Source organism: Streptomyces dioscori, from assembly GCF_003024195.1.
GTDB lineage: Bacteria > Actinomycetota > Actinomycetes > Streptomycetales > Streptomycetaceae > Streptomyces > Streptomyces dioscori.
Genome location: NZ_KZ679038.1, coordinates 1 through 922746, shown reverse-complemented (window position 1 = coordinate 922746; position 922746 = coordinate 1). Strand labels below are relative to the sequence as shown.

The window sequence follows — 922746 nt, the reverse complement described above, 5'->3', positions numbered from 1 at the left end:
TCGGTGGCGCTGCGTTCGTCCCCGATCGTCGCGGCGGCCCGGGAGAGCGGTACCGCCGTCCTGGCCGAGGACGGCGAGAAGTCCCCCACATGAACCACTCGAACCACATGAACTGCTCGAACCGCGTGAACTGCTCGAACCACGTGGTCGACACGCACCGCACAGCCCTCCGTGGCCGCGGAAGGCCGGTGAAGTCGTGGACGTCGTCTTCTACATCCCTGGCGTGATCCTTCTCGTCACGGCCGTCCTCAATCTGCCCGCCATGCGGGGAGCCTGGCGTGACCCCCTGATGGCCGCGAGCATCTCGGTCCTGCTCATCGGCGCGCTCGTGTGCATGCTGTCCGCGCCGCCCACCATCGGTGTCGTCAACGGGCTCACCGGCATCACCAACTTCTCGGCGCCGCTGGTCTATTCGGGAATGTCCGCGCTCAGCGCCAGCTATCTCGTCCTGATGATCGCCTGGAGGGGTGGCGAGCCCGCGCGCGTGGCCCGCGCGTCCCGACTCGTGGTGGGCGCCTACGGGCTGGTGGTCATCGGGATCGTCACGCTCTTCGCCCTGGCCGACGTACCCGTGGAACGGACCCGGGACCTGGACACGTACTACGCCAGGACGCCGTACATGCGGGAGATGATCCTGCTGTACCTGGTGGCGCACACCGCGGCGACCGCCGCCCTCGCGGGCATGTGCCTGGCCTGGCTGCGCAAGGTGCGGGACCTCACCCGCAAGGGTCTGACGCTGATCGCCGTCGGCGTGCTCTTCGACCTGTCGTACCAGATCGCCAAGTACCTGGCCATCGGGGCCCGTTGGGGCGGCCTCGACTGGGACTTCCTCTCCACGAGCCTCTCACCGCCCCTCGTGGCGGTCGCGGGCGTCACCGTCGCCGCCGGTTTCGCGCTGCCGCGCGTCGGCCCCTCCACCGCGGACAACTTCCGCGCCTGGCGGCGGTATCGGCTCCTGCGGCCGCTCTGGCTCGAACTGCGCGACCTGCGGGCACCGGTGGCCGACACCCACTGGTGGGACCTTCCCGTGGTGCGCCTGGTCCAGCAGGAGATCACGATCCTGGACGGCGTCCTGGTGTGCTCGCCCTACCTGGACAACGAGGTCCACAGGGCGGTGGCGCTGGACCACGCGGAGATAGTGGCGGAAGCGGCCATGCTCGCGGCGGCCAGGGTGCATGTCTCCGCGGGTCCCGACGCCGAACTCCCTTCGGACGTCGGCCGGTTGCGGTCGGTGGCGCAGCCCCAGCTGATGGTGCAGCTGGCTCGGGCCCTGTCGTCCTCGCCCGTCGTCGCCGAGGCGCGGCAGCGGGCGGCGCGACAGTGGGCGGCCTGGCAGAAAGCGCGCCACGGCCACGACGATCACGCACACGATCACGACAGGGCCTGACGGGTCCGAGGCGGCCGGTGGGCCCTCTCATGGTTCGATCAACGGGTGGCCGGACCGGGGGAGATACCGGTTCCCGCGCTGCGCACAGCGATCACCCGTACCCGCGCGTCCCGCGTGCCCCAGGCATGCGCCGACGCCGGTCGACAGAGAGGGCCCATCATGGCCGACACGAAGTCCACCGCCCGGCGCCGCGCGATCGTCGTCGGAGGGGGTATGACGGGCATGCTCGCCGCGTCGGTGCTCGCCGGCCACGCGGACGTCACGATCGTCGAACGGGACCTGCTGCCGGACGGCCCACGGCCACGCAAGGGCCTGCCACAGGCCCGGCACGCACATGTCCTGTGGTCCGGTGGGGTCAAGGCACTTGAGGAACTCCTGCCGGGCGTCGTCGACCAGCTCGTCGACCGGGGCGCCCGGAGAACACCCGTCATGGCCGACCTGGTGTCGAAGGCGCCCTCGGGCCAGTGGTTCCGCCGTTTCACCCATGGCAGTCACGTCAGCCTCCTGTGCAGCCGCGATCTGCTCGACGCGGTGATCCGCGCCCGGGTGCTTGCGGATCACCGCGTCACCCTGCGCCAGGAGACCGAACTGCTGTCCCTGGAGGGCGGCGCGCGCCGTGTGTCCGGCGTGCGAATACGTTCGGCGGACACCGAGAGCACGCTCCCGGCCGATCTGGTCATCGACGCCAGTGGCCGGGGCAGCCGGGCCCCCCACTGGCTGCGGGACCTGGGGCTTCCGCCGGTGCAGGAACGCACGGTCGACGCCGGTTTCGGTTACGCCAGCCGGATCTACCGCGCCCCCGGCTCGACCGCCGACGGCTTCCCGATCGTCAACGTCCAGGCCGACCCCCGTCGGCACCCCGGCAGGGGCGGCATCATCACCCCCATCGAGGGCGGCCGTTGGCTGGTGACGCTCGCCGGGACCAGGGGAGGCCGGCCGAGCGCGGACAACGAGCGGTTCGTGCCCTTCGCCCTCGGTCTGCCGCATCCCGTCATCGGTGAACTCCTCGCCGACGCCGAGCCGGAGACGGACGTCGTCACCACCCGCAGCACGGCCAACCGGCGGCGCTACTACGAGAAGGCCGCGCGCTGGCCCGACGGTTTCGCCGTGCTCGGTGAGGCGGTCGCCGGCTACAACCCCGTCTACGGCCACGGGCTGAGCGCCGCCGCGCAGAGCGTCGTCGCGCTGCGCCGCATCCTGGAACGCCAGGATCTCCGTACGCCGGGTACGGGCCGGAGCATCCAGAGGAGCGCGGCGCGGCCGGTCGAGAACGCCTGGAACCTGGCCGTGGGCCAGGACGTTCTCTATCCGGGTGCCAGTGACGAGCCGCCCAGCCGGCTGGAGAAGGCCCTGGCCGCTTTCGTGGACAGGGCGGTCGACGCCGGATCGCGCAACCCTCGCGCCCTGCGCATCCTGCTGGACGTGATGAGCATGGAGAAGCCGCCCTCCCGGCTCCTCATGCCCGACATGCTCGCGCTGGTCTGTCTCGGCCGCAAGAAACCGCACCTCGCGGGCCCGCCGCTGACGGACCGCGAGCGCGAGGCCGCCACCGCCTCCTGACCACCTCGTACTCCTCCTCCGTCCGCCGTCACTCTCTTGACTGGTGACGGCCCCTCTGAGAGGATCGTCACCAGTCAGATAGGTGACGCCGGGTGGACGGTGTCGAGCGGCTCTGAGACGCGGGAGGCCGGGATGGCGCAGGACGAGAAGGTTCGGGTTCCGGATGTCGCCGAGGCGGCACGCCGCGCGCGCTTCGGTGCGCTGCCGGAGAGGGTCCGTCTCGCGGACACCGTCGAGGAGAAGCCGGCCACGGTCGTGGATCCCGCGCGGAACGCGTACAACGACGACGAGTGGCTCGTACGGAACTGCATCTGAGGTCCGTCGCCCGGGAGGCCGCGCGTCCGTGCGTGCGCGCTCGGGCGACGGTCAGTCAGTCGGTGGGTGCGGGTGCGGGTGCGGGTGCCGGTCTGTGCGGCGGGCACCCGCGCCTGCTTCTTGCGGGCTCGGTACGCCGCCGCCTTGAGCTTGTTGCCGCAGGACTCCATGCCGCACCACTGCCGGCGCATCCCCCGGGACCGGTCGATGTAGACGCGGGTGCAGTCGGGATTGCCGCACTCCTTGAGCAGCGGTACGTCCGGACCGCTGAGCACCTCGACGGCGTGCCGTGCCACGGTGGACAGCGCTTCTTCCGCTGTCGCGCTCGTCCGCCGCCCCGCCGCGGTGAGCTGCGGTGTCGCCGGAGGTGTGCGTGCCGCGCCGTTCACCACGGCGAGTGCCCTGCCGCCGAAGGGTTCTCCCAGGCGCCGGGCGGTGACCAGCTCGTAGACGGCCTCCCGTACGGCGACCGCCCGCGCGAGGTCGGACTTCCCGCCGGGCGTGAGGGTGTCGACGATCCCCGCTTCCCGGTACCAGGCGTCCAGCCGCTCCGGTGACGTGAACATCTCGAAGCGCAGGGTGCGACGGGCGCGGAGTGTCGCGGCGAAGTCCAGGGCCGGGTTTCCGCACACGAAGACATGATCCGCATTCACGTCACCATCCTGACAGGTGACGAATGCCTGTGCAAGGTCCGCTCCTGGGATGCGGCCGCAGGGCCCGACCGCAGGACTCGGCCGGGTCCGACGTGCCCCTTGACTTCCCAAGACCCTCGCGCCACATTCCTGACTTCGCATCAGAAACGGGGCGCCGGACACCCGTAGGCCCCGGGGCACAGCACGCTCTCTTCCCTCCCGGTCCATCCCGTCCCTGTCCTTCGTCGTCCGGTTGGAGCGCCCTGTCATGGCCACAAGCGCGGACCCCGCAAGACGTACGAACGGCCCTCGCCCCTCCTTTCCCTCAGGCCCCTCAGGACCGTCGAGGCGCCGGGTACTCGGTGCGGCGACCGGAACCGGTCTCGCGCTCGCCGCCGGGCTCCCCGGTACGGCCCGCGCGGCCGACCTGCCGCCGCTCGGCACGTACGACGTCGTCGTGATCGGGTCGGGCGCGGCGGGAATGACCGCCGCGCTGACGGCCGCGAAACAGGGGCTGAGCTGCGTCGTCGTGGAGAAGGCGGCCACCTTCGGCGGCTCGGCAGCCCGCTCGGGGGCCGGGATCTGGATTCCGAACAACCCGGTGATCCTGGCCGCGGGCGTCCCCGACACCCCGGCGAAGGCGGCGAGCTATCTGGCGGCCGTGGCCGGCCCCGATGTCTCCGCCGACCGCCGACAGGCCTTCCTCGGGCAGGGGCCCGCCATGATCTCCTTCGTCATGGCCAACAGCCCGTTGCGGTTCCGCTTCATGGAGGGCTACAGCGATTACTACCCGGAACTGCCCGGCGGTCTGCCGGGCGGCCGTTCCATCGAACCCGCCCAGCTCGACGGGAACATCCTCGGCGCCGAACTCGCCCGGCTGAATCCCCCGTACCTGCCGGTCCCGAGCGGCATGGTCGTCTTCAGCGCCGACTACAAATGGCTCGCACTGTCCGCGGTCAGCGCGAAAGGAGCCGCCGTCGCCACCGAGTGCCTGGCCCGCGGGACCAGAGCGGCCCTCCTCGGCCAGAAGCCCCTCGCCATGGGCCAGTCGCTGGCGGCCGGCCTGCGCGCCGGACTGCTCGCGGCCCAGGTGCCGGTGTGGCTGAACACCCCGCTCACCGAGCTGTACACGGAGAACGGCACCACCGCGGGAGCCGTGGTGACCAGGAACGGTACGCCCGGTCTGGTCAGGGCGCGGCGGGGAGTGATCGTCGGCTCGGGCGGCTTCGAGCACAACGCGGCCATGCGCGCCCAGTACCAGCGACAGCCCATCGGCACCGCGTGGACGGTCGGCGCGAAGGAGAACACGGGTGACGGAATCCGGGCGGGCCAGCAGGCCGGCGGCGCCCTCGACCTGATGGACGACGCCTGGTGGGGCCCGGCCATCCCGCTGCCCGGCCAGCCGTACTTCTGCCTCGCCGAGCGCACCCTGCCCGGCGGGCTCCTCGTCAACGCCGCCGGAGCGCGCTTCGTGAACGAGGCGGCCCCCTACGGCGATGTCGTGCACACTATGTACGACAAGAACGCGAGCGCCCCGCACATCCCGGCCTGGCTGATCGTCGACCAGAACTACCGCAACCGCTACCTCTTCAAGGACATCGCCCCGACCTTCGTCCTCCCCGACGCGTGGTACGAGTCCGGCGCCGCCCACAAGGCCTGGACACTGGATGCCCTGGCTCAGGGGATCGGCGTACCGGCGGCCGCCCTGCGGGCCACGGTCAACCGCTTCAACAGCCTGGCCCGGAGCGGCACCGACACCGACTTCCACCGCGGCGACAGTGTCTACGACCACTACTACACCGACCCCGCGATCCTCCCGAACTCCTGCCTGGCGCCGCTGTGGCTGGCCCCGTACTACGCCTTCAAGATCGTCCCGGGCGACCTGGGCACCAAGGGCGGGCTGCGCACGGACGCCCGGGCGCGCGTACTGCGCCCGGACGGCTCCGTCGTCCCCGGCCTGTACGCCGCCGGGAACGCCAGCGCGGCCGTCATGGGACACAGCTACGCGGGCGCGGGCTCGACTATCGGACCGGCGATGACGTTCGGCTACATCGCCGCCCGGGACATCGCGGCGGTCGCCGCCGGGTCCTGAAGCCGGGCGGGAGGCCGGCCGGTTGACGGAGATCGGTCGACGGCGGTCGCCTGTCGGTGGTCAGTTGTCGGCCGGTACCGGGGGAGCGGAGTGCCCTGAGGTCGTCGCGGCCAGTTCCTCCGCGGTGCGCGGGCCGGGGGCCGGCGAGGTCAACAGGCCCTGTGCGCGCAGCAGTCCGGCCACCGCGATGCCCCAGGGCAGCCGCAGTCCCGCCTGTTCCAGGAGGTCCGTACGGGCCAGGGTCGCCTCCGCGGGGCCGGTGACCGCTCCGGACGGGGTGAGGAGTGCCGCGTCGTCGGCCCAGCGCAGGGCGAGGTCCACGTCGTGCGTCGCCATCACCACGGTGGTGCCGCTCGCGCGCAGCCCGTCGAGGGTCGCGATCAGCCGCTCCTGACCGTCCGGGTCCAGCCCCGCGGTCGGTTCGTCGAGGATCAGGACGCGTGGCCGCATCGCCACGGCACCCGCGATCGCGGTCCGCTTGCGCTGCCCGTAGGAGAGCAGATGGGTGGGGCGTTCGGCCAGGGCCGAGATGTCCAGCGCGGTGAGCGCCTCGTCCACCCGGGCCCGTACCTCGGTGTCGGGCAGGCCGAGGTTCAGCGGCCCGAACGACACGTCCTGGAAGACGGACGCGGCGAACAACTGGTCGTCCGGGTCCTGCACCACCAGTTGGACGGTCGTGCGCAGCAGGGTCAGGCCCCTGCGGTCGTACCGCACCGGCCGGTCCTCCACGGTCAACTGCCCGCTGTGCGGCCGCAGTCCGCCGCTGAGCAGCCGCATCAGGGTGGTCTTGCCGCTGCCGTTGCGGCCGAGCAGGGCGAGCGCCCGCCCCGCGCGCACCTCGAAGTCGAGGCCGCTGAGCACGGCCGGGCCGTCCTCGTACGCGTAGGACGCGCCCCGCAGGGCGACCAGCACGGGCTCGCTCATCGCAGCGGCCTTTCCAGTACGAAGGTGAGTGCGGCCACCGCCGCGAGCAGCGCGACACTGGCGAGGGTGAAGCGCGCGGAGATCCGGGCCTGAGGCACCAGCACGCGCAGGGTGCCGTCGTAACCGCGTCCGGCGAGTCCGGCCTGCAGTCGGGTCGCCCGGTCGAAGGCCCGCACGAAGGCGGTGGCGCCGAGCCCGGCCAGCGAACGCCAGGTGGCGGCCCGTGTGGTGTGCCCGAGCCGGGCGGCCTGCGCCTCCCTGATCCGGCGTACGGAGTCGAGGAGCAGGAAGCTCATCCGGTACGTCACCAGGGCCACGTCGACGACCGGTGCGGGCACCCCGGCGTTCACCAGCCGCGGCAGCAGGTCGGACAGGGGAGTGGTGAACGCGAACAGGAGCACACCGAGAGAGGCGGCCGAGGTACGCAGCAGGAGTTCCCCGGCGCGTACCGGACCGCCCTCGGCCAGGGTCACGAACCCGTCCGGGCCGCCGACCTGGAGCAGCAGAGGCAGCGCACCGGTCACACAGAAGCCGAGCGGCACCCGGTAGGCACGCCAGAGCCGCCGGCGGGGTACCGCGGCCGGGCCCAGCAGGACGGTGAGGGCGGTCACCAGGACCAGGGCGGCGCCCGGCCAGGGCGGGAGCGAGATCGCCAGTACGGTCAGGCCGAGACCGAGCACGGCCTTGTCCACGGGGTGGCGGCGGCGCCAGCGACTGCTGTGCGCCGCCGCGTCGATCGGCAGCACGAAGGCTCAGGCCCGTTCGGTCAGTCGGTCCGGTCCGGCTCCGGACCCGCCGGTACCGCCGGGCGCCTCCGCCGTCGGGTCCTGGCCGCCCTCCCGCTGCGCCAGGACCCGCAGTTCGCCCTGGCGCCTGCCCCGGCGCAGGCCGAAGTAGTAGGCGAGGACGCCCGCGCCGAGTGCCGCCTGGAGGGCGAACAGCGCCGACTCGATCTCCCCGGACGGCGGCTCGTACAGGGGGGAGAACCACGGCTCGTAGTCCGGCTCGATCTCGGTGATCGCGGTCTCCGCCTCGGCGTCGGCGCCCGCGAACGGCTCCTTCTTGTGGTCGCCCATGCCGAAGACCAGTGGCAGTACGGCGAGTGCGGCCACGACGAGCAGCAGCAGTGCGTTGATCTTCGCGTTACGGCTCATCGGGTCACCGTCCCGGTCGTCTCGTTCGCTTCGTTCGTTTCGTTCGTCTGGTTCGTCGCGTCAGTCCCGTTCGTTCCGGACCGGGACCGCTTGCCGGCCAGGAACACACCGAGCCGGGTCAGTTCGCCCTTGCTGGACTGCACCAGCAGCCGCATCACGAGCACCGTGAGCAGCCCCTCGCTCACCGCGAGCGGTATCTGGGTGACGGCGAAGATCGAGCCGAACTTGCCGAGCGCGCCCAGGAATCCGCTGCTCGGGTCGGGGAACGCGAGGGCGAGCTGCACGCTGGTGACGCAGTAGGTGGACAGGTCGGCGACGAACGCGGCGAAGAACACCGCGACCATCAGCGGCACGTCGAACCGCCGGAGCAGGCGGTAGACCCCGTAGCCGGCCCACGGTCCGACGATCGCCATCGAGAAGACGTTGGCGCCGAGCGTGGTGAGGCCGCCGTGCGCGAGCAGCAGTGCCTGGAAGAGCAGGGTGATGGTGCCCAGGACCGCCATGATCGGCGGCCGGAACAGGATGGCGCCCAGACCGGTGCCGGTGGGATGGGAACAGCTGCCGGTCACCGACGGCAGTTTCAGTGCGGAGAGAACGAAGGTGAAGGCCCCCGACGCGCCGATGAGGAGCGTGCTCTCGGGATGTTCTCTGACCTCACGGGTGAGCGACCGGACTCCGTGGACGACGAACGGCGCCGACGCGACGCCCCAGGCGACCGCGTGCGCCGGAGGAAGGAAACCCTCGGCTATGTGCATGGCTCAGCAGACCCTCTCCAGCACCTCGTGGATGGTTGACGCGCCTTGGCCGGTCTCCTGGCTTACGGGTAAGACCACCCGTGCTCCGCCTTCCCGGGTCCGAGGACCCAGTGGCTGCCCGTGAGGGCCGGAGCCGGACTTCCCGATCACAGTGGCGAGGGCCGCACCGGCATCACACCGATTTCCCGAGCACCAAGGCGTCGTGACAGTAGTGCGCGTAGAGGGGTGGTGACAAGCGGCCCTCGGGGGCGTGAGAGTGGTCACGCGGCGCGCGCCGGTTCTGCCGGTCGGTACGACGCGCCTGTTCAGCCGGCCTGCGCATGGGCCAGCAGTTGCCGCAGATGCCGTGTCGCGGGGTGGCCGGGGCCGAGGCCGCGCTCGCAGTCGGCCAGGGCGTGCGTGTACAACTCGGCACCGCGCGAGGGGTTTCCCGCCCCGTGGTGGGCATGGGCGAGCTCGCAGCGGGAGAGCAGGGTGTCGGGGTGATCGGCGCCCAGGACGCGTTCGCGGTCGGCGAGGGTGCGCTCGTGGAGCGGGACGGCGCGGGCGGGATCTCCCGTCAGCTCGTGCGCGCGGGCGAGATTGTCCCGGCACCGCAGCGTGAGCAGGGCGGTCGGACCCAGGACCCGTTCGCGGGCCGCCAGGGCGCTTTCGTAGAGCGGGACGGCACGATCCGGGTCGCCGTCCGCCTCGTACGCGCCCGCGAGGTTGTTGCGGCAGGTCAGCGTGTGGGGATCGGCGGCGCCCAGGACGCGTTCGCTGTCGGCCAGGTTGCGCTCGGACAGGGCCACGGCCCGTTCGAGGTGTCCTGCCTGCAGACAGGCGCCCGCGAGGTTGTTGCGGGAGCGCAGGGTGTCCGGATGGTCGGGTCCGAGGCCGTGTTCGTGCTCGGTCACCTGACGCTCGAAGAGGTCCACCAGGTCGTCCCCCGCCGGGGCAGGGGACTCCACGGGGTGTCCGTCCTTCGCCGAGGGCGACGGGAGGCCCGCAGGGGACCGGTCCTCCGCGGCCTGTTGCAGCTCCGCGCGCAGCGACCGCATGGTCCCGGCGCATCCCGTGCACGACTGTCCCGACATCTCAACGGCCCCTTTTCCGCGGTCCGTTCCCAGAGTACGTACGGCTCGCGCTTCGCGGGCCCCCTGAACAGGCCACACCGCGGCCGGGCACCGCCTTCCATGACGCCGGGTCACAAGAGAAGGCACGGCGGGGGTGTCGAGGGAGAGGGCCTCCTCAAAAGCCCCCTCCGGCACTTCCGTTACGTGGCCGAGCGTGCGCCAAGTCTTGACGTGCCCCTGGCAAGGTGACTCTATGGGAGCGCTCCCACTTTCCCGTAACCCAAGTTTCTTGGCGCTCACTCCCTGGAGTCGCAGTGAGAAGAACAAGAAGCACGACACGGAAGAACCTCGTCAGCGCGTTCCTCGCCGGGCTGGCCGCACTGCTCGGGCTCGTCGTCCTCGGCGCGCTCGTACCGACCGCCGCACACGCCCAGTTGCCCGGTGACCCGCCCGGGGCGTCTCCGGGCGCCCTCGCCACCGGCCTCCATATCGACGACGGCCGTCTGCTGGAGGGCAACGGCAACGATTTCATCATGCGCGGCGTCAACCACGCCCACACCTGGTACCCGGGTGAGACGCAGTCACTGGCCGACATCAAGGCACTCGGGGCCAACTCCGTCCGCGTCGTCCTCTCCGACGGCCACCGCTGGAGCAAGAACAGTCCCGAGGACGTGGCCGCCGTCATCGCCCAGTGCAAGGCCAACCGGCTGATCTGCGTACTGGAGGTGCACGACACCACCGGTTACGGCGAGGACGCGGCGGCCGGCACGCTCGACCACGCGGCCGACTACTGGATCGGGCTCAAGAGCGTGCTCACCGGCCAGGAGAACTACGTCATCGTCAACATCGGCAACGAGCCCTGGGGCAACACCGACCCCGCGGGCTGGACCGATCCCACGATCGCCGCCGTCAAGAAGCTGCGCGCCGCCGGGTTCGAGCACACCATCATGGTGGACGCGCCCAACTGGGGCCAGGACTGGCAAGGAGTCATGCGGGCCAACGCCCAGGCCGTCTACGACGCCGACACCACCGGCAACCTCATCTTCTCGATCCACATGTACAGCGTGTTCGACACCGCCGCGGAGATCACCGACTACCTGAACGCGTTCGTCACCGCAAGACTCCCCATCGTCATAGGGGAGTTTGGCGGTCCGGCCGACCAGTGGGGCGACCCGGACGAGGACACCATGATGGCCACGGCGCAGCAGTTGCGCCTCGGTTACCTCGCCTGGTCCTGGAGCGGCAACACCGACCCGATCCTGGACCTCACGATCGGCTTCGACCCCACACAGCTCAGCTCCTGGGGCCAGCGCATCTTCAACGGCGCCAACGGCATCGCCCAGACCTCCAAGGAAGCCACCATCTACGGCGGTGGCACCCCGGGTGACACCCAGGCCCCGACCGCGCCCGGCACCCCGGGTGCCTCCGCCGTGGCGGCCACCTCGGTGACCCTCACCTGGACCGCCGCCACCGACAACGTGGGTGTCACCGCCTACGACATCGTGCGGGTCAGCGGCAGCAGCGAGACCACGGTCGCCGCGGCCACCACCAACACCGCCACCGTGACCGGGCTCACCGCGAACACGGCGTACACCTTCGCCGTCTACGCACGTGACGCGGCCGGAAACCGCTCGGCGCGCTCCGCCACGGTGAATGTCACCACCGCCGACGGCGGCAGCACGCCCGGCGCGAGCTGCTCCGTCGGCTACCGCGTCAGCAACGAGTGGCCCGGCGGCTTCCAGGGCGAGATCACCATCCGCAACACGGGCACCGCCGCGATCAGCGGCTGGAAGCTGGTCTTCGCCTTCGCCAACGGCCAGACGGTCTCCAACATGTGGGGCGGTACCCCGACCCAGAGCGGCGCCTCGGTGAGTGTCGCCAACGCCTCGTACACCGCCACCATCCCCGCGAGCGGCTCGGTCGCCGTCGGCTTCACCGCCAACAAGGGCACCGTGAACGCGGCCCCGACCGCGTTCACCCTCAACGGCGCCACCTGCGCCACCGGCTGACCGGCAGTCACCGCCCGGCGGCCGTGGGCCGGCAGCCACTGGCCGGCGGGGTCACCGCGCCCCGTCGGCCGGCCGGGCGCCGGGTGGTGGTCAGGCAGTGGCTTCCGCGGCGGCGGCCTGTTCCGTGGTGGCGGCGGCGGGCGCGGCCTTGGACGTCGTGTAGAAGACGGACGATCCCTGCTTGCTGCGCTGGACCTGGCCCTTGGCGACGAGTCCTTCCACCGTGGTGCGTACGACCTTGGGCTTGATCTCGCGCTCGGGATGGGCCTCCGCCAGCGCCGTGGCGACCTCGGCGGACGAGCGCGGCTCGGACTGCCGGCCCAGGTGTTCGCGGATCAGCTCGACCAGCGTGGGCTTCGCGGCGGCCGGCTTCGAGGCAGCGGCCTCGGCCGTGACGGACTTCGCTCCGGTCTTCGAAGGGGCGGTCTTCGAGACGGTGGACTTCGATGCGGTGGACTTCGCAGTCGCGGGCTTTGCGGTGGCGGGCTTCGCCGCGGCGGCCTTCGAGACAGGGGCCTTCGAGGCCGACTTGGTGGTGGCCTTCGAGGCGGCCGGCTTGGCGGCCGACTTCGTGGTGGTGGCCTTCTTGCGTCCGCCCGCCGTGGCCTGACGCGGGACCGAAGGCGCGGTCGCGGAGCCACTCTTGGCGTTCGCGGCGGCCTGGTCGGCGCCCAACGCCCGCTGCAGCTCGGCCAGCAGGGTCTGGTCGTGCTGCAGAGCACCCAACTGCTCCTGGAGCGCCTCCACTTCGGCGCCGATACGTTCCTGCTCCTTGGTGTTGCGTTCGAGGTCCGCGGACACCTGGGCGGCGTACTGGGACTTGAGCTCCGTGGCGGCCGACTCGACTTCGGACATGGCAGTTACCTTTCCTCGTCATCGTGTGCTGCTGGAGCCGGATGCTACTCGCATCATCAGGCCATGATCCCGAAGTTGTCAGGACCGTCCCCGCGGTTACATGGCTCCTGACACACTGTCGCGGGCCACAAAGGCGCAGGCGGCGAGGTGTGCGAGAGACACCTGACCACACACGTGGAGGCATGTCTCGAATTCAACCTTCAAGGTGACTTTACGAACTGACCGACCGGTGCACGAACCGGAACCGCGCCACTCCTCGACCGGGTCCTCGACCGGGCTGACGACGCACCTCACGACGACGGAGGTGCGGGCCGGGAGGGTGTGCGGGAGAGCTGCGCGTGGGGAAGGCAACAACGTCGGCTGAGACGCGGGGAAGTGGACGTCGGCCGAGGTGCAGAGACGTCGGCGGAGGTGCAGAGATGTCGGCGGAGGAGAGGTGTTGGCGTTCGGCCCCGTACGTCAGAGGCGGCTGTCCTCTGTTTCGCCGAGGGAGCTGTCGGGCTTGCCCAGGGACCAGCCGGAGACGTCCGTGAGGCGCCCTCGCCACAGAGGCATCACGACAGGGCCGCCCGCCGCGACGGCGCTGGTGGCGTCGCGCAGGTGGATCCACTGCGGCAACCGCTGCGGGATCGGACGCCCCTGCTTGTCGGAGACGGCCTCGTCCACCTGCTCGGGGAACCGCTCAAGGAGCTGTGCTCCGGGTCCGTCGACACCGCGCAGGCTGCGCGCCCAGTCGGTCTTCCACGCCTTGTGCGAGATGAGGTCGCCGTAGAGGAGACCACCCCCGATGAACAGGGTGATCGGCAGCGCCGCCTGCGGGTCCTGACCGACCAGTCGTACCAGCATCTGCAGCTGGAGATCCGGTACGGGCTCGGTCACGATCGGCGCGGCCGACTCCCGGAGCGGGTCCTGCTCGTCACTCACGGCGTTGCTTGTCCCTTCGATCCGTCACGTGTGGTGTGTCCCGCGCGGTCGCGACCGTCACGCGGCGAGCAGTCCGGCGCGGAGCCGGTTGAGGGTGCGCGTCAGCAGACGGGAGATGTGCATCTGGGAGAGGTTCAGCTCGCGGCCGATCTCCGCCTGGGTCATCTCCCGGCCGAAGCGCATCTCGATGATGGTCCGCTCCCGGTCGTCGAGCTGCTGCAGCAGGGGCGCGAGCGTGTGCAGGTCCTCGAAGAGGTCCATCGCCGGGTCTTCCTCGCCCAGGGTGTCCGCGTACTTCGGGCCGCCGTCGGTGGAGTCGTCGTCGCCACCGGGAGTGTCGATCGAGCCGGCCACATAACCGTTGGCGGCGACCAGACCCTCTATGACCTCTTCCTCGCTCAGGTCCAGATGGACGGCGAGTTCCTTGACCGTCGGCGGGCGGTTCAGCGTGGCGGCGAGGGCTTCCTTGCTCTTGGCGAGCGAGACACGCAGCTCCTGCAGGCGCCGCGGGACGTGCACGGCCCAGGTGGTGTCCCGGAAGAAGCGCTTGATCTCGCCGACGATGTAGGGGATCGCGAAGGAGGTGAACTCGACCTCGCGCGACAGGTCGAAGCGGTCGATCGCCTTGATCAGGCCGATCGTGCCGACCTGGATGACGTCCTCCATGTCACCGCTGCCCCGGTTACGGAACCGGCGGGCCGCGAAACTGACCAGGGACAGGTTCATCTCGATCAGGGTGTTGCGGGCGTACTGGTATTCGTGGGTGCCCTCTTCCAGCTCCTGCAGCCGGTCGAGGAACAGCCGGGACAGCACCCGCGCGTCCTTGGGAGCGACCTTGCCGCCGTCCTCGATCCACGGCAGGTCGCCCGCGGCCTCCTGCACGCCCGTGCTGCAGTCAGATGCCTCGCGGGTGTTCACGGAGGTAGTCACGGTGCCGCCTTAACTAGAAAGCAAGTTGGTCGTCTCCTGCCCGGCTTCCTCAAGAGCATGTCTGCTCAACCCCGGTCAATTACGAAGGCGTCCGTCCATGAGTACCCAGGCGGCCGGAGTACAGTCTGCTGGCCGCGCCCGTGCCGGACCGGGCAGCGCGCACCCTCCTGTCTCCTCCCCGTGCCGGCCGGGTGATGCCATGACCAGTACGCAGGACCAGCCGGACACATGTGACCGGTCCGACACGCAGGACGGGCCGGATACGCAGGACCGGCCGGATACAGAGAACCGGCCCGAGAAGGCGGTCGATCCTTCCGGGACCTGGTCGTCGCCGGAGTACGCGCAGCGCGCGGAACGGATACGGCGCCGGCTGGAGAGACTCATCGGCATCGCGGCGACCGAGGGCAACTCCCTCACCGCTCTGCGCAACGGCGACGAGATCTTCGCCGCGATGCTGGCGGGCATCCGGTCCGCCGAGCACACCGTGGACATGATGACCTTCGTGTACTGGAAGGGCGAGATCGCCCGCGAGTTCGCGCAGGCACTCGCGGAACGGGCCCGGGACGGTGTGCGGGTACGCCTGCTGCTTGACGGGTTCGGCAGCAGGCTGATCGAGAAGGACCTGCTGGCGGACATGGAACAGGCCGGGGTGCAGGTGGCGTGGTTCCGCAAGCCGCTCGCCCTCTCCCCGCTCAAGCAGAACCACCGCTGTCACCGCAAGGTGCTCGTCGTCGACGAGCGGACCGCGTTCACCGGCGGGGTGGGGATCGCGGAGGAGTGGTGCGGCGACGCGCGCAACGAGCGCGAGTGGCGCGACACCCACGCCGAGGTCCGCGGGCCGGCCGTGGACGGTATCGCCGCCGCGTTCGCCCAGAACTGGGCCGAGTGCCACAAGGAGCTGTTCGACGACCGTGACCGGTTCGTCGCGCACACCCCCGAGGGCGGGGCCGTGGTGCAGGTGGTGCGCGGCTCGGCCAGCTTCGGGTGGCAGGACATGCAGACCCTGCTCCGGGTGATGCTGGAGTCGGCGGAGGAGCGCTTCAGGCTGGCCACCGCCTACTTCTCGCCGGACGCGTTCTTCGTCGAGCTGCTGTGCGCCGCGGCCCGCCGGGGTGTGACGGTGGAGATCCTGCTGCCCGGCCCGCACACGGACAAGCGGGTCTGCCAGCTGGCCGGCCAGCACTACTACGAGGACCTCACCGCCTGTGGTGTGAAGATCCACCAGTACCAGCCGACGATGATGCACGCCAAGGTCATCACCGTGGACAACGTCGCCTCGCTGGTCGGCTCGACCAACTTCAACCGCCGCTCGCTCGACCACGACGAGGAGATCATGCTCGCCGTGCTGGACGAGGAGTTCACGTCGACGCTCGACGCCCACTTCGACGAGGACCTGACCGCCAGCACCCTGATCGAGAAGGGCCGCTGGAAGCGCCGTTCCGTCGCGCAGCGGGCCCGGGAGGCGGCCGTCATCCCCATCCGCCGCTTCCTGTGACGAACGGCACGGCCGGATCCGGACGAGGGGACCGGATCGGACGGAGGGACCGGACCGGGAGGAGGGGCCGGTTCGGGCGGGGCGGCCGGGCGTCAGGCGGGCTTCTCGCCGGTCCGGCAGATCTGGTGGGCGATCTCGCGCAGCTTGACGTTGCGGTCCTGCGACGTCTTCTTCAGCACCTTGAACGCGGAGTCCTCGGTCAGTCCGTAGCGCTCCATCAGGATGCCCATGGCCTCGCCGATCTCGTGCCGGGTCTCCATGGCGTGGCTCAGCTGCTGATGCGTACGGGCCGCGGAGAAGGCCACGGCCGCGTGGGAGGCGAGGATCCAGCCCGCGCGCCGGGCTGTCTCGTCGAAGACGCCCGGCTTGTGCGAGTACACGTTCAGGGCGCCGAGGTTGTCGTCCTCGGTGAAGAGGAGGAAGCCCATCATGCTTCCCATGCCCAGCTTCCTCAGCTCGGGCGCGAAGCGGGGCCACTTCTTGTTCGGCTCCCGCAGGTCCTCGATGGCGTAGATCTGCTGACGGTCGGTCACCGCGTCGAAGCACGGGCCTTCCTGCAGGTCCTGCTGGATGCGGTCCGACCGGCGGACCACGTCGCTCGTGGCCGCCAGCGCGTGCACCTCACCCTGCCGCACCGTGAGAATGCCGGCCTCGTCGCACCCGTCGATCAGGACCTTCGCATGCTCCGCGACGCGGTCGAGGGTGCCCTGGGCGGAGTCCTGCGCCAGCAGATCCCGCGCCATCTCCGCCACGGCGATCGCGAACTGCTCCCAGACTTCCCCCGGCACCTCAGACATGCGTCACCTGCTCTTTTCGTGAAGCATCCCGGGATGCCTCGTGAAGGCCCATCTTGCCATCCGGGCGTCCGCGTCGCGCCGGGCCAGGCCTTTCGGTGCGTGCGGCACGTGAAAGCCGGTGGTGTGCGGAGGTCCGGGCAGCACTGTCCCACAAGACTCCCTGTTTCACGGGGGCGGTACCTGGTGACCCGATGGGGGGACCGAACCCCGAGAACAACACCACTGCGACCGAAGGAGGCCCCCATGGAGGGCTGGCGCGAGTACGCGGAATGCCGCACCGTCGATCCCGACCTCTTCTTCCCCATCGGTAGCACAGGCCCCGCGCTTGTGCAGATCGAGGACGCGAAGTCCGTCTGCCGGCGATGCCCCGTGCGCGAGGAGTGTCTGAACTGGGCGCTCGACACGGGCCAGAGCATCGGTGTCTGGGGCGGCAAGAGCGAGGCCGAACGACGCACCCTGCGGCGGCGCATCCGCAGCCGCACCTCCCGGGACAACACCGCGTAGCGCGGTCGGTGCGCAGGGTGACGTCCGTGGTGCGCGCGCCGCACGCGGGCCTCATCGGGCGGGATCGAGGGAACCCGTCGAGGTAACGGCTCGTCATCATTGACAGGTGTCGGCTTCCACGTCGGGGGCAGAGGGGACTGCTGAGAGCAGTTTTCCGCGCCGTACCCAGCGAGGTGAAGCAGTGGGCCCGCAGCAGGACCGAGTGTCCGGTCCCGTCGACGACACGAGCGACGAGGTGGTGGAGCCGTCCGAGGATGAGCGAGACGCCTGGGCGCGGGTACGGCGGTCCGCGAAGGGCATGCGGCACCACGAGGCGAAGGCCGCGTGGGAAGAAGCACGCAAGGCCGCCGAGGACGGTTCGCGCACCGGCCGGGACGCATTGATCGCGCAGGCGGAGACCGACGAGTGGGAGCGCGTCACCGAAGCGCTCTTCGATCACGCCGGGGCGTACGACAGCGCCGACGACCCCTTCGTCCAGGGCGAGCTGGAAGGCCGCGCACATCATGCGCCCCCGCCGCCCGGCCGCCCGTGAAGGGCGGCTCGGGGAAGTGGCCCGGAGCGGCCGCGACCCGCGATGTCAGTGCCCTGAGGAACAATGCCGAGCAGCGAGAACGTCATCGCTCCAGGCGATACGCGATCGAACCCGTCCGTCGAAAGGCCGCCCGCACATGACGCCCACTCCCCGCCGCCGTGCCGTGCCGCGAGCCTCGGACGCAGCCCCGCTGACCCTGCTGCGACCCGTCCCGCGCACGCCCGCACCCGCGCCGCTCGGCGCCGGCGGTTCCGAGGTGCTGCGGCTGATCACCGTGCAGCGCGTCCCCGTCTGCCTGACCGTGCACGCCAACGGCCGCCGCCGGTACGGCTACTGGCAGGCGGCCGCGGGCTGTTACGTGGCGCTGCCCACGGACGAGTGCGACGCGCTGCACGCGGCCGGCCGGCTCGTGCTGGGCGACCCGGTGATCGACCCCTCGAAGACGACGTACCCGGTGCGTCCCGCGGTGCGTCCCACAGCGCGCCCCGCGGTGCGTTCCGTGGTGCGTGCACCGGCGACGGCGGCGGAGGTGCCCCGGCAGGCACTCACCGCCTGACGCCGGGTGGGCCGGGCGGGGTCGCTCCTCCTCCGGTTCCCCGCGTGCTGTCTTCCGGTGCTTTTCTTCCTCGATCGCGGGGCACACGTGTCGCTGGACTGTATTTCCAGCGAGGAAGGCGCACCGCACCCATGCCTGAGACACGAGATGTCGTCGAACTCATACTCGCGGACCACCGGAGGATGGAAGACCTCTTCCGGCAGATGCGCAGTGTCGAGGCGGACCGGGAGTCCGCACTGAAGGAGTTCGCCGACCTCCTGATCGCGCACGCGCTCGCGGAGGAGACCAAGGTCTACCCCGCCCTCAAGCGGTACAAGGACATCGACGACGAGGAAGTCGAGCACGGCGAGGAGGAGCACGAGGAGGGCAACGAGGCGCTGCTCGCCCTCCTGGAGGTCGACGAGATCGGCTCCGACGACTGGGACGAGAAGCTCGAAGAGCTGGTGGAGGCCATCGCGCACCACACCGACGAGGAGGAGCGGACCATCCTCAACGGGGCGCGGGAGAACGTCGCGATGGAACGCCGGGAAGAACTGGGCGCGGACTTCCTCAAGGAGCGGGCGCACCGGCTGAAGTCCGGCTGCGGATCTGCCGACAACGTACGCGCCATCCTGAAGAAGTGACTTCCGGGACCGGCTGTACCTGTGGGTGCGGCCGGTCCGACGTGTGCCGTCGGGCCCGAACGCGTGCGGCTCCGTGAGCGGGACAAGGTCCGTACGCGGGCCGGAGGGAGCCCGGCCCTACCGGCGCCTGAGCGGCACCACGGCGGTGATGCGCTTACCGCCGGTCCTGAGCTCCGAGATGGTGATGTCACGGGCGAGACGGCAGACGATCGGCCAGCCGTGCCCGCCGGGCCGCATGAAGCCCCGCTCGTCGGCGTGCTGCGCCGGAGTGGGGAACTCCTGACTGCGGTCGCTCACCGACAGACGTACCTCCTGATCGTCCAGCGTCACCTCGAACCCGGTGACACCTCCGCCGTGCAGCATCGCGTTGGTCGTCAGCTCCGAGGCGACGAGCAGGGCGTCGCCGATGATCTCGTCACCGCCGAGGGCCTCGCGCCGCCGGGACCGACGGGCCTCCGCGAGCGCGTACCTCACCTCTTCGCGCACCTCGGCCGGATTACGGGGTCCGGAGGGGGTGGGCCGGGGCGGGACGGCCGCCGCGCCGGGGACGGACATCCGGTGCTCCCTGAGCATTTCTCGCTCCTTCGCCTGAAAAAGAAGCAGGGCCCGCCGCAAGAGCATGCGACGGGCCCTCCGCATTAGGTGATCCTCAATGACGGAATGCGTCCTTGGTCTTTTCCTTGGCCTGGCGAGCGTCTCCCTTGGACTGCTCCGCCTTGCCCTCGGCAGTCAGACGCTCGTTGCCGACAGTCTTGCCCAGGGTCTCCTTGACCTTGCCCTTGGCCTGCTCGGTCTTCGCCTTCGCCTTCTCGTTCTCGGCCACTGCGGTTCACGTCCTCACTTGTGCTTCGTCCGTGCGATCTACTGTTACGGCTGACCGGAGAGAGCCGGTCCAAACGCGGCCGTTCGAGAATTCGACGGCGTACCTCCGATCGGCCGGATCACACACGACGAAAGGAGGGGACAGTGAAATCAAGATGCGGTGATCGCGTGAAATCGAAGGGGACGCGTAAAAGATCTTCGGCGCCCGCCGTCCCCTCGGCGTACTCCGGTCCACGAGGCCGCCCTTGTCCTGAGTGCTGACAGCGCGAAACTAGGCCTGTAGATTCCTGCCGTCACGAAAATGCACAACATAGGCCGAGCCGTAGCACCGAGCTGCAGGAGGAGCCCATGCGAAGGCGCGTTCTCGGGCTTGTCGCCGTGCTGACCACGATCGTCGCCGCGGCCGGCTGCGGCTCTTCCGACTCGGGGGCGGACGGTTCGTCGTCCTCAAGCGGGAACAAGACCACACAGGTCAAGGTCGGCATCATCCCGATCGTCGATGTGGCCCCGCTCTATCTGGGACAGAAGAAGGGATTCTTCGGCAGCCGCGGTATCGAACTGAACATGGTGAGTGCCCAGGGCGGCGCGGCGATCATCCCCGGCGTGGTGAGCGGCCAGTTCCAGTTCGGGTTCAGCAACACCACTTCGCTGATGGTCGCCCAGGTCAAGGGAGTCCCGGTCAGGTCCGTGGTGAACGGCGCGGCGTCCAACGGCAAGGTCGGGGGTGACGTCACCGGGGTGGGTGTCAGCAAGGACAGCCCGATCAAGTCGGCCGAGGACCTGGCCGGACACACGGTCGCGGTGAACACCCTGCAGAACATCGGGGACACCACGGTGCGCGAATCGGTCCGGGCGGCCGGCGGCGACCCGTCGGAGGTCGAGTTCGTGGAGATACCGTTCGACCAGATGCCGGCCGCACTGGACGACGGGCGGGTGGACGCCGCGTGGATGGGTGAGCCCGCGATGACGATCGCCAAGGCGCAGGGTGCCCGAGTGGTGGCGTCGCCGTTCGCCGAGACGGATCCGAAGCTGACCGTTGCGACGTACTTCACCTCGGCCGAACTGGCGAAGCGGGATCCGGGGCTGGTGAAGAGGTTCGCCGAGGCGATGACCGAGTCGCTCCGGTACGCCACCGATCACCCCGACGAGGCCCGTCAGGTCCTCACGACGTACACCAAGATCGATGGTGATGTCCTGGCGAAGCTCACGTTGCCCGGATGGCCGGCTTCCGTGGACATGGCGTCGTTGGAGAAGCTGGCGGTGTTGGGGGAGCGGGACGGGTTGTTCGGCGACAAGAAGCCGGATCTGGAGGTCCTGTTCTCCTGAGACCGGGCCTCCCGCTACTTTTCCGAGGGCTCTGCCCCCGGGCCCCCGGGCCCCCGGGCCCCCACCGGGGTGCGGCGCCGGGTTTGTGGGGGCTCCCGTCACTGCCTCGGGGGCTCCGCCCCCGGACCCCCTGTGCGCAGTTCCCCGCGCCCCTGGGGGCCTTCCGGCCTTCCGCCCCTGATCCCCCGTGCGCAGTTCCCCGCGCCCCTGGAGGTGGGCGGGGCCGTACTCGGGAGACCGGGTGGGTTTCCCGCCCGGGGAACTCACCCGTCGTGGGGGAGGTTCTGGCGGCGTCGCGCGGCGATGTTGGCAGGCGCCAGGGCGTGACGCGGTGCCGGGTCATTCGATGCACGGGGCGCTCCGGCCGAAGGGAGCACCGGCCATGCGACGTTATCCCCCCATCGCCGACCACGGACTGGTCGGTGATCTGCAGACCGCCGCGCTGGTCTCCTCCGACGGCACGGTCGACTGGCTGTGCGCGCCCCGGTTCGACTCGCCCAGTGTCTTCGCCTCGCTCCTCGACCACCGGCGCGGCGGTCACTTCACCGTGTCCGCCGAGACCGCGCAGCCGCCCGTGCAGATCTACCTCCAGGACACCGCGATCCTGGTGACCCGCTTCCTGACGGAGTCGGGCGTCGGCGAAGTGGTCGACTTCATGCCGGTGGAGCGCCCCGAGCGGGTGGTGGGCCGGCACCGGCTCGTGAGGATCCTGCGGGTGACCCGCGGCCGGGTCCGCTTCTCGCTGGAGTGCCGGCCCCGCTTCGACTACGGCCGTGCCGCGCACCGCGTCGGCCTGGGCGACGACGCCGTACGCTTCGACGCTCCCGGCGCGCAGGCCGTGGTGCAGAGCGTCGGTCCGGTGCGGTGGAGCGGGGACGGCGACGACATCCGCAGCGAACTGGCCATGGACGAGGGGGACTTCGCCGCACTCGTCCTGACGGTGGGCGACGCCGACGACAGCCCCGTACCGCCGCTGACGGCGCCGGACGTCATGGCGTTGTTCGAGGGCACCCGGGACTTCTGGCACGCGTGGGTACGCCGCAGCCGTTACCGCGGACGCTGGCAGGACATGGTGAACAGGGCGGCCATCACCCTGAAGCTGCTCACCTACGCGCCCACCGGGGCGCCCGTCGCGGCACCCACCATGGGGCTGCCCGAGCAGATCGGCGGCGGACGCAACTGGGACTACCGCTACACCTGGGTGCGCGACGGCTCGATGTCGGTCGGCGCCCTGCTGGGCCTCGGGCACATCGAGGAGGCCCTCGCCTTCCGGGGCTGGCTCGGCGACCGGGTGAAGGCGGGCCGCACGGTCAGCGGTGAACCCCTGCAGATCATGTACCGCGTCGACGGCGACCCCGAGCTGCCGGAGGTGGCCCTGGACCACTTCGAGGGGTACCGGGGATCAGCGCCGGTGTACGCGGGCAACGGCGCCGCGGGACAGCTCCAGCTGGACATCTACGGGGAGGCCGTCCTCGCCCTCTCGCACACCGTGCACGGCGTCGGCAACGCACCGCCGTACGACGGCTGGCAGGCACTGTCCGGGGTGCTGGACTGGCTGGTCAAGGCCTGGGACCGGCCCGACGAGGGGATCTGGGAGACCCGGGGCGGGCAGAAGGACTTCACCTACAGCCGTCTCATGTGCTGGGTCGCCTTCGACCGGGGCATCCGGATGGCACGCGACTTCGCCCGGCCCGCCGACATCCCGGAGTGGACCATGGCGAGGGACGGCATCCTGCGCCAGGTGATGGAGCGCGGCTGGAGCGCCCGGCGCGAGTCGTTCGTCCAGAACTACGAGGACACCACTCTCGACGCGTCCCTGCTGCTCATGCCCTCCGTGGGCTTCATCGCGCCGAAGGATCCGCGCTGGCTGTCGACCCTCGACGCGATGGAACGGGAACTGGTCTCGGACAGCCTCGTCCAGCGCTACGACCCGCAGGCGTCCCCCGACGGACTGCGCGGCAGCGAGGGCACGTTCTCCCTGTGCAGCTTCCTGTACGTCGACGCGCTGGCGCAGGCGGGCCGGCTCGGGCCGGCCAGGTACGCCTTCGACAAGATGCTCACATACGCCAACCCCGTGGGCCTGTTCGCCGAGGAGATCGGCTCGACCGGCGAGCAGCTCGGAAACTTCCCGCAGGCGTTCACGCACCTCGCGCTCATCACGGCCGCCCTCTCCCTGGACAAGGAGATGGACGCCCTCGGCTGAACCGGGCCGCGATCGACGGGGCGGCGGCTGCGGCCCGGCGGGGTCGCCCATGGAGGGTGAGGCGCCGTCCGGGCCCGTCGCGTGCCATGGGGCAGGACGGCCGGGTACGGGCAGCCGGGTGGACGCGGTCGTCGCCCGAGAGGAGATCGACATGTCCGGTACCGGACAGGCCACGCCCCGGACGGTGCGCAACGCGGAGCGCCGGGCCCGGGCCGACTGCACCGGTGGCGTCTACGGCTCCATGCTCGCCGCCTCCGTGATCATCGGGGCCGGCACCCTGGGTTCGTTTCCGCGCCTTGAGCTGGTGCTGCTGTTGCTGCTCACCGGCGCGGTGTTCTGGATCGCGCACGTGCACGCCCAGGTCTTCGGCGCGCGTCTGATGCGGCGGAGCCTGGACCGCAAGGCCGTGCTGGGCGTGTGCCGCGACGAGTGGCCGATCGTCAAGGCAGCCGTCCCGCCGGCCGTCGTCGTGGCCGCCAGTCCCTTGCTGGGGCTGGGCATCGACGCCACCGTGTGGCTCGCGCTCGCCGTCGCCGTGGCCGGTCAGGTGGGCTGGTCCACGGCCGCGGCACGACGGGGTGGCGCCTCCCGCCGTCTGATGGCCGTCACCGCCGGGGTGAACCTGGTGCTCGGCATGCTGATCATCGCGTTCAAGCTCCTCCTGACCCACTGAACAGACCGTCGCGTGAACACACCGTCGCGCTCGGGGCGCCGTCGCGGGCGGGACGCTCTCAGAGAGTCTCGGCGCGGACCCTGCCGGAGCGGACGGCGGTGCCCAGCGCCTCGAAGTCCCGCTCGTTCTGGTCGGCGTAGGCCTGCGCGAACCCCGTGAGCGCGCGGTCGAAGCGATCGCTCCCGCCCAGGTAGGCGGCGATGGCCACGGGGTCCCCGGAACGGGCGTGCGCCCGCGCCAGACAGGCCCCGCACAGCTGCCCGAACAGGCGCAGCAGCTCCGGGTCCATGGTCTCCGGCCGGGCGATGCCCTTCCAGTCGCGCAGCTGCCGTACGTAGAAGTCCCGGCCCCGGCCGTCGAACCCCACGACGTTCGTCCAGCCCAGGAAGATGTCACTGGTCGTCTGGATGAGCCGCTGTCCCGCCACCACGCGGCGCCCCTGGTTGTCGTAGTGGTCGCCGCCCGTGTGCGCGGCGAGGACCGACTCCTGCGCCTCCTTGGCCTGCAGCAGCAGGGGATCCCCGTCGTCCCTGCCGAGCATCAGCAGGATCCAGCAGCGGGTGCCGACGCTTCCGACGCCCACCACCTTCCGGGCCATGTCCACGAGCCGGTAGTGGCGCAGCAGGTGCCGGCGCTCGGACGACAGGGTCCGCGCGTACCCGTCCACGACGGTCCGCAGCTCCTTCTCCTCGTCGGCCTCGGAGGTGTCCGCGAGGAGATCCCGCAGGGGAGTGATCAGCGGTGGGTCCGGTGTGATCCGCCTGCCCTCGGCCGTGACCCGGGTGAGCTTCTCGAAGGCCTGGAGGTGGGTGCGTGTCCTGGCCCGCTCCGAGGCGTCGGCGGTACGGCGCCTGGTCCGTTTGTCCATGGACGAGGCCAGCAGCTCCCGCATGCGGTCGACGTCGTCCTGCGCGTACCAGATGTCGAGCGTGCCCATGCCGGCGAACTGGCGCATCCGGTGCCGGTAGGCCCGCACGCAGGCCCGTACGACGCGGTTCTGCTTCTTGACGGAGAATCCGTTGGCCCGGGCGGCGATCGCGAAGCTGGCCGCCAGCCGCTTGACGTCCCATTCGAACGGTCCGGCCAGGGTCTCGTCGAAGTCGTTGATGTCGAAGACCAGATGACGTTCCGGCGAGGCCAGCAGCCGGAAGTTGAGCAGATGGGCGTCTCCGCAGAGCTGCACGGTCAGGCCGGAGTTCGGTACGGGCCCGAGGTCCGCGGCCATGATGGACGCGGCGCCCCGGTAGAAGCGGAACGGGGACTCCAGCATGCGCCCGTAGCGGATCGGCACCAGCTCGGTCAGCCGTGACCGCGACTGGCGCTCGATCACCTCGACGGGGTCGGGCCGCTCCTGCTCGGCCTCGAACCAGCCGTGGCACGAACGGGAGGCCCGCTTGCGCGCGTCCCTGCCGTACGCCGCCCTCTCGGCGGGAGGCAGGGAGGCCGTGAAGGCGATCGGTATGGCCATGGCGCGAACCTCCTGAACCGTCCGGACGGTGCTCACGAGCACCCGTGCCACACGCACCTGTACCGAGCGCCTCCCCGGGCGCCCGTACCGGGCACCCGTGCCGTCCGTCGCGCCGCGTGCCGGCGTACGTCCGCGCCCTCCACCTCATCGTCTCCCCGATCGGGCGGGATCACCCGCCGGGGGTGATCCCGCCCCGCCGGGAGGGCGCGACGCTGACGGTCGATCCACCACGCACCGCCCGGGCGGCGGTCCGTCCGCGGTGCTGTCCGGCCGCGCGAGGGGGAGCCAAGGAGGAGAGGCCATGACCGTGTCGCGTGATCCGGCAGCGCGTTCCGGACCGGCTCACCGCTCCGCCGGGGCGGCCCAGGGGGCGTCGGCCGACCCGGCGGAGGCGCTGGCGAGGCTCGGGCACTCCTGGACCTGGATCCTCGGTTCGGCGGTGGCCACCCTGGTGCCGGGCATCCTCGTACTGGTCTGGCCGGACGAGACGCTGCACGTCCTCGCGGTCCTGATCGGGCTCTACCTGCTGGTGACCGGGGGCTTCCGGTTCGTGGCGTCCTTCGCCCGCGACGACCTCGGCGAGCGGCTGCCGGGGCTGCTCCTGGCGGTGCTGTACGTCCTCGCCGGGGTGCTCTGCCTGCGGAACCCGCTGCAGACGATCGCCGCGCTCTCGCTGATCGTCGGGGTCGTCTGGCTGGTGTCCGGCATCCTCACCCTCTACACGGCCATCGTCGCCAAGGGCCTGCCCCACCGCGGCTTCCTCTTCGGCGCCGCCGTGATCGGCATCCTCGCCGGGATCGTCGTCCTGGCGCTGCCGACCGAGTCGGCGCGGGCGCTGACCCGGCTGCTCGGCCTGTGGCTCGTTCTGCTCGGACTGGTGGAGGTGGTGATCGCCTTCGCCTGGCGGGCCACGTTCGGCAAGGAGCGCGCCACGAGTGCGGCAGTCCAGGAAACCTCAGCATCCCCGGCATCCCCGGCGGCCCCGGCATCCCCGGCGGCCCCGGCCGGCGAGGCCGAGCCGACGAACCCCACCGGCGCTACCGGCCCCACCGGCCCCACGAGCTACACAGGCCCTGCCGGCCCCACGAAACCCGCCGGGACCGACTGACCCCTCACCGGCCTCCTTCGGCGGCACCTCCCGCCCTCCTCCGGCGCCGGTCCGCCGCAGTCCACGTAACCCGCGCAGCGTCCGTGACCCGCCGCAGCCTCCGTAACCCGTCGGCAGCGCGTCGCTGTCCGGGCGCACCCCTCCGAGGAGGAGCCATGGCCCCCGACGTCCCGGACGGCAACGCCGTACCGTCCCCCTCCGGCGGAGCCGAGGACCCCGGTCGTGTCCTGAGCGCCGAGGAACGCTCGGAGTACGAGCGGCTGCGCCGGGCCGCGACCCTGCGCCACCGCCGGACACGCCGGCTGGCCGCGTCGGTCCTGCTCCTGGTGGCGCTCCTGCTCGCGCCCCTGGCGGTCGTCTCGGCCTGGGTGCACGACACGGTCTCCGACACCGACCGGTACGTGGAGACCGTCGGCCCCCTGGCCTCGGACCCGGCCGTGCAGAAGGTGGTCATCAACCGGCTGACCGCCCGCGTGGTGGAGCAGGTGGACGTCGAGGCGGTGACGGCCTCGCTGACGAAGGTGCTCGCGGACGCCGACGCCCCGCCGCGCGTGGTGGCGGGCTCCGAGGCCCTCACCGGCCCACTGACCTCGGCGGTGCGGACCGTCGTGCGCCGCAACGTCGAACGCGTGGTGACGAGCGACCTCTTCCAGCAGGTGTGGGAGGGCGCGAACCGGCGGGCGCACGCCGCCGTGCTGCGCATGCTCACCGGGGAACGCGAGGGCGCGCTGCGCGCCACGGACGACGCCATCGAGCTGGACATCGGATCCGTGGTGGACCAGGTGCGCGGGCGCCTCGTCGACCAGGGCTTCGAGCGGGCCGCCCTCATCCCGGACAGCGACCGGACCATCACCCTGTTCCGGACCGCGGAACTGGCCAGGGCGCAGGACGCGATGCGGGCGCTGGACATCGTCGGCACATGGCTGCCCGTGCTCACCGTCGCCCTCGCGGCCCTGGCCGTGTGGACCGCCCCCGGACACCGGCTGATGCTGCTGATCACGGCGGTCGGCATCGGTCTGATGATGGTGGCGCTGCTCGTGGCGCTGCTCGCCATGCGCCGGGTGTACCTGGACACGGTCCCGGCCGCCACGCTGCCCCCGGACGCCGCCGCGGCGATCTTCGACACCTTCGTGCGCTTCCTGCGCGACAGCACACGCACGCTGATCGTCGTCGCCGTGATCACCGCGCTGGCCGCGTATCTGTACGGCCCGGGGCGGCCGGCCGTCGCCCTGCGCAGCGCGTTCCGGCGTGGCGCGGGTGCGGCGGGGCGGGGGCTGGGCCGGGCGGGTATGCGCGTCGGTCCCGTGGGACGCGGGCTGGCCGCCCGCCGGTCGTGGGCCACCGGCACCGTCATCGGGGCGGGCGCCCTGGCCCTCGTCCTGTGGAACCACCCGACGGTCGGCTCCGTGACGCTCGTCCTGGCCCTGGTCCTGGTGGCACTGGCGGCGGTCGCGGTGCTCGTCGCCGTCGCGGCGTCCGCACCGCCCGGGGACGGCGCGGTGTCCGGCCATGCGACCCCGTGAACCGCGGCCGGAACACCCGGGCGCCCCGCCCCGGGGTACGCGGCCGGTCCTCTCACCCGCTCCGGGTGAGGCCGTTGGCGCTTTGACCCGGGCACGCTGAAAATGGTGGAAAACGGCTGGGCACACGCCCAGGACGGAGGAAAGTCATGTACCTCGCCTACGACTATCCGCTCATGAGCGTCTTCTGGTCCATGCTGGTCTTCTTCCTGTGGATCATGTGGTTCGTCCTGCTGTTCCGGATCATCGTCGACATCTTCCGGGACGACGACATGAGCGGCTGGGCCAAGGCCGGCTGGCTCGTGTTCGTGGCTTTCCTGCCGTTCCTCGGCGTCTTCGTCTACGTGATCGCGCGGGGCAAGAACATGGGCCACCGCGAGGTGGCGCAGGCGCGTGCGCAGCAGCAGGCCTTCGACTCGTACGTGCGGGAGACCGCCCGCGGCGCGGACCGGCCGAGCAGTGTCGACGAACTCGCCAGGCTGTCCGAGATCAAGGCCCGCGGGGACATCACGGAGGAGGAGTTCCACCGGGCGAAGGAGCTGGTGCTGAGCGGCTCCGGCACCTCGGGACGGACGGGCGCCACGCATTCGGCGGCCGGCCGCTGACGGCAACGCACGACACTGAGACGAGGCATCGGTATGACTGCGACACACGCCGGCCAGACGCACACGCACTCGGCCAAGCGGCACTGGGCCGAAGGCCTGACGGTCTTCGCGGCCATCATGCTCATGATCGCGGGTGTGCTCGACATACTCCGGGGGATCATGGCGGTCGCCGAGGACGACCTCTTCGTCAACACACCCAACTACATCTTCGAGTTCGACCTGACGTCATGGGGCTGGATCCATCTCGCCCTGGGTGCCGCGGCCGTGATCGTCAGCATCGGACTCTTCCAGGCGTCGACCTGGGCGAGGGTCGCCGGCATGGTCATCGGCGGACTCATCATCATCGGCAACTTCCTCTCGATGCCGTACTACCCGGTCTGGTCGATCGTGATGATCGCCTTCTCGGGCTTCATCATCTGGGCCCTGAGCGTGGTCCGGGAGGAGGACTTCGACGAGTCGTTCACCACGCCGCCGCGGAGCCGGTGAAGGAGCCTCGGCGGTGAAAAAGCTCCAGCTTTGAAGGAGCTCCGGCGCGGGCCGTGAACCGCGCGGCCCGCGCGGAAACCGTATGTGCCGGTAGGTGGTCCGGTCGTCCCGGGGGGAGGCGACCGGACCACCTACCAGCGCGTGCGGCCTGCGGACCGACGAGTGCGATACGGCGTACCGTACACTGACACGCATGCCACGGAACTCCCCGTCCCTGGACCGCGCGACCCCCGACCGGATCGCCGAGAGCGCCCTGCGGCTGGTCGACGAGTCCGGCCCTGCGGCGCTGACCTTCCGCGCGCTCGCCGCCCGGCTGGGCATCTCCCTCGCCTCCCTCCAGCGCCGCTGCACCGACCTGGCCGGACTGCTGGACCTGTGCACGGACCACCTGGCCGCCCGGCTGCCCGAGATCGAGCCGGGCACCGGCTGGGCCGAGGCCACCGAGACCCGGTTCACCGCTCTGTACCGCCTCCTGTCGGCGCATCCGGGCCTGGTCGCACTGCGGGGCGCCCGCCCCTGGCTCGGCCCGAACCTGCTGGCCCGGCTCGTCGAACCGCAGCTCGCGGACAGCCTCGCGGCCGGGATGACCCACCGGGAGGCGATCACCGTCTACCGACGGATCTATCTGCTCACCCTCGGCAGCGCGAGTTTCGTGGACCACCGCGACCCCCAGGGCACCCAGGCGCTCACCCGCACCGCCCTGGCCTCCCTCGACCCGGCGGACCATCCGGCGCTGACCGGCGACGTGGCGGCGATCCTGCCCGTCCTGACCGACCACGAGGTCTATTACGGGGCCCTGCGCCAGCTCGTCACCGCCGCCGACCCGGCGCGCACGGCCCACCCCAGCACCCCACTCAGAAAGTCAGGACCCACGGCATGAGCAACAGCACGACCGCCGCCGCCCGTACGTTCAGCAGCGACAACGCCGCCGGCGCCTCCCCGGAGATAGTCGACGCGGTGGTCCGGGCCGCCGCCGGCCCGGCCTCGCCCTACGGCTCCGACGACATCACGGCCGGTGTCCGCGGCAAGCTGTCCGAGATCTTCGAACGCGACGTCGACCTCCTGATCGTCTCCACCGGCTCCGCCGCGAACGCCCTGAGCCTGGCCGCGCTCACCCCGCCCTGGGGCAGCGTCCTGTGCCACCGCGACAGCCACATCAACAACGACGAGTGCGGGGCGCCGGAGTTCTACACCGCGGGCGCGAAACTCGTACCCCTCGGCGGCGACGACGCCAAGATCGACGCCGGCGAACTCCGCGCGGCCGTCCGCAACAAGGCCGGGGACGTGCACAGCGTGGAACCCTCCGTGGTGAGCGTCACGCAGTCCACCGAGACCGGCTCCGTCTACTCCCTCGACGAACTGCGCACCCTCGGCTCGATCGTCAAGGAGCCGGGTCTGCGGTTCCACATGGACGGTGCCCGCTTCGCCGGAGCCGTCGCGGCCCTCGGCGCCCACCCCGCCGACCTGACCTGGCGGGCCGGTGTCGACCTGCTGTCCTTCGGGGCCACCAAGAACGGCACGATGACCGCCGAGGCGATCGTCGTCTTCGACCGCTCCCTCACCCCCGAACTGAGCTTCCGCGCCAAGCGGGCCGGTCAGCTCGCCTCCAAGATGCGCTTCCACGCCGCCCAGCTCGACGCGTACCTGACGGACGGCCTGTGGCTGCGCAACGCGACCCACGCCAACGCCATGGCCGCCCGCCTCCAGGACGGCGTCAAGGCCATACCCGAGGTGGACCTCCTCGGCGCCGCCGAGGCCAACATCCTCTTCTGCCGGCTGCCCCGGCAGGTCACCGAGGGACTGCTCGCCGAGGGCTACGCCTTCTACCACGACCGCTGGGAGCCCGGCGTCGTCCGCTTCGTCACCTCCTTCGCGACGACCCCGCAGAGCGTCGACGACCTCCTCGACACCATCCGCCGGTACGCCGTCTGACGCGGCGGCAGGGACCGGGGCCCGGCCTCAGTCGCCGCGGTGACGCCAGTACCAGACACCCGCGGCGACGAAGGCGCAGAAGAACGCGACGGGCAGGATCAGCCCGGGAATGCGGGCCGCGCTCACGAGGCCGCCCCCAAGAGCGCCCGGACCGATGCGGCGATGGTTCCCATACGTGTGCGACTCCGCTGTGGTGGGGGTACTGGGGACGCCGGAGCACTGTGCGGCGTACCGGGAGCGCGGGAGCCGGGTGCGGGCCGCGCGCCCCGGACGGCGTCGGCCCCATGATGGCGCAACCGACCGGGATCCGGCCCGTTCCGGACGTGGCCGGATGTGTGTGCGATCATCTCCCGTTCGGCTCCGGTCGCCGGACGGACGACTTGAGGAGACATACGCGATGGGCACCGCCGTACACGTCCCGCAGACCCGGGACATGATCGGGGAGGAACTCTCCGGCGACGAGGCACTCACCGCGCTGCGCCGCTACGGAGGCCGGCGCCTCCTGGTGGACGCGTTCTCCCGCTTCCGCTACGCCGACGGCTTCACCAACGCGCGCTCCCTCGCCTTCCAGGTGGTCCTCGGCATGGTGCCGTTCACCATCGCCCTGGTCGGGGTCGCCACGACCGTCCACACCGAGAGCATCGGACGGATCATCGAACTGACCCTCGGCCGGATCGTGCCCGGCGCCAGCGCCGACCTGGTCGAGGAGGCCCTGGACAAGACCGCCCGCAGCGCCGGGTCCGGTATCTGGGGGGCCCTCGCGATGTGGCTGGGCCTGGCCTTCGCCGTGCTCAACCTGGCCTCTGCGATGGGCCAGGTCGAGCGGGGCGCCAACCGGATATACGGCATCGAGCGCGATCGCCCGTTCCTGGTCAAGTACGGCCGCTCGCTGCTCCTCGCCCTCACCGCGGGCATGCCCCTCGTGCTGGGGTTCCTCGTCCTGGTCGCCGGTGACGCGGTGGGCGAGTCGGTGGTGGAGGCCTTCGGCTGGTCCCGGGACAGCCTCGCCTGGTGGGGGCCGCTCGAAGTGCCCCTGGGCGTGGTGCTGGTGTGGGTCGCCTCCGCCGTCATCTTCCGCTGGGCGCCGCGCCGGGACCAGCCCGGCTACACCTGGCTGGCCTTCGGCTCGGCGGTTCATCTGGTGCTGTGGGTCGCGGCCACCTGGCTCCTGGCGCTGTACGTCGCCAGGAGCGGGTCGTTCGGTGCCGTCTACGGTCCTCTCACCGCGTTCGTGGCCCTGCTGCTGTGGGCCAACCTGACCGCTGTCGCGCTGTTCCTCGGAGTCGCCTTCGCCGCCCAGCTGGAAGCGGCCCGCGCCGGCATCACCGACGCCGTGGAACCGGACCCGGGCTCCGGCCCCTGACCGAGGGGACGGCGAGGGGCCCCTGCGGGGTACCGGCGCCCGGCGGATCGTCACCGCCGCCGGGCCACCGGATTCTCGGTCCGGTGGTCGTAGTACGCCCATACGGAGACCGCCACCAGCGCGGTGACCGCGACCGCCACCACACGCACCACGCCCGAGGTGGTGAAAGCGACCAGACCGGTCGCCGCACCTCCGCACAGCATGATCGTGCGGCTCACGAGACGCTGCCGGGGTGTCTGCGGCTCCTCGCGGTCCTTGAGGTCGTGCAGGGCGTCGTGGGCCGGATGCCCGGAGCCGCGCCGGGCGCGCGCCCGGTACGCCAGCGCGTAGCTGATCAGCGCGTACAGAGCGAGGGCGCCCAGGGCCCAGAGCCAGCCTTCGGGGTCCCCGCCGCCTCCACGTGCCAGATACATGACACATCTCCTCCCGTTCGGCTTCCGGATGCCCCTGAAACCCCGGGGCACGCGGGACGCCTGCCACGAGCCGATGGAAAAGAACGACGCAGAACCCTAGGGACCGACTGGACGGTATGTCATTCTACGGAGCAGCCGAGCCGACGCCCCGGGAGAACGCGATGCAGCAAGCCGTACGGTCCCGAGCCGAGCTGGGTCACGGACCGCCGTCCACCGCGCTGTCGCGTGCCCCGAGGATCCGTTCGCTGATCGACGCCGACGCCCTGCGCGTCCTGCACAGGTCGGCCCGCGTGCTCCTGAACAACCTTCCCGAGCTGACCGACCGGCTGGTGGCGGCGCTGCGGGAACGGGAGCCCGCCTACCGCAGCACCCTGGAGAGCGATCCCGTGGGCACCTGGCAGGAGGTGCACCGCTCGCTGAGGCACAGTGTCAGCTCACTGCTCGACCCGCGCGGCGCCCGGGACGCCGCACTGCGCTGCTCCTCGAAGATCGGCGCCTCGCGCGCCGAGCAGGGGCTGCCCCTGGACGCGCTGCTGCACGCCTTCCGGCTCGGCGGCTCCCTGATCTGGCAGTCGCTGGTCGAGGAGACCTCGCGGACCGCCCCCGAGGACGTCCGCCTCCTCGTCCATGTGGCGGCCGACGTGTGGAACTTCGTCGACGAGCACTGCACCCTCGTGGCGGACGTCTACCGCAAGGTGGAGCGGCAGCACGCCTGGCGCCAGGAGCACCGGGTGCGCCTGCTGACCGCCGCCCTGCTCGACGGTACGAGCCGGATCGCGGACGTCGCCGAGACGGCCGAGGCGCTGGACCTGCCGGAACAGGGCCGGTACGCCGTGATCGCCGTCGCGGGCGGACGCCAGGCGGGCCGTACCTCCGTGCCCGGCGCGGTCGTCCCGGCCGGAGCACGCGTGTACTGGCACACGGGGGTGGAGGTCGACCACTGCATCGTCCTGGTGGGCGACGGCGACGGCGGGGAGGACGAGCCGACGGTGGGCCTGACCGCCCCCGCGGGAACGAGGGTCGGGGTCGGACCCGTCGTGGCGGGCCTCGCCGCGGTCGGCGACGCCCGCAGGCTGGCGGACATGGCCCTGAGCATGTGCGCGGACGACGGCGGCACCGTACGGCTGACCGAGCAGCTGCCGGCCGCCCTCGTGATGTCGTGCCCGGAACTGGGCGGCGCGCTGGCCGAGCGGGTCCTTGGACCGCTGCTGCGTCTGGAGCCGTCCGACCGCGACATCCTGCTGGACACCCTGGCCGCGTGGCTCGACTGCGACGGCTCGGCGCAGCGGGCGGGTGCCCGGCTGTACTGCCATCGCAACACGGTCCTCAACCGGCTGAAGCGGTGCGAGCAGCTGACCGGGCGCTCCCTCGCCCGCCCGGCGGACATGGTCGAGTTCAGTCTCGCGCTGACCGCCAGGCGGCTGCTGCGCGATATGTGACGCCGCACCGGATACGTGACACCCGATCAGATACGGGACGTGCGATGCGTGATGCCCCGTATGTGATCGTTTGAAAGTTACCTCAGGGTATGGCGTGACTTCTCACGGGGGTGCCAGTAGAACCCGTTTCACTCTATGGAGAGTGAGGAGCCGCGCATGAACGACGATTCCCCACGTGGGACGGGCCTGAGAGGTGTGTCCCGGCGAAGATTCATCACTGGAACTGGTTCTTTTCTTGGCTCGGCCGCGCTCGCCGGGCAACTGACTCCGGCGCACGCCGCCACCCCGGCCGCGGCGGCGGTGATCGAACCGGGGGCCCATGTGCCCGCCCTCGTGATCGGTACCGGATACGGCGGCTCGGTGGCCGCTCTGCGCCTGGCCCAGGCAGGCGTCGACGTCCACATGATCGAGATGGGCATGGCCTGGGACACCCCCGGCTCCGACGGCAAGATCTTCGCCAACACGACGAGCCCGGACCACCGGTCCTACTGGCTGCGGACCAGGACGAAGCAGCCGCTCAGCAACTTCCTCGGCTTTCCCATCGACAAGGACGTCCCCCGCTACACCGGCATCCTGGACGCCGAGGAGATGGGCGGCATCATCGTCTACCAGGGCCGTGGAGTCGGCGGCGGTTCGCTGGTCAACGGAGGTATGGCGGTCACTCCGAAGCGGGAGAACTTCGCCGCCGTCCTGCCGTCGGTCGACGCCGCACAGATGTACTCCGTCTACTACCCGCGCGCCAACGCGGGCCTCGGGGTCGGCACCGTCGACCCGACGTGGTTCGAGACCGCCGACTGCTACCAGTACGCGCGGGTCGGCCGTAAGCACGCGCAGCGTTCGGGCTTCCCGTTCGTCTTCGTGCCCGACGTGTACGACTGGGACTACATGGAGCAGGAGGCCGCCGGGACCGTACCGAAGTCCGCACTCGCGGGCGAGATCCTCTATGGCAACAACTACGGCAAGAAGTCCCTGCAGAAGACCTACCTCGCCAGGGCGAAGGCGACCGGACGGGTCTCCATCTCCCCCCTGCACAAGGTCACTTCGGTCGCCCCGGCCACGGGTGGCCGCTACACGGTCGTCATCGACCAGCTCAACACCACCGGCGGCACCACGGCCACCAAGACCGTCACCGCGGACCGGGTGTTCTTCGCGGCCGGCAGCGTCGGCACCAGCAAGCTCCTGGTCAGGCTGAAGGCCACCGGCGCCCTGCCCGGCCTCAACAGCGAGGTGGGCAAGGGCTGGGGCGACAACGGCAACGTGATGTGCGGCCGCGCCAACCACCTGTGGGACCCCACGGGTGCCGTGCAGTCGTCCATCCCCTGCTCAGGCATCGACAACTGGGCCGCGGGTGGCGCCTTCGCCGAGGTGGCCCCCCTGCCCACCGGCATCGAGACCTTCGCCTCCTTCTATCTGTCGATCACCAAGAACCCCCACCGCGCCCAGTTCTCGTACAACGCCGGGACGGGCAACGTCGACCTCAACTGGCAGACCGCCTGGAAGCAGCCGTCCATCGACATGGCCAAGACGATCTTCGACAAGATCAACGCCAAGGAGGGCACGATCTACCGGACCGACCTGTTCGGCACCTACAAGATCTGGGGCGACCACCTCACGTACCACCCCCTGGGTGGCGCGGTACTCAACAAGGCGACGGACAACTACGGCCGCCTGCACGGACATCCGGGCCTGTACGTCATCGACGGCGCGCTGATCCCGGGCAACACCAGCGTCAATCCGTTCGTCACGATCACGGCGCTCGCCGAACGCAACATCGAAGAGATCATCGCGGCCGACCTGTAGCGACGGGCGGGCCACGCAACCGGGGCCGCCCGGCCTCGCCGGACGGCCCCGGACCTGCCTGGCGCCTCGGCTCAGTGCCCCGGCAGTACGCACATGGCGTCGAGCCCGAGGACGCGGTTGAGCCGCCCGAACGCCAGCCACGAGCCGAGGCTCATGGTGAGTTCCACGATCTCGGCCTGGCTGTAGTGCGCGGTCATCCGGCCCCAGAACTCCTCGTCGAGACCGTGATGGTCCAGGGCGTACCGCTCCGCGTACTCGGCGGCCAGCCGGGTCCGCTCGTCGAAGGCGTCGGTCGTGCGCCACTTCGCCACCGCGTCGGCGAACTCCTCCTCGACCTTGAGCCCGTCCCGCTCGGTCCGCCAGTCCAGGCAGAACAGGCAGCCGTTGATCTGCGCGGTCCGCAGCCGCGCGGCCTCGAACTCGCGCAGTCCCAGGGTCGTATGCGCGTAGACGGCCAGCGAGAAGTCCGCGGCGGCGGGCCCGATGCCGGGGACCATCTCGCCCCACACGTACTCGATCGCGTTCCTGCCCTCGGGAATGTCGACGTTCATCCGGGACTCCTTCGCGTGCGCGGTGTCACTTCCTGCCGAGCCGTCCGACCGCCGGCAGCAGCGGGACGTCGAGCGCGTCGTACAGTCCGGGCTCCGCCGCCACGAGCCATTCGATCGCGCCCACCAGCCGGCCGACCGCGGTGGCGTTCCCGCCCGCGGACCGGTTCTCGCCCTCGTCGGTCGCCTCGACGGTGATCTCGATCCGCGGGCGGCCCTCGATGATCACGCGATGGGCCCCGTCGCCGTTCGGTGGAACCGGCCAGTCCGGCGCGCAGGACGGATGGATCCGGGTGACGTGCTCGATCACGATCCGGGGCTCACCCTCGACGACACCCTGCACCTCGAAGCGCACCGCGCCCTGGGTACCGGCCTCGAACTCGCCCATCGTCCTGGTGCGCACGGTGGTGTCGAGCGGCCGGCGCTGCAGGGTCTCGCGGATCTCGTCGATCTCGACGCCCAGCGCGCGGGCCATCAGCCGTATCTGCCCGCCCCACACCATGGCCGGGATCGACGGGGCGAGCATCAGCGGCTCGTAGTCCATCGGCTGCCCCATCCCGACCAGGAACCGCACCGACTCCTCCTGCTCGTACGTGGAGTAGTCGAAGATCTCCTGGCAGCGGATGCCGTCCACGACCGTACCGAGACCGCTCATCAGCAGGGGCAGGACGTCGTTGCCCCAGCCGGGGTCGACGCCGGAGACGAACAGCGACCCGCCGCCGTCCGCGACGGCGGCCAGCACGGGGTCACGGAACTCGGGCGGCGCGTTGCGCTGGTCGTAGAGCGGATACAGCGACGGGGTGACGACCACGGCGCCGCCGCGGATCGCCCGGCCGATGTCGGCCAGCGCCTCGTCGGGCCGGATGTCGCCCGAGGCCGCGTACACGACGGCCCGGGGGGCCGCGGCCAGTACGGCGTCGATGTCGTCGGTCGCCGCGACGCCGAGGCCACGGCCGAGACCGCCCAGCTCGCCCGCGTCGCGCCCGACCTTGTCGGGGCTGTGGACGAGCACGGCCGCGAGATCGAGCGCCGGATGGGCCTCGACCGCACGGATCGCGGCGCGGCCGACGTTGCCGGTACCCCAGACCACCGTGGGAATCATGCGCGGAGCGTAACCTGACGAGTCGTCAGTTTCCATAGTCCTGCACGGACCTCACCACCCGCTTCGCGTGGAGCGCTCCCACGGGAGCTCCGGAAGGGCCGGCGGCCCGTAGGTAACGGTTTTCCGGCGGTGCGGCCGTGCCGTTGCCTGACGGGCCTTGCGTGATAGTCTTGATCCAGTTGCAGTTGTAGTTCCCGCACACTTCAAGTGCCGCAGGCGAATTCGTATTCGTCGGGCACTTTTGTATTTCCGGCGTTCCATTCCGGACGGGGTCAATTGCGGCGTCACAGGGGTCCACACAGTGCGGGCCCCCGGGTACTGCCCCGAAAGGGATATGACATGGCTAGTGGAACCGTGAAGTGGTTCAACTCGGAAAAGGGCTTCGGCTTCATCGAGCAGGACGGCGGCGGCCCCGACGTCTTCGCCCACTACTCGAACATCGCCACCCAGGGCTTCCGCGAGCTCCAGGAAGGCCAGAAGGTGACCTTCGACGTCACGCAGGGCCAGAAGGGCCCGCAGGCGGAGAACATCGTTCCTGCCTGATGTTGTAGCGCACAAGGCAGCTGGGGTCCCACTGAGCGTGGGGCCCCAGCTTGTTGCTTTTTCAAAGGCCTGGGGGACCGCCCCACGGGCCCACCGACGGCCGGCCCGGTGCACGAGTACTCCGCACCCCCGATCCGGCCGTTTGATCCGCCCCGGTCTCCATTCCGGGAATTCCCGCCGCCCGACACCGTCTCCCGGTGTGCCGAGTCGGCCGGGCAGGCCTGCTTTTATTTGCATCCGGCTCGTTCTTGCAATTCGTTCGGCTCGTACATGCCGAGAATTCCTCGATACGTGCCATATCGAGGAAGGTTCTTGATGAACCGCTCAGCTCGTACCAATGATCGTTTCTCAAACAACCGCAAGGACGGCTTCGGCGGCTCCGACCGCGGCGGCCGGTCCCGCTCGCAGAGCCAGGGGCGCCCCGTGGGCCGCTCCGGCGGCAGCGGACGGCGGCCCGCGCCCCTGCAGGGGGAGTTCGCACCGCCGGCCACCCTCACCCCGGCCCTCCCGGCGGTGTCGACCTTCGCCGAACTGGGCCTGCCCGCCGAGCTGCTGGAGACCCTCACCGGCCTCGGCGTGGAGGAGCCCTTCCCGATCCAGGCCGCCACCCTGCCCAACTCCCTCGCGGGCCGCGATGTGCTGGGCCGTGGCCGCACCGGCTCGGGCAAGACGCTCGCCTTCGGCCTGGCGCTCCTCGCCCGCACGGCCGGCCGGCGTGCCGAGCCGAAGAAGCCGCTCGCCCTCGTTCTCGTCCCCACCCGTGAGCTGGCCCAGCAGGTCACCGACGCACTCACGCCGTACGCCCGCGCCCTGAAGCTGCGGACGGCCACCGTGGTGGGCGGTATGTCGATCGGCCGGCAGGCCGGTGCGCTGCGCACCGGCGCCGAGGTCGTCGTCGCGACCCCCGGCCGTCTCATGGACCTCGTCGAACGCAAGGACTGCCGTCTGGACCGGGTCGGCATCACCGTCCTCGACGAGGCGGACCAGATGGCCGACATGGGCTTCATGCCCCAGGTCACCGCCCTCCTGGACCTCGTGAAGCCCGACGGCCAGCGGATGCTCTTCTCGGCAACCCTGGACCGCAACATCGACCTCCTGGTCCGCGGCTACCTCCACGACCCGGTGGTCCACTCCGTCGACCCGTCGGCCGGCACCGTCACCACGATGGAGCACCACGTGCTGTACGTGCACGGCGCCGACAAGTACGCCACCGCCACGGAGATCGCCGCCCGCGACGGGCGCGTGCTGATGTTCCTCGACACCAAGCACGCCGTCGACCAGTTCACCAAGCACCTGCTCGGCAGCGGTGTGAAGGCAGCGGCCCTGCACGGCGGCAAGTCGCAGCCGCAGCGCAACCGCACCCTGGCCCAGTTCAAGAGCGGCGCGGTCACCGTCCTGGTGGCGACCAACGTGGCGGCCCGCGGGATCCACGTCGACGACCTCGACCTCGTCGTCAACGTCGACCCGCCCGGCGACCACAAGGACTACCTGCACCGCGGCGGCCGTACGGCCCGCGCGGGCGAGTCCGGCAGCGTCGTCACACTGGTCATGCCCAATCAGCGCCGCGACATGACCCGGCTGATGTCCGACGCCCGTATCCGCCCGCAGGTCACCCAGGTCCGCTCCGGCGAGGCCGAGCTGAGCCGCATCACCGGCGCGCAGAAGCCCTCCGGTGTCCCGATCGCCGGGAGCGGCCAGACCGCGGAGCGCCCGCCGCGCGGCGGCGCCCCCTTCCGTGGCATGGGCACCCGCCCTGGCCGGTCCGGCGGGGAGTCCCGCAGGACGGCCGAGGCACGACAGACGGCGGAGGCCCGCAAGGCCGCCCGGATCCGCCGGGGCGTGTAGCCCGCCCGTACGTGTAATCGCACGTCAGTGCGGGTGTGTGGCGCTTCGAGCGGCGGTGAGCGCTGAGATCCACCATTCTGGACGCAGATGCGATCACAATGCCCACATTGGGGAAGTCGAGTCCCATGACTGAATCAGAGTTCCCGCCGGAAAGCCGCCCCGTCGACCTCTACCTCGATCTTCTGCGTGTCCGTATGAACCCGACGGACTACGCGATGCTGCTGCGCATGGTCGAACCCGTCCTCGAAGCGATGCAGGAGCAACGCGCCGGACCCATCGAGCTGAGCCTCGACGGCGAGGAGGGTTCCAAGGTGTCGCAGGAGGTCCGTGACGAGGCGTCCCTCGTCGTGGCGGTCGCCGTCACCGGGCGCATGGACAACCAGATCGTAGAGATCGAGACCGAGCAGGGCGGACCCGTCAGGGTCGTGACGGACTCGGGCACCGCGGCCGATCCCGCCCGGTGCCAGGAGATCGCCGACTTCATCGGTGAGCGCCAGCGTCAGGACGAGGAGCTGCGCGGCATCGCCGAGGTGAGCGGTCTGCCCACCGACGTCTGACACCCGACCGTCCCCCCGGCCGCCCGGTGCCAGACGCGTCACACGGCACCGGTTCCCGCCCTGCCCGGAGCACGGCCCTGCGATGCTGGCGCCCGTGTCGATCACTTCGTCCGTGCCGGAACCCATCACGCCCGACGCCCCGCTCGTCCTGCGCCGCCCCCTGCTCACCCAGCAGTGGCTGGACCTGACCTTCGTGCACTGGGCCGCGGACCCGGCGACCGTGGCGGAGCTGCTGCCGGCGGGAACCGTCCCCGACACCTTCGACGGCGTCACCTACGTCGGCCTGGTCGCCTTCCGCATGCACCGGGTGGGCTGGCTCGGGCTGCCCGGCGTGCCCTATCTCGGCTCCTTCCCGGAGACCAACGTGCGGCTGTACTCGGTCGACGCGTACGGGCGACGCGGTGTGGTCTTCCGCTCCATGGACGCCTCCCGGCTCGTCCCGGTGCTCCTGGGCCGCCTCGGTTTCCGCCTGCCGTACGTGTGGTCCCGTATGTCCGTGCGGACCGGCGAGGACACGGTCGGCTACACCAGCGCGCGGCGACTGCCGGGCCCACGCGGCGCGTACAGCCGCCTCGTCGTCAGGCCGGGGGAGCGGATAGCGGAACCGACCGGCCTCGAACACTTCCTGACCGCCCGGTGGGGCATGCACAAGCCGACCTTCGGCGACGCCGGGTTCCTGCCGAACGACCATCCGCGCTGGCCGCTGCACCGCGCGACGCTGGTCGAGTGCGAGGAGAACCTGGTCGGCTCGGCCGGTCTGCCTGCGCCCGTGGGCGACCCGGTGAGCGTGCTGTACTCACCGGGAGTGCCCGTACGTCTCGGCCGCGCGACGGCGGGCCCGCCGCGCCGATGAGGGGCGGCCCCGCCGCAGGTGACCGGATGATCGACGGTGGCGACCTGGCGGTCAGCGGTTGTGGTCGGGCTTCGCGCGGCGGGTGGCGAGCAGAAGCGCTATGTCGTCCGGGCGGTTCGCCACGTGGCGGGCCTTCGCGGTGAGCCGGTCGGCGACCCCCGCGAGCGACCGTCCCCCCGGCCGGCCGGCGGGGGAGCCCGCCCGGGCCAGGGCGACGCGCAGCGCGGTGATCCCCTCGTCGATGTCGACGCCGGGCGTCTCGACCAGACCGTCCGTGTAGAGCGCGAGGATGGCGCCGGGGTCCAGCTGCAGTTCCGTCACCGGGTACCGGGCGTCCGGATCGACCCCGAGGACGACACCGCCGGGGATCTCCAGGACATGCGTACGGCCGTCCGGGAAGCGCAGGATCGGCGGCGGATGACCTGCCCTGGCCACCCGGGCCTGACCGGTGAGTGGATCGAGACGGATGTAGCAGCAGCTGGCGAACAGGCCGGGGTCGAGGTCGATCAGAAGATGGTTGGTGCCGCTCATCACCTCGTCGGGCGGCCGGTCGCCGAGCGCGAACGCCCTGACGGCGCTGCGCAGTTGGCCCATCGTGGCGGCGGCCTGGACGCCGTGTCCCTGGACGTCGCCGATGACCAGCGCGAGTCCGTCGCCCGACTCGACGACGTCGTACCAGTCCCCTCCCACGTCCATCCCCTGGGTGCCCGGCAGATAACGCCCGACCGTCTCCACCCGGGGATGGGCGGAGAGGCGCCGGGGGAGGAGCGCCTGCTGAAGTCCGCGGGCGAGGGCGGCCTCGGTGTCGTAGCGCTGGGCCTTCTCCATGGCGTGGGCGATCAGCCCGGCGAGGGCCGTGAGCACCGTGCGTTCCTCGGTGCTGAAGCTTCTGGGGCGGTCGAAGCCCAGGATGCAGGAGCCGACCGGGCGTCCGGAGGCGATCAGGGGCAGGAAGGCGCGGGAGCCCTCGGTCGCGTCGAGGGGGACGCCCGGATAGGCGGTCGCGAGCTGCTGCATCGACTCGAAGAAGAGCGGGCGGCCACTGGTGAGGGTCTCCACCCCGGGCAGCCGCGCGTCGAGGCCGACGCCTTCGAACGGCGCGAGGAACCCCTGGGGGAAGCCCGTTTCCCAGGCCAGGTACAGGTGCCGGTCCTGGAGCAGGTAGATGGCGAGCCGGCCGCCTCCGAAGGCGGGCAGCAGTTCCTGCATGACGACCGCGGACACCTGGCGTGCGGTGACCGCCTCGGTCAGCGCGATCGCGAGGACGATCGGCCGGTACAGCGGCGCCATGGAGGTGACCTTGGCGGCGGCCCCGTCGGGCAGGGGCACACCGGCCGCCGAGGACCCCTCGGACGGGGGCGCGAGTCCGGGAGCCGGGTCGGCCACCCGGTTGGCGGGCACGACGGTGCAGGTCAGGATGTCGGGTCCGGGATAGACGGAGACCGCGAGCCAGTCGCCGCCCCCGTGGAACTCCGGGGGAGCGTCCTCGCCGTACCGCAGGGGGCGTACGACGTGGAAGTGCACCGGCTCCAGGGACAGCAGGGCCTCGCGCAGATGGTCCTCGTAGGCGGAGCGCTCCAGCCACGGCACCTCCTCGCCCAGGGGGCGGCCCAGGAGGCGTGTCCGCGGGCGGCCCAGGAGCCGGGCGGCCTGCTCGTTCGCGTAGACGATGAGCCCCAGCCGGTCGAGGCAGAAGACCCCCTCGGGGAGCAGGTCGGCCGCGCCGTCCGCCGCCGAACCGATGTCCGGGTCGAGGACGAGGCCCCGGACCGCGCACGGCCCGGGCGTCAGGGCGGTGTCCTCCGGGTTCCACAGCTCCAGCAGCCGCAGGCTGCCGTCGGACGCGTGCACCGGCAGGGGGAGGGGCGGCGGCCGTCCCGCGGCGGTCTCCCGTAAGGCGGTCAGGATCTGATGGGAGTCGGCGGCGGCCACGGCGTCGGCGAGCGCCTGCGGGGTGTCCGTGCATCTGCCCGGTGCCACGCCGAGCAGGGCGTGCAGCCGGCTGTCCGCGGTCACGACGTCGGAGGCCGGGTCCCAGGTGAACCGTCCGATGCGCCCGGCGGGAGGGCGCGTGGCCGGTGGCCGTACGCAGAGTGGTTCGCCGTCCCAGGCGATGTCCGGCTCGCCGTCCTCCTCCAGCTTCCACAGGGCCTGGCCCAGGTCCTCGGCCAGCTGGGCCATGCGGTCACGGTCGGGCAGGACCTCGGTGGCGTCCGAGGCGGAGGGCCGCAGGATGGTCAGCACGCCGTACGTCGTCGACCTGCCCACGACCGGCACGTACAGGGAGCCGAACTGGAACGGCAGGCTCGCCGCGAACTGGGGGTAGCGGCGCATCGTTTCTGTCGCGTCCGGGAGCACCACCTGGACGCCCAGCCGGAAGGCGTCCGCCACGGGGAACCTGCGGTCCACGTGCAGCCGCCACCACGGGCGGAACAGGGGACCCGGCAGCCCGGAGAGCACGGCCAGTCGCAGCAGCCCCGGGGTGCCGGAGCGCAGGTACACCCCGCCCGCGAAGCCGCCGGCCGCGCTGATCGCCTCCGTGGTGACCCCGGTGAGCAGCGGGTCCAGGCGTCCGGGGATCCGGGTCTCGTGCTCGGCTCTCCCAGTCATCGGCCCTACCTCGTCCGTGCGCCGCCCGGGTGGCTGACACAGCAAGAATGCGCCACGAGGCCCCCCGCCTGCACCCGGGAGAGGCACTGTGCGTGTGAATTCGATGAGGCTACCGGGGTGTGCGCGAACCGTGGGCGTCCGGTGGGGACTGCTGTTCCCCGATTCACCCGCCCCTGGGGCCGGAAGGCACGAGGTGCGGGGAAAAGAGGCTGGTCGGGTGCCTTGTCGACCTGTCGCGCACGACAGCCCGCATTTCCCGCCGAAGGAGGGGAACGTGGAACGTGGATCACATACGAACCGGGAGAGGCGGACCGGAACAGCTCGCGGAGCAGATCCCGCGGCGGATCCGGTCGAGGGAGCGGCCGCATGGGATCAGGACAACCGCGGAGTGTGCCGCGGGCTGCCTGTCCCGTGCGGCTCGTACCCGCCCTCGACAACCCGGCGCAGCCTCGTGAGGAGTCCCATGACTACGTACGTCATCACCGTCCCCGGCACGTTCGTCAACGGCGTGGACGACGCCGCGCGCTCCGACGTCGAGCGCAGGCTCCGCCCCCGGGACCCGAAGAACACGGACCTGGGGGAGAGTGAGGAGCTGAGTCTGCTGACGGTCGAGGAGGGCGGCATGTTCTCCGCCCGGATCGAGGTCGAGGCGTCGGACCAGGCGAGCGCCGAGGCCGAAGCGGTCCAGCTGATCTCGCGGGCCCTGCGCGACAGCGGCTTCCCCGAGAAGGACGCCCCGCTGGGCCCGGCCTTCGTGACCGGCATCGACCGCGAGTTCTGAGACGGCGAGTTCCGGGACCGGGAGATCTCTGAGCCCGCGAGCTCTGAGGGCGGGCAGGCCGGTTCAGGTCCGTCCCCCGGCACGACGGGGGACGGACCGCCCGCGGCAGTCACCGGGAAGCATGACAAATCCGCGCGCATCACCTCTAGGCTCGGAGCAACACACTTCGCAGGCTTCGGCCGTGCACGCGCGGGAGTTGCGGATGGACTACTACGACCTCGGTACCCACGGCCGTGTGGTGACCACCGCGTCCCCTCAGGCCCAGCTGTGGTTCGACCGCGGGCTGGTCTGGTCGTACGCCTTCCACCACGAGGAGGCCGTCGCCTGCTTCGAGGCCGCCGCGGCGGCGGACCCCGACTGCGCCATGGCGTACTGGGGCATCGCCTACGCCCTCGGCCCGAACTACAACAAACCCTGGGATTTCTTCGACGGCGAGGACCTGGTCCGCACCGTCGACCGTACGCACGCCGCCGTGGAGCTGGCCCAGGAGAAGGCGGCCGGTGCCACCCCCGTCGAACAGGCACTGATCGGCGCGCTGCGTGTCCGCTATCCGCAGGCGAAGGCCGTCGAGGACTGCTCGGTGTGGAACGAGCCCTACGCGGACAGCATGCGCGCCGTTTACGCACTCGCCCCGGACGACCTGGACGTGGCCACGCTCCACGCCGACGCGCTGATGAACCTCACCCCCTGGCAGCTGTGGGACCTGCGCACGGGCGAGCCGGCCGACGGTTCACGCGCGGCGGAGGCCAAGGAGGTGCTGGAGCGGGCGCTCGCCACCGACGCCGGGGTACGGCACCCGGGACTCCTGCACATGTACATCCACCTCATGGAGATGTCCTCGGCCCCCGAGACCGCGCTGCCCGCGGCGGACCGGCTGCGCGGCCTGGTGCCCGACGCCGGCCACCTCCAGCACATGCCCACCCACCTGGACGTGCTGTGCGGCGACTACCGGCGGGTGGTGGCCGACAACGGCACGGCGATCGCCGCCGACGAGAAGTACCTCGCGCGGTCCGGGGCGATGAACTTCTACACGCTGTACCGCTCGCACAACTACCACTTCCGGATCTACGGGGCGATGTTCCTCGGGCAGTCGGGGACCGCTCTGGAGACCGCCGCCCAGCTCGAAGCCTCCATCCCGGAGGAACTGCTGCGGGTGCAGAGCCCGCCCATGGCGGACTGGCTGGAGGGCTTCCTCGCCATGCGGGTGCACGTCCTGATCCGGTTCGGCCGCTGGGCCGACATCCTGGACCTGACGCTGCCCGCCGACCCGCGGCTGTACTGCGTGACGACCGCGATGCTCCACTACGCCCGCGGGGTCGCGTACTCGGCCACCGGCCGGATCGCCGACGCCGAGGCCGAGCGCACGCTGTTCAGGGAGGCGGTCGCACGGGTTCCGGAGACCCGGATGCTGTTCAACAACACCTGCGCCGACATCCTCGCGGTCGCGTCGGCGATGCTCGACGGCGAACTGGAGTACCGCAAGGGCAACTTCGAGGCCGCCTTCGCCGCCCTGGAGCGGTCGATCGAGCTGGACGACGGCCTCCCCTACGACGAGCCCTGGGGGTGGATGCAGCCGACCCGGCACGCGTACGGCGCCCTGCTCCTCGAACAGGGGCGCGTCGCCGAGGCGGAGGCGGTCTACCGGGCCGACCTGGGGCTCGACGACACACTTCCCCGCGCTCTGCACCACCCCGGCAACGTCTGGGCCCTGCACGGCTTCCACGAGTGCCTGGTCCGGCTGGGCAGGGCGGGGGAGGCGCGGATCGTGGCCCAGCAGCTGAAGATCGCCGCGGCCGTGGCGGACGTACCGGTCGAGGCTTCGTGCTTCTGCCGCCTCGCCGGCGACGCGCCCGCGGCCGACGCACTCGCCGGCGACGCGCCCTCCGGGAGCGGAGTTCCCGTCAACGAGGCCCCGGGCGGGGGTTGTTGCTGACGGGTCGCCGCTTCCTCTTGTCGCCGTCCGATGGCTGACCGTACGCTGACAAGTCATAGAACTTCGGACGTGATTGACCGGGGGAACCGTCATGTCCTGGCAGCGCAACGACTTCAACGACGGATTCGTCATACCGCCGATGCCGACCGCGCCACCGCCCGCACCCGCGGACGGCTGGAGAGCCGCCGGTGTGGCACTCCTGAACCTCAGCGGACTGGGCCTCGGTTACGCGCTGGTGCGCCGCTGGTGGCTGATGGCCGCCTGCTGGGTCGCGACCGCGCTACTGCTCCTGGTGGCGCTGCCCGCGGACCCGGACGGTGTACCCGGCGGAGCCCTCGTCGCGTACCTCGTCCTTCTCGCGCTCGCGGCCGTCCACGGCGCGGTCGTGGGGCTGCGGACCCGGCTGATGTGGCCGCCCGCGGCCTGGATCGCCGTCGTCCTCGGCATCGTGCTCCTCGCCGTGCCCGCCGGAGGTGTCGCCCTGTACGGCGGCGCACGCGACGAAGCCACCGAACAGATGCTCCTGGACCGACTGGAGCGCGCCGACGAACTGGTCAAGGCGGCCGGGAGACAGCAGTTCCAGAACGCGGAGTCCGACTACCGCAAGGCCCTGACCGTCTACAGCGATCTGCGCAGCGACCACCCCGGCTCACGGGCGGCCGAGCGGGTCCCCGACCGGCTCAAGACCTACTACACCACCGTCGCCTCCGCCTACGAGGAGAAGAACTACTGCACCGCGGTGGCGCCCCTGAAGTACCTGCGCACGGTCCCGCGCACCATGGACGAGAAGGAACTCGGCACACTGGCGACATGGCCCGACGACCGGCTGGCCACCTCGCTCTACGAGTGCGGCACGCAGTCGCTGTCCGGCGGAACCGCGGAGTGGGCGACGCACTACGGCGAACTGCTCCGGACCTTCCCGAAGTCCGGACAGAGCGCGAAGGTGGGGTCCTCGGTCGGGACGGCCGTCGACAAGGCCGTGAAGGACGTGCGCGGAGACGATCCCTGCAAGGCCGTCGAGCGCCTCGAATCCCTGAACTCCCAGATCGTCGGACTGCCCGGAGAGGACGCCGGGCAGGGCCGGACCCTCACCAGGAACGCCGACCGGGCGGAGAAGAACGCGGAGTCGGGTACGTACGACTGCGGAGTGGACCAGTACAAGGACGGCAGTTTCGCCGAGGCCGTCACCACCATGAACGACTTCGTCAAGAACGCCGGGGCGCACAAGAACGTGGCCCGCGCCAAGAAGATCGTGATCGCCGCCGAGGTCGCCCAGACCGTGCCCGCCGCGGGCAAGCGCCTGCCCACCACGGCGTCCGGCGGCAGCATCTCCGTCACCGTCAAGAACGACAGCCCCGACGACATCAGGGTGCTGTACACCGGCCCGGTGACGGGCAGCTTCACGCTCAAGGCCTGCGGGAAGTGCACCTCCTACTCCCTGACCAGCACGATCACACTGGGCTTCAAACCGTGCAGCGACAGCGGCAAGAACTACCCGCAGCGGACCATCCGGCTGCCCGTCGGCACGACGTACTTCGTGCATAAATCCACGAGCGGTATCGGAAACACTCCGGCCTCGGACACCGCCAAACTGTCGTCCGGCTACATCTACACCGAATGCGCGTATACGACGAAGTACGGCTACTGACCCGAGACCAAAAGGGCGATATGCGTCGGCCGCCAGAATTGCGCTGATCCCCGGCCGGATCCTCGCAGGCCGGACCAGGCACTCAGTGCCTTCTGCGGGCCTGGTGACGGGTGTGTGGGGATTCTGTGACCCATTGCCGGGGCGGGGATGCCGGGCCGGTCGGCGGGTACGAATCCGGTAAACTCGTGGATCTTGGTTTGGCTTGCAGACGTATCTATTGCGCAATAGCTAGGTGAGTCATGAATCTTTTTAATCGAGGTGCCTCTCCGCGTCGCTCTGCCACGCTCGTCGAACCGCAACGGCCCGACGGGCCACCCGATTTCCCCCAGGGCGGCCCCTCGGAACCGGACCTGAGAACCCTGACCGGGAACTGGGTCATCGACCCCGCGCACAGCCGGATCGGCTTCTCCGTCCGGCACGCCATGGTCACGACCGTGCGGGGCGCCTTCACGGACTACCGGAGCCGCCTCTTCTTCGACGGCCGCGACCCGTCCCGCTCGGGGGCCGAGATCATCCTGTCCACCGCCAGCGTCGACACGGGCGTGGACCAGCGCGACAGCCATGTGTCCGGCCGTGACTTCCTGGACTCCGGCACCTATCCGCACATGCGCTTCCTCAGCACCGCCGTGAAACTGGCGGCCCCCGACGTCTACCGGATGACCGGCGACCTCACCATCAAGGACATGACGCGTCCCGTCGTCCTCGAACTCACCTACATCGGCTATGTCACCGACCCGTTCGGCTACGAGCGCGTCGGCTTCGACGGCACCACCACCATCAACCGCTCCGAGTGGGGCCTGACCTACAACACCAGGCTGGCCGAGGGCGGCGCCATGGTGAGCGACAAGGTCCGCCTCCAGCTCGACATCGCGGCCATCCGCACCACCCCGCAGCCCGGCTGACCACCGCAGAACACTCCTGTGCGGCTCCTCGATGCCTGGGTGCGCGCCTGCCGGGTACCTGGGTTGTGGACATGCAGGTACGGACCGCAGGAACGGGAGTGATTCGGTGGGGGTCAAGGCAATGGGCTGGGCGCATTCGTTTCCGGTGTCGGGCGGTGTGCGCGCCGGACGGGAGTGGACACGCGAGCATCTGGAGTCCCTGCCGTGGACCGCGGACGAGCCGGACACGGTGGACGCCGTCGTGCTGACGGTCTCCGAGCTGCTCACCAACGCCCACATCCACGCGCGCAGTGACGCGCATCTGGTACTCACCTGGGACGGCGACTGCCTCCATGTGAGCGTCCACGACGAGGACCCGACGTTGCCGCGGCAGCGGGACCCGGAGGCCGGTGAGGTGTCCGGCCGCGGGGTGGGGATCGTACGGATGCTCGCCGACGAGTGGGAGATGCGCTGCCAGCGGCACGGCAAGGTCGTGACGGCCTGCTTCCGCCCGGCCGGCGCCGACTCGGGGGACGAGCATCTGTGGGGGGACCGTGCGGGGGGCGGCGGTTCGCGGGACGGCCGGGCGCGCGAGGACCGGGCGCGATAGGACCGCTGAGGTCCACTCGGACGCCTGACGCCTGACTCCTGACTCCTGCCTGACGCCTGGTGCCTGACCCTGGTGGCTGGTCCCTGACGCTCAGCCGCCCGCCGTCGGCCGTTGTCCGTCGTCCGCCGTCAGGCCTTGTGGGGCGCGAAAGCGCCTTCCGCTGTGAAGACCTGTGCCGCGAAGCGTTCGCCGATACGGCGATGGGTCGCCGCGTCCGGGTGGAGCTGGTCGGGCAGCGGCAGTTCGGCGAAGTCGGCCTCGCCGTAGAGGCGGAGCCCGTCGAGGTGATGGAGGTTCGGGTCCTCCTTCGACCGCTGGGCCACGATCCGGGCCAGCTCGTCCCGGATGACGCGCAGCGTCAGTTTCCCGGCCGCCGTTTCCGCCGGATCGCCCATGGCCACGAAGCGCAGTTGTCCCTCGCTCATATTGCCGAGGTCCGGAGCGCTCGGACCGGGTGTGTCCTCGTGGATGGGGCACAGGATCGGGGACACGACCAACAGCGGTGTGTCCGGGTGACCTTCGCGGATCGTGTCGAGGAAACCGTGGACGGCCGGGGTGAACGCGCGCAGGCGCATCGCGTCGGCGTTGACGACGTTGATGCCGATCTTGACGCTGATCAGGTCGGCGGGGGTGTCCCGGAGCGTGCGGGCGGTGAACGGGTCGAGCAGCGCGCTGCCGCCGAGGCCCAGGTTGATCAGCTCCACACCTCCGAGGGAGGCGGCGAGCGCGGGCCAGATGGTGGTCGGCCCCGCGGCGTCGGAGCCATGACTGATGGAGCTGCCGTGATGCAGCCACACCCTGCGCCCCCGGTCGGCCGCGGGCTCGACCGGGGCGTCGGTGCGCAGGGCGACCAGCTCGGTGGTCTCGTTGTGCGGCAGCCAGATCTCGATGTCCTTGGTGTCGCCGCCGCCGTTGTTGCCGTCGCTCCCGGGCAGGTCGGTGAAGCGGACGGTGCCCACCGGACCGGTCCGCAGTTCGGCGCTCCCCGTGGTCATGTCGATGGTCAGGGTGTTGCCGTCCCGCACACTGCCCCGGCCGGCCAGGACCCCGTCGACGAGCAGTTCGTACACGCCGTCCGGGCGGGGCGGGGCGCCCGTGTAGACCCGCTTCGTGGGCAGCGTGTCCAGTTCGACGGTGGTGGCCCGGGTGCGGAAAGCCAGCCGTACGCCGGACGGCTGGGACTCGGCCATGGCCAGCTGGCCGTCGGCGTACTGGGCGCGGACCCAGGCGGGCAGCCGGTGCGGCAGCACGCCGTGCTCGGTGCGTTCCAGGTCGAGGGCGCCTCGGAGGAGGTCCGCGGTGATGGGTGTGGTGATCCAGCCGGCTGAGCTGTCAGTTGTGCCGTCGGTGGTGGTGGCTGAAGTGTTCTCGTTGGGCATGGCTTCGACCTTGTCGATTCTGGGGGGGGAGGGCTTGCCGGGCGGAGCTACTGCTGGGCGGGCCAGTTCCGCAGGAGGGCGTCGAGGGCGTCGAGGATGCTGGTCCAGGACTCCTGGGAATCGGGAGCGCTGTGGCTGAAGCCGCCGCTCAGCTCCAGGCTGACGTAACCGTGGAAGACGCTGCCCAGGAGGCGGACCGCGTGGGTCTGGTCCGGTTCCGTGAGGTCGTAGCCGCGCAGGATGGCCCGGGTCATCTGCGAGTGCCTGCTGCCGGCGCTGGCGGCTGCTGCCTCGGGGGTGAGCTTGAGCTGGGCAGCGGCGTACCGGCCGGGGTGCTCTCCCGCGTAGTCGCGGTAGACGTTCGCCAGGGCGATCAGGGCGTCCTTGCCCGCGCGGCCCGCCAGGGCGGTTGCGCCGCGGTCGGCGAGCTCCTCCAGGGCGAGGAGGGCGATGCCTGTCTTGAGGTCCTGGGAGCTCTTCAGGTGCGAGTAGAGGCTCGCGACCTTCACGTCGAATCTTCTGGCCAGGGCGGAGACGGTTACCTGGTCGAAGCCGGACTCGTCTGCGAGGTCTGCGCCTGCTTGGATCAGGCGCTTGGTCGTCAGGCCTGCGCGGGCCATGGGGGTCCTCCTGTTTGTAGGGTTCGATTATGCATTTGCCTAAAGGGTTTAGGCAAATGGGCGAACCCTGCAGGTGCCTCCGGCGGGGGTGATGTCGGGTGCGGGGCGGTGGGGGCTGGTCGCGCAGTTCCCCGCGCCCCTGAAGGACCGGGCCGGGCGTCGCGTCCCCGTGCGGCTCAGAGCCAAAAGACTGCGCCGTTCCCCGCGCCCCCGAAAGGCAAAAGGCTGCGCCGTTCCCCGCGCCCCCGAACGACAGAAGATTGCGCCGTTCCCCGCGGCCCTTGTGTGTGGGGGCGGGCCCCGGTGTGTCAGTGGGGGATCGTGTCGATCAGGTCTCGGGCGCCCTGGCGTAGGAGGGCTACCGCCACCGATGTGCCGAGCGTGGCGGGGTCCAGGCGGCCGGCCCACTCGTGGGCGTTGAGCTGGGTCTTGCCGTCCGGGGTGAACACGCAAGCGCGCAGGGACAGTTCGCCGCGCGGCTCGGCCGTGGCGTAACCGGCGATCGGCGAGTTGCAGTGGCCCTGGAGGACGTGCAGGAACATGCGTTCCGCGGTGGCCTCGCGATGGGTGGCCGGATCGCCGAGCGCACTGACGGCGTCGATGACCGTGGTGTCGCCCTCGCGGCACTGCAGGGCGAGGATGCCCGCGCCGATCGGCGGCATCATCGTCTCGGGGGAGAGGATCTCGGTGATCACATCGGTGCGTTCGATGCGCTCAAGGCCCGAGACCGCGAGCAGCAGCGCGTCCGCCTCACCCGCGGCGAGCTTCGCCAGGCGCCGGTTCGCGTTGCCCCGGAACGGCACGCACTGCAGGTGGGGGCGGGAGGCGGCCAGCTGCGCGACGCGGCGTACGGAGGAGGTCCCGATCCGGGTGCCGGGCGGCAGCTCGTCGAGGGTGAGTCCGCCCGGGTGGATGAGCGCGTCCCGGATGTCGTCCCGCTTGAGGAACGCGGCGAACATCGTGCCCGCCGGAAGCGGCCGGTCGGCGGGCACGTCCTTGACGCAGTGCACCGCCAGATCGGCCTCGCCGGCCAGCAGCGCGGCGTCGACCTCCTTGGTGAACGCTCCCTTGCCCTCGACCTGGGAGAGGTCCCCCATCCACTTGTCGCCGGTCGTCTTCACGGGGACGACCTCGGTACGCGTTCCGGGATGGAGCGCGGCCAGTTCGGCCCGTACGCGCGCCACCTGCGCCAGGGCCATGGGCGAGTCGCGGGAGACGATGCGGATCAACTCGGGAGCGTGCATACGCCCCACGATAGACCGTGCGGCACACGCGAACTGCGCCTTGCCCGCACGGGCTCAGCGGCTGGGATGGTCCGGGTCGTCCTCAGCCGACGGCAGGATGTTGGAGCCCTCCGCCCAGTGGTTGACCCAGCCGCAGTAAGAACACGCGTACCGGTTGTTGAGCCCGCTCACCTTGGCACCGCACTGGCGGCAGTCCGTCGTGGTGATCTCCGCGCCGGGCGAGGAGGCCGTGACGGCGTCACCTGGCCCGGATTCCGGCGCCCGCTCCTGCGTCATGCAGGCAGCGTACCCGTGGGTCCCGGATCCACCGGAAGGGTCGTCGCACCGGGCAGCGCGGGAGGCGTCGTACCGGGCCGGACACCGGGCAGGGGTGGCCAGGACTGGAAGGTCCTGACCACCCCTGTCTCCTCCCCGTCACGGGAGAGCCCGGCCGCCGGCCGCCGTCCCCGAAGGGCGGCCGGCTGGGGAAGGTCCGTCAGCTGGTGGGCATCAGGACCGTGTCGATGATGTAGACGTTGGCGTTGGCGGTCTTCACGTTGCCGCAGACGACCTTCGCGGAGTCGTTGACCTTGTAGGACTCGCCCGAACCGGAGGTCGTCAGCTTCGACTTCTCCAGCGTCGGGAAGGAGCCGTTCTCCAGGTCCTTCGGCGCGAGCTTCTGACCCACGACGTGGTACGTGAGGATCTTCGTCAGCGTGGCCTTGTCGGCGAGGACCTTGTCCAGGTCGGCCTTCGGGATCTTCGCGAAGGCGTCGTTGGTCGGCGCGAACACCGTGATGTCCTTGGCGTTGTTCAGGGTGTCGACCAGACCGGCCTTCTTCACGGCGGTGACCAGGGTGGACAGGGCCGGGTTGTTGGAGGCGGCCGTGGCGACCGGGTCCTGGGCCATGCCGTCGAACGAACCGGAACCGCTCTTCGGCACCGAGGCACAGCCCGGACCGAACGGCTCGTCCTTCGTCGCGGTGTCGCCCGAGCCGGCCATGCCGTCGTCGGACTCGGTGGCGGAGGCCGACGCCTTGCTGGAGGAGTCCGACTTGGCGGAGTCGCTGCCGCTGTCGGAGCAGGCGCTGAGGGACAGCGGGAGAACGGTGGCCGCGGCCACGATCACGGCGATACGGCTGATGCGAGTGTTCATGGTGTTTCTCCTATGAGTTGACACAGCCGTGGCTGCGTTCATTCGGGGGTCGGACATGTGGTTCGGGGTGTGGGGATGGGGGGAGTTGGTCTGTGGTGTCACTCGACGGTCACCACGACCGAGTGCCGGCCGCTCGCGCCGTCGGGGACGGTTCCGGTGCGCTTCTCGGTCTGCACCGTGCCGGTGCGGTCCGTGGCCCGGACGGTGAGGGTGTGGCCGCCCTCGGTGGCCCGCCAGTCGTAGGACCACTGACGCCAGGTGTCGCGGGAGTCCTCGGCGGCGAGCCGGGCCTCCTGCCAGGGGCCGTCGTCGACCCGGACCTCGACCTTGTCGATGCCGCGGTGCTGTGCCCAGGCGACCCCCGCGACCATGACCGAACCGGCCTTGGGGCGGGCGAACGGCTTGGGGGTGTCGATCCGGGACTGGGTCTTGATGGGTGCCTGCCGCGCCCAGTCCCGCTTGACCCAGTAGGCGTCGTAGTCGTCGAACGAGGTGAGTTCGATGTCCTGAATCCACTTGCAGGCCGAGACGTAGCCGAACAGGCCGGGCACCAGCATCCGGACCGGGAAGCCGTGGACGAAGGGGAGCGGTTCCCCGTTCATTCCGACCGCGAGGAGTGCGTCCCGGCCGTCCATGACGTCCTCGACCGGGCTGCCGATGGTCATGCCGTCGACGGACCGGGCCACCAGCTGGTCGGCGCGGCCACCCTTGGAGGGCGGTTTCACCCCGCACTCGGCCAGCAGGTCGGCGAGCCGTACGCCGATCCAGCGGGCGTTGCCCACGTAAGGGCCGCCGACCTCGTTAGACACGCAGGTGAGCGTGATGTCGCGCTCGATCAGTTCGCGCCGCAGCAGGTCGTCGAAGGTGAGGGTGACCGGTCGGGTGACCCCCTTGCCGTGGATCCGCAGCTTCCAGGTGGTCGCGTCGACCTTGGGCACCACCAGAGCGGTGTCCACGCGGTAGAAGTCCTTGTTCGGGGTGGTGAAGGGACTCACGTCACGGATCCGCAGCTGCGCGCCCTTGGGAATCGCGTCCGCGGGGGAGGCCGGGGCGGGCAGTACGACGTCCGCCCGTGAAGCCGCCGCTTCCCGGCTCTTCGAGCCGCTCAGGGCGCGGCCCAGCAGTCCGGTACCGGCGGACGCGGCGGCGGCAGCGGTCGCCAGGATGACGAAGCCCCGGCGGTCCCAGCCCTCGCCCCGGGACGAGTCGTCCCGCGCCGATCCGGTGTCATCAGGTGCCTGGCCCCGGATCTGGAGCCTGCCGATCAGGAAGTACAGCAGTGCCGCCGCGACCACCGCGCCCACCACGGAGGGCAAGGCGTCGGTGAGCCCGGTCGAGTCGGGCCGGCTGAGCGCCGCCGCCGCCCCGACCACACCGAAAAGCAGAACTCCGGCGGCACCGGTTCGCCGGTACCGCAGGGCGAATACACCCAGGGCGATCGCGAACAGCACCAGTGCGGCAAGAATCCCGAGTTGCAGGACCAGTTTGTCGTTGGTACCGAAATTGCGGATCGCCCAGTCCTTCACGGGCGTGGGAGTGCGGTCGATCGCCGCACCCCCGACCGCGATGACGGGACCGGCCTGCGGACGCACCCCCGCGGCCACCAGTTCGGCGACGGCGAGCGCGGCGAAACCGGCCAGCAGGCCGCTGAGCGCACCGAGCGCCGGCCGCACCAGGCTGCGGGTAATTCGCGTTTGCTTCTTGTCGTCCGTCACGTGGGGAATCCGGTCCTGATTGCTGCGCGGATTGGTCGATCACCCGATCCGGGGCACTTCTTTTTCAGACCAATCCGCGGGCCCTGCGGCTACGGATTAAGCAATTTCAGGTCTACGGATTTCCGCTGTTGTATAACCGGATCATGATCTATCACGTAGTGCCGCTCGGTGAGTGGAGCGCCCGCCCCGAGGCGCCGTACGAGCCCGCTTCCCTCGCCCAGGACGGCTTCATCCACTGCGCTCCCGACGAGGAGACCGCGCTGGCCGTCGTGAACGCCTTCTACCGGGCCTCGCCCAGGCCACTGCTCGCGCTGGTCCTCGACGAGGCGCGGCTCACCGCACGGCTGGAGTTCGAAGCGGCGGACCCCACCCCGCCGCCCGGCGTCGGCGCGGACGTCCTGTTCCCCCATCTGTTCGGGCCCCTGAACCGGGACGCCGTCGAGCGCGTCCTGGAGATCGGGTGGGACCCCGACGGCCGGGCGGCGGGCCTTCAGCCCTGGGAGCCGCGCGAGCGCTCGTAGTGCCGCCGCACCCGCTCACGGTTGCCGCAGTCGCCGGTCCGGCACCACTGCCGGGTGTGGCTGCGGCTGCGGTCGAGGAAGAACCACCCGCAGCCCGGCCCCTGGCATCTCCGGAGCCGGGCCGGCGGTCCGGACAGCAGCTCCGTCGCCTCCAGCGCCAGGAGCCGTACGGCGTCCATGGGTGCCGTGACGTCCAGCTCGGGGCGCAGGGGCAGGGCCGACGCGAACTCCGCCCGCCGCCAGGCGTCCAGGAAGAAGCCGCGCAGCACGGCCAGGTCCTCGCGACGGGGCGGGCGCCCGTCCACCGAGGAGTCGAGCAGGCGGTGCAGCGCCGTTCTCAACCGCCGAGCCGCCCGCAGCGCGTCCGCGGCGGAGTCCGGGTCCTCCGCGGCAGCGGCGAGGAGCGCGTCGGTCCGGCCGGCCGACAGCAGTCCACTCGCGCCCGCCCAGGTGAGCAGCGCCGCGGGATCGGCCACGCGGTCGGCCGTACGCCGTTCGTCGAGCCGCCACGCGATCGTGTTGGCGAAGTCCAGCACGACGTGACCGCCGATCAGTGTCGACGCGGTCGTTTCCATGCTCGGCATTCTAATGCCCATAGCTGCTGATGACTGTTAGCCTCAACATATGGACCGGTCACCTCCGCAAGCCGATGACTCCACACCGACACCGACACCAACGGCGACGGCATCGGCATCGGCCCAGGGAGCGGCCGGTGCGTCCCGTCGGCAGGGCTTCGTCGCGGGCGTCAAGGTGGGTACGGGCCTGGCCGCGGCCGGTTTCGTCCTGGCCGTCACCTTCGGAGCGTTCGCCCGCACGGAGGGCTGGGGAGTCCTCGCCCCCATCGTCTGCTCCCTCGTCGTGTTCTCCGGGTCCGCGCAGTTCGCCCTCGCCACCGCTCTGGCGGGCGGCGGGGGAGTGCCGACGGCCGTCGCCGCGGCCGCGCTGATCAACGGCCGCTTCCTTCCGATGGGCGTGGCCGTCGCCAAGGACCTGCGCGGCGGCCGTATCCGCCGGGCACTGGAGGGTCAGGCCGTCGTGGACGGTTCCTGGGTGGCCGCCCATCTGGGCGGTGGCAGGTTCGACCGCTACAAACTGTTCGGCGCCACCGTCGTGCAGTGGCCCGCCTGGGTGGCGGGCACTGCCCTGGGCGTCGTCGTGGCCCCACCGGAGAACCTGGTGGAGTCGCTCGGCCTCGATCTCGTCTTCCCGGCCTTCTTCCTGCTGCTCCTGCTGGACGAACTGCGAGGCTCACGGGCGGCGCGCGGGGCGGCGGCGCTGGGCGCGTGCCTCGCCGCCGCGCTGGTCGTCTGGGTACCGGTCGGCCTCGCGCTGCTGGGGGCGAGCGCGGCGGCCCTCCTCGGACTGCGCAAGGGACTCATACCGCGCGACACGAGACGCGACACGAAGCGCGACACGAAAGAGGCGAGCTGATGGTGAACCAGGCGCATCTGTGGTGGGCCATCATCTGCGTGGCGCTGATCAGTTTCGCGTTCAAGGCGGTGGGGCCCGCGGTCCTCGCGGACCGGCAGCTGCCCGCGGCGGCGCGCGGAGTCATCGCGCTCCTCGCACCGGTGCTGCTCGCCGGACTTCTCGTCGTCGACATGGGGGGCCCGCGGTGGACGGCGCTGAACGGACCGCTGCTGATCGGTCTCGCCACGGTGGCGGCCGTACGGCTGTCGCGGGCACCGATGCTGCTCGCGATCCTCGCCGGGACGACCGTCACGGCGCTCATCAGGCTGGTGTGGGGCTGACGGACCGCCCCGACCGTGCAACGCTCCCCGTGTCAAAGCCTGTCGACGTCCATATATCGACACCTGTCGACACCTGCCGACATCTATCGAGACCTATCGACCCCACGGAGCCGCCGGCATGTCCGCACCGATCATCCCGCTCTCGCTCGGCACCTGGCCCACCCCGGTGGAGCCGATGCCCCGGCTGGCCGCCGCACTCGGTCTCGGGCGCGACGACCTGTTCATCAAGAGGGACGACCTCACGGGACTCGGTGGCGGCGGCAACAAGATCCGCAAGCTGGAGTGGACGGTCGCCGAAGCACTCGCGAACGACGCCGACACGCTCGTCACCACCGGTGCTCCGCAGAGCAACCACGCCCGCCTCACCGCCGCTGCGGCCGCCCGCCTCGGCCTGCGCGCCGTGCTGGTGTTCCCGGGCGAACAGGGGTCGGCCCGGTCCGGCAACCTCGTACTGGACGCCTTCCTCGGTGCCGAGATCGTCTTCAGCGGTGTGACGGGACAGGAGGCGCTGGCGGACGCCGCCGCGGGGGTCTGCGACCGGCTGCGTTCGGAGGGGGCACGCCCGGCGCTGCTCCCGTTCGGCGGTTCGAGCGTGCTGTCGGCCCGCGGTTACGTGCGCTGCGCCGAGGAGTTGACGGCCCAGGTGCCCGGTCTGCGTACCGTCGTCGTCGCCCTGGGGTCGGGGGCCACGATGGCCGGGCTCGTCGCGAGCCTGGGCGCGGAGCGCACCCTCGGCGTCGACGTGGGGGCCGTTGACGACGCCCGCCGCAGGGTCGAGTCGTTCGCCGTCCCGCACGCCCCGGACGTCCGCGCCGACGCTCTGCGCATCGACCGCGGCCACATCGGCGCCGGCTACGCGAGCCTCGGCAAGAGCGTCGAGGAGGCGATGACACTGAGCGCCCGACTGGAGGGCGTCGTCCTCGACCCCACGTACACCGGGCGCGCGATGGCGGGACTCGTCGCGGCGGCCCGGCGGGGCGAGATCGTCCCGGGTGACCGGACCGTCTTCCTCCATACCGGCGGCCTGCCCGGGCTGTTCGGACACACGGAAGCGCTGGCGTTCGCCGAAGACCTGCACAGGAACGGCTGATTCAGGAACGGCTCAGGATCGGCCGATTCAGGAACGGACGATTCAGGAACGGACGATTCAGGATCGGCCGATTACGGGGTGGCTTGTCCCGAGTCGTGTTTCGTTCGGCGGATTGTGTCTACCGGTACTACATGGTCCAGTCGATGCGAGAGACAGAACGAAAGTACGAGGTCCCTTCACCCGCGGACACCTCCTGGCTGCCCGAGTTGGAGCGCGTGGCCGGTGTCGCGGCCGTCGTCGACCGCAGCCCCGAGGAGCTGGACGCGGTCTACTACGACACCGACGATCTCCGTCTGTCCGGCTCCTCGGCCGTGCTGCGCCGCAGGACCGGTGGCGCCGACGCCGGGTGGCATCTCAAGCTGCCGCTGTCGGGTGACAGCCGCGAGGAGATCCGCTCGGCCCTCACCGACACCGTCCCGGACGCCCTGCTCGACCTGACCAGGTCCCGCACCCGCGGGGCGGAGCTGACCCCGGTGGTCCGTATCCGCTCAACGCGCGAGATCCGCCACCTCGTTGACGCCGACGGCACGACGCGTGCCGAACTGTGCGTCGACTCGGTCCGCGCGGAGTCCCTGCGCGCGGACGGCAGGCACGCCGCGTGGAACGAGCTGGAGGTCGAGCTGGCCGAGGACGCCGACCCGGCGCTCCTCGACGCCGTGGAGAAGAAGCTGCGCAAGAAGGGGATCGCACGGGCGCACTCCCCGTCCAAGCTGGTCCGGGCGCTGGACGAGACCGTGACCACCACGGCCGCCGCACCCCACGGACCCGACGGGTCCGCCGGCCCGGACGACGATCAGGCGGGCGCGCAGGTCCTCGCGTACGTACGGGAGCAGGTCCGTGCCCTGACGGCCCTCGACCCGGCCGTGCGGCGCAACCGGCCGGACTCGGTGCACAAGATGCGCGTCGCCTGCCGTCGTCTGCGCAGCTGTCTGCGGTCCTACCGTTCCGTACTCGACCGTGAGGTCACCGACGCGGTCCGCGGCGAGCTGAAGTGGCTGGCCGGTGAGCTGGGCGCCGAGCGCGACCAGGAAGTACTGATGGAGCGGCTCAGCGGGGAGATCGAGGCGCTGCCGGAGGAACTGGTCCTCGGCCCCGTCGCCGCACGGCTGCAGGTGTGGAACGTCGTCGACAGCACGGAGTCCCATCTGCGCACCCTCGACGCGCTGGGCTCGCGACGCTACCTCGACCTGCTCGACTCCCTCGCCGTGCTGTCGGCGCACCCGCCGCTGCGGGCCAAGGCCGCCAAGGACGCCGAGAAGGTCATGGCCAAGGCCGTCCTCAAGGAGTACGGACGACTGGCAGCGCGCATGACCGAAGCCCTGGAGCTGTCGCCCGGTCCCGAGCGCGATGTGGCCCTCCACGAGGCGCGCAAGGCGGCGAAGAAGGTGCGCTACGCGACCGAGGTGGCCCGTCCGGCCCTCGGGAAACCGGCCAAGAGCCTGGGCAAGCGGGTCAAGGCCGTGCAGAAGGTGCTCGGCGACCACCAGGACAGCGTGGTGGCCCGGGACGCCCTCAGGGATCTCGCCGTCGCCGCCCAGACCGCGGGCGAGGCCGGCTTCACCTGGGGCCTGCTGTACGGCACCGAGCAGGCCCGCGCGGAGAACCGGGAGCGGGAGCTGCCCGGGGTCTGGGAACTGGCTTCGGATCCCGGCCCGCGCGAGAGGATCGGCCGGTAGGAAACCCCGACAGGGGAATCCTCCGGCAGCCCCCGCACCGCAACGAGCCCATGCCGCAACGGGCCCGCGTCGCAACGAGCCCGCGTCACTAAGAGCCCGCGCTCCCGCAGGTATCGGAGTCCCCGGAGGTACCGGAATCCCCGGACAGCAGGGCGTCCAGATCGTCCACGAACAGGTCCGGGTCGAACAGCAGGTCCTCGGCCTCGGGCGCCGGGTCCGCGTCGCCGTCCGGGCCGAGCAGTTCCTGCTCGGTCCAGATGCATTTGCCCGTCCGTGTGTACCGCACGCCCCAGCGCTCGGCGAGCGCCGTGACCAGTTGCAGTCCGCGCCCTCCCTCGTCGCTCTCGGACGCGCGCCGGATACGCGGCATCGTCAGGCTGCCGTCGAAGACCTCACAGATCAGCTCGGCGCCGTACAGCAGCCGTAGCCGCACCGGGCCCTTGGCATGGCGTACGACATTGCCCACCAGCTCGCTGACCAGCAGTTCCGTGGTCGGTACGAGGTCGTCCAGGCCCCAGTCGGCCAGTTGCCCGCGGACATGGCGACGGGCCTGGCCGGCTGCCTTCGGGTCCTTGGGGAGCGGCCAGGCCGCCATCCTGTCCTCGGGCAGCGCGTGCAGACGGGCGACGAGGAACGCCGCGTCGTCGGCCGCCTGCTGTTCGCCCGGCAGCAGTTGGGCCGTCAGGGTGTCGCAGAGGCGCTCCAGATCCCTGTCGGTGCCGTCCTCGTGGGTGGTGTGCAGCAGCCGGGCCAGGTCGGCCATCCCCGCGTCGATGTCCCGCTTCGCCGACTCGACCAGGCCGTCGGTGTAGAGCACCAGCAGACTGCCCTCGGGCACCGTGATCTCGACCGTCTCGAACGGCGGCTTCGCCGCGCCCAGCGGCGGATCGGCGGCGGGCTCCGGAAAGTGGACGCTGCCGTCGGGGTGCACGAGCGCCGGCGGCGGATGGCCCGCACGGGCGATGGAACAGGTCCGGGTGGTGGAGTCGTAGAGCGCGTACAGACAGGTGGCGTACGACTCCTCGTTCATACCGCCGACGATGTCGTTGAGGTGGCTCATGATCTCGTCGGGGGGCAGTTCGAGGTCGGCCAGGGTGTGCACGGCGGTGCGCAGCCGGCCCATGGTGGCGGCCTCGGGCAGGCCGTGTCCCATGACGTCGCCGACGACGAGGGCGACCTGGCCGCCGGAGAGCGGGATGATGTCGTACCAGTCGCCGCCCACGTCCATGCCCTGGCCCGCGGGGAGATAACGGGCGGCGGCCGTGCACGCGGCCAGTTCGGGCAGCCCCTGGGGGAGCAGGCTGCGCTGGAGTTCGCGGGACCGGGCGTGTTCGGCGTCGTACAGCCGGGCCCGTTCGAGGGCCTGGGCGACGAGGGCGCTGATCGTGGTCAGCAGGGTGCGTTCCTCGTCGGTGAGCAGCCGCGGCCGGTCGAAGGAGACGACGCAGACGCCGAACGTGTGCCCGGACGCGGCCAGTGGCAGGAACGCCCAGGCCTGTTTGCCGGCCCGGGCGGGCATGTCGACGCGGGTCGGCGAGTGCGCGGCGAACTCCTCCGAGGAGGACAGGAACAGCGGTGTGCCGGACATGATCGGTTCCCAGGCCGGGTCGCCCGGTCCCCGGGGGCGGCGGTCGAGCAGGGCCAGGAACTCGTCCGGGTAGCCGACGGATCCGACGTGGTGCAGCCGGTCGCCCTCGACGACCTGCATCAGCAGTCCGGTGGCGTCGAACGGCGGCAGTACGCGCCGGGCGACCGCCTCCACCACGTCCTGTGTGGTCGTCGCCTTGGCGAGCTCCGTGGTCAGCTCGGCGATCCGGGCCGCCCGCTCGGCGGTGGCGAGTTCGGCCGCCCGGCGTTCCTCGGCCTGGCGCCGCTTGTCGGTCACGTCGGTGAAGTAGAGGGTGCGGCCGTCGGGGCCGGGAACGAGCCGCAGGTGGTAGAGGGTCCCGGAGCCGGGCGTACGGACGTCGAAGCCGACGGGCATCTCCTGGGCCGCGGCCTGTCGGCAGCGCTCCTCAAGGCCGGGGATCCGCCGGGCCGAGGGGAGGTCCCACAGGACGCGCCCGAACAGCTCCTCCTCGGAGAAGCCCAGGGTGCGTTCGGCCTCCAGGTTGGCGAAGGTGATCCGCCACCGCTCGTCCACGGACAGGAAACCGTCGCTCATATGGCGCAGGGCGCGGCTGAGGGCGTCCCGGGCGCTGCGGGACTCGTCGCTCTCCCAGCCCACGCCGATCATCCGCAGGGCCTCGCCCCCGTCGTCGTACGTGGCCCTGCCGCGGGCCCGGGTCCAGCCGTACGAGCCGTCCGGCCGCCGCACCCGGTACTCGGCCTCGAACACGGTGTGATCGCGGATCGCCCGCTGCGCCGCCGCCAAGGTGGGGGCGAGGTCGTCGGGGTGGACGACCCGCATCCAGTTCTCGATCCGCCCGGTGAAGTCGGCGGGCCCGGTGCCGTACAGCTCCAGGGCCGCCTCGTCCCAGATCAGCTCACCGCTGCGGATGTCCCAGTCCCACGAACCGACGCTGACTTCCTTGAGCGCCTGCCGCAGACGTTCGCCGTGCAGTTCGGTGTGGACGGGCCCGGACGGCATCGGTGCCTGGAGGATGCGCTCCTCGGCCCAGCCGACGACGGCCCGCAGGAAGTCCCACTGCTCGGGGGTGGGTTCGCCCCGGTCGCCGGTCAGCAGGGTGAGCGCGCCGATGCGGCGGCTCTCGCTGGACACCGGCAGGGCGGCCAGACCGGACCCGGGCCGCAAGGTGTCGCCGGAGTCCGGCGGGACCCATACGCCGTTGCCCCGGTGGAGTGCCAGCGCCGGGGCGGACGGCCCCTCCTGGTCGACGATCTCCCAGGAGCGGGTGAGGGCGGACGGCAGGCCGACCGCCGACACCAGTCTCAGGGCGGACATGGGCCCGCGCAGGTGGATCGCGCCACCCAGCGCGCCCAGCTCTCCCATCGCGTGCTGGAGCGCCAGCCGGAAGACCTCGCTTTCCGTGGCACCGGGGGCCACCGTGCCGAGAAGATCCAGCCGTGCGTTCATATTGCGAACCTTAACGCTCTGGCCCCGCCTGAAACCTTGCTTCGCAGGACCCTTACGCTCAGTTTGGGGAGCTCAGCCGATGACCCGGCCCAGTTCGATCCGGTCGATGTCCGGCGCCCAGGCGCTCGCGTTCGCGAAGGTCACCTTGTTGGGGCCCTTTCTCAGGTCCACGGGGACACTCAGCGTCCAGTAGTCGTGCCACCCCTAGGTGTTCTTGAAGGTGGCCCTGACGGGTGCGGCGGCGCCCACCGTGATGTCGGCCGTACGGGACATGATGTCCGTGTTGTAGGCGTGCCCGTTGTCGCGCCGGTCGTTGTGCGCGTAGTGCACGACCAGGACATGGCGACCGGCCTTGGCCGCGTCCACCGTGAACTCGGCAGTGCTGGAAGCGCTGTTGCCGAGGTCGCCGATGTACGAACCGGCGGAGGCGTACACGGAGTCGACGAGCCTGGCCCCGCCCGCCAGGGTCGCCGAGGCATCCTCGTAGGAGAGCGTGCCGGCGGTCGAACCGGCGCCGGAGACGTCGAGCGAGCGGACGGCGGCGTGATCGGCCGTGGCCCGGACGCGGTTGTTGCCCGCCACGAGATACAGCCGCGGCGGCTGTCCGGGCGCCGCCGTCACCGTCTCCCCGTGCAGACCGAGCCGCACCGCCGCCGAGGCCTGCGGGACCACCGTGCTGTACCCGTCGCGGGGCGCGTAGACATCGAAGACGGCCTGGTCGCCCGCGCGCAGGACCAGGTCGCCCGTGCCGACACCGGCGGAGGAGGAATAGTCGAAGGACGGCTTCCCGCCGAGGTCCGCCGGCGTGGCCTCGTACGAGCCGGTCCACGGGACGACGGCGGGGGCCGGGGTGCCCGAGCCGCCCGGGGTCAGGACGATCCGGCAGGCGGACATCTTGTGCAGGCCGCGCAGCGGGACGGTCACCGAGCCGTCGGCCGCCACCTGGACCTTCGTCCGTGCGAGGACGCGCGGCGCCGTGTGCTGACCCTCGTAACCGGACCAGGCCGCCTCGGCGACCGGGGCCGGCGTCCGGCGCCGGCGCTCCCCTCCACCTCGTCGAGCTCACCGCCCTCGGTCACGGAAGCGGGTGGTCCGGGCCGCGCTTCACCGGCACCGCCCTCGGTACGCGTCTGCGCCACCGCGCGCACACCATCGAGGAACGCGACGGCTGGACCCGCCTGACCGTCGAACTGCACGACCCGGACACCGGGTCGACCGCCTTCGTCGAGCTGTCCTCGCCCCTCGGCCTGCCCGTGCTCCGCTCCCGCGTCCGGCTGCGCAACGACGGTCCCGGGCCCCTCGTCGTGCAATCCGTCAGCAGCCTGCTGCTCGGCGCGCTCCCGCCGCCCGGCCGGCTCGACGTCCACCGCGCCCGCAACGACTGGCTGGCGGAGTGCCGTTGGTACGCGGAACCGTTGAGAGACGCCGTGGCCGACATCAGCGTCGACGCCCACCAGCACGACAGCCGGGCCGCGCTCTCCCTGACCGGGCGCGGCAGTTGGTCCAGCGGCGGCCACCTGCCGATGGGTGTCCTCACCGAACGCGACGGCGACCGGGCCTGGTTGTGGCAGGTGGAGTCCCCGGCGGGCCGGCGGTGGGACCTGGGCGAGCGCGACCACGGTACGTGTCTGGCGCTGAACGGGCCCACGGACGCGGAGCACCAGTGGCGGGCCCGGCTGGAACCCGGCACCGGGCTCACCACCGTGCCGGGAGTTCTGGCCCTCGGGCACGGGGCGGGCTCGGGGGCCGGCCCCGTGGGTGGCTCCGGGGCCGAGTCCGGGTCGGGGACCGGCTCCGGGGGTGTGCCCGGCACCGGGTCCGGGTTCGGGTCCGGACGGAGAAGTTGCTCCCGCTGATCGTCGCGGCGGCCTCGGCCGGATCGGAGTACTTCTGCATCGACTCCGGCTGGTACGACGACAGCACGGAGGGCTGGTGGGACAGCGTCGGCGAGTGGCTGCCCTCGTCGCGCCGCTTCCCCGACGGCGGGATCCACGCCGTCCTGGACCGCATCCGCGAGCGCGGCATGGTGCCCGGCCCATGGCTGGAGCCCGAGGTCGTGGGGGTACGCAGTCCGGTCGCGTCCGAGCTTCCCCCGGAGGCCTTCTTCCAGCGGGACGGCGTGCGCCTGGTGGAACAGGGCCACCACCAGCTGGATCTGCGGCACCCGGCCGCGCGGGCCCACCTCGACAGGACGGTCGACCGGATCGTCGGCGACTGAGGGGTGGGCTACCTCAAGCTGGACTACAACATCCTGGTCGACCCCGGCACGTGCGGGCCCGATGACCTCGCACCCGGCGCGGGGCTGCTGGGCCACGCCCACGCGTACCTCGACTGGTTCACCGAGGTGCTCGAACGCCACCCCGGCCTGGTGATCGAGAACTGCGCCTCCGGCGGGATGCGGATGGACGGCGCCACCCTGGCCGTCACCCAGCTCCAGTCCACCAGCGACCAGCAGGACCCGCTGCGCTGCCCGCCGATCGCCGCCGCCGCGCCCACGGCGGTCCCGCCCGAACAGGGTGCCGTCTGGGCCTACCCGCAGCCCGCCTTCGACGACGGCCTCATCGCCTTCACCCTGGGCGGGGCACTGCTCGGCCGCGTCCATCTCTCGGGCCACCTGGACCTGATGTCGGAACACCAACTCGGGCTCGTACGGGCCGCGGTGGCTGTCTACAAGACCATCCGCGGAGACCTGTCCGAGGCCCTGCCGTTCTGGCCGCTCGGTCTGCCGGGGTGGACGGACGAGTGGACGGCCGTGGGCATGCGGGTGCGCGGTGACCGAACGGCGTCGTACGTGTCTGTCTGGCGACGCGGCGGAGAGGGCGCGGACCGTGGGGAGGACGGGGTTCTGGTTCCGGTCGAGCACCTGGCGGGCACGGGCCGGGAGGTGACCGTGGAGATCCTCCATCCGTCGCCGTCGCCGTCGCCGTCGCCGTCGCCGTCGCCGTCGTCGCTCTCGGCCTCGTCGGTCCCCGCCGGTGCCGCCGGTGCCGCCGGTTCCGTCGGTGTCGGTTCCGTTGGTTCGGCGATCTGGGACGGAGGGGGAAGGGGAGTGCGGGTCACGCTGCCGCGTACGCCCGGTGTGCTGCTGACCCGCCTCACGGCGACCCCGTAGTCAGCGGGTCGGGCCCTCGGTGGAATGGGGGAATACATCCACCGGGTGCCCGGTTGTACCGCTCGTGAATGACATGGCCCCATCAATCGAGGTGGGTGCCGGGGGTGTGAAAGGAGGCGTTCATGGCTGCCAGAGGTACGCGTCCGGTGGTGACGTTGAAGTCCACGGCCGGAACCGGTGCGACCTATGTGACGCGGAAGAGCCGTCTGAACGACCCTGACCGACTGGTCCTGCGTAAGTACGACCGGGTGGCGGGGGAGCACGTTCTCTTCCGCGAGGAGCGATGAACCAGGCCGCTGCCCTTCGGGGTACGGCTGTAAGGAAGGAAACCCCATGAAGCTCGGTATTCATCCCGTGTCCCGCCCGGTCGTCTTCCGTGACCGCGCCTCGGACGCCACGTTCCTCACCCGCTCGACCGCGCCCTCGACGGCGACGATCGAGTGGCAGGACGGCAACACCTATCCGCTGATCGACGTGGAGGTCTCGTCGGCCAGCCACCCCTTCTACACGGGAACCGCGCGGGTCGTCGACAGCGCGGGCCGGGTGGAGCGGTTCGAGCGGCGGTACGGCCGTACGGCGTCGGCGAACTGACGAGTCGACGACCCGACAGTCCGATGAGTCGGTGAACTGGCAAGTCGATGACTCGATGAGTCGCTGAACCGACGAGTCGATGACGACCTGTCGGAGTTCTCGCGGAAGGAGAACGCAGTCATGAAGGTGCGCAAGTCGTTGCGTTCGCTGAAGTCCAAGCCCGGAGCGCAGGTGGTGCGCCGACGGGGTGTGGTCTTCGTGATCAACAAGAAGGAGCCGCGTTTCAAGGCCCGTCAGGGCTGACGCGGCGCGGCACACCGCAGGGCCCGGCCCCCGGACAGGGGAGCCGGGCCCTGTCCGCGTCACGGTCGTGCCGGCGCCTCGGTCGCCGGTCGAACGCGGCCGGATTGACGGATTGGCAGCCGTCCTCGCTGGGCAGGGAGCCAGGGAATGTCATGTCATGTGCACGACTACCTTCCCCCCACAAGGAGGTCGACCATGCACGTCCGTAAGCTGACCGGTGGACTCGCCGCCGCCCTGGCGGTCACCTTTTCCCTGCTGAGTGGCCAGGCCGTGGCCGCCCCGGCCCCGGCCCCGGTCGCGGACCACCTGGTCGCCGCCCGGGTCGTGACCTACGACGCGAGCGGTTCCGCGGAGTTCAGGACCGCGGTGGACCGAGGCGCCGCGATCTGGAACGAAAGCGTCGACGCCGTCGAACTGCAGCCCGTCGCGTCCGGACAGCGCGCCAACATCCGGGTCCTGGCGGACAACGGCTGGCCCCGCGCGCTGACCACCTCGCTGGGCAACGGGACCGTCTACATCGGACGGCAGGCGGTGGATCAGGGCTACAACACGATCCGCATCTCCGCCCACGAGCTGGGGCACATCCTCGGTCTGCCGGACCGCAAGCCCGGCCCGTGCACCAGCCTGATGTCCGGTTCCAGCGCGGGAGTCGCGTGCACGAACCCGTACCCGAACGCGGCCGAGAAGTCCGAGGTCGAGGGCAACTTCGGCGGTGAGCTGGCGCGGACGGCCGGAGCGGTACCGGTCGGCGTCATGATCGTGGACTGACTCGACATCGCGGACCGACTCGACGCGCACCGGGTCACCGGACACGAGGAACGTCCGACCGAGAAGCGTCGGCCTCGCGAGGGGCGACGGACCGAGGAACGTCGGGCTCGCGAGGAGCGTCGGACTCACGAAGGGCGACGGACTGAGGAACGTCGGGCAGGGACAGCCGTACGCCCCGGAGCGGATGCCGCGCACCGGGCCGGGGCGTACGGGCCCGGTGCGAAGTCCCGGTCGGCCCGAGCACGCCGGTCAGCGGGTGTCGACGTCGGCGTGGGTGTCGGCGAGCAGCCCGATCCGGGCCGTGATGTGTTTGCCGACCGGCTCTCTTCGGACCTCGAAGCCCTCGCAGATGGCCATGACGATCTCCAGGCCGTGCTGGCCCACCCGTCCGGGGTCCGCCGCCCTGGCCACCGGCAGTACCGGATCGCTGTCCCAGACGGCCACCTCAAGCAGGCCGCCGACGATCCGCAGAGCGAGCAGGACCGGCCCCGGCGCGTACTTCAGGGCGTTGGTGACCAGCTCGCTCACCACCAGCTGGGTCAGGTCCATCGCCCGGGCCGTGACCGGCACGCCGTGTTCGGCCTGGGCCTGTGACAGGAAGTCGGCCGCGAGATGACGGGCCTCGGCGATGCAGAGCGAATCGCCTTCCAGAGCAACAGTGGTCTCCATACGGCCACGCTGCGGTGCCATACGGCCTCCGCCCTTGATCAACGATTCCATGCAGTCCGACCTCCCCCGGTGCTCGCCCGCATGTACCCCCTCTTTCGCAACCTACGCATCCGCTGTCGGCGAAATTCCAGCCGGTGTCCATGCCGCGTCCGTACGCCTCGTCCACACGCCGGGTCCACGCGCCGGGTTCAAACGGTGAAGCAGAGGTGGAGTTACGGGGGAGCAGCGCGGAGGTGCGGGGAAGCAACGGTGAAACACCGGTGGGAGTAAGCCCGGGGAGTGCGGGTAGTGGCCCCATGTCGCGGGAAAGCGGGACGTGGAGCCTGGGGAGGTCACACGTCCCGCTTTCCCGCCGTTTTCGTGTGCCCGAACTCCGCCGGAGATTTTTCACGAGACGCCCGCGGAACAGGACGCGGCAGCACATCGGCCCTCGGCGATTCCACCAATTGCGGATCCTTTGAACGCGGGACATGGCCCTCTGCGTATTCCTGGTGACCGGGAGCGAGGCTTCAGCGAGGGATGGGCGCATGGGCAACGCGGGTGCCGCTGCAAATGAGTTGGTCGCCGGAAGGTATCGGCTCCAGGAGGTCGTCCACCACGAAGTGGGCTGCGTCTGCTGGTACGGGGAGGACATCGAGTACGCCCGCCCGCGGCTGCTGACACAGACGCAGCTGCCGCCCGATCCGGGGGAGGACCGGGCCGGGCCGGCCGTCGCCCGGATCAGACACGCGTCCGAGGTGATGGGACTGCGGTGTCCGGGCGCGGTGGCGAGCGTCATCGATGTCGTCGAGGAGTACGGCAGCCTTTGGACGGTCGTCGAGTGGATCGACGGCATGCCCCTGGGGGAGTTCCTGGACCAGCACGGGCCGCTCGACCATGCGGCAGCCGCGCGTATCGGGCTCGACGTCCTCGGCGTGCTGGAGGCCGCGCACGGCGCGGGCCTGGTGCACGGTGAGCTGAGCCTCGGCCAGGTGTTCGTGCGCGACCACGGCGGCGTGGTCGTCTCCGGGTACGGACTGGCGGGCGCCGGCCCCGGGGCACGGATCGGCGCACCGGCGTACGCGTCCCCGGAGCAGGCCCGCGGCGAGGCCTACGGTTCGCCTGCCGACCTGTGGGCGCTGGGCGCGCTGCTCCACACGATGACCGAGGGGCGCCCGCCCTTCCGGGACCGCGGCCAGCCCGAGGCGACCCTCAAGGCGATCGTGAGGCTGCCGCTGCGCAGCCCTCGGCACGCCGGCCCGCTCGCCCGGACCATGCAGGGACTGCTCCGCAAGGACTCCCGCGAACGGCTCACCGGGCCCGTGGTCCGCGACGCCCTCGTCCGCATCGTGAACGACGACCCGGCCGCCGCGGAAGGGTCGCTTCCGCAGTCGCGGGCCTCGGCCCACGGCGTGCTGGGCCTGGCCCGGGGAAGAAAGAACCTCGGCCGTGCGGCGCTCATCGGGACCGCGGTCGCCGCTGTAGTCGCCGTGACCATGACCGCTCTCGCCGCGACCGGCGACGGATCGGGCGACGACGTCTCGGCGACCGACGCGACGGCCTCGCGCCCCGGCCCCGTACTCCCGACAGGCGACGAGGACGGAGCGGGTACGCCGTCGTCCGGCACCGCGTCCCCCACGACCTCCCCCTCGCCCTCCGCGTCCTCGCCCCCCTCTCCTTCCTCCTCCCCACCTTCCCCCTCTTCTTCGTCCTCTTCTTCGTCCTCGTCCTCGGGGAAGCTTCCGGCGGGCTTCCGTGTGTTCACGGCGTCGGAGGGCTTCGCCGTGGCCCTCCCCAAGGGCTGGCAGCGACTCAGCACGAACCGCGCCGAGGACGACTCGTACCGGGTGGTCTTCGGCGCGGACGGCGACCCGCGGGAACTGGCCGTCACCTACAGCACGCGCGTCGGCTCCGACCCGGTGGCCGTGTGGCGGGACACCGTGGAGCCCTCGCTGCGAAAGGAGTCCGGTTACGACAGGCTGGGCGCGATCCGCGCGACGACGTACCAGGGCCGCGAGGCCGCGGACATGGAATGGGTCGACGAGTCGGAGGGCACGCGGGTGCGTACCTTCGGCCGTGGGTTCCTCATCGGGGGCGGCGAGGGCTTCTCGATCCGCTGGGCGGCACCGGCCGACGACTGGGAGGACGCGGCCAACCAGCAGGCACTCAAGGCTTTCCTCACGACCTTCCGAGGTCTGCCGGCCTGACGGGACTGACCGGTCAGCCCGGTGGCGATGCCGGGATGCCGCTGCTCGCTCCCTCCATGGACAGCGCGCTCGCCCCTAGGGATGGCGCCCAGGCCCCTCGGTGTGGGGAGACAAGGGGGTGGGGGAGAGGTCCGTCGGTTCCTCGTCGCTTTCCAGGAGGGTGTTGGCGGAACCGATGATGCGTGGATCGGCCGTGCCGACGGCCTTCTCGTCCTTCGCCGTGTAGTCGCAGAGCAGCAGCAGATGGCGCATGGCTTCGAGGCGGGCACGGCGTTTGTCGTTGCTCTTCACCACGGTCCATGGCGCGTACGGCGTGTCCGTCGCGCGGAACATGTCGACCTTCGCCTCCGTGTAGGCGTCCCACAGGTCGAGGGAGGCCAGATCGGTGGGGGACAGTTTCCACTGCCGGACGGGGTCGATCTGGCGGATGGCGAACCGGGTGCGCTGCTCGGCGCGCGACACCGAGAACCAGAACTTGACCAGCACGATGCCCTCGTCGGTGAGCATCTTCTCGAAGACGGGCGCCTGCGTGTGGAAGAGCCGGTACTCGGCCGGGGTGCAGAAACCCATCACGCGCTCGACCCCGGCCCGGTTGTACCAGGACCGGTCGAAGAAGACGATCTCGCCGGCCCCCGGGAGATGAGGGACGTAACGCTGGAAGTACCACTGCCCGGATTCCTTCTCGGTGGGCTTGTCCAGGGCCACCACATGGGCGCCGCGCGGGTTCAGGCGTTCGGTGAACCGCTTGATGGTGCCACCCTTGCCCGCCGCGTCACGCCCTTCGCACACCACGACGACCCGCCGGCCGGTGTCCCGCACCCACTTCTGCAGCTTGAGGAGTTCGATCTGCAGGATCCGCTTCTGCCGCTCGTAGGACTGGCGGCGCAGCTTCTTCTCGTACGGGTAGTTCTCACGCCAGGTGTCGAGGGGCTTGCCCTCGCCGTCCAGCAGGACGGGCTGTTCGGGTCGCTCCTCGTTCACCAGCAGCCCGGCCAGCAACTCCGCCTCGACGGACGATTCTTCTCCGCCGTCGGAGGCCGGCGCGTTCAGAGGATCAGCCACCTGTGGTCCCTTCGTAGCCTGGGCGGCAGCGCCCGCCGACGGACCGGCGGACGAGTCCCGCCTCCGTCAGAATGGCACGCGGCCGAGCGGCCGGCGCCGTTCGGAACGGTCAAGGCCGCCCGTCCCGTGTCCGTCCGACAAGTACCCCGAGGACGCGCTCCCTCACGGAAAGATCCCCGGCCGCGAGCCGCCGCCTGACTGACGACGGGCCGAACGGATCCGGCCAATGCACGCCCGGTTCCCGGCCCTCGTGCAACTCCCGTCTCGCCCGGCGGCTCTTAAGTGGGTACGGGACGAGTCACGTAGGGAACGCACACGGGGGAACCATGCTCAAGTTCCATTTCACGGACGCAGATATGGCCCGTATCCGGATGGCGGGCGGCCCGGATCCGCTCTGGGAGCTGCTGCTCAGCCTGCATCTGCTCGGCGGGCACGACGGATCGGTCGTCTTCGGGGCGTGGAAGCGGCGTATCCGCAACCGCCTGCCCGGCAGCACCCGGCTGCTGCTCGACCTGGCGCCGCCCCGCGGGTATTCGGCCGACTTCCTCACTCCGGCGCCTGATCGAGGAGGACTGGAAACGGGTATCGACGCCGTCCTGTCCACCCCGCGCGGTGGCCTCAGACGTGACATCGCCCGGCTCGCCGCGGCCCGCAACCTCGGGGCGCGGACCCTGTCGCTGGCCGAGGCGGGTTCCGACGCGATGCGCAGCCTCGGCGCGGCCCTGCGCGGCTACTACGACGTCGCGCTGCGGCCGTACTGGGCCGAGGTGAGGAACGCGATCGAAGCGGATCGCGCTCTGCGGGCGCGGGCACTCCTGGACGGGGGCACCGAGGGCATGCTGTCCACCCTGCATCCCTCCCTGCGCTGGCAGCCCGGTGTCCTGACCGTGGCCAGCGCCTACGACCGCGACATCCGTCTCGACGGCCGCGGTCTGCTGTTGCTGCCCTCCTTCTTCTGCTGGCGGGCGCCCATCACGCTGCGCGACCCCGGTCTTCCTCCCGTGGTCGTCTATCCGGTCGCCCACGATCTCGGATGGTCGCGGGCCGATGACGGCAGGGGCCATGACGCCCGGGAGGCGCTGGGCACCCTGCTGGGGAGGACCCGCGCCGATGTGCTGGCGGCCGTCGCGGACCACGGCGGGTCGACCAGTGATCTGGCCCGGCGGCTCGTGGTCTCCCCGGCGTCGGTCTCGCAGCACGCCGCGGCACTGCGCGACTCGGGCCTGATCGTCACGCAACGCCGCGGACAGAGCGTGCATCACAGCGCCACCACCCTCGGGAGCGCGCTGCTGGAAGGCAACCTGCAGATTCCGCAGGAGCCCTCACGGAGTTGCTAGCGCAGGTGTGGCGCGGCGGCCGGGCGGGCGGCGGGACGCGGCGCCGTGGGTCGGGTCGGGCCGGGTCGGCCCGAGCTGGGCCGGGCTGTCGGGAGACCCCGCCCCGCGCCCGTACGCCGTCAGCGCTCCGCGGCGGGTTTCCGTGCCGGGGCGCGGTTGCCGTGCCAGTCCAGGATCAGGACCGTGGCGTCGTCGCTGAGGTTGCCCCGGCAGGCCTCCGAGACCGCGGCCGTCAGGGTCCGGACGGCCTCCCGGGGATGCAGCGCGCGGGTGTCATGGACGACCCCGGCCAGATCCACGGCGGCGGCACCGCGGTCCTGCATGCCGTCGGTGAGCAGTATCAGCCGGTCGCCGGCCCGCAGATGCAGTATCTGCTCGCGGTAGGGGATCGGCCCCGGCACGCCGAACGGCAGATTGACGGCGAGCTGGACCTCCTCGACCGCCCCGTCGCGCAGCCGCAACGGCCAGGGATGACCGGCGTTGACCAGTCGGCAGACACCCGACGCGAGGTCGACGCACAGCAGTTGCCCGGTGGCCAGACCCCGGCTGTGTTTCAGCAGGGCCTGATGGGCCTGCTGCGCCTGTCTGACCGGGTCGCAGCCACTGCGGCGGGCCCCGCGCAGCGCACCGAGGAGCAGGGTGGCGAGCAGCGCGGAATCGGTGTCGTGGCCCATGGCGTCGGTGATCGACAGATGCAGGGTGTCGCGGTCCAGCGTGTAGTCGTAGGTGTCGCCACCGATGTCGTCGGCGGGGACGAGACCCGCGGCGAGGGTGAACTGCGACGACTCGCAACTGGACGCCGTGGGGAGCAGCTGGTGCTGGATCTCCGCGGCCAGGCTGGTGTCGGTGGTGCGCCGACGCAGGTGGTACAGGTCGGTGAAACGGCGGTCCGTGACGATGATGTAGGCCAGCGCGTGGGCCGCCTCCCGCACCTGTCTCAGTACGGTGTCGTCCGCGTGCTGCAGAGTGACTTCGAGCACGCCGATGCAGTCCCCGCGGTTGGACACGGGCGTGATGATGCGCCGGCTGCCCTGGCTGTCCGCCTCCACGTCCTGGCGCTGGCTCTGCAGCACCGTGCCGTACACGCTGCCGTCGAGGTCGATCGGCTCGGTACGCTCCGCGACGTCGTCCTCGCCGGCCGCCGTCAGTCGTACGAGACGATGGCCGATGAGGTCGACGAACAGGAACGACACGTGCTCGGCACCGAACCGCTTCTGCAGGTTGCGTGCCACCACGTCGACCGACTCCCCGGGTGGTGCGGCCTCCGCAGAGGCCAACAGCTCACCCAATTCAAGATCTCCACCATCCACGACGACCTCCCATCGGATTCCGTTCCTTCTGCCCCGAGTTCCGCGGGCCTCACTTAATGTGACTCTTAACGGACGTTTTCTCGAACGTGTATTCGGTTGTCATGGGGATCGAGCGGACGGCCGAAGTGGACGTGGAAGGAGAAATCGAAGGGGAAACGGAAGTGGAAGTGGAGTCAGCGGTGCGGCGTGGCGGCACGGGGCGCAGTGCGCGGCTCGCGGCCCATGGAGCCGTTTCCACGGCCCTGGCCCTGCACAGCGACCGGGCGCTCCAGGAGCTCCTGGACGCCGCCGGGACGACCGGTACCGGCATCGGAGGCCGGACGACCCTGCTGGAGGTCGGCGGAACGCGGGTCTTCGTCAAGCGGGTGCCCCTCACCGACCTCGAACGGCAACCGGGGAACATACGCTCCACGGCGAACCTGTTCGAGCTGCCGCTCTTCAGCCAGTACGGCGTCGGCGGGCCGGGCTTCGGAGCCTGGCGAGAACTCGCCGTGCACACGATGACGACGAACTGGGTGCTCACGGGCGCGTACGACGGCTTTCCCCTGACGCACCACTGGCGGATCCTGCCGGACTCGGCGCCCCTGTACGGCGAACTGGCCGACGTGGCGGAGGCCGCGGCGAACTGGGGCACCGGCGGAGCGGCGGTCCGCCGGCGGATCGACGCCCTGCGGCGGTCCTCGGCGAGCATCGCGCTGTTCCTTGAGTACGTCCCGCAGAACCTGCACGAATGGCTCGGGCAGCAGCTGGCCGCCGGCGACGAGGCCGCAGAGCGGGCCTGCGCCCTGGTGGAGAGCGGCCTGGAAGCAGGCACCTCCTTCATGAGCAGCCGAGGTCTGCTGCACTTCGACACCCACTTCGAGAACATCCTCACCGACGGCGAGCGCCTCTACTTCGCGGACTACGGCCTCGCCCTCTCCTCCGGTTTCGAGCTGTCGCTGGAGGAGCGCGCCTTCTTCGACCGGCATCGCGGCTACGACCGCTTCTACTCGGCCGGCTATCTGGTGAACTGGCTGGTCGCCACGCTGCACGGGAGGGACAGGCGTGCGGCGCAGGTGCGGGCGTACGCCGAGGGCGAGCGGCCCACCGGGGTTCCGGCGGGGGTCGCGGCCGTCCTCAGCCGCGACGCGCCGCTCGCCGCGGTGATGGCGGACTTCATCCGCCGGCTCACGGACGAGAGCAAGCAGACGCCGTACCCGCTGGGAGAACTCCACCGGGTCGGCGCGGTCCGCGGCGCGTCCGGCAACTCTCCGGCGTGAGACCTGCGGCGCGAGGTGTGAGACCTGCGGCGCGAGGTGCGAGACCTGAGATGTGAGGTGTCAGGCGGGCAGCCACTTGTCCAGGGCGTCGATGAGCCGGTCGAGCGGCGGACGCTCGGCGGAGCGGTCCGTGACGACCGTGCGGCCGTCGAAGCGCAGCGTGTACCGGAACAGGTCGGCCGCGTTCTTGTCCACGGTGGACGCGGGCACGTCGTCCAGCGCAGGGTCCCCGAGCAGCGTACGCAACTGTGTGAACTGGGCCGCGCTGGTACGGCGTACCTCGGTGTCGCCCTCGTCGCTGGTGCGGACGGTGCCGTCGCCGCGCAGGACCACCTCCCGCCGCACACCGGCGAAGCCGCCGCCGACGGACATGGTCACCAGCTTCTGCCCCCGTCCTGCGGTGGGCACCGGAGACGGGCTCCCGGCAGGCGGGGCCGTGACCGAGGCGGAAGCCGCGTCCGTCGCGGAAGGGGGCGGGGCCGGGGTGGTGCTGGTGCTTGTGCTGGGGCTGGGGCTGGCAGGTTCACCGGGCGGGGAGGAGGAAGTTGAGGTCGTTGCGCCGGCCGAAGGATCCGACGACCGTGCCGCGTCCTCGCCGCCGTCTCCGGAACAACCGGCCAGGCTCAGTACGGCGGCCGCGCACACGGCCGCCGCCGTCGTCGTGCTCCTGGGCATCGCGCGCACGCCGCCTCCACCTGTCTTGCGCTCGTCGGACGGGAGCGACTGTCGGTCCCGGCTGCCATGCTGTCAGTTCTTCCGTCGTACGAGGAGGCCGCATGTCCGAGCCGTCCGTTCTCGCCGCGCTGGTGGCCGGGTTGCGGGGAGGGTCCATCGAAGTCGTCGACCTCACCTCGCCGTTGTCGTCGTCGACCCCGGTCCTCCAGCTGCCGCCGGAGTTCGGCCAGACCCAGGTGTTCACCCTGGAGGAGATCAGCAGGTACGACGACCGGGGGCCGGCCTGGTACTGGAACAACTTCCGCAGCGGCGAGCACACGGGTACCCATTTCGACGCCCCGAACCACTGGGTGACCGGCAAGGACCTCGCTGACGTGGCGTCCGTACCGGCGGGACGGCTGGTCGCGCCGGCCGCGGTGCTGGACTTCACCGCCGAGGCCGCCAAGGACCCGGACTTCCTCGTGGAGGTGGACCACGTGCGGCGGTGGGAGGCCGAGCACGGGCCGCTGCCCGACGGCGGCTGGCTGTTGCTGCGCACGGGGTGGGACGCCCGTTCGCACTCCCAGGAGGCGTTCCTGAACGCGGACGAGAACGGCCCGCACACCCCGGGACTGTCGCCGGAGTGCGCCCGCTGGGTGGCCGAGGAGTCGCCGGTGATCGGCCTCGGCGTCGAGACGGTGGGCACCGACGCCGGCGGCGGGCACGCCTTCGAGCCGGCCTTCCCGTGCCACTCGTACCTGATGGGCAGTGACAAGTACGGGCTCACCCAGTTGCAGAACCTGGCGGCGCTGCCCCCGACCGGCTCCGTCGTCGTCGCCGGACCGCTGCCCATCGTCTCGGGCTCCGGCTCCCCGGCCCGGGTGCTCGCCCTGGTGGAGCACTCATGAAGGTCGCGGAGGCCGTCGGACGGGCGTTGTACGCGGCCGGGGTCGGCCAGGTCTTCGGCGTCGTCGGGTCGGGCAACTTCCATCTGACCAACGCCATGGTCGCGGCGGGCGCGCGGTTCGTCGCCGCACGCCACGAGGGTGGCGCGGCGACCATGGCCGACGCGTACGCCCGCACGAGCGGCACGGTGGCCGCGCTGAGCGTCCATCAGGGGCCCGGCCTCACGAACGCCATGACCGGCATCGCCGAAGCGGCCAAGAGCCGTACGCCGCTGCTGGTGCTGGCGGCCGAGGTGACCGAGCAGAGGTCCAACTTCCACATCGACCAGGAGGCGCTGGCTCAGGCGGTGGGCGCGGTTCCGCTGCGGATCACCTCGGCCGGCCACGCGGTGGAGCAGGCCTGCGCGGCGGTCGCACGAGCCGTGCACGAGCGGCGGACCGTGCTGCTGAACGTTCCCCTGCCGGTGCAGTCCCTGGACGTGCCGGAGGGCGCCCTCGCGCAAGCGGCACCACCGGGGGAACGGGCGGCCGTGGAGCCGTCGCCGGACGACGTGGCGGCACTGGTGAGCGTCCTCGAACAGGCACGGCGGCCCCTCTTCGTGGCCGGCCGCGGAGCACGCTCACCGGGAGCGCGGGTCGCCCTCGAAGCGCTCGCCGACCGTTACGGGGCCCTGCTGGCGACGTCGGCCGTGGCGCGCGGCCTGTTCCACGGCAACCCCTGGTCGCTCGACGTGTCCGGAGGTTTCTCGTCCCCGCTGACGGCCGAGCTGATCGGGGCCGCGGACACGATCGTGGGCTGGGGCTGCGCCCTGAACATGTGGACGATGCGGCACGGCAGGCTGATCGGCGCGGACACGACCGTCGTACAGGTCGACGACGACGCCTCGGCGCTCGGCGCACACCGGGAGGTACGGCTCGGGGTCACCGGCGACGTGGAACTCACCGCGCGGCGCGCCCTGGGGACGGGCGGCGCCGCGACACGGCAGGGCTACCGGACCACCGCCACGGCCGAAGCCGTCACCGCACGTGTGCGCTGGCGGGACGTGCCGTACGAGGACGACGGCGGCCGTGAGCGGATCGACCCGCGCACGCTGAGCATCGCCCTCGACGACATCCTCCCCGCGGAGCGCGTGATCGGCGTCGACTCCGGCAACTTCATGGGTCACCCGAGCATGTACCTGTCGGTGCCGGACGAGAACGGACTGTGTTTCACCCAGGCGTTCCAGGCGATCGGACTGGGCCTCGCGACCGCGATCGGCGCGGCGCTCGCGCGGCCGGACCGGCTCGCGGTGGCGGCGCTCGGCGACGGCGGAGCCATGATGGGCGCCGCGGAGTTCGACACGGTGCGCAGGATCGGACTGCCGATGGTCGTGGTCGTCTACAACGACGACGCCTATGGGGCGGAGGTGCACCACTTCGGACCGGACGGACATCCCCTGGCGACGGTCGAGTTCCCGCCCACGGACATCGCCGCGGTGGCCCGGGGGTACGGCTTCGAGGCGGTGACCGTGCGCACGCCGACGGACCTGAAGGCCGTCGAGGACTGGGTCGCGGGACCCCGGTCCGCCCCCTTGCTCATCGACGCGAAGGTGACCCGGGACCACGGGTCGTGGTGGCTGGAAGAAGCGTTCCGCGGCCACTGACCGGACAGGCGGACCGGCGGCGGAAGCACAACCCCACGGCGTCTCATGCGTCTTCCTTGCAGGGGGTGCCATGGGAACGGAACAGCAAATCACCTACTTTTTAAGGGAGTTGGCGGACACCGGCCGACACGCGGACCCGGAGCGGCGCGCCGCGGCGGCGAAAGGCCTCGGCAGGACCGGCAGGCCCGAGCACGCCGGAGTCCTCACCGGGGCCGCCGCCGACCCCGTACCGGCGGTGCGCGCGGCGGCGGCCCTGGGGCTCGGCCGGCTCGGCGTCCCGGAGGCGGGCGGCACCGTGCTGCCGGAGCTGATGCGGGACACGGACCCGTGGGTGCGGCGCCGGGCCTCGGTCGCCGCGATCCGGCTGAAGCTGACGGGCCCGGCGGTCACGCGGGCGTTCGCGGACCTGCTCGGCGATCCGGACCACCACCTGAGGATCAACGCCCTGGACGGCCTGTACACGCTGGGCGTGGCGGGCGATGTCGCGGCGCTGGTACGGCTGCTCGGAGATCCGGAGGGCGCCGTGTGGGGACGGGCCCTGAGGGTGCTGTATCCGTTGCGCGACGACCCGGCCGTCCGCGCGGAGGTGATCCGCACGGCCCGGGAGGGCGAGGGTGCAGCCCGGGCGCAGGTCCTGCAGATGCTGCCCAGGAACTGCACCGAGCGGTTGCTCGTCTCGCTGCTCACCGGACTGCGCGACCCGTCCACCGAGGTGCGGTACGCGGTGGCCCGGCGGCTGCTCGACCTGGAAAGGAACTCGGTGCGGGACGCCCTGTTCGAGGCCCTGCGGACGGAGCGGAACCCGGAGGTCGCGGGCCTGCTGCTGAGCGGACTCGGGCGGCGTGGTGAGCGGCTGATGACCGACCTCGCGGTGCGGTGGCTCGGCGACCCCCGGGCCGGACGGCAGGCCGCGGGCGCTCTGGGAGACCTCGACACCGGGAGCGCGAGGGAGCATCTCCGCGGAGCCCTCGCCGACGGGAAGCTGCCGGCGAGCACCAGGGGAGCCGCCGCACGGGAGGTGGGCAGGGCGGGACGATGGGACGCGGTGTGGCTGCTGATCCCGCTGCTCGACGATCCCGAGGCGGACGTGCGCACGGGCGCGATCGGCGGCCTTGGCGCACTCGTCCGCGACGGCCTCCGCTTCTGGGAACGGCGCCCCGTGGCGGACGCGCTCACCGCCCACCTCGCATCGGGCAGGGACGAGACGTGGCGCACGTCGAACGCCCTCGACGGCCTGGACGAGGCTCTTCCTGCCCTGCGCCGCCTGGCGGCCGAGGCGGCCTCCGAAGAGATCCGGGCTGCCGCGCGCGAACTGGTGGACGCGGCCGAAGCCGACTGACGCGGACGAGCCGGCCCGACGGGGCGGAACTCGCATGCGCTTACGCCCGGTTGGGTCCTGTCGGCCCCCCGGCTCGTACTCGTTTGCGATCATGAGGCCCGTCATCGACATACGAGGAGTTGATCCGTGATGCCGGCCGTTCCCGCCGATCCCGACGTGGTGCATCCGATGCCCGAGCAGCCCCGTGTGGTGCTGTTGCGTCCCCTGGTCACCTCGCCGTTGATCGAGGTGGGGGAGTACTCCTACTACGACGATCCGGACGACCCGACGGCCTTCGAGACCCGCAGCGTGCTGTATCACTACGGGCCGGAGAAGCTGGTGATCGGTAGGTACTGCGCGCTGGGCGAAGGTGTGCGGTTCATCATGAACGGGGCCAACCACCGGATGGACGGTCCCTCGACGTTCCCCTTCCCGATCATGGGAGGGGACTGGGCCGAGCACTTCGATCTGATCACCGGGCTGCCCGGCAGGGGCGACACCGTGGTCGGCAACGACGTCTGGTTCGGGTACCGGACCACGGTGATGCCCGGGGTCCGGATCGGCCACGGGGCGATCATCGCCTCCGGGGCCGTCGTGGTCGACGACGTGCCCGACTACGGCATCGTCGGCGGCAACCCGGCCCGGCTCCTGCGGCGCCGGTACGCCGACGAGGACATCGCCCGGCTGCTGGCCGTCGCCTGGTGGGACTGGCCCGCCGAGCACATCAGCGAGCATGTCCGGACCATCATGTCCGGCAGTGTCGACGACCTTGAGGCCGCGGCGCCCGGCCCGGCGTAGGACGGGCCTACGCCCGGGAGTAGTCGGGCCTGGGAGCGGCGCCTTCGCTCCGCAGCGCCGCGTCCATGGCGTGCAGGCGGCGCTGCTGAAGCGAGCTGTTGTAGATGCCGCAGCCGATGAAGACCACGGTGAGCAGCGCGAGGCCGATGGTCTGGCGCAGCCCGCCGGTCGCGGCCGTCAGGACGGTGACCGAGACGAAGAGGACCGTGAGGAAGACCAGGGCCGGCTTGCGGTGACGTGTGCGGTGCAGTCGCTGGGTGACCAGCGCGCGCATGCCGTCGCGTTCCGGCGGGTCGGTGGGGACGTCGCCCTTGCGCAGCTTCCGGTCCAGCACGACGAGACCGTCCGTGCTGCCGGCGGCCCGCTTCTCCTTGCGCCGGGCGAGGAGTACGGCGGCGATGCCTCCGACCGAGATGACGGTCGTGCGGATCACGACGGAGAGTACGGAGGGCCCTGGGAACAGAAGAACGATCAGGGCGCTGCCGGCGAGGACCGACAGGACGAACTGCAGCCAGATGTGTTTGCCGAGCAGGGTGTTGACGCGTTCCATGGTCCGTCACTCCTGGGTTTCGGATCGGTGCCGCGTCAGACCCGGGTCCGCCGGCGGACGGTCGCGACACGCAGGGACAGGGTGATGGCGAGGAGGACCCAGGCCACGGCGGAGTAGGCCCAGTCGGACGTTCCGTTCGCCACGCCGAAGACACTCCATACGGCCCACAGGGCCAGGACGGTGCACAGCGCGGTCCACGCGATGTCCATGAGGCGCACCCGCAGCTGCCCGCGCTGCCTGGTGCCGCGCTCCAGGGTGCCCAGCTCGGACGGCGGTGTCGCTCTGCCTCGCAGTGCCATGACTCGTCTTCCCTTCCTCGTCCACCCGTGTTCGTACGGGTCCGCCCGTGTTCGTACGGGGTTTCCGCGTACCCCGCGTCACGGTCCGCAACCGGTCAAGTCGGGCATGACAAGCGGACGTTGACAGTCCGGAGGTCCGGACATGCCCGCTCGTGCCCGGCCCGGACGCTCCACGCGTCCCGCGCCTGCCGTATTTGTGAGCTTTATCTGTTTAACATGCGGTGATCCACTTCCTGCGGCCCCGTGACCGGGTCGCACGCAGCCGGTGGGTCCGTTGTGCGTGTCGTCAACCGCGAGAGGAGGCCTCCATGGCCCCAGCAGGCCGTCGCAGAGCGCTGACGCAGGACACCTCGTCACGGCACGACCCCGAACTGCGCGCCGCCGCACGGCATTTCGGGCGCCGCCGGTTCCTCACGGTGACCGCCGCGACCGCCGCCCTCGCCTTCGGCACCAACCTGCCGGCCCGGGGCGTGGCGGGCTCCGGGGAACTGGACGCGGCGAGGATCCCCACCGATCCGTTCACGCTCGGCGTCGCCTCCGGAGACCCGCTTCCCAGCTCCGTGCTGCTGTGGACCCGGCTCGCGCCCACCCCGTACGAGCCCGGCGGCGGTCTGCCCGGCCAGTACGTGGCCGTCGAGTGGGAGGTGTCCACCGACGAACTCTTCGCGCTGATCGTCCGCAGGGGCACCGCCGTCGCCTTCCCGGAGTACAACCACAGCCTGCACGTGGAGGTCGAGGGCCTCGACGCCGGCCGCGTCTACTACTACCGGTTCAGGACCGGGACCTGGATCAGCGACACCGGCCGTACCCGCACGGCGCCCGCCACCGCCGCCGCCGTCGGGAAGCTCACCTACGCGGCCGTGGCCTGCCAGGCGTACCACGACGGGTACTTCACCGTGCACCGCCATCTCGCCCAGGACGACGTCGACCTGGTCCTCCACCTCGGCGACTACCTCTACGAGTACGCCGTCAACTCCGTGGGCGGCGCGCGCGACTACACGGACCGCAGGCTGCCCGACCTCTACAACCGGGAGACCAAGACCCTCGACGACTACCGGCTGCGCTACGCCCTCTACAAGAGTGATCCGGATCTGCGGGCGGCCCACGCGGCGCATCCCTTCGTCGTCACCTGGGACGACCACGAGACCGAGAACAACTACGCGGGCGCGATCAGCGAGAACAACGACCCGACGCAGGAGTTCCTGCTGCGGCGCGCGGCGGCCTACCGGGCGCACTGGGAGAACCAGCCCCTGCGCAACGCCCAGATGCCCAACGGCCCGGACTCACAGCTCTACCGCCGGCTCCAGTGGGGCACCCTCGCCCAGTTCGACGTCCTCGACACCCGCCAGTACCGCTCCGACCAGGCGTACGGGGACACACTGCACGCCCCCGGTCCCGAGACGGACGACCCGGCACGCTCCATCACGGGCGCGGCGCAGGAGAAGTGGCTGCTCGACGGCTGGCGTGCCTCGCGGAACCTGTGGAACGTCATGGCGCAACAGGTGTGCTTCTCGCAGCGCAGGTTCGACGTCGGCGCCGAGGCGCGGACGTCGATGGACGCCTGGGACGGCTACCGTGCCTCGCGCCGGCGCGTCCTCGACGGCGCGGACTCCGCCGGGGTCGACAACCTGCTCGTCATGACGGGGGACGTGCACGTCGGGTACGCCTTCGACATCAAGGAGGACTTCGACGACCCGGCGTCGAAGACGCTGGGCACGGAGATCGTCGCCACCTCGGTCGCGAGCGGCAAGGACGGCGCGGACCGGCCCGGCAACTGGGACACGTATCTCAAGGCCAACCCGCACCTGAAGTTCTACAACGGGCGGCGCGGTTATGTGCGGGTCGCCCTGGACCGTGCGAAGGCCCGGGCCGACTACCGGACCGTCTCCGCCGTGACGACGCCCGGCGCACCGGTCACGACCGCCGCGTCCTTCGTGACCGAGGCGGGCGATCCGGGCCTCGAACCCGTCTGACGAGCGCGGCCCGCCCCACCGCCACCCCTCCCTCGAACGGTCGCGGGACATCAGTACCCGGAGAGGGTACTCCCCGGCATCCGGTACTCCGCCGGGCGGGTCCTTCGTGTCGTCCGAAGCGCCGAACTACGAGAAACCGGACATTTTCTGAGCCCATGTCGGCAAGGTCTAGATCCCCGAGAACGAGGAGTCACCCGATGGTCCCCAGACACGCCGGCGGAGCCGCCCGGACCGCCCTGACCGTGCTCGGCGCACTCGCGCTCACCGCGCTGCCCGCGGCCGCGGCCGCGGCCGCCGAGCCCCCCGCGCCGGCGCCGTCCTCCGCGCAGACGCTCGGCGCCGACCGGCCCTCGGCCGTCGTCCTGCGCGCGATGCAGCGCGACCTGCGGCTGACGGGCCCGCAGGCCAAGGCGCGCCTGGTGAACGAGGCCGAGGCGGGCACCCGCGCCGGCCGGCTCCAGAACGTACTGGGCAAGCACTTCGCGGGCGCCTGGGTGCACGGCACGACCTCCGCCGGTCTGACCGTCGCCACCACCGACGCCGCCGGTGTCGCCGCCATCAAGGCCGACGGGGCGCAGGCCAAGGTCGTCAAGAACGCGCTGAAGGACCTGAACACCGTCAAGTCGAAGCTGGACGCCGCCGCGGCCGGCACGTCCCTCGACACGCCGGTCCGGTACGTCGACGTACGGACCAACCGCGTGACGGTGCAGGCGACGAGTCGTACCGCCGCCGACAAGCTCGTCGCGGCCGCCGGGATCGACCGGCGGCTCGTGGACGTCAAGGTCTCGGCGGACCGGCCGCGCGCCCTGCACGACGTCCGGGGCGGTGACGCCTACTACATCGACGAGAAGGCCCGCTGCTCGGTGGGCTTCTCCGTGACCAAGGGGGAGCAGCAGGGGTTCGCCAGTGCCGGGCACTGCGGGAAGGCGGGCGCCAAGACCACCGGCTTCAACAAGGTCGCCCAGGGCACCTTCGAGGCCTCGGTCTTCCCCGGCCAGGACATGTCCTGGGTGAGCGTCAACAGCGAGTGGACCGCCACGCCCACCGTCAAGGGCGAGGGCGACACGAACGTGCAGGTCGCCGGCTCCGTCGAGGCGCTGGTCGGCGCGGCGATCTGCCGCTCCGGCTCCACCACCGGCTGGCACTGCGGCACGATCGAGCAGCACGACACCACCGTGAGCTACGCCGAGGGCGACATCAACGGAGTGACCCGTACGACCGTGTGCGCGGAACCGGGTGACTCCGGTGGCTCCTACATGTCCGGCACGCAGGCCCAGGGCGTCACCTCCGGCGGCAGCGGCGACTGCAAGGCCGGCGGCATCACCTTCCACCAGCCCGTCAACCCGCTGCTCACCACGTACGGACTGACGCTCAAGACCGCCACGGGCCAGAGCGGCACGCCCGCCCCGGCGGACGGCCAGACCGTCGGCTGGACCACGGGCCGGGTGTACGAGACCGGGACCCGGGTGACCTACGACGGTGTCTCGTACCAGTGTCTGCAGACGCACCAGGCACAGGGAGTGTGGCAGCCCCGCCTCACGCCGGCCCTGTGGCAGCGCCTCTGACGGTCACTCGGCCGCGGGCCGCGACGGCGCGAGGTGCCTGTCTCCGGACACGGCCCTCGCGCCTTCGTCATGTGCCGGGTGACTCCGGCCGTGTCTCACATCCCCGCCAGCAGCGCGTACGCCGTCGTCACGAAGGTGTCGCGGGCCCGGAAGCGGCGGGTGCACACGGCCGCCAGCGCCGTTCCCGTATCGGGTCTGAAGCCCAGGAAGGCCTGTTGGCCGAGCGTGGCCCCGCAGTGGAAGTACATCGGGCCATGGCCGGTGGGGTGCTGGAACCAGGCGACGGTGTGCACATGCCGGTGGCCCCGGCCGCGCCGCAGGACCGGACGGCGTACCGCACGCAGGGCGTCGGACAGGCTGCCCGCGGCAGGGCTCAGGCCCGACGGTTCCAGGTGTGCTTCGAGGAACGTCAGCAGGTCGGGCGGGGTGGCCCGGACGGCGCCCGCCGACTGGAAACCGCCGACGGACAACGGGCGCACGGGAGTTGTGCCGTCCTTGCGGTGTCCCGTGGCGTCGGTGTCCGGGCCGCCGGGCCGCAGCGCGGTGCCGCTCAGACCGAGCGGCCGCAGCACCTGGCCGCCGAGCAGGTCGTCCCAGGGTGTCGCGGTGGCCGCGGCCAGGGCGTGACCGAGCACGGCGACACCGAAGTTGGAGTAGCGCCAGCGGGTGCCGGGCCGCCGGTGCTGCCGGTGGCGCAGGAAGGCGTCGATCACGCGCCGGTCCGGGTAGGCGGCGTACGGGTCGGTGCGCCAGGTCGGCAGGGCCCGGCGGAAGAAGTCGGCGGGCAGGGCGGGAAGTCCGGAGGTGTGGGTGATCAGGTGCGCGAGGGTGACGGGGTCCCGGCCGGCGCTCCGGACGGGGTCCAGACACACGGCGGCCGGCTCACCGGCGGACAGGGTGCCCGACTGCGTCAGCCGGGCCAGCAGCAGTCCGGTGAACGTCTTGGAGGCCGAGCCGATCTCGTAGCGCAACTGCTCGCGGGGCACGGGCGGGGGCGGCCCGGTGCCACCGCCGCGCACCGTGCGGTGACCGTCCTGGGAGAGGGCGAAGACGACATCGGGCGCGTCCACGGCACTGACGGCGTCGTCGAGCAGGTCCCGTACCGTCCCGCCGTCCGGGGGCCGCTGCTGCGCGGTGCGGTACGGGAGTTCACCCCTCAGGCCGAGCGGAACCCCCGGCCAGGGGTCGGGTCGTCGGGTCATGCCGGTGCGTGCGCCAGCTGTGTCAGGGCGCGGGACGTGGCCAGTACGGAGGCGAAGGCGGCGACGAGCGTCGGGTGGTAGACGAGGTCGAACAGTTCCTCGGGAGTGCCCTCGGGCATCGTGCGCACGGCGGGCATCGCCCCGTCGGGCGCCTGGGCGGCGGCGAAGCCTTCCCAGGCCCGCTCGTCGAGGGTGGGGCGCGGCAGACAGGCGTCGACGACGAGCAGCTCGCCGAGCAGGTCCCAGCGTTCCAGGTCGAGCCAGTCGTCCAGCCAGACCGGCAGCCAGGTGGCGAGGTAGTCGGCGAGCGGAGCCGGTATGCCGTCGGGGTTCTCGCCCCAGTCGGTGAGGTGGAAGACGGCGTGCGTGATGTCGTAGGCGATGTGCCCTTCGACGGTCCAGGGTTCGGGGGTGCGCCCGAGCCAGGTCCTGCCGATCACCTCGGACTCCGGCGGCCTGGCCGGCAGCCCGAAACGGCGCTGGAACGCGGAGAGGCCGAGCCGGCGCGTCGGCGGCAGTTCGAAGGCGTGGAAGCTCTCCAGCCGCTGGTTGAGCCGGAAGGCCTCTTCGGCCTCGGGGTGGCTGTAACCCAGTTCCTTGAACGGGAGATAGACCTCGAAGGGGATGGGGGAGAGGGGCTCGATGCGCTGGCCGCGGACCAGCATGCGGCCGCCGTCCAGCGTGTCGCGCCAGGCGTGGTCGAGCAACTGCCGGGCCAGCTGGGCCTGTCGGGAGCCGGCCACGCCCTCACGGAACAGCACCTTGCAGATGAGGGCCAGTTCGCCGACCGGTTTGAAGCGTTCCAGGAAGCCCACCTCCGGGTCGACGTCCTGCTCCAGACGGAATCCGTCCCGGTGGGCGTGCAGCCACTCCAGGGCGCCGGTCCCGACGGTGTGGATGAGGCGGGTGCTGGTCATCTCGACACTCCTTGCCCGCCCTGTCCCGGCTGCGCCGCGCGGGTCGCGTGGACGGCGTGCTCGAAGACGCGCGCCTTCCCCGGCGGCGCGCTCAAGCGGTCGGTGGTCAGTACGGCGGCGAAGGCCGTCATCAGGGTGGAGTGGTAGCAGCCGACGAAGTCGTCCGCGACCGGCAGGCCCTCTCGCCCCGAACCCACCTCCGGGACCGCGCCGGAGGCGTCCTGGGCGAGGGCGAGCCGCGCCCAGGCCTCCCGGAGCATGTCGATGTCCGGTGGGCCCGGCAGACTGCCGGCCACGGCCAGCAGTTCACAGCTCAGATCCCACTGCTCGTCCTCCAGGCAGGTGTCCAGCCACGGCGGCAGCCACTGGTGGAGGTAGTCGGCGACCTGCGGCGGGATACCCGGCGGGGTCAGGCCCCAGTCCGTGAGGTGGAAGACCACATGGGTGAGCGTGTACCCGGCGGCCCGTTCGAACGTCCAGGGTTCGGGCAGACCGCCCAGCCAGGTGCGCCCGAGCGCCCGGTCCGTCTCGGCGTGCTGCGGGATGCCGCCGCGGCGCTCGGAGTTGAGGACGCTGAGGCGCCGGTTGGGTTCCTGCTCGGTCACCTGCCAGCCGCGGGTGCGGGCGACCGTCGCGGTGGCCCGCTCGTAGGCGGAGTGGCGCAGTCCGGCGGACGCGAAGGCCGCGTAGATCTCCAGCGGGTACGTGGCGAACGGTTCGAGGCGCTGCAGTTCGAGGAAGAGGTCGCCCTGCCCGGTCTGCCGCCAGGCGAAGGCCAGCAGGTCGCGGGCGGCCTCGTGCAGCTGGTCGTCGGTCCCGGTGTGCCTGCGGATGCTGACGCACACCTGGGCCAGTTCGCCGAGCGGCTTCCAGGTGAAGTTCACATCGGCGTGCTCGGCGAGTGCGTCGTCGCCCAGTGCGAACTCGCCGCGATGGGCGGACACCCACGTCATCGCGTCCTCGGCGAGCCCTCGGACGTCGCGCGCCGTCACACCGGCGCCCCGGTCCGCATCAGCCGCGCCGCCTCGACCTGCAGCAGCACGCGTGGATCCGCGGAGCCCATCTGCGCCACGAACGCGAGGCCGTTCTCCAGTCCGAGCGTGTCCGGCACGCCGTCGAGGAGGGCCAGCCAGCGGCCCGCGCCCGCGGCCTGCAGCCAGTCGCGGCGACGGACGGCCCGGACGAACCCCCGGGCCACGTCGGCGGGGCGGCCACGGGCCACGCGTGTCACCGCGCAGTCCCCGCCGGGCACCGCGAGCGGGGCCAGTACGGCGAGTTGATGGGTCAGTGACTGCCACGAGGCACCGTCGAGCCAGGCCGCCCGGGGTTCCGTGTCATGCCCCGAGGAATGCCCGAAGGAATGCCCCGAGGAGCCGTTGTGCCCCGGTGTGCCGGGGCGGGCCGCGTCCGGCGTCCCGCGCAGTCGCAGAAGAGTCCGGTTCATGGCCCAGTGGCTCCACGTGGAGGTGGGTGAGGCGTCAGCGGGAGGCGGATAGGCGTGCACGGCCCCGCTGAACACGGCGAGGTCGTCCGGTTCGGGAGGGGTGTGGCGCAGAACGTTCGGCAGGACGGCATCGGCCCCCACCACCCGTACGGCGGCGAGGGTCAGTTTGTCGGCCGCCTCCGGTCCGCCGGCTCCTGGGACGCTGCCGGCCAGCCCGAACGGGCCCCCGCTCCGAAGAGCGGAGACCAGTTCTGACGTCAGGCCCTGCACTGCGTCCGCCAGGCGGGTAGAAGTGCCTGACTGTTCCATGTGTCTGTCCCGTCAGCCCTTCTTCGGCCGCGGAGTCGGGGGCGACAGCAGGAGCGATGTCGACCCGGACGTCAGGGCGAGCGCCGCGCACTCGCGGCTGTCACGGTACGAGCCGTCGGCCTCGACCGGGTCGAGAGCCGCTTCGACGTCCACGCCCTGGACCTCGGTGAGCTCGTCGGTCAGAAACTCGGTGGAAGACATACCACCATCCCCTTTGCGAGAGACATGTTCTTCTCGGTTCTCGAAGGTACGGGTGACCGTTATGGCAGGAGTTATTCATAGAAGTTGCATTTGTCTGATCCGGTCGCCCTTTCAACTTCTCCCGCATCGCGCCCCACCTGCCGCATTCCGGCAACAACCAGCACGTCAGAGGGCGTAGTTCAGTCATGTTCCGCCGACCCCCGGCCACGGGAGAATGTGCTGGTGACTCCCGTGAGGACCGAGATACCCGCTGAAGTACCGCCCGTAGTACCGCGTTCAAGGAATCGCGGACAGCTGATCGGCGCCGCGGCCGTCGCCACCGTGTGCGCGCTGGCGGCGGCATGGCTGCTGCTGATCAGCACGCCCGCGGCGATCGCCGAGGGGCACGCCTTCAGGACGGCGTCCCGCTGCGCCTCGAACGACAGCGCGTCGGACGACAGTGCTTCCGGCGGCAGCGCGTCCGACGACTGTCTGCGGACCGTGGGCGCGCGCATCGACCGCACCGAGGACGTACGGGGCCGTAAGACACCCTCGTACCGGCTGTACGTCGTGGAGGCGGACGGGACCGAGGGGCGTGCCACGCTCGGAGGCAGTCCCTCGGAGCGTCCGGCCGCCACCTCTGGAGCGGACGTCCAGGTGACGTACTGGCGAGGACAGATCCGGTACGTCGACCTCGCAGCCGGGCGCAAGTACTCCCACGCGGACCCGCGCGACGACTACAAGCCCGTCGCCACCGCGGGTCTCGCCATCGGCCTCTACGGCACGGGCTTCCTCTGGTGCTGGCTCTGGATGGCGCTGCACTCACGGGTGGCGAAGAGGGCGCACCCGTGGGACATCGGCCTGCCCTTCCTGGCAGCCGTCTGCCTGGCACTCGTCGGCGCGTTCGCCCCGTGGGCCACCGACGACATGGGGGCGGCGCTCCTCCTCGTCGGAGAGGCGACCGCGGTCGCGGTCGCCGTGTGCGCGGTGACCGCCGTACTCCTGCGCCGACGCCGGCGCGGTGACGACAGCATCGACGTGCCGCCCGTTGTGCCCACGGAGGAGCAGCACTTCCCGGGCCGGATCGTGGGCGGGGTCCCCTACGCGGAGCACGGCACCCACCTGCTGGCCGCCCCCGGTCTCCTGGCGACGACCATGGGCCACCCGGGCGTGGCGCACCGCCGGGCGGTACCGCGCACCCTGACCCCGCTGCGCGTCCGCCATCCGTACTGGTCGGACCCCTCTCCGACGGACCTTCGGGGCCAGGCCTGGGTCCTGGAGTGCGAGGACGAGGGCGTACCGGTGCTGATCGTCGTCCACCGGCAGCACATGCCGTGGGTGCTGGGCGCCCTGACACCGCGACCGTGAACCTCCCGGTGACCGTCGGCCGGTCCGAAGGGCGGCGGTAATCCGCAGGCCTCGGGGTAGAGGGTCGTCGACCAGTCCCCGTTTGAGAAGGTGCCGAGAATGACCGACGACGCCTACCTGTTCCTGCTCGACGACGCGGCCGTGCGGCTCGGCGTGCCCCCGGCCGCCGTCGGTGACCTCGCCTGCATGGAGACTCCCGCGGTACGAGCCTGGCTGGACGCCCAGGGAACGACGGCGACCGCGCCGGAACTGCGTCTGCTGCCGCCGGAGGAGACGGGCGCCGTTCCCGGCGGAGCGGAGCGGCTGCCGGTGCCGCTGAGCGACGAGGAGCTGGGCCGGGTGCGCGCACGGACCGGCCCCGAGGCGATCGCGCGGGTCGAGGAGCAGCTGCTGTCGTACCGCGACATCACGGACGGCCGCGACGAGCTGATCGGACGGGCGCTGGCCGCGGGGGTGGCACCGCACCGCATCGTGGAGCTGACCGGCGAGGACCCGGCGACGGTCACGGCCGCGGCCGGCGGCTGACCAGTCGGTTCCGGCGTGCGGGAACGTGTGACGGGCCGCAGCCTGGATACGTGAGCTGCGAGGTCCGAATGCCGTCGGAAGGTCATGAACAGCATGGGCAGCCCGAGAAACAGCCCGAAGAACAGCCCGAAAAGCGGCCTGAACAGCAGCCCGGCGAACGGCTCGGCCGTGGACGACGGGACCGCTGACGGCGGCACCCCACGGGGCGAACGCATCCCCTCGTCACCCGATCGCCACCACTCCGAGGTGACGCTGCGGGTGAACGGCAGACCGCGCACGCTCGTCGTCGACCACCGCTCCGTCCTGCTGGACGTGCTGCGCGAGCAGCTGCGTCTCACGGGCGCCAAGAAGGGCTGCGACCACGGCCAGTGCGGCGCCTGCACGGTCCTGGTGGACGGCCGCCGCGTCAACAGCTGCCTGCTGCCCGCCGTGGCCCAGGACGGCTACGACATCACGACGGTGGAAGGACTCGCCGGCGGTGCCGGTGCAGCTGAGAGTGACCGTGACGGCGAGGAACGGCCGGCCGACGGCGAGCTGCACCCGCTGCAGCGCGCCTTCATCGACCGCGACGCCTTCCAGTGCGGCTACTGCACACCCGGACAGCTCTGCAGCGCCGTCGGCGCGATCGCCGAGGCCGAGTCCGGTCACCCCTCACACGTGACGGACCCCGAAACCCCGTCAGGGGAGCCCGTGCCGCTCGATCCGGACGAGATCCGCGAGCGGCTCAGCGGCAACCTCTGCCGCTGCGGCGCCTATCCGAACATCGTGCGGGCCGTAGAGGACGTGATCCGGTGAAACCCCTCGCCTACGCGCGCGCCGGCAGTGTCGAGGAGGCCGCCGAGCTGTACGCGGCCCACCCCGGCGCCCGCTATCTCGGCGGCGGCACCAACCTGGTGGACCTGATGAAACTCGGCGTGGAGGAACCGTCCACGCTGGTCGACGTCAGCAGGCTGCCCCTCGACACGGTGGAGGAGCTGCCCGACGGATCCGTACGGATCGGCGCCACGGTCCGCAACAGCGACCTCGCCGCCCACCCCACGGTCCGCGACCGCTACCCGGCACTCTCCCAGGCCCTCCTGGCCGGGGCCTCGGGACAGCTGCGCAACGCGGCCACCACCGGCGGCAATCTGCTGCAGCGCACCCGCTGCCCGTACTTCCAGGACACCGACAAACCCTGCAACAAGCGCGCTCCCGGCTCCGGTTGCGGCGCCCTGGACGGCGTACACCGTGATCACGCGGTGCTCGGGCACTCACCGCAGTGCATCGCCACGCATCCCTCCGACATGGCCGTGGCACTGGCCGCCCTGGACGCGGCCGTCGAACTGCACGGCGCCGACGGGCCGCGGACCGTTCCCGTCGCGGAGTTCCACCGGCTGCCCGGGGACCACCCCGAACAGGACACGGTGATCCGCCCCGGGGAACTCATCACCGGTGTCGTCCTGCCGGGCGCCACGGCCGGACTGCCCTCGCTGTACCGCAAGGCCCGCGACCGGGCCTCGTACGCCTTCGCCCTCGCCTCCGTAGCCGCCGTGCTCGACGTGGAGGGCGGTGTCGTGCGGCAGGTCGGCCTCGCCTTCGGGGGAGTGGCCCATCGCCCCTGGCGGGCCCGGCTCGCCGAAGAGGCATTGCTGGGCGCCGCGCCGACGACGGCCGCGTTCGAGCGGGCCGCCGACCTCGAACTCGCCGCGGCCCGGCCGCTGCGCGACAACGGCTACAAGGTCAGGCTGGCCCGCAATCTCGCGGTGGACGCCCTGCGGCGGCTCGCGCCGCCCACCAGCACCTGACCGGACGCCGGCACCTGACCGGAAACCAGCACGTGACCGGACACCAGCAGAAGGAGCAGTCATGGCCGACACCGGCACCGCGCTGGGCGCGCCCGCCGAGCGCCGGGAGGGCCGGGACAAGGTCACCGGCAGCGCCCGCTACGCCGCCGAGCAGACCGACCCCGGCAGGGCGCACGCCTGGCCGGTGGTCGCCGGGATCGCCCGGGGAACGGTCCGTACCGTCGACGCGGAGGCCGCCCTGGCGCTGCCCGGGGTCCTCTCCGTCCTGACGCACGAGAACGCGCCCCGGCTCGCCCCCGCCGACGATCCGACGCTCTCCGTGCTGCAGGATCCGCGCGTGCCGCACCGCGGCTGGTTCGTCGCGCTGGTCGTCGGCGAGACCCTGGAGGCGGCCCGCGCGGGCGCCGCCGCGGTCCGGGTCGCGTACGACGTGGAGGAACACGACGTCACCCTGACCGACGACCACCCCGAGGCCTACGCGCCCGAGGAGGCCAACGGCGGATTCCCCGCGCGCCGCGAACAGGGCGACCCCGAGGGCGCGTTCGCGTCCGCCGAGGTCCGCGTCGACTCCCACTACCGCGTACCGCCGCTGCACAACCACCCCATGGAGCCGCACGCGGCCACCGCCCGCTGGGACGGCGACCGGCTCGTCGTGCACGACTCCAGCCAGGGCGCCACGACCGTACGCGCCACCCTGGCCTCGCTGTTCGAGCTGTCCGAGGACGACGTCACCGTCATCAGCGAGCACGTCGGCGGCGGCTTCGGGTCCAAGGGCACCCCGCGGCCCCATGTGGTGCTCGCCGTGATGGCGGCACGGGAGACCGGACGTCCCGTCACCGTCGCACTGCCCCGGCGCTTCCTGCCCGCGGTCGTCGGCCACCGGGCGCCCACCCTGCACCGGCTCCGCCTGGGCGCCACCGCCGACGGCACCCTCACCTCGACCCTCCACGAGGTCACCACCCACACCTCCCGCATCAAGGAGTTCGTGGAGCAGGCCGCCGTACCGAGCCGGATCATGTACGCGGCACCCCACCGGCTCAGCTCCCACCGGGTGGTCCCCCTCGACGTGCCCAGCCCGTCCTGGATGCGCGCACCCGGCGAGGCACCGGGCATGTACGTCCTGGAGTCGGCCATGGACGAACTCGCCGTCGCGGCCGGTCTGGACCCCGTGGAACTGCGCATCCTCAACGAGCCGGACACCGAACCCGACAGTGGCAAACCGTTCAGCAGCCGCCACCTCGTCGACTGCCTGCGGGAGGGCGCGCGGCGCTTCGACTGGGCAGCACGCGACCCCCGCCCCGGGATCCGTGCCGAGGGCCCACTCCTGGTCGGCACGGGGGTGGCCTCCGCCACCTACCCGGTGATGGCGAGCCCGGCGCAGGCGGAGGCACACGCGACTCCCGACGGCGGCTTCGTCGTCCGTATCAACGCCACCGACATCGGCACCGGCGCCCGTACCGTCCTCGCCCAGGTCGCCGCCGACGCACTCGGCGTCCCCCTGGACCGCGTACGCACCGACATCGGCAACAGCGACCTGCCGTCCGCGCCACTGGCCGGCGGCTCGTCCGGCACGGCGTCCTGGGGCTGGGCCGTCCACGAGGCGTGTACGCGGCTGGCCTCGACCCTCGCCGAACACAGCGGCCCCCTGCCGTCCGAAGGGCTCAGGGCGCACGCCGACACGGCGGGCACCGCCGACGCAGACAACCCCTACGCCCGGCACGCCTTCGGCGCCCACTTCGCCGAGGTCACCGTCGACACGGTCACCGGAGAGGTCCGGGTACGCCGACTGCTGGGCGTCTACGCCGCCGGACACATCCTCAACGCCCGTACCGCGCGCTCCCAGTTCATCGGCGCCATGACCATGGGCCTGGGCATGGCACTCACCGAGAGCAGCACCATGGACGCCGCGTCCGGCGACTTCGTGGAGCGCGACCTCGCCGCCTATCACGTCCCGGCCCACGCCGACGTGCCCGACATCGAGGCGCACTGGATCGACGAGGACGACCCGCATCTCAACCCGATGGGCAGCAAGGGCATCGGCGAGATCGGCATCGTCGGCACGGCCGCCGCCATCGGCAACGCCGTCCACCACGCCACGGGCGTCCGCCACCGCGAACTGCCCCTGACCCCGGACCGGGTGCTCGCGGGCCTGTAGGCAGACCCTCTCGCTCGCGGGCAGACCCCGCCGATCCCTACCCCGGCGGGGTGAGGCACCGGCCGGCCGCGGTCCGCATACTCGGTGTCATGAACAAGCACGGGCACCTCGCCGAGTTCCTCCAGGCACGCCGGAGCCGACTGCGCCCCGAGGACGTGGGGTTGCGGACCTACGGCGAGCGGCGCCGCGTGCCGGGGCTGCGCCGGGAGGAACTCGCGATGCTCGCCGGCATCAGCGCGCCCTACTACACCCGCCTGGAACAGGGCCAGTCCCGCAACGCCTCGCGCGAGGTGCTCGACGCGGTGGCGAGCGCCCTGCGACTGGACGACTCAGAGCGCGCCCATCTGCACACCCTGGCCGGTGCGCCGAGGCGGCGCGGGCCCGGCGCACGGCCACGTCCCGAACGCCTCACTCCCGCGACGCGTGCCCTGCTGGCGGCCGTCGACGGTACCCCCGCCCTGGTGATCGGCCGCCGCAGCGACGTCCTGGCCTGGAACCGCCCGGGGCACGGCCTGTTCGCGGGACACCTCGATCCGGACAGCCCGGACGATCCCGGCGGCGCGGGCCGTCCGGGGCGGCGGCCGAACATGGCCAGGCTGGTGTTCCTGGGCGCGCACACCCGCGACCTGTACGTCGACTGGCCCGCCAAGGCCAGGGCCGTCGTGGGGAACCTGCGGCTGACGGCCGGACGCCACCCGGACGACCCGCTGCTGGCCGCACTGATCGGTGAACTGACCATGCGCAGCCGGGAGTTCGCCACACTGTGGGCCGACCACCGGGTGCTCGCCTGCGATGTCGCCGACTACGAGATGCGCCATCCACTGGTCGGGACGCTGACCGTCACCCAGCAGACACTGCAGAGCCCGCAGGGGGACGGCCCGTCCCTGGTGGTGGCCACCGCCGACCCCGGCTCCCCGTCCGCGGCGGCCCTGGCGCTGCTCGCCCATGCCACCGCGCCCCGGGACGCGGACCGGCCGCACCGCGCCGCCGAGTCCCACACGCTCTGACCCGTTGACCTGCCGCGCCGCCTGACCCGCGTCCTTCGCGGGGCGGTCGCCGGTCGCACCCTCACGCCCTCTCACCGAGGCGCCCTCGACCACGGCGCCGCACCACGGCTGCCGCATGCCCGAAACCAGACAAGAAGTCAGACAAGAAGTCAGACAAGAAGTCAGAGAAGAAGTCAGAGAAGGAACCATGTCGAACCGACGTATCAAGACACTCATGGCCGCCGTCGCGGTGGCCGCCGCCACCCTCGCCTCGGCCCTGCCGGCCGACGCCACCCCCACCCGTCCCACCCGCGAACCGCTGACCGACGTACGCATCGCCACCCACTTCGACGTGTCCGCGGGTCAACTGCCGGAGAACATAGCCCTGTTGCCCGACGGCACCGCGGCCGTCACCTTCGCGGCGAGCCGACAGGTGGCCGAAGTGAGCCCGCGGGGCGCGACCCGCGTCCTGGCGACCCTGCCGGCCCCCGCCGACGGCGGAGTCCACACCCCCGCCCTCGGCTTCCCGCTGGCCACCGGGATCGCCCGCACCCCGGACGGCACCCTGTACGTGCTGTACGCGACCGGGACCGCCGACCTGACAGGCCTGTGGCGGCTGCGCCCCGGGAAGGCCCCGCAGCGCATCGCCGCACTGCCCGAGGACGGTCTGCCCAACGGACTGGCTCTGGACGAACGCGGCAAGCGCCTCTACATCACCGACTCGGTGCTCGGCACGGTGTGGACCGTCCCCGTCACCGGCGGCACCCCCACCGCCTGGTCCACCGCACCCGAACTCACCCCCACCGGCTTCCTCGGCGTCAACGGAGCGAAGGTGCACGACGGCGCGCTCTGGGTGACCAATCTCGATCAGGGCACCCTCCTGCGCATACCGATCCGTCCGGGAAACCGCGCGGGCACCCCGCAGGTCAAGGCGTCGGACCCGGACCTGGTCGGAATCGACGACTTCGCCTTCACCGGACACGGCGACGACGTCCTGGCCACGCTCAACACCACCAACAGGGTCGTGCACATCCGGCCCGACGGCACCCGGACCACCGTCCTGGACACCGCCGACGGACTCCAGAACCCCAGCTCCGTGGCGCTGCGCGGCAAGGAGGTGTACGTGCTCAGCGCCGCCTACGCCACGGCCACGGACCCCAACCTGCTGCGCGCCCGCCTGCGCGGCCACGGCCACCGGTAGCACCCGGCCGCGCGGGACGGCGGAGCGGCGATCCTGTCCCTCAGGTCGTTTCTCCGCCCTCCCGCAGGACGTCGAGGGCCGTGAGGGCCACGTGCAGTCCGGTCCGCCGCTCACCGGATTCGAGGTCGCAGTCCAGCAGCCGCTCGATGGTGCGCAGACGCTGGTAGACGGTCTCCCGGGACAGCCCGCCGAGCCGGGCGGCACCGGTCTTGCTGCCCGCGGCGTCCAGATAGTGCCGCAGGGTCGTCAGGAGGTCGGTGCCGTGCCGGCCGTCATGGTCGACGAGCCGGCCGAGCTGCCGTTCGGCGTACTCCTGGACACGGGTGTCCTCGCGCAGCGCGTACAGCAGGCGGCGCAGTCCGATGTCGGACAGTTCGTTGTACGACCTGCCCGCGGTGAGGGGCCGGCCCGGACAGGTTGCTTCCGCGACGCGGGACGCCTCACGGAAGGAACGGGCGGTACGGGCCAGGTCCATGACCTCGGAACCGATACTCACGACGGCACACGGGTCCACCTCCAGCGCGCTGCGGCCCAGTTGCTCCACGGTGGACCGCCACGGCTGGGAGGGGCGCAGGGCCAGCAGGACGCCGAGCCGCGCGGGCGCCAGCGTGCCGACCAGCGCGGCCGTGCCCGTCGTGGCCAGCTCCTGGGACAGCCGGGCCTCCAGGCCGGTGCCGTCGACCGGCGTCCGGAGGTCCATCAGGACCGCGAGGAAGACGGTGCCCTCGGTGGGCAGGCCCAGCGCGGCGAGGCGCGCGCGGGCGTCCGCGGGAGAGCGGTGGCGCTGCTCGGCGAGATCGCGCAGCGCGCTCCGGTGCGCTGTGCGCTCCCAGGGCGTGGCGTGGATGAGGCGGGCGATCGTCAGGGCCATCGCCGTCCGCTCCAGGACGGTGACGTCCTGCGGCCCGAACCCCGCCGACGGCACCGGGGACGGCAGCAGGGCGACGCGTCCCCAGAGTTCGCCCTGGTACTCCACGGGCGCCACGAGCCAGCCCTCCGGACCGGCGACCTCGGGACCGGCGACGTCCGGACCGGCGACCTCGGGACCGGTGACTTCTGGGTCGGTCACCCCCTGGCCGGTCGTCTCTGAGCGGGCGGCCCGGGGCGCCGGCCCGTGGTGCGTCGCCCGCGTCGCCCGGGAGCGCTGCTCCCAGCCGGACAGTGCTTCGTCCACGGTGCTGCCGGACGGCTCGCAGATCAGCGCCTGGTGCACCAGGTTCTCCAGCACGACCGTGCGGCCGCTCATCTCCGCCGCCGCGCGGACGACGTCCTCGGGTCCGGCGCCCCGCAGCGTCAGGGCGGTGAACGCCTCGTGGATGCGCTGGGTCCGCCGCACGGCGTCCGCCTGGCTGCCGAGGATGAGGGTGTGGACGACCTGGGTGACCTCAAGGAAGTTGACGTCCTCGGCCAGGGTGACGAGCGGCAGGCCACGGACGCGGCACGCCTGGATGAGCGGGCCGGGCGGGCGATGGAAGCGCCGTACGAGTTCGATGACCAGGGCCGCGGCCCCGATGTCGGCCAGTTCGTCGACATAGCGGCGTACGCCCGCCGGGTCCTCGGGCAGCGGCATACCGGTGGTCAGCACGAGTTCGCCGCCCTTGAGGAAGGAGGCGGGGTCGGTGAGTTCGGTGATGTGGACCCAGCGGACCGGCCGGTCGAGGCGGGTCGCCCCGGCGACCACCTCCGGCCGGCCCGCGGCCAGGACGGGCAGGGCCAGGACGTCGGCGACGGTGAGCACGCGGCCCGCGGGAGCTGCGCCCGCCGGCCCTTCGGCCGTGTAGGACATCCGGGGCGTCCGGGGCGTTTCGGCGTACTCGCTCATGGTGCGTGCCTGCCCGTCCGGACCCCGTGACAAGCGTGGCTGACCTGCGCACGGTTGACACAACGTCCGAACCACGCAGCCCCGCCGGACAGTTCACTCATTGCCGCCTGCCGCCCCCGTCGAGATGCTCGCAGTTCCGGAGCAGACGACGACGCACGGCCGGGAGACGCACATGACCGCACTGTCGCCGCACCTTCGCCAGGCCACCCCCGTGGTGGCCGTCCGGGGCGAGGGCGTCCACCTCTACGGTGAGGACGGCCGCCGCTATCTGGACTTCACCGCGGGCATCGGCGTGACCAGCACCGGGCACTGCCATCCGAGGGTCGTCGAAGCCGCCCGGGAACAGGTGGGCACGCTGATCCACGGGCAGTACACGACGGTCATGCACCGGCCGCTGCGCCGGCTCGTCGACAAACTCGGTGAGGTGCTGCCCGCAGGCCTCGACAGCCTCTTCTTCACCAACTCCGGGAGCGAGGCGGTGGAGGCCGCGCTGCGGCTGGCCCGGCAGGCCACCTGCCGCCCGAACGTGCTGGTCTGCCACGGCGGATTCCACGGCCGGACCGTGGCCGCCGCCGCCATGACGACGTCCGGCACCCGATTCCGCTCCGGCTTCTCCCCGCTGATGAGCGGCGTGGTCGTCATCCCGTTCCCGACGGCCTACCGGTACGGCTGGGACGAGGAGACCGCCACCCGCTTCGCCCTCCAGGAGCTCGACCACACGCTCCAGACGATCTCCTCGCCCGCCGACACGGCCGCCGTCATCGTCGAACCGGTGCTCGGCGAGGGCGGTTACGTGCCCGCGACCCGCGCCTTCATGGAAGGGCTGCGGGAACGCGCCGACCGGCACGGCTTCCTGCTGATCCTCGACGAGGTACAGACGGGCGTGGGGCGCACCGGCCGGTTCTGGGGACACGACCACTTCGGCGTCACGCCCGACATCCTGGTCACCGCCAAGGGCTTGGCCAGCGGATTCCCGCTGTCCGGCATCGCCGCCCCCGAGGAGCTGATGGCCAGGGCGTGGCCCGGCTCGCAGGGCGGCACCTACGGCGCCAACGCGGTGGCGTGCGCCGCGGCCTGCGCGACCCTGGACGTCGTACGCGACGAGAAGCTGGTCGAGAACGCCGACGCGATGGGGGCACGGCTGCGCCAGGGGCTGGAGGCGGTGGCCGGCCGGACGCCCGCCATCGGGGACGTACGGGGCCTCGGGCTGATGCTGGGCAGCGAGTTCGTCGACGCGGACGGCGGCCCCGACCCCGGGACCGCCTCCCGCGTTCAGCGGGCCGCCGTCGACGAGGGCCTGCTCCTGCTGCTGTGCGGCGCCTGGAACCAGGTCGTACGCATGATCCCGGCGCTGGTGATCGACGAGACGGCGGTGGACGCGGGACTTGAGGCATGGGCGGCGGCGGTGGAGGCCGGTACGTCACCGGCTGCCTCGGACCGATGAAGGACCGGCCCCGGCTCGCGTCCCGGCCCGCGTCCTGGCCCGCGTCCCCCCCCCGTGCCCAGCCGTCCGCCCCGCCGCCGACCGACTCAGGAGTGACACCATGACCGACGCCCTGGCCGGCACCCCGACCCGGTTGTTCATCGGCGGTGCCTGGGTGGATGCCGCGGACGGCGCCACCCTGCCCGTCGACGACCCCGCGACCGGCGAGATCCTCTGCCATGTCGCCGACGGAGGCCTCAAGGAGGCCAGGCTCGCGGAGGACGCCGCCGTACGGGCTCAGGAGGCGTGGGCCCGTACCGCGCCCCGGGCCCGCAGCGAGATCCTGCGCCGCGCACACGAACTGGTCCTCGAACGGACCGAGCGACTCGCCCACTTGATGACGTCCGAGATGGGCAAGCCGCTCGCCGAGGCCAGGGGTGAGGTGGCGTACGCCGCCGAATTCTTCCGGTGGTTCGCCGAGGAGGCGGTACGCGTCGACGGCGGCTACGGCACGCTGCCCGACGGGCGGCACCGCATGCTGCTCTCCCGCCGCCCGGTCGGCCCCTGTCTGCTGATCACCCCGTGGAACTTCCCGCTGGCCATGGGAGCCCGCAAGATCGGCCCGGCGATCGCGGCGGGCTGCACGACGGTGCTCAAACCGGCCCCGCAGACACCGCTGTCCAGCCTCGCGCTGGCCGCGATCCTCCAGGAGGCCGGGCTGCCGGACGGCGTCCTGAACGTGGTCACCACCTCGCGCGCAGGAGAGGTCTGCGAGCCACTGCTGCGCGGCGGGCGCATCCGCAAGCTGTCCTTCACCGGCTCCACCCAGGTCGGGCGGCTGCTGCTGGCGCAGTGCGCGGACGCTGTCGTACGCACCTCGATGGAACTGGGCGGCAACGCGCCCTTCGTGGTCTTCGGCGACGCGGACCTCGACAAGGCCGTGGACGGGGCGATGACCGCCAAGATGCGCAACATGGGAGAGGCGTGCACCGCCGCCAACCGCTTCTTCGCGCACCGGTCGGTGGCCGAGGAGTTCGGCGAGCGGCTCGCCCGGCGGATGGCGGCGCTCGTCGTGGGTCCGGGCACGCGCACGGGAGTCGACGTGGGCCCGCTGATCGACGCGAAGGGCCGCGCCAAGGTGGCGGACCTGGTCGCGGACGCGGTGGCACGCGGCGCCCGGGTGCTCGTCGGCGGCCGTACCCCCGAAGGGCCGGGGTGCTTCTATCCGCCGACCGTGCTCGCCGACGTCGACACCGGCAGCCGGCTGATGGACACGGAGATCTTCGGCCCGGTCGCCGCGATCCTCGCCTTCGACGACGAGGACGAGGTGGTCCGCCGCGCCAACGACACGCCCTGGGGGCTGGTCGGCTACGTCTTCACCGAGGAGCTGGACCGCGCCCTACGCGTCAGCGAACGCCTTGAGGTGGGCATGGTCGGCCTCAACACCGGCCTCGTCTCGAACCCGGCGGCCCCCTTCGGCGGCGTCAAGCAGTCCGGCCTGGGCAGGGAGGGCGGCCGAGTGGGCATCGACGAATTCCTGGACTACCAGTACGTGGCGATCCCCCGTACATGACGGGGCGCCCCGAAAGGGGCGCGGGGAACTGCGCGCCCAGCCACGACGAGCCCGCGGCGCAGAACACACCCCAGCCCGCCCTGTCGGCCGCAGGCCACAGGCCACAGGCCACAGACCGTGCGCCGCCGCAGACCCGGGGACCACATCACGCCGCCCACGGCGTCATGATGACCCCATGACCCACCTGCGCATCCGTATCGAGGCCGTGGACCTCCCCGGCCGCACCCACCCCGTCCCCATCAGCCGCAACGGCCCGGAAGAGCCCCGCGAGGTCTACGTGGCCGTACAGCGCCGCAACCGGCCGGGCGAACTGCTCGACCCCCACCCCGGGGACGCGGAGTCGGCGACCTGGACGCTGGAGTGCACGGCGACGCCGACGGAGACGCCGACCGGCACCGACGTGCAGAGCCCCTGCGTGCAGGGCCCCTACGTGCAGGACCGCCTGGGCCGTCGCTTCGTCTACCTGTCCTGGGGCACGCTCGACGACGAGGGCGTCTTCTCGATGTTCCGGCGCGCCAAGCTCATGCTCGACATGGTCCCCACGGACGTACTCGCGGAGGCCGCCCGCGAGGGCGTACTGGTGGCACGCCTGGGCCTGACCGACCCCCAGGGCGGCCCCCTGCGCGCACGGGTCGTACCCCCGCACGTCATCTGGACCGCCGAACGCGACACCCGTGACACTCCCGGCACCCACGCGCCGCCCGGCGTCGCGAAGGACGCCCGATGAAGACCCCCGAACTCACTTGTGGCGATTGAGCGTTCCCAGCACGATCCCCACCGCGGCGAGTACGACGCCCACCACGATCGACCAGGTCGGCACGGTCTCCAGGCCTTTGTAGGCGAGGAAGTTCAGGCTGTGGGTCAGGTGCATGGGATCCCTCTCCGTCCGGACGGCGTCACTGCCGTGTGCCCGCCCCTTCGGCCGGGAACCCGGCCAGGAGCGACGGCGCGCACCCGGCCGTGATCCGCGTCAGCAGTGATCCACCGTGGCCAGAGAGTTTCCCTCCGCGTCGTTGTCCGCTCGAATGCGGGGCACACGCACGCGTACGGGCGTCGCGCCACAGGGCGCCCGTGGCTCCGGAACCGGGAGGTGTGATGTCCACGCAGACCCACCGCCTGACCATCACCCAGATCACCGACTGCGAGCACTGCGCGGTCCTGCGGGTCAGCGGCGAACTCGACCAGAGTTGCGAGGAGTACTTCCTGGGCACCCTCGCCGCCATCGTCGACGCGGGGCGACGGCATCTGGTGCTCGATGTGACAGCTCTCGTGTTCTGCGACTCACGTGGGCTGAACTGCCTGCTCGCGATCAGATGGCTGCTGAAACGCCTGGACGGCAGGCTCATCCTGGCCGGAGCGGGCCGCAGACTCTCGGAGCTGCTCGTACAGACGGGCAGTACGGAGCTGCTGCCCGTCCGCCGCACGGTCGGGCTGGCCCTGCTGGAACTCCCCGAGGCCCATCGCCCCGTCTGGCCCCCCGCGCCGGACCCCGACGAGAAGTCTTGACGACGAGCAGGGCGGGGGCGTCGCCGGAGCGGCCGGACGCGAAAAACGCCGGGCCCGCCACTACGGGGGGAAGTGACGGGACCGGCTGAGGTACAACCTGCCACACTCGCGCTTGAAAATACGGTTCTTTGGGCGGCGGGCGAGCAAAAGAATCGTGATGGTGTCCCCGCGACGGGCACGACGGGCACGATGGCCACGACGGGCGGTCACCAACCCGTCAGCAGCAGATGGTTGAGGAGCAGGGCGAGTACCGCCTGGGCGCCCAACCAGGCCCGGGGGCGGCTGAGCAGCGCGCATGCCGGGAGCAGCCACATCGCGAAGGGCAGCCAGATGCGTTCGGTCTCGGCCTTGCTCATCCCGGACAGGTCGGCGGCGAGCAGGGCGAGCAGAGCGCACAGGACGAGCAGGGCGAGCCGGGTCCGGGCGCCCGCCCCCGGCGACTCGGCGGCCGTCCCGGAGGAGGCGGCGAAGGCCGTCTCAGGCTCGGCGCCGGGAACTTCACGTACGCCCTCCGTCCCTCGGGGCTCGCGGCGGGGCAGCAGCTCGCGGCGGCCCCGGATCAGTGCGACGGCCGTCCGCCGGAGACCCGCCGCCGTCGCGAGGCCCGTGATGAGGACCGTGCACGCGAGGTTCGCCCACACCCAGTAGCCGTAGGGCCGGATACCGCCCGCGCCGTCGTAGTAGCGCTCGACCAGGACGTGGTACGCCTCCCACCAGTCGAACCCGGCGAGCGTGAACGCCACGGGGACGACGGCGAACCCGGCGACCAGGAAGGCGAGGCGGGAGACGAGGCAGGGGAGCACCCGGACCCGGCTCCGCCCGAGGAACAGCACGCCCGCGCCGATCACCGCCATGAGCGTGAGCCCGTACGAGAGGTAGCAGGTCAGGCCGAACAGGAGGCCGGCGGTGAAGGCGGCGGCTCTGGTCCGGGGGCTTTTCGGTGCGGTCACGGCGAGTGCGAGTGCCGCGATCGACCAGGCGGCGACCGCGGCGAAGTACGCGTCGGCCGACGTGCCCATCCACACCGCGGCCGGCGCGAGCACCAGGAACGGGGCCGCGCGCCGCGCCGACTCCTCGTCGGCGAGTTTGCGCACGGTCACCAGTACGGCGACGCAGGCGGTGGCGCCCACCGTGATGCACCAGGCCCCGGCCCAGCCGCCGCCGCTCAGCCCCATCCGGTCGAGGACGACGAAGGTGAGGGAGGCGGCGGGCGGATGTCCGGCCACATGGGGCGGCCAGTGGTCCGGTGAGTCGAGCGGGATGTGGCGGGTGAAGTCCCGCAGGGTCTCCGGGATGTCGTGGAAGCGGTCGATGACCTGGAGGTACTCGTAACGGGTGGTGAGCCGGGCGGCCACGCCCCGGTGCCATCCGTCGATCAGGGCCAGCGACCAGATCCAGGCCATGGCGCCCGTCCAGGAGGCGCCCAGCAGCGCACGCCAGGGCAGGCGCGCCGCGAGGACGGGGCCGTACGCCACGACGCCGAGCGCGACCGCCGCCGCGGCCGGAGTGCCCGGACCGACGTGCGGATCCCAACTCGCCCACAGGGGAGGCCAGTTCGCGAACAGGGTGTGGTCGGTCTCCTCGATGTGCCGGCCGATCAGCACGGCGGCGAGGACGAGGAGCACGGCGACCGACGCCGCGAACAGGTCACGTGAGGTCAGGTGGCGCAGAGGGGAGCGGATCACACCGGAACGCTAGGGCGACCGAGGGCGTTCCGAGCCTCCCGCCGTGCGGACGTCAGCGTTTCGTCATGGTTCGCAGGCCCTGCCCGGGGCCCTTTCCTGCCTACGGTCGGGCCATGCGCGACCACTCCCCAAGGCTTCCCACCTCACCCGGTTTCTGGCGCAGTCCGCTGCGCGGTCCCTGGTTCACCTCGGTACTCGGCCTCGTCCTGCTCGTCGGCATCACCGTGCTGTTCGTGACAGGCCTGCTGTCCTACGCCGCCTACAACCCCGGCCTGTCGCCGGTGAACGACAAGACCCCGGACAAGGGCATCCTCGGTTTCTACCTCTTCGCGTGGCCCACCGGCCCGTACTGGCTCTACCGCCTCACACAAGGGGTTCACGTCACGCTCGGCGTCACCCTGATCCCCGTGCTGCTGGCCAAGCTGTGGTCGGTGGTGCCGAAGCTGTTCGCGCTGCCGCCGGCCCGTTCGCTCACCCACGCGCTGGAGCGGATCTCGTTGCTTCTGCTGGTCGGGGGCGCGCTGTTCGAGTTCGTGACCGGCGTGCTCAACGTCCAGCTCGACTACCTCTTCCCGGGGTCCTTCTACCCGCTCCACTTCTACGGCGCGTGGGTGTTCTTCGCCGCGTTCGTCACCCACGCCGTACTGAAGACCCCGGCCGCCGTACGGAACGTACGCCGCATGCGGCAGGGCCAGGAGGCAGCGGACGGAGGGGAGTTGGTCCCTCCCCGGCCCGATCCGGCGACCGTCACCCGGCGTGGGGCGCTGTGGTTCGTCGGCGGTGGGTCCCTGCTGCTGTTCGGGACGACGGCGGGGCGGAGCTTCGACGGGCCGCTGCGGCGCACGGCCCTCCTCGCGCCGCACGGCGGAGCCGACCCGGGCAGCGGCCCGAACGGCTTCCAGATCAACAAGACGGCCGCCTACGCGGGCATCGACGACGCGGAGACGGGCGAGGACGCATGGCGGCTCGTCGTCACGGGACGGACGGGCACGGTCCGGCTGAGCAGGGCCGAGCTGCTTCACCTTCCGCTCCACAGCGCGGCGTTGCCGATCGCGTGTGTCGAAGGCTGGTCGACCTCGGACCAGTGGTGGCGCGGTGTGCGGCTCCGTGACCTCGCGGCGCTCGTCGGCCACGACGACGATCCGCCGGACGTCCTCGTCGAGTCCCTCCAGCGGCACGGCTCCTTCCGCCGCGCGGCCCTGCGCGCCAACCAGGTCGCGGACCCGCGCTCCCTGCTCGCCCTGCAGGTCAACGGCGAGGACCTGAGCCCGGATCACGGCTACCCGGCACGGATCGTCGTGCCCGCCGCGCCCGGTGTGCTGAACACGAAATGGGTGGCCCGCATGACGTTCGGAGACCTGTGATGAGGAAACCGCCCAAGGGGACCGCGCAACTCCTGCTGCTCGCCTGCTCGTTCGCCCTCGCGGGCTATGCCGGGGTACGGCTGCTCGGCGACGACTGGCTCGGGGTGACCCTGTGGTTCGTGGGGGCGGCCCTGCTGCACGACCTGGTGCTGCTGCCGTTGTACGCGGTGGCGGACCGCGGGGTCGTCCGGGTGTTCGGCGCGGCCGGCCACCGGGAGCGGACGATGTACGTCCGTGTCCCGGCGGCCCTGTCCGCGCTGCTCCTGCTGGTCTGGTTCCCGCTGATCGGTGGTCAGGTGGACCGGCGGTACGGGATGGCGACCGGGCTGCCCGCGGACGGCTTCCTCGGCCGCTGGCTGCTGATCACCGCCGTCCTCTTCGCCGGGTCGGCGCTGCTCTTCCTGCTGCGCCTGAGGCTCCGGCTGCGCAGGGCGACGAAGGACCGTCCGCCGGTCGCCCACTGATCGACGGCGGTCCAGTCCGCGCGCGTCGCGTGCCGGATCAGGGCGCGCGTTCCGATCCGGGCCCAGGGGAACGGCGTACCCGGTGTGGGGGGAGTGCCGGGGCCGTCGGCGCCGCGCGCGTCCGTGATGTGTACGCGGACGCGCTCGTCGACGTCCATCGGCACGGTCTCGGCGATCAGCAGCCCGGCCGGGACCAGCAGGTCGGTCAGCCTGGCGAGGAGCGCGCGCGGATCGCCGCCGATGCCGATGTTGCCGTCGACGAGGAGGGCGGTGTCCCAGCGGCCCTCGGCGGGGAGCGGCTCGAAGACGGAGCGGCGCAGGGCGGGGCCGCCGAGCCGGGTGGTCCGGCTGACGGCCGCCGCGCTGACGTCGATGCCGAGGACACGCCGTCCCTGCCCGGCGAGTTCCGCGACGAGCCGGCCCGGGCCGCAGCCGATGTCGAGGACGGAACCCTCGCACCGGCCCAGGATCTCCAGGTCCACCGCGTCGGCGCGGGCACACCAGCGTTCCACCTCCAACGGCAGCAGCCAGCCGTCGGCCCGGCGCAGGAAGAGGGGGCCGCGGCCGGTGCGCAGCGCGCGGGTGTACGGGTCGGCGCCGGCCCAGGCGGGCTGGGCGGGCGCCGGGACCAGGCCGCCCACTGCGGAGTCGGCCACCGGGGATTCGTTCATGGGTCCGTTCACGGGTCGGTTCATCGGCCGGCGACCGCCGTGAGTTCCGCGAGACGGGCGGCGAAACGGCCCTGCGGCACGAGCGCGGCGACCGCCTCGGCGTCGGCGGCCGTGTCGACGTCCCGCAGCGGCGGCAGGTCGCGTACGCGCAGCCCGGCGGAGATGAGCCGGGCCCGCTGCACGGCCCCGGTGGCGGGCGTCGACATCGGCACGCCGCGCAGCAGCCGAGGGTCGGGTTCGGCCAGCCCCAGTGCCCAGAAACCGCCGTCCTCGGCCGGACCGAAGACGGCGTCGCAGTGCGTGAAGTCCACGCTGAGCAGGGCCGGTGTCACCTGAGGTGTGTCCATTCCGATGAGCAGCGTGGGGCCGTCACAGCCGGCGAAGGCCGCGGCCAGCCGCTCGTCGAGACCCCCGTCGCACTGCGGTACGACGTCGAAGCCGGGCGGCAGCCAGGGGCCCGGCGCCCCTTCCAGGACGAGTACCCGGCGGATGGCGGGCGTGGTGGCCACGGCGTACAGAGTGTCGGCGAGGGCCGCCCCGGCGAGGGCCGCGGCCTCCGCGGGGGTGAACGGCGGAGTGAGCCGGGTCTTGACCCGCCCCGGCAGCGGCTCCTTGGCGATGACGAGCAGGGTGGTCATCGGGGGGTGCCTCCTGGGGCGGCTGGGAGTGAAGGGGTGGGTTCGGCCAGTACGCGGCTCATGTCCCGGACGGCCTGCCAGGTGCCGAGCCAGGTGCCGGTCACCTTGGAGGCGCCGGTACGGGGCAGATAGGGCACGTCGTGCTCGGCGATCCGCCAGCCCGCGTCGGCGGCGCGCACGACCATCTGCAGCGGATAGCCGCTGCGCCGGTCGGTGAGCCCGAGGGCCAGCAGGGACTCGCGGCGCGCGGCGCGCAGCGGACCGAGGTCGTGCAGCCGGAGCCCGGTGCGGCGGCGCAGCAGCCGGGCGAGCGCGAGGTTGCCGGCCCGGGCGTGGGCGGGCCAGGCGGACCGGCCTTCCGGGCGGCGTCTGCCCAGCACCAAGTCGGCCTCACCCGACCGTACTTGGCGTACGAAGGGGATGAGGAGCGACGGATCGAGCGAGGCGTCGCAGTCGCAGAAGCAGACGATGTCGGCGGTGGCGGCGGCGAGTCCCGCGTGGCAGGCGGCCCCGAAGCCGCGGCGCGGTTCGTCGACGACGTGTGCGCCGAGAGCGCGGGCGATGTCGGCCGAGCCGTCCGTGGAGCCGTTGTCCACGACGAGGGCCCGCCAGCCGGGCGGGATCCTGGCGAGGACCCAGGGCAGGGCCTCGGCCTCGTTCAGGCAGGGGAGGACCACGTCGACGGGAGGTGGGGCGGGAGGGGTTGTCACGCCCTTCACCCTACGAACGCGAAATACGCATTTCGGGCATCGGGTCCTTACGAAACAGGGACGTCGGGGTGCGGGGGCGGCACGCGGGACAGCGCGGTGCGAGGCTTGGCGCATGCACCAGCCGCACGAACCGACACCGGCTCCTCGCGCCGCCCCGCAGACCGCCCGCATCCTGGTGGTCGACGACGACCCCACCGTGGCCGAGGTCGTCTCCGGATACCTCGACCGTGCCGGATACGGCGTCGACCGGGCGGGCGACGGCCCCGACGCGCTCGCGCGCGCCGCAGCGCACTGGCCCGACCTCGTGGTCCTGGACCTGATGCTGCCCGGCATGGACGGCCTTGAGGTGTGCCGGCGGCTGCGCGAACGCGGACCCGTGCCCGTCATCATGCTCACCGCCCGTGGTGACGAGGACGACCGGATCATGGGTCTCGAAGTGGGCGCGGACGACTACGTCACCAAGCCGTTCAGCCCGCGCGAACTGGTGCTGCGGGTGGAGTCGGTGCTGCGCCGCACCCGGCCCGCCGTCGCCGCACGGCCACTGAGCGCGGCCGGGCTGACCGTTGATCCCGCCGCGCGCCGCGCCTCCAAGCAGGGCACGGAACTCGCCCTCACCCTGCGGGAGTTCGACCTGCTGGCCTTCCTCCTGCGCCATCCGGGCCGCGCGTTCGCCCGGGAGGATCTGATGCGCGAGGTGTGGGGGTGGGACTTCGGTGACCTGTCGACCGTGACCGTGCACGTCCGGCGGCTGCGCGGCAAGGTCGAGGACGATCCCGCGAGGCCCCGGCTGATCCAGACGGTATGGGGCGTCGGCTACCGATTCGACCCGACGGGCGCCGCACCCACCCTCACGGGCGGCGCCGTCGGTTCCGCCCTCACGGGTGGCGCCCCTGGTCGCACCGGCGACGCACCCGTCCTCACCGGCGACACCCCCGGCCCCGCCGCAGGCGACCCCGCCCTCACCCGTGAGAACCGCCCGGATCCCACCGTCGACGACGGCCGTCAGGGGGAGGCGGAGCATGCCTAAGATGCTGCTGATCGCCCTGTACGCCTTCGCGGGTGCCGCCGCCGCGGGGCTGGCCGGAGCGGGTGCGCTGCGGCTGATCCGGCGCCGTTCGCTGACGGTGTCCCTCGCCGTGGTGGTCGCCGTGGCGGTGACCGCGATGCTCGCCGGAACGCTGGCCGTGGCGCAGGCGATGTTCCTGTCCGCGCACGATCTGAGCGTGGTCACCACGGTCGTCGCAATGGCGGCCGTCGTCTCCATGGCCACCGCGCTGCTGCTCGGCCGCTGGGTGGTCGCCCGCAGCCGCGAACTCGCCGTGGCCGCCCGTTCCTTCGGCGACGGCGGCGACTTCACCGCCCCCGACGCCCCGGCGACCGCCGAACTCGCGGAGGTCAGCCGTGAACTGGCGGCCACCAGCGCCAGACTCGCCGAGTCCCGGATGCGCGAGCGCGCCCTGGAGTCCTCCCGCCGCGAACTCGTCGCCTGGATCTCGCACGACCTGCGCACCCCGCTCGCCGGGCTGCGCGCGATGTCGGAGGCGCTGGAGGACGGCGTGGCGACCGACCCCCAGCGTTATCTGCGCCAGATCCGTACCGAGGTCGACCACCTCAACGACATGGTCGGCGACCTCTTCGAACTCTCCCGCATCCACGCCGGGACACTCGCGCTGTCCCTGTCCCGCATGTCGTTGTACGACCTGGTCAGCGACGCCCTCGCCGGAGCGGACCCGCTCGCCCGCCGGCACGGCGTACGGCTGGTGGGCGACTTCGTCGAACCGGTGCCGGTCGAGGTGGACGGCAAGGAGATGAGCCGGGTCCTCGGCAACCTCCTGGTCAACGCGATCCGGCGGACCCCGGCCGACGGCACGGTCGCGGTGGCCGCCGCCCGCTCGGCCGACGGAGTCGTTCTGTCCGTCAGCGACGGCTGCGGCGGCATTCCCGAGCAGGACCTCCCGCGCGTCTTCGACACGGGCTGGCGGGGCTCCGACGCCCGCACGCCCCCGGCCGGTGCCGGCCTCGGACTCGCCATCGTCCAGGGCATCGTGGAGGCCCACCGGGGCCGCGCCACCGTGCGCAACATCTCCGGCGGCTGCCGCTTCGAAGTGACCCTGCCCGCGGCGACCGGAACCTGAGAGTGAGCGGCAACAGACGAAGTCGGTGAGCCACTTGCGTACCCGGCTCACTCGCCCCGCAGGCGCGCCCCCGCGAACTCCCGCATCCCCTCCGCGAATCCGACCTCGGGCCGCCACCCCAGCCCGGTCCGCAGCCGGGACGAGTCCGCGGTGATGTGCCGTACGTCCCCCAGCCGGAACTCCCCGGTCACCACGGGCTGGGGCCCGCCGTGCGCGCCGGCCAGCGCCCGCGCCATCTCACCGACCGTGTGCGGCTCCCCGCTCCCCACGTTGTACGCGGTCAGCGCGCCGCCCGCCGTATCCGCCTCCAGCGCCGTCGCATTGGCCGCCGCCACATCGTGTACATGCACGAAGTCCCGGCGCTGGCCGCCGTCCTCGAAGACACGGGGAGCCGTACCTCGGGCCAGCGCCGAACGGAAGAAGGACGCGACACCGGCGTACGGGGTGTCGCGTGGCATCCCGGGCCCGTAGACGTTGTGGTACCGGAGCGAGACCGCCGTACCGTCCGTCGACCGTGCCCACGCCGCGGCCAGGTGTTCCTGCGCGAGTTTGGTTGTCGCGTACACGTTGCGGGGGTCGGCCGGGGCGTCCTCGCCGACCAGACCAGGCACCAGGTCCGCGCCGCAGGACGGGCACCGCGGCTCGAAGCGGCCCGCCGTCAGATCGGTGGCCGACCGCGGCCCGGGGCGCACCCCGCCGTGCCGCGCGCAGGAGTACCGGCCCTCCCCGTACACGACCATCGACCCGGCCAGGACGAGCCGCCGCACCCTGGCCTCCGCCATCGCCGCCAGGAGCACGGCGGTGCCGAGGTCGTTGTGGGAGACGTACTCGGCCGCGTCCGCGACGCCCTTGCCCAGGCCGACCATCGCCGCCTGGTGGCAGACCGCGTCGACCCCGGAGAGGGCCGCGGACACCGCGGCGCGGTCGCGGACGTCACCGCCGCCCGCGCCTCGTGCGGCTCGTACGTCGAACACCACGGGCTCGTGCCCGCCCGCCCGCAGTGCCTCGACGACATGGGACCCGATGAACCCGGCACCGCCGGTGACCAGTACGCGCATGCGCCGAACCCTAGGTCCGCCGCCATGCCCAGGAGCAGGGGTACGCGCCCCACGTCACAGGTCCGTAAGAGGTCGCTCCCGGTCGGCCGCGGCGTCGGCGTAGCGGCGGGCCAGCTGGGCGAACGCGTCCCTGAGCTCGGGTGGGCCCACGACCTCGATGCCGGCGTCGAAGCGGCCGATGGTGGCGGCCAGGCCGACCCAGGACCACGAACCGAGGGTGACCCTGCAACGTTCCGGTCCGAGCGCCTCGACGACTCCGTCGTGCACGTACTGGGCCACGCTGGAGGCGGGCCTGTCGAGGATCACCTCGCCCCGGCAGGGCCAGTCACCGGAGCCGTCGGAGCCCCGGAATTTGGCGGCCACGAAGGCGGCCACGTCACCGCCGGGCAGCTCGCGCGGGACGAAGCGGGGGCCGGTGGGGACGCGCGGGGTGATCCGGTCGGCGCGGAAGGTCCGCCAGTCCTCGCGCTCCAGGTCCCAGGCGACGAGATACCAGCGTCCGCCCCAGGTGACGAGGTGATGGGGCTCGACCCTGCGTGGAGGCGCCGGGGCCGCTGCGGGCTCCCGGGATGCCTGAGCCGTCGTGGCCGCCGGGGTGTAGTCGAAACGCAGGACCTCACAGGCGTGGACGGTGGCACCGAGCGTCAGAAGCACACCGCTGTCGAGCTGCGGCGCCCGCCGGGACACGGGCCGCTCGACGGCGGTGACCTGCAGGGTGTCGATCCGGCGGCGCAGTCGCGCGGGCATGACCTGCCGCACGGTGGCCAGGGCACGCACCGACGCCTCCCCGATCCCGGCGCCGGAGACGGTCGCGATCTGGAGCGCTACGGCGAGGGCCACGGCCTGCTCGTCGTCGAACAGCAGCGGCGGCAGCTCCGCACCCGCGTCGAGGCGGTACCCGCCGTCCGGCCCCTTGAAGGCGACGATGGGATAGCCGAGTTCGCGCAGACGGTCGACATCGCGGCGCACGGTGCGCGGGCTGATGTCCAGCCGCTCGGCCAGCAGCCCTCCGGGCCAGTCCCGGCGCGCCTGGAGCAGCGAGAGCAGGGACAGCAGTCGCGCTGATGTTTTCGGCATGCCTCCATGGTGCACGGAGTAGCGGACACTCCCTGACCGCTTCCCCTGACATTGTCTTCCTGTGCCCGACGGAGACGGCCGGAGCGCGAACCTCGACGACGAGAACCCCGACGACAAGAAGGACGCGATCACCATGACCGACGTGAGCGACGTGACCGCCACGAACACCACCCGGCCCGCCCTCGACGCCGAGCGGAGCGACCTGCTCGCCGAACTCGCGACCGTCCGGGCCGTTCTGACCGCCACGGTCCGCGATCTCAGTGACGAACAGGCCGGCCAGAGTCCGACGGTCAGCACGCTGTCCCTGGCCGGGCTGATCAAGCATGTCGCGGCCACCGAGGAGAGCTGGCTGCGCTTCGTCGTCGAGGGCCCGTCGGCGATGTCCTTCGACCTGCCGGACGGTGTCACCTGGGCCGACTTCATGTCCGGTACCGCACGTGAGTTCCCGAAGTGGGCGATCGACCGCCAGAACGACTTCCGGATGCTGCCCGGCGAGACGCTGGCCGGGATCGTCGAACGGTACGAGCAGATCGCCGCCCGGACCGAGGAGATCGTCGCCGGTCTGCCCGACCTGTCCGTGACGCACCCGCTGCCCGAGGCGCCCTGGAACGAGCCGGGGTCGGCGCACAGCGCCCGCCGGGTGCTGATCCACGTCATCGCGGAGACCGCCCAGCACGCCGGCCACGCGGACATCCTGCGCGAGTCCCTCGACGGCCAGAAGTCGACCTGAGCGGTGGGCACTTCGACCGCTCCCGTTCTCGGCACCCGGGCGCTCAACCGCGCGACGCTGGCCCGGCAGCTGCTGCTCGACCGTGCCGGCCTGCCGGTCCTCGACGCCGTCGCCCACCTCGGCGGGCTGCAGGCGCAGGAACCGCAGGAGCCGTTCGTCGGGCTCTGGTCCAGGCTGTCCGCGTTCGACCCGGCGGCGCTCGGCGACCTGCTGACCGGGCGGGAGGTCGTGCGCACCCACCTCATGCGCCGGACCGTCCACCTCGTCACCGCCGACGACGCCCTGGCCTGGCGGGGCCGCCACACGGCCATGCTGCGCCAGCGGGTGCTCGGGACCTACCGCCGGGAGCTCGCCGGGGTGGACCTCGACGAGCTCGCGGCGGCGGGCCGGGCCGTCATGGCCGACGGCGAGCCCCGCACCATGACCGAACTGGCGCGGGCCGTCGCGGAGCGCTGGCCGGACCCGGGGCCGAGGCCACTGGGCGAAATGCTGATCGCCGCTCTCGTCCCGATGGCGCAGCTCCCGCCACGCGGGCTCTGGCGGACGAGAGCGGGCGTACGCAATGTGACGCTCTCCTCCTGGCTGGGGCGCGAGGCCGACCCGCCGGACGGGGACGGCTCCGATCCGGTGGGCCAGGCGCTGGTCCGGCGCTATCTGGCCGCGTTCGGCCCCGCCGCCTCGGCCGACCTGCGCGCCTGGTGCGGCCTCGCGGGTCTGCCCGCCGCGGTCGCGGCCGTACGCGGAGAGCTGGTCGCCTTCCGTGACGAGCGGGGCCGGGAGCTGCTGGACCTGCCCGACGCGCCGCGCCCCGACCCGGACACCCCGGCCCCGGTGCGCTTCCTGCCCGCGTTCGACAACGCGATCCTCGGCTACCACGACCGCGGCCGGATCATCGACGACGCACACCGCGGTCTGTCGGTCGCCGGGGAGCGGGTCGTCCTGGTCGACGGGCGGGTCGCCGCGACCTGGACCGTCGGCAAGGACGACACCGTGACGGTCACCCCGCTGTACGGCTTCTCCCGGACCGACCGCACCGCCGTGGCCGCCGAGGGGGAAGCGCTGGCCGCGTTCCTGTCCGACGGCGGCACCCACGACATCCGCATCACGGAGGCGCCCCACTGATCCGGACGCCGAACCGGCTGATGGGCGGGCCCGGCGCCAACAGCGCCGGGCCCGCCCATCAGTCATCCATCCAGCCGCGGCGGGACATCAGTCCGTGCCGAACTCCATCGCCGCGCGGTCCAGCAGCTCGTCGTCCTCGGAGACCTCGCCGCGGGAGGCGATGGCCTCGGCGCCGCCCTGCGGCATCTCCGGCATGCTGCCGATCAGCCCGGTCGAGGCCGCCTGCGCGGCACCGATGGAGGGGCTGCCGGTGCCGATCAGACCGAGCCCGGCGTACTGCTCCAGCTTGGCGCGCGAGTCGGCGATGTCGAGGTTGCGCATGGTGAGCTGGCCGATCCGGTCCACCGGGCCGAACGCCGAGTCCTCGGTGCGCTCCATGGAGAGCTTGTCCGGGTGGTAGCTGAACGCCGGGCCGCGGGTGTCGAGGATCGAGTAGTCCTCGCCGCGCCGCAGCCGCAGGGTCACCTCGCCGGTGATGGCCGCGCCGACCCAGCGCTGCAGCGACTCGCGCACCATCAGGGCCTGCGGGTCCAGCCAGCGGCCCTCGTACATCAGCCGGCCGAGGCGCCGTCCCTCGTTGTAGTACTGGGCGATCGTGTCCTCGTTGTGGATCGCGTTGACCAGGCGCTCGTACGCGGCGTGCAGCAGGGCCATGCCCGGCGCCTCGTAGATACCGCGGCTCTTGGCCTCGATGATCCGGTTCTCGATCTGGTCCGACATGCCCATGCCGTGCCGGCCGCCGATGGCGTTGGCCTCCATCACCAGATCGACGGCGGAGGCGAACTCCTTGCCGTTGATCGTGACCGGGCGGCCCTGGTCGAAGCCGATCGTCACGTCCTCGGTGAGGATCTCGACCTCGGGGTCCCAGAACCGGACACCCATGATCGGCTCGACGGTCTCGACGCCCGTGTCCAGGTGCTCCAGAGTCTTGGCCTCGTGGGTGGCGCCCCAGATGTTGGCGTCGGTGGAGTACGCCTTCTCCGTGCTGTCGCGGTAGGGCAGGTCATGCGCGACCAGCCACTCCGACATCTCCTTGCGGCCGCCGAGCTCGGTCACGAAGTCCGCGTCCAGCCAGGGCTTGTAGATCCGCAGATGCGGGTTGGCGAGCAGTCCGTACCGGTAGAACCGCTCGATGTCGTTGCCCTTGAAGGTCGAGCCGTCGCCCCAGATCTGGACGTCGTCCTCAAGCATCGCCCGCACCAGCAGGGTGCCGGTGACGGCACGGCCCAGCGGCGTGGTGTTGAAGTAGGCGCGCCCGCCCGAGCGGATGTGGAACGCCCCGCAGGTGAGCGCGGCGAGCCCCTCCTCGACCAGCGCGGCACGGCAGTCGACGAGACGCGCGAGTTCCGCACCGTAGGCCTTGGCGCGGCCGGGCACCGAGGCGATGTCGGGCTCGTCGTACTGGCCGATGTCGGCGGTGTAGGTGCACGGAACGGCGCCCTTGTCGCGCATCCACGCGACCGCGACCGAGGTGTCGAGTCCGCCGGAGAAGGCGATACCGACGCGCTCGCCGGCGGGAAGGGAGGTAAGGACCTTAGACATAGGAAGATTATGCATCACCTCGCATGAACATGCAACGAGGGGTCGGGAGGCGGGCGCGGACCCGTGGACGCCGACCGCTGTCGGCCGCCGTCCGCCGAAACTCCGGACCGCACCCGGACCGCACCCGGGCCGCGTACGTACCGTATTCCGTGCCGTATCTCGTGCCGCGTGGAACAGGCGTTGGTACGATCCGTTGCCGCCCGGCGCGGCCGAACGGGTGAACCTGGGGAGTGCGAGGTGCGGAGGCGGGATGGAGTACTTCTTCTACTGCCGTGACCGGCCCGGATCCATGCCGTTGCGGTGGGAGCTGAACGAGGCGCACTGGGCGTTCATGGACCGGTACGCCGACGAGATGATCGCGCGCGGCCCCACGCTCGGCGCCGACGGCGAGACGGCGACCGGCAGTATGCACATCGTCGACCTCCCCGACGCGGCAGCCGCGCACGGATTCGCGTTCGACGAGCCCAACTACCGGGCCGGTGTCTACGAGGACGTCCTGATACGCCGCTGGAAGAACACCCTCGGCCGCACGATGTGGCAGTACGGGACCGGGAAGCCTGGATTCCGGCGCTTCCTGATCATCGCGCACGGGGTGCCGGGCGCGACCGCGGCCCGCGATGCCCTGGAGGCGGCCCACCACGGCCATCTCGACCGCGACCACCATGAACGCCTCATCGCCTACGGCCCGTTGCTCTCCCAGGACGGCACCGACTGGATGGGCACGGCCCTGCTGGCCGAACTGCCAAACCGGGACGCCGCCGAAGCCATGATGGCGAACGAACCGTACGCCCGGGGCGGGCTGTACCGGGACGTCGAGATCCACGACTGGCGGTTCGGCGGGCGACCCGCCGCCGAGTGAATGCCGCCGCCCGTCCGCGCGCCGGAACCGCCCGGCTCAGGTGCTGGGCCTGAGCCATGGCAGGGGATCGGTGTAGTACCCGTCGAGAACCACCTCGAAGTGCAGATGGGGACCGGTGGACAGACCGGTCGAGCCGACCAGCCCGACGGGCGTCCCGGCGTCCACCGCCTGCCCGACGGAGACCTGCAGGGCCAGCAGATGGCTGTACGTCGTCTCCAGCCGTTTGCCGTCGATGGTGCCGTGGTCGATCACCACGCGGTTGCCGTACGCCTTGGTCATCGCCGCGAACACGACCTGGCCCTTCGACGCGGCGGAGACCTGCGCCCCCTGGGGTGAGGCGAAGTCGACCCCGGTGTGCAGTTTCGTGACCCCGGTCAGCGGGTGTTCGCGCGATCCGTAGGGCGAGGTGACGGTGAGGTTGCCGACCGGCGCGGCCAGTACGGCGCCCGGCACCTGGTTCACGGCGCCGCCGCTGCCCGAACTCTCCCGGTCGACCGACTCGTAGTGGGAGGACAGCGACTTCACCTCGTCGATGTAGGCCTCCGCGTCGCCGGGTACGCGTCCCGCCTTCACCACGGCGTCCGTGCCCGACGCGTACGCGGCGAGGGTGAGGTTCACCAGGTCCCCGGTGACGGTTCCCTCGGTCCTGAGGTCGGTCACCCTCTCGGCGAGGGAGCAGTCCTGCCGGCCGAGCGCCATCATGGCGTCCGCCGGATCGCGGGGTGAGGAGCGGCCGTTGCCGTCGTCGTCCTTGCCCCACTTCTTCCACTGGGCGTCCGTGAACGCGGCGATGCCCTTCTCGCCCGACAGCGCTCCCGTGTCGTTGCTCCAGCCGGAGAGCCGGTCGATCTGGGCGGCGAGCACCGACGGCTTGACGACCTTGCAGTCCGCGACCGCCTTGCGGAGCCAGGGGATGTACGAGGCGTCCACGCGGGTCGTGGCGGTCGGGTCGGGGTCGGAACCCTGGGGCCAGGCGTCGTCGAGACCGCCGTTGTAGGCCAGGAAGCCCGCCACCCCCACCAGGGCGACCAGCCCCGGCAGGACGAGCAGCGTGAACGGGCCCGGGCCGCGACGGGCGCGCTTCGAGCTCTGCTGCTCGGGCTCCCCGACCGGCTCCACGGCCGCTGCTCCGGCAACCGGCTCCACGGCCTGCTCTTCGACAGCTGCTCCGGCTGCCGGCCCGGCTGCTGCTTCCCGGGATGCTCTCCCGGCTGTGTCCTCGGCTTCGCTTCCGCCGGCCGGCGCCGTTCGCGAGCCGGCCGCCCCCGTGTCGTTCAACCGGCCGTCAATCACCGGCGAACTCCCCCTGCGCCGCGCTGAGTTCCGCGGCGATCACTGTGGTCATGGTGCTCACGCGCACGAGGCTAACGGGCCGCCCCCGCGGGTGGCACGAGGCGCAGAGGCACAGGCGTCTGCCCGAACGGGCAGACCTTCCGGGTCAGGGTGCCGACGCGTTGGTCAGCCCCTCCAGCTCGGCCGCGAAGAACAGCGCGGGGTCGAACTCCATCCCGGTGAAGTGACCCGCGAGTTCCAGGGAGAGCACGCCGTGCAGCCGGGTCCAGAAGGTCAGCGCGCGGTGCAGGGCCGCGGGCTCGGCCGGGTGGTCGCCCGCCCATCGCCGGTGTTCTGCGAGATGCGAACCGAACGGCGTCGCGGGGGAGTCCGAGGGCAGCGCGGCACAGGCGTCGAGCAGGGTCGCCATGATCTCGCGCACGATGTCGGTGATGTCGTCGGGCGCGTGGTAGCCGGGTACGGGCGTGCCGTAGACGAGGAAGTAGCGGTGCGGGTCCTGCAGGGCCCAGTCGCGCAGGGCGTGCGCCAGTGCGGACGCGTCGGGGCCGGCAGCGGCGGCGGTCGCGCGGAAGGTGTCGGCGAGGCTGCGGTACGCGTCCCGGATGAGTTCGGTGATCAGTTCGTCGCGGTTGGCGAAGTACCGGTAGAGCGCGGGTCCGCTCATGCCCATCCGCTTGGCGATCGCGTTGAGGGAGAGCGCGGAGGCCCCCGCCGCGGCGAGCTGTTCCCACGCGTGCGCCTTGACCTCCGCCCGCACCTGGGCGCGGTAGCGCTCGCGCGGGGTCTCGGTGCCCGTGTCCGTCATGGCCTACCGCCTTCCGTGTCTGCCTGTGCCTGCGGTCGTGTGCGTACATCTTATTTAGTTAGAGGCTATCACCAACATTATTGACTCTAGCGCCCTCGTTGCGTTACAACTTCTAACGAACACGAGAAGCAGTCAATCAAGCGCAGCGCAGTTGAGTGCGATGCCATGGAGGTCGTCATGAACGCCGAAGGACTCGTCGAGGTCGTCCTGCCGGGCAAGGTGGCGCCGGAAGGGCTTCAGATCAGGCGCGGAGCCGTCCCCGTCGCCGGTCCCGGCCAGGTACTTGTCCGGATGGAGGCGACCGGGGTCTCTTTCGCCGAACAGCAGATGCGCCGGGGCCGCTACTACGACCAGCCGCCGTTCCCCTTCGTGCCCGGCTACGACCTGGTCGGGACGGTGCTGGCCACGGGCGAGGGCGTCGAGCCGGGCCTGGCCGGCACCCGCGTGGCGGCCCTGCTCAAGGTCGGCGGCTGGTCCACCCATGTCCTCGTCGACGCGGCCGACGTGGTGGAGGTGCCCGACGGGATCGGCGCGGCGCAGGCGGAGACCCTGGTGGTCAACGGCATCACCGCCTGGCAGATGCTGCACCGCAAGGCACGCGTCCGCGCCGGACGGACCATCCTGGTGCACGGCGCCAACGGCGGTGTCGGCTCGGTCCTCGTTCAGCTCGCCCGGGCCGCGGGCGTGAAGGTGATCGGCACCGCGTCCGCGCGCCACCACGAGGGGCTCCTCGCGAAGGGTGTCGTCCCCGTCGACTACCGCACGGAGCATGTCGCCGCACGCGTCCGGCAGCTCGCCCCCGGCGGAGTGGACGCCGTCTTCGACCACATCGGCGGCCGGGGCGTCGTCGACTCATGGCGCCTCCTCGCGCCCGGCGGGACGCTCGTCTCCTACGGCAGCGCGTCCACCCGGGACGACGAGGGCTCCAAGCAGTGGCCCGTGTTCAAACTGCTCGGCCGGGTGTGGCTGTGGAACACGCTGCCCAACCGCCGCCGCGCCTACTTCTTCAACGTCTGGGCGGGGCGGGCCCTGGCCAGGAACCGGTTCCGGGCCCGGCTGCGCGCCGACCTCACCCAGGTCTTCGCCGCGTACCGGCGCGGGGAGGTCGCGGCCCAGATCGCCGCCCAACTCCCGCTCGTCCGGGCCGCCGAGGCCCTGCGCCTGGCCGAATCAGGCACCGTCGCCGGCAAGGTCGTACTGAATCCGTAGGCGGTCGACTCGTCCTCCCGGCACAGGCGTTCGCCGCTCCGGTGACCGCCGGTGCCCCGGTCGGCCGTGCGCCCGCAGCAGGGGCCGGCCGCGCGCGTGGCCGCAGCAGGGCCGACCGGGCGCGTGGCCGCGCCCGGCCGGCCGCGGCGTGTGTCCGGGCCCCTCAGGAGGGGACGGCGCCGTCGGTCCGCGGTTCCCGGGTGTCCGGTTCCTCCGGCGGCTCGCTGAGCTGCTCGCGCAGGTAGTTCCAGAACACGGCGATCATCGCGGCGACGGGGACGGCGAGCAGACTGCCCACCACGCCCGCCAGACTGCCGCCGAGCGTCACCGCCAGCAGGATCACCGCCGCGTGCAGTCCGAGGCCACGGCTCTGGATCATGGGCTGGAAGACGTTGCCCTCCAACTGCTGCACGGCGATGATGATCGCCAGCACGATCAGCGCGTCCGTCAGACCGTTCGACACCAGGGCGATGAGCACGGCGACGAAGCCGGCGAACAGGGCGCCCACGATCGGCACGAACGCCGAGACGAAGGTCAGCACCGCCAGCGGGAGCACCAGTGGCACGTCCACGACCCACAGGCCGATACCGATGAAGACGGCGTCGAGCAGCCCCACGGCAGCCTGCGAGCGTACGAACGATCCCAGGGTGTCCCAGGTGCGCGAGGCCACGGTCGGGACGTCGACGGCGAGCCGGCCGGGCAGCTGGCGGGCGAGCCACGGCAGGAACCGCGGGCCGTCCTTGAGGAAGAAGAACATCAGGAACAGCGCCAGCACGGCGGTGACCAGGCCGTCGACCACGGCGCTCACACCCGAGACGACCGTGCCGACCATACTCCCGGCGCTTTTCTGGAAACGCTCGACCGCGCTGTCCACGGCACCCGAGATCTGGGCGTCCTCGATGTTCAGCGGCGGTCCGGCGGCCCAGTCACGGACCTTGTGCACACCGTCCACGACCCCATCGGTCAGATCACCGGACTGGGAGGCCACCGGAACCGCGATCAGCGCGACCACCGCGGCAGCGAGCACCAGGAACAGCACGGTCACCAAGGAGGCCGCCAGCGCGGGAGGCCATCCGCGCCGGCGCAGGAAGCGGGCCACGGGCCAGGTGAGTGTGGTCAGCAGAAGACCCACTATGAGTGGCCAGACCACGGACCACATCTGGCCCAGGAGCCAGAGAGCCACCGCGGTCATCACCAGAACCAGCAGCAGCTCGACGGAAATACGCGCCGATGCGCGCAACGCGGCGCGGGATCTGGCGGAACTCAACGAGGCAGACATGCGAGCACCTTATGGGCAGGCCACCGCGCTTCCGCGGCGCCCCGCCAACGCGGCGGCGCCCGAGGTGTGTTGGACGCCGCTGCGTGACGGCCGTGCTACGCGCTGAAGCGGTGGGTGCCGGAACCGACCCGGTACACCGCGCAGCCGTCCTCACTGCGCAGGAAGGCCGCGGTGGTGTGGGTGACCTTGCCGGGAGCCTTCGTGGGGATCCACACCTCGGCGGTGGTGTTGGGCGGCACGGAGCACGTCAGGACGAACGTGCCGGACCTCAGCCGCCAATCGGTCGAGACGGGGCCGCGGACCGAGGCGAACGTGGCGCGGGCGGAGGTGACACCCCCGCCCGGCCGCGGCCGGACGACGATCTCGCGGTAGCCGGGCCGGCCCGCCGCGATACCGGCGATGTTCGTGTACATCCACTCGCCCACCGACCCGTAGGCGTAGTGGTTGAAGGAGTTCATGCCCGGGTCCTCGAAGCTGCCGTCGGGCCGGATGGAGTCCCAGTGCTCCCACATCGTGGTGGAGCCCTTGTCGATCTGGTAGCCCCAGCTGGGATAGGAACGCTGCGCGAGCAGCCGGTGGGCCACATCGGTGTGCCCGGTCTCGGTGAGCACGGGCAGCAGCCGGGGCGTACCGAGGAAACCAGTCGACAGATGCCAGTCCCTGGCCTCGATCAGCGCCACGAGCCGGTCGGCCGCCGCCGTCCGCAGCCCGTCCGGCAGCAGGTCCATCGACAGGGCGAGCACGTACGCCGTCTGTGTGTCGCCCTTCACCCGGCCCTCGGCGGTGACATAGGCCTTCTGGAACGCCTCGCGTACACGCCCGAACAGGTCGGTGTAAGGGGCGGGATCCTTGTCGAGTTCCTTGGCGATACGGGCCGCGAGGTCGGCGCTGTGGGCGAAGTAGGCGGTGGCGATGACGTCCTTGGGCGTCTCGTCCTCGACGTTCAGCCAGTCCCCGTAACCGGCGGCCGGCCGCAGCAGCCCGCTGCTGTTCCTCTCCAGGTACTTCAGCCAGTCCTGTACGGAGGACCACGCGTCCTCCAGGACCTGCCGGTCGCCGTACGCCTGATACAGCGACCAGGGGACCGTGACACCCGCGTCGCCCCAGCCCGCCACACCGTTGCCGACCGTGCCCACCATCGGTGCCACGTCCGTGAAGGCGCCCTCCGCGGTCTGCCCGTCGCGCAGGTCCACGAGCCACTTGGTCAGGAACCGGGCGGACTCCATCGTGTACGCGGCCGTCGGCGCGAAGACGTTGATGTCACCCGTCCAGCCCAGGCGTTCGTCCCGCGCGGGAGTGTCCGTCGGGATGGAGAGGAAGTTGCCGCGCTGCCCCCAGGTGATGTTGCTGTGCAGGGTGTTGAGCATCGGGACATCGGTCTCGAAGTCGAACGTGAACGGCGCGGACGTGTGCATCACCCGCCCGGTGAGGTCCCCCGCCGAGGGAGTGCCCGGATACCCGGTCACCTCGACATAGCGGAACCCGTGGAAGGTGAACCGCGGCTCGTACGTCTCCCGCCCACCGCCCTTGAGCGTGTACGTGTCGATCGCCGCGGCGGTCCGCAGGTTCGCCGTGTAGAGGGTGCCGTCGGAGTTGAGCACCTCGGCATGCCTCAGCCGGACGGTCGTGCCGGCCGCTCCCGAGACCCGCAGCCGTACCGAACCGACCATGTTCTGGCCCAGGTCGAAGACGTACACACCCGGTTTGGGCTGGGTCACCTTCCGGACCGCGAGTTCCTTGGCCACCCGGACCGCGCCGTCCACCTGGGCCTCGATCCGAGGGGGGACGGCGTCGGCGGCGGTGCGCACCGCGTCGAGCCAGGCCCCGTCGTCGAAGCCGGGAGAGGTCCAACCTGCCGTCTCCTTACGCGCGTCGTACGTCTCACCGCTCAGCAGGTCGGCGGCGACGATCGGCCCGGCCGCGGCCCGCCAGTCGCTGTCCGAGACGACGCTCTCGCGCGTCCCGTCGGTGTACTCGACCTCCAACTGGGCAAGCAGCGCGGGCCGTTCGCCGTACTGATGGGGTCCGAACATGCCGACGTTGCCCGCGTACCAGCCCGGTGCCACGTACGCGCCGAGGGCGTTGGCGCCCGACCGCACCAGCGAGGTGACGTCGTAGGTCTGGTAGTGGACGCGTTCGCGGTAGTCGGTCCAGCCCGGCGCGAGCTGGTCGCGGCCCACGCGGCGGCCGTTGAGGTGGGCCTCGTAGACGCCGAGGGCCGTCACGTACAGCCGGGCGCGTGCCACCTTCTTGCGGGGGAGCCTGAACTCGTGCCGCAGCTGGTTGGCCGCGTACGACGCCGGGACGACCTTCCCCCAGGGCCCGGCTCCCCACGCGGCCGCCTCCTTCGCCGCGGGCCAGGCCGCGTCGTCGAAGTCGGTGCCGCGCCAGCCGGCGGCGGGCTCCTTGTCGGTCGATCTCCAGGCGTCGTCGGTGACGATCCGCTGCTCGCCGGACGCCGTGTGGAGAGTGAGGGTCGCGACCAGCCCGGCGGGCCCCTCGGACGCGTTGGTCGCCGACACCGCGAGAACGTTCTTGCCCGTACGCAGCTGGGCGAGGACCTCGACGACGGCGGGGCGGCGCCAGCCGTCGCGGTCCGTCTCCAGGTCGGTGCGGGCCACTTCGGTGCCGTTGACGGAGACGGTGTAGACGTTGTCCGCGCTGATGGCCAGCGTCGCCGCCGTGACCGCGTCGGGCAGGTCGAGGGTGCGGCGGAACCAACGGGTGACCGCCGGGGCACTGGTGGCGGGATCGCCCTCGGGGAACCAGATCCAGGAGCTGCCTTCGAGCGTCGGCGCGTCGGTGAGGACCGGGGGAGCGGAGACCCACTTCGCGGTCCACTGCGCGGCGTCGAGAAGTCCGGTCTCCCACCACGACGGCTCGCTCCAGTCCGAGGCGCCGCCGTCCGCGTCCCACACGCGCACGGACCAGAAGTACCGGGTACGCGGCTTGAGTTGCGGGCCCGCGTACGGGACGAGGACGGACTCGTCGGACACGACCTTTCCGCTGTCCCAGACATCCGGCTTCGGCAGCCGCGAGGCGCTGGAGGCCACGCGTATCCGGTAGCCGCTCTGGCGCGCGCCGGGCTTGTCCGAGGCCATCGGCCAGCTCAGCCGGGGGTGCTGTGCGTCGATGCCCAGGGGGTGTCGCACGTACTCGACGGTCGGCGCCGTGACGCGCAGGGCGCTGCGACGGGCACCTGCCCCGGCCGGTGCGGACGCGGGGGCGGCCATGGCGGATCCGGTGCCGGCGGCGGTCGCCGTGACGGCCATCGCCGCCGCCGTACCCGCCAGAATGTTCCTCCTGCTGATCACTGCGGCTCCTCAGGAAGTAAGGATGAATCGATTCACTGCGGGTGAACGTAGGGGCGTGCGGGGCGAGGGTCAATGAGCGTGCAACACATTCTTGACGGGACGTCGGATGCGGTCGCTGCCCGGGAGTGGCCTGATATTGCCGGGGTGTTGGCGATTGAACGGTTTCAATCGGCCGGTGCTTTTTCGATGCTGTCGCGATGGTTGCGCTCGGCGGTGCGGAGGTGGTTCTGTGAGCGGTCGGTGAGCCGGAAAGCGCCCGGGGCGCGGTGGTGCCGACCTGCCTGCGGCGGTGCCGACCGGCGTGCCGAAGGCTGCCTCGAAGGCGTGGCGGGGCCGGATCGGAGACCTGATCGAGGGCGGTGGCAGCCAGGGGCGGAACGAGTGGGCTCGGTGGGCCGCGCCGTTCAGATCACACGGACGCCAGCCACGCCGCGGTGTCGCGGGGGCGGGAGAAGCGGAGCGTGTCGAGGGGCGCGAAACGGGGATCGCGCGTCCGGCGTTCGATCTCCCGGTGCCTTTCCGCGTGTTGGGACCAGGCCCACCAGGCCGGGTGCTCCTTGCTCAGCCAGCCCGCCCAGGTCTCCCTGTTGCCGCCGAAGAGGCTCTCACGGGTGACGGTGCGCCTGACGGAGCGGCGAAGGACCCGGGGCATGACCACGCGCTTCCCGTAGTCGAGCCACAGGACGGTGTCCGCCCGGTCCCAGAGCAGATCCCGGACCTCGGGATAGCCGACGGAGTCGACGATCCAGCGGGGTTCGGACGTGAGGAGGGAGACCTCTTCGACCAAGGTGTCGTTGACAGCCCAGCCGGGGCCCGTGAAATACAGCGTGTCCATCTCGTGACAGGGCATGCCCAGACGCTCGCCCACCGCCCGGGCAAGCGTGGACTTGCCCGCGCCCGTGACACCCACCACCAAGATCCGCTGCACGGACGCAGCCTATAGCGGTGCCGGTGAGGCCGGATCGGGGGCCTTCGCACCGGTCTCCGGGGCGCGCACGGCGGCGCGCGACCCGGTGCGGAACGACTGGACTCCCCGCCGATCCGGTGGCGACCCGCGGTGGATCAGTGCGCGCGCCAGCCGGCCCCACTCCACCGGCGCCGATCAGCCAGAAAAAAGTCCTGACCTGCTGAAACGTGGCTTGTGAGGCCGCTCGGGCGGATTGCCCGCAGGCGCCCTTCGCGACCCGTGAGCTCCGTCGCGAGCGGTCCCCCGGAGACGCGGATCACCCATCCACAGCACTTCACACACCGCGCCCTTTCGTTCTCAGGGCGCCGATAGGATCTAATGGGCAGTAGCGCGCGAGGTAGCAGGTACCGATACTCATCGGTCGACAGCTCCGCCTCTGATCCGCGCGACTCCCGACTCCGGATGGTTTTGGATGCCTGCCTCTTCGCATCGCGACCCTGCACGTCCCGTTCAGGACGCGCCGGCCTCGTCCGCCGTGCCCCAGCACCACGGTCTGTTCCTCCAGCCGCAGTACACCATCGAGCTGCCGCCGCTGGACGAGGACGAGGGCGACGACACCTTCTCGCCGCCGTCGCCCCCGCCCGCCCAGCGGCGACGGGGGGCACCCCGGGCCCGCTGACCGCTCCCGCCGCCCGTCCTGCCGCGCTGCGCCCGGCGACGCGCGTGCCCTGACCGGGCGGCAACGACCTGAGGGGGAGGGACACCCTGGATCCCGTGGAACGCCCACTGATCGTGGTGCACCGGCCCGCCGCGAGCGGCGGCCGACGTGTGAGCGTGCACCGGGACGGCGGGGCCGAGATCCTGGGGCTGGCCCACTCCGACCACGATCTGATCGTGTTCCTGGAGACTGCCGGACTGTCCTCCCCGGCCGAGTTGCTGGACGATCCCGACTGGGTGGAATGGCGCGGCGGGCGACCGCACGAGTGGGGCTCCGCGCCCTAAGGGCTGTCCCGTAACTCCCGGCGGGCGCACGACGACAGCTACGGCACCTCGCGGCGTTGCCGGATCGCCCGAATGCACCCGGTATGAGGGCGACCCGGCGCCTTGCGATGTACCGCATCTGACGCCGCGCGCTGATCCACCGGGAGTTACGGGACAGCCCTTGGGCGCGGCTGCCCACGGACACCGGCCCGCTTGTTCATCCGCTGCGGACCGGTTGTGGCTGGGCGCGCAGTTCCCCGCGCCCCTTCGGCGCGTGGGTGGGCTAGCGGAGGTTGCCGCCCCAGGGACCGAACTGGCGGCACGACCCGGTGCCCGTGTCGAGGGGACCCCGGGTGGTGCCGAGGGGCACCGGGCGCGTACCCGGCGCTACAGGCCCACGTCGCGTCGGCTCATGTCGTCCAGTGACTCGCGGCGCACCAGTACGCGTGCGATCCCGCCCGACACGGCGACGACCGGGGGTCGGCCGACCATGTTGTAACCGGACGCCATGGACAGGTGATAGGCGCCGGCCGCCGGGACGGCGAGGAGGTCGCCCGGGCGTACGTCACCGGGGAGTTCCACCTCGTCGGCGAGGACGTCACCCGCTTCGCAGTGCCGGCCCACGACCGTGACGGTGCGGGGCGGCGCCGACGAGCGGCGGCCGATCAGGCGGGGCGCGTACCGGACCCCGTACAGCGCGGGTCTCGGGTTGTCGCTCATGCCGCCGTCGACGGCGACGAAAGTGTGCTCGCCGGTGCGCTTGACCGCGAGGACGTGGTAGACCGCGACCCCGGCGGGTCCGGCGATCGCCCGCCCCGGTTCGAGCATGAGCCGCGGTACGGGCAGGCGGGCCCGGGCGCAGCCGTCCGCGAGCTCGGCCCGCACGCGGTCGGCGAGGGCGCCCACGTCGAGGCTCGGCTCGCCGGGCCGGTAGGGGATGGCGTGGCCGCCGCCGATGTTCAGCCGGGGCAGGACGACGCCGTGCTGGTCCCGGACCCGGGCCAGCAGCCCGATCAGGCGCCGGACCGCGGCCACATAGGGCTTCACGGAGCCGATCTGCGAGCCGATGTGGCAGTGCAGGCCGACGAGTTCCAGGTGCGGCTGGTCGAGTATCCGCGCCACCGCGTGCTGCGCGGAGCCGTCCGGGATGGACAGGCCGAACTTCTGGTCGTCCGTACCGGTGCGTACCTTGGCGTGCCCGCCGGCCGCGATCCCCGGCACGACCCGCACCATGACCTGCTGACGGGCGTCGGCAGGTGTGATCGCGGCCAGCCTGGCGATCTCCGAGGCGCTGTCCACGACGATGACCCCGACCCCGAGCCGCAACGCGGTGCGCAGGTCGTCGGGGCTCTTCGCGTTGCCGTGCAGCACGATCTTCCCCGGCGGGAAGCCCGTGGTGACGGCGAGCGCCAGTTCCCCGGCGGAGCAGACGTCCAGGCCGAGCCCCTCTTCCCGTACCCAGTGCGCCATCGCGCGGCACAGGAACGCCTTGGCCGCGTACACGACGTCGGCCTGCGGGAACGCCGCGCGGTAGGTACGGCAGCGTTCCCGGACCTCCTGTTCGTCGAGGACGTACACGGGGGTGCCGAAGCGGTCGGCGGCCTCGGTGAGGGAGACCCCGCCCACGGAGACGTCCCCGCCGGCCTCGGGGCGCGCGGAACGCGGCCAGACGGACAGGGCGTCGCTCCCACCGTCGCCGAGGAGCCGGGACAGGTGGTCGGGATCCGCGGGTAGGGACGACGGCAGGGACGACGGGAGGGACGAGTGAAGGGAAACGGTCATGGCGGGCGCCTCCTCAGCCGATCAGCAGGTTCAGGTACGAGACGACGACGGCGGCGCCGGTCACGCGCAGCGCACGGGCGGGCCGTGGGCGCCGGCTGTGCCACGAACGCCGCTGCCCGCGGGCGGCGGCACCTGCGCCGGCGTCGGCGTCGGCGGGGGAGTCCGCGGCGGCGACCGGGGGAGCGGAGAGCTGCGGGTCGACCGTGAGGGCGGTGACGCCCAGCGGTGCGGCGAGCGCGCGCAGCGCGGGCTCCGAGAGCCTGACGCAGGCCTGCTCCGTGCCCAGCGTGGCGGCCAGCCGTGCCGCCGAGGTGAATCCGACGGCCGTACGGCCGCCCAGGGGAGTGCGGAAGAACCGGGCCGTGCAGCCCGCGGGCCCCGACCGGACGGGGACGAAGAGAAGTCCGGCCGGGACGCGTTCGGAGGGCTCGGGGTCCTCGCAGTGGTCGATCGCAGACATCAAGCTGCTCCTCGCAGAAGGCGATGTGCGCCGCGCGGCCGGATCGGCCGGGCGCTCCACCGAAGCTATGCCCGCCGACCGGGGGCCGGGCCGCCTCCCTGACGGATGCTTGACGTCCACGCCCGCACTCGTAACGCGACCATGACGCGGGTGCCGACGCCGACGCCGACGTGCCGCGTCCCCCGGCGTGGTTGCTCACGCCGTCGCGAGCGCGACCTCCGTCGCTTTCACCAGCGCGACCACGGAGGAGCCGGCCGCCAGATCCAGGTCGGTGACGGCGTCCTTGGTGATCGCCGCGGTCAGTTCGCCGCCGTCGACCGTGATGCCCACGGACGCCATGGCGCCGCCGGTCGTGACGTCGGTGACCGTGCCGGGCAGCTGGTTGCGGATGGACAGACCCTCGACCGGGCCGGTGGCCACCGCGACCTCCGTCGCCTTCACCAGCGCGCGGACGGCGGAACCCTCGGTGAGGCCGAGCTCCTTGACGGACTCCAGCGTGATGGCCGCGGTGAGGACCTGGCCGCCGTCGAGGCGGACCTTGACCGTCGCCATCGCCTCACCCGTCGTGACGGAGGTGACGGTGCCGGGGATCTGGTTGCGGATGCTCAGGCTCATGACGGAACGCCTCACAGAGGAAGGGGTGGTTTGTCGCCTTTGGGTGGTGCTGGGGCCACCGTAGTCGGGCCTGACCGGGTGACGGTTCAGGCTCCCCGTGGACCGGCCGCGCCGAGCGGCCCGCGCACGCCACCCGATGCCGGAAGCGGCCCGCGCAGGCCGCTCAGACCGGATACGCGTGCGTCTGCGTGGCCTTCACCGCCGCCCAGACCGCCGCACCCGGGTGCAGATCGAGTTCGGCGGCGGCGACCGTGGTCAGGTCCGCGGCCAGGGGCAGTTCGCCGGTGAGGTCGGCGCGGATCTGGTCGCCGTGGGTCTCCAGGCCCGCGACCTCGCAGGCCCACAGGTTACGGGCGCTGACCCCGGTGGGGCGTTCCCGGTAGAGGGTGACCGAGCTGGGCGGGAACGCCACGAAGACCGGGCCGCGCAGGGCCTCCGTGGTGGTGATGGACGGACCGGCGTCGAGCTGGACCGCATGCCCGTCGGCCTCGCCCCGGTAGAGGTTCAGGCCGACCAGCTGGGCGATGTAGTCCGTACGGGGACGGCGGGCGATGTCGGACGGGGCGCCCTCCTGGACGACCCGGCCGTCCTCGACCACGACCAGCCGGTCGGCCAGCACCATCGCGTCCAGCGGATCGTGCGTGACCAGCACGGCGACCGCCTCGAACTCCGCGAGGTGGCGGCGCAGCTGGGCCCGTACCTCCAGGCGTGTCCGGGCGTCCAGGGCGGCCAGCGGCTCGTCGAGCAGGAGCAGCCGGGGGCGGGTGGCGAGCGCGCGGGCCAGGGCGACCCGCTGGGCCTGTCCACCGGAGAGCCGGCGCGGCTTGGCGCCGACGTGCTCGGCGAGCCCCAGGCGGCCCAGCCACTCGGCGGCCTGCGCCCGTGCCTCGGCCTTGCTCGCGCCCTGGCAGCGCGGTCCGAAGGCCACGTTGTCGAGGGCGGTCAGGTGAGGGAACAGCAGATAGTCCTGGAAGACGACGCCGACGGGGCGGGACTCCGGGGGCGTACGCTCCAGCGCCGTGCCGTCCAGCCGCAGCCGGCCGCCGGTGAGCGGTGTCAGACCGGCCAGGGCGCGCAGGGCGGTGGTCTTGCCTGCGCCGTTCGGGCCGAGCAGGGCGACGACCTCGCCGGGCGCGACGCGCAGCGCCACGTCGAGACGGAAGGTGCCGCGCTCGACGACGAGATGCGCGTCGAGGCCCGCGTCGGAGGTGTCGGCGCGTACGTCCGGGGTGGCAGCGGAGGCGTCGGAAGCGTGACGGGGCTCGGTCATCCTGCTGTCATCCAACGGTCGCGCAGGCCCGCCAGCACCGCGACGGACACGGCCAGCAGGACCAGACTGAGGGCGATGGCGGCCTCCGGGTCGCTCTGCAGGGCCAGATACACGGCCAGCGGCATGGTCTGCGTACGGCCCGGGAAATTGCCGGCGAAGGTGATCGTCGCGCCGAACTCGCCGAGCGCCCGCGCCCATGCGAGAACCGCGCCCGCCGCGATACCGGGCGCGATCAACGGCAGCGTGACCCGGCGGAACGCGGTGAAGCGGGAGGCGCCGAGCGTGGCGGCGGCCTCCTCGTAGCGCGGGTCGGCGGCACGGAGCGTGCCCTCGACGCTGATCACGAGGAACGGCATGGCGACGAACGCCTCTGCGATGACGACCCCCGTGGTGGTGAAGGGGAGCGTGACGCCGAACGACGAGTCCAGCCATTTGCCGACGATGCCGTTGCGGCCCAGGGCCATCAGCAGGGCCACACCGCCGACGACCGGCGGCAGCACGAGCGGCAGCGTCACCAGGGCCCGTACGAGGCCGCGGCCGGGGAATTCGACGCGGGCCAGCAGCCAGGCCAGCGGCACCCCGATGACGAGACTCACCGCGGTCGCCGCCGTGGCGCAGACCAGGGACAGCCGCAGCGCCTGCCACACCTCGGCGCTGGTCAGCAGGTCGGGCAGGCTCCGCCAGGGGGCGCGAACGAGCAGGGCGATCAGCGGGACGATCAGGAACGCCAGGCCGAGCAGCGCGGGCACCAGCAGAGGCAGCGGAACGCCTCGGCCACCGGCACCCTCGCCGGTCCGGACGCGCCGGCGCCGCGGCCCGCCCCGGAGGGTGTCGGGCGCGGCACCGGACTTGTCGACAGGGAAGGTCACGGCTTGAGGAACCCGGCCCCGGTCAGGACCTGCTGGCCCTCGGCGGACTGCACCAGCGCGATGAACGCCTTGGCGCCCTCGGTGTTCTGCGCGGCCTTGAGCGCGGCGATCGGGTAGTCGTTGACGGCGTCGTCGGACTCGGGGAACTCCACGCCCTCCACCTTGTCACCCGCAGCGCGCACATCGGTCTTGTAGACGACCGCCGCGTCGGCCTCCTTCAGCTCGACCTTCGTCAGCGCCGCCTTGACGTCCTGCTCGTAGGAGACGGGGGTGAGCTTCAGCTTGCTGGCGTCCAGGGCCTTCTGGGCGGCGGCGCCACAGGGCACCTCCTTGTCGCACAGCACGACCTTCAGGCCCGACTTGGTGAGGTCCTTCAGCGAGGCGATCTTGTCGGGGTTGCCCGGCAGGGTGGCGATCTCCAGCTCGTTACGCACGAAGGTGGCGGGCGTCCCGGACGCGTCACCGGCGTCGGTGACGATCTTCATCGTCTTGGGGCTGGCGGACGCGAACACGTCCGCCGGGGCGCCGCCCGTGATGCTCGCGGCCAGCGAGTCGCTGCCGCCGAAGCTGAAGGTGACTTTCGTGCCCGGGTGCTCCTTCTCGAACTGCTCGCCCAGCGTCGTGAAGCTCTCCTTGAGGGAGGCGGCGGCGAACACGGTGACCGTGCCGGACAGTTTGTCGGCCGACGAGTCCGACTTCGACGAGGAGGAATCGGAGGCGTCGCCGTCGGAGGACGAGCAGGCGCTCAGCGCCAGCAGGGCGGCGGCGCCCGCACCGGCCACCTGAAGGGTCCTGCGGGTCCTGCGGGTCCGGCGCTCGGTACGGGTCATTACGGGTCCACTCCCTCTGGTCCTCACGGACACCATCATCTGTGGTCCTGACGGACCTTGTGCCAACTGTGGTCCTGACGGACCGTCTGCGTGCCGCGGAACCGGGGGTGCGGGCCGGTGGGGGCCGGCCGCGCAGTTCCCCGCGCCCCTGAAAGGCGGGGCTGCGCCCCGCCCCGTCCCTTCGTCTGCGGGTCGGTGGGGGCCGTTCGCGCAGTTCCCCGCGCTCCTCAGGGGCGGGGCCGCGCCCCAGCTTCTGCCCCTGGGGCGCAGCCCTTCAGGGGCGCGGGGAACGGCGCGGCCGGCTCCCACCGGCCCGCAGGTCAGACCGCGGGGCCTGCCCGGGAACAGTAGGTGCGCACGCGTAGATGATACTGCCGCAGATACAAGGTCAAAGTCTCTTGTCGCTTTGCACCAGCGGGAGCATGGATCAGATGGGCTGGCATGTGCGTTTGCACGGGGCGTGCGTCCGGGTACGGTCATCCGGGAGGTGGTAGCCCGTGAGTCAGTCCCTCGCAGCCGCCGGTACGGCAGCCGGTCCGGTGGCGGAGCTCGCCCTCACCGGTGATCTGACCCGTCCGGCCCGGCTGACGGTGTCCGACCTGCTCGCCTGGCCGCAGCACGAGACCGAGGTCAGCTTCGAGTGCGCGACCAGCGGCATCCAGCGGCACCGGTTCACCGGGCCCCTGCTGCACGACGTACTGATGGCGGCAGGGCCCGGTTTCGACCCCGCCCGCCGCAAGGAACGCCTGCGCTTCCTGATCGCGGTGTCCGGCAGGGACGGCCATCACGCGCTGCTGTCCTGGGCGGAGATCGACCCCGACTTCGGCCGCGCCCCCGTCCTGCTCGCGGCCACCGTCGACGACAGCCCGCTCGACGGCCAGGGACCCCAGCTGGTGCTGCCTCAGGACCGCTGCGGCGCCCGCCACATCAGCGGCATCGGCGCGATCCGCGTGGACGGCGGCTACCTTCTGTGAGCTGGGTCGAACCGACGGGCGTCCTGGTCGTCCAGCACCTGCCCCACGAGGGCCCGTACGCGCTCGGTACCGCGCTGGCGGCGGCGGGACTGCCGGTGCGCGTCTGTCGCACCTGGGCCGGGGACCCGGTGCCCGGGTCACCCGCGGGACTGGCCGCGCTGGTCGTCATGGGCGGCCCCATGGCGGCGTACGACGACTCGCCGACCTTCCCGACCCGCGCGGCCGAACTGTCCCTGCTGCGGGCCGCCCTGGACGCGGAAGTGCCCGTGTTCGGAGTGTGTCTCGGCGCGCAACTGCTGGCCGTGGCGGCGGGCGGCACGGCCCGGCCCGGCGCGAGCCGGCAGATCGGCTGGGGAGAGGCGCGGACGGCTCCGGCCGCGACCGCCGATCCGCTGTTCGCCGAAGTGCCCGAGCGCCTGCGCGTGCTGCACTGGCACGACGACACCATGGACCTCCCGCCCGGCGCGACCCTGCTCGCGTCCTGCGACCGCTACCCCGTCCAGGCGTTCCGGATCGGCGGCTCGGCCTGGGGGACGCAGTTCCACCTGGAGGTGGACAAGGAGGCGGTCGACGCCTTCGCGACGGCCTTCCGGGAAGAGGCGGCGACCGCCCCCGACCTCCAGGACGCCGCTCCCGCCGAACTCGCGGCGCTCGCCCCGCACCGGGACACCGTCTTCGAACGCTTCGCCACCCTGGCCGCGATCCGGGCGACGGCGACCACGACCCGCGCCTTCTTCACCCCCCGGGCCGCCGCGTGGGAGGAGCGCTTCGCCGTCGACGGCCCCCGCTACACGGCGGCCGTCGCGCGCATGCAACTGCGCCCCGGACAGCGGGTGCTGGACGTGGGCTGCGGCAGCGGCCGAGCCCTGCCCGCCCTGCGCGCCGAGGTCGGCACCGAGGGTGTCGTGCTCGGCGCGGACCTCACCCCGGCGATGCTCACCGCCGCCGCCGGGAAGGGACGCACCGGACTTCTGCTGGCCGACGCGTGCCGACTCCCGCTGCCCGCAGGGTCGTTGGACGGCATCTTCAGTGCGGGCCTGGTCGACCATGTCCCCGATCCCGCGACCGCCCTGCGCGAATGGGCCCGGGTGACCGCCAACGACGGCGTCCTCCTGCTCTTCCACCCCTCCGGCCGCGCCGAACGGGCCGCCCGCCACGGCCGTGCCCTGGACCCCGACGACCCGCTGGCCGAGGAGAACCTGCGCCCGGCGCTGCACACGGCGGGCTGGGAGCTGGACTGTTACGAGGACGCGGCCCACCATTTTTTGGCACGGGCCGTGCGCCGCACGGACTGACGCGGACGGGCTCATCTCTACGCCCACGTGTCCTTGTTGAGGCCCGGATGCCGAGATCCGGACACTGAGGGCCCGGTGTCCCTGGGAGGTCACGCGTGCAACTGCGCCAGCTGGAGTACCTCGTCGCGCTCGCCCGGGAGCGTCACTTCGTCCGCGCGGCGGCCGCCTGCCATGTCTCCCAGCCCTCGCTGTCCGCGGCGATCCGCCGCCTCGAACACGAACTGAACGTGCCGATCGTGCGGCGCGGCCGGCGTTACGAGGGCCTCACCCCGGAGGGCGAGGTCGTGCTGGCCTGGGCACACCGCATCCTCGCCGAGGGCGATGCCCTCCGCCAGGAGCTGTCCGCGCTGCGCGACGGACTCACGGGCACCCTGCGCCTGGGCGTGGTCCCCACCGCCCTGCCCGCCGCCTCCCTCCTCACCACCCCGTTCTGCGACCGCCATCCCCGGGCCGGGGTGAGCATCGAGTCGCTGTCCTCGGCCGACATCACCCACGGTCTCGCCGAGTTCGAGCTGGACGCGGCCATGACCTACCTCGACGACGACTCCCTGCGAGGGGTGCGGCGGCTCCCGCTGTACGAGGAGCGGTACGTGCTGCTGACCCCGGTCGCAGGCCCGCTCGGGAGCGCCCCGACGGCGAGCTGGTCGGCCGCCGCCGCGCTCCCGCTGTGCCTGCTCAACTCCCGTATGCGCAACCGCCGCATCATCGACGAGTGCTTCGCCGCCGACGGGGCCACCGCCGCCCCCGCGATCGAGTCGGACAGCGTCGCCGGTCTCTACGCGCACCTCCCCGGCGGTCGCTGGTCGAGCGTGATCTCGCACGCGTGGCTGCACATGTTCGGCGTACCGGACGGAATGCGGGTGGTGCCGCTGGACGGACCGGCGCACGGGCCCCGGGTGGGCCTGGTGACCGGCCCCGACGACCCGCCGTCCGTACTCGCCGGGGCACTGCTGGCGGAGGCGCGCCGGGCGGGCGTACGGGAGGCGCTGGACGTACTGCTGCGGACGTACCTCGACGGTCACGACCACTGATAGCCGTCGGCTATACGGACATAGCGAGAATCGCTTTGACCAGGGCGATCGGCTGCGTGGATCGTGAACCGCACCCGCAGTCAACGCAGTTGAGGAGCCGTGATCATGGCGAAGGTGCTCTGTGTGCTGTACGACGACCCGACCGACGGATACCCGACCACGTACGCCCGCGACGACCTCCCCGCGATCAACCGGTACCCCGGCGGGCAGAGCACGCCCACCCCGGAGGCCCTCGACTTCACGCCGGGGCACCTGCTCGGCAGTGTGTCCGGTGAGCTGGGCCTGCGCGGTTTCCTGGAGAAGGCGGGACACACCCTCGTCGTCACCTCCGACAAGGAGGGCGCCGGCTCGGTCTTCGACCGGGAGCTGCCCGACGCGGACGTGGTGATCTCCCAGCCGTTCTGGCCGGCCTACCTGACCCCGGAACGCATCGCCGCCGCCCCGAACCTCAAGCTCGCCGTCACGGCCGGCATCGGCTCCGACCACGTCGACCTGGACGCGGCGGTCGCGCACGGGGTGACGGTCGCCGAGGTCACGTACTCCAACAGCGTCAGCGTCGCCGAGCACGTGGTGATGATGACGCTGTCCCTGGTGCGCAACTACCTGCCGTCCCATCAGGTCGTGCTCGACGGCGGCTGGAACATCGCGGACTGCGTGGCCCGCTCCTACGACCTGGAGGGCATGCACGTCGGTACGGTCGCCGCCGGACGCATCGGCCTGGCCGTCCTGCGCCGCCTCGCACCCTTCGACGTGCGGCTGCACTACACCGACCGCCACCGCCTGCCCGAGGCGGTCGAACGCGAGCTGGGCCTGACCTTCCACGAGAGCGCCGCCGACATGGTCCCGCACTGTGACGTCGTCACCGTCAACGCGCCGCTCCACCCGGAGACCGAAGGACTCTTCGGCGACGAACTGCTGGGCCGGATGAAGCGTGGCGCGTACCTCATCAACACGGCACGCGCGAAGATCGCCGACCGGGACGCCGTCGACCGCGCCCTGCGCAGCGGCCGGCTGGCCGGCTACGCGGGCGACGTCTGGTACCCGCAGCCCGCCCCCGCCGACCATCCCTGGCGCACCATGCCCCACCACGGCATGACCCCGCACATCTCGGGCTCCTCCCTCTCCGCACAGGCCCGCTACGCGGCGGGCACCCGCGAGATCCTGGAATCCTGGCTCGCCGGCCGCCCGATCCGCGACGAGTACCTGATCGTGGACGGCGGCGCACTGGCGGGCACGGGCGCCCACTCGTACTCGGTCACCAGGTGACCGGCCTCCAGGGCGGCGCGTGACCGCCGGAGGCCACCCTCGCGGCCCTCGTGCCGCTCTCAGGCCCGGTCGATATGTACGTTCGTCGACTTGACCCGGGCGGTGGCCTCCACCCCTACCTCAAGGCCCAGCTCCTCCACGGCCTCGCGTGTCAGCAGTGACACCAGCCGGTGCGGGCCGGCCTGGATCTCGACCTGGGCGGCGACATCACCGAGCTTCACCGCCGTGACGATCCCGGGAAAGGCGTTACGGACGGAGGTGTACGAGGTGTCCTCCTCGCCGTCGCCCTTGGCGAGCTCGACGGAGAAGGCGGCCAGGGCCCTGCCGTCGATCAGGCGCCGCCCGCCCTCGTCCCGGTGCGTGACCATCCGGCCCGCGTCCGCCCAGCGCCGCGCGGTGTCCGGGCTGACCCCGAGCAGACGCGCCGCCTGGCCGATCGTGTATGACTGCATACGCGCCAACATAGGCGATCACCGGCGTGTGGTACGCGACGCGCCCGGTTGCCCGGTCGTCAGTACCCGACGCGGAACGTCGCGTCCTGCTGCTCGGTGGCTGTGGAGACCGGGTCGATGCGCAGCACGTAGTTCGAGTGGCGGATGTAGCGCGTGGGGTTGTTGTACGAGCGGAACGACGCCCAGGAGGAGTCGGCGAGGCCCGCCGTACGGGAGAAGGTCGCGTCGCCCGCGAACGCCGACGTGCCGTCGTTGACGTCGAGTTGGAGCACGTAGTTGTAGTGCCGCAGATAGCGGGTGGGGTAGTTCACCGACTGGAAGGAGACCCCGGAGCTGTCGGCCAGGCCCGGGACCAGCTTCCACTGGGAGTCGGTGTACAGGTCGAAGGGGTAGGTGTCGATGCGGGCGGCGTAGTTGGCGTGGCGGACGTAACGGTCCGGGTAGTTGTACGACTTGAGCCGGTTCCAGGCCGGGGCGCCCCACCTGGTGAGCAGGTTGTTGTACTCGGTCGTGGTGATGGTCGCTATGCCGCAGTGCTTGGAGTTGACCGGCTGGGTGTAGGTCCTCTGGTCCAGGGCGGTCCAGGTGCCGGAGGCCAGGTTGCTGGACTGCCAGGCGTAGAAGACGCCGTTGGGTGTGTAGGTGTCACCCCACAGGTACCAGGTGTTGCTGGTCAGCGACTTGAACACGGTCGGGGCCTCGGTGCCGCCGTGCGCCACCCCCGCACTGAACTCCGTGAAACTGCCCGGGTTGAGGGAGGTGGACCTGGCGGCCACCAGTGTCTGGTTCTTCTTGAAGAAGAGGTAGTTCCAGCCGCTGACACCGACGGCCATGTCACCGTCGATGACGTCGTAGCCGGGGTCGAAGAACACCTGCGGAGCCGACGCGGTCACGAAGTCGCTGGTGTAGTTCACCATGATGACGTTGTGCCCGCTGGAGTTGACCGAGGAGTAGATGACCGCGTACTGGCCCCGGCCGGCGTCCCAGAACGCCTCCGGTGCCCAGCTGTGCGTGGTCATGTCGTGCAGCTTGAGGCGGCGGTAACCGGTGAAGGTGCGCAGGTCGGCGGAGTCCCAGACGTGGATGTACTGGCTGTTGTAGCTCCAGTCGGTGCCCTTGAGGTCGGTGGCGATGACGACGAAGGTGCCGTCCTGCTTGCGCATGAGGAACGGGTCGCGCAGGCCGAGGGCGCCCGCCGTGGGGGTGACCAGGGGGTTGTTCTGGTTGAGCGGCGTCCAGTTGAGCGAGTCGGTGCTGACGGCGAGATGCAGCCCGTAGTCGGTGCCGAGGCCGAGGCTGGTCGACTCGGTGAAGTAGCACATCACGTACGCCGAGTCCGCCGCGTGGGCGGTGCCGGCGCCGAGGGTCAGTACGCCGGCCGCGGCCAGTGGAGTGGCGGCGGCCATGCCGAGGAGGAGGCGCCGGGTCGGCTGGGGTCTTGCGCTCATCGTGGTCTCCAAACGGGTGCGGGCGTGACGAAGGGCCCCGGCGAATGCCGTGGGTCGGTATTTCGAACGCGGTTCGGGAGATCGATCAGAAATTAGAGTCCACCGCGATGCACGTCAATGACTCTGACGAGACCCCTGAGTTCCCTGATACCGCGGTGCCCCGTCCAGGCCGCCGCTTCTCCACCGGCCGGCCCCGTAAGGGGCGCGGGGCTGTGACATGTGCGGCTCCGCCGCGTTGGTGCGGCCGGCCCCCACCGGCCCGTACCCGACGCACGACCCGACGGCGGGCGGCGCACACCGACTCGTGGTCGGATGGAAGCGGCTGGTCCCGACCCGCATCCGGGTCCGGCCGTCACCGAGAAGTACCCCCGTCAGCTCGGGGACGACCTGAGCCCGCCACGAAGGGAGACCCGTGAAACACGACCCGCTGCGCGGCCGCATCGTGGTGGTGACCGGCGCCGCCCGCGGCCTCGGCGCCGCCCTGGCACGGGACCTGGCCCACCGGGGCGCCCACCTCGCCCTCCTGGGGCACGAGAAACCGGCCATGGAGGCCCTGGCGGGAGAACTCCCCACCCCGGCCGCCACCTGGGAGGTCGACATCACCGACGACGCCGGGATGACCGACGTGGCCCGTGACGTACGCAAGACCCTCGGCAAACCCTCCGCGGTGATCGCCAACGCGGGCATCGCCGAGGGCGGCCCCTTCGCCGAGTCGGACGCCGCGTCCTGGCGCCGGGTGATCGACGTCAACCTCACCGGCAGCGCGATCACCGCACGCGCCTTCCTGCCGGATCTGGTGGACACGGCGGGCTACTACCTCCAGGTCGCCTCCCTGGCCTCGATCGGCGCGTCGCCCATGATGAGCGCCTACTGCGCCTCCAAGGCGGGCGTGGAGGCCTTCGCCCACTCCCTGCGGGCCGAAGTCGCACACCAGGGTGTCGCCGTGGGCATCGCCTACCTCAACTGGACCGACACCGACATGATCCGCGACGCCGACCGGCACGCCGTACTGCGCGAACTGCGCGGCCACATGCCGCCCCCGGCCCGCCGTGTCTATCCGGCGGAGCACGTCGCGGCCCGGCTGGCCCGTACCGTCGAGCGGCGGCGCACCTCGGTGTACGTGCCCGGCTGGCTGGTCGCCGCGCAGCTGGGCCGGGTCGCGCTGCCGCCGGTCGTGCTGCGCGTGTCGCGCCGGGCCCTGCCCCGGCTGGCGGCCCGGGAACCCTTCCGCCCCACCGGCCTGCTCGGCGCGGGCGGCAGGGCCGACGGGCCTGACACCACCGACGGCGGAGGTCCGCCGGTCGGTTGAACTCCGGATGCCGGGGGACCCGGCACCGATCACTCCGCTACGACGGGTGCGACACGAGGGAGGCAGCGGTGGCCGTACGCCACAGGCTCATCAAGAAGAGTCCGCGTGAGGTGTGGGCCGTCCTGGCCGACGGCACCCGGTACGCGGACTGGGTCGTGGGGACGGCGTCCTCGTACCCCGTGCGCGGTCAGTGGCCGCAGGTGCATTCCGCGATCGGCTACGAGGTGCGGGTCGGGCCGTGGACCCTGAGCAACGAGTCGGTCGTACGAGCGTGCGTCGAGGAGCGTGAGCTGGAGCTGGAAGCGATCGCGGGCCCGCTCGGCACGGCGCGTATCGCCATCGAACTGCGGCCCTGGGGCGAGTACACGCTGGTGATCATCGACGAGCATCCGCTGCAGGGGGCCGGCGGCACCCTGCACAACGTGGCCGTGGAGGGACTCATCCAGGTGCGGCACCGGGCCATGCTCAAGCGGCTGGCCGATGTGTGCGAGGAGGCCGGGAGGAGCGAGTCCCGGCCCGCCCGCGCGGAGCCGAGGCCGGCATGACCGGCGTCGTCCGTGCGGCACGGCAGCGGGACGGGAGGCGGCCATGCCGGACGCGGTAGTCATCGGAGCCGGTCCCAACGGGCTCGTCGCCGCCAACCTCCTGGCCGACGAGGGCTGGAGCGTCGAAGTCCTGGAGGAACAGGACGAGCCCGGGGGCGCGGTCCGGCACGACAACGGAGTCGACCCGGACTTCACGAACGACCTCTTCAGCTCGTTCTACCCCCTCGCCGCGGCTTCCCCGGTCCTGTCCGGACTCCACCTGGAGCGGTACGGGCTGCGGTGGAGCCACGCGCCCCGCGTCCTGGCCCACCCGCTGTCCGACGGCCGGTGCGCGGTACTCGGACGCAATCTCGACGAGACCGCCGCGTCCCTGGACGTCTTCGCCGACGGCGACGGCGACGCCTGGCGCGAACTGCACCGGGTCTGGGAGCGGCTGCGCCCCGACCTGCTGGAAGCGCTGTTCACGCCCTTCCCGCCGGTACGCGCGGGCGCCCGCCTCGCCCTGCGCCTGCGGACCGCCGGCGGGCTGCGCCTGGCCCGGTCGATGGTGCTGCCGGTACGGCGGCTCGGCGAGGAGGAGTTCCGCGGCGAGGGCGGCAGGCTGCTGCTGGCGGGCAACGCGCTGCACGCCGACCTGGCCCCCGAGGCCGCGGGAAGCGGCGGCTTCGGCTGGCTGATGTCGATGCTGGGCCAGACGTACGGGTTTCCCGTCCCCGTCGGCGGTTCCGGCGCCCTCATCGGGGCGCTGACCCGGCGGCTGAAGGAACGCGGCGGGGTCCTCCGGTGCGGGGAGCGCGTGAGCCGCGTCGTCGTGCGGGAGGGCCGGGCCGTGGCGGTGCGCACGGCCGGCGGCGAGACGGTGTCCGCCGCGCGGGCCGTCCTCGCGGACGTGTCCGCTCCCGCGCTGTACGGCGAACTGGTGGACAGGGACGACCTGCCTCCGCAGGTGCTGGCCGATCTGCGCCGGTTCCAGTGGGACTTCGCCACCTTCAAGGTCGACTGGGCCCTCGACGGTTCCGTACCGTGGCAGGCCCCCGAGGCCGTCGGCGCGGGAACCGTGCACCTGGCGGACGGCGTCGACGAGCTGACCCGGTTCGCGGCCCAGGTCGCCATGGGACAGGTACCGGACCGGCCGTTCGCGCTGTTCGGGCAGATGACGACCGCCGACCCCACCCGGTCGCCCGAGGGCACCGAGTCCGCCTGGGCGTACACCCATGTCCCGCACCACATCAAGGGCGACGCGGGTGACGACGGACTGACCGGGAGCTGGGACACCAAGGAGCAGGAGCTGATGGCCGACCGGGTCGAGCGGCAGGTCGAGCGCTTCGCACCGGGGTTCCGTTCCCTGATCCGGGCCCGGCGCGTACTGGCACCGCCCACCCTCCAGGCCCTCGACGCAAATCTGCACGGGGGTGCCATCAACGGCGGCACCACGGCCCTGCACCAGCAGCTCTTCTTCCGCCCCGTCCCGGGCACGGGACGCCCGGAGACGCCGGTCAAGGGCCTCTACCTGGCATCGGCCTCCGCGCATCCGGGCGGCGGGGTGCACGGGGCTCCCGGCTCCAACGCCGCCCGCGCCGCGCTGCGCAGGAACCTCCCGAACGGACTGACCCGCGCCCAGCGCCTGCTGGCCCGCCGCGACCGCAAGGGGGACCGCAGGCCCGAACTCGGCAGCTGACCGCGGTCGTTGGTGTGTGGTGGTTACAGCGGCTCGCGGTCCTTTCCCAGCCAGGTGGTCAGGGCCCACCACCAGTGCAGGGTGCTCAGCGGTTCGGCCAGAGGCCCGGACGCGAGGTCGGTCAGGGAGTGCCCGGTGATCTGCTGGAGGCGGCCGAGCCGGTAGCGGACGGTGTTGGGGTGGGTGAACAGGGCCGTCGCGCTCTGGTCGAGACGTCGGCCGTTGTCGAGGAACGTCAGCGCCGTGACGGCGAGTTGGCGGTGGAAGGCGTCCGACTCGACGAGGGCGCCCAGGAGCTGCGCGCTCAGGTGCGCGCCCAGGAGCGGCTGGTCGGCGAGGGCGATCTCGGCGGCGAAGTCGGTCAGCTCGTACAGGCCCTGACGCCCCTGCCGTGCACCGATGTCCACGGCCCGGACGCAGAGCCGGTACAGCGGGCGGATCTCCTCCAGGGGAGCGGCCGGTGAGACCACGACCAGGGCCGACGCCCCCGCCTCCCCGATGCCGGGCATCCGGCGGCACAGACCGGCGAGCCGTCCCTCGATCAGGCCGGACACCGCGCCGAGTCCGGAGAGGCGGTCCGTGAGGAGACGTACGGCCGCGGGGTTGCCGGCGTCCGCGACGACGCAGTGGTGCGGTCCGCCGCCCGGCCGCATCCCTGCGCCCGCCATCTCCAGGGGCGACGGCACGACTCCGCCGACCAGCAGCCTGCGGAGAACGTTCGTGCGGACCTCGGCGCTCTCGTGCGGGGTGGCCCGCTCGGCGGCCCGGTAGCCGTTGATCACATGGCGTTCGACCGCGTTGCCGTACTCGTTGAGACGCAGGACGACGCTCAGCAGGACGCTGTCCGGCACTCCCGCCGCCCGGCAGCGCTCGACGGTGATCTCCAGCGCTCGGCCCAGCCCGGCCTGGACCCCGCGCAGCACCGCGGTCATCGCGACACCCTGGCCCGCCCGGTCGGCCCCCAGTAACAGGGCGGCCGTGAAGTCCTGTTGCTCGACCCCGTCCCGCTCGACCCCGTCGAAGGTGGCGAACCACTCACCGGCGGCGCGGATCATGGCCCGGACGTGGGAGCGGCTCTCCGCCTCGGTGAGCCGGGCGACCTCGGGGGAGTGGGCGCGGGCCGCGCGGACGAGTTCGCCGCACACGTCGTCGTCGACGGCCATCGTCCGCAGGATCTCGGTGACCGGTTCGCGTTCGTGGACGACAGCCATGGGTCGATTCTCCCTCCACGGTCCGTGCGCGGTCGGCCGGCGCCGCTGTCGCCGGGACACAACGAAGCAGCCCCCACGTTGGTGTCCGGCCACTACCACATCGCTGTGACGACCTGGTTCCCTGTGGGCTACCGACGGTAACAGTGCGGCGGTCCCAGGAACATCCCCCGTATCCCGTCTGCCGTATCACGCATCCCGTATCGCCGTTCCCGTCTCGCATCTCCTCCGTCTCCTCCGGAAGGCAGTCCATGGAGAACTCACCGGCCCTGGCCGCGATCACCCGGCGCCGTGCCCTGACGGCGGCGGGCGGCGCGCTCGCCGCCACCGCCCTCGCGCAGGCGACCGCCCCCGCCTTCGCGGCCTCGGCAGCCGCCTCGGACGCGGACGCGATCGTCGTCGGCGGCGGACTGGCCGGCCTGGTCGCCACGGCGGAACTGGCCGCGGCGGGCCGCAAGGTCCTGCTCCTCGACCAGGAACCGGCGACCAACCTCGGCGGTCAGGCGTTCTGGTCCTTCGGCGGCCTGTTCTTCGTCGACTCCGACGAACAGCGGCTGATGGGCATCAAGGACTCGCAGGAACTGGCCTGGCAGGACTGGCTGGGCACCGCCGGCTTCGACCGCGGCATCACCGACAAGGCGGGCCAGGATTATTGGGCCTACAAGTGGGCCGAGGCGTACGTGGACTTCGCGTCCGGAGAGAAGCGCTCCTGGCTCGCGGGCCTGGGCGTGCAGTGGTTCCCGATCGTCGGCTGGGCGGAGCGCGGCGGCGGTCTCGCGGACGGCCACGGCAACTCGGTGCCGCGCTTCCACGTCACCTGGGGCACGGGCCCCGCGGTCGTCGAACCGTTCGAGAAGAAGGTGCGGGCGGCGGTCGCGGACGGGAAGGTCACCTTCAAGTTCCGGCACCGTGTGGACGGGCTCGTGACGACCAACGGGGCCGTCACCGGCGTCCGGGGCGCCGTCCTGGAGCCGAGCGACGCCGCCCGCGGCAAGCCCAGTTCCCGCACGGTGGTCGGTGAGTTCGAACTGCGCGCCCCGGTCGTCGTCGTCACCTCCGGCGGCATCGGCGCCAACCACGACCTCGTACGCCAGAACTGGCCGGCCCGCCTCGGCACCCCGCCCAAGACCATGATCACCGGCGTCCCGGCGTACGTGGACGGCCGGATGCTCGCGATCACGGAGAAGGCGGGCGGCCGGATCGTCAACCCCGACCGGATGTGGCACTACACCGAGGGCCTCAGGAACTACGACCCCATCTGGCCCGGCCACGGCATCCGTATCCTGCCCGGCCCGTCGTCCATGTGGTTCGACGCCACCGGCAAGCGGTTCGGCGCACCCGACATGCCCGGCTACGACACCCTCCACACGCTCAAGTCGATCACCGCCTCCGGATACGACTACTCGTGGTTCGTCACCACGCAGAAGATCATCGCCAAGGAGTTCGCGCTCTCCGGCTCCGAGCAGAACCCCGACCTCACCGAGAAGAACATCTGGAAGCTGCTCTCGCGCATCTGGCAGACGCCCGAGCCGATCGAGAAGTTCAAGAAGAACGGCGTGGACTTCGTCGTCGCCACGACCCTGTCCGAACTCGTCCGCGGCATGAACAAACTGACCGGCGACGGACTGATCGACCTGGCCGGCCTGCAACGCCAGATCGAGGCGCGCGACCGGGAGATGGACAACCCGTACACCAAGGACCTCCAGGTCATGGGCATCCGCAACGCCCTTTCCTACCCCGGCGACAGCATCAGCCGCACGGCGGCGGCGCACAAGATCCTGGACTCAAGTGCCGGTCCGTTGATCGCCGTTCGCCTCAACATCCTCACCCGCAAGACCCTCGGCGGCCTGCAGACCGACCTCTCCGGCCGGGTCCTGAACGCGGCGGGCACGCCGGTGCCCGGTCTGTACGCGGCCGGGGAGGTGTCCGGGTTCGGCGGGGGAGGCGTCCACGGGTACCGGTCCCTTGAGGGGACGTTCCTGGGCGGCTGTCTCTTCTCCGGACGGGCGGCCGGACGGGCCGCCGCGGCGGCGACCGGGACCTGAGCCGGGACGCGGCCCGCCCTCGGCCCGACCTGAAAATTGTTGCCCGGCGACCGCTCAGTTCCTGGCCGTGCACCGGTCTGACTCTGTGAAAGGCCGACCACCCAGGAATCGCCGACAGGAGAATCTGCCATGAGTGCCACCGTGTCCCGGAACCAGTCCTTCGCCCAGTCCGTCACCCAGTCCCTCGGCGCGCGTCCCGTGTGGCAGGTCGGGGCCCTCGCGGTGTTCGCCGGGGCCGTGGTGACCGAGGCCTTCGCCCTCGTCGCCCGTGGCGCCGGCGTACCGATGGAGGCCGCCAGTCCCGGGGCGACGGAGGCCGCCGAGATCCCGGTGGGCGGCTTCGCCGGGGGCGTGCTGTTCTGGTCGGTCGTCGGGGTCGTCCTGGCGATGGCTCTCGCCCGCTGGGCCGGGCGGCCCGCCCGCACCTTCGTGGTGATCACCGTCGCGCTGACCGCGCTGTCCCTGGCGGGACCGGCGGTCGCCCCGCACACCGCCACGTCCACGCAGATCGTCCTGGCCGTGTCCCATGTGGTGGCCGCGGCCGTCGTCATTCCGCTGCTGGCGGGGCGGCTCGCCCGTGGGCGGGCCTGACCGGGCGCGTCCGACCGGTGCTCCTGAGGGGCGCTTCTGAGGGGCGTGGGGAACTGCGCGACCGGCCACGGCGGACCCGTGGCCGGCCGGACAGCCCCCGCGCCCCTCAGGAGCGCCGCCGCCGGGCCGGTGGCAGGGGGACGGGCTCGGCCCCCGCGACGACGGTGTTGGTGAGCGTGCCGATGCCCTCGACGGTGAGGGTGACCGTGTCTCCGGGCCTCAGCGGTGGTGGGTCCTGCTTGCCGCGCAGGCCCCACAGCTCGGCCAGGCAACCGCCGTTGCCGCAGGTGCCGGAGCCGAGGACGTCACCCGGTACGACCCGGGTGCCGCGGGAGGCGTACGCGGTCATCTCCTCGAAGGTCCAGCTCATGTGGGAGAGCAGGTCCCTGCCGACCGTCCGGCCGTTGATCCCGGCGGTCAGGGCCAGCCGCAGGAAGCCGTCGGCGTCCCGGTGCGGCTCCAGTTCGTCGGCGGTGACGAGGTACGGGCCCAGGGTCGTCGCGGTGTCCTTGCCCTTGCAGGGTCCCAGCCCGACCTTCATCTCGGCGGACTGCAGGTCGCGGGCGGACCAGTCGTTGAAGACGGTGTAGCCGACGATGTGGTCGCGGGCCTGCTCGGGAGTCAGGTCCCGGCCCTCCCGTCCGACGACGGCGGCCACTTCGAGTTCGAAGTCCAGGGCGGCCGACCCGGGCGGCACGGGTACGTCCTCGCCGGGCCCGTGGATCGCGTGCGGATTGGTGAAGTAGAACGTAGGCGCCGCGTACCACTGCTCGGGCACGCCGGAGGCACCGTCCACGGCACGGCGTACGCCCTCGACGTGCTCCTCGAAGGTGACGAAGTCCCGTACCGACGCGGGCTGCAGAGGCGGCAGCAGCCGTACCTCCGAGACGTGCGGACCGGGCGGCCCGCCGAGAGCCGACGCCCCCGCCGCCAGCAGACCGGGCAGACCGTCCGTCGCGCCGAGCAGGCCGGTCAGGGAGCGGACGGCGGGCAGGGGGTACAGGGTGTCGTCCCCCGCGGAGTCGTCCGGCGCCAGCACGGCGACCTGGGTGCGGTGGTGGTGTACGTATGTGGCGAAGCGCATGCGGGCTCTCCTGGCGGGCCGGGCGGATCAGACCGGCGGGGCGATGAACACACCGCGGTCGGGGTCGTTGAAGGACTCCTTGGCGACCAGCTCGTTCATGGGGTTGGCGGTGCCCCACTGGTCGGTGACCTCGGGCCGCGAGAAGTCGTAGACGTGCGGATGCCAGGTGTCCTCGTCCAGTTCCTCCAACTCCGTCGTGTACTCGACGGTGTTGCCGTGCGGGTCGAGGAAGTACGTGAAGGTGTTGTCGCCCGCCGTGTGCCGCCCCGGACCCCAGATCTTCTTGAAGCCCGCGCGCATGACACGGCCGGAGCCGCGCATGTACTCGTCGAGGCCGCGCATCTCGAAGGACACGTGGTGCAGGGCGGTGTGCGGGCCCTTGGCCAGCGCCATCGAATGGTGCTGGTTGCTGATCCGCATGAAGTGCATGACCTCGCCCATGTGCGGCGAGCTGAGCGTGTCGGAGAGCAGGAAGCCGAGGTGGCGCTCGTACCACTGCCGGGTGCGGTCGAGGTCGGGGGAGTTGAGGACCACGTGCGACAGTTTGACCGGGATGGCCTCCTTCTCCTCGATCCTGCGGTGCCTGCGTACCTCCACGTCCGCGGAGACCTCGATGGTGCGGCCGTCGATGTCGAAGAAGCGGAAGCCGTAGCCGCCGCCGGGCGTGTCGACCTTGCCCGGCCGGGAGATCAACTGCACGTCACCCGACAGGAGTTGTTCGGCGAGGGTGTCGACGTCCGCCGGGCTCGCGGCCCCGTAGGAGACGAGGTCGAGGCGCTTCTCCTCGGCCCTGCGCAGCCGCACGACGTACTGCTCCGGGGAGCCCTCGGCGGCCAGGAAGGAGATACCTGAGTCCTCGGCGACCTTGGTCAGGCCCCAGACGCCGGCGTAGAAGTCGAGCTGCTTGTCGTAGTCGGGCACGGCGAGGTCGACGTGCCGCAGATGGGTGAGCAGGCGTGCGCTCATGGTGTCAGTCCTTCCTCAGGAGGGCGGCCGCGTTGCCGCCGCGTACGGCCTCGAAGTCGGCGGCGGGGAGCCGGGCCGCGCGCAGGGCGCCGACCGGGTCCTCGGTGCCCATGTCGAAGGGGAAGTCGGAGCCGAGCAGCACCCGGTCCCCGCCGGCGACCCGCACCAACTCCCGCAGGATGTGCGGGTCGTGGACGAGTGAGTCGAAGTACAGGCGCCGCAGATAGCTGCTGGGCGGCCGGGCGCATGAGGCACCCGCGTCGGAGCGGGTCGACCACGCGTGGTCGGAACGGCCGACATGGGTGGGCAGATAGCCGCCGCCGTGGGCCGCCAGCACCTTGAGACCGGGATGGCGGTCCAGCACGCCCGAGAAGATGAGGTGGGAGAGGGCGACCGCGTTCTCGGCGGGCTGGCCGACGGTGTTGGACAGGTACCACCGGTCCAGGCGCTCGTCGAGGGTGCACCCGAAGGGATGCAGGAAGACGACCGCGCCGGTCTCCCCGGCCCGGGACCACAAGGGTTCGTAGGCCGGGTCGGACAGCTCCCGGCCGGGCGCGTGGCTGGAGATCTCCACCCCGGCCAGGCCCTGCGCGAGGGCGTGGTCGAGGGCCTCGACCGTCCGGTCCGGGTGCTGGAGGGGGACGAGCCCGAGGCCGCGCAGCCGGTCCGGAGCGGCCGAACAATGCGCCGCCGTCGCCTCGTTGGCCGTCCGGTACACCTTCTCGGCCGTCTCCTCGTCCGCCCAGTAGTGGTAGTGCGACGGGGAAGGGCTGACCAGCTGGATGTCCACGCCCTGGGCGTCCATGGCGGCCAGCCGCACGGCCGGGTCGGTCAGCCGGGGCAGCCGGTCGCGCACCATGGGCCCGCTGACCGCAAGGGCGGTGGGACCGTTGCGCCGGGCGTCCAGCGTCCGCGCCTCGGCGAGCCCCGGCGCCCCCTCCACCAGCGCCTCGATCTCCGGGATCAGGACGTGGGCGTGGACGTCGACCGTGGGTACAGCGGCTTTGGCGTGTGGGTGTGCGTGTGCGGTCACGGCAACTCCCGGAGCAGGGTCATGGTGCGGGCCATCAGGCCGGGCACATCGGCGTCGCGGACCCCGTCCAGCTGCCACTGCCCGAGCTGTACGGACGCCTCCACGACCGGACGTACCCGGGCGATTCGCCGCTCGTAGTACGCCTGGAAGAGCGCGTCGTCCCACGGGTCGGACCCGGTGAACATCTGGGCGAGCACCCACGCGTCCTCCAGGGACAGCGCGGCGCCCTGCGCGAGGGTGGGCGGACAGCAGTGGGCCGCGTCGCCGATCAGCACGACCCGGCCGCGGTGCCAGGACCCCTCGACCAACAGGCGCTCGAACCAGGTGTAGTTGACCTGCGCCGGCTCGGTGATGTGCGCGGTGATCTCCGGCCAGAAGCCGCCGTACGACCGGGCCAGCCGCCGCATCTCGTCGGCGTGCGACCCGGCCGGTATCGAGGCGCGGTCACGGTTGGCCTCGACGACATACGCGTACAGGGTGTCGTCGCCGGTGGGGCAGTAACCGGCGATGTAGGCAGGACCGCCGTACGCGAGGTCGGTGCGGGTCAGCCCGGCCGGACGCGGGGCGGCGATCCGCCAGATGGCCATACCGGTCGGCTCGGGCCTGTCGGCGATGCCGATCGCGGCGCGGGTGGCGGATCCCAGGCCGTCGGCCGCGATCACCAGGTCGTAGCGCCCCTCGGTGTCCACTCGTCCCTCGGAGCCGTCGTCCGGGCCACCCCTGAAGCGCACGGAGACACCCTCCGCGTCCTGGACCACGATCTCGGCGGTGGTCCCCAGGCGGACCGACGCACCACCGGCGCGCACGGCCTCGATCAGGATCTGCTGAAGCCGGGGGCGCTGCATACCGACGGTGGCGGGCAGCTCGTCGCCGCCGGTGCGCAGGTCCTCCTGCACGTGCAGCACGGTGCCGTCGGGAGCGGTGATGCCGACCGAACCGAAGCCGAACCCGGAGGCCTCCACCTCGTCCCAGACCCCCAACTCGCGCAGCACGCGCAGGGCGTTGCCCTGGAGGGTGATGCCGGAACCGGCGGTCGCGTTCCAGTCGCTCCTGGCCTCGATCAGGTCCACCGCGAAGCCGGCGCGGCGCAGCAGGACCGTCACGGCGCAGCCGGCCGCGCCACCGCCGATCACCAGGACCGTACGGGGTGTGCTCATGGGGAACTCCCTTGTTCCTGTTGCCGCGTGACGGGCTACTTGACGGCGATCGGGTTCACGGGGGAGCCGACCGCGCCGGTGATGGGCAGCGGCGCGGCGGTGAGCCAGAACTCGTACACGCCGTCGGCCGCGCAGTCCCGCGCGAGTGCGTCGAGGTCCCACATCTCGCCGATCAGCAGGCCGATGTGCGGGATGGCCACCTGGTGCAGCGGCTGGAAGGCGTGCTCGAACTCGTTGGGCCGTACCTCGAAGCCCCAGGTGTCGGTGGCGATCGCCGCGATCTCGCTGCCGTGCAGCCAGCCGGCCGTGGTGAAGGACAGACCGGGCGCGGGACCGCCGGCGTAGTCGCCCCAGCCGTCGCGGCGGACCCGGGCGAGCTGCCCGGTGCGGACGAGCACGATGTCGCCGCGGCCGATCGCGACGCCCTGGGCCTCGGCGGTCGCGGTCAGGTGGGCCTCGGTGACGGCGAACCCGTCGGGCAGCTCGCCGGCCGCAGCGGTTGTACCGGCCGTAGCGGTCGTACCGGCCGTCCCGTCCGCGCCGCTCACGCCGTCCGCGCCGATCGTGCGGCCGACGTCCAGGAGGACGCCCCGCCCGGCGACGTGCGACGCCATGTGCTCGATGCCGGTCACCAGGTCGCCGTCGGAGGTGACGACCCGTTCGGCCGGGCGCCCGTTCCACGCCTTGCCGTGGTCGAAGATGTGCCCGAGGCCGTCCCACTGGGTGGAGCACTGCAGCGGCATCGAGATCACGTCGTCGGCGCCGCCGATGCCGTGCGGGAAGCCCTGGTTGCCGAGCGCGGCGTCGGTGCCGGTGTCCAGCATGGTGTGCACCGGGTTGGTACGCCGCCGCCAGCCCTTCTGCGGGCCGTTCATGTCGAACCGCTGGGAGAGGGAGAAGCTGACACCCCTGCGCACCAGCGCGGCACCCTCGCGGCGCTTGGCCTCGTCGAGGTGGTTCAGGGTGCCGAGCACGTCGTCGGCGCCCCAACGGCCCCAGTTGGAAGACGCCTTGGCCGCCCGCGCGATCGAGCCCTCGGGGTCGGTGGGGTCCAGGTTCACCGGGCCGCCTCCGCCACACAGCGGGTGCGCTGGGCACCGAGGCCGGTGATGGAGCCGTCCATGACGTCGCCGTCCCGCAGCAGCCGTCCGTGGTGCATGCCGTTGCCGGCCGGAGAACCGGTCAACACCACGTCGCCAGGCAGGAGTTCGGCGGTCCGGGAGGCGTAGGAAACCACCCGGGCGATGTCGAAGAGCATGTCCTTGGTGGACTCGTCCTGCATGGTCTCGCCGTTCAGCTTGAGCACCAGGCGCAGGTCGCCGGGGTCCGCGACGGACGAGGCGGGCACGAGCCAGGGGCCGAGCGGGGTGAAACCGGGAGCGTTCTTGCTGCGCAGCCAGTCCGTGCCGATCTGCGGCATGTCCCGGCGGAAGACGGTGGCCCGGTCGGTGAGGTCGTTGGCGATCGTGTACCCGGCGACATGGTCCAGGGCCTCCTCGACGGACACCCGATGAGTGGGCCGGCCGATCACGGCGGCCAACTCCAGCTCCCAGTCCGGCTTCTCGGCCCACGAGGGCAGCACGACCTCGTCGTACGGGCCCGTGATCGCGCTCGGCAGCCCGATGAAGACGTACGGCAGGTCCTCGGCGGCCCGGCGGTCCATGATCTCGGCGGCCTCGGCACGGCGTTCCTCCTCGGGCCGGTCGTCGGCCGGATCGCGGTGCGCGACATGCAGATCGATGACGTGCTGCCGGTAGTTGGCACCGGACTGGAACACCTGACGCGGCTCCACGGGGGCGTGCACCCGGAAGTCCGCCAGCGGCCCGCTCCGCGGATCACCCTGGTCGGCCAGCGCCGACAACCGCTCCTTCGCCCCGTCCCAGTCCTCCAGGAGAGCGCGGACGGTCAGGCGCTCGTCGCCGAAGGCGGTCCGGAGGTCGAGCACCCGGGCGTCCGCCGTGACGAGGGCGGGGAAGGCAGGCCCGTCGGGAGCCGAGAGCGTGGCGAGGGCGAATCGTCCGGCGAAGGGTGCGGGCGTGGCTTCGGGTTTCACGGACATGTCCTCCTGATTGCGGTGGGACCAATCTGGACCCGGCACCCGCGATCAGGGAAATAGATTGTGTGGATGGCAAGCATCCACGACGTTTATTCTCTCCTGGTCAGCGCCATACTGTCAGCCGTGCCGCCAAGGAAATGGCAGGGTAAATGGCAAGGGAGACGCCGTGAATCTGGCCCGCCTCGACCTCAACCTCGTCGTCGCCCTGCGCGCCCTGCTGGAGGAGCGCAACGTCACCCGGGCCGGTGAACGCATCGGGCTCAGCCAGCCGGCCATGAGTGCCGCCCTCGCGCGGCTGCGCCGCCACTTCGACGACGAACTGCTCGCAAGGGTGGGCGCCCACTACGAACTCACGGCCCTCGGCCAGGTCCTCCTGGACCGCACCTCCACCGCGTACGACCTGCTGGAACGCCTCTTCGCCAGCCAGGCCCACTTCGACCCGGCCAAGGAGAGCCGCGAGTTCAGGCTGATGGCGTCCGACTACGCCGTCGCCGTCTTCGGCACCGAACTGGCCCGTGTCGTGCACGAGGAGGCCCCCGGTATCCGGCTGCGCTTCAGCCAGACGCCGCCCACCGTGGTCGACGACACCGCCACCCTGCTCAGCGCCACCGACGGCCTGCTCATGCCGCACGGCGTCGTCAGCGGCTTCCCGGCCACCGACCTGTACGAGGACCGCTGGGTCTTCGTCGTGTCCGCGGACCACTCCGGTGTCGGGGACCGGCTCACCCGCGCGGACCTGGCCCGGCTGCCCTGGGTGACGTATCAGCGCACCTACGACTCACCGGCCGTACGCCAGCTCGGCATGCTCGGCATCGAACCGCGCGTCGAGGTCTCCGTCGACAGCTTCCAACTGCTGCCGCTGCTGGTCGCGGGCACCCGGCGCATCGCACTGGTCCAGGCCCGCCTGGCCCGCCTCCTCACCCCCCTGGCCACCGTCCGCGTGATGCCACCCCCGTACGAGGCGGTCCCCCTGCGCGAGGCCCTGTGGTGGCACCCCGTACACACCCACGACGCGGCCCACATCTGGCTACGCGAGACAGCGGCAAGGGTGGGCAAACGACTGACGGAAACGCCGGGCGCATAAGGGGCGCGGGGAACGGCGCGAGCAACCACAACGCACCCGCACCCGACGACCGGCCCTGTCAGGGGCGCGGGGAACGGCGCGAGCAACCACAACGCACCCGCACCCGACAACCCACCCAACGTTCCACCCCTCGCCGACGGCCAAGTCACCCCTCGCGACCCACCCGTCACGACCAGCCCGTCAGTCCCGCACGCCCCCGCCGTCCACCTCCTCCACGGGCGGCATAAAAGCCCGCAACCACCGCTCCGTCTGCGCGACATGCGCCTCCGCCGCCCCCGCCGCCGCCCCGGGGTCACGGTCGGAGATCGCGGTCGCCAGCACGCGATGATCCGCATCGCTCTTGCGCCGCAGCTCCGGCCCCTCGGGCAGCGTGAAGATCTGGTACTTGCGCGAGCGGGCGCGAAAGACCGCGAGCAGCGAAGCCAGCGTGGGATTCTCGGCGGCCCGCGCGATCTCCGCGTGGAAGCGGTGGTCGAGGTCCGACGCCTCGGAGGGGTCCTCGGTCGCCTCCATCGCCTCGATGAGCGAGAAGAGCGACGCCACCGTCTCGGGCGTCCGCCGCGCCGCGGCCTTGGCCGCGACGTGCGCCTCCAGCACCCGCCGGATCTCGTACACCTCCAACAGGCCGGTCAGCGGCAGGAGTTCGAGGGTCAGCGAGAGGCTGCCGATGATGTCCTCAGGCCTGAGCTGGGACACATAGGTGCCCGAGCCGTGCCGAGGTTCGACCACACCCAGGGCCGAGAGCATCCGTACGGCCTCGCGCAGCGGACCTCTGGAGACCCCGAGTTCCTCGCCCAGCTCGGCCTCCGGCGGAATGCGCTCACCCGGCCCGAGCCGCCCTGTCGCGATCATGTGGCGCAGGCCGTGGAACGCCCTGTCGACTGCGGACATCCGATTCCTCCCGTGGCGGGCCGGCGGCAGCACCGTAACCCTCGGGCACTCTAGCGACTCCGAGTCGTCAGATGTCTCCGATGTATCGGTCCAAAGTCATCTGATGACTATCGCTGCATACCTCTTGCGTGGCGCAAAAATGCCGTGCAGGATGCCGAGTCATCATACGTGTCCCACCCGATGTCAGATGTCTGCGCACTGCGGACGCGATGTCGGCGGGCACTCGGGTTCGGTAGATGTGGAGTGATGTGAGCGAGACCGAGGTCACCACAGCCCCGCGTCCCCTGCTGCTGGCGGACGGCCGCCCCGCGGCGCGGGCGTGGTCGCTGGACCCCGTCATGAAGCACCTCAACCATGGCTCGTTCGGAGCGGTCCCCCTGGTGGCCCAGGAGCGGCAGAACGAGTTCCGGGCCGAGATGGACAGCTCGCCGGTGGTGTGGTTCCCGGCCCTGCCGCAGCGGATCGCCGCCGCCCGGATCGATCTCGCGGCGTTCCTGCGGGTCGCCCCCGACGACGTGGCCCTGGTGCCGAACGCGAGCGCCGGCATCAGCGTGGTGTTCGCCTCGCTCCAGCGGCGCAGGGGCGGCGCGATCGTCGTCACCGACCACGGCTACGGTGCGGTCACCATGGGAGCCGAGCGGCTCGCCAGGCGCTGGGGCGGCGAGGTGCGTACCGCCAGGGTGCCGCTGGAGGCGAGCGAGGAGCAGGCGTACGAGGCCGTGATGGCCGCGGTCGACGACGACACGGACCTGATCGTCCTCGACCAGATCACCTCCGCCACCGCCCGCCGGCTGCCGGTGGAACTGGTCGGCGCGGAGGCCCGGCGGCGCGGTATCCCGCTCCTGGTGGACGCCGCCCACGCCCCCGGTCTGATCGAGGCCCCGCTGGAGGGCCTGACCTGCGACTTCTGGGTCGGCAACCTGCACAAGTGGGGCTGCACGCCCCGCGGCACGGCCACGCTGGTCGCCCGTGGCGAGCTGCGCGAGGAGCTGTATCCCCTGATCGACTCGTGGGGCGCCGCCGATCCGTACCCCGACCGTTTCGACCAGCAGGGCACGATCGACGCCACCGGTTATCTCGCGGCCCCGTCGGCCCTGGACTTCGTCGAGAGCACCTGGGGCTGGGACACCGCCCGCCGGTACATGGACGAGCTGGCCGGCTACGGCGAGCGCGTCATCGGCGCCGCCTTCGCCGAACTGACCGGTGTCAACGGCACCGTCGACGTGGGCATGCCGGTCCCGGGCATGCGGCTGGTGCGGCTGCCGGACGGGCTGGCCGGCACCCGGATCGAGGCCGACGCGCTGCGCGACCGGGCCGCCCGGGAACTCGGCGTGGAGGCGGCTTTCACCAGCTTCGACGGCATCGGTTACATGCGGCTGTCCGCGCACGTCTACAACACCGCGGCCGACTACGAGTACTTCGCCGAGGACTGCGTCCCCCTCCTCGGCCGCTGGGCCCGCGCGGCCCGAGAACAACCGGGCGCGGCGTAGACACCCCCCGGCACCCCGCATCACGCACCCCGCATCACGCACTTTCCCCGGCGCTCCGTAACGCCTGTCCCCAGCACAGCAGCACAGAAAGAGGTCGGCACGATGAGAAGAAGGACGGCAGCTCTCGCCCTCGGCACCGCCGCCACGATGGTCCTGACCGGCTGTAGCAGCATGAGCGGCTCCACGGCCGACGGCACGGTCACCCTCAACATGGTGGAGAGCCTGACGAACCCGGCCCGCACGGACCTGATCAAGGGCCTGATAGCGGACTTCCAGAAGCAGAACCCGAAGATCAAGGTCAACCTGATCTCGCCGCCCACCGAGCAGGCCGACCAGAAGATCCAGCAGATGCTCCAGTCGGGCAGCGGCGTCGACACCCTCGAAGTACGGGACACGACCGTCGGACCCTGGTCGAACAACGGCTGGATCTACGACATGAAGAAGGACCTCACCGGCTGGAAGGGCTGGGAGGCGATGACGGAGAACGCCGTCAAGGCGTCCCAGGACGCCAAGGGCAGGACGTACTTCGTCCCGTACGGCTTCTACGGTCTGAGCGTCTTCTACCGCACCGACCTGATCAAGGAGGCCGGCTTCAGCAAGCCGCCGGCCACCTGGGACGACCTGCTGGAACAGGCCTCGGCCATCCACGACCCGGGCAAGCGCAAGTACGGGTACGCCTTCCGCGGCGGCGCCAACGCCCAGGGCAACGCCACCGCCATCATCGAGGCGTACGTCGCCGACGAGATCGACGCGGCCGACGGCTTCAAGCTGAAGAGCGGCAAGACCATCTTCTCCGCGCCCGAGGCGCTCGACGCGATGGAGACCTACCTCAAGCTCTTCAAGGAGGCGTCCCCGAAGTCGTCCGTCTCCTGGGGCTACCCCGAGATGGTCGAGGGCTTCTCGAACGGCTCGACGGCCTTCCTGCTGCAGGACCCCGAGGTCATCGCGACCGTCTCGGAGTCCAAGTCCATCAAGAAGGACCAGTGGAGCACCGCCCCGCTGGTGGCGGGCCCCAGCGGCAAGACCGTACAGCCGCTGGCCACCGCCGGATGGGGTGTCGCCAAGGGCAGCAAGCACAAGAAGGAAGCGGTCAAGCTGGTCGAGTTCCTCTCCGAGGGGGAGGCGTCGACGGACTTCACCAAGACGAACAGCCTGGTGCCGATCCTCAAGTCGGCCGCCGAGGACCCGTTCTACAAGACCGGCCCGTGGTCCAGCTACGTCACCATGACGGAGAACCCGGACACCTACCTCAACGTCAGCCAGCCGCGCGGGGTCGCCTGGTGGGCCGAATGGCAGCAGCGGGCCGACGCCGACATCCAGAAGATGGTCCTCGGCAAGACGACGCCCAAGGAACTGCTGGCCGGCTGGGACACGTACTGGACCGAGAAGCGGCAGCAGGAGAACTAGCCATGCCCACCGCGTCCGAAACGACGTCCACGACGCAGACGGCCAAGACGGCTTCGGAGGGGGCCTCCGGCAACGGGGGCTCCCGGCCCGTCCGCAAGGTCCAGCCAGGCCGCCGCAAGCCCGAGTTCACCGCTCGGCGCGGTTTCCTCATCACCCTCTTCATGGCCCCGGCCGCGATCTTCGTGGCGGTCTTCACGTACTACCCGATGCTCGCCGGCAGCCAGATGGCCTTCCGGCACTGGAACCTGACGGACCTGACCGACACCTCGTGGGTGGGTCTGCAGAACTTCCGCGACGTCTTCGCCGACCCCGCCTGGGGCACCGTGCTGAGCAACACCGCCATCTGGGTGTTCGGCTCGATCGTGCCCCAGCTGGTCATCGGCTTCGCCCTCGCGCTGTGGCTGCGCCGCAGGTTCCGCTTCCGCGGCCTCTACCAGGCCCTCATCTTCTTCCCCTGGGCGATCTCCGGCTTCCTCATCGGCATCCTGTTCCGCTGGATGTTCAACAGTGAGTTCGGCGTCGTCAACGACCTGCTCCAGAAGGTCGGCCTGATCGACGAGCCGGTCGCCTGGCTGGCCGACCCGAAGACCGCGATGTTCGCCGTCGTGGTCGCCAACATCTGGTACGGGGTCACCTTCTTCACGATCATGATCCTCGCCGCGCTCCAGTCCATCCCCGAGGAGCTGTACGAGGCCTCGGCGCTGGACGGCGCCGGCAAGGTGCGCACGCTCTTCCAGATCACCATTCCGTACATCCGGGTCACCCTCGCGCTGACCGTGCTGCTGCGCGTCATCTGGATCTTCAACTTCCCCGACCTGATCTTCGGGATGACCGGCGGCGGACCGAACAACGAGACGCACATCGTGACCACGTGGATGATCAAGATCACGCAGCAGGGCGACTACGGCAGGGCCTCCGCGCTCGGTCTCATCGTCGTCGCGACGCTGCTGGTGTTCGCGGTCTTCTTCCTCCTGGCCACGCGCGAGAAGCGAGAGGTGAAGCCGTGATCGGCAAGGAGTCCACGGCGGGCCGGGCCACCAAGTTCACCTTCCTGGGGCTGTGGCTGGTCTTCACCGTCTTCCCCCTCTACTGGATCACCATCACGTCGCTGAAGGCGCCCGGGGACATCTTCGCCTTCCCGATCGCCTACTGGCCCGAGCACTTCTCGCTGGAGAACTACAGCGGACTGTTCGGCAAGGCCGACTTCGGCGTCTACCTCACCAACAGCCTCATCGTGGCCACCGTCGCGGCGTCGATCGCCACCGTGATCTCGATGCTGTCGGCGTACGTACTGGCCCGCTTCGAGTTCCGTACGAAGTCGGCGCTGCTGATGGCCGCCCTGGTGACCCAGATGATCCCGACGTTCATCGCGCTGGGGCCGCTGTACCTGCTGATGACCGACCTGAAGATGGTCGACAACCGGCTCGGGCTGATCCTCGTCTACATCGCGGTCTGCATCCCGTTCTGCACGGTGATGCTCCGGGGATTCTTCGAGAACATCCCGGACGCGCTGGAGGAGGCCGCGATGATCGACGGCCTGTCCCGGTTCGGGGCGCTGTTCCGGGTGCTGCTGCCGGTGATGCGGCCCGGGATCATCGCGGCGTTCATCTTCAACTTCGTCAACTGCTGGAACGAGCTGTTCCTGTCGGTGACGCTGATGAACAGCGACAGCAACAAGACGGTGCCGACGGCCCTGAACGGGTTCATCTCCAGCTTCAACATCGACTGGGGCTCGATGTCCGCAGCGGCGGTCCTGACCATCCTGCCCACGATGGTGCTGTTCGCCTTCGCCAGCCGGCACATCGTCCAGGGCCTCACGGCGGGGGCGGTGAAGGGCTGAGGGGCGGTGCCGGGATCGCAGCCGGCCGGCCGGAGGGTCGCGGCCGGACGGTCGCGCCACGGGAACTTTTCTTCCGTCCCACGGAGTGGGAACGTCATGGAACCGAGCTGATGATCACATACTTTACCTCGACGTCACGGTAGCGATCGACGTCTACCGCCCCCTGGCACGGGCGACGGACACAGACGAGACAGACGAGGTAGGGCGCCCGGATGAGCAGCGAGCACATGCAGATCGGCGAGGTCGGCGCGCGCACGGAGCTGGCACTGCGCACGATCCGCCACTACGAGGCGACCGGCCTGGTCGCCCCCTCCGCCTGCTCCCAGGGCGGCTTCCGCCTCTACACCAGGGAGGATGTCGCGCGGCTGAAGGCGATCCGCCGTATGCAGCCGCTCGACTTCACCCTGGAGCAGATGCGCGACCTGCTGGCCGTCACCGACCGCCTCGACTCCGACGAGGAGATGACGGCGTACGAACGGCAGTCCCTGCTGCGGCGCGTCCGCGAGTACGAGGAGCACGCCGTCTGGCAGGTGGAGAAGCTGCGCGCGCAGCTGGCGGAGGCGGAGGAGTTCGCCCAGACGCTCCGTAAGCGCCTGAGCCGGGACCGCGACCGGGACAGGGACCGCGGGCGGGACCGGAACCGCGACAGGGATCGCGACCGGGCCACCACGTCCTGAGCCGGCTGCGCCGCTACTCGAAGGCGCACCCGGGATTGGGGGCGTCCTGGGAGAAGGGGGCGCCGTGCGGCAGTACGTAGAGCACGGTGAGGACGACCGGAGTGTCCCCCAGGTTGCGGCCTATGTGGACGTTGCCGGGCCCGGCCGGCTCCTGGACGCTGCTGCCCTGCGGATACACGCCGTCCGAGGCGCACGTGGAGTCGAAGTGGCTGAGGGTGCCCTGCTTCACGTACGCGTAGAGCGGGCCGTCGTGGTAGTGCCAGCCGGTGGCCTGGCCGGGTGGCACGGTGATCTCCCGGACGACGTAGTCGGTTCCGCCGACCGTCTTCCGGGCGATCAGCGTGCCGGTCACCCCTGGACCCGGCGGGGTCGCGTGAGCCGTTCCTCCGGCCAGGACGGTGACGGCGGCGACCGCGCCGGCCACCGCGGTGCGGAACGAGGTGCGCATGGGCAGGGCCTCCATGTTCGTGGGCTGTCGTGACGACGTGCCGCAGCGAACATAGAGGCGGGTGCCGCATGTTGGTGCGACAATCCGCGAATTCGCTTCGTACATAGGGCAGTTGACGGTGGCCGGCCGTGTGATCAGTCCAGGACGCGCAGACGCCAGGCGCCCACGTCGTCGCAGGCCCAGGCCTTGGCCCAGCCCAGGGCGACATAGAGCTTCCCCCGGGCCTGGCACTCCGAGAGCGTCTCGTAGTAGCCGATCGTGCGCCATACGGCGGCGGCCGAGACCTCGGCGGTCGGCCTGACCCGCTCGACGGCCGCAGACGTCGCCGCGGTGGCGATGCCCGCTCCCGCGAGGCTGATTCCGATGGTCACCGCGACAGCGGCGATGAATTTCCTGAGCACGTCTACCTCCAGTCGTGACCCTTGCTCAAAAGGGTGCGCGCCACGGCCGGACCTGTCGTTACGCGTGAGCGCACAGGTCTTTCGTCTCCGTGCACTGCCGGCGGAACTCGCGCGGGGACAGGCCGTAGGAGCCGCGGAACACCTGACTGAAGTGCGCGGGACTGGCGAACCCCCACCTGGCGGCGACCGCGCCGATCGGCCTGGTCGCCAGCCGGGCATCGGCGAGGTCGCGACGGCACTGCTCCAGGCGGCGCTCACGGACCCAGCCGGCGACGGTGTGCCCCTCCTCGTGGAACAGCTTGTGCAGATAGCGCAGGGAGATGTTGTGCGCCGCGGCGATCACCTCCGGCGCCAGGCGGGCATCGCCCAGGTTCTCCCGGATGAAGGCATGGATCCGGGCCATGAGCGCACGCCGCGTGGTGTGGGACGGCACCGTGCTCTGCGCATCCAGCGCGTTGGCCAGCGCGGCCGTCAGTACATCGAGGGTGAGGGTGGACAGCCTGGCGGTGTCGGCGGGGCTGAGTTCCCTCATGCGCCGCGCCAGTTGCATCAGGAAGTGCGAGGACAGCGCGCCGACACCCTTCCCACCCGGGATACGCACCGCGCTCAGCCGCCGCACGTCCCGGTGAGGCAGCGGAAGCAGGGAACGGGGAAAACGCAGGAGCAACAGCTGCTGGCTTCCCCGCACCTCCGGCGCGAACCCCGCGAGGTACGGCCGGGAGGGGTCGAACAGGAGGAGATCCCCGACCCCGAACTCCGTGCACCGGCCGTCCTGCGTGATCCTGCCGCCGCCACGCACGATGCAGCCCAGCTTGAGCACTTCGGGGTCCGCCTGCCGGATGAGCTTGGGGGTGCGGTGCACCGAGTGCACCATCGTGGTCATCAACGTGGCCTGCAGCGAACCGAGTTGGCTGATGCCGACCTGCGCCCGGAACGCTCTCTCCACCCGCCGTTCGCAGCGCGCGTCGTACGGCACCCAGAGCTTCGAGCTCACCTCCCGCCAGAACGCGAACCTCTCCTCCGGCGAAACCTCCGCGGTACTGACCACGTCCATGACTCACCCCCGTGGGGTCCGCGCCTCGTCACCAGCGCGGACTGCTGTCCGGTGACCGTGTCGCCCCGCCCCCCGGCGGGGCGAGCACCGGCACGTTCAGGTGTAGCAGCTCCAGGATGGTTCGAGTCGGGCATTTCGGCGACAGCCGAATAGCCCTGGTACGGGCCGGGAGCAGGGGGCCTTGCGCCCCACGTTCCCGGCCCGCCGCGTGGATCAGGACGCGGACAGCTCCGCGCGGATCGTGCGGGCCGCGGCGACCAGGTTCTCCAGGGACGCGCGGGTCTCGGGCCAGCCGCGGGTCTTCAGGCCGCAGTCGGGGTTGACCCAGAGGCGCTCGGCGGGGATGGCCTCAAGTCCCTTGCGCAGCAGGGCCGCTGCCTCGTCCGCGCTCGGCACCCGGGGTGAGTGGATGTCGTACACACCGGGCCCTGCCTCGCGCGGATAGCCGTGTCCGGCCAGCTCCCGGGCGACCTGCATGTGCGAGCGTGCCGCCTCCAGGCTGATGACATCGGCGTCGAGGTCGTCGATGGCCTGCACGATGTCACCGAACTCGGCGTAGCACATGTGCGTGTGGATCTGGGTGTCCGGACGTACGCCACCGGTGCTGAGGCGGAACGCCTCGGTGGCCCACGCCAGATACGCCGGACGGTCCGCGGCGCGCAGCGGCAGCGTCTCGCGCAGGGCGGGTTCGTCGACCTGGATGACCGAAGTCCCGGCCGCCTCAAGGTCGTTGACCTCGTCGCGCAGGGCGAGGGCGACCTGCCGGGCGGTGTCGCCGAGCGGCTGGTCGTCGCGGACGAAGGACCAGGCGAGCATGGTCACCGGCCCGGTCAGCATGCCCTTGACCGGCTTGGCGGTCAGTGACTGGGCGTACGTCGTCCAGCGCACCGTCATGGGTTCCGGGCGGGAGATGTCCCCGGCGAGGATCGGCGGGCGGACGTACCGCGTGCCGTAGGACTGGACCCAGCCGTGCTGGGTGGCAAGGTAGCCGGTGAGCTGTTCGGCGAAGTACTGGACCATGTCGTTGCGTTCGGGCTCGCCGTGCACGAGCACATCGAGGCCGGTCTTCTCCTGGAACGAGATCACCTCGCCGATCTCGGCACGGATGCGCTCCTCGTACCCGGCCGTGCCGATCCGTCCGGCGCGCAGGTCGGCCCGCGCGGTGCGCAGTTCGGTGGTCTGGGGGAACGAGCCGATGGTGGTGGCCGGCAGCAGCGGCAGGCCGAGGTGGGCGCGCTGCGCCGCGGTCCGCTCGGCGTACGGCTGGGAGCGGCGGCCGTCGGCGTCCGTGACGGCGGTGGCGCGGGCCCGTACGGCGGGGTCGCGGGTGATGGCGGACCCGGCGCGGGAGGCCAGGTCGGCCCGGTTGGCGGCGAGTTCGGCGGCGATCGCGCCGGTGCCGCCCGCGAGGCCCTTGGCGAGGGTGACGATCTCGCCGGTCTTCTGCCGGGCGAAGGCGAGCCAGCGGCGGATCTGCGGCTCGATGTCGCGTTCGGCGGTGGCGTCGAGCGGGACGTGGAGGAGGGAGCAGGAGGCGGCCACGTCGACGCGGTCGGCCAGCCCGAGCAGGGTGCCGAGTGTGGCGAGGGACGTCCCCAGGTCGTTGACCCAGATGTTGCGGCCGTTGACCACTCCGGCGATCAGACGCTTGCCGGGCAGTCCGCCGACGGCGGCGAGCGCGTCCAGGTTGGCTGCGGCGGCCTCGGTGAAGTCCAGCGCCAGGCCTTCCACCGGGGCCTTGGCCAGCACAGGCAGGGCGTCTCCGAGCCGGCCGAAGTAGGACGCGACCAGCAGCTTCGGGCGGTCGGTCAGGGCGCCGAGGTCACGGTAGGCGCGGGTGGCCGTGTTCAGTTCGGCGGGTGTGCGGTCCTGCACCAGAGCGGGCTCGTCGAGCTGGACCCATTCCGCCCCCGCGGCGCGAAGGTCGGCGACGATCTCGGCGTACACGGGCAGCAGCCGGTCGATGAGGGTGAGCGGGTCGAAGCCGGCGGCGACACCCGGTGCGGGCTTGGCGAGCAGGAGGTAGGTGACGGGTCCGACGAGGACGGGACGTGCGGTGAGCCCGAGTGCCAGGGCTTCCCTCAACTCCGCGACCTGCTTGGTGGAATCGGCACTGAAGACGGTGTCCGGGCCCAACTCGGGCACCAAGTAGTGGTAGTTCGTATCAAACCATTTGGTCATCTCCAGCGGCGCCACGTCCTGGGTGCCGCGCGCCATGGCGAAGTAGCCGTCGAGCGCGTCGGCCTGGACGGCGGCGCGATGGCGCTCAGGGATCGCGCCGACCATGACACCGGTGTCCAGGACGTGGTCGTAGTACGAGAAGTCACCGGTGGGAACCTCGTGGATGCCGGCCTCGGCCAGCTGCAGCCAGTTGGCCCGGCGCAGCTCGGCGGCGGTGGCCCGGAGGGTGTCGGCGTCGGCCCGGCCCTTCCAGTAGCCCTCGATCGCCTTCTTCAGTTCCCGGTTCTGTCCCTGGCGGGGGTAGCCGTACACGGTGGCCCGTGCCGCCGCGGCTGCGGACTGCGCTGTCACGGAAATCTCCTTCGCGAGATATCTCCCTGGGATCCCGGGACGGGACGCGAGCGCGAAAGGGTGACGGACCGGGCGGAAACAGAGCCGCGCGCGGAGCGCGGTCGTCCGCTCGATCAAGTACGCCGACCCGCCCACGAGGTCACCGGGATCTCCGCGCGCGAATGGTTCGCGCACGGGCAGTTGGCAGGTCTTCGGACTCGCGGGCACGTCCTCCCTGCGGAGGACACCTACTGGCCGTCGCTTCCCAGACCCGGCCGGGCCCAGTGCGTGTGACGGCGGTCGTTCCCACTCACCGCTGCGGGGCAGTCCCGGATTCCCACCGGGTTCCCTCTTGCGACGCACCCGCCTGGCGGACGGGGCGAACCAGCTGCACCGGTCACCCTACGGGGCTCGGCCCGGTCGTGGAAAACTTTTCAGTGCACGGAGAAGCCGCCGTCGACGAAGACCGACTGCCCGGTCACGTACGCGGAGGCGGCGCTCGCCAGGAAGACCGCCGCGCCCGCGAAGTCCTCAGCGAGGCCGTTGCGTCCGACCATCGTGCGCGCCGCCAGGGCCGCCACCTTCTCCGGATCGGACGACAGCCGCCGGTTCAGCGGTGTCATCACGAAGCCCGGCACCAGCGTGTTGACGGTGACCCCGTACGGCGACCAGGCCTCCGCCTGCGAGCGGGCCAGTGACTCAAGGGCTCCCTTGGAGACACCGTAGGCACCGCTCTGGACGAAGGCGCGGTGGGCCTGCTGCGAGGTGACGTGGATGATCCGCCCGAAGCCCCGTCCGGCCATGGCCGGGCCGAAACGCCGGCCCAGCAGGAAGGGCGCGTCCAGGTTCAGGGCCATGGTGGTGTCCCAGACCTCGTCGTCGAGTTCACTCATCGGCGGCCGGAGGTTGATCCCGGCGCAGTTGACGAGGATGTCGGGCTCACCGAAGGCCTCGACCGCCTGCTCGGCGGCCGCACGCACGCCGTCCCGCGTACCGAGATCCGCGCTCACCCGGGCCGCACGGCAGCCGAGCGCCTGCAACTCCTCAACCGTCGCGGTCAGTTCCGCTTCCTTGCGCGCCACGACGACGACGCTCGCCCCGGCGCGGGCCAGCGCCTGCGCGATGCCCCGCCCGATGCCGGAGCTGCCGCCGGTCACCAGGGCGACCCGGCCGTCCAGGGAGAACAGTTCTGAGAGGTAGTGCTGCGAGTCCATGGCGGCACCATAGAAGGGCCCCGCCGGGGACGGACCGGCGGGGGTGCGATCCGGCCACCGGTGGCCGTGCGACGAGTACGCGCAGGTCAGCGGCTTGGCTCCGGATCGGGACCCTGTCACGGCGGGCTGCCGATCAGCCGGCCTGCCTCGTCCCGCACCGGAGGGCAGCTCAGCCCACAGCTCAGCCCAGCACGAGCGGCAGCCGCCCGGCGAGGGTGCCCAGCGCGGCCCTCTCCGCGTCGGTCGGTGTGCGCCGTCCGGTGCCGATCAGCAGCGCGGCCTTGTCGGAGAACGAGGCCGGGAACGGTGTCCCGGCGATCTGCTCCAGCGACGCGCGAGCCGCCGCCAGGGTCTCGGCGGGCGGCTGGGTGGTCGACGTCAGCCGGGAGATCAGGTCGAGGTGGTGCAGGGTCGCTTCGAGGACGTACACGGACAGGTAGTCGCCGACGGTCAGCACCTCGTCGCGGGTACCGACGCGGGCCGTGGGATCGGCGAGCCCCGCAGCGCGGCCCGCTGCGGAACCGACGTCGTCGAAGTGGAACTTCAGCAGCCCCGGCTCCCCGTACGCGGCGGCCAGCCGGGGGATCAGCGCGTCCAGCGGATCCTCACCGGCGGGGGTCCCGCCGAGCTGCCAGTAGGTGACCGCGTCCACGGTCGGTTCGGTGCCGGCGGGGGTGACCAGGGTGATCAGGATGTCCTGCGCGTCGATGACCAGGTGGCACACCAGATCCCGCACGAGCCACCCCGTACAGCCGGACGGCTGCTCGAAGTCCTCGTCCGGGACCTCGGCGACCGCCGAGCGCAACGCGGTCCAGGCGAGCGAGAAGAGCTTCACCGCGGCACGGTAATGCCGGACCGCGGCGGCGGACAAGCGCATACCGGCGGTGGGGTCCTTGTGGTCACCGCCCGGCGACCACAAGAACCCCACCAGCCTCAGCCGTCGGTGAGGACGACCAATTGCCGGGTCGCCCGGGTCATCGCGACGTAGCGGTCGACCGCACCCGCGACACCCGTGCCGTACGTCTGCGGGTCGACGAGGACGACCAGGTCGAATTCGAGCCCCTTGGACAGTTCCGGGGTCAGCGACCGGACGCGCGGCGTGGCCCGGAACGTCGGATCGCCGATGACGCACGCGATCCCGTCCGTGTGCGCGGCGAGCCAGGTGTCGAGGATCGCGTCCCGCTCCGCGACCGATCCGTGGACCACGGGGACGCCGTTGCTGCGGATGGACGTCGGCACGTTGGCGTCCGGGAGCGCGGCCCGGATGACCGGCTCGGCCTCCGCCATGACCTCCTCCGGGGTCCGGTAGTTGATGCTCAGCGAGGCCACCTCGATCCGGTCGAGCCCGACCCGCTCAAGCCGCTCCCGCCACGACTCGGTGAACCCGTGTCTGGCCTGCGCGCGGTCCCCGACGATGGTGAAACTCCGGGACGGGCAGCGCAGCAGCAGCATCTGCCACTGCGCGTCGGTCAGCTCCTGGGCCTCGTCCACGACGACGTGCGCGAACGGACCGGCGAGCAGATCCGGTTCGGCGGCGGCCAGTTCGGATTCGTCGACCATGCTGACCTTGGCGTCCTCGCCACGCAACATCGTCACCAGGCCCTCGCCGTCGTCACCGTCGGCGCCCGAGTCGGCCGCGGCATCTATCAGGTTGTCGACGACCTGAGCCATGCGCTCGCGCTGGGCGGCGAGGGTGGCCTCGTGCCGCCTCCTGCGCCGCGCCGACTCCGGATCGCCGAGCCGCTGCCGCGCCGCGTCCAGGATCGGCAGATCGGACACCGTCCACGCCTGCGGCTCCGCGCGCTGCAGCCTGCGTACGTCGTCGGGGCCGAGCCAGGGAGCACACATCCGCAGATAGGCGGGCACCGACCACAGGTCTCCGACGACATCGGCCGCTTCGAGCAGCGGCCACGCGCGGTCGAGGGCCCCGGTCAGCTCCTCGTCGTGCAGCAGCGCCCTGCGGAACAGGTCGAGCGGGACGTCGCCGTCGTGCTTGTCCAGCAGGATGGTGAGCAGGGCCTCCCAGATCTGGTCACGTGCCTCGTTGTGCGGCACACCGGGCCCCGGCGTCTCGAACGCCTCGGCCCAGTCGTCGGGGCTCAGCCGGACGTCGGACCAGGGCGTCGAGACCGTCATCCCCTTGGCGGGCGGCTCCTCGTAGAACCTGACGGCCGCCTCCACCGCCCCGACCATGTGGGCGGTCGACTTCAGGGCGGCCACCTCCGCGTCGGTCTCGTCCGGCGCTCCGGCCCCCTCGGCGACGAGGTCCCGCAGCGTGCAGGTCTGCACACCCTCCTCCCCGAGGCTGGGCAGGACATCGGCCACGTACGCCAGATAGGGCTGGTGCGGGCCGACGAACAGCACTCCGCCCCGACGGTGACCGAGACGGGGGTCGGAGTAGAGGAGGTAGGCGGACCGGTGCAGGGCGACGACCGTCTTGCCGGTGCCCGGACCGCCGTCGACGACGAGCGCGCCACGGGATCCGGCGCGGATGATCGCGTCCTGGTCGGCCTGGATGGTGGTGAGCACGTCCCGCATCCGGTGGGAACGGGTGCTGCCCAGACTGGCGACGAAGGCCGAGTGGTCGTCGAGCGCGGCATGCCCTTCGACTCCGTCGGCGGTGAACACCTCGTCCCAGTAGTCGCTGATCCGGCCGCGGGTCCAGCGGTATCTGCGACGGCTCGCCAGCCCCAGCGGGTTGGCGTGGGTCGCCGCGAAGAACGGCTCGGCCGCAGGGGAGCGCCAGTCGATCAGCAGCCGTCGCCCGTCGTTGTCGGTGAGGCCGAGCCGTCCGATGTACAGCGGTTCGGGGTCGTCCGCCCCGACGATGTGTCCGAGGCAGAGGTCCAGGCCGAAGCGGCGCAGGGCGCGCAGCCGGGCGGTCAGCCGGTGGATCTCCGCGTCGCGCTCCATCGCCTCCCGGCCGATGCCGCCGGGTGCCCTGCGTTCGGCGTCCAGTCGGCCGGACAGTTCGGTGATCGCCTGGTCGAGGCTCTCCGCGATGGCCGCGAAGTGCCTCTCGTCGCCGCCGATCAGCAGCGGATCGGCCTTCGGGGAGAGGTGGTCGGGAAGGTCGAACGCGCTCGTGATCAAAGAGTCCATGTCACCACCGGCTCCTCCCGGTTCGACGTCATTGCGCGGACCGTCGAGCGGCAAAAACGCACGCACTTCGTGAATCACCTTTTTCCGCAGTTACTCGTCCTGAGTGCGAGATTCTGCAGCAGGACGGGGGCCTTGCCGCAAGCCCCCCGGTGCGCTATAAGTTGAGAGTGGCAAGGAGTGGTTATTCCTGCTTGCCCTCATCGCCCGCCGCCAGGAAGGGCCTCAGCAGCCCGAGAAGTTCGTCCGGGCGATGCAGCGGAATGATGTGGCCGCAGTCCTCGATGACATGGCCCACGAGATCATCCGCCACGGGACGTAGCTGCTGTTCCAGTGCTCTGCCCACCGGCCGGGCGCCGATGGCCAGGGTGGGGACGGTCAACCGCGCCGTACGGACGGCTTCCCGGACCTGCCGGGCGCTCGTGGGCAGTGCGCGGTAGTACGAGAAGGCGCAGCGCAGGGCCTCGCTGCCGGTGTACGCGTCCACGAAGGCGTCCCGGAGAGCGGGGCGTACGCCCTGTCCGAGCGTCCCGGCGTCGAGGAACCAGTCGATGTACGCGCCCTCGTGCCCGGTGAGCACGGATTCCGCGAGGCCGGGCGCCGAGTGGAAGCCGAACCACCACGGTGCCCCGTGGGCGAGGAACTCCTCGGCGCCCGGCAGTGTGCCCAACAACGACTCCATGAGGACGAGTTGCCGGACGAGACTGGGGCGGCGCATGGCGAGCAGGAAGGCGGGCGGGGCGCCCGCGTCGATACCGATCACCGCCGCTGACCTGACCCCGAGAGCGTCGAGAACGGCCTCGGCGTCGGTCGCGAGCGTCCCGGCGTCGTACCCGCTCGCCTCCCGTGCGCTCGCGCCGAATCCTCGGAGATCCGGTGCGATCACCCGGTAGCGGCCGGCGAGTTCGGGGAGCACGTCGGTCCACAGCTGCCAGGTGTGGGGGAAGCCGTGGAGCAGCAGGACGGCCGGGCCCTCGCCGGCCAGGGCCACGTTGAGGTCGACGCCGTTGGCCCTGATCCGCCGGAGTTCCACGGCGGGCTGGTCAGGGCTGGACGGGGCGGACGGGGCGGACGGGCTGGGCTCGCTGGACGTACGGCTCGATGTGGCGGGCACATGGACCCCTCAGGTGGTTACCAATGGTGACAACGAAACGATAGGTAAGTACCGTGGGTGGGCCAAGACCGCACTTCTTCCACAGGTGGTGAGCCCGAGGTGACCCCTCCGTCCGCGCCCGCGTCCGTGCCCGTGCCTGAGCCAGGCCGGGGAGACCTGTTCTCCCCGCAGTGCCCGACCCGCCGACTGCTCGACCGGATCGGCACCAAGTGGACGTCGATGGCCGTCAAGGTCCTGGCGGAGGCGTCTCCGGACGAGGTGCGCTTCGCCGAGCTGCAGCGCAGGATGGCCGGCGTCTCGCAGAAGATGCTCTCGGTCACCCTGCAGAACATGGCCCGGGACGGCCTGGTCGGCCGCCGGGTGGAACCGACGGTGCCGCCCCGGGTGCACTACCGGCTGACCCCGCTCGGCCTCTCGCTGGAAGGGCCGCTGGCCATGGTCCGCGCCTGGGCCGAGGAACACATGGCGGAGATCGACCTCGCCAACCGGCGCAGCGAGGAGGCCCCGGCTGCCCGTTGAAAAGGCCGGGAGCGGGGCCCTCCGCGATCGCTGAGAACCCCGGTCAGGCGGACCGCAGCTCGAACCAGTCGAAGGCCGCGCTGCCCCGGGTGGCGTACATGCCGAGGACGCGGCCGGTGAAGCCCCCGGCGACCTCCGTCGTGAGGTAGCGGCCGTCGAGTTCGGCGAGGACCTCGAAGGCGCCGCCGTCCGTCTCGTACCCCAGGCGCAGGGTGTCGGGGCCACCGGCGCGCAGCCCTGGCGGGGGAGGCGTCGCCGGGTCGCGGGAGATGACCGTGGGCGGCAGGACGTCGGAGGTGGTGATGTCGATGCGCAGCCGCAACGGGCCCGCCGGCACCGGTCGTTCGGCGATCGACGCGCTCAGCGGGCCGATCCTGGCGACCGCGCGGACCGTGCCGTCGGCCACCTCCACCTCGTAGTGGTGTGCCTCGTCCAGGCGTACCGCGAGCCCGCCCCGGCCGCCGTCGGAGACCTCGATCAGCGTGCGCGCGCTGCAGTCGGGGTCGCGCTGCCGCCGTCCGACGAAGAGCGCGCCCGGTGTGTCGAGACTGTCCGCGCGGGCGTGCAGGACCAGGTGGCCCGGCCGTTCGTCGAGCCGGACGGCCTCCGGGTCGCTCCGCCGCAGAGACACCCAGCACGGGGCGAGAGCGGGGGAGCCGAAGTCGTCGCGGTCCGGCTCCCGCGGCCAGGGATGCGGGGTGAGCGCCGGAGCCTGCGCACGCGGTTCCAGCGGTCCGGGCAGGGGCCAGCCGTCCTCCCACCGCACCGGCGCCAGGAACGTCTCCCGGCCCATGCCGTGGTACATCGGCGTGTCACCCCGGGGCCTGGTGCCCAGCAGCACCATCCACCAGGTGCCGTCCTGCGCTTCCACCAGATCGCCGTGGCCGGTGTTCTGCACCGGATGGTTCGTACTGCGATGGGACAGGACGGGGTTGGCCGGATGCGCTTCGAAAGGGCCCGGCAGCGTACGGGACCTGGCCACCGACAGGGCATGGCCGCGTTCGGTGCCGCCCTCCGACAGGAGCAGGTACCACCAGTCGTCGATGCGGTAGAGGTGCGGGCCCTCCGGATACTGCAGTCCTGTGCCCGACCACATCGGCACCGGATCACCCAGCAGTTCACCGGACTTCGGGTCGATGCGGACCCCTCGGATCCCGCCGTCCGAGAAGACGCACCAGCAGGTGCCGTCCTCCTCCCAGGCCAGGTCCGGGTCGATGCCCGGAACGCCGACCGGCACCGGGTCCGACCAGGGGCCCGCCGGGTCCTCGGCGGTCACCAGGATGTTGCCCGCCCCGGCTACCACGGTCGTGATCAGCCAGAACAGACCGTCGTGATGGCGCAGCGTGGGCGCGTACACCCCCGTGGAGGCGGCGGCCGTGTCGGGCAGCGCCAGCTGCGACGGCCGGTCCAGCGCGTGCCCGATCAGCCGCCAGTGCACCAGGTCCCGGCTGTGCCACAGGGGTACGCCGGGTACGTACTCGAAACTGGACGTCGCCAGGTAGTGGTCGTCGCCGACCCGGCAGATGCTGGGGTCGGGACTGAAGCCGGGTATGACGGGATTGTCGAAGTACGTCATGTCCGTCCCTGTGGAGTGCGGCCGCGGGAGTGCTCCCGGGTGCCCCTGGGTGGGGCTCCGGGAGCCTACGTCGAAGCGCTTCCGCGGGCACCGGCGTTCTGGAACAGGGCCGCCCTGGGCTTGAGCACGTCCGTGCGAGTCTTCTCAGGGGCGCGGGGAACTGCGCGCTCAGCCACGACGAGCCGGCACTCCGCGACGCTGCCCGGTGCCCCTCGGGGTGGACCCCGCGTCCCTCAGGACGCCGCGTTCATCAGATCGAGAGCACTCTGCTGCCGCGCGGCGTCCGTCCTGTCCAGCGGGCCGTACCAGCGCAGGCCGTACTGGTCGAGTGCGTTGCGGTCGGCGGCGTAGGCCTGGGCGGCCTGTTTGTTGAGGTAGGCGGTGTAGGGGCGGTCGGACAGGACCGCGTTCAGCTTCGCCAGGCCGCGTACGTCGGCGCCCTTGAAGGACGCCCCGTCGGCGCCGCAGTCACCCGACTCGCAGGGGTCCCTGAGGATGCCCGCCGAGGTGTTGAGCTTGCCGGAGACAACGTTGGCGTCGGCGATCCGACGCGCGGCGGCGAGTACCGAGGACTCACCCGTGGCCTTGTGCAACTCCACGAGGCCGCCCACGAGTTGACCCTGGTTGTAGGACCAGACCGTGCTGTCGCCGACCTTGCAGGTGCTCATGCTCAGGCCGTCGCTCACCGTCTGGTCGGCGTTGATCATGCCCGTTCCCTGGAACCAGCTCCAGTCCGCCTTCGCGCGCTGGAGGTAGGTGGTGTCGCCCGGGATGCGGTTGTGCAGTGCGGCGTTCAGCTCGATGTACAGGGAGTTGGGGATGGCGTTCTTCACCGTCTTCGCGGTGCTCCACCACACCCCGCCGCCGCAGGTGCTGTCCCAGTAGGAGGCCATGTAGTCCGCGTCGGCCCGTGCCGTGGCCAGATAACGGGGGTCGCCGGTGAGGTCGTACGCCGCGATCCAGGTCAGGCCCCACCAGCCGGTGTCGTCGATGTAGTCGTTGCGGAACTGCCCGTCGGCCGCGTTGAGTTGCAGGTCGTAGGTGCGGCCGATGGCGTACCGGTAGCTCTGCATGCCGGTGACCCGGATGTTGTCGATGACGGAGTGCAGCGCGTTGGCCGAGTTCCACCAGCCGGTGGTGTCGAACAGGCCGGTGCCGTAGTTGTAGAACTGCATCTGCGCGGTGGCCGCCGCGGTGCGCCGGTCGCCGGCGTTCCAGGTGGACCGGGCCCACGGTGTGCAGACGATGTCGGTGCGGTCGGCGGCCTTGCCACAGGCGCGCAGCGCGCCCACGCCGTGGCCCGCCCAGTCGTCGACGTTGTACATGAGCGTCCGCCAGCCCGTCTGGCCCGCCGGGATCTTCGTGGCGCCCAGACGGCTGTTCGAGGCCCAGGTCCGGCCGCCGTCGTAGGAGCGGTCCAGCCACACCTCGTCCCCGGGGCTGCCGTTGCGGACGGAGGCCCAGCCCATGGCGTCGGCGTCATTGAAGTGCAGCTCGAACGTCCGCGAGAAGAGCGTGGCGGTGACAGGTCTGCGGTCCTGGCCGCTGAGGGCCGGGTCCCGTGCGTCGCAGTACTTGTTGCATACGGTCGCCGCGGGCGCCGATGCCCTCTCGGGGGCCGCGGCGGAAGACGGGGCGGCCTGGATCAACAGGGCCGACATCGTTGTCAGAGAGAGGGCGAGGGCTGCGAGTGGTGATCGTCTGGCGCGCATGGATGGACTCCCGAAGGCTTGCCGAACACTGCGGTGGGGGCACAGGGGCTGGTCCTTGGAAAGGCTCGGCGTGGACGTTAACCGGAACCGGTTGACGGGTCAATGGCCCGGTTGAATCTTCATGTTCGGCCGCTCTCCGCGTAAGGGCCCGGCGGACGAAGAAGTCGTGTCGCACCCCTTGACCGCTGCCGCGAAGGCACCCCACAGTTCTGCTAATGCGCATTACTTATACGCATTAGCAAGCTGGTGTCGGCCCTCCGCGGCCGGGTGAGGAGCATGGTGGAGCAGCCACGGAAGGGCCCCAGGCGTGGGCGGACCCCCGCGGCGGCCGGGCGGACGTCCCGGCCGCGGCAGGCGGAGGTCGCCCGGCTGGCCGGAGTGTCCCAGGCGACGGTGTCGCTCGTGCTGTCGGCGAAGGCGAAGGCGCAGGGCTCGGCGATCTCGGACGAGACACGGCAGCGGGTGCTCGACGCGGCCCGCAGCCTCGGCTACGTACCGGACCCGGCGGCCCAGCGGCTGGCGGCGGCCCGCAACAACCTGCTCGGCGTCTACAGCTTCACGGCCACCTTCCCGACGGACGTGGAGCACTCGTACTACCCCTTCCTCGTCGGGGTGGAGCGGGAGGCCGCCGCGCGCGGTTACGACCTGGTGCTGTTCACGGGATCGAGTTCAGGCGGCGCCAAGGCGGCCGGACCCGAGGCGCTCAACCGGGTGCGGCTCGCGGACGGCTGCCTGTTCCTCGGCCGCCATGTCCCGATCGCCGAGCTGAAAAGGATGGTCGCCGACGGCTTCCCCGTGGTGCACCTCGGTCGCCGGGAGGAGCTGGAGGGGCTGTCCTGGGTCGGCGCCGACTATGTGAGCGCCAGCAGCGAGGTGGTCCGGCACCTGGCGTCCTTGGGGCACCGCCGGATCGTCCTGGTCCGCGAGGACGACGACGCGCCCGCCTCCACCGACCGTCAACTGGGCTTCCTGGAAGGACTGGAGGCGGCCGGACTGCCCGGCGGTTCCGAGGCCGTCTTCCGCTGCGCGGATCCCCGGCGCGAGGTCACCCCCGAACGGCTGCGGAGCTGGATCGACGAGGGCGTCACCGCCTTCGTCGCGGAGGAGACCGACACCGGGGGTGCGTGGCGAGCCCTGCGCGGGGCCGCCGACGAGGCGGGTCTCAGCTACCCGGGAGACCTGTCCCTCGCGCTCCTCGGCAGCCCGCCGTCCGACCTCGCCGGGGACCCGCAGCCCACCGGATTCGACGTCCCACGGCACCAGTTGGGTGCCGCCGCGGTCCGCATGCTCGCCGCACTCGTGGCGGGGGAGGCGGCCGAGGAACCCCTGGTCGCCTGTGCCTTCCGGGCCGGTGCCACCACCGGCAGCCCACCGGGGCGGCCCTGACACCGGCGCCCGTCGCGCGAGTTGAACCATCGCCGCACCGCACCAGCGGACGAACCACGGCTGAATCAGCAGCTGAACCACCAGCAAGGAGAAGCGTGATACCGAAAGCCGACATCCTCATCGTGGGCGGCGGGCTCGGCGGCGTGGCCGCCGCGCTGGCGGCCTGCCGGGCCGGACGTACCGTCGTGCTCACCGAGGAGACCGACTGGCTCGGCGGACAGCTCACGTCGCAGGCCGTGCCGCCCGACGAGCATCCGTGGGTCGAGCAGTTCGGCACCACCGCCACGTACCGTCAACTACGCGAAGGAATCCGGCAGTTCTACCGGCAGTGGTATCCGCTGCGTGCCGAGGCACTGGCCCTCACGGACCTCAACCCGGGCGCCGGCCGCGTGAGCAAGCTCTGTCACGAGCCGCGTGTCGCGCTCGCCGTCATCGAGGCGATGCTGGCGCCCCACCGGGCCGCCGGCCGGTTGACCGTCCTCACCGACCACCGGCCCGTCGCGGCCGAGGCCGACAACGATGTCGTACGGTCGGTGACGCTTGAGCACTGCCAGGACAGCGGCCGACAGGTCACCGTCCCCGCCCGGTACGTGATCGACGCGACCGAGACCGGTGAACTCCTCGAACTCGCGGGAGTCGAGCACGTCATCGGGGCCGAGGCACGGTCCGAGTACGACGAACCGCACGCCCCGGACGAGGCTCAGCCGCTCAACCAGCAGGGCATCACCGTGTGCTTCGCGCTCTCCCACCACGAGGGCGAGGACCACACCGTCGAGCGGCCCGCCGACCACGACTTCTGGCGGGAGTACCGGCCCGACTTCTGGCCCGGACCGCTGCTGGGATTCCAGGCGCCGGACCCGCGTTCCCTGGAGTCCGTACCGCGCACGTTCGAGCCCAATCCGGAGCTGGACCCGCTCGCCGTGAGCGCCGACCAGAGCGCGGACGCCGGGGACAAGGAACTGTGGGGCTTCCGCCGCATCCTGGCGCGCAAACTGCACACTCCCGGCGCCTTCGACTCCGACATCACGCTCGTCAACTGGCCGCTCAACGACTACTGGCTGAAGCCGCTCGTCGGAGCGGGCCCGGAGGTTGGAGCCGAAGCGGTCGCCGGGGCGCGGCAGTTGTCGCTGTCGGTCCTGTACTGGCTGCAGACCGAAGCGCCCCGCCAGGACGGCGGCACCGGATTCCCGGGCCTGCGTCCGCGCCCGGACGTGACCGGCACCCCGGACGGCCTCGCGAAGGCGCCCTACGTCCGTGAGTCGCGCCGCATCAACGCCGTCACCACCGTCACCGAGCACGACGTGGCCATTGACCTGGTCGGACCCTACGGCGGCACCAAGTACCGGGACTCCGTAGGAGTCGGCAACTACCGCATCGACCTGCATCCCTCGACCGGTGGCGACAACTACATCGACATCGGCTCGGTGCCCTTCGAGATCCCGCTGGGCGCACTCGTGCCGAGGCGGGTCCGCAACCTGCTGCCCGCCGGCAAGAACATCGGCACCACCCACATCACCAACGGCTGCTACCGGCTCCACCCCGTCGAGTGGAACATCGGCGAGGTCGCCGGCGCACTCGCCGCCCACTGCCTGGCCGAGGACGTCGAACCCCACCAGGTGCAGGCCGAGGACAAGCGGTTCGAGGAGTTCGCACGCGGCCTCGACCGGGCCGGCGTACAGCGCCACTGGCCCGACGTACGGGGCTACTGAGATCGAGGGGAGGGCCGGACCGGCTGCTCAGCCCGCGTCCGGCCCGACCCGGTGTCGTACATGACTGACAGAGCACAAGGAGGTGCCCAGACATGACCACCCACAGAATCCGCGTCGGCATCGACGTCGGCGGAACCTTCACCGACGCCGTGGCCGTTGACGCCACGACACTGAGCCTGCTCGGCCAGGTCAAGGTCCCCACCAGCCACCACCACGAGGACGGTGTCGCCCACGGCATCGTCGAGGCACTGGACCGGCTGCTGAGGCAGATCGGCCGCGATCCCGCCGACGTCGCGTTCCTGGCCCACGGCACCACCCAGGCGACCAACGCCCTGCTGGAGGGTGACGTCGCCACCGTCGGCCTGATCGGTATCGGCACCGGACCCGGCGCCTTCCTCACCAGCCGCCTCGCCGCCCTCGGCCGACTCGAACTCGCCCCCGGCAAACGGCTTCCGCTCGTCTACGCCCATGTCGCCGACCCCGACGACACCGGCGCCGTACGCACCGCGGTCGAGCAGGTCACCGCCGCGGGGGCCCAAGTCCTCGTCGCCACCGAGCCGTTCGCCGTCGACCGGCCCGAAGGCGAGCAGTCCGTACTGGAGACCGCCCGTACCGCCGGGCTCCCGATGACGGCCGCGCACGAGATCACCTCGCTGTACGGGCTGCACAAGCGCACCCGGACCGCCGTCGTCAACGCGGCCATCCTGCCGCGCATGCTCGCCACCGCCGACCTCGTCGACGCGTCCATCACCAAGGCGGGCATCACCGCGCCGCTCATGGTCATGCGCTGCGACGGCGGAGTCATGGCGCTCGACGAGATGCGCCGGCGCCCCCTGCTGACCGTGCTGTCGGGCCCGGCGGCCGGAGTCGCCGGAGCCCTGATGCAGGAGCGGATCAGCGAGGGCGTCTTCCTCGAAACGGGCGGCACCTCCACCGACATCAGCGTCGTGCGCCGGGGCAAGGTCGCCGTCCGGCACGCCACGATGCTCGGCAAGAGCTCGTACCTCAACGCCCTCGACGTCCGCACGGTCGGTGTCGGCGGCGGCTCGATGGTCCGCGTCGACCTCGGCCACGGTGACCAGGGACGCGGCGGCCAGGCCCGTGTCACCGCCGTCGGACCGCGCAGCGCCCATATCGCGGGGCTGCCCTACGCCTGCTTCGCCGACCCGGAAGAACTGCGCGACGCCACCCTGGCCACCGTGCGTCCGATGCCCGACGACCCGGCCGACCACGCCGTCCTGGACGCGGCGGGCGGCCGGTACGCCATCACCATGACCTGCGCCGCCAACGCGCTCGGCCGCGTCCCGGAAGGGGACTTCGCACGCTGCGACCAGGAGGTGGCGAAGGCCGCGATCGCCCCGCTCGCCGCCGCCCTCGGCGTGGACGTGCCGACGGCCGCCGCCCGCATCCTCGACGCGGGCGCCGAGCAGGTGAAATCGGTCGTCGACAAGATCGTGCGCGACTACCGGCTCGACGCCGACACCGCGATCCTCGTCGGCGGCGGGGGAGGAGCCGCCACCGTCACCCCGCACCTCGCGGCGCTCACCGGCATGGAAGGCAGGATCGCCCGGCACAACGAGGTCATCAGCCCCATCGGGGTGGCCCTGGCCCTGGTGCGCGAGCAGATCGAACGGATCATCCCCGGCGCCACCCAGGAACAGATCCTCGCCGTACGGGCCGAGGCCGAGCAGGCCGTCGTCGCCCAGGGCGCCGCCGCCGACGGGGTCGAGGTCGAGGTGACCGTCGACCCGCAGACCAGCACCGTCCGCGCCATCGCCACCGGCGCCACCGAACTGCGTACCCAGGACCGCTCGCACAGCGCCGACGACGGCGAACGCCTCGCCGCGGCGGCCGCCAGCCTCAAGACCGACCCCGGCCGGGTCAGCGTCCTCGCCGGCACCCCCGCCCACACGGTCTACGGCACCGAGGTGCGCCGCCGGCTGCGGGCTCCGCGCCATCCCGTGCGTGTCGTGGACGCCGACGGTGTCGTACGGCTGCACGCCGCCGACGCGCAGGTGGCCGCCACCACCGTCGGGGCAGCCCCCGAACTGCTGAGCAACCTCGTCCGCGAGGCGACCTCGTACGGCGACGGCGGGGTACGGGCGCCCGCGCTGCGGCTGCTGCTCGGCTCCCGGATCGCCGACCTCTCCGGGGTCCTCGACCCGCAGCCGCTGCTCGCCCTGGCCCGCAGCGAGATGCGGGACCGGGCCGCCGACGAGCCCGTGGTCGCCGTGGTGGAGGTGCGGTCATGAACCGCGCCCTCGCGACCACCGCGGACCCGGCCGCCCACCAGGCCACCGACGACCTCGATCTCGCGGTACGCCTGCTCGCCGGCACCCCCACCCACGAGGGCCGCGACCCCGCCCTCCTGCGCGAATGGGCCGAGGCCGCCGACGCGTTCGGCGCGGCCCTCGAACCCGGGCCGTGCCGCGCCCGGATCGTGGAACGCGACGACGGGCTCGAAGAACTGCTGCTCGCCCGCTACACCTCGCGTCCCGCGACCGTCGAGATCTACGTCGACACCGTCGACCGTGCCGAGCGGCTGATCGACGAACTCGGCTGGCGCTCCTGGTATCCCGTGGGGTCCGTGCGCGCCGCGGCCCTCGCCCACGAGAGCGCGCACGAGCACTTCCACCACAAGGACACGCGTGCCGCGCTCAAGGCGGCGATCGGGCACACCGCGCTGCGGCTCGGCCGCCTCCGGGTCCTCGCCCATGTCGCGGGGGCCGAGGAGATCGCCGCCCACGCCTACGCCCGTACCGTCTGCGGACTCGGCCGCAGCCCCCTCCTGCTGACCGCCGCGCTGGCCGCCGCGGTCGGCGCGCCAAGAAGAGAGAACTGAGCCATGGGTGTCGTCATCCTGCTCGTCATGGCCGCGGGTGTCGCCGCCATGCTGACCCGCAAACTGCCCACGGCGTTCGCGCTCGTCCTCCTCGCCGTCGTCATCGCCTTCGTCGCCGGCGCACCGCTGACCGGCGAGAACAGCGTCATCGACACCGTGCTCCAGGAGGGCGCGCCCGCGCTCGCCGCCACCATGATCGCGATCGTGCTGGGCTCGTGGCTCGGCAAGCTCCTGGAGGAGACGGGGGTCGCCGCCACCCTCGTACGCAAGATCGTCGAGTTCGGCGGGGACCGCCCGGTCGTCGTGGCCCTCGGTGTCCTGGCGGTCTCCGCGCTCGTCGGCACCGTCACCGGGTCCGCGCCCGCCGCGATGCTCGCGGGCCTCATCGGCATCCCCGCGATGATCGCGGTCGGTATCCCGAAGGTGACCGCCGCCGGGACCATCCTCATGGGCATCGCCGTCGGCATCCCCTTCGAACTGCCGCTGTGGCAGTTCTTCTCCACCGCCCTGGAACTGCCCGTCCCGACCGTCCGCGGCTTCATGGTGAAGCTGTTCCCGTTCGCCCTGGTGGCCGCCGTCCTGTACGTGTTCGTCGAGTCGCGCCGCCGGGGCGTCGAACACACCTGGTCCCTCAAGTCCGTCCAGGACAAGCCCCGTTCACCCAGCCGTCGGCAGCGGCTCGGCGACGCCCCCTGGTACGCCCTGCTCACCCCGGCCGTGCCGCTGATCCTCGCCCTGGGCTTCGAACTCGCCATCATCCCGTCGCTGCTGGCCGGCGTCCTCTACGCGCTGGTCACCACCACCCGCCCCCGCGAGATGAACAAGCGCCTGCTGCGCACCCTGTACGGCGGATTCGAGGTCGCGGCCCCGCCGATCGCCCTGTTCATCGCCATCGGCATCCTGCTGGCCGCGGTGAAACTGCCCGGCGCGGTCGAAGCGCTCGAACCGCTGGTGAAGGCGGTCAGTCCGCAGAACGCCGTGCTGTTCGTGGGTGTCTTCACGCTGCTCGTGCCGCTGTGCCTGTACCGGGGGCCGCTGAACGTATTCGGCCTTGGCGCCGGGATCGCCGGTGTCCTCATCTCCACCGGGATCTACCCGGCCGCGGTCGTCCTCGGCATGGCCACCTCGTACAACCAGGTCTTCGGCGTCGCCGACCCCACCAGCACCCAGACCGTGTGGGCCGCCCAGTACGCGGGCGTCTCCCCGCAGCAGGTCATGGTGCGCACCCTGCCGTACGTGTGGGCCGTCGCGCTCGGCGGGCTGTGCGTCACCGCCGCCACCTACCTCTGACCCACCTCCGACCGACCCCTGACCCACCCCCGCTTCTCTTCCTGGAGTCGACCATGAATGAGCCGCGTCCCGCCCGTCGTCTGTTCCTGCGTGCCGGTGCCGCCACCGGCGCCGCGCTGACCGTGGGCGGACTCACCGCCCCGGCCGCGTCGGCCCTCACCGCGGAGGGGGCCGCCGCCCCGGCCGTGGCCGCCGCACCCGGCGGATTCCCCGACTACAAGTACGTCCGCACCCTGCTCACCCCGTCCCAGCTGAAGTACAACCCGACGGGCGAGATCATCTTCCCGTGCATCCGGGGCACGGCCGGCCGCCTCGCCAACCCGCTGGGCAGGTACTACCTGTACTACGGGCCGCACGACGCCCCCGGCGGCATCTGCCTGGCGTACGGCGACTCCCTCGAAGGCCCGTTCACGGAGTACCCGGACAACCCGATCGTCTCCAACAACTGGCAGCCGCACTACAAGGTCAGTCATGTCGCGTCCGCACACGTGATGTGGATCGAGGCATCCAAGGAGATGTGGATGTACTTCCACGGGGAGAACACCACGACCCGCCTGGCCCGCTCCAAGGACGGCATCAACTTCACCTACGACAAGGTCGTCCTGTCCACGTCCATGCTGCCCAGCGGCACGACCGAGACGTCGTACGCCCGCGTCTTCCCCCACGAACTGCCGTCGCGCGGCGCCCACTTCGTGATGGTCTTCATGCTGAACAACACCTCCAACCACCGTGACATCCACTGGGGCTGGTCGGCCGACGGACGCAACTGGACCTTCGACCAGCAGCCGCTCGTGCGGCACGCGGACGTCGGAGCCGTCAACGTCGGCGGTCCCCATCTGCTGTACCGCAACAACAGCACGTACGTCGTCTACAACAAGGACAAGGCGAGCGGCGGCGACATGATGATCACCGAGGTCGGCAACGACTTCAGCAAGCGCACGCACCTCGGCGTCTTCTACGACTCCCGCAGCGCGGCGCCGGAGAACGGTCGCGCAGCCGCCCCCTCGTTCGGTACGGACGGCGGTGTCCCGTACATGATCTACGAGGCGGGGGAGCGGCTCGCGGGGTCGATCGCGATGGCCCGCGGCTGACGTTCCGCGCCCGCGCCTCTCAGGCCGGAAGGCCGACGTCAAGCGATGTTGGTCTAGACCTTGACGTGTTCGCCTCATGGGAGCACTCTGAGAGCGCTCTCATGAGGAGTCGAACGGTCCGCTTCCACCTGGTAGGAGGACGAGCGTGCTAGCCATGCGAAGAATGCTGGTGCCCCTGGTCGCCGCGGCGGCCGTCGCCACGGCGCTGACGGCGGTGGGACCCGTGTCCCACGCCGAGGCCGCGGTACCCACGACCATCCCGCTCGAACTCAAGAACAGCTCCGGGCGCGGCGACCAGGTCTACGTCTACGTCATCGGGACCCTGCTCTCGACCGGCCAGCAGGGGTGGGCCGACGCCAACGGCACCTTCCACGCCTGGCCCGCGGGCGGCAACCCGCCGACCCCGGCGCCCGACGCCTCGATCGCCGGCCCGGCCAACGGCCAGACCAAGACGATCCGTATGCCGAAGTTCTCCGGCCGGGTCTACTTCTCGTACGGGCAGAAGCTGGTCTTCAAACTGACCACCGGCGGGCTCGTGCAGCCCGCGGTGCAGAACCCGTCCGACCCGAACGCGAACATCCTCTTCAACTGGACCGAGTACACCCTGAACGACGCCGGGCTGTGGATCAACAGCACACAGGTCGACATGTTCTCGGCCCCGTACGCGGTCGGAGTCAAGACCGCCGCCGGCACCGTCAAGACCACCGGACACCTCAAAGCCGGCGGCTACAACGCCTTCTTCAACTCCCTGCGGAGCCAGTCCGGCGGCTGGGCCAACCTCATCAGGACCCGCTCCGACGGTACGATCCTGCGCGCCCTCGCACCCGGACACGGCATCGAGGCCGGCGCGCTGCCGGGCACCGTCATGAACGACTACATCAACCGGGTGTGGACCAAGTACGCCACCTCCACCCTGACGGTGACACCGTTCAAGGACCAGCCCGCCACCAAGTACTACGGCAGGGTCTCCGGCAACGTCATGAACTTCACCAACAGCGCCGGTGCGGTCGTCACGTCGTTCCAGAAGCCCGACTCGGACAGCGTCTTCGGCTGCTACAAGCTGCTGGACGCGCCCAACGACCTCGTACGCGGACCGATCTCCCGCACCCTGTGCGCGGGCTACAACCGTTCCACGCTCCTCACCAACTCCAACCAGCCCGACAGCGGTTCGGCCGGCTTCTACCAGGACGCGGTGACCAACCACTACGCCAAGAAGATCCACGAGCAGATGGCCGACGGCAAGGCCTACGGCTTCGCGTTCGACGACGTCGGCGCCCACGAGTCGCTGGTCAACGACGGCAACCCGCAGACGGCGTACATCACGCTCGACCCGTTCAGCTGAGAGGACCGACAGCTGAGAGGACCGACAGAGCTGGGCGCGAGTGGTGAACGGCCCGAACGCCTCCTCCGTATCCCTGGTGGACACCGCCCGCTCGCGCGGGACCAGCACGGATACGGAGAGGCACGTGCCACAGCAGCCGAAGCAGCCACAGCGGCGACGTACCGGCCACGCCCTTGTCGCCCGCGGGGTACGCGCTGTCGCCCTGGTCGGCGGCCTGGCCCTGCTGCCGCTGGCCACGGCCTGCGGCGGGGACGAGGACGGCGACGCGAAGGGCAAGCCGGCGGAGACCTCCGCGATGTCCGCGCCCTCCGCCGGCGTGGTGGCACCGGCGAAGGTCGAGGTGATCGCCGGCCTGACCGGCTGCAAGGTCAAGATCCGCACCGACGCGGACGAACTGCGCGAGGGCGTCTGCGACACCGCCGACGGCGACTACCTGATCACCACCTTCCCCGCCGAGAAGTACAAGCTGACCTGGCTCGACAGTGCCTCCATGTACGGGGGCAAGTACCTGGTCGGCCCGCAGTGGGCCATCAGCGCGAAGCCGAAGATGCTGGAAACGCTGCGCACGAAGGTCGGCGGGACCATCGAGGACCTGGATGCCGCGCGCACGGCGGCTCCCGCGGTACCGCCAGGCCCGAAAGCCTCGTAGCGAGACGCGGCACGGACAGCTGGTGAATGGGAATTCACCAGCTGTCCGCAGCTATCCGGAACAGTTGGTGAACAGCCATTCATGAACTAAGGTGAATGGCTGTTCACCATGCCGTGTCTCGCTTCGGGGAAGTGCCATGCAGGATCCGATACCCAGGGAGCCCTCCCGCACCGGGGGGTCCGCGTCCACGGAGGGGCTCCGTGCCCGGCTGACGGTCCCCGTCCTCGCGTACGGCGGCATCCTGATGGCGGTCATGCAGACCGCCGTCGTGCCGCTGCTCCCCGACCTGCCGCGGCTGACCGGATCGTCCGCCGCCGCCGTGTCGTGGACCGTCACCGCGACGCTCCTCGCGGGCGCGGTGCTGACCCCGGTGCTCGGCCGGGCCGGAGACATGTACGGCAAGAAGCGCGTCCTGCTCCTCGCCCTCTCCCTCATGACCGCCGGGTCCGTGCTGTGCGCGCTGACGTCGGACATCCGGGTGCTCATCGCGGCGCGGGCCCTCCAGGGAGCCGCGGCGGCGGTCGTACCCCTGTCGATCAGCATCCTGCGGGACGTACTGCCGCCCGAGCGGACCGTCTCGGCCGTCGCCCTGATGAGTTCCACGGTCGGGATCGGGGCGGCCCTCGGACTGCCGCTCGCGGCGCTCATCGTGCAGTACGCGGACTGGCACACCATGTTCTGGGTGTCGGCCGCGCTGGGCGCGGTGGGGCTGGGACTCGCGGCGTGGACGGTGGACGAGTCGGCCGTCCGGCACCCCGGCAGGTTCGACACGCTCGGCGCGCTCGGACTGGCCACCGCCCTGATCTGTCTGCTCCTGGCCGTCTCGCAGGGCGGTGAATGGGGATGGGGCAGCGTGCCGGTGATCGCGCTGTTCACGGGCTTCGCGGTCACCCTGGCCCTGTGGTGGTGGCAGCAACTGCGCGCCGAACGGCCGTTGGTCGACCTAAGGCTCGCCGCCCGGCCACGCGTGGCGCTGCCGCATCTGACCGCCCTGCTCGTCGGATTCTCCTTCTACGCCAACTCCCTGGTCACGGCCCAACTCGTGCAGGCACCCGAGGGCACCGGGTACGGACTGGGTCTGTCGATCGTCGGGGCCGGACTGTGCCTGCTGCCCAGCGGCGTGATCATGCTCTTCCTGTCACCGGTCTCCGCCCGCATCTCGCTGTCGCGCGGGCCCCGCGTGACGCTGGCCCTGGGGGCCGTCGTCATCGCGTGCGGGTACGGCATACGCATCCTGGACAGCCGCGACCTGTGGGTGATCGTCCTGGGCGGCGCCATCGTGTCGGCGGGCACGGCTCTCGCCTACTCGGCCCTGCCCACGCTGATCCTGGCCGCGGTGCCCGCCGCGCAGACCGGCTCGGCGAGCGGCGTCAACGTGCTGATGCGCACCATCGGCCAGGCCGTGTGCAGTGCCGCCGTGGCCGCCATACTGGTGCATCACATCAGCCCGGTCGGCCGACTGGCGCTGCCCAGCCTGCGGGGCTATCTGCTGGCCTTCGCGATGGCCGGTGCGGTCGCACTGGCAGGATGCGCGATGGCCCTGGCGATACCGGGTCACGTCGAGCGGGAGAAGCCCGGCCGGTTCTCGCGACGGCGGCGCGGCGGACAAGCCGCGGCAAAGCTGCTGGAGGGAGCAGGGGAATCATGAGGCCCGCGAAGACCGCGAACTCCTTCGAGGGTTCCACCGGAAAGGCTTCCGGGACGTCCTCCGATGCCGGGGCCGGTGAGGGGACGGCGGCTACGGACAGCGGCGGTCCGAGCCGCCGGGACGCCGAGGCCACCAAGGCGGCGATCCTGCGCGCGGCCCGCCACCTCCTCGCGCGCCACGCCCACGCGGACATCACGCTCAAGGCCGTGGCCGAACGGGCCGGTGTCAGCCCTCCCCTGATCATGAAGTACTTCGGCAACAAGGAGACGCTCTTCGCACGGGTGATGTCCTTCGAGGAGGACGCGGCCGTCCTGCTGGACGCGCCGCTGGCCGGCCTCGGGCGCCACATGGTCCGCCACGTCCTCGTCAGCCAGAGCGAACGCGGCGCCGACCCACTGCTGAGGATCGTCTTCGCCCCGCTCCAGGGCACACAGGGAGACACGCTCCGCGCCAACTTCCGTACCCAGGTGAGCGACCGGCTCGCGCTGCGTCTCGACGGCCCGGACGCCGGACTGCGTGCCGAACTCGCCGTGGGCATGCTGCTCGGCCTCGGCGTGATGTACGGCATCGCGCGGGGCGGCGCACTGCGCACGGCGCCGCTCGACGACGTCGTCCAGCGGTACGCCCCCGCTGTCCAGGCACACCTGACACCGTGAACCGGCGACAGGGCCGAGACGACAGGGCCGGGGCGACAGGGCCGGGGCGACAGGACCGAGACGACGGGGCCGACCGGTCGTGGGGGACACCCCGACCCGTCGGCCCCGTCGGCCCCGTCGGCCTCACCGGCCGAACGGACATCGTCAGCCCGTGTGGACCTTCAACGCCGTCCTGACGGCGGACTCCAGGGCGCCCTCGATCCAGGCGGGTTTGATGGACGTGTGGCACCCCGCGAAATGAATGGGCCCCTCCGAGGTGGGGATGTCCGGGAACAGTTCCGTGTGCTGGCCAGGAAAGAGCACGGAGGCCTCCCCGTAGGCGTAGTGGTCGCGCATCCACGACTGGGTCTTGCACTTGGTCGTGAAGAACACCTCGCAGCGCCGCCCGAAGACGGCCTGCACCCCGGCGAGCGCCCGCAGATACCGCTCCTCGTCGGCGTACGCGTCCCACTTCAGGGCGTCGTCGGACCAGCTGTACGAGGCGAGGACGATGCCTCCGTCACTGCCCTCCATCGGATGGGCGTGCTCGAAGAACATGAACCGGTTGGCGTTGTCGCTGACCGAGCCACCGCCCCGGACATGTGAGGCCTCGGGGTCGTCGAGCACGGCGGGCCTGAAGGCGCCGAAACACTCCTTGAGCTCGCCGGGGACGGTCACTCCCAGGTCCCGTACGGTCCGGTGCGCGCCGAGGTGCCTGCCGTCCCTGACCTGGCCCTTCTTGTACCGGGTGTAGAGGCCGTCCTCGATGGAGTCCAGGGCTTCCTCCCACTGCTGCTCGGTGAACTCCCACCAGCGCTGGGAGAACTCCAGCAGCACCTTGGTCGCGGCGTCGTAGTGCAGCTCGGTGATGGCCCGGCGCTTGCCGTAGGTCAGCGGCGGGTCGAAGGCCACATGGCGCAGCCCGGAGAACGGCACCGTGACGATCACCTCGTCACCCTCGAACACCTCCGTGGTGCCACCCTTGCCGGTCTGGCAGTCCTCGGAGACGGTGTGCACCCGCACCGTGCCGCCGTCGCGTTCGATGCGTACGGCACGCCTGTCGAGCCGCACCTTGCCCTTCACCGGCGCGTACAGCGCGTCGACGAGCTTCGCGGTGCCGCCCTTGAGCTCCCAGAACTTGGTCTTGGGGTCGATCAGCGCGCTGCCCAGGAAGCTGTGCAGGAAGGAGAGATGGAGCCGTGAGGTCAGGTTCTGGACGGTGCCGACGAGGTCGATGGTCCTGGTGTCGAGCCCGGCGACCTCGGTGAGGTAGCGGTACATGGACCAGTGGCCGTACCGCTTGAGGACCTTGACCCAGCCCTCGACGAGAGCCGATCCCTCCTTGCCGCGGATGAGCAGGTGCGCCGGTTCGAGGGCGTCCGCGAGGATGGCGGCGGCGGTCCTCGTACGGTTGGGGCCCGTGACGCCGAAGGTGTCGTTGATCTTCGCCGGGTCCTCCTCGTACTCGGCCTTGCGCATATGGACGCCGTTGATGTGCATCCAGGTGCGGTTGGCCCGCTTCGTCGGGTTGTCGACCTCGACGTCCACCAGCAGGAACTCCTGGCGGGGGAGGTCGAACTTCCTGATCAGCGCCATGAGGAGCGGGTGGCTCTCGGGCAGCCGCATCGCCCCGGCCTCGGCGTACTGGGCGGGGTCGGCGAAGGGCTGCTCGCCGTTCTCGTGGCCGCCCTTGCGGAAGGTCTTGATCCGGCCGCCGACGCGGTTGTCGTTGGCCTCGATGACGACCACGTCGTGGCCCACGCGGTTGAGCAGATCGGCGGCGAGCAGACCGGCAGGACCGGCACCGACGATCAGGATCCGCTTCGAGGCCCTGGCCCCGCTCGACGGCAGCCCGCTCTCGATGGCCTTCAGATAGGACGGGACGAGCGACTTGTCGTTCTTGTCGAAGACCACGATGGCGCGGGCGACCGTGGTGTACGCCGCCGGATCGGTGCCGCGCGGCACCGCGGCCGGCGCCGCCGAGGGTGTGGTGACAGGGCTCAGCGCGGTGGCCGGGGCGGCCGTGGCCGCGGTGAGCCCGGCGGCAAGGACCGTGGCACCGGTCACCGTGACCACCGAACGGCGTGTCGGTGGCGCGCTGTTCGCGTCGGGCAGGCCTGAAGCGGTCACGTCCGAGGTGGCCAGGTCCGCGGTGGTCAGGTCCGGAGTGTTCATGTCGTGTGTACTCATCAAGATCATGCTTGGTGCGCGACCGGCGCGGAACCAGGGCATTCACACGGACGGGGAGCTCAAACCACTCGTTCCGTCATATGACCGGGCGGCCCTGGTCAACGCCCCTGTGAGAACCGGACGTTCACCCTGGAAACTTGGGTGACGTGCTCCGCGGGCCGACGGTCATCAGCAGGGTCCTGGGGCGTACGGTGGCCCGGGCCACCGGCTCGACGGTCTGCCCCGGCGCCAGGGTGAAGCGCACCTCGCGCGTGATCGTCGCGATCGCGGTGATCAGCTCGGTGAGCGCGAACCGGTCGCCGATGCACTTGTGTCTACCGGCCCCGAAAGGCAGGAACGCCCCCGCGGGCAGCCGGGCCTGCGCGTCGTCCAGCCAGCGGTCGGGGTCGAAGTCGAGGGGATCGGCGAAGAGTTCGGGATCGCGGTGCAGGGCGTGCTGGCAGTAGGCCAGTTCCGTACCGGCCGGCACGGTCCACTCCCCGAGGCGGGTGTCCGTGACCGTGCGCCGGGTGACGAGCCATCCGGTGTGGTGCAGCCGCAGGGTCTCGGTGATGACACGGTTGAGGTAGGGGAGCCGCATGACGTCGTCGAAGGTGACCGGCCGCTCCCCGAGCACGTCCGCCAGTTCGGCCTGGACACGGGCCTCGACGGCGGGGTCGCGGGCCAGTTCGTACAGGACCCAGGACAGTACGGACGCCGTGGTCTCGGTGCCGGCCACGGCGAGTGTGAGGATCTCGGAGCAGATCTGCTCGTCCGTGAGGGGCGCGCCGGTCTCCTCGTCCCGGGCGCGCAGCAGCATCGACAGCATGTCGCCGGTGTCGTGGCCGGAGGCCCGCAGTGCGCCGAGCGCTTCGTGGATGGTGGCGCGTACGGCGTCCCGGGCCTCGTTGAAGCGGCGGTTGAAGGGCAGGGGCAGCCGCTCGGCCCAGTCGGGGAGCATGACGCGCGCCCCGACGCCGTTCATGACCACGGACAGATCACTGCGCAGCCGCAGGAACGTTTCCTTGTCGAGGCTGCCCGAGAAGACGGTCTTGGCGAGCATGTCGAGGGACAGTTCGACCATCGCCTCGCGGACGTCGACCGCCTCACCGGGCCGCCAGCGGGAGACGACCGCCTCGGCTTCGTCGCGCATGATGTCGACGTACCGGGCGATCTCGGTGTGGGTGAACGCCGGCTGCAACTGACGTCGCTTGCGGACGTGTTCCTGACCGGCAGCGGTAACCACGCTGTCACCCAGGAGCTGACCCATCTTCTCGAAGAACCGGCCCTTGTCGAGGCTGGGGCCGAGGTCCACGAGCATCGTGCGGATCAGTGCGGGGTCCTGGACGATGAGGGTCCGGGTGCCGGGCTGAAGGGTTATCTCGACCACGGGACCGTAGGTCTCGCGGAGCGAGGCGATGAAGCCGAGGTTGTCGCGCATGAGCTGTATCGCGTGGCCCAGCAGCGGGAGGGAGCCCGCCGCTCTGGGAATGGGGGGAGGCGTGGCGACCGTCACTTGGATCAGCGCTCCTTCACAAGGTTCACGGGCGCATTCATCAATGCCCAACTCGGGCCCGATTGCACTCCGGAACGTGAAGTGGTCTTTACCACGTGTGACGGCCCGCGGAACGGGCAGGCAGCGGCGGAACCGGTCCCGACGGCTGTGGCACAGCAGTGGGCCGACCGCGACGACGTGTCGCGATCGGCCCACAGGTCATGAGGTGAAGAGACTCAGGAGGACGGTACGGACTTGGTGGCGAAGTACGGTTTGCATATGCCACCGTCCCAGTCGGTGGCGATCTCCAGCAGGCTGGTGCCGTTCGCCGACGGCAGCAGGGCCGAGCTGTAGTTGGGGCAGTAGTCGACGACCGTCGACGAGACGGTGACGGGCGCGGCGATCTCCCGCCAAGTGCCGCTGCCGCCCGCGCTGTTGACCCACACCGTCTTGTTGTTCCCGGCGGCCACGCTGCCGTCCTTGTTGTACAGGACCTGACCGATCAGGAAGAGCCGGCCCAGCGGATTGCCGGCCTCGGGGGACCAGGCCACGGTCGGCGCGTGCTTGAAGTACTTGCCGTCGGCCGTCTCGGGCCGGTGGCCGAGGAACGGCCCGCTCGACCAGTCCCAGCCGTCGGGCGAGGTCCGGTAGTGCACGACGCACTGATACTGGCCGGGGGCCGCGCAGATCTCGTACGACATGAAATAGGTGCCGTTGCCGAGCTTGCGGACGACCGCCATGCCGGGCCGGTCGGAGACCAGGGAGCTGACCACGGTGGCGTGGTGGCCCGTCCAGGTCGTGCCGTTCGAGGTGCGCGCGGCCATCAGCTTCTGGCTGTGGGCCGCGTCGGTCTCGTCCGAGTAGTGCGCGACCAGCTGCCCGGAGGCGTCGACGGAGAACTCGGGCTCCCACAGGCCGCCGGTGCTGCCCGCGGTCGCGATGGTGGACAGGTAACTCCAGGTGCGGCCCACGTCGTTGCTCTTGAAGACCCGCAGCGCCATGCGCCGGTCGGTCTCGTCCTGGCCGACCGAGGCGGCCCAGAGCAGGGTGCCGGCGGGCAGGCTCCCGATGGCCCGCGGGAGTTCGAAGAGCGTGGAGCAGCACAGGCCCTGGCCGCCCGCCGCCTCCGGGTCTGCGACCGCGCCGACCTGGCGGAAGGATCCGCCCGAGTCGGTGCTCTCGTAGATGGTCCCGAGTCCGTTGTTCCCGGAGAAGGTGACCACCGACGACAGGACGCGGCCGTTGGCGCTCCCGTTGTACGCGAGACGGATGGCCCGGGGGTACAGGCCGGTGTCGTTGCGCAGGACGGTGCCGCTCGCCGCGCCGGCCGTGCCGGTCTGCGCGGTGAGCAGCGCCGCCAGGAGCGCGACCAGCGCGGAGAGGAGGGCGGCCAGGCGGAGTGGGGGTATGGGGGTACGTGGTCTTGCCGACATCAGATGCTCCCAATGGGGTGGGGGTCGGATCTGTTCGGTCGGTGACGCCGAAGGCGGCGTCACACAGCAGGGGGCGGCGAGCGGGGGTCAGGCGCCGGGGACCAGGCGGATGACGTGCCAGGACACCGGGGCCAGTCGGGCCTCCAGGGCGCCGTCGGCCGAGACCTCGGCTCCGCCGTCGGCGCGCGGGGTCACGCGGTCCGGCTCGGCCTGGGTGTTGACGGCGTCCGGGTCCTGGTCGGCCAGGACGAGGTGCTCAAGGACCCGGTAGCCGGACAGCGCGCCGCGCAGCTCGGCCCGCAGGTTCAGTGACTCCTCCTGGCCGCGGTTGACGGCGAGGACGGTCACCGCGCCGCTCTCCTCGTCGTACGTCACCACCGAGTCGAGCGCCGGCACGTCACCGTGCCGCTCGGTGTCGATCCGGGACCCGGTGACCTCGGTGCGCAGCACCTTGCCGGTGGCGAACCGGGCAGCCTGGGCGAACGGGTGGAAGATGGTCTGGCGCCAGCTGGGGCCGCCCGGTTCGCTGCGGATGGGGGCGATGACGTTGACGAGCTGGGCGAGGCACGCGATGGCCACCCGGTCGGCGTTGCGCAGGAGCGTGATGAGCAGCGAGCCGACGACGACGGCGTCGGTCACGCTGTAGGTGTCCTCGATCAGTCGGGGCGTCTCGGCGGTCTCCAGGTTGCGCTCGCCGACGAACCGGGCGGCGTACCAGACGTTCCACTCGTCGAACGAGAGCCTGATGTGCTTCTTGGCGCCGCGCGCGGCCCGGACGTGGTCCGCGGTGGCGACCACGTCGCGGATGTACTGGTCCATGTGCGCCCCGGAGGCCAGGAAGCTGGCGCGGTCGCCGTCGAACTCCTCGTAGTAGGCGTGCAGGGAGAGGTAGTCCACTTCGTCGTACGTCTGCTCCAGGACCTCGCGCTCCCAGGTGCCGAAGGTCGGCATGGCCGCGTTCGAGCTGCCGCAGGCGACCAGTTCGATGGTCGGGTCGACCTGGCGCATCGCCTTGCCGGTCTCGGCCGCGAGCCGGCCGTACTCGGTGGCCGTCTTGTGGCCGGTCTGCCAGGGGCCGTCCATCTCGTTGCCCAGGCACCACAGCTTGACGTCGTGCGGCGCCGAGTAGCCGTGCTTGATCCGCAGATCGGACCAGGCGGTGCCACCGGGCTGGTTGCAGTACTCCACCAGGGCGCGGGCGGCGTCGATGCCGCGCGTGCCGAGGTTGACCGCCATCATCGGGTCGAGGCCCTGCTCCTTGGCCCAGGTGAGGAACTCGTTGGTGCCCACCTGGTTGGTCTCGATGGAGCGCCAGGCCAGGTCGAGCCGGCGGGGCCGCTCGGCGGCCGGACCGACGCCGTCCTCCCAGTGGTAGCCGGAGACGAAGTTGCCTCCGGGGTAGCGGACCAGGCCCGTACCCAGCTCCCGTACGAGGTCGGCGACGTCCGTGCGGAAACCGGCGGCGTCCGCCGAGGGGTGCTCGGGCTCGTAGATGCCGGTGTAGACGCAGCGTCCCATGTGCTCGACGAACGTTCCGTACAGGCGCGGGTCCACCTCCCCGACGGTGAACTCGGGGTCGACGGTGAACCGTGCGGTGTGCGGCATGCTGGAGCCTTTCTCAGGGGTGTGAACTCTTGGGGCGTGAACCGGCCTGTGGCTGGGACTACTTGAGGCCGGTTCCGGCGATGCCCTCGACGATGCGGCGCTGGAACAGCGCGAACACGGCGAGGAGCGGGATGGCGCCGAGCACGGCGGAGGCCATCAGCTGGGCGTAGGGGACGCCGAACACGTCCTGTACGGAGGTCAGTCCGACGGGGAGGGTCATCATCTCCGGGTCCGTGACGACGAGCAGCGGCCACAGGAAGTTGTTCCAGACCCCGACGAACACGAAGATCGTGACCGCGGAGATCACCGGCCGCGAGATGGGCATGACGATCTGCCGGTACGTACGCAGCCAGGACGCGCCGTCCGCGCGGGCCGCGTCGATGAGCTCCCTGGGGATGCCGTCGAAGAACTGCTTGAAGACGAACACAGCCACCACATTGGGTACTTGCGGCAGCACGACGCCCCAGTAGGTGTTGAGCAGGCCCGCCTCCTGGAGCGCCAGGAACTGCGGGATCATCAGTACCTGACCCGGGATCATGATCCCGGCGAGGAGCATCACGAACGCGACGCGGCGCGCGCGGAAACGGGTCTGCGAGAGCGCGAAGGCCGCGAGCGAGCCGGCCAGCACCGTGAGCACGGTCGTCAGGATCGAGGTGATGAAGCTGTTCGCGTACCAGTAGGGCAGCTTCCCCGCGTCGAAGATGTCCCCGTACGCGGCGAGGGTGGGGTGGGCCGTGAACCAGCTGGTGGGGTCGGTGATGACCTCCTGGGAGGGCCGGATCGAGGTGGCGAGCGCCCAGGCGAGCGGCACCAGCCACAGCAGCGAGAAGGCGACGAGGACGCCGAGGGCCACCCGGTTGAACAGGCGCTCGGCGTCGTACTTCCGGCGCGGCTCGGCCACGGGGGCCGGCTGCTCGGTCACGGGCGGTGTGGCGGTGGCGGTCATGATCAGCGCTCCTTCTCGGCGCGGCGGACGAGGGCGAACCAGACGAGCGAGACCAGCAGGATCACCACGAAGAGCAGCAGCGAGACGGTGGACGCGTAGCCGACGCGGCCCTCGACGAAGCCGGTGTCATAGATGAGCTGGAGCGAGGGCCTGGTGCTTCCGTCGGGGCCGCCGTTGGTCAGCATGTAGATCTGGTCGAAGACCTTCAGGGAGGCGACGACCTGGAGGACCGTGACGAGGGTCGTGGTGCGGCCGAGCATCGGCACGACCACATGGCGGATGCGCTGCCAGGGACCGGCTCCGTCGATGGCCGCGGCCTCGTGCACGGACCGCGGGATGTCCTGCAGACCGGCCAGGTACAGGACGAAGTTGAAGCCGAGCGTCCACCACACGGTGGCGGCGGCGATGGAGATCATCGCCCAGTCCGGGTCACCGAGCCAGGACGGCGGGGTGTCCACGCCGACCCAGGTCGCGGCCTGCTGGGCGAGGCCCACCTGGTCGGCGTAGATGAAGGTGAACATGAGCGCGACGACCGCCGAGGGCAGCACGAACGGCGCGAAGAAGGCGAAGCGGAAGAACCAGCGTCCCCGCACGAAGCGGTCGGCGAGGATCGCCAGCACCAGACTGAGCAGCACCAGGGGGACGGTGGTCAGCACGGTGAACCACAGCGTGTTCTTGAGCGTCCGCCAGAACTCGCTGTCGCCCAGCACGGTCGAGTAGTTCGAGAAGCCGGCGAAGTCGCCGAGGCCCGACTTGAGCAGGCTGGTGTCGAAGAAGCCGGCCACGACGGTGTAGATCAGCGGCCCCACCAGGAAGACCAGATAGAAGAGGGAGAAGGGCAACAGCATCCCCGGACCGGCCCAGCGGTCACCTCTGCCTCGGGCCTTGGTCGGTGCGGTTGTCGTGGCCATGGGACGGCCCTTTCAGTCAGGACATACGGGATCTCACGACGTACGGGGGCCCGATGCGGGCCGTGATGGAGACAGTGGGAGCGGTGGCGGGCGCCGGACGGGTTACACGGGCGAGGGCCGGCTTGCCAGCTCGCGCAGTTCGCGCTTCATCCGGGCGGCTCCGGCCGTCGGGCTGGTGGCTCCGGTGAACACCGAGGTCACGGCGTCGCCGATGACGATCTGCAGGCTGCTGCCCGCACCCCCGTACCAGGCGGCCGGGTCGTAGGCGGCCCCGTCGGCGGCGGCCGCGTAGTGCGATTGCGGTTCGAGGGCCTTGTAGGACGCCGACCGCTGCGTCGGCAGCCAGGCGGGGATGTGGCCGCCCTCCGCCCACAGCTTGCTGGAGCCCAGCAGGGAGGCGATGAAACCGAGGGAGAGGTCGAGGCGCTGGGCCGAGTCGGAGGGCGCCTTCGGCAGGACGAGGGAGTGCGAGTCGGCGGCGCAGGCGTAGGGCGCGTCGTCGAAGATCCGCGGCAGGGGCCGCATGTCGAACTTCACCTTCGAGCCCTGGACCGTGAGCACCTGCCAGACACCGTCCATCAGGAACCCGGCCTTGCCGGTGGTGAGCATCGTGATGGCACCCGGGCCGTCGGTGGTCGTCGGGACGACCTTCTCCGCGGTGAGCCGGCGGATGTACGCGAGGGCCTCGGCCGCGGCCTCCGTGTCGATGACGACCTTCCTGCCCTGGTCGGCGACGAGATCGCCGCCGCTGATCTGCCGGTAGAACGACCAGAAGAGCCGGAACTGCGTCGAGGCGTCCTTCACCGAGGCGATCGAACCGCCCCACTGCCCGGTCACCTCCTTCGCCGCGCGCAGGGCGTCGATGAACGCGTCGGGCCCGTCCACGTCCGTCAACTGCCCCTTGCCGTCGAGCAGTCCGGCCTTCTCGGCGATGTCGGTCCGGAAGTAGAGCACGAAGGGGTGGGTGTCGAGCGGGATGGCGTACAGCTTCCCGTCCAGCTGCGACTTCTTCCACGGCCGCGCGTCGAACTTGTCCTCGGTCAGCCCGTGCCGGGCCAGATCGGCCGGCTGGATCTCGGCGAGCAGACCCGCCTCGGCGAGCGTCGGCACCTTCGACAGATGGCTGATGGCGACCTGCGGCGGCCGGTCGCCGAGCGTGGCGAGGGTGAGCTTCGTGTAGTACGGGTTGCCCCAGACGAAGGTCGCCGACTTCAGGTCCGTCTTCCTGTGCCCGGCCCGGTAGGCGGCCTGCATCGCGAGCAGCCGCTCACCGTCACCGCCGGTGAAGGGATTCCAGAAGTTCAGCCGGTCCGGGGTGGGCGACCCGCCGGTGAACCCCTGCGCGAGGGTGCTGTCACAGCCGGAGAGCGCCGCGGCCGAGGCAGCGACGGCACCGAGCGACAGGGTGCCGCGCAGCAGTCGGCGCCGGGACGGAGCGGGCGGGGAGGTGTGCGGCGTGCGGTCCCGCATGGGCATGCGTCCTTCCACGGCGGAAAACTCAGGGAGTACAACGTTGGAATGGGAGATCGAACCGATCCGCTCGGTCACTGGGTCGAGGCGGTTACAACGTTGTATCCCCGGGGAAATGTGACGTCAACACTTCTGCACGAACTTCCTGTTCGACGAGCCGTCGACGCCATATCGGTCGATATCGCCCAACAGGTCAGCGAAGCTATTACAACGTTGGAACATGGCTTACGCTGAGCAGCGCACCGGACCGAAAGGCGTGACGGAGCAACGCGGAAGGCGGCCGTCGGCCGGAAGGAAGTCGGGGGAGGGAGGGGCGACCACCATGGCAGGTGCACGCCTCAAGGACGTCGCCGAGCGCGCGGGCGTATCGATCAAGACCGTCTCGAACGTCGTCCGCGGTGAGGTCCGGGTCGCGGAACAGACCCGGGAACGGGTGCTGCGCGCCATAGCCGAACTGAACTACCAGCCCAACGCCTCCGCACGCCATCTGCGCACCGGCCGCAGCGGCATCATCGCGCTGGCCGTGCCCGAACTGGTCGCCCCCTACTTCGCGGAACTCGCCGCCGAGGTCATCGCGGCCGCCAAGAAGCGCGGCTGCACGGTCCTCATCGAGGACACCGGGGGAGATCCCGCCGAGGAACTGCGCATCGCCTGCGGACTCAGCGACCCCCTCATCGACGGCGTACTGCTCAGCCCGCTCTGCCTCGACGAGACCATGCTCGCCAACCGTGAGCGCCGCGTACCTCTCGTCCTCCTCGGCGAGCAGTCGTACAAGATCCCGGCCGATCACGTACTGATCGACAACTCCGCGGCGGCGCGCGAGGCGACCGAGCACCTGCTCAAGCTCGGCCGGCGGCGCATCGGGGTCATCGGTCAGCCTTCGGACCGGGCCCACGCCACGACCGTGCAGCGCATGCACGGCTTCCTCACCGCACTGCACGCCGCCGGGGTGCCGCACGACCCCCGACTCGTCCCGGACACCGGCGAGTTCACCCGCGCCGACGGGGCCGCGGCCATGCGGGTGCTGCTCGCCCTGGACGAACCCCCGGACGCCGTCTTCTGCTTCAGCGACCTGCTCGCCTCCGGCGCGGTGCGCACCGCGCACGAACACGGGCTGCGCGTACCGCAGGACCTGGCGGTCGTCGGCTTCGACGACATCCAGGAGACCCGCTACAGCGTCCCGTCGCTGACCACGGTGTCACCGGACAAGCGCGAGATCGCCGAACTGGCCGTGGACGCCGTGCTGCACAGGATCACCACTGACGCGGAGGCCCCTCACACGCGACTCATCGCGGGGTACGAGCTGGTGGTGCGGGAGAGCACGCGGACGGATCCGCCGACGGCGTGACCGGTCGCTGACCTGGCACTGTTCTGCCGCTGCCCGATCGCTGCCCGATCGCTGTCCGGTCGCTGTCGGTTCGTGAAGAGTGGCTGGGCGTCCTGTGCGGGAGTGGGTCTCAGCGGGGGGCCGCCCCCCAGATGTGGATCTCCGTGCCCGGCTGGCGTGCGGAGAAGAGGCCCGTCGGGGAGGCCGCGCGCAGCAGTCGGCGTACGTCGTCCTCGAAGCCGTCCCGATGCGCGCCGAACAGATGCGGGGCCGAGAACGACATCGAGAAGACACCCGCGACGACGTCGTCACTCGTGCGCTCCAACGCCTGCCCGCCGGAAACCACATGCCGTCGGGGGCCGGTGAAGCCCGCCCGGTGGAACACCGCCGCCTCGCCGCCGGGAGTCCCGTGCGGCAGTACGCCCCGGCCGGCCCGGCGGACCGGCCCCAGGTAATCGCTCACCAGCTCTTCCAGGGCCGCGTACGGCACGGCCGGATGCGGCAGGCCTTCGACGGTCCGGGTCTCCGTCTTCAGGTCGGAGATGTGCACCAGCGCTCCGCCCGGCCGGAGCATGTCCCGCACGGTGGCCGCCACCAGGTCCCGGTCCATCCAGTGGAACGACTGGGCGAAGACCGCGACGGTGAACGTGCCGAGGCCGGCGGGCAGTTCCTCGGCCCGGGCCCGGACCCACCGCGTCTTCCCGCCCACCCCGCGCTCGGTGGCCGCACGGGCGGCCTCGGTGATCATCCCGCGGTCCGGGTCCACGCCGACGACCTCGCCGAACAGGTCCACCAGACCCAGGGCGACGGTGCCGGGTCCGCACCCCACGTCGAGGAGGCGTCCTCGTCCGTCCAGTTCCAGGATCTCGGCGAGCGCGTCCGCCAGCCCGGGGGCGTACGGGAGTCTGCCGCGCCGGTAGTGGGCGGCCGTGCCGAGGAACAGGGTGTCGTCCCACTCCCAGTCGGTGGTCATGTCCGCCTTTCGGCCGGTATCTCCGTCGGAGCGTCCGCGTGAGACTACCGTTCGCCGGCTCCCGCGGTCAGGGCGAAGGCCAGCAGTGCCGTCGTGGTGAAGTCCAGCGAGGGCTCCACGGTCTGCCAGGCGCCCACGTCGTCCAGGTACCGCGCGCCCTTGCCGTCGAAGTCGCTCCAGGCCCCTTCCGGCGGGGCGGCCGTGCACTTCTTCATCGTGGGAAAGCTGTTCAACTCCTCCAGTTTCGCGGCGGCGTTGGGTCCGTTGACGACCGCTCCCCGCAGGATGGCGCCCGTGCCGTCGAGGCTGCCTCCGAGGTTGGCCAACTGGTGCTCCGGGCAGTGCGGATAGACCTCACCCGCGCCGATCATGAAGCTGGTGCCCCACGGGTTGGCGCCGAGGGCCCAGCCGCGCTGCCGGCCGGCGAAGGCCGCGTACCGCGTGTCCCCGGTGGCCCGGGCGTAGAGACGGGCCGTGGCCACCAGCCCGAAGGTGTGCGGGACGGCGTCGAAGTCGTCGTAGACGGCACCGGCCCCGAACGGGTCGTCCCCGGCGCGGCCGACCCCGTCCTCCAACTGGCGGCGCAGATCGTCGTACAGGTCCGCCGCCGCGATCCCGTGCGCCCGCCCGCCGTCCAGGACGGCGGCCAGGTCCACGTGGGCCAGGGCGCTGACATCGGCGACGCCCAGCGTGCCCCGGACGTCGGAGCGCAGATACGCCCCGGCCCACCGGGCCGCGTCGTCGGCCCAGTCGCCCTCCCGGTCGTCCCCGAGCGCCTGCGCGGCCAGGGCCAGTTCGGCGCCGCCGAACTCCATGTCGTCCTGCCAGGAATCCTCGGGGTAGAAGTTGCCGGGGCTCGCGGTGAGGGGCGGCTCGTCGGGATCGGGGGCGGTGTCGGCCAGGGCGTAGACGTCGGCGGCCTTGTCCAGCCACTCCCGGGCCCGCTCGGGGTCATCGGTGGCGGAGCGCTGTGCGGCGAGGGCGAAGACCGCGGCCACCCGTCCCGCCAGACTGGCGCTGACCCCCTCGCCCGGTTCGGCCGCGCGGAAGACCGGCCGGTGCTTGATCGTGTAGTCCGGGTCCCCGGGTGACACGTCGAGCCGGTCGTCGGCCTCCGGAAGCCGCCACACGTCGTGGTCCGTCCGTACGGCGTCGTTGCCCGCCCCGATGCCGACCTGTGCGTAGAGGGTCTCGGTGTCGCCGTCCCACATCTTGTCCAGCCAGGCCAGCCCGTGCGTGGCCTCGTCGGACAGCTCCGTCATCCCGGGCAGGTCGCGCTGCGCGAGCAGGAGTTCGGCGACCGCATAGGAGGTGGTGCCGGTGAACTTGAGGAAGTCCCCCGCGTCGAACCAGCCGCCCGAGACGTCGACCCGCTCACCGGCCGGAGTCAGCTCCTCGTCGAGCAGCCAGGTGCCCTCCTCGTCGTACTCCGGCGGCTCGTAGACGGTCGCGTCCTGGTCGGCCAGATGCGAGGGACCGTGCCGCAGGGAGTTCCGGGGGCCGCCGGTGAACACGTCGGCCCCGTCGCGCTGCGCCTGCAGGAAGCGGACGTTGTCGCGCACGAGCGGGGTCATCAGCTCGCGGGCTCCGGCCACCCGGAAGGCGGGCGAGCGGCCGGCCGCGCTCCCGGTCAGGACGATGCGGTAGGTGCCGGGCGTGTTCAGCGCGGAGAGATCGACGGTCCGTACCGAGGGGTACTCGGCGTTCCAGCGGCCGGTGACGGCTCCGAGCCGCCCCGCGGTGACCACGTCGTCGGTCCCGGCGTCGACGACCTTGAAACGTGCTCCCGCGAGTGCTGCCGCGGGTCCCATGACGTAGGCCCGTTTCGTCTCGCCGCGCGCGTAGCCGACCTGGTCGACCCTGACGGCCACGTCGGTCGCGGGAACCCCGTCGCCGCCGAGGGGCAGCCCGTGCAGGCCCGCGACGACGAGCAGGGTACCGAGTCCCGCGGCTGCGGCGACCACCAGCCGGGAAGTGCGCGGAGAGTTCATACGCCTACGGTGCCGGAGCTTTCATGAGATGAGGATGAGGACGGGTGGGGGTACGGCGGTATGGGTCCGAGCACATGGAGGGTTACGAAGCCCGAGGCGTCCGGGGCGGGTGTTCCGGCAGGCGGAGTTCGGCGATCAGGCCGCCGCCGGGGGCGTCCGTGAGGTGGGCGGTGCCGTGGTGCAGTTCGGCGACCCAGCGGACGATGGCGAGGCCGGCGCCTGTGCCGGGGACGGCCGCTGTTTCCGGGAGAGGCGCTGTTCCTGAGATCACCGCTGTTCCTGAAACGGCCGCTGTTCCTGAGGCAACCACTGCTCCTGAGGTGGCGGCGGTCGCTTCTGTCGCTTCGCCGCCTCCCGTCGCCGATGCGACTCCGCCGGCCCCGGTGACCCCCCGGGCGAAGACCCGCTCCCGGTCCGCGAGAGGTACCCCCGCGCCGTGGTCGCGGACCTGTACGAGCCCCGGAGTGACGGTGACCTCCACCGGAGCCCCGGCCGGGCCCCCGTGGCGCTGGGCGTTCTCCACCAGGTTCCGTACGGCCTGGGCCAGCAGGTCGGGATCTCCGAGGACCACCACCGCTTCCGTCGAGTGCACGGTGACACTCGCGTGGTCGGGCAGTTCCTCGACCGTGGTCTCCACCAGCTGGTCGAGGCGCAGGGGCACCAGCTCGACCTGTTGTGTGCCGGCCTCCGTACGGGCCCTGGTCAGCAGCCCGGTGACCAGCCGGCTCAGCCGGTCCACGAGCCGCAGCGTCCGGTCGGAGGAACCGTCCCGCTCCGCCACCAGCCGCAACGTGGCCAGCGGTGTACGCAGTTCGTGCGCCGCCTCGGCCAGGAACTGCTCCTGGCGGCCCAGCGCGACGAGAGCGGGACGCATGGCCCTGCCGGACAGCAGGTGCCCGACGGCCGCCGCGCAGCACACCAGGGCCGTGCAGCCGAGGGCCAGCCAGCGGACGAGGAGGTCGTGATCGTGCTCGCTGCGTGCCAGTGCCGTGCCGACCAGCACGGCCGCGCCGATCCGGTCGCCGTCCCAGACGGGAGCCGCCGCCCACCTCAGACGCTCGCCCTCCTCGGAGGGGGCGCTGACCGAGACGGTCTCCTGCTCCTCCAGGACGTCCCGCCAGACATGGTCGAGCCAGTCCTCCCGGGGAAGCGCCGTTCGGGCGGGAACGACGTTCCAGACGGAGGGCGACCGGCCCGGAGCGACCTCCAGGACGGCCAACACCTCCGCGCTGCGGGCGAGTTCGTCCTCGCGCAGCGGCTCCAGGTGCAACGCACCGTCGTCGAACCAGACCGCCCGCGACAGACCGACCGCCCGGCTGCCGACCTCGTGGTCCAGGCCGGACCGACGGGACTCGGCATCGATGCGGACGGCGACCGTGGCGAGTACGACGAGACAGGCCGCGGTCGTCCCGGCGAACAGCAGCGTCATGGACCGGCGGGTGCGCCGCAGCCGGGCGGCGGCGGGCGACGTGGAGGGCAGGGAGGACGGGGAGGACAGGGAGGGCACGGCCGCCGGGCGGCGGAGACGGATCATGTCCGTGCCCCTGCCGACCGCTCCTGGTCGGTGCCGCTCGGGCCGCCGCCGCTCAGGTCCGTGCCGTCCTGGCCGGGGCCGTCCAGCCGGTAGCCGACGCCGCGTACCGTGCCGATCGGGTCGGGCGGGCCGAGCCGTCGTCGCAGCTGTCCGATCAGGACGTCCACCACGTTGGACATCGGCTCGCTCGCCTCGTCCCAGCAGCTCTCGATCAGCTCGGTGCGCGTCACCACCTGGCCCGCGCGCAGCATCAGTACCTCCAGCACCGCGAACTCCTTGGCGGAGAGGCTGAGCAACACCCCTGCGCGGGACACCCGGCGCCTGGGCAGATCCACCTCCAGATCGCCCGCCCGCAGGACCGGCAACCGCGCGGGCTGCTCCCTGCGGCACAGCGCACGCACCCGTACGACCAGTTCGGCGAAGGCGAAGGGCTTGACCAGGTAGTCGTCCGAGCCGTGCTCGAAGCCGGCCACCCGGTCGCTCACCGCGTCCAGCGCCGTCAGCAGCAGGAAGGGCAGCGCCGAACCCTTGCGCCGGTGTGCGGCGAGCAGGGTGAGCGAGTCACCGTCCGGGACCGAACGGTCGGCGACGACACAGTCGTAGCCGTTCACCGAGAGTTTGAGATCGGCCTCCGCCAGCGTGCGCGCGAGGTCCACGGCGAACCCCGCCTCGCGCAGCCGAGAGGCGACGACGGGCCCCAGATCGGGATCGTCCTCCAGGACCAGTACACGCATGACCTGGAGCTTAGACGCTGTCGATGACAGGTCCACGGCGGCCCCGGGATGCGTACCCGAGCGTAGGTGTGCAGGTCGGCGCCCCGTAAAGTGCGTCTCTGTTGCCCCTCCCGGCACCCGTTCGTGAGACCCGTCCCGAGACCCGCCGCCGAATTCCGAGGTACCGAGCAGTGATCCCCGCGCGACCTGGACCGCCGCCCGCCGTCACCGTCGTCACCGCCGTGGGGATCGGGGCCGACGGCTGGGAAGGCCTGCCGGGCCCCTCCCGTACGGCACTTCGCGACGCGGAGGTCCTGATCGGGGGAGCGCGCCAGCTGGACCTGCTGCCCCCGGAGTGCGCCGGGGAGCGGATCGCCTGGCCTTCACCGCTGCGTCCCGCCGTCCCCGGCCTCCTCGCCGCGCACTCCGGCCGCCGGATCGCGGTGCTGGCCAGCGGCGACCCGATGTTCTACGGCATCGGCCGCGCCCTCACCGAGGTGCTCGACGCATTGCACGACGAGGTGCTCGACGAGTCGCACGGCGAGGTGCACGACCAGGCACCTCGCGAACTGCGCGTTCTGCCGCACCCCTCCTCCGTCTCGCACGCCGCCGCGCGCCTCGGCTGGCCCGTGGAGGACATCGAGGTCGTCACCCTCGTCGGCCGGCCCGCCGCCCGCCTCGCCGCCGCCCTGCACGACGGCCGACGGCTCCTCGTGCTCAGCGCGGACGCCACCACCCCCGCCGAGGTCGCCGCCCTGCTGCGCGACCGCGGCTTCGGCCCCAGCCGGATGCGGGTGCTGGAACAACTCGGCGGCGCGAAGGAACGTACGACGGCCGGGGCGACCGCCGACGACTGGGCGCACCCGTCGGGCGACCCCCTCAACATCGTCGCCGTGGAATGCCGGCGGGCCCCGGACGCCCTGCGGCTCGGTGCCGTTCCGGGGCTGCCGGACGAGGCGTACGAGCACGACGGGCAGCTCACCAAGCGGCACATCCGCGCCGCCACGCTCGGCGCGCTCGCCCCCGCCCCCGGCGAGCTGCTGTGGGACATCGGCGGCGGCTCGGGCTCGATCGCGATCGAGTGGATGCGTACGCACCCCTCGTGCCGGGCGGTCACCGTCGAACGCGACCCGGTGCGGGCCGAGCGCATCGCCCGCAACGCCGACCGGCTGGGCGTACCCGGGCTGCGGGTCGTCACCGGTGCCGCGCCCGCCGTCCTCGCCGAACTCCCGCCGCCCGACGCGGTGTTCATCGGCGGCGGGCTCACCGCGCCCGGCCTGCTCGACGCGTGCTGGGAGGCGCTGCCCGCGGGCGGACGCCTGGTCGCCAACACCGTGACCCTGGAGTCGGAGGCACTGCTCGCCGACGCCTACCGGCGCCACGGCGGGGAGCTGGTACGGCTCGCGGTGGCGCACGCCGTGCCGGTGGGCGGTTTCACCGGCTGGCGGCAGGCGATGCCGGTGACCCAGTGGGCCGTACAGAAGACCCTCGATCCCCGCCACCCCCGTTCAGGAGCAGACAGATGACCGTGTACTTCATCGGCGCCGGACCCGGTGCCGCCGACCTGATCACGGTACGCGGCGCCCGTACGCTCGCCGCCTGCCACGTCTGCCTGTACGCGGGCAGCCTGGTCCCGCGTGAACTGCTGGCCGAATGCCCGCCGGACGCCCGCCTGATCGACACCGCTCAGCTCAACCTCGACGAGATCACCGCCGAGACGGTCCGCGCGCACGAGGAGGGGCACGACGTGGCGCGGCTGCACTCCGGGGACCCGTCGGTGTTCAGCGCGATGGCCGAGCAGATGCGGCGGCTGGACGCGGCCGGGGTGCCCTACGAGGTCGTCCCCGGTGTCCCCGCCTTCGCCGCGGCAGCAGCCGCCCTGAAGCGGGAGCTGACCGTGCCGACCGTCGGCCAGACCGTCATCCTCACCCGCGTCGCCCACAGCGCCACCGCCATGCCGGAGGGGGAGGACCTGGCCACCCTCGGCCGCAGCGGCGCGCTCATCGTGCTGCACCTCGCCGCCCGGTACGCGGACCGGGTCGTCGACGAACTGCTTCCGCACTACGGCGCCGACTGTCCCGCCGCGGTCGTCGCCTACGCCTCCCGGCCCGACGAGCTGGTCATCCGCGGCAGGCTGGACGAGATCGCCGGGAAGGTGAAGGAGGCCGGCGTGCTGCGGACCGCCGTCATCATGGTCGGGCGGACCCTGGGCGCGGAACAGTTCCGGGACAGCCACCTGTACTCGGCCGAGCGGGACCGCCATGTCTGCTGATGCCGGACGAGCACGCCGCACCCCGTGACGATGTGCGGGGCTCACGCCACCGTGCTGCGTCCCACCACCGTGCCCGCCCGGTCGATGCAGATCACGTCGACCGCGACCGGCGCCCCGCGCAGCACGGCCAGTGCCTCGTCGCGGGCGGCCGTCGCGACCAGCTCGCCCAGCGGCACCCCGGCCGCCATGCACAGCTGGAGCGCGGCCAGCCCGGTGTTCGCCCCGGCCACCTCGGCGACCAGCGACTCGCCCGCCCCACCGCGCCGGGCGAGTTCGGCGAGGAACCCCTTGTCGACCTGGGAACGCGCGGAGTGCAGGTCCAGATGTCCCGCGGCCAGCTTGGACAGCTTGGCGAAGCCGCCGCAGACGGTCAGCCGGTCGACGGGATGCCGGCGGATGTACTTGAGCACCGCGCCCGCGAAGTCACCCATGTCGAGCAGGGCGTCCTCGGGGAGCCGGTACTCCGCGACGACCGTCTTCTCCGACGTCGACCCGGTGCACCCGGCGACATGCGTACGCCCCGCCGCGCGCGCCACGTCCACACCCCGCCGGATCGAGTCGATCCAGGCCGAGCACGAGTACGGGACCACGATGCCCGTGGTGCCGAGGATGGACAGCCCGCCGAGGATGCCGAGCCGGGGGTTCCAGGTGGAGCGGGCGATCTCCTCGCCGTGGTCGACGGAGACGGTGATCTCGACGTCGCCGGTGCCGCCGTGCCGGGCCGCGACCTCGGCGACGTGCTCGCTCATCATCCGGCGGGGAACCGGGTTGACCGCGGGCTCACCGACGGCCAGCGGCAGCCCGGGACGGGTGACCGTGCCCACGCCGGGGCCCGCCCGGAAGACCACTCCGGCACCCGCGGGAAGCCGCCGGACCGTGGCCCGTACCAGCGCGCCGTGCGTGACATCGGGATCGTCACCCGCGTCCTTCACGATCCCGGCCATCGCGTACGAGTCCGTCAGCTCCTCGGCCGCGAGCGCGAACGACGGCGTCTGCCCCCGGGGCAGTGTGATGGTCACCGGGTCCGGAAACTCGCCGGTCAGCAGCGCGGTGTACGCGGCCGTCGTGGCCGCGGTCGCACAGGCACCGGTGGTCCAGCCGGGCCGCAGCCCGGTGTGCTTGAGTTGGGCCCCGCGCCCGCCCTTCGCCTCGCCGACACCGACACCGACACCGACACCGACACCGGCATCGGCACCGGCATGGGCACCCGCACCCTGCTCTTCGCTGTTCATGAACGGACCCGGATCTCCATGCACGTACTGATACTCGGCGGAACGACCGAAGCCCGACAGCTGGCCGGGCTACTGCACGGTACCCCCGGCCTGGAAGTGACGAGTTCCCTGGCCGGACGGGTCGCCGGCCCGCGGCTGCCGCCGGGCGAGGTCAGGGTCGGCGGTTTCGGCGGGGCCGAGGGGCTGACCGTGTGGCTGCGCGAGCACGCGGTGGACGTGCTCATCGACGCCACCCACCCCTTCGCCGGAACGATCAGCTTCAACGCGGCGAGCGCCGCCGCCACGGCCCATGTTCCCCTGCTCGCGCTGCGGCGCCCCGGCTGGGCCCCGGTCGAGGGTGACTCCTGGCAGGAGGCCGATTCGCTGGAGGAGGCGGCGAGGCTGCTGCCCGGACTCGGCCGCCGGGTCTTCCTCACGACCGGCCGCATGGGCCTGGCCACGTTCGCGCACCTGGACGACCTGTGGTTCCTCGTCCGGTCCGTCGACGCACCGGAGCCCCCGTACCCGGCCCGCATGGAGGTGCTGCTCGACCGGGGCCCCTTCACCCTCGACGCCGAACGCGACCTGCTGCGCCACCACCACATCGACGTCCTGGTGACGAAGGACAGCGGCGGCACCGCCACAGCACCGAAGCTGACGGCGGCGCGAGAGGCAGGAGTCCCGGTGATCGTGGTCCGCCGCCCGCAGACTCCCGAGGGAGTCCCGGTGGCCACAGCCCCCGAGTCGGCGGCCCACTGGGTCACACAGCGTATGGGGCGCCCCGCAGTAGGGCGCCCCTAAGAGGCGCGGGGAACTGCGCGCCCAGCCACAGCGCACCCGCAGCCGACCAACGTCCCTCAGGGCCGCGGGGAACTGCGCGCCCAGCCACGACGCACCCGCAGCCGACCAACGCCCCTCAGGGGCGCGGGGAACTGCGCGCCCAGCCACAGCGCACCCGCACCCGACCCACCACACCGAGCCCGCAGCGCAGCAGCGCCGCAGGCAACGCGGCTCAGCCTTCCGGATACCGCCGAGGTGTCCAGACGATTTCCTCAGAACCCCCGCGCCGCACGGCAACCCGCGTCTGCGAGGACCCGACCAGCAGAACGGTCCGCATGTCGACCTCACCCGGGTCGAGCTCACCCAGCCGCACGATCCGCACCCGCTCACCCGCACCGCCCACGTCCCGGGCGACCACGACCGGCGTGTCCGGGGCCCGGTGTTCCAGCAGCAGCTCGCGCGCCTTGCCCACCTGCCAGGTACGGCTCCGCGAGCCGGGGTTGTACAGGGCCAGCACCAGATCCGCCGAGGCCGCCGCGCGCAGCCGCTCGGCGATGACCTCCCACGGCTTGAGCCGGTCGGACAGGGAGATGGTGGCGTAGTCGTGACCGAGGGGGGCGCCCGCGCGGGCGGCGGCGGCGTTGGCCGCGGTCACCCCCGGCAGCACCCGCACCGGGACGTCCTCGTACTCCTTCTGCGAGGCGGCCTCAAGGACCGCGGTCGCCATCGCGAAGACGCCGGGGTCGCCGCCGGAGACGACGGCCACCCGCCGCCCCCGCTGGGCGAGTTGCAGCGCGAACTCGGCGCGCTCGGCCTCCACCCGGTTGTCCGAGCCGTGCCGGAGCTGCCCGGCCCGCTCCGGCACCCGGTCGAGGTAGGTCGTGTAACCGACCAGGTCGTCGGCGGCGGCGAGGGCGCCCCGCGTCTCGGGGGTCAGCCACAGCGGTCCGGCGGGCCCGGTGCCGACCACGACGACCTCGCCCCGCTCCCGTACGGGCCGCTCGGCGTCGACGCGGCTGGGCAGCACGGCCACCGAGAAGTACGGCACGGACTCCGGGTCCACGTCGGCGAGTGCGGCGACGCGCTCCCCGTCCATGGTGGCCCGTTCGACGTACCGGGCCTCGTCGAGGCGCCCCGAACTCTCCAGCGCGCGCCGCACCTTGGGGAACGTACGGCCCAGCTTCATCACCACGGCGACGTCCGTCGCGGCGAGCCGCGCGGTCAGCTCCTCCTCGGGCAGGGTGCCCGGCAGGATGGTCAGTACCTCCTCGCCCTCGGCGAGCGGGGTGCCGAGCCGGGCCGCGGCGGCGGACACGGACGTGACACCCGGGATGACCTCGGTGTCGTAACGGTCGACGAGCCGCTTGTGCATGTGCATGTACGAGCCGTAGAACAGCGGGTCGCCCTCGGCGAGGACCGCCACCGTGCGCCCCGCGTCGAGATGCGCGGCGAGCCGGGCCGACGCCTCGGCGTAGAACTCGTCCATGGCGCCCTGGTAGCCGCCGGGGTGATCGGTGGTCTCCACCGTGAGCGGATAGACCAGCCGCTCCTCGATGTGGTCCTCGCGTATGTGCTTCGCCGCGATCGAGCGGGCGATGGACCGCCCGTGCCGGGCACTGTGATAGGCGATCACGTCCGCCTCGGCGATGACCTCGACGGCCCGCAGGGTCATCAGGGAAGGGTCACCGGGGCCGAGCCCGACCCCGTACAGCTTGCCGCTCTTGTCCTGCTTGCCCGTATTACCGTTCTCGTCGTTCTCGCCGATCTTGCCGTTCACTCTTCCTCGCTCGCGATCGCGTTGAGAGCGGAGGCGGCGAGGGCGCTGCCTCCGCGACGGCCGCGTACGACCAGGTGTTCCAGACCGGACGGGTGCGCGGCGAGCGCGTCCTTCGACTCGGCGGCGCCGACGAAGCCGACCGGGACGCCGATGACGGCGGCCGGAAGGGGCGCGCCCTCCTCGATCATCTCCAGGAGACGGAAGAGAGCCGTGGGGGCGTTGCCGATGGCGACGACGGAACCCTCAAGGCGGTCGCGCCACAGTTCCAGCGCGGCGGCGCTGCGCGTGGTGCCGAGCTTCGCGGCGAGTTCCGGGACGGCCGGGTCGGACAGCGTGCAGAGCACGTCGTTGTCGGCGGGCAGCCGCTTGCGGGTCACCCCGCTGGCCACCATCTGGACGTCGCAGAGGATCGGCGCACCGGCGCGCAGGGCCTCACGGGCCCGCGACACCACGTTCGGCGTGTACGACAGGTCGCGTACGAGGTCGACCATTCCGCAGCCGTGGATCATCCGCACGGCGACCTGGCTGACGTCGGGGGGCAGCGCCGCGAGGTCCGCCTCCGCGCGGATCGTGGCGAAGGACCGGCGGTAGATCGCCGCGCCGTCCTTCTCGTAGTCGTACGTGGTCACGGTGTTCTTCTCACTGCTCTCGGTCGTCATACGGCTCAGGTTCGGGCTCAGGTCGGATCGGGCTCGGAATCGGGCTCTGGTTCATGTGATCGCCGCCAGGGCGGCGGCGAGCCGGGAAGGGTCGTCCAGGTCGACTGTGCGCGCTCCGTCGTCTCCGGGGCCGGGTCCGGGTCCAGGTCCGGCGACGGACAGCCGGTAGCCCCCCTGCGGGGCGGCGACGACATCGATCCGCTCACCCCGCGGGTGCCCGCAGCGGCGCTCGCACCCGGACCAGTACAGGGGGAGGCCGCGCCGGTGGTGCACGGCACCGACCGCACCGAGCGTGGCGGTCGCGTCCGCCCGTACGTCGGCCAGCGACTTGGCGCAGCCCGGCCGCCCGATGCACGCGCCGACGCGCAGCCAGGGCGAGCCGGGATCGGTGACGAGGCCTACGGCTTCGAGGCGGCCCAGCGCCTCGGTCCGCTGCGCGGGGGCCGTCCCCGGAGTGGGAAGAACCACACCGCGCCACGGGGTCAGCCGCAGCTCACCGACGGCGACCCGCGTCAACTCCCGCCACTGCGGGGCCGAAAAGCGGCCCAGCGGAACGTGCACGGACAGGGCGTCCCCGACCACTCCCGGCAGCGGGCCGTCCGCGCGGCCGCTCTCCCGCCCCCGCAGCTCATGGCCGATGCCCTCCGCCGTCAGACGGCGGCCGGCCAGCGCGGTCAACTCGTCGTCCGCTAGCGCCAGCTCGGCCACCCGCCAGGCACGTGTGCCGCCGGCCTGCTCGGCCTCCAGGAACGCTTCGGCCGCCGCCAGCGCGGCCCGCGGCGCGTCCTCGGCGGATATGCAGAGTGCCCGGCCCGCCGATCCGAGCGCGAGCTGCGCGCCGCCGTCGGCCGTCGCCCGTACTGTCACGTCGGCTTCGAGAGCGGCCAGATCCCCGCGCCCGTCGTCCAGCGCGAACAGGAACCGCCCCGACAGCGCCTGCGCCGCCTCGCTCGCGCACAGCGCGGTGTCGAGCGCCGACAACCAGGGCCGTACGTCCAGCAGGCCGTGGTCGTCGAGACCGGACAGCGGGGAGGCGACGATGTTGCGCACTCGCTCGTGTCCGCGCGAGGGCAGCAGCCCGGCGGCGGTCAGCGACTCGGCCAGCGCGGCTCCGCACCCGTCCGCCAGCCCGCGCAGCTGTACGTTGCCGCGCGAGGTGAGATGCACGTCACCGTCGCCCAGGCGCTCGGCCGCGTCGGCGAGCACCTCGGCCTGGCTGACGGTCAGCACACCGCCGGGGATCCTGACGCGGGCCAGCGCCCCGTCGTCCGCCGCGTGCAGCCGCAGGGTCCCCGGGCAGGCGTCACCGCGGTCCCGTGAGACCGCTGTGGCCTGGGACGATGGACGGAGGGCAGCCGAGGACATGGCGGCGAGCATACCTACGTTCCCGCAGGCTGTATGCCCCGCCCTTTTTCCCCGCCCCTTACTATTCCTTTCGGTGGATCATCCGATCCGCCACCGCCACCACGGCGACAGGGGAGGAAGCCGGTGCGAAGCCGGCGCGGTCCCGCCACTGTGAGCCCGGCCAGAGAATCCGGGTGAGCCAGGAACTCCCTTTCCCCAGCTCACGAGTTCGCGCGTGAGCACAGGGAGACCCATGTCCATCACCGCCCGGGGCGCGGACCCCGAGGAAGGCCCGACGCCACATGATCCTCCTGCTGTCGACGTCCGACACCGACCTGCTCAGCGCTCGCGCGGCCGACGGTCCGGTGTCCTACCGGTTCGCCAACCCGGCGCGCCTCGACACCGACGCCCTCCCCGCCCTCCTGGACGGCGCCGACCTCGTCGTCGTACGTCTCCTCGGCGGTCTGCGCGCCTGGGAGGACGGCCTCGACCTGCTGCTCGCCGACGGTCGGCCGGTCGTCGTCCTCACCGGCGAACAGGCCCCCGACGCCCAGTTGATGGCCGCCTCCACCGTGCCCATCGGCATCGCCGCCGAGGCGCACGCCTACCTCGCGCACGGCGGCCCGGACAACCTCGACCAGCTGGCCCGCTTCCTCTCCGACACGGTCCTGCTGACCGGCCACGGTTTCGACCCGCCCGCCCCGGCCCCGACCTGGGGCCCGCTGGAGCGCACGGCCCGTGAGATCCCCGGCGCCCCGACCATCGCGGTGCTCTACTACCGCGCCCACCACATGAGCGGCAACACCGCCTTCATCGGCGCCCTGTGCGACGCGGTGGAGGACGCCGGCGGGCGCCCGCTGCCCCTTTACGTCGCCTCGCTGCGCGCCCCCGAGCCGGAACTGATCGAGGAACTGCGGGCGGCCGACGCGATCGTCACGACCGTCCTCGCGGCCGGCGGCACCAAGCCCGCCGAGGCCTCCGCGGGCGGCGACGACGAGTCCTGGGACGCGGGCGCCCTCACCGGCCTGGACATCCCGATCCTGCAGGCCCTGTGCCTGACCGGCTCGCGGACCGCCTGGGAGGAGAGCGACGAGGGCGTTTCCCCGCTGGACGCGGCGAGCCAGATCGCGGTCCCGGAGTTCGACGGCCGCCTGATCACCGTGCCGTTCTCCTTCAAGGAGATCGACGAGGACGGCCTCCCCGCGTACGTCGCCGACCCCGAGCGGGCCGCCCGGGTGGCCGGGATCGCCGTACGCCACGCCCGACTCAGGCACATCCCGGCCGCCGAGAAGCGGCTGGCGCTGGTGCTGTCCGCGTACCCGACCAAGCACTCCCGGATCGGCAACGCCGTCGGCCTCGACACCCCCGCGAGCGCCGTCGCGATCCTGCGCCGACTCATCGGCGAGGGCTACGACTTCGGGCCCGAGCAGGACATCCCAGGACTGGTCTCCGGGGACGGTGACGAGCTGATCCGCGCGCTGATCGAGGCGGGCGGCCACGACCAGGACTGGCTCACCGAGGAGCAGCTGGCCCGTAACCCGGTCCGTATCCCGGCGGCCGACTACAAGCGCTGGTACGCGACGCTGCCCGAGTCCCTGCGCACGGCTGTGGAGCAGCACTGGGGCCCGCCGCCCGGCGAGATGTTCGTCGACCGCAGCAGCAACCCGGAGGGCGACATCGTCCTCGCGGCGCTGCGCCGCGGGAACCTGCTCATCCTCATCCAGCCGCCGCGCGGCTTCGGCGAGAACCCGATCGCGATCTACCACGACCCCGATCTGCCGCCCTCGCACCACTACCTCGCCGCCTACCGCTGGATCGCCGCCGCGCACGCGGACGGCGGCTTCGGCGCGGACGCGATGATCCACCTCGGCAAGCACGGCAACCTGGAGTGGCTGCCCGGCAAGAACGCCGGGCTGTCCGCCGCGTGCGGTCCGGACGCAGCCCTCGGTGATCTGCCGCTCGTCTACCCGTTCCTGGTGAACGACCCGGGCGAGGGCACCCAGGCCAAGCGCCGCGTCCACGCCACGCTCGTCGACCACCTGGTCCCGCCGATGGCCCGCGCCGACTCGTACGGGGACATCGCGCGGCTGGAGCAACTGCTCGACGAACACGCCCAGATCGCCGCCATGGACCCGGCGAAGCTGCCCGCCATCCGCGCCCAGATCTGGACCCTCATCCAGGCCGCGAAGCTCGACCACGACCTGGGACTTGAGGACCGCCCCGAGGACGACGGCTTCGACGACTTCCTGCTGCACGTCGACGGCTGGCTGTGCGAGATCAAGGACGCCCAGATCCGCGACGGCCTGCACGTCCTCGGCAACCCGCCGAAGGGCGCGGACCGCGTCAACCTCGTCCTCGCGATCCTCCGCGCCCGCCAGATCTGGGGCGGCTCCGCCGCTCTGCTGGGCCTGCGCGAGGCGCTGGGCCTGGACGAGTCGGCCGCGACCCGCACCACCGCCGACGAGGCCGAGGAGAAGGCCCGCGCGCTGGTGCAGGCGATGGACGACGCCGACTGGGACCCGGCCGCCGTCCCCACCGACCAGGGCGAACAGGTCTCCGCCATCCTGGAGTTCGCCGCCCGCGAGGTCGTCCCGCGGCTCGCCGGGACCACCGCCGAACTCGACCACACGGTGCACGCCCTGAACGGCGGCTTCGTCCCGGCAGGACCCTCAGGATCGCCCCTGCGCGGTCTGGTCAACGTCCTGCCGACCGGCCGGAACTTCTACTCCGTCGACCCGAAGGCCGTCCCGTCCCGGCTCGCCTGGGAGACCGGCCAGGCCCTCGCCGACTCCCTCCTGGAGCGCTACCGCACCGACAACGGCGACTGGCCCACCTCCGTCGGCCTCTCCCTGTGGGGCACCAGCGCGATGCGCACGGCCGGCGACGACGTGGCCGAGGCACTCGCCCTGCTCGGCGTCCGCCCCGTCTGGGACGACGCCTCACGCCGGGTGACGGGCCTGGAGGCGGTCCCGTACGCGGAGTTGGGCCGCCCCCGTATCGACGTGACGCTGCGCATCTCGGGCTTCTTCCGCGACGCGTTCCCGCACACGATCGGCCTGCTGGACGACGCCGTACGCCTGGCCGCCTCGCTCGACGAACCGGCCGAAGCCAACTTCGTACGCGCTCACACCCAGGCCGACCTGGCCGAGCACGGCGACGAACGGCGTGCCACCACCCGTATCTTCGGGTCCCGGCCCGGTACGTACGGCGCCGGGCTGCTGCAGCTCATCGACTCCCGCGACTGGCGCACCGACGCCGACCTCGCCGAGGTGTACACGGTGTGGGGCGGCTACGCCTACGGCCGTGAACTCGACGGCCGGCCGGCCCGGGACGAGATGGAGACCGCGTACAAGCGCATCGCGGTCGCCGCCAAGAACACGGACACCCGCGAGCACGACATCGCGGACTCGGACGACTACTTCCAGTACCACGGTGGCATGGTCGCCACCGTCCGGGCGCTGCGCGGTACCGCCCCCGAGGCGTACATCGGCGACTCGACCCGCCCCGAGACGGTCCGTACCCGCACGCTCGTCGAGGAGACCTCCCGGGTCTTCCGCGCCCGGGTCGTCAACCCCAAGTGGATCGAGGCGATGCGCCGCCACGGCTACAAGGGTGCCTTCGAACTCGCCGCGACCGTCGACTACCTCTTCGGTTACGACGCCACCACGGGTGTGATCGCCGACTGGATGTACGACAAGCTCACCGAGACGTACGTCCTGGACCCGACCAACCGTGAGTTCCTGCAGCAGGCCAACCCCTGGGCCCTGCACGGCATCGCCGAGCGGCTGCTCGAAGCGGAGTCGCGCGGAATGTGGGAGAAGCCGGACCCGGCGGTGCTGGAGGCGCTGCGCCAGGTGTACCTGGAGACGGAGGGCGACCTGGAGGGCGAGGAGTGAGCCCGGTCAGTACTGACTGAGGACCGCGACACAGCGAGGGCCGGAGGGGAAACCCCTCCGGCCCTCGCTGTGTTGATGGGCGGCACCCCGCACCTTCTGCTGCTAGCGTGCAACTGCATACTGGTTGCAATAACAAGTCCGAAGGATGTTGGACATGGCTGTTTACACGCTCCCGGAGCTTCCGTACGACTACGCGGCGCTCGAACCGGTCATCAACCCGCAGATCGTCGAGCTGCACCACGACAAGCACCACGCGGCGTACGTGAAGGGTGCGAACGACACCCTTGAGCAGCTCGCGGAAGCCCGCGACAAGGAGTCGTGGGGCTCGATCAACGGCCTGGAGAAAAACCTCGCCTTCCACCTCTCCGGGCACATCCTGCACTCCATCTACTGGCACAACATGACCGGTGACGGCGGCGGCGAGCCCCTCGCCGCGGACGGTGTCGGTGAGCTGGCGGACGCGATCACGGAGTCGTTCGGCTCCTTCGCCGGCTTCAAGGCCCAGTTGACCAAGGCGTCCGCGACCACTCAGGGTTCCGGCTGGGGCGTCCTCGCCTACGAGCCGCTCAGCGGCCGTCTGATCGTCGAGCAGGTCTACGACCACCAGGGCAACGTCGGCCAGGGCTCGACGCCGGTCCTGGTCTTCGACGCCTGGGAGCACGCCTTCTACCTCCAGTACAAGAACCAGAAGGTCGACTTCATCGACGCCATGTGGGCCGTCGTCAACTGGCAGGACGTGGCCCGGCGTTACGCCGCCGCCAAGGAGCGCGGCGACAGCCTGCTGCTCGCGCCCTGACGCCGTAGGCGCATCCGCACAGTCAGTCCATGAGGCCGGCGGCGAGGGAGGCACCCAGTTCCCGGCACGCCTCGACGTCGGCCTTGTCCGGCTCGCCCGTCACGGTCACGGCCTCGGCCGAGCGCCGCCAGCCCAGGCCCTTGACGACCGACTCGATGCCCCGGACCGCGCCGGTGACGTCGTTGCCCCCGTGCACGTAGTAGCCGAAGGGCCTGCCCTGCGTGGTGTCCAGGCAGGGGTAGTAGACCTGGTCGAAGAAATGCTTCAGGGCGCCGGACATGTAGCCCAGGTTCGCCGGTGTGCCGAGCAGATAGCCGTCGGCGGCCAGCACGTCGGCCGCCGTCGCGGCCAGCGCCGCCCGCCGGACGACGCGTACGCCCTCGATCTCCGGGTCGTTCGCACCGGCGACGACGGCTTCGAACATCGCCTGGCAGTGGGGCGAGGGCGTGTGGTGCACGATCAGCAAAGTAGCCACCCCCGAACCCTGCCGTGCGAACCCGCGGGGCCGCAAACGGAAGCGGTCGGGCCGCCGCCGTCGCCGACCACGGCGGCGGCCGCGCCTTCACCCTGCCAGGAGTGCGCGGACTTCGTCCCGCCGCGGTGGCCGGGCATTTCGTGGCAGTTCACGGGCCGGAGGGCCGGCGCCGGATCAGCCCAGGGCCACCAGCGTCAGCGCGGCCAGTACGGTGAGCGCGGCCACCGGGAGCATCACCGTCCGCGTCCGCTCCAGCCACGCGCGCACGCGCCCGGTGCGGGCTCCCGGGCGCCGTCCCACGGGTGCGCGTCGCGCCCGGACGGGTCCCACGGCGGAGCCGGGTCCCAGGAGGATGCTGCACCAGCGGCAGTCGCTCTCGTCGTCGGGCCAGGACGCGCCCGGTACCGGTGCGAAGAACGCCGAAGGCCCGTCCCCGTCCCATGTCGTCATGGCACGTTCAACGAAAGGTCCCGCGGGCGGCTACGCCCGTGCGGCCCATCGTGATGCGGTCGTCACCGGGCCCCGGGAGCGGGCGCCCGCCGGTGTGCGGTCCTCCGTGCACGGCCGTCACGCCGACCGCGTACCGTGGTGGCATCACGACCGGAGGTCACACACATGTCCGCGCTACCGCACGAGCCGAGCTCAGAGGCATCCTCGGACCCGTACGAGTTCGAGTTCGCCCAGGGACCGCAGACGCTCGCCGAGCTGCGCACCGCGCTCGCGGCGATCAGCCCCGAGCTGCTGACCGCTTTCAACGCCCGGCTCGACGCCGCGACCTTCGGCTGGGACCACGACGAGGTCATCGCCAAGGCCCGCAGGACCGTGGCGTTCAAGAAGCGCGCCGCCGAGGCGGCGGCCGAGGCAGCAGCCCAGGAAGAGGCGGCCGGGGCGCAGCAGGTCGACGACCCGTGGGCCCACCTCGACGTACGGGACAGCACGCCGTGACCCGCTGACCGTCAGCCCTCGCCACCGTCCGCCGCCGGGTCGTTGAACGCCCGCAGGATCCGCTCGGCGGCGAGCGTGGCCGTCAGCTCGCCGTTGCGCACCTGCTCTTCGAGGGCGGGCGTGAGGGCGCGTACGGCCGGATCGGCGTGCAGCCGGCCCAGCAGCTCCTCGCGGACCATGGTCCAGGTCCAGTCGACCTGCTGGTCACGGCGCTTGGCGGCGAGCCGGCCGGTCGAGTCGAGCAGCGTACGGTGCTGTTCGAGGCGCTCCCAGACGGTGTCGAGACCGGCCGATTCGCGGGCGCTGCAGCTCAGCACGGGCGGCGTCCAGGCCGCGTCCTTGCCGTGCATCAGCCGAAGCGCGCCCGCCAGTTCCCGCGCGGCGGCCTTGGCGTCACGTTCGTGCGGCCCGTCCGCCTTGTTGACGGCGATCACGTCCGCCAGTTCCAGGACGCCCTTCTTGATGCCCTGGAGCTGGTCGCCGGTGCGGGCCAGGGTCAGCAGCAGGAAGGAGTCGACCATGTTCGCGACCGCGGTCTCCGACTGTCCGACGCCGACCGTCTCCACCAGCACCACGTCGTGTCCCGCGGCCTCCATGACGACGATCGACTCGCGGGTCGCCTTGGCCACCCCGCCGAGGGTTCCGGCGGTGGGGGAGGGGCGGATGAAGGCCGCCGGGTCGACGGCGAGGCGCTCCATCCGGGTCTTGTCGCCCAGGATCGAACCGCCCGTACGGCTGGACGACGGGTCCACCGCAAGGACCGCCACCCGGTGCCCGAGCCCGGTCAGCATCGTGCCGAACGCGTCGATGAACGTCGACTTCCCGACCCCCGGCACACCACTGATACCGATCCGCCGCGCCCGCCCGCTGTACGGAAGCAGCTCGGTCAGCAACTCCTGTGCCAGCGCACGGTGCTGGGGCCGGGTGGACTCGACGAGCGTGATGGCACGCGCGATCAGCGCCCGCTTCCCGTCGAGTACACCCTTGACGTAGGTGTCGAGTTCGATCACAGGTCGTGCCCGAGACCGGTCGAGAGCCGCTGGACGAGGTCGTACGCCGCGTCCGGGATCACCGTCCCGGGCGGGAACACGGCCGCCGCGCCCATTTCCAGCAGCGTTGGCACGTCCTGCGGCGGGATCACCCCGCCGACGACCACCATGATGTCCTCGCGGCCCTCCGCCGCCAGCTCCTCCCGCAGCGCCGGTACGAGCGTGAGGTGCCCGGCGGCCAGCGACGAGACGCCCACGATGTGCACGTCCGCCTCCACCGCCTGACGGGCCACCTCGCCCGGGGTCTGGAACAGCGGGCCGACGTCGACGTCGAAGCCGAGGTCCGCGAAGGCCGTCGCGATCACCTTCTGGCCGCGGTCGTGCCCGTCCTGGCCCATCTTGGCGACCAGGATGCGCGGGCGGCGGCCCTCGGCCTCCTCGAAGGAGTCCACGAGCGTACGGGTGCGGTCCACGGACGGGGACTCGCCTGCTTCGTTGCGGTACACACCGGCGATCGTACGGATCTGGCCCGCGTGCCGCCCGTACACCTTCTCCAGCGCGTCCGAGATCTCCCCGACGGTGGCCTTGGCGCGGGCCGCGCGCACCGCCAGCTCCAGCAGGTTGCCCTCGCCGCCGGCCGCCCGGGTCAGCGCGTCGAGCGCGTCCTGGCACGCGCCCTCGTCGCGCTCGGCCCGCAGCCGCCGCAGCTTCTCGATCTGCTGGGTGCGCACGGAGGAGTTGTCGACCGTGAGGACGTCGATCTGCTCGTCGGTCTCCACGCGGTACTTGTTGACGCCGATCACCGGCTGGCGCCCCGAGTCGATCCGCGCCTGCGTACGGGCCGCGGCCTCCTCGATGCGCAGCTTGGGGATGCCCGCGTCGATGGCCTTGGCCATACCGCCCGCCGCCTCGACCTCCTCGATGTGCTGCCAGGCCCGCCGCGCGAGGTCGTACGTCAGTTTCTCGACGTACGCGCTGCCGCCCCACGGGTCGATGACCCGGGTCGTCCCCGACTCCTGCTGGATCAGCAGCTGGGTGTTGCGGGCGATGCGCGCCGAGAAGTCGGTGGGCAGCGCGAGCGCCTCGTCGAGGGCGTTGGTGTGCAGCGACTGGGTGTGGCCCTGCGTCGCCGCCATCGCCTCCACACACGTACGTGTCACGTTGTTGAACACGTCCTGCGCCGTCAGCGACCAGCCCGAGGTCTGCGAATGGGTGCGCAGGGAAAGGGACTTGGCGTTCTGCGGGTCGAACTGCTTGACCAGCTTCGCCCACAGCAGGCGCGCCGCCCGCAACTTGGCGACCTCCATGAAGAAGTTCATGCCGATCGCCCAGAAGAAGGACAGCCGCGGCGCGAACGCGTCCACGTCCAGGCCCACTGCACGGCCCGCCCGGATGTACTCGACACCGTCCGCGAGGGTGTAAGCCAGCTCCAGATCAGCCGTCGCCCCGGCCTCCTGGATGTGGTAGCCGGAGATGGAGATGGAGTTGTAGCGGGGCATCCGCTGCGAGGTGTACGCGAAGATGTCGGAGATGATCCGCATCGACGGCTTCGGCGGATAGATGTAGGTGTTGCGGACCATGAACTCCTTGAGGATGTCGTTCTGGATGGTCCCGGCCAGCTTCTCCGGCGGTACGCCCTGCTCCTCCGCCGCCACGATGTACAGCGCGAGCACCGGCAGCACGGCGCCGTTCATCGTCATCGACACGGACATCCTGTCGAGCGGGATCCCGTCGAACAGCTGCCGCATGTCGAGGATGGAGTCGATGGCCACGCCCGCCATGCCGACGTCACCCGTCACCCGCGGGTGGTCGCTGTCGTAGCCGCGGTGGGTCGGCAGGTCGAAGGCGACCGACAGACCCTTCTGCCCGGCGGCCAGATTGCGGCGGTAGAAGGCGTTGGACTCCTCAGCCGTCGAGAACCCCGCGTACTGACGGATCGTCCAGGGCTGGTTGACGTACATCGTGGGGTACGGGCCGCGCAGGTACGGCGCGACACCCGGGTAGGTCTCCAGGAAGTCGAGACCCTCCAGGTCGTGCCCGGTGTACAGCGGCTTGACCGCGATGCCCTCCGGGGTCTCCCAGAAGGCCTCGTCGTCGCCGGTCGCGTGCTTGACGGCCGTGCGCCAGTCGTCGGGGCCGCCCGCGGCGGCCGGGGTCCCCAGCTGGATCCCGGAGAAGTCGGGGATTCCCATCAGGACACTCCCATGCGGTCGAGGGTGGCGGAGAGCACGGCGACGGCGTCGCAGCCCGCGAAGACGTACGCGTCGACATCCGGGTACTGCCCGGGACGGCCGGCGAGGAACACATGCTGTGCCCCTGCCGCTTTGAGTGCCTGTGCCGTGCTCGCGGCCTGCTCCTCGTACAGCGCGTCGCTGGAGCACAGACACGCCTCGCTGGTCCCGCTGTCCTCGAAGGCACCCTCGGTGACGGGCTCGATGCCGCCGGCCTGGAAGAGGTTCGACACGAACGAGGTCCGGGCCGTGTGCGCGGCGGCCGGGCCGATGGAGGCCAGATAGACGCGCGGCCGGCTGCCGGTGGCGGCGAGATGCGCGTCGGAACGGGCCCGCAGCACCTCGAACGCCTCGTCGCGGCGCACCTTCGGGAGCCCGCCGGACGGCGGCTCGGGGACGGGCTCACGCCGCGGAACGCGCTCGCCGAGATTCGGGAACTCGCTGACCCCGGTGATGGGTTCGCGCCGCTTGGCCAGCTTCGCGCTGCGCGCCTCCCAGGTCTTCGCCAGGTCCTCGGCGAGACGGCCCGAGCGCAGGGCGGCGGCCTGACCGCCGAGGCCCTCGATCCGCTGGAAGAACTCCCAGCCCGCGTGGGCGAGTTCGTCGGTGAGCCGCTCCACGTACCAGGAACCGCCCGCCGGGTCGATCACCCGCGCCAGATGTGACTCCTCGACCAGGATCGTCGAGGTGTTGCGGGCGATACGGCGGGCGAAGGCGTCCGGCAGCCCGAGGGCGTGGTCGAAGGGCAGCACGGTGACGGCGTCGGCGCCGCCCACCCCGGCGGCCAGCGTGGCGATCGTCGTGCGCAGCATGTTCACCCACGGATCGCGGCGCGACATCATCACCGGCGAGGTCACGGCGTGCTGCACCTGCGCCCCCGCCCGCGGCGCCCCGCACACCTCGGCGACCCGCGCCCACAGCCGGCGCGCGGCGCGCAGCTTGGCGATGGTGAGGAACTGGTCGGCGGTGGCCGCGTACCGGAACTCCAGCTGTCCGCAAGCCTGTTCGGCGGATAGCCCCGCCTCGGTCAGCTCCCGGAGACAGGCGACACCGTTCGCCAGGGAAGCACCCAGTTCCTGCGCCGCCGAGCCGCCCGCCTCGTGATACGGCATCGCGTCCACGGTCAGTGCCCGCAGCCCCGGATACCCCTCGGCGCACAGACGTGCGAGGGCGGCGGCCGGTGCGAAGTCCAACGCCTCGCCGCTGCGCGCCTCGTGGCCCAGCGGGTCCGCGCCGAGACTGCCGCGCACCGCGTCCTCGGCGACGCCCCGCTCCTCGTACAGCCGCAGCAGTTCCCGCGCGGCCGGCTCGGTGTCGCGTCCCGCGTCGAGGACGACGGGCGCCAGGTCGAGGAGCACGCCTTCGAGGGCCTGAGCGAGCGACGACACCGGGAATCCGCCCTCGCCGACGACCAGCCAGAGCGAACTGACGCCGTTCTCCAGGTCCGCGAGGACCGCGGCGCCGTCGGCGGTCGTGTGCCGCTGGCGTACGCCCCAGCCGCCGACGGTGTTCCCGTCGGGCCTGCCCCCTCGTACGAAGGGCGCGAAGCCGGGGAAACCGGGGTCGGGGGCCTCGTCGTGCGCCGTGTACAGAGGCCGGGTGGCGAGCCCGTCCTCCAGCGCGGTGGACAGGGCTGCCTCCGCCGTCTCGTCCGAGACCTCCTTGCCCGACTTGTTCAGCACGCCCGCCACGAGGCGTCGCCACTGTTCATGTGTCGCGGAAGGAAACCCGGCGGCCAGCGAGAGCCCGTCGTTGGGCAGGACCGTCATGCTCGGATGCTAGGGCAGATTGCTTGAGTCACAGCAGAGGCGAGGGCTGTGACCTTGCCCTCGCGGCCTCGGTGACCTCCGCCTCACCGGTCGCGCACGTCGGGTCGGGGACCGTGTGGCACGGCTGCGGGAGCACCGGCGTGTCCGCGGGCGCCGGGCGGGCCCGCACCTCTGAAGCCATGCCCGGATCTGAAGCCACGCCCGGAACGGCCGCCACTCGTGTGACGCGGGCCACAGGCGCACCGAGGAACCTCACTCGCGGCCGGCCCGACTACTGAGGCGGTTCGGCGCGCTCCCGGCGACGCCGTACGACGTGACCTGGAGACGCGGTTGATGGACGAGCCCCGGCAATCCCCCGACAGCGGTGCGGCCGTGCTGCTGAGAAAGGCGGCACCCCCGCCCGCCCTCTGCGGCTTCCTCCTGCTGCTGGCCCTCGTCTTCACGGCGTCCTACGCCGCCGGAGTGTCCGCCGGGCCCGTCGCACCCTCGATGCACGGCACCACCGGTACGAGCGGCAGCGGCACCGGCACGGACTCCGGCACCGGCCCCGGCTCCGGCGGGGCCGACGACATGGGGGACAGCGGGGACGGCGGGGACATGGGCGGCATGGGTGGCACGCATGAGGGAGACCGCTGATGGGCGCGGAGCCGGTGACCACCCCCTTGGTCACCACCGATCTGACCGTCGGCGGGATGACCTGCGCGGCCTGTGTGAGCCGAGTGGAGAAGAAGCTGGGCAAGCTGGAGGGGGTCACGGCGACCGTCAACCTCGCCACCGGTACGGCCCGCGTGACCCATCCGGCGGGCATCGGCCCCGGTGAACTCGTCGCGACCGTGGAGAAGGCCGGATACACCGCGGCCGTACCCGAACCGCCCACGCCGAAGGGCGAGCAGCGGGAGACACCGGACGACGACGGTTCCGAGGACGCGAGGTCCGCGCGTGACCGGCTGGTCGTCACGGCCCTGCTCGCCCTGCCCGTACTCGTCCTGTCGATGGCGCCCGCGCTCCAGTTCCGCAACTGGCAGTGGCTCTGCTTCGCCCTCACCGCGCCCGTCGCCGTATGGGGCTCCTGGCCCTTCCACACCCGCGCGGTACGCGGTCTGCGGCACTCCGCGGCCACCATGGACACCCTGGTGTCGCTGGGCGTACTGGCCTCCTTCGCCTGGTCGGCGTACGCCCTCTTCCTCGGCGGAGCCGGTGACCCCGGGATGCGGATGCCGTTCACGCTCGTGCCCTCCGTCCCGGACGGCGTCGCGCACCTCTACCTCGAAGCGGCGGTCGGCGTACCGCTGTTCGTCCTGGCGGGCCGTTTCCTGGAGGCGAGGGCCCGGCGCGGGACCGGGGCTGCGCTGAGATCGCTGGCCTCGCTCGCCGCCAAGGAGGTGGCGGTCCGCGCGGACGGCACCGAACGGCTCGTCCCCATCGCGGAGTTGCGGGCCGGTCAGGTATTCGTGGTACGGCCGGGGGAGCGGGTCGCCACCGACGGGAAGGTGACGGAGGGCAGCTCCGCGGTGGACCTGTCCCTGGTCACCGGTGAAACCGAACCGATCGAGGTCGGGCCGGGTTCGGCCGTGGTCGGCGGGGCCGTCAACGCCGGCGGGCTGCTCCTCGTACGGGCCACGGCGGTCGGCGCGGACACGCAGCTCGCCCGTATCACCCGGCTGGTCACCGAGGCGCAGACCGGCAAGGCGCGCGCCCAACGGCTCGCCGACACGGTGGCCGGTGTGTTCGTGCCCGTCGTGCTGGCGCTGGCCGTGACCACCCTGGGGTTCTGGCTGGGCGCGGGCGCCGACGCGCAGGCCGCCGTCACCGCGTGCGTGGCCGTCCTGGTGGTGGCCTGCCCCTGTGCACTGGGCCTCGCGACCCCGACCGCGCTGATGGCCGCGACCGGCCGGGGCGCCCAGCTCGGCGTCCTGGTCACCGGCCCGCAGGCACTGGAGGGGCTGCAGCATGTCGACGTCGTCGTCCTGGACAAGACCGGCACCCTCACCTCCGGCCGTATGAGCGTCGCCGCGGTCACCGCCGTACCGGACGGACTCGGCAGGGACGCGGTGCTGCGGCTGGCGGGAGCCGTGGAACAGGGCTCGGAACATCCGCTCGGCCGGGCCGTCACCGCGTACGCGCGACGGGAGTCGGCCGCGGGTCGACAGCGGCCGGGAGGTGCGGGAGTTCCGGAAGCGGTTGAAACGTCTGAGGTTCATGGGTCGCCCGGGGTGAGCGAGTTCCGTGCTCTGCCGGGGCGGGGGGTGCGCGGCCGGGTCGAGGGGCGGCTCGTCGAAGTGCTAGCCCCGGACGACGAGGTGCCCGCCGCACTCGCGGACGCCCTGGCGGCGGCCGAGGCCGCCGCCCACACACCCGTCATGGTCCGGGTCGACGGCACGGTCGAAGCACTGATCGCGATCGGCGACGTCGTACGGCCCGGGAGCTACCGGGCCGTCGAGCGGCTGCGCCACCTCGGAGTACGTCCCGTGCTCGCGACCGGCGACCGGGAGGCGCCCGCCAGGGCCGTCGCGTCCGCCCTGCGGATCGACGAGGTGCACGCCCGCCGCACACCCGAGGACAAGGCCGACCTCGTACGGGACCTTCAGGAGCAGGGCTACCGGGTCGCGGTCGTCGGTGACGGGGTGAACGACGCCGCCGCGCTGGCCGGCGCCGACCTGGGCATCGCCATGGGCAGCGGCACCGACGTGGCCATCGGGGCCGCCGACGTCACCCTGGTGCGCGGCGGCATCGAAGCCCTCGCGGACGCGGTCCTGCTCGCCCGGCGCACGCTGAGCACCATCCGCGTCAACCTCGTGTGGGCCTTCGGCTACAACGCCGTCACCGTGCCGCTCGCCATGGTCGGCCTGCTCAACCCGATGCTCGCCGCGGCGGCCATGTCGGCCAGCTCGGTCCTGGTCGTCGCCAACAGCCTGCGCCTGCGCGCCTGGCAGCCCTCACCCACTGCCCGGAGGCGTACCCGATGACCGACCAGACCCTCTGGCGGCCGACGCGCCGCCGGCTCACCGACACCCTGCTCGCCGCACTCGCGCCCGTCGCCGCGTCCGTCCTCGCACTCGGCGGTCTGAGCATCTGGACCGTCCTCGGCAACGCGGGCAGCCCGGCCCGGATCGCGGTCACCGGCGGACGCCTGTTCCTGCCCACCGGCGACACCCCGGAGACGGCGGCCTTCTTCCGGATCACCAACACCGGAGGCTCCGCGGACCGGCTGCTCAAGGTGACGTCCACGGAGGCCGACGGCGCCACCAGCCTCAGCCGTCATCGCATGACAGGCGCACGCTCGGCCTCCGCGCGGACGGTGACCTCGGTCCCGGTAGCGGCCGGCGACAGCATCTCCATGTCCCCGAACAGCCTCGACGTGATCGTGCCGGCGAACGCGGACTGGCGGATCGGCGACCTCGTGACGGTCACCCTGCACTTCGAGCGCAGCGGGGCCGTACGGAGCGTCGCGGTCGTGGACCGGCCGGGCCAGTGACATCTGAACCCGGCACGGCTGAGCTTGGCACGTCGGAATCCGGGGCGTCGGAATCGGGTGCCTCGAAATTCGGTGCGTCGAAGTTCGGTGCGTCGACATCCGGTGGGTCGGAACGCGGTGCGTCTGGATCCGGCACGGTCGAACCTGGCACGTCGGAAGCGCGCGACGAGGCGGCCACCGCCTGGGCACTGGCCGCCCGGGGCGGCGACCCCTACGCCGTCGACCGGTTCGTGCGCGCCCTGCGTCCCGACGTCGTCCGCTATCTCACCCGCGTCGGCGCCGACCACCAGGCCGCCGACGATCTGGCGCAGGACACGTTCCTGCGGGCGCTGGGCAGCCTGCACCGGTTCGAGGGGCGCTCGTCGGCACGTACCTGGCTGCTGTCCATCGCCCGCCGCACGGTCGTCGACAGCCTGCGGTACGCCGCCGCACGGCCGCGGCTCGCCGACACGGACGACTGGACGACATGTGCCGACCGGGCCCGCCCGACCGGACTGCCCGGCTTCGAGGAGGGCGTGGCGCTGCTCGATCTGCTGGACGCGCTGGCGCCCGAGCGCCGCCAGGCGTTCGTGCTCACCCAACTGGCCGGACTGGCCTACGAGGAGGCCGCCGAATTGAGCGGCTGCGCCGTCGGGACGATCCGCTCACGGGTGGCACGCGCCCGCGCGACCCTCGTCGAGCTTCTCGCCCGGACACAATGAAAAACCCCGCGAATTCCCGGGAACTCCCGCACCCCGGTGACCGACTACTGAGGTGAAAGCGCAGACCCGGACGCCGACCACTCCGCGAGGTATTCGGCGGGACGGGACGCGGGACATGGAGAACCGTGTGACACCAGAGATAGAGAACGCCTTCGCCGCGATCAGAGCGGAGTTCGGAAAGGAAGCGATCGACCGGGTCGAGCAGATGCTGGCGGCAGGCAGGGCGGAAAGGCATCCCCTGCAGAAGGCGGCCAAGTGGGTCATGCCGGGAATCTCTCCCACCCCCTGGCACGATCCTTACGTCTACGCGGAACTGGCTCCCGTCGTCCGTGAACTGGAGGCAAACCATCGGCTGATCAAGAAGGAGATCGGGTCCGCATGGGCCGCCCACCGCGAGGCGTTCTCGGACTACGAGCACTATCTGACCCGGCAGCGGAACTGGCAGGCGCTCCATCTCTTCCACGAGGGCGGCCTCGTCGAGGAATCGGCCGGTATCGCTCCCACCGCATACCGGGTGCTGAAGGAATCCGCCGTGGAGACGGGAATCCTGTGCCCCCTCCTGGAATGCCATTTCTCCACGCTGTTGCCCGGCGCCGTCATCGCACCCCATTGCGACCTGTGGAACTTCAGCATCAACCTGCATCTCGCCGTGGACGTCCCCGACGGGTGCAGCATCACGGTCGCGGGAGAAACGCGCTCCTGGGAGGAGGGGAAATGCCTGCTCTTCGACTACTCCTTCGAGCACGAGGCACGCAACGAGGGCACCGCACCGCGGACCTGTCTGCTCATGGATCTCTGGCATCCGGAGACCACTGTTCCGGAACGCCGGGCGTTGGAGGCCGTCGTGACCGAGGTGCGCCGGCTCATGCGGGCCGAGTGATGCGCAATCCGCTCGGGCTTCCGCTGGCCGTGCTGGCGCTGGGGCAACTCGTCATCTCGCTCGACTACAACATCGTGTACGTCGCCCTGCCCGACATCGGCGCCGGGCTGGGCTTCTCCGACCACGATCTCCAGTGGGTGGTGAGCGCCTACGTCGTGGCCACGGGAGGCTTCCTGCTGCTGGGCGGCCGGGCCGCGGACCTGCTCGGCCGGCGCCGCGTGTTCGTCGTGGCGGCGCTGCTCTACGCGGGCTCGTCCCTGGTGGGCGGCCTGTCGCAGTCACCCGGCGTACTCGTCGCCGTCCGGGCGGTCCAGGGCATCGGGGGTTCCCTGCTGTTCCCGGCGACGCTGTCCCTGATCGGGACCCTGTACGAGGAGGGGCGCGACCGCAACCGTGCCCTCGCGGTCTGGGGCGCCGCGGGAGCCGGCGGGCTGTGCTTCGGATCCCTGCTCGGCGGCGTGCTGGTGGAGGCGTTCGGCTGGCCTTCGGTGTTCCTCGTCAACGTGCCCGTGGCGGGAGCGCTCGCGGTGGCGGGACGGCTGCTCTTCCCCGCCGACGGACCGCGGGACCGCTCGCGGACCTTCGACATGGCGGGTGCGCTGACCGCGACGGGTGGAATCACCCTCCTGGTGTTCGTGCTGGTGCGGGCACCCGCCGAGGGCTGGGGGACTCCCACGGTCGTCCTGAGCGCGGTGCTCTCCCTCGGACTGCTGACGCTCTTCGGCGCAGTGGAGCGCCGGGCCCGTGATCCGCTCGTACCGGCAGGACTGCTCGCCCACCCCGGTCTGCTCACCGCCATGGGCGTCGCCGCCCTCTTCGGCGCCACCTTCAGTTCGGTCCCGTACTTCCTGACCTTGTACTTCCGCTCTGTCCAGGGGTACGGCGCCGCCGCCACCGGACTCGCGTTCCTGGTGCCCGCCCTCGTGGTCGCCGTCGGCACGCAGGCCGGTGAGCGGGCCGTGGCCGTCCTCGGCGTCCGCCGCATGATGGTCGGCGGGATGGCCCTGGGCGCCGCCGGAGCCGTCGCACTGGCTCTGGCGCTGACGTCGGACGGCTCGTATTCCGCGCTGCTGCCGGGGATCGTCCTGCTGGGCCTCGGCCAAGGAGCCGCCTGGACGGGGATGTGGATCGCCGCGTCCGCCGGAGTCGCCCCCGGTGACCAGGGCGTGGCCTCCGGAATGGCGTCGACCGCCCTGCAGGTCGGCGGTGCCGTGGGCCTCGCCCTCCTGGTCGCGGTGGCCGGCGGCATCGGGCAGAACGCCTCCGGCCCCGCCCTCCTCGACGGCATCCGGACCGCCGTCCTCGTCATCGCGGCAGGCATCGGCTGCGGCGCGCTCGCGCTGTTCGCCCGCCACCGGACGGCGGACGTCACCACGTCCTGAACACCCGCTCCACGCGCAACCCGAACATTCCCGGCAGTACCAGCAGCCGGCCGGTATCCCGGCCGAGCTCTCAAGAAAAGCGAAAGGCAATCCCATGCGGATCCAGGACCAGCCCGGCGACGCGATCGGTGTGATCGTCGAGGGCTTCGACCACACCGGCGCCTCCGACGCCGACATGGACGTCCTCAAGAACGCCGTCCACACGAAGAAGATCGCCGTCCTGAAGGGACAGGACCTCTCCCCCCAGGAGTTCCTCGCACTGGGCAGGCGACTGGGCCGACCCGAGACCTACTACGAGCCCATGTACCACCACCCGGAGGTCACGGAGATATTCGTCTCCTCCAATGTCCCGGAGAACGGACAGCAGATAGGCGTACCGAGGACCGGCAAGTTCTGGCACGCCGACTACCAGTTCATGCCCGACCCCTTCGGAATCACCCTGATATACCCCCAAGTGATTCCGGCGAAGAGTCGCGGTACGTACTTCATCGACATGGGCCGGGCATACGAAGGTCTGCCCGAGGCGCTCAAGAAGGAGATCGACGGAACGTACTGCCGGCACTCCGTGCGCAAGTACTTCAAGATCCGGCCCCATGACGTCTACCGGCCGATCTCCGAGATCATCGAGGAGGTCGAGCGGAAGACCCCGGCCGTCAGACAGCCGACCACCTTCACCCATCCCATGACCGGCGAGACCGTTCTCTACCTCAGTGAGGGATTCACCGTCGGCATCGAGGACCGGGACGGGGAGCCGCTCGACGAGGAGTTGCTCAAGCGGCTGTTCGAGGCCACCGGTCAGCTCGACGAGACCTTCACGCACGACAACATCCACCTCCAGGGTTTCGAGCAGGGCGACTTGTTGGTGTGGGACAACCGCAGCCTCATCCACCGCGCCCGGCACACGACCACACCCGAGCCGACCGTCTCCTTCCGCGTCACCGTGCACGACGAACGCAGACTCCACGACGGAATCGGGGCGGCATGACAGCTCTCCTCGCCGTCGAGCACCCCACGGACGAGCACCTGCTGGCGCGGGTGCTCACGCCCTACAAGGACCACTGCAAGTACCTGCGTTCGGCCGTCGTCGTGTCCGAGGCCGCCGGACAGGCCTCCGCACGCTGCGAGTTCACGATCCCGGAATCGTGCTACATCGACGACACCGGGCACCTGAACTCCGTCGAGGTGAACATCTGCTACAACCAGATGATGTATTACCTCGTCGCCAAGTCCGTGAAAGAGGGGCTGCTGACGGGGTTCGAATCCTGGACGCTGGACGATTTCTGGAAACATCAGCTTCCCGACATTCTCATCGCCCGCTTCGCCGCGAACTTCCGGCGCCCCGTCAATCCCCGTGCCTTTTGCGGGGAGATGGAATTCCGGTCCGTCACCCGGCGTGCCCTGGCCGACGGCTCGCCCTTCCTGCACGCGGAGACCGTCTACCGCTACTGGGACGACGCGTCGGGCCGGTGCGACGGAAAAGCGGTCCTGGCGTTCGTCAACGTCCCCTGACACGAGAGGAGAGGCAAGCCGAATGACCACGGACAGACTCCACCACCCACAGCTCCGGACGCTCGTCCGGACCACGGGCTTCCACGCGGAGCGCCGGCCCACCGCCCCCGCCGTGCTCTGCGAGGGCCGCACGCTGACGTACGGGCAACTGCACAGTGAGAGCAATCGCATCGCCCATGCCCTCCGGGCCGCCGGGCTCGCACCGGGCGACCGGGTCGCCTACCTCGGCAAGGAGTCGGAGCACTACTACGAGGTGCTGTTCGGGTGCGCCAAGAGCGGCACCGTCCTCGTTCCGGTCAACTGGCGGCTCGCCGCGCCCGAGGTCAGCCACATCCTGCGGGACTCGCGGGCCCGACTGCTCTTCCTGGAAGCCGAGTTCGGGCCGACCGTCGAGGGGATGCCGAGTGCGCCTCCTGAGACGATCGTCGCGTTGGACGACGGCTTCTCCGCATGGAAGGTGTCCCACCCGGACACCGACCTGGCCGCCCTCCCCGAAATCGACGTGGGCGTTCGCCCGGACACCGACTCGGCACCGCACGTCACCCCCGACACCCCGGTCGCCCAGCTCTACACCAGCGGCACCACCGGACTGCCCAAGGGTGTCGTCCTCGCCCACCGCAGTTTCTTCGCGATCCGGGACGCGCTGGCGAGCGAGCAACTGGACTGGATCGACTGGCGCACCGGTGACATCGCGCTGATCGGCATCCCCGGCTTCCACGTCGGCGGTCTGTGGTGGGCCACCCAGAACTTCAACGCGGGTACGACCGTGGTCGCGATGCGCGCCTTCGACGCCCGCGAGGCCGTCGCCCTCATCCGGGACCTCGGCGTCACCACCGCCTGCGTCGTGCCCGCCATGCTCCGCATGATGCTCGGTGAACCCGGCGTCGGCGCACGGGACTTCACCACCCTGCGCAAGGTCGTCTACGGCGGCTCCCCGATCTCCGAGGCACTCCTGGAGGAGAGCCTCACCGTCGTGAACTGCGAGTTCGCCCAGATCTACGGCCTCACCGAGACCGGTAACACCGCGGTCTGTCTGCCCCCGGCCGCCCATGTTCCCGGCAGTCCCCTCATGCAGGCGGCCGGACGGCCCTATCCGGGCGTGCGCGGCAAGGTGATCGACGGCGAGGGGCGCGAACTGCCGCCGGGCGCGGTCGGCGAGCTCTGCCTGGCCACACCCGCGCACATGGTGGAGTACTGGGGACTGCCCGAGAAGACCGCGGAAGTCCTCGTCGACGGCTGGATCCACACCGGGGACGCCGGATACATCGACGAGGACGGATACGTCGTCATCCGGGACCGCATCAAGGACGCGATCCTCGTCGCCGGCGAGAACGTCTACCCCGCCGAGATCGAGAACGTCCTGGAAGGCCACCCGGGCGTCGCCGAGGCCGTCGTCGTCGGCGCCCCCGACGAGCGCTGGGGCGAGTACGTGCACGCCTTCGTCGTCCCCGTTCCCGAGCACCGGCCCACACCCCGGGACCTGCACACCTTCCTCGTCCCGCAACTGGCGGGATTCAAGCTGCCCGCCCGCTACGAACTGATCGACAGTGTTCCGCGCAACCCCAGCGGCAAGATCCTGCGCCGGGAACTGCGCGACCGCTTCTGGAGCGCCTCCGCCCGCAAGGTCAACTGACCGCGGCACAGCCCGAGCGCCAAGCGCCGGGCGTCATGCGTCACGCACCGTGCGCCATGCGCCATGCGCCAACGAGAGAGACCACATGCCTGCTCCCCTCACCCTGGACGGATTCCGCGCGGACCTCGCGGAGTACCTGTACCAGCGGCCCGACGAAGTAGACCTCGAAGAGAGCCCTCTCCTCGCGGGTCTCGACTCCCTCCGCATCGTCACCCTCATCGAACGCTGGCGAGAGACCGGCGTGGACGTGAACTTCGTCGAACTCGCCGAATGCACCTCGTTCGCCCAGTGGTGGCACCTGCTCTCCGCACGTCAGTCACGCCAAGCACGCCAGGCAGGTCAGACACGCCAAACCAGTCAGGAGGGAGTGGACCGTGCCGGCGCATGACGGCGGCACGGCGGGCCGCCACGCCCTGCTCGCCGCCCAGGAGGGCATCTGGACCGGCCAGCAACTGGACCCGGACAGCCCCGCCTACAACACGGCCGAGTACGTGCACATCGCCGGCCCTGTGGACCCGGCCGTCTTCGACTCCGCCCTGCGCCAGGTCGTCGCGGAGACCCCGGCCCTGAACGTCTCCTTCGTGGCCGACGCGGACGGCCGGCCCCGACAGCGGGAAACCCCGGCCGGGGACTGGCGGCTGCACACGGCCGACCTCACCGCCGAGCCCGACCCGTACGAGGCCGCCCTGGCCTGGATCGACACGGACATGGCCTGCCCCGTCGATCTGGCACAGGGGCCGCTCTTCGGTCACGCCCTGCTGCGCATCGCTCCGGAGGAACACCTCTGGTACCACCGTGTGCACCACATCGCCCTCGACGGCTTCGGCCTGTCGCTGGTCGCCCGCCGGGTCGCCCAGGTCTACACCGCCCTGATGGAGGGCGAGCCGACGGGCGACAGCGGCTTCGGCACCCTGGCCTCCGTACGGGACGAGGAACGCGCCTACCGTGAGTCGCCACGCTTCGCCGAGGACCGCGCCTACTGGACGGGCCGGTTCGCCGACCGCCCGCCGGTGGCCACGCCGGCCGGGCGTACGGCCCTGCCCGCACGCACCTTCCACCGTCAGGTGGCCGACCTCGGCGCAGCTCGTACGCGGGCCCTGCGAACGGTCGCCCGCGCACTGAAGGTCACCTGGTCGGAGGTCGTGCTGGCCGTGACGGCGGCACAGCTGCACCGCGCGACCGGCGCACCGGAGATCGTCCTGAGCCTGCCCACCATGGGCCGACTCGGTTCCGTGGCCCTGCGCGTGCCCTGCATGGTCCGCAACATCCTGCCCCTGCGCGTCACCGTCTCCGCGTCGGACAGCGTGCGCGACCTGGCACTGCGGATCTCCGCCGAACTGCGTGCGGGCCTGCCGCACCAGCGCTACCGCTACGAGCGACTGCGGCGCGACCTCAGGCTCGTCGGCGGAGAGCGCAGGTTGTCCGGGCCGGGCGTCAACATCATGCCCTTCGCGTACGACCTGCGTTTCGCCGGACACCCCAGCACCGTCCACAACGTCTCCGCGGGCCCGGTCGACGACCTTTCCGTCAACGTGTACGACCGCGCCGAGGGCGGAGGCCTGCGCATCGCGGTGGACGCCCACCCCGACCTCTACGACGAGGCGGACGTCGTCACCCTCCTGGACGAACTGCTCCTGCTGCTCGACAAGGCGATTGCCGCTCCCCATGGCGAGCTCGGCGTCCCTGGTCCGCGCACGCGTGCCCGGCCAGACATCGCCGACATCCAGGTCCTGGACGGAGGTCCGCTGCCGAGCCCCGCCCACCCCGTCCTCGACCTGATCGCCGAACACGCCTCCCTGCGCGGCGGATCCATCGCCGTCGAGCACGCCGGTCGGGCGATCACCTACGCACAACTGCTGGACGCAGCACAGGAGTCGGCCCGCCGGCTGACGGGCCGGGGGATCGGCCGGGGCGACCTGGTGGCCGTCGCCCTGCCGCGTGGCATCGACGCCGTCACCACCGTCCTCGGCGTCCTGCTGTCCGGAGCCGCCTACTGTCCGCTCGACCCGGCCGCGACTCCGGCCCGCAGGGCGGAACTGCTCGACGACGCACGCCCCACGCTCGTCCTGACCACCGAAGCGATGCCGGTGGAGCCGCACCACGAGCCCGCCACCCGGCAGCCTCCGGCACCCGCGCCGGACGACCTCGCCTACGTCCTCCACACCTCGGGCTCCACCGGGCGCCCCAAGGGCGTGGAGATCGACCACCGTGCCCTCGCGCACTTCGTGGCCGGCGCCACCCACCGCTACGGCCCGCAGCAGGAGGACCGCGTCCTGCAGTTCGCCCCCCTGCACTTCGACACGAGCGTCGAGGAAATCTTCCTCACCCTGTGCCGGGGTGCCACGCTCGTCGTCCGCGACGAGGACATGACCGACTCGGTCCACGGCTTCCTGGACGCCTGCGCACGGCTGCGGATCAGCTTCCTCGACCTGCCCACCGCCTACTGGCACGAACTGGCCCACGCGCTCTCGACCGGCTCCGCCGACGCCCCGGCCCTGCCCGCCGGGATACGCACCGTCGTGATCGGCGGAGAGGCCGCCCTGCCCGAACGGGTCGACCGCTGGCGCAAGGCGGTCGGCACCTCGGTGCGGCTGTTCAACACCTACGGGCCGACCGAGGCGACCGTGGTCGCCACCGTCGCCGACCTGCACGACGAATCCCTCCCCGCGGGAGACGTCCCCATCGGACTGCCGCTCCCCGGCACCCGTGCCGCCGTCGTCGACGGTGAACTCCACCTCCTGGGCGACAACCTGGCGCGCGGTTACCGTGGGGCCCGGCCGCCGGACGCGTACCGCTTCGCCCCACTCGGCCGGCTCCCCGGAGCGCCCCGCGCCTACCGCACCGGCGACCTGGTACGGCTCGGCGACGACGGTCAGCTGCGGTATCTGGGCCGGTCGGACGCGGAGTTCAAGATCAGCGGTCACCGTGTGCACCCCGCCGAGGTGGAGAACGCGCTCCTCACCCATCCGGCGGTCCGCGACACCGCCGTGGTCGGACAGGTACTGGCGGACGGGACACGGCGTCTGATCGCGTTCGTCGTCCCGGACGGCCCGCCACCTGCGACAACCCTACTCAGGGACCATCTCCGGGCGACACTCCCCGCCGCGATGATCCCTTCGGCGGTCGAGTTCCTGGACCGTGTGCCTCGTACCGGCGCGGGAAAGACCGACCGCGACGCGCTCGGGCGGCTGGCGCCCCGCCCCGGCGCACAGACCGACATGTCCGACGGTACGACCGACGGCATGTCCGACGGCACGGCGGTCGCGTACGAGGACGCGCCCGACAGCCCGTTGGAGCGGGCCGTCGCCGGGGCCTGGCAGCGGGCGCTCGGCATCACGACCCTCTCCGCGCAGGACGACGTGTTCGACCTGGGCGCCCAGTCCCTGCAGGCCATCCAGGTCGCCAACCGCCTGGGTACCGAACTCCACCGGGAGGTGAAGGTCGCCTGGCTCTTCCAGCACCCGACCCCCGCCGGACTGGCGGGTTTCCTGGAACGGCAGGAACGGCAGGAACGGCAGGAACGGCAGGCACGGTCGACAGGCCACGCACGGGCACGGCAGCTGTCCGTCGCTCCCGGTCCGCCGGCCACCCTGCTCGCGGACGCCGTCCTGGACCCGGACATCCGGCCCCGGCCCGGCGACGGATCCCGGGCGGGGCACACGCCCGACAGAATCCTCCTCACCGGTGCCACGGGCTTCGTCGGCGTACACCTCCTGGCGGAGCTCCTGACGGGCGCGAGTACGGGCGCGAGCGGGCGGACGGGCGGGCGGACGGGCGGGCGTACGGATGCCGGTCATTCCGAAGTGGTCTGTACCGTCCGGGCCCGGACCCCCGCCGAGGCCACCGCCCGTATCCAGGAGGCCCTGAAGGCCCACCGGATCCACCTTCCGGACCAGGCACTCCAACGCATCACCGCGATCCCCTCGGACCTCTCCCGCCCCCGACTGGGCCTCGACGCGAAGCACTTCGCGGAACTGGGCCGTACGTGCCGGGCGATCGTCCACAGCGCGGCGACCGTCAGCATCCTGCGCGAGTACGCCACTCTGCGCGCCGCCAACACCGAGTCGACCAGGGAACTCCTGCGCATGGCGGCGGAACACTCGATCCCCCTGCACCATGTGTCGACCCTCTCGGTCGCCCCGTCACTCGCGCACAGCAGCGAGGTACCGGAGGCCTTCCTCCTGCCCCACCCCGGACTCCGGTCCGGCTACCAGCAGTCGAAATGGGCGGCCGAACGCCTGCTGGAACAGGCCGCCGAGAGGGGCCTGCCGGTCACGGTGCACCGGCTCGGCCGGGTCGTCGGCCCGTACACCACCGGTTACGTGGACGAGCGGGACTTCCTGTGGAGCGTGCTGCGCGCGGGAGTGCCCGCAGGAATCGTCCCCGAGCTGTTCGAGGAGGAGACCTGGACCCCGGTCGACCACGTGGCCAAGGCGCTCATCCACCTCAGCCTCGTACAACGCCCCCCGAACGCCACCGTCTTCAACCACGCGGCCACCGCCCCGGTACGCCTGAGCGACCTCTACGACTGGCTGGAGGAGTACGGCTACCCGCTGCGCCGCATGACCACGGCCCGGTGGCGCACCGAACTGGCGCGCTCCGCGGACACTCCGAGCGCTGAGGCCCCGCCTGCGGCGACCACGCTCGCCTTCTTCGACTCCCGGGACGAGGAGCCCGCCGGACCGGACCTCCGGCTGGGCCGCGTCCGCTCGGACAACGTGAGGAACGGTCTGCGCGGCAGTGGCATCACCTGCCCGCCCGTCGACCGGCACCTCGTCCTCCGTTACCTCGACCACTGCGTCACCAGCGGAATGCTGCCCCCACCGGCGAAGTAGTCGCAGGCCCGCGGGAACTCGGCGGTCACCTCCTCCGACTACTGCAACAGAGCCGCGACATGGCCGCCCACCGTCGATCCACCCACGTATCACCCCGTAGCAAGGAGCCCCGTATGTCGAAGAAACGGCCGGTCGCCGCCGCCCTGGCCGGCGCCCTCTGTCTGGTCACGACGGCCTGTGCCGACGCGACCGACACGACAGGCGCCGCGAGCGAGGCATCAGCCGCCGCGGCGAAGTCGGGCTACCCGGTGACCCTCGACAACTGCGGGGCGCCCCAGAAGTTCACCGAGGCACCCGGCCGGGTGGTCGTCATGAACGGCGCCTCGGTGGCGGAGGTCTCCACCCTGCTCGCCCTCGGCCTCGGGGACAGCATCGTCGCCAACCAGCAGAGCTACGGAATGTCCGAGGTCGACGGCCGGGCCGAGGCCATCAAGGGCCTTCCCGACGGAGGTGTGAAGCTCAACGACGCCTACGACGTCCCGCGCGAGGCGATGATCGGGCTGCGCCCCGACCTCGTGCTGTCCACGACCTCCTACGGCTTCGACGAGAAGAACGGCTTCGCCACCCGCGACCAGCTCAAGGACGTGGGCGCCCGCACCTACGTGTCCCCGCAGGGCTGCGACCAGGACACCTCGAAGATGACGATCGCGGACAGCTACACCCTCCTGCGGGACATGGGCAGGGTCTTCGACCGGAGCGACCGGGCGGAGCAGCTGATCGCCGCGTCCGAGAAGAACATCGCCGGTGTCGCCGCCAAGGTGAAGGGCGAGAAGCGGCCCGAGGTCATGGTGCTCTTCTCCAACATGGCCATGGGCGGCAACGACTTCAGCTCGGTCGTCGCCAAGGGCATCTACAACGACATCCTCGCCAAGGCGGGCGGCAGCAACGCCTTCGAGTCGGCGTCCAAGACCTCCTTCGCCGACCTGAGCAAGGAGAAGGTGGCCGCCACCGACGTCGACGCCCTCGTCGTCATCGGCTACAACGACCCGAACCCGGCGGCCTACGCCAAAAAACTGCTGAAGGAGTTCCCCCAGTGGCCGGCCGCGAAGAACAACACGTACGTGGCCCTGTCGGACTCGATGTACCTCGGCCCGAGCAACGACCTGGCCGTCGAGAAGATCGCCGGGATGCTGCACCCCGACCGGTTCTGAAGCGCCTCCCGGGCCGTGTGCGGTGGTCACTCACGACCCTCGGGCTGCTGGTCGTCCTCGGCGCCGTCATGGTGGTGGCGGTGAGCATCGGCGCGGTCAACATCCCGCTGGCCGACGTCTGGTCGGTCCTCCTGCACCACGTCACCGGCCGCGGAGCCACCGGCGACCCCGCGCTCGACCAGATCGTGTGGACGTTCAGAGCACCCCGCGTCGTCCTGGCGGCCCTGGTCGGCGCGGGCCTCGCCGTCGCCGGCGCGGTCCTCCAGACCCTGGTCTCCAACCCGCTCGCCGACCCCGTCGTCCTGGGCTTCTCGTACGGGGCCTCCCTGGGCGCCGTCCTGGTCATCACCCTCGGCGGCGCCGCGCTCGGCGGACTGGGCGGACTGGGTGTGTCCGGCGCGGCGTTCGTCGGCGCCCTGGCGGCCGGGGCCCTGGTCTTCGCCCTCGGGCAGCGACGGGGCCGACTGGCCCCCACCCGGCTCGTCCTGGCCGGGGTCGCGGTCGGTTACGTGCTCCTGTCGATGACCAGCTTCGTCCAGCTGATGGCGACCCCCACCGAACTGCGTACCGTGATGTTCTGGATGCTCGGCAGCGTCGCGGGCGCACAGTGGGACCAACTGCCCACCGTCGCGGTGGTGGTTGTGGTGAGCACCGTCCTGCTCACCCTGTTCGGGCGGCGGCTCAACGCCCTGCTGGCCGGAGACGAATCCGCCACCGCGCTCGGCGTGGACGTCAACCGGCTGCGCGCCGTCCTGCTGGTGATCAGCGCCCTGCTCACCGGTACCGTCATCGCGGTCGCGGGCGGCGTCGGCTTCGTCGGCCTGATGATCCCTCACCTGATCCGGCTCACGACGGGGGCCGACCACCGCAGGCTGCTGCCCCTGACCGCGCTTCTCGGCGCGGTCTACCTCGTGGCCGTCGACCTGCTCTCCCGCACCCTCACCCGCCCCAACGAACTGCCGCTCGGCATCCTCACCGCCCTGCTCGGCGCCCCGTTCTTCCTGTGGCTGCTGCGCCGCGACAAGGGCTTGGACACCGCATGAAACTGACCGTGGACCAACTCCACATCATCCTGGACCGCAGTCCCATCCTCCGCGACGTGAGTCTGGAGGCAGCACCGGGCGACGTCGTCGGGCTCGTGGGCCCCAACGGCAGTGGGAAATCAACCCTGTTGCGCACGGTCTACCGCTCACTGCGGCCGGCCGGGGGAGTGGTCCGGGTGGGCGGCGACGACGTATGGGCGCTGTCGTCCCGTACGGCGGCCCGCCGAACCGCGGCCGTGCTGCAGGACGCCGCGACGACGACCGGCCTGAACGTCACCGAGATCGTCGCCCTGGGCCGGACGCCCCACCACGGTCTGATGGACAGGGACGGCACCGAGGACCACCGTGCGGTCGCCGAAGCGGTGGACCGCTGCGGGGTCGGGCCCTTCGCGGACCGGGACTACGCCACCCTGTCCGGCGGCGAACGCCAGCGCGTCCTGCTGGCCCGCGCACTCGCCCAGCAGCCGCGCCTGCTGGTCCTGGACGAACTCACCAACCACCTGGACATCCGCGCCCGGTTCGAACTCCTGGACCTCATCCGCAGTACGGGGATCACCACCCTGGCGGTCCTGCACGACCTCGACCTCGCCGCCCGGCTCTGCGACCGTCTCGTCGTGCTCCACGAGGGGGCGGTGGTGGCGGCGGGCCCGGTCCTTGAGGTCCTGACACCGCGGCTGCTGCGCGAGGTCTTCGGCGTACGGGGAGACACGGAGAGACACGCGGACGGCGTCGTACGCGTCACGTACGCGGCCAGGCCACTCGCCCCGCGGCCGATGGAGGTGGGGGGTCCGCGGGGCGAGGGTTCCTGAACGTGCCGGTCTGAACGTGCCGATCTGAACGTCGCGGTCAGCAGCTGTAGTTGACCAGCTTGAACGAGGCGTAGTGATCGGACGTGTAGTAGTCCTCCCGGACTTGCTCACCGGTGACGATGCGACGGGCACCGCGGGTGGAGGAGCCGGGCGTGATCACCGTGTACTCGTGGTAGTAACCGGTCGTCCGGCTGGGCAGGATGCCCTCCCGGTTCTGGAAGACGCTGCCGTCCTGCGAGTAGGGATAGGGGCCGCCCTGCTCGATCAGGTCCAGCGTGTCGTGTGCCTGGGACGGCAGACTGCCGTAGCAGATGCTGCCGACGGCCGAGGCGGACGTGCCCGCGGCGTCGGCGGTCGTGGTCCCGCCGACGAGAAGAGCGGACAGAACGGCGGCTGCGGCGCCGATGCGAGTGATCCGTGGGGGGAATCTCATGCCCACATGATGACGCGCGTAGACGCTGACATGTCAATGACAACCACGAAGATTTTCACCGTCTCGTCCGATGAATTTTCGGGAAGTTAACCTCGGGCGCCGGTCAGCGGCGGGGGCGGCGGAAGACGATCGCTGTGGCGTCGCGGCACGCGGAGTTGGCAGAGTGGCGCAGATGTCCACCGATCACCCCTCCGTAGATCTTGCGCGGTGGCCGTGGACGGACGACACGGAGATGGCCTGTTCGGTCTTCGAGGTGCTGCGCCGGCGCGGCAGTGTGGACCAGTACGACCTCGCGCAGGGTTTCGCGCGGCGGCACGACTTCGACCGCGGCTACGGTCCGGCGGTGAACCGGCTGCTGCGGCTGGTCCGCGAGGGCGGCAGATGGCAGGAGCTGGCCGCGGACCTGTTCGACGGCCAGGGGTCGTGGGGCAACGGGGCCGCGATGCGGGGGCAGTGGCAGCGGGTGCGGCACGGCGTGCGCTCACTGAACATGGACGAGAAGTGGGACGCGTACCTGGAGGACAACCAGCCTTCCCTGCAATGCAGTTGGACCGGCAACGCCATCTTCCGGGTGACCGTGGCCGAGGATCCGGACGGATGGCGGCCGGTGGCCGCATGGGTTGAGTCGGACCCCGACGTCCACCGACGTGGCGGGGACGAGGCCGAGAGTGCCTTCCTGGAACTCTTCCTGCGCGCCTGGTACATGGACGACACGCGGCCTGAAATGTGGGAACGCTACAAGGAGCTGCGCCGCGCCGAAGAGGTGGCAGGGGACGGTCAGGAACCCACGACGGCAGCCACCTGAGCCGGTCACCTGTCCGCGATCAACTGACCGAGCCGGGGGCTCGTCCGCGTCGGCGACCAGCGCGCGCAGGTCTTCGTGCCAGCCCTCGAAGTGGCTGAGAGCAGTCGTAGGTAGTGCCCAACCCGGCGACAATGGTCTGCGACAGGAGTGAGACAAGGGGCGGACAGCCATGGCTGAGGCATGTGCGATCGAGGTCGTCGTCTTCGACATCCTCGGAACGATGGTCGACGAGCCCGGCGGGCTGCGGGCGGCCATCCGTGACGCGGTGCCCGCGGCAGTAGCGGCCGACGACGCGGCCCCTGGCCGAAGCTGGTGATCTGCGGGACGTGGCAGGACGCGCCGGAGCTGTACCGCACGTATGTGGGTGAACCGCTGATGGTGTGCGCCGAGGCGGTGGCCGATACTGTCGGCGCCCGGCTGCTGCGTGTGGCGGGCTACTACCCGCACACACAACAGCCCGCCGCCGTCAACGCCGCCCTTCGGGAAGTGTGGGAACCGGGGCAACAGGGGAAACCGGGGTGGCAGGGGGAACCGGGGTGACAGGGAACAGACAGTGGGTCAGTCCGGCTGAACATTTCGTACACCCCGCGCACTCTGCGCGGTGGCGGCGGCATGGAGCTGTTCCAGTGCGTCCAGGACGATGGTGTGCCGGTGCCAGAGCAACCAGCGGCCCACCTGTGTGCCGACGGTTTCCAGGGCGGCGAGTTGCGCTCGGGTGAAGTCGGTCAGGGGCTGTTCGTGATGGCTTGAGATGATGCCCACGACCCGGTCCTTGCGGCCGACCAGCGGCACGCTGTGCGCGGCCCGGCTGCCTGCCTGCAAAATCACGTGCCGGGACTCCTCGTCGAAGATGTCCGCGACCGCCACATCCTTCACCGTGATCTGCTGGCGCTGTTCGGCGGCCTGCGCGCAGGATGTCGTGGAGTCCCGCACGAAGGCGAAGAAATCGGTGAACTCCTGGTTCAGCCCGGTGTGTTTCTCCATGCGCAGCATGCCCTGCTCGGACAGCTGTACGTTGCCCATGGTGGTCTCGGTGATGTGCAGTACGCGCCGCATCGCGTTGCGCAGCACCACGCCATGATTGGTGCGGCTCGCCTCGTCCACCGCCAGGTTCGCGAGAGGTGGCGGGCTGTAACGGGCGCGTCTGGGGAACCACAGTTCGGCGTCCGTGTCAGGTGCCGCGGTGTGCAGCACGGCGTCGGCCAGCGTGTGCAGCTTGATGTTGAACTGCTGCGAGGTCTGCCGCAGCAGTTCGAACGCCTCCTGCTGCGAGGCGAGGCGGTAACGGCCGGTCAGTACCCGCTGCGCATGGGCGACACCGATGTGTGCCAGTCGTCGATTGCGCTGCCCGGCCGTCTCACCCGGTTCCGGCGTGAACGTTTCCGGCATGAACGTTTTCGGGGTGACCGTTTCGGGCACGGCGGCGGAACCAGGGGTGTTGCGGGAGGGTGGGTGAGGGGGTTCCTGGCTCACGGAGCGGTCTTCCTTACAGCAGCTTGGGCGCGACGGATGACCCGCATGAACCTCACGTTCCGAAGGTGAGGTCCATGGAGGACGCGTGCCTATTGCCCAAGCACCGGCGCAACTTTACCCGTAGATGTCACCTCTTCCTGACGCATTACCTGCCGTGACGGCGGCGCTTCGTACGAGGGCGGGGGCCGGCTGGCAGGCGTGGCTCGGGCGGGCCGTGACGCTGCCATTCCGTACGCAACTGGAGCCGGAGGGAGGGCGGGTGGGTCCGACGGCGACGAACTGCTTCTGGACCGGACGACGTGGACGTGCGGTCAGGTGGTGCGGGCGCGCAGGCGGCGCAGCATGCGCGGGTCCTCGAAGCCCACGGAGCGGGCGGCGGCGTCCATGGTCGCGCCGTGACTGATGAGGTGCTGGGCGCGTTCGAGGCGCAGGGTCTGCTGGTAGCGCAGGGGGGTCAGCCCGGTGGCGCGGCTGAAGAGCCGGGTCAGGGTGCGTTCGCTGACGCCCACGGCCGACGCCACGGTCGGCAGGGGGAGCGCCTGGTCGAAACGTTCGTCGATGAGGTCCTGGGCCCGGTGCACGGTGTCGTCGAGGTGGGACCGGTGCCGGAGCATCGCGCTGGACTGCGGTTCGTGGCCGTTGCGGCGGGCGTACACGACCATCTCCCGTGCCACCTGGGCGGCGACCGCGGGGCCGTGCCGGGTGGCGACCAGGTGCAGGGCCAGATCGATACCGCTGGCGATGCCGGCCGAGGTGACCACCCGGTCGTCCGTGGTGAACAGGACGTCCCGGACGACCAGCGCCCGCGGGTGACGCGAGGCCAGCTCGTCCTGCACGTCGTGGTGGGTCGTGCAGTGACGGCCGTCCAGCAGCCCGGCGAGACCGAGGGCCTCGGCCCCGGCACAGACGCTGGCCACAGTGCCGCCCCTGGCGTGGTGGTCCCGCAGGGCCCGCAGCGGGGCGGGACCGATGGCGGGGCTGTCGGCCAGGGTGCCCGCCCGCCAGCCGGGCACCACGACCAGGTCCTCGGGCCCCAGCTCCGGCCAGTCGAGCCGGGCCACCAGCGGCAGCCCCTGCGCGGTGGGAACCTGCGGCCGCTCGGCGACGTAGGAGAGCGTGTACGGGTGCCCGAAGTCGTCGGCCGTGGAGAAGACCTGCGCGGGGCCGGCCAGGTCCAGCAGATGGACCCCGGGCACCAGGAAGAAGACGATGTGCGTCACGATCCGGTCATCATGCCCGATGTGCCGCCGCGGCCTCAAGACCGTCGACCGTCGCGATGGTGGCGAAGCGTCCGGCGAGCGCGTACTCGGTGCGCCGGACGACCTCGTCGGCGGAGAGCGTACGAGGGTCGGCCAGCAGGTCGGCCACGCTCTGGTCGTCGGGGGCGTCGCGGTGCGGGATGGGGTTGGTCGCGGTCGCGTCGGTGACGAACGTGACCTGGTAGCCGAGGTCGCTCGCGACGCGGGTGGTGGTCTCCACGCACTGCTCGGTGCGGATGCCGCAGACGACGAGTTCGCGGACACCGCGTTCGGTGAGTATCTGCTGGAGGTTGGTCGTGGTGAAGGCATTGTGCGAGGTCTTGTGGATCAGCGGCTCACCCTCCGCCTGCTCCAGTTCCTCCATGAGCCGGACATGGCCGAGGGCCGGGTCGAAGACGTCGCCGCTGCCGGGCTCGCAGTGCAGCACCCACACCACGAGGTCCCCGGCGTCACGGGCGAGCCGGACCAGCCGGTTCACCTGCTCGGCGATCTTCGGGTCGGAGATCGTCGCCCACAGGGGGCGGGCGCGGAAGGATTCCTGGACATCGATGACGATCAGTGCGCGGTTCATGCCCAGAGTCTGAGCCACGTGGTGCTCGCGGCGACATGCCGCATCGGGTCCCGAAGCGGAACGATCCGGTCACCGTTCGCGGTCACCGCTCCGACCACGGAGCCGCAGCCTCACGCGGTCGGCTCGTCGACGAGCGTGCGCAGGAGCTCCTGCCCGGCCGGCCAGTCACCGAGGCCACTTGCCGAGTTGATGTGGCCGTGGTTCTCGACGAAGTGGGACGGGGCCCGCCACTCGCGCGCGAACGCGGCGGACGCCGCCGGATCGCAGTACGGGTCGTCGTCGCTCGCCACCAGCAGGCTCCGGCACGGCAGCGGGCGGGCGGTCACGTCCACGTACGAGGGAGCCGCGTGGCTCGGGAACGACGCGCTCCGGGTGTCCGGAGGTGCGACCAGGAACGCCGTGACCCCAGCGGGTCGCACCCGGCCCACCCGGCCCAGCCGGTCCTGCCGGTCAAACCACTCCGCGGCCGTCCAGCAGCCGAGGCTGTGCGCCACCAGCACGATCTCGCTGTCGTGCCGCGCCACGGACTCGTAGGCGGTCTGGACCGCGTCGACCCAGTCCGACAGCTCGGGCCTGCTCCACGAGGCCGGTGCGACACGCACGGCCGAGCCGCCCCACCGCTTCTCCCACAGGCTCTGCCAGTGCCGCGCGTCCGAACCGTCGATCCCGGGGATGATGACGTACGAGACCATTGCCCGCCTTCCTTCCGATCACGGTGCCCGTGCTTCGCGGGGCCACCATGCGGCGATTATCGGTCGCGGGGCCACAGCGCTGGGCCCGGGGTGCGTCCGACCCCACACGACCTCACACGATCCGCCACGTCACGCCCGTCGGGGCCGAAACGCGTTCTTGCCTCGTACCGGCCACGTTCTAAGATCTCGGGCAGAGACACCGGCTTCCGCACGGGCAGCCGGCCGTGCCCGCCGTGGCGGGTACCAGCAGCCGGCCCCCAGCCCCCGGGCCCGGAGAGACCACCACGCCAACCGGGAAACCGGAGTCCGCATCCCGCGATGTTCTGCGCGGACCCCGGTCCCTCGTCCTTGCGGCCTTTCGAGTTGGGGCGTACTCCCGCGCGCCCCAAGTGCCGCGAGGACGATCCCGCGCGAGGCCCTCGCGTCAGGGGACGACGCGAGTCCTCGTGCCGGCGGCCGCCGGCGTCGCAGACAGGCGACGGCGGCCGCCACACCCGCGTATGGCCGGGTGCGCTCTTCGACTACCCGCGCCGTCAGCCGATTCACAGCCCGTCCGAGGGCTCCTCCAGACCCTCACACGGGCCGGCCGCGCCCCAGGGAAGCCGTACCTGTCGGCCCGCCGTCGCGGTGGGTGGTCATCAGGGCCCTCGATGATGGCGTACGGTAGGTGATGTCGACGCGGGGTGGAGCAGCTCGGTAGCTCGCTGGGCTCATAACCCAGAGGTCGCAGGTTCAAATCCTGTCCCCGCTACTGTCGAAGAGGGTCCGGACCTTGTGGTCCGGACCCTCTTTCGTTCCCCGGACGACACCCGTCACGGAACGTGAACTCGGCCGGCGGTCGTGCGGCGCTCCGCTCGAAAACCCGGTGGCCGCGACGCCGGAGCTGTCGATACCGTCGGCCTCCCGGCAGGCCGCGGCAGCGGATGCCTTGGCTTGCCCGATGCAGGTTCGGGCTGAGGTGCGAGGTCGGACGCATGGTGAACAGACGCCGGCAGAAGAAGCTGTCCCGACGGCTCGTCAGCGCCGCGACCTTCGGCGACAGCTCGCAGATCGACGCTCTCCTGCGAGCCGGGGCCGACCCCGGCACGGTCGACACCGAGGGCACCACACCTCTTTACGCCGCGTCCGTCCACGGCGCCACCGGCAATGTCCTGCGCCTGCTGGCGGCCGGGGCCCCGCCCGACACGGAGAGCGGACGGGGCACGGAAGGCACACCCCTGTGCGGGGCCGCCTGCTGGGGGCACGTCGAGACGGTCCGTGCGCTTCTGGCGCACGGCGCCGATCCCCGGCTCCGCGAGGACCACGGCACGGGACGCTCCCCGCTGGAGTGGGCGATGGCCGGGCCCCATCCCGAGACGATCGACGTGCTGCTGGCCGCGGGTGCCCAACCGGCCGCCCCGGCCGTGACCTGACTCACCTCGGGTTCCGCGACCCTCGACGGCTCAGGACTCGTCCGGCGAAAGGGCGTACAGCTGGGGGAGGTTGACCACGATCGCCTCCTGCGTGCTGCGCGCGATGACGACCACCGCCTCGTCCTCCGGGTCCGGGTTCTCCTCCCGGTGCGGGACGAACGGCGGTACGAAGATGTAGTCGCCGGGTGAGGTCCGCAGCCGTACCTCCTTCGGCTCCTTGCCCGCGCCCTCGCCCGCGCCCTCGGCCCCGCCCCGGCCCGAGTCGTCGATGAAGACGAACTCCGGGTGGCCGCTCACCACATAGATGGCCGTCTCGGACTCACCGTGGTGGTGGTCGGAGGAAGCCGTCGACGGAGCCACATGCGTCTGGCCCATCCACAGCTTCTCGGAGCCGACGGTCCTCCCGCTGACGGCCGCGAACCTGCGCATGCCGCCGCTCTGCGCGGTGTCGCCGTCCAGGGAGTCGGCGCGGATGTGGTGCAGACGGCTGCGCAGGGGTGCGGTCGGCTCGTTCGGGCTGTCGTGGAGGTGGGGATGGAAGCCCTCACCGGGGGTCGTCAGCGGCTCGCTCATGGCGGCGACGCTAGAGCGGTCCCGAAAAGGATGTCAAGAGGTGTCCTTTGGCTTTCACCTGCGGCAATGTTCCCGCAATGTGGGAAACAAGCCGCCGAAGCGCCGCGCGCCGCCCCCCTCCTCAGGCATGATGTGCGCATGCATATTTCCGCGAAGGCGGACTACGCCATGAGGGCGCTGCTGGAGCTCGCCCGCGAACCTTCCCGCCCGCTCACCTGTGAAGCCATCGCCTCCTCGCAGGAGATCCCGTTCCGCTTCCTGAAGTCCGTGGTGGGTGAACTGCGCAGAGCCGGCCTGGTGCGCAGCCAGCGCGGCTGCGAGGGCGGTTACTGGCTCGGCAGGGCCGCCGAGGAGATCACCCTGCTCGATGTCACGCGTGCCGTGGACGGCGAGTTGATCACCCTGCGCGGTGAGCCGCTGGAGGGTCTCGACTACCCGGGTCCCGCGACAGGCCTGCCCGATGTGTGGCGCGAGGTCGAGGCGGCCGCCGCGGCGGTCCTGGGCGGGGTGACGCTGACCTCGCTGCTCACCCGTGGAACGACGGGCGTGACGGGAGCGGCGGGCGTGACGGGCGTGACGGGAGCGGCGGCAGCGGCCGAAGGGCTCGCCCGGAGAGGCGCCGCGTGACAGCCGGGCCGCAACCGGGACCGAGACGGCCGCCGCAACAACCGCCGCAGTCGAACTCGCAGCCACACCGGCCGCCTCAACAGCCGCCGCAGCCCAACTCGTTGACACCGGCGTCGGTCGAAGTCGTCGAGTACACCGACCCGTTGTGCCCCTGGGCCTGGGGATCGGAGCCCGTCTTCCGGAAGTTGCGGGCGGCGCTGGCCGGCCGGGTCCGCTGGCGGCGGGCGTACGCGATCCTCTTCGACCACGACGACGATCCGCCGCCCGACCCGGTGGCGGAGACGGCCTGGTACGCGCGCTACGTCGAGGAGATCAGTTCGCACAGCCGGGCCCCGCGCCCCGTGCGGCTCAGCCGGATGCCGGCCGACTCCTGGCCCTCCTCGCTCGTTGCCAAGGCCGCCGTCCGCCAGGGCGAAGAGGTCGCCGAGCGGGTGCTGCGGCGGCTGCGGGAGAGCGTCTTCGTGCTCGGCGAACCGGCGGACACCCCCGACCTGGCCCTGGCCGCGGTCCGGGGCGTACCCGGTCTGGACGTGCGGCGGCTGGCGGTCGACGCCGCCTCCGGGGCGGTGCTGGAACAGGTGCGCGCCGACCGGCTGGAGGCCCGCCGCCCGGTGGCCGAGGTGCTCACCGCGCAAGACGGGTCGCCGCATCCGGGCGCGGCCAAGGAGACCGACGAGGGCGGACACCGGTACGCGTTGCCGACCCTGCTCGTCCGGACCGAGGGCGAGTACCGCGTCGTACCCGGCTGGCGGCCCTTCGAGGAGTACGCGGCGGCCGTCGAGGAACTGAGTCCCGGGCTGTCGGCGGTGCACGCCCGGCTCACTCCGGCGCACGCGCTGGAGCGCTACCGCAGTCTCACCGACCTGGAGCGGCTGCTGCTGACCGAGGGCCCTTGGCCGCCCCCGGACGCCGTGCGGGTGGACACGGCGGGCGGGCCCCTGTGGCTGCACCCCGACGAGGCGGCAACTCACCCCGCCGCACGGTGAATCCGGCTCGTCCGAGGCTGTGAACTGCGGCGGACCCCGTCCCGCCCAATGAGACACCAATTGGTGTCCATTGACAGTCGGTTGCGGGAGCCCCCAGGATGAGCACCATGCTTACGACGCACCCCGGTGTGGTGTGCCGCTACGTGGACCTGCGGCGCACCAGCAGCGCACTCTGTCGCTGACCCTTCGCCGTCCCCGGTCCGCAGACGCCTGACCGCCGCCTCCAGTACTGGCTCTCCAGTGCTCGACCGAGCCGTGCCCGCCTCTGCGTCTTCCTCTCCGTGCCCCGTCGCACTCCCCGTGCCTCGTCGCACACCTTCTCCGTCTCCCGGCCCGCCCCTTTGCGAGCCCGTCGACTCCTCCATCCCGGTAGTCCCGCGATCCCGCACGTCCTGCTCTGAGCGCCGCACGCCCTGCCCTGAGTGCCGCGCGCCCCGAGTGCGCGCCGGCGCTCTCCCCGGCATGTCCGTGCGGCCCCTCCGGGTCCGAGTCGACGTTCCGTACGCACAGGGTCAGGTCCTCCCGCCTTGCTCCTTCTGCCCCGGCCCCGGCCGGGGCCCGCCAAAGGAAGAACGAGATGCCCGCTCACCTCATTACCCGCCGCCCCGGAGCGGACCGCCGTTCGTCCCGAGGCGCAGGCCGCCTGCGGGCCGCAGCCCTCGGAACCGCCTTCGTCGCCGTGCTCACCCCCGTACTGAGCGCCTGCGGCGGTGACTCCGCCGCCTCGGGCGGCGGCTCCACGCTGAAGTGGACCTCCTCGTACTTCCCGACCCACTGGGACCCGGTCGTCGGTGGCAGCGGCGCGCAGTTCCGCGAACTCGCCCTCGCCTACGCCTCGTTGACTCGTACGGACGAGAGCGGCAAGGCTGTTCCCGACCTCGCCAAGAGCTGGGAGTACAACGACAAGGGTGACGAGATCACCTTCCATCTGCGTTCCGGCCTGAAGTTCAGCGACGGCGAGCCCGTCGACGGCGCCGCCGTCAAGGCGGCCATCGAGCGGGCGCAGAAGCAGAAGAACTCGGCGCTCTTCGGCGACCTGACCTCCATCAAGTCGGTGGACGCCGACGGCCTCGACGCGGTCCTGCACCTCAGCCAGGTCGACTATCAGATACCCCAGTTGCTCGGTCAGCGCGTCCTGCAGATCGCCAGCCCCAAGGCGGCCAAGAACCCCGAGAAGCTGGACCAGAACCCGGTCGGCGCGGGCCCGTTCGTCGTCACCCAGGTGATCCCGGGCACCAAGGCGCTCCTGAAGAAGAACCCGGACTACTGGGACGCGAAGAACATCCACATCGACAACGTCGAGCTGACCTCCGCGCCCGACGCCTCCACGGTCGTCTCCGGTCTGCAGACCGGCGTCTACAACTTCGCCGACCTGGACCCGAGTCAGGCGTCCGCCGCCAAGAAGGCCGGCCTGGACGTCTTCGTACAGCCGGGCTTCAACGCCTCGAACCTCAGCCTCAACGTCAACAAGGCACCCTTCGACAACGACAAGGTCGTCGACGCCGTACGCCACGCGGTCAACCGCAAGGAGTTCGTCGACAAGCTGACCTTCGGCTACGGCGAGGTGACCGACCAGCCGTTCCCGAAGGGGTACGAGGCCTACGACCCCAAGTCGGAGAACGCCTACCCCTACGACCCGGCGAAGTCGAAGAAGCTCCTCGCCGAGGCGGGCTACAAGTCCGGTGACATCAAGCTGAACCTGGTCATCCCTGCGGAGGACCCGCAGGCGGAGATCGTCCAGTCCCAGCTGGGCAAGGTCGGCATCAAGGTCACCATCAAGATCGACAAGAACTGGGCCACCCCGTTCTTCGCGAAGGACCTGACGTTCTCGCTGTACGGGACCACCGGCCGTGACTCCGCGGCGCAGACCCTCACCGCCCACTTCGGCCCCAACGGCCCGCTGAACCTCAGCACGCCCTACGAGCCGGCCGGTTTCGAGGCCGCCATCGCCAAGGTGCGCAAGACCCCGCTGGACGCCCCCGACTACACACAGGTGCTCCAGGCGGCGACCCGGGCGGGACTGGAGAGCAAGGCACTGGTCTTCACCTACTCCCAGCCGAACCTCATCGCCAAGAGCAAGTCGATCTCGGACCTGCCGAAGAACCCGGCCCACATCGACTGGACCGGCGTGACCATCTCCGGCAGCTGACACCTCGTCCCAGCCAAGAACCCACCACAAGAGAGGGGCAAGCCCATGACGACGACCGCGGAACAGGCCCCGCCTGCCCGCCGTCGCAGGGTCGTCGGGACCAGGGTGCGGCACAGGCTCGGCCGCCTCCTGGTCACCCTGGCCCGGTCGGTCGCGATCTTCGTGCCCGTCTTCCTCGTCGCGACCTTCGTGACCTTCGCGCTGCGGTCGATGAGCGGACTCAGCCCGGCGCGGATCCAGCTGGGCGAGGAGGCGACCCCCGAGGCCATCGCGCGGGTCGAGGCCCAGTGGGGTCTCGACCGGCCGTTCCTGGTCCAGTACTGGGACTGGTTCACCGGTGTCCTGCACGGACAGCTCGGCACCAGCTGGACCAACGGCGCCGACATCTCCACACTCATCGGCCTGGGCCTCGGAGTGAGCCTGTCCGTCGCCACGTTCGCGCTGATCATCGGTGTCGTCCTCGGCTTCACCCTCGGCACGCTCGCGGCACTCAAGCGCACCACCTGGATCGACCGGGCCATCACCGGCTTCGTCACCCTCATCTCGGTGATGCCCGCGTTCGTCGTCGGTATCGTGCTGGTCGCGGTCTTCGCCGTGGGACTGCATCTGTTCCCCTCCGCCGGATACATCCCGGCCGAACAGGGTGTCGGCCCCTGGCTCGCGCACATCACGCTCCCGGCGCTCGCGCTCAGCTTCGACGTCGTCGCGGACGTGGCCCGCCAACTCCGCGGCAGTCTCGTCGCCGCCTTCCGCGAGAACTACGTGACGGGCGCGGTCGTACGGGGCCTGAGCCCACGTCGGATCTTCCTCGGCCATGTGCTCCGCAACGGCATCGGCCCGGCCCTGGCCACCCTCGGCCTGAAATTCCCCGCACTGGTCGGCGCCTCCGTCGTCACCGAATGGATCTTCGGGCTGCAGGGCTTCGGCCGGTTCGCCAACGACTCCGCCCAGGCCGGCGACGTACCGGCCGTACAGGGAGTCCTCGTCGTGTCGATCGTCCTGGTCGTCCTCTTCAACCTGATCGTCAACCTGGTGCTGGCACGTGTCACACCGGCATCCCAGCGGGGGGTATGACCATGGTGCGCCGCGTCCTCAGCCTGACCTCCGGCCGCATCGCCGTGGTCATCCTCACCCTGATCGCGCTGCTGGCCGTCCTCGGCCCGCTGCTCGCCCCGCAGAACCCCCTGGCCACCAGCGACAACACCCTTGCCGCGGCCTCCGGATCCCACTGGCTCGGCACCGACTACCTCGGCCGGGACACCTTCAGCCGGCTCCTGGACGGCTCACGCGTCAGCGTGCTCGGCTCCCTCGAAGTCGCCGTGATGGCCCTGGTCGTCGGCGCGATCCCCGGTATCCTGTCGGTCTACCTCGGCCGGACCTTCGAATGGCTCACCCTGCGGCTGGCCGACACGCTGGTCGCCCTGCCGTTCCTGCTGTTCGCGGTCGCCGTCATCGCGCTCCTGGGCAACGGCATCACCCAGGCCATGCTCGTCACCGGAGCCCTGGTCTCCCCGCTCTTCTACCGGGTGGCCCGCGCCGCCACCCTGGCCGTCGCCCGCTCTCCCTACGTGGAGGCAGCACTCGTCGCGGGCGCCTCGACCGGCTGGATCGTCCGCCGGCACGTCTGGGTCAAGGTGCTCCCGCCGATCGCCGTCGCGCTCGCCCAGACCATCGGCGTCGGTTTCATCATCGTCTCCAGCCTCACCTTCCTGGGCATCGGCGTACAGCCTCCCGCACCGACCTGGGGCGGACTGCTCGCCTCCGACCTCGGCTATCTCAGCTACCAGCCGTGGGCGCCCCTCGCCCCCGCGGTGCTGATCATGATCACCGTCTGGGCCAGCAACCTGCTCGCCGACGCGATCCGCGACGTCTCCGGCGAAGCGGGCCGGGCCTTCGTCAACACCCGCAAGGCCCGCGCCAATCGCCTCGGCAAGCCCGACCCCGTATCCACCGGAGGTGCGTGATGACCACGCTGTCCGCGAAGGCCGCCCCCGGCACGGCCCTGTGTGCCGCCGAGCCCGCCACGGAGCCCGCCACCGGGTCCGTCGGTGAGCTTTCCACGGCCGGTACGACGGCCGCACCCGTGCTCGCCGTGCGCGGTGTGCGCATCAGCGACCAGGTCACCGACCGCGAGATCGTCCACGGCGTGAGCTTCGAACTCACCCCGGGGAAAACGGTCGGCATCGTCGGCGAGTCGGGCAGCGGCAAGACCCTCACCTGCCGGGCCACGCTGGGCATCCTGCCCCCGCACTTCGAGGTCTCCGCCGGCTCCATCGAGATCGCCGGCACCGACATCGCGACCCTGACACCCCAGCAGTGGACGGCCCTGCGCGGCGCCACGATCAGCGCGGTCTTCCAGGACCCGGCGTCCTACCTCAACCCCTCGATCCGGGTGGGCGCGCAGATCGCCGAGGTCATCCGGGTCAAGAAGGGCCTGAAGCGGCGCGAGGCACGCCACCGTGCCGTCGAACTGCTCCAGGCCGTCCAACTGCGCGATCCGGAACTGGTCTACGGCCAGTACACGCACGAGCTGTCCGGCGGCATGCTCCAGCGCGTCCTGATCGCCGTCGCGATCGCCGCCGACCCGCAGATCCTCATCGCCGACGAGGCGACGACCGCGCTCGACGTCACGGTCCAGGCCGAGATCCTCGACCTCCTCGCCGAACTCCGCGAACAGGCCGGTCTGGCCCTGGTGGTCGTCTCCCACGACCTGGCCGTCGTCGCCCAGCTGTGCGACGAGGTCCTCGTCATGCGCGAGGGCGAGGTGGTGGAACAGGGCCCGACGAGCGACGTACTCCACCGTCCGCGCCACGAGTACACCCGACTGCTCATCGCCGAGCACGACCAGTACGGCCTGGAGAAGTTCCTCACGCCGCTCACGCCGCAGGAGACATCGTGACCACCGAGCAGACACAGGGACAGCGGTCCGCCGAAGCGGGGGCGGACGGACGGGCCGTCCTGGAGGTCACCGGCCTCGACGTGCACTACGGGCCCCGCCGACAGCGCCGCCGCGCCCTGCACGACGTCTCGCTGAGCGTCGCACCCGGGGAAACCGTCGGCATCATCGGCGAGACGGGATCGGGCAAGTCCACCTTCGCCCGCACGGTCCTCGGCCTGGTACGCGCCTCCGCGGGCCGGATCGTCATCGGCGGCGAGGACGTCGGGGCGTACGGCAGCCGTCAGTGGCGCAGACTGCGCCGCCGCGGCGTCGTCCAGTACGTCTTCCAGGACCCGCTGCGCAGCCTCGACCCCGACCTCACCGTCGAGGAGTCGCTGATCGAGCCGCTGCTCATCCAGGGCGTGGCACGACAGGAAGCGGCGGACCGGGCCCGTACGTTCCTCGCCCGCGTCCAGCTCTCCGAGGAACTGCTCGACCGGCTGCCGGGGGAGCTGTCCGGCGGTCAGCGCCAGCGGGTCGCGGTGGCCCGGGCGCTGGTCACCGAGCCGAAGCTGGTCATCCTCGACGAGCCGGTCAGCGCGCTCGACTCGGCCAACCGCGTACAGATCCTGCAGATCCTCAAGGATCTGCGCGCTGCGGGCGTGGCCCTCGTCTTCATCTCGCACGACCTGGGGTCCGTCGCCGGGGTCGCCGACCGTATCGCCGTGCTCTACCAGGGCGAACTCGTCGAGGTCGGCGCGGCCCGCGACGTCATCACCGATCCCCGGCACGTCTACACCCGGCTGCTCGTCGGCTCCGCGCCCACCCTGCGCAGTGCCTCGGCCGACCGCGCCGAACGCGACCGGCTCCGCGCGCTGCTGCACGCTTGAGTCCGCACACCTGGGTGCGCCGACGAACCCGCGCACCCAGGTGTGCCTGTGAACCCCCGCACCCCTCAACTTCCGCACCACCGAGAGGAATCCGCATGCCCCGCACGATCCACCTCGCCCTGCACCCCTACGGCGTCGGCGGCCCCGGCCAGCACGGTCTGTGGAAGGACCCGAGCGTCGCGAAGAACGCCAGCATCGACATCAACTACTACATCAAGCAGGCGCAGGCGGCCGAACACGCCCTGTTCGACGCCCTGTTCGTCGTCGACAGTCAGTTCATCAACGCGACCTACCCCTCGCACTATCTCAACCGGCTCGAACCGCTGACCCTGTTGTCGGCGGTCGCCACCCACACCCGGCACATCGGTCTGGTCGGCACGGCGAGTTCGACGTACAACTCGCCCTTCAACCTCGCCCGCCGGTTCGCCTCCCTCGACCACATCAGCGGCGGCCGGGCCGGCTGGAACGTCGTGACCAGCTTCGACACCGGAACGTCCCGCAACTACGGGCTGGACGAACACCTCGACTACACCACCCGCTACGGCAGGGCGCTGGAGTTCGTGAAGGTCGCCCGCGGCCTGTGGGACTCGTACGAGGACGACGCGTTCCCCGCCGACGTCGAGCGGGACATCTTCCTCGACCCCGCCAAGCTGCACGAACTCAACCACGAGGGCGAGCACTTCAAGGTCGCCGGGCCGCTCAACCTCTCGCGCTCGCCGCAGGGCCAGCCGGTCATCTTCCAGGCCGGCGTCTCCGAGGAGGGCCGCGACCTCGCCGCACAGGTCGCCGAGGGCATCTACGCGCCGGGCGGTTCACTGCAGCAGGCGCAGGACTACTACGCCGACATCAAGAAGCGCACCGCCTCCTACGGCCGCGACCCCGAGCACATCAAGATCTTCATCCACGGCGGACCGATCGTCGCAGCCACCGACGAGGCCGCCCAGCGGCGCGAGCGGGAGATCTTCGAGGAGGACAACGACTTCAAGGGCAACCTCGCGCTCCTGGGCCGCTCCTTCGGCGCGTACGACTTCAGCGCGCACGACCTGGACGCGCCGTTCCCGGACGTGGCGCACCTCGCCGAGAAGGGCGGTCGTACCGGCGCGTCCAAGCTGATCGAGCGGGCGAAGGCCGAGAACCTGACCCTGCGTCAAGTGGCCCAGTCCGTAAGCGAATTCCGTCGCTCGCCGTTCGTCGGGGCGCCGGCGACCGTGGCCGACACCATCGAGAAGTGGTTCGACGCCGGCACCTTCGACGGCATCAACCTCGCCTTCCGCAACAACGCCGACCTGGAACTCTTCGTCGACGGCGTCGTCCCGATCCTGCAGAAGCGCGGACTGTTCCGCACCGAGTACGCGGCCGACACCCTGCGCGGCAACCTGGGCCTGCCGGTCCCCGCCAACCGCAACACCCGCGAGCCCAGCCTCGCGGACCACTGAGGACAGGGACATGAACGAACTGTCGGTGACGGGCGGGCGTGACGTCCACACGGTACGGTTCCCGGCCGCCACCCCGCCGGACACCGTGGACGTACTGATCGTCGGAGCGGGCCCCGTCGGCCTCTCCGCCGCGATCGAACTGGCCGGGCGCGGCGTCCGCGTCGCCGTAGTGGACCGCGCCCGCACCGCGACCCTGGTACGGGCCGGAGCGATGGGACACACCCCTCGCGTGGTGGAACACTTCCGGCGCTGGGGGCTGCTCCAGCGCATCCGGGACGCCTGGACCTACCCACCGGAGTGGAACCAGGGCACCAGGCTGGTCACCTCCCTGGCCGGACACGAACTGGTCCCGCTGCCACGCCCTTCCTTCAACTCCCTGCGCCCCACGGCCTCGTACGCGTCGGAGGAAGCCCTGCGACGGCCGCAGACCGTGCTCCAGCAAGTCTTCCTCGACCGGCTGCGGGAACAGGGCGTGAGCGTCGCGGGCGGCTGGGAGCTGAGGGCACTTCGCGAGCACGCCGACGGCGTCGATGCCGAGATCGTGGGCGTGGACGGTGACGCGGCAGGTGGGGTGAGCGAGGGTGAGCGGCGCACCGTCCGTGCCGCCTATGTGCTGGGCACCGACGGCGGGAGCAGCACCACCCGACGGCTGGCGGGCATCGGGCGCGAGGGCGAGCACGCCACCGAGAAGCGGCTGCGGCTCATCGTCCGTACCGGCGACATCAGCGACCGGGTCGGAGCGGCGCCGAGCGGCAGCAACATCGTCGTCAACGCGAAGGCGTCCGGCTTCCTGGCGGCGGTGAGCACCCGCGAGTGGCGCGTCTACGCCGGCCCGTACCCGCTGGACCACGAGCCCACGGAGGACGAGCTGCTGGAGATCGGCCGGGCCGCGTTCGGGTTCGACCTGGACCTCGAACTGGTATCGGCGACGACCTTCTACCACGCCACCCGGATCGCCGAGACGTTCCACCGCGGCCGGGTCCTGCTGGCCGGTGACGCCGCGCATGTCCGTACCCCCGGCGGCAACCTCGGCGAGGGCTTCGGCGACGTGGTCAACCTCGGCTGGAAACTGGCCGCGGTCATCGGCGGCCACGCGCCGCGGACGCTGCTCGACTCGTACGACGAGGAGCGCCGCAGACACAACTGGCGCATCGCCGACCACTCCCTCCAACGGGCCCGCCGTACCCAGTCGACCCTCGCGGAGATCCGCCGCGGCGGCATCCCCGACGACGCCGACCTCGGACCGGAGGCCGCGCGGCGCCGGAAGGAGATCGGCGAACGGCTCGGCAAGGACCGCGACCCGGCGGCGGGCGTCACCTTCGACGAGCGCTACGACGCGTCGAGCGCGATCTGGTACGAACCCGGCCAGCTCGACTCCGAACCCCGCTGGCGTGCGGACGTCTACGAGGACGACCCGCGACCGGGCCACCGGGCCCCCGACGGACACGTCGACCCGTACGGCGGCACACTCCACGACCGCATCGGTGTCTCCCTGGCCCTGCTCGTCCTCACCGAGGACCGTGACGTCGAGCATGCCTTCGCCGCGGAGGCCGCGGCACGGGCACTGCCCTTCGCCGTGATCCACCTGACCCATCCCGAAGCACGCTCTGTCTACGGCACCGGCAACGTCCTCGTACGCCCCGACCAGCACGTCGCCTGGCGTGGCACCGAACTTCCCGGCGGAGGTGCCGGCGCCGTCCTCGACCGGGTGTTGGGAGCCGGCGACGAGCACGAGATCAGCACCGATACGGGCACCGACACCGAGGGACTCGTCGCGGTCGCCGGAGCCGGGAGCGGTCTCGGACGCGGAGCCGGACGGTGAGCCTCACCGTGCGCCGCTCGGCAACTCGGCGGTGCTCCAGGCGACTTCGAAAGGCGAGCACCTCATGACGACCACCACCGGAACACCGCGCTTCAGACTCGGCTTCCTCACCCATGTCCAGGGGCGGGGCACCGACCTGGCCCAGACCTACCGCAACGCCACCGAACTCTTCGTCGCCGCCGACGAACTCGGCTTCGACGTCGGCTGGGTCGCCCAGCACCACGTCCCCGGCAGCGGCGGCGGCCTCTCCTCACCCTGGACGTTCCTCGCCCACGCCGCGGCCCGGACCACCCGCATCCGCCTCGGTACGGCCATCACGGTGCTGCCGCTGGAGGACCCGGTGCGCCTCGCCGAGGACATCGCCGTCGTCGACACGCTCAGCGGCGGCCGCGTCGAGGTCGGCGTCGGCAGTGGGTACAGCGAGCTGGAGTACGCCGCGTTCGGCCGTGACCCCGCCCGCAAACGGGAGTTGACCACCGAGCACCTGAGCGTGCTGCGCACGGCCCTGGCCGGCGAAGAGGTGCGTACACCCGGATTCCGCGTCCAGCCCGCGCCCGGGGACTTCTCCGACCGGATCTGGCAGGGCGTCTTCAGCGCGCCCGGCGCACAGCACGCCGCCGCCGGCGGTTCGAACCTGCTGCTCAACCGGGCGGCGTACGGGTTCGACGCGCCCACCGACGAGATACAGCGGCCCTGGGCCGACGCGTACCTGGACGCGTGGGACCGGCCGCGCCGCCCGCGGATCGGACTGTCCCGGTTCGTGTTCCCGGCCAAGGACCGGCGCACGGCCCTTCGGCACATCGGTGACGACGTGCACCGGGCGGCGCTGCGCATGGCCGAGAGCGGCGCCTTCCCCAAAGGCCTCGCGCCGGAGGAGGCGCTGCGCCGCTTCCACTGCTTCCACGGCTCCACCGAGGAGGTCGTCGCGGAACTGCGGCAGGAGAAGGTGCTGCCCCTCGCGACCGACCTCATCACCCAGTTCAACCCGGCCGTCCTCGACCACGACACCGCCATCCGCGCCCTCGAACTCATCGCGACCGAGGTGGCACCCGCCCTGGGCTGGCAGCCCGCGACCGAGCCCGCACTCGCAGGAGTCTGACATGACCGAATACACCGACCACCACGCCCCCGAGGGCCTGCGCACGCGCGGCACCGTCATCGTGGTACCCGGCAGGGGAGAGACCCGCGACACCTACACCCGGCTCGGCAGGCGGCTCGCCGCCGACGCCTACCGCGTCCGTGTCGTCGACGCGCCGGACATCGACGCCGACGACCTGGACGGCCAACTCGCCGACTTCGGGGCCCGGTTGACCGCCGCCGGTGACGGGACCGCGGGGGAGAACGGGACCGAGGGCGGAACCGACAACGGGGCAGAGGGCGGGATCGTGCGCCCGGTCGTGTTCCTGGGTGCGGACACCGGGGCCCTCGCCGTCGCCGCGCTCGTCGGCGCGAGCGACACCGCGGGCGACGCCCCGACCGGGCTGCGACCGGACGCCGTCGTACTCGCCGGGCTTCCGGGCCACGCCACCGGAGCCGGCGGAGCCATCGGCGCCGCCGGTACCTGGGACGACGAACTCGACGTACGCACGTCCTGCCCCGCCCACCGGGGCAGGCTCACGGACGACACCCAGGTACGCCGTGGCGCACTCGGCGAGACGGTGCCAGAGGCCCTGCTCGTAGCGGCCCACGGCAGCGAGGCCGACGTGCCCGCGCTGATCCTCGTCGGCGACGCCGATCCGCTCGCGGACCACGACGCGCTCGTCCGCACGGCCAAGTCCCTGCCCCGAGCCCGCCTGTCGACCGTGCGGGGCGGCCACCACGACGTGCTGAACGACCTGCAGCACCGCTCGGTGGCGGCCGAGATCGTCACCTTCCTGGAGACCCTGCGCAACGAACTGGTGCCCCTGATCGCCGTGGAGACCAGCGACTGGTGAGCGGGCCCCGCCCCACCCCTCACGTGCCACGTCCGAACCCCGCATCCTGAAAGGTCCCCTCATGGCCGCGATTCTGTCCGTCTCCGGAAGCCCTTCGGCCACCTCCCGCACCACACGACTCCTGCGCCACCTGGACGACCGGCTGCGGGACCAGGGTCACGACGTCATCTCCTTGGAGGTACGCACCCTGCCCGCCGAGGCGCTGCTCGGCGCCGACTTCCGGCACCCGGCCGTCGTCGCGGCCACGGCACTGTTCGAGCAGGTGGACGGCGTGGTGATCGGCACCCCCGTCTACAAGGCCGCCTATTCGGGGCTGCTGAAGTCGCTCCTTGACCTGCTCCCGCAGTACGCGCTGGCCGGCAAGACGGTGCTGCCGCTCGCCACCGGCGGCAGCACGGCCCATGTCCTGGCCATCGACTACGCGCTGCGCCCCGTGCTGAGCTCCATGGGGGCCGCGCACATCGTCCAGGGGTGGTTCACCCTCGACAAGGACATCACCGCCGGGGACGACGGCAGTCTGACCGTCGCGCCGGGTGCGGCGGAGGCCCTGGCGCAGGTCACGGACCAGTTCTCCATCGCGCTGGGAGGCCGCACGACGGTGCTGGCGCCCGTGGGGTAGACCGGATTCGCCCGTCCCGGCCCTGCACATGATCTTTTTACGTTACCTTTGCCAATCGGGAACCTCTCCTGACGTGGCAGCCGTTCATCTGACGGACCGCGTACGGGAATCGACCGCGTACAGGTAACAGCAGAAGCCGAGGTGGCAGTAGTGGCGATGTTCGACCGGCTCAAGGAGCAGGCGAAGAACCTCCAGCAGTCCCGGAGTGGCGGGGGAGGGACGGGTCAGGGGCAGCACGGTGGCCATGCGCCCGGCTCGTCCTCCGCCGGTTCCTCGGGCTCCTCCGGTGGCTCGAAGGCGCAGCTGCTCGGGCTGTTCAAGTCCCAGCTCGCGTCGGCGAAGGCAGAACTGAAGAGCGGGTCCTACCGGGACGCCAGCATGGCGATGTGCGCGCTGGTGGCCGCGGCCGACGGGCGCGTCGACCCGGCGGAGCGGCAGCGCGTGGAGGAGCTGATCGCCTCGAACGAGGTGCTGCAGAACTTCCCCGCGGACCAGCTGCGTCAGCGCTTCAACCAGCACGTGGACCGGCTCACGGCCAACTTCGAACAGGGCAAGGCGGAGGCGCTGCGCGACATCGCCAAGGCGGCCAAGAAGCCGACGGAGGCGCGTGCGGTCGTCCAGACCGGCATGGTGGTCGCGGGCGCGGACGGTCACTTCGAGGCGTCCGAGCAGTATGCGATCCGTGAGGCGTGCCAGGCGCTTGGGCTGTCGCCCACGGAGTTCGGCGTCTGAGAGACGCGGTCTGTTTTGGCCCCGGCCCGGTCGTAGGGTGCGGCGCCGTCGTGGCTGGCCGCGCAGTTCCCCGCGCCCCTGAAAAGCGGGGCTGCGCCCCGGCTTTTCGTCCCTGGCGGCACGGAACCCGCGCGACCGGCGACGGCGGCGCTGTCGTCTTTAGGGGCGCGGGGAACTGCGCGACCGGCCACGATGGCGCGTCGTTCTGGGGGGTGGTCGGCCACGACGGCGCTGTCGTTTTTAGGGGCGCGGGGAACTGCGCGATCAGCCACGACGGTGCCGCAGACGAGAACACCAGGCGCTCCCACCCCTGGTCCCGGGACCGAACTGGCCGGTATACAAGGTCAGTCACGCGCGCCGTCCGGACCCAGGGGGAACCTCTCGATGAACCGTCGCACCCCGTACGACAGCCCCACATCGAACCGCCGCCACCGCGCGACAACCGTGGCCGCAGCCCTCACCGGCTGCGCCCTCGTCATCGCCTCCGGCGCCCCCGTGGCGGCACACGGCGGCGGCCCAGGCGGCGGAGGCCACAACGGCGGGCACGGCACACGTACGGACTACGCCGCCCTGGGCGACTCCTACACCTCGGGCCCGCTGATACCGAAGCAGGTCGACGCGAACTGCGCGCGCTCCGACCGCAACTACCCCTCACTCGTCGCCGCGGAGCGAAAAGTGTCCACGTTCAAGGACGTGAGCTGCGGCGGCGCCACGACCGAGCACATGTGGAAGGCCCAGGGCACCAACCCACCGCAGCTCAACGCCCTGCAGCGGGGCACCGACCTGGTCACCGTCCAGATCGGCGGCAACGACTTCGGGTTCGGTTCCATCATCGGCACCTGCGCGCAGCTGAGCGCGCAGGACCTCAAGGGCAACCCGTGCCAGCGGCACTACACGACGGCGTCCGGTGCCGACCAGCTGACGCTGAAGATCCTCGACACGGCGCCCAAGCTCGCCGCCGTCCTGCGGGCCGTGCACGCCAGGGCGCCGCACGCGCGCGTGCTCGTCGTCGGCTACCCGAATCTCCTGCCGGAGGACGGCAGCGGTTGCTACCCCTCGGTTCCGTTCGCGGCGAAGGATTTCCCGTATCTGCGCGACACCGGCAAGCGCCTCAACCTGATGATGCGCGTGGTGGCGAAGCTGAACCACGCGGAATACGTCGACACGTACGGGCCCACGATCGGCCACGACATGTGCAAGCCCCCGGCGGTTCGCTGGATCGAACCCCTGCAGCCGGCCTCGCCCGCGGCCCCGGCACACCCCAACGCCAAGGGCGAGGCGGCCATGGCAGGCGCCGTTCTGAAGCAGCTCCGCAAGGGGCACGGCCACTGACGGACACCCCTTCACCGTCCCCCTTCCCGTCGCCCTTCCCGCCCCCTTCTCCGTCCGCTGTCCGGTCCGTGCCGGGGCCGACTCGCCGGTCGCGGGAGGTACGTCGGCTCGTCTTGTTGAGGGATCACCATGTGCGATGAGGGGACTCGGGGGCACAGGGGAGTGGGGGAAGCCCGACAGTACGCGGCCGGTGAAAGGGATGAACATCGTGGTACGACCGAAGATCTTGGTGGTGGGAGCGGGCTTCGCGGGAGTGGAGTGCGTCCGCCGCCTGGAGCGCAAACTGGGACCCGACGAGGCCGACCTGGCGCTGGTGACACCGTTCTCCTACCAGCTCTACCTGCCACTGCTGCCGCAGGTCGCCTCCGGGGTGCTCACCCCGCAGTCGATCGCCGTGTCGCTGCGCCGCAGCCGCAGGTACCGCACGCGCATCATTCCCGGCGGTGCCATCGGCGTGGACGTGAAGGCCAAGGTCTGCGTCGTCCGCAAGATCACCGGCGAGATCGTCAACGAACGCTACGACCAGATCGTGCTGGCACCGGGCAGCGTCACCCGTACCTTCGACATCCCGGGCCTCGTCGACCACGCCCGCGGCATGAAGACGCTCGCCGAGGCCGCGTACGTCCGTGACCATGTGATCTCGCAGCTCGACATCGCCGACGCCAGCCACGACGAGGCGGAGCGGGCGGCCCGGCTCCAGTTCGTGGTGGTCGGCGGCGGCTACGCCGGTACCGAGACCGCCGCGTGCCTGCAGCGCCTGACGCACAACGCCGTCAAGCGCTACCCGAGGCTCGACCCGAAGCTGATCAAGTGGCATCTGATCGACATCGCGCCGAAGCTGATGCCCGAACTGGGCGACAAACTCGGCAACAGCGCCCTGCAGATCCTGCGCAGGCGCGGCATCGAGGTCTCCCTCGGTGTGTCCATCGAGAAGGCGGGCCCCGAGGAGGTCACCTTCACCGACGGCCGGGTGATCCCGACCCACACGCTGATCTGGACCGCCGGAGTGGCGGCCAGCCCGCTCATCGCGACCCTGGGCGCCGAGACGATCAAGGGCCGCCTCGCCGTCAGCTCGGAGATGTCCCTGCGCGGCCACGACGGCGTCTTCGCACTCGGTGACGCCGCCGCCGTACCGGACGAGGCCAAGGACGTGGCGGGCGCCGTCTGCCCGCCGACCGCCCAGCACGCGATGCGCCAGGGCAAGCACGTCGCCGACAACGTGATCGCCTCGCTGCGCGGGCAGACGATGACGCCGTACGTCCACAAGGACCTGGGACTCGTCGTCGACCTCGGCGGGTTCGACGCCGTGTCCAAGCCGCTCGGCATCGAGCTGCGCGGCCTGCCTGCCCTGGTTGCGGCCCGCGGCTACCACTGGGGCGCGCTGCGCACCAACGTGGCGAAGGCCCGGGTGGCGACGAACTGGGTGCTGAACTCCCTGGCGGGTGACGATTTCGTGCGTACGGGATTCCAGTCGCGTACGCCCGCGACGCTGCGGGACTTCGAGTACACGAACGCGTATCTGACCCCGGAGGAGATCCGGGAGCGTACCCAGGCCGGGTGACGTAGAAGCCGGGTGATCCCGAGGTTGTCCCGGTCCCGGGGTGGTCCCGGTCCTGGGGCGGTCCGGTCCCGGGGTGTGACGAGGTGGGGCGCACGCCAATTCATGGCGTGCGCCCATCACTTCGCTGAGGGACCCTCCGAGGGGTACCCGCCGGGGCATGACCGTCTATGGATTGCACGCCTCGCACGAACAGGTGCCGCCCGCGGACCTGCTCGACGCCGTGGTGCACGCGGAACGCAAGGGCTTCACCGCCGCCATGTGCTCGGACCACTTCTCCCCGTGGAGCGTCCGCCAGGGGGAGTCCGGGTTCGCCTGGTCGTGGCTCGGAGCCGCCCTCCAGGCCACCGACCAGGTGCCGTTCGGTGTCGTGAACGCGCCGGGGCAGCGCTACCACCCCGCGATCGTCGCCCAGGCCGTCTCCAGTCTCGCCGCCATGTACCCGGCCAGGTTCTGGGTGGCGCTCGGCAGCGGCGAGGCGTCGAACGAGCACATCACCGGAGCACGCTGGCCCCGCAAGGACGTCCGCAACGCACGGCTGCGGGAGTGTGTCGACGTCATCCGCGCACTGCTGCAGGGGGAGGAGGTCAGCCACGACGGCCTGGTGACCGTCGACCGGGCCCGGCTGTGGACCCTGCCGCCCGAGGTCCCGCCGCTGATCGGAGCCGCCTGCAGCACGGCCACCGCCACCTGGTGCGCCGAGTGGGCCGACGGCCTCATCACGGTCAACGCCCCGAAGGAACAGCTGCGCGAGATCATCGGCGCGTACCGCGACGCGGGCGGCCGTGGCCCGCTGCACCTCCAGGCGCATCTGAGCTGGGCGCCCACCCAGGAGGAGGCCGCCGCGCTGGCGCACGATCAGTGGCGCACCAACGTGCATGGTCCCCCGGCCAGTTGGGATCTGGACTCGGCGGAGCTGTTCGACAGCGTCAGCGAGCACGTCACCCCCGACCGGGTGGCGGAAAGCGTCAACATCTCGTCCGACCTCGGCCGGCACACCGCCTGGCTGCAGGAGTACGCCGAGCTGGGTTTCGACGCCGTGATGCTCCACCACGTGGGCCGTGCGCAGGGCCCGTTCATCGACGCGTTCGCCGCCGAGGTGCTGCCGCGGCTCGACGTCACGCGCCCTCTGCCCGCCACGGCGAAGGAGTACCGATGCGTCTGACCCGTACCTCCGACCTGTGGTGGAAGAACGCGGTCGTGTACTGCCTGGACGTCGAGACCTACCAGGACGGCAACGGCGACGGGACCGGCGACTTCGCGGGCCTCACCCAGCGCATCGACCATCTGGTGCGCCTCGGTGCGACCTGCGTATGGCTCATGCCGTTCTATCCGACCCGTGAACGCGACGACGGATACGACATCACGGACTTCTACGGCGTCGACCCGCGCCTGGGCACCCTCGGCGACTTCACCGAGTTCGTCCGCACCGCCCGGGACCGTGGCATCCGGGTGATCGCGGACCTCGTCGTCAACCACACCTCCGAGGACCACCCGTGGTTCAAGGACGCCCGCTCAAGCCGGGACTCCGCCCACCGCGACTGGTACGTCTGGGCGGACGAGCCGCCCGAGGACGGCCCCGAGGGCGTGGTCTTCCCCGACGCGGAGGACAGCCTGTGGGAGTACGACGAGGGCAGCGGCCAGTACTACCTGCACCGGTTCTACAAGCAGCAGCCCGATCTCAACGTCGCCAACCCCGAGGTCCGCGACGAGATAGCCCGCGTCATGGGCTTCTGGACGCAGCTCGGGCTGTCCGGCTTCCGCGTCGACGCCGTGCCCTTCCTGCTGGAGACCGACGGCCAGGCCGACGCCGGGGCGCTGCCCGACCCGCACGAGTACCTGGCCGATCTGCGCGCCTTCCTCGGCCGCCGCAACGGCGAGTCGATCCTGCTCGGTGAGGTCAACCTGCCCTACGACGGCCTCGCCCGGTTCTTCGGCGACCCGGACTCGGACCGCGGCGACGAGCTGACCATGTGCTTCGACTTCGTCGCCATGCAGCAGATGTATCTGTCCATGGCGCGCGAGGACGCCGGACCGCTGGCCGCCGCGCTGCGCGAGCGCCCGGCGGCGCCGCGGGACGCCCACTGGGCCACGTTCGTGCGCAACCACGACGAGCTGACCCTCGACAAACTGAGCGACGCCGAACGCGCCGAGGTGTTCGCGTCCTTCGGCCCCGAGAAGGACATGCAGCTCTACGACCGGGGGCTGCGCCGCAGGCTGCCGCCCATGGTCGAGGGCGACCGGCGCCGCGTCGAACTCGCCTACAGCCTGCTGTTCACCCTGCCGGGCACCCCCGTCCTCTTCTACGGCGAGGAGATCGGAATGGGGGAGAACCTGGCGGCCGAGGGACGCCAGGCCGTGCGCACGCCCATGCAGTGGACTCCGGAAGCGGGCGCGGGCTTCTCCACCGCGGGGCCCGACTCCTTCCCCAACCCGCTGGTGGAGGGCGCTTTCGGCTGCCGGCAGGTCAACGTGTACGAGCAGAGCCGTGATCCGGGCTCGCTGCTGAGCCGTGTCCGGCTGTTCGCCGAGCGCTACCGGGAGGCACCCGAACTGGCCTGGGGCGAACACGGACTGGTGGACACGGGGGAGCGTTCGGTTCTCGCGCATGTCGGCCGCACCGGTGGCGGGACGGTCCTGGCGGTGCACAACTTCGCCGCCGAGCCGGTCACCGTACGGCTGCGGCTGCCCGAGGCCGGGCCCGGCGGGCGGCTCACCGATCTGCTCGACGAGGGGCACGCCGGCCTCACGGTGCCCGACGACGGCCTGTTCCGGGTCGAGCTGCCCGCCTACGGATACCGGTGGCTGCGCGTCGGCACCCGGGCGGACGATCCGGAGAGGGTGGTGGCTGACTGAACCCTGTCCCGACCCTTCAGAAACACACCCGGAAATCACCGCAAGAGCCTCCGCGAATCACCGCAGGAACGGCAAGGTCTCCGTGGGTACCATCGACGTGCCCGTCACCTCCCACGCATCACGCGGACACCGCCCACCACACACAACAGCGCAACGGGGCCCACGGCCCCCCACCACACGATGGGGTAACCAGTGCTTCTGAAAACCTTCGGCTGGTCGTTCGCGGTCACCGCGCTCGCCCTGGTCGCAGCGGTCTTCTACGGAGGGTGGACCGGCTTCGGCATCGTGGCGATCCTGGCCATCCTCGAAATCTCCCTGTCGTTCGACAACGCGGTCGTCAACGCCGGAATCCTGAAGAAGATGAACGCCTTCTGGCAGAAGATCTTCCTCACCGTCGGTGTCCTCATCGCCGTGTTCGGTATGCGACTGGTCTTCCCCGTCGTCATCGTGGCGGTCAGCGCCTCCATGGGCCCGATCGAGGCCGTCGACCTCGCTCTCACGGACAAGGACCGCTACCAGCAACTGGTCACCGACGCCCACCCCTCGATCGCCGCCTTCGGTGGCATCTTCCTGCTGATGATCTTCCTCGACTTCATCTTCGAGGACCGGGACATCAAATGGCTCGGCTGGCTGGAGCGGCCGCTCGCCAAGCTCGGCAAGGTCGACATGCTGTCGGTCTGCATCGCCCTGATCGTGCTGCTGATCGCCTCCCTGACCTTCGCGGCCCACGCCCACCAGCACGGTGGCGTGCACGCCGACAAGGCGGAAACGGTCCTTCTCTCCGGTATCGCGGGCCTGGTCACGTACATGATCGTGGGCGGTCTCTCGGGTCACTTCGAGAACCGGATCGAAGAGGACGAGGAACGGGAGCAGGAGGCGCAGGGCGAGGCCGAACGCACGGGCAGGCCCCGCTCCGCGGTCGCCCTGGCCGGCAAGGCCGCCTTCTTCATGTTCCTCTACCTCGAAGTCCTCGACGCGTCCTTCTCGTTCGACGGGGTCATCGGCGCGTTCGCCATCACCAACGACATCGTCCTGATGGCCCTGGGCCTCGGCACCGGCGCGATGTACGTCCGTTCGCTGACCGTGTATTTGGTCCGCCAGGGCACCCTCGACGACTACGTCTACCTGGAGCACGGCGCGCACTACGCGATCGGCGCCCTGTCCGTCATCCTCCTCGTCACCATCCAGTACGAGATCAACGAGGTGATCACCGGTCTCGTCGGCGTCGTCCTGATCGGCTGGTCCTTCCTGTCCTCCGTGCGCCGCAACAAGGCACTCGCCGAGAAGGGCTCAGGAGACCCGGCCGATCCGGACAAGGACAGGGCCGGAGCCGCCGGCCGTTCCTGACACCCCGACGGCACCTGCGTCCTGACACCGAGAACCTTTGTCCATGGCCCCACCCTGCCGCCGACGGCCAGGGTGGGGCCATGAGTCGATTCGGCGGCGCTCAGCAAACAGGACCCACGAAGGCCGGTACGAGGATGCCCGCCGGGCTCGTCGCGCTGGCGCTCGGCGGGTTCGGCATCGGTCTGACCGAGTTCCTGATCGCCGGTCTGCTGCCGCAGGTCGCGTCGAGCTTCGCGGTGTCCGAGGCGGCGGCGGGCCGGCTGATCTCCGGGTACGCGCTCAGTGTCGCCGTCGGCGCGATGGTGCTGACCGCGGCGACGGCCCGACTGCCCCGAAAGGAGGTGCTGGCCGGTCTGATGGCGCTGTTCGTCGTGGGCAACCTGCTCTCCGCCCTCGCACCGAACTACGAAGTGATGCTGCTCGGGCGGATCGTCGCGGCGCTGTGCCACGGTTCGTTCTTCGGCATCGGCTCGCTGGTCGCCCGCGCTCTGGTCGCGCCGGAGAGGAAGTCCCGCGCGGTGGCGGTCATGTTCGCCGGACTGACGGTCGCGAACGTGCTGGGCGTGCCCTTCGGCGCCCTGGTCGGCGAACGCTGGGGCTGGCGCGCGGCCTTCTGGGCGGTCACCGCGATCGGCGTACTCGCACTCGCGGGCATCCTCGCCCTGGTGCCGCCGGACACGCAGGAGACGCGGTCGGCCGCGACGGCGACGCGCGGGGTACGGGCCCAGCTCCGCGCGTTCCGGTCCTGGCAGGTGTGGCTGACACTGACGGCCACCGCACTCGGCTACGGCGGCATGTTCGGCGCGTTCACCTACATCGCCTACACGTTCACGGAGGTCGGCGGCTTCTCCTCGGCGGACATCGCCTGGCTGCTGATGGTGTACGGGGCCGGTCTGGTCGTCGGCAACGTCGTCGGCGGGCGAGCGGCCGACCGGGACCGCGACCCCGCGCTGGTCCTCGCCCTGCTCGGACTCGCCGTCACGCTGGCCGTGTTCGGTCTGCTGGCCCACAGCGCCGCCGCATCGGTGGTCCTGGTGTTCCTCATGGGGGTGTTCGGGTTCGCCGCCGTACCCGGCATGATCACCCGCGTCACCGACCACGCCCACGGGGCGGCGCTGGCGGCGAGCGCCAACGTGTCCGCGTCCAACCTCGGCAACGCGCTCGGCGCCTGGCTCGGCGGCCTGGCCATCACCGCGGGCCTCGGCTACACCGCACCCCTCCACGTCGGCGCGGGAATCACCCTGATCGCCGTCGCGGTCATGGTCGTTGCCGCACGACAGGCGCGAACGCCCGTGCGACAGCCCGAGCACCACGTGCCCGGTGCCTGACGGCCGGCGGCGCGGACCGGCGGCCTTCCCTCGCCGCCGGAGGGCGTCACCGCGGGCCGCCACGAGAACCTCCGGTTCGACCGGCAGCGCCGACCTCGACGAGACTGGAGGAGAAACGACAGCCGTTCCCCCCACCAGTAGGTCGGTAGATGCAGCAGCCACAGAACGAACTCGGTGCCTTCCTGCGAGCGAACCGCGCCCGCACCGAACCGACCGACGTCGGCCTGCCCGCCGGCGGCGGCAGCCGCAGGGTCGCCGGTCTGCGCCGGGAGGAGGTGGCCGTACTGGCCGGTGTGAGCGCCGACTACTACGCGCGCCTGGAACAGGGGCGCGAGCGCAACCCCTCACCGCAGGTGGTCGACGCGGTGGGCCGGGCCATGCGACTCACACCGGACGCGCGCACCCACCTCTTCCGGCTGGCCGGCCTGCACCCCGCACTCACCTCGGCCGCGGGCCGCGACCTGGTCCACCCCTCGCTGCTGCACCTCCTGGACGCCTTCCCCGGGGCCGCCGCCTATGTGCTGAGCCCCGCCTTCGACGTACTCGCGAAGAACGCCGTCGCCACCGCGCTCCTCGCCCCCTTCGAGGGCACGCCGAACATGGTCCGTGTCCTGTTCCAGCACCCGCGGGCGCGAGAGGTCTTCGTCGACTGGTCCGTCGTGGCCCGCGCCACGGTGCACGCCCTGCGGCTGCACGCGGGCCGATTCCCCGACGACCCCGCCATCGGCGGCCTGGTCTCCGAGCTGTCGCGGGCGGCACCGGACTTCCGGCGCCTGTGGCAGGAGAACGAGGTGGAGAACCTGTCCCGCGCGTACAAGGTGTTCGTGCTGCCCGGCGCCGGTCGCATCGAGCTGACGTACCAGACCTTCGACGTGCACGACGCTCCCGGGCAGCAGCTCCTGGTCGGTGTGCCCGAACCCGGCAGCGCGAGCGCCCTGGCGATCGAGTCCCTCCTGGCACCGGCCGAACGGGGAAGCGGTTCCTGACGGGCGGCGGTGACGACCAAACGGACCGGGGCGGCAAGCCCTGAGAAACCAGGACCGTAGGTGTCCGGATCTGCTCCTAGCCTGGACGCGAGGCACACAGCACCGGGCGGGACACCGCCCCGGACGGGCCTCTTCCGCAGTCCTCACCCTCCGCCCGGTCCATTTGGGAGCACACCATGTCAGCCACCCCCCGCCTGCTCGTCTACGGAGCCACCGGATACACCGGAAGGCTCGTCGCCGAGCACGCCAAGGAGTCGGGCCTCGACGTCGTCGTGGCCGGCCGCGACCCGCAGCGCGTCACGGCGCTCGGCGACCGGCTCGGCGTCGAGAGCCGCGCCTTCACCCTCGACGACCCCGCACTCGTCCGCGCCGCGCTCGACGACATCACCGTGGTCCTGAACGTCGCCGGCCCCTTCCACCGCACCGCGCGCCCGCTGATGGACGCCTCCATCGACCAGGGCGTCCACTACCTCGACACCACCGCCGAGTACGACGTCTTCGCCACCGCGCGCTCCCGGCACGCCGAGGCCACGGCCGCCGGCGTGATGGTCATGTCCGGCGTCGGCTGGGACGTCGTACCCAGTGACTCCGTGGCAGCCCACGCCGCCGCACGCGTCACCGAGCCCACCGCCCTGCGCCTCGCCCTCAAGCTCCTTAGCGCCACCCCCGAGGAGGCAGAGGGCCTGAACCTCTTCTCCCGCGGGTCCATCGTCAGCGCCACCGAGGGCATCGGCGACCTGGGCACCCTGATCCGTGCGGACGGGGACATCGTCGCGCTGCCGGAGCCCAAGGTGGCCTTCTTCGACTTCGGCGACAACGGCCCGGAGGAGTCCGTTTCCGTGTCCATGGGTGACCTGATCACCAGCCACTACGCGCTGGGTATCCCCTCGATCGAGGTGTACGTACAGCTCGGGCAGCCCCTTCCCGTCGACCTCGACCTCTCGGCCCTGCCCGACGGGCCCACCGCGTGGGAGCGGGAGGTAGGACGCAGCAAGGTCGTCGCCGAGGTGACGGGCCGGGACGGCACCGTGGTCCGCTCCCTGATCGACACACCGACGGGGTACCGGTTCACCCAGCTCTCGTCCGTGGAGATCGCCCGCCGCGTGCTGGCCGGCTCCTTCACACCCGGCTTCCAGTCACCTTCCTCCGCGTACGGGCCCGAGCTGGCCCTGGCTGTCGGCGACACGCAGATCAAGGACCTGTAGGCAGCCGCCGCTGGCCAGGCGCAGCCTGGGTGCGGGACTCCTAGGCAGACACGTCCTTCCTGGTGGGGCGCCGCTCGACCAGACTGACGGTGTTCGCCCGACGGAGGCGAAAAACCCCTGGTGAAAGGCCACTGCCATGTCGTCCCCCACTGCCTCGACGTCGAGCGCCCGACAGATCGAGAACCTCATCGCCCGCTACTCCCACCTCGTCGACGAGGGCGACTTCGCGACGTTCGGCGCACTCTTCGAGAACGCCGACTTCGTATCCGGCGAAGTGAGCCTGCGCGGCGGCAAGGCCATCGAGGAGCTGATCGGCTCGATGCTCGTCGTGCACGACGACGGGACCCTGCGGACCCGGCACATCACCACCAACATCCTGATCGAGGTCGACGAGGACGACGACAGCGCCGAGGCACGCTCGTACTACAACATCCTCCAGGCGGTGCCCGGCCTCCTGCCGCTGCAGATGGTCGCCGGAGGCCGCTACCACGACCGCTTCGAGCGGCGCGACGGCACCTGGTCCTTCGCACGGCGGGAGGTCACCATCGACTTCACCGGCGACACCCGCTACCACCTCAAGGCCCCGCAGGACGCCTGAAACCGGCCGGAGACAACACCGGACAACGCCCTGGGGGAGTTCCTACGGGCCTGCCGGTCCCGGCTGACTCCCGCGGACGTCGGTCTGGGCCCCGGCGGTCGGCACCGACGGGTCGAAGGACTGCGCCGGGAGGAAGTCTCCGTCCTGTCGCAGGTCAGCGTCGACCACTACGGCAGGCTCGAACAGGGCAGGGAGCGACACCCCTCGCCGCGGATCGTCGAAGCACTGGCGAAGGCCCTCCGACTGCACCGGGACGCGCGAGACCACCTGTTCCGTCTCGCCGGACTCGATCCCGGTCTGCGCCCCGACGACCCCCGCGAGCACGTACACCCCGAACTCCTGCGCCTGCTGGAGTCGTCGCACCCGTCGGCGGCCTACGCACTGAGCCCGTCCTTCGACGTCCTGGCGGCCAACGCGGAGGCGAGGGCACTGCTGTCACCGCTCGCGGGCGACGGCGGCCCAGCCGGTGCCGGCCGACAACTGAACCTGATCCGCGCCCTGTTCACCCACCCGCAGGCCGGAAACTACTACCCCGACCGGCCGCTGGCCGTGACCGCCTCCCTGTACGCACTACGCCTCAACGCGGCCCGCCTGCCGGGAGACACCGAGATCGTGGACCTCGTCGCCGAACTGTCCACCACGACGGCCGACTTCACCACGGCGTGGCAGGACGGGTCGGCAGTCGGCCTGGACCGCGCGTACGGGACCGTCGTCCACCCCGTGGCCGGACGTGTCGCACTCACGTACCGCGTCCTCGGTGTGCCGGCCGCCCCGGGACAGCGACTGCTGATCGGCACTCCCGCTCCGGGGAGCCGCAGCGCCGAGGCCCTCGTCTACCTGGCGGCCATGGGCCTGCACTGACCACGCCACCGAACGGCTCCGACCGAACGACTCCCACCGAACGGCTCCGACACCGAACGGCTCCGACGCCGTACGACGTCAGAACCCGTTCCGAGAACCAAGAACCAAGAACCAAGAACCAAGAACCAAGAAGGAACACCATGTCTCTCACCTCGTACCGCACCCTCGGCCGCTCCGGTCTGCGGGTCAGCCCGCTGGCCTTCGGCGCCATGAACTTCGACGACGGCAGCTGGGGCTCCGGCCCGGAGACCTCGTTCGGGCTGCTGGACCACTACCTCGACGCGGGCGGCAACTTCGTGGACACCGCCAACATGTACAACGGCGGCGCCTCCGAGGAGACCCTGGGCCGCTACTTCGCCCAGCGCCCCGGCCGCCGCGACCGAGTCGTCCTGGCGACGAAGTTCGGCGGCACCATGCAGGCCGACGACCCCAACTCCGGCGGCGCCGGCCGCAAGGCCGTCCGCGCCCAGCTCGACGCCTCCCTGCGCCGCCTGAACACCGACTACGTCGACCTGTACTGGATGCACCAGTGGGACCGGCACACCCCCGTCGAGGAAACCCTGTCCACCCTCACCGACCTGGTCCGCGCCGGAAAGATCAACGCCATCGGTCTGTCCAACGTGCCCGCCTGGTGGGTCGCGGAGGCCGCCACGACCGCCCGGCTGCGCGACTGGGAGCCCGTCGCCGCGCTGCAGGTCGAGTACTCGCTGCTCGCCCGGAGCGTCGAGGGCGAGACCTTCGGTGCAGCCCGCCGTTTCGGGCTCGGCATCACACCGTGGAGCCCGCTGGCCAGCGGTGTCCTGTCCGGGAAGTACTCGCGCACCGCCACCGAGGTGGCCGGTTCCGGACGCACGGCGTACGCGGCCGCCTATCTGACCGAGTCCACCTTCGTCCTCCTCGACGCCCTGCAGGCGATCGCCGACGACCTCGGTACGACCGTGGCGGCGGTGGCGCTCGCCTGGGTCCGCCAGAGGTCCGAGGTGACGTCCACGCTCGTCGGCGCCCGCACGCAGGAGCAGTTGGCCGCCAACCTCGCCTCGCTCGACATCACGCTCACCGAGGAGCAGACCGGTGAGCTGAGCGCGCTCACGGCGCCGGTCCTCGACTACCCGCACAACATGACCGAGTCCATGGTCGGCTTCCAGCAGGGCGACACCACGATCAACGGCCTGGCCTCCAAGGCCTTCGTCCGCTGACCGCCCCCTCACCTCCCATGGGCCACCGGCCCCACGACGCCAAGCCAAGCCAGGCCAGGCCACGAGAACGGAACACACCATGACCGCCCTGTCCGAGACACTTGAGATCACCACCCTGCGCCCGGCCGCGGGCCACACCGCCGACGACTTCGTGCAGGCCAACGCCGACATCGACGCCTATCTGCGGCGACAGCCCGGCTTCCTGTGGCGGCGCATCGTGGGGACCGACGACGGACGGATCATCGACATCGTCGCCTACGACAGCCTGCCGCACGCGCGTGCCGGTGCCGCCGGCATCACCGGTGAGATGGCGGACTCACCCGTCCACGCCACGATCGACCACGACAGCGTCGACTGGCAGCTCACCACCGCACTGCACCACCTGGCGTGATGAAGTCTCCGTGGTGGACATGTCCAGGAATGTCCGCCACCAGGCCGACTCACCACACCGCTCGAAGGGCATTCGCATGAACGAGACACAGAACGAGACACAGGCACCCGACGACAGGACCGGACTCGTCGACGCAGACGACAGGGCACTGCAGGTCCGGGCGCAGTACGAACAGGTCGAGCAGCACGTGCTGGGCAGGACATGGACGCTGCCGGAGCTCGCGATCGGCTTCACCAACGACGCCGCCTATGTCGGGCGCCTGGTGCTCGCCGCCGAGCGCACCTGGGGCATCGACGGTGACGTGGACGCCGAACTGCGGCACAAGCTGGCCGAGTGCCTGTGGTGGGTCTTCGTGCTCGCCGACCGGCTCGACGTCGACATGCCGGAGGCGTACGCGGCCACGATGGACCGCATCGGCGACGGCCTGGAGCGGACGCTGCGCGGTATGGGCGCGTAGGGCACCTCGACCCACCGAAAGGAGTACTCCGATGGCTTCTCACACCGATTCCGTTCCCGCGGTCCGCTACCTGGCCGTCACCTTCGACTGCGCGGACCCCGCCGAGTTGGCGCGCTTCTACAGCGAGGCGCTCGGCCTGCCCGTCGCCCTGTCCACCGACGGCTTCGTCCTGGTGGGCCGCGAGGGCTCACCAGGGCTGGGCTTCTACCGCGTGGACGACTACCGGCGCCCCACCTGGCCGGACTCCTCCGTGCCGAAGCAGGCACACCTCGACCTGGGCGTGGACGACCTGGACGCGGCCGAGGCCCGGCTCGTCGCTCTGGGAGCTGTCACGGCGGACGTGCAGCCGCTCCCCGACCGGCGCCGCATCCTGCTGGATCCCGCGGGGCACCCCTTCTGCATCACCCTCTGAGACTCTGTCGGGGCCGGGGCGGCGGGCCGCGCCCGGCCGCCTCAGCTGTCCTGGTCGGCGCTGTCCTGGTCGACGGGGATGTAGTTCGCGTACGCCTCGATGCGGTTGATCAGTTCCGCGTCGTCGAAGCCGAAGTAGACGGCGGCGTGCACCTCGCCGCGCCTGCCGTCCTTCCCGGTCACGTGCACGACGTGCTGCTGGAGGACCCCGCCCGGCTGGGAGAGCCGGCGGAGGATGTCGTACCGGATCGACTCGTAGGATCCGATCGTCCTCTTCAGCCCGTCGAAGTACTCGTCGAGCGTCTCGTCGCCCTTGCCGTCGTTGTGCCAGACGGTGGCGGTGTCGGCGCACAGGGCGCGCGCCGTCTCCCAGTCGGGCTTCTCCAGGGCGAGGAGGTAGGTGACGACCTTGTCCTTCAGGTGCGAGCTCATGATGTTCCGTTCTCTTCCCGACCGGACGGGGGCGGGTTGTCGTGGTTGACGATTCCGTAGGCCGCCGCGAGGTCGGTGTGCTCGGCGTCCTCCCGCGCGTCGGCGGGGCCGACCGTGTGGAAGAGGCCTTCGATGGCTCCGGGATTGTTGATGACGAGGACTTCCGCGGTCGGTGTGATCGTCTGGAAGGTGTGCGGGACCAGCCGGGACACGTAGACATAGGCACCGGGCTCGGCGTCCCGTACCTCGCACTCGGCCAGCGAGGTCGAGCCGACCCAGAACCGGACGCGGCCCGACAGGACCACCCAGCTCTCGTCCTCACGGCTGTGGGTGTGCAGCGGGGGCGCGTCCGCGCGGCCCACGGTGAGCCGCATGACGCTGGCCGCGCCGCTGGTCTCGGCGTTCGTCGCCACCTGCTCGATGACGTTGTCGTAGTAGCGGAAGTCCCGGCCTTCGCCAGGGTTGCGCACAAGGGCGATGCTCATGATGAGGTCTCCTTCCGACGCGCGGCCCCATGCCGTGGCTCGATGCCGTGGCTCGGCTGCGGGCAGGGGGGATCGCCGGCGGTGCGGGGCCGTAGTGGCCCGCACGCCGGGCTTGCCGGGCGTCAAGCGGGTCAGGCTGTCGCTGTCGTCGTCGGCTGTGGTGGGTGGTGGATCCAGTCGGGCAGCAGTGCGTACAGGCGGACCGCGATCTCCTCCGGGTCGCAGTCGGTGTTGCCCCCGACGGCGGCCGAGAAGACTCCGTGCACTCCGGAGGCCGTGAAGACGTCCTCGACCGAGTTCCCGGGCCCGGACTCGCGCTCGTCGATGCCGAGGTCGCGCCGGAGAGCGTGGAGCTGTTCGAGGAGGAGATCGCCGATCCCCATCAGTCCGCTCGACGACCGCCACGTCGAAGCCAGCAGGAAGAGGCTCCTTCGCTGCTTGAGCGTGTCGAGCATGGCGTTCAGCGTTGCCACGGCCACCTCGGCAGGTTCCCCGCCCCTCCTCCGATCGCTGATGTTCAGGTCGTGGAGGGCGCGGAAATCGTCCGCGATCACGTACACCGCGGCCTCTTCGACCGAGTCGAAGTGGTTGTAGAAGGTGGCGCGGTGGATGCCGGCGGCTTCCGCCAGGGCGGAGACCGAAGGCGATGTCTTCTTCCGCTGCATGAGGTCGGCCAGTGCGTCCGCGATCGCCCGTCGCGAGCGGGTGAAGCGCGGATCCGCTTCGACGGCCGGGGACTGGTCACTCACCATGCCCGCACACTACTGCGCCGGTCGTCGGCGGGCTCCACCCCCTCTTCCTCCGACGGCCGCCCGCAGGGCCCGCCCGTGACCGCGGACGGTGGACGGGTGCCTTCGGGGCATTGCATTCCACTTCACGCACGACACTCACTCCTTCGATCGGTTCGCTCTCGACGCTACCACTATTCGACAGGTGTCAAATAGTGGTCTACGGTGAAGGAACAACAACCCACCGACGAAGGACGCACCATGTCGACGACTGACAGCACCACCTCTCCCACGGCGATCGAGGACAAGTTCGCCGTGGTGGAGACCCTCTACCGCTATGCCGCGGGTCTCGACCTGCGCGACAAGGAGCTGCTCGCCTCCGCCTTCGCGGACGACGCGGTGGCCGACTTCGGTCCGGCCACGAAGAAGGCCGGCCAGGAGTACCCGCCGATCAACGGCGGGGAGACCATCGCCACGGCCCTGCTGGGCTCGCTCGGCCACCTGGACACCACGCACTCGCTGAGCAACCCGCGGGTGACTCTCGACGGCGACACGGCGCACCTCGAAGGCATCGTGGCGTGCCAGCACCTGCCCCGGGCGGACCACTCGCGTCATGTCCTGATGACCAACCGGTACGACGTGGAGCTGGTCAGGCAGGGCGACGTATGGGTCGTCCGGCACCTCACCGTCGACAACGCCTGGACCGAGGGCGACCCCTCCGTCCTCGCCGGGATCTAGGAACACACCCCATGAGCGACACATCCACGTCCGAGCAAGCTCCTGACCTTGACCAAGCTCCTGACCACGACCACGACCAAGACCACGACCAGGCCCGTGACCTTGACCAGGCCCGCGACCGTGACCGTGACGCGATTCGCGATCTGCTCACGGCCTACGTCTTCGGCCTGGACCGTCGTGACTTCGCCCGCGTCGCCGCCGTCTTCACCGAGAACGCCGAGGTACGGAACGTCTTCGACGCCTACCTGCCGGAAGGAGAGGCGTTCAGCGGCCTGACGGTCGGCGGCGGTGTCGTCGCCGAGGGCGCCCGGCAGCTGTTCGCGGGCCTGGACGCGACACAGCACCTGCTCGGCGCTCAGGAAGTCACGTTCGCGGACACCGGAGCACACGCGGCCACGCAGATCGTCGCCCACCACCACCGGGGCGGCGAGTACTACCACACCGGTGGCAGCTACGAGGACGACCTCGTGCGTACGCCCGACGGCTGGCGCATCTCCCGTCGCACCCTGCGCATCACCTGGACGACGGGCAGCCCGGACGTGTTCTCCGCCGCCTGAGCAGGCGTCCGGGCCGCAGCAGGTGTCCGGGCCGCAGTGAGCCCCGGGCCGCAGCGAGCCCCGGACCACAGCGGATGCCAGGAGTCAGTGCGAGCGAGGCGCGTACATGATCACCGCCATGCCGGTGAGGCAGACGAGGGCACCGACGACGTCGTAACGGTCGGGGCGGTAGCCGTCGGCGATCATGCCCCAGGCGATCGATCCCGCGACGAAGACCCCGCCGTAAGCGGCCAGGATGCGCCCGAAGTCGTCGTCGGACTGGAAGGTGGCGACCACACCGTAGAGGCCGAGCGCGATGACGCCGGCGCCGATCCAGATCCAGCCCTTGTGCTCGCGCACGCCCTGCCACACCAGCCAGGCGCCGCCGATCTCGAAGAGGGCGGCGACGACGAACAGGGCGACGGAACGAGCGACGGTCATACCGGCCGACCCTACCCGCGGTCCCGGGCACGACCGGCAGCGCCCGGTCTAGCCCGGGACCGCCCCCCGATGCGCCGCTCGATGTCCGGAATTCGACGGGAAGTCGTACCAAACCGGTGGGCGGCACTCCACGAATGCCGTAGTGACAGCCGGTGCGGTGCCCGATCGCCGAATCACGGGATCCGAGCGGTAGAGGGATGCTCGCGCGCGTCCCGTTGAGCGGTTCCGGAAATCGGGCAGCACCGGACAGGTTCGGTGGCCTCGGCCAGGCGGCGCCCACAGCGCTCGCCCGGCCCGCGCCGGTGCGGAGGATACGAACGAATGCGAGGCGGACCGGGGGCGGCGGGACATCCGGCGGACGGCGAACCGAGGGCGGCGGCAGCTGGGGTCGGCCCGCTCGACGCCGTGGACACGACCGAGGAACTGGCCGCGCTGCTGCGCCAGTTGCGCAGACGCGCCGCGCGCAGGGACGGTGGAGCACAGCCCACCTACCGTCAGCTGTCCGCGCGCACCGGCTGGGCGCACGGGGTGATCGGCGACTACTTCGCCGGCAAGACCCTGCCGCCGACGGACCGCTTCGACACGCTGGTCCAGCTGCTCGGTGCCACCGGCCGTGAGCTTCGGCAGCTGGCGACGGCCCGCGACCGGGTGGAGGAGGCCCGCCGTGCCCGCATGGCTCCGGTTTCCAACGGCCGCGTGGGTCCGCCCGGCACGGACGACCCCGGCGCTCTTGCCCCCGTCCCTCGCCAGTTGCCCGCGGACATCCCCGAACTCCTGGGACGCGCGGGCGAGTTGGATGCCCTCGACGTGCTGCGCCCGGGGCAGCGGGGGAGCGGCCCCGTCGTGGTCGCTCTCGACGGCCCCGGAGGCGTCGGCAAGTCCGCGCTGGCGGTGCACGCGGCCCACCGGCTCGGCGAGCGCTTCCCCGACGGCCAGCTCTACGCCGACCTGCGGGGATCGCACCGTGACGAGCGTCCCGTGCCGCCGGCCGCCGTCCTCAGGCGTTTCCTCGGCGCGCTGGGCGAGTCGCGGCTCTGCCCCGGCAGCGAGGCGGACGCGGCGGCGGCCTACCGCACGCTGCTCACCGAGCGCCGGATGCTGATCGTCCTGGACAACGCGCTGGACGCGGCCCAGGTACGTCCGCTTCTGCCCGCGGCACACGGTTGCGCGGTCCTCGTCACCAGCCTCGGTGTCCTCGCCACCCTCAACGGCGCCGTCCATCTCCACCTCTCGCCCCTCGCACCCCCGGCGTCCATCGAGGTCCTCGGTCTCTGGGCGGGGGCGGGGCGGCTGTCCGCCGAACGCGGCGCCGCCGAGACGATCGCCCACCACTGCGGCCATCTGCCCCTGGCCCTGCGGATCGCGGGCGCCCGGCTGGCGGCGCGCCCACGGTGGCCGGTACGGGAACTCGCCGACCGGCTCGCCGATCCCGCGGGCCGCCTCGCGGAGCTGTCCTTCGCGGATCTGGACATGCACGCGGCCCTGGCCGCCGGCCACCGGGAGCTGCTGGCCAGAGGGCCCGCCGGACACGCGGCGGCCCGCGCGCTGCCCCTGCTGGCGGCCGGACAGGGCGAGCTGACGGTCACGGAGGCAGCCGCGACGACCGGCGCGGCGGTGTCGGCGACCGAGGTGATCCTGGAGCAGCTGGTCGACGTGCAGCTCCTGGAGTCCCGCGCCCCGGGCCGTTACCGCTTCCACCCGCTCACCCGGCTGTTCGCCCTGCGATCGGCCGCCCGGAGCACGGTCGTCGCCCGCGCGGCCCCGCTGCCCGAGAGGCAGTGGGCGGACTGACGGCGTCCGCGACACCGGGCAGCCGGCGCAGCTGCGGCCTCTGTGGCAGCTGCCGCCTTCAGTTCACCGTCCTGCTCGCTGCCGCCGCCCGGTAGGGACGGAAGAACGTCCGCAGTTCCTCCGCGTAGAGCTCGGGCTCCTCGAACGGTGCGAAGTGCCCGCCGCGCGCGGGCTCGTTCACGTACACGGCGTTCGTCGTGCGTTCCAGCCAGGCCCTCGGCGGGCGGACGATGTCGCCCTGGAAGAGCGAGAAACCGGACGGCACCTCCACCCGGCGGGTGAGCTGCTCGGGCGGGAGCGCGCCGTTGGCGTTGTACATGCGCATCGACGAGCCGATCGTCCCCGTGAGCCAGTAGAGCGTGACGTTCGTGAGGATCTCGTCCTTCGTGAAGCTCCGTTCGAGATCGCCGTCGCAGTCGCTCCACGCCCGCAGCTTCTCGACGATCCACGCGGCGAGCCCGGCAGGTGAGTCGTTGAGTCCGGCGGCCGCGGTCTGGGGCCTCGTGCGGTGCATGGCGCCGTAGGCACCCTCGCTCGCGCCCCAGGCCGCGGCGTCCGCGAACCAGGCACGCTCCTCGGGGGTGAGCTCGGCCGGGTCTCCGGTGAAGACGGGCAGCCCGCCGTCCATGCGGTGGACGGCCACGACCCGGTCGGGGTGGTCGAGCGCGAGATAGCGGCTCACGTGGCTGCCGATGTCGCCGCCCGCCGCGCCGAACCGCGCGTGGCCGAGGACGTCCATGAGCTCGGCCCACAGTCCGGCGACGCCGATCGAGTCGAGCGGCGGGCCGGTGGGGCGGTCCGAGTACCCGTAACCCGGCATGTCGGGCACGATCACATCGAACGCGTCGGCGGGATCGGCGCCGTGCGCGCCGGGATCGGTCAGCAGCGGGACGACCTTCGAGTAACGCCAGAACGAGTCCGGCCAGCCGTGGCTGAGCATCAGCGGCAGCACGGGCCCGGTCGGCGCGACAGCCCGGGCGTGCACGAAGTGGATGCCCAGGCCGCCGAGCCGGACGCGGAAGCGGGGCAGCCGGGCGAGCGCGGCCTCCTGCGCCGGCCAGTCGAACGTGTCCGCCCAGTACGCGACGAGTTCACGGAGGTAGTCGACATCGGTCCCGAGCGACCAGCCGGCGTCCTCGGGAGCGTCCGGCCAGCGTGTCGCGCGCAGCCGCGTACGGAGGTCTTCGAGCGCCGCGGGCTCGGTGGACGGGGTGAACGGCTCCGGCTGGGGCGATGCGTCCGACATGGCACGCATGCTATCCGGGGCGTCCTGGGCACCGACGCGGGGCGGACCGCGAGCCGACGCGTGTGCTCAGGCGTTCACAGCATGTTCAATGGTGGGGTGGCAACTGATCAACGTGTCCATCCCGACGATCTGCAGGATCCGCAGAACGGATTCCTGCGCACCGGCGATGCGCAGCCAGCCCTCGGTGTCACTCACGGCCTGGTACGCGCCGATGAAGACGCTGATCCCGCTGGAGTCCATGAAGGTCACCCCGCTGAGGTCGACCACCGTCCGCGGATGCGTCACGCCGTCGGGCGGCAGCAGGGCCTTGCTGAGCATGTCCTTGACGGTGTGGTCGATCTCGCCGCGCACGGTCACGACACGGACGCCGTCGATCGCGGAGTGCTCGACGGACAGCCGGCCTGGCTGGTCCACGCTCTGAATGTTGGTCACCGTCTCCTCGACTGCGGTTGGGTGCCCGGACTTGCCCCGGGTCACGAGGTGCCCGGCCATTGTGCCCGAACGCTCTCCCTCCCGCACCCACACAGCTGTGCGGGAGAGCACATTTGTACGATGCATGAATGACGTGGCGACGGGTAGCGGAGCGCCTGTGAACGGAGAATGAGGGCGATGCCGGTGGGATCCCACGACGACGGTGACGGCTGTACGGGGTCGGACGGACACATGATGCAGACCGGCTACGCCATAGGCGGGGACGCCGGATGCATCGCCGATGCCCGCCACCACGCCGCGGCCTTCCTCGAACGGGTCCGCGCCGAGCCGCACTCGTCCGTATCCGCCCGCGTGATGGATCTGACCCAGCTGGTGGTCAGCGAGCTGGTCACCAACGCCTGCAAGTACGCCCCCGGCCCCGTCCTGATGGAGCTCCGCGTCACTTCTGAGACCGTGGACGTCATCGTGTGGGACAGCGACCCGACGGTCCCCGAGGCGCATGCCGCCGACGCGGGCAGGGTCGGCCAGCACGGCCTGGAGATCGTCAAGGCCGTGGCCCAGGACCTGCGGATCCACCGGGAGCCGGTCGGGAAACGGATAACGGCCCGTATCGCCCTGACGGACCCGTGACCGTCATCCCACCTGCCCCGTCCGACCCGTGACCGTGACCGTGACCGTGACCGCGCCCCGCCTGCCCCGCCACCGTGTCCCGCCCGTGGCCGTCCGTCCCGCCGCACCTCGCTAAGGTCGGTCCGTGATCGCTACCTCCGCCCGGCTGCTGCGGCTGGTGTCCCTCCTGTCGAGCAGACCCACCTGGTCGAACGCGGAACTGGCACGGCAACTGGACGTCACCGAGCGCACCGTGCGCCGGGACATCGACCGGCTGCGCGAACTCGGATACGGCGTCGAGTCGATCCCGGGACCCGGCGGCGGCTACCGCTTCGGCGCGGGCAACCGAATGCCTCCGCTGAACCTCGACGATGACGAGGTCTTCGCCGTGGCCGTGGCGCTCCGGGAAGCCGCCCACGGTGCGGCGCTCGGCGCCGACCCGGCTGCACTGTCGGCCCTGCTGAAACTGCGGCAGATCCTGCCCACCCGCATGGCGAAGCGCCTGGCCGGCCTGGACGCCACCGTCGAACACACCCCGCGCTGTGAGACGCCCCAGGCGTCGGCGGACGTGCTGTTGCTGCTGGCCTCCGTGTGCCGTGCGTCCGAGCGCACCACTCTCACGTACCGCGACATGCACGGCACGACCACCGTCCGGAGCGTCGATCCGTACCGCCTCGTCCACACCGGTGTGCACTGGTACTTCGTGGCCCGAGACGTCGAACGGGAGGCCTGGCGGACGTTCCGTGTCGACCGGGTGGCCGGTGTCGAGTCCACCGGAGAAGTGGTCGAACTGTCCGACGCCCCGGACGCCGCGCAGATGGTCTCCGACACCATCACCCGTACCGGCTACCCCTTCTTCGCCCGGGTCCGGCTTCCGCACTCCTACGACGACGCCCGCCGGCTGGTGGCCCCCATCGTCGCCACCCACGAGGCCGACGGACCGGACGCGACGGTCATCACCATCGGAGGCTCCGATCCCGACCAGCTCGCCGGTTACCTGCTGAGCCTGCGCACACCCCTGGAGATCCTGTCGCCGGAGCCCGTGCGCGAGGCTCTGCTCGCCCGACTCGACGCCCTGTATCGCGGCAACCGGCCCGACATCCGGCCCGACATCCGGCCTGGCAGCCGGCCCGGCAACGAGGCTTCCGGTACGAAACCAGGACCGTGGCTGTCCTGATCTGCTCCTAGCCTGGAGGGGCGGCGCACCACCGCCCCGCAGCACCCCGCCCGCCCGTCCGACAGAGGGACCGCCATGCCGTTCGCCGACGAACTCATCGGCCGCCACACCGTCCGGAGCCTCACCCACGCCCTGCAGACCGCCGCCCCGGACGCCGAACTCACGGCGCTGCGCGCGGCCCCCGGGCTGATCGACCCGCTGTCCCTGCGGGAGCGCGCCGACCTGCTGCGCGACGCACTGCTCACCGACCTCCCGGGTGACTACGCTGCGCTGGCGCGGACCGTACGTACGGCTCGCGACGAGGCACCGCAGTTCACCGGCTGGCTGATCTGGCCGGTCACCAGCGCTGTCGCCACCCGCGCCGTCCAGGAGGGCGGGGCGGCGGCCTTCGACGACGCGATGGACCTCCTCGCGAGTCTCACCGGGCGGCTGTCCTCGGAGTTCGCCATCAGGACCCTGCTGCGGCACGACCTCGACCGGGCCCTCGGTATCATCCTCGGCGACTGGATCGCGTCGGCCGACGCCGACGTACGCAGACTGGCCTCCGAGGGCACCCGCCCCTACCTTCCCTGGGCGGTACGGGTCCCGGACATCCTGGCCCGTCCCGCGGTGACCGTCCCCATCCTGGACGCCCTCCACCGCGACGGGAGCGAATACGTACGCCGCTCGGTCGCCAACCATCTCAACGACCTCAGCCGCGACCATCCCGAGATCGTCGTCGACACCGCCCGCCGCTGGCTGGAGAGCCCCGACGCCACCACCGGGCGCCTGGTACGCCACGGGCTGCGCACCCTGGTCAAGCGCGGCCACCCCGGCGCCCTGGAACTGCTCGGTTTCGCTCCCGCGACCCTGGAGGTCGAGGGACCCCGACTGGACCGGGACGTCGTCCCGTTCGGCGGCACGGTCCGCTTCACGGCCTCGATCCGCAACGCGGGTGACGTCCAGGCACGGCTGACGATCGACTACGTCGTGCACCACCGAAAAGCCAACGGCGGCCAGACCGGCAAGACCTTCAAGCTCACCACCCGCACCCTCGCACCGGACGAACGGATCGACCTCGTACGGGAGCATTCGTTCCGGCCGATCACCACGCGCCGCTACCACCCGGGGCCGCACGCGGTCTCCCTGCAGATCAACGGAGTGGCGACACCCCGCGCGGACTTCGAACTGGCGGCCCCGGACACACCCTGAGCGGCCCACCGCACCTGCGTGTCTCCGGCCGGGTGCAGTCAGGTGCCGTCAGAGGTAACCGGGCTCCGCGGAGGCCAGCCGTGCCGGCGGCGGCAGCGGCGCGTGCCGGGGGGAGGCCTCGAACGCCTGGATCACGAAGCCCGCGAAGCGCCGCGAGGCCGTGACCTGGACCGCGGTCGAGGCGGAGTGGATCCCCTTGTTGGCCATGAGCATCAGAACGAGGTCGTCCAGGACGAAGTCGGGACGCAGGCGCCCGGCCTCCTGGGCCCGCCGGGCCAGTCCGGCGATCGCCCGCACCGTGTACTCACGGCCCGCGTCCGCGTCCGTCGTGCCGGGGAACGTGGACATGAAGGCCTCGGTGAAACCCCGGTCGCGTGCGTGCAGTTCACAGACCTTCTCGATCACCTGGCAGAGGCCCCGCCAGGGATCGGGGTCGGCGCACCCTTCGTCGACGATGTCCCGGCACATGCGCAACTGGTCCGCGAAGACCGCGGTGATCAGCGCCTGCTTGGTCGGGAAGCGGCGGTACAGGGTGGCGGGTCCGACGGCGGCGCGCCGGGCGATCTCCCGCATCGGCACGTCCAGGCCCTCGGCCGCGAACAGCCTCCTGGCCGCTTCGATGATGCGTTCGCGGTTGTCCAGGGCGTCGGAACGCAGGGTGTGAGGCAAATGATCGGTCACCGCTCTCACTTTACCCAAGTGGACGGGGGCGTCCGTTAGCGTCCGGGAGAGGAAGCAGCCGCCCAGGTCAGCAGGGTGCGGCACACCGGTCCGAGCACGTGGAGACGACATTGAAGGCAATTGAGATCCGGACGTACGGAGGCCCCGACGGGCTGGCCGTGGTCGGCCTGCCCGCACCCGTACCGGCCGCCGGAGACGTGGTGATCGCCGCGGAAGCGGTGGGCGTCGGCGGTGTCGACACCGTGATCCGAAGCGGCGCCCTGGCCGCCTACGGCTTCAAGGAGGGGCACATTCCCGGCAACGAGGTGGCCGGCACGGTCACCGCGGTGGGCGAAGGCGTCGACACCTCATGGATCGGCCGGCGGGTGTGGGGGTTCACCGGCACGGGCGGCGGCTACGTCGAACAGGCCGTCGTCCCGGTGCGGGAGATCCTCCCCCTCCCCGACGGCCTCTCCGCCGCCGACGCGGTGACGCTCGGCACCTCCGGGGTCGTCGCCTACTTCGCACTGGCGCACGCCCGTTTCGCCCCTGGTGAGACGGTCCTGGTGCGCGGCGCGGCCGGCGGCATCGGCGTCATGACCGTCCAGTTGGCGGCCAAGGGCGGCGCCGCAGCGGTGGCGGTCACCACGTCGTCGGCCGAACGCGGCGCGCGGCTGCGGAAGTTGGGCGCCACCCATGTCCTGGACCGCGCCGGGGACGGGGGACAGGACGCTCCGGCAGGATACGACGTCATCATCGACATCGTCGCCGGTGAGGACCTGCCGTCGTTCTTCGACAGGCTCAATCCGAACGGCCGCATGGTCGCCGTCGGCGTCGTGGCCGGCCAGCCGCCGGCGGACTTCGGTACGAGGATGCTGGCCGCGTTCCGCAAGTCGCTGTCCTTCGCCACCTTCAGCGCGGACACCGTCGCCTCGGCCGACCTGCATGCCGTACGGGGGGAACAGTTCGCCGCCGCGGTCCGCGGCGAGTTGGACACGGTCGTCCACGAAGTGCTGCCGCTGGACCATGCCGTACGCGCCCACCGGAAGATGGACGACGGGGAGGTCTTCGGCAGGATCGTGCTGACGCCGTAGCCCCGTACGGCACATGGCCCCGGGAACACAGCTCCGCGTGGAGCGAGCGTGTCAGCTCGAAAAGCGCGTCGCGATCCGGGAGACGTTCGAGGTGTGGCTGTGCGCCCGCATCAGCTCCTCGGCCCGCTCCCCGTTGCCGGCGGCGATGGCCTCGTAGATGACCCGATGCTGTCTGTACCGCTCGTCGACCACCTTCGAGTGCTCGCCGCGCACCTCGGACAGGATGCTGTCCCGCCGCTCCTCCGAACCGAAGGCGTCGACGGTACGCAGCATCTGGATCAGGGTCGCGTTGCCGCTGGCCCGGTCCACGATCGTGTGGAAGTGGCGCATGAGTGCCTGGATTTCGAGCACCAGGTCCCGCTCCGCGTCGGTGCCCGGGTCCGCGTCGCGCAGTGCGCCGCGCAAGGCGTCCGCCTTGTCCAGGCAGTCGGACATCTCGCGGCGCTGGGCCGCCGTCGACTTCTCCGCGGCCAGTCGGGCGGCGAGGGCCCGGAGCACGTCCTCCATCATGGTGAACTCGCGCAGCTCCTCCTTGCCGAACTGCGCGATACGGACCGACCTGGGCCCCGTCCGCTCCACCAGCCGGTCCTGCTCCAGGCGTCGCAGCGCCTCACGGACGGGGGTCGCGCTGATGCTGAGCGACTCCGCCAGGCCCCGCTCCGTGACCTTCTCCCCGCGCTTGAGGGTGCCGGTGACGATGGCCTCGCGGATCGCGGCGTACGCCTGATCGCCGAGGGTGACCGGGGACGAGAGCTGGGGGAGCAGAGCCATACGGAACATGGTATTTGCTACAGCATAATTGTCAAACAAGCCAGCCGGACAAGCCAGCCGGACAAGCCAGCCCGACAGGCGAGCCGATCGTGGAGAAGGCCGTCGAGAAGTCGTGAGGAAGGCCGTCAAGAAACCGTCAGGTTCGGCGTGGGGCGGCCGTCAAGTCCGCCGAGCAGCATCAGTGCCTCAACCACCTAACCCCTGGGGGATGCAGGCATGGCAGCACTTCTGTACCGGCTGGGCGCTCTCGGCGCCCGACGGTGGCGAACGATGTTGGTCGGATGGCTCCTGGCGCTCGGCGCGGTGACCGGCCTCGGCTTCTCGTTCGCCGGCTCCTTCGAGGACAGCGGTTCCATTCCCGGGTCACCCGCGCAGACGGCGTTGACCAAGATGGACCGTCACTTCCCCTCCCCGGACGTCCAGTCCGCGGACATCGTGTTCCAGGCCCCGCCCGGCCGTAAGGTGACCGACCCCGAGTTGAGCGGGTCACTGGCGTCCGCCGTCGCCGCGATGGGGGACGTGCACGGCGTGGCCGAGGTCGGTGACCCGGTCCAGGACGACACCGTCTCCGAGGACGGACGCATCGCGGTCGCGCAGGTCGCCTTCACGACGAAGAAGGACGAGGACGTGCCCGCCGGCACGCTCGACGGAGTGAAGGAGGCGGGGGAGCAGGCCCGGCAGGCGGGCCTCAGGACGGTCTACGGCGGTGACGCCTACGCACCCTCGACCTCCCCCTTCGGACCTCCCGAGCTGGTCGGGCTGGGCGTGGCCCTGGTCATCCTCGTCATCACCTTCGGTTCGCTGCTCGCCGCCGGACTGCCGCTGCTCACCGCCGTCCTCGGTGTCGTCGGCACCATGGCGGCCATGATGGGCGCGGCCACGGTGCTCGGCGTGAGCGACAGCGCACCCACCCTGGCGATGATGCTGGGGCTCGCCGTGGGCATCGACTACGCCCTGTTCATCGTCTCGCGCCACCGGGCCCAACTCGCCACGGGAATGCCCGTGGTGGAGTCCGTCGCCAGGGCCAACGCGACCGCGGGCAGCGCGGTCGTCTTCGCCGGTGCCACCGTGGTCATCGCGCTCGCCGGACTCTCGGTGGCGGGGGTCCCGATGCTGACCTCCATGGGCCTCGCGTCCGCGGGAGCCGTGGCCGTCGCCGTCGTGCTGGCGCTCGGACTGCTCCCCGCACTGCTGGGCATGTGCGGCCGCAGGCTCACCCCCAGGGCCGGCACCCGCTGGCGCCGGCGAGCGGCACGAGTACCGGTCAGGCCCTCCCTGGGCGTGCGCTGGACCGAAGGCGTACTGCGCCGGCCGGTGCGCACCCTGATCCTCGGAACCGTCGCCCTCGTCGCCCTCGCCCTGCCGGCCCTTCAGCTCAAGCTCGCCCTGACCGACGAAGGGAACAGCCCCGCCACGACATCGAGCCGTCAGGCCTACGACCTGGTCGGTGACGCCTTCGGAGCCGGGGCGAACGGCCCGCTCGTCATCCTCGTCGAGGACGACGACCCGGCCGCCGTCGCTGCTACGGCCACCGCCGTCGAGGACAGGCTGCGGGACGTCAGGGGCATAGCGGACGTTAGCGGTGTCGACCTGGCCGAGGACGAGTCGGCCGCACGTATCCGGATCATCCCCGACACCGGACCGCGTACCCAGGAGACCAGCGACCTGGTTTCCCGCCTGCGCACCGAGATGAAGCCCCTCGCCGCGTCCGGGGGCAGCTATGTCGCCGTCACCGGCCTGACCGCGGTCAGCATCGACGTCTCCGACAAACTCAGCGGCGCGCTGATCCCCTTCGCGGTCGTCGTGGTCGGCCTCTCCCTGCTCCTCCTGATGATCGCCTTCCGGTCCGTCGCCATACCCGTCAAGGCCACCATCGGATTCCTGCTGTCCGTAGGAGCCGCGTTCGGAGCCACCGTCGCGGTCTTCCAGTGGGGCTGGCTGGCCGGCCTGCTGGGGGTGGCGAGCACCGGGCCGGTGGCGGGCTTCATGCCCATCATCGTCATGGCCGTGCTCTTCGGACTCGCCATGGACTACGAGGTGTTCCTCGTGTCAGCCATGCGGGAGGACTACGTCCGCCACCGCGACGCCCGCGCCGCCGTCCTCACCGGGGCCCGCAACGCCGCCCGCGTGGTCACCTCCGCCGCCCTCATCATGATCTCGGTCTTCGTCGGCTTCCTGTTCTCGCACGACGCCGATATCATGCCGATCGCTTTCGCCCTGGCCTTCGGAGTCATGGTGGACGCCTTCCTGGTCCGTATGACGCTCGTGCCGGCGGTGCTGGCTCTCCTCGGGGACCGGGCCTGGTGGCTGCCCCGGCGCCTCGACCGCTTCCTGCCCCGGCTCGACGTGGAGGGCGAGAACTTCCACGCACCCGACGCCGCGACCCCGGCCGCCGACAAGCAGCCCTCTGCCGTGAGCGGCTGACCGGCCTGTGTCGGTGGAACCCGGACCTGTGTCGACGGCCCTCGGGCAGCCCGACCCGCCCGTACAAGGAGCACGTATGAACGCCGTCGACGCACCCGGCACCACCGACCGGGTGCTCGTCATCGATGACGACCCCGGCATCAGACGCCTGCTGATCTCGGCCCTCGGATTCGCCGGATTCGAGGTGGACGTGGCGGGCGACCTGACGGAAGCGCTCGAACAGGTCGCCCGCACGCCCCCCGACGTCATCGTTCTCGACGTCATGCTCCCCGGCGCCGACGGTTTCGAGATCCTCCAGCTGCTGCGCGACCGCGGTATCGGGGTGCCGGTCCTCTTCCTCACCGCACGCGACGCGATCGAGGACCGGGTACGGGGGCTGCGGCTCGGCGGGGACGACTACGTCACCAAGCCCTTCAGCGTCGTCGAGGTCGGCGCCCGGCTGCAGGCACTGCTCCGGCGGGCCCGCAGCGGGGCGCCGGCCGCCCCCGAGGAGCCGGCGCTGTCCCTCGCGGACCTCACGATGGACGACCCCCGGCACGAGGTCCGCCGCGCGGGCCGCCTCCTCGACCTCTCACCCACCGAATACCGTCTGCTGCACTACCTCCTGAGCCACCAGGGCCAGGTGCTGTCCCGCGCCCAGATCCTCGAAGCGGTCTGGCAGTACGACTTCGGCGGGGACACCGTCGTCGTCGAGCGCTTCGTCTCCAACCTCCGCCGCAAGATCGACCACGGCCACCCGCCCCTGCTGCACACCGTCCGGGGCGTCGGCTACACCCTCCGGGAGCAGGCCCGCACATGAGACTCCGCGACCGCCGCGTCTGGTCCTTCTCCAGTGTCCGTCTGCGTCTGCTGACCGGCCTGGCCGTACTGCTCGTGTCCGGACTGACGGCCAGCGCCGTCATCACCGGCTTCCTCCTGGAGAACTACCTGGACAGGCGCTACGAGAAGACCCTCGAAACGTACGCCGACCGGATCACCGAAGTCGTCGGACGTGGCCCGCAGACCGCCGACGCCGACCAGCTCGGCACACTTCTGGGGCCGCCGCTGGGCCTCGTAGCCGTGGACGCCGACAACAACGTGCTGCTGAGCACCGGTTCCGCCTCCTCGGTCGCCCGCCCGGTCGCCGAGCTCAGTACGACCGCCCCCGCCGGCACCATCGTCGACTACGACGGGCACGACGAGGAGCACGGTCTCGCGGCGATCCGTATCCCCAGCCCCGGGCTCACCGTCGACCGCGGACCCGGCGAAGCCGACGTACGGCCGGCGGCGCTCGTCCTGACTGTCGACTCCTCGGTCGGTGACGGAACCGTCGCCGTCCTCGTCGAACGCCAACTCGTCCTGGTCGGAGCCGCGTTGCTGCTCCTGCTCGGCCTCGCCGTCATCGTCCTGCGGCTGGGGCTGCGGCCCCTGGCCCGGATGGCCCGTACCGCCGACGCCATCGCCGAGGGCCACCTCACGGAACGGCTGCCCGCCACCCGGAACGGCAGCGAGACCGACCGGCTCGCCGAAGCGGTCAACCGGGCCTTCGACGCCCAGGCCCGCGCGGAGGCGACCGTGCGCTCCCTGGCGGCCGACACCTCCCACGAACTGCGCACCCCGCTCTCCACCATCTCGGGCTGGCTCGACCTGCACCGCCAGGGCGGTGTCTCCGGACCGGGCCTGGAGACGGCGCTCGAACACATCGAGAACGAGGTGGGGCGGATGCGCCTGCTCGTCGAGGACCTCGCCCTGCTCGCGCGCCTGGACGCCGGCCGTCCCGTCGAGCGGCACGACGTCGACCTCACGGCGCTGGCCGCCAGCGTCGTCGAGGACGCCCAGATCATCTATCCCCAGCGCGACATCACCATGGCGCCCGCGCCGGAGGCGGCTGTCGTCGGCGAGACCGGCCGCCTCCAGCAGGTCCTGCGCAACCTCGTCGGCAACGCCGTCCAGCACACGCCCGCCCGGACCGCCGTCCGGGTCGAGATCAGCCAGGACAGCAAGGACGTACACCTGCGGGTCATCGACGACGGTCCCGGTATCCCCGCCCAGGACCTGCCCCGCGTCTTCGAACGCTTCTGGCGCGCCGAGGCCAGCCGCAGCCGCGCCTACGGCGGTTCGGGTCTGGGCCTGGCCATCGTGGAGGCCATCGTGCACGCGCATCAGGGGCAGGTACGGGTGCAGTCCGAGGTGGGAGTCGGCACCACCGTCACCATCCGGCTCCCGCACGCTCTCCGCGGTGCAACTGGTTGACAATCATGCTGTAGCAAATACCATCTCCTCCGTGGGGTGCTTCGGCTCCGCGGGGCGATCGGCGGCCCCGCCCGGCTCCTCGTCGTACACAGCCTCCGTCGGCGCGCTGACCCCCTCGAACGCTGAGCCCCACACCCACCATCCGCATCCCGAGTCATGCGTACCGGGCCACGCGTTCCGTGCGCCCCGTCCAGGCATCTCACCGTCCGCCTACAGCACTAGTGCTATAGCAAATAGTGGAGGATCAATGATGATCTCGCTCCCCAGGGCCAGGGTCTGTGCCCTGGCAGCCGCCTGCATGGTCGTTCTGGCCGCGTGCGGAGGCTCCACGGGTACGGACGGGTCGGCGAAGCCGACGTCCTCGGTCGACGTGGGCAAGGCGGCGCCCGTCACCCCCCTCGACGCGGCCACGGTGGCCAGGGCCCAGAAGCAGGGGTCGGTCCTCCTCTACACGAACGCGGACGCCGACCAGATGGCGCCGCTCACCAAGGCCTTCGAGGCGAAGTACGACGGCATCAAGGTGCGCGTCCTCAACATGAACGACCCACAGACCTTCCAGCGCTACGCCACCGAATCCGCCACCGGTGTGCGCACCGCGGACGTCGTGATGGCCACGGACGCGGTGGAAGTACTGAACTTCGTCAGCAAGGGCAATGTCCTCGACTACAAGGACCCCAACCTCAAGCACCTTCCCGCATACGCGCAACTGGCGCCGGGGGTGGTCTCCATGTCGGAGGACCCGCTCGTCGCCGTGTACAACACCGCTCTCATTCCCAAGGACAAGCAGCCCAAGGATCTCGAATCCCTCGCCGCGCTGTCCAAGTCCCTCAAAGGGAAGATCGGGACCACCGACATCAGCAACCCGCATTCCTTCGGCGCGGTCAGCAATTACACCGCCGCGCACGGTGACGCGGGGTGGCAGAACATCGAAGCCCTCGGCCCGAACACCGGCGTCGAGTCGGGCAACGGAAACCTCATGCAGAAACTGGCCCAAGGCCAGTACCAGGCCACCTATTTCGTGGCCGGATCGGTGCGTGCGCTGATCGAGGGGGAGGAGGCGGCGAAGATCCTCAACTACACGTATCTGACGGACGGAACGCCGCTTCTCCCGAGGGCCGTCGCCGTCACCAAAAAGGCGAAGTCGCCCGACGCTGGAAAGCTCTTCGTGAACTTTCTGCTGTCGGTCGAAGGACAGGAAGCCGCCTGCGAGGGCGGATTCACTCCGTACCGCGACGGAGTGGACTGCGCCTACGGTCTGCCGGCCGTGGAAAAGGTCGTCGGCGCCGACAACATGATGCTCGGCGGCTATCCCAAGGACATCGTCAAGAACAAGCCGGAAATCGTCGACCGCTGGAAGAAGGCGTACGGCCGATGAGCACCGCGCAACTCCGGCCGCCACCGGCCCATACCCCGCCGTCGCCTGTGAAACGACCCCGACGGCGGTGGCTCTCGACCAACGCGAGCCACTACATTCTCTGGGCACTCGCGCTGCTCGTCATCGTCGGTTCCGTCATCCCGGTCGTGGCCGCCGCGGTGTGGTCGACCCCGCTGTACGAATCCGGCGGGCATCTGACATGGGACAACTTCGACGCGCTGCTCACCGACCGCGACTGGTGGACCGCGGTCACCAATTCGATCCTGTTCGCCGCCCTCAACACCGCCGGATCCCTTCTCGTCGGTGTGACGTGCGCATTGTTCCTCACCCGCACCGACGTTCCCGGACGCCGTGTCCTGACGACATTCCTGCTCGTTCCGATCGCGCTGCCCGGACTCGTCCTCATCATCGGCTGGGCGGCCATGTGGACCCCGGCGGGATTCGCGTCCTCCTGGCTTGAGGCGAACACCGTCCTGAGCATGCCGGTCGACCTCTACAGCATTCCCGGCATGGCGATGGTCGCGATGAGCGTGGCCTCACCCACCGTCTTTCTGCTGTGCCGCGGGACCCTGCTGTCGATCGACCCGTCCCTGGAGGACGCCGCCCGCACATCGGGAGCAAGCCCCCTGCGCAGCCTGCTCTCCGTGAGCCTGCCGCTGATGCGTCCTGCGATCACCAATGCGGCGCTCCTGGTCTTCGCCCTCTCGATGGAAGTCCTGGGACTGCCACTGATTCTGGGCTTCTCCAACAAGATCAGTCTGATCTCCACGTATCTCTACGACCACTGGGTGAACGAATCCCAGCAGGGCCTGGTGTCCGCCGGCGCGGTGTTCCTGCTCATCACGGTCTCCGCGCTCCTCGTTCTGCGGAACAGGCTCGTGGGGGACACCGCGCGCTTCACCACGACCACCGGAAAACCAACCGGTGTCCGCGTACTCAAGCTGGGGCCCGCACGCTGGTTCACAGCGGCCGCGATCGCCTTCTTCCTTCTCGTCTTCGTGGCCGTACCGCTCGCCGGAGTCTTTCTGGCGGCATTCACCTCCATCCTGTCGCCCTTCATCTCCCCGTGGAGCGTGCTGACCTTCAGCAACTTCTCCGCCGTGTTCGAGAATCCGCTCTACACCGACTCGATCGTCAACAGCCTTCTCATCGCGACGGTCGGCGGGGCGCTCACGACGCTTGCCATCGCCGTTCTCTCGGTGATCGCACACCGTTCCCGTTTCCGCTTCCGCGGATCCCTGCAACAGGGCATGCTGTGGCCGCGCATGATGCCGGCGCTCGTCACCGGTATGGCCTTCTTCTGGAGTTTCGCCCTCCTCGACAGGTCCGGGGCCATTCGCGCCAGCCTGTGGGGCATCGGCATCGCGTTCGCCGTCAGAAGTCTCGCCCTCGGCTACAGCGCCTTCTATCCGGCGCTCGCCGGAATCGGCGCCGATCTCGACAACGCCGCCCGTACCTCGGGTGCCACCTGGTGGACGGCCATGCGCACCGTCGTCCTGAGACTCGTCGCACCCGCCATGGGCGCCTCATTCGTGCTGCTTTTCGTGGCCATGCTCAACGACGCCGAACCTGCGGTCTTCCTCGTCACCGACGAGACCCCCGTACTCGGCCTCACCATGCTGCAACTCGCGGCAACAAGCATCGGCGGGACCGTCGCCGCGTTGGGAGTAATCCAGATGGTCATCACCTTGGTCGTCCTGGGCGCCGGCCGCGCCCTGCTGGGGGTGCGTCCTCGTGCCTAGTCTCCAGCTGAACAAACTCACCAAGCAATTCGCTGAGCACACCGCTCTGCACGAGGTGTCACTCACCGTCCGGGACGGCGAGATATTCACCCTGCTCGGCCCCAGCGGCTGCGGAAAGTCCACCACCCTGTGGTCGATCGCCGGCCTGCACCGGCCCGACTCGGGCAGCATCGCGTTCGGCGACCGTGTCGTCTTCGACCACGGACACGTCAACATCGAACCGGAGCACCGCAATTGCGGTGTCGTGTTCCAGTCCTACGCCATCTGGCCGCACCTGTCGGTCGCGGCGAACGTGGGGTATCCCCTCAAGCTCCGGAAGACCCCCAAGGCGGAGCGCGACCGCCGGGTGCGGGAAGTCCTCGAACTCGTCGAACTGGGCCGCCACGCGGACCGTTACCCCCACGAACTGTCCGGCGGCCAGCAGCAGCGGGTCGCGCTGGCCCGCGCCCTCGCCCACCCGCCCGACCTGCTGCTCCTCGACGAACCCTTCTCCAACCTGGACGCCAAACTCCGCGACCGCTCCCGGCAGTGGCTCAAGACACTCCAGTCACAGGTCGGGGTCACCACCGTCTTCGTGACCCACGACCAGGACGAGGCCCTGTCCGTCAGCGACCGCGTCGCCGTCATGGACCAGGGGAAGGTACGCCAGGTCGGCACCCCCACCGAGATCTACGAGCACCCGGCCGACCTGTTCGTCGCCGACTTCGTCGGAACCGCCAACATCCTGGCCGCCACGGTCGTCGAGGCGGACGGCGCCCACGCGGTGCTCCGCGTCGACGGCGTCGGCGAACCGCTGAAGGTGCCGCACACGGACAGGCGCCTGGGGCCGGTACGCATCTGCATCCGCCCCGAGAACATCGAGATCCAGCGCGGCGGCGGCGATGTGCGCCGACCCCACCACACGCTGACGGCCAAGGTCGACAACCAGGCCTACCTCGGCGACCACTACCGGTACACCATCCGCATCGGCGGCACCCCGGTGATCGTGACCACCACACGCCCGGCGGCCACCGGCGAACTCACCGTCAGCCTTCCGCCGGACGACATCCGCGTCTTCCACGAGGAAGCCGACTCCAACGAGGAGAACCACCATGCCCCCGTCCACTGACCCCGCAGCCCGGGTCGGAATCCTGACGCCGTCCGGCATGCTCGGGGCCGGCTTCACCCCGGAGAGCATCGAGCGCGGCCTCACTCTCCAGCCGGACGTCATCGCGGTCGACGGCGGATCCACCGACTCCGGACCCCACTACCTCGGCGCCGGTGTCGCGAAGACCACCGCCGCCGCGGTGGGCCGCGATCTGCGCATCCTCCTGAAAGCCGCCGCCACCGCGGACATCCCCCTCATCGTGGGCTCCTGCGGCACCAGCGGCACGGACTCCGGCGTCGACTGGGTGGCGGGGATCGCGGAACAGATCATGGCTGAGGAAGGCCTCGATCTGAAGATCGCCCGGATCTACAGCGAGCAGGAAGCCACGTTCCTCAAGGACGAACTCGACGCGGGACGGATCCACCCCCTGGCCCCGCACGGCCCCCTGGATCCGGAGACCCTCGAAAGCTGCACGCACATCGTCGGCATGATGGGCCACGAACCCTTCGTCGACGCCATCAACGCGGGCGCCCAGGTCGTCCTGGCGGGGCGCGCCACCGACACAGCCCTCGCCGCCGCCGTCCCCCTGATGCTCGGCATGCCGGCCGGACCCACCTGGCACGCCTCCAAGATCGTCGAGTGCGGCGGACAGTGCACCACGGACCCGCGGGCCGGAGGCGTCTTCGCCACCGTCGACCAGCAGGGTTTCACCATCGAACCCCTCGACCCGGCCAACGCCTGCACGCCGATCTCGGTCGCCGCGCACATGCTGTACGAGACCGCCAACCCGTACCGGATGCGGGAACCTGCGGGCACGCTGGACGTCACGGACGCCACCTACACGGCACTGGACGAGCGCCGGGTACGCGTCGAGGGATCGCGCTTCGAGCCCGCCGAGCAGCACACCGTCAAACTCGAAGGAGCCAGGGTCACCGGCTACGAGACCGTCTCGTTCACCGGCATCCGCGACCCGTACATCGTCGCCAACATCGACCGCTGGGCGGCGCTCCTGCGGGTCATTCTCTCCGAGCGCGTCAGCCAGACGCTCGGCCTGACCGACGACGACTACGGCCTGGACATCCGCCTCTACGGCCACAACGCCATTCTCGAAGACATCGACCCCGACTCCGGCCCGCCCCGCGAGGTCGGCGTCATGCTCCTCGTCAACGCACCCTCGCAGGCCGCCGCGACAGCGATCGCCAAGGTCGCCAACCCCCTCATGCTGCACCTCCCGCTGCCGGAGATGGAGTACCTGCCCAGCTTCGCCTTCGCCACCTCACCGGCGGAGACCCAGCGCGGGGCGGCCTACGAGTTCGTCCTGAACCACGTCGTCGACGTCGACTCGCCCACCGGCATGTTCCGCACCCAGCACTCCCGCGAGGTCTCCCATGTCTGAGCACGCCACCCGCCGGCCCGTGCTCGGCGACTACGCGACCGAGATCCGCTCCAAGAACGCCGGACCCTTCTGGGTCACCATGGAAACGTTCATGAAGGACAGCGCCGGTTACGCCGTCGCGGCCGACGAGTCCTTCCTCAACGAGGCGGTCGTCGCCGACCTCTACCGGGTGGACGCCGAGCAGGTCCAGATCTTCCGCATCCCGGCACTGAACGTCGTGAAGATCTCCTTCCCGCGCCCCGTCACCCAGGCAGGTCTCCGCGACCGTGACATCCACGCCGGCCAGCACCACGTCCCGCTGGCCGCCTTGCGGGTGCCCGACCGGCTGACCCGGGAGGACCTGGTCCCCATCCCGGAGGAGGAACTGATCTTCCGGCTCCCCACCGTGTTCACCGATGCGGCCGCCGAACGACGTCACCGCAAGGAACGCCTCGCGGGCGCCCTGCGCATCTTCGGCCGGTTCGGGTTCGAGGAAGGCGTCGCCGGACACATCACCGCACGCGACCCGGAGTTCCCCGACCACTTCTGGGTCAACCCCTTCGGTGTGTCCTTCAAGCACGTGAAGGTCAGCGACCTGCTGCTCGTCAACCACCAGGGCGATGTCGTCCAGGGGCGCCACCGGGTGAACCGGGCCGCCTTCGCCATCCACGCGGCCGTCCACGCGGCACGGCCCGACGCGGTCGGCGCCGCCCACAGCCACTCGGTGTACGGCAGGGCGCTGTCGGCGACGGGCCAGCGGCTCGAACCGATCACCCAGGACGCCTGCGCCTTCTACGAGGACCACGGCTGCTACGAGAACTACTCGGGCGTGGCCGACGACCCGGCGGAGGGCCGGCGCATCGCCGAGGCGCTCGGCGGCCACAAGGCGGTCATCCTGCGCAACCACGGCCTGCTCACGGCGGCGGGCTCGGTCGACGCCGCGGCCTACTGGTTCATCACCATGGAACGCTCGGCCCAGGCCCAACTCGCCGCCAAGGCAGCGGGATCGACCATCCAGATCTCCCACGAAGAGGCCAAACACACCTACGGGCAGGTGGGCTTCGACCTGGCGGGCTGGTTCCAGTTCCAACCGCTCTTCGACCAGATCACCCGCACGGACCCGGACCTCTTCGACTAGAGCCCGCTCCACCGCCCGCTGTCGTACGCAATCGGCGGGCGGCGGGGGTGTGCGGCGGGCGGTGTGCGGTGGTGGCACGACGATCTGATCAATTAGCTCGATCGGGGGGTGGTGGACCCCATTCCCCGAAAGGGGTCCATCAGCGGCGTGGATGCTCTTGGGCGTGGTGCTTTGCGCCCTGGTGCACGTTCCGGCCCGGGCGTCTCTTGCAGATCCTGGAGGATCCATGCGACACCGTGTCTCCCGCCCGCGCAAGCGAGCGCTGGCCGTCGGACTCGCGCTGCTAGTGGCCGTACTCGCCCCCTCGGGGTCAGCCGGCGCGGCCGACCAGTACGAGTGGGCCGCGCTGGGTGACTCGTACACCGCCGGGGGGTTCGTCGGAGCCCCCCAGCCCGCACTGGGTGACCCGTCGCGGGACGGCTGTGACCGTACCTCCGACGCCTACCCCGGCGTCGTCGAGCGGGAACTCGACGAGTTCCCGCCGGGCAAGCCCGTCCACCTGACCAACGTCAGCTGCGGCAACGCCACCATCGCCGACATCGCCAACGCCAGGCAGACGCCGATCAGCCCGGTTCAGCCGCCCGCCGACGGCTGGCCCGCGGTGGACCCGCAGATCCAGCGGGCCGGACTCAACGACCGGACCGACGTCGTCACCGTGGGTGTCGGCGGCAACAGCCTGCCGTTCGGCGGCATGCTCCTGACCTGTCTGACGCAGGGTGCGACCGGCGCGTCCTGCCGCGACCACTACACCGATCCGCCCGAGGGCGAGGAGAGCATCCAGGACAAGCTCGCCCGGGTCCAGGACGAGTACATCGAGATGCTGGCCCGGGTGCACCAGGCCGCGCCCAACGCCAAGGTGATCACGGTCGGCTACCCGGCCGTTCTGCCGGAGGAGGGCAGTGCCTGCAACCGCCTCTCCCTCAGCGAACTCGGCTCGGTCACCCACGCCGACGTCGACTGGCTCCGTGACGACGTCCTCAAGCCGCTGAACAGCACGATCAAGCGGGTCTCGGAGTTCTTCGGCGACCGCTACGTCGACGTGTACTCCTCCAGCGTGGGCCACGACGCCTGCCGGCCCGCCGACACCAAGTGGGTCGAGGGAATCTGCGGGGCCGCCGAGGACTACTGGCCCGGCAACCTCCCCGGCACCCTGCTCGACTGCCGTCTCATCGGCAAGCGCATCACCCTGGTCCACCCCAACGCCGCCGGACACGCCAACGCCGCCGCCCACGTCGAACGCGCCATCCGTATCGCCCTCCTGGAACGCTGACCGAGCCCGCCCTCTGTCGCCGGGGCCCCGGCACCCTGCCAAGTGACCCCGGCCGACACATCAGTTGACGGTGAACCGGGCCCGTCCCTCCAGCGCCGCCACGAGTTCGGCGGCGCCCGCCAGGCCCGCCGCGCGGCGGGCCTGCGCGGTCTGGCCCGCGAGGTGGGAGTAGACGGTGATTCCCTCGACACCCCGCAACGGACTGTCCGCCGGGAGAGGTTCGCGTGTCACCACGTCGAGTGCCGCACCCGCGATGCCGCCCGTGCGGACCGCGTCGGCGAGCGCCCGCTCGTCGACGACGGCCCCGCGGGCGGTGTTGATCAGCACGGCCGTCGCCTTCATCCGTGCGAAGGCCGCGGCGTCGAACATGCCCCGGGTGCTGTCGGTCAGCGCGGTGTGGACCGACACGTAGTCGGAGACGGCCAGCAGTTCGGCGAACGGCACGAACCGGACCCCGAGGTCACCGCGCAACCCCTCGGGGACACCGGTGGCGCACACCACGTCCATCCCGAACGCTCTGGCCAGCGGGACGACGGCCCGAGCGGCCGCGCCGAATCCGACGAGACCGAGTGTCGCCCCGCGCAGCTCGTGACCGTCCTCGCGCGGCCACCCGCCGGCCAGCACGCCCGTGGCACTGTGGACCAGCCGGCGCGCGGAGCCGAGCAGCAGGCCCAGCGTGTACTCGGCCACGGCGTTCGCGTTGATCCCGGGCAGGTTGCTCACGCCGACACCGAGCCGTCGCGCGGCCTCGATGTCGATGGAGTCGTACCCGACACCCGTACGCACCACCACCCGCAGCCGTGGAGCACGGGCCAGCACCCCGGCGGTCAGGGGCTCGTTCGCGACGAGCGCCGCGTCGATCCCGGAGAGCGCGGCCACGAGTTCCTCGGGATCGCGTCGTCCGACCATCGGAACGTGGCGCGTCTCAAGACCGGCCGCCCGGAGGTAGTCGTCCACCTCGTCGCCGGGACGCAGATAGTCAGTGGTGATCAGGACGCGTGGCACGCTCCGCCGCCCTTCCCGCCTTCGCGCCGGCGGCCCCTCCGCCGATCCGCCGTGCGACGGCCGACCCGAGCGCCGTCGTCGTCCCGTCCCCGCCGAGATCCGGCGTGCGGACGTCCGGCTGCCCCTCCAGGACCGACTCGATGGCGGCGACCACGTCGGCGGCGGCCGCGGCCTCGCCCAGGTGCTCCAGCATCATCGCGCCGCTCCAGATCTGCCCGATGGGGTTGGCGATGCCCTGCCCCGCGATGTCGGGGGCCGACCCGTGCACGGGCTCGAAGAGGCTCGGATGGTTCCGTGCCGGGTTGATGTTCGCACTCGGCGCTATCCCGATCGTGCCGGTGCAGGCCGGACCCAGGTCGGAGAGGATGTCCCCGAACAGGTTGCTCGCCACGACGACGTCGTACCGGTCGGGCCGCAGCACGAACTTGGCCGCCAGGATGTCGATGTGGTCCTTGTCGGCGGTCACCCGCGGATAGCGCAGTGCCATCTCGCTCGCCCGCTCGTCCCAGTAGGGCATGGAGATCGAGATCCCGTTGCTCTTCGTCGCCCAGGTCAGCTGCCTGCGCGGCCGGGAGTCGGCGAGTTCGAAGGCGTACCGCAGCACCCGGTCCACGCCGACGCGGGTCATGACGGTCTCCTGCAGTACGGTCTCGCGCTCGGTGCCCTCGAAGATCCGCCCGCCGATGCTGGAGTACTCGCCCTCGGTGTTCTCGCGCACCACGTAGAAGTCGATGTCGCCCGGACCGTGGTCGCGCAGCGGACCGCGCACGCCCCGCAGCAGCCGGACCGGACGCAGATTGACGTACTGGTCGAACCCGCGCCGCATCTGGAGAAGGCTTCCCCACAGCGACACATGGTCGGGGACGGCCTCGGGCCAGCCCACCGCGCCGAAGAAGATCGCGTCGAAGCCGCCCAGCACGCTGTGCCAGTCCTTCGGCATCATCTCCCCGTGGCGCGTCCAGTAGTCGGCGCTGGCGAAGTCGAACTCCTCCACGTCGAGGACGAAGCCGTACGCGTCGGCCGCGGCACGCAGGCACCGAAGCCCTTCGGGAACGACTTCCCGGCCTATGCCGTCCCCGGGCACGACGGCGATGCGGTAACGCTGTGGCACGACTGCTGCTCCTTGCTCGATGCTGGTACGGCTCCTCACTGTGGGCGTCGGCGAGGCCTGTCACAATGGGCCACCGGGCAACCCAGACTTTCTCCAGCGGAAAACCTGCCCGGACGGGAGACGGCGTGGACGCGGACGGGAAACCCATGAAGTCGTCCGTCGACGACCTGAAGTTCTTCCAGGTCGTGGCAGCCGGCGAGACACTCACGGCGGCGGCGCGCCGGCTCGGCTGGTCCCTTCCGGTGGTCAGCAAACGGCTGAGCGCACTGGAGAGCCGTCTCGACGTGCGGCTCGTCCAGCGGGGCACCCGACGCCTGGTGCTGACCTCGGAGGGCGCCCTGTACGCGAGCGGGCTCGACTCGATCCTCGACCGGCTCCGCGAGCTGGAGGACCAGGTGACCGAACGGTCCGGGGAACTGCGCGGCGCGCTCGTCGTCCAGGCGACCCTGGGCCTCGGGCGGGCGCATGTCGCCCCACTGCTCGCGGAGTTCGCGGTGGCGCACCCCCAACTGCAGGTGCAGCTGAACACCTCGGCGTTGCCCCTGCGCCCGCATCGGCGGACCTTCGACGTGGCCGTCCATGTGGGCAGTCCGCCGGACTCCTCGCTGCGGATGCGCCGGCTGGCGGAGAACCGCCGGGTGCCGTGCGCGTCGCCCGCGTACCTGGCACGGCATGGCGCGCCCACCTGCCTGGAGGATCTGGCGCGGCACGACTGCATCGTGCTGCGCGAGAACGAGGGAGACTACGCGCTCTGGCGGTTCGGTGATGTCAGCGATCCTCGCCATGTGCGGGTGCGGGGTCCGCTGCAGAGCAACGACGGGGACGTCGTGACCGGCTGGGCCCTGGAGGGCCGAGGCGTGATCATGCGCTCGGAGTGGCAGGTCCGGCCCCATATCGAGCGCGGAGACCTGGTTCGCGTGCTGCCGCACGTCCCGACGCCCGCGGCCGACATCTATGCCCTGCTCGAAGACGACGGGCATGTTCCCCGGCGGGTGACCGAGCTGATCGAGTACCTGGCGGCGCGGCTGCCGGGGCGGCTGGCACGGCAGGTCTGACGCGACTGTTTCTGGCGGGGAAAGGCTGGGTTGCCCCAGGTGCCGTACCCCTTGCGCGAGTGTCGGCAGCCGTACAGGTGCTCAGCCGTGCCGCGACAGGACGTCCTCGGTCAGGTCGGGGAGGGGGCGCCCTGTTCCCAGGGCCGTGGAGCGCAGCCGTGCCAGTGCTTCGGCGGGCGTGATGCCCAGCCGCTCGGCCATCACGCCGGTCGCCACGTGGGTGCGCTGCCAGTGGGCGTCCAGCACGGGGGTGATCCTCGCGGTGAGCAGGATGAGTGCCGCGGCCCGTACGGCCAGCCTGGCGGCCTCCTCCGCCTCGACCCCCAGCGGACCGGCCTCGAAGCGCAGCATGTCGGCCGTTCCCAAGTGCGCGTGGCCCTCCACCAGCGGAAACGCGTAGATGGCACCTACCGTGGACAACCGCTCACGGGCCAGCGGGCCGAACAGGGGCCACGGGGTCACGGCACCTTGGAGGTCGTCGACCATGAGCGGCCTGCCGATCGCCGCGGCCGACACACACGGTCCCTCGCCCACCTCGAACTGCAGCTCCTCCAGGCGCTGGGCCGCCGCGTTCGTGGCGTACAGCATCCGCCGGTGCGGTGTCTCCGTCCACAGGGCCAGGGTGACCGCGTCCACCGGCAGTACCTCGCACAGGGCCTCGGCCACCCGCTGGGCCATCCCGCGCCCGTGATCGGGCCCGGTGGCCGCCCGGACCACCGCTTCAGCGGGCCACGGGTCGGCAACCATGTCGGCCTCACTCTCCACACGTTTCCCCGGAGTCCCGCCGGGAACGGGGTGCCCTCCGGGTTTCCGCCCAGGACACTTCCAAACGGGAGGCGACCGGCCTCCGCCCGGTCCGTGGTCACCCCGAGCCATGGTCACCCCGAGTCATGTGACCGGCCTTGCTTCCGATCATCGCCGCTCCTCCTCTAGGCTCGGCGCAGGCGCGGTCGGGCTCTCGACCGCAGCACAGGCTCCCGGCCCCCGAGCCCTGACCGACTGCCGAGGCCGGCCGGAGCCGCATCGCCGACATCGTTCGTGGTTCCGGTCCTGCCCTCCTGGCGCGTCGGCGAGGCAACTCCCGCCGTCTCGCCCGGCTGCCAGGAGGGCAACTCGCACGGCGGCCGAACCGCCGCTCCGCGCCGAAGCGGCGATCCGGACCCGGCGGCGCGGCGACCATCTGGAGGTTCTGAGCAGGCGTCCCTTGTTGCAGGAGTGGCTGAATGGGTACCCAGCCGACGAACGCAGAGGAAGGGGCGTACGAGATGCGCATCGATCTGACCGGCCGCACGGCACTCGTCACCGGGTCCACCCAGGGAATCGGCGCGGCGATCGCCACCGGCCTCGCACGGGCCGGCGCCCGGGTCGCCGTGAACGGCCGGAGCGAACAGCGCGCCGAGGAGAGCGCGGCCCGGCTGGCCGAGGACGTGCCCGGCGCGGACGTGGTACCCGTGGCGGCGGACGTGACCACCGAAGAGGGGGCGGCGCAGGTCGTGGACGCCCTGCCGCAGGTGGACATCCTCGTCAACAACCTCGGGATCTTCGGGTCCGCGGACCCACTGGAGATCACCGACGACGAATGGCGCCGCTACTTCGAGGTCAACGTGCTGGCGGCCGTGCGGCTGATCCGCTCCTACCTGCCGGGCATGACGGAGCGGGGCTGGGGGCGCGTCCAGAACATCGCCAGCGACTCGGCCGTCGTCATCCCCGCGGAGATGATCCACTACGGCATGTCGAAGACCGCCCTGCTCGCGGTGAGCCGGGGCTTCGCGAAGGAGGCGGCGGGCACCGGCGTCACGGTGAACTCGGTCATCGCCGGCCCCACGCACACGGGAGGCGTCGAGGACTTCGTGTACGGGCTCGTCGACCGTGACCTCCCGTGGGACGAGGCCCAGCGTGCCTTCATGAAGGAGCACCGACCGCAGTCCCTGCTGCAACGGCTGATCGAGCCGGAGGAGATCGCGAACATGGTCGTGTACCTCAGCTCCGACCAGGCGTCGGCCACCACGGGGGGCGCGCTGCGGGTCGACGGCGGATACGTCGACTCCATCCTGCCGTGACGCCGGCCGGCCCACGTGCGCTTTCTCCCGCTGCCGCCTGTTCCCTCCTGCTCCCGCCTGTTCTCGCGGACACTGCCAGGGTCGCTCAGGCAGGGTGTGGGCTCTCCCTGACCGGCTGCTCCACCATCCGTGACAGTTCGACCCGCGAGCGCACCCCGAGCACGGCGAACACCTTCCGCAGGTGATAGTCCACCGTGCGGGTGCTCACGGCCAGGCGCAGCGCCACCTCCCGGTTCGTGGCGCCCTCGGCCACACAGCGTGCGATCCGCAGCTGCTGCGGCGTGAGGCCGTCCAGCGCACCGGCCCGCGCCGCGGCCGGAGCGGCCCCGTTCGCCCTGAGTTCGGCCCGCGCCTGCTCCGCCCAGATACGGGCGCCGCAGCGCTCGAAGGCGACCAGCGCGGCCCGCAGACAGCCGCCCGCCTCCCGGAGCCTGCGCCGTCTGCGCAGCCACTTGCCGTACAACAGCCGCGTACGCGCCTGCTCGAAGTCGCCGCCCGCCTGCGCGTGCAGGGCGAGGGCGTCCTCGTACAGTGCGTCGGCCCGGTCCGCGTCGGCCACCAGCGCGCGGCACCGGGCGAGTTGGGCGGGCGCCTGCACGTCCGCGCCGAAGCGCGCCCACAGCGCGAACTCCTCGACGACCGCGCGGGCGTCCTCCCGCTGCCCGGCGAGCACGGCGGCCTCCACGTAACAGGGCATGACCAGCATGCGTACGGCGAAGTGGCCACCGTCCGGGCCCGGACGGACCAGCGGGCCGAGCCGGGCAGCCGCCTCGAACGGACGCCCGCGCCCCAGGTCGGCCCGGCCCGAGGCCCATTCGGCGAGGGTGGCCGCCTGCATCAGCCCGTGACGCCGTGCGGTGGTCAGCGCGGCGTCCGCGTGGCGCGCGACGAGCGTCGACTCGTCCGCGATCGACGCCGCCAGGGCCAGCACGGCATGGTGGTGGGCCGCCACATTGCTCTGCCCGTACCGCTGCGCGGCTCGAAGTCCCTCCTCCGCGTGCGCCCGGGCCCGCGCGTGCTGCCCCGTCCTCAACTCCGCGTACGCCAGCAGCTCCAGGGCCCGCGGTACGGCCGCCTCCGGGCCGTGGGAGCGGGCCGTCGCGAGGGTCCGTGCGCCGATCCGGCAGGCGGCGGGCACGTCCCCCAGGAGGAGGGCCGCCGCGCCCGACCACAGCAGCCGCTCCGGCCCGTCCTCCTCCCAGGCGTGTTCGACCACGCGTCGCAGCCAGGGGATGGCCCGGCCGAAGTCCCGTTCCAGCATCGCCCGCATGCCGTTCAGGTAGTCCCGCGGCAGGCCGTCAGGTTCGGCGGCGGGGGCCGCCGAGTGCGGGACCCCGGAACGGGTGGCCGCGCGGGCGACGGAGGCCCGCCCCGCGGCTCGGCGGACCGCCGGCCGGTCCGCGCCCGCCCGCCCGTGCACGACCGCTGTCGCCGTCGCCACCGCGGTACGGTCCGCCGCGTTCAGTGCCCGCAGACAGGCGACGGAGTCTCCCGTCGCCCAGGCGGCCTCCGCCGCGGCGAGCCCCGCGAGCAGGGCGTGCGCCGGATCGTCGGCGGCGAGCAGGGAGCGGGCCAGCAGCAGGGCCTCACCGGCGTCGGCCGCGGGGCCGTCACGCAACGCGAGGACTCCCCGCACCCAGGCCGAACGCCCCCGGACGACGGCGGGCAGGGCGCCGCCGTCGACGGCCCGGCCGACCAACCGGCGGGCCACCCGCGCCCGGCCCGCGAGCAGCGCCTGCCCGGCCGCCGAGGTCAGGTGCTCCGCCCGTTCGCGCGGGTCCGCCGTCAGCTCCGCGGCCCGGACGTACGCCACCGAACGCTGGGCGCGGGACGCGGCGACGCGCGGGTCGGCCGCGGCGGCGGACAGCTGGTCCGCCAACGGCGGGGCGTGCCCGGCGACCGACCAGGCCCGATGGAGGAGCGCGACGAACCCGTGCCCCTCGCTCTCCAGAACGCGGGCGAGGGCCCGGTGGGCCGCGCGCCGCCGGTCGGGAGGAGCACAGGCGTGCACGGCCCTGCGGATCAGCGGGCCGGCGAGGCGGAACCGGCCGTCGGACAGCGCCAGCACGTCCGGGAGCCGGTCAGTGTCGAGGGCGGTCCGCGCCCGGCCGAACCGCGCCGCCGCCCCGCGGACCAGGTCGGCGTCGGCGCCGACGCCCTCGGGGTCGTGCTCGTGCGCGGCCGCCACCAGCAGGAGGAGGTCGAACGCGGCGGCCGAGAACCCCGCCGGCTGCGCGCCCGCCACACTCCGCAGCGCTTCGGCGTCGGGCAGGGGCCACGGCAACCGGCGTGCGCCGGACAGCTCTTCGGCGGACAGCCCGGCCACCAGCGCGCGCAGCAGGGCCGGATTGCCCTGGGCCTCGTCCAGCAGTTCCGCGCGGACGGCCGGGTCGACCGGCCCGTACGCCGCGCCGTCGAGCAGCGCGTCCATGGCGGACGACGGCAGCGGGCCGAGCGTCAGGACGGGCAGTGCGGCGAAGTCGGGATCGGAGGCGTGCGGCCCGGCGACCGTGAGGAGCAGCCGCACCGGCCCGGCCGCGGGGAGCCGTCGGGCGGCGAAGCCCAGGGCGGCCCGCGAGGGAGCGTCCCACAGGTGCGCGTCGTCGACGCACACCAGCAGGGGTGAGCCCGCGGCGGCGTCGGTCAGCGACCGGAGCAGCCACTCCGGTGCCGTCCCGGGATCCGGGACGCCGATGGTTCGTCCGCCCGGGAGACCGTCGGCGGCACACCGCAGCGCGTGGACTCCGCTCAGCGGCAGTGCGGACTCCGCACGACTGGCCCGTACGCGCAGCACGGGCCCGGCCGCGAAGGAGCGGGCCGCCCAGGCGATCAGCGCGGTACGGCCGAGGCCCGGATCCCCTGCGAGTACGAGCACCGGGGCGTCCGGGCCGGACAGGTCCGACACGGCTGACAACGCGGCGAGTTCCGCGCTCCGGCCGTGCAGCGGAAGAGAGCGCGGTGGAGGTGACTGCGGTGGAGGTGACTGCGGTGAGGGTGACTGTGGGGGTGACTGCGGTGCGGGAGACCGCGGTGGGGGAGACTGGGGCGCGTTCGTCCGTCCGGTCATCCCTGTGACGTTACTTTCGCGCGGCGAGAGGCGGAAGCTCTCCGTCCGGCGCCTCCCGGCAGGCGGTTTCCCTCTCCCACCTGCGCCGACACGGCCCGGGGCCGGGATTCCCGTGTACGTGTGCCCAGCGGCGGCATCGCAGATCTGTGCGGCCGCACAGCCGTGCCCGGAGAGCCGCGCCGGCACAGCGCCGGTGGGCGGCCGCGTTCCCCGCACGACCGCCCACCGGCTGCTCATCGGGTGCCGACTCAGGAGGTGTGCGGGCAGTTGCCCCGGTACTCCTCGATCGTCAGGCTCGGCCGCGGCAGCGGGCAGAGGAACTGCTCGTAGCGGGTGTCGTTGTCCACGAACCGCTTCAGCCAGGAAATGCTGTACTTCGCGATCGTCGTGTTGGACGAGTTCGGCGTGAAGTGCGTGGCGCTGTTGAGTTCCAGGTACGCCTTGTCGGTGGACGAGGGCAGGCTTCCGTAGAACGGCTCCGCGTGCGAGGCGACCGGGGCGATCGTGTCACCGTCCGCTCCGAAGACGAGGGTGGGTGTGCGGACCTCGGGCCAGGACTTGTCGGTGTTCCAGGGGGTCAGCGGGATCGCCGCCTGCAGGGCCGGGCGGGACTTGGCTGCTTCGAGGCTGCCGCCGCCTCCCATCGAGTGGCCCGCCACCGCGAGCCGGCTGCTGTCGATCCGGGTGCGTACGCTGCTGCGCTCGGTGAGGTAGTCCAGTGCGGCCAGCAGTTGGCGGCCGCGCGAGTCGGGCTGGTCCAGGGTCGTCAGGGTGTCGATGGTGAAGACGACGAAGCCCTGGGAGGCCAGCCGCGGTCCCAGCCACGCGATCGAGGACTCGGTCGCGGTGTACCCGGGGGAGATGGCCACCGCGCCGAACGTCCCGTCGCTGGTGCTCGTCGGGTAGTACACGGTTCCGCCGCCGAAGCCGGTGACCGACAGCGACGAGACGGACGTCTGCGACACGCTGTACGAACCGCGTGCCGCCTCGATGCTCGACGTGGTGGGGGCGGGGCCGCGCTCGTAGGGGTTGTCCGCGGCGTGCGCCCCGGGAGTCGCCAGGGAGCTGAGACCCACGACGGCGGCCAGCGCCGCGAGGGCACCGGTCATCCGCTTCGCGGTCCTGCCCCCGCGGTCGCGGCGGCTGTGGACGGCGGACCCGGGGGAAGGCGTTCCGGGGGTGAGCGAGCTGTTCTGCGAGTGCTGCTGCACGACGAAGTCGTCCTCTCGGCCGTGATGTGCCGCCGGACCGGACGTGCCGCACGAAGGACCCGTGCGGCACGTCCGGCAGCTCTGCCGACGGCGCCGACCGGTGGCCGGCCGTGCCACTGTCGAGCCCGGCGGAGGGCACGGCCATCGGCAATATCACCGGTCTTCGACAAACCGGTTTTCAACGAGCCGGTTTTCAATGAGCCGGTCTTCGACGAGCCGGGTTTCGGCAGACTTCCCCTGGGTCCGGATCATTTGACGGTGATGCTGCCGACATGGTCGAGGTCGGCGGCGGAGCGTCCGACGTACACGGGTACCTGGCCGGTGGGGGTCACCCAGCGGCCGCCCCTCTCGTCCCAGTAGGACAGCGCGCGCCGGCTGACGGTGACACCGACACTCCTGCGCCGACCTGCTTCCAGCTCGACGCGGGCGAAGCCGACGAGGGTCCTGGCCGGGGTGTCGGCCCTGGTCGGCAGGTGGCCTGCGTAGACCTGGACCACCTCGGATCCCGTACGCCGGCCGGTGTTGTGCACCTCGACCGTGACCTCGGCGGCCTGGTCCCCACGGCCGAGGCTGCGCACGCGTGCCGTGCCGTAGCGGAAGGAGGTGTACGACAGCCCGTGGCCGAAGGGGAAGAGGGGCCTGGCACCGTGCTTGTCGTACCACTTGTAGCCGATGTAGATGCCTTCGTCGTACGCGATGGTGTTGGCGGGGTTGTCGTTATTGGCGCCGGTGTAGGTGGCGGGGCCCTGCTGTTCGTCGGCGGGGAAGGTGACGGGGAGCCGGCCGCCGGGTTCGGCGTCGCCGTAGAGGATGTTGGCGATGCCGGTGCCGGTCGCGGCGCCCTGGTACCAGGCCTGCAGGACGCCCTTCACCTTGCCCAGCCACGGCATGAGCACGGGTCCCGAGGTGTTGAGGACGACGACGGTGTTCGGGTTGGCGGCGGCGACGGCTTCGATGAGCCGGTCCTGGTCGCCGGGCAGGGAGAGGTTGTCGCGGTCGAAGGCCTCGCCGGTGTAGTTGTTGACGAACACCACCGCCACGTCGGCCTTCTTCGCCGTCGCGACGGCGGCCGGTATGAGCGACTCGGGCTGCCAGCCGAGGGTCAGGCCGGGACCCCGGAAGCCGGCGTCCCTGGTGCTGTACTCGACCGTGATGTCGACGGCCCTGCCGCCGGTCAGCTCGGTGACACCGCCGATCGCGCTCTCCTTGGGGCCGAAGAAGGAGTCCCAGAGGAAGCGGGACTCGTCCAGGAGCGTCACCCCGTCCACGACGATCTTCGCGGCGCCCGCCAGCAGGGCCGAGATACGGACCGGGCCGGTGACGGGCGGGGTGAGGCGGCCGGTCCAGCGGGCCGACCACGCGGCGGGGAGGGCGCCGACCGGGGCGCCACGGAAGTCGATGTTCCCCGCCGTCGTGGTGGTGAGCGGGCTGCCGGAGTGGTCCTCGCCCGCGAAGCACTCGGCGTGCAGGCCGGGCTCGCCGTCGGGGGTGGTGAGGACGGCACCCGGGATCGTGGGCAGCGCGACATCACCGAGACTGCCCTGGGAGAACAGCACTCGGGAGGCGCCCGACTTGGCCCTGATCGCGTCCAGGGCGGTGGTGAAGTCGCCCGGGTCGACGTAGGACGAGCCCTCCACACCGGTGATGGCGTCCTTGCCCGCCGGGCCGATCACGGCGACCGTCCTGTTCCTCGACAACGGCAGGAGGCCGCCCTTGTTCCTCAGCAGGACGGTGGCCTGCTCTCCGGTGATCCGGGCCAGCGCCTGGTGCGCGGCGGTGGTCACCACCTCGGCGGGTGTCTCCGGCAGCGGATGGTCGTAGGCACCGGAGGCGAACAGGGCGTACAGGATGCGGCGGGTGGCGTCCCGGGTGCGTTCCTGCGGGATCCGGCCGTCGGTGAAGGCGGCCTTGGGCGTGTCGGGGGTGAGGGCGGCGGAGTCGACACCGGCGTTGATCTCCGCGACCCGGTCCCCCGAGGGGTAGTAGTCGGTGCCGAGGTAGCCCTTGAGCCCGAGGTCGTTCTTGAGGGCGCCGATGAGGTGCGGGTTCTCGCAGGCGAACACCCCGTTGACCCGGGGGTAGGAGCCCATGACGGACAGGGCGCCGCCGCCGCGGACGGTGTGTTCGAAGGCCGGGTAGTGGACCTCGCGCAGGGCCCGCTCGGAGACCCGTACGTCAAGGGTGTTGCGGCCCTCCTCCTGGTTGTAGACGGTGAAGTGCTTGATCTGGGCGATGACGTCGTTCTTCTGGAAGCCCCGGGTGACGGCGGCTCCGATCAGCCCGTTGACGAGGGGGTCCTCGCCGTACGACTCGGCCTCGCGGCCGTTGCGGGGATTGCGGTCGATGTCGACGGTCGGGCCGAGCAGGACGTTCCAGCCCTTGCCGCGGGCCTCCGCGCCGATGGCAGCGCCGTAGCGTTCGGCCAGGGCGGTGTCGAAGGTCGCCGCCAGCGCGTTGGGGGCGGGGAAGGCGGTCGCTCCGGTGTCGCCGCGCAGGCCGTCGGAGGCGTCCACGCGGGTCATGGCCGGGACACCGAGGTGGGCGAGGGGCGCGAAGTCGGCCACGTCGACCGCCGTGACGAGCGTGATCTGCTCCTGGAGCGTCATGGCGGCGAGGAGGGCGTCGGCTCGGCGGGCGGCCGACTTCCTCCGGTCACGCCAGGGCTGAACGGCGGGGGCTGTCCGTGGGGCGGCTGTGGCTGCGGCAGCGGCGGTGGGGAGTCCGGCGGTCAGCGCCGCGGCGCCGCCCAGAGCGGCCACGGACACGGCGACGGCTTCGCGCCGGGTCGGTCCCCCGGAGCTCTTCGTGGATTCTTCTCCGGAACTTCCTCTGGAACGGGTCACTTCACACTCTCCTTCGAGCGTCGAGATCCTTCGAGCGGCAGCGGATGCTCTTTCACGAGGTGGTGCGTGGAGTCGGGCAGCGTCAACAGGGCTCAGGCGGCGCTGCGTTCGAGGTCGCGGGTGTCGAGGTGGTGCCGGCCGGGGCCCACGGCCAGCGGGGCGTGTCCCGGGAGTTCGACCACGCCCCGGCAGCCGTCGGGGACCGTGACCTCAGCGGTCATGCCCGAGCCGGTCTTGTCCGAGTCGGTCAGTTCCCAGGAGATGGCCGCCTCGCCGTAGGGCGTCTCGTGGCGGGCCCTGGCCCAGGTGATGCCACCGCCGGGACGCGGCCGGAAACGCAGCGTGCGGTAACCGGGGGAGGAGAGGTCGAGCCCGGCGACGACCCGGTGCATCCAGTCGGCGACGGCACCCAGCGCGTAGTGGTTGAAGGACGTCATCCCACCGGAGTTGAGGGTGCCGTCGGGCAGGAGGCTGTCCCAGCGCTCCCAGATGGTGGTCGCGCCCATGGACACGGTGTAGAGCCAGGAGGGGCACTCGGTCTGGGTCAGCAGCCGGTACGCCACCTCCAGATGCCCGGTGTCGGTCAGCGCGTCGCAGATCAGCGGGGTGCCGACGAAACCGGTGGCGATCCGGGCGTCGTCCTGGAGCACCAGTTCCGCGAGACGGTCACCCGCCCTCGACCGCTGCTGCTCGTCGTCCAGCAGACCGAAGACCAGAGCCACCGAGTACGCGGTCGGGGCGTCGCTGGTCATCCGGCCGTCCGGTCGCACATAGCGGGCCCGGAAGGCACGGGTCACCTCGTCGGCCAACTGCCCGTACCGTGCGGCCGCTTCCTGGTCCCCGAGTTCCCGGGCCGACCACTGGAGATGGCGGGCGGAGTGGGCGAAGTACGCGGTGGCGACCAGGTAGCGGTCGGTGCGGGCGCCGGCCGGGTCGTCGGGCGGGGCGATCGGGTCCAGCCAGTCCCCGAGCTGGTGCCCGGTGTCCCACAGCCGGCTCTCCCCGGCCAGCCGGTCCATCAGATCCACCCACGCACGCCCCATCGGGAAGTGTCGGCGGAGCAGTTCCAGGTCGCCGAAGCGCTGGTAGAGCACCCACGGGGTGAGGGTCGCGACATCGCCCCAGGCGGCGCCCGGCTGGATCGGTGTCCACTGGGGGCCGCCGGGGATGACCGGCACGTACCAGGGGACCGTTCCGTCGGGCAGCTGCTCGACGGCGACGTCGTCCAGCCACGAGTCGAGCATGCCGGCGCAGTCGTACAGGAAGGACGCGGTGGGGGCGAAGACCTGGATGTCGCCGGTCCAGCCGAGGCGTTCGTCGCGCTGGGGGCAGTCGGTGGGGATGTCGACGAAGTTGCCGCGCATGCTCCACACGACGTTCTCGTGCAGCCGGTTGACCAGGGGGTCGCTGCACTCGAACCAGCCGGTGCGGGTCATGTCGGTGTGGTAGACCCGGGCGGTTACGTCGTTCGCGGTGAACTGGCCCGGCCAGCCGCTGACTTCGGCGTAGCGGAAGCCGTGCAGGGTGAAGCGCGGTTCCCAGGTCTGCTCGCCGGAGCCGTCGAGGACGTAGGTGTCGGTGGACGCGGCACCGCGCAGGGGACGGGTGGCGAGTTCGCCGTCCTGGAGGGCTTCGGCGTGGCGCAGGGTGATGGTGGTGTCTGCCGGGCCGTCGACGGTGATGCGCAGCCGGCCGACGAGGTTCTGGCCGAAGTCCAGGACGTGGCGGCCGTCGCCCTTGGGGGTGACCGTGGTGGGTGACAGTTCCTGGGTGCGGCGGACGGGGGCGCCCTTGGGGGCGATCAGGGTGTGCGGGTCGCGGGTGCGGGTGGCGACCGGTGTCCACGACTCGGCCTTCTTCAGGCGGCCTTGTGGGGTCGACCAGTCGGTGTCGTGCAGGCGCGCGTCGAAGGTCTCGCCCTCGTAGAGGCCGCTGAAGAGGATCGGGCCGGGCGCGGCCTGCCAGGAGCCGTCGGTGGCGACGACCGCCGTGGTGCCGTCGGCCAGGGTGACTTCGAGCTGGGCGAGGAGGGACTGGTCGCTGCCGTAGAGGTCGCGGTAGCCGCCGTCGAAGCCGATGTGACCGCGGTACCAGCCGTCCCCGAGCCAGGCTCCGATGGTGTTGACGCCTGGCACGAGGTGCTCGGTGACGTCGTAGGTGCGGTAGCGCAGGCGTTCGCCGTAGACGGTCCACCCCGGCGAGAGGATGTCGTCACCGACCCGGCGGCCGTTGATCTCGGCCTCGTACACACCATGGGCGGTGACGTACAGCCGGGCCCGGAGCACCGGGGCGTCGAGGGTGAAGTCGCGGCGGACGAGGGCCGGGCGCCGGTCGGTGCCGGGCTCCTCGGGCCAGGCCGCGCCGACCGGTACGGCCCTCCAGTCGGCGGCGTCCAGGAGCCCGGCCTCGACCGTGCTCGGCTCGCTCCAGCCGGTCGGGTCCGCGGCCCCGTCCACCCACACCCGTACACGTACGCCGACCCGTGCACGGGAGTCGAGGGGCTCGCCGGGCCAGGGTACGAGGACTTGTTCCGCGTGGGCCGTGCGGCCGGTGCGGTGGCGGGCGCCGTCCCGGTCGAGTTCGATCTCGTAGGCGTCCTGGACGGCGGCTCCCCGGGGCAGACGCCACGTCAGGCGTGGCCGGGTGACGCCGATTCCGAGGCCGTCGGGCAGGTGCTCGAAGGTGACCGGGGCAGGCTGAGAGGACATGGGTGGGGGACCTTCCATGGATACGGGTGCGGACGGCCGGCGCCTGGCCGGAGCTGAGATCCCTTGCGGGGCGCGGCCGTCAACCCTTGACGGCTCCCGAGGTGAGGCCCTTCATCACCTTCTGGTTGAGGAAGAGGTAGATCACCAGGGTGCCGAAGACGTTGATGCAGATGGCGGCGAACAGCGGGCCGTACTGGGTGGCGCCGAAGTCGCCGGTGAAGTTGAGCAGGCCGACCTGGATGGTGCGCAGGTCCTGGCTGTTGGTGAAGGTCAGCGCGATCAGCAGGTCGTTCCAGATGAAGAAGAACTGCACGAGGCCGACGGTCAGGATCGAGTTGCGGACCATGGGCAGGCTGATGGTCCAGAAGGCGCGCAGGATGCCCGCGCCGTCGATGGTGGCCGCCTCGAACAGCTCGCGCGGGACGGTCTTGTAGTAGGTGGCCATCATGAACACCGTCAGGGGCAGGCCGGTGCCGGTGTAGGTGAGGATCAGCGGCCACAGGGTGCCGGACAGGCCGGCCTGGAAGTACACCGTGAACAGGGGCAGCAGGATCATCTGCGCGGGGACCATCATGCCGGTGAGGAAGACCAGCAGGGTCAGGCTGCGGCCCCTCCACACCATGACCTGGAGGGCGAACCCGGCGGCGGTGCCCAGCAGCAGGATCAGCGCGAGCGCCGGCAGGACGGCGAGCAGGCTGTTCTGCACGTACAGGCCGATGTGCCCGGTGGTCCAGGCGTCGGTGTAGTTGCCCCACTCCCAGGTGGTGGGCAGCGACCAGGTGGAGTTGTTGAGGTAGTCGTCGTTGGACTTCAGCGAGGTCAGGAACATCCAGACGAGCGGATAGACCTCGACGACCAGGAGACCCGCGACGACGAGCTTGACCCACAGGCGGCGCGGACGCCGGATCCTGACAGAAGTGTCGATGGCCATGGGTTCAGCCCTCCGTGGGGTCGCGGCGCGAGACGCGGAAGACGACCAGGGTCACCAGGAGACACACGACGGTCAGCAGCAGGGCGATGGTGCTGCCGTAGCCGTAGTCGCCGTAGGTGAACGACGTCTGGAACATGTACAGGGTCAGTGGTGTGGTCCCGCTGCCGGGACCGCCGTTGGTCAGTGCCACGATCGAGTCGAAGACCTTGAGCGTGCCGTTGATGCTGAAGATGACCGACGACATCAGCACCGGGAACGACATGGGCAGGACGATGTGCCGCACGAGCCGCAGACCGGACGCCCCGTCGAGGCGCGCGGACTCCAGGACCTCCTCGGGGATGTCCACCAGCCCGGCGAAGAGCAGGACGGCGTAGAAGCCCATGGAGCGCCAGATGTCCATGACGATCAGGACCCAGAAGGCGTGTCCCGCGCTGCCGAACCAGTCGACGGAGTCCAGACCCACCGCGTTGAGCAGGGAGTTGACCGGGCCGGTCTGCGGGGCCACCTGGAAGAACTTCTGGAAGAGCAGGCCGACGGCCACGGTGGGCAGTACGACGGGGAAGAACACCAGGGTGCGGACGAGCGCGGAGGCCCGCTTGAGGAAGAACACGTACAGCAGGGCCAGCAGATAGCCGGCGACGACCTGGCCGACGGTCACGACGACCGCGTACTTGGCGGTGAACCACAGGGCGTCCCGCACGGCGGGGTCGGAGAACAGGCGCTGGAAGTTGTCCAGGCCGTTGCCGGTGAAGCCCTCGACGGTGTTGCCCTCGGTGAACGAGTACCCGAAGGACCACACCATGGGGACCAGCATGATCAGGGAGTAGACGAGCAGGGCGGGACCGAGGAGGATCAGGACCGCCTTGCGGTCACCGAGTACGCGGTGCATGGAGGGGTGTCCAGTTCGTGAGGTGTCAGGCTGTCGTCGGCGGGGGCCCGGTCGCCGGGCCCGTCCGCCTCACTTCTCGGCCAGGGCGTCCTGCACGGTCCGCATGAACTTCTCGGGGCTCAGGCTGCCGGCGACCAGACCGGCCGCGTTGCTCTGGCTGACCGTGGTGGCCTTGGTGGAGAACAGGGCCTCGAACCAGAGCACGTTCTGCTTCGACGCGCTGATCGTCTCGCGGACCTGCCCGGTGACCTCGTTGCTGTTCTCGACCGGGGTGTTGACCTTGAAGCCGGAGATCGCTCCCTGGTCCTTGAGGGCGGTGCTGCCGTAGTTCTTGGCGATGCAGGACACCCAGGCGCCGGTCTTCTTGTCGAAGGACTTGGCGCCGAGGGTGATGCCCAGGCCGACGTTGGAGGGGTACTGCTCGATCGAGCCCTTGCCGCCCTCGACGGCCGGGAAGGGCATGAAGCCCACGTTGTCGGCCCCCACCTTGTTCTGCTTCTCGTCGGCGATGTTCGCCAGCGCCCAGCTGCCCATGTAGAGCATGCCGGCCTTGCCGCTGAGGAACTCGTTCATGGAGGTGTCGTAGTCGATGGAGCCGACACCCTTGCCGAAGTAGCCCTTCTTGCCGAGCGCGGCCACTTCCTGGGCCGCCTTGACGTACGCGGGGTCCGTCAGCTTCGCCTTGCCGTCGGCCACGGCCTGGAGGGCGTCGGGGCCCAGGCTGCGGTAGAGATAGCCGCTGATCAGCCGGGTCAGGGGCCAGCCCTGCTGGCCGGAGGCCGAGAACGGCTGGATGCCCTTGGCCTCCAGCTTGGCCGCGGCGGCCACCAGTTCGCTCCAGGTCCCGGGCACGCTCAGCCCGTTGGCGCTGAAGATCTTCTTGTTGTAGAAGATCCCCTCGATGTTGTACTCGTAGGGCAGGACCTCCACCTTGCCGCCGTACAGCGCCTTGATGGTGGAGACGGCGGCGGGCTCCAACTGGTCGAATACGCCGAGTGACGTGAGCTTGGCCTCCAGGTCGGCGACCTTGCCGGACTTGTACAACTGCTGCGTCAGGGCAGGGGCGTTGCCCGCCGCGAACTGGACCGGCAGCGCGTCCTGACCGGCCAGCAGCTGCAGTTTCTGGTCCAGGCTCGCCTGCGGAACGGTCTCCACCTTGAGCGGCAGACCGTCCTGGGCGGTCTTGCACTCACCCTTGGACAGGGTGGTCAGTGCCGTCTTGACGGTCGTGTTCTCCGTGACGCTCAGGTAGCTGAAGTTGTCGGGTGCGGAAGCGGAACCTCCGCCAGTGCCTCCGCAGGCGGAGACGAGGACGACCAGGGCGGCGGCGCTCGCGGTCGAGCCGGCGAGGCGGGACCTTCTGGCGGAGGTCGAGGAGGTGATCACAGCATGGCTCCCTGTCATCGTGGGACGAAAGGCGCGATGGAGGCGCGACGAAGGCGCAGGGCGAAGGCCCTGCGAAAAGTCTGAGGGCGAGAGTTTGTATAACGTTCTCTAAGCCGAAGTGCGCACCACAGTGCACGCAGCGAAAGCCGTCGTCAAGACATCGCGCCGCAACATCGTAGAAAAGCCGACTACATCTGGCGTCCGTACCGGATCGTCCTGTAGAACGTTGTCCTCAGCTGGACGGCACCTCAGGGGGCAGCGCGCATGGAGCAGGGATCACAGCGGAAGAAGCGTGTGACGATCACGGACGTCGCGCGTCACGCGGGAGTGTCCACCGCCGCGGTCTCCAAGGTCATGCGCAACGCGTACGGGGTCAGCGCGGCCATGCAGGAGAAGGTCCGGGCCGCCATGGCGGAGCTGGACTACCGGCCGCATGCCGCCGCACGTGGCATGCGCGGCCGGACCTACACCATCGGCATCCTGCTGGACAACATCCGCAACACCTTCTTCGCCGACATCCTCGACGGTGTCCGCGACGAACTGCGGGACAGCGAGTACACCGTGCTGATCGGTGCGGCGGGCTTCGACGCCGAGGCCCAGGACAAGACCATCCGGTCCATGGTCGACCGTCAGATGGACGGTCTCGTCCTGATCGCCCCCGGCATCCAGCGTTCCGAGGTGCTGGCCACCGCCCAGTCGACGCCCACGGTGGTCATCGGCCACCACGACGCCTCCGACCTGCACGACTCCGTTGTCGACGCCGACGGCTCCGGTGCCTCTCTCGTCGTGGACCACCTGGTGTCCCTCGGGCACCGCAACATCGCGCTGGTCTCCTCTCCCGGGACCCGGGCGAGCAAGTGGGCCCGTACGCCGGAGATCGTCCTGAGCAACGGGTACGCCGAGGCGATGGGCCGCCACCAGCTCGCCGAGCACACCCGGATCTGCCGGACGTCGTACTCCGACGAAGGCGGCTACAAGGCCGGTATGAGCCTGCTGACCGCGGGGGACCGGCCCACCGCGATCATGACGGGAGCCGACGTGGCCGCCCTCGGTGTCTGGCGGGCGGCCCACGAACTGGGCCTGCGGGTGCCGCAGGACGTCTCCCTGGTGGGCTACAACAACACCGCCATCGCCGACCTCGCCACCGTGCAGCTCACCAGCGTCGACCAGGCCGGGCACGACATGGGGGCCACCGCCGCACGGCTGCTCATCGAGCGGGTGGAGGGCCGGCGTGAGCACGCCGTCCAGACGACCATGACACCGCGTCTCGTCGTCCGGGGGAGCACTTCGGTGCCGCCGGCGGTCTGAGGGGGTGGTTCACCGGGGTGCGGCGGTGCCGGACGATGCCTGCGGCCGGGTCGGTTCAGCGGGTCGGGCCGCCGGTTCAGTGTGCCGTTTCAGTGCGCCAGGGCGATGGACGCGGTGACGCGCTTGCCGGCCGGTTCGAGGTCCACCCGGAACTCCTGGGCTACGGCCATGACGATCTCCAGGCCGTGCTGGCCGACTCTGCGTGGGTCGACGGACCGGGCCACGGGCCTGGCGCCGACGCTGTCGTGCACGCTCACCGCCACCACCGCGTCGGTGATGCGCAGCTCCATCCGCAGGGGGCCCGGGGCGTATTTGTGGGCGTTGGTGACCAGCTCGCTGACCACCAGCTGTGTGAGGTCGGTGGCGCGGGCGGAGACGGGTACGCCGTGGTCCGTTCTGGCGCGGGCCAGGAAGTCGGCGGCGAAGCGTCGTGCCTCGGCGATGCAGGCGCCGCCTCCGTTCATGGAGACGGCGGCGGCTATGGCATGGGCTTGCGACGGCCCCGCGCCGCCTCTCCCGACTGACTCCACTTTTTGTCCACCTTCGTTACCGTTGTCCGTGCGCGGCTACCCTGTTTGGCGTGACACATGCTGCTTCCGCTACGATCGACCACTTGTTCGAGCGCGGCGGCACGGGTCGGCGGGGCGGGTTTGAGGCACGAGCTCCGGCCTGAGCCGCATCGGCAAACCGAGTCGAGGACATGGTGACAGACGCATATCCCGCACAGTCCGGCCAACTGTCGGTGACCCGTTCCGACGTCGGCGGTGTCCGCGTCGTCAGCCTGCGCGGCGAACTGGACCATGCCGCCCGTGACGCGGTCGGCGACGCCCTCATCCCGTGCCGCCCCACCCTGCGTCAGGCGCTGGAGAGCTGACCCGCGCGGGCCCCGGCGGCGTTCGCCGTCAAGGGCCCCGGCACGGGCCTTCCCGAGGTCGCACCTGTCCTTGAGGGCACGTGCCGTAGGCTTCGCAGGTCGTCCCTGACACGTAAATATGAACATTGAAGGAGCGCCGGAATGGCGAAGCGAGACAGCGCTGCGGACCTGGTAGGGCTCTTGACGATCGAGGGTCAGGACCTGGCCGCGGCGTGGGTGCGGGAGGTGTCGGGGTCGCTGGGAGGGCGCGTCGGCACCGCCGAACTCGACCGCGAGCTGCGGGAGCTGTACGACGCCCTGGTGGACGCGCTGCGTCAGGGGGCCACCGACGTCCACTCGGAACAGATGTCCGAAATCCGTGCGCTGCTGACGGAGCTGTCGAGGAACAGGGCCCGGCAGGGGTTCTCGCCGACCGAGACCGCGATCAGTGTCTTCGCCCTGAAGCGCGTGCTCGAACCCGTCCTGCAGGACGGCACCGCCGACCAGATCCGTGCCTATCTGCAGTTCAACGGCATCCTCGACGGACTGGGCCTCTTCGCGATCGAGACCTACACGCAGACGCGCGACGAGCTCATCGCCGCGCAGGCCGAGCAGCTCCTTGAGCTGTCCACGCCGGTGGTGCGCCTGTGGGACGGGGTCATCGCCGTGCCGCTCGTCGGCACGCTGGACTCGGCGCGCACGCAGGTGGTGATGGAGAAGCTGCTGCAGGCGCTCGTGGACACGGGTTCGGAGCAGGCGATCATCGACATCACGGGCGTTCCCGCGGTGGACACCCAGGTCGCCCAGCACCTGCTCAAGACCATCGTCGCCGCCCGCCTCATGGGCGCCGAGTGCACCGTGTCCGGCATCAGCCCGCAGATCGCGCAGACCATCGTCGCGCTGGGCATCGAGTTCGACGACATCGTGACGAAGGCCAGCCTGGCCGACGCCCTCAAGCTGGCGCTGCGCCGGTCCGGTGTGGACCTCGTCGCCCACGAGGGTGCGCAGCGATGAGCGAGCGCCTTCCGATCCTGCGTATCGGAGACATCCTGCTGGTGTCCGTCCAGTTCGATCTGGAGGACCAGATGGTGCTGAACCTCCAGGAGGACCTGGCGAACGAGATCGTCGCCAAGTCCGCCCGGGGCGTCGTCATCGACATCAGCGCCCTGGAGATCGTCGACTCCTTCGTGGGGCGCATGCTCGCGACGGTCGCCGCCATCTCACGCGTGCTCGACGCCAGGACGGTGGTGGTGGGCATGCGTCCCGCCGTGGCCATCACCCTCGTCGAGCTGGGCCTTTCGCTCGGCGGGGTCAGCACTGCCCTCGACCTTGAGAAGGGGCTGGCGAAACTGCGTCAACCCACCAGTTCGGCCTTGCGGTGACAGCGCCCTGGACTGCGGGCGAAGACCCACAGGTCCATCCCATCGCGCGCAGCGGGGATCTCGTGCACATCCGGCAGGCGATCCGGACGCTGTCCCAGGAGTGCCGGCTGTCCCTGGTCGACCAGACGAAGATGATCACTGCGGCGAGCGAACTCGCCCGCAACACCCTCATCTACGGCGGCGGGGGCACCGTCAGCTCCGGACTGGTCAGCGCGAACGGCAAACGGGGCGTGGCCGCCGTCTTCGAGGACTCCGGCCCCGGTATCGCCGATGTCGAGCAGGCCATGACGGACGGCTGGACGTCCGGCGGCGGCCTCGGCCTCGGCCTCAGCGGCGCCCGGCGCCTCGTCGACGACTTCCAGCTCGTCACCGCGCCCGGTGAGGGAACGACCGTGACCATCATCAAGTGGGTGCGGTGAACACCGCCACCGCCCTGAACTGCGAGGACATCGCGTGGTTCAGGGACGGCGCCTCCCTGGCGGCTGCCGCCAGGGGCGCGGCCGCCACGCTGGCCAGGCGCATAGGACTGAACAGCCACCGGGCCGCCGAGGTCGCCCTCGCCGTCACCGAGGCCGCCACGAACGTACAGCGGCATGCCGACGACGGAGCCCTGCTGCTGCGCGTGGTGCGGTCCGGGGACCAGGCCGGTGTGGAGTTCCTCACCGTCGACTCGGGGCCCGGTATGACGGACGTTCCCGCAGCGCTGGCCGACGGATCGTCCAGCGCGGGCACCCTGGGCATCGGCCTGGGCGCGGTCGCCCGCCTCGCGGACCAGTTCGACCTGCACTCCGTGCCGGGCCGCGGCACGGTCATGGCCGCTCAGTTCTGGCCGCGCACCGCGGACGGCCGGGCCGTCGTCGCCTCCCGGGACCTGTCCACCGCCGCCGGGGTCACACGGCCCATCAGTGGGGAGACCGTGTGCGGGGACGCCTGGGCCGTCCGTACCGACGACAGCGTCGCCGCCGGGGACCGCCCGGCGATCCTGGTGATGCTGTGCGACGGACTGGGGCACGGACCCCTCGCCGCGCGCGCCAGCCAGGCCGCGGTCAAGGCGTTCCACGACACCCGTGATCTCAGTCCGGCGGGCGCCCTCGGCGCGATCCACCTCGCCCTGCGCGGCACACGTGGCGGCGCGGTCGCCGTGGCGCGGATCGAGCCGGCCGCCGGACGGGTGCTGTACTGCGGAATCGGCAACGTGAGCGGCTTCCTCGTGGGCGACGACGGCCGCCGGGCCCTGCTGTCCGCACCCGGTATCGTCGGAGCGCAGATGCGGCGACTGCGGACGTTCGAGGAAGCGCTCCCGGCCCACGGCGCCCTGGTGATGCACTCCGACGGTCTGACCGAACGCTGGGACCATGGAACCCTGCCCGGTCTGCTGAGCCACACACCGCTCGTCATGGCCGGTCAGCTGCTGCGAGAGGCAGGAGTGCGACGCGACGACGCCAGCGTCGTGGTGATCAAGGGGGCATGGTGACCGGCGGAGGGCGGGACGAGCGTGGTGTCTGACCGGGGATCCCGCGGCGACGCGGCCCACCACGACCAGTCGTCCGCCGCCGGCCCCGCCCGCACGGCGGTGCCGTTCGTCCTGTCCTCGTCCCAGGACGTGTTCGGCCTGCGGCGGACCGCGCAGCAGGCGGCGGCGGCCATGTCGCTGGAGCGACAGGACCAGGTCCGGCTGGCGACCGCGCTGAGCGAACTCGGACGGGACCGGCTCGGCTGCCGCGGTCTGGAGGTCTCCTTCGGCCTGGTCCCACCGGGCCGGCCCACGGCCCTGCTCGTCACGTTCGTGTGGACCGGCGGCCCGCCCCCGGCGCAGGAAACGCTCGACCTGGCCGCGAAGCTCGTGGGGGTCGAGTACGAGGCCGGCCCGGCAGGGGGCCGCATCGTCGTGAGGCAGCCTCTCACCCCCGACGCCGGCGGTGCGGCCGAGCAGCACGCCCGGCTGGCGGAGGTCCTCCAGGCATCCTCCCGGTCGACCGAGGCGGACGACCTGCGCGCCCAGACCCGCGACCTGATCGCCACCCTGGAGGAGACCCGCGCCCAGCGGGAGGAACTGCGCCATCTGAACGAGGAGCTGGAGGAGACCAACCGGGGCGTCCTCGCGCTGTACACCGAGCTGACGCAGGAGCTGGAGGACACCAACAGCGGTGTTCTCGCGCTCCACACCGAGTTGGAGGACAAGCGCCACCAGTTGCAGGAGGCGAGCGAGGCCAAGACCCGCTTCTGGACGAACATCAGCCACGAACTGCGCACCCCGGTCAACTCCGTGGTCGCCCTCTCCACCCTGATGCTGGCCCCCAGCTCCCCGGACCTCACCGTCGAGCAGCGGGAACAGGTCGAACTCATAGGATCGGCCGGCCACACGCTCCTGTCGCTCGTGAGCGACCTGCTCGACGTCGCCAAGGCCGAGGCCGGTCACCTGGAGATCCATACGGAACCGGTGGATCTGCGGCTGCTCGTCGCCCACCTCAGAGGCCTCATCCTGAGCAGCCACGGACACGAACGGGTGACCCTCGTCACTCCTCGCCCCGAACAGCAGCCCGCCCTGGTGACCGACGAGACGCTGCTGGTCCGCATCCTGCGCAACCTCCTCTCCAACGCCCTCAAGTTCACCGAGCGCGGCGAGGTACGCCTGGAGATCGACGTCGATCCCGAACCCTCGGCCCCCGCCGTCCTGTTCACCGTCACGGACACCGGGATCGGCATCCCGCCCGAAGAACTCGGCCGGGTCTTCGAGGTCTTCTACCAGGTCCGCGGCCCCCACCAGAGCGGACGGCCCGGCACCGGCCTCGGCCTGCCCTACGCCCGTACGCTGGCCGAACTGCTCGGCGGAACCCTCACCCTCACCAGTACCGTGGGCGTAGGCACCAAGGTGGAGGTCCGGCTGCCGGATCTGGGCCATGAGTACACGCAGCAACCGCAGAACCGAAAGGGCGGGCCGTGACCGACAGTGCCCAGGAGCGTCTGCCCGCGACCGTCCTGGTCGTCGACGACAACGAGACGAACCGTTACGTCCTCACCAGCTGGCTGCAGCGCGCGGGACACTCCGTCATCAGCGCCAGCACGGGAGAGCAGGGCCTCGACCGGCTGCACGGCGGACCGGGCACGCTTCCGGACATCGCGATCATCGACGTCCGGCTGCCCGACATGAGCGGCTTCGAGGTCAGCGAACGGGTCAAGAACAGCCCGCGGACCGCACATCTGCCGATCATCCAGATCTCCGCCGCCGCCATCACCCCCGACGATCACGCGGAGGGGCTGAGACGGGGCGCGGACGCCTACCTCGACCAGCCCATCGACCCCGGCGAGCTCCTCGCCACCGTCTCCGCCACCCTGCGCTACGCCAGGGCACGGCAGCGCGCCGAGAAGCTCGCGCACCGCCTCATAGCGCTGAACCAGGCGACGCTCGACGTCTACAGCGCCGTCGGCTTCCACTCCTTCGCCTCGGCGGCCACCGGCGGCGCCGCCGCCGTCCTGGACAGCCCCGCCAGCGCGGTGTTCCTCTCGCCCCAGACGCAGGCCGTGCACAGCATGACCGACGACGCCCAGGCCACCGTACGGATCCATCCCGCGCACCCGGGCCTCCTGAAGCAGCTCGCGGCCCACAGTCTGAGCCAGGACACCGGCGTCGCGATCGTCCGTGTCCCGCACGGCCAGTGGCAGGCCATGCTGCCCGGCGACCACCTCGCCGGAGATGTGGCGCTCGCGGTGGCCCGCACCAAACGCGGCCGTCCCCCCGTGTGTCTTGCCGTCCCCGTGACCGCCCTGCGCAGCGCCGACGACGAACAGCTCCTGCAGCAACTGGCCAACGCCGGCGCCCTCGCCCTCGAAGCGCTGCGGACCTACAACGAGGAACACGCCCTGGGCCTGGCCCTGCAGCGCTCCTTCCTCCCCAAGGAGCTGCCGACCGTCCCGGGCGTCCAGCTGGCCTTCCGCTACCTCCCCGCCTCCGAACACGCGGAGATCGGGGGAGACTTCTACGAAGCGGTGCGCACGGTGGGCGGTCTGCTGCTCGCCATCGGAGACGTCGTCGGGCACTCGGTGACCGCCGCGACCGTCATGGGCGAGGTACGCCACGCACTGCGGGCCTACGCCGTCGAAGGGCACCCTCCGCACCACATCCTGGACCGGCTGGAAACGCTGCTCGGCCAGTCCCAGCCCGGCATCACCGTCACCCTGTGCCTCGTACTGGTCGAACCGGACGAACGCCGCCTGCACATAGCCAACGCGGGCCACCTCCCGCCGCTGGTGATCGACCCGGAGAAGGGGCCGCGGTTCCACGAACCCCACGGCCCGCTGATCGGCCTCGGCCTCCCGCATCCGCCGCCCACCGTGGTGGAGGCCCCGCCCGGCACCCGGCTGCTCATGGTGACGGACGGTCTCGTCGAGGTACGGACCGCCCATCTGGACGCCACCCTCGCCGAGTTCCGCGAGGCCGTGGCCGACGGGCCGACCGATCTGGAGGAGATGTGCGACCTGCTCCTCGCACGCTTCGGACAGAACAAGGACGACGACATCGCCCTCATCACCGCACTGTTCACATAAGGCCCCCGCGGCCGGATCACCCGGGGTCCGGCGGGCGGGAACTGGACGACAGGGCCTAGGCTCTGCCTGTGCTCGGATCAGCGGGGTCGGACTTGAGGAAGAACACGCCTGTTTTCGCGGCCCGTTGGGGTGCGCTGGGCGTGCTGGGCCGGGACGCGGTGTTCACCGTGCTGCTCGCCCCGCTGGTGTTCGCGCCGGTGACGGCCCCGATCGGCGCACAGTTCGGAGACTTGCCGGAACGAGCGCCCGGACTGCCGGGTGCGCTGGTGACGGCCGCCCTCTGGCTGCCGCTCGTGCTGCGGCGCAGATGGCCCGCCGTGTGCCTCGCGCTGATCGCGGGCGCGTTCGCGGTCCATGAACTGGCCGGCTATCCGAAGACCTGCGCGAGCCTCGGCCTGTACATCGCGCTGTACAGCCTCGGAGCCCACGGAAAGCGTGCCGTCGGCATGCGCCGCGCTCTGCCGGTCGCCGTCGCGGTCACGGCGTTCACGCTGTTCGCGCTCGGGCTGCACCACAGGGGGTCGCCCCAGCAGGTGCCCGACTTCGTCCTCATGTTCCTGATCCTGGGGGTGTGCTGGGCCGTCGGCAGGACGGTACGGGCCCGGCAGGAGGGGGAGGCGGAGCGGCGCCGGCTCAGTGTGGAGGCGGCGATGGCACGCGAACGGGCCCGTATCGCGCGGGAGTTGCACGACGTGGTGACCCACCATGTGACCGCCATGGTGGTCCAGGCGGATGCCGCCCAGTTCCTGCTCGCCGACGCGCCCGAGCGGGTGGAGACCGGACTCGAAGCGATCAGCGACTCCGGGCGGCGGGCCCTGAGAGACCTCCAGCATCTGCTGGGCGTACTGAAGGCGTCCGGCGAGACGACCGGCGACACGTCCGTCGGTCCGTCCGGCGGCAGGGCGGCCGACGGCTCCGCAAGCGCGTCGTCCACGCCGGACCGTACGCCGGAGCCGGGGCGGCTGAGTGATCTGGTCGAGCAGACCCGGACCGCCGGACAGCCCGTGGAACTGGCGGAGCGGGGTGAACGGCGGGAGCTGGCCACCGCGGTGGAACTGGCCGCGTACCGCGTGGTGCAGGAGGCGCTGACCAACGCGCTCAAGCACGCCCCGGGCCACCGGACGCTCGTCCAGGTCCACTACGGCCGCAAGGACGTGGAGGTCGAGGTGACCACCGAGGGAACGCCCGCCACGGTCGCCACGGCGCACGCCCAGCGGCGCAGACCACCCCTGGGCCGGGGCGGCGGCCACGGCCTGATCGGGCTGCGTGAACGGGTGAGTGTGTTCGGCGGTGAACTGCTCGCAGGCGGCCGGCCGGACGGCGGCTTCAGCGTCCGCGCGCGCATACCCTCCGCGGGACACGGCGAAGCCGCGGCGCACGGGACGCACCGGGGGCACGAAGCGCACGGGGGAGAGGTATGACCGGGCCGGGCGCCGGGGCGCCGATCAGGGTCCTGGTCTGCGACGACCAGGAACTCGTACGCACCGGCTACGTCACCATCTTCACCGCGCAGCCGGACATCGAGGTCGTGGGAGAGGCCGGGGACGGCCGCACGGCGGTGGAGATCGCGCGACGGCTGCGCCCGGACGTGGTGGTCATGGACATCCGCATGCCCCTGCTCGACGGCATCGAGGCGACCCGGCTGCTCGCCGGACCCGGCGTCGTCGATCCGATGCGGGTCCTGGTGGTCACCACCTTCAATCTCGACGAGTACGTGTACGAGGCACTGCGGGCCGGGGCGAGCGGCTTCCTGCTCAAGGACTCGCCCCCGCGCGACCTGGTGCACGGCATCCGGACGGTCGACGCGGGCGAGTCACTGCTGGCGCCCGCCGTCACCCGGCAACTCGTCGGCAAGTTCGCCGACCGGCTCCGCCGGCCCCAACGGCACCCCGCCGCAACGGCGTTGGCCGCTCTGGCGCCGCGCGAGACGGAGGTGTTGAAGCTGATCGCCGAGGGCCTGTCCAACACCGAGATCGCCGACCGGATGGTCATCAGCCGCGAGACCGTCAAGACGTACGTGTCCCGCATCCTGACCAAGCTGGATCTGCGGGACCGGGTCCAGGCGGTCGTGCTGGCCCACCGGGTGGGCCTGGTCGGCGCCCACGACTGAGCGCGGGCTCCGGTCAGCTCGACGGGTACGGGGACGCCTTGAGCTGCCGGGCCAGATGGGCCGTGTTGGCCGCCAGCGTGGCCGTCGTGGCGGAGGTGGCCTCGGGGGTCTTGTCAAGGTCCTGGTAGTCGGTGCCCTGCATGGCTTCACCCACCCAGTAGGTGACCGCGTTCGGGGCGAGTGAGAAACCCACGTCGTTGAGCCCCTGGAAGAGGTCGGCGCTCACCTTGTGGGCCCCGTCCTCGTTGCCGACGACACATACCGCGGCGACCTTCCCGTAGGTGAGCGGCCGCCCCTCGTCGTCCGTCTCGGAGATCTCCGCGTCCAGCCGCTCCATGACCCGCTGGGCGATGCTCGACGGGTGGCCCAGCCAGATCGGCGTGGACAGGACCAGGATGTCGGCGCCCAGGATCGTGTCCCGGATCCCCGGCCATGCGTCGCCTTCCCCCATGTCGGTCTGCACTCCGGGTCGGACGTCGTGGTCGGCGATCCGGATCACCTTGCCGGTGACGCCGTGCTCGCCCAGCGCCGCCATGGTCTGCTCGGCCAGCAGCTGCGAACTGGAGGCGGCGGGCGACGGCGACAGGGTGCAGACGAGTGCGACAGCCCGCAGAGGGGTCGTTTCTGTGGTGGTCATGGCGCAGGAGTACCCCTCCCTGCGTCCGCGTACCGGAGTTCACCGGAGAGGCGCAGGCCCGGCGGGGTGCCGGGCGCGTCGGCAGGGTGTGGCGGCACTGTTTCTTGTTCCGTTTCTCTTTCCGGCCCGAATCGGGTGCGTGAAGCCCCGGACGAGGGGCACCCGCCGCACTGACGGCGGTGACGAAGATCGCCGTGCACGACGTACGGAGTAAGAGAGGGCCGGCGGGAACCCCGCTGCCCTCTGTTTACCGGAGGAGTTGTTTTCGCGTGACTGAAAGTGTGTGGGGTTACAAGTCGACCGCGGGTCGTCTGGCGGGCGTCGACCTGACGGGTTACAAGGTCGAGGCCACGGACGGCAACATCGGCAAGGTCGACAAGCACTCCGACGACGTCGGTGACGCTTACCTGGTGGTGGACACCGGTGTGTGGATCTTCGGCAAGGAGGTCCTGCTCCCCGCCAGCACGGTCGTCAGCATCGACCAGGGCGAGCAGAAGATCGTCGTCGACCGCACCAAACAGCAGATCAAGGACGCCCCGGAGTTCGACCGCGACAAGCACCTGGGCGACCAGGGCTACCGCGACGAGCTGGGCACGTACTACGGCACGGGCGGCCCGCGCATCTGAGCCGGACCTGTTCCGCATCACGCGACGGCCCCGGGACTCCTCCAGGAGTCCCGGGGCCGTCGCGGTGCCCCGGACCGCGCGGCCGCACGCGGCACTGAGAAGATCGCCTGCACCATGTGTCCGTCGCAACCCGGAAGGAACCAACGAACCATGCACGTCATCGTGGCCCGCGGTCTGCCGGACGTACGCCGATGACCGGCGGCGAGGAGTCCGTCCTGCTGCACACGGCCGGCCGGGCCGGCCACATCACCCTCAACCGCCCGAGGGCCATCAACGCCCTCGACCACGAAATGGTGCGGCGCGTCGACGCGGCGCTGACCGCGTGGGAGCACGACTCCGCCGTGGAGACGGTCGTCATCACCGGAGCGGGGGAACGCGGCCTGTGCGCCGGCGGCGACATCCGTGCCATCCACGACGACGCCCGCGACGGGGACGGCACCGCCGCGGCCGCGTTCTGGCGCGACGAGTACCGCCTCAACGCCCGGATCGCCCGCTGGTCCAAGCCGTACGTCGCCGTCATGGACGGCATCGTCATGGGCGGGGGTGTCGGGATCTCCGCGCACGGCAGCGTCCGGGTCGTCACCGAACGGTCGAGGATCGCCATGCCCGAGACCGGCATCGGTTTCGTGCCCGACGTCGGCGGCACCTACCTCCTCTCCCGCGCGCCGGGTGAACTGGGCACCCGGCTCGCGCTGACGGGCGCGGCGATCGGCGCCGACGACGCCCTGCTGTGCGGGCTCGCCGACCACTACGTACCGTCCGCGTCGCTCCCGGGCTTCCTCGGCGACCTCGCCGAGCTGCCCGCACGGGCAGCGTCGGCGAGGTATGCGCGGCCCGCGCCGGAGGGGGAACTGGCCCGCCAGCGGGAGTGGACCGACTCCTGCTTCTCCGCCGACACCGTCGAGGAGATCGTGCGACGGCTGCTCGACCACGGCGATCCGGTGGCCAAGGAGACCGCGGAGACCCTTCTCGCCAAGTCGCCCACGGCGCTGAAGGTCACCCTGGCCGCCGTACGCCGTGCCCGGCGTCTCGATTCGCTGGAGCGCGTGCTGGAGCAGGAGTACCGCGTGTCCTGCGCGGCCCTGACCACCCCCGACCTGGTCGAGGGCATCCGCGCCCAGGTCATCGACAAGGACCGCACCCCGCGCTGGTCGCCCGCCACCCTCGCCGAGATCACCGACACCGACGTGGAACGCTTCTTCGATCCGCCCGGTGAGCGCGGACACGACCTCGGGTTCGGCGGATCCGGCACCGCAGGACGCCGTTGAACGACCTGGTCCGGGCGGACATCCTCACGTGAGCGGATCCCGTGTCCGTACCGGCGCCCCCGTACGCGCCGTGATCTCCCCGGCCGTCACGCCGGGCGCCCTCTCCACGGTGGTCAGGCCGTCCGGCGTGATGTCGAAGACGCCCAGGTCGGTGATGACACGATGGACGCAGGCGCGGCCGGTGAGCGGCAGCGTGCAGGTGTCGACGAGCTTCGGCGTTCCGTCCTTGGCGGTGTGCTCCATCAGCACGATGACCCGGCGGGCCCCGTGGATCAGGTCCATCGCACCCCCCATCCCCTTGATCATCCTGCCCGGGACGCTCCAGTTGGCCAGGTCGCCCGAAGCGGACACCTGCAGCGCGCCCAGGACGGCGGTGTCGACATGACCGCCCCTGATCATGCCGAAGGACAGCGCGGAGTCGAAGAAGGAGGCCCCGGGCAGGACGGTCACCGTCTCCTTGCCCGCGTTGATCAGGTCCGGGTCCACCGCCCGCTCCTCGGGGTACGGGCCGGTGCCGAGGATGCCGTTCTCCGAGTGCAGGGTCACCTGTACGTCAGGGGACAGGTGGTCCGGGATCGTCGTGGGCAGCCCAATGCCCAGATTGACGTACGAGCCGTCGGTCAGCTCGCCTGCGGCGCGGGCCGCCATCTGTTCACGGGTCCAGGCCATCAGCGGCGCACCGTCCTCTTCTCGATCCTCTTGTCGGTGGCCTGTTCCGGGGTCAGGGGCACGACCCGCTGGACGAACACACCGGGCAGGTGCACCTCGTCGGGAGCGAGGTCTCCCGGCTCGACGAGTTCCTCCACCTCCGCGATCGTGACGCGGCCGGCCATGGCGGCCAGCGGGTTGAAGTTGGCGGCGGCCCTGCGGAAGACCAGGTTGCCGTGGGCGTCCCCGCGCCAGGCGCGTACGAGGGCGAAGTCGGTGGTGATGCCGAGTTCGAGGACGTGCGACCGGCCGACGAACGTCCGGGTCTCCTTCGCCGGCGAGGCGACCGCCACCGAGCCGTCGGCCGCGTACCGCCACGGCAGTCCGCCGTCGGCGACCTGGGTGCCGACGCCGGCCGGGGTGTAGAACGCCGGGACACCGGCGCCCCCGGCGCGCAGCCGTTCCGCGAGCGTGCCCTGGGGCACCAGCTCGACCTCCAGTTCGCCGGAGAGGTACTGCCGGGCGAACTCCTTGTTCTCGCCGACGTACGAGCCGGTCACCCGGCTGATCCGGCCGGCGGCGAGCAGGATGCCGAGACCCGCGCCGTCGACACCGCAGTTGTTGGAGACGACGGACAGGCCGGTGCTGCCCCGGGCGTGCAGCGCGCCGATCACCACGTTCGGCACGCCGCTCAGGCCGAACCCGCCTACGGCCAGCGACGATCCGTCGGCGATGTCATGGACCGCCTCGGCGGCGGCCGGGTGCACCTTGTTCACGGACGGGGCTCTTTCACGGACGGGACTCCTTCACGGGTACGCGGAACAGGCGCAGTTGGAGGGCGAGCGTGGCGTAGTAGCCGACCAGCGTGGAGAGTTCGAAGAGGGCGGCCTCGCCCAGGGCGGCGCGGGCGGTCGCGTACCAGTCGTCGTCGAGCGGGTCCGAGGGGTCGGCGAGGGCGCGGGTGGCCGACCACGCGGCGTGCTCGTACGGGTCGGTGAGGCCCGGATCGGCTCCTTCGCGCAGGGCGCGGACCTCCGCCCCGGTGAGCCCGGCGGCCCTGGCCAGCGGTTCATGGGCGTACCGCTCGAAGTCGCTGTCCCAGACCGCGGCCACGACGAGGACGGCTGTTTCGCGAACCCGCGGCGACAGGTCCGTGCGATAGCGGATCGCCGCGCCCAGCCCCTGGAGGTCGCGGCCCAGCCGCGGGCTGAACAGCATTGCGTTGAAGGGGCCGTTGAACCGCCCCTCGGTGTCGGTGAGAGCGAACAGCTGAGGGCCGCCGGAGCGTGGGCCGCCGGTGATCTCGTCGTACAGGAGCCGCTGGGCGGGGGAGAGGCTGTCGGGGTGCAGGAGAGGGAGACGGCCGGCGGGTTCGGGTGGGTTCGAGGGCATCGTCATCGCTCCGTACGAGCCGGGGCCCCGGTCACCTCGCGCGCGAGGGCCGCCAGGTCCGCGTCGGTGAGCAGCCTGGCTTCCCGCGTCATGACGTCACGGGCCCTGCGCAGGATCTCGTCGACCTGGGCGACCGTGGTGTCGACACCCAGCGCGGTCAGCTTGTCGGCGAGGGTGTACGGGCCGCTGTCGGGGGTGAAGGGGACCTTGCGCGCGTTGCCGACGAGGGCCGGCTCCAGACAGTTGTGCAGCAGGGGATCGACCGCGGTCTCCTGGGTGATGAGGTCCATCCCGCCCCAGGAGAAGGCGCTCGTGCCGGTCACCGGGTGATTCCACGCCAGGTGATAACCCGTCAACTCCTCACCGGCGCGGGCGAGTTCGGTCAGGCGCTCGGTCCTGATCCCGGTGCGCACCCCGTACAGGGCCTCGAAGGCCAGCGCGGTGGCGGCCAGGTCGGCGTTGCCGGGGCCGCCGCAGTAGCCGTTGACCGACAGTTCGACGACATCGGCGCCCGCCCGGACGGCGGCGACCGCGCAGGCGACGGCCAGGCCGAACGTGTTGTGCGGATGCAGGCCGACCTCGACCGCCGGGGCGAGTTCCTTGGTGCGGGTGACCAGATGGGCGTACGCCTCGGGGCTCATGGCGCCGGGGCCGTCGAAGAGGGTGATTTCGGTGGCGCCCGCGGCCGTCAGCGCGGTGACCGACTCGTCGAGGACGTCGTCGGTGAGGTACGAGACCATCAGCATCGGGACGACGGCGTCGAGCCCGCGCGAGCGGGCGTGCCGGATCAGGGGCAGGGCGCGGGCGACAACGTCGGCACGCCCACGGGGCGTTGCCGGGCCGCGCCAGTCCTCGCCCCGCCAGGCCTGCTGGTAGACGGCCGGGTTGTAGACGAGTGACGCCTCGCCGAGGCCCTGGACCCAGATCTGTACGGCGTCGTAGCCCGCGTCGGCGGCGCGGTCGATGTCGGCGGTGGTGCGCAGCAGGGGCAGCACCGCCCGGCAGTCGGGATTCTCGCCCTTGATGACCTCGACCTCCGCGCGCAACGCCTTGTCGTCGCGCCCGGCGAGACCGGCCGTGACCACCTCGTGGACCCCGGCACCGGCGAGTCGGCGCAGAAACGCCTCCTTCGCCTCGGTGGAGGCGACGACACCGGGCAGGGTCTCCACCGATCGCAAGGTGGCGTCGCGCAGGCGCACCGACCCGGGCATCGGCCCGCGTACCTCGGGGCGGCGGGTGAGCGGGCTCACCGACCAGCGGCCCGGTTCGTACGCGCCCGGCGAGCGTTTGCCGGCCAGTTCCGCGCGGAAGCGGGTGATCTCCTCGTCGGTGAAGACGGCCGGCTTGTCCATGGATCCCTCCGGAGACGGAAACGTACGGGAACGGGTCTGGCTGAGTGTCATTCAAGCATCACTCACAACTGTCTGTCGACACTATGCGTCGATCATGCATGAAGATCCGTGTGATATCCCGTCCATGTTTACATTCTGTCGACACTAGGTGAGACTGCCGTCAGCCGGCCCGGCCGCTCAGAGGCAGCACGCCGGGGCGGCGTCACGCCAGAGCCGGCGTTCCACCCCGAGCCCGGACCGGGCTCCGACCAAGGGAGACCTCCGTGACCCAGGACGTGCCCTCCGCACGACCCGGCCGGCTGGCCGGGCGGGTTGCCGTCATCAGCGGCGCCGGCAGCGTCGGCCCCGGCTGGGGCAACGGCCGCGCCACCGCCGTGATCTTCGCCCGCGAGGGCGCCACCGTGTACCTCACCGACCGGGACGAGGACGCCCTCGGCGTCACCGCGGACCAGGTGCGCCAGGAGGGCGGCACAGCCCACACCCACCTGCTCGACGTGACCGAACCGGACGCCGTCGAGGACTGCTTCCGGCAGACCGAACGGCAGGCGGGACGTATCGACGTCCTGATCAACAACGTCGGAGGCTCTTGCGCGGGCGGAGCGGCCGAACTGTCCCTGGAGGACTGGGACAGCCAGCTGCGCACCAACCTCACCAGCGCCTTCCTGGCCTGCAAGCACGCCGTTCCGATCATGCGGCGCGGGGGCGGCGGCTCGATCGTCAACACCGCCTCCGCGTCCGGGCTGCGCTGGACCGGAGCCGCACAGGTGGGGTACGCGGCCGCCAAGGCCGCCGTCATCCAGCTCTCCCGTGTGACGGCCGTCCAGTACGCACCCGACCGCATCCGGGTGAACACCGTGGTCCCCGGGCAGCTGCACACCCCGATGGTCGAGGCACGCCTGGCCCATCAGCGTGCCGACGGCGACGTGGAGAAACTGCTCGCCCAGCGCCAGGCCCGTATCCCACTGGGATTCATGGGCGACGGCCGGGACACGGCGTACGCGGCGCTGTTCCTGGCGTCCGACGAGGCCCGGTTCGTCACCGGCACCGAGATCGTCGTCGACGGCGGAATGACGGCGCGCTGTGACTGAGCCCGCCCTTCAGACGACGCCCCCGGCACCTTCGCCGGGCTGCCCGCCCCCGCATCCGGCTCCGCGCAGACCCACGCTGGTGCTGCCGCCGGGCAGTTGCGACGCGCACTGCCACATCCTCGGTCCCGCCGCGGTCTTCCCCTACGCACCCGAGCGCACCTTCACCCCCGTCGACGCGCCCAAGGAACAGGTCGCGGCCCTCCACGCCCAGCTGGGCATGTCCCGGGCGGTCGTCGTCCAGTCGTCCTGCAACGGCCACGACCACCGCACACTCCTGGACGCCCTCACAGCAGGCCGTGGCACGCTGCGCGGAGTCGCCCTCATCGGCGAACGGACCACGCGAGGGGAGATCGAGGGGCTGCACCGGGCCGGAGTGCGCGCGTTCCGGCTCAACTTCCTGCCGCACCTGCGCACCGCGCCCACCCGTGAGGAGATCGACTCCGTGCTGGAACGCGTCGACGGTCTCGGCTGGGCCTGCGAACTCCACCTCACCGGAGCCGAGGTCGCCGACCACGAAGCTCTCGTCCGCTCCCTGCCCGGCCGCGTGGTGATCGACCATCTCGCGCGGGTCGACCTCGGCGACGGACCGCACAGTCCCGCCCTGCGCGGCCTGCGCCGGCTCCTCGACTCCGGTGACGTCTGGCTGAAGGTGAGCGGCGTGGACCGGATCTCCCGCCAGGGGCCGCCCTACGCCGACGCCGTGGCCCTGGCCGCGTCCTTCGTGCGGCAGGCTCCCGACCGGGTCGTGTGGGGTACCGACTACCCCCACGTCAACATCCGGGGCGCCGCTCCCGACGACGGTCTGCTGGTGGACCTCCTCGCCGACATCGCCCCCGACCCCGTCCTGCTGCGCCGCCTCATGGTCGACAACGCGGCCGAACTCTTCGACTTCCCGCCCGGCCTCGGCGATCCGCCCGACGCGCCCGATCCGCCCGACCCGACCGACTCACCTGGCTCGCCCGACCCGCACGTGGAGCAGACATGAGTGATTTCGACGGCGTCCTTCTGACCCGGGGTGCCCCCGGTTACGAGGAAGCGCGGCTCGCCGCCGTCTGGAACCTGCGCAAGCCCGACCGCCGTCCCGATGCCATCCTCGTGGCCGCCGGCGACCGTGACGTCCAGGCGGGAGTGCGCTGGGCCGCGGCTCGCGGACTGCGCGTCTCCGTCCGCTCCGGCGGCCACAGCTGGACAGGCAACGGGGTACGGGACGGCGGTCTGCTGATCGACCTCTCCGCCCTGGACGAGGTCGTCGTCGACGCGCCCCGGTGCCGGGCCACCGTCCGCCCCGCCGTCCAGGGCAGCCGCTTCAACGCGCTGCTCGCCGCGGAGGGGCTGGTCTTCCCCAGCGGACACTGCCCCTCCGTGGGCGTGGGCGGCTTCCTGATAGGCGGCGGCTACGGCTGGAACTCGCGGGCACTGGGTCCGGCCTGCTTCAGTGTGGAGGCGGTCGACGCCGTCCTCGCCGACGGCACCCTCGTCCACGCCACCGACGAGACCCACCCGGACCTCATGTGGGCCGTACGCGGCTCGGGGCCGGGCTTCTTCGCGGTGGTGACGCGCTTCCACCTGCGGGTGTACCCGGCGTACGAGCAGATCCTGCGCAGTGCGTACGTGTTCCCGCACGAGCTGCGCGACGAGGTGCTGGCCTGGACCCACGAGGCAGTGCCGGGAATCTCCGACTCCCTGGAGATGTCGGCCAAGGTCGCCCGCACGCCGGGCGTACCGCGGCCCGCCACGATGATCACGGCAGCCGCCTTCTGCACTCCGGAGGAGGGCCCGGAGATGCTGGAGCCGCTGGAGAAGGCGCCCTTCCTGCGGCATGCGCTCCGCACGGTGGAACGGGCGCCGTCGACCCTGGACGATCTGTACGCCCTCTCCGACGGCCTGACTCCCCGGGGCAGGCGCTACGCGGTCGACGGAGTGTGGACGGACGCGCCCGTCCAGGACGTGCTCGACGCAGGCCGCGAGGTGCTCGACGGACTGCCCGGCCCGGACAGCTTCCTGCTCTGGATGCTCTGGGGCGGCCGGCCGACCCGGGAGAACGCCTGCTGGTCCACCCAGGCCCGGCTGTACTTCTCACCGAACGCCGTGTGGCACGACCCCGCCGACGACCTGAGCCACGAGACCTGGGCGCACGACGCGCTGCGGGCCATGGCCCCGGTCGCGCACGGCACCCAGTTCGCCGACGCCAATCCGGCCGACCGTCCCGACCACGGGCTGGAACCGGAGCAGGCCGCGCGACTGGAGAAACTGCGGCGCCGGTACGACCCCGAGGCGCTGTTCCGCTCGTACCTGTCACCCGAGGAGTCGACGACTGCGCTGGCCGCACACCGGGGCCAGGATGGGCAGCCCATAAACCCGCTCTAGTGTCGACAGAAAGCCGAAATTATCGGCGTACGGCCTCTTGACCTCCAATTTGTGTCGACAGTACCGTTCTGAATGTCTGCACCACCCTAGGAGCCACACTTGTCCAGGACGCCCGATCCCCATCCTGCCCCGACCCCGCGGGAAGCTGTCGGCGGAGATTTCACCGGCGCTCTCCTCCGCCGTGGCGACGCGAGGTACGAGAAGACCCGTCTCGACGCCGTGTGGAACGCGCGCAAGCCGGACCGGTTCCCCGAAGTCATCGTCGTCGCCGCGGACGAGCGGGACGTCGTCCTGGCCGTACGGCTGGCCCGGGCCGAAGGGCTGCGCGTCTCCGTCCGCTCCGGCGGGCACAGCTGGGTGGGCAACGGCGTACGGGAGGGCGGCCTGCTGATCGATCTGTCCCGTCTCCAGGAAGTCAGCGTCGACCCGCACGGCCGCACGGCCGCCGTCCAGCCCTCCGCCAAGGGGCCGGCGATCCAGCGGGCCCTCGCCCCGCACGGGCTGTTCTTCCCGACCGGCCACGCACCCACCGTCGGTATCGGAGGCTTCATCCTCGGCGGTGGCTACGGCTGGAACTCCCGCCACCTGGGACCGGCCTGTCTGAGCATCCGCGCGATCGACGTGGTCCTCGCCGACGGCACTCCGGTGCACGCCACCGACGAGACCCACCCCGACCTGCTGTGGGCGGCACGGGGCAGCGGCCCCGGCTTCTTCGGTGTCGTCACCCGCTTCCACCTGGACGTCCACGAACGGCCGACCGAGATCCGGCGGACGGTGCACAGTTACCCCCTGGCCCTGCGCGACGAGGTGCTCGCCTGGTCCTACGACCTTCTGGAACGACTGCCCAGCACCGTGGAGTTCTCCGCCAAGGTCGGCTTCACCCCCGGCCTCGGCACCCCGGCGGTCTCCCTGACCGCCACCGCCTTCTGCACCCCGGCACACGGACCCGAATCCCTGGCACCGCTGGAGGAAGCACCCTTCCGGGACCGGGCCCTGCGTGCCGTGGCCGGCGAACCGACCACCATCGACGAGCTGTACGACATCGCCGACCGCCTCAACCCCGAGGGGCTGCGCTGGGCCGTGGACGGTGTGTGGGCGGACGGCACGGCCGAGGAGATCGTCGGTGCGGCCGCGCCGGTGCTGGACACCATTCCCGACGGGACCAGCTTCGTCCTGTGGATGCTGTGGGGCCACTACCCGCCGCGCCCCGAAGCCTGCTGGTCCACCCAGGCCAAGGCCTATCTCTCGCCCAACGCCGGCTGGTACGACCCGGCCGAGGACCTCGCGCACGAGAACTGGGTGCACGGCTCGCTGTCCGCCGTCCAACACCTGTCACGGGGCCTGCAGTTCTCCGACAACAACCTCGCCGACCGCTTCGACCTCGGCCTCAGCGCCGAGAACGCCGAACGGCTGGAGAGGATCCGCGCCGTCCATGACCCCGACGGACTCTTCCGCACCTATATGACTCCGGCCGAGTCGACCACCGCCTACGCGGTCGCCGGCCGCTCGTGACGCCGTACGCCATGTGTTCTGCCCTGCGTCCTGCCCTATCTCATGTCTGACGAACGCCGAGCCTGAGGCCGTACGGTCCGCGCGGTCCGCCATCCGTAAGGGCGAGCCGTACATGCGATCCGTACAAGCGCCCCGTACGGGCGACCGCCTCGCCCGGAGAGCCGCATCCGCCCGTGGGGACGCATCCACGGGCCGCCGCAACTGTGCAAAGGAGCACACCCTCATGCCGAAGAGCAGCAGAAGCACGAGAAGCCCGTTCGGTCGTCTCGCCGTCGGCGCGGTGACGCTGGTGGTCGCCGCCCCGCTCGCCGCCTGCGGGTCCGGGGACGCCACCTCGGCCGGGAGCGACGGGTCGGCGAAGATCACCGTGCTGCGCTCCAACGGCGCACTGTTCGAGCCCCTGTACATCGCCGAGCAACAGGGCTACTTCGAGGACGCGGGCCTCGACGTCACCATCAAGGCCGGGGCCCAGGACACCTCGCAGAACGCCCCGTCCGTCCTCAACGGCGAAGCCCAGTTCGCGATGACCGACAGCTCCGGCTTCCTCAAGGGCGCCGCGAAGAACATGCCGATCCGTATCGCGACCGGACTGGTGTCCGCGACGACGAAGACCGACCCCACCGACGGTCTGCTGGTCAAGAAGAACAGTTCCATCAAGGGGTTCGCCGACCTGGAGGGCAGGACCGTGGGGCTGTCGGCCCTCGGCGGCACGATCCAGTTCATCGTCGAGTACCTGGTCGAGATGGAGGGCGGGGACCCCACCAAGGTCAAGTTCGTGTCCCTGCCGACCACCTCGCTCACCGACGCCGCCACCACCGGCAAGACGGACGCCGTCTACTCCTTCGGAGCCTTCTTCGCGGCCGGCGAGCAGGCCGGACTGCGCGCCATCGGCAACGGGATGAACGACCTGCCCGGCATCACCCAGGGCGTCCTCTTCGCCACCCAGAAGTACCTGTCCGCGAACTCCGCCACCGCGAAGAAGTTCACCGACGCCGTCGCCAAGGCGATCACCTACGCCAACGCGCACCCCGACGCCGTCAAGGCCATCGACAAGAAGTACACCCAGCTGCCCGCGGACTATATCGAGAAGTCGCAGATCGCCTACTACGACAAGAACATCAACACCACCGTGATGCGTACCGTCATCACGAAGATGCACGGCTACGACCTGCTCAGCAGCGCCCCGAAGGACGACGCCATCTACTGGGACAAGGCTCCGACGGTCACCGCCGGCAGCTGAGAGCGGCAGAGGTACACCACCATGGCCATCTCCACGACGGACCGGCGCCCGACGGCCCCGGACCGGAAGCGCCCCGCCCGGCGCACCTGGCGCACCCGGCACACCCGGGCCGGGAATCCGGGGCGCCGCGTGCTCCTGATGCTCCAACTCGCCACCGTCCTCGCCGTCCTGCTGATCTGGGCGGCGCTCGCGGCGGCCCGGCTGGTGAGCGCGACCGCGCTGCCCGGCCCCGCGGCGGTCTTCGGGCAGTTCCCGCAGCTGTTCGGCGACCCCGTCTACTGGCAGGCGGTGGGGGACACCCTGAACGGAGCTGTGACGGGCTTCGTCGCCGCCGCCGTGATCGGCGTACCGCTGGGCCTGGTCACGGGCACGTACGCGGCGGCCGAGCAGTCGTCCCGGCTGCTCGTCGACGTCCTGCGGTCCTTCCCGGTCATCGCCCTGCTGCCGGTGTTCCTGCTGGTCCTGGGGTCCACCCCGACGATGAAGACCACCGTCGTCCTCCTCGCCTGCGTCTTCCCCGTCTTCCTCCAGGCCCAGTACGGCGCCCGGTCCGTGACCCCGATGATCGCGGAGACCATGGACAGCTACCGCGTCCCCCGGCTCCTGCGCTTCCGCAAGGTGATCCTCCCCAGCGCCACCCCCTCGGTCATGACCGGGCTGCGGCTGGCGGCGACGACCTCCGTACTGGTGGCCATCGGCGTCGAGGTACTCACCACACTCCCGGGCATCGGCCACGAGGTCGTACAGGCACAGCAGGGCGGGGCCGCGGCACGCGCGTACGCCTACATCGTCACCGCGGGCGCGATCGGCTACTCGATCAACCTGCTGTCCCAGTTCGCCGAACGACGCCTGCTGCGCTGGCGTCCGCCGACCCACACCGACTGACGAGGGGAGACATCATGTCCACGCGTTCCCCGGCCGCCCTGTGGCAGTCCCTGCTCAAGCAGTTGTGGCTGCCGGTCCTGTGCGTCGCCGTCCTCCTGCTCGCCACCGCGGGCAGCACCAGCTTCTACTTCCCGCCCGCCACCGACGTGCTCGCCACCCTGTGGCGGGAACTCCTGCACGGCGGACTCGTCGGCGACCTGCTGTTCTCCCTGCGCAACATCGCACTCGGGCTCGCCCTCGCCACGGTCGTGGGAGTCGGGGCGGGACTCGTCATCGGCGAGATCGACCTGCTGCGGCAGGCGACCGGCCCGCTCCTGGACTTCGCCCGGGCCACCCCGACCGTGGCGTTCGTCCCCGTCATCATCCTGACCCTGGGCATCGGATCGGGCCCGAAGATCTTCCTCATCGCCCTCGGTTCGCTCTGGCCGATCCTGCTCAACACCATCAGCGGAGTGCACGGCATCAACCCTGCCGTGCACGAGACCGCCCGCGGCTACCGCATCCCCTGGAGACTGCGGTTGTCGAAAGTGGTCCTTCCCGGAGCCCTGCCGCAGATCTTCGCCGGTATCCGCGTGGCCCTCTCGATCGCGGTGGTCCTCATGGTCGTCAGCGAGATCTACGGATCGCCCGTGGGCCTGGGCAACTTCATCCTGCAGAGCGGCTCCGGCTTCGCCGTCCCGGAGACCTGGGCCGGCACCGTACTCATCGGCATCCTCGGCTACGGCCTGAGCGTGCTCCTCCTCGCGGCCGAGTACCTGCTGCTCGGCTGGTACCACCAGCGTCCGCCGCGCGCCCGGCGGCCCATGTCCCGACCCCTGTCCCGAAGCGAGGCCAAGACATGATGCAGCGACACATGAAGACGGGCGGGGGCGGATCCAGCCTCGTCGTGGAGGACGTCTGCAAGACGTTCGGCCACGGAGCGGACGAACACCGGGTCATCGAGGGCCTCTCCCTGCGGGTCGACCCCGGTGAATTCGTCTGCGTCGTCGGCCCGTCCGGGGCGGGCAAGACGACCCTGCTGCGCTGTCTGTCCGGTCTGATCCGCCCCACCACGGGCACGATCCGCTACGGCGGCGAACTCCTCACCCGCCCGCACGCCGACATCGCGGTCGTCTTCCAGGACTACCGCGGTTCCCTGCTGCCCTGGATGCGGGTACGGGACAACGTGGCCTTCCCTCTGGAGGGGATGGGGGTCAAGCGCGCCGAACGCAACCGGCGGGCCGAGGAATGCCTGGGCGCCGTCGGCCTGGCGGACGTCGGCGACAAGTACCCCTGGCAGCTCTCGGGCGGTATGCAGCAGCGCGTGGCCATCGCCCGCGGACTCGCCTACGAGGCGCCCGTACTGCTGATGGACGAGCCCTTCGGGTCGGTCGACGCCCAGTCCCGCTTCGACCTGGAGGACCTGACCCTCTCGCTCCGCGCCTCCCTCGGCATCACCGTCGTCCTCGTCACCCACGACATCGACGAGGCCGTCTACCTCGGTGACCGCGTGGTCGTCATCGGCGGCCGTCCGACCACGGTCGTCGACAACCTGGTCGTCGACCTGGGTGCGGACCGCGATCAGATCACCACCCGAGCCGACCACCGCTTCACCGACCTGCGCACCCGGGTCCTGACCATGATCCGCGAGGCACAGGCACAGGCACAGGGAGAGGGGCCCACCGTGCGGTCTGAGTCGACGTCCGAGGAGCCGGCGCCTGACCGCTCGCCCGGCGACGCCATGGGCGGCGCCACGGGCGGCACCGGGCGGGGTGACGGCCCGGCCAGGGAGAAGACCGGACGGGCGGTGCGCTGACCGATGACCCGCTTCGACCACGTGGGCATCTCCGTGCCCGACCTGGAAGCCGCCACCGCCTGGTACTGCGACGCCCTGAACCTCACCGCGGCCCCGGTGTTCGCGATCCCGGGCACCGATCTGCGCGGGGTCATGCTCCTGCACGCCGACGGCTACCGCATCGAGCTGCTGCACCGCCCCTCGGCGCGCCCCGGCCCGACGCCGGGCAGCGCCCTCGACGCGGCCGGCATACACGGCTTCGGCCATATGTGCCTGTGCGTCGAGGACGTGGCGGCGGAGTTCGCACGGCTCGTCGAAGCAGGCGCCGGGGTGAGCATGACTCCGCGGCCGGCCCCGCGCCCCGGGGCCGTCATGGCCTTCGTCACCGACCCCTACGGCAACCTCATCGAACTGCTCGACCGCGACTGAGCGGCAGGCCCGTTCAGTCGGTCGGGCTCGGCAGGACCCGACCGGCCTCGGTCGCGGACTTGGCCGGTCAGAGACGTTCCGGTTGCCTCACAGACGTGCACGCCCCTAATGTGAATGCGCTTTCATCGACATGCATGCATCACAAGAGACGGGGGCCTGACCCATGAACGGCGCCGCATCGTGAACGCGATTCCCACGGTGTACGACGTGGCCGAACGCTCCGGAGTGTCCATCGCCACGGTGTCCAGGGTGTACCGCAGCCCCGACTCCGTACGCGCCGCCACCCGCGAACGCGTGCTGGCGGCGGCGAGCGAGCTGGGATACGTGCCGAGCGGCAACGCCCGCGGTCTCGCCAGCCGTTCCACCGGTGTCCTCGGCCTGTGCTTCCCGGACTACTCCGACCCCGACACGGTCGGCGCCGAGGACGACGACGCCGCGATGCTCTACTCGGACCAGATCATCAGGGGCATGGAACGCGCGGCCCGCCGGCACGGGTACGCGCTGCTGATCGCGGCCTCCCTCGCCGGAGGTCCGGAGAGCCTGGTGGCCCAGGTCGCCGGCCGGGTGGACGGCTTCGCCGTGATGGCCCGCACGGTGCCGACGGAGGAACTCGAAGCGATCTCCCGGCGCCGACCGGTGGTGATGCTGGCCGGCCCCCGCGCGCAGGACCCCTCCCTGGACCATCTCGACCATGTCGAGGTCGCCAACGAGGACGGCCAGTACGAGCTGACCCGGCACCTGGTCCACGACCACGGGCTGCGCCGCCTCGCCTACGTGGGATTCGGTGAGGACTCACCGGATGTCGAGGCGCGGTTCCGGGGCTTCCGCCGGGCCTGTGCCGAGGCGGGTGTCGAGGCCGCCGCCGCACCGGCCCTGCGCATGCCGATGATGACCCAGGCCGAAGGGGCCCGCGCCGCTCGCCTGCTCTGCGAGCGGAGCGGCGACCGGCCCGAGGCGTTCGTGTTCGCCAACGACCAGATGGCGGTGGGCGCGCTCCAGGCACTCGAACGCCGTGGCCTGCGCGTACCCGACGACGTCGTGGTGACCGGCTTCGACGGCATCCCGCTGAGCCGTCTGGTGCGCCCCGCCCTGACCACTGTGCGGCAGCCCATGGTGCGCATGGGGGAGGAGGCCGTCGACCTGCTCGTACGACGGCTGAGCGGACAGCCGCCGCAGGAGCCCGTCTCCCTGATGCTGCCGGTCGGTGTGGCCCGCCGGGCGAGCTGCGGCTGTGAGGAGACGCCGGTCCTGCCGACGGTCGGCTGACGTTCGTCCGGCCGCCCACGATCCGGTGCCGCAGCTTCCATGTCAGAGCCTCCTTGCCGGAGCAGAGCCTCGCTGTCAGAGCTTCCCGCTACGGTTCGACCATGACTTCTGGCATGGCTTCCGAGATGCGGAACCGGTTACGGCCGTTCCGTGACGAGGCGATCGCACGGGGCGTCCCGGCCGACGACGTCGAGCGATGGACGGCCGTCGCCCGCCCGTGCGCGACGCTGACGCGAGGGGAGAGCGGGGGCGGACCGGTCGTGGGCCGGTTCGGCGGTCCGCTCCTGCTTCCCGCCGCCACCCCGGACCCCGAGCACCCCTTCGTCGCCTCCATCGACCTCGCGGCCCTGCCCGCCGACGCGACGGACCTTCCGCTGCCTCCCGACGGCCACCTGCTGCTGTTCGCCTTCCCCGAGACGGCGGACGACTACGAGTCCATGGGCAGCGCGGTGTACGTTCCCGTCGGCACGGCCGTGGTGGAACGGGACAGCCACGCCTGGAACCCCTACGACTTCGACGACTACGAGGCGATGTTCGAGGCGTTCCCGCTGGGTCCGTTGCGGGCGACCGCCGATGTGTCGCTGCCGTACCACCACGCGGTCCCCACCCCCGGTAAGCCGGGGAGCGGTCCGCTTCCGGGACATCCGCGCGCGGAGGAACTCGTCGTGGTCTGGGATCGCGCCCGTGACGCCATCGCCCCCGAAGGGTCGCTGCAGATCGGGGGATACGCCGACGAGGAGGCCGTCCACACCGATCCGGTCGCCGGTGCCGTGTCCAGGGCGGCGCGGGCGGTGGCAGCGGGCCGCTGGGACGGTCCGGCCTCGGACGATGCCGAGGACTGGGTGCTGCTGGCCGACTGGCAGGCGGGCATGGATGTACAGGGGTGGGAGAGTTCCACCGTCCACTGGGTGATCCAGCGGACGGACCTGGTGGCGCGGCGCTTCGACCGGACGTTCACGGAGGTGTTCTGGAACCCCTGATCCGGGCCGAGCCCCCGAGACTCCTCACCTCAGCCACGATGCGAAGAACTCCGACGTGACCTGCCCCAGGTGTCGCCGCTGCTCCGGCTCGCCCGGGTAGGGAAAGTGCCCGGCGTCCAGGACCTCCAGCCGGCGTGGACCGGCGAGCGCGTTGTGCACGGCGAACTGGCCCGGCGGAGGTACGGCGGGGTCGAACAGGGCGCAGGCGGACAGTACCGGGATACGCAGGTGTGCCGCCGCGGTCGCCGCGTCGAAGTAGGCGAGGACATCCAGGGCCTCCGGATGCCGGCGGACGTGGGCGCGCACGGACGCGCCGCTGCCGGTGCAGGGCAGGGTGCACCGCAACGGGTGGTTCCCGAAGGTGGGCACGGTCAGCGCGGCCGCGGCGAACCGGTCGTCCCAGGGCAGCGCCAGCGCACCGATCCCGCCGCCGAAGCTCTCGCCGAGGTATCCCAGTCGCCTGCTTTCCGGCGTGGCCAGGGGAACGAGTTGCAGCAGGGCCGAGGCGGCACCCCACACCGCCGCGACGCAGTCGCCGATGAGGTAGGTGTCCCGCGAGCCGATGCCGTGCAGCACGTGCCCGTCCGGGTCCGAGGGGACCCCGGGCCGCAGACCGAGAGCGGGAAGTCCGGGCGCGATCGGCAGGACAGCGGCGGACTGTGGCAGCGGAAGCGGGAGGTCGGCGCCGACTTCCTGACGGCCGCCGTAACCGTGCCCGATGACGAAACCATGCCGTACGGGCCCGTCGCACGGCAGCGCCAGCAGAGCGGCGCACCTGCCGCCGAGCGCGTCGTAGAAGATCTCGTGCACGCGGAAGCCGTCGCGCTCCTCGACGACATCACCGAGCAGCGGACGCGGCTCCACCCGTGCCGCCGCGTCCCGGCGCCCCCGCCAGAACCCGCCGAAGTCCGCAGGCCCACCGGGCGCCCCCACACCCAACAAATCCTCAAGCCCATACCCAGGGCCCGGATCACCCCCGAAGGAATGGCCAAAAGCAGTCACCCCCCGACTCTAACCACCCCCACACCCGCCCCCGAACGGCCCACGACGAACACCTGACAACGGGCCGGTGCCCCGAGAGGGGCGCGGGGAACGGCGCGCTCAGCCCACGAGGACCGACACCCGACGGCGGGCCGGTGCCCGGGAGGGGGCGCGGGGAACGGCGCGCTCAGCCCACGAGGACCGACACCCGACGGCGGGCCGGTGCCCTGAAGGGGCGCGGGGAACGGCGCAACCGCCCCCCCCAGCCCCCCAACCCGCACCCCCATCCCCACCTCAAGCGGAGCGCCCACCCGTGCAATGATCCGTTTTGCGTCACTCCCCCCACAAACATCCCCCACCCCCGGGCCGCCGAACACCGCGAACCCGCCCACCAAATGTCCCGCCCGTTACGGGAGTGTGACCAAGCCCCCTCTTGCCAGGCCAGGAATCGCTGCCACAGAGTGATGTATGCGCTTACAGGCAGCGCATACATCACGAACGTCGAACGTCAGCCATGAACCCCGTTCGTGAACGCCATTCGTGAACCCGTTCGTGCACGCAAGCCGTACAGCTCAAGGAGGAGCCCCCCATGAACCGCGCCACCGCAACCGGGTCGATCGCACTCACCCTGGCGTCTGCGCTGACCCTCACCGCCTGTGGCGGCTCGGGTGGCGCGGGCGTGGCAGCAGACGCCAAGCAGACCCTGACCGTGTGGGCGATGGGCACGGAGGGGGAGAAGCTCGGCGACGTGGCCGAGGAGTACGAGAAGACCCACTCCAACCTCACGGTCAAGGTCACCCCGATCGGCTGGGACGTGGCCCACCAGAAGCTCGTCGCCGCCGCAGCGGCCGGGAAGCTCCCCGACGTGGTGCAGATGGGCGGAAGCTACCTGGGCGAGTTCGCCGACATGGGCGTCCTGGAGCCGGTCGACTCCAAGACCATCCACGAGACCGACTACTTCCCCGCCGCCTGGCAGCAGGGCTCCTACGACGGCAAGACCTACGGCGCCCCCTGGTACGTCGACACGCGCGTGCTCTTCTACCGCACGGACCTCGCCAAGAAGGCCGGCATCGAGAAGGCCCCGGCCACCATGGCCGACCTGCAGAGCGCCGCCGAGGCGTACCAGAAGAAGGCCGGCAGCAAGTGGGGCCTGTCCATCCAGCCGGGCGGCCTCGACACCGTGCAGAGCTTCTACCAGTTCCTGTACTCCGCCGGCGGCGCCATCATCGACGACGACGGCAAGGCCGCCGTGAACTCCGCCGCGGCCGTCAAGGCGCTGGAGAACTACGGCAGCTACTTCGACAAGGGCCTGAGCGAGAAGTCCGTACGCCCCGGCTACGACGTCACCAAGGACTTCAACACCGGCGCCGTACCCATGTTCTTCGGCGGCCCCTGGCTGACGAACCTCATCGACGAGAACTACCCCGACCTCAAGGACAAGTGGGCCGTCGCCCCCGTGCCCGCCGACGCGGCGTCCGTGTCCATGGCCGGCGGTTCCAGCCTCGCCATCTCCGCGGACAGCGACCACAAGGCCGCCGCCAAGGAACTCGTCGCCTACCTCACCGGCGAGAAGGGCCAGACCGACTGGTTCGAGCGGACCAACGACCTGCCCGCCAACACCGCGGCCTGGACGTCCGGTGACCTCGCCGACGACCCGACCATGCAGGTGTGGCGGCAGCAGATGGACACCGCCCGCGCCACCCCCTCCCAGCCGAAGCTGACCGAGATCACCTCCAAGGTGGACACCGCCATCGAGTCGGTCACCCAGGGCAAGTCCTCCGCGAAGGAAGCGCTGGACAAGGCCCAGTCCGAGATCGAAGGCCTCGTGCAGTAGCAGGCAGCAGGAGGCCGTAGGAGAAAGTCCCCCCATGTCCCTCACCACAGGACCGGCCGCCCCGCAGGCGGCGGCCGTCGACAAGAGCCCGCACGGCGGAGGCAAGGCCGGACGCAAGCGCCGCGCCAACCGCTCGCTCAGCAAGCACAACCTGACCGGATGGCTGTTCTCCACACCGTTCCTGGTGCTGTTCGGCGTCTTCATGCTCTTCCCGATCGTCGCCACCCTCCTGATGAGCTTCACCGACTTCGGGGCCCGGAACGTCACCCGGCCGCTGGAGGCGGAGTTCGTCGGCCTGGACAACTACACCCGGCTGTTCCAGGACGACAAGTTCCTCAAGGCCCTGTTCAACACCGGCTACTTCGTGGTCGTCGGCGTACCCGCGACCATCGTCCTCGGACTGCTCGCGGCGATCCTGCTGAACAACGGCATCCACCGCGCCCGCACCCTGTTCCGCGTCGGCTTCTACGCGCCGGTCGTCACGACCATCGTCGCCGTGGCCGTCGTCTGGCGCTTCGTGCTCGACCCGTCCGACGGGCTGATCGCCTCCCTCGCCTCCGAAGTCGGCCTGACCGCACCGGACTTCCTCGGCTCGGAGACCTGGGCGATGCCGTCCCTGATCGCCATGGCGGTCTGGCGCAACCTGGGCACCGTCATGGTCCTGTGCATCGCCGGACTGCAGGCGATCCCCACGGACGTCCGCGAGGCGGCCCGCCTCGACGGCGCCGGAGCCTGGCAGGAACTGCGCGGCATCACGATCCCCCTGCTGCGGCCCACCCTGCTGTACGCCACGGTCATCACCACCATCGGCTACCTGAACGTCTTCGAGGAGCCCTTCGTGATGACCCAGGGTGGCCCCTCCGACTCCACGCTGACCGTGTCGCTCGACATGTACCGCGAGGGCTTCAACTTCTTCCACATGGGCTATGCCAGCGCCATGGCGTACGTCCTGTTCGTCGTGATCATGGGCATCACGGTGCTCCAGCTCCGACTGCTGAAGGACAACACCCGATGACCGCCGAGACCGCCGAGACGTCCCCCAAGGCCCCGGCCGACCCGGTCCACCCGGCTCGCCCGGCCCGCCGCCGCACCGGCCGGGGACGCACCCCGCTGCTGTACGTGATCGCCTCGGTCGCCCTGCTGGTGATGGCCGCCCCGTTCCTGTGGATGGCGCTGTCCGCGTTCAAGACGAAGCAGGACCTCACGGCGAACCCGCCCGTGTGGATCCCCTCGCGCTGGACGCTGGACAACTTCACCTCGCTGCTCGACCAGCTCGACATGCCTCAGTACTTCCTGAACTCGCTGATCGTGGCCGTCCTGGTGACCGTCAGCAATCTGCTGTTCTGCTCCATGCTGGGCTACGCGCTGGCCAAGCTCGACTTCACCGGGCGCTCCAAGGTCTTCGCGCTCGTGCTGGCCGCCCTGATGGTCCCCGGCAACCTCATGATCCTGCCGCTGTACGTGCTGATGAACGGCCTCGGCCTCATCGACACGTACGCCGGACTGGTCCTGCCCTTCGCGGCCGGCGCGTTCGGGGTGTTCCTCATGCGCCAGTTCATGCAGTCCGTGCCCGACGAGCTGCTGGAGGCGGCCCGCCTCGACGGCGCGGGGGAGTGGTACATCTTCTGGCGGATCGTGATTCCGCTGGTCAAGCCCGCCCTCGCGACGCTGACGATCTTCACCTTCCTCGGTTCCTGGAACAACTTCATCTGGCCCCTGATCGCCACGAACGACCCGGACAAGTACACGCTGCCGGTGGCGCTCGCGACGTTCGCCAACGATCCCAACCGCACGGTCGGTGGCGGCAACGGCATGCTGATGGCCGGCTCTCTCCTCGTCGTACTGCCGGTGCTGGCCGTGTTCGCCGTTCTGCAACGGCACTTCACCCAGGGCATCGCGACGGCGGGCCTGAAGTAGCCCCGCCGGGCTGCCGGCACCCGCCCCTTCGGGCCCGGTCCACACGGCCTCCCGCACCCGCCGGTCGCGCGGTCCCTTCGCCGACCCCTGGGCTGCCGAACCCCGGGCCGGACCGCCATCCCACCAACGCGCCGCCCCCTCACAGCCACTCCCGCTCCCACCCCCACACCAGAAAGACAGAAACGGACGATGACGTACTCCACCACCCGCTTCCCCGACGGCTTCCTGTGGGGCGCCTCCACCGCCGCCCACCAGATCGAGGGCAACAACGTCAACAGCGACTGGTGGCGCAAGGAGCACGACCCCGCGGCCGGGATCGCCGAGCCCAGCCTGGACGCCTGCGACAGCTATCACCGCTGGGAGCAGGACATGGACCTGCTCGCCGAACTGGGCTTCACCGACTACCGGTTCAGCATCGAGTGGGCCCGTATCGAACCGGTCCGCGGCACCTTCTCGCGCGCCGAGATCGCCCACTACCGCCGGATGGTCGAAGGCGCCCTCGCCCGCGGGCTGCGCCCGATGGTCACCCTGCACCACTTCACCGTCCCGCAGTGGTTCGAGGACTTCGGCGGCTGGACCGCCGACGGCGCGGTCGAGCTCTTCGCGCGGTACGTCGAGGAGTGCGCGCCCGTCATCGCCGACGGCGTCCGGCATGTGTGCACCATCAACGAGCCGAACATGATCGCCGTCATGGCGGGGCTCGCCAAGACCGGGAACCAGGGCTTCCCGCCCGCCGGTCTGCCCACCCCCGACGAGGAGACCACCCGCGCGGTCGTCGCCGCCCACCACGCGGCCGTCAAGGTCATCCGCGCGGGCCATCCCGACATCCAGGTCGGCTGGACCATCGCCAACCAGGTCTACCAGGCCCTGCCCGGCGCCGAGCAGGTCACCGCCGACTACCGCCACCCCCGCGAGGACGTCTTCATCGAGGCCGCCCGCGGCGACGACTGGATCGGCGTGCAGTCCTATACCCGTACCAAGATCGCCGAGACCGGGCCCGTCCCGGCGCCCGACGACGTCGAGCGCACCCTCACGCAGTGGGAGTACTACCCGGCCGCCGTCGGGTACGCGCTGCGTCACACCGCCGAGGTCATCGGCGACGGCACCCCGCTGATCGTCACCGAGAACGGGATCGCCGCCTCGGACGACAGCCGTCGTGTCGACTACTACACCGGCGCCCTCGGCGAGGTCGCCGCCGCGATCGAGGACGGCCTGAACGTGCGGGGCTACCTTGCGTGGAGCGCCCTCGACAACTACGAATGGGGCTCGTTCAAGCCGACCTTCGGGCTCATCGCCGTGGACCCGCACACCTTCGAGCGCACGGCGAAGCCGTCCGCCGTGTGGCTCGGCGGTCTCGGCCGCGACCGCGTCCTGCCGCGCACCACGGTCTGACCGCACCCCCTGACCGGGAGCCGGCCGGCACCTGACACCGGCCGGCTCCCGCCCCACCCCCAGCTCCATCCCCACTTCACTGCGCCACCCCCCGTTCCATTGCCTCACCCCTGAACCGCCCGCTCAGCACCACGGACACGCACCCTTCCGCCTGCCTGCTCACCGCAGAGGAGCCAGAGCCGCATGAACCGTCGTAGCTTCCTGACCGCCGCAGCGACCACCACCGCCGCAGCCACATGTGCCACCTCCCTCATCGGAACGGCCCACGCCGCCCCGAGCGGCCGGACCGACACCGAACGCCGCCTGTTGCGCGACTGGTTCGCCGCGACCCACCGCTCGATGGAGGCCATGACGACCGAACTCGGCCTGGCCGCCGACAAGATCGACGTCAGTGGCGGCGGGACGCCCGTACCGTCCGCGCAGACCTCACCGACCAACATCGGCTGCGGCCTGTGGTCCACCGTCGCGGCCGCCGGACTCGGCGTCATCTCCGCAGCCACCATGCACCGTCGCCTGGCCCGCACCGTCGCCGCCGTGGAACGCCTGGAGCGCGCACACGGGATGTGGTTCAACTGGTACGACGCGCACGACGGTGCACTGCTGACGGCCTGGCCGGAGACCGGCGACCCGATACGGCCCTTCCTGTCCAGTGTCGACAACGCGTGGCTGGTGACCGGCCTGCGGATCGCCGCGGACGCCGCCCCCGAACTACGACCCCGCATCGCCGCCCTCCTCGCCGACGCCGACTGGTCGTACTACTACACCCCCTACGACCCGGCCGACCCCGTCGCCGGTCCGGGCCAGCTGCGCGGCGGCTTCTGGCCGGACAAGCCGGGAAAGGGCGAACCCACGGGCCACCACTACGGTGCCCTCAACACCGAACCCCGGATGGCCAGTTACCTCGGGATCGCCGACGGCTCACTGCCCACCGAGCACTACTGGCACCTGCTCCGCACCATGCTGCCCGGCATGGGCCAGGAGCAGGAACCGCAGGGTGAGTACGTAGAGATCGACGGCGTACGCGTGTGGGAGGGCCACTACACCTACCGCGGCCGGGACCTCGTCCCCACCTGGGGCGGTTCCATGTTCGAGGCGCTGATGGTCCCGCTGTTCGTGCCCGAGTCCGAGTGGTCCCCGCGTTCCTGGGGCACCACCCACCGGCGTTACGTCCGCAGTCATATCGAGCACGGCCTGATCGAGGAGGACCTGGGCTACTGGGGGTTCTCCCCGGCCTCCGTACCCGCCGGCGGCTACCGGGAGTACGGCGTCGACGCCATCGGTATGCAGGAGGACGGCTACAACTCCCTGGGTGTGGTCACCCCGCACGCCTCCTTCCTCGCCCTGCCTCAGGCCCCGGCGGAGGCGCTCGCCAACCTCCGCGCCCTGGACCGTGCCTTCGGCGCCTACGACGACCGTTACGGTTTCCGCGACTCGGTCGATGTGGCGACCGGCCGCGTGAGCGACCACGTACTCGCCCTGGACCAAGGCATGATCACCGCGGCCATCGCCCAGCACCTGCGTCCCGGCCTGCTCCAGACACCGTTCCGCACGGCGGGCTTCACCTCCCGGGTGCGTCCGCTGCTGCGCAAGGAGCGGTTCTCGATCTGAGAACCCCGGTCCACGGCCCGCCCTCAACCGGTGGCGGTCAGGAATCCGCGGATGTACCCGGTTACGGTGTCCAGGTGGCTTTCGAGCAGGAAGTGGCCGCCGCCGGGTATCAGGTGGATCTCCGCGTCCGGCAGATCCCGGGCGAAGGCGCGCGCGCCGTCCGGGCCGAAGATCTCGTCGCCCGCGCCCCAGACCGCGAGAAGGGGGACCCGGCTCTCCCGGAAGTAGGCGTGCAGCTGGGGATAGAGCGGCGGATTGGTGGCGTAGTCGCCGAACAGGGCGAGCTGTACGCGGTCGTTGCCCGGTCGGTTGACCTCGCGGTGGTCGGCGGTCCAGGTGTCGGGATCGACCAGTTCGGGGCGGTCCACTCCGTGCAGGTACTGCCAGCGGATGGCGTCGAGGGAGAGGGCGGCTCGTACGGCTGGTTCGGTCTCCGGCCCCGGACTGTCCCAGTACGCCCGCACGGGCTTCCAGAAATCCGGGACGAAACCGTCCTCGTAGGCGTTGCCGTTCTGGCTGATCACCGCGGTGATCGCGTCCGGGTTGCGCAGGGCCAGCCGCCACCCGATGGGTGCGCCGTAGTCCTGGACGTACACGGCGTAGCTGTTGACGCCCAGCTGGTCCAGGAGGGCTTCGGTGATGTCGGTCAGGGAGTCGAAGGTGTAGGTGAACGCGTCCACGGGCGGAGCGTCGGAGTTGCCGAAGCCGAGGTGGTCGGGGGCGATGACATGGAACCGGTCGGCCAGCGCCGGGATGAGGTGGCGGAACATCCTCGAACTGGTGGGGAATCCATGCAGCAGCACGAGGGTGGGGGCCTCGCGGGGGCCTGCCTCGCGGTAGAAGACGCGATGTCCCCGCACTGTCGCGTACTGATGGCGGATCTCGACCATGACTAACCCCTTCGATGGTTCATGACGGTTACCCCTCGGCGTCAAGTAGACCGTGTTCGGGGTAACCTGTCAAACGTCTCAATGGAGTTAGTGGGTGAGGTGGGAGCCGTGCTGGACGATCAGGCCCTGATGCAGGCGCTGAACAGCACCCCTGTCGTGGACGGCAGACGCCAGGACCTGTGGCGTGCCGATCAGGAGCTGGACAGATGGGCGCGGGAGCACGGGGGCCGCGGCGGCGACGAGGAGCGCCAGTGGCTGCGTACAGCCCGGGACGCGCTTCAGGCGATGGCGTCGGCCACGGCGGCGGAGACCCGGCTGAGTGAGCTCCTCGCAGGCGTCCACAAGGTTCCTCGGCCCGGCGCGTCGGGCATCGAGTGGCACCTGGAGGCGCCCTCGGAACGGCGGCTCGCCGCGGAACTAGTCCTCGCGTGGGCGGACGTCAGCGAGCGTATGCCCGGCCGGCTGCGGCCGTGCGAGAACCCGGAATGCCGACTCTTCCTCCTGGACCGCAGCCGTGCCAACACCGCACGGTGGTGCTCGATGAAGACCTGCGGGAACCGGCTCAAGGCCCGTCGGCACCAGGCTCGTACACGGGAGATCTCCGGACCCGAGTAGTGCTCCGAGTCGCGGCGCGCATGAGGAACTTCGCCTCAGATGCGGCCCGGACACGTGGTCCTAGCTGTCGGCCTGGCCCCGCTCCGACCGTTCCGCCCACACCCGTGCCGCCTGCAGATCCGCTTCCTCCTGCGAGGTGCCCGCCTTCACCAGGATGATCCCGCGCGACCCGTCCGGGAACGTCACCTTCCGCATCGCTGTGCCCAACGGGCCTCCCGGTGTGGGTTCCTCCGGCATGGCGGCTCCTCTCGATGGCGAAACCCCCAGGCTAGCCGGGTCACCGCGGCAATCGGGACAACTGGGCCAGGAGCACGGGGAACCGAGCCCGTCAGGGACGGCGGTCGTCGTCCGCCGGCAGGATCAGACCGCCTTCGATCAGGCTGTCCGCGGTCGCCACGATCGTCTCGGTGACGTCTCTCGGCTGCCAGCCCAGAACCGTACGGGCCTTCTCGTTGCTGATGACGGGGATGCGGCCCCGCAGGGTCGCGGCGTCCCGCAGGGCCGGATCGGTCTTCGCCGCCTCGCGTACCTGCTCGACGGTCAGTTCCGTGGCGGGCAGCAGATCGGCAGCGGCGGGGAAGTGCCGGCGCAGGATCCCGGCCATGTCGAAGAAGCTGATCGACGGCCCGCCGACGGCGATGAAACGTTCACCCGCCGCCTTCGGGTGCAGCATGGCACGCAGATGCAGATCCACGACGTCCCGTACGTCCACGACGCCGAAGTACATGACCGGCACCACCGGCATCTGCCCGGTCAGCATGCCCTGGACCAGTCCGACGGAACCGGACGGCCGGTCGCCCAGCGGGGGACCGAAGATGCCCGTGGGGTTGATGACGGTCAGTTCGATGTCACCGTGGGTACGGGCGTAGTCCCAGGCCGCGCGCTCGGCCAGGACCTTCGACTTGTGGTAGGCGGGCAGGCCCTCGGTGTCGGGGTCGGTCCAGTCCGTCTCCGAGTAGCGGTCGTCGGGCTTCAGCGTGTACCCGACAGCGGCGTAGGAGGACGTCAGCACGACCCGCGGCACACCGGCCTCCCGGGCCGCCGCGACGACCCGCAGCGCACCTTCACGAGCGGGCCGGATCAGTTCGTCCTCCGTCTCCGGCGGCCTGACCGGGAAAGGCGAGGCGTGGTGCAGTACGTGGCCGACGCCGTCCAGGGCCGCTCCCCACCCGGCGTCCGAGCCGAGGTCCGCGACGGCGAACCCCAGCCGGTCCGCCGGATCGACCCCGGCCCGGCCCAGCGCTGCACGCACCCGCGCCTCCTGTCCCGGCTCCCGAACCGTCGCACGGACCCGGTGTCCCTCGCGCAACAGCCGGGCGATCGAGTGGCTGCCGACGAGTCCCGTACCGCCGGTGACGAGTACGGTGCCGGGTTGCTGGGGAGCGGCGTTCAAATCTCCTGCGCTCATGCTCGTCAATCCTTCAATCTTTGAGTAGATCCCTCAGCTGATCCTTGAGTTGCGCTCTTCGGGCGCAGAACCAGCATCAGAACCGGAAACTGTTCATCACGTGCAGGACGTCCTCGGCCGCCCGCTTCTCGGCGGCGGCGTCCCCGCGGACCCGTGCGTCCCACAGGTCCGCCTTGCGCCGCAGATACGTCAGACGCAGCTGAAGCTGTTCGATGTCGGCGGCCAGTACCTCGGCCTGCCCGGCGAACAGGTCCCGCTGTTCGGCCGCGGCGGAGTCCCCTCGGGCGAGCAGGTCCAGATAGCGCCGCATCCCGGTGACCGTCATCCCTGCGGAACGCAGGCAGGACAGTGCCTCGACACGGTCCGCGGTCGCGGGCCCGTACCGGCGATGGCCACTGGACTCGTCGCGGGCGACCGGGCCCAGGAGGCCGATCTTCTCGTAGTAGCGGAGCGTGGACTCGGCGAAGCCCGAGCGCCGGGCCATCTCCTGGATGGTCAGGTCCGCGGTCTGCTGTCTGGTCGCTGACATATGAGTAGCCTCCGCTACTTGAAGCGCTTCAAGTCAAACCCGCCACACCGGCCCCGCCGCGACGGCCGGCACGAAGTCCGCCACGAAGGCCCTCACGCCGGCCGTCGCGCGGACGGGAGCCGGAACGGGGCCCACGACCTCGGCATCCGGTTGAACCCGGGGCGCCCCGCGCACGTACGGACGACTGAGGGACGCGACCCGGACTCCGTGGTCCATTTCCCCCTCATTCCGTCGATCACATACTGACCGGTCGAGCATCGACCGGTCGCTCACCAACTCTTGAGGAGTTCTGATGACCACTTCGCGCCTCGGCGACTGGCTGACGTCGCGCCAGCCCTTCGTGCTGGGCCTGTTCCGTATGGTGCTCGGCCTGTTGTTCACCAGCGAGGGCGCTGCCACGGTCTTCGGGGTGCTGGACCGCAAGGCCAGTCCGACGGGCGACTGGCCCTTCTGGTACGCCGGGGTGATCGAGCTGGTGTGCGGCGTGTTGGTGCTTCTCGGGGTCGTCACCCGCGGCGCGGCGTTCCTCAGCTCGGGGATCATGGCGTTCGCGTACTTCACGGAGCACCAGCAGGACGGCCTCTTCCCGCTGCAGAACGGCGGGCTGGCCCCGGTGCTCTTCTGCTGGGGATTCCTGCTCATCGTGTTCTTCGGCCCCGGCGCCTTCGCGCTGGAACGCCTGGCAGGACGCGAGCGGGCCACGCGCCCCGTCGCCGAGCCGGTCACCGGGGGATCCCGGTGACAGAGGGGTTCTGTTGACCGCCTGACCCTTCGCGGCAGCACCTGCAAGAGCCCGCAGGGTGCTGCCGCGCCTCAGGAGGACTCGCCCGCCGGCTCCAACGCCCCCGCCCCGAGACCCAGTTCGGCCTCCGCCACGGTCCTGGCCAAGTGGGTGATCGGGGCTCCGCGCTGTTCGGCGCTGGTGTTGATGTAGGCGCTGGCCCCGTCGATAGCCACCAGGACGCGGACGGCCGTGGCCCGCGGGTCGGCGCAGACGAACTCCCCTGCTTCCGTACCGGCCGTGATCGCCCTCTCCATACGCGTGCACCACAGCAGTTCCTGCGCGATGACGTGCTCGCGCAGCCCGGGGCGGTAGCGCGAGAGGTGCCGGGCGTTGAGCCAGAGCCTGCTCACGTTGTCGAACTCGGTGCTGGACATCAGTGTGAAGAACCGCCGCAGGACCGCCCGCGCGGAGCCGTCACCGGAGTCGTCGCGGGAGTGGTCGCCGGAGCCGTCCGGCCGCTCGGGCAGCAGGGTGTCCAGGTCGGCCATGGTGGCGGCCGTGAAGGCCTCGGCCACCAGGGTGTCGGCCGCCGGGAAGTAGTGGCCGACGAGTCCGGGCCGGACGCCGAGCTCGTCGGCGACCCTGCGCAGGGTGATGCACTCCAGACCCTCGACGAGGCCGACCTGCGCGGCAGCCGCGACGATCTCGTGGCGGCGCTCCGCGGGAGCCTTGCGGACCCGCTTGCCCGGACCTCTTGACGTCATGCCGCGAATGTTATTGAGTATGCGACCAATAAGCAATTGGTCATGCGCCCAATAAGCGTTGCTGTCCGAATACCGTCGGCCGCGGTCCGAGAACCGCCCCTCGTCCGCCCCTCGTACACCCCTTGGCGTCACGCCACGACGGACCGAGGAAGGCCGGACGGCCGCCCGCACGCGCATCACCGTCAGGAAGCGTCAGGAAGTGTCAGGAGACGAACGTGGACGACCCCCGCACCGATGCCGGTGAACTCGCCGAGTACGGCTATCAGCAGGAGCTGAAACGGACCCTGTCCGCGTGGGCCGTCTTCGCGATCGGGTTCGCGACGATCTCACCCGTGGTCGGCATCTACGCCGTCGTCCAGCTGGGCTTCGTCTTCGCGGGACCCACCTGGATCTGGGCGGTCGTCGTGGCCTTCCTCGGCCAGCTGCTGGTCGCCGTGGTCTACGCCGAACTGTCCTCCCAGTTCCCGATCACGGGAGGCGTCTACCAGTGGGTGCGCCGACTGGGCGGCCCACGCCTGGGCTGGCTGGTGGGGTGGATCTACCTCGCCTCGGCCGTCGCCTCGCTGACGACCGTGGCCTACCTGGGCGCGACCTGGCTGTACATGCTGGCCGGCGACGGCGTCCCCTCGCCCGCCCTGCACGTCCTCCTCGGCGTGGTCTTCGTCGCCGTCGCGCTCGGCATCAACCTGCTCGGCGTCAACCCGGTGAAGCACTTCCTGAACGCCGGCATCATCGCCGAGGGCGTCGCCTCCATCGCGGTGAGCCTGATCCTCCTGCTCTTCGTGCGGCACAACGGTTTCGGGATCCTCTTCGAGACCCTGGGCGCGCAGGACGTCTCCGGCGGCTCCGTCACGGCCGGCCTGCTGACCTGCCTCGCGGTCGCCGGCTGGGCCTTCCTCGGCTTCGACGCGACCACGCAGGTGGCCGAGGAGACCGAACAGCCCCGCCGCAGCGTGCCCCGCGCCCTGCTGCGCGCCTACCTCTTCGTCGCCTTCACCGTCCTGCTGACCGGCCTCGCGGTGACACTCGCGCTGCGCCGCCCCGAGGACGCCGTCTCCGGCGCGATCGTCGACCCCGTCTTCGAGGCCGTGACCCAGGGCCTCGGCGGCTGGAGCGAGAAGCCGTTCATCGTCGTCGTCCTGATCGCGTTCTTCGCGTGCGCCATCTCCATCCAGACCTACATCGGCCGCGCCGTCTACGCCTTCGCCCGCGACCGCCAGCTCCCCTTCTCCACGACGCTCGCGACCGTCGGCCCCCGCCAGATCCCGTACGTCTCCCTCATCGCGACCGCCGTCCTTGCCGGGCTCGGCCTGCTGCTGGGCCTGAACGGCAACGCGGCGGCCACCCTGATCGCGTTCGGCTCCGGCGGCTTCTACTTCGTCTTCCTGGCGGTCGCGGTGGTGGCCCTCGTCGCCCGGCTCTCCGGACGCTGGAACCCCGCAGCGGGTCAGCTGCGGCTCGGCCGTACCGGGCTCGTCGTCAACGTGCTTGCCGTCCTGTGGCTGCTGTTCGAAGCGGTCAACATCGCCTGGCCGCGTACCGAACTCGCTCCCGTCGGCGGCAGCTGGATGCAGGTCTGGGCCGTGATCCTGGTCTTCTCCGCCCTGTTCGTCATCGGCCTCGTGTACGTCGTGGTCGCCAGGCCCCACACCAAGCTCGCCCCGCGTCCGGCCACCGACGGCCCGACCGCAGAAGAAGTGAAGGCGTCCTGATGCCGTCGAAGTCCTCCCCAGCTGTGTCCTCCCCAGCCGTGTCCTCCACCGCCATCGTCTTCGACCCCGAGGCGGGCCTCGGTACGCGCGAGGTCACCCTGCGCGCCGCAGGTCCCGGCGAGGTCGAGATCGAGGTCCGCGCCGCCGGTGTGTGCCACTCGGACCTGCACATCGTGTCCGGCGACTGGCCCACCGAGCGCCCGCTCGTCCTCGGGCACGAGGCGGCGGGCGTGGTCACCGGGGTCGGCGCCGGTGTCACCTCCGTGCGGCCCGGCGACCATGTGGTGCTGTCCTGGTTCGCGCCGTGCCGACGCTGCCGCAAGTGCGTGGCAGGTCAGGGCTGGCTGTGCACCGGCACCAAGGCCGTCGCCAACACCCTCCCCGACGGCACGACCCCCTTCACCGACGCCGACGGCGAGGCGGTCTGGCCCTACCTGGGCCTCGGCGCCTTCACCGACCGGCTGGTCGTCCCGGAGACGGCAGCGGTGAAGGTTCCCGACGAACTCCCCTTCGGTATCGGTGCCTTGCTCGGCTGTTCCATCACCACCGGGATCGGCGCGGTCGTGAACACCGCGGGCGTACGGCCCGGCGAGTCCGCGGTCGTCATCGGCACCGGCGGAGTCGGGCTCTCCGTGGTGATGGGCCTCGCCCTGGTCGGCGCCGACCCGATCATCGCCGTCGACCTCTCGCCCGAACGCCTCGAAGCGGCACGGAGGTTCGGCGCCACCCACACCCTCGACGGGGCGCGCGACGACGTCGCCGCCTGGTGCCAGGACCAGCTCGGAGGAGTGGACTACGCCTTCGAGGCGATCGGCAGCCCGAAGGTCGTCGAGACGCTTCCTGCCATGCTCACCTCCGGCGGCGCGGCCGTCCTCGTCGGTATGGCGGCCACCGGCGCGACCGGCTCGTTCGACCTCTTCGACCTCGCCGACCAGGGCAAACGTATCCTTGGCTGCAATTATGGTTCCAGCGTCGGCGAGCTGGACATCCCGAAGCTGGCCCGTCTCCACCTCGCCGGGCGCCTGCCGCTGGACGACCTGATCGGGAAGGTCCGCCCCCTGAAGGAGGCACCGCTCGCGTTCGACGACCTCCGGTCCAACACCGGGGTGCGGACGATCCTCGAACCATGACGGTACGGCCGGCCCGTGACACGCGGGCCGGCCGCAGCCCACCACCCCGACCGCCCCTCACCACGCAGCACCTGGAGAAGAGCATGTACGCCGTCACGGACCCGGCCACCGCAGAGGTCGTCGAGACCTACCCGACCGCCACCGACTCCCAGGTCGTGGCCGCTGTCGACACCGCCCACACCGCTGCAGTGTGGGGCCGCTCCAGTACGGTCGCCGAGCGGGCCGCGCTGCTGCGCAGGCTCGGTGACCTGCACGCCGAGCACCAGGACGAACTGGCCGCGAGCATCGTCCGCGAGATGGGCAAGCCCCTCGCGGAGGCGGAGGGCGAGGTCGGTTTCTGCACCGAGATCTACCACTACTACGCCGACCACGCCGAGGAGTTCCTCGCCGACGAACCGCTCGACGTGACGTCCGGAGCGGGCAGTGCCGTCATCCGGCGCAGCCCGGTGGGTGTCCTGCTCGGCATCATGCCGTGGAACTTCCCCGCCTATCAGGTCGCCCGCTTCGCCGCCCCGAACCTGGCGATCGGCAACACCATCGTCCTCAAGCATGCCCCGCAGTGCCCCGCCACCGCCGCGCTGCTGGAGAAGCTGTTCGCCGAGGCGGGCTTCCCGACCGGGGCGTACGTCAACGTCTACGCGACCAACGAGCAGGTCGCCGACGTGATCGCCGACCCGCGCGTCCAGGGTGTCTCGCTCACCGGCTCGGAGAGGGCGGGCTCCGCCGTCGCCGAGATCGCCGGCCGACACCTGAAGAAGGTCGTCCTCGAACTCGGCGGCTCCGACCCGTTCGTCGTCCTGTCCACCGACGACCTCGACGCCGTCGTCGACTCCGCCGTCGCCGCCCGGCTCGACAACACCGGCCAGGCCTGCAACGCGGCCAAGCGTTTCGTGGTCGTCGAGAGCCTGTACGAGGAGTTCGTCGACAAGTTCGGCGCACGGCTCCTCGCCGGGGAGACGGGCGCGCCCCTGTCGTCCGTGGCCGCCGCCGAGAACCTCGCCCGCCAGGTCGACGCGGCCGTCGCCGAGGGCGCGACCCTGCACAGCACCGGCCGGCGCGAAGGGGCCCACTTCCCGGCCGGTGTCCTCACCGGACTCACCACCGAGGACACCGCGGCCCGCCAGGAACTGTTCGGCCCGGTCGCCATGGTCTTCAAGGCCGCCGACGAGGACGACGCCGTCCGTATCGCCAACGACACCCCGTACGGCCTCGGCTCCTATGTCTTCACCACCGACCCGGCCCAGGCCGCGCGGGTCGCCGACCGGATCGAGGCCGGCATGGTCTTCGTCAACGGTGTCGGTGCCGAGGGCGCCGAACTGCCCTTCGGCGGCATCAAGCGTTCGGGCTTCGGACGCGAACTGGGCCGTCCGGGCATCGAGGAGTTCGTCAACAAGAAGCTGATCCGCACGGTGGCGTAGCCGACCGCGACCGGTGAACCGTGACGGGAGGGCGGCGGCCTTCGGTGAAGAAGCGCCGTCCTCCCGTCACGCGCCGATCATGTTGTAGCCGCCGTCGGCGATCAGGAAGCCGCCGGTGATGTGGTGCGCGTCCGCCGTGGCCAGGAACAGCGCGGCCCCCGCCAGCTCCTCCGGGCCGGGGATGCGCCCCATCGGAGTCGCCTTGCGCAGCTGCTCCCCGCGCCCGTTCTTCCAGTCCTCGCGACCCAGCGTCGCGGTCGTCTCGATGAACCCGGGCGCGAAGACGTTGACCCGGACGGCGGGGGCGAAGGCCTGCGCGTACGACTTCGTCAAGCCGATGATCCCGTACTTCGCGGCAGCGTACTGAGGGGCCCGCGCGCTGCCCCGCGCCACCACCGTCGACCCGATGTTGACGATCGAGCCGCCTCCCTCCTGCTCCAGCATCCGCGTGCCGAACTCGTGCGTGCACAGCAGCGTGCCCTTGATGTCGACCGCGAGGACATGGTCGACGGACTCCTCGGTGAGGTCCCGCCAGGACATCTGCTCGCGGGCCACGTCACCGACGTTGTTGACCGCCACGTCGAGCCGGCCGAACGCCTCCCACACCTCGTCCGCCATCCGCCGGATCTGCTCGTGCTCGGCTATGTCGGCCTGGACGAGCACCGCTTTGCGGCCCAGCGCGGTCACGCGCTCGGCGGTGGCCGCCGCGCCCGCCCGCGAACTGCGGTAGTGGATCGCGACATCGGCACCCTCCTGGGCGGCCCGGACGGCGATCTCGGCACCGAATCCGGTACCGGCGCCGGTGACGAGCACGGTCTTGTCGGTGAATCGCTGGGAGGTGGTCACGATGGCTCCTTGGGGTGTCGCGCGGATGGGGTGACGAGTGGGCGCGGTATCGCATCGGGGACGTGACTTCACGAGTGCGGGCGGTCGGGTGACCTGTGCGTCAGACGAGGGTCCGGCCGCCGTCCGCGTACAGCACCTGTCCGGTGATGAAAGCGGCCTCGGCGGAGGAGAGGAACAGGACGGGACCGACCAGATCCTCCGGGCGGCCCAGTCGTCCGGCGGGCACCAGCGCCTCCATCGACGCCCGCATGCCCGGCTCGGCGAGGTAGGCGCGGGTCAGGTCGGTCTCGGTGTAGCCGGGGGCGACCGCGTTGACGGTGACACCGTGGGGCGCCCACTCCCGGGCCATGACCCGCATGAGCTGGTTGATGCCGCCCTTGGTCGCCGCGTACGGCGCGTGGTCGCGGTGGGCCAGCAGTCCGGAGACGGAGGAGAGGTAGACGACGCGGCCGTGGCCGCCTGGAACCATGACGTTGCCGACGGCCCGGCCCAGCCAGAAGCCGCTGCTGAGGTTGATGGCGACGAGGCGTTCCCAGACCTCGTCGGGCGTCTCCAGGACGGGCCTGCGGTCGTTGGTGCCGACGGCGTGCACGAACACGTCGAGACCGCCCAGGAATCCGACGGCGTCCGTGACCGCGTCATGGCAGGCGTCGGCGGAGGTGAGGTCGACGCTCAGGCCGCGCACGGTGCCGCCGGCGCCGAGTGAACCGCCCGTACCGCCGGCATCCCTGGTACCGCCCGTGCGTGTGACCTCGGCCAGTTGTCCGGCGTCCCGGTCCAGCACGACCACGTCCGCGCCCGCGTCCGCCAGGGCGTCGATCACGGCGGAGCCGATCCCGCCCGCACCGGCCACGAGCGCGCGGGTGCCGGTGAAGTTCCACGTCGTCTTCATGCTCCGGACCGTAATCGACCTTCGTTCAATGTGTCCACACTTGACACCACTGTTGACGTCAACACCGAAATAATGGAGGCTGAGTGTCGACAGTTACGAGGAGGTCAGATGAAACTGGTGACGTTCGACGACGGACTCGTGGGCCGCCTGGACGGCGACACGGTGATCGAGCTGGACGTTCCGTCGACCCGGGTGTTCTTCGAGCGTGACGGTCAGGTCGCCGAGACCGGGCGGACGTATCCACTCGCGGACGTCCGGCTGCGCGCCCCGATCGTGCCCAGGAAGTTCTTCCACACGGCCGGCAACTTCCGGGAGCACCACGAGGACCTGGTACGGGTCGACTGGTCGCACCCGGTCAACAAGGGCATCGTGTTCTTCCAGAACGTGGACGCGATCATCGGCCACGACGAGTCGATCGTGTACCCCGCCAACCTGACCCAGGAGCTGGACTACGAGCTCGAACTCGCCGTCGTCATCGGCAGACCGGGCAAGTTCTTCACCGCCGAGCAGGCCCTCGAACACATCGGCGGCTATCTGGTCTTCAACGACATCACCGCGCGCGACATCCAGCGCAAGGAGATGGAGTCAGGTGTCTTCTCCTTCTCCAAGGCCATCGACACCTTCTGCCCGATCGGCCCCTACATCGTGACCGCGGACGAGATCGGCGACCCGCACGACCTCGACATGGAACTGCGTGTCAACGGCGACATACGGCAGAAGTCGAACACCTCCCGGATGTCGGTGTCGATCCCTCAACTGGTCGCCTACCACTCACCGCAGACCTACAGCGCGGGCGACATCATCACCACGGGCACCATCGCCGGAGTCGCGGCGAGCACCGAGGACCCCTTCGCCAACTACCTCAGGCCCGGGGACGTGGTCGAGGCCGAGATCGAGCGCCTGGGCGTGCTGCGCAACCGGGTCGTCTCCTGGCAGGACGCGTACGGCACGCCCGAGCCGCCCGCGGAACAGTGGGTGTGAGGCCATGCGGATCGCCAACCTCGCGGGTCGACTCGCCCTGTTGACCGGCGAGGGCGGTGACGGCAGCGGAGCCGGTGGCGCCGTCGACGTGTCTGTCGGCGGCTTCGATTCCGACCCGGCCGCCCTCTTCGACCAGTGGGACGCCCTGCTGCGCTGGTCCGCCGGCGTCGACCCGGCTACGGCCGTCCCGTACAAGGAGTCCGACCTGCGCGCACCCGTCCCCGAGCCGCGCCAGATCTTCGCCGTCGCCCTCAACTACCGCCCGCACACGGCGGAAGCGGGGTACGAGGAGCCGGCCGAGCCACTGGTGTTCACCAAGTTCCCCAGCTGCCTCACCGGCCCGTACGACACCGTCGACCTGCCGCCCGGTCATGTCGACTGGGAGCTGGAGATGGTCGCCGTCATCGGCCGCGACGCCTACCGGGTGCCGGAGGGGGACGGCTGGGACCCGGTCGTCGCGCTCACCGTGGGACAGGACCTGTCCGAGCGGATCGTCCAACTCGCCGGCCGCCCAGCCCAGTTCTCGCTCGGCAAGTCCTTCCCCGGCTTCGGCCCGGTGGGGCCCGCCCTGGTCGGTGTCGACGAACCGGCCGACCGCGACGACCTGGAACTGACCTGTGAACTGAACGGGGAGAGAGTGCAGCACGACCGCACCTCGAACATGATCTTCCCGGTGCCACGGCTGGTCGCCCACCTCAGCGCGATCTGCCCGCTGCGCCCCGGCGACCTGATCTTCACCGGAACCCCCGCGGGCGTCGGCAACCGCCGCACCCCCCAGCGCTTCATAGGTCCCGGTGACACCCTGGTCAGCAGAATCGGCGGGCTGGGCGAGATGCGGCACACCTTCAGGAGCGCACCATGAGCGACGACAGGACGAGCGACAGGACGAGTGCCAGGACGAGTGCCAGGACCGGCAACTGGACCGGCGACAGGATCAGTGACGGCACCGTTTTCACCGGAGTCCGGGTCTTCGACGGAACGGGGCGGGACCCCTTCCCCGCCGAGGTCCTCGTCGAGGGCGAGCGCATCACCGCCGTCGCCTCCCGGATCCCGGCCACCGGCCGGGCCGGGGCGCGGATCGTGGACGGCGGTGGCGGCACCCTGATCCCCGGCCTGGTCGACTCCCACACCCACCTCGGTTTCGGTTCCACCGTCGAGCACCGCTCCCGCCGCCGGGACGAGCCCGACGAGGAGAAGGCCCTGCTGGTGGCGCACGCGGGCCGCGTCCTGCTGGACCAGGGCTTCACCAGCGCGTACTCCGGGGGCAACCGTCTGCCGCGTACCGAGACGGCCGCCCGCAAGGCGTTCGACGAGGGATGGATGCCGGGACCGCGCTTCAAGGCGGCCTCCTGGGAAGGCACCGCAGGGATGGTCGAACCGGGGGTGTACGACTTCCCGGGCATCGAAGGCCGGGCCTCCGACCCCGAGTCGGTGAGCCGTTTCGTCGGGGAGATGGCGGACCTGGGTGTCGACATCGTCAAGTTGTCGCTGTCGGGCGAGAGCGCCGTGGTCCAGGGCACCTCACGGATCGTGCAGTTCACCGAGGAGGAGGTCGCGGCGGCCGCGGCGGCCGCCCGTGAGCGCGGCGTGTGGCTGACGGCCCACGCCCACGCGGCCGAGTCGATCAAAATGGCCGTACGCCACGGCATCCGCGCGGTCTACCACTGCACCTTCGCCGACGAGGAAGCCCTCGATCTGCTGGAGGCGGCGCGCGACCGGCTGTTCGTGGCGCCGACCCCCGGCATCATCCACGCCAACCTGCACGAGGCCGACAGCGAGCCCGAGCCCGGCATGGAGGTCGAGGCCACGCACAAGGCGGTCCGGGAGGTCGTCCCCGAACTCGTCCGGCGCGGGATCCGAGTCGTCCCGGGCGGCGACTACGGCTTCGCCTGGAACCCGGTCGGCCGCAACGCCCGGGACCTGCAACTCTTCGTCGACTGGTTCGGCTTCACCCCGGCCGAGGCACTGCGCGCGGCCACCGGGTACGGCGGCCAGGTGATGGGCATGGGCGACGAACTCGGCCTGATCAGGGAAGGGTTCCTCGCCGACCTGGTCCTGGTCGACGGCGATCCGCTGGCCGACATCAGCATCCTCCAGGACCGTCACCGACTCCTGGCGATCATGAAGAACGGCTCGCTGTACAAGGCACCGGCGTGAGCGGCTCGCGGGGCAGCGAGCCCCGGGTGAAGGAGACGGCCGCAGGCGCCGCGCGGGTACGGGCCGGAGGCGCCGGCGCCCCCAGGGCGCGCACCGGCGCCGGACGGCTGGTGGGGGAGTGGGACGGCCAGGTCGCCGTCTTCCGAGGCATCCCCTTCGCCGCACCCCCCGTCGGCGACCTGCGCTGGCGGCCACCCCGGCCCCCATCCTCCTGGGACGGCGAGCGAAGGGCCGAGACGTTCGGCCCGGCGCCCCTGCAGCCGCAGCCGCCCAGCGACTCGGTCATGTACCGCACCAACTTCGCCGACCGGCGCGCGCTGGTGATGAGCGAGGACTGCCTCCACCTCAATGTGTGGACACCCGATCCGGCGCCGAGCGCGGGTGGTCTGCCCGTCATGGTGTGGATCCACGGCGGCGGCAACCGCTACGGACACGGCTCCCAGGACATCCACGACGGCCGCGCCCTCGCCGGCCGGGGCCTCGTGTTCGTCACCCTCAACCACCGGCTCGGCGCCCTCGGCTTCCTCGCCCACCCCGGCCTGGCCGCCGAGGACGACCTGGACGCCTCCGGGAACTACGGCCTCCTCGACATCGCCGCCGCCCTCACCTGGGTCCGTACACACATCGCGGCCTTCGGCGGCGACCCCGACCGGGTCACCCTCGCGGGCAACTCCGCGGGCGCCGCCCACATCTGCCACCTGATGGCCGCGCCGGCGGCCCGTCCCCTGTTCCGGGCGGCCCTCGGACAGAGTGCTTCAGGCGTCGGCCGGGCGGAGGGTCCGCTGCCCGGGCAGGACGAGGCCCAGAAACGGGGACTGGCCTACGCGGAAGAGTTCGGCGGCCGGGACATCGACGGGCTGCGCCGGATCTCCGGAGTGGAACTCGTCGTGCGCGGTCAGTTCGGGCCCGTCGTCGACGGCAGGATCCTCACCGAACCGACCGACGACGTCTTCGACACGGGTCGCCAGCACCGGGTCCCGCTGCTGGTGGGCACCAACCGCGACGAGGGCACGGTGTACGCCTCCGCGGCCCAGCGTTCCGACGCCGGGGCCGTGGGCGACGCCCGGTTCGTGGGACCCGTGTGGCAGTGGGCGAGGGCCCACGCCGCCACGGGTACGCCGACGTGGATGTACCGGTTCGACCGGCGGCCTCCGCTGCCGCCGGGCTTGGCCGAGCAGGCCACCATGGTTGACCTGGGCGTCTACCACACCGCCGAACTCCCTTACGTACTCGACAACCTTGACCGGCGGCCCGACTGGCCCTGGGAGGACACCGACCGGCGCCTGGCCGCGCTGATGGCCGACACCTGGGCGCGCTTCGTCACCACGGGTGATCCGGGTGATCCGGGTGATCCGGGTGATCGGGGTGGTGCGAGTGGTGCGGACCTGCCGCCCTGGCCCCGGTTCACCGGCCCCGACACCTCACCCGCCCTGTTCTTCGGCGACACCGTGCGCCAGGACGTCCTGCGTCGGCCCGCCCCGCCCACGTGACGGAGACTTCAGAAGGGAACGGCCCGTGGCTCGACTCCCGGGTACCGACGGAGCCGGTGACATCGCGGACCGCATCCGCGAGCGGCGCGGCGGCACACTGCGCCCCCTCGACCGGATGCTGCTGCACAGTCCGCAGGTGGCGGACGGCTGGAACAGCCTGCTGGGCGCCGTCCGGCAGCGTATGACTCTGCCCGCCGACATCCGTGAACTCGTCATTCTGCGCATCGCCGTGCTCAACCGGGCCCTCTACGAATGGGTCGCCCACGAAGCCGACGCGCGCGCCGCCGGACTCGACGGCCGGCACCTCGACGCACTCCGCACCGAGGATGCCGCCACCCATCCCGACCTCGACGAACGACAGCGCAGGGTCGTCGCCTACACCGATGCCATGACCCGCGACGTCCACGTCCCCGCCCACGTCTTCGACGTCCTGCGCCCGCACTTCGGACCGGCCGAACTGGTCGAACTGACCGTCACGGCAGCCGCGTACAGCATGGTGTCGCGCTTTCTGGTCGCGCTGGAGGTGGAACCGCCGACGGGCACCGGAGGATGACCGCCACCAACTCCCCTTCTTTCACACCCCCTTCCCCAAGTCGTTCTGTTCCGTACGTCGTCATCAGGAGGACAACGTGACCGCTCCCCGTTCCGGGCCCACGGCAGAGCCCGGTACCGGTCGTACCGGTCGGCTGCACGGCAAGGTCGCCCTCGTCACCGGCGCAGGTGCCGGTATCGGCCAGGGATGCGCGCTGCTCTTCGCCGAGCAGGGCGCCACCGTGGTCGGCTGCGACGTGGACCCGGCCGCCGCCGAACGCACCCGCAAACTCGCCGCCGACCGCGGTCTCCCCGTCGAGGTGCTCGCCCCCCTGGACATGACCGACCCGGCCGACGCACGGCGGTTCGCCGACGAGGCGTTCGCGCTGCACGGCCGGGTGGACGCGCTGGTCACCGCTGGTGCCATCGCCCCGCACATGGCCACCGCGGCCGACATGGACTTCGGCACCCAGTGGACGCCGACCGTGCGGGGCGAGGTCGATGTCGTCTTCCTTCCCGTGCAGGCCGCCTGGCCGCACCTGGAGGCTTCCGGCGGCGGGTCGATCGTCAACTTCGCCTCGGTCAACGCCTTCCGGGGCAGCGGCACCTTCGGAATGGTCGCCCACTGCGCGGGCAAGGCGGCCGTGCTCGGGCTGACCCGTCAACTCGCGGTGGAGGGTGGGCCCTTGGGCATCCGGGCCAACACCATCTCGCCGGGCATGGTCCGCACCCCCGCCACCGAGTCGGCGGGCGCGCACGAGGGCGCGGCCCGGGAAGCACTGCTGGCCCGCATCCCGCTGGGCCGGGTGGGCAGGCCCGAGGACATCGCCTGGTGCGCCGTCTATCTGCTGTCCGACGAGTCGACCTGGGTGACGGGCGGGAACTTCCCCGTGGACGGCGGAGTGCTCGCCACATAGGTGTGGTGGGCCCGCCGAATAGGTGCGGGGCGAGCCGGCGGGTGTCAGTCGGCCGAGCGGCGTTTGCGGGCGGCCTTGCCGCTGCCCGGGGTGTCCTGCTCGATCTGCTCCTCCACGGCCCGCAGGGCCCGCACGGTCGCACCGGCGATCAGCGCCGAGGCGAGTTCCCCGTCCCGTTCCTCGCAGGCCTGGATGAGCCGTTCCTGGTCGTCCACGCTGTAGGCCAGCCGACCCGGGCGGGTCAGGCTCAGGTGCCGCAGCATCAGCGTCCGCAGGGCGAGCGAGTCGAGGATCTGCTTGAGGGTGGTGTTGCCCACGATCTCCGTCATCCGCTCCTGGAGCAGCACATGACTCCAGAAGTACGCGTCCACGTCGGCGGCGTCGGCGAGTTCACGCATCGCTTCCACGCGGGTGCGCAGCTCGGTCAGCTCGGCGTCGGTGGCCCGCTGGACCAGCAGGCCCGCCAGCATCGACAGCAGCTGGCGGCGTACCTGATAGATGTCCTTGATGTCCGTGAGGGAGGGAGCGGCGACCCGGGGGCGGCGCCGGGCCTTCATCTCGACCAGGCCCTCCTGTTCGAGCAGCATCAGGGCCTCGCGCACCGGGGTGCGGCTGGTGTCGAACCGGCGGGACAGCTCGACGCTGTTGAGGTCCTGACCCGGCTGCAGCCGGCCCTCGATGATGCCGGCGCCGACCCACTCGGCGATCTGCGCCACCAGCGGTTCCCGTCGGTCCCGTAGTCGCAGCAGCCGCTCCAGCACCAGGTGCGTGTCCTGATCCGACATGCGCCGTGTCCCCCTGTTCCGGGTCTGTTTCGGGTTGAGAGATCTTCAAAGGTGGCTCAACGGTGTCGACACTACCGCATGCGGGGATCACTCCCGGCGGAGATCAGGTACCCCCTGTCGACACCTGTGAGGAAGCGCTAAGGGAATACATGGGAGGAAAGCAGTGGAAGAAGACAACAAAGCTTCATCGTCCGTCTCGGGTCTCAGCAGACGCGCCGTGGTCGGCGGCGTCACCCTCGCCGCGCTGACGACGACCGGCGCGATGGCGACAACCGCCCGTGCCGCCACCGGTAAGGCGCCGGGTATCTGGAGCTGACCGAGGGGCTCCAGCCGGACCCGTTCGGGGAGCTACCCGTGGCCGTCAAGGAACTCGGGCCCTCCTGTCGGGGTGGTGACCTGGACGGAGTGGCGGCCTGGCTGGCCGTCAACGCCCGCGCCCGGACCGCCGACGCCTTCGCGCAGTCCCTCGCGCACACCATCAGCCCGCCGCCTGGAACCGCCTCCTGGTCACGTTCCTGAGGAAACACGCCCTTGGGAAGCACGGCCGACGCCGACAGGAGCGGTACGGCGAACTCCGGCCCCCGGGATGTACTGCCACCCCGGGGGCCGGTTCACGTCCGGCTCACGCCACCGTCAGCGTGAGCGCCCCCGTGTAGGAGTGGCCCGCCTCGATGGCGGTCGGTGTGCCGTCGACCGTGAGCGTGACGGCCTTGCCCCGCGGGGCCCTGACGGTCGCGTCGGCGGCCAGGGTCAGCGCGCTCAGGTGGGAGGTGCCGGTCACCGTCCAGCTGGAGCCGCTGCCCAGAGTCACCACGACACCGTTGTTGACGACCGGGGACACGGTGTTGGTGACCTCGCTGATCTCCCGGTACTCGGCGATGGTGAGGGTGGGCACCCGGTGCTGGGTGGTGGTGGCGGAGATGACGCCCTTGAGGGTGGTACGGGTGAAGTCCAGGACCAGGTTCTGTCCTTGGAGGCCCGCGTTGCCGCCGCCCCTGACGGCGTTGTAGAAGTCACCGCTGAGCTTGATGTCGGTGAAGGATGCGGTCGCGTCGGTGGCCTGGGCGCTGGTGGTGACCCACGTCGTCGACTTGACGGGGGAGCCGGTGGGCTCCGTGTAGGTGCCGGTCATCTCGGTCTTCCAGGGCTTGTCCGTGACCGGGACACTGCTGGGCCGGTCGGTGTCCATCAGCTGGAAGATGACGCCGTTGCCCGGCTTGAGGGTGGCACCCTCGGAGCCGTCGACGGTGACGTCGGCCGCGACCGCCTTGCACATGAAAGTGGTCCTGCCGGTCCGCACCTGGGTGCCCCCGTCGACGGTGACCGAGCCGGCTCACCGTGGTGGTCCCGGTGAGTTCCAGGGTCTCCCCGGAGCCGACGACGAGGGTCTTGCCGGCCTTCGTGGAGTGTCCCGCGGTGTGCTTCGTGGAACGGGCCGAGGCCGGGGTGGTCAGCGCGGGGGTGACCGCGAGTCCGGCGATCGCCACGAGGAGAGCGCGGGGGCGGGCCCGGTAGGTGACGTCCTGGTCAAGTACGGACGCTCCGGCCGTCCGGTCCGCACCTGGGCTGCTTCTGCGTACCACTGTGAACTCCCTTGTCTTCCAGTGCATTCGGGCGTGGCCGACCGGCACCGGCGCGGCGAACGGCGAAGGTGACGGTCGGCGGGCGAACCCATGGAGAAGGCCTGCAGGCGAGGTTCGACTGCACGGTACTGTCGACACTTCAGGGCCTACAAGGGGTGTGACGCAGATACACAGCTAGTTTCTGGCGACACTAGAAAGCGCAGTGGAGCCGAGTGCTCCGATGGGATCTCTGATGGGATCTCCGATGGGATCAGGGAGTGCCCAGGTACTTGGTGGCCTCGACCTCGTTCAGATGAATCAGGATGTCGTGCGCCTTGCCGAGGCCGATCCTGTACGTCATCGGGTCGGGCCAGCCCGCGCCGATGTTGTAGGTGACACGCGGCTTCGCCAGCCAGGCGCGGGCGGCGTTCGGCGCCGTGCGCATGTCGAGGATGTAGTCCTCCTGGCGGACCTTGTCCAGGGTGTCCTCGTTGGAGCCCGCCGCGGCCGCCCCCACCCGGTAGGTCCGCATCACGTTGTCCTCGGCGCCGAACGCCGCGAACGCGCCCTGGTGGAAGCTGAAGCCGATACTGACGTAGTCCTTGCCCAACGCGTCGTGCAGGAAGGCCCCTTGGGTCTTGGGATACCGCTCGTCGAACGAGTCGTAGGACACATGGGTGTTGTGCGCCGACAGCAGGATCTTGTCGCCGGTGTGCTTGCGCCACCACGCCACGTTCTCGGCCATCACCTCGTCGCGCATCCTCATCATCTTCGTGACTTCGGCGTCGTCGGTGATGTCGAGTGAGTACCCCTTGGCCATCTGGTGGATGGCCCGGGCGTGCTGAACGGCCCACACGTGCGTCTGCCGGTCGCCGCGCGCCGGCTTCTGGTCCCGCAGCAGCTCGTACACCTGCCGGGTCCGTTCGGACCGCTCCGCGCGCTCGGCGAGCGGCAGTTGGAGGTACTGCTCGCTGTAGGTGCCGGCGTCGGTGGTCGGAGCCAGCCCGCGATACAGCTCCGTGACACGCTCCAGCAGCCGCGGGTGTTCGCGGGCCACCTGGTCCGTCACCCGCTCGTACGACTCCGGCCCCGCGTAGCCCATGTCGTTGCCCATGAACTGCACCGGGTCCTTCGGGTGGCTGCGGTTGTAGTCGCGCATCCACTCGATGAGGTCGATGTAGTCCTGGTTGTTCCAGATCCGGTACGCGCCCTGGAACTCCTCGCGCGCAATGTCCTTCAACTCGCCCTTGCCGTAGAGCACATACTCGTTGACCCGTACGCCGCTGCTCCAGGCGAGCTCCAGGGAGAAGGTCCGGAAACCCTTCTTCTCGACCAGGTGGCGGAAGACCCGGTGCTTCATGTGGAAGAACTCCTGCGAACCGTGGGTGGCTTCACCCAGGCCCACCACATCGGCGTCCCCGACCATGCGGCCCAGCGCGTCGAGGTCCCGCAGGCTCCCCTCGGGATTCGTGCTCCTCAAGGTGCGGGCACTGCGCTCGATGGCGGCCACCACACTCTCCAGGCTCTGCCCCGAGGCCGCGGTCCGGGATGCGGTGGTGGTCGTCGCCGCGACCGGAGCCGGGTCCGGTGAGCCCTTCACCGCGTCCGCGAGGGCGGGAGTGGCGACCGCCATGGCGCCGAGGGAGAGGAGGACCGAGGGAATGATTACTGCCTTGCTTCGCGTCATGCCCTTAGATTCCCGCGCGGGCAGGGGGCGTCACGAACCCATGTGCTGCCCACTGCGAGGTACCGCAGGCACTACCGCCGACCCCCGGCAGACCCCACGTACGAGAGCCGGGCCCGGTGTCCACCGGGCCCGGCTCAGGTCGGTTCACCTTCTGTCACCTCAGGTGAGCGGCTCCAGCGTGATGTTGCGGAACCGGACCTTGTTCCCGTGGTCCTGCAGCCGGATCGGCCCCGTCGACGGCGTCTCGGCCCGACCGGAGGCGGTGGGGCTGTCGAGGGTGATGTCGTCGTGCACCTTCTGGCCGTTCCACACGACGGTCAGCCGGGCGTCCGCGGTCTTCTTGCCGCTGTCGTCGTAGCGGGCGGCGCGGAAGACGATGTCGTACGTCTGCCAGGTCTCGGGCGCCTTGGCCGCGTTGACGTCGGGCGCCTTCTTCAGATAGATGGCTCCCGCCTCGTTGGTGTCCAGTGTGGTGTCACCGTAGGAGTCGAGGATCTGCAGCTCGTAGCGGTCCTGGATGAAGATCCCGCTGTTCCCGCGGTTCTGCCCGGTGACGTCGTCGGGCAGCAGCGGGACCCGGAACTCGGCGTGCAGCTTGAAGTCCTGGTACGCGTCGATGGTCCTGATGTCACCGCAGCACACCTCCATGGACTTCTCGTCGGCGAGCGGCCACTCAAGGCGCCGTCCGTCCGTGTGCTGCCACTGCGACTGGGAAGCCGCGGTCCCGTCGAAGAGCACGGGGGACGCACCCTGGGGGCGGACGGTGATCAGGTCGAGGTTGACATGGCCGGTGTCCCCGGCGTCGTAGCGGTAGGAGAGGGTGTTGTTCCCCTTGCGCAGTGCCACCTTCTCGGTCTGCGTGGACCAGGTGTCCCAGTTGCTGGTGGAGGCGAGCTTCACCTGCCGCAGCTTCTTCCCGTTGGCGTACAGGGAGAGCGACTTGGTCCCCTCGAACGGGTTCGGGCCGTTGGAGTAGCGCAGGTTGACGTCGTACGTGCCCGACTTCTTGACCTGTACGTCGAAGGTCGTGCCGACCTTGCCCTCCGTGTTGTACCGCGCGACGAATCCGCTGCCGGAGTAGCCGGTGTGGTCCGTGGCGATGCCGGCCACGCCTGTGAGCCGGGCCTCCTCGGCCTCGTACAGGGTGGCGGCCGGCGGCTGCTTGCCGGGCACGGCGTTGAGCGTGTACCAGGCCTCGGTGTTCCACAGCGACTCACCGGACTCGGAGGTGAAGGGGCGCGGGGAGCGCAGGTGCACGACCCGGCCGGGCTTCAGGTTGTCGAGCCGCAGCTTCACGGTGCGTTTGTCCTTCGACAGCTCGGCCGACCGCACGGGCAGTACTTCTTCGCCGATCTTCGGGCCGCCGTAGTCGCTGGTCGGGGTGTACCGCCACTGCTCGGCCTTGTAGTGCTTGGCCAGCTCCTCGGCCGTCTTCGCCGACACCGGCTGGGTGTAGGTCAGGTCGAAGCCGCCGGGTACGGCACGCATCGTCTTGACGTCGAAGGTGTTGCCGCCGTTGGGCGTGAGCTTCTGCAGACCGAACTTGAGCTTGCCCTCCTGGCCCCAGTTGCCGTCGGCGCCCAGGCCGCCGGCGTAGATCGAGCCGTCGGGACCGTAGCTGAGGCGGTTCACACCCGCTTCGAGGCCCTGCGTGTAGCGGAACACGGCGCCCTGGTACTGGCCCTTCACCTTCTCCAGGTACGCGCGCTGCAGACCGCCGTAGGTCACGTCACCGATCAGCATCTGGCCCTTGAACTGGCCCTTCTTCACATACAGCGGTGTGGAGGGCGAGTTGGCGATCTCGTTCTGCGGCAGCCACAGCACCGGCGCGGTCGGAGTGGCCGCGTCGAAGGCACCGGACGGCTCGGTGTAGTGGTTGAAGAAGCGGCCCTGCTTGACGTGCACGAGCTTCGACGAGGGCAGCCAGCCGCCCTGGTTGTCCGTCGCGAAGATCTCGCCCTCCGGACCCCAGCCGATCCCGTTCGGCGTCCGCAGTCCGCCCGCGATCGGACTGATCTTCCCGGTCTTCTTGCTGACCTTGTACGTGGTCCCGCGGCCCGGCGCCGGCTGCGGGACGGTGGTCGCGCCGCCCAGGTTGATGGAGACGGACAGGTTCACGTAGAAGTGGCCGTCGCGGTAGAGGAGTCCGAAGGCGAACTCGTGGAAGTTCTTGCCGTACGGCCAGGTCGCGACGGTGCGGTACTCGTCGGCCACGTCGTCGCGGTTCTTGTCGACGAGACGGGTCAGTTCGTGTTTCTGCGAGACGTACAGCGAGCCGTCCACGTACTTGATGCCCATGGGCTCCCGCAGCCCGCTCGCCACCTTCTTGACGGTGACCTTGTCCTTGCTGGTCTCGCCGGTCACGTTGTCGAGCAGGTACACCTCTCCGGCAACGTTGTCGGAGCCGCCCCAGGTGCTGATCGCCAGCCGTCCGTCGGGCAGCCAGTCCATCCCGGTGACCTGCGGTTCGAACCCGTCGGGGCGCAGATCGGTGAGGTCCAGGTCGGGGCGTACGTCGGTGAGCGGGAGGCCGTCGCCGGGGGTGTCGCCGCTCGCCTCGCACTCCTTGCGTCCGGGGGCCGTGACCCGTACGACTCCGGCGTCCGTGCTCAGCGCCTCGCGCGGCACGGTCGTGAAGTCGTTCGCGCCCGGCGGCTTCCAGGCCAGCCGCAGCTCCTGCCCGCCGTCCCGCTCGAAGTGGTCGATGCGCAGGGGGTGCGAGCCCGCCGTGAGCTCGACGGAGGCGTCCTTCGGCTCCGCGCCGTGGAGTCCGTCGTGGTCGATGACGGTGGCGCCGTCGATGCTCAGCCGGGACCCGTCGTCGCTGGTGAGACGCAGACCGTAGGTGCCGTCGCTCGGCACGACCAGATAGCCGGTCACCTCCGACACGAACCGGTCGGAGAAACCGCCGAAGTCATCGGTCGTCGACCAGTCCACCGTCGACTTGAGCGCGTCGTGGTTGGGGGTCTGGCCGGGCTTGAGGGTGCACAGCTTGCTCAGCGGCGTCTGCACGTCGAACACGCGCAGGGTGACCCCGGGTTCCTGGGGCGGGACGGCCGCGGCGGCGCCCGTGGCGGCCGAGGAGCCGGGTGCGGCGAGGAGGCCGCCGGTCAGAACGGCCCCGGTCAGTAGGGAGGTGAGAAGTCTTCGGGCACGCAGGAACTGATGGTGGGACAACGGTCCTCCATGAAGCGGGACCGGACCGTGCCGGATTGCGTTCCGGTCTTTCTGACGTGGCTGCGGTGCGCCGCCAACCTACGGGGCTTTGGCTTGGCATGTCCATACTTTGTACTGTGAGTGTTCAAAGTCCTGCCGGCCGAACGAACCGTGGGGGCACCGCCGTTGAGCGGTGCCCCCACGGATCCGATCACCGAGGCGCTGTTCCGGGTCCGGCGGACATCAGGAGGTGCAGACCGGCACGTCGGGCAGCTTGTTGTCCGGAGCGCTGACATAGATGTTGGTCATGTAGCCGCCGTACTGGGGCAGGTACGCCCACCAGTTGTTGGTGTATGGCGGTACGGAGACGGTCTCGCCCTGCTTCTGGCAGCTGATCAGGACCTCCACACCGGCGGGAAGCCGGGTCTTGGAGTCCGACGCGGTGGTCGCCGCCCCGCGGACGGCGACCCGCTCGCCCCAGGTGCCGTACCACTTCCCGGCCGGCCTGGTGGCGCCGGGCACGTCGAGACTGCGGGTCAGCCTGCCGATGTCGGTGTAGGCCTGGCCGTAGGTGGTGCCGAGGGGGTGCAGGGTGAGGACGGCGACGATGGTCCGGTCGCCGCTGCCGACCGTGCCGGTGCTGTGCAGGGCCGGCCGGGACAGGTTTACCGCCGCCGCGGACTTCGTACCCGTGGACTTCGCTCCCGCGGCTTCCCGGCCCGTGGACTGCGGCGCCGACGTCGCGTTCCTCGCGGTGTCGGGGCCGCAGGTGCCGTCCTCGTAATCGCCCGACCAGCCCTGCTTCACGGCCCAGGGCCGGTCGAAGGAGCCGGCGATGCCGAAGTGCTGGTCGAAGGAGTCCGAGGCGCAGCGCGTCGACTGCCGCAGGTTGGACATGATGAACTCCCGTACGGGCGTGGCGGCCTGTTCCAGGATGTAGCGGTAGATCTTGACCGTGTCCCGGGCCGAGATGGCCGTGTATCCCCAGTAGCCCTCGTATCCTGCGGGCGGACCGGCCACGTCGGTGAGACCGAGGTCGCCCTTCATGCGCCCGATGATCGCCGCGCCGCCGTTGACCTGCCAGTAGTGGGAGGCCGCGTCGTCGTCGCTGCTGCGGAGCATCGGCTCCAGCAGGGCCCGGTCGGCGGCCGGGATCGTGTAGTTCGGACCGCGGTCCCGGAAGAAGTCGAGCACCAGCAGCAGCTTGACGATGGACGCCGAGCGGAACTGCATGCTCGTGTTCAGCTGCTCGGTGAAGGTCCCTGTCTGCCGGTCGTAGACCGCGACACCGGCGGTGACATCGGCCGGGACCTCGATCTGGGCGGCCGCGGCGGACGCCGTGCCCTCGGAGTCGGCCGGCGCGCCACCCGGTGCGGCCGGAGCGGCGGACGCGGTGGTGCCCGCCGTCGCCAGACAGAGCAGCAGGGCGCCCGCCGAGAACAGTGCCCGCCGTGCCGCCCTCGGCCCGCTGCGGACGGCCGCTCCCGGCCCGCTGCGGAGGGATGAGAAGTGCCGCATGATCAGATGCCCCCTGGTGCGTACGGTGACGGAATGACCCGCCGACGCTATGCGGGGGACAGCCGGGACCGCTCCTGACGCATGTCAGGGGCGGCCCCCGGCTCGATGTGTCAGGCCGTGTACTCCTTGAGGTTGGCGAGGACCTCGTCCACGTAGGGCTGCACGGCCTTCGGTACACCACCGGCCTCGATGACGGTCCGGTCACTGGTGCGGTAACCGGCCGCTATCAGCGCGGGCAGGTTCTCCCGCAGGTCGTTCTGCTTGAAGCGCTGGTCGAGCCAGCAGGTGAACACGGACATCGTGCCGATGGCGTCGGCGGGGGACATGTAGTCCTTGTCCCCGTCGCGGTCCCCGTCCACCGCCCAGGCCTTGAACACCGCGGGCGTCCACATGGCGATGCCGTGCTCGCCGGTGGCGGGCCGGGACGCCTTGGGGTCGAAACCGCTCTCGGCCTTGAGCATCGCGGCCAGCAACGCCGGAGTGACCTCCTCGTCGGTGCACCGCTTCGCGGCGTCGGTGATGATCCGGCGCAGCGAGACGGGCACGTCGGAGTCGGCGGGGATGGCCCCGGGCAGCGCGGCGTCGGCGAGCGCGGTCGCGGTCGCCGAGGACTTCGACCTCTCCGGGGCGTCCTTGCCGTCGGAGGGTACGAAGGCCACTAACGTGCCGGCGACGGCGGCACAGGCGGTGAGGCCGGCCGTGAGCAGGACCGCCGGACGCCTGTACACGGGCCGGGGGAGGCGTTCCGCGTGCAACGCCCCCACCCGGCGGGACAGTTCATCCGCGTCCAGGGCCGCTCTGGAGGCGTGGTCGGGAGCCAGACACTCCACGATCAGCCTGCGCCACTCCGGTTCGAGGGAGTCGTCCAGGCGGAGCGGAGCCGAACCGTTGGCATAGGCCTGGGCCGCCAGCGAGCGGGCCCGCGCCGTCCCGCCCGGGAACGGATGCATGCCACCCGTCAGCACCTGGTGCGCCAGCACACCGAACGCCCAGATGTCCGCCGTCTTGCGCACGGTCGTGCCGTGGACGCCGGTGCGCTCCGACCACCACTCCGGGGGCACGTGGTCGAGCGACCCCAGCGGCGGTACGTACGCGTGCGTGCCCTCCAGTTCCACGGTGAGCCCGAAGTCCGCGAGCCACACGGCCCGTTCGGGGCCGAGGAGGATGTTCGCGGGCTTGAGGTCCGCGTGGATCCAGCCATGCGTGTGCATGTGCGCCAGTCCGGAGGCCACCCCGCTGAGGATCCGCTCCGCCTCCGGCAGCGGGCGCCCGGTCCCGCCCGCCGCCAGGAGATCCTGGAGGCTGCGTTCCGCACGGTCCATCACCAGCGCCGTCATACCGTCCAGTTCGGGTCGCTCGGGATCCCTCAGGGTCACGACCGCGTGGGTACGTACGAGATGGGGGTGGTCCGCCTCTGTACTGAACTGCGCTTCCTTGCGGGCCAGTTCCTCCATCGACGCACGCTGTCCCGGGGTCAGCAGGTCGGTGCGCAGGAGCTTGATGGCGACGGCCGAGCCGCCCGCGGCACTGTCGGCGACCTTCTCCGCGGCATACACACTGCCCCAGCTGCCCGAGCCGATCAGGCCGGTGATCTCCCAGTCCGAGATCCGGTAGCCGGGCGCGGGGTCGAGCGGGGGAGTGGGGTGCGAGTGGTTCATGCTGGGTGAGCCTTTCGGTTCAGCGTCTGACGGCTGGGGGGAGCAGAGCCAAGTGCTCTTCACGGACCAGATTGAACCGCAGCGCGAGGCTGACCAGCCGTTCGCGCTTGCCTCCCGCCTCGCCGTACGAACCCCCCGGGCCCTCGCGCAGCCGTAGCTTCGTGTCGGCGAGATAGTCGATGTGGTAATTGAGTGCGGACCGGGTCAGATCATGGCAACTCGGCAGCCCTCGCAACCGTTCGAGGACCTCTCCCACGCCCGGGACGGCCGCGCTCGAAGGGGAGCGCAGCCGAGGTTCGCACAGAGCCAGCAGGACCAGGAAATACTTGGACGTGGGGTTCAGCGAGAAGGGGCTCGTGGTCGGTTCCCCTGCGGAGCTGTCGCACCCGGCTTCCGTATACGCGTGCTGGGGTGCGAACACCTTGAATTCCATGGGGTTTTCGGCCGCGGGAAGAATTACCCGGGACAGCTCGAACGGGACAGGTGCACCAATCCGTCCCGGTGCGACACGGATGTGTTCCCCCGCGCCTTCGAGGTTCTCCACGACGTACGTCGCCTCGGCGCTGTAATTGGAAAGGCGCCAGTAGTCCTCCACTGCGGTGACCTGACCGGCGCAACGCGACACCGCGGGGTCACGCAAGGGTATGGGCAGCGGTGTCCCGGGCTTCCCCCGCCCGAACTCGGCGCTCTGCCCCGGGCTCAGCCGCACCAGACGCGGCTCGGGCCTGGGGTCGTCGGAGCGGCGGACGACGGCGTCGGAAAGCTGCACAATTACGGTGGTCACTGCGAATAGTCCCCAAATGGTCAGCGGCTCGACGGGCATTCGGCGCACGGTGCGGGAGGGTGAATGCGCGACGTGCTCAGGTCTCGGTGAAATGTCAAGCAAAGTGCCGGGGTGGCAAGCCCGATACGTTTGACGCCGTGCGTGCGGCAGTAGTTCCCCGGAAGGGCACCTGAGAAGGGTGAATCGTGTAGCCCCGACGCAGGGAAAACGCTTTCCGCAGCACATGCGTGCAAAGCGCCCTCACGATGCCCTGCCGCACCCCGTCACGCCGGGCCGGCCAGCAACTCGTGCTGAGCCCGCCGACCGTACGCGGCCACATCCAGCGGGCCATGAACAAACTCCATGCCCACGACCGCGCACAACTCGTCGTCATCGCCTACCGGAGCGGCCTGGTGAAACCACCGTCACCTCCGCGCTCGTGACGTACACGAGCCCGCCGGGGCGAGGACCATCACGGCCGGCCGCCGTCGTCGACCTTCCTCGTGACGGCGGTGACGATCAGGTCGAGCGCGTACTCGAACTCCTCGTCATGGCTGAACCGGGCCAGGTACGGAGCCGCTTCGACGAGTACGGGCAGGCCTGAGTCCTCCAGGTCCCGTCGGCGTGCCGCCGTCGCCTCGGGGCCGACCACCCCGAAGGTCGGACCCGCGGAGACCTCCCGCAGCAGGGTGCCGATGACCGAGGCCAGCAACGTCCTGAGCAGGTGCACCGCCTCATCGGGTCCGCAACCCGCGGCGCGCAGCACCGACAGCACCGTGGCGACGGGCCGCAGGCCGGCCGAGGACGAGAGCTGCCGGGTCAGTACGAGGGCCCCGGCGCGGGGATGCGTGAGGGTGGCGGCGCGGAACGTCCTTCCGATGGCGCGCAGATCCGCGTCGAGCGATCCCGTCGGCTCCGGGAGTGCCACCCCGACCAGGATGTGTTCGGCGACGGCGTCGAGGAGGTGGTCCTTGCCGTCGACGTAGTTGTAGAGGCTCTTCGCGTCGACTCCCAGGCGCCGGGCCACGGTTCGCATGCTGACCCCCTCGACGCCCTCCTCGTCGATGACCGAGATCGCGGCCCCGATGACGGCGTCCCTGGTCAGCGTTCCGGCGCCTTTACGTGGCCGGCCGCGCCGGGGAGGGGTTCCGGGCTGCTTGTCGGCGGGCGCCGTCCGATTCGTCACCGCTTCATCATGCCTCATCCTTGCGAAAACCCACGGTGTGGACTATAACCGTGAGGCGTCAAACCCACGACGTGGACTTAACCCGATGGAGACCGGCATGCAGCCCTTTCCGTGGAACACGGCGAACGTGGTCGACCTGCCGGGCATCGGCACCCCGGTCGACTCGCTCACCGATCCGAGCCGCACACCGGGCGGGCCGGGCGCACGTCTGGCCGCGGTCCGCGCCGAAGGGCTCGCCTTCAAGCGCGAGTTCGCCACGACGGGTACGCCCGACAGCATCACCACCTGCGATCTGGTCACGCTGCCCTATCCGACGCGGTTCGGGCTCTTCCGTGCCTCGCGAGCCGTCGCGCCGTTCCTGTCGATCACCAACCGCATGCTCGTCATCCGGTGGCAGGAGACCGACGGCCGGGCCAGGGTGCTGCTGTTCGAACCCAGTGATGTCGAACTCGGCCAGTACACCCCGTACTTCGACCGGCTCAGCAGGCGGACACCGGCCCCCGTCGCCCGTCTCATGCTGACCCGGTACGCCACGGTCCTGGAGCATCTCGCCACGCTGGGCATCGCGCCGCAGGACGTCGACTACCTGTTGTTCGACCACCTCCACACGCAGGACCTCCGGCGCTGGGTGGGCACGACGGCGTACCAGCAGGACCTCGGCGGCCGACCGGAGGCGGCCTTCCCGAACGCCAAGGTCATCGTGCAGCGCGACGAGCTCGCGGGCATGGCCGAACTGCATCCGCTGCAGAAGGCCTGGTACCAGCCCGCCGCCTACCGTGACGTGCCGCCCGAGGCGTTCCTGCCGATCGAGGGGTCGGTGGTCCTCGGCCCCGGGGTCGCCGTGGTGAAGACACCGGGCCATGTGTTCGGCAACCAGAGCCTGGTCGTGAACACCTCCACCGGCATCTGGGTCAGCAGCGAGAACGTCATCGCGGCCGAATGCCTGACACCGGAACACTCGAAACTTCCGGGGCTGGCCAGGTGGAGCCGCGAGTGGGAGTACGAGGCCGTCCTCAACGCCAACACCATCGAGACCACGGCCGACCAGTACAACTCGGTCGTCCTGGAGAAGACGCTCGCCGATCCGAGTCAGAAGGACCCGCGTTTCCTGCAGTTCTTCCCGTCCAGCGAGCTGACAGGTGCCTGGACGAACCCCGGCACGAAACCGACGTTCAGCCACCGCGCCCTCACCCACACCCGTTAGCGAGCCCGACCATGAACCGCTTCGTGCTGCCCGACGAGTCCGTGCTCCGTGCCCGGGAGGCACTCGTCCTCGACCACTTCCGTGACGAGGTGGCCCAGGACTGGGACGCCACCCTGTCCACGTTCCCGCACCCGCACTACGAACTCGTCGCGCAGATGAAGGTGCACGACGGCGACGCGGACGTGCGCGCGTACTACGACGACACACGCGTCGCCTTCCCCGACCAGCGCCACGAGATCATCGCGTTCCGGCACAGCGTCGACGCCGTCATCGTGGAGTTCTGGCTGCTGGGCACCCACCTCGGCCCCCTCGGCAAGATACCGGCGACGGGCGGCGAGCACCGTACGCGCATGAACGCGTTCTTCGTCTTCGACGAGAACGAACACCTTGTCACCGAGCGCGTCTACTTCGACCAGCTGACCATCCTCAGACAACTGGTCGCGGGCGTCGACAAACGCCGACCGAGCGGTCTGCTCAAGCTGGCCCGCATCGTCAGGGGAGCCCTGTCCATGGCAGGCGGCACACCGGATCCACGGCTCGCCGAGACCACCCCGCCCGACTTCGTCAAATGATCCACCCCCGAACGCAGGAGGCAGGAAGCGGGATCGCGAGCGTCGGCGGCGGCGGACCCTCGGCCACGGCCGAGACGACGGAGGCTCCGGGATGAAGGTTCACCACCTCAACTGCGGGACGATGCGGCTGCCGGGCGCCCCACTCGTCTGCCACGTGCTGGCGATCGAGACCGGCAGGGGGCTGGTCCTCGTCGACTCCGGCTTCGGGACGCGGGACATCGCCGAACCGGCCCGCCGCATCGGCGGCGTACGGCACCTCGTCCGCCCCGCCCTCGATCCCCACGAGACCGCGCTGCACCAGATCGGGCAGCGCGGCTTCCGCGCGGCGGACGTCACCCATATCGTGGTGACCCACTTCGACCTGGACCACATCGGGGGACTCGCCGACTTCCCGGACGCGCAGGTCCACGTCACGGCGGAGGAGGCGCGCGGAGCCCTGTCTCCGGCCACACGACTGGAGAGGAGCAGATATCGGCGCGCGCAGTTGTCCCACCGCCCGAAGCTGGTCCGGCACGAGCCGACCGGGGAACGGTGGCGGGGATTCGCCGCCGCCGAACAGCTCACCGGGATCGACGACGGCATCGTGCTGGTGCCGATGCCGGGCCACACCAGAGGACACGCCGCCGTCGCGGTCGACGCGGGCGACCACTGGGTCCTGCACTGCGGAGACGCCTTCCACCACCCGGGCACGCTCGGCGGCGCGAGGCGTGTCCCGGCCGCGCTCCGGATCCAGGAGCGCCTCGTCGCCCACGACATCAAGGCTCTGAGAGCCAATCAGGCACGTCTCGCCGAACTCCGCGAAGGCGTCGAGGAGCACCTGGCAGTGGTCTGTGCCCACGATCCCGCCCTGTTCGAAGCTGCTCGCGCACGCAGCCGGGGCGTTAGTATGTAATGCATGCCTACCGATATCAACCCTTACGAATTGCGTGCGGGCGTGCCCTCCGTGGAGGTCTTCCGTCGTCTGCGCACCGATGCCGGCCTCTCGGACAAGGCCCCGGAGGCGGTCGCCCTGGCCCTGCCCAACACCTGGTACGGAGTCGTCCTCCACCACGCGGGCGAGCCCATCGGGATGGGCCGCGTCATCGGCGACGGCGGCACCGCGTTCCAGATCGTCGACATCTGCGTACACCCCGCCCACCAAGGGCGTGGCCTGGGCAGACGCATCATGGCCGCGCTCACCGAGGAACTGGAGCGCCGGGCGCCCGCCACCGCCTATGTCTCCCTGATCGCGGACGGCCCGGCCCGCTACCTCTACGAGAAGTTCGGCTTCGCCGACGCCGCTACACATGACTCGATCGGCATGTACCGACTGATGGGCGGCGGCCAGGCCCTGTCTTTTTGACGCGCCGGCGCGGATCGTCCGCTCCGCGGACACGTGCGGTCGTCTGCTGCGATAGTCGCACGCAGGTGTGGCACAGCGCTCGTGAGTGATCGAGGGCTGAAGGCGCCGTATAGAAAGGGGTACTGAATGCGTGTGGTGTTGGCGGCCTATGATTCGCGCGGCGGTGTCGAACCGCTCGTGGCGCTCGCGGTGGAACTGCGGGGACGCGGCGCGGAGGTACGCGTATGTGCGCCGCCCGATGAGGAGTTCGCGCAGCGGTTGGCCGGGGTCGGGGTGGAGATGGTGCCGACCGGGCAGTCGGTGCGCAGGCTGGTGACCGGCAGAACACCACCGACGGCGGGCGGAGTCCCCAGGCGCGCGGCCGAGTTGGTCGCCGCGTTCCACGACAGCGTCATGGCGGCGGGCGCGGGGGCCGATGCGCTGGTGGCGACCGGCCTCGTACCGGCCGTGGCAGGTGTGAAGTCGGCCGCCGAGAAACTGGGCAGCCGCTACGTGTACGCGAGTTACCAGCCGGTCAGTCTGCCGTCACCCCACCACCGGCCGATCCCACGGCCGGGGAAGCCGCTGGCGGCGGACGTGACCGACAACCGGGCGCTCTGGGACCAGGACGCCCGGGACGCGCAAACCGTGTTCGGTGAGGTGATCAACGGCCACCGCGTGTCGATCGGCCTGCCACCGGTCGGCAACGTCCGCGACCATGTCTTCACCGGCCGCCCGTGGCTGGCCTCCGACCCCGTCCTGGCCCCTTGGCAACAGCCGTCGGACCTGGAGGTGGTGCAGACCGGCGCGTGGCTCGTACCGGACGAACGCCCGCTGCCCGCCGCGCTGTCGGAGTTCCTGGAGGCCGGTACGCCACCGGTGTACGTGGGGTTCGGCAGCGTTCCCATGGGGGATCCCGTGGAGGTCGCACGGGTGACCGTGGATGCGGTCCGTGCGCAGGGCCGCCGCGTGATCGTCTCCCAGGGCTGGGCCGCACTGGCGCCGGTCGCCGGTCAGGACGACTGCTTCGTCGTCGGTGAGGCCAACCATCAGGCTCTGTTCGGCCGGACGGCCGCCGTCGTCCACCACGGTGGCGCGGGTACGACCACGACGGCCGCCTGGTCCGGCGCACCCCAGGTGGTGCTGCCCCAGGGAGGCGACCAGCCGTATTTCGCGGCCCGTGTGGCCGAGTTGGGGATCGGCGCGGCCCACGACGGTCCTGCGCCGACCGTCGAGTCCCTGTCGGCCGCACTCGGGGCGGCCCTGGACGCCGGGACGCGCGAGCGGGCCACCGCCGTGGCCGGCGCGATCCGCACCGACGGGGCGGCTGTGGCCGCCGGACTCCTGCTGGCCGACAGCGACTGATCCCCAGGACGTGATCCCCAGGACGTGATCCCCAGGACGTGATCCGCGGGACCCGCTCGGCAGCGGCCGGCTCAACTGGGTTGCGAGACCTGGTGTTAGCTGATCCGCCAGTCCTCCTCCTCGCGCCGTACCAGCACACCGAGGTTGACGGCGAGTGCGGGGCGGTCCGTGAACGAGAAGTCGACGCTCAGATAACCGAGCACGAGGTCGTCGGCGGGGCGCCGGGTTTCGAGGATCCGGTACTCGGCCGTCAGCCCGAGGGGCTGGGACGCGTAGTACGCGGCCACACCCGGCCGTCCGACGCTGTGGGGGCGCAGTCCCTGAAAGATCGCGTCCTCGGTGAACTGCGCGGCCACCTGCCGCGGTTCGTGCCGGTCGACGGCGGCCTTCCACCGGTCGAGCACATCGCGCAGGACCGCTTCACTGTCTGACATGTCATTCATCGGAGTTCTCCTGTCGCTGGGGCCGACCCGCGGGGGCGGGACGGGGGCGGGTCGGCCGAGGTGGGAGGGGGTGGGGGCGGTGGTCAGCGGCCTGCGCTGGTCAGTGGCCCGCGCTCATGCCGCCGTCGACGTGCAGGATCTCGCCGGTGACGAAGGGGGCGTTCTCCAGGTACGTCACCGCGTCGACGATGTCGCTCTCCTCGCCGAGGCGGCCGACCGGCTGCAGGGCGGCGAGGGCCGCGTGGGTCTCCTCGGGGTGCATCGGGGTCTTGACCGTGCCCGGGGAGACCGCGTTGGCACGGATGCCACGGGTGGCGTACTCGATGGCAAGGGACTTGGTCGCGGACTGCAGCCCGCCCTTGGTCAGCGAGGCGAGTACGGAGGGGACCCTGGAGTCCGCGTTGTCGACCAGGCTGGTGGTGATGTTGACGATGTGGCCGCCGCTGCCCTGGGCGAGCATGTGCTCGACGGCCAGCTGGGTGATGCGGAAGACGCCGGTCAGGTTCACCCCGGTCACGGTGGCGTAGTCGTCGGCGCTGTAGTCGGTGAAGGGCTTGGCGACGAAGAGACCGGCGTTGTTGACGAGGGTGTCGATGCGTCCGAACTGCTGGATGCCGGCGGCGATGACACGTTCGGCGGTGGCGGGGTCGGCGATGTCACCCCGCACGGTCACGACGCCCGCGTCATCGGAGAGTTCGATGGAGCGGGAGGTGGCGACGACGGCGTACCCGAGCTTGCGGTAGGCGTCGACGAGCGCGGCGCCGATGCCCTGCGAAGCACCGGTGATGACGGCGACCTTCTGGTCCTGGGAGTTCATGACGACCTTCTTCGGGTTGAGATTCGGGTTGAGGTTCGGGTTGAGGTTCGGGTTGAGGCGGTTCCTCGACCGGTCCACTAGCCGACCGGTCGACTATTGCGAATGTAGGTCGCTCCATCAGGGGAGTCAAAGGTCGAAGGGGCCCTGGTCAGGACCGGCTTTCTAGCTGTTGGGAGGCACAGCCTTCCAGCGCATGTCAGCGGCTCGGCGCAGTGGCATGGCGCAGCGGCACGGCGTCGTCAGGGATGCCTCTGGCGCTGCGTTCATGGCCCTGCGCTTACGGCGCTGCGCTTACGGTGCTGCGCTTACGGTGCTGCGCTTACGGTGCTGCGCTTACGGCGCTGCGTTTCTAGCGGTGCGGGTCGCCCTCGGGCAGCCAGGCGTCCGGGGTGTGGAGGCCGAGGTCTCCCACGCCGTCGCAGAGCGCGTCCACGAGGGCGAGTACCGCCGGACGGTCCTCGTTCTCGCGCCGGACCAGCGACCAGGTCCAGTGGATCTCCGGCGCGACGACCGGGCGCCGGACCAGGTCGGTAGGCAGGGGAGTGGTCTGCCCCTTGGGCGAGTTGATGACCGGACGGCCACTGCGGCGGACATGGTCGAAGAACGCGGGGCCGGTGATGCCGCCGTCGGTGATGTGTACCGCGCGGGCCCCGGTGTCCCGTGCCAGCAGTTCGGCGTAGGTGTTCCACGACGACCACGAGGTGGTGTCGTCGTCGATGAGGACGGCGGCGTCCCGGGCCGCCACGCTGTCCGTCCCGTCGCCGGTGGCGACGGCGTAGAGCCGGTCGGCGCCGATGAGCCGGGCGCGCAGACCGCGTCGTTCGAGGTCCTCGGTCCTGACCCAGCAGACGGCGAGGTCCAGGCTGCCGTCGGCGACCCGGGCGGCCTGGGTGTGCGAGGGCGCGATCCACGCGTCGATGTGGAGCTGGGCCACCGCAGCGGCCCGCGTGGTCAGGTCCGGAGGGAGCCAGTTGACGTAGCCGAGCCGTACGGGCGCCGATCCGGCCAGTCGGCCGGCGCGCCGCTGGAGGTCACCGGCTCGTTCGAGCAGGGCGCGGGTGTGCGGGAGCAGTGCCGAACCGGCCGGGGTGAGGGACACCGAGCGGCGGTCGCGGTCGAACAGCCGCACACCCAGGTCGCGTTCGAGGGCCTTGATCTGCTGGGACAGGGAGGGTCCCGCGATCAGCAGGCGCTCGGCGGCCCGGCCGAAGTTCAGTTCCTCGGCGACCGCGACGAAGTACCGCAGCTGGCGCAGCTCCATGCCCGTCATGCTACGTGGGTGAGAGGCCACGCCTCCCAGCTACGGGAGCCTAAAGTGAGGACGTCGGCTCCGATGTCTTCGACACCGGTACCTCCGACGCAGATGCCTCTGACATGGAGCTCGTCATGACCACACCGCGCGATTTGTTGATCACCACCATGGACGTGGCGTCCAGCGGTCCCGTCGGGCAGGGGGACCTGTCGCTGGCCCTCGCGGGAGCCGAGCTGATCGATCTCGGCGAGGCCCAGGCCCTCACTCTGGACGACGACCGCATCGTGCCCGGCCCGCAGGGGGCCCTCGGGGACCGCCTGTTGGACGAGGCGGCCTCGGCGCTCATCCGTGAGGCGCCGTACGAGACCGTCGAGGACTGGCTGTGGCGCCGGGGCCGTGGTCTGTCCTCGGCCTATCTCGACGTCCTGGGCGCGGAAGGGGAGACCGCTCGTCCCCGGCACCAGTGGATCCCGTTCCGCAGCGACGCGACGACGTTGACCGACTCACCGGCCCGCCGCCGGGCGGCCGACCGCTGGACGTCCGGCGAGCCCGTACTCGCGTTCCTCGCGGCGGCCGTGGGCGTCCACGACGAGCCGGCCGAAGAGGCCGCGACCCTCGTCGACGACAGGGTGGTGACGGTACTGGCCGCGGTCAACGACGCGGTGCAGGAGCTGGAGGCCGTACGGCAGCGGCGGAGCATCGAGAACGCGGCCTTCGACAACATCTGGCGCGGCCCGTGACCGCGAACGCGGGGCCGGTGACGAGGAATGCGGTGGGGCCGATGGCGAGGAGAGTGTGGCGGGACCGGTGACGAAGAGGTGACGGGAGCCCGGGTGGCCGCCGCGGCCGGGTGTCCTGCGGTGGGAGTCAGGCTCTGGGAGTCAGGCTCCGGCCGTGACCTCACCGGCCGTGCGGACACCGAGCAGGGCCAGGCAGTTCGTCCACAGCGTGCCGAGGCGTCGGGTGTTGTTGTAGAGCTTGGCGAACAGCACCTGCCCCTCCAACTGCGCGACCACCGAACGCGCGGCCTCCCGGGTGTCGGTCACGGTGACCTCCTGGCGTTCGAGGGCCTCGCTGACGACCGCCTCGACCATCTCGACCTGGGCCTCGAAGATCTCCTGGAGCCGCGCGCGGACGGACTCGGTCTGGTTGCTCATCTCCAGCGTCAGGTTCCCGAACAGGCACCCCGCGACGCTGCCGCAGCTCTCCTGCCCGGCGAGCTGTCCGGCCTCCGTCTCCTCGAAGAGCCGGCGCAACCGGTCCAGCGGGCCGGTGTCGGCGCTCAGGACGCGCTCCCAGGTGCTCCGCTGACCGGTCCAGTGTTCGTCGATCACCGCCAGCGCGAGAGCTTCCTTGGAATCGAAGAAGTAGTAGAAGCTGCCCTTGGGCACACCGGCCGCCTTGCATATCTCGGCCACACCCAGCGCCGAGTAACCGCGCAGCTCGATGAGCGACCGGGCGGCGCTGAGGATCTTCACCCTGGCCTCGCTGGTCCGTCCCATGAGGCGAGTGTACGACCGGTCGTCTACTGGCTGACGGGCCGTGCGGACGGCCCTGGGCGGGTGCGTGCCTCCTGAGGGCGCAGCGGGCCGTGGCTGTGGCCGCAGGTGACGACCGTCTGTACGGGTTCACCGCAGTCCGCGTGGAAGACGTCGAGCGGTGGCCCGTCCGGATCGGCGGTGTACCGGTCCCCCCAGCCCTTGAGGGCGAGCATCACGGGCCACAGGTCCCAGCCCTTCTTCGAGAGCCGGTACTCGTGCCGGGTGCGCCGGCCTGACTCCTGGTAGGGCACGGTGTCCAGGATTCCCGCTCCGACCAGCTTGCGCAGCCGGTCCGCGAGCACCGCGTCCGAGAGACCGATGTGCCGTCGGAAGTCGTCGAAGCGCCGGACTCCGTTCATGGCGTCCCGGAGCACGAGGAGCGACCATTTCTCGCCGATCACGTCCAGCGTCCGCTGGACCGTGCAGTTCTCGGTGCTGACCTCGACCCACTCCATGCCACGACCCTAGGCCAGCTCCACCATTGACAGCCAGAGGCCGGACTGGCTAGCTTCGATAAAAATAGTCAGCTGAGTAGATGACCGGTGGAGAAGGGGTCATGGACAGAACGCGCACGTTCACCTGGGAGGATCCGGCCGTCTCGGCGGGCGCTGTGGGAAAGGCCACCGGCCTGGACTTCCTGCGCGACATCGTCGCCGGACGCCTGCCCGCCCCGCCGGTCTCCGCCGCCCTGGGCTTCGCCCTGGAGGAGGTCGAGCCGGGCAGGGCCGTCTTCGTCCTGGAACCGGGCGAGGAGCACTACAACCCGATCGGAAGCGTCCACGGCGGTGTCTATGCCACGCTGCTCGACTCGGCGGCCGGCTGTGCCGTCCAGTCGGTGCTGCCCCAGGGCATGGCGTACACCTCGCTCGACCTCTCCTTGAAGTTCCTGCGCCCGATCACCGTGGACACGGGCAAGGTCCGCGCTGTCGGCACCGTCCTGAACAGTGGTCGCCGTACCGCCCTCGCGCAGGCCGAACTCCTCGACTCCACCGACCGGTTGCTGGCACACGCCACCAGCAGCTGCCTGCTCTTTCCCCTGCCGGCGGCAAGCTGACCGCGCGGGCCGGCCCGCGGTGCGCGTAGGCGCCGCCGGCCCCCGCGGGCACCGTGACTTCCGTCAGCCGCCACTGCTGCTCCGCCGGCTGCGGTACGAGGCCGTCGCGGCGAGTACGAAGATCAGGGGCGCCCCCACCCCCATGACCAGGAACGGTGTCAGGACCGACGCCAGCCACTCGGGAAGGTCGACGAAGAGGGGCAGCAGCATCAGTACGATCAGCGGGATGAACGCCAGCATCACGGCGGCGAATCCCATCATGAAGGCCGCCTGGCGGTCATCGCGCCGGTCGATGAGGAAGGCGGCCTGCGGGTCCGGGGCCCAGTCGTCGCCGCGCAGCTCCTCCCAGGCGCCGATCAGCAGTTCCAGTTCGCGTTCGACGTTCACATGGAGGTCGTCGACGAACGGCAGCAGCACCTTGCTGCCGTCCCTGCCGTAGGCATGCACCAGGACGTTGGCCGCGCCGCTCTGCACCGCCGAAGCCGGATTGAGCTCCGCCCTGATGTCCTGGATGTCCTCCCAGGCAAGCCGTCGGCGCTTGGCCATGCCGCGGACATGGATCGCCTTGATGTCCGCGGCGGTCCGGCAGCGCAGAGTGGCGTGGAAGAGCCACCCCATGAGGGCCACCCATGCCAGGAGGAAGGGGTACCGGGCCGAGGCGGGCAGGTCGTCGGCGCTCCACAGGGGCAGCGCCAGGCTGAGTGTCCCGATGGCGATCACCCAGAGAAACGCGTGCTTCCGGGACCGTTTCATTTGGTACTCGCGCGGCAATCGTTCGTATCCCACGGCCACCCCCGGCTCGCCCCGCCGGCCGGCACCACACGGCCGACCCCATGATGTGCGCACCATGGTGAGGTCCCAACTCCATTGTGTCCAGAGCCATTTGGGATGCAGTGACAACCTTGGGGGAATGCCGTGACGTCCTCGTGGTGAGGCGTCCGGTGCGAAGGCCGTCCCGTACAAAGGCCGTCCCGCACGAAGGCCGTCTGGTACGGAGGCCGTCCGGCTCAGGTCCGCAGGCCGTCCGGCTCAGGTCTGCCGGGGCTGCCGCAGGCCGAGGAGCAGCAGCTCGATCAGCCGCCGCGGGTCGTAGCGCGGATCGCTGTCCCGTCCGATGCAGAGGTTGCCGATGCCGCGCATCAGCTCGTAGGGCTGTGTGCCGGGCCTGATGTCCCCGGAGTCGACCGCGGCCGTGAGCAGTTCCGTGCAGACGGGGCCCAGACGGTCGAGGAAGTAGGTGTGCAGCGCGGTGAAGCGGCTGCTGTCCGACTGGAGGGCGTCGGCGAGTCCGTGCTTGGTGACCAGGAAGTCGACGAAGAGGTCGATCCACCGGCGGAGCGCGTCGAACGGTGAATCGGCCTCGGCCAGCAGTCGCGGACCGGCGTCCGCGCACGCCTCGATCTGGTGGCGGTAGACGGCGGTCACGAGATCCGCCCGGGTCGGGAAGTGCCGGTAGATCGTCCCCATCCCGACGCCCGCCTTGGCCGCGATCTGGCGGATCGGCGCGTCGACGCCCGACGTGACGAAGACCTCGGCGGCGGCGGCGAGCAGCGTCTGCTGGTTGCGCACCGCGTCGGCCCGTTTGGTGCGGACCGACGCCTTCCCGGTGGGGTTCTCGGTGGACACCAGGCTTCCTTCCGGCTGCGGTTGACAAAGCGGAGCGCTGTTCCGAATAATATGTGGAGCAACGTTCCGGTTCAGGTTAGCCGAGACCGGACATGCCTGACCACCCGACCCCGTCCAGTAGGGAATCGCTGATCATGAGCGCGTACACCGACACCGCCGCCCTCGGCTCACCCGTGCCCGTCCTCTCGTACGGCCCGGTGGTGCTGTCCGTGCCCGGACGGCCGGTGGACCTGCACGTACGGGTCTCCGCTCCGGCGACCGGCACCGATCTGCCCGTGATCCTGCTGTCCCACGGTCACGGCGGGTCGAACCACCTCTCCTCACTGCACGGATACGCGCCGCTCGCCGACTTCTGGGCGGCGCACGGGTTCGTGGTCGTCCAGCCGACCCATCTCAGCTCCAGGACGCTGAGCGACGTGCTCGCCGGTGCCCCCGGCGGACCCTTCTTCTGGCGCTCGCGTGCCGAGGACATGACGCACATCCTCGACCGGCTCGATGTGGTCGAGGCCGCCGTGCCGCAGCTCGCCGGGCGTGTCGACCACGAGAAGGTCGCGGTCGCGGGTCACTCGCTGGGCGGCTTCACCGCCGGGCTGCTGCTGGGGGCGCGCGTCACCGATCCCGACAGCGGGGAGGAAGTGGACCTCGCGGAACCCCGTATCGGGGCGGGTGTGCTGCTGGCCGCCCCCGGCCGGGGTGGTGACGTACTGAACGGCCCGATGGCCGAAGCGATCCCGTTCTTCAACGTGATCGACTTCTCCACGATGACCACACCCGCGCTGGTCGTCGCGGGCGACAAGGACGACTCGCGGCACTTCACGGACATGGGCCCGGACTGGCACAAGGACCCGTACGCACTCGCGCCCGGACCCAAGACCCTGCTCACCCTCTTCGACGCCGAACACGGGCTCGGGGGGATCGCCGGGTACGACGTCGCCGAGACCACGGACGAGAACCCCGAGCGGGTCGCCGCGGTCGGGCGGCTCACCGCGGCCTATCTCCGTACGCGATTCCACCCCGGCGACGACGCGTGGCAGGCGGTGCGGGACGAGCTGACGACCGGCGGGAGGCCGCTGGGCCGGGTCGAATCCAAGTAGTCCGCCAAGTAGTCCGCCAAGTAGTCAACCAAGTCGGCCACTGCGGAGTCCGCCGAGCAGTCATCAGGCAGACGGCCGACTGATCCCCCGAGCGGTCCTCCCAGGACCGGGCAGCGACGGATTCGAAGGAGTCATGGCTCGCTCGCGGGGCACCCGGCCTCCGCACGACGGCAGGCCCGATCGCGAGCAGGAGATGTCATGACGGAGAACGACGGCGACCGCGAAGCGCACCGCCGGTGCAAGGCGTGCGGCAGCAGGCCCACCGCGAACGACACGGTGTGCGAGCACTGCAGAGCCGTACTCGAACTCCCGGATCCGTCCGGTCTGGTCGAGGACGAAGGGGCGGCGGTACGGCGTGACTTCGAACGCCGTGGCGGCCGGCAGGGAACCGGGGGAACACAGGCCGATGACCGGTGAATCGGGGAGCATCCGGGGTACACGGCCCGGCATGGCACCGAAGAAAGATCACTCCAAGCCCCTGAGGGCCGTGCGGCAGCTGCACCGGATGCGCACCTTCTACGCGGCAGCCGTCCTGCTGTGGGCCGCGTCGGCCGGCTGGGTGGGCTGGCAGCATCCAGGAAGCCGGCAGATGTGGGTGTCCGCGCTCTTCATGCTGGTGTTCATGGGTCTGCTGGCCGTGACGTCGCTGTGGCTGCACCGCCTGCAGGGCACGGGCGCGGACAGGGCCGCGCACCACGCCGCTCCGCGCGGGACACCTGCCCGTCGTCACGTCAACGCCTGAACTGCGCGTGCCTGAACTGTACGTGCCTGAACCGTGGACGCCCGACCGTGGACGCCCGACCGTGGGCGGCCTTCCTGGCCGCCCTCTTGGCCGCCCTCTTGGCCGTCAACCTGACCGCACGACGCAGGCCTCGCAGTCCGTGAGAGTCAGGTTGGCGGCGCGGGTGCCGCCGGGGACCTCGACGACGCGGTGACAGGACCGGTACCGGCGGCTCGGCCCCGGTACCCGCACCGACAGGGTGTGGCCGCGGTCAGCAGCTCGCCGGGGAAGCCGGCACTGCCCGCCTCCGGCAACTGGCGCAGGACGATGAGGAGTTCACCCACCCCGTCGGCGCGTCTGCCATATCGGCCCTACGACCGCACCCGCGGTGGCACTTGGTCCCAGGTAGTGGGACACCTCTTGGTGAAGTGCCTCGGCTGCTGTACAAATGGGCCCCATGAATCACGAACCGCTGGTGCGACGCCTGGTCATCGACCTGTGCCGACGCCCCGTTTCGTGTTGTTCGTGTTGTGCATGTTGTTGATTCCGCGCCTCTGACGCGCCCCGCCGTCCGGTGATGTGCCCGGCGGCGGCCCCCGCTGTCCGGTGTCCCGCACCTCGGTGCGTTCTCTGAGTCATCCCGGCCCCGGTCGGCCTCGACCGCTCATCTTCCTGCGCCCATGGCGCCCATGGAGGCCCCGTCCCCATGTCCACCATCCCCTCCCCGCCACGCACCGAACTCACTCCGGTGCCCGACGAACCGCCCGCGCGGCGGCGTCGCCGCGGCACCGCGCGCGTACGCCATATCGCTCTGCCCTTCGGCTCGCTCCTGCTGTTCCTCCTCCTGTGGCAACTGCTGGCGGCGAGCGGCACATGGAGCGAGACACTCGTCCCGCCCCCGGCCAAGGTCTGGAGCGCGTTCATCGATGTGTCCACGACCCACGACGGCGTACGCGGCTACAACGGCACCACCCTCATCGAGCACCTGGGCATCAGCCTGCGCCGCATCGCGCTCGGCGCCGGTATCGGCATCGCGCTCGGGGTGGTCTTCGGTCTCGTCATGGGCACCGTCGGCTGGGTCCGTTCGCTCTTCGAGCCCTGGATCACCTTCCTGCGGACCCTGCCCCCGCTGGCGTACTTCTCGCTGCTCATCATCTGGCTGGGCATCAACGAGGAACCCAAGATCACACTGCTCGCCGTGGCGGCGTTCCCGCCGGTCGCGGTGTCCACCACCACCGCGGTGACCGCCGTGTCGCAGAGCCTGATCGAGGCGGCCCGTGCCCTCGGCGGGTCCCGGTGGGACGTCGTCAAGGACGTCATCGTGCCGTCCGCCCTGCCGGAGACACTGACCGGCATCCGACTGGCCGTGGGCGTCGCCTACTCCTCCCTCGTCGCAGCCGAACTGGTCAACGGCCTGCCCGGTATCGGCGGCATGGTCAAGGACGCCGCCAACTACAACAACACCCCGGTGGTGCTCGTCGGCATCATCGCCATCGGGATCTCCGGACTCGTCATCGACGGACTCCTGCTCAGGCTGGAACGCGCTGTCGTGCCCTGGCGCGGACACGTCTAGAGGGCTTGCGCCGCGGCTCCGCCCGTAGCCCCCGGCCCGCTCCTTCTCCTGACTCCCGTCTCCTCTTACAGAAACGGCCCCACCATGTCTCGCTCCACCCCGCAAGGCCCCTCCCGACGCCTGCTGCTCGCCGGCGCACTGGCAGCGGTGTCCGCGGCCGCCACCGGCTGCTCCTCGGACAGCGAGGCATCCTCGTCCGGCGGGTCCAAGCGGCTGCGCATCGGCTACTTCGCCTTCCCCAGCGGCGATCTGCTCGTGAAGAACAAGAAACTGCTGGAGAAGGAGCTGCCGGACTACAAGATCACCTGGATCAAGTTCGACTCCGGCGCCAGCGTCAACCAGGCCTTCCTCGGCAAGTCCCTGGACATCGCCGCGCTGGGCTCCAGCCCGTTCGCCCGCGGGATCTCCGGGAGTTCACCGATCCCGTACAAGGTCGCCTTCGTCCTCGACGTGGCGGGGGAGAACGAGGCGCTGGTGGCCCGCAAGGACGCCGGCATATCCGACGTCGCCGGTCTCAAGGGGAAGACGATCGCCACCCCCTTCGCCTCCACCTCCCACTACAGTCTGCTGGCGGCGCTGGAGACGGCCGGTCTCAAGACCTCCGACGTCAAACTGGTCGACCTGCAACCGCAGGCGATCATCGCAGCCTGGCAGCGGGGTGACATCGACGCCGCCTACGTCTGGCTGCCGACCCTGGACGAGCTCCGCAGGACCGGCACCCAGCTCACCAGCAGCAAGGAGATCGGGGCCGCGGGCAAGCCGACCCTCGACCTGGCCGTCGTGTCCGACGAACTCATCTCCAGGGACCCGAAGGCGATCGACACCTGGCGGAAGGTGGAGGCACAGGCCCTGAGCCTGCTCAAGTCCGACCCCGACGGCTCGGTCAAGGCCGTCGCCGCGGAACTGGGTATCAGCGCGGCGGACGCCAAGGCCCAGCTCGCACAAGGGGTGTTCCTCACCCCGGACGAGGTCGCCTCCGCCGACTGGCTGGGCACCGAAGGCAGCCCGGGCAAACTGCTGACCTACGTCACCGACACCGCCGAATTCCTGGCCGGCCAGAAGCAGATCGATGCCGCGCCGTCCCAGGACGCCGTCCGCAAGGCCTTCTACCTGAAGGGACTGCCCGATGTCCTCAAGTGACACGGTGAGCAAGGGAGTTGAGGCCGAGGACGCCGAGCGGGCCGGGTCCGTCCGGCTCGACCACGTCACCCACCGGTACGGCCGGGGCGGCGAGACCGTCACGGCCGTCGGGCCGGTCGATCTGACCGTCCCCGCGGGCGAGTTCCTGGTCCTCGTGGGCGCGTCCGGCTGTGGCAAGAGCACACTGCTGCGGCTGATCGCCGGGTTCGAGCGGCCCACCCACGGTTCGGTGCGCGTCTCCGGCGCCGCGCCCCGGCCGGGCGAAACGGCAGGCGTGGTGTTCCAGACACCTCGCCTGTTCCCCTGGCGGACCGTGCAGGGCAACATCGACCTCGCGCTGCGGTACGCGGGCGTCGACCGCGCCCAATGGCCCGAGCGACGGGCGGAGTTGCTGGCCCGTGTCGGCCTCGAAGGGACGGGGAAGCGGCGCGTGTGGGAGATCTCCGGCGGTCAGCAGCAGCGCGTCGCCATCGCCCGCGCCCTCGCCGCCGAGAACCCGCTGTTCCTGCTCGACGAGCCGTTCGCGGCCCTGGACGCGCTGACACGCGAGCGGCTCCAGGAGGACGTCCGGCAGGTGACGGCCGAGACGGGGCGGACCACGGTGTTCGTCACCCACTCCGCGGACGAGGCGGTGTTCCTCGGCTCCCGCATCGTGGTCCTGACCAAGAGCCCCGGCACGGTCGCCCTGGACCTGCCGATCACCCTCCCGCGCGGTGCCGTCGACGCGGACGAGCTGCGTGAGTCACGCGAGTTCGTCGACCTGCGCGCGCAGGTCGCCCATGCGGTCAAGTCGGCCGCCGCGGCCTGAACCCTCACTCTGCGTCCCGCCGGCTCTCCGTGAGGCCGGCCGGCGGGACGCCTCCTCCGCACCTCGGGCCGCGGCCTCGTAGCGTGCCAAAAGCCAGTACACGTAAGCCAGTTGCGGTCCGCTTACACTCTCGCCCATGATCTCTCTGGACGACCCGCGCTGGCCCGCCCTCGACCACCGGAACTGGTCCGAAGGACGGGGTGCGCCGGACGCGCCCTTCGTCCCGGACGAGTTGCGGCAACTGATGGCGGATCCCACGAACGGTGAGCGTTTCTCCGACCTGTGGCCCTACCTGTGTTCCGAGGGAACCGCCTGGCCGGCCGCCTACGCCGCCGTGCCCCACCTGGTCACCCTCGCGCGCGGCCTGCCGGCGGTCCGGTCCGAGCGCGACGACTACCTGTACGTCGTCGGCCTCGTGGCCATCTGCTCCGGTGAACTCGGAGAGGTCCCCGCCGACCTGCCCGACGACATCGCTGACGCCTACCGCCAGGCCCTTCCGGAGGCCCTGGCTCTCCTGGCCGAGACGCTGGCCACGGCGGAGCACGACCAGATCTCGACCCGCTACCTGCTCGCCGCCGTGGCCGCCCTCAAGGGCCATCCCGAATACGCCGAGATACTCAACGAACTCGACGTGTACGCCGAGTGCCAGTCCTGCGGCGAACCCATGCTCGAACTCCCGGAGTAGCCACTTTTCAGGCCGCGCCTGGCACGGACCTCATCCGGCCAGGCCCTCCCGGACGATTGCGGGCCTCGAACGGACAGTCCCATACTGTGGCTGGCCGTACGGGGGGAGGCCGGCGAGTTGAGCGGGAGACGCGCGCCCGAAGCAGTGCGTGGAACCGCGCACCACGGACTGGTGCTGGGGGCCGCGGGACTCGCCGTGCTGCTCGCCGCCACCGTCCTGGCCGCGCTCGCGGCACTCACCGAGAAGGCCGTGGAGGACGGGACGCAGCGGCGGCTCGCCCGCGACCCGGAGGCCATCGTCGAGGTCTCCGGCGCGTACCGCCCGCGCGGCACGGACGAGGTCGACGGGCTGGTACGTGCCGCCGTCGGCCGTGCCTTCGACGGCGTACCGCATCACACCTGGTCCGTCCTACGGGCCCCGGCCGGCCGCTCCGCCGCGCTCGCCGTGACAGAGGTGGACGGCCGTCGGCGCGACGACACCCTGGTCACGCTCGTCGCGATCCAGGAGACGAGCAGGCACGCCGAGCTGGTGGCGGGCCGCTGGCCGCGGGCAACGACCGGAGGGGGTGTCGAGACCGCGCTGAGCGAGGTGTTCGCGGCCGAGCTCGCGGTGCGGCCCGGCGACGAACTGCGAGTGCAGCCGGACAGCGGCCCGCAGGTGCGGATGCGAGTGGCCGGGCTGTACCGGGCGGGGGGCCGCAGCCCGGCCGTCTGGGCGAGCCTGAGCCCCGCCTTCGGCACCCCCGACTCCATGGCGCTGGTACCGCGGCAGGCACTCGCGACAACTCCCGGCCTGGCCAGGGACGCCGACGCGGTGTGGCTGGGCGTGCCGGACACCGGCGGACTGCGGCTCGGCGACATCGGTCCCCTGAAACGGCGTGCCGACGCGTTCAGTGGCAGTGACACCTCGTTGTCCGTGTTCCGTGGCGCACCCGTCACCACCGAACTCGACGTCAGGTCCACCCTCGACAACGCCCTCGACGAGCTGACCACCCCCATCGCCGTGGCCCGCGCGGGCCTCTACATCCCGGCGACCCTGCTCGCCGCCCTGGCCGCCGCCGCCCTCGTGCTCACCGCACGCCAGCTCGCCGAACACCGCCGGCCCGAACTCGCGCTCCTGGCCGCCCGCGGCGCCGGAACCCCACGGCTGGCCTTGTCGACGGCGGCACAGTGGGCGGCCGTCGCCCTCCCCGCGGGACTGGCCGCACCCTTCCTCGCCGGACCGCTGCTCCGTCTCCTCGACCGGGCCGGGCTGATCCCCGGCGACGTACCCGCCTCGGCGACCCTGACGGCGGGCTGGGTGGCCGCGCTGCTCGCCGTCGCGGTGCACGGCGTGGCCCTGCTGCTGCCCACCGTGCGGACGGTCCGGGACCGGCACGCGGTGCGCCGACTGCGGCTGCGGCTCGGCCGGTTCGCGGGGGCACAGCGGCTCGGCGCCGATGTGGCACTGGCCGTCGTCGCCGTGGTCGGCTGGCTGCAACTGCGCCAGTACCGTTCGCCGGTGACCGGCGGCGGCGTCGACCCGGTACTGATCCTCGCGCCCGTCGCGATGACCTGCGCGGCGGGGCTGCTCGTCCTGCGGGCGCTGCCGTCGGCCGCCCGGGTCGCCGACCCCCTCGCCCGGCGCGGCAGCGGACTCGTACTGCCCCTGGGCGGCTGGCAGATCGCCCGGCGGGCGGCACGGCACGCCGGCCCCACCCTGCTGGTGACCCTCGCGCTGGCCGTCGCCGCGCTCAGTAGCACCGCCCTCGCGATCCTGGACCGCGGCGACCACGACCAGGCGGTCTTCCGGGTCGGCGCCGACCTGCGGATCGACCCCGGCCGACGGCTCCCCGTCGCCGAGCGCCGTGCCGCGTACGCCGCACTGCCCGGCGCCACGGCCGTCACGCCCGTGGTCGAAGCCAACGGCTATCTCGGCCAGAGCTGGACGACCGTCACCGGCATCAACACCGCGCGCGGTCCCGCACCCGCCCTGCGTCCCGATCTCGCCGACCGGCCGGTGCCCGAACTCGTCGCCCCGCTCGGCCGGGACATCCCCGCGTACGGGTTGCCGCTCAGCGGTTCGGCACGCGAACTCCCCCTGCGCGTACGGCTGTCCGCGGACGGGCCCGGCACCCCCGTGCCGGTCAGGCTCACCGTGCACTTCGTGGACGCCGACGGCCTCACCCGCGCGAGCGAGACCGTCATCGAGGACACCGGCGGCGCGGCCCGTACCGTGCGGCTGAAGGTGCCGGTCGGCGGCGGCGGCGGTGACGGTGGCGGAGGCGGCGATCGCGATGGCGATGCCGATGGAGGTGGAGGTGGCGGAGATGCCGGTGGCGGTGGTGCGCGTATCGTGCAGCTCGGTCTGAGCATGACCGGCGAGACGGTACGACGCACCTACCGGCTCTCCGTCGACCGCGTGCCCGGCCTCACCCGGCCCGCCGCCTGGCACGACCTGCGCGCCGACGTCCCCGACCGGAGGGTCGCCGGATGTCCGGGCGCCGCACCGCGCCGACCGCCCAAGAGCGCTCCGGGACCCGTGCTCTGCTCCGACCGCCCGGCGCCCGGCACACTCCTCGACGCGGTGCTGCGCGGACCGGACACCGACCTCAAGTACCCCACATGGAGCGTGCGGCTCGGCACGGACCGCGCCAAGGGACGGCCGGCCCTGCCCGCGCTCGCCGACCGCGTGCTGCTCTCCTCCGGTGTGGCCCGCGTGGGGGACACGGTCACGATGCAGCGCGCCGGCGGTGGCAGCGCCCGCCTCAGGATCGTCGGCGAGATCGATGCCGTGCCGGGCGCCGACCGTGACCGGCCGCGGCTCCTCGTCGACTCCCGGGCCATGGCCGCCCAGTTCGTCCTCGGCGGCACCCTGCCCGCCGCCGAGTCCGCCTGGTGGGTGGCCGCCGACCACGGGGACGCGACGGCGGCACTGGACGCTGTCCGCGCCGATCCCCGCCTCGGTACGGCCGTCGACGTGCCGCGGATGCGGGCCCGGCTCGCCGCCGATCCACTGCGGCAAGGGGCACGCGGAGCGCTCACGCTGTGCCTCGTCCTGGCGCCGGCGTTCGCCGTCGTGGGTTTCACCCTGCACACCGCCCTCTCGGCACGCGCCAGGACACGGGAGTTCGCGCTGCTGCGGGCACTCGGTGTACGCCGCGGACAGCTCGCCGCGTACCTGTGGACGGAACAGCTCGCGCTGGCCGCGGTGGCGGCGGTCCTCGGCACCCTGCTCGGCACCGCGCTGGCCGCCACGATCATGCCGGTGGTCACGGTCGACGACACCGGCAGACCGGTCTACCCCGGCCTGCTCACCGCCGTGCCCTGGGCACGCGTGACCCTCACCGCGGGCGCCACGACCCTCATGATCTGCGCGGTCGTGACCGTCGTAGCCCGTTTCCTGGGCCGGATCGACCTGGCCCGGGTACTGCGCGCGGGTGAGGACCGATGAGGCGGCCCTCGCGGGTGTGTCGGTCGGTTGGTTTCGTGTGGTGGGGAGGCCCAGTGATGTCGCGGTCGCGCCGGGCGGTTGTCCGCTGCGGTGGGGAGGGCCGGTGATGCGGTTCTCGCGAGTGCCGCGCTCTCTCGTCTCGCGTGATGCGGGAGGAGCGGCCGGGCGCTCCTCCCCAGCCCTCCGTTCCGTCGCCGTGCGCGAGGCGCGCGCCGATCTGCCGCTGTTGGTCTGCCTGGCCGTGCTGGTTGCGCTGCTCACCGCGGTCGCCGCCGCCGGGCCCGCGCTCCTCGACCGGCTCGCCGGGCGCGCCCTCGCCTCCCGGCTGGCCCTGGAACAGCGGGCCGGGCCCGGAATCCAGCTCGGCGCGCAGTTCGAACCGGCGCGGGGCGCCCAGGGCTCCGACAGCTGGGCGAGCGATCTGGCCGAGGACCTGCTCCCGGTCACCGATGTGATCGTGAACGCGGCCCCCGACGCCCTGAACGGCGGCCTCGTACACGACTCGACCCGGGTCGCGCTGCCGACCCTCGCCACCACGACGGCCGCCGGAAAGGTGGGACTCGGCCTGGTGTACGCCTCCGACGCGCCGAAGCGGGCCTCCTACGCCGAAGGACGACCGCCCGCCCCGGACGGTGAGCGCGTCGAGATCGCCCTCTCCACCCGGACCCGCGATGCGCTGCGCCTGCGACTCGGACAGCAACTCCCGCTGCGGCCGGGCGCATTGCGGAACGTCGAAGCCACGGCCGTCGTCGTCGGCTTCTTCACGACGGACGACGACCACGGCGCCGACGACTCCGAGAGGACCCAGAGGACCGAGACGACCGGGAGGAGCGGGGGGAGCGGGAGGACCGGGAGGACCGAGGAGAAGAGCGCCGAGGGCTCGGGCAGTGGCCGACTGTGGCGTGAACAGCCCGCGCTGGCACGCCCGTCCAGGCATCCGCCGCGCAGCGCCGCCGCGCTCGACTGGGAAGCCCGCGCCCTCGTCGCGCCCCGCACCGTCACCGCTCTCCAGACACACGCCGGTGCCACGCTCACCGTCACCTGGGGGCTGCGTCTGGACCTCGACCCCGGCACCGCCGCGCGGTTCGCCGACGACCAGGGGCGCAGCGAACTGCAGCGACTGCTCACCGCCTACCCGGACGACGCCCGGTCCGTCTTCTGCGGCGACATCGCCGACTTCGGCGGTATGTACTGCGAGATCGGCGCGCACCCCGCCTCCACCCTGCGGAACGGCTCACACCTGCCCGACGCGCTCACCGACTTCGGCCGGCAGTGGCGGCAGGGCCGTGTCGTGATCTCCTTCGCGCTCGCGTCCCTGCTGGTCGTCGGTCTGCTCGCCGCCGCCGTCACCGCGCTGCTCGCGGTACGCCGCAGCCTCGACGCCCACCGGCTGCAGCGAGCCCGCGGCGCCTCCGCGACCGGCCTCGCGCTGGCGAGAGCGGCTCGGACAGCGCCCGCCGTGCTGCTCGGACTGCTGGCGGGCGTCGCCGCCGCACACTCGCTGCCGGGCCCCCAACCCGCGTACCGGCAAGGGCTCCTGGTCGCCGCACTCGTCTGGCTGCTGCTGCCCGCCCTCACCTGGCACGCCCTGCGCGAGCGTGCCGTCCGCACCGGACCCGATCCGGCCCCGTACGCGGCAGGGCGCCGCGTCTTCGCCGAGGCGGCGGTACTCCTCCTCGCCGCGGCCGGTGTGTTCGCGCTGCGGACCCGGGGCACCGCCGGGGAAGCCGGACCCGACCCGCTGCTCGCCGCCGTGCCCGCCCTCCTCGGACTGGCCACCGTCGCCGTCCTCGTACGCGTCTATCCGCTGCCCGTACGGCTCCTGGCGCGCTGTTCGGCGCGGCGACGAGGTGTCGTGACGCTCGTCGCGCTCTCCCGGGCCGCGAAGGAGGCGCCGGCCCGGGCACTCGCGCTGCTGGTCCTGGTGGTGACGCTGGCCGGAGCGGTGTTCGGCGGTCTGGTGGCCGGCACACTCGCCGACGGCCGCCGGGCCGCCGCCGCGTGGCAGGTCGGCGCCGACGCCTCCTACCTCGGCGCGGGCCGCAACCCCGACATCGCCGAGCGACTGGGCCAGGTGCGCGGAGTGCAGGAAACCGTCGGCGTCCGCCAGTTGCGCGTCGACCCGACGAGCGCGACCAGCGGCAACCGGTACGGCGTGGCGAGCCTGGTCGGCGTCGACGGCGCCCGGCTGCGCGCCGCTGCCCCCGGCTCGACAGCGGCGCGCGCACTCTACGACGCCGGGCTGACCGGCCCCCGGACGGGCAAGGACATCAGGGTCCTGGCCACCGGGGCCCGCACCGGCGCCCTGTTCACCATCCCCTCCCACGGCAGAGAACTGCGCCTGCGTGTCGTCGGCGCGCTGCCCGAGGGCGTACGCCACGACCCCGCGCTGGGCCCCGTCCGTGGCACGACGCCCGCCCGGGAACGCATGCTGCTCGCCGACAACCGTGACCTCGGAGCGATCGAGGCGAGCGATTTCGAGGGCACCTCACTGCTGCTGTACGGCCCGCGCCTGGACGTGGAGGCACTGCGAGCACTGGTGCCGCGCGCCACCGACGACACCGCCCTCGGTGAACTGCGTATCCGCTCCGAGGAACAGGCCGACGCCGCGGCCGACGGCATGATCGACGTCCTGCGGGCCGCACACACCACATGTACCGCGCTCGCCGTGCTCCTCGCGCTGCTGGCACTGGTCCTCGAACTCCTGCTGTCCGCACCGGCCCGCGGCCGCACCACCGCGTACCTGCGCACGCTCGGCCTCGGCGACCGGGCCACCTCGGGGCTGCACCTGCTGCAACTGCTGCCGATGGTGCTGGCGGCCGTGACGGGCGGCATCGCCCTGGGACTGACACTGCCCGCGCTGCTCGGACCCGCTCTGAACCTGCGGGAGTTCACGGGCGGGCCCGCCGCCCCCGCGCCCCACCCCGACCTGCTGCTGACCGCCGCTCTGGGAGCGGGGCTGGGCGTCCTGGTGCTCGCGGCGGTCGGCGTGGAGACCTGGATCGGACGCCGCCGCGGGCTCGGCGCGGTCCTGAGACTGGGGAGAAACGATGACTGAACCGCAGGGGGACCGGCAGGGGAGCGACCCGCGCCGACTCGGCGCACCGGCGCCGCCCGGTGAACCGGGTGAGCTTGATGAACCGCGGCAGCTCGGCGGCCCGAGGCAGTCCGGTGAACCGCGGAAGCTCGACGCCCCGGCACAACTAGGCGATCCGGGGCATCTCGGCGGCCCGAGGCGGCCCGGCAGCTCGCGGCAGGCGAGCGACCCGAGGCAGCCCGGCGACTCGCGGCAGGCGAGCGACCTCCGGCAGCTGGAGGAGCGGGCCCGCGGCGCCCGGCGGCCGCCCGCGGGCGCCGACGACGGGCTCGTCGTCTGCGACAACCTGGTCCGCGTCTACCGCACCGACGAGGTCGAGGTCCAGGCGCTCCAGGGCCTCGACCTGGTCGTCGAGGAGGGCGAGTGCGTGGCACTCGTCGGCGCCTCCGGCTCCGGCAAGTCGACCCTGCTGTCCATCCTCTCCGGACTCGACCTGCCCACGGCGGGCCGCGCCCGGGTCGCCGGGCACGACCTGCTCGCCCTGCGCCGACGCGAGCGGCTCGGCTACCGCCGGCACACCGTCGGCTTCGTCTGGCAGCAGACGGGACGCAACCTGCTGCCGTACCTGACGGCCCTGGAGAACGTGGCTCTGCCGATGAAGTACGTGCGTGTACCGCGCCGCAAACGGGCCGCGCGCGCCGCCGAACTCCTCGACGTCCTCGGCGTCGCGCACTGCCGCGACCGGCGTCCCGCCGAACTCTCCGGCGGCGAACAGCAGCGCGTGGCCGTCGCGGTCGCCACGGCCAACTCGCCCCGCGTGCTGCTCGCCGACGAACCCACGGGCGAACTCGACACCGCGAGCGGCGAGGAGGTCTTCGCGGCACTGCGCCGTGCCAACGAGGAACTCGGCGCCACCGTCCTCGTCGTCACCCACGACCCCCTCGTCTCCGAACAGGTCCGCCGCACGGTCCGTATCCGCGACGGCCGTACGTCGACGGAGACCCTGCGCGGGCCCGGCGGCGGGGGCGCCGAGGAGTACACCGTCCTGGACCGCGCGGGCCGCCTCCAGCTGCCCCGGGACCACGTGGAGCGTTACGGTCTGCGCGGCCGCGTCCGCCTGACGGCGGAGCCGGACCATGTGGGCGTCTGGCCCGACCGGACCCACGACCCCGACTCCTCGGTGTGAACCCGCGTGAACCCGTGTGAGCCCGGTGGGTCGGTAGAGCTGAGCGTCGGTGCGTCGGTGCGTCGGCGGAAACCCGGATGCGGGTGGGCCGGGTGCACGCCTAGGCTCGCGTGCGAGGCGCCGACCACACGCCTTGCCGCCAGCGCCAGTCAGGGGGACCAGAGATGGACCGGGACACGAGTTGTCAGCTGTTCGCGCTCACTTTCGACGCGAGTGAACCTGAGCGTCTCGCGCGGTTCTGGTCACGCTTCCTCGGCTGGGAGACGGTCGACGATCCGCAGGACGGCATCGTGCTCCTGCCTGCCGACGACACCGGGTTCCGCCTCCGGTTCCTGCCGTCGCGGGAGCGGAAGACCGGCCAGAACCGGATGCACTTCGATCTGACGAGTACGTCCCTGGAGGACCAGCGGCAGACCGTGGAGCGGGCGCTGGCACTCGGCGCACAGCACATCGACATCGGCCAGCTCCCCGAAGAGGAGCACGTGGTGCTCGCGGACCCGGAGGGCAACGAGTTCTGCGTCATCGAGCCGGGCAACAACTTCCTCGCCGACTGCGGCTTCATCGGAGCGCTGGCCTGCGACGGCTCGCAGGAGGTCGGGTACTTCTGGAGCAAGGCGCTCGGCTGGCCCCTGGTCTGGGACCAGGATCAGGAGACCGCGATCCGCTCTCCGCACGGTGGACCGAAGTTCACGTGGGGTGGGCCGCCGGTGGCGCCGAGGACGGGCAGGGACCGGCTGCGCTTCGACCTGGCTCCCGCCGCCGACGGTGACCTGCGGACGGAGGTCGACCGGCTGCTCGCCCTCGGGGCGAAGCGCCTCGACACCGGCCAGGACGAACTCGGCGGCGTGGCGATGACCGACCCCGACGGCAACGAGTTCAGTGTCCTGACACCCCGGTAGCTCCCGCTGCTCCCACCTATTCAGTTTCTCCGGCAGGTCCGGTGACGGGCGGCACCATCTCCAGGACGGTGGAGACGGCGGCGCGGTGCCAGTCCCCGGCGTGGCGGAGCATCGCGTGGTCACCGCCCGCCATGCCCACGAAGGCCGCCCGGGCGCCCGCGGTACGGGCGCGTGTCACGAATGCCCTGGACAGGAGGGGATCCGTGACACGGTCACGGTCTCCGTGCAGCACCACGACCTCCTTGTCCCGCAGCTGGGCCACCGGCTCGCCCACGGGGCACCAGGGAGCCAGCGCCACAACGCCGCGTACCTGCGCCGCGCCCGCCGCACGCAGCGCCGCCCGGCCGCCCATCGAGTGGCCGACGAGGACGACCGGGACGTCCGGAGCGAGGTGTCGAAGCTCTTCGAGCGCACGCCGCGCGTCCCGCAGGGAGTCGGCGTCACCGCCGTTCCAGCCCCGTACGCGGTAACGCACCTCCGCCAGCAGGACGTCGTCGTCGGGTATCGCACGGGCCATGGCGCGCACGAAGGGCTTCATACGCACGGCCGCGAGGTGCCAAGGGCGGGACGGAGCACGACTGTCCGACCTGCCGCCGTGCAGGAACAGGACGGCGGCACGGGGCGAGCGGGGCAGATGCCGCACCGCCAGCGCGGGTGCGTGTGAGCTCGCCGACTCATCGGTGGACGCCTGTTCGTGCACTGTCATTCCCGCTCCCGTCTGTCGAGCCGCCGCAGCTCACCGGACCTGTCTCACCCAATATTCGTTGCCGACCGGCCGACGGCTTGGTCGGCGGCCGGTCGGCCGTGTCCGGACACCGCTCGGGACGGAACCGGACGCCGGGCGGGACGGAACCGTACGCTCTTTCGTCCGCCTGCCCGCGCAGTCCGGCTTCACCTGCGTTTTCATGGATGTCAGGGACCAATCCGCCGCGGCTCCGGCATCGGATTACGTCCGGAGATGTCCTGACGGACGTCCCACGGATGTCTCGACGGATGTCCCGACGACGGAGGACCCGGTGAACGAAGTCGCCCAGATCGGCAGACACCACTCGGCCGAACCTGATCTGCAGGAACTGCTGCGACGTGTGGCGCTGGGCGACGAGCAGGCGTTCGCCTCGGTGTACGACGCCGTGGTGGGCCCGGTCCTCGGTGTCGTCCGCGCGGTCCTGCGGGACCGTGCCCAGTCGGAGGAAGTGGCGCAGGAGGTTCTGGTGGAGGTGTGGCGCACGGCCCCGCGCTTCCGCTCAGACCGCGGCACGGCCGTCAACTGGATCCTCACGATGGCCCATCAGCGGGCGGTCGACCGGGTGCGCTCGGTGGAGGCCGCGGCCGCCCGGGACCACAAGGCGGCGCAACTGGACCGCACGCCCGAGTACGACGACGTGACCGAGCAGGTGGAGGCACGGCTGGAGCGGGAACAGGTGCGGCGCTGTCTGCGCACCCTGACCGACATCCAGCGTCAGGCCGTCGACCTCGCGTACTACCGCGGGCTCACCTACCGCGAGGTGGCCGAAGCCCTGGCGCTTCCGCTGGGCACGGTCAAGACCCGGCTGCGGGACGGCCTCATCCGACTGCGTGACTGCCTGGGGGTGACCGCGTGAGCACTGCGGATCTGCACACGTTGACCGGCGCCTACGCCCTGCACGCCCTGTCCGACGAAGAACGGCAGGCCTTCGAGCGGCACCTCGGGGAGTGCGAGCCGTGCACCCAGGAGACGGCCGAACTGTCCGCCACCGCCGCCCGGCTGGGACTCGCCGTCTCCCTGCCGCCCCGCCCCGCCATGCGGGAGGACGTACTGCGGCAGATCCGGACCGTCCGGCAGGAGGGACCCGGTGGCCCGGCCCTGCCGCGCCGCGCACGGACGGCCTCGCGCGGGCGTCCGGTGTCGCGCTGGGCACTGGCCGCCTGTCTCGCGGCGGCCGCCGCGCTGGGCGGTACCGCGGTGTGGCAGCACGAGCGTGCCGAGGACGCCTTGGAGCAGGCGCGCCGTGCCGACCGGGGGGCGAACGACATCGCGGCCGTGCTCACGGCCCCGGACGCCAGGAGCCGGACCACGAAACTGGCCGGGGGCGCCACGGGCACCGTCGTCGTCTCCGACAGCCGTGACAGGGCCGTCTTCATGGCCTCCGGGATGACCGAGCCGCCTCGGGGCAAGGTGTACCAGCTCTGGTTCGACGACGACGGCTCCATGAGGTCCGCCGGCCTGATGGACCCCGCGCGCACCAGCCAGGCCGTCCTGATGCGGGGCGCGGTGGGCGGGGCGTCGGGCATGGGGGTCACGGTCGAACCGAAGGGCGGCTCCGAGCAGCCGACCTCCACACCGCTGGCCCTGCTGAACCTCCCCGCGTGACGGGCAGCCCTGGGTCGAGGCACTCCTGGCCGGAGGCGGCCTCGCACCTGTCAAGGTCAAGGGTCCCCCCGCCGGCCGGCGACGGCCACGCACCGGTCAGGCGTCACACCTGGCCGGTGACGGTCACAGTGACCCGCGCCGGTGCGGGCTCAGCCGGGAACCGCTCGACCAGATGGGCCTCGACGCGACGGCGTGCGGCGCGGGCCACGTCCAGGGCTCGTGACTGCCTCAGTGCGACGAGGTGGATCTCGACATGCCTTCGCCCGGTGCCGTCCGGCCCACTCAGCCGTACGCCCGCTGCCGACACTCCTGTCATCGGCACTCTTGTCGTCGGCACTTCCGCCGTGGTCCGCGCTCCCGTGGTCGGCGCGCCCGCGGTCAGTGCTCCCGCCGCCGGAGCCGCGTCCTTGCCGCGCTGCGGCCGTCCCCGGGTCGGGCGCAGCCGGCCGGCGAGCCCCGGCCTGAGGAAGGCCACCCCCGGCACAGTCTCCACGGCCCGGGCGATCTCCTCGGCCAGCGAGGTGTGTGCGGTGTCGCGGGTCATGACGTACGACCTTCCTGGCTGTCGTCCGCGGTGTCGATCAGGTCGGTCACATGGACGTCTATCGTCGCCACGGCCACCCCCAACTCACGGTCCGCCGCCTCCCGGACCCGCCTGCGTACCTCTTCCGCCAGCTCCGGGAGCGAGACGCCTGACGGGGCGTGAATACCCAGGCGGACCTCGACCCGCCCGTCGGTGGTGTCGGAGGTGGAGAGGGAGAGGAGACGACAGGACCCCGCCCGTACGCCGGTCACGGTCTCGGCCGCCGCACGCAGGGCGCGGGCAGCGACCGCCTCCATGATCCACAGATCCTCGTCGGGCTCGCCGAGGGGCACGGGGCGGCCGGGACGCAGTTCGAGGCGCACGACCTCCATGACGCGCCGGGTCAGCGACGTCGCCTCGGACGCGTAGCTGTCCGCGGTCTCGTCGCGCAGGCCGCGAACGGCGACCTCCAGATCGTCGAGGTCGAGGACGGCCCGCCGGCAGTGCGGGCAGGTCTGCCGATGCGGGTCGTCGGTCTGCTGCTCCCAGTCGTCCCAGACCCGGGACAGCAGCCGGCCGCACGGCAGTTGCTCGTCGTCGACGCCGCCGGTGTCCGCGGTGGGCGGGTCGGTGTGTGCGGTCATCGCCAGGCCCCCATTGCTTGTGTCAGGCAGCGTCGTGCGCGGAAGACACGGGCGCGCACAGCCTCCTGGCTGATGCCGACCGCGTCCGCGATGAATTCGTAGGACTGACCGTCCAATTCTCGCAGGACCCAGCAGGCGCGCTGCTCGACCGACAGCTGATCGAGCGCCTCGCCCAGCTCACGCACCGCGTCGCGGGCCTCCACGATCCGGGCCGGCGAGGCCGAGTGCTCGGGCGCCGCGATCTCTCCCGCGGCCTCCAGAGGTGCCACCGGCTTGCGGGCGCGCAGCACGTTCAGACAGCGGTTGGTGACGATCCGGTACATCCATGTGCCGAACGACGACCGGTGGTGGAACTCCGGGAGCCGTCGCCAGGCGCTGATGAACGCGTCCTGTACGGCGTCCTCCGCCTCCGCCCGCCCGCCGAGCAGGCGGGTGGCCAGCCGGATCAGTGACGGGGCATGGCTCTGTACGAGAACGGCGAAGGCGTCCTCGTCCCCTTCCGCGGCCCGTACCGTCAGCAGGGAATCCTCGGTCTCGCCCCCGGCGTCCGGTGGCGCGTTCTGATTGCGAACCCCCGCCACTGAGCGGCTCCTCTCGTCCGGTTCCGCTGGTTGGACACGTCGGTGCCGCCCGCCGTTACGCGGGTGTCGCCTCTTGTTTCGCGTGATCCCGTGAAACGGCCAGGGGGCTGGTGTGTCCTCATGAATGATCCGTTGCCGACACCTCCGCGGATGGCCCGTGCACGGTCGGACATTCATGCGGGCATATCGGTGAGACAGGCGCGGTCCCGGAAGCTGAGCGGAGATTTTCCGGGTATCCGCGTCACAGGCGTGGCCGCGGCGGGTCCATCGCAGTGAGAGCAGCCGACCGGCTACAGGAAGAAGGACGTGCCATGACCACGCAGACCGTACCGACCGCGTCGACCGGCAAGGACGTATCGGCACCGCAGGGCAGCAGGACGGCACAGACGACCACGGCATTGTCCGGCGGTGTGACCGGCGTCGACCAGCCGGCGGCGGACCGCGGGCGGACATCGATCGCCGACGTCGTCGTGGTGAAGGTCGCGGGGATCGCTGCCCGGGAGATCCCGGGTGTGTACGACATGGGCGGCGGCCTCTCCCGCACGATCGGCGCGGTCCGCGACCGCGTGCCGGGCGGCCGGCCGAACGTGGGGCGCGGAGTGAAGGTCGAGGTAGGCGAGCGGCAGACGGCCATCGACCTCGACCTGGTCGTGGAGTACGGGGTTCCCATCACGGACGTGGCCCGGGATGTGCGGGAGAACGTGATCTCCGCGGTGCAGCGCGTCACCGGCCTCGACGTGGTGGAGGTCAACGTCACCGTCAACGACGTGCATCTGCCCGAGGAGGACGACGAGTCGCCGACGACGGACTCCCGCGTGGAGTGAGCCGGCCGTCGCACACCACAGGGCGCCGAGCCGGTGCATGAGACCCGGTGCGTGAAGACCGGTGCGTGATGACCGGGCAAAGAGGAATGGTGAAAGAGGCCAGGACATGGACGTGACCACGTGACCAGAGCATTCGTCGGGATGATCGCAGGGATGGCGCTGGCCTTCGCCGGTTTCTTCGGCGGCTTCGGGGCGTTCCTGCTCGTGGCCGCCCTGGGCGGTCTGGGGTGGGCCGCGGGTCACTGGCTCGACGGCGGGGGCCGCTTCCAGGATCTGCGCGACGGCTATGAGCGGAGCCGTCGATGACCACGGCGGACCGGCGCGGCACCACGACCGTGTCGGAGAAGGCGGTCCGAAGAATCGCCGAGCGGGCGGCCACCGAGGCCGTGCCGGGCCCGGGAACCAGCACAGAGACAGGCACCGGTATCGGCATCGGCACCGGTATCGGCATCGGAACCAGGGCTCGCGCCTCGAAGGGCTCGGCCGCCGTGCACGGGCGCCGGGCGGACGTGAGCGTCGACGTCACCCTGCCCTACCCCGCGCCACTGCCGGAGGCGGTCCGCCGGCTCCAGGACCATGTCACCGCCCGTACGCAGCAGTTGACGGGCCTCGACGTCACCACAGCACGCGTCGGCGTCACGGCCCTGGTCCCTGCACCGGTCGCGGCGAAGAGCGTGCCCCCTGACGGATCTGACAAGGACGGGTCTCCCACGGACGGGCCTGCCACGGCCGGGCTCGACAAAGACGAGCCTGCCGTGGACGACCCCGCCCAGCCGCCGCCGAACTCGCGGACGCCGCGGCGGTGGTGGTCCGGGCGACGGCTGCCGACCCTGCTGCTCGCCCTGTCGGCCCTGGTGGCCTGTGGCGCACTGGCGGTCGACCTGATGCTGGTGCACGCTGCCGGCCGGCCCGCAGCGGTCTGGCGCACCGACGCACTGCACTGGCTCTCACGGCACGGCCCCGGTGACGCGACGGTCACGGCCTGTGCCGCCGCGGTCGCGCTGCTCGGGCTGCTGATGGTCGTTCTGGCCCTCACCCCAGGACATCGCGGACTGCTCACGGTCACAGCGCCCGCTCCGAACCTGTGGGCGGCCCTCGACCGCACGGCAGTCGCGGCCCTCATCAGGGACGCGGTGGGCCGGACGCAGGGGATCGGTCCCGTGAAGGTGCGGGTGCGCCGCCGCAGCGTCACCGTCCGGGCCGGCCTGGCCTTCGGTGACCGTGCACACGCACTCGACGAGGCGCGGCACATGGCCCGCCGGGCACTGGAGAGCTGCAATCTGCGTCGGCCACCGCGACTGCGCGTCAGGATCCGGCCCGGGGCCGCCTGGGATCCCGGCACGACGGTTGGGGACACCGGGGGAGCGCAGCGTACGCTCACGGCCGGTGCCGACGACACGGACCTCGAAGGAGTCACCCGCTGATGCGACGTTCCCGTACGGTCCTCGACCGGACCGCCCTCGCCGCAGTCGGCCTGCTGTTCCTCCTCGGCGGTACGTGGCTCGCCCTCACCCGGGCACCCTGGGCCACGCGCCTTCCGTCCTGGTGGCCGGATCCCGGCGCCCGGGCCGTGCTGGTGGATCCGGCCGGCCTCGCCGAACTGCGCTCCACGGACTGGTGGACGCCCTCGGTCATGGCCGCGTCGATCGCGATGACCGCGCTTCTCGCTCTGTGGTGCGTCCGCCTGCTGCGCGGCGGGGCCCGCCCGTCGATGCCGCTGCCCGCGCCCGGCGGCACGCTGCGGACCCGGGCCCTGGAGGACGTCGTGACCCGGCACGCGGCGGGGATCGGCGGCGTCAGCCGCTGCCGCACCCGAGTGCTCGCACGGCACAAGCAGGTGCAGGTGCGCCTGCATGTCCGGCTGCAGCCCGATGTGGCCCCGGCCGCCGTCCTGCCCGCCCTAGCCGAGCTCGCCGGCCGGACGGAGAGTTCCCTCACCCCGTACAGGGTGCGTACGCGCGTCCGTTTCTCCACCCGTTCGCACCGTAGGTCCCATGTCCGCTGAACCGCGGCCCGTCGTCACCGGCGGCGGCCCGCGCGCACTGGAGCCGGTATGGCGCCGCACCCGGACCCCGGCTGCCTGGGGCGTCGCGCTGCGCCGCACGCCGTTGTCGATGTGGCGGGACGACGTCTCCGACTACGCGGCCGCCCTCACCTACTACGCGATCCTGGCGGTCCTGCCCTCCCTGCTGGTCACCGTCATCGCCTTCAGCATGATCAGCCCGGGCACCGCCGAGGACTTCATCGCCCATGTCACCGCCTACGCCCCGGACCAGTCCGGCACCCAGCTGCACGACGTGCTGACCCAGACGCTGCGAGACGGCTCGGCTGCCTGGACGCTGCTGGGCGGCGGCATCGTGAGCGCCCTGTGGTCCGCCTCCAGCTACCTCGCCGTGTTCCGCCGTGCCCTGCACCGCATGCACCACGAGGACGACCACCGGTCGCCCTGGCACACGGCCCCCCGCATCCTGCTCACCGCCTTCGCCCTGCTGGGCCTGCTGCTCGTCAGCGCGCTCCTCCTGCTGCTGACAGGGCCGATCGCCGAGACCGCCGGCCGCCTTCTCGGCTTCGACGCGGTGGCCGCCTGGGCCTGGAACCTGCTGCGCTGGCCGCTCCTGCTGTGCCTGGTGGCGCTGCTGGTCGTCATCGTCTTCCACACCGGACCCATACCGGCCCGCCGCCGCAAGCACAGCGTCCCCGGCGGGATCCTGGCGGCGGGCCTGTGGCTCGTCGTCTCCGGAGGCTTCGCCCTGTACACCTCCGCGCTCGGCACCTACAGCAAGCTCTACGGCTCCCTCGCGGGTGCGGTGGTCTTCCTCATCTGGCTGTGGCTGTCCAACCTCGCCCTGCTCGCCGGGGCGCAGTTCACCGCCGAACTGAGCGGATTGAGCAGGAGAGAGCGACCGGCGCTGCCGCCGGCGGAAGGTTCCCCCGAAGCAGCCTGAGCCCGGTGACGTGATGCCTTGCGGCGACCTCCAGGTCTCGCAATACTTAGCCTCATGGCACAGTATTCGGCGCAACTGGACGGCGTGTTCGTCGCCCTGGCCGACCCGACCCGGCGCGCGGTCGTCCGGCGTCTCGGCCGCGGCTCCACGAGCGTCGGGGAACTCGCCCGTGAGTTCCCCATGACTCTCCCCTCGTTCATGAAGCATGTGCGCACGCTCGAAGCGAACGGGCTGATCCGCACGGTCAAGTCCGGCCGGGTCCGCACCTGTGAGCTCAACCGCGACCGGCTCGCGCTCGTCGACGACTGGCTCGCGGAGCAGCGCCGTACATGGGAGGAGCGGACCGACCGCCTCGAACAGTTCGTCACCGACCCGGAGGAGGACAGACAGTGAACCCCGACCTCGATCTCAGCCTGGAGCGGATCATCCGCGCCCCGCGCGCGACCGTGTGGAGCGCCTGGGCCGACCCGTCCCGGCTGGAGAAGTGGTGGCTCCCGGCCCCGATGCGCTGCCGGGTGGACCAGCTGGAACTGCGGCCCGGCGGGGCGTTCGTGACACGGATGAGCGACGACGACACCGAGTTCGTCCCCCACCTGGACGCGTGCTTCCTCGCCGTCGACGAACTGCAGCGGATCGTGTTCACCAACGCCGTCGACAGCACCTGGCGTCCGGCGAACCCCGCCCCGGTCACGATGACCGCCACGATCACGCTGCACGAGCATCCGGACGGCACGGACTACCGGATGCTCGTGCGGCACGGCGACCCGGAGTCCCGCGCGCGGCACGACAAGCTCGGCTTCGCCGACGGCTGGGGCACGGTCGCGGGTCAACTGGCCGCGCTCGCCGAGAGCATGGCCCCGCGATGAAGATCACCCTGACCGAGTTCGTCACGCTGGACGGGGTCAGTCAGGGCCCCGCAGGCGCCCACCGGTGAGTACGAGGGGGTCACCGATGTCCTCCGGACTACCTTCTGAGGCCGGACTGGCCCGCAAGGCCCGCAAAACCGCCTAGGAGGGGCTGTGGGACGGAGTGCCGGGGCTGTCGGGGCGTGCGGTGTGGTCGCGGTGGCCCGTCGTGCGGCGGTCCTCCTTCATCTCGGCCTCGTAGAGGTGGTCGCGTCCGTCCGCGAGGTCGCTCCGGGCACTTCGCTCCAGATCCTTGAAGGGCTGGTAGTAGGTGCCGTCGTAGGCCTCGACGATCTGGAACGTCCAGTGACCCGGGATGACGTTGCGGCCCAGGACCTCGCACTCCACACGGTCGGCGTACTCGGTGTGGCCCGCCTCGCGGAGGAGCCGGACCGCGCGGTCCAGCTCCAGGTCGGCCCCTCCGGTCAGTTGGTGGAACGAGTACAGGTGTCCTCGGGCCCGCTCGGTGGTCTCCAGTGCCTTGGACAGCGCACCGAGTGCTTCCACGGTCTCGTCGCTGACTCCGTCGGGGCGCCGATGGGCGCGGTCAGGACCGTCGTTCGGTTGGTTCATGCTCTGCCGCATGCCCGCGGAACGCGGACACATATGCGGCTGCGGTGGTACGAGTGCCCGGATGGCGCACGAGGCCGGCCGGCCGGAGCTGTCAGGGCCTGCCGCGCCTTCAGTGCGGTGCCTGCCCCGCCTTCAGTGCGGTGACCGCCCTGCCCTCCGTGCGGTGACCGGCCCGCCCTCCGTGCGGTGACCGCCCGCGATTCACGGCGTCCGGTCGTCTTTGCTGTCTTCGTTGTCTCCGCTGTCAGCAGTTTCGCCGGTGAACATGGCGATCAGGCTGTGGGGTGTCTTGTCGCCGTAGAGGAGTTCATGGAGTTCGGTGCCCTCGGCGGCGGCTTCGGCGCCGCGGGTGAACATGGCCTGCTCGTACTCGGCGAGGGCGCCTTCGACGTCCCCGGGGCGGGCGGCGAGGGCCTTGCCGAGTTCGGCGCCGTCGTACATGGCGAGGTTGGCGCCCTCGCCGTTCGGGACCGAGAGGTGGGCGGCGTCGCCGAGCAGGGTGACCCCGGGCACCCTGTCCCACCGGTGTCCGACGGGCAGGGCGTTGAGGGGACGCAGGACAGGCGCGGTCTCACCGTCGGTGATGAGTGCGGTGAGTTCCGGTGCCCAGCCGTGGAACTCCTTCGCGATCCGCGCGGTGACCTCGGCGGAGTCGCTGAAGTCGATGGCCGCGAACCACTCCCGCGACTCGCTGAGCATCACGTAGGTGTGGAGGGTGCCGCCGCTCTCCCGGTGGGCCAGGATCGCCCTGCCCGGCGTGAGCGCGAACATCGACCCGCCGCCGACCGCTTTCGCACTGGCCGGGTGCCGGGTCTCGCTGTCGAACAGGTAGGTCTCGACGAACGACATGCCCGCGTACTCCGGGGTGACGGCGGTGAGCAGCGGCCTGACGCGGGACCATGCGCCGTCCGCGCCGACCAGCAGGTCCGTGACGACGGTGGTGCCGTCGGCGAAGGTCACCTCGTGTCGCCCCGCGCCGAGCGGACGGGTACCGCTGACCTTGTGACCCCACCGGACGGTGCCGGCCGGGAGCGAGTCGAGCAGCATCCGCCGCAGTTCGCCGCGCAGTACCTCGGGGCGGACGCCCGTGCCGTCGTCGGCCTTGTCGAACAGGACGGACCCGTCCACATCGAGGACGCGTATCGCCTCACGGCCCTCCAGGATGAGGTCGCGGAACTCGTCGGTGAGGCCTGCCGTCTCCAGAGCGAGCTGCCCGTTGTAGTCGTGGATGTCGAGCATTCCGCCCTGCGCACGTGCCGTAGGTGAGGTCTCGGCCTCGTAGACCGTGGCCGCGATGCCGTGGACGTGCAGCACGCGGGCCAGGGTGAGTCCGCCGAGCCCGGCGCCGATGATCGTGACGTGAGTACTGTCGTTGCTGCCAGTGGTGCCAGTACTGACAGTTTGCTCAGCGCTGACAGCGTTCTGAGTGTTCTGGGTGGGCTGAGTCGTCATGGTGGGGGTTCCTTGCCTGTCGTACGCCTGCCGGAAGTGCGCCCGGCGGATCTCCCACAAGGTTTCAGTCCGCGCCGACAGGCCGCCGACACCGGACCGACATCTTCCGGCGGCTGTCTACAGGTGACCGACACGCGCCGTCGGCGTCGGGTCGGCGGCAGGTACTCACAGGTCGACGGTCGTGCCCCACCCCTCGCGCACGGCGATGGCGTGGGCGACATGGGCCGCGGCCACGTCCAGGGCGGCGTGCCCGGTGGACTTGAACAGGGTCGGACCGGTCTGGTCCCGGCGGCCGGGGTGCGTGCCGGAGAGGACGGAGCCTAGGAGGGTGACGGTCTGTCCTTCGGACAGGTTCTGCAGCTCGTGCGCGCCCGCCGGGGGTGCGGCGGCGTGGGCGCCGGGCCACTCCGTGAACAGCAGGGCCTCCCGGACGGTGTCGGCGTCCACCTCGGGGCCGTGGGAGCCGCCCACCGAACTGACATGGGCGCCCGGTGCGAGCCAGTCCCGGCGGATCACCGGTCGCACGGCGCCGGTGCAGCAGAACACCACACCGGCACCGCGCACGGCAGCTTCGGCACTCGGTGCGGGCTCGGCCGCGGGGTGCAGGGAGGTGGCGGAGCGGACACGTTGCGGGTCCCGCCCGGCCACGGCGACGGGCGTCGTGGGATCGAGGAGCGCGAGCAGGGCGAGCTGGGCCCGCGCCTGGGCCCCGGTACCGATGACGGCGATGCGGCCTGGGCGGGGCGCGGCCAGCGCGAGGGCGCTGTGGGTGGCTGCCGCGGCCGTACGGATCACGGTGAGGGACTCGGCGTCGAGAAGGGCCAGCGGGCGGCCGTCCTCGGGGTCGAAGAGGGCGACGATGCCCCGGTGGCTGCTCCGGCCGGTCTGTGCCGGGTCCGCGAACACGGAGACGAGCTTGGCCGCGAGCCCGAGCCCGGGAACGTAACCGGGCATGACACCCAGCAGTCCGCCCGGGGCGCGGGCGGCTACGCGCGGCGGTGCGGAGGCCTCGCCCCGGCTGACGGCGATCAGCGCCTGTGCCACCGCGTCCATCACCCGGTGCGGGTCGAGCGCCGCACGGGTCCGGGTGCGGTCGAGAACGAGGACGCCACTCATACCGGTCCGTTCGCCGGGTCGGAGGAGATCGCGGATGCGCCGGGGGCGGTCAGCAGCCGTTGCAGTGTGCCGGTGGCCTCGCGCAGGTGCTCCCGCAGTTCGGGGAGGCGGGAGGGCGTGAACTCGGCGTCCAGGCCGACGACTGTCAGCGCGCAGACCGGCGCGCCGGACGTCGGTGAGACGGCGCGGCCGAGTGAGGCGACGGGCTGTTCGTTGCGGCCGTGTTCGACGGCGAAGCCGGTCCGCCGCGCGCGTTCGATGTCGGCCAGCAGCCCGTCGGGACCCTCCAGCGGGTGCCCGGCCGCTTCGGCGGGACGCAGGTAGGGGGCGCGTGCGGCGGGGGCGAGCGCGGCGACCAGCGCGAGGGGCCCCGCGAACCGGTGGACGGGCAGGCTCTCGCCGATCAGGTCGGTGATCATCGCGAGCCGGTCGGGCCGTACGGCGTCGATCACCCGTGACCTGTCGTCCTCCAGTACCTGGAGGTTGGCCATCATGCCGGTGCGCGCGGACAGCTCGGTGAGCACGGGGCGGGCGATGGCCGTCAGTGAGTTCCTGGCCGCGGACGACGACAGCTGGAGCACCGCGGTGCCGGGCAGATAGCGGTCACCGGCCCGCAGCACCCATCCCCGGCGTACGAGATCGAGGAGGACGCGGTAGGCGGTCGCCCGATGGAGCCCGACCTCCTCGGCCAGGTCGGTCAGCCGCGGGGGCTGTGGTGCGCGCGCGACGGCCTCGACCAGGTCCAGGGCCTTGTCCACGGCGGTACGGGGTGCTTCGGGCAAGTCCGACCACTCCTTGTGGCGTCGGGGCACGTCGGCGTACGGTGATGCGTGTTGCAAGAGACGTTACATGTGTTACGTACAGCGCAACAACCCGCCCTACCATCCTGAGCACGACGAGTGAGAGGCGAAGATGACGAACGAGGCCTCGGGAGCGCCGACCCCGCACGCCCCGCCGACGGCCGGGACGGTCGCCGTGTATCGCGGTGCCACGCTGTTCGACGGAACCGGACGGGCGCCCCGCCCCTCGACGTCGATCGTCGTGGACGGCGCGACGATCCGGGCGGTGGGCGACGACGCGAAGATCGCCGCGTCCCTCCCCGCCGACGCGCTCGTCCACGACCTCGACGGTCGCTTCGTCATGCCGGGCCTCATCGACTCCCACCAGCACATCGCGACACCGCCCGACCGGCCCGTCGCCGAGGCGGTGCTCGACCGTCTCGTGCACAGCGGCGTCACGGCGATCCGCGACATGGCGGACGACCTGCGACAGGTCGGCGATCTCGCGCGGGCCACCCTCGTCGGTGAGATCCCCGGCCCGGACATCCGCTACGCCGCGCTGATGGCGGGGCCGGGCTTCTTCGACGACCCGCGCACCCACCAGGTCTCCCAGGGAGAGACGCCGGGAGCCGTTCCGTGGATGCAGGCCATCACCCCGGACACCGACCTGCGCGTGGCGGTGGCCCTGGCGCGCGGCACGCACGCCGCCGCCATCAAGGTGTACGCCGATCTGGACCACGGCACGGTCGCCGCGATCACCGCCGAGGCGCACCGCCAGGGCATCCCCGTCTGGGCCCACGCCGCCGTCTTCCCGGCGACGCCCCGACAGGTCGTCGAAGCCGGTGTCGACAGCGTCTCCCACGTCACGCTGCTCGCCTTCGAGGGCGCCGAGGGCGCCGACGGGCCGCTGACGACGTACAAGAACAAGCCGAAGGTCGACCACCAGCGGTTCGCCGCCGAGGACGATCCGCACCTGGACGCACTCTTCGCCCTGATGTGCCGCCGCGGAACCGTGCTCGACGCGACCGCCGGCATGTGGGAGAGCGACGAGTTGAGGGGGGAAGGACCCGAGGACGCCGCACGCGCGCGGGCCAACGCCCGACTGGCCGCGCACATCACGGCTCAGGCGTACCGCGCCGGTGTGGACCTGTCGACCGGTACCGACTACGAGACCGACCGCGACGACCCTTTCCCCGCACTGTTCGAGGAGCTGGCGTTCCTCGTGCGCCGCTGCGGCATCCCGCCCGAGGAGGTGCTGCGCTCGGCCACCCTGATCGGCGCCCGGAGCGCCGGGGCAGAGGACCTCATGGGCAGCGTCGAGGCGGGCAAGCTCGCCAACTTCGTCGTCCTGGACGAGAATCCGCTGCTCGACATCGACCACCTGCGCAGCGTCACCCTCACCGTCAAGCGCGGCCACCGCTTCGAGCGCGGCGCGTACAAGGAAGCCCGATGACCTCCACTCCCATGATCATCAACGCGCTCGGGCAGCTCGACAACCCGAACGCGCCCCGGTCGGCCGAAGCCGCCGCACAGCTCAACCAGAGCAGCGACCAACTCACCATCGACGCCCGCACCTTGGCGGACGCCCGCGCCTCGGGCCTCACCGCTGTCAACATCACCCTCGGTTACACCATGGGCGAGCTGCCCCCGTACGAGCACACGCTGCACGAGATCGAGGTGTGGGACGGGATCGTGCGGGACCACGCGGCGGACCTGCTGAAGGTGCGCACGGTCGCCGACCTCCACCGGGCGCGGGAGGAGCGCAGGGTCGGTGTCATCTACGGCTTCCAGAACGCCGTCGCGGTCGGCGAGGACGTCGGCCGCGTCGCCACGTTCGCGGAGTTGGGTGTGCGCGTCGTCCAACTCACCTACAACCAGGCCAACCACCTCGGCGACGGCTCCATGGCACCGGCCAACCGGGGCCTGAGCGAATTCGGCCGCAGCGTGGTCGAGGCGCTCAACGCACACGACCTGATGGTGGACCTCTCGCACAGCGGCGAGCGCACCTGTCTGGAGGCCGCGGCCCTCTCCCGTACACCGGTGTCGATCAACCACACCGGCTGCCGGGCACTGGCCGATCTGCCCCGCAACAAGACCGACGAGGAACTGCGGCTGGTCGCCTCGCGCGGGGGGTTCGTGGGCATCTACTTCATGCCGTTCCTCAGCCTGTCCGGTCATGCCACGGCCGCGGACGTCGTCGAGCACATCGACCACGCCGTGAACGTGTGCGGTGAGGACCACGTCGGCATCGGCACCGACGGGCCCGTCACCTCCATCGACGACCTCGACGCCTACCGCGCCGATCTCGCCGAGCACGTGGCGCTGCGAGCGGCGGCCGGAGTCGGCGCCGCCGGGGAGCGTGCGGACACGCTCCCCTTCGTCCTCGACCTGCGCGGGGTGGACCAGTTCAGGGAACTGATCCGCCTCCTGGAACGGCGCGGATACCGCTCCGAACGCATCGAGAAGATCCTCGGACGCAACTTCCTCGACTACGCGGACCGGGTGTGGGCGAAAACCGCGTGAGGACGCTGAGCACCCTGAGGACCCTGAGGACCCGGGGGGCCCTGAGGGCTCAGAGGACCGTGAGGATCGGGAGGGCTACTTGAGCGCCGTCGCGAACAGCGGCACCACGTGCTCCAGCGCGTAGTCGACCGACAGTACGGAGTCCATGGCGAACGCCGAGCTGATGTTCTTGTCGTCGAAGACGACGGAGTGGCCCTTCTTCACGGACGGTACGGCCTCGAAGAGGGGATCGGAGCTGATCTTCTTCGCGGTGACGCCGATGGGAGCCATCACCGTCAGGTCGGCGTCGAGGAGGTCGAGATTCTCCTCCGAGACCGGCACGGAGAACGCGGAACCGGCCTTGGCCTCGATGGCGGGGCTGTTCTCGAATCCGAGCCGCTCGACGAAGTCGACCCGGCCCGTGCCGCGAACGTACGCGCCCCACGCGGAAGCGGTCCGCGAACCGAGCGTGATGGTCTTGTCCTTGAACTCCGGGTGCGCCTTCGCGGCGTCGGCGAACTTCTTCTCGGTCTCGGCGATCAGCTTCTTGCCGTCGTCGGCCAGGCCGAGGGCCTGGGCGACCATGGTGGTCTGCTTCGCCCACGAGATCTTGTACTGGTCGCCGCCCTTCGGCACTCCCACGGTCGGCGCGATCTTGCTCAGGGTGTCGTAACGCGTCTGGTCACCACTGGACTTGGTGTCCAGGATCAGGTCGGGCTTCAGGGCCGCGATCTTCTCGTACTCGGGCTCCAGCGTGCCGATCTTCTGCGGGCTCTTGTCGTAGAGACCCTTGGCCCAGGGTCCGAGGCCGTCGCCACCGAAGGCGAGCCAGTCGCTGGCCCCGACCGGCTGCACGCCGAGCGAGAGCGCGGCCTCCGCGTCGCCCCAGCCGAGCGCCACCACGCGCTTGGGCGCCTCGTCCACGGTGACCGTGCCGAACTTGGTGGCGACCTTGGCCGGGAACGCGCCGCCGGACGGCTGGGCGGCGCTGTCCTGGCTGCTGGACTCGTCGGACGAACCGCAGGCGGCCAGCGTCCCCATCAGGGTGAGCGCGAGGGCGCCGGTCAGCAGGCGCAGACGGCCCGTACGGCGTCGGGAGCCGGAGTCGGCGGGGCGAGAGGACATGGTGGGTGCTCTTTCCGGGAGGTTCATCGAAGTACTCGACACAGTTGCGAGTTGAGAGGGGGGAGAGGGGGTTCGGAGGCTCAAGATGGGGACGGGGACGGGGTGAGCGGGGTGTCGTCGGCCGGCGGCACCGTGATGTGGTGCCGCCCCATCGGCACGATCAGGGGTGTGCCCGACGCCGGGTCCGGAACGACCGCGCTGCGCAGCCCGAACACCTCGTGCACCAGGTCCTCGGTGACGATCGCGGCCGGGGTGCCCTCGGCGACGATCCGGCCGTCCTTCATGGCGATGAGGTGGTCGGCGTACCGGCACGCGAGGTTGAGATCGTGCAGGACGACGGCGAGGGTGACCCCGCGCTGCCGGTTGAGGTCGGTCAGCAGGTCCAGGACGTCCAGCTGGTGGCTGATGTCGAGGTAGGTGGTGGGTTCGTCCAGCAGCAGGATGTCGGTCTCCTGGGCCAGGGCCATGGCGATCCAGACGCGCTGGCGCTGCCCGCCGGAGAGTTCGTCCAGCGGCCGGTCGGCGAGGTCCAGGACGTCGGTGGCGAGCATGGCCGCGGCGACTGCCTCGGTGTCGGACGCCGTCCAGCGCCGGAACCAGCCCTGGTGCGGATACCGGCCACGGCCGACCAGATCGGCGACGGTGATGGCCTCCGGCGCCACCGGGGACTGCGGCAGCACGCCCAGGGTCTCGGCCACCTGCCGGGTGGGCAGCTCCTGGATGCTGCGCCCGTCGAGGAGAACGGCTCCCGCCGACGGCACGAGCAGCCGTGCCATCGAGCGCAACAGCGTGGACTTCCCGCAGGCGTTGGGGCCCACGATGCAGGTGATGCGGCCGGGTGGCAGGTCGACGTCGAGCTGCGAGATGATCTCGCGCTCTCCGTACCCGAGCGTGAGAGCCCGGGCCTGAAGAGTGTGCGGGGCCGGCGGGGCGGGCGGGATGTAAGGGGCGTGTGTTTCGTGCTTGTCGTGCGTGTCGTGCGGGGAGGTCACCGTCGTCTCCTTGAGGGTGCCGAGCGGTTCACGGACCTCGCCGGAACCTTCGTCTGGAAGTCGCGTCACGGTCAGCCGCCCTTGCCCACGCGGTTGGCGCGCGCGAGCAGCCACAGCAGGTACGGCGCACCGACGAGGCTGGTCACGATCCCCACCGGCAACTGCGTGCCGGGGATGAGGTGCTGGGCCGCGTAGTCGGCGAGGAGGACCAGCGCGGCGCCGACGAGGGCCGAGGGCACCAGGGCCGCACCGTGCCCGGGGAGCAGGCGCCGGGCGATGGGCGGGGACACGAAGGCGACGAAGCCGACGGGTCCGGCGGCGGCCGTCGCCAGGCCCGCGAGGGCGGTCGCGCAGGCCAGCATGGCGAGTCGGCTGTGCTCGACCCGCGCTCCCAGACCGCCGGCGGCCTCGTCGCCCAACTGCAGGGCCGGCAGGGCGCGCGAGGCCGCCAGCGCCAGGGGCAGCAGCACGACCGCTCCGCCGAACAGGGGCCAGAAGTGCGTCCAGGAACGGCCGTTGAGACTGCCGGTCAGCCAGAGGAAGGCATTCTGCGCCTCGGTGACGTCCGACCGCGTCATGACGTACGAGACGACGCTCGACAGGCCCGTACCGATGCCGATGCCCACGAGGACCAGGCGGTAGCCGCTGATCCCCTTGCGCCAGGCCAGCAGGTAGACGGCGGCCCCGGTCAGCAGCGCGCCTCCCAGGGCGACCGCGGACAGGGCGATCCCGCTCAGTCCGAGGACCATGCTCGCCAGGACGGCGGCGGCGCTGGCGCCCGCGCTGACGCCGATGACATCGGGGCTGGCGAGCGGGTTGCGCAGCAGACCTTGGAACACCGCTCCGGAGAGCCCGAAGCAGCCGCCGACCAGGAGGGCCAGCAGGGCGCGCGGCAGGCGCAGTTCGAGGACGACGAACTGGGTGCCCGCGTCGCCGCTCCCGGCCAGTGTGGCGAGGACGTCGGCGAGCGGGATGACGAAGTCGCCGGTGGTGAGGGACAGGGCGAACGCCGCGAGTACGACGGCCAGCAGGACACCGCTCACGAGGGCGCCGCGCGCCTGCCCACGCCGTCGGACGCGGACCAGCCGTGCCACGGCGTCCTGCGGGGTGGCGGGGGAGGGACCACCGGTACCGGTCGTACCGGTCGTACCGGTCGTACCGGTCGTACCGGTCGTACCGGTTGCGCCGGTCGGCTCCGGGGACGCGGTGGCCGTACCGCCCGCGGACATGGTCTTACGGTTCACAGTTCGACCACGTTCCGGCGGCGGACGAGCAGGACGAAGGGAATGGCGCCCAGCGCGGCGGTGATCACACCGACCTGCACCTCGCCGGGGCGCGCGATCAGGCGCCCCACGACATCGGCGAAGAGCAGCAGGGCCGGTGCGAGCAGGGCGCTGTAGGGGAGGATCCACTTGTAGTCCGGGCCGGTGATCAGGCGTGCCGCGTGCGGAACGGCCAGGCCCAGGAAGCCGATCGGCCCCGCGATCGCCGTCGCCGCGCCGCAGAGCAGCACGACACTGATGGCTCCGGCCAGCCGCACGGCGACGATGCGCTGACCCAGGCCGCGCGCGATGTCGTCGCCGAGGGCGAGGGCGTTGAGGGAGGGGCCCAGCAACAGGGCCAGTACTCCGCCGACCGCGATGAAGGGCAGTGCCTGCCACAGGACATCGATGTCACGGCCGTTGAGCGCGCCCACCTGCCAGAACCGGAACTGGTCGAACGTCCGACTGTCCCTGAGCAGCATCGCGCTGGTCAGGGAGCCCAGCACGGCGGTGGTGGCTGCTCCGGCGAGGGCCAGTTTCACGGGCGTCGCGCCCTCGCGGCCCAGACTGCCGATGCCGTAGACGAGCACGGCGGCCACGCAGGCCCCGAGGAAGCCGAACCAGATGTACTGCGCGGGCTCGGTCAGGGACAGGACGCTGATGGCGAAGACGACGGTGACGGAGGCGCCCGCGTTGACACCCAACAGGCCGGGGTCCGCCAGGGGGTTGCGCGCGACGCCCTGCATCAGGGCTCCGGCGACACCGAGCGCCGATCCGGCGAGCAGACCGGCGATCGTGCGGGGGAGGCGGACCTCCTGGATGATCATCTGGCCGTGGACGGAGCGGTCGGGGCTGAACACCCCGGCCACCACGTCGTGCAGTGCCACGTCGCCCGAGCCCACGGCGAGGCTGAGCACGCTCATGGCGGTCAGTGCCAGGGCCGCTGCGAGCAGGCCCGCGCTGAGTGCGGGTCTGCCGTGCCGGCGGCGGACGTGCTCGGCGTCCGCGAGTTCGGGCGGGGAGAGGGAGACGGTCACGCGACGCGTATCCGAGGGTGCGTGCCGCGGGTGAACGGCGACGGGGCGAAGCGCACTTGAGGTCGTCCTTGTCCGCCCGCTCGCGGGCAGCGCAGAGTTACGGAACTGGGTGTTCCGTTCAGTAAGGTAAGCCAAACCTAACATCAAGAAAGATGCCGCCTGCAACCAGGTGGGTCATCTCGGCCTGGGCTCCGGGCCCGCCAGGATCCTGGCCTCGATCCGCTCGTAGTCCTTCTTGCGGCGCTGTGTCTCGCGGCGCCCCGAGAACATCGTGCCGAGCCAGCCGAACGCGAAGCCCAGGGGGATGGACACCAGGCCGGTCGTGGTGAACGGGAACCAGTTGAAGTCGGCCTGAGGGAAAGCCGCCATGGGCGTCCCGGACACCAGCCGGGTGCCCGGCATCAGGACGAGGACGGTGAGCGAGCCGCCGATCATCGTGCTCAGCAGGCCGGTGCGGGTGTAGCGGCGCCAGAAGAGGCTGTAGACCAGCGCGGGGGCGATGGCCGAGGCGGCCAGGCAGAAGGAGAGCGTCGCCAGGGGCTGGAGACTGCGGTGCTGGATGAGGCCCGCCAGCACGATCGTCGGGATCCCTACGGCGAGCGCGGAGACCCGGGCGACGGTCATCTCCCGTACCGGCGAATGAGGGGTGGCGCGACTGGCGTAGACGTCATGGGCCAGGGAGTTGGCGCAGGCCAGGATCATGCTGGCGACCGACGCGAGCAGGGTGAGGAAGATCGCTGCCGTGACCGTGGTGAACAGGAAGGTCTCGGCGCGGGTGACATGGGTGCCGAAGACCGCCCGTGAGCCCACGAGATAGGCCGTGTTGCCGCGCGGGTCGGCCGCGGTGATCCCGGTCCGGCCCAGGAGTGCGGTCGCCCCGATCGCGACGACGGTGATGATCAGCATGAAGAGGGCCACCGACGACACCGCCCAGGACATCGAGCGGCGTACCTGCCGTGCGCTGTCCGCCGTGAACATGCGCATGGTGACGTGAGGCAGACAGGCGCCGCCGAGCACGATGGCGAACTGTGTGCTGATCATGTCCAGGTCGGCGTGCGGACCCCCGGAGAACTGCAGGCCGGCGCGCAGGAACGCGTCGCCCGCCCCGCTGTTCTTCGCGGCCGTGCGGAACAGCTCCCCCGGGTCCCACGCGAAGGAGCGGAGCATCAGGAAGGCGACCACGGACCCCGAACCGAGGAGCATGACCATCTTGAGGATCTGGATGAGAGCGGTGCCCTTCATCCCGCCGATGGCCGCGTAGGTGATCATCAGGCCGCCGACCCCGATGACGCACCCGGTCTTCATCGTGGCGCTGCTGAAACCGAGGATGAAGGCGAGCAGTTGGCCGGTGCTGGCGAGCTGGACCAGCATCATCGGCATCAGCGAGGCGATGGTCACGACACACGTCGTGATGCGCACGGCACGGCCGGGCATCCGTCGGGCGATGGCGTCGCCCGTGGTGAAACGGCCGGTGTTCCGCAGGGGTTCGGCCAGCAGGAACATCAGCAGCAACAGGGACAGGAGGGTGCTGAGGGCGAGGACGACACCGTCGTAGCCGCACAGCGCGATGACTCCGCCGATGGTGAGGACGGTGGCCGCGGAGATGTAGTCGCCCGCGATGGCCAGACCGTTGCGCATCGGGGACAGCGAGCGGTAGCCGGTGTAGAACTCGTCGAGATCGTCCCGGTCCGGGCCCGCGATCACGCAGAGCAGCAGCGTCACGGTGACGACGGTGCAGAAGGCGACCAGGGACCAGGTCTGCGCGGTGCCGCTGAACTCCGTCATTGTCCGGGCTCCTGCTCGGCGAGCAGAGCCGTGCGCTGCCGCATCCGGCGTGCGAGCGGATCGACGTACCGGCTCGCCGTGTACTCGAAGAGCACGATCGCCAGCCAGGTGACGGGGAGCTGGACCAGGCCGAGCACCATGCCGGTGGACAGACCGCCGGAGACCGGCTTCGTCATGAAGGCCGGTGCGCGGACGGAGAGGATCAGGAAGGCGGTGAAGTAGGCGAGGACGACGAAGGTGGCGACCCGGCGCTGTCTGCGGTAGGCCCGGCGCAGAATGCGCAGGTCACGGTGGTGTCCCGGTGCGGAGGAGCGCATGGTGCGCTCGGGTAAGTGGTCTTCGGTGGTGGCCCAGGCGGGCGGGGCGGTGGGGTGCCTGGCCCGGTGGGGTTGCGGGGCGTACGCATCCGAGGGGTCGTCGGACATCCCGGTTCTCCTAGCGCGGCAGGGGTCCGTGACGTGCGCGGACCGCAGGGAGGTGGGGAGAGGTGTTCGATTTCTCGCACGCTATTCGGCGAGACCGTCAAGCGAGGCCTTTTGGTCGATCTGGCTCGTTTGCGCATGTCAGCGGCGCCGGCGTCGGACGGTGGGCCGGTCAGCCGGTGAAGGATGTGCGTGAAGGGGCAGGTGAGGGCCGGTGGGGGTCGATCGGCGGCTTAAGGGCAAGGGCTTTCGGTCTTCGGGGCGCTTGCTGGGTCGCAGGGCCCCCGCGCCTGGTATCTTCCGGTCTCCCTCATAGGGCTCATGAGTACCCCTCCGCGGGCGCCATGAACCCGTCACTGTCCCTACTGCCGTGCCTGTGACGGGAGTTGGGGACGGAGCCGAGGGGATTCGCCCGGAGGTCCCGGCGCGGTCCGGCTGAGGCCGGCGAACGTTCGGCCGGCGCTCACGAACGTCAAGGGCGCGGTCACGAACGTCAGGGACGCGGCCAGGGCCGTCCGCCGAGCCGTTCGATGCCGGTGTTGAAGCGCCGCAGGTAGCCGGCGAACTCCGCGATGTCCTCGTCGGACCAGTCGGCCATGACCCGGTCCAGGGAGCCGATGGTCCGCTCGCGTTCCTCGTCGAGTATGCGCGCGCCCTTGTCGGTGATGCGGAACTTGCGGGCCAGTCCGCCGTCCGGGTCGGGGATGCGCTCGGCGAGTCCGGCGCGCATGGCCGAGGCGGTCTGCCGGTTGAGAGTGGAGGCGTCGAGCCCGAACGCGTCGCTCAGCTCACCGATCGACATGGGCCCCTGTACGCGGATTCGGCTGAGCAAAATATAGGAACTCCGCTCCAGCACGCTCTCCTTGCTGCGCCCGCCGTGCGCCGCGAGCGCATGCCTGCCGAGGAGCATCTGCTCGTACTCGACCTCGTACGTCGGCCTGCCCATGTGCCACTGCCTCCCACTGTCCTGAGCAGGGCCGACGCGGCGAATTTCTGCGCGGCCCCGCCTCCCATCTTTGCACAGGCTATGCAATACGCACATGTCATGCATGATGCATAAGGTATGTACACTGCACTCCCGAAAGCCCGGTAGAGATGCCCGAAAGAGATGCAAGGAGTCCCTTCATGGGAGCCCCAACGACGTCCCGCCATACCAATGGCGTGATCGCCACGCTGGCCTTCGCCGGCACCACGGCGGCGATCATGCAGACCCTGGTCACGCCGCTCATCGCGGACCTGCCGCAGATCCTGCACAGCTCGCCCTCGAACACCGCGTGGGTGATCACGGTCACCCTGCTGGTGGCGGCGGTCTGTGTGCCCGTCACCGGACGTCTGGGCGACCTGCTGGGCAAGCGGCGGATGCTCCTCGCCTGCTCCGTGCCTCTCATCGTGGGCTCGGTGGTGTGCGCGCTCTCCTCGTCCGTCGTCCCGATGATCGTCGGCCGCGGCCTGCAGGGCATGGGTATGGGCATGGTGCCGCTCGGCATCGCGCTCCTGCGTGACGTGGTCCCCACCGAGAAGCTCAGCTCCTCCATCGCGCTCGTCAGCGCGTCCATGGGCATCGGCGGCGGTCTCGGCCTGCCGATCGCCGCCGCGGTCGCCCAGTACGCGAGCTGGCGCGTGCTCTTCTGGGGCTCCGCCGTCCTGGCCGTGGCGATCGCCGTCCTGATCTGGTTCCTGATCCCCGACGTCCCCGCCGGGGCCAAGGGGCAGCGCTTCGACGCACCCGGTGCGATAGGACTCGGCGTCGGCCTGGTCTGCCTGCTGCTCGCGGTCTCCAAGGGCGCCGAGTGGGGCTGGGGTTCGGCGACGACGCTCGGCCTGTTCACCGCCGCCGTCGTGGTGCTGCTCGCCTGGGGCGTGTGGGAGACCCGCACCCGGGATCCCCTGGTCGACCTGCGTACCACGGCCCGCCCCCGGGTCCTGCTCACCAACCTCGCCTCGCTCTTCGTCGGCTTCGGCATGTACGCCGGCATGCTGATCGTTCCCCAGCTGCTGCAGTTCCCCGAGGCGACCGGCTACGGCCTGGGCCAGTCGATGCTCGCGGCCGGCCTGTGGATGGCGCCCGGCGGCATCATGATGATGGTCGTCTCGCCGCTCGGCGGAAAGCTGACCGACGCACGCGGCCCGAAGTTCACGCTGATCTGCGGCATCCTCGTCATCGCCGCCGGTTACGGCGTGTCCCTCGCGCTGCTGGGCTCCGCCTGGGGCCTGATGCTCGTCCTCATGATCACCAGCAGTGGCGTGGGCCTCGCCTACGGGGCGATGCCCGCCCTGATCATGAGCTCGGTCCCGCTCTCCGAGACCGCCGCGGCGAACGGCTTCAACACCCTCATGCGCTCGCTCGGCACCTCCGTGGGCGCGGCCGTCGTCGGCGTGGTCCTCTCCCAGCTGACCGTCGACATGGGCGGCTTCACCATCACCTCGGAGGACGGCTTCCGTACCGCCCTGATCATCGGCGGCGCCGTCGCCCTGGTGGCCGCCGTCATCGCGGCGCTCATCCCGGCAGCCCGCCCGGTCGCGACCGCCCCGGCTCCGGCCGACCGCCTCGACGAGCCCGAGCAGGCCGCGGTCCAGGCCTGACGCTCAGCGGGCGCGAACCGGCCCGGGCACTCCTCGCGGGAGTTCCGGGGCCGGTCCGTGTCCAATTTCGGGCCGGAACACCACGCTCACCCCGCTGTTCACTACGCCCACGCCGGTGTTCACCGCTCCCGCTCCCGCGCAGGTGCCGAGGTCCCCGTGCCGGTGTCCATTGGGCCCGCGCAGGTGCCGAGGTCCCCGTGCCGGTGTCCATTGGGCCCGCGCAGGTGTCGAGGTCCCCGTGCCGGTGTCCATCAGGCCCACGCCGGTGTCCAGGTCCCCGCGCCGGAGAGTCCACCCGACCCTGAGACGTGGTGGCCGCGGAGCGCGGCGAGCGCCGGGTGGGCGTTGTCGCGATGCCACAGCAGGGAGTGCGGATAGACCGGGGTCGGATCCTTCACCGCGATGCGCCGCAGCCCCTGGTCGGCGGGCCAGCCGAAACCTGTCAGCTCGCCGACGAAGGTGGCCAGTGACGGGGAGTCGGCGAGCGTGTCCAGCAGGGGCTTCACGCCGAAGTCGGGGCCGGTGACCTCGATGGTGAGGCCGAACGCGGCGGCGAGATCGCCGTAGTACGCGGCCCACTCGGTGCCGGCGACGATGCCGGGCATCCAGATCCGGTGGCCCACGAGCTCGGCGGGAGTGACCGCGGAGGCGTCGGCGAGCTGATGGCCCGGCCCCACGAGGAGCTGGATGGGCTCGTCGAAGGCACGGTCGGCCCCGATGCCCGCCGGCAGCTGCCCCCTGGTGACGGCGCGGAAGGACGCGTCGACCGTGCCGGACCGGATCGCGTCGATCGCCGCGTCGGCGTCGAAGAGCGTCACGACATCGAGCTCGATCCCGGGGTGCGCACGATGGAAGTCACGCACCAGGTCGGCGGGCGCCAGCCGGCGCCCGATCACATCGACGCGCAGCGCGCGGCGGCCCGGCCGGACGGAGTCGACCGCCCGCTCCTCGGCCCGCAGGAGATCGCGGGCGTGCGGCAGGAACGCCTGGCCGTCGACGGTGAGCTTCGCTCCGCGCGCGGTACGGGCGAACAACCGCACCCCGAGGGCCCTCTCCAGCGCGGCGACCCGTTTGGAGACGGCCTGCTGCGTGATCGCCAACTCGTCGGCGGCGTCCTGGAACCGCCCCATGTCCGCGGCGGCCACGAAGGTACGCACGGCATCGAGATCCACGCCGACGACCTTAGCGGCACGGCGACGGTCACCCGTGCCGGGCGACTGCCACAACGATCGGTTGTGCGGCCCCGGTGCTCCGGTTGTTTGATCTCGTGATCCGCTACTCGCTTTGATGCCGACGGTCAGTGTTCGGTCGTGCGGATCGGCGAGGGGTGTGTGCATCGGGGATGGCGGGCGGACGGACGCTGGGACGGCGCTTCAACTGGTTGTGGGCGGCCTTCGCCGTCAGCTCGTACGGCACGGGGATCGGGTTCGGCGCGTTTCCCCTGCTCGCGGTCCTGGTGCTGCACTCCGGGCCGGCCCAGGTGGCCGCGCTGGCCGCCGTGGGACGTGCCGTGGGGGCCGTGACGGCGGTGCCGCTCGGCCCGTGGGTGGAGTTCCGTCGTAAACGGCCGGTCATGATCGCGACGGACCTGATCCGGTTCGCGGCACTGCTGAGCGTCCCCGCCGCGTTCGCGCTCGGCCGGCTCGGCTTCGCCCAGCTCCTCCTCGTCTCCGTCGTGGTCGCCACGGCGGACATCGCGTTCAGGGCGGCGAGCGGCGCGTATCTGAAGGGGCTCCTGCCACCGGCCGACCTGCTGCTCGCGAACAGCCGGTTCGAGTCCACGACCTGGACCGCGACCATGGTCGGACCACCGCTCGGCGGGTACGCGATCGGGCTGTTCGGCCCGGTGACGACCCTGGTGGCCAACGCGGTCAGCTATCTGCTCTCGGCGCTGGGCATCCGTGCCATCGGCGGCGGCGAGCCGCTTCCCGCGCGAACCGGCTCGCCCCGGCTTCGGGCCCGCGATCTGCTCGAAGGCTGGCGGCACATCCTCACCCACCCCGCGCTGCGCCCCCTGTTCCTCAACGCCGTCGTGGTCAACGGCCTGATCATGGCCTCCGAGCCGCTGCTCGCCGTACTCCTGCTGGACGGCCTCGGATTCGCACCCTGGCAGTACGGCCTGGTGTTCGCGGCGCCCTGCGTAGGAGGCCTGGTCGGCGCACGTCTCGCGCACCGGCTCGTGGCGCGGTTCGGTCGGCACAAGGTGCTCCGCACCGCCGGGGCACTGCGGGCGTGCTGGCCCCTCGGCCTGGCGTTCGTCCAGCCCGGTGTCCCCGGGATCGTCCTCGTCATCGTCGTCCAGCTCGGCCTGGTGACCTGCTGCGGTGTGTTCAACCCGGTACTGGCCACCTACCGGCTCGACCACACCGATTCCGGCCGGGTCGCCCGCACCCTGACCGCCTGGTCGGTCAGCAGCAGCGCCGCCATCGCGGCCATGACCGCCGTCTGGGGTCTGCTGGCGGCCCTCATCGGCCCCCGCGCCGCCATCGCGGCCGCCGGAGTCGTCCTCCTCGCCACCCCGCTGCTGCTTCCACGCCGCGAGGACCGGCATCCGAGGAGCGAGGACCAGTTGACCGGGAGCAAGGGTGAGATATAGGTGCAATATGCGTGATGGCATGCAGGAGGAATATGCCTGTACAAGTCTCGATTTGATTGCGTCAAAGGTCTCAGAGTGACAAGCGGGGGGCGCCTCCCTAGCATTGGCCACCCGCTCACCCCCCGAGGCCATGGCATGACGGAACGTCATGTGCTGGGCCGCCGTCCGCCCCCAGGGTCGGTTCCGGAGCGCGTCGGACACGGATGCCGGTGAACCCGGCTCGTCCGCCCGCCCGGACGGTTCTGCGGAAAGGTTCCTGCAACGCGGGCCCCGTACGGGGCCCGCGGTCCGAAAGGCGTTCGGTGAACAGCACAGTCAGCCAGTTCAACTACGGAATGATCACTCCGGTCGTCGCGTTCCTGATGGCCTGCGCCGGTGCGGCGCTCGGTCTGCGCTGCACGACACGGTCGGTACGCATGGGCGCGCGGGGCCGCAGAGGTCCGTGGCTCACCCTGGGCGCGATCTGCATCGGGTCCGGCATCTGGACGATGCACTTCATCGCCATGATCGGGTTCACCATCGACGGCGCGTCGATCCGGTACGACCCGGCCCTCACGTTCCTCAGCCTGGGCGTCGCGGTGGCCGTGGTCCTGCTCGGCGTCTTGGTCGTGGGGTACCGCGGAGCCTCGCCCCTCACCCTGGGAGTGGCCGGTGTCGTCACCGGCGGGGGTGTCGCGGCGATGCACTACATCGGAATGAACGGCATGAAGTTCGCCGGGCACATGACCTTCGACCCCGTGACGGTCGGCCTGTCGGTCCTGATCGCCGTCACGGCGGCCACCGCCGCACTCTGGGCGGCCGTCTCCCTGCACACCCTGGCGTCCGCCGCGGCGGCGAGCGTCATCATGGGCGTCGCCGTCACGGGCATGCACTACACCGGCATGGCCGCCATGAGCGTGCACGTCGACGCGGGCTCCAGGGTCCAGGGCCAGTCCTCGATGGATCTGCTCTTCTCCCTCATCCCCATGGTGGGCGGACCGATCGTCGTTCTGGTCCTCGCGGCCGTGATCGTCATGTTCGACCCCGACATGCTGGTCGGCAACGAACCCGTACAGCACCCCCAGAGCCATGAGCAGGAGTCCGCGTCCGTCGCGGACACGCGGCCCACCGCGTCCTGGCCCTCACTCTGACCCCGCGCCGACGCCGACGACCGGCAGCGACGACGGGTGGGCGTGGGCGGTCCGCAGGAGGTGCGCGGCGCCGCGGACCGCCGCGGTGTGCGGCGCCGGCACGGGCCGCGCGGGAGCGTGCAGCCTGTCCGTGAGGCGGTACGTGATGTCGGGGCGCAGGGCGCCTCCGCCGGCGAGGAGCACACCCCGCTGAAGGGCGTCGAGCGTCTCGGAGGTGCGGTCTTGTTCCAGCATGGCGGTCACCATGGCGACGATCGCGTCGGCTATCAGCGAGGGCGGGGTGTGCCTGTCCAGGTCGCCCGTGCCCAGGGCGGTGTGGCGGGCGTCGACCACCGCGCCGTCGCCGAGCAACGTGACCTCGGTGAGATGGGCCCCGATGTCCACCACGAGCAACGGGCGCGTCAAGTCGGCGTCCACGGCCATGGCCACGGCGCGTGCGGTGGGGACCGTCAGCACCGTACGCGGGCGCAGGACCTCCACGGCGGCCCGCGCCTGTGCCCGGTAGGCGACACCGCCCAGTACGGGTGTCGTGAGAATGAGCAGCGGGCGGCCGAAACGGGGCAGCCGGTGGCCCAGCAGCCGGTCCAGCATCCGGGAAGTACCGGGGGTGTCGACGATGGTGCCGCGCTGGATGGGGTACGTGGCGCCGCTGCCCGGGAAGGTCACCGTCGGCACGTCGAGGATCGTCCGTCGCCCGGACGTCCAGGCGCGGGTACGCGCGCTGCCCAGGTCGAGGGCGATGCCGGAGCAGTGCCGGCACCAGGGCCAGGAGCGGTGCCGGCCCGCGAGGTGGCGGAGCTCCCGTGCGGTGGTCATCGGCCGGCCTCCCTGACCTGCTGGCACCGGGTGCAGTAGCGGCCCTGCGGTACGACCGCCAGTCGTGCGCGGTCGATGGGCCCCGCGCACAGCCGGCAGCTGCCGTAGTCGCCCTGATCCATGCGCGCGAGCGCGGCCTCGATGTCGGCGAGGACCATCCGGGCGGAGGCGGCGAGCTTGCCCCGGACCTCGGCCTGAGGGCCGGTCCGGCGGTCACGCGGCGCGTCGGTGCGGTCCGTGGCGGAGGCCGGGAGCGCCTGTGCCTGCTCCAGTTGCTGCAACTGTTCCTGGCGGAACAGGCGTTGCTCGTGCAGGTTCTCGCGCAGTGCGGCGAGCTCGTCGGCGGACAGGGCCGTGTCGCGGTCGTCGATGGTTCGGTCGGTCACCATGTCACCCCCAGGGCAGGGCAGGTATCGGAGGGCGGGACGGGCTGTCGTCAGACCGTGCCGGGCCGGCACGGAACGCAGAATCCGGTGTACGGGAGGATCTCCAGGCGCTCGACGGGAATGGGCTTCGCGCAGCCGAGACAGCTGCCGTAACCGCCGTCCCGGACACGGGCGAAGGCGGCCTCGACCTCGGCGAGAACCCGCCGGATCGTGTTCCTCTGCGCGGACACCACGTGTTCCTCCGCCTGCGACTCCGCGTTCGCCCCCGCCTCTTCCAGGGCGTGCAGCTGCGTGAGGCGGGTGTTGCGTTCGTGGGCGAGGCGCTGGAGGGCGTCGTGGTCCGTCATCCGCTCAGGTCGGGTTCCGGGCCGGGGCGTCACGAGGGACATGGTGGGTCCTTCCTACCGGGGGTCAGGATGCGGATGGGCTGCTCCACACCCCACCCTGGCCGGTACGCCGGACGAATCCCATAGGGCGCGATACCCATCCGCGACCGGTCCCGGGCCCCATCCGGCAGTGGGCAGCCCGGATCCGCAAAATGGGCATTGATGCCCATCGACGGTGGAACCGGGAGCAGGCAGGCTTGGACGGAAGATCGACTCACGAAGAATCGACTCACGAAGAGTCAGCACGCGAAGAATCAGCACACGAAGAATCGACACAAGACGAAAGGCGTCATCCCGTTGTCCCTGTTCTGGCGGATCTTCGCGCTCAACGCGGTGGTGCTCGGCATCGCCACCGCGCTGCTGCTGCTGGCTCCGGTCACCGTCTCCGTGCCGGTGGTGCTGACCGAGGCGATCATCCTCGTCGCCGGCCTGGCCGTCATGCTGGTCGCCAACGCGGCCCTGCTGCGGATCGGCCTGGCCCCGCTGGACCGGCTGACCCGGCTGATGACCACCGTCGACCTGCTGCGCCCCGGGCAGCGGCTGCCGGAACAGGGCCGCGGCGAGACGGCCGAACTGATCCGCACCTTCAACGCGATGGTCGAGCGACTCGAACACGAACGGGCCACCAGCAGCGCCCGTGTCCTGGTCGGGCAGGAGGCGGAGCGACGCCGTATCGCCCAGGAACTGCACGACGAGGTGGGCCAGAGCATGACCGCGATCCTGCTGGTCCTCAAGCGCACGGTGGACGAGGCCGACGAGCCCCTGCGCGGTGAACTGCGCCAGGTGCAGGAGATCACCCGGGGGAGCCTGGACGAGGTACGCCGTGTGGTCCGCCGACTGCGGCCGGGCGTACTGGAGGATCTCGGCCTCATCAGTGCCCTGACCTCGCTGACCACCGAGTTCGCCACCCACGCCGGTCTGCGTGTGGTGCGGCGCTTCGACGCCGGGCTGCCCGCGCTGGACCCGCAGACGGAACTGGTCCTGTACCGCGTCGCCCAGGAGGCCCTGACCAACACGGCCCGCCACGCCGAGGCCGGCCGCGTCGAGGTGAGTCTGCACCACGTCGGCGGGCACGTGGTGCTGGACGTCAGCGACGACGGCCGCGGCTCCGGCGTCGCCCGCGAAGGGGCGGGCATCCGCGGAATGCGGGAGCGGGCCCTGCTGATCGGCGCCACGCTGGACGTCACCTCCGAGCCGGACGCCGGTACGCAGATCCGCCTGACCGTGCCCGTCCTCTAGGAAAGCAGCCATGACCACGCCCGACACATCACTGATCCGTATCCTCCTCGCCGACGACCACGCGCTGGTACGTCGCGGAGTGCGGCTCATCCTCGACGGGGAACCGGACCTCCAGGTCGTCGCCGAGGCCGGGGACGGCGCGGAGGCCGTCGAGCTGGCCCGCACCCACGAGGTCGACCTGGCCGTACTCGACATCGCCATGCCCCGCATGACGGGCCTGCAGGCCGCCCGCGAGCTCGCCGCGCTGAAGCCCGGCGTACGGGTGCTGATGCTGACGATGCACGACAACGAGCAGTACTTCTTCCAGGCACTCAAGGCGGGCGCCAGCGGATATGTCCTGAAGTCCGTGGCCGACCGCGACCTGGTGGCCGCCTGCCGGGCCGCCATGCGCGACGAGCCCTTCCTGTACCCGGGCGCGGTCACCGCGCTGATCCGCAACTACCTCGACCGGGTCCGCCACGGCGAGGAGCCGCCCGGCCAGGTACTGAGCGCACGCGAGGAGGAGGTCCTCAAACTCGTGGCCGAGGGCCACTCCTCGAAGGAGATCGCCGAAATGCTGTTCATCAGCATCAAGACCGTGCACCGGCACCGGGCGAACGTGCTGCACAAGCTCGGCCTGCGCGACCGTCTCGAACTCACCCGCTACGCCATCCGCGTCGGCCTCATCGAGGCGTGAACCCGACGCTGTCCTGGGGCGCGTCTTCGAGTGCGGCGGCATTGCGGCGCCATTGTGGCGCGGGCACACGAACGCGCAGTTCCCCGCGCCCCATACGTCGGAACTCGTGGGCGCTCAGGCGGCGGAGGTGCCGCCAGGGACGCCGACTTCGCGCTTGACGCCGGATGTGCCGATGTCGCCCCTGGCCGCGACGAGTTGGGCGTGGAGGCCGGCCAATCCCTCGGCCAGCGCGTGCCGTTCGGCGTCGGACATGGCGTCCATGGCCTGCCGGAGCACGGTCTCGCGCCGCTCACGGATGTGGCGAAGATGGGTTCTGCCCGCGGCGGTCAGCCGGAGGGTGACTTCCCGCCCGCTGGTGGGACACGGCAGCCGCTCCAGGAAACCGATGGCCTGCAGACGGTCGCAGAGCCGGCTGACCGAAGGGGGCGCGGCGGCGAGCTGCTCGCACACGACCCGCATCCGTACCCCCTCCTCGCTCTCGACGAGGTACATCAGACGCAGTTGCGAGGGGGAGGCAGGCGCCCCGGCAGTGGCCTGTCCGGTCCTCTCCCACATCAGATCGAGGAGTTCGGCGACGCCTCCGGCGGACCGGGCGGCCTCGCGCGAGGACCTCCGCGAGGCGAAGTCTGAAGCTGGCATGGGCTCCCCGTCGGTGTGCGGCTTCCGCGCCGCGGACGGCCGGCGGGGAAAGGACATCAGGTGGTGCTGTCCGGTCCGGTGGGGCGGGCCGTCATCGCCTCCCCGCTCGTGCGGGGATCCTCTCCCGTACCGGGGGAGGAGTTCGCGGTGCCGGTGGGGGACGTCGTGAGGTACTCCAGGCTACCGGTGATGGTCAGCAGCCGCTCCAACGTCGTCGTCCGGTCGTCCAGGTGGAGGCGGACGCCGGCCTGGTCGGTGCGGCGGCGGATCATCAGCAGGACGGACAGGCCCATGGAGTCGACGTTGTCGAGCCCGGCACAGTGCAGATGCAGGTTGTGCAGACGCGGACGCGCGGCCAGGAGGTCGGTGACCGCGGTTAGGAGGCTGTCGGCGGTCTCGTAGTCGAGCTCTCCGTCGAGTTCGATCCGGACCGTGTCCTCGGTGTCGACCGTGGTCAGTCGCAGATGGGCAGGGGGCAGCATGGTCATGAGCGGCTCTCGGCGGTGCTGTGGTCGACGGGGGTGAGGTCCTCGGCGCCGCGTTCGAGGATGCGGGTGGCCCGCGGGAAGTCCTTGAGCTCACGGCCCAGAACGGCCAGGGTCGGCGGCAGGCTGCTCGCGGGCACGCCGCGGGCGGTGAGGATCTGCGCGGTCCAGGTGATGAACCCGGCGAAGAGGTCCTCGTCGCCGAGGTACAGGGCGGTGGCGAGGAAGTCCACGATGTGCGCGAGATCCTCGGCCGTGCGCTCCAGCTGCACTTCGCTGTACGTACGCATGGCGGGGAACGCGTCCTGGAGGGCGGTGAATACCGCCCGCACCAGCGAGGCGCTGTTACGGGTGATCAGGGTGTATTCCTGGTCGGCCAGGTGGGGCAGGTCGTCCAGCTGCTGGTGGTCGGGCCGCGGACGGGGCAGCGGTCCCAGGGCGAGGCGGTCGGCCGCGGTGCGGGCGTCGGGTGCCCACACGTCGGCGTCCAGCAGAGTGGCGTAGCGGCCGTCCGGTCCGAAGGCGGCGCCTCCGACGAGTACGGGCACGCCGACGGCCTGGCAGGCGGTGATCGCGGCGTGCGCGGTGGGCAGCCGGGTGGCTATCGAGCTGGAGAGGGCGACCGCGTAGGAGTCGGTGCGGTGCAGATGGGCGATGAGGTGCGGGGCGGGCACCTGGGCGCCGAGGTAGTCCACCTGCCAGCCGCGCAGGGTCAGCACCTCGGCGAGGAGGCGGGCGGGCAGCGCGTGCCATTCGCCGTCGACGCAGGCCACCGTGATCCTGCCGCGCGTGGGAGTCGTGCGTGCGGCGGGATGCAGGGAGAGTGCGGCGACGGCCCGTTCGTTGATGGCGGTCGCCGCGTGTTCCTGGGCCACGCTCAGGCGGTCGGCGGCCCACTCCTCGCCCACCTTGCCCTGGACGCGGGCGATGACGTCCAGCAGCACGCTCTCCGGGTCGACACCGCGCTCCAGTGCGCCCAGCACCACCTCGACGGCCGTGTACTCGTCTGCCACGGAGACGGCGTCCCACAGTTCGTCGGCCAACTGCTCGACAACGGGTCCGCCGACCGTGCCGCCGACGGACTCGGTGACGGTGTCGCGGACGGTCTCGGCGGCGGGAGGCCGGTGCGGCGTACGGGTGCTCATGCGGTGAACCTGCCCCGGGTGTGGCCGTTCACCGCACTGAGGTGGTGCGTACGGGGTGCGGAGATCACGACGACGGCCATGTCGTCGTGGCGTCCCTTGCCCACCCACTGGGCGGCGAGCATCTGGACGCGCTCCACGATGCTCTCGGACGGCATGCCCACGCATTCCGACAGGATGCGCTTGAGCCGCTCCTCACCGAACTGGGCGCCGCCCATCGGCCCGCCCTCGGCCTCCGTGATCCCGTCGGTGTAGAGCACGCACGACTCCCCGGGCGCGAGAGTGAGGGCGGTGGTGCGGGCGGGGGCCTCCGGCATGGCGCCCACCAGGGTGCCGCGGGTCTCGGCCTCCTCCACCGCGCCGCTCGCCCGCACGATCAGCGGGGTCAGATGTCCGGCGCTGGTCAGCCGCAGGTTCACCGCGTTGCCCTCCCGTACGGCGGAGGCCAGGACCAGGGTCACGAACCGGGTGTGGTGGGAGTTGAGCAGCGCCGTGTTCAGCAGACTGATCATCCGCTGGTGGTCGTCGGCCAGCGGCAGCAGCGCGTGCAGGGTGTTGCGGATCTTCCCGGTCAGTACGGCCGCTTCCAGACCCTTGCCGCACACGTCCCCGAGCGCGACCAGAGACGCCTCGCCCTCGACGGCGGCCGGGTGCACGTCGTAGAAGTCGCCGCCGACCCGCTCGTGGTCCGCGGACGGCCGGTAGCCGCCGGCGTAGTCCACTCCCGAGATCTGGTGCAGCGAGGGCGGCAGCAGCTCACGCATCAGCACTTCGGTGATCGAGGTCTGCTCCGCGTACAGGCGCGCGGCCGACATCGCGGCCCCGGCGCGCGCGGCGAACAGCCGGGCGAAGACCTCCTCGCTCTCGGTGAACGCGGCGCCGCCCGAACGGCGCAGCAGGACGAGAGCACCGGCCGGGACGCCGTGGCCGGGCAGCGGAGTGATCACTATCGAGCCGACCGTGCCGAAACCCTCCGGCACCATCCAGACCGGCGCGGTGGACGGATCGATCCACCGTGAGGGCACCGGCGGGAACCCGCGCAGCGCCTCACCGAGCCCCGGCACCTCGTCGGGGTCCACCGACTCGTGGGCGAGCACGGGAGTGCCCCCGCGCAGACAGGTCACCACCGGCAGTCGGCGCCCGTGCGTCGGCGCGATCACCAGGGCCGCGTCGGCGAGATGCTCCGCGGCCAGCTGTGCGGTCACGTCCATGCAGCGTCCCAGGTTGAGGGAGGAGAGCAGTGTGCTGGACGCCTCGGACAGGAACGCGGTCCGCTTGCGCTCCATGCGCAGAGCCCTCTGCGCGAGCAGGTGATCGGTGTCGTCGACCAGCCACCAGGCCACCGTGCCGTCGTCCCGCGGGGTGGGATGGGCCTCGAAGGCGCGCTCACCGATGACACCCGTCACCGGGGCGTCCGGCTCCTGACCGGCGGGCGGGCCGGGTGTCCGGCCAGCTGCCCGCAACGCGTCGTGCGCCGCCGACAGCCAGGCCGGGACCACGTCCGCGAAAGGTGTACCGGGCCGGATCCCGGGCAGCAGAACGTCCGCGGCATCGTTGTGCAGTACGACCCTGCCCTGCTCGTCAGCGACCAGGACGGGATACGGGGCAACGCCCCACAGGGACGCCTGTTGCGCTCCGACACCGGTTTGCGCTTGCGTGGAGACCAAAAATAGAGGACCCGCTGGGCGAATCCCTCACCTCATCACTCATGGAAAACATTGCCTCAGGGCAACAATCCCTCATGTCGTCGCTCCTGGCAACCACGCATGGTGACCACCGGACCGGACGGAACGGGTCTCCGGCCCCTGCAGCAGGAGCCGGAGACCCTTCGTTCAGCCCGCCCGTTCAGCCGTTCAGCTGATCAGCGGTCAGGCGGTTCGGCGGTTCAGCGGTTGAGCCGGGCGGCGGATGCCCCGACGGGCGCGCCGGTGATGGTGAACTGCGAGCCCGGCTCGATGAGCACGCTCCCTTCGGCCGAGTCGGTGATCGTGACGTTCGTCAGGGCGGCGCTGCCCCGGGCCCCGCTCATCGCGAGGATGCCGGAGCCGTTCCGGGAACCGTCGATCTTCACGTCGGTGATCTTCACGCCCGGCATGGAGCCGCCACCCGTCTTGAACTGGATGCCGTCGTACGTCGAGTCGTGGATCTCGGTGTCACGGATCGTGACGCCGGGGATGTCCTGACCCTGGGCGAACAAGGTGATGGCGCCGAACTCCTGGTCCTCGTTCCAGAACGCGCCGCCCGTGCGGTGCAGGGCGTTGCCCGCGATGAGGGTCTGCCCGGTGAAGGGGAGCGGGTCGTGGTCGGTGGCGAGCATGATGCCGGGGTAGTTCATCGTGTCGGCGATGACGTTGTTCTCGATGGTGTTGCCGTAACCGCCGTACACCGCGATGCCGTTGGCCCGCCACGGCAGCTGGATCGTGTTGTTGCGGAAGTGGTTGTCGTGGCCGATGTCCACCGAGGTGTCCTTCACGTACTTGCTCGACCACACGGCGAGCGCGTCGTCACCGGTGTTTCGGAAGGACGAGTTGTACACGGTGGAGTTACGGGTGCCGTTGGCGAAGTTGATGCCGTCGGCGTAGGTGTTGCGGATGCGGACGCCGGAGAACTCCAACCCGTCTCCCGGGCCCCACAGTTCGGGGATGTTGGAGTAGTCGCGGCCGGCCCACACACCGACGTTGGCGTGCTCGATCCACACGTTGGTGATCTTCGTGCCCTTGCCGAAGCGGCCGTTGAGACCCACACCGCCCTCGGCGTTGCCGTCGCCGCCGCGGATGGTGCCCGAGCCGAAGATGGCGATGTCGGAGATCTGGGTGTTGTGGTCGATGTCGAAGCCGAAGTTGCCCTCGTGCGGGTGGTTGATGCCGCCGGCCTGGTGGGGCGGGGTGAGCGTGTAGAGCTGGGAGTGCCACATGCCCGCACCCTTGATGGTGACGTCCCGGATGCCGACCTGGTTGTACTGGCCGCGGTTGAGCGGGTCGTCGGTGAGGATCTTCTGCTCCTGGCGCCACTGTCCGGCCGGGATCCACACGCAGGAGATCGTGCCGTTCTGGTCGGCGGTGACCGCCCGCTGGAGGGCGTCGGTGTCGTCGAGTCCGTCGTTCGGGACGGCCCCGTACTCGGTGATCGAGGTGCAGTTCGCCGGCTTGGTGGTGGCGGGCGCGACCTGCTCCAGGTCGACCAGGTCGATGACGTAGAACGCGGCCGTGTCGCCCGCGTCCCGCTGCAGCCGGAACTTGGTGCCGACGGGATAGGTCTGCGCCAGCAGCGCGTGCGACTCGTCGAAGAGCCGGCGGGCGTCACCGCCGGGCGTGTTGGTCAGCCCCTCGGGGTCGTCGGTGGTCCCGTACAGCCAACTGTGCTTCGACGACAGGTCGAGCTTCTGCACGAAGGTGTCGTTGGCGTACAGGCTGATCGTGGCCGACGCTCCGCCACCGCCCGCGGCGTCCGGGACGGAGTTGCGCACCACGATCGAGTTGGAGGGCGCGGTCGAGGTGAACTCCACGAACTGGCCCGTGGAGTTGAGCCGGACGGACTTGCGGCCTGAGGACTCGGTGGCGAAGTTGGTGTGGCCGAAGGTCCGCTTGGCGTCGGCGGTCAGGAGGGTGCCCTGGTAGCGGCCGTCCTCGGCCTCCAGTTCGGTGTACGGGACGGCGGCGCCGCGGCCGACGACGAGTGACTTGGCGAGGGTGTTGTTGTTCTCGTTGGTCTCGGTGACGACTCCGGTGGCGTCGGCGGTCGCGGTGAGGGTGGCCCCGCCCGCGGTCGCCGTCCAGGTGCCGCTGATGGCCACGTTCACCGTGGCGCCCGCCGCCACCTGGCCGGTGGTGCCGTTGAGCGTGGTGGAGCCGGCCTGGAGCCTGGTCACGGAACCGGCCGCCGCGGCGGTGGTGCCGCGGTTGTGCACGGCCACGGTGAAGGAGACGGACGAGCCGACGGCCGGGTTGGCCGGGCTGGTGGTGATGCCGCTGACTTCGAGGTCCGGGCCGGGGGCCTGGCCGACGACCAGCCGGGACGCGGCGGTGCGGCTGTTGTTGCTGTCGTCGAGTTCGGCGACCGTGTTGCGCGGGTCGACGACGGCGGAGACGCCGTAGCTGCCGGCCGGCCGGGTGCCCGCGGCGACGGCCACGGTGGCGGACGCGCCCGGTTCGAGCGCGGGTACGTTGCCGCTGCCCGCGACCGTGCCCTCCAGGCTGGCCTCGACGGTCGTGGCGGCCGAGCGTGCCGTGCCCGCGTTGCGGACTGTGGCGTTGACGGTCACCGCGTCCCGCTCGGAGGGTGCGGCGGGTGTCCAGTCCAGGCCGGTGACGGTCAGGTCGGGCGCGGGTGCCGCCGTCCCGACGATCTGGAACTCGGCGACCTGGCCGCCGGGCGCCCCGGTGTTGGAGAAGAACCGGAGCCGGACGTCGGACCAGCGGCCGGTGACCGGGATGGTCACCGAGTTGTTGTCCCGGGAGGGGCTGAAGGCGTAGTCGGCGCGGTCGCGCAGCGAGGTGAAGCCGCTCGCCGAGTTCTCCCGGCCGAACACCTGGATGCCCTGTGTCCGCGGGCCCCACGCCTGGTCCGGGTTGAGCTTGACCACCACGGCGGTGATGTCCGCGTCGGCGCCGAGCTTCACGGTCAGGTCGGAGGGGTGGCCCGCCGCCTCCCAGTAGGTGGAGACGGAGTCGTCGGTGGCGTTGGCGGCCACGTACGACTGGACCGACGAGGTGGCCTCGACCGGCTTGTTACGGGCCAGGTTGGTGCCGGTGGGCGGCTGAGTGGTGCCGCCGTCGTCGCCGATCACCTCCAGCTCGGCGAGCTGAGCGGCGTTCCAGCCGGTGTTCCCGGTGATGTTCACGCGCACATAGCGGGTCGTGGCGGGGGAGGTGAGGGTGACCGGGACCGTGTTGGCCTGCGCCGGGTTGAACGCCCGGCCCGTCGACGCCGAGAGCGTGCTGAAGCTGGAGCCGTCGGTGCTGCCCTGCAGCGAGAGCGTCTGGCTTCGGCTCTCCCAGGCGGCGGGCAGCTTGAGCACCACCTGGTCGACGGTGCGGGTCGCGCCGAGGTCGACCTGGACCCACTGCGGGAAGGACCCGGTCGGCCCCTCCCAGTAGGAGGCCTGGGAACCGTCGGTGACGTTCCCGGCGGTGTACGAGCCGTTCGAGCCGCCTGCCGTGGCCGGCCGGCCGAGCGCGAGGTTGACGGCGGCCGCCGCCTTCGCCCCCTCCGTGTCGGGGGCGGTGGCGGCCCGGGCGCTCGACGTGAGGGCCAGCGGTATCAGCCCGGTCGTCATGAGCGCGGCTATGACGGCACCGGTCAGTGACCGGCGACCGAGGGGTCTCCATCTCATGGGGGTCCTCTGTTCCGTTGTTCCGTGGGGGAGCGTCGGGGGAGCTTCGGGGAGAGCGGGGGCACGGCGGTCGGCCTTGGCACACCGGGGCAGGCACAGGGAGTGCGAGAGAGGGGAGGGGAGTGTCCGACGAGGAATGCACCGGCCTTGCACGTAAATTGAGCTGCTCAGTCGATTCTTTGCAGAAACTACGCCCACAGGTTTCTAGCCTGTCTCCACTTTGTCAACGGTCCCGGTGCTACCGGTAGTTGGCGCGTAAGCGGCTTGCATCGCTTGCGGTCCCACTTGCGTTTTTCGACAGTCCGCACGAAAGCCGCTGGCCCGGTGCCGCAGCAGGTGAGGGCGAGGCTCAGGGTTGCGTTTCGGACATGCTCACGCCATAGACGTACTGGCAACCGTCTGCAACTCTCTGATCGATCGACGCAAAAGAGAGTGCTCTTCACCGCACATTGAAGCGCGATGCGCCGACCCCCACGGAAACCCACCCACACAGCCGCCCCGGGGCCGCCCACCTCCGGACCGGGACGGAGATCGGGGACACATGAGACCGCAACGCCGGGGATGGCGGGGGATAGCCGCCGTTCTCTCCACCGCCCTGCTCCTGCTGGGCTGGCCGGCGCTGACCTCCGCCGCGGAGGCCGCCGGGCCCAACCTCGCCGCCGGACGGCCCGCCACCGCCAGCAGCGCCCACGCCGAATACGCCGCGAACAACATCACCGACGGCAACCAGGGAACGTACTGGCAGAGCGCCGGGAGCACCTTCCCCCAGTGGATCCAGACGGACCTCGGCGCCACCGCCCGCGTGGACGAAGTGGTGCTGAAGCTGCCGGCCGGCTGGGAGAGCCGCAGCCAGACCCTGTCCGTGCAGGGCAGCGCGGACGGCACCAGCTTCACCACCCTGAAGACCTCCGCGTCGTACGCCTTCAGCCCCGGCAGCGCCAACACCGTGACGGTGACCTTCCCCGCCGCCCAGGCCCGGCACATCCGGATCCAGATCACCGCCAACACCGGGTGGCAGGCCGCCCAGCTCTCCGAGCTGGAGGTCCGCGAGGCCGGTGACTCCTCGGCGAACCTGGCCCGCGGCCGTACCCTCACCGCCGCGAGCCACAACGAGACCTATGTGCCGGCCAACGCGGCCGACGGCAACAAGGCCAGCTACTGGGAGAGCCGCAACAACGACCTGCCGCAGTGGATCCAGGTCGACCTGGCCTCCTCCGTACGCGTCAACCAGGTCGTGCTGCGCCTGCCCGACGGCTGGGGCGCCCGCAGCCAGACCCTGAAGATCCAGGGCAGCGCCAACGGCACCGACTTCACCGACCTGACCGCGTCCAAGGCACATGCCTTCGCGCCGGGCGACGGCAACTCGGTGACGATCTCCTTCGACGCGACCACCACCCGGTACGTACGGGTCCTGGTCACCGCCAACACCGTGCAGCCCGCTGCCCAGTTGTCCGAGCTGGAGGTCTACGGCCCGGCGACCGGCGACACCCAGGCGCCGAGCGCGCCCGCGGACCTCGCCTACACCGAGCCCGCCACCGGCCAGATCCGGCTGACCTGGAAGGCGTCCGACGACAACACCGGCGTCACCGGCTACGACGTGTACGCCGACAACGAGCTGCTGACCAGCGTCGCGGGCACGGTCACCACCTACACAGACAACCGCCCCGGCAACGCCACGGTCTCCTACTTCGTGCGGGCCAAGGACGCGGCCGGGAACGTCTCCGGGAACAGCAACACCGTCACCCGCCGCGGCGACAGCGGTGACACCCAGGCACCCACCGCGCCCGCGAACCTGTCCCTCACCGAGCCGGCCGCCGGGCAGATCCGCCTCGCCTGGAACGCCTCCAGCGACAACACCGGTGTGACCGGCTACGAGGTGTACGCCAACAACAGCCTGCTCACCACGGTCGGCGGCACGGTCACCACGTACACCGACAACCGGTCCGCGAGCGCCACGGTCTCCTACTTCGTGCGGGCCAAGGACGCGGCCGGGAACGTCTCCGGCGACAGCAACACCGTGACCCGCAACGGCACTTCGGGCCCCGGCTCCAACCTCGCGGTCGGCAAACCGATCACGGCCTCCTCGACCGTGCACACCTTCGCCGCCGAGAACGCCAACGACAACAGCACCTCCACCTACTGGGAGGGCTCCGGCCACCCCGCCACCCTCACCGTGAAGCTCGGCGCCAACGCCGACGTCTCCTCGCTCGTCCTCAAGCTCAACCCCGACAGCTCCTGGGGCGCCCGCACCCAGAACATCCAGGTCCTCGGCCGCGAGCAGGACGCCTCCGGCTTTACGAGTCTGGTGGCCGCGAAGGACTACGCCTTCAACCCCTCCAGCGGCAACACCGTCACCGTGCCCGTCACCGCGCGCGTGGCCGACGTGCAGCTCCGCTTCACCTCCAACACAGGTGCCCCGGCCGGGCAGCTCGCCGAGTTCCAGGTGATCGGCACCGCCGCGCCCAACCCGGATTTGGAGGTCACCGCGCTGACGGCCTCGCCCGCCTCGCCGGTCGAGTCCGACGAGATCACCCTCACCGCGACCGTCCGCAACAGCGGCGAGGCCGCCGCACCCGCCAGCGCGGTCGCTCTGCGGCTGGGCGGCACCAAGGTCGCCACCGCCTCCGTCGCCGCCCTCGCGGTCGGCGCGACGCGGACCGTCAGCGCCTCCATCGGGGCACGCGACGCGGGCACCTACCAGCTCAGCGCCGTCGCCGACGAAGCCGGCGCGGTCATCGAGCAGAACGAGACCAACAACACCTACACCAGCCCCACTTCACTCGTCGTGCGCCCGGTCTCCAGCTCCGACCTCGTGCCGGTGCTGACCACCACACCGTCCGGCCCGGCGGACGGCGACACGGTCACCTTCAAGGCCGCCGTACGCAACCAGGGCACCACCGCCTCGGCCGGCGGCGCGCACGGCCTCACGGTCACGCTCGTCGACTCCAAGGGCGCCACCGTGAAGACCCTGACCGGCTCGTACGACGGCACGATCGCCGCCGGAGCCACCGGCGGGGCCGTCACGCTCGGCACCTGGACCGCCGCCAACGGCTCGTACACGGTACGCACCACGGTCGCCGCCGACGCCAACGAACTCCCGGTCAAGCGGGAGAACAACACCGCGAGCCAGTCCCTGTTCGTCGGACGCGGCGCCAACATGCCCTACGACATGTACGAGGCCGAGGACGGCACCACCGGCGGCGGCGCGGCCACCGTCGGACCCAACCGGACCGTCGGCGACCTCGCCGGCGAGGCGTCCGGCCGTAAGGCGGTCACCCTCAACAGCACCGGTGAGTACGTGGAGTTCACCACCAAGGCCGCCACGAACACCCTGGTCACCCGCTTCTCCATCCCGGACTCCGCGGGCGGCGGCGGCACCGACGCCACCCTCAACGTCTACGTCAACGGCACCTTCCGCAAGGCGCTGCCGCTCACCTCGAAGTACGCCTGGCTGTACGGGGCCGAGGCAGGTCCCGGCAACTCACCGTCCGCGGGAGCCCCGAGGCACATCTACGACGAGGCACACCTGATGCTGGGCGAGACCGTGCCGGAGGGGGCGAAGATCCGGCTGCAGAAGGACACGGCCAACACCTCCAAGTACGCGATCGACTTCGTCAGCCTGGAGCAGGTCTCACCGGTCGCCAACCCGGACCCGGCCGCGTACGCCGTCCCGGCCGGCTTCGGGCACCAGGACGTGCAGAACGCCCTCGACCGGGTGCGGATGGACACGACCGGCAAGCTCACCGGTGTCTATCTCCCGGCGGGTGACTACGAGACGTCGAGCAAGTTCCAGGTGTACGGCAAGGCCGTGCAGGTGGTCGGCGCCGGGCCCTGGTACACGCAGTTCCACGCCCCGTCGGGCCAGGACAACACCGACGTCGGTTTCCGGGCCGAGAACTCCGCCAAGGGGTCCTCTTTCAAGAACTTCGCCTACTTCGGCAACTACACCTCCCGTATCGACGGTCCTGGCAAGGTGTTCGACTTCGCGAACGTGTCGGACATGGTCATCGACAACACCTGGACCGAGCACATGGTCTGCCTCTACTGGGGAGCCAACACCGACCGGGTGACGATCAGCAACGCCCGGATCCGCAACACGTTCGCCGACGCGATCAACATGACCAACGGGTCGACGGACAACCACGTCGTCAACAACGAGTCCCGGGCCTCCGGCGACGACAGCTTCGCGCTGTTCTCCGCGATCGACGCGGGCGGCGCCGACATGAAGGACAACCTCTACGAGAACCTGACCTCGATCCTCACCTGGCGGGCCGCGGGCATCGCCGTCTACGGCGGCTACGACAACACCTTCCGCAACATCCACATCGCCGACACCCTGGTCTACTCGGGCATCACGATCAGCTCGCTGGACTTCGGCTATCCGATGAACGGGTTCGGCACCTCTCCGACGACCGTCGAGAACGTCTCCGTGGTCCGCTCCGGCGGCCACTTCTGGGGCAACCAGACCTTCCCCGGCATCTGGCTGTTCTCCGCCTCCAAGGTCTTCCAGGGCATCCGCGTCAACGACGTGGACATCGTGGACCCGACCTACAGCGGAATCATGTTCCAGACCCAGTACGACGCCGGCGGGCGGCCCATCAACCCGATCAAGGACACGGTCCTCACCGACATCTCGATCACGGGCGCCCGCAAGAGCGGGGACGCCTACGACGCCAAGTCCGGCTTCGGACTGTGGGCCAACGAGCTGCCCGAACAGGGGCAGGGTCCCGCGGTCGGTGAGGTCACCTTCAACGGCCTGCGCTTCGGCGGCAACGCCGTGGACGTACGGAACACCACCTCCACCTTCAAGATCAACATCAACCCCTGACGTGATCCCGGCGAGATAGGGCACAGCGCCCGATAGGAGGCCCACAAGGCTGGCGCAAGCCGTTTGCGCGGCTTGCGCTAGCCTTGCGCTCATGACGCGACGACTTGCTCAGGTAGCCAAGAAGGTTGGAGTCAGCGAGGCCACGGTCAGCCGGGTCCTCAACGGCAAGCCCGGAGTGTCGGACAGCACCCGGCAGTCCGTGCTCACCGCGCTGGACGTCCTCGGCTACGAGCGTCCCACCCAGCTGCGCGGCGAGCGGGCGCGTCTGGTCGGCCTGGTCCTGCCCGAACTGCAGAACCCGATCTTCCCCCTGTTCGCCGAGGTCATCGGCGGCGCGCTGGCCCAGCAGGGGCTCACCCCGGTCCTGTGCACCCAGACCAAGGGCGGCGTCTCCGAGGCGGACTACGTGGAGCTGCTGCTCCAGCAGCACGTCTCCGGCGTGGTGTTCGCGGGCGGCGGCCTGTTCGCCCAGGCGGACGCGCCGCACGACCACTACCGGCAGCTCGCCGAACGGCGTATCCCGGTCGTGCTGATCAACGCCCCGATCGAGGGGCTCGACTTCCCGTGCGTCTCCTGCGACGACGCCGTGGCGGTCGAACAGGCGTGGCGCCACCTGACCCTGCTGGGGCACGAGCGCATCGGCGTGGTCCTCGGCCCGAGCGACCACATCCCCTCCCGGCGCAAGCTGGCCGCGGCCCGGATCGCCGCGGAGGCGGCCGGCGGGTCCCTGCCCGACGCGTACGTGGAGCGGTCGATGTTCTCCCTGGAGGGCGGCCAGGCGGCCACCACCCGCCTGCTGGACCGGGGTGTCACCGGTGTCGTCTGCGCCAGTGACCCGCTGGCCCTCGGCGCCATCCGCGCCGCCCGCAGGAGGGGCCTGGCGGTGCCCGAGCAGGTCTCGGTCGTCGGCTACGACGACTCGGCCTTCATGAACTGCACCGAGCCCCCGCTGACCACGGTCCGCCAGCCCGTCGAGGCCATGGGGCGGGCCGCCGTGGACCTGCTGTGCGCCCAGATCCAGGGCGCCGAGGTGCAGCCCGGCGAGCTGCTGTTCGAGCCGGAACTGGTGGTCCGCGGCTCGACGACACAGGCGCCTCGGGTCTGATCCGCACAACAGAAGCGCGGTGCGGCCGAGTTCGGCCGCACCGCGCTTCTGCTTGCGCGCATGCACGCTCCCCGAGATCAACCGTATGCGTCGCACTGTCAATCATTTACGAAAGCTGCGCGAGATATTGCGGTCATCTGTTCACGGTGGTTGAGTGTGCGGCGCCCCACATCGCACCGGCGATGAGGGCGCCTTCCACGTTCATGCCCGAAGGGGACCACCCATGAGAAGAGCTCGGTTCCGCCGCACCCGCCGCGTCGGCGCGGTCACCCTCGCTTCCGCGCTCACGCTGACGGCACTCGCCGCCTGCGGTACGAGCAGCAGCGGCGACGACGGCGACAACGGCTCCGGCAACGGCGCGAAAGCCGATCCCGCCGCACCGCTGGACCCGAAGACGAAGGTGTCCATCTCCATCGACTGCATGCCCCCCGCGGCGAAGGCGGCCGAGCTCAAGCAGTGGAACGAGGACGTCAAGGAGTTCAACAAGAAGTACCCGAACGTCACGATCAACGGCCGTTCCACACCGGGCCAGTGTCTGGAGCCGCCGCGCTTCACCGCGATGCTCAAGGCGAAGTCCCAGCCCGACGTGTTCTACACGTACTTCACCGACCTGCCCCAGGTCCTCGACAACGACGGCGCCCAGGACATCACCGCGTACGTCAACGACAAGAGCGTCCCACTGCTCAAGGACATCGACCCCGACGTCCTGGGCTCGCTGAAGAAGGACGGCAAGCTCTACGGCCTGCCCACCAGCAACTACCGCATGGGCCTGCTCATCAACCGCAAGCTCTTCAAGGAGGCCGGCCTCGACCCGGACGCCCCGCCGGCGACGTGGGCGGACGTCCGTACCGCGGCCAAGAAGATCGCGGGCCTCGGTGGCGGTGTCGCCGGCTTCGGCGAGTACAGCGCGGCCAACACCGGCGGCTGGCACTTCACCGCGCAGATGTACAGCCTCGGGGGAGACGTCGTCGACGCGAGCGGCAAGAAGGCCGCCTTCAACGACGAGACCGGCAAGCAGGTCGCCGAGAACCTGCACGCCATGCGCTGGGACGACGACTCCATGGGCAAGACCCAGCTGCTGAAGTGGGGCGACCTCCAGAAGCAGATCGCCACCGACAAACTGGGCATGTTCCTCGCCGCGCCCGACGACGTCACGTACATGGTCCAGCAACTCGGAGCCAAGTACGAGAACTTCGGCATGGGCCCCATCCCGGGCGGTGAGAACACCCTCGCCGGCGGCAACAACTACATGATCAAGCAGGGTATTTCGGCCGACAAGGTCAAGGCCTCCATCGCCTGGCTGAACTTCAAGTTCACCACGGTCGGCAAGGGCCAGTACGACTGGCGGCGCGCAAAGGCGGACGACCTGCCCGTGGGGCTCCCGCAGCCCAACCTGTGGCTGAACGGCTCCAAGTCCAAGGACGACGCGGCCCGCAAGGAGTTCGCCACCATGCCGGTGGAGAACTTCAAGGCCTTCACCGACAACCCCGTCCCCGGCAAGGCCGAACCGCCGAAGGCCCAGGAGATCTACAAGGTCCTCGACAACGTCATGTCGGGCATCCTCACCAACAAGGACGCCGACATCGACAAGCTCCTGTCCACCGCCGAGTCCCAGGTCAACCAGGTTCTCGCAACTCAGTGACCGTGCGGCGGCCGGGCGGTGACACCATCGCCCGGCCCGCTCACGCGCCGCCGCAGCACGTCAAGGAGCGAGCATGTCGGCCCCCACCCTCACCAAGGACCCGGCGGTCAAGGACCGCCGTCCCCGCAAGCCCCGCACGGGGGTGCCGCACCTCCCGGACGGCGGGTTCGGCAAGTCCCTGCGCCGCAACCTCACCGCCCACGGCTTCCTCATCGGAGCGGTGCTGTGCTTCGCCTTCTTCTCCTGGTACCCGATCGTCCGGGAGTTCCTCCTCGCCTTCCAGAAGACCGAGGACGGCGACGTCAGCTGGGTGGGCTGGGACAACTTCGTCACCGTCTGGAACGACCCGGCCTTCGGCCAGGCCTGGCGCAACACCCTGTGGTTCACGGTGCTGGCCCTGCTCCTCGGCTTCGTCGTCCCGTTCGTCACCGCCCTGATCATCAACGAGTTCCGGCACGGCCAGGGCTACTTGCGACTGCTGGTCTACCTGCCGGTGATGCTCCCGCCGACCGCGTCGGTCCTGCTCTTCAAGTACCTGTACGACCCCGGGTACGGCATGTTCAACGAGATACTCGGCGTCTTCGGCGTCCCCGCCCAGCAGTGGCTCCAGGACCCGGACACCGCGATGCTCTCCGTGGTCGTCGCCTCGACCTGGATGAACATGGGCGGCGCGACACTCATCTACCTCGCCGCACTCCAGGGCGTACCCGGCGAGTTGTACGAGGCAGCCGAACTCGACGGCGCGGGACTGTTCCGCAAGGTCTGGCACGTCACCGTCCCGCAGACCCGGCTCATCCTGCTGCTGATGCTCCTCATGCAGATCATCGCCACCATGCAGGTCTTCATCGAGCCGTTCCTGCTCACCGGCGGCGCGGGCCCCGAAGGCTCCACCACCACCGTCGTCTACCTGATCTACCAGTACGCCTTCAACTTCAACAACTACGGTGCCGCGGCGGCGCTCGGCCTGGTCCTGCTCGTCCTGCTGGCCGGCTTCTCGGCCGTCTACACCAAACTCAACCGCGCCGACCAGGACTAGGACCGGGGGAGACACGCACATGTCCACTCGCACGCTGATCTCACCCGCCCAACTGGCTCGCCCGCGCGGCAAGGCCCTGTACTGGGTGGCCTTCGCGCTCGTCGTCCTCCTGTTCACGCTGGCCTTCCTCGGCCCGCTGTACTGGATGGTGTCCAGCGGACTCAAGACCACCCAGGAAGCCGTCCAGACCCCGCCCACCTGGGTGCCAGGCTCCGTCCACCCGGAGAACTACAAGCGTGCCTGGGAGGTGATGGACCTGGCCAAACTCCTGATGAACACCCTCTACTACGCGTTCGGCGCACTCGCCTTCCAGCTGGTGCTCGACGTCGCCGCCGCCTACTCGCTGTCCAAACTGCGGCCCGTACTCGGCAAGATGATCCTCGGCCTGATGCTCGCCACTCTCATGATCCCGGCGACCGTCCTCGTCGTACCGCAGTACCTCACCGCGCTGGACGTGCCCATCGTCGAACGCAACCTGCTCAACTCGCCCTGGGCGATCTGGCTCCCGTCGGTCACCAACGCCTTCAACATCTTCCTGCTCAAGCGGTTCTTCGACTCGATCCCCAAGGAACTGCTCGACGCGGCCTCCATGGACGGCGCGGGACCCCTGCGCGTCCTGTGGTCCATCGTCCTGCCGGTCTCCCGGCCCATCCTCGGCGTGGTGTCCATCTTCGCCGTCGTCGGCGTCTGGAAGGACTTCCTCTGGCCGATGCTGGTCCTGCCCGACCCGTCGAAACAAACCCTCGCCGTCGGCATCTACTCCCTGGCGACCAGCGTGCCCGAGAACGTCCTGATCGCCTCCCTGACCATCGCGTCCCTGCCCACGCTCATCCTCTTCCTCATCTTCCAGCGCAACATCATGAGCGGACTGACGGCCGGCGGCCTCAAGGGCTGATCCCACCTCCGCAGTCCGGGCACCTTCCCCAGCGCACGACATCACGCAGGCGCCCCCACCGATCCTCCGCCGCCGCCCGTTCCCGACGCCTCGCTGTCCGGGGCGGCGGCGGAGAACCACCCCTGCCCCGAAAGGACCGACACGTGGCAGCCCCTCAGCCCGCAACGCCCCCCGGACACACCGACGACTGGTGGCGCGGTGCCGCCATCTACCAGGTGTATCCGCGCAGCTTCGCCGACGGCGACGGTGACGGCACCGGGGACCTCGCGGGCGTCCGGTCGAGATTGCCCTACCTCGCCGAACTGGGCGTCGACGCGATCTGGTTCACCCCCTGGTACCTGTCCCCGCTCGCCGACGGCGGCTACGACGTCGCCGACTACCGCGTCATCGACCCGGCCTTCGGAGACCTGGCCGAGGCCGAACAACTCATCGCCGAGGCCCGTGGTCTGGGCATCCGCACCATCGTGGACATCGTGCCCAACCATGTCTCCGACCAGCACGCCTGGTTCAGAGCCGCTCTTGCCGCCGGACCCGGCAGCCCCGAGCGCAAGCTGTTCCACTTCCGTCCCGGCCGCGGCGAACACGGCGAACTCCCGCCCAACGACTGGCCCTCGCAGTTCTCCGGCCAGACCTGGACCCGCGTCGAGGACGGCGAGTGGTACCTGCACCTGTTCACCCCGCAGCAGCCCGACCTCAACTGGGCCCACCCCGCCGTGCGGGAGGAGCACGAGGAGGTGCTGCGGTTCTGGTTCGAGCGCGGAGTCGCGGGCGTGCGCATCGACTCCGCCGCACTGCCCGCCAAGGACCCCGACCTGCCCGAGTTCGTGGAGGGCCGCGACCCCCACCCGTACATCGACCGGGACGACCTGCACGAGATCTACCGCTCCTGGCGGCGCATCGCCGACGAGTACGGGGGCGTCTTCGTCGGTGAGGTGTGGCTGCCGGACTCCGAGCGCTTCGCCCGCTACCTGCGCCCCGACGAACTGCACACCGCGTTCAACTTCAGCTTCCTGTCCTGCCCCTGGGACGCGGACAGGCTGCGCGCGGCCATCGACGACACCCTCGCCGAACACGCCCCGGTCGGCGCGCCGGCCACCTGGGTGCTGTGCAACCACGACGTCACCCGCACCGTCACCCGCTACGGGCGACAGGACACCGGCTTCGACTTCGCCACCAAGACCTACGGCACACCGACCGACCTGCGGCTCGGCACCCGCCGGGCCCGCGCCGCCGCCCTGCTCACCCTCGCCCTGCCCGGCTCCGTCTACCTCTACCAGGGCGAGGAACTGGGCCTGCCCGAAGCGGAGATACCCCGCGACCGCATCCAGGACCCGATGCACTTCCGCTCCGGCGGCACCGACCCCGGCCGCGACGGCTGCCGGGTCCCACTGCCCTGGACGGCCGACGCCCCCTACGCGGGTTTCGGCTCGGCCGTCGAACCCTGGCTGCCGCAACCCGAGGGCTGGTCCACCTACGCGGCCGACCAGCAGGCCGACGACCCCGACTCCATGCTCACCCTCTACCGCGCCGCACTGGAACTGCGCCGCGCCGACCCGGCCCTCGGCGACGGCCCTCTGCGCTGGCTGCCCTCCGACGACGGCGTCCTCACCTTCCGCCGCTCCCCGGACCTCGTCTGCGTGGTGAACCTGGCGGACGGTCCGGCGGTCCTGCCGGACCACACACAGGTGCTTCTCTCCAGCGGACCCCTGGACGCCGACGGCCGACTCCCCTCCGACACGGCGGTGTGGCTGCGGAGTTGACGGCACTTCGGCCGACGGCGGGTCAGAAGTGGGTGGCGACGCCGAAGACCCGCCGTAGCTGAGCCATGTCATGGCGGTCGCGGTCGGCCGGCTCGTACCCCTGGTGGAAGTAGACTTGCTGTTCGGCCGACAGACAGGGGACGGCCGTCCCCCGGATCGTGCCGGTGACGAAGCACGGGGCGGGATAGACGAACGGGCGGTGCGGGTCCAAGGAAGCCTGCACCGCGGACCCGTCCGACGCGAAGACCAGTGGGTGCAGGTCGATCTCGCGGCCGTGCGGGCCCGTGACCACGAACCGCACGGGACGCCGGTCGAGTGTCTCGGCGAACCCGGCCGCCCCGAGGGCCGCCCCGACCGCCTGCTCCTGGTCCTCGCGGTGCATCAGGTCCAGGTCGCGGTGCTCACGCGTCTGCTCCCCGACGAGAGCGTCGATGCCCCAACCCCCGCCCACCCAGACGTCGACGGCTGCCGCACGCAACACGGTGAGCACGGACAGCACGTCGGCAGCGGTCATCACGCGAGCACGGTAACCGTCCGACGACCGGGTGGGCGAGTGGTTTGGGACCGGCTCCGGAGCTACTTGTTCAGGGCCGCCACACCCGCCTGGGCGTACTTCTCGTCGAGGTCGCCGGACGGCGCGCCCGCCACGCCCACGCCCGCGATCGGCGCGCCCTTCGCGCTGACCGGCGCCCCGCCCGCGAGGAACAGCGTGCCCGGGATGTCCTTCAGGTTCGGGGCCTGCTCCAGGCGCTTGGCCAGCTCGGACGTGGGCGCGTTCCACGACACCGCCGTGTACGCCTTCTTCACGGCGGACTCGTACGACTGCGGTCCTGCGCCGTCGCCGCGCAGGGTCACCACGGTGTTGCCGTCACGGTCGACGACGGCGACGGAGACGCGCTGGTTGTCCTTGCGTGCCGCATCCAGCGCCGCCTGCGCGGCCCGGCTCGCGGCGTCGACCGTGAGGCGGGTGGACTGCGTGAGGTTCTTGTTCGAGGCGTCGGCCTTCACCGCTGCCTGGGCGGCGGGCGCCGACGAAGTGGCGCTCGCCGACCAGGCGCCGAAGCCGCCGAGGGTGACGGCGGCGACGAGGGCGCCGCCGGTGACGACGCGGGTACGGCGGGAGACCTTCTTGACGTGCTTCATGGCTGCCCATTCCTCAAGGTGTGCGGATGGATGTGTATGGATGTGTAAGGGGGAAGGTGGCGAGCCCGTGTTGTGCGGCGGGCCGTCCTTCCCTGCCATCCATCGTGGGTCCGGGAAGGCCGCCGTACGGTCGGTGCATCGGCTGCACGCGGCGCGCGGAACGGCCGACACGGGCATCAACCGATCGGTTGATCCCAGGGCCGTCCCGTTGGGCGACAATGGAGGCGTTTACCCAGTTCAGGAGCAGTTCAAGAGCAGTTCAAGAGCAGTTCAGGAGGCTTAGCGTGCGGTCCGACCAGAGCGGTTCGTCCCCGGGGCCGCGTCCCGGCGAGACGGTTCCCGTCGGCGATCCGGACGAGCGCCGGCTGGCCCTGGTCATGCGTGCCGTCTTCTTCGTGCTGCTCGCCACCTCCCTGACCCGCTTCGTCCAGCGCCACGCGGAGGAGCCGCGCGCACCCTGGGTGATCGGTCTTGCCGTCGTACTGGCGGTCCTCTACGCGATCGACACCGTCCTGACCGACGGCACACCTCCGTCGCGTGGTCCCGGCTCATGGCCACCTGCTCCTCGGCTGATCCGGCTCGGGGCGGTCGTCGCCACCTGGGCGGTGCTCGTCGTCGGCGCGCCGAGTTTCGCGTGGGTGGCGGTGCCGCTGTTCTACGCCGCACTGCGCGCCCTGCCGCCCCTCGCCGCGTACCTCCTCGTCGCGTTCCTCACGCTCCTCGTCGTCTCCGCGCAGCTCGCGCTGGCGCCGCGGTTCAGCCTCGACCTGGTCGTCGGACCCGCGGCCGTCGCCACCCTCGCCACCGCGGTCTTCGTGCACATGCGGCGACAGGCGGCCCGGCAGCGCGCCCTCATCGACGACCTCATCGGCACCCGCCGGGAACTGGCGGCCACCGAACGCCGCGAGGGTGTCCTCGCCGAGCGGCAGCGGCTGTCCATGGAGATCCACGACACCCTCGCGCAGGGGCTGTCCAGTCAGCAGATGCTGCTCCAGGCCGCGCTGCGGACCTGGGACACCGAGCCGGCCAAGGCCCGCGCGCACGTCCGCACCGCCACGTCCGTCACCGAGCACAACCTCGCCGAGGCGCGCCGCTTCGTGCACGACCTCGCGCCGGCCGACCTCGCCAGGGGCGGCGGCCTCGAAGCCGCGCTGCGCGTCCTCGCGGCGCGCGAGTCGGATACCGGGCTGAGCGTCCGCGTCCACATCGACGGTGACGACGACCGTGATGGTGATGGTGGCGGTGGCGGACGTACGGTTCCGTTGCCCGACCGTGCGCAGTCCGCGCTCCTGCGGATCGCGCAGGGCGCGCTCGCCAACGTCCGGGAGCATTCGGGCGCCACGGCCACCGCGCTCACGCTCACGCGGCTCGACGACCGGGTGGTCCTCGACGTCGCCGACAACGGGCGCGGCTTCGACCCCGGCGCCGTCACCGACGCCCCGTCCGGCGAGCGCGGACACGGGATCCGGGCGATGCGGGCCCGGGTACGGCAGCTCGGTGGCACGCTGACCATCGAGTCCACGCCGGGGGAGGGCGCCGTACTGACCGCCACCGTTCCGGTCGCCCCGCACACCGCCCCGCACACCGAGGAGACGCCGCGATGACCGACCTGCCCGTACGCCTCCTGGTCTGCGACGACCATGCCGTCGTACGCGCCGGGCTGCTCGCCCTGCTCGACAGCGAACCCGACATCGAGGTGGTGGGCCAGGCGGGCACCGGGGAGGAGGCGCTCGCCCTGGCCGCGCGGCTCAGCCCCGACGTGGTGCTCATGGATCTGCAGCTCGGCGAAGGCATGGACGGGGTGGAGACGACCCGCCGGCTGACCGGCGGGCCCGCCGTCCCGCACGTCCTCGTCCTGACCACGTACGACACCGACGCGGACATCACCCGGGCGATCGAGGCCGGCGCGACGGGGTATCTGCTGAAGGCGGAGCGGCCGGAGGAGTTGTTCGCGGCGATCCGGGCGGCGGCGCGGGGGCGTACGACGCTGTCGGCGCCCGTCGCCAGCCGGGTCATGGCGAACCTGCGCGCACCGCGGGCCGCGCTCACCGATCGCGAGCGGGACATTCTCGGGCAGCTGGCCCGAGGGCTCGGCAACCGGGACATCGCGCGTGCGCTGTTCATCAGCGAGGCGACGGTGAAGACGCACCTGGGGCGCATCTACGACAAGCTCGGCGTCGACACGCGGGCGGGGGCGGTGGCCGTGGCGAAGGAACGCCGCGTCCTTCCGTGACCGGCGGTACGAGTCCTGACAACAGAGCGCTGACCGACCGGTCTTTGCCCGCCGGTCGAGAGTGGCTGGCCGCGCAGTTCCCCGCGCCCCCAAAGGCAGGGGGCGCGCCCTCCAGGGGCGCGGGGAACTGCGCAATCGTGTAGGCCCGCCGCGGTGGCGCCGCACCCGGAGGCGTGCCGTCGTGCGGCCGCGAGTGGGCTGAGGCCGGCTACGAGGTCTCCGCGTCCACGGACTCGCGCAGACGCCGGCTGGCCATCACCATATGGTCGGCCATCGCCCGATCCGCCGCCTCAGGATCCCGCGCCCGCAAAGCCCCCAGCACCGCGTCGTGCTCGCACAACGTCCCGCTGACCGTGCCCTCGATGTCGCTGACCCGTTCCATCCACACCTGGAGCAGCGCCCGGATGCTGTGCAGGATGTCGCTCAGCACACTGTTGCGCGCGATCCGGGCCAGCTCCAGGTGGAAGTCGATGTCCGCGTCGATGAAGGCCTTGGCGTCACCTCCGGCCGCCCGCATGTGCTGCAGGTGCTCCTCCAGCCGGGACAGGTCCTCGTCCGTGGCCCGCTCCGCTGCCAGCCGCGCCGACACCGCCTCCAGATACGTACGCACCTCCACCAGATCCTGCGTACGCCGCTGCCCCAGCATCAGCCCCCAGTTGATCGCCCTCGGCAGGAACTCCGACGTGCCCTCACGCACGTACGAGCCCGAGCCGGGCCGGATCTCGATGATGCCGAGCACGTCCAGCGCGGACAGCGCCCCGCGGACGCTGGAGCGGGCGACGCCGAGTGCCTCGGCGAGCTGGCGCTCGGCGGGCAGGCGTGTACCGGGCTTGATGTCGCCCGCCGACAGGTGGTCGAGGAGCCGCTTGGCGACCTCGCTGACGGAGGACTCGCGCACCACGGGGCGCAGGAGTTGGGCGAGGTCGGGGGCGGCCCCGGAGGTCTGGTCGTCGGGCTGACTGGTCACGGTCACCAGTCAACCAGATCCGTCGCACAGAGAGCTGACCTGCCGGTTCTTCAGCGATCCGGCCGTGCCGAAGGTCGGGTTTGTCAAGAGTTGCGAGAGGGTCGAAGATGAGACCGTCCTCACATTGGTAAATTGGTGACCAATTTGAGGAGTCGGCATAGCGTGAAACCGTTCCGGTCGGCCACCCCTGCGGAGAGCCGTCCGGCCTGACCCACCCCGGACGGAGCTGTCCGGGCGAGCCGAGGAGTCGCCATGGTTGCCGACGCGCCATCCGCGGCAGTCGAAAGAACTGCCATCAAGAAGGTCTCAGTCCGCCTCGTGCCGTTCGTGGCACTGATGTTCTTCGTGAACTACCTGGACCGCACAGCCGTTTCATTCGCCGAGCCGAACGGCATGGGCCAGGATCTGGCGCTCACCGCCGCCCAGTTCGGCTTCGCGTCCGGGATCTTCTTCCTCGGTTACATCGTGCTTGAGGTCCCCAGCAACATGGCCCTGCACCGTTTCGGGGCCCGCCGCTGGCTGGCCCGGATCATGGTGACCTGGGGCATCGTCTCCCTCCTGTTCACCTGGGTGGACAGCACGGGCCAGCTCTACACCCTGCGGTTCCTGCTCGGGGTGGCGGAAGCGGGCTTCTTCCCCGGCGCGATCCTCTTCCTCAGCCAGTGGGTGCCCTCACGGCACCGCACCAAGATCCTCGGGCTTTTCTACCTGGCGCAGCCGCTGACCACCGTCCTCGGCGCCCCGCTGGCGGGCTGGCTCATCGGCCACCACGGACTGTTCGGCCTTGAGGGCTGGCGCGTGATGTTCCTGTTCGTGTCGGTGCCCGCCATCCTCCTGGGTGTCATCGCGTGGTTCTACCTCATCGACAAGCCCGCCGACGCGAAGTGGCTGACGCCCGCCGAGCGCGACTGGCTGACCGACGAGCTCGCAGCGGAGAACGCGCAGAAGACCGGTCACGACGACCAGCACGCCAAGGGAGACCTCAAGAAGGCCTTCACCAACGGCCGTGTCTGGGTACTGGCGATGGTCTACTTCGGTTTCGTCTACGGGCTGTACGCCCTGGCCTTCTTCCTGCCGACAATCATCGACGGCTTCCAGGAGCAGTACGACACCACGTTCAGCGTGATGGACAAGGCCTGGATCACCGCGATCCCGTACCTGCCCGCCGCGGTCGTCCTCTTCTTCTGGACACGCCACGCCACCAAGCACGGCACCCGCGTCTGGCACGTGGCCGGACCGGCCGTGCTCGGCGGTGTCACCATCCCGCTCGCCCTCTACATGGGCTCCCCGACCGCCACGGTCGCCGTGATCACCGTGACCGCGTGTTCCATCTTCGCGGCCCTGCCCGTCTTCTGGTCCGTACCCTCCCGCTTCCTGACCGGAGCCGCGGCAGCCGCCGGTATCGCCCTGATCAACACCGCGGGCAACGTCGCCGGATTCGCGTCCAGCTACATCACCGGCTGGCTCAAGGACTGGACCGGCGCCTACTACGTGCCGCTCTACCTGGTCGGCTTCTTCATGCTGCTGTCCGCCGTCCTGATGATCTGGCTCTCCGCCCGCGGCGGCACCGCGGAACCGGCCCCCGCAGCAGAGAACAAGCCCATGGAGGCCCTCCGATGACCCGGCTCTTCAACGACCCCGCGGCCTTCGCCGACGAGGCCCTCGAAGGCTTCGCCGCCGCCCACCGCGGCTGGGTGCGGCCCGTCACCGGAGGCGTCGTCCGCGCCGCCGGGACGCCCGCCGGGCAGGTCGCCGTCGTCGTCGGCGGCGGATCCGGCCACTACCCGGCCTTCTCCGGGCTGGTCGGCCGGGGCCTCGCGCACGGCGCCGCCGTCGGCAACGTCTTCGCCTCGCCCTCCGCCCAGCAGATCCGCTCCGTGGCACGGTCCGCCCACGGCGGCGCGGGCGTCCTGCTCATGTACGGCAACTACGCGGGCGACGTCCTCCACTTCGGACAGGCCGCCGAACGCCTGGCTGGCGACGGCATCGAGGCCCGTACCTTCGCCGTCACCGACGACATCTCCTCCGCCGCGCCGGAGGAGACCGCCAAACGGCGCGGCATCGCCGGCGACCTGCCCGTCTTCAAGGCCGCCGCCGCCGCGGCCGAGGAGGGCCTGCCGCTGGACGAGGTGCTGCGCGTCGCCGAACACGCCAACGCCCGCACCCGCTCCTTCGGCATCGCCTTCTCCGGCTGCACCCTGCCCGGCGCCGACCATCCCCTGTTCACCGTCCCCGAGGCCCGGATGGCCGTCGGTCTCGGCATCCACGGGGAGCCCGGCATCGGCGAGGAGTCCCTGCCGACCGCCGACGAGGCGGCCCGGCTCATGGTCGGCGCGCTGCTGAAGGAACTCCCCGAGGGCGTCGACACCCCCGACGGGCAGCGCGCCGCCGTGATACTCAACGGCCTGGGCTCGGTCAAGTACGAGGAACTGTTCGTCGTCTACCGCAAGGTCGCCGCCCTGCTCGGCGACGCGGGCGTGGACATCGTCGACCCGGAGGTCGGCGAACTCGTCACCAGCTTCGACATGGCCGGCGTGTCCCTCACGTTGACCTGGCTCGACGACCGGCTTGAGCAGCTGTGGCGCGCTCCGGCCGACACCCCGGCCTACCGCAAGGGCGCTCCCCTCGCGCAAGAGCCGGCGACCGAGGCGGCGGCGCCGTACGTCGAGGAGATCGACGACAGCCGCGTCCCGGACGCCACCGAGGAGTCCCGCGGCTCGGCCGCCCACGTACTGGCGGCCCTGAACGCCGTCGCGGACATCGTCGACACGCACGCCGGCGAACTCGGCCGCATCGACGCGGTGGCCGGCGACGGCGACCACGGCATCGGCATGCAGCGCGGCACAACGGCCGCTCTGGAGGCGGCGGTTCGCGCCCACGACCTGGGTGCGGGCGCCGGAACCGTCCTCGTCCACGCCGGCGATGCCTGGGCCGACAAGGCCGGCGGCACCTCCGGTGCCCTGTGGGGCACCATCCTGCGCTCCCTCGGTACGCGCCTCGGCGACCAGGACGCCCCGACCGCCGAGGCGGTCGCCCAGGGAGTCTCGGACGCCTCCGACGCCGTACGCCGCCTGGGTGGCGCCGAGGTCGGCGACAAGACGATGGTCGACGTCCTCGTGCCCTTCGCCGACACCCTCGCCGAGGCCGCGGGCGAGGGCCTGCCGCTCACCGAGGCCTGGCAGCGCGCCGCCGTCACCGCCGAGAAGGCAGCCGCCGCCACCGCCGACCTGCTGCCCCGCAAGGGCCGCGCCCGGCCGCACGCCGAGAAGTCCCTGGGCACCCCCGACGCGGGCGCCCACTCGCTCGCCCTCATCACCCGCGCCATACACGGCGTCCTGCCCGACCACCCGCTCGACCAGCACTGAGGAAAAGCCGCCATGACCGACAAGCTCCGTATCGTCGTCGGATCCGACGACGCAGGCCACCAGTACAAGGAAGCCCTCAAGCAGGACCTGCTGGGCAGTTCGCTGGTCTCCGAGGTCACCGATGTCGGCGTCGACGCCGACGGCCACACCGCCTACCCCAAGGTCGCCATCGCCGCCGCCGAGATGGTCGCGCGCGGCGAGGCCGACCGCGCCCTCCTGGTGTGCGGCACCGGCCTCGGCGTCGCCATCGCGGCCAACAAGGTCAAGGGCATCCGCGCCGTCACCGCCCACGACTCCTTCTCCGTCGAGCGGGCCGTCCTCTCCAACAACGCGCAGATCCTGACCTTCGGCCAGCGCGTCGTGGGCCTCGAACTCGCCCGCCGCCTCGCCGCCGAATGGCTCACCTACCGCTTCGACGAGACGTCCGCGTCCGCGGCGAAGGTCCAGCTCATGAGCGACTACGAGGACGCCTCCGAGGACGCCTCCGAGGACGCCGACGCCGGGGCGGCCGCCTGATGTCCGCCCCGGCACACCAGCCCCTCCTGCTGGGGGTGAGCCTGAAGATGTACTTCGGCCACCACCAGACGCTCAACTGGGCCCGGAAGATCGCCACTCTGGCCGACGAGCACCCCGCCGTGACCTCCGGCGAGGCCCGCCTCTTCGTCCTGCCGGCCTTCCCGACGCTGGTCCCGGCCGCCGGGATCCTCGCGCCGTACGGCATCGCGCTCGGCGCCCAGGACATCGCCACCGAGGACACAGGCCCGTACACGGGCGAGGTCGGCGGCCCCCTCCTCAAGGAGATCGGCTGCCGCTACGCCGAGGTCGGCCACGCCGAGCGCCGCCGCCTGTACGGCGAGGGTGACACGGTGGTCGCCGCCAAGACGGCCGCCGCCCTGCGTAACGGCCTCACCCCCGTGCTCTGCATCGGCGAACGCGACCGGGGCACACCTCAGGAGGCGGCCGAACGCACGGTCGCCGAGGCGGCTCGTCTCCTCCACGGCCTGGACGGCACGGTCGTCCTCGCCTACGAGCCCCAGTGGGCCATCGGCGCACCGGAACCGGCCTCGGCCGAACACATCGCGACCGTGTGCACGGCCCTGCGGGAGTGGCTGAACACCCGTCCCCAGCAAGCCGGTTCACAGGTCATCTACGGCGGCAGCGCGGGCCCCGGCCTGCTCACCCGTCTCGGGGGAACGGTGGAAGGCCTCTTCCTCGGCCGCTTCGCCCACGACCCCGACAACGTGCGCGCGATCCTCGACGAGATCAGCGCCCCGGCCGACGACGAGATCAGCGCCCCGGCCGGCACGGCGGTGGCGTGATGGCCTACGGCATCAGCACGTACGCGTACTTCTGGCGCTTCTCCGACCGGGCACCCCGGCCGATGACGCTCCCCGAGATGCTGCGCGACACCGCCTCACTGGGCGGCCAGGCCTTCCAGATCTGCGACTACGCACCCATCGAGTCGTACGACTCCGCGCAGCTCGCCGACGTACGCGCCACGGCCGACGACCTCGGCCTGCGCCTGGAACTCGGCACCCGTGGCGTCCGCCCCGCCCATCTGCTCAAGTACCTCGACATGGCACGGCAGTTGGACGTCACGCTGGTCCGCTCCATGCTCAACACGGCGGACCACCGGCCGGACACCACCGAGGCGGTCTCCCTCCTCAAGGAGGCGGTGCCCCACTACGAGGACGCCGGTGTGACCCTCGGCCTGGAGACCTACGAGCAGGTGTCGACCGACGACCTGCTGGCTGTCGTACGCGGGGTCGACAGCGAGCGGCTCGGAGTCGTCCTCGACCCCGGCAACAGCGTCGCCCGCCTGGAACGCCCGGTGGACGTCGTGACCGCCACCGCGCCGCACGTGGTCAACATCCACGTCAAGGACTTCGCCTTCACCCGAAGGGACGGCTGGGTCGGCTTCACCTACGCCGGCTGCCCCCTCGGCGAAGGCCTCCTGGACTACGACGCCATGATCGCCGCCGTACGGGCCGCCCGCCCGGACGCGGACGGCATCAACCAGATCGTGGAGCACTGGCTCCCGTGGCAGGACGAGGGCTTCGACGCCACCGCCCGGCTCGAAGACCAGTGGACACAGCACAGCATCAACACCCTTCTGAGGAGCAAGTGATGGCCACCGAGATCCAGACCCAGGCAGACGTCAAGACCGTCGCCGTCATCGGGGCCGCCGGCAAGATGGGCCAGCGCGTCTCCAACAACCTGGTCGAGAGCGACTTCCGGGTGCTCTTCAGCGAGGCCTCGCCCAAGGGCCAGGAGCTGATCCGCGACCTCGGCCGTGAGCTGACCGGGTCCGCCGACGCCGTCGCCGAGGCCGACGTGGTCATCCTCGCCGTCCCGGACGTCGTCCTCGGCAAGGTCTCCGAGGAACTCGTCCCGCTGATGAAGCCGGACACGGTCGTCCTCACCCTCGACCCGGCCGCCGCGTACGCCGGACTGCTGTTCAACCGCGAGGACATCCACTACGCGTGTGCCCACCCCTGCCACCCGTCGGTGTTCCTGGAGCGCACCACCAAGGAGGAGTGGCAGGACACCTTCGGTGGCATCGCCGCGCCGCAGGAGGTCGTCGCCGCGTACGAGGGCGGCGACGAGGCCAAGCAGGAGCTGGCCGACTCGGTCATCCGCGTGATGTACGCGCCCGTGGTCGACGTCCACTGGGTCACCGTCAAGCAGCTCGCCGTCCTGGAGCCGACCCTCGTCGAGACGATCGCCTGCATGGTCGGCGCCCTCCTCACCGAGGCGCTGCACGAGACGGTCCACACCGTCGGCGTTCCGGAGAAGGCGGCCCGCGCGATGCTCCTGGGCCACACCCAGGTCGCCCTCGCGAACACCCTCAAGGGTTCCAACCCGTTCTCGGACGCCTGCCTGATCGCCATGGACTACGGCCGCGAGTCCATCGTGCGCGACGACTGGAAGAAGGTCTTCGAGGACGACGAGCTCGACAAGGTCATCACGCGCATGCTGAAGATCAAGGAGATCAAGCGCTGACCAGGCGCTGACACCCCCGGTCCCACCGAGGCCGGTGCCGGCACCTGACAGGCCGGCACCGGCCGGAGTGACGCGGGCGATCCGGGTGGCGCCGCGGCGGCGGGACCCGAGCCCCGCCGGCCGGGCGACACCGTGCACAGGCGCCTACGCGGCGGCCTCGTTCACCAGCTCCACGAGCGCGTCGGCCGCCGGGCCCGAGGAGGCCGGGTTCTGCCCGGTGATCAGCAGACCGTCCCGCACCACGTACGACGCCCAGTCGTCGCCCTTGGAGTAGATACCGCCCAGGCGCTTCAGCTCGTCCTCCACGAGGAAGGGGACGATCTCGGTGAGTCCGACCCCCTCCTCCTCGGAGTTGGCGAAACCGGTGACGTTCTTGCCCCGCACCAGCGGCGTACCGTCCTCGTTGACGGCGTGGCGCAGGACGCCCGGGGCGTGGCACACCACCGCGAGGGGCTTGCCCGAGCGCAGGGTCGTCTCGATCAGCCGCGCGGAGTGCGTGTCCTCGGCCAGGTCCCACAGGGGGCCGTGGCCGCCGGGGTAGAAGACCGTGTCGAAGTCGTCGGCCGCGACCGAGTCCAGGCGCACGGTGGCGGCCAGTGCCGCGGTCGCCTCCGTGTCGGACTCGAACCGGCGGGTCAGGTCGGTCTGGAAGTCGGGCTCGTTGCTCTTCGGGTCCAGCGGCGGACGGCCGCCCTCGGGGGAGGCGAGCACGATCTCCCAGCCGGCCTCCTGGAAGCGGTAGTAGGGCGCGGCCAGCTCCTCCAGCCAGAAGCCGGTCTTGCGGCCGGTGTCGCCGAGTTCGTCGTGCGAGGTGAGTACGACAAGAACCTTCATGTCTGCCTGCTCCTTGTGATCACGTACCGGATTAGACCGGTCGTCTAGGGATGTGCGAAAAAGAGGGAGGAGGGGGCGGGGTGGTCGGGTCTACAGGTGCAGCAGCTGACGAGTCATTGCCGTCGTGGTGTCGAGCGGCGCGGGGCTGCGGTGGATCTTCGCCATGACGCTGGCGCCGAGCCACATGTCGTACAGCACCTGTGCCGTGCTGCGGGGATCGCCGTCCAACGTGACCGAGCCGTCCGCCAGGCCGTCGGTGATCGTCCGCTCCAGGCGGTCGACGATCGCGTCCGTGCCGTCCTTGAGGACCAGCCGCATCGGCTCCGACAGGTCGGACACCTCGGCGCCCAGCTTGACCGCGAGGCATTTGCCCTGGCAGTCGTCGAGGCTCTGCGTCTCCCGCCACTGCTGCCAGTAGGCCGTGAGCCGCTCGGCGGCCGACTGGCCGGGCCGCGCGAAGACGCGGTCCATGTCGGCCACGTACTCGTCGAAGTAGCGCCGCAGCAGTGCCTCTCCGAAGGCGCCCTTCGAGGAGAAGTAGTGGTAGAAGGACCCCTTCGGTACGCCTGCCCCCGCGAGCACCTCGTTGATGCCGACCGCGGAGTAGCCCTTGTGGGCCATGATCCGCTGGGCGGCGTCGAGGATGTTCCGACGGGTGTCGGTGGTGCGTGCGGTGGCTGGCATGTTCGTAACCGTAGCGCATGATTAGACCAGTCGTCTAGTCGCAGGTTCGTTCACGTCACCGGTTCGTTCACGTCGTCGTTGCGGTCATGAAGGCGGCGATCCTCTCCGCGACCACGACGGTCGGCAGTGCCGGGGTGGCCCGTGGGATGTCGGGGAACACCGACGCGTCGGCGATCCGCAGCCCGGTCACACCGACGACCCTCCCCTGATGGTCCACGACCGTCGTCGGATCGTCGGGGGCGCCCATGGCGCACGTACCGGCGGGATGCCAGTAGTGGGAGTGGTGACGCCTGATCCAGTCGTTCATGCCCTCGTCATCCGGCGGGACCGGCTTGTGCAACGGAGTGCCGAGGTGGCGGTCCATGCGGGGCAGTACGTTCTCGGTCGTCCAGCGCAGACCGTGGCGGACGCTTTCGAGGTCGGCGCCTGCCGCGTCACTGAAGAAGCGGGGATCGACGACCGCCCGTACGCCCGGTGCCCGCGACGCCAGCCGTACGGTGCCGCGCGAGCGTGGACGGAGCTGGCTGACGGGCAGGATGCACCGCCAGCCGTACTCCTGCGCCGGATCGGGTTCCACCCACGGATAGACATGGAGGTCGTACGGGCCGTCGGATACGGGGGAGCGGAGTTTGACGACGCTCTGCTCCTGCGGCAGCCAGCCGCCCCCGGAGAACTCGGCCAGATCCCTTCGCAGTTCGGCGGTCCCGGCGAACTCCAGCAGGGCCGCGGGATGGTCGTGCAGGTTGGCGCCCACCCCCGGACGGTCGCTGACCAGGTCGATGCCCAGGTCCGCCAGGTGGGCCGCGGGCCCGACGCCCGAGCGCAGCAAGACCTCCGGACTTCCGTACGCGCCCGCGGCCAGGACCACCTCCCGGGCACCGACCCTGGAGGTCCGGCCGTGCCGGATGACGGTGACGGCCTCGACGGCGCCGTCGAGGAAGTGGATCCGGTCGACCAGCGCGTCGGCCGCGACGGTGAGGTTCGGCCGGGCGCGTTGCGCGTCCAGGTAGCCGAACGCGGTGTTGATCCTGGTCAGATCGCGGACGTTCACCGGCGCGCAGCCCACGCTCTGTGAGGCTCCGAGATCGTCGAGGTCGTCGAGAGCCGGTATACCCGACTGCCGGCAGGCGCGGATGAACTCGCGCTGGAACGGCTGGATCTCCTCCTCGCCGTAGCGGCGGAACCGCAGGAGCTCGGCGGCGGCCGTGAACAGGGGAGCGAGGTCGGCGGCGCCCCAGCCCGGACAGCCGGCGGCGGCCCAGGCGTCGTAGTCACCGGCCCAACCGACGCTCTGACTGCAGCCGTTGTGGGCGGAACACCCGCCGATGACCCGTGCGCGGTCGTACGCCAACGGCTGCCCGGCCGCTCCCGAGCCCTGGTATCCCCAGTCGTGCGTCGTGGGCAGCTCGGCCGCGTCGAGCAGCTCCGCGGGCCAGTCGCCGTCCGCGAGCGGGCCGTAGTCGGGGCCGGCCTCCAGGACGAGCACCGTCCGTCCGGCCGCGGCGAGCCGTGCCGCGATGACACAGCCGGCCGTGCCACCGCCGATCACGATGGTGTCCGTCCGCTCCGGCAACGATCTGACCGAATTCATCGGGGCCTTTCAGGTTCTTTCGTTCCGTCGGGAACGCCGTGGGAATTACCGACGGAAATGCCGCCGGAAATGCTGTCGGAGGTGCCGTCGGGAATCGGTTCGCTGAACGCGTGGACCACACCGAGATAGGCGCTCGCCTGGACGGTCCACCCGTCACGGTCCGTCCGCTTGGGAATGTCGGGATGGGTGCGCGAACGCAGCAGATAACCCACGGACAGGGCCTCGATGGCCCAGATCAGGTCCTCCATCGTGCGATCGGCCTTCAGGCGGCGGCGCGCGTACCGCAGCAGGATGCTCAGCAGATGATCCGTCGCGTTGACATAGCGTTCGTTCGCGCCGGCCTGGGCGTCGCGCACCATGTCGACCGGGGCCAGCGCCCCCAGCCCGAGGGCCAGGAACAGTTCGGGGGACGCGCTCGTCCACCGGAAGTCGGCCTCGCTGATCTGGCGGAAGATCTCCTCCGGTGCTTCTCCGTCGGCGACCAGCTCGAAGGCGAGCGCCTGGATCTGCCCTGCCCCGGGCGTGGCGATCTCGTCCATCACATGGCTCATCAGTTCCCGCTGGAAAGCGGCCTGATCCTGCCAGATCTGGTAGAAGGCTCCCGTTGTGAGTTTCTTGTCGTCGGGATTGCGCCGGTTCACCTCGACGAGGACATCGGAGATACGGATGTCCGCGAGAGGATTGTGCAGCTTGGCCGACTCGGGACGCGTCCGCTCGATGGCGAGGTTGGTCGCCGCGTCGAGCAGCATGGCTCGGGTCTCCTCGCGGGGGCGGTGCCGGCGTTGAGGACGCTTGGGGCCGGTCGACTTCGTGCGCGTCGACTTCGTCGCGCCATCTTTCGGGGTATCCACCATGCGGCCAGCGTACTCCGTATCGCGAGATCGTAAGAATTTTACCATCGCGGGTCGCCGTCCGGCCGGGGCTGTCGTGACCGGCCCGGACCTGCGCGTCCGCGTCATGACCCGTCGATCCACTCCGAGGTGTCGCGGGCGAAGAAGTCGCCGAGGGTCTCGCGGCGGACCACCTCGCGCGCCTCGCCGTCGGCGCAGAAGACGACCGGTGCCTTGAGCGCCCCGTTGTAGTTGTTCGCCATGGTGTGGCAGTACGCCCCGGTCACGGGTACCGCGACGACATCGCCGACCCGCGGTGCGCGCAGGGTGACGCCGGAACTGATCCGGTCGCCCGACTCGCAGTGCCGCCCCACGATGTCGACGCGTTCACCGCCGCCGACCCGGTCGACCAGGGTGGCCTCGAACCGCTGCCCGTAGAGCGCGACTTCCATGTTGTCCGCCATGCCACCGTCCACGGCGACGGTGACACGGTCACCTCGTTTGACGTTGACCACGCGGTACAGGGTCACTCCGGAGCGGGCCACCAGACTGCGGCCCGGTTCGATCATCAGCCGCGCGGAATGCGGCAGATGACGCCGGGCGGTGTCGATGATGGCGCCGATCCATTCCTCCGGTTCGGGCGGGTGATCGGTGTAGGTGTAGCGCGCGCCCAGGCCGCCGCCGAGGTTGTAGGTCTCGAACTCCCCGAGGCCGGCGAGGGCCCGGACCGCCGCGGCGAACGGCTCCACGTCGAGGATCTGGCTGCCGACATGCGTGTGCACTCCGGCCATGCGCAGGTGCGCACCGGCACGTATGCGCTCGATCGCTCGCGGCACCTGATCCAGGGGGAGGCCGAACTTGGAGCCCTTCTGCCCGGTGGCCACCGCCTCGTAGGTGTCCGCACGCACCTCGGGCAGCACGCGCACGAGGACGTCCTGACGGCCGGCCGCCGTGTGCTCCGCCGTGTGCTGCGCCGCTTGTTCCACCGCGTGTTCCAGGCGGTCGATGTCGTCGAAGTTGTCCACCACGACCAGACCGACGCCGGCGGCCACCGCCATCTCGATCTCGGCGGACGTCTTCGCGTTGCCGTGCAGGACCAGGTTGCGGCCCTCGACACCCCCGCGGAGGGCGGCGGCCAGCTCACCGAGCCCGGCCACGTCCACGCCGATCCCCGCCTGCGCCATCAGCCGGTACGCGGCCACGCACGGAAAGGACTTGGAGGCGAACACGAGCCGCGAGTCGGGCCAGCCGGCGCCCAACGCCTGCTGGTACCGCCGGATCCGGGCGCGCAGGCCCGCCTCGTCGACGACGTACGCGGGGGTCGAGAACCGGTCGGCGACCTCGGCCAGGGCGACGCCGCCGACCGTCAGGCCACGGTCCGCATCGACGGCCGTCCCCTCGGGGAACAGCTCCAGGATGTCGGGGTTCACGCCCATGCGAGCATCACATGCTTGATCCGGGTGTAGGCCTCCAGGCCGTACAGGGACAGGTCCTTGCCGTCGCCGGTCTCCTTGAAGCCGCCGTGCGGCATCTCGGCGGCCGTCGTGATATGGGTGTTCACCCAGGCGATGCCGAAGTCGAGCGCGCCGGTGACACGGAGGGCGCGGCCCACGTCACGCGTCCACACACTGGACGCCAGGCCCTGGCGTACGCCGTTCGCCAGGGCGATCGCCGTCTCTTCGTCGGTGAAGCTCTGCACGGTCAGCACGGGGCCGAAGATCTCCTCCTGGACGATCTCGTCCGCCTGCTCGACCCCGGTGATGACGGTCGGCTCGAAGAAGAAGCCAGGACCGGCCTCCACCTTCCCGCCCGCGGCTGTCAGGGCGGTGCCGCGCCGGCGTTCGACGAGTCCCGCCACCCTTTCCAACTGGGCCCGGCTGATCAGTGGGCTCCTGCCGTCCCGGTCGTTCCCCTGCTCCACGAGCGCGAACGACCGGGCGTGGTCGGCGAGGGCCCGTACGAGTTCGTCATGTACGTCGGCGTGTGCCAGTACGCGCGACGGAGCGGTGCAGTCCTGGCCCGCGTTGTAGAAGGCCGCCTCGGCGATCAGCTTCGCACAGTGGGTTACGTCCGCGTCCGCGAAGACCAGGACGGGGCCGTTGCCGCCCAGTTCGAGGTGCGTGCGGCGCAGGTCGTGGGCGGCGGTGCGGGCCACCTCGCTGCCGGCACGGGTGGATCCGGTGAGCGCCACCATGTCCGCGCGCGGATGCCGGGCCACCAGCTTGCCCGTCTCCCGGTCCCCGCAGACGAGGTTCACGCAGCCCGGTGGGAGATGGCGGCCGCAGATCTCGGCGAGCAGCAGCGCGCTGGACGGCGTGGCCGCGTCGGGCTTGAAGACCACCGTGTTGCCCGCCGCGACGGCCGGAGCCAGCTTCCAGACCGCCGTCATCAGCGGGTAGTTCCAGGGGGCGATCGAGGCGATCACACCGACCGGCTCACGGCGCACCATGGACGTGTGGCCCGCCACGTACTCCGCCGCGGCGCGCCCCTCCAGCATGCGAGCGGCGCCCGCGAAGAACCGCAACTGGTCGATGATGGGCAGCAGTTCCTCGGACCCGAAGAGATCGGTCGGCTTGCCGGTCTCCCCGCACTCGGCGGCGACGAATTCGTCCGCCCGTTCCTCCATCTCGGCCGCTATGGCGAGCAGCGCTGTCTGGCGTTCCCCTGGCGTGCTGTGTCGCCAGGCCGCGAAGGCCGAGGCCGCCGCGTCGAAGGCGGCATTCACCTCGTCGGCCCGGGAGACCACGGCGGTGCCGCGGACCTGTCCGGTACGGGGATCGGTCAGGGGCGACCGCCCGGCGGCTTCGCTGCGGGCGCCGTCGATGAAGTTGACGACGTGATGGATGCGCTCGGCACGGTCGCGGTGGTGGGCTCGGTCGGCTTGGTCGGTCATAGGGGAACTCCTGTCGTGCTGCTCGTACTTCGAAGGCGGGTCGGTACCGCCGCGAACACCGGTCGGTCCTGTGGTGGGTGGGGGTGACGGCCGGTCACCCGGACCGCGACTCCACCAGCGCGCCGTCCATGTAGACGGCGTCGATCCGGTGGGCCAGGCAGCTGAAGTCGGAGGCGTCGCCGGACACGACGACCAGGTCCGCGCGCTTGCCGGGCTCGATGCTGCCGTACCTGTCCGAGACACCCAGCAGCCGAGCGGCGTCCAGGGTGCCGGCGCGCAGCACCTTCGCCGGGCTCAGCCCGTTGGCGGCCATCAGCTCCAGCTCTTCGAGGTTGCGGCCCGGAGCGAGCCCGACGGCGTCGGTGCCCATGGCGATGGTGACGCCCGCCTCGCACGCCTTCCTGAAGGAGGCGAGATGGGTGTCGGCGACCTCGTGGGCCTTGGCGAGCGTGGCGTCGGTCAGCCGGGCGCCGTTGGCCGCCGCCTCCAGCACACTTTTCGGGGCCAGCAGGGTGGGCACGAGGAACGCTTCGCGTTCGAGCATCAGCTCGATGGCCTCGTCGTCGAGGAAGATGCCGTGCTCGATGGACCGCACCCCGGCGCGCAGCGCGTTCTTGATGCCGACGGCGCCCTGGGCATGGGCCATCACCGGCAGGCCCGCAGCGCGTGCCTCGGTGACGGCGACGGTCAGTTCGTCGAGCCCGAAGTGCGCGTGGTGCGGATTGTCGCGCGGCGACATGACCCCACCGGAGGCGGCGACCTTGATGACGTCGGCGCCGGCCCGGATGACCTCGCGGACCGCCTTGCGCATCTCGTCGACGCCGTCGACGACCCCTCGGGGCCGCCCGGGATGGGCGATCCTGTTCTCGACGCAGTTGCCCGAGGCCAGCCAGCCGTCCGAGTGCCCGCCGGTCTGGCTGAGCATGGAGATGGCGATCTGCAGCCGGGGCCCGTCGATCAGACCGTCCTCCAGCGCGGCCTTGACGCCCAGGTCGGCCCCCGCCGCGTCCCTGGCGTGCGTGATCCCGATCCGGCGCAGGGTACGCAGATGCCGGGCGGCCTGGAAGAACGGATAGGAGAACGGCGTCTGCAGCCGGTCCACGGTGTCGATGCTGCCGATCATCACGTGGACATGGCAGTCGATGAGACCCGGCAGGAGGGACTTACCCGCCAGGTCGACCTCCACATCGCCGTCCAGACCGGTCCCGACGTCGATGATCCGGGCACCCTCCACGACCACGTCCCCGGGCCGCGGCTCCGCGCCTGTGCCATCGGCGACGAGGCCGCCCCGGAACAGGACCCGCCGCGGGCTTGCCGGACGCTCCATCGAACCCATCGTGCTACCTCCGTGTGCCGTGCGAAGTTCTGGTCCCCGACCACTGAGGCGAATCCGGTGGCTCCGGTGGCTCCGGTGGCTCCGGATTCAGCTCCGGCGCCGACTCCGACTCCGGCTCGTGGTCGTCACCGATGTCCATGCCGAGGAGCAGGGAGCCGAGGCATTTGCCGTGTGTGTCGAGGCTGAGGCTGCGGGTGACTCCACCGTCGAGCGCGCCTTCGAGGACGAACTTCAGCGCGCCCAGATGCGGCAGCTCGTAGCGCCGGACCTCGCCTTCGCCGGCTTCTCCGCCTTCGAGGAAGGCAGCGAGATGCCGCTGAACCCTCTCGGCGGTCACGAGCCCCCTCAGGAGGGGGAAGTCCCGTGCCTCGTAGGCGATGACGGTGATGTCCGAGACGTTTCCCTTGTCGCCGGACCGGGCGTGGGCGAGTGCGTGCAGGAGCATCTAGACCTCCGCGAACGTGACCGACGGTGTGACGTCGGAGCGGGGCAGGAAGACCGAGGCGATGGCGATCCGCTCGGTGACGGACGTGACCACACCGCCGCCGCCGGCCGGGCCGTTGAGCCACATCGCGCTCACCTCGTGCGCGATCCGGCGGGCCCCGTCCTCGGTGTCGGTCCGGGCGGCGACCCGGACACGGACCTCGTTCAGCCGGTCCGGACCAGCTGTGCCGAGGCCGGGGCGGAGATCGCAAGCAGAACCGGTCCCGGGACCGATGCCACGGCTGACCGCGTCGACCCCGATGAGTTCGTAGCGCGCCGCCCCTGAGGCGATGCCCTGCTTCTCGATGCGCGCTCGCAGGACGTCCAGAGCCAGCCGGGCGCGGGGGAGTGCGTTGGGTCCGGCGTAGGAGATCTGACCCTCCCCGGTGAAGCCGTCGCGGTAGCCGACGGAGACCTTCAGGTCGTCCGGGCGTCGCCGCCCGCGCGCTCCTCGGACCAGCACGGTGTCGTGACCGGACTCGTCGAGGCGGACCTCGGAGAAGTCGGCCACCACGTCGGCCGACGGATAGGCGGACGGGTCGTGCACTTCGTACAGCAGTTGTTCCGTGCACGTGGCCGGCGTCACCAGGCCGCCCGACCCCGGCAGCTTGCTGATCGTGAAGGTCCCGTCAGGGTGCACCTCGGCGATCGGAAACCCCAGATCGGCGAGACCGGGAACGTCCTTGTGGCCAGGGTCCGCGAAATAGCCGCCCATGACCTGGGCCCCGCACTCCATCAAGTGCCCCGCGCAGGCGCCCTTGGCGATCAGGTCCCAGTCGCTGGTGTCCCAGCCGAATTCATGGACAAGGGGTGCAATATAGAGCGAAGGGTCCGCAACTCGGCCCGTGATCACTACATCGGCGCCCTGGCTCAGAGCGTGGGTGATCCCTTCGCATCCCAGGTAGGCGTGGGCCGACACCACGCGGTCGCCGAGGGAGCCGACGGTTCCCTCACGCTCCAGGAGCGGGAGATCGGGTCGCTCAAGGATGCGATCGAGTACATCGTCGCCCGTCACCACGGCGACCGACAGTCCACGCAGTCCCCTGGCCCGCGCGAGCTCGGCGACGAGCGCGCCTGCCGCCCGCGGGTTGGCCGCGCCCATGTTGGTGATGACGCGGATACCCCGGCGCGCGCACTCCGGCAGGACCGCCGTCATGCGGTCGGCAAGCCACGGGTTGTATCCGCGGGCGGGGTCGCGGCGCCGCTCCAACTCCGCCAGGGCGACCGAGCGTTCGGCCAGGCATTCGAAGACCAGGTACTGGATGTCGCCGGACTCGACCAGCTGTACGGCGGGCTCGATGCGGTCGTCGGCGAAACCGGCGCCGGAGCCGATGCGCAGGGCGCCCCGCTCACTGGCTGAGGCCTGAAGAGTGACCATGTTCGGAGTGTACATACATTTTTTGTAACTGGTAATATTTTTACGAACTTCGACCCGAGGAGCAGTCATGCCCCCGACCGACACCGGATCCGACCGGGCGAGCACCCAGGCCGTCGACACCCAGGCCGTCGACACCCACGCCGTCGACATTCAGGCCGTCGAGGCGATGGAGCTGCTGCACAGTGCCGACCTGAGCCCGGACGGCACGCTCGTCGCGTGGGCCTCGTCCCGTATCGAGGGGGACACCGAGCGGCGCACTCTGCACCTGAGCGAAGTGGCGCAGGGCGCCGCCCCCTCAGCCCTCTCCGCCTCCTCCGCCTCCTCCGCCGACGCGCCCTCCGTCACCGTCGCGTTCGGCGAGGGCGGCCACACCCCCCTGTTCTCGCCGGACGGCAGCCGTCTGGCGTTCCTCTCGCAGGACGGGCCGGTCACGCGCATCGTCCTCGTCCGTCCCGCCGACGCGCCCGACTTCGCGTTCGAGGTGCTCGTCGACCCGGAGGCGCCGGACCGCTCGGTCTTCGGACGGCCGGCGTGGAGTCCCGACGGCCGCCGTATCGCCTACGCGGCGACGCGGCGCACACGCGTGCCCGGGGCGCCGTACCGGATCACCCGTGTGATCGGCTGGGTGGACGGGCTCGGCCTCGTCGACGACGCCACCGCGGACATCTTCGTCTTCGACCTCGGCACGGGGACGCACACGCGGCTCACGGACGACGAGTGGGTCAACAGCCAGCCCACGTGGTTGCCGCCCTCGGGGGCCGACGGCGACGGGGACGGCCGGCCGTCCCCCTGGCGGATCGCCTACCGTGCGGGGCTCGGGCCCGACCAGTGGCAGCAGAGCGTCGCCGCCGTCCGCTCGGTCGCCGCCGACGGGGCCGACGCCACCCCTGTCGAACACCTGCGCGCGCTCGACGTCTTCTCCGTGCGGGCACTGGACGACGGACGGATCGCGGTGACGTCGTCCGGCGCCAAGCCGCACTCCGTGGGGCAGTTGTGGACTCTGCGGGCCGTCGACGGTACGGACGCGGACCCCGCGCCCTGGCAGTCGACCGACCGCGCCGCAGGCCTGGACCTCGATCTCAACGGCGACGTCCTGGGCGACATAGCTGTTCCGTTCATGGACCCCGACACGAGGCTGCTCCTGCATGCGGGGGACGCCGTACTGCGCGTACAGGTCGAGGACCGCCTGGAAGTGCACCGCGTCGCGCTGGACGGCGAGCCGAAGGCCGATCCGGTGCTGGCCGGCACGGGCTGCTTCTACCCGTTGGCGGTCGCCGGGCAGCGCCTGCTGTACGGCTACGGCACTCTCACCGGCCCGCCCGACCTGTGGCTCCGCGACCTGGACACGGGCGACGACGTACGCGTCACCGACACCGCCACCCACAACCGGTCCCGCACCGTGCCGTGCACGGTCACCACCTTCCGCGTACCCATCGGGAACGGCGCGACGGTCCAGGCCAAACTGCTGCGGCCCGCGAACGCCGTCGGTGCGCTGCCGACCGTCCTGCTCATTCACGGCGGCCCCCGATCCGCCTACGGCGAGGCCTACGTCACGGACGCCCATGTCCTGTGCGGCGCCGGGTTCGGGGTGCTCATGGTGAACCCCCGCGGCTCGCGCGGCTACGGCACGGACTTCGCCGACGCCATCATCGGCGACTGGGGCAACAAGGACTTCCACGACCTGATGGCCGCGGTGGACCTCACAGTGGACGAGGGCTGGGCCGATCCGGACCGGCTGGGGGTCTCCGGGCTGTCGTACGGCGGCTACATGTCCAGCTGGATCGTCGGTCACACCGACCGGTTCAAGGCCGCCGTGATCGAGAATCCCGTGACGAACTTCTGGAGCATGTACGGGACCAGCGATGTAGGGCTCAGTTTCCTGCCCGCCGTGCTGGACGCGCTGCCGCAGAGCGACTTCGAGCGCTACCGGCGGCTGTCGCCGATCGCCACGGCCCACACCTGCACGACGCCGACCCTGCTGATCCAGGGCGAGGCCGACCACCGGTGCCCGCCCGAGCAGAGCAAGCAGTTCTACTCGGTGCTGCGGCGGGCCGGTTGCGTCGCCGAGCTGCTGATGCTGCCGGACGCCTCCCACGAAGGGGCGATCTCGGGGCCCGTGCCGTCCCGACGGGCGCAGAACGAGGCACTCGTCGACTGGATGGTGCGGCATGTGCAGGGGTGCGATCAGGCCCGGCGGGGCGACGCGGACGGCTGACATGCCGACCCCGAAGCTACGGGCCGTGCGGAAAACCGCAGGTCGGACGATAGATGTTCATGAGAAGTCCGCCCTGCCGGCACCCGCTTTTTCCAGCCACCTAGACGAGTGACGGAACCCGGCGTAGATTGAGAACGTCACTTGGTAGATAACTTACGAAACTGCGAGGGAAGTTATGCGCAAGTCGACGGCCGGGACCACCGCGTGCGGTACGGCGCTGATGGCCACGGCGCTCCTCCTCAGCGGATGCAGCTCCGGCGGTACGGACTCGGCCGCCTCCGGAACCGCCTCTTCGCCCGCGAAACGGGGCGGCTCGCTCTCCATGTCGCTCAGCAGCGCGATCGACACCTGGAACCCCCAGAAGGCGCTCGCGACCCAGAGCTACCGGGTCTTCCCTCAGGTCTACGCCTCGCTCCTGCGCTCCACGCCCGACGGCAAGACCCTCCAGCCGGCCCTGGCCTCCTCCTACAAGGCCGATCCCAAGGCCAGGACGCTGAAGTTCACCCTGAGCCCGGACGCCAAGTTCAGTGACGGCAGACCCGTCACGTCCGCGGACGTCAAGTTCTCGGAAGGCCTGTGGAGCAAGGGAGAGCTGTACGGCAGCTACTTCTCCTCCATCAAGTCCGTGGACACACCGTCCAGGAACACCGTCGTCTTCCACCTCTCCGAACCGGACGAGACGCTCCCCGCCGTCCTGTCGACCGCCAACGCCGCGATCTTCCCCGACAAGTACGGCGGCCGGAGCGCCGCCGCGTACTGGAAGAAACCCGTCGGGGCAGGGCCCTTCGTGATCAGCGGCGAGACCGTGGGACGGTCCATCGCCCTCACCCGCAACCCGCACTACTACCGGACCGGCCTGCCCTACCTCGACAAGGTCGACTACAAGGTCGTCGCCGACGGGGGACAGCAACTCCTGCAGTTCCAGAGCGGTTCCCTCGACGTCGTCAACGGCGTGGAACTCGAAGCGGCCGCCCAGTACCCCAAGAACAACATCGTCCGTGCGCCGTCCACCGGCGTCAGTGTCCTCACCATGAACACGAAGTCCGGGCCCCTGGCCGACGTCCGCCTCAGGAAGGCGATCGCGCTGGCCGTCGACTACCGCAAGCTCGTCCGCGGCGGCTACGTCGGCGAGGCCGGCGTGGCCACCTCACTGCTGCCGCAACAGGTCCCCGGCGTCACCAAATGCCCCAAGTGCACCTGGTCCACCACCGACGTGAAGGCCGCGAAGAAGCTGGTCGACGCATCCGACTACGACGGCCGGACCATCGAGCTGATCGTGCCCAGCGACGGCGGCCCCGGAAAACTCGCGGCCCAGGCCCTGACCCCGATGCTGGCCGAGGCAGGCATCAAGGCCACCGTCAGCCCGCTCCCGACCAGCTCCCTGATCGACGATCTGGGCAAGGGCTCCTTCCAGCTCGGCATGGTCACCTACAGCGCACTCGCACCCACCCCCATCGACCCCCTCGGCTTCCTCGGGGCGACCGGCGTCGTGTTCTCCCAGTCCGACCCCGGCCCGGCGAACAAGGCCCTGGCCGCCGTCCACGCGGCGAGCGACACATCCGAAGTGAGCGCCGCCGTGCAGGACTTCGAAGCCACCGCCAACGCGAGCCACGCCGTGCTTCCGCTGGCCGTGCCCAACGCGCTCGACGCGGTCGCCGACCGGGTGCAGGGCTTCGTCGCCGCGCCCTACCAGGCGTACTGCGCGGATGAGTTGAACATCAGGAGCTGACAGTCGTGTCCGGCACTCTCCAAGGAAGGGAGGGAGTTTCGTGGTAGCGATGAGAACGGTGCTCGCCCGGCTGATCCAGCTGGTGCTCGTCCTGCTCGCGGTCACGCTGGTCGTGTTCGTGCTGACCCAGATCGCACCCGGCGACGCGGCCAGACTGCGCCTCGGACCACGTGCCTCGCCCGAGGCGGTGAGCGAACTGCGCCACCAACTGGGCCTCGACCGCAGCCTCCCGCACCAGTACCTGGACTACGTCACCAGGGTCCTGCACGGCGACTTCGGGACGTCGATCGACGGACAGAGCGTCAGCGACATCATCGGCCGGCGCATCGGAGACACCCTGTGGCTCCTGCTCGGCACCCTGGTGCTCGCGGTCACGACCTCACTCGTCCTCGCCTGGACCGCCGCCTGGTTCAGGGACCGCCCCGTCGACCACGTGATCAGGCTCGGCGTCCTCCTGGCCCTGTTCCTGCCGGCGTTCTGGGTCGGCTTCCTGCTCATCAGACTGGTGGCCATCCCCACCGGCTGGTTCCCCGTCGCGGACCTGGGATCGAGCCCGGCGGAACTGCTCCGCTCGCTGGTCCTGCCCTCCGTGACCGGAGCGATCATCCTCACGCCCGTCCTGGTACGGAGCCTGCGGTCCAGCCTGATCGACGTGCTCGACTCCGAGTACATCGCGGTCGCCAGGTCCCTGGGCGTCGGCGGCCCCACCCTGATCGTCCGCCACGTGCTGCGCAACGCACTGGGCCCGGTCCTCACCCTCCTCGCACTCAACGTCGGCTACCTCTTCTTCGGAGTCGTCATCCTCGAAGCCACCTTCAACATCGCCGGCCTGGGCAGCGCACTGGTCGAGGCGTCCGCCAAACGCGACGTCTACACGGTCCAGGGCATCACGCTGCTGTTCGCCACCGGGGTCGTACTGGCCAACATCCTGGGCGAGACCGCCGTCTCGCTGCTCGACCCGAGGACGGCGAGGACATGATCGACACGCCTGTCATCGAGGACGCCGCACCCTCCACCACGCCCTCACGCCGGCTGCGCCGACGCGGCGACGGCAAGCTGGCCGTCGGCGCGGTCATCGTCGGCCTCTTCGTCCTGGCCGCGCTCTTCGCACCGCTCATCACCAGCGGACACCCCGCCGAGCAGGACCTGCTGAACCGGCTCGCCCCGCCCTCCCGGGCCCATGTTCTCGGCACCGACCAGCTCGGCCGCGACGAATGGACCCGGCTCGTCTACGCGATCCGGATCGACCTGCGCGTGGCGGTGCTCGGCTCCCTCATCCCCGCGGTCCTGGGCAGCCTGATCGGCATCGCGGCGGGCCTCGGCAGCAAGTGGCTGGACGCGGCGATCATGCGCACCTCCGACATCGTCGTCTCGCTCCCGCTGTTCATCTTCTTCATCGCCCTGGTCGGCCTGCTCGGCCCCGGCACCGGCTTCCTGTTCCTGGGACCCGGCGAACTGCCGCTCATCATCGGCTTCACGGTCATCTCCTGGGTCGTGTACGCCCGACTGCTGCGCAGCGAGGTGCGCAGGGTGCGCTCCATGGACTACATCCGGGCAGCGCGGCTGGGCGGCCTGCCCCGTCGGCGGGTGATCGCCTGGCACATCGTGCCGAACGCCATCGGGCAGAGCATCGTCTACTTCTTCGTCGACGTCGGGCTGGCCGTCGTCGCGATCTCGACCCTGTCCTTCCTGGGCGTCGGCATCCCCGTGGGGACCCCTGAGTGGGGCTCGATGATCCAGTCGGGCCGCGGCGTCATCCAGACCAACTGGTGGTTGATCGCGGCCCCCGGAGCGGCGATCGCCCTGATCGGCATGGGCCTGGCCCTGATCGGGGACGGCCTGGACGATCGGATCAAGTCATGACCCGTACGGAACGCGTGATCGAGATCGAGAACCTGTCGATCGCCGCGGCACAGGGCGGAGTCACCCTCGTGGACGACGTGTCCCTGCACGTCGACGCCGGTGGCTGCCTCGGGATCGTGGGTGAGTCCGGATCCGGCAAGAGCCTCACCCTGCGTTCCGTGCTCGGGCTGCTGCCGCCCGCGCTGAAGCAGACCCGGGGGAGCACACGGTTCCAGCGGAGGGCGGGCGAGGGGCTGCGGTCCGTCGCACCGCGTGAGCTGCGCGGGCACGGCGTCTCCATGATCTTCCAGGAGCCCATGAGCTCGCTGAACCCGACCATGCGCATCGGCGACCTCGTCGCCGCCGGCCCCCGGGCCCTCGGCATGTCCCGTCGGGCCGCCGCCGACCGGGCCCTGCAACTCCTGGCCGAAGTGGGTGTGCCGCACCCGGAGCAACGGGCCCGCGCATGGCCGCACCAGCTCTCCGGGGGGCAGCGCCAACGCGTGATGATCGCGATGGCTCTGTCGGTGGAACCCTCGCTGCTCCTGTGCGACGAGCCGACGACCGCGCTGGACACCACGGTCCAGGACCAGATCCTGACCCTCGTCGAGCGGCTGCGGGCCGAACGCGGGCTGGCCCTGATCTTCGTCAGCCACGACCTCTCGGTCATCTCCCGTATCGCCGGCCGCACCGCCGTGATGTACGCGGGCCGCATCGTCGAACAAGGCCCCACCCACGACCTGGTCGACAACCCGAACCACCCCTACACCCGGGCACTGATCGACTCGATGCCCCAACTGCACGGCCCGCCCACGCGGTTGAAGACCATCAGCGGATCCCCGCCCACCGCCGGACTGCTGCCCCCCGGCTGTCGCTTCGCCCCTCGCTGTCCCTACGTGGCGGATGTCTGCCTAGAAGCGGACCCTCCGCTGCTGGCCATCGGCCCGCACCGGGACACGGCGTGTGTGCGGCAGCCAGTCACGAACGCTGGAGAACAGCCATGAGCGCCCTCGTCGAACTGGACGACATCGCCGTCCACTTCAAGGTCAGGACGCACAGGTCCGTGCTGCCCACGACGCTACGGGCCGTCGACGGAGTCAGTCTCACCGTCGAACGCTCCGAGTGTCTCGGTGTGGTCGGCGAGTCCGGCTGCGGCAAGTCGACCCTGGCCGGTGTCCTCGTCGGGCTGACGGAGCCGACCGCTGGACAGGTCCGCTACGACGGCCAGGACATGGGAGTCCGCAGGTCGAAGGAGCTGCGCCGCCGCATCCAGATGGTCTTCCAGGACCCGGTCGCCTCGCTCAACCCCCGACGGCGGGTCCGCTCCGTACTGGCCGAACTCATCGACTGCCACGACCTCGTCCCGGACGCCGGAATGACCTCCGCGCTGAACTCCCTCATGGAGATGGTGAACCTGCCGACGCGCGTCCTGGACGCGCGACCGCGTGAACTCTCCGGGGGCCAGCGCCAGCGCGTCGCCATCGCACGGGCCCTGGCGGTCCGACCCGACGTGCTGGTCGCCGACGAGGCGGTGTCCGCCCTCGACGTGTCCGCCCAGGCCACCGTGGTCAACCTGCTGGCCGATCTGCGCGCCGAACTCGGCCTGACGATCGTCTTCATCTCCCACGACCTCGGCATCATCCGCACGCTCTGCGACCGGGTCGCGGTGATGTACGCGGGCCGGGTGGTGGAGGAAGGCACGGCCGACACGATCTTCACCGGGGCTCAACACCCGTACACGCAGGCTCTCTTGCGGGCCGCGCCCGATCTGCGGCGTCGGAGCACCGAACCGCGTCCCCCGGCGCTGGAGGGCGAACCGTCCGGCGCCCTCGACCTGATCACGGGCTGTCCCTTCCGGCCCAGATGCCCCGAGGCCGAGGCCGCCTGCGCGAAGGCCCCGCCGCCCTTCATCCACGACGGATCGCACCGCACCGCCTGCATCCACGCGTCATCGAGCCACCGGGCGACGGCCGACACCACCCCCAGGAACTAGGGATGCGCACCACTTCCGTGTCGGCCGCCGCGCCGGTCGCCGTCTCAGCCGCGATAGGTGCGTACGTAGTCGAAGCGTGCCGTCGCCCCGGCCGTGTTGAGCGATACCAGGCCGATCCGCAGGGCCTGTTCGTCGGGCAGGGCCCACACGCCGGTCCAGGTCCAGTGCACGCCGTCGGTGCTGGTGGCGGCCCGTACCTCGTGCTCACCTCCCGCCTCGTCGGCGTGGTACGCCAGTCGCATCCAGAGTGTCCGCGCCGGTGGCCCGCCGAACATCGGGCCGTAGGCCACGGCGGTCGGCGGTGTGGTCGTGGGCCGGGCGCCCTCCTTCGCGAACTCGGTGACGTGGGTGACCTTCCCCGCGGTGTGGCTCAGCGGCAGCACCGAGTGCACCAGCTTGAAGTACCGGTCGTCGCTCCCGTACAGCACCAGCCCGGCCTGCTGATTGCCCGGACCGTTCGCCAGATCGAGCTTGGTCTCGACCGTGAAGTCACCGGCCGGTGCGGGGCGGGTGAGGACCGACGCGGTGTTGGTGCCGAGATGCAGTTCTGCGTTCTGCGTCGGCCAGGACAGGACGCCCTCGCCGGTCGTCGCACCGGCGGCCGGGCCCCGGACCCAGCTCCAGTCGGAGGACAGGGTGGTGGAGTCGAACTCGTCGCTGTAGGAGCGCAGTCGCGCACCGGGCCGTGGATCGGTGACGCGCCGCGTGACGGGCTCGTACAGTTTCGCGGCGCCCACGTTGTCGGCGGTCGCTCCGCTCCCGAGGGCTGCGGTGCCGACCTTCCCGGCCCGCGCGGCAGCCGCCGGTACGGTACGCGTCTGGGTGGCCACGGCGTCGTGCAGCCGGTCCGCGCTCACCTCGACGGTGAGGCGGTTGCCGCGCAGTTCGGCCGCCACGTTGCGCCAGGCGCCCCACTGGTAGCCGGACGGGAGCGCGGTCACCTGCTGCCCTGCGCTGACACCGTTCACCCGTACGTCGGTGACCAGGGCATTGCGGGTGCGGTCGAGCCAGGCCACTACATGGTTCGCGGGGTTCTTGTAGGCGAGGACCAGACCGGCCGACCCGCCCGCCGAGGTGACCCGGAGATCGGCTTCGGCGCGTACCCGGGCGGGAGCGTTGCCGGAGGTGACGAGGAAGGCCGGGTCGGTGGCGCTGCCGGAGTGGGTGACGAAGGTGCCGGGGTCCTGTTCGGCGGCCGTCGCCCAGGCCTTCGTACCGGAGCCCTGCGCCTGCCAGCCGTCCAGTGAGCCGCCGTTGAAGGTGCCGCCCGCCTTCCAGGTGGTGACGGGAACCTCGGTGCCGTCGGAGGAGGGGCCGGCGCCGGCCCGGACGACGGGCCAGCCGTCGATCCAGTCGAGCCGGTCGACCAGCATCGGACGCCTGCTGAGGGTGCGGTCGATGCCCGGTACGAGGTCGAGGTCGGGGTCGTCGGCGGGTATCGCGTGGTAGACGAGCCAGTCCTGCCCGGACAGGTCGGTCTGCAGCGCGTTGTGGCCGGGGCCGATCCAGCGGTCGCTCGAACCGACCACGATGCCGCCCTTGCTGACGGGGGACATCAGGTCGACACCGAGGTCGTCGGTGAAGGGCCCGGTCGGGCTGGTGGAGCGGCCCACCTTGACCTGGTAGCCGCTGTACGCGCCGTCGCAGCAGCCCGCGTCCGAGTAGAAGAGGTAGTAGAAACCGTCACGGCGGACGACGAAACCGCCCTCCATGCGCCGCCCCTGGGCGACCTCGGTGACCGTTCCTTCGACCCGCGTGCGGTTGCCGTTCATACGCGCCACGCAGATGGTGTCGTAGCTGCCCCAGTACAGGTACGGCTGTCCGCCCACGTCGGTGAACTGCGCCTGGTCGATGTCACCGGTCGCGCAGCCGCTGTCCGCCGGCAGCACGGCACCCGCGTCGGTCCAGGGCCCGGTCGGCGTGGGCGCGGTGGCCACCCCGACGGTGTCCTGGTTCGGCACCGAGTAGAAGAGGTTGTAGTGGCCGTTCGTGTAACGGATGTCGGGTGCCCACAGCCGGGAGCCGCCGTGCCAGGCGGGCTGGGTCCGCGGGGTGAACACCTCGCCCGCGTACGTCCAGTGCGTGAGGTCGGCCGACTTCAGGATCGGCAGCATGCGTTCGGCGGTCTGGCCCTGGGTCTGGAAGACGGGGTTCTGGGTGCCGTAGGCGTACCAGTAGCCGTCCTTGCCGCGGATCACCGCCGGGTCGGGAAAGGTGTCGACCGTGCCGGCCGTCACCGGGTTGGTGTACGTGGACGCCCGTGCGGGGGAGGCCGTGGCGTTCCCGGTCGGCGGCAGGACCGCGAGCAGGAGGCCGGCGAGTACGGCGACGACCTGCCCGGTGCGACTGGCTCCTCGGTTCCTGCGGTTCACGTGATGCGCTCGGTTCACGGGGGTGAGACCTCACTGCTCGAAGGGGATTCGAAGGAGCTCAGGGTCGGGTCGTAGTCGGAGGCGCCGATGTCGTACATGGACGTCATCCAGTGGTGGAAGTTGTCGCCGCGCTCCCGCAGCAGGTCGTACAGACGCCGCATCAGACGCAGCCGCACGGACTCCAGTTCGGGATCCGGGTAGCGGTTGCTGAGCTCGTGCGGGTCGCTTTCGAGGTCGTACAGCTCGTTGACGGAGTCGGGATTGACGACCAGCTTGTAGCGGCTGTCGCGCAGCATACGCTGGGGGTACGGGAAGTGGTGGCCGTGGAACTCGGCGAGCAACTCCTCGGGCCAGTCCGGGTGTTCGCCGCACACCAGCGGCAGCAGACTGCGGCTGTCGGTGGCCGGCTCCGGGTCGCAGCCGGCCAGTTCGAGGATGGTCGCCGTACAGTCGGTGAGACTGACGAACTCCCGCCGCACCTGCGGCTTTTGACCAGGAACTCGGACGATTCCGGGGATGCGGTAGATGTCCTCGTACATCGCCGGACCCTTGTCGTGCAGCCGGTGGGCGCCGGTGAACTCGCCGTGGTCGGCGGTGAAGAAGACCGACGTGTCGTCCTCCAGGCCGAGTTCGTCGAGCCGGGTGAGGATGCGCCCGACCTGCTCGTCTACGAGGGTGACGTAACCCCAGTAGACGGCGATGAGTTTGCGGGTGACTTCGAGCGGCATGGTGTCGAACGTCCAGTGCGCGCTGTAGTTGCGCTGCACGGGCGGTTTCCCCTCGAAGGTCTCCGCGATCGACGCGGGCAGTTCGACGAGTTCCGGGTCGTAGAGGTCGTAGTAGGAGTCCGGCAGCAGATAGGGCAGATGCGGGCCGAAGAAATGGGTGGCCAGGTAGAAGGGCCGGCCGTCGGCCGCGTACTTCTCCAGGAGTTCGATGGCACGGGTCGCCAGGTAGTACTCGAAGGTCGCCTCCACCGGCTGCTGGAGGCGCGCGGCGAGGAGGTTGCCCGGATTGCCGTTGGGTGTGGTCCCGCGCACCGGATCGGTGATGCGGTACGGGGGCAGGTCCCGTTCCTTCAGATAGGCGAGGTAGTCGGGGTGGTCGACGGGGTTGTGCCAGCCTGGCAGGTCGGGCCCCTCGAAGCCGTACGAGGCGGCGTTGCGGTGGGTGCCGACGTGCCACTTGCCGACCAGACCCAGCTGGTAGTCGCGTTCGGCGAGCGCGGCGGGAAAGGTGAACGCGTCCTCGGCCAGGTCCTCCAGATAGCCGACGTTGCGCTCGTGGTTGGCGAGCAGCTTGTGCCGGAAGGGGGCCTGGCCGGTGAGCAGACTCGCCCGGGCCGGGGTGCAGATCGCGGTGGGTGTGTAGAAGCGGTCGAAGCGGGTGCCGGTGGCGGCGAGCCGGTCCAGGTTCGGGGTCGCGACCTGCGGATTGCCGTAACAGCCCAGCGTGTCCACGCGGTGCTGGTCGGTCATCAGGAAGAGGAGGTTCACGCGGCGGCCTTCGTGTAGACGTCGCCCGCGTAGAAGGAGGTCGCGGCCGGGGCCTCCTTCAACTGGCCGGTGCTCACGAAGAAGTCGCTCATGCCGTCCAGCCACTCACCGACCGTGCCGTCCTTCGTCTTCGCGACGAGTTCGGCGGTCGTCAGCGTCTGGACGTGACTCGCGTCCGCCGTCACCTTGTCCTCCGGCACCTTCAGGAGTGCGGCGGTGAGCGCGACCGACTCCTTCGGGTGCGCGGCACGCCAGTCGTTCGCCTCCTGGAGCACCTTGACGACCTTCGCCTCGGCGGGCCCCTTCTTCCCGCCGGTCACGAACGCCGTGGGGAACGAACCGCCGATGTCCTCGGTGCTCGCCACCTCGACCAGGTCCGGCACCTTCTGCTTGATGGTGTCGATGAGCGGATAGTTGATACCGGCCCCGTCGATCTGCCCGGAGGAGAAGGCCGAGACGATGGTCGGCGCGTCCATGGCGACCCTATTGATGTCGTCCATCGTTATCCCGGCCTCGCGCAGGGCGAGTTGCAGGATCATCTCGCCGGACGTCCCTTCCGGCACGCCGACCTTCTTGCCCTTCAGCCCGGCGATCGAGGTGATCCCCGGCTTGGCGATCACACGGTCGGCATAGGTCAGCGTGTCGATCGCGACGACCCGGGCCTTCCCGGAGGCGGGCAGCCACAACGCGCCGGGACCGATGTACCCGTAGTCGAGATCCCCACTGCCCAGCGCCTGAATCTGAATGGGCCCATTGACGAACGTCTTGTACGAGGCGGACAGCCCGTGCTTCTTCCACAGCCCCTGGTCATCGGCGATGGCCAGCAGACTGGCCCCGTTGTAGTCGGCGATGTACCCGAACCGGATCTTGGTAGCACCCCCACTGTCACCGTCGTCCGAGGAGCAGGCGGACACGGAGAGCGCGAGAGCTGTGGCGGAGAGTGAGGTGAGAAGGGTGCGGCGGGACATGCTCATGGCGTCGAGCCTTTCGTTTCGTTCGTTCCAGCCCGTCCGGCGTTTGAGGACGAGCGCGCAGCGCGATCAGGGGGGAGAGGGGGCGCAGCCCCCATGCAGTGACGGGACGGGTAGGGGCGGCGGGGGCGAAGAAGACCGCAGCCGACAGCCGGTCAGGTCACCGGGGCCACCGAGCCCGCCGGTTCCTGGTGATACACCGCATGCCAGACCTCATTGCGAATGCGAGCGAATTCAGGGGACAACCGCAACTCCTCGGTCCGCGGATAGGGCAGATCCACCTCGATGACCCGATGGACACGCCCCGGCCGAGCCGCCATCACCACAACGCGCCGCGCGAGATACACGGCCTCGTCGACGTCATGCGTGACGAAGAGGACGGTCCGCCGCTCCCGAGTCCAGGTGTCCAGCAACTGGTCCTGCATCTGCACCCGCGTGAGCGCATCCAGCGCCCCGAACGGCTCATCCATCAGCAGGACGTCAGGATCGACGGCATAGGCCCGGGCGATCGCACAGCGCTGCTTCATCCCACCCGACAGCGTCTTGGGCAGCGCGTCGGCGAAATCCGCGAGGCCGACGAGTTCGATGGCGTGGTCGGCCTTGCGGCGCCGCTCGGCGGCGGACAGGGAGGTGAGCTTGAGCCCGAACTCGACATTTCCGCGCACGGTGAGCCAGGGGAAGAGCGCGTACTGCTGGAAGATGACGCCGCGTTCGGGGCCGGGGCCCGTCACGACGGCTCCGTCGACCAGTACCTGCCCGGTGGTGGGTTCGGCGAGCCCGGCGGCCAGGTTCAGAAGCGTCGACTTGCCGCAGCCCGAGGGACCCACGACCGTGACGAACTCGCGGTCGGCGATGTCCAGCGACACCTCGTCGAGGGCGGTGAACTCTCCCTGCTTCAAGGGGAACGTCTTGCCGGCGCCCCGAAAGGAGATCTTGGCGGCGGACGCATCGAACCCATCCGGCGCGGCGGAGGCGTCGGACGCATCCGACTTACTGAGTGAGGGTTTCATCGTCGCTCCTGCCAGGCGGTCAGATGGCGTTCCGCGCGCAGCAGCAGCCGGTCCATCACCAGGCCGATCACCCCGATGCTGATCAGCCCGACGAAGATGGTCGGCAGGTCGTAGTAGGTCTGCGCGTGCATCATCTCGTAGCCGAGGCCCTTGTCCGCGGCGATGAGTTCGGCCGCGACGACCGTGGCCCAGGAGGCTCCGAGTCCGATGCGCATACCGACGAGCAGGAACGGTGTGGCGGCCGGAACGACCACCTTGAGGAAGATCACGCGATCCCGGGCGCCGAGCACCCGGGCCGCGTTGACGAGCGTGCTGTCCACGCCGATCACCCCCTGGAACGCGGCGACCACACTGGACAGGAACGCCGCCAGGAAGATGACGAAGACCTTGGGTGTCTCACCGATGCCCATGGTCACGATGGCGAGAGGGATGATCGCCAGCGGTGGGACGGTCCGGAAGAACTGCACGTACGGTTCGAGCAGACCGCGGGCCAGCGGGTACCAGCCCATGAGGAACCCGACGGGCACGGCGAGCAGGGTGCCCAGGGCGAAGCCGAGGAAGACCCGGCGCAGGCTCGCCAGCGCGTCCTCGCCGAGTGTGCCGTCGCCCGCCATCTGCAGGGCGCGGGAGCCGACCGACAACGGGCCCGGTACGTCGACCAGGTGGGCCGAGGTGGCCACGGCCCACACGGTGATGCCCAGGGTGAGTGCCGCCAGGTTGAGCGCGAACGGGGGCACGGTCCGGGACCGGCGCCGCCGGCCCGACGCGGCGGGCGGCTTGTCGGGCCGTTTGTCGGGTGCGGTGAGCACGGTCATGGCGACCTCGGCGGTTCGGGGACGGTCACGGTCACTCCACGGAATTCGGTGTGTGATAGCGGGTGAGCAGGGGGGAGTCGTGCAGGACCAGCGCGATGGCGCCGAGCGCGCCGCCCACCTCGCCGAGCGTGGCCGGCCGCAGATCGATGTCCGGCCGGGAGACCGGCATCAGATGGGCGGACAGGGCGCGTTCGACGGGTTCGAAGAGGGCGGGTCCGGCCTCGGCGAGTTCGCCGCCGAGCACCGTGACGTGCGGGCCGACCGCGTTGCAGACGGCCGCGAGGACGGTCCCCACCCGGGTTCCGACGTCGTCCATCACACGGCGTGCGGCCGGATCCGTGGGCAGCGCCGCGAGGAAGCCGTCCAGATCGCCGGCGCCGGGATGGGCGTCGAGTACGGCGCCGATCGAGGCCACCGTCTCCAGACAGCCGTCCTTGCCGCACGAACATCGGCGCCCGTCCGGTTCGGCCGTGATGTGGCCGAACTCGCCGGACAGTCCGCGGGCACCCCGGTGCAGGGCGCCGCCCACGACCAGCCCTCCGCCGACGCCGTGCGACAGCCGCAGATAGAGCACGTCCTGGACACCGGCCGCCGCTCCCCAGGTCGCCTCGGCCAGCGCCGCGAGCCGGGTGTTGTTGTCGAGCAGCACGGGTACGCCGAAGCGCTTGCGCAGCAGTACCGGCAGGTCCTCGTGGGGCCGGGGTACGCCACCCGCGGGTGAGCCGGGCCGTTCGGCGGCGCGGGTCGCGGTGGTCGCGGCGCCGGTGGCCGGAGTGCCGGAGGCTGCGGTGCTGGTGGCCGGGGTCCCCGTGCTGGCGGCGTCGGTCGCGGGGGCGTCGTGGACCGGGCCGACCACGCCCACACCGATGGCGCTGAGCGCTCCCAGGCGCAGGGTGCCCCCGGCGAGTCCGCCGACCAGCCGTGCGGCGAGATCGACACGCTTCTCCCAGGACAGCCCCGCGCCGTGCGGGGCGCTCGCGGAACCGATCACCTCGTGGGCGACGTTGACCGCGGCGACGTGCACCGCGCGCCGCGCGAAGTCGATGCCGATGGCCTGGCCCGCGTCCCGGTGGAGGGTAAGGGTCTCGACCGGCCGGCCGCGGCGGCGCTCGGCGGGGGCGGGAGCCGTGGCCACGACCGCTCCGCTGTCCACCAGTGCGGACACGATGTCGTACAGCGTCGTACGGGACAGCCCTGTCAGCCGCCCCAACTCGGCCCTGTTGAGCGGGCCGTGGGTGCGCATCTGCCGCAGGACGAGTTCCTCGTGACCACGGCGCAGCCGTGCCAGGGGACCCTCGTGGTCGTGTGCCATGGGGCACAGGATGCGGACTCGGCAGCTTTTACGTCAACAGTCCGGAATAAATCAGCAAGCCCGGGCCCGAGCTCCTTACAGCCGTGAAAATACAGGTCAGAGCGCTGTTGGGAGCTGCCTTGCGAGGCGGTCACGTTTCATGAGGCTGCAATGTTGCGGTCACCGGGCGAGGGGTCCGGCCGCGTTTGTGTGTGGTGGCCACGCGGACGGGGCCCTCGGGACGGGGTCTTTCAGGCGTCCCAGGCGCAGCGGAAACCGAGGTTGCCCGTGCTGCTGTCGGGTGTGTTGGCCGTACGGGCGGCGACGCGGTAGCGGTTGCAGTACGAGCTGTGGCAGAGGTAGGAGCCACCGCGCATGACGCGGGACGCGCCCTGTGACGGGCCCTTCGGATCGGTGCGTGGGCGCGTGGAGTGCCGCGTGCCCCACCGGTCGGCGCACCACTCCCACACGTTCCCGGACATGTTGTGGAGCCCGTGGCCGTTGGGTTCGTACGCGTCCACCGGCGCCGTACCCCGGTAGCCGTCCTCGGCGGTGTTCTTGGTCGGGAAGTGCCCCTGCCAGATGTTGCAGCGGTGCTCGCCCGCCGGCGTCAGCTCGTCACCCCAGGGGTAGCGGTTCTGTACCAGGCCGCCCCGGGCCGCGTACTCCCACTCGGCCTCGGTGGGCAGCCGTGCCCCGGCCCAGCGGCAGTAGGCGGCGGCGTCGTTCCAGGAGAGGTGCACCACGGGGTGGTCGCCGCGGTCCGCCACCGAGCTGCCCGGCCCTTCCGGGGTCCGCCAGGTCGCTCCCTCGACCCCGCACCACCAGGGCGTCTGCGGCGGCCGGGCCGCGCCGCGCCGCAGGGTGGCGGGGAGGAATCCGGCGAAGACGAACGACCAGCCGAAGCGCTCCGCCTCGGTGACGTGACCGGTCGCCTCGGCGAACCGGGCGAACCGTTCGTTGGACACGGCATGGGCGTCGATCCGGAAAGGTGAGAGGACGACCTCGCGCACGGGGCCCTCGCCGTCGTCGGGGAAGCCGTCCGTGTCCCGGGTTCCCATCAGGAAGGAACCGCCGCTCAGCAGCACGCTCGCGTCCCGGTACGGAGCTCCCTTGCCCTGGTCCCGCACCTCGTCCGGCGCGCGGTTCCCGGTGGCGCGATCCGCCGGGGAACGCTCCGCCGCGGCACAGACCGTGGCACCGAGGGCGAGCCCCGTCGCGCCCCGGTCGACCGAGGGCGCGCAACAGCTCCCGGACTCCGCCTCGTCCACCCGGCCTCCCTCAAGAAGTGATCTCCGTTCGAGGCTACGGCACCCGGGAGGAGCTGATCATTACGGGCTCCGCCCGGCCGGCGGGCCGGGATACGCCTCGGACCTTGCGAAGTGGCAGGGGTCGGGGCGCTGCCCGATGCTGGGCTGTACAGGCCACCCATGTGCGCTGTCGAGTCGTCTTCTGGCCGTTTGTCGGCAGATGCGCTGGGCAATCGGGACGAAGCGTTTCAGACGGACAATGTGTGCAGGAGGCCCGCGTGAACGCCACGCCCCCCGAAGTGACCGACCCCGTGCGCTCCCCGCGTTCCCCGGAGCGGCGGACGGCTGACCTGTTCGCCCACTTCGTCGAGCGCGAGGCCTCCGGGGTGCCTCTGCCGGGCCGGTCGACGGCACATCGCTTCGCCGTCCTGAGCGCTCTCGGGCGCCGTGACCTGTCCCTGGCGCGGCTCGCGGAAGGACACCTGGACGCGGCGGCGATCCTGCACGAACTGGACGACTCCCTGCCCACCGAAGGGGAGCGCTGGGGAGTGTGGGCCGCGCGCCCGCCCGGCCCCGGCGTGCACGCCACCCGCAGCGGCCAGGGGTGGCGGATCAGCGGCGTCAAGCCCTACTGCTCAGGTGCCCGCAGCTGCACGCACGCCCTGGTGACCGCTGACGCCGACGACGGCTACCGCCTGTTCGCCGTCGCCCTCGACCACCCGGGCGCCCAGGCCGTCGAAGGAACCTGGCCGGCGATCGGCATGGCAGGCAGTGACAGCCTGGACGTGTCGTTCACCGACGTGCCCGCACGAGCCGTCGGAGGGGTGGACGGCTATGTGCTGCGCCCCGGTTTCCAGCACGGGGGAATCGGGGTGGCGGCCTGCTGGCTCGGTGGTGCGCACGCGGTCGCCGCGCCGCTGTACGGGCGAGCGGCGGCGGGGCAGCTGAACGGTCACGCGGCCGCGCATCTCGGAGCGGTCGACATGCTGCTGCACACCGCCGACACCGTGCTGCGCCAGGCGGGCGACGCCATCGACGCCGACCCCTTCGACGTACGCGAGGAAGCACGGGTACGCAGCCTGCGGGTGCGGGCCCTGGCCGAAAAGGTGTGCACGGAGGTTCTGGAACACGTCGGGCGTGCCACCGGCGCCGGGCCGCTGTGCCGCGACGAACGGCACGCCCGCGCGGTGGCGGACCTTACGGTGTACGTCCGCCAGCACCACGCCGAGTCGAACCTGGCCGAACTGGGCCGCCTGGCCACCACGGACTTCCCGGCCGTGACGGATTCCACGCCCGTCGCGGACCCTGTGGGCCCCGTGCCCGTCGCGGACACCTTGGGCCCCGTGCCCGTCGCGGAATCTGCGGCCGGCGCGAATCCTGCCGTCACCACGGGCCCTGCGAACCCCGCGAACTCCGCCACCTCCGTGGCCGACGCGCCGGAGGCGGCCCGATGAGCACGCCGAAGACGGCCGACGGGCCGACCGTCGACGGGCTGACGCCTGACGGGCCGACCGTCGACAGGCGAGCGGCCGACGGGTTGACGGCCGACGGACCGACGTCTGACGGGCCGACCGTCGACAGGCGGGCGGCCGACGGGTTGACCGTCGACGGACCGACCGCCGACGAGCAGACCGCCCACGGTCAGCGCGTCGACGACCTGACCGACCTGACCGACCTCACCGTCCGCGAGAACACCGCCGCCGCTACGAGGCAAGCAGCCGCCGCCGCGATCGACGCACAGGGCACCGACGAGGCCGAGTGGCAGGAGGCCCGCCTGCCGGACCACCTGCCACGCCTGGTCCTTCCGGCGGGCCCCGTCGTCGTGGTGGCAGCCCACCCCGACGACGAAGTACTGGGCTTCGGCGGCACCATCGCCGCCCTCCTCCAGGCGGGTGTGGAGGTCCACACCGTGTGCCTGAGCGACGGGGAGGCCTCGCACGGCCCCGGCACACCCTCCGCGCGGGCGCGGCTGGCCGCCCGGCGCCGAGCCGAACTGTCCGCGGCGCTGCGAGAGCTGGGAGAGCTGCCCGACCCGGTGTACGCGGGCCTGCCCGACACCGCCCTCGACCGGCCCGAGCACGAGAGCGAAGCCCGAGCCATCATCGGCGAACTCCTCGGCGCCGTCGGAGCGGCCCTGTGCGTGGCGCCGTGGGAGGGCGACCTGCACAGTGATCACGAGGCCGCCGGCCGCGCCGCTCGACACGCGGGTCGCGCCGGTTCCACACCGGTGTGGTCCTACCCGGTGTGGATGTGGCACTGGGCCCGCCCCCACGACCCCCGCGTGCCCTGGCACCGGGCCGCCGTCCTCCCTCTCCCCGAACCGGTGACCGACCGCAAGAAGGCGGCCCTGGCACGCTTCAGCAGCCAGCTGGAGCCGCGGGGCGCGGGCATCGCGCCGGTGCTGCCCACGGCGGAGATCGCCCACCACACCCGCGCCTTCGAGACGGTGATCCGGTGAACACACCCGCGGAAGCACGCGTCGACGCACCCGCGGAAACCGCCGCGGACACCTCCGAGAAGGCTTCCGAGAACGCTTCCGAGATCGCTTCCGAGGGGACCCGCGCGAACACCCCCGCGAGCTACTTCGACGACCAGTACGCCACGGCCGCCGACCCCTGGCACCTCGGTGAGCGCTGGTACGACCGACGCAAGTACACCCTGACGGCGGCGGCGCTGCCCCGTCCCCGCTACGCGCGGGCCTTCGAGCCGGGCTGTTCGGTGGGTGTGCTGACCGAGCTCCTGGCGGCCCGCTGCGACCAACTGCTCGCAACCGACCGCATCGCCTCGGCCGTCGAGTCCACCGCTCGGCGCACCACAAGCCTGGACCACGTCACGGTTCGGCGGATGACCGTACCCGAGGAGTGGCCCGAGGAGCCCTTCGACCTCGTGGTGCTGTCGGAACTCCTCTACTACTTCGACACCGGCACCCGTGAGCGGCTTGTCCGACAGAGCGTGGCGAGCCTGAACGAAGGCGGGCACCTGATAACCGTGCACTGGAACCACCCGGTCGCCGAGCACACCTGCACGGGCCGCGACATCGCCGGCCACCTCGACACGCTGAGCGGCCTGAGACGGCTGGCGCGTTACGACGATCCCGACTTCACCCTCACCGTCCACGAGCGCGGCCGGGGTCCGGGACCGGCGCTCTCTCCGGCCCGCGCGGAAGGCCTGGCGTGAGGTCTCGTACCAAGCCCGGTACGAGGTCTCGTACGGGGCCCCGTACACGGCTGTCCGCCGTGGCCGTCGTCGTTCCCGCGCACGACGAGGAACGCCGTATCGCCGCCTGTCTGCGGAGTCTGCGCACGGCCGCCGCACGTGTGGCCCCGCTGCCCGTGCTGATCGTGGTGGTCGCGGACGCCTGCACGGACGCCACAGCGAGGCTGGCGGCCCGCGGGGGAGCGCATGTGGTGGAGACCCGTAGCCGCAACGTCGGAGTCGCGAGGGCGGCCGGCGTCGACCGCGCACTGGAACTGCTGGCCGATGCCGATGCCGATGCCGATGCCGACGGCGACGGCGACGGCGACGCCGACGGGGACGTGTGGCTGGCCATGACCGACGCCGACACCACCGTGCCCCCGGCCTGGCTCGCCCACCAGGTCGCACGGGCGGGGGAGGGCCACGACATGGTCCTGGGCACCATCCGCCTCGCCCCCACCACGGCCGACGCACTCCTGGTGGCGCGGCACGACGCCGCCTACTTCCGCACCCGCCGTTTCCACGCGCCAGGGGGAGCGTGGGAGCACCCGCACGTCCACGGCGCGAACCTGGGCGTCTCCGCCGCGGCCTATCTGCGGGTGGGCGGCTTCGCCCCGCTGCCCACCGGCGAGGACCGCGACCTCGCGGCCCGGCTGATCGCGACGGGCCATCGAGTCGCCCGCACCGACCGGCATCCCGTGCACACAGCCGCCCGACTGCGGGGCAGGGCCCCCGGAGGCCTCGCCGACCTCCTCGCCTCCCTGCGCCTCACCCCGGGGCCGCATGCCGCGCCCGCCGGTCCGGATGGGGCCGGGGTGGATTGCGTTCGCACACCAGGGGTACCGGGAGGGGGCAAATCCGTACGAGACGTACCCGTACACCACCTATGAGCCGTACGCGATGCGCACGCTGCACGAGTCGGGCACTGGTCGTATAAAGAGTACAAAATGCACGAGACAGGAGACATGAACATGGCTTCTCAGGCCACCCCCCGCTACACCGTCCCGGGCCTCACCGTGGAGAACGCCTCCACGCTCATCGAGCTGCTGCAACTGCGGCTGCACGCCCTCAACGATCTCCACCTCACGCTCAAGCACGTCCACTGGAACGTGGTGGGGCCGCACTTCATCGCCGTACACGAGATGCTCGACCCGCAGGTCGACCGCGTACGTGACATGGCCGACGATGTCGCGGAGCGCCTCGCGGCGCTCGGAGGTGTCGCCCACGGCACTCCCGGCACGCTGGTCGAGGAGCGCACGTGGAAGGACTACAGCGTGGAGCGGGCGGACGCGATCGCCCACCTCGGCGCGCTCGACGTCGTGTACACCGGCCTGGTCCAGGACGTGCGTGCCGCGGTCGAGACGGCGGGCGACCTCGACCCGGCCACCGAGGACCTGCTGATCGAGCAGCTGCGTGACCTGGAGCAGTTCCAGTGGTTCGTACGGGCTCACCTGGAGACCGCGGGCGGCACCCTCACCACGGCCGACGCCACCACCGAGGCGGGCGCCGCCGAGAAGGCCTCGAAGTCCTGACGGACACACCACACGGGCACACCACACAGACACATCGCACGGGCAGAGCATGCGGGCACATTCCGCCCCCCCGCGACGACAGAAAGGCTCACCGACATGTCCGACAAGCCGCTCGACGGCAACCGGGTCCTGGTGCTCGTCACCAACTACGGAGTGGAGCAGGACGAGTTGGTGGTACCGGTCCGCAGGCTGCGGGAGAACGGGGCGGACGTCACCGTCGCGGCCGTGAGCTCGGATCCCGTCCAGACGCTGGTGGGCGACAAGGACCCCGGAGAGACGGTCGAGCCCGACACGACGCTCGACGCGCTGGACCCCGGCGCGTACCAGCTGCTGCTGCTCCCCGGCGGCACCATCAACGCCGACCAGCTCCGTCTGGAGAGCAAGGCGCTGGAGACGGTCAAGGCGTTCGCGTCGTCGGGCCGTCCGATCGCCGCGATCTGCCACGGCCCCTGGGCTCTGGTGGAGGCCGACGTCCTGAACGGCAAGACGCTGACGTCCTACCCCTCCGTACGCACCGACATCCGCAACGCGGGCGCCAAGGAGTGGGTGGACGAGGAGGCCGTGAGCGACAGCGCGAACGGCTACACCCTGGTCACCTCCCGGACGCCCAAGGACCTCGACGCGTTCGTGAGCGCCATCGACAAGGCCTTGGTCGGCTCCTGAACCTGGCTCGGCCCCTGAACCTGACTCGGTCGCTGAACCTGGCTCGGCTCCTGAACCTCACTTGGCCGTAGGCCCCCGTGGCCCGTCAGTCCGATATCCGCCCCGTGGTTCCCGCCCGACTAGGCGGGGACCACGGGGCGGATCGCGTGCGGGATCAGACGGGCTGGGTGAAGCGGTCCCAGGCCCGGTGACCGGCCATCAGCTCGGTGACGCGCTCCAGCGCCGCGTCGGCCGAGTCCGCGGTCACCACACCGGACGCGTCGAGCGCGATCCCGGCCGCCTCCAGCGCGTCCGCCCCGTCGGACCAGGCGCCGAGCGCCTTGCCGTGGCGGAACGCCTCGGTGAGCATGAGCAGCAGCCGGGGGTCGATGCCCGACGCCACCGCGACGTCGTCGACCTTCGCGTCGCGGGCCCCGTACGCGTCGGCGCCCGGCGTGGGCGCACCGGCCAGCAGAATGGCGTCGAACTCCGTGGAGCGGGCGTTGGCGAACGTGCGCTGCACGGTGACGGGATCACCGTCGGCGTCGAGCACACCACCGGCCGGGGCGATGACCAGGGGCACCATCCCCGCGTCCAGGACCGCCTGGCGGATGGACCGTACGCCGGCCAGATCCTGGTCGCCCGAGGCGACGATGCCGACGATCCGGCCGTCCAGCGGCCAGGTGGCGCCGAGCTGGGACAGTGCCGGGCTGGGATCGGGCTCGGCCAGTTTGATGGTGGGCGCGGGTGCGGGCAGCCCCAGGCCGGTCGCGACCTCACCGCACAGCTCGGAGTCGATGTTGGCCAGGACCTGCAGGGCCCGTTCCTTGATCGTCTGCTCCCAGCACTTGCTGAGCTCGAAGGTGTACGCGGCGACGATGTGCTCCCGCTCGGTCGGCGTCATGCTCAGCCAGAACAGCCGCGCCTGGCTGTAGTGGTCGTCGAAGGAGGCCGCCGCGTCACGGACCTTGCGGTCCGCGTGCACCGGCTCGGGGACCTCGATGTACGCGCCGGTGTCCTCGTCGGCCAGGAAGGGGCAGCCGCCGTCGAGGGAGTTGGGCCGGTAGGGGGCGGCGCCGCGGTGGACGGCGGTCTGGTGCATGCCGTCGCGCAGCATGTCGTTGACCGGGGTGTGGGGGCGGTTGATGGGCAGCTGGCCGAAGTTGGGGCCGCCGAGCCGGCTGATCTGGGTGTCGAGGTAGGAGAACAGGCGGCCCTGGAGCAGCGGGTCGTTGGTGACGTCGATACCGGGCACGAGATGGCCGAGGTGGAAGGCGACCTGTTCGGTCTCGGCGAAGTAGTTCGAGGGGTTGGCGTTCAGGGTGAGCAGGCCGATCGGCTGCACCGGGGCGAGTTCCTCCGGCACGATCTTGGTCGGGTCCAGGAGGTCGATGCCCTCGAACAGCTGGTCGTCGGTGTCGGGGAAGGTCTGGACGCCGAGCTCCCACTGCGGACACGCGCCGGCCTCGATCGCGTCGGCGAGGTCGCGGCGGTGGAAGTCGGGGTCCACACCGGCGGTGATCTGGGCTTCCTCCCAGACCAGGGAGTGCACGCCGAGCTTCGGCTTCCAGTGGAACTTCACCAACGTCGTCGCGCCGTCGGCGTTCACGAACCGGAAGGTGTGGACGCCGAAGCCCTCCATCATCCGGTACGAGCGCGGGATGCCGCGGTCGGACATGTTCCACAGCGTGTGGTGGGTGGCCTCGGTGTGCAGGGTGACGAAGTCCCAGAACGAGTCGTGGGCGCTCTGCGCCTGCGGGATCTCCCGGTCCGGGTGCGGCTTGCCCGCGTGGATCACATCGGGGAACTTGATCGCGTCCTGGATGAAGAACACCGGGATGTTGTTGCCGACCAGGTCGAAGACGCCCTCGTCGGTGTAGAACTTCGTCGCGAAGCCCCGGGTGTCGCGCACGGTGTCGGCGGAGCCGCGCGAGCCGAGGACGGTGGAGAACCGCACGAAGACGGGCGTCTCCACGTCCTTGCCCAGGAACGCGGCCTTGGTGATCTGGCCTGCGGTGCCGTACCCCTGGAAGACGCCGTGCGCGGCGGCGCCGCGGGCGTGCACCACCCGCTCCGGGATGCGCTCGTGGTCGAAGTGGGTGATCTTCTCCCGCAGGTGATGGTCCTGGAGCAGCACCGGCCCGCGCGCCCCGGCCTTGAGCGAGTGGTCGGTCTCGTACAGCCGCGCGCCCTGTGCGGTGGTCAGGTACTCGCCGCCTTGCGCCACCTTGTCCTGCGGGACACCCGTCTCCTGCCCGGTGGGGCTGTACGTGTCCGGGCCGCGCTGATCCGGTTTGGGGGACAGCGGTCCGGCCGGCTCGGTCGGCTCGTCGAGCGGCGGGGGTACCGGACCAGGTGCCCCGGGGATCTCGTTGCCGGGGTGGACGGCCTCCTGAACCTTCTTGGCCACTTTGCCGGTGGCGGCCTTCACAGGGTTCTTCTTCTTGGCGCTCACAGCGTTCCGATCTCTGGGGGAAGCGCGGAACCGACTCTGTCCGTCACATGGAGGGTCGCCTGAGATCCGCGGATGCCAGGTACCCCTTCTGATGAAAGCGACGCGGCGCCCCGGCCGAGGCGGTGGAGTTTCACCCGGGCGGCGGTCGCTTCCGCCGCGCAGACGGCGCAGCGCACCCCGGGAGCAGTCCGGGCCCGCGACCGGGAGCGGTCCGGAACGGCCGCCGAGGGCGGTCGAAATCCGCCGTACGGGGGAGGAGCGCCGGTCAGCCGAGACAGTGCGCGCGCGGCCCTCGTCGTCGAGCTCGAAGGGCCCGTCAGGCAGGCCGCGGAACTCGTTGCCCTCGGGGTCCGCCATCACCAGGAACCCCCGTCGTCCCCGGTTGTAGCCTCCTTGCGCGCCGCGTCCCGAAGTCCGCGAGGAAAATGTCCGGGGGAATGTCGAGAACCCGTGCGCGGCTCCGTCCTCGCAGGGGACACGGCCACCAGGGGCCGTACCGCATCAGGGAGAACACGATGGCCAAGTACTTGCTGCTCAAGCACTACCGGGGCGGTCCGGCACCCCTCGACGACGTGCCGATGGACCGGTGGACGCCCGAGGAGGTCTCGGCCCACGCGCGGTACATGGATGATCTCGCGGCGCGCCTCGAAGGCAACGGCGAGTTCGTCGACAGCCAGGCCCTGTCGTCGGAGGGCACGTTCGTGCGCCATGACGGCGAGGGACGGCCGCCGGTCACCGACGGCCCGTTCGCCGAGACCAAGGACCTGATCGCCGGCTGGATGGTGATCGACGTCGAGACCTACGAGCGGGCGCTCGAAGTGGCCGGCGAGCTGTCCGCGGCGCCGGGCGCGGGCGGGAAGCCGGTGCGGGAGTGGCTGGAAGTGCGGCCGTTCCTGTCCCCGTGCGTGAACGTCACGGACTGACACACGGTGGACGAGTCACTGCTGCGGACGCTCACGCCCGCCGTGCTCGCCGTCCTCGTCCGTCGCGGAGCCGACTTCGCGGCGGCCGAGGACGCCGTGCAGGACGCCCTCGTCGAGGCCGTGCGGGTCTGGCCGGACGACCCGCCGCGGGATCCGAAGGGCTGGCTGGTCACAGCGGCGTGGCGCAAGTTCCTCGACGCCGTCCGCGCCGACACCTCCCGGCGGCACCGGGAGGTACGCGTCGACCGCGAGCCCGTGCCGGGTCCGGGAGAGGCGGCCGACGACACGCTCCAGCTGTACTTCCTGTGCGCGCACCCGGCCCTGACACCGGCCTCGGCCGTCGCCCTCACGCTGCGCGCGGTCGGCGGCCTGACCACACGGCAGATCGCCCAGGCCTACCTCGTGCCGGAGGCGACCATGGCCCAGCGGATCAGCCGGGCCAAGCGGACCGTCTCGGACGTCCGCCTCAACCGGCCCGGTGACGTCTCCACGGTCCTGCGCGTGCTCTACCTGGTCTTCAACGAGGGCTACTCCGGCGACGTCGACCTGGCCGCCGAGGCGATCCGGCTCACCCGCCACCTCGCCGCCGGGACCGAGCACGAGGAGGTCGCGGGCCTGCTGGCGCTCATGCTGCTCCACCACGCGCGGCGCCCAGCACGGACCGGCGCCGACGGCAGACTCGTACCCCTCGCCGAGCAGGACCGAAGCCTGTGGGACACCCGGCTCATCGCGGAAGGAGTCGGCATTCTCCAAGCGGCCCTCGCCCGCGACCGGCTGGGCGAGTTCCAGGCGCAGGCCGCCGTTGCCGCGCTGCACGCCGACGCCCGGTGCGCCGCGGAGACCGACTGGGTGCAGATCGTCGAGTGGTACGACGAGCTGGTACGCCTGACCGGCAACCCGGTGGCGCGCCTGAACCGGGCCGTCGCGGTGGGCGAGGCCGACGGCCCGCGCGCGGGCCTGACCGCCCTGGCGCGGCTCGACCCCTCACTGCCCCGTCACACGGCCGTCGCGGCCTACCTGCACGAGCGCGACGGCGACCTGACGACCGCGGCACGGCTCTACGCCGAGGCCGCCCGGTCGGCGCCCAGCCTCCCCGAACGGGACCACCTCACCCGCCAGGCCGCACGGCTCAACGCGGAGCTGCGCGGCTGATTGATCCGGGCCGCCGAGCGACGGGGCGGCCGACCGAGGGGGCCGCAGCATGACGTAGTGGCCGACCGACGGGGCCGCTGCGTGACGGGGCGACTGAGCCGCACGCAGTCTGCCTGACAGTGTCAGATTTTCCTCTTGGTTTTCAAAATCGGCGTACGCGGGCGGAGTTGACGTCGTACGGTCGCCGTATGCCCGTCGACGGACACACGACCGCCCTGCCCTCTCTGCGTCAGCGGCGGCGAGCGGCCGCCACCCAGGAAATCCTGGACGCGGCCGAACGCCAGATCGCCGAGAGCGGCCCCGCGGCCCTGTCGCTGCGTGCCGTCGCCCGGAGCCTCGGCATGACCGTGCAGGCGCTCTACCACTACTTCCCGAGCCGCGACGAGCTGGTCACGGCCCTCATAGCGAAGGCGTACGAAGCCCTGGGCGACGCCGTCCAGGGTGCCGTCGACGTCTCACGGGAGGACTCGCCCCTGGAGCGGGTGGTGGCCGCCGCCGAGGGCTATCGCCGGTGGGCCGTCGACCATCCCGAGCGGTTCCAGCTCCTGTACGGCACTCCGTTGAGGTACTACGAGGCTCCCGTCGAGGGAGTGACCACCCAGGCGGTGCGCCGGATGGGCGCGATCTTCGAGCGTGAGATGTTCGCCGGCTTCACCCCGGCACAACTGGCCGCGGTCGACGCCTCGGAGCTGTCGCCCGGGTTCGTGGCATATCTGGACGGGTTGCCGCCGACCGGTCAGGACGCTCTGCCGCCGCTCATGACCGCACTCGTCATGAGCGCGTGGGGGCACATGCACGGCCTGGTCGTCCTGGAGGTGTTCGGGCACACCACGTTCCTGGGTGAACACCCCGCCGAAATCTTCTGCCTGGGGATGCGGAACACCCTCAAGGACATCTTCGACCGCATTCCGTCGGCGGACCAGGCCGGTTGAGAGCCGCGCTGGCGAGAATCCGGAGTTGATCGGCATTTTCGCCGCTGTTCGCTCCGCGGCGCCGTCCATAGGCTCGTGGCATCAACCGCCGACGAGAAGGCTGTCCGCATGTCCCACAAGAGCAATGACGGCACGAGCGATGCACGTATGAGCAATGCACGTACGGGCAATGCACGTACGGATAATTCACGTACGAGCAATCCCAGTTCGAGCAATACCAGTTCGAGCGATTTCGGCAAGAACGGCGTGAGTGAAGGTGTCACCCGGCGCACGGCACTCGGGCGTGGCGCCGGTGTCGCCGCGATCGGCGCGGTTTCCGCGCTCGCCACCGCGGTGTCCGCTCCCGCCGCAGCAGCGGAACCGGCGGCGCGCGCCCACGCCTCCGCCTCCGGTGCGGACACCCTGCCCAGGACCGTGGCCGGAGTGCGCATCCCCACCAGCGAACTGGCGCAGAGGACAGCGCAGTTCGTGCGGAGCGTGTCCTCGGGGACGCTCTACAACCACGTCATGCGGACGTACCTGTTCGGCTCCCTGCTCTACGACCGAGGCGGCGTCCGCTACGACAGGGAACTCGCGTTCGTCGCCGCCGCACTGCACGACCTCGGGCTGGTCAGGGCGTACCAGACCCCGGACGAGCGCTTCGAGGTCGACGGCGCCGACGCCGCACAGCGATTCCTGCGGGAACAGCGCGTGCCGGCCGAACGCGTGGCGGTCGTCTGGGACGCGATCGCCCTGCACACCAACGCCGGTATCGCCACGCGGAAGAGGCCTGAGATCGCGATGGTCTCCGTGGGCTCGGGAGTCGATTTCTCGGGGAACGAACTGCAGCGCATTCCGCCCGACACCCTTGAGGAAATACTGGCGGCCTTCCCCAGGGAAGGGTTCAAGAAGGACGCGCTCGACAACATTCTTTCGCTGTGCCGCACCAAACCCATGTCGGTGCTCATGCACCCCTTCGCCGAAGTCGGCCGCCGTCACCTCCCCGAATTCCCGGTGCCCACGGTCGAGGATCTCCTGCTCGCCGCGCCGTTCGAGGAGTGACCGTTGGACGAGTGACGACCGTACGAGGAGTGACGGCCGGCCGCGCAGAGTCGGCCGACCGACCGGGGCCGCCCTGTCAGGGCGGCACGCTCACTTGCCCGGTGCCGCCTTGCGCAGGGTGGTGATGCAACTGCTGATGGCCTCCTGCAGCTCCTCCAGACGCTGCAGCATGTCGTCCTCGTAGAGGTTGTCGAGGTCGTCGGCGTCGTCGAAGGTCAGCTCCTCGAAGACCTTCGTCGCCTTCTGCAGGCTGCTGTAGAACTTCGTACGCCGCTCCTGCAGACGGAGTTCCGGGTCGGCCTGGATGGTCTGGGCGACGATGTCCTTCATCGAGTCGAACGCCTCGGAGGCCCACTCGCTGGTGTCCTCGGTCTCGTCCAGCTCGTCGATGAGCGAGAGGTGGCGCTCGGCCTCGGCGCGCAGCTCCGCGGAGGCGTCGATCGTCTGCCCCGCGGGCGTCTTGACCTGACCGTTCTCCACGATGTCGCGGACATAGCCGATGCGGCTGGCCGCCTGCGTCTCGGTGGCCACCGCCTTCTTCAGGTCGTCGGTGCGCGCGATGTCACGGGCCCACTCCGTCTGCAGCGCCGGGTCCTCCTGGAGCCGGTCGAGAAGCGCCGCGCGGGCCGCCTTCGCCGTGGAGGGGTCGGCGAGGATCGCCGCCCGCAGCGCGGTGGGGTTCTCGGCGACCTCCAGGGCCTTCGTCGGCCGGATGCCCTCGGCCTCGGCCGCCGCGGTGATCGCCGTGCCGCGCTCGGAGGAGGCGCTGGACCGGGAGACGTAGTACGAGTGCCACACGTCGGAGTCCGGCAGCTCCACGTCCTGCCCGGGCGCCAGCGCCTCGAAGTACGGGACGAGACCGTCGTCGGCCGCCTTGTCCCACGCCTTGTAGTAGCGCATGACCCGCTCGGGAGAGCACCCGGCCAGCTCCGCGAAGGCCTTCGCCGAGACCTTCCGCGTCTCACCCGGCGTCTCGCCGCCGGGCCGCACGCTGCGCGCCACCTTCAGCGCGAACGCCCAGCCGCCCGCCCGCACGTACGCCCCGAAGTCCTGGGCGTCCCGCGTGATCTCGGCGGGCACGTCGTCCGGTGTGACGTCGGCGTCCGCATCGTCCCCAGCGACCTGGGCGTGCGCCTCGTCCGCCGGATCCTGGGCGTGCGCCTCGTCCGCCGGAGGCTCGGTGTGCGCCCCGGCGGCCGGAGTCTCCTCGCGCGCCCCGTCCGCCGACACCTCGTCGACGGACGCCTCGGGCTCGACCCAGAACTCCCCGGTTTCCGCGGCGGCCTGTCCGGGCACCTGGTCGACGGGCGGAACGGCCGGTTCGGTTTGAGCGGTCACTACGGTCACTGAAAGACTCTCCCGGGGAAGGAACAAGGCTGCAAAGGGCAGCGTACGCAGCCTATATGAACCCGTTCATGATGGTTCGAACTCCCTTGCGCCGACCACTCCGACGCGCCCACCACTGCTCTCACCCCTCTCCCGTCCCATGAGGTGCCGGGTTCGCAGATAACTCTCCGCCTTCACTCAAGTACGCTTAGTAAATGAACGTTTCGAGTGCGGAACTCCGTGAACCGCTGGGGCCGGCCGCGGTGGTGACGGGTGTGGGGTCCCATCTTCCACCCCGTCGCGTGACCAACGACGAGCTGTGCTCCCGGCTGGACAGCAGCGACGCGTGGATCCGGGAGAGAATCGGCATCCAGGAGCGTCGCCGCGCGGACACGGAGGTGTCCACGGGAGACCTGGCCGTGGAAGCCGCGCGACGGGCGATGCGGTCGGCCGGCGTCACGGACGCCGACGCCGTGGTCCTGGCCACGACCACCCCGGACCACCACTGCCCCGCCACCGCGCCCGCGGTCGCCCACCGGCTCGGCCTGCGCGACACGATCGCGTTCGACGTCACCGCCGGCTGCGCGGGATTCGTGTACGCGTCGGCCGTCGCCGCCGGTCTGATCAGCGCGGGCAGCGCCCGCAGGGTCGTCGTCGTGGGCGCGGAGACGATGTCCGCCATCATCGACTCCGAGGACCGCGCGACTGCCCCGCTCTTCGGCGACGGCGCGGGAGCCATGGTCCTGGAGGCCGGACTTCCGGGCCAGGACGGCGCACTCGGATCGTTCGCCTGGGGAAGCGACGGTTCGCTCGCCGACGCCATCGTCATCCCGGCCGGCGGAGCCCGGGAGCGCGACCGGCGGGACACCGCGCCCGCGAGCGACTTCTTCGTTCACATGCGCGGAAACGAGGTCTTCCGGCACGCGGTGCGCCGGATGAGCCAGGCAGCCCGGGACGCGGCACAGGCCGCCGGATGGGCGCTCGACGAGGTCGACCGGCTGATCGTCCACCAGGCCAACGGGCGCATCGCCGCCTCCGTGGCCGACGCCCTCGGCATCCCGCCCGAGCGCACGCCCTCGAACATCGCCCACGTCGGCAACACCGCGGCGGCCTCCGTCCCGCTGCTGCTCGCCCACGCCGCGGACGAGGGGAAGCTGAAACCTGGGCACCGCGTGCTCGTTGTCGCTTTCGGCAGCGGGCTCGCCTGGGCCGCCACCAGCCTCGTATGGCCCCCGGGCATCACCGCGGAGCTGTAGAGATCCATCTGCCCAGGAACGTAAGGAAACGAAGCACGTGCTGGAAGAACTCAAAGGCATCCTCACGGCGCAGGCGGGCCTGCCCCCCGCGCCCATCACCGCCGACGCGACCCTGGCCGACGCCGGTATCGACTCCATGGCGGTGACCGTGCTGTCCATGCAACTGGAGGACCGCATGGGCCTGTTCCTCACCGAGGACGAACTCTCGTGCGCCCCCACCGTCAACGCCCTGGCCGACCTCATCGCGAGCCGAGCCGCCGGGAACCCGTGATGGCGACCGTCCCCTCCGTGTGGAACCCGCCCGAGTGGAACGCGCCCGAGGAGACCAGGGAAGAGCTCGTACCCCTGGAATGGCGCGGCCTGCGCTACACCTGCCGTGTCATCACCTCGGACCGGCCCCCGGTCACCGAACCCCTGCTCCTGCTCGGTGGCGCCCTCCAGGACATGTACGCGTGGCCCCGGCTGGAGCGCAGGCTCAGCGCCCACCTGCCGCTGGTGTTCGTCGACCTGCCCGGTGTCGGAACCGCCGACGACCTGCCTGCCGAGCAGGGCTTCGACGCGCTCGCCGAGGCCGCGCTGCTGGTCGCCGACCGGCTCGGCTTCGACCGGATCAACCTCCTGGGCGCCTCGTACGGCGCGCCGATCGCCTACCGGGCCGCCCTGAGCCGGCCGGCGCGGGTCGCCCGGCTCGTCCTGGCGGGGGCCACGCACCGGATGAACCCGCGGCTGGTCTCCGACTGCGAGCAGGTGTGGAGTGCGCGGGCCGCGCTCGCGGACGACGTCGACGGGACACTCTCGGACTCCGGCTCGCGGGAGATCGCGGGCCGCGCCGCCGCCACGCTGCTGAACACCGCTCTGCGGGACCAGGTCTCCCAGTCGGCCACCGTGGCACGGATGCTGCACCGGCAGTTCGCCCGGATCACCCCGGCCGCGGCCCGCCGTCACGCCGTCTGCCACCGTCGCCTGCTCGCCTCGGACCCGCTCCCGTCCGAGACCATCGACGCCGTGCGCGCGCTGGTGTTCACCGGCGAGCACGACGACGTCAGCACCCCGGACGAGAACCGTGCCGTGGCAGCCGCCATCGCCGATTCGACCTTCCTGCTGGTCCGCGACGCCGACCACATGGTGCACCTGGAACGGGAAGCCGAGTACGCGGACCTGATCCTGCGCTTCCTCACCGACCTCCCGCTCGACGGCCTCCCTTACACGACCGCACCGGAACGGCTCGGGGCGCTGAGGTAGGAGCCACCGGCCCGCCCGCACGGCACCGCCCGCCCGGACCATGGCACGGTCCGAGCGGGCGGTCTGTCGTGTCGACAGGGCGTCAGGGGGCGTCCAGGGAGTCAGGGAGCGTCAGGGAGTGATGCGCCACTGCTGGATGTAGCCCACGTCGATCGCCGCCACGTCACGCACCCGCAGCTTCCACGTGCCGTCGACGGGCTGCGCCGAGGCGTTCACCGTGAAGGTCTGGTTCACGTTGTCCGCGGAACCCCCGCTGCGGTTCAGCAGCGAGTACACGGTTCCGTCGGGGCCCACCAGATCGACCGTCAGGTCGCCCCGGTAGGTGTGGACGATGTTGACGTACACCTCGGTGGTCGCCGAGGCGTTGCCCGGGCGGCCCGTGATGGTGATGGGCGATTCGACGGCGGCACCGTTGTCGGGGATGTCGACACGGGTGGAGCTGCCGTAGATGTTCGCCACGCGCCACTCGAAGGTGTCGGAGGCCGTGGAGCCCGTGCCGTCGGTGACCGTCACGGTCACCTCGCTGGTGCCGGTGGTGGTCGGCACCCCGGTGATCAGTCCGCCGTCGCTCGCGGTCAGGCCGTCGGGCAGGCCGGTGACCTCGTAGGTCAGGGGCGAGTCCGAGTTGGTGGTGTAGGCCTCGATCTGCAGGGACACGTCCTGGCCGACGCCGGAGAGCTGGTCGTCGATCGGGGCGAGGTTGGTCCCGAGCGCGATGCGGTCGCCGACGTTGATGCCCGCCCAGGCGGCGGCCACGGCGAGGTAGGTGTCGCTGTAGGCCCCGAAGAGATCGGTCGCGGCCTGCAGTGTCGCCGTCCTGGCGCCCGCGTAGTTGGTCGAGGACGTCATGTACGTCGACAGCGCGCGGTACCAGATGTCGGCCGCGTTCTCGATGCCGATGCCCGCCACAGCGACACCGTCGACGGTCGGGCTGTCGTAGTCGACCCCGTTGATCGTCTTCGCCCCGCTGCCCTCGGACAGCAGGTAGAAGAAGTGGTTCGCGGGACCGGAGGAGTAGTGGACGTCGATGCTGCCCAGCGAGGCGTCCCAGTAGTCGCGGGAGCGGCTGTCCTTGGAGGGCTTGTCCATGTAGCGCAGCGGCGTGCCGTCGCCGTTGATGTCGATCTTCTCGCCGACCAGGTAGTCGGGGACGTCCGCCTCAAGACCGGCGTTGAACTCGACGGCCGCGGCGAAGATGTCCGAGGTCGCCTCGTTGAGGCCGCCCGACTCACCCGAGTACGTCAGGTTGGCGGTCGCCGCGGTGACGCCGTGGCTCATCTCGTGGGCCGCCACGTCGAGCGACGTCAGCGGCGCCGCGTTGCCCGCGCCGTCCCCGTACGTCATGCAGAAGCAGGAGTCCTGCCAGAAGGCGTTGACGTAGTTGTTGCCGTAGTGGGCGCGGCTGTAGGCGGCGACACCGTCGTTGCGGATGCCGTTGCGGTTGTGGACGTCCTTGTAGTAGTCCCAGGTCGCCGCGGCGCCGAAGGCGACGTCCACGCCGGCGGTCTGCCGGTTGCCCGGGGTGCCGTCACCCCAGACATCGTTGTCATCGGAGAAGAGGGTGCCCGTGCCGGACGTTCCCTGGTTCAGGTCGTACGTACGCTGCCCGGCGCGGTCGCCGTCGACGAGCTGGTACGAGGAACCGGAGAGCGTGCTGCCGACGGACACCTCGCCGTTGTACTGGCCGTGACCCGTTCCGGTGTGCACGCCCTCGTACTCGGCTGCGACCTTCCCGGTGCTCGCGTCGGTGACGACGTGCAGTTCGCTGGGCGTGCCGTCGTCCTGGACCCCTTCGACGACGGACTCCCAGGCCAGGACCGGCTTGGCGGACCCGGCGGCCCACACGACGAGGCGGGGCTTGCCCTCGATCGCGGACTTCTCCACGTCGGCCGCCTTGCCGACGGCCAGGGCCTTGTCCGCGGCGCCGGTCGCGGAGATCTTCGGCGTGGTCGTCGGCACCGTGATGGTGGCGCGGGTCGCCTTGGTCGTGGTGGTCCGGCCCTTCTTCACGTGCAGCACCAGGTCGCCGCCGAGGACCGGAAGTCCCGCGTACGTGCGCTCGTACCGCGTGTGGGTCGTGCCGTCGGCGTCCTTGACGACATCCTTGACGACGAGCTTCTCGCGGGAACCGAGGCCGAGTTGCTTCGCCGTGTCACCTGACTTGGCGGTGGCGCTCTTGAGCAGCGCGGTGCGCGCGGCGGGAGACAGGGCGGGCTGGGCGGCCCCGGCGCGCGGTGTGGCGACGATCTTCGAGGGGCTGGAACCCGGGTCGGCGGGCGCGGCCGACACGGGTGCGCCCTGGACGCCGAGGACGAGCAGCGAGCTCGCGGTGGTGAGGGCGAGGGCTGCGGCGCGTCTGCGCCGGTGGGTAAAGCGATGGGGCCCGGACAATGTCTTCTCCTCCTGCGACGGCCGGCGTCTGGTGGACGCCGACGGTGAGCGGTCCGGCGGGGTACGGCCGGCCCGAAAGGGGGGTGGAGCGGGAAGAAGCGCAGCACGAGGTGCACACGAAGGCGCCGGAGAACTCGGCGGCGCGTGAGACGTGGGGGTACGGGGGATGTGTGAGTGGGGGGTGTGGCGGTGTGAACGAAGGGTGAACGTTCGACAGCAGAGTGACATCCGATGCACAGGTTGTCATGGATGTGACAAGACAACGGCTTGAATTGACCATTGCTTGCTGGGAGTTCCTCACTCGCGGCACATGTTTTCGGCCGCGGTCCATCGGGGCCCTCGACGGCTATGCCGGGTGGCTCCGTTGCGAGTTCCGGCACAGGTGCCGGGCGAGCCATTCGGTACGGGTCCGGCGGGCCGTGACCGAGATGGGTGCCTGTGGGTAGAGGGTGTCGAATCGGTGGAATCCGCCCGCCCAGACATGGAGTTCGGCCTGGCCGCCGGCCGCCCAGATGCGAGTGGCGTAGTCGGTGTCCTCGTCGCGGAAGACCTCGGCCGAGCCGGTGTCGATGTAGGCGGTCGGCAGGGCCGAGAGGTTGTCGGCCAGGGCGGGGGAGATGTACGGCGACACCACCTCCGCGCCGTCGAGGCTCGGGAGGCTTGAGAGATCCCCGAGGTCTCCGAGATCCCCGAGATCCCCCAGATCCCCCAGATCCCCGAGGTCTCCGAGGCGGTCGAGGTGGCCGAGGACGGCACGCCAGCCGAACTCGTTCATCTGGCGCGTCCAGACGCCGGGTCCGTCGGCGTACTGGCGGCTGGAGACGCTGGTGTTGCGATGGTCGAGCATGGGGCAGATCAGTATCTGCGCAGCGATCGCCGGGCCGCCGAGGTCGCGGGCGAGCAGCGCGACCCCGGCGGCGAGACCGCCGCCCGCGCTGGCACCGGCCACGATGATCCGGTCGGGGTCGATACCGAGTTCCCCGGCGTGTTCGGTGATCCAGAGCAGGCCCTGGTAGCAGTCGTCGACCAGGGTCCTCCCGGTGGCCTCCGGTGCGAGCCGGTAGTCCACGGAGACCACGACCGCTCCGAACTCGTCGAGCCACTCCAGCGGGATGTCGAGCTGCGAGAAGCGATCGCCCATGACCATTCCGCCGCCGTGCATCCAGTACACGCAGGGCGAGGCGGTGCCGTGTTCGGTGTTCGCGGGGCTGAGGACCGACAGGGGGATCGGGACGCCGTCCTTGGCGGGCGCGGTGATCTCGCGCCGGGCGACCTGCCGATGGGCGAGCAGCGAGTCGACGGACGTGGAGGGGAGTTGGCGCAGCTGGGCGAGAACTTCCGTGGTGAGCTGCGGGATCAGCGGCATGTCGGCCAGCAGGGCGCGCAGTTCGGGGTCCAGGCCGGGTCGGGGGGTGGTGGTCATGGTTGTTGCCCTTCGTGAGGGGTGGGCCGGTGGGTGGTGACAGGCGGGGCAGGGTAGGACGGTGTGGGGCGTGGCGGGGCCGCGTCAGAAGGTGGCCTTTCCGCGGACCGGGACGTAGTCGGTGTACGTGGATTCCTGGGCCAGCAGCCCGTCGATCTCGGCCACGATGGCCTGCGCGGCCTCACCGGCGAAGATCCGGTGATGGTCCTCCTCGCTGCTCCATCCCTCGGTGACCTGGACGACATCGGGGTCGGACGCGGAACGGCAGACGAGGTAGAGGAGGCAGTGCTCGCTCGCGCCGGGACTGCCCTCGTCCAGGCCGGTCAGCAGCAGGTCGACCAGCCGGTCTCCCATCCCGGGCTTGGCGGTCAGTACGGCGTTGAACCCATAGGTGACGATCATTTACGGCTTCCTCTCGGGCTTCTCGGTCTATTCGGTCATCTCGGTCGTCGGGGTCGTTCGGTCTTCTCGACCGGTGGAGCACGATGTGGTGCGGTGGTTCCATTGAACCGATCTGACCTGCGGAAACGTTAGAACGATGCTCGTCGTCACTTGCACAATCCTCGCGGCGGCCGGAGCGGGGAGGCCGAATGGTGCTGCAATGGACCCATGTGTTTCGAAGAGCTTCGAACTCTGCTGGCGCGGCATGCACGGCCCGACTGGACCACCGCCATCGACGGCGTCCTGATCTCGAAGGTCGACCGACCGGATCCGCCCGAACCCTCCATGTCGGGCACGGTGCTCGCCGTCATCGCCCAGGGCGCCAAACGCCTCGCGCTGGGCGACCGGGTCTATGAGTACGGCGCCGGTCAGTATCTGGTCGCGTCCGTCGACCTGCCTGTCACCGGACAGTTCCTCCGGGTCGAACCCGAGCAGCCGGCCCTCGGCTTCGGGCTCATCCTGGAGCCCTCCGCCGTCGCCGAACTGCTGTTGCGGGCAGGGCCCGGGGACAACCCCCGCCCGGACGCGGGAACGCCGTCGGCGATGGCTGTCAGCGACGCCTCGCCCGCGCTGCTCGACGCGGTGGTCCGGATGGTGCGCCTGCTCGACGAGCCCCGCGACCGCGCCGTACTGGCCCCGCTCGTCAAACGCGAGATCCTGTGGCGCGTGATCACCGGCGAGCAGGGCGCGGCGGTCCGTCAACTCGGCCTCGCGGACAGCCGGTTGAGTCATGTCTCCCGGGCCGTCGGCTGGATCCGCGAGCACTACGCGGAACCCTTCCTGGTCGAGGACGTGGCGCGGATGTCCGGCATGAGCGTCTCCGCCTTCTACCGCAACTTCCAGGCGGTGACGGCGATGAGCCCCATCCAGTTCCAGAAGCAGATCCGGCTGCAGGAGGCCCGGCTGCTGCTCGCCACCCACCCGGGCGAGGTCACCGGAGTCGGCCGGCGCGTCGGCTACGACAACCCGTCACAGTTCAGCCGTGAGTACCGCCGCCAGTTCGGCGCGCCCCCGAGCCAGGACGCGGCCCGCCTGCGCGACGCCGTACGCACTCCGGCGGGCGCCCTGCCTTGAACGGGCGCGGCTCGGGGTGGAACGTCATCGCCACGATGCGCACGGGGGATCTTCGAGACCAACACGTTCGGCCTGATGGCCGTAACACAGGCCGTGCTGCACCAGTTCCGTGAGTGCGGCTCCGGGACGGTGTGGCGGGCCGTGCACGGCACGACCGGGCAGCCGCGCTTCCCGGCAGGCCCGGACGTGGTCCGGCTCGCCCAGGCGAAGTGAACGGTTGGCGGAGTGACAGCACAGAGGGCCCGCCTGCGCGCCAACGAACTCGACGCGGCAACGGACCCCAGGGCGGACGGCGCGACAGCCGTACTCGCCTTGTAGTCAGCCCAGTTGACGAGGTGCGGACGTCGGGCGCGGCTCACCTAGGATCTCAAGCCGACTGCTTCATCTGCGGAGGGCTGGGGATGTTTCCTCGAACGCGTACACATCGGCTGCAGGGCGGCTCCGATCGGCGAAGACGTGACGCCGTGGCCGTCGCCCTGGTCGTCGGGGTTCTGGCAGCGAGCGGTTGTTCGGCGCACGATGCCGAAAAGCCGAAGACCTCCGCTCCGGCCGGGGCGCGCTCACTCGACCAGCACCAGCTGGAAGCGGCGCGGCTGACGAAGGCGGAAGCGACCGAGTATGTACACGGGTTGGGGGCGGAAACACCGAAGGACATGACGGGCGCGGGGACCGATGCCACTCCGGAGGCCTGTGGGCCCGCGATCACCATGCTCCGGCGCGGGTGGGGCGAGGGCGCGGTCGGGTACACCGTGCTGAATCTCGGCGACCGCGACGGTGGCGCGACGACCCGCAGCGTCAAGCTGACCACCTATCCGGCCGGTGAGGCGAAGCAGGTGTTGGCCTCGGTCGAGGCGTCGCTCCGGAAGTGCCCGTCCGTGGTCTTCCAGGCCGAAACCGGAGGCGGGCCGGTGAAGGCGGGACTCACCGTGGAAGACACCGCGGCGTCGGGCGACGAGGCGCTGAGAGCGACCATGGTCCACACCCGGGACGGGATCGAGCAGCACACGGTGTACGAGATCGTGCGCACAGCCGACGTCCTTTGCTTCTTCAGCGCCACCGGCGGTTTCGGCTCCACCTTGTCGCAGGAGAAGAAGGCGGAGTTCATGCCGGTGCTGCAGGACGAACTGATCTCCCGGCAGGTCACCAAGGTCGAAACGGCCCTGAAAACGGCCTCCTAGGGCGCTCGCCGATGGCACCGCACACGGTGCGGTGGTCTCCAACTGACGTGTGAGCTACGGCCGTTGTCAGTAGCGGCCGTTAGTGTCCGGGACGACATGGAGCACTGGCCGGTCGCCCGACCGTGTGCGGTGCTGTGGACGCTCGTGAGGAAATGCAATGGACCCTGTCTTCGTCGATTTCGCCACCCGGCCCGCCAAGTTGTCGAACGCTGTCGTGCGCGGGCACCGCTGTGCGGTCGCCCCGACCTACGTGGTGGTGGCGTCCGGCGGTCATCTCACTGTGGACTTCATGGTGCCGGACGGGCTGGAGTCCGCCGAGGCCGAGCTGCGGATGTCGGTGCTCGGTGTCGCCGCGCCTCTCGACGCCGAGGTGAACGGTGAGCCGGTGGCCAAGGGCTTCCTGCTGTCGGGCGCCGAAGGACCCGACACCGTACGGGAGTACGTGCTGACCGTGCCCGGCACGGCGCTGCGGCCGGGCCCCAACGTCCTGGCGGTCCACAACGCCGCGGACGGAGGCGAGGACGAGGTGGAGGGCGACGGCGTGATACGGCTGCGGGATCTCACGTTGGACTCCGTCGGACACGACGGCCGGGCGCGTCGTGTGGCCGGGCGCGGAGCAGACGAACGATCCGGGTGGGTCTTCGCCACCGAGCGGCGCCGCCTGGGAGCCACCGCCTGGCAGGCGGGTGCGGATCTGCGCTTCCAGCTCGACCGGAGCGAGACCCAGGACGCGACGGGCGAGCGGGAACCCGTCACCCGGCTCGCGTGGCGCGGGGCCACGGGGGCGGACTCCGCCGTGGCGTTCCGCACGGACCTGTCAGGGTTCCACGGTCATTTCAGGGACGCCGACGGCTCCCTCGGTGAACTGCGCGGCACCCTCACCGGACCGCTGCCCCATGGCGGGCGCGCCGGCAATGTCGTCCCGCAGTACTTCACCACCGAGGAGGAGCACGACGGTGTGTGGAGCCCGGCCGGCCGGCTGCGGCTGCTGCTCGACGACGGCGGCGCCCCCGTGGACCGCGTGACGTGGAGCGACCGTGCCGGCGCGGCCACCTCACTCTCCCTGCTCCTCCCGGTCATCGCGGGACGGCCCGCGGCACCCGGCGAGCGGCGTGACGTCACCGAACTGGTCTCGCAGGTGTGGGCCAGCGACGAGTTCACGGACTTCGGCGAGGTCGCGGAGAACCTGTTGAAGTCGGGCGGCAAGTGGCTCGCTCATGAGCAGGACCCCGAGCTGAGCTTCACCTTCGACCTGCCGGTCGCGGTGAGTGCCTACAGCCTGACCTCCGCCAACGACGTCCCCGAACGGGACCCGGCGGACTGGGTGCTGGAGGGTTCCCCCGACGGCCGGTCCTGGACGCCGCTGGACTCCCGCGCGGGTGAGGTCTTCCAAGGGCGTTACCAGTGCAGGGAGTTCACGCTCGCCCGCTCCGAGGCCCATCGGTACTACCGCCTGCGGATCACCGACAACCATGGTGCGGACGAGACCCAGTTGCTCGATGTGCGCTTCTTCGACGGGGGCGCCGAGGCCGCCGCTCCCGGCGTCAGCGACTTCGTCGGCTACCGCCAGGGTGCGGACGCGCAGCCGGTGGGCTACCGGGGGACGAGGATCCCCGTTCCCGTTTCCGGGGTGGACGGTCAAGGCGGCGAAGAGCCCGGGGAACTGCTCGCCGCGGACTTCTCGGACACCGCCCGCAACCTCCAGGACGCCGCGCGCCTGCTGGAACAGCTGACCCGGTACCTGCGTCCCTGACGCTTCGGCGCAGGGAGGCGGGGAGCAGGGAAGCAGGGAGGGAAGCAGAGAAGCAGGACGCAGGCAGGCCCGCCCCGGTGACCCGGGGGCGGGCCGGGCCGCTGCGACCCCGGTCATGCCAAGGGCCGCGTCCCGTCGATCGCGATGCGCTGTCCGTAGCGGGAGTACGGGAAGTAGTCCCAGGTGGCGTGGTGCTGGACACAGCGGTTGTCCCAGAACACCAGGGTGTTGGCCTGCCAGCGCACCCGGCAGTGCAGCAGGTTCGTACGGGCGACGTGGTCGTACAGCATGTCCAGGACGGCCTTGCTCTCGCCGGTGGCCAGCTGGGTGATGTGCGAGGTGTACGGCCCGTTCACGAACAGGATCTTGCGTCCGGTGTCGGGGTGGCGCACGACGACCGGGTGCTCGTTGCGCGGCGCGTCGTACTCCGCCGGGGGCAGCTGCCCCAGGGTGAACCAGGGGCGGGCACCGTCGTGGACGGCGGTCAGTCCGTCCAGGAACGTCTTCATGGCCGGGGACAGCATGTCGTAGGCGAGGTGCATGTTGGCGAAGAGGGTGTCGCCCCCACTGCCGATCTCCGGCACCTCGGTCACATAGAGCATCGAGCCGAGGGAGGGCTCGTCGTCGGCCGTCCCGTCGGCGTGCCAGCCGTTGCCGACGACGACCTTGGAGTCCTTGTTCGCACTGACCTTGAGGATGTACGGGTCACCCCCCTCCTCGGGCAGGGAGTCCAGGTGCAGCGGCCCGAACAGCGCGGCGAACCGCTTGTGGTCCTCAGGGGTGAGGTGCTGGTCGCGGAAGACCAGGACATGGTGGGTCAGGAAGGCCGTCCGGATGTCCTTCTGCTGGACGGGGGTCAGTTCCTCGGAAAGGTCGAGGCCGGTTATCTCCGCGCCGAGAAGGGGCGTCAGCGGGTCGACGGTGAAGCTCTCATAGGTCTCGCGGGGCGCTGTCGTGATGCGTGCGATGGCGTCGAGGGTGAACTGATCCATGGTGTCTCCGATGTTGTCCGATGTTGTTCGATGTTCCGAGGTGAGGGGTGGAGGAGGGGCAGGGGACGGTGGGCGGCGGCCGTCGGACGTGGCTCACCGGTCGGCGTCGATCGCGCGGGCTATGTCCTGTACGTGCCGTCCGGTGACGATCTCGTAGTGCGTGGCCTGTACGTGGTGAACCTGGGCGGGGTGGGCAAGCAGCGCCGTCCACTCCTCGGCGGCCGTCGGCTCGGGCGGGGCGAGCGGCAGGTCGGGCGTGATCTCGGTGGCCACCCACAGGGCACTGGGCGTGCGGGTCAGCCGGGGCGCGGTGTGGGCGGTCATCGCGGAGATGTTGGCCCGGCAGCAGTGGGCGAGCCGTTCGGCGTACGTCGTTCCCGTTGCCCTCGCCCCTGTCGTCCCTGTTGCCTCTGTTGCCCCTGGCAGTCCTGTCGCCGGGGACGCCGACTGGAGCTTGTTGCCGTGGAGTTCGTGCTCGAATACGGCACGCAGGGCGTCTTCATCGAGGCTGTCCGGGCTGTCTTGAGTTCCTGGTTGCGGCGCGGGCGGATCCAGGAGATACAGCCGTTCCACGGGCCGGCCCGCCGCTTCGGCGCTCGCGGCCATGGAGTGGGCGACCAGCGCGCCGAACGACCAGCCCGCGAGCCGCAGCCGGGTCCGCGGGTCGGGGAACCGGGCGCGCAGCGCGGCGAGATAGCGGTCCGCCCGCTCGGCGACCGACCAGTGCGGCAGGCCGGGATCGTGCAGAGCGGGGTCGGGGACGAGGCAGACCGTGGTGCGCGCGTCCAGGGCCGAGACCAGCGGCCGGTAGGCCTGGATGTCACCACCGACCGGGTGGATCACACACAGCACGTCGTCCTGGTCGTCGCCGGTCTGCCAGGTCTCGATGGTCACCGGGTCGTCGGCGGGTCCTTCCGCCTGCGCGGGTCGGCCGAGGCGGGCGAGGAGGTCGTTGACGCTCACCTGATGGCTGAGATGCGAGAGCTCGATGTCGACCCCGTACAGCCGCTTCACCTCGGAGAGCAGGTCGAGCAGGGTGAGGGAGTCCGCGCCCAGGTCGTACAGCGACGCTGCGGGGTCCAGCGTGTCCGTGCCGAGCAACTCCCGGGCCGCTTCCATGAGTTCGGTGGCGTCGGGTGGCGTCGCTGCCCCGACCGGTTCTTGGCTGACGTCCTCGGCGGGCTGTGCCTCGGGCTCGTAGAAGTACCGGGAGGCCTCCAGCGGCGTACTGGACACGAGCAGGTGCGGCAGCTGGAGTTCCATGGCGTCCGCGAAGACGCGCAGGCCTTCGGCGGTCGACAGGCCCGTCCGCAGGTGGGCCTGGTGGCGCGCGTCCGTGCCGAGCGCGTCGCGGGCCATGCCGGCGTCTCGCCACACGTCCCACCCGATGCCCAGGCGCACGGTCGCCGAGGCCTCGCCGCCGTGGTGGGCGAAGGCGTCGAGCACGCCGTTCGCAGCCGCGTAGTCGAACTGGCCGACCCCGCCGAACAGGGCGGACAGGGACGAGCAGTAGGCGGCATAGCGCGGTGCGTGGCGGGCGATCAGCCGCTCGGTGAGCAGGACGGCGTTCAGTTTCGCCCGGTCGGCGTCGCGCATGGTCTCGCTGTCGCGGCGGATCAGGAGGGCGCCGGACGCGCTGCCCGCGGCGTGCACGATGCCGTGGAGGCGGCCGGTGTGGGGTGCGCACCGTTCCACGATGTCGTCGAGTGACTCCTCGGCGAGATCGGCCGCCACGAGGGTGACACGGTCGGACCAGCGGGCGAGGGCGGGCGGCAGTTGGGCGCGGCGCGCGAGCAACACGACCCGCCCTTCGGTGTGTTCGAGCAGCCAGGTGGCGATTCCGGTACCGATGCCACCGGTGCCGCCGAGGACGAGGTGTGTGCCGTCGCCCTCCAGAAGCCCGGCACCCCGCATGAGCCCGGCGGAGCGCGTCGGCGGGCGCGGTACGGAACGGGCGACCGGCCGCCACCAATAGCCCTGGCGCAGGGCGGTACGGCGCTCCGGGGCGACCCTCGTGGAGGTCTCCGTGGAGGTCTCCGTGACGGTCCCGGTCGTCGCGTCCGCGAGAACGACCGGCAGCAGATGGGCCCAGTCGGACGGATCGGCACTCGGCAGGTCGATCCAGCGTGTGTCCAGGCCGAGTTCCTGCCGCGGTACCTCCACCGCCGCGGCCAGCAGGCCCAGTTCGGGGCGCGACACCTCGCCCGTCACCGGCTGCGTGCTGTGGGACAGCCACCACAGGCGCGGACGCGCGCCGGGCGGCAGGCTCGCCACGGCCTGGCACAGGGCGGCCGTGTGGTCGAGGCAGACCCGCCGGGCGTCCTCCAACGACCCTTCGCCGACCGGCCCTTCGACACCGAGAGGCAGCGCGTGCAGCCACTCGAATCCCTCGGGCGCGTCGTCTCCGACGTCCCGGAGCAGACGGGCCAGCGAGGCGGGATCGGCGGGGTCGACCTCGTACCGGTCGGTGCCGGACCGGGCGTACGCGGGACCGGTCGTGACGTGGACGACCCGGCTGTGGGCGGAGTGCAGTGCCTTCCAGTCGACCGGCGTCGAGGTGCCGTCGGTGACGACCACGACCGGGCGTCCCGACAGGGAACCGGTGTAGGGGACGGCCCGTCGCAGCCGCGCCCACTCGGTCTGGTGCAGCCACTCGTTCTCCGGCATCCGCACCGGTGGCGTGACTGCGGCGGCGTCGGCTGCCATGACGGACTGCTCGGGTCCCCGGGCGGCGCGCGGGAAATCGTAGTCGGTGAGGGCGAAGGCGGGGGGCGGGAAGTCCCAGGGCGGGGGAGCGGGGTGAGTGTCCGGCCGCGGGCCGGGGCTCGCGTCGACCGGATCCCGCCCCACGTCCGCGACGTCGCCCGCACCGGTCGCCGTATGCACCGAGCCGTCCGCGACCCTCCGCAGCCACGCCACGGCTGCCTCCGCGTCCGGGCAGTCGGCCGCGACCCGGTGCGTGCGCGTCGGCCGGCCGCTCCGCAGATGGCGCAGGACCTGGTCGTACGTCTGCGGAGCGGCGGCCAGATGGTCGGCGATGCGCCGGGCGTCCGTACGCAGGGACTGCTCGCTGCTGCCGGACAGCACCAGGCGGTCGGCGTGGACGCTCCCGCCGGGTCCCTCGGGCGTGCGCGCCGACGCAGGGGCCGAGTGCTGTTCCAGGATCAGATGCGCGTTGGTGCCGCCGATGCCGAAACTGCTGACCGCGGCCACGCGCGGACGGCCCGTCGGCCAGGGCTGGGCGCTCGTCGGGATGCGGAAGGGGCCCGGGTCGGCGCCGATCTCCGGGTTGAGGCGGCGGAAGTCGACGTTCGGCGGGATCACCCCGTGGTGGACGGCGAGTGCCGCGCGCACCAGGCCGACGACGCCCGCGGCGGCGCCCAGGTGACCGATCTGGCTCTTCACGGACGACAGGGCGCACGAGGCGGAGTCGGGCAGGTCGAGAGCCTGCCGCAGCGCGCCGACCTCCACCGGGTCGCCCAGCCGGGTCCCGGTGCCGTGCGCCTCGACGTACCCGAGGTCGGTGGCCGGGCGGCCGCTGCGGCGCAGCGCGGTCCGGATGACCTCCCGTTGTCCGGAGACGGAAGGCGCGCTGTAGCCGAGCTTCGACGCCCCGTCGTTGTTGAGGGCGGACCCGGTGACGACCGCGTACACGGTGTCGCCGTCGCGCTCGGCGAGGCTCAGCGGTTTGAGGACCACGACACCGACACCACTCGCGCCGACGGTCCCCGCGGCGTCGTCACTGAAGGGCCTGCAGTGGCCGTCGGGCGAGAAGATGTGCTGCGGCCGGTAGGTGTACCCGTCCGTCAGCAGCGTGTCGACCAGTACCCCGCCGGCCAGCATCACGTCGGCCTCGCCCTGCCGCAGCAGCCCCGCCGCGATGTGCACCCCCACGAGGGAGCTGGCACAGGCCGCCTGGACCGTGAAGGCAGGACCGGTCAGGTTCAGGTGGTACGCCGCCTTGGTGGCGAGGAAGTCCTTGTCGTGGTGGAGGGCCAGCCGGAAGCCGTCCGGGAGCGCGGCGGGGTCGGCCTCACGCAGCATGGACTGGAAGTACGTGTTCTCGCCGCAGCCCGCTATCAGGCCGACGCGGCTCTCGGCGGGGTCGGCGATGCCCGCGTGGGCGAGCGCTTCGACGCAGCTCATCAGCAGGTGCCGCTGCTGCGGGTCCATCAGCCGTGCTTCCTGCGGGCTGATGCCGAAGTGGTGCGGGTCGAAGGCCAGCAGACCGTCCATCTGGCTGCGGGCGCCCACGCGCCCCTCGGCGGCCGGGAAGTGCTCGATGCCGCGCTCTCCGGACTCGACCATCCGCCAGAACGACGCCAGGTCGGGGGCGCCGGGCAGTCGTACGGCCATCCCGACGACGGCGATCGGCTCGGCGTCCGCGCCGCTGTTCCGGTCGACCGGTTCACGCGCCGTAGCTGTAGTCGTAGTCGTAGCCGTGGACGCAGCGCCGGCGCCGGCGTCAGTGCCAACCGGGTCCGACGTGTCGAGGAACCGGCTCAGGCTGCGCACGGTGACGTGCTCGAAGAGGTCCGCGACCGTGAAGGACAGTCCCAGCTCGACACCGCACCGCAATTGGAAACGCATCAGGTCCAGGCTGCCCGCGCCCGCGTCGAAGAACCGCTGGTCCGGCAGCACCCTCTTGCCCGTCACCGTGGCGAACAGCTCGCACAGCCGGGTCTCCCGAGCGGACGCCACGGATCGCAGGGCCGATTCCGGTGCCCCGGAGCCCCGCCTCTCAGGCGGCAGCCCACTCCCCAGTTCACGCCCCTGGGTGGCGACCGCGCGGCGGTCGAGTTTGCCGCTCGGCGTGCGCGGCAACGCCTCCACTCTGCGGAACGTGCGGATGCGGGCGAAGGGCGGCAGCTCCCCGGCGAGATGCTCGTTGAGCCGGCCCGGATCGGGGTCGTCGCCGCGGCACTGCAGCAGCGCCACGAGGGAATCGCCGTCGAAGGACACCAGGGCACCGATGACCGACGGGTGCCGCAGCAGCGCGGCCTCCAGTTGCCCCAGTTCCAGCCGGTGACCGCTGAGCTTGATCTGGTCGTCGTCCCTGCCGTCGAAGTGCAGCAGTCCGGCGGCGTCGAAATGCGCCAGGTCGCCGCTGCGGTAGAACGTTCCGTGGCCGTGGCCGGGCAGTTCGGTGAATCGGGAGCGGTTGAGCTCCGCGTCTCCGAGATAGCAGGGCGAGGCCATCGGGCCGCCGATCAGCAGCCGGCCGACAGCTCCCGGCGGGAGCGGTTCGCCGCTGTCGTCGGTCACGCGAAGGACCGCGTTGGCCACCGGGCGTCCGATGGCCGGGCGGGTGGGCCACAGCATCGGGTCGCCGTCGAGGCACAGCCCGCTGACGACATGAGTCTCCGTGGGCCCGTAGTGATTGAACAGCCGGGCGTCCGTCAGACCGGCGAACCAGCGGCGGATGGCGTCGGTGCACAGCAGTTGCTCGCCGGCGGTGACCACCTCACGCAGCCGCGACGGGAAACGGCCCAGGTGGACGGCGTGCTCGGCCAGCAGCTGCAGCGCCACACAGGGCAGGAACAGCCGCTCGACACCGGCCTGTTCCAGCTGGTCGAGCAGGGCGGGCAGATCCTGCCGCCACTCGGGGCGCACGAGGTGCAGGCGCCCGCCCGAGCACAGCGTCGTGAAGACCTCCTGGAAGGAGACGTCGAAGGACAGCATGGAGAACTGCTGGGTGACCGCGGCCTCGCCGAGACCGCCCCCTTCGGTCTGCCAGTGCAGCAGGTTGCACAGCGTCAGGTCCGGTACGTCGACACCCTTGGGCGTGCCGGTGGAGCCGGAGGTGAACAGCGTGTAGAGCGGTCTCAGGCCCGCGTGCGGAACGGGTCGCGGCGCGGACGGCACGGCGGCGGCCAGATCGATCGGGTGCCGTGGCAGCTCGGGCGACGCGATCGCGGCCACGTCCTCCTCCGCGCCGACCGCGGTCAGGACGCACAAAGGGGCGGCGTCCCGCAGGACTCGGCGCAGCAGTGCGGGCGGGTAGGCGGGATCGAGCGGTACGACGGTCAGGTTGAGCTGCGCGGCGGCGAGGAGCGCCACGATGTGCTCGGCCGACGGCGTGAGATGCAGCGCGACCCGGGCGGGCGCCCCGGGATCGGAAGGCAGCGGCAGCCGGGCCGCCAACTCGGCTGCCAACGTCCGCGCGTGTGCGTCCAGTTGTGTGTACGTGAGCGTGTGATCGCCTGTGGTCAGGGCCGGTGCGTACGGAGTCCGGCGCACCTGCGCGGCGAAGCCCTCCGCCACGGTCGTGAACGCGGGAGTGCTCCGCGCCCCTCGTCCAGGATCGGGCAGCGCACGCCGGTAGGGCGCGACGAGGGCCGCCAGCGTGGGCTCGTCCTGCCCCTGGCTCCAGTCCTCGTCCTCGTCCGCGGCGGTCAGCAGGTCGATCGCCCGTACGAACAGTCGATGGGCGGACGCCACCACCTCGGCGTCGAAGCGCCCGGCCGCGTACTCCCACAGGCAGTCGAACCCGAAGTCCTGCTCGACGACGGACAGCGTGAGCGCGCACTTGGTGTCGATGGGCTGCGGCCAGGCGGGGCGCACCCGGCAGTCCGGCAACGACAGCGCGCCGAAGTCGGTGTTCTCCAGGACGAACATGAAGTCGAAGAGCGGGCCGCCACCGAAGTCGTGGTCGGTCAGCACATCGGCGAGCGTCACGTCCTGCCGGTCCAGGATCTGCTGCACCTCGGCGGCCTGCCGGCCGAGCTGCCCGCGCAGGCCGTCACCCGGCTGGAGCCGCAGCGGCAGCAGCACGGTGTTGGCGAACATACCGACGGTGGAGGCGAATTCGCCGACCGGACGGCCCGAGACGGGACTGGCCACGAGCGGACGGGTCTGGCCCGTCACGCCGTACAGGCTCCAGGAGAAGGCGGCCAGCAGGAGCTGGAAACGGGTGAGACCGAGTTCCGCGCCGAGCCGGTCGAGCCGGGAGCGCTGGACGAGGTCGAGGGACGCGGTCAGCAGCCGGGCCCCGGTGTCGGCTGTGTTCGTGACGGCGGACGTCAGCTGGGAAGGTTCCTGGGCCTGGGCCGCGTAGTGGCGACGCAGGCCCGAACGCTGCTCGTCGTAGAAGGGCTCCAGATGCCAACGCCGCTGCCACAGCGCGAAATCGAGCGGCGTGTGTCGGGTTCCCGCTTCCCCTTCTTGGAGTCCGGTTTCTTCGCGTTCGGCTGCCTCGCGTTCGGCTTCTTCGAGTCCGGCGGCTCGGGCGGTGAAGGTGGTGAGGTCGCGGAAGAGGACGTTCAGGGACCAGCCGTCGACAGCGATGTGGTGCAGGTGGAGCAGGAGGACCGGGCCGTGGGATGTGTGCAGCAGTCCCGCCCGCAGCATCCGCGCTTCGGCGAGATCGAAGGGTGCGGCGAAGAACCGCCGTGCCGCAGGCTCCCAGTCCTCACCGTCGAGGACGTCGGCCGGCTCCCAGGGATCGAAGGGGTCGCCGATCTCCTGGAGCAGCCCCTGCGGGGTGGAGCGGAAAGCCGTACGCAGGGCGGGGTGTGCGGCGACGAGACGGGTGAGCGCGGCGCGCAAGGCGTCCTCGTCGACGGTGCCCTGCAGGTGGAAGGCGAGCGGAACGTCGTAGGCGCGACTGTGCGGGTCGCTCCGGTCGAGGAGCCACAGACGCTGCTGCTCGGAGGTGGCCGGTGCGGAACGGCGTCCGCTCGGGTCCGGCACCGCGGGGTGCGGCGGCGCCGACTGGCCCGCGCCGGAGGAGCCGGAGGAGCCGGGAGAGCCGGGAGAGCCGGGGGAACCGGCGGTCCCGGAAGTGATGGCTTCCGTCAGCGCGGCGAAGTCCTCCCGCAGGACGACCGACTGCGGCAGCTCGACGTTCCAGCGGCGCCGGATCCGGAACCGCAGGCGCAGCGCCTTGAGCGAGTCGCCGCCCTGGGGAATCCAGCGGTCGTCGGGCCGCAGCTCCGACACCCCCAGCACGTTCCCGGCCATCTCCAGCACCTCGCGCTGCGCGTCCGTCACCTCGACGGCCGCGCCGCCGGTACGGCGCCACGCCGGCGTCGTCGAGCTCAGCAGGGCGGCGTCGTCGACCTTGCCGTTGGCGTTGCGTGGCAGGGCGTCCACGAGATGGGTGCGGTGCGGGCGCATGTACGGGGGCAGGGTGGCCGTCAGATGGCGTTCGTACTCCTCGTACGTCAGCTCGGCGCCCAGTACCAGATAGGCAAGCAGCTCATGGGCGCCGTCCACGTCGTGCCGGGTGCAGACCCGGGCCTGCCGGACAGCGGGGTGTGCGCCGAGCTGCTGCTCGACCTCTCCGGGCTCGATGCGGAAGCCGCGTACCTTCACCTGGCGGTCCGCCCGCCCGACGAAGGTGAACAGTCCCGTGGCGTCACGGCGTACGAGGTCGCCGGTGCGGTACCAGACGGCGCGGCCTTCGTCGTGCCACGGCAGCGGGGCGAAGCGGTGGGCGGTCTCCTCGGGCAGGTTGCGGTAGCCCGACGCCAACCCGGCCCCGGACAAGTAGAGTTCACCGATCTCGTCGGTCTCGGCGATCCGTGAGCCGTCGGCGACCAGCAGCGCCTCCGTGGCGGGCACGGGCCGGCCCACGGGAACGGTGTCGCCGTCGAAGTCGCGGGGCACGGGGTGGTGCAGGGCGAAGGTCGAGGACTCGGTGGGTCCGTAGGCGTTGACCAGGCATGTCGTGGTGCCGGGGTTGTCCCGGTACCAGCGTTTGAGGCGGGTGGCGTTGAGCTGTTCGCCGCCGATCAGGACGTGGCCGACGGAGTCGAAGCAGTGCGGCACGCTGTCGGTGACGGCGTTGAACAGGGCCGCGGTGACGAAGAGGGCGTCGATCCGCTCGTGCCGCAGGGTCTCGGCGAGCAGACCCGGGTTCTGGACTTGTCCGTCGCTCAGGACGACACACGTTCCGCCGGTCAGCAGCGGTACCCATACCTCGTAACTCAGTGCGTCGAAGGCCGGGTTGGAGATTCCGGCGTACCGTGCGCCCGCAGTGGGGGAGAGGAAACCGGGGTCGGCCAGACGCATGATTCCGGCGTCCTTGACCTCGACTCCCTTGGGGCGGCCCGTGGTGCCCGAGGTGTAGAAGAGGAACGACGTGGCGGCGTCCGTCGAGGGGGTGACCTCGTCGAAGGGCTCCGCGTCCGCTCGGGGGTCCTCGCCGAGGAGGTCGCCGAGGAGGTCGCCGACGTGCAGCAGGAAGCCGGGGCCCTCGCCGAGCCCGTCGTCCACCGCTCCGCCCGTGTCGTCGTGCACCAGGGCCACGGCGGCCGAGTCGTCGAGGATGTGGCGGCGGCGCTCGGCGGGGCTCTGCGCGTCGAGCGGGACCACGGTGGCTCCGGCGCGGCGGATGCCGAGCATGACGCACACCAGTCGCCAGGACCGCGGCAGGCGGACCGCGACGGCCTGCCCCGCACGGACTCCACGGGCTCGGAGGCCGCGTGCCACGCGAAGGGAGGCCCGGTCGAGGGCCGCGTAGTCGAGGCGGTGGTCCCCGTCGGCCACGGCGAGGGCATCGGGGGTCCGGCGTGCCTGGTCGAGTACGGCTTCGGCCAGCAGCGGACCGGACGCGAAGGAGCCGGACGCGGAGGAGCCGGGTGCAGCGGACCCGGACGCGAAGGAGCCGGGTGCAGCGGACCCGGACGCGAAGGAGCCGGACATCACGCCTCCTCGGCGACGATGGACACAGCGACGGAGACAGCGACGGGTGCGGCGGTGGCCGCGACGGAGAGCGCCGCGAGTTCGGCGGAGAGCACGGCCGCCACCTGCGGCGAGGTACCGCTCTCCAGCACCTCCCAGTGGTCGCAGTCGAGTAGTTCGAGCCGGAAGCCGTTCTCCGCGCGACGCCGCCAGAACTCGCGTACCTCGGGCAGGGACGCCGGGTCGGTGGTCGTACCGCCGACGGCCTGCATCAGGACCAGACGGGCCGTCGAAGGCGCCGGCAGGTGGTCGCGGGCCGTCAGGCGATTGTGGTTGTAGATCCGGAAGTACGTGTCGATCTGCTCGTCGTCGATCCCCGGATACATGCCGTTGAACATCACGAGCTTGTCCCGGAACTCCGCCAGGTCCACGGGCTCGGTCGCGATGGCCCGCACCTCGGGGTCCTCGGTGGCCTGGGTGTCCAGCAGCACCACACTCACGTCGGTGCGGCCGGCGTCCGCGAGTCGGCGGCCCATCTCGTGGGCGACGAGCCCGCCGTAGGAGAGACCGGTGAGGACGAGAGGACCGTCGCCGAAGGGCTCGACGAGCCGCAGATAGGCCTCGGCCATGGCCTCGACGTCGGGCAGGAATGCCTCGCCGGGATTGACTCCGGGGGACTGGATCCCGTACAGGCCGACGTCGGGGGGCAGTGTCCCGGCCAGGGGGAGGTAGCAGAACGCGGTGCCGCCCGCGGGGTGGACGCATACGACGTTTCCGCCGGTGCCGCCCTTGCGGAACTCGATGAGGTTGCTCGGTGGTGTCTCCGAACGGCCCCGGCGGACGAGGCCGCCGAGGCCCTCGATCGTCGGATGGAGCATGAGGTCGCGGACGGGAACCGTGGTGCCGAGCGCCGCGCGGATGCCGTGGGCCATCTTGATGGCCGACAGACTCGTGCCCCCGATGTCGAAGAAGCTGTCCCGGATGCCGAAGTCCGGGCCGAGGAGAATACCCCGCCATATCTGAAAGAGCGTCAACTCAATGTGGTCGCGGGGGCTTTGGGTGTTGACCTGGCCGGTCTCGGATTCGGCCGCCGCGCGCAGCAGGGCCGTACGGTCCACTTTCCCGCTCCGGTTCAGCGGCAGGACGGGGAGCTCGACGACCACCGCGGGGATCATGTAGTCCGGCAGCCGGTCCGCCAGGGCCGCGCGCCACTCGTGCGAAGGCCGGGCGGGCGCCTCGCCGACGGCCACCGCCGCCACCAGCCGGGGTTCGGCGCCGGCGTCCCGGTCGATCACCACGGCCGCCTCGCGCACCGGTGGCAGGGCGAGCAGCGCGGCCTCGATCTCGGCCGGTTCGATACGGAAGCCGCGCAGTTTCACCTGGTCGTCGACGCGCCCCACGTAGACGGCGTTGCCGTCGGGCAGATACCTGGCGAGGTCCCCCGTACGGTAGACGCGCTCACCGGGGACGAAGGGGTCCGGCAGGAAGCGCTCGTCGGTCAGGTCGGGTCGGTGCAGATAGCCGGCCGAGAGGCTCGCGCCGCCCAGGTGGACCTCTCCTGCGACACCGACCGGGACCGGCTCCATGTGCTCGTCGAGGAGGTACATGCGCGTGCCCGCGAGGGGCCGCCCGATGGGGCACTGCCGGTCGAGGGGCCGCGGGTCGTAGTACGCCGTGCTGTACAGCGTGGTCTCGGTCGGCCCGTAGCCGAAGCACACCTTGAGACCCGGGAGATGCTCACCCATGCGGTGCAGCGCGGACTCCGGAAGGGACTCCACACCGGTGAGCAACTGGCGCAGCGCGAGCCCGTCGAGCCGTTTGCCGGGCTCCTCGTCGATCCACCGGATGTAGGAGGGCGGCAGGAACGCCTGCACGATGCGGTGCTGTCGCATCCACTCCATCAGCTCCTCGGGGTCGCCACGCAACTCCTCCGGTACGAGATGGAGTTCGGCGCCCGTCGTCAGCGGCAGCAGCAACTCGTGGACCGAGGCGTCGAAGCCGATGCTCGACCAGGCGGAGGTGGCCTCTCCCGGTGTCGCGCCCATGCGGGCCGCCCAGTTGTCGAACAGGTTCAGGACGCTGCGCCGGGTGACGGCCACGCCCTTGGGGCGACCGGTCGAGCCGGACGTGTGGAGGACGTAGGCCACCTGCTCGTCGTCCGGGACCGGCGCGGGCGGGACATCGCTGTCCGCCGATGCCTCGACCGTCGGCAGATAGCGCCACTCGGCGGGCCTCTGCGCGCCGGGGAGGTCGCTCAGCACCAGGACGGGCGCCGCGTCCTCGACCATCGCGGCGAGCCGGGCGGGCGGCTGGGCCGGGTCGAGCGGCAGATAGGCGGCGCCCGACTTGAGGATGCCCAGGACGCCGACGACCAGTTCGACGGAGCGTCCGGTGTGCAGTCCGACGATGTCGCCGGGGCCGACGCCCTGGTCGGCGAGAGCACGGGCGAGGCGACCGGCCCGCCCGGCGAGGGTGGAGTAGTCGAGCCGTTCGTCGCCGCACACCAGCGCCGTCCGGGCGGGGCGGGCGGCGACCTGTTCGTCGAACCGCTCCACCAGCCCGTCCGCGCGGCGGTCCGGACGAGCCTCCGTGCCGGTGTCCGGACGAGGCTCCGCGCCGGTGTTCGGACGAGGCTCCGCGCGGGTGTCCGGGCGAGCCGTCGCGCTCCCGGCCCGGGGCGAGGGCTCGGCCGTGAGCGGCTGCCCGTTCGCGAACTCCGTGAGCAGCAGCCGCCGTTCCCGCTCGTCCATCAGCTTGAGTGTGCCCACGGGTGCCTCGGGCCGGGCCACCATGTCGGTGAGCAGGTGCTCCAGCTGACGTATGTACCGTCGCGCGGTGTCCTCGTCGAACAGCGCCGACGCGTAGTCCAGGTGGCCGACGATGCGGCCGTGCGACTCGGTCAGCGACAGCGCCAGTTCGAACTTCGCCGGTGCGTCCGGGATGTCGAGCGGGGTGACGTCCAGGCCGGACAGTTCGAGCAGTCCGTCCCGCTCGGGGACCCAGGCGACCATCGTCTGGAACAGCGGTGTGTGGGCGGCGCTGCGGACCGGGTTGACGAGCTCCACGATGTGCTCGAAGGGCAGGTTCTGGTGGCCGAGTGCCTCACGCAGGACACCTCCCACGTGCGCGAGGGCGTCACCGGCCGTCGCCGTACGGGAGAAGTCGGCACGCAGCGGCAACGTGTTCACGAAGAAGCCGATGACGTCCGACAGGTCCTCGTTGTGCCGCCGGCCTGCCGTGGGGGTGCCCACGACCACGTCGGGACGGCCGCTGAGCCGGGACATCAGCAGCGACCAGCCGGTCAGGACGGAGCCGAACAGCGTGCGTCCGCGCTGCCGTGCCAGAGCACGCAGGCCGGCGGTGAGGCCGGCGTCGAGGGCGAACTCCACCCGGCCGCCCCGCAGATCCTGCTGGGCGGGGCGCGGGCGGTCGGTGGGCGGGCCGGACAGCGGCGGGGCGTCGGCCAGCTGCCGCTGCCAGAAGTCGGCGTGCTCGGCGAACCCGCCCGCGAGGACCAGCTCCCGCTGGGCGCGCGCGTGGTCGGTGTACTGGAGGGGGAGCGGAGCCAGCGGCGCGGGCCGTCCGTCCAGCAAAGCCGCGTACAACGTGCCCAGTTCACTCGTCATCACGGTCATGGACCGGCCGTCGAAAATGGTGTGATGGACCGTCAGCAGAAGGACGTGGTGGTCCGCCGCCAGCGTGAGGAGACGGCCGCGGCAGAGGGGGCCGCGTGCCAGGTCGAACGGGGCCGAGGCCTCCTGGAGGCGCAATTCGTCGAGGTGTGCCGTGGAGTCGGGCAGTCCGGTGAGATCGTCCTCGGCGAGCGCGAATCCGATCTCCGGCGGATCGATGTGCTGGTACACCTCGCCGTCGACGGCCACGAGCCTGGTGCGCAGCGCCTGCTGGCGGACGACGAGCGCGTCGAGCGCGCGGCGCAGGACGGCCGTGTCGAGGGGGCCCCGGAGGGTGAAGGTGACGGGCTCGTTGTAGGCCTCGTTCCCGCCCGGGAGCTGAGCGAGGAACCACAGGCGCTGCTGGGCGAAGGAGGCCGGGGCGAGTTCGGTGGGGGACGAGGGCTTCCGCCGTGAGGAGTCGGCGGGGTGCTGTCGGGGAGACGGAACCTGGGGGGTGTACAGAGCCTGGGGGGTGTCATGCACGGACAAGGCTGGGTCTTCCCGTCGTCAGGGTTACTGGTTCCGAGAGTCACGCTGGGGGTTCGGCCGCCCGTGCGGCGGGCCGCCGAGGCTGCTCTACGTCCGGTTGCCGGGCGGAGCTGCGGAGTCGGGGCGGGCGGCGGATCGGTGTCTCCTGGAGGTGGGGGGTGTTGCGGCGGCGGGGTGTGCGGAGAGCGAGAACAATGGGGGGAGTCCGCGAGGTCCGGTGATTCGGCAATTCATTGCGACAACGTTGCCAGCCGATAACGACGGCGAGTTCATGCCTTCGTCGTGCGGCATTCTGCCCACCAGCTTTCTTGCTCACGGCGCCCCACGGGTGCGGAGACGTCGTCCGACTGGTGTACCGATTGGGAACACCTGGACGCACGGCGATAATTGATCAGCGGACCAGAGCCTGTCAACGGTCTCCGGGCGGGTGGAACCGAACGCCCGGAAACATACCTATGCGACCGGTTTTTCGCGAAGTGGGGGCGTTCTGACATGCAAAGATCGCCCTGTTTCGGCAGGTGTTCGCGGCGTGCACCACGAACCGAGCGGGAAGTCGACAACCGGCCCGACGGGCAAGAAACGTCCGCCGCCGCATAAACAAGCAAGGTTCATTCTTTAATGAGACTTGACGGACTGTGAGCGCTTGCTTCCGCAATATCCGCCGGGGATTCGACGGCGTTTCAGTGCCGTTTCGGCGCCGGTCGAGCACGCGCCGAGTGGGTCGTGAACGCCGGTTCAGTGATGGGCCGGGCCGGCGTGCACGTCCCGTACTCCCTCTCCGGAGGCGGTCTTTTCACGATAGTGGTGCGGGGCCGCGCCCGTGACCCGACGGAACACCCTGCTGAAGTACGCGCGGTCGCTGAAACCCACCGACCGGGCGACGCTCTGCACACTGTCGTTGCTCGACCGCAGGCGCTCCGCCGCCCGCCGGATCCGCAGCCGGGTCAGGTACTCCCACACCGTCAGGCCGTACCGCTGCTGGAAGAGCTTGCCGAGGTGGTCGGGGCTGACACCGGCGGCCTGCGCGACCTGCCAGCGGGAGATCGGCCGCCGCCAGTGCTCGTAGAGGAAGACCAGGGCCTCGTCGAGGACGTCCCTGGTGCGCGGCGGCAACCGGGAGTCATGGGCGGCCAGTTCGCGTACGAGCGCGGCGGCCTCCTGCGGCGCGAACACGTCCATGTCCAGCATGAGCAGCGCCGGGTGCTGACGTCCGCGCCGCGCGTCCGCCGCCGTCATGCCCTCGTGGTCGGCGATGACGACAGGGCACAGGGCCCGGCCCGAGCCGTCGTGCAGCCGGTCCACCACGTCCAGCGCCTGCAGATCGGGCAGCGCCCGCTCCAGCACCACCAGCCGCGGGGTCTCCTCCGCGACCAGCGCCAGCAGCGTCGTCGCGTCGGTCGAGACCCGCGCCGGATGGTCCGGCAGCGCCGACTCGGCCAGCCGCCGCAACGCCTCCCGGGACTCCTGCGAGCCGCCCGCCACGATCACCGGCTCGGCGAAACCGTTGGGCCGCAGCGCGCGCAGGGCCTGCGGCAGATCGGTGCCGTCGGCGCCGAACAGCACGAACGGCGTGTGCCGCAGCGCCGGATGGTCGTGCAGCCGCTGCACCGCCCGCCACTCCTGGGGCCGGTCCGGCAGCGCGTCCCACACGACGGCTCCGGGTGTGCGCCGCGCCACCGACGGCATGGGGTCGTGCGCGGTGTCGGGCCGGCACACCTCCAGACCGTGGCGGGCGGCGTGCGCGCGGATGTCGGCGCAGAGTTCGCCGGGAGTGACGACGAGCAGCGGGGCGTCGCCGGCGGCGGCCAGGTGCGCCTGTCCGTCGGGGGAGGGCAGGGCCAACTCCAGTACGTACTGGGCCCGGTCCGTCGCGTCGGAGACGGTCAGCGCCCCGCCGTGCATCATGGCCAGCCGCCGGGCCGTGGTCACCCCCACGTCCAGGAGGTGGCCGGGCTGCGCGATCGGCGTACGGGCGTCCGGGACGTCGACCGTGATCCGCACGCCTGCCGGGCCGAGGGCGGCCGCCACCTGGGGCGGTGTGTCCTTCGCGCGGGCCGCCGCCGAGATCAGCACGTTGTGCAGGATCTGCTGGAACCGCGTCTCGTCCACCCACACCGATGGCAGCCGCTCGGGCAGGCCGAGCCGCCACGCGCGGCCCGCGGGCAGCGCGGATGCCGCCGTCACGCACGCCCGCGCGAGCACGGGCAGCGGGTCCATGAGCCGCCTGGTCAGCAGGAGGTCACCGGCCTCCGACCGTGCCAGGTCCAGGAGGTTCTCCATGAGGTGCAACACGCGCGCGGCGTCCCGCCGGACCTCCAGGAGGGCCGCCGCGGGGTCACCGGACCGGTGCAGCATGGCCTCCACCGGAGTACGCAACTCGTCGCCGACATGGGTCAGCAGTCGCGTCTGGAACCTGCTTGCCTGTTCCGCCGCGTCCCGTGCGCGCCGCACCTCGTCGAAGAGCCCGATGCCCTTCAGCGCGGCACTGATCTGATCGCCCAGTTCCCGGTACAGGGCTCCGTCGGCCCCGTCGTGGTACGCCGCCCGCGCGGAGGTGGCCTCGAACACGGCGACGCCCAGATGCTCCTCGCCGATGTGCAGCGGTTCGAGGACCAGCGTGAAGCGGTCTGCGCCCGGCAACAGCGAGTCGGGCAGCAGCAGGGCGGGGGAGAACGCCGGGCTGCCGAGCGGCCCGGCGGGACCGGATTCCCGGCCTGCCTCTTGTGCCGCCTCCGCACGCGCGAGCAGGGGCCGCGCCATGCCCAGCGCCGCAGGACCGGAGGCGTCGGCGTCGCGCTCGTACAGGACGATCCGGCAGTGCGGGACGCCCGACTGACCCAGATGGCGCTCCAGTACGTCCGAAAGCCCCTCCAGGTCCACGACCGTGGTCAGCGCGGTCCCGAACTCCCGCAGCCTGCGCGCGCGTTGCGTCCCCGACCAGCGCTCGTACTCAAGGAGAGCACGCGACCGCTCCGCCACGACGAGCCGGGCCTGTCCGAACAGCACCTCACCGGCCCGGCGCAGTGGCTCCGGCAGCGTGTCGACGACCCCGCGGCGGGCGCTCTCCAACGCCTGGTGCCAGCGGTCGACTTCGGCCTGCGTTCCCGCGTTGCTGTGCAACAGCCGCTCGACGAGGGAGAGGAAACTCCCGGGCCGGGCACCGCCGTTCACCGTGCCACGGCTCCCGCTGCCGGTGCTCTCCGGCGGGTACGGGTCGCTGCCGGCGCGGGCGAGTTCGGCGCGGAAGGCCGCGGCCAGGCGGGCACCGCCGGACGGCAGCACGCCGTCCACGGCGTCCCAGCCCGCGGGGTGCCGCGCGGCGGCCGGTGCCGGGGCGACGAGCGGGGGCTGGTACGACGTCGGGTAGGGGCAGCCGCAGGAGCGCCGCGGCACCAGCGTGGCGGGGATGGTGGTGCGATCGGGCGGGCGGGTGCCGCGCAGCCGGGCGACGAGGGTGTCCACGGCGAGGGCGCCCAACTCCTCGAAGGGCAGCGCCACGGAGGTCAGGGGCGGGTCGCCGAGACGGGCTTCGGGGGAGTCGTTGAAGCCGACCACGGCCACGTCCTCCGGCACCCGGATGCCGCGTTCGGTGAGATGGCGCAGCGCCCCGGCGGCGAGGACGTCGCTGCAGGCGAGCACCACGTCGAAGTCGACACCTGGTGTCAGTCCGCGTGCCTCCAGCAGCACCTGCATCGCCGAGGCACCGGCCGACGCCGCGAAGTCGACGGCCGCGCCCACGTGTTCGTTGCGGATGCCGTGGTGGCGCAGCGCGTCGACACACGCGCGGTAGCGCTCCTCGGAGACCGGGTTGGCGAGCGGCCCGTGGATGCAGGCGGGCCGTCTGCGGCCGTGCTGGACGAGGTGGCCGACCAGTTTGCGCATGCCCGCGTGGGAGTCGATCGACAGCACGTCGGTCTGGTCGCTGAGCGGCTGGTTGAGGCTGATCAGCGGCAGATGGGCGAGCCGGCGCAGCAGTCGGCGGGCTCGGGGCCCGGCCGACGGCAGCCCCAGGGTCGAACTCCAGCAGACGACACCGTCGAGCCGGGCCGGGCCGACCAGTTCGTACAACTCGCTGCGGGCCACGTCACCGTGCCGGAGGTTCCCGCCGGGGAAACAGATCAGATTGACGTCGTTGCGCTCGGCGGCGGCGCGGGCCCCGGACCAGAGGGTCGCCCCCACCCCCAGATGGATGTTGGCGGTGAGCAGCCCGACGGTCAGGGGCCGGTTCGCCCCGGACGACGTACCGTCCACGGCATACGGACCGGCGTACGGACCGGTGTACGTCCCGGCGTACGGACCGGGGTCCATCGGCGCCCCCTCGCTAGGCCTCCGTCGGAAGCCCTGTAGGCCCGCTGGGTCCTGGGCAACGTAGGGGAGGCGGCAGCGCGGGGCAAGACCGGTGACACGTCGGTCACCGGTCCTGCCCCGTGCCGTGTGGTGCTGTGCGGAGGTCCTGGTGCGGTGTGGCAGTCGGGATCAGATCTTGCCGACACCCGCACCGGCGGTCACGGTCGCCTTGACGGTGGAGGCGGACTGCGCGGTGTAGCTGTACGGGATCGACGCCACGGAGCCGCCGGTCTGGCCGGCGCCCGAGTTCACCGAGTAGTTGTTCCTGGCCACGAGCGAGCCCGCGTCGGAGGAACCCTCACCGAGGTGGTAGGGGTCGTCGGTGTTCTCGAAGTAGTTGCCCTCGACGAGGACGCCCGCGTTCTCGGTGGACGCCACACCGTAGGAGCCGACGTTGCTGAAGTAGTTGTTCAGCACGTGGACCGGGTTGCCGAACCGTACGCGCGGGTTGCGCTGGTTGGTGCCCTCGAACCAGTTGTGGTCGTAGGTCACCTTCAGCTTGCCGGTGTCCTCGCTGGAGTTGTCGTCCGAGTGACCGAGCAGCATGTTCTTGTCCTGGTTGTGGGTGCGGTTCCAGGACACCGAGATGTTCGTCGAGGCACGCTTGATGTCGATGGCCCCGTCGTACGCGCCGGAGATGTCGTTGTGGTCGATGTGGACCCTCGTCGAGTACTGGACGTTGATGGCGTCGTCGTTGGACCCGGTGAACGTGAGGTTCTGGATGATCACATTGCTCACGCTCGCGATGTTCAGCCCGCTGCCGGTGATCTTACCGGCGGTGCCGACGCCGACGACGGTCTTGTTCGATGCGACCTTCGTCATCTCCGTCAGCGCGATGGTGCCGTTGACGCGGACGATCTGGGTCGCGCTGCTCTGCACAGCAGTCTTGAAGGCGGAGGCGTTGGTGACGGTCACCGTGGCTCCGCCGGCACCACCGGTGGTGCCGGCTCCGAAGCCGATGGGCGCGGCGGCAGCGGCGACCGCCGGCTCCAGCTGGGAGGCGGTGGAACTGCTCGCCGTGTTGGCTCCGATGACAGCCAGTGCGACGGCACTCGCGGCCGCGGCTCCGGTCAGGGTGAACCGTGCGCTCGTCCTGCGCATGTGGATCTCCGTCCGTGGGGTTTTGGAGAAGTGACGTGCCAGTGCGGGTGCTGCGCCGGGGCCGCGCGGTCGGCTCGCTGTGAGACTAGAGCGACGCATGTGGACAATGACGTGCCGTGTGTGGACTATTGCGTGCTGCTTACGCGTGCGGCTCATGCGTGCGGTTCACGTGTGATGCGCCGGCGGGCGACGAGGCGGGTGGGCCGGGTGAACGCGGCGGGGCGAGGCGCGGCGGGGCGAGGCGGGAGGAGGGGAGTCGCGAGCCGCCGTCCCTGGTAAATGACCGTGCCCATGGTGGACCGACCGCCTACGGTGCACCTGTGAAGAACGATCGCCGTCTCCGTCGTCTCGTCGTGGACGACACCACCTGGTACTGGACTCTGCGCCAGCGGGTGAGACCGGCCTACGAGGACTGCAGTCTGACGCTGTCCCTGTACTCCGAAGACAGACAGCACCGGGTGGCCCTGGTCTTCCGGCCGCGGCAGAACCGGATCATCTCGAACTGCTGCTTCCTCGCCGGATGCGTGGTGCGCATGCCGGACCAGGGCTGCCTCAACCTGTACGAGCCCGGCACCGTTCGCCTTCTCCTGGACCTGGTGCTGCCGACGCTGGATCTCTCCCTCACCGGGAAGGACATCGAAGTCGACGGATGGCCCTACTTCGACGTGGCCGTGGAACCGGCGTCGACGCCGACACTCGCGCATGTCGCTGTCCGTGGGGATGCTGCACACCCTCCGCAACCGTCAAAGTGCTGCTGAACCGCTTGTACCCGGTCGGGTCGCCGTGGTGTCAGAGGCGGTGGTGGGGGAACTCGTCGCAGATGAGTGGCTCAGGAGGTGAACATGGGCATGATCCACGCGGCCGATGTGCGTGAGTGGCGCAATCGCGATGTCATCGACCTCAAGGGGCACAAGATCGGCGTTCTCGAATCGATCTACGTGAACACCGCTACCGACGAGTCGGCCATGGCGACGGTCCGTATCGGGTTGCCCACTCGTCAGCGGCTGGCTTTCGTCCCGCTCGACGACGCGGTCCTCGGACCCGACTACGTGAGGGTGGCCTATGCCAAGGCCCTGGTGAAGAAGGCACCCTCGGTGGGCATGGACGACATCCTCCCCGCCGAGGAAGAGGAAGCGATCTTCCAGCACTACGACATGACCTATCAGACGGGCGCGAACGGGGAGCGGCAACTCGCGCGTCGTTGATCCCCTACTCAGTCCGAAGGTTCTGCCATGGCTCTCTTCCTGTTTCTCGTCCTGGTCGCCGTCGTGCTCGGAATCATCGGGGTGGCCGCGGAAGGGCTCGGCTACCTACTGGTGATCGGCGTCGTGGTCCTCGTGGCGGCCCTGGCTCTCACGGCAGTGCGCTGGTCCAGGCGCTCCAGCCGTCGCCCCATCCGCTGACGGCCACGAGCTGCCCTCGCCGGTGCCCATCGCGGAGGGGTTCGCCCGTACACACCCCCGCCCTGGCAGGACTCACCGAGTTCTGCCAGGGCGGACCGTTCCGGTGGTCAGCGGGTCGTGGTGACCCGGTGCTCCTTGAGAGCGGCACAGTTGGAGCCGGTCACCTGTACGTACACGTTGTTGATGTGGCCGCCCCAGTCCACACAGTGGCCCTTGCCGTACACGTACGCCGGTCCCGCGTACGACGTGTACCGGCCGTAGTCCTCGTCGGCCTCGCCGGTGTCGGGGACGTAGACCCAGGTGGACATGTCCACGGCCGTGCCCGGGTTCTTGCGGATGGTCGCGACGCAGTTCTCGCCGTTCGATGCGTTGTACGTCAGATACACCGTGCCCAGCGAGCCGACCGGAGCCGAGTTCACGGTCTTGTAGGCGCTCCCGCAGACCTTCTGAGCCGTGGTGTTGGGTGCGGCGGAGGCGGGCGCGGCCAGAGCGGTCGTGGTGCCCACGGACAGAGCGGCGAAGGCGACGACAGGCAGGACAGAGCGGTGGAATCGCATATTTCCCCCTTGTGATCTTTGCGGTCTGTTGTTCCTGCCTGGTGTGACACGCGAGGTATGGGAAGGGTTGTGCGCCACTTGGAAGAGATGTGGGAGAAACCCGGTCCGTCGACCCGATCCGGGACGGCTGGCCCGCTGCCTCACCACCTTCGGCTACGGCATCGCCGTACAGGCCGCGAGCGGTGTCGGCCGGGACGAACTGCAGGAGATGGCCGACGCCGCCCTGCGCAACTGGCCACCCCTGTGAGACCCGCCCACGTCCGGCACGGCGTCCACCAGGTGACGGCGTCCGACACGGCGCCCGTCAAGGCCGGGGCTTCCTCGCAGCCGGGGTCCGTTGTCAGTGGCAGGTGGAAAGCTGAACGGCGTGAATGGCGACGAGCAGCTGCTGCGCGGCCGGATATACGGCCATGACCACGACGACCCCGATCCGGGCCCCCGCCCGGGCCGCTCCTACGCCGTCCTGGTCGGCGGTCCCCTGGACGGCCTGCTTCTGGACGTCACCGACTGGACACCGGACCAGATCGCCGAGGGTGCCGCCCTGTCCACCGAACTCGGCCGCTTCGGCCCCGGCGGCAGAGCGTTGTACGACCCACGCCCGACCGACCCGAACCACTTCGACTGGTCGGGCGACAGCCCGTGACTCCGACAGCCCCTGACTCCGACAGCCCCTGACTCCGGCAGGCCCGGAGAGGCTGGTCCGGCTCGACGTGCACGACCTGCTCGGGGTCACCGGCACTCAGAAAGTCGTCGGATCCACGACCCGCTGAGCGCGTACGGAATTCGGGTCCTGGTTCTGGTCCGGATCCGGGTTCTGGTCCGGATCCGGGGTGTCGAGGGAACGGGCGCGGCGACGGTCGAGCCACAGCACCACCGTGGCGAAGACGACGATCACCGTGATGTCGAGGGCCGCAAGTTGCCACGGCAGGTCGGCCGCGGTCTCGTCGGAGTCGAGTCCGCCGACGAAGGCCGCGGCCAGTGCGAACGACATCAGGTTGTTCACCGCGTGCAGCGCGACGGCCGCTTCGAGACCGCCGGTACGCACCGTCAGCCATCCGGCCAGCACCCCGAAGACGACAAGGTCGGCGAACCCCGCAGGCGTGCCCCAGCCGTGAGCGGCCGCGAAGAGCACCGCCTGCGGCAGCACCGCGATCCACGGCGAACGGAAGAGGCCGCCCACCGCCTGCAGCAGCCAGCCCCGGAAGACGTACTCCTCCGCCGCCGCCTGGAGCGGCACCAGCATCATGAGCATGGCGAGCGCGGGCAGATACCGGTCCAGGCCGACCCAGACGTCGCCGCTCGTGCCCGCCGTCCCGTCATCGACCGGTACGAGCATCATGGCGCCCATTCCCGCCGCCACGACAGGCAACGCGATCAGCACGCACTGCCCCAGCCGGCGCCCGCGCAGCCGACCCTCGACGGAGGAGACCGTCCCCGCCGGGCGGCGCCCCACCCAGCGCACCGCCAGCAGCACCACGGGGATGGCCAGAGCCAGGTACGTGAGGTCCAGAGCGGTGTTCAGCGTGGGGCCGAAGTCGATGGCTTCATCGGCGTCCTCGGGATATCCACGGGCGCTGCCCACCCCGTAGGCCACGACATCCACCACCATGAACAGCAGGAGCCACATGCCGATCACCGTCACGGCACCGATCAGTGGGCGCCACCAGCGGTGTCTGCCGGTCACATGGGCCAGCCGGTGGTAGGGCAGGGGTTCGCCGGTGCCGGGAACTCCGGCCGGGCCGGAAGGGGTTGTCAAGAAGGTCATGGCGCAAGTCTTCCGTCGGCCCGCCGCCGTCGCGTCGGCCTGAGGCAGGAACGGGGACTCTGTCTCCCGACAGAGGCGCGCTTCCTGCGCACGGCGTACGAGACGTTCCGCCGACGAACGGCCCCGGCTGTCACCCGGGGATGTACACCCGCAGGCCGATGACCGCGCAGCACGGGCGCGCCTATGCTCGCGTCATGTCAGCGCATCCCGGGCATCCCGGTCAACCGCCGCTGCTCAAGCGCCTGTCGCCCGGCCGCTGGACGGCGGTCGTCTGGGGCGGGGCCATGGGTTTCGCGTGCGTCGACGAGTTCTTCGTCCTGCCGGGCGATTACGTCCACGACGACCAGGTCGTCCCCGGCTTCGATCTGACGTATGTGAGCGGCCCGATCCTGCTGGGTGCCGCCGTTCTCGTGCTGACCGCCTGTCGGCTCCTGAGCGCTCGTCCGCTCGCGGCCTACGCGCTCCTGCTGCTCGGCTCGGTCCTCGGGGCGACACTGCTCGGCCAGGCCGCCGAGTTTCCGCTGGTGCAGTTCCTGGCGCCGGACGTCGCCCTGTACTTCGTCGCGGCCACCGCGCCGCGCCGCACCTCGGGCCGCGCGGCGGGGATGGCACTCACCGTACTGGTGATCCCGTTGGTGGTACGGCTGTCCGGGGGCGGCAGCATCAACACCGCGGCGCAACTGGCCGTGGCCCTCACGGTGCTCGTCGCCTGGCTCCTCGGCAACTCCGCCCGCCAGTCGCGGCGCCATGCCGAGCAGTCCAGGGCGCAGGCCGCCGTCCAGGCCACCACCGCCGAACGCCTGCGCATAGCCCGCGAGTTGCACGACGTCGTCGCGCACACCATCGGCATCGTCGCCCTGCAGGCGGGAGCCGCCAGGCGGGTCATCGACACGCAGCCGGCCCGGGCCAGGGAGGCCCTCGGCGAGGTGGAGAACGCGGCCCGGGAGACCTTGTCCGGACTGCGCAGGATGCTCGGCGCGCTGCGCCGGGCGGACGCCCACGATGCTCCGCCGCATGCGGCACCGAGCTTGTCGGACGTCGAGGGGCTGGCCGCGGCCACCACGGCGGCGGGAGTGCGGGTCGTCGTGCAGTGGCACGGCCGTCGGCGGCCTCTGCCGCCGGACATCGACCTGTCGGCGTACCGCATAGTCCAGGAGTCGGTCACCAACGTGGTGCGACACGCGGGCGCCCGCTCGTGCCTGGTCCGGGTCGACCACCAGGACGCGGAGCTGACCCTGGAGATCACCGACACCGGCCGTGGGCCGGGCGGCGGGGGAGCCCGCGCCGGTTACGGCCTCGTCGGCATGCGGGAGCGAGTCGCCCTGCTGCAGGGGCAGTTCACCGCTGGGGCGCGCCCGGAAGGCGGCTTCCGGGTCGCGGCCCGACTGCCGCTGCCCCGGTCGGCACCCTACGAGAAACCGACGCCGGTCGCGTCGTGACCGGGGGCATGCCCGTCCGTCCGTGTCGTACGAGCGAGCCGACGACCAGCCGTTGTCAGTGGTGGTCTCTAGGCTGCTGGACATGACTTACAACTGGGCGCGAGCGTGTCGGCAGACTCCGGTGTGGGGGAGGTCGTAGTGGTGCGCAGGCCGGTCGAGGGCGAAGTGCACGTGCACTACGGCCAGATCTATGTCGAGAGCGACCCGGACAGTTTCGGCCCGGGTCTGGCGGAGGCGTTCGCGGGGCAGACGTCAGGGTTGTGCGGAGCCGCGATCCCCGGCGCGCTGTGGCTGACGACCGGTCTGCACACCGGATCGGTCGGCTTCACCGTCGAAGTGCACGACGAGGCTCCGCCGGTGGATGCGGTGTGGGAGGAGGTCGTGGAGGTCTCCTTCCGTCCGGTGTCCGGGCGGAGCTCCCTCACGGAGTGGGCGGGGCAGGACAGCTGGGAACTGGATCTGGCCGAGATCGACTACCGGGTGCGCCATTGCGGCCGGGGCATGGATCCGGCGCGGCGGCAGGACACCCGACTGGCCGAGGAGCCGCAGGTGGACTCCTACCTCCTGCAGTTGTGGCCCGCTCCGCCCGCCCCGGACCGGGTGATCCGGCAGACGGCGGAGATCGCCGCGTACTGGCACGACTACGCCCGTCAGCAGTCGGCGCGTCCTGCTCCCGAGCCGCGTGCCGGGGCTGAGCGCCAGGTTCGTGAGGCGCGGTAGCAGACCGAGTGGCGGCGGCTGCTCGCGGGCGCAGTTCCCCGCGCCCCTTGGCGGCGGGGCTGCGCCTCGGCCTTGCGTTTCGGCTGCGGGTTCGGTGGGGGTTGTTCGCGCCGTTCCTCGCGCCCCTGGAAGGTGGGGCTGCGCCTCGGCTTGGCGGTTTGGCTGCGGGTTCGGTGGGGGTTGTTCGCGCCGTTCCCCGCGCCCCTCGAAAGCGGGGCTGCGCCCCGGCTTTTGGTGGTACACGCGCTGGATGTGGCCGGGCCCGAACGGCAGCGCGGTGCGCGTGTGCCACGGTCGGTCTCGACCAGCTGGGTCGGTTCGTGGCGGCGCTCACGGCTCTGGCCGTGCGGTGTCCGCTGCCGCCGCCCTTCGGTATCGGTTTTCCGAGGGGCGCGGATACGGCCGTGGCATGCGCATGCCCGGCTGGACGGGGTTCCAGCCGGGCACGGGCTTGCGGGGGAGGGCCGGTGCGTTGCCGCGCGACCCGCCGGTCAGTGGTGTCCGTGGGCGGAGCTCGACGCGCCGCCGAACAGCCGTGCCACGGCCCGGAAAGGCAGGGTGACGACGGTGGCGATGGCTCCGCCGATGGAGCGAAGAACATCTGCGATTGCCTTCAACACGGTGGTCCTCCGTACTCATGGGCGCAGTGCGCCGGGTCTGGCTTGCCGCTGTACGGCCGATCATCGAACGGGTGCCCGGTGATCGGCCGAGGAAACCGACCCCGCCTGCGGACACACAGCCGTGCGCCGGTGCCGGACGAGTCGTGGGACCGTGGTCCACGCCGAGGGCTTGCGTGCCCCGGGCAGTGGCCGACCGGCGAGGCCGGCCGGAGCCGCATCGCCGACTACGCGGCTCCGGCCTTCGTCCTCCAGGCGCGCCCAGAGAGGCAACTCCCGCCATCTCGCACCGCCGGGAGGGCGCGTCGCGCGAGGTCCGAGCCGGGGGGAAATCCTCGATCCTCGCGCCTTCCGGCCGTCGCCGCGCACTCGCGCGTCAGCGGCCGGCCACGACCAGCGTCCCACCATGGGCGCGACATGTCCGCACACCGGACCGGTACATTCGCCGGCCCGGCGCTCACCACGGCTTTCCCGCGCAAAAATCCGCCCGTCGGACGTGGACACCCGCCCGGGCCGTGTCGTCACATTCCCGCCTGCCGGGCGACGCCTGGCACGCTCCCCCAGCCGCCAGGTGACGACAGGACCTAGCGGTCACCGCTGTCCGGCGCGGAGATCGTGTCGGCGAGCACGAGCAGGTCGCCGTCGGCGGCTGTTTCGGCGACGCTGTGCCCGAGCCGCAGCAGGAGCCCCGACACGGCGACCTTCACGATCACCCTTATGCTGTCGTGGCTCGATACACAGCCGCCGCCCCGCTCACGAGCCAGCGCGGCGAATTCGTCCGAGGCCGTCCAGCTGACCAGGGCGCCGGCCGAGACCTCGGTCACCCGCAGTCCGGGGACACCGACCTCCGTGTCGCCCAGTACCTGGAAGCCGGCCTGAATCAGGGCGAATCTCACTTGCGCGGCGAGATCCGTAGGTACATATGGCACCGGGCCCGGGTGCCCCCGAAGGCGGGGATCATGCCTCCGTGTACGCCACCACATTTTCTCGGAGCCGAAAGCCGCCGACGGGCTGCCGATGGGCCGGCGGAAAAGACACTTGCCGCGCCGCAGCCCCCGACGGCCAGGTCAGAGCGTGCGCCGCCCGTTCGACGTCAGCACTGCTGCTCGTACTGAAGGTTGGCGTACCGCCGTGCGGCGATGTCCTCTCTGGTGCCGACGATCAGGTTCATGGTGTAGACGTCGTGGTCGATCGCCTGCCCGGCCATCTGTGCGAGGAGTACGAGGTCGCCCTCGTCCGGTGCCACGTCCCACGAGCGGGAGAAGCCGCCGATCTGCACGCAGACTCCCGGGCGGCTCCCGCCGGAGGCCGCGTCGAGGACGGCCTCCTCGAAACCGTCCAGTGCGTCGCCTTTTCCGCCGTCCTCCAGGAAGGCGCGGGTGGCCGGCGACTCTCGCCGGTCCTCGTCGAGGGTGAGTCCGGCCAGGGGGTACAGGGTTTGCGGTTCGTAGACCTTGACCTGCATGGGCTCGCCGTCGAACTCGTACGTCGCGGCGCGCTCGGTGGTGGGTGTCCCGGCGGGAACGTGCAGCACCACGGACGACTCCGGCGGGTACTCGATCTCGGTGAAGAGCAACAGATGGCCGTCGGAGGGCAGTTCGATGTCCAGAGCCCCTGGGGGCAGGGCCCCGCAGTCGACGCTGAGCACCAGCGGCTCTTTCCCCTCGGGCCAGTCCACCCCGTCCGGCAGCGAGGGGAGTCCGCCCGTTCGCGCGGCCGGCCGGGCGTCCTCCCGCTGGGATGTGGGAAGTTCCCCGTACGGCACCAGATAGAGGCACGGCCGGGAGCGGGCCGTCAACTCCTGTGCGACGGGGCCGGGAACGCCGTACCGGTCGGCCGTCTCGCGAAGGAACTGCTCGTCGATCGATGTCATGCCCGCGATCGTGCCATCAGCCACTGACAAGCCGTGCACCAACAGCCACTTCGGCCTCAGGCAGCCGAGCTGATCAGGAACTCCTGGTTCGCGGTCCCGTCGCAGGGTTCCACCGTGACGTCGGCTCCGGTCCTGGTGGAGGCGTCCCGCAGGCCCACGCAGCGACGGGTGCCCTCCAGCCGGAGGAGGTAGCGGGTGGTGCCGCGGCCGACGGGTTCGATGTGGAAGTGCTGGTAGGTCCGAGTGGCGTCGCAGCTCTTCCACGGCCAGGGTTCCAGCAGGTTCTTGCCCGGACCCTCGCGGCGCAGAGTGAGACAGCCCGGGCCGTGCTGCGGATGCTGCCACTCGATGAAGTACGTCGTCCGTTTGGCGGCGGGGTCGACGGGCCGCAGGTATGTATGGGGCGGCCTGGCCTCCTCGCAGGGCAGTTGCGCCGCGACAGCGTTCATGTACTCGCCCCGGGTGTCGCGCCCCTCGGTGAGGCACAGATGGGGGGAGCGGGCAGGCCGGATCTCCGCGAAGCCGCGCAGAGGCTTGGTCGTCGACGTCTCGGAGCCGGCGGAGGAAGCGGAGGCGGAAGCAGAGGTGGAGGCGGCGGGCGGGTCCTGAGGTGGGGAGCCCGCCGCCGTGGAGAGCGTCCACACGGAGACACCGGCCAGACCCGCCGTGACCACCCCGGCCAGAACCCACCGGCTCGTCCGCCGCCGCAGCCTGCCGAGCCGCAGGGAAGCCGTCCAGAAGCGGGTCCGGGGCGCGGTCCCGTCGACGCCCGCGGGGCCGGGAACGGGAGCGGGAACAGGATCGGGCGGCCGTACGTCCGTCTGCTCCTCGGCCCGTTGTCTGGCCTCCAGCCAGGCGGGCACGTCCGCCTCGGGCGCACCGCAGGCGCGGACGTACGCCGCCAGTGTCTCGGGGCCCGGCAGACGGGTCCCGCGGAGCATGTCGCTGACCGTGCTGCGCGCCAGCAGTTCGCCCCGCTCCTGGGCCCGCCCCTCCAACTCGCGCAGCGTCAGGCCGGATCGTTCCTTCAGGGCGCGCAACAGGGCGACGAGACCCGCGGTGTCGCGTACGCCTCGCAGATCGAACGGCTCACTCCTGTCCGAGCTCACGCCCATATGCTCATCCGTCCGGCCCGCCGCAACGAGCGAGCATTTGGACAACCATTGGAGGGAACCGGCCATCCGGTGGGGCGGTCAGCGCCGTCGGCGTGAGAGCCAGGCGGCGGCCAGTGCGCCGGAGATGTTGTGCCAGACGGAGAAGACGGCGGCGGGCAGCGCGGCCAGCGGGCTGAAGTGGGCGGTGGCCAGCGAAGCCGCCAGCCCCGAGTTCTGCATGCCGACCTCGAAGGCCATGGCGCGGCTCGCCGGTTCGCCCATCCTGGTGAGCCGTCCCGCGCCGTAGCCGAGTGCCAGTCCGAGGCCGTTGTGGAGCACGACGGCGACGAAAACCAGCAGCGCCGCAGACTTGATGGCGTCGGCGCTGCCCGCCACCACCACGGTCACGATGACGCCGATGGTCACGGCGGACAGCCAGGGCAGCGCCGGCAGGGCACGTTCCACGTAGCGGCTCGCCAGCAGCCGGACGGCGAGTCCCGCGAGGACCGGCAGCAGCACGGTCTTGAGGATGTCGACGACCATCGAGCCCGCGTCGACGGGCAGGTACTCGCCCGCCAGCAGCAGTGTCAGCGGCGGAGTGACCAGCGGGGCCACGAGGGTGGAGACGGTGGCCACCGAGACGGACAGCGCCACGTCACCGCGTGCCAGATACGTCACCACATTGGAGGCGGTGCCGCTGGGGGCGCAGCCGACGAGGATGACACCCGCCGCGAGTTGCGGCGGCAGCTGCAGCAGATGGGCGATGAGCCAGCCGAGTCCCGGCATGATGACGTAGTGCGCGCCCAGCCCGAGGGCCACCGCCCAGGGCCGTGCGGCGACGCCGCGGAAGTCCTGCGGGGTCATCGTGACGCCCATGCAGAACATCACCACGCCGAGCAGGTACGGCACCGACTCGCCCCAGCCGGTGAAACTGCCCGGGAGCAGCAGCCCGGTGGCACCCGCGGCGAGAACGAGGATGGGGAAGATGGTGACGGCGCGGCGCGCGGAGCGGTCGCCTGCGGTGTCGTCGTCGGTCGTGTGCTGTTCGGGTCGTTCGGTACTCACCGTGAGAGACAACGCCTGGTCAGGGCCTTGGTGCAAGCGTGTCTCGCGATGTGATCACGGGGCCCGGGGCCCGGGCACCCTCCCGCGGGAAGTCCGGCAGGAGGGCGTCCAGGTGGTGTGTCAGCCGTGGTACGTGATGTAGCCGTTGCCGTCGCGGTCGTTCGCGCGCTTGGTGTAGGAGTGGACGTCCGCCTTGGCGCCGCTGGGCTTGTACAGGTAGATGGTGTCCTTGTCGTTGTTCCAGATGAAGTTGCAGTTCTGGCGGTACACGACATTGCCGGCGTCGGAGTCGGTGCCGCGCCCACCGCGCAGCTTCACGTAGTCGCCGGGCTCCAGCTTGTGGCCGGCCGTGAACGTGAACTTGTTCCCGGTGGCGTCCTTGACGACGTAACCCTTGAGGTTGACCGTCGCGGTGCGGGAGTAGTTCTTGATGGTCAGGTACTCGTTCTTCGTGTTCCCCCCGGAACAGCGGTTGGAGTCGGTACCGGGCGCGTCGTACTGGACGCCCTTGACCTTCAGCGCCGACGAGTACTCGGCCGCCTGGGCGGTGCCGGTGGCGAGCGCGGCAAAGGTGCCGATGGTGACAACTGCGGTCAGCGCAGAGCGTATGCGCATGAGAAGACCCCCCTCAGTGGTGCGGATGAAGCTGTTGGAGCATACCTAATGTGAACTTAAAGCGTTCATTGTGTGTGAAATGTGGAGACGGATGGTGTGACTGGCCCATCGCCGGGGGGTGTTCCCTGTGGGGCGGGGGCGGTCGCCGTTCCGCGGGCCGGTGTGACGGTGTGCCAGGTCCACCATCCGGTCATGTAGAGGACCCAGAGGCCGATGAGGGCGACGCCCGCGCCCTTCGCAGCGTCGGACAGCATCCCTTCGACCGTGACGCCGAGCGGGAGTCCGGTCGGCGTCCGTGTGGCGGCGGGCCACCAGGCGTGGGCGACCGCTCCGGTGGCCGTGAGCAGGGTGATCGCGAGCGCGGCAAAGCCTCGCCTCGCGTTGCCGGCACCGGTGCGGGCCTTGCCGGTGAGGAGGTCGGCCCGCCTGCGCCACACGTACAGCGCTGTGGCGGCCAGACCGCCGATCGTGCTCGCATGTTGCAGCGCTCGCGCCCAGGTGAGGCTGCCCGCCAGTGGGGAGGTGAGCCAGGGGGCGTGCGTGACGAAGAAGCCGTCGTGATGGGTGAAGGCGTCCCAGGCCAGGTGGGTGGTGATGCCGATCAGGGCGGACAGGACGAGCCACCCGGCTCGGCGTGCCCGCGCGCCTGCCGTCCGCGGCGGCGGTTGGGGGCCGGGTATCGGCAGCAGGGACGCCAGCGGGCGGTGCGCGGCGCGGAGCAGGGCCCACAGCGCGAGGGTGTACGGCAGAGAGGCGGTGGCGGCGCCGAGAGCGGTGTGCGAGGTCGTGGCGTTGGTGAAGGGTTCGTACCACGACTGCGCGCTGACGGGCAGCCCTGTGGTGACCACGAAGTAGGGCATGTCCGGCGCGACGGCGCCGGCGACCAGTGCGGCCCGGCCGAAGGGCCGTCGCAGCAGCGGCAGTACGGCCGCGGGGTGGGACAGAGTGAACGGCATGAGCGTCCTCTCGCGCAGGTCCGACAGTCCGTCGATAGTCCGTCGAACGGAATGCTACGTCAAACGGACTATCGGTCGGTGCTCGGTCGCGGCAGGGCGTTCGGATGCTCAAGTGCGGTGTGAAGGAGCTTCGTTCAGAGGGTGGTGCGGCCGGTTCGGCCCATGCGGCCGGCCAGCGGGGCGACCACCGTTGCGCCTGCGAGGACGGCCGCGAGCCACAGGACGGAAGTCGCCCCACCCCACGCCGTGGCGCAGGCGTGGGCGAGCAGGGGCGGGGACACCAGGGCCATCACTCCCAGCTCAAGGCCGCCTCGTGAGCCGCTGCGCCAGGTCAGCGCGACACCGGTCGCGGCCAGCACGAGCACCGGCCAGCACCCGTAGTCGGTGCTGACCCACGGCACCACGTGCGCGTCGACGGCCGCGCGCGGTACGACGACGAGCGCGATCACGGCGCCGGCGACACCTGCCCGGCCCGCCGCGGTCGCCTCCGGGCGTCGGTCCGGCGGACAGGCGAGCACCACGGCCGCCGTCAGCACGAACGCGGCCGGGGTGACGACCGGATCACCGAACACCGGTCCGCTGACCACCGCTGCCACCGCGAAGGCGAGCAGCCCGGTCACCGCGAGAGGCACCCCCGTACGCCACCGGGCGGTCAGCGCCGACGCCGCTCCCACGAACCCGACCAGCGACGAGACCAGCAGCGCGCCCCACGCCCCGGACAGGTCCACTCGAAGCTGCACCCAGAACGGGGTGGGGGAGGAGACCAGGGCGGCGTACCACCGCACAAGGTGCAGACCGCAGGCGGCGGCGGCGACGGCCAGGGCGAAGGGGTACGCCAGAGCGAGCACCCGCGCGGCGGGAGCGGCCGGTCCCAGGCCCAGCCGCATCCTCATCGCGTGCGCGGCGAGGCCCGCGCCCTCGCGCAGCCGCCAGCCCAGCGGTTCGCCCGCGGTCAGCTCACGGTAGGTCGCGGCGATCTCCCCGCCATGAGCCCGTCGGTACGCGGCGGGATACAGCCGCAGCAGGTGCTCTATCAACTGGAGGCGGCCGACGGCCGGGTGACGGACAGACGGCGCGTGGCCTCCTTCGCCGTCGCGGCCAGGCGCTCGGCCTCCGCCGTCAGCCGCTCCCGCCCCGACGCGGACAAGGTGAAGATCCGCCGCGCCCGGCCGTCGGCGACCTCCTCGCGTTCGACGGCGATCAGGCCGTCGGCGAGCAGCCGGTCCAGGGCCCCGTACAGGGCGCCCGTACGCAGCACGACACGACCGCCGGTCATCGCCTTGACCTCCTGCGCGACGGCGTATCCATGGCGGGGTGCGTCCGCTAGGGCGGTCAGCACCATCAAGGTCGGCTCCTGCATCACACGCTCACTCACCCCTCGACGATAGTCACTCCGCCGGACTGTCTCAACGCGATGCGGGGCCGGCGGGGCATGTGGGGCAGCTGAAGCGGGCGGGTGCCGTTCTCACGCTCGCTTGCGCGGCATGCCGGGGGTGGTCGGCCGCTTCACCGTACGGGCGGGCCCGTGGGTCCCGTCGGGAACTCCTGGACGCCGAGGACGCGCAGCAGGTCCAGCCGCTCGCCGGTCTCGGCGTCCGCCGGAGTGAGCACCAGCAGCTGCTGGCCCTGATCGGGAGTGACCAGGGTTTCGCAGTCCATCGTGAGGCGGCCGACCCTCGGGTGCAGGAAGGTCTTGCGGTCGGTGCGACGGACCGCCACCTCGTGCTCGGTCCACAGCCGGCGGAAGTCGGCGCTCGCGGCCCGCAGCCGTTCGACGAGACCGGCGACCGCGGCATCGCCCGACCGGCGGCCGACCGCCGCCCGCAGGTCCGCCACGAGCCTGCGGCCGTGGTTCTCCTGCTCCTCGGGCGGACAGACGGTCCGGGCGGCGGGATCGGTGAACCAGCGGTACACGACGTATCGCCGGTCGCCGGAGATGTCGGTGAGATCACCCATGAGCAGGAGGGCGGTCCGGTTCTGCGCGAGGATCTCGCCCAGGTCGGACAGCACCAGGGCCGGGGTGTCCCCGAGCAGGTCGAGCATACGGATCAGGCCCGCACGGGCCAGCCGGGCCACCCCCTCGGCGGGCGGGGGCCGGTGGCCGGCCAGGTGGAAGAGGTGGTCGCGCTCGTCGTCGGACAGACGCAACGCCCGGGCCAGCGCGCCCAGGAGCTGCGTCGACGGCTGACTGCTGCGGCCCTGTTCGAGGCGTACGACGTAGTCCACCGACATCCCGGCGAGCATGGCCACCTCTTCCCGGCGCAGACCGGCGGTGCGGCGGCGGGGGCCGTCGGTGATGCCGACCTCGGCCGGGCGGATCGACTCCCGTCGGCGACGCAGGAAGTCCGCGAGCTGATCACGTTCCATGCAGCCATGGTCCCTCGCGCGGGCGGGCCGAGCCAGGGAGCGACGCTCCCATGATGAACGCTCCGCTCCCGTACGCGGCGGCGCCGACCCACAGTGGGTGGCGACCGACGACGAAGGAGAACGCGATGACGACCGAGAAGGCGCTGACGACGGAGAGCGCGATGACGACGGAGAACGCCATGAGGACACGGAACCTGGGCAGCACCGGCCCGGCCGTCTCCGCGCTGGGCCTGGGCGCGATGGGGATGTCGGGTGCCTACGGTGCCGCCGACCGCGCCGAGAGCATCGCCACCGTGCATGCCGCGCTGGAGGCCGGAGTCACGCTGTTCGACACCGCCGACTTCTACGCGATGGGCCACAACGAGCTGCTGCTCGCCGAGGCGCTGCGCGGACGGGACCGGGACAGCTACCGGCTGAGCGTCAAGTTCGGCATGCTGCGGGGACCGGGCTCCCTGTTCGGCGGACACGACGGCCGTCCGGAAGCCGTGAAGAACTTCCTGGCCTACTCACTGACCCGGCTGGGCACCGACCACATCGACATCTACCGTCCGGCCCGGCTGGACCCGGACGTGCCGATCGAGGAGACGGTGGGTGCGATCAAGGAGATGATCGACGCCGGATACGTACGGCATCTCGGCCTCTCCGAGGTCGACGCGGAGACGGTCCGCCGGGCGCACGCTGTGCATCCGGTCGCGGACCTGCAGATCGAGTACTCGCTGATCTCCCGCGCGGTGGAGGCGGACGTCCTCCCCGCGCTGCGGGAACTCGGCATCGGACTGACCGCGTACGGCGTGCTCAGCCGAGGCCTCATCTCCGGGCACTGGTCCGCCGACCGTGCCGCGGGTCCCGGTGACGCCCGGGGCTTCAGTCCGCGGTTCTCCGGCGGCAACGTGGAGCACAACCTCACCCTCGTGGAGGCTCTGCGCCGGGTCGCCGAGGCGAAGGGGTGCACCGTCGCCCAGCTGGCCATCGCGTGGGTGGCCGCGCAGGGCGAGGACATCGTGCCGCTGGTCGGCGCGCGCACCCGGGAGCGGCTGGCCGAGGCACTGCCCGCGCTGGCGGTGGACCTCACCGCGGACGACCTGGCCGAGATCGAGAAGGCGGTGCCGCCGGGGGCGGCGCGCGGCGACCGGTACCCCGCCGCGTTCATGTCCGGCCTCGGTGTGGGGAACTGACCTCCTGGAAGGCAGGCCGGGACGGCGTTCAGCGGGCGTCGGCGCGTGCGCGGGGGAGTCAGGTCGCAGGACCGTGTGGGTGGCGCCGCCGCTGAAAGGCGTGGAGCGGTGCCGTTGCCGGTAGGAAAGGTGCGCGGCAGTGCCAGTCACTGCCGCGGTCCTGGACGGACCACCCCTCCCGCCACCTGCGTCCTGCCCCGTCCTGCCCCTGCCCCTGCACGAAAGGATCCCCCCATGAGCGTTTCGTTGATCACGAAGGCTGCGTCCCTGCTCGGTGCTGTCGCTCTGGCCGGCGGAGGACTGCTGTTCTCCGGCACCGCACAGGCCGACGAAGGGCGGACGTTCGACTGCCAGATGGTCTACGTCTTCGGCAACGGTTCCCGCGTGGAGGGCTACGACTGCGGGGAGCCGCTCACCTACGACGGGCCCGGCAAGGTCCGGTACTTCAACGGTTCCGCCGGCTACACGTGCAAGAGCATCAGCGTGCGGCCGGACCCCGGGGCGGGCACCGAAGCGGTGTCGGTCCTCAAGGCGACCGGCTGCACCTCGGACAACTATCCCGGCCGCGCCCTCTCCTGACCGCCCGTACGGCTCCGGCACCCCGTGCGACGCGGTGGGGATCATGGCCGTTGTTCCCTGGTGGTAGCCGGTTTCGCCGTGTAGCGTCATCCCCAGATGTCGTGGTTCGCAGTACCTGCCCGCGCTCCGGTGCGGGCATTTTGCTGTGCAGTGCAGGACCAGGGCGATCACCTCCGGGCTCACGTGGTGTGGGTCCGATATCGACTGGAAGGCACCAGCATGGCCAAGGGAACTGTCAAGTGGTTCAACGCCGAGAAGGGCTTCGGCTTCATCGAGCAGGAGGGTGGCGGCCCGGACGTCTTCGCCCACTACTCGAACATCAACGCCTCCGGCTTCCGTGAGCTGCAGGAGGGCCAGGTCGTGAACTTCGACGTCACGCAGGGCCAGAAGGGTCCGCAGGCGGAGAACATCACGCCCGCCTGATCTCACAGCTGAACGTCGGTGGCCCCCGGAACACCTGTTCCGGGGGCCACCGTGTTTTCCCGAAGCCTCATGGCATGCGCCGCAGCGGCGCCGCCGGGAAGCTCACCGCCTCGTTCAGTCGAAGAGGACGTCCAGCACGAGACCGACGAGACCGCCGACCTCCTCACCCCGCTCACGGTCGTCGGACGACTGCGAACGGCCGTCCTTGCAGAACCGGCCCGTCTGCCCGGAGGAGTCGTGCCCGAAGAGCAGCCGGCAGTCGGCGACCGGGGCGACGGTCGGAGCGGCGGCCTGAGCGGTGGGAACGGTCGCGAAGACGGCTCCGGTCACACAGAGCATGGTGAGTGAGGCGCGCGCGAGCATGCGCATTGACTTCCCCTTTGAGAAGTGGAAGAGGCACCGATGGCCTCTGCCCTCGCGATCTTCACCGCTGTCGCAGACCGGTCGCGCCGCCCACGCCGGGCTCCCGTCCGCTGTCACCCGGTTCGCGTAGGAGCCCACCGGCCCGCTCGGGCCGGGCCACGGGTATCAGCGCTCCATGATCCGCATCTGCGACTCGGTGTGGGTGTCACCCGCGGCCGGCGGAAGGCCGGTGAGCCGGGCGAGTTGGTCGTCCGTGAGGTGGACGGCGTCGGCGGCGGTGTTCTCCTCGACGCGGGCCACCCGCCGGGTGCCGGGGATGGGCGCGATGTCGTCACCCTGCGCCAGCAGCCAGGCAAGGGCGACCTGGGCCGGGGTGACGCCGATCTCCACGGCGACAGCGGCGACCTGGTCGGCCAGACGCAGGTTGTACTGGAAGTTCTCGTCGGTGAACCGGGGGTTGTCCGCACGGAAGTCGGTGGGGTCGAACTGGTCGGTGGAACGGATCGTGCCGGTCAGGAAGCCGCGCCCGAGGGGGGAGAAGGGGACGAAGCCGATGTTCAGCTCGCGCAGCACGGGCAGTACCCGGGCCTCCGGGTCACGGGTGAACAGTGAGTACTCGGACTGCACAGCGGTGACCGGGTGCACGGCGTGGGCGCGGCGGATGGTGTCGGGGCCGGCCTCGGACAGGCCGATGTGTCCGATCTTGCCCTCGGCGACGAGTTCGGCCAGGCACCCGACGGTGTCCTCGATCGGCGTGCCGGCGTCGACGCGGTGCTGGTAGTACAGGTCGATGTGCTCGGTGCCCAGGCGCCTGAGTGAGCCTTCGACGGCGGCGCGGACGTTCTCCGGGCTGCTGTCCGTGGGCCCGGGGCGGCCGGTGTGGGAGATCAGGCCGAACTTGGTCGCCAGCACGACCTGGTCTCGGCGGCCCTTGAGGGCGCGACCGACCAGTTCCTCGTTGACGTACGGCCCGTAGACCTCGGCGGTGTCGATGAAGGTGACGCCCAGTTCCAGTGCGCGGTGGATGGTGCGTACGGACTCCGCGTCGTCCGCACCGGCGCCGGTGTAGCCGTGGGACATGCCCATCGCACCCAGACCGATACGGGAAACATTCAGGTCACGCAGTTCGATGTGCTTCATCACTGTCCCTTTTCTCATGGTCCGCCGACGCGCCGAGGTCCATTCTCCGGCAGGGAGCCGCGCTCTGCCCGTGGCCGGTACGGCAACATCGGTGACACGGAGATCTTGCCGGCCGTCACTCTCCTGAGCGGAGTGCTGTGTGCGCCTACGGGAGCGCGTGGGGGCGCAGGACCATGAGGGTGCCCTCCGAGGTCGCCACCATGGCGAAGGGGAACCGGTCGAGCTCAAGACAGAGCGCTACGTCATCGGGATGGGCTCCCTGACGTCTGCCCGCCGCCAGTTCGACGGCGGCGCGTGAGGCGGCGGCGCGGCGGAGGAAGTCCGCAGGATCCGTCCCGGCTCCGGTGGCCCGCCCGGCGATGTACTGCGCACACGCCAGGTCCTCCTCGGCCCGCCCGTCCTCGCCGGTGACCACGAACGTGACACCGGCGACGTCGTGCGTCCTCAGGAGCTGAGCCGTTGCCTCCGCCACCACGAAGCCGGCGCACAGCACCAGCCCCGCCCCCTTTACCGCGAGTGCGCCGACCGTCCCTGCCGTGGTCTTCTGTACGACGGTCCGGCCGGTGAGGTCGATGGACCGCAGCAGTCCCGGCGAGTTCACGGCGTCGAATCCGGGCGCGGGTGGGCCGTCCTTGAGCGTCACCCAGTCCGGGTGACGGGCCTTGAGCGCCAGGGCCGCTTCCAGTGACTCGGCGAGAACGATCTTTTCCGCCCCCTGGGCGAAGGCCCAGGCGGCCACGGTGTAGGCGCGCATGACGTCGACCACGACCGCCACGGACGGAGTCTCGACCAGGTCCGCGATGCCGGAGAAACGTGTGTCCATGCGGAGCATGATGGTGCACGCCCGAACCGGAGCCCCCGGAGCCCCCGGAGCCCCCGGGGCGCCTGGGCTAGGTGCGCTGGTGCTCCGTACCCTCTCCCGCTGTCGAGGTCTCGGCCGGTCCCATGGACTTCGTGATCGTCTCGGAGCGGGGGCCGCCCCGGTCCATGAGGCCGCCGGTGTAGGCGAGGCCCAGGCCCGCCACGGCGAGGGCCGCGCCGACCAGGTTGGGTGAGGCCCAGCCCCAGCCGGCCGAGATGACGAGGCCGCCGAGCCAGGCGCCGCCCGCGTTGGCCAGGTTGAAGGCGGAGTGGTTGGAGGCCGCCGCCATGGTCGGAGCGTTCTTCGCCTTGGCCATGAGGAGCATCTGTACGGGCGTGGTGATCAGGGAGCCCATCGCACCGATTAAGGTGATCGTGATCAGGGCGGGCACGGTGCTGTGGACGGTGAAGTAGAACGTCACCAGCGCCGCGGCCATGAGAGCGAGTCCGCCGTACAGCGTCGGCCGTAGTGCGCGGTCCGTGAGGGGGCCCGCGAGCAGGGTGCCGCCGGTCATGCCGACACCGTAGAGCGCGAGAACCAGCGTGGTCGACGTGTCCGAGATGCCCGTCAGGTGCGTGAGCATCGGGACCAGATAGCTGTAGACGGCGAAGAACCCGCCGAAGCCGACGACCGCCGTGGCCAGGCCGATCACGACCTGCCGGTTGCCCATCGCCCGCAGCTCGTGCCGGATGCCGGACAGCTGGCCGCGCGGCTGGTGGGGGACGAAGAGGGCCAGTGCGACCAGGGCTATGAGGCCGATGACGGCGACCGTCCAGTAGGCGGAGCGCCAGCCCAGCTGCTGCCCGAGCGCCGTGCTGGCCGGTACGCCGACGATGTTCGCGACGGTCAGCCCGAGGAACATCTTCGAGACGGCGCGGGCCGCCCGGTCGGGAGCGACGAGCCGTGAGGCGACGACCGCGCCCACGCCGAACAGCGCTCCGTGCGGCAGGCCCGACAGGAAGCGCGCGGCGAAGAGCAGGCCGAAGTTGGGGGCGAGCGCGGACGCGGCGTTGCCGATCACGAACAGGCCGGTCAGGAGCAGCAGCAGGCGTTTGTGGGGGATGCGCGCACCGATGCCCGTGAGCACGGGGGCGCCGACGACGACCCCGAGCGCGTAGGCGGAGACGAGATTGCCCGCCTGCGGCACGGACACGCCGACGCCGTCGGCGATCTGGGGCAGCAGCCCCATGGTGGCGAACTCGGTGGTGCCGATGCCGAACGCGACAACGGCAAGGGCCAGCAGGGCCAGGGGCATGGTGCGGGAGACCTTTCACAGACAGGGTCCGGTGATGGGAGGCGAGGTAGGGCCCGGAAACGTTCCCGGTTCCCGTGGCCCGTCGCGCTGAGCACCATTGCCCGGCAGCCCCAGAACGGGGCAAGCCTATAAGAAGGTGACAGGGCCCCTGATCCAGGCGTTCGGTGCCACCTGGCGTGCCTCATGCCCCGTGCCCCGCGGCCCGTGGCCCGCCATGACGCCCTGTTGCCCGTCGTGACACGGCGTGTTCCGTGGTGACCGACCGCCAAGGGAAGTGACTTGCTGTGATCTGCCGGCCGGACTCGGCGGCCGGTGGGGGTGCCCAGGGGGCAACCACCTGCTCAAAGCGCTGTCCGAAGCGTCAACTGGTGCGCACTGAACAGATACGGACAAGATACGACTGGCGTTGTCCGAACGTGACCCGCGGCAGGGCTAGACTGCAGCAACCGAACGGCCCCTGTCCTGCGTGTAGTTGATAGCTGAGAGCACCTGGGTGGTGCGAGGTGCCGATCGGACAGAACATGTCCGGGCGCTCATTCATGCCTCAAGACAAGGGAGATTGGCCCCGATGCACCACGAGGACGCAGTGTCTCCGGACGCGAGTCCGGAGCGGCTGATCGCTGACCGCTACCGCCTGTTGTCCACCCTCGGCGAGGGCGGCATGGGAACCGTGTGGCGCGCTCGCGACGAGGTGCTGCGCCGCGAGGTCGCCATCAAGGAGGTGCGCGCTCCCTCCGGGCAGACCGCCGAGAAGGTCCAGCGCATGTACACCCGGCTGGAGCGGGAGGCGTGGGCCGCGGCGCGTATCACCGCCCCCAATGTGATCACCGTCCATGACGTGGTCACCGACGGTGACCGCCCGTGGATCGTGATGGAGCTGGTCCGCGGCCGCTCGCTCGCGGAACTGATCAGAACGCAGGGCGCGTTGACCCCGCAGGAGACCGCGCGGATCGGCGCCGAGGTGCTGAGCGCGCTGCGTGCCGCGCACGCCGCCGATGTGCTGCACCGCGACGTGAAACCGGCCAATGTCCTGCTGGCCGACGACGACAGGGTGGTCCTCACCGACTTCGGTATCGCCATGGTGGTCGGTGACACGGCGCTCACCATGACCGGGGAGGTCGTCGGTTCGCCCGAGTACCTCGCGCCGGAACAGGCCCTGGGCCGCGCCCTCGGACCCGCCACGGACCTGTGGTCCCTCGGCGTCCTGCTCCACACCGCCGTGCAGGGCCGTTCGCCCTTCCGGCAGGACAGTGCCCTGGGCACCCTGCGCGCCGTCGTCGACGACGAGCCGCCGTCCCCGCACCGGGCCGGCCCTCTGACCTCGGTCATCGAGAGGCTCCTGCGCAAGGACCCCGCCGAGCGGGCCTCCGCCGAGCAGACCGCGCGGGACCTGCGGCTCATCGCGGCGGGCGGCACACCCGACGCCGACGTCACGACGACTGAATCCACGCCCACGGTGGCCGTCGCAGGCGCTCAGTCCTCCGCGTCGGACGTCACCTCGGACGTCACATCTGACCTCACCCTCGACGCGCCCACCGAGGATCCGCGCCTCGCGACGCGGGTCTCGTCCTCGGACGTCACAGCGACGCAGACCGCGGCGACGCAGGCCGCGGCAGCGCAGAGCGCGGCGGCGCAAGCCGCGGCAACACGGACCGCAGCTACGGAAGCCGCCGCAGCCCAGACCGCGGTGACGCACGCCGCGGCAGCGCAGACCGCGGCCACCGAAGCCACCTCGGCGGCGACCGGCAACGTGCAGACCGGCGACGTACCCCCTCCGGCGCACCCGGCGCACCCGGCGGCCGCCGCGGGCAACTCGTCGGAGACCGTCGTCGACGCGCCCGCCGGGCAGCCGCACGGCACACCGCAGGCCTCGCCCTTCGACGCGACGGCGACGAGCACCACCGGGGTCACCGGCCCCACCGCCCCCACCGGAACCTTCGGGCCCGCCCAGCCGGCCGCCTCGCACACACCGCCACAGACCCAGCCGGCGTACTCCCTCCCGACGGCCAGCAGCCCGGTCACCGCGGAGACGCCCGCCGCGGCCCAGCCGCGGAGCAAGCGCAAGGGCTACCTGCTGGTGGCGCTGGCTACCGTGTCCGCCCTGCTCCTGGGCGGGCTGGGCTACGCCCTGACGCGTGACGACGAGGACCGGGCGGACGGCAAGAACCCCGGTGCGGAGACGAGTTCCTCCGCACAGCAGGCCCAAAACGGTTCCCCCTCCGCGGACGCCGGCGACGACGGCTCGGGCGCCGCGGGGCAGCCACCGGTGACGGTGGCGGTCACGGGGACGAACACCACGTACACGGGAGCCTGCCCGCCGCCGCAGGGGGAGGCCCCCGCCTTCACGGCCACCTTCGAAGTGAAGGAGCTGCCCGTGCGGTTCACCTACCGATGGGTCTCGGCGGAAGGGTCGGTGGTCGACAAGACGTGGCGGGCACTGACCTTCTCGGAAGGCGGGCCCCGCACCCACCAGGAGACGATCCGTGTGACGACGTACGCGCAGGAGGGGACGCTGGCGAGTGCGATGGGCGTGGAGATCAAGTCGTCGCAGCAGAACATCTCCGACACGGTGCCGTTCACGCTGACATGCGAGTGACGGTCCGGGCGGCGGCCGTGCACCCTCGGCGCACCGCCGCCCACTGACCGGCCCGGGGCGGCCCGACCGCACCCGGGTTCCCTGCCTGTGAAGGTCCAGTTGGCCCTCGTGCCGGACCGGCCGCCCGGTGCGGTCCCGCCCGGCACCGGGGCATGTCTGCTAGGAGTTTGAGTGTCGTCGGTCATCGTGGGACGCACGGGTCCCTTCAGCGGTCAGAGCGTGGTGCTGGGCACCGCTGCCCTGCGGTTCGGTCGCAAGAGCGACAACGATGTGATCATTGTCAGCACCAGCGCTTCCCGGCTGCACGCCGAGATCGTCGTGGAGGACGATACGTTCGTCCTGCACGACCGCAACAGCAGGAACGGCACCTACGTCAACGAACGGCGTATCACCAGGCACCCGCTGGCCCCGGGTGACGTCATCCGGATCGGCGACGAGACCTTCCTGTTCGAGACGCAGGAGGCACTGGAGACGGTCATGGACCTCTCCCAGCTCGACGTGCCGCGCCCCACGGCCCTGGCGAACCCCAGCGCGCTCCGCGTCACGATCGCAGGCGGCGGCCCGGTCGGCCTCGCGTTCGCCCTCATGCTCGAAAACGCCCTGCAGGGACGGGTGTTCATCACCGTCTACGAGGGACGCTGGGTCAAGAACGGTACGACCGTGACCTGGAAGGACGAGACGCTGGGCAACGTCCGCCGCCAGCAGGTCGTCACCATCCAGAGCCGGCAGTACCTCGCGCTGACCGAGGAGATGCAGTCCGCGCTGTTCGACGAGGGGCGGAACTTCTCCGAGATGTGGCCCGTCGGTCCCGACTCCGTCGAAGGCCGGCCTCCCCGCAACATCCGGATCGCCTACGTCGAGGACAAGCTGCTGGAGCTGGCCAACAGCAAGTCGGCGATCCGGCTCGTGCCCAAGCGCTTCGACCCCTCGGAGCACGAGCACCGCGTCGCCAACGACCATGTCCTGGCGATCTGCGACGGCGGACGGTCCCGCACCCGCGAGCACTACGCAGACCGCTTCGGCGCGGCCGACGCGTCGATCTACTCCCTCGACGGCGAGCACCTCCAGGACGTGGTGCTGGGACTGCGCGTCAAGTCGCCGCTCACGGACCAGATGAGCGTCCTGCTGACCGTGTCGCAGAACAGGTTCCTGCTCAACTCGCTGCGCGGCGAGGGCTTCCTGAACATGAGGCTCACCCGCGAGGAGACCAAGGCCGTGATCGGCATCGATCCCGTCCGCCAGGTCTTCGAGGAGTGCATCGCCGCCCGCCCCTGCGTCATGGCCCGCCACGAGGACAACGAGTTCGTCTGTCCCACCCACGGCACCCTCTTCCTGCCCGCCCTGCTGCGCGGTTCGCACCTGTGGAAGCGGATCCGGGAGGGCCTCAAACTGTTCGGCGTGGCCGAGGACGACCTCAGCGCCATCACCTCGTTCCGGCTGGACATGGTGCAGCGCCCCAGGTTCACGGCCCAGCTCACCCGCTCCACCGCGACGACCCCGGGAACGTACGGCTTCCTGCTGGGCGACGCCGCCAACGCCATCCACTTCTGGCCGGGGCGCGGTCTCAACAGCGGCCTCGCCTCCGCCGTCTCCCTGGCCCGCTCGCTCAGCCGCACCTGGCAGGGCCGGCCGCTGCGCGACGCCGACTTCATCCGGCACGAGGCCGCGATGTCGATGCTGCAGTACCGGCACAAGAGCCGCGCGTGGAACGCCATGGTCACCACGGACGAACAGGGCGCCACCCGCGCGATCAAGGACATCATCGCCCGCAGCATGGAGCAGGCCGAGTCGCCGGTCGCCGCCATGGCGCAGGCCAATGTGTCCGAAGCCGCTGGGTCCGAGGCCGAGGCCGAGGCCAAGGCGGAGCGGCCCGACCTGGACGCGCTGCTTGAGCGCATGCGCGCGATACGCGACCGGCTGGAGACCCGCCTTCCCGGCATGCCCTCCGACGAGGAACTGCGCGAACACCTCGCCACGCTCGCGCCGTCGACCTTGCGGACGCTCCAGGAGAGCGGTGCGTGGGACACGCTGATCGTCGGTGGCGAGGAGGCCGACATCGATCTCTTCTACCAGGCGGACGCCCCGATCTACGCCCCCCGCCCCGCGGACCCGCGCGTGGCCGGACCCGACTCGGGGCCCCAGGGTCCCGTGGCCCTCGACCGGGCCTGAAAGGCCCCGTCCGGGCTGCCCGGTCGCAAGCCCCGTCCGGGCAGCCGGCCGGCACGAAGGTCCGCGACCGGGTTCAGGGAGAACGCGTACAGCCGAGACCTCCCGTGGCGCCCGGGTCGCCTCGGCCCAGCAGGGCGAGGAGTGGCGCCGCGGGCAGGGGGTGGCGGGTGTGGCCGTACGGCCCCGTGGTCGTGGTGGCGGTGAGCAGCGAGTTGAGGACGGCCTCCTCGACGGCGTCGAGCACGGCGACGAAGAGGGGGTCCAGCCGGTCGTCGGGCACCACGGCGGGCCCGGCGGGCGTGCCCAGAGGACGCGTGCCGAAGGCGAGGCCGTAGTCGCCGCTGCCGTGTCTGTACGCGGCGCCGACCCTGGCGAGTCCGTAGACCGCGCGCCGGGCCAGACGGGTCAGCTGGCGGGCGTCCAGCGGCGCGTCCGTGGCGACCACGACCATGCAGGAACCGGCCTCGGGCGCGGCGCCCGCGGTGGAGTCCGGGTCCGTGATCGGTACGCCGACGTCGGCGGGCGTGACCGCACGGCCCGCCACCCGCAGCGTGCCGCCGAAGTTGGCCTGGACGAGCACGCCGAGCGTCACCTCCCGGCCGGCCAGCGGTACGCGTCGTGACGAGGTGCCGATGCCCGCCTTGAACCCCAGCGCGGTCATCCCGGTGCCCGCGCCGACGCTGCCCTCGGCGACCGGCCCGCCGCACGCGGTGTCGAGCGCGGCCCGGACGTGTTCCTCGCGGACCGGACGCGAGCGGATGTCCGACAGGAGCCCGTCGTTGCACTCGCCCACGACCGGGTTCAGGCTCCGCGCGGCGGCTCCCTCGGGCCGCTCCAGGACCCAGCCGACCAGGGCGTCCGCGACCCTGAAGGCGGACAGCGTCGAGGTGAGCAGCACCGGTGTCTCCAGCGCGCCGAGTTCGGCGAGCTGCGTGGTGCCGAGCAGCTTGCCGTAGCCGTTGCCCGCGAACACCCCGGCGGGCAGCGGGCTGCCGGGGCCCACCCCGTCCGGCACGATCGCGGTGACACCGCTGTGCACACGCGGCGGCCGGACCAGCGTGGTGTGTCCGACGCGGACCCCCGGCACGTCGGTCAGGGCGTTGTGCGCTCCCGTGGGCAGGTCACCGACACGGATCCCCAGCTCACGGGCTCTGCGGGCGGTGACGGGCGGGGACGGCTCGGGCAGTGACTCGCGCATGTCGGCACGCTACCGGGACGGCATGCACCCCCCCCACCACTCGGTCTCCCGGACCGGCGGGCCTCCCGGACCACTCGACCTTCCGGGGTGCCGCGCCTCCCGGCTCGGGCCGTCGCCCGGCCCACGCCCCGGCGCGCCGCCCGCGCGGATTTCGCGGCTCGGTGCGTCCGAACGCCTCCGCAGACCGGAATCAAGGGTGGGGAGAGCGCTCGACAGGAGAACACGGCACCGATGAAACCGAACAGACCATCACGCGTCGACGGACTGCGGGCACGCCTGGGCAGCGTGCTCTTCGCCCGGGTGGCAGGGCCGGAGGGCCCCCGCAACCGTGCCCGCATCCACGACACGCCGGGCCCGCGCTGGTTCGGGCCCGACCGCCCTGTCCGCCGGGTCCACGGGGACGCGTCGATGTTCATCGGGGGCCTCTCCGCCCTGCTCCTGCAGTCGCTCCACCCGCTCGCCATGGCCGCGGTGGCCGCCCACTCCGGCTTCCGCGGTGACCCGTGGGGCAGGCTCCAGCGCACCAGTACGTTCCTGGCGACCACGACGTACGGCACCGCCGAGAGTGCCGAGCAGGCCTGTGCGCAGGTGCGCTCGGTCCACGAACGGGTCTCCGGGGTGACCGCCGAGGGCATGGCCTACCGGGCGAGCGACCCGCAACTGCTGGGCTGGGTCCATGTCGCGGAGGCCGACAGCTTTCTGCGCGCCCACCAGCGCTACGGGCGGCGCCCGCTGACGGCCGCGGAGTGCGACGGGTACGTCGCGGACATGGCGCGCGTCGCCGCCGCGCTGGGCGTCGTCGATCCGCCGCGCGACCGGGCGGAGCTGGCCGAACGGCTCGACGCGTACCGCCCGGAACTACGGGCGACCGCACAGGCACGTGATGCCGCACGCTTCCTGCTGCTGAATCCGCCAGTGCCGCTGCTCGCCCGGCTCCCTTACGGGGTGCTGGCCGCGAACGCCGTGTCCCTGCTGCCCGCCTGGGCCACCACGGAACTCGGGCTGCCACGGCTGGCGATGGCCGAGAACCTGTGCGTACGGCCGCTCGGCTCGGCCATGACATCGGCCGTCCGATGGGCCATGACACCGGCGCCGGCCGCGACCGTGACCGCGACCGACTGAGGAGGCCGATCAGAGATGCCGTGCCGACGCCGAACCTGGCGCATCCCGCGCGGCAGACACATGACGCACACAGCCACAAGAAGAAGCCCCCGCCCACCTCCCTCAGGGGCGCGAGGAACTGCGCGACAAGCCCCCACCGGGCCGCAGCCGCAAACAGACGCCCCGCCGCCCACCCCCTCAGGGGCGCGGGGAACTGCGCGACAAGCCCCCACCGGACCCGCACCTGCAACCAGACCCCTACACGCAGCACCCCACCCCAACCACACAAGCCACGCGCACGCGCTACGCACACGAGAGACGGTCACCGTGCTGAGGAACCTGCCTGAGCCTCCTGACGAACTCGTCGGACGACGCCGGGAACTGGCGTACGTCGCCGACGCACTGGACCGGCACCGCCTGGTCGTCCTCACCGGCGTGGGCGGCGTCGGCAAGAGCCGCCTCGCCCTGCACGCGGCGCAGCAGGTGATGCGTACCGGCACGAGAGGCGTCGCCTGGGCCGACCTGTGGCCGCTGACGAACGCGCGCCTCCTGCTCGCCACGGTCGCCGACGCCCTCGACTTCGCCGACCACGCGACGGCCGAACCGCTTGACGCGCTGTGCGCATGGCTGGCGGGCAAGGACGTCCTGCTGGTGCTGGACTCGTGCGAGCACCTCTCGGCGGCCTGCCGCGACCTGCTCACCCGTCTCCTCGACGACTGCCCGGGAGTGACCGTGCTGGCGACCAGCCGGGAGCCGCTGGGGATGAACGGCGAGCACCGCCTCGTCGTGGAACCGCTGCCACCGGCCTCCGACGCCGTGGAACTCTTCTGCCGTCGTGCGGCCGCGGCGGGAACAGGACCGATGGGCCCGGAGGACGTCCTGACGGCCGCCCGTCTGTGCCGGAGGCTCGAAGGGATCCCGCTCGCGCTGGAGCTGGCGGCGGGGCAGCTGGCCCACCACACGCTCGACGAGGTCGAAGAACTCCTGCGCGCACGCCTGGACCTGTCCGCTCAGAACTCGGTCCGCGCGGGTCGCGTCCACTTCCGGCAGCGGACGCTGCGCACCGCGATCGGCTGGAGCCACGAGCTGTGCGAGCCCGCCGAACGTCTGCTGTGGGCCCGGTTCTCGGTGTTCCGGGACGCCGTGGACGCCGACGCGGTGCGCGCGGTGTGCGCCGACGAGGCCCTGCGCGCCCCGGACGTCGAACGGGCGCTCGCGGGCCTGGAGCGCAAGTCCGTCGTGGCCCGCGTGGACGGCCGCTTCCGGATGCTCGACACCCTGCGCGAGTACGGCCGTATGTGGCTCGGGGAACTCGACGAGACCGAAGTCCTGGCCCGGCGCCACGCCGCGTACTTCCTGCGCCGCTCCCGGCGGGCCCACGCCGACTGGCTGGGCCCGACGCAGATCGACGCGTACCGCTGGATCTCCGCGGCCCACTCCGACCTGTGCGCCGCGCTCGACCACCTGCTCACCATCCGGCCGCAGCAGGCGCTCGAACTGGCCGGGCTGCTGGGCTTCTTCTGGAGCTGCTGCGGGCACCTGCGGGAGGCCACGGGCTATCTGGAGGAGGCCCTGGCACTGACGGAGGAGCCGGGCGCGGTGCGCACCCGGGCCCTGTGGTCCCTGGGCGTCGCCCGGGTGCTGAGCGGTGAGCACGACGCGGCGCAGCGGCTCGCCCTGGCGTGCCAGCGACAGGCCGCGGCCCAGGAGGAGACCGAAGGCGCGCTGCACGCCGCCTATCTGCAGGGTCTTGTCCATCTGCTGCGGGGCCGGCCGATGGCCGCGCGGTTCGTCGTCGACACGGCCCTGAGGAGCGTGGCAGGCGGGCCCTTCGCCTCCGTGGGCATCGTGCTGTGCCGGCTGGTCCGTGTCTTCGCCCTGACGGGCGAGGGACTGCGTGAGGAGGCCCGCCGCGAGGCCGGTGAGCTGCGCCGGGACTGTGTCGTACGCGGCGAGTGGTGGACCCGGTCGTACGCCGAGTACCAGTTGGCGCTGCTCGCGCTGTTCGAGGACCGTGCCGAGGAGGCCGCCGGACACGCGGCGGCCATGCTCGACGGCAAGCGGCGCATCGGCGACTCCTTCGGTATCGCCCTCGGTCTGGACCTGCTGGCCTCTGCGCTCGCCGCGCAGGGCGCCGGCGGGCCCGCGGTCGCCGCGTACGGGGCCGGCGAGAACTACTGGGCCGCCGTCGGCCATCCGCAGCGGGGTACTCCGGAGCTCGGACCGGTACGGGACCAGTACGAGTCGACGGCCCGCTCCCTGCTGGGCGACTCCGCGTACGACAAGGCCCTGCTCGTCTCCGTGCTCCGCGACCCCGAGTCGGTGCTCCAGGAACTCCTGGACAGCACAGGCTGAAACCGACTGAACGGCGACGGCGGGGACTGTGGGGACGGTGACGGCGACGGCGACGGCAGGGACGGCCGGGCGAGGGGTGCCCGCGACGCGGCGACGCGGCTATCTGCCGAGGTCCCGGGCCACCTCCCGGGCCGCCCGGCTGCCCGAGGCCAGCGCGCCCTGTACCGATCCGGTGGCCCGGTGATCCCCGCACACGTACCGGCCGGGGGCGAAGCGGGCGGTCCGGCTGAGGGGCTGCGGCGGCGCCATGACGGGCAGCGCGTCGGGCACGGTACGTACGGTCAGCAGGTCCCAGTCACCGGTGTCGGCGCCGTACGCGTCGGCGAGGGCGGTCCGGACCTCCCGCTCACGGCCCTCCGTGTCCTCGCCGAGCACCGAGGTCGCGATCAGGGACGTGCCCGCGGGCGCATAGGAGGGGGCGACCTCGCTGAGGACACAGGAGTTCAGGAAACGTCTGCGGGTGTCGGTGACGAGGGTGGGCTCGGGGAGCGGGGACCGTGTCGCGGCGTGGTAGTACGTCGTCACCACGCGGTAGGCGGGCACGTCGAGCCCCGGCAGCAGACGGGCGGCCGGGCCGGGGCCGGTGGCCACCACCACGGCGCGGGCCGGGAGTTCGGTGCCCGTGGCCAGTTCGACTCCGTGGTCCGTGAGCCGGGCGACCGGGGTACCGAGACGTACGGTCGCCCGGGGGAGCGCGGCGGCGAGCGCGCGCGGGACCGCTCCGATGCCCTCGCCCGGCAGACACAGCGTGCCGCGCAGCATGCTGCGCCAGACGAGGTGGAAGACGCGCGCCGAGGTCTCCAGCTCGTCCTCCAGGAAGACGCCGGAGAGGAAGGGCCGGAAGAAACGCTCGACGAACTCCTCGGAGAACCCCGCCGACGCGAGCGCGGTCCGGGTGGTGCGGTCCTCGCCGCGTTCATGTTTCAGCAGCCGTGCCGGCGCGAGCATGTCCCGGGCCGACAGGGCGCCCAGCGCGACGAGATCGCGGGTACCCGCCAGACGGCCGGGACGCAGGTCGCGCAGACTGCTTGTCATCGGGGGCATGTGAGCGGTGCGCGCCCTGCGGGTCGGGTCGCTGAAGCGCAGCGGCCCGTCCTCGGTGTGCACGAGGACGCCGGGGGTGAAGGGCCTCAGCCGCAGTTCACGCAGCCGCAGCCGTCGGCGGACCTGCGGATAGGCGGTGTTGAAGACCTGGAAGCCGCGGTCGACGACGAAGCCCTCGTGGCGGTCGGAGCGCATGCGCCCGCCGACCTCGTCGGACGCCTCCAGGACCTTGACGTCGAGACCGACATCCACCAGGTCGCGGGCGCAGGCAAGCCCGGCGAGACCTCCGCCGACCACCAGGACATCCGGTTCTCCGCGAGTAGCGGCCATGGGCACTCTCCTTGTTCGGCATGCGACGTGGGACCGGCTGCGTGCGGCCTCCGGCATCAGGCGTACGGCGTAGGGCGTTCGGCGCACGACGTCCGGCGTGTCGCGTGGAATCCGCCGACGTGGCCGTCGTCGGCACCCCGACTCCGCGTACCCGCGTACGCACGTTCCACAACCGATCTTCCAGCGGCGGCACGCGGACGGATGCGGACGCGCCGACAGGTGTCTCCACGCGGGTGCCTCCAGCCGCGCGGGCGGCCGCACCCGGATGGCCCGTACGGGGCCCACGTGGGGCCCGTATAGGAACGGCCCCGCCGCGGTAGGCATGCTGTGTGCAGACCTTTCTTCCGTACGCCGACTTCACGCGGTCCGCCGCGGTCCTGGACCAGGCGCGCCTGGGCAAACAGCGGGTCGAGGCCCTTCAGGTGCTGCGTGGTCTGACCGTGCCCGGCTACGGATGGCGGCACCATCCCGCGGTACGTATGTGGATCGGTTACGAGGAGGCCCTGGTCCGGTACGGCCTGGACGTGTGTGCCATGTGGGTGGCGGAGGGACGTGCCGACACCTGTGCCGGCACGCTCGTCACCGACTTCGGCCTGGCCCGCCCGGGGGCCGTGGTCCGTGTCCAGGAGGACCTCGCCGACGACGGGGAGCTGCCGCCCTGGCTGGGCGACCCCGACTTCCACCGCAGCCACCGGTCGGCGCTGGTGCGCAAGGCGCCCGAGGTCTACACCCCGTTGTTCCCGGACGTCCCCGACGACCTGCCCTACCTCTGGCCCTCCTCCGACCGCGTCACTTCGTAGAACGAGCCGCGAACGTCGGTGCGAACGAGCCGCGACCGTCAGTGCCGTGCCTCGGCGCGCAGACCTTCGATGATGACGCTGAGCATCCGCGTACCGCGTTCCGGGCACGGGGTCGTGCCGTCCGTACTCCAGCCGTCCGTCCGCCAGAGGCAGGACCCCAGCGACAGGACTTCCTCCGCCTCGGCGTCCGGTCGTACCTGCCCCGCCTCCTTGCCCGCACGGAGCAGCAGGTCCAGGGCGGCGACGATCGGTGGATGAGGCCGGCCGATTCGGGTGGCGGCATCCACGGCCAGGGACGCCCCGCCTGCGACGCGGCCGTCGGCGGCGAGGCGCTCGAACCAGCGGCGCAGGGCTTCCAGCGGCCCGTACTCGTGCAGCAGGAGCGGAGCGGCGGCCACGAGTGCTTCCAGCTCGTCGCGGTAGACGGCCAGCAGCAGGGCCTCGCGGTCGGGGAAGTGCCGGTACATCGTTCCCTGGCCCACGCAGGCCGCTTTCGCGATCGCCTGGAGGCTCGCCGAGGGGTCGCCGGTGAAGGCGGCCTGTGCGGCCTCGATGATGCGGGCGCGGTTCTCCAGCGCGTCCGATCGCGGTGCGCGACGAGGGGTTCGCATCGTCCGATGCCTCCCGTTCCGGTCTACGGCATGCCTTCGGGGCAGGCGCCGCCGACAGCGCATTCTTATTCACTTGTTGGTCGTATGACAAGTTTCTTGTAGAGTCCGTCCCATGACCACCGCCCGCCGCACACAGAAGCAGCGCCGTGCAGAAGCCGAGACCGCTCTGCTCACGGCCGCCGCCGAGTTGGTCGACGAACAGGGCGTACACGCGCTGACACTGGCGGGCGTGGGAGAGCGCGCCGGTTACAGCCGCGGGCTCGTGACGCACTACTTCGGCTCGAAGCAGGCTCTCGTCGAGCGCCTGGCCCGCTCGGCCCAGGCCGGATTCGTGCCAGGACTGGACGGCCTGCCACCCGGCTTGGACCGCCTCCTGCGCCTGATCGACGGCTACATCGGCGAACTCGGCCGCATGGGTGTGCTGAACAGGGTCTTCCTCAAACTCTGGACCGAGGCCGCGACGGCGGAGGAACTGACTTCGCTCTTCCGTCAGCGGAACGAGGCGTTCCATGCGGACCTGTACGAGGATCTCGCCGCCGGGATCGCCGACGGCACGATGCGCCCCGACGTGGCACCGGACGAGACCGCGACCGCCATCATCGCGCAGCTCCGCGGGATCGGCATGCAACGGCTGGTCGACCCCGAACGCGTCGACACGGAGCAGTTGAGGACCCACATCACGGGGCTCTGGCGCCGGGCGCTGGAGGAGGCCCACCCCTCAGCGGCATCGGTCAGGAGCAGCTGAGCACCTGCCGCTTCACGTGCGTGAGAGGACGCAGAACTCATGGCCCTCCGGGTCGGTCAGGCACGTCCACGGGACGTCCCCCTGGCCGACGTCGAGGTCGGTGGCGCCCAGGGTCCGCAGCCGGGCCACCTCCGCCGCCTTGTCGTCACCCGCGCCCGGCACCAGGTCGAGATGGACGCGGTCCGGCACGGTCTTCACGTCGGGCGAGCGGAGGAACTCAAGATACGGACCGACACCGTCGGTGGAGCGCCACACCGCCTGGTCGTCGCTCACGGCGTGCAGTGTCCAGTCGATCGCCTCGCCCCAGAACCGGGCCATGGCACGCGGATCCGCGCAGTCGACCACCACCGCGGCGATCGGCCCGGTGTCCCGGTAGATCTCCCGGGGCTCCAGCACGCAGAACTCGTTGCCCTCCGGGTCGGCGAGGACCGTCCACGGCACATCGCCCTGACCCACGTCGGCGGGCGTCGCACCGAGGGCCCTGAGGCGTGCCACCAACTCCGCCTGATGGGCCTCGGAGGTCGTGGCGAGATCGAGATGCACACGGTTCTTCGTCGTCGGCCCGGCTTCCGGGACGGCGATGACGTCGACGCAGACGCCGCTGCTCGGGTCCAGCCAGTCGAAGCCGGCAGGGTGGGCGGCGGTCGCGCCGGATCCTCCGCTCGTGACACGCCAGCCGAGCGCCTCCGCCCAGAACCGGCCGACCGCCGAGTCGTCGACGGCCTTGATGTTCACCAGGACGGGTCGCAGCGTCATGCGGGCGATCCTATGCACCGGCCCTGCGACGGCACGTCGCGTGTACGGCGGGCCGAGGCGGCCGCCCACGCCCGGGGGCGCGTACGGGGTGTAGTGGCCTCGGCCCGCGAAAGGGGTTCCTCAGCCGGCTTCGCCCGGGTGGGCGGGGACCTCGTGGAGCCGGCCGGTGGCGACGTCGAAGACGAATCCCCGTACGGCGTCGGTGTAGGGAACGAAGGGGTTCACCTTGATGCGGCGGATGGACTGCCGCACATCGTCCTCCAGATCGGAGAAGGCTTCCGCGGCCCAGGCCGGTCGAATTTCTGTTTCCTTTTCGATCTGCTGCTTGAATTCGTCGTCGGTGAACGTCAGCATGCCGCAATCGGTGTGGTGGATGAGGATGATTTCGCGCGTTCCCAGAAGGCGCTGGCTGATCGTCAGGGAGCGGATGGCGTCGTCGGTCACCGCGCCCCCGGCGTTACGGATCACATGGGCCTCGCCCTTGGTGAGACCGAGAATCTCGTAGATGTTCAGGCGCGCGTCCATGCAGGCCACGACCGCAAGGTGACGGGACGGCGGCAGGGGGAGTGGTCCGTCGAAGGAAACCGCGTGGGCGGCGTTGTTGCTCAGGTACTCATCCGTCACGGACATGATGGTGCTCGCTTTCGATGGGGAACGATCCCGGAAAGATAACGGCAGGGAATTCGAACACCGAAGTTCGGCGGGCGACATGCCATACGACTGCAACAGGCGGGTGACCGCGGGGCGGCCCGTTCCGGGCGGCAGGCGGCGATCGGCCGCGACCTGCTGAATCTCGTGGGCGCGCTCAGGCTGGCAGCGGGCACGGTGATCAAACAGCTATCCTGCCGCGGGAGTTGCAGGTGACAGGGGCGAGCGGACGCAGTAGCAGCCGGAGGCATCGTGGTGCGCGCACGGAGGACGGCGGTCCCGGTCCTTGTCCTGGCAGTGCTGGTGGCACTGCCGGCACTGCTGGCGGGATGTTCCTCGGCCGGCGGCGAGGACGAGGAGCGGCTGACCGCGCAGCGGGAGAACTACTGCACGCAGCTGGGGGCGTGGCAGCGGGCGCGGAACGCGGCGCGCACGGACACGTCGGACTCGGCGGGGGACGATGAGGCCGGGACCGTCGCCAGGGATGCCTTCCTCGCGATGCGACCGCTCCAGGACGAGACCGTCGGCCGGGGCCGCACCCTGGCGGAGGCGACCGTGGCAGCGATGGAGAACAGGGACTCGGAGGCGGAGCAGCGCATCGTCGAGTACTGCGCGGACGCCGGCTTCGAGACGCTCACACGCTAGTGCCCTGAATCCGGGCACTGCCGGACGGACGGGTTCCGGGCATGTCTGCGGGCACATCTCCAGGCGCGTACGGACGGGTGCCGCGCTCTCAAGTGGGTGACCCGCGTACGCGCCGGCGGAGTGCGCCCCGCGCGCTCCGGGCGGAATTCGGCCGAAGTTGGTGCCGGACCGGCCGGGCGCGTGACGGTACGGGGAGTTCGGCCACCCGCCACGGCTCCGCATGTCTCCAGGGTTCGGGCGGTCTTCGAATGAAGTGTTCCGCTTTTTTATTGCCCGGCATGTGACGCCGCCGCCGGCAATCTCTGCGCAGGTGAGGGGAGTTGTGGCCGGTGAACGCCCAAGGGGAGTTCCAGGTTCTGCGCATTCGGCTGTTTAGCCATCTGCTTCCGGGGCACGCGTGGGGGGCGGTGAAGCAGGCCGGACCATCGCCGACGCGTTTAGCTCGGGCTGCTCGCAGACAATGCGCAATGGCTTGCCGATATGCCCTCCACCCGACTTCGGGGGGTTGCTTCTCGGTTGACCCACCATGAAGACTGTCGCCGGGTTCGAAGGGGTCGAGGATATTCGCCCCGGTTATGTCAGCTCCGCCCGACGGCTATGCACGGCCTCACGTATGTCGACAGGACGTCAGGCCCCACCCGAAGGCCTGGCATATGTGAGGTAAAGGCAAGGAGAAGCAGCCGCGCCGACACTGCGCGGTACGTTCACCATGGGAGATGTGTGATGTCAGTCAGTCGCGCGCCCAGTGCTGCCGTCGGTCGGGATCGCACCAGGTCGCGACCGGGATCCGCCTCCGAGCCCGGCCTCGACGTCAGCCGTCCCGCTTGTGGTTTCGCCGTCCCCGCGTACCGCACTAAGGAGAACAGGTGACCGGCAACGCATCGCAACAGGAGCACTTACCCTTCGACGCGCTGAGCGATCGATGGCAGTCCTTACGCGCACTGAGACCGGTGCATTACGACGAACAGCAGAGTGCCTGGCAGGTGGTGGACCACGAGTCGGTGGCCGCGGTTCTGGCGGACCCGGCGACGTTTTCCTCCGACTTCTCGTCCATCGCGCCCACGCAGGAGGACTTCGCGGTCTTCCGGCAGGGCAATTTCGTCGGTATGGATCCGCCGGAGCACCGAAAACTGCGAACTCTCGTGAGCCAGGCATTCACCCCGCGTGTGGTGAGTGGATTGCAGCCACGCATCGAGAATGTGTGTGGCCGGTTGCTGGACGGCGTCGGTGACCGCGACCGGTTCGATCTGGTCGACACGCTCGCCTACCCGCTGCCCATCATCGTCATCGCCGAACTGCTCGGCATACCGGCAGCCGACCACAGGCTTTTCCAGGAATGGGCGGCCACCCTCTTCGGCGGCGACGAACTCGGCGAAGCGCCCAACATGGACGACCTGGCCCGCGCTCTCGAAGCCATCGCGCCGACCGTCCGGGAGATGAACGGCTACGTCCTGGACCATATCCGGCGCTGCCGGGCGAATCCGGGGGACGATCTCACCAGCAAGCTGCTGGCCGCCGAGGTGGACGGGGTCCGTCTTGAGGACCAGGAGATCGTCGGATTCGTCGCCCTGCTGCTCGTCGCCGGGCACGTCACCACCACGGCCCTGCTGGGCAACGCGGTCGTCACCTTCGACCGGCACCCCGGCACGTTCGCGGCGCTGCGGGCCGACCCGGGCCGGCTGCCGGACGCCGTCGAGGAGGTACTGCGCCTGCTGCCTCCCTTCGCGGAACTGGGCCGACGCGTCACCCGGCCCGTGGTGATCGGCGAGCAGGACATTCCCGCGGGCGCGATGGTGGTGGCCCATCTGGGCGCCGCCAACCGCGATCCCTCCCGCTTCGAGGCGCCGGACGTCTTCGATCCGGCCCGCAGCCCGAACCCCCATCTGACCTTCGGTCACGGCATCCACTTCTGTTTCGGGGCACCGCTCGCCCGGCTGGAGGCGCGCATCGCGCTCGGGATGCTGCTTGAACGTTTCTCCGATCTGCGTGTCCCCACCTACGGAGAAGTCACCTTCCAGAATCCGGGCGTCATCGTCGGCGTACGTCACCTGCCGGTCGAAGTCGCACGCAGTTAGCAGGCAAGAGCGCATCACCCGCACCGACGCGGGGGCCGTTTCCGCTCATCCCCATCGGCTTCCGGCGTCACCTTCACACCAAGCATCAGTGGGAGTCCCCTTCACATGCCTTACCCCACCTCCGCTCAAGTCGCCCCCCACCCGTCCCCCTTACGCCGAACCCTGCAGGACCGTCTCGACAGCCTCGCGCGGACCCACCGCGTACCCGGCGCGCATCTGGCCGTGGACACCGGGACGGAGGTCGTCAGTGTGCACACCGGCACGGCCGACGCCGTCCGGGGCACCGCGTTCACCGCCGACACGGCCGTGCCGCTGGGCAGCGTCACCAAGACGTACACGGCCGCTACTGTCATGCTCCTGATAGACGACGAGGATCTCGATCTGGACGAGTCCGTCGCCGATGTCCTGCCGGAGTTCCAGGACTTACCCAAGGTGACCGTGCGTCACCTGCTCTCGCACACGGCCGGTCTGCCCACCGGCCTCGACTCGGACACCGCGGCGGGCATGACGGCCTCCCGCTATCTCTCCGCGGTCTGCACGGCCGAGGACGCGCTGTTCGACCCCGGAACCGGCTTCTCCTACTCCAACGCCGGTTACGTGGCGGCGGGGCGGCTCATCGAAGCCGTGACGGGCATGACCTGGCACGAAGCCGTACGCGTGCTGCTGCTGGACCCGCTGGGCATCACACCCGCCTTCCTCGGCGACAGCCTCCCCGGCCGGCCCGTCGCGAGCGGACACGGCCTGAACACGGCGACGGGAGCCGTGCGGCCGGCCCGGCAGAGCCTGGCGCCCGTCGAGGCCCCGGCCGGCGCCCTGCTGGCGAGCGCCCCCGATCTGCTGGCCCTGGGCAGGACCCTGATCGGCAGGACCGCCGTCGTCCCCTCCGTCACCGCCGCGCTGATGCGGCGCCCCGAGGAGGGCACCGAAGCCGACCCGCTGGCAGACGCCTGGGGACTGGGCGCGGCCCTCTACCAGCAGGACGACCGCTGGTGGTGCGGTCACGACGGCAACGCCCAGGGCACCTCCTGCCATCTGCGCGCGGAGCCACGCAGCGGCGTCGTGGTCGCCTTCACCGGCAACTCCGGCGGCGCCACCGCCCTGTGGCGGGACCTGGCCGACCAGCTCACCCGGCTCACCGGCCTGCGCGTACCGGTCACTCCCGCGCGCCCGGACCGGGGCGGACCCATCGCCTTCCCCCAGTGCGCGGGCACCTATCGCAACGGGACGAGCGAGTACCGGATCAGCCTCGACCCCGACGGCCGGCCCGCTCTGTCCATCGACGGTGACCTCTCGCTGCCCCTGGTCTGCTATCCGGATCTGAGCTGCGACCTGGTCGACCCGGCCACCGGTCACCGCGAACCCGGCGGGCGCTTCCACCGAGATCCCGTCGACGGAAGCGTCGACCGCGTACAGATCTCCGGTCGTACGGCCCGCCGCGTCGGCACCGCCTGACGCCTGACGCCTGACGCCGAGTCGTCCCGCCGTACCCGTCCCGCGCCGAAGAGCCGCCCCCGTGCGGCCCGGCGCGCCCGGGCGCCTTCCCACGCCCGCGCGCACCCGCATCACCACCGCTTTCGAAGGACCCCCCATGACGGACCTGCACAACGAGCCCGTGCCGATGTCCCCTTCCGCCCCGGCGGAGCCGCTGCCGCTCGGTGAACTGTTCGCGTCGTGGGTGCGTCGCACGCCGGACGCGCCTGCGCTGACCGACGGCCTGCGGACCTGGTCCTACCGGGAACTGGCGGAACGGACCGGGCGCCTGGCCGCCGATCTCGTACGGCGCGGAGCCGGGCCTGAGCGGACGGTCGCGCTGGTCCTGCCGCGCTCGCTGGAGCTGATCGCCGCCGAACTGGCCGCCGCCCGGGCGGGTGCCGCCTTCCTGCCGGTGGATCCCCGGTACCCGCGCGAGAGGCGCGCGTTGATGCTGGCGGACGCGGCACCGGCCGTCGTCCTCGACGACCCGGCCGCCCTGCGCGCCGTCATGGAGGCCACCGGGCCCACCCCGGACCTCACGGGCCCGCAGGTGGACGCCGACCAGGCCGCGTACGTCATCTACACCTCGGGCTCGACGGGAACGCCCAAGGGAGTGACCGTCACCCACCGGGGCATCGCCGCCTTCACCGCGGGCGCCGCCGCACAGTACGCCGTCGGCCCCGGCGCCCGGGTCCTGCAGTTCTCCTCGCCCAGCTTCGACGCCTCCGTGCTGGAGCTGTTCATCTCCGTCCTGTCCGGAGCCACCCTCGTCGTACCGCCCGAGGGCCCCTGGCTGGGCGACGAACTCGCCGCGGTGGTGAACGAACACCGCATCACCCACGCGCTGATCCCGCCGGCCGCCCTCGCCACGGTGTCCGACCCCGCGCGGATCGGCCCGGGACGGCTGAGCACGCTGATCGTGGGAGCCGAGGCGTGCCCCGCGGCTCTCGTCGACCAGTGGGCGCCCGGCCGCCGGCTGATCAACTCCTACGGTCCCACCGAGACGACGATCGTGGCCTCCTGGACCGGCCCGCTGTCCGCCGGAAGCGGCACACCGAGCATCGGCCGGCCCCTCGCCGGCACCGGGACGTACGTCCTGGACGCGGCCATGCGACCGGTGCCGGCGGGCGCCGACGGCGAACTGTACGTCGGCGGCGCCGGAGTGGCCCGCGGCTATCTCGACCGGCCCGGCCTCACCGCCGGCCGCTTCGTCGCCAGCCCCTTCGGCCCGCCCGGGGCCCGGCTCTACCGCACGGGCGACCGGGCACGCTGGAACGCGGACGGCGAACTGGAGTACCTGGGCCGGGTCGACCGCCAGGTGAAGGTGCGCGGCTTCCGTATCGAGCCCGGCGAGATCGAGACCGCCCTGCGGCGCCACGGCGGGGTGCGCGACGCCGTGGTCGTGGTGCGCGAGGACGAGCCCGGACGGCGGCAACTCGTCGGATACGTCACCGCCGCCGACCCGGAACACGCCCTGGACGCGGCCGACTTGAGGACCGCCACGGCCGCCGTACTGCCCCCGCACATGGTGCCCTCCGCCGTGGTCGTCCTGGACGTGCTGCCCCTCACTCCGCAGAACAAGATCGACCGGCGTGCGCTGCCCGCACCCGTCCGCACGGTCGCACCGGGGCACGTGGCACCGCGCACCTCGCAGGAGCGGATACTCGCCGACGTCTGGGCGGACGTCCTCGGCGTCGAAGCCGTCGGCGTCGAGGACGACTTCTTCGACCTGGGCGGTGACTCGATCCTGGCCGCCCGCGCCCTGGCCCGGATCCGTGAGGAACTCGGCGCCCGGCTGTCGATCCGGGACGTGTTCACCGCGCGGACCGTCACCGCGCTGGCCCGGCTGGTGCGTCCGTCGGCCCTCGTGGCACCCCCGGACCCGATCCCGGCCGTCCCGCGCGACCGGCCGCTGCCGCTCTCCAGCGCCCAGCGACGCCTGTGGTTCCTGGACGACCTCACCCCGGGCGGCACCGAGTACAACACCGGCCTGGCGCTGCGGCTGCGCGGCGAGCTGGACGCCGGGGCACTGCGCCGGGCCCTGGACGGGCTGTCCGCCCGCCACGACTCGCTGCGCACGACGTTCGCCACGGAGGACGGCCAGGGCGTGCAGCACGTACACGCGCACGCGGAGCTGCCGTTGCGCACCGCCGACCTGACCCACCTGCCCGCCGCCGGGCTCGACGAGGCCGTCGAACAGCTGCTCACCGAGGAACTCGGCCGCCCCTTCGACCTGGCCACCGGTCCGCTCACCCGGGCCCTGCTCGTCCGCCGAGCGAGCGACGACCATGTGCTGCTGCTGGCCCAGCACCACATCGTCACCGACGGCTGGTCCGTGGGCGTCCTGACCCGTGACCTGGCGGCGCTGTACCGGGCCGAGGCGTCCGGCCTGCCCTCGGGGCTGCCCGAACCCCGCGTGCAGTACCCGGACTTCGCCGTCTGGGAACGGCAGCAGCGCTCCGGGAACGGCGACGCGTCGGACCTCGCGTACTGGAAGCGGCACCTCGCCGGCATGCCGCAACTGGATCTGCCCACCGACCGGCCCCGGCCCGTGGTGCGCACCACCGGCGGCGAGGCCCACCGGCAGCACCTCCCGGCCGAACTGGTCTCACGGCTGCGGCATCTGGCCGGAGGCCGCGGCACGACGCTCTTCACCCTGTTCGCCGGGGCCGCGGCGGTGCTGTTCTCCAGGTACTCCGGCCAGCGCGACATCGCCTTCGGCACCGTCACGACCGGGCGGGGGCGCCGCGAACTGGAGGACGTGACCGGCTTCTTCGCCAACACCGTCGTACTGCGCGGCGAGGTGGACGACGCCATGACCGTCGACCGGTACGTGGAGAACATGCGGGCGACGGTGCTGGATGCCTTCGCCCATGAAGCGGTGCCGTTCGACCGGGTGGTGGAGGAACTGGCCCCGACCCGGGACCCGAGCCGTACCCCGCTGGTGCAGGTGCTCGTGGTGCAGCAGACGGCCCTCAGCGACCCGCCGGGGGCCGACGGGATACGGATCGAGCCGCAGCCACTGCCCCGGCCGGCCGCGCGGTTCGACCTGGTGCTGGAGTTCGTGCCGCGCACCGACGGCGGCTGCGAGCTGACGGTCGAGTACAACACCGGCCTGTTCGAGGCGCGGACGGTGGCGCGGATGGCCCGCCAGCTGCGCCGGGTGCTGGAGGGCATGGCCGACGGGCCGCACCGCACGGTGGGTGAACTGGCCCTGCTGTCCCAGGACGAACGGCACACGATCCTTGAGGAGTGGAACCCGCCGGCCGAGGACACGGGCCGCGCACCGGCCCGTACGCTGCCCGCGCTGTTCGAGGCGCAGGCGGCACGGACGCCCGAGCGGACCGCCGTGACCTGCGGATCCGACCGCCTCGACTACGCCGAGGTCAACCGGCGCGCCAACCGGCTCGCCCGGCTGCTGGCCGCCCGCGGCGTCGGACCCGAGACACTGGTGGCCCTGTGCCTGCCGAGGACGGCCGACCTGCTGCCGGTGCTGTGGGCCGTACTGAAAGCGGGCGCGGGCTACCTTCCGGTGGACCCCGGCTATCCGGTCGAGCGCATCCGCCTCATGCTCACCGACGCGGCCCCCGCGCTGGTCCTGGCCACCCGCGAGACCGCCGGAGCACTGCCGCAGGACTGCGTCCCACTGCTTCTGGAGGACTCGCTTCCGCGGGAGGACACCGGCACCGCCACGCTCGACGGGGACCTCATCGACAGCGACCTCACCGACGCCGACCGGGTGCGTCCCCTCGACCCGGAGCATCCCGCCTACGTCATCTACACCTCGGGTTCGACCGGACGGCCCAAGGGTGTCGTGGTCACCCATCGCAGTGTCGCTGCCCTCGCGGCATGGGCGGAGGAGCGGTTCGGTCCACGGCGACTGGCCCACGTCGTGGCCTCCACCTCCCTCAACTTCGACGTGTCGGTCTTCGAGATGCTCTGCCCCCTCCTCGTGGGTGGCGGCATCGAGATGGTCGCCGACCTCACCGCACTCGTCGACACGGCGGAGACCCGGCGGGCCGGGCTCATCAGCGGTGTGCCCTCCGTGATCTCCCGGATGCTCGCCGAGGACGGCACACCCGTGACGGCGGACACCGTCGTCCTGGCCGGCGAGGCGCTGCCCGCGCAGACCGTGCAGGACCTGCGGCGGGCCATGCCCGGCTGCGACATCGCCAACATCTACGGCCCGACCGAGGCCACCGTCTACGCCACCGCGTGGTTCGCCGGTGACGAGGAGCCGGCGCAGGCGCCGCCGATCGGCAGGCCCGTGGCCCGTACCCGGGCCTATGTCCTGGACCCCTTGCTGTGCCTCCAGCCGCCGGGCGTGACGGGAGAGCTGTACCTGGGCGGCGGGGGACTGGCACGCGGCTACCTGGGGCGCCCGGGGCTGACCGCGACCCGGTTCGTCGCCGACCCCTTCGGCGCGCCCGGGGACCGCATGTACCGCACCGGTGACCTGGTCCGGTGGAGCGCCGACGGTGAACTGGAGTACGTGGGCCGCACCGACCAGCAGGTCAAGGTACGCGGCTTCCGCATCGAACTCGGCGAGGTGGAGGAGGCGCTGCGCGGACTCGACGGGGTGGCGGAGGCGGCGGCCACGGTGTGGGAGAGCGGGGGCCACCGCAGGCTGGTCGGCTATGTCGTCCCCGCCCCGGACACGGGCGCCGAGCCGGAGGAGGTGCGCCGGACCCTCGGCCACACCCTGCCCGACTACATGGTGCCGACGGCCGTCGTGGTGCTGGCGGACCTGCCCCTCAACCCCAACGGCAAGCTGGACCGGGGCCGCCTCCCGGACCCGGGACCCGCCCGCAGCCGTACGCACCGGGTGGCCCCGCGCACGCCCACCGAGCGCGTCCTCGCCGCCGTCTGGGCGGACATCCTGCGCGTGAACCGCGTCGGGGTGGACGACAACTTCTTCATGCTGGGCGGCGACTCCATCCTCAGCATCCAGGTGGTCGCCCAGGCCCGGCAGGCGGGCCTCACCCTGACCTCGCGGGACGTCTACCGCCACCAGACGATCGCCGCCCTCGCCCGCTGCGCCGACGCGGCAGGCGGCCGCAAACCCGCGACCCCTGCCCTCGTCGACGCCACCGGCGCCGCGCCCCTGACCCCCATCCAGCGCTGGCTGTTCGAGAGCACCGGCCGCCACGACGGCCGCCACGCGGGCCGCTTCGCCCAGACCCTGTCGTTCCAGGTCCCTGACGACCTGGACCCGGCGGCTCTGGAGGAGGCCCTCAACGACCTCGTCACCCACCATGACGCACTGCGCTCGCGTTTCCTCACCGAGGAGACAGCCGCCGCGGGCGCCGGAGACGCGCCCGTCGGCTGGCGCATCGAGGACAAGGCGCCCCGCGTCCACCTGGCCCGACACACGGGCCCGGACACCGACTCACCGCACCACGGCGCCTTCGACCTGCACCGGGGCCCGCTGCTGCGCGCGGTCCTGCACGACCGCGGCCCCGGCCGGTCCCGCGTGCTGCACCTGTCCGTCCATCACCTGGTCGTCGACGGCGTGTCGTGGCGCGTGCTCATGGAGGACCTGGACCGTGCCTACGGCGCCCGCTCGCAGGGCCGGGACGGACAGGCGGCGCTGCCCCCGAAGAGTTCACCGCTCAGGCACTGGGCCCGGCGACTGTCCGCCCACGCGGCCGGCGGCGGCTTCGACGGCGAGGCCGCGTACTGGACCGCTGCCGTCGCCGGCGCCTCAGCGGCCCTGCCCACCGACGGCGACGGCGCCAACACCTACGCCTCCGCCCGGTCGGTGACCGTCCGGCTCACGCCCGAGGACACCGCCGCCCTGCTGCGCACCCTGCCGGAGACCTACCGCACCAGGGTCAACGACGTACTGCTGAGCGCGCTCGGCCGGGTGCTGTGCTCGTGGACCGGGCACGAGCGGGTGCTGGTGGACGTCGAGGGACACGGCCGCGAGGAGCTGTTCGCCGACGTGGACACCAGCCGCACCCTCGGCTGGTTCACCACCCGCCACCCCGTCGCCCTCGCCGTCCCGCCCGACGCCGGCTGGGACGCCGTACTCAAGCAGGTCAAGGAGCAACTGCGGGCGGTACCCCGGCACGGCGTCGGGCACGACGCCCTGCGCCACCTCGCCGGCCCGGGAACACTGCCCGAGGCGCCGGAAGCACAGGTCAGCTTCAACTACCTGGGCAGGTTCGGCCTCCCGGACACCACCGGAGGCCTGTACGAGGGCCCGTTCCGAACCCTGGAACTGGACGCCGACCCCGCCGCCCTGCGCCCGCACCCGCTGGAGGTCGTGGGCCGACTGGACGGCGACACGCTGGAGTTCAGCTGGTTCTACTCCGACGCACTGCACGAACGGACGACCGTCGCCGACCTGGCCGCGCACTTCGCCGACGCGCTGGCCGGTATCGCACGGCACGCCGGCCGGCCCGGCAGCGCCGGACGCACCCCCGCGGACTTCCCCCTGACCCGGCTCGACCAGGCGGCCGTGGACCGGATCACCGGCGACGACCCGGGCGCGGTGGAGGACATCCATCCGCTCACCCCCACCCAGACCGGCATGCTCTTCCACCGGCTCTCCCAGGACGATCTGGGCGTCTACTTCCAGCAGTTGACCTTCGACCTGGACGGCGTACCCGACCCGGCCGCGCTCGCGGCGGCCTGGCAGCGCGTCACCGACCACACGCCCGTGCTGCGCGGCCGGGTCGTCTGGCAGGACGTACCCGAACCCCTCCTGGTGGTGCAGCGGCACGCCACCCTGCCCGTGACCCACCTGGACTGGCGCGAGCTGGGCGAGGAGGAGCGCGAGCACCGGCTGCGGGACCTCCTCGACCGGGACCGCGAGCAGGGCATCGACCTCGACCGGGCCCCGCTCCAGCGGCTGGTGCTCGCCAGGATCTCCGACGACGGCGTACGGGTGGTCTGGTCGTTCCACCACCTGGTCCTGGACGGCTGGAGCCTGTTCCAGGTGCTGTCCGACGTGTTCACCGGACACGCCACGGGCGGACGGGAGCCGCTGCCCGACCGGCGGCCCTTCCGGGACTACGTCGCCTGGCTGCGCGAACGCGACGGGGCGGAGGCCGAACGGCACTGGCGGCGCCGTCTGGCAGACCTGGCCGACGCCACCGCGCTGCCGTACGACCGGGAGCCGCGCGAGAGCCACCGGGCCGAGTCCACCGCGGCGGTCCGCGCCACCGTCACCCCGGCCACCACCCGGGCACTGGAGGAACTGGCCAGGACGGCCGGGCTCACCGTGAACACCCTCGTACAGGGTGCCTGGGCGCTGCTGCTGAGCCGTCAGGCCCGCAGGGAAGACGTCGTCTTCGGTACGACCGTGTCGGGGCGGCCCCCCGAGCTGCCGGGCGCCGACACCATGACCGGCCTGTTCATCACGACCCTGCCCACGCGGGTGACCGTGCCGCACGACAGGCCCCTGCTCGACTGGCTGCGCGACCTCCAGCAGGAGCAGAGCGAGGACCGCCGCCACGACCAGGTGCCGCTCACCCGCATGAAGGCGTTCACCGAACTCCCCGAACAGGTCGCCCTGTTCGACAGCATCGTCGTCTTCGAGAACTACCCGGTCGACGACGAGCTGGCCGCCGCGCACGGACTGCGGCTGAGCGCCCTGGACGGCATCGAGACCACCAACTACCCGCTCAGCCTGGTGGCCTATCCGGGCGCCGAACTCGGTCTGCGGCTCGGCTACGACCCGCGGTTGTTCGACGCGGACACCGTCGGGCGCATGGTCGAGTACCTCACCGTCCTGCTGACGAACATGGCGGCAACGCCCCAACTCGCGCCCGCGCGACTGCCGTTGCTCACGGCCGCCCGCCGCGCCCAGGTGGTCGAGGAGTGGAACGACACGGCCACCGGCCTGTCCGGGTCCGAGGCCACCGTGGCGGAACTGTTCGCCGCGCAGGTCCGACGCACACCGGACGCCGTGGCCCTGGAGACGGACGCGCAGCGGTTCACCTACCGGCAACTCGACGCCCGGGCCGCCCTGCTGGCCGGCCGGCTCGCCGCGCACGGCGTGGCCGCCGAGGTCCCCGTCGGCGTGCTGATGGACCGCTCGGCCGACCTCGTGGTCGTCCAGCTCGCCCTGGTCCGCACCGGCGGCGTGTTCGTACCGCTGGACAGCCGGGCACCGCGCGAGCGGCTGCGCCGGATGCTCACGGAGGCGGGCGCGCGGCTGCTGCTCACGGATGCCGACATCGACGCCGACGCCGACCGGGGGGTTTCGTCGGGAGGGGTGCTGCCGGACGGGACCGTACTGCGCGTGGCCGACCTCCTCGCCGCAGACGTACAGGATCCGGAAGTACAGGGCCAGGATCCGGAAGTACAGGGCCAGGATCCGGAAGTACAGGGCCAGGATCCGGAAGTGCAGGGCGCGGACGGTGAGGGCGCGCCCTTCGGGGCGATCCACCCGGACAACGTCCAGTACCTGATGTTCACTTCCGGCTCCACCGGCATCCCCAAGGGCGTCGCGGTACGCCAGCGGGACGTCGCCGCGCTCGCCCTCGACCGCGCCTTCGCCGGACACGACCGGGTCCTCGTGCACTCCCCGCACGCCTTCGACGCCGCCACCTACGAGCTGTGGGTGCCGCTGCTGCGCGGCGGAACGGCCGTGCTGGCCCCGCCGGCCGACGTGGACGCGGCCGTCGTCCGGCGCGCGATCACCGAGCAGGGGGTGCGCTGCCTGTGGCTGACCGCCGGCCTGTTCCGGCTGCTCGCCCAGGAGGACCCCACCTGCCTGCGCGGCGCCCAGGAGGTGTGGACCGGCGGCGAGGCCGTACCGGGTGCCGTGGTGGGCCGCGTGCTCGACGCCTGCCCCGGCCTCACCGTCGTCGACGGCTACGGACCGACCGAGACCACCACCTTCGCGACCCGGCGGGTCTTCCGTGCCGGTGACCCGCTGCCGCCCGTGCTGCCCATCGGACGGCCGCTCGACAACACACGCGTGTACGTGCTGGACGACAGCCTGCAGACGCAACCACCCGGCATACCGGGGGAGTTGTACGTCGCGGGTGTCGGACTGGCCCGCGGCTACGCAGGGCGGCCCGGTGCGACCGCCGCTCGCTACCTCGCCGATCCGTTCGGTCCGTCCGGCGGGCGGATGTACCGCACCGGGGACATCGTGCGGTGGAGCGCCGACGGCGAACTGCACTTCGTGGGACGCGCGGACGACCAGATCAAGATCCGCGGATTCCGCGTCGAACCCACTGAGATCGAGGCCCGGCTCACCGCCCATCTGGCCGTCGCCGAGGCGGTCGTCTCGGTGTACGAGCACGCTGGACGCAAGCGGTTGGCCGCACACCTCGTGCCCCAGCCCTCGGCCGCCGTACCGTCCGCGGACGCGCTGCGCGCACATGTGGTCGCCGAACTGCCCGACTACATGGCGCCCGCCGCCTTCGTCACGCTGGCCGAGCTGCCCCTGACCGCCAACGGCAAGGTGGACCGGCGCCGGCTGCCCGCACCCGACTGGACGGCGGCCGGTGACGCCGAGTACCGCGCGCCGCGCACCGAGGCCGAGCGGACCCTCGCCGGGATCTGGGCGGAACTGCTCGGCGTGGAACGGGTCGGCGCCGACACCAACTTCTTCACGCTGGGCGGCGACTCGATCCTCAGCATCCAGGTCGTCTCCCGCGCCCGCGCCGCCGGGCTCGCCCTCACGCCGAGGGACCTGTTCCGGCATCCGACGGTCGCGGCGCTGGCCGCCGCGGCGACCACCGGCACGGCCGTACCGGTCGCGGGAATGGGTCCGGTGAGCGGCGAGGTTCCGCTCGCCCCGATCCAGCACTGGTTCCTCGAACCCGGGCCGCGACGGCCGGAGTTCTTCAACCAGTCCGTCGTCGTGGAGACGCCCCATGACGTCGACCAGGCGGCCCTGCGCCGCGCGCTGGAGGCCGTGTACCGCCACCATGACGCCCTGCGCGGCCGGTTTGCGCGGTCGGCCGACGGCTCCTGGCGCCAGGAGTGCCCGGGAGCCGACGAGGAGGTCCCCGAGCTGCTGACGGCACATGACCTGCGCGGACTCGGGGAGGCGTCGGCGGATCGGACCGAAGCCCGGGTGACGGCCGAGGCGCACGCCTCCTTCCGTCTCGCGGACGGACCGCTGCTGACCGCCCGCCTGTTCACCGGCGCTACCGGCGCCACCTGCGCCACCCGTACCACCAGTGCCACTGGCGAAACCGGAACCACTGGCACCCACCTGCTCCTGGTCGTGCACCACCTGGTCGTCGACGGAGTCTCCTGGCGCGTCCTCCTGGAGGACCTGGAGATCGCCTACGAACAGGCCCGAGCAGGCGAACCCGTACGCCTGCCGGAGCGGACGACCTCCGTCCAGGAGTGGACGCGGCGGCTGCACGCGCACACCGCGTCGGGCGGGTTCGCCGCGCAGCGCGCGCACTGGGAGACGGTGGCCCGGCACTGCGCCGCACCCCTGCCGGTGGACGGCGACGCCACCGGCGCCGACATCGACGGCGGCAACACCATGGCCGACGTGGACGCCGTGACCGTACGCCTCGACCGGCGGCGCACGGATGCCCTGTTGCGGGAGGTGCCGGGTGTCTACCGCACCCGTGTCGACGACGTCCTGCTGACCGCCCTCGGCCGGGTGCTCGCCGACTGGACCGGACGGCGGACCGTCGCCGTCGGCCTGGAGGGACACGGCCGCGAGGACCAGCTCTTCGACGACATCGACCTGTCCCGCACGGTCGGCTGGTTCACCAGCCTGTTCCCCGTCGCCCTCGAACTCCCGGACCGGGACGGGGACGGGGACGGGGGATGGGACGGGGACTGGGGGGCCGCTCTGAAGTCCGTCAAGGAGCAGTTGCGGGCGGTGCCCGCGCGGGGCCTCGGCCACGGAGCCCTGCGCCATCTGGCGCGCGACGAGGTCCTGACCGGCTCGCCGATGCCCGGCGTCAGCTTCAACTACCTGGGCCGTTTCGACTGGTCGGCGCAGGGCGGCGCGCTGGTGCGTTCCGTGCCGGGCGGCCTGGACGGCGCCGAGGCACCCGAGTCCGTACGCCCGCATCTGCTCGACGTGGTCGCCCGTGTCGAGGACGGCGAGCTGGAGATCACCTGGCACTACAGCCGGCACCTGCACCGCGAGGAGACCGTCGACGGCCTCGCGGCGGGCATGCTGCGGGCGCTGGAGGACATCGTCGCCCACTGCGCCGAGCCGGACGCGGGAGGGCGTACGCCGTCGGACTTCCCGCTGGTGCGGATCGACCAGGCCGCCGTGGACCGGGTCGTGGGCGACGGCCGTACGGTCGACGACCTGTACCCGCTGACGCCGATGCAGGCCGGCATGCTGTTCCACAGCCTGCTCGACCCCGACAGCCGCACCTACGTCAACCAGGTGCAACTGGTGCTGTCGGGCGTCACCGACCCGCACGCCCTGGCCGAGGCGTGGCAGCGGACGGTGGACGCCAACGCGATGCTGCGCACCCACCCGGTGTGGCAGGAGACCGCAGAGCCCATACAGGCCGTACGGCGGCGGGCGACCGTGCCCGTCACGCACCACGACTGGTCCGGATGGCCGGCCGAGCGCTGCGGGACGGAACTCGCGCGGCTGGTCGACGGGGACCGGCAGGCGGGCCTCGACCTGGAGACGGCCCCGCTGATGCTCCTGGCCCTGATCCGGCTCTCGCCCGACCGGGTGCGCATGCTGTGGACCTTCCACCACCTGCTGCTCGACGGGTGGAGCGCGGCCCAGGTCTTCGACGAGGTGTGCGAGCGGTACGCGGCGCTGACGGCGGGACGCAGCCCTGACGTGTCCGACCGCGCACCCTTCGGTGACTACCTCGGCTGGCTGGCCCGGCAGGACACCGGGCGGGCGGAGGCGTACTGGCGCGAGGCGCTGGCCGGTTTCCCCGTCGCCACCGAGCTGCCGCGCGACCGGCGCCCCGCGGAGGCGCACCGCACCTCGTCCTCCGGGTCGGTGCGGGTGACGCTCGACGCCGACGTGTCGGCTCGGCTGCGGGAGACGGCGCAGGCGGCCGGGCTGACCGTCAACACGGTCCTGCAGGGTGCCTGGGCGCTGCTGCTGTCCCGTTACGGGGGTGGGGACGACGTGGTGTTCGGCACCACCGTCTCCGGGCGGCCCGCCGATCTGCCGGGTGTGACCTCCATGGTCGGCCTGTTCATCAACACCCTGCCCACCCGGGCGCGCATCGACGAGGGGCGCCGGCTGCTGGACTGGCTGGGCGACCTCCAGGCCGCCCAGTCGGAGTCACGGCGTCACGACTTCGTGTCCCTCGCGCAGCTCCAGACGTGGAGCGAAGTACCGGGCGGCACCTCCCTGTTCGACAGCATCGTGGTCTTCGAGAACTATCCGTTCGACGCGGACGCCCTGGCCCGGCACGGCCTCGCCATGGAGCAGGAACGCGATGTGGAGCCGACCAACTACCCGCTCAGCGTGGTGGTCGCGCCCGGCGACACTTTCACCGTCACCCTGGACTACGACCCCGCCGCCTTCGACGCGGCCACCGTCGACGGCGTCGGCGCGAGCCTGCGCACGCTGCTGACGGAGATGGCCACCGGTCCGGACCGGGCCTTGGCCGACCTGCCGCTGGTGTCCGCCGAGGAGGGCCGCCGCCTGCTGGAACGCTTCGGCGGCCCGGCGACCGAGCCCCTCCACCGGGTTCCGTCCGAGGGCCCACCCCGGACCCTGTCCGAGGTCCCACCCCGGACCCCGCCCGAGGCCGTGTACCGCACCCTGCCCGAGACCCTGCCGGAGGCATTCCGCGCCCAGGTCGCGCGTACTCCCGACGCCGTGGCCGTACTCGGCGGCGGCGGTCGGGAACAGCTCACCTACCGGCAGCTCGACGAGCGCGCCAACCGGATGGCCCGCCTGCTCATCGAGGCCGGGGCCGGGCCCGAACGGTTCGTCGCGCTCGCCCTGCCGCGCACCCCGGACCTGATCGTGGCGCTCCTGGCGGTCCTCAAGAGCGGCGCCGCCTATCTGCCAGTCGACCCGGGCTACCCGGCCGAGCGCATCGCCTTCCTCTTCGACGACGTGCGGCCCGAAGCGGTCGTCACCTGCGCGGAGACGGGCGGGCGGCTGCCGGACGGGCCGTTCTCCCGGATCGCCCTCGACGATCCCGCCTGCGCCGCGCGCCTGGCCGCCCTGTCCGGCGACGGCATCACCGACGACGAGCGGCACGGCCGGCTGCTGCCGGACCATCCCGCCTACGTCATCCACACCTCCGGCTCGACCGGCCGGCCCAAGGGTGTCGTCGTCGCCCAGGCGTCGGTGCTGGCCCTGACCGGCTGGGCCGCCGCGGAGTTCGGCGGCGGACGCGGCCTGGAGCATGTGGTGGCCTCCACCTCGCTCAACTTCGACGTGTCGGTGTTCGAGATCTTCTCGCCCCTGCTGGCGGGTGGCCGCGTCGAGATCGTCCACGACCTGCTCACTCTCGCCGAACGCGAGGAACCCTGGCAGGCCGGACTGCTCAGTGCGGTGCCGTCCGCGCTGGGCCGGCTGCTGGCGGAGGACACCGTCCGCGTCGGTGCCGACACCGTCGTCCTCGCCGGAGAGGCGCTGCCCGTACAGACCGTGCGGCAGGTCCGTGCGGCGGTCCCCGGCTGCCGGGTGATGAACATCTACGGCCCCACCGAGGCCACCGTCTACGCCACCGCCTTCACCTGTGACCCGGCCGAACCCGACCGCGTACCGCTCATCGGCAGGCCCGTCGGCGGAGCCCGTGCCTACGCCCTGGACGCCCGGTTGCGTCCGGTGCCCGCCGGAGTGCCGGGCGAGCTGTACCTGGCCGGGACCGGGGTGGCCCGCGGCTACCTCAACCGGCCGGGGCTGACCGCGTCCCGCTTCCCCGCCGACCCGTTCGGCCCGCCCGGTGGCCGGATGTACCGCACCGGGGACCTCGTACGGTGGACGGCCGACGGCGAGCTGATGTACCTCGGCCGCTCCGACGACCAGGTGAAGGTCCGCGGCTTCCGCATCGAACTCGGCGAGGTCGAGGCCGCGTTGACCCGGCACCCCGAGGTGTCCGCGGCTGCCGCCCGCGTGGTCGAGCACGACGGTCACAAGCGTCTGGTGGCGTACGTGGTCCCCGCGGGCCCCGCGCTTCCCGGCTCCGCCGATCTGCGGGCCTTCCTCGCGCGTACGCTCCCCGACCACCTCGTCCCCGCGCTCGTCGTACCGCTGGAACGGCTGCCACTCGGGGCCACCGGCAAGCTGGACCGGCGGGCGCTGCCCGACCCCGTGTGGTCGGCGCCGGGCGGGAGCGGCGACCGCCCGCCGCGCACCGACACCGAGCGGGTGCTCGCCGCGATCTGGTCCGAGGTGCTGGGCGTGCCCGACGTGGGCGCGCGGGACAACTACTTCGCGCTCGGCGGTGACTCAGTCCTCGGCATCCAGATCGTCTCCGCCGCCCGCAGGGCGGGTCTCGCCCTGACACCGCGGCATCTGTTCCGCCACCAGACCGTGGCCGAACTGGCCGCCGCGGCCGAGAGCCCGGCGGCTCCGCGGACCGCCGGGGAACAGGGCCCGGTCGTCGGGGACGTACCGCTGACCCCCGTCCAGCACTGGCTGTTCGACGACCTCACCGGCGATCCCGCGCAGCTGACGCAGGCGGTCTCCTTCCACCTGGCCGTCGACACCGACGAAACCCTGTTGCGGGGCGCCCTGGCCGCCGTCCTGGCACACCACGACGCCCTGCGCCTGCGCTTCGAGCCGTCCGGCGACGGAGACGACGGAGACGACGGAGACGGCGGACGGTGGCGGCAGTACGGCACGGCCCCGGGGGAGGCCCCGCGCCTGGAGGCGCACGACGTCTCCGGCGGTTTCGGGGAGTCGTCCGCGGGGGAGGCGTTCGACGCCTCCGACGCGGCGATACGCGTCCTCGCCGACCGCCTGTGCGCCGGGTTCGACCTCGCCGGAGGGCCCCTGCTCCGGGCCGCCCTGTGCCGGCGCGGCGACGACCGGCGGCCCGTGCTGCTGCTGGCCGCCCACCACCTGGTCGTGGACGCGGTGTCCTGGCGTCTGATCCTGGAGGACCTGGAGACCGCCTACCGCGCGCTGCGCGCCGGCGAGCGGCCCGACCTCGGCGCGAAGAGCACCTCCTTCCGGACGTGGGCCCAGCGCCTGGCCGCCCACACCGCCTCCGGCGGCTTCGACGACGAACTCGCCTACTGGCAGGCCCTGTCCGCCGACGCCACACCTCTGCCGACCGACCTCACCGGCGCCAACACGGGCGCCTGCGAAGAAACGGTGACGGTGGGTCTGGACGCCGACGACACCAGGCGGCTGCTCCAGGACGTGCCGGACGTCTACCGCACCCGCGTCAACGACGTCCTCCTGTGCGCCCTGGGACGGGTCCTGGGCCGCTGGACCGGACGGGACCGCATCATGGTGGCGCTGGAGGGCCACGGCCGCGAGGAGCTGTTCGGCGACGTCGACCTGGCCCGTACCGTTGGCTGGTTCACCACCATGTTCCCCGTCGCGCTGGACGTGCCGGGCGACAAGGGCACCGGAGCGGCGCTGAAGGCCGTCAAGGAGAGCCTGCGGGCCGTACCGAGGGGCGGGCTGGGCTACGGCGCCCTGCGCCATCTCCACCCCGACCGCGACCGGTTCGGCCTGCCGGGACTGCCGCAGGTCGGCTTCAACTACCTGGGCCGGCAGGACCGCGGCACCACCGCGGACGGCCTGCTGCACACCCCGTACGCCGGACTGGCCGGCGGCCTCGACCGTACGGCGGACCGGCCGCACCTCCTCGACGTACTCGGCCAAGTCGCCTACGGACGGCTGGAGTTCACCTGGTCGTACTCGCGCGAGGTGCACGAGCGGGACACGGTCGCCCGGCTGGCGGCCGAACTCGCCGACGAACTGCGGCACATCGTGCGGCACTGCGCCGAACCCGGCGCCGGAGGCCGCAGCCCGTCGGACTTCCCGCTGGTGTCCCTGGACCAGCCGACGGTGGACCGGCTGGCGGGCACCGGCCGCGAGCTCGTGGACCTCTACCCCCTCACCCCCACCCAGACCGGCATGGTCGTGCACGGCCTGGACGAGCCCGGCCGGGGCATGTACGTCGAGCAGATCACGTTCGTCGCGGACGGGGTGCGCGACCCGCGTCTGCTCGCCGCCGCCTGGCAGCACGTGGTCGACCGCACGCCCGTCCTGCGCACCACCGTCGTGCTGAGCGGCGTCCCCACCCCGCTCCAGGCCGTGCACCGCACCGCCGTACTGCCGATCACCGAGCACGACTGGTCCGGATCTACCCCTGAAACGCGCGACACGGCGCTGGAACGGCTGCTCGCCGAGGACAAGGCCCGCGGACTGGCCCTGGACAGTGCCCCGTTGCTGCGCCTGACCCTGATCCGGCTCGGCCCGGACCAGGTGCGGGTCGTGTGGACCTTCCACCACGTCCTCCTGGACGGCTGGAGCGTCTTCCACGTCCTGGCCGACGTCATGGCCGCGCACGCCGCGCTCGCCCGGGGCGAGGAACCCCGGCTGCCGGACCGCCGCCCCTTCGGCGACTACGCGGCCTGGCTCGCGGCCCGGGAGACCGCACCCGCGGAGGAGCACTGGAGGAACGCACTCACGGACCTCACCGCTCCCACGCCGCTGCCCTACGACCGCAGGCCCGCCCAGAGCTCCGCGGCCCGCTCCGACACCTGGCTGTCCCAGTGGCTGGACACGGAGGAGACCAAGCGGCTGGAGGACTTCGCCCGACGCAACCGGCTGACCCTCAACACCGTCGCTCAGGGCGCCTGGGCGCTGCTGCTGTCCCGGTGGAGCGGTGAACGGGAGGTGTGCTTCGGCACCACCGTCTCCGGACGGCCCGCCGACCTGCCCGGCGCCGACACCATCACCGGCCTGTTCATCACCACCCTGCCCGCCCGGGTCACCGTGGACGGGAGCGCGGCCTGCGACACCTGGCTGCGGGACACCCAGGCCGTACGGGCCGAGGACCGCCGCTTCGACCACGTACCCCTGACCGACCTCCAGGCGTGGAGCGGGCTGCCCGCCGGGACACCGATGTTCGACAGCCTGCTGGTCTTCGAGAACTACCCGGTCGGCGACGACACCGCCGGCGCCCACGGCGTCCACGTCCACGACCTCGACGCCCGGGAGGCCACCAACTACCCGCTCACCGTGGTGATCTCGCCCGGCGAACGGCTCGGCGTCGAACTCGGCTACGACCCCCGCCACTTCGACGCGGCCACGGCCGGCTCGCTCGCCGCCCAGCTCCTGCACACACTGGCCCAACTGGCCGCCGCCCAGGACACCGACCGCCTGGACGCGACCGACATCCTGCCGCCAGGAGAACGGGCCCGGCTGCTGCACGGCCCCGCCCGCCCGCAGCTCGCACCGGTCGCCCCGGCCACCCTGCCCGACCTGATCGAGGCGGCGGTGGACCGCGGTCCCACGGCCACGGCCCTCAGCGCGCCCGGCCTGTCCCTGACCTTCGCCGAGGTGGAGGAGCGGGCCAACCGCCTGGCGCACCGGCTCATCGCGCGCGGCGCGGGTCCCGGCACGCTCGTCGCCCTGGTCCTGCCACGCTCGGCGGACATGCTCCTCGCCCAGCTCGCTGTCACCAAGGCGGGTGCCGCCTTCCTGCCGGTGGATCCCGACTACCCGCCGGAGCGGGTGGCGTTCATGCTGCGGGACGCGGCGCCCGCCGTCACCCTCGATGCCGCCCAGGTGTCCGCGCTGCTGGTGGACGGACAGGACGGGCAGGGCGAGCAGGGAGGGGCTGGAGGGCGCGGTGGCGTACCCGGTCACCGGCCCACCGACGCCGACCGTCACCGTCCGCTGAACCTGGACGATCCGGCCTACGTCATCTACACCTCGGGATCCACCGGCACCCCCAAGGGCGTCGTGGTCACCCACCGGGGCCTGGCCGCCTTCGCCGCAGCCGAGGCCGCGCACTACCATGTGGCGCCGGGCGACCGGGTGCTGGCGTTCGCCACGCCCAGCTTCGACGCCTCGGTGCTGGAACTGTGCATGTCCCTGCCGCAGGGCGCCCGCCTGGTCGTCCCACGCCCCGGCCCGCTGCTCGGCGCCGAACTGGCCGACGTGCTGCGCACCGAGCGCATCACCCACACCCTGCTGCCCCCGGCCGCGCTCGCCACCCTGCCGCCGGACACCCCCGGCACCCTGCCCGACCTCAAGACCCTGACCGTGGGCGCCGACGCGTGCGGCGCCGACCTGGTGGCCCGCTGGGCCCCGCACCACCGCCTGGTCAACTCCTACGGGCCGACCGAGGCCACCGTCGTCGCCACCTGGTCGGACACGCTGGAGGCGAACGGCGGCGCCCCGCCCATCGGCCGCCCGCTGCCCGCCACCGGGGCGTACGTCCTGGACGCCGGGCACCGCCCGGTCCCGGACGGCGTGGCGGGCGAACTGTGGCTGAGCGGACCGGCGCTGGCCCGCGGATACCTGGGCCGGCCCGGTCTGACCGCGACCCGCTTCACCGCCGACCCGTTCGGGCCACCCGGCACCCGTATGTACCGCACGGGCGACCTCGTACGCCGTGACACCCGCGGTGAACTGCACTACCTGGGCCGCACCGACCACCAGCTCAAGCTGCGCGGCCACCGCATCGAGGCGGGTGAGGTCGAAGCCACGCTCGTACGGCATCCGGCCGTGCTGGACGCCGTGGTGAGCGTACGGGAGGACGAACCGGGCCTCCCGCGACTGGTCGCGCACCTGTTGCGCGCGCCCGACACCGAGGCCCCGTCCGCCGCCGAACTGCGGGCGCTGGCCGCAGCGACCCTGCCGGGCCCGATGGTGCCTTCCGCGTACGTCGTCCTCGATCGCTTCCCGCTCACCGAGAACGGCAAGACCGACCGCGCCGCCCTGCCCGCGCCCGCACCGGACGCGCCGCGGACCACGGAACATGTCGCCCCCCGCACCCCCACCGAGGAGATCCTCGCCGAGTTGTGGGAGGAGGCGCTGGACACGCGCGTCGGCGCCGAGGACGACTACTTCGACCTGGGCGGCGACTCCCTGCGCGCCCTGCACATCTCCTCACGGGCCAACGACGCCTTCGGCGTGCACCTCACACCCCGTGACGTCCTGGTCCACCGCACGGTCGCCGCCCTGGCCGACCTGGTGGAGGAACAGGTGCTCAGCGAACTCGAAGACGCCGTACGCGGCGACAGCGACCACGACGAACGGTGAGGACCGGCAGACCATGACGTCTTCGAAGCGAGACCGCACCACCGCCCTGCCCCAGGACCTCCAGGAGGCGATGCGCCGCCGCCTCGCCGGCCGGGCCGCCGCCCGCCAGGGCATCCCGCCCGCCGACCGCACCCGGCCGCTGCCCCTGTCCTTCGCCCAGCAGCGGCTGTGGTTCCTGGACCGGCTGCGCCCCGGCGACGCCCGCTACAACAGCGCCGTCGCCCTGCGCCTGACCGGCCCGCTGGACCGCACCGCGCTCTCCCGCGCCCTGGACACCGTCGTCGAGCGGCACGAGGCGCTGCGCACCACGTTCGAGGAGCGCGACGGACGGCCCGCGCAGACGGTACGACCGGCGGCCCCGGTGCCGCTCCCGGTGACCGACACGCCGTCGTACGCCCTGGAGGGGGCGCTGCTCGCGGAGTACGGGCGGCCCTTCGACCTGGACGCCGGTCCGCTGCTGCGGGCCCTGCTTCTGCGCGAGACGGACACCGCCCACACTCTGCTGCTGACGGCCCATCACATCATCACCGACGGCTGGTCGATGGGTATCGTGCTGGAGGAACTGTGCACCGCGTACGACGCCTTCGCCCGGGGTGCGGCGCCGGAGCCGGGACCGGTGGCGACGCAGTACCCGGACTTCGCGGCATGGCAGCGCGAACAGCTCTCCGGTCCTCGGCTGGAGCGCCAACTCGATCACTGGAAAGCACAGTTGTCGGGGGCCGTCGCTTCCCGGCTGCCGCTGGACCACCCACGTGACGGTGAGGAGTCCGGTGCGGGCGCGGTACGCACCTTCACCGTGCCCGCGCGGACCACCGCGCGGCTGCGGGAGCTGGCGGCCGAGCAGCACACCACGCTGTTCACCTCGCTGGTCGCCGCCTGCCAGGCGCTGCTGGCCCGCTGGTCCGGGCAGGACGACATCACCATCGGCTCCCTCACCCCGGGGCGGTCGCGCACCGACCTGGAACGCACCGTCGGCTTCTTCGCCAACACCGTCGTCCTGCGCACCCCCGTGGACACGGGCGGCTCCTTCCGCGACCTGCTCGGTTCCGCCGCGACCACCGTCAACGACGCCTTCGCGCACGGCGACACACCGTTCGAGCGGCTGGTGGAGGCGGTGGGGGCGACCCGCGAGGCGGGCCGCAACCCCCTGTTCGACGTGATGGTCCTGCTCCACCCCGCCCCGCCCACGGCTCCCGCCCTGCGCGACCTGACCGCCTCACCGGTCGCGGTGCCCCGGCAGGCCGCCACCTTCGAGCTCAGCGTCGAGTTCGTCCCCGACGGGGAGGGGCTGACCGGTCTGCTGGAGTACCGCACCGACCTGTTCGACACGGCCACCGCGGAACGGATCACCGACCAGCTGCTACGCACCCTGGAGGGCGCCGCGACCGCGCCGGACCGGCCGCTGGGCTCGCTGCCCCTGCTCGGCCCGGACGAGGCCCGGCGGATCACGGAGGAGTGGCACGGCACTGCCTCGGCCGTCCCCGCCGTCACCTGCCCGGAGCTCTTCGCCCGGCAGGCGGAGCGCGTCCCGCACGCCACAGCGCTGGTCGCGGGGGAGGACCGCCTCGACTACGCGACGCTCAACACCCGCGCCGACCGGCTCGCCCGCCACCTCGTCGCCCAAGGCGCCGGCCCCGAACGCCTCGTCGCGCTCAGGCTCCCGCGCACCGCCGACATGATCGTGGCGATCCTCGCCGTCTGGAAGTCCGGCGCCGGGTATCTGCCTCTGGACCTCGCACTGCCGCAGGAGCGGGTCCAGTTCCTGCTCGACGACGCGCGACCCGCGCTGGTGCTGGACGAGGCGGCGTTGGCGGCGGTGTGGGAGGTCGAGCCCGGCGCGCTCCCGGACCCGGGAACCGACCGGGCCACCGCACCCCCCGACCCGGACACCACCGCCTACGTCATTTACACCTCCGGTTCCACCGGGCGGCCCAAGGGGGTCGCCGTGACGCACCGGTCGCTCACGCATCTGCTGGCCGCCCACCGCGAGGGGTTCGTGGCCGACGCGGGAGGGGGGCCGCTGCGGGTCGCGCTGACCGCGTCGTTCTCCTTCGACACCTCGTTGGAGGGCGTGCTGCTGATGGCCGACGGCCACCCGCTGCACCTGGTCGACGAGACGACCCGGCTCGACGCCGCCGAGCTGGTCGAGTACGTCGTCGAGCACCGCGTCGACTTCCTCGACCTGACCCCCTCCTACCTGCGCCAACTGCTGCCCGCCGGACTGCTCACCGACCCGCGCCACCAGCCGCGCGTCCTGATGCTCGGCGGCGAGCCGATCGGCCCCGCCCTGTGGCGCGAGCTGGCTGGACACCAGGGCGTGGCCGCGTACAACTTCTACGGGCCCACCGAGTGCACGGTCGACACCCTGGCCTGCCGTATCGAGGGCGAAGGACGCCCCCTGGTGGGCAGGCCCCTGCCCAACGTCCGCGCCTACGTACTCGACGACCGCCTCCAGCCGGTACCGCCAGGCGTCGGCGGCGAGCTGTACCTGGCGGGCGAACAGGTCGCCCGCGGATACGCGGGCCGGCCGGGGCTGACCGCCACCCGCTTCCTCGCCGACCCCTTCGGCGCACCCGGAACCCGGATGTACCGCACGGGCGACCTGGCCCGCTGGACCGCCGACGGACGTCTCGACCACCTCGGGCGGGCCGACGACCAGGTGAAGGTACGCGGCCACCGCATCGAGCCGGGCGAGATCGAGGCAGCCCTGCTCGACCTGCCGGACCTCACCGGCGCCGCGGTCGTCGCGCTCCCCGACACGCACGGCCAGCTGCGGCTCGCCGCCTACGTCGTACCGGCCGCGGGCGCCGAACCGCCCAGCGCCGCACAGCTGCGGGCCGCCTGCCGGCGCGTCCTGCCCGACCACATGGTGCCGTCGTCGTTCACCGTGCTCGACACGCTGCCGCTGACCACCAGCGGCAAGCTGGACCGCCGTGCCCTGCCCGCCCCCGACCTCGAAACAGCCCCGCGCGAGCGGGAGTTCGTCGCACCGCGTACCCCGGACGAGGAGACGCTGGCCGGAGTCTGGGCGGAGGTACTGGGCGTCACCCGCGTGGGCGTCACCGACAACTTCTTCGAACTCGGCGGCGACTCCATCCTCAGCATCCAGGCCGTCTCCCGCGCCCGCGCGGCCGGCCTGCACCTGACCTCGCGGGACGTCTTCCGCCACCAGACCGTCGCCGACCTTGCCGCCGCCGCGTCCCGCCGTATTGCCGGGACACCCGTACCCCGACGGCCGCGCGAGGACGGGCCCGCCCCGCTGACCCCGGTCCAGGAGTGGTACGCCGCCACCCACAGCGACCGGGACGGGCGCCTGCGGCCCTTCAGCATGTCGATGCTGCTCGACCTGCCGTACGACGTCGACGAACCCGCCCTGGAACACGCAGTGGAAGCGCTGGCCATCCACCACCCGGCGCTGCGCACCCGCTTCGCCCACAGCGACGGCAGGACCGTCGGCGGGGCCGGCCAGAACGGACAGGCCAGTGTCACCGGTGAACCCGGTGTCACCGGTCACACCGGTGGTGTCCGGCGGCAGCACCCCGGCGAAGGACCCGTCACCGGTCTGCTGACCCGCCACGACCTCTCCGCCGCCCCGGACCCCGCGGAGGCCCGCCTCTCCGCCGCCCACACCGCCCGCGCCGCCCTCGACCCGGCCACCGGCGCCCTGCTGCGTGCCGCCCTGCTCCTGCCCCCACCCGGCGGACGCCCTCAACTGTTCGTCACCGCACACCACTTGGCCGTGGACAGCGTGTCCTGGCGGATCCTGCTCGGCGACCTGCGGCAGGCCTACCGGCAGGCGGCAGCGGGCGAGGCGATTCAACTGGAACCCGTGGCCACGCCGTTCACCGACTGGGCCGCCCACCTGGCCCGCCTCACACGAGCAGGCGACCTGGACGACGACCTGCCGTACTGGACCACGGAGGCCGCCCGGCCCCGTACCCCGCTGCCGGTGGACCGCCGGGGAACCCCGCTCGCCGGAACCGTACGCACCGTCCGCACCCGCGTGGACCGCGCCACCACCGAGGCGTTGCTGCGCCGGGTGCCCACCGCCTACCGCACGCAGGTCAACGACGTCCTGCTCGGCGCGCTGAGCAGGGTCCTCGCCGACTGGGCGGGCACCGAGCACGTGACCGTCGCCCTTGAGGGCCACGGGCGCGAGGACCTGATCGCGGGGAACGTGGACCTGTCCCGCACGGTGGGCTGGTTCACCTCCCAGTACCCCGTCACCCTCACCCCGGCCGGAACGCCCGCCGCACCCGACTGGGGCGGCACCCTGAAGGCCGTCAAGGAACGGCTGCGGGCCGTGCCCCGGCGCGGACTGAGCTACGAGGCGCTCGCCCGCCTGGGCTCACCCGACCCGGCCGCCGGTGCTCTGCGCGAACTGCCGTTGCCCCAGGTGTGCTTCAACTACCACGGGCAGTGGGACACCACCGCAGGAGCGGACTTCGCGCCTGCCGCCGAAGTACCCGGCCGGGACATGGCCGCCGACGAACCCCTCGACCACCTGCTCGACATCTCCGCCGTGGTCGCCGACGGCGAGCTGGAGATCACCTGGCACTACAGCGACCAGGCCCACACCCCGGACACCGTAGGGGAGTTGGCGAACGGCATGGTGGCGGCGCTGGCCGCGATCGCCGAGCACTGCGCCCGTCCCGGCGCGGGCGGTCGCACCCCCTCCGACTTCCCCCTCGCCCGTCTGGACCAGGCCGCCGTGGACCGCCTCGTCGGCGACGCCCGCACGGTGGAGGACCTGCTGCCGCTCACCCCGCTCCAGGAGGGCATGCTCTTCCACCGGCTGATGGGCGGCGCCGACGACGTGTACGTGGACCAGGCCGCCCTGCTCCTCGACGGCGTGGCCGACCCGCACACGTTCGGCCTGGCCTGGCAGCGGGTCACCGACCGCACACCCGCACTGCGCACCTCGGTCGTATGGCAGGACGTGCCCGTCCCCCTCCAGGTCGTGCACCGGGACGTACGGGTGCCCCTCACACAACTCGACTGGCGGGACGTGGCCCCGCAGGAGCGCGCCGACCGATTCGACCGGCTCCGCGCCGACGATCTCGCCCACGGCATCGGCCTCGCCTCGGCACCCCTGATGCGGCTCTCCCTGATCCGGCTGCCCGACGCCCGCCTGCACCTGCTGTGGACCTCCCACCACCTCATCCTCGACGGCTGGAGCCTGGCCCAGGTGCTGACGGAGGTGTGCGAGGAGTACGCGGCGCTCACCGTCGGCGGCGAGCCGAGCCCGCCCGTGCGCCGGTCCTTCGCCGACTACGTGCGATGGCTTGCCGACCAGGACGCCGAGGCCGCGCGTGCGCACTGGCGGGCGACCCTCGGCGGCTTCGCCTCTCCCACGCCGCTGCCCGTCGACCGGCCCCTGACCGGCACCCACGAAAGCCGGTCGGCGGACGTCCACACGGCCGAACTGTCCGACACGGTGTCCGCGACGCTCGCCCGCACCGCCCGCGACGCCGGACTGACCGTGAACACCGTGGTGCAGGGCGCCTGGGCGCTGCTGCTGGCCCGCCACAGCGCCGAGCCGGACGTGGTGTTCGGCACGACCGTCTCCGGCCGCCCCGACGAACTGCCGGGCGTGGAGTCGATGGTGGGCATGTTCATCAACACCGTGCCCACCCGCGTACGCATCGACGGCGGCCGCCCGGCCGCCGACTGGCTGCGCGAACTCCAGGACGTACAGGCCGAGTCGCGGCGGTTCGCCGCTGCCTCCCTGGCCGAGCTGACCGCCCTGAGCGACGTACCCTCCGGCACCCCGCTCTTCCACAGCATGGTCGCCTTCGAGAACTACCCCTTCGACGCGGCCCGCACCTCAGGCTCCGGAGTGCGGCTGGTGGACGTGGCCTCCCGGGACGCCACCAACTACCCCCTCGTCCTGCGCGCCTACCAGGGCGAACGGCTCGGCTTCGACCTGGCCTACGACCCGGACCTCTTCGACGCCGACACCGTCCGGGCGCTCACCCACCGCCTCCGCCTGCTCCTCACGGAGATCGCCGAGCACCCCGGCCGCCCGCTGCGCGCCCTGGCCCGGACGACCGCCGAGGAACGGCGGCGCATGCTCGTCGACTTCAACGGCACCGAGCACGGCCGGCCGGCGGACACCCTGGTGGACCTGTTCGAGGCCCAGGCCGCCCGCACTCCGGAGGCCGTCGCGGTCACCTGCGGCTCCGACCGCCTCGACTACGCCACGCTCGACGCGGCGGCCGGCCGCCTCGCCCACCGGCTGGCCGAGGCCGGCGCCGGACCCGAGCGTTTCGTGGCCCTCGCCCTGCCCCGGACCACCGACCTCGTCGTGGCGGTCCTCGCCGTCCTCAAGACGGGCGCCGCCTATCTGCCCGTCGACCCGAAACTGCCCGCCGAACGCGTCGCCCAACTGCTGGACGACGCCGCCCCGGTGACCCTGGTGACGACCACCCCGATGACGACCACGGAGGCCGCCGGACGCGTGCGGGACACCGGCGTCCCGCTCCTCGTACTGGACACTCCCGACGTACGGGCCGACCTCGCCCGCCGCCCCGCCACCGGACCCGCGCCCTCCCGCCGTCCCCTGCCGGAGAGCCCCGCGTACGCCATCTACACCTCCGGCTCCACCGGCCGCCCCAAAGGCGTGGTCGTGCCGCACGCCAACGTCGTGCGCCTGTTCAGCCGCACGCACCACTGGTTCGGCTTCGACGAGTCGGACGTGTGGACCCTGTTCCACTCCTACGCGTTCGACTTCTCCGTCTGGGAACTGTGGGGCGCCCTGCTGCACGGCGGCCGGCTCGTCGTCGTCCCCGACGACACCGCCCGCTCCCCGGAGGACTTCCTGCGGCTGCTCGCCGACGAGCAGGTCACCGTCCTCAACCAGACCCCGTCCGCCTTCTACCCCCTGGCCCGCGCCGACGCCGAACACCCCGAACTCGGCGCCCGACTCGCCCTGCGCACCGTGGTCTTCGGCGGCGAGGCCCTGGACGTCGACCGCCTCGCCGAGTGGTACGCGCACCACCCCGACACCGCGCCGCGCCTGGTCAACATGTACGGCATCACCGAGACCACCGTGCACGTCACCTACGAGCCGCTGGACCGCACCACGGCCCGCACGGGCGCCGCGAGCCCCATCGGCACCGGCATACCCGACCTGCGGATCTACGTCCTCGACGGCGACCTGGCCCCCGTACCGCCCGGAGCCGTGGGGGAGATGTACGTGGCGGGGGAGGGCCTGGCCCGCGGCTATCTGCGCAGGCCGGGGCTGACCGCCACCCGCTTCCTCGCCGACCCGTTCGCGGCGTCCGACCCGTCCGCCGCGCCGGGGCGGCGGATGTACCGCACCGGCGACCGGGCCCGCCGACGGGCCGACGGCACGCTGGAGTACCTGGGCCGCGCCGACCAGCAGGTGAAGATCCGCGGCTACCGCATCGAACCCGGCGAGATCGAGGCCGCCCTGCACACCCACGCGGGCGTCGGCGCGGCCGCGGTGGGTGTGTACGAGGACGGCTCGGGGACGCGCCGGCTGGTGGCCCACGTCGTCGGCCGGGGCGGCGCCGAGCCGCGGACCGCCACCGAACCCCCGGCCGCCACCGAATCGCCGGTAGTTATCGAGCCGCGGCTCGCCGCCGCATTGCCGGTGGCCGCAGAACCGCCGCCCGCCGCCGAACTCCGCGCCCACCTGGAGCGGTTGCTGCCCGCGCACATGGTGCCCGCCGCGTATGTGCCGATGGCGGCCCTGCCCCTGACCGTCAACGGCAAACTCGACCGGCGCGCGCTGCCCGCCCCCGGACCGGACGGCTTCGCCACGGACGCCGAGCGCGTGGCGCCGCGCACGCCCGCCGAACGTGCGGTCGCCGCCGCCTGGGCGGACGTCCTCGACACCGACGAGGTGGGAGCCGACGACGACTTCTTCGCCCTCGGCGGCGACTCGATCCTCGCCGTCCGGGTCGTCTCACGGCTGCGCGCCGCCTTCGGTACGGAGGTCTCGCCCCGGTTGCTGTTCACCCACTCCACGCTGTCCGACCTGGCCGCCGAGCTCGGCGACCCGGCGCGGCACGGCACCGCACCGGCCGACGTCATCCCGGCCGTGGACCCGAACACCCCGGCGCCGCTGTCGTACGCGCAGCAGCGGCTGTGGTTCCTCGACCGCTTCGAGCCGGGCAGCACCGAGTACACGACCCTGTCCGTGCTGCGCCTGCGCGGCCCGCTCGACGCCGACGCCCTGCGGGCGGCCCTCGACGGACTGGTCGCCCGGCACGAGGCGTTGCGCACCACGTTCCGCGAAACCGGACCGGAAGGCCGGCAGGACGGCCATGCCCTGCAGGACGCCCGGCAGGACGGTCAGGCCCGGCAGATCGTCCACCCGCCGTACCCGGTGGATCTGCCGCTCGACGACCTCACCGGCGCCCGCGACCACCTGGACGCCCTCATCGAACGCGAGGCGTCCGCCCCCTTCGACCTGGGCGCCGGACCCCTTCTGCGGGCCCGCCTCGTGCGGCTGGCCGACGACGAGCACGTCCTGGTCCTGGCCGTGCACCACATCGTCACCGACGGCTGGTCGGCCGGTGTGCTGGGCCGGGACCTGGGCGAGCTGTACACGGCCGCCCGGGAGAGCCGCGCGCCCCGGCTGCCCCACCTGCCCGTGCGGTACGCGGACTTCGCGGCCTGGCAGCGCGCCCGCACCGACGAGGTCGACGAACAACTCGGCTACTGGCGGGCCACGTTGGACGGGATCACCCCGCTGGAGCCGCCCACCGACCGCCCGCGTCCCGCCGTACGCAGCCGGGAGGGCGCCATGGTGACCTTCACCCTCCCCGCCGCACTCACCGAACGGCTGCGGGAGACGGGCCGCGACGCCGACGCCACCCTCTACATGACCCTGCTGACGGCCTGCACGGTCCTGCTCTCGCGCTGGGCCGACCAGGAGGACATCACCGTCGGCACGGTCACGGCGGGCCGCGAACGGCCCGAACTCCACGACGTGGTCGGCATGTTCGTCAATACCCTCGTGCTCCGCAACCGGGTCGAGCCCGGACTGTCGTTCCGCACGCTGCTGGAGCGGGTGCGCACCAACGTCCTGGACGCGTTCGCCCACCAGGACGTGCCGTTCGAGAAACTGGTGGACGCCCTCCAGCCCGAGCGGGACACCAGCCGCACCCCGCTGTTCCAGGTGATGGTGGCGCTGCACAACCTCGGCGCCGAGAACCTCGACCTGCCGGGCCTGGACGTCGAACCGCTCACGCCCCCGATCCGGTACGCCTCCTACGACCTCGCCTTCGACTTCGTCGAGAACGACGCGCGTGACGGTTACGCCGCGGGTGACGGTGACGACGCGAGCGACGGTGGCGTGACCGGCTATCTGGAGTACGACACCGGGCTGTTCGACGAGGACACCGCCGAACGACTCGTCGCACGGTTGCGGTTGCTGCTGGAAGCGGCGGTGGAGGATCCGCACCGGGACGCCCGCGCGCTGCCGCTCCTGACACCCGCCGAACAGCGGCAGGTCCTGGACGAGTGGCAGGGCGACCGGCTGCCCGTGCCCGACACCGACTTCCCTGCCCTGTTCGAGGCGCAGGCGGCCCGCACCCCGTACGCCACCGCCCTGGTGGCCCGGGACGGCACGCTCACCTTCGCGGCCCTGAACGAGCGGGCCAACCGGCTGGCCCATCACCTCATCACGCTGGGCGTCGGCCCGGAGCGCGTGGTCGCCGTGCGGCTGCCGCGCACCTCGGAACTGCTGGTTGCCGTGTTCGCCGTGCTCAAGGCGGGTGGCACCCTGCTCTGCGCAGACCCGGGCCTGCCCGAGGAGCGCGTCGCGTTCCTCGTCGAGGACGCCGCGCCGCACACGGTCCTGACGGCCGACATCCTGCGCGGGACGCCCTGGGACGAACTGCCCGCCCACGACCCCACTGACGCCGACCGGCTCGCTGCACTGCACCCGGACAACGCCGCGTACATCATCTACACCTCCGGCTCCACCGGCCGCCCCAAGGGCGTCACGGTGGAACACCGCCACCTGGTCAACCTCTGCCACGACCACCGCGAAGGACTCGTCGCCCCGCACACCGCCGACGGGCGACGGCTCAAGGCCGCGCTCAGCGCCTCCTTCTCCTTCGACACCTCCTGGGAGGGACCGCTGCTGCTCGCCCTCGGCCAGGAGGTCCACCTCGTCGACGAGGACGTACGCCTCGACCCGGAGGCGTTCTGCGCCCAGGTCGACGAGCGGGAACTGGACCTGGTGAACGTCACCCCGTCCTTCCTCCGCGAACTCACCGCCGCCGGGCTCCTCGCCCCCGGCCGCCACCGTCCGCGTCTGCTGCTGGTGGGCGGCGAGGCGGTCGGCGCCGACACCTGGGCCGAACTGTGCGCCGCTCAGGACGACTTCGGTGTCACCGCGTACAACGTGTACGGCCCCACGGAGACGACCGTCGACGCCGTCTACGGCCGCTGCGCCGACCACGGCGAACGCCCGGTCATCGGCCGGCCGGGGCGCAACCTGCGCGCGTACGTCCTCGACGGCGCCCTGCGCCCGGTGCCGCCGGGCGTACCCGGTGAGCTGTATCTCGCCGGGGCACAGGTCGCCCGCGGCTATCTGAACCGGCCGGGCCTGACCGCCACCCGCTTCATCGCCGATCCGTTCGCAGCGGCCGATCGGTTCGGGGCATCCGGTCCGGCCGGCGGATCCGGTACGGTCACGGCGCCGGGCGGGCGGATGTACCGCACCGGCGACCGGGCCCGGTGGACCACGTCAGGCGCGCTGGAGTTCCTGGGGCGGGTCGACGAGCAGGTCAAGATCCGCGGGTTCCGTATCGAGCCCGGCGAGGTGGAGGCCGCGCTGCTCGCGCTGCCGGACGTCACCGACGCCGCCGTGACCGCCCGCGAACACGCCGGGCGCACCATGCTCGTGGCGTACGTCGTGCCCGCCGGGGAGCAGGCTCCCTCCGCCGACGAGCTGCGGGTACGGCTGCGGCGGACCCTGCCGGACCACATGGTGCCCACCGCGTTCGTGCCGCTGACTCGCATACCGCGTACCAGCGGCGGCAAGACCGACCGCCGCGCGTTGCCCGCACCACCGGCCCAGCCCGACAGCGGCACACCGTACGTGGCGCCACGCCCCGGCACGGAGGAACGGCTCGCCGCGATCTGGGCCGAGGTGCTCGGCGTGGAGCGGGTCGGCGCACGCGACAACTTCTTCGCGCTCGGCGGCGACTCCATCCTCAGCATCCAGATCGTCTCCCGCGCCCGCCGGACGGGGCTCGCCCTGACCACCAAGGACGTCTTCCGCCACCAGACCGTCGCCGAACTCGCCCTGCGCGTCGCCGAGTCGGCGCCCCGACCGGCGTCCGGTACGGACGAGACCGTGCCCGCCGAGGCCCCCCTGACGCCGATCCAGCGCTGGTACCTCGACCACCGGCGTCCCGGTGACGCCCTGCGCTTCACCATGACCCAGCGTCTGGAACTGGCTCTCGGCGCCGACCCGTCGGCGCTGGAGCAGGCGGTCGACGCCCTCGTGTACCGCCATCCGGCCCTGCGGACCAGCTTCCGGCACACCGAGGACGGCTGGCACCAGCAGGTGCTGCCACAAGCACCGCACGCCGTGTTCACGAGCTACGACACGTCCCACCTGGACGACCCGGAGCTGGAGGCACAGGTGCAGCGTGCGGCGGACGCCGCGCAGGGGGCCCTCGATCCCACCGAGGGCCGGGTCGTACGCGTCCTGCTCTTCGACCGGGGCCCGGAGCGCCCCGCCCAACTGCTGCTCACCGTGCACCACTTGGCCGTCGACGGCGTGTCCTGGCGCATCCTGCTCGGCGATCTGGAGACCGCACACCGGGCCGCCGCAGCCGGGGAGCCCGTCGCGCTTCCCCCGGCGGGCACCTCGTACGGCCGCTGGGCGCGGCGGCTGGAGGAGCACACGCGCTCCGGTGCCCTGGACGCCGACCTGGCGCACTGGACCCGTACCGCCGCGGCCCCCGCCGGTCTGCCCGCCGGGCGGCCGGGCCCCAACACCCACGGCACCGCGGCCACCGTCACCGTGACGCTGACGGAGGAGGAGACCGAGGCGCTGCTGCGCCGGGTGCCCGAGGTCTACCGCACCCAGGTCAACGACGTGCTGCTCAGCGCGCTCGGCCGCACGCTGGCCCGCTGGTGCGGCCGTGACACGGTCCTCGTCGGGGTGGAGGGACACGGCCGGGAGGATTTGTTCGACGACGTGGACCTGTCCCGGACCGTCGGCTGGTTCACCGCCGAGTTCCCCCTCGCCCTGACCGTCGCGCCCGACGCGGACTGGCGTGCCACCTTGCGCTCGGTCAAGGAGCAGTTGCGCGCGGTGCCGCTGCACGGACTCAGCCACGGCGCCCTGCGCCACCTCCTGCCGGACAGTCCGCTCGCCGACGCCCCCCACCCGCGGGTCGGCTTCAACTACCACGGACGCTGGGACGCGGGCAGCGGCACCGAGGACGGTCTGTACCGGTCCGCGGTGCTCCCGCCGGCCGGCCGCGACACCGACCCGGACGAGACCCGCCCCTACCTGCTGGACATCACGGGCGTCGTCCAGGACGGTCGGCTCGAACTCGGCTGGACCTACCCGGCGGCCGTCCACGACGAGTCCACCGTGCGGCACCTGGCCGAGCAGATGTGCGCGGCGCTCCGCGACATCGTGGCCCACTGCGCGCAGCCGGACGCGGGCGGCCGCACCCCCTCGGACTTCCCTCTCGCCGGGCTCTCCCAGCAACAGCTCGACCGCCTGGTCGGCGACGGACGGCAGGTGGCCGACGTCCTGCCGCTGACACCCCTGCAGTCCGGCATGCTCTTCCACGGACTGGTCGACACCGCCGGGGCCTACTTCGACCGTACGGCCGTACGCCTGACGGGAGTTGACGACCCGGGGGTGTTCGCGGCGGCCTGGCAGCAGGTCACCGACCGCACCCCGGTGCTGCGCACCGACGTCCACTGGCAGGGCCTGCCGCACCCCGTCCAGGTCGTCCACGACCGCGTGGACCTGCCCGTCACCCACCTGGACTGGCGGACCCTGACCCGCGAGGAGCGCGCCGCCGCGACGGAACGGCTGCTCGCCGAGGACCGCGCGGCGGGCATGGACCTGACGGCCGCGCCGCTCACCCGCATCACCCTGGCCGCGCTGCCCGGTGCCGAGGTCCTGCTGCTGTGGTCCTCCCACCACCTCATCCTCGACGGCTGGAGCACCGGGCAGCTGCTCACCGAGGTGTGCGAGCGGTACGCCGCGCTCACCGGCGGCCGTGACAGCGCACCGCCCGTGCGGCGGCCCTTCGCGGACTTCGTGCGCTGGCTGCGGGAACAGGACGAGGACGCGGCCGAACGGCACTGGGCGGACACCCTCGCCGGTGTCACCGAGCGCACTCCGCTGCCGTACGACCGCATCCCCGCCGAGGCACACCGGGCGCGCTCCGCCGAGTCCGTCCACCACGAACTGGACGGGGACGCGTCAGGTCGGCTGCGCGAGACGGCGGCCCGCGCCGGGCTGACCGTCAACACCGTGGTGCAGGCCGCCTGGGCACTGCTGCTGGCCCGCTACAGCGGGCGCGACGACGTCGTGTTCGGTACGACCGTCTCCGGGCGTCCCGCCGAACTGCCCGGCGTCGACACGATGATCGGCATGTTCATCAACACCGTGCCCACCCGGGTACGGGTCCGGGGCGACGGCGTTCTGTCCTGGCTGCGGGGCCTTCAGGAGGCGCAGAGCGAGGACCGGCGCTTCGACTTCCTCTCCCTCGCCCGCATCCAGTCGCTGACCGAAGTCCCGTCCGGACAAGCCCTGTTCGACAGCATGGTCGTCTTCGAGAACTATCCGGTCGACGAGTCGGCCGCCGCCCGGACGGGGGTGGGCGTGGCCGAGGTACGCGCCGACGACGCGACCACGTTCCCGCTGTGCCTGCGCGCCCACCTGAGCGACCGGCTCGGCTTCGACCTGGCCTACGACCCGGCCTTCTTCGACCGCGAGACGGTGGAACAGGCGACGGCCCGCCTGGCCACGCTGCTCACCCGGCTCGCCGACGGCATCGACGACACCGACGGCGGGGTCGGCGCACTCGACCCCCTCACTGCGGGGGACCGGCGCCTGCTGGCGGCGTGGAACACCACCGCGCGCCGGGTGGAGCCGCGCAGCCCGGTGGATCTGTTCGCCGAGCAGGCGCGCCGCACCCCGGACGCGCTCGCCCTGGACGACGGCGACCGGCGGCTGACCTACCGTGAACTCGCCGACTGGTCCGACCGGGTGGCGTCCCGGCTGCTCGCCGACGGTCTTGCCGCCGAGGACGGGGTGGCCCTGCTCATGGACCGCCGCGCCGAACTCGTCGTCGCCCAGCTCGCGGTCCTCAAGGCGGGCGGCGCCTACGTGCCCGTCGACGGCCGCGCCCCCGAGGAACGGCGCCGGACCATGCTCGCGCAGGCGAACGTCAGGGCCCGGCTCACCGCCGAGGACGTCGCCGCGGCCCGCCACGCACCCCTGACGGGCCACGCGGCGGTGCCGGCGGATCCCGACCGGCTGGCCTACGTCATGTTCACCTCCGGATCCACCGGCCTGCCCAAGGCCGTGGCGGTCCGCCACCGCGACGTGACGTCACTGGCCACCGACAGCCGCTTCACCGACGGCGTCTGCGCCCGGGTGCTGCTGCACTCCCCGGTCGCGTTCGACGCCGCCACCTTCGAGGTGTGGGCACCGCTGCTGACAGGCGGCTGCGTGGTCGTGGCACCCGGGGAGACGCTGGACGCGGCGCTGCTGCGGCGACTGATCGGTGCGGGTGCGGGTGCGGGTGCGGGTGCGGATGCGGGCGCGCGTGCCGCGGGCGCCGGACCCGCCCGACCGGCCCGACCCGTCGCTCCGGCCGCTGCAGGCGGCCACCCCGAGACCAACGGAAGGTCCGGTGACGACGGGAGCATCGTCGGGGTCGGGCGCTGCGGCGACGGCCGGCGAGGCGTCGATGTCGGGCGGCCCGAGGATCCCGGGCGCACCGGCGGGGCCCGGCTCACCGCCGTGTGGCTGACCGCCGGGCTCTTCCGGCTGCTGGCCCAGGACTCGCCCGACTCCTTCGCGGGACTGCGGCAGGTGTGGACCGGCGGTGACGTGGTCCCCGCGGCGGCCGTACGACGCGTACTGGCCGCCTGCCCCGGGCTGACCGTCGTGGACGGCTACGGGCCGACCGAGACCACCACCTTCGCCACCTCCCACGCCCTCGACGACGCGGCGGCCGTCCCCGACACCGTCCCCGTCGGCAGGCCGCTCGACGACAAACGGGTCCATGTCCTGGACGCGCGGATGCGCCCCGTCCCGCCGGGCTGCGCGGGCGAGCTGTACATCGCCGGCGAGGGCGTGGCACGCGGCTACCTCGGCCGTCCGGGCGAGAGCGCACGCCGCTTCCTCGCCGACCCCCTCGGACCGCCCGGCGCCCGGATGTACCGCACCGGCGACCTGGCCCGGCGCCGCCCGGACGGCACCGTCGAGTTCCTGGGCCGCGCCGACGACCAGGTGAAGATCCGCGGCTTCCGGGTCGAGCCCGGCGAGGTGGCCGCCGCGCTGGCGCCCCACCCCGGCGTCGCGGACGTGGCGGTGACGGCCCGCGAGGACCGCCCCGGCGCCCGGCGCCTGGTCGCCTACGTCGTCGGCCCGGCCGGACACGACCCGGACGAGCTGCGCGCCTACGCCCGCCGCATGCTCCCCGACTACCTGGTGCCCTCCGCGTTCGTCGCGCTGACGGCTCTCCCGCTGAGCGGCAACGGCAAGGTGGACCACGCCGCCCTCCCGGCTCCGGAAGGGAACACCGGCCCGGGGCAGGGCACGCGGACAGCGCCGCGCACGGAGGCCGAACGCCGTACCGCCGACGTCTTCGCTGACGTGCTGGGCGGCCAACTGCCCGGCGTGGAGGACGACTTCTTCGCGCTGGGCGGCGACTCCATCCTCAGCATCCGGCTGGCCTCCCGCCTGGCCGAGGAGTTCGGCACCACCCTCTCGCCGCGGGTCGTCTTCACCCACCCGACGCCCGCCGCACTCGCCGAACTGCTCACCGGGGACCGGACCGCGGACGAGAAACGCCCCGTCATCGCACCGGTGGACCGGGACGCGACCGCACCGATGTCGTACGCGCAGCAACGCCTCTGGTTCCTGGAGGAGTTCGCCCCCGGCGGCACCGAGTACGTCACAGCCCTGGCGCTGCGCCTGCGCGGTCGGCTCGACCCCCGGGCCCTCGCGGCGGCGCTGCGGAAGCTGGTGACACGGCACGAGTCGCTGCGTACCACCTTCGACACGGTGGACGGCAGGGGCGTACAGATCGTGCGGCCTCCGCAGGAGGTGCCGCTGCCCCTGTACGACCTGTCCGAGCTGCCGGAGGGCGAGCGCACGGCCCGGCTGGAGAAGCGCCTCGCGGCCGACCGCGCCCTGCCCTTCGACCTCCGCGAGGGCCCCTTGCTGCGGACCGGCCTGATCCGGCTGGCCGACGACGAGCACGTCCTGACGCTCACGCTGCACCACATCGTCACCGACGGCTGGTCGACCGCCGTCCTCACCGGCGACCTCGCCCACCTCTACCGGGCCGAACTGGACCCGGCCACCGAGCCGTTGCCGCCACTGCCGGTGCAGTACGCCGACTACGCCCACTGGCAGCGCACGACCAGCGAACACGAGCAGCAACTGGACTACTGGAAAGAGCAGTTGGCGGACATCAAACCGCTGGACCTGCCCACCGACCGGCCCCGCCCGCCCCTCCGCACCCGGTCCGGCGCGAGTGCCCGGCTGACCCTGCCGCCCGGTGTCGCGCGCCGCCTCGGACAGGTGGGCCGGGACCGGGGGGCGACCCTCTTCACCACGCTGGTCGCCGCCGCCCAGACCTTCCTGGCCCGGCTGTGCGGCAGCCAGGACGTCACCGTCGGCACGGTCACCTCGGGCCGGGACCAGGCCGAGATCCAGCATCTGATCGGCTTCTTCGTCAACACCCTGGTGCTGCGCTCGCACGTCGATACCGAGCGCCCCTTCGCCGAGTTCCTCGACGACGTCCGGCGGACCGTGCTGGACGCGTTCGCCCACCAGGAGGTGCCGTTCGAGCAGGTGGTCGACGAGGTGCGTCCGGTACGCGACACCAGCCGGACCCCGCTGTTCCAGGTGATGGTCGTCCTGCAGAACACCCCGGCCGCCGGTCTCGACGTACCGGACCTGGAGGTGTCCGCCGTCGAGACGGAGCTCCAGCACGCCGCGTTCGATCTCACCCTGGAGTTCGCCGAGGCGGACTCCGGCGGGCTGGACGGCCTGCTCACCTACAACACCGACCTGTTCGACGCGGCCACGGCCGAGCACCTCGCCGATCAGCTCACCACGCTGCTGACCGCCGTCGCGGACGACCCGCACCGCTCTCTGGCCGCCCTGCCGCTCGCCTCCGACGAGGAACTCAAAGCCCTGCTGGAGCAGGGGCGCGGCACGGCCCGGCCGGTACCGGTGGCGACACTGCCGGACCTGTTCGCACGGCAGGTGGCCGCCACCCCCGACGCCGTGGCGCTGGAGGACGCCGGACGGCAGCTGTCGTACGCCGGACTCGACCGCGCCGCGGACCGGCTCGCCCACCGGCTGATCGCCCGCGGGGTCGGCCCCGAGGACGTCGTGGCCCTCGCCCTGCCCCGCTCCGCCGAGACGGTGGTGGCGCAGCTCGCCGTCGCCAAGGCGGGCGCCGCCTTCCTGCCCGTCGACCCGAACTACCCCCCACAGCGGCGGGAGTTCATGGTCCGCGACGCGGGCGCACGGGTGGTCCTCGACGATCCGGCCGAGATAATGGAGACATGGGGGGTGGGCGGCCTGCACACCGCGCCCGCCGAAGCGGTCCGCGTCACCGCCCTCACCCCCGACCATCCCGCGTACGTCATCTACACCTCCGGGTCCACCGGGACCCCCAAGGGCGTCACGGTGACGCACAGGGGGCTCGCGGGCTTCGCCGCGGCCGCCGCCGAGCGGTACGCGGCGGGCCCCGGCGACCGGGTCCTGCAGTTCGCCTCACCCAGCTTCGACGCCTCCGTCCTCGAACTGTGCGTCTCCCTCCTCAGCGGCGCCACCCTCGTCACCGGGGAGGAAGGGCCGCTGATCGGCGAACGGCTGGCCCAGGTGCTCGCCGAGCGCCGCATCAGCCACACCCTCATCCCGCCGGCCGCGCTGGCCACCGTGGATCCGGAGACCGCCGGGCACCTGCCGCACCTGCGCACCCTGATCGTCGGCGCCGAGGCCTGCCCCGCCGATCTCGTGGAGCGGTGGGCGCCCGGCCGCCGGATGATCAACTCCTACGGGCCCACCGAGGCCACCGTCGTCGCCACCTGGACCGGCCCGCTGAGCCCGGCGGACGGCGCCCCGCCGATCGGCCGCCCGGCCGGCGCCACCCGCGTGTACGTCCTCGACGGCGCCCTGCGACCCGTCCCGCCTTGTGTGACCGGGGAACTGTACGTTGCGGGGCCGGGGCTGGCCCGCGGCTACCTCCACCGGCCAGGTCTGACCGCCCGGCGGTTCGTCGCCGACCCGTTCGGCGCGGCGGGGGAGCGCATGTACCGCACCGGCGACCTGGTGCGCCGGGGCGCCGACGGCGAACTGCGCTTCGTCGGCCGCGCGGACGACCAGATCAAACTGCGCGGCTTCCGTATCGAGCCGGGGGAGACGGAGAGCGCGCTGCGCCGCAGCCCGTACGTGCGGGACGCGGTGGTCGTGGTCCGCACCGACGGTCCGGACGGCTCGCACGGCCCGCACGGTCCGGACGGTCAACCGTCGGACGGCCACGGGCGGTTGGTGGCGTACGTCGTCCCCGCCGACCATGGCCACGGCGATGGCGATGGCGATGGCGGCGACGGAGGCGGAGGCGGTGGCGGTGGTCTGCCGGTCGCCGCGCTGCGCGAAGACCTCGCCGGACTGTTGCCCCCGCACATGGTGCCCTCCGTGTTCGTGCCGCTGGAGCGGCTGCCACTGACGCCCAACGGCAAGACGGACCGGCGGGCCCTGCCCGCACCCGACCCCGCGCACACCGCCGTCGCGGCCGGCCCGCGTACCGCGCCCCGTACCGATACCGAACGCCGTATCGCGCACGTCTGGACCGATGTCCTCGGCGTGGCGGACATCGGCGTGGACGACAACTTCTTCGTCCTCGGCGGCGACTCGATCCTGAGCATGCAGGTGGTCTCCCGGCTGCGGCGCGAGGGCCTGCACCTGGCCACCCGGGACCTGTTCACCCACCAGACCGTCGCCGAGCTGGCCACCGTCGTCGGCACCGCTCCTCAGCACGCGGGCGACGGCCCGGCGACCGGCGCGGTGCCGCTCACCCCGATCCAGGAGTGGTTCCTGACCACACCGCGCGCCGACCACACCCACTTCAACCAGTCGGCGCTGCTGGAACTCGACGCCGCGCCCGACCCCGCCGCCCTGGGCATCGCCCTGGACGCGATGCTGGAACACCACGACGCGCTGCGCATGCGCTTCACCGAGGACGCCGACGGCTGGCACCAGTTCAACCCGCCGCCGGGGGAGCAGGGAGAGAGCGAGGAACTCCTCGTCCGGTACGACCTGTCGGGCCTGCCGTCGGAGGAGGCGGACGCGGCCATGAAGAAGGCCGCCGACGCGCTGCACACCGGCTTCGACCTGGGCCGGGGGCCGCTGCTGCGGGCGGCCCTGTTCACCGGCGCGGGCGCGGACGGCAGGACCGCGAACGACGGGACCGCGGACGGCAGGACCGCGGACAGCAGGCCCCCGGACGAAGCAGAAGGGACGGCCTTCCTCCTCCTGGTCGCCCACCACCTCGTCGTGGACGCCGTGTCCTGGCGCATCCTCGCCGACGACCTGGAAGCCGCCTACCGGCAGGCCGTGCGCGGTGAGCCCGTCAGCCTGGGGGAGCGCACCACCTCGTTCCGCGACTGGGCCCACAAGCTCGCCGGACATGTCGTCGGCGGCGGCCTGGACCACGAACTGGCCTACTGGGAGGAGGCCGTGACCGCCGGACAACTCCCGACCGCTGTCTCTGCCTCTGCCGCCGCCTCTGCCGCAACCACCCCGGTCGCCCAGCAGGCGGGCCCGTTCACCGTCGAACTGGGGGAGGAGGACACGGAGTCACTGCTGCGCGCCGCGCCGGCCGCCTACCGCACCCGCGTCAACGACGTCCTGCTGGCCGCGCTGGCCCTGGCGCTGGCACGCCGGACCGGAAACGACCGCGTCCGTCTGGACCTCGAAGGGCACGGCCGCGAGGACCTGCTCGACGACGTGGACCTGTCCCGCACGGTCGGCTGGTTCACCACCATCCACCCGGTCGTCCTCCAGGTCTCCGAACCGGACCGCCCCGGGCCCGCCCGCAACTGGCGGTCCCTGGTGAAGTCGGTACGCCGCCAACTGCGTTCCGTGCCCGGCAACGGGCTGGGCTTCGGCGCCCTGCGCACCTTCGGGCCGCCCGAGGTGCGCGAACGGCTCGGCGCCGCCGCACACGGGCAGGTGGTCTTCAACTACCTGGGCCAGTGGGACGCCCGCCCCGCGGCCCCGGACGGCGGGCTCGTACGGACCGAGCACGGCTCCTTCGGCCAGGACCACGACCCCCGGGACAGCGGATCGCATCCGCTGGAGGTGGTCGGCGCCGTACGCGACGGCCGCTTCGCCTTCACCTGGCACCACCACGCCGGGACGTACGACCCGGCGACCGTGCGCCGCGTCGCCGGGGACTTCGCCGAGGCACTGAGCCACATCGCCCGGCATGCAAGAGAGAGCCTCTGACCACACACCGACCGGACGACCCGACACCGCCCCCACCCACGACAGGAGAGAACGACATGGACGAGAACACCCGCTACCAGGTGCTGCGCAACAACGAGGACCAGTACTCCCTCTGGCCGGTCGACGTCGAGGTGCCCGCGGGCTGGCAGCCCGTCGGCAAGGAGGGCACCGAGGAGGAGTGCTCCGCGTACGTCGACGAGGTGTGGACCGACATGCGCCCGCGCAGCCTGCGTGAGCGGATGGAGAACACGGAGGTCTGATCGCCCGTGGCCGCGGAGGGACGGGGAACGAGGACGGAGAGTTCTGTCCCCGTCCTCGTCCCTCCGCACTCACCCCAGGAGTCCACCGATGACACCCGACCTGAGAACCGAACGGCTGGAGTTCACGCCCTACCGGCCCGAGGACGAGAAGCACTTCGTCGCCCTGCTGCGCAACGAGGAGGTGTGCCACTGGATGGGCCAGGACATGGTCCCGGAGGACGACCTGCGCGCGGCGTTCCGCGCCATCCTCACCGACGTCTACCCGACGGAGCGGTTCGACGTGTGGGGGGTGTGGCGGCAGGGGACGTACATCGGCCACGCGGAGGTGAAGAGGACCGGCAACGTCGACGGCCATGAACTCATCGTCGCCCTCGCCCCCGACCACTGGGGGCAGGGCATCGGCACCGAAGCCGTGCACGGTCTGCTCCGCCACGCCGGTGACAACCTCGGGCTGACGGAGGCGTACGGCATGGTGGGCGCCGGAAACACGGCGAGTCTCGCCCTGTGCCGCCGCCTGGGCTTCCGCCACGTACGCGATGTGGTCGGCGAGGACGGCACGGTGAACCGCATGGTCGTCATCTCCGTGCCCGGTACCTGACGTTCGCCGCCCGGTACCTGACGTTCGCCCACCGATGGCCGGGATTCACCCCGTTGACACGCTCGCCGGCGACGCGACAGGCTCCAGGCGGACCACGATCGCCTTCGACGTCGGCTGGTTGCTCTTGTCGGCCACGCTGTCCAGCGGCACCAGGACGTTGGTCTCGGGGTAGTAGGCGGCCGCGCAGCCCCGCGTGGTGGGGTAGGGGACCACGCGGAAGTCCTCGGCGCGCCGGTCGGGGTCGTCGCGCCACACGCTGACCAGGTCGACGTGCTGCCCGGCGGAGAGACCCAGCGCGGCCACGTCCTCCGGATTGACGAGCACCACCCGGCGGCTCCCGTGGATGCCCCGGTAGCGGTCGTTGGACGTGTACGGGACGGTGTTCCACTGGTCGTGGGAGCGCAGGGTCTGCAGCAGCAGGTGCCCCTCGGGGGCCTGCAGCATCGCGAAGTCGTTGGCGGTGAACAGCGCCTTGCCGACATCGTTGTGGTAGACGCCCTCGTTGACCGCGTTGGGCAGCTGGATGCCACCGGGCCGTGTCACGCGCCGGTTGAAGTCGTGCAGCCCCGGGACGATGTGCGAGATGTGGTCGCGGATCGCGCCGTAGTCGGCCTCGAACTCCTCCCAGGGGATGTCGGCGGTGCCGTCGAGGGTGCGGCGGGCGAGCCGGCACAGGATGGAGATCTCGCTGAGCAGCAGGGGCGAGGCGGGCTTCAGACGGCCCTGGGTGGTGTGCACCTCGCTCATCGAGTTCTCGACGGTGACGAACTGCTCCCCGTCGGCCTGGATGTCGACCTCCGTGCGGCCGAGGGTCGGCAGGATGAGCGCGGTCTCGCCGCACACGGTGTGGGACCGGTTGAGCTTGGTGGAGATGTGGGCCGTCAGACGACAGGTGCGCATGGCCTCTTCGGTGACCTCGCTGTCCGGAGCGGCCCGTACGAAGTTGCCGGCCAGGGCGATGAAGAACTTGATACGGCCTTCGCGCATCGCCCTGATCGTGTTCACGGAGTCCAGCCCGTGGGCGCGCGGCGGGTCGAAGCCGAACTCCTCCTGGAGCGAGTCGAGGAAATCGTCCGGCATCTGCTCCCAGATGCCCATCGTGCGGTCGCCCTGCACGTTGCTGTGCCCGCGCACGGGACAGGCGCCGGTGCCGGCCCTGCCGACGTTCCCGCGCAGCAGCAGGAAGTTGACGATCTCCCGGATGGTGGGGACGGCGTGCTTGTGCTGGGTGATGCCCATCGCCCAGCACACGATGACGCGCTGACTGCCCATCACCTCGTCCCGGACCTGCTCGATCTCCTCGCGGCCCAGACCGGTCGCGGCGAGGATGTCGTTCCACTCGATGGTGCGTGCGTGCGCGGCGAACTCCTCGAAGCCCTTGGTGTCGCTCTCGATGAAGTCGCGGGCGAGCACCTCGCCCGGCCGGGAGTCCTCGGCCTCCAGCAGCAACCGGTTGATCCCCTGGAACAGGGCCAGGTCACCACCGTTGCGGATGTGCAGGAACCGGTCGGCGATCTGGGTGCCCTTGCCGATCACCCCGCTGGGCTTCTGCGGGTTCTTGAACCGCAACAGCCCGGCTTCCGGCAGGGGATTGACCGCGATGATGCGGGCGCCGTTGCGCTTCGCCTCCTCCAGCGCGGACAGCTGGCGCGGATGATTGGTCCCGGGGTTCTGCCCCACCACGAAGATCAGGTCGGCGTGGTGCAGGTCGTCGAGGCTGACCGTCCCCTTGCCCGTACCCAGCGTCTCGTGCAGCGCGAAGCCGCTGGACTCGTGGCACATGTTGCTGCAGTCGGGCAGGTTGTTGGTGCCCAGCGCCCTGGCGAACAGCTGCAGCACGAACGCGGCCTCGTTGCTGGCCCTGCCGGAGGTGTAGAAGACCGCCTCGTCGGGGGAGTCGAGCGACGTCAGCTCCGAGGCGAGCAGGTCGAAGGCGTCGTGCCAGCTGATCGGCTCGTACGAGTCGGATCCCGGCCGCTTGACCATCGGCTCGGTGAGCCGCCCTTGCTGGTTGAGCCATTTGTCGGAGCGCCGGCCCAGTTCGGAGACCGTGTGCTCGCGGAAGAAGTCGGCACCGATGCGCCGCGAGGTCGCCTCGTCGTTGATGTGCTTGGCGCCGTTCTCGCAGTACTCGTTGCGATGCCGGTCGCCCGGGGAGGGATCCGCCCACGCGCACCCGGGGCAGTCGATGCCGCCCACCTGGTTCATGGTCAGCAGCGTCTCCCCGGTGCGCCGCACGGAGGTCTCCTCCAGGGAGTACTCCAACGCGTGCGCCACCGCGGGGACGCCCGCGGCCCACTTCTTCGGCGGGGTCACGGTCAGAGCCTCGTTCGGCTCCTCGCCGGGGGCCTTCTTCATCGGCATTGCCTTTCACTCACGCTGTCGTCGCTCTCGGCGTCAGCCGACGGGCCAGTGGGGCACACGGCTCCGCTGCGGCTTGGGGTCCTCGGGCCGTACGCGTCCGCCGCGGATGGTGCCCCGCCAGGCGCCGCTCTCCGCGCCGAGCCCCTCGATGTACGCCTTGAAGTGCCGCAGCTCCCGCTGGACGACACGGCCGACCAGCTCGGGGAGACCGCCGAGCAGGGCGGTGGCGCCGGGGGAGTCGACCTCGATCCGGACGGTGACGGTCGTACGGTCCTTCGCGCCGCCCGTGGTGCCGTCCGCCACGCCGCCTGCAGTGCCGGCCGCCGTGCCGCCCGTAGTGCCGGCCGCCGTGTCGCCCGTCGCGGTGGGCCGGAACAGCACCTCTCCCTGGTGCACGAAGTGCCGTTCGAGGCTCTGCCACGTCAGATGGGAGTCGGGTTCCTGCTCGACGATCTCGGCCTGGAACTCGCGGTGCACGGGTCCGACCCCGAGCGTCCAGGACAGCAGCGCCGGCCGGACCTGCTCGACCTTCTTCACCACGGTCATGAACCGGGGAAAGCTCTTGAACTGCGTCCACTGGTTGTACGCGGCACTCACCGGGACCGCGACCTCGATCGTTTCCTCAACGCTGAACATGCTCCACCCATCGTCAGGCGCCGCTCGCCCCAGTCTCACCGCAGGTCCAGCGGGTCGCCACACGTCGCCCCCGCTGCCGGGCGGCCGGGTACCCGTCATCCAGGGCACCTAACGCACGCCGGTCACCTTGACGCGCGCCGGTGACGCGCGCCGGTCACGCATGCCGGGCGGCCCGCCGCGGACGACGGGCGGCGCCATGGAGTCGTGAATGCGGAAGTTAATATTCCGTTACTGCGTGGAGCGCGTTCGCGTTTCGAGGCGGATAAACTGTTCCTGATGCCCAGCTGTACGTGGCGCAAACGGGGTTCGAGGGAATTCAGGGGTTATATTTTCGCGGCTCGGCCTCGCCGTCCCCGCGATGCCCCTGAAGTGCACCGTTGCCTCTGACGCCTGTTCCGGTGGCGTGCGTGAAGATCACCGGCCACTGCCGGTGTTCCGGGTCTTTGGCAGGCGCGTGGCCTGTTAACGGCACATCACGTTTTGGTTGCCGGTGCTGCGGGGCGGCTGATACGGTCGCTTTGTCTTGGAACTGCTGTTGACTAAAAGGTGGAATGGCAACTCTTTCACCGTCCTTGATCGCGCCCGAGATGATCTCTGCTGAATCTCCGGCGTGCTCTTCGGGCGACTGCGTGGTGTTGCGACAGGTCGGTGCCCCGAGCGGTGTCGGTGGGGTCGGCGTTCCACTGGACAGACGGGACAACTGGCCAAAATGCACGGGGGTGTGCCTTGAGTCGATCATCCTGTTACTTTCGCGCTCATGCGGTAGGAGATTCTTTCGGCCGCGTGCCTCCAGGGGCGGACGCCCTCCGATGTCTTTTGCCATCGTTGTCGTCCTGTAAAGCTCCAGCTCGCCCCAGGGGGATAAACTCATGAACGGTCAGCGATTAGCTGACGCCTCTGCACTCATTTCGCACCCGTCCACCGAATTGGTGTCATTGAGCGAACTGACACGTTTCGATTCCCCCCGGCTTTCGGGTGCGGACGACGACCATGTGCGCCTCCTCGCCGAATCGGACACCGAACTGCCGCCCATTCTGGTGAACCGCCGGACGATGAGCGTCGTCGACGGAATGCATCGCGTGCGCGCGGCGGAACTGCGCGGTCAGGAGAAGATCGAGGCGGTCTTCTGCGAGTGCGACGACGAAGAGGCATTCGTCCTCGCGGTGCAGGCGAACATCTCCCACGGACTTCCCCTGCCGCGCTCCGACAGAAACGCCGCGGCCGAACGTATCGTCAGCTCCCACCCCGAGTGGAGCGATCGGGCGATCGCCTCGGTCACCGGCCTCTCCCACAAGACCGTCGGTGCGATCAGGCGCCGTGCGAGTGGGGAAATTCCCCAGTCGCACACCCGGCTGGGGCGTGACGGCCGAAAGCGGCCGGTCGACGCCGCCGAAGGTCGCGAACAGGCGGGCAGAATCCTCTCCGAGCGTCCCGGTGTCTCGCTGCGCGAGGTCGCCAGGGAGGCCGGGGTCTGTACCGCCACCGTGCGAGACGTCCGGGACCGCCTGCGGCGCGGCGAGGCACCCGCCGGCCCCACGCGGCGCGGGCCGGGGACGGCACCTTCCGAAACAGCCCCCGAAGGAGCCCCCGAGGCGGCGCGGGCACTGCCGCGGCCGAAGGCGCTGGCCCGTATCGACGGTGGCGCCGACCACGACGTCGACCTCGCGGGACTGATCCACAACCTGCGCAAGGACCCCTCGCTGCGGTTCTCCGAATCGGGGCGCACCCTGCTCCGGCTCCTGGACGTCTGCACGGTCGGCCCGCAAGAGTGGACCCGGATCAGCGAAAACGTTCCGCCGCACCGCGCGGAGATCATCGTCTCGGCCGCCCGCGCGTGCAGCCGGGCCTGGCAGGACTTCGCTACGGAGCTGGAGCGACGCTCCGACCGACAGGCATCCGGCTGACGTTCCCCTCCTCGCTCCGTCTCCCGCCCTTCTCCCCCCTCTGTTCCGCCTCAACGGACCGACGCCCGTCGCCTCGTGCGGCCTGCTTCGCGGCGCCCAGGAAAGGCAGGCATGACGATCAGCACTGTCCGGGACCCCCGAGAGACGCGCGCTCGGGACCTCCTCAACTCCCTGCTGACGCCCGACCCTCCCCCGTTCGCGCTCCTGCGCAGAGCCGGTACGGACACCCCCGAGGTGGAGGTGCTGACGGGGGAGGTGCGAGAGGTGACGACGCTCGCCGACGTGCCGCTGCCCAGCTCCAGGACCGGGGCCGAGGCCGGGGATGGGGCCGAGGCCGGGGCCGGGGGACCGGCGGAGGTGCTGGCGGCCATCCCCTTCCGCCAGATCACCGAGCGCGGATACGCCTGCAACGACGACGGCGAACCCATCCTGACGCTGACCGTGCGGCAACGAGCCGCCCTCCCCGTCCAGGAGGCGCTTGAGCTGCTGCCCGACACCGAAGTGGCCCTGGCGGACGGCGGGTTCGACGTCAGGGACGACGAATACGAGAAGATCGTGCAGAAGGTCCTCGACGAGGAGATCCGGTCCGGCGAGGGATCGAACTTCGTCGTCAGACGGTCCTTCCGGGCGACCCTGCGCGACTACCGGCCCGAGGTCGCCCTGACCGTCTTCAGGCGGCTGCTGACCATGGAGTCGGGCGCCCACTGGACGTTCGTGGTGCACACCGGCGACCGCACCTTCGTCGGCGCCTCTCCGGAGCTGCACGTCCAAGTGGCCGAAGGGGTCGCGCGGATGAACCCGATCAGCGGCACCTACCGCTACCCGCCCTCGGGCGCGGACGTGGACGGCGTACTGGAGTTCCTGGACGACCGGAAGGAGACCGACGAGCTCTTCATGGTGGTCGACGAGGAGCTGAAGATGCTCGCCAGGGTCTGCGACGGCGGCGCCCGGGCCCACGGCCCCTACCTGCGGCAGATGGCCAGGCTGGCGCACACCGAGTACCTGCTGGAAGGCCCTACGTCCCTGGACGTGCGCGAGGTGCTGCGCGAGACGATGTTCGCGCCGACCATCATCGGCAGCCCTCTGGAGAACGCCTGCCGGGTGATCGCCCGCCATGAGGAGAGCGGCCGCGGCTACTACGGCGGCGCCCTCGCCCTGCTCGGCCGGGACACGGCCGGCCGCGCCACCCTGGACTCGGCGATCCTGATCCGTACGGCCGAGATCCGCCGGGAAGGTGCCGTACGGATCGACGTGGGCGCCACACTCGTACGCGACTCGCGGCCCACCGCCGAGGTCGCCGAGACCTGGGCCAAGGCCGACGCGCTGCTGGCCGCCACCGGTCTGAAGGGCCGCCCCCGGACGCCACCGGCACCCTCCGTACCGGGCGACGGCCCCGCACAGCCGGAACCGCAGCCCCGACGACCGTCGGGACGGCCGCCGGAACCGCTTGCGGCCCACCCCCGCGTGACGGACGCCCTGGACCGCCGCAACGTGGGGCTCTCGGCGTTCTGGCTCGGCAAGGAGGACGACCGGCCCGTACGCGCACTCTCACCCGACGCGGGACGCGTGCTGATCGTGGACGCCGAGGACAAGTTCACCGACATGCTCGGCCACCAGACCCGGGCCCTCGGACTGGACGCCACGGTCCGCCCGTGGTGGTCGGTGCGCCCGCCGGACCTGGACGCGTACGACTGCGTCCTGCTCGGCCCCGGTCCCGGCGATCCCCGGGCCGCCACCGACCCGAAGGTCCGCGGGATCACCGAGATGACCGGCCGTCTCCTCGCCCGAGGCATCCCGTTCGTCGGTGAATGCCTGAGCCACCAGGCGCTGTGCACGCTGCTCGGGCTGCCGCTCTTCCGCCGCGAGCGGCCCCACCAGGGCACCCAGCGCCGTATCGACTTCTTCGGACGCCCCGAGGCGGTCGGCTTCTACAACTCCTACGCGGCCCGCCACACCGAGGACGTCCTGCGCTCGCCACTCGCGCACGGAGACGTGCACCTGTGCCGGGACCCCGCCACCGGGGAGGTGCACGCCCTGCGGGGTGAGCGGTTCGCCGCCGTCCAGTTCCATCTGGAGTCGGTGCTGACCGAACACGGCACCGGCCTGCTGGCCGACCTCCTGGAACGGGTGCTGCGCCCTCCGGCGGACCTCGGCGAACGCGGCGTCCGCCGATGACCGGCGACGGAGCCCGGGGCACCCCCCGGCCGCCGTGGCCGGCGGGCGCCGAGGCGGCCCAGCAGCCGGACTGGGCGACGCACCCCGCCTACGAGCCCAGCTGCGCCGAACTGGCCTCCGCGCCCGCGCTGGTGACCCCCGAGGAACTGGCGCGACTGCGGCGGGCCCTCGCGGTGGTGGCCGGGGGCGGGGCGGTGATGCTGCAACTCGGCGACTGCGCGGAGAGTTTCGAGGAGACCGACGCCGACCAGGTCCGGGCCAAGACGGCGGTGCTGCACGCCCTCGCCGACGAGGTGGCCGACGGTACGGGCCTGCCGGTGCTACGGGTCGGCCGGATCGGCGGCCAGTTCGCCAAGCCCCGCACGCTGCCCCACGAAGAGGTCGGCGGAGTGCTGCTGCCGGCTTTCCGGGGCCACCTGGTGAACGGCGAGAGCCCCACCCCCGAGGCACGGGCGCACGACCCGCGCCGGATGGTCCGGGCCTACGAGGCGAGCGCCGGCGTACTGGGCGCCCTGGCCCGCGAGCGGGATCAACGGACCCGCCGCTCAACGGAGTTCGTGGACGGGCCGTGGGCCAGCCATGACGCGCTGGTCGTCGACTACGAGGCCCGGCTGGTCCGTACGGAGGGCGGGCGGCGGTTCCTCGGTTCCACGCATCTGCCCTGGCTCGGCGACCGCACGCGAGCTCCCGACTCGGCCCATGTGCGGCTGCTGGCATCCGTCGTGAACCCGGTGGCCCTCAAGCTGGGACCGTCCATCACGGCGGCCGAACTGGGCGAGGTGTGCGCCCAGTTGGACCCGTACGGAATTCCCGGCCGGCTCACGCTGATCGTGCGGATGGGCGCGGAGCGGGTGCCCGGGCTGCTGCCGCCGCTCGTGGCCGCCGTACGGGACGCGGGGCACCGGCCGGTCTGGCTGAGCGATCCGATGCACGGCAACACGGTGCGGGAGGCCGGCCGGAAGACCCGGCGCCTCACCGACATCGTGGACGAGGCGAGCCGCTGCAAACGCGTGCTGGAAGGGGCGGGGGAGCACCCCGGCGGACTGCATCTGGAAGTGGCCGCGTCGGATGTCACCGAATGCCTGGGCGGAAAGGTCGACGGGGTCGACCGGCTGGACGAGCGGTATACGACGCTGTGCGATCCGCGGCTGAATCCGGACCAGGCCGCCGAATTGATGCGCGCCTGGGTCCGGGCCTGAGGCATGTCCACACAAGGATCCCTGTCGGCACCTGGATTCGGGCGCAGGAATCCGTAGACTCGCGATATCCCGCCGTTGCCCTGTGTCCTGTGCCTTGTGCCGGCGGACGCCCTTCTTTTCTGGAAGGTGGGAATGTGACCGAGCACAGTGAAAACGTCTGCGGGGTCGCGCTCGTGACGGGAGCGGCGGGCGGAATCGGCACCGCCGTGGTGCGCGCTCTCGCGAGCCGCGGCGCCGTGGTGGCGGCCGTGGACAAGGACCCGGCGGGACTCGCCGACCTGGTGGAGAAGTCGGCGGCGGACGGGCTGAAGGCCGTCGCCTTTCCCACCGACATCACCGACAGCGGCCGGATCGAGGAAACGGTCGCGCGGATCGAGAACGAACTCGGGCCCGTGGACCTGCTGGTGAACGCCGCCGGGGTAATGCGCTCCGGATCCTTGGTGGACATGTCCGACGCGGACTGGCGGGCGATCTTCTCGACCAATCTCGACGGTCTCTTCCACTGTTCCCGGGCAGTCGCCGCACGGATGAGAGAACGTCGAGAGGGTGCGATCGTGACCATAGCCTCCAACGCGGGGCGAATACCGCGGCTGCAGATGGCCGCGTACGGTGCCTCGAAGGCAGCCGCGTCCCTCTTCACGAAATCACTCGGGCTGGAACTGGCGGAACACGGAATTCGCTGCAACGTGGTGTCACCCGGTTCCACCGACACCGAGATGCTGCGTTCGCTGTGGACGGCGGAATCGGGCCGTCAGGCGACGATCGACGGTTCGGCGGAGGCGTACAGGACCGGAATTCCGCTGCGCCGGATCGCCGAGCCCGGTGACATCGCGGACGCCGTCGTCTTCCTCGCCTCCGACCGGGCCCGGCACATCACCATGCAGGACCTGTGCGTCGACGGCGGCGCCGTCCTGGGGGTGTGAGCAGCGGCCATGAGCATCCCCGCCATCCCGCCCTATCCCATGCCCACCGCCGCCGAACTGCCGGCGAACCAGGTCGACTGGCGGCCGGACCCCGGCCGGGCCGTCCTCTTCCTGCACGACCTTCAGGCGTACTTCCTCGCTCCCTTCGATCCCGACCGCTCTCCGTACGGGGAGCTGCTGGCCCATATCGGTGCCCTGCGTGAGCGTGCCGTGGCCCTCGGGATGCCGGTGGTCTACTCGGCCCAGCCCGGCGACATGGACCGTGAACAGCGCGGCCTGCTGCACGACTTGTGGGGCCCTGGCATGTCCGCGAGGGAGCACGACACCGCGATCGTGGACGCCCTGAAGCCGGCCGACGGTGACCTGGTGCTCACCAAATGGCGCTACAGCGCGTTCGTCCGCTCCGAACTCCGTGACGTGCTGGAGAAGTCCGGACGGGACCAGCTGATCGTGTGCGGGGTGTACGCCCACATCGGCTGCCTGATCACCGCGGTCGACGCCTTCAGCTCCGACATCCAGCCGTTCCTGGTCGCGGACGCGGTCGCCGATTTCACCGCCGAACACCACCGCTCCGCACTCGACTACGCGGTCCGGTGCTGTGCGGCCGTGTATTCGACCGCGCAGCTGCTCTCTTTCCTGGACGCACCCACCGCTTCCGGCGTTCCAGCCGCACCGGCCGTTCCAGCAGTTCCAGCCGTTCCAGTTGTTCCGCAGGAGGGGTGACGCAGTCATGAGCTCCACCGAGACCTTTCGCGTCGACGCGACGACCGTCGTACAGGCCGATCCCGCGACGGTCTTCGCCTATGTCAGCGACCTGACCAGGAGCGGCGAGTGGAGTCCCGAGTGCCGAGGCGGTGAATGGACCTCGGGAGATCCGGCGGCGGTCGGTTCCGTCTTCACCGCCCGCAATCACCGCGAGCCGGAAGTGGTCGCCTGGGCACCGGTCGTACGCGGCGAATGGACCACCCATTGCGAGGTGGTGGAGGCCGTTCCGCCGGGGGTGTTCAGCTGGGCCATGAGGGACAGCGGCGGGCGCGCCCAGGAAAGCGTATGGTCGTTCACGGTCGCGCCGACGGCGGAGGGCAGTGCACTCACCCACGCCTTCTGGATGGGCGAACTGACCGAGGGCATGCGGGGAATTCTCGCCGGCATGAACGACGACGAGGTGAAGAAGTTCCTCGTCGACTGGGCGGACAAAATCCAGGGCGACATGCGCCAGACACTCGCGCGTATCAAGTCGCGCCTGGAATCCGCCTCCTGACGACAGAACAGCGAACGGCAGAACAGGGAACGGCAGGACAAGGAACGGCAGAACAGCGAATGGCTCGGCTGAACGCGGACGCCCGTGGAAGGTGGCACCACCGTGATTCTGCAACGCATCGGGAACAGGGGACTGTTCCTGGGTTCCTTCTTCGACGGCGCCGCCAAGAAGAGCCCCTATCAGCGCATCACCCTCGACCATGAACTCGACATCGCGCCGGAGCTGGGCAGCGACCTCACCGTCTACGCCTGTGCGAACCTCGTCGCCGAAATGGCGTCGGCCCTGCGCGACCAGAACGTGCGCCCGGGCGACAAGGTCGCCGTATACAAGCAGGACTCCTTCGACATCTTCCTGCTGATGTGCGCGGTGGCCCGTATCGGCGCCGTGCCCGTCGCCCTCTCCCCGAGCCTCGACGGCGAGACCGTGACGCGGCTCCTTGAGCGCTGCGCGTGGCCGCATCTGATCACCGACGAGAAGAAGCTGCGGGAGGAACTGCCCGCCGAGGTGGCCGGCCGCTGTGCCCGCGTCCTCCTGGTGACCGGCGAGGCCGAGGGCGCCACCGCGCTCCGGCGGAACCCCGGGACGCACCCGCGCCCCTTCGCCAGGCCCCGGGCGGACCGCCCCGCGCTGCTCACCCACACCTCCGGCACCACCGACGTGCCCAAACTCGTCGTCCACACGGCCCGTTCCCTGCGCGCCCGCTACCGCCCGCAGGCCCTCGGCGCCCGGTTGCTGATTCGCGGACGCGAAACCCTCGCCGTGCGGGTCTCGTTCGTCCACTCGCGTCTGGTCACCGCACTCGCCATCGCGCTGGACCGCGGCTTCCCGATCGTCATCACCAAGGACGCCACGCCCCAGCGGATCGCCGACATCTTCGCCGAGGTCAAACCCGGCGTCCTGGAGGCCCACCCCAACACGTTCGTCGAATGGGAGACGCTGGCCGACGACCCGCGCGGTCCCCTGTCCAACGTGCTGGCCCTCAGCTCCACGTTCGACGCCATCCACCCGCGGACCGTGCAGCGGATCCTCGGCGCCTCCCACCGCCGGCGCCCCTTCCACCTGCAGTTGTACGGGCAGAGCGAGATCGGGCCGACCGTCGGCCGGGCCACCTCACGGCGGCGCGCGATGTCCGCCGACGGTCGGTGCGTCGGCTTCCCGTTCCCCGGCATGACCGCCGTGCGGGTCGTCGACCGCGACGGCCGTACGCCCGGCCCCGGCACCCCCGGTTTCATCGAGGTGCGCTCGGACGGCCGGGCGCTCACCTACTTCGGCGAGGACGCGCGCTTCCGGCAGCAGCTCGACGACGGCTGGTGGCGCATGGGCGACGTCGGCCACCGCACCCGGTGGGGCTGTCTGCACGTCTCCGACCGCGAGGTCGACGTCATCCCCGGCTTCGGCAGCGCGCTGGAGGCCGAGGACACGCTCATGTCGCGGCTCGACATCCTGCTGGAGGTCGTGGTCGTGCCCGGCGAGGAGGGCGCGCCGACGCCGGTCGTCGTGACCCGGGACGACGCCCCGCTGGATCCCGGCCGATGGGCCGCGGCCACCGCGGGGCTCCCCGCCATGCGGCCGCCCGTCCAGTTGCGTCTCGCGGAACTGCCGCGCACCGCCACCGCCAAGGTGCGGCGGTTGGAACTGGCCCGCCGGCTGTGGGCCCCGGACCCCGGCGCCCAGCCGGCCACCTGAAGGGGGAGGGTCACCTTGTCGCAGCGTAAGACGGCCGACCACGAGCGGCTGCTCGGCTGGCTGGACGACCCGTCGGACGAACGCGGGATGCGGTTCCGGCTGGACGACGGCTCCTGGCAGCGGCTCACCTACCGCGAACTGGCCCGCCGGACCCTCGGCGCGGGCGCCGCGCTCGCCGACGCCGGCGTGCGTCCGGGCGATGTCGTGCCGCTGGTGGTGCCGGGCGGGGAGGACTTCGTCACGCAGTTCTTCGGGCTGCTGGCGATCGGTGCCACCCCGTCCGTGCTGCCCCTGCCGCTCGCCCTGCGGGCGGGGGAGGGCTACCAGAGCCAGCTGAAGGCCATCACCGCCCGCATCCATCCGCGGCACGCCATCGCGGACCCGCGCTACCACGACATCGTCGGGGAGAACGTGGCACGCATCGGCGGCGGCACCGAGGTCATCGCGCCGCGGTACGCCGACCGCCCCGACGAGGCGCCGCGCGCCTGGGGCGACCTCGCCGTCCTCCAGTTCACCTCCGGCTCCCGCGGCTCCCCGCGCGCCCTGCGCGTCTCGGTCGCCAACCTGGCCGCCAACCTCCGCATGATCGGGGGCTGGATGGACCCGGTCGGCCACGGCGCGGTCACCTGGCTGCCGCTCTACCACGACATGGGTCTGGTCGGCGGACTGCTGGGCGCGCTGACCCTCCAGGTGGAGCACGCCATGATGCGCCCGGAGCAGTTCGTCCGGGACACCCCCGGCTGGCTCGCCGAGTACGGCCGCACCCCGTACACCTCCATGTGCATGCCCAACTTCGGGTTCGAGCGGGTGCTGGCGACGGTCGGGCCCCAGCATCTGGAGGGGCTCGACTTCTCCGCGCTGACCGCCGTCGTCAGCGGCGCCGAGCGGATCGACCCCGCGGTGCTGGCCCGGTTCGCCGCGCTGCTGGGCCCGTACGGTTTCGACGTCCGGGCCCTGATGCCCGCGTACGGTCTGGCCGAGGGCACCCTCGCGGTCACGGGCGTCGGCAAGGGGGACCTGCCCCGGCTGGTGCGCGTCGGCGGCCTTGAGCGGCGCCTCGGCGAGAAGCTGGACGTGCGCGAGAGCGCCGAACTCAGCACCGAGCCGGTCGACGAACCCTGGAACTGGCAGGTCAGCTGCGGCCCGGCGCTGGAGAGCGCTCGCGTGGAGATCCTGGACGAGGAAGGCGCCCCGCAACCGGAGGGCGTCCTCGGTGAGATCTTCGTCCAGGGCCCCTCGGTCGCCGAGGGCTACGCGGACGCGACCCCCGAGGACCTGGCCAGGCTGGGCGACGGCAAGCTCTACACCGGCGACGCCGGATTCCTGCTGGACGGCGAGCTGTATGTGATCGGCCGGCTCGGCGACAGCGTGAAGATCAACGGCCAGAACGTCTTCGTCGAGGACATCGAGATGGAACTCGTCGCCTCCGGAGCCGTCTCCAAGCGGTACGCCACCGTCGTCGCCGGAGTCGTACGCGGCGAACCGCGCGTCCTGGTGGTCACCGAACGCCCCCTGGGCGACCGGCTGGAGGACGTGCTGTCGGTCATCACGTCGTTCACCGGCGACGCGGGACGCGCCCAGGTGCTGACCGTCAAGCGGGGGACCATCCCCCTGACCTCCAGCCGCAAGCCCCGCCGCCGTTCGCTGTGGCTGGCGTACCTGGCGGGCGAACTGAAGGAGCGCGGCGACTCGTGAGTGTGGTGGACACACCGGCGAACACACCGGCGCTGACCTCCCGTCTGTTCGCGGCGGGACCGTTCGGCGAACGCGTGGAGGAGGTCCGCGAACGGGTCGCGGGGCTGTTGCGGCAGACCTTCGAGCCCGTCGCCCGGCAGGCCGAGACCGAGGGACTGTTCCCCCGGGAACTGCTGGCCGGACTCGGCGCCGCCGGACTCTTCCGGGAGCGCTGGGCGCAGGCCGACGCCGCCGAACCGTACGGCGATCCCGGACTCGGCGTGATCATCGCCGAGGAGAGCGGCCGGCTCGGACACGCGGGCCTGTCGGTCGGGCTCAGCCTGCACTGCGAGACGGTCCTGTCGGTCCTCACCCGCTACGGCGACACCCCGCTGCTCGCCGACTACCGGGCCCGCGCGCTGGAGGGACGGCTCGTGGGCTGCCTCGGCGCCTCGGAGCCCACCGGCGGCTCGGACCTCAACGGCGTGCGTACCGTGGCCCGCAGAACCCCCGGCGGCTGGCACGTGACAGGCGAGAAGAAGTACCTCTCCCTCGGCCTGGTGTGCGACATCGCCCTGCTGCTGTGCCGCCTCGACGAGGGCGCCGGACCGGTCGCCGGACGCCTCGGGCTCCTCGCCGTCCCCGCCTCCGGACTCACCCCGCACAAGCGGCTCAGCAAGGCCGGGACCGCCGCGCTCGACACCACCTGGATGGTGGTCGACGCCGAGGTGCCCGCGGAGGCCCTGGTCGGCCGGCCCGGCAGCGGACTGCTCGTCGCGACCTGGGGGCTCAACCACGAACGGCTCTCCATCGCCGCCCAGGCCGTCGGCGGCGCCGCCCGCGCCATCGGACTCGCCACCGCCCACCTGCAGCGCCGCGAGCAGTTCGGCGGACCGCTCATGGAACAGCAGGCCCTGCGGCTGCGGCTGGCCGAACTGTCCTCCCGGCTGGTCGCGCTGCGCTTCGCCGTCTACGCCGCCGCCCAGGGCGTACCGGTGCCGGGCGCGTGCGGCACCCGGGAGATCGCGGCCCTCAAGACCACCGCGGCCCGGTTCGTCGCCGAGGTGACGAGCGAATGCATGCACCTGTTCGGCGGACCCGGCTATCTGGAGGACGAGACACCGATGTCCCGCATGTGGCGCGACTCCCGGCTGGCCCGGATCGGCGGCGGAACCGACGAGATGCTGTGGGAACTGGTCGCCGGCGGACTGGTCCCCGACGACGCCGCCTACGACGAGAGTGTCGACCTCGGATGAAACTGCTGCTCACCGGAGTCACCGGACAACTCGGCACGGCCGTCGCCGAGATCGCCCCCGAGCGCGGTGTCACGCTCGTGCCCCTGGTGCGTCCCGCCCGCCCAGGCCAGGTCCCTTTCGAGCGGGCGTTCCCGTCACTGGCCGCCGCCAAGGTCACCGGCGACGTCCGAGAACCCCTCTGGGGCCTCGGCGAAACCGACCTGAACGCCCTCGCGGACGACGTCGACGCCGTCGTCAATCTCGCCGGGGACACCAACTGGGCGGGCAGCGGCCGTGATCTGTACGCCGTCAACGTGCTGGGCGCCCGCAACGGCTACGACGTGGCCCGCGAGCTGCAACGCCGCTCCGGCCGCCGTGTGGCCTACGTCCAGGCGTCCTCGATCTACGTCGTGGGCGGCACCCTCGGCCGTATCGCCGAGACCCCGCTCACCCTCGACCGCCACCGCACCGCGTACGAGCACAGCAAGTGGCTCGCCGAACGGGAACTGGAGCGGCAGCACGGCCCCGGCGACCCCGACATCCTCATCAGCCGGGTCGCCGCACTGCTCGGCGACTCCCGTACCGGCGCCACCCGCAAACGCAACTCGCTGTACCTGCTGGCCGAACGGTGGGACGACTTGCCCGGCCGGGTCCTGCCCGCCATGCGCGGCGCCAAGGTCGACGTCCTGCCGCGCGACCTGGCGGCCGGCACCCTGCTGGACGCGGTGGCCGGCCTGCACAGGACGGGACCGCACCCCGAGCCCGTCATCACCCACCTCTCGGCCGGGGAACGCGCCCCGACCCTGCGGGCCCTGCTGGAGACGGCACGCGCCCTGTCACCCCTGGCCTTCGGTAAATGGGTCCGGCTCGTGCCCGCCTCCGCCGAACAGGTGCTGTGGATGTCGGCCAACGCCGAACGCTTCCTGCCCCTGTCACCGGCCTGGCGCAACAGCCTCATCGGACTGCGCTACATCGGTCTGGACCGGGTGATGGAACGCGGACGGCTGGCCCAGCTCGTCGACGGACAACTGCCGGAGCCCTCCACCGAACTGCTCGCCCGGCTCCTGTTCGACCTGCCGGAGCCGCAGCGGCCCCTGGCCCCCGCCGACCGCGGATTGTCGAGGTTCCTGGCATGAACGTGTTGATCCTGGGCGGCTCCGGATTCCTCGGCACGGCCGTGGCGCGGGCCTGTGTCCGGTCCGGCGCCACGGTCCGGGTCCTGTCGCGCTCCGGCCGCGCCACGGAGGGCGAGGGCGTACGCGGTGACGTACGGCTGCCGCGCCTCGGCCTGTCCGCCGCCGACCTGGCCCGGGTCAGGTCGGAGACCACCCATGTCGTCTTCTGCTTCGGCTCGGTCTCCTGGACCTCAGGACCCGGTGAAGTACTGGAGACCCACAGCTCCGGGACCCGCTCGGCGCTGGCCTTCCTGCGTGAACTCCCGCACCTGCGGCAGGCCGTGCACGTCTCCTCGCTGCTCGCGCTCGGCCGCTCCGAGGGCCGGATCACCAACCGCGAGCTGTACACGGGCCAGCGGTTCCGCAACTGGTACGAGTACGGCAAGTACTGTGCCGAACGCCTCGTGCGGGACACGCCCGAACTGCCCGTCGGCGTCGTCCGCTTCGGCCCCGTCCTCGGACCCGACCCGCGCGGCGGGCGCCCCGACACCCGGCACGGCCTGCCGATGGCGTTTCCCCACCTGCTCGCGGGCTACCCCGTGCACCTGGCCCGCCGCGGTGACTTCCCCTGCTGGATCACCGATGTGTCCTCGGCGGCGGAGATCGTGCTCAAGGCGCTCGACACGCCCATCGGGCGGGCCACCTGGACCTGGTTCGACCCGGCGCTGCCCACCCTCGGCGAGGTCTTCACCGAGGTGTGCAGGCCCTGGGGCGTCGTACCGAAGATCGTGGAGGCCGCGCCGCTGGGCCGGTTCACCCGCCTGATCGGCGAACGTGTGGGCACGCCAAGGGAGTTGGCCGACTACGCCGAGCCCTGGCTCGACCTGGACGTGGACGTCCTCAAGGACATACCCGAGCCCTGGCCGGTCCCCGACCCCGACTACCTGGGCGCGACCGGCGAGGCCCTGCGGGCGGGCAGGGCAAGCACGGAGACCCTGCGGGCAGGCACGGAGAGCCCACGGGCAGGCACGGAGAGCCCACGGGCAGGCACGGAGAGGAGGGCCCTGTCATGACCGGGCGACCCGCGTCGGTGGACACCGATCCGCATCCGTACTTCACCGTCTACTCGGCGGGCAACTTCGGCGAGGTGGCCCCCCAGCGGCTCTCGCCGATGTCCTGGTCGCTGGTCGGCGACCCGATGGAACGCGGCACCCGCGCCCTGGCCCGACGGCTGTGGGGGCGCCCCGCGTGGGCCGAGGGCGGCCACTACGTCTTCGTCGGCTACTTCGGCTGCCGCCCCTACCACAACCTGGCCGCGTACTGTCATCTGTCCGCGTCCATCCCCGGCCTTCAGCCCAGCGATGTCACCGACGCCTACTTCGAGGGCGTCGACTCCCCGGCCGAACTCACCGCCCTGCGCTCCGGCCGGACCCGCCAGTGGGCGGGCTCCGCCCGGCTGCTGCGGGAGATGCGCGACGCCGGACCGCGGCTGCGCGCCCTGGAGGAACAGGTCGCCGAACTGGAATGGGGCCTGCGCGCCGCGACCACCACGAACAGCCCGATCGCCCTGGCCGGGGTACTGCGCGACGCACAGCCCGTCCTGGAGGAGGCATGGGCGGTGCACATCCTCACCACCTCCGGTCTGGTACCGGTGCGCGCCCTGCAACGCCGGGTCTACGGCAAGCTGCTGCGGCACGGCGAGGAGATCGCACACTGGCTGACCCGGCCCCGCGAACTCGTCTGGGACCGGCTGCACACCGCCGCCGCCACCCTCGACCCCCACGGACCGGGCGACTTCCTGTCCTCGTCCTTCTACGAGGTCGCCGACGGACTCGCCCCGTGGCAGGACTACGCGGTACGGCACAAACAGGTGGCGAGCGGCGGCACCGAGGCGGCCGTGGCCCCGATCGACCCGGCCGAGGCGCTGGCCGGAATGGTGTCCCCGTGGCGCAGCCGTACCGTACGGGCCCTGGCGGTCGCCGTCGGCGAGATGATGGCCGGCCGCGAGCACTCCAAGTCGCTGGCGATGCGCACCCTGCACATCTACCGGCGGCTGCTCCCGGCGCTGGCGACCTCGTTCGGCGAGGACGCCGAGCGGCTGTGGCCTTATCTGACCCTGCGGGAGTTCACGGACCTGGCGACCTCACCGGGACGGATCGAACGGGCCCGGCCGCGGGTCGGGGCCTGCCGGGCGGCGCTCGCCACCCCGATGCCCGAACACCTCGACCTGAGCGCCGGCGACGACGTCATGCGGCCATGGCTCAGCACGACACCCCAGGAACAGCGCGGCGTGGCGCCCGGCATCGGCACCGGCACGGTGATGGCCCCGCAGGACGACCTGCCCGACGAACCGGTGATCATCGTCTGCTCGTCGGCGGACGCGGACATCGCCCCCTTGCTGCCCTTCGCCGAAGGCGTGCTCAGCGAACGCGGCAGCGACCTGTCGCACATCGCCATCCTCGCCCGCGAGTACGGGATCCCGTGCGTCGTGGGCTACCCCGGAGCGGCCTCCCTGCCTGCGGGCACGGCCGTCTCCATCAATGGCAGTACCGGAGAGGTGAACATCTTTGACCGTTCCTGACCGCACTTCGACGCCCAGCGAGACGCTCACCGCACTGGAGGAGATCTACGCCAAGGTCAAACGGGTCCAGCGGGACCTGCGGCCGTCCGACCGGATCGTCCAGGACCTGGGCGTCGACTCGCTGGCCACGCTGGAGATCCTGCTCGCCCTGGAGGAGCGCTTCGGTGTGGCGCTGGTGGACAACCCACGCACCGCCGGGACCGCGACGGTCGGCGACCTCGTCGGACTCCTCGACGAACTGCGCGCCGACCGCGCCTCCTGACAGCCCGTGACCGAGGACCACCTGACTACTTGACCGCCCGACCACGACGACGGGAGATGCCGTGCTTCCCGACACCGCCGCGTTCGATGTGCTCCACGTGCTGGCCCTCAAGGGGATGGCCGCCACCGACCCCCTGGTGGCGGGCAGCCGCTACGCGCGCGAGGACGTGCTCGCCGAACTGGAGAAACTGCGGGCGGACGGGCTCGCCACCCACATGGAGCGGCGCGATCTGTGGCGCGTCACGACCGAGGGACGCGACCGGCACGCCGCGCTGCTGGACGAAGACCTCACCGGCGACGCCCGCGACCGTCTGCGACCGGAGTACGAGCTCTTCCTGCCGCTGAACGACCGGTTCAAGGAGCTGTGCACCCGCTGGCAGCTCCGCGACGGCGTGACCAACGACCACACCGATTCCCCGTACGACCACGCACGGATCGATGAACTCGGCGCGCTGCACGAGGAGTCCATGCCGGTCGTGGACCGGCTCACCGCTGTGCGACCCCGCTTCGAGCGCTACACCGAAGGACTCACCCGCGCGCTGACCCGCCTGCGCGGGGGCGAGCAGCAGGCGTTCACCGGTGTGCTGCGCGACTCGTACCACGACGTCTGGATGGAGCTGCACCGCGATCTGCTGGTCTCGCTGAAGATCGAGCGGGAGACCGAGGAGCGGGACAGGGCGCCACGATGAGCGGCGCCGACGGGCTGGTGCGGCTCACCGGTGACCTCGGGACTGCCGGACCCGCCGGATACGCCGAGGACGCCGGGGACCGTGACCGGAGCGTGCTGGGCGGCAAGGCCATGGGGCTCGCCGCGCTGCTCCGGGTCGGGGCGGCGATCCCCGACACCTGGGTGGTACCGGTCGGCGCCGACCCCACCTCCGCCGCACTCTCAAAGCTCGCCGCCGTGGCGCCGCGCTGGGCGGTGCGCAGCTCGGCCACGGTCGAGGACGGCACCGGCCTGAGCTACGCCGGCCTGTTCCGCAGTGAACTCGACGTCCCGGCAACGGAGTTGGCGGAGGCGATCGCCGCCGTCCGGGCGTCGGCGCACAGCGGCCGGGTCGCCGCCTACCGGGAACGGACGACCGTCGAAGCCGGCCACGTGGAGATGGCTGTGCTGCTCCAGCCGTTCCGTCCTCCGGTACGCAGCGGGCTCTGGCTGGGCCGCGGGCCCGGCCGGGGACGTCTGGAGTGGACAGAGGGCAGCGGGGAGACGCTGGTCTCCGGCGCAGTCACCCCCGCCTGGGAGGAGTGGACGCCCGAGGGCCGTACCGCAGGCTCGGAGCGCGCCGCGTGGGAGAGCGGCGGGCAGTCCGTCGGAGCGGCGTGCGCGAAGCTGCAGAAGGCGCTCGGCGTACCTGCCGACCTGGAGTTCGCACAGCTCGATGAGAAGCTGGTGTGGCTCCAGTTCCGCCCGATGACGGCCGCGCTCGGCGAGGCGCCGGACGAGCGGGTCGACCGGCGCCTCGCCGAGCGGCCCGATGGGGGTGACCAGCTCGTGCGCGGCATCGCGGCCTCCGGTGGTCTGGCCACCGCGCGGGGCCTGCGGCTGCGGGACGTCGACGATCCGCGCTGGGAGCCCGGCGCGGTACTGCTGACGGAGCACACCGACCCGGACTGGGTCCCGCTGATGGCGGAGGCGGCCGCACTGGTCACCGCCGAGGGCGGCATGCTGTGCCACGCGGCCATCGTCGCCCGGGAGTTGGGGGTGCCCTGTGTGACCGGGGTGGGCGCCGCGGCGCTGGCGCGTCTGGCGTCGGGGCGCCCGCTCGCGGTCGACGGCTCGGCGGGAACGGTGGCGGTGCTGTGATCCCCGTACGGGAGGAACTGGCCGATCTGGCCGACGAGCAGCGGGAGTTCACCGAACTCCTTTCGGCCCTCCAGGACGCGGACTGGCGGCGGCCCTCGGCGGCGGCCGGCTGGACCGTCGCCGACCAGGTGGCGCATCTGGCCGACACCGAGGAGGTCGCCGCGGACACCCTGGCCGACGGGCCTCGCGCGTTCACGAAGACCGTGCCCCAGTTTGCGACGGCCGAGGACTTCACCGCCGCGGGCTGCCGCCGGGGCGACGGGCTTTCGCCGGGTGACCTGACCGGCTGGTGGGACCGCGCCGCGGCGAGGACCCGTCGCCTGCTGGCCGAGCGCGGCCCCGAGGACCGCGTGGCCTGGGGCTTCGGAATGACCACCGAGACGTTCGCGGCCGCTCGGCTCATGGAGCACTGGGCGCACGGCCTCGACATCCGGGACGCGCTGGGACTTCCGGTGCACGAGACGCCGCGGCTGCCCCGGATCGCCGCCCTCGGCCACTCCACCCTGAACTACGCGCTGGCCGTGGCTCGGGTGCAGCGGCCCCAAGGTCGCACTCTGCGGCTGGAGTTGACCGCACGAGACGGCACCGGACACGTGGTCGGTCCGGCCGACGCCACCGACGTACTGCGCGGCCCGCTGCTGGAATGGTGCCGGGTCGCGACCCGGCGCGTGCGCGGCAGCCCGAACGCACCGAACGCACCGAACGCACCGAGCGCACTCGTCGCCGAAGGTGCCCTGACCGCCGAAGGCGAACTGGCCGAACTGGCCGTGCTGCACGCCCGAACCTATCTATGACGACGGTGACGCGATCTTTTCGGTCGGCCGAAAAGATCGGCGGCATGCGGAAGGAGGAGAAGCTGTCAAGCCGGTAGTGTGACGCCATGGTCAAGGTGGAGAAGGAACAGACAATCGCCTGTACACCGGAAGCCTTTCTCGGCTTTGTGCTGGACGTGGAACGGTACATCGAAGTCGACGACAAGATCGGCGCGATCTCCTGGGTGCGCAGGGACGGCAATCTCACCGAGTTCAAGTTCCAGCCACGGCTGCCCGGCCTGCGCCTTCCGGAGCCGAAAGCAATTGCCCAGATGCGGCTCACCCCGGGCAAAAGCATCGACATCAGGCTGGCTCCGCTGCCCCTGAACAAGTTCAACCACCGCATGGCGGAATTCGGCGCACGGTTCTCCTGCGAACCCGTGGACGGCGGGATCCGGGCCACCCGGATGATTTCCTTCCGCTTCAATCCCTTCACCCGGTGGATGCTCGACCCGGTGCTCAGGCGCACACTGCCCACGTCCGTCGAGCGGGAACTGCGGTTGAGCAAGGCGATTCTGGAACGCGGCGAAACCGGATAGCCTCGGAAACGCGATCCGCGCACAGGTCGACGACAAGGGGAAACCCATGCCCGTATCGGCGAACGACGCGACCCCGGACATCAATCCGGACGCGATCCCGTACGCCAATCGGGGCGGGACACCGGATGCCCATCCTCACGCGACTCCGGAACAGCCCGGGGAACCGGCCGGGGAACGATACGCGCATGTCATCGTCATCGGCGCGGGATTATCGGGAATTGCCGCAGCGGTCAAACTGCGACGCGGTGGCATCACGGACTTCCTGATCCTGGAGAAGGCCGACCGGGTCGGCGGGACCTGGCGGGAGAACACCTATCCGGGCTGCGCCGTCGACATTCCCTCGCCGATCTACTCCTTCTCCTTCAACCCCAATCCGGAGTGGAGCAGGAACTTCGTCGGCCAGCCCGAGCTGCTGTCCTACATCGAGGACACGGTCGACAAGTTCAGCCTGGCCCCGCGACTGAGCCTGGACACCGAACTGCTCGACGCCTCCTGGTCCCAGGAGCGCCGGCGCTGGGTGCTGGAGACCAGCCGGGGACGCCACACCGCCCAGCATGTCGTCTTCGCCTCCGGCCTCCTCCACGCGCCGATCATTCCGGACCTGCCAGGACTGGACGCCTTCCCCGGGCCCGTGTTCCACTCGGCCCGCTGGAACCACGACGTGGACCTGACCGGCAAGCGGGTCGCCGTCATCGGCACCGGCTGCTCGGCCGTCCAGCTCATCCCCGAGATACAGCCACAGGTGCGCGAGCTGCACGTCTTCCAGCGCACCGCCGCCTGGGTCATGCCCCGGCTCGACTTCCGGGTCCCACGGGCCCTCCAACGGCTCTTCCGACACGTACCGTTCACGCAGCGGCTGTTCCGCGGGATCTGCGACGCCGTCCTCAAGTCGCTCGCGCTCGTCATGCGCCGCGCGAGCGTCGCACGGCTGCTCACCCCGGTCGGCAAACGCGTCCTCAAACGCCAGGTGCCCGACCCGGACCTACGCGCCCGGCTCACCCCGGACTTCACCATCGGCTGCAAACGGCTGCTGCTCTCCAACACCTACCTGCCGGCCATGTCCCGGCCCAACGTCCGGCTCGTCCCGCACGCACTCGCCGCCGTCGAGGGCGGCGAACTCGTCGCGGCGAACGGCGAGCGCGCCGAAGCCGACGTCATCGTCCTCGGCTCCGGTTTCGAGCTGCGCCACCCGCCGATCGCCGAACGGATCCGCGGGCGCGACGGCAGAACGCTCGCCGACACCTGGGCCGTCGACAGCCCCGAGGCCTACCGGGCCACCACCCTGCCGGCCCTTCCCAACGCCTATCTGCTGCTCGGCCCGAACATCGTCATGTACAACTCGCTGCTCGCGCTCGCCGAAGCCCAACTGGACTACATCGTCGACGCGATACGCACCGCACGCGACCGCGGGCTCGACGCCCTGGAGATCCGGCCCGAGCCGTTCCGCTCGTTCAACGACGAGGTGCAGCGCGGTCTCGCCTCGACCGTCTACAACAACGGCGGCTGCACCAGCGTCTACCTCGACGAGAAGGGCAAGAACTTCGTCACCTGGCCCTGGTCCACCAAGCGGCTGCGCAAGGACCTGGCCCGCTTCGACATCGAGAACTACGCCACGACTCCCGCGGAGCGCTGAATGTACGACTACACCCAGCCCCTCAGGCGCAGCGAAGCCAGCCGGGCGAAGGTACGGCAGCGGACGGACATCGAGCTGCGCGGCCGGCACTGGACCCTGCTGCCGGACGTGTTCTCCCCGGCCGACTCCAAATCCAGCCTGGCCCATCTCGACCTGCTGAAGTTCCCGGTCGGCGGGACCTTCCTGGAGATCGGCTCCGGCACCGGACTGATCGCCGTCAGTGCCGCGCTCGCCGGCTGCCGCGCCGTCCACGCCACCGACCTCAATCCCGCGGCCGTCCGGAACACCGCGCTCAACGCGGAGCGCTTCGGCGTCGCGGACCAGGTGACCAGCGTCGAGAGCGACCTCTTCGACGGCCTGCGCGACGCACCCGCCTTCGACGTCGTCTACTGGCACTCCAACAATGTGTGGGCCCCGCCCGAACTCGACATCAACGTCCACGAGTTGGCCTATGTCGACCCCGGATACGACGCGCACCGACGCTACTTCCGCGAGGCCCGCCGGCATGTGGCGCCCGAGGGACGGGTGCTGATCGCGCTGAGCAGCCGCGCCGGCCGCGCCGAACTCGAAGAGCTGGCGGCGGCCGAGGGGCAGGCCCTGCGGACGGTCGACACCACGACCGTGGCGGAACCGGAGGGCCCGGTGGTCTACGAACTGCTGGAGGTCGTCCCCCTGTGACCGCCGGCCTGCCACCGGCCGCGCCCTCGCCGTGAGGCCGCCACCCCCCCGCTCGTCCCACCACCGCCCGAGAAGAGGCCACCCTTGATCTTCGACAAGCTGCTGGCTCTGCCCAGCGACGCCGAGCCCTGGATCGTCGACCACGAGCCGATCATCGTCGCCGCCCGGGACGAGCGGATCGCGCCGAGCGAGATAGCGGACGCCGCCGCGCGGGCCGCCACCGCCCTGCGCTCCCGCGGAGTCGTCCCGGGGGAGCGGTGCGTCGTCTGGCTGGAGTCACCGACCGACATCATCGTCGCCTACGCGGCCGTCACCGCGCTCGACGCCGTGCCCATCCTCCTCAGCCCGACCCTGCCAGGCCCGGTCGCCGCCTCGATGGTGGAGAACGTCTCCGGGATCACCGCCGTGATCGCCACCGACGACCGGCTCGCGACCAGCGAGAAGACCTTCCCGGACATCGGCCGCCTCGTCGACTGGCGGGACATCGCCGCCGAACTCCCGGACCACCCCAGGATCACCCGGCGCCGCGAGGTGGCCTCCGACGCCCCGTACGTCATCGTCCACACCTCCGGCACCACCGGCATCCCCAAACTGGCCGAGTGCTCCAGCGCCAGCATCCGGTTCAACGCCCGGGTGCAGGCCGTCATCCACTGGCTGTCCCGCCTGGACGGACACCTCGCCCTGGTCATCTCCCCGGTGCACGGCCGGACCGTGGTCGGCATCCTCGCCGCGCTCATGCGGCGGGCACCCCTCCTGCTCCTCCAGGACGACTCACCGGACAACGTGGACCGGATGCTCAAGCGCCACCGGCCCGTCTACCTGGAGACCCACCCCAACACCTTCCGCGCCTGGCAACACCTGGCGCCCGGCGGCGCGTTCCGCTCGATCCGCTTCTTCGGCGCCGGATTCGACGTCATCCACCCCGACACGGTCGCCGCCCTGCTCGGGGGCTCGGCCCACCGGTTCGCCGTCTGCGTCGAGGTGTACGGCCAGAACGAGACCGGCCCCATCGCCATCCGCAGCCATCTGAAGGGCGCGCAGAGGGTGACGCGCGCACTGCGCCGGATCCAGCGGTCCAAACTGCTGCGCGGGCATCCCGCCGGACCGCACTTCCCGTTCTGCCGGGTCCGTATCGTCGACGACTCCGGGCGCACGGTACCGGCCGGCACCCCCGGCCGGATGGTGGTCAACACCCCCGGCGTCTTCTCCGGCTACATCAACCGGCCGGACCTGACCTCCCGGAACTACCCCGACAACCGCTGGTGGGACACCGGCGACTGGGGAACGAAGTCGCGCACCGGCCGCATCACCCTCATCGACCGGCAGGTCGACAAGGTCTCCGGCGCCATCAGCGGCATCGGCATCGAGGACATCCTGCTGGAGACATTCCCCGAGTTTCTGGAACTGGTCGTCCTGGAGATGAGCGGAACCCTCCAGCCCGTCCTGTCGCTGCGCCCCGGCACCGAGTTCCGGCAGCGCGCCTGGGCGTCAGCGGCCGGCCGGCTGGCGACGATGGCCGAGCCGATCGTCATCCCCGACCGCGACTTTCCCCGGACCGTCACCGGGAAGATCCAGCGGGAGCAGCTGAAGAAGACGCTGGCCGATCAGCGCCCGGCCGACCAGAGCCGTTCCGTACGTCTTTGAGGGAGCGTTCGTATGACAGCCACCAGCGCGTCCGAGGCCACCAAGAGCTCAACGGCCTCGAAGGCCATGGGATACGTCCGGCTGGGCAAGGTCCGGATCTATCACCATGCCTACGGTTGGATCCTCGCCCTGCTCCTGCTGCGCCTGGACGGCCATGTGGGACGTGACACCGCGCCCGCGCTCGCCCTGCTCCTGCTGATGGTGCTCGCCACCCAGTGGAGCGGGGGAGCCGCCGACGACCTCGGCGGTTTCCGCGACGGCAGCGACGCCCGCAACTACGCGGGCCGGCCGCCCGGCACCGTGGCCAAGAAGCCGCTGCTCACCGGGGTGCTGACGGAGGCGGAGGCGGTCCGGTTCGGCGTCGTGATGTGGGTGATCGCGGTCGCGGCCGGGCTCATCGCCGTGTTCACGCTGGACGGCAAAGCGCCGCTGGCAGCCGTGCTGGTGATGCTCGTGGGCCAGATCGCCTCGGTGCAGTACTCGACCGGACTGAAGCTCAGCTATCTGCCGGGCGGACTCGAAGTCACCATCTTCTACGTCATCGGCTGCATCGGCCTGGTGCCGTACTGGCTGGTCGCCGGCCATGTCACCGCCGAAGCGCTGTTCACCGCGGCCCTCGTGGCGGTGTGGTTCCTGCTGATCGTGTCCTACGGGAACGCCTCCGACAAAGAGGGCGATGCCGAGGTGTCCCGGCACACCATGGCCGTGCTGCTGCCCCTCGGGGCGTTCAAGGTGTTCCTGTCCCTGCTCTTCGTCGCCGGCGTCACCCTGCTGACCCTGCTGTTCACCACCACCCGGTTCGACCCGCTGCTCGCCCTGACGGTCGTGCCGGTCGTCGTCCTGCACGCCGTACAGCTCTACTTCGGCGCCGGAAAGGAAGAGTGGCGCAAGGCGAGGTTCATCGGGCTCAGCTCGGTCGACCTGGGCTGCCTGGGCCTGGCACTCGCCTTCGTACTGGCATGAGGGAAGCAGTGAACGCCGACATGACGGCGGCCTACGTCACGGGCTTCGGCGGCGCGGACGACATCCGTGTGGGCCGGCTGCCCCGGCCCGTCCCCGGCCCGGACGAAGTACTCGTGCGGGTCGACGCGGTGGCCGTCAACCACGTCGACACCTTCGTCCGCTCCGGTGCGTACGCGACCGAGGTGCCCTTTCCCTTCGTGATCGGGCGGGACCTGGCCGGTACCGTCGCGGTGCCCGCGGGCCCGTTCGCCGTCGGCGACCGCGTGTGGTCCAACAGCCTCGGCCACGACGGCAGACAGGGCTCGTTCGCCCAGTACGCCGCCGTCCCGGTGGACCGGCTGTATCCTCTGCCCGCCGGAGTCGCCCCGGAGCGCGCGGTGGCCGTCCTGCACACGGCGGCCACCGCGCATCTCGGCCTGTTCCGCACCGCCCGCCTCCAGGAGGGCGAGACGATCCTCGTCCAGGGCGGCGGAGGCGGCGTCGGCAGCGCGGTCGTCCAGCTCGCGGCCACGGCCGGCGCGCGCGTCATCGTCGTCGACCGGGCCGAGAACGCCGAGTGGTGCCACGCCTGCGGAGCCGACCACGTCCTCGACCGCGACGACCCGAAGACACCCGAGGCCGTCCGTGACCTGGCGCCCGGCGGAGTGGACGTGCTCTGGGACTGCTCCGGACACCACGACTTCGAGACCACCGTCCCGCTGCTCGCGCAGGGCGGCCGCGTCGTGCTCTCGGCCGGGCTCCGGGTACGCGCCGTGCTGCCCGTCGGAGCCGTGTACACCCGGGACATCAGCGTGCGCGGCTTCGTCATCAGCAACGCGTCCGCGGCCGAACTCGCCGAAGCAGCCGAGGACATCAACCGCGAACTGGCGCGAGGCCGCCTCAACGGCAGGGTCCGCGCCAGGCTTCCGCTGACCGAGGCCGCCCGCGCCCACCGCCTGCTGGAGGGCCGCGAGAGCCGCGAGGGCACCGGCGCTCCGGGCCGCGTGGTGCTGCTCCCCGAAGACCTGGGCGCCCGCGCCTGAACAGCGCCGACAAGGAAGGAAGGCACACGTGCCGCGTCTGCTGAGCAAGGAATGGTGGGAAGAACGGGTCCTGCGCATGTACGACTCCTGGCGGGACCCGGTGACCTGGCACGTCACGGAGACGCCCGAAGGACCGGGGGATCTGCGGCAGTTCAAGCGGCGCCGCTTCGCCCTGCTCGTCACCTACAAGCGCAGCGGTGACGCCGTACCGTCGGCGATGTGGTTCGGCCTCAAGGACGGCCGGGCCTATCTGCGGACCGGCTGCGACTCCTGGAAGGTGCGGCGCATGCGGAACAACCCGCAGGTCCTGTTCGCGCCGTCCAACATCCGGGGCAAGCCGAAGGGCGCGGTCCTCGCGTGCACGGCGCGCATCCTGCCGGACGAGGAGAAACCGGCAGCCGCGCGGATCATCGCGGGCGCGTACGGGGCGGGCCGCAAGCTCTACGACCGTACGGTGGCCACGGTCTACGAGGAGGCGGCCTACATCGAGATCACCCCCAACGCCCTGCTGAAGGCGGAGGCGGAGGCGGAGGCGGAGACGCGGGCCCGGGCAGAGGAAGAGGCAGCCGGGCGGCGCGTGGAACAGGCGCGGGACTGAGTAACGGGGCACCCTGCATTGAGGGGCTCCCCGCTGATGAGTCAACGCGGGCCGTGAGCTGGGGAGTTGCCTCCTTTTCCCGGTCACGGCCCGCGTTCACGCAGCCCTGCCCTGGCGTGCAGCGCCCGCAGTGGCTTCGGCGCCCACCAGTTGCCTCTCCCGACCAGCCGCATGAACGCGGGCACCAGAAGGCCCCGTACCAGCGTGGCGTCCATCAGGACCGCCAGCGCCAGTCCGAGTCCGATCGCCTTGAGATAGACGATGCCCGAGATGAGGAAACCCAGGAACACGATGGAGATCAGCACCGCCGCGGCCGTGATCATCGAGCCGGTGCGTTCGAGTCCCCGGGCCACCGCCGCGGTGTTGTCGCCGGTTCTGTCGTACTCCTCCTTGATACGGGACAGCAGGAACACCTCGTAGTCCATCGACAGCCCGAACGCGAGGCAGAACAACAGCAGCGGCACGGTCCAGGTGATCGAGTCCGTCACCACGAAGTCCCCGACGACACCCTGCAGATGGCCCTCCTGGAACCCCCACACGAGCACGCCCAGCGTGGCGCTCAGACTCAGGCAGTTGAGGACCAGCGCCTTGAGCGGGAGCAGCAGACTGCCGGTGAACAGGAACAGCACCACGAAGGAGCTGACCGCGATCACGGCGAGAGCGGCCGGCAGCCGGGCGTTCATCGAGGCGATGGAGTCGGTCAGCTCCGCCGCGGGCCCGCCCACCTGCACGGCGTACGGGGCCGGGAGGCCTCGTACATGTGCCACCAACTGCCGGCCCTGCTCCGACATCGACTGGTCGCGCGGCACCACGGACAGGTAGGTGCTGTCCTCGGCGCCGAACCGCGCGGAGTGGACCGACGGCGGTTGGACGAGCCGGCCTCCGGCGAAGGTCCCGGCTTCGCTGTCGACCCGCGCCACCCCGTCGAGCCCGGACAGCCGCTCGGCGTACGGGGCCACCTGACGGGCGCCGGGCGCCGGTGTGTCGCTGAGGACCACGTTGAGGGCCTGGGTCTCCTGCGCTCGGAAGTTGTCCCGGAGGACACCGCCCACCTGCCGGGCCTGGCTGTCGGCAGGGAGCACCCGTTCGTCCGGCAGGCTCAGCCGCAGACCGAGGAAGGGTGCGCCGAGCAGCAGCAGAAGCGCGACGACGGCACCGGCGACCGGCAGCGGGAACCGCATGACACCCATCGCGAGCCGGTGCCAGAATCCCTCCTCGGCCGTGTGTCTCCCGGCCATGGGTTCCCCGGCCGCCTGTCCGCCGCTTCCACGTGTCCGGGCCTTCGCGGACCGGCGGCCGGGAAGCCGCCCCTTCTCGATGCGGTGGTCCAGCACCTTCAGGAGCGCGGGCAGGAAGGTGAGAGAGACGAGCGCGGCGAGCAGGGCGGTCGGGATGCCGGCGTACGCGAACGAGCGCAGGTAGTAGAACGGGAACACCAGCAGAGCGGCGAGCGCGAGGGTGACCGTCACCGAGGAGAACAGCACGGTACGGCCCGCCGTACGCAGCATCAGGGTGAGCGCCTGGTCGGTCCCGGCGCCTCGGTCCCGTTCCTCCCGGTAGCGCTTGATGAGGATCAGGCTGTAGTCGATGGCGAGGCCGAGACCCAGCCCCGTGGCCACGTTGCTCGCCAGCGCGGAGACCTCGGTGAACAGGGTCAGGACACGGATGACCAGCAGGACGGACAGGATCGTCAGCCCGCTTACCAGCAGTGGCACCAGGGCGGCCACCACACTGCGGAACACGAACAGCATCACGATCAGCAGGACCGGGAAGGTCACCGCCTCTATCTTGAGGAGGTCCTTCTCCGTGGTCTCGGACATCTCCTTGTCGGCGAGGGCGTTGCCGCCCACCTGGACGTCCAGCCCCTGGGGTGTGTGCCGGTAGCGGGTTTCCAGCCGTTCGAAGGTGTCCTGCACCTGGTCCTCGTCGCCGGAGAGCCGGGCCATCACGAGGGCCTGCCGCCCGTCCTTCCCGCGCAGCGGCTCGGCCTTGCCCAACGACCAGTAGGAGACGGCCCCTTCGACCCCGGGTTCACGGGCCATCTGCGTGGTGAGCCGGGCACCCGCGGCGGTGACGGCGGGGGAGTCCACCCCTCGCTCGTCGGAGACCAGGAGGACGAGGTCCGGGGCACCCGCCCCGAACCGGTCGTCCATCGCCTTCGAGGTTCTCGCCGACTCCGTCGAGTCGTCGACGAACCCTCCGGCGGACAGCTCCTGGAGCACGCTCCCGCCGAGCGCGCCCGCGACGACGAACAGGACTCCGGAGAGGTACAGCACAAGTCGGCTGCGGCGGCGGGCGAGTCGGGCCAGTGCGGCGAACACGTCGGCTAACCCCTCTCGCGCTGCGGCTTCCTGGACGAGCGGTTCACCCGCAGTGCGCGCAGCAGCGTGGCGGGAGCCGCCAGGGAACTGGGATGACTGCGCATATAGGTCACGGAGTTGAACCGCACGGCGACCTCCCGGTCCGTGATGGAGGCCTCGGCGATCTGCTCGGCGAACCATTTCGTGAGGCGGTAGCCGCGTGGGTAGGGCCCCTGCACGTCGTGACGGGCCAGGTCGGCGGAGGAGGATATCTGCCAGGCCGCGTCCACCACGACACGCTGGTCGGCGAAGAAGGCATGTGCGGGGCCGCGCAGGTCCGGCGCCGACCGCAGGTGGTGCGAGAGGGCGGACGCGTGCAGGGCCGCCGACGACATGCCCTGTCCGTAGATCGGGTTGAACGAGGCGACCGCGTCACCCACGCTGATCAGCCGCGCCGGGAACCGTTTGAGCAGGTGGTAGTCGCGGCGGCGGCTGTCGGCCTGGTGGTAGGTGAGGATGTCGCCGAGCTGTTCGCCCTCGACCGCCTCGCGGTACACGGGCGGCAGCTCACCGCACAGCTTCCGGAACTCGTCCACGTCCCGGATCGGCGGCTGCTTACCGTAGTTGGCCAGGGTGATCAGCCAGCGGTCCCCCTCGATCGCGGTGATGGCGCCGCTCGCCACCCGGGGCGGGGTCGGGGTGGGAGTGCGGTAGGCGATGGCCGCGGCCAGCTCGGGGTCGCTCGTGGTACGCCGGAAGTAGCCGGTCGCGTAATCGATGTCGATGGCCATCCGGCGCATCGCGGGCCGCTCCCAGCCGGCCTTCTCCAGCCAGTCACCCAGCTTGCTCGCACGCCCCATGGCGTCGACGACGAAGTCGGCGTCCTCGACCCACTCGCCGGAACCGGAGCCACCAGCGGCCGCGGTGCCGGGGCGAGTGACCGGGCCGCACCGCACCCCACTGACCGCCTCGCCCCGGAACTCCAGGCCGATCGCACGGCAGGTGAGCACCTTCACGTTCGGCAGGGCCAGGGTGCGGCGGCGTACCAGTGCCTCCAGGAACGGCCTGCTGCTGGAGATCAGTCCCATCGAGCCGTCGCTGACCTTCGGGACGCCGTCCGCATAGGCCCGGATGGTGTACGGCGACGACACGATCGCGCCGCCCGCCCTGGCCTCGTCCTCGAAGCCCGGGAACAGCCGCTGGAGTTGCATCCGACCGCCGTGCATCAGGGTGTGCAACTGCCCGTCGTGCGGGGTGCCCGGCCGTGCGGCGGCGGCCGGCGGCAGGGAGTCCCGCTCGACGACCACCACGCTCTCGGCATGGTCGGAGAGCACCCGAGCGGCCAGCAGCCCGGCGAGACTCCCGCCGAGCACCACGGCCCTGTCCATCAGGGTCCGGGTTCTCCTGAGGGGCTCGTCGGTGCTGAGGCGGGCGAACACTCGGGCGGCAGACTCGTACACGAGAACCTCCAGACAGATCGCCGGCATCATCCGGCCGCTTCGGGGCGCGCACGCATGTGTCCGACGAAAGGAAGGAGTGAGGTGAGCCCGTCCGCCCGAATCCGCTGTTCCGCCGCAGCCCGGTCATCCATGCTTCATCGCGCCCCGGATCGGCGCAAGAAGCATTCACCACAGGTGGAGCGCGACTTCACATTGGCGGAAAAACATCTTCCCGGACGGGCACTGCTTGACGGATGGGGATGCGCGAGCCCGAAGTCCGCGAGGGACGTACGGGCATCGCGCACCGGTCCACCGGCTGCTGCTCTCGCCTCAGTCCAAGGCCCGCAGCAGACTGCCCACGACCCGGCCTGCCATCGCTCCGAGCGAGCCGGCCACCGCGTCCGTGAACCGGCTCACCCACGCCCGGAACGACACCTCGCCCGCCCGGCGGATCTCGGCCAGGTCACGCGCCTGCTGTGTCAGTACCCGCGCCAGGAGCGATGCCACGCGGATGACCTCCCGCACCGCCTCCTCCACCTCGTGTGCCTCGAACCGACGGCCACAGGAACAGTGGAAGCGTGTCTCCCACACCCCCCAGCCGCGTCGGCAGCCCGTGCACCGCACCCGTGACCGGTCCGGATCGATCTCAAGACCACCGCCGTGCCCCACCGCCTCAGCCGTGGGGCAGCCATGGTGGCGGCTGACGGCCCAGGAGCGGGAGCAGGCCGGGCACCGGGGAAAAGCGAACTCGACCCACGCCATGGTGTGTTCCTCCTGATCGGTCAGCCGGCCGAGGTCGGCGGTACACGGCGTGCCCGTCGGTACTCGTCGTGGTACGAACGCCTCAGCGTCGACCTGGCGTTGGTCAGGATCGTCGTCAGATCACCGAGGTAGGCGTGCATGCGCGCCAGCGAGACACCGGCGGCCTTCGCGATACGTCCCGCGACACTGTTGAGCCAGAGCCGGAAGGAGACCTCGGACATCCGGTCGATCTCCCGCAGGTTCTCCTCCTGCTCCCGCATGACGACGCGCAGCGCGTTCACGATGGAATCGAACTCGCCCGGTTCGGGTGCGGCGTTCATCGGCCCATCTCCCGCTCCACGCGCCGGACGAACTCCTGGAACCGTGCCCGATCCGTCTGCAACTCCTGCCACTGGACGTCCGACAGCGCCGCGAGCGCCTCGTCGACGGACCGTGGCCGCTCGGGGTTCGGCCGCTCTCGCAGACCCGGTGCCGGTGCGGGGGCCCCGGTCGGCGCCTCGGGAGTCGCGGCCGGGACCTCGGCCAGGGTGCGTGCCTGGGCGGCCCGCAGCAGCTTGCGGTCCACGAGTGCCGTGAAGTCCGCCAGGTCCATCCGCTGCTCCAGGACCCATCGGCGCTGCTCGGGGACCGCGTACATCATCTCCTTGAACAGCGCCGTCAGGTTGTAGTGGTGCAGTGCGGCGTACGACACCGCCCGGCCCCGCCAGGCGGGCAGGGTCTGCGCGATGCTGCGGGTGAACGCTCCTTCCCGGTCCAGTAACGCGGCCCGCTGGAGCTCCGAGGGCAGGTTCGCGCGGGTGTTCCAGTCGTGAGGACCCATTTCGTCGGCCTTGTTGAGCCCGAAGACCAACCGACCGACGAGTTCCGGGCTGGGCCCGAAGAGGTCCTTCAGCGCCTGCTGGACGAGTTGCACCGTCCGGTCCTTGGCCGCGTGGATCCACACGACGGCATCTGCCGTCGGCAGGATCTCGCGGTACAGGTCGAGGTAGCGCCGGTAGTTGGCGATGTCGTCGCCGATGCCCGGCATGTCCACGACCTCCAGGGTTCCGTGGCTCCCGCTGACCTGCTGGACCGGGATCGTCCAGGCCCGGTCGGTGGTGGCCCTGCTGTGGCCGACCTCCTGGCCCGCGTTGAACAGGGCGTTGATGGTCTTGGACTTGCCGACCCCGGCCTGGCCGATGAGGACCAGTCGCGGCGGCGCCTCGTTCACGAGCGCCTCCTCGTACCCCCGGAGGAGAGACGCCCGCTGCGCCGGAGAGAGCGCGTCGGACTGCTCGACCGAGGTGGTGAATCTGCGTAGATGCTGACGGATGAAGTCGGGCATGGCCGTCCTCCCGGAAGGGCCGGGACCGTGCGTCCCAGTGCCTCTCGATGTTCTCGGCCGCGGCGCGTTCTGGCTGTCCCCGCCAGTGGTGACAGCCACGCCGTCCGCGTCCGGACGACCGGCACGGGATCAGCTCGCGCGGACGTCCGCCTCGACCCACGTGGAGCTGAGCGAGTTCTCCACCACGCTCCCCGTCACCGCCTCGGCGACGGCCTCACGAAGCGCCCGGGCCCGCACCTCGTGTCCCGGGAGGAGCACCAGGGAGGCACGCACCCCACCCGGCGTGGCATTCACCGTGAGGTACAGCTCGCGCGGGGTGGGGCCGCAGTTCAGCGCGGTGGTCAACAGCAGCCGCAGGAAGGCCGGCGGGTGCGGATCGTCGGAGTCCGACTGGATGAAGACCGCGCAGTCCTCCCCACGGGCCCTGCTCAGCAACTCGCGCGCGGCACGGTCGAGTACACCGGGCAGATGGATCTCGTCCCGGACCGCTCCGTCGAGCAGACGGGCGCGCTCCCGCACATCCGGGTCGTCGGGTGCGCACCGGCCGGACCCCACGGCGGTGAGCAACGGCAGGATCGCCTCGCCGAGATCGGCCAGCCTCCTGCTGTGCAGCTCCTCGCGTGCCTGGCGGGCGGCTTCGGCGGCGAGTGTGACCGACCGCTCGGCCTCGGCGCGTGCCGTCGCCCCGCCCAGCCGGGCCACCGTGCGCCCGATGGCGAGCCCTGTGATCACGCCGAGCGCGGGTGCGAAGAGGGCGGGCACCACCAGGGCGGCGGTCGCCCCGGCCGAGGACGCGATCGGCGGACCGGCGACGACCAGGACGACGATGCCGATCTGCTCCACCACCAACGCCGTCAGTGCCTCCCACGCCGGGCGGACGATGACCAGCAGGGTGAGGAGCGGTGTCACCGCACCGACGGGCCAGGAGGTGTAGTCCGCGAGGCCCACCAGCGGCAGCACATGGAAGCTCCCCAGCGCCCCCACGACGGCGAACACGCAGGCGCCGCACGCCACAGGGCGCGGGATGACCGTTCCGGCGCGCAGCAGGAGCGCCATAGTGATGACGGCGAGTGACACGTACCAGACCAACAGGTGCCCCGTGCCCGGGGTCCGGAGCGTGTGGACGGCCGCGATGACGCCCATGACGGCGAGGAACGGCAGACAGACGGCGGCCAGCGGACGCCGTACGTCGCCCACCGCGGCCTGCATGCGTCCGACCGTCTCCTCGGCCGCGCCGGGCCGAGCCGCTGTCCCGGCCGCGGGAGCCGCCGCCGGGGGGGACCACAAGAGCCGCACGGTCGTGCCGCGCCCGGGAGTGCTCAGGACCTCGGCCGATCCTCCGACGGTGGTCATCCGGCGGATCACCGACCTCCGTAACCCCACCGAGGTGGAGGGGAGTTCTCCTGCCGGGAAGCCCCTGCCGTCGTCCGTGACGCTCAGCGTGAACCCGTCACTTCCTCGGTCCGTGTCGTCGGGACGGTCCCGTGCGCCCCGTCGCAGGCAGATCCTGACGGTCCGGGCCCCGGCATGGTCCTCGACGTTGCGTAAGGCCTCCCGGACCGCGCCCATCACCGCCTCGGCCACGTCGGGCGGCACCGGGACCTGCCCCGTGATCTCGATCGTCAGCGTGGTGCCCTCCGGTGCCCGGAGGGAGCGCAGCACGGCCGCGAGATCGCTCCGGCCGCCGAGGCCGGGCCCGGCGGGAGCGGCGGCGAGCGCGGTCACGGCACCGGTGGCCGCCTCCCGCAGCCGCGCCACCGGAACTCCGGGCAGGCTGATGGCCTGCAACGCCGTGCTGACCTCGTCGTGCAGCATGCCCTGGAAATGCCGATGCGCCTCACGACGGCCCGCTGCCCGGCCCGCCGCCGCCTTCACCGCGCGCACCTGTCGCTGTGCCCGGTCGGCCCGGTCGCCGGCCGTCCGCATCAACGGAACGAGTACGCCACCGGCCACCGCCGTCGCCACCACCGGCCAGACACTCTCCAGGGCGACCGCCGGTCCGTCCGCGGGCCAGCTCGCGGCCACCTGCGCCCCGATCGCCGCGACGCAGACCCATCGGCCGACCCAGCGTGGCAGCGCTGCGGTGGCGAGCAGCACGGCCGGCACGGCCAGCAGACAACGCTGCCCGACCACGACGCGCGACGTGCCGCCCAGCGCGATCACCGCCTGCCCCAGGACCGCCAGAACGAAAGCCACCGCGGCGTCCTTGCGGGACAGCCGCATGCGCCATCCCCGTGTCGCCGTGATCACGGCCTGGGCGAGGAACACCGCCCCCACGGCGCGGACGTCGGGATCGGGCGCCGAACCGTCGGCGAGGAGGAACACCGACCAGCTCAGCGCGAACAGCGCCGACAGTGCGGCCATCGCGGACGACAGCCCGCGTTCCACCCCTCGGCGGTAGGACCGCGAACTCAGTGCCCGGTCCGTTCGGGCAGGTCCGGGTCGATGTCGATGACACCGTCGGCCACGGCTCGGTAGACCAGATCACCCGTACCCTCGACCTGCCTGCCGCTCGCCTTCGAGTAGGCGTGGATCGCTCGTGAGCGGTGGGTGCGCAAGGTGTCCTCGGTGATGTGCAGGATGCGCGCGATGTCCTCGTGCGGCAACCCCTTGGCGATCAGGTCGAGGACCTGCAACTGCCGTGGGGAGAGGCTGACGCCGCCCCGCGGGTCGTGCACGATGTAGTGGGCGAGCCGGCTGGAGACGTACAGTTCGCCCGTCTCCGCCGTATGGATCGCCTCCACCAGACGCTCCCGAGGGTCCTCCTTCAACACCAGGCCCAGCGCCCCTGCGTCGAGGGCCCGGCGCACCAGCGCGGGGCGTTGTTCACCGGTGAAGACCAACACCCGTGCTCCGGTGGCCCGTAGCCGACGGACGTTCGCGCCGATGTCGCTGCGGTCCCGCAGGCGCAGATCGAGCAGGACGACGAGCGCTCCGCCGTCGCCCGGGTGTTCGGCGAGCAGGGTGTCGACGTCCTCGGCCGTCGCCACGAGCACGATGTCGGGTGCGTGACGGGCGAAGTAGGCCGCGATCCCGTCCAGCAGGATGGGATGGTCGTCCACCGCGGCTACTCGGATCGTCGGTGTGTCCCCGCTGCTCGCGTCCGGTTCCATGCCGCCTCCCCCCCCGAGCGCCGCACCCTCCTCGGTCACCGTGGAGGCATCGTAGGTGTTCTGTGGATCCCGTGTCGGGTGTTCCCGGTACTCCGCGTTCTCTACGAGAGCCCGACGGGCGGCGGTCAGTGGCCTCCCCGGTTCTCGACGCAGGGGCCTGTTCCGGGCTGAGGCTCGGCATAGGCGCCGTGCACCTCGCTGGTCAACTCGTCCTTCGTCACATACCCGGACACGCACACGACTCCGGTATGGACGCTGTAGAACCCGTTCCCGATGTAGACACCGTGCTCCTTGCCGCAGCCGAGACGCTTCAGCGCCGCCGCGATCCGCTGCTCGCCGAAGACGCCGTACGCGCCGGAACCGCCCTCCTCCCGGACTTTCTCAAGTTCCCCGCGGATGAGCCCGGCCGAGGCCTCACCTTGGGCCCGCCTGTCCTCGGACAGGGACCCTTGCATGCGGTAGGCGTGATTCTCGGCGTAGTGGGGAGGGCGGTCCGCGTTCTTCCCCGAACCCCCTCCTGAACCGTCGTCATCCGCACTCGGACGCGATGAGGACGGCAGCGCGGTGGGTGGATCCGTGCGCTTCTCCGCAGGCTGCGCGCACTTCGGCCGGGGAGGGTACGAGGTCGGGGGGCGGGCCGACTGCGACTGACCGCTCTGCTGGGTGCCGCACGCGGTCAGGGCGGTCGCGACGAGGGCGGCTGCGACGACCGACCGTCCGAGGAGCCGGGGCATGGACATGGGCATGGACATGGAGGAAGTCTGAGGCCTTGGGTGGTGGGCGTCATGAGTGGAGGTACTCATACGGTGGCGGGCTTCGTGCAAGGGCGGAGAGCCCACCGGCCCACGCCCCCCGATCGAGAGGCGTGGGCCGGTGAACGTACGGAGTTCCAGCGGTCCTTGAGGCGCAGCTCTCCCTGACCTACTTGAGAGTGATCGCGTACACCTGCACCCGAGGATCGTTCTGCAGGCCGATGGAACGCACCGTCTTCGACGCGTCGAGGTCCGCCGAGGCGCCGAACAGACGCACCGGTGGGCCGTCCACGCCCTGGCCGCGCTTGATCCGGTGCGGCATCTCCAGCACCACCGAGCTGCCCTGGGGTGTCGATCCCGCCCAGTCGCCCACGGGGACGGACACCTCGGCGGTGGTTCCGTCGGTGTAGCGGACGGACAGCGCGGTCGTCACCGGGCCGTGGTGGGCCACGGCGACCACGCGCAGCGCGCCGTACGAACCGGCGGGGAGCAGCATCGACTGACCGCGGGCCTCGACGAAGTTCTCGGCCGTGCCGGACGGATCGGGAGCGTCGTAGGTCACGCCGCCCCAGACGACCGGGCCCGCCGCGGGCAGCAGGTCTCCGTCGAAGCTCCAGCCGCCTCCGTCGAAGTCGCCCTGGTCGGAGGCCGCGACGGTCGCGGTTCCGTCGTGGTTGACCTCCTTGCCGAGGTCGACGGCACACTGCTCGTCGATGTCCGGCGCGCAGCGGGCCGCTGCGCGCACCTCGATGGTCGCGACCCGTTCCACGCTCTTCACGCCCTTCGCCGCCGCCGTGATCCGCACGGTGTACGAACCCGGAGCGGTCCCGGCCGGCACGTTCACGTCCACGGTCGCGGTCCGCTGGACCGGAAGACGGCGGGACGTGAGGGAGAAGGGCTCCGAGGTCTTCGCGGTCCAGCCGCTGGGAGCCTTCACGCCGACGCCCACCCGCAGGGTGCCGGGGGACTGACCCAGCACGTCCAGCTTGAGACGGACGCTCTGCGCGCTGTCCGACGTCGGCAGGACGTCGGAAGCGGTACGGAGCGACGCGTCGAGATTCCGGCGGGAATCGGCTGCCGCGCGGTTCACGGACGGCGGCTCGTCACCCTTGCCCGTACCCCATGCCGACGGCTTGCCCGCCATCTCGAAGGCGAGGCTTCCGCCCTTGGCGACCGCGTCCCAGTCCAGCCAGGTGGCGCGCAGGTTCTTCCCGCCGAACTTCGCCTGCTTCACATAGCGTTGGGTGTCGCTCGTCCCCGGTGCCTTGACGGTCAGGGTGCCGCCCTGCTGCTTCCCGTAGGCGCCGATGCGAATGACCGCGGAGGGGAACTGCGGGCTGGAGACGGCGAGGAAGTCACCGCCGTTCGTCGTCGGGTACAGGCCCAGCGACGAGAAGACGTACCAGGCGGACATGGTGCCCAGGTCGTCGTTGCCGGTCATGCCGTCGGGCCCGTCCGTGAAGAGCGTCATCGCGGCGCGGACCACGGTGGCGGTCTTGGCGGGCGCACCGGACCACAGGTACATGTACGGGGCGTGCAGATCGGGCTCGTTGTTCGGGTTGTAGGTCGGCTTCCCGTAGTAGTCGTACGGCGCCGAGATCCAGTCCTCACGAGCGGTCTTGGCGGGGTCCGCGAGGAGTTTGTCGTAGGCGAAGAAGGAGTCGAGCCGCTTCTCCGTCGCGCGCTTGCCGCCCATCAGGGAGACCAGCCCGGCGGGGTCCTGGGGCGCCAGCCACTGGTACTGGTAGGCGCCGCCCTCATGGAACTGGTGGCCCGCTTCGACCGGGTCGTAGGGCGTCAGCCAGGTGCCGTCGGTCGTACGCGGCCGGAACTGCTGGATGGAGGAGTCCCACAGGTTCCGGTACCACTGGCCGCGCGCCGCGAACATCTTGGCGTCCGCGCTGTGTCCCAGCCCCTTGGCCATCAGTGCCAGCGACGCGTCCGCGGCCGCGTACTCCATGGTCGCCGAGGCGGGATGGCGGCAGTCGTTGTCCCCGCCCTTGTCCGCGCAGTCCTTCCCCGGTTCCAGCCCGCTGGGGACGTAACCGCGCTTCTGGTACGCGTCCACTCCCGCACGGCCGTTGTAGGGGGAGTCCGCCGGTGGCGTACTGGTCGCGTTCTTCCGCAGCAGCGCGTACGCCTCCTTCTCGTGGCCCGCGAGCAGGCCCTTGGACCATGCCTCGACCAGGAAGGGGGTCACCGGGTCGCCGGTCATGATGTTGGTCTCGCTGTTGGCGAGTGACCAGCGCGGCAGCCAGCCGCCGTCCCGCCCGATCGCGACGACCGACAGCGCGACGTCACGGGCGACCTTCGGCTGCAGCATCTGCAGCAGTTGGTTCTGCGGCCGGTGGGTGTCCCACAGCGACAGGTTCTGGTAAGGCGTGAACCCCGACGCCTGATGGTTCTTGCCGTCGAAGCCCGCGTACCGGCCGTCGACGTCTCCGGCGAGGTTCGGGTGCAGCTGCGCGTGATAGAGCGCCGTGTAGAACGCGCGTTGCCGCTCGGCCGACCCGCCGCCGATCTTGACGGCGTCGAGCTGCCGCTCCCAGGTCGAGTGCAGCGCCGCACGCGTGGCGTCGAAGTCGTACGAGTCCTGCGTCTCCGCCTTCAGGTTCGCGCGGGCGCCGTCCAGGCCCGTGTAGGAGAGCCCGACCTTGACGACGACGTCACGGTCGGAGGCGGCGTCGAACGTCACCCAGGCGCCGTTGTCGCCCTCGCCGGCCGCGTCCCGTTCACCGGGGGTGGGAGTGGTGCCGCGCCAGGCGCCGTGCGAGGTGAACGGCCGGTCGAAGGTCGCGGTGAAGTAGACGGTGTGCTTGTCCTTGCCCGCGCAGAAGTTGCCCGCCTCGACCCGGCCCTCGACGGTCCGGTCGCCGACGACATGCACTTCTGAGCTGTACACCTTCTGGTTGGCCTTGCCCGTGTTGAACAGGACGTTGGCGCGGTCGGTCGACGGGAAGGTGTAGCGCTGCCAGCCCGTGCGGGAGGTGGCGGTCAGCTCGGCGTCGATGTCGTACGACTTCAACCCGACGCGGTAGTAGCCGGGTTCGGCGTCCTCGTCGTCGTGCGAGAACGTCGACCGGTAGGAGTTCGGATCCACGCTGTCGACCGCTCCGGTCGTCGGCATGATCGGCAGCTCGCCCATGACGGAACAGCCGACACCGGAGAGGTGGGTCTGGCTGAATCCGTGGATCTTGTCCTGCTGGTAGTCGTAGCCGCCCTGGCCGCCGGTGTCCGGGCTGACCTGGACCATGCCGAAGGGAGCGCTCGCACCGGGGAAGGTGTTGCCGAAGTTCTGGGTGCCGATGAACGGGTTGACCAGGGAGGTCGGTTGAGCGGCTGCCGCGGGTGCCTGGGCGACGGCCGGCACCGGAGCCAGCGCGCCCCCGGCGACGAGCAGGGCGGCGAGAGCTGTCGACGCGCGGTGACGCCATCGGTGGAGGGGTCTGTGCATGGAAGCGGGCTCCTGTTCCTCACTCTTCATGTGCACTCTTCATGTGCTGCGCACGGAAAGAAGCGCCGGCCCGTAGGGGCCGGCGCTCGTGTATGTGTGTGCGTCAGGCGTGGGAATTCGGCACGGGAAGGAAGCGGTGTGCAGGTCATCGCGTCGAGCCCCCCTCGCAGCGCAGTCAACGGCATCCGGCCGGCTGGAAGCGGACTAGATCATGCGTCTGACATCGTTGTCAAGGGTTCTGACGCGGAGCGGTGGGGGTGCGTCGGAACGCGGTCACCCGCAACTGGTTCTCGGCCGGTGGCCGACCGGTGGTCGGTCGGTGGTCGACCGGTAAGGGGTCGACCACCGGTCGGCATGTCGGGCACCTTGGGGGCGTGGACGGGCGGCGGGTGGCGGGTGGGGGTGCGGGTCACGTCTGGGGGCAGGTGGCGGGCCGTTCGGGGGTGCGGCGCGCGCGGAGCCACTGGGCGAGCAGTGCGAGGGCGGCGAGGAAGGCGACCGTGGCGGCGTAGGCGACGGACGTCTCGTGGAGTCCCGTATGCGTGGTGGCGATCCCGGCGACGACGGCGGGGACGCTGAAGGACAGGTAGGAGATCACGAACGCCACGGAGAACAGCTCGCCGCGTTCGGAGGGCGCGGCCATACGGGCCAGCGTGCCGAAACTGGCGAGGGAGGAGGCGCCGAATCCGACCCCGGCGACCACGGTGCCGAGTGCCGCGGTGAGCAGTGAGTCCTCCTCGACGCCGGTCAGGGCGACGACCGTGCCGGCGAGCAGGAGGCCGGCGCCGAGCGCGAGGGTGCGGGCGACGGGCCAGCCGCGCAGCGCGATCGCGGTCAGGCAGGCCGGTACGGTCAGCAGGGTGACCACCAGGCCGCCGACCACATGGCTGGAGAGTCCGAACAGGCCCACGGCGACCGACGGTCCGAGCGAGAGGTACAGGCCGCCCAGCGCCCAGCTCGCGACGAGGATCGGCACCAGGCGCAGCAGGTCGGCCCGCAGATGGGGTGCCACCTTGAGGCGGGGCTGCAGCGAGCGGGCCGCTCCCGGACGCCGCAGCGATGTCTCGGGCAGGGCCGCGACCACGGCCGCCGCCAGGACGAGGCCCGCGAGCAGCAGCACGTACACGAGGCGGGTCGGGTGGGGCCCGTACTCGACGAGGAAGCCGCATCCCAGGGCGCCGAGGCCCAGCCCGAAGGTGGGCGCCGCACCGGTGACGACGCCGGCGCGATGGGGCGCGTGGGTGGGGTTCAGGTCGGCCAGGGCCGCGCCGAGGGCCGTCATGGCGGCGCCGGTGGCGATTCCCTGGACCAGTCGCGCGGCCAGCAGCAGGGACACGCTGTCCGCGACGAGGAAGAGCGCCATCGACGCGGCTTCCAGCGTGATCGCGGAGAGCAGTACCGGGCGGCGGCCGAGGTGGTCGGACAGGGAGCCGAGCACCAGCAGCGCCGCGATCATCCCGAGCACGTAGACGGCGAACACCGTGGTGAGGGTGGTCGCGGAGAAGTCCCAGTGCTGCTGGTAGACGACGTAGAGGGGGGACGGCGCGCTGGACGCGGCCATGAAGAGCACGAAGACGACCGCGATGGCGGCGAAGGCGGTCGGACGGCTGAGCTCGCGGCGGCTTCGGCGGGGCGGGGCGGTATCGGGCGGGGGCGGTATCTGGTTGTCGTGGTCGGGCAGGGCGGAGACGGACACGACTCTCTCCAAACGCAGTGATCGATGCGTTAAGGACGCTACCACTAACGCAACGATCAGTGCGATAATTTCCCCATGGTTGACGCTCAAGCCCAGGTACGCCCCGGCGGTCGCTCCGCGAAGGTCCGCGCGGCCGTCCACCACGCCGTCGCACAGCTCCTCGCGGAGGAACCCGCGGAGGCCCTGACGATCCCCGCCGTCGCCGCCCGCGCGGGCGTGCACCCGACCACGGTGTACCGGCGCTGGGGGTCACCCGCCCAGCTCCTGGGCGATGTGGCCACCAGCCGGTTCAGCGGTGACGTCGTCGTGCCCGACACCGGGACGCTCACCGGTGACCTGGAACGCTGGCTGGGGGACGTGGCCACCGACCTCGCGGACCCCGACACCCTCGCCCTCATGCGCGCCGCCATCGGCTCCGGGCCTGACGGCGGCTGCGCCTGCATCGGGGACCGCCACGAACAGCTGAGCGCCATCATCGAGCGCGAACGCTCCCGCGGCGGCCGTGCCCCCGAGATGGAGAACGCCGTCGACTTCCTGCTCGGACCGCTCTACTACCGCGCCATCTTCAGCGCCCAGCCGGCCTCCAGCGACTGGGCGCGCGAACTGGTGGCCACCTTCCTCGCGGCGCCGGCCACCGCAAGCGCCGGGGAACAGCCGGCGGGCGGCCTCCGGCCTTCGACTGTGGAACTACAAGGCCCGGCAAGCGGTTGAGTGCGGCATCAACCGGCTGAAACGGAACCGGACGGTGGCGACCCGGTTCGACAAACTTGCGGTGCGCTTCGAGGCGACGATCCTCATCGCAGCCATGAACGAATGGCTCTGACCTGGCGTGCGTTCCATCCCCTTTCGCGGGTGCCCGCAGCGATCACTGCGCTCGTTGGGGCGCACTCAATCGACCTGGGTTCGATGGTGACGATGACAGGCTCACCTCGCTCGACAACTGACAGGCCGGGCGAGGTGAGCCTGTTGGTACGACGAACCAACGACTCTCCGGGCTGGTCTCGCGGGACAGCCCGGAGAGCAGTCAGCTGAGCCGGGTTGTGGCGTACGCCTCGATGGCGTCGCGCTGGTAGACGGCCAGGCCCGGTGCGATCGCCTCGTACGCGGCGCGCCACGCGCTGTTGTCCACGCAGGAGCGTCCGACGGTGCGGTACTCCTCGGCGGATACGGGCCGCAGTTCGGTCATGGCCTGGTACTGGGCGTCGATCTGGGCCTGTACGGGCGCGGCGTCGGCCGGGTGGCCGGCGGCCATCAGGTCGGCCAGCAGGATCATCTGTGTCGTGCGCTCGCGCTGTCCGGCCTCGATGTCCTGCGGGGTCATTGCGGCGACCGAGCGGGCGACTTCCTGGGCGTGCTCGGGGAAGTCGCGCAGGCTCTCCTGGTACTGGGAGGGCTGGATGCCCTCGAACAGGTTCTCCGGTCGGTTGACGGTCATGGGATTGCCGTCCTTCCTGGACTGTTCCAGTTCGGCGATCGTGCGGGAGACGGTGCCGGCCAGGGCGTCGAGCCGGTCACGCTCGGCGAGCAGCCACCGGTGGTGGCCGCGCAGGGCGTCCACCTCGTCGACCTGCTCGGCCAGGATCCGGCCGACCTCGACAAGCCCCACGCCCAGTGCCCGCAGTACGAGAATCTGCTGCAGCCGCAGCAACTGGCGCTCACCGTAGTAGCGGTGGCCGTTCGCCCCGATCCGGGCGGGCGGCAGCAGGCCGACCTCGTCGTAGTGCCGCAAGGTCCGGGCGGTCACACCCGACATCCGAGCGACCTCCGCAATAGGCCAGTCCATCGCCCTCTCCCTCACGATCGCGTCACAGGGCCGGTTGCTCCGGCCCTGTCAAGGACGGTAGAAGCTGCCGCAGCGGCAACCGCAAGCCCGCACCCTCACGATCTGGATGACGGCCCGCGACTTTCCCCGACGACCCCACCCAGCACACCAGCAACTTCCAAAACACGGCCTCACCGGAAAGGCTCACCGGGCGGCAGGCGACGAACTGCTCCTCAGAAGCACGGGCTTCGCGCGCCTCTGGGAGTCCTACCACGTCAACGCGTTCGTCCAGGGAAGCAAGACGCTGCACCAGCCCGAGGTCGGACTCCTCACACTCCGCTACCAGTCCATGCTGATCGCTGATCGCTGATCGAAGGGACCCCGGGGCATCTCCTGGTGACGTATTACGCCTCGCCCGGCCCATCGGACCACGACGCCATGGTCCTCCTCGACCGGGAGGACGTCGTCCGGTGACGGACGGGCCAACGGGCCAACGGGCAGGCGGGCAGGCGGGCCGCGGGACGTTCGGCATGGGCCGGGTCGCCGGAGCGGGCCGCGGTCGCGGGCGGTCCCTGGCCGCGGCGCGTCCGCACCGCGGCCAGGGACCGGACTCAGAGCAGCGACTCGGCGGTGATGGGCAGGTCACGCACCCGTCGGCCGGTGGCGTGGAAGACGGCATTGGCGATCGCGGGGGCGACCCCGACCACGACGACCTCGCCGAGGCCCTTCACACCGAGGGGATCGGCCTCGTCGTCCCGTCCCTCGACGTAGATCGCCTTGAGGCCGGTGACGTCGGCGTTGACCGGGACCAGGTAGTCGGCCAGGTTGGCGTTGACGATCCGTCCGTCGCGGTGATCGGTGACCGTGTGCTCCAGCAGGGCCATTCCGATGCCGCCGACCATGGCGCCGATGGCCTGGCTGTCGGCCAGCTTGGGGCTGATGATGCGGCCCGCGTCGAAGACGCCGAGCATCCGCCGCACCCGGACCAGACCGAGGCGGGCGTCGACGGCCACCTCGGCGAACACCGCGCCGTAGGCGTACATGGAGGAGCGGGACTGGCCCGGCGTCCAGGAGCCCATGGCTTCGAGACGGGTGAGGTCGTTGCGGGCGAGGAGTCGCCGGTACGTCTCGCCGCGCGCGGGATCGTCCTTGAGGTGCAGTCGTCCTCCTCGTACGACGACGGTGTCGGGGTCGGCACCGGACAGCGGTGAGTCCTCGTCCTCCACGGCCAGTCGGATCGCCTGCTGTCGCACCTTGTCGCAGCCGTCCTGGACGATGGAGCCGACGCTGGCCATGGTCAGGGAGCCGCCGTGGAGCGGAGCCGTGGGCATGTTCGTGTCGCCGAGCCGGAAGGTCACGTTGCGCACGGTGAGGCCCAGGGCGTCGGCGGCGACCTGGGTCATGGAGGTGTACGTGCCGGGCCCCATGTCACTGGTCGAGGACTCGATCACGGCGGTCCCGTCGGCGTCCAGCCGGACACCGGCCTGGCCGGGGGCCCGCAGGGTGTCGTAGACCGCGGTGGCCATGCCGGTGCCGATGAGCCGGTCGCCGTCGCGGGTGGAGCGGGGGCGGGGGTCGCGGCGGCTCCAGCCGAACTCGCGGGCACCCACGGTGTAGCACTCGCGCAGTCGGCGGGTGGAGAACGGCCGCCCGCTTGCCTGGTCGTTCTCGGGCTCGTTGCGCCGGCGCAGCTCGATCGGGTCGATGCCCAGCTCATGGGCGAGTTCGTCCATCGCGCTCTCGATGGGGAAAGCGGCGGTGGAGTAGCCCGGACCGCGCATCGGGGTCGGGGTGTTCACGTCCAGAGCCACCGTCCGGTACGTCTGGGAGACGTGGGGCGTGGTGTACAGCATCTGTCCGGGAGCGAGGACGCCGCGTTCCGAGAACCTCTCGTAGCGGGAGGTCTCGCCGCGCAACTCGTGTGTCATCGCGCTCAGTTGACCACGCCGGTCGCTGCCGAGGCGCACCTTGTACTCGTACGCCGGCCGGTAGCCCACCCCGGAGTACAACTGCCGTCGCGTCAGGACGAGTTTGACCGGGTGGCCCGTCTCGCGGGCGGCGAGGGCGGCGACGGTGAGGTGCGGCCAGGCCCGGGCTGCGTTGCCGAACGCGCCGCCGACGAACGGGGAGACGACGCGGATGTTCGCCGCGGGGATGCCGAAGTTGGCGGCGAGTTCGGCCCGTGGGCTCTGCACCCACTGGGTCTTGTCCCACAGGGTGAGCCGGTCGCCGTCCCACTGGGCGACGGTGGCGTGCAGCTCCATCGCGTTGTGGTGGTTGCGGGCGGGCCGGTAGGTCATCTCCAGCCGTACGTCCGCCGACTGCAGGGCGGCTTCCGCGTCCCCGCGCGTGTAGGTGACGGGGTCTCCCGTCGCGGGAGCCTCGGCCAGATCGGTCTCGGACGGCTCCACCGCGTAGTCGAGCTTCACCAGGCTCGCCGCGTGCTGGGCGGCCTCCAGTGTGGTGGCCACGACGACGGCGACCGGCTGGCCGTGGAAGTGGACCTGGTCGTCCTGGAAGACCCGCAGCCGCTGTCCGGGCAGATTCAGGGAGCCGGGGTTGGGCCCGTACGGCAGCGTGGGGGCGTTGCGGTGGTGGATCACCTTCAGCACGCCCGGCTCGGCCTCTGCGGCACCGGTGTCGATACCGGTGATCCGGCCCCGGGCGATGCCACTGTCGACCACGACGGCGTGCACCACGCCGTCGGGTCCGTCGGGCTTGTGATCGGCGGCGTACTTCGCCCGGCCGGTCACTTTGAGGCGCCCGTCCACGCGGGAGAGCGGCGCGCCGACCGCTGCCTGCGGCTGAGGACTCATGTGCTGTCTCCTACGATGCGCAGCTGGCGTTCGACGGTCCGCTGGAGCAGCTCGACCTTGAAGCGGTTGTGTGTGAGGGGGCGCGCCCCGTCCGCGGCCGACCCGGCGGCCCGGGCCCACAGCCGCTCCGAGGGCCGCTCACCGATCAGGGCTTCCTCGACGGCGGGCAGCTTCCACGGCACGGTGCCCACCCCGCCGGCGGCGACCTTCGCCTCGCGGATCACACCGCCCCGGACGTGCAGCGCGACGGCGGCCGAGGTGAGGGCGAACTCGTAGGACTGACGGTCGCGGACCTTCAGATAGCCGGACCTCAGCGGGCGCGGATACGCGGGTACCTCCACGGCGGTAATCAATTCGCCCTGGTGCAGGGCCTGCTCGCGGTTCGGTGTGTCTCCGGGGCGGAGCAGGAAGTCGGCGAAGGGGACCGTGCGCTGCCCGTCCGGGCCCAGCAGGTGCACGCGAGCCTCCAGGGCGGCGAAGGCGACGGCCACGTCGGAGGGGTGGGTGGCCACGCACTCCTCGGAGGTGCCCAGGATCGCGTGGGTGCGGTGGAAGCCCTCCTGGGCCGCGCAACCCGTGCCGGGCTCGCGCTTGTTGCAGGTGGCGGTCACGTCACGGAAGTACGTGCAGCGGGTGCGCTGCATGATGTTGCCGCCGATGGTGGCCATGTTCCGCAGCTGCGCCGACGCGCTCAGCTCCAGGGCCTGCGCGACGACCGGGTAGAGGGTGCGCACCTTGCGGTGGGCGGCGGCGTCGCTCATGGTCACCAGCGCGCCGATACGCAGCCCGCCGCGCTCAATGACGGTGATGTCCCGCAGTGGCAGACGGCTGATGTCGACGAGTGTCCCGGGCCGTTCGACCGTTTCGCGCATCAGGTCGACGAGGGTGGTGCCGCCGGCGATGTAGCGGCCGCCGCGCCGACCGGCCGCGAGGGCCTCACGTGTACTGGGCGCCGTGACGAAGGAGAAGGGATACATCGGCACTCACTTCCGGCCCGAGGCCTGCTCGACCGCGCGCACGATCTTCACGTAACAGCCGCAGCGGCAGAGGTTGCCGCTCATCGACTCCCGGATCTCGTCCGCGGATCCGGTGTGTCCTTCCTCGATGCAGCCGACGCCGGACATGATCTGGCCCGGGGTGCAGTAGCCGCACTGGAAGGCGTCCTGGTCGATGAACGCCTGCTGCAGCGGATGCAGACGCTCGCCCCTGGCCAGCCCCTCGACGGTGGTGACCTCGGCGCCCTCCAGGCGCACGGCCAGGATGAGGCAGGAGTTGACCCGGCGTCCGTCGACCAGGACCGTGCAGGCGCCGCAGGCACCGGCGTTGCAGCCCTTCTTCGACCCGGTCAGATCGAGGTGCTCGCGCAGCAGGTCCAGCAGCGAGGTGCGGTTGTCCACCGTCACGATGTGCCTCTCGCCGTTGACGGTCAACGAGACACGGCTGCTGGGCGATGCGTCGGCGGCAGCGGCCTCCTGGGCGCCGAGCAGTGCCGGACCGGCGACCAGGCCGCCCGCCGCGACGACCCCGCCGGCGGCCGTGGTGGTGGCGATGAAGGTACGGCGTGACGGTGTCGACGGGGAACGGGCGGGAGGAGACGCGGCCGACTCGGGAGTTTCGGTAGACATGCTCACTCTCTCGATACGAGGAATGTGGGGGACCTGCTGATCGGCGTGAGCCAGGACGGAGGTTCGCCGTTGCTCCGACGGCAGTGGGCTTCCGCTCAGCCTGAAGACCCAACTGGCCCCGCAACAGGGTGTGTTGTGCCAGGGAACGCTGAGCCAGGCAGTGACAGGGCCCCTCTCCCACCTGTCGCACAGGTCCCGGCGCGGGCAGACTGGTCCGGTTCCGGGGGCTCAGCCCCGGAGAAGACCGGTGAGCCGCAGCCACGCCCGGACTTCGGTGTCGGCGTCCTCGACCTTCTCGCCCTGCACCGCGAGCCCTTCCCCGATGGTCGCCCCGGGGCAGGACCGCGCGTAGTCGCGCTCCGTGGTGCCCAGCCCGCTCATCGCGTACGTGGTGACAGGATGAACCGTCCTACCGCCGAAGTCGTACCGTTCGGCGAACGTCGACATGATCATGGGTGCCCGAACGTTCCAGATCGGGCTGGCCAGCAGGACCGTGTCGTACCGGTCGATCGACGGCGGGGGGTCGACGACGGCCGGCCGCGCGTCGGCGTTCTGTTCGCGCACGTTGCGCGCGACCGTCTCGTCGTAGTCTTCGGAGTAGGCGTCGACGGCCTCGATGCGGTGGACGTCGCACTCGATGTGCTTGCTGATCATGTCCGCGAGGACCTCGGTGTTCCCGGTCCTGAGATTCCGGCGTCCGCCGTAGTAGTAATTCTCGCCCGGACGGGAGAAGTAGGCCAGCAGGACTCGTTCGCCGGACGAGGCTGCGGTGGCCGGTCGCTGGCTGGACTTCGCTGTCGGCACCGCCCCGCCCGACTGCGACGGGGAACAGCCGCTGATCTGGGCTCCGGTCATGACGGTGGCTCCTCCCACAAGTACGCCACCCAGGAACGAACGACGACCAGGCGGCGCGGCTGCGCGCGCATTTTCTCCGATGCTGCCGGTCGCGCCCGCGACGTCCACGACGCGTACGTCGGTGATGTTCTGGTTCTGGGACATGTTCAGACCCTGGTCCGTGAGGGGGGTGTCGTCTGCCGGGTCAGCCGTCCAGGCGCCGTGCGCTGAGCCAGTTGACCATCTTCGGGTCGTGGTGGTCGAAGAACAGCGAGCTGCCGGTGTCCAGGGTGGCGATGGAGGCCATCTGCTCGTCGGTGAGGTCGAAGTCGAAGACGTCGAGGTTCTCGGCCATCCGGTCGGCGCGGACCGACTTGGGGATCGCGACGACTCCGCGCTGGGTCAGCCAGCGGAGCACGACCTGCGCCACCGACTTGCCGTGCTTCTCGCCGATGCCGCTCAGTACCGGATTGCTGAAGAGGTCGTTCTTGCCCTCGGCGAAACCGCCCCACGACTCGATCTGGACCCCGTGCTCGCGCATGAGCTCCTGGTAGTCGGCGCGCTGGAAGAACGGATGGGTCTCGACCTGGTTGACCGCCGGGGTGACCTCGTTGTTGATGATGAGGTCGAGGAGCCGGTCCGGGTAGAAGTTGGAGACACCGATCGCCTTGCTCCGGCCCTCGTGATGCAGGGCCTCCATGGCACGCCACTGGCCGTACACGTCACCGTAGGGCTGGTGCATCAGGTACAGGTCGACGTGGTCGAGGCCGAGCTTGCCCAGCGACGTTTCGAAGGCACGCGTGGTGTTCTCCTGCGCGGGGGTGTCCTGGACGTACAACTTCGTCGTGACGAACAGGTCCGCGCGCGGAATGCCGCTGCTCCTGATCGCGCGGCCGACGGCTTCCTCGTTGCCGTACGAGGACGCTGTGTCGAGCATGCGGTAGCCGGCGGCCAGGGCCTCGGTGACGGCCTGCTCGGTCTCCTCCGAGGGGATCTGGAACACGCCGAAACCGAGGATCGGCATCTCGACGCCGTTGTTGAGGGTGACGGTCTGCATGGGGTCTTCCTTACTGTCGGGTACGGCTACGGGTAGAGGGTGAAAAGGGCGTGGCGCCGGTCGGTCGGTGTTCGCCCGCGCGCGGACTCACACCGGTAGCGGTGGTCGGCTCCTCAGGAGAGATCTGTACGTGCAGCAGCAGGCTGGCCACGACGCTCACCGCCACGATCGCCGCGGCGATCAGCAGACTGGTGTGCAGGCCGGAGACGAAGCCGGCCCGTCCGGCGACCAGCGCGCCGAAGACGGCTACGGCCAGAGCGCCACCGAGCTGGCGGGACGCATTCAGCACACCACTGGCGACGCCGGCCCGCTCGGCGGGCACCTTCTCCAGCAGCAATGCCGTCAGCGCGGTCACGGCCATCGCGCCGCCGGAGCCGACGGGCACCATCAGCAGTACCGAGAGCCACACCGGCGCGCCGGTGGGTACTGCCGTCATCGCCAGCAGACCCACGACCATCAGGCACTGGCCTGTGACCACCGGGATCCGTGCTCCGAACCGTACGGTCAGGCGGGCGGCGACAGGCCCCATGAACGAGGTCAGCACCGTCATCGGCAGGAATCCCACACCGGTGGCGAGGGCGCTCAGCCCGTGCACCTGTTGGAGGTACAGACCCAACAGGAAGATCATCCCGTAGAAGCCGACGTTCAGGGCGAACCCGATGGCGGCCGAGAGGGACATCGTGCGGGAGCGCAGCAGCGGCAGCGGTGTCATCGGATGGCGGCCACGGCCCTGCGCCACCAGGTAGACGACGGCGGCCACGACGGCCAGGGCGAAAGTCACCGGCACCCGCGCGGCGCCGAACCCCTTCGCGCCGGCTTCGATGACCGCGTACGTCAGCGCACCCATGGCGGCGACGGCGGCCACCTGGCCGGTCCAGTCGAAGGGAACCTTCCGCCGAGGGGAGCGCTGGGCACGCCTGAGGAGCACCAGGGCCACCGCGCCGACGGGCAGGTTGACGAAGAAGATCATCCGCCAATCGATGACCGTGAGCAGTCCGCCGGCCACGGGCCCGGCGGCCGCGCCGACCGAGCCGCCCACGCCCCACAGGGCGATCGCCCTCGCACGGGCCGCAGGGTCGGGAAAGGTCTCCCGCAGCAGGGCGAGGGAGGACGGGACGACGAGCGCGGCCCCGACCCCCTGCGCCAGCCGCGCCGCCACCAGCACGCCCAGATTCGGCGCCGTCGCGCAGACCGCCGACGCCGCCACGAACAGGCCCAGGCCGCAGGCGAACGCCTGACGGGCCCCGACACGGTCACTGACCGCGCCCGCGGACAGCAGGAAGGCGGCGAAGGCGAGGGTGTAGCCGTCGACGACCCACTGCAGTCCGGTCATGCCGCTGTCGAAGCCACGTCCGATGGAGGGCAGGGCCACGTTCACGATCATCGCGTCGACCATGATGGTGAAGAATCCGAGCAGTACGGCGGCCAGTGCGGCGCGGGAGCCGGGCCTGCTCCGCGGCGGCGGGCCGGTCACGCCGTCGGGGAGTGACGTGGACGAGGCGGACGTGGACAAGGGACGATCTCCTGGACTGGGAAAGCCTGGTGCTGACAGCTACCGAGCCTCGCGCCTTTTCCGCCCAGGTGGCAGGCCGGGTCGTGCCGGGGAGCGGTGTTCAGGGGTGTGACAGGGCCCCCCTCCCACCTGCCACGCAGGTCAGCGCGGTGTGAGACTGGCGGTATGGCATCCGAGCAGAGCACCAGCAGGAGCGCCGACCTGGAACTGGGCCGGTTCCTGCACGCGCGCCGCACCCAGACCCGCCCTGAGCAGGTGGGTCTCACCGTGGGCACCGGCTTGCGCCGTACCCCCGGGCTGCGCCGCGAGGAGCTGGCCACGCTCGCCGGCATCAGTATCGACTACTACGTCCGTCTGGAGCGCGGCAAGGAGACCCGTCCCAGCCCCGCCGTGCTGGACGCCCTTGCCCGCGCCCTGCGGCTCGACGACGCCGAGCACCAGCACCTGCGCGAGCTCGCCGCCCTTGCCGCACGCTACGCCGCCGAACCCGCCCCGCCGGCCGGCCGTATCGTGCGTCCGCACCTGAAGCTGATCCTGGAGACGATGCGACCCAACCCGGCTTACATCGTCAGCCGCAGTATGGACCTGCTCGCCTGGAACCCCGGCGGACTCGCCCTGTACGCGGGCCTCGCCGACTGGCCCGCCACCCAGCGCAACCTTGCCCGCTACCTCTTCCTCCACCCCACCGCGCGCACACTCTTCCCCGACTGGGACCACCAGGTCCGCGGGTGCGTCGCCCGGCTGCGCGCTCTGGCCGGCACCGACCCGGACGCCTCCGACCTCACCGGCCTGGTGGGCGAACTCCTGCTCAAGAGCCCCGACTTCGCCAAGCTGTGGGAGCGCTACGAGGTGGCCGGCCGCAAGAAGACTCACAAGACTTTTCACCACCCCCAGGTCGGCGTACTCACCCTCAGCGGCCAGAGCATGCACCTTGAGGACACCCCCGGCCAACGCTTCGGCGTCTACACGGCTGATCCCAATACCCCCGACCACGACGCCATGCTCCTGCTCGACGTCGCATCGCCGGAGTCTGGAGAGCAGGCTGCCTCGCAGACCGAACAGAAACAGCGCCGACAGCCCTGACCGACCTCCTGCACGACATGACCGGCACCCTCGTCGTCGACGGGGGCGCCATGAGAGCTTCACGGGCCGAACGACGTGGGTTCGCGCTGTGACGAGGTCGGCGCGTGCGGAGTCGGCTGCGAGCCGAGCAGGTCCAGGAGGACGAGGGCGTCATGGCCGGGGGTGCCCGGCTCGGCGTAATAGGTGATGAGCCGGTGGCCCGGCGTGCCCTCCACCTCCATGGACTGGTGGCCGAGGGTGAGGTCCCCGACCTCGGAATGACGGAAGGCCTTACGGCCGTGCGTGGGGGCTTTGATGTCGTAACGCTCCCACGAGCGGGCGAACTCCGGGCTCTTGAGCAGGAGTTCGCCCGCCAGGCGGGCCAGGTCGGGGGCATCCGGGTCGGTGCCGGCCAGGGCCCGCAGCCGGGCGACGCACCCGCGGACCTGGTGGTCCCAGTCGGGGAAGAGTGTGCGCGCGGTGGGGTGGAGGAAGAGGTAGCGGGCGAGGTTCCGCTGCCGGGCCGGCTGCTCAGCGATCCCGGACAGCAACCTCAGCCCGCCGGGGTTCCACGCGAGCAGGTCGTCGGTGCGGCTGACGACGTGCGCGGGATACGGCCGCAGACCCTCCAGCAGCAGTCGCACACCCGACCTTACGGTCCTGCTCGGCGCCGCCGGGGGCTCCGGCGCGGCGCGATTGGCGAGGACGGCCAGACCGCGCAGGTGCTCGTGCTCGGTCTCCTCCAGATGCAGGGCCCGGGCCAGCGCGTCGACGACGGACGTGCTGGGTCCGGTCTCCTTGCCGCGCTCCAGACGGGTGTAGTAGTCGATGCTGATGCCGGCGAGGGCGGCCAGTTCCTCACGGTGCAGTCCGGGGGTGCGGCGCGGGCCCGGGCCGGCGGTGAGCCCGGCCTCGGCCGGGCTGATCCGAGCCCGGCGGGCTCGCAGGAAGCGCCCCAGCTCGGTGCCTCCACGGGGCTGCTCAGGTGTCATGCTCTTGAGTGTGCGGGCGCGGATGACCTGCCGGTAGGCGCGTGAGAGGCCCTGTCATACCCCGGAACGCGGTTCCCCTGCACAGTGCGGTCTGGCACGTCACAGCCGGGCGAGGGACCGTTGACGCCGGCGGGGTCCTTCTGTCCTGGCCGAACCGGACACGCTGCCCGACCCGCCGGGCGGCCGATCCTGCCGGCCACGAAGCCGCCACCCTGGATCCACACCCTGACCGGCAGCTTGGCGCCCGCCGCAACTCCGGCCGGACGCCATACATTGGCGAACAGGCAACCCTCTGACGAACTGGGCACGCTGCGACCCGCTTGCGCGCAGTCCGCGCCGAACTGACTGCCGTCGCGCTCACCGCTCCATGGGTTCGCCGGTTGGGGCGGGCGCCAGCGACAGGAGCCGACGGGCGGTGCGGAATGGGGAATTCCTTTGCAGCTCTGCACCCCTGATGCCGGGCATCCTCTTCACCTTCCGACTCTAGTTGGTACATGCGATCTCGGATGCATAGATGCGAACGTCACTGGAGTGGATGCGGCTGAGTTCCAACGTGTTATTGATGCTGTGCCGTAGTGACACGGCACTGGGGGCACGCGCTGCGCACAGGAAGTCATCCGGCGCCCTTTCAACGGAAGCGGTCCTGAGTTTCGTGTGCACCTTTTCTTATGTAGAAAATCGATTTAGATGGAGCCCTCGCGTCCGGTGTCCCGCGATGGGATCGTGGTGCTGCCCCGCGGAGGGGACACCGGGACATGGGGCCGTCCGGCCCTGTGGGGAAGGGGAAGCCGTGCTCCTCATCGACAAGGCCGTCTACGGTCACGAGACGTATGCCGGTGCCAGGGCAGCTGTTTTTCGCGTGCTGGGCGAAAAGGCGCCGGCAGAAGGGTCGACCGAGCGCGCTCTGCTGGGGCTGATTGTTTTCATTGCAGCCAGCGCGACTGACACGTTCGAATTGCAGGACGTCATGCAGGTCTACGACGACTATAAAGAGGAGGCCGCCGAAGCGGCCAGGCAGACGGCGGCGGACCGTGAGTGGTGCCTCGAAAATATGAAGCAGCACAGCGGCATGGCCAGTAAAATGAATACAGCACAGCGGAAACAGGAAACGTCTGTCGCCGCACTCAAGGAGGCCGGGACCGTCCTGATTACCCGCGGGACCAGCCCTGCGCAGACGCGTAAGATCATCGCAAACGGGACTTTCGGCGGTCTGCCCCTGAACCCCCTTCTTGTGGACCCGCCGTCCGACGCCATGGCCACCGCGCAGACCGGTCTCGGGCTGAAGGACACGACCAAGGACCCCATTGAGGAATGGTCACTCAATCAACTGCAGGGCTTCGCCCTGGACGGCTTTCTTCTGATAGCGCAGGCCCATGTCAACCGTGTCACGCTGCCGACCAGCGATGCCGCCACCGTGGAGGGCGAGGCGGGGGTGTGCGGCTACGCGGCGGCGGGCCTCATCGGAGTCCTGATCCTGCAGCAGGGGGAAAGTTCCGGTATGCCCGCGCAGCAGCGAGAGTTGGAGCGGAAGACGAAGTGGATCGGCTACAACAAACCCGCCGTGGTGAACGCGCTGAAGGCGGCCGCCAACAAGAACCGGAACGCCGGCTTTTGACGACGCCCCTGTTCCACGTCGGGGCGTCGCAATATCTGATCAACGCGGTGCTACCGGTGGCGGTCGAGCACCGTCCTCGCGGACAGCGAATTGCCGATCATCGCCCTGCGGTCCATTTCCGGTCCCACATCAGACCTCCTCATTGAAGGAGCGCAGCGGTTGCGTTCCGGACGTCCGTGCCTGTGTTTCACCGGCCGTCGACGAGCCGGGGCGGTACCTTCCGGTCGGCTCCGGTGTTACTTCGACGCGGGGGCCGTGGAGTTGCGCACAATCAGGGTGGGGGAGAGCTTCACCTGGACCGTCGGCCGGCCCCGGTCGGTGATCCGGTCCAGCAGCAGGCGGGCGGCGTTGCCGCCGATGGCGTGCCCCGCCTGGTCGACGCTGGTCAGGGAGATCGAACGCAGCGCGGCGAACGAGGTGTTGTCGTAACCGGTCAGGGAGATGTCCTCGGGGACGGAGAGCTTCGCCTCGGCCAGTGCTTCCAGCACGCCCATGGCCACGAAGTCGGCGCCGGCGAAGATGGCCGTGGGGCGCTGCTCGCGGGCGAGCAGCTGCTGTGCTCCGAGATAGCCGCCCTCCTGGGTGTAGCTGGTGGAGACGACATCCGTCTCGTCCGCGAGGCCGCGCGCGCTCATGGCACGTCGATAGCCCTCCGTGCGCAGTGTGTTGGGCATCTCCGCGAGCCGGGTCGGATCCGTTTCCAGGTGCTCGATGTGGGCGATGCGCCGGTGTCCCAGATCCACGAGGTGGTCGACGATCAGCGACGCCCCCGTGAGGTCGTCGTCCACCACGGTGTCGTACCGGGGGGAGTGCCCGTGCCGGCCGACGACCACGGTCGGCACGAGGTTCGCCAGGTGTTCGAGGTGGGACCGCGGTGACACGGGCGCGATCAGGATCAGACCGTCCATCCCGCGGTCGATCATCGCTTCCGTGACGCGCGCTTCCGCTTCCTCGCCGTTGCACCCCGGACCCAGCAGGACCTGGTAGTCGGTGTCCGTGAACCAGTCGGTCACGCCGTCGACGATGTCCGGGAAGAAGGGGTTGCGGATGTCCGGGAGCATGATGCCGATGGTGTACGTCTGACCTCGCAGACCCCGGGCGGCCGCGTACGGGCGGTACCCGAGCTCGGCGATCGAGCGCTGCACCTTCTCCCGCATGGCGGGGCTTGCGCCGTAGGCGTTGCGCAGCACCTTCGACACGGCGGTCGTCGAGACCTGCGCATGGCGCGCCACGTCGACGATCGTCACGCGCCGGGACTGTGCGGGCGGCTCCATCCGGCTGCCTCCATCGTGGGGAACGTTGCCGCAGAGTGTAGAGCCCATCGGCCTGAAAGCGTGCTCCCTCGGATCGTTCCGCCTCTGCTGTCCGGGCGCCTCGGGCCATGAAGACGCAGCCTGCAGAACATCTTGACGTAACAGGAGGTGGATCCTAGGGTCGGCGCAACTCGTGGGAAACGTTACCCATTCCACGCCCGGCCGACCCGGTCCACCACCGTTCCCGTACGTCGATCACCAGCACGTCGATCCAACGATCAAGCGGCAGGGACTCCTGCGGCGCAGCATTCCGGTGTACCGCCGGGCATCCCATTGAAACGTTTCATTCGAAGTGGGTCCGTCAGTGATGATTGCTCCGACCGATCAGCCCGGGAAGCCGGTCGTCCCTGCCCCCGGCCCGGCCCCCGTACCCGCCCCGGTGCGGCGGTCGCAGACGGCGTCGACCTGGTGGTTCCTGCTCCCGGCGATGCTGCTGTTCGTCTTCGTGGTCCTGGTGCCCAGTGCCCGCGGCGTCTACTACGCCTTCACCGACTGGGACGGACTCGACCCGGACCTCTCCTTCGTCGGCCTGGACAACTTCACCGACCTCACCCGCGACGAGGACGCGGTCCAGGCCATCTGGCACACCCTGCTCATCGCCCTGGCCATCACCGTCATCCAGAACCTCATCGGACTCCTCCTCGCGCTCGGGGTGAACAGCGCGATCAAGTCCCGCAATCTCCTGCGGGTGTTCCTGTTCGCGCCCGCCGTGATCACGCAGATCGTGACCGCCTACCTGTGGCGCAACCTGCTGGGACCCGACGGCGCGGTCAACAGTCTGCTGGGTGGCGTGGGGCTGGACTCATGGCAGCAGAACTGGCTGGGCGACCCGGACACCGCGCTCTGGTCGGTGGTGGGGGTGACCGTCTGGCAGTACTCCGGCTACTCGATGGTGATCTTCCTGGCCGGCCTGCAGTCGGTCCCCGCCGAGATCCACGAGGCCGCGGCGATCGACGGCGCCGGCCCCGTCCGCCGCTTCTGGTCCGTCACCCGACCCCTGCTCACCCCGGCCCTCACCATCAACCTGATGCTGTCGAGCATCGGCGGCCTCAAGCTCTTCGACCAGGTGTACGCCCTCACGGGCGGCGGCCCCGGACACGCCACCGACACCCTCTCCACGCTGATCTACAAGGACGCCTTCACCCTCGGGGAGTTCGGCTACAGCATCGCGCTCGCCGTCGTCCTGACCCTCGTCGTCGCCGTCGTCTCCACCGGCCAGTACTTCATGCTGGCCCGCACCGAAAAGGCCGCGTCGTGAACCGCTACCGCCCCCGCACCCTCGTTCTGGAACTCGTCATGGCCGCCGCGGCCCTGGTGGTGGCGTTCCCGGTGTACATCCTCGTCAACCTGGCCGTCCGGTCGCCTTCGGACACCTCCTCGCCGATCCGGCCGACCACCTCGCCCACCCTCGACAACTTCTCGCAGGCGTGGAAGCAGGGGGCACTCGGCGGCGCCCTGGCCAACAGCCTTCTCGTCACCTCGGTCAGTGTCGTGGTCGTCCTGGCCGTCTCGTCCCTCGCCGCCTACCCCCTCGCCCGGATCACCGCCCGCTGGTCGCGCGCCACCTACCTGCTGATCATGCTCGGCCTCGTGCTGCCCTTCCAACTGGCGTCGCTGCCGCTCTACCACACCATGCGCGACCTTCAACTGCTCGGCAGTCCCTGGGCGTTGATCCTGTTCCACTGCGGTCTGCAGGTGCCGTTCACGGTGTTCCTCTACACCGGCTTCCTGCGCGCGATGCCCCGCGACTTCGAGGACGCCGCCCGGATCGACGGCTGCACACCCCTGCAGGGCTTCCGCCATGTCGTCCTGCCCATGCTCAAGCCGATCACCGTGACCGCGCTCGTGCTCAACACCGTCGCCGTGTGGAACGACTTCTTCACCCCGCTGCTGTACCTCAGCGGCAGCGCCCAGCAGACCATGCCGGTCGCCATCGCCGGCTTCGTCGGCCAGTACGTCACCGACTGGAACCTCATCTTCGCCGCGCTGGTGATCAGCATCGTGCCGGTCCTGGCCATCTACCTCGCGCTCCAACGCAGCATCATCAACGGCTTCGCCGGCGGACTGCGGGGGTGACACACCCTCGCCGACCTGCCCGCACGCCCCGCAGCCCCTGCTTGTCCGGGGCGCTGTCCCGCTCATTCCACCGCAGTTCCTCCTCGCGGGAGACATCATGAAGACCCTACGAGCCGCCCTCGCCACCACCGCCTCCGTCGCCCTGCTGGCCGCCTGCAGCGGCGGCACCGAAGCGGGTGAAGGCAAAGACTCCCGGACCCTCACCCTCACCCTCGCCTCCGTCGACCAGGGCTCGGTCGAGGACGTCGTCAAGGCATTCGAGAAGGCCAACCCGGGCGTCGAGGTCCGCTACACCACCAGTGGCGCGGACCAGTACCAGCAGCAGATCCGCACCCAGCTGTCCTCGGGCACCGCCCCCGATGTGATGTCGGTGTGGCCCGGCAACGGCAACCCGGCCGCCACCCATGTGCTGGCCGAGCCCGGCTACCTGCGGGACCTCTCGGACCGCCCCTGGGCGGCGAAGCTCCCGGACGCCACCAGGAGTGTCGCCCAGTACGACGGCAAGACCTACAACGCGCTCTTCGGACAGAACGGCATCGGCGCCGTCTACAACCAGCAGGCCCTCAAGGAATCGGGCCTCACCGCGCCGACGACCTGGACCGAACTCCTTGCCTTCTGCAAGGACGCCGCGGCCAGGAAGACCCCCGCCTTCGCGCTCGGCCTCCAGGACAACTGGGTCACACAGATCGTGCAGTACGCCCTGGTCGCCACGACCGTGTACGGACCCGAGCGGGACTTCGACCAGAAGATGCAGGCCGGGCAGGTGACCTTCGCCGGCTCCGCGTGGCAGACCGCCATGGACAAGTACCGGACCATGGAGAAGGAGGGCTGCTTCCAGAAGAACCCGCTCGGCACGAACTACGAGGCCAGTCAGCAACTCGCGGCCACCGGGAAGACGCTGGGCATCGTGCAGGGCAACTGGGTGATCGCCCTGCTCAAGGAGAAGAACCCGAAGGGGACCTTCACCCTCAAGCCGCTGCCCGCCGACGACAAGCCGGCCGATGCCCTGATGCCCGCCGCGGCGGGGGCGGGCTACGGCGTCAACGCGAAGGCGAAGAACGAGGAACTGGCCCTGAAGTGGGTCGACTTCGTGATGTCGCCGAAGGGCATGAACCTGTACGTCGAGAAGCAGGGCGGCCTGCCCACCCTGCCCGGCACGGGCTACACCGTCGACCCGTCGCTGACCGAGCTGTCGCGCTTCATCACCGACGACCGGACCGTGCCGTTCATGGACCAGCTCTGGCCCAACGCCAAGGTGCAGCAGACCATGCTCAGTGGCCTGCAGGAGATCTTCAGCGGCCAGGCCGAGCCGAAGGACGTCCTCAAGTCGATGGACTCCGACTACAAAGCCGGCTCCTGACCGACCGGTGGCCGCTCACCCGTCCGCGTCACCACGCCGACGGGCCGCTGCCCACCCGTCCGCGTAACCACCTCACCCCTTCTCGTACCCAAGGAGTTCCAGCATGTCCGCAGAGCCGCGCAGCTCCCTCAGCCGCAGACACGTCGTGGGAGTCATGGCCGCCGGAACGGCCGGCATGACGATCCCCCTCGTGGCCGCCGGCCCGGCCGCCGCCGCACAAGCCCGTGGAGCGTCCGTGACCACTGCTGTCGTCGACCTCGCCGTCAACGGACGCCTGGACGAGCCCCTCGGTGTCGACGACACCACCCCGAGACTCAGCTGGCGGGTGACCACGGGTCGGCAGGGATGGAAACAGGCCGCCTACCAGGTCCGCGCCGCCCGTACAGCGCGTGAACTCGTCCACGGGCCCTACCTGTGGGATTCCGGCAAGGTCCGGTCCGACGCGCAGAACGACATACCGTGGCGCGGCCGTGACCTCCACTCCCGTCAGGAGGTGCTGTGGCAGGTGAGGGCCTGGGACACCCAGGGGCATGTCACCCCATGGAGCCGTCCCGCCGCCTGGGAGACAGGCCTGCTCAAGCGCGCCGACTGGGGTGACGCCGAATGGATCGAACACCCCACCCGCGGCGTCGGTGATCCACTGCCGCTCTTCGCCCGGGCGTTCACCGTGGGCCGCCACGGTACGAGGATCGCCAGGGCGCGGCTGTACCTGTCGGGCGTCGGCCTGCATCTCGCCCGTGTCAACGGCAGCCGGGTGACCGACGAGGTCCTTGCCCCGGGCAACTCCAACTACCAGCTGTCCACCGAGTACCGCGCCTACGACGTGACCGAGCTGGTGCGTCCCGGTGCCAACGTGCTCGGTGTCGAGCTGGGACACGGCACCGCGCTGGTCACGCGGTCCGTCACCAACCCCGCCACGGGGCGTACGGCTCCCTACAGTTGGTGGCAGAGCCAGACCAAGGGCAGCGGCGTCCTCGCGGCCCCGGCCGCCGCCGGGGACCGTACCGTCAAGGTGAGCGCGGTGACCGGCTATCACGTCGGTGGCACGGTCAACGTCGACACGGGTGACGGCGGGGAACGGCTGGAGGCACGCACCATCACCGCCGTCGGCACCGCCGGAGCCGACGGAACAGGCATCACCTTCCAGCCCGCTCTGAAGAAGGCGCACACTGCCGACGCCGCCGTCACCGGTTCGGGCAACTCCCTTGCGAGCACCGACCCCAGCGCGGGTGCGGCCGTCACGCCCCGCATGATCGCCCGACTTGAGATCACCAAGGACGACGGGTCGGTGGAGATCGTCGTCAGTGACCGCGCGTGGCGGACAACCCTGGGACCGACCACGACGAACAACTGGTACTCGGGCACCGACCACGACGCCCGGCGCGAGCAGGCCGGATGGACCGAAGCAGGCGCCGACCTGGGCAGCACCGCCCGCCGCCGGGACGGCTCGTCCGTCGGCTGGGTCGCCGCCGGTATCGCCCCGCCGCCCAACCTGACCACCGAACTCGTCTGGCGCGCGGGCGAACCGGTGAAGATCGCCGACCGCCTCCGTCCCGTCTCGGTCACCCAGCCGCAGCCCGGAGTGTGGGTCTTCGACTTCGGCCAGAACTTCGCCGGCTGGCCCCAGCTCAACCTGGACGGCAGGGTTCCCGCCGGTACGACCGTCAAGCTGCGGCCCGCGGAGTCCCTCAACGCGGACGGCACCGTCGACCAGGCCTCGATCATGGGCGGCGGCGCAGGCCGCGGCACCGACGTCTTCGCCACGTACACCGCACACGGCGGAGCCGAGAACGAGACCTGGCACCCCGAACTAAACTACTTCGGCATGCAATGGGTACAGGTCACCGGCCTTCCCGCGGGATACGAGCCCACCGCCGCGACCCTCACGGGCCTGCAACTGCACGCCGCCACCCCCGTCGCGGGCAGCCTGCGCACCTCCGACGACCGGATCAACCGCATCCACCGTATGTCCCGGTACTCGATCATGAGCAACCTGATGTCCACGTTCACGGACTGCCCCGGCCGCGAGAAGCTCGCCTACCCCGCGGACTACCTGCAGCCCTTCCACTCCCTGCACCGCCACTTCGGGTACGCGGCCTACCTGCGGACCATGGAACGCCACCTCGCGGAGGGCCAGTCCAAGGCCGGCGACAACATCGGCAACGTCGCCCTCAAGGCCCCGGTGTACGACTGGGGGTACACCGGCCGCTTCGGGGACGAGATCAACTGGGGCAACGGCATCGTCCTCACCCCCTGGTTCCTCTACGAGACCTACGGCGACACGCAGACCATGGCCCGCCACTACCCGCAGATGCAGGCGTTCCTGAACTACATCAGGACCCGGAAGGCAGGTACCGGCGCCGACGCGCACATCGTCGACGCTGCCCTCGCCGACTGGATCGCCGCCGAGACCACGTCCGGGCGCATCACCGGTACCTGGGGCTATCACCAGGTCGCCGACCGCATGGCGAGGATGGCCGCGCTGCTGGGGCGCCGGGCGGACGCCGCGGAGTACCGCGCGCTGGCCGCCAACATCAGGACCGCGTTCAACGACGCGTTCTACAACAGGACGCTGGGCCGGTACACCAGCCAGGGGGAGCAGGGCACGGAAGGGGCGACGCAGGCCGCCCAAGCGCTGGCACTCGACGAAGGCCTCGTTCCGGCCGACCAGCGTGCCCGGGTCCTGGACGCCCTGGTCGAGCTGGTCAACGGCTTCCAGCCCTTCGGCGGGGGACCGCACTTCAGCGGCGGCACCATCGGTCTGGCCCCGATCGTCCGCGCTCTGATGGACGGCCGGCGGGACGACGTGCTCTGGAAGGTCCTCCAGGAGGACACGCAGCCCAGCTACGGATTCTTCATGGCACCCACGACCGCCAACCCCCAGGGCCTGACGACCATCCCGGAGGAGTGGGGCATCCGGAACTCGAAGAACCACATGATCCTCCTCCAGATCGAGGAGTGGTTCCACGGCGGCCTGGCCGGAATCCGGCACGCCCCCGGGTCCGTCGGCTACCGCGAGCTGGTCATCGACCCGAGGCCGGTCGGAGATCTCACCCACGTCGCCGGCACCTACCGGACCCCGTACGGCGAGGCCGCGTCGGAGTGGACCCTGAAGAACGGCACGTTCCGGCTGACCGTCCACATCCCGCCGAACACCACAGCCGAGGTACGGGTCCCCAGAGGCACCCGCGCGCCCCGGTCCACACCTCACGGCGCCGACGTCCACCGCACAGAGGGAGACCGCACTGTCTACACGGTCACCCCCGGAACACACACCTTCACGTCCCGGGGAGTACGCGCCGCCGCATAGCCACCTCGCGCCTCTGAGGGGGCGTCCCTCAGGGGCGCGGGGAACGGCGCGAGCAACCCACGAGAACCCGCACCCGACGAACGGCCGCCCGGCTCCGGCCCCCGGTCGGAAATCCGTCCCCGTTTTCCTGGTGAGGTGGTGTTTTCGGGGTATGCGACATCCGGTAAGAGCGCTTCGGCAGTGAGGCGGAACAATATGAATCTGGCTGAGCAGGAAAAAGGCCGGCAGCAACTGACGGACACGTCCGCAGCGGTCACCGCTGTGGTGGAAGGCACTGCGGGGATCGGTGACGCCCGTGACACGGCCCGCAGATTTTTGGAATCCTTGCAGGCCAAGCATGGTGTGCCGGTGTCCTCGCGGGCGATCGGAACGGTTCAGCTGGTGGTGTCCGAGCTAGTGACCAACGCTCGTAAACACGCTCCAGGACCCTGCGTGATGACCCTGGAATCCGGCGAAGGAGCCGTCGCGGTGACGGTGTGGGACAGCGGCGCCACGCTGCCGCGGATCCTGCCGCCGAACCCGGCTCGGATCGGGCAGCACGGTCTGGAGATCGTCATGGCGGTGTGCCGGAGCTTCGAGATCCACCGTGAACCGGTCGGCAAGCGCATCCGGGCCTCGGTCGTCCTCGCCGACGACCCGGACGGTGACGCGGCCGGCCGCCAGCCGATGTAGACACAGCCGCGCCGGAGCCCGCCGCTCGGTCAGAGGCTCGCCGCATGGTCGGGGACGTACGTCTGCAGATCGCGCGGCGGTCGCTCGTAGCCCATCGACGGCGGGCGCTTCGGCAGCTCAAGCACCGGGGGCGGGACGTCGTGGTAGGGCAGTGAACCCAGCAGATGGGCGATCATGTTGAGGCGGGCCCGCCGCTTGTCGTCGCTCTCGACGATGAACCAGGGCGCCTCGGCGATGTCCGTGTGGACCAGCATCTCGTCCTTGGCCCGCGAGTACGCCTCCCAGTGGGTGATCGACTCAAGGTCCATCGGCGAGAGCTTCCAGCGCCGCACCGGATCGTCGAGCCGGCGCCGGAACCGGTCCTCCTGCACGGCGTCGCTCACCGAGAACCAGTACTTGCGCAGCACGATTCCCTCCTCCACCAGCATCCGCTCATAGATCGGACACTGGCGCAGGAAGAGCTGGTACTCCTGCTTCGTACAGAAGCCCATGACGTGCTCGACCCCGGCCCGGTTGTACCAGCTGCGGTCGAACAGCACGATCTCCCCGGCCGCGGGAAGGTGCTCGGTGTAGCGCTGGAAGTACCACTGGGTGCGCTGCCGCTCGGTCGGCTTGGGCAGGGCGACGATCCGGGCGACCCGCGGATTGAGATGCTCGGCGACCCGTTTGATGGTGCCGCCCTTGCCCGCCGCGTCGCGTCCCTCGAAGACGACCACGAGCCGGGCGCCCTCCGCCCGTACCCACTCCTGGAGCTTCACCAACTCGGTCTGCAGGCGCAGCAGTTCACGCTCGTACGGCTTGCGCGGCAGAGTCGCCGCCTTCTTGTCGGCCATGCCGCCTCCCCTGCTCGCGGACCTGACGGAACCACCCGGCCCGAGGCCGGACACCAGAACAGCACGCTACTGACCCACGGCGTACCGCGCATCCGCCGGTCGCTCTCAGCCGGGTGCCACTTCCGCGATCAGCGCGCGCACGCGCGTCTCGATCGCGTCGCGGATCGGGCGGACGGCTGCGACGCCCTGACCGGCCGGATCGTCGAGCTGCCAGTCGAGATACCGCTTGCCGGGGAAGACGGGGCAGGCGTCGCCGCACCCCATGGTGATCACGACGTCGGACGCCTGGACGGCCTCCACCGTGAGGATCTTCGGAGTCTCCGCGGAGATGTCGATCCCGGCTTCCGCCATCGCCGCGACCACGGCCGGGTTGACGGCGTCGGCGGGCGCCGAGCCGGCCGAGCGGACCTCGATGCGGTCGCCCGCGAGGTGAGTGAGGAAGGCGGCGGCCATCTGGGAGCGGCCGGCGTTGTGGACGCAGACGAACAGCACCGACGGGCGTGAGGCGGAAGTGTTCATGGCGGGCTTTCTCGGGGAGCGGTCAGGAGGAGACGGGCCGGGGTTCGCCGGCGGGCATGCCGCTGCCGTGGCGGGCCGGGGCGGACCGCGGGCCGTGGACGGCGGCCACCACCGCCACCAGCAGCCCGGTCCCGGTCGCCTCCGCGGCGACCCGGCGGCCGAGCGGGGCCGTCACGCGCCGGCTCCCGCAGCCCGCGGGGTGGCCAGGAACCCGGCGAGCCGGTCCAGCACGCCGGGCAGCACCCAGTAGTACACCCACGTCCCACGACGCTCGCAGTCGATGAGACCGGCCTGCCGCAACAGCTTGAGGTGGTGCGAGATCGTCGGCTGGGACAGGTCGAAGGCCGGGGTCAGCTCGCACACGCACACCTCACCGCGCGCGCTGCCCTCGCTGCCCTCACCGCGCGAGGCGATCATCGACATCAGACGCAGACGGACCGGGTCGCCCAGGGCCTTGAAGAACTTCGCCAGGTCGGCCGCCTGGTCCTCGTCCAGCGGCGCGGCGGCCAGGCCGGGGCAGCAGGCGCTGTCCTGACCGATCACCTCAAGCTCTTGTTTCGACATGTTTCTATGTTGACGTCTTTCGATCCAAGGCGCAAGCTTGTATCAATGAATATCAATACAGACCGTTCCGGGCCGTGCCGCGGCCCTCGATCGAGGAGTGGGACATGAGCGAGCAGTCCACCGACCTGCGCGAGATCGTCCGTCAGCGGTACGCCGCGGCGGCCCTGAAGGTCACGACGGCAGGGAGCGGCACCGAGGGCGGCACCGGCTGTTGCGGCCCCCAGCCGGTCGAGGTCGACGACAACTTCGGCTCGGCCCTGTACGGAGCCGACGAGCGCGACACCCTGCCCGCCGAGGCGGTCGCGGCCTCGCTCGGCTGCGGCAACCCGACCGCCGTCGCCGAACTGCGCGAGGGCGAGCGCGTGCTCGACCTCGGCTCGGGCGGCGGAATCGACGTCCTGCTGTCCGCACGCCGGGTGGGCCCGACCGGCAAGGCGTACGGACTGGACATGACGGAGGAGATGCTGGCGCTGGCCCTGGCCAACGCCGAGAAGGCGGGCGCGACGAACGTCGAGTTCCTCAAGGGCACCATCGAGGCGATCCCGCTGCCCGCGGACACCGTCGACGTCGTCATCTCCAACTGCGTGATCAATCTGTCCACCGACAAGGCCGCCGTCTTCGCCGAGACGTTCCGCGTGCTCAGGCCCGGCGGCCGCATGGGCGTCTCGGACGTCGTCGCCGACGACACCCTCGCCCCCGGTCAACGGGCCGAGCGCGGGGACCACGCCGGCTGCATCGCCGGAGCCCTGTCCTTCGCCGAGTACCGCCGGGGGCTGGCGGCGGCCGGTTTCACGGACATCGAGATCACTCCGACCCACCCGGTCGCCGACGGCATGCACTCGGCCGTCGTCCGCGCGGGCAAGCCCACGGCCGCCGCCGCCCCGGCCGTGCAGCGAGACGCCGAGCCGCTCAGCGGACGCGGATGAAGACCACGTCGTATCCGCTGTTCGTGGCGCGGGACCTGACGTAGACGCCGTCGTTGTCGCCGTTGGGGTTACCCGTGTTGCCCTCGACCGTGGTGAAGGACGAGCCGGAGATCGTACGCACGATGCCGATGTGCTCGTTGCCGCCGGTGAAGTCGCTTCCGCCGTCCCAGTCGAAGGCCACGATGTCGCCCGGCTGCGGGCTGGTCGTCACCGACAGGTGGTAGTTGCCGGCCCGCGCCTGCTTGACCCAGCCCGAGACGTAGGAGTTGCGGTAGGAGCTGGCCCCGGTCTGCTTGGCCACCCAGCTCACGAAGGTCGCGCACCAGGCGTAGTTGCTGGTGGAGAGCGAGAGACCCACGGACGAGCCGTAACTGTTCGCGCGGGCGCTGCCCTCGACCGTGCCCGCCTCGGCCTCGGCCACTTCGAGGATCTTGGCGTAACCGCCGCCGGGCGGAGGCGACGACGGCGGCGTGACCGCGCCGTACAGCGCGGCCTTGGTGTTCGGCCCCGCGTGGCCGTCGACCGACAGACCCTTCTCGGCCTGGAAGTCCCGGACGGCGCTGTCGGTGAGCGCACCGAAGTCACCGTCGACGGCGAGATCGGCACCGTGGTGGTTGAGCAGGCTCTGCAACTCGGTGACGCAGCCGCTGCGTTGCCCCTGCACGATCTCGTTCGGGCAGGAGGCGGAGTTCAAATTGATGGGCGCGGGCGCGCCGTTGCCGCCGCCCCCGCCGATGTTCGCGTACAGGGCGGCCTTGGTGTTCGGGCCGACCTGGCCGTCGGCGGTGAGGCCGCTCGCGGACTGGAACGCCTTCACGGCCGCCAGGGTCTGGGGGCCGAAGCTGGCGTCGACGTCGAGGCTCTGGCCCTTGCCGTTCAGCAGGGACTGCAGCGTGGCGACGCAGCCGCCGCTCTGTCCCTCCACGATGTTCTCCGGGCAGGACGACGACCTCAGGTCCAGGCCCGTCGAGGGTGACTCGTCGGTGTCGTACAGCGCCCGCTTGGTGTCCGTTCCGACCTGTCCGTCCGCCGTGAGCCCGCGGGAGGACTGGAAGGTGCGGACCGCGCTCGCCGTCCCGGCCCCGAAGTCGCCGTCCACGTCGACGGCGTAACCCTGGTGGCGCAGCAGCCGCTGGAGCTCGGTGACGCATCCGCCCTTGGCGCCCTGGACGATGTTCGCGGGGCAGGAGGTGGAGTTCAGATTGACGGGGGCGGGCGCCGAGCCGCCGGTCGCGTACAGCTTGCTCTTGGTCGCCGGGCCCACCCGCCCGTCCACGGCGATGGCGGTGGCGGCCTGGTACTCACGGACCGCGTAGAGCGTGCCCGCCCCGAACTGGCCGTCCACGACCAGACCGGCGCCGTGCGCGTTGAGCAGGTTCTGCAGCTCCGTGACGCAACCGCTCGTCTGGCCCTGCGCGATCTCGGCGGGACAGGAGGCGGAGGTCAGCTTGATCGGGGCCGGTGCCGCCGCGGCGGGCTGGGCGCCGATCACGAGGCCGGCCGAGACCATGGCCGCGGTGGCAGCGAAAGTCCCGACGCGCGTCCGCCAACCCACCCCGGTGCGGAGCGTGTTCCGGCGTTGGGAACTGTCGTCTTCGGCGCGAACGAGGAATGCGGGTCTTCCCATGGCGGGAGGTTCTCCTTCTGTTGCTGGAGGGGCGAGAACACACGACCCCGGCCCGTCCTTGCCGTAAGGACGGGCCGGGGCCGGAGGGGTGGGACGGTCAGGCGGCGAAGCGCTTGAACGCCGCCCGGGTGCCCGAACCGGCGATGCCGTCGATGTCACCCGTGTAGCCGTAGCTGTCCTTCAGCAGACGCTGCAGCGCCTTGATGGTGTTGGTGCCGGGGTCCCCGTCGATCTCGCCCGTGTAGCCCCAGTACTTCGCGAGGCAGCGCTGGAAGGCCTTCCAGCTGTTGGTGCCCAGCTGGCCGTCGATGGCGCCCGTGTAGCCCCAGTAGTCCGCGAGGAAGTTCTGGACGTTCTTGGCCTCGGCCGTGGTCAGACCGAAGTTCTGCGTCGCGGTCACGGCGGCGGGCTGTGAGACGGCCGCCGTCTGTGCGGAGGTCGCGGTCGCCGCGAAGCTGGTGCCCGCGGTCGCCACGCTGCCGGCGGCGAGGCCGACAACGGTGACGAGTCCGGCGATGGTCGTGCCCAGAGCGTTCGCTCGCATGCTTTCCTCTTTCGGTCGTGGAATCTGCACCCGTCCCGCCCCACGGGACCAGGTGGCGAGATCAAAGGTGCAGGGCGCCGGGGCGTCGTGGCCACGGCTGTGGCGCAGATGACGGTTGCTCGGGACGACCACCTTGCTGACCTGCGACGACAGGGGTCAGGGGGACGACTGTGTGGGACACCTGTGACAGATGTGACGGGCTCATGCAGAATGCGGAGCAGCGAGGGGGGTCGCTGCTCACGCTCATGAACGTATTGGGGGAAACATGCCGCGCTACAAGGCGCTGTCCGCCGAACTCGATCCCTGCGCAAGGCAGTTGGTGGAACGGTTACGCCAGCTGAAGGATCACGGCGAGCTGACGATGCGACACCTCGCGGCGAAGACCGGTTACAGCGCCAAGTCGTGGGAGCGGTACCTGGGAGGCACCTCGCTGCCGCCCCGGGAGGCGCTGGAGGCACTGGCCCGGATCACCGGCGCCGACCCCGTCCCGCTGCTCGCCCTGCACGAGGTCGCCGCCGACACCTGGGACAGCCGCAGCGCCAGGACCGCCGTAGACCCGCGACCCGCGACGCAGGAACGGGAACTCGAAAAGGGACAGGAGCAGGGGCAGGGACAGGAGCCGGAGCCGGTCACCCTGATCGGGCCGACGGCACCACCTGCCCCCGCGCCGGCCCCCGGCCGCATCCCGCACATCGCCCTCACGGCTGGCCTCGCCGCCCTGACCGTGGCCCTCCTGGCAGCACTGCTCCTCATGCTGCGCCTCGACGGCGACGTCACCCAGGCGGCCGTCGCCGCCCCGCCCTCCACCGCCGCGGCCTCCCCGTCGCCCACCTACACCTGCCGTATCAGCCGCGTCGACGGCAGTTGGTCGGCAGGCATCAACAAGGGCCGCAACGACGAGATCGTGTACGGGGCCACGGGCGCCGACGTGGCCGAAGCGCAGTGTCTGCTGCGCCGGGCAGGCATCTCACCGGGCGGGATCGACGGCATGTTCGGCCCGCTGACGCTACGGGCCGTCAAGACGTTCCAGCAGCGTTCGGGCCTGGCCGTCGACGGGATGCTGGGGCCGCGCTCCTGGAAGGCGCTGCGCGGATGACACGGGCTGCACCCTCACCGTCGGGCGCCCGACTGGCCGCCGTACTGCGGCAGTTGAAGCAGCGCAGCGGCCTGAGCCTGGCGCAGCTCGCGAACGTGACCACCTTCAGCAAGTCGTCCTGGGAGCGCTACCTCAACGGCAAGAGCCTGCCGCCCCGCAGCGCGGTCATCGAGCTGTGCCGTCTGGTCGGCGAAGCGGCCGACCACCCGTTGGCGCTCTTGGACATCGCCCGGACGCACAGGACGGACCGAACAGACCGAGCGGACCGAGCGGACGGGGCGAACGGGACGGCCGGGACGCCGAACGAGGAAGCCAGTGCGCCGACGCGGCAGACGTCGGCCCGACAGCGCACCGGCACTCGGACGGACACGCCGTCCTCGCCCTCGACCGACGCCCCGCCCGACACCGTCCCGACAGAGACAGCCACAGCAGAAGCAGCCACACCGGAAGCAGCGCCACCAAAGGGAGTCCCGGGCGACGTCCACCCCACCCCCGCACGTCCGCCCAGCCACCGGCCCGTGACCGTCCTCACCGCTCTGGTGTCGGTCTGCGCGGTGGTCATAGGGACGCTCGTGCTCCTCAACCTTCCCCCCTCGCACGGTAAAGAGCGGTCACCGTCCCCCACGCCACCCCCTGCCACCGGAGCGCTCTGCCGGCACGACGCCTGTCAGGACAAGGACCCGATCACGATGAAATGCGGCGCCGAGCCCATGACGCTCGCCGAGCGCGAGACCGCCACGGGTGCCTGGATCCAGATCCGCTACAGCGAGGAATGCGGGGCGAGTTGGGCCCGGATGTGGGGCGCCGTCGTGGACGACCGCGTCGAGATCCGGACGGGGGGCCGGGACGGATCCCTCCACGGCGCACGGGTCACCACCCGCAACGAGGCGGACACCTACGTCCACACGCTGATGAACGTGGTGAACCCCGGGACGTCGGTGCAGGCTTGTTTCAGACCCGCGGCGGGCGGCGCGAAAGAATGCGTCAGGGCGCGCCAGGACCAGTCCATCGCGTCTCCTGCGACGGCTGACTCAAAGAGCTGAGTCGCCGGTGGGGGACGCGGCAGCGGGGGAGCCCGAGGCGCGCTGCTCGGCGGCGCTCGCCACGGCCGGTGCCGCCGTCGTGGGGACGGCGTTGTCGACGAGGACAACCGCGACGGCGGCGGCGGTGGCGAACGCGTCGGAGTCGAGGACTCGGCTGCGGGCCGAGGCGCCGTCCAGGAGCAACGCCAGTTGCTCGCCCAGCTGTTCGGGGTCGGCGGCGCCTGCCTCGCGGGCGGCATCGGTGAGCCGGGCGGCAAAGCTCTTCTTGTAGTCGCGGGCGTACTCACGTGCCGGGTGGGCCGGGTCGGGGATCTCCACGGCTGCCGCGATGTACGGGCACAGGGGCGCGTGCACGTCGAACACGGCGAGAAGCCGTTCGCGAGGTGTGAGGTCGGTGCGGTCGAACACCTCGGGCAGGATGTCGGGATCGAACCGGCGCAGGCCTTCGGCGATCAGCTCGTCCTTGCCGCCGAAGTGCTGATAGAGCGTCCGCTTGGACACCTCGGCCACCGCGCAGAGCTGGTCCATGCCCGTGCCGCCGATCCCTTGATCGCGGAACAGCTGTTGTGACGCGCTGAGGATGCGCTCCCGTGCGCCCCTGCCGCGGCGCAGGCCGCGCGGCCCCTTCTCCAACTCTGTCATAAGCCCAGCTTAACCCACGTGGGTACCGGTCGGTGTGCATAGCTTGCACCCCTCGCAACCGTCCGATACGTTAAGTACTCGACACGGTGTGCTTAACGCCGGCACGGCATGTGGATGGAGCAGTCATGGGAAAGCTCGACGGCAAGGTTGCGGTGATCACGGGAGCGACCAGCGGGATGGCGCTGGCCGGTGCGAAGTTGTTCGTCGACGAAGGGGCGCACGTCTTCATCTCGGGCCGGCGCAAGGACGCGCTGGACGAAGCGGTCAGGCTGATCGGCCGGAACGTGACCGGCGTGCAGGGTGATGCGGCCGACCTGGACGACCTGGACCGCCTGTTCGAGACGGTCAAGCGGGAGAAGGGTGCTGTCGACGTGTTGTGGACAAGTGCCGGGACGGGGGAGCAGGGCAGGCTCGGCGAGGTCACCGAGGAGCAGTTCGATGCCGCCTTCTCGCTGAACGCGCGCGGCACGCTGTTCACGGTCCAGAAGGCGCTGCCGCTGTTCAACGACGGCGGCTCGATCCTCATGACCGGGTCGAACGCATCGCTCAGGGGCTACCCCGACTGGAGTGTGTACGCGGCGAGCAAGGCCGTGCTGCCCGCGTACGCACGGGTGTGGGTGTCCGAGTTGAGGGACAGGAGGATCCGGGTGAACGTGCTGACTCCCGGCCAGGTCGCCACGCCGATCCTGGAGCAGGTGATGGACGAACAGATGAAGGCGCAGTTCGAATCCGTGATCCCGCGTCGGGAGATGGGCCGCCCCGAGGAGATCGCGTCGGCCGCGCTGTTCCTCGCCTCGGACGACTCCAGCTACGTCAACGGCATGGAACTGGTCGCCGACGGCGGCACCACGGTGATCTGAGCGCGCTGCCCGTGGTCGCGCATGCAGGCAAGACCCGGCGGCCAACTGGTCCATACACAACAAGGGAACACACGTCATGACCACCATCAGCATCATCGGCTCGGGCAACATGGCCGCGACCATCGGCACCCGGGCGGCGAAGCACGGCCACACCGTCGAGCTCATGAGCCGCGACACCGCCAAGGCCCAGGCGCTCGCCGACCGGATCGGCGACGGAGCCACCGTCGGCGCGTTCGGTGCGAGGCCGGCGGGTGACATCGTCATCGTGGCCGTCCTGTACACCGGCGCGGTCGACGTGGTCACGCACTACGGCGACGCGCTGGCCGGCAAGATCCTCGTCGACATCACCAACCCGTTCAACGCCGACGCGAGCGGGCTTGTGACCACCCCGGGCAAGTCGGTGTCCCAGCAGATCGCCGCCGTCGCCCCGGAGGGTGCGCACGTGGTGAAGGCATTCAACTCGATCTTCCGAGGCGTCCTTGCCGAGGACGAGCCCCGGGACGTGTTCTTCGCCGGCGACGGTGCCGAGGCGAAGGCGCGTGTCGCGGCGTTTCTGGAGAGCCTGGACATGCGGCCCCTCGACGCGGGAGGACTGGAGATGACCCACGCCCTCGAATGGGCCGGCCTCCTCCTGGTGGGCCTGGCGGCCAACGGCGCCGGCTTCGACATCGCCCTGGGCGCCGAGATCCTCTGAGGACCCTCTCCAGCGGTGGCCCCGTAAAATAGTAGCCATGGACATTATGTCTATGTACTCTACTTGGCATGAGCAAGGGTTCACCGGGCCCCACACCCGGCTTCCTGGTGTGGCGGCTCGCCAACAAATGGCGCGTCGCGGTCGATCGCGCGGTCGCTCCACTGGGGCTCACCCACGCGCAGTACTCGCTGGTCGCGTCGCTGTTCGGCATGCGGCGCACCGGCGAGCGACCCAGCCAGCGCCGTCTCGCCGACCACACCGGCCTGGAGGCGCTGTACGTCTCGAAGCTGGCACGCGCACTTGAGTCGAGCGGCCTGATCGAGCGCACCCGCGATCCCCGCGACCCGCGTGCCGTGCAGCTGGCGCTCACCGAGCAGGGCGAGGCCGTCACGCGGCAGGCCATCACGGTGGTCCAGGAACTGCTCCAGCAGCTGCTGGAGCCGCTCGGCGGCCTCGACGCCCCGCGGACACGGGCGTTCACCGACGAGCTGACGGCCCTGCTCGACGTACCGCTCGCTCCATCCGTACCGAACGACGAGAGCAATTGACGAGAAATCAGGGGGACAACACCATGACCACCAGCGAGTCCACCACCACAATCACGACCTCCGCGGACACGACCTCCGCGAACACCCCCGCGCCCGTCGCCAACGCCCGCGACCTGGCCCTGGCCCACTACGCCGCCCGCGGAGTCCTGGAACATGTCCTGGCCCGGCACGGTGCCACGTTCCAGCAGCAGGTCGCCCTGCGCGCCGCCATCACCTCCGACACCCCGCAGACGCCGGACGACCTCGTCACCCAGGTCCAGGGCTACCTCAAGGCGGATCCGGCCGGCATCCGCGCCACGCTCGACGAGCTGCTGGCCAAGCACCTGCTCGTCGCCGACGGCGCGCACCTCCGTCCCACCGAAGCGGGGCGCGAACTGCTCACCGCCGTCGGCGCGGAGACCGCCCCTGTCTCCGCCCGCATCTGGGGCGGGATCCCCGCCGAGGACCTGGCCGCCGCCGGCCGCGTCCTGGCCCTGGTCACCGAGCGCGCCAACAAGGAGCTGTCGACGTTGACGGCCTGACCGTACGCCGGAGTGAGAACCCGGCCGAAGGACCGCAGGCTCGTACGCGGCGTGCCGAAACACCACGACGGGCGCCTCACCGAAGACGCCACGAGCCCTCCATTCGCCACGTCGCAAACCCGTCGCACGGGGTACCCGGCGCTCCGTGCACACTCCCCAAGCCGCGCCCCGGACCTCTGAAGCCCCCACGGCGCTCAAGAAAGCTCTGACCACCCCGCTGCTCTACTTCTTCATCCTCGGCGACGTTCTCGGCGCGGGCGTGTACGTCCTGGTCGGGCAGGTCGCGGCCGATGCCGGCGGTGCCGTGTGGGCCCCGCTCCTGGTGGCCCTGTGCCTGGCGCTGCTGACGGCCGCCTCGTACGCCGAACTGGTCACCAAGTATCCGCGCGCGGGCGGCGCCTCCCACTACGCCACGTTGGCCTACGGGCCCTTCGCCGGATTCCTCGCCGGTTTCTGCATGCTCGCCGCGGGCGTCGTGTCGGTGGGGGCCCTGGCCCGCGGGTTCGGCGGCGACTACCTGTCCGAGTTCGTCTCGCTTCCGGTCGTGCTCGTCACGATCGCCTTCCTGGCCGCGCTGGCACTGTTGAACGCCCGGGGCATCAGCGAGTCGACCAGGGCCAACGCCGTCGCGACGGTCGTCGAGGTCGGCGGACTGCTGCTGGTGATCGGTCTCGGGGCCTGGATCGTGCTCCGCGGCGACGGGGACATGGGACGGCTCACCGATCTGGGCACCACCAGCAAGGGGCCTGCCGCCGCCGTGCTCAGCGGGGCGGTCCTCGCCTACTACTCGTTCGTCGGGTTCGAGACGTCCGTCAACGTCGCCGAGGAGACCCGCGATCCCCGGCACGCGTACCCCAGGGCGCTCTTCGGCGCGCTGGTCACCGCGGGCGCGGTGTACGTCCTGGTCGGGGCCGCCGCGGCGGCGGCCGTGCCGACAGGGAAGCTGGCCGAGTCCAGCGGGCCGCTCCTCGAAGTCGTCCGAGCGGCCGGCGGGGTCCCCACGAAGCTCTTCAGCGCCATCGCCCTGGTGGCGGTCGCCAACGGCGCGCTGCTCACCGGCATCATGTCGTCGCGGCTGGCCTACGGCATGGCCCGGGACGGCCTGCTGCCGAGCTTCCTGACGAAGGTGCTGCCCGGCCGGCGTACGCCGTGGGCCGCCATCGCCACCACCACGGCGCTCTCGCTGCTGCTCGCGCTGACCGCCGATGTGAGCACACTCGCCTCGACCCTGGTCCTGCTCCTTCTCGTGGTGTTCTTCCTCGTCAACACCTCTGTGCTCGTGCTGCGTCGCGATGCCACCGAACACGATCACTTCAGGGCCCCGTCCGTGGTGCCAATCCTCGGGGCGGCCTCCTGCGTCGTGCTCGCGACCCAGATCGAGCGCGATGTCTGGCTGAAGGGACTCGTCGTACTCGCGGTGGGTGCGGTGCTGGGCATCGTCGCCGCGGTGAGGTTGCGGCGCACCCGCTGAACCAGGGACGGCGTGGCGCCCGCCGAACCCTGTCGCCTCCGGTCCTCAGAAGGTGGTTCCGTCGCCGCCGCGGGCCTGCCGGAGCCGGTCCGTGCTGTCACTGATGGAGTCGATGCGCGCCGCGAGGTCGGGGTGGGCGGCCTTGAGGTGGGTGTGCGTCTCGGTCAGCGGGCCGATGAGGCGGGTGGCGTCGTCGGCGGCGAGGGCGTCGGCGAGCCGGGCCAGAGGGCTGCGCGCCCGGGCGGGGAGATCGGTGAGAGCGGTGATCTGCCCGGCGAGCTGACGCAGTTCGGCGGCGTTGGCCCGCGCCCAGGCGGAGACGGTGCGGTCGGCGGCCCGGTGGTCCCGGGTGGCCTGTACGCGCTGTTCGCCGGTGCTGCCGGACAGCCCGGGGCGTACGCGCAGGTAGCGGCGCTCGGCGGCCTGGCGGCTGGCGACACCCATGGGCTGGGCCAGCTCCGCCCAGCTGGAGCCCGCCGCCCGCGCTGCCTCGATCAGCCCCGGCTCCCATCCAGCGAGCTGTTCGCGCAGTTCACGCAGGAGCACGAGCGCCGCCAGCGCCTGGTCGGCGGTGGCTCGCCCGTCCTCCGGGGGCGGGTCCGGCCGCGCGGTCCGGGCGGCACGGACCGCTTCGCCGATCGTGTCGAGCGCCGCTTTGGCGGCGAGGAGCGAGGCGGGGTCGAGGGGTTCGGGGGCAGCGGGCATGAGGGTCCTCTCGGACGTCTTACTGATTGTCGTCCTCTGGATGACATCTCAGTTGTCATCGTTTGGATGACATGCTACAACGGTGTCAGATCAAGCGCATTGGCAGTTACTGCCAGACCAGTGGAGGTGTTTTCGCGATGTTGATGCGCACTGACCCGTTCCGCGAACTCGACCGGCTCGCCCAGCAGTTGACCGGTGCGACGGGCACCTGGTCCAGGCCCTCGGTGATGCCGATGGACGCCTACCGGGACGGCGAGGAGTACGTGATCGCTCTCGATCTGCCCGGCGTTGACAAGGACGCGGTCGAGGTCGATGTCGAGCGGAACATGCTCACCGTCAAGGCCGAGCGCCGGCCGGCCGCGAAGGCCGACCACGTGCAGATGGAACTCTCCGAGCGGCCCGTCGGCGCCTTCTCGCGCCAGTTGGTCCTGGCCGACACCCTTGACACCGAGCGCATCACGGCCGACTACGAGGCGGGGGTGCTGACCCTGCGCATCCCGATCGCCGAGCGCGCCAAGCCCCGCAAGGTCTCGATCGGCGGAGGGTCCGAGCACAGGCAGATCCGCGGCTGAGGACCCGGTCCCGTCCTCCGCCCGCGTGCTCACAGCAACAGCAACAGCAACAGCAACAACAGGAACAGGGCCGACCGGTGCCCACCGGACCGGTCAGCCCATCCACCGGCACTACGCCCGACGGGCGAGAAAGGCAACGATCTCCGATGATTCCGCTGCGTGAACCGGCAACCGCCCGGCCCGGCACGACGTTTCACCGGATGCTGGAGAGGATCCGGTACGAGGGCGCGTACTCCACCAGGGAGCGGGCCGAGGAAGTCACCCGAGCCGTGCTGGCGGCGCTGGGCCGTCAGCTCACCGGCGAGGAGCGGAGCGATCTCGCCGCCTGTCTCCCGGCCGAGGCAGCCCTCGTCCTCACCGGCCAGAGCCCCGATCCCCGGCCGCTCACGGGCTGGGGCTTCGTCAAGGATCTCGCCACCCGCACGGGCGGGACGCCGGCCACCGCACGCTGGGACACCGGAGCCGTCCTCGCCGCCGTCGCGGACCTCGCGGGTCCCGACCTCCTCGACCGCGTCCTCGCCCGGCTCCCGTCCGGATACGCGCTGCTGTTCGGGCGAGCGGAACTCATCCAGGCCGCCTGACTCCCAGGCAGGCACCACGGGGCGAAAGCTGGGGCGGCGTCGGCAGCGGCCCGGGTCGCGGCCCGGAGCCCCTTCGGCACTCGGCTGAAATTCATGGGCGTACGAGTCCGCTGCCCGGGTACGCGCGGGCAGGATCATAAACGGCAGCCATGCTTGAGGCACAAGGAGCGAGACCCAATGACCATCGTGACGGCGCAGGAACGGACCGGGGCCGGTGTCCGGGCCACCGGGGTGGAGCAGGACCTCGTCGAGCGCGCATACGCGGACCCTTCCTCCATCGCGCCCAGGGACGCGCGGGAAGTGGGAAAGCGGTTCTTCGACCGTCTCACGCAGCTTGAGGAGGGCACGCACGAGTACCAGTACGTGCGCAACTGCCTGATAGAGATGAACCTCTCCCTCGTGCAGTACGCGGCTTCCCGGTTCAAGCACCGTGGCCCGCAGGAGATGGAGGACATCGTCCAGGTCGGTACCATCGGCCTGATCAAGGCGATCGACCGGTTCGAGCTGTCCCGCGAGGTCGAGTTCACGTCCTTCGCGGTTCCCTACATCACCGGCGAGATCAAGCGGTTCTTCCGCGACACGAGCTGGGCCGTACACGTTCCGCGCCGCCTTCAGGAAGCACGGCTGGAACTGTCGAAGGCCACCGAGGAGCTGCGCACACGGCTGGGGCGCTCTCCTTCGGCGGCGGAGCTCGCGGAGCTGATGCAGCTGGAGCCCTCCGAGGTCGTCCAGGCGCAGATGGCGTCCAACGGCTACAACGCCGCCTCGCTGGACGCCGCGGTGATGAACCAGGACGAGGAGTCCGACACCGCGCTCGCCGATTTCATCGGCTTCGAGGAGAACTCCTACGACCTCATCGACAACTTCCACTCCCTGGCCCCGCTGGTCGCCGGACTCGACGAGCGTGACCGCAGGATCATCCACCTTCGCTTCGTCGACGAGCTCACCCAGCAGCAGATCGCCGACGAGCTGGGCTACTCGCAGATGCATGTGTCGCGGCTGATCACCCGGGTCCTCGGCAAGCTCCGCGCGGGCCTGCTGGCCACCGACTAGCCGCCGCCGGACCGAGCGGTCACCGTCTTAAGGAGTCGGCGCCGTGCCGAGCAGGCCGGCGCCGACCAGGACGAACCCGGTCCGGCGCCCCGGCCCGACGGACCACGCTCGAAGCCGAACTCATGTCAGCGACGGCGCAGCATCATGACGACGGCGATGATGATGACGATGACGACGATGGTGCCCAGGCCGATGTACACGGGTTTCTCTCTCTGTCGGACGGCGCGGCACCCGTTGGTGTCGCAGAGGCCGAGTGCCCCCGACGAGGCCGTTCATCCCGTCCGTGTGCCCGAGGCCGGCAACTCCCCGCGTGTGGGGGCGACATGCCCGAGGTCCTGTAGCTGACGATCTGTGCGCAAAGGGTTTACAGCCCGCTTGCAACGATGTAAACACCTGCGTACAGCCACCTCATGGACAACTTCCCGGTATCGGGCCCCAGCAAGCCCCGGCACGTTCCGACAACGTTGTCACCCCTCGTCAGCCTCACCCCCCACGGAGGTTCTCGTGACTGTCCGATCGACCGGGTTCGCCGCCAAGGCCTGGGCCACGCTGCTCGTCGGCGGCCTGGTGGCGTTGTTCTCACCATCAACGGCCGTCGCGGCGCCGGAGTATTCGACCGCCGAGGCGGGCAACCCCTTCGTCGACGGCTGGTACGCGGACCCCGACATCGCGGTCTACGACGACACGTTCTGGGTCTACCCCACGGCATCCAAGTCCTACGCCGAGCAGACCTACCTCGACGCGTTCTCCTCCACCGACCTGATCCACTGGACCAAGCACAGCAACGTCCTGAAGACGGCGGACGTCTCCTGGGCCAAGTACGCGGTGTGGGCCCCCGCGCCGGTCGAACGGAACGGCAAGTACTACCTGTACTTCGCCGCGAACGACATCCAGAGCAACTCCGAACTGGGCGGCATCGGCGTGGCCGTCGCCGACCGCCCCGAAGGCCCGTACAAGGACGCCCTCGGCAAGCCGCTGATCTCGCAGTTCCACAACGGGGCCCAGCCCATCGACCAGGACGTCTTCATCGACGACGACGGCCAGGCGTACATGTTCTACGGAGGCTGGCACCACTCCAACGTCGTCAAGCTCAACCCGGACATGACCAGCCTGGGCACGTTCGACGACGGTTCCACCTACAAGGAGATCACCCCCGAGAACTTCACCGAGGGCTCCTACATGTTCAAGCGCAACGGCAAGTACTACTTCATGTGGTCGGAGGGCGGCTGGACGGGGCCCGACTACTCGGTGTCGTACGCGATGTCCGACTCGCCGACCGGCCCGTTCCGGAAGATCGACAAGGTACTCGCCCAGGACCCCGCGGTCGCCAAGGGGTCCGGCCACAACTCCGTCGTCAACGTGCCCGGCACCGACATCTGGTACATCGTCTACCACCGCCGTCCGCTCAGCGAGACCGACGGCAACCACCGCCAACTCGCCTACGACCGCCTCCACTTCAACGCCGACGGCACCATCCGGCGTATCGCCATGCAGGTGAAGGACAACTTCGCCGACGGCAACGCGCTGGGCTGGAAGACGTACGGCGGCACCTGGTCCGTCAGCGGCGGACAGTACCGGGTGGGGCGGAACCTGGGCGGCAAGGCGCTGCTCGACACGAACTTCGCCGACTTCACCTACGACGCCGACGTCACCGTCACCTCGGGCGGCGGGGACGCGGGTCTGACGTTCAGGGTGAACGGCCCGTCGGCCGGCTGGGACAGCTACTCGGGCTACTACGCGGGTATCAGCCCGAGCGGCAAGGTGGTCCTCGGCCGGGCGAACGGTTCCTGGACGGAACTGGCGAGCGCCCGCACGACCGTCGGCTCCGGCTCGGCCCACCGGATACGCGTGACCGCCGTCGGCTCGTCGATCAAGGTGTTCGTCGACGACATGACGACACCCAAGATCTCCGTCAGCGACAGCACCTACCGCAGCGGAGCGAACGGTGTCCGGGTCTTCGACACCGGGGCCGCCTTCGACAACGTGGCCATCGCGCCCGCGGGCTGACGACCGGGCCGGGCGACCGGTGACAGTCCTGCTCCGCCGCGAAGACGAGTGCGCTTCGCGGCGGGACAGGACATGGATCGGGCAGGGCTAGCCGGCGGCCAACGACACCAGCACCGTGGCCGCCAGCGCGGAACGCGCGACCATGCCGGACACCGAGGTGTTCTCCGAGCGGGCGTGGGCGCCCGAGCCGACCGCCCCGATGCCGTCCAGGACGGGCGTCCCCGCGGCCACGACGAAGTTGCCGTCGCTCGCCCCGCCCACGGACGCCTCCCGCAGGTCCTCCCCGAGCAGCGCCGCGCACCGGCGCGCCAACTCCCCGAGCGCCGCGACCTGTTCGGTCCGCTCGAAGACGGGCCGGTTCCAGTCCCCGGTGATCTCCACGCGCGTGCGCGGATCCACCGGGCGCAGCGCGGCCAGGGCCTCGCTGATCCGCTGCTGCTCGGCCGCCGAGGCGACACGGACGTCGATGCGGCCGACGGCGCGTCCCGCGGTGACGTTGCTGCGGGTGCCGCCCTCCACCACGCCCACGTTGAGCGAGGTGCCCGCGTCCGGGGCACGCAGTGCGGCCAAGTGCAGGATCTGGTGGGCGAGTTCGTCCACCGCGCTCGCCCCGGCGGTGGGGTCGAGTCCGGCGTGGGCCTCGCTGCCGGTGACCGTCAGGGTGAACAGGCCCACGCCCTTGCGGGCCGTCTTGATCGCGCCGTCCACGGCTGCCTCGAAGACCATGGCGAGCCTGCTGCCGTGCGACTCGGCGACGATGGCCTCGTGGGAGGCGAGGCTGCCCGTCTCCTCGTCGCCGTTCAGCATCAGGGTGCAGGCGGGCCTCGGCAGGCCCAGGGCGTCGAGGGCGCGCAGGGCCCACACCGCCTGGACGAGACCGGCCTTCATGTCGAACACGCCGGGCCCGCTGATGTGGTCGCCGTGGCGCCGGAAGGGCCAGTCGTCGAGGGTGCCGGTCGGCCACACGGTGTCGTAGTGGCCGAGGAGCAGGACAGGCCGGCCGTCCTCGGCGACGGCGTCCCGGGCCGGATAGCGGCGTACGAGGATGTCCCCAGCCCCAGCCCCAGCCCCCGTTCCCGTTCCCGCGCGGGGAAGGATCTCCTCGGCGTCCGGTGTGCCCAGGCGCCGGTCGAGCCAGTCGCGCAGCCATCCCAGGCAGGCACCGAGGTCGGCCGGATCGTCGCTGGCACTGCCCTGGGAGGTGTACGCGTCGAGGTCGGCGACCATGTCCTCGCGATGCTCGTCGAGCCAGCGCCGGACCGCCGCGGCCTGTTCCGCCGCGGGCAGCCGGCCGGGCATCGCGGCCGGGGCAGGGTGGTTCGGCTCGTCCAGCTGCCCGGGCGCCGCCTGCCCGGCGAGGCGGTCCAGCTCCTCCAGCCGTCCCTCCGACATCCCGTCCGGGGCACCCTCCAGTGAGCGCAGACCGTCCATGACGGTGCGCAGCAGCGGCGTGGGGAGTCCTTCGCGGGCCGCGTGGTCGAAGACGTCGGCGTAGTGCGTGGTCACCTCGACGGGCCGGTGCCGTACGGCGAGGTCGCGCCAGATGCCGCTGCGGTCCTTCGCCTGCGTACGCAGCCACGCGCTCAGGCGGTCGAAGGCGGTGCCGCGTTCCGCCGGATCCGTACCCTGCCGGAACGGGAGGGGGTCGAAGGCGTCGAAGGCCTCCAGGGTGACGCCGAGCCGGTCGGACACGGCGAAGATCTCACCGGTCAGTCCGGCCATCGCGGGCCGGTGCCGGTCGATCAGATCGGCCATGGGGGCGTCGGCGAGGGCGGTGGCGGCGAGCATCGCACCGAAGCCGGCCTTCGCCCACAGATATCCCTCGACGTTGTCGCTGGCCACCGCCGGACCCCAGCTCTGCAGGTCGGCCACGACCGCACGGACGCGGGGGCTGACCTGGGCGCCGCCGGGCTCGCCGATGACGAGGGCTCCGGCGCCGCCGTCGAGGACGACACCCGGTTCGACCACGTCGGCGAAGATGTTCACGAACGCGGCGACGGTCCGATGGGCACCCACATACCGCGCGATCAGGCCCTCGTTGAAGCCGTTCTGCAGCGAGACGACATATCCCTCCGGCTCCAGACGGGGCGCGATCCACGCTGCCGCCGTACCGGTGGCCTGCGCCTTCACGGCCAGCAGGACCCGTCCGAGGGTGCCGGTGAACTCGTCCGGAGTGGCGGCGGAGACCGGCACGCTCGTACGGGACCCGCCGTGGGCGACGACGAGTCCGCGGGCGCGGATCGCGGCCACGTGCGCGGGGTCGGTGTCGACGACGGTGACCGGATGCCCGGCCCGCGCGAGGGCGAAGGCGAGCGTGCCGCCGATCGCGCCCCCGCCGACGACGGTGTACGCGGCCCGCTCCGGGGAGGGGTCGGTCATGAGGGGAGTCCTTCCGTGAGGGCGGCCGGGATCGCCGGGTGCGGGGTGGCGCGGGTGTCGCCGGGCTGCCAGATACGGGGCAGGTGCAGTGCGCCGGTACTGGATCCGCCGTCCACGCGCAGGACCTCCCCGGTGATCCAGGAGGCGTCCGGGCCCGCGATCCAGCACACCGCGCGGGCGATGTCCTGGGGGCTGCCCGGGCGGCCGAGCGGGTTGCCGCCGATGGCCGCGGCGTACTCGACGGAGACGGGATTGCAGTCGCTGGACACCTGGACGAACCCGGGGCTGACCGCGTTGACGCGGATGCCGTGCTCGCCCAGCTCCAGGGCGGCGGCCCGGGTGGCCATCTCCAGCGCGGCCTTGGAACTCGCGTACGGCCCTCCGCCGGGGCGGGCCCGCAGCGCGGAACCGGAGGAGATGTTGACGACCGAGCCGGGCCGTCCGGCCGCCATGGCGAGCCGCGCGAACGCGGCGGTGGCGAGCACGGGGGCGCGCAGGTTCACGGCGAACAGCCGGTCCCAGGCGGCTGCCTCGACCTGAGCCATGTCGAGGGACGGGTACACACCCGCCGCGTTGACCAGGACGTCCACGGGACCGTGCGCCGCCCAGACCGCCTCGACCAGGGCGGCGGGCGCGTCCGCGTCGGTGAGGTCCGCGGTGTGCGTCGCCGCGCCGCCGCCCAGCCGTGCCGCGGTCAGCTCCAACGCCTCCGGATCGCGGTCGGCGAGCGTGAGCAGGTCGCCCCGTGCGGCGAACTCCTCGGCGATCGCCCCGCCGATACCGCCCGCGGCACCGGTGACGAGCACGTGCGCCATCAGTCGAACTCCTTGTCCTTGGTCTCCGGCATCGTGAGATAGACGACGAGGGAGATGAGGGCGGCGCCGGAGACGTAGATCCACAGCAGGTCGCTGTGGCCGTTCTCGTGCATCCAGGTGGTCAGGTAGGGGGCCGTGCCGCCGAAGACCGCGACGGCGAGGGCGTAGGGCAGGGCGATACCGGTGGCGCGTACCTCCGCAGGGAACTGCTCGGCCATGATGACGGCGCAGTTGGCGGAGTAGCCGAGGATCAGCAGCATGCCGACGAGCTGGACCAGGAACAGGCTCAGGAAGCTGCCGCTCAGCAGGTGCAGCAGCGGCCAGGCCAGGACGACGAAACCGCCCGCGAAGGCCGCCATGGTCGGCTTGCGCCCGATCTTGTCCGAGAGCAGCCCGACGAACGGCAGCGCGACCACGAACACGACCAGACACAGCGTCTGCGACAGCAGAGCCGTCTTGAGCGGGATGCCGGTGGTCAGATTCGCGTACGTGGGCAAGTAGTTGACCCAGATGTAGTAGGTCAGCGTGCCCGCGATCGTGATGCCGGCCACGCGTAGGGTCGCGGCCGGGTGCTCGACGAACATCGTCTTGACGGGGTTGGTACGGGTGCGGCCGGTGTCCTGCGCCTGGGTGAAGGACTCGGTGTCCTCCACCGTCACGCGCAGCCACAGTCCGACCAGGCCGAGGAGCCCGCCGAAGACGAACGCGGCACGCCAGCCCCAGGAGTGCACGGCGTCGTCACTGAGCGTCGAGGTGGTGAGGGTGCCCAGGAGCGAGGCGATGAGGACACCGCCCGCGACCGACACCTGCTGCCACGACCCGGCGAACGCGCGCCTGCCGCGGGCCGCCGACTCCACGAGGAAGGCGGACGACGAACCGAACTCGCCACCCGCGGAGAAGCCCTGTACGAGCCGGGCCAGGAGCAGGATCAGCGGCGAGAGGACGCCGATGGTGTCGTAGTTCGGGGTGATCGCGATCAGGAAGCCGGCGCCCGCCATCAGCGCGACCGTGAGCGTCATGCCCTTCTTGCGGCCGTGGCGGTCGGCGTAGGCACCGAGGACCGCGGCACCGACCGGGCGCATCACGAAACCGACGGCGAACACGGCGAGCGTGGACAGCAGCGCCACCGCTCCGTCGCCCTTGGGGAAGAACTCGTCAGCGATGATCTTCGCGAAGATCGAGTACAGGGCCCAGTCGACCCACTCGACGGTGTTGCCGATGGTGCCGGCGACGATCGCCTTGCGCTGGGCACGGCTCAGTCTGCCCGGGGCGGGGGAGTCGCCGCCCTTGGACAGGGGACCGGCGGGTGGTGTGGCGGATCCGGTGGTCATGGCGTCTGCTCCGGGGCGTCGGGGACGGAACGGGCGGTCGTCTGGTCGTTTCCGACTGCGGCCCCGCTGTCCAGCACGGCACGGGCCGTGTCGGCGAGCTGGGCGTGTGTGGCGTACCAGACGTCGGAGTGGGCGGCGATGTGGTCGAGGAGTTCGCGCAGCGCCACCAGGCGTGAGCGGTGCCCGATGACGTGCGGGTGCAGGGTGAGCTGGAAGACACCGCCGTCGCGGTACGCGGCGTCGAATTCGTCGGTCCAGATCTCCAGCACGTCGCCCGGGCGGCTGTGCGGGCGGACGGAGCCGTAGCGGTCCATCGTGAAGTACGGCGCGTCGTCCCGGATCCAGTCGACGGGGATCTCGACCAGACCGGTGGGCCTGCCGTCGGCGACGATCTCGTACGGTTCGTCGTCGGCCATCAGCGAGGAGTCGTACGCGAAGCCGAGTTCGAGCATGATGTCGAGCGTCGAGTCGGAGAAGTCCCAGGACGGCGTACGGATACCGACGGGCCGCTGCCCGGTCAGCGTGGTGAGGGTGTCCAGGGCGCGTGCGGTCAGCTCCCGCTCGTCGGCGCGGCCCAGCAGCATGTTGCGCTCGTGGATCCAGCCGTGGACGGCCAGCTCGTGCCCGTCCCGGGTGTAGGCGCGCGCCTCCTCGGGATGGATCAGGGCGGAGACCGCCGGCATGAAGAACGTGGCGGGTACGCCGTACCGGGCGAGGAGACCGAGGATCCGGGGCGCGCCGACGCGGGCGCCGTACTCGCCCTGGGCCAGGCGGCCCGGGCTGGTCTCGCCGTCGCGCAGCGGGATCGTCTCGTGGTCGGAGTCGAAAGAGAGCGCGACCGCGACGCGGGCGCCGCCGGGCCAGCGGTCGGGGACCAGCCGGCGTCCGGCGCGCACGGCGTCGAGGTGGCCGCGCCAGGTCGGTTCGGTCCAGCGCCAGCTCTCCGCGGGCAGGCCGGAGTCGTCTGTGGGCATGGTGACTCCACGGGAATCGGGGACAGGAGACGGGAAAGGGGGACAGAGCAGGAAAGGGGACAGGACGGGGAAAAGTGAGGGAGCGGGGTGTGTGTGGAGGCGGCGGGTGCTCGGCCGGGCGGGTGTCCGCTCAGGCGGCGGGGCGGACCATGCGGTGCCAGGAGTACTTCATGGTGACGAGGTGCAGGGTCACGTCGGAGGCCAGCAGGCCGGGCAGTGCCCCGATGACGTCGCTGGTGTAGCGGAAGAGGTCGGCGCGGCGGGGGAGCACCATGTGCCCGACCAGGTTGAAGCGTCCGGTCGCCGCCCCCAGGAACTTCGTTCCCGGATGCCCGGCGAGCTGCCGTCCCGCCGCGTCGAGCCGGTCGGGCTCGATCGACAGCCAGACCATGAACTCCGCGTCGTACCCGATCAGAGCCGGTTCGACCAGGGTGCGGAACTGCAGGATGCCGCGGGCGATCAGCCGGTCCATGGCCCGCGCGACGCTGGACTCGGTGTGCTCCAGGTTCCTGGCCAGCGTGCTGACCGGGGTGCGGCCGTCCTCCTTGAGGGCTGCCACGACCGCCAGCTCCAGGGTGGTGAGCGCCTGGGGTGTGACGTCCCAGTCGGCGCGGTCGCAGGACGACGCCAGGGAGTCGGGCCGCAGATCGGCGGCCGCCTCGGTGGGCAGCAGCCCGGTGTCCCACATGGACGCCGAGGTGAACGCGCGGATGACCGGTACGGCCTCGGTGCTGGTGATGAGGTCGGCCGCGGGCAGGTCGGTGAACAGGATCCGCATCATCTCCTCGTTGTCGCGGGCCACGAAGTCGACGATGAGGTCGGCGGCGCCGGTGACGACGGCCACGAACCGCACGTCCGGACTGTCGGTGAGCCGGTCCGCGACCTCCAGCCCGCGTCCTGGCCTGGCCTGCACCCGGACGAGCATGGAGGATCCCTCCCGCGTCCGGTCCAGTTCCATGGTCCCGACGACCCGCAGCAGCCCGCGCTCGCGCAGGGCACGGTAGCGCCGCTGGGCGGTCGTCTCGCTGGCGTCCACCCACCGTGCCACCGCGCTCCACGGGGCACGACCGTTGAGCTGGAGCGCGGCGATGATGCGCCGGTCCAGATCGTCGATGGTGTCCACGGGGGCTCGGTGGTTCATGGCGCCGACGCTAATGAGCACCGCGGCCGCCGTCAATGAAGGAATCCTGCATCACCCCTGGTCAAGGCCGTGTCATCCAGCAGCCGGGGGATTACGGAGGTGTAAAGGACGCAGTTGGGGCCCGTGCCCGCCCATGGCCGGAAGACGACGGATTTCGCCACCGCGTGTCTGAAAAAGTTCATCGGGAGTCTGCCTGCGCGGTCCGCCCGGTGGACGTGACCGCGCGGCGAGACGGTGACGGTTGCCTACTCTGGTGGCATGCGCATGCGCCCCACTCTGAGCTGGACCCCGCCCGAAGACCTGCCGCCCGGCACCACGGATCCGCAGCCGGTCGCCGACGCGCTGCGCCGGGGCGGTGTGCTGGTGCTCAGTGGAGCGGGCATCTCCACGGAATCGGGCATCCCCGACTACCGGGGCGCGGGCGGGAGCCTGAGCCGGCACACCCCGATGACCTACCAGGACTTCGTCGGCGGTGCGCAGGCGCGCCGCAGGTACTGGGCGCGCAGCCACCTCGGCTGGCGTACGTTCGGCCGGGCCCGCCCCAACGCCGGGCACCGGGCCGTCGCCGCTTTCGCGCGGCAAGGCCTGCTCGCGGGTGTGATCACGCAGAACGTCGACGGTCTGCACCAGGCCGCGGGCACCGAGGGTGTCGTGGAGCTGCACGGAAGTCTGGACCGGGTCGTCTGCCTGTCCTGCGGCACCTTCAGCCCGCGCCGCGAACTCGCCCGCCGGCTGGAGGAGGCGAACGCGGGCTTCGAACCGGTGGCCGCGGCGATCAACCCCGACGGCGACGCCGACCTCACCGACGAGCAGGTCGGGGACTTCCAGGTGGTGCCCTGCACGCGCTGCGGCGGCATCCTCAAGCCGGACGTGGTGTTCTTCGGCGAGTCCGTGCCCGTCGCTCGGGTCGAGCAGTGCCGCGAACTGGTTCGTGCGGCCACCTCTCTGCTGATCCTCGGCTCCTCGCTGACGGTGATGTCCGGGCTCCGCTTCGTCCGCCAGGCGGCGCAGGACGGGAAGCCGGTGCTGATCGTCAACCGGGACGCGACCCGGGGTGACGTCCACGCCGTCACCCGGATCGCACTCCCGCTGGGGACGACGCTGACCACCGTGGCCGACGGTCTCGGCATCCCGGTCGAGGGCGAGGCGGCGGCCGGGATCGGGTGACGGCCGAGCCGTGACGGCACGCCCCTCGGTGAGCCGTGTCCCCGCGGGTGCGACGAGGACACGGGGCCCGACTCAGCCTTCGTTCACCAGGGAGAGGATCTCGGTGGCCAGCTCGATCGAGTCCTCGACCGTGTCGGCGGCGTAGAGGGAATCGATCATGAAGTGGTCGATGCCGGTGCGCTGGTGCACCGACTTGATGGTGTCGACGACGTCGGTGGTCGGGGTACCGGAGTCGATGTTGACGCGGAGGACCGTGCCGATGTCCGCCGGGTCGCGGCCGGCCTCCTGGGCCTGGCCGTCGATGAGGGCGCGCTGCGCGACGAGTCCGTCGATGTCGACGTAGCTCGGCACCACGCACAGCGGCAGCCAGCCGTCCCCTCGAAGGGCGACCCTGCGCAGGGCACGCTCGGACATCGCTCCCAGGTAGACGGGCGGACGCGGGCTCTGGTGGGGCTTGAGCGGGGCGTGATGGAGGGGCACGGTGAGGTGGCTGCCCTTGTACTCGGCCGGGTCGGTGGTCCATATGGTGTCCAGGACGTCGAGCAGCTCCTCCATCCGCGCGCCGCGCTTGTGGAAGTCCAGGCCGGCGGCCTCGTACTCCTCGGGGGACCAGCCGATGCCGAACCCGGGCAGCAGACGTCCTTCGCTCACCAGGTCGAGGGTGGTCAGCGAACGGGCGAGCTGGACCGGCGGGTACAGCGGCGCGATCAGTACGTGCATACCCAGCTGTACGTGTTCGGTGACGCTCGCCGCCGCCCCCAGCAGCACGAACGGGTCGGCGGCCGGGTTGAGTTCGGCCGGAATGGTGTTGCCCTGACCGCCGTAGCCGACCTTCGGGGACACCGCGGCCAGATTGCGGTCACCGACCCACAGGCTCGCGGCGCCGGCCTGCTCGACCTCACGGGCGAAATGGGCGATGCGGGAGACACCGAAGGCCTGCTTGTGGAACTGGGGGAGTGCGAAGCCGATCTTCATGTTCTGTCTTTCCTTGCTGAGACACGGTTCCGGGCAGGCCGTCGGCCGCCCGATACGGTCGGGCGCCCGGCGCATGACCACCGGACGTCCGTCGCCAAGTCGGCGCACCCACAAGGTAGTTGTGCGAACAACCATCTGGCGTGAAGGCGCGCCGTGGGCGTCTCTTCGCCTCTTGTCGGGCGAGGAGAGGACGGCCGTAGCCGCGCCGCTCGTCAGTCGGTGGTGAGGTGGGTGGCGTAGAAGTCGGTGAGCTTCTCGACCGCGGGGTCGATGTACTCCTTCTTGTCGTAGAGGTCGACATGACTCGCACCCTCGATCCAGTGGATCTCCTTGGGGCCGGTGGCACGCTGGTGGGCCTCGACGGCCATCCACGCGGTGACGGCGCGTTCGCCGATGATCTGGAGCATGGGACGGGGTCCGATCAGCGGGACGGAGAAGAACGCGTCGTGGAGGGCCATCCGGTCGATGCTCTCCCAGGCGAGGGTCCTGGCGGAGCGCTCGTGCATGCCCCGCGGGGTGCAGTAGTACTCGAAGCCCTCGACGCCGTGCTCGCCTCCCAGCGCGCGGGCCTGCTCGGCGGTCTCGGGGAACATGGTCATCGCGCCGGGGTCCTCGCCGCGCGCTGCGGCGCTGCGAGCCGCCGCCGCAGCGTCCAGCAGGGAGCGGAAGACCGCCGGGTCCTGGGTGCCGTCGGCGCCGAGACGGAACTGGCGGGCGGGCTCGGCGGTGGACACGGTCGCCACGGCCCTGACGCGGTGGTCGCCGCCCGTGGCGGCCAGCGAGTAGCTGCCGGAGGCGCAGATGCCCAGCAGCCCGATGCGATCGGCGTCCACGTCGGCGCGGGCGGTGAGGTACGAGACGGCGGCCTTGAAGTCCTCCACCCGCTGGGCGGGGTCCTCCAGGCCACGGGGCAGACCGCCGGACTCGCCCTGGCAGGCGGCGTCGAAGGCCAGGGTGACGAACCCGCGCTCGGCCATCCGCCGCGCGTACGTGCCGGAGGTCTGCTCCTTCACACCGGTACCGGGGTGACCGACCACGAGCGCGGGCCGCGGACCCGGCACGGGCGTGCCGGGGGTGTAGAGGTGGCCTGCGATCTGGATGCCGGCGCTGTCGAAGCTGACGGTGGTCCTGGCCATGACGAACTCCCTGAGACGGTGACGAGGTGTCGTGACGCACCGGCACGGGGGACTCGGGGTCCGCCTCTGCCGGGCGACACCTCCGCGTTCCGCCTCCTGCCGGGCGACACCTCCACGTTCCGTCGTTCGCCGCGCGCGCGGGAGAGCCAGGTTTCTGCCTGGGAAAGAACGTGCCCCCTCACCCATGTGCCGTGGCCGTCGCCGCACAGCGACACTGGGGAACATGACTTCGGACTCCGACTCCCGGGCACTGGGCGTCTTCCTCAAGGCCCGCCGGGCCCAGCTGACACCGCGGGAGTGCGGCCTTCCCGAGACGGACTCCGCCCGCAGGGTCACCGGGCTGCGCCGCGAGGAGGCCGCCAGGCTCGCCGCCATCAGCGTCGACTACTACACGCGGCTGGAGCAGGGCCGCGTCCGGGCGTCCGTGCCCGTGCTGACGACCCTGGCCCGCGCGCTGCGCCTCGACGACGACCAGCAGAAGTACCTCTACGAGCTCGCAGGCCGCGCCGACGCCCACCCGCCCCGCCGCCGGCCCGCCCAACGCCTGCGTCCGGCCATGCGACGCCTGCTCGACCAGCTCACCGGGACCCCCGCGCTCGTCCTGGGCGAACGCCTCGACATCCTGGCCTGGAACCCCGCCGCCGCAGCCCTCTACACGGACTTCGCGGCCGTCCCGGCCAACCGGCGCAACTACCTGCGACTGCTCTTCACCCACCCGGTGGTCCGGCAACTGCACCTGGACTGGGCCCACGACGCCCGGGATGCCGTCGCCGCACTGCGTATGGAGGCCGCGGGTCACCCCGACGACCCCGACCTCGCCCGACTCGTCGGCGAACTGTCCCTCCAGGACGCCGACTTCCGTAGATGGTGGGCCGAACACCGTGTCAACAGCGCCGCCTACGGCACCAAGCACTACCGTCACCACCTGGTGGGCGACCTCACCCTCGACTGCGACACCTGGGCCGGCCCTGACGGCTCGGGCCAGCGCCTGATGGTCCTGACCGCCGAACCCGGCAGCCCTTCCCATGACTCCCTGCGCATCCTCACGTCATGGACGACCCGGCAACCGAGCGCCGACTGAAGCAGCAAGGCGGGCCGGGCCGGTGCTCCCGACGGGAGCACCGGCCCGGCCCGGCACCATGTGTCACTGGTTTCCAGCACACCCCCGGCAGGGGGTCAGTCGTCCTTCGACGCGGTCCTCGGGTCTTCGTGGGCGGCGGGCTGCTCCGGCTCGGCGTCCTCGTCCGCGAGGTCATCCGGGTCCGTGGGACCGCTGTCCCGTGCGACGGGAGGCGTCGGCACCGGGATCGTCTGCGGTTCATCGGAACCGGGGCGGACGCTCGGCTGGGATCCGGGCGCGTGGTGCGTGTGCGAGTCGTCATCATGCTTTGTCATACACCCCATGTTCCCGCTGTTCCCCGTCGAATGCCTGCGGGCGGACGACCGAGGCTCCCGTACGGACGCGGGCGCACACGTCTCAGCCGTCCGACGGTGCTGGTCGCGTGCGGTGGACCGTCAGGTCGCCGTTCAGGACCGCGTGCACGGTGCCGTGGTCCTGCGCGTGGTTCTCCTGACGGTTCGTGGCGGCGGAGGGAGGCCCCGGCGGGGGGCAGCCCGGCGATCGCGGACCGCGGTTCGACGGCGGCGTCCGGGTGGTCCTCCAGCAGGTCCCGGAGCCGCAGGCGCCAGGCGTGGCGGGCGTCGCCCGGTTCACGCTCGTTGCCCGGCAGGTCGGCGATACGCCGCAGGTCGTCCGGATGCCGGGCCGCAGCCTCGGTACGGCCGGGATCGCCGCGGCCCGGCAACCTGGCGAAGCGCTCGCGGGCGCCCTGCCAGGCGTCGGCGGAAGCGGCGTCGACCGGGGCGGCGGCGCCGGCCGCCCGTACAGCTTCGGTGGTGGGGTGATCGGCGACGAGGCCCCCGCCGGCCGAGACCGTCGCGTGAGGGGTGGCGCGCGGGAAGTCGCGACTGCACACAATCCGCGAACCGGCGGGCCTTCTCCGCACGGTCGGGGTCGTCCGCGACGGCGGCCCGTCCCAGGGGCCGTCGCGCGCCGGGCCGGGTACGGGCACGGCCGCAGTTGACCCCGCCCGATCAGGAGGGCTGAGGGCGGATCGTCAGGATCTGCTGGGCGTGTCCGACCGGGCCGGCCGTGTCGTGGAGGACGGTGCTGGTGACGCCCTGTCCCGTGGGGCCGAAGACGACGGTGGTGTCCAGGCCGGTCCAGCGGCCCTCGGGCCGGCGGTGGAGGTGGACGGTCAGGTCCACGTTGGGGAACATCCAGGCGCTGGGCGGCCGGCGTACGGCGATGCCGTTGGCGGTGTCGACGAGGGCGACGTACGAGGCGAGCGGGCTGACGGGCTCACCGGCGACCAGGTCCAGGCCGGTGGTGAGCCACACGGTCGCACGGCCCGGCTCAGGGGGCGCGACCGGCCGGACGTCGAGGGAGGCGATGTAGCCGCCCGGCCACACCGAGGTCAGCGGCCAGGAGCCGAGCGCATCGGGCGGTGTGAGCCGGTCGCCCGCGCCGCCCGCGACGGCGGCGGTGTCCCCGGACGCGAGGAGCCAGGCGCGCGCCTGGACGACGGGGCGGCCGGCGATGTGAACGACGGCCTCGACCAGTTCGATGGTGCGGCCCGGCCGAAGGGTCCCGATCCGGATCTCGCACTCGTCGAGAGCGAGGCGCCCGAGAATGTCGAAGCTGATCCGCGACAGTACGAGGCCGTTGTCCCGGCCGCGGTCCCGATCGCGGGCCAGGTGGCGGTCGAGAGCGTGGACGACGAGGCCGGCGAGCGGGCTGACGTGCATCTCGTCGGCGTCCCACGCTCCGCCCGCGTGCGGGGTGGGCTTGTAGCGGTGGTCGTCGATGCGTTCGAAGTAGCTGCCGGTGTTCAACGGGCGTGTTCCTTACGAGCAGTGCGGACGGGGGAGGGGAGGGGGGGACAGGGTGGTCGACGGCTCAGGTGAGGAGGGCGCTCGTCAGCAGGACATGGACGGCGGTGCCGCCGAGGATGCTGAGCAGCGCGTTGCGGCGCCACAGGTGCAGGCCGACGGTGACGGTCAGCGCGGCGAGCGGGGCAACCGTACGGGCCTCGGTCATCGGAAGGTCGGGGAGACAGTAGACGACCAGGATGATCATGACGCCGGCCGGCATGCGCGTGCTCAGGTACCGCACCGTACTGCTGGCCCGTAGCGGGGCGAGCGCGGCGAACGGCAGGGCCCGCAGCGCCCAGGTGACGGCGGCGGTGACCAGGACGGCGGCGACGGCGTACTCGGTGTCAGGCACGGCTCGGCCTCCCGGTGGTCATCAGCCGACGGGCCATGAGGAGCGAGGTGAACAGGGCGAACGCGACCAGCAACATCTCCCCAGGGAAGAGGACCCGGGCCACGAGGGCACTCAGGGCGGCGAGCAGCGGGACCGGCAGGTCACCGCGCAGCTCCCGCAGGGCGTCGAGGGCCAGCACGGTGAACAGAGCGGTCAGAGCGAAGTCCAGACCGGTGACGCCCTCGGGGATGAGAGAGCCGAGCAGGGCTCCGGCCACCGCGCTCCCGGCCCAGTACAGATGCAGGTAGCACTGCATCCACAGAACGCGCGGACCGGGCCAGGAGCGTGCTTGCTCGGTGGAGGCCAGCGCGTACGCCTCGTCGCACAGCGCGAAAGTGCTGTACGCCTTCCCGAGGCGGCCCTCGACCCGGTGCAGGGGGAACGACAGGGCGTAGAAGACGTGCCGGAGATTCACCATGAGCGCCGCGACGGCGACCGACGCCAGCGGAGCCACCGCGACGACGAGGCCGATCAGCAGGAACTCGAACGAGCCGCCGAAGGCGACCACGGCGGACAGGCCGGCCCACCACCAGCCGAGACCCGACTGGACGACCAGTGCACCGAAGGCCAGACCGAGCGGTACGAACCCCAGACCCACGGAGAGCGAGGCACGGAAGGCGGCTCGCGCCTCGGACGGTGCCCGGCCCACGAGGCCGGGGTCAGGTCGCACCGCAGGAACGGCGTCGGCAGGACGTATTCGCATGGAGACATTTTAGGCAAGAAGTGACCTTATTTGGTTGCGTATCATGGCTGTAGGGTCGCAGAGTGAGCAATGAAGTGGTACTCGATTCGACAGACCGTGAAATTCTGTTTCACCTGCGTGAAGACGGCCGCCTGACCAACGTCGAGCTCGCCAAGCGGGTCGGTCTCACCCCGCCGCCGTGCCTGCGCCGCGTCAGGCGTCTGGAGGAGGCCGGTGTCATCACCGGATACCGGGCCCTGATCGATCCCGCCACCCTCGGCCGCGGCCTGGAGGTCCTGATCGACGTCGAGATCTACGCCAACGACCGCAAGAGCTTCGAGGACTTCGAAAAAACCGTCGCGTCGTACGAGGAGGTCATCGAGTTCCGCCGTATGTACGGCCGGCCCGACTACTTCATCCGCGCCGCCGTCGCCGACCACGCCGCCTGCGAGGCGTTCCTCACCGGCAAGCTCGCCGGGCTTCCCGGCGTCCTGCGCTTCACCTCCCATCTCACGATGAAGACGATCAAATCCGTCGGCTGAAGCGGTTCGGACGCGGGCCGGGGGCCCCGAGGCGGGGCCCCCGGCGGGTCGGCCGTCGACAGGTCGGCCGACGGCCGCGCGGCTACGGCAGCGTCCCCTCCGCCTCCGCCGCCTGTTCCTGCGCCGCCTGCTCCTCCTCCTCGATGTCGCTTCCCGTGCTGCCGCAGGGACCGGCGGCGGGCACGTCACCGGCCGCCTCGGCCGTGTCGGGCTCATCCACCAGGTCGGCCAGGTCGGCCAGGTCGATCAGGCCGGTCGGTTCGGTGAGGTCGGCCGTCGCGGCCGTCTCCGGCAGTTCGGCGAGCGCCGTGGCCACCGGCGGGTTGCCCCGCAGCAGCGGCCGCGGGTTCACCGAGGCGCCCGAGCTGTTGCGCCCCCTGCGTACCTCGAAGTGGAGGTGGGGGCCGGAGGAGTTGCCGGTGTTCCCGGACAGGCCGATCCGCTGGCCCGCCACGACCCGGGCCCCCAGTGCGGCCTGGCGCAGGGAGAGGTGCGCGTAGACCGTGAACGTCCTGTCGGCGTGGGCGACGACGATGAAGCGGCCGTAGGAATAGGTGAGATCCACCGACTTGACCACCGTGCCGGCCGCCGAGGCGAGGATCGGGGTGCCGTGCGGGGTGCGGTAGTCGATCCCCGTGTGGTGCCGGCGGTAGTCACTGCCGGTGAAACCGCGGACGATTCCGTAGGTGCCCCGGAAGGGCGTGTACAGCGTGGGCATGGTGGCCTCCGGCCGGTAGGGGGCGCTCCTGCGGTGGCGGGCGCCGTGGGTGCTTCGTGATCCACGGTGCTGCGCCCGCTGTCCCGGGCGCCTGAGCCCGGCGCCCCGATGTCGCCCGGCGCCCGGTCCCGGTCGTGCGCGCCCTCCCGGCGCTCCCGCAAGCACCGTGAGGGTGGATTACCGGTAGCTGTGCGTAGGCATGACTACGGAGTGTCATCACATTCTCCGGGCGGCCCACCCGCCCCACCGGACGAGGACGTTCGGCCCGCCCCCGCGCCACTGCGGCCTGCCCCGGCGCTCGCCGCCCGTGGCCCCCTCGTCGACCGCTGCGCGCTGGGCGTCTGCGTCGCGCTCGTCGCCGCCGCACTCGTGCTGATCGCGACGACGGGCGACCTCGGTCAGTTCGCCCACAAGGAGTGGAGAGTCGGCCGCAATCTCGCCCTGGCCTGCTGCTTCCTCGCCTCCGGTCTTGTGGTGCTACGTCGTTCGGACACGCTCGCTCCCCTGGCGCGGTGCCTGTTCGCGGTCTCCGCGGCCACGGGCCTGTTCACCGTCGCGGTGATGCTGCAGCGGACGTCTCCCGGACTCGGCGGCCTCGACGGGGTGGGCGGGCACCTCCACATCGGTTGGCAGCGGCTGATCATGGGAGTCGCCGTCCTCGGCCTGCACGGAACCCTCGCCGTGCTGCCCCTGTGGTTCCCGGCCGGTGTCGGACCCGCGCGCGGCTGGCGCTTCGCCGTGACCGCGATGGCAGGCGTGTACGCGCTCTACCTCGCACCCATCGCCTGGTACGGGCTGCGTTCGCGCGACGCGGCGTGGTCCAACGCGACCGTGGCACGTCATCTGCCGTGGTGGGAGGCGATCACCGAGCCGGTGATCTGGATGCCGCGGCTCTTCGCCGTCGCCGTGCTGGCCGATCTGGGGTGGCGGATGTGGCGGGCCGGCGGTCTGGCCCGTCGCCAGCTCGCGGTCATGACCGTCTGCTACGGCGTCTACTGGGGCGTCCAGATCGCCGACAAGGCCCAGGAGTTCGGCCAGGGCGGCGACCCGCCCCACTGGATGTACCTGCTGATGCTGGGTCCGGCCTCCGCCGCGCTCGCCCTCGGCACCGTGACCGCTGTGGTACCGCACGACCTGACCGCGCTCGACCGCGTCCTGCGCCCCGCGCTCGTCGCCCTCGCGCTGGTCCTCGGGCTCTTCTACTGCTACCGCGGGCTCTACGAGATCCTCTCGACGCTGCCCGGCAGATCCCAGGTCACCGATGCCGCGCTGGCCTCCGCCCTCGCCGCCCTCGCCCTGCGCCCCGCGGCCACTCTCCTGCTGCGCATCGTGGACCTGCTCTTCTACGGCCGCCGCGCGAAACCGTACGAGATGCTGCACGCCCTCTCCGACGGTCTGGCCCGCCGCATGCCCGCCGACGAGGTCGCCCGGACGGTGTGCGACACCGTCGTGACCCGGCTGGGCATGCCGGGTGCCGTGCTGTGGGCCCACACCCGGCACGGGGACACGGAACTGGCGCGCGCGGGCGTTCCCTTCGACCCGGACGAGGCCGCGCCGCACCACGTCGTCGAACTGTCCCACCAGGGCGAGACCGTGGGCCGGCTGGGCGTGCTGCTGCGGCCGGGGCAGCGCCGCCTCGACACCCATGACGCGGCCGTACTCGATGTGGTGGGCGGCCAGTTGGCGCCACTCGTCCAGGGTCTCGGTCTGCGCGAGGAACTGCGCGCCAGCCGGGAGCGTGTGGTGGCCTCCAGGGAGGAGGAGCGCCGCAGGATCCGCCGTGATCTGCACGACGGGCTCGGCCCCACCCTGGCAGGTGTACGGCTTCGGCTGGAGACAGCGGCCGAACAGGTCGGTTCGGCGGGCGAGGAGCAGATCAGGGGCCTGCTGCGGGACGCGGGCGCCGACACCCTGCACAGCATCACGGAGGTGCGCCGGCTGGTGGACGGGCTCAGACCACCGGATCTGGACGAGCACGGACTGCCGGAGGCACTGCGACGGTTGACGCTGCGGGCCGCGCACCCGGCGCTGCGCGTCGAGGCCCGTATTCCGGACGTGGTGCCGGGGCTCGCGGCGGCCTGCGAGGTCGCCGCCTACCGCATCGCCGCGGAGACGCTGACGAACGTCGTCAAGCACGCCCGGGCGTCCACCGCCGTGCTGAGCCTTGCGGTGGACGACCAGCACCTGGTCCTGGAGATCGTGGACGACGGCATCGGCATCGGCGTCGGCATCGGTGTCGGGTACGGGATCCGGGACGGGACCAGGGACGTCGCCGGGGACGGCAGACGGTCCGGCGGTGTCGGGCTGGGGTCCATGGCCCAGCGGGCCGAGGAGATCGGCGGCGCGCTGACGACCGGGGCCCGCGACGACGGGGTGCGGGGCACCCGGGTGTACGCCCGACTGCCCCGCACACTGGACTGAGCGGCGGTACGGCGATGGCCCTGCGCGTCGTGCTCTGTGACGACCACCCGGTCTTTCTGGACGGCATCACCGCGGCCCTGTCCGCCACCGACGACATCGACGTGGTCGCCACGGCCGCCACCGGTGAGGAGGGAATCCGGCTCGCCACCGAACTGCGTCCCGATCTCGTGGTGATGGACCTCGGACTGCCCGACATGAGCGGCCTCGACGCCATCCGCCGACTGCCCGGAGTGCCGGTCCTCGTGCTGTCCATGTCCGAGGACGACCCCACCGTCCTGGCGGCTCTCAAAGCCGGGGCCCGTGGCTATCTGGTGAAACTGGCGGGCCGCTCGGAGATCCTGTACGCGGTCCGGACGGTGGCCATGGGCGGTGCCGTGTTCAGCGGAAGTGTCGCCGACCGGCTCACGGCCTTCCTCACCCGGCCCGCAGGACCGGCCGCCCCCTGCGCCTTCCCCGAACTGACCGACCGGGAGCGGGAGATCCTGGACCTGCTGGACCTGCTGGACCTGCTGGCCCGGGGGCACAACAACCAACGGATCGCACGGAGCCTGTTCCTCGCGGAGAAGACGGTCCGCAACCACATCTCGCACATCTTCACCAAGCTCAGCGTCCGCGACCGGGCCGAGGCGGTGGCCCGCGCACGGAACGCCGGGCTGGGGGAGGATCCGGGACGAAAACAGACACAGCAGTGATGCCGCCACTCGTGCGGGGCGACGCGCCGAGCGACATCGTTTGCGGTTGACTTCGATTGATCCTTGTCCGGCGCATCCATGGGCCGCCGGCGCACGGAACCACTGGTGTGAGAGGGGGTGCGGCCTGCCTGCCTCGTGATCGGGAGAAGAGACGTGGAAATCAACGGCGCGCGGGTGCTGGTGGCCGGAGCCACCGGTGTCCTCGGCGGCGCGCTCACCGCGGAGCTCGTGGGCCGCGGTGCGCGCCCGGCCCTCGCAGGACGGGACCGAGCCCGCCTCGCCCGCGCCGCCGAGGACTGCCAGGGCGCTCCGACCGTCCTGTTCGACGCGTACGCCCCCGATTCCTGCGCCCGCGCCGTGGCCTGCGCCGTGGACGCCCTGGGCGGGCTGGACGCCGTGGTGACCGTCTTCGGGACGGTCGCCTTCGGAGAAGCGGCGGTGGTCGGTGACGAGGTCGCCGAGCATGTGATGGCGGTCAACGTCCTCGCCCCCGCGGCCTTCTTCCGTGCCGCCCTCGCCATCATGCAACCCGGCTCCATGATCGTCGCGTTCACCGGTGTGGTCGCCGAGCGCCCGCAGGCGGGAATGGCCGACTACAGCGCTTCGAAGGCCGCGCTGAGTGCCTGGCTCGGCGCCGTGCGCCGCGAGGCGCGTACCGCGGGCATCCGGGTCCTGGAGGTCCGGCCCGGACACCTGGACACGGGCTTCGCCGACCGTGCCGTCGTGGGCACGCCCCCGCCGCTGCCCGCGGGAGGCGATCCGCGTGACGTCGTCAGAGCTGTCGCGGAGGCGATGGCGGCCGACGCCGAGCTGCTGCGCACGGCTCCTGACGGAACACCGCTCGTCGAACGGCGCGCCCGGTGACCCGGCGCTCCGACGTTCCGGCTCCGGACGTTCCGGACGTTCCGGACGAGCTGTCCGACGTGATCATCGTGGGCGGCGGCGCGTCCGGACTCAGCCTCGCGCAGCGCCTGGTGACGGCCGAATCCATGACCGTGACCCTGGTGGAAGCGCCGGACGGTCCGCTGCGAGCGCCCGAGCGGACCTGGTGCTACTGGGACGCGGACACCGGTGAACTCGACGAGGCGCTGGCCGCCTCCTGGTCGAGGCTTCGTATTCACGGCGCCGACGGGGGCGTGATCACCGTGGATCCCTCCCCGCTGCGCTACCGCATGCTCCGTTCCACGGACTTCGAGCGATGGGCGCACTCCAGGATCGCCGGGTCGCCCGGTGCGCGCATCGTGCGCGCCACGGCGGACACGGTGCGCGACACCCCTGGGGGAGCGGAAGTCAGGTGCACGGCCCCCGACGGCAGCTCTCTGACACTCCATGCCCGCCATGTGTTCGACTCCCGGCCCCTGCGGGCCCTGCCGCCGGCCCGGACACAACTGCTGCAGCACTTCCGCGGCTGGTTCGTGCACACGGACACGGACCGGTTCGATCCGGCGGTCGCGGACCTGATGGACTTCCGGGTGCCACAGCCGCGCCACGGCCTCGCCTTCGGATACGTACTGCCGCTCGCGCCGGACCGTGCGCTCGTCGAGTACACCGAGTTCTCCCGGACCCCGCTGACCCGTGCGGCGTACGAGTCGGCGTTGGGGCACTACAGCCGGGAGATCCTCAAGCTCGGTGCGTTCACCGTCGAGAGGGCGGAGCAGGGGGTGATCCCCATGACCGACGCGCGCTTCCCGCGCCGGATCGGCACAGCCGTCTCCCGGATCGGGACGGCCGGTGGCGCCACCCGCCCGGCGACCGGTTACACCTTCGCCGCTGTGCAGCGGCAGAGCCGGGCCATCGCCGCCGCCCTGCGGGACGGCCGTGCGGTCGCGCCCCGACCGCACGCGCGGCGCGTACTCGCCATGGACGCGATCCTGCTGCGGGCCCTGGACACCGGCCGGATCGACGGCCCCGCCTTCTTCACCGGCCTGTTCCGCCACGTTCCGCCGGAGCGGCTGCTGCGTTTCCTGGACGGGCGCACCTCACCCTGGGAGGAGTGGGGCATCGGACTGCGCACTCCCGTGGGCCCCATGCTCCGGACGACCGTCGAACTCCCCTTCCTGCGGCGCCGAACCCACCCAGTCCCACACATCAAAGAGAGCCACCGATGACCCTCCTGCGTGACCACGACCTGGCACTCGCCTTCGACCACGCTTCGCACAGCTACGACCGCCTCACCGGCCTCAACCCGGGATACCGCACCGATCTTCTGCGTTCGGCGCGACGGCTCCGGCTGCCCCGGGACGGCGCGGGTCTGCACGTGCTCGACCTGGGGTGCGGAACGGGAGCCTCCACCCGGGCCCTTCTCCGGGCCGCTCCCCGCGCCCGGATCACGGCCGTCGACGCGTCGTCCGGCATGCTGGCTCGCGCACAGTCCAAACCCTGGCCCGACCGCGTGCGCTTCCAGCACATGACAGCCGAGGCGCTGGCCGCCGCGGACGAGGGGCCATACGACGCGGTGTTCGCCGCCTATCTGCTCCGCAACGTCACGGACGCGGACGCCGTTCTCAAGACCGTTCGGAGTCTGCTGCGTCCGGGCGGACGGCTCGCCGTCCACGAGTACAGCCTCAGCGGTTCCGCGGTCCACCGCGCCCTGTGGACGGCGGTCTGCCGCGGCGTGATCATGCCCGCGGGGACTGTCAGCGGTGACCGCGACCTGTACCGCCACCTGTGGCGAAGCGTTCTCGACTTCGACACCGTCCCCGAGTTCGGCGACCGACTGCGAGGCACCGGATTCTCGGCCGTGCGCGCCCTGCCCGTCGCCGGCTGGCAGACCGGGATCGTGCACACCTTCCTTGCCCAGGAGGGCCCGGCGGCCACTACGGAGTACGCACGGTGAACGAGCCGCGACAGGTAGCCCGGCGGGGCCGGGACCGCAAGGCCGAGGTCGTGATGCCCGCGCCCGGCCTGAAACGGTTCGCCTCCGCGGACACCCCGAGTGTCGCCGTGATCGGTGGGGGAATCGCCGGCCTCGCCGCAGCCACCCTGTTGGCCGAACGAGGGGCCCGCGTGACCCTCTACGAACGGGAGGAGTCCCTCGGCGGCCGGCTAGCCGGCTGGCAAACCCGTCTGGCCGACGGCGGCGAGGCCACCATGAGCCGGGGCTTCCACGCCTTCTTCCGTCAGTACTACAACCTCCGTGGACTGCTGCGGCGAACGGATCCGGCCCTCGACCGACTCCGGCCGCTGCCCGACTACCCGCTGCGGCACAGCGGCGGGCTGACCGACAGCTTCGCCCGCGTACCGCGCACACCACCGCTCAGCGCCCTCGGCTTCGTCGCCCTCAGCCCCACGTTCGGCTGGCGCGACCTCGCCGCGATGGACGCCCGAGCCGCGCTGCCACTCCTCGACGTCCGCGTCCCCGAGGTCTACGAGCGCTTCGACTCGGTCAGCGCGACGCACTTCCTCGAAAGCGTCCGCTTCCCGGAAGCGGCGCACCATCTGGCGTTCGAGGTGTTCTCCCGCAGCTTCTTCGCCGATCCACGCGAACTGTCCGCCGCGGAACTCCTCCTGATGTTCCACATCTACTTCCTCGGTTCGTCCGAAGGCCTGCTCTTCGACGTACCGACCGCTCCCTTCCCCCAGGCGCTGTGGGACCCGCTCGGCGCGTACCTCCGGAGCCTCGGGACACAGGTCCGCACCGGCACGGCGGTGCGCGCCGTCCAGCCGCGCGACGGCGGGGGAGTGGACGTGCGGACGGACACCGCCGTGGACCGTCATGAGGCGGCGGTGCTCGCCCTCGACGCCGGCGCCCTGCGCGGACTTGTCGCGGCGTCACCCGACTTGGGCACGGCCACCTGGCGCGAAGACGTCGCCGGCCTGCGCACCGCACCGCGGTTCCTTGTCTCGCGGCTCTGGCTCGACCGCCCGGTGCGCGCCGACCGCGCCGCGTTCCTCGGCACCAGCGGCTACGACGGCCTCGACAACATCAGTGTCCTGGACCGCTACGAGGACGAGGCGGCCCGATGGTCGTCCCGTAACGCCGGCTCGGTGGTGGAACTGCACGCCTACGCCGTTGCGGAGGACGCGCGGCCCGACGCCGTACAGGCCCGGCTCGTCGACCGGCTGCACCAGGTCTATCCGGAGACACGCGGGGCACGGATCGTGGACGCCCGGCACGAATGGCGGTCCGACTGCCCGCTCTTCCCGGTCGGTTCCCATGCCCGGCGGCCCACCGTGACCACCCCGCACCCGCAGGTCACACTCGCCGGTGACGCGATCCGCTGCGACCTGCCCGTGGCCCTCATGGAACGCGCCGCGACGACCGGATTCCTGGCCGCCAACGCCCTGCTGGCCGGGTGGGGAGTCCAGGGCCAGGTGCTGTGGACGGTGCCCCGGGCGGGCCGTTCGCCCGTACTGCGGGCGCTCGGCAGGGTCGGGAGCCGCTGAGAGCCCGCTCCTCGGGAAGCCGTCGAAGACGCCCGTGCCGGAAGGACGTGTCAGCCCGGAACCAGCCCCGGTCCGTAGCTGACCCCTCCTTCTGCCACTGGCGCCCTTCTGCCGCTGGCACCCCTTCCGTTCAGCCCGGAAAGCGTCCCGTGCTGCGCAACGCCCAGCGCCGCTCCGCGTAGGCCAGGTCGTCGCGCCACAACCGGCCGGCCGTCCGGCGCATCAACGGGCGGAGCGCGGGCGCGGCGGCCCGTGCCAGGGCGAAACCCCGCCGGTCCGAGGCGGCCACGACCGCTTCGATCACGGCGGTCCGCGGCCGCTCCACGGCCTCGCCGGTCAGCGGCGTGGCATGGGTCTCGACCACGGACGTGGTCCCCTCACCCTCGGTGATGCGCATCACCACGGTACGTGGTCCGGGCGCCGTGAACTCCGCCCGCACCGGGACCACCAGACGGTCCGTCAGCCGGAAGGAGACATCGACGACGAACGCGTCGTCCGCCTCGCCCAGCGGCGGACGGGTCACCGTCAGGTCGACGAACGAATAGGGGTGGAACCACGAACCGTGCCACGGGTCCAGCCGGTTGGCGACCACGTCCTCGGGCTCGCACCGACCGACGGCCATGAAGACGGCGTCCACGCCACTGCCCGTCGCCGGCCGCTCCGGTACCAGAGGCCGATCGGACGGATCCTCACCGCCGACCGAGTCCAGCCGGACCCATACGAGCACACCGTCGTCGTGCGCGGGGAACGGATCCCACCCGGCGAACGACCCTCCGTCCAGGGCCAGTCCGTGCCAGTGACACACCAGCGTGCCGCACACCACCCGGCTGTCGCGCAGCGGGGCGCCGAGGTGCGGGCAGGCACCCGGGCCGGCCCGCAGTTCGCCCGTCTCCGTCCGCCACAGCACGACCTCGACGCCGCCGACCGTTCTGCCGTAGGGGCGCTCACCGACGCGCACGTCCCGCGAGGCACCCACGACGAACCAGTTCCCGGACGGACGCGCGGACGCCCGCTTCAGCGCGTCGGCGATGACCGCCGGACGGGCCTCCTGCCAGGTCGACGGCTGTGCCGCCCAGTCCGACCGACGGCGCCGCCGCAACGGAGGCGTCCAGCCGGCTCGTTCCGCTCGCTCACTCACCGCACGGGCCCCTTCCGCTGCAGGGCCGTGACGCCCGCCCTCGATGTCCGGTGCGAGGCGCGAGCGCCCCGACGGGCCCTGGCGATGCCGACGATTCCCGCGGCGGCCGTCACCGCACGGCGCCCGCGCGAGACGACCGCGCGGCGGTGCAGCACCGTGTAGTCCTGGTCCGCGATGGCGTCGAGAATGCCGCCGTAGAGAGTGAACGCGGTGCGGATGCAGGGCCGCGTCCGCGGGTCCAGCATGGCGATGCCCGGTTCCGCCGCCCGGTAGACCTTCCTGGTCATGTCCTCGGCGGCGACGAGCGCCCGGTGGATCCTCGCGTCGGGGCGTCCCGTGCGGCGGCTCCACTCCAGGAGCGGACGGTCCACGCCGTGGGCCGCGAGCAGGTCGGCGGGCAGATAGACGCGGCCCCGGTCCAGGTCCTCGCCGACGTCGCGCAGGAAGTTGGTCAGCTGGAAGGCCACGCCCAGGTCGGCGGCGTGCGGCGCCGCCTCCTCGCGCGAGGTGACCGTGCCCAGCACGGGCAGCATCTGCAGTCCGATCACCGCGGCCGAACCGTGCATGTAGGCGCGCAGGTCGGCGTAGGTCGGATAGTCGGTGATGCGCAGGTCGCTGCGCATCGAGGCCAGGAAGTCGGCGAACAGCGTGTGTTCGATGTCGTACCGGCTCGCGGTGTCGGCCACGGCCCTGACCACCGGCTCGTCCCCCGAGCCGGTACGCAACCCGTGCGCGAGGTCGCTCTCCAGTTGCCGCAGCAGCCGGTCGCGCTCGTCGGGCGTCCGGTGCCGGTCGAGGTCGTCCACGATGTCGTCCGCCCAGCGGGCGAAACCGTACAGCGCGTGGACGGCGGAGCGGCGCTCCACCGGGAGCAGACGGGTGGCCAGGAAGTAGGTCCGGCCGTGGCGGGCGTTGAGCCGCCTGCAGTGGGCGTAGGCCATGCGCAGGGCGGGATCGGTGATGTCTGCGGCGTCCAGCTCACGACGGGTCATGAGCACCTTCCTCGGTGGTGACCGCGGCGGTACGTGCCGCGCGCGGTACGGGACGGATACGCGGGCCGCTGCCTCGGACACCACGTGTGACGCCGTGGGTGACGCCGCCTTTGACGCCGCCCGTGACACCGCCTGTGACGCGTGCGGCGGCGAGCTTTCCGCTGATGAGCACGGTCGGCACACCGACGCCGGGTGTGGTGCCGCAGCCGGCCAGCACCACGTTCTCCAGACCGCGCACCAGATTGCGCGGGCGGAACGGTCCTGTCTGGGCGAAGGTGTGGGACACCGAGAACGGGCTTCCCGCCGCGTGTCCCTGCGCCGCCCAGTCCAGCGGCGTCACCAGCAGTTCCTCCTGCACACTGTCGGCGAATCCGTGCAGGCCCCGACGCTCCAGTTCGGCGACCAGGCTGTCGCGGTAGCGCGGGCCGAGGTCCCGCCAGTCCTCGGCGGAAGGGCCGACGTCGGTGTTCGGGCACGGGGCCAGCACGTAGTGCAGATGCTTGCCCGGCGGGGCGAGAGTGGGGTCGTGCGTCGTGGGCCGGGTGATCAGCAGGGACGGGTCGCTCATCAGTTTCCCCGACCGGGTCAGCTCCTCGAAGGTGCCCTCCCAGGCCCCGCCGAACGAGAGGGTGTGATGCGCGAGACCGGGCCACGTACGGTCGGTCCCCGCGTGCAGCACCACGGCCGACGGTGAGTGCCGCAGCCCCACCGGGCGGCGGGGCTTCCGCCCGACGAGCCGGTGCGCCGTGGACAGCTCGCAGGTCAGCACCACCGCGTCGCAGGGGATGCGTTCGCCCGAGGCGACATGTACGGCACGCACCCGGCCGCCGCTGCGTTCGAGCGAGGTCACGTCGGTCGACCAGCGGAAGTCTGCGCCCGCGCCGGCCGCCGCGTTCGCCATGCCCCGGGGCAGCGCGTGGATGCCGTTCTTCGGGAACCAGACGCCGGCCACCGTGTCCATGTAGGCGATCACCGCGTACGCCGCGAGGGCCCTGGCCGGGGTCACTCCGGCGTACAGGGCCTGGAAGGAGAAGATCCGGCGCAGTCGTGGGTCGGAGAGGAAGCGGCCGATACGGCGGTCCAGCCGTCCGAAGCCGCCCAGCGCCGCCAGCCGGGCCAGATCGGGGTGCAGGAGCTGGAAGGGGGAGTCGAAGTTGGTGTCGATGAAGCGCCGCATCTGCGCCTTGTACAGCCGCTCCAGCCACTGCCTCAGTTCGCGGTAGCCCGCCGCCTCGGCCGGTCCCGCGAACCGGCGCACCTCCGACTCCATGGCCTCGCCGTCCGTGTGCACGTCGAGCGATGTCCCGTCCGCGAAGGACGCCCGGTAGGCCGGGTGAAGGGCCGTCAGCTCGACGTGCCGGGCGAGGCTGTCACCGACGGCGGCGAAGGCTTCGTCGGCCAGGTGCGGCATGGTCAGCACCGTGGGACCGGTGTCCACCTCGAAACCGCCCATGCGTACGTGACCGGCTCGGCCGCCGGGGCCGGGGTTCCGCTCGACGACGGTCACCCGGCGGCCGGAGCCCAGCAGGTGCAGCGCGCAGGCGAGGCCGGAAAGCCCGGCACCCACCACGACGACATGATCAGTCGGCCCCGGTACGGTTTTCATGCCGCCTCCCCGCTGTGTCCCAGTGCGACGCCCGAAGCGCGCTCGACCAATGTGGTGAACTCCCGCCGTACGACGGGGTCGGAGGTGGCCCCCTCGAAGTGCCGTACGCTCGTCGCCGCCAACTCCGAGATCTTGGACTCCACGACGTCCCGGGCGCCGGTGCGCTCCAGGGCCGCGCGCATCCGGTCCACCGCGTCGTCCGACCGGACGCCGAGGTCGAAGCCGGTGCCGGTGCCGGTGACTGTGCCGGTGACTGCGCCGATGCCGGTCACGGGGCTGAGGGCGTCGGCTGCCTCCGCGTCACCGGCGGCGTCGGCGAGCCACAGGCCGACCGCGAGGAGGTAGGTGAGTTTGCGGGTCCGCAGATCGTCGTCGGCCGGTTTTCCGGTCATGTCCGGGTCGCCGTAGGTGCCGAGGAGGTCGTCCCGCAACTGGAAGGCCAGCCCGGCGCAGCGCCCGGCCGAGCGGAGGGCGCTCAAGGTGTGTTCGTCGCCACCGGTCAGGGAGGCGCCCAGCGTCAGGGGCCGCTCGACCGTGTACAGCGCGCTCTTGAGCGTGGCGATGCTCACGGCCTCGTCGACGCCGGACGATCCGGCGGCCTGCGCGTGGATGTCGCGGTACTGGCCGGCGACCATCTCCGTGCGCATCGCCTGCCACTCGTGGAACAGCCGCGTGCCGTGCGGCGAGGCGAGCGCCGTCTCCGTCAGCACGTCGTCCGCCCAGACCAGGGCAAGGTCGCCCGCGAGTATCGCGACGGAGGTCGAGAACACTTCCGGCGAGCCGGTCATCCGCGCGGCCCGGTGCATGCGGGCCAGTTCCACATGGACAGCGGGCGCGCCCCGACGGAGCGGTGATCCGTCCATGACGTCGTCGTGCATCAGAGCGCACGCCTGTACGAGTTCGAGCGCGGCCGCGGTCCGCAGGAGCGCGGTGGGGTCACCCGAGCCGCCCGCGGCCCGCCAGCCGCACCATGCGAACGCCGAGCGCAGCCGCTTGCCGCCCCGCCGGACGAACGCGGTGACCCGGCCGGCGACATCCTGGGCGAACACCTCGTCCACGTCGAAGGCCGTGCGCAATTTGGTGTCGAGTACATGCCCGAGCTCCGCCTCGACGGCGCGGACGGCCTCCAGGGCCGTGAGCGGACTGTCGACGGGCAAGACCGCTTCGGCCGCGGTGGGCCGGAGTCCCAGCATGCACAACTCCCCTTCACTCTCGGTCACCTGCACACCAGTGCTTCTCTCGCGGGCTTGTTAACGGATGCGCTGATTCCTGCCCGGTACGGGACCTGTCGCCGGTGGCAGTCACTCCACTGGCGCAGCACCCTGCGTCCCCGCGCGGTGCGGCACCTGGGAGGCGCGGCCCATATCGCCTCCGCCAGGTGGGCGAGCCGTGCGGCTGAGCGGCACGGGGCCCGCCTGTGGACCGGCACCGCCGCGGGCACCGGTCGAGAGCGGCGTCACCCTGCGGACCGTCGGCGACCATCGCTGGGGGAGCCCTCATGCGGCTTGCGGCTTGCGGCTTGCTGCTTCGAGGTGAGGACTCTCTTGATCCAGGGCGCGGTCTAGGGTGCGTTCATGGCTGAGGGCAAGCGCACGGTGGCTGTTGCACATGGCGGCGATGACACGGGCTGGGCCGCCACTCGTGTGTGGGTGGAGGAGCGCCTCCCCTCCGGCGACCGGATTCGTGCTGTCGAAACGCTGCGCGGCGGGTGGACGTCACGGATGCGCCGCCTCGACGTCGAGGGGAAGGACGAGCCGTACTCCCTCGTGCTCCGGTCGTTCACCAAACCGTTCTTCGTGGAGCACTCGTGGGGACTGCTGACGAGGGAGGCGGACGTCCTGCGGCTGCTCGCCGACACGAGCGTGCCGACCGGGACGTGTGGCAGCGGGCCGTTGACGTGATCCGCCGTCCTCCGCCCGCCCATCGGTCCTGTTTCCTGCACTGTGACTTCCACCCGGGGAATGTCCTTTTCAGCGGACAAGGTGCCGCCATGGCGATCACTGGTGTCGTGGACTGGGTGGAGACGTCCTGGGGGCCGGCCGACTTGGACGTGGCCCACTGCTCCACCGCACTCGCGCTGCTGCACGGCGTGCCTGCCGGTATGCGGCTTGCGGATCGCTACACCGCGGCCGGTGGAACGCTCAGCGACAGCCCGGACCACCTGTACTGGCGTGTCTTGGATGCGTTGGCCTTCGCGCCAGACGCGGAGAAGGTCGCCGAGCCGTGGCGGGAACTCGGGCGAATGGACCTGACGTCATTCGTGCTGGCAGAGCGCTTGGAGGACTATCTCGGGGCACTCCTCGAAGCGTACGGCTGAGGGTCTGAGGGTCTGTTGGCGTCGGGAGCGTCAGGCGCGGTCGTGGAGCGTGACCTGGTAGCCGTCGGGGTCGGCGAAGGTGAAGGTCCGGCCGAAGGGGCCGTCGACCGGTGCGGAGACGATGGTGTGACCGTCGGCGACGAGAGCATCGTGGATGGCCTGGACGTCGGTGGCGTGGAGCCAGATCGCGGCACCGATGCCGGGCTGGACGACGGATGCCAGATCGGTGCCGGGAACGACGTCGCGGAGTGCGAACGCGATCGGCTTCGTCTCGAAGACGACGGCGTGCGGGGGCCCGGCCTGCGAGCGGACGAGGCCGAGGTACCGCTCGTAGAACGCCTGCGAAGCGTCGAGGTCGCGCGCTTGGAGCGAGATGAAGTCGGGGCCGGTGGCGGGCATGGTGATGCTCCTTCGGTCGTGTCAACGTTCGTGTCAGCTTTCTGACACAGGCCACTGTATGTCAGAATCCTGACATGAATCAAGACGGTGTCGACCTGGAGACGTCTCTGGGCTACCTGCTGAAAGAGGCGTCGAGCGTTCTGCGCGTAGCCATGGAGGAGGTGCTGCGGCCGCTCGGGATGAGCGTGACGCACTACTCCTGCCTCGAACTGCTGGCACAACGGCCGGGCTTGTCGAACTCCGAGCTCGCGCGGGGCGCGTTCGTGACCCGGCAGTCGATGAACGTGCTGCTCCAGACCTTGGAGCGAGAGGGCTACGTGACCAGGCCCGCGGAGGCGCCCGTCGGGAAGGTGCTGCCCACGCGACTCACGCCTCGTGGCCGACGGAGCCTTGAGGAGGCGACCGTAGCGGTCCGTTCCGTCGAGGTCAGAATGCTGGCCGGTATGACCGAGGCCGAGCAGTCGGGCGCGTTCCGGGCCCTGCGGAGCATGATCCATTCCCTGCGTGGCGGCAACACGGGCAACGGCGGCAGTGGCGGCGCATAGCTCTTGAGCCCGTCGCACGTCCGCCGCCGCAGACGGAACGGAGGGTCACCCCGCCCGGCACCTCCACCGGACGGGGCCCGAACAGGGGTGGACCGTATCGCGGGTCCGTGCCGGCCAGCGGTTACCGCGTGGCGGTGGCCAGCGCCGCGCGGATGGCGTCTTCGCCGACCGGCCGGCCCTCCTCGTCCGAGAACGGACCGTACGGGGTCCCCCACACAGGCGTGCCCGGCTCCTGCCGCCAGCTGTCGGCCAGCGGGCCGCCGTCCACCAGGCCGTACCCGATGGATTGGATGAACTCGCTCACCGCCGCCTTCGCCGACGCGGAGTTCCCGGCGATCGGCAGGTACGGGCGGTCGGCCGCCCCCGTCGGGCGGGCGAGAGACAGCAGGTGCTTGAAGAAGATGGTGTGGAACGCCTTCACGGGCAACGCGTCCGGGACGTACCGCTGAAGCAGCTCGCTCGATGTGAGCGTTTTGCTGTCGAGCTCGGGGATGTGCCCGTCACGCTCGGAGCCGTAGTTGCAGGTGTCGATGACCGTCTTCCCGGCCAGGGGTGCGACGGGCAAGTGAGGGAATGCCTTGACCGGCACCGCGACCACGACGAGGTCACCGGCCTCCGCGCTCGTCGCCGCGGACGCCCGCGGTCCCAACTCCGCGACAGCGTCCGTGAGTGAGCTTCTTCAGCATTGCAGCTCCGGGGTGAGGACGGCCTTGGCGATTGACGTCATGCGGTTGGGGCTGCAGCGGGACCTGCGGAAGATCCGCCAGGACTTCAGGCGGGCGACCTGGAGAACGATGAGACTGCCGCTGGCGCGAGGAGATCCGGCCGGGTCAAAGTTCAGAGCAGCTTCTCGCCGATCCTGCCGTTCGGGTACAGGGCAGCAGCACGTGCAGCCAGTTGATCAGCCCTTAAGTGACCCAGGCCAGGCGGCCCGGCGGGACCACGGCGCGCGCCAGCAGCTGATCGTGACCCTGACATCTGTCAGGGTCGCAACGTCCCGGGTCCGCCCTACAGTTCGAGGCGCCTGCTGGGCGTCCCCTGCGCCGCTCCGGCGGCTGAAGCGGGGGCCGTTAGCGCTTCGGTCAGGTCACAGTACGGGCGCCACGGCCACAGCGCCCCTCTTCGGAAGCCATCAGCACCTGGACCCAGGGAGAAACACGTGCACAGCCTCAGACGGATCTTCAGCGTAGGAGCAGCCGCGATCATGTTGGCGGCAGGCGTGGTGGCCGGATCCGCCGGCGCGGCTCAGGCAGCACGGTCGGACTGCGAGGGAGGTGTGAATGGTTTCACCGACATCCCGGACAGTCTCAGTGGCCAGGGGGTGGGGGGTGCGGGTGCGATGGTGATTGACTTTCCCCACGCTGTCGCCTCGTACTCGATGCAGGCCGGCAACGTCGGAGGCCGACAGGCCGCGTGGGGCGTCTTGACCACCGGATCGGGCAGCAACTGGGGCTCCGGGGTCCTGGCACAGGTCTGGATGGACGTCAGCAACGACAACAGGCAGACCTGGATCCAGTGCGGTTCTTTCGACACGATGACGGGCGGCAAGAGGATGACGACGCCGGCCTACCCGACCAGCAGCTCGTCGAGCCGGGCTTTCCGCGTCTGCGCGCGGCTGCTGAGCCAGGGCAGCAACAGCGGCATCCAGTGCACCTCTTGGTGGTAGACCACCCACCTCTCTGCTCCGCGTCAACAGCGCGCCGGCACCCATCGCCGGCAAACCGGAGCAGGTCCAGGCCCAAGGACCACTGAGCTTCATCGATGTGGCCACCGATTCGGTGACGGTCCGTGAAGCGCAACGAGCGAAGCCCCCGGGCTGTTGATCGAGATGTCTGACGTCTCAATCACGCTGCTCGGAGTTACACCGACCTGGGCAGGCTGACCCGTTCGCTGAACGTTCCCGGTGGCGTACGACCGGCGGGCACGTGGTTCGGCACCTGGAGCTCCGGTGTCAACGTCCGCCCCGAGCCCAACACCACCCGCGACCCGTTCCTCCAGCTCCCCGCCGGGGTCGAGGTGCTGGTCGGCTGCCAGACGCGAGGGGAGACCGTCTCGGTCCCGCCCTACACCAACGAGTGGTGGGCCTACCTGCCTCAGTACGGGGGCTATGTCAGCAGCATCTACATAAGCAGTCCGGACAACCAACTGCCCGGCGTCGCGCAGTGCTGAGCAGTGCATCACGGTGCTGCGAAGGGCCTGCGGGAAGAGCCGGGCAGGCACCCGGCACCTTTCGGTCGAACTCGAAAACCAGTGAGAAAAGGACAGTGGATGACCAGGACCAGGAAGTATCTCTCCCTCTGGATGGCAGCCCTCGCCCTGACGGCGGGCGGTGTGATCGCCGCCCCTTCGGCCAGTGCCGCTGCCAGCGCCGAGTGCGGAGTTCGGGCGAGCGACGGCCGGCTGTGGTGCGGGAACGGAGCCCCCGCCATTCTGCGCTCGGGCGCCTATCACGAAGCGAACATAACGGGGCAGCTCTATTCCACCTTCAGCTGGTTCGACTGCTGGACCTATGGTGGACTGCACGGCGGCGGCAACACCACCTGGTACCACACCAAGGGTGACTGGACCGCTCCTGGCTACGACGGGTGGGGCTACGTCCCGGCGGACTGGGTCAACACACCGTCCTCCTTCGACGCCGATCCGAGCGCGCGCGGTCTGCGGCACTGCTGAGCGCAGCACTGCCGAGCTCGCGGGACCACCTCCTTGATGTCGTCGGTCTCCTCCACGAGACCGGCGGCATCGTCGTCGTGGCGCCCCATGTCGGCAACCCATTCCCTCCCGTTAACGGTGCCTGACGGATCAGTTCCGGGTCACTCGGGGATGATCTGTCCATGCGGTATGAGGCAGAGCGCCCTTTGGGTGCAGAGCAAGATCTAGTCACAGGTGGTAGCACCCTGCCCGAGGCTACAACCACTGAGCTTCTTCGATGTGGCCACCGATCGGTGACGGCCCGTGCAGCGCAACGAGCGAGGCCCCCGGGCTGTTGATCGAGATGTCTGACGTCTCAATCACGTTGCTAGGGGGCCTCGTTGGTCGTCCATCCTGCCGCACTTGACCTGCCGCATGCACTCGTGGAGTGGGTCACCATGTTGATCGTCACCCGTGAGGGCGACCGGCGCTGCAAGCTCCGTCCGTCCCAGCGAGCGATGGTGGCACTGGTGTACCTGCGCGAGCACATCACTCTGGCGAAGATCGCTGCCGGGTTCGGGATCAGCGAGTCCACCGTGCATGCCTACACCAGTGCAGTCGTCGACCTCCTCGCCGCCCGTGCACCGGGTCTGCTGAAGACGCTGCGCGAGCATGATCCCGACTTCGTCCTGCTCGACGGCACTCTCGCCGAGTGCGACCGGGTCGGCGACGGCCGGGCCGACTACTCCCACAAACACCGGCGCCACGGCGTGAACGTGCAGGTCGTCACCGATCCCGGCGGCCGGCTGTTGTGGCTCTCGCCCGCCCTGCCGGGCCGCACCCACGACCTGACCGCTACCCGCGCCCACCGGATCATCCGGATCTGCGAGCGCCAGGGCGTTCCGATCGTGGCCGATCTCGCCTACCAGGGCGCCGGTCCGTGGCTGACTACGGGCATCAAACGCAGGCCCCTGAAGAAACTGACTCCCACCGAGAAGACTCGCAACCGTGCCCTGGCCGCAGCGCGCACCCGTCGAACGCGGAGTCGCCCGCCTGAAGTCCTGGCGGTTCTTCCACAGGTCCCGATGCAGTCCCAACCGCATGACGTCAATCGCCAAGGCCGTCCTCACGCTGGAGTTGCAACGCTGAAGAAGCTCAGTGTTTCCGGACCGCGCGAGTTGCTGAGCACGACCTGGTGTCCGGCCTCGATGGCGAGCCGCGCGACGGTGATGCCGATGTTGCCGCTCCCGATGATTCCCACGGTCGTCGTCATATTCTCAGTGTCCTTTCAGGGCAGGCGGAAGAATTGGAAGATTGAGAAGAGCCGAAGCGCTTTTGTTTTCCGGGCTCGTTGCAATGCGGCCCTTTCCGCCACCCGGCGGGGAAGTAGTGGCCGTTGTCCAGACCGGCGAGCAGGCCGGGCTGAGTGGGTTCCCAGCCGAGGGTCCTGCGGGTGATGTGGTTGGACGCCGGATAGCTCTGCGTGACGATGTTCGCGAGGACCCCGAAATGCCCCGGCACCATCAACACATCCGCGGGAACGCTCACGACGGGCAGGCCCAGACGGTTGCCGATGGCCTCGGCGATCTCGCGGAGCGGAATGGCCCCGTCCCCGTCCCCGACCGCGTGCCAGTACGCGCCGGCCTGTCCCTTCTCCAGTGCCAGGCGGAACAAGGAGGCGGCATCGCGGATGTGCACGGCGTTCCACTGATTCGCGCCGTCCCCGGGATAGCCGACGAAACCCTTCTCCTTCGCGAGCGCGATCAACTGCACGAGGAAGCCGGCGCGATCGGTCGTGCTGTGCACGATATTGGCAATCCGTACGACCGAGGATCGCACTCCCCGCTCGGCGAGTCCGATCGCGGCTCTTTCCACGACGTTGCGGACCCGCAGGGTGCCCTTGTACTCGTCGCCGCCGGGAAGGGCCGGGTCCTCCTCGGTCGCCGGTCGCCCCAGGTACCCCGGCGAGCCTATGCTCCCCGCCGTGACCAGGGGTTTCCCGGTTCCCGCCAGCGCCTCGCCGTACGCGAGCATGATCGGGAGCTCCGCGGCGGCCACGGCGTCGAGCCCGCCCGAGGGAAGCAGTTCCTGCCTGTGCGCGACGTGGACGACGCCCTCGGAGTCCGCGGCGGCCTGCTTGAGTCCGTCGAGATCCTCCAGGTCACCGCGACGCACCTGCGCGCCGAGCGCGGACAACGCCGCCGCAGCCGCGTCCGACCGGGCCAGACCGGTGACCTCATGTCCGGCGGCGATGAGCTCGGGGACGATGTACGAACCGGAATGGCCGGTCCCACCCGTGACGAAAACGCGCACGCTGATGCTCCTTGCGAATGATGGGGAATTCTCATGCCGAATTCGAGCGGCCCCCGTTTTTTTTCTGTGCTCATTCAGGTTGTCGTTTTCCGTGCTGGGTGTCCAAGACCTCTTTTGGTTGCGGTGATACCCTGAAAGCATCACCGGACCGGGAGGCCTCGTGGATCTGGACCTGCGCAAAATGCGTTACTTCGTCGCCGTGGCCGACCGGTTGCACTTCGGCCGTGCCGCCGATGAGCTGCATATCGCGCAGCCGGTGCTCAGCCGCCAGATCCGCGCGCTGGAGCAGGATCTCGGTGCCGCACTGTTCATCAGGGACCGTCACGGCGTGGCGCTCACCGACGCGGGCAGGCAACTGCTCGCCGACGCCGGTCCGTTGCTCGCCTCCGCGCACGCGGTCCGACGCCGCGTGTCCGCGGCGGCCCGCGGCACCCGGCGGCTGACGGTCGGTTTCCGGGCCGGAATCCCGGTCATCCCGGCGGCGCAGGCGTTCGAGACCCGGCACCCGGACGTGGTCGTGGACGTGCAGCGCATCGAAGGGGACGACCAGGCCCCGATGCTGCTCGACGGCCGCATCGACGTCGGCTATGTGCGACTGCCCATCGACGAGACCGGCCTGCGCGTCACCCCGCTGTACGCCGAGCCGAGGGTGGCGGTCCTGCCCACCGGCCACCGGTTGGCCGGCAAGGAGGAGGTCACCGAGGCCGACCTGGCCGGCGAACCGCTGCTCTGGCATACCGACCCGAGCACGCAGCCCACCAGGCGCCCGCATCCGAACGCCGGGTACGTGGTGCGCGGGGTGGACGAGACGCTCGAACATGTCGCGGCCGGCCGGGGCATCTCGTTCCTGGCCCGTTCCGCGACCGTGTTCTACTCGCATCCGGAAGTCGTCTATGTGCCCATCCCGGATCTGGCACCCGAGCAGGTGTGCCTCGCGGTGGCGGCATCGCGGACGTCCCCCATGGTCGATGACTTCCTCGCCGCGGCGCGGACGACGGCCGAGATCACGGCGGAATGCGGGAACTACGAAATGTGGCAGCTCATGAGCGACGCCGTCTCCGAACACGGCTGAGCAGCCGGCTGACGACAGCTGTGCCGGCACTGGGCGCGGCGTGCGTCCAGCCGGGAGCTGTACGCCTCTCCATCGCGTCGGTGATCGGATAGGTACGTCTGTGGCCGGGTGCGCATGCCGAAGCCCGACCTCGCACGGAGGCGGGCCGGGCTGACGGACCGCAGGGTCGGTCAGGACACGTCGGCGCGGATCGATTCGCCGATGAGCCCGTCCGTGTAAGTCACGGTCTTCGGGGTGAACTTGCCCTTGCCGGTGACCGCTCCGGTGACGTTCTCGCCGGGGGCCAGTTCGACGGTGTCGATCTGGTTCTCGTCGGCGGCCAGCTCGGAGGCGTGCTTCGTGCCCTTGCTGTCGGTGATCGCGAAGTAGAGCGGGTTCACGTCGATCGTGTCGTCACTGTTGTTCGTGATGGTCACGGACACGCTGGTGTAGTTGCCGTCCTGCGCCAGGATCGAGCCTTTGAAGGCGGTCTCCTTCGCCGTGACCTTGATGGGCGACTCGGGCGCCGCCTCTTCCTTCTTCTTCGGGGCCTCGCTCTTCTCGTCTCCGGCACCACTGTCCTTTGTGGCGACCGCGGTTGTGTCTTTGCTGGTGTTGTCGTCGGAGTCGCCGCCGAGAGCGGCGCCGAAGATGCCCACGATGACGAGAAGGCCTACGGCGCCGGCGCATCCGATGCCGATGTTGCGACCCGTGTTGCTCTTCCGCGGCGGCGGAGGCGGGGCTCCCCACCCCGGTTGCTGCGGTCCGCCCCACTGCGGTTGCTGAGGCTGCTGGCCCCAGTTCGGCTGCGGTGGGTTCTGCGGGTTCTGTTGGTTCATGTCGTCCCCCATTGGTCCTTATATACGCAAGAGACGTGAATCTATACCATGTGTGGGGCTCGTGAAGAATCAACTGCGGTTCTGTGACGTGCGGGAATGCCGCAGGGTGACTCGACCGCGTCCCTCGTCAGCGACGAGGCCAGGCCGTCCAGCGCCGTTCCGGCGAAGCCTGCAGGCTCAGCTCGCCGCAGACGGATGCGGTGCCGAGGAGCACGAGCAGGTGTGGATCGGCGATTGGGACTCCGAGGATGTCGTACGCCCCCGGAACTCGGAGCACAGGCTGGCCGACAACGGGCCGTACCTGGTCCATCACGTCGACGGGGGAACCGCACCGGATCGACCCGTCTCCGCGGCGACCGGTTGTCCAATCAGTAGGTGTTCGTGTTCCCCGGCCGGCCATCCCGTGGGCGCGGCGGAGTCGCCCCAGTTCCTTGTGGGGCGAACGACCGGCACACCCAGCCACCGGGCCGGGCTACTGTGCCCGTCGTACGGGGCTGACACCGGCCATGGCGGTCGCGTGAGACCTCACCCGCAGGGCGGCGAAGGGGTGAGCCGGTGAACGGCCCGTTGTGTACGCGTACCGGTGCGAGCTGGGCGGGACGCCCCGGCCCGCGACCGTCAAGCGTTGTGGCCTCGCCGCTGACCACAGCCAAGGACTGCGTGGTGTCGAGCCTCGCCCCTGTCGGTTGCCTACGAACTGGAGAATTGTGAACCGAAACCGTTTCAAGGTCGGCGCCATCAGTGCCGTCGTCGGCGTGGTCTCGACGCTGCTGGTCGGTTTGACGACCGCGAGCCCTGCCTCTGCCGCCACCAACGAGTGCAACACCGGCAGGATCTTGACGGAAGCTTCAAACCTCCCCAGCGGGCGGTATCTCTACCTGCCTGCGTACAACCGCTCCCTCTTCCTCTGCTGGATGGCCTACGGAACCCGAGGCGACGAAGTCAGAGCGCTTCAGCTGGCGGTCAACCATTGCTACAACACCGTCCCCAACCTTGAGGTCGATGGCATCTACGGGGACGCCACCCGGGCTGCGGTACGCACTATTCAGACCACGCACCGAATCAAGGTGGACGGCGAGTACGGCCCCGATACCTACTACGCGATGATCAAGCCGGCGTATCGGACCGTCGACAACGGGTTCTCCGGCACCTGCATCTAGAGGCTGTTCGGAACCGGTCAGCACTGGCCCAGTGTGTCGCGCCAAGGGTGCACACCGTCGGTGTGCACCCCCAGTCGTCATGCGGTCAGTTGACCCTGGTGATGCTGTACGGGAGTCAGCGTGACAGGGCCGATGAGGCCGTTGGCCTGGGCGGCGCGGGTGGAGGGTTCGCTGGAGAGTGTGCTCAGTCGGTCGATGAGGGTGGTGGAGGCCCGGACGGTGACGGTGTTCCTGCCCGCGTGCAGGTAGGTGCCGATGTCCGCTGTCGCGGCCGGCTGGCTGACGGGTGGGAGACTGTGCTTCGGCTCGGTCGGCGTGCTGCCGTGGCGACGGGTTCGGTTCGGCGACGTGGGCGTTCAGGACCGTGAGGGAGTGTGCGGGTATCGCGATGCGCGGGGGTTGTCTCTTCAAGGGCTGTCTGGCGGTCCCGGTACTGGCGCTCGTGTGTGTCGTGGTCGTGATGGTGTCCTTCTGGAACACCGGCAGGGAGGCCGACGCCGAAGCCCGGGACCAGGTCGAAGAAGCCGTCGACAATACGCGGGCACGGCTGGCGAGGTCGGCCGCCGATGGTGTGCTGCTGGACACGGAGATCCAGCGCGCGGTCCGGAACTTCAACAAGACGACGCCGCTGACCGAGCGGCGCGAAAGGCGGGTGACGGTCACCGCTCGATTCGCCGGCATGGTGAACGTCGGCTTCGGTGGCACGCACGCCGACGGCTGCTACCGCTTCGATGTCGTCCCGGCCACGGCCGTTCCGTCGGTCGCCGTACGTGAACTACCGGGCAAGGACTGCCTGGTGCGCTCCGACCGGTCCTTCCGTGAGCCTTCGGCCGTCGCCGAGGACATCGTCGCCGAACTGCGTACGGCGATGGCCTCCGGTGGTCCGGAGGCCGCCCGAACCGCCGAGGTCTGGAGCACCCTGGGTGTCGAACTCGCGGACAGCGAGATCCGAAGCGGCCAACTCATCGCTCTCGTAAGGTTGTCGGGCAGCGTGGGCCCGCAGGGCGAGGACTGCTTCGAGTTCCGTGCGAGAAGGGCACAGCCCGCCGCCGTGACCGTCAAGAAGCTGAAACCGGACGGTTGTCACCGCCTCCAGCGTGAACGCGACGCCCAGGCGGAGAAGGACCGCCGCGCTGAACTCGGCCCGGACGCCGGGTGATCGCGGCGGGCACGACCGGGGGACGGGTGCTGCGTATCGCGTGTGCGTTCCTGCGGCCCGGTCAGCTCGTGGCGGCCATCAGGGCGGACACGATCCCTCCCGGACACAGAACCTCTGCCGGACCGAGGACCGTGCGCACACGGTACGTCCCCTTGCTCGGTGTCACTGCGAGCCTGAGGCCGTCAGGGTCGCGGTGATGGGTTCGAGCTCGGTGATCAGTTCTTCGAGTTCGGCGGGGGACAGGGCGTCGTAGGGCGGGGTGGCCAGTTCGTCGGTGAGGGTTTCGACGCGTTGTCCGGTCGCGCGGCCGGTGTCGGTGAAATGGCCGTGCAGGTCGATGAGTCCGCGTTCGCGCATGCCGTCCATGACCGCGGCCAGGCGCTCTTTCGGCAGGTGATGGATGCGTCCGAACGACTCCGGGGGGTGGATGCCCTGTTCCAGGGCGGAGAGCACGTGGGCTTCTGTGCCGCCGATACGCGCGCCGACGAGAGCGGCGATGTGCCCGTCGCCGCGGTGCTCGCGCAGCATGGTCGCGGAATGCCACAGCCGGGCTACGGGGTCGCCGGGAATTTGGAGGGCGCGCATGCCCGCGTACATCACCCGGCCTTCGGTGGGGGCGCTCGTCGCGGCCTTGGTGGTCAGGTCCGCCGCGCGGACCAGGCCGGGGGAGGCGGCCCGCTCGTCGCCGAGGATGCGCCGTAGGGAGGCCGCGCTGCCCCGCTCCCGCGCGGCGACGGAGGCCTCGGGCGGGATCGTCTCCCAGGCGCCGGGGATGTGCCGTGCGGCCTCCCCGTCGGCGAAGTTGTAGAAGGCCGCGTGCACGACGTGGGCCGGCACCCGGCCCAGTGGTGCGGCGCGGCTGGCGAAGTAGCCGTCCCAGTAGGTGCGGTGGCCCAGAGCGGCCAGTTCCTCGTTGCACTCGTCGGCGCAGAAGGTGACCAGACAGATCGGCTCCAGGAGCTCGAACATGCGGCGGGCGATATGAGTCGTCCGGTGCAAGCGCGTGTTGCCCATCGGTGCTCCCTCGGTCAGGTGTGCCGATGTGGACCGTCCGGCACACGCGAACTCATCGGTGACCGAAGAAGAGCGGAGCCGGCTCTGCACCGCGCGTTGCCCGTCGGCCGTCAATCCGGATCGGTGGGGCACCGCTTCACGTAGGCGTCTGCCGCGTGCCAGCCTCGTTGGACGGCCTCCTGGCGCTGGGCCAGATCCAGGCCGAAATCGGTCACACCGAGGGCCGGGAGGTCGACGGCGATGGTCCGCTCCCGTACCCCCGGGCGGTCCAGGTGGCTCTGGTCGTTGCCCACGACCGCGGTCGTCACGACCTGCTGCAGCAGGTGCAGCAAGGGGAACAGTTTCAGGGCCGGGAGGGAGAACAACTGGGCCATGCCCGCGGGCAGGTCGGGGAGGATGCGGACCCCGATCGTCCGCCAGCGGCTCTTCTCTCCGTCGGTGCGGTCGAAGACCTCGACGGGGAAGTTGGACAGCACCCCGCCGTCGACGATCACCGAGTCCTGGCCGGTCCCGCCGTGGGTGAGTGCGCGCGGCTGGAAGTAGAAGGGGATCGACAGCGACATCCGTACGGCGTCGGCCACCGACTGCTCCTCCGCCTTCAGGCCGTAGAGGTGGTAGTCCCAGGGCAGCCGCAGGAGCCGGCCGCGTGTGACGTCGGTGGCCATCACCACCAGCTTGTACTTCTGGTCGTCGGTCAGCCCCGCGGAATCACCGCTGTCCTCGCGCCGCAGGTCCGCGAAGGTGGTGACCTTCTTCCTCGCCAGTACGGTCCTGATCCAGTCGTGGATCCAGGCACCCTGGTACGCCCCGTGCCGACGGAGCAGCGAAACGCCTTCGCTGAGCATCGGAACGCCTGGCATCGGCCGTGGTCCGAGTCGCTCCCGGTCGGGTATCAGGCTCAGTTCCAGGTCTTCCATGACCTCGCGCAGCTCTTCGGCACCCATGCCGGCCGCCACGAAGGCCGCGGCGACGGCACCCACCGAGGTGCCCGCCACGCGCTGGAAGGTGTAACCCTCCTCCAGCAGCCGGATCACCGCACCCGCGGTGCCCAGACCTCGTACCCCGCCGCCTTCCAGAACCAGATCCGCATCGGACATGGCTCCCCCCTTCTGGTTCGGTTCTTCTCAGTCCTCCCTCGGTCCTCCAGTCCTCCTTGAGACCTCAGTCCTCCTTCAGGCGTTCCTCGACGGCCTCCACGAGACCGGCGATCACGCCGTCGGGTGAGGGGCTGTAGTGCGGAACGGCCCACCGAGTGATGTGGGCGTCGATGAGAGTGGGTCGGCCGGAGCCCAGCGCCCTGCGGAACGCGTCCTCGAACTCGTCCAGCGTGTCCACCCGGTAGCCGTCCGCACCGCACGCGCGCGCGTACGCCGTGTAGTCCGGGTTGCGGAACCCGGTCAGGCCGGACTCCCCGTGCTGGGACAGCTGGTAGAGCTTGATCAGCTTGAATTCCTCGTCGTTGAAGATGATCCAGATGACGGGGATCTCGTGCTCGACGGCGGTCATCAGCTCGAACCCGCTCATCGCGTAGCACCCGTCACCGCAGCCGACGACGACGCTCCGTCCCGGGTGTGCGAGCTGTACGCCGATGGCGCTGTTGACGGCTCCGGCCATCGGCCCGTAGGAACCGGCCTTGCGGAAGTGCTGCCCGTCCTCCAGCTCCACGTAGTAGCCGAGCCAGGCCGTGTGGGCGCCCGCGTCGCCCAGCAGGATCCCCTGGGGCGGCAGCATCCGGCCGATCGCCTGCGCGAGTTGGCCGGGGTGGAGCTTCCCGGGCAGCCGGACGATGCGCCGGGCCTCGTAGTCCTGGCCTTCGACCTCGGCCTGCGGCACCTCACCGACCCGCCGCTCCAGTGCGTCGACGAGCGCCGCCACCGCCGGACGGGCGTCGGACACGAGGGTGTGGTCGGGCTCGTACCGTTTCTCGAACTCGTGCTCGTCGATGTTCACATGGATGAGCAGCTTGTCCTCGAACAGGTCGTCGCGGAAGTCGAAGGTGGCGTGCTGGTTGAAGGAGTTCCCGACGGCCAGGACGACATCGGCCTCACGGAAGGCCTTCCAGGCGCTGGAGTGACCGCTGTCGGCGAAGACCCCCACGGCGAGCGGATGCCCTTCCGACACGATGCCCTTGCCGTCCAGCGTGGTGACCAACGGAATCTGGAACCGCTCGATCAGCCGCCTGATCTCCGGCCCGGCTCCGCTGCGTACCGCGCCGAAGCCGGCGAGCAGCACGACCTTCTTGTGCCGCCCGAGCGCGTCCGCCAGAACCGAGGCGATCTCCTCCACCCGCGCGGGGTCGGGCAGTACCGGCGCCACGTCGAGCCGCAGGGGCCGGAAGTTCTTGACCTCGGTGCCGCGTTCGTTCAGGTCGCTGGCCACATGGATGTGCACCGGTCCGGGCCGTCCGCCCAGAGCGATGTTGACGGCCTCCTCCAGGACGTCACAGGTGTCGGACGGGTCGGAGATCAGGAACGACTTCTTGGTCGTGGCCGCGAACATGGCCCGGGAGTCGGCAGTGCGGTGCACCCCCGAGGTCTCGTTGAGCGCCCCCCACCCCTCCCACTCCATCCGCGCGTAACCCGAGACGGCCAGCACCGGATAGGAGTCGGTCATCGCCACGCCCAGCCCCGATATCAGGTTGAACGCGCCAGGACCCGCCGTCGCGAAGCAGAAGCCCAGCCGGTTCGTGTACATGGCCTCACCGCAGGCCATGAAGGACGCGGCCTGCTCGTTACGGGTGATGACCGTCCGGATCCGCCGCGACTCCTCCAGCGCCAGCATCAGGGCGGCGACGCTCTCCCCGGCACCGCCGAAAGCGGTCTTCACCCCGATCCCTTCGAGCCCTTTGACGATGGCCTCGTAGACCCTCATGGCCCCTCCCCGGCTCGCCCCACCGCATGTCCGTCTTGTGATCTTCCTTACGTTCTGTCCGTTCTCGGAATCTGCAGCGTAATTGAGGACCGCGAGGCTCCACGCGTGAGAACCGGCCACTCCTCGGCAGCCCTGCTGCAGGGCGCAGAGGTTGCGCGGAGGGCTTCGCTGATCCTCCCGGCAGCCACCGACAGTCCACCGACAGTCCACCGGCACCTCAACCGGCGTCGACGCACCGCTGGCCGGTACGACCGGTCAGCGGGCCCGGTGACCAGTCATGTGACAGAAGCGGTTTCGCCCCGGTCTCGGCGACAATCCCCTGGTAAGGGAAAACGCACCGCCCCGGGAGTACGTGCATGACGGCCCACCCGCCCCAGCAGCCCACGACCGGCCACGAGGCCACCGTCCTGGGCCGGGACGGTGAGATCGAGCGGATCCTCGGTCGCGTGACGCACGGCCCCGGCACCCCTCGGACCTTGCTGCTCCTCGGCGAGGAGGGAATCGGGCGGACGACCGTGCTCCGGCACGTCAGGGAGCGGGCCGCCGCCGACGGCGTACTGGTGCTGTCCGCGCAGGGCTGGGCCGACGACCTGGCGTATCCGCGGGCTTGTCTGCGGCAGTTGCTGACACCGCCGGTGCGGAGTGAGCTGGCCGCCCTGCCCGTCGCCCAGCAACGACTGCTCACGGCCGGACCGGGAGCGGACGGCGAGGACCGGGCGGAGCTGGCCGCGGCGGTGACGGCGTTGCTGGACCGGCTCGCCGCGGCCCGGCCGGTGCTGGTGTGCGTGGACGACGCCGACCTGTGCGACCGCACCTTCCTTGAGGCGCTGTTCACCGCGGCCCGGCTGCTGCCCGGCCGCGCGCTCACCGTGCTGCTCGCCGCGCGTCACGAGGCGGACCTGCCCGGCCCGCCGCCCGGCTCCGAGACCCTGCGGCTGGGCCCGCTGAGCGACGCCCCGGCCGCAGCCCTCCTCGACCGGCAGCCGTCGGCGCCCACGGGCAGGCACCGGTTGGAGATCCTGGCGGAGGCCGAGGGCAATCCGCTGGCCCTCGTGGAACTGAGCCGCGGTGTGCCGGGGCCCACCGGAGCGACGCGGCACCCACGCGCGGAGCACGTCTTCGGCGTACGACTGGACGCGCTTGCCGTGCGGACCCGCCGGGCCCTGCTGTACGCGGCGGCCGCCGGGCCCGGTGAGACCGTCGGCGCCGTCATGGCCGCCCTGGGCACCGACGACCTGGGCGTGTGGGCGCCGGCGGAGGAGGCCGGTCTGGTCGTCCTGGTCGAGGACCGGCTCGGGTTCCGGCATCCGCTGGCGCGCTCGGCCGCGTATCTCGGGCGCCCGGCCGGCGAACGCCAGCAGGCGCACCGTGACCTCGCCAAGATCGCCGTGCTGCCCGAGGCCAGGGCCCGCCATCTGGCCGCCACCACCATGGGGCCCAACGCGTTCGTCGCCTCCCTGCTGGCGGACTCCGCCTGGCGGCGCGGGGACGCGGTATCGGCCGCCCACGCCCTGGAGCAGGCGGCCCGGCTCAGCCCGCAGCGGTCGAAACGGGTGCGCCGACTGGCCGAAGCACTGACGGCGGCGCACATGGTGGGCGATCCCGGCTGGGTACGGGAGCTGTACGGACGGCTCGTCCGGGAGTTCGCAGTTCAGCAAGCCGACGAGCAAGCCGACGAGCAAGCCGACGAGCAAGCCGACCCGCAAGCTGACCCGCAAGCCGATCCGGAACTCGATCCGGAACTCGTCTGTGCCGCGGCGGGCGCCCTGGCCTCCGTCCTCTCCCAGGAGTCCGCCCAGCGCGAGGCCTTCGAAGTGCTGGCCGACGTCGCGGAACACCTTCCGGTGATCGACCGGACCCACGCGCTCGCGCTCGCGGGCCTCGCGGCGGCCATCGCCGACCAGTCCGGTCTGCCGGAGCACACGGCGGCCCTGCCCACCCTGCTCGACCGCGCCCGGCAGGCCCCCACGTCCGCGCGATGGCATCCCGCCGCGGCCGGCCCCCTGCTCCGCCTGGACACACCGCACGCACGGCGGGCACTGGAAGCACTGGTCACAGTGGTTGCCCGGCCGGAGTCCGCCACCGGCTCGCACTCCGGCCTCGGCCGGCCGCGCGGCGCCCGGCCCGCCGGACCGGATACGCCACCGGCCGGACCGGACGGGCCGGCCACCCGGACGGTCCTCGCGTCCGTGGCCCGCCACGCGGACGAGGCGGACGTGGACCTGGGGCAGTCGCGGACGGCCGACGACCGGCTGCGGGCCGCCCGAGCCTTCGGACTGCGCGGCTGGTCGGTCCTCCCTCTCGTCGACACCCTCCTGGCCATCGGGCGGTTCCCGGAAGCCGAAACCGTCATCCAGGACGCCCTGACCGAGGCCGAAGTACTGCGCCTGCCCCGCCTCCAGGCCGATCTGGAAGCACAGGCACTCACCGTCCGGGCACTGCGCGGAACCCTCACGGAGGCGCCCCGGCTCACCCCCGCCGTCTGGCGTGCCGTCTGCCTGGACGAGAACCGGGCCACGCACGCCCGTCTGCTGCGCGCCCGCGGACTCGCCGCCCTCTCCCAGGGAGACGCGGAAGGAGCCTGGCAGCATCTGCGTGAACTGTTCACCGCCGACGGAACGCCTCTGCACCCCCACCTGTCCGCGCGGAGCATCGCCGAACTCGCGGTCGCCGCCCAGCGGGCCGGGCGGTCCGCCGAGGCACTGCCGATCCTGGAGCGGGTCCGTACCGAACAGGGGGAGCGCCCGAGCACCAGGATGACGCTGCTCCTGCACCACGCCGCCGCCATGGTCGGCCCGCACGGTGAGGCCGAGGAGCACTTCCAGCTCGCGCTCGTCAATCACGGAGCCGGGCGGTGGCCGTGGGAACGCGGCCACGTCCGCCTCGACTACGCCATCCGCCTGCGCCGCCGACGCCGGACCCTGGAGGCACGCCGACAGCTGACCACGGTCCTGGAGACAGCCGAACGCCTCGGCGCCGGCCCCCTCGCAGCCGCCGCCCGCATCGAGCTGCGCGCCAGCGGCGCCGCACCGGCCCCCACGGGCGTGGGTCCGCTGGAGGCGCTGACGGCACAGCAGCGGCAGATCGTCCAGTTCGCCGCGAGCGGTCTGTCGAACCGGGAGATCGGGGAGCGGCTCTTCCTCTCGCCGCGCACCGTAGGCTCGCATCTGTACAACGTGTATCCCAAGCTCGGCATCAGCAGCCGTCACCAGCTCCGTGACCTGGTACAGGACCGGTGAGAGCGGCGACAGAACGGTCCAAGGAGAGCGCATGAGACCCGGAGAACCGGGGGCGGCGGTGACCCTCGACCCCGTGGTGCAGCGCCTGCTCACCGCCTCCGCCACCCCGCCCTCCCTCGACGACCTCGGCCCGGACACGGCACGGCGCGCCCTGCGCGAGACCCAGGCCGACCGGTTCGAGGACTTCGACGTGGACGCGGTCTTCCGCGTTGCACCGGTCGGCCCGTCCGGGCTGCTCGGCTTCTGGACCGTCCGCCCGGCCGGGGTGTCCGGTCCGCTGCCGGCTCTCCTGTATCTGCACGGCGGCCGATGGGCGCTCGGCGACGCGCAGACCCACGCCCGTCTCATCAGCGAACTCGTGACCGGTTCGGGGATGTGTGCCGTGGTCCCGGAGTACAGCCGTGCCCCCGAGGCCCGCTACCCGGTGGCCCTTGAGGAGTGCTACTCCCTGTTGACCTGGGCGGTCTCCCAGGCCGGCGAACTCGCCCTCGACCCGGACCGGCTGGCGGTGGCGGGGGACTGCGGCGGGGCCACGCTTGCCGCCGCCGTCACCATGCTGGCCAAGCACCGGAACGGTCCGCGGATCGGCGCGCAGTTGCTCTACTACCCGCTCACCGACGCCCGCTGCGCCAGCGCCTCCCAACGGCAGTTCGCCTCCGGTTACCTCCTCACCCGCCAGGCGCTGCGCGCCTACTGGGCGCGGTACGTCGCCGACCCCGCGCGGCGGAGCGAGCCCACCGCCGCACCGCTGCGGGCGAGCAGGGAGGAACTGGCGGGGCTGCCGCCCGCACTGGTCGTCACCGCCGAGGCCGACGTGGCCCGCGACGAGGGCGAGCAGTACGCGCGCCGGCTGTCCGAGGCCGGGGTCGAGGCGGCGTCCGTACGGTTCCTCGGGACGATCCACGACTTCGTGGCGCTGCACGCCCTGGCCGACAGCGAGCCCACCCGGGCGGCCGTCCTGACGGGCTGCGCCTTCCTGCGTACGCGCTCGAAATGATCACCATCGTGACGGCCCGAGAGCAGTCGGCCGACTGATGCGTGGGCCGGTACCGCCGCGCCATGCTGACGGTATGCCAACCGCGATCGACTCCCACGAGGAGAGACGTCCGCGCCCGGCCGTACCGGCCAGCGGCCGGAGCACCGTGCTGACCACCCGCTCGGTCGCGCCGAGCGAGAGCCTGGACTACTGGCACGACGCCGTGCTCGACACCCTGGTGGGGATGGACATCACCACCGAAGGCCGCACCTACGACGCCACCATGCGGACGGACCACCTGGGAAACCTGCAGATCACCACGGTGGAGTGCGACCCCGGCCACGTCCGCCGGACGCCGAGCTCCATCGCCCGCGGCGACGGGCGGCAGGTGTTCGTGGCCGTTCAGGGCACCGGCCGGGCCCAGGTCGAACAGGACGGCCGCACCACCGAACTGCGGACCGGGGACATCGGGTTCTTCGAGACCGTCCGCCCCTTCCACACCGTCTACCCGGAGCGCTTCCGGATGAAGATCTTCGCGGTTCCGCGCGCTGTGCTGCAGCTCCCCGACGCCGGCCTGCGGCAGCTCACCGGCCGCTCGATACGCCCGAGCGGCGGGCTCCCCGCCCTGCTCGGGCCGATGCTGGACCGGCTGGCGGACACCGCCGCGTCGTACGAGACGCCCACGGGCGACCGGCTGGCCGAGAGCGTCGTCGACCTGATGGCGGCGACCGCGGCGGACCAGCTGGGGGCGGATCCCGTCGAACTGCCGGGCGCCGACGGCGTCCTGCTGCTGCGCGTCCGGACGTACATCCGCTGGCACCTGTCGGACCCCGGGCTGACCCCGTCCGTCATCGCCGGGGCGCACGGCATCTCGGTCCGCTGTCTGCACCGGCTGTTCGAGGCCGAGGACAGCACCGTGAGCCGGTGGATCCGCGAGCAGCGACTGCAGGAGTGCCGCAAGGAGCTCGCCGCCCGGCCACCGGGCTCCGTCACCCTGGGCCAGGTCGCCCGCCGCTGGGGATTCACGGGCCCGGCCGGGCTCGGCAAGGCCTTCCGCAACTCCTTCGGGCTGTCACCGTCCGAATGGCGGGACCGGGTATGGGAGGGAGCGGCGTCTTGCTGACCGGCCACGCCCCCTGGGCGTCCTGCTCCACCCGGGACCTGCTGCCCGGCGACCGTCTCCCCTCCTGGCAGCGCGCCCTCTCGCGGACCTTCGTCGACGTCGAGGTCACCGTCGAGCAGGACCGTCCGTGGGACGGCGAACTGACCGCCGACCGGCTGGGTGTACTGCAGATCGCCACCCAGGAGTTCGGCCCCGGAACCGTGCTGCGCGGGGCCCGCTCGGTGGCCGCCGACCCGCGGACCCACCTCCTGGTCCGCCGCCAGCTGGAGGGCACCGCCCGGCTGCTCCAGGACGGCCGCACCGCCGAACTCCGCCCCGGCGACCTGGCCTTCCTCGACGCCCGGCGGCCCTTTCGGATCGTGCTCCCCGAGCGGCAGCGGGCACGGATCCTCATGGTGCCCCGGGCTCTGCTGCGCCTGGAGGAACGGCAACTGCGGGCCCTCACGGCCACGGTGGTGGACGAGAGGGCGGAGGGCGCGGCCGGCCTGCTGCTGCCGCTGCTCGACGGACTCGTCGACGAGGTCGCGCGGGCCGGGTCCGCCCGGCGTGAGCAACTCGCCCGTACCGTCGTGGACATCCTGGCGACCGTCGCCCTCGAACAGGCCGGCCGACCGCCCGAACCGGCGGACCTGTGGGAACGGATCACCGCCTCCGTCCGCACCCGGCTGGGCGAACCCGGCCTCGGCCCGCGGACCATCGCCGACCGGCACGGCATCTCGCTGCGCTATCTGCACCAGCTCTTCCAGCGGCACGACACCACCGTGGGCGCCTGGATTCGTACCCGGCGACTGGAAGCGGCCCACGAGGAACTCGTCCACCCGGCGGCGGCCCACCGCCCCGTGTCCGAGGTGGCCGCCCGCTGGGGTTTCACCAGCCCCTCCCACTTCAGCCGGGCGTTCCGCGACCTGTACGGGATGTCGCCGGCGCAGTGGCGCAGGGCCATGACCTCTACCCTTCCGGTCGACGGCCGGATCGAACCGAACGACCCCGACAACGATGGAGCGCACATGACTGACGAGACGATGGGTGACGACGTCTACCAGCCGGACGGTTCGGAGGTGCAGGACGACGCGGGCGTCCTGGACGCCTCGGACACGCTGGACTACCGGGCCGGCACGGAAGCCCTGGACGAGGGCTACTCGCCGCCGGAGCGGCCCTGGGCCGTGGAGCACACGGGTGTGACGGCGGCGGAGGCGCAGCGCGGGGAGACCCTCGACGAGCGTCTGGCAGAGGTGGTGCCGGACATCGGCGTTCCGGAGGGCGACGACCTCGGCGACGCCTCGGACACGGACGGCGAACTCCTCGACGACGAGGTCGGCGACGTCCGTGCCGGCCGGCTCCTCGCGCCGGACGAGGGCACGCACGAGGTCACCGAGTCCGACCTGTTCGCCTCCGACCGCGGCCTGGACGGGGCCGGGGCCTCGGCGGAGGAGGCCGCGATGCACGTCATCCCGGAATCCGAGGGCTTCTGACCTTCCCGTCCTTGATCTCCGCGCTCGGGGACGGGGGCCCTACCGCGGGCCCCGCCGACGTGTCGAAGGCGTGTGTCACCTCGGGCGTGCTGCCCGGGGTGAGCAGCGCCCGGGCCTCCTCCTCGAACCGGCGGTCGGTGGCCGTCAGCCGGACGTGGTGCTGGTCCAGGTGCTCGGCCCAGGAGGAGACCAGGTAGTTCTCGATGAACCGCTCCGGGGCGTGGCCGTCCTGGTAGAGGCCCCAGGACATTGCTCCGGTACGGCGCCGGGAGCGGGCCACGCGGTGCATCCGGTCCGTGAACCCGGCCCAGTTCGCCGCCTGGACCCGGTAGACGACGGAGACCAGGACCGGTCCTGTCGGGCCGTCCGCTTCCCCGGGCGCGAACACCAAGGGAGGGGCCGGCCAGTGGTCGGACGGCGCGGGGTTGATGCCTTCGGCGTCACGCAGCGGCCACCGCCGTACGCTCGCCGCGCTCAGCAGCATCGCGGCACCCGCGATCAGCAGACAGGCGCTCAGCCCCAGCCAGTCGGCGACCGTGCCCCACAGGGGTGCGGCCAGCGCCTGCCCGCCCTGGAAGACCAGGAGGTACACGGAGAGGCCGCGGGCCCTCACCCAGCCGGGGAGCCGGGTCTGTACGGCCGCGTTGAGCGTGGACAGGACGGCGATCCAGGCGAGGCCCGCGGGCAGCAGGGCGAGCGCCACCAGCCACGGGGTGTGGACGGTGGCCAGTACCGCGAGAACTCCCGCGAACAGCAGGGCGCCGGCCGTGAGGGTGCCGTTGGCGCCCAGCAGACGATGGGCCCGGGGCAGCAGGAAGGCTCCGCCCACCGCGCCGACGCCCACCGCCGCGAGGAGCAGTCCGTACCCGCCGGAGCCGAGGCCGAGCGAGCGGCTCGCGGTCAGCGGCAGCAGGGCCCACAGGGCGGCGCCGCCGGGGATGAACAACAGCGTGCGCAGCAGGACGCGGCGGACGCCGGGTGCGTTCCAGACGTAGCGGCGGCCGGCGTACAGGGCGGCCAGCAGCCCTTCGTTCGTGGCGGGCGGTGCGGTCGTCGTGGCGGGGCGCCGCCACAGCAGCAGGACGGTGGCGATGCCCAGATAGGACGCGGCGTTGAAGGCGAAGACCCAGCCCGCGCCCGCCGCCGCGACCACCGCCCCGCCGAGCGCGGGGCCGACGGCGCGGGCCAGGTTCATGTTCACCGCGCCGAGCGCCGCCGCCTGACCGAGCCGCTCCCGCTCCACCAGCTCGGGCTGGATCGCCTGCCAGGCCGGGCCCATCAGCGCGGTGCCGCAGCCCAGCAGGAACGTCAGCAGCAGCAACACCGTCGGCGACAGGGCGTCCAGGAACGCGAGTACGGCCAGCGCCCCGGACACCGCCAGCATCGCGAACTGCGCGGTCACCAGCACCGTACGCCGGTCGAAACGGTCGGCGATCACCCCGGAGGGCAGCGCCAGCAGTACGACGGGCAGGCTGGCGGCCGTCTGCACCAGTGTCATCAGCGCGGCGCTGTCCCCGACGAGGAGCCACTGGGCGCCCACCGTCTGCATCCAGGTGCCGATGTTGGAGACCAGCTGGGCGATCCACAGCGCCCGGAAGACACGTGCCGCGAGCGGCGCCCAGGGGGAGTCGGTGGTGGTGGCGTTCATGGTGCTCCCGAGTGGGTCCGGTCCGGGCGGGGATGTCACCCGCCGAGCCGCCACGTTAGGACCGGTACGAGCCGCGGGGTGTCCCGTGCGTGCACTGGCACCGGCCCCACAGCGCACTGACACCGGGCCCGCAGCGCGCCGCGATCTCACCCGCCATCGCACCCGCACTCCGGGGACGACAGGAGTGCACTCGGGGACAACTTCCTGGCGCACGGCACTTCTACGGTGGCCTCAAGGGCACCGGACCGACCGGGGTGCCCACGCAGTCCCAGTCCCAGGAGATACGCATGTCCGAAGCCTTCACGCCCGTCGAGCCCGTGCTCGAACCCGCCGCCGCGGCCTTCGCCGAGGCCACCGCCAACCCGCCCTACCTCTTCGACCTCGCCCCCGCGGACGGCCGCAAGGCCGTCGACGAGGTGCAGTCCGGCGAGATCGCCAAGCCGGCGGTCGACGAGGAGTGGATCACGGTGTCGGGCGGCCCCACGGGCACCGTCCGGGCACGCATCGTGAAGCCCGCCGGCGCCACGGGCCCCCTGCCGGTCATCATCTACATCCACGGCGCAGGCTGGGTCTTCGGCAACGCCCACACCCACGACCGCCTGGTGCGCGAACTGGCCGTCGGCGCCGACGCCGCGGTCGTCTTCCCCGAGTACGACCTCTCGCCCGAGGCGCGCTACCCCGTCGCCATCGAGCAGAACTGGACCGTGGCGCGCTGGGTCGTGGAGCAGGGCGCGACCAAGGACCTGGACGCCACCCGGATCGCGGTGGCCGGTGACTCGGTCGGCGGCAACATGGCCGCCGCCCTCACCCTGATGGCGAAGGAGCGCGGCGGCGTCCCGCTGCTCCAGCAGGTCCTGTTCTACCCGGTCACGGACGCCGCGTTCGACACCAACTCCTACCACCAGTTCGCCACCGGCTACTTCCTGCGCCGTGACGGCATGCAGTGGTTCTGGGACCAGTACACGACCGACGAGGCCGAGCGCGCCCAGATCACCGCTTCCCCGCTGCGCGCCACCACGGAGCAGCTCACGGGTCTGCCCACGGCCCTGGTCATCACCGGTGAGGCCGACGTCCTGCGCGACGAGGGCGAGGCCTACGCCAACAAGCTGCGCGAGGCGGGCGTCCCGGTCACCGCGGTCCGCTTCCAGGGTGTCATCCACGACTTCGTGATGCTCAACGCCCTGCGTGAGACGCACGCCGCCGACGCGGCCATCTCCCTGGCCGTACGCACGCTGCACGCGGCCCTGTACGCGGGCTGAGCCGGGCGAGGCCGTCACCCGCACGAACCGGACGCGCACGACGGCCGCCCACGCCACAGGCGTCTCGGACCGCACACAACCGACAAGGAACTCCATGACAGACTCCACGCCCACCGTCGTCCTGGTGCACGGCGCCTTCGCCGACGCGTCCAGCTTCGCCCGGGTCGTACCCGAGCTGCTGGCCGACGGCCTGAAGGTGCTCGCCCCGGCCGTACCCAACCGCAGCCTGACCGGCGACGCCGCGTACATCGCCTCGGTCGTACGTGCCATCCCCGGCCCCGTCGTCCTGGTGGGGCACTCCTACGGCGGTGCCGTCATCACCGTCGCGGGCGTCGAGGACAACGTGAAGGCCCTGGTCTTCCTGGCCGGTTACGTCCTGGAGGAGGGCGAGAGCCTCGGCGAGCTGCAGGGTCGCTTCCCCGACTCCGACCTCGCCTCGGCGCTGGTCTACACGCCCTTCCCGGTCGAGGGTTCGGACGAGCCCGGCACGGACGTCACCGTCGAGACCGACAAGTTCCCCGCCATCTTCGCCGCCGACGTGGACCAGGACCTGGCCCGGGTGCTCGCCGTCTCCCAGCGTCCGCTGGCCGGCGCCGCCTTCGCCGAAGCGGCCCCGGCCGCGGCCTGGAAGACCAAGCCGTCCTGGGGCCTCGTGTCGTCCTCGGACCACACCATCAACCCCGACGTGGAGCGCTTCGGCTACGAGCGCGCCGGCATGACCACGACCGAGGTCGACTCGTCCCACCTGGTCATGCTCGCGCACCCCAAGAAGGTCGCGGACCTCATCCGTGAGGCGGTCCGGAGCGTCTCCTCCTGACCGGACTGCTTCGTGGCGGGCGAGAGGGCGTTCGATCCAGGAGACACAGGCGGATTCTCCCGGATCAAGCCCCTCTCAAGCAGGTCGTCGATGCACGGCGTCGGTCGCGATGCGGCCCGGTTCACGCTCGTCGGCGAGATAGTCGGAGACCGCAGTCGCTGTTTCGGGGAGGATCGCGATGCCGCCCCGGGCCCGGCCTGCCGCAACCGAGGTCCGGCGGACGGCCGAGTCGTTCGGCGTGGACGCGCGGCGCTACGACCAGGCCAGTCCCGGCCACCCCGCTGCCTTGGTGACGCGGATCGTCGCTGCGGGCCCCGGGCTCGACGTCGGCTGCGGCACGGGCATCGCAGCCCGCCAGTTCGAAAAGCCTGCCCCCGTGACCGCCTTAGCCGCCGCTGTCCCGTGGTTCACCGGGGTGCCTTGGCGATCACCGCGCTGGCGTCGTCCCTACGGGTTCCGGTCTGGCGCATCAGCGCGGTGGCGATCAGAGCGGGCGGGTGGTGAAGCAGATCCGCCAGATCCGTGTGTTTCCAGCGGTCGCTGAGACCGTCGGAGTGCATCACCAGGACGGCGTCGGCGGGCACGTGGTGCTCGTAGGTGCGCAGTTGGTGCATCTGGTGTCCCGTGATGCCCGGGTGGGACAGCAGCGTGGTGCGGGACGTGCGGGTGACCAGTGCGGCGGTGATGTTCCCGACACCGCAGAACAACAGGCGGCCGTCGGGCTCCAGGCGGGCGATGGCCACCGCTGCGCCGCGGGTGCCGCGCAGCGCCCGGTGCACCTGCTCCATCGCCTGTTCCGGGGTGCGGGCCGTCCCTGTCCTGAACGCACGGACAGCGGCCTGCGCCGCTGCGGCCGCCATCGGACCGTGGCCCAGCCCGTCACAGGACATCACCAGCACGCCGGGGCCCGGACCGGCGACAGAGGCACGCACGGGCGCGGGACGCCCTGTTCTCTCCGCACGCAGGGAGGTGTTCGGCATGCTGTTCGGCGCGGTGTTCCGGTCGCTGTTCCGCGCCACGGCCGTCCGGGTTCGGACGGCAGGCCGCCGCATGCCGGTCAGGGCCGCCCAGTCGGGCGCGGCGGCTGACGGATACGCGTCGGTGACCCGGTCGGCCGGAGTCGGCGGCGCCGGTACGCCGATGTCTCTACGCGCGGCCCCGGTGTCCGTGCGCGCGGCCCAGGCATCGCCGCAGACCTCCTCGCCGCTGATCGGCCGGGTGATGCCACCCACGGAAGGTTCCCCGGCCACGCGGGGAGGCACAGGACGGGGCCAGAACCGGGCGAGCTGTACCGTGCCCAGACCGGGCCGGGAGTGTATGTGCAGGGAATCGGCCAGCCGATCGATCGCACCCAGGCCGATACCCAGGGTGCCGAGTGTCGACATGCCGTCCTGCAGCGCGGCCGGTACGTCCGCCATTCCCGGACCCGTGTCCACGACCACCACCTCCACCCCGGCCGTGGTGTCGTCGCGCAGGACGCGCAGCAGCAGAGAGCCGTCGACGGCGTGCTTGGTGAGGTTGGTGGCCAGTTCCGTCACGGCCAGCACCAACTCGGCGGTGCGCCGCTCACCCAGCCCGATGCGCCGGCCCAGAGCGGCGGCGGCACCACGGGCGCCCTCCGCCCCGTCACGGAACCAGGCCACGTCCTCGCAGTCCACCAGCTGTACGAGGGCCGGGCCGGTCATCGCGCCCACTTGGTGACGGTCACAGCGGTTCCCCGCCCCGGAGTGGTGTCCAGGACGAAGTCGTCGACCAGCCGCCGGGAGCCGGACAGTCCCAGGCCCATGCCGCCGCCGGAGGTCCAGCCGTCGGTCAGGGCCAGCTCCACATCGGTGATGCCCGGCCCGTCGTCGCTGAAGACGAGGCGTACTCCGCGACGGCCGCGTTCCTCCACCAGACGGGCCGTCATGGTGCCCCCACCGCCGTGTATCAGCGTGTTGCGGGCCAGCTCGCTGGCGGCGGTGATCAGCTTCGTCTGCTCCACCAGGGAGAAGCGGCATTCCTGGGCCAGGGCGCGCGCCAGCTGACGCGCCTGTACGACCCCCGCGCTGGCAGTGATGTCCAGCGGCCGGGGAGCGTCAGGGGAGCCGTTCACCGGCCTGCCGCGGTATCCGGTATGGCGCCCGCGGGGCCGGAGGCTCCGAGCGACGAGACATGTGCCCGCTCCAGCACCTGCAGGCCCTTCTCCAGGGTCAGTGCGGTCCGCACGCCGCCCAGCGAGAGACCCAGCTCGACCAGGGTGATGGCCACCGCGGGGCGCATGCCCACCACGACGGTCTGTGCGTCCAGCAGACGTGAGAGCGAGGCGACCGTGGCCAGCATCCGGCCGACGAAGGAGTCCACGATGTCCAGGGCGGTGATGTCGATGACCACCCCGTGCGCACCGGATTCGACGACCTTGGCCGCCAGATCGTCCTGCAGCGCCAGCACCGACTGGTCGTCCAGATCGATCTGGATGGAGACCAGCAGTACCTGCCCGATCTGCAGGACCGGGACGCGCTCACTCATCGGGCACTCGCCTGCGGCGCGGCCGAGAGGGTGACGCCCGAGCGGCGCAGCGCGTGCCGCAGCGCGTCGGCCAGCGTGGCCTTGGTGGCGATGTCACCGAAGTTGATCCCCAGGGCGACGACGGTCTGCGCGATCTGCGGGCGGATCCCGGAGATCGTGCATTCCGCGCCCATCAGCCGGGCCGCCACCACGGTCTTCAGCAGGTGCTGGGCCACCTCGGTGTCCACCGCCGGGACGCCGGTGATGTCGATGATGGCGTGCTCGGAACCCGTGTCGATCAGCGCCTGGAGCATCTTCTCCATCACGACCATCGTGCGCGCCGAGTCCAGGGTGCCGACCAGGGGGACACCGATCACCCCGTCCCACAGCTTCACCACAGGTGTCGACAGCTCCAGCAGCTGCTCGGCCTGCGCCGCCACCAGCTCCTCACGCGTGGCCGCGTACACCTCGATGGTGAACAGGCCCAGCGTGTCCAGCAGCGCGGCGAACTTCAGGTACGCCGCCAGGTCACCGCCGTCGCCCGACAAGGCAGGCTCCAGGACCTCCTTGAGGGCGAACACACTCACCGCGGTCTCGGTCGGGGTGAAACCCTGCCGGGCCCGGTTGCGCGACAACTCGGTCAGCAGGGCTCGGACTTCGCCGTACGCGTCGCCATGGCCGTCGAGGCTCCCGCTGCCGAGCGCGGCCACCAGCGCCGTGTAGATCTCCTGGAGCTCCTGCTTGACCTCGGCGCGGCTCACCCGTCCGCCGAGTCGGCCGGTGACCTTGTCCGCCCAGTTGGCGCCGAGGTCCTCCCCCTGCACGGACAACAACTCGACCAAACGGTCCGAAACGCCGGCACCAGCCACGAGCACATCCTTCTTCAGCAGACCAGACGGCCCTTCTCGAACCATAGGCCATCCCAACGAGCCCGCTGGCGCCGCTCTCCCGTGCGGTCCGGCCGTTGGTCCCGGTTCGCGGAGCGGCAGCGGGCAGGGGACAGGCACCGAGGCGTGACGGCAGCCTCACTTGTCGTTGACGTCGCGTTCGAAGTCCTCGGAGCACTGGTCACGCTCGGACTGGTTGTCCGCGTGCTGGACGCAGTCGTTGTAGTCCTTGAACGAGTCCGAGGTGAGGAAGGAGACACCGATCGCGACGATGACGGAGGACGCGACGACCGCGAGAGCGCTCAGGACCGCGCCCACGATGGCCATGCCCCGGTGCGGAGCCCGTCCGGCACGGGCGCGCCGGGCGCCGATGATGCCGAGTACGAGCCCCACCAGGCCCAGGACGATGCCCCCGAAGACTGTCCAGAAGAACACGCAGGCCGCGATGCCGAGCACCAAGGCCGCGATCGCCAGGCCGTTGCTGGTCCTCGGCTGGGGATTCCCGTCATGTCCGGGATAGGGGTAGGCAGGCTGACCGTAGTGAGCCATCCGCGGGCCTCGCTCTCTGTCGACCGTGAGCAGCACATGTCGTAGGTGTGCTCAGCCGTCTTCCCCGTGGCATGCATCACATGCCGTCGTACGAGCCGCGCGACCCGGGCCAGGCGATGTCCGCCGAGGAGGACGGCTGTCCCGTCGTACGCTGGCTGTGTGCAGACTGTCGAGCTGTTGCCCGGCGTGACGACCGAGCGGACCGTACGCGAGGTGTGGCGCCGCCTGTCGGATGCCGGTCTGCCCAGTCAGGCCGCTCACCGCCACCCGACGAACCGCCCCCACCTCACTCTCGCCACGGCTGACACGCTCGTGCCCGAGGTGCTTGTGCGGCTCAGGTACGAGCTGGCCGCCCTGCCCGTCCCCCTGCGCCTCGACGGAACGGTGCGGTTCGCCGGCCGGACGCCTGTCCTGGCCTGGGCCGTCCGGCCCGACGAAGCCTTGCTCCGGCTGCACGAAGCGGTATGGCGCACCTTGCGTGACGCTCCGGCCGGTGGACGGCTCAATCCGATCCACGCCCCCGAGCGCTGGAAGCCGCACATCACCCTCGCCCGTGGCCGCCACGCCGCCTGCCCTGGCGCTCCGCTGTTCTCCGCGACGCCCGGCGGACCGGCCGACGTCCTGACGGGCCAATGGGTGAGAGCTCGAACGTACGACTCTGTCGTCCGCTCCGCCTCCCCCTTGGGGGTCTAGGCCGGAGCACATGACCGGCGCGAGCTGTTCACGGCTGCCCGGACGGCACCGACGGGCCCACAGGTTGCGACATCGGCTCAGAGAGCGAAGATGCGGGCGATGAAGAAGGCCGCGACGATCACGGCGCCGAGGACGATCAGCCAGACCCAGACGCCGGGGTGTTCCCACATTCCTCCGTCCGCGCGTTCCTCGTGTGCCTCGGCGATCGAGCCCTCGGCCGGGGGTGTCTCCTGGGGTGGCACGCGCGGATCTGTCATGACTTCAGGCTCACGCAGGTCGTACGCGCGCGCATCCGCAGGTGTCCTTTCGCGGAGCGGGGTCGCGCGACACACCGAGGTTCGTGCCGGCGTCCCACGACCCCGCGACACCCTCAGGGGCTCGTCTCGCCGCGCACCAGGGGCAGGCACACGGGCTGGATGCCCTGAGGAAGGTCATCGGGGCTGCACCAGCGGGCTTCGAGGATCTCGAACGGGTCGAGGCGCAGTTCACCACCGAGGAGACGTGCCTCGTAGGCCACTTCCATACGGGTGCGGAAGCCGCTGTTCAGCATGACCAGGCGACCCACTTCCACATCGAGACCGGTCTCCTCCTTCACCTCGCGGATCACCGTGTCGCGCAAGTCCTCACCCTTGTGCGCGAAACCGCTCGGCAGGCCCCACGGACGGTTCGGCGGCCACATACGGTGCCGGAGCAACAGGACCCGCCCCTCGTCGTCGCGCACGACACCGATCACGCCGACCACGAATTTGGCGTTGAGGGTCCACACGATGCGGTTCTGAACAGGGCGCAGGAGCCGCCAGAGGCGGGCAATGAGTCGTCGCACGGGGCCTCGGACGGTCGGAATCAGACGGGACGTCACCGGTGGGAACGGTACAGCCCCGTCCCCGTCCCCAAGACGGCGCGTTCCCTTCCGAGTCGGCTACCGACCGAGCTCGCCGCCGCGTTGGGGGCGCGTCAGGCGCAGGTGAGTCGTCGTCAGTCCGGGGCCACTGGACGTGTCCTCGGAGCGGACTCCGCTGCCGCCCGCCGAGGAGCGGCGTCGGCTGCGCGAAGGCCTGTGCCTCTCGCGCGCAGTTCGCACAGGCCCTGGGGGTCGGCCCGTCCACGGTCGGGGGCGGGGAGGCCGGGCGGGACCCGAGCGGGGGGAGGTGCGGGAGAGGTACGCGTACGTCCCTGAGGGCGCCCGTACGAAGCTGGCCGCCGCCACGGGGGCCGCGACCGGGGCGGAGCGCGGGGCCAAGTACGGGGCGGAGCCCGGCCACGACGAGCCGGCTGAACCCGAATCCGCGGAAGCCGGGCCGCCCGCGGAGCCGCACGCTCACAGCGGCGACGAAGCGCTGGACGACGGTGGCACCGAAGCGCTGGACGACGGCGGTGACGTACTGGCTGTCCCACAGCCGTGTGTGCTGTGCGGGCAGCCGGCCCGCCACCAGGTCGAAGGGTTCCCCAGCACTTGGACCCTGCCGAGTGCGCCCCGGCCGTTCCTGCCCCCCCCCGCACCGCTGGAGAAGCCCACGCCCCGGCCGGCGCCGCGGCATTCGGCCCCACCGGTGAGCCGGGCCGGGCGACGGGCGACCGGCGGCGTGAGGGTGGAGCCGGGTGTCATACGCGGGGGAGCGGCAGCTTCGACAGATGGCTGGAATATGCCCTAGGCATGCGGATCGATGAGAGAGTCGCCGTAGGAGGGCGTCGCCGGACCTCAGGCGGTCGCATCGAGCGCCGCACGGCCGGAGAGCTCACGGCGCTCTCGCAGGCGGCCCCGTTTCACCTCCCCGCCGGGCGGGGCCGCCCCAGTTCGACGGCAGCCTGCCGTCCGCGGGCCGAAGCCGCCGTCGGCCTCGGCCGTTCCGGGCATGTTCGGAGCACTCTGGCTGCGATCCGGCCCTGCGCGGAGGCCGTGCTCCGGGCCGTTCATCGTGACGCATCCGCCCACGTCCGCACGGTGCCCACGTCCTCTCCGGGCACGCGACCACCAGTTCCGGACGGCCGCCATCGGTGAGTGCCGCCACGGCGGCGACGGCAGCCGGGCCTCACGCGGATGCGGGCCGCAGGACGACCGGGAGGGCGGCGAGGCCGTTGATCGCCGTGGAGATCACGGGCACCAGTTCCGACTCGGGCACGGCCAGCCGCATGGCGGGGAACCGGGCGAAGAGCTGGGAGAGCCCGATCGCGCTCTCCAGGCGGGCCAGGGGTGCGCCGAGGCAGTAGTGCGGGCCCGCGCCGAAGGCGAGCTGACGGTCGTAGTGGCGGGAGTCGCGGATGTCGAAACGCGCCGGAACCGTTCCGCGCTGTTCGCGGTTGGCGGCGGCCAGACCGACGACGATCGGCTCGCCGCGGCGCACGGTCACTCCGTGCAGGACGGTGTCCCGCAGCGCGTAGCGCATGAACAGATTACGGAGCGGGGAGTTCCAGTGCAGGCCCGCCTCCACGGCGGCAGGCCAGTCCAGTTCGCCGTCGAGCAGCGCGGTGAGCTGTTCCGGGTGAGTGAGCAGGGCGTGGACGGTGCTGGTCAGCGAGTTGACCGTGGTCTCGTGACCGGCCAGCAGGATGATCTCCAGAGTGTCGATCAGCTCCTTCTCCGTCAGCCTGTCGTCCTCGTCGTCCAACGCCTCGATCAGCGCGCTGGTCAGATCGCCGAGCGGGGCCGCACGCCGGTCGGCGACCAGTCGTGCCAGCACCTCGCGCTGCCCGACCGCGGCCTGCTGCCGCTCGGCGCCACTCACCTCGACACTCAGCATCGTCCGGAAGTGGCCGCGTAATCGGCGCTGCTGGCCGGGGTCGGTGAGACCGAACAGCTCGCAGATGATCAACAGCGGGAGCGGATAAGCAAAGCCTTCCTTGAGATCGGTCACCGCTCCCGGCTTCTCGGAGTCCAGGCCGTCCAGCAACTCCCCGGTGATCTCACGGATCCGGGGCGCGAACGCGTCGATACGCCGGGGGGTGAAGGCATGACTCACCAGACGGCGAAGCCTGCGGTGGTCCGCCCCGTCGGCATTGAGCATCGACTCCCCGACGATCAGGTTGAGCAGTGGCCAGCCGGCGGGGATCTCCCCGCGCGTGTACGCACCCCAGTGCCGCGGATCGCTGGAGAGGTCGGGGTGCGCGTCCAGTACCGTCTGGGCCGCCCCCGCCGACATTGCAGCCCAGGCACGGACGTCGTCCGGCAGCGCCACCGGCACCACGGGGCCGTGCCGCAGCCACTCGGCTGCCTCCTCATGGGTTCCGCGGTTCGGATCGAGCGAGGACACGGGCTGGTCGAGCGACAACTTCGAACGGTCGATGCGCATGGACAGCTCCAACTGCACGTGGGATACGTTGCCTTGCGTCCGCCTACCGTGTGCGGCCGTACCGCGAAGGAAGCTGTGCCGAGTAGTCCGGGCCGGCCGCCCGACAGGGTCGCGACCGTCGCCAGACACGCATCCCGGAGCCGACCCCACCACCGTCATCGTAACGACCCGGGCCCGCGCACACGTACGAAGCGGACAGCCTTTTCGCATCCCCTCCGCCCGCAGAGGGTCGAGAGGCATCCCTAGACCCGCGGCGGCGTCACCAGCCCCGACTCGTACGCCATGATGACCAGTTGCACCCGGTCCCGTGCGTCGAGCTTCGTCAGCAGCCTGCCTATATGGGCTTTGGCCGTGGCCACGCTGATGTGCAGACGCGCGGCGATCTCCGCGTTGGAGAGCCCACCGCCGACCAGGGTGAGCACCTCCTCTTCGCGGGCGGTGATGCCCTCCACCGAACGAGGGGGTGGCTGGGCGGCGGCGGGACGGGCCGCGAACTCCGCGATCAGCCGGCGTGTCACGCTCGGCGCGATGAGGGCGTCGCCCGCGGCGACGATCTCGATCGCGGTGAGGATCTGGTCCATGTCCATGTCCTTGACGAGGAAGCCGCTCGCCCCGGCCCGGAGCGCGCCGTAGACGTACTCGTCGTCGTCGAACGTGGTGAGGACGAGGACCTTCGGCGGCGTGCCGGAGCTCGCGGTGATCCGCCGGGTGGCCTCGATGCCGTCCATGCCGGGCATCCGGATGTCCATCATCACCACATCCGGCGCCAGTTGCGCGGCGAGCCGCACCGCCTCCTCGCCGTTCCCCGCCTCGCCCGCCACCTCCAGTCGGGGATGGTCGGCGATCAGCACCCGCAGCCCGTGCCGGATCAGCGGCTGATCGTCGGTGAGCAGTACCCGGGTCATCCGACGGCCGCCGGGACCGGGAGCCGGGCCGCCACGCGGAAGCCGCCTTCGGCGCGCGGCCCGGCCGTGAACTCGCCGTGCAGCAGCGCCGCCCGCTCGCGCATGCCCGTCAGCCCGTAGCCTGTCGCGCCGGGCAGGCCGGACCGGCCGCGGCCCTCATCGGTGATCTCGATGGACAGGTCGTCCTCCCGGCGGTCCACGGTCACCCGGCAGGAGTCGGCGCCCGAGTGACGGACCACATTGGTGATCGCCTCCTGGATGATGCGGTACGCGGACAGCTCGATCTCCGCCGGCAACGGCCGCCCCTCACCTCGTCGGTCGATGTCCACCCGCACGCCCGCGTCCCGGGTCCGCTCCACCAGCGCGTCGAGATCGGCGAGCGCCGGCGCCGGGCCGAGCGGTGCGCCGTCGCCGGGGTCCGCCCGGCGCAGCGTGCCGAGCATCCGGCGCAGGCCGGCCAGGGTGTCGCGGCTGGTGTCCTCGATGGCGGCGAGGGCGTTGCGGGCCTCGGACGGCTGGGTGTCGATGACGCGGCGGCCCACTCCGGCCTGGATGGCTATGACACCGATGCTGTGCGCCACCATGTCGTGCAACTCCCGGGCGATCCGCAGCCGTTCCGCGGTGACGGCCTGCTCGGCGGTCCGGGCCCGCAGCGCGGTCGTGTGCCGGCGGCGTTCTCGGGCCGAGTGGCCGACCGTCCAGGCGGTGACCATCGACAGCGCCAGGAACGCAGAGGTGGCGAGGAACGACGAGGAGCCCACTCGGTAGTAACTGGCGGCGCCGATCTGCACGCCGAGCGCCACCGTCGCGGCGACGGCCGACGTCGGCCGCGACCGGGTGGCGGCGATGCGTCCGACGGTGAGACCGATGAGGACCGCCTGCAGATACGCGACCTGCCACGCCTGTGTCCCCACGGGCGGGACGCTGCCCAGCACGTCCGGCCCCACGGCCATCACCGAGTCCGTCCGCACGGTCACCGCGAAAGAGGCGCCGAGCAGCAGTACCAGGGCGGGCAGCGGCCGACGCAGCACCAGGGGCAGCAGCAGTACGCAGGGCAGGGTGGCCGACAGCAGGCGCATACCGGTCAGTTCGCGGCCCGAGTTCAGTACGACGACGTACAGCAGGACGACGTACGCGATACCTGAGAACCAGGCCAGGCTCTCGGTGAGGAGCGACCGCGGTGTGTCCGGCGGGGCTTTCATGCGCCGATCATAGGCACGCCTGCCGCACCCCGGAATCGGCCCACGGACCTACGCCTCGGGGCTACTTGGAATGACCGATTGTGGCCGGTGGCCCGATGCCCTGGCGGGTCCCGCCCCGGCAGCGTGGACGCGTGATCGAAGCAACCGAACTCACCAAGCGGTACGGCCGGACCACCGCCGTCGACCGACTGTCCTTCACCGTGCGCCCAGGCGTTGTCACCGGCTTCCTCGGACCGAACGGTGCAGGCAAGACCAGCACGCTGCGCATGGTCCTCGGGCTGAACCGGCCCTGCGGCGGCACCGTCACCGTCGACGGGCAGCCGTTCGGTGACCACCCTCGTGGCCTGCGACATGTCGGCGCCCTCCTCGATGCCCATGACGTGCACGGCGGCCGCACCGCCCGCGCCCATCTGACGGCACTGGCGGCCGGCAACGGGCTGTCGCGACGGCGGGTCGCGGAGGTGCTGGCCGAGGTGGGTCTGGCCGACGCGGCGGGCCGCAGGATCGGCGGGTTCTCGCTGGGGATGAAACAGCGGCTCGGTATCGCCGCCGCTCTGCTCGGCGACCCACCCGTACTGCTCTTCGACGAGCCGCTCAACGGCCTCGACCCGGAGGGCGTGCGCTGGGTGCGGAACCTCTTCAGGCACCTGGCGGACGACGGCCGCACGGTGCTCGTCTCCAGTCATCTGATGGGGGAGATGGAGCAGACCGCCGAGGAACTGATCGTCATCGGCCGCGGCAGGCTGATCGCGGCGGAGAGCCTGCGACAGTTCGCCGCCCGCAGCACACGGCAGCGGGTGAGGGTCCGTACGCCCGACCCGGACATCCTGCCCACGCTGTTGGCGGATGCGGGGGCGCGCGTACGGAGGGAGCTCGACGGGGCGTACACGGTGAGCGGTCTGCCGGCAGACCGTATCGGCGAGCTCGCCTTCGAACACGGCGTCCGGTTGCACGAACTCAGCCCGCACGCGGCCTCGTTGGAGGAGTCGTTCATGCAACTCACCGCGGAGAGCGTCGAATACGCCGCAGGAGGCGCCCGATGACACCCGTGTCCGACGAGGCCCCCGTCCGTCGCCCGGTCCGGGTCCCCGCCCGGTTCCGTCATCTGCTGGCCGCCGAGTGGATCAAACTCCGGTCGGTGCGGTCCACTTACTGGGTGCTCGGTGTCGGCGCGCTGACCGTGATCGGCATCAACGTGAACTCCGCCGTCTCCAACGCGGACCGGCTGGCACGTCAGACACTGCTGCCGCCGGAACGGCCCGGGTTTCCGGACCGCCCCGAGTTCCTGTTCGATCCGCTCACCACGGCGTTCGTCGATCCCGCCTGGCAGCTGTTCATGATCATCGCCGGCACGGTGGGGGCGATGGCGGTCTTCGGCGAGTACTCCAGTGGGCTCATCCGTACGACCTTCGCCGCCGTCCCCGACCGGCAGGCGGTGATCGCCGCCAAGGTGACCGTCATGGCGGCGGTCATGTCGGCGCTCGGCATGGTCGTCTCCGGTACCTCCTTCGGCGTCACCCAGATGCTGTTGCGTGCTGAGGGCGTCCTGTCGCTGGGCGATCCGGGCGCCCTGCGTGCCGTGGCCGCAGCCGCTCTGCTCGCACCACTGTCCGCGCTGGCCGGTATGGCGGCGGGGGCGGTCGTCCGGCATGCCGCGGGCTCCGTCGTCACGGTCGTCGCCGTGCTGTTGCTGGTACCGGCGCTCTTCCAGGGCGAGCGCTACCGCTGGGTGAAGGAGATCGGCAACGCCATGCCGCTCAGCGCGTGGGAGCGGCTGGTGACGAACCCTGAGAGGGCACACGACCTGGGCAGGTATCCACTGACGGTCGCCGAGGCCTGGATCGTGTACGGCGCGTGGGCCACCGCGGCGGTGGCCGTCGCGGTGCTCGTGGTACGGCGCCGGGACGTGTGAACTGCGCGCCGGTAAGCCTGTCCTCGACAGGTTGCTCTGCGGCAGGCGTGGTTGCTGAGGGCGTGTCCCGTGCCGGCAGGTCGAGGTCCAGGCGCAGACGTCGTGCTTGCGGGTGGGTCCTGGTTGCGCACCCTCATCCGGCCGTCAGTGCCGGTCGGCGGCTCGGTCGCCCGTGGTCTGCTCACGCACGCGGGTGGGGTCCGAAGTCGCCGTGACGTCCGCGGACGGCCAGCCCAGCACGGTCAGCTCGGGCCACTCCCGCCGCCACCGTGCAGCTTTGACCTCGTAGACCGACCGCGGGGCGAGCACCGGGTTCGGCCGGAGGACGAGGTTGAACACGTCCGACAGCCCGTGGGGCGCATAGACGCGCCACCGCCCGTCCGTCTCCACCCGCACTCCCAGACAGCACGTTGTCGCGGCGAAGCTGTCGATCGCCGCCTCGGCGCTGTCGTACGGCGGACACGGGACCCCGAACTTGTCCTCGTACCAGAGGTGAACCCGTGCCTCGTTCCTGATCTCGACCTCTGCGGGCAGATCGGCGAAGATCTCCCGTCCGGCCCGGATCACTGCGTCTTCCGCCTCCCAGGAAAGATCGCTGCCGTCGAAGTAGAAGACGTCGTAGTCCTTGATGCCGCTGGTCGGAGGCTTCTCCGTGACCACGTTCCATACCGTCTGGAACAGACATCCGGCCGTCACGTACCACCCGGGCAGGCCCAGTTCCGCGGTGCGCGCCAGCACTTCGGTCAGCACGTGGTTACGGGAGAGCACCGAACGCAGGGTCGCAAGTTGCTGGTCGAGAGGGAGTCGGCCGATCACCCGTCCTGCCTACCACGACTCGGCCGCGAGCAGCATCGAACAGCAGATGTCGCGCCGCTGAGGCACGTTTCAGCCATCACGACAACTGCCCCCCCCGGGAGCCGTGTCCGGTGGCCGGGACGGCGGTGTGCGGTCCGGCCGGCTCAGCCTCGTGCGGGGAGAGTGATGCCGTAGGTCCTCATCTTGCGGTAGATCGTCGTACGGGAGATGCCGAGCCGCTGTGCCGCCAGCAGTTTGTTGCCGTCCACTTCCAGCAGGGCCTGGACCAGGGTGTCGCGTTCGGACGCCTCCCATGCGCTCAGAGACCGGCTGCCCGCGCTGTGCAGGGACGGCGGCAGATCACGGAGCTCGATCCGGTACGTGCGGCGGCCCGCGGCCGCCTCGCGCAGGGCGAGGTGCAGCTGGCGGATGTTGCCGGGCCAGTCGTGCCGACGCAGCAGCGGCAGCACCTCCGGTGCGCATTCCACACCCGCTCCGACGCGCCGCAGCAGACATTCGACCAGGGCCGGGAGGTCCGCGAGACGGTGCCGCAGGGCGGGTACCGCCACGGCTTCGACGAAACAGTGCCTCAGTGGCTCAGGTACCCCCTGTGCGCGGTGGAGCGTACCCACGATCCAGGTGCCCTGTGCCGCCGCGGCATCCAGCGCCCGGGCGACGTCGGGCCCCTGTTCGGGTGGCACGGCGTCGACGTTGCGCAGGACCAGGGCATGACCCGGCCCCGCGGGCGCCGCGCGCAGGGTGGCCGACAGGTCGGCCGTGGGGGCGGCGGTGCGGGGGTCCACGGCATCCAGGATCACCGGCGCCGAAGCCGCCCCGGTGAGCGCGTGCGTGGCATGGACCAGTGCGGACTTCCCCGTGCCGGTCTCGCCGTGGAGCAGGAGCGGTGTCCGCTCGCGGGCGCAGCGCGACACCGTCCGGGAGACGGTGTTCCATGCCGGGTCCGTCCCGGCCAGGCCCGGCAGCGGCCACGGCCGGGATGCGTCCTGCTCGTCACGGGAGCGGGAGCCGGCACGGGTGCGGGCCTCGTCGGACCGGTGTTCCGTGAAAGCCAGCTCCAGCAGGTATCCGGCCGCACCCGCCGAGCTGTCGACCTGGCGGCAGCGCATCAGGACGGTCTCCCCGCCGGTCAGCTGCACCTGCTTGCGGGTACGGGGCGCGTGCCCCAGCTCGGTCGCGGCCTCGTGCAGCAGCCGGTGGTCGTCGCCGGTGAGGCGCGTCGAGGCGGCCGAGTTGGCGAGTACGAGATCCTGGCCGAGACAGAGGACCGGCCGGTCGCCGTAGTGGGTGACCTGCTGGAACGCCTCCAGCAGGGCACGCTGTTGCGAACTGCTGAACTCGTACATCACGCGCTCGATGTCGGCGGCCGCCTCCTGCACCAGGGCGGCCATGAAGGTACGCGCGGGGCCGCTCCAACAGGTCAGGTTCATGGCTCCCTCGACCCGTCCGGTGACCGTGTTGCGGATCGGGGCGGCCGCGCAGGAGACATCCTGCAGGCGTTCGTTGAAGTGCTCGGTGCCCAGCACCACATTGGGCCGGCGCTCCTCCAGCGCGACTCCGATGCCGTTCGTGCCGACGAACTGTTCCGCGTAGTTGAAGCCGGGCGCCAGGTGGACCCGGTCCAGGTGTGCCGAGAGCCGCTTCTCGCCGACGCGACGGTCGCGGACCCAGCCCTTGCGGTCCGTCACGATCACACAGGCGTCCGAACCCGCCAGTGTCCGTTCCAGTCGGTCCAGGACCGGTGTCGCGGCACGGACCAGCCGACTCTCCCGGTCGTAGTCGGGCTGGTAGGGGACGACCACTTCGTCCGTGCAGATGCCCAGGTACTTCGAACGCTGCCAGGAGTTGCGGATGCCCTCGGGCACGACCGCCGCGGGCAGCTCCGCGCTTTCGAGAAACTTCAGACGCGCCCGCGCGATGGTCCGGTCCCGCGCTGTGCCGTCGCTGAGCATGGCGCCTCCGATGAGCGTGTTTCCGCCATATTACGAAGGTGTTTGCACCTGTCAATGGCTGGTTCGCCAGGACTTCTCCGGGCGTTCCCGCTCCCGAGGCAGGAGGCGGGCCGGGTGTGTTCCACATTGAAAAACTCGACGGCTCCCACTGCCCCCACGCTGATGGACAGCACCGCAGCACCGCACGAAGGGTGCGGACGCTCAACGTCGAGCACAGGAGCATCCATGACTTCCTCCAGCAGCGCGACCCGCACGGCGATCGTGACCGGGGCCGCGCGCGGTATCGGCCGCGGCATCGCGGAGCGGCTGGCCGCGGACGGCCTCGATGTGGCCGTCGCGGACCTCCCCGGCATGGGTGAGGAACTGAGCGAGGTGGCGGCCGGCATCGAGAAGACGGGCCGCCGGGCCCTCGCCGTCCATGCCGATGTGACCAGCAAGGAGCAGACCGACGAGCTCGTCGAGGAGGTGGCGGGCCGCTTCGGCAGGGTCGACGTCTACGTGGCCAACGCCGGTATCGCCAGGGTCACTCCGCTGCTGGAGACCGGCCTCGACGAGTTCGAGCAGGTCATGGCCGTGAACCTGCGGGGCGTCTTCCTCTCCTACCAGGCCGCGGCACGCCAGATGATCGCCCAGGGCGGCGGCGGGAAGATCATCGGTGCTGCCTCGATCGTCGCGTACCGCCCCTTCGCGCTGCTCGGTGCCTACTCCGCGTCGAAGTGGGGCGTACGTGGCCTGACCCAGGCCGCGGCCATGGAGTGGGCGCGGCACGGCATCACCGTCAACGCGTACTGCCCGGGGATCGTCGGCACCGACATGTGGGACCTGATCGACGAGCGGCTGGCAGAGGCCGAGGGCCTGCAGAAGGGCCGGGCCATCAAGAAGTACGCGGAGGCGATCGCGCTCGGCAGGGTCGAGGAGCCCGCGGATGTCGCTTCCTTCGTCTCCTATCTGGCCTCGCCGGACTCGGACTACATGACCGGCCAGTCCGTCATGATCGACGGCGGCATCCAGTTCTCCTGACGCGGGGCGTCGAACGCCCACCAGGCCCTGTCGTCACCCGCCCGCCTGTCGGGCGACGCCTGGGCCGGCCATCCCTCGCGTACCGATTCAGGCCGGCCACCCTCGCGTACCGATCCGGTCGGCCACCCACCGTGAACTGAGGAGAGAGATGTACTCCAAGGACGGCGAGAACTACTTCATCGTGGACGCGCACGTCGCGCTCTGGGACGCGCGCCCCGAGAACCAACTCAACATCCACGGCAAGCAGTTCATCGACTGCTTCTACGATTACCACCGCAACCTGAGCCCGGAATCGGAACTCTGGCCTTATGAGGAGTACCTCTACTACGGCGGCGAGCGCCTGATGAAGGACCTCTTCGTCGACGGTCATGTCGACCACGCCATCTTCCAGCCCGCCAGGCTGGGAGCGTTCTACCGCAACGGCTTCGGGCAGACCGAGGAGTCCTTCGCGCTCACCCGGCAGCACCCGGACAAGCTGACGTACAACCACTCCTGGGACCCGCGCTACGAGCAGAAGGGACTGGAGCAACTGCGGCGGGACGCCGAGCGGTTCCAGCTCAAGGGCGTGAAGCTGTACACCGCCGAGTGGAAGGGCGACAGCCGCGGCTACAAGCTCGACGACCCGTGGTCGTACCGCTATCTCGAAGCGTGTCAGGAACTCGGGATCAACAACATCCACATCCACAAGGGGCCGACGATCCGGCCGCTCGACCGCGACGCGTTCGACGTGGCGGACGTCGACAGGGCGGCCACGCAGTTCCCCGAGATGAACTTCGTCGTCGAGCACTGCGGCCTGCCCCGCCTTGAGGACTTCTGCTGGATCGCCACGCAGGAGCCCAACGTGCACGCGGGCCTCGCCGTCGCCATGCCCTTCATCCACAGCCGGCCGCGCTATTTCGCGCAGATCATCGGTGAGCTGCTGTACTGGCTGGACGAGGACCGCATCCAGTTCTCCAGCGACTACGCGCTGTGGACGCCCCGGTGGCTGATCGAGCGGTTCGTGGACTTCCAGATCCCCGCGGACATGACCGAGTACGCGCCGATCACCCTGGCGCAGAAGAAGAAGATCCTCGGGCTGAACGCGGCCGCCATGTACGACATCGAGGTCCCGGCCGGGCTGGGTGTCACCGAACCGGCGGTGGCCTGAGATGCCTGCCGCCGCAAGGGAAAGGACCGCCCGCGAACACGCCGCCCGTACGGCGCTGGACGCGGTCTTCGATCCGGAGCTGGACGAACCGATCACCGACCTCGGCTTCGTACGCTCCGTGACGGTGGCCGCCGACGGAGCGCTCACCGTGCACCTCCGGCTTCCCACCTCGTTCTGTTCGCCGAACTTCGCGTATCTGATGGCCTCCGACGCCAAGGACGCCCTCACGGCACTGCCCTGGGCACGGCAGGTCGTGGTGGCGCTCGACGACCACCACGACTCGGACCTGATCAACCGTGGCCTGGCCGCGGACGCGGGATACCGGGGAACGTTCGGCCCCGAGGCGGAGAAGGACCTCGAAGAACTGCGGTCGACCTTCCGCCGCAAGGCCCATACCGCGGCGATGGAGCGTGCACTGACTCTCCTGCTGCGCGCGGACCCGGACCTCACCGAGGAGGCCCTCCACGACGTGGTGCTCGAAGACCTGCCCCACGCGCCGGCCTCCGCCGCGCTGATACGGCGGCGCGCCGCGCTGGGGCTCGGGGTGGCGCCCTCGGACCCGGTCCTGGTGGACGAGCAGGGTCGGCGCTACGAGCCGGGGGAGATTCCGCTCCGGCTGCGCTTCGCCCGCGCGGTCCGGGTGTCGATCGACGGCAACGCGCATTTCTGCCGGGGCCTGCTCCGTACCCGCTATCCGCGGTCCGGGGCCGACCAGTCCCCTCGCGCGGGGGACTCCACGGAAACCGGAGGACCCGTGGACGCGGGGGAACTCCTCCACCTCACCGTTCCACAGAAGGAGAGCGTCTCGTGAAAGCAGTCCAGGTCGTGGGCTACGGAAAGAACCTTGAGATGGCCGAGGTACCGGCTCCCGAGGTCACCGGCCCGTACGACGTGATCGTCAGGATCGGCGGTGCCGGTGTGTGCCGCACCGACATCCACATCCTGGAAGGGCAGTGGGCGCAGAAGTCCGAGGTGACACTGCCTTACACGATCGGACACGAGAACGCCGGCTGGATCCACGCTGTCGGCAGCGCCGTCACCCATGTCTCCGAGGGCGACAAGGTCATCGTGCACCCGCTGATCACCTGTGGACTGTGCCGGGCGTGCCGGGCAGGTGACGACGTGCACTGCGAGAACAACCTCTTCCCCGGAATCGACACGGCCGGCGGTTACGCCGAGTTCCTGAAGACTTCCGCGCGCAGTGTCGTACGCATCGACGACTCCCTCGAACCGGCCGATGTCGCGGCTCTGGCCGACGCGGGGCTGACGGCGTACCATGCGGCGGCCAAGGCAGCCCGGAAGCTGCGGCCGGGCGACCGCTGCGTCGTGATCGGCGCGGGCGGCCTCGGGCACATCGGCGTTCAAGTCCTCAAGGCCCTCACCGCCGCGGAGATCGTCGTCGTCGACCGCAATCCCGACGCCGTGGCCCTGGCCGTTTCCATCGGCGCAGACCACGGCGTCGTCGCCGACGGCAGCCAGGTGGAACGGGTCCGCGAACTGTCCGGCGGGCGTGGGGCGGAGGCGGTCATCGACTTCGTCGGTGAGGGCGGTTCCACCAAGGACGGCGTCGGAATGCTGCGCCAGGCCGGTGACTACCATGTGGTCGGCTACGGCGAGAACATCGACGTCCCGACCATCGACATCATCTCTGCCGAGATCAACTTCATCGGCAACCTGGTCGGTTCGTACAACGACCTGTGTGAACTGATGGTCCTCGCCGCGCAGGGCCGGGTGCGGCTGCACACCGTCAAGTACCCTCTCGACCGCTTCCAGGACGCCCTGGACGATCTCGGAAGCGGCCGGATCCGGGGCCGGGCGATCCTCACCCCCTGACACCGCTCCGTACGACCCTGATCCCGTCGCGGAGTCGTTGCCGGGACTCGGTGGTGCTCGCCCGCCGGGACCCATATCGGCCACGGGAGCCGCGACAGGACCTGATCGGCCACGGGAGCAGGTGCGGCGGCGCGGCGGCTCACGCCGGGGCGGCCACCTCCGTGAGGGCCTGGTCCAGGATCTCCAGGCCGAGGGTCAGTTCCTCCTCCGTGGCGGTCAGGGGCGGGGCGATGCGCAAAGTGCCGCCCATGCCCGGCAGTTGCACGATGTTCATGTGTAGACCCAGTTCGAGGCAGCGGCCGGTGACACGGGCACCGAGGGCGTCCCCGGCCGAGGTGTCGGTGTCGCCCGTGGTGAACTCGACGCCGAGGAGCAGGCCCCTGCCGCGTACGTCGCCGATCACCGGGTGGCCGGCGGCGAGTTCGTCGAGTCCCTTGCGCAGGAACTCCCCGCGGCTACGGGCCTGTTCGTCGAGGTGGTCGGATTCGAGGACGTCGAGGACCGTGTTGCCGACCGCCGCGACGAGCGGGTCGGAGACGTGGGTGGTGAAGAACAGGAAGCCGCGCTCGTGGGCCCGCTCCTCGATCTCCGCACTGGTGATCACCGCGGCGAGCGGGAGCCCGGCGCCGAGTGTCTTGGACAGGGTGAGGATGTCGGGGACGACCCCGTCGCGTTCGAAGGCGTACCAGGTGCCCGTGCGGCACAGGCCGGTCTGTGCCTCGTCGAGGATCAGGAGCATCCCGCGCTCCCGGCACTTGCGGAGCAGGGCGGCGAAGTAGCCGGCGGGCGGCTCGATCACCCCGCCGGAGCTGAGGACCGGCTCGACCAGGCACGCGGCCAGGCTGCCGGTGGACTGGGCGTCGACGAGGTCGAAGGCGAGATCCAGCTGGCGCTGCCAGTCCAGGGTCCCGTCGGGGTGTGTGATGTCGGGGTGATAGGAGTGCGGCACGGGGATGGCGAAGTTGCCCGGCGCACCGGGTCCGTAGCCCTTGCGCCCCGCGCTGTAGGTCGCCGACGCGGCGGCCTGGGTCATGCCGTGCCAGGACCGGGCGAAGGACACGATCTCGTGGCGGCCGGTGACGAGTTTCGCCATCCGTACCGCGGCTTCGTTCGACTCCGCGCCGGTGGTGAGCAGCAGTACCTTGTCGAGCGGGTCGGGCAGCGTGCCGGCCAGCCGCCGCGCGAGGTCGACGACGGGGCGGCTGAGCATGCCGCTGAAGAGGTGGTCGAGGCCGGCTATCTGCCGCTGGACGCACTCCACGATGCGGGGATGACTGTGCCCCAGGATCGCGCTCATCTGGCCGGAGGTGAAGTCGAGGATCCGGCGGCCACCGGCGGCGTACACGAAGCTGCCGCTCGCGCGCTCGATGATCTCGGGGGTGAAGGAGACGCCGTAGCGCAGGAGATGGCGCCGTGCGTCGTGCCAGAACTGTGCGTCGCGGTCCGTGCCGGTCGGGTCGTTTGCCCTGCCGCCTGCCCTGTCGTCTGTCATGACGTCGACGGTAGGGACAGGCCGAGGTTCGCGTCCATCACACGATGTCGGCTTTCCTGTGCGGCAGAACCGTACAAGAATCGCCCAGGTGATGAACCCGTGGAGGCTGAGGCTGCTCAGCCAGCTGGACACGCTCGGCACGGTGCGCGCGGTGGCGCAGGCCGGCCATCTCAGCCCGTCGAGCGTCTCCCAGCAACTCGCCGTCCTGGAGGCCGAGACCGGCACCAAACTGCTGGAACGCACCGGGCGGCGGGTACGGCTGACGTCCGCCGGGCTGATCCTCGCCCAGCGGGCCCGCGCGATCCTCGACCACATGGACGGCGTCGAGAGCGAGTTGCGCGGCTTCGGCGAGGAGCCGTCGGGCCTGGTCCGGCTGGGTGCGTTCCAGAGCGCCATCCACACGCTGGCCGTCCCGGCGGTCACCCGGCTCGCGGCCGCCCATCCGCACCTGGACGTCGAGATCCTCGAACTGGAGCCGCACGCGAGCATGCCCGCCCTGCGCATGGCGGACGCGGACATCATCATCACCACGACCGACTTCGACGAGCTTCCGCTGGGCCCGGACCTCGACCTGGTGCCGCTGGCCGAGGACCCGGTGCTGCTGGTCCTGCCTCCCGGCCATCCCGCCGGACGCGGCCCCGCGGACCTGGCCGCCTTCGCGCACGAGGCCTGGGCCTTCGACATGCCCCAGTCGTACATGGCCAACCTCGCCCGGCGGCTGTGCCGCCAGGCCCGTTTCGAACCGCGGGTCGTGTGCCGTTTCAGCAACTACATGATGGCGCTGCAACACGTCGAGGCCGGACTGTCGATCACCCTCCTCCCGGCCCTCGCCGTCGCCCACAGCCGCTACGACGTGACGACGCGCGAACTCGCCGGCCCCGTCACCCGCACCATCACCGCCGCGGTCCGTCGCGGTACGCCCGCGCGCGCCGCCGTCCGCGTCGTCCTCGACGCCCTGCGTCAGGATCCGACGCCCCCGCCGCTCACTCCGCCCACCGAGCGGCGCGCCGCCTGAACCCACTTGTGTGACGCGGATCACGGCGTAGGGAAAACCTGACGCGAGGGCCCGGCGTCTAGCAGGTGTGAGATCAGCAAGGGCACCGCTGCACGAGGTGGACGAGGAACGTCTCGTCCGGCTGGTGGCGAAGGGCGACCGTGCCGCATTCGAGGAGCTGTACCGGCGTACGTCGCCATGGCTGGCGGTGCGCCTGCGCCGCCGCTGCGTGGACGAGCAGATCGTCGCGGAGGTCATGCAGGAGACGTACCTGGCGGTGTGGCGCGCGGCGGGCGCGTTCGCCGGGGCCGCGGTCGGCGGGACCGCCACCGGCTGGCTGTGGACGATCGCGGCACGCCGCCTGGTCGACGCCTTCCGCCGCAGGGCCCACCACGCGGAGCCGCCGCCGGCCGCCGCCGTGCCGGACGCGGTGCCCGCCGCCGAGGAGGAGGCACTCGCGGAGACCGTCGGCGGTGAGGTCGGCGACGCGCTGCGCCGCCTCGCACCGGAGTTGAGACAGGTACTGCAGGCCATGGTGCTCGACGGGCTGTCCGTCCGGGAGACCGCGGTCCTGCTGGGGCTGCCCGAGGGCACGGTCAAGACCCGTGCCCGCCGGGCCCGGACCGCGATGCGGAGGGCACTGGTATGAGTGGGGAACACGCGTCGGGGCGGATCATCGAGGGGTACGCGCGTGGCGGCGCGGACCTCGCCGCCGACGAGGTGTGGGCCGTGGAGGCCCACCTGGAGGCGTGCCGGGTGTGCCGTGACCAGCTGTCCGCCGTGGTCACGGCTGAGGTGCCGGCGGTGGTGTCACTGGTCGGCACCGTGTGGTCCGGCCTGGAGCCCCGGCTGGCGGTCACCGCCACCATGCGGCGCGGACGGTTCCGGCAGGCGTGGCTGTCGCGGCTCTCGCGCTGGATGACCCCCGCGATGGTGCCGTGGCTGGCCATGGTCGTGGGCGTGACGCTGCTGGCCCTGCTGCTCGACGTGCTCGGCACGGGCACGGGCGAGGTGTCGATGGTGCTGCTGTTCGCGCCGGTCCTGCCCGTACTCGGGGTCGCGGCGTCCTGGGCCCGCGGCCTCGACCCGGCGTACGAGCTGACCGCGTCGGCGCCCAGGGCGGGGCTCCAACTGGTCCTGCGGCGCACCGCGTCCGTGCTCGGCGTGGTCGTCCCGGTGCTGCTGGTGTGCGGGTGGGCGACCGGGGTGATGGTGGCCCAGTGGCTGCTGCCCTGCCTGGCCTTCACCGCGGCGACGCTGGCGCTCGGCGGTGCCGTCGGGGTGACCCGCGCCGCCGTCGTGCTGGCCGCCGTGTGGGCCGCCCTGGTCATGGCGCCGACCGTGGCCACCAGCCGGACGGCCGTCGTCCTGCGGCCGGACGGCCTGCCCGTGTGGGCGCTGCTCGCGGCACTGGGCACCGCAGTCGTGATCGCCCGCAGAAGCGCGTACTCCGTGCTGGACACCCATCGATGAGCAACGCAACAACCAGGCGGCAAGCACCGACCGGCAAGCACCAAGCACCAAGCATCAAACGGCAAGCACCAAGCGGTAAGCACCAAGCGGCTAGTACCAACCGACAGGCATCAACCGAAAGGAACACCACATGACGTCCGCGGTCAACGCGGCCGACCTCGCGCCGACGGCCTACGCCTGGGAGATCCAGGCCGTCGGACTGAAGGTCAGGGTCGGCAGGAAAAGGATGGCCGTCGACGGCCTCGACCTGCGGCTCGGCACCGGCGTGCACGGCCTGCTCGGCCCCAACGGGGCAGGCAAGACCACCCTCATCCGGACGCTGGCCACCGTGCTGCGCCCCACCGAGGGCACCCTTGAGATGTTCGGCGAGTCCGTGGGCGGCCGGGGCGAGCACCGTGCGCTGCGCCGCCGGATCGGCTACCTGCCCCAGGAGTTCGGCTACTACAAGCGTTTCACGGTGCGTGAGTTCGTCGAGTACATGGCGTGGTTGAAGGAGGTGCCGAAGACGGACATCCCCGCCGCGGTGCAGCGCGCCGTGGAGCGGGTGGGCCTGGCGGACCGCGCCGACGACAGGATGAAGGCCCTGTCCGGCGGCATGGTGCGGCGCGTCGGCATCGCCCAGGCCATCGTCAACGACCCGGCGGTCCTGCTCCTCGACGAGCCGACGGTCGGCCTCGACCCGGCACAGCGGCTGCGGTTTCGCGAACTGCTGCAGGAACTGGGCACCGACACCTGTGTGCTCGTCTCGACCCACCTGGTGGAGGACGTCGCCGCCGCCTGCACCGACGTGGTGCTCTTCGCCGAGGGCCGGCTGGTCTTCCAGGGCGCCCCGGACGAACTGGCCGCGGCGGGCGGCCCCGAGCACGTGGGCGACAGCCCGCTGGAGCGCGGCTACTCGGCGCTGCTTCAGAACCCCGGCCAGGAGAGGGGCAGTTGGTGAACACCCGAGTCCTGCGCACCGAGTTGCGACGATCTGTCGCCCCGTGGGCCGGCGCGGTGGTCCTGGTTCCGGCGCTGGCGTTCCTGTACCTGGTGGACGCCGCATGGTGGCGGGGCACCACGGCATGGACGGCCCAGTGGACATCCATGGCCATGTGGACCCGCTCCCTGCTGTTCTACCTGTGGCCGCTGGCCGTGGGACTCGGTGCGCTGCAGGGGCTGCGCGACCAGCGCTCGACGATGTACGAGCTGCTGACCAGCACGCCGCGCCCCGCCCGGCACCGCGCCGGCGCCCTGGCGGGCACGACGGCACTCACGCTGGTCGTGGCCTTCGCCCTCCTGGTCCTGGTCGGCGGGGTCCAGGTGTGGGGCAACACCGGTTACACGCACGCAGGTTGGCTGCCGATCTCCCTGGTGGGAGCGCTCTTCCTCGTCGCGGGATCCGTGCTGGGCATGGGGGCCGGGCGAGCCCTGCCGTCCGCACTCACCCCGCCCGCGCTGGCCATGACCGCCTTTGTGTTCACGGTCCTGATGCACGCGTCCCTGGGCCGGACGGAGACGGTCATGGAGGGCGGGCTCCCCGGCACGGAGCCGAACCGGATCTCACTGCTGTCACCGACGGTGGAGGAGGTGCGCGACGTACTCGTCACGCTCTCCCCGTCCGTGCACCTGGGGCAGACGGTCTGGCTGCTCGGCATGGCCGCGACCGGCTTCGCCCTGCTGATCGCCGCGACCCCGCGAGCCCGGCTGACCGCCCTGGCACCCCTCACGGCGGGCGCGGTGGCCGCTCTGCTGGTGCTGCCCTCCGACCCGGGCCGGATGTACGTCGTCGACAAGGCGGCCGCGGAACCGGTCTGCGACGGCCCGGTGTGCGTGACGACGACACAACGGGCACGGCTCGACGACGTCGCGGGCCCCGGCAGGAAGGCGTTGCGCCTGCTGCACACCGCCCTGGGCGGTCAGGCGCCGGTCTCGGTCCGGGAGAACGCTGCCGTACCGCCGCAGGGCTCCACGCCACGGTGGTCCCGCGAGAGCGTGCTGTTCGACTTCGACGACGACCTGATCACCGGCTTGAAGGGTGAGGAGCTGACCCGCGCCCTGATCGCGCAGGCCATGGTGCCGCTGTGCGTCCCCGTCGGCTGGAGCGGCACGGCGGCTGACCCCGCCGCGCAGAGCGTCGCGGTCGCCTGGGTCACCGGCGATCTCGAACCCCTTGCGGGCAACGGGTTCTCCGCGGCTGAGCAGACCGCCGCGGCCCGCCCGGTGTGGAAGGAACTCAAGGCGCTGCCACACGACGAACAGCTCTCCAGGATCCGTGCGATGCGTACCACCGCGCTGTCCTGCGAGGGCGAACCCCTCGCCGCGCTGAAGGGCGGTGCTTCCAAGTGATCGCGTTGATCCCGTTGAGGTGGCTGACGCTGTACGCCCGCTCGCGCCAGGTTCCCGCGTCGCTCGCCGCGGTGGTCGTCGGCGCGGTCACGGTGGCGGTGCTCGCCCGGGACGGGGGCGGGGCCGGGGGGCCCGCCGATCCACGGCCGCCCGTGCTCGTCCTCGCCGCCGGGGCGATGGCGTTCTCGGTCGGGCTCAGCGGGCAGGACCCCGCGCTGGACCGGACGGCCGCGATCCGCTGGGTGCCCCGCAGAGCGGCACACATCCTGCTCGCCGGCGTGGTCCTCGCCACGGTGGTGCTGACCGCGCAGATCTTGGGCGAGGACATGGCCACCACCGCGTTCGCCGTCAGCACCGGTGCGGGTCTGATGGGGCTGGTCGCCCTGGGCGCGGCGCTCGCGGGCGGCCAGTACGCCTGGACGCTGCCGTTCGCCTGGCTGTCGTACGCCTTCTTCGCCCCGCCCCCGACCGGTACACCGACGCAGGTGGCGACCTGGATGCTGCTGCCACCCGGCACGGCCGCGGGTACCTGGACGGCACTGGTTCTCACGGTTACGGGCACCGTCGCCTACGCGGTCGCGGGGCCGAGACGGTGACCGGACCTGGGGGGTGATGCGCTGCGACCGGCCGGCACAGCTGGAACGGGTCGCACGTGCAGGGCAGTTGACACCGCGGACGCCCCGTCGGACGGGAACGGCCGGAGGCTCTGCTTCTTCAGGACCCGCTGACGCGGCCTCCCTCGGGACGAAGACCCCCCGGATCCGATGGTGGTCACGCGACAGGGACGGCGAGCGGTTCGAGGAGCGTGCGATCGCCGTCGAAGCCGTGTTCCAGGGCGGCGGCGGTGTCCTCGTGCGGAGTTCCCATGCGGACAGCGCTGATCCGGTCCAGCTGCCGATAGTGCTCGTCGCCGAGTTCGAGGTGGAGCGAGCGCAGGTACTCCTCCCACTGCGTCAGGGTGCGGGGGCCGACGATCGGGATCAGGGCGGTGTGGGCCTGTGCCGCGCGGCGGCGGATCCAGGCCAGGGCGACCTGGATGGGGCTCGCGCCGCTCTCGTCGGCGATCGCGAGTACGGCGTCCACGACGGCGGTGCGCTGTGCGGTGCCCTCGACGGTGTCGCCGCGAGCGGTCAGCCGGCCCTGCTCACCCTGCCGGTACTTGCCGGTGAGCAGTCCTCCGGCCAGCGGGGAATAGAGGAACGCGCCCAGGCCGTGTGCCTGCGCCATCGGCAGCAGCTCCCGTTCGGCGGAGCGTTCGGCCAGGCTGTACTCGGTCTGGATGCCGACCACCGGGGCCAAACCGTGCAGATCCGCCCGCACCGCCGCGCCGGCGACCCGCCAGGCGGGGAAGTTGGACAGGGCGCCGTGGAGGATCTTGCCGGAGCGGATCAGGTCGTCGAACCCCGCCAGGATCTCCTCGATCGGGGTGGTTCCGTCGGGGAAGTGCGGCATGAAGACGTCCACGTAGTCGGTGTCGAGGCGACGCAGGCTTGCCTCCAGGGCGCGGACCATGGTCTTGCGGCTGTTGCCGGTGGTACCGGGCCGGGGGTGCTGCTGCCGCGTTCCGCTGTACTTGGTGATGACGACGAAGTCGTCCCGCCGGCCGCCGAGCAGCTTGCCCAGCACGGTTTCGGCTTGCCCGTCCTGGTAGAGGTTGGAGGTGTCGAACGTGGTGCCGCCGGCGTCGACGAAGGCATCGAAGATCTGCCGCGAGCCCTCGGGGCCGGCGCCGGTGCCCGACATGCCGAAGTTCGCCGTCCCGAGCGCGTACTCGGACACGCGCAGTCCGGTCAGCCGGCCGAAGGTCTGGTAACGCATGGCAGCTCCTGGGGTGTGGTGGTGCGATAGGCTCGCCCACCGTAACAAAGAAAAACGAGGAGTCACTCTTTTTTATGCCGAAGGTAAGCCAGGAACACATGGACGCCCGCCGTCGACAGATCGTGGACGCGGCCCGCGCTCGGTTCGCCAGTCACGGCTTCGCCCGCACGTCCATGGCCGACATCGTCACCGAGTCCGGGCTCTCCAACGGGGCCATCTACCGTTACTTCACCAGCAAGGACGAGATCGTCGTCGCGGTGTGCGAACAGGGCAGCGAAGCCCTGCCGAAGGCGCTCACCGCCGAGGCTGTCGCCGGTTTCCTCGAACACGTACGTGCCCGTGCGCGTGAGACGGGCCATGCCCGGCTGGTGGCCCAGATCTATGCCGAGGCGTCGGTGTCGCCGCAGCTGGCGGTGGTCGTACGCCAGCAGCTCGCCGCCATGAGGGCCGCGGTGGCCGAACTGGTACCCGACCGGCGCAAGCAGCACGCCGAGCAGATCGCCGAGGGGTTCGCGGCCGTCTGCATGAGTTACAGCCAGCAACTGGCGATCCGCGGCGACCTGGATCCCGCGCCCTTCACCGCGGCACTGATGACCATCATCGACGGGTAGCCGGACACCGGCCGGCCAGATGCCCCGTCCCGCTCCGTCCCGCTCAGTCCCGCTTGCAGTACATCCACTCCGGTGCCCGAGAACGGCCTCGTGGGGCCGTCCCCTTGGCCGTCCCTTTGGCTGTCCCTTTGGATCAGCTTGAGTTCAGGGCGCCCGGCAGGGCATGTCGCGACGTTGCCGCACGACCCGGGTACCTCCGTACAGGGGTCGTGCGGCAACGTCGCGAGGTGCCTCACCGGGCGCCGCAACCCGATCCGGCGCGATCCGGAAAGGGCGGAACGTTCTAAGCCAGCAGAGCGCCGAGGACCATACCGCCGATCAGGCCGACAGCGCTGATCACGAGGGCGGGCACGGCGAGTCGCTCGTGCCGGACGGTCTTGGCGATGATGGCCAGGATCACGCCGATCACACCGAAGACGATGGGGAAGAAGATCAACGAGATCACACCCAGCACCATTGCGATGATGCTCAGCACGTTACCGGTCGCCGTGCCCTTCGGTGCGCCGTGGGGCTGCTGGCCGGTCGGTCGGTTGCCATACTGCGTGGTCATCTGTCTCTCCTTCGAGTGATCGCACTCAGTCCCGATCCGACACGGATCGGCCACCCTTCGGTTGCCCGCGATTTCCGTATGAACACCGCGATTTGGGGCCGCGGTCACGGTGACGGCGGCACCGACGTGAAGCCGTGCGTCAGGTGTGCACGCCCGGCCCGCGTCGCCCGGCATGGCCCTCGGTCGGCCCGCGGGGCCTCCTCCGGCCCAAGCGCAGGTGTCCAGGCGGAGGCGTCCAGGGACAGGTGTCTAGCCGTTTCCGACAGTCAGGGGGCCGACGCGGGTGGCGAGCCAGGCGGGCAGGTCCAGGAGGCGGACGCCTTCCTGCTCCTGCGGGTCGGTCCGGGCGACCAGACAGACCATGTCCTGGTCGCCCGTGTTGACCGGCAGGTGCGGGGTGTCGGCCGGGATGTGGATGTAGTCGCCGGCGTGCAGGGTGACGTGTTCGGTCAGGTCCGGGCCGTGCCAGACCTCGACCTGCCCGGACTGGATGAAGATGGCCGACTCGTGCCCCTCGTGCAGGTGAGGGCGGCCCCTGCTGCCGGCGGCCATCACCAGCTGGTGGAGGCACAGAGCCAGGGCGCCGGCGGACCGGGCGCTGATGCCGGTGGCAAAGCTTCCGCCCTGAACACCCTGGTAGCTGCCGTTTCGTACTACTGTGCACTGCTTTTGGTTGGTCACCTCCGCAGTACAGCAGCGGGCCCGGAGTGTTCGAGCAGTTCACGCCAGCCTGAGGAGCGCCGCCACAGGGCCGGCCGCTCGGTGGGCCGCGCGCGTCGGCGGCGCTGTGGTTGCCCGGTCGCCTCTCGGGTCATTTGCGCCAGAGGAGGTGGTGGGTGATGCCGCTCGGGCTGGGCACGACTTCCAGGTGGAAGCGGTCCAGCAACTGGTCGGGGGAGTCCCACAGGCGTAGCCCGTATCCGAGTTTCACCGGTGCGACGGCGACGTGCAGGGTGTCGACGAGGTCGGCGTCGAGGAACTCCCGGACGGTGCTCACCCCGCCGCCGAGCCTAATGTCCTTGCCCTGCGCGGCCTCCCGCGCCTGTGCGAGGACGGTGGCGGGGTCGCTGTCCACGAAATGGAACGTGGTGTCGGAGAGCGTGAAGGACGGACGTGTGTGGTGGGTCAGGACGAACACCGGTGTGTGGAAGGGCGGTTCGTCGCCCCACCAGCCGCGCCACTGGTGGTCGTCCCAGGGGCCGCGCTGGGGCCCGAACTTGTTGCGGCCCATGATTTCGGCGCCGATGTTGTGGCTGAAGTCCCGGGTGAAGTAGTCGTCGAGGCCGCGGCTTCCGCCGGGCTCGGTGCGGTTGGGCCAGTGAGCCGTGGCGCCGGCCCAGGCGAAGAGCTTCCCCGGATCGATGTGATGGCCGAAGGGCCGCTCCAGGCTCTGGTCCTCCCCTGCGGCGATGCCGTCGCTGGAGATGGTGAAGTTCTGCACACGCAGCAGCTGATCCATGGATGTCCTCATCAGGTCGTGTCGCCTCCTCGCACGGTGATGCGTCCTACGTCAGTACGTCGAACGGGACGCGACGGGATCGACAGCGCCGCCCGAGTATTTCCACAGCGTGCCCCGAGCGACCGTTGCGGGGCCCCCGACCCGCCGGAGCCGTCGGCCCGCCGGGGTTGCGGGTTGCCGCTTGCGGTGGACGGCCCCGACAGTCCCGCCGTCATCGGACGCCGAGCAGGTGGCTAGGACTCGACCTATCGGACAGGTCCTAGGCGCCTCGGCCCTTGCCGGGGCCGACCGGGAAGGATGCCTCGTCGCGGTTCGTGCCGTCGGTGATCCACCACGTGTCCTCGCCGAAGAGGGCCAGTTCTGCGTGACCGTCACCGTCCCAGTCGTTGACGGCGAAGAGCGTGCCGTCGCGCGGGCCGTCGTCACCCGGCACGGAGCGCCTGGTCGCGCGCCAGGGCTTCGAGCCGAGCCCGTACTCGGAACCGCCCCGCAGCACTTCGATCCGCGCGTCCCCCGTCTCCTTCTTCCTGGTGAGCTGTACGGCCAGGTCGTCGCAGCCGTCACCGTTGAGGTCCGCAGCGGCGAGCACGGCACCGAAGCCCTCCTCGAAGTCGCCGCCTTCCAGGGTGACCCACTTCCCCGGCTCCTTGCCGTAGCGGACGCCGACCTGGCCGCGCCGGTGGGGTGTGTCGATCCCGTCGTCGCCGTCGACGAAGCTCCGCCCGACGGCGACGTCCTGCCGCCCGTCGCCGTCGAAGTCGCCGAAGACGACGTTCTCACCCTCCGGCAGCCGCTCGGGCTCTCTGCTCAGACCGGCGGCGGTACGGGCGCCGCCGGTGAACAGCAGGGGCGGATCCCACGGGGAGTCGTAGAGCGCGAGATCGGTGGCGCGGTCGTCGTTCGCGTCCCCGGCCCCGGCGACGAGTACAGGCGACGCGCCCTCGTGGACCGGGCTGGGGATCTCCACGGTCCGGGCGGGGGCGCCGGAGCGCTTGAACGGTCCCTTGAGGACGACCAGTTCCTGATCCTCGTTCGAGAACCTGAAGACCACCAGGTCGGTGTGGCCGTCCGCGTCGAAGTCGCCGGCGATCGGCGCGGTGTCGTATCCACTGCCCGGCAGCGGGACGCGCCCATGCGGTCCGTCGGCCTGCGGGCCCTCGGGGCCTCCCCACAGGATCTGGGCGGCACCGCTGACGACGAGGTCGGCGTGGCCGTCCTCGTCCAGGTCGGCGACCGTGGGCTGCCACGAGTCGTCGGTCGTGTAGATGTCGTCCGGCACACCGAGGTCTTCCTGGGTGAGGACGGTCGTGCGGTCGTGGTCCGGACCGTGCTCGGAGCCGGGCACGACGACCACGTCGACCTTCATCTCGCGACTGATCTCGTGCACCAGATCGACGAAGCCGTCCCCGTCGAGGTCGGGGCCCGCGGGCGTGTCCTCGCGCGCCGAACCGGCCGGTCGGCAGGGGCTGTCGGGCACCGAGCGCGCGCCGTCGGACGGGAGGAGGACGAGAGACGCCACCACCACCGCCACCGCTACGAGGGAGGCCGGTACGGCGTGCCACATGCGCAGGTGGCGGAAGAACGGACCGCCTGCTGTCGGAAAGTGCATCAGCCCACTCCACGGGCGTGGACACGGCCCGCACAAGGAAGTGGATCATTTTGTTACGGGGGTGATGCGCGCCGTTCCGCCCCCACTCCGCCCCCCTTTCGCCCCCACTCCGCCCTCAACTCCGCGCCCGCCTCCGCGCCCATGGGTGTGCCGGACGCGACGTGCGTTCGTCGCGGCAGCCGAGCCGTCAGGGTGGGCGCTGACGGGCAGCGAGCAGCGCGACATCATCCTCGGGAACGCCGTTCGCCAGCCCGTCCAGGAGGGTGTCGAGCAGGTCGTCCAGCGTGCCGTGCGCCGACAGTCTCTGCTCGGCGAGCGCCCGCAGCGAGACGTCGATGTCGGTGCCGCGCTGCTCCACCAGGCCGTCGGTGTAGAGCAGCAGCACGGTACCGGGTTCCATCCGGACAGTGATCGATTCGTAGTCTCCGAGTTCGGTACCGATAGGAGGGCCGGCCGGAGCCCACAGCATCCGGGAATCACCCCCGGGCCGGATGACGACGGGCGGCAGGTGTCCGGCACTGGCCACCGTGCAGGTACCCGCCTGAGGGTCCATGAGCGCGAGAAGACAGGTGGCGGCGCGGTCGAGTCCGATGTGCGCGACCCGGCGGTCCGTCTCCCCGAGGATCTTCTCGACCGGCATTCCGGAGGCGGCCACGGTACGCAGCAGCGAGCGGTACTGACTCATGACGACGGACGCACGGAAGCCGTGCCCCATCACGTCACCCATGACCAGCAGTGTGCGACCGCCGGGAAGGGCGATCGAGTCGTACCAGTCCCCGCCGACCAGCGCGCCGCGGCCGGAGGGGAGATAGCGGGTGGCCACTTCGACGTCGGGGTGGGGGCTGCCGGGCTCCGAGAGCAGGGCGCGCTGAAGTTCGAGGGCCATGGTGTGCTCGTAGGTGTATCGGCGGGCGCTGTCGATGGAGGTCGCGGCCCGCTCGGCGAGGCCCTGGGCGGTCAGGATGTCGTCGTCGCTGAAGGGCGTGGATCCGTCGCCCCGCCCCAGGATCACGACGCCGACCGAGCGTCCCGCCGTGGGCAGCGGGACGAAGAGCAGGGAGTGGATTCCGGCCGCGCGGAACATCCGGGCCCGCTTGGGATCGATCGTCGCCTTCTGGAAGACCTCGTCCGAGGCCAGGTTGCCCCGCCACGCTCGCCCGCTGTCCATGCAACGCCGGGCAACCGAGTCCCGTGGGAGGTCCAGGTACCCCTCCGGTCCGCCCAGGAGCCGCAGGCGCCACTTCAGTTCTTCCGGTGCCGCGAGCGCCATCTTGCGCAACCGGAGAATTCCGGGAGCCGGCGAGGACGTGCCGTCGGACTCCTCCTCGACGATCCCGACCGCGGCGATATCGGCCATGGAGGGCGCGAGGAAGTCGGCCAGCTCGGCGCAGGTGACCTTGACGTCGAGGGTGGTGCCGACGCGGGTGGCCGCGGTGTCCAGCATGGCGAGCCGCTGATGGGCGTTCTCCAGGTCGTCCAGGTACCGGCGCAGGTTGCTGGCCTCCACCCCGATTCCGCACACTCCGACAACCCGTCCCTGCGCTTCCAGCCGGTGAAAGACCGCGCGCCACAGTCTGCGGCCCACACTGGAGGGGACACGGGTGGTGCCGGTGACGATCGCCTCCCGGGGCTTCCCGTCCTTCATCACCTTCACGAGGATGTCCGTGGGACCTTGGACGTCCGGTAGCACATCGCCCAGCGTCCGGCCGAGGAACGCGGTGGCGGGGACACCGCTGACCCGTACGAACGCGGGATTGACGTAGAGATAGCGCAGCTGCTCGTCGAGGATGGCGATGGGCGCCAAGGTGTCTTCGACGATCCCGCGCAGAAAGCCGCATTCGCAGGCGTTCCCGGTCAGGCCGGCCGCGAAGCCCGCCACCTCTACGGGAAGGGCGGCCTGGGCCGTCTGGGGGAGGAGCCACCTCGGCGGCCGTTCAGCGTTCACCCGTCGCCTCTTCCGGTCGCCGTCCTGACCAGGTGATACCCCTTTCCCCATCGTGAAGGCAGGACCAGCCCCCCGCATCTGCAGACTCCACACACTCCCGTACGGGCCCTTTGCGTCTTCCCCGCGCGGACGCCGCGTATCTCGGCAGGGGCGCCTCGGGCTCACCGGGACCGGCCCGGAGTGCGTGCGGCGACTTCATGACGCCGTCACCGTCACCTCGTCGAGCGTCCGTACGGGCGCGGTCTGAGGGCAGACCGCCTCGGGGCGTGGCCGCACACCGTGGCGCTGCCGGTGTCAGGCCCGGACGGGACTCCGTGCAGGCGTCGTCGTCATCACCATTGCCGCCAGCAATGCACCTCGCTATGTTAATCGCAAATCACATTCCTGCTACAAGGTTCAGCACGCTCGGATCAAGCAACTGGCGGACGCCGTCGCCTGAATCGGTGTCGTCCCTCTCGATGGGAAGCAGGTAAGTCAATGGAGAATCTCAGCAGAAGAAGGGCACTGTCCCTCGGTGTCGCGCTCGGCCTGGTCGGCGTGGCGAACCCCGCCGGGGCGTTGTCGTCGACCGGCTCGACCGGCTCGACCGGCTCGGTGGCGGGCGCCGCCGCGGGGACCGATCCGGCATGGATCTGGGACGACGCGACGGATCCTCTGATGGTTTCGATGCTGGAGAACGGCCATGTGCCGGGCATCAACACCGCATGGGCGTCCTGGGTGAACAACAACGACCCGCTGCCCGCCGGCCTCCCGGACGTGTTCGCCGCGCACCTGCGGCAGTTCAACCGGTTGCCCGCCTGGGCGGACCGCACGAAGCTGGCCCGCGCCGCCGACTTCAACCGGCGCAGGGACACGTACCTCTTCATGCTGTACGGGCTCGGCAGCGGGATCATGAGCACAGTGATCCCGCGCGAGGCCAAGAGTGTCTACTGGTCGGCGGGCGGCGCGGACATGCAGGACCGTGCGGCCAAGACGTTCACCTTCGGCTACGACCTCTCCCAGTTGCGGGCCTTCGAGCCGACGGGGCAGTTCGTCGTCACCGCCAACAAGACGCGCGTGGTGCACGCCGCCGTACGTCACCTGCTGCCGCAGTCCCCGCACTGGAAGGCGGTCGCCGACGAGACGATCCCGATCAGTGCCGCCGACATCCTGGTCACCTTCCACAGCCTGGGCACCTTCGTGTACAGGAAGCTGCTCGACTGGAAGATCCCGTTCCCGGCCGCGGACCAGGAGGCGTTCCTGCACTCGTGGCAGGTCGCCATCCACCTGCTCGGTGTGCCGGACGAGCACATTCCGCAGACGTGGGCAGCCGCCGAGAAGCAGGCGGCGCAGGTGCTCACCCCGATCCTCACCCCCTCCACCGAGGGCATCGCGCTGGCCGAGGACCTGCTGGGCCTGACCGCACAGATCGACCTCGGGGTGACTCGCGGATTCCTCAACGAGTTCGTGCGTTACGTCCTCAACGACCAGGTGGGCGACTGGCTGGGGCTGAAACGCGATTACGCGTCGGCAGCCCTGGTCCGCACCGCCTGGCCGGCGTTCATCCTGTTCCGCGAGGGCCTCTCGCCCGTCATGCCCGGCACCTTCTACGTGTTCGACCAGTTCGTGCGCGCCCTGGCCATGCTGTTCCTCAACAAGGGCTCCTCCGGGACCACCACCCCCATCACGATCCCCACCGGCAACAGAGCGGGCTGAACCGTCGGGTTCCGGCGGCTGTTCAGAGCCCGAGCGCGCCCAGCATCAGGGCGGTTACGGCCGCACGATGCCCGGGGCTGTCCCGCCACCGCAGTCTGCGTCCCGCCTCGACGACCACTCCGTACCCGGCGTGTACCAGCACCCGGGCCTGGCGCGGGTCCAACTCGGGACGCACCAGCCGCAGTTCCTGCTCCCAGACGGCGATGTGTTCCCGCTGGGCGAGCACCACGGGCCGGCGCAGTGCGGCCGGCAGCCCGGCGAGCTCGGCCTCGGCGACGCTGTTCAGTTCGGTGTACTCGAAGCTGTAGGCCACGTAGGTCGCCGCCAGAGCGACGACGGACTCGTACGGCCCCGTCACCTCGTGCAGGTTGCGCTCCACACCTTGGGCCAGCAGCCCGGCGGCCTGCAGGCACGCGGCTGCCAGGATGTCGATCTTGCCGGGGTAGTGGCGGTAGAGCGCGGACGGGGTCAGTCCCACCGCCTCGGCGATCTGTCCGTTCGTGACGCTGGTGAATCCGTGCCGGGCGAACAGCGGGATGGCGGCCGCGAGGATCTCCGCGCGTCGCGTGCGCGGCACCGGCCGGGCGGGCAGATCGATGCGGTGCGCGTCGGGCCGCCCCGGGGCCGGATCGCTCGCCGCCACACCCGCCGCGGACGCCAGCAGCAGTTCCTCGGCCCGGCGTTGGGCGATGGAGGTGTGGTGCATCGTGATGGATCCGATCGCGCCGAGGGCTGCCGTGGCGCGCAGCTGATCGTCGGCCGGCGGGTGCTCGCGTCGTACGGCGTCATCGACCCGCTCGACGAGATGACCGAACTTCGCCGCGAGCCGGTGGCGGTCCTCGCGGCTGAGATACCGGGCCTCCCAGCGGTAGACGCCGCCCGACGCGCGATGGGCGACGGTGATCCGGGTGACGGCGGTGAGCACGTCCGTCAGCGCCGCCCCGGGCGGCACTTCGTCGAGTGCGGCGACCAGTCCGTCCACCATGACGTCGGCGCACTCGGCGAACAGCGCGTACTTGTTCGGGAAGTGCCGGTACAGGGCGGCCGCGGAGATGCCCACACCGGCGGCGACGTGTTCCATGGACGCCGAGTGGTAGCCGCGCTCGCTGAAGACCCGCCCTGCCGCCTCGACGATGAGCTGTCTGCGGTTGCGGGGCCGAGCGGCCGCGGTGCGGTCGGCGGTCTCGGCCGAACGGGCGGACGGGGAGGCGGAGGCCATGCGAATCAGTCAATCACACGACGTCAGAAGGCGGACTCCCTCGGCGCCGCCTGCACCGCCCCACCCGTCCGGGCAGCCCGCCCCGCCCCTTGCTCCGCCGCTCCTGATGGCAGGCCGGAAAATCAGGGCAGGTTGGAGCGGTCCGTGTCAGGCGAAGGTCAGGCGAAGGTGAGCACCGGCTTGACCACGGACCCGTCGCCCATGGCGGCCACGGCCACGCCGATGTCCTCGAAGGGGAATGTGGTGACCAGCCGGTCGAGCGGGAAGAGGCCGCGTTCGTACAGGTCCACCAGTTCGGGTATGAAGCGCGCGGGGTCGGAGTCCCCCTCGATCACTCCGTGCACACGGACCCCCTTGGCGAGCAGGCTCAGCACGTCGAACGTCACCTCCCCGCCGAGGCCGAGCAGGACGACATCGCCGCGCGGGCGCAGTGCGCCGACGGCCCGGCCGGCCATGTGCGGACGGCCGGTGGTCTCGACGACGTGGTGCGCGCCACCACCGGTGAGGTCATGGAGCGCCGTCACGAGTCCGTCCCCGGGCGCAAGAGCCGCCTTGGCGCCGAGCGCGGTGGCCAGATCACGGCGGGCGGCGACCGGATCGACGGCCACCACCGGGTCGCAGCCGACCGCCACCGCGGCCATCAGCGCGCTCAGACCGACCGCGCCCGCGCCCAGGACGACCAGTGCCGAGCCCGGTTCGGGGCGCAACCGGTTGAGGACGGTGCCCGCGCCGGTCTGACCGCTGCAGCCGAGCGGCGCGGCGACCGTGTCCGGCAGGCCCGCCGGCACCCTGACCACACCGCGTTCGTGGACGACGGCGTACGTGGCGAAGCTGGACTGGCCGAAGAAGCCGGCGTGCAGCGGTGAGCCGTCGAGGGAGAGCGGAGTCGTACCGTCCGCGCGTCCTCCGGAGAGGTTACGAGCCCGCGCCGAGCGGCAGTAGGCCGGGTGGTCAGCCGTGCACTGGTCGCAGGTGCCGCAGCTGGCGAAGGTGAGACAGACACGGTCCCCGGGTGCGAGGCCGGTCACCTCCGCGCCCACCGTCTCGATCCGGCCGGTGCCCTCGTGGCCGAAGACCATCGGGGTGAGGTGAAGGGGCCAACTGTCCCGCATCCCCAGGTCCGTGTGACAGATGCCGACCGCGGTCATCCTGACCAGCACCTCGTGTGCGCGCGGGTCCTCAAGGTCCGCGGCGCGGACGGTGAACGGGGCGCCCGGCGCCCCGGTGACCGCGGCGCGGACACGTCTCACGCGTCGTCTCCGGCACGCGCGCCCTCGCCCGCGCCCTCCGGGACCCGCTCCAGGAAGAAGTAGTAGAAGGGGCCCTCGTCCGGGACCCCCTTGGCATGCATGATCCCCATCAGCGTGGTGTCGTCCACCTGCTTGAAGTGGTCGAGCACCGGCTGACCGTCATAGACCATGGTGGCCGTCGTCTCGCCGCGGAACTCGACGGTCCACAGGCTCGCCTCGCCTTTGCCGAGTTCGCGGTTGGAGTACAGCCGGCCCGTCGCGTCACGGCACATCAGCGGCTTGACGTCGTGCACGGAGGTGAACGTCTTGCCGTACCAACCGGCCTTCTCCAGTTCGCCGTTGAGGGGGTGGCCCGTGCGGAACTCGCCGCCCTTCCACTCGCCGAGGATGTCCTCGGGGCGGACGGTCGCCAACGCCGCCCAGATGGCGTCGAGTTCACGGGGGCCGACGGGGCCGTCCTTCTCCCGAAGTTCCTGGAAGCTGACGCGGGCCTCAAGAATGTCCATTGCGGGTGCCCTCCTGCGGTCTGCTTAGCGAACGATCAGTAGAGCCCGGCATCAGGCGTCTGCCCTGCGGCTACGTCTCCGGCTCGGGCGCTCGAAAACCAGTATTACAGGGGCAGTTGATCGGCGACACCCATGGGCTGAAGTTCTTAGCGAACGCTCAGTAGGCTCTGTATCGGTCGTCTCTTGCGACCACGGCGCGGCAGGCCCGCCGGAGCTGACTCGTACACCAGAGGCTTCTCGTCCGGCGGAGCCCGGTTGCCGCCGACTTCCCGGCGGCGGACCGGCATACCGTACAGAGGTGCAGGCGTCGCGCCGCGCGGAGGAGGAAGCCTGATCATGAGCGAGCAGGGATGGGACCGGGCCCTTTGGAAGGACGCGGGCGTGCTGGACGGGGCGATCAGCGGGCCACCGCGGTCCTTCGTGACCGGGGGCGGGACGCGCCTGCGGGTGGAGTACCGGGTGACGGGCGAGGGCGTCGCGGAGCTGAACTACACGCCGACCGGCCAGGAGGGGGAGGAGGAGGTCGGCGTCGACGAGCCGCGCCTGCCATGGAGCATGGAGGTCTTCATGCCCGGGCCGATCGCGATACCCGTACTCGGCGTCACCCTCGGCGAGGACGGCGGACGAGCCGAACTGGTGGTGCTGGTCGACGGCCGCGAGTCCGCCCGGGTCACCGTCACCGGACGCTCCGCCATCGGAATCTGCGTGGCCGACCCGTTCCCGTAGCGGCGGTCGGCGCCGCTGTCGCAGCCCGTCCCCTGGAAAGGGGCGGGCTGCGAGGAGTCCACTGCGGTTGTCCGGGCGAACCGTCCCCACGGCCCGCCGGTCGTGGGGACGGTGAGCGCGGTCAGTGTCCGGCGACGACGCCCGACAGCTCGTTGGTGCTCCGGGGCAGAGTGACGGAGGTGATCTCCTTGCCTGTCTTCAGGTCGACGGCGTGCAGGGCCTTCTTGTTCGGGTCGGAGACGTAGGCCGTGCCGCCACGGACGAACAGGGTGGGCCGGGGCTGCTGCCAGTCCAGCGGTTCCTGCCAGGTGCCGACGACCGGGATCTTCTTCTCGGTCTTCCCGCTCGCCGGATCGATCACGTGGACCGCGCCGTCCGTGCCGAGGACGAGTGCCTCACCCTCCGGTCCGCGGGCCAGCGAGCGGAAGGAGTAGCTGGTGCCCAGGTCGACCAGGCGCAGCTTCTTCTTCTCGGTGTCGATCAGGGAGATACGCGTCGGCCTCTCCAACTCGGCCTCCGCGTCGGTCTTGTAGTCGCCCAGGAGGATCGGAGAGACGTCGCTGCCGGCTTGGTTGCCGATACGGCCGTAGTCGTCGGGAGCCTCGACCTTGGTGAACTTGCCGTCCTGGTAGATGAGGATCCCGTCCTCGCACCCGACGCCGACGGCCTCGTTCTGTGCAGCGGCCTCACCGTGCACTCCAGGGCACTTCTCGTAGCGTGCGAGTTCCTTGTTGTCCTTGTCCAGGACCAGCGCACCGGTCCGCTTCTCCTCGGTGCCCAGGGTGCTGAGGAGTTCGCCGTTGGCCAGTTCGATGGCGACACCGTGGTGCGCCTCGGCGGAGGCGTAGGTGCGTCCCTGCGGCTTCTTCCCGCTGCTCAGATCGGCGGGGTCGAAGACGTTGACCTCTCCGGTGCCGTCGGTGAAGAGCACCGTCCTGCCCGCGTGGCGCACGACGTGGCCGGGCTTCGCGCCCTTGTACTCGATGTCGGTGAGAGTCTGCCCGGCGGCGTCGAGCATGCGGAAGCCGGCGTCGGTGGAGACGACGACATGGTCCTTGTCACCTGCGGGGTTGAGCCGGTTGAAGCCGGGGAGGTCGATGGTCTTGCGCAGTTCGAGGCTTTCGCCGTCCAGGATGTACAGACCGCCGTCGAAGCCGGCCACCAGCGGCTGGTTCACCGCGGTCGCGGGCTTCGTGCTCGGGGTGCCCTCGGCCTTGGCGTCGGAGGAGGCCTTCTCCTCTCCTCCGCAGGCACTCAGTACCGTGGTCACCGCCAGAGCGAGTGCGGTGCCCGTGAGGGCTCTGGTACGTATCGACTTGTTCATCGTTGTTTCCCTTTCTCGCCGCGCGGTGGCGGCAGTGACAGCAGGGGGCAGGTGCCGGTCAGTCACCGGTCAGGTGTCGGTCAGGCGCCAGTCAGATGTCGGTCAGGCCCTGGGCCAGGCCGTCGGTCATGGCAGTGGTGTTGGCGCGCATCATCCGCAGGTACGTGTCGGCGCCCTGGCCCTTCGCGGTCAGCGACTCCGAGTACAGCTCGACGACCCGCACCCGGCCGCCCAGTTCCGTGCGCAGGACCTCGGCGAGCCGGGTGGGCTGCGAGGAGTCGGCGAACACGGTGCGTACGCCCGCCTGTCGCATCGCCACGGTGAGCGAGCGCAGGTCGGAGGAGCTGGGCGAGGCCAGCGTGGTGCCGCTGGGTATCACCGCACCGATCACCTCGAAGCCGAAGCGGTCGGCGAGATACCCGAAGACGTGATGGTTGGTCACCAGGGCGCGCCCGTCCTCGGGGATGCGGTCGAAGGACTTCTCCATCCAGGTGGTCAGGTCCGTGAGTTCTTCGCCGTACCGGTCGGCCCGGGCGCGTATCACGGACTCGTCCACGCCGTCGACGTGCTCGATCACCTGGTCGGCCAGCAGACGGACGGCCTTGCGTACCCGGTCCGGGTCGGTCCAGAAGTGCGGGTCGGGCTGCCCCGCCCCGTCGGCGGGGCCGCCGTCGTCGGCCGGGTGGAAGGTGAGCGGGTCGACCGCCTCCCCGGCCGCGAAGGTGGCGACGCCGGACTCGCGTGCGGCGTCCACATGACGCAGGACGTTCGCCTCAAGTCCCAGACCGTTGTGGACGACCAGGTCGGACCGTTCCAGCTCGGCGGCCTGCACCGCCGACAGGCCGAAGGAGTGCGGGTCGGCGTTGGGCTTCATCAGAACGGTCACGTCGGCCTCGTCACCCACGATCTCCCGGGTGATGTCACCGAGGATGTTGGTGGTGACCACGATGCCGGGCTGATCCGTGTCGGCCGTGCATCCCGAGGCGGCGGCAACCGTCATCAGGGCGAGCAGGCCCACGCCCAGACTGCGCAACCGTGCCCCGTACACCCGCACGCGTCGCTTCGTCGCGGTCCACTTCATCGACCGGTCTCCGCCATGAGGACCGGCTCGATGTCCAGGTCGAAGGAGCGCGCCACGCGCAGGTTGTCGTTGTAGTCGATCTCGTACACCTTCTTGCCCCGGGCATCGTTGACGTAGGCGCGGCTGCGGTCGACCTCGATCACGGGCGCGCTGTCGGTCCGCTTCTGTTCGGTGAGGAGCTGCTCGGTCCGTGCGAGGTGCTTCCCGGTGGCGACGTCGTAGCCGTGCAGCGAGCCGTCGGTCTCCAGGACCAGCAGGGGAGACCCCTCTCCGGCGGTGGTGGCTGCGACGACGGGCCCGGTCTCGACGCGGGTCCAGGTCCGTTCGGTGACGTCGAGAACCCACACGGCGTCGTCCCCGGCCGGTGCGGTGAGGGTGTCGCTGCCGGGCCGCTGGCGGAAGGTGGCGGCCCGTTCCTTCGCAGGCACGTCACCGCTGTAGGCAATCTTCTCGGCGGAGAAGGCACCGTCCTCCGCACGGACGAGCAGGGCGCCGTCGGCGCAGCCCAGGACGACGCCGCGACGCGTGACGGCGTCACCCCGGGGCCGCTCGCATTCCACGTCCGCCTCCGGGGCGGCCACGCGCCGGCCCTTGCGATCGAGTACGACGAGGTGCGGAGTGCCACCTTCGCCGGCGAAGGCAAGAAGGTGTTCCCCGTAGGGCACGACGGCGCCGGTGTAGGTGCCCGGCAGCGTGCGGGAGGAAGCGATCTCGCCCTTCTCCAGCTTGCTCCGGTCGTACAGGACGCTCTTCCCGGCGTGGTCGGTCACCGCGGTCACGGCGACATCGCTGCGCACCTGGGCCCGGCGGCTCCGCGGCAGGTCGCCGACGTCCCGTATCGCGGCGCTGTAGTAGTGGACGTGGTCTCCGTGGTTCACCGTCCAGGCGCCGCTGTCGAGCACGTGCGTGCCGTCGGAGGTGTGGAGGTAGCCGAACCTGCCGTCCGTGCCGAGCCGGTTCGCACCTTCGATCCGATCCGTCGTGTGCACCTTGCCGGTGATGAGGTCGAGGACCCGGCCGGCTCCGTCGGCGGGGTCGTTGAGGATCAGGCGGGACTGCTGTTCGGCGGCCTCCTTCGCCCCCTTCACGTACCCATGAGCCGTGGAGGACGAGGAACTCGCCGCGGGCCGTGCGTCGTTGTCCCTCTCCCGTGCGCAGCTCGTGGCGAGCAACGCGGTGAGTGCCAGTGCGGCCGAAGCCCACGGAGTGACGTTTCTGCGGACAGTCATGACGATCGCTCAGGCTTCTTTCAGTTGGCTTCAAGGGCAGAGACAGAGGCGGAGGCAGGGTCAGGCGAGGGGGAGGGGCGGGCAGTGCGGTGACGCAGGCCGGACGCCAGGTGCGAGACGAAGAACAGGCTCACCGCGAGGGCCGAGACCGTCGCGCCGGCCGCGGTGCCCAGATGCCAGGACAGCAATAGGCCCCCGAAGGTGGCGGCCGCACCGAGGAGCGCCGCCCGGACCATGACTCCGTGGACACTGCGCGCCCATGGCAGGGCCGCGGCCGGCGGGGCGATGAGCAGCCCGAGGACCAGCAGCGTTCCCACGATGTGAAAAGAGGCGACGATCGCGAGACCGAGCAGGCCCAGCAGCACGGCGTGGGCCAGGCGAGGCCGCAGACCGAGGGTCCGGGCCTTGCGTGAGTCGAAGGCCAGTGCCAGGAACGCGCGGTGGCCGAGTACCGACACCACCAGTGCCGCGCACAGTGCTGCCGCGAGCAGGTAGAGGTCCTGCTGTCTGACGGCGAGGACGTCACCGAAGAGGAAGCCGGTCAGGTCCACCGCGAAGGACTGCGACCGCGACACGATGATCACGCCGAGCGAGAGCATGCCGACGAACAGCAATCCGATCCCGGTGTCCTGGGACAACCTCCGCGTACGCCCCAGTGCGGAGACCCCTGCCGTCATCACGGCGGCGCTCGCCACCGCGCCGACCAGCAGGTTCCCGCCGAACAGTGCCGCCAGCGCTACCCCCGGCAGCAGCCCGTGGGACATGGCGTCCCCGAGGAAGGCCATCCCCCTCAGCACCACCCAGGTGCCCGCCAGTGCGCAGATCGCGGACACCAGGATTCCGCCCCACAGGGCTCGCTGCACGAAGGTCACCTCGAACGGGGCCGTCAACCATTCCATGCCGGGGACACTACAATGAAAATCATGTTCAAAACACCTCGCGAGTCATCCACCCCGCGCCCGGCGCAGACCCCGCACGTCCGCTTCGCCGACCTGTACGCCGGCTATCCGGGACGCCCCGTCCTCCATCAACTCAGCGCGCACATACCGAGGTTGACCATGACGGCACTGGTCGGGCCGAACGGCAGCGGCAAGTCGACCCTGCTCGGCGTTCTCGCCGGTGTGATCCATCCGACATCCGGCGAACTCCAGCACGCCGGAGAACGGCAACCCGCGTTCGTCCCTCAGCGCGGAGCCGTCGGTGACAGCCTGCCGCTCACCGTCCGGCAGACCGTGGAGATGGGGTGCTGGGGCAGGCGCGGACCATGGCGACGGCTGAACCGCCGGGACCGTACGGTCGTGGACGCCGCGCTGGACCGGCTCGGCGTCGGCGACCTCGCCTCACGTCAGCTGGGCGAACTGTCGGGCGGACAACGCCAACGCACCCTCATCGCGCAGGGGTTGGCGCAGGAGTCGGACCTGCTGCTCCTCGACGAACCGACCTCGGGCCTGGACCCGGAGGCGAGGCAAAGTATCGAGGTGCTGCTGACGGCGCTCGTCGCCGACGGGGTGACAGTCGTCCAGGCCACACACGACCTGGAGGTCGCACGCAGGGCGGGCGCCTGTCTCCTGCTCCAGGACGGCCGCCTCATCGGGCAGGGGCACCCCGGCGAGGTACTCACCGAGTCGGCACTGGCCCGCATGTGGCAGACGCTCTGAGGGGGCGGGCCGAGGACGGCGGGGGCTATTTGATGGCATACCGGGCCTGCCGCCTGCCGCCTGCCGCGCTTCGGCCATGAGTCCCCAGCAGCCCTACGGCGTATCCGGCCACTCCTGGCAGGGCAGGGCAGGCCGATCGACGCTCGCCCGCTGTTCAGGTCGGAGCCGGTGTCGCTCCTCGACCTGTTACGCGGTCTGCGGCGCAGTGAGTGGAACAGGGCCGCGGTCCCGGGCCGGACCGTGCGCGACCTTGCCGTCCACATCCTCGGTGACTGCCACGGTCGCCTCGGCCGCCCTGGCCGTCCCGGCCGGAGCGCAGCGAGCCCTCAGCCCGCCATGGCCCCCGGGGAGCCGCTGGAGCTGTTCATCCACCGGGCCGACGGGGAATGGATCGACCTCCACACCGACCGCGGCCCCGCTGAGATCATCGACGCCCTGTCCACGGTCCTGGACATCAGCCCTCGCGCCGCGCCCCCTCGCTGAGATCCGGTGCCGTCGCCGGAACGGGGCGGTCATGTCTAGGCTGACGGCATGGCGTTGGTGTGGGTCACGGGCAATTCAGGTGCTGGGAAGTCCACGGTCGGCGGGGTGTTGCGGGCGCGTGGGCACGTCGCGCTCGACGCCGACGAGGACGGTTTCAGTCGCTGGATCGATCGGGCCACGGGGGAGGTAGTGGTCGATCCTCCGGACCCGGTTCCAGCGGGCTGGCTCGATCGATACAGGTGGGCGATCCTTCGCGAGCGCGTTGAGGCCCTCGTCGAGGAGTCCCGTTGCCGCGTCGCGTTCTTGTGCGGGTCGGCGGAGAACGAGGCGGACGTCCGGGATCTTTTCGACCGCACCGTGTGCCTGGTGATCGACGAGGACACACTCCGCCACCGGCTTGCGACCCGCACTACGAACACGTTCGGCCGGCATCCCGAAGAGCTCGCAGCGGCCCTGAAATGGAATCCTCTGATGCGGTCGCTCCATGAGAGCCGCGGGGCAACGGTCATCGACGCTTCGAGGCCGCTGGCCGAGGTGGTTGGGAGAGTGCTCGACGCAGCTCAGGAGCTGACAGCGGCAGCCCGAGCTGCTCAAGGAGAGGATCCTGCCACTTGAAGGTGCGCATCCCGAGAATCCCAGGCCGATCGAACTCGTCGGTGAATTGACCGTCGGGGGACTCCGGTCAGTGTGTGGCGGGGGCCGTCACCTGTTCGGTGTCATGCTGCCAGGTCGGTCCGGGTTCCCGTTCCGGACTCCGTGGCGAGGTCGATCAGCAGGCGGGCCACCGCCAGGTCCTGGAGTCCCACGCCCACCGAGTCGAAGAGGGTGATCTCGTCGTCCGCCGTACGCGCCGGTACGAGTCCTTCGAGGACGTCCCCCAGCTCCCGGTCGAAGTCGGCTTCCGTGAGCGCGCCTTCGGCCAGGGGGATCAGCACTTCGCCGGACTTGCTGCGGGCGGTGGCGAAGGAGTCGACGATCAGCCGGGAACGTACGATCCCCTCGGTGTCGATCTCCCGGTGGCCGGGGCGGGGAGGCGCCCCCACCGCGTTGACATGGGTTCCCGGGCGCAGCCACGCGCCCTTGATCACGGGTTCCCGGGACGGCGTGAGGGTGCACAGCACGTCCGCCGCCTCGGTCACCTCGCGGGGGCCGGGCAACAGCTCGGCGTGCAGGCCCAGTTCGGCCGAGATGCGGTCCACGAGGGCGGCGCCGTTCGCGGGGGTGCGGCCCCACACCGCCACCGACTTCCACTCCCGTACGGTCGACAGTGCCCGCGCGTGGGCCAGGGCCAGTGGCCCCGTCCCGACCAGGCCGAGGACCTGGGCGTCCTGACCGGCCAGCAGCCGGGTGGCGACGGCGGTGGCGGCCGCCGTACGGAAGCGGGTGATGAGAGCCCCGTCGAGGACGGCCTCGGCCTCCCCGGTCCGGGCCGACAGGACCAGGACCGTCGAGCGCTGCACGGGCAGCCCCCGCTCCCGGTTGGCGGGCAGGTCCGCGAGGAGCTTGACCGAGGCGAGGCCCGCTGGTGCGGACACGGCGGCCATGGGGAGGAACGTGCCGTCCGAGCCGGGCAGGTCCAGAGCGGGCGGTGCGGGCAGGGACACCCGTCCGCGGCTGAGGTCGCGGTGGGCCTGTTCCACCGCCGCCTCCACCTCGGCGGTGGCGTGTTCGAGCAGGCCGCGGATGTCGGAGCGGTTCAGGATCAGGGTCATCGTCGGCTGTCTCCGGTACGTCTGGTGGGGTGGGGGATGGTGGGACGGGGGATCAGCGAAGGCGGGATCGGTGTCATGTGCCGCGTACGAAAGGCACCGTGAGCGCGGACGGCGCCCTGCTGCGGCCGACCAGACCACTGACCGCCAGCAGGGCGAACACGTAGGGCAGCGTGGTGAGCAGCGGCGCGGACACATGGAGTCCGAGCGCGGGCGCGGCGAACTGGAGGGCCTGCGCGGTGCCGAAGAACAGACAGGCCAGCATGGTGGGCCAGGCCCGCCAGCGCCCGGCGATCACCGCGACGACCGCCAGATAGCCCACACCGGCCGTGAGGTTGTCGCTGAAGGAGTGCACCTCCGACAGCGCGAGCTGCGCGCCGGCCAGCGCCGAGGTGGCGCCGGTCAGCAGGACGACGCCGTACCGTACGGCCCGTACGGGCAACCCGCATCGGTCCGCGGTCGTCGCGTCCTCCCCGACCGCGTCGACCGCGAGTCCCCACGTGGTACGCCGTGCCCCGGCGACGGCGAGGACGGCCGTCACGGCGAACGCCGCGTAGCCGAGGGCGCTCTGCTGGAAGAGGGCGGGCCCCAGGACCGGGATGTCCCTGAGGACCGGTACCGGCAGCGGGTCGAAGCCCGGCACCGAGCCGGCGCCGCCGTCGCCGAACCACAGCCGTGCCGCGTAGGTCGTACCGCCGAGAGCCAGGGCGTTGATGGTGATGCCCGTGACGATCTGGTCGGCGCGCAGGGTGACACTCAGCACCGCCTGGAGCAGTGCGACGACCAGGCCAGCGACGACGGCGGCGCCCACACCCACGACCGCACTCCCGGAGGCGAGCGCACCGGCCGCGCCCGCGAACGCGCCCGTGAGCATCATTCCTTCGACCGACAGGTTGAGAACTCCCGCGCGTTCGCTGAGCAGTTCACCGGCCGAGGCGAGCAGCAGCGGCACGGCGAGGCGGACCCCGCCCGCGGCGAGTTCGTCGAGCACGGCGCTCATACGGTGCCTCCCGCACGGCGGTTGCTCCACAGCATCGCCGCCGCGATCAGCAGCACCAGGACGCTCTGCACGATCTGCACCGACGAGGCGGGTACCCCTGCCGCGAGCTGCAGGTTGATGCCGCCGCTGGTGAGGAAACCCAGCAGCAGGGAGACGGCGGCGACCGCGGTCAGTGAGCCGCGGGCCAGCAGGCCCACCACCAGTCCCGTGAAGCCGTACCCGGAGGAGAAGTGTTCCGCCAGCACGTACGGCGCGCTCGCCACGAGACAGGCACCGGCGAGCCCCGCGAGACCGCCGGCGACCGCGAGCCCGCCCTCCTGGAGACGGGACACCGGCAGTCCGAGCCGCGCCGACGCGGCCGGGGAGTGGCCCACCGACGTCAGCTTCAGGCCGGTCCCGGTGTACCGCAGGACGACGGCGGTGACGACGACGGCGACGGCCGCGACGACCACGATCGCCGTCGCGGGCGACTGCGCCCCGGCGATCAGGGGAAGCCTGGCGCCCTCCGCCAGCGCCTGCGACTGGGGCAGCGTCTCCGAGGAGGTCACCTGCTGTCGCAGCAGTCCCTCCTCGTGCACGGCCACCGACACGGCGCCCGCGCCCACGAAGTTCAGCAGAAGCGTCGTGATGACCTCGCTGGTGCCGCGCCGGGTCTTCAGCAGCGCGGCGATCCACGCCCATCCGGCGCCGCCGAGGAACCCGGCGCACAGGGTCAGCGGTATGCCGACGGCGGCCGGAACCTGGACGGGCAGGGCCAGTCCGGTGGCCGCGGCGGCGAGGCCGCCCGCGCACAACTGCCCCTCGCCGCCCACGTTCACCAGCCCGGCCCGGTGCGCCACGCTGAAACCGGTGGCGATCAGGGCGAGCACGGCCGCCGAGTTCAGGGAGGTGCCGACGGAGTACGGGGAGCCGAACATGCCCTCGTCGAGGGCCGCCCAGGCGGTCGAGGGGTCGGTGCCCGCGGCGACGACGAGCACTGCGCCGACCCCGACGGTCAGGATCGCGGCACCGGTGGCCAGGGACAGGGGATGGCGCAGCCGGGAGAGGAGGCGGGGCGGGGCGAGGGAGAGGGTCATGACGGTCCTTGCGCGAAGGCGAAAAAGGGACTGCGAGGGGGCGGCGACGGGACGCCGGAGTCAGGGCAGGGGTGGGGTGGTGGCCGGATTGTGCGGGGGCGTACCTGGTGTGGTGTGCGCCGCCGGAGCGGGCACCGGCCCCTTTGGCACCGCCCCCTTCGGCACCGCCTCCTTTGGCACCGGCTTCGTTGGTACGGGTTCCGGCGTTACAAGGTCGGCCGCCGTCGGCGGCGCCGCGGCTTCCGCGCCGAGCATCAGGTGTCCGATGCGCTCTCGGGCCGCCGGCGCGCTGGTGGCGACCGGAGCGGACAGCCGGCCCCGGTAGGCGACGACCACCCGGTCGCAGAGGGCGAGGAGTTCGTCGAGTTCCGAGGAGACGACCAGGACTCCGGCGCCCCGGGCCGCGGCCTCGCGTATCCGGGTGTGGACGGCGGCGACGGCACCGACGTCGAGACCGCGGGTGGGCTGCGCGGCGGCGAGACACACCAGGGGGTCGAGGGCGAGTTCCCGTGCCAGCACCACCTTCTGCTGGTTGCCGCCGGACAGCGTGGACATCGGGGTGTCCGGGCCGTCCGCCCTGATGTCGTGGGCGGACAGTACGTCCTGGGCCGCGCGGCGCATCGCGGGCCGGTCCAGGAACAGCCCGCCGCGGCGGAACCGGCCGAGCTTTCCCAGGAAGAGGTTGTCCGTCACGGACAGGTCCGGGACGCAGCCGTCGTGGTGGCGGTCCTCTGGCACGACGCCCAGACCGGCCGCGGTCCTGCGCCGGGGCGTGGCCCGGGTGATGTCGGCGGCGCCGAGCGTGAGCGAGCCGGAGCCGGGGGCGCGGGAACCGCCGAGCACGGCCATGAGTTCGCTCTGCCCGTTGCCTTCGACACCGGCGATCCCCACGATCTGTCCGGGCTCCACCTCCAGACGGACGTCGTCGAGGGCGGGCACGCCGTCCGCACCACGCACGGTGAGGCCGTCGATCCGCAGTGCGGGCGGTCCCTGAGGGGTGGCGGAAGCGGCGGCCGTGGCGGGGGTTGCCGGGCCGGCCAGGCCTGTCGTGCTGGACAGTGCCGGGTCCAGGGAATCGGCGGTACGCCCGATCATCAGCGGGACGAGCTTCTCGGGAGGCAGGTCCGCGAGTGGACCGCCCCCGACGACCCTGCCCCCACGAAGCACGGTCGCCGCGTCACCCGCCCGCCCGACCTCACCGAGCTTGTGGGTGATGAGGACCACCGCGCCGCCCCGGTCCGCGATCCGCCGGCAGGTCGCCAGCAGGGCCTCCGTACCGGCCGGGTCGAGAACGCCCGTCGGCTCGTCGAGCAGCAGCAACCGCGGCTCGCGCAGCAGGGCCTTGACGATCTCGACCCGCTGGCGCAGCCCCACGGGCAGTTCGGCGACCCGGGCGCCGGGATCGAGCACCAGCCCGTACTCGTCGGCGACCCGGTCCAGGCGTCGGCCGAGACCGGGCAGCCGCAGCAGCCGCAGGTTCTCGCCCACGGTGAGCGTCGGTACGAGGCTGAAGTGCTGGTGGACCATGGCGATCCCGGCGCCGAGCGCGTCGGCCGGGCGGCGTGGCGCGTACGGCTGCCCGTACAGGCGCAGCGTGCCGGCGTCCGGCGCGAGTGAACCGCCCACGAGATGGCACAGGGTCGACTTGCCGGCGCCGTTCTCGCCCAGCACGCAGTGCACGGTGCCGGACTCGACGACCACCGTGACGTCCTGCAGCGCGCGCACGGAGCCGAAGGACTTGCTGAGATCACGGATTTCCAGGGCGGGGGCCCGGGACTCCCGGCCTTGTGACGTGCTCATCGGGTTTTGATCTCCCCGGCTGCGATCTTCGCCTTGAGCTCGTCGAGCTTCTTCGTCGTCGGGGCGGGCGGATTCCCGCACAGCACGATGTCGTTGTGCGGCTCTTCGAAGGTCAGCCCGAAGTGGACCGACTCCGCCTTCCAGGTGCCGGCGGCGAGGTGGTCCGCTGCGTACTCGATCTCCGCGCCGATGTCCGTCTCGACGTACCCGGTGTAGGCCGCGTCGGAGGAACACGGGTGCGCGATCGGACCGCCGATGAGCGAACCGTCGCTCTGGGCGGCAGCCTGGGCGAGACCCTTGTGGCCGAGGTTGAGGATCTGGCCGAGGACGTCGGCACCGGCTCCGAAGTCGGCGAGCGCGGACTGCTTGGCCTTGGCGGCGTCGTTGAAGTCGCCGACGTACTGGGGTGCGAGGACCTTCACCCCGGGGTCGGCGGCCTTGGCGCCGTCGGCGAAGTTCTTGGCCGCGTTGACGATGGCGGGCAGCTCCGCGCCGCCGACGAACGCCACCGTGTCCTTCTCGGACAGCAGGGCGGAGGCGGCCCCCGACAGATAGGCGGCCTCGGCCTGCTGGGGGTCGTAGAGCGCGAGGTTGTCGAGCGGCTCGGCGTCGGCGGGGCCGCCGATCTCGGCGAACCTCACGTCGGGGAACCGTGCGGCGACCTTCCGCACGGCGGCGTCCGTCTGCCCGCCGAGGGAGATGACGAGGTCCGAGCCGGTGGCGAAGCAGACGAGGGCCTGCTCGTAGTCGGCGGTGGTGACCTGCTCGGCCTTGCTGAACGCGATCGTGCCGTCGTGCTTCTTCGCGGCCCGCTGGTAGCCGCGGTACGCCGACTCCATGAAGCCGTCGTCGGAGAGCGAGCCGGGGAAGAGGACGCCCACCTCGAACGTGCTGTCTGCGGTGCTCGCCGCGGGGGATCCGCCGCATCCGGTGAGAGCGACGAGCCCGCCGAACGCGGCGGCACAGGCCAGCGCACGGTCGAGGCCGCGGGAACGAGCGCGAGAACGGGTGCGGATGCGGGGACGGGACTGCGGCATCGAGTGCCTCCGGGGGACAGGGCCGAGAGCCAGTTACTGGTATACCGTTAAGTGGCACTCAGTGTGGAAGCCCTGTGTTTCAGCGGTGTTAGGGCGCGGTTAGCACTCGCTGCGCCTGCCGGGCGGCGGCCTAGAGTGAGCAGTCCCGGAAACTGGAGGAAACTCGTGGTCAAGAGCGCCGGACCGCCCGCGGAGCCGCGCGGATACCTGCGCCAGCGTGCCTACGACTCGCTGCGTCAAAGGATCGTCGAGGCTGAACTGCGGCCCGGGCAGCGCCTGGTGGAACGCGACCTCGCCGCCGAACTGCAGGTGTCCCGGATTCCCCTGCGGGAGGCTCTGCGGCTGCTGGAGGCCGACGGCCTGGTCCTGCTCGTGCCCCACCGCGGTGCGCTGGTCGCTCCGTTCACCCCCGCCGACGTACGGAACCTGTTCGACGTGCGGGAATCACTGGAGTCACTCGCCGCCCGTCTGGCGGCCGGACGTGCCGACCGCGCCGGCCTCAAGCAGCTTGCCGCCCGGCTCGACAGCGCTCGCTCCGCGACCCGCGCCGGCGACCGCGACGCCATCGCCGCCGCCAACGCGGGCTTTCACATCGACATCGTCGGCCTCGCCGACAACCCGCTCCTGACCGGCATCATGCGCCCCCTGGAGGCACGTACGCACTGGCTGTTCCGCCTCACCGCACAGCGCGACGCGGCCCAACAGTGCAGCGAGCACGAAGAGTTGTACGACGCGATCCAGGCGGGGGACGGCGACCGGGCCGCGGCCCTCGCACACGACCACATCGCGGCCGGCCGACGGACGAGTATCGACCTGGCCGCCGAGTGGACGGACCCGGAGCTGGACCCGGAGGCGGTCGCGGCCCGCCGCCGACGCCGCCGCTGAGCCGAGATCATGCCGGGAGGGGCAGGTGTCAGGCCGCGAAGAACTCGTGGACGCGGGTGACGAACCATTCGGGTTGTGCCAGGTGCGGATAGTGCGTGCGCTTCGGCGTCTGCTCGGCCACGGCGCCGGGGATGCGGTCGGCGAGCCAGTCGGCGTAGTCGTCCCCGGGGTCCGTGCCATGCAATGACAGGTACGGGAGACCGGGCGGGAGACTCGTGGTCCGTCGAGACCACGCTGCCAGGGTGTCGGCGTCCCAGTCGAGCAACGGGGTCCAGAAACCGCTGAACACGTCCTGGTCGAGGGTGCGGCGGAGCTCGATGTCGGCCACGAGCGCAGGGTCCAGCTCACCGTGCAGCGAGGCGAAGACCGTCCGGACGAAGTCCGCGAAGCCCTCTCCCCGTACAGCGGCGGCCATGTCCGCGGGCAGCGGGCCGACCCGCAGTGACTGGTCGACGTTCACCACACCACGGGTGGGATGGCGGGCTGCGTAGGCGGTCGCGATCACCCCGCCCAGGGAATGACCGACGACGAACGGGGGCTGGTCCCCGGTCGGGTCCTCGCCCAGCGACTCGATCAGGTCGTGGATGTCCTCCACCGACTCGTCGATCCCGAACGGCGCGGTCCTAGGAGATTCCCCGTGGCCGCGCAGGTCGACGCGCAGGACACGGAAGTGCTGCTGCAGATCGACGGGGTCCCAGAAGCTTCGGTTCTCGGTGATGCCGTGGACCGCCACGAGCAGCGGTCCCGTGCCCTTGATGTCGTGGGCAAGCTGTTGATCGAATGTCATGGTCACTCTCGGTCGCGATGCGGCTTCGACGGATCGGCACCGGTTCGGAAGACAGACCGAAGGGCGACTTCTTCCCCAACGCCGTTGCCAGTCAACCCTAAACGCGTTGCACGAGCAGCGGAGCGGTTGCTGGTTCAGTGGTTCTCGGCGCGGACGCGGTCGGCGATGCCCTGTGTCAGTTCCTCCGCCTGGTCCTCCAGGTTCCACTTGCCGTCCTGGTACGCGTGGTTGCTGACCCAGAAGACCAGGACGCCGTCGCGCAGCGACCTTGTGAGGTAGGCCAGTGACCAGTCGTTGCCGCCGTTGTGCCAGACGGTCCGTCCGGTGGGGGTTTCGCGGACGGCCCAGCCGTATCCGTACGAGCCGTCCAGGCCGGGCACCTGGACGCGTGGCGCGAACAGCTTCCGCCTGGCCTGCTCCGGCAGTACTTTGTCGCCCGCGAGGGCCCGGTGCCAGCGGAACATGTCCTGGGCGGTGGAGAGCATGCCGCCGTTGCCCCGTAGATGCCAGTGCGGCCCGTCGGCGGCCCAGGGGTGGTCGAGGGGCCTGCCCTGGCTGCGCCCCTCACTGTCGTACTCCACCGCGACCAGGTTCCGCGGCCACCGGGGCAGGACGTATCCCGTACGTCTCATGCCGGTTGGGGCGAACAGGTGCCGGGCCAGGAACGGCTCGTATCCCTCCCCGGACGCTTTCTCGACGATCGCGGCGAGCAGGCTGTATCCGGTGTTCGAGTAGTGGAACTCCTTCCCCGGGGCCGACTGCAGCTTCGATGCCATCGCTTGCCGCACCAGTTCGTCGCGCGTGATGGGTCGGTAGTCGTCGCCGAGCCCCTCCACGAGACCCGAGGTGTGCGTGAGCAGCTGGTCGATCGTGATGTCGCGCTTTCCCTCGGGCACCGGACCCAGGAAGCGGCTGATCGGGTCGCTCACCCGCAGCCGTCCCATGACCTCCAGCTTCAGGATCGCGGCGGCGGTGAACTGCTTCGTGATCGACATGACGTCGTAGACGGTGCGGCAGCTCGCGGGAGTACCGGAGGCGCGGTCCGCTGCCCCGAAGCCACCGCAGTACGCGAGTTCGTCGCCGCGTGCGGCGATCACGGTGCCGCCCGTCCCGGCAGGCAGGACACGGTGGAGGAAGTCGCCGACCGACTCTCCGCCGCGCCCCTTCGGAGCGGCCACGGCGGACCCGGTGGCCGGCCGTCGGGCATCACCGTTCTCGGTGCACGCGCCCAGCGTGAGCAGGGCCGCCAGAGCGGTGACGGCGGCGCGGGTACGGCAGCAGCGGGGCAGACCCATATGACCTATGACCTCCAACATCGGGAATCCGCACCGAGGTTGACGGTCGCCACCGCCGTTCTTCAAGCTGTCAGGGCGTTCGAGCTTGTGCGAGCCCGTGTACGTCCAGCTCATCAGGGGGGACCACCGTCATGACCACCGCACCGCCCACACCGCCGGACACCGACGCGGCCGCCTTCGTGGCGGCGCTGCGACGGCTCAAGGTCTGGTCAGGTCTGAGCTACCGCCGGCTGGAACGGCACGCGGCCGACGCGGGCCACTGTCTGCCGTACTCCACGGCGGCGACCATGCTCGGCAGGGAACGGCTTCCCCGCGAGGAACTCGTCGCGGCGTTCGTCGCGGCCTGCGGGCTCCGGGGCGACGAGGCGGAGGCATGGCTGGACGCCCGTACGGACATCGCGTGCGGCCCTTCACCCGCGTACGCCGCGCCCATGGACATCGCACCCGTTGTCGCCGCACCGGCACGCCCCCGCTCACGGCGGTCGCGGTGGGCGGTCGTCGCCGCGGCGGCACTCGTCACCGCGCTCCTCGGTGGGGCGACGGCCTCCGGCGCCTTCACCGACGACGAAGAGGTGCTGCGGACGTCGACGTCGGTTCGCCTGTGACGCCCTGTGCGTGTGGTCCTCTCAGAGGCCCGCTTCTTCCTGCCTGTCGAAGTCTCCGCGCGCGTCTTCGATGGCGGGCATGTGCTGCGTGGCCCACGCCAGCAACACGTCGATGGGGTGCCGAAGGGTCTTGCCGAGGGGCGTGATCCGGTACATGACCGCCACCGGGCGGGTGGAGACGACCTCGCGCTCGATCACACCGTTGCGTTCCAGCCGCCGGAGCGTCGCCGTCAACGATTTCTGGGTGACCTGGGGGATGGCCCGACGCAGTTCGTTGAAGCGGCACGGGCGTTCGCAGAGTTCGTTGAGGACGCTCAGCGACCACTTGTCGAGGATCTGATCGAGCAGTTCGCGGTGCGGGGCCTCGATCAGGAGTTCGTCGTCGGTATCCATGGCGAAACCTGGTCTCGTTGAAGTGTCCTTCTCCTACTAGGTAGCTTACAGATACTTACTCAGGAGGAGAGAAGATCATGACTGTGCAGTACTTCACGCCGGAAGGCATGCTGCGGCCGACCCCGTACCACCATGTGGCCGTGGGTACCGGGACGAGGCATGTCCACGTGAGCGGCCAGATCGCGCGCCAGGCCGACGGGACACCGGTCGCGCCCGGCGATCTGGCCGGACAGGTCGCCCAGGCGCTGCGCAACACCTCCGTCGGGCTCGCAGGCGCGGGTGCGTCGTTCGCGGACGTGCTGCGCCTGACGTTCTACGTGACCCGGTGGAACCCGGACAAGATCGGCGACTTGATGAACGGTCTGGAGACGGTCGCCGACGAGATCGGACTCCGGCTTCCCATGCCACCGGCCTCCCTCATCGGCGTCGATTACCTCTTCGAGCCGGACGTTCTCGTCGAGGTGGAGGCGACGGCGATCCTGGAGTGACCCTCGTGGCGGCGCCGTTGAGTCGTGGCATGCCCTGCCCGGGTGAGCAGAGCTTCGATGGACCACTCGCTGGTTAGAGTGGCGGCCATGGGTGATCGCCGCGGAGCTCGGACCATGTCGCCGGTGCTCCTCGGCGTGGATGACGGCGGCTGGTCGCCTGTCACGGGCGGCGAGTCGGGAGCCACCGTCTTTCGCAGCGCGGACGCCACCCGGTACGCCAAGTGTGTGTCTGCCGCGGGTGCGGCCGAACTGGAAGCCGAGCGTGACCGGTGCGCCTGGCTGAGCGATCAGGGTGTACCTGGCCCCCGAGTGCTCGACTGGCGGTCCGGTGACGCCGGCGCCTGTCTGGTGACGAGCGCTGTCTCCGGCGTACCCGCCGGTCAACTGCCGGCTGCGGACCTGCGGGTGGCCTGGGAACGCATCGCGGACGCGGTCCGCCTGCTGCACGAGACCTCCGTGTCCCGGTGCCCCTTTCGCTGGGGTCTGGCGCGCCATGGTCACCATGGCGCGCGATGTCGTGGCGCGTGACGCGGTCAACCCCGAGTTCCTCCCCGTCGAACAGCAGCAGACGCCCACCGCGGAGCTGCTGGACCGCCTCGTCCACCAGGTCGCACGGCGACGGGAGCAGGAAGCCGTCGACATGGCCGTATGCCATGGGGACCTGTGCCTGCCCAACATCATCCTCGATCCGCGGACCCTGGACGTGGCCGGCTTCGTCGACCTGGGCCGCCTCGGACTGGCCGACCGCTACGCCGACCTGGCGCTCCTGCTCGCCAACGCGCGAGAGACGTGGACGGACGAGGAGCAGGCCCGGGACGCGGACACGGCCTTCGCCGAGAGGTACGGCATCGCGCTGGACCACGACCGCTTGAGGTTCTACCTCCACCTCGACCCGCTCACCTGGGGCTGAGCGATTTCCTGGGACACCGCTCGGGCAACTCGGCGCCGATTCATGGAACCGATTCGTTGATACCGGACCTGGACATTCTCGGGATCGTCTGAAGATCCGCTCGGCCCTAGTGTCGGTGGCGTCAGCAGGAAGCACTGCAACCGACAGTCGCTGGAGATCATGATGCGCTCGCGTCTCGCCGCCCGTTCCACCCGTCTCGTCCTGGCCGCCGCAGCCGTGACAGCCCTGGCCGCCACGACCGCGTGCGAGCCCGAGGACTCGACGGACACCGGCGGTTCCGCGGCCCCTTCCGAGGCCGCCTCCGACGATGGCGGGAGCGCAACCCCCTCCAGCGACAGCCCGTCGACCGGGGCCAGCAGTCCTGCCGGCGGCGACAAGAGCGGCTACGGACAGTCCTGCGGCACCAACGACCTGGACCTCACGGTCGCGTGGAAGTCCGATCCTGACGTCGACGGCTACTACCTGGTCACGGCCAAAGCCAAGTCCGGGATCACCTGCTACCTCGACGTCAACACGCCCAGCGTGTCCTTCGGCTCCGGCGCCGACGGCGTCGCCTCTCCCGTCGGGCAGGGCGGCGAGGACCCGATCAAGCTCACCGGCTCCGCCGTCGCGTACACCGGCATCGATGCCAAGACCACCGGCGGCGACGCCGGCACGCAGTTCGAGAACGTCATCGTCGCGGTCACCGAGGACGACCCCGACCCCGCCGAACTCGAACTCCCCGACACGGCCACCGTGGACAAGCCCGTCGTCACCAACTGGTCCACCCGGCGCAACGAGACCGTGCCCCGCATCATCTGAGGGCAGCCGGTGCACGATCGAAGTGGGGCGCGGCCTGCCCTGCTGAGCAGCGGCCGGGGCCACCCCGCCGTGTCAGCCCACCGCGCCGTCGAGCAGCCGGCTGTACCGCAGCCGCAGTGCCCGCTCGGTACTGGCCGCCAGGGTGACCAGGGTCAGCACGACGTTGCCCCAGGCCGGTGGATGGACCGGCGCGGTGAAGGCTCCGACGCGCTCGGCCACCGCGGGTACCTCGGTGACCTGCTCGGCGAGCTGTGTGCCCAGCATGACCAGGGCCACGACGAGCACGGTCAGTGAGACGGCGCCGATCCAGCGGCTCAGTGCGGGATGCGCGCGGTCGAGATGGGCGCGGCGTCCCTCGGCGGAGTCGCGGTCCGGGACGAGCAGCTGTTCGGTGCCCTCTACGGTGACGTAATGGCAGCGCCGCAGGCCGAAGTTGCTCAACCGCACCTCGACGGTGCCGCCGGGGACCGGGAAGGCGGCGGGAAGCCTCGACCGGGCGTGGTGCCTGCCGTCGAGGTACAGGTCCGCCTTGGCCTTCGCGGACGTCTGGTCCTGACCGCGTCCGACGTCCACGGCATAGACCGCCTTCCCTCCGTCGCCGTCGGGCAACGGCAGGTAGAACAGGGAACGGTAGGGCAACTGCCACCAGCGGAACCGCTTGAGCGGCCGACCGTCGCCGGGGGTGATCCGCCGGGCGGCCCGGCGGCTTCGCATGTCCTCGAACATCGGCGGCGCCTGCCTCACTTGCTCACGTCGGCGGTTTGCGATGTGCTGTCGGTACGCGTCGCTCCGCCGGGTTGCGTGGCCGCACCGGGTTCCGCCGCGCAGGCGAGGTCCCGCGCGGGGCGTTCCCCGGTGGTCAGGAACGTCGTCGCGGCGTCGTTGGCGCACGTGTTGCCGCCGTACGGATAGACGCCGTGGCCTCCCTGGTCGACCGTCACCATCGTGGCCCGCCCCTTGAAGGCCCGCCGCAACTCCCGCGCGCCGGCCAGCGGCGTACCCGGGTCGCGCTCGTTCTGCATCATCAGTACGTTCGACGGACCCCGCCCGGTGATACGCACCGGCGGTTCGGTCCGCTCCCGCGGCCAGTACGCGCAGGGCGTGACGCTTGCCGTGGAGCCGCCCAGCATCGGGTACTTCAGCCGGTCGACGGCGACGTTGCGCTGGTACTCCCGGACCGTTCCCGGCCAGCGCGTGTCACCGCAGACCACGGCGAAACGTGAGGCCATGAGATTCTCCAGCTCCGCGGGCGGCTCCGGAAGCGGCAGTTCCGCCCCCGTGTCGACCGCCTGCCAGAACTCGGCGAGCTTCGGCATGGAGCTGTCGGCGTACAACTGCTCGAAGGTGTACGCCCGGAACGCGGTCCCGTTGACGTCCTGGACCGGCTTCGAGTCCAGTCGGGACGCGAGCTCGTGGAACTTGGCGGCGATCTGCTTCGGCGTGGACCCCAGACCGTACTCGGGATGCCTGACGGCGAACGCGGCGAAGTCGGGGAAGCGGTCCTCCAGCCCACGGGCGAACAGCCGCATGGCCGTGACGTCGTAGCCGCCGGGACCCAGGTTGCTGTCGAGCACGATCCGGTCGCCCCGCCGCGGGAACAGCGTCGTGTAGACCGCGCCGAGGTAACTGCCGTAGGAGGCACCGAGGTACGACACTTTCGGCTCGCCCAGTGCGCTCCGCAGGCGGTCCATGTCGCGCGCGGTGTTGGCGGTGGTGGTGTGCGGCAGCATCCACGCCGTCCGGGAGTTCTCGCACTGCCCGGCGATCTTCCGTGCGTGACCCGCCTCCCGCGTCACATCGGCCGCGGTGTGCGCGTACGGCGGGAAGTTGCCGCGCCACTGCTGCTCCTTCGACAGGTCGCAGGTCACCGGAGTGCTGCGGCCCACCCCGCGCGGGTCGAAGCCGATGATGTCGTACGAGTCGACCACCTCCTGCGGCAGCCCCGACGCGGCGAGGACGGCCGGGTAGATCAGGCCGGAGCCGCCCGGGCCGCCCGGGTTCGTCAGCAGGACACCACGTCGCTGCGAGGGCTTCCCGCTCGCCAGCCGGGAGACGGCGACCTCGATCTGCCGACCGTCGGGATCGCGGTAGTCCAGCGGGACTTCGAGCGTCGAGCACTCCAGGCGGGGCGCGGAGGCTCCCGGGGGGCACGGGCCCCACCGCAGGGCGCCGGGCGCCGGTGCCGTCGTGGCCGCTGTCGCGGACGCTGACGGCGCCCCCGGAAGCGCGGTCAGCGTCACCGCCGCGGCGGTGAGGGCGAGGGACAGACTTCTGCGCATGAGGTGTCCTCCTGTGGGGGGCTTTACCGGCACGCGAACGATTCTGTTGACCAGGAACGGCCGGCACATCGGCCCGGCGGACCGACCCGGCCTGGCCCGAGGGAGAGGCGTCGGTTAGACCTGGGTCGTAGGCGCATCCGTCCTGGGTGTGATCCACCGGTCGTACGACGTGGTGACAATGGCCTGGTGAACACGGACGTGATGCCGCGACTCGGAGTGTGGCAGCAGGCCTGGCGGCTGACGGTGGCCGCTGTCGTGAGCCTGCCGATCTGGCTGACGACCCTCGCACTGGCGCGCAAGCAACCCGGCGGCCCGGACGCCTGGATCCTCGTAGCCGATCCGCTGATCGCCCTGGGCTGCCTGACGCTGCTGCTGTGGCGGCGGCGGTGGCCCCTCACGGTGGCCCTGACGGTCGCGGTCGCCTCGACCGCTTCGGCGTGCGCCACCGGCGCCGCACTGCTGGCACTGTGCTCGGTCTCCACCCGCCGCCGCCCGGTGGAGATCGGGGCCGTCGCCCTGGCCTACGTGATCGCGTCGCAGGTCGCCGTCGGGATGTTCCCGGTGCAGGGATCGGCCGACGTGCAGTGGTGGGTCCAGGTCGTCGTGCCGGCGCTGACCGCGGGGATCGCGGCGGCCGCGGGCATGGCCGTCGGGGCGCGGCGGGTCGAGGTGCGGTCCCTGCGGGAGCGGGCGGAGAGCGCGGAGCGGGAGCAGAGCGCACGGGCCGCGCAGGCACGGGCCCTGGAGCGCAACCGGATCGCCCGCGAGATGCACGACGTCCTCGCGCACCGCATCTCCCTGGTCGCCATGCAGGCCGGGGTGCTCGACCACCGCCAGGACCTCTCGGCCGACGAGAACCGCGTGCTGGTCCGCGGTATCGCCGAAGGCTCCCACCAGGCACTGGAAGAACTGCGTGAGGTCCTCGGCGTGCTCCGCGCCGACCCCGGCCGCCCGGAACCGCCGCAGCCCTCCCTCGACCGGATCCCCGACCTGGTGGCCGACGCCCGCGCCTCGGGACTCGACGTAAGGCTGACCGACACCGTGACCGCGACCCCGCCCGGCGGTGTCGGACGGACCTGCTACCGGATCGTCCAGGAAGCGCTGACCAACGCCGCCAAGCACGCACCCGGCGCGGTCGTGCAGGTCACCCTCGACGGCACGGCGGGCGGCACCCTCGACATCGGCGTCCGCAACGGACCTGCCCCGCTGCGCACCGCACGGCCACCCGCGTCCGGCTTCGGCCTGCTGGGTCTCGGCGAACGGATCACCCTGGCCGGCGGCGAACTCGATCACCGTTCCACGCCCGAGGGCGGGTACGTTCTCACCGCACGACTGCCCTGGCCGGACGGCCCCACCCACAGCCACGAAAAGAGCGCATGAGCCACGACAAGAGCACGTCGACCGAGAGCCGGCCCGATCCCGTACGGGTCGTCATCGTCGACGACGAGGAACTGGTCCGGATGGCCCTGCGGCTGGTCATCGACGGCGAACCGGACCTGACCGTCGTGGCGGAGGCGGCCGACGGGAACGCCGCGCTCGCCGTGGTCGCCGAGCAGCGGCCCGACGTCGTGCTGATGGACGTACGGATGCCGGGCCGGGACGGTCTGGACACGACCCGGGAACTGCTCACCCGGCCGGCGCCGCCCCGGGTGCTGATGCTGACCACCTTCGATTCCGACGACCTGGTGCTCGGGGCGCTGCGCGCGGGGGCGCTCGGCTTCGTCCTCAAGGACACCCCGCCCGCCCGCATCCTCGACGCGGTACGCACCGTCGCGGACGGCAACCCGGTGCTGTCCCCGGCGGCCACCGCGCGGGTGATCGCCGCGGCCACCGGCCCGGACTCCGCGCACACCCGTGACCACGGCCGCGCGGCCGCACGTGAACGGCTGTCGACGCTGACCGAACGGGAACGGGAGACCGCCCGGGCCGTCGCGGACGGACTGGGCAACGCGCAGATCGCCGAGCGGCTGGGCATCACCGTCGCGACGGTCAAGGCCCACACCGGCAACCTGTTCGCGAAACTGGCGGTCGAGAACCGGGTACAGATCGCACTCCTGATCCGCGACGCGGAGGACTGAACGGGAAGTTCTCTGCTGGCGGAGGCTTCCTGTCGCCGCGGTGCCACGCAGCCGGCCGTCCGGGGGGCCGGACACCGCCCCCCGACTGACGGCCGGCAGGCGCCGGTTGTCGCGGGCCAGGGCTGCTTACGGAGAATGCGCTGCTCAGCCGGCCGTATGGGCGGGGTAGTCGGTGTAGCCCTCGGTGCCACCGGCGTAGTGGGTGTCCCGGTTGCTCTCGGCCAGTGGGTGGCCCTGCGTGAAGCGGTCGACCAGGTCGGGGTTGGCGATGAAGGGGCCGCCGAAGGAGACCGCGTCGACGACGCCGTGGTCGAGGATCTCGTTGCCGAGCGCCCGGGTGAAGCCGAGGTTGGCGACGATGTTGCCCTGGTAGTGGGCGCGGTAGCGGGAGAAGAGGGCGATGCGCTCCTCGATGGTGCCGGGGGCGCCCAGGAGGTGCAGATAGGCAAGGTCGTTGTCGTTGAGCTTCTTGAGCAGCTGGTCGTAGTCGGAGAGCGTCTCCTCGTCCGCGGTGAACGCGGTTCCACCGGTCCAGCCCGGAGACATCTTCACGCCGACGTGGTCGCCGCCCCACACGTCACCGACGGCGTCGAGGATGTCGAGGAGGAACCGGGCCCGCTTCTCGCTGCTGCCTCCGTAGGCGTCGGTGCGCAAGTTGAGACGGGGGTTGAGGAACTGCGGGATCAGGTGGGACACCTGGGCGTGGAGTTCCACGCCGTCGAAACCGGCGCGGCGGGCGTTCTCTGCCGCACGCCGGTAGTCGGCGATGGTGTCGGCTATCTCGGCGGCCGTGTAGGCACGCGGCGTGAGGGTGTCCTTCGGGCCGGTGGGGGTGAAGGACGTCTCCCCGGGGTTGACGGCCGAGGGCCCGGCGGGCAGGCGGCCGTCGAGGTGGTCGGGGTGGGAGGCCGCTCCGACATGGCCGAGCTGGGAGACGATCCGCCCGCCTGCCTCGTGGACGGCTTCGGTGACCTTAGCCCAGCCGGCGGTCTGCGTGTCGGTGTAGATGCCGGGGACGTTGATGAAGCCGATCGCGTCGGGGCTGACCCAGGTTCCCTCGGTGACGATCAGTCCGGCGCCGGCGCGCTGCGCGTAGTAGGTCGCGTGCAGGTCGGTGGGGGCCAGCTCGGGGTTGTGGGCGCGGGCGCGGGTCATGGGGGCCATGACGACGCGGTTGGCGAGCTCCAGCGCGCCGAGGCGGACGGGCTGAAGCAGGGGCTGAAGCGGGGCCTGGGACTGGGTGGTCATGAGCAACTTCCTTGTGCCGAAGGGTGGATGAGGAGGAGCGTGCGGAATGGACGAGGGCCCGGCTCAGTCCTGCTTGAGGGCGTGGAGGGCGGAGAGCGGGCCGCCGAGCTGCATGAGGCGTCCGCCCTCGCGCAGGGAGCCGAGATCGACGGGGGCGAATCCGAAGTCCGCGGTGAGGTCCTTGACGGTCGCCTTGGCGTCGGCGTCGTCACCGGCGAGGAACAGCACCTGGCGTCCGGCCGGATGGCGCGGATCGGCGGCGATGTACTGGCCGTAGAGGGTGTTGAACGCCTTGACGACGCGGGCTCCGGGCAGCAGTGAGGCGACGTGTTCGCTGCCGGTCAGCTCGCCCAGGTCGGCGATCCTCGGGTGCGGGGGCGGGGAGGCGAACTGGTTGGTGGCGTCGATGACGATGCGTCCGTCGAAGTGCGGCAGGCCGGCTGTCGCGTCCGGGATCTGGGGCCAGCCGACCGCGAGGAGTACGAGTTCCGCCGCGGCGGCCTCCTCCGGGGTGCCCGCACGGGCGAGCGGTCCGAGTTCGTCGGCGAGCCCGGCCAGGGAGGCGGGGCCGCGGCTGTTGCTCAGTACGACCTGATGGCCGTGGGCCACGGCATGACGGGCGATGGCCTGGGCGACGGTTCCGGAGCCGAGGGTTCCTATCTTCATGGCAGTGCCCTTCAGGGGGTTCAGGACGCGGGGCTGGTGAGCAGGACGGTTCCGCTCTTGCCGGGGCGGCGGACATGGTCGACGGCCTGTGCGAAGTCGGCGAGGTCGTAGCCGGCCGCGACCTCGAAGAGTTCCGGGGCGGTCGCGGCCAGACCGGCGGCGAATGCGACGTCCTCGGCCCGTTCCTCAGGGGTGCGGGTCAGCCACTGGGTGATGGTCACGCCCCGCACGGTCAGGGCCCGCGGTGTCAGCGCGACCGACTCCAACGGCGTGCTGCCGGAACCGAGCTGTCCGTAGGTGATCAGCGTGCCGCCGTCGTCGAGCAGCCCGGCCAGCTCACCGGTCATGGACCCGCCCACCGCGTCCAGTACGACCTGGGCACCCCGGCCACCGGTCGCGTCCCGGACCTGTGCGCGCCAGTCCGCGTCGGCCGTCGAGACGGTCGGCAGAGTGGGGAAGCGCTCGCGCAGGCTCTGTGCCCCCGCGGCACTGCGTACCAGGTTGACCAGTGGGATGTCGTGCCTGAGTGCTGCGGCACCGACCAGTCTGCCCACCGACGAACCGGCGGCCGTCTGTACCACCGGCCCCTTCAGGCCGTGCTGGGCGTCCTCGACCGCCCGCAGCAGCATGAGCAGGGTGAGCGGGTTGACCAGCATCAGGGCCGCGGTCCCGTCGCTGACGCCCTCGGGTACAGGTACGACCAGATCGGCCGGTGCCGTGAGGAGTTCGCTCCACGCGCCCGGCACCGGGAAGAACGCGACCCGCTGACCGGGCCGCAGATCCGTCACGCCCTCGCCGACTGTCTCGACGAGGCCCATTCCCTCCAGTCCGGGACTGCGGGGCGCGGCGAACCGCCCCTGCGTCGCGCCCGGAAAGCCCTGCACTCCCGCCAGGTCGCCGGGGTGGACGGGCCGGGACAGTACCCGCACCTGGACCTGCCCGGCTTCGGGTGCGGGAGGGGGCGTTTGCTCGCTCAGGCGCAGTACCTGTCGGGCTTCTCCGTGCTGGTCGTGGGTGATGGCGCGCATGACGCTCCCGTTCCGTGGGTTATTAATGATTGGCATCATTGAAACTCTTGTTATGATGAGAGCTGTCATTGAAAAGGTCAAGTCGTGAGCGACGCGAGGGGACGGCAATGCCGCGGATCACCCAGGAGGACAAGGCCCGCAACCGGCGGAACATCCTCGAAGCGGCGGGCCGCATGTTCCGCTCGCAGGGCATCGACGCGGTCGGCATCGCGGAGCTGATGAAGGAAGCCGGGCTCACCCACGGCGGCTTCTACAACCACTTCGCCTCCAAGGACGACCTGGTCGTGGAGGTGTGCGGGGCCTCCTTCGCCGCCTCGCTCGGAAGCCTGGCCCGGACGGTGGAGGAGGGCCCGGACCAGGGCGGTTCCCCGCTGGAGCGGGTCGTGGCCGGTTACCTCTCCGCCGGACACCGTGACGCCCCGGACGGCGGCTGCCCTTCCGCCTCCCTGGTCACCGACGCCGGACGGCACAGCGAAGGCGTACAGAGCGCGTACGCCGAAGGGGTCGAGGGCTATCTCACCGGCTTCGCCGCCGAGTTCCTGCGCGAGGCCGAGGAGGAGGGCCGCTCACTCGAACCGGGCGAGGCCCGTCGCAAGGCGATGCGGCTGCTCAGCGAGATGGTCGGCGCGATGATGCTCGCCCGGGCGGTCCGTCACGTCGAGCCCGGACTCTCCGACGAGATCCTGCGGGCCGGCCGCAGCCACGCCCTCGACTGACGTGGCTCGGCACCCGTCCTGCGATCCCGGGTGATCCCTCGCTCGTGTGCCGTCGACCGCGAGCGCAGCCTCGTGGGGAGCTGGACCGAGAACGCAGCATCGTGCGGGGCCGGGCCGAGGGCGCCGGAATCAGAGACCGCGCCCAGCACGTGGGCGCGGTCGTCCTCGGCCCGATCGCGGGGGTCGCGCCCCTGGCCGGTCTGGCCGTTACGGCCGCTCCGGCCGTTGTGACGTCCCGGAGGGCGAGCCGCGTCCGGCTGTGACCCGTAACCCGTGCGGGACACGTGACCCGGTGATCGCTGTCGTCGACAGCGGGCTACTCCGAGGAGTGGGTGAGGAGGTGGTCGACGGCCTCGGTCACGTCATCGACTGTGTGGTGGGGTGTGGCGAGGCCGTCGGGCCAGGGCCTGCCGCGTACCCAGATCGCGCGCAGGCCCGCGTTGAAGCCGCCCGCGATGTCGGTACGGGGGTTGTCGCCGGTCATCCAGTCGCCGGGGGTGAGCTGGGTGCCGCATCGTGCGGCGGCCAGTTCGAAGAGCCGCGGATCGGGTTTCCGGACGTCGATGTCGCCGGAGGCGGCGATGCCGTCGATCAGGTCGGCGAGGCCGGTGGCCCGGATCTTGGCACGCTGGATGTCGCTGGCGCCGTTGGTGGCGACGCCGACGCTCCAGCCGGCGTCCTTGAGCCGGGTCAGGCTCGCAAGGACTGCGGGGCGGCAGGTGACGGCGGCTGCCATGCGGTCGACGTACACACGCCACAGATGGTCGGCGGGCTCGCTGAGCTGGAAGGTGGCGGCAAGGCGGTCGAAGTCGCTGCGGTCGGCTCGATCGGCGAGTTCGGTGAGCAGCCACCGCTCGATGTCCGGGCCGTAGCCGTGGTCGTGGATGAGGGTGGCTATGGCGTCCGCGAAGGCGGCCGTGCGGTCGACGAGGGTGCCGTCCAGGTCGAAGAGAGCGAGGCGCATGTGGGCGACCCTATCGGGGTGGCTACCTGCACTGATCCGGACTTGAGCGTCGACTTCAACGGTGTGCCGCGCCCCTCGGTGTGCGGCTGGGTCCCGCAGGCAGGTAAACCTGCGACGCAGGCAGGTAAACCGTTGATGCGGGCAGGGTGACCGTCGACGGGGTCGGGCAGCCTGTGCCCGGCTTCGGGCCCGTTGCCCCGGGCCGCGTCCGGTACCGAGGGCGCAGCGCGAACCACGGTGTCGCCGCGGGATCGGAGCGCTCAACGGGTGTGGGCCCTGCAGCGGATGGGCTCAGCTATCCGCGGGGCTCCAGGCCGTCCAGGATGACGTCGATCAGGCCAGCGCGGGTCTGCGCGTCCGCGGTGGCCTGGGCGGCTCGGGCGGGTCGTGTGGTCGCGCGACTACCACGACCACGTCGCCCTGGCCGGTCTGCTGACGTGATCTGGAGCCTGGACGGAACTCGGCCGCCAACGAGGCGTGGCCCCAGGGTGGTCCCAGGATCAACCAGGTCCCGGCCGAGCGCGCGGCATCCACGAGGCCGACGACCTCTCGGACCGCGGCTGGGATCTCGGGCGTGGGACGATCGAGCGGTGACGCGACTCGTGGACCGTGACCGCTCTCTGGAGGAACTTGAGCGCGACTGTCGGCCGCCGCCCTCTGCCGGGGCAAGTCGCCTCATGGAGACCGCCGTTCTTGATGCAGAGGATCGCAAGGTTTCTGGCCCGGTAGGTGTGTCGGTACGAGCCCGGCCACCGGTCCCCGGACCGGCCTCGCCCCCCGGACCGGCCTCGGCCCCCCCGGGCCTCAACCGGCCCACCTCCGGGGGGCCTCGGTGGCTGCCAGGCAGGCGGTCAGGAGCGTTCCTGACTGCCCTGCCTTCACTTGGCGGTGTTGTCCACCTTGTAGTTGTAGTAGACCTGGTTGCCGTTGACGGACGCGGCGGTGACGGTGACGTCGAAGGTGGAGCCGCCTGCCGTGAGGTCGCAGTGGATCGTGGCACCGACTCGGGCGGGGAGGTGCTGAGGGCAGGTGACCCTGTCGGGGCGCTTGCCGGTGTCCGCGGTGAGCTTGTCGGAGATTGTCTGCGCGACTCGGGCCTTGTGGACGGCCCCGTCCTCGCTGACACCCGTGTTCTCGGGCTTTGAGGGATCGTCACCGACCGGCTGTTCTGAAGCTGTCGGTGACGATCCCTCCGCCGTCGGCTGTCCCGCGGCGGTCGGCTCCTCCTCGGCCGTCGGCTGTTCCTCGACGGCCGGTGAGCTTTTGCCGGCCGTCGCCTCGTCCTTCTTCTCCGCGTCGCCGGCGCTGAAGGAACAGCCGGTGGCGAGAAGCATCGTCAGTGCGCCCAATGCCGCCGCGGTCGCAATCCTTTTCCTGCGCCCCGTGTGCTGCATTCCGTCCCCCTGTTGTGGTTGATGTTGATCGGAAAAAAATCAGGACTGTGCGGTCGTCAGCTGTTCGTCAGTTGCAGCTGATCCGCGCCCCGGTTTCCACGCTGTAGTTCGCCCACACCATCGCGTTCCGCGTGTTGGGGCCGTAATCGCCGTCCGCCGCGACACCGACCTTCTTCTGGACGGTGATGAGCGCCGACTCGGTGAGACCCCCGAATTCCCCGTCCGTAACCAGCTTGTACCCGTAGCAGGAATTGAGGTTCTTCTGCAGGGCGCGGACTGCCGTGTTGCTCATCCCTCGGTCCAGCCAGCAATTGGACAGATCGCCGGTGACGTAGGGGATGTACTTGTAGGAGGTGGGGTTTGTGACCTTGTTGTATATGTAAGCCCCGTAGCTGCAAGGGGAATCGGCGACGGCCGCGGTCGCGGACGGCGCGCCGGCGAGAACGCCGCCGAGGAGCCCGGACAGAAGGGCCCCCATGGCCATGGCCGACTTGGTGCGCCCGTTGCGGATTTTCATCATTTCTTCTCCACCTTTCGATTTTCGGGCGGACTGCCCGAGTTCTTGCAGGACGGCCAGCCGTGCGCTTGAGCGCGCACGATCGGCTCCGGTCAGCCCCAGGAAGGAGCGACCCCAGGAAAGGAGCGACCCCAGGAAGGCGTAACCCCAGGAAGGTTGATCCGGCCGGAGGTCAGTCGGCGCCGGCGCTGGTGACCTCCACGGCGGTACCGAGGTCCGGCGCTGCCCTCCTCGCGCGTTCGCGGGCATCGTCCAGATCCGCGCCCTCCGCCACGACGATGCTCGCCGCCGAGCCGGACACGGCATCGCGTTGCAGAGTCGCGCGGACGACCGGATACCGGGCGAGCACGGCCTCGTACGCGGCGATCGCCTCGGCGGGGAACCGGTCGTTGAAGTCGCTCTCCACGAAGAGCCCCCCTTTGACCCGCAAAACCATCACACCGGAGAGCGGCCGGTGCCGGTCGCCCTCGGCGTACATGTCCTTGAAGACGGCCAACGCGCCGGTGGCGTCGACAGCGGTCACCTCGATCCGCCAGCGGTCGGTCGCCTTTTTCCAGGGCGCGTCGTGGATGTCGGCGTTGGCCACCCGGTCGTCGGCCGTCAGTGAGCGCCACAGCGCCAGGACCTCTCCCGTGCGCCTCTCGTCCGCGACGACGGTGAAGGTGACGCCGTCCGCTTCGATCCGCCCGCGGGTCTTGTCGTGACGGGCGACGTACTTCCTCATCTCGCCCACCAGGCTGGTCACTCGGTCGGCCGAAGTGCCGTCCTTAAGGGTCAGCGTGCCGGTGGACGTTCCCTGGAAAGGCAAGGTGTTGTTCTTGGTGGTGTGGATTTTCGCCACGTCCGGCGTACCGGCCCAGTTCTCTTCGAAATCCGCGGCGAGTGCCGTGCCCTTGTCGATGGCGCAGCCGGCCAGGAAGGGCAGGCCCAGCACAAGAGCGAGGCTCACTGTCGGCCACCGCAGGGCGCTTCTTTTCAGTGTCGTCTCCTTGCAGGCGTTGCAAGCGGTTGCAGGCATGGAAAGCGGATGAGCACGCCGGGGCCGGTCGGCTCAGGATCCGGCATGCGGTGGCCGGGGCCGGCCGTCGTGGCGCAGCCGGAGCCGACGCCGGGGGTGAGAGCGCAGCACCGGATGGAGGTTCCAGCCCTGTTGCGAGGCGACGCGCAGGACGTAACCCGCGCCGGCGCCCCGGAAGTGGTGTGCTCCGAGTTCCAGGTCGCGGTGGTACTCGCGACGGTGCCGGGATGTCTCCACCCGCCGGGTCTGCTTCGTGATGCGCCGGTCCACACGCGTCCGGTAGTACGCCGTGTCGCCGTCCCGCACGAGCGCCACCGGGGTCACGCACCAGAGCGGGACGAACGGCACCCGGCCGATCGTGGCGTCCAGCATCCGTGTCGCACCGTTCTCGGCACGCGGCACCATGTAGACGATCAGCTCGGCCACCGGCGCCACGAAGTACAAGCAGACGGCGAGGAAGACCCAGACCACCCACCACAGCGGCAGGAACACCAGGGTCAGAGGGAGCAGCAGCAGCCAGCGCAGTGCGGCTGGACGGACGGGAAGCGGCCCCCAGGCGGGGTCGTCGTAGTCATGCACGGGTGGTGCCTTCTCCTCGGGTTCGCCATCGAGCCTCACCGTCTTCTGATCCGGACCGTCTGATCCGGACCGTCACCTCAGTGGATCCGCATCCAACGAATTCTTCAGGGGTGAGTGACAGGCCTGGATACGTGCACTGCACGGCCGGTGTCAGCCCCTTACGACGGGACACTAGCCCGGCCCGGTCGCTGAGTGTGCCGGTCGTTCGCCCCACACGGCACGGCCGCCGCACACACCGGAGCACGCGCGAGACAGGGGACGAGACCCCCTTGCGCCGCGGCCGTTGGCGAGGCGTGTTCTGCCTTGATCGCGGGTCAACTACCCTTGTTCTCCATGGGGCATGGGGGATACGGGGGGAACGGCGAGGAAGCCGCGGAGCCGATGGGCCGCCCCGGGTCCGGCGAGCGCCTGGTCATCCTGGCCCTGGAGCGGTTCGGGGTGTGGCTCCGGTCCATCGTGGTCTGTCTGTGCGGTGCGCTGGGCATCGTGTCGGCGGATACGGCGGACATTCCCCTGGCGGTGTGTCTGCTGGTGCCCGCTTTCCTCGCCTGTGGTGTGCGCCTCTACGCGCTGCGCCGCCCGCACATGTTCCCGCTCGCCCTGCTGTGGACGTTGGACGCGGCCGTGGTGGTGTTGACGGGGCTGTCGCAGCCGGTGATCGGCGGCGAGTCCGCGAACGTGATGGTGGAGGCGATGGTCGGCATCAGCGTCGTCGCCTTCCAGTACGAGTGGGCGACGCGACCGCCGGCCGGGGCCGCCCTTGCCGTGTTGGGGGCTGCCGTCTGCGTGCTGGGCGACATCCTCTCCTCGCCCGGGGACGGCCTCGACGTCGTACCCCTGGTGCGCATGCTCATCCAGGTGTGCCTGTCGAGGGCTGCCTATCTCATCGTTCGGGCACTGGCCCGGGCGGCCGACCGGTCGGCCGCCGTCAGGGCCGCGGCGCGCCGGGAGAGGGAAGTCGCCGCCGCACGCAGGGCGAGCGAGCGCGAGTACCTGGCGACCCTGCACGACACGGCGAGCGCGACGCTGCTGATGGTCTCCCAGGGCGACGGCCGGGACTGGTCGTGGCTGCCGCCGCGCGCGAGGCAGGATCTGGAGGCCATGTCCGCCGTGCCCGGGTTCGAGACGGGGAGCGTCGATCTCGCGGCTCTTCTGGGCTGTGTGCCGGAGGGCGAGGGACAGGCCAGGGTGCGGCTCAAGACGCGTATCGAAGGCCCGCTCGCGATTCCGTCCGGTCCCGGGCTCGCGATATTCAACGGGGTCCGGGAGGCCGTCACCAATGTGGCACGCCATGCCGGGGTGCGGGAGGCGCAGCTCAGGGCATGGACGGAGGGGGACGGCGCCGTCGTCGAACTGTCCGACACGGGACGGGGCTTCGACCCGCTGGCCGTCCCCGCGCGGCGCCGGGGCATCTCCGGTTCCATCGTCGCCAGGATGCACGCGGTCGGAGGCACCGCCACGGTCACCTCCCGTCCGGACGACGGGACCCGCGTGCAGTGGCGCTGGCACGGCCCGACCGGCGCGTCACAGGCAGGGCACGGAACACAGGTGCCCGGCGTACCGCGCCCGCCCCGTGCCCAGGCACAGCACACGGCCGACGTCCGCTTCATCCGCGGGCGGCTCCTGCGCGGGACCCAACTGGCCGTGCTGCTGATCAGCCTGGTGTGGCAGTTCACCATCTCGCTGCGCCGGCTCGTGGTGCACCAGGACGTGTACCGCCCCGCGTGGGCACAGACGGCCTCCTTCGTGTGTCTGGCCGTCGTAGCGGTGGTCGGGGGCGCCTATCTGCTGCGTGGCAGGCGGCTCCCGCCGACAGTGCGGTGGGGGAGCCTGGGGTCGGTGCTGGCCGTTTCGGCGGTCTGCGCGTTCACCCTTCCGGCAGAGCTGTCGACAGGCGCGCCCGACTGGGCGTTCGGCCTGGTCGGCTGGCATGCGCTGTTCCTGCTGGCAGACCTGCGGGTCAGGGTGTTCGCGGCGTTCCTCGGGGCGCATGTGGGGCTCAACGCGACCGCCGTGTTCCTGTCGGGGGCGCCGAGCGCCGCCCAGTGGGCCACGTTGGGGATCTCCACGATAGGCAGCTGCGGCTTCCAGCTCTCCGTCGGTGTGCTGATGTCGTACCTGCTCCACGGTACGGCGCCGGCCGCGGGGACCGCCGCCGCACAGGAGGAAGAGATGCGTACCCGGGAACGTATCCACGAGGACATGCAGCGTGACCACAAGGAGCGCTACCGCGCGCTGACGGCGACGACCGTGCCGCTGCTCGTGGGCCTCGGTCACGGTGTGCTGAGCCCGCACGACGAGGAGGTCAGGCTGCGGTGCGGCGTCGAAGCCGCCCGTATGCGCCGCCTGTTCGCCGAGGGCGACGCGGTCCTGGACCCGCTGCTGAACGAGTTGCGGGCGTGCGTGGAGGTGGTCGAGCATCGGGGGGTGACGGTGAGCCTGTCCGTACGAGGCAAGCCGGGGGAGGTGCCTGTGGAGGTGCGCAGGCGGCTGATCGACCCGGTGGCGGTGACCCTGGGCCGTACCCGCTCGACCGCGCGGGTGACTGTCGTGTGGACACCCCGAGCGGTACGCGTCAGCGTGGTCAGCGAGGACTGTGCCGGCGGCCGGGACACGGAAGAGGCCGCTGAGGCACACAGCGGTGCCACGAACGCGAAGGTGGACGTGGCGCGAACGACGCGGGGCGGAAGTGTGTGGGTGGAGGCGGGCTGGAGCAGACCGGCGATCTCCGGAGTTGACCTCACATGAGTGACAACGCACCGGTCAGCGTGGTCGTCGTCGACGACCATCCCGCCATCCTCTCGGGAGTGGAGGCGTGGTACGCCGCCTCACGAAGACCCATCACCGTGGTCGCGGCCGGCGACTCCGTACGCGAAGCCTGGACCCCGCCGGGCAGCACGGCCGACGTCGTCGTCCTGGATCTGCAACTGGCCGAGGGCGGACCGGCCTTCGGCAGTCTTCGCCGACTCGTCGACGCCGGGCGGCAGGTGATCGTCTATTCGATGCGGGACGACGAGAAGACCGCGCTGAACTGCCTGGACCTGGGAGCCGCGACCTATCTGACCAAGAGTGAGGGCCGGGACCACCTGGTCGAGGCGACGCTGGCGGCGGCGGACGAGCGGCCCTACATGCCGCCCGCACTGGCCGGCGCGCTGGGCACGAACACCCGAGCCGACCGCCCCCAGCTCTCGGTGCGCGAGGAGAACGTGCTCATCGAGTGGTTCCAGTCGGAGTCGAAGGAACTGGTCGCGCAGCGCCTCGGCATCTCCGTACGCACGGTCAACTCCTATCTCGACCGGGTGCGCATCAAGTACGCGAACGTCGGCCGGCCCGCCCGGACCAAGGCGAGCCTGGTCGCCCGCGCCATCCAGGACGGACTGGTCGACGTGGGCGACCTCTGAGCGGACGTCCTGAGCGGCCTGAACAGGTGCAGGTGCAGGGGGCCGGTGCCGTGCTCAGAGCGATCTGTCCGCGGAGCGCAGATCGGGCCGGTCCCTGAGCCGGCGTCGGGAGTTGATGCCCAGCTTGCGGTAGACACTGCGCAGGTGAGCGTCCACGGTGCGGGGACTGATGAACAGCCGTGAGGCCACTTCTTTCGAAGTCGCGCCCGTGGCGACCAGCCGCGCGATGTGCAGTTCCTGCATGGTGAGCTGGTCGCGGGCGAAACCGGTGCGGCTGCGCGCCGCCTCTCCCGTGGCACGCAGCTCGTCGGCGGCCCGCCGGGTGAACGCCTCCAGCCCGGCACCCGAGAACAACTCGTGCGCCGTACGCAGATGGGGCCGGCAGTCCTGCCTACGGCCCCGCCGCCGCAGCCATTCTCCGTACAGGAGGTGGGCCCTGGCCCGGTACGGGAGCAGCGGTGTGTCGGTGAGACGGTCGATCGCTTCCCGGTAGTCGTTCTCCGTTCCCTCCACCAGCCCACGCGCGTACGCCGCGATGCCCAGGCCCGAAGGGGTTCCACTGGCCCGGGTACGTTCGGTCAGCGACGCCAGCGCGGTGGCGGCCGTGGCGTGGTCACCGCACCGGACGGCAGCCTCCACCAGTTCCGGCAGGGCGAACCCGGTGACGAAGAGCTCACCGTCGGCCGTGGCACGTCGAGCGGCTGCCAGTGCCTCCTGGTACTCGGCCAGGCCGTTGTGGAGCACCGCGCTTGCCCAGTGGATGTTGGAGATGATCTGTCCCGTGGCGGTGGCTGTCGCGGTGACGGCTTCGAACAGCGCGACAGCCTCCTCGCGGCGTCCACGCATCGCGGCCAGTTGCAGCCGGTGATAGACGACAGGAGGCGCACCGGTCGCGTCGGCGATCGCCTCCTCTTCGGCGATCGTCGCCATCGCTTCGTCGAGGTCGCCGGTGAGTGCGGCGGCGGAGGCGGCCTGCGCGAGCCCGAGGCGCAGGACGAGCGGTGATCCCGATGCCCGCCCGTTCTTCAGCAGCCACTCGATGATCCGCATGTGGGTGACGGGGTCCCACAGCTCGGCCGCGAGGATGATCGCGAGCGCGGGGTGCCGGGCCCACAACGGGCCGTCCGCGCCGTCGAGTGCCTCCTTGATCAGCGGGACGGCCGCGTGGTGCCCGTCCGAGGTCAGGGTGTCCAGCGCGTCGAGGATGTCCGGGGCGTGCGGCGACGCGGTCCGGGCTTCGGCGAGGACCCTGTCCATCACACCGTTCGCGCGTCCGACGAGCAGACTCATTTCGAGCGCTTCCACATAACTCTCCCGGGAGCGCGCGGGATCGAGGAGCGCGAACCGCCGCGCGGCACGCAGCATGGCCGCCGGACCGTCGCTGTCGTCGGCCCGGGCCAGGGAGATCCGGCCCCGCAGCAGATCGGCCTCCGCCTGCTGCGACGCGTACGGACCTGAGCCCGATCCAGCTCCCGGTCCCGATCCAGCTCCCGGTCCCGATGCCGATCCTTCGACCGTCGTGAGCAGCGCGGCCGCCCTGTCGGTGGCACCCGCGTCGAGATGGGCGCGCGTGGCCGCGAGGGTCCGTTCGATACGCCGTTCGGTGTCGAGCGACAGCTCCGCAGCGCGTTCGAGGAAGGCGGCCGTGGCCACCGCGCCACCACGTGCAAGAGCGCGGGACGCCGAGCGCTCCAGCTCCGCGGCGACGTCCTCGTCCGGGACGGCGGAGGCCTGCGCGCGATGCCACGCACGCCGGTCGGGGTCGGTGACCGGGTCGGTCACTTCGGCGAGCGCGCGATGGGCCAGCCGCCGCTCGCCCGCCGCGGCGTCGTCGTACGCCGCGCTTCGAGCCAGCGGGTGGTAGAAGCGCACACGGGCGCCGAACTCGACCAGGCCGGTAGCGGCGGCGGCCGCACCGGCCGTCGCCAGGTCGATGTCGAGCCTGCGCGCCGCGGGCCACAGCAGCCCGGGATCCCCGGTCGGATCGGCACCGGCGATCGTGAGCAGGAGCCGCGCCTGCGGGGGCAGGCCGGACAGCGTGGTACGGAATCCGCGGCCGACCCGGTGTGGCACCGAGGCCGGTTCGGGCGGGGCGAACCCGCCGGCTCTGGGCAGGGCGAGCAGAGCCAACGGGTTGCCCCTGGCCTCCGCCACCAGTCGGTCACGTACCTGCTCGTCGAGCGTCTCGTGGCTCTGCCGGGCGAGCAGCGTCCTGGCGTCGGCGTCGCTCAGCCCGTCGACGTTCAGACTCGGGAGGGCCTCCAACTCCTCGTACTCGCACGGCAGTCGGGCGGCGAACACCATGGCGACCGGCTCGGCGGAGACGCGCCGGGCGACAAAGGCCAGTGCCCTGGACGAGGCCGCGTCGAGCCAGTGCGCGTCGTCGATCACGCACAGCAAGGGGTGTTCCTGGGCGGCCGCCGTGAGCAGCCCCAGCGTCGCGAGGCCGGCCCGGAACACGTCCGGGGTCCCGGACGCCAGGTCGAAGGCGATCTGCAGGGCTTGGCGCTGCTGGACGGGCAGCTCGCTCAGGCGCTCCATCACCGGGAGGCAGAGCTGGTGCAGCGCGGCGAACGGCAGCTCCGCCTCGTGCTGGGCCCCGCCCGCCCGCAGGACAAGGAAGCCGGACGCGGCCTCCTGCGCGTGTTCGAGCAGTGTGCTCTTGCCGATCCCCGCCTCACCGCTCAGGACGAGGGTGCCGCCCCGGCCTGCCCGCGCCGCGCCGATCAGCTCGGCGAGGCGCTGTGTCTCGTACTGCCTGCCGAGCAGCGGACCGCGAGTATGGGCCAACGTTTGCACAGCGCGTAGCCTACCGAGCCGGCGGCGGGCCCCGGTCCGGCCCCGGGGAACGGGCGGGTCCGGGTGGTTCCGGACGGCTCCGGGCGACGCGGGAATCGAGGACGATTTTCACGAGGAACGGTTCTCAGGAGTGATGATGTGTCCGTGGCACGACGCCGACCTTCTCGTCTTCGCCCAGGACGACGAACTGGCCCATCATTCCGTCGTCCTCGTGCTGCAACAGATGACAGTGGTACATGTACGGCGTGTTCGGATCGGTGTGTCCGCGAAAGCGCATCGCCAGCCGGTAGTGCTTCCCCTGTGCCAGCAGGACGGTGTCCTTCCAGCCGCGCAGGTGCGGGTCCGGCTTCCCGCCGTCGACGGTCAGCACCTGGAACTGCACGTCGTGAACGTGGAAGTTGTGCAGAAAGCCGTTGTCGTTGACCACGTCCCACACCTCGACCGTGCCCTCGCGGACACCGAAGTCGATACGGTCCATCGCCATCGACCTGCCGTTGATCTGGTCCGACGCGAGCACGAAGGAACGTTCCCGCGCGACCGTTTCACCGGCGAGGTCCGGTGCGGCACCGAGCGAGGCGGGGAGTGCGGCGACATCGGACAGGGCGGCCGCGGCCCGGAACTGGCAGATGTCGAGACGGTCGTCGAAGCCGTCGATCCGTCCCAGCGTGCCGCCGTACTCGGACGGGTAGGAGCGCAGTTCGACCCGCTCGCCCGGCTTGAAGGCCACCAGGATCTCCGCGCGTTCGCCGGGTGAGAGATAGAGCCGCTCGGTGGTCCACGGCTCGGCGAGCAGGCCGCCGTCGGTGGCGATGAGCGAGAAGCGCCGGTCGTCGGAGAACCCCAGGTTGTACAGGCGTGCGTTGGAACCGTTGAGCAGCCGCAGTCGTACGAGCTCGGTGGTGACGTCGACGTACGGGCCGAGTGCGCCGTTGACGAGGACCTCTTTGCCGATCACGCCCACCGAGCCGCCCAGTGGCACTCGCTTCTCGAACTGGTTGTCCCCGTCGAACGCCCGGTCCTGAACGATCATCGGGATGTCGTCGACGCCGTACTCGGACGGCAGTGTCGACGCCTCGGAGTCCTTGTCGTCGACGATGAACAGGCCGCTGAGGCCCCGGTACATGTGGTCGGCGGTCGCGCCGTGCAGGTGCGGGTGGTACCAGAGCGTCGCGGCGGGCTGGTCGACCGTCCACCTCGGCCGCCAGGTCTCTCCGGGCCCGACGACCTGGTGGGGTCCGCCGTCCATGGCCGCGGGAAGGTGCATCCCGTGCCAGTGCAGCGAGGTGTCCTCATCGAGGCCGTTGCGGACGGCGAACTCGACCTGCTCGCCGCGCCGCACGCGGATCGTCGGACCGAGATACGTACCGTTCACGCCCCAAGTGCGGGTGGTGGCACCTGCCTTGAACCGGGTCCTGCCCGCCTTGATGCCGAGTGTGAACACCCGGGCCCCCTGCGCGCCCTTCTCCGACTCCGCCAGCGGCGGAATCGGCAGAACCTTGTCGAAGTCGATCTCGCCGAACGTGTCCTGCTTCGCGGCGTAGTAGTAGATGCCGTAACCACCACCAGCGAGGACGACGGCGCCCCCGGTGCCGAACCCGAGAGCCTTCAGCGCTGTGCGTCGTTTCATGACGATCACTGTCGTGCGCCGACCGGCCCCTTCGCGTCGGTGCACATTACGTAACCTCGTCGGATCCGGGCCCGACGAGGTCGGCACGTCCTGGAACCGGGTCGGGCGGTCCGCTCACCCGAGGGCCGGCAGGATCACCCACCTCGCGGTGCCGGTCACGTCCGTCACTGTCGGCCGTATTCCGGCGGTGCGGCAGAGGAGTTCGAGGGTGTCGTCGAACGCGGCCTCCTGAGGGGCGTCGGCGTTCATCGCCGCCATGGCCGCTCGGACCTCCGAGGTGGTCGGCTCCTCGGCTCCCTCTTCGGAGTGGTCGGCCACCACCTCGCCGTCGCGGTACACCAGGAAGCTGGTGTCCGCGTTGATGCTGCGGGAGCAGGACACGGCGAAGGTGCCGAGGGAGAGCGCCGAACTGTCCGTCCCTGGGTGGCCGTTGTTTTCGACGAGCAGGGTGTGCGGGCCGAGGGCGAACGCGGCCAGGCACACGTCGTCCATGCCGGAGTCCTCGATCTCGCTCTGTGTCAGCAGGTCCGCCCAGGTGCCCGTTCGGACCTGGCCCGGGTCGGCGCCCAGGCGCAGCAGGGCCTCGTCGGGTGTCGTGTCGTGCACGACGGCGACGCAGAAGTACTCCAGACCGTTCAGCTCCTCCAGCCACGCCTCGAAGTCCTCGCCCTGCTCTGCTTCGGCGGCGTCCGCATCCGCCACGTCTTCGCCGTTGCGCCACACGACCGTGCCGTCCGCGCGGCGCAGCTGGACTTCCCCGCTTTCGACGCGCAGTTCGTCGGCCGGCCCGGCCGGCGGGGGCCGCTCGGGGTCGTCGTCGAGGGTCCGCAGCATGCCGTCCTCGTCCAGGAGCAGTCCTGGCCGCTGGGCGTCCCCCAGGTGTGCGTACCAGAGCCAGGTGCCGCCCGCTCCGAACAGCACCAGACGCTGGTCGTCATGGTGGCCGAGTACGGTGCTGCCGTCGGCGGAGGTGAGGGAGTGCCGGCGGAGTGTCTGTCCTCTGCGCAGCACCGCGCCGCGCGGCGTGTCCACGGCCGGGGCGTCGCAGGAGGTGTGTGCGTCCACCGACCACACCACGCGGCCTTCGTCGTCGAGCAGTTCCACCCGGCCGTCGTCGCGGACGGCGAGCCGCCGGGCGCCCGAACCGGCCGTGCCGGAGCGCCAGACGGGTGCGCCGTGCGGGTTGTGCACCACCAGGTCGCCGTCGGCCGTCAGCTCGGCCCATCCGCCGTCGGCCCAGTGCGTGCCGGCCGACCACACGGTCCGGTGCTCGGCGTTGCAGCGCAGCACCAGGTCGCCGTTCCCCTGGTGAACCAGGGTGTGCGAGCCGGAGGGAGAGGTCAGCGACTGGTGGCGCAGGCGCCCGCCGGCGCCGAGCTCCGGTCCGCCGTGGGCGTAGGGGGCTCCAGCGGACACGGGCGTGGCCCGGTTCGGGGCGCCCTCGTGCCACAGGACGGTGCCGGCGACATCGGTCAGACACAATGTCCGGGCCTTCACCTTGGTGCCGTTGACCGGCAGCAGGCGCCAGCCGAGCACGGTGCCCTCCTGCTCCAGCCAGTCGACCAGCGGTCCGGACAGCGCGTAGCTCCCGCCGCCGCCGTTGGGCCAGTGCTCGCCGATGCGGAGCTGTCCGTCCTGCTCTCGTACGACGGTCCGGCGCTTCTTGCCGTCGCTGAGCAGGTAAGCGTCGGCGGTGATGTCGGCCGCGGGGGCGGCGTCCCGCAGCGCCACCGCTTCGACCGGACCGGTGCGCGAGTTGGCCAGGCGCACATGCTCCCCGCTGAGCAGTTCCAGGTCGCCCGCGTCGGTGAGGATCAGGTGGTGCGCGCCGGGGGCTGCGAATCCCGAGCGCCAGATCGTCTCATGGCTGTCCCCGGCCTCGACCTGGACCTCGCCCCGGTCGCCGAGCAGCAGTCGTCCGGCGGCCCCCGCCCGCCAGGTGACCTCGTCCCGCTCGGTGTCCGTGATCACGGCGGTACCCGCGGCGTCGTAACGCAGGACGAACCGTCCGCGGGGCGCGCGCAGTTGTTCGTCTGCGTAGAGGCGGTTGAACTGGAGGAGTTCGCGCATGATGACCTTTTCGTGAGCCGGGCGCCGCAGGTGTGTCGTGCTTGATCGCATTGTGCCGGGTGCCACTGACAACCGGCCGGGCGTGGCGATCGCGGCCTGCGGCCCTGCTCCGGGGCGAGACGAAAAGGGCGGGGTGCGCCTCGACGGACGGCGAGGCGGCCGGGCGCCGTCAGGTCTTTCTGCCTGCCGGCAGGGGGGCGGCAGAGGGTTCGGTTTCGTGCACCTCGGTCAGGATCGCGTACTGCCCGGCGAGGAGTTCGGTGAGGATGCGGCGTGCGGCCTTCAGCAGGTCGGCGATGTCGCCTCCGGCGAGGGCGTAGATGACCGTGGAGCCCTGGCGGGTGGAGACGATGATGCCCGCCCGGCGCAGTACGCCCAGTTGCTGGGACAGGCTCGACGGTTCGATCTCGATGTCGGCGAGCAGGTCCCGCACCGCGACCGGGCCGTGCTGCAGCAGTTCGAGAACTCTGATGCGTACGGGGTGTCCCAGCATACGGAAGAACTCGGCTTTGGCCTGGTAGAGGGGCACTTGCACAGCCGTTCGCTCCCTACGCGTGGGCGATGGGGCCGAACGGGACTCGGTGCTCCCATCGTGTGAGAACAGTCTGTCGCACCTCGTCCCGCCGGAACCCACGGAATGGACATGTATGGATGTCGAGAGTTGCAGAACTCTTCACATCGTGGGCATGCGAAAAGAGGGTCAGACGGCGAGGTTTTCCTCCACTCGTTTGAGCTGGTGACGCGCCATCGCCAGGTTCGACCTCGCTTTGTCCATCACCAGGTACAGGAACAGGCCGTTGCCGCTTCGGCCGTTCACCAGCCGGATGACGTGGTAGTGCCGGTCGAGGGTGATCAGGATGTCCTCGATCTGGCTGGCCAGGCCGAGATGCTCCAGGGTCCGCATCTGCGCGCGGACGACATCGGTGTTACCGGCGGCGGCCACTTCTAAGTCCAGGTCCTTGCCGCCGCCGAGCACACCGAGGGCCAGGCCACTGGTGTAGTCCACGACAGCGGCTCCCAGGGCTCCCTCCACGCCGGTCATCAGCTCTTTCAGCGATACATCCACATCGGCCATGGCCTGTCTCCGTTCGTGGGCAGGGCCGGGCTGTTCCCGTCCCGTTGTGCCAGCCACGCTAGGAGCGAGACCGCGAACAAGGGCCGCATATGCATAGTTGAGCGAAAATGCAGCTGAGTCATATCTGTTGAAAGAATGCGGCCGCTTCGGCTTCGGAAATGTTGGAAGCGCCAGAGATCAGTGACGGAGTCCTCGGAGTGTCCCTGATCGAGTACTCCTCGGTGACCGAGACGGAGCAGGGCGTCATGCGACGTCGCGGCCCGAGCTCTGCATGCGGGCGCCTTCATGGGAGCCGCGCCGGCCGATGCTGCTGTGGACCAGTCGAAGGTGTCTGCCGCGGGCGTGACGTCCCGCGGACGCCGCGCGCCGCATGCCGTCCTCCAGGCGGTCCATCGCGTACAGCAGCACGGCCAGGCCCGGCAGCAGCAGAACAGCTACGGCGATCACCACACAAACCCTTCCATCAGACGACACCGCGACGGGTCTCCACCTCCGCATGCTTCACCGCGGCTCCTGTGTGAAGGTGCTGTGGGTTTCGCGCAACGACCGCATGACGCCCGGCGGGTGCCCGGAACCCGACGCTCCCGTGGCCGGGCCACCGCCCGGCGCGGCAGCTTGCCCGTCAGCCGGCCCCGGCGCCGTAACGCTGACCGCGCCGGGCGCGGGGCGGGGGAGTGTCGCGGAACACGTTGACGAGTTCCATGCCTGACGCGTGCCCCCACGCCGGTCTCCCTCACACGGGAGACCACCGTGAACCGCTCAGCCTCCGACGGCGCCCGGACGGTGAGCCGAGCGGATGACAAGTCCGTTCCGGGTGCTTACGCTGCGAGGAACCTCTGCCGGGTACGCGGCGCACTTGCGACGCCGCTATTCGGTGCTGGGCGGATGCGCCCGAACGGATCGGCAGGGGTATGCGATGGCCATCGACCACTCACGCGCGGTGACGAGCGAATGGTGCCGCCGAGCCGCATGCGTCGGTGAGGATCCCGAGATCTTCTTCCCGCTCGCCGACACGCTCGCCCCCGGACCGGAGGCGCGAGCGGCTCTGACGGTGTGCCGCCGCTGCCCCGTCCTCCTCGCCTGTCGCTCCTGGGCCATCGGCCACGGCGAGGACGCGGGTATCTGGGGAGCCACCACGGCCACCCAACGACGAGCCGTCCACCGCGCCACCGTGGAATCCGGGGCACTGCCGGCGCACCGGCGGTACCGGACGGCGCCGGGCACCGACCCGGACCCGGGCCCGGGAGAGTGCGGGGACGGGGACGGGGGCGTGGGCAGGGGTGGTGAGGCGGTCAAGGACGGGGAGAAACGCTCCGGCGGGCCGGCGACGCCTGCCGCCGCGGGGTGAGCCGCCACGACGCGCGCCGTGTGGTGCTGCCGACGTGCCTGGTGACCGGCGTCGGCCGCGCCACGCGCCGCCATCCGAGTCCTTCGCGAGGCCCACCGCATCCGTCGGCCATGAGACGGGCGAAGGGTTGGTGAACGGTGTCTCGGATCCCGGGTCCGACGCCGCGGCCGGGCCCCCGTGCCGAGGAGGCGCACATGTACGGCGCGACCACATGCGGGACCGCGGCGGCCGACGTCCCAATGGGTGGCCGCCGTGCGGACCCCGTCCGGCCGTCCGCGGACCGTGAGACCGTCGAGGACAACCCCACCTGGCGGAGCATCGGGCTGGCAACCATGGCGGCGATGCTCGTGGTGTCCCTGCGACGGGTCGGCAGCCGCGCCTTCGAGGCCCACTGCCAGTGGCCCCGGTTCCACCCGCTCAACGAACGCCACCTGCCCGTGAGCCACCATCCCCTGATCATGGTCGAGTCCGTCCGGCAGGTCGCCGTGGCCCTGGCCGCTCACCTGCCGCGGCCCGCCGGGAACCTGGAGCCCGTGTCGGTCCGGCTGGGCCTGTCCGACGCCGGACCGCCGCTGGAGAGCGGCGACGCCACCGACGTACTGCTGCGGATCGCTCTCCGCGATGTCGAGGTCGAGGACGGCCGCTGCGTGGCCCATCGGCTCACGGCCGACTTCCTGCACGCCGGTGAGCGGTTCGCCTCATGCGCGATGCGCCTCGCCCGGCCTGCGCTGCATGCACCCGAGGCGCCGGGCACCGCATCCCTGCCCGGCATGTTGTACCCCTCGGCGGCGGCGGTCGGGGCGGCCGCCGAGCCGGACGTCCTGCTGGCCCGGGGTCCGCAGGGACGCATGGCGATCGCACCACGCGACCTCGGCCATCCCGTATTTCTCGCCGGCCGGCCGTCCTGTCTTCCCGCCCTGGCGGTCCTGGAGGCCGGGCGGCAGGCGACGCTGCTGTGCTGCGGCCGTCCGGCCGCCGCGATCAGAGGACTCAGCGTCGACCTGTACGGAGCCGTGCCGCTCACCGGAGCGGTCGTCGAGCTGACTTCCTCGTCACTCGGCCCCCGCTTCGCGGTGCTCACGGCGGGACGGGTCGCCGCGACGGGCGGGGTCGGCCTGCTGCCCGCCTGAGCGGCCGCCCGCGGATGCCGCACGAGTGACCTGGTCCGGTCCGGGCCGACGCCTTCCACCTGACCATGCGGGCCGGCGGGCGGAGTCGTGTGCGACGCCGTTCATCGCATCGCATCGCAGTCCCGGGCTCTCGGTGACAGTTCCGTCCCTGATGTCGGGACCCCGGGCGGCCTGTCGCCGTTCGGGGAGTGGGGATGAAATCCCGTCGGGGTGGTGTCCGTCCCCGCGATCAGGCGAGTGCGGCGACGAGCAGGGTGAAGGCGGCGATGATGACGGCGACACGGATGTAGTGGAAGCGAAGCCAGCGGTTCAGCTGCTCCTGCCAGTCGTCGGGCCGGTTTTCGGGGGTCCACGTCCTGTTCCGGTTGTTGATCGGGACGAGCAGCAGGAGCGACATGACCACGCTCAGGATCAGCAGCACGGCCGCGATGACGACGAGGCCGGCGCCGTGCTCGTGCCATCCGGTGATGGCCCAGAGCGCGCTCAGTACGAGCGAGCCGACGTACCAGAACGGCATCAGGGCGCCGAGCATCCGGCCTCCGTGAGCGTGGCCGAGTTGACGGCTGTCCTCCGGGAGGGCGTCGAGGATCGGGTTCATGACGAAGGCGACGGAGAACTCCACCCCCACCATCAGGCCGACGACCACGGTGGTGAAGACCTCAAGTGCGTTGAGCATGACTGCCCCTCCAGGAATCTAGTGCTGCTAGATGTCAAAGCAACGCTAGACCTGCTGCCGCTTGATTGTCTAGCAGTGCTAGAATCGAGTCATGTCGGTACAGGAACGCAAGGAGCGCGAACGGGCGGCCCGCGAGCGCCTCATCGTGGCGACAGCCCGCGAACTCGCCGAGCAGCAGGGCTGGGACGCCGTCACCACGCGTCGGCTCGCCGAGCGCATCGAATACAGCCAGCCCGTCCTCTACAGCCACTTCCGCGGCAAGCGCGAGATCATCGGCGCCGTATCCCTCGAAGGCGCCACCGAGCTGGCTGCCGCGGTGCGGGCCGCGGCAGCCGCCGCGGACGGCCCGCGCGAGCGGGTCACCGCCCTGGCCCGCGCCTACCTCGACTTCGCCGCACGCAACCCGGCGGTCTACGACGCCCTGTTCCAGCTCGACGGCGGCCTGGCGTTCGCGCGCGAGGACACCCCCGAACCTCTCAAGGACGCTTTTGGCGCGTTGCTGGAGAGCCTGGGCGAGGTCGCCGGGGACGACGTCCCTCCGGGACTGTTCACCGAGGTGTTCTGGGCGGCCTTGCACGGGCTGGCGACGCTGACCCGGGTGGGACGGCTGCCTGCGGCGGAAGCCGAGCGGAGGATGGAGCTGCTGGTCGACCGGCTCGCCGTGGTCTGACAGCGTCTTTTCGCGTCGGAGTCACGTAACTGTGCGCGGGGGAGCGGCTCGCATTGCGGCGCCGTGCACCAGGCCGTCCAGGATCAGAAACAGGCCGGCCTCGAACGCCGACTCGTGCAACATCCGGAACACCCGCATGGTTCCGGGCGGCCGTCAGATCATGCGCCGCAGCCGCAGCCGCAGCCGCAATCCGACCACCTTTCGAAGGAGGAACGCGGCGGCAGCCGGCAACACCCCGAGAACCCGGCGCCGATCAGCACCGTCTGAGAGCGGCCGTACAACGGGGGCGAGTACGGCCGAGATCCGAACCCGTGCCGGGACTCAGGCCGCGACGAGCTCCTGCTCACGGTCGGGCGTCTTGACCTTCGGCTTCTTGTTCGGCAGCGAGAGCCGGAAGACCTTGTGCCACGCGGAGAACACCTGCTTGGGCAGCGGCCCGGTGACGTACTCAAGCTCGTACTTCTCGAACAGTGCGCGCACCTTCACCGCGACCTCGGCGTACCGGTTGCTCGGCAGGTCCGGGAACAGGTGGTGCTCGATCTGGTGCGAGAGGTTGCCGGTCATGAAGTGCATGGCCTTGCTGCCGCTGATGTTCGCCGAGCCCAGCATCTGGCGCAGGTACCACTGGCCGCGCGTCTCGCCCTTGATCGACCGCCGCTCGAAGACCTGCACGCCCTCGGGGAAGTGCCCGCACATGATCACCGAGTGGGTCCATACGTTGCGGACCAGGTTCGCGGTGAACGTGGCGGCGAGCGTGGTGAGGAACGACGGGCCCGACAGCAGCGGGTGGATCACGTAGTCCTTGAGCACCTGCTTGCGGATCTTGCGGCCGACGGCCCTGGCCCGCGCGCGGAACTCCGGGTTCTTGCGGCGGCGCTTGTGCAGGTTCTTGCCGAGCTCCAGGTCGTACGCCGCGATGCCGTACTCGAAGAAGCAGGCGTTGAGGAAGTTCCACAGCGGCTGGCCGAGGTGGAACGGGTGCCACCTCTGGTCTTCGTCGACGCGCATGATGCCGTAGCCGAGGTCGTTGTCCTTGCCGATCACGTTGGTGTACGTGTGGTGCAGCTCGTTGTGCGAGTGCTTCCACTGCTCGGACGGCGAGACGTGATCCCACTCCCAGGTGGTGGAGTGGATCTTCGGGTCCCGCATCCAGTCCCACTGGCCGTGCAGGACGTTGTGACCGATCTCCATGTTGTCCATGATCTTCGCCACGGACAGCCCCGCGGTACCGATCAGCCACGCGGGCGGGAAGAACGAGAACAGCAGCACACCCCGGCTGGCCAGCTCAAGCTTGCGCTGCACCGAGATGACCTTGCGGATGTAGGCGGCGTCCTTCTCGCCGCGGTCGGCGATCACCTCGTCGCGGATCGCGTCCAGCTCGCGGCCGAGCTCCTCGATCTGCTCCGCGGTCAGGTGGGCGGTGGGGTCGATGGCGGTCAAGGTGCTCCTACCGTTCGATGTCGCACGGGCCCGCCGCGGCGGACACGCAGGTCTGGATGAGGACGCCCGGCTCGGCCTCGGTGATCTCGCCGGTACGCAGATCGCGGACGGCACCCGCCTTGAGCGGCGTGACGCAGCCGAAGCAGATGCCCATACGGCACCCGGAGGGCATGAGCACACCGGCCTCCTCGCCGATGTCCAGCAACGGCGTGCCGCCGTCCGCGTCGACGGTCTTGCCGGTGGTACTGAAGGTGACCTCTCCGCCGTCGCCGGCGACGACGATGCCGGGCCGGAAGCGCTCGGTGTGCAGGCGCTCCTGGACGCCGTGTCCGGTCCAGTGCGCTTCGGCGGCGTCGAGCAGGCCCGCGGGTCCGCAGGCCCAGGTCTCGCGCTCGGCCCAGTCGGGCACGAGTTCGTCGAGACGGGCGATGTCGAGCATGCCGTCCGTGTCGGTGTGCACCTCGGTGAGACGCAGCTTCTTGTCCGCGGCCAGCGCGTGCAGCTCGCCGCGGAAGATCACGTCGTGCGGCTGCGGCGCGCAGTGCACCATGACGACGTCGTCGAACTCGGTGTCGCGCAGCATGCCCATCACGGGCGTGATGCCGCTGCCGGCCGTCAGGTAGAGCACCTTGGCGGGCCTGGCCCGCGGCAGCACGAAGTCACCGGTCGCCTGGTCGAGCTGGATCAGCGTGCCCGGCTTCGCTCTGCGGACCAGGTGGTTGCTGACCTTGCCGTCCGGGATCGCCTTCACGGTGATCGTGACGCGGCCGTCCCGGCGGTCGGTCGGCGAGGTGAGGGAGTAGGCACGCCACAGGCGCACCCCTTCGACATCGACCCCGATCCGCACGTACTGACCGGCTGTGTGGCCGCGCCAGCCCCGTCCCGGCCTGATCACGATGGTCGCGGCGTCACCCGTCTCGGGGTGCACGGCCTCGATGCGCCCACGCAGGTCGGCGCCCGCGCGCAGCGGGCTGACCAGGTCGAGGTAGTCCGACGGCAGCAGCGGCGTCGTGACTGTCTCCAGCAGTTTCCATGCCCTGCTGCGAAGGGCTGCACTCGTCATGACTTCAGCTTGATGCGCCGCAGGGCGTAAAGTCCTGACCGCAGGACGTGAATCTGGTCGGCTGAATTGTTCGCAGGGAACAAAAAATGAGCTATGCAATCCGGAAGGCCAGTGAACTGGCCCTGGATGAGACGACGGTCACCGCAATTCGGGCCGCGCTGAAGAGCACCGCCGACGAGGTCGTCCAGGCGATCATCGACGAGGTCCCTCCCTACGCCAACGCGCTGTCGGGCCGTATGGGCGCCACCATCCGCCGAGCCGTCCGCACCGCCCTGGGGCACTACCTGGACCTCGCGAGCGGCAACGCCACAGGCGGCGATGCCGGTGACGCGGCCTACGAACTGGGCCGCGGCGAGGTACGCGACGGCCGTTCGATGGACGCCCTGCTCGGCGCGTACCGCGTCGGCGCCCGCGTGGCCTGGCGATGCCTGGCAGCGGGTGCCGTACCCGCGGGTCTGCCCGCCGCCGAGGTCGCCAAGTTCGCCGAGCTGACCTTCGCCTACATCGACGAGCTCTCCGCCGCGAGCGCCGCGGGCCACGCCGACGAACTGGCCGCCCGGGGCAGGGCCCAGGAGCGCCACCTGGAACACCTGGCCCGCGACCTCCTCGCCGACGCGAGCCCGGACGTGCTGCGGGCATCCGGCCAGCGGGCGGGGTGGCAGCCGCCGGTCTCACTGACCGCGGTCCTGCTGCCCGCCGCCCAGGCCCGGCCCGCCTACCGCGCGCTCGACCCGAACACCCTCGTCCTCGACGATCTGCCGGACGCCACCGGCGTGCTGCTCGTCCCCGACGCCGACCGATCACATCTCTTGCGGCAGCTGACCGACCGCACCGCCGTGGTCGGCCCGGCCCGGCCATGGACGCGCGCGTCCGCCTCGTACGCACGAGCCGTACGCGCGCGCTCCCTCTCCTCCGACATTCGCGACACCGAGGACCACCTGCCCGAGCTTGTGCTGAGCGCCGACGCGGACGCGTTCGCAGACCTGCGTGCCCGAGCCCTCGCACCCTTGCGGACCGTGCCCGCCGCGACCGGACAACGGCTGGAGGAGACGCTGCGGGCGTGGCTGCTGCACCAGGGCAGGCGGGACGAGGTGGCGGCGGCGTTGTTCGTCCACCCCCAGACCGTCCGGTACCGGATGTCGCAACTGCGGGAACTGTTTCCGGACCTCGCAACGCCACACCGGGTACTCGAACTCACGCTGGCGGTCGGTCTTCGTTCCCTCTGACACGCACCCCGACCGCCCACGACCACGTCCGACAGCGGCCAAGGGATCGGGCATCCCTCCCGACAGGCCGGCCGGGGTCGGCCCGGCACACCGCGGCAGGGATGATGTGCGTGAAACGACGGAACGTGAGGTCAGGAGCTTCCATGGCGCAGCGGGTTCACCGACCCCGTGAGGACGCGGAGTTCGATTTCATCCTCGGGATGAGCGGAGTCCCGGTCCTCGCGTACTTCACCGGAACGTGGCCCAAGGCGATCGAGCCCTGCCGGGTGATGGACCTCGTCGTGGGCGGCATCGCGGACGACTGCACGGGCCGCCTGACGACCGTCCGCGCCGACATCACGCGTTGTCCGGCCGCAACCGCGCGATACGGGATCACCGGAGCCGCGTCCTACGTCCTGTTGAAGGAAGGCGAGGTGGTGGCGCGCGGTACGGATCCGACGACCATCACCGAGGTACGGAAACTCTTGGACGGCCACCTCTGAGTGGCGCCACTGCAGGTGACGAGGCGTTCAGGCCCCCGATGATCGGTGGAGAGCTTGCGTGAACAAGCCCTCCAGGACGTGTCTGCGGAAGCTATACGAGGTGGTCAGAAGATCAGCAGCATGAGCAGTAATGCGGTCGCACAGACCAGCTCCTGAGAGACGGGCCTGCGCCGAAGCTCCCAGACCAGTGCGGCGAATAGTGCGGCCGCCAACACTGATCGGGAACCTGCGGCCACGAAACCGTCTGCCACGGACATCAGTTGCACGATCAGTTCAACTCGACTCAGAGCGTCAGCGGTCGCTGTTTCCGCTGGCCTTCCGCTGACCACGGCGAACCAGACTTCGGCTTGTCCCACGGCGTCCCTGCTTCCTGTCCGGTGAGCTGGGGCTCAGGCCATCAACCAGGCCTTTCACGCCCCACGTCCGCCCATGGTCTGACCGCTGGTTCGCAGTCGTCGCGTGATCGTCGCGTGGCCGTGGGCCCGTTGCGATCAGGCCGGCACCGCGCCATGCGTGTGAAGGTCGTTTTTGACGTGTTCGCATCGGGGACGCTGAACGTTGTAGAACGGCTGTTTCCGTAGCCCCGCGCGGAGGCGTGTTCCACACTTCGAGCATCGCGTCCCAATGCATCAACCTGAGCCGGTCGGTGCCTCGGTAAGGGCCCGGACGGCGGATTGAGAGGTAGAGCCGTGAGCGCTGTCCGAGCCGTACGAGTTACTTTCGGCCTCCTCGGCGAAGTGGAAGTCCGATGTGACGGACAGCTGCTCGATCTCGGTGCCAAGCAGCGGGCCGTGCTGGCGGTACTGGTTTCTGAGCCCAATACCGTAGTACTGCGACATTCCATCGTCGATGCAGTCTGGGACGTTGAGGACCGTGGCCGCCTAAACGTGCAGAAGCTGGTAACGGATTATCTGTCCCGTATCCGCGCCAGTCTTCGGGCAGCGGGTATCGGCGAGGAATTGGTCCGACTGATCGCCACCAGGACCGAGGAACCCGGCTATCGCATCGAGATCGCGATGCACTCGCCCGAGGTCACGATCGACTGGCAGGAGTTTCGCCGACTTCGTGATCGGGCGAAGGCCGCGCACGACGCCAATGATCTGGACGATGCCGAACGACTGTACGAGCAGGCTCTGGCGCTGTGGCGAGGCCCCGCCCTGGCCGGTCTCGGCGTATCACCGCTGCGGGCGATGCGAGAAAGGATGACCAGTCAGCGACTGAATGCTGCGGAGCAGCTGGCTGCCATCCATCTCGATCGAGAACAGCCCACGCGTGCTGTCGCGGTCCTGGAACAGCTTGCTGCCGAGCATCCTGGGCGGGAACGGATCGCTGCCCTGCTGATCCGGGCCCTGGATCGGGTCGGCCGCAGGGATGAGGCGTCTGTCGCTTATCTCAACACCCGTACTCATCTGAATGCCGAGTACGGATTCGAGCCCGGGGGTGAGTTGGAGCAGGCACACCGCGAGGTTCTGCGTGGTCGACAACCTGTACCGGAAACACCCGTTCTGAACAATCTTCCCCCCGATACTCCACACTTCGTAGGGCGAGGCTCCTACGAAGAGGATCTCTGCGCGCAGCTACTGCAGTCGGATTCCACCCCTGGTGCGGTTGTGATCTGCGCAGTGGATGGAATGGCCGGCATTGGCAAAACAGCACTTGCCGTGCATGTGGCGCACAAGCTTGCGCCAGAGTTCTCCGACGGCTGCCTGTTCCTCGATCTGCGCGGATTTACGGCCGGCACGACCCCGATGACGCCGGAGCAAGCCCTCGACGTCCTGCTGCGCCGGATCGGGATTCCTGGAAGGCAGATTCCCGGCGACCTTGACGACCGAGCGAGTCTCTGGCGCGCCGAGCTCGCGAGCCGCAAGATCCTCCTCACGCTCGACAATGCGGCCGGCTCCGGCCAGGTCGAGCCACTGTTACCGGGGGCTGGGGGAAGCCGGGTGCTCATCACCAGCCGGAACAACCTCACCTCACTCGACGACGCTCGACATGTATCGCTCGACATCCTGGGTCTGGCTGACGCGAGAACTTTGTTCCACCGTATCGCTGGAGCGCAACGTGTCATTGGAATGAGCGATTCTGTAGGCAATGTGGTTCGGCTCTGCGGCTATCTTCCCCTGGCCATACGCATCATTGCCGCCCGATGCCGTTCCTATCCACTTGCAGAACTTGAGAAGGCCCTGACAGCGGAGTACGAACGCCTTGCTGAGATCGATGACGGAGACCGAAGTGTCGCCGCGTCATTCACGATCTCGTTCGATGGCCTGTCGGTTCAGCAGCAGGGGTTCTTCCGCATGCTGGGTCTGCATCCAGGTCAGGAGATCGGAAGCCAGGCGGCGGCGTCACTGACCGACCTGGATATGGGAACCGCCGCGCGCTTCCTGCAGTTGCTGCGGAACGCGAACTTACTGGAGTACAACGGCGATGGCAGGTATCGGTTCCATGATCTGATGCGAGCGTACGCCAAAGGCCTCGCCGCTCAGGAGCCGAGTTCCGGCCAACGGGCTGCACTGCGCCGTGCAGCAGCGTGGTACCTGCACGCTGCAGCGCTCACGGACACACTGTTCGCGCCGTACCGCGAGCGCGTTCCCCTACTGGCCCAAACACCACGGGTAGCGCTGCCTGAAATGTCAACCATCGACGACGCATTGAAGTGGTGCGATATGGAACGCGCGAATGTCCTAGCGATGGTTGGCGCCGCGCATGCGAACGGTGATCATGACATCGCTTGGCAACTTCCGGCCCTGCTCGGTGAGTACCTCTATGCGCGTCGCCACTTGCCGCACTGGCTGTCGACACATGAGATCGGTCTCGCGAGTGCTCGGGAACTGGGCGACAAGATCGGCGAGAGCTGGATGCTGACCAACCTGGCGATTGCCTACGTGGAGTTGGAGCGGTTCGAGGATGCTCTGCAGGCGTTGGAGATCGCCGTGAGCACGCTTCGGGTCCGTATCGACGCGCACCCCTCCGACCGTACTGCCAGTCACCTGCTGGGCGTTGCGCTGACGTTTTCGGGCAACGCGCTCGAAGGCCAGGGGATGCCGCTTCCAGCGATCCAATTCCACGAGGAAGCCCTTGCGATCAATGAATCAATGAGCAATGCGTGGGCGACTGTATGGGTGCTGGGCAACCTTGCACGAGCCAACCTGCGACTGGAGCGTCCGGATCCGGCCATAGCATATCTGCGAAGGGCGGTCGCGGGTCACAAGCAGCTGAACAACGAGTGGCGGATGGGAACCGCCCTGACCGATCTCGGTCATGCATTGGAGTGCGCGGCCAGACACCAGGAAGCACTGGAGTCCTATCGTGACGCGCTGCGCATCCATCGGAGGGTCGGAGGTCGCTGGCAGGAAGCCCGGACCCTGCGGCTGATGAGTGCACCGCTACGCGCCTTGGGGCATTCCGCCGAAGCCGACGAACACGCTGAGCTGGCCGGCCACATTCTGCGCCAGTTGGACGATCGCCGATCTGTATGACTCATGGCGGTAGCTCCGACGCCCCAAGTCGCTTTGGTTCCGAGACAAGGAGGTGCGAAGGGGAGTCGCGGGGACGCCGGCTGTCGCCTGATTGATAATTGGGGCGATCATCGGTTGGCGGATTTCCATCGCGGCGCGCATGGGCGGCGAGTGTCTGCCCCTCAGCAGGAGATCCATGTGACCGCTGTCCATAGACGTGCAACGTTCGGTATCGCCTTGGCTCTGGCCCTCACCGTGTCGGCCTGCTCGGCCGATCAGACGTCCCGGTCGGCAGGAGGCTCCCCAGTGGCGAAAGGGAGCGGCTCTCCAAGACCTCCTCTGACCGGCGCTGAGATCAAGGCCGTCACTCTGAGGGCCCTTGAGATACCGGGAGCAGGTCGCTCGCCCGTACGGGTGCTGGACCCGAAGCGGGCTCAACCCACATTCCCCCCTGTCTCGGATCCTTCCTGCCAACGGATCCTTGACGTGCTGGGTGCCGGTACGGCCGCGGCCCTGGTGGTCCAGGACATCAGCCGGCAGGACCCCATCGCCAACGGCAGTGTCACGCTGGCCTCGTACGACGGCGGGGGAGCGCAGCGGGCCTTCCGCCTGCTTCACGACGCACTGCCCGTCTGCAAGCAGTACTCCGGTGCCAACTACACCGGTGAGTACCGAGCCGAGCTCACCGCGCGGAAGTCCCCCGCGTTCGGTGACGAGGCCGTCAGTTTCCACATCACCTCTCCGGAACCGGAATTGGGCGGATTCGTGGATACGCACTACGTCGTCGTGCGGACCGGGAGCGTTGTCGCGGCCTTCACCGACTCGCGGGCCGGGAAAAGGCGAAGTTCTCCACCGGGCACGTGACCGAGCAGGTGAACCGGCTGAGTGCCGCTCAGAGTTCCTGACCGAAAGAGTCTGATGGTTCAGCTGGTCCAGGTCTTGAGCTGAGCGGCGACCCCCCCCGTACGGGGAGTCCGTCGCGGGCCGCGCGAGCCAGGGGAAGAACGGTGTCGAGCCCGGGGCCCACCGGGAGCCCGCACGCGGCCAGGTAGGCCGCGGTCACCGTGGCCGCGAACAGTAGGTTCCGCACCTTCAGGCTGGGGTTTCTCGCCAGCTCGCACAGCAGTGTCGCGGCCTTGTGCTGGGGCTCGGGGTAGACCTCGTGCTCCAGGACCTCCGCCCGATGACGGGCTTCCGCAGCCACCGGCACGCCGTAGTCGACCACTTGGGGGTCTCCCGGGATCTGCTGGGCCACCGCCAGGATCCACGCGGGGTCGATGTGCAGGGTCACGCGGCGTCCCTCGGCGCGGTCCGCGCCGCCCCCTCCGGCAGACCTGGATAGCGGTCCTCACCGACCTCCGCCTCGAACGCCTCCGTGTACGCGGCCAGGAACGAAGCGACGCCGGCCATGAAAGCGGCGCGCGACTGGTTCACGTCGGCCTCGATAAGGTCGGCCACATAGCCCTGCAGGCTCAGACCGCGGCGCTTGGCCCGGTCCTCGGCCGCCGCCCTGACGGCGTCGTCCAGTCGGATGTTCGTCTGCTTCGCCGTACCCGCCATGGTAGCTAGGGGCTGATACCGCCACCTGGCAAAGGGCTCTCCCGGCCGGTAGGGGCGGCGCCCAGCTGCATATAGTCGCTCTCATGAGTCGTTGGCGGGACCTGACAGGTGGAGTGTCCGGGAGCGAGTACGCCGCGCGCTTCGAGGCGTTGGCTCGGGGCGGGAGGGACATGCACGGGGAGGCGGCGTTCTGTGCTGCCCTGGTGCCCCCGGCGGCCCGGGTGCTTGACGCGGGCTGCGGCACCGGGAGGGTCATGATCCGATTGTCGGAGCTCGGGTACGACTGCGTCGGCGTCGACCTGGACTCTTCGATGCTGGAAGTGGCGCGGGCGCAGGCGCCCGAGCTGCCGTGGTTTCAGGCCGATCTCGCGGAGTTCGATCCGGCGAGGTTCGGTGTCGCCGCGGACTTCGACCTCGTGGTCGCCGCCGGCAACGTCCTGCCGCTGCTGGCTCCCGGGACGGAAGCCGCGGTGGTCGACCGCCTGGCCGTGACCCTGCGTCCGGGCGGCCTGCTGGTCGCGGGCTTCGGCCTGGACGCAGCCCACCTGCCCGTGCCGCCCACCACTACGCTGCCGGAGTACGACGCCTGCTGTGCCGCGGCCGGACTTGTTCTCGTCGACCGCTTCGCCACCTGGGACGGTGCTCCCTATGACGACGGCGGTTACGCGGTCAGCGTCCATCGCCTCGCTGTGTGACCTCTGCCGTCAGGCTGGTCATCGTGAGCGGGTGCCCGGCGGCAGCATCGGCTTCGAGGTGATGGGTGCCGCCGGGCACTGTCAGCCTGGCATGGAGCACTGACATCGCCAGGGAGCGGTACCCGTTTGGTAGCCACGGTGCGTCGGTGTGGAGTTCGCTGGGACCGCTGTTCTTGCAGGGTGCGTTCCCGCGGAAGTCACACCCTTCCCTTTTTACCGAACGTTCGGTAAAGTGGCGAGCGTGGGCCGCGCAACGAATGTCGACGACGAACAACCTGCTCGCACGCTGATCTGATCAAGGAGGCACGTCATGGCGCTGCGCGCAGAACACCCCGGTGAGCAGGCGGTCCAGCAGAGGGCTCAGGAGGGCGGCCCGGGATGGGGATCGCCGATGTTCGGCCCGGAGATCCCGCACGGGTTCCACCCCTTCATCCGCGCCCAGCAGATGCTGATCGTCGGAGCCGCCGACGACGCCGGCGCCGTGTGGTCGTCGATCGTGACGGGACCTCCCGGGTTCGCCCAGCCCGTGGACGGCCGAACCCTCGACATCCACGGGCTGCCCGCTCCCGGCGACCCGCTCCACGACGCCTTCGAGGTGGAACGCGCCATCGGCGTGCTCGCCCTGCATCCGCAGACTCAGCGACGTATCCGCGCGAACGGCGTGGCGACACGCGACGGCGACGGTCTGCGGATGGCCACCGGGCAAGTGTTCGGCAACTGCCCGAAGTATCTGCAAAAGCGCGTCATCACGGAGTCCGCCGATGCCACGCCGCCCGGAGAGGCCCGTACCGGCAAGGAACTCAGCGACGTCCAGCGGCGCTGGATCGAGCAGGCGGACACCTTCTTCATCGCCAGCCAAACCGCCGAGGACGGCGCCGACGTGTCACACCGCGGCGGCATGCCGGGCTTCGTCACCGTCGCAGGGCCCCGCACGCTGCGCTGGCCGGACTACACCGGCAACCAGTTCTACATGACGCTGGGCAATCTGCACCTCGCCCCCGCGAGCGGCCTGCTGTTTCTCGACTGGGAGCGCGGCCACACCCTGCAACTCACCGGCACCGGCAGGATCGACTGGGACCCCCGCAGTGCCGCGGCGTACCCCGGCGCCCTGCGCGTCGTGGAGTTCGACATCGACGGCGTGGTCCAGATCGACAACGCCAGCCCGCTGCAATGGGAACTCCTGGACTACTCCCGGTTCAACCCGCCCGTCGCATGACCGGTCCCACCGCCGTGGCCGATGTCGGCCGGCCCGTTGGTGCAAGAGGGGCGTAGCCAGGCCGGAGTACGTCTGTCGCCGAGTCCGTCGCACCTTCACCATGAAGGAACTGTTCGGTACCGGACCACCGATGACCCCGGGAGGGGCCGTGAGACGTCTGCACACCTGCCTGGCGATACTGACCACAGCCGTGACGGCTGTGGTCGCCCTGCTCTTCGGCACCGTTCCGTCCGCCACAGCCCTGCAAGTGACGACCATCAGAGGCGGCACCATCCTCTACGCGGCCACCGGCGCGCAGTGCGTCATCGGCTTCAACGCGAGGAGCAACGGCGTCTACTACGGCGTGATGGTCGGCCACTGCTCGGGCACCTACACCACCACCTGGTACGCCGACGCGGCCCGCACCGTGCAGGTCGGGGTCACCGCCGGCGCGTCCTTCCCCATCGACGACTACGGGGTGGTCCGTTACACCTCGAACACGCTGAACCTGCCCGGTGACATCGCGCTGGGCGGGGGTGTCTACCAGGACATCACCGGGGTGGCGAGCCCGGCGGTCGGGCAGTCGCTCTGCCACGTCGGCCGTACCAGCGGGGTCCACTGCGGGAGAGTGACCGCGATCAATGCCACGGTCAACTGGTCCGAGGGCACCGTCTACGGCCTGATCCGGTCCACCACGTGTGCGGAGGCCGGCGACACGGGCGCCCCGGCGTACTCCGGCACCCTGGCCGTCGGCTTCCTGGTCGGCGCCAGCGGCAACTGCACCTCAGGCGGGGTCTCTTACCACCAGCCCGTCGCGGAGGTCGTGTCACATTTCGGCCTGACCGTGTACTGAGGTTCTGTCGGCACTCGTAAGACGAAGTCAGGCGGTTTTCGCCCCCGCCAATCACAGATACCCCAGTATCCTCATTCGTGGACAGTAGGGCACCACCGCACCATCATCCCCCCACTCAGGTCGTGTGCCGTCACGGGCGGATCCCCACCGCTTTCCGCCCGGCGACCGCGCGACCTACCGATTCGCCGCCTCCAGGAGGATCACGGTGAAAGTTCGCACCAGAAGCTCGGCGATCATCGGCACCCTCTGCCTTGTCGCCTCGCTGGCCCTGACCACAGCGTCCGCCGATGAGCCCGTATCACCAGGTCGGACCGGGACGGTCGCGCTCACCGCACTGACCACGGCCCAGAGTCCGACCGCCGGTGCAGCCGGCCCCGACGGCACGGTCTGGATCGCCGAACGGGCCGGAACCGTAAGGCCCTTGAACGATCAGGGCCTCGGCCAACCCGTCCTCGACGTGTCCGACGAGACCACGACCGACGGCGAGCGAGGCTTGCTGGGCATCGCCTTCGACAAGGAGTTCACTCACTTCTACATCTCGTTCACGAACCTCGAAGGCACCAGCACGGTGGACGAGTTCGCCGTCCAGGACGGCACGATCCAGCCGGATACCCGGCGTACAGTCCTCACCCAGACGCAGCCCTACTCGAACCACAACGGCGGCGACATCACGTTCGGCCCCGACGGGTATCTCTACATCGCCCTCGGTGACGGCGGGTCAGGCGGCGACCCCCACGGAAACGGGCAGAACCTCGACACGCTGCTCGGCAAACTGCTGCGCATCGATCCGAAAGGCGGCGAGCCGTACGCGATTCCGCCGGACAACCCGTTCGTGGACGATCCGAACGCGAAGGACGAGATCTGGGCGTACGGGCTGCGCAACCCGTGGCGGTTCTCCTTCGACGCGGGTACGGGCGATCTGCTGATCGGTGACGTAGGGCAGAGCGACTGGGAAGAGATCGACTGGGCCCCGGCCGACAGCGACGGCGGTGAGAACTACGGATGGTCCCAGATGGAGGGCAACCATCCCTTCCGGGGCGGTACGGAGCCCGCGAACCACGTGCCGCCGGTCCACGAGTACGACCGCACCGGCCTGGGTTGCTCGGTGACCGGCGGATACGTCTATCGCGGCGACGAGATCCCGGACCTCAAGGGGCGATACGTCTTCAGTGACTACTGCGACGGAACCCTCCGTACGCTGCAGATGGAGAGCGGCAAGGTCACCGGCGTGAGCGACCTCGGAGTCAACGCCGGCGAAGTGGTCTCGTTCGTTCAGGGCGGCGACAAGGAGCTGTATGTGCTCGCCAGTAACGGCAGCATCTTCCGCCTCGACCCAGCGTGACGGCCGCCGGCTGATACCGGCGGCGCCGGTCTTCCCGCGCGCCGCATCCGAAAGGCCACGCAACGTTCCAAGGGCCAGCAGGTGATGGTGCCCCTACGCAGCGCGTGACCGCCGTCGTTTGTGTCGTCGGCCCAGTGCACGGGCTTGGAGCCGGCCACACATTCGCCGGAGCCGGCAAGGGAGAAGCCCTCGTTGTTGTAGTTGGGCATGCCGGCCGGGCAGCTGAAGACGGCGGTGACGGTGAAGACGCCGGTGGTCACCACCTCGTTGACGCGGATGTCGTCGGTGACGGCGGCGTGCGCCACGGGCACACGGCTCAGCGCGCCTGCGGCCAGCAGCGGGCCGGCGACAAGGAAACGGGCAAGAGCACGACGCCCGCCGCGGGCGATCGATCTGTTCACGGATTCCGTCCTGACCTGGTCATGGGAAGGGCGGCCTCCTGCGAACAGGGAGGCCGCCCTTCATTCACCCCTCGTCAGCGCTGCTGTGCGGCCCAGTCGGCGAGATGGGTCTCGGCGATCCGTGCGTCGGGGCCGGGCAGGAGGGTCGTCTCCTGGAGCACGGCACCGAAGTACGGCGCCTTCGGGTCCGCGACGACCGTGCGCGGGTCGTTCTTGCCGGCCAGGGCCTTGCGGACGAGCTCGTCCAGTTGGAACGCGTCGGGTCCGGCGACCTCCAGCACGCCGTTGAGCGGCTCGCCGGCCGCCGTGCGGCCCACGGCGGCGGCCACGTCGTCGGAGGCGATCGGCTGGATCCTGACGGGCGCGAGACGCACGGTGTCACCCTCGGTCGCCGCGTCGGTGATGCCCTTCATGAACTCGAAGAACTGCGTCGCGTGCACGATGGAGTACGGAATCCCGGAGTCCTTGATCAGCTCCTCCTGGGCCTGCTTGGCACGGAAGTAGCCGCTCTCCTGGAGCCGCTCGGTGCCGACCACGGAGAGCGCGACATGGTGGGTCACACCGGCGTCGGCCTCCGCCTTGAGGAGATTGGTGGTGGAGGTACGGAAGAACTCCATGACGTCATCGTCCGCGAACGAGGGGGAGTTGGACACGTCGACCACGACCGAGGCACCCTGCAGCACCTCGGCGAGGCCCTCGCCCGTCAGGGTGTTGACGCCGGTGTTGGGAGCGGCGGCCACCGCCTCGTGGCCGTGTTCGCCCAGCCTGGCGACCAGCTTGGAGCCGATGAGACCCGTTCCGCCGATTACTACGACCTTCATGATAAATCCTCTCGGGGTTCCTTCAACGGTTTGCATTGCGTTCTCGTCAGGAGAGACAGGCCGGCCGCCGGATCTGTGACAGGAGATGCCGGGAGGCCTGTGCCACCGGCGCGCTATTCCACGAGTTTTCCGTCGGTGGACACGTCCTCCATGAGTGCGGCGATCTCGTCCGGCACGGGCGGAATGCTCTCGCGGGTGATTCCCGTGGCCGGGGACCACACGAGGTTGACCCGCAGGGCGGGGTCCATGTCCGGGTGGTCACTGCGGTTGTGGCAGCCGCGGGTCTCCCGGCGTTCGAGGGCCGCTTCGAGCGTGGCCCGGGCCGCCAGGGCGGCGGACTTGAGGTCGAAGGCGTGCGCGAGGTCCTGGAAGCCGGCGATGTCGGGATGGACGCCGACGTCCTCCATCCGCTTCTCGATGCCGTCGAGTTCGGCCAGCCCCGCGGTCAGCCCCGCCTCGTCGCGTACGACGCCCGCGTGTTCGGTCATGGTGTTGCGGATGGCGCGCTGCAGGGCACGTACGTTCTCAGGCCCGTCCGCCGCGAGCAGGTCGTCGATCTCGGCACGCGCCTGCGCCACCGCTGCCGCGGAGCGCGGCTGTGCGGTGAGTCCCTGGGAGTAGGCGGCCGCCGCCTGTCCCGTGATGCGGCCGAAGACCAGCAGTTCGATGAGGCTGTTGCCGCCGAGGCGGTTGGCGCCGTGCAGGCCGCTCGACGCCTCTCCGATGGCGTACAGGCCGCGTACGTCGGTGCTGTGGTCGTCGTGCCTGACCCAGACACCGCCCATCGAGTAGTGCGCGGTGGGCGCGATCTCGATCGGTTCGCGGGTGATGTCCAGCATCTGCAGGTCCAGGAGCGTCTGGTAGACCCGCGGCAGCCGCTCCATGATCGTCCGCCTGGGCAGGTGGGAGACATCCAGCCAGACACCGCCCTTGGCCGTACCACGCCCTTCCTTGATCTCGGTGTACGAGGCGAGGGCGACGCGATCGCGGGTGGAGAGCTCCATGCGCGCGGGGTCGTAACGGCTCATGAACCGTTCACCGAGTGCGTTGCGCAGGATGCCGCCCTCACCCCGCGCGGCCTCGCTGACCAGGGTGCCGGCCGCGTTCTCCGGCTCGATGATCCCCGACGGGTGGAACTGCACCAGCTCCGGGTCGCGCAGGCGCGCACCGGCCACCACGGCCAGCCGGAACGAGTCACCGGTGTTCTCGTCACGCCGTGAGGACGTACGCCGCCAGATACGGGTGTGGCCACCCGCCGCGAGGATGACGGCGTCCGCGTGGATGACGTAACGCTGCCCGTCGTCGAGACCGAAGCCGTAGGCACCGAACACGGCGCCGTCGTGCACCAGGAGCCGGGTGATGTACACGTTGTCGAGCATCGGGATCTTCAACTGGTTCGCCCGCCTGATCAGCGTGCGCTGGATCTCCAGGCCCGTGTAGTCACCGGCGAAGGCGGTCCGCCGGAACTTGTGCGCGCCGAAGAAGCGCTGGGAGATCCGGCCGTCCTCCTCCCTCGCGAAGGCCATGCCGTAGCGCTCCAGGTCGTCGATCCCCAGGGCCGCGCCCCGGGTGACGATCTCGGCGGTACGGGGATCGGCCAGCAGGTAGCTCTCCTTGAGCGTGTCCGCGGCGTGCTGCTGCCAGCTGTCCTCCGGGTCCATGGTCGCCAGGGCGGCGTTGATGCCCCCGGCGGCCAGGGCGGTGTGCGCGTCCTCCTTGGGGCGCTTGCCGACCGCCAGGACGTCCGTGCCCGACTCGGCCAGCTCGATCGCCGCCCGCAGTCCGGCCCCGCCCGTACCGATCACCAACACCATGGTGGACAGACGCTTCTCGGTGATAGCCACGATTGCTCCGATCGCTGGGGTCTTCATCCAGTACGACCGGTGGGACCTGCTGTTTGTGACACGGTGGCCCGGTGGCACCGAGCACGGTGGCCTGCAGGGTGCACCAGGGGAGCAGGTTCGTCAGCGAGTCAGCGAGTCAGCGCGTCAGCGGGCTCCCGCCGGAGTCCGTCCTCACGGGCGTGACGGCCTCCGGCGGCGAGGAGTCAGGTGTTCAGCGCTGCCACGAAGGGTGCCAGTTTGGCCGGGGCCATCACCCACATGATGCGGTCGATCCCCTCCGCCGACACGTCGACGGAGAGCAGGGCGACGGCGTTCCCGCCGGATTGGACGAGAACGGCCGGCCGGCCGTTGGCCTCGACCCAGCGCACGTCCGCCTCCGGCCAGAAACGAGGGGCGAAGGCGGCGAGGTAGCGGGAGACCCGAGTGACGCCGACGACCGGGACCCGCGAAGCGCCCCGCATCCCGTTCCCGTCGGTGTAGCTGACGACATCCGCCGCGAGGACGTCCTCCAGCACCGCCAGATCGCCGGTCCGTGCCGCGGTGAGGAACACCTCCAGCAGCCGCCGGTGCGCACCGCGGTCGACCTGTTCCCGCCGCTCGGTGGCCAGATGCTTGCGGGCCCGGCTCACCAGCTGGCGGGTGTTGGCCTCACTGGTCTCCAGGATGTCCGCGACCTGCCGGTAGGGGTAGTCGAACGCCTCCCGCAGCACGTACGCGGCCCGCTCCACCGGGTTCAGCTTCTCCAGGATCAGCAGGACCGCCAGCTCGACCGCTTCGGCACGCTCCGCACCCACCTGCGGGTCCGGGCCGGTGTCGACGGGCTCGGGGAGCCACGGTCCCACGTACGCCTCGCGGCGCACCCTCGCGGACTGTGCCGTGTTGATCGCGAGACGGGTGGCGATGGTGGTGAGGAAGGCGGCCGGTTCGACGATGTCCGAGCGGTCGGCGTTCTGCCACCGGACCCAGGTCTCCTGGCACACGTCCTCCGCCTCCGCGGCGCTGCCCAGCATTCGGTAGGCGATGCCGAAGAGCTGAGGACGCACCGCGAGGAACTGCCTCGTCGCCGTGTCGAGAGAGTTGACGTCGTCCCCGGTGTGCATCGGCGCCCTTTCTGTCCCGAAGATCGCTCATGCTACAGCGGTTCAGCCCAGGGACGAGTCACGCTCGAACCGCTCGCCGACGTGGCCGGGCGCGCCCCGCCGCCGACCGGAACGTCCGGCCAGGCGGCAGGTCGGCTGTGCCGGTCAGCCGAACTGGCCGGGCCGGTAGTCGCCGGCGGGCTGCTGGTTGATCACGTTGATGCGGTTGTAGGCGTTGATGATGGCGATGAGCGAGATGAGCGCGACCAGTTGCTCCTCGTCGTAGTGCTTGGCGGCGTCCGCCCAGGCCTCGTCGGTGACGCCGCCCGAGGCGTCGGCGATACGCGTGCCCTGCTCGGACAGCTCCAGCGCGGCACGCTCGGCCTCGGTGAAGACCGTGGCCTCCCGCCAGACGGCGACCAGGTTGAGCCGCTGCTGGGTCTCACCGGCGGCGGCAGCGTCTTTGGTGTGCATGTCGGTGCAGAAGCCACAGCCGTTGATCTGGCTGGCGCGGATCTTCACCAGCTCCTGCGTCGTGGTCGGCAGGCCCGCGTCCGAGGCCACCTTGGCCGCCGAGTTGATGTGCTTCATCACCTTGCCCGCGAGAGCGTTGCCGAAGTAGTTCACGCGCGATTCCATGACGGTCTCCTGGCTGAGTAGTGGATACGTACTACTGACAGCGCTGCGGCGCGATGTGTGACATCGGCGGGGGACGGACGACGACAGAGGGCCCCGGTGAGAACAGCTGGGTCCGGTGAGAACACCTGGGTGTGGTGAGGACAGCTGGGCGTGGAGAACGACTAGGCGTTGAGAACCGACAGGAGGTGCAGGTTGGTGTGGCTCTCCGTGCCGGGGACCGCCGTGAAGACCTGGAGCCGCTGCGACTGGTCCGGGTCGACCAGCGTCTGGCAGTGCAGCTCCAGCAGCCCCACCTGCGGGTGCAGGAAACGTTTCGGGCCGCAGGAGGGCCCCAGTACCGGACGCTCGGCCCACAACCGCGCGAACTCCTGGCTCGTGCCGCGCAGCCCCTCGACGAGTTCCGCGGTGCGCGACGTGCCGCCGTCGCGCGCGTAGGCGCCATGGAGGTCCGCGACCAGGAGACGGCTGTACTCGGCGTGGTCGCTCTCCGGGCGGACGAGCCGGGAGGCGGGATCCGTGAACCAGCGGTGGTGCAGGCTCCGCGCCCGCCCGGTGAAGACCGACTCGTCCCCCAGCAGGGCCACCGCCAGGCGGGTCTGCTTCAGCGTCTCGCCCAGGTGGTTGACCACCTGCGCGGGGGTGTCCTCCAGCCGGTCGAGGATCCGCATGATCCCCGGGTTGATGTGATCAGCACGTCTGACCCTGCGCGGCGCCGCGTGACCCGCCAGACGGAAGAGATGGTCGCGTTCCTCCAGCGACAGCCGCAGCCCGCGGGCGATCGCGGCCACCATCTGCTCCGACGGACTCGGCCCGCGCGGCTGCTCCAGCCTGCTGTAGTAGTCCGCCGACATGTCGCACAGCGCGGCCACCTCCTCCCGCCGCAGACCGCCCGTGCGTCGGCGGCGGCCGCGGGGCAGCCCGACGTCCTCCGGCTGCAGGGCCTCCCTGCGCGCGCGGAGGAAGGCTGCCAGCGCGGCCCTGTCCACTGTGTCCACTGTCCCTCGCCGCCTGTCCTCTTCGTCCTGGATCGCCGTCAGGGCCGCACGTCTCGGAGGTCCGCGGTGAACTCGCTTCCCGTGAGGTGTTCCGTGACCTGCCAGAGCCGCGCCGCTGTCTCCTCGTCGCGGGCGGACCTGTAGAGCGCCAGCTCGGTGGGTCCGCCGGTGAACTGACCCCGGCCGTCGGGACCGTACAGGCGCCCGCCGCGGGCCTCGGGGCTGGTCGCCGCGTACAGGATCGGCTGCAGCCCGGCATCGACGGAGTGTACGAGAACGCCCCACCCCGCGAGCCGCCGCATGATCCTCTCGTGGGGTGCGGGCCTGGCCCGGCCGAGGTTGGGGCCGGACGCGTACAGGTTGGTGAGTGTGGTGCCGGGATGCGCGGCGTTGCTGACGATGCCCCAGCCACCGGCTGTGCTGCGGCGGTTCAGCTCCGTCGCGAACAGCAGGTTCGCCAGCTTGGACCGGTTGTAGGCACGCACCGGCGCGTACCGTGCCTCGCTCTGCAGGTCGTCCCAGTCGAATGTGCCGCTGCGCGCGGCACTGCTGGTGACGGTGGTCACCCGGGCCCGGCCGGCCACGAGCAGCGGCAGCAGCCGGCCGGTGAGTGCCGCGTGCCCGAGGTGGTTGGTGCCGAACTGCAGCTCGAACCCGTCCGCTGTCGTGTGCCGGGTGGCCGGCGCCATCACCCCCGCGTTGTTGATCAGGAGGTGGATGGGCCTGCCCTCCGCCCTCAGCGACTCGGCGAGGCTCTCGACGGACGCCAGCGAGGCGAGGTCCAGGTCACGGGCGGAGACCCGCGCCTCTGGCTCGCTCGCGCGGATGCGGTCGAGGGCGGCGGCGCCCTTGACCGCGTTGCGCACCGGCAGGACCAGCTCGGCGCCGGCCCGCGCGAGCCTCATGGCCAGCCCCAGACCCACTCCGTCGCTCGCCCCGGTCACCACGGCGAGTGTGCCCCGCAGGTCGGGTACGGACTGGTGCTCGGGTACGGGCTCAAGCTCGGGTACGGACTCGTGCTTCATCGCTGGCTCCCTGTCGTGCGGACGCTTGCCTGTCCGCCAGGCTGCCTTCGTACGACAGCCGTATCCATGCGACGTCACACCATGGATCCGGCAGGCTGTCCGCGCAGGGGCTCACCAGCACGTCGTGGTGCCCGTACGACGGTCATGCGGTGTGGAGGGCGTCGGTGCTGTACTCCCAGAGCCGGTCCGCTGCCTCCGGGTCGAGTGCGTGGGCGGCCACGCCACCGGGCTGGTCCTCCCTGTCCCGGACGGTCCTGGCCTCCTGGTTGTCCTCGAAGTAGCGGCCGGTGACTCCTTCCAGGAGCGGAGAGGCAGCCAGCAGGACGGAGGTGGCGGCCCCCTGTTCGGGGGTCTTGTAGTACGGCAGCGGCTTCACGTTGCCCTGGTCGTCCATCACACCGAATGCGCGCATGGTGTCGTCGTCGACGTGCCGCTGCAGACGGGTGAGGATGTAGCCGGGGTTGAGTGCGTTCGCCGTGATGCGGTCGGCCGCCCAGCGGCGGGCACCCACGGTGAACAGGATGTCGGCGGACTTGGACTGCCCGTAGGCCGCCCAGGGGTCGTACGGCCGCCGCGCGAAGTGAGGATCCTCGAAGTCGAAGGGCGCTCCCAGATGGGCGCCGGAGCTGACGACCACGATGCGGGCGGAGCCGGCGTCCCGCAGAGCCGTGTGCAGGCCCGTGGCCAGAGCGAAGTGACCGAGGTGGTTGGTGGCGAGTTGCATCTCCCAGCCGCCCGGCGTGAGGGTGCGCGTGGGGAGGGCCATGATTCCGGCGTTCGCGACGAGGATGTCGAGCGGCCCGGACCATGTTCGGGTGAAGGCGTCGACCGAGGCCGTATCGGACAGATCGAGAGCCTCCGCGTGGACCCGGCCCGCTCCTGCGACGGCGGCCAGCTCCTGGACGAGCGGCTCGGCGGACTGCGGGCGGCGCGTGGCGATGGTGACCTCGGCGCCGGCGGTGGCCAGGGCCCGGACGGTCTCGGCACCGAGCCCCGATGCGCCGCCGGTGACCACGGCACGCCGGCCGGTGAGATCGACGCTGTCGATCACCTCCTGCGCGCGGGCGTGAGAGCCGAAGGGAGTGGTCAGGAGGGCCGAGCCGTGTTGCACGTGCCCGTCGGTGCCGTTCTGCGCGTGCCTGTCGGTGCCGTTTCGGGTGGACCTGTGGGTGCGGGGGTTCGTTGTCATGCGTCCACGCTACGATCAGCATGCTGGATGCTCCATCACTCAGCGTCTGCCATTCTTTAGCGATCGTCCAGAGAGGAGGTGGGGATGGATCCACTTGAGGATGTGCTGACCCTGCTGCAGACCCGGAGTCACCTCTCGGCGAGCCTGGCCGCGGGAGGGCGCTGGGCCGTGCGCTTCGACGCGCCCCGGGTGGTGAAGTTCAACGCGGTCCGGCGCGGCTCGTGCCAGTTGGAGGTCGATGGGATCGACGAGCCGGTCGACCTGGCCGAGGGCGACTGCTACCTCCTGACACGTCCACGCTCCTTCACGCTCCGCAGCGATCCGGAAGCCGCTCCTGTCGACGGCGGCGCCGTGTTCACACAGGCCCGGGGTGGCGTCGCCAGAGCGGGCCGGGGCGACGACGTGTTCCTCATCGGCGGCGGCTTCTCCTTCGGTACCCGTGCCCAGGAGCTGCTGCTCGACAGGCTGCCCCCGCTCGTCCATGTGCCGGCCGGCACGCCGCACGCGGAGGCGGTGCAGTGGGCGCTGACCGCCATCGAGCAGGAGCTGACGCATCGGCCGATGGCCTCCACGCTCATGGCGGAGCACCTGGCCGTCGTCATGTTCGTCCATGTGCTGCGTCTGCACCTCGAACGCGCTCCACACGCGGCGTCGGGATGGTTGGCAGGCCTCGCGGATCCCGTGGTCGCCACGGCGTTGGCCTGTCTGCACCGCGAGCCGGCGCGTTCGTGGACCGTGGCCGAACTGGCCGCCGCCGCCGCGGTGTCCCGCTCCACCCTGGCCGCCCGCTTCAAATCCACGGTGGGCCAGGGGCCGCTGGAATACCTCACGCGATGGCGGATCGAACTCGCGGCCCGGCAGCTACGGGAAGGCGGCGCCACACTCGCCTCCATCGCCCACTCCGTGGGATACGGATCCGAGAGCGCCTTCAGCGTCGCCTTCAAGAGGGTCCTGGGAACGCCGCCCGGCGACTACCGCAAGCATCCGTCGATGCCTGATGCCTGATGTCTGATGTTCGATGCGTGATGCCTGACGCCAACCGCACCGAGGGGCTTCCGGCTGCGACTACCCGTGCGCCGAAGCTGCTTCGCCGGGCGGTGCCGTCGAGGTGCGCACCACGAGTTCGGTGGCGAGTTCGATGTGGTGGGACTCGACCTTCTCACCGCCCGCCAGCCGCAGGGCGGTGCGCAGGGCGGCACCGCCCATCTCCCGTAGAGGCTGGCGGACGGTGGTCAGGGGTGGTGAGGCGATCTGAGCGAGGCTCGTGTCGTCGAAGCCGACCACGCTCAGATCCTCGGGGATGCGCAGGCCGCGGGTGCGGGCGGTCTCGATGACGCCGACGGCGATCTCGTCGTTGCCCGCGAAGATCGCCGTCGGCGGTTCGGGCAGGCCCAGCAACGCCGTGGCGCCGAGCAGCCCGGCCTCGTACGTGAATTCTCCGGGCAGGACGTAGGCAGCGGGTACCCGCGCTCCTGCCGCCTCCATGGCGGCGCGATAGCCGTGCATGCGTGCCTGGTTGCACACGGCCATGGCCGGTCCGCCGAGATAGGCGACGCGACGGTGCCCCAGGGACAGCAGGTGCCGAGTCGCGGCCAGACCGCCCGCGAAGTTGGTGGCCCCGACGCTGTTGACGCGGCTGTCGGGCAGGTGCAGCGGGTCCAGCACGACCAACGGCAGGCCGGAGCGGGCCAGTTCGTTCAGGTGCGCCGTGGTGTACACGCTGGTGACCGCGATGACGGCGCGGCGCCCGGCCGAGACCAGGTCCCGTGCCCAGTGGGGCGCATGGGAGGCCTTGCTGATCACCACCGACGCCCCCTGTTCGGCGGCGGCGTCGACGATGCCTTCCAGGGTCTCGGCCACATATGACTTGAGGCCGCCCTGGAACTGCACCTCGATGGTGGGGCTCTGGACGGCCCCTGTGTGGCGGAAGACGGGCGCGAGGTAGTGGTGTTGATGCAGCAGTTGCTGCACCCGGGTGCGGGTCTGCGGTGCCACGTCACCGCGACCGTTGACCACTTTGGAGACGGTGGCGATGGAGACCCCGGCCGCCTGGGCGACGTCCGCCAAGGTGGTGCGTCTGGACTTCGGCCGCATCGGTTCCTCCCAGCTGTCCACAGTCGACGTTTCCTCACCCTCACGCTCGATCACTCTATTTCGAAAACTTTTCGGAATCGGTCGACTTCCTTGAGGAATGCTCGTACCGGATAGTACGCAGTGCATTACTCCCTCGCAACGGAGCTGCACGCATCTTGACACCGCGTCAGGCCGAAATCTAATTTGCACGAACAGAGCACGAAGAAGGCGATTTCGAAAACTTTTCGGTATGGCTCACGAGAAGCCGACAGCTCTCGATTCGAGGCGGAGAAAAGACATGGAGATCCACCTTTCTCGGCGTACCCTCCTCGGCCTGGCCGCCGGCGTCCCGGTCTCCGCGGCGTTGGCGGCCTGCGGCTCCTCCGGCCCCGGCACGGGCGGGGGAGCCACCTACTGGTATCTGAACGGCCAGCCCCAGGAAGGTGTCAGAGCCGGCGCGGTGGACGCCTTCAACAAGGCCCACCCCGAGGAGCAGATCAAGGACACCACCTTCCAGAACGACGCGTACAAGACGAAGATCAAGACCGCCATCGGTGCCGGGCGCGCGCCCACCGTCATCTGGGGCTGGGGCGGCGGGACGCTGCGCTCCTATGTGAAAGCCGGCCAGGTCGAGGACCTCACCCCGTTCTTCGACGAGCACCCCGAGGCCAAGAAGCGGCTGCTGCCGTCCTCGTTCGACGCGGCGACCGTCGACGGCAAGATCTACGCGATGCCGGGCGAGACCGTGCAGCCGATCATCCTCTACTACAACCGGAAGGTCTTCGACCGGGTCGGGGTGGAACCGCCGAAGTCCTGGGACGACATCATGGCGCTGGTGCCCAGGTTCAACGCGAAGGGCATAGCGCCGTTCGCCCTCGGCGGCCAGTCCCGGTGGACGAACATGATGTGGCTGGAATTCCTGTTCGACCGCATCGGCGGTCCGGAGGTCTTCCAGGCCGTCATCGACGGCGAGAAGAACGCCTGGTCGAACCCGCGCGCCATCACCGCGCTGACCAAGGTGCAGGAACTGGTCGAGGCCGACGGATTCATCAAGGGTTTCTCCTCCATCACCGCGGACTCCAACGCCGACCAGGCGCTGCTGTACACCGGCAGGGCCGCGATGATGCTGCACGGCGCCTGGTCGTACGGCATCCAGCAGGCCCGGGGCGGTGATTTCGTCCCCGGCGGCGGACTGGGCTATATGAACTTCCCGCCCGTCGAGGGCGGCAAGGGCGATCCGGGCAACACCGTCGGCAATCCCGCCCAGTACCTCTCCCTCTCCTCGAAAGCCGGCTCGGAGCAGAAGAAGACGGCCAGGGAATTCTTCGCCAAGGGCGTCCTCCAGGACGCCGAGGTGAAGAAGTGGATCGACAACGGATCGGTCCCGATCCGGCTGGGCACCGAGAAGCTGCTGGCCGCCGCAAAGAACGCCGAGTTCCTGCAGTTCACCTACGACATCGCCACCAAGGCCGAGGTGTTCGTCCAGTCCTGGGACCAGGCACTCAGTCCGACGGCCGCCGAGACCCTGCTGGACAACATCGTCAAACTGTTCCAGCTGTCCGTCTCGCCCAAGCAGTTCGCCGACAACCTCAACGCGGTCACCGGCACATGAGCGTACTCATCAGCCATCAGCCGCGCCGCGGACCGCGCAGCATCCTGCCGTGGCTCGCGGCGCCGGCGCTGGTGGTCTTCGTGGGTTTCGCCGTGATTCCGCTCGTCGGCGTCTTCGCGCTGAGTTTCACCACGTGGGACGGCATAGGCGGCATCCACCCCTCGGGACTGACCAGTTGGCGTGCGGTACTCACCGATCCCGGGCTGCCGCACGCCCTGGGGGTGACGTTCCTGGTGATGGCCGTCTCCTGGGCCGTCCAGACGCCGCTGAGCATTCTGCTCGGCACGTTCATGGCGGGCCGCCAGCGCTACCGTGCCGTACTGGGCGTGGTGTACTTCGTCCCGCTGATGCTCAGCTCCGCGGCGATCGCGCTCGCGTACAAGGCCCTCCTCGACCCCAACTTCGGGCTCGGCGCCGGGCTGAAGATCCAGGTGCTCAGCCAGGACTGGCTGGGGCGCCCCGGGCTCGCGTTCGCAGTCGTCGTCTTCGTCGTCTCCTGGCAGTTCATCCCGTTCCACTCCCTGATCTACCAGGGCGGCGTCCAGCAGATCCCCAAGTCCCTTTACGAGGCCGCGCAGTTGGACGGCGCCGGGCGGATCCGGCAGTTCTTCAGCATCACGCTGCCCCAGCTGAAATACACCATCATCACCTCGTCCACGCTGATGGTGGTCGGGTCGCTGACCTTCTTCGACCTCATCTTCATCCTGACCGAGGGCGGACCGGGCGACGCCACCCGGGTCCTCGCACTGGACATGTACAAGCGGGGATTCCAGGCCAGCCTGATGGGACCGGCCAGCGCCATCGCGGTCATCCTCGTCCTGGTGGGACTGGCCCTGGCCCTGCTGCTGCGCCGGCTCGGGGGCCGCGACGCCGGCGCGAGCCAACTTGAGGGGGCCTGACATGACGGACACGCTGACCGAATCGCGGCGACCGCGGCAGGCCGGCCGCCGCGAGCGGCAGGAACCGTCGCGTCCGGCGGCCCGCAGACGCAACTGGGCCGGCGGCCTGGCCGGGTGGCTCTGGCTCGCCGTCGTCGCCGTACCGCTGTACTGGACCCTCATCACCAGCTTCAAGGCCCAGAACCGCTACTACGCCGGCAACCCCCTGGTGCCTACGGCCGACCCGACCCTCGACAACTACCGCCTGGTCATCGAGTCGGACTTCCTGCGCTACTTCGTGAACAGCGTCGTGGTCACCGCCGGGGCCGTGGTGCCGGCGGTCCTGTTCTCCTTCATGGCCGCGTACGCCATCGTTCGCGGCTGGCGCATGCGGACCCTGCGGGCCATGAACGGGCTGTTCCTCATGGGCCTGGCCATCCCGCTGCAGGCAACGGTGATCCCGGTCTACCTGATCATCATCAAACTGCAGCTGTACGACAGCCTGCCCGCGCTGATCCTCCCGTCGATCGCCTTCGCCATCCCGCTGTCCGTGCTGGTGCTGTCCAACTTCATCCGTGACGTGCCCAAAGAGCTGTTTGACTCGATGCGGGTCGACGGCGCCACCGAATGGACGACGCTGTGGCGGCTGGCGGCGCCGCTCACCCGCCCGGCGATCCTGACGGTGAGTATCTTCAACGCCCTGACCATCTGGAACGGTTTCCTGCTGCCGCTCATCCTGACGCAGAGCCCTGACCGCCGGACCCTGCCGCTCGCCCTGTGGACCTTCCAGGGCCAGTACGGGGTCAACGTCCCCGCCGTCGTCGCCGCTGTCGTCCTGACCACCCTGCCCGTCCTGGTGCTGTACGCGTTCGGCCGGCGCCAGTTGCTGAGCGGTCTGACCGCCGGATTCAGCCGTTGACCCAGCGGCGGCCTCGTCCCGAGAGGGGCGGGCGAAGCCGACCGGGGAGCCACGCAGGAGCCCCGACGCGATCAGCCCCGTACCGAGTCCTGCTCGTCTACCTGTTGATCCGTCGCGCCCTGGTCGAGGGGCCGGCGGGCCTGGGAGGGAAATGAACGCCGCCGTGGCCGCAGAGGACACCCCCGGAGTCTTCCTCTGGAACGACCCCACCGTTTCCGTCACCGAGAGAGTCGACGCCCTGATCGACGCGATGACCCTGCGGGAGAAGACCGCCCAGCTGTACGGAGTGTGGGTGGGTGCCTCCGACGAGGGCGAGGAAGTGGCTCCCCATCAGCACGACATGGAGGAGGCCGTCGATCTCGGCACACTCCTGCCCGTCGGGCTGGGCCAGCTGACCCGGCCCTTCGGCACGGTCCCGGTCGATCCCGCCCTGGGCGCGCTGTCCCTGGCCCGTACCCAGGCCCGTATCGCCGCCACGAACCGGTTCGGCATCCCCGCACTCGCGCATGACGAGTGTCTGGCCGGCTTCGCAGCCTGGGGGGCGACGGCCTACCCCGTTCCGCTGTCCTGGGGTGCCACCTTCGACCCGGACCTGGTGCGGCGCATGGCCGCCGCCATCGGCCGCGACATGCGTGCCGTCGGCGTCCACCAAGGCCTCGCGCCCGTCCTGGACGTGGTGCGCGACGCCCGCTGGGGCCGGGTCGAGGAGACCATCGGCGAGGACCCGTACCTCGTCGGCAGCATCGGAACGGCCTACGTGCAGGGCCTTGAGTCCGCCGGGATCGTCGCGACGCTCAAGCATTTCGCCGGCTACTCGGCCTCGCGCGCCGGCCGCAACCTCGCTCCTTCCTCCATGGGCCCGCGTGAGCGCGCCGACGTGCTGCTGCCTCCCTTCGAGATGGCCCTCCGCGAAGGCCGCCCCCGGTCGGTGATGACCGCCTACACCGACACCGACGGCATGCCCTCCGCGGCCGACGAGGATCTCCTCACCGGACTGCTGCGCGACACATGGGGTTTCGACGGGACCGTCGTCGCCGACTACTTCGCCATCGCCTTCCTGAAGACCCTGCACGGTGTCGCGGCCGACTGGGCAGGCGCCGCGGGCACGGCGCTGAACGCGGGCGTCGACATCGAACTGCCCAGCGTCAAGACGTACGGCGAGCCTCTGGCCGAGGCGGTGGCCGACGGCCGCGTACCGGAGGCGTCGGTCGACCGCGCCCTGCGCCGGGTACTCACCCAGAAGGCGATGCTCGGCCTGCTCGACCCGGACTGGAACCCCGTGCCGGCCGCGCTCGACGGAGTGGACCTGGACGATCCGGCCGCCCTGCGCGGCCGGATCGACCTGGACGGTCCGCACAACCGTGCGCTGGCCCGCACGGTCGCCGAGGAGGCGGTCGTGCTCCTGAGCAACGACGGCACCCTGCCGCTCGGCCGGCCGCGCCGCATCGCCCTGCTCGGTCCCAACGCCGACGAACCCGCCGCCGTACTGGGCTGCTACTCCTTCCCCCAGCACATCGGCGTCCGCCACCCCGGCACCCCGCTCGGCATCGAGCTGCCCACCCTGCGGGACACGCTCGCCGCTGAGTTCCCCGACGCCGAGATCACCGTCGCCCGCGGCACCGGAATCGACGACGGAGATCTCGCAGGTCTCCCCGAGGCCGCCCGGGCGGCACGCGAGGCCGACATCGCCCTGGTCGTGCTCGGGGACCGCGCCGGACTCTTCGGGCGGGGCACCAGCGGAGAGGGGTGCGACGTCGGGACACTGGCGCTGCCCGGCGCGCAGCAGCACCTGCTCGACACCCTGCTGGATCTGGAGACACCTCTGGTCACCGTGCTGCTCGCGGGGCGACCGTACGCCCTCGGCCGCGCCGCGCAGGAGTCCGCCGCGATCGTGCAGTCCTTCTTCCCGGGGGAGGAGGGCACCCATGCCATCGCCGGGGTCCTCAGCGGCCGCACCAACCCCTCCGGACGGCTGCCGGTCAGCGTGCCGCGCGGGCCGGGATCCCAGCCGGCCACCTACCTGGGGGCGCGGCTCGCGCATGCCGGCGAGGTGTCGAGCATCGACCCGACCCCCGCGTTCGCCTTCGGCCACGGCCTGTCCTACACGCGGTTCGACTGGACGGATCTGACCGTGGACGTACAGGAGGCCCCGACGGACGGCGAGTTCACCCTCGCCTTCACCGTCCGCAACGCGGGCGGACGGTCCGGAACCGAGGTCGTCCAGGTGTATCTGCACGACCAGGTCGCCTCCGTCGTCCAGCCGGTGCAGCGCCTCGTCGGCTACGCCCGGGTCGAACTGGCGCCGGGCGAGGCGCGGCACTTGCGGGTCACCGTCCCGGCCGACCTCGCCTCCTTCACCGGACGCGACGGCCGCCGAGTCGTCGAACCCGGCGCGCTGGAGGTGCGGCTGGCCGCCTCCAGCGCGGATCCGCGTCTGACGGCCAGGGTCGTGCTGACGGGAGCGGAGCGCCACGTGGACCACACGCGGGACCTGCACGCCACGGTCACGCAGGAGCCGGTCACCCCGGTGTGAACAGGGTCCGCGCAGCGCACGCCCCAGTCACGCCACGGCTCACAGCACGCCGCGCCGGGCGAGGCTGCGCAGCAGGGCTCGTACGCCGAACGTCCACGGCGCGGCCTGCTCGCTGGGGACGACGGTGTTGACCAGGGCGCCCAGCTGCGGGCTGGAGATCCGCACGACGTCGCCGTACTCGTGGGTGAAGCCCGCGCCGGGAGCCTGCCGGTCCTCGGTGGGGGCGAAGAGCGTTCCGGTGAACAGGACGAAGCCGTCCGGGTACTGATGGTGCGGGCCGTACGTGGCAGTCACCAGGTCCAGTACGTCGCGGCTGATCTCGCGCATGGAACTGCTGCCGTGCAGTACGTAACCGTCCGTGCCGTCGATCCGCAGGTCGATGTCGAGTCCGCGTACGGTGTCGAGACCGAAGTCCTCGTCGAAGAGGCGGATGAACGGGCCGATCGCGCAGGAGGCGTTGTTGTCCTTCGCTTGGGACAGCAGCAGGGCGCTGCGTCCCTCGATGTCGCGGAGGTTGACGTCGTTGCCGAGCGTCGCGCCGCGTATCCGGCCGCGTGAGTCCACGACGAGGACGGCCTCCGGTTCGGGGTTGTTCCACACGGAGGCGCCGAGCACTCCGATGTCGGCGCCGGTGCCGACCGCGGACAGTACCGGGGCCTTGGTGAACACTTCCGGGTCCGGGCCGATCCCGACCTCCAGGTACTGCGACCACAGTCCCTCGGCGACGAGCAGTTCCTTGGCCTTGCCCGCTTCCGGCGATCCGGGACGGATGCCGTCGAGCGTGCCGCCCACCAGCTGTCCGACGCGGGCCCGCACCCGCGCGGCCTGCGCCGGATCGCCGCCCGTACGCTCCTCGATGACGCGTTCCAGCAGGCTCCGGGCGAAGGTGACGCCCGCGGCCTTGATCACGTGCAGGTCGACGGGGGCGAGCAGATGTGCCACGTCGCTTCGGCCGGCCGGTGCCGCGAGCAGGTCGTCCAGCCGCCAGACGTGTCCGCCGTCGGCCTCGCGGACGATGTCCGCCGCGTCGTCGCGTTCCATGAGGTCGCAGACGGTCGGCGCGACGGCCGTCAGGTCGACGACGTGCTCGCCGCGGACCGCGGCCACACATGGTCCGTCCCATTCCGGACTGTGGACGCGCGCGACGAGGACGGCCCGGGACGCGTCCTGCGGCAGGACGGACCCGGCGGTGAGGAGCGGACGAGGGCGCGCTGCTGCCGGTTCCACGATCGATGCTCTCCTGGGTGCGGGGGTGCGGGGGTGCGGGGGTGCGGGGGTGCGGGGGTGCGGGGGTGCGGGGGTGCGGGGGTGCGGGGGCGCGGAGGCGCGGGGTACGGGCTTCCAGGCTTCCGGGTGTCCGGGTGTCCGGGTGTCCGGGTGGGGTCAGTGGGAGTCGCGGGGCACCTCGTGTCCGCGGCTGCCGCGCAGGAAGCCGAAGTCGGCGCCGCGGTCGGCCTGTTCGACGTTCTGCGTGTAGAGCCAGGCGTAGCCGCTGGTGTGCCGCTCGGCGGGTGCCGTCCAGGCCTGCCGGCGTCGCGTCAGCTCGGCGTCGTCCACGTCCAGGCGCAGGACGCGGTTCGGGACGTCGAGGACGACCAGGTCCCCGTCGCGCACCAGGGCGAGAGGTCCGCCGACCGCGGCCTCGGGCGCCACGTGCAGGACCACCGTCCCGTACCCGGTGCCGCTCATCCGACCGTCGCAGACGCGCACCATGTCCTTGACGCCGGCCTTCAGCAGCTTGGTGGGCAGCGGGACGTTGGAGACCTCGGGCATACCGGGATACCCCTTGGGACCGGCGTTGCGGATGACGATGACGGTGTTCTTGTCGACGTCGAGGTCCGGATCGTCGGCCACCTCGTGATAGGCCTCGGGGGAGTCGAAGACGCGTGCGGGGCCGCGGTGGGTGAGCAGGTGGGGTGACGCGGCGGACTGCTTGATCACGGCGCCGTCGGGGCACAGGTTGCCGTGGAGGACGGCGATACCGGTGCCGGCGGGCTGGAAGGGGGCGTCGAGGCGGGTGATGACATCGGGGCCGAAGCGTTCGGCGCTCTCGGTGTTCTCCGCGATGGTGCGCCCGTTGACCGTGATCTGCTCGCCGTGCAGCAGCTTGCCGCCGAGCAGCTCGGCCATGACGGCGGGCAGGCCGCCCGCGTAGCAGAAGTCCTCCATGAGGTACTTGCCGCTGGGCATCAGGTCGACCAGGGTCGGTACCGCGCGGACCAGGTCGTCGAAGTCCCGCAGACCCAGTTCGACGCCGACGCGGCCGGCGAGCGCGATGAGATGGATGACGGCGTTCGTGGAGCCACCGATGGCGGCGTTGACCCGGATGGCGTTCTCGAACGCCTCCCGGGTCAGGATCCACGAGGGGCGCAGCTCCTCTTCCACCATCGTCACGATGCGCTGTCCCGCCGCCTGCGCGGTCTCCATGCGCCGGGAGTCGACCGCGGGCCAGGCGGCCGAGCCCGGGAGCTGCATGCCGAGCGCCTCGGCCATGCAGGCCATCGTCGAGGCGGTGCCCATCGTCATGCAGTGCCCGTGGGAACGGGCCATGCACCCTTCCGCGAAGAAGCACTCCTCCTCGGTCATCCGGCCGGTCTTGAGGTCCTCCTCGAACTTCCACACATGGGTGCCGGAACCCACGTCCTGGCCCCGGTACTTGCCGTTGAGCATGGGTCCGCCGGTGACCATGACAGCGGGCAGGTCGACGCTCGCGGCGCCCATGAGCATGGCGGGGGTCGTCTTGTCGCAGCCGGACAGCAGCACCACCCCGTCGAGGGGATTGGCCCGGATCAGTTCCTCGACCTCCATGGCCATGAGGTTGCGGTACAGCATCGCGGTGGGGCGCATCAGGGTCTCGCCGGTGGCCATGGTGGGGAACTGGAGCGGCAGTCCGCCCGCCTGCCACACCCCGCGCTTGACGGCTTCGGCGACCTGGGTCAGATGGGCGTTGCAGGGGGCGAGTTCGGAAGCACTGGTCGCGACGCCGATGACGGGGCGCCCGTCGAACACCTCGTGGCCGAGTCCCTGGTTGCGCATCCAGGAGCGGTACACCATCCCGCTGCGGCCCTGTGCGCCGAACCATGCCTGGCTGCGGCGGCTCGTCCTTCGTCCGTCGGTCATGTGGGCGCTCCCGTGGCTGTCGTGGCGTCCGTGCGCGATGGGGCGTTGCCGGGTGCTGACCCGCAGGCCGTACCCTGCACCACAATCATTGAATGATTCGATGAATGGCGTCCAGGGGGCGGGCAGAGATCGTGGTGCACTTTCTGACCCTGTATCAGCGCGTGACCGACGAGCTCGGGCGGCGCATCGTGGGCGGCGCGTGGGAGCCGGGGGAGGCGCTGCCGGTCGAGGAGGTGCTCGCGGCCGAGATCGGCGTCAGCCGGGGGGTGCTGCGGGAAGCGGTCAAGGCGCTGGTGGCAAAGGGAATGCTGCGCGTACGCCCGCGCACCGGTACGCGCGTGCTGCCCCCGGAGCAGTGGAACCACCTGGACCGTGACGTGCTGCGCTGGAAACAGGCAGGGGACGCCACGGCGCTGTTGCGCGACACGGGTGAACTGCGCCGCATCGTCGAGCCCGAGGCGGCCCGGCTCGCCGCCGAGCGGGCGGGCCCTGCCGAGGTGCGAGCGCTGTACGACTCCCTGGCGGCCATGGAGGCCGCGGCGGCGGAACCGGGCCGCAGCGGCTACGTCGAGGCCGACATCGCCTTCCACCGCGCCCTGCTCGACGCCGGCGGCAACCATCTGCTCGCCTCTCTGGGACGCGCCGTCGAGATCGCGCTGGAGCACAGCTTCGTCGTCAGCACCCAGACCGCCGGCGCGGTGGAAGCCTCGCTGCCACGTCACCGCGCCGTCGTACGAGCCGTGGAGGCCCGCGATCCCGCGGCTGCGGCGGCCGCCGCACTGGCCGTCATCGAAGCCGCCGAACAAGAAATAGCCCGGTCACCGGGAAGGCCGGGCGGGGCCGTATGACCTGCCGAACGAAGCCGTCAACAGCTTTGGCACCGGTGCCGTCGGCTTCGCGGCCGTAGCGGACTGGGTCACCCCGATGAAGGGAACGCAGGTGTCCACTGACCGGCAGCCCACCTGCCTTGAGGCATACATGGCCCGCGCACGAAGCGGGCCGTGCTTCGTCTGTGCGTTCCTGGCCGGTCATCCGGGCTACCGGCACGAGACGGTCTTCGAGGACCGCGACCATGTGGCCTTCCTCGACAAGTGGCCGACCGTGCCCGGGAAGGTGCTCGTTGCCCCCAAGGCGCACGTCGAACACGTGGTCCGCGATCTGGACGAAGCGGCCTACCTCCGGCTCATGCAGGTCGTCCGCGAGGTAGCGCTGGCTGTCGAGAGCGTCTGCGGATCCGAGCGAACGTACCTGTACTCCCTCGGCAGCCAGCAGGGCAACGCGCACCTCCACTGGCACATCGCCGCCTTGCCGGCCGGAGTTCCCTACGAACGCCAGCAGTTCCACGCCCTGATGGCCGAGAACGGGGTGCTGCCCCTGTCAACGGAGGAGGCGGCAGACATGGCTGCACGCCTCCGCGCGGCCGGTGCCGCCCTGGGCGTACTTCAGATGCCGGACGATCCCGGCAACGTGTGACCACGCTGATCGTCCATGCGGCCAATGCAGCTGGTGGTGACCTGAATCGGTAAGGAGCCTGACGCCGCTGTTCGGTTCGAGGCAGTGGGGGAAGCAGTGGGGGAAGGTGACGCCACTGCGTTTGCGACATGGCACGGCGGGCATCTCTCGATGGCCCTGCGCACGCAGTCTGATCTGAGTACGGTCGAAGGGACGACGGATGAAGGACTACGTGGCCCAACTGCGTGCCCTGCTGGGCCATCGTCCCCTCATCCTCCCGGGCTCGTCGGTGGTGGTCAGCGACGAACAGGGCAAAGTGCTGCTGCTGGCCCGCGCGGACACCGGTGGGTGGGGGCTGCCCGGCGGCCTGATGGATCCCGGCGAGTCCTTCGAGGACACCGCCCGCAGAGAGGTGCTGGAGGAGACAGGGCTGGTCGTAGGCGCACTGACGCTGCTGGGCCTGTTCTCCGGAGGGCCCACGTACTTCTACCGCTACCCCAACGGCGACCAGGTCCACAACGCCACCGCCGCCTACGTCACCGCCCTGCCGGCCGGCGCCGTCGTGGTCCCCGACCAGGTCGAGAACACCGCCGCCGCGTTCTTCGACATCGACCGCCTGCCGGCCGACGTCATCCCGCCGGAACGCCCGATCCTCGACGCCTACCGCGACACCTACCGGCACCGGCAGGACGGAAGCACGGCACAGGCGGCGGGCCAGCGGTGACCGGCTAACTGCCCTGTCTCGACACGGTCTTAAATGCCTCCAGCACGCATTCATGGCCGCTGCGACAGGTCCAGGGCGGCACGGGCCCATCCACCTCAAGGCGTCGAGTTGGAGCGCACGTGCCGGGTCAGCCTTCTCCGTCGTGTCGACGGGGTCCGCACCGCGGCCGGTTCCGGCTGAAACGGCCGTTCCGGCTGGCCCGCGGGCTCCGTCGGGTGCGCTGCTTGGATCTGCTGCCATGTCGTCGTGGGGCATCGACCCTGAGGGCTGACGGTCAGGAACTTCTCGTACGGAACCTCTCGGAGGGGGACGCCGAGCTCCATCCAGTGGTCCTTGCCGGAGACCTCGTCCCACCCGTCATTGGGTATCCGGATGTGGTCGCGTCGCGCGTCCTTGTTCTGGCTGGTGATCTGCAGAACGCCGACGTGGCGTTCGTGGCGGCTCACCACGACGCAGTAGTGCTGGGACTCCTCCCCGGTGCCTTCGCGGTAGGGGACCATGGCGAGCCAGATCTCGCCCGGCTCCGGCATGGTCGGCCGGTTCGGCCTGCCGGGCCTGTCTGCGGACTGCCGGCCCCGGGGCGACAGCACCGAATACCTCCGGCCCCACCACCGCACGACAAGGAAGAACACCATGGCCGTGAGCCCCGCCGCCGGGATCTCCAGCATCGAGGTGACCATCCACTTCGCATACGGGTCCGCCGGCTCCTCCATCGTCGCGCGCAGCGCCCCCGGTTCCGCCTGGGACCGGGTCACCGCCACCGCAGCCGCGCAGAGACCGAGGAGCACGGCTGTACGGGCAAGCAGCAGCCACCATCGGAAGAATTGGTCCCGGCCGGCCACCCAGGACACAACGACCGCGGTCAGCAGGGAGATCCCCGCCAGAATCGGGACCGCGGCCCCGCCGACGTGCTGCGGAGGCGACTGCGCGGCCATGAAACCGGGAACGACGACCGGAACCAGGAGGAGGTATCCGACCACGTACCACTTCAACAGGAGCGCAACTGTCAGAAGGCATGACTGCTCACGACGACGCCGCACAGATCCCCCACATCACACATGGTCTTCGAAAGTGAACAGTTCCTGCTACCGGGGCGCCTCCGGCACGCGTTTCGGCCGTACGGAGGCTGAGGCAGAGCCCGGGGCCTGAGGCAGAGCCCGGGGAGTGATGGCGGGCTGCAACTGGGCGTCGCTCAGGGCCTTGACCGATGTCTGGAGCTCAGCCGACGCCTGGGGCTTCTCGCTCGGTGCCGATGCGGAAGCCGACGCCGCCGCGCCGGAGGTGACTTCCCTCGTCGGGCCGCCGGGGCTCTCGGTCCCACTGCCGCAAGCGCTCAGCACCGTCATCGAAAGCACCCACACAGCCGCCGCGACGCAGCGTACTCACATCGTTCACCCGCGTTCTCTCCACTCGGTCACCTCGGAGGCATCCATGGCCCGGTGGCAACGCTGCCGCACGCTGGATCCGAGGGCTTCGGTGAAAGTACGCAATCGCCTACTAACTCGTGAGCTGGGGACTTCTCGGCCCCGGCCCGGATACGCGGACCGTCTAGCCTGAGCCGATGAGCACCCCCACCTCGTTGTTGCGTGCCTTTCGGCCCCAAGTCCAAGAGCGTTTCTACGACTTCTACGAAGAGCTGCGGAGCAACGACGACCTGTTCTGGGACCGCACCCTGCGCGCGTGGGTCGCCACCGGGCACGCAGTGGTCAGCAAAGCGGCCGGTGACCCGGGGCTGTCCTCGGTGCGCTACCCCGACATCGAGGACGTCCCCGAGGAACTGCGGCCGCTGGCCCGGGTGCTGAGCAGGCAGATGCTCTACAACGACGCCCCCGACCACCCCCGGCTACGGGCTCTGATCAGCAAGGCCTTCGCCCCTCGGGCAGTGCAGACACTGCGCGGCCGGATCGTCGAAGCCGTCGACCGGATCATCACCGGGGCGGTGCCGGCCGGGCGGATGGACATCGTCGCGGACCTCGCCCGCCCCCTGCCTCTCACGATCATCTGCGACCTCCTCGACGTACCGGAGGAGGACCGCCCCGCCCTGGCCTCCTGGTCCGAGCCGATCGCCGAGGCCATAGGCAATTCCCGGCTGGACGCCGACCGCAACCGCGAGGCCTCGCAGAGCATGACCGACATGCTCGCCTACTTCCGGGAGCTCCTCAGCCGCCGCGACATCCCGCCGTCCCCCTACACACTGCGTGCCCTGGTGGGCGCACAGGCCGAGAACACCGACCAGGACCTCGACGAACTCCTTGCCAACTGCGCCCTCCTCCTGATCGCCGGCCACGAGACCACCACGCACTTCATCGGCAACGCCACCCTCGCCCTGCTCCGCCACCCGCACGCGGCCGACCAACTGCGCAGCCGACCGGATCTGATGCCCGCAGCGGTCGAGGAACTCCTGCGCTACGACGCCCCGGTACAGCTGATGCTGCGCCGGGCGCGCCGAGACCTGGACCTGGCGGGCCGCACCATTACCGAAGGCCAGACAGTGCTTCTGGTGGGCGGCGCCGCGAACCGGGACCCGGCCGTGTTTCCCGATCCCCATGTGCTGGACTTCGAACGGCCCGGCGCACGGCATATGTCATTCGGGCACGGTCCGCACTTCTGCCTGGGCGCGGCCCTGGCCCGCCTGGAAGGCGCGATCGTTCTGGAGACACTCCTGACCCGGCTTCCCGGCCTGCGGCTCGACGGCGCGGCCCCGCAGTGGCAGCGCAGCCTCAACTTCCGCGGGCTCACCCGCCTCGACGTCGCCTTCACCCCGCCGTCGGACGAACACCACAGGGGCACTCCGACCGTGCTGAGCGCCGGTTCACCGTACGGCGTCGGTTCCGCGCCCCATGCCGGCTCGTGCCCCGTCCGTCCCGGGCCCGGCCAGGTCGCGGACGCCTGACCACCGCCCGGCGCTGGTCGTCACCGATGGCATGGTGCCGACCTCGCGTCCGACTGTTCAGACGCCCCGACTTGAACCGGCCGGGGACACCCGGTCGCAGCAGGATGGACGCCAGGCCCGCAGGCTGTGCCACACAACGCACTGCCGTCGTCGAGGAGTTGGCCGTGTCTCACGTGGGGAATGACCGGCAGGCGCACCGGCCCAACGGCCGGTCGGACGCCCTCCGAGGAGGCCGTCGTGCGAGTCGAGCGGAACCGCCGGAGGTCACCGGGCGGGGAACGGGGTCACTGATATGAGCGAGGGGATGGCGTGGATCGCCGCCGGCTGGCTGCTGGCGTACACCGGATTCAACGGGGCGCTGTTCCTGTCCTTCCGGCAGCGGACACGATCCGAGCGACGGTTCCTCAAGGAGAGCGACGGCGTGGAGGTGGACCCGATCCAGGCGGCCTGGTGGCTCGGCAGCTCCCGTGAGAACGCGCCGGCACAACAGGAGTGGTACGCCGCCGAAGTGGCCGTACGCCTGCTGATCACGGCCGGGGACGCCGAGGTCGACAAGGACGGCCGGGTCACCCTGATGCCCGGGCGGCCCCGGTCACTCGCGGACCCGGTTCTCGCCGCACTCGTGGCCGGTTTGCGCCGACGCGGGAGCGCCACGGTCCTCGAACTCCGCACCGACCCGCGCTTCGAGAGGTTCCGGACGGTCCTGGAGTCGCGTCGCGCCCCCCTGCGCGAACGATTCGGCAGATACCGCGTGCCTGCTGCGACCGCCGCCGTCACGGTGGCGTTCGGCATGTCCATGCACGCCATGATCGCGCGCCACGGTGTGCCGGGGCTGCCCGACCAGGACCCAGGGTGGTGGACGACCGTGTGGATGGCGGTGTGGGCCGCCCTGGCGCCTCTGGCGGGACTGTGGCCGCCGGAGATGTCGCGCCCCTGGCCCAGATTCACCCGCCGTTGTCGCGTCGCCGTCGCGCAGGCGCTGGCCGACGAGTCTGCGGAGACCGGCTTCAGGGTCTCGCGATCCGTGTTCTTCGCCCCTGATCGGAGCGAGGGGAGGTCCGGTGCGGGCCACCGCGGTTCCGCCCGGTCGCCCCGCTCCCGCAAGGGATGGAAAGACGTCGACGACGACATCGACGGTTTGGCGGACACGGACACGGACACGGACACGGACACGGGCACGGACGCGGACACGCACGGCGCAGGTGGCAGCGGTGACCTCGGGGGCGGCGACTGACGCAGCGCGCATCCCCAGGCACCCGGGCAGGTTGCCGCCCTGCAGGTGACCGCACCATCCGCTGCTTTCCTGGGCGGCCTGCTGGCCTGCTGGCCTGCTGGCCCGCTGGCCCGCTGGCCCATAGCCGGTGTGGATGCGATCCCGCTGCTGTTCACGGTCGGTCCAGTGATCGCGGCCTCGGAGGAGCTCGGCGTAGTCGGTCGCGGCCAATCACCTAAACGAGCACTATCGCGTGTGCGGAGAAACGCGATAGTGTCGCGTTCGGTTCGAAGTCCGAAGTTGGCCTTCAGCGCCCACCGCATCGACGAGTTTCCGAGGAGCCCCATGGCTGCCCTGCTCTCCCCCCTCCTGGACCTGCTGACGCTTCAGGGCACGGTCACCGAGACCGAACCTGTCGCCGCCCGGCTCCGCCGCATACGCGTCGAGGGCGAGGGCCTGTCCGGGCTGAGTGTCCGCCCCGGACAGCAGGTGAGGGTCATGGTCGGCGACGGCCTGACGCTGCGCACGTACTCGATCCGGCACTACGACCCGGAGGGCGCCGTCGAACTGTGCGTACTGGGTCACCCCGGGGGTGGCCCCGGAGCACGGTGGGGGAGCAGCGCCACCGTCGGCGACCGGGTCCGAATGCGCAAGCCCGAAGGGACGTTCACGCTGCGGCCCGACGCCGCGCACCATGTCTTCGTCGGCGAGGAAACGGCTTCGGTGGCCTTCGGTGCGATGCTGGGCGCACTGCCTGACGGGGCGCGAATCTCCGGCTGCATCGAAACGGAGACGGCAGCCGACCGGCTCCCCCTGCCGTACGCGGACCGCCTCGACTGGATCATCAGGAATGGCACTTCGCTCCCGGAGGCGGTGCGACGCCTCGCCCCCGAGCCGGGCGGGATCGCGTACGTCGCCGGGGAGGCACGGACCGTGCAGCACGTGCGGCAGGTGCTCGTGCGAGAGGCCGGCTGGGACCGACGGGCGGTACTCACCAAGCCGTTCTGGACACCGGGCAAGCGCGGGCTGGAGTAGGACAGAATCACGCCCGCGCTTCCAGGGATGTCGCCGCCGCAGCCTTCGGCACCGCCGGCGCTGGACGCGTAACTCCCGTCAGTGCCAACGAGCCATCCTGGGATGGCGAACGACGCGACCCATCCCTCCCCGGAAGCCTGCTCAGGCTTTCGCGGGGTCTGTGCCCAGGAAGCGGAACTGGCCGTTCTCCACCCGGTAGAGGAAGACGCCCTGGTCGCCCGTGTACCAGCCGTTCTCCTTGTTGAAGGCGTACGGCTTGGACACCCCTGTGAACGTGGTTGTCCGCAGCACCGGCACCAGGTCCTGGCGGGACACGCTCTTCCTGTCCAGGCCCTCCACGCAGGCGATGATCAGCCGGACCGCGTCGTACGCCTCGGCGGCGAACAGCGGCGGCGCCGTGTCGAAGCGGGCGCGGAACGCCTTCCCGAAGGCGCCCGCCGAGCGCACGGCCGACGGGTCGACCGCCGTGGACACGATCAGCCAGTCGTCGCCCGCGGCGCCCGCCTCGCGCAGGAACCGCGGGTCGTGGGCGGCCTGGGTGGCGAACTTCGGGCCCCGGTAGCCGGTCTTCGCGAGGGCGCGGGCGAAGCGGGCGGCATCCTGCCAGTCCCCGCCGTGGACCACGGCCCCGGGCCGCTTCGCCACCATCTGCCGGGCGCGGGCCTCGTGGTCGTCGCTGTCCAGCGGCAAGGTTTCGGCGAGGACGGTCCGGTCGCCGCCGGTGCGCAGGCCCTCGCTGAGGAAGCGGGTGACTTGGCGGCTGTACTCCGTCTCGTTGTCGACGAGGGCGATGTCGTCCAGATCGTGGATCCCGAGGTAGCTGGAGACGGCGACCATCTGCATGGCGTCGTTCGGCCGGGCACACTGGAACACCCGGTTGATGTGCCGGGTGTCCCCGTCCGTCACGCTGATCACCGACAGGGCGGCCTCGTCGTACGCGCTCAGCACCGCGCCCGCCGTCTGTGTGCTCGTCGCACCCAGGACGGCGACCACCGAGGTGTCGTCCGTGAACCGGCGGGCGGCGGTCAGCGCCCGCGCTTCGTCACCTCGGTCGTCGACCATGGTCAGCTTCAGGCTGAAGGGGGCGTCCGAGCGCGCGTTGTGCGCCTCGACCGCCAACTGAGCTCCCTGCTGTTGTGCCTTGCCCCGGGCGCTCTGCGCGCCGCTCAGATCCGCTTGCAACCCGATGCCCAGCACCGGGCGGGTTTTCGCCCGGTCGCCGTTGCCGTCCGAACCAGTGCTTCGGTCACCGTCCGAACCGGTCTGGCCGTCGTCACCCACTCCGGTGAGCCACGCTGCAGTCGCCCCGCCTGCTGCGACGACCGCGCCGCCCGCAGCCAGGTAGGTCAGGAAGCGGCGCCGGCCGGGCGCGGGGGCTCCGGGCTGTACGGGACGGGTGTCCGCGTCGTCCCGGGGCGCCGCGAACTGAGTCGACTCGATGTCCGGGAGGCTCAGCATCTGCGTGGAACGTGCCGCGATCAGATGGGTCACCGGGGCGGGCAGCCAGCCCCGCCCGGCCGTGTCCTGTGTCCACCGCGTCCACTGCGTCCGGATCTGCGCGGCCGTCGGCCGGGACTCCGCGTCCTTGGACACACATGCCTGGACGACGGGCAGCAGAGCCTGGGGTATGCCGTCGAGGTCCGGCGGGTCGTAGACCGTACGGAACAGCATCGCGTCGACCGGGCCGCTGCCGAACGGACGGCGGCCGGTCGCCGCGTATGCCAGGACACAGCCCAGCGAGAAGATGTCGCTGGGCGGTCCGATCCGGCGGCCCTGGGCCTGCTCGGGGGAGAGGAAGCCGGGGGAACCGACGACGGTGCCCGTCGCGGTGAGAACGGTGTCGTCCAAGGCGCGGGCGATACCGAAGTCGATCAGCCGAGGCCCGTCCAGAGCGAGCAGGACGTTGCCCGGCTTGACGTCCCGGTGCACCATCCCCGCCGCGTGTACCGCCTCCAGTGCCTCGGCGAGCAACGCGCCGAGGGCCCGCACGCTGTGCTCCGGGAACGGCGTCCCGGCTCCGACCGCGTCGCTCAGCGCCGGGCCGGGCACGAACTCGGTCGCCAGCCAGGGCGCCGCCGCCTCCGTGTCCGCATCCACCACCGGCACCGCCCAGCGGTTGCGGACCTGCCGGGCGATGGACACCTCACGGCGGAAGCGGGCACGGAAGGCGGCGTCGTCGGCGTACTCGGCCCGGATCAGCTTGATCGCGACGAGCGCGCCGCCCTGGGAGCGGCCCAGCAGGACCACGCCCATTCCGCCGGCGCCGAGCCGGCCGAGGATGCGGTAGCCGGCTATGTGGGCCGGATCGGAGGAGTGGAGTGGTTCCATCAGCGGTGACGTCCCGGAGATCTGAGCGTGGTCATCTGGCGGCGGTCGGCCCGTGGGGGATCGGTTCATGGCGGTGGCCGGCCCCGTCAGGCGCCGGGTGCCTGCCGGGCACGGTCACTTCAGCTCCGTCTCGACCCGGTAGAGGAGCTTGGCGCCCGCCTCGGCCGCCAGCCGGATGAGGTCCGTGGTCTCGTACCCCCGGGCCCCCTTGACCGAGACGGCCGTCGTCACCGGGCCGATACGGGACTTCGTCCACACGTACTCCTGTGTCCCGCCCGAACCGCCTCCGGTGTACTTGCCCGCCTCGAACAGTGTGGCGTCCGCGTTCTTGATGTCCTTCTGGTCCAGGTGCATCGACATCAGGCCGTCCAGCCGCTGTCCGCCGCCCAGGTCCTGCCCCGGGCAGCGGAAACTCTCCTGGACCGTGTCCTTCATCTCCCGGTCGGCGTCCTCGGCCGTCCGGTGGATCGTCACCGTCACCGAACCCCGCACACGGCCCTTGCCGTCCTTCGCCGGTACGTCGATCCGGCGGATGTAGCTGTCCAGGACGTGCTGCGGCAGGCCGGCGCGCGACCAGACGCAGGAATCGGCGAGAACCGGCCAGGTACCCGCCGTCTCGTACGGGTCGTGCTTCACCATGCCGGGCGTCCAGTCAGCCGGGGCCAGTGAAGCGTTCCGGGTCAGCTTGCGTGCTTGCGCAGCGTTCTCGGGGACCTTCTCGGGGTCGGGTGTGAAGTCGTAGGCGTCAGCACTCTGTTGCGGGTCCGTCGTGGATCCGGTGGGCTCGCCGCTCGCTTTCCCGTCCGGGCTCGGGCCCCCGGACGGGCTGCTCTTGACCGGCCCCCCGGCGTCGGTACTCGCCGATCCCTTACCGCCCCTGTCCGTCTTCTCCGAAGCGGTACCGTCCCCGCCACAGGCGGCAAGGACGGCGACAGCCAACGCAACGGCCGTCCCCATCGCGGCAGTTCGGCGTGCTTCATGAATGTTTGCCATGGTTTACCCCCGGTCGTCTTTCGCCTCGGGGCTCGTGCAAACCACGCCCGATCTTCCCGGTGCGTGGCGATATTAGGCACAGGATCGGCTCCGCGTCCCGGGTCTCATACTCAGATCCCGGTGTGAGATGTACCCAAGTCGATGGGGGTGCCCCACTCATGCGCCGCGGTACGCCCGGAGCCTGAACGCTCTACGACAGCCCGTTGAGGAGCCGGCGGCTGCCGAATTGGTCCCGGCCGGTTCCAGGAATGTCTCAGGACTGTCACCGGGTGACCCGGAGCGCAGGAGTATCCCGTGTCTCAGGTGTCGGACCGCGGACCCACCCGCGGTGACACCCACGGGGAGGCAACACCTCATGAACAGCAAGCGTTTCGCACTGATCGCCACGTCCGCTCTGACCGGCGCCCTGATGCTGACCGCCTGCAACGGCGACGACATCGACGCGGGCGGCGCGGCCCACGAGTCGGCGGGCGGGCACGCGTCGGCGGACTCCGCGCAGGCTGCGGGGGCGATCGGCCGCTACGGCAAGGACGCGGCCGGGGCCACGTTCTTCGCCTCGGTCCTCACCGGCGACAACGAGGTGCCGGTGGAGGGCAAGCCGGCGGTCGGGGACAAGGACGGCCGCGCCGTGGCGCTCATGCGCGTCCAGGGCCAGGACGTGTCCTTCGCGCTGGCGTGGAGCGGTACGGACACTCCGACCCTGGCGCACCTGCACCAGGGCGGGCGGGGAGTCAACGGCGATGTGAAGATCCCGTTCTTCACCGAGAAGCTCAAGGACGGCAGCAAGCACGTCTACGGCACCGTGAAGGTGAAGGACGCCGCACTGCTGCGTGACATCAAGGCCCACCCCGAGAAGTTCTACTTCAACCTGCACACCGGCGAGTTCCCCGGTGGCGCCGTCCGCGGCCAGGCGTTCGCCCTCCCCGGCCGTGTCGATCTGCCGGGCACGATCCGGGACTCGGCCCTGCGCGGGGTCGTCAAGGGGTCCCAGGTCTACGCCTGCACCAAGCAGCCCGACGGCACCTACGCGTTCACCCAGGACAACGTCGAAGCCACCCTCCAGGGCGACATCGACCACACCTTCGCCAAGCCCGGCCCCACGGGGCCGCCGCAGTGGATCGCGCCCGACGGCTCCTCCGTCACCGGCAGCGTTCTCAACAAGTTCGACAACGGCGAGGGCAACATCCCCGAGCTCATCCTGAAGGCGACGCAGACGGGTGCGGACAAGGGGCTCCTGGCCAAGACGCAGACCGTCCTGCGGCTCAACACCGAAGGCGGGGTGGCCCCGGCCGGCACCTGCGACGCCGGTGCCCACCCCACGGCCAAGGTGCCCTACACCGCCGACTACCTCTTCCTCGCCACCCAGTAGCACCTCGGCACCTCGGCACCTCGGGGTGGGGTGCCGTGTACGGACGAAGCGAGGAAGGTCATGAACACGTACAGCCACACGTACAGCCGCACGCACAACGCCATGCATCTGCACGGGAACCACCGGAGGACCGCTGTCGCCGCGGGCGCCATGGTGCTCGCCCTGGCCCTGTCCGCCTGCGGCGCCGACCGGCCCGGCGAGGGGGGTGCGACACAGGCCGGGGAGAAGCCGTCGGGGAAGTTCGAGCTGGAGGTGGTCGAGGAGCCGGCGGTGCCCCTGAGCTCCCAGGGCATCTCCGTTCGCCAGGACGAGGAACTCGGCTCCGTCGTGGTCGACTCGAAGGGCAGCACCGTGTACGTCTCCAGGGCGGACGAGAGCCGCCCCGGCAAGTCGAGTTGCACGGACGCGTGCGCGACGACCTGGCTGCCGGTCCCCGCGCGGGAACCGGCAACCGCCCAGGGGGTGGCACAGAAACTACTGGGCTCGATCACCCGTGCCGACGGGGTCGAGCAGATGACCATCGCCGGCAAGCCCCTCTACACCTACGCTCCCGGCAAAAAAGGTGACACGGCCGGGCAGGGCATCAAGGACACCTGGTACGCCGCGGCTCCGGACGGCACGAGAGCGGGCACCGAGCGGCCCGCCCTGGGCGTCCTGAACAGCCCCGGGCTCGGCCGGGTGCTGCAGGACAGGAACGGCCGGACGCTGTACCTGTTCACGAAGGACACGCCCTGGCCGATGAAGACGGCCTGTGACGCGAAGTGCCTGGAGAAGTGGACACCCAGCGAGCCCGTCACGGCGGCGGACGCGAAGGCAGCGGGGCTCGATCCCCGGGTTCTGTTCCCGTTCACCACTCCGGGCGGAGGCCGGCAGGAGTCCTTCAACTGCTGGCCCGCGTACACCTTCAAGGGCGACAAGAAGCCCGGGGACACCAACGGGCAGGGCGTGGGAGGGGTGTGGTTCGCGATCAAGGCGGACATCCCCCGGAGCGACCGCGGAAGGACCGTGCCCGCGGCGAAGGGGTGAGACCGCGGGACGATGGTGGGAAGTGACGGCCGCGGTGGCCCGCTCGTCACTCTTTCGGCACTGGCCCTTGCCTACGGTCGGTCCCGAAACCAGATCCCTCCCCGTGTGCTTCCGCGTCCGGACAGTCCCCCGCCTGTCCGGACGGAGCACCGGTGCGACACAGAACCAGGAACAAGCCACCATGACGCTACTCGCGGGCATCGCTCCATCGACGACCTCGCCGGCTCCCCACCTCGTGGACGGCCTGGTGGAGCAGCACAGGGACGCGCTCCTCGCCTACGCGCACAGACTGCTCTCGGACCACCATCTCGCCGAGGACATCGTCCAGGAGACGTTCGTCAAGGCGTGGCATCACGCCGACAGACTCCTCAGCCGGGAAGGGTCCGTACGCGGCTGGCTGTTCAAGGTCGCGCGGAACCTGATCATCGACCGGTCGCGAAGTGCCTACGCCCGGCACGAGACGGTGACCACCGAGAGCGGGGACCCGGCCCAGGAGGACCACACCGAACCGGCGCACGCGGCCATGGAGGCCGTTTCCCTGCTGCGGGGCGTTTCGGCGGACCACCGCAAGGTGCTCGTCTACCTCTACATCTACGGATGCAGCGTGGAGGAGACCGCACGCATCCTGGACGTGCCGGCGGGCACGGTCAGGTCACGTCGTCACCTGGCACTGCGCGCTCTGCGCAACCGGCGCTCGTCGGCGGGGAACTGACCCCGCACCACTCCCGAACACACGCCGAAACGTACCGAAGGGCCCCACTCGTGCGAGTGGGGCCCTTCGGCGTACGGGCCCACGCAGAGCCGGACTTGACCGCCGAGCGCGTTTTCTTCGCGACTGGCCGCAAATGGCCGGGTCCGGCGTCCACCCGACCGGGTCGCGCAGAGTGTGGGGCGCGGTCGCCCGTCGGCGGCCCACGGTGTCGGGGAGGCCGCCCGATGTCGGGATCACGTACGGATGTCGAAATCACGTAAAGAGTGTCTCCGGTCCGTCACCGCCGTGCCACGGGGAGGCAACCGGGTGAGGGCTTGAGGATCTTGCTCCGTACCTGTGCATGAGCGGCGCGCTTCGCGCCCTCGCCAGGGCCAGTGACCACCGGACGATCACCTGTAGGGAGAACCAGAAGTGAGCCCCGAGAACCAGCCCACGACGGACGTCGCACTGCGCTTCTCGGTGCTCGGGCCTCTCAGGGCCTGGCGGCACGCGACGGAGCTCAGCCTGGGCCCACCGAAGCAGCGGTCGTTGCTGGCACTGCTTCTGGTGCAGTCGGACCGGCCGGTACCGCTGCACCGGATAGTCGACGCCTTATGGGAGGAGGAGCCGCCGGAGCACGCGGTCAACGTCGTCCACCGGCACGTCGGTTCACTGAGGAGACTGCTCGAACCGGAGCTGACCAGCAGAACCGAGGCCCGTGTCCTGGTGCGTGCGGCCGACGGCTACCGGTTGAACACCGAGGACGGGGCACTGGACCTGCTGAGGTTCCGGAGACTGCGGGACGCGGCGCAGACCGCCTCGGCCGCGGGGCGGCCCGCGGAAGCCACCGGTCTGTTCGTCCGTGCGCTCTCCCTGTGGCTGGGGCGGACCGCGGAAGGGCTTCCCCGCACGGCGTACTCCCATGCGGTCTTCGCCGGAGTCGACGCCGAGTATCTGCACGCGGCCAGGGACGCCGCCGACGCGGCGCTGGCCGGGGGCGACACGTCCAGGGTGCTCCCGCTGGTCAGACGGGCGGCCGAGAGCGAACCGCTGAACGAGTGCCTCCAGGCGCGGCTCGTCCTCGTCCTCGCCGCCGAGGGGCTGGCGGCCCAGGCCCTGGACCACTACCAGGTCGTCCGGTCCCGGCTCACGAGCGAGCTGGGTGTCGATCCCGGTTCCGAACTGCGCGAGGCCCAGATCCGCGTCCTGCGCGGCACCGTCGTGCCGACGAGGACGTCCCGCTCCGGCGACCCGAAGGCGCCGGACATCAGCGGCGAACTCTCCCCAGGCGGGAGCCGGGTTACGAGTCCGGGGGCGGGTCCAGGGGACGGCCGGCGGACGGCCACCGGCGTACGCCCCGCCCAACTCCCCGCCGACCTGCACGCGTTCACCGGCAGGAGAGCCGAACTCGACTGGATGCGTGACCTGCTGCCGGCCGACGGCGGCACGCCGGCCGCCGTCGTCATCAGCGCGATCGGCGGCGCGCCGGGCGTGGGGAAGACCACGCTCGCCCTGCACTGGGCCCACCGCAACACCCGGCACTTTCCCGACGGACAGCTGTACGTCAATCTGCGCGGCTACGACCCGGCGGGAGTCGCGCTCACGCCGACGGCCGCGATCTGCTACTTCCTGGACGCACTCGGCGTACCGGCCGAGGACATCCCGCCGAGCCTCGACGGCCAGGCCGCCCTGTACCGAAGCATGCTGGCCGGACGGCGCGTGCTGGTGGTCCTGGACAACGCCCGCAGCGCCGAACAGGTACGTCCTCTCCTGCCGGGGACACCGACGTGCGTCACGGTGATCACCAGCCGGGAGCAGTTGCACGGACTCGTCGCCGCCAACGGAGCACGTTCCCTGCGCCTGGACATCCTGACCGTCACCGAATCCATCGAGTTCATGTCGAAGCGGCTGGGCGCGTCCCGCGTCGCCGCCGACCGGCAGGCGGCGATCGGCATCGCCGAGCAGTGCGGCCGGCTGCCCCTCGCCCTGGCGATCGTGTGCGCGCGTGCGGAGGGCCACCCGTCCGCGCCCCTCGCGGACATCGCCGCGGAACTGGCGGAGAGCCGCGACGACCTCGGCGTCTTCGCCGTCGGGGACCCGGCCACCGACCCCCGGTCGGTGTTCTCCTGGTCGTACCGCACGCTGACTCCGGAGGCGGCCGGGCTCTTCCGGCTGCTGTGGATGTGTCCGCCCCACGGCGTCTCCGTGCAGGCCGTGGCGAGCCTCGCGGGGCTGACGACGGCGCAGACGCGCCCTGTGCTGTCCGAGCTCACCCGTGCCAGCCTGTGGACGGAGCCCGCGCCCGGTCTCTACGGCTCGCACGAACTGCTGCGGACCTTCAGCCAGGAGCTCTCCCTGGCCGAGGACCCGTCCGAAGCCCGTGAGGACGCCCGCCGCCGGCTCTTCGACCACTACCTGCACAGCGCGCGCGGCGCGGCCACCCAGCTGTACACGCACCGGGAACCTCTCCCGCTGCCCGACGCCGCCCCCGGCACACAGGTCCTGTCGTTCACCGACACGGACCGTGCCGCGAAATGGCTCCTGCGGGAGATGCCGGCGCTGGAGGCGGTGATCACCCGGGACAGCGGTCACGGCACGGGCGCGCACGCCTGGCGCATGGCGGCGACCCTGGAACTCGTCCTCGACCGGCGAGGACGCCGTGAGGAGCAGATCGAGCTGCACACCACCGCACTCGCGGGCGCGCAACGGCTCGGGGAGACACTGGGCGAGGCCCACATGCATCGTGTCCTCGGGTTCGCCCACGTCCGGACGAACGACCACGCGCGGGGAGCCGCGCACCTGGAACGGGCGCTGGAACTGTTCACCGACCTGGGCGACGTGCCCTTCACGGCGCTGACCCACCGGTACCTGGCATTCCTGGCGAACGTCCGGCAGGACCACCGCGAGGCCCTGGCGCAGTACAAGATCGCCTGCGCCCTGTACACGAGGACGCGGGCCTACGTCGGCATCGCGAGCGTCACCAACGAAGTGGCCTGGACCCGCCTGCTCCTGCACGAGTACGAGGAGGCGCTGGGGGACTGCCGCCGCGCGGTCCGCATCGCGAACAGGTCCGGGAACAGGAACATCGAGGCGGCGGCCTGGGACACCATGGGTGTCGCGCACCACCGCCTCGGACAGCACGACGAGGCGCTGGAGGCCTTCGACCACGCGCTCGCCCACTACCGCGCCCTCAACGACGCCTCACTGATCGCCGACACCCTCGTCCACCGGGGTGAAGCACTCGCCGTCACGTCCCCGCAGGAGGCTCGCCGGGCGTGGAACGAGGCACTCGCGATACTCGACGTCCTCGGCCACACCGAGGCCGACAGACTGCGCGAGCTGCTGGAGGAACACGACGAGGTTCCCTCAAGGAGCGGGCCGGCCACCATCAACATCTGAGGGCAGGCCGGCCGTTGTGCCAGGGCAGGGGGAGAGCGGACTCGACGGAGGCGCGGTCGCGCTCCGGGCCGTTGGTGAAGGGGTGCAGGTGCGGCAGATCGGCGGCGCGGGAAGGCGGCCGGACTCTCACGGCGTCACTGGATTCCGTCGGCGGCCGTCTTCCAGATGGTCGTGAGCCGCTGCAGCTGGAGCTTGTCAGCGGTGGGCAGCGACTGAGCGTAGGCGCGTCGCAGGGCCAGGACGGTGGAGGGAACGTGGACTTCGGCGCCGCAGTCGCCGTCCGCCACCGAGACGGCGATCTCCCGTTCACGTAAGGCAGTGGTGACGCCCTGCGCGCGGTAGGCAGCCTTGAGCTGATCATAGGCCGCGTCGGGGGACGCATAGGTGTATCCCTGGCCTCGCATGCAGGTCCGCCAGTCGTTCATGGCCTTGCGGTACTTCGGGGACTTCTCCACGCGGGGAGTGAGCTCGCTGTTGAGATTCTGCGGGAAGTAGGCAATGGCCACCCAGTCGTCCAGGTTTCCGTAAAGGGACGTACGGCTCCGTGCCTCGCAGCCACGCGCCGAGAAGGTGATGTTCCGACCACCCTCGAACCTCATCTCCCGGAAGTCGGTGGCGTCTCCTCGCAGGGCTTCAGAGTATGCGTCGGCGTTCTTCTTCGAAAGCCCTGCCACATAGGCGTCGTTGGCGGCGATGCCGGCTGCTTCCTTTTCGTCGCCGTACTGGGCGGCGAGACCATAACCACGTTCGTGACGCTCCTTCATGTTCAGAGAGCGTTCCTCGTCGGATTCGGCCGTCGGGGCGGATGCGTCGGCGCGATAGCGGAATCCCTGCGCTGTCATGCAGGCCGATATGAGCTCGGATTCTGCGTTCGCGAGATCGACGCTGGTCCGGGTGAAGGTACCGGAACGGGTGAGGAGGTCGAGTTCGAGGCTGGTGAGTTCGGCACGGGTGGCGTCACCGTCGGTGGCGGATGTCCCGCAGGCGCTCAGCGTGAGAACGCCCGCCACCGCGCAGGCGAGCAGAGCAAGTCGCATGGTGCCCGGACCCTCTCGGTCGTCGGGTGGAAGGCGGGGGAGGAGAGAGGCGCGGTGTCCGCGGGGCGCTCACCCACGGACACCTTGGAGCCACCTTGGAGCGGCAGAGCCTTTCCAGCGCCGGGACTACGGCACAGGGCCGCCGCATGCCGAGCTCGTACCGCCGGAAGCAGTACTCCAACTGTTCGAGGAGACCGCGTTGTTGAACGTGGAGTTGAAGTCTCCACCGGTGCCGCGATACACGATGCCCGCGCTGCCCGAGTAGGACTTACCGGTCCAGACGATGGCTTCGCAGCTGTTTCCGTTGTTGTAGTCCGAGGAAGCGCAGTTGTCCCAGTTGCCGTTGGGACAGGCGCTGCGACTGAAGACGGACCAGTCGGCGTTCCTTCCCGAGAGTTCACCCGGATTACCCGCCGGCGAGTAACCGGCGTTCGGCCAGAAGCAGAAATTGCCCGAACCGCATCCGGAAGGTGCCGCGGCGACCTTTACCGACTTGAATGCCGTCGCCGCCACCTGATTCTGACCCTCGGAGCCGTTTGCCGAGCCGTTCGCCGAACTGGCCGCCGAGGTGCCGGCCATAGCGCCGAGCAGGAGAACCACTCCCGCGATCATGGCCAATATGCGTCTCATCTTTCCCCCTTACTGCTCGATTTGGTCGCCTTCACTATTGCCAGCGCCCGTCCTGCCTGGCCATGCTGTGTCGCCAGGAGGAAAAAGCCGTGGTCACAAGGGGGAACGGCGTGCTCCGAATTCACTTCACAGATGCTGACCTGGCGAGAACCCGGATGGCCACGGCACCTGACGCGCTCTGGGAGGTGGCCGCGAGTCTGCACCGCTTTCAGACCCGCGCGGGCCGTTGGGCATACGCCGGGTGGTACCGGACCACGCACGCCCGACTACGTGAGCAGAGACTCGACCGCGTCGTGCGCGAAGTGCTTCTGCCACTGTTTCCGAGAGCCCGGTACTTTCCTGATTTCCTGACGCCCGACCGGTCGAGCTGTGCCGACGACGGACTGGACGCCGCACTCGACGCCATCGTGTCCACACCCTCCGGCCGGGTGAACCGTGAACTGGCCATGCTCCATCAGCACGTTCGAGCTCCGGCGTGGGTGCGACGGCTGACCGACACGCAGGAACGCCGGGACTTTGTGGCCGCGATCCGCTCGTACCACGAGGTTGCCGTACGCCCCTTCGCCGACCAGATCCACGCCCATCTGGAAGCGGGGCGGTCGTCGTCCTGCCGCGAACTGCTCCATGGAGGTATCCAGGGAATGCTGGCCGGACTCGGACCGGCCATGCGCTGGCAGCCCCCGGTCCTCCACGTCCGCTACGCCGTGGACCGGGACCTGCACCTGGGCGGCCGGGGCATCCGGCTCGTACCGTCCTACTTCTGCTGGGACAACCCGGTCAGCCTGGCCGACCCCCGGCTACCGCCCGTGCTGATCTACCCCCTGCTGCACGAACCGGCCGCAGCGACCCCGTCCACCTCGCCCACCCCGCTGACCGCACTGCTCGGACGTACCCGGACGACCGTGCTGCGCGTCGCGGCGTCCGGAGCGGGCGCCACCACCGGGGAGATCGCCCGCGCGGCGGGGATCTCCTCGTCCTCCGTCAGCAAACACACCGGGGTACTACGCGGCGCGGGCTTGCTGATCAGCAGCCGGCACGGCGGAAACGTCCTGCACACTCTCACCCCGGCCGGCGCGTCCATGCTCCGCACCGACATCTGAGCCGAGCCTCGGTGTCCGTCCATGAGCTTCGGTCGCCGTGCCACCCGATCCGTAGGAATCTGCCGGATCTGCCTGCACGTCCGTCGGTGCGACGCGCGGTGCCGGGGTACTACGCGGCTCCGGCGAGATGCCGTTCTTCAGCGGGGTGGCATGCGAGGGCGCCGTCCATGCGGATGACCTCGCCGCTGAGGTAGTCGTGGTCGGCGATCATGGCGACCAGGCGCGCGTATTCGGTGGGGTGGGCCCGTCGCCGGGCATGCGGGACACCGGCGGCCGACGCTGCATTGGACGATCGCACCGCACCGGGCGAGGTGGGCGGCGATGGCGGCACCGAGCCCGGAGGCGGCTCCGGTGACCAGGGCCGCGGACCCGTCGATGTGCATGGCTGTCCCCCGGGAGCGTTCAGCGGGCGAGCTGACGGCTGATGACCAGACGCTGGATCTGGTTGGTTCCCTCGAAGATCTGCATGATCTTGGCTTCGCGCATGTACCGCTCGACGGGGTACTCACGGGTGTACCCGTATCCACCGAAGACCTGCACCGCGTCGGTGGTGACCTTCATCGCGGCGTCGGTGGCGACGAGCTTGGCCACGCTTGCCTGGCGGGTGTACGGCAGACCGGCGTCGCGGCGTCGCGCGGCGTCAAGGTAGGTGGCGCGGGCGGAGTCGACCGCGGCGGCCATGTCGGCCAGCAGGAAACCCAGCCCCTGGTGGTCGATGATCCGCCGGCCGAACGTGCTGCGCTCCTGTGCGTAGGCGACCGCCGCGTCCAGGGCGGCCTGGGCGAGGCCGGTGGCGCACGCGGCGATACCGAGCCGACCGGAATCCAGAGCGCTGAAGGCGATGTGCAGTCCCTGCCCCTCGCCACCGATGCGCCGGTCGGCTGCCAGCACGGCGTCGTCCCAGTACGCGGATGTGGTGGGGATGGCATGCAGGCCCATCTTGTCCTCCGGCCTGCCGAACGTGAGGCCGTCGCACCGGCCGGGTGCGAAGAAGCAGGAGATCCCCTCGGGGCCCTCCGCGGTGCGGGCGAACAGGGTGTAGAAGTCGGTTCTGCCGCCGTGCGTGATCCACGCCTTCGCGCCGTTGATGCGGTAGCCGTCGGCAGTGGGTTCGGCTCGGCAGATCAGCGCGGCCGCGTCGGATCCGGCCTGGGGTTCGGACAGGCTGTAGCCGCCGATCAGCTTGCCGTCCAGCACGTCCCCGGCCCAGCGCTCCTGCTGGTCCTCGGTGCCGAAGTGGAGCAGGGGGAAGGCGGCCAGGGTGTGGACGCTGACGGCGACGGCCACGGCGGCCCAGCGCGCCGCGAGCTCCTCGACGGCCTGCAGATAGACCTCATAGGGCTGGCCGCCGCCTCCGAGCCGGTCGGGGTAGGGCAGACCGAGCAGGCCGGCCCGGCCCAGCAGGGCGAAGAGGCCCTCGGGATACCGGCTGTCGCGTTCGTGCTGCTCCACCAGAGGTGCGAGTTCGTTGTCGGCGATGTCCCGGACGAGGTCGATGAGGTCTGCGGCTTCCTGGGTGGGCAGCATCCGGTCGACGGGCATGGCGTTGCTCCTGAAGTGGTGGCCTGGATCGGGCGGACACGACGGTTTTGGAGGGGGAGGAGGAGCGGAAACGGTGCTCGGACGCCGGGCGCCCGGGGATCTCCGGGGAGCCGGCGCTCGTCGACGTTGCGTCCGAAGGACCGACGCCCGTCACAGCACCGCCAGTCCGGGTTCGGCCAGCAGCGCGGCGGTGTCGGCGAGCAGTTGGGAGCCTTCCTGTCCGTCGATGACCCGGTGGTCGAAGGAGAGCGCGAGCTGGAGGACCGAGCGCGCCTCGATGCGTTCTCCGGCGTGGTCCTCGACCACCCAGGGTCGCCGACGGACGGCGCCCACCGCGAGGATCGCTGTCTCCCCGAGGTTGAGGATCGGTGTGCCGGTGTCGACCCCGAACACCCCCACGTTGGTGATCGTGGTGTTTCCCCCGGTCAACGCGTGGGGCGCGGTCTTCCCCGCCCGTGCCGTCACGGCCAGGTCGTTGATGGCCGCGGCAAGCTCCTGGAGTCCCATGAGGTGTGCGTTCCTGATGTTGGGGACCATCAGTCCGCGAGGGGTTGCCGCCGCGATACCGAGATTGACCCCTGCCGGTACGACGATCTCCTGCGCCGCCTCGTCCCAGCGGGCGGCGGCCGTTGGGGTCCTGCGCAGTGCCCGGAGGTAGGCGCGGGCGACGAACGCGAGGGGGCTGAGCTTCGTCTCGCGGAACTCCCGCCTGTGCTGGACCAGGTCGCGCAGCTCAAGGGTCCTGGTCACGTCGACCGTCACGAACTCGGTCACGTGCGGTGCGGTGAAGGCCGATGCGACCATGGCCGCGGCCGTGTGTTTGCGGACGCCCTTGATGGCGATCCGGGACTCCACGGCGAGCGGGCCGCGCGCGTGTGCTGCCGGTACGCCGGGAGACGGTACGTCGGGAACCGGGTCGTTGGAGGTCGGTACGCCGGGAGCCAGAGCGCCGTAAGCCGGTACGCCGGGGGCCGCAGCGCCGGCGGACAGTGCGGTCCGCTGTTGCGAGGCGCGCAGCACGTCGTCTCTGCGGACGGTGCCGTCCGGGCCGGTCGGCGACACGGTGGCGAGGTCGACTCCCAGGTCCTTCGCCAGTTTGCGGACCGGAGGCTTCGCGCGAGGCTTGGCCGATTCGGCCGTCTCGGAGGGCAGTTGCGCGTTCGTCGGCTCGGCGGCTTCGGTGACCGGCCCGGCCGCGGGCCCGGTGACGGTCGCCGCCGGGGTACGGCGCCGGGGACGGTGTCCCGAGTCCCTCGCTCCGTAGCCGACGAGCAGTCTGGGTTCGGAGTCCCCTTCGGTGCCCGCGCTCTCCGGTGGGCCGGGGACGTGCCCGCCCTCCGGCGACGCGGGCGGGGCTTCGTTCGTGCGGATGGCGATGATCGGGCTGCCCACCGCGGCTGTCTCTCCCTCCGCCGCGAGGAGCTCGACGACCTCTCCCGCGTACGACGAGGGCAGTTCGACGACCGATTTGGCCGTCTCGATGTCGACGATGACCTGGTTGACGGTGACGGTGTCACCGACGGCGACGTGCCAGGTCACGATGTCCGCCTCGGTGAGGCCTTCGCCGACGTCGGGAAGCAGGATGGTCTGCGTGGTGTGTGTGGTCGCGAAGGTCACGGTGTGCTCCTGCGTGCGGCGGGACGGACGTCAGTGGGTCAGGCTCAGATCGCATGCATCGAGAACGCGGTCCACGTTGGGGAGCCAGTCCTCCTCCAGACGGCTCGGCGGATAGGGCGTGTCGTAGCCGGTGACCCGCAGAACCGGTGCCTCCAGCTCGTAGAACGCCTGGGTCTGTACGCGTGCGGTGAGCTCTCCGGCGATGCCGCCCGTCCGCGCGGCCTCGTGCGCGATGACCAGACGGCCGGTGCGCCGGACCGAGGCCACGACCGTGGCGTCGTCGATCGGCGAGAGCGAGCGCAGGTCGATCACCTCCACGCTCCGGCCCTCCTCGGCGAGGATCCCGGCGGCCTTCATCGCGACCGGTACAAGTGCGCCGTACGTGACCAGGGTCAGGTCGCCTCCGGGACGCACGATGCGTGCGCTCTCGATGTCGGCCGCCCCGCCGGACCGGTCCACGCCGCCCTTGGCCCAGTAGGAGCGCTTGGGCTCCAGGAAGATCACCGGGTCGTCGCACCGGACGGCCTGCCGGAGGAGGTCGTAGGCGTCCTGGGAGTCCGAGGGACAGAGCACCCGTAGCCCGGGGGTGTGGGCGAAGTACGCCTCTGGTGACTCGCTGTGGTGCTCGATGGCCCCGATGCCGCCTCCGACGGGGATGCGGACGACGACGGGGAGGCTCACGGCGCCCTCGGAGCGGTGCCGATACTTCGCGAGCTGCGTGACGATCTGGTTCATGGCCGGGAAGACGAACCCGTCGAACTGGATCTCGCAGACGGGACGGTATCCGGCCATGGCGAGCCCGATCGCGCTGCCGACGATGCCGGCCTCGCCGAGCGGGGAGGTGATGACACGGTCTTCTCCGAATTCCTTCCGCAGCCCGTCGGTGACCCGGAAGACGCCACCGAGCTGTCCGATGTCCTGGCCGATCAGCACCACCTTGTCGTCCGCCTTCATGGCGTCACGGAGGCCGGCGTTGAGCGCGTGGGCGAGAGCGGTGCTCAACGGTGTTCTCCTTCTCCGGCCGCCACGAAGGCCAGGTGCTCGGTCATCTGCCGTTCCAGGCCGGCGGGCATGGTGGCAAGGGTGTGCAGGAAGGGCGTGGCGGGCGTGGGTACGGGCAGCGTGCGGCAGCCACTGCGCAGGCGCTCGGCGAGCCGCTGCTCCTCCTGTTCGAGCTCGGTCAGGAAGGCGTCGTCGGTCTCCGTCGAGGAGCCGGCGCCGGTGAGATGGGCCCGGAGGCGGTCGAGGGGGTCGCGCGATGCCCAGTCGTCGTTCTCGGAGTCGCTGCGATACCGCAGATCGTCGTCCGACGTCGTGTGCGGGTTGCGCCGGTAGGTCACGGCTTCGATGAAGGTCGGGCCGCCGCCGGCGCGGGCGTGCGCGAGGGCTTCGTGGGTGGCGGCGTGACAGGCGACGACGTCATTGCCGTCGACCCGGACGCCGGGGAACCCGAAGCCGCTGGCACGGTCGGCGGCCGGGACCCGGCTCTGCACCGAGAACGGCGCGGAGATCGCCCACTGGTTGTTCTGGCAGAAGAACACAACCGGGAGGTTTTGGGCGGCGGCCCACACGAACGCCTCGTTCGTCTCGCCCTCGCTCAGCGCGCCGTCCCCGAGGAACACCAGGACCGCGCGGTCCCGGCCCGGGTCCCCGGTACCCACATCGCCGTCGCGGACGATACCCATCGCGTATCCCACCGCGTGCAGGGTCTGCGCCCCGATGACCAGGGTGTACAGGTTGAAGTTGCGTTCCCGGGGGTCCCAGCCGCCCAGAGTGGTGCCGCGGAAGAGGCCGAGCAGGTGCACCGGATCCACTCCGAGACACCACGCGACCGCGTGCTCGCGGTAGGTGGGGAACACGACGTCCCGCTTCCTGAGCGCGAACCCGGCCCCGACCTGTGCTCCCTCCTGGCCCAGCATCGACGGCCAGAGCCCCAGTTCGCCCTGCCGCTGCAGGGCGATGGCCTCCGTGTCGACCCGGCGTGCGAGGACCATCGCCCGGTAGGCGGCCCCGAGATCGAGGGCCTCCGCGCCGGTCGGGACCCGGCTGTCCTGACGGAGCCCACCTGCCGGGTCAAGGACCGACCAGGGCTCGGTCATCGAGGATGCGGACGTCATGGTGCTCCGTTGGGTGTGCGGCGGCCCGGAGGCCGGGATCGGCTCGACCACGTCCACGGCGGTCCCGGCGTGGTCTGTGCGAACAGCGTGGCCACGAGCTTGGTCGTACGCAATGAACAAGCGAGGAACTCGCACTCAACGCATGAATCGTGCGGATGGTTCGCTCCGTCGCGATAGCATCACGCGGACAACCAACAATGCTGCCTCTAGGGAAGTGCGCGATGGACTCCATCGACGAACGTATCCTCGGCCTTCTCCGTACCAACGCGCGCATGCCCGTGAGTGAGATCGCGCGAACGGTCGGACTCTCCGCGGCGCCGGTGGGCCGCCGCATCGAGCGGCTTGAGAGCGAGGGGGTGATCCGGGGGTACGTCACGCTGGTCAGCGATGCCGCCGTGGGCGAACTGGAGGCCTTCACCGAGATCCGGCTGGCCGGTGATGTGGACACCCGTGAGATCGAGGGGATCGCACGTCAGGTGCCGGAGGTCCAGCAGTACTACACGATCGCCGGTGATCCGGATGCCCTGCTGCGGTTCCGGGTACGCAATGTGGAGCACCTGCAGCAGGTCGTCAACGCGATCCGGCGTACCGGGATCGTCGCCGGTACCAAGACACTGATCGTGATGTCGTCATGGGACCGGGCTCAACCGTTCCCGAGCGAGGGCGCCCACGACAAGCACACTTGAGTGAAACGGCGAGGCCAGGGCCTGAGGGGCGAGGCCAGGCTCTGAGGAATGAAACCGGTCGCTGATTGTTGAATGTGGCATGAAGAAGATCGGGTTCCTGTCCTTCGGACACTGGACGCCATCGCCGCATTCGCAGACGCGCTCAGCGGCGGACTCCCTGCTCCAAGCGATCGACCTCGCGGTCGCAGCGGAGGAACTGGGCGCCGACGGCGCCTACTTCCGGGTGCACCACTTCGCGCGGCAGCACGCCTCACCGTTCCCGCTGCTCGCGGCCGTCGGCGCGCGCACCAGCCGGATCGAGATCGGCACCGGTGTGATCGACATGCGCTACGAGAACCCGTTGTACATGGCCGAGGACGCAGGCGCGGCCGACCTCATCTCCGGCGGTCGGCTCCAGCTCGGCCTCAGCCGGGGATCCCCGGAGCAGGTGATCGACGGCTGGCGGCACTTCGGCCACACGCCCCCGCCCGGCGGGACCGACGCCCACATGGCACGCGAGCACACCGAGCGGCTGCTCGACGTCCTGACAGGAGAGGGCTTCGCACAGCCCGATCCCAAACCGATGTTCGCCAACCCGCCGGGACTGCTGCGCGTCGAACCGCACTCCGAGGGACTGCGCGAACGTATCTGGTGGGGATCCGGTTCGAACGCCACCGCGGTCTGGGCAGCCGGACTCGGGATGAACCTGCAGAGCTCGACCCTCAAGGACGACGAGAGCGGCGAGCCCCTGCACGTCCAGCAGCGCAAGCAGATCGAGGCATACCGCGAGGCATGGCGGGCCGCGGGTCACACCCGTGAGCCGAGGGTGTCGGTCAGTCGCAGCATCTTCGCGCTCACCGACGACCGGGACCGCGCCTACTTCGGCCGGGATGGCAACTCCAAGGACCAGATCGGCTACATCGACGCCCAGACACGCAGCATCTTCGGCCGCTCCTACGCCGCCGAACCCGACGTCCTCGTCAAACAGCTCGCCGAGGACGAGGCCGTCGCCGCCGCCGACACCCTGCTGCTCACCGTGCCCAACCAGTTGGGCGTCGAGTACAACGCCCATGTCATCGAAAGCATCCTGGCCCACGTCGCTCCCGAACTCGGATGGCGCTGACAGCACGGCCTCGGAGTGCCACCCTCCCTGCGGTGCGACAGGCTGCGACAGATGACACCTGACGAGTAACGAGCTCGGGCTCGACGAGCGGTGGGCCGTCCAGTACTCCAGCGGGAAGGGTGAAGTCCCACTGGAGTACTGCGTGGCTGCTACGTGGCCGAGACGTGGTGCTCTGTGCGCGAGGTGTTTCGGAAGCGGCCCGGGGAGATGCCGTATGCGCGACGGAAGGCGGCGCCGAAGGCGAACTCGCTGGAGTATCCGAGTTCGCGGGCGACGGTCGCCAGCGGCGCGTCGCTCTCCCGGAGCAGTCGCGCCGCCCGGGACAGCCGCACGCCTGCCAGATAGTCCCGCGGTGGCTTGCCGAGCACCCTGGTGAAGTGGCGGGTGAACGCTGTGCGCGACATCTCGGCGGCGGTACTCAGTTCGGCGACCGTCCAATTCCGGTGCGGGGCGCCGTGGATGTGACGCAGGGCGCGGGCGACCACCGGGTCATCGGTGTACGGCCCGTCGGCCGAGCCGTTCTCCTGCAGCCACTGGCGCAGGACGTGCATGAGCAACAGGTCCGCGAGCGCCGAGCGGGTGGCTTCCGCACCGGGGCGGGGTGCCGACAGGTCGGTGAGGAGCATCTCCGCCAGCGTCACCGCCTGGCGGCCGCCCGTCTCGGACGACGCGACGATGAGACTCGGAAGGGTGGTCAGGTAGTCGTGGACCTTGCCGTGCGGCAGCCGGTAGGCGCCGCACAGGAACTCGAAGTCGGCGTGGCCGGAGAGCGGGGGCAGAGCTCCCGTCGGCTCGGGCGGAAGGTCGTACAGGGCGCACGGCCGACTGCTCAGCCCGTGCCGCGCGCCGCTCGTGATCAGGACGACGTCTCCCGCGCGCAGTGCGCGCGGGGGCGCGTCCTCGGTGAGGAGCCATCCCTGGCCGCGCAGGACCACGTGGAAACCGCTGCCGGTGAACTCGTCGTAGCGCCACCCCCAGGAGCCCGCCTCCTCGATGCGGCGGGCATAGACCTGACCGGTCCGGATGCTGCCGATCATCTCGTCGAGGATGTCCACGCACAGAGGCTAGCAACGCAGGGTGCACCAAATCGTATGCACCCGCGTCAACGGAGTATGGCTGGGCGGCAGCCGCGCGGGTTGACTGTGTCCTGTGAAGATCAACCAGCCACTCAATGAATACGGTCGGATACTGCTGTCCCACGCGGACGACAGCGAGCGGCACGACCGCCTGGCAGCGGCGAGCGTGAACGCCCTGCGGGACAGCGGGGCACTGGCCCTGCGTACGCCGCCGGAACACGGTGGGACGGGGGCCGACGCGCCGACGGTCGCCCGCCGGCTGGCGGAGTTGGGGCGTGCCTGCCCGTCGGCAGGGTGGACCGCGGGTACCTGTGCCACGTCCAAGACCCTGGTGGCCCTGCAGCACAACGCATCCGCGCGCAAGGAGTACTTCGCCGACCCGGACGCGCTCGTCTGTGGCTCCGGGGTTCCCTCGGCCCGGGGAGTCCGTGAGGCGGACGGCGTACGCGTCACCGGGCGATGGGACAACGTCACGGGATCAGAGGCCGCCGAGTGGGCCGGTCTGGCCCTGATGGTGGACGGCGCCTTCCACATCGCGACCTTCCCCCTCGCCGATCTGACCGTCGAACGCAACTGGCACATGGCAGGCATGCGGGGCACGGGAAGCCAGCGGCTCGTCGCCGACGGTGTCCTGGTGCCCGCGTACCGCGTCGTCCAGGGCGGCCCGTTCCAGCCGCAGACGCAGCTGTTCTTCAGGCTGTGCGTGCTCGCCCCTGTCGTGGGCGCCGCGCAGGGCGCGCTCGACGTGGCGCAGGACATGTTCGCGTCCGACCGCAAGCCCTTCATGACGAGCTACACACGCATGGGCGACTCGCCCGGCGCCCGTCACTGGCTGGCCCAGGCCGCCACGCTGGTGAACCGCGCCGACACCACCATGCTGGTCGTCGCCCGGGCCGCTGAGGGGGAGGACCTCACGGAGATCGAGCGCGCCCAGCTGCGTACGGACCTGGCGGGTGCGGCGAAGGACTGCCGGAGCGCGCTGGAACTCCTGCTGGACCTGCACGGTTCCAGCGGTTTTCGCGACTCCAACGCCTTGCAGCGCTACTGGCGGGACGTCGCTGTGGGCAGCCGCCATCCCTTGCTGAATGCCTACCTCGCCACCGAGGACCTCGGGAGCGTGCTGGTCGCGTAGGACGCGCGGCCGGTCTCCTGAGACAGGAGTTCCTCCTCCCGGAATTGGAGGCTTGGGGCATGGCTCGTACGGGGCGCCGACGGCCGGGTCGGTTCTCGTTCGGTGTGTCCGCTCAGTCGGTCAGGCCGGCGCTGACCAGCCAGATGTGTTCGCAGGTCGAGGATGCCTTCTGCAGATTCTCGCGGGACTCCTGTGAGGCGTGGTAGAAGCTCCGCTCGATCATCCAGCACAGGGCGCGTGCCATCGGCGACGCCTGGTCCGGTTCGGTGCCGGGCTGAACGCCGGCTCGTTCCAGGACAGCCGTGATGGCTGTGGTGAACAGGTCCGCCGTACGACTCCACAGCTCGCCGATCTCGGGCACGGTCAGTGACAGATCGATGGCCGTACGCATGACCAGGCCGTGCTCGTTCCACAACTCGACCGTACGCCGCATGGCCGCTGCGACGGCCTCGCGCGGCTCGTCGGTCTGCGCGGTGGCCCGGGACCGCTCCCACAGGTGCTCCACGGTTCGGGCCACGAGCGCGGTGACCACTTCTTGCTTGGAGCCGAAGTAGAAGTACAGGGCGCCGCGGGTGATGCCGGGGCCCTGGGCGATGTCGCCGACGGTCATGGTGTCGTAGCCCTTCTGCGCCAACAGAGCTTCGCAGGTGTCCAGAATGGCCCGCTCCCGGACATCGCCCTTGCGTTCGGTGCTGCGTCGGCCTCGTGCGGGGTGCTCGCCGGGCATCAGAGCTGAGCACCCCCGGCGAAGTCGGTCGTGCGGGAGAGCGCCTCCCACGCACGGATGTCGTCGTCCACCGCCGCCCGCCCCGCGGTGACCAGTCGCAACGCGTCCGAGCCCAGGACGAGGTGGGCCGGCGGCCGGTCCACCGACGTGATGTGCACGACGGCCTCCCCTGCCTTCGCCGGGTCGCCGAGTTGATTCCCGCTCGCCTTCTGCCTCGCTTCACGGATGGGGATGAACAGGTCGTCGTAGTCGTCGACGGACCGCGCGCTGCGCGTCATGGACCGTCCGGCCCAGTCGGTCCGGAAAGAGCCGGGCTCGATCGCCGTCACATGGATGCCGAACTGTGCGACCTCCTTGCCCAGTGACTCCAGGATGCCTTCCACCGCGAACTTGCTGCCGCAGTAGGCGGACATGCCCGGCACGGCCATGAGCCCGCCCATGGAGGTGACGGCCAGCAGGTGCCCGCGGCGCCGCCGCATGTGGGGGAGTGCCGCCTGCAGGGTGGCCACCGTCCCGAGTACGTTGACCTCGAACTGCCGTCGCACCTCGGCCAGCGGGGTCTCCTCGAAAGTGCCCTCCAGGCCGTAGCCGGCGTTGGCGATGACGACGTCCAGGGCCCCGACGTTCCGCTCCAGCTCTGCGATCACGTCCGAGACGGCGCCGCTGTCCGTCACATCCAGGATGCGGCCGTGCGCATACCCCGGCTTCAGCTCCTCGAAGGCACGCAGGTCCTCCTCGGAGCGGACGGTGCCGACGGTGGTGTGCCCGGCGGCCAGGGCCGCCTGCGCGAAGGCGCGGCCGAGCCCCGTGCTGACGCCTGTGATGAGCCACGTCTGTTCCTGCATTTTCTCCTCCGGTGAATGCTTGTGGGGAGCCCCGTCGTGCTCCCTCACCAAAAAAGTCTACACGACGTCGAGTTTTATAATCGCAGTGTAGATTCTCTCATTCCCGTCCTGAGCCCGCCGCTGACCGGATGGTGAACCGGAACACTCCGGTCCACCATCCGGGCAACAGCAGATGGTTAAGGAGCGAAGCGGGGGCAGCTTGGCTGACTGGCCGGCCGGCCGGCCAGCCAGTCAGCCAGCTCAGCGGTGGTCCAGCAGTTCTTGCGCGGCAGGTCGGGCAGCAGGCCGAGTACCAACTCCCTTTCCCACGCCGCACTTTCACTCGCGTCAACCGTCCCGCTGTCCGGCTGATCAAGCCGTCGAACACTCCCTGTCGGCGGGCAAGGTCTACGCTGTGACCTGCGTCCACCGCATGATCTTCAGTCCTCACACACCGATGATCAACGGTGGCCGCGCCCGTCTCCACAGCGCGTCAAGGTCGCGCAGCGTCTGCCTGCCGTCCTGTATTTGGAGGACTTGTGCAACGTGGCGAAGTCTGGTGGGTTCAGTTCGACGAGCGGAGGTTGGTCGTACTGCTGTCGGGGGACGACACATCCGGGATCCGGGTGATGCAGGTCGTTGCTCCGGCGGGCGTCGACATCAGCGGTCTGGGCATCGAAGTGACGGTCGGCGCCAGCGAAGGACTGCCGTTCGAAGGCGTGCTGCGGCTCGCGTTCCCGCGGCCAGGCTTCACTCCGTGCACGTGGCTGACCACTGTGTCCCGGGACGACCTGCTGGAGCGGGCGGCCGTCCTGTCCTCCGTGAAGCTCAGCGAGATCGACGACGCTCTCCGACTTGCTGAGGCCACTCGATCATTCGAACAGGCAGGGCCACGGCTGCCGCTATCATGATCGCTTCAAACTCAGGGGGAACGATCATGCGCAAACCATCTGGTGCTACGGCATCCGGCGTTACGTGTATCGCGCTGGCCGTTGCGCTCACGGGATGCTCCGAGGGTGCGGGACCGCGGGAGCAGTCGGCTGCGCAGATGCTCGGCGAGGCGAACAAAGCCATGAAGTCCCTCCAGGCGGTGACGATCACGGGGCGCTCGACGATGAAGGATGGGCGTTGGAGTTCCACCCGGATGAGGACGGACCTGAAGGGCACCTGTTCCTTCACTTCAGCCGGCAGCACGGGCGAGAAGTTCGAGCAGATCCGTATCGGCGACACCGATTACGTCCGGCCGAACCTGAAGCACATGCAGCTGTCCGGTATGGATACCAAAGGGCGGACGGACCAGAAGAACTGGGGCAGGACAACCGTGGATCCGGCCGCACCGGCCGGCGAGAAGGGACTGACGGATTGCACTCTTCCGTTCGCCTCGTTCGGGAAAGTCGCCAAGGGCAAGACCGACAAGGTCGACGGGATGCCGACGGCCAACCTTGTGGTCACCGACGAGTCGGACAAGGGCGGCACATACACCTTCCACGTGGCCACGAAGGGCAAGCCCTACATCTACCGGGTGGTGTACAAGAGCCCCGAATTCCGCACCGTCACCTCCTACAGTGACTTCGACACCCCGCTGGATGTCGAGCCACCGAAAGCCAATGTGGTGGACCTCTCAGGCTGACCCGAGTGCGACGACTGGGCGCAATCGGACTGGGTGCCGCCGACGGTGCCCTGAACCGCGACCGAGCCACTAGGGTCTGGACATGGTCAAGCACGTGCCGTTCACCGGCGGCGAGAAGGAAAGCCTGCACACCGCCCTGAACCGACACCGCGACGCGCTCCTGTGGAAACTTGAGGGCCTCGGCGACGACCAGCTGCGCCGCCCGGTGACGCCGTCCGGCATGAGCCTGATCGGGCTGCTCAAGCACCTCGCCGGCGCTGAACTCGGCTGGTTCTGCCTGACGTTCGGCCGCGAGTGCAATCCCCTTCCCTTCGAAGTCGAAGGCGACGAGGCGTCCGACTGGCACGTGGCTGCCGACGAGTCGGCCAAAGACATCCTGGACTTCTATGCCCGCTCTCGCGCTGCCGCTGACGAGGCGATCGAGAGCCTCGACATCGACACCACCGGCACTGCCTTCGCGTTCTTCGACGGCGCCACCGTTTCACTGCGCTGGGCACTGATCCACATGCTCGAAGAAGTCGCCCGGCATACGGGTCATGCCGACATCCTGCGTGAGGCCATCGACGGCTTCACCGGAGACCACAACTGGGGCTGAGAGCTTGGCCCCGATCGGCTTCTGACCCCAGAGCACCGGAAAGGTTCGTCTGACCTGCGGATCAGCCAGTAGCGTTGTTTCTCGCGAGAACTACCAGGACCTCTTCGATGCCCTCGGCCCGGATGCGGTCGTCGGTTACCGCGAGGCCATGGAGGACCAGCTCGTCGGCACCGGCACCGGCACCGGCACCGGCCTCGGCCTCGGTACCGGGCCAAGGTCGACGCGTGCCGGTCGAGCCTCAGACCTCCGCGGCCTCATCGCCCGACCGTGTCGCGTCGAACTCGGCCGCGGCGAGGACTGAGTCCAGTCGGGCCCGCGTGGCGGCAAGATCCCGCATGTGCTCGTCGAGGCGGTCCCGCTCCGCGCGAAGCCGGGCGATCATCTCCGGGCCGGCGATACCGGTGTGCACGCACGGCAGGAACTCCACGATCGTCCGGCTGCTCAGCCCGGCAGCGTAGAGGAGCTGGATCCACCGCACCCGCTCGACCGTGTCCGGGGCGTAGAGGCGCTGCCCGCCTGCGCTGCGGCTCGACACGATGAGCTGTTGCTGCTCGTAGTAGCGCAGCGCCCGCGTGCTCACTCCCGCGGCCGATGCCACCTCGCCGATCCGCATCCCGCCGCTCCCTCTGCTCCACGTGCCACCGGGTCCCGGTCGCTGCCGGGCAGTCCCGGGGTCCGTCACCCGACTTGCCCTTGACGTCAGCGTCAACTTTTACACTCCGACAGCCGGCCATCAAAACCGGCGGAACCGATCACGACGGAGTAGGACCTCATGAGTACTGACGACACGACACCCGACGGCCTCATCCCCGCTGCCATCCTCGCCTCGCAGACGCCGGTCGCGGTCTATGGATACGCCCGGGCCAAGGCGGGCGAGGAGGGCCGGATGCTGAACGAGATCCAGGCGATCATCGGCCTCACCCGCAAGGAGGACGGATGTGAGCAGTACGTGGTGCACACCACGCCGGAACAGCCGGGCGCCTTCGCCTTCTACGAGCGCTGGTCCTCCGGCGCCCATCTGCTGGCGCACGTCTCGCAGCCGTTCATGCAGACGTACTTCGCCGCCATCGCGAACCTGGTCGAGGGGGAACTGGAGGCCCACTGGCTGCACCCCCTCTCCTGACCCACTGCACACGGCCGGCCCCGCGCCCGCGGGGCCGGCCGCACCTGCGGCAGTAGTCCGCCTCGCGCAGTACGCGCGATCGGCTCGGCCCGCATCAAATCCGCGACGGCGCGGAAGTGAGCAACGTTTGTCGATGATTCTTGGCAGCACTTCGCGATCAAGCAGCTCGGAGATGTCGATGAGAGCTGACAACGCTGGAACAGCTTGGTCTCTGGCTGCAGGACGTGAACTGGTCCCCACCCTTTGGGCCTGGAGGCTCTGGTCTTGACCTTGCCCGAAGGTGAAGGCCGACGGTGTGCAGGGCAACCAGGCCATCGATTTCGAGGACCGCCGCTGCCACCGACCGTACAGGCGCCCGCCGTCTCTGCGGCTGTGAGGTTGCGGACCATGTCGTCGAGGCTGGTGAAGTAGATCGAGTAGCCGAAAGCCAGCGCTCCATGCTGTGTTGACACTCACCTGCTGCTACCAGCGCGCCCACTCGCAACACGGGCTGAACTCCCTTAGACAACAAGGGAGTTCAGCACCAGAACCTGTCTCCGTGGTTACGAATCCATGACATTGGGACGTACAACTGGGATCGCCCCGCTTGAGTCGTACCCACTGAACGCGGCCTTCCGCGTACAGAACCGACCGACTCGAAAGGCTCACGTATGTCCCGAGCACACCGCCGAACCCGTACCGCGCTCACCGCACCCCTGGCAGCCGCGGTGCTGCTCGCCGGAGGATTCGGCGCCATGGTTCTCACCGGGGGCCCGGCGCTGGCGGCCACCGGGTCCGCGGACGCGCAGGACGACTTCAACGGCGACGGCTACGCCGACCTGGTCGTGTCGGCCCCGGACGCCACGATCTCCAGCAAGGCCAAGGCGGGCTACGTGGCCGTCACGTACGGCTCCGCCAATGGGATCTCCGCCGCCAACAAGAAGCTCATCAGCCGTTCCACCAGCGGCGTTCCCGGCTCCGCCACCGCGAACCAGCGCTTCGGGACCAACTTCACCAAGGGCGACCTGGACGGCGACGGCTTCAGCGACCTGGTGATCTCGGGCGGCAGTCCCGGCTCCGTCATCCTCTGGGGCTCTGCTTCCGGACTCACCGGTGGCACGGCCGTACCCGGGTACGGGCAGTCGCCCACGACCGGCGACTTCGACGGCGACGGCAAGACGGACCTCGCCCTGTTCTCCTACCTGACCGGCGCGGGCGACGACCCGTCGAGCGGTAACGCCACCGTGTGGAAGGGCCCGGTCACCCGCGCCGGACAGCCCACCGCCGCCCTGCCGCTGCTGGACAAGGCCGACTGGTGGGGCTACGACGCCAACGACGCGTCCTGCGCCACCACCACCAGCGGCTGCCAGGAGGACGGCGACTCGATCACCGGGCCCATCCCCTCCACCCGGACCGGCGACGTCAACGGCGACGGCAAGGACGACATCGTCGCCTGGCAGTACGCGGGCGACGGCCAGTACGGCAACCGTCTGCTTCTCGGCGGCGGCAGCACGGGCTTCACCAGCGGCTGGGTCCCCTCGGACGGCACGGCGACCGGTACGGGCACCGGCATCGGGGACGTGAACAACGACGGGTTCGACGACGTCGTGGTGGGCAACTACTGGGCCGGCGACAAGGTCCAGATCGCGTTCGGGTCGGCCTCCGGCCTGTCCGAGGAGCGCGTCCAGACCTTCGACCAGGACCTGCCCGGCTTCCCCGGCGTGGAGGAGGAGGGCGACGGGCTCGGCTCCACGGTCTCGGTGGCGGACGTCAACGGTGACGGCTTCGGCGACATCGCGCTCGGCATCTCGGGCGAGGACATCGGCGACATCACCGACGCCGGGTCCGTCGCCCTGGTCCCCGGCAGCGCCTCCGGTGTCACGGGCGCCGGTACGCAGACCTTCCACCAGGACACCGCCGGTGTCCCCGGAGTCGCCGAGAGCGGAGACGAGTTCGGCGTGAGCAGCGCGCTCCTGGACGTCGACGGTGACGGCCACGCCGACCTCGCGGCCGGTTCCCAGGCCGAGAACAGCTGGAACGGCGCGGTCTGGGTGCTGCGCGGCACGGCGACCGGTCTCACGGCCACGTCGTCCCTCGCGTTCGGCGCCGGCGACCTTGCGGCGCCCGCCACGGGCGCCCGCTTCGGCGCGCTCCTGCGCTGACCGATCGGCCTGCGGGCACCGACGGTGGGGCGGCCCGGTGCCGCCCCACCGTCAAGTCCGACCGGGGCGAAGTGGCTTCGGCCGAGATGCACGGTCCGCCTCACCGCCTCGGTCCAGGGAAGTCGGCGCGAACAACCGCAGCACCGCAGGCAGCACGACGCCCGAAGGGCCGGGTGTGGCGAGGGACTTGGCGAGTTCGTCGGTCCTCATGCACGCGCTGCCGGCAAGCAGTCGGCGCTCCACGCCGCCGGCACTCACCTACTGCTACCAGGACGCCCACTCGCACCGAGAGATCGCACCTTGCTTCCTCACGCCTCGTCAAAGGCCTTGAGCAGGCGCTCGTACGCCAGCTTCGGCCGCAGGGCCGCGTCCCACGGCAGGGAATCGGCCGTGCGCGGAGGATAGATCCTGGTGTCGGCGGTGGAACCGTACCGGTCGGTGAATCCCCAGGTGGAGAACGACGTGCAGTTCGGCTCCTCCAGGCAGACCCGTAGCTTGCCCGCCATCTCATCAGCCTGAATCTGCCGCCCGTCCTCCTCGTCCTCACCTATGGGGACGTCCATCTCCGACACCCGTGCCTGAACCCCGAGTTCCGCCAGATCCCGCACATGGCTGCGGAAGGTCTCCGGGTCGATGCGGTCGCCGGGTGCGTACTCATGGTTCTGGAAACCCACGCCGTCGATCGGTACGCCGCGTTCCTTGAGCCGCTCGACCAGATCGTAAAGGGCGTCCCACCGCTCGCCTTCCTCCTCGACCCCGTACTCGTTGAGGAACAGCCGTGCCTTCGGATCGGCCCGGTGGGCGGCCCTGAACGCCTCGTCGATGTACTCCTCGCCCATGGCCTCGAACCACGGGCTCTGCTCGGAGCGCAGACCGAGGTCCCCGTTGGTGTAGCTCTTCTCGTCGTCGGACATGGGCTCGTTGACCACATCCCATTCCGCGACTTTTCCCTTGAAGTGCCCGGCGACCATGGCGATGTGCCCGAGCATGGTCCGGCGCACCTCCTCGGGGTCGTCGTTCTCCCGCATCCAGTTGGGCAGAGCCTCGTGCCAGACGAGGGTGTGCGCGTGCACCTTCATCTCGTTCGCGCGGGCGAAACGTACGAGCAGGTCCGCGTCGCGGAAGTCGTAGACGCCCCGGCGTGGGTGGAGGAACTGTGGCTTGAACGCGTTCTCCGGAGTGAGCATGGAGAACTGGCTCCCCGCGAGCGCCCGGTAGCGTGAGTCGGTGAGCAGCGGATTCTCGGCCACAGCGGTGCCGACGTCGAACGGCCGCCCCACGTCTGCTACCCGCGCACGCAGTGAGTCGTCGGACTGTTCCTGGCGTAGCTGCGGCGCCTTGATCACGCGAAGCGAGTCGCCGCTCTCCGCCCGCGCGGTCAGCTGTGTCAGACGCCATCCCTCGCGGCGCTCGTCTTCGCCCGCGTCCGCGTCGCCCGCGCCCGCCTCCAGACCGAACCAGACAGTGCCCTCGGCGAACACCCCCGGGTCCTGCACGGTTCCCAGCCGCCGTCCGTCGGCTTTCACGCGGAAGGTGTCACCGATGCTCGACACGGCGAGTGTCACCGTCCCGGAGCAGTCGCAGTCGAAGTCCTTGGAGGTGGCCGGCTCATCGCCCTCGCCGTCCCATATCTGTACGTTCACTTGTCCGTCGGCGGTCACGCCGACGCGGAGTGAGGACCGCTCCTGCCGCCACTCGTCGTAGATGACCGGCACCCGTCCGTACAGCCGCAGCCATGAGTCGCCGTCATCGTCACCCACACCGGACATGCGCGCGGTGACGGTGAAGTCGCCGCCGGACCTGAGATGCGGGCCGGCCAGGTTCAGCGGGGGGTTGGGCTGGCCGCCGGAGGAGTCCTGCTCGACGATGTGCCGATCCGATGCGCTCACCCGCAGGATGTCCTTCCGCACGGTGGTGCCCGGCATCTGCGTCCAGTCGTGGTTCCGCAGCAGTTCTACGTCGCTTCCGCCGCCCGCGCCTTCGCCCTGCCCCGTACACCCGGCCGCCACCGCCATGACGAGCACCACGGCGGTCAGTCGCTGCCACGTCCCACCACCAAGGTCCACGGCCCCTCCCACTCTCCTGTCCGAGTCGAGATCAACATCTCGAAACCGGGCCACAGTTCATCACACACGAGGTACGGCGACCTCGTGTGGCACATCCCAGCTCGTGCGGGGGAAGAACACCCGCACAACCGCCAGGCGGAACCACCCACATGCAGAACAGAGCCGAGCCCGCCATCGCCCGGCACGACTGACACTTACGGGCCCTCGTCACGATGAGACCTGTGCAACATGACGTACGCGGGTCACGGGTCTGGTGTGCGGGGCGGGCGGGGTACTCGCGCTGGTCGTCGGCAGGTGTCCATGGTGAGCATCGTCTGACCTGTCGTCAGGACCGTTGTCGGGTTCTGCTGCGCCGAACGTCACGCTCGCTCGTGTCCGCTCTCGATCGGTGAGCGTGCGGCCGAGTCCGCCGGCACACATGGCGGCGGCCGGGCCGATGTGGCGAAGTGATGTCGGACAGTGTCGAAGCCGACTGGCTGCGCGCCTAAGGATGGAGGGCCTCTCGTTGGCCTGTGGCGGCGGACCGTACGATCGCGTCAAGGAGTCGGTGGCGCTTGACCGCGTGAGTGAAGTCCGGGGCGACAGCCGTTCCGTGGATGAGGTCGTCCCGAATCGCGGCGTAGGCGTGCACCAGCGTGTGGATCGCTGTTCCGGCCAGGCCGGGATAGTCGTCGTAGCCGCTGGGCAGCGTGACCTCCGTAGGCCGACCGCCGCTGCGTGTGCCACGTACCGTGACCGGACCGATGTGCGGGAACTCGGCGGCGGTAATTTCGAGTCTCCCCTCCGTGCCGTCGATGATCAGAGAGAACCCTGCGCCCGATGCCGCGCCTCCACGGTGGTGGACGGACAGGATCGCCCCGCCGGCCACGGTGCCCGAGATCGCGATCTGATCCTCGGCGGTCATCGGAACGACCTGCCCGGTGCGCCCGAGAGGAACCTGGCGGCGCCGGGTCGCGGTCGTGGCGACCACTTCCTGAAGCTCGCCGACGACCATCGACACCAGGTCGATCGCGTGTCCGAACGCGATGGTCAGCATCGTGGCGCCGAGCTCGCGGTCGAGCGTGTAGACCATGTTCTGAGACACCGGAGTGCCCCATTCGGTCGAAGACGCCACGACGGTGGCGGAGAGCACTTCCCCCACGAATCCTTCGGACACGAGGTCGGCCAGCCGACGGAAGGTAGGCGAGGAGCGTCCCTGGAGACCGACGAAGGTGCGCGTCGTCCCGGCGGCACGCTCCATCTCCTCGGCCTCGCGCAGGTCGACGGCGAGCGGCCACTCGGAGAGCACCGGCACTCCCGCCTTCAGCACGGGCAACACGAGTTCCCGATGCTGAGGCACTTTGACGGCGACAACAACGAGGTCGACGTTCTCGTCGCCGGCGAGCTGCTCGACCGACGTGTACGCGGGTACGCCGTACGCCGCTCCCGCTGCCTGGGCCGAGGCTTCGGAGCTCGCCGCCAGCGCGCGAAGCTCGAACCCGTCGACGGCTCTCAGCGCGGGCAGGTGAGCCCCGGCCGCCCAGCCTCCCGTGGCGCTCAGGCCGACGATGCCGACGCCGATCGGCTCACGGGGGTCAGGCACCGAGCTGCCGCTTCAGGGTCTCGGCGTCGTGCAGGGCCGTCATGTGCACGAACCGCCCGTCACGAACCTGATAGATGGCGTACTCGACGATCTCGAACGAGGCGCCGGTGGGAGCCACACCGAGCCACTCCTTGGCGGGCGTGCCCGTGTTGGTCAGACGGGCGGCCAGACGATCACCGTCGACCGCGATCTCCCGGGGCTCCCAGTGGAAGTCCGGGACCGCGTCGATGATGCCGTGCAGCACAGTGATGACCTGGTCCCGAGTGCCCGGCTCGCCGTTCAGGGTGGTCTCGTCGTTGATGAACTCGTCTATGCGGTGGATCTCGTGGGCGTTGAGCGCCCTGATGTAGCGCAGGTAGAACTCGCGCAGGTCGGTGTCGGACATGAATTCCTTCTTCGGCCCCCGGAGCGGAGGTCATGCTCGGTGTTTCGCGACGACCCTTGACGGTTTTGTCGCGGTGATCGTCGGCAGGGGCAGGAACCACTGCTCGAAACTTCTGTTCCGTACGGTACAGAAGTTTTGCCGCACCGTCACGGCCCACAGGTGAGGAGAATGTCCGACCGGGGTCGGCGAAGGGGTGCAGCCGCTACGCAGGCCAGCCGAGCAGCGCCGTGTCGACGATCTCATCGAGCTCAGCAGGGCTGAGGCCGTTGGCGGCCTGCACCGCGATGCCGAACCCCGTCGTCATGATGAACCGGGCGAGGCGCCGGGGGTCGGCGTTGCGCGGAAGATCGCCCTCGGCGACGGCGCGCCGGAAGCGCTCCTCAAGGCGGATCCCCGCGTCGTTGCGCCAGTCGACAAGCAGGTCGTGGACGGCTCGACTCTCGTCGCTCGATGCCAGCGCACCCTGCACGGTCAGGCATCCGGCGGGGCCGCCGGGAGGGGTCGTGGTGCAGACGGCTCCGCGGAGGAACGCCAAGGCCACGGCGCGTGCGGTGGGCTCCTCCAGGGCGTGCGTGGCGTAGGCGGCCGGCCCTGCGCCGTAGCGCTGGAGGGCCTTGCGGAACAACTGCTCCTTGTTGCCGAAGGCCGCATACATGCTCGTCTTGGTGATCCCCATGGCGCCGGTCAGTTCGGCGAGGCTCGCGCCTTCGTACCCTCGGGCCCAGAACACCCGCATCGCCCGTTCCAGCGCCTGGTCGATGTCGAATTCTCTGGGCCGACCCATGACGGCCCTACGGGAGTCACCCATCCCTCAAGTGTACCTCTCGGTACAGATCTACGCCGACCAGCAGTTTGATCCCTTCAAGGCGCGAACACAGTTCAGTACCGATCGGTCTTGATGTGCTAGGTTCTGCACCGACCGGTACTTAATTGATGGGAAGGGAAGTCCGCGCCATGAGGAACGTTTCGCTCGGCGACTTGCAGGTCTCGCGCATCGGTCTCGGAGCCATGGGAATGTCGGCGTTCTACGCCGGCGCCGGCCAGTTCGACGACGAGTCGATCCGCACGATCCACCGCGCTCTGGACCTCGGGGTCACCCATGTCGACACCGCTGAGGGGTACGGCCCCTTCATCAACGAGGAACTGGTCGGCCGAGCTGTGCAGGGGCGCCGGGACGAGGTCGTGCTGGCGACCAAGTTCGGACTGATCTCCCACACCGGTGGCACGGCTCCGGACAGCACCCCGGCCAACATCCGCCTGGCCGTGGAGGGATCACTGAAGCGCCTGGGCACCGACTACATCGACCTCTACTACCAGCACCGGGTGGACCCCGGCACGCCCATCGAAGAGACCGTTGGCGCGCTGGCCGAACTGGTGGCCGAAGGCAAGATCCGCCACATCGGCCTGTCGGAGGCCGGCCCCGCCACGATCCGCCGCGCGCACGCCGTGCACCTGGTCACCGCGGTCCAGTCCGAATACTCGCTGTGGACCCGCGACCCGGAGGCCGTGATCCTGCCTGTCCTGCGCGAACTGGGTATCGGCTTCGTGCCGTACTCCCCGCTCGGCCGCGGATTCCTGACCGGCAGCATCCGCTCCCTGAACGATCTCGACACCGACGACTGGCGCCGCACCAATCACCGCTTCGCCGACGGCAACCTGGAACGCAACCTGCGAATCGTCGACGAGGTCCGGGCCGTGGCCGCCGAGATCGACACCACGCCCGCACAGGTCGCCTTGGCCTGGCTGCTCGCCCAGGGTGACGACATCGCGCCCATCCCCGGCACCAAGCGAGTCGCCCGACTGGAGGAGAACGCCGCCGCCGACCACATCGAGCTCACTGCCGGCCACGTCGCCCGCCTGAACAACCTCCCCCAAGCCTCCGGCGAGCGCTACGACGCGGACAACATGGCCGCCATCGACCGCTGATCGAAGACGTACGACCACGCACGCCGCGGGTCGGCATCCGGGCGAAGAGTGCCGCATTCCCGATGAGACTGTGCAACACGAAGTACGCAGGTCACGGGTCTGGTGTGCGGGGCGGGCGGGGTACTCACGCTGGTCGTCTGCGGGCGTCCATGGTGAGGATCGTCTGACCTGCCGCCAGGGCCGGGGTCGGGTTCCGCTGCGCCGACCGCCGTGCCTCTCCTGCGACCCCTGACCGGGCCGGTGCCGGGAGAGCGCGGGGAAAGCGCAGGGAGGGAGTGGGGATGCCGGAGCTGGATCGGATCACGGCTCGCCGGGCTGAGCTGGGCACGCAGGTCGCGGAGTTGGCCAAGCAACTGGCGGAGGTCCAAGCTGCGGTCCGGCCTGGCAGCGGCGGGTGCCGGAGCGGCTCGGCAGCTGAATTCGGCGACTGGATCGCTGGGCGGTCGGCGGCAGAACTGGCCGAACCGTTCACCTTCATGGTCGGCGTGGACGGTGCGCTTCGGTTGGCGCCCCGACGAAGCGAGCATGTGGCCTGCGCCGGCGGAGCCATGGTCTTGAGTGCCGGCGAGATCAGTTTCGTGCGCGAGGACGACTTCGTCTGCGTCTTCTGTGGCGGCGATCTGCCGCAGATGTGGAACGTGGACCCCACCGTGTGATGGCTGAGCGTTACTGCCACTCGTTCATGGCCGCGCCGAGGGCGGTCGCCTCATAGCGGACCGCGAGGTTGTCGTATCGCGTGGCGACGGCGCGGTTGCGCTTGAGGCGGTTGATCCCGCACTCCGCTGCATGACGCTCGCGCTGGTCGACCGGGTCGAACGCGGTGGCCGGCCGCCGCGGGATCCGAGCTCTCTGCGGCTGTGCGCTTGGTCAGCCTTGTCGGGGAGGGTGCAACGGATCCCGCGGCGGCGCAGGTAGGCACGCTCTTGCGGGAGGCATACGCCTTGTCCGCGCGGACCCGGTGGGGGCGGACGCGCGGCCGGCCCACCCCGATGCGCGGCACGCGGACTTTCTCCAAGACGGGTTCGAACTGCGGCGAGTCGCCGCGCTGCCCGGCGTCGGAGTCTCCCCGGGCAGCGCCATCGGCGGCCTTATTCTCGCTGAGGGCACCAGAACCGGCACCGGCCCGCCTTTTCCCAGCGACGGCGCCTACACCACCGCGACGCTGGTCGGCATCGGCGCCATGACCATCTCGACGCCGGCAAGCCTCGCTGTCGCCGCCTACGCTCGTCCGAGACCAACCCGTAAGCCAGATGCACTCATTCCCGCACTGGCATCCCAACACTGGAGGTCCCATGGCCAAGGCCTACTGGGTCAGCGCCTATCGCACCGTTTCAGACCCTGAGAAGCTGGCTGCTTACAGCAAGCTGGCCGCTGCGGCCGTCGAGGCCGGGGGCGGTCGGGTCCTCGCCCGTGGCGGTCGGGTCGTGGCGCATGACGCCGGAATCGCCGAGCGCACCGTCCTGATCGAGTTCGACAGCTTCGAGCAGGCCGTCGCGGCGCATGAGAGTGCGGCCTACCAGGAGGCGCTGGTCGCCCTCTCCGACGGCGTCGAGCGCGACTTCCGCATCATCGAAGGCATCGACTGACTGACAGAGGGCCAGTCGGAGCCGCACTGAGTTCAGTGGGTATGTGCTGTCCTCATCGGGCGCCCGCATCCGGCGGAGAACCGGGTGTTCGCGCGCGTCGGGGATCCGCATCGGAACCGACCCCCCTGTCGCACTCGTGACGACGAGTTCGTTCAGCCGGGGTGTCGGTTTCGGTGGCAGACAAAGGGCGGGCAGGTCAAGGAAGGTCGCCTTGCAACACGTCCACTTTCGCGTGGGTGACGCTGCTCGCCTGCCGCACCCCCGGGGCTGCTGCCAGGCACTCTTTCCGCCAGCTGCGGCGCCGTGCTTGTCAGTGCCGTCCGTCATAGTGCCGTCCATGATCAATGAACTTGCTGGCGTCGGCTGGTCGTCGATGAGCCACGCGTACGGTCCGGCCGACGATGTTCCGGTATGGCTGCGGGAGATGGGTTCGCCGGATCCCGAGGTGCGCGAGCAGGCGTTCGCCAACTTCTATGGCGCGGCCCACCACCAGGGGGACGTCTACCCGTGCACTGCGGCGAGCCTGCCGTTCCTGTTCGCTCTGGCCGATGATCCGGCAACACCGGATCGCGCGGCGGTCGTTGCTCTGTTGCTCAGCATCGGCCGCGAAGCCGCTCAATGTGACCTTGACGCGGTCCACTTCACGCCTGACGGTACCCAGTCGAGGGCCCACGCCGACATCGTCGCGCAGATGCGCGAGCGCTCAGACGCTTTCGTCCGCTACGCAGCAGATGCGGAGTTGCTCGTACGCCGGGCGGCGCTCGAAGCTCTCGGCCTCTTCCTGGACGAAGCCGACCTCGCCCTGGACATACTGCGCGGCCGTCTGGCAGCGGAGGACGGCACCATGGAACGGCTGCTGGTCATCCACACGACGGCAGATCTCGCTCTTCGGCTCCCCGCCGTGCACGCTGCCGCCACGGCCTGGTTCGATGCCCTGATCGCCGAGCCGGCATCGGATCCCGACATCCGGCTGGCCACGCTCGTCCACCGGGCCCGCTGCACCCCTCAGCGGATCGGGAGCGACCTCGTGCCGCAGGCGATCGAACTTCTCCGACAGTCCACGCCCACGTCGTCACACACATCCGCGGACGATACCGGCGAACCCAACATCGTGGCAGAAACCGGCACTTCACATCCCCTGCTACCAGAGGCTCAGCACGTCCCCCCGGCAATAGCCGCCGCCTTCGAGGACCTGGAGCGCCACAACCGCGTTCACGCGCCGACCACGTCGTTGCTGCGCACCTTCCACGTGGTGCTGGGCGCCCGCATCCCCGAGCGCACAGCTCTGCTCACGGAGCAGCTTCGCAGTTTTGATGCCGCCGTTCGCTATGACGCGATCCGTATGGCCCAGGACCTGATGGCGACGTGGCGCGGTGACCACACCAACCTGGTGCTTCTCCTTGCGGACTGCCTGCTGCCCGACGATCCCTACACCGCCGGAGCGGCTGCCGAGGCCCTCAAAGTTCTGACGCCCGTATCCGAACCTGCCCGGGAAGCCCTCGCCTCCTACATCGATGTCCAACGCACCGCGCACGGTGGGGATGTATGGGCGGCGCCGCAACCACAACTGCGTCGGGCCCACCAGGAAGCCGTTCTGGCACTGGCCCGCCTTGCAGACCTTCGGGCTCTGCCCTGTCTGCTGACCGCTCTGGACGACGATGTCGACGCCCGGCGTGCTCTGCAGGTCGTCGGGCAACTGCGCCCGGCCGCCGGCGATCTCGTGTTTCGGCTGAACCGGCGGCTGGCCGACGCGGACTTCTCACAGGACGGGTTCGGGTCGAGCACCGGCGCCCTGTTGCCCGCTCTTGCCGCCCTGCGTGACCCGGCGGCCGTACCCGCGCTGACGAACGCCGTCACCGCTGCGATCCGCCATGAGAACTGGCGCACCGCAGCCACCGCCCTCGACGCCCTGTCCGTGTACGGAATCGGGGCCGCAACCGTCCTTGACGTCATCCGCCCGCTTGCCGACGCACAGGACATCCACCTCCGTACGGCCGCCACCGGTGCGCTGTGGGAGATCGAGGGCAACGTGGAGAGTGTCGTACCGAAGCTGCTGGACCTGCTCGACACGCACGAGCACCGTACGGCGGCCGATGTCCTTGGCCGGATCGGCCGACCTGCTGCGATGGCGCTCCCGCGCCTGAGATCCATGCTGACTGACGGCTACGAATGGACCCGCATCCACGCGGCAGCCGCACTATGGGACATCGGCGGCGAGGCCGAGGCGCCAGGTGTCGTCGAGACGGTGCTGGGGGCGTGGGAGAAAAACGACGCGACCTCCAACTACGTCGTGGCCTGTCTGCATCGTATGGGCCCAGCGGCGGCCCCCGCCCTCCCCAGGATTCTGGCGGAGTTGGCGCTCTCCCGCCGCAGCGGTCACTTCCGCAGCACCGCCAACGACGAGGAACTCCAAGCCGTTTGCCGCGCCATCGTCAGGCACCTCGTGTGAGCCACAGTCCGTACTGAAGCCCGTGGCCGGCGTTCGGCCTCTCGCCGTCACCCGAGGTGTTGGTGTTCTCGTCCCAGTCGTTGTTGCATCCCTTGGGTAAGTCCAGGCAGAAGGTGGGGCCCGCCACCGTGCGCGCCGCCTCCCGCAGGGGTGCCTTGCGTCATCACTCACCCTGACCGGGGTAGCGCGACGCGGAGGTCTGAGTACCCGTACTCATGAAAGCGCTCGCGGGCGGGCCTGATAGTGGGGGCCCGCCCTGCATATGAGGAGCAGTCCATGACCGCCACCCGTCCCGCCCCCGTTCCGACGCTGGACGCCGGGCCGGTGTCCCGGCGTCGTCTGCCGGCCGTCCTGGCCGTCGCGGTGACCGCGGCGCTCGTCGTGTCGTGGTTCGGCGCCGCCGATCCGGCGACCTGGCTGTTGGAGACGGTGTGGGTGATGGCGGGCCTGCCGCTGGCGATCCTGCTGCGCCACCGCTTCCCGCTGAGCGGTCTGCTGTGCGCTCTGCTGGCGGTGCACGCCCTGGTCCTCATCGTGGGCGGCCACTACACCTACGCGCAGGTGCCCGCAGGGGACTGGGTGCGCGACTGGCTCGGATGGGACCGCAACCCGTACGACCGCCTCGGCCACCTCGTGCAGGGCTTCGTCCCGGCCATCCTGGTACGCGAACTCCTCGTCCGCACCTCCCCGTTGCGCGGCAGCCGCTGGCTCGCCCCGCTCACCGTCTGCGCCTGCCTCGCCTTCAGCGCCGTCTTCGAGATGCTGGAATGGCTCGCGGCGGTCACCGGAGGCGAGGCCGCGGACGCTTTCCTGGGCACCCAGGGAGACGTCTGGGACACCCAGTGGGACATGTTCTGCGCCCTGATCGGTGCCACCTGCGCCCTGCTGCTCCTGAGCCGCGTCCACGATCGCGCCCTGGCCCGTCTGGGCCAGGACAGGCCGACCGCCACCTCGTGAGGGCGGAGGGGAGGCCGCGGCGGTTGTCTTCGACAGCTGCGGCGTCGACGCACGCTCACCCGGCGGGCACAGCCAACTCTCCCACGGTGAAGGGGTGTTGCGGCATGCTGTGCATGGCCTCGACCGCCCGCTTGACGGGGCCCGGGCGCAGCGCGGGTTTCGGCCGGTCGAGCTCGTCGCGGTAGCGGTGGCCGGTGGCGAGGAGGAGCCCGGTCAGCAGGGCCTCCTGGAGCGGGCGGGGGGGGGGGGGGGGGGGGGGGGGGCGGCGGGGGGGGGGGGGGGGGGCGGCGCGCCCCCCCCCCCCCCCCCCCCCCGCGAGCCCCCGGGGGGG

The 922746-nt window shown here is 71.0% G+C and carries 790 protein-coding genes, 1 tRNA gene, 19 pseudogenes and 3 riboswitches (1 of these 813 only partly in view); of the genes and pseudogenes, 443 read left to right on the top strand and 367 right to left on the bottom strand.

The window, feature by feature from the left end; genetic code table 11:
• From C6Y14_RS04055 to C6Y14_RS04045, 3 genes are all read left to right on the top strand, one after another.
• A protein-coding gene (locus C6Y14_RS04055) for an MAB_1171c family putative transporter (RefSeq protein WP_107015006.1) crosses the window boundary here: on the top strand, window positions 1-93 show its 3' end. The gene continues 1104 nt to the left of window position 1, outside the view; the window shows 93 of its 1197 coding nt (coding positions 1105-1197); the start codon falls outside the window, past its left edge; the stop codon is at window positions 91-93.
• Between the two features lie 130 nt (window positions 94-223).
• On the top strand, window positions 224-1387 hold the full coding sequence (locus tag C6Y14_RS04050) for a DUF6545 domain-containing protein (protein ID WP_159074160.1): 1164 nt from the start codon (window positions 224-226) through the stop codon (window positions 1385-1387).
• 159 nt (window positions 1388-1546) lie between these two features.
• Window positions 1547-2947, top strand: a complete 1401-nt coding sequence (locus C6Y14_RS04045) for an FAD-dependent oxidoreductase (protein WP_107015004.1) — start codon at window positions 1547-1549, stop codon at window positions 2945-2947.
• Between the two features lie 410 nt (window positions 2948-3357).
• Here the strand turns inward: C6Y14_RS04045 and C6Y14_RS04035 are convergent.
• Window positions 3358-3915, bottom strand: a pseudogene (locus tag C6Y14_RS04035) (CGNR zinc finger domain-containing protein); the annotation flags it as partial.
• A gap of 247 nt (window positions 3916-4162) precedes the next feature.
• Here C6Y14_RS04035 and kstD point away from each other — a divergent pair.
• Window positions 4163-5986, top strand: a complete 1824-nt coding sequence (gene kstD, locus C6Y14_RS04030) for a 3-oxosteroid 1-dehydrogenase (RefSeq protein ID WP_107015003.1) — start codon at window positions 4163-4165, stop codon at window positions 5984-5986.
• A gap of 60 nt (window positions 5987-6046) precedes the next feature.
• Here the strand turns inward: kstD and C6Y14_RS04025 are convergent, their stop codons facing one another.
• The 5 genes from C6Y14_RS04025 to C6Y14_RS04005 form a co-directional block, all read right to left on the bottom strand.
• Window positions 6047-6910 (bottom strand): energy-coupling factor ABC transporter ATP-binding protein, encoded by an 864-nt coding sequence (locus C6Y14_RS04025; protein ID WP_107015002.1) that lies wholly within the window; start codon window positions 6908-6910, stop codon window positions 6047-6049.
• Window positions 6907-7656 (bottom strand): cobalt ECF transporter T component CbiQ, encoded by a 750-nt coding sequence (cbiQ, locus tag C6Y14_RS04020; protein ID WP_107015001.1) that lies wholly within the window; start codon window positions 7654-7656, stop codon window positions 6907-6909. The genes C6Y14_RS04025 and cbiQ overlap by 4 nt, the downstream gene beginning before the upstream one ends.
• Window positions 7657-7662: 6 nt before the next feature.
• Window positions 7663-8064 (bottom strand): energy-coupling factor ABC transporter substrate-binding protein, encoded by a 402-nt coding sequence (locus C6Y14_RS04015; RefSeq protein WP_225890871.1) that lies wholly within the window; start codon window positions 8062-8064, stop codon window positions 7663-7665.
• On the bottom strand, window positions 8061-8819 hold the full coding sequence (locus tag C6Y14_RS04010; protein WP_107015000.1) for an energy-coupling factor ABC transporter permease: 759 nt from the start codon (window positions 8817-8819) through the stop codon (window positions 8061-8063). The genes C6Y14_RS04015 and C6Y14_RS04010 overlap by 4 nt, the downstream gene beginning before the upstream one ends.
• Before the next feature lie 30 nt (window positions 8820-8849).
• Window positions 8850-9031, bottom strand: a riboswitch (cobalamin riboswitch).
• Between the two features lie 93 nt (window positions 9032-9124).
• Window positions 9125-9895 carry a tetratricopeptide repeat protein gene (locus C6Y14_RS04005; protein ID WP_107014999.1) on the bottom strand — a complete coding sequence of 257 codons (771 nt, stop codon included), beginning with the start codon at window positions 9893-9895 and terminating at the stop codon, window positions 9125-9127.
• 293 nt (window positions 9896-10188) lie between these two features.
• Here C6Y14_RS04005 and C6Y14_RS04000 point away from each other — a divergent pair, with 293 nt between their 5' ends.
• Window positions 10189-11883, top strand: coding sequence for a cellulase family glycosylhydrolase (locus C6Y14_RS04000; RefSeq protein WP_107014998.1), 1695 nt, complete (start codon window positions 10189-10191; stop codon window positions 11881-11883).
• 90 nt (window positions 11884-11973) lie between these two features.
• Here C6Y14_RS04000 and C6Y14_RS03995 read toward each other — a convergent pair whose 3' ends face one another.
• From C6Y14_RS03995 to C6Y14_RS03985, 3 genes are all read right to left on the bottom strand, one after another.
• Window positions 11974-12738: a hypothetical protein gene (locus tag C6Y14_RS03995; RefSeq protein WP_107014997.1), complete on the bottom strand. Its 765-nt coding sequence runs from the start codon at window positions 12736-12738 to the stop codon at window positions 11974-11976.
• Between the two features lie 459 nt (window positions 12739-13197).
• Entirely contained in the window at window positions 13198-13662 is a 465-nt protein-coding gene (locus C6Y14_RS03990; protein WP_107014996.1) for a hypothetical protein, read from the bottom strand.
• Between the two features lie 57 nt (window positions 13663-13719).
• A complete protein-coding gene (locus C6Y14_RS03985) occupies window positions 13720-14592 on the bottom strand; it encodes a SigB/SigF/SigG family RNA polymerase sigma factor (protein ID WP_107014995.1) in 873 nt (290 codons plus the stop codon).
• Between the two features lie 199 nt (window positions 14593-14791).
• Here C6Y14_RS03985 and C6Y14_RS03980 point away from each other — a divergent pair, with 199 nt between their 5' ends.
• Window positions 14792-16087: a phospholipase D-like domain-containing protein gene (locus C6Y14_RS03980; protein ID WP_107014994.1), complete on the top strand. Its 1296-nt coding sequence runs from the start codon at window positions 14792-14794 to the stop codon at window positions 16085-16087.
• Window positions 16088-16179: 92 nt separating this feature from the next.
• Here C6Y14_RS03980 and C6Y14_RS03975 read toward each other — a convergent pair whose 3' ends face one another.
• Window positions 16180-16884 carry a GAF and ANTAR domain-containing protein gene (locus C6Y14_RS03975; RefSeq protein WP_107014993.1) on the bottom strand — a complete coding sequence of 235 codons (705 nt, stop codon included), beginning with the start codon at window positions 16882-16884 and terminating at the stop codon, window positions 16180-16182.
• Between the two features lie 243 nt (window positions 16885-17127).
• Between C6Y14_RS03975 and C6Y14_RS03970 the strand changes: the two genes are divergently transcribed.
• From C6Y14_RS03970 to C6Y14_RS03955, 4 genes are all read left to right on the top strand, one after another.
• Complete coding sequence (locus tag C6Y14_RS03970) at window positions 17128-17388, top strand: WhiB family transcriptional regulator (protein WP_107014992.1); 261 nt, start codon at window positions 17128-17130, stop codon at window positions 17386-17388.
• Window positions 17389-17569: 181 nt separating this feature from the next.
• Window positions 17570-17920: a hypothetical protein gene (locus tag C6Y14_RS03965; RefSeq protein ID WP_159074159.1), complete on the top strand. Its 351-nt coding sequence runs from the start codon at window positions 17570-17572 to the stop codon at window positions 17918-17920.
• 136 nt (window positions 17921-18056) lie between these two features.
• Complete coding sequence (locus C6Y14_RS03960; protein WP_225890870.1) at window positions 18057-18476, top strand: hypothetical protein; 420 nt, start codon at window positions 18057-18059, stop codon at window positions 18474-18476.
• Between the two features lie 131 nt (window positions 18477-18607).
• Entirely contained in the window at window positions 18608-19099 is a 492-nt protein-coding gene (locus tag C6Y14_RS03955) for a hemerythrin domain-containing protein (protein WP_107014990.1), read from the top strand.
• Window positions 19100-19216: 117 nt separating this feature from the next.
• On the opposite strand, the gene C6Y14_RS03950 is transcribed toward C6Y14_RS03955, so the two are convergent.
• Window positions 19217-19672, bottom strand: coding sequence for an ATP-binding protein (locus tag C6Y14_RS03950; protein ID WP_225890869.1), 456 nt, complete (start codon window positions 19670-19672; stop codon window positions 19217-19219).
• A gap of 76 nt (window positions 19673-19748) precedes the next feature.
• Window positions 19749-19922 (bottom strand): CsbD family protein, encoded by a 174-nt coding sequence (locus C6Y14_RS03945; RefSeq protein ID WP_107014989.1) that lies wholly within the window; start codon window positions 19920-19922, stop codon window positions 19749-19751.
• A gap of 347 nt (window positions 19923-20269) precedes the next feature.
• Here C6Y14_RS03945 and C6Y14_RS03940 point away from each other — a divergent pair, with 347 nt between their 5' ends.
• The 3 genes from C6Y14_RS03940 to C6Y14_RS03930 all read left to right on the top strand — a co-directional run bounded on the left by C6Y14_RS03940 (window position 20270) and on the right by C6Y14_RS03930 (window position 24123).
• On the top strand, window positions 20270-21247 hold the full coding sequence (locus tag C6Y14_RS03940) for an ABC transporter substrate-binding protein (RefSeq protein WP_107014988.1): 978 nt from the start codon (window positions 20270-20272) through the stop codon (window positions 21245-21247).
• 382 nt (window positions 21248-21629) lie between these two features.
• The gene (locus C6Y14_RS03935; protein WP_107014987.1) at window positions 21630-23450 is read left to right on the top strand and encodes a glycoside hydrolase family 15 protein; all 1821 of its coding nucleotides are present in this window, start codon (window positions 21630-21632) and stop codon (window positions 23448-23450) included.
• A 151-nt stretch (window positions 23451-23601) separates the two neighbouring features.
• Window positions 23602-24123, top strand: coding sequence for a hypothetical protein (locus C6Y14_RS03930; protein ID WP_107015182.1), 522 nt, complete (start codon window positions 23602-23604; stop codon window positions 24121-24123).
• Between the two features lie 58 nt (window positions 24124-24181).
• Here C6Y14_RS03930 and C6Y14_RS03925 read toward each other — a convergent pair whose 3' ends face one another.
• Entirely contained in the window at window positions 24182-25591 is a 1410-nt protein-coding gene (locus tag C6Y14_RS03925) for a DUF2252 domain-containing protein (RefSeq protein WP_107014986.1), read from the bottom strand.
• A 301-nt stretch (window positions 25592-25892) separates the two neighbouring features.
• On the opposite strand from C6Y14_RS03925, the pseudogene C6Y14_RS03920 reads away from it, so the two are divergent.
• The 7 genes and pseudogenes from C6Y14_RS03920 to C6Y14_RS03890 all read left to right on the top strand — a co-directional run.
• Window positions 25893-26525: pseudogene (locus tag C6Y14_RS03920) on the top strand (HdeD family acid-resistance protein); the annotation flags it as partial.
• Window positions 26526-26854: 329 nt separating this feature from the next.
• Complete coding sequence (locus C6Y14_RS03915) at window positions 26855-28222, top strand: hypothetical protein (protein ID WP_107014985.1); 1368 nt, start codon at window positions 26855-26857, stop codon at window positions 28220-28222.
• A gap of 146 nt (window positions 28223-28368) precedes the next feature.
• Entirely contained in the window at window positions 28369-28824 is a 456-nt protein-coding gene (locus tag C6Y14_RS03910; RefSeq protein ID WP_107014984.1) for an SHOCT domain-containing protein, read from the top strand.
• A 33-nt stretch (window positions 28825-28857) separates the two neighbouring features.
• Window positions 28858-29310: a DUF7144 family membrane protein gene (locus tag C6Y14_RS03905; protein ID WP_107014983.1), complete on the top strand. Its 453-nt coding sequence runs from the start codon at window positions 28858-28860 to the stop codon at window positions 29308-29310.
• 193 nt (window positions 29311-29503) lie between these two features.
• Complete coding sequence (locus tag C6Y14_RS03900) at window positions 29504-30190, top strand: TetR/AcrR family transcriptional regulator (RefSeq protein ID WP_107014982.1); 687 nt, start codon at window positions 29504-29506, stop codon at window positions 30188-30190.
• Window positions 30187-31242, top strand: a complete 1056-nt coding sequence (locus C6Y14_RS03895; protein WP_107014981.1) for a threonine aldolase family protein — start codon at window positions 30187-30189, stop codon at window positions 31240-31242. The genes C6Y14_RS03900 and C6Y14_RS03895 overlap by 4 nt, the downstream gene beginning before the upstream one ends.
• A 397-nt stretch (window positions 31243-31639) precedes the next feature.
• Entirely contained in the window at window positions 31640-32605 is a 966-nt protein-coding gene (locus C6Y14_RS03890; protein ID WP_107014980.1) for a YihY/virulence factor BrkB family protein, read from the top strand.
• Window positions 32606-32655: 50 nt separating this feature from the next.
• Here the strand turns inward: C6Y14_RS03890 and C6Y14_RS03885 are convergent, their stop codons facing one another.
• Complete coding sequence (locus C6Y14_RS03885; RefSeq protein ID WP_107014979.1) at window positions 32656-33018, bottom strand: hypothetical protein; 363 nt, start codon at window positions 33016-33018, stop codon at window positions 32656-32658.
• Between the two features lie 161 nt (window positions 33019-33179).
• On the opposite strand from C6Y14_RS03885, the gene C6Y14_RS03880 reads away from it, so the two are divergent.
• Entirely contained in the window at window positions 33180-34457 is a 1278-nt protein-coding gene (locus C6Y14_RS03880) for a PucR family transcriptional regulator (RefSeq protein ID WP_107014978.1), read from the top strand.
• A gap of 156 nt (window positions 34458-34613) precedes the next feature.
• Window positions 34614-36257 carry a GMC oxidoreductase gene (locus C6Y14_RS03875; protein ID WP_107014977.1) on the top strand — a complete coding sequence of 548 codons (1644 nt, stop codon included), beginning with the start codon at window positions 34614-34616 and terminating at the stop codon, window positions 36255-36257.
• Between the two features lie 71 nt (window positions 36258-36328).
• Here the strand turns inward: C6Y14_RS03875 and C6Y14_RS03870 are convergent, their stop codons facing one another.
• Together C6Y14_RS03870 and C6Y14_RS03865 are read right to left on the bottom strand one after the other, a co-directional pair.
• The gene (locus C6Y14_RS03870) at window positions 36329-36808 is read right to left on the bottom strand and encodes a carboxymuconolactone decarboxylase family protein (protein WP_107014976.1); all 480 of its coding nucleotides are present in this window, start codon (window positions 36806-36808) and stop codon (window positions 36329-36331) included.
• A gap of 25 nt (window positions 36809-36833) precedes the next feature.
• The gene (locus C6Y14_RS03865; protein ID WP_107014975.1) at window positions 36834-37907 is read right to left on the bottom strand and encodes an NAD(P)H-dependent amine dehydrogenase family protein; all 1074 of its coding nucleotides are present in this window, start codon (window positions 37905-37907) and stop codon (window positions 36834-36836) included.
• A gap of 339 nt (window positions 37908-38246) precedes the next feature.
• On the opposite strand from C6Y14_RS03865, the gene C6Y14_RS03860 reads away from it, so the two are divergent.
• The 4 genes from C6Y14_RS03860 to C6Y14_RS03845 all read left to right on the top strand — a co-directional run bounded on the left by C6Y14_RS03860 (window position 38247) and on the right by C6Y14_RS03845 (window position 41705).
• Complete coding sequence (locus C6Y14_RS03860; RefSeq protein ID WP_107014974.1) at window positions 38247-38450, top strand: cold-shock protein; 204 nt, start codon at window positions 38247-38249, stop codon at window positions 38448-38450.
• 315 nt (window positions 38451-38765) lie between these two features.
• The gene (locus C6Y14_RS03855; RefSeq protein ID WP_107014973.1) at window positions 38766-40295 is read left to right on the top strand and encodes a DEAD/DEAH box helicase; all 1530 of its coding nucleotides are present in this window, start codon (window positions 38766-38768) and stop codon (window positions 40293-40295) included.
• A gap of 125 nt (window positions 40296-40420) precedes the next feature.
• The gene (locus tag C6Y14_RS03850) at window positions 40421-40852 is read left to right on the top strand and encodes a hypothetical protein (RefSeq protein WP_107014972.1); all 432 of its coding nucleotides are present in this window, start codon (window positions 40421-40423) and stop codon (window positions 40850-40852) included.
• Window positions 40853-40934: 82 nt separating this feature from the next.
• On the top strand, window positions 40935-41705 hold the full coding sequence (locus tag C6Y14_RS03845) for a YqjF family protein (RefSeq protein WP_107014971.1): 771 nt from the start codon (window positions 40935-40937) through the stop codon (window positions 41703-41705).
• A 51-nt stretch (window positions 41706-41756) separates the two neighbouring features.
• Here the strand turns inward: C6Y14_RS03845 and C6Y14_RS03840 are convergent, their stop codons facing one another.
• Complete coding sequence (locus tag C6Y14_RS03840) at window positions 41757-44315, bottom strand: SpoIIE family protein phosphatase (protein WP_107014970.1); 2559 nt, start codon at window positions 44313-44315, stop codon at window positions 41757-41759.
• Between the two features lie 463 nt (window positions 44316-44778).
• On the opposite strand from C6Y14_RS03840, the gene C6Y14_RS03835 reads away from it, so the two are divergent.
• The 5 genes from C6Y14_RS03835 to C6Y14_RS03815 all read left to right on the top strand — a co-directional run bounded on the left by C6Y14_RS03835 (window position 44779) and on the right by C6Y14_RS03815 (window position 50168).
• Window positions 44779-45096, top strand: a complete 318-nt coding sequence (locus C6Y14_RS03835; protein WP_107014969.1) for a hypothetical protein — start codon at window positions 44779-44781, stop codon at window positions 45094-45096.
• Window positions 45097-45298: 202 nt separating this feature from the next.
• A complete protein-coding gene (locus C6Y14_RS03830; protein ID WP_107014968.1) occupies window positions 45299-47029 on the top strand; it encodes a tetratricopeptide repeat protein in 1731 nt (576 codons plus the stop codon).
• 91 nt (window positions 47030-47120) lie between these two features.
• Window positions 47121-48677, top strand: a complete 1557-nt coding sequence (locus C6Y14_RS03825) for a hypothetical protein (protein WP_225890866.1) — start codon at window positions 47121-47123, stop codon at window positions 48675-48677.
• A 239-nt stretch (window positions 48678-48916) separates the two neighbouring features.
• Window positions 48917-49579 (top strand): YceI family protein, encoded by a 663-nt coding sequence (locus tag C6Y14_RS03820; RefSeq protein ID WP_107014967.1) that lies wholly within the window; start codon window positions 48917-48919, stop codon window positions 49577-49579.
• Between the two features lie 106 nt (window positions 49580-49685).
• On the top strand, window positions 49686-50168 hold the full coding sequence (locus tag C6Y14_RS03815) for an ATP-binding protein (protein WP_199854606.1): 483 nt from the start codon (window positions 49686-49688) through the stop codon (window positions 50166-50168).
• A gap of 128 nt (window positions 50169-50296) precedes the next feature.
• Here the strand turns inward: C6Y14_RS03815 and C6Y14_RS03810 are convergent, their stop codons facing one another.
• The 6 genes from C6Y14_RS03810 to C6Y14_RS03785 form a co-directional block, all read right to left on the bottom strand.
• Window positions 50297-51547: a GDSL-type esterase/lipase family protein gene (locus C6Y14_RS03810; RefSeq protein ID WP_107014965.1), complete on the bottom strand. Its 1251-nt coding sequence runs from the start codon at window positions 51545-51547 to the stop codon at window positions 50297-50299.
• 47 nt (window positions 51548-51594) lie between these two features.
• Window positions 51595-52167, bottom strand: coding sequence for a TetR/AcrR family transcriptional regulator (locus C6Y14_RS03805; protein ID WP_107014964.1), 573 nt, complete (start codon window positions 52165-52167; stop codon window positions 51595-51597).
• 308 nt (window positions 52168-52475) lie between these two features.
• A complete protein-coding gene (gene hemC / locus C6Y14_RS03800; RefSeq protein ID WP_107014963.1) occupies window positions 52476-53411 on the bottom strand; it encodes a hydroxymethylbilane synthase in 936 nt (311 codons plus the stop codon).
• A 54-nt stretch (window positions 53412-53465) separates the two neighbouring features.
• Window positions 53466-53687 carry a hypothetical protein gene (locus C6Y14_RS03795; RefSeq protein ID WP_107014962.1) on the bottom strand — a complete coding sequence of 74 codons (222 nt, stop codon included), beginning with the start codon at window positions 53685-53687 and terminating at the stop codon, window positions 53466-53468.
• A gap of 199 nt (window positions 53688-53886) precedes the next feature.
• Complete coding sequence (locus C6Y14_RS03790; RefSeq protein ID WP_107014961.1) at window positions 53887-54546, bottom strand: fasciclin domain-containing protein; 660 nt, start codon at window positions 54544-54546, stop codon at window positions 53887-53889.
• Window positions 54547-54644: 98 nt separating this feature from the next.
• Window positions 54645-56261: a sulfite oxidase gene (locus C6Y14_RS03785; RefSeq protein ID WP_107014960.1), complete on the bottom strand. Its 1617-nt coding sequence runs from the start codon at window positions 56259-56261 to the stop codon at window positions 54645-54647.
• Window positions 56262-56404: 143 nt separating this feature from the next.
• Here C6Y14_RS03785 and C6Y14_RS03780 point away from each other — a divergent pair, with 143 nt between their 5' ends.
• A complete protein-coding gene (locus C6Y14_RS03780; protein WP_107014959.1) occupies window positions 56405-56782 on the top strand; it encodes a DUF952 domain-containing protein in 378 nt (125 codons plus the stop codon).
• On the opposite strand, the gene C6Y14_RS03775 is transcribed toward C6Y14_RS03780, so the two are convergent.
• Window positions 56752-57357 carry a CGNR zinc finger domain-containing protein gene (locus C6Y14_RS03775; protein WP_159074158.1) on the bottom strand — a complete coding sequence of 202 codons (606 nt, stop codon included), beginning with the start codon at window positions 57355-57357 and terminating at the stop codon, window positions 56752-56754. The genes C6Y14_RS03780 and C6Y14_RS03775 overlap by 31 nt on opposite strands.
• Window positions 57358-57406: 49 nt before the next feature.
• On the opposite strand from C6Y14_RS03775, the gene C6Y14_RS03770 reads away from it, so the two are divergent.
• The 4 genes from C6Y14_RS03770 to C6Y14_RS03755 all read left to right on the top strand — a co-directional run bounded on the left by C6Y14_RS03770 (window position 57407) and on the right by C6Y14_RS03755 (window position 61299).
• A complete protein-coding gene (locus C6Y14_RS03770; protein WP_107014957.1) occupies window positions 57407-58213 on the top strand; it encodes an AzlC family ABC transporter permease in 807 nt (268 codons plus the stop codon).
• Window positions 58213-58533 (top strand): AzlD domain-containing protein, encoded by a 321-nt coding sequence (locus tag C6Y14_RS03765; RefSeq protein WP_107014956.1) that lies wholly within the window; start codon window positions 58213-58215, stop codon window positions 58531-58533. The genes C6Y14_RS03770 and C6Y14_RS03765 overlap by 1 nt, the downstream gene beginning before the upstream one ends.
• A gap of 118 nt (window positions 58534-58651) precedes the next feature.
• The gene (locus tag C6Y14_RS03760; RefSeq protein WP_107014955.1) at window positions 58652-59623 is read left to right on the top strand and encodes a pyridoxal-phosphate dependent enzyme; all 972 of its coding nucleotides are present in this window, start codon (window positions 58652-58654) and stop codon (window positions 59621-59623) included.
• Between the two features lie 131 nt (window positions 59624-59754).
• Window positions 59755-61299 carry a CYTH and CHAD domain-containing protein gene (locus tag C6Y14_RS03755; RefSeq protein ID WP_107014954.1) on the top strand — a complete coding sequence of 515 codons (1545 nt, stop codon included), beginning with the start codon at window positions 59755-59757 and terminating at the stop codon, window positions 61297-61299.
• Between the two features lie 88 nt (window positions 61300-61387).
• Here C6Y14_RS03755 and C6Y14_RS03750 read toward each other — a convergent pair whose 3' ends face one another.
• Together C6Y14_RS03750 and C6Y14_RS03745 are read right to left on the bottom strand one after the other, a co-directional pair.
• Window positions 61388-64336: a SpoIIE family protein phosphatase gene (locus tag C6Y14_RS03750; RefSeq protein ID WP_107014953.1), complete on the bottom strand. Its 2949-nt coding sequence runs from the start codon at window positions 64334-64336 to the stop codon at window positions 61388-61390.
• 72 nt (window positions 64337-64408) lie between these two features.
• A pseudogene (locus tag C6Y14_RS03745) lies at window positions 64409-65371 on the bottom strand (CBM35 domain-containing protein); the annotation flags it as partial.
• On the opposite strand from C6Y14_RS03745, the pseudogene C6Y14_RS44440 reads away from it, so the two are divergent.
• From C6Y14_RS44440 to C6Y14_RS03715, 5 genes and pseudogenes are all read left to right on the top strand, one after another.
• A pseudogene (locus C6Y14_RS44440) lies at window positions 65293-67448 on the top strand (glycoside hydrolase family 36 protein). The pseudogenes C6Y14_RS03745 and C6Y14_RS44440 sit on opposite strands and share 79 nt — an antisense overlap.
• Before the next feature lie 122 nt (window positions 67449-67570).
• Entirely contained in the window at window positions 67571-67735 is a 165-nt protein-coding gene (gene rpmG / locus C6Y14_RS03730; protein ID WP_107014951.1) for a 50S ribosomal protein L33, read from the top strand.
• A gap of 46 nt (window positions 67736-67781) precedes the next feature.
• On the top strand, window positions 67782-68039 hold the full coding sequence (locus C6Y14_RS03725; RefSeq protein WP_107014950.1) for a type B 50S ribosomal protein L31: 258 nt from the start codon (window positions 67782-67784) through the stop codon (window positions 68037-68039).
• Between the two features lie 120 nt (window positions 68040-68159).
• Complete coding sequence (gene ykgO / locus C6Y14_RS03720) at window positions 68160-68282, top strand: type B 50S ribosomal protein L36 (RefSeq protein ID WP_107014949.1); 123 nt, start codon at window positions 68160-68162, stop codon at window positions 68280-68282.
• A gap of 195 nt (window positions 68283-68477) precedes the next feature.
• A complete protein-coding gene (locus C6Y14_RS03715; RefSeq protein WP_107014948.1) occupies window positions 68478-69050 on the top strand; it encodes a snapalysin family zinc-dependent metalloprotease in 573 nt (190 codons plus the stop codon).
• A 249-nt stretch (window positions 69051-69299) separates the two neighbouring features.
• Here the strand turns inward: C6Y14_RS03715 and C6Y14_RS03710 are convergent, their stop codons facing one another.
• Window positions 69300-69770, bottom strand: a complete 471-nt coding sequence (locus C6Y14_RS03710; RefSeq protein WP_107014947.1) for an ATP-binding protein — start codon at window positions 69768-69770, stop codon at window positions 69300-69302.
• Between the two features lie 476 nt (window positions 69771-70246).
• Here C6Y14_RS03710 and C6Y14_RS03705 point away from each other — a divergent pair, with 476 nt between their 5' ends.
• Window positions 70247-71905 carry a serine/threonine-protein kinase gene (locus C6Y14_RS03705; RefSeq protein WP_107014946.1) on the top strand — a complete coding sequence of 553 codons (1659 nt, stop codon included), beginning with the start codon at window positions 70247-70249 and terminating at the stop codon, window positions 71903-71905.
• Window positions 71906-71980: 75 nt separating this feature from the next.
• Here the strand turns inward: C6Y14_RS03705 and ppk2 (C6Y14_RS03700) are convergent, their stop codons facing one another.
• Entirely contained in the window at window positions 71981-72904 is a 924-nt protein-coding gene (gene ppk2 / locus C6Y14_RS03700; RefSeq protein WP_225890901.1) for a polyphosphate kinase 2, read from the bottom strand.
• A gap of 389 nt (window positions 72905-73293) precedes the next feature.
• Between ppk2 (C6Y14_RS03700) and C6Y14_RS03695 the strand changes: the two genes are divergently transcribed.
• Window positions 73294-74304, top strand: coding sequence for an ArsR/SmtB family transcription factor (locus C6Y14_RS03695; protein WP_107014944.1), 1011 nt, complete (start codon window positions 73294-73296; stop codon window positions 74302-74304).
• Window positions 74305-74423: 119 nt separating this feature from the next.
• Here C6Y14_RS03695 and C6Y14_RS03690 read toward each other — a convergent pair whose 3' ends face one another.
• Entirely contained in the window at window positions 74424-75614 is a 1191-nt protein-coding gene (locus C6Y14_RS03690) for a PP2C family protein-serine/threonine phosphatase (protein WP_107014943.1), read from the bottom strand.
• A 161-nt stretch (window positions 75615-75775) separates the two neighbouring features.
• On the opposite strand from C6Y14_RS03690, the gene C6Y14_RS03685 reads away from it, so the two are divergent.
• Window positions 75776-76873 carry a protein kinase family protein gene (locus C6Y14_RS03685; RefSeq protein ID WP_225890865.1) on the top strand — a complete coding sequence of 366 codons (1098 nt, stop codon included), beginning with the start codon at window positions 75776-75778 and terminating at the stop codon, window positions 76871-76873.
• A 60-nt stretch (window positions 76874-76933) separates the two neighbouring features.
• Here the strand turns inward: C6Y14_RS03685 and C6Y14_RS44805 are convergent, their stop codons facing one another.
• Window positions 76934-77281: a hypothetical protein gene (locus C6Y14_RS44805; RefSeq protein ID WP_225890864.1), complete on the bottom strand. Its 348-nt coding sequence runs from the start codon at window positions 77279-77281 to the stop codon at window positions 76934-76936.
• Window positions 77282-77649: 368 nt separating this feature from the next.
• On the opposite strand from C6Y14_RS44805, the gene C6Y14_RS03675 reads away from it, so the two are divergent.
• The 4 genes from C6Y14_RS03675 (at window position 77650) to C6Y14_RS03660 (ending at window position 82191) form a co-directional block, all read left to right on the top strand.
• The gene (locus C6Y14_RS03675) at window positions 77650-78435 is read left to right on the top strand and encodes a cyclase family protein (RefSeq protein WP_107014942.1); all 786 of its coding nucleotides are present in this window, start codon (window positions 77650-77652) and stop codon (window positions 78433-78435) included.
• Window positions 78432-80075, top strand: a complete 1644-nt coding sequence (locus C6Y14_RS03670) for a thiamine pyrophosphate-binding protein (RefSeq protein WP_107014941.1) — start codon at window positions 78432-78434, stop codon at window positions 80073-80075. The genes C6Y14_RS03675 and C6Y14_RS03670 overlap by 4 nt, the downstream gene beginning before the upstream one ends.
• Before the next feature lie 70 nt (window positions 80076-80145).
• Window positions 80146-81414: a HEAT repeat domain-containing protein gene (locus C6Y14_RS45480; protein ID WP_107014940.1), complete on the top strand. Its 1269-nt coding sequence runs from the start codon at window positions 80146-80148 to the stop codon at window positions 81412-81414.
• A 129-nt stretch (window positions 81415-81543) separates the two neighbouring features.
• Window positions 81544-82191 (top strand): CatB-related O-acetyltransferase, encoded by a 648-nt coding sequence (locus tag C6Y14_RS03660; RefSeq protein ID WP_107014939.1) that lies wholly within the window; start codon window positions 81544-81546, stop codon window positions 82189-82191.
• A gap of 7 nt (window positions 82192-82198) precedes the next feature.
• On the opposite strand, the gene C6Y14_RS03655 is transcribed toward C6Y14_RS03660, so the two are convergent.
• Both C6Y14_RS03655 and C6Y14_RS03650 read right to left on the bottom strand, forming a co-directional pair.
• Window positions 82199-82741, bottom strand: coding sequence for a hypothetical protein (locus C6Y14_RS03655; protein ID WP_107014938.1), 543 nt, complete (start codon window positions 82739-82741; stop codon window positions 82199-82201).
• Window positions 82742-82776: 35 nt separating this feature from the next.
• Window positions 82777-83040, bottom strand: a complete 264-nt coding sequence (locus tag C6Y14_RS03650; protein WP_107014937.1) for a hypothetical protein — start codon at window positions 83038-83040, stop codon at window positions 82777-82779.
• A gap of 308 nt (window positions 83041-83348) precedes the next feature.
• On the opposite strand from C6Y14_RS03650, the gene C6Y14_RS03645 reads away from it, so the two are divergent.
• Both C6Y14_RS03645 and C6Y14_RS03640 read left to right on the top strand, forming a co-directional pair.
• Window positions 83349-85013, top strand: coding sequence for an alkaline phosphatase D family protein (locus C6Y14_RS03645; protein WP_107014936.1), 1665 nt, complete (start codon window positions 83349-83351; stop codon window positions 85011-85013).
• A 197-nt stretch (window positions 85014-85210) separates the two neighbouring features.
• Window positions 85211-86578: an alpha-lytic protease prodomain-containing protein gene (locus C6Y14_RS03640; RefSeq protein ID WP_107014935.1), complete on the top strand. Its 1368-nt coding sequence runs from the start codon at window positions 85211-85213 to the stop codon at window positions 86576-86578.
• A gap of 95 nt (window positions 86579-86673) precedes the next feature.
• On the opposite strand, the gene C6Y14_RS03635 is transcribed toward C6Y14_RS03640, so the two are convergent.
• The 5 genes from C6Y14_RS03635 to C6Y14_RS03615 are packed head-to-tail and all read right to left on the bottom strand — an operon-like array spanning window position 86674 to window position 90651.
• The gene (locus tag C6Y14_RS03635; RefSeq protein WP_107014934.1) at window positions 86674-87780 is read right to left on the bottom strand and encodes a serine hydrolase domain-containing protein; all 1107 of its coding nucleotides are present in this window, start codon (window positions 87778-87780) and stop codon (window positions 86674-86676) included.
• Window positions 87777-88697, bottom strand: coding sequence for a DUF6895 family protein (locus C6Y14_RS03630; protein ID WP_107014933.1), 921 nt, complete (start codon window positions 88695-88697; stop codon window positions 87777-87779). Before C6Y14_RS03630 ends, C6Y14_RS03635 begins: the two co-directional genes overlap by 4 nt.
• The gene (locus C6Y14_RS03625; RefSeq protein WP_225890900.1) at window positions 88694-89650 is read right to left on the bottom strand and encodes a DUF6895 family protein; all 957 of its coding nucleotides are present in this window, start codon (window positions 89648-89650) and stop codon (window positions 88694-88696) included. Before C6Y14_RS03625 ends, C6Y14_RS03630 begins: the two co-directional genes overlap by 4 nt.
• Window positions 89651-89685: 35 nt before the next feature.
• Window positions 89686-90450 carry a hypothetical protein gene (locus C6Y14_RS03620; RefSeq protein WP_107014932.1) on the bottom strand — a complete coding sequence of 255 codons (765 nt, stop codon included), beginning with the start codon at window positions 90448-90450 and terminating at the stop codon, window positions 89686-89688.
• Window positions 90451-90462: 12 nt separating this feature from the next.
• Window positions 90463-90651, bottom strand: a complete 189-nt coding sequence (locus C6Y14_RS03615) for a hypothetical protein (protein ID WP_107014931.1) — start codon at window positions 90649-90651, stop codon at window positions 90463-90465.
• 222 nt (window positions 90652-90873) lie between these two features.
• Between C6Y14_RS03615 and C6Y14_RS03610 the strand changes: the two genes are divergently transcribed.
• From C6Y14_RS03610 to C6Y14_RS03580, 7 genes are all read left to right on the top strand, one after another.
• Window positions 90874-91998, top strand: coding sequence for a hypothetical protein (locus tag C6Y14_RS03610; protein ID WP_159074157.1), 1125 nt, complete (start codon window positions 90874-90876; stop codon window positions 91996-91998).
• A 99-nt stretch (window positions 91999-92097) separates the two neighbouring features.
• Window positions 92098-92523, top strand: a complete 426-nt coding sequence (locus tag C6Y14_RS03605) for a DUF6003 family protein (protein WP_107014929.1) — start codon at window positions 92098-92100, stop codon at window positions 92521-92523.
• A 93-nt stretch (window positions 92524-92616) separates the two neighbouring features.
• On the top strand, window positions 92617-93318 hold the full coding sequence (locus C6Y14_RS03600) for a (2Fe-2S)-binding protein (protein WP_107014928.1): 702 nt from the start codon (window positions 92617-92619) through the stop codon (window positions 93316-93318).
• Window positions 93315-94307: an FAD binding domain-containing protein gene (locus tag C6Y14_RS03595; protein WP_107014927.1), complete on the top strand. Its 993-nt coding sequence runs from the start codon at window positions 93315-93317 to the stop codon at window positions 94305-94307. The genes C6Y14_RS03600 and C6Y14_RS03595 overlap by 4 nt, the downstream gene beginning before the upstream one ends.
• Before the next feature lie 61 nt (window positions 94308-94368).
• Window positions 94369-96462, top strand: a complete 2094-nt coding sequence (locus C6Y14_RS03590) for a xanthine dehydrogenase family protein molybdopterin-binding subunit (RefSeq protein ID WP_107014926.1) — start codon at window positions 94369-94371, stop codon at window positions 96460-96462.
• Between the two features lie 89 nt (window positions 96463-96551).
• Complete coding sequence (locus tag C6Y14_RS03585; RefSeq protein ID WP_107014925.1) at window positions 96552-97469, top strand: helix-turn-helix domain-containing protein; 918 nt, start codon at window positions 96552-96554, stop codon at window positions 97467-97469.
• A gap of 187 nt (window positions 97470-97656) precedes the next feature.
• Window positions 97657-98649: an SMP-30/gluconolactonase/LRE family protein gene (locus C6Y14_RS03580; RefSeq protein WP_107014924.1), complete on the top strand. Its 993-nt coding sequence runs from the start codon at window positions 97657-97659 to the stop codon at window positions 98647-98649.
• Between the two features lie 40 nt (window positions 98650-98689).
• Here C6Y14_RS03580 and C6Y14_RS03575 read toward each other — a convergent pair whose 3' ends face one another.
• Window positions 98690-100435, bottom strand: coding sequence for a PucR family transcriptional regulator (locus C6Y14_RS03575; protein WP_107014923.1), 1746 nt, complete (start codon window positions 100433-100435; stop codon window positions 98690-98692).
• Between the two features lie 208 nt (window positions 100436-100643).
• On the opposite strand from C6Y14_RS03575, the gene C6Y14_RS03570 reads away from it, so the two are divergent.
• From C6Y14_RS03570 to C6Y14_RS03560, 3 genes are all read left to right on the top strand, one after another.
• Complete coding sequence (locus C6Y14_RS03570; protein WP_107014922.1) at window positions 100644-101915, top strand: aspartate aminotransferase family protein; 1272 nt, start codon at window positions 100644-100646, stop codon at window positions 101913-101915.
• Between the two features lie 100 nt (window positions 101916-102015).
• Window positions 102016-103467 (top strand): NAD-dependent succinate-semialdehyde dehydrogenase, encoded by a 1452-nt coding sequence (locus C6Y14_RS03565; protein ID WP_107014921.1) that lies wholly within the window; start codon window positions 102016-102018, stop codon window positions 103465-103467.
• Window positions 103468-103642: 175 nt separating this feature from the next.
• Entirely contained in the window at window positions 103643-104194 is a 552-nt protein-coding gene (locus C6Y14_RS03560) for a DUF5990 family protein (RefSeq protein ID WP_107014920.1), read from the top strand.
• 12 nt (window positions 104195-104206) lie between these two features.
• Here C6Y14_RS03560 and C6Y14_RS45475 read toward each other — a convergent pair whose 3' ends face one another.
• Window positions 104207-104338: a hypothetical protein gene (locus C6Y14_RS45475; RefSeq protein ID WP_263973011.1), complete on the bottom strand. Its 132-nt coding sequence runs from the start codon at window positions 104336-104338 to the stop codon at window positions 104207-104209.
• A 224-nt stretch (window positions 104339-104562) separates the two neighbouring features.
• Between C6Y14_RS45475 and C6Y14_RS03555 the strand changes: the two genes are divergently transcribed.
• The gene (locus C6Y14_RS03555) at window positions 104563-104973 is read left to right on the top strand and encodes an STAS domain-containing protein (protein ID WP_107014919.1); all 411 of its coding nucleotides are present in this window, start codon (window positions 104563-104565) and stop codon (window positions 104971-104973) included.
• Window positions 104974-105179: 206 nt separating this feature from the next.
• Here the strand turns inward: C6Y14_RS03555 and C6Y14_RS03550 are convergent, their stop codons facing one another.
• On the bottom strand, window positions 105180-106658 hold the full coding sequence (locus C6Y14_RS03550) for a hypothetical protein (protein ID WP_225890863.1): 1479 nt from the start codon (window positions 106656-106658) through the stop codon (window positions 105180-105182).
• Window positions 106659-106771: 113 nt separating this feature from the next.
• Between C6Y14_RS03550 and C6Y14_RS03545 the strand changes: the two genes are divergently transcribed.
• Both C6Y14_RS03545 and C6Y14_RS45665 read left to right on the top strand, forming a co-directional pair.
• Window positions 106772-108022 (top strand): molybdopterin-dependent oxidoreductase, encoded by a 1251-nt coding sequence (locus C6Y14_RS03545; RefSeq protein ID WP_107014918.1) that lies wholly within the window; start codon window positions 106772-106774, stop codon window positions 108020-108022.
• A complete protein-coding gene (locus C6Y14_RS45665; RefSeq protein ID WP_404828707.1) occupies window positions 107989-108486 on the top strand; it encodes a hypothetical protein in 498 nt (165 codons plus the stop codon). The genes C6Y14_RS03545 and C6Y14_RS45665 overlap by 34 nt, the downstream gene beginning before the upstream one ends.
• A 158-nt stretch (window positions 108487-108644) precedes the next feature.
• Here the strand turns inward: C6Y14_RS45665 and C6Y14_RS45660 are convergent.
• From C6Y14_RS45660 to C6Y14_RS03525, 3 genes and pseudogenes are all read right to left on the bottom strand, one after another.
• Window positions 108645-109157, bottom strand: a pseudogene (locus C6Y14_RS45660) (class I SAM-dependent methyltransferase); the annotation flags it as partial.
• Window positions 109158-109177: 20 nt separating this feature from the next.
• Window positions 109178-109795 (bottom strand): TIGR04282 family arsenosugar biosynthesis glycosyltransferase, encoded by a 618-nt coding sequence (locus C6Y14_RS03530; protein WP_107014917.1) that lies wholly within the window; start codon window positions 109793-109795, stop codon window positions 109178-109180.
• Window positions 109792-110514, bottom strand: a complete 723-nt coding sequence (locus tag C6Y14_RS03525; protein ID WP_107014916.1) for a glycosyltransferase family 2 protein — start codon at window positions 110512-110514, stop codon at window positions 109792-109794. The genes C6Y14_RS03530 and C6Y14_RS03525 overlap by 4 nt, the downstream gene beginning before the upstream one ends.
• A 103-nt stretch (window positions 110515-110617) precedes the next feature.
• Here C6Y14_RS03525 and C6Y14_RS03520 point away from each other — a divergent pair, with 103 nt between their 5' ends.
• Both C6Y14_RS03520 and C6Y14_RS03515 read left to right on the top strand, forming a co-directional pair.
• Complete coding sequence (locus tag C6Y14_RS03520; RefSeq protein WP_225890862.1) at window positions 110618-111532, top strand: response regulator transcription factor; 915 nt, start codon at window positions 110618-110620, stop codon at window positions 111530-111532.
• The gene (locus C6Y14_RS03515) at window positions 111525-112640 is read left to right on the top strand and encodes a sensor histidine kinase (RefSeq protein WP_107014915.1); all 1116 of its coding nucleotides are present in this window, start codon (window positions 111525-111527) and stop codon (window positions 112638-112640) included. The genes C6Y14_RS03520 and C6Y14_RS03515 overlap by 8 nt, the downstream gene beginning before the upstream one ends.
• A 47-nt stretch (window positions 112641-112687) precedes the next feature.
• Here C6Y14_RS03515 and C6Y14_RS03510 read toward each other — a convergent pair whose 3' ends face one another.
• Together C6Y14_RS03510 and C6Y14_RS03505 are read right to left on the bottom strand one after the other, a co-directional pair.
• Window positions 112688-113698 carry an NAD-dependent epimerase/dehydratase family protein gene (locus C6Y14_RS03510; RefSeq protein WP_107014914.1) on the bottom strand — a complete coding sequence of 337 codons (1011 nt, stop codon included), beginning with the start codon at window positions 113696-113698 and terminating at the stop codon, window positions 112688-112690.
• Window positions 113699-113752: 54 nt separating this feature from the next.
• Window positions 113753-114775 carry a helix-turn-helix transcriptional regulator gene (locus C6Y14_RS03505; RefSeq protein WP_107014913.1) on the bottom strand — a complete coding sequence of 341 codons (1023 nt, stop codon included), beginning with the start codon at window positions 114773-114775 and terminating at the stop codon, window positions 113753-113755.
• A 133-nt stretch (window positions 114776-114908) separates the two neighbouring features.
• Here C6Y14_RS03505 and C6Y14_RS03500 point away from each other — a divergent pair, with 133 nt between their 5' ends.
• Both C6Y14_RS03500 and C6Y14_RS03495 read left to right on the top strand, forming a co-directional pair.
• On the top strand, window positions 114909-115505 hold the full coding sequence (locus C6Y14_RS03500; protein ID WP_199854633.1) for a DinB family protein: 597 nt from the start codon (window positions 114909-114911) through the stop codon (window positions 115503-115505).
• Window positions 115506-115508: 3 nt separating this feature from the next.
• Window positions 115509-116627, top strand: a complete 1119-nt coding sequence (locus C6Y14_RS03495) for a winged helix DNA-binding domain-containing protein (RefSeq protein ID WP_107014912.1) — start codon at window positions 115509-115511, stop codon at window positions 116625-116627.
• Between the two features lie 87 nt (window positions 116628-116714).
• Here the strand turns inward: C6Y14_RS03495 and argG are convergent, their stop codons facing one another.
• A complete protein-coding gene (argG, locus tag C6Y14_RS03490) occupies window positions 116715-118169 on the bottom strand; it encodes an argininosuccinate synthase (protein WP_107014911.1) in 1455 nt (484 codons plus the stop codon).
• A 250-nt stretch (window positions 118170-118419) separates the two neighbouring features.
• On the opposite strand from argG, the gene C6Y14_RS03485 reads away from it, so the two are divergent.
• Window positions 118420-119028 carry a YciI family protein gene (locus C6Y14_RS03485; RefSeq protein ID WP_107014910.1) on the top strand — a complete coding sequence of 203 codons (609 nt, stop codon included), beginning with the start codon at window positions 118420-118422 and terminating at the stop codon, window positions 119026-119028.
• 36 nt (window positions 119029-119064) lie between these two features.
• Here C6Y14_RS03485 and C6Y14_RS03480 read toward each other — a convergent pair whose 3' ends face one another.
• Together C6Y14_RS03480 and C6Y14_RS03475 are read right to left on the bottom strand one after the other, a co-directional pair.
• The gene (locus C6Y14_RS03480; protein ID WP_107014909.1) at window positions 119065-120174 is read right to left on the bottom strand and encodes a M23 family metallopeptidase; all 1110 of its coding nucleotides are present in this window, start codon (window positions 120172-120174) and stop codon (window positions 119065-119067) included.
• A gap of 292 nt (window positions 120175-120466) precedes the next feature.
• Entirely contained in the window at window positions 120467-121126 is a 660-nt protein-coding gene (locus C6Y14_RS03475; RefSeq protein WP_107014908.1) for a TetR/AcrR family transcriptional regulator, read from the bottom strand.
• Between the two features lie 177 nt (window positions 121127-121303).
• Here C6Y14_RS03475 and C6Y14_RS03470 point away from each other — a divergent pair, with 177 nt between their 5' ends.
• Entirely contained in the window at window positions 121304-122335 is a 1032-nt protein-coding gene (locus tag C6Y14_RS03470) for a medium chain dehydrogenase/reductase family protein (protein WP_107015174.1), read from the top strand.
• A 163-nt stretch (window positions 122336-122498) separates the two neighbouring features.
• Here the strand turns inward: C6Y14_RS03470 and C6Y14_RS03465 are convergent, their stop codons facing one another.
• From C6Y14_RS03465 to C6Y14_RS03455, 3 genes are all read right to left on the bottom strand, one after another.
• A complete protein-coding gene (locus tag C6Y14_RS03465; protein WP_107014907.1) occupies window positions 122499-123614 on the bottom strand; it encodes an AI-2E family transporter in 1116 nt (371 codons plus the stop codon).
• A gap of 95 nt (window positions 123615-123709) precedes the next feature.
• On the bottom strand, window positions 123710-126928 hold the full coding sequence (locus tag C6Y14_RS03460; RefSeq protein WP_107014906.1) for an alpha-L-rhamnosidase: 3219 nt from the start codon (window positions 126926-126928) through the stop codon (window positions 123710-123712).
• Window positions 126929-127337: 409 nt separating this feature from the next.
• A complete protein-coding gene (locus C6Y14_RS03455; RefSeq protein WP_107014905.1) occupies window positions 127338-127856 on the bottom strand; it encodes a P-loop NTPase family protein in 519 nt (172 codons plus the stop codon).
• Window positions 127857-128370: 514 nt separating this feature from the next.
• On the opposite strand from C6Y14_RS03455, the gene C6Y14_RS03450 reads away from it, so the two are divergent.
• The gene (locus C6Y14_RS03450) at window positions 128371-128514 is read left to right on the top strand and encodes a hypothetical protein (protein ID WP_225890861.1); all 144 of its coding nucleotides are present in this window, start codon (window positions 128371-128373) and stop codon (window positions 128512-128514) included.
• 95 nt (window positions 128515-128609) lie between these two features.
• Window positions 128610-128837 carry a hypothetical protein gene (locus C6Y14_RS03445; protein WP_107014903.1) on the top strand — a complete coding sequence of 76 codons (228 nt, stop codon included), beginning with the start codon at window positions 128610-128612 and terminating at the stop codon, window positions 128835-128837.
• A gap of 366 nt (window positions 128838-129203) precedes the next feature.
• Here C6Y14_RS03445 and lysA (C6Y14_RS03435) read toward each other — a convergent pair whose 3' ends face one another.
• From lysA (C6Y14_RS03435) to modA, 6 genes are all read right to left on the bottom strand, one after another.
• Window positions 129204-130598 (bottom strand): diaminopimelate decarboxylase, encoded by a 1395-nt coding sequence (lysA, locus tag C6Y14_RS03435; protein ID WP_107014902.1) that lies wholly within the window; start codon window positions 130596-130598, stop codon window positions 129204-129206.
• Window positions 130599-130611: 13 nt separating this feature from the next.
• Window positions 130612-131058, bottom strand: coding sequence for an SAV_915 family protein (locus C6Y14_RS03430; RefSeq protein WP_107014901.1), 447 nt, complete (start codon window positions 131056-131058; stop codon window positions 130612-130614).
• A gap of 195 nt (window positions 131059-131253) precedes the next feature.
• Complete coding sequence (locus C6Y14_RS03425) at window positions 131254-131673, bottom strand: TOBE domain-containing protein (RefSeq protein WP_107014900.1); 420 nt, start codon at window positions 131671-131673, stop codon at window positions 131254-131256.
• A 163-nt stretch (window positions 131674-131836) separates the two neighbouring features.
• Window positions 131837-132943 carry an ABC transporter ATP-binding protein gene (locus C6Y14_RS03420; protein ID WP_107014899.1) on the bottom strand — a complete coding sequence of 369 codons (1107 nt, stop codon included), beginning with the start codon at window positions 132941-132943 and terminating at the stop codon, window positions 131837-131839.
• Window positions 132940-133812, bottom strand: a complete 873-nt coding sequence (gene modB / locus C6Y14_RS03415) for a molybdate ABC transporter permease subunit (protein WP_107014898.1) — start codon at window positions 133810-133812, stop codon at window positions 132940-132942. The genes C6Y14_RS03420 and modB overlap by 4 nt, the downstream gene beginning before the upstream one ends.
• Window positions 133809-134642: a molybdate ABC transporter substrate-binding protein gene (gene modA / locus C6Y14_RS03410; protein WP_107014897.1), complete on the bottom strand. Its 834-nt coding sequence runs from the start codon at window positions 134640-134642 to the stop codon at window positions 133809-133811. The genes modB and modA overlap by 4 nt, the downstream gene beginning before the upstream one ends.
• A gap of 497 nt (window positions 134643-135139) precedes the next feature.
• Here modA and C6Y14_RS03405 point away from each other — a divergent pair, with 497 nt between their 5' ends.
• The 4 genes from C6Y14_RS03405 (at window position 135140) to C6Y14_RS03390 (ending at window position 139208) form a co-directional block, all read left to right on the top strand.
• Entirely contained in the window at window positions 135140-135616 is a 477-nt protein-coding gene (locus tag C6Y14_RS03405) for a molybdopterin-dependent oxidoreductase (RefSeq protein WP_107014896.1), read from the top strand.
• Window positions 135613-136911: a methyltransferase domain-containing protein gene (locus C6Y14_RS45655; protein ID WP_107014895.1), complete on the top strand. Its 1299-nt coding sequence runs from the start codon at window positions 135613-135615 to the stop codon at window positions 136909-136911. Before C6Y14_RS03405 ends, C6Y14_RS45655 begins: the two co-directional genes overlap by 4 nt.
• Window positions 136912-137006: 95 nt before the next feature.
• Complete coding sequence (locus C6Y14_RS03395) at window positions 137007-137942, top strand: LysR family transcriptional regulator (RefSeq protein ID WP_107014894.1); 936 nt, start codon at window positions 137007-137009, stop codon at window positions 137940-137942.
• A 105-nt stretch (window positions 137943-138047) separates the two neighbouring features.
• Window positions 138048-139208: an NAD-dependent formate dehydrogenase gene (locus tag C6Y14_RS03390; RefSeq protein WP_107014893.1), complete on the top strand. Its 1161-nt coding sequence runs from the start codon at window positions 138048-138050 to the stop codon at window positions 139206-139208.
• 59 nt (window positions 139209-139267) lie between these two features.
• Here the strand turns inward: C6Y14_RS03390 and C6Y14_RS03385 are convergent, their stop codons facing one another.
• Both C6Y14_RS03385 and C6Y14_RS03380 read right to left on the bottom strand, forming a co-directional pair.
• Window positions 139268-139660 (bottom strand): TOBE domain-containing protein, encoded by a 393-nt coding sequence (locus C6Y14_RS03385; protein ID WP_107014892.1) that lies wholly within the window; start codon window positions 139658-139660, stop codon window positions 139268-139270.
• A gap of 59 nt (window positions 139661-139719) precedes the next feature.
• Window positions 139720-141108 carry a glycoside hydrolase family 43 protein gene (locus tag C6Y14_RS03380; RefSeq protein ID WP_107014891.1) on the bottom strand — a complete coding sequence of 463 codons (1389 nt, stop codon included), beginning with the start codon at window positions 141106-141108 and terminating at the stop codon, window positions 139720-139722.
• A 412-nt stretch (window positions 141109-141520) separates the two neighbouring features.
• Between C6Y14_RS03380 and C6Y14_RS03375 the strand changes: the two genes are divergently transcribed.
• The 3 genes from C6Y14_RS03375 to C6Y14_RS03365 all read left to right on the top strand — a co-directional run bounded on the left by C6Y14_RS03375 (window position 141521) and on the right by C6Y14_RS03365 (window position 144640).
• A complete protein-coding gene (locus C6Y14_RS03375; protein ID WP_107014890.1) occupies window positions 141521-142417 on the top strand; it encodes an SDR family oxidoreductase in 897 nt (298 codons plus the stop codon).
• A 68-nt stretch (window positions 142418-142485) separates the two neighbouring features.
• A complete protein-coding gene (locus C6Y14_RS03370) occupies window positions 142486-142962 on the top strand; it encodes an SRPBCC family protein (protein WP_107014889.1) in 477 nt (158 codons plus the stop codon).
• 43 nt (window positions 142963-143005) lie between these two features.
• Window positions 143006-144640: a phytoene desaturase family protein gene (locus C6Y14_RS03365; protein ID WP_107014888.1), complete on the top strand. Its 1635-nt coding sequence runs from the start codon at window positions 143006-143008 to the stop codon at window positions 144638-144640.
• Window positions 144641-144663: 23 nt separating this feature from the next.
• Here C6Y14_RS03365 and C6Y14_RS03360 read toward each other — a convergent pair whose 3' ends face one another.
• Window positions 144664-145851, bottom strand: a complete 1188-nt coding sequence (locus C6Y14_RS03360; RefSeq protein WP_107014887.1) for a PucR family transcriptional regulator — start codon at window positions 145849-145851, stop codon at window positions 144664-144666.
• A gap of 248 nt (window positions 145852-146099) precedes the next feature.
• Here C6Y14_RS03360 and C6Y14_RS03355 point away from each other — a divergent pair, with 248 nt between their 5' ends.
• Together C6Y14_RS03355 and C6Y14_RS03350 are read left to right on the top strand one after the other, a co-directional pair.
• Window positions 146100-147893, top strand: coding sequence for an FAD-binding dehydrogenase (locus C6Y14_RS03355; RefSeq protein WP_107014886.1), 1794 nt, complete (start codon window positions 146100-146102; stop codon window positions 147891-147893).
• 129 nt (window positions 147894-148022) lie between these two features.
• On the top strand, window positions 148023-148484 hold the full coding sequence (locus C6Y14_RS03350; protein ID WP_107014885.1) for a DUF6069 family protein: 462 nt from the start codon (window positions 148023-148025) through the stop codon (window positions 148482-148484).
• A gap of 106 nt (window positions 148485-148590) precedes the next feature.
• Here the strand turns inward: C6Y14_RS03350 and C6Y14_RS03345 are convergent, their stop codons facing one another.
• Genes C6Y14_RS03345 through C6Y14_RS03320 form a run of 6 tightly spaced genes read right to left on the bottom strand, consistent with a single transcriptional unit; the run spans window position 148591 to window position 154783 of the window.
• Window positions 148591-149568, bottom strand: coding sequence for a fumarylacetoacetate hydrolase family protein (locus C6Y14_RS03345; protein ID WP_107014884.1), 978 nt, complete (start codon window positions 149566-149568; stop codon window positions 148591-148593).
• Between the two features lie 27 nt (window positions 149569-149595).
• Complete coding sequence (locus tag C6Y14_RS03340; RefSeq protein WP_107014883.1) at window positions 149596-150534, bottom strand: VOC family protein; 939 nt, start codon at window positions 150532-150534, stop codon at window positions 149596-149598.
• A gap of 4 nt (window positions 150535-150538) precedes the next feature.
• Window positions 150539-151567, bottom strand: a complete 1029-nt coding sequence (locus tag C6Y14_RS03335; RefSeq protein ID WP_107014882.1) for an amidohydrolase family protein — start codon at window positions 151565-151567, stop codon at window positions 150539-150541.
• Window positions 151564-152724 carry an FAD-dependent oxidoreductase gene (locus tag C6Y14_RS03330; protein ID WP_107014881.1) on the bottom strand — a complete coding sequence of 387 codons (1161 nt, stop codon included), beginning with the start codon at window positions 152722-152724 and terminating at the stop codon, window positions 151564-151566. The genes C6Y14_RS03335 and C6Y14_RS03330 overlap by 4 nt, the downstream gene beginning before the upstream one ends.
• A gap of 35 nt (window positions 152725-152759) precedes the next feature.
• Window positions 152760-153785 carry a cyclase family protein gene (locus C6Y14_RS03325; protein ID WP_107014880.1) on the bottom strand — a complete coding sequence of 342 codons (1026 nt, stop codon included), beginning with the start codon at window positions 153783-153785 and terminating at the stop codon, window positions 152760-152762.
• On the bottom strand, window positions 153782-154783 hold the full coding sequence (locus C6Y14_RS03320) for a fumarylacetoacetate hydrolase family protein (RefSeq protein WP_107014879.1): 1002 nt from the start codon (window positions 154781-154783) through the stop codon (window positions 153782-153784). Before C6Y14_RS03320 ends, C6Y14_RS03325 begins: the two co-directional genes overlap by 4 nt.
• A 163-nt stretch (window positions 154784-154946) precedes the next feature.
• Between C6Y14_RS03320 and C6Y14_RS03315 the strand changes: the two genes are divergently transcribed.
• Window positions 154947-155864: a LysR family transcriptional regulator gene (locus C6Y14_RS03315; RefSeq protein ID WP_107014878.1), complete on the top strand. Its 918-nt coding sequence runs from the start codon at window positions 154947-154949 to the stop codon at window positions 155862-155864.
• A 180-nt stretch (window positions 155865-156044) separates the two neighbouring features.
• Here the strand turns inward: C6Y14_RS03315 and C6Y14_RS03310 are convergent, their stop codons facing one another.
• Window positions 156045-156755, bottom strand: a complete 711-nt coding sequence (locus C6Y14_RS03310; RefSeq protein WP_107014877.1) for a FadR/GntR family transcriptional regulator — start codon at window positions 156753-156755, stop codon at window positions 156045-156047.
• Between the two features lie 248 nt (window positions 156756-157003).
• Here C6Y14_RS03310 and C6Y14_RS03305 point away from each other — a divergent pair, with 248 nt between their 5' ends.
• The 5 genes from C6Y14_RS03305 (at window position 157004) to C6Y14_RS03285 (ending at window position 162169) form a co-directional block, all read left to right on the top strand.
• Window positions 157004-158245 (top strand): aminotransferase class V-fold PLP-dependent enzyme, encoded by a 1242-nt coding sequence (locus C6Y14_RS03305; RefSeq protein ID WP_107014876.1) that lies wholly within the window; start codon window positions 157004-157006, stop codon window positions 158243-158245.
• 102 nt (window positions 158246-158347) lie between these two features.
• Window positions 158348-159652 carry an ABC transporter substrate-binding protein gene (locus C6Y14_RS03300; protein ID WP_107014875.1) on the top strand — a complete coding sequence of 435 codons (1305 nt, stop codon included), beginning with the start codon at window positions 158348-158350 and terminating at the stop codon, window positions 159650-159652.
• A gap of 2 nt (window positions 159653-159654) precedes the next feature.
• The gene (locus C6Y14_RS03295) at window positions 159655-160659 is read left to right on the top strand and encodes a carbohydrate ABC transporter permease (RefSeq protein ID WP_107014874.1); all 1005 of its coding nucleotides are present in this window, start codon (window positions 159655-159657) and stop codon (window positions 160657-160659) included.
• On the top strand, window positions 160656-161492 hold the full coding sequence (locus tag C6Y14_RS03290) for a carbohydrate ABC transporter permease (protein WP_107014873.1): 837 nt from the start codon (window positions 160656-160658) through the stop codon (window positions 161490-161492). Before C6Y14_RS03295 ends, C6Y14_RS03290 begins: the two co-directional genes overlap by 4 nt.
• Window positions 161493-161704: 212 nt before the next feature.
• Window positions 161705-162169 carry a MerR family transcriptional regulator gene (locus tag C6Y14_RS03285; RefSeq protein WP_107014872.1) on the top strand — a complete coding sequence of 155 codons (465 nt, stop codon included), beginning with the start codon at window positions 161705-161707 and terminating at the stop codon, window positions 162167-162169.
• Between the two features lie 13 nt (window positions 162170-162182).
• Here C6Y14_RS03285 and C6Y14_RS03280 read toward each other — a convergent pair whose 3' ends face one another.
• From C6Y14_RS03280 to C6Y14_RS03245, 8 genes are all read right to left on the bottom strand, one after another.
• Window positions 162183-162617 (bottom strand): cupin domain-containing protein, encoded by a 435-nt coding sequence (locus C6Y14_RS03280; protein ID WP_107014871.1) that lies wholly within the window; start codon window positions 162615-162617, stop codon window positions 162183-162185.
• A 134-nt stretch (window positions 162618-162751) separates the two neighbouring features.
• Complete coding sequence (locus tag C6Y14_RS03275; RefSeq protein ID WP_107014870.1) at window positions 162752-163018, bottom strand: hypothetical protein; 267 nt, start codon at window positions 163016-163018, stop codon at window positions 162752-162754.
• Window positions 163019-163076: 58 nt separating this feature from the next.
• Window positions 163077-164072 carry an AraC-like ligand-binding domain-containing protein gene (locus C6Y14_RS03270; RefSeq protein ID WP_107014869.1) on the bottom strand — a complete coding sequence of 332 codons (996 nt, stop codon included), beginning with the start codon at window positions 164070-164072 and terminating at the stop codon, window positions 163077-163079.
• A 213-nt stretch (window positions 164073-164285) separates the two neighbouring features.
• The gene (gene metE / locus C6Y14_RS03265; protein WP_107014868.1) at window positions 164286-166604 is read right to left on the bottom strand and encodes a 5-methyltetrahydropteroyltriglutamate--homocysteine S-methyltransferase; all 2319 of its coding nucleotides are present in this window, start codon (window positions 166602-166604) and stop codon (window positions 164286-164288) included.
• A 165-nt stretch (window positions 166605-166769) separates the two neighbouring features.
• A riboswitch (cobalamin riboswitch) is annotated at window positions 166770-166987 on the bottom strand.
• A gap of 30 nt (window positions 166988-167017) precedes the next feature.
• Window positions 167018-167797 (bottom strand): SDR family NAD(P)-dependent oxidoreductase, encoded by a 780-nt coding sequence (locus C6Y14_RS03260; RefSeq protein ID WP_107014867.1) that lies wholly within the window; start codon window positions 167795-167797, stop codon window positions 167018-167020.
• A 181-nt stretch (window positions 167798-167978) separates the two neighbouring features.
• The gene (locus C6Y14_RS03255) at window positions 167979-168632 is read right to left on the bottom strand and encodes a maleylpyruvate isomerase N-terminal domain-containing protein (RefSeq protein ID WP_107015173.1); all 654 of its coding nucleotides are present in this window, start codon (window positions 168630-168632) and stop codon (window positions 167979-167981) included.
• 98 nt (window positions 168633-168730) lie between these two features.
• Window positions 168731-170899, bottom strand: a complete 2169-nt coding sequence (gene helR / locus C6Y14_RS03250) for an RNA polymerase recycling motor ATPase HelR (RefSeq protein WP_107014866.1) — start codon at window positions 170897-170899, stop codon at window positions 168731-168733.
• Window positions 170900-171080: 181 nt separating this feature from the next.
• The gene (locus C6Y14_RS03245; protein WP_199854632.1) at window positions 171081-171929 is read right to left on the bottom strand and encodes an alpha/beta fold hydrolase; all 849 of its coding nucleotides are present in this window, start codon (window positions 171927-171929) and stop codon (window positions 171081-171083) included.
• A 180-nt stretch (window positions 171930-172109) separates the two neighbouring features.
• Here C6Y14_RS03245 and C6Y14_RS03240 point away from each other — a divergent pair, with 180 nt between their 5' ends.
• A complete protein-coding gene (locus tag C6Y14_RS03240) occupies window positions 172110-172529 on the top strand; it encodes a winged helix-turn-helix transcriptional regulator (RefSeq protein ID WP_225890860.1) in 420 nt (139 codons plus the stop codon).
• A gap of 43 nt (window positions 172530-172572) precedes the next feature.
• Here C6Y14_RS03240 and C6Y14_RS03235 read toward each other — a convergent pair whose 3' ends face one another.
• Window positions 172573-174105 (bottom strand): glycoside hydrolase family 43 protein, encoded by a 1533-nt coding sequence (locus C6Y14_RS03235; protein WP_107014864.1) that lies wholly within the window; start codon window positions 174103-174105, stop codon window positions 172573-172575.
• Window positions 174106-174338: 233 nt separating this feature from the next.
• Window positions 174339-175766: a glycoside hydrolase family 76 protein gene (locus C6Y14_RS03230; protein WP_107014863.1), complete on the bottom strand. Its 1428-nt coding sequence runs from the start codon at window positions 175764-175766 to the stop codon at window positions 174339-174341.
• Between the two features lie 327 nt (window positions 175767-176093).
• Between C6Y14_RS03230 and C6Y14_RS03225 the strand changes: the two genes are divergently transcribed.
• The 10 genes from C6Y14_RS03225 to C6Y14_RS03180 all read left to right on the top strand — a co-directional run bounded on the left by C6Y14_RS03225 (window position 176094) and on the right by C6Y14_RS03180 (window position 188430).
• Window positions 176094-177203: a LacI family DNA-binding transcriptional regulator gene (locus C6Y14_RS03225; RefSeq protein WP_107014862.1), complete on the top strand. Its 1110-nt coding sequence runs from the start codon at window positions 176094-176096 to the stop codon at window positions 177201-177203.
• A gap of 95 nt (window positions 177204-177298) precedes the next feature.
• Window positions 177299-178912 carry an FAD-dependent oxidoreductase gene (locus tag C6Y14_RS03220; protein ID WP_107014861.1) on the top strand — a complete coding sequence of 538 codons (1614 nt, stop codon included), beginning with the start codon at window positions 177299-177301 and terminating at the stop codon, window positions 178910-178912.
• A 92-nt stretch (window positions 178913-179004) separates the two neighbouring features.
• Window positions 179005-181164 carry a hydantoinase/oxoprolinase family protein gene (locus C6Y14_RS03215; RefSeq protein ID WP_107014860.1) on the top strand — a complete coding sequence of 720 codons (2160 nt, stop codon included), beginning with the start codon at window positions 179005-179007 and terminating at the stop codon, window positions 181162-181164.
• Entirely contained in the window at window positions 181161-181754 is a 594-nt protein-coding gene (locus C6Y14_RS03210; RefSeq protein ID WP_107014859.1) for a hypothetical protein, read from the top strand. Before C6Y14_RS03215 ends, C6Y14_RS03210 begins: the two co-directional genes overlap by 4 nt.
• A gap of 3 nt (window positions 181755-181757) precedes the next feature.
• Window positions 181758-183044 (top strand): TRAP transporter large permease subunit, encoded by a 1287-nt coding sequence (locus C6Y14_RS03205; RefSeq protein ID WP_107014858.1) that lies wholly within the window; start codon window positions 181758-181760, stop codon window positions 183042-183044.
• 53 nt (window positions 183045-183097) lie between these two features.
• On the top strand, window positions 183098-184135 hold the full coding sequence (locus tag C6Y14_RS03200; protein ID WP_107014857.1) for a glycoside hydrolase family protein: 1038 nt from the start codon (window positions 183098-183100) through the stop codon (window positions 184133-184135).
• Between the two features lie 154 nt (window positions 184136-184289).
• On the top strand, window positions 184290-185477 hold the full coding sequence (locus C6Y14_RS03195) for a glycoside hydrolase family 64 protein (protein WP_107014856.1): 1188 nt from the start codon (window positions 184290-184292) through the stop codon (window positions 185475-185477).
• 124 nt (window positions 185478-185601) lie between these two features.
• Entirely contained in the window at window positions 185602-186126 is a 525-nt protein-coding gene (locus C6Y14_RS03190; protein WP_404828704.1) for a hypothetical protein, read from the top strand.
• A gap of 136 nt (window positions 186127-186262) precedes the next feature.
• Window positions 186263-187774, top strand: a complete 1512-nt coding sequence (locus C6Y14_RS03185) for an MFS transporter (RefSeq protein WP_107014855.1) — start codon at window positions 186263-186265, stop codon at window positions 187772-187774.
• Window positions 187771-188430, top strand: coding sequence for a TetR/AcrR family transcriptional regulator (locus C6Y14_RS03180; RefSeq protein ID WP_107014854.1), 660 nt, complete (start codon window positions 187771-187773; stop codon window positions 188428-188430). The genes C6Y14_RS03185 and C6Y14_RS03180 overlap by 4 nt, the downstream gene beginning before the upstream one ends.
• Window positions 188431-188574: 144 nt before the next feature.
• Here C6Y14_RS03180 and C6Y14_RS03175 read toward each other — a convergent pair whose 3' ends face one another.
• The 7 genes from C6Y14_RS03175 to C6Y14_RS03145 all read right to left on the bottom strand — a co-directional run bounded on the left by C6Y14_RS03175 (window position 188575) and on the right by C6Y14_RS03145 (window position 198438).
• A complete protein-coding gene (locus C6Y14_RS03175; RefSeq protein WP_225890859.1) occupies window positions 188575-190599 on the bottom strand; it encodes an FAD-dependent oxidoreductase in 2025 nt (674 codons plus the stop codon).
• 124 nt (window positions 190600-190723) lie between these two features.
• A complete protein-coding gene (locus C6Y14_RS03170; RefSeq protein WP_107014852.1) occupies window positions 190724-192094 on the bottom strand; it encodes a cytochrome P450 in 1371 nt (456 codons plus the stop codon).
• 215 nt (window positions 192095-192309) lie between these two features.
• Window positions 192310-193506 carry a hypothetical protein gene (locus C6Y14_RS03165; protein WP_107014851.1) on the bottom strand — a complete coding sequence of 399 codons (1197 nt, stop codon included), beginning with the start codon at window positions 193504-193506 and terminating at the stop codon, window positions 192310-192312.
• Between the two features lie 87 nt (window positions 193507-193593).
• Window positions 193594-195111 carry an arabinosylfuranosidase ArfA gene (gene arfA / locus C6Y14_RS03160; protein ID WP_107014850.1) on the bottom strand — a complete coding sequence of 506 codons (1518 nt, stop codon included), beginning with the start codon at window positions 195109-195111 and terminating at the stop codon, window positions 193594-193596.
• Window positions 195112-195169: 58 nt separating this feature from the next.
• Entirely contained in the window at window positions 195170-196057 is an 888-nt protein-coding gene (locus C6Y14_RS03155) for a carbohydrate ABC transporter permease (protein WP_107014849.1), read from the bottom strand.
• Window positions 196058-196059: 2 nt separating this feature from the next.
• Window positions 196060-196968 (bottom strand): carbohydrate ABC transporter permease, encoded by a 909-nt coding sequence (locus C6Y14_RS03150; RefSeq protein ID WP_107014848.1) that lies wholly within the window; start codon window positions 196966-196968, stop codon window positions 196060-196062.
• 102 nt (window positions 196969-197070) lie between these two features.
• Complete coding sequence (locus C6Y14_RS03145) at window positions 197071-198438, bottom strand: extracellular solute-binding protein (RefSeq protein WP_225890858.1); 1368 nt, start codon at window positions 198436-198438, stop codon at window positions 197071-197073.
• Between the two features lie 322 nt (window positions 198439-198760).
• On the opposite strand from C6Y14_RS03145, the gene C6Y14_RS03140 reads away from it, so the two are divergent.
• Window positions 198761-199786, top strand: coding sequence for a LacI family DNA-binding transcriptional regulator (locus C6Y14_RS03140; protein WP_107014846.1), 1026 nt, complete (start codon window positions 198761-198763; stop codon window positions 199784-199786).
• Window positions 199787-199895: 109 nt separating this feature from the next.
• On the opposite strand, the gene C6Y14_RS03135 is transcribed toward C6Y14_RS03140, so the two are convergent.
• The 4 genes from C6Y14_RS03135 to C6Y14_RS03115 all read right to left on the bottom strand — a co-directional run bounded on the left by C6Y14_RS03135 (window position 199896) and on the right by C6Y14_RS03115 (window position 204997).
• The gene (locus C6Y14_RS03135) at window positions 199896-200738 is read right to left on the bottom strand and encodes a class I SAM-dependent methyltransferase (RefSeq protein ID WP_107014845.1); all 843 of its coding nucleotides are present in this window, start codon (window positions 200736-200738) and stop codon (window positions 199896-199898) included.
• Window positions 200739-200782: 44 nt separating this feature from the next.
• Window positions 200783-202729: a glycoside hydrolase family 9 protein gene (locus tag C6Y14_RS03130; RefSeq protein ID WP_107014844.1), complete on the bottom strand. Its 1947-nt coding sequence runs from the start codon at window positions 202727-202729 to the stop codon at window positions 200783-200785.
• A gap of 82 nt (window positions 202730-202811) precedes the next feature.
• Window positions 202812-204263 carry a sensor histidine kinase gene (locus tag C6Y14_RS03120; RefSeq protein ID WP_159074156.1) on the bottom strand — a complete coding sequence of 484 codons (1452 nt, stop codon included), beginning with the start codon at window positions 204261-204263 and terminating at the stop codon, window positions 202812-202814.
• Entirely contained in the window at window positions 204260-204997 is a 738-nt protein-coding gene (locus tag C6Y14_RS03115; protein ID WP_225890857.1) for a winged helix-turn-helix domain-containing protein, read from the bottom strand. Before C6Y14_RS03115 ends, C6Y14_RS03120 begins: the two co-directional genes overlap by 4 nt.
• 170 nt (window positions 204998-205167) lie before the next feature.
• Between C6Y14_RS03115 and cbiE the strand changes: the two genes are divergently transcribed.
• Together cbiE and cobM are read left to right on the top strand one after the other, a co-directional pair.
• Window positions 205168-206502 carry a precorrin-6y C5,15-methyltransferase (decarboxylating) subunit CbiE gene (cbiE, locus tag C6Y14_RS03110; RefSeq protein WP_107014843.1) on the top strand — a complete coding sequence of 445 codons (1335 nt, stop codon included), beginning with the start codon at window positions 205168-205170 and terminating at the stop codon, window positions 206500-206502.
• Complete coding sequence (gene cobM / locus C6Y14_RS03105) at window positions 206499-207248, top strand: precorrin-4 C(11)-methyltransferase (RefSeq protein ID WP_107014842.1); 750 nt, start codon at window positions 206499-206501, stop codon at window positions 207246-207248. The genes cbiE and cobM overlap by 4 nt, the downstream gene beginning before the upstream one ends.
• Before the next feature lie 41 nt (window positions 207249-207289).
• Here the strand turns inward: cobM and C6Y14_RS03100 are convergent, their stop codons facing one another.
• Complete coding sequence (locus C6Y14_RS03100) at window positions 207290-208480, bottom strand: cobalt-precorrin-5B (C(1))-methyltransferase (protein ID WP_225890856.1); 1191 nt, start codon at window positions 208478-208480, stop codon at window positions 207290-207292.
• 18 nt (window positions 208481-208498) lie between these two features.
• On the opposite strand from C6Y14_RS03100, the gene C6Y14_RS03090 reads away from it, so the two are divergent.
• A complete protein-coding gene (locus C6Y14_RS03090; RefSeq protein ID WP_107015169.1) occupies window positions 208499-209260 on the top strand; it encodes a cobalt-precorrin-6A reductase in 762 nt (253 codons plus the stop codon).
• Window positions 209261-209471: 211 nt separating this feature from the next.
• On the opposite strand, the gene C6Y14_RS03085 is transcribed toward C6Y14_RS03090, so the two are convergent.
• The 3 genes from C6Y14_RS03085 to cobG are packed head-to-tail and all read right to left on the bottom strand — an operon-like array spanning window position 209472 to window position 213052.
• A complete protein-coding gene (locus C6Y14_RS03085) occupies window positions 209472-211016 on the bottom strand; it encodes a precorrin-2 C(20)-methyltransferase (RefSeq protein WP_225890855.1) in 1545 nt (514 codons plus the stop codon).
• Window positions 211013-211675: a precorrin-8X methylmutase gene (locus C6Y14_RS03080; protein ID WP_107014841.1), complete on the bottom strand. Its 663-nt coding sequence runs from the start codon at window positions 211673-211675 to the stop codon at window positions 211013-211015. The genes C6Y14_RS03085 and C6Y14_RS03080 overlap by 4 nt, the downstream gene beginning before the upstream one ends.
• A 51-nt stretch (window positions 211676-211726) precedes the next feature.
• Window positions 211727-213052, bottom strand: coding sequence for a precorrin-3B synthase (gene cobG / locus C6Y14_RS03075; RefSeq protein WP_107014840.1), 1326 nt, complete (start codon window positions 213050-213052; stop codon window positions 211727-211729).
• A gap of 101 nt (window positions 213053-213153) precedes the next feature.
• Window positions 213154-213228: riboswitch (cobalamin riboswitch) on the top strand.
• A 93-nt stretch (window positions 213229-213321) separates the two neighbouring features.
• Between cobG and cobN the strand changes: the two genes are divergently transcribed.
• On the top strand, window positions 213322-216915 hold the full coding sequence (cobN, locus tag C6Y14_RS03070) for a cobaltochelatase subunit CobN (RefSeq protein ID WP_107014839.1): 3594 nt from the start codon (window positions 213322-213324) through the stop codon (window positions 216913-216915).
• A gap of 154 nt (window positions 216916-217069) precedes the next feature.
• Complete coding sequence (locus tag C6Y14_RS03065) at window positions 217070-217711, top strand: superoxide dismutase (protein WP_107014838.1); 642 nt, start codon at window positions 217070-217072, stop codon at window positions 217709-217711.
• 22 nt (window positions 217712-217733) lie between these two features.
• Here the strand turns inward: C6Y14_RS03065 and C6Y14_RS03060 are convergent, their stop codons facing one another.
• A complete protein-coding gene (locus C6Y14_RS03060; RefSeq protein ID WP_107014837.1) occupies window positions 217734-218186 on the bottom strand; it encodes a flavodoxin family protein in 453 nt (150 codons plus the stop codon).
• A gap of 174 nt (window positions 218187-218360) precedes the next feature.
• The gene (locus C6Y14_RS03055; RefSeq protein WP_107014836.1) at window positions 218361-218636 is read right to left on the bottom strand and encodes a hypothetical protein; all 276 of its coding nucleotides are present in this window, start codon (window positions 218634-218636) and stop codon (window positions 218361-218363) included.
• Window positions 218637-218801: 165 nt separating this feature from the next.
• Here C6Y14_RS03055 and C6Y14_RS03050 point away from each other — a divergent pair, with 165 nt between their 5' ends.
• Window positions 218802-219131: a hypothetical protein gene (locus tag C6Y14_RS03050; protein WP_107014835.1), complete on the top strand. Its 330-nt coding sequence runs from the start codon at window positions 218802-218804 to the stop codon at window positions 219129-219131.
• Window positions 219132-219142: 11 nt separating this feature from the next.
• Here C6Y14_RS03050 and meaB read toward each other — a convergent pair whose 3' ends face one another.
• Genes meaB through C6Y14_RS03035 form a run of 3 tightly spaced genes read right to left on the bottom strand, consistent with a single transcriptional unit; the run spans window position 219143 to window position 224120 of the window.
• Window positions 219143-220141, bottom strand: coding sequence for a methylmalonyl Co-A mutase-associated GTPase MeaB (gene meaB, locus C6Y14_RS03045; protein WP_107014834.1), 999 nt, complete (start codon window positions 220139-220141; stop codon window positions 219143-219145).
• On the bottom strand, window positions 220138-222312 hold the full coding sequence (scpA, locus tag C6Y14_RS03040; RefSeq protein WP_107014833.1) for a methylmalonyl-CoA mutase: 2175 nt from the start codon (window positions 222310-222312) through the stop codon (window positions 220138-220140). The genes meaB and scpA overlap by 4 nt, the downstream gene beginning before the upstream one ends.
• Window positions 222312-224120, bottom strand: coding sequence for a methylmalonyl-CoA mutase family protein (locus C6Y14_RS03035; protein ID WP_107014832.1), 1809 nt, complete (start codon window positions 224118-224120; stop codon window positions 222312-222314). The genes scpA and C6Y14_RS03035 overlap by 1 nt, the downstream gene beginning before the upstream one ends.
• A gap of 333 nt (window positions 224121-224453) precedes the next feature.
• Between C6Y14_RS03035 and C6Y14_RS03030 the strand changes: the two genes are divergently transcribed.
• From C6Y14_RS03030 to C6Y14_RS02965, 14 genes are all read left to right on the top strand, one after another.
• On the top strand, window positions 224454-224756 hold the full coding sequence (locus C6Y14_RS03030; protein WP_107014831.1) for a hypothetical protein: 303 nt from the start codon (window positions 224454-224456) through the stop codon (window positions 224754-224756).
• Complete coding sequence (locus tag C6Y14_RS03025) at window positions 224756-227086, top strand: heavy metal translocating P-type ATPase (RefSeq protein WP_107014830.1); 2331 nt, start codon at window positions 224756-224758, stop codon at window positions 227084-227086. Before C6Y14_RS03030 ends, C6Y14_RS03025 begins: the two co-directional genes overlap by 1 nt.
• A complete protein-coding gene (locus tag C6Y14_RS03020) occupies window positions 227083-227595 on the top strand; it encodes a copper chaperone PCu(A)C (RefSeq protein WP_107014829.1) in 513 nt (170 codons plus the stop codon). The genes C6Y14_RS03025 and C6Y14_RS03020 overlap by 4 nt, the downstream gene beginning before the upstream one ends.
• Window positions 227592-228296 (top strand): sigma-70 family RNA polymerase sigma factor, encoded by a 705-nt coding sequence (locus C6Y14_RS03015; protein ID WP_107014828.1) that lies wholly within the window; start codon window positions 227592-227594, stop codon window positions 228294-228296. The genes C6Y14_RS03020 and C6Y14_RS03015 overlap by 4 nt, the downstream gene beginning before the upstream one ends.
• 127 nt (window positions 228297-228423) lie before the next feature.
• The gene (locus C6Y14_RS03010) at window positions 228424-229176 is read left to right on the top strand and encodes an aspartyl/asparaginyl beta-hydroxylase domain-containing protein (protein ID WP_107015167.1); all 753 of its coding nucleotides are present in this window, start codon (window positions 228424-228426) and stop codon (window positions 229174-229176) included.
• Window positions 229176-230558 carry an MFS transporter gene (locus tag C6Y14_RS03005; protein WP_107014827.1) on the top strand — a complete coding sequence of 461 codons (1383 nt, stop codon included), beginning with the start codon at window positions 229176-229178 and terminating at the stop codon, window positions 230556-230558. Before C6Y14_RS03010 ends, C6Y14_RS03005 begins: the two co-directional genes overlap by 1 nt.
• Before the next feature lie 94 nt (window positions 230559-230652).
• The gene (gene scoE / locus C6Y14_RS03000; protein ID WP_107014826.1) at window positions 230653-231543 is read left to right on the top strand and encodes a (3R)-3-[(carboxymethyl)amino]fatty acid oxygenase/decarboxylase; all 891 of its coding nucleotides are present in this window, start codon (window positions 230653-230655) and stop codon (window positions 231541-231543) included.
• Window positions 231540-232067: a (2E)-enoyl-ACP glycyltransferase gene (gene scoD, locus C6Y14_RS02995; RefSeq protein WP_107014825.1), complete on the top strand. Its 528-nt coding sequence runs from the start codon at window positions 231540-231542 to the stop codon at window positions 232065-232067. Before scoE ends, scoD begins: the two co-directional genes overlap by 4 nt.
• A 22-nt stretch (window positions 232068-232089) precedes the next feature.
• Window positions 232090-233700 carry a long-chain-fatty-acid--CoA ligase gene (locus C6Y14_RS02990; RefSeq protein ID WP_107014824.1) on the top strand — a complete coding sequence of 537 codons (1611 nt, stop codon included), beginning with the start codon at window positions 232090-232092 and terminating at the stop codon, window positions 233698-233700.
• An 85-nt stretch (window positions 233701-233785) separates the two neighbouring features.
• Complete coding sequence (locus C6Y14_RS02985) at window positions 233786-234088, top strand: phosphopantetheine-binding protein (RefSeq protein WP_107014823.1); 303 nt, start codon at window positions 233786-233788, stop codon at window positions 234086-234088.
• Window positions 234075-238535: a non-ribosomal peptide synthetase gene (locus C6Y14_RS02980; RefSeq protein ID WP_107014822.1), complete on the top strand. Its 4461-nt coding sequence runs from the start codon at window positions 234075-234077 to the stop codon at window positions 238533-238535. The genes C6Y14_RS02985 and C6Y14_RS02980 overlap by 14 nt, the downstream gene beginning before the upstream one ends.
• Before the next feature lie 113 nt (window positions 238536-238648).
• The gene (locus C6Y14_RS02975; RefSeq protein ID WP_107014821.1) at window positions 238649-239686 is read left to right on the top strand and encodes an ABC transporter substrate-binding protein; all 1038 of its coding nucleotides are present in this window, start codon (window positions 238649-238651) and stop codon (window positions 239684-239686) included.
• Window positions 239687-239754: 68 nt separating this feature from the next.
• Window positions 239755-240729 (top strand): FecCD family ABC transporter permease, encoded by a 975-nt coding sequence (locus tag C6Y14_RS02970; RefSeq protein ID WP_107015166.1) that lies wholly within the window; start codon window positions 239755-239757, stop codon window positions 240727-240729.
• Window positions 240726-241538, top strand: coding sequence for an ABC transporter ATP-binding protein (locus tag C6Y14_RS02965; RefSeq protein ID WP_107014820.1), 813 nt, complete (start codon window positions 240726-240728; stop codon window positions 241536-241538). The genes C6Y14_RS02970 and C6Y14_RS02965 overlap by 4 nt, the downstream gene beginning before the upstream one ends.
• 37 nt (window positions 241539-241575) lie before the next feature.
• Here C6Y14_RS02965 and C6Y14_RS02960 read toward each other — a convergent pair whose 3' ends face one another.
• Window positions 241576-241971, bottom strand: a complete 396-nt coding sequence (locus C6Y14_RS02960) for a ribonuclease domain-containing protein (RefSeq protein ID WP_107014819.1) — start codon at window positions 241969-241971, stop codon at window positions 241576-241578.
• 172 nt (window positions 241972-242143) lie between these two features.
• Between C6Y14_RS02960 and C6Y14_RS02955 the strand changes: the two are divergent.
• A pseudogene (locus tag C6Y14_RS02955) lies at window positions 242144-242428 on the top strand (ADP-ribosylglycohydrolase family protein); the annotation flags it as partial.
• 517 nt (window positions 242429-242945) lie between these two features.
• Window positions 242946-243074: pseudogene (locus tag C6Y14_RS02950) on the top strand (haloacid dehalogenase type II); the annotation flags it as partial.
• Between the two features lie 260 nt (window positions 243075-243334).
• Here the strand turns inward: C6Y14_RS02950 and C6Y14_RS02940 are convergent.
• The 4 genes from C6Y14_RS02940 to C6Y14_RS02925 form a co-directional block, all read right to left on the bottom strand.
• On the bottom strand, window positions 243335-244249 hold the full coding sequence (locus C6Y14_RS02940; protein WP_225890854.1) for a GAF and ANTAR domain-containing protein: 915 nt from the start codon (window positions 244247-244249) through the stop codon (window positions 243335-243337).
• A gap of 311 nt (window positions 244250-244560) precedes the next feature.
• Complete coding sequence (locus C6Y14_RS02935) at window positions 244561-245469, bottom strand: GlxA family transcriptional regulator (RefSeq protein ID WP_107014817.1); 909 nt, start codon at window positions 245467-245469, stop codon at window positions 244561-244563.
• A 10-nt stretch (window positions 245470-245479) separates the two neighbouring features.
• Window positions 245480-246079 (bottom strand): cysteine hydrolase family protein, encoded by a 600-nt coding sequence (locus C6Y14_RS02930; protein ID WP_107014816.1) that lies wholly within the window; start codon window positions 246077-246079, stop codon window positions 245480-245482.
• Window positions 246080-246189: 110 nt separating this feature from the next.
• A complete protein-coding gene (locus C6Y14_RS02925) occupies window positions 246190-246771 on the bottom strand; it encodes an RBBP9/YdeN family alpha/beta hydrolase (RefSeq protein ID WP_107014815.1) in 582 nt (193 codons plus the stop codon).
• A 677-nt stretch (window positions 246772-247448) separates the two neighbouring features.
• Here C6Y14_RS02925 and C6Y14_RS02920 point away from each other — a divergent pair.
• Window positions 247449-247522, top strand: a tRNA-Met gene (locus tag C6Y14_RS02920).
• Window positions 247523-247748: 226 nt separating this feature from the next.
• Window positions 247749-248183, top strand: a complete 435-nt coding sequence (locus tag C6Y14_RS02915) for an ankyrin repeat domain-containing protein (protein ID WP_107015165.1) — start codon at window positions 247749-247751, stop codon at window positions 248181-248183.
• A 30-nt stretch (window positions 248184-248213) separates the two neighbouring features.
• Here the strand turns inward: C6Y14_RS02915 and C6Y14_RS02910 are convergent, their stop codons facing one another.
• Window positions 248214-248756 (bottom strand): cupin domain-containing protein, encoded by a 543-nt coding sequence (locus tag C6Y14_RS02910; RefSeq protein WP_107014814.1) that lies wholly within the window; start codon window positions 248754-248756, stop codon window positions 248214-248216.
• A 138-nt stretch (window positions 248757-248894) separates the two neighbouring features.
• Here C6Y14_RS02910 and C6Y14_RS02905 point away from each other — a divergent pair, with 138 nt between their 5' ends.
• The 27 genes from C6Y14_RS02905 to C6Y14_RS02775 all read left to right on the top strand — a co-directional run bounded on the left by C6Y14_RS02905 (window position 248895) and on the right by C6Y14_RS02775 (window position 277356).
• Window positions 248895-249383: an RrF2 family transcriptional regulator gene (locus C6Y14_RS02905; protein ID WP_107014813.1), complete on the top strand. Its 489-nt coding sequence runs from the start codon at window positions 248895-248897 to the stop codon at window positions 249381-249383.
• Window positions 249384-249484: 101 nt separating this feature from the next.
• Entirely contained in the window at window positions 249485-250369 is an 885-nt protein-coding gene (locus C6Y14_RS02900; RefSeq protein WP_107014812.1) for a DsbA family oxidoreductase, read from the top strand.
• Between the two features lie 577 nt (window positions 250370-250946).
• Window positions 250947-252518 (top strand): ABC transporter substrate-binding protein, encoded by a 1572-nt coding sequence (locus tag C6Y14_RS02895; RefSeq protein WP_107014811.1) that lies wholly within the window; start codon window positions 250947-250949, stop codon window positions 252516-252518.
• A 45-nt stretch (window positions 252519-252563) separates the two neighbouring features.
• Window positions 252564-253592 carry an ABC transporter permease gene (locus tag C6Y14_RS02890; protein WP_107014810.1) on the top strand — a complete coding sequence of 343 codons (1029 nt, stop codon included), beginning with the start codon at window positions 252564-252566 and terminating at the stop codon, window positions 253590-253592.
• 2 nt (window positions 253593-253594) lie between these two features.
• Window positions 253595-254482: an ABC transporter permease gene (locus tag C6Y14_RS02885; RefSeq protein ID WP_107014809.1), complete on the top strand. Its 888-nt coding sequence runs from the start codon at window positions 253595-253597 to the stop codon at window positions 254480-254482.
• Window positions 254482-255417 (top strand): ABC transporter ATP-binding protein, encoded by a 936-nt coding sequence (locus C6Y14_RS02880; protein WP_107014808.1) that lies wholly within the window; start codon window positions 254482-254484, stop codon window positions 255415-255417. The genes C6Y14_RS02885 and C6Y14_RS02880 overlap by 1 nt, the downstream gene beginning before the upstream one ends.
• A complete protein-coding gene (locus C6Y14_RS02875; RefSeq protein WP_107014807.1) occupies window positions 255414-256286 on the top strand; it encodes an ABC transporter ATP-binding protein in 873 nt (290 codons plus the stop codon). The genes C6Y14_RS02880 and C6Y14_RS02875 overlap by 4 nt, the downstream gene beginning before the upstream one ends.
• 95 nt (window positions 256287-256381) lie before the next feature.
• Window positions 256382-257722 (top strand): LLM class flavin-dependent oxidoreductase, encoded by a 1341-nt coding sequence (locus tag C6Y14_RS02870; protein ID WP_107014806.1) that lies wholly within the window; start codon window positions 256382-256384, stop codon window positions 257720-257722.
• Between the two features lie 10 nt (window positions 257723-257732).
• Entirely contained in the window at window positions 257733-259544 is a 1812-nt protein-coding gene (locus C6Y14_RS02865; protein WP_107014805.1) for an FAD-dependent monooxygenase, read from the top strand.
• Between the two features lie 64 nt (window positions 259545-259608).
• Window positions 259609-260643 (top strand): LLM class flavin-dependent oxidoreductase, encoded by a 1035-nt coding sequence (locus C6Y14_RS02860; RefSeq protein ID WP_107014804.1) that lies wholly within the window; start codon window positions 259609-259611, stop codon window positions 260641-260643.
• A gap of 1 nt (window position 260644) precedes the next feature.
• Complete coding sequence (locus C6Y14_RS02855; RefSeq protein WP_107014803.1) at window positions 260645-261478, top strand: alpha/beta fold hydrolase; 834 nt, start codon at window positions 260645-260647, stop codon at window positions 261476-261478.
• Between the two features lie 61 nt (window positions 261479-261539).
• On the top strand, window positions 261540-262097 hold the full coding sequence (gene ssuE / locus C6Y14_RS02850) for an NADPH-dependent FMN reductase (RefSeq protein ID WP_107014802.1): 558 nt from the start codon (window positions 261540-261542) through the stop codon (window positions 262095-262097).
• A gap of 150 nt (window positions 262098-262247) precedes the next feature.
• Entirely contained in the window at window positions 262248-262829 is a 582-nt protein-coding gene (locus C6Y14_RS02845) for a tellurite resistance TerB family protein (RefSeq protein ID WP_107014801.1), read from the top strand.
• Window positions 262830-263213: 384 nt separating this feature from the next.
• Window positions 263214-264161: an SGNH/GDSL hydrolase family protein gene (locus tag C6Y14_RS02840; RefSeq protein WP_107014800.1), complete on the top strand. Its 948-nt coding sequence runs from the start codon at window positions 263214-263216 to the stop codon at window positions 264159-264161.
• A 199-nt stretch (window positions 264162-264360) separates the two neighbouring features.
• Window positions 264361-265722: an NAD(P)/FAD-dependent oxidoreductase gene (locus C6Y14_RS02835; protein ID WP_107014799.1), complete on the top strand. Its 1362-nt coding sequence runs from the start codon at window positions 264361-264363 to the stop codon at window positions 265720-265722.
• A 157-nt stretch (window positions 265723-265879) separates the two neighbouring features.
• Window positions 265880-266884 (top strand): TIGR03885 family FMN-dependent LLM class oxidoreductase, encoded by a 1005-nt coding sequence (locus C6Y14_RS02830; protein WP_107014798.1) that lies wholly within the window; start codon window positions 265880-265882, stop codon window positions 266882-266884.
• Window positions 266875-268575 (top strand): alpha-amylase family protein, encoded by a 1701-nt coding sequence (locus tag C6Y14_RS02825; RefSeq protein ID WP_107014797.1) that lies wholly within the window; start codon window positions 266875-266877, stop codon window positions 268573-268575. The genes C6Y14_RS02830 and C6Y14_RS02825 overlap by 10 nt, the downstream gene beginning before the upstream one ends.
• A 192-nt stretch (window positions 268576-268767) precedes the next feature.
• Window positions 268768-269922 carry a DUF475 domain-containing protein gene (locus C6Y14_RS02820; RefSeq protein ID WP_107014796.1) on the top strand — a complete coding sequence of 385 codons (1155 nt, stop codon included), beginning with the start codon at window positions 268768-268770 and terminating at the stop codon, window positions 269920-269922.
• A 134-nt stretch (window positions 269923-270056) separates the two neighbouring features.
• Window positions 270057-271250: an MFS transporter gene (locus C6Y14_RS02815; protein ID WP_107014795.1), complete on the top strand. Its 1194-nt coding sequence runs from the start codon at window positions 270057-270059 to the stop codon at window positions 271248-271250.
• A gap of 149 nt (window positions 271251-271399) precedes the next feature.
• Entirely contained in the window at window positions 271400-272236 is an 837-nt protein-coding gene (locus tag C6Y14_RS02810; RefSeq protein ID WP_107014794.1) for a helix-turn-helix transcriptional regulator, read from the top strand.
• A gap of 176 nt (window positions 272237-272412) precedes the next feature.
• Complete coding sequence (locus C6Y14_RS02805; protein ID WP_107014793.1) at window positions 272413-273441, top strand: saccharopine dehydrogenase family protein; 1029 nt, start codon at window positions 272413-272415, stop codon at window positions 273439-273441.
• Between the two features lie 136 nt (window positions 273442-273577).
• Window positions 273578-274039, top strand: a complete 462-nt coding sequence (locus C6Y14_RS02800; protein ID WP_107014792.1) for a nuclear transport factor 2 family protein — start codon at window positions 273578-273580, stop codon at window positions 274037-274039.
• A 30-nt stretch (window positions 274040-274069) separates the two neighbouring features.
• Window positions 274070-274900 carry a helix-turn-helix transcriptional regulator gene (locus C6Y14_RS02795; protein WP_107014791.1) on the top strand — a complete coding sequence of 277 codons (831 nt, stop codon included), beginning with the start codon at window positions 274070-274072 and terminating at the stop codon, window positions 274898-274900.
• 140 nt (window positions 274901-275040) lie between these two features.
• Entirely contained in the window at window positions 275041-276096 is a 1056-nt protein-coding gene (locus C6Y14_RS02790) for an aldo/keto reductase (protein WP_107014790.1), read from the top strand.
• A 79-nt stretch (window positions 276097-276175) separates the two neighbouring features.
• Window positions 276176-276487, top strand: coding sequence for a hypothetical protein (locus C6Y14_RS02785; protein ID WP_225890853.1), 312 nt, complete (start codon window positions 276176-276178; stop codon window positions 276485-276487).
• Window positions 276488-276563: 76 nt separating this feature from the next.
• A complete protein-coding gene (locus C6Y14_RS02780) occupies window positions 276564-276944 on the top strand; it encodes a nucleoside triphosphate pyrophosphohydrolase family protein (RefSeq protein ID WP_107015163.1) in 381 nt (126 codons plus the stop codon).
• Between the two features lie 31 nt (window positions 276945-276975).
• The gene (locus C6Y14_RS02775; protein ID WP_107014789.1) at window positions 276976-277356 is read left to right on the top strand and encodes a VOC family protein; all 381 of its coding nucleotides are present in this window, start codon (window positions 276976-276978) and stop codon (window positions 277354-277356) included.
• A 41-nt stretch (window positions 277357-277397) separates the two neighbouring features.
• On the opposite strand, the gene C6Y14_RS02770 is transcribed toward C6Y14_RS02775, so the two are convergent.
• The 3 genes from C6Y14_RS02770 to C6Y14_RS02760 all read right to left on the bottom strand — a co-directional run bounded on the left by C6Y14_RS02770 (window position 277398) and on the right by C6Y14_RS02760 (window position 279024).
• A complete protein-coding gene (locus C6Y14_RS02770) occupies window positions 277398-277787 on the bottom strand; it encodes a nuclear transport factor 2 family protein (protein ID WP_107014788.1) in 390 nt (129 codons plus the stop codon).
• Complete coding sequence (locus C6Y14_RS02765; RefSeq protein WP_107014787.1) at window positions 277784-278272, bottom strand: cupin domain-containing protein; 489 nt, start codon at window positions 278270-278272, stop codon at window positions 277784-277786. Before C6Y14_RS02765 ends, C6Y14_RS02770 begins: the two co-directional genes overlap by 4 nt.
• A 131-nt stretch (window positions 278273-278403) precedes the next feature.
• Window positions 278404-279024, bottom strand: coding sequence for a TetR/AcrR family transcriptional regulator (locus C6Y14_RS02760; protein WP_107014786.1), 621 nt, complete (start codon window positions 279022-279024; stop codon window positions 278404-278406).
• Between the two features lie 237 nt (window positions 279025-279261).
• On the opposite strand from C6Y14_RS02760, the gene C6Y14_RS02755 reads away from it, so the two are divergent.
• On the top strand, window positions 279262-279738 hold the full coding sequence (locus C6Y14_RS02755; protein WP_107014785.1) for a nuclear transport factor 2 family protein: 477 nt from the start codon (window positions 279262-279264) through the stop codon (window positions 279736-279738).
• A gap of 11 nt (window positions 279739-279749) precedes the next feature.
• The gene (locus C6Y14_RS02750) at window positions 279750-280295 is read left to right on the top strand and encodes a nuclear transport factor 2 family protein (protein ID WP_159074155.1); all 546 of its coding nucleotides are present in this window, start codon (window positions 279750-279752) and stop codon (window positions 280293-280295) included.
• An 84-nt stretch (window positions 280296-280379) separates the two neighbouring features.
• On the opposite strand, the gene C6Y14_RS02745 is transcribed toward C6Y14_RS02750, so the two are convergent.
• Entirely contained in the window at window positions 280380-280715 is a 336-nt protein-coding gene (locus tag C6Y14_RS02745) for a YnfA family protein (RefSeq protein ID WP_107014783.1), read from the bottom strand.
• Between the two features lie 321 nt (window positions 280716-281036).
• Between C6Y14_RS02745 and C6Y14_RS02740 the strand changes: the two genes are divergently transcribed.
• Entirely contained in the window at window positions 281037-282506 is a 1470-nt protein-coding gene (locus tag C6Y14_RS02740) for an NB-ARC domain-containing protein (protein WP_107014782.1), read from the top strand.
• 58 nt (window positions 282507-282564) lie between these two features.
• Here the strand turns inward: C6Y14_RS02740 and C6Y14_RS02735 are convergent, their stop codons facing one another.
• Together C6Y14_RS02735 and C6Y14_RS02730 are read right to left on the bottom strand one after the other, a co-directional pair.
• Window positions 282565-283752 (bottom strand): epoxide hydrolase family protein, encoded by a 1188-nt coding sequence (locus C6Y14_RS02735; protein WP_107014781.1) that lies wholly within the window; start codon window positions 283750-283752, stop codon window positions 282565-282567.
• Between the two features lie 66 nt (window positions 283753-283818).
• Window positions 283819-284184, bottom strand: coding sequence for an STAS domain-containing protein (locus C6Y14_RS02730; protein WP_225890852.1), 366 nt, complete (start codon window positions 284182-284184; stop codon window positions 283819-283821).
• 177 nt (window positions 284185-284361) lie between these two features.
• Between C6Y14_RS02730 and C6Y14_RS02725 the strand changes: the two genes are divergently transcribed.
• The 3 genes from C6Y14_RS02725 to C6Y14_RS02715 all read left to right on the top strand — a co-directional run bounded on the left by C6Y14_RS02725 (window position 284362) and on the right by C6Y14_RS02715 (window position 287161).
• Window positions 284362-284814: an ATP-binding protein gene (locus C6Y14_RS02725; protein ID WP_404828702.1), complete on the top strand. Its 453-nt coding sequence runs from the start codon at window positions 284362-284364 to the stop codon at window positions 284812-284814.
• A gap of 124 nt (window positions 284815-284938) precedes the next feature.
• On the top strand, window positions 284939-285970 hold the full coding sequence (locus tag C6Y14_RS02720) for a helix-turn-helix transcriptional regulator (RefSeq protein ID WP_107014779.1): 1032 nt from the start codon (window positions 284939-284941) through the stop codon (window positions 285968-285970).
• A 75-nt stretch (window positions 285971-286045) separates the two neighbouring features.
• Window positions 286046-287161, top strand: coding sequence for a DNA alkylation repair protein (locus C6Y14_RS02715; RefSeq protein ID WP_107014778.1), 1116 nt, complete (start codon window positions 286046-286048; stop codon window positions 287159-287161).
• A 48-nt stretch (window positions 287162-287209) separates the two neighbouring features.
• On the opposite strand, the gene C6Y14_RS02710 is transcribed toward C6Y14_RS02715, so the two are convergent.
• The gene (locus C6Y14_RS02710) at window positions 287210-287842 is read right to left on the bottom strand and encodes a TetR/AcrR family transcriptional regulator (RefSeq protein ID WP_225890851.1); all 633 of its coding nucleotides are present in this window, start codon (window positions 287840-287842) and stop codon (window positions 287210-287212) included.
• Window positions 287843-287952: 110 nt separating this feature from the next.
• Here C6Y14_RS02710 and C6Y14_RS02705 point away from each other — a divergent pair, with 110 nt between their 5' ends.
• A complete protein-coding gene (locus C6Y14_RS02705; RefSeq protein WP_107014776.1) occupies window positions 287953-288915 on the top strand; it encodes a zinc-binding dehydrogenase in 963 nt (320 codons plus the stop codon).
• A 51-nt stretch (window positions 288916-288966) separates the two neighbouring features.
• Here C6Y14_RS02705 and C6Y14_RS02700 read toward each other — a convergent pair whose 3' ends face one another.
• Window positions 288967-289686, bottom strand: coding sequence for a GntR family transcriptional regulator (locus C6Y14_RS02700; RefSeq protein ID WP_107014775.1), 720 nt, complete (start codon window positions 289684-289686; stop codon window positions 288967-288969).
• Window positions 289687-289902: 216 nt separating this feature from the next.
• Here C6Y14_RS02700 and C6Y14_RS02695 point away from each other — a divergent pair, with 216 nt between their 5' ends.
• The 10 genes and pseudogenes from C6Y14_RS02695 (at window position 289903) to C6Y14_RS02655 (ending at window position 302329) form a co-directional block, all read left to right on the top strand.
• Window positions 289903-292110, top strand: coding sequence for an MMPL family transporter (locus tag C6Y14_RS02695; RefSeq protein ID WP_225890850.1), 2208 nt, complete (start codon window positions 289903-289905; stop codon window positions 292108-292110).
• A gap of 76 nt (window positions 292111-292186) precedes the next feature.
• Window positions 292187-292909, top strand: a complete 723-nt coding sequence (locus tag C6Y14_RS02690) for a response regulator transcription factor (protein ID WP_107014773.1) — start codon at window positions 292187-292189, stop codon at window positions 292907-292909.
• Window positions 292906-294342: a sensor histidine kinase gene (locus C6Y14_RS02685; RefSeq protein ID WP_107014772.1), complete on the top strand. Its 1437-nt coding sequence runs from the start codon at window positions 292906-292908 to the stop codon at window positions 294340-294342. Before C6Y14_RS02690 ends, C6Y14_RS02685 begins: the two co-directional genes overlap by 4 nt.
• A 247-nt stretch (window positions 294343-294589) precedes the next feature.
• Complete coding sequence (locus C6Y14_RS02680) at window positions 294590-295717, top strand: ABC transporter substrate-binding protein (RefSeq protein WP_107014771.1); 1128 nt, start codon at window positions 294590-294592, stop codon at window positions 295715-295717.
• A gap of 47 nt (window positions 295718-295764) precedes the next feature.
• Complete coding sequence (locus tag C6Y14_RS02675; protein WP_199854602.1) at window positions 295765-297459, top strand: ABC transporter permease; 1695 nt, start codon at window positions 295765-295767, stop codon at window positions 297457-297459.
• On the top strand, window positions 297452-298567 hold the full coding sequence (locus C6Y14_RS02670) for an ABC transporter ATP-binding protein (protein ID WP_107014769.1): 1116 nt from the start codon (window positions 297452-297454) through the stop codon (window positions 298565-298567). The genes C6Y14_RS02675 and C6Y14_RS02670 overlap by 8 nt, the downstream gene beginning before the upstream one ends.
• Complete coding sequence (locus C6Y14_RS02665) at window positions 298551-299942, top strand: acyclic terpene utilization AtuA family protein (RefSeq protein ID WP_107014768.1); 1392 nt, start codon at window positions 298551-298553, stop codon at window positions 299940-299942. Before C6Y14_RS02670 ends, C6Y14_RS02665 begins: the two co-directional genes overlap by 17 nt.
• Window positions 299935-300240, top strand: a pseudogene (locus tag C6Y14_RS44435) (DUF4387 domain-containing protein); the annotation flags it as partial. The gene C6Y14_RS02665 and the pseudogene C6Y14_RS44435, both read left to right, overlap by 8 nt.
• A gap of 27 nt (window positions 300241-300267) precedes the next feature.
• Window positions 300268-301059, top strand: coding sequence for a class II aldolase/adducin family protein (locus tag C6Y14_RS02660; protein ID WP_404828713.1), 792 nt, complete (start codon window positions 300268-300270; stop codon window positions 301057-301059).
• A gap of 226 nt (window positions 301060-301285) precedes the next feature.
• Window positions 301286-302329, top strand: coding sequence for an SGNH/GDSL hydrolase family protein (locus C6Y14_RS02655; RefSeq protein WP_107014766.1), 1044 nt, complete (start codon window positions 301286-301288; stop codon window positions 302327-302329).
• A gap of 60 nt (window positions 302330-302389) precedes the next feature.
• On the opposite strand, the gene C6Y14_RS02650 is transcribed toward C6Y14_RS02655, so the two are convergent.
• Both C6Y14_RS02650 and C6Y14_RS02645 read right to left on the bottom strand, forming a co-directional pair.
• On the bottom strand, window positions 302390-303334 hold the full coding sequence (locus C6Y14_RS02650; RefSeq protein WP_107015161.1) for an NAD(P)-dependent oxidoreductase: 945 nt from the start codon (window positions 303332-303334) through the stop codon (window positions 302390-302392).
• Entirely contained in the window at window positions 303309-304445 is a 1137-nt protein-coding gene (locus tag C6Y14_RS02645) for a tartrate dehydrogenase (RefSeq protein ID WP_107014765.1), read from the bottom strand. Before C6Y14_RS02645 ends, C6Y14_RS02650 begins: the two co-directional genes overlap by 26 nt.
• A 125-nt stretch (window positions 304446-304570) precedes the next feature.
• Between C6Y14_RS02645 and C6Y14_RS02640 the strand changes: the two genes are divergently transcribed.
• Entirely contained in the window at window positions 304571-305500 is a 930-nt protein-coding gene (locus tag C6Y14_RS02640) for a LysR family transcriptional regulator (protein WP_225890849.1), read from the top strand.
• An 81-nt stretch (window positions 305501-305581) separates the two neighbouring features.
• On the opposite strand, the gene C6Y14_RS02635 is transcribed toward C6Y14_RS02640, so the two are convergent.
• Window positions 305582-306247 carry a GAF and ANTAR domain-containing protein gene (locus C6Y14_RS02635; protein WP_159074154.1) on the bottom strand — a complete coding sequence of 222 codons (666 nt, stop codon included), beginning with the start codon at window positions 306245-306247 and terminating at the stop codon, window positions 305582-305584.
• Window positions 306248-306765: 518 nt separating this feature from the next.
• Here C6Y14_RS02635 and C6Y14_RS02630 point away from each other — a divergent pair.
• On the top strand, window positions 306766-307560 hold the full coding sequence (locus C6Y14_RS02630) for an SDR family NAD(P)-dependent oxidoreductase (protein WP_107015159.1): 795 nt from the start codon (window positions 306766-306768) through the stop codon (window positions 307558-307560).
• 85 nt (window positions 307561-307645) lie between these two features.
• On the opposite strand, the gene C6Y14_RS02625 is transcribed toward C6Y14_RS02630, so the two are convergent.
• From C6Y14_RS02625 to C6Y14_RS02595, 7 genes are all read right to left on the bottom strand, one after another.
• Complete coding sequence (locus C6Y14_RS02625) at window positions 307646-310474, bottom strand: helix-turn-helix transcriptional regulator (RefSeq protein ID WP_225890848.1); 2829 nt, start codon at window positions 310472-310474, stop codon at window positions 307646-307648.
• 401 nt (window positions 310475-310875) lie between these two features.
• On the bottom strand, window positions 310876-311736 hold the full coding sequence (gene bdeA, locus C6Y14_RS02620; RefSeq protein WP_199854628.1) for a bis(hydroxyethyl) terephthalate hydrolase: 861 nt from the start codon (window positions 311734-311736) through the stop codon (window positions 310876-310878).
• Between the two features lie 350 nt (window positions 311737-312086).
• Window positions 312087-314681: a beta-glucosidase gene (locus C6Y14_RS02615; RefSeq protein WP_107014762.1), complete on the bottom strand. Its 2595-nt coding sequence runs from the start codon at window positions 314679-314681 to the stop codon at window positions 312087-312089.
• Window positions 314682-314773: 92 nt separating this feature from the next.
• Window positions 314774-317389, bottom strand: coding sequence for an alpha-L-rhamnosidase (locus tag C6Y14_RS02610; RefSeq protein WP_107014761.1), 2616 nt, complete (start codon window positions 317387-317389; stop codon window positions 314774-314776).
• Window positions 317390-317468: 79 nt separating this feature from the next.
• On the bottom strand, window positions 317469-318320 hold the full coding sequence (locus tag C6Y14_RS02605; RefSeq protein ID WP_107014760.1) for a carbohydrate ABC transporter permease: 852 nt from the start codon (window positions 318318-318320) through the stop codon (window positions 317469-317471).
• Between the two features lie 4 nt (window positions 318321-318324).
• Window positions 318325-319209, bottom strand: coding sequence for a carbohydrate ABC transporter permease (locus C6Y14_RS02600; RefSeq protein ID WP_107014759.1), 885 nt, complete (start codon window positions 319207-319209; stop codon window positions 318325-318327).
• Window positions 319210-319278: 69 nt separating this feature from the next.
• A complete protein-coding gene (locus C6Y14_RS02595; protein WP_107014758.1) occupies window positions 319279-320595 on the bottom strand; it encodes an ABC transporter substrate-binding protein in 1317 nt (438 codons plus the stop codon).
• A gap of 294 nt (window positions 320596-320889) precedes the next feature.
• On the opposite strand from C6Y14_RS02595, the gene C6Y14_RS02590 reads away from it, so the two are divergent.
• Complete coding sequence (locus C6Y14_RS02590; protein WP_225890847.1) at window positions 320890-321903, top strand: LacI family DNA-binding transcriptional regulator; 1014 nt, start codon at window positions 320890-320892, stop codon at window positions 321901-321903.
• 89 nt (window positions 321904-321992) lie between these two features.
• On the opposite strand, the gene C6Y14_RS02585 is transcribed toward C6Y14_RS02590, so the two are convergent.
• Window positions 321993-322367: an ATP-binding protein gene (locus C6Y14_RS02585; protein ID WP_225890895.1), complete on the bottom strand. Its 375-nt coding sequence runs from the start codon at window positions 322365-322367 to the stop codon at window positions 321993-321995.
• A 236-nt stretch (window positions 322368-322603) separates the two neighbouring features.
• On the opposite strand from C6Y14_RS02585, the gene C6Y14_RS43905 reads away from it, so the two are divergent.
• From C6Y14_RS43905 to C6Y14_RS02545, 9 genes are all read left to right on the top strand, one after another.
• Window positions 322604-322777, top strand: a complete 174-nt coding sequence (locus C6Y14_RS43905) for a hypothetical protein (RefSeq protein ID WP_159074153.1) — start codon at window positions 322604-322606, stop codon at window positions 322775-322777.
• Between the two features lie 141 nt (window positions 322778-322918).
• Window positions 322919-323770 (top strand): STAS domain-containing protein, encoded by an 852-nt coding sequence (locus C6Y14_RS02580; protein ID WP_107014755.1) that lies wholly within the window; start codon window positions 322919-322921, stop codon window positions 323768-323770.
• Complete coding sequence (locus tag C6Y14_RS02575) at window positions 323767-324138, top strand: STAS domain-containing protein (protein WP_107014754.1); 372 nt, start codon at window positions 323767-323769, stop codon at window positions 324136-324138. The genes C6Y14_RS02580 and C6Y14_RS02575 overlap by 4 nt, the downstream gene beginning before the upstream one ends.
• Window positions 324135-324557 carry an ATP-binding protein gene (locus C6Y14_RS02570; protein ID WP_107014753.1) on the top strand — a complete coding sequence of 141 codons (423 nt, stop codon included), beginning with the start codon at window positions 324135-324137 and terminating at the stop codon, window positions 324555-324557. Before C6Y14_RS02575 ends, C6Y14_RS02570 begins: the two co-directional genes overlap by 4 nt.
• Complete coding sequence (locus C6Y14_RS02565; RefSeq protein WP_107014752.1) at window positions 324545-325612, top strand: ATP-binding SpoIIE family protein phosphatase; 1068 nt, start codon at window positions 324545-324547, stop codon at window positions 325610-325612. Before C6Y14_RS02570 ends, C6Y14_RS02565 begins: the two co-directional genes overlap by 13 nt.
• A gap of 99 nt (window positions 325613-325711) precedes the next feature.
• Entirely contained in the window at window positions 325712-327082 is a 1371-nt protein-coding gene (locus C6Y14_RS02560) for a sensor histidine kinase (RefSeq protein WP_225890894.1), read from the top strand.
• Complete coding sequence (locus C6Y14_RS02555; protein ID WP_107014751.1) at window positions 327079-328683, top strand: fused response regulator/phosphatase; 1605 nt, start codon at window positions 327079-327081, stop codon at window positions 328681-328683. Before C6Y14_RS02560 ends, C6Y14_RS02555 begins: the two co-directional genes overlap by 4 nt.
• Before the next feature lie 92 nt (window positions 328684-328775).
• Window positions 328776-330104, top strand: coding sequence for a sensor histidine kinase (locus C6Y14_RS02550; protein WP_225890846.1), 1329 nt, complete (start codon window positions 328776-328778; stop codon window positions 330102-330104).
• The gene (locus C6Y14_RS02545; RefSeq protein WP_107014750.1) at window positions 330101-330793 is read left to right on the top strand and encodes a response regulator; all 693 of its coding nucleotides are present in this window, start codon (window positions 330101-330103) and stop codon (window positions 330791-330793) included. Before C6Y14_RS02550 ends, C6Y14_RS02545 begins: the two co-directional genes overlap by 4 nt.
• Before the next feature lie 13 nt (window positions 330794-330806).
• Here C6Y14_RS02545 and C6Y14_RS02540 read toward each other — a convergent pair whose 3' ends face one another.
• Window positions 330807-331430 (bottom strand): flavodoxin family protein, encoded by a 624-nt coding sequence (locus C6Y14_RS02540; RefSeq protein WP_107014749.1) that lies wholly within the window; start codon window positions 331428-331430, stop codon window positions 330807-330809.
• 269 nt (window positions 331431-331699) lie between these two features.
• On the opposite strand from C6Y14_RS02540, the gene C6Y14_RS02535 reads away from it, so the two are divergent.
• Window positions 331700-332056, top strand: a complete 357-nt coding sequence (locus C6Y14_RS02535; protein WP_107014748.1) for a ribosome maturation factor RimM — start codon at window positions 331700-331702, stop codon at window positions 332054-332056.
• 191 nt (window positions 332057-332247) lie between these two features.
• Complete coding sequence (locus C6Y14_RS02530; RefSeq protein WP_107014747.1) at window positions 332248-333324, top strand: enoyl-CoA hydratase/isomerase family protein; 1077 nt, start codon at window positions 332248-332250, stop codon at window positions 333322-333324.
• A 24-nt stretch (window positions 333325-333348) separates the two neighbouring features.
• On the opposite strand, the gene C6Y14_RS02525 is transcribed toward C6Y14_RS02530, so the two are convergent.
• From C6Y14_RS02525 to C6Y14_RS02510, 4 genes are read right to left on the bottom strand one after another with little or no spacing between them, the layout of a single operon-like run.
• Entirely contained in the window at window positions 333349-333993 is a 645-nt protein-coding gene (locus C6Y14_RS02525) for a CoA transferase subunit B (RefSeq protein ID WP_107014746.1), read from the bottom strand.
• The gene (locus tag C6Y14_RS02520; protein ID WP_107014745.1) at window positions 333993-334748 is read right to left on the bottom strand and encodes a CoA transferase subunit A; all 756 of its coding nucleotides are present in this window, start codon (window positions 334746-334748) and stop codon (window positions 333993-333995) included. The genes C6Y14_RS02525 and C6Y14_RS02520 overlap by 1 nt, the downstream gene beginning before the upstream one ends.
• Before the next feature lie 13 nt (window positions 334749-334761).
• Window positions 334762-335364, bottom strand: coding sequence for a carboxymuconolactone decarboxylase family protein (locus tag C6Y14_RS02515; protein WP_107014744.1), 603 nt, complete (start codon window positions 335362-335364; stop codon window positions 334762-334764).
• Between the two features lie 2 nt (window positions 335365-335366).
• Complete coding sequence (locus C6Y14_RS02510) at window positions 335367-336716, bottom strand: hypothetical protein (RefSeq protein WP_159074152.1); 1350 nt, start codon at window positions 336714-336716, stop codon at window positions 335367-335369.
• 263 nt (window positions 336717-336979) lie between these two features.
• On the opposite strand from C6Y14_RS02510, the gene C6Y14_RS02505 reads away from it, so the two are divergent.
• The 11 genes from C6Y14_RS02505 (at window position 336980) to C6Y14_RS02455 (ending at window position 348257) form a co-directional block, all read left to right on the top strand.
• Window positions 336980-337804, top strand: coding sequence for an SDR family NAD(P)-dependent oxidoreductase (locus tag C6Y14_RS02505; RefSeq protein WP_107014742.1), 825 nt, complete (start codon window positions 336980-336982; stop codon window positions 337802-337804).
• Window positions 337797-338789, top strand: coding sequence for an amidohydrolase family protein (locus C6Y14_RS02500; RefSeq protein ID WP_107014741.1), 993 nt, complete (start codon window positions 337797-337799; stop codon window positions 338787-338789). Before C6Y14_RS02505 ends, C6Y14_RS02500 begins: the two co-directional genes overlap by 8 nt.
• The gene (locus C6Y14_RS02495; protein ID WP_107014740.1) at window positions 338786-340171 is read left to right on the top strand and encodes an FAD-binding oxidoreductase; all 1386 of its coding nucleotides are present in this window, start codon (window positions 338786-338788) and stop codon (window positions 340169-340171) included. The genes C6Y14_RS02500 and C6Y14_RS02495 overlap by 4 nt, the downstream gene beginning before the upstream one ends.
• Before the next feature lie 99 nt (window positions 340172-340270).
• Window positions 340271-341683 (top strand): FAD-binding oxidoreductase, encoded by a 1413-nt coding sequence (locus tag C6Y14_RS02490; RefSeq protein WP_199854601.1) that lies wholly within the window; start codon window positions 340271-340273, stop codon window positions 341681-341683.
• Window positions 341684-341906: 223 nt separating this feature from the next.
• A complete protein-coding gene (locus tag C6Y14_RS02485) occupies window positions 341907-342923 on the top strand; it encodes an ABC transporter substrate-binding protein (protein WP_159074151.1) in 1017 nt (338 codons plus the stop codon).
• 21 nt (window positions 342924-342944) lie between these two features.
• A complete protein-coding gene (locus C6Y14_RS02480) occupies window positions 342945-343808 on the top strand; it encodes an ABC transporter permease (RefSeq protein WP_107014738.1) in 864 nt (287 codons plus the stop codon).
• A 14-nt stretch (window positions 343809-343822) separates the two neighbouring features.
• Window positions 343823-344650 carry an ABC transporter permease gene (locus tag C6Y14_RS02475; RefSeq protein WP_107014737.1) on the top strand — a complete coding sequence of 276 codons (828 nt, stop codon included), beginning with the start codon at window positions 343823-343825 and terminating at the stop codon, window positions 344648-344650.
• Window positions 344650-345603, top strand: a complete 954-nt coding sequence (locus C6Y14_RS02470; protein WP_107015155.1) for an ABC transporter ATP-binding protein — start codon at window positions 344650-344652, stop codon at window positions 345601-345603. Before C6Y14_RS02475 ends, C6Y14_RS02470 begins: the two co-directional genes overlap by 1 nt.
• A gap of 3 nt (window positions 345604-345606) precedes the next feature.
• Complete coding sequence (locus tag C6Y14_RS02465) at window positions 345607-346011, top strand: VOC family protein (RefSeq protein WP_107014736.1); 405 nt, start codon at window positions 345607-345609, stop codon at window positions 346009-346011.
• Between the two features lie 180 nt (window positions 346012-346191).
• Window positions 346192-347277: a LacI family DNA-binding transcriptional regulator gene (locus C6Y14_RS02460; RefSeq protein ID WP_107014735.1), complete on the top strand. Its 1086-nt coding sequence runs from the start codon at window positions 346192-346194 to the stop codon at window positions 347275-347277.
• 101 nt (window positions 347278-347378) lie between these two features.
• A complete protein-coding gene (locus C6Y14_RS02455; RefSeq protein WP_107014734.1) occupies window positions 347379-348257 on the top strand; it encodes a DUF1963 domain-containing protein in 879 nt (292 codons plus the stop codon).
• A 24-nt stretch (window positions 348258-348281) separates the two neighbouring features.
• Here the strand turns inward: C6Y14_RS02455 and C6Y14_RS02450 are convergent, their stop codons facing one another.
• Window positions 348282-349199, bottom strand: a complete 918-nt coding sequence (locus tag C6Y14_RS02450) for an acetylxylan esterase (RefSeq protein ID WP_404828712.1) — start codon at window positions 349197-349199, stop codon at window positions 348282-348284.
• Window positions 349200-349827: 628 nt separating this feature from the next.
• Here C6Y14_RS02450 and C6Y14_RS02445 point away from each other — a divergent pair.
• The 5 genes from C6Y14_RS02445 to C6Y14_RS02425 all read left to right on the top strand — a co-directional run bounded on the left by C6Y14_RS02445 (window position 349828) and on the right by C6Y14_RS02425 (window position 355989).
• Window positions 349828-351072: a sugar ABC transporter substrate-binding protein gene (locus C6Y14_RS02445; protein WP_107014732.1), complete on the top strand. Its 1245-nt coding sequence runs from the start codon at window positions 349828-349830 to the stop codon at window positions 351070-351072.
• Window positions 351073-351106: 34 nt separating this feature from the next.
• Complete coding sequence (locus C6Y14_RS02440) at window positions 351107-352087, top strand: carbohydrate ABC transporter permease (protein ID WP_107014731.1); 981 nt, start codon at window positions 351107-351109, stop codon at window positions 352085-352087.
• On the top strand, window positions 352084-352989 hold the full coding sequence (locus C6Y14_RS02435; protein WP_107014730.1) for a carbohydrate ABC transporter permease: 906 nt from the start codon (window positions 352084-352086) through the stop codon (window positions 352987-352989). The genes C6Y14_RS02440 and C6Y14_RS02435 overlap by 4 nt, the downstream gene beginning before the upstream one ends.
• Window positions 352990-353178: 189 nt before the next feature.
• The gene (locus C6Y14_RS02430; RefSeq protein WP_107014729.1) at window positions 353179-354381 is read left to right on the top strand and encodes a glycoside hydrolase family 1 protein; all 1203 of its coding nucleotides are present in this window, start codon (window positions 353179-353181) and stop codon (window positions 354379-354381) included.
• 183 nt (window positions 354382-354564) lie between these two features.
• The gene (locus C6Y14_RS02425; protein ID WP_107014728.1) at window positions 354565-355989 is read left to right on the top strand and encodes a glucoamylase family protein; all 1425 of its coding nucleotides are present in this window, start codon (window positions 354565-354567) and stop codon (window positions 355987-355989) included.
• Between the two features lie 23 nt (window positions 355990-356012).
• Here the strand turns inward: C6Y14_RS02425 and C6Y14_RS02420 are convergent, their stop codons facing one another.
• A complete protein-coding gene (locus C6Y14_RS02420; RefSeq protein WP_107014727.1) occupies window positions 356013-356879 on the bottom strand; it encodes an alpha/beta fold hydrolase in 867 nt (288 codons plus the stop codon).
• A 108-nt stretch (window positions 356880-356987) separates the two neighbouring features.
• Here C6Y14_RS02420 and C6Y14_RS02415 point away from each other — a divergent pair, with 108 nt between their 5' ends.
• Window positions 356988-357494 carry a CGNR zinc finger domain-containing protein gene (locus tag C6Y14_RS02415; protein WP_107015154.1) on the top strand — a complete coding sequence of 169 codons (507 nt, stop codon included), beginning with the start codon at window positions 356988-356990 and terminating at the stop codon, window positions 357492-357494.
• Between the two features lie 60 nt (window positions 357495-357554).
• Here C6Y14_RS02415 and C6Y14_RS44430 read toward each other — a convergent pair whose 3' ends face one another.
• The 3 genes from C6Y14_RS44430 to C6Y14_RS02405 form a co-directional block, all read right to left on the bottom strand.
• A complete protein-coding gene (locus tag C6Y14_RS44430) occupies window positions 357555-357731 on the bottom strand; it encodes a hypothetical protein (protein ID WP_199854599.1) in 177 nt (58 codons plus the stop codon).
• A gap of 91 nt (window positions 357732-357822) precedes the next feature.
• Window positions 357823-358902, bottom strand: a complete 1080-nt coding sequence (locus C6Y14_RS02410) for an NAD-dependent epimerase/dehydratase family protein (protein WP_107014726.1) — start codon at window positions 358900-358902, stop codon at window positions 357823-357825.
• A gap of 76 nt (window positions 358903-358978) precedes the next feature.
• On the bottom strand, window positions 358979-359431 hold the full coding sequence (locus C6Y14_RS02405; protein WP_107014725.1) for a MerR family transcriptional regulator: 453 nt from the start codon (window positions 359429-359431) through the stop codon (window positions 358979-358981).
• 292 nt (window positions 359432-359723) lie between these two features.
• On the opposite strand from C6Y14_RS02405, the gene C6Y14_RS02395 reads away from it, so the two are divergent.
• Window positions 359724-360173: a DoxX family protein gene (locus C6Y14_RS02395; protein ID WP_107014723.1), complete on the top strand. Its 450-nt coding sequence runs from the start codon at window positions 359724-359726 to the stop codon at window positions 360171-360173.
• 71 nt (window positions 360174-360244) lie between these two features.
• Here C6Y14_RS02395 and C6Y14_RS02390 read toward each other — a convergent pair whose 3' ends face one another.
• Window positions 360245-360919, bottom strand: a complete 675-nt coding sequence (locus C6Y14_RS02390; RefSeq protein WP_107014722.1) for a TetR/AcrR family transcriptional regulator — start codon at window positions 360917-360919, stop codon at window positions 360245-360247.
• Between the two features lie 215 nt (window positions 360920-361134).
• On the opposite strand from C6Y14_RS02390, the gene C6Y14_RS02385 reads away from it, so the two are divergent.
• The 3 genes from C6Y14_RS02385 to C6Y14_RS02375 all read left to right on the top strand — a co-directional run bounded on the left by C6Y14_RS02385 (window position 361135) and on the right by C6Y14_RS02375 (window position 365179).
• Window positions 361135-362631 (top strand): APC family permease, encoded by a 1497-nt coding sequence (locus C6Y14_RS02385; protein ID WP_107014721.1) that lies wholly within the window; start codon window positions 361135-361137, stop codon window positions 362629-362631.
• 38 nt (window positions 362632-362669) lie between these two features.
• A complete protein-coding gene (locus tag C6Y14_RS02380; protein ID WP_107015153.1) occupies window positions 362670-363761 on the top strand; it encodes an alcohol dehydrogenase catalytic domain-containing protein in 1092 nt (363 codons plus the stop codon).
• 83 nt (window positions 363762-363844) lie between these two features.
• Window positions 363845-365179 (top strand): NAD-dependent succinate-semialdehyde dehydrogenase, encoded by a 1335-nt coding sequence (locus C6Y14_RS02375; RefSeq protein WP_107014720.1) that lies wholly within the window; start codon window positions 363845-363847, stop codon window positions 365177-365179.
• A 66-nt stretch (window positions 365180-365245) separates the two neighbouring features.
• Here the strand turns inward: C6Y14_RS02375 and C6Y14_RS02370 are convergent, their stop codons facing one another.
• Both C6Y14_RS02370 and C6Y14_RS02365 read right to left on the bottom strand, forming a co-directional pair.
• Window positions 365246-366025 carry an SDR family NAD(P)-dependent oxidoreductase gene (locus tag C6Y14_RS02370; RefSeq protein WP_107014719.1) on the bottom strand — a complete coding sequence of 260 codons (780 nt, stop codon included), beginning with the start codon at window positions 366023-366025 and terminating at the stop codon, window positions 365246-365248.
• A 100-nt stretch (window positions 366026-366125) separates the two neighbouring features.
• Window positions 366126-366917, bottom strand: coding sequence for an SDR family NAD(P)-dependent oxidoreductase (locus C6Y14_RS02365; protein ID WP_107014718.1), 792 nt, complete (start codon window positions 366915-366917; stop codon window positions 366126-366128).
• A 108-nt stretch (window positions 366918-367025) separates the two neighbouring features.
• Between C6Y14_RS02365 and C6Y14_RS02360 the strand changes: the two genes are divergently transcribed.
• The 6 genes from C6Y14_RS02360 (at window position 367026) to C6Y14_RS02335 (ending at window position 372993) form a co-directional block, all read left to right on the top strand.
• A complete protein-coding gene (locus tag C6Y14_RS02360; RefSeq protein WP_107014717.1) occupies window positions 367026-367898 on the top strand; it encodes a fumarylacetoacetate hydrolase family protein in 873 nt (290 codons plus the stop codon).
• 4 nt (window positions 367899-367902) lie between these two features.
• A complete protein-coding gene (locus tag C6Y14_RS02355) occupies window positions 367903-368760 on the top strand; it encodes a fumarylacetoacetate hydrolase family protein (protein WP_107014716.1) in 858 nt (285 codons plus the stop codon).
• The gene (locus C6Y14_RS02350) at window positions 368757-370055 is read left to right on the top strand and encodes an amidohydrolase family protein (protein WP_107014715.1); all 1299 of its coding nucleotides are present in this window, start codon (window positions 368757-368759) and stop codon (window positions 370053-370055) included. The genes C6Y14_RS02355 and C6Y14_RS02350 overlap by 4 nt, the downstream gene beginning before the upstream one ends.
• Window positions 370052-371545 (top strand): carboxylesterase/lipase family protein, encoded by a 1494-nt coding sequence (locus C6Y14_RS02345; protein ID WP_107014714.1) that lies wholly within the window; start codon window positions 370052-370054, stop codon window positions 371543-371545. Before C6Y14_RS02350 ends, C6Y14_RS02345 begins: the two co-directional genes overlap by 4 nt.
• A gap of 25 nt (window positions 371546-371570) precedes the next feature.
• A complete protein-coding gene (locus C6Y14_RS02340; RefSeq protein ID WP_199854598.1) occupies window positions 371571-372098 on the top strand; it encodes a carboxymuconolactone decarboxylase family protein in 528 nt (175 codons plus the stop codon).
• 76 nt (window positions 372099-372174) lie between these two features.
• On the top strand, window positions 372175-372993 hold the full coding sequence (locus C6Y14_RS02335) for an SDR family NAD(P)-dependent oxidoreductase (RefSeq protein ID WP_107014713.1): 819 nt from the start codon (window positions 372175-372177) through the stop codon (window positions 372991-372993).
• 44 nt (window positions 372994-373037) lie between these two features.
• Here C6Y14_RS02335 and C6Y14_RS02330 read toward each other — a convergent pair whose 3' ends face one another.
• Window positions 373038-373778, bottom strand: coding sequence for a GntR family transcriptional regulator (locus C6Y14_RS02330; protein ID WP_107014712.1), 741 nt, complete (start codon window positions 373776-373778; stop codon window positions 373038-373040).
• 163 nt (window positions 373779-373941) lie between these two features.
• Between C6Y14_RS02330 and C6Y14_RS43900 the strand changes: the two genes are divergently transcribed.
• Both C6Y14_RS43900 and C6Y14_RS43895 read left to right on the top strand, forming a co-directional pair.
• Window positions 373942-374094 (top strand): hypothetical protein, encoded by a 153-nt coding sequence (locus C6Y14_RS43900; RefSeq protein WP_159074150.1) that lies wholly within the window; start codon window positions 373942-373944, stop codon window positions 374092-374094.
• Between the two features lie 38 nt (window positions 374095-374132).
• Entirely contained in the window at window positions 374133-374297 is a 165-nt protein-coding gene (locus C6Y14_RS43895; RefSeq protein ID WP_159074149.1) for a hypothetical protein, read from the top strand.
• 103 nt (window positions 374298-374400) lie between these two features.
• Here the strand turns inward: C6Y14_RS43895 and C6Y14_RS02325 are convergent, their stop codons facing one another.
• The 6 genes from C6Y14_RS02325 to C6Y14_RS02300 form a co-directional block, all read right to left on the bottom strand.
• A complete protein-coding gene (locus tag C6Y14_RS02325) occupies window positions 374401-375054 on the bottom strand; it encodes a hypothetical protein (protein ID WP_199854597.1) in 654 nt (217 codons plus the stop codon).
• 557 nt (window positions 375055-375611) lie between these two features.
• Window positions 375612-377027, bottom strand: a complete 1416-nt coding sequence (locus C6Y14_RS02320; protein ID WP_107014711.1) for an erythromycin esterase family protein — start codon at window positions 377025-377027, stop codon at window positions 375612-375614.
• Window positions 377028-377186: 159 nt separating this feature from the next.
• Complete coding sequence (locus C6Y14_RS02315) at window positions 377187-380204, bottom strand: family 16 glycoside hydrolase (protein ID WP_107014710.1); 3018 nt, start codon at window positions 380202-380204, stop codon at window positions 377187-377189.
• A 222-nt stretch (window positions 380205-380426) separates the two neighbouring features.
• A complete protein-coding gene (locus C6Y14_RS02310) occupies window positions 380427-381701 on the bottom strand; it encodes a serine hydrolase (protein WP_225890844.1) in 1275 nt (424 codons plus the stop codon).
• A 110-nt stretch (window positions 381702-381811) separates the two neighbouring features.
• Entirely contained in the window at window positions 381812-383359 is a 1548-nt protein-coding gene (locus C6Y14_RS02305) for a serine/threonine-protein kinase (protein ID WP_107014709.1), read from the bottom strand.
• 19 nt (window positions 383360-383378) lie between these two features.
• Entirely contained in the window at window positions 383379-384143 is a 765-nt protein-coding gene (locus C6Y14_RS02300) for a serine/threonine protein kinase (RefSeq protein WP_404828711.1), read from the bottom strand.
• A gap of 281 nt (window positions 384144-384424) precedes the next feature.
• Between C6Y14_RS02300 and C6Y14_RS02295 the strand changes: the two are divergent.
• Window positions 384425-384565 (top strand): annotated as a pseudogene (locus C6Y14_RS02295) (response regulator transcription factor); the annotation flags it as partial.
• 29 nt (window positions 384566-384594) lie between these two features.
• Here C6Y14_RS02295 and C6Y14_RS02290 read toward each other — a convergent pair.
• The gene (locus tag C6Y14_RS02290) at window positions 384595-385308 is read right to left on the bottom strand and encodes a TetR/AcrR family transcriptional regulator C-terminal domain-containing protein (protein ID WP_225890843.1); all 714 of its coding nucleotides are present in this window, start codon (window positions 385306-385308) and stop codon (window positions 384595-384597) included.
• A 97-nt stretch (window positions 385309-385405) separates the two neighbouring features.
• Between C6Y14_RS02290 and C6Y14_RS02285 the strand changes: the two genes are divergently transcribed.
• The 5 genes from C6Y14_RS02285 to C6Y14_RS02265 all read left to right on the top strand — a co-directional run bounded on the left by C6Y14_RS02285 (window position 385406) and on the right by C6Y14_RS02265 (window position 389770).
• Window positions 385406-386512 (top strand): MBL fold metallo-hydrolase, encoded by a 1107-nt coding sequence (locus C6Y14_RS02285; RefSeq protein ID WP_107015150.1) that lies wholly within the window; start codon window positions 385406-385408, stop codon window positions 386510-386512.
• Window positions 386513-386523: 11 nt separating this feature from the next.
• Complete coding sequence (locus C6Y14_RS02280) at window positions 386524-387084, top strand: ester cyclase (RefSeq protein WP_107014706.1); 561 nt, start codon at window positions 386524-386526, stop codon at window positions 387082-387084.
• Window positions 387085-387175: 91 nt separating this feature from the next.
• A complete protein-coding gene (locus C6Y14_RS02275) occupies window positions 387176-387976 on the top strand; it encodes an MBL fold metallo-hydrolase (protein ID WP_107014705.1) in 801 nt (266 codons plus the stop codon).
• A gap of 3 nt (window positions 387977-387979) precedes the next feature.
• Window positions 387980-388426 carry a GNAT family N-acetyltransferase gene (locus tag C6Y14_RS02270; RefSeq protein ID WP_107014704.1) on the top strand — a complete coding sequence of 149 codons (447 nt, stop codon included), beginning with the start codon at window positions 387980-387982 and terminating at the stop codon, window positions 388424-388426.
• A 126-nt stretch (window positions 388427-388552) separates the two neighbouring features.
• Entirely contained in the window at window positions 388553-389770 is a 1218-nt protein-coding gene (locus C6Y14_RS02265) for a glycosyltransferase (RefSeq protein WP_107014703.1), read from the top strand.
• 95 nt (window positions 389771-389865) lie between these two features.
• On the opposite strand, the gene C6Y14_RS02260 is transcribed toward C6Y14_RS02265, so the two are convergent.
• The 3 genes from C6Y14_RS02260 to C6Y14_RS02250 form a co-directional block, all read right to left on the bottom strand.
• Window positions 389866-390213, bottom strand: a complete 348-nt coding sequence (locus C6Y14_RS02260) for a YybH family protein (protein WP_107014702.1) — start codon at window positions 390211-390213, stop codon at window positions 389866-389868.
• A gap of 100 nt (window positions 390214-390313) precedes the next feature.
• Window positions 390314-391030, bottom strand: coding sequence for an SDR family NAD(P)-dependent oxidoreductase (locus C6Y14_RS02255; RefSeq protein ID WP_107015149.1), 717 nt, complete (start codon window positions 391028-391030; stop codon window positions 390314-390316).
• A 349-nt stretch (window positions 391031-391379) separates the two neighbouring features.
• The gene (locus C6Y14_RS02250; RefSeq protein WP_107014701.1) at window positions 391380-392300 is read right to left on the bottom strand and encodes a LysR family transcriptional regulator; all 921 of its coding nucleotides are present in this window, start codon (window positions 392298-392300) and stop codon (window positions 391380-391382) included.
• A 116-nt stretch (window positions 392301-392416) separates the two neighbouring features.
• Between C6Y14_RS02250 and C6Y14_RS02245 the strand changes: the two genes are divergently transcribed.
• Window positions 392417-393022, top strand: coding sequence for a GOLPH3/VPS74 family protein (locus tag C6Y14_RS02245; RefSeq protein ID WP_107014700.1), 606 nt, complete (start codon window positions 392417-392419; stop codon window positions 393020-393022).
• A gap of 141 nt (window positions 393023-393163) precedes the next feature.
• On the opposite strand, the gene C6Y14_RS02240 is transcribed toward C6Y14_RS02245, so the two are convergent.
• On the bottom strand, window positions 393164-393784 hold the full coding sequence (locus C6Y14_RS02240; RefSeq protein WP_107014699.1) for a TetR/AcrR family transcriptional regulator: 621 nt from the start codon (window positions 393782-393784) through the stop codon (window positions 393164-393166).
• Between the two features lie 23 nt (window positions 393785-393807).
• A complete protein-coding gene (locus C6Y14_RS02235; protein WP_107014698.1) occupies window positions 393808-394278 on the bottom strand; it encodes a winged helix-turn-helix transcriptional regulator in 471 nt (156 codons plus the stop codon).
• Between the two features lie 101 nt (window positions 394279-394379).
• Between C6Y14_RS02235 and C6Y14_RS02230 the strand changes: the two genes are divergently transcribed.
• Window positions 394380-394877 (top strand): PaaI family thioesterase, encoded by a 498-nt coding sequence (locus tag C6Y14_RS02230; protein WP_107014697.1) that lies wholly within the window; start codon window positions 394380-394382, stop codon window positions 394875-394877.
• Between the two features lie 63 nt (window positions 394878-394940).
• Here C6Y14_RS02230 and C6Y14_RS02225 read toward each other — a convergent pair whose 3' ends face one another.
• Window positions 394941-395630 (bottom strand): PH domain-containing protein, encoded by a 690-nt coding sequence (locus C6Y14_RS02225; RefSeq protein WP_159074148.1) that lies wholly within the window; start codon window positions 395628-395630, stop codon window positions 394941-394943.
• 276 nt (window positions 395631-395906) lie between these two features.
• A complete protein-coding gene (locus C6Y14_RS02220) occupies window positions 395907-396503 on the bottom strand; it encodes a TetR/AcrR family transcriptional regulator (protein WP_107014695.1) in 597 nt (198 codons plus the stop codon).
• Between the two features lie 134 nt (window positions 396504-396637).
• Here C6Y14_RS02220 and C6Y14_RS02215 point away from each other — a divergent pair, with 134 nt between their 5' ends.
• The 11 genes from C6Y14_RS02215 (at window position 396638) to C6Y14_RS02165 (ending at window position 411078) form a co-directional block, all read left to right on the top strand.
• Entirely contained in the window at window positions 396638-397597 is a 960-nt protein-coding gene (locus C6Y14_RS02215) for an alpha/beta hydrolase family protein (RefSeq protein WP_107014694.1), read from the top strand.
• Window positions 397598-397795: 198 nt separating this feature from the next.
• Window positions 397796-398014, top strand: a complete 219-nt coding sequence (locus tag C6Y14_RS02210; protein WP_107014693.1) for a hypothetical protein — start codon at window positions 397796-397798, stop codon at window positions 398012-398014.
• Between the two features lie 31 nt (window positions 398015-398045).
• Window positions 398046-398339, top strand: coding sequence for a hypothetical protein (locus tag C6Y14_RS02205; protein ID WP_107015148.1), 294 nt, complete (start codon window positions 398046-398048; stop codon window positions 398337-398339).
• 685 nt (window positions 398340-399024) lie between these two features.
• Window positions 399025-399891 (top strand): ABC transporter permease, encoded by an 867-nt coding sequence (locus tag C6Y14_RS02200; protein WP_225890841.1) that lies wholly within the window; start codon window positions 399025-399027, stop codon window positions 399889-399891.
• Window positions 399892-399975: 84 nt separating this feature from the next.
• Window positions 399976-401031, top strand: a complete 1056-nt coding sequence (locus tag C6Y14_RS02195; protein WP_107014692.1) for a taurine ABC transporter substrate-binding protein — start codon at window positions 399976-399978, stop codon at window positions 401029-401031.
• A complete protein-coding gene (locus C6Y14_RS02190; RefSeq protein WP_107014691.1) occupies window positions 401018-401839 on the top strand; it encodes an ABC transporter ATP-binding protein in 822 nt (273 codons plus the stop codon). Before C6Y14_RS02195 ends, C6Y14_RS02190 begins: the two co-directional genes overlap by 14 nt.
• A gap of 136 nt (window positions 401840-401975) precedes the next feature.
• Entirely contained in the window at window positions 401976-402524 is a 549-nt protein-coding gene (locus tag C6Y14_RS02185) for a hypothetical protein (protein ID WP_107014690.1), read from the top strand.
• A gap of 117 nt (window positions 402525-402641) precedes the next feature.
• The gene (locus tag C6Y14_RS02180) at window positions 402642-405956 is read left to right on the top strand and encodes an ABC transporter permease (protein ID WP_225890840.1); all 3315 of its coding nucleotides are present in this window, start codon (window positions 402642-402644) and stop codon (window positions 405954-405956) included.
• Window positions 405957-406062: 106 nt separating this feature from the next.
• Complete coding sequence (locus C6Y14_RS43890; RefSeq protein WP_159074147.1) at window positions 406063-409014, top strand: FtsX-like permease family protein; 2952 nt, start codon at window positions 406063-406065, stop codon at window positions 409012-409014.
• The gene (locus tag C6Y14_RS02170) at window positions 409007-410179 is read left to right on the top strand and encodes an ABC transporter ATP-binding protein (protein ID WP_107014688.1); all 1173 of its coding nucleotides are present in this window, start codon (window positions 409007-409009) and stop codon (window positions 410177-410179) included. Before C6Y14_RS43890 ends, C6Y14_RS02170 begins: the two co-directional genes overlap by 8 nt.
• A 164-nt stretch (window positions 410180-410343) precedes the next feature.
• Window positions 410344-411078 (top strand): VOC family protein, encoded by a 735-nt coding sequence (locus C6Y14_RS02165; protein WP_107014687.1) that lies wholly within the window; start codon window positions 410344-410346, stop codon window positions 411076-411078.
• 16 nt (window positions 411079-411094) lie between these two features.
• On the opposite strand, the gene C6Y14_RS02160 is transcribed toward C6Y14_RS02165, so the two are convergent.
• A complete protein-coding gene (locus C6Y14_RS02160) occupies window positions 411095-411784 on the bottom strand; it encodes an alpha/beta hydrolase (RefSeq protein ID WP_107014686.1) in 690 nt (229 codons plus the stop codon).
• Window positions 411785-412094: 310 nt separating this feature from the next.
• On the opposite strand from C6Y14_RS02160, the gene sigK reads away from it, so the two are divergent.
• Together sigK and C6Y14_RS02150 are read left to right on the top strand one after the other, a co-directional pair.
• The gene (gene sigK, locus C6Y14_RS02155) at window positions 412095-412679 is read left to right on the top strand and encodes an ECF RNA polymerase sigma factor SigK (RefSeq protein ID WP_225890839.1); all 585 of its coding nucleotides are present in this window, start codon (window positions 412095-412097) and stop codon (window positions 412677-412679) included.
• The gene (locus tag C6Y14_RS02150; protein ID WP_107014685.1) at window positions 412676-413428 is read left to right on the top strand and encodes an anti-sigma factor; all 753 of its coding nucleotides are present in this window, start codon (window positions 412676-412678) and stop codon (window positions 413426-413428) included. Before sigK ends, C6Y14_RS02150 begins: the two co-directional genes overlap by 4 nt.
• 103 nt (window positions 413429-413531) lie before the next feature.
• On the opposite strand, the gene C6Y14_RS02145 is transcribed toward C6Y14_RS02150, so the two are convergent.
• Genes C6Y14_RS02145 through C6Y14_RS02135 form a run of 3 tightly spaced genes read right to left on the bottom strand, consistent with a single transcriptional unit; the run spans window position 413532 to window position 415176 of the window.
• Window positions 413532-413972 carry a hypothetical protein gene (locus C6Y14_RS02145; protein ID WP_107014684.1) on the bottom strand — a complete coding sequence of 147 codons (441 nt, stop codon included), beginning with the start codon at window positions 413970-413972 and terminating at the stop codon, window positions 413532-413534.
• Window positions 413969-414595, bottom strand: a complete 627-nt coding sequence (locus C6Y14_RS02140) for an Asp23/Gls24 family envelope stress response protein (RefSeq protein ID WP_107014683.1) — start codon at window positions 414593-414595, stop codon at window positions 413969-413971. Before C6Y14_RS02140 ends, C6Y14_RS02145 begins: the two co-directional genes overlap by 4 nt.
• The gene (locus C6Y14_RS02135) at window positions 414592-415176 is read right to left on the bottom strand and encodes an RNA polymerase sigma factor (RefSeq protein ID WP_107014682.1); all 585 of its coding nucleotides are present in this window, start codon (window positions 415174-415176) and stop codon (window positions 414592-414594) included. The genes C6Y14_RS02140 and C6Y14_RS02135 overlap by 4 nt, the downstream gene beginning before the upstream one ends.
• Before the next feature lie 311 nt (window positions 415177-415487).
• Between C6Y14_RS02135 and C6Y14_RS02130 the strand changes: the two genes are divergently transcribed.
• From C6Y14_RS02130 to C6Y14_RS02100, 7 genes are all read left to right on the top strand, one after another.
• Window positions 415488-416000, top strand: a complete 513-nt coding sequence (locus tag C6Y14_RS02130) for an Asp23/Gls24 family envelope stress response protein (RefSeq protein ID WP_107014681.1) — start codon at window positions 415488-415490, stop codon at window positions 415998-416000.
• Window positions 416001-416120: 120 nt separating this feature from the next.
• Entirely contained in the window at window positions 416121-416306 is a 186-nt protein-coding gene (locus C6Y14_RS02125; protein WP_107014680.1) for a hypothetical protein, read from the top strand.
• A complete protein-coding gene (locus C6Y14_RS02120) occupies window positions 416303-417424 on the top strand; it encodes a DUF6286 domain-containing Asp23/Gls24 family envelope stress response protein (protein WP_107014679.1) in 1122 nt (373 codons plus the stop codon). The genes C6Y14_RS02125 and C6Y14_RS02120 overlap by 4 nt, the downstream gene beginning before the upstream one ends.
• The gene (locus tag C6Y14_RS02115; RefSeq protein ID WP_107014678.1) at window positions 417424-418005 is read left to right on the top strand and encodes an Asp23/Gls24 family envelope stress response protein; all 582 of its coding nucleotides are present in this window, start codon (window positions 417424-417426) and stop codon (window positions 418003-418005) included. The genes C6Y14_RS02120 and C6Y14_RS02115 overlap by 1 nt, the downstream gene beginning before the upstream one ends.
• Window positions 417995-418945: a YihY/virulence factor BrkB family protein gene (locus tag C6Y14_RS02110; protein WP_107014677.1), complete on the top strand. Its 951-nt coding sequence runs from the start codon at window positions 417995-417997 to the stop codon at window positions 418943-418945. Before C6Y14_RS02115 ends, C6Y14_RS02110 begins: the two co-directional genes overlap by 11 nt.
• A 54-nt stretch (window positions 418946-418999) precedes the next feature.
• Window positions 419000-419338: an ArsR/SmtB family transcription factor gene (locus C6Y14_RS02105; protein WP_107014676.1), complete on the top strand. Its 339-nt coding sequence runs from the start codon at window positions 419000-419002 to the stop codon at window positions 419336-419338.
• Window positions 419335-419811 carry an SRPBCC domain-containing protein gene (locus tag C6Y14_RS02100; protein ID WP_107014675.1) on the top strand — a complete coding sequence of 159 codons (477 nt, stop codon included), beginning with the start codon at window positions 419335-419337 and terminating at the stop codon, window positions 419809-419811. Before C6Y14_RS02105 ends, C6Y14_RS02100 begins: the two co-directional genes overlap by 4 nt.
• A gap of 141 nt (window positions 419812-419952) precedes the next feature.
• Here C6Y14_RS02100 and C6Y14_RS02095 read toward each other — a convergent pair whose 3' ends face one another.
• The 4 genes from C6Y14_RS02095 to C6Y14_RS02080 all read right to left on the bottom strand — a co-directional run bounded on the left by C6Y14_RS02095 (window position 419953) and on the right by C6Y14_RS02080 (window position 423773).
• Window positions 419953-420423: a hypothetical protein gene (locus C6Y14_RS02095; RefSeq protein WP_107015145.1), complete on the bottom strand. Its 471-nt coding sequence runs from the start codon at window positions 420421-420423 to the stop codon at window positions 419953-419955.
• A 201-nt stretch (window positions 420424-420624) separates the two neighbouring features.
• Window positions 420625-421875 carry an FAD-dependent oxidoreductase gene (locus C6Y14_RS02090; protein ID WP_107014674.1) on the bottom strand — a complete coding sequence of 417 codons (1251 nt, stop codon included), beginning with the start codon at window positions 421873-421875 and terminating at the stop codon, window positions 420625-420627.
• Window positions 421876-422040: 165 nt separating this feature from the next.
• Window positions 422041-422991, bottom strand: a complete 951-nt coding sequence (locus C6Y14_RS02085) for an ornithine cyclodeaminase family protein (RefSeq protein WP_107014673.1) — start codon at window positions 422989-422991, stop codon at window positions 422041-422043.
• Entirely contained in the window at window positions 422988-423773 is a 786-nt protein-coding gene (locus C6Y14_RS02080; protein WP_225890838.1) for an IclR family transcriptional regulator, read from the bottom strand. The genes C6Y14_RS02085 and C6Y14_RS02080 overlap by 4 nt, the downstream gene beginning before the upstream one ends.
• Window positions 423774-423903: 130 nt before the next feature.
• Between C6Y14_RS02080 and C6Y14_RS02075 the strand changes: the two genes are divergently transcribed.
• Both C6Y14_RS02075 and C6Y14_RS02070 read left to right on the top strand, forming a co-directional pair.
• Window positions 423904-425223, top strand: coding sequence for an amidohydrolase family protein (locus C6Y14_RS02075; RefSeq protein ID WP_107014671.1), 1320 nt, complete (start codon window positions 423904-423906; stop codon window positions 425221-425223).
• A complete protein-coding gene (locus C6Y14_RS02070; RefSeq protein WP_107014670.1) occupies window positions 425220-426293 on the top strand; it encodes a dipeptidase in 1074 nt (357 codons plus the stop codon). The genes C6Y14_RS02075 and C6Y14_RS02070 overlap by 4 nt, the downstream gene beginning before the upstream one ends.
• 75 nt (window positions 426294-426368) lie before the next feature.
• Here C6Y14_RS02070 and C6Y14_RS02065 read toward each other — a convergent pair whose 3' ends face one another.
• From C6Y14_RS02065 to C6Y14_RS02035, 7 genes are all read right to left on the bottom strand, one after another.
• The gene (locus tag C6Y14_RS02065; RefSeq protein WP_107014669.1) at window positions 426369-427397 is read right to left on the bottom strand and encodes an iron-siderophore ABC transporter substrate-binding protein; all 1029 of its coding nucleotides are present in this window, start codon (window positions 427395-427397) and stop codon (window positions 426369-426371) included.
• A gap of 80 nt (window positions 427398-427477) precedes the next feature.
• Window positions 427478-428338 (bottom strand): ABC transporter ATP-binding protein, encoded by an 861-nt coding sequence (locus C6Y14_RS02060; protein WP_107015144.1) that lies wholly within the window; start codon window positions 428336-428338, stop codon window positions 427478-427480.
• A gap of 122 nt (window positions 428339-428460) precedes the next feature.
• Entirely contained in the window at window positions 428461-429633 is a 1173-nt protein-coding gene (locus tag C6Y14_RS02055; RefSeq protein WP_225890837.1) for a FecCD family ABC transporter permease, read from the bottom strand.
• Window positions 429630-430574 (bottom strand): FecCD family ABC transporter permease, encoded by a 945-nt coding sequence (locus C6Y14_RS02050; protein ID WP_107015142.1) that lies wholly within the window; start codon window positions 430572-430574, stop codon window positions 429630-429632. The genes C6Y14_RS02055 and C6Y14_RS02050 overlap by 4 nt, the downstream gene beginning before the upstream one ends.
• A 288-nt stretch (window positions 430575-430862) precedes the next feature.
• On the bottom strand, window positions 430863-432473 hold the full coding sequence (locus C6Y14_RS02045) for a sodium/solute symporter (protein ID WP_107014668.1): 1611 nt from the start codon (window positions 432471-432473) through the stop codon (window positions 430863-430865).
• Window positions 432470-432898 carry a DUF485 domain-containing protein gene (locus C6Y14_RS02040; protein ID WP_107014667.1) on the bottom strand — a complete coding sequence of 143 codons (429 nt, stop codon included), beginning with the start codon at window positions 432896-432898 and terminating at the stop codon, window positions 432470-432472. The genes C6Y14_RS02045 and C6Y14_RS02040 overlap by 4 nt, the downstream gene beginning before the upstream one ends.
• A 490-nt stretch (window positions 432899-433388) precedes the next feature.
• Window positions 433389-433841 carry a MarR family winged helix-turn-helix transcriptional regulator gene (locus C6Y14_RS02035; protein ID WP_107014666.1) on the bottom strand — a complete coding sequence of 151 codons (453 nt, stop codon included), beginning with the start codon at window positions 433839-433841 and terminating at the stop codon, window positions 433389-433391.
• A gap of 179 nt (window positions 433842-434020) precedes the next feature.
• Between C6Y14_RS02035 and C6Y14_RS02030 the strand changes: the two genes are divergently transcribed.
• The gene (locus tag C6Y14_RS02030) at window positions 434021-435478 is read left to right on the top strand and encodes an MFS transporter (protein ID WP_107014665.1); all 1458 of its coding nucleotides are present in this window, start codon (window positions 434021-434023) and stop codon (window positions 435476-435478) included.
• A 251-nt stretch (window positions 435479-435729) separates the two neighbouring features.
• Here the strand turns inward: C6Y14_RS02030 and C6Y14_RS02025 are convergent, their stop codons facing one another.
• Window positions 435730-436650, bottom strand: a complete 921-nt coding sequence (locus tag C6Y14_RS02025; RefSeq protein ID WP_107014664.1) for a LysR family transcriptional regulator — start codon at window positions 436648-436650, stop codon at window positions 435730-435732.
• 170 nt (window positions 436651-436820) lie between these two features.
• Between C6Y14_RS02025 and C6Y14_RS02020 the strand changes: the two genes are divergently transcribed.
• Both C6Y14_RS02020 and C6Y14_RS02015 read left to right on the top strand, forming a co-directional pair.
• Window positions 436821-438074: an MFS transporter gene (locus C6Y14_RS02020; protein WP_107014663.1), complete on the top strand. Its 1254-nt coding sequence runs from the start codon at window positions 436821-436823 to the stop codon at window positions 438072-438074.
• 302 nt (window positions 438075-438376) lie between these two features.
• Entirely contained in the window at window positions 438377-439204 is an 828-nt protein-coding gene (locus tag C6Y14_RS02015; protein WP_107014662.1) for an MHYT domain-containing protein, read from the top strand.
• Here the strand turns inward: C6Y14_RS02015 and C6Y14_RS02010 are convergent.
• Genes C6Y14_RS02010 through C6Y14_RS02000 form a run of 3 tightly spaced genes read right to left on the bottom strand, consistent with a single transcriptional unit; the run spans window position 439196 to window position 440795 of the window.
• The gene (locus C6Y14_RS02010) at window positions 439196-440020 is read right to left on the bottom strand and encodes an acetate and sugar kinases/Hsc70/actin family protein (protein WP_107014661.1); all 825 of its coding nucleotides are present in this window, start codon (window positions 440018-440020) and stop codon (window positions 439196-439198) included. The two genes, C6Y14_RS02015 and C6Y14_RS02010, sit on opposite strands and share 9 nt — an antisense overlap.
• Complete coding sequence (locus tag C6Y14_RS02005) at window positions 440017-440409, bottom strand: TraR/DksA family transcriptional regulator (protein WP_107014660.1); 393 nt, start codon at window positions 440407-440409, stop codon at window positions 440017-440019. Before C6Y14_RS02005 ends, C6Y14_RS02010 begins: the two co-directional genes overlap by 4 nt.
• Window positions 440410-440456: 47 nt before the next feature.
• Window positions 440457-440795 (bottom strand): TraR/DksA family transcriptional regulator, encoded by a 339-nt coding sequence (locus tag C6Y14_RS02000; protein ID WP_107014659.1) that lies wholly within the window; start codon window positions 440793-440795, stop codon window positions 440457-440459.
• Between the two features lie 294 nt (window positions 440796-441089).
• Between C6Y14_RS02000 and C6Y14_RS01995 the strand changes: the two genes are divergently transcribed.
• Both C6Y14_RS01995 and C6Y14_RS01990 read left to right on the top strand, forming a co-directional pair.
• The gene (locus C6Y14_RS01995; protein WP_107014658.1) at window positions 441090-442031 is read left to right on the top strand and encodes a HAMP domain-containing sensor histidine kinase; all 942 of its coding nucleotides are present in this window, start codon (window positions 441090-441092) and stop codon (window positions 442029-442031) included.
• 10 nt (window positions 442032-442041) lie between these two features.
• Complete coding sequence (locus tag C6Y14_RS01990; protein WP_107014657.1) at window positions 442042-442707, top strand: response regulator; 666 nt, start codon at window positions 442042-442044, stop codon at window positions 442705-442707.
• A 114-nt stretch (window positions 442708-442821) separates the two neighbouring features.
• On the opposite strand, the gene C6Y14_RS01985 is transcribed toward C6Y14_RS01990, so the two are convergent.
• The 5 genes from C6Y14_RS01985 to C6Y14_RS01965 all read right to left on the bottom strand — a co-directional run bounded on the left by C6Y14_RS01985 (window position 442822) and on the right by C6Y14_RS01965 (window position 450305).
• The gene (locus C6Y14_RS01985; protein ID WP_107015141.1) at window positions 442822-443346 is read right to left on the bottom strand and encodes a MarR family winged helix-turn-helix transcriptional regulator; all 525 of its coding nucleotides are present in this window, start codon (window positions 443344-443346) and stop codon (window positions 442822-442824) included.
• Window positions 443347-443402: 56 nt separating this feature from the next.
• Window positions 443403-443834 carry an STAS domain-containing protein gene (locus C6Y14_RS01980; RefSeq protein ID WP_107014656.1) on the bottom strand — a complete coding sequence of 144 codons (432 nt, stop codon included), beginning with the start codon at window positions 443832-443834 and terminating at the stop codon, window positions 443403-443405.
• Entirely contained in the window at window positions 443831-444976 is a 1146-nt protein-coding gene (locus C6Y14_RS01975; protein WP_107014655.1) for a cobalamin B12-binding domain-containing protein, read from the bottom strand. Before C6Y14_RS01975 ends, C6Y14_RS01980 begins: the two co-directional genes overlap by 4 nt.
• Window positions 444973-446640 (bottom strand): PP2C family protein-serine/threonine phosphatase, encoded by a 1668-nt coding sequence (locus tag C6Y14_RS01970; RefSeq protein WP_199854596.1) that lies wholly within the window; start codon window positions 446638-446640, stop codon window positions 444973-444975. The genes C6Y14_RS01975 and C6Y14_RS01970 overlap by 4 nt, the downstream gene beginning before the upstream one ends.
• 218 nt (window positions 446641-446858) lie before the next feature.
• Window positions 446859-450305 (bottom strand): CARDB domain-containing protein, encoded by a 3447-nt coding sequence (locus C6Y14_RS01965; RefSeq protein WP_107014654.1) that lies wholly within the window; start codon window positions 450303-450305, stop codon window positions 446859-446861.
• Window positions 450306-450846: 541 nt separating this feature from the next.
• On the opposite strand from C6Y14_RS01965, the gene C6Y14_RS01960 reads away from it, so the two are divergent.
• The 6 genes from C6Y14_RS01960 (at window position 450847) to C6Y14_RS01935 (ending at window position 461571) form a co-directional block, all read left to right on the top strand.
• Entirely contained in the window at window positions 450847-455133 is a 4287-nt protein-coding gene (locus C6Y14_RS01960) for a discoidin domain-containing protein (RefSeq protein WP_107014653.1), read from the top strand.
• A 91-nt stretch (window positions 455134-455224) separates the two neighbouring features.
• Complete coding sequence (locus C6Y14_RS01955; protein WP_107014652.1) at window positions 455225-456238, top strand: LacI family DNA-binding transcriptional regulator; 1014 nt, start codon at window positions 455225-455227, stop codon at window positions 456236-456238.
• Between the two features lie 223 nt (window positions 456239-456461).
• On the top strand, window positions 456462-457880 hold the full coding sequence (locus C6Y14_RS01950) for an ABC transporter substrate-binding protein (protein ID WP_107014651.1): 1419 nt from the start codon (window positions 456462-456464) through the stop codon (window positions 457878-457880).
• Between the two features lie 73 nt (window positions 457881-457953).
• Entirely contained in the window at window positions 457954-458916 is a 963-nt protein-coding gene (locus tag C6Y14_RS01945) for a carbohydrate ABC transporter permease (protein ID WP_107014650.1), read from the top strand.
• Between the two features lie 19 nt (window positions 458917-458935).
• The gene (locus tag C6Y14_RS01940; protein ID WP_107014649.1) at window positions 458936-459811 is read left to right on the top strand and encodes a carbohydrate ABC transporter permease; all 876 of its coding nucleotides are present in this window, start codon (window positions 458936-458938) and stop codon (window positions 459809-459811) included.
• Between the two features lie 143 nt (window positions 459812-459954).
• Window positions 459955-461571, top strand: a complete 1617-nt coding sequence (locus C6Y14_RS01935; protein WP_107014648.1) for a glycoside hydrolase family 13 protein — start codon at window positions 459955-459957, stop codon at window positions 461569-461571.
• 22 nt (window positions 461572-461593) lie between these two features.
• Here C6Y14_RS01935 and C6Y14_RS01930 read toward each other — a convergent pair whose 3' ends face one another.
• Both C6Y14_RS01930 and C6Y14_RS01925 read right to left on the bottom strand, forming a co-directional pair.
• Window positions 461594-462085 (bottom strand): nucleotidyltransferase domain-containing protein, encoded by a 492-nt coding sequence (locus tag C6Y14_RS01930; protein WP_199854624.1) that lies wholly within the window; start codon window positions 462083-462085, stop codon window positions 461594-461596.
• A gap of 62 nt (window positions 462086-462147) precedes the next feature.
• Window positions 462148-462714 carry a GlcG/HbpS family heme-binding protein gene (locus C6Y14_RS01925; RefSeq protein ID WP_107014646.1) on the bottom strand — a complete coding sequence of 189 codons (567 nt, stop codon included), beginning with the start codon at window positions 462712-462714 and terminating at the stop codon, window positions 462148-462150.
• Window positions 462715-463091: 377 nt separating this feature from the next.
• On the opposite strand from C6Y14_RS01925, the gene C6Y14_RS01920 reads away from it, so the two are divergent.
• Entirely contained in the window at window positions 463092-464318 is a 1227-nt protein-coding gene (locus C6Y14_RS01920; RefSeq protein ID WP_225890891.1) for a sensor histidine kinase, read from the top strand.
• Window positions 464315-464947: a response regulator gene (locus C6Y14_RS01915; protein WP_107014644.1), complete on the top strand. Its 633-nt coding sequence runs from the start codon at window positions 464315-464317 to the stop codon at window positions 464945-464947. Before C6Y14_RS01920 ends, C6Y14_RS01915 begins: the two co-directional genes overlap by 4 nt.
• A 208-nt stretch (window positions 464948-465155) precedes the next feature.
• Here the strand turns inward: C6Y14_RS01915 and C6Y14_RS01910 are convergent, their stop codons facing one another.
• Window positions 465156-465920, bottom strand: coding sequence for a FadR/GntR family transcriptional regulator (locus C6Y14_RS01910; RefSeq protein WP_107014643.1), 765 nt, complete (start codon window positions 465918-465920; stop codon window positions 465156-465158).
• 246 nt (window positions 465921-466166) lie between these two features.
• Here C6Y14_RS01910 and C6Y14_RS01905 point away from each other — a divergent pair, with 246 nt between their 5' ends.
• Genes C6Y14_RS01905 through C6Y14_RS01880 form a run of 6 tightly spaced genes read left to right on the top strand, consistent with a single transcriptional unit; the run spans window position 466167 to window position 472282 of the window.
• Window positions 466167-467534 carry an MFS transporter gene (locus C6Y14_RS01905; protein WP_107014642.1) on the top strand — a complete coding sequence of 456 codons (1368 nt, stop codon included), beginning with the start codon at window positions 466167-466169 and terminating at the stop codon, window positions 467532-467534.
• Window positions 467531-469279, top strand: coding sequence for a dihydroxyacetone kinase family protein (locus C6Y14_RS01900; RefSeq protein WP_107014641.1), 1749 nt, complete (start codon window positions 467531-467533; stop codon window positions 469277-469279). The genes C6Y14_RS01905 and C6Y14_RS01900 overlap by 4 nt, the downstream gene beginning before the upstream one ends.
• A 12-nt stretch (window positions 469280-469291) precedes the next feature.
• Entirely contained in the window at window positions 469292-469795 is a 504-nt protein-coding gene (locus tag C6Y14_RS01895) for a ribose-5-phosphate isomerase (protein WP_107014640.1), read from the top strand.
• Window positions 469795-470598 carry a triose-phosphate isomerase gene (locus C6Y14_RS01890; protein WP_107014639.1) on the top strand — a complete coding sequence of 268 codons (804 nt, stop codon included), beginning with the start codon at window positions 469795-469797 and terminating at the stop codon, window positions 470596-470598. The genes C6Y14_RS01895 and C6Y14_RS01890 overlap by 1 nt, the downstream gene beginning before the upstream one ends.
• The gene (locus tag C6Y14_RS01885) at window positions 470598-471407 is read left to right on the top strand and encodes a sugar phosphate isomerase/epimerase family protein (protein ID WP_107014638.1); all 810 of its coding nucleotides are present in this window, start codon (window positions 470598-470600) and stop codon (window positions 471405-471407) included. Before C6Y14_RS01890 ends, C6Y14_RS01885 begins: the two co-directional genes overlap by 1 nt.
• Window positions 471407-472282 carry a phosphogluconate dehydrogenase C-terminal domain-containing protein gene (locus C6Y14_RS01880; protein WP_107014637.1) on the top strand — a complete coding sequence of 292 codons (876 nt, stop codon included), beginning with the start codon at window positions 471407-471409 and terminating at the stop codon, window positions 472280-472282. Before C6Y14_RS01885 ends, C6Y14_RS01880 begins: the two co-directional genes overlap by 1 nt.
• A 144-nt stretch (window positions 472283-472426) precedes the next feature.
• On the opposite strand, the gene C6Y14_RS01875 is transcribed toward C6Y14_RS01880, so the two are convergent.
• The 9 genes from C6Y14_RS01875 to C6Y14_RS01835 all read right to left on the bottom strand — a co-directional run bounded on the left by C6Y14_RS01875 (window position 472427) and on the right by C6Y14_RS01835 (window position 482311).
• Window positions 472427-473116 (bottom strand): type 1 glutamine amidotransferase domain-containing protein, encoded by a 690-nt coding sequence (locus C6Y14_RS01875; protein ID WP_107014636.1) that lies wholly within the window; start codon window positions 473114-473116, stop codon window positions 472427-472429.
• 90 nt (window positions 473117-473206) lie between these two features.
• Complete coding sequence (locus C6Y14_RS01870) at window positions 473207-473800, bottom strand: TetR/AcrR family transcriptional regulator (RefSeq protein ID WP_107014635.1); 594 nt, start codon at window positions 473798-473800, stop codon at window positions 473207-473209.
• 67 nt (window positions 473801-473867) lie between these two features.
• Entirely contained in the window at window positions 473868-475373 is a 1506-nt protein-coding gene (locus C6Y14_RS01865; protein ID WP_225890836.1) for a GMC family oxidoreductase, read from the bottom strand.
• A gap of 14 nt (window positions 475374-475387) precedes the next feature.
• Window positions 475388-476245, bottom strand: coding sequence for a hypothetical protein (locus C6Y14_RS01860; RefSeq protein WP_225890835.1), 858 nt, complete (start codon window positions 476243-476245; stop codon window positions 475388-475390).
• 101 nt (window positions 476246-476346) lie between these two features.
• Window positions 476347-477657, bottom strand: a complete 1311-nt coding sequence (lysA, locus tag C6Y14_RS01855; protein ID WP_225890834.1) for a diaminopimelate decarboxylase — start codon at window positions 477655-477657, stop codon at window positions 476347-476349.
• Entirely contained in the window at window positions 477648-479114 is a 1467-nt protein-coding gene (locus tag C6Y14_RS01850; protein ID WP_107014633.1) for an aldehyde dehydrogenase family protein, read from the bottom strand. The genes lysA (C6Y14_RS01855) and C6Y14_RS01850 overlap by 10 nt, the downstream gene beginning before the upstream one ends.
• 94 nt (window positions 479115-479208) lie before the next feature.
• On the bottom strand, window positions 479209-480441 hold the full coding sequence (locus C6Y14_RS01845) for a metal-dependent hydrolase family protein (RefSeq protein WP_199854595.1): 1233 nt from the start codon (window positions 480439-480441) through the stop codon (window positions 479209-479211).
• Window positions 480442-480454: 13 nt separating this feature from the next.
• Entirely contained in the window at window positions 480455-480895 is a 441-nt protein-coding gene (locus C6Y14_RS01840; RefSeq protein ID WP_199854594.1) for an AtuA-related protein, read from the bottom strand.
• Window positions 480896-482311, bottom strand: coding sequence for an acyclic terpene utilization AtuA family protein (locus C6Y14_RS01835; protein WP_107015138.1), 1416 nt, complete (start codon window positions 482309-482311; stop codon window positions 480896-480898).
• A gap of 67 nt (window positions 482312-482378) precedes the next feature.
• Here C6Y14_RS01835 and C6Y14_RS01830 point away from each other — a divergent pair, with 67 nt between their 5' ends.
• The 6 genes from C6Y14_RS01830 to C6Y14_RS01805 all read left to right on the top strand — a co-directional run bounded on the left by C6Y14_RS01830 (window position 482379) and on the right by C6Y14_RS01805 (window position 490090).
• Window positions 482379-484526, top strand: a complete 2148-nt coding sequence (locus C6Y14_RS01830; protein WP_107014631.1) for a S9 family peptidase — start codon at window positions 482379-482381, stop codon at window positions 484524-484526.
• A 175-nt stretch (window positions 484527-484701) separates the two neighbouring features.
• Window positions 484702-486255, top strand: coding sequence for an ABC transporter substrate-binding protein (locus C6Y14_RS01825; RefSeq protein WP_107014630.1), 1554 nt, complete (start codon window positions 484702-484704; stop codon window positions 486253-486255).
• Between the two features lie 49 nt (window positions 486256-486304).
• The gene (locus C6Y14_RS01820) at window positions 486305-487234 is read left to right on the top strand and encodes an ABC transporter permease (protein WP_107014629.1); all 930 of its coding nucleotides are present in this window, start codon (window positions 486305-486307) and stop codon (window positions 487232-487234) included.
• Window positions 487231-488118, top strand: a complete 888-nt coding sequence (locus tag C6Y14_RS01815) for an ABC transporter permease (RefSeq protein ID WP_107014628.1) — start codon at window positions 487231-487233, stop codon at window positions 488116-488118. Before C6Y14_RS01820 ends, C6Y14_RS01815 begins: the two co-directional genes overlap by 4 nt.
• A complete protein-coding gene (locus C6Y14_RS01810) occupies window positions 488115-489101 on the top strand; it encodes an ABC transporter ATP-binding protein (RefSeq protein WP_107014627.1) in 987 nt (328 codons plus the stop codon). The genes C6Y14_RS01815 and C6Y14_RS01810 overlap by 4 nt, the downstream gene beginning before the upstream one ends.
• Window positions 489098-490090 (top strand): oligopeptide/dipeptide ABC transporter ATP-binding protein, encoded by a 993-nt coding sequence (locus C6Y14_RS01805; protein ID WP_107014626.1) that lies wholly within the window; start codon window positions 489098-489100, stop codon window positions 490088-490090. The genes C6Y14_RS01810 and C6Y14_RS01805 overlap by 4 nt, the downstream gene beginning before the upstream one ends.
• 44 nt (window positions 490091-490134) lie before the next feature.
• Here C6Y14_RS01805 and C6Y14_RS01800 read toward each other — a convergent pair whose 3' ends face one another.
• The 7 genes from C6Y14_RS01800 to C6Y14_RS01770 all read right to left on the bottom strand — a co-directional run bounded on the left by C6Y14_RS01800 (window position 490135) and on the right by C6Y14_RS01770 (window position 499175).
• Window positions 490135-492462, bottom strand: a complete 2328-nt coding sequence (locus tag C6Y14_RS01800; protein WP_107015137.1) for a family 43 glycosylhydrolase — start codon at window positions 492460-492462, stop codon at window positions 490135-490137.
• Between the two features lie 14 nt (window positions 492463-492476).
• A complete protein-coding gene (locus C6Y14_RS01795; protein ID WP_107014625.1) occupies window positions 492477-493958 on the bottom strand; it encodes a sulfatase-like hydrolase/transferase in 1482 nt (493 codons plus the stop codon).
• Window positions 493955-494932 carry an aliphatic sulfonate ABC transporter substrate-binding protein gene (locus C6Y14_RS01790; RefSeq protein ID WP_107014624.1) on the bottom strand — a complete coding sequence of 326 codons (978 nt, stop codon included), beginning with the start codon at window positions 494930-494932 and terminating at the stop codon, window positions 493955-493957. The genes C6Y14_RS01795 and C6Y14_RS01790 overlap by 4 nt, the downstream gene beginning before the upstream one ends.
• 152 nt (window positions 494933-495084) lie before the next feature.
• Window positions 495085-495939, bottom strand: a complete 855-nt coding sequence (locus tag C6Y14_RS01785; RefSeq protein ID WP_107014623.1) for an ABC transporter ATP-binding protein — start codon at window positions 495937-495939, stop codon at window positions 495085-495087.
• Window positions 495936-496754: an ABC transporter permease gene (locus C6Y14_RS01780; protein WP_107014622.1), complete on the bottom strand. Its 819-nt coding sequence runs from the start codon at window positions 496752-496754 to the stop codon at window positions 495936-495938. Before C6Y14_RS01780 ends, C6Y14_RS01785 begins: the two co-directional genes overlap by 4 nt.
• 31 nt (window positions 496755-496785) lie before the next feature.
• Window positions 496786-498066, bottom strand: coding sequence for an ROK family protein (locus tag C6Y14_RS01775; RefSeq protein WP_199854593.1), 1281 nt, complete (start codon window positions 498064-498066; stop codon window positions 496786-496788).
• A gap of 230 nt (window positions 498067-498296) precedes the next feature.
• Window positions 498297-499175 carry a formylglycine-generating enzyme family protein gene (locus tag C6Y14_RS01770; protein ID WP_225890890.1) on the bottom strand — a complete coding sequence of 293 codons (879 nt, stop codon included), beginning with the start codon at window positions 499173-499175 and terminating at the stop codon, window positions 498297-498299.
• Between the two features lie 398 nt (window positions 499176-499573).
• Here C6Y14_RS01770 and C6Y14_RS01765 point away from each other — a divergent pair, with 398 nt between their 5' ends.
• The 6 genes from C6Y14_RS01765 to C6Y14_RS01740 all read left to right on the top strand — a co-directional run bounded on the left by C6Y14_RS01765 (window position 499574) and on the right by C6Y14_RS01740 (window position 504685).
• The gene (locus C6Y14_RS01765) at window positions 499574-500749 is read left to right on the top strand and encodes an acyl-CoA dehydrogenase family protein (RefSeq protein WP_199854592.1); all 1176 of its coding nucleotides are present in this window, start codon (window positions 499574-499576) and stop codon (window positions 500747-500749) included.
• Window positions 500746-501753, top strand: a complete 1008-nt coding sequence (locus C6Y14_RS01760; protein ID WP_199854591.1) for a PIG-L deacetylase family protein — start codon at window positions 500746-500748, stop codon at window positions 501751-501753. Before C6Y14_RS01765 ends, C6Y14_RS01760 begins: the two co-directional genes overlap by 4 nt.
• A gap of 83 nt (window positions 501754-501836) precedes the next feature.
• On the top strand, window positions 501837-502472 hold the full coding sequence (locus C6Y14_RS01755) for a class I SAM-dependent methyltransferase (protein ID WP_107015134.1): 636 nt from the start codon (window positions 501837-501839) through the stop codon (window positions 502470-502472).
• Window positions 502469-503380 carry a glycosyltransferase gene (locus C6Y14_RS01750; RefSeq protein WP_225890833.1) on the top strand — a complete coding sequence of 304 codons (912 nt, stop codon included), beginning with the start codon at window positions 502469-502471 and terminating at the stop codon, window positions 503378-503380. Before C6Y14_RS01755 ends, C6Y14_RS01750 begins: the two co-directional genes overlap by 4 nt.
• 81 nt (window positions 503381-503461) lie before the next feature.
• Window positions 503462-504022: a DNA starvation/stationary phase protection protein Dps gene (gene dps / locus C6Y14_RS01745; protein ID WP_107015132.1), complete on the top strand. Its 561-nt coding sequence runs from the start codon at window positions 503462-503464 to the stop codon at window positions 504020-504022.
• A 96-nt stretch (window positions 504023-504118) separates the two neighbouring features.
• Window positions 504119-504685: a type 1 glutamine amidotransferase domain-containing protein gene (locus tag C6Y14_RS01740; protein ID WP_107014620.1), complete on the top strand. Its 567-nt coding sequence runs from the start codon at window positions 504119-504121 to the stop codon at window positions 504683-504685.
• A 154-nt stretch (window positions 504686-504839) separates the two neighbouring features.
• On the opposite strand, the gene C6Y14_RS01735 is transcribed toward C6Y14_RS01740, so the two are convergent.
• Window positions 504840-507074 (bottom strand): catalase, encoded by a 2235-nt coding sequence (locus C6Y14_RS01735; RefSeq protein WP_318658048.1) that lies wholly within the window; start codon window positions 507072-507074, stop codon window positions 504840-504842.
• Window positions 507075-507634: 560 nt separating this feature from the next.
• Here C6Y14_RS01735 and C6Y14_RS01730 point away from each other — a divergent pair.
• The 4 genes from C6Y14_RS01730 (at window position 507635) to C6Y14_RS01715 (ending at window position 511167) form a co-directional block, all read left to right on the top strand.
• A complete protein-coding gene (locus C6Y14_RS01730) occupies window positions 507635-508042 on the top strand; it encodes a YciI family protein (RefSeq protein ID WP_107014618.1) in 408 nt (135 codons plus the stop codon).
• A 6-nt stretch (window positions 508043-508048) separates the two neighbouring features.
• On the top strand, window positions 508049-509194 hold the full coding sequence (locus C6Y14_RS01725) for an RNA polymerase sigma factor (protein WP_107014617.1): 1146 nt from the start codon (window positions 508049-508051) through the stop codon (window positions 509192-509194).
• Between the two features lie 188 nt (window positions 509195-509382).
• The gene (locus tag C6Y14_RS01720; protein WP_107014616.1) at window positions 509383-510126 is read left to right on the top strand and encodes a TetR/AcrR family transcriptional regulator; all 744 of its coding nucleotides are present in this window, start codon (window positions 509383-509385) and stop codon (window positions 510124-510126) included.
• A gap of 246 nt (window positions 510127-510372) precedes the next feature.
• Entirely contained in the window at window positions 510373-511167 is a 795-nt protein-coding gene (locus tag C6Y14_RS01715) for an HD domain-containing protein (RefSeq protein WP_225890832.1), read from the top strand.
• A 90-nt stretch (window positions 511168-511257) separates the two neighbouring features.
• Here the strand turns inward: C6Y14_RS01715 and C6Y14_RS01710 are convergent, their stop codons facing one another.
• On the bottom strand, window positions 511258-512514 hold the full coding sequence (locus C6Y14_RS01710; protein WP_107014614.1) for a hypothetical protein: 1257 nt from the start codon (window positions 512512-512514) through the stop codon (window positions 511258-511260).
• Between the two features lie 194 nt (window positions 512515-512708).
• Here C6Y14_RS01710 and C6Y14_RS01705 point away from each other — a divergent pair, with 194 nt between their 5' ends.
• Genes C6Y14_RS01705 through C6Y14_RS01695 form a run of 3 tightly spaced genes read left to right on the top strand, consistent with a single transcriptional unit; the run spans window position 512709 to window position 514991 of the window.
• Window positions 512709-513749, top strand: a complete 1041-nt coding sequence (locus C6Y14_RS01705) for a beta-ketoacyl-ACP synthase III (protein ID WP_107014613.1) — start codon at window positions 512709-512711, stop codon at window positions 513747-513749.
• A gap of 37 nt (window positions 513750-513786) precedes the next feature.
• The gene (locus C6Y14_RS43885) at window positions 513787-514020 is read left to right on the top strand and encodes an acyl carrier protein (RefSeq protein ID WP_159074146.1); all 234 of its coding nucleotides are present in this window, start codon (window positions 513787-513789) and stop codon (window positions 514018-514020) included.
• The gene (locus tag C6Y14_RS01695) at window positions 514020-514991 is read left to right on the top strand and encodes an alpha/beta fold hydrolase (protein ID WP_107014611.1); all 972 of its coding nucleotides are present in this window, start codon (window positions 514020-514022) and stop codon (window positions 514989-514991) included. Before C6Y14_RS43885 ends, C6Y14_RS01695 begins: the two co-directional genes overlap by 1 nt.
• A 111-nt stretch (window positions 514992-515102) precedes the next feature.
• On the opposite strand, the gene C6Y14_RS01690 is transcribed toward C6Y14_RS01695, so the two are convergent.
• The 3 genes from C6Y14_RS01690 to C6Y14_RS01680 all read right to left on the bottom strand — a co-directional run bounded on the left by C6Y14_RS01690 (window position 515103) and on the right by C6Y14_RS01680 (window position 519207).
• Window positions 515103-517382 (bottom strand): M4 family metallopeptidase, encoded by a 2280-nt coding sequence (locus C6Y14_RS01690; protein ID WP_225890831.1) that lies wholly within the window; start codon window positions 517380-517382, stop codon window positions 515103-515105.
• Between the two features lie 346 nt (window positions 517383-517728).
• Complete coding sequence (locus C6Y14_RS01685; RefSeq protein ID WP_107014609.1) at window positions 517729-518805, bottom strand: alpha/beta hydrolase fold domain-containing protein; 1077 nt, start codon at window positions 518803-518805, stop codon at window positions 517729-517731.
• An 84-nt stretch (window positions 518806-518889) separates the two neighbouring features.
• Window positions 518890-519207: a putative quinol monooxygenase gene (locus C6Y14_RS01680; protein WP_107014608.1), complete on the bottom strand. Its 318-nt coding sequence runs from the start codon at window positions 519205-519207 to the stop codon at window positions 518890-518892.
• Window positions 519208-519414: 207 nt separating this feature from the next.
• Between C6Y14_RS01680 and C6Y14_RS01675 the strand changes: the two genes are divergently transcribed.
• The 4 genes and pseudogenes from C6Y14_RS01675 to C6Y14_RS01665 all read left to right on the top strand — a co-directional run bounded on the left by C6Y14_RS01675 (window position 519415) and on the right by C6Y14_RS01665 (window position 523251).
• A complete protein-coding gene (locus C6Y14_RS01675) occupies window positions 519415-520320 on the top strand; it encodes an AraC family transcriptional regulator (protein WP_107014607.1) in 906 nt (301 codons plus the stop codon).
• A gap of 126 nt (window positions 520321-520446) precedes the next feature.
• Window positions 520447-520533, top strand: a pseudogene (locus C6Y14_RS45800) (short-chain dehydrogenase/reductase); the annotation flags it as partial.
• Between the two features lie 251 nt (window positions 520534-520784).
• Window positions 520785-521498: a hypothetical protein gene (locus tag C6Y14_RS01670; protein WP_107014606.1), complete on the top strand. Its 714-nt coding sequence runs from the start codon at window positions 520785-520787 to the stop codon at window positions 521496-521498.
• 157 nt (window positions 521499-521655) lie between these two features.
• The gene (locus C6Y14_RS01665; protein ID WP_107014605.1) at window positions 521656-523251 is read left to right on the top strand and encodes a discoidin domain-containing protein; all 1596 of its coding nucleotides are present in this window, start codon (window positions 521656-521658) and stop codon (window positions 523249-523251) included.
• Window positions 523252-523364: 113 nt separating this feature from the next.
• Here C6Y14_RS01665 and C6Y14_RS01660 read toward each other — a convergent pair whose 3' ends face one another.
• The 5 genes from C6Y14_RS01660 to C6Y14_RS01640 all read right to left on the bottom strand — a co-directional run bounded on the left by C6Y14_RS01660 (window position 523365) and on the right by C6Y14_RS01640 (window position 543481).
• Window positions 523365-524243 carry a TauD/TfdA dioxygenase family protein gene (locus C6Y14_RS01660; protein ID WP_107014604.1) on the bottom strand — a complete coding sequence of 293 codons (879 nt, stop codon included), beginning with the start codon at window positions 524241-524243 and terminating at the stop codon, window positions 523365-523367.
• A 93-nt stretch (window positions 524244-524336) separates the two neighbouring features.
• Window positions 524337-533891: a non-ribosomal peptide synthetase gene (locus tag C6Y14_RS01655; RefSeq protein ID WP_107014603.1), complete on the bottom strand. Its 9555-nt coding sequence runs from the start codon at window positions 533889-533891 to the stop codon at window positions 524337-524339.
• Entirely contained in the window at window positions 533891-538027 is a 4137-nt protein-coding gene (locus tag C6Y14_RS01650) for a non-ribosomal peptide synthetase (protein WP_225890888.1), read from the bottom strand. Before C6Y14_RS01650 ends, C6Y14_RS01655 begins: the two co-directional genes overlap by 1 nt.
• A 741-nt stretch (window positions 538028-538768) precedes the next feature.
• Window positions 538769-542341 carry a substrate-binding domain-containing protein gene (locus tag C6Y14_RS01645; RefSeq protein ID WP_107014602.1) on the bottom strand — a complete coding sequence of 1191 codons (3573 nt, stop codon included), beginning with the start codon at window positions 542339-542341 and terminating at the stop codon, window positions 538769-538771.
• Between the two features lie 168 nt (window positions 542342-542509).
• On the bottom strand, window positions 542510-543481 hold the full coding sequence (locus C6Y14_RS01640; RefSeq protein WP_107014601.1) for a pectate lyase family protein: 972 nt from the start codon (window positions 543479-543481) through the stop codon (window positions 542510-542512).
• Window positions 543482-543801: 320 nt separating this feature from the next.
• Between C6Y14_RS01640 and C6Y14_RS01635 the strand changes: the two genes are divergently transcribed.
• From C6Y14_RS01635 to C6Y14_RS44425, 3 genes are all read left to right on the top strand, one after another.
• On the top strand, window positions 543802-544239 hold the full coding sequence (locus C6Y14_RS01635) for a hypothetical protein (RefSeq protein WP_199854590.1): 438 nt from the start codon (window positions 543802-543804) through the stop codon (window positions 544237-544239).
• Between the two features lie 90 nt (window positions 544240-544329).
• A complete protein-coding gene (locus C6Y14_RS01630; protein WP_107015130.1) occupies window positions 544330-544686 on the top strand; it encodes a PRC-barrel domain-containing protein in 357 nt (118 codons plus the stop codon).
• 27 nt (window positions 544687-544713) lie between these two features.
• Window positions 544714-544884, top strand: a complete 171-nt coding sequence (locus C6Y14_RS44425; RefSeq protein ID WP_199854589.1) for a hypothetical protein — start codon at window positions 544714-544716, stop codon at window positions 544882-544884.
• A gap of 107 nt (window positions 544885-544991) precedes the next feature.
• Here the strand turns inward: C6Y14_RS44425 and C6Y14_RS01625 are convergent, their stop codons facing one another.
• Window positions 544992-545441: a spore-associated protein gene (locus C6Y14_RS01625; protein ID WP_107014600.1), complete on the bottom strand. Its 450-nt coding sequence runs from the start codon at window positions 545439-545441 to the stop codon at window positions 544992-544994.
• 67 nt (window positions 545442-545508) lie between these two features.
• On the opposite strand from C6Y14_RS01625, the gene C6Y14_RS01620 reads away from it, so the two are divergent.
• Both C6Y14_RS01620 and C6Y14_RS01615 read left to right on the top strand, forming a co-directional pair.
• Window positions 545509-545688: a hypothetical protein gene (locus C6Y14_RS01620; protein WP_404828700.1), complete on the top strand. Its 180-nt coding sequence runs from the start codon at window positions 545509-545511 to the stop codon at window positions 545686-545688.
• Between the two features lie 120 nt (window positions 545689-545808).
• Window positions 545809-546084 (top strand): hypothetical protein, encoded by a 276-nt coding sequence (locus C6Y14_RS01615; protein WP_107014599.1) that lies wholly within the window; start codon window positions 545809-545811, stop codon window positions 546082-546084.
• A gap of 96 nt (window positions 546085-546180) precedes the next feature.
• On the opposite strand, the gene C6Y14_RS01610 is transcribed toward C6Y14_RS01615, so the two are convergent.
• A complete protein-coding gene (locus C6Y14_RS01610; protein ID WP_107014598.1) occupies window positions 546181-547206 on the bottom strand; it encodes a CPBP family intramembrane glutamic endopeptidase in 1026 nt (341 codons plus the stop codon).
• 194 nt (window positions 547207-547400) lie between these two features.
• On the opposite strand from C6Y14_RS01610, the gene C6Y14_RS01605 reads away from it, so the two are divergent.
• Complete coding sequence (locus tag C6Y14_RS01605; protein WP_225890830.1) at window positions 547401-548645, top strand: sensor histidine kinase; 1245 nt, start codon at window positions 547401-547403, stop codon at window positions 548643-548645.
• A gap of 138 nt (window positions 548646-548783) precedes the next feature.
• The gene (locus tag C6Y14_RS01600) at window positions 548784-549365 is read left to right on the top strand and encodes a hypothetical protein (protein WP_225890829.1); all 582 of its coding nucleotides are present in this window, start codon (window positions 548784-548786) and stop codon (window positions 549363-549365) included.
• A gap of 491 nt (window positions 549366-549856) precedes the next feature.
• Here the strand turns inward: C6Y14_RS01600 and C6Y14_RS45470 are convergent, their stop codons facing one another.
• From C6Y14_RS45470 to C6Y14_RS43875, 11 genes are all read right to left on the bottom strand, one after another.
• Window positions 549857-549985, bottom strand: a complete 129-nt coding sequence (locus C6Y14_RS45470; protein WP_263973004.1) for an LPFR motif small protein — start codon at window positions 549983-549985, stop codon at window positions 549857-549859.
• Between the two features lie 581 nt (window positions 549986-550566).
• Entirely contained in the window at window positions 550567-550878 is a 312-nt protein-coding gene (locus tag C6Y14_RS01595) for a hypothetical protein (RefSeq protein ID WP_107014597.1), read from the bottom strand.
• A 197-nt stretch (window positions 550879-551075) separates the two neighbouring features.
• Window positions 551076-551855, bottom strand: coding sequence for a DUF1963 domain-containing protein (locus C6Y14_RS01590; RefSeq protein ID WP_107014596.1), 780 nt, complete (start codon window positions 551853-551855; stop codon window positions 551076-551078).
• Window positions 551856-551911: 56 nt separating this feature from the next.
• Window positions 551912-552964 carry a helix-turn-helix domain-containing protein gene (locus C6Y14_RS01585; RefSeq protein WP_159074144.1) on the bottom strand — a complete coding sequence of 351 codons (1053 nt, stop codon included), beginning with the start codon at window positions 552962-552964 and terminating at the stop codon, window positions 551912-551914.
• Window positions 552965-553048: 84 nt separating this feature from the next.
• The gene (locus C6Y14_RS01580; protein WP_225890828.1) at window positions 553049-554014 is read right to left on the bottom strand and encodes a bile acid:sodium symporter family protein; all 966 of its coding nucleotides are present in this window, start codon (window positions 554012-554014) and stop codon (window positions 553049-553051) included.
• A gap of 120 nt (window positions 554015-554134) precedes the next feature.
• On the bottom strand, window positions 554135-554629 hold the full coding sequence (locus tag C6Y14_RS01575; protein WP_107014593.1) for a lamin tail domain-containing protein: 495 nt from the start codon (window positions 554627-554629) through the stop codon (window positions 554135-554137).
• Window positions 554630-554694: 65 nt separating this feature from the next.
• The gene (locus C6Y14_RS01570; RefSeq protein WP_107014592.1) at window positions 554695-555585 is read right to left on the bottom strand and encodes a DUF4184 family protein; all 891 of its coding nucleotides are present in this window, start codon (window positions 555583-555585) and stop codon (window positions 554695-554697) included.
• Between the two features lie 134 nt (window positions 555586-555719).
• Window positions 555720-556622: a hypothetical protein gene (locus tag C6Y14_RS01565; protein WP_107014591.1), complete on the bottom strand. Its 903-nt coding sequence runs from the start codon at window positions 556620-556622 to the stop codon at window positions 555720-555722.
• Entirely contained in the window at window positions 556619-556960 is a 342-nt protein-coding gene (locus C6Y14_RS01560) for a PadR family transcriptional regulator (protein WP_107014590.1), read from the bottom strand. The genes C6Y14_RS01565 and C6Y14_RS01560 overlap by 4 nt, the downstream gene beginning before the upstream one ends.
• Window positions 556961-557091: 131 nt before the next feature.
• Complete coding sequence (locus tag C6Y14_RS01555) at window positions 557092-557952, bottom strand: helix-turn-helix transcriptional regulator (RefSeq protein ID WP_107014589.1); 861 nt, start codon at window positions 557950-557952, stop codon at window positions 557092-557094.
• A complete protein-coding gene (locus C6Y14_RS43875; protein WP_159074143.1) occupies window positions 557942-558133 on the bottom strand; it encodes a hypothetical protein in 192 nt (63 codons plus the stop codon). The genes C6Y14_RS01555 and C6Y14_RS43875 overlap by 11 nt, the downstream gene beginning before the upstream one ends.
• Between C6Y14_RS43875 and C6Y14_RS01550 the strand changes: the two genes are divergently transcribed.
• From C6Y14_RS01550 to C6Y14_RS01540, 3 genes are all read left to right on the top strand, one after another.
• Window positions 558132-559127, top strand: coding sequence for an aldo/keto reductase (locus C6Y14_RS01550; protein ID WP_107015128.1), 996 nt, complete (start codon window positions 558132-558134; stop codon window positions 559125-559127). The two genes, C6Y14_RS43875 and C6Y14_RS01550, sit on opposite strands and share 2 nt — an antisense overlap.
• A 234-nt stretch (window positions 559128-559361) precedes the next feature.
• A complete protein-coding gene (locus C6Y14_RS01545) occupies window positions 559362-559706 on the top strand; it encodes a hypothetical protein (RefSeq protein WP_107014588.1) in 345 nt (114 codons plus the stop codon).
• A gap of 219 nt (window positions 559707-559925) precedes the next feature.
• Window positions 559926-560129 carry a cold-shock protein gene (locus C6Y14_RS01540; RefSeq protein WP_107014587.1) on the top strand — a complete coding sequence of 68 codons (204 nt, stop codon included), beginning with the start codon at window positions 559926-559928 and terminating at the stop codon, window positions 560127-560129.
• Between the two features lie 114 nt (window positions 560130-560243).
• Here the strand turns inward: C6Y14_RS01540 and C6Y14_RS01535 are convergent, their stop codons facing one another.
• The 4 genes from C6Y14_RS01535 to C6Y14_RS01520 form a co-directional block, all read right to left on the bottom strand.
• Window positions 560244-560498, bottom strand: coding sequence for a hypothetical protein (locus C6Y14_RS01535; RefSeq protein WP_159074142.1), 255 nt, complete (start codon window positions 560496-560498; stop codon window positions 560244-560246).
• A gap of 159 nt (window positions 560499-560657) precedes the next feature.
• The gene (locus C6Y14_RS01530) at window positions 560658-561632 is read right to left on the bottom strand and encodes an aldo/keto reductase (RefSeq protein ID WP_107014585.1); all 975 of its coding nucleotides are present in this window, start codon (window positions 561630-561632) and stop codon (window positions 560658-560660) included.
• A gap of 145 nt (window positions 561633-561777) precedes the next feature.
• Window positions 561778-562455 carry a 2-phosphosulfolactate phosphatase gene (locus C6Y14_RS01525; RefSeq protein ID WP_107015127.1) on the bottom strand — a complete coding sequence of 226 codons (678 nt, stop codon included), beginning with the start codon at window positions 562453-562455 and terminating at the stop codon, window positions 561778-561780.
• 67 nt (window positions 562456-562522) lie between these two features.
• Window positions 562523-563749, bottom strand: coding sequence for an MFS transporter (locus C6Y14_RS01520; protein ID WP_107014584.1), 1227 nt, complete (start codon window positions 563747-563749; stop codon window positions 562523-562525).
• Window positions 563750-564317: 568 nt separating this feature from the next.
• Here C6Y14_RS01520 and C6Y14_RS43870 point away from each other — a divergent pair.
• Together C6Y14_RS43870 and C6Y14_RS01510 are read left to right on the top strand one after the other, a co-directional pair.
• Window positions 564318-566345, top strand: coding sequence for a serine/threonine-protein kinase (locus tag C6Y14_RS43870; protein WP_159074141.1), 2028 nt, complete (start codon window positions 564318-564320; stop codon window positions 566343-566345).
• A 171-nt stretch (window positions 566346-566516) separates the two neighbouring features.
• Window positions 566517-568514: an FHA domain-containing protein gene (locus tag C6Y14_RS01510; protein ID WP_107014583.1), complete on the top strand. Its 1998-nt coding sequence runs from the start codon at window positions 566517-566519 to the stop codon at window positions 568512-568514.
• A gap of 73 nt (window positions 568515-568587) precedes the next feature.
• Here the strand turns inward: C6Y14_RS01510 and C6Y14_RS01505 are convergent, their stop codons facing one another.
• The gene (locus tag C6Y14_RS01505; protein WP_107014582.1) at window positions 568588-569712 is read right to left on the bottom strand and encodes a P1 family peptidase; all 1125 of its coding nucleotides are present in this window, start codon (window positions 569710-569712) and stop codon (window positions 568588-568590) included.
• Between the two features lie 231 nt (window positions 569713-569943).
• Here C6Y14_RS01505 and C6Y14_RS01500 point away from each other — a divergent pair, with 231 nt between their 5' ends.
• Both C6Y14_RS01500 and C6Y14_RS01495 read left to right on the top strand, forming a co-directional pair.
• Window positions 569944-570834: an oxygenase MpaB family protein gene (locus C6Y14_RS01500; RefSeq protein WP_107014581.1), complete on the top strand. Its 891-nt coding sequence runs from the start codon at window positions 569944-569946 to the stop codon at window positions 570832-570834.
• Window positions 570835-571140: 306 nt separating this feature from the next.
• Window positions 571141-573168, top strand: coding sequence for an ATP-binding protein (locus C6Y14_RS01495; protein WP_225890827.1), 2028 nt, complete (start codon window positions 571141-571143; stop codon window positions 573166-573168).
• A 99-nt stretch (window positions 573169-573267) separates the two neighbouring features.
• On the opposite strand, the gene C6Y14_RS01490 is transcribed toward C6Y14_RS01495, so the two are convergent.
• Window positions 573268-574542: an NAD(P)/FAD-dependent oxidoreductase gene (locus C6Y14_RS01490; protein WP_107014580.1), complete on the bottom strand. Its 1275-nt coding sequence runs from the start codon at window positions 574540-574542 to the stop codon at window positions 573268-573270.
• A 329-nt stretch (window positions 574543-574871) separates the two neighbouring features.
• Between C6Y14_RS01490 and C6Y14_RS01485 the strand changes: the two genes are divergently transcribed.
• Window positions 574872-575342, top strand: a complete 471-nt coding sequence (locus C6Y14_RS01485; RefSeq protein WP_107014579.1) for an MSMEG_6728 family protein — start codon at window positions 574872-574874, stop codon at window positions 575340-575342.
• A 38-nt stretch (window positions 575343-575380) separates the two neighbouring features.
• Here C6Y14_RS01485 and C6Y14_RS01480 read toward each other — a convergent pair whose 3' ends face one another.
• Complete coding sequence (locus C6Y14_RS01480) at window positions 575381-575953, bottom strand: TetR/AcrR family transcriptional regulator (RefSeq protein ID WP_107014578.1); 573 nt, start codon at window positions 575951-575953, stop codon at window positions 575381-575383.
• 112 nt (window positions 575954-576065) lie between these two features.
• On the opposite strand from C6Y14_RS01480, the gene C6Y14_RS01475 reads away from it, so the two are divergent.
• On the top strand, window positions 576066-576698 hold the full coding sequence (locus C6Y14_RS01475; protein ID WP_107014577.1) for a TetR/AcrR family transcriptional regulator: 633 nt from the start codon (window positions 576066-576068) through the stop codon (window positions 576696-576698).
• Window positions 576699-576710: 12 nt separating this feature from the next.
• Here C6Y14_RS01475 and C6Y14_RS01470 read toward each other — a convergent pair whose 3' ends face one another.
• Complete coding sequence (locus tag C6Y14_RS01470; RefSeq protein WP_107014576.1) at window positions 576711-577454, bottom strand: VOC family protein; 744 nt, start codon at window positions 577452-577454, stop codon at window positions 576711-576713.
• A gap of 120 nt (window positions 577455-577574) precedes the next feature.
• Window positions 577575-578084 carry a beta-class carbonic anhydrase gene (locus C6Y14_RS01465; protein ID WP_107014575.1) on the bottom strand — a complete coding sequence of 170 codons (510 nt, stop codon included), beginning with the start codon at window positions 578082-578084 and terminating at the stop codon, window positions 577575-577577.
• Window positions 578085-578354: 270 nt separating this feature from the next.
• Here C6Y14_RS01465 and C6Y14_RS01460 point away from each other — a divergent pair, with 270 nt between their 5' ends.
• From C6Y14_RS01460 to C6Y14_RS01430, 7 genes are all read left to right on the top strand, one after another.
• Window positions 578355-578747, top strand: coding sequence for a hypothetical protein (locus C6Y14_RS01460; RefSeq protein WP_225890826.1), 393 nt, complete (start codon window positions 578355-578357; stop codon window positions 578745-578747).
• 950 nt (window positions 578748-579697) lie between these two features.
• Window positions 579698-580822 carry a cytochrome P450 gene (locus C6Y14_RS01455; RefSeq protein ID WP_225890825.1) on the top strand — a complete coding sequence of 375 codons (1125 nt, stop codon included), beginning with the start codon at window positions 579698-579700 and terminating at the stop codon, window positions 580820-580822.
• A 105-nt stretch (window positions 580823-580927) separates the two neighbouring features.
• Window positions 580928-582274, top strand: coding sequence for a serine hydrolase domain-containing protein (locus C6Y14_RS01450; RefSeq protein ID WP_107014573.1), 1347 nt, complete (start codon window positions 580928-580930; stop codon window positions 582272-582274).
• Between the two features lie 136 nt (window positions 582275-582410).
• Complete coding sequence (locus C6Y14_RS01445; RefSeq protein ID WP_107014572.1) at window positions 582411-601418, top strand: non-ribosomal peptide synthetase; 19008 nt, start codon at window positions 582411-582413, stop codon at window positions 601416-601418.
• 13 nt (window positions 601419-601431) lie between these two features.
• On the top strand, window positions 601432-622143 hold the full coding sequence (locus C6Y14_RS01440) for a non-ribosomal peptide synthetase (protein WP_107015124.1): 20712 nt from the start codon (window positions 601432-601434) through the stop codon (window positions 622141-622143).
• 56 nt (window positions 622144-622199) lie between these two features.
• Entirely contained in the window at window positions 622200-622403 is a 204-nt protein-coding gene (locus C6Y14_RS01435; RefSeq protein WP_107014571.1) for an MbtH family protein, read from the top strand.
• An 88-nt stretch (window positions 622404-622491) separates the two neighbouring features.
• Complete coding sequence (locus tag C6Y14_RS01430) at window positions 622492-623001, top strand: GNAT family N-acetyltransferase (RefSeq protein WP_107014570.1); 510 nt, start codon at window positions 622492-622494, stop codon at window positions 622999-623001.
• Window positions 623002-623046: 45 nt separating this feature from the next.
• Here the strand turns inward: C6Y14_RS01430 and C6Y14_RS01425 are convergent, their stop codons facing one another.
• From C6Y14_RS01425 to C6Y14_RS43865, 3 genes are all read right to left on the bottom strand, one after another.
• Entirely contained in the window at window positions 623047-625359 is a 2313-nt protein-coding gene (locus tag C6Y14_RS01425) for an FdhF/YdeP family oxidoreductase (protein WP_107015123.1), read from the bottom strand.
• A gap of 39 nt (window positions 625360-625398) precedes the next feature.
• Window positions 625399-626001, bottom strand: coding sequence for an SRPBCC family protein (locus C6Y14_RS01420; protein ID WP_107014569.1), 603 nt, complete (start codon window positions 625999-626001; stop codon window positions 625399-625401).
• A 316-nt stretch (window positions 626002-626317) separates the two neighbouring features.
• Complete coding sequence (locus C6Y14_RS43865) at window positions 626318-626740, bottom strand: hypothetical protein (protein WP_159074140.1); 423 nt, start codon at window positions 626738-626740, stop codon at window positions 626318-626320.
• Window positions 626741-626870: 130 nt separating this feature from the next.
• Between C6Y14_RS43865 and C6Y14_RS01415 the strand changes: the two genes are divergently transcribed.
• The 23 genes from C6Y14_RS01415 (at window position 626871) to C6Y14_RS01305 (ending at window position 651711) form a co-directional block, all read left to right on the top strand.
• Window positions 626871-627905, top strand: a complete 1035-nt coding sequence (locus C6Y14_RS01415) for a ParB/RepB/Spo0J family partition protein (RefSeq protein ID WP_107014568.1) — start codon at window positions 626871-626873, stop codon at window positions 627903-627905.
• 111 nt (window positions 627906-628016) lie between these two features.
• On the top strand, window positions 628017-630080 hold the full coding sequence (locus tag C6Y14_RS01410) for an anthranilate synthase family protein (protein WP_107014567.1): 2064 nt from the start codon (window positions 628017-628019) through the stop codon (window positions 630078-630080).
• Window positions 630077-631279: a 3-deoxy-7-phosphoheptulonate synthase gene (locus C6Y14_RS01405; protein WP_107014566.1), complete on the top strand. Its 1203-nt coding sequence runs from the start codon at window positions 630077-630079 to the stop codon at window positions 631277-631279. The genes C6Y14_RS01410 and C6Y14_RS01405 overlap by 4 nt, the downstream gene beginning before the upstream one ends.
• Window positions 631280-631413: 134 nt before the next feature.
• The gene (locus C6Y14_RS01400) at window positions 631414-632202 is read left to right on the top strand and encodes a 2,3-dihydro-2,3-dihydroxybenzoate dehydrogenase (RefSeq protein ID WP_107014565.1); all 789 of its coding nucleotides are present in this window, start codon (window positions 631414-631416) and stop codon (window positions 632200-632202) included.
• Between the two features lie 9 nt (window positions 632203-632211).
• Window positions 632212-632925 (top strand): isochorismatase family protein, encoded by a 714-nt coding sequence (locus C6Y14_RS01395; protein WP_107014564.1) that lies wholly within the window; start codon window positions 632212-632214, stop codon window positions 632923-632925.
• Between the two features lie 7 nt (window positions 632926-632932).
• Entirely contained in the window at window positions 632933-633463 is a 531-nt protein-coding gene (locus C6Y14_RS01390; protein WP_107014563.1) for an SRPBCC family protein, read from the top strand.
• Window positions 633464-633565: 102 nt separating this feature from the next.
• Complete coding sequence (locus C6Y14_RS01385; RefSeq protein WP_199854587.1) at window positions 633566-635149, top strand: class I adenylate-forming enzyme family protein; 1584 nt, start codon at window positions 633566-633568, stop codon at window positions 635147-635149.
• A gap of 15 nt (window positions 635150-635164) precedes the next feature.
• Entirely contained in the window at window positions 635165-636844 is a 1680-nt protein-coding gene (locus C6Y14_RS01380) for an AMP-binding protein (RefSeq protein WP_107014562.1), read from the top strand.
• Window positions 636841-638079, top strand: a complete 1239-nt coding sequence (locus tag C6Y14_RS01375; protein ID WP_107014561.1) for an acyl-CoA dehydrogenase family protein — start codon at window positions 636841-636843, stop codon at window positions 638077-638079. Before C6Y14_RS01380 ends, C6Y14_RS01375 begins: the two co-directional genes overlap by 4 nt.
• The gene (locus C6Y14_RS01370) at window positions 638076-639194 is read left to right on the top strand and encodes an SDR family oxidoreductase (protein ID WP_107014560.1); all 1119 of its coding nucleotides are present in this window, start codon (window positions 638076-638078) and stop codon (window positions 639192-639194) included. Before C6Y14_RS01375 ends, C6Y14_RS01370 begins: the two co-directional genes overlap by 4 nt.
• Window positions 639191-640246, top strand: a complete 1056-nt coding sequence (locus C6Y14_RS01365) for an SDR family oxidoreductase (RefSeq protein WP_159074139.1) — start codon at window positions 639191-639193, stop codon at window positions 640244-640246. The genes C6Y14_RS01370 and C6Y14_RS01365 overlap by 4 nt, the downstream gene beginning before the upstream one ends.
• A complete protein-coding gene (locus tag C6Y14_RS01360) occupies window positions 640243-641754 on the top strand; it encodes a PEP-utilizing enzyme (RefSeq protein ID WP_107014558.1) in 1512 nt (503 codons plus the stop codon). The genes C6Y14_RS01365 and C6Y14_RS01360 overlap by 4 nt, the downstream gene beginning before the upstream one ends.
• Complete coding sequence (locus C6Y14_RS01355; protein ID WP_107014557.1) at window positions 641741-642016, top strand: acyl carrier protein; 276 nt, start codon at window positions 641741-641743, stop codon at window positions 642014-642016. Before C6Y14_RS01360 ends, C6Y14_RS01355 begins: the two co-directional genes overlap by 14 nt.
• A gap of 61 nt (window positions 642017-642077) precedes the next feature.
• A complete protein-coding gene (locus tag C6Y14_RS01350; protein WP_107014556.1) occupies window positions 642078-642704 on the top strand; it encodes a hypothetical protein in 627 nt (208 codons plus the stop codon).
• Window positions 642701-643822, top strand: coding sequence for a PEP-utilizing enzyme (locus C6Y14_RS01345; RefSeq protein WP_107014555.1), 1122 nt, complete (start codon window positions 642701-642703; stop codon window positions 643820-643822). The genes C6Y14_RS01350 and C6Y14_RS01345 overlap by 4 nt, the downstream gene beginning before the upstream one ends.
• Window positions 643819-644616, top strand: coding sequence for a maleylpyruvate isomerase family mycothiol-dependent enzyme (locus C6Y14_RS01340; RefSeq protein ID WP_159074138.1), 798 nt, complete (start codon window positions 643819-643821; stop codon window positions 644614-644616). The genes C6Y14_RS01345 and C6Y14_RS01340 overlap by 4 nt, the downstream gene beginning before the upstream one ends.
• Before the next feature lie 86 nt (window positions 644617-644702).
• Complete coding sequence (locus C6Y14_RS01335; protein WP_107014553.1) at window positions 644703-645173, top strand: SRPBCC family protein; 471 nt, start codon at window positions 644703-644705, stop codon at window positions 645171-645173.
• A gap of 46 nt (window positions 645174-645219) precedes the next feature.
• Window positions 645220-646806: a flavin-containing monooxygenase gene (locus C6Y14_RS01330; protein ID WP_107014552.1), complete on the top strand. Its 1587-nt coding sequence runs from the start codon at window positions 645220-645222 to the stop codon at window positions 646804-646806.
• Window positions 646807-647484: a 50S ribosomal protein L11 methyltransferase gene (locus C6Y14_RS01325; protein ID WP_107014551.1), complete on the top strand. Its 678-nt coding sequence runs from the start codon at window positions 646807-646809 to the stop codon at window positions 647482-647484.
• 84 nt (window positions 647485-647568) lie between these two features.
• The gene (locus C6Y14_RS01320; RefSeq protein WP_107014550.1) at window positions 647569-649128 is read left to right on the top strand and encodes a class I adenylate-forming enzyme family protein; all 1560 of its coding nucleotides are present in this window, start codon (window positions 647569-647571) and stop codon (window positions 649126-649128) included.
• A 12-nt stretch (window positions 649129-649140) separates the two neighbouring features.
• Window positions 649141-650091 (top strand): UbiA family prenyltransferase, encoded by a 951-nt coding sequence (locus C6Y14_RS01315; protein WP_107014549.1) that lies wholly within the window; start codon window positions 649141-649143, stop codon window positions 650089-650091.
• A 20-nt stretch (window positions 650092-650111) separates the two neighbouring features.
• Window positions 650112-651113, top strand: coding sequence for an NADPH:quinone reductase (locus C6Y14_RS01310; protein ID WP_199854622.1), 1002 nt, complete (start codon window positions 650112-650114; stop codon window positions 651111-651113).
• Window positions 651114-651141: 28 nt separating this feature from the next.
• Window positions 651142-651711, top strand: coding sequence for a PPOX class F420-dependent oxidoreductase (locus C6Y14_RS01305; RefSeq protein ID WP_107014547.1), 570 nt, complete (start codon window positions 651142-651144; stop codon window positions 651709-651711).
• An 83-nt stretch (window positions 651712-651794) separates the two neighbouring features.
• On the opposite strand, the gene C6Y14_RS01300 is transcribed toward C6Y14_RS01305, so the two are convergent.
• The 10 genes from C6Y14_RS01300 to C6Y14_RS01255 all read right to left on the bottom strand — a co-directional run bounded on the left by C6Y14_RS01300 (window position 651795) and on the right by C6Y14_RS01255 (window position 666596).
• The gene (locus C6Y14_RS01300) at window positions 651795-654032 is read right to left on the bottom strand and encodes an MMPL family transporter (RefSeq protein WP_107014546.1); all 2238 of its coding nucleotides are present in this window, start codon (window positions 654030-654032) and stop codon (window positions 651795-651797) included.
• 5 nt (window positions 654033-654037) lie between these two features.
• A complete protein-coding gene (locus tag C6Y14_RS44775) occupies window positions 654038-655471 on the bottom strand; it encodes an FAD-dependent oxidoreductase (RefSeq protein WP_107015121.1) in 1434 nt (477 codons plus the stop codon).
• 309 nt (window positions 655472-655780) lie between these two features.
• Window positions 655781-655957: a hypothetical protein gene (locus tag C6Y14_RS01290; protein WP_159074137.1), complete on the bottom strand. Its 177-nt coding sequence runs from the start codon at window positions 655955-655957 to the stop codon at window positions 655781-655783.
• 275 nt (window positions 655958-656232) lie between these two features.
• Window positions 656233-656532, bottom strand: coding sequence for a hypothetical protein (locus C6Y14_RS01285; RefSeq protein ID WP_107014544.1), 300 nt, complete (start codon window positions 656530-656532; stop codon window positions 656233-656235).
• Window positions 656529-657536: a GTPase family protein gene (locus C6Y14_RS01280; protein WP_107014543.1), complete on the bottom strand. Its 1008-nt coding sequence runs from the start codon at window positions 657534-657536 to the stop codon at window positions 656529-656531. Before C6Y14_RS01280 ends, C6Y14_RS01285 begins: the two co-directional genes overlap by 4 nt.
• Window positions 657537-657665: 129 nt before the next feature.
• Entirely contained in the window at window positions 657666-659924 is a 2259-nt protein-coding gene (locus tag C6Y14_RS01275; RefSeq protein WP_107014542.1) for an ATP-binding protein, read from the bottom strand.
• 23 nt (window positions 659925-659947) lie between these two features.
• The gene (locus C6Y14_RS01270) at window positions 659948-660649 is read right to left on the bottom strand and encodes a LuxR C-terminal-related transcriptional regulator (RefSeq protein ID WP_107014541.1); all 702 of its coding nucleotides are present in this window, start codon (window positions 660647-660649) and stop codon (window positions 659948-659950) included.
• Window positions 660650-660774: 125 nt separating this feature from the next.
• Entirely contained in the window at window positions 660775-661401 is a 627-nt protein-coding gene (locus C6Y14_RS44770; RefSeq protein ID WP_225890823.1) for a hypothetical protein, read from the bottom strand.
• Between the two features lie 169 nt (window positions 661402-661570).
• Complete coding sequence (locus C6Y14_RS01260) at window positions 661571-664855, bottom strand: GH92 family glycosyl hydrolase (RefSeq protein ID WP_107015119.1); 3285 nt, start codon at window positions 664853-664855, stop codon at window positions 661571-661573.
• A 409-nt stretch (window positions 664856-665264) separates the two neighbouring features.
• On the bottom strand, window positions 665265-666596 hold the full coding sequence (locus C6Y14_RS01255) for an MFS transporter (RefSeq protein WP_404828699.1): 1332 nt from the start codon (window positions 666594-666596) through the stop codon (window positions 665265-665267).
• Window positions 666597-666626: 30 nt separating this feature from the next.
• Here C6Y14_RS01255 and C6Y14_RS01250 point away from each other — a divergent pair, with 30 nt between their 5' ends.
• The gene (locus C6Y14_RS01250; protein WP_107014539.1) at window positions 666627-667262 is read left to right on the top strand and encodes a TetR/AcrR family transcriptional regulator; all 636 of its coding nucleotides are present in this window, start codon (window positions 666627-666629) and stop codon (window positions 667260-667262) included.
• 313 nt (window positions 667263-667575) lie between these two features.
• Here the strand turns inward: C6Y14_RS01250 and C6Y14_RS01240 are convergent, their stop codons facing one another.
• Window positions 667576-668334, bottom strand: a complete 759-nt coding sequence (locus C6Y14_RS01240; RefSeq protein ID WP_107014538.1) for a MerR family transcriptional regulator — start codon at window positions 668332-668334, stop codon at window positions 667576-667578.
• A 106-nt stretch (window positions 668335-668440) separates the two neighbouring features.
• On the opposite strand from C6Y14_RS01240, the gene C6Y14_RS45795 reads away from it, so the two are divergent.
• A complete protein-coding gene (locus tag C6Y14_RS45795; RefSeq protein WP_107014537.1) occupies window positions 668441-668683 on the top strand; it encodes an MmyB family transcriptional regulator in 243 nt (80 codons plus the stop codon).
• A gap of 241 nt (window positions 668684-668924) precedes the next feature.
• On the opposite strand, the gene C6Y14_RS01230 is transcribed toward C6Y14_RS45795, so the two are convergent.
• The 6 genes from C6Y14_RS01230 to C6Y14_RS01205 all read right to left on the bottom strand — a co-directional run bounded on the left by C6Y14_RS01230 (window position 668925) and on the right by C6Y14_RS01205 (window position 676158).
• Window positions 668925-671129: a xanthine dehydrogenase family protein molybdopterin-binding subunit gene (locus C6Y14_RS01230; protein WP_107014536.1), complete on the bottom strand. Its 2205-nt coding sequence runs from the start codon at window positions 671127-671129 to the stop codon at window positions 668925-668927.
• Window positions 671126-672106: an FAD binding domain-containing protein gene (locus C6Y14_RS01225; RefSeq protein WP_107014535.1), complete on the bottom strand. Its 981-nt coding sequence runs from the start codon at window positions 672104-672106 to the stop codon at window positions 671126-671128. Before C6Y14_RS01225 ends, C6Y14_RS01230 begins: the two co-directional genes overlap by 4 nt.
• A gap of 6 nt (window positions 672107-672112) precedes the next feature.
• Window positions 672113-672754 (bottom strand): (2Fe-2S)-binding protein, encoded by a 642-nt coding sequence (locus C6Y14_RS01220; RefSeq protein ID WP_107014534.1) that lies wholly within the window; start codon window positions 672752-672754, stop codon window positions 672113-672115.
• 228 nt (window positions 672755-672982) lie between these two features.
• On the bottom strand, window positions 672983-673753 hold the full coding sequence (locus tag C6Y14_RS01215; RefSeq protein WP_225890822.1) for a flavodoxin: 771 nt from the start codon (window positions 673751-673753) through the stop codon (window positions 672983-672985).
• Between the two features lie 40 nt (window positions 673754-673793).
• Window positions 673794-674645, bottom strand: coding sequence for an aldo/keto reductase (locus C6Y14_RS01210; RefSeq protein ID WP_107014532.1), 852 nt, complete (start codon window positions 674643-674645; stop codon window positions 673794-673796).
• A gap of 10 nt (window positions 674646-674655) precedes the next feature.
• Window positions 674656-676158, bottom strand: a complete 1503-nt coding sequence (locus tag C6Y14_RS01205) for an MFS transporter (protein WP_225890821.1) — start codon at window positions 676156-676158, stop codon at window positions 674656-674658.
• Between the two features lie 165 nt (window positions 676159-676323).
• Here C6Y14_RS01205 and C6Y14_RS01200 point away from each other — a divergent pair, with 165 nt between their 5' ends.
• On the top strand, window positions 676324-677241 hold the full coding sequence (locus tag C6Y14_RS01200; RefSeq protein ID WP_107014531.1) for a helix-turn-helix transcriptional regulator: 918 nt from the start codon (window positions 676324-676326) through the stop codon (window positions 677239-677241).
• 59 nt (window positions 677242-677300) lie between these two features.
• On the opposite strand, the gene C6Y14_RS01195 is transcribed toward C6Y14_RS01200, so the two are convergent.
• The gene (locus C6Y14_RS01195; protein WP_107014530.1) at window positions 677301-678212 is read right to left on the bottom strand and encodes a helix-turn-helix transcriptional regulator; all 912 of its coding nucleotides are present in this window, start codon (window positions 678210-678212) and stop codon (window positions 677301-677303) included.
• Window positions 678209-678661 carry a carboxylesterase family protein gene (locus C6Y14_RS45790; protein WP_107014529.1) on the bottom strand — a complete coding sequence of 151 codons (453 nt, stop codon included), beginning with the start codon at window positions 678659-678661 and terminating at the stop codon, window positions 678209-678211. The genes C6Y14_RS01195 and C6Y14_RS45790 overlap by 4 nt, the downstream gene beginning before the upstream one ends.
• A 341-nt stretch (window positions 678662-679002) precedes the next feature.
• Here C6Y14_RS45790 and C6Y14_RS01185 point away from each other — a divergent pair, with 341 nt between their 5' ends.
• Window positions 679003-679827, top strand: a complete 825-nt coding sequence (locus C6Y14_RS01185) for a hypothetical protein (protein ID WP_107014528.1) — start codon at window positions 679003-679005, stop codon at window positions 679825-679827.
• 236 nt (window positions 679828-680063) lie between these two features.
• Here the strand turns inward: C6Y14_RS01185 and C6Y14_RS01180 are convergent, their stop codons facing one another.
• On the bottom strand, window positions 680064-681101 hold the full coding sequence (locus C6Y14_RS01180) for a LacI family DNA-binding transcriptional regulator (protein WP_199854585.1): 1038 nt from the start codon (window positions 681099-681101) through the stop codon (window positions 680064-680066).
• 346 nt (window positions 681102-681447) lie between these two features.
• Here C6Y14_RS01180 and C6Y14_RS01175 point away from each other — a divergent pair, with 346 nt between their 5' ends.
• The 5 genes from C6Y14_RS01175 (at window position 681448) to C6Y14_RS01155 (ending at window position 688558) form a co-directional block, all read left to right on the top strand.
• Window positions 681448-682398: a carbohydrate ABC transporter permease gene (locus C6Y14_RS01175; RefSeq protein ID WP_107014527.1), complete on the top strand. Its 951-nt coding sequence runs from the start codon at window positions 681448-681450 to the stop codon at window positions 682396-682398.
• Window positions 682395-683216 (top strand): carbohydrate ABC transporter permease, encoded by an 822-nt coding sequence (locus C6Y14_RS01170; RefSeq protein ID WP_107014526.1) that lies wholly within the window; start codon window positions 682395-682397, stop codon window positions 683214-683216. The genes C6Y14_RS01175 and C6Y14_RS01170 overlap by 4 nt, the downstream gene beginning before the upstream one ends.
• Before the next feature lie 97 nt (window positions 683217-683313).
• Window positions 683314-684576, top strand: coding sequence for an ABC transporter substrate-binding protein (locus C6Y14_RS01165; RefSeq protein WP_107014525.1), 1263 nt, complete (start codon window positions 683314-683316; stop codon window positions 684574-684576).
• A 103-nt stretch (window positions 684577-684679) separates the two neighbouring features.
• Complete coding sequence (locus C6Y14_RS01160) at window positions 684680-687886, top strand: family 78 glycoside hydrolase catalytic domain (RefSeq protein ID WP_107014524.1); 3207 nt, start codon at window positions 684680-684682, stop codon at window positions 687884-687886.
• 195 nt (window positions 687887-688081) lie between these two features.
• Window positions 688082-688558, top strand: a complete 477-nt coding sequence (locus C6Y14_RS01155) for an ATP-binding protein (protein ID WP_107014523.1) — start codon at window positions 688082-688084, stop codon at window positions 688556-688558.
• A gap of 29 nt (window positions 688559-688587) precedes the next feature.
• Here C6Y14_RS01155 and ppk2 (C6Y14_RS01150) read toward each other — a convergent pair whose 3' ends face one another.
• The 4 genes from ppk2 (C6Y14_RS01150) to C6Y14_RS01140 all read right to left on the bottom strand — a co-directional run bounded on the left by ppk2 (C6Y14_RS01150) (window position 688588) and on the right by C6Y14_RS01140 (window position 690474).
• Window positions 688588-689391, bottom strand: coding sequence for a polyphosphate kinase 2 (gene ppk2, locus C6Y14_RS01150; protein WP_107014522.1), 804 nt, complete (start codon window positions 689389-689391; stop codon window positions 688588-688590).
• Between the two features lie 105 nt (window positions 689392-689496).
• Complete coding sequence (locus C6Y14_RS01145) at window positions 689497-689910, bottom strand: arsenate reductase ArsC (RefSeq protein WP_107014521.1); 414 nt, start codon at window positions 689908-689910, stop codon at window positions 689497-689499.
• A gap of 22 nt (window positions 689911-689932) precedes the next feature.
• A complete protein-coding gene (locus tag C6Y14_RS43860; RefSeq protein WP_159074136.1) occupies window positions 689933-690085 on the bottom strand; it encodes a hypothetical protein in 153 nt (50 codons plus the stop codon).
• Entirely contained in the window at window positions 690082-690474 is a 393-nt protein-coding gene (locus C6Y14_RS01140; RefSeq protein ID WP_107014520.1) for an ArsR/SmtB family transcription factor, read from the bottom strand. Before C6Y14_RS01140 ends, C6Y14_RS43860 begins: the two co-directional genes overlap by 4 nt.
• A 104-nt stretch (window positions 690475-690578) precedes the next feature.
• On the opposite strand from C6Y14_RS01140, the gene arsM reads away from it, so the two are divergent.
• Window positions 690579-691400 carry an arsenite methyltransferase gene (gene arsM, locus C6Y14_RS01135; protein ID WP_107015115.1) on the top strand — a complete coding sequence of 274 codons (822 nt, stop codon included), beginning with the start codon at window positions 690579-690581 and terminating at the stop codon, window positions 691398-691400.
• On the opposite strand, the gene C6Y14_RS01130 is transcribed toward arsM, so the two are convergent.
• The gene (locus tag C6Y14_RS01130; protein ID WP_107014519.1) at window positions 691384-693027 is read right to left on the bottom strand and encodes a peptidoglycan-binding protein; all 1644 of its coding nucleotides are present in this window, start codon (window positions 693025-693027) and stop codon (window positions 691384-691386) included. The genes arsM and C6Y14_RS01130 overlap by 17 nt on opposite strands.
• Window positions 693028-693124: 97 nt before the next feature.
• Entirely contained in the window at window positions 693125-693571 is a 447-nt protein-coding gene (locus C6Y14_RS01125) for a peptidoglycan-binding domain-containing protein (RefSeq protein ID WP_107014518.1), read from the bottom strand.
• Window positions 693572-693836: 265 nt separating this feature from the next.
• Here C6Y14_RS01125 and C6Y14_RS01120 point away from each other — a divergent pair, with 265 nt between their 5' ends.
• Window positions 693837-694667, top strand: coding sequence for a peptidoglycan-binding protein (locus C6Y14_RS01120; RefSeq protein WP_107014517.1), 831 nt, complete (start codon window positions 693837-693839; stop codon window positions 694665-694667).
• Entirely contained in the window at window positions 694664-695710 is a 1047-nt protein-coding gene (locus C6Y14_RS01115) for a helix-turn-helix domain-containing protein (RefSeq protein WP_107014516.1), read from the top strand. Before C6Y14_RS01120 ends, C6Y14_RS01115 begins: the two co-directional genes overlap by 4 nt.
• On the opposite strand, the gene C6Y14_RS01110 is transcribed toward C6Y14_RS01115, so the two are convergent.
• A complete protein-coding gene (locus C6Y14_RS01110; protein ID WP_107014515.1) occupies window positions 695699-696352 on the bottom strand; it encodes a TetR/AcrR family transcriptional regulator in 654 nt (217 codons plus the stop codon). The genes C6Y14_RS01115 and C6Y14_RS01110 overlap by 12 nt on opposite strands.
• Window positions 696353-696477: 125 nt before the next feature.
• Between C6Y14_RS01110 and C6Y14_RS01105 the strand changes: the two genes are divergently transcribed.
• From C6Y14_RS01105 to C6Y14_RS01085, 5 genes are all read left to right on the top strand, one after another.
• A complete protein-coding gene (locus C6Y14_RS01105; RefSeq protein WP_107014514.1) occupies window positions 696478-697212 on the top strand; it encodes an SDR family NAD(P)-dependent oxidoreductase in 735 nt (244 codons plus the stop codon).
• A 76-nt stretch (window positions 697213-697288) separates the two neighbouring features.
• Window positions 697289-697906, top strand: coding sequence for an NADPH-dependent F420 reductase (locus C6Y14_RS01100; protein ID WP_107014513.1), 618 nt, complete (start codon window positions 697289-697291; stop codon window positions 697904-697906).
• Window positions 697907-697974: 68 nt separating this feature from the next.
• Window positions 697975-698454, top strand: a complete 480-nt coding sequence (locus tag C6Y14_RS01095; protein ID WP_107014512.1) for a MarR family winged helix-turn-helix transcriptional regulator — start codon at window positions 697975-697977, stop codon at window positions 698452-698454.
• 23 nt (window positions 698455-698477) lie between these two features.
• Window positions 698478-698975: a MarR family transcriptional regulator gene (locus tag C6Y14_RS01090; RefSeq protein WP_199854584.1), complete on the top strand. Its 498-nt coding sequence runs from the start codon at window positions 698478-698480 to the stop codon at window positions 698973-698975.
• A gap of 145 nt (window positions 698976-699120) precedes the next feature.
• Entirely contained in the window at window positions 699121-700446 is a 1326-nt protein-coding gene (locus C6Y14_RS01085; RefSeq protein ID WP_107014511.1) for an APC family permease, read from the top strand.
• 45 nt (window positions 700447-700491) lie between these two features.
• Here C6Y14_RS01085 and C6Y14_RS01080 read toward each other — a convergent pair whose 3' ends face one another.
• A complete protein-coding gene (locus C6Y14_RS01080; RefSeq protein ID WP_107014510.1) occupies window positions 700492-701151 on the bottom strand; it encodes a type III effector protein in 660 nt (219 codons plus the stop codon).
• 137 nt (window positions 701152-701288) lie between these two features.
• On the opposite strand from C6Y14_RS01080, the gene C6Y14_RS01075 reads away from it, so the two are divergent.
• The 4 genes from C6Y14_RS01075 (at window position 701289) to C6Y14_RS01060 (ending at window position 705364) form a co-directional block, all read left to right on the top strand.
• A complete protein-coding gene (locus C6Y14_RS01075; RefSeq protein WP_107014509.1) occupies window positions 701289-701723 on the top strand; it encodes an Hsp20/alpha crystallin family protein in 435 nt (144 codons plus the stop codon).
• Window positions 701724-701869: 146 nt separating this feature from the next.
• Complete coding sequence (locus C6Y14_RS01070; RefSeq protein ID WP_107014508.1) at window positions 701870-702304, top strand: DUF2267 domain-containing protein; 435 nt, start codon at window positions 701870-701872, stop codon at window positions 702302-702304.
• 177 nt (window positions 702305-702481) lie between these two features.
• Complete coding sequence (locus tag C6Y14_RS01065; RefSeq protein WP_107014507.1) at window positions 702482-703357, top strand: SigB/SigF/SigG family RNA polymerase sigma factor; 876 nt, start codon at window positions 702482-702484, stop codon at window positions 703355-703357.
• Window positions 703358-703861: 504 nt separating this feature from the next.
• Window positions 703862-705364, top strand: coding sequence for a glycoside hydrolase family 43 protein (locus C6Y14_RS01060; RefSeq protein WP_107014506.1), 1503 nt, complete (start codon window positions 703862-703864; stop codon window positions 705362-705364).
• Window positions 705365-705451: 87 nt separating this feature from the next.
• On the opposite strand, the gene C6Y14_RS01055 is transcribed toward C6Y14_RS01060, so the two are convergent.
• The 5 genes from C6Y14_RS01055 to C6Y14_RS01035 all read right to left on the bottom strand — a co-directional run bounded on the left by C6Y14_RS01055 (window position 705452) and on the right by C6Y14_RS01035 (window position 712004).
• Window positions 705452-707743: a 2-dehydropantoate 2-reductase gene (locus C6Y14_RS01055; RefSeq protein WP_107014505.1), complete on the bottom strand. Its 2292-nt coding sequence runs from the start codon at window positions 707741-707743 to the stop codon at window positions 705452-705454.
• A complete protein-coding gene (locus tag C6Y14_RS01050) occupies window positions 707740-708558 on the bottom strand; it encodes an SDR family NAD(P)-dependent oxidoreductase (protein WP_107014504.1) in 819 nt (272 codons plus the stop codon). The genes C6Y14_RS01055 and C6Y14_RS01050 overlap by 4 nt, the downstream gene beginning before the upstream one ends.
• Complete coding sequence (locus C6Y14_RS01045; protein ID WP_225890820.1) at window positions 708558-709889, bottom strand: MFS transporter; 1332 nt, start codon at window positions 709887-709889, stop codon at window positions 708558-708560. The genes C6Y14_RS01050 and C6Y14_RS01045 overlap by 1 nt, the downstream gene beginning before the upstream one ends.
• A complete protein-coding gene (locus C6Y14_RS01040; RefSeq protein ID WP_107014503.1) occupies window positions 709886-710863 on the bottom strand; it encodes a polysaccharide deacetylase family protein in 978 nt (325 codons plus the stop codon). The genes C6Y14_RS01045 and C6Y14_RS01040 overlap by 4 nt, the downstream gene beginning before the upstream one ends.
• Before the next feature lie 130 nt (window positions 710864-710993).
• A complete protein-coding gene (locus C6Y14_RS01035; RefSeq protein WP_107014502.1) occupies window positions 710994-712004 on the bottom strand; it encodes an Lrp/AsnC family transcriptional regulator in 1011 nt (336 codons plus the stop codon).
• Between the two features lie 258 nt (window positions 712005-712262).
• On the opposite strand from C6Y14_RS01035, the gene C6Y14_RS01030 reads away from it, so the two are divergent.
• Window positions 712263-713171 carry an NAD-dependent protein deacetylase gene (locus C6Y14_RS01030; RefSeq protein ID WP_107014501.1) on the top strand — a complete coding sequence of 303 codons (909 nt, stop codon included), beginning with the start codon at window positions 712263-712265 and terminating at the stop codon, window positions 713169-713171.
• A 72-nt stretch (window positions 713172-713243) separates the two neighbouring features.
• On the opposite strand, the gene C6Y14_RS01025 is transcribed toward C6Y14_RS01030, so the two are convergent.
• Together C6Y14_RS01025 and C6Y14_RS01020 are read right to left on the bottom strand one after the other, a co-directional pair.
• The gene (locus C6Y14_RS01025; protein WP_107014500.1) at window positions 713244-714146 is read right to left on the bottom strand and encodes a TIGR03619 family F420-dependent LLM class oxidoreductase; all 903 of its coding nucleotides are present in this window, start codon (window positions 714144-714146) and stop codon (window positions 713244-713246) included.
• 212 nt (window positions 714147-714358) lie between these two features.
• The gene (locus C6Y14_RS01020; protein WP_107014499.1) at window positions 714359-715282 is read right to left on the bottom strand and encodes an alpha/beta hydrolase; all 924 of its coding nucleotides are present in this window, start codon (window positions 715280-715282) and stop codon (window positions 714359-714361) included.
• 223 nt (window positions 715283-715505) lie between these two features.
• Between C6Y14_RS01020 and C6Y14_RS01015 the strand changes: the two genes are divergently transcribed.
• Entirely contained in the window at window positions 715506-716363 is an 858-nt protein-coding gene (locus tag C6Y14_RS01015) for a helix-turn-helix domain-containing protein (RefSeq protein ID WP_107014498.1), read from the top strand.
• A 95-nt stretch (window positions 716364-716458) separates the two neighbouring features.
• Here the strand turns inward: C6Y14_RS01015 and C6Y14_RS01010 are convergent, their stop codons facing one another.
• The 4 genes from C6Y14_RS01010 to C6Y14_RS00990 all read right to left on the bottom strand — a co-directional run bounded on the left by C6Y14_RS01010 (window position 716459) and on the right by C6Y14_RS00990 (window position 719310).
• The gene (locus C6Y14_RS01010) at window positions 716459-716677 is read right to left on the bottom strand and encodes a hypothetical protein (protein WP_107014497.1); all 219 of its coding nucleotides are present in this window, start codon (window positions 716675-716677) and stop codon (window positions 716459-716461) included.
• Window positions 716678-717376: 699 nt separating this feature from the next.
• Window positions 717377-718177, bottom strand: a complete 801-nt coding sequence (locus C6Y14_RS01000; protein ID WP_107014495.1) for a thioesterase family protein — start codon at window positions 718175-718177, stop codon at window positions 717377-717379.
• A gap of 64 nt (window positions 718178-718241) precedes the next feature.
• Complete coding sequence (locus C6Y14_RS00995; protein WP_107014494.1) at window positions 718242-718568, bottom strand: branched-chain amino acid transporter permease; 327 nt, start codon at window positions 718566-718568, stop codon at window positions 718242-718244.
• Window positions 718561-719310 (bottom strand): AzlC family ABC transporter permease, encoded by a 750-nt coding sequence (locus tag C6Y14_RS00990; RefSeq protein ID WP_107014493.1) that lies wholly within the window; start codon window positions 719308-719310, stop codon window positions 718561-718563. Before C6Y14_RS00990 ends, C6Y14_RS00995 begins: the two co-directional genes overlap by 8 nt.
• Before the next feature lie 62 nt (window positions 719311-719372).
• On the opposite strand from C6Y14_RS00990, the gene C6Y14_RS00985 reads away from it, so the two are divergent.
• On the top strand, window positions 719373-719831 hold the full coding sequence (locus tag C6Y14_RS00985; protein ID WP_107014492.1) for an Lrp/AsnC family transcriptional regulator: 459 nt from the start codon (window positions 719373-719375) through the stop codon (window positions 719829-719831).
• Between the two features lie 82 nt (window positions 719832-719913).
• Here the strand turns inward: C6Y14_RS00985 and C6Y14_RS00980 are convergent, their stop codons facing one another.
• Window positions 719914-720549: a M23 family metallopeptidase gene (locus C6Y14_RS00980; protein WP_107014491.1), complete on the bottom strand. Its 636-nt coding sequence runs from the start codon at window positions 720547-720549 to the stop codon at window positions 719914-719916.
• A 210-nt stretch (window positions 720550-720759) separates the two neighbouring features.
• Between C6Y14_RS00980 and C6Y14_RS00975 the strand changes: the two genes are divergently transcribed.
• The 6 genes from C6Y14_RS00975 to C6Y14_RS00950 all read left to right on the top strand — a co-directional run bounded on the left by C6Y14_RS00975 (window position 720760) and on the right by C6Y14_RS00950 (window position 728048).
• Complete coding sequence (locus C6Y14_RS00975) at window positions 720760-722970, top strand: sensor histidine kinase (RefSeq protein ID WP_107014490.1); 2211 nt, start codon at window positions 720760-720762, stop codon at window positions 722968-722970.
• A gap of 14 nt (window positions 722971-722984) precedes the next feature.
• Window positions 722985-723662 carry a response regulator gene (locus C6Y14_RS00970; protein ID WP_199854583.1) on the top strand — a complete coding sequence of 226 codons (678 nt, stop codon included), beginning with the start codon at window positions 722985-722987 and terminating at the stop codon, window positions 723660-723662.
• A 153-nt stretch (window positions 723663-723815) separates the two neighbouring features.
• Window positions 723816-724526: an SDR family NAD(P)-dependent oxidoreductase gene (locus tag C6Y14_RS00965; RefSeq protein WP_107014489.1), complete on the top strand. Its 711-nt coding sequence runs from the start codon at window positions 723816-723818 to the stop codon at window positions 724524-724526.
• Window positions 724523-725770, top strand: coding sequence for a lycopene cyclase family protein (locus C6Y14_RS00960; RefSeq protein ID WP_107014488.1), 1248 nt, complete (start codon window positions 724523-724525; stop codon window positions 725768-725770). The genes C6Y14_RS00965 and C6Y14_RS00960 overlap by 4 nt, the downstream gene beginning before the upstream one ends.
• Entirely contained in the window at window positions 725767-726498 is a 732-nt protein-coding gene (locus C6Y14_RS00955) for a class I SAM-dependent methyltransferase (protein WP_107014487.1), read from the top strand. The genes C6Y14_RS00960 and C6Y14_RS00955 overlap by 4 nt, the downstream gene beginning before the upstream one ends.
• A 53-nt stretch (window positions 726499-726551) precedes the next feature.
• The gene (locus C6Y14_RS00950) at window positions 726552-728048 is read left to right on the top strand and encodes an FAD-dependent oxidoreductase (protein WP_107015111.1); all 1497 of its coding nucleotides are present in this window, start codon (window positions 726552-726554) and stop codon (window positions 728046-728048) included.
• 130 nt (window positions 728049-728178) lie between these two features.
• Here the strand turns inward: C6Y14_RS00950 and C6Y14_RS00945 are convergent, their stop codons facing one another.
• The 4 genes from C6Y14_RS00945 to C6Y14_RS00930 are packed head-to-tail and all read right to left on the bottom strand — an operon-like array spanning window position 728179 to window position 732977.
• Window positions 728179-729186, bottom strand: a complete 1008-nt coding sequence (locus tag C6Y14_RS00945) for a DUF5914 domain-containing protein (protein ID WP_107014486.1) — start codon at window positions 729184-729186, stop codon at window positions 728179-728181.
• On the bottom strand, window positions 729183-730178 hold the full coding sequence (locus C6Y14_RS00940; protein WP_107014485.1) for a phytoene/squalene synthase family protein: 996 nt from the start codon (window positions 730176-730178) through the stop codon (window positions 729183-729185). The genes C6Y14_RS00945 and C6Y14_RS00940 overlap by 4 nt, the downstream gene beginning before the upstream one ends.
• A complete protein-coding gene (locus C6Y14_RS00935) occupies window positions 730165-731784 on the bottom strand; it encodes a phytoene desaturase (RefSeq protein ID WP_107014484.1) in 1620 nt (539 codons plus the stop codon). The genes C6Y14_RS00940 and C6Y14_RS00935 overlap by 14 nt, the downstream gene beginning before the upstream one ends.
• Window positions 731781-732977 (bottom strand): polyprenyl synthetase family protein, encoded by a 1197-nt coding sequence (locus tag C6Y14_RS00930; RefSeq protein ID WP_107014483.1) that lies wholly within the window; start codon window positions 732975-732977, stop codon window positions 731781-731783. The genes C6Y14_RS00935 and C6Y14_RS00930 overlap by 4 nt, the downstream gene beginning before the upstream one ends.
• Before the next feature lie 381 nt (window positions 732978-733358).
• Here C6Y14_RS00930 and C6Y14_RS00925 point away from each other — a divergent pair.
• A pseudogene (locus C6Y14_RS00925) lies at window positions 733359-734101 on the top strand (phosphotransferase family protein).
• Window positions 734102-734131: 30 nt separating this feature from the next.
• Here C6Y14_RS00925 and C6Y14_RS00920 read toward each other — a convergent pair.
• Complete coding sequence (locus tag C6Y14_RS00920) at window positions 734132-734500, bottom strand: VOC family protein (RefSeq protein ID WP_107014482.1); 369 nt, start codon at window positions 734498-734500, stop codon at window positions 734132-734134.
• Window positions 734501-734574: 74 nt separating this feature from the next.
• Between C6Y14_RS00920 and C6Y14_RS00915 the strand changes: the two genes are divergently transcribed.
• Window positions 734575-735045 (top strand): MarR family winged helix-turn-helix transcriptional regulator, encoded by a 471-nt coding sequence (locus tag C6Y14_RS00915; protein ID WP_107014481.1) that lies wholly within the window; start codon window positions 734575-734577, stop codon window positions 735043-735045.
• Window positions 735046-735166: 121 nt separating this feature from the next.
• Here C6Y14_RS00915 and C6Y14_RS00910 read toward each other — a convergent pair whose 3' ends face one another.
• Together C6Y14_RS00910 and C6Y14_RS00905 are read right to left on the bottom strand one after the other, a co-directional pair.
• On the bottom strand, window positions 735167-735610 hold the full coding sequence (locus tag C6Y14_RS00910) for an NADPH-dependent F420 reductase (RefSeq protein WP_225890819.1): 444 nt from the start codon (window positions 735608-735610) through the stop codon (window positions 735167-735169).
• Window positions 735611-735724: 114 nt separating this feature from the next.
• A pseudogene (locus C6Y14_RS00905) lies at window positions 735725-735829 on the bottom strand (IS5/IS1182 family transposase); the annotation flags it as partial.
• A 555-nt stretch (window positions 735830-736384) separates the two neighbouring features.
• Between C6Y14_RS00905 and C6Y14_RS00900 the strand changes: the two are divergent.
• The 4 genes and pseudogenes from C6Y14_RS00900 to C6Y14_RS00885 all read left to right on the top strand — a co-directional run bounded on the left by C6Y14_RS00900 (window position 736385) and on the right by C6Y14_RS00885 (window position 738822).
• On the top strand, window positions 736385-736711 hold the full coding sequence (locus C6Y14_RS00900) for a hypothetical protein (RefSeq protein WP_159074135.1): 327 nt from the start codon (window positions 736385-736387) through the stop codon (window positions 736709-736711).
• Window positions 736712-736899: 188 nt separating this feature from the next.
• Window positions 736900-737214 (top strand): annotated as a pseudogene (locus tag C6Y14_RS44765) (hypothetical protein); the annotation flags it as partial.
• Window positions 737215-737313: 99 nt separating this feature from the next.
• Window positions 737314-737715 carry a hypothetical protein gene (locus C6Y14_RS00890; RefSeq protein ID WP_225890818.1) on the top strand — a complete coding sequence of 134 codons (402 nt, stop codon included), beginning with the start codon at window positions 737314-737316 and terminating at the stop codon, window positions 737713-737715.
• A gap of 359 nt (window positions 737716-738074) precedes the next feature.
• Window positions 738075-738822 (top strand): annotated as a pseudogene (locus C6Y14_RS00885) (transposase family protein).
• A gap of 4 nt (window positions 738823-738826) precedes the next feature.
• Here the strand turns inward: C6Y14_RS00885 and C6Y14_RS00880 are convergent.
• Both C6Y14_RS00880 and C6Y14_RS00875 read right to left on the bottom strand, forming a co-directional pair.
• Window positions 738827-738946, bottom strand: a pseudogene (locus C6Y14_RS00880) (NAD(P)-binding domain-containing protein); the annotation flags it as partial.
• A complete protein-coding gene (locus C6Y14_RS00875) occupies window positions 738943-739986 on the bottom strand; it encodes an SDR family oxidoreductase (RefSeq protein ID WP_107014479.1) in 1044 nt (347 codons plus the stop codon). The gene C6Y14_RS00875 and the pseudogene C6Y14_RS00880, both read right to left, overlap by 4 nt.
• A 160-nt stretch (window positions 739987-740146) precedes the next feature.
• Between C6Y14_RS00875 and C6Y14_RS00870 the strand changes: the two genes are divergently transcribed.
• Complete coding sequence (locus C6Y14_RS00870; protein WP_107014478.1) at window positions 740147-741058, top strand: LysR family transcriptional regulator; 912 nt, start codon at window positions 740147-740149, stop codon at window positions 741056-741058.
• Between the two features lie 170 nt (window positions 741059-741228).
• Here the strand turns inward: C6Y14_RS00870 and C6Y14_RS00865 are convergent, their stop codons facing one another.
• Window positions 741229-741876 carry a DUF4352 domain-containing protein gene (locus tag C6Y14_RS00865; protein ID WP_107015109.1) on the bottom strand — a complete coding sequence of 216 codons (648 nt, stop codon included), beginning with the start codon at window positions 741874-741876 and terminating at the stop codon, window positions 741229-741231.
• A gap of 707 nt (window positions 741877-742583) precedes the next feature.
• On the opposite strand from C6Y14_RS00865, the gene C6Y14_RS00860 reads away from it, so the two are divergent.
• Both C6Y14_RS00860 and C6Y14_RS00855 read left to right on the top strand, forming a co-directional pair.
• Entirely contained in the window at window positions 742584-743036 is a 453-nt protein-coding gene (locus C6Y14_RS00860) for a peptidoglycan-binding domain-containing protein (RefSeq protein ID WP_107014477.1), read from the top strand.
• Between the two features lie 388 nt (window positions 743037-743424).
• Complete coding sequence (locus tag C6Y14_RS00855) at window positions 743425-744195, top strand: hypothetical protein (protein WP_107014476.1); 771 nt, start codon at window positions 743425-743427, stop codon at window positions 744193-744195.
• 162 nt (window positions 744196-744357) lie between these two features.
• Here C6Y14_RS00855 and C6Y14_RS00850 read toward each other — a convergent pair whose 3' ends face one another.
• From C6Y14_RS00850 to C6Y14_RS00840, 3 genes are all read right to left on the bottom strand, one after another.
• Window positions 744358-745209 carry an SCO6745 family protein gene (locus tag C6Y14_RS00850; protein WP_225890817.1) on the bottom strand — a complete coding sequence of 284 codons (852 nt, stop codon included), beginning with the start codon at window positions 745207-745209 and terminating at the stop codon, window positions 744358-744360.
• A gap of 110 nt (window positions 745210-745319) precedes the next feature.
• Complete coding sequence (locus tag C6Y14_RS00845) at window positions 745320-746306, bottom strand: patatin-like phospholipase family protein (protein WP_107014475.1); 987 nt, start codon at window positions 746304-746306, stop codon at window positions 745320-745322.
• 64 nt (window positions 746307-746370) lie between these two features.
• Window positions 746371-748080: a thiamine pyrophosphate-binding protein gene (locus tag C6Y14_RS00840; RefSeq protein ID WP_107014474.1), complete on the bottom strand. Its 1710-nt coding sequence runs from the start codon at window positions 748078-748080 to the stop codon at window positions 746371-746373.
• 356 nt (window positions 748081-748436) lie between these two features.
• On the opposite strand from C6Y14_RS00840, the gene C6Y14_RS00835 reads away from it, so the two are divergent.
• From C6Y14_RS00835 to C6Y14_RS00815, 5 genes and pseudogenes are all read left to right on the top strand, one after another.
• Window positions 748437-751319, top strand: coding sequence for a helix-turn-helix transcriptional regulator (locus tag C6Y14_RS00835; protein WP_107014473.1), 2883 nt, complete (start codon window positions 748437-748439; stop codon window positions 751317-751319).
• A gap of 31 nt (window positions 751320-751350) precedes the next feature.
• A complete protein-coding gene (locus tag C6Y14_RS00830; RefSeq protein WP_107014472.1) occupies window positions 751351-752316 on the top strand; it encodes an alpha/beta hydrolase in 966 nt (321 codons plus the stop codon).
• A gap of 73 nt (window positions 752317-752389) precedes the next feature.
• A complete protein-coding gene (locus C6Y14_RS00825; protein ID WP_107014471.1) occupies window positions 752390-753418 on the top strand; it encodes an AraC-like ligand-binding domain-containing protein in 1029 nt (342 codons plus the stop codon).
• Window positions 753379-754344: pseudogene (locus C6Y14_RS00820) on the top strand (helix-turn-helix domain-containing protein); the annotation flags it as partial. The gene C6Y14_RS00825 and the pseudogene C6Y14_RS00820, both read left to right, overlap by 40 nt.
• Window positions 754345-754425: 81 nt before the next feature.
• Entirely contained in the window at window positions 754426-754890 is a 465-nt protein-coding gene (locus C6Y14_RS00815; protein ID WP_107015107.1) for a DUF5709 domain-containing protein, read from the top strand.
• On the opposite strand, the gene C6Y14_RS00810 is transcribed toward C6Y14_RS00815, so the two are convergent.
• Window positions 754865-756538: an MFS transporter gene (locus C6Y14_RS00810; RefSeq protein WP_107014470.1), complete on the bottom strand. Its 1674-nt coding sequence runs from the start codon at window positions 756536-756538 to the stop codon at window positions 754865-754867. The genes C6Y14_RS00815 and C6Y14_RS00810 overlap by 26 nt on opposite strands.
• Window positions 756539-756825: 287 nt before the next feature.
• Between C6Y14_RS00810 and C6Y14_RS00805 the strand changes: the two genes are divergently transcribed.
• The 3 genes and pseudogenes from C6Y14_RS00805 to C6Y14_RS44760 all read left to right on the top strand — a co-directional run.
• Window positions 756826-757797, top strand: coding sequence for an alpha/beta hydrolase (locus C6Y14_RS00805; RefSeq protein ID WP_107014469.1), 972 nt, complete (start codon window positions 756826-756828; stop codon window positions 757795-757797).
• A 94-nt stretch (window positions 757798-757891) separates the two neighbouring features.
• Window positions 757892-758614: an alpha/beta fold hydrolase gene (locus C6Y14_RS00800; protein ID WP_107014468.1), complete on the top strand. Its 723-nt coding sequence runs from the start codon at window positions 757892-757894 to the stop codon at window positions 758612-758614.
• A 178-nt stretch (window positions 758615-758792) separates the two neighbouring features.
• A pseudogene (locus C6Y14_RS44760) lies at window positions 758793-758978 on the top strand (SAM-dependent methyltransferase); the annotation flags it as partial.
• Between the two features lie 43 nt (window positions 758979-759021).
• Here the strand turns inward: C6Y14_RS44760 and C6Y14_RS00790 are convergent.
• The 5 genes from C6Y14_RS00790 to C6Y14_RS00770 all read right to left on the bottom strand — a co-directional run bounded on the left by C6Y14_RS00790 (window position 759022) and on the right by C6Y14_RS00770 (window position 762537).
• Complete coding sequence (locus tag C6Y14_RS00790; protein WP_107015106.1) at window positions 759022-760299, bottom strand: ATP-binding SpoIIE family protein phosphatase; 1278 nt, start codon at window positions 760297-760299, stop codon at window positions 759022-759024.
• Window positions 760296-760709, bottom strand: a complete 414-nt coding sequence (locus C6Y14_RS00785; RefSeq protein WP_107014467.1) for an anti-sigma regulatory factor — start codon at window positions 760707-760709, stop codon at window positions 760296-760298. The genes C6Y14_RS00790 and C6Y14_RS00785 overlap by 4 nt, the downstream gene beginning before the upstream one ends.
• Entirely contained in the window at window positions 760706-761122 is a 417-nt protein-coding gene (locus tag C6Y14_RS00780; RefSeq protein WP_107014466.1) for an STAS domain-containing protein, read from the bottom strand. The genes C6Y14_RS00785 and C6Y14_RS00780 overlap by 4 nt, the downstream gene beginning before the upstream one ends.
• Window positions 761119-761970 carry an STAS domain-containing protein gene (locus tag C6Y14_RS00775; protein WP_225890816.1) on the bottom strand — a complete coding sequence of 284 codons (852 nt, stop codon included), beginning with the start codon at window positions 761968-761970 and terminating at the stop codon, window positions 761119-761121. The genes C6Y14_RS00780 and C6Y14_RS00775 overlap by 4 nt, the downstream gene beginning before the upstream one ends.
• A gap of 156 nt (window positions 761971-762126) precedes the next feature.
• Complete coding sequence (locus C6Y14_RS00770) at window positions 762127-762537, bottom strand: hypothetical protein (RefSeq protein WP_107014464.1); 411 nt, start codon at window positions 762535-762537, stop codon at window positions 762127-762129.
• A gap of 159 nt (window positions 762538-762696) precedes the next feature.
• Between C6Y14_RS00770 and C6Y14_RS00765 the strand changes: the two genes are divergently transcribed.
• Entirely contained in the window at window positions 762697-763230 is a 534-nt protein-coding gene (locus tag C6Y14_RS00765) for a 2'-5' RNA ligase family protein (protein WP_107014463.1), read from the top strand.
• A 77-nt stretch (window positions 763231-763307) separates the two neighbouring features.
• Here C6Y14_RS00765 and C6Y14_RS00760 read toward each other — a convergent pair whose 3' ends face one another.
• The 5 genes from C6Y14_RS00760 to C6Y14_RS00735 all read right to left on the bottom strand — a co-directional run bounded on the left by C6Y14_RS00760 (window position 763308) and on the right by C6Y14_RS00735 (window position 768624).
• On the bottom strand, window positions 763308-763487 hold the full coding sequence (locus C6Y14_RS00760; protein ID WP_107014462.1) for a DUF6480 family protein: 180 nt from the start codon (window positions 763485-763487) through the stop codon (window positions 763308-763310).
• Between the two features lie 113 nt (window positions 763488-763600).
• Window positions 763601-764053, bottom strand: coding sequence for an NUDIX hydrolase (locus C6Y14_RS00755; protein ID WP_107015105.1), 453 nt, complete (start codon window positions 764051-764053; stop codon window positions 763601-763603).
• Between the two features lie 1207 nt (window positions 764054-765260).
• Window positions 765261-766517 (bottom strand): cytochrome P450 family protein, encoded by a 1257-nt coding sequence (locus tag C6Y14_RS00745; RefSeq protein WP_107015104.1) that lies wholly within the window; start codon window positions 766515-766517, stop codon window positions 765261-765263.
• A 242-nt stretch (window positions 766518-766759) separates the two neighbouring features.
• Entirely contained in the window at window positions 766760-767422 is a 663-nt protein-coding gene (locus tag C6Y14_RS00740; protein WP_107014461.1) for a response regulator, read from the bottom strand.
• Complete coding sequence (locus C6Y14_RS00735; protein WP_107014460.1) at window positions 767419-768624, bottom strand: sensor histidine kinase; 1206 nt, start codon at window positions 768622-768624, stop codon at window positions 767419-767421. The genes C6Y14_RS00740 and C6Y14_RS00735 overlap by 4 nt, the downstream gene beginning before the upstream one ends.
• 131 nt (window positions 768625-768755) lie before the next feature.
• On the opposite strand from C6Y14_RS00735, the gene C6Y14_RS00730 reads away from it, so the two are divergent.
• Window positions 768756-769667 carry an ATP-binding cassette domain-containing protein gene (locus C6Y14_RS00730; protein ID WP_107015103.1) on the top strand — a complete coding sequence of 304 codons (912 nt, stop codon included), beginning with the start codon at window positions 768756-768758 and terminating at the stop codon, window positions 769665-769667.
• A complete protein-coding gene (locus C6Y14_RS00725; RefSeq protein WP_107014459.1) occupies window positions 769664-770536 on the top strand; it encodes an ABC transporter permease in 873 nt (290 codons plus the stop codon). Before C6Y14_RS00730 ends, C6Y14_RS00725 begins: the two co-directional genes overlap by 4 nt.
• 144 nt (window positions 770537-770680) lie before the next feature.
• On the opposite strand, the gene C6Y14_RS00720 is transcribed toward C6Y14_RS00725, so the two are convergent.
• Together C6Y14_RS00720 and C6Y14_RS00715 are read right to left on the bottom strand one after the other, a co-directional pair.
• Window positions 770681-771352, bottom strand: coding sequence for a nucleotidyltransferase family protein (locus C6Y14_RS00720; protein ID WP_107014458.1), 672 nt, complete (start codon window positions 771350-771352; stop codon window positions 770681-770683).
• Between the two features lie 143 nt (window positions 771353-771495).
• Entirely contained in the window at window positions 771496-773301 is a 1806-nt protein-coding gene (locus tag C6Y14_RS00715) for a sigma-54-dependent Fis family transcriptional regulator (RefSeq protein ID WP_107014457.1), read from the bottom strand.
• Between the two features lie 225 nt (window positions 773302-773526).
• Between C6Y14_RS00715 and C6Y14_RS00710 the strand changes: the two genes are divergently transcribed.
• The 4 genes from C6Y14_RS00710 to C6Y14_RS00695 all read left to right on the top strand — a co-directional run bounded on the left by C6Y14_RS00710 (window position 773527) and on the right by C6Y14_RS00695 (window position 777301).
• Complete coding sequence (locus C6Y14_RS00710) at window positions 773527-774321, top strand: acetoin reductase (protein ID WP_107014456.1); 795 nt, start codon at window positions 773527-773529, stop codon at window positions 774319-774321.
• Window positions 774322-774469: 148 nt separating this feature from the next.
• On the top strand, window positions 774470-775468 hold the full coding sequence (locus tag C6Y14_RS00705; RefSeq protein WP_107014455.1) for an amidohydrolase family protein: 999 nt from the start codon (window positions 774470-774472) through the stop codon (window positions 775466-775468).
• 1 nt (window position 775469) lies between these two features.
• On the top strand, window positions 775470-776279 hold the full coding sequence (locus C6Y14_RS00700; protein WP_107014454.1) for a metal-sulfur cluster assembly factor: 810 nt from the start codon (window positions 775470-775472) through the stop codon (window positions 776277-776279).
• Complete coding sequence (locus tag C6Y14_RS00695) at window positions 776276-777301, top strand: NAD(P)-dependent alcohol dehydrogenase (RefSeq protein WP_107014453.1); 1026 nt, start codon at window positions 776276-776278, stop codon at window positions 777299-777301. Before C6Y14_RS00700 ends, C6Y14_RS00695 begins: the two co-directional genes overlap by 4 nt.
• A gap of 139 nt (window positions 777302-777440) precedes the next feature.
• On the opposite strand, the gene C6Y14_RS00690 is transcribed toward C6Y14_RS00695, so the two are convergent.
• Complete coding sequence (locus C6Y14_RS00690; RefSeq protein WP_107014452.1) at window positions 777441-778793, bottom strand: aspartate aminotransferase family protein; 1353 nt, start codon at window positions 778791-778793, stop codon at window positions 777441-777443.
• A 91-nt stretch (window positions 778794-778884) separates the two neighbouring features.
• Here C6Y14_RS00690 and C6Y14_RS00685 point away from each other — a divergent pair, with 91 nt between their 5' ends.
• From C6Y14_RS00685 to C6Y14_RS00660, 6 genes are all read left to right on the top strand, one after another.
• Complete coding sequence (locus C6Y14_RS00685) at window positions 778885-779808, top strand: LysR family transcriptional regulator (protein ID WP_199854580.1); 924 nt, start codon at window positions 778885-778887, stop codon at window positions 779806-779808.
• A 67-nt stretch (window positions 779809-779875) separates the two neighbouring features.
• Window positions 779876-780436: an RNA polymerase sigma factor gene (locus C6Y14_RS00680; protein WP_107014450.1), complete on the top strand. Its 561-nt coding sequence runs from the start codon at window positions 779876-779878 to the stop codon at window positions 780434-780436.
• Window positions 780433-781260, top strand: coding sequence for a hypothetical protein (locus C6Y14_RS00675; RefSeq protein ID WP_107014449.1), 828 nt, complete (start codon window positions 780433-780435; stop codon window positions 781258-781260). The genes C6Y14_RS00680 and C6Y14_RS00675 overlap by 4 nt, the downstream gene beginning before the upstream one ends.
• 130 nt (window positions 781261-781390) lie before the next feature.
• The gene (locus tag C6Y14_RS00670) at window positions 781391-782200 is read left to right on the top strand and encodes an ABC transporter ATP-binding protein (protein ID WP_107014448.1); all 810 of its coding nucleotides are present in this window, start codon (window positions 781391-781393) and stop codon (window positions 782198-782200) included.
• Complete coding sequence (locus C6Y14_RS00665; protein WP_107014447.1) at window positions 782197-783588, top strand: hypothetical protein; 1392 nt, start codon at window positions 782197-782199, stop codon at window positions 783586-783588. Before C6Y14_RS00670 ends, C6Y14_RS00665 begins: the two co-directional genes overlap by 4 nt.
• Window positions 783589-783602: 14 nt before the next feature.
• Complete coding sequence (locus C6Y14_RS00660) at window positions 783603-784184, top strand: hypothetical protein (protein ID WP_107015102.1); 582 nt, start codon at window positions 783603-783605, stop codon at window positions 784182-784184.
• A 175-nt stretch (window positions 784185-784359) separates the two neighbouring features.
• On the opposite strand, the gene C6Y14_RS00655 is transcribed toward C6Y14_RS00660, so the two are convergent.
• Window positions 784360-785406, bottom strand: coding sequence for an aldo/keto reductase (locus C6Y14_RS00655; RefSeq protein ID WP_107014446.1), 1047 nt, complete (start codon window positions 785404-785406; stop codon window positions 784360-784362).
• A 74-nt stretch (window positions 785407-785480) separates the two neighbouring features.
• Between C6Y14_RS00655 and C6Y14_RS00650 the strand changes: the two genes are divergently transcribed.
• Window positions 785481-786017 carry a TetR/AcrR family transcriptional regulator gene (locus tag C6Y14_RS00650; RefSeq protein ID WP_107014445.1) on the top strand — a complete coding sequence of 179 codons (537 nt, stop codon included), beginning with the start codon at window positions 785481-785483 and terminating at the stop codon, window positions 786015-786017.
• A gap of 283 nt (window positions 786018-786300) precedes the next feature.
• On the opposite strand, the gene C6Y14_RS00645 is transcribed toward C6Y14_RS00650, so the two are convergent.
• The 5 genes from C6Y14_RS00645 to C6Y14_RS00625 all read right to left on the bottom strand — a co-directional run bounded on the left by C6Y14_RS00645 (window position 786301) and on the right by C6Y14_RS00625 (window position 791580).
• Window positions 786301-786567 (bottom strand): hypothetical protein, encoded by a 267-nt coding sequence (locus tag C6Y14_RS00645; RefSeq protein ID WP_107014444.1) that lies wholly within the window; start codon window positions 786565-786567, stop codon window positions 786301-786303.
• A gap of 249 nt (window positions 786568-786816) precedes the next feature.
• Window positions 786817-787248, bottom strand: coding sequence for a cupin domain-containing protein (locus tag C6Y14_RS00640; RefSeq protein ID WP_107014443.1), 432 nt, complete (start codon window positions 787246-787248; stop codon window positions 786817-786819).
• Window positions 787249-787378: 130 nt separating this feature from the next.
• On the bottom strand, window positions 787379-788026 hold the full coding sequence (locus C6Y14_RS00635) for a dihydrofolate reductase family protein (protein WP_107014442.1): 648 nt from the start codon (window positions 788024-788026) through the stop codon (window positions 787379-787381).
• A gap of 259 nt (window positions 788027-788285) precedes the next feature.
• Window positions 788286-789635: an FG-GAP repeat domain-containing protein gene (locus tag C6Y14_RS00630; RefSeq protein ID WP_107014441.1), complete on the bottom strand. Its 1350-nt coding sequence runs from the start codon at window positions 789633-789635 to the stop codon at window positions 788286-788288.
• A gap of 187 nt (window positions 789636-789822) precedes the next feature.
• Window positions 789823-791580: a SpoIIE family protein phosphatase gene (locus tag C6Y14_RS00625; RefSeq protein ID WP_159074134.1), complete on the bottom strand. Its 1758-nt coding sequence runs from the start codon at window positions 791578-791580 to the stop codon at window positions 789823-789825.
• A gap of 477 nt (window positions 791581-792057) precedes the next feature.
• Between C6Y14_RS00625 and C6Y14_RS00620 the strand changes: the two genes are divergently transcribed.
• The gene (locus C6Y14_RS00620; RefSeq protein ID WP_107014439.1) at window positions 792058-793275 is read left to right on the top strand and encodes an oxygenase MpaB family protein; all 1218 of its coding nucleotides are present in this window, start codon (window positions 792058-792060) and stop codon (window positions 793273-793275) included.
• Between the two features lie 22 nt (window positions 793276-793297).
• On the opposite strand, the gene C6Y14_RS00615 is transcribed toward C6Y14_RS00620, so the two are convergent.
• The 3 genes from C6Y14_RS00615 to C6Y14_RS00605 form a co-directional block, all read right to left on the bottom strand.
• Window positions 793298-794494 carry a TetR/AcrR family transcriptional regulator gene (locus tag C6Y14_RS00615; protein WP_107014438.1) on the bottom strand — a complete coding sequence of 399 codons (1197 nt, stop codon included), beginning with the start codon at window positions 794492-794494 and terminating at the stop codon, window positions 793298-793300.
• A 158-nt stretch (window positions 794495-794652) separates the two neighbouring features.
• Window positions 794653-795744 carry an NAD(P)-dependent alcohol dehydrogenase gene (locus C6Y14_RS00610; protein ID WP_107014437.1) on the bottom strand — a complete coding sequence of 364 codons (1092 nt, stop codon included), beginning with the start codon at window positions 795742-795744 and terminating at the stop codon, window positions 794653-794655.
• Window positions 795741-796250 (bottom strand): DUF4334 domain-containing protein, encoded by a 510-nt coding sequence (locus tag C6Y14_RS00605; protein ID WP_107014436.1) that lies wholly within the window; start codon window positions 796248-796250, stop codon window positions 795741-795743. The genes C6Y14_RS00610 and C6Y14_RS00605 overlap by 4 nt, the downstream gene beginning before the upstream one ends.
• A gap of 336 nt (window positions 796251-796586) precedes the next feature.
• Here C6Y14_RS00605 and C6Y14_RS00600 point away from each other — a divergent pair, with 336 nt between their 5' ends.
• Entirely contained in the window at window positions 796587-796976 is a 390-nt protein-coding gene (locus C6Y14_RS00600) for a hypothetical protein (protein WP_107014435.1), read from the top strand.
• A gap of 121 nt (window positions 796977-797097) precedes the next feature.
• Here C6Y14_RS00600 and aztD read toward each other — a convergent pair whose 3' ends face one another.
• From aztD to aztB, 4 genes are all read right to left on the bottom strand, one after another.
• Window positions 797098-798300, bottom strand: a complete 1203-nt coding sequence (gene aztD, locus C6Y14_RS00595; RefSeq protein WP_107014434.1) for a zinc metallochaperone AztD — start codon at window positions 798298-798300, stop codon at window positions 797098-797100.
• Between the two features lie 91 nt (window positions 798301-798391).
• The gene (gene aztC, locus C6Y14_RS00590) at window positions 798392-799381 is read right to left on the bottom strand and encodes a zinc ABC transporter substrate-binding protein AztC (protein ID WP_107014433.1); all 990 of its coding nucleotides are present in this window, start codon (window positions 799379-799381) and stop codon (window positions 798392-798394) included.
• Window positions 799378-800610 carry a hypothetical protein gene (locus tag C6Y14_RS00585; RefSeq protein ID WP_107014432.1) on the bottom strand — a complete coding sequence of 411 codons (1233 nt, stop codon included), beginning with the start codon at window positions 800608-800610 and terminating at the stop codon, window positions 799378-799380. The genes aztC and C6Y14_RS00585 overlap by 4 nt, the downstream gene beginning before the upstream one ends.
• Window positions 800611-800630: 20 nt before the next feature.
• Complete coding sequence (gene aztB, locus C6Y14_RS00580; protein ID WP_107014431.1) at window positions 800631-801509, bottom strand: zinc ABC transporter permease AztB; 879 nt, start codon at window positions 801507-801509, stop codon at window positions 800631-800633.
• A gap of 15 nt (window positions 801510-801524) precedes the next feature.
• On the opposite strand from aztB, the gene aztA reads away from it, so the two are divergent.
• The 3 genes from aztA to C6Y14_RS00565 all read left to right on the top strand — a co-directional run bounded on the left by aztA (window position 801525) and on the right by C6Y14_RS00565 (window position 803366).
• Window positions 801525-802268 (top strand): zinc ABC transporter ATP-binding protein AztA, encoded by a 744-nt coding sequence (aztA, locus tag C6Y14_RS00575; RefSeq protein WP_107014430.1) that lies wholly within the window; start codon window positions 801525-801527, stop codon window positions 802266-802268.
• 168 nt (window positions 802269-802436) lie between these two features.
• Window positions 802437-802751, top strand: a complete 315-nt coding sequence (locus tag C6Y14_RS00570) for a hypothetical protein (protein WP_107014429.1) — start codon at window positions 802437-802439, stop codon at window positions 802749-802751.
• A 48-nt stretch (window positions 802752-802799) separates the two neighbouring features.
• The gene (locus C6Y14_RS00565) at window positions 802800-803366 is read left to right on the top strand and encodes an AAA family ATPase (RefSeq protein WP_107014428.1); all 567 of its coding nucleotides are present in this window, start codon (window positions 802800-802802) and stop codon (window positions 803364-803366) included.
• 101 nt (window positions 803367-803467) lie between these two features.
• On the opposite strand, the gene C6Y14_RS00560 is transcribed toward C6Y14_RS00565, so the two are convergent.
• From C6Y14_RS00560 to C6Y14_RS00540, 5 genes are all read right to left on the bottom strand, one after another.
• Window positions 803468-804463: an ornithine cyclodeaminase family protein gene (locus C6Y14_RS00560; RefSeq protein WP_107014427.1), complete on the bottom strand. Its 996-nt coding sequence runs from the start codon at window positions 804461-804463 to the stop codon at window positions 803468-803470.
• Window positions 804464-804536: 73 nt separating this feature from the next.
• Complete coding sequence (locus C6Y14_RS00555; protein ID WP_107014426.1) at window positions 804537-805460, bottom strand: ABC transporter permease; 924 nt, start codon at window positions 805458-805460, stop codon at window positions 804537-804539.
• A complete protein-coding gene (locus tag C6Y14_RS00550; protein WP_107014425.1) occupies window positions 805457-806536 on the bottom strand; it encodes an ABC transporter permease in 1080 nt (359 codons plus the stop codon). Before C6Y14_RS00550 ends, C6Y14_RS00555 begins: the two co-directional genes overlap by 4 nt.
• Before the next feature lie 60 nt (window positions 806537-806596).
• Window positions 806597-808336 carry an ABC transporter ATP-binding protein gene (locus tag C6Y14_RS00545; protein WP_107014424.1) on the bottom strand — a complete coding sequence of 580 codons (1740 nt, stop codon included), beginning with the start codon at window positions 808334-808336 and terminating at the stop codon, window positions 806597-806599.
• On the bottom strand, window positions 808333-809373 hold the full coding sequence (locus C6Y14_RS00540; RefSeq protein WP_107014423.1) for a BMP family protein: 1041 nt from the start codon (window positions 809371-809373) through the stop codon (window positions 808333-808335). The genes C6Y14_RS00545 and C6Y14_RS00540 overlap by 4 nt, the downstream gene beginning before the upstream one ends.
• 165 nt (window positions 809374-809538) lie before the next feature.
• On the opposite strand from C6Y14_RS00540, the gene C6Y14_RS00535 reads away from it, so the two are divergent.
• On the top strand, window positions 809539-810258 hold the full coding sequence (locus C6Y14_RS00535) for a GntR family transcriptional regulator (RefSeq protein ID WP_225890814.1): 720 nt from the start codon (window positions 809539-809541) through the stop codon (window positions 810256-810258).
• A 28-nt stretch (window positions 810259-810286) separates the two neighbouring features.
• Here the strand turns inward: C6Y14_RS00535 and C6Y14_RS00530 are convergent, their stop codons facing one another.
• Window positions 810287-811045, bottom strand: coding sequence for an alpha/beta fold hydrolase (locus C6Y14_RS00530; RefSeq protein WP_107014422.1), 759 nt, complete (start codon window positions 811043-811045; stop codon window positions 810287-810289).
• A gap of 134 nt (window positions 811046-811179) precedes the next feature.
• On the bottom strand, window positions 811180-812340 hold the full coding sequence (locus C6Y14_RS00525) for a serine hydrolase domain-containing protein (protein WP_107014421.1): 1161 nt from the start codon (window positions 812338-812340) through the stop codon (window positions 811180-811182).
• A gap of 131 nt (window positions 812341-812471) precedes the next feature.
• Between C6Y14_RS00525 and C6Y14_RS00520 the strand changes: the two genes are divergently transcribed.
• Complete coding sequence (locus C6Y14_RS00520; RefSeq protein ID WP_107014420.1) at window positions 812472-812945, top strand: hypothetical protein; 474 nt, start codon at window positions 812472-812474, stop codon at window positions 812943-812945.
• A 21-nt stretch (window positions 812946-812966) separates the two neighbouring features.
• Here C6Y14_RS00520 and C6Y14_RS00515 read toward each other — a convergent pair whose 3' ends face one another.
• Window positions 812967-813338 carry a winged helix-turn-helix transcriptional regulator gene (locus C6Y14_RS00515; protein ID WP_107014419.1) on the bottom strand — a complete coding sequence of 124 codons (372 nt, stop codon included), beginning with the start codon at window positions 813336-813338 and terminating at the stop codon, window positions 812967-812969.
• A gap of 77 nt (window positions 813339-813415) precedes the next feature.
• On the opposite strand from C6Y14_RS00515, the gene C6Y14_RS00510 reads away from it, so the two are divergent.
• The 3 genes and pseudogenes from C6Y14_RS00510 to C6Y14_RS00500 all read left to right on the top strand — a co-directional run bounded on the left by C6Y14_RS00510 (window position 813416) and on the right by C6Y14_RS00500 (window position 815537).
• Window positions 813416-813826, top strand: coding sequence for a RidA family protein (locus C6Y14_RS00510; RefSeq protein ID WP_107014418.1), 411 nt, complete (start codon window positions 813416-813418; stop codon window positions 813824-813826).
• Between the two features lie 87 nt (window positions 813827-813913).
• Window positions 813914-814736: pseudogene (locus tag C6Y14_RS00505) on the top strand (APH(3'') family aminoglycoside O-phosphotransferase).
• Between the two features lie 162 nt (window positions 814737-814898).
• Window positions 814899-815537 carry a hypothetical protein gene (locus tag C6Y14_RS00500; protein WP_107015100.1) on the top strand — a complete coding sequence of 213 codons (639 nt, stop codon included), beginning with the start codon at window positions 814899-814901 and terminating at the stop codon, window positions 815535-815537.
• A 72-nt stretch (window positions 815538-815609) separates the two neighbouring features.
• On the opposite strand, the gene C6Y14_RS00495 is transcribed toward C6Y14_RS00500, so the two are convergent.
• Together C6Y14_RS00495 and C6Y14_RS00490 are read right to left on the bottom strand one after the other, a co-directional pair.
• Entirely contained in the window at window positions 815610-816263 is a 654-nt protein-coding gene (locus C6Y14_RS00495; RefSeq protein WP_107014417.1) for a hypothetical protein, read from the bottom strand.
• A gap of 14 nt (window positions 816264-816277) precedes the next feature.
• A complete protein-coding gene (locus tag C6Y14_RS00490; RefSeq protein ID WP_107014416.1) occupies window positions 816278-817816 on the bottom strand; it encodes an alpha/beta hydrolase in 1539 nt (512 codons plus the stop codon).
• Window positions 817817-818017: 201 nt separating this feature from the next.
• Here C6Y14_RS00490 and C6Y14_RS00485 point away from each other — a divergent pair, with 201 nt between their 5' ends.
• Together C6Y14_RS00485 and C6Y14_RS00480 are read left to right on the top strand one after the other, a co-directional pair.
• Complete coding sequence (locus C6Y14_RS00485) at window positions 818018-819196, top strand: sensor histidine kinase (RefSeq protein ID WP_199854618.1); 1179 nt, start codon at window positions 818018-818020, stop codon at window positions 819194-819196.
• Complete coding sequence (locus C6Y14_RS00480; RefSeq protein ID WP_107014415.1) at window positions 819193-819894, top strand: response regulator; 702 nt, start codon at window positions 819193-819195, stop codon at window positions 819892-819894. Before C6Y14_RS00485 ends, C6Y14_RS00480 begins: the two co-directional genes overlap by 4 nt.
• A gap of 144 nt (window positions 819895-820038) precedes the next feature.
• On the opposite strand, the gene C6Y14_RS00475 is transcribed toward C6Y14_RS00480, so the two are convergent.
• From C6Y14_RS00475 to C6Y14_RS00465, 3 genes are all read right to left on the bottom strand, one after another.
• A complete protein-coding gene (locus C6Y14_RS00475) occupies window positions 820039-821142 on the bottom strand; it encodes an alkene reductase (protein WP_107014414.1) in 1104 nt (367 codons plus the stop codon).
• Between the two features lie 63 nt (window positions 821143-821205).
• Window positions 821206-821808 (bottom strand): NADPH-dependent F420 reductase, encoded by a 603-nt coding sequence (locus C6Y14_RS00470; protein ID WP_107014413.1) that lies wholly within the window; start codon window positions 821806-821808, stop codon window positions 821206-821208.
• A gap of 20 nt (window positions 821809-821828) precedes the next feature.
• Window positions 821829-822836 (bottom strand): alcohol dehydrogenase catalytic domain-containing protein, encoded by a 1008-nt coding sequence (locus tag C6Y14_RS00465; RefSeq protein ID WP_107014412.1) that lies wholly within the window; start codon window positions 822834-822836, stop codon window positions 821829-821831.
• Window positions 822837-822943: 107 nt separating this feature from the next.
• On the opposite strand from C6Y14_RS00465, the gene C6Y14_RS00460 reads away from it, so the two are divergent.
• On the top strand, window positions 822944-823552 hold the full coding sequence (locus C6Y14_RS00460; protein ID WP_107014411.1) for a TetR/AcrR family transcriptional regulator: 609 nt from the start codon (window positions 822944-822946) through the stop codon (window positions 823550-823552).
• 316 nt (window positions 823553-823868) lie between these two features.
• Here the strand turns inward: C6Y14_RS00460 and C6Y14_RS00455 are convergent, their stop codons facing one another.
• The 5 genes from C6Y14_RS00455 to C6Y14_RS00440 all read right to left on the bottom strand — a co-directional run bounded on the left by C6Y14_RS00455 (window position 823869) and on the right by C6Y14_RS00440 (window position 828024).
• Window positions 823869-824516: an HAD family hydrolase gene (locus C6Y14_RS00455; protein WP_107014410.1), complete on the bottom strand. Its 648-nt coding sequence runs from the start codon at window positions 824514-824516 to the stop codon at window positions 823869-823871.
• A gap of 878 nt (window positions 824517-825394) precedes the next feature.
• On the bottom strand, window positions 825395-825910 hold the full coding sequence (locus tag C6Y14_RS00450) for a DUF4333 domain-containing protein (RefSeq protein WP_107014409.1): 516 nt from the start codon (window positions 825908-825910) through the stop codon (window positions 825395-825397).
• A 67-nt stretch (window positions 825911-825977) separates the two neighbouring features.
• Window positions 825978-826430, bottom strand: a complete 453-nt coding sequence (locus tag C6Y14_RS43855; RefSeq protein WP_159074133.1) for a peptidoglycan-binding domain-containing protein — start codon at window positions 826428-826430, stop codon at window positions 825978-825980.
• Between the two features lie 169 nt (window positions 826431-826599).
• A complete protein-coding gene (locus C6Y14_RS43850; RefSeq protein ID WP_159074132.1) occupies window positions 826600-827376 on the bottom strand; it encodes a hypothetical protein in 777 nt (258 codons plus the stop codon).
• A 102-nt stretch (window positions 827377-827478) separates the two neighbouring features.
• A complete protein-coding gene (locus tag C6Y14_RS00440) occupies window positions 827479-828024 on the bottom strand; it encodes a hypothetical protein (protein ID WP_107014407.1) in 546 nt (181 codons plus the stop codon).
• A gap of 333 nt (window positions 828025-828357) precedes the next feature.
• Here C6Y14_RS00440 and C6Y14_RS00435 point away from each other — a divergent pair, with 333 nt between their 5' ends.
• Together C6Y14_RS00435 and C6Y14_RS00430 are read left to right on the top strand one after the other, a co-directional pair.
• A complete protein-coding gene (locus C6Y14_RS00435; protein ID WP_225890813.1) occupies window positions 828358-830772 on the top strand; it encodes a sensor histidine kinase in 2415 nt (804 codons plus the stop codon).
• Window positions 830769-831425 carry a response regulator transcription factor gene (locus C6Y14_RS00430; RefSeq protein ID WP_199854579.1) on the top strand — a complete coding sequence of 219 codons (657 nt, stop codon included), beginning with the start codon at window positions 830769-830771 and terminating at the stop codon, window positions 831423-831425. The genes C6Y14_RS00435 and C6Y14_RS00430 overlap by 4 nt, the downstream gene beginning before the upstream one ends.
• A gap of 54 nt (window positions 831426-831479) precedes the next feature.
• Here the strand turns inward: C6Y14_RS00430 and C6Y14_RS00425 are convergent, their stop codons facing one another.
• The 6 genes from C6Y14_RS00425 to C6Y14_RS00400 form a co-directional block, all read right to left on the bottom strand.
• On the bottom strand, window positions 831480-834224 hold the full coding sequence (locus C6Y14_RS00425) for a helix-turn-helix transcriptional regulator (RefSeq protein WP_107014405.1): 2745 nt from the start codon (window positions 834222-834224) through the stop codon (window positions 831480-831482).
• Window positions 834225-834348: 124 nt separating this feature from the next.
• On the bottom strand, window positions 834349-835851 hold the full coding sequence (locus C6Y14_RS00420; protein ID WP_107015097.1) for a multicopper oxidase family protein: 1503 nt from the start codon (window positions 835849-835851) through the stop codon (window positions 834349-834351).
• Between the two features lie 114 nt (window positions 835852-835965).
• Window positions 835966-837921: a DUF6461 domain-containing protein gene (locus C6Y14_RS00415; RefSeq protein WP_107014404.1), complete on the bottom strand. Its 1956-nt coding sequence runs from the start codon at window positions 837919-837921 to the stop codon at window positions 835966-835968.
• A gap of 169 nt (window positions 837922-838090) precedes the next feature.
• Window positions 838091-838456, bottom strand: a complete 366-nt coding sequence (locus C6Y14_RS00410) for an ArsR/SmtB family transcription factor (RefSeq protein ID WP_107014403.1) — start codon at window positions 838454-838456, stop codon at window positions 838091-838093.
• Between the two features lie 165 nt (window positions 838457-838621).
• A complete protein-coding gene (locus C6Y14_RS00405) occupies window positions 838622-838996 on the bottom strand; it encodes a hypothetical protein (protein WP_107014402.1) in 375 nt (124 codons plus the stop codon).
• A gap of 243 nt (window positions 838997-839239) precedes the next feature.
• Window positions 839240-839446 carry a hypothetical protein gene (locus C6Y14_RS00400; protein ID WP_107014401.1) on the bottom strand — a complete coding sequence of 69 codons (207 nt, stop codon included), beginning with the start codon at window positions 839444-839446 and terminating at the stop codon, window positions 839240-839242.
• A gap of 466 nt (window positions 839447-839912) precedes the next feature.
• On the opposite strand from C6Y14_RS00400, the gene C6Y14_RS00395 reads away from it, so the two are divergent.
• Both C6Y14_RS00395 and C6Y14_RS00390 read left to right on the top strand, forming a co-directional pair.
• Window positions 839913-840344 (top strand): WhiB family transcriptional regulator, encoded by a 432-nt coding sequence (locus tag C6Y14_RS00395; RefSeq protein ID WP_107014400.1) that lies wholly within the window; start codon window positions 839913-839915, stop codon window positions 840342-840344.
• Window positions 840345-840538: 194 nt separating this feature from the next.
• The gene (locus C6Y14_RS00390; RefSeq protein ID WP_107014399.1) at window positions 840539-841474 is read left to right on the top strand and encodes an AfsA-related hotdog domain-containing protein; all 936 of its coding nucleotides are present in this window, start codon (window positions 840539-840541) and stop codon (window positions 841472-841474) included.
• Window positions 841475-841703: 229 nt separating this feature from the next.
• Here C6Y14_RS00390 and C6Y14_RS00385 read toward each other — a convergent pair whose 3' ends face one another.
• Entirely contained in the window at window positions 841704-842150 is a 447-nt protein-coding gene (locus C6Y14_RS00385) for a DUF1772 domain-containing protein (RefSeq protein WP_107014398.1), read from the bottom strand.
• A 91-nt stretch (window positions 842151-842241) separates the two neighbouring features.
• Between C6Y14_RS00385 and C6Y14_RS00380 the strand changes: the two genes are divergently transcribed.
• The gene (locus C6Y14_RS00380; protein ID WP_107014397.1) at window positions 842242-842820 is read left to right on the top strand and encodes a TetR/AcrR family transcriptional regulator; all 579 of its coding nucleotides are present in this window, start codon (window positions 842242-842244) and stop codon (window positions 842818-842820) included.
• A 321-nt stretch (window positions 842821-843141) separates the two neighbouring features.
• Here C6Y14_RS00380 and C6Y14_RS00375 read toward each other — a convergent pair whose 3' ends face one another.
• Together C6Y14_RS00375 and C6Y14_RS00370 are read right to left on the bottom strand one after the other, a co-directional pair.
• Window positions 843142-844260 carry a fatty acid desaturase family protein gene (locus tag C6Y14_RS00375; RefSeq protein ID WP_107014396.1) on the bottom strand — a complete coding sequence of 373 codons (1119 nt, stop codon included), beginning with the start codon at window positions 844258-844260 and terminating at the stop codon, window positions 843142-843144.
• Window positions 844261-844267: 7 nt separating this feature from the next.
• Complete coding sequence (locus C6Y14_RS00370) at window positions 844268-845323, bottom strand: ferredoxin reductase (protein ID WP_107014395.1); 1056 nt, start codon at window positions 845321-845323, stop codon at window positions 844268-844270.
• 86 nt (window positions 845324-845409) lie between these two features.
• Here C6Y14_RS00370 and C6Y14_RS00365 point away from each other — a divergent pair, with 86 nt between their 5' ends.
• Window positions 845410-846549: a PucR family transcriptional regulator gene (locus C6Y14_RS00365; protein WP_107014394.1), complete on the top strand. Its 1140-nt coding sequence runs from the start codon at window positions 845410-845412 to the stop codon at window positions 846547-846549.
• 143 nt (window positions 846550-846692) lie between these two features.
• Window positions 846693-847031: a thioredoxin family protein gene (locus C6Y14_RS00360; protein ID WP_107014393.1), complete on the top strand. Its 339-nt coding sequence runs from the start codon at window positions 846693-846695 to the stop codon at window positions 847029-847031.
• Window positions 847032-847135: 104 nt separating this feature from the next.
• Here the strand turns inward: C6Y14_RS00360 and C6Y14_RS43845 are convergent, their stop codons facing one another.
• Window positions 847136-847387: a hypothetical protein gene (locus C6Y14_RS43845; RefSeq protein ID WP_159074131.1), complete on the bottom strand. Its 252-nt coding sequence runs from the start codon at window positions 847385-847387 to the stop codon at window positions 847136-847138.
• 333 nt (window positions 847388-847720) lie between these two features.
• Here C6Y14_RS43845 and C6Y14_RS00355 point away from each other — a divergent pair, with 333 nt between their 5' ends.
• Entirely contained in the window at window positions 847721-850510 is a 2790-nt protein-coding gene (locus tag C6Y14_RS00355) for an AfsR/SARP family transcriptional regulator (RefSeq protein ID WP_159074130.1), read from the top strand.
• Between the two features lie 465 nt (window positions 850511-850975).
• Window positions 850976-851353, top strand: a complete 378-nt coding sequence (locus C6Y14_RS00350) for a hypothetical protein (RefSeq protein ID WP_107014391.1) — start codon at window positions 850976-850978, stop codon at window positions 851351-851353.
• 28 nt (window positions 851354-851381) lie between these two features.
• On the opposite strand, the gene C6Y14_RS00345 is transcribed toward C6Y14_RS00350, so the two are convergent.
• Both C6Y14_RS00345 and C6Y14_RS00340 read right to left on the bottom strand, forming a co-directional pair.
• Entirely contained in the window at window positions 851382-851780 is a 399-nt protein-coding gene (locus C6Y14_RS00345) for a hypothetical protein (RefSeq protein WP_107014390.1), read from the bottom strand.
• Entirely contained in the window at window positions 851777-852049 is a 273-nt protein-coding gene (locus tag C6Y14_RS00340) for a hypothetical protein (RefSeq protein WP_199854578.1), read from the bottom strand. Before C6Y14_RS00340 ends, C6Y14_RS00345 begins: the two co-directional genes overlap by 4 nt.
• A gap of 83 nt (window positions 852050-852132) precedes the next feature.
• On the opposite strand from C6Y14_RS00340, the gene C6Y14_RS00335 reads away from it, so the two are divergent.
• From C6Y14_RS00335 to C6Y14_RS00320, 4 genes are all read left to right on the top strand, one after another.
• Entirely contained in the window at window positions 852133-852744 is a 612-nt protein-coding gene (locus tag C6Y14_RS00335; protein WP_107014389.1) for a class I SAM-dependent methyltransferase, read from the top strand.
• Between the two features lie 310 nt (window positions 852745-853054).
• Window positions 853055-853960 (top strand): PNPOx family protein, encoded by a 906-nt coding sequence (locus tag C6Y14_RS00330; RefSeq protein WP_107014388.1) that lies wholly within the window; start codon window positions 853055-853057, stop codon window positions 853958-853960.
• 148 nt (window positions 853961-854108) lie between these two features.
• Complete coding sequence (locus tag C6Y14_RS00325; protein ID WP_107015095.1) at window positions 854109-854792, top strand: S1 family peptidase; 684 nt, start codon at window positions 854109-854111, stop codon at window positions 854790-854792.
• A 205-nt stretch (window positions 854793-854997) separates the two neighbouring features.
• Complete coding sequence (locus tag C6Y14_RS00320) at window positions 854998-856134, top strand: PQQ-dependent sugar dehydrogenase (RefSeq protein WP_107014387.1); 1137 nt, start codon at window positions 854998-855000, stop codon at window positions 856132-856134.
• A 77-nt stretch (window positions 856135-856211) separates the two neighbouring features.
• Here C6Y14_RS00320 and C6Y14_RS46010 read toward each other — a convergent pair.
• From C6Y14_RS46010 to C6Y14_RS00280, 8 genes and pseudogenes are all read right to left on the bottom strand, one after another.
• A pseudogene (locus tag C6Y14_RS46010) lies at window positions 856212-856388 on the bottom strand (lamin tail domain-containing protein); the annotation flags it as partial.
• 221 nt (window positions 856389-856609) lie between these two features.
• A complete protein-coding gene (locus tag C6Y14_RS00310) occupies window positions 856610-857356 on the bottom strand; it encodes an SDR family oxidoreductase (RefSeq protein WP_107014385.1) in 747 nt (248 codons plus the stop codon).
• Window positions 857357-857469: 113 nt separating this feature from the next.
• Window positions 857470-859170 carry an L-aspartate oxidase gene (locus C6Y14_RS00305; RefSeq protein WP_199854617.1) on the bottom strand — a complete coding sequence of 567 codons (1701 nt, stop codon included), beginning with the start codon at window positions 859168-859170 and terminating at the stop codon, window positions 857470-857472.
• A 233-nt stretch (window positions 859171-859403) separates the two neighbouring features.
• Complete coding sequence (locus C6Y14_RS00300; protein WP_107014383.1) at window positions 859404-860300, bottom strand: RNA polymerase sigma-70 factor; 897 nt, start codon at window positions 860298-860300, stop codon at window positions 859404-859406.
• Window positions 860301-860444: 144 nt separating this feature from the next.
• A complete protein-coding gene (locus C6Y14_RS00295) occupies window positions 860445-860918 on the bottom strand; it encodes a carboxymuconolactone decarboxylase family protein (protein ID WP_107014382.1) in 474 nt (157 codons plus the stop codon).
• A 161-nt stretch (window positions 860919-861079) separates the two neighbouring features.
• Entirely contained in the window at window positions 861080-861904 is an 825-nt protein-coding gene (locus C6Y14_RS00290; protein ID WP_107014381.1) for a helix-turn-helix transcriptional regulator, read from the bottom strand.
• A gap of 47 nt (window positions 861905-861951) precedes the next feature.
• On the bottom strand, window positions 861952-862938 hold the full coding sequence (locus tag C6Y14_RS00285) for an SDR family oxidoreductase (protein WP_107014380.1): 987 nt from the start codon (window positions 862936-862938) through the stop codon (window positions 861952-861954).
• 142 nt (window positions 862939-863080) lie between these two features.
• Entirely contained in the window at window positions 863081-864127 is a 1047-nt protein-coding gene (locus tag C6Y14_RS00280) for an SDR family NAD(P)-dependent oxidoreductase (RefSeq protein WP_225890812.1), read from the bottom strand.
• Between the two features lie 84 nt (window positions 864128-864211).
• Here C6Y14_RS00280 and C6Y14_RS00275 point away from each other — a divergent pair, with 84 nt between their 5' ends.
• Window positions 864212-865132 carry an AraC family transcriptional regulator gene (locus tag C6Y14_RS00275; RefSeq protein WP_107014379.1) on the top strand — a complete coding sequence of 307 codons (921 nt, stop codon included), beginning with the start codon at window positions 864212-864214 and terminating at the stop codon, window positions 865130-865132.
• 60 nt (window positions 865133-865192) lie between these two features.
• Here C6Y14_RS00275 and C6Y14_RS00270 read toward each other — a convergent pair whose 3' ends face one another.
• Window positions 865193-866221: a LacI family DNA-binding transcriptional regulator gene (locus tag C6Y14_RS00270; protein ID WP_107015093.1), complete on the bottom strand. Its 1029-nt coding sequence runs from the start codon at window positions 866219-866221 to the stop codon at window positions 865193-865195.
• A 283-nt stretch (window positions 866222-866504) separates the two neighbouring features.
• Here C6Y14_RS00270 and C6Y14_RS00265 point away from each other — a divergent pair, with 283 nt between their 5' ends.
• The 4 genes from C6Y14_RS00265 (at window position 866505) to C6Y14_RS00250 (ending at window position 872142) form a co-directional block, all read left to right on the top strand.
• Window positions 866505-867812, top strand: coding sequence for an extracellular solute-binding protein (locus C6Y14_RS00265; RefSeq protein WP_107015092.1), 1308 nt, complete (start codon window positions 866505-866507; stop codon window positions 867810-867812).
• A complete protein-coding gene (locus tag C6Y14_RS00260) occupies window positions 867809-868711 on the top strand; it encodes a carbohydrate ABC transporter permease (protein ID WP_107014378.1) in 903 nt (300 codons plus the stop codon). The genes C6Y14_RS00265 and C6Y14_RS00260 overlap by 4 nt, the downstream gene beginning before the upstream one ends.
• 1 nt (window position 868712) lies before the next feature.
• The gene (locus tag C6Y14_RS00255) at window positions 868713-869609 is read left to right on the top strand and encodes a carbohydrate ABC transporter permease (protein ID WP_107014377.1); all 897 of its coding nucleotides are present in this window, start codon (window positions 868713-868715) and stop codon (window positions 869607-869609) included.
• Between the two features lie 151 nt (window positions 869610-869760).
• On the top strand, window positions 869761-872142 hold the full coding sequence (locus C6Y14_RS00250; protein ID WP_107014376.1) for a beta-xylosidase/alpha-l-arabinosidase: 2382 nt from the start codon (window positions 869761-869763) through the stop codon (window positions 872140-872142).
• A gap of 39 nt (window positions 872143-872181) precedes the next feature.
• Here the strand turns inward: C6Y14_RS00250 and C6Y14_RS00245 are convergent, their stop codons facing one another.
• Together C6Y14_RS00245 and C6Y14_RS00240 are read right to left on the bottom strand one after the other, a co-directional pair.
• Window positions 872182-873369, bottom strand: coding sequence for a fumarylacetoacetate hydrolase family protein (locus tag C6Y14_RS00245; RefSeq protein WP_107014375.1), 1188 nt, complete (start codon window positions 873367-873369; stop codon window positions 872182-872184).
• A gap of 156 nt (window positions 873370-873525) precedes the next feature.
• Entirely contained in the window at window positions 873526-875262 is a 1737-nt protein-coding gene (locus C6Y14_RS00240) for an IlvD/Edd family dehydratase (protein WP_107014374.1), read from the bottom strand.
• A gap of 104 nt (window positions 875263-875366) precedes the next feature.
• On the opposite strand from C6Y14_RS00240, the gene C6Y14_RS00235 reads away from it, so the two are divergent.
• The 3 genes from C6Y14_RS00235 to C6Y14_RS00225 all read left to right on the top strand — a co-directional run bounded on the left by C6Y14_RS00235 (window position 875367) and on the right by C6Y14_RS00225 (window position 877438).
• Complete coding sequence (locus C6Y14_RS00235) at window positions 875367-876110, top strand: FadR/GntR family transcriptional regulator (protein WP_107014373.1); 744 nt, start codon at window positions 875367-875369, stop codon at window positions 876108-876110.
• Window positions 876111-876201: 91 nt separating this feature from the next.
• Complete coding sequence (locus tag C6Y14_RS00230) at window positions 876202-876735, top strand: HIT family protein (RefSeq protein ID WP_225890811.1); 534 nt, start codon at window positions 876202-876204, stop codon at window positions 876733-876735.
• Between the two features lie 199 nt (window positions 876736-876934).
• Window positions 876935-877438, top strand: coding sequence for an NUDIX hydrolase (locus tag C6Y14_RS00225; RefSeq protein ID WP_107014371.1), 504 nt, complete (start codon window positions 876935-876937; stop codon window positions 877436-877438).
• Between the two features lie 95 nt (window positions 877439-877533).
• Here C6Y14_RS00225 and C6Y14_RS00220 read toward each other — a convergent pair whose 3' ends face one another.
• Window positions 877534-878430 carry a type II toxin-antitoxin system PemK/MazF family toxin gene (locus C6Y14_RS00220; protein WP_107014370.1) on the bottom strand — a complete coding sequence of 299 codons (897 nt, stop codon included), beginning with the start codon at window positions 878428-878430 and terminating at the stop codon, window positions 877534-877536.
• Window positions 878431-878999: 569 nt separating this feature from the next.
• Here C6Y14_RS00220 and C6Y14_RS00215 point away from each other — a divergent pair.
• From C6Y14_RS00215 to C6Y14_RS00205, 3 genes are all read left to right on the top strand, one after another.
• Window positions 879000-880331 (top strand): cytochrome P450, encoded by a 1332-nt coding sequence (locus C6Y14_RS00215; RefSeq protein ID WP_107014369.1) that lies wholly within the window; start codon window positions 879000-879002, stop codon window positions 880329-880331.
• Window positions 880332-880623: 292 nt separating this feature from the next.
• The gene (locus tag C6Y14_RS00210; RefSeq protein WP_159074128.1) at window positions 880624-881565 is read left to right on the top strand and encodes a hypothetical protein; all 942 of its coding nucleotides are present in this window, start codon (window positions 880624-880626) and stop codon (window positions 881563-881565) included.
• A gap of 324 nt (window positions 881566-881889) precedes the next feature.
• Window positions 881890-882579 (top strand): siderophore-interacting protein, encoded by a 690-nt coding sequence (locus C6Y14_RS00205; protein WP_107014367.1) that lies wholly within the window; start codon window positions 881890-881892, stop codon window positions 882577-882579.
• Window positions 882580-882720: 141 nt separating this feature from the next.
• On the opposite strand, the gene C6Y14_RS00200 is transcribed toward C6Y14_RS00205, so the two are convergent.
• Complete coding sequence (locus C6Y14_RS00200; protein WP_107014366.1) at window positions 882721-884907, bottom strand: bifunctional serine/threonine-protein kinase/ABC transporter substrate-binding protein; 2187 nt, start codon at window positions 884905-884907, stop codon at window positions 882721-882723.
• A gap of 114 nt (window positions 884908-885021) precedes the next feature.
• Entirely contained in the window at window positions 885022-885900 is an 879-nt protein-coding gene (locus C6Y14_RS00195) for a hypothetical protein (protein ID WP_404828697.1), read from the bottom strand.
• 355 nt (window positions 885901-886255) lie between these two features.
• On the opposite strand from C6Y14_RS00195, the gene C6Y14_RS00190 reads away from it, so the two are divergent.
• The 4 genes from C6Y14_RS00190 to C6Y14_RS00175 all read left to right on the top strand — a co-directional run bounded on the left by C6Y14_RS00190 (window position 886256) and on the right by C6Y14_RS00175 (window position 892385).
• A complete protein-coding gene (locus tag C6Y14_RS00190; protein ID WP_107014364.1) occupies window positions 886256-887269 on the top strand; it encodes a CHRD domain-containing protein in 1014 nt (337 codons plus the stop codon).
• 60 nt (window positions 887270-887329) lie between these two features.
• Window positions 887330-888295, top strand: a complete 966-nt coding sequence (locus C6Y14_RS00185; protein WP_107014363.1) for an SCO0930 family lipoprotein — start codon at window positions 887330-887332, stop codon at window positions 888293-888295.
• Between the two features lie 181 nt (window positions 888296-888476).
• Complete coding sequence (locus tag C6Y14_RS00180) at window positions 888477-889007, top strand: sigma-70 family RNA polymerase sigma factor (RefSeq protein WP_107014362.1); 531 nt, start codon at window positions 888477-888479, stop codon at window positions 889005-889007.
• Between the two features lie 411 nt (window positions 889008-889418).
• Entirely contained in the window at window positions 889419-892385 is a 2967-nt protein-coding gene (locus tag C6Y14_RS00175) for an AfsR/SARP family transcriptional regulator (protein ID WP_225890810.1), read from the top strand.
• 134 nt (window positions 892386-892519) lie between these two features.
• Here the strand turns inward: C6Y14_RS00175 and C6Y14_RS00170 are convergent, their stop codons facing one another.
• Together C6Y14_RS00170 and C6Y14_RS00165 are read right to left on the bottom strand one after the other, a co-directional pair.
• The gene (locus tag C6Y14_RS00170; RefSeq protein WP_107014361.1) at window positions 892520-893422 is read right to left on the bottom strand and encodes a hypothetical protein; all 903 of its coding nucleotides are present in this window, start codon (window positions 893420-893422) and stop codon (window positions 892520-892522) included.
• Window positions 893423-893548: 126 nt separating this feature from the next.
• Window positions 893549-894052 (bottom strand): peptidase inhibitor family I36 protein, encoded by a 504-nt coding sequence (locus C6Y14_RS00165; RefSeq protein WP_107014360.1) that lies wholly within the window; start codon window positions 894050-894052, stop codon window positions 893549-893551.
• A gap of 293 nt (window positions 894053-894345) precedes the next feature.
• Here C6Y14_RS00165 and C6Y14_RS00160 point away from each other — a divergent pair, with 293 nt between their 5' ends.
• On the top strand, window positions 894346-895152 hold the full coding sequence (locus C6Y14_RS00160) for an ArsR/SmtB family transcription factor (RefSeq protein ID WP_318658044.1): 807 nt from the start codon (window positions 894346-894348) through the stop codon (window positions 895150-895152).
• 109 nt (window positions 895153-895261) lie between these two features.
• Here C6Y14_RS00160 and C6Y14_RS00155 read toward each other — a convergent pair whose 3' ends face one another.
• From C6Y14_RS00155 to C6Y14_RS00130, 5 genes are all read right to left on the bottom strand, one after another.
• Window positions 895262-895450, bottom strand: a complete 189-nt coding sequence (locus tag C6Y14_RS00155) for a hypothetical protein (protein ID WP_107014358.1) — start codon at window positions 895448-895450, stop codon at window positions 895262-895264.
• A gap of 104 nt (window positions 895451-895554) precedes the next feature.
• On the bottom strand, window positions 895555-896694 hold the full coding sequence (locus C6Y14_RS00145) for an acyl-CoA dehydrogenase family protein (protein ID WP_107014357.1): 1140 nt from the start codon (window positions 896692-896694) through the stop codon (window positions 895555-895557).
• A gap of 150 nt (window positions 896695-896844) precedes the next feature.
• Window positions 896845-898311: a dihydrolipoamide acetyltransferase family protein gene (locus C6Y14_RS00140; RefSeq protein WP_199854576.1), complete on the bottom strand. Its 1467-nt coding sequence runs from the start codon at window positions 898309-898311 to the stop codon at window positions 896845-896847.
• 30 nt (window positions 898312-898341) lie between these two features.
• Window positions 898342-899313, bottom strand: a complete 972-nt coding sequence (locus C6Y14_RS00135) for an alpha-ketoacid dehydrogenase subunit beta (RefSeq protein ID WP_107014356.1) — start codon at window positions 899311-899313, stop codon at window positions 898342-898344.
• Window positions 899310-900428 carry a thiamine pyrophosphate-dependent enzyme gene (locus C6Y14_RS00130; RefSeq protein ID WP_107015089.1) on the bottom strand — a complete coding sequence of 373 codons (1119 nt, stop codon included), beginning with the start codon at window positions 900426-900428 and terminating at the stop codon, window positions 899310-899312. Before C6Y14_RS00130 ends, C6Y14_RS00135 begins: the two co-directional genes overlap by 4 nt.
• 221 nt (window positions 900429-900649) lie before the next feature.
• Between C6Y14_RS00130 and C6Y14_RS00125 the strand changes: the two genes are divergently transcribed.
• Both C6Y14_RS00125 and C6Y14_RS00120 read left to right on the top strand, forming a co-directional pair.
• Window positions 900650-901114: an Lrp/AsnC family transcriptional regulator gene (locus C6Y14_RS00125; RefSeq protein ID WP_225890809.1), complete on the top strand. Its 465-nt coding sequence runs from the start codon at window positions 900650-900652 to the stop codon at window positions 901112-901114.
• Between the two features lie 79 nt (window positions 901115-901193).
• Window positions 901194-902216 (top strand): LLM class flavin-dependent oxidoreductase, encoded by a 1023-nt coding sequence (locus C6Y14_RS00120; protein WP_107014354.1) that lies wholly within the window; start codon window positions 901194-901196, stop codon window positions 902214-902216.
• A gap of 149 nt (window positions 902217-902365) precedes the next feature.
• Here the strand turns inward: C6Y14_RS00120 and C6Y14_RS00115 are convergent, their stop codons facing one another.
• The gene (locus C6Y14_RS00115) at window positions 902366-903271 is read right to left on the bottom strand and encodes an AraC family transcriptional regulator (protein WP_225890808.1); all 906 of its coding nucleotides are present in this window, start codon (window positions 903269-903271) and stop codon (window positions 902366-902368) included.
• A 94-nt stretch (window positions 903272-903365) separates the two neighbouring features.
• On the opposite strand from C6Y14_RS00115, the gene C6Y14_RS00110 reads away from it, so the two are divergent.
• On the top strand, window positions 903366-904424 hold the full coding sequence (locus C6Y14_RS00110; RefSeq protein ID WP_225890807.1) for an acyl-CoA dehydrogenase family protein: 1059 nt from the start codon (window positions 903366-903368) through the stop codon (window positions 904422-904424).
• A gap of 112 nt (window positions 904425-904536) precedes the next feature.
• Here C6Y14_RS00110 and C6Y14_RS00105 read toward each other — a convergent pair whose 3' ends face one another.
• Together C6Y14_RS00105 and C6Y14_RS00100 are read right to left on the bottom strand one after the other, a co-directional pair.
• A complete protein-coding gene (locus C6Y14_RS00105) occupies window positions 904537-905151 on the bottom strand; it encodes a TetR/AcrR family transcriptional regulator (protein WP_107014353.1) in 615 nt (204 codons plus the stop codon).
• Window positions 905151-905996, bottom strand: coding sequence for an oxidoreductase (locus tag C6Y14_RS00100; RefSeq protein WP_107014352.1), 846 nt, complete (start codon window positions 905994-905996; stop codon window positions 905151-905153). The genes C6Y14_RS00105 and C6Y14_RS00100 overlap by 1 nt, the downstream gene beginning before the upstream one ends.
• 518 nt (window positions 905997-906514) lie before the next feature.
• Between C6Y14_RS00100 and C6Y14_RS00095 the strand changes: the two genes are divergently transcribed.
• The 3 genes from C6Y14_RS00095 (at window position 906515) to C6Y14_RS00085 (ending at window position 908200) form a co-directional block, all read left to right on the top strand.
• Entirely contained in the window at window positions 906515-906886 is a 372-nt protein-coding gene (locus C6Y14_RS00095; protein ID WP_107014351.1) for a MazF family transcriptional regulator, read from the top strand.
• A 137-nt stretch (window positions 906887-907023) separates the two neighbouring features.
• Window positions 907024-907605 (top strand): hypothetical protein, encoded by a 582-nt coding sequence (locus C6Y14_RS00090; protein WP_107014350.1) that lies wholly within the window; start codon window positions 907024-907026, stop codon window positions 907603-907605.
• An 82-nt stretch (window positions 907606-907687) separates the two neighbouring features.
• On the top strand, window positions 907688-908200 hold the full coding sequence (locus tag C6Y14_RS00085) for a DinB family protein (protein ID WP_107014349.1): 513 nt from the start codon (window positions 907688-907690) through the stop codon (window positions 908198-908200).
• A gap of 238 nt (window positions 908201-908438) precedes the next feature.
• Here the strand turns inward: C6Y14_RS00085 and C6Y14_RS00080 are convergent, their stop codons facing one another.
• Complete coding sequence (locus C6Y14_RS00080) at window positions 908439-908813, bottom strand: MerR family transcriptional regulator (RefSeq protein ID WP_107014348.1); 375 nt, start codon at window positions 908811-908813, stop codon at window positions 908439-908441.
• A gap of 159 nt (window positions 908814-908972) precedes the next feature.
• Between C6Y14_RS00080 and C6Y14_RS00075 the strand changes: the two genes are divergently transcribed.
• Both C6Y14_RS00075 and C6Y14_RS00070 read left to right on the top strand, forming a co-directional pair.
• Window positions 908973-909323, top strand: coding sequence for a putative quinol monooxygenase (locus C6Y14_RS00075; RefSeq protein WP_107014347.1), 351 nt, complete (start codon window positions 908973-908975; stop codon window positions 909321-909323).
• 650 nt (window positions 909324-909973) lie between these two features.
• Window positions 909974-911464, top strand: a complete 1491-nt coding sequence (locus C6Y14_RS00070) for an FG-GAP and VCBS repeat-containing protein (RefSeq protein ID WP_107014346.1) — start codon at window positions 909974-909976, stop codon at window positions 911462-911464.
• 308 nt (window positions 911465-911772) lie between these two features.
• On the opposite strand, the gene C6Y14_RS00060 is transcribed toward C6Y14_RS00070, so the two are convergent.
• The 4 genes from C6Y14_RS00060 to C6Y14_RS00045 all read right to left on the bottom strand — a co-directional run bounded on the left by C6Y14_RS00060 (window position 911773) and on the right by C6Y14_RS00045 (window position 916305).
• Window positions 911773-913530, bottom strand: coding sequence for an endo-1,4-beta-xylanase (locus tag C6Y14_RS00060; protein ID WP_107014344.1), 1758 nt, complete (start codon window positions 913528-913530; stop codon window positions 911773-911775).
• Window positions 913531-914014: 484 nt separating this feature from the next.
• Window positions 914015-915112, bottom strand: coding sequence for a Gfo/Idh/MocA family protein (locus tag C6Y14_RS00055; RefSeq protein WP_107014343.1), 1098 nt, complete (start codon window positions 915110-915112; stop codon window positions 914015-914017).
• The gene (locus tag C6Y14_RS00050) at window positions 915105-915497 is read right to left on the bottom strand and encodes an ester cyclase (RefSeq protein WP_107014342.1); all 393 of its coding nucleotides are present in this window, start codon (window positions 915495-915497) and stop codon (window positions 915105-915107) included. The genes C6Y14_RS00055 and C6Y14_RS00050 overlap by 8 nt, the downstream gene beginning before the upstream one ends.
• 202 nt (window positions 915498-915699) lie before the next feature.
• Window positions 915700-916305 (bottom strand): TetR/AcrR family transcriptional regulator, encoded by a 606-nt coding sequence (locus C6Y14_RS00045; RefSeq protein ID WP_107014341.1) that lies wholly within the window; start codon window positions 916303-916305, stop codon window positions 915700-915702.
• Window positions 916306-916451: 146 nt separating this feature from the next.
• Between C6Y14_RS00045 and C6Y14_RS00040 the strand changes: the two genes are divergently transcribed.
• The 5 genes from C6Y14_RS00040 to C6Y14_RS00010 all read left to right on the top strand — a co-directional run bounded on the left by C6Y14_RS00040 (window position 916452) and on the right by C6Y14_RS00010 (window position 922415).
• Window positions 916452-917423: an aldo/keto reductase gene (locus tag C6Y14_RS00040; RefSeq protein WP_107014340.1), complete on the top strand. Its 972-nt coding sequence runs from the start codon at window positions 916452-916454 to the stop codon at window positions 917421-917423.
• A 320-nt stretch (window positions 917424-917743) separates the two neighbouring features.
• A complete protein-coding gene (locus C6Y14_RS00035; RefSeq protein ID WP_199854615.1) occupies window positions 917744-918079 on the top strand; it encodes a hypothetical protein in 336 nt (111 codons plus the stop codon).
• Window positions 918080-918715: 636 nt separating this feature from the next.
• Complete coding sequence (locus C6Y14_RS00020; RefSeq protein ID WP_107014339.1) at window positions 918716-919009, top strand: DUF1330 domain-containing protein; 294 nt, start codon at window positions 918716-918718, stop codon at window positions 919007-919009.
• A 337-nt stretch (window positions 919010-919346) separates the two neighbouring features.
• Window positions 919347-921458 carry a hypothetical protein gene (locus C6Y14_RS00015; RefSeq protein ID WP_107014338.1) on the top strand — a complete coding sequence of 704 codons (2112 nt, stop codon included), beginning with the start codon at window positions 919347-919349 and terminating at the stop codon, window positions 921456-921458.
• A 276-nt stretch (window positions 921459-921734) separates the two neighbouring features.
• A complete protein-coding gene (locus C6Y14_RS00010; RefSeq protein ID WP_107014337.1) occupies window positions 921735-922415 on the top strand; it encodes a DUF2238 domain-containing protein in 681 nt (226 codons plus the stop codon).
• Window positions 922416-922746 lie beyond the last annotated feature (331 nt).

Bases quoted from the DNA above. Each gene is read 5' to 3' on its own strand.
- C6Y14_RS02035 (WP_107014666.1), bottom strand. From the start codon at position 433,841: ATGGGCAGGCCGACGTACGAGGTCGAGTACGAGCAGATGCTCCTCGGC.
- C6Y14_RS01985 (WP_107015141.1), bottom strand. From the start codon at position 443,346: ATGCCAGCTTCAGACTTCGCCTCGCGGAGGTCCTCGCGCGAGGCCGCC.
- C6Y14_RS01590 (WP_107014596.1), bottom strand. From the start codon at position 551,855: ATGACATCGATCGACGAGCAGTTCCTTCGCGAGACGGCCGACCGGTAC.
- C6Y14_RS01130 (WP_107014519.1), bottom strand. From the start codon at position 693,027: ATGGGAAGACCCGCATTCCTCGTTCGCGCCGAAGACGACAGTTCCCAA.
- C6Y14_RS02355 (WP_107014716.1), top strand. From the start codon at position 367,903: ATGCGGATCGCCAACCTCGCGGGTCGACTCGCCCTGTTGACCGGCGAG.
- C6Y14_RS02630 (WP_107015159.1), top strand. From the start codon at position 306,766: ATGCGCATCGATCTGACCGGCCGCACGGCACTCGTCACCGGGTCCACC.
- C6Y14_RS02435 (WP_107014730.1), top strand. From the start codon at position 352,084: ATGACCGCCGAGACCGCCGAGACGTCCCCCAAGGCCCCGGCCGACCCG.
- C6Y14_RS00165 (WP_107014360.1), bottom strand. From the start codon at position 894,052: ATGAGACGCATATTGGCCATGATCGCGGGAGTGGTTCTCCTGCTCGGC.
- C6Y14_RS00455 (WP_107014410.1), bottom strand. From the start codon at position 824,516: ATGCGCCTCGCTCTCTTCGACCTGGACGGCACCCTCGTCGACCGCACG.
- C6Y14_RS01100 (WP_107014513.1), top strand. From the start codon at position 697,289: ATGACCACCATCAGCATCATCGGCTCGGGCAACATGGCCGCGACCATC.
- C6Y14_RS45480 (WP_107014940.1), top strand. From the start codon at position 80,146: ATGGGAACGGAACAGCAAATCACCTACTTTTTAAGGGAGTTGGCGGAC.
- C6Y14_RS00470 (WP_107014413.1), bottom strand. From the start codon at position 821,808: ATGAAGATAGGAACCCTCGGCTCCGGAACCGTCGCCCAGGCCATCGCC.
- C6Y14_RS01830 (WP_107014631.1), top strand. From the start codon at position 482,379: ATGCCCCCGACCGACACCGGATCCGACCGGGCGAGCACCCAGGCCGTC.
- C6Y14_RS01180 (WP_199854585.1), bottom strand. From the start codon at position 681,101: ATGGAGCCGCCCGCACAGTCCCGGCGCGTGACGATCGTCGACGTGGCG.
- C6Y14_RS03935 (WP_107014987.1), top strand. From the start codon at position 21,630: ATGCGACGTTATCCCCCCATCGCCGACCACGGACTGGTCGGTGATCTG.
- C6Y14_RS02695 (WP_225890850.1), top strand. From the start codon at position 289,903: ATGGCAGCACTTCTGTACCGGCTGGGCGCTCTCGGCGCCCGACGGTGG.
- C6Y14_RS02330 (WP_107014712.1), bottom strand. From the start codon at position 373,778: ATGTCGGATCAGGACACGCACCTGGTGCTGGAGCGGCTGCTGCGACTA.
- C6Y14_RS02680 (WP_107014771.1), top strand. From the start codon at position 294,590: ATGATGATCTCGCTCCCCAGGGCCAGGGTCTGTGCCCTGGCAGCCGCC.
- C6Y14_RS00970 (WP_199854583.1), top strand. From the start codon at position 722,985: ATGGCCCTGCGCGTCGTGCTCTGTGACGACCACCCGGTCTTTCTGGAC.
- C6Y14_RS03330 (WP_107014881.1), bottom strand. From the start codon at position 152,724: ATGAGCACACCCCGTACGGTCCTGGTGATCGGCGGTGGCGCGGCCGGC.
- C6Y14_RS02715 (WP_107014778.1), top strand. From the start codon at position 286,046: ATGCCGTTCGCCGACGAACTCATCGGCCGCCACACCGTCCGGAGCCTC.
- C6Y14_RS01035 (WP_107014502.1), bottom strand. From the start codon at position 712,004: ATGAACCACCGAGCCCCCGTGGACACCATCGACGATCTGGACCGGCGC.
- C6Y14_RS01815 (WP_107014628.1), top strand. From the start codon at position 487,231: ATGATCGACACGCCTGTCATCGAGGACGCCGCACCCTCCACCACGCCC.
- C6Y14_RS03475 (WP_107014908.1), bottom strand. From the start codon at position 121,126: ATGACGGACACGGGCACCGAGACCCCGCGCGAGCGCTACCGCGCCCAG.
- C6Y14_RS02075 (WP_107014671.1), top strand. From the start codon at position 423,904: ATGACGAACGAGGCCTCGGGAGCGCCGACCCCGCACGCCCCGCCGACG.
- C6Y14_RS03695 (WP_107014944.1), top strand. From the start codon at position 73,294: ATGCTCAAGTTCCATTTCACGGACGCAGATATGGCCCGTATCCGGATG.
- C6Y14_RS03765 (WP_107014956.1), top strand. From the start codon at position 58,213: ATGGTGAACCAGGCGCATCTGTGGTGGGCCATCATCTGCGTGGCGCTG.
- C6Y14_RS02575 (WP_107014754.1), top strand. From the start codon at position 323,767: ATGAGCGAGCGCCTTCCGATCCTGCGTATCGGAGACATCCTGCTGGTG.
- C6Y14_RS03930 (WP_107015182.1), top strand. From the start codon at position 23,602: ATGTCCGGTACCGGACAGGCCACGCCCCGGACGGTGCGCAACGCGGAG.
- C6Y14_RS00415 (WP_107014404.1), bottom strand. From the start codon at position 837,921: ATGCGCGAACTCCTCCAGTTCAACCGCCTCTACGCAGACGAACAACTG.
- C6Y14_RS00830 (WP_107014472.1), top strand. From the start codon at position 751,351: ATGAGACCCGGAGAACCGGGGGCGGCGGTGACCCTCGACCCCGTGGTG.
- C6Y14_RS02445 (WP_107014732.1), top strand. From the start codon at position 349,828: ATGAACCGCGCCACCGCAACCGGGTCGATCGCACTCACCCTGGCGTCT.
- C6Y14_RS02475 (WP_107014737.1), top strand. From the start codon at position 343,823: ATGTCCACGCGTTCCCCGGCCGCCCTGTGGCAGTCCCTGCTCAAGCAG.
- C6Y14_RS02880 (WP_107014808.1), top strand. From the start codon at position 254,482: ATGACCACGCTGTCCGCGAAGGCCGCCCCCGGCACGGCCCTGTGTGCC.
- C6Y14_RS03345 (WP_107014884.1), bottom strand. From the start codon at position 149,568: ATGCGCTTCGCCACATACGTACACCACCACCGCACCCAGGTCGCCGTG.
- C6Y14_RS01270 (WP_107014541.1), bottom strand. From the start codon at position 660,649: ATGGAACCGGACGCGAGCAGCGGGGACACACCGACGATCCGAGTAGCC.
- C6Y14_RS01080 (WP_107014510.1), bottom strand. From the start codon at position 701,151: ATGCCCGCTGCCCCCGAACCCCTCGACCCCGCCTCGCTCCTCGCCGCC.
- C6Y14_RS03835 (WP_107014969.1), top strand. From the start codon at position 44,779: ATGACTACGTACGTCATCACCGTCCCCGGCACGTTCGTCAACGGCGTG.
- C6Y14_RS01880 (WP_107014637.1), top strand. From the start codon at position 471,407: ATGGCCACCGAGATCCAGACCCAGGCAGACGTCAAGACCGTCGCCGTC.
- C6Y14_RS02160 (WP_107014686.1), bottom strand. From the start codon at position 411,784: ATGACAGTGCACGAACAGGCGTCCACCGATGAGTCGGCGAGCTCACAC.
- C6Y14_RS03150 (WP_107014848.1), bottom strand. From the start codon at position 196,968: ATGGCCACGACAACCGCACCGACCAAGGCCCGAGGCAGAGGTGACCGC.
- C6Y14_RS02760 (WP_107014786.1), bottom strand. From the start codon at position 279,024: ATGGTGAGTGACCAGTCCCCGGCCGTCGAAGCGGATCCGCGCTTCACC.
- C6Y14_RS03430 (WP_107014901.1), bottom strand. From the start codon at position 131,058: ATGTCTGCGATCGACCACTGCGAGGACCCCGAGCCCTCCGAACGCGTC.
- C6Y14_RS01220 (WP_107014534.1), bottom strand. From the start codon at position 672,754: ATGTCTACCGAAACTCCCGAGTCGGCCGCGTCTCCTCCCGCCCGTTCC.
- C6Y14_RS03515 (WP_107014915.1), top strand. From the start codon at position 111,525: ATGCCTAAGATGCTGCTGATCGCCCTGTACGCCTTCGCGGGTGCCGCC.
- C6Y14_RS02480 (WP_107014738.1), top strand. From the start codon at position 342,945: ATGGCCATCTCCACGACGGACCGGCGCCCGACGGCCCCGGACCGGAAG.
- lysA (WP_107014902.1), bottom strand. From the start codon at position 130,598: ATGACCGTTTCCCTTCACTCGTCCCTCCCGTCGTCCCTGCCGTCGTCC.
- helR (WP_107014866.1), bottom strand. From the start codon at position 170,899: ATGGACTCTTTGATCACGAGCGCGTTCGACCTTCCCGACCACCTCTCC.
- C6Y14_RS01860 (WP_225890835.1), bottom strand. From the start codon at position 476,245: ATGGTGGATACCCCGAAAGATGGCGCGACGAAGTCGACGCGCACGAAG.
- aztA (WP_107014430.1), top strand. From the start codon at position 801,525: ATGAAAATCATGTTCAAAACACCTCGCGAGTCATCCACCCCGCGCCCG.
- C6Y14_RS00210 (WP_159074128.1), top strand. From the start codon at position 880,624: ATGAGCGAGGGGATGGCGTGGATCGCCGCCGGCTGGCTGCTGGCGTAC.
- C6Y14_RS01425 (WP_107015123.1), bottom strand. From the start codon at position 625,359: ATGAAGAAGGCCCCCGGCGAGGAGCCGAACGAGGCTCTGACCGTGACC.
- C6Y14_RS01645 (WP_107014602.1), bottom strand. From the start codon at position 542,341: ATGGACCCCGGTCCGTACGCCGGGACGTACACCGGTCCGTACGCCGGT.
- C6Y14_RS03585 (WP_107014925.1), top strand. From the start codon at position 96,552: ATGAACAAGCACGGGCACCTCGCCGAGTTCCTCCAGGCACGCCGGAGC.
- C6Y14_RS01160 (WP_107014524.1), top strand. From the start codon at position 684,680: ATGTCCGCAGAGCCGCGCAGCTCCCTCAGCCGCAGACACGTCGTGGGA.
- C6Y14_RS43875 (WP_159074143.1), bottom strand. From the start codon at position 558,133: ATGGCGTTCTCCGTCGTCATCGCGCTCTCCGTCGTCAGCGCCTTCTCG.
- C6Y14_RS01140 (WP_107014520.1), bottom strand. From the start codon at position 690,474: ATGTCGAAACAAGAGCTTGAGGTGATCGGTCAGGACAGCGCCTGCTGC.
- C6Y14_RS02770 (WP_107014788.1), bottom strand. From the start codon at position 277,787: ATGAGCTCGCACCTGAAGGACAAGGTCGTCACCTACCTCCTCGCCCTG.
- C6Y14_RS03560 (WP_107014920.1), top strand. From the start codon at position 103,643: ATGACCCACCTGCGCATCCGTATCGAGGCCGTGGACCTCCCCGGCCGC.
- C6Y14_RS00850 (WP_225890817.1), bottom strand. From the start codon at position 745,209: ATGGGCAACACGCGCTTGCACCGGACGACTCATATCGCCCGCCGCATG.
- C6Y14_RS01915 (WP_107014644.1), top strand. From the start codon at position 464,315: ATGACCGACCTGCCCGTACGCCTCCTGGTCTGCGACGACCATGCCGTC.
- C6Y14_RS00120 (WP_107014354.1), top strand. From the start codon at position 901,194: ATGAAGAAGATCGGGTTCCTGTCCTTCGGACACTGGACGCCATCGCCG.
- C6Y14_RS00545 (WP_107014424.1), bottom strand. From the start codon at position 808,336: ATGAGCACGTCACAAGGCCGGGAGTCCCGGGCCCCCGCCCTGGAAATC.
- C6Y14_RS01025 (WP_107014500.1), bottom strand. From the start codon at position 714,146: ATGAAGATCGGCTTCGCACTCCCCCAGTTCCACAAGCAGGCCTTCGGT.
- C6Y14_RS01895 (WP_107014640.1), top strand. From the start codon at position 469,292: ATGACCGACAAGCTCCGTATCGTCGTCGGATCCGACGACGCAGGCCAC.
- bdeA (WP_199854628.1), bottom strand. From the start codon at position 311,736: ATGACCGGTGCCCTCGCGGCGCTGGCCGCCGTCGTGGGTCTCAGCTCC.
- C6Y14_RS01720 (WP_107014616.1), top strand. From the start codon at position 509,383: ATGCCCGTCGACGGACACACGACCGCCCTGCCCTCTCTGCGTCAGCGG.
- C6Y14_RS02170 (WP_107014688.1), top strand. From the start codon at position 409,007: ATGACTGAACCGCAGGGGGACCGGCAGGGGAGCGACCCGCGCCGACTC.
- C6Y14_RS02375 (WP_107014720.1), top strand. From the start codon at position 363,845: ATGTACGCCGTCACGGACCCGGCCACCGCAGAGGTCGTCGAGACCTAC.
- C6Y14_RS01695 (WP_107014611.1), top strand. From the start codon at position 514,020: ATGGCGACCGTCCCCTCCGTGTGGAACCCGCCCGAGTGGAACGCGCCC.
- C6Y14_RS00635 (WP_107014442.1), bottom strand. From the start codon at position 788,026: ATGGATCAGCTGCTGCGTGTGCAGAACTTCACCATCTCCAGCGACGGC.
- C6Y14_RS03650 (WP_107014937.1), bottom strand. From the start codon at position 83,040: ATGGCACTGCGAGGCAGAGCGACACCGCCGTCCGAGCTGGGCACCCTG.
- C6Y14_RS01015 (WP_107014498.1), top strand. From the start codon at position 715,506: ATGACTTCGGACTCCGACTCCCGGGCACTGGGCGTCTTCCTCAAGGCC.
- C6Y14_RS03420 (WP_107014899.1), bottom strand. From the start codon at position 132,943: ATGACCGAGCCCCGTCACGCTTCCGACGCCTCCGCTGCCACCCCGGAC.
- C6Y14_RS01105 (WP_107014514.1), top strand. From the start codon at position 696,478: ATGGGAAAGCTCGACGGCAAGGTTGCGGTGATCACGGGAGCGACCAGC.
- C6Y14_RS04045 (WP_107015004.1), top strand. From the start codon at position 1,547: ATGGCCGACACGAAGTCCACCGCCCGGCGCCGCGCGATCGTCGTCGGA.
- C6Y14_RS00085 (WP_107014349.1), top strand. From the start codon at position 907,688: ATGGTCAAGCACGTGCCGTTCACCGGCGGCGAGAAGGAAAGCCTGCAC.
- C6Y14_RS03200 (WP_107014857.1), top strand. From the start codon at position 183,098: ATGAATGAGCCGCGTCCCGCCCGTCGTCTGTTCCTGCGTGCCGGTGCC.
- C6Y14_RS03820 (WP_107014967.1), top strand. From the start codon at position 48,917: ATGAATCTTTTTAATCGAGGTGCCTCTCCGCGTCGCTCTGCCACGCTC.
- C6Y14_RS00845 (WP_107014475.1), bottom strand. From the start codon at position 746,306: ATGTCCGATGCGGATCTGGTTCTGGAAGGCGGCGGGGTACGAGGTCTG.
- C6Y14_RS03890 (WP_107014980.1), top strand. From the start codon at position 31,640: ATGGGCACCGCCGTACACGTCCCGCAGACCCGGGACATGATCGGGGAG.
- C6Y14_RS00420 (WP_107015097.1), bottom strand. From the start codon at position 835,851: ATGAAACGACGCACAGCGCTGAAGGCTCTCGGGTTCGGCACCGGGGGC.
- C6Y14_RS45795 (WP_107014537.1), top strand. From the start codon at position 668,441: ATGACGGCCCGCGACTTTCCCCGACGACCCCACCCAGCACACCAGCAA.
- C6Y14_RS03505 (WP_107014913.1), bottom strand. From the start codon at position 114,775: ATGCCGAAAACATCAGCGCGACTGCTGTCCCTGCTCTCGCTGCTCCAG.
- C6Y14_RS01535 (WP_159074142.1), bottom strand. From the start codon at position 560,498: ATGCGCATGCTCGCGCGCGCCTCACTCACCATGCTCTGTGTGACCGGA.
- C6Y14_RS00920 (WP_107014482.1), bottom strand. From the start codon at position 734,500: ATGCCCGCCACCGGCCCCGACTTCATCTCGCTCCAAGCGCGCGACCTC.
- C6Y14_RS01675 (WP_107014607.1), top strand. From the start codon at position 519,415: ATGTGTTTCGAAGAGCTTCGAACTCTGCTGGCGCGGCATGCACGGCCC.
- C6Y14_RS00215 (WP_107014369.1), top strand. From the start codon at position 879,000: ATGAGCACCCCCACCTCGTTGTTGCGTGCCTTTCGGCCCCAAGTCCAA.
- C6Y14_RS03630 (WP_107014933.1), bottom strand. From the start codon at position 88,697: ATGACCAGCACCCGCCTCATCCACACCGTCGGGACCGGCGCCCTGGAG.
- C6Y14_RS45665 (WP_404828707.1), top strand. From the start codon at position 107,989: ATGGGTGGCCCGCATGACGTTCGGAGACCTGTGATGAGGAAACCGCCC.
- C6Y14_RS01625 (WP_107014600.1), bottom strand. From the start codon at position 545,441: ATGCGATTCCACCGCTCTGTCCTGCCTGTCGTCGCCTTCGCCGCTCTG.
- C6Y14_RS01605 (WP_225890830.1), top strand. From the start codon at position 547,401: ATGTCAGCGCATCCCGGGCATCCCGGTCAACCGCCGCTGCTCAAGCGC.
- C6Y14_RS02090 (WP_107014674.1), bottom strand. From the start codon at position 421,875: ATGACGACTCAGCCCACCCAGAACACTCAGAACGCTGTCAGCGCTGAG.
- C6Y14_RS01825 (WP_107014630.1), top strand. From the start codon at position 484,702: ATGCGCAAGTCGACGGCCGGGACCACCGCGTGCGGTACGGCGCTGATG.
- C6Y14_RS01705 (WP_107014613.1), top strand. From the start codon at position 512,709: ATGAACGTTTCGAGTGCGGAACTCCGTGAACCGCTGGGGCCGGCCGCG.
- C6Y14_RS03145 (WP_225890858.1), bottom strand. From the start codon at position 198,438: ATGCGGGACCGCACGCCGCACACCTCCCCGCCCGCTCCGTCCCGGCGC.
- C6Y14_RS01875 (WP_107014636.1), bottom strand. From the start codon at position 473,116: ATGAAGGTTCTTGTCGTACTCACCTCGCACGACGAACTCGGCGACACC.
- C6Y14_RS03640 (WP_107014935.1), top strand. From the start codon at position 85,211: ATGGTCCCCAGACACGCCGGCGGAGCCGCCCGGACCGCCCTGACCGTG.
- C6Y14_RS04010 (WP_107015000.1), bottom strand. From the start codon at position 8,819: ATGCACATAGCCGAGGGTTTCCTTCCTCCGGCGCACGCGGTCGCCTGG.
- C6Y14_RS03655 (WP_107014938.1), bottom strand. From the start codon at position 82,741: ATGGAACGCGTCAACACCCTGCTCGGCAAACACATCTGGCTGCAGTTC.
- C6Y14_RS00495 (WP_107014417.1), bottom strand. From the start codon at position 816,263: ATGTTCGAGGACATGCGAAGCCGCCGGGCCGCCCGGCGGATCACCCCC.
- C6Y14_RS03845 (WP_107014971.1), top strand. From the start codon at position 40,935: ATGCTGGCGCCCGTGTCGATCACTTCGTCCGTGCCGGAACCCATCACG.
- C6Y14_RS03360 (WP_107014887.1), bottom strand. From the start codon at position 145,851: ATGGCTGTCGTCCACGAACGCGAACCGGTCACCGAGATCCTGCGGACG.
- C6Y14_RS01845 (WP_199854595.1), bottom strand. From the start codon at position 480,441: ATGGAGCGTCCGGCAAGCCCGCGGCGGGTCCTGTTCCGGGGCGGCCTC.
- C6Y14_RS01430 (WP_107014570.1), top strand. From the start codon at position 622,492: ATGACACCCGACCTGAGAACCGAACGGCTGGAGTTCACGCCCTACCGG.
- C6Y14_RS02790 (WP_107014790.1), top strand. From the start codon at position 275,041: ATGTCTCTCACCTCGTACCGCACCCTCGGCCGCTCCGGTCTGCGGGTC.
- C6Y14_RS02545 (WP_107014750.1), top strand. From the start codon at position 330,101: ATGACCGGGCCGGGCGCCGGGGCGCCGATCAGGGTCCTGGTCTGCGAC.
- C6Y14_RS03620 (WP_107014932.1), bottom strand. From the start codon at position 90,450: ATGGAACAGTCAGGCACTTCTACCCGCCTGGCGGACGCAGTGCAGGGC.
- C6Y14_RS01975 (WP_107014655.1), bottom strand. From the start codon at position 444,976: ATGAGCACCCGTACGCCGCACCGGCCTCCCGCCGCCGAGACCGTCCGC.
- C6Y14_RS03285 (WP_107014872.1), top strand. From the start codon at position 161,705: ATGAGCAGCGAGCACATGCAGATCGGCGAGGTCGGCGCGCGCACGGAG.
- C6Y14_RS01545 (WP_107014588.1), top strand. From the start codon at position 559,362: ATGAGCGTTTCGTTGATCACGAAGGCTGCGTCCCTGCTCGGTGCTGTC.
- C6Y14_RS02325 (WP_199854597.1), bottom strand. From the start codon at position 375,054: ATGTGCAAGGCGGTCGCGGCCGACGTCACCGTCGACGGCTCCGAGGGT.
- C6Y14_RS03955 (WP_107014990.1), top strand. From the start codon at position 18,608: ATGCCTGAGACACGAGATGTCGTCGAACTCATACTCGCGGACCACCGG.
- C6Y14_RS01420 (WP_107014569.1), bottom strand. From the start codon at position 626,001: ATGTTCAGCGTTGAGGAAACGATCGAGGTCGCGGTCCCGGTGAGTGCC.
- C6Y14_RS03580 (WP_107014924.1), top strand. From the start codon at position 97,657: ATGTCGAACCGACGTATCAAGACACTCATGGCCGCCGTCGCGGTGGCC.
- C6Y14_RS00050 (WP_107014342.1), bottom strand. From the start codon at position 915,497: ATGTCCGACACCGACCTGCGCGAGTTCTACCTGCGCTACATCAGGGCG.
- C6Y14_RS00200 (WP_107014366.1), bottom strand. From the start codon at position 884,907: ATGGAACCACTCCACTCCTCCGATCCGGCCCACATAGCCGGCTACCGC.
- C6Y14_RS00670 (WP_107014448.1), top strand. From the start codon at position 781,391: ATGACGTCCGCGGTCAACGCGGCCGACCTCGCGCCGACGGCCTACGCC.
- C6Y14_RS01950 (WP_107014651.1), top strand. From the start codon at position 456,462: ATGAGAAGAGCTCGGTTCCGCCGCACCCGCCGCGTCGGCGCGGTCACC.
- C6Y14_RS03775 (WP_159074158.1), bottom strand. From the start codon at position 57,357: ATGGAAACGACCGCGTCGACACTGATCGGCGGTCACGTCGTGCTGGAC.
- C6Y14_RS00240 (WP_107014374.1), bottom strand. From the start codon at position 875,262: ATGACCGACGGACGAAGGACGAGCCGCCGCAGCCAGGCATGGTTCGGC.
- C6Y14_RS02430 (WP_107014729.1), top strand. From the start codon at position 353,179: ATGACGTACTCCACCACCCGCTTCCCCGACGGCTTCCTGTGGGGCGCC.
- C6Y14_RS01045 (WP_225890820.1), bottom strand. From the start codon at position 709,889: ATGACCACCGGATCCGCCACACCACCCGCCGGTCCCCTGTCCAAGGGC.
- C6Y14_RS01525 (WP_107015127.1), bottom strand. From the start codon at position 562,455: ATGGACACACGTTTCTCCGGCATCGCGGACCTGGTCGAGACTCCGTCC.
- C6Y14_RS01790 (WP_107014624.1), bottom strand. From the start codon at position 494,932: ATGAGCATGTCCCGCCGCACCCTTCTCACCTCACTCTCCGCCACAGCT.
- C6Y14_RS01780 (WP_107014622.1), bottom strand. From the start codon at position 496,754: ATGACCGTGCTCACCGCACCCGACAAACGGCCCGACAAGCCGCCCGCC.
- C6Y14_RS00620 (WP_107014439.1), top strand. From the start codon at position 792,058: ATGGAGAATCTCAGCAGAAGAAGGGCACTGTCCCTCGGTGTCGCGCTC.
- C6Y14_RS00130 (WP_107015089.1), bottom strand. From the start codon at position 900,428: ATGACGTCCGCATCCTCGATGACCGAGCCCTGGTCGGTCCTTGACCCG.
- C6Y14_RS01870 (WP_107014635.1), bottom strand. From the start codon at position 473,800: ATGCCAGCCACCGCACGCACCACCGACACCCGTCGGAACATCCTCGAC.
- C6Y14_RS01540 (WP_107014587.1), top strand. From the start codon at position 559,926: ATGGCCAAGGGAACTGTCAAGTGGTTCAACGCCGAGAAGGGCTTCGGC.
- C6Y14_RS03555 (WP_107014919.1), top strand. From the start codon at position 104,563: ATGTCCACGCAGACCCACCGCCTGACCATCACCCAGATCACCGACTGC.
- C6Y14_RS02840 (WP_107014800.1), top strand. From the start codon at position 263,214: ATGAACCGTCGCACCCCGTACGACAGCCCCACATCGAACCGCCGCCAC.
- C6Y14_RS00020 (WP_107014339.1), top strand. From the start codon at position 918,716: ATGGCCAAGGCCTACTGGGTCAGCGCCTATCGCACCGTTTCAGACCCT.
- C6Y14_RS02210 (WP_107014693.1), top strand. From the start codon at position 397,796: ATGACGGAGAACGACGGCGACCGCGAAGCGCACCGCCGGTGCAAGGCG.
- C6Y14_RS02635 (WP_159074154.1), bottom strand. From the start codon at position 306,247: ATGGTTGCCGACCCGTGGCCCGCTGAAGCGGTGGTCCGGGCGGCCACC.
- C6Y14_RS01920 (WP_225890891.1), top strand. From the start codon at position 463,092: ATGCGTGCCGTCTTCTTCGTGCTGCTCGCCACCTCCCTGACCCGCTTC.
- C6Y14_RS01260 (WP_107015119.1), bottom strand. From the start codon at position 664,855: ATGCACAGACCCCTCCACCGATGGCGTCACCGCGCGTCGACAGCTCTC.
- C6Y14_RS01530 (WP_107014585.1), bottom strand. From the start codon at position 561,632: ATGAAGCACATCGAACTGCGTGACCTGAATGTTTCCCGTATCGGTCTG.
- C6Y14_RS03300 (WP_107014875.1), top strand. From the start codon at position 158,348: ATGAGAAGAAGGACGGCAGCTCTCGCCCTCGGCACCGCCGCCACGATG.
- C6Y14_RS00615 (WP_107014438.1), bottom strand. From the start codon at position 794,494: ATGGCCTCCGCCTCCCCGTCCGCCCGTTCGGCCGAGACCGCCGACCGC.
- C6Y14_RS03635 (WP_107014934.1), bottom strand. From the start codon at position 87,780: ATGACCCGACGACCCGACCCCTGGCCGGGGGTTCCGCTCGGCCTGAGG.
- C6Y14_RS01550 (WP_107015128.1), top strand. From the start codon at position 558,132: ATGAGGACACGGAACCTGGGCAGCACCGGCCCGGCCGTCTCCGCGCTG.
- C6Y14_RS03895 (WP_107014981.1), top strand. From the start codon at position 30,187: ATGAGCAACAGCACGACCGCCGCCGCCCGTACGTTCAGCAGCGACAAC.
- C6Y14_RS02365 (WP_107014718.1), bottom strand. From the start codon at position 366,917: ATGAAGACGACGTGGAACTTCACCGGCACCCGCGCGCTCGTGGCCGGT.
- C6Y14_RS01660 (WP_107014604.1), bottom strand. From the start codon at position 524,243: ATGGATCAGTTCACCCTCGACGCCATCGCACGCATCACGACAGCGCCC.
- C6Y14_RS00690 (WP_107014452.1), bottom strand. From the start codon at position 778,793: ATGACAGACGACAGGGCAGGCGGCAGGGCAAACGACCCGACCGGCACG.
- C6Y14_RS03365 (WP_107014888.1), top strand. From the start codon at position 143,006: ATGCCGGACGCGGTAGTCATCGGAGCCGGTCCCAACGGGCTCGTCGCC.
- C6Y14_RS03590 (WP_107014926.1), top strand. From the start codon at position 94,369: ATGGCCGACACCGGCACCGCGCTGGGCGCGCCCGCCGAGCGCCGGGAG.
- C6Y14_RS00780 (WP_107014466.1), bottom strand. From the start codon at position 761,122: ATGAGTGAGCGCGTCCCGGTCCTGCAGATCGGGCAGGTACTGCTGGTC.
- C6Y14_RS01900 (WP_107014641.1), top strand. From the start codon at position 467,531: ATGACCCGGCTCTTCAACGACCCCGCGGCCTTCGCCGACGAGGCCCTC.
- C6Y14_RS02205 (WP_107015148.1), top strand. From the start codon at position 398,046: ATGGCACCGAAGAAAGATCACTCCAAGCCCCTGAGGGCCGTGCGGCAG.
- C6Y14_RS00530 (WP_107014422.1), bottom strand. From the start codon at position 811,045: ATGACATTCGATCAACAGCTTGCCCACGACATCAAGGGCACGGGACCG.
- C6Y14_RS01820 (WP_107014629.1), top strand. From the start codon at position 486,305: ATGAGAACGGTGCTCGCCCGGCTGATCCAGCTGGTGCTCGTCCTGCTC.
- rpmG (WP_107014951.1), top strand. From the start codon at position 67,571: ATGGCTGCCAGAGGTACGCGTCCGGTGGTGACGTTGAAGTCCACGGCC.
- C6Y14_RS00100 (WP_107014352.1), bottom strand. From the start codon at position 905,996: ATGCAGGAACAGACGTGGCTCATCACAGGCGTCAGCACGGGGCTCGGC.
- C6Y14_RS01210 (WP_107014532.1), bottom strand. From the start codon at position 674,645: ATGCAGACCGTCACCCTCAACAACGGCGTCGAGATGCCGATCCTCGGT.
- C6Y14_RS01965 (WP_107014654.1), bottom strand. From the start codon at position 450,305: ATGAGATGGAGACCCCTCGGTCGCCGGTCACTGACCGGTGCCGTCATA.
- C6Y14_RS03030 (WP_107014831.1), top strand. From the start codon at position 224,454: ATGGACGAGCCCCGGCAATCCCCCGACAGCGGTGCGGCCGTGCTGCTG.
- C6Y14_RS02215 (WP_107014694.1), top strand. From the start codon at position 396,638: ATGAGCGCGTACACCGACACCGCCGCCCTCGGCTCACCCGTGCCCGTC.
- C6Y14_RS03605 (WP_107014929.1), top strand. From the start codon at position 92,098: ATGACCGACGACGCCTACCTGTTCCTGCTCGACGACGCGGCCGTGCGG.
- C6Y14_RS00195 (WP_404828697.1), bottom strand. From the start codon at position 885,900: ATGGCAAACATTCATGAAGCACGCCGAACTGCCGCGATGGGGACGGCC.
- ssuE (WP_107014802.1), top strand. From the start codon at position 261,540: ATGGCCGCGATTCTGTCCGTCTCCGGAAGCCCTTCGGCCACCTCCCGC.
- C6Y14_RS02245 (WP_107014700.1), top strand. From the start codon at position 392,417: ATGACCACACCGCGCGATTTGTTGATCACCACCATGGACGTGGCGTCC.
- C6Y14_RS00365 (WP_107014394.1), top strand. From the start codon at position 845,410: ATGAGCTATGCAATCCGGAAGGCCAGTGAACTGGCCCTGGATGAGACG.
- C6Y14_RS02305 (WP_107014709.1), bottom strand. From the start codon at position 383,359: ATGAACCACTCGCACCCCACTCCCCCGCTCGACCCCGCGCCCGGCTAC.
- C6Y14_RS00485 (WP_199854618.1), top strand. From the start codon at position 818,018: ATGCCGCGACTCGGAGTGTGGCAGCAGGCCTGGCGGCTGACGGTGGCC.
- C6Y14_RS01165 (WP_107014525.1), top strand. From the start codon at position 683,314: ATGAAGACCCTACGAGCCGCCCTCGCCACCACCGCCTCCGTCGCCCTG.
- C6Y14_RS03470 (WP_107015174.1), top strand. From the start codon at position 121,304: ATGAACGCCGAAGGACTCGTCGAGGTCGTCCTGCCGGGCAAGGTGGCG.
- C6Y14_RS02110 (WP_107014677.1), top strand. From the start codon at position 417,995: ATGTCCGCTGAACCGCGGCCCGTCGTCACCGGCGGCGGCCCGCGCGCA.
- C6Y14_RS01240 (WP_107014538.1), bottom strand. From the start codon at position 668,334: ATGGACTGGCCTATTGCGGAGGTCGCTCGGATGTCGGGTGTGACCGCC.
- C6Y14_RS00010 (WP_107014337.1), top strand. From the start codon at position 921,735: ATGACCGCCACCCGTCCCGCCCCCGTTCCGACGCTGGACGCCGGGCCG.
- C6Y14_RS03975 (WP_107014993.1), bottom strand. From the start codon at position 16,884: ATGTCTGAGGTGCCGGGGGAAGTCTGGGAGCAGTTCGCGATCGCCGTG.
- C6Y14_RS00280 (WP_225890812.1), bottom strand. From the start codon at position 864,127: ATGACAACGAACCCCCGCACCCACAGGTCCACCCGAAACGGCACCGAC.
- C6Y14_RS02470 (WP_107015155.1), top strand. From the start codon at position 344,650: ATGCAGCGACACATGAAGACGGGCGGGGGCGGATCCAGCCTCGTCGTG.
- C6Y14_RS00500 (WP_107015100.1), top strand. From the start codon at position 814,899: ATGCGCTCGCGTCTCGCCGCCCGTTCCACCCGTCTCGTCCTGGCCGCC.
- C6Y14_RS00815 (WP_107015107.1), top strand. From the start codon at position 754,426: ATGACTGACGAGACGATGGGTGACGACGTCTACCAGCCGGACGGTTCG.
- C6Y14_RS02280 (WP_107014706.1), top strand. From the start codon at position 386,524: ATGAACCGCTTCGTGCTGCCCGACGAGTCCGTGCTCCGTGCCCGGGAG.
- C6Y14_RS01110 (WP_107014515.1), bottom strand. From the start codon at position 696,352: ATGACAGAGTTGGAGAAGGGGCCGCGCGGCCTGCGCCGCGGCAGGGGC.
- C6Y14_RS00270 (WP_107015093.1), bottom strand. From the start codon at position 866,221: ATGCGGCCGAAGTCCAGACGCACCACCTTGGCGGACGTCGCCCAGGCG.
- C6Y14_RS00405 (WP_107014402.1), bottom strand. From the start codon at position 838,996: ATGGCCGATGTGGATGTATCGCTGAAAGAGCTGATGACCGGCGTGGAG.
- C6Y14_RS01020 (WP_107014499.1), bottom strand. From the start codon at position 715,282: ATGGCCAGGACCACCGTCAGCTTCGACAGCGCCGGCATCCAGATCGCA.
- C6Y14_RS01030 (WP_107014501.1), top strand. From the start codon at position 712,263: ATGCGCATGCGCCCCACTCTGAGCTGGACCCCGCCCGAAGACCTGCCG.
- C6Y14_RS02970 (WP_107015166.1), top strand. From the start codon at position 239,755: ATGGTGGTGGCGGTGAGCATCGGCGCGGTCAACATCCCGCTGGCCGAC.
- C6Y14_RS02965 (WP_107014820.1), top strand. From the start codon at position 240,726: ATGAAACTGACCGTGGACCAACTCCACATCATCCTGGACCGCAGTCCC.
- C6Y14_RS00930 (WP_107014483.1), bottom strand. From the start codon at position 732,977: ATGCTGGGACTCCGGCCCACCGCGGCCGAAGCGGTCTTGCCCGTCGAC.
- C6Y14_RS01325 (WP_107014551.1), top strand. From the start codon at position 646,807: ATGTACGACTACACCCAGCCCCTCAGGCGCAGCGAAGCCAGCCGGGCG.
- C6Y14_RS03915 (WP_107014985.1), top strand. From the start codon at position 26,855: ATGGCCCCCGACGTCCCGGACGGCAACGCCGTACCGTCCCCCTCCGGC.
- C6Y14_RS01665 (WP_107014605.1), top strand. From the start codon at position 521,656: ATGGACCCTGTCTTCGTCGATTTCGCCACCCGGCCCGCCAAGTTGTCG.
- C6Y14_RS02185 (WP_107014690.1), top strand. From the start codon at position 401,976: ATGATCTCTCTGGACGACCCGCGCTGGCCCGCCCTCGACCACCGGAAC.
- C6Y14_RS02255 (WP_107015149.1), bottom strand. From the start codon at position 391,030: ATGAACTCCCAGGACCAGAAGGTCGCCGTCATCACCGGTGCTTCGCAG.
- arfA (WP_107014850.1), bottom strand. From the start codon at position 195,111: ATGCCGCACACCGCACGGTTCACCGTCGACCCCGAGTTCACCGTCGGG.
- C6Y14_RS00300 (WP_107014383.1), bottom strand. From the start codon at position 860,300: ATGCACACCGGGGACGACGTCAACTCTCTCGACACGGCGACGAGGCAG.
- C6Y14_RS02265 (WP_107014703.1), top strand. From the start codon at position 388,553: ATGCGTGTGGTGTTGGCGGCCTATGATTCGCGCGGCGGTGTCGAACCG.
- C6Y14_RS03725 (WP_107014950.1), top strand. From the start codon at position 67,782: ATGAAGCTCGGTATTCATCCCGTGTCCCGCCCGGTCGTCTTCCGTGAC.
- C6Y14_RS01075 (WP_107014509.1), top strand. From the start codon at position 701,289: ATGTTGATGCGCACTGACCCGTTCCGCGAACTCGACCGGCTCGCCCAG.
- C6Y14_RS02785 (WP_225890853.1), top strand. From the start codon at position 276,176: ATGACCGCCCTGTCCGAGACACTTGAGATCACCACCCTGCGCCCGGCC.
- C6Y14_RS02685 (WP_107014772.1), top strand. From the start codon at position 292,906: ATGAGACTCCGCGACCGCCGCGTCTGGTCCTTCTCCAGTGTCCGTCTG.
- C6Y14_RS02725 (WP_404828702.1), top strand. From the start codon at position 284,362: ATGCCGGTGGGATCCCACGACGACGGTGACGGCTGTACGGGGTCGGAC.
- C6Y14_RS01470 (WP_107014576.1), bottom strand. From the start codon at position 577,454: ATGACGCTGCGACCCGTCCTGGTGAACATCAAGGCCGTCGACGACTCG.
- C6Y14_RS02465 (WP_107014736.1), top strand. From the start codon at position 345,607: ATGACCCGCTTCGACCACGTGGGCATCTCCGTGCCCGACCTGGAAGCC.
- C6Y14_RS02130 (WP_107014681.1), top strand. From the start codon at position 415,488: ATGACCACGCAGACCGTACCGACCGCGTCGACCGGCAAGGACGTATCG.
- C6Y14_RS00015 (WP_107014338.1), top strand. From the start codon at position 919,347: ATGATCAATGAACTTGCTGGCGTCGGCTGGTCGTCGATGAGCCACGCG.
- C6Y14_RS00715 (WP_107014457.1), bottom strand. From the start codon at position 773,301: ATGCTCAGCGACGGCACAGCGCGGGACCGGACCATCGCGCGGGCGCGT.
- C6Y14_RS02865 (WP_107014805.1), top strand. From the start codon at position 257,733: ATGAACGAACTGTCGGTGACGGGCGGGCGTGACGTCCACACGGTACGG.
- C6Y14_RS00890 (WP_225890818.1), top strand. From the start codon at position 737,314: ATGACCAGGACCAGGAAGTATCTCTCCCTCTGGATGGCAGCCCTCGCC.
- C6Y14_RS01575 (WP_107014593.1), bottom strand. From the start codon at position 554,629: ATGCGCATACGCTCTGCGCTGACCGCAGTTGTCACCATCGGCACCTTT.
- C6Y14_RS03770 (WP_107014957.1), top strand. From the start codon at position 57,407: ATGGACCGGTCACCTCCGCAAGCCGATGACTCCACACCGACACCGACA.
- C6Y14_RS03210 (WP_107014859.1), top strand. From the start codon at position 181,161: ATGAACCGCGCCCTCGCGACCACCGCGGACCCGGCCGCCCACCAGGCC.
- C6Y14_RS02960 (WP_107014819.1), bottom strand. From the start codon at position 241,971: ATGAGATTCCCCCCACGGATCACTCGCATCGGCGCCGCAGCCGCCGTT.
- C6Y14_RS00510 (WP_107014418.1), top strand. From the start codon at position 813,416: ATGACTGTGCAGTACTTCACGCCGGAAGGCATGCTGCGGCCGACCCCG.
- C6Y14_RS00235 (WP_107014373.1), top strand. From the start codon at position 875,367: ATGGCGTCCAGGGGGCGGGCAGAGATCGTGGTGCACTTTCTGACCCTG.
- C6Y14_RS02905 (WP_107014813.1), top strand. From the start codon at position 248,895: ATGCATATTTCCGCGAAGGCGGACTACGCCATGAGGGCGCTGCTGGAG.
- C6Y14_RS02755 (WP_107014785.1), top strand. From the start codon at position 279,262: ATGTCGACGACTGACAGCACCACCTCTCCCACGGCGATCGAGGACAAG.
- C6Y14_RS01835 (WP_107015138.1), bottom strand. From the start codon at position 482,311: ATGGTCACTCTTCAGGCCTCAGCCAGTGAGCGGGGCGCCCTGCGCATC.
- C6Y14_RS04025 (WP_107015002.1), bottom strand. From the start codon at position 6,910: ATGAGCGAGCCCGTGCTGGTCGCCCTGCGGGGCGCGTCCTACGCGTAC.
- C6Y14_RS01940 (WP_107014649.1), top strand. From the start codon at position 458,936: ATGTCCACTCGCACGCTGATCTCACCCGCCCAACTGGCTCGCCCGCGC.
- C6Y14_RS02120 (WP_107014679.1), top strand. From the start codon at position 416,303: ATGACCACGGCGGACCGGCGCGGCACCACGACCGTGTCGGAGAAGGCG.
- C6Y14_RS01960 (WP_107014653.1), top strand. From the start codon at position 450,847: ATGAGACCGCAACGCCGGGGATGGCGGGGGATAGCCGCCGTTCTCTCC.
- C6Y14_RS01225 (WP_107014535.1), bottom strand. From the start codon at position 672,106: ATGTATCCCTTCTCCTTCGTCACGGCGCCCAGTACACGTGAGGCCCTC.
- C6Y14_RS01885 (WP_107014638.1), top strand. From the start codon at position 470,598: ATGGCCTACGGCATCAGCACGTACGCGTACTTCTGGCGCTTCTCCGAC.
- C6Y14_RS02420 (WP_107014727.1), bottom strand. From the start codon at position 356,879: ATGGTCGAGATCCGCCATCAGTACGCGACAGTGCGGGGACATCGCGTC.
- C6Y14_RS03880 (WP_107014978.1), top strand. From the start codon at position 33,180: ATGCAGCAAGCCGTACGGTCCCGAGCCGAGCTGGGTCACGGACCGCCG.
- C6Y14_RS03425 (WP_107014900.1), bottom strand. From the start codon at position 131,673: ATGAGCCTGAGCATCCGCAACCAGATCCCCGGCACCGTCACCTCCGTC.
- C6Y14_RS00275 (WP_107014379.1), top strand. From the start codon at position 864,212: ATGGATCCACTTGAGGATGTGCTGACCCTGCTGCAGACCCGGAGTCAC.
- C6Y14_RS03950 (WP_225890869.1), bottom strand. From the start codon at position 19,672: ATGCTCAGGGAGCACCGGATGTCCGTCCCCGGCGCGGCGGCCGTCCCG.
- C6Y14_RS01200 (WP_107014531.1), top strand. From the start codon at position 676,324: ATGGCATCCGAGCAGAGCACCAGCAGGAGCGCCGACCTGGAACTGGGC.
- lysA (WP_225890834.1), bottom strand. From the start codon at position 477,657: ATGGGCGTGAACCCCGACATCCTGGAGCTGTTCCCCGAGGGGACGGCC.
- C6Y14_RS00605 (WP_107014436.1), bottom strand. From the start codon at position 796,250: ATGGACATTCTTGAGGCCCGCGTCAGCTTCCAGGAACTTCGGGAGAAG.
- C6Y14_RS03390 (WP_107014893.1), top strand. From the start codon at position 138,048: ATGGCGAAGGTGCTCTGTGTGCTGTACGACGACCCGACCGACGGATAC.
- C6Y14_RS00770 (WP_107014464.1), bottom strand. From the start codon at position 762,537: ATGGCTCACTACGGTCAGCCTGCCTACCCCTATCCCGGACATGACGGG.
- C6Y14_RS00935 (WP_107014484.1), bottom strand. From the start codon at position 731,784: ATGAAAACCGTACCGGGGCCGACTGATCATGTCGTCGTGGTGGGTGCC.
- C6Y14_RS02145 (WP_107014684.1), bottom strand. From the start codon at position 413,972: ATGACCCGCGACACCGCACACACCTCGCTGGCCGAGGAGATCGCCCGG.
- C6Y14_RS01395 (WP_107014564.1), top strand. From the start codon at position 632,212: ATGAGCATCCCCGCCATCCCGCCCTATCCCATGCCCACCGCCGCCGAA.
- C6Y14_RS00430 (WP_199854579.1), top strand. From the start codon at position 830,769: ATGAGTGACAACGCACCGGTCAGCGTGGTCGTCGTCGACGACCATCCC.
- C6Y14_RS02925 (WP_107014815.1), bottom strand. From the start codon at position 246,771: ATGGTCTCGTACGTCATCATCCCCGGGATCGACGGTTCGGACGCGCGG.
- C6Y14_RS43905 (WP_159074153.1), top strand. From the start codon at position 322,604: ATGGTGACAGACGCATATCCCGCACAGTCCGGCCAACTGTCGGTGACC.
- C6Y14_RS03485 (WP_107014910.1), top strand. From the start codon at position 118,420: ATGGAGTACTTCTTCTACTGCCGTGACCGGCCCGGATCCATGCCGTTG.
- C6Y14_RS03960 (WP_225890870.1), top strand. From the start codon at position 18,057: ATGACGCCCACTCCCCGCCGCCGTGCCGTGCCGCGAGCCTCGGACGCA.
- C6Y14_RS03225 (WP_107014862.1), top strand. From the start codon at position 176,094: ATGGTGGAGCAGCCACGGAAGGGCCCCAGGCGTGGGCGGACCCCCGCG.
- C6Y14_RS02495 (WP_107014740.1), top strand. From the start codon at position 338,786: ATGAGTGATTTCGACGGCGTCCTTCTGACCCGGGGTGCCCCCGGTTAC.
- C6Y14_RS02735 (WP_107014781.1), bottom strand. From the start codon at position 283,752: ATGTCGGACGCATCGCCCCAGCCGGAGCCGTTCACCCCGTCCACCGAG.
- C6Y14_RS03875 (WP_107014977.1), top strand. From the start codon at position 34,614: ATGAACGACGATTCCCCACGTGGGACGGGCCTGAGAGGTGTGTCCCGG.
- C6Y14_RS00205 (WP_107014367.1), top strand. From the start codon at position 881,890: ATGGCTGCCCTGCTCTCCCCCCTCCTGGACCTGCTGACGCTTCAGGGC.
- modA (WP_107014897.1), bottom strand. From the start codon at position 134,642: ATGACCCGTACCGAGCGCCGGACCCGCAGGACCCGCAGGACCCTTCAG.
- C6Y14_RS02605 (WP_107014760.1), bottom strand. From the start codon at position 318,320: ATGGCCATCGACACTTCTGTCAGGATCCGGCGTCCGCGCCGCCTGTGG.
- C6Y14_RS02805 (WP_107014793.1), top strand. From the start codon at position 272,413: ATGTCAGCCACCCCCCGCCTGCTCGTCTACGGAGCCACCGGATACACC.
- C6Y14_RS01125 (WP_107014518.1), bottom strand. From the start codon at position 693,571: ATGCGAGCGAACGCTCTGGGCACGACCATCGCCGGACTCGTCACCGTT.
- C6Y14_RS01945 (WP_107014650.1), top strand. From the start codon at position 457,954: ATGTCGGCCCCCACCCTCACCAAGGACCCGGCGGTCAAGGACCGCCGT.
- C6Y14_RS00650 (WP_107014445.1), top strand. From the start codon at position 785,481: ATGCCGAAGGTAAGCCAGGAACACATGGACGCCCGCCGTCGACAGATC.
- C6Y14_RS03995 (WP_107014997.1), bottom strand. From the start codon at position 12,738: ATGTCCGAAGTCGAGTCGGCCGCCACGGAGCTCAAGTCCCAGTACGCC.
- C6Y14_RS03135 (WP_107014845.1), bottom strand. From the start codon at position 200,738: ATGACCACCGACTGGGAGTGGGACGACACCCTGTTCCTCGGCACGGCC.
- ykgO (WP_107014949.1), top strand. From the start codon at position 68,160: ATGAAGGTGCGCAAGTCGTTGCGTTCGCTGAAGTCCAAGCCCGGAGCG.
- C6Y14_RS02065 (WP_107014669.1), bottom strand. From the start codon at position 427,397: ATGTCCTCTCGCCCCGCCGACTCCGGCTCCCGACGCCGTACGGGCCGT.
- C6Y14_RS00855 (WP_107014476.1), top strand. From the start codon at position 743,425: ATGCGCGGGGGTTGTCTCTTCAAGGGCTGTCTGGCGGTCCCGGTACTG.
- C6Y14_RS03185 (WP_107014855.1), top strand. From the start codon at position 186,263: ATGCAGGATCCGATACCCAGGGAGCCCTCCCGCACCGGGGGGTCCGCG.
- C6Y14_RS01500 (WP_107014581.1), top strand. From the start codon at position 569,944: ATGAAACCGAACAGACCATCACGCGTCGACGGACTGCGGGCACGCCTG.
- C6Y14_RS00250 (WP_107014376.1), top strand. From the start codon at position 869,761: ATGAACGCCGCCGTGGCCGCAGAGGACACCCCCGGAGTCTTCCTCTGG.
- C6Y14_RS00745 (WP_107015104.1), bottom strand. From the start codon at position 766,517: ATGCGCATCGACCGTTCGAAGTTGTCGCTCGACCAGCCCGTGTCCTCG.
- C6Y14_RS02775 (WP_107014789.1), top strand. From the start codon at position 276,976: ATGGCTTCTCACACCGATTCCGTTCCCGCGGTCCGCTACCTGGCCGTC.
- C6Y14_RS02195 (WP_107014692.1), top strand. From the start codon at position 399,976: ATGTCTCGCTCCACCCCGCAAGGCCCCTCCCGACGCCTGCTGCTCGCC.
- C6Y14_RS01570 (WP_107014592.1), bottom strand. From the start codon at position 555,585: ATGCCGTTCACTCTGTCCCACCCCGCGGCCGTACTGCCGCTGCTGCGA.
- C6Y14_RS02860 (WP_107014804.1), top strand. From the start codon at position 259,609: ATGACGACCACCACCGGAACACCGCGCTTCAGACTCGGCTTCCTCACC.
- C6Y14_RS01440 (WP_107015124.1), top strand. From the start codon at position 601,432: ATGACGTCTTCGAAGCGAGACCGCACCACCGCCCTGCCCCAGGACCTC.
- C6Y14_RS00550 (WP_107014425.1), bottom strand. From the start codon at position 806,536: ATGACCCTCTCCCTCGCCCCGCCCCGCCTCCTCTCCCGGCTGCGCCAT.
- C6Y14_RS03575 (WP_107014923.1), bottom strand. From the start codon at position 100,435: ATGTCCTACACGGCCGAAGGGCCGGCGGGCGCAGCTCCCGCGGGCCGC.
- C6Y14_RS02070 (WP_107014670.1), top strand. From the start codon at position 425,220: ATGACCTCCACTCCCATGATCATCAACGCGCTCGGGCAGCTCGACAAC.
- aztB (WP_107014431.1), bottom strand. From the start codon at position 801,509: ATGGAATGGTTGACGGCCCCGTTCGAGGTGACCTTCGTGCAGCGAGCC.
- C6Y14_RS01250 (WP_107014539.1), top strand. From the start codon at position 666,627: ATGGTTGACGCTCAAGCCCAGGTACGCCCCGGCGGTCGCTCCGCGAAG.
- C6Y14_RS01390 (WP_107014563.1), top strand. From the start codon at position 632,933: ATGAGCTCCACCGAGACCTTTCGCGTCGACGCGACGACCGTCGTACAG.
- arsM (WP_107015115.1), top strand. From the start codon at position 690,579: ATGAGCGAGCAGTCCACCGACCTGCGCGAGATCGTCCGTCAGCGGTAC.
- C6Y14_RS03600 (WP_107014928.1), top strand. From the start codon at position 92,617: ATGGGCAGCCCGAGAAACAGCCCGAAGAACAGCCCGAAAAGCGGCCTG.
- C6Y14_RS03615 (WP_107014931.1), bottom strand. From the start codon at position 90,651: ATGTCTTCCACCGAGTTTCTGACCGACGAGCTCACCGAGGTCCAGGGC.
- C6Y14_RS00865 (WP_107015109.1), bottom strand. From the start codon at position 741,876: ATGAACCAACAGAACCCGCAGAACCCACCGCAGCCGAACTGGGGCCAG.
- C6Y14_RS02240 (WP_107014699.1), bottom strand. From the start codon at position 393,784: ATGGGACGGACCAGCGAGGCCAGGGTGAAGATCCTCAGCGCCGCCCGG.
- C6Y14_RS00900 (WP_159074135.1), top strand. From the start codon at position 736,385: ATGGTGATTGACTTTCCCCACGCTGTCGCCTCGTACTCGATGCAGGCC.
- kstD (WP_107015003.1), top strand. From the start codon at position 4,163: ATGGCCACAAGCGCGGACCCCGCAAGACGTACGAACGGCCCTCGCCCC.
- C6Y14_RS00460 (WP_107014411.1), top strand. From the start codon at position 822,944: ATGCCGCGGATCACCCAGGAGGACAAGGCCCGCAACCGGCGGAACATC.
- C6Y14_RS03760 (WP_107014955.1), top strand. From the start codon at position 58,652: ATGTCCGCACCGATCATCCCGCTCTCGCTCGGCACCTGGCCCACCCCG.
- C6Y14_RS03755 (WP_107014954.1), top strand. From the start codon at position 59,755: ATGGTCCAGTCGATGCGAGAGACAGAACGAAAGTACGAGGTCCCTTCA.
- C6Y14_RS02320 (WP_107014711.1), bottom strand. From the start codon at position 377,027: ATGACGCGAAGCAAGGCAGTAATCATTCCCTCGGTCCTCCTCTCCCTC.
- C6Y14_RS00125 (WP_225890809.1), top strand. From the start codon at position 900,650: ATGGACTCCATCGACGAACGTATCCTCGGCCTTCTCCGTACCAACGCG.
- C6Y14_RS03855 (WP_107014973.1), top strand. From the start codon at position 38,766: ATGAACCGCTCAGCTCGTACCAATGATCGTTTCTCAAACAACCGCAAG.
- C6Y14_RS02510 (WP_159074152.1), bottom strand. From the start codon at position 336,716: ATGGACAAGCCGGCCGTCTTCACCGACGAGGAGATCACCCGCTTCCGC.
- C6Y14_RS00560 (WP_107014427.1), bottom strand. From the start codon at position 804,463: ATGACCCTGATCCTGAACCGCTCCGACATCCGCGGCCTGCTCGAACAC.
- C6Y14_RS01475 (WP_107014577.1), top strand. From the start codon at position 576,066: ATGACCACCGCCCGCCGCACACAGAAGCAGCGCCGTGCAGAAGCCGAG.
- C6Y14_RS00170 (WP_107014361.1), bottom strand. From the start codon at position 893,422: ATGCGACTTGCTCTGCTCGCCTGCGCGGTGGCGGGCGTTCTCACGCTG.
- C6Y14_RS01520 (WP_107014584.1), bottom strand. From the start codon at position 563,749: ATGCCCCTGGCCCTGCTGGCCCTTGCCGTTGTCGCGTTCGGCATCGGC.
- C6Y14_RS01410 (WP_107014567.1), top strand. From the start codon at position 628,017: ATGACGATCAGCACTGTCCGGGACCCCCGAGAGACGCGCGCTCGGGAC.
- C6Y14_RS02310 (WP_225890844.1), bottom strand. From the start codon at position 381,701: ATGCGGCACTTCTCATCCCTCCGCAGCGGGCCGGGAGCGGCCGTCCGC.
- C6Y14_RS03350 (WP_107014885.1), top strand. From the start codon at position 148,023: ATGAGTGCCACCGTGTCCCGGAACCAGTCCTTCGCCCAGTCCGTCACC.
- C6Y14_RS00435 (WP_225890813.1), top strand. From the start codon at position 828,358: ATGGGGCATGGGGGATACGGGGGGAACGGCGAGGAAGCCGCGGAGCCG.
- C6Y14_RS00185 (WP_107014363.1), top strand. From the start codon at position 887,330: ATGAACACGTACAGCCACACGTACAGCCGCACGCACAACGCCATGCAT.
- C6Y14_RS03065 (WP_107014838.1), top strand. From the start codon at position 217,070: ATGGCTGTTTACACGCTCCCGGAGCTTCCGTACGACTACGCGGCGCTC.
- C6Y14_RS43855 (WP_159074133.1), bottom strand. From the start codon at position 826,430: ATGATGAAAATCCGCAACGGGCGCACCAAGTCGGCCATGGCCATGGGG.
- C6Y14_RS02260 (WP_107014702.1), bottom strand. From the start codon at position 390,213: ATGAATGACATGTCAGACAGTGAAGCGGTCCTGCGCGATGTGCTCGAC.
- C6Y14_RS02085 (WP_107014673.1), bottom strand. From the start codon at position 422,991: ATGAGTGGCGTCCTCGTTCTCGACCGCACCCGGACCCGTGCGGCGCTC.
- argG (WP_107014911.1), bottom strand. From the start codon at position 118,169: ATGTCTAAGGTCCTTACCTCCCTTCCCGCCGGCGAGCGCGTCGGTATC.
- C6Y14_RS01445 (WP_107014572.1), top strand. From the start codon at position 582,411: ATGACGGACCTGCACAACGAGCCCGTGCCGATGTCCCCTTCCGCCCCG.
- C6Y14_RS02890 (WP_107014810.1), top strand. From the start codon at position 252,564: ATGACGACGACCGCGGAACAGGCCCCGCCTGCCCGCCGTCGCAGGGTC.
- C6Y14_RS01040 (WP_107014503.1), bottom strand. From the start codon at position 710,863: ATGCCCACAGACGACTCCGGCCTGCCCGCGGAGAGCTGGCGCTGGACC.
- C6Y14_RS03810 (WP_107014965.1), bottom strand. From the start codon at position 51,547: ATGCCCAACGAGAACACTTCAGCCACCACCACCGACGGCACAACTGAC.
- C6Y14_RS02440 (WP_107014731.1), top strand. From the start codon at position 351,107: ATGTCCCTCACCACAGGACCGGCCGCCCCGCAGGCGGCGGCCGTCGAC.
- C6Y14_RS00305 (WP_199854617.1), bottom strand. From the start codon at position 859,170: ATGGTGTTGGTGATCGGTACGGGCGGGGCCGGACTGCGGGCGGCGATC.
- C6Y14_RS03970 (WP_107014992.1), top strand. From the start codon at position 17,128: ATGGAGGGCTGGCGCGAGTACGCGGAATGCCGCACCGTCGATCCCGAC.
- C6Y14_RS01685 (WP_107014609.1), bottom strand. From the start codon at position 518,805: ATGACCACCACCCCCCGACCCGGCCTGGACCCCGAACTGCGCGCCCTG.
- C6Y14_RS44770 (WP_225890823.1), bottom strand. From the start codon at position 661,401: ATGTCCATGCCCATGTCCATGCCCCGGCTCCTCGGACGGTCGGTCGTC.
- C6Y14_RS01655 (WP_107014603.1), bottom strand. From the start codon at position 533,891: ATGTCCGGCTCCTTCGCGTCCGGGTCCGCTGCACCCGGCTCCTTCGCG.
- C6Y14_RS02230 (WP_107014697.1), top strand. From the start codon at position 394,380: ATGGACAGAACGCGCACGTTCACCTGGGAGGATCCGGCCGTCTCGGCG.
- C6Y14_RS03215 (WP_107014860.1), top strand. From the start codon at position 179,005: ATGACCACCCACAGAATCCGCGTCGGCATCGACGTCGGCGGAACCTTC.
- C6Y14_RS00725 (WP_107014459.1), top strand. From the start codon at position 769,664: ATGACACCCGTGTCCGACGAGGCCCCCGTCCGTCGCCCGGTCCGGGTC.
- C6Y14_RS03510 (WP_107014914.1), bottom strand. From the start codon at position 113,698: ATGCGCGTACTGGTCACCGGCGGTGCCGGGTTCATCGGGTCCCATGTC.
- C6Y14_RS00255 (WP_107014377.1), top strand. From the start codon at position 868,713: ATGACGGACACGCTGACCGAATCGCGGCGACCGCGGCAGGCCGGCCGC.
- C6Y14_RS02910 (WP_107014814.1), bottom strand. From the start codon at position 248,756: ATGAGCGAGCCGCTGACGACCCCCGGTGAGGGCTTCCATCCCCACCTC.
- C6Y14_RS02485 (WP_159074151.1), top strand. From the start codon at position 341,907: ATGCCGAAGAGCAGCAGAAGCACGAGAAGCCCGTTCGGTCGTCTCGCC.
- C6Y14_RS03565 (WP_107014921.1), top strand. From the start codon at position 102,016: ATGACCGACGCCCTGGCCGGCACCCCGACCCGGTTGTTCATCGGCGGT.
- C6Y14_RS02985 (WP_107014823.1), top strand. From the start codon at position 233,786: ATGCCTGCTCCCCTCACCCTGGACGGATTCCGCGCGGACCTCGCGGAG.
- C6Y14_RS03850 (WP_107014972.1), top strand. From the start codon at position 40,421: ATGACTGAATCAGAGTTCCCGCCGGAAAGCCGCCCCGTCGACCTCTAC.
- cobM (WP_107014842.1), top strand. From the start codon at position 206,499: ATGACCGTGTACTTCATCGGCGCCGGACCCGGTGCCGCCGACCTGATC.
- C6Y14_RS02815 (WP_107014795.1), top strand. From the start codon at position 270,057: ATGCCCGCCGGGCTCGTCGCGCTGGCGCTCGGCGGGTTCGGCATCGGT.
- C6Y14_RS03295 (WP_107014874.1), top strand. From the start codon at position 159,655: ATGCCCACCGCGTCCGAAACGACGTCCACGACGCAGACGGCCAAGACG.
- C6Y14_RS01490 (WP_107014580.1), bottom strand. From the start codon at position 574,542: ATGGCCGCTACTCGCGGAGAACCGGATGTCCTGGTGGTCGGCGGAGGT.
- C6Y14_RS03020 (WP_107014829.1), top strand. From the start codon at position 227,083: ATGACCGACCAGACCCTCTGGCGGCCGACGCGCCGCCGGCTCACCGAC.
- C6Y14_RS01120 (WP_107014517.1), top strand. From the start codon at position 693,837: ATGCCGCGCTACAAGGCGCTGTCCGCCGAACTCGATCCCTGCGCAAGG.
- C6Y14_RS00465 (WP_107014412.1), bottom strand. From the start codon at position 822,836: ATGCGCGCCATCACCCACGACCAGCACGGAGAAGCCCGACAGGTACTG.
- C6Y14_RS02930 (WP_107014816.1), bottom strand. From the start codon at position 246,079: ATGAACCGCGCACTGATCGTCATCGATGTCCAGGAATCCTTCCGCGCC.
- C6Y14_RS01360 (WP_107014558.1), top strand. From the start codon at position 640,243: ATGACCGGGCGACCCGCGTCGGTGGACACCGATCCGCATCCGTACTTC.
- C6Y14_RS01785 (WP_107014623.1), bottom strand. From the start codon at position 495,939: ATGAAACCCTCACTCAGTAAGTCGGATGCGTCCGACGCCTCCGCCGCG.
- C6Y14_RS02095 (WP_107015145.1), bottom strand. From the start codon at position 420,423: ATGAACCAACCGAACGACGGTCCTGACCGCGCCCATCGGCGCCCCGAC.
- C6Y14_RS02780 (WP_107015163.1), top strand. From the start codon at position 276,564: ATGAACGAGACACAGAACGAGACACAGGCACCCGACGACAGGACCGGA.
- C6Y14_RS00735 (WP_107014460.1), bottom strand. From the start codon at position 768,624: ATGAAAGCCCCGCCGGACACACCGCGGTCGCTCCTCACCGAGAGCCTG.
- C6Y14_RS01230 (WP_107014536.1), bottom strand. From the start codon at position 671,129: ATGAGTCCTCAGCCGCAGGCAGCGGTCGGCGCGCCGCTCTCCCGCGTG.
- C6Y14_RS01345 (WP_107014555.1), top strand. From the start codon at position 642,701: ATGAGCGGCGCCGACGGGCTGGTGCGGCTCACCGGTGACCTCGGGACT.
- C6Y14_RS03885 (WP_107014979.1), bottom strand. From the start codon at position 33,018: ATGTATCTGGCACGTGGAGGCGGCGGGGACCCCGAAGGCTGGCTCTGG.
- C6Y14_RS02610 (WP_107014761.1), bottom strand. From the start codon at position 317,389: ATGTCCTCTCAGCCTGCCCCGGTCACCTTCGAGCACCTGCCCGACGGC.
- C6Y14_RS00955 (WP_107014487.1), top strand. From the start codon at position 725,767: ATGACCCTCCTGCGTGACCACGACCTGGCACTCGCCTTCGACCACGCT.
- C6Y14_RS03205 (WP_107014858.1), top strand. From the start codon at position 181,758: ATGGGTGTCGTCATCCTGCTCGTCATGGCCGCGGGTGTCGCCGCCATG.
- C6Y14_RS02855 (WP_107014803.1), top strand. From the start codon at position 260,645: ATGACCGAATACACCGACCACCACGCCCCCGAGGGCCTGCGCACGCGC.
- C6Y14_RS03355 (WP_107014886.1), top strand. From the start codon at position 146,100: ATGGAGAACTCACCGGCCCTGGCCGCGATCACCCGGCGCCGTGCCCTG.
- C6Y14_RS03910 (WP_107014984.1), top strand. From the start codon at position 28,369: ATGTACCTCGCCTACGACTATCCGCTCATGAGCGTCTTCTGGTCCATG.
- C6Y14_RS03090 (WP_107015169.1), top strand. From the start codon at position 208,499: ATGCACGTACTGATACTCGGCGGAACGACCGAAGCCCGACAGCTGGCC.
- C6Y14_RS02975 (WP_107014821.1), top strand. From the start codon at position 238,649: ATGTCGAAGAAACGGCCGGTCGCCGCCGCCCTGGCCGGCGCCCTCTGT.
- C6Y14_RS01330 (WP_107014552.1), top strand. From the start codon at position 645,220: ATGCCCGTATCGGCGAACGACGCGACCCCGGACATCAATCCGGACGCG.
- C6Y14_RS01215 (WP_225890822.1), bottom strand. From the start codon at position 673,753: ATGTCCCAGAACCAGAACATCACCGACGTACGCGTCGTGGACGTCGCG.
- C6Y14_RS00740 (WP_107014461.1), bottom strand. From the start codon at position 767,422: ATGACCCGGGTACTGCTCACCGACGATCAGCCGCTGATCCGGCACGGG.
- C6Y14_RS01065 (WP_107014507.1), top strand. From the start codon at position 702,482: ATGACCATCGTGACGGCGCAGGAACGGACCGGGGCCGGTGTCCGGGCC.
- C6Y14_RS00335 (WP_107014389.1), top strand. From the start codon at position 852,133: ATGAGTCGTTGGCGGGACCTGACAGGTGGAGTGTCCGGGAGCGAGTAC.
- C6Y14_RS03280 (WP_107014871.1), bottom strand. From the start codon at position 162,617: ATGCGCACCTCGTTCCGCACCGCGGTGGCCGGCGCGGTCGCCGCCGTC.
- C6Y14_RS00490 (WP_107014416.1), bottom strand. From the start codon at position 817,816: ATGCGCAGAAGTCTGTCCCTCGCCCTCACCGCCGCGGCGGTGACGCTG.
- C6Y14_RS00980 (WP_107014491.1), bottom strand. From the start codon at position 720,549: ATGCCCACGCTGTACACGCCCTTCCGGGGCACCTACGGAATCGTCCGC.
- C6Y14_RS00475 (WP_107014414.1), bottom strand. From the start codon at position 821,142: ATGACCACCCAGTCCCAGGCCCCGCTTCAGCCCCTGCTTCAGCCCGTC.
- C6Y14_RS00385 (WP_107014398.1), bottom strand. From the start codon at position 842,150: ATGCTCAACGCACTTGAGGTCTTCACCACCGTGGTCGTCGGCCTGATG.
- C6Y14_RS01285 (WP_107014544.1), bottom strand. From the start codon at position 656,532: ATGAACGCCGCACCCGAACCGGGCGAGTTCGATTCCATCGTGAACGCG.
- C6Y14_RS00310 (WP_107014385.1), bottom strand. From the start codon at position 857,356: ATGAAGGTCGTAGTAATCGGCGGAACGGGTCTCATCGGCTCCAAGCTG.
- C6Y14_RS00525 (WP_107014421.1), bottom strand. From the start codon at position 812,340: ATGGGTCTGCCCCGCTGCTGCCGTACCCGCGCCGCCGTCACCGCTCTG.
- C6Y14_RS01010 (WP_107014497.1), bottom strand. From the start codon at position 716,677: ATGACAAAGCATGATGACGACTCGCACACGCACCACGCGCCCGGATCC.
- C6Y14_RS02835 (WP_107014799.1), top strand. From the start codon at position 264,361: ATGAACATCGTGGTACGACCGAAGATCTTGGTGGTGGGAGCGGGCTTC.
- ppk2 (WP_107014522.1), bottom strand. From the start codon at position 689,391: ATGGCCGACAAGAAGGCGGCGACTCTGCCGCGCAAGCCGTACGAGCGT.
- C6Y14_RS02165 (WP_107014687.1), top strand. From the start codon at position 410,344: ATGGACCGGGACACGAGTTGTCAGCTGTTCGCGCTCACTTTCGACGCG.
- C6Y14_RS01630 (WP_107015130.1), top strand. From the start codon at position 544,330: ATGATCCACGCGGCCGATGTGCGTGAGTGGCGCAATCGCGATGTCATC.
- C6Y14_RS44425 (WP_199854589.1), top strand. From the start codon at position 544,714: ATGGCTCTCTTCCTGTTTCTCGTCCTGGTCGCCGTCGTGCTCGGAATC.
- C6Y14_RS00370 (WP_107014395.1), bottom strand. From the start codon at position 845,323: ATGACGAGTGCAGCCCTTCGCAGCAGGGCATGGAAACTGCTGGAGACA.
- C6Y14_RS01810 (WP_107014627.1), top strand. From the start codon at position 488,115: ATGACCCGTACGGAACGCGTGATCGAGATCGAGAACCTGTCGATCGCC.
- C6Y14_RS02115 (WP_107014678.1), top strand. From the start codon at position 417,424: ATGCGACGTTCCCGTACGGTCCTCGACCGGACCGCCCTCGCCGCAGTC.
- C6Y14_RS03035 (WP_107014832.1), bottom strand. From the start codon at position 224,120: ATGACGGTCCTGCCCAACGACGGGCTCTCGCTGGCCGCCGGGTTTCCT.
- C6Y14_RS02390 (WP_107014722.1), bottom strand. From the start codon at position 360,919: ATGACGTCAAGAGGTCCGGGCAAGCGGGTCCGCAAGGCTCCCGCGGAG.
- C6Y14_RS03055 (WP_107014836.1), bottom strand. From the start codon at position 218,636: ATGACGACATGGGACGGGGACGGGCCTTCGGCGTTCTTCGCACCGGTA.
- C6Y14_RS01095 (WP_107014512.1), top strand. From the start codon at position 697,975: ATGAGCAAGGGTTCACCGGGCCCCACACCCGGCTTCCTGGTGTGGCGG.
- C6Y14_RS03155 (WP_107014849.1), bottom strand. From the start codon at position 196,057: ATGACCGCCACCGCCACACCGCCCGTGACCGAGCAGCCGGCCCCCGTG.
- C6Y14_RS00825 (WP_107014471.1), top strand. From the start codon at position 752,390: ATGCCAACCGCGATCGACTCCCACGAGGAGAGACGTCCGCGCCCGGCC.
- C6Y14_RS03625 (WP_225890900.1), bottom strand. From the start codon at position 89,650: ATGACGTGGGTGTCCGCCCATCGCGGCGAGTTCGCACTGGGCGACGAC.
- C6Y14_RS03570 (WP_107014922.1), top strand. From the start codon at position 100,644: ATGACCGCACTGTCGCCGCACCTTCGCCAGGCCACCCCCGTGGTGGCC.
- C6Y14_RS03750 (WP_107014953.1), bottom strand. From the start codon at position 64,336: ATGAACGCACGGCTGGATCTTCTCGGCACGGTGGCCCCCGGTGCCACG.
- C6Y14_RS01465 (WP_107014575.1), bottom strand. From the start codon at position 578,084: ATGTCCGTGACGGATGAGTACCTGAGCAACAACGCCGCCCACGCGGTT.
- C6Y14_RS02005 (WP_107014660.1), bottom strand. From the start codon at position 440,409: ATGGTGACCGACCGAACCATCGACGACCGCGACACGGCCCTGTCCGCC.
- C6Y14_RS00105 (WP_107014353.1), bottom strand. From the start codon at position 905,151: ATGCCCGGCGAGCACCCCGCACGAGGCCGACGCAGCACCGAACGCAAG.
- C6Y14_RS03320 (WP_107014879.1), bottom strand. From the start codon at position 154,783: ATGTCCGTGAAACCCGAAGCCACGCCCGCACCCTTCGCCGGACGATTC.
- C6Y14_RS00655 (WP_107014446.1), bottom strand. From the start codon at position 785,406: ATGCGTTACCAGACCTTCGGCCGGCTGACCGGACTGCGCGTGTCCGAG.
- C6Y14_RS00520 (WP_107014420.1), top strand. From the start codon at position 812,472: ATGACCACCGCACCGCCCACACCGCCGGACACCGACGCGGCCGCCTTC.
- C6Y14_RS03660 (WP_107014939.1), top strand. From the start codon at position 81,544: ATGCCGGCCGTTCCCGCCGATCCCGACGTGGTGCATCCGATGCCCGAG.
- C6Y14_RS02800 (WP_107014792.1), top strand. From the start codon at position 273,578: ATGTCGTCCCCCACTGCCTCGACGTCGAGCGCCCGACAGATCGAGAAC.
- aztC (WP_107014433.1), bottom strand. From the start codon at position 799,381: ATGAAGTGGACCGCGACGAAGCGACGCGTGCGGGTGTACGGGGCACGG.
- C6Y14_RS02225 (WP_159074148.1), bottom strand. From the start codon at position 395,630: ATGAAACGGTCCCGGAAGCACGCGTTTCTCTGGGTGATCGCCATCGGG.
- C6Y14_RS02040 (WP_107014667.1), bottom strand. From the start codon at position 432,898: ATGTCCGACGACCCCTCGGATGCGTACGCCCCGCAACCCCACCGGGCC.
- C6Y14_RS00045 (WP_107014341.1), bottom strand. From the start codon at position 916,305: ATGGGTGACTCCCGTAGGGCCGTCATGGGTCGGCCCAGAGAATTCGAC.
- C6Y14_RS03050 (WP_107014835.1), top strand. From the start codon at position 218,802: ATGTCCGCGCTACCGCACGAGCCGAGCTCAGAGGCATCCTCGGACCCG.
- C6Y14_RS01925 (WP_107014646.1), bottom strand. From the start codon at position 462,714: ATGAAGCACGTCAAGAAGGTCTCCCGCCGTACCCGCGTCGTCACCGGC.
- C6Y14_RS03715 (WP_107014948.1), top strand. From the start codon at position 68,478: ATGCACGTCCGTAAGCTGACCGGTGGACTCGCCGCCGCCCTGGCGGTC.
- C6Y14_RS00360 (WP_107014393.1), top strand. From the start codon at position 846,693: ATGGCGCAGCGGGTTCACCGACCCCGTGAGGACGCGGAGTTCGATTTC.
- C6Y14_RS03675 (WP_107014942.1), top strand. From the start codon at position 77,650: ATGTCCGAGCCGTCCGTTCTCGCCGCGCTGGTGGCCGGGTTGCGGGGA.
- C6Y14_RS01365 (WP_159074139.1), top strand. From the start codon at position 639,191: ATGAACGTGTTGATCCTGGGCGGCTCCGGATTCCTCGGCACGGCCGTG.
- C6Y14_RS00835 (WP_107014473.1), top strand. From the start codon at position 748,437: ATGACGGCCCACCCGCCCCAGCAGCCCACGACCGGCCACGAGGCCACC.
- C6Y14_RS02585 (WP_225890895.1), bottom strand. From the start codon at position 322,367: ATGAACGGAGGCGGCGCCTGCATCGCCGAGGCACGACGCTTCGCCGCC.
- C6Y14_RS02000 (WP_107014659.1), bottom strand. From the start codon at position 440,795: ATGTCCCTCGTGACGCCCCGGCCCGGAACCCGACCTGAGCGGATGACG.
- C6Y14_RS01175 (WP_107014527.1), top strand. From the start codon at position 681,448: ATGATTGCTCCGACCGATCAGCCCGGGAAGCCGGTCGTCCCTGCCCCC.
- C6Y14_RS02750 (WP_159074155.1), top strand. From the start codon at position 279,750: ATGAGCGACACATCCACGTCCGAGCAAGCTCCTGACCTTGACCAAGCT.
- C6Y14_RS02275 (WP_107014705.1), top strand. From the start codon at position 387,176: ATGAAGGTTCACCACCTCAACTGCGGGACGATGCGGCTGCCGGGCGCC.
- C6Y14_RS03795 (WP_107014962.1), bottom strand. From the start codon at position 53,687: ATGACGCAGGAGCGGGCGCCGGAATCCGGGCCAGGTGACGCCGTCACG.
- C6Y14_RS01280 (WP_107014543.1), bottom strand. From the start codon at position 657,536: ATGCCCGACTTCATCCGTCAGCATCTACGCAGATTCACCACCTCGGTC.
- C6Y14_RS03380 (WP_107014891.1), bottom strand. From the start codon at position 141,108: ATGAGCGCAAGACCCCAGCCGACCCGGCGCCTCCTCCTCGGCATGGCC.
- scpA (WP_107014833.1), bottom strand. From the start codon at position 222,312: ATGGGAATCCCCGACTTCTCCGGGATCCAGCTGGGGACCCCGGCCGCC.
- C6Y14_RS00225 (WP_107014371.1), top strand. From the start codon at position 876,935: ATGAAGGACTACGTGGCCCAACTGCGTGCCCTGCTGGGCCATCGTCCC.
- C6Y14_RS02140 (WP_107014683.1), bottom strand. From the start codon at position 414,595: ATGACCGCACACACCGACCCGCCCACCGCGGACACCGGCGGCGTCGAC.
- C6Y14_RS01315 (WP_107014549.1), top strand. From the start codon at position 649,141: ATGACAGCCACCAGCGCGTCCGAGGCCACCAAGAGCTCAACGGCCTCG.
- C6Y14_RS00915 (WP_107014481.1), top strand. From the start codon at position 734,575: ATGAATCAAGACGGTGTCGACCTGGAGACGTCTCTGGGCTACCTGCTG.
- C6Y14_RS02665 (WP_107014768.1), top strand. From the start codon at position 298,551: ATGCCCCCGTCCACTGACCCCGCAGCCCGGGTCGGAATCCTGACGCCG.
- C6Y14_RS01850 (WP_107014633.1), bottom strand. From the start codon at position 479,114: ATGACCGACCAAGCCGACCGAGCCCACCACCGCGACCGTGCCGAGCGC.
- C6Y14_RS02235 (WP_107014698.1), bottom strand. From the start codon at position 394,278: ATGGAGTGGGTCGAGGTCAGCACCGAGAACTGCACGGTCCAGCGGACG.
- cobN (WP_107014839.1), top strand. From the start codon at position 213,322: ATGATCCTCCTGCTGTCGACGTCCGACACCGACCTGCTCAGCGCTCGC.
- C6Y14_RS02580 (WP_107014755.1), top strand. From the start codon at position 322,919: ATGGCGAAGCGAGACAGCGCTGCGGACCTGGTAGGGCTCTTGACGATC.
- C6Y14_RS02010 (WP_107014661.1), bottom strand. From the start codon at position 440,020: ATGACCACCGCACGGGAGCTCCGCCACCTCGCGGGCCGGCACCGCTCC.
- C6Y14_RS03545 (WP_107014918.1), top strand. From the start codon at position 106,772: ATGCGCGACCACTCCCCAAGGCTTCCCACCTCACCCGGTTTCTGGCGC.
- C6Y14_RS00790 (WP_107015106.1), bottom strand. From the start codon at position 760,299: ATGACCGGCCCGGCCCTCGTACAGCTGGTGGACTGCGAGGACGTGGCC.
- C6Y14_RS03790 (WP_107014961.1), bottom strand. From the start codon at position 54,546: ATGAACACTCGCATCAGCCGTATCGCCGTGATCGTGGCCGCGGCCACC.
- C6Y14_RS00990 (WP_107014493.1), bottom strand. From the start codon at position 719,310: ATGCGAATACGTCCTGCCGACGCCGTTCCTGCGGTGCGACCTGACCCC.
- C6Y14_RS02825 (WP_107014797.1), top strand. From the start codon at position 266,875: ATGCGTCTGACCCGTACCTCCGACCTGTGGTGGAAGAACGCGGTCGTG.
- C6Y14_RS44430 (WP_199854599.1), bottom strand. From the start codon at position 357,731: ATGCCGGAGGAACCCACACCGGGAGGCCCGTTGGGCACAGCGATGCGG.
- C6Y14_RS02655 (WP_107014766.1), top strand. From the start codon at position 301,286: ATGCGACACCGTGTCTCCCGCCCGCGCAAGCGAGCGCTGGCCGTCGGA.
- C6Y14_RS03025 (WP_107014830.1), top strand. From the start codon at position 224,756: ATGGGCGCGGAGCCGGTGACCACCCCCTTGGTCACCACCGATCTGACC.
- C6Y14_RS00515 (WP_107014419.1), bottom strand. From the start codon at position 813,338: ATGGATACCGACGACGAACTCCTGATCGAGGCCCCGCACCGCGAACTG.
- C6Y14_RS03260 (WP_107014867.1), bottom strand. From the start codon at position 167,797: ATGGACTCGCAGCACTACCTCTCAGAACTGTTCTCCCTGGACGGCCGG.
- C6Y14_RS01840 (WP_199854594.1), bottom strand. From the start codon at position 480,895: ATGCTCCTGCACGCACTCGCCCACGCCCGGTCCGGCGACAAGGGAAAC.
- C6Y14_RS03310 (WP_107014877.1), bottom strand. From the start codon at position 156,755: ATGTCCGCAGTCGACAGGGCGTTCCACGGCCTGCGCCACATGATCGCG.
- C6Y14_RS43890 (WP_159074147.1), top strand. From the start codon at position 406,063: ATGCGGTTCTCGCGAGTGCCGCGCTCTCTCGTCTCGCGTGATGCGGGA.
- C6Y14_RS02050 (WP_107015142.1), bottom strand. From the start codon at position 430,574: ATGAGCGTGCTCAGCCTCGCCGTGGGCTCGGGCGACGTGGCACTGCAC.
- C6Y14_RS01775 (WP_199854593.1), bottom strand. From the start codon at position 498,066: ATGGCACACGACCACGAGGGTCCCCTGGCACGGCTGCGCCGTGGTCAC.
- C6Y14_RS03840 (WP_107014970.1), bottom strand. From the start codon at position 44,315: ATGACTGGGAGAGCCGAGCACGAGACCCGGATCCCCGGACGCCTGGAC.
- C6Y14_RS43870 (WP_159074141.1), top strand. From the start codon at position 564,318: ATGCACCACGAGGACGCAGTGTCTCCGGACGCGAGTCCGGAGCGGCTG.
- C6Y14_RS01640 (WP_107014601.1), bottom strand. From the start codon at position 543,481: ATGCGCAGGACGAGCGCACGGTTCACCCTGACCGGAGCCGCGGCCGCG.
- C6Y14_RS01055 (WP_107014505.1), bottom strand. From the start codon at position 707,743: ATGACCGACCCCTCCCCGGAGCGGGCCGCGTACACCGTCGTCGGCGGG.
- scoD (WP_107014825.1), top strand. From the start codon at position 231,540: ATGACAGCTCTCCTCGCCGTCGAGCACCCCACGGACGAGCACCTGCTG.
- C6Y14_RS00600 (WP_107014435.1), top strand. From the start codon at position 796,587: ATGAGCGAGCAGGGATGGGACCGGGCCCTTTGGAAGGACGCGGGCGTG.
- C6Y14_RS03140 (WP_107014846.1), top strand. From the start codon at position 198,761: ATGGCAGGTGCACGCCTCAAGGACGTCGCCGAGCGCGCGGGCGTATCG.
- C6Y14_RS03530 (WP_107014917.1), bottom strand. From the start codon at position 109,795: ATGACCACCCTGCTCGTCATCGCCAAGGAGCCGCTGCCGGGGCGGGTC.
- C6Y14_RS00760 (WP_107014462.1), bottom strand. From the start codon at position 763,487: ATGACAGATCCGCGCGTGCCACCCCAGGAGACACCCCCGGCCGAGGGC.
- C6Y14_RS02360 (WP_107014717.1), top strand. From the start codon at position 367,026: ATGAAACTGGTGACGTTCGACGACGGACTCGTGGGCCGCCTGGACGGC.
- C6Y14_RS03175 (WP_225890859.1), bottom strand. From the start codon at position 190,599: ATGAGTACACACGACATGAACACTCCGGACCTGACCACCGCGGACCTG.
- C6Y14_RS01730 (WP_107014618.1), top strand. From the start codon at position 507,635: ATGGCCAAGTACTTGCTGCTCAAGCACTACCGGGGCGGTCCGGCACCC.
- C6Y14_RS02810 (WP_107014794.1), top strand. From the start codon at position 271,400: ATGCAGCAGCCACAGAACGAACTCGGTGCCTTCCTGCGAGCGAACCGC.
- C6Y14_RS01990 (WP_107014657.1), top strand. From the start codon at position 442,042: ATGACCACGCCCGACACATCACTGATCCGTATCCTCCTCGCCGACGAC.
- C6Y14_RS02540 (WP_107014749.1), bottom strand. From the start codon at position 331,430: ATGACCACCACAGAAACGACCCCTCTGCGGGCTGTCGCACTCGTCTGC.
- C6Y14_RS00450 (WP_107014409.1), bottom strand. From the start codon at position 825,910: ATGCAGCACACGGGGCGCAGGAAAAGGATTGCGACCGCGGCGGCATTG.
- C6Y14_RS01505 (WP_107014582.1), bottom strand. From the start codon at position 569,712: ATGCGCGAGTCACTGCCCGAGCCGTCCCCGCCCGTCACCGCCCGCAGA.
- C6Y14_RS00645 (WP_107014444.1), bottom strand. From the start codon at position 786,567: ATGACCACGCAGTATGGCAACCGACCGACCGGCCAGCAGCCCCACGGC.
- C6Y14_RS01760 (WP_199854591.1), top strand. From the start codon at position 500,746: ATGAGCACGCCGAAGACGGCCGACGGGCCGACCGTCGACGGGCTGACG.
- aztD (WP_107014434.1), bottom strand. From the start codon at position 798,300: ATGAACAAGTCGATACGTACCAGAGCCCTCACGGGCACCGCACTCGCT.
- C6Y14_RS03940 (WP_107014988.1), top strand. From the start codon at position 20,270: ATGCGAAGGCGCGTTCTCGGGCTTGTCGCCGTGCTGACCACGATCGTC.
- C6Y14_RS02530 (WP_107014747.1), top strand. From the start codon at position 332,248: ATGACCGGCGGCGAGGAGTCCGTCCTGCTGCACACGGCCGGCCGGGCC.
- C6Y14_RS45475 (WP_263973011.1), bottom strand. From the start codon at position 104,338: ATGCACCTGACCCACAGCCTGAACTTCCTCGCCTACAAAGGCCTGGAG.
- C6Y14_RS02740 (WP_107014782.1), top strand. From the start codon at position 281,037: ATGCGAGGCGGACCGGGGGCGGCGGGACATCCGGCGGACGGCGAACCG.
- C6Y14_RS01405 (WP_107014566.1), top strand. From the start codon at position 630,077: ATGACCGGCGACGGAGCCCGGGGCACCCCCCGGCCGCCGTGGCCGGCG.
- C6Y14_RS03115 (WP_225890857.1), bottom strand. From the start codon at position 204,997: ATGCGTGTACTGGTCCTGGAGGACGATCCCGATCTGGGGCCCGTCGTC.
- C6Y14_RS02405 (WP_107014725.1), bottom strand. From the start codon at position 359,431: ATGTCAGCGACCAGACAGCAGACCGCGGACCTGACCATCCAGGAGATG.
- C6Y14_RS02690 (WP_107014773.1), top strand. From the start codon at position 292,187: ATGAACGCCGTCGACGCACCCGGCACCACCGACCGGGTGCTCGTCATC.
- C6Y14_RS00090 (WP_107014350.1), top strand. From the start codon at position 907,024: ATGCTCGGCGAGGCGAACAAAGCCATGAAGTCCCTCCAGGCGGTGACG.
- C6Y14_RS00805 (WP_107014469.1), top strand. From the start codon at position 756,826: ATGTCCGAAGCCTTCACGCCCGTCGAGCCCGTGCTCGAACCCGCCGCC.
- C6Y14_RS01310 (WP_199854622.1), top strand. From the start codon at position 650,112: ATGACGGCGGCCTACGTCACGGGCTTCGGCGGCGCGGACGACATCCGT.
- C6Y14_RS03900 (WP_107014982.1), top strand. From the start codon at position 29,504: ATGCCACGGAACTCCCCGTCCCTGGACCGCGCGACCCCCGACCGGATC.
- C6Y14_RS02410 (WP_107014726.1), bottom strand. From the start codon at position 358,902: ATGAGCGCAGGAGATTTGAACGCCGCTCCCCAGCAACCCGGCACCGTA.
- C6Y14_RS01195 (WP_107014530.1), bottom strand. From the start codon at position 678,212: ATGACACCTGAGCAGCCCCGTGGAGGCACCGAGCTGGGGCGCTTCCTG.
- C6Y14_RS00190 (WP_107014364.1), top strand. From the start codon at position 886,256: ATGAACAGCAAGCGTTTCGCACTGATCGCCACGTCCGCTCTGACCGGC.
- C6Y14_RS03270 (WP_107014869.1), bottom strand. From the start codon at position 164,072: ATGGACGTGGTCAGTACCGCGGAGGTTTCGCCGGAGGAGAGGTTCGCG.
- C6Y14_RS02250 (WP_107014701.1), bottom strand. From the start codon at position 392,300: ATGACGGGCATGGAGCTGCGCCAGCTGCGGTACTTCGTCGCGGTCGCC.
- C6Y14_RS03905 (WP_107014983.1), top strand. From the start codon at position 28,858: ATGACTGCGACACACGCCGGCCAGACGCACACGCACTCGGCCAAGCGG.
- C6Y14_RS03705 (WP_107014946.1), top strand. From the start codon at position 70,247: ATGGGCAACGCGGGTGCCGCTGCAAATGAGTTGGTCGCCGGAAGGTAT.
- C6Y14_RS03805 (WP_107014964.1), bottom strand. From the start codon at position 52,167: ATGGCCCGCGCAGGCCTGACGACCAAGCGCCTGATCCAAGCAGGCGCA.
- C6Y14_RS02425 (WP_107014728.1), top strand. From the start codon at position 354,565: ATGAACCGTCGTAGCTTCCTGACCGCCGCAGCGACCACCACCGCCGCA.
- C6Y14_RS03710 (WP_107014947.1), bottom strand. From the start codon at position 69,770: ATGGAATCGTTGATCAAGGGCGGAGGCCGTATGGCACCGCAGCGTGGC.
- C6Y14_RS01145 (WP_107014521.1), bottom strand. From the start codon at position 689,910: ATGAACACTTCCGCCTCACGCCCGTCGGTGCTGTTCGTCTGCGTCCAC.
- C6Y14_RS03005 (WP_107014827.1), top strand. From the start codon at position 229,176: ATGCGCAATCCGCTCGGGCTTCCGCTGGCCGTGCTGGCGCTGGGGCAA.
- C6Y14_RS00340 (WP_199854578.1), bottom strand. From the start codon at position 852,049: ATGGCGGGTACGGCGAAGCAGACGAACATCCGACTGGACGACGCCGTC.
- C6Y14_RS00285 (WP_107014380.1), bottom strand. From the start codon at position 862,938: ATGAAGCACGAGTCCGTACCCGAGCTTGAGCCCGTACCCGAGCACCAG.
- C6Y14_RS02830 (WP_107014798.1), top strand. From the start codon at position 265,880: ATGACCGTCTATGGATTGCACGCCTCGCACGAACAGGTGCCGCCCGCG.
- C6Y14_RS03870 (WP_107014976.1), bottom strand. From the start codon at position 36,808: ATGAACGTCGACATTCCCGAGGGCAGGAACGCGATCGAGTACGTGTGG.
- C6Y14_RS00950 (WP_107015111.1), top strand. From the start codon at position 726,552: ATGCCCGCGCCCGGCCTGAAACGGTTCGCCTCCGCGGACACCCCGAGT.
- C6Y14_RS03500 (WP_199854633.1), top strand. From the start codon at position 114,909: ATGACCGACGTGAGCGACGTGACCGCCACGAACACCACCCGGCCCGCC.
- C6Y14_RS03830 (WP_107014968.1), top strand. From the start codon at position 45,299: ATGGACTACTACGACCTCGGTACCCACGGCCGTGTGGTGACCACCGCG.
- C6Y14_RS02200 (WP_225890841.1), top strand. From the start codon at position 399,025: ATGTCCACCATCCCCTCCCCGCCACGCACCGAACTCACTCCGGTGCCC.
- C6Y14_RS00295 (WP_107014382.1), bottom strand. From the start codon at position 860,918: ATGGAATCGCGCGTGAACTACTTCGGCAACGCTCTCGCGGGCAAGGTG.
- C6Y14_RS02895 (WP_107014811.1), top strand. From the start codon at position 250,947: ATGCCCGCTCACCTCATTACCCGCCGCCCCGGAGCGGACCGCCGTTCG.
- dps (WP_107015132.1), top strand. From the start codon at position 503,462: ATGGCTTCTCAGGCCACCCCCCGCTACACCGTCCCGGGCCTCACCGTG.
- C6Y14_RS02105 (WP_107014676.1), top strand. From the start codon at position 419,000: ATGGCACAGTATTCGGCGCAACTGGACGGCGTGTTCGTCGCCCTGGCC.
- scoE (WP_107014826.1), top strand. From the start codon at position 230,653: ATGCGGATCCAGGACCAGCCCGGCGACGCGATCGGTGTGATCGTCGAG.
- C6Y14_RS01905 (WP_107014642.1), top strand. From the start codon at position 466,167: ATGGTTGCCGACGCGCCATCCGCGGCAGTCGAAAGAACTGCCATCAAG.
- C6Y14_RS02030 (WP_107014665.1), top strand. From the start codon at position 434,021: ATGGGAGCCCCAACGACGTCCCGCCATACCAATGGCGTGATCGCCACG.
- C6Y14_RS03825 (WP_225890866.1), top strand. From the start codon at position 47,121: ATGTCCTGGCAGCGCAACGACTTCAACGACGGATTCGTCATACCGCCG.
- C6Y14_RS03130 (WP_107014844.1), bottom strand. From the start codon at position 202,729: ATGAACTCTCCGCGCACTTCCCGGCTGGTGGTCGCCGCAGCCGCGGGA.
- C6Y14_RS03100 (WP_225890856.1), bottom strand. From the start codon at position 208,480: ATGAACAGCGAAGAGCAGGGTGCGGGTGCCCATGCCGGTGCCGATGCC.
- C6Y14_RS00075 (WP_107014347.1), top strand. From the start codon at position 908,973: ATGAGTACTGACGACACGACACCCGACGGCCTCATCCCCGCTGCCATC.
- C6Y14_RS00565 (WP_107014428.1), top strand. From the start codon at position 802,800: ATGGCGTTGGTGTGGGTCACGGGCAATTCAGGTGCTGGGAAGTCCACG.
- C6Y14_RS02515 (WP_107014744.1), bottom strand. From the start codon at position 335,364: ATGCCCTCGAACCCACCCGAACCCGCCGGCCGTCTCCCTCTCCTGCAC.
- C6Y14_RS03230 (WP_107014863.1), bottom strand. From the start codon at position 175,766: ATGTCGGCCCTGTTGATCCAGGCCGCCCCGTCTTCCGCCGCGGCCCCC.
- C6Y14_RS00540 (WP_107014423.1), bottom strand. From the start codon at position 809,373: ATGCCGCAGTCCCGTCCCCGCATCCGCACCCGTTCTCGCGCTCGTTCC.
- C6Y14_RS03465 (WP_107014907.1), bottom strand. From the start codon at position 123,614: ATGTCTGCCTCGTTGAGTTCCGCCAGATCCCGCGCCGCGTTGCGCGCA.
- C6Y14_RS43865 (WP_159074140.1), bottom strand. From the start codon at position 626,740: ATGATCGACTCAAGGCACACCCCCGTGCATTTTGGCCAGTTGTCCCGT.
- C6Y14_RS03925 (WP_107014986.1), bottom strand. From the start codon at position 25,591: ATGGCCATACCGATCGCCTTCACGGCCTCCCTGCCTCCCGCCGAGAGG.
- C6Y14_RS00630 (WP_107014441.1), bottom strand. From the start codon at position 789,635: ATGCACTTTCCGACAGCAGGCGGTCCGTTCTTCCGCCACCTGCGCATG.
- C6Y14_RS03865 (WP_107014975.1), bottom strand. From the start codon at position 37,907: ATGATTCCCACGGTGGTCTGGGGTACCGGCAACGTCGGCCGCGCCGCG.
- C6Y14_RS02395 (WP_107014723.1), top strand. From the start codon at position 359,724: ATGACCACTTCGCGCCTCGGCGACTGGCTGACGTCGCGCCAGCCCTTC.
- C6Y14_RS00700 (WP_107014454.1), top strand. From the start codon at position 775,470: ATGCCTGCCGCCGCAAGGGAAAGGACCGCCCGCGAACACGCCGCCCGT.
- hemC (WP_107014963.1), bottom strand. From the start codon at position 53,411: ATGCACGCTCCCGAGTTGATCCGCATCGTCTCCCGCGACTCGCCCATG.
- C6Y14_RS04015 (WP_225890871.1), bottom strand. From the start codon at position 8,064: ATGAGCCGTAACGCGAAGATCAACGCACTGCTGCTGCTCGTCGTGGCC.
- C6Y14_RS01090 (WP_199854584.1), top strand. From the start codon at position 698,478: ATGACCACCAGCGAGTCCACCACCACAATCACGACCTCCGCGGACACG.
- C6Y14_RS02190 (WP_107014691.1), top strand. From the start codon at position 401,018: ATGTCCTCAAGTGACACGGTGAGCAAGGGAGTTGAGGCCGAGGACGCC.
- C6Y14_RS01070 (WP_107014508.1), top strand. From the start codon at position 701,870: ATGATTCCGCTGCGTGAACCGGCAACCGCCCGGCCCGGCACGACGTTT.
- C6Y14_RS01740 (WP_107014620.1), top strand. From the start codon at position 504,119: ATGTCCGACAAGCCGCTCGACGGCAACCGGGTCCTGGTGCTCGTCACC.
- C6Y14_RS00675 (WP_107014449.1), top strand. From the start codon at position 780,433: ATGAGTGGGGAACACGCGTCGGGGCGGATCATCGAGGGGTACGCGCGT.
- C6Y14_RS03165 (WP_107014851.1), bottom strand. From the start codon at position 193,506: ATGTCGGCAAGACCACGTACCCCCATACCCCCACTCCGCCTGGCCGCC.
- C6Y14_RS02885 (WP_107014809.1), top strand. From the start codon at position 253,595: ATGGTGCGCCGCGTCCTCAGCCTGACCTCCGGCCGCATCGCCGTGGTC.
- C6Y14_RS00380 (WP_107014397.1), top strand. From the start codon at position 842,242: ATGTCGGTACAGGAACGCAAGGAGCGCGAACGGGCGGCCCGCGAGCGC.
- C6Y14_RS00330 (WP_107014388.1), top strand. From the start codon at position 853,055: ATGGCGCTGCGCGCAGAACACCCCGGTGAGCAGGCGGTCCAGCAGAGG.
- C6Y14_RS01680 (WP_107014608.1), bottom strand. From the start codon at position 519,207: ATGATCGTCACCTATGGGTTCAACGCCGTACTGACCGCCAAGCCCGGG.
- C6Y14_RS00705 (WP_107014455.1), top strand. From the start codon at position 774,470: ATGTACTCCAAGGACGGCGAGAACTACTTCATCGTGGACGCGCACGTC.
- C6Y14_RS02745 (WP_107014783.1), bottom strand. From the start codon at position 280,715: ATGACCGTCGCTCGTTCCGTCGCCCTGTTCGTCGTCGCCGCCCTCTTC.
- C6Y14_RS01890 (WP_107014639.1), top strand. From the start codon at position 469,795: ATGTCCGCCCCGGCACACCAGCCCCTCCTGCTGGGGGTGAGCCTGAAG.
- C6Y14_RS03180 (WP_107014854.1), top strand. From the start codon at position 187,771: ATGAGGCCCGCGAAGACCGCGAACTCCTTCGAGGGTTCCACCGGAAAG.
- C6Y14_RS02600 (WP_107014759.1), bottom strand. From the start codon at position 319,209: ATGCACCGCGTACTCGGTGACCGCAAGGCGGTCCTGATCCTCCTCGGT.
- C6Y14_RS02870 (WP_107014806.1), top strand. From the start codon at position 256,382: ATGCCCCGCACGATCCACCTCGCCCTGCACCCCTACGGCGTCGGCGGC.
- C6Y14_RS02525 (WP_107014746.1), bottom strand. From the start codon at position 333,993: ATGGCCTGGACCCGTGAACAGATGGCGGCCCGCGCCGCAGGCGAGCTG.
- C6Y14_RS01610 (WP_107014598.1), bottom strand. From the start codon at position 547,206: ATGACCTTCTTGACAACCCCTTCCGGCCCGGCCGGAGTTCCCGGCACC.
- C6Y14_RS02285 (WP_107015150.1), top strand. From the start codon at position 385,406: ATGCAGCCCTTTCCGTGGAACACGGCGAACGTGGTCGACCTGCCGGGC.
- C6Y14_RS00040 (WP_107014340.1), top strand. From the start codon at position 916,452: ATGAGGAACGTTTCGCTCGGCGACTTGCAGGTCTCGCGCATCGGTCTC.
- C6Y14_RS02455 (WP_107014734.1), top strand. From the start codon at position 347,379: ATGACTTCTGGCATGGCTTCCGAGATGCGGAACCGGTTACGGCCGTTC.
- C6Y14_RS03080 (WP_107014841.1), bottom strand. From the start codon at position 211,675: ATGACGACCGAGAGCAGTGAGAAGAACACCGTGACCACGTACGACTAC.
- C6Y14_RS02270 (WP_107014704.1), top strand. From the start codon at position 387,980: ATGCCTACCGATATCAACCCTTACGAATTGCGTGCGGGCGTGCCCTCC.
- C6Y14_RS03980 (WP_107014994.1), top strand. From the start codon at position 14,792: ATGACCAGTACGCAGGACCAGCCGGACACATGTGACCGGTCCGACACG.
- C6Y14_RS00395 (WP_107014400.1), top strand. From the start codon at position 839,913: ATGGCCATCGACCACTCACGCGCGGTGACGAGCGAATGGTGCCGCCGA.
- C6Y14_RS01370 (WP_107014560.1), top strand. From the start codon at position 638,076: ATGAAACTGCTGCTCACCGGAGTCACCGGACAACTCGGCACGGCCGTC.
- C6Y14_RS00800 (WP_107014468.1), top strand. From the start codon at position 757,892: ATGACAGACTCCACGCCCACCGTCGTCCTGGTGCACGGCGCCTTCGCC.
- C6Y14_RS01555 (WP_107014589.1), bottom strand. From the start codon at position 557,952: ATGGAACGTGATCAGCTCGCGGACTTCCTGCGTCGCCGACGGGAGTCG.
- C6Y14_RS01980 (WP_107014656.1), bottom strand. From the start codon at position 443,834: ATGACCATGCTGCCCCCTGCCCATCTGCGACTGACCACGGTCGACACC.
- C6Y14_RS00710 (WP_107014456.1), top strand. From the start codon at position 773,527: ATGACTTCCTCCAGCAGCGCGACCCGCACGGCGATCGTGACCGGGGCC.
- C6Y14_RS00685 (WP_199854580.1), top strand. From the start codon at position 778,885: ATGAACCCGTGGAGGCTGAGGCTGCTCAGCCAGCTGGACACGCTCGGC.
- C6Y14_RS01805 (WP_107014626.1), top strand. From the start codon at position 489,098: ATGAGCGCCCTCGTCGAACTGGACGACATCGCCGTCCACTTCAAGGTC.
- C6Y14_RS02700 (WP_107014775.1), bottom strand. From the start codon at position 289,686: ATGGCTCTGCTCCCCCAGCTCTCGTCCCCGGTCACCCTCGGCGATCAG.
- C6Y14_RS01115 (WP_107014516.1), top strand. From the start codon at position 694,664: ATGACACGGGCTGCACCCTCACCGTCGGGCGCCCGACTGGCCGCCGTA.
- C6Y14_RS00480 (WP_107014415.1), top strand. From the start codon at position 819,193: ATGAGCCACGACAAGAGCACGTCGACCGAGAGCCGGCCCGATCCCGTA.
- C6Y14_RS01450 (WP_107014573.1), top strand. From the start codon at position 580,928: ATGCCTTACCCCACCTCCGCTCAAGTCGCCCCCCACCCGTCCCCCTTA.
- C6Y14_RS04005 (WP_107014999.1), bottom strand. From the start codon at position 9,895: ATGTCGGGACAGTCGTGCACGGGATGCGCCGGGACCATGCGGTCGCTG.
- C6Y14_RS02045 (WP_107014668.1), bottom strand. From the start codon at position 432,473: ATGACGGAGTTCAGCGGCACCGCGCAGACCTGGTCCCTGGTCGCCTTC.
- C6Y14_RS00145 (WP_107014357.1), bottom strand. From the start codon at position 896,694: ATGCCCGTCGACCGGATGCTGCCCACCCAGGAAGCCGCAGACCTCATC.
- C6Y14_RS00940 (WP_107014485.1), bottom strand. From the start codon at position 730,178: ATGACCCGTCGTGAGCTGGACGCCGCAGACATCACCGATCCCGCCCTG.
- C6Y14_RS00260 (WP_107014378.1), top strand. From the start codon at position 867,809: ATGAGCGTACTCATCAGCCATCAGCCGCGCCGCGGACCGCGCAGCATC.
- C6Y14_RS03120 (WP_159074156.1), bottom strand. From the start codon at position 204,263: ATGATCCGTCTCCGCCGCCCGGCGGCCGTGCCCTCCCTGTCCTCCCCG.
- C6Y14_RS01480 (WP_107014578.1), bottom strand. From the start codon at position 575,953: ATGCGAACCCCTCGTCGCGCACCGCGATCGGACGCGCTGGAGAACCGC.
- C6Y14_RS00555 (WP_107014426.1), bottom strand. From the start codon at position 805,460: ATGAGCGCCGTGCTCGACGAACTCGCCGCGGGCGGGGTCCGCCTCGCC.
- cobG (WP_107014840.1), bottom strand. From the start codon at position 213,052: ATGCTCGCCGCCATGTCCTCGGCTGCCCTCCGTCCATCGTCCCAGGCC.
- C6Y14_RS02020 (WP_107014663.1), top strand. From the start codon at position 436,821: ATGGCGGGCGGACGGACGCTGGGACGGCGCTTCAACTGGTTGTGGGCG.
- C6Y14_RS03340 (WP_107014883.1), bottom strand. From the start codon at position 150,534: ATGAGCGCACGCCTGCTCACCCATCTGCGGCACGTCGACCTCGCCGTG.
- C6Y14_RS03195 (WP_107014856.1), top strand. From the start codon at position 184,290: ATGCGAAGAATGCTGGTGCCCCTGGTCGCCGCGGCGGCCGTCGCCACG.
- C6Y14_RS01955 (WP_107014652.1), top strand. From the start codon at position 455,225: ATGACGCGACGACTTGCTCAGGTAGCCAAGAAGGTTGGAGTCAGCGAG.
- C6Y14_RS01435 (WP_107014571.1), top strand. From the start codon at position 622,200: ATGGACGAGAACACCCGCTACCAGGTGCTGCGCAACAACGAGGACCAG.
- C6Y14_RS00070 (WP_107014346.1), top strand. From the start codon at position 909,974: ATGTCCCGAGCACACCGCCGAACCCGTACCGCGCTCACCGCACCCCTG.
- C6Y14_RS01415 (WP_107014568.1), top strand. From the start codon at position 626,871: ATGAACGGTCAGCGATTAGCTGACGCCTCTGCACTCATTTCGCACCCG.
- C6Y14_RS00080 (WP_107014348.1), bottom strand. From the start codon at position 908,813: ATGCGGATCGGCGAGGTGGCATCGGCCGCGGGAGTGAGCACGCGGGCG.
- C6Y14_RS00180 (WP_107014362.1), top strand. From the start codon at position 888,477: ATGACGCTACTCGCGGGCATCGCTCCATCGACGACCTCGCCGGCTCCC.
- C6Y14_RS03235 (WP_107014864.1), bottom strand. From the start codon at position 174,105: ATGACGTACTTCGACAATCCCGTCATACCCGGCTTCAGTCCCGACCCC.
- C6Y14_RS03780 (WP_107014959.1), top strand. From the start codon at position 56,405: ATGATCTATCACGTAGTGCCGCTCGGTGAGTGGAGCGCCCGCCCCGAG.
- C6Y14_RS02990 (WP_107014824.1), top strand. From the start codon at position 232,090: ATGACCACGGACAGACTCCACCACCCACAGCTCCGGACGCTCGTCCGG.
- C6Y14_RS01335 (WP_107014553.1), top strand. From the start codon at position 644,703: ATGGTCAAGGTGGAGAAGGAACAGACAATCGCCTGTACACCGGAAGCC.
- C6Y14_RS00585 (WP_107014432.1), bottom strand. From the start codon at position 800,610: ATGACTGTCCGCAGAAACGTCACTCCGTGGGCTTCGGCCGCACTGGCA.
- C6Y14_RS00810 (WP_107014470.1), bottom strand. From the start codon at position 756,538: ATGAACGCCACCACCACCGACTCCCCCTGGGCGCCGCTCGCGGCACGT.
- C6Y14_RS01930 (WP_199854624.1), bottom strand. From the start codon at position 462,085: ATGACCGCTGCCGACGTGCTGTCCGTGCTCACCGTGTTGCGTGCGGCA.
- C6Y14_RS01155 (WP_107014523.1), top strand. From the start codon at position 688,082: ATGAATCTGGCTGAGCAGGAAAAAGGCCGGCAGCAACTGACGGACACG.
- C6Y14_RS03645 (WP_107014936.1), top strand. From the start codon at position 83,349: ATGGCCCCAGCAGGCCGTCGCAGAGCGCTGACGCAGGACACCTCGTCA.
- C6Y14_RS02350 (WP_107014715.1), top strand. From the start codon at position 368,757: ATGAGCGACGACAGGACGAGCGACAGGACGAGTGCCAGGACGAGTGCC.
- C6Y14_RS03670 (WP_107014941.1), top strand. From the start codon at position 78,432: ATGAAGGTCGCGGAGGCCGTCGGACGGGCGTTGTACGCGGCCGGGGTC.
- C6Y14_RS02765 (WP_107014787.1), bottom strand. From the start codon at position 278,272: ATGAGCATCGCCCTTGTGCGCAACCCTGGCGAAGGCCGGGACTTCCGC.
- C6Y14_RS03520 (WP_225890862.1), top strand. From the start codon at position 110,618: ATGCACCAGCCGCACGAACCGACACCGGCTCCTCGCGCCGCCCCGCAG.
- C6Y14_RS03860 (WP_107014974.1), top strand. From the start codon at position 38,247: ATGGCTAGTGGAACCGTGAAGTGGTTCAACTCGGAAAAGGGCTTCGGC.
- C6Y14_RS00840 (WP_107014474.1), bottom strand. From the start codon at position 748,080: ATGAGGGTCTACGAGGCCATCGTCAAAGGGCTCGAAGGGATCGGGGTG.
- C6Y14_RS01050 (WP_107014504.1), bottom strand. From the start codon at position 708,558: ATGGCGCACGTGCTCGTCACCGGTGCCGCGGGCGGTATCGGCGGGGCG.
- C6Y14_RS00390 (WP_107014399.1), top strand. From the start codon at position 840,539: ATGTACGGCGCGACCACATGCGGGACCGCGGCGGCCGACGTCCCAATG.
- C6Y14_RS03385 (WP_107014892.1), bottom strand. From the start codon at position 139,660: ATGCAGTCATACACGATCGGCCAGGCGGCGCGTCTGCTCGGGGTCAGC.